The sequence below is a fragment of the Pseudorhodoplanes sinuspersici genome (assembly GCF_002119765.1).
GTDB classification, from domain to species: domain Bacteria; phylum Pseudomonadota; class Alphaproteobacteria; order Rhizobiales; family Xanthobacteraceae; genus Pseudorhodoplanes; species Pseudorhodoplanes sinuspersici.
Window position 1 is genome coordinate 1,461,757 of record NZ_CP021112.1, and the last position, 919,242, is coordinate 2,380,998.

A 919,242-nucleotide genomic window follows, 5' to 3' on the forward strand; every position below is an offset into this window, starting at 1 on the left:
CTGATTTTGCCGGCCTCGCGTCGCTTGTCGATTGGGCCGCACTGAAATCCTGCGGCCGCCATGGGTAATCCTTGTGTATCAAAGTCGCTCCGTAGCGCACCGCCGAATGCTCATACTATCGTGGAGACCTTGCGCTGGAGGTTTTCAACATGGCGAAGATCGTCTTCGGAATGAATCAGTCGCTGGACGGCTATGTCGACCACGAGAAATTTGCGCCGGATCCCGTACTGTTTCGTCACTGGATCGAGCACGTGCGCGATCTGGCCGGCAGTGTGTACGGTCGCCGCATGTACGAGACTATGCGCTATTGGGACGAAGACCGTCCTGAGTGGACCCCGGAGCACCGCGAATTCGCGACCGCGTGGCGGCGCCAGCCGAAGTGGGTCGTGTCGCGCTCGTTGACGTCGGTCGGCCCCAACGCCACGCTTGTCGCGGGTGACCTTGAGACGGTGATCCATGACCTGAAGGCTCGGCTCGCCGGAGAGATCGCCGTTTCCGGGCCGGACCTGGCAGGAAGCCTGACCGACCTTGGTCTTATCGATGAGTATCGACTCTACTTTCATCCCGTCGTGCTGGGTCGCGGCACGCCATTCTTCGCCGGACCACGGCCGCCGCTCCGCCTTGTGGCCAGTGATTTGATCGGCAAGGACACGATCAGATTGACATACGTTCCCGCCTGATCACGCAACTCGCACCGTTGCGGCAGGTCCGCTTGGACCGTAAGCCGCGCGGCAATGACTAGTTATAGAGAGCAATCGGCGATTATTGGCGGAGAGGGAGGGATTCGAACCCCCGATACCCTTGCGAGTATGCCGCATTTCGAGTGCGGTGCTTTCAACCACTCAGCCACCTCTCCACTGGGGGCCGAACAGGGCGATGCCGCCCTCGGACGGGGCGTTGTTTAGCCAAGCCGCCCCGCCGAAACAAGGGCGGTCTGCAATGAAACGCCGCTATTTGCCCGCCGATATGATCCGCTCGCTGAAAATCGGAACATTCAGGCCGCAAAGCTCGAATCTTGCGAGATATCTGATCAGGAAATCGTTCAGCTCCATACGCGCCAGATGAATGCACCAGGACGAATGTGATCGCCGGCCTGAATCATAAAGCCTTTACAAATCTCGCCTATCAGACCGCCTCAATTTACCCTTCGAGATTCGTGTGATTCTGAAACGCATTTCCCTTGCGGCCAGGCTGAATCTGGCCGTTGCCATCCCCGTCGCACTGGCCTTTGCAATTGCCGCCGCTGCCTTTCTGGGTATTTCCCAGGTTTCACGAGATGCAAGGCTGGCCATCGGCTCCGGCCGAACGCTGCAGGACGCCGCCGAATTGTCGATGATGGCCGAACGCATCGGCCGGCTGATCCGGGAGCCCGGCTCACAGCAGGACGTGGCCAAGCGCATCACGCCGGATATCGACCGCCTGCGTCTCCTGGCATCGATGATGGCGGAAACTGTCAGCCAGCAGGACGCCGCGGCCGCCCGGAAGGTCGCCGCCGATGTCGCAGAACTCGATCAGTTCGTCCTCGGCACCATGCTCGCGCGTGGCAACATCACCGAAGCCCAGCAGCTCATGCCATCGGCTCTCGCCGCCTTCGCGCAAGCATCGACCCAATTTGCGATCCGGTTGCGAAGCATGCCGGCCGGCGATGCCGAGGAGCAGACCAACCGGTTCATCCGCAGGGCCGGCGCTGTGATCGAGCAAACGGGGATGTATGCCGGCGCAGCCGATCCGGCGTTATTCGAAGAAACGCGAAATCACGTCTCAGCCTTCAGCGACCTGATCGATCAGAACATCACAACGCTCAAGGCTGCGGGAACGGATGCGCGCACACTCTCCCGCGACATGGAGCGGGCACGGTCGAAACTCTATGGTCTTGTGACCCAGCTCGGCGGCGCTTCGGAACGCTTCGAAAGCCTGCGGCACAAATCCGATGAGACCCTGGCCCATGCCAGTCAGGCCGCCGCCCTGCTCAAGAGCAACAACAATGCACAATCGAAGCAACGGCTCGACCGTATCGCCGACTGGGCCGAGTTCATCGTCTTCGGTGCGATCATAGCGCTTGTCGTGGGTCTTGGCCTCGCCATCCTGCTGCCTGTCCTGGTGCGGCGTTCGATCATCCAGCCCTTGTCGCGCCTTGAGGAGGCGATGAAGCGCCTGGTCCATGGCCATACCGATGTCGTCATTGGCGAAACGGGGCGATCGGATGCGATTGGCGCGATGGCGCGTTCCGTTGTGGTTTTCCGCGACAGCATTCTCGAACGCGAAAAGCTGCGCAGTGACAAGAAACAGCTCGAGAAAAAATCGGCGCAGCAACGGCGGGACGACATTCAGAAGATTGCCGGCGAATTCCAGCACGCCGTCGGCAGCATGATCGATACGGTCTCTTCCGCCTCCAACGAACTGGAAGCCGCGGCCGCCTCGCTCACTGCGATCGCCGAACAAACGCAAACGCTGTCGGTTTCCGCGTCGAGCAACTTTCAGCAGGCCTCGGCCAATGTGCAGTCGGTCGCCTCCACCACCGACGATCTCGGTCTGTCGATCACGCAGATCGCGCGCCGGGCGCAGGAATCGAGTGCCATCGCATCGGAAGCGGTACAGCAGGCGCAGATCACCGATTCCTGCATCAATCGGCTGTCGCACTCGGCCGACCGCATCGGCGATGTCGTGAAGATGATCTCCTCGATCGCCAAGCAGACGAACATGCTGGCGCTGAATGCGACAATCGAAGCGGCGCGGGCCGGACAAGCGGGACGGGGCTTCGCCGTCGTCGCGCAGGAGGTCAAAACGCTGGCGGCGAATACCGCTACGGCGACCGACGAAATCGGCCGCCAGATTGCCGATATGCAGACGGCAACACAGGAATCCGTTCACGCCATCAGGGCGATCAATACGACCATTGCCCGCATCGCCGACATCTCGCGTGCCATTTTCGCTTCGGTCGAACAGCAGCAAGTGGCAACGGAGGAAATCGCCCGCAACCTGCAGCAGGCGACACACGGCACCAATGCGGTCGCCGGCAGCATTGCCGATGTCAGCCGCGGCGCGACCGCAACCGATTCCGCGTCGGCCGCCGTCCTTGCGTCGGCGCGGTCGTTGTCCGGCGAAAGCGCAAAGCTGAAGATGGAAGTGGAGCGATTTCTGGCGACCGTGCGGGCTGCGTAGCTGAGTTGCCTTTTGCGGCTTAATACTGAGTGTTGCTTTGATGGTCATTCCGGGGCCCGCCTTTTGGCGCGTCCCGGAAATGACGTGCGGGTTTGTGTATCCTTGTCAAAGCCGCGGAGCGGAGGTTGTCTGCATCAAAACGGTCCTTGTGAACCTGAGGTATCGGCATGCGCGTGGCGATCCACACACTCGGAACGAGAGGCGACATCCAACCCTATCTCGCGCTGGCGCTCGGGCTGATCGCGCGTGGTCACGATGTGCAGTTGACCGCCCCGGTTCAGTTCGAGGCGATGATTCGCGAGCGTGGCGTTGCCTTTTCACCGCTGCCTGGCGAATTTCTGGCGTTGCTCGACAAGCCCGAAGGCAAGGCCGCGATTGCGGGCGGCAAAGGCTTCAGCGGCGGCTTCAAACTCTTGAAGCATATCCGTCCGCTGATGCGTCACCTGCTCGATGCGGAATGGTCAGCGACAAAAGAGTTCGCCCCCGACATCATCGTCTACCATCCGAAGGCGCTTGGCGTCCCGCATATCGCCGAGAAGCTTGGCTGTCGGTTCATTCTCGCCTCGCCGCTGCCAGGCTTCACGCCGACATCGGCTTTCCCAACTCCGCTGCTTCCATTCGCTTCGCTGGGTCCGTTGAACCGCATCAGCCATGGCCTTGCCATCAAGGGAATGAATGTCCTGTTTGGCGGATTGCTTCGTGATTGGCGAAAGACAACGCTCGGGTTGCCGCCGCGCAGCACAGGCAAGACTACTCCCTCGGGAACGCTCTACGCCTACAGTCCGCATGTCGTCCCGGTCCCACCCGACTGGGGCCGCGATGTCCTGGTGAGCGGGTACTGGTTTCTCGATCACGACGATTGGCATCCGCCGGAAGATCTTGCCGCCTTTCTCAAGGCGGGCGAACCACCGGTCTATATCGGCTTCGGCAGCATGCCGGGATTGGACCCGGTCAGCACCGCAGCAACGGTGATCGAAGCGCTGACGAAAACCGGCAAGCGCGGCGTGCTGGCGACAGGCGGCGGTGCGTTGGCGCCACAAACTATTCCGCCCAACATCCATGTCATCCGCGAAGCGCCGCATGACAAACTGTTCCCGCATGTCGGCGCAACGGTGCATCACGGCGGCGCCGGCACGACAGCGGCATCACTTCGCGCCGGCAAACCGATGACGATATGCCCGTTTCTGGGCGATCAGCCCTTTTGGGCCCGCCGCATGTGGGACCTCGGCGTTGCGCCACCCCCGCTCGACCGGAAACATCTTTCGGTCGAGACCCTCGCGGCGGCGATTGCGGATATGGAGAACCCGCAGATGCGCGAACGCGCCGCTACGCGCGGCGCAGCCATTCGCCAGGAGCACGGTGTCACGGCTGCCATCGACTTCATTGAGGCGCACGCCGCGAGAAAGCAAAGCGCGTGAGCCGCGCTTCCTTCCGGGTAATTCCCGAAGGTTAAACTCCACGCCGGGAGCGGCCCGATCACGCGTCGTCCGCGCTTTCGATCGCGTGCGTCATGGCGGCAACGGCGGCTGCCTGCTTCAGCCCGGCATCCCGCACCAGCGTCCGCCATGTGTGGAAACTGAGGGCGAGATGCAGCATCGCGCGCTGCTTCACGCCGAGTTTCACACCAAGCGCCTCCTGCCAGGCTGCGACGTAAGGACTAAACTGCTGCATGCTGATTTCATGCGTCAACGCATGGTGCTCGGCGTCACGCAACACACAGGCCATCAAAGAGGCATTGCGCTCGTACCAGTCATAGATCGCGCGGAGACCGGTCGCGAGCCGCTCGCCGCGATCCGCAATATTACGCCACGGCGCGGCTTTGGGCAGCGGATCGCGCTCTTCCACCAGCCCCGAACAGGCCGCGAGGAGGCTCCGCTCGTCAGGGAAATGGGCATAGAGCGTATGACGCTGCACGCCCGCCCGTTCCGCCAGCATGCTGAAGGTCGTTGCCGCGGGTCCCACACTGCTGTGCAGTTCCACGGCCGCTTCGACGATGCGCTGTCGTGTCTCCGCCTGCTGCTCGGCCCGCTTTTTGAGGGTGTAGGTGCGTGCCATGGCATTTTCGATCTGACAATTTCGTTACACTAACATGTGCAATGAATATTGACAAGGGGGATTATTTAGGTACACATAACCGTGCAATGAAATTCAACGTGGTCCGCTTTCCTGGAGGAGACACGCCATGGACACGAAGATTTCTGAAATTGCAGACGGCATTTACCGGCTCTCGACCTTCGTCCCCGATATCGCCCCGCCGGCCGGCTTCACTTTCAACCAGTTCCTTGTTCTCGGTGACGAGCCGCTGATGTTCCACACCGGTCTGCGGAAGATGTTTCCGCTGAACCGGGATGCGCTCAGCCGTCTGATCGCGCCGGAACGCCTGCGCTGGATTGCCTTCGGCCATTACGAGGCCGACGAGTGCGGCGCGATGAACGAATGGCTCGCGATCGCTCCCGATGCAGAGGTCGCACATGGGCAGACAGGCTGCCTCGTCTCGCTCAACGATATGGCGAACCGCACGCCCCGCGTCCTGCAGGATGGCGAAGTGATCGATATCGGCGGCAAGCGCGTCCGCTACATCGATACGCCGCACACGCCGCACGGCTGGGATGCCGGCGTGATGTATGAGGAATCGACCAGCACGCTGATGTGCGGTGACCTCTTCACGCAACTCGGCAATGGCCCGGCATTGACCGGTAACGATATCGTCGGACCGGCGATCGCCGCCGAAGACCTCTTCAAATATTCTTCTCTCAATCCGGAGATGGGAACGACCATCCGCGCGTTATCCAAATTCTCACCGCGCACATTGGCCCTGATGCACGGACCGTCATTCTTCGGCGATGGCGCGGCAGCCTTGCACGCGCTTGCGGATGATTACGATCGGCGGATCAGTGGCCAGCACGTGAAAGCCGCCTAGCCGCGCCATTTTGCAAGGCTGGCCGCGCGCCAGACCACCGCCAATCCATTGCAATGCGCATCCCGTGAGGCATGCGCCACGGAGAAACTTTGCCATGAGCAACACCAACATGACCGGCTTGACCGCCACCCAGCATGCCACGCTTTTTTCGAGCGCAGCGATGCGTTGCAAGAAATTCGCCGCGAACCTGCATTGCCTGTTTCACCGTGCCGTCATGGCGCACGAAACACGCAGCACCCTGAACGCCTTGCCTGACGTGATCCTGAAGGATGTCGGCATCGCGCGCAGCGAAATCGATTTCGTGGCCAACGCCATCGCGTCCGGCACTTACCACGAAAGGCACGGTCCGCATGGCCAGTAAACGCCGCCGCGTGCTCGCACCACATCATCACTGGCCAGCAAAGAATCCGATCTGGAGGATGTCATGACTGCGTTTACGCATTCGGACAGATGCGATCCTGTCGAGGCCATCGGCAGACTTGTGGGGCCGCCGCCTTTGCTCGCACCGGACTCCATGCCGGATGGCGTGCGTCTGACGCGGCGATGGCGGCATGAGGCGATGAAAGGCGCGCTGCCAGCGCTGTCGGATCATGTGCTGGCGACCTACTATTCAGCACCGCGCGACCTGCATTGGCGGTCGGGCGAGAACCGCATCGTCGCGCGCGCGCAAATCGACTCGATCAGCATTATCCCTCAAGACCATGACGGCCGGTGGGATATCGCCGGCCCCATCGAAGTCTCTCACATCTTTCTGACCGACGCGCGGCTTCAGTCCTGTGCCGATGGCATCGCGAACGGAAAAGAGGTCAGACTGATCGACCGGGCCGGCTTTGCCGATCCGGTCGCGGCCGGCCTCATGCGCATGCTGAGCCGCGAATCCTCTCCGGATATTCAAAGCTCGCGATTGTTCCTGGATCACGCGATCGATCTCCTCTGCGTGCAGCTCATCAGATCGCATTCTTCCGTCAGCGCACTCGCGACGACGACGAAACGCCGTGGCCTCGCCGACTGGCAGGTGAAGCGCGTGACAGACTTCATGCGCGAGCGGCTCGATCAGGACATCAGTCTTGGCGAACTCGCAGGACTCGTGAATCTGAGCCGCCACCATTTCTGCACGTCATTCAGGCTGGCCACCGGGCAGACGCCACATGAACGCTTCATGCATCTTCGCATTGACAGGGCGCGCGAGATGCTGGCGGCATCGTCGGCCAGCATCACCGAGATTGCATTGGATGTCGGCTACGAAACGCCATCGGCTTTCACGGCGAGCTTTCGCAAGATCACGGCAATGACACCGTCCGACTATCGCCGTGAATTCAGCCGGTCATTGGCCGCTTGAGCACGAAGATGAAGCGAGCATCTTCATCGCCGCAATATCGCGACAGACGTCAAAACATCCGGACGGCGGCGAAGACCAGAGACGAATAGCTTCGCGGACATCGATGACATCCCGTCATCGACCAACCAGAGATGGAGACTATCATGATCACCAAGTTCAAGGCCGTGTTTGCTGCTTTCGTCGTTGTCGCTCTCGCCGCCAGCGTTGTCACCAACGCCAATGCATCCACCTCGCGCTACGAGCTGGAAACGCAGATCCACGGCAACAGCATCCGCTAATGCTTGTCGCATGCCGGCCGTTCAGAGCAGCGGCCGGCATAATTTTTTGACAATGCCAGCTCTTGGCATGATGCCGACGCGGCCTGCTGGCGACGAAACCTCACGCCGACCATCACGTTGCAAAGCTTACAGAATTACACCCGCTCGTCCCCGCACCCGACAACCGCTCTCACAACCCAAACAACCTCTCCGCGTTCTTCCCCGCAATCCGCTTTGCCTGATCGGCGGGTAGCGCGTTCACGCGCGCGAGGCAGCCGATCATGTCGCCGATATTGTGCGGATAGTCGGAGCCGTAAAGAACGCGATCGGGTGAACCGGCCACCGAGATGCAAAGCTCGAGCGCGCGCGGATCGTAGACCACCGTGTCGTACCAGATGCGCTGCAGATAATCGCTCGGCTTGTCCTTGATCACTTCGGCGCAGCCCGGAATCATCTCCCAGCAGCGATCGAGACGGCCGGCGAGATAAGGCAGGCTCGCGCCGCCATGCGAAGCGATCAGCTTGATGTTCGGATATTTGTCGAGAAAGCCCGAATAGATCATGCGCGTGAAGGCGAGCGTCGTGTCGGCCATGAAGCCGACCGGCGGAATGAGATTGAACTCATCCATGTGCTGATCCTTCACGCCCTGCGGCGCGCCGGGATGCACCAGCACCGGCCAGCCGAGCTTGTCGATCTCGGCCCAGACCGGTGCGAACTTTGGATTGGTCAGATCCTCGCCGTCGATATTGGCGATCACCATCACGCCGACCGCGCCGAGCTTGGCGCAGCGTGCAAGTTCGGCCTTGGCTTCGTCAGCATACTGGAATGGCAGCGAGGCGAACCAACGAATGCGATCGGGCTTTAAGCGCTGCTGCTCGGCCATCGAATCATTGACGAGTTGCGCCGCCTTCAGCGCCACCTCACGTCCGCCCCAATAGGCATTCGGGCAGGTCAGCGACACCACCGCGACATCGACCTTGGCTTCATCCATCTTCTTGATGCGCAAGTCATAGTCCCACATTCCGGGGAACAGCGTCATGAACGGCGCGTCGTAGAGATGCACCGCGTCCTGTCCGGCCTTGGTTTTCTTCAACGTGTATTTGCCGGTGCCGTTGGCGCGCAGCAGCTCGAGATAGTCAAGCGTGAGCATATGGGTATGGACGTCGATGACAGTCATGGATGTTTCCTCGGGACTTTTCTTGAATTTCTCTCAAAACGACGCATCGTTGGCGTATACGCCCACGAATTGCCGTTTTGTTTGCCTGATTGGGTCGCTTGGACCTTGGGGTGGCGTGAATGCCTATCGTATTCGATCTGGTCGGCCAACAGTGGCAGCGCAAATTGATCGTGCTGGCTGTGGTCGCTGTCGGCGTTTTCCTGACTATGGCGAGCGAGCCGGTATTTCCCGAAGACAGCCTCTGGCACGAAACGATCGAGCGAAGCGGCGTTCTGTGCATCATGATTGGAATCGTAGGCCGCACATGGTGCTCGATGTATATCGGCGGCAACAAGCTGAGCACGCTGGTGACCGACGGGCCTTATTCGATGACGCGTAATCCGCTTTACGTGTTTTCGGCCATCGCAGCTTTTGGCGTCGGCGCGCAGCTCGGCAGCATCGTGTTTGCGCTGGTCTGCGCGGCGGCCACGGTGGCGATATTCGCGATCGTGGTGACCCATGAAGAGCGTGCGCTGGCGCACCGCTTCCCGGACGAATTTGCCCTGTATCGGGCGAGGGTGCCGCGTTTCCTGCCGAATATCTGTCAGTACCACGACGCCGAGGCCATTCTGGTTCGGCCGTCGCTGGTACACCGGACGTTTCGAGACGCCCTGCTGTTCCTTGTGGCGGCGCCTGCGCTCAAGGGCCTGGAGGTCCTGCGGGACACCTGGCTGATCGCCCCGCTTTTTCGGCTGTATTGAGGCCCATTTCCTTGACTCCGGGCCGCTAAGCCCCCATAAACCGGCCAACGGCGGGCCCTTCGGGGCCCTTTTCGTGCTTTCTGGCACGTTGGCCGGACATCCTTTGCCAAGCCGAAAAATCGCAAAGCAAAGACCTAAGACTGGAAAAAGCCGGTCCGGCTCGTTGAAAGACGAGTTTGCGAGCACCGGGATCACGAACACGAGGGAAAAAACGATGTTCGCAGTCATCAAGACCGGCGGCCTGCAATATTCGGTTGCCGAAGACCAGACCATCCGGGTCGGCCGTATCGAGGGCGAACCGGGCCAGATCATCCAGATCGGCGATGTGCTGATGCTGGGCGGCGACAAGCCGGAACTGGGCGCCCCGCTCGTCTCGGGCGCCTCCGTAGCGGTCGAAATCGTCGAGCAGAGCCGTGGACCGAAGGTCATCGCCTTCAAGAAGCGCCGCCGCAAGAATTCACGCCGCAAGCGCGGCCATCGGCAGGACTATACCGTCGTCCGGATCAGCGAGATCCTGACCGGCGGTGCGGCCCCGACCAAGGCCGCCAAGGCCGCCAAGGGCAAGCCCGAGCGCAAGGCGAAAGCCAAGCCGGCGGAAAGCGAAGCTGCCGCGTCCTGAGCAAGACAGGGCTGCAGAGCGAAAAGTTGAGATGATTCCCGCGCGGAATCGGGTTATACGTCTTTCGAACGAAGGATTTTGAGCCATGGCTCACAAAAAAGCAGGCGGTTCATCCCGTAACGGTCGCGACTCGATGGGTCGCCGCCTCGGCATCAAGCTGTTTGGCGGCCAGGTCGCCATTCCGGGCAATATCATCGCGCGCCAGCGCGGCACCGTTTGGCATCCGGGCGCCAATGTCGGCCTCGGTAAGGATCACACCCTGTTCGCGCTAACCGCCGGACGCGTCGAGTTCAAAACCAAAGGAAAAGGCCGCACCTACGTCTCGGTCGTACCGATGGCTACGGCGGCAGAATAGACGGCGAATCTCAAATGAGGTCCGCCGGTTCACAAGTCGAACCCGGCGGCCCCATAAGGGCTCTAAACGCGAGGGGGAGACGGGTGAACCGGCTCCCCCTCGAAGTTTTTTCAAAGGAGCCTGACCATGACCTGCCTGGAATTGCGGACCCAAAGCTATCGGGAGGACAGTATCCCCGTCCTCGAGACCGAGCGGCTGATCCTGCGCGCGCCGAAACTCGAGGACGCTAAGCATGTAGCCGCGCTCGCCAACGACAAACGCATCGCGGAAAACACGCGACGCATCCCGCACCCTTATTCGCATGTCGATGCCGAGGACTTCATTGCCACGGCCAATGTGCCGAAGGGTGAGATCAATTTCCTCATCACCATGCGCGATGGCACGCCGGTCGGAGCATGCGGCATTGCAACGCATGACGATACGATGCCGGAGATCGGCTACTGGCTCGGCACCAAGTTCTGGAGTCAGGGCTACGGCACCGAGGCCGCACGCGCATTGATCGATTTCGCCTTCACCGAACTTGAGCACGAAGCGCTTCAGGCTGGTGCGCGTGTGACCAATCCGGCGTCGCGCCGCATTCTGGAAAAATGCGGCTTCCAATGGACCGGTGTCGGTCTGTCACGCATTCGCGCGCTCAACTCATCCGCACCCATCGATCGCTTCCGGCTCGATCGCGGCTTGTGGACATCCTTGCGCCGCTGGAGCGACGTCCGGCGCGTCTCTTAAGACGCCTCGAAGGATAGCGGGACGGATGTGCCGTCCCGCCGCTCCATGAAGGGGTGGAAATTTTCCCAATTTCGAGGTATGGACGCGTTTGCCTACGAGATGTCTGCTGGACGCTCGGTCGGCGGATGTCTCGTTAGAAGGGGAATGTAAGTGGCTACAGGTACGGTTAAGTGGTTCAACGCCACCAAGGGGTATGGCTTCATCCAACCCGGCGGTGGCGGCAAGGATGTGTTCGTGCACATTTCTGCGGTGCAGCGCGCAGGCCTGACGGGCCTGAATGAAGGCCAACAGATCGAATACGAAGTCGTGTCCAATCGTGGACGCGAGTCGGCTGAAAATCTGAAGGTGCGGTAACAACCTGACGCGGCCTGCCGGTCGCTTTAGAAAACCGCAGGATCAAGCCCGGCTTTCCAGCCGGGCTTTTTGTTTGTCACGCGACTTGTTTGTCCCACGCGGTCAGGCGAAAGCGGTTCAAGCCACCGCACGCCGCGGCAGGCAAGCTTCGGCGATCGCAGCGACATGCCGGTGATCGGTGCCGCAGCATCCCCCCATGATGTTGAAGCGCGTACCGAGCGCGCCCCGCAGTCGCGCATAGCGGCGGCCAAGATCGACGGGATCGCCAGTGTCGAGGTCCGGCGAATTGTCGAGTTCGGCATGGCTGCGCATCGACGAATTGGCTCTGATGCCGCGCAAGCGCTTCACCCAGGCTTCACCGTTTGCAAGCGCATCGGCAAAATGCGCCGGGTGAGCGCAATTGATCATGTAATAAGCCGGCGCGCCGTCAGTCTGTTCGTCGGTCTTGTCGATCGCCTCGCGCATCGTTTCGCCGCTCGGCAACCGTCCATCGGTTTCCGTGGTGAACGAAATCACCACCGGCATGCCGACCGATGCCGCCGCCCGCGCGATGCCGATGGCTTCGCCCGAATGCGTCATCGTGAACGCGCTGATGAGATCGGCTTCGGTATCGGCGAAGATCTCGGCCTGGAAGGCGTGATAGCGCTGCGCCTCATCGCCGCTCATTTGCTGTTCGGGGAAATAGCCATCGCCGCGCGGACCGATATTGCCGCTGATCGGCATCGGGCTTCGCGGCGTTTCGAACTCATCGCGCAGCGATGTCATCAATGCGATGCCTTTGCGATTGAAGCTGGTGAGTTCGCTGTAAGAATAACCGAGCTTCGTGCCCCAATCGGTGCTTGCGCGCCATGTCGCGCTTTCCAGCACGAAACCGGCATTCTGGGCTCGCGCGATCTCGACGTGACGGATGTAATAGTCGCGCAGCGTTCTTTCGCCGGCGTCGGTCGCGTGCAGCGTGAACGCGGCATTCAACGGCAAATCCATGCCCTCCTGGAAGATCAGCGTGGTTTCAAGGCCGCTATCGGTGAGAAACGGATAATCGTCGAGCTGCGGCAAATGCGAACGATATTTCGCCATCGTCTAACTCCTTCACATGAAATGCAAAAATGGGCGCGAACGCCGGGGGTGGACCCCATTGGTCGGCGCGGACACTAATGAAGTTCACGCTGCGGCCTAGCAGGATCGTGGTACAGCGCCGACAATGTCGCTAAACCGCATTCAGATCAGCGGCTTAGCGGGAATTCCAGTGCCGCGCCGCGGCCTTCCGGGAACGGGCGCGCGGGTGAACTGGACTCGTGGTACACTTGGCGATGCTCGAAAAAGCCCCGATCCGCAGTGGCAAGGACACGCGCGAGAAGCTGCTCGCGCTGGCGGAAGAGGCTGTTCTCGCCAAAGGCTTTGCCGGCACCTCGATCGACGAACTGATCACCGCGGCCGGCATCACCAAAAGCGGCTTCTTCTACCACTTCAAGGACAAAGGCGACCTCGCCAAAGCATTGCTGCTGCGCTACCTCGAACACGATCAGCAAGTGCTGGATGAACTATTCCGGCGCGGCGACGAACTGAATGAAGATCCGCTGCACGGCTTTCTGGTCGGCCTCAAGCTGTTCGCCGAGATGATGGCGAACATGACCGAAGCGCATCCCGGCTGCCTCGCTGCATCCTTCGTCTATCAGGACCAGCTCTTCAATCGCGACGTGCGCGACCTCAATGCCGAAGGCGTCCTGCGCTGGCGCCGCCGATTCCGCGAACGTTTCGAGCTGATCGCACAGAAATATCCGCCGCGCGATGACGTCGATCTCGATGCGCTGGCCGACATGGCCGCGACACTGATCGAAGGCGCGCTGATCCTGTCGCGCGCCCTGCGCGATCCGATGATCCCGCCAAAGCAAGTGCTGCTCTATCGCGACTTCGTCAGGTGCGTGTTTTTGAGGGATTGAGCTTTGGTGACTCCCTCCCTCTCAAACACATACTGCATTGGTGACCCCCACCCGACGCGCTTCACGCGTCGACCTCCCCCCTTTCAGGGGGAGGTGCAGTCAATACTTTAGTGATGCGAATGCCCGCCGCCCGCTGCGCCGCCTGACGGGGCACCACCGCCGATCGGCCCGACGCGATATTCGACATCGACCTTGCCGGCCTTCTCGAACACCAGCGTGCCTTTCACGGTCTGCCCTTGCTTGAGGCCGGATTTCAGCTCCTGGAACATGATGTGATAACCGCCAGGCGTCAGCTCCACGGTTTGACCCGGCTTGATCTCGAGACCCTTCGGTAATTCGCGCATCGTCATCACGCCGCCTTCCGTCGCCATTTCGTGGATCTCGAAACGGCCCGCGACCGGCACCGAACCGCCGATCAGGCGATCCGGCTCCTTGCCGTTATTGGTGATCTTCATGTAGCCGCCGGCGACCTTCGCGCCGCCTGGCGTCGCCCGCGACCATGGCGCTTCAATCGTGATCGAACCGACCTTGTAGACATTTGCTGCTGCCGGCGCGGCTCCTGCACCGTGCCCTTTATGCTGTGCCAGAATGACAACCGCAGGCGCCGGGAATTTCAACGCATGCGCATCCTGACCCTGCGCAGGAATATCAGTCCAGCGTGCTTCGCCGGTCTCGCATTCCTGCGTCACCGGAAAATACAAGCGACCTTCCGGCAAGTCGCCCGCAAGGAAACTCGCGAACACGAATTCATCGTAAAAATCGTCCGGCAACTTGCCGCCGCTCCAGACGATTTCCTTCACGCCTTCGGTGAGTTGCACGCCATGGTAATAAGGATACGATTTGCCATAGGCACCCTTCACGGTTTCGATCTGCCAACCCGGCTTCATCATCGGCTTCACCGCGATCACGCCTTCCGGAATCTGCGCGCGCACTTTCAGCGTCGCCGAGCCATCGCAGCCATGCGGCACTTTCAGAACCGCCTTGTAGCCCGTCCCTGCTTTCGCCTCGCGCGTTTCCAGCGTCACATGCGCGAAGGCGACGCCGCCTGCGAGCATCATCCAAGCGAAGGTCGTGGCCGTCCCTGCAAGTCTGGTCATCATGATCATCCTGTTGGTCTCCTACATTACCATTTGAATTTCAGGCCGGCATAGACGGCGCGGCCGGTGCCGGGTTCGAACAGCGCACTGCTGAGGTTTGCCACGCGTGCCGTGCTTGCGCTCGCGATGTAGGCCTTATTTGAGAGGTTGCGGCCTTCGACATAGAACGAGAGCCGCTCACCTTTGTCGTACCCTGCCCGCAACCCCCAAAGCGCATAGGGGTCTGTCGTCAGCGTATTGGCCGCATCAACGTAATAACCTTGCGGCACCCATTCGATATTTGGGCCAAAGAAAATTCCGGACGGGTGTTTGTAGACAAGCTCCGCGCGCAGATAATGAGGCGGTGCGCCAGGCAGCGCGTTGTCGCCCCAAGTTGGATCGTTGTCGTAGAAAAAATCGTTCCACGTATAGGCGACGTGCGCCCACAGCGTGTCGGGATTGTCACCCATGACAAACATCGACTTGACGAGCGCGGCCCCAAATCCGACTTCCAGCCCCTGATGCACAGTGCGACCGGCATTGAGGACATCGCATGAGCCGGTTGCTGCCTGATTGCTGAAACATAGAAGCTCGTTTTGGATTTCCGCGCGATAAAGCGCGATATCCCACGTGACATAAGGCCGGCGTCCGCGTGTCCCGATCTCATAGGTGGTTGCCCGCTGAGCCTGGATTTGCGTGAACGGGATCGCCAAGGCGCTTGATCCCTCACCAAAACTCGGCACCTCGGCGCTGCGCGAAATATTGGCGAAGACCTGCGCGGTTGGATCGATATCCCACAGCAACCCGAATTTCGGGCTCCACAGATTGAAATCGGTTTTGCCCGACTGATCGCCATTCGACAAAAAGCGGTCGATTCGCTGGCGCGACGCGTTCAAAAATTGCGTGCCGGCAACGGCCGCAACATTCGGCAGGAAGTAAAACGAATTCTCGACATAGGCGGAGGTGTTCTTCGACTTGTCCAGAGACGATGAGAGCAGCGCGCCTTTCGTCGCCATGACACCGTTCTGATATTGCTTGTTGTCGATCTCGCCATTGAGAATATTGACGCCGGCAACGAGCCTGTTCCTGAACCCATGGATCAGGCGGTCGTCGACCATGCGGCCAAACCCGCCATAGTCCTCATAATCGTAATCCAGCCACTGGAAGATCGGATGCATCAGGTGGCGACTGGTGCTGAAGGCGCCAACCTCGAAGGTTGTGTTGTCGAGCTGGATCGTCGTCTTGTTGGCCACGCGGTTTGAATTGATGTTGCGCTGCCAGTCGTTGAGGACATTGTTCAGGGCTGCGGTCCGCGGCGCGTTCAATGCGCTGGCTTTCGTCACCGAGCCGGGAATACGCTGCTCGATATTGTTGCCATTGAAATAGAAACGCGTCTCGACGTTCGGCGAAATCCGGTAACCGAAATTGGCCGAACCGCGCAGCAGGTCGCCGTTGCTGTGATCGCGGTAGCCATCCTGCATCTGGTACGAGCCGGTGACGAAATAGTCGAACGGTCCGTAAGCCGCGCCCGAACTCGCCTGAATCCGGCGATAGCCGAAAGCGCCAATATCCTGGCTCGCGGCAAGCGGACTGGCATCGCGCCCGCTTGGCACCACGAAATTGATCGCACCACCCAGCGCATTGGCGCCGAAGCGCAATGCATTGGCGCCGCGAAAAACCTCGGTGTAGCGGTACGCTGTGGGGTCGATCTCCTGCAGATCGAAATAACCGTCTGCGGTGTTGATGGGGATTCCATCCATGTAGAGCTGGATGCCGCGGCCATGGAAGTTGCGCGACAGGCCCGAGCCGCGGATCGACAGCCGCGCGTCCTCGCCCCATTTCGGCTGCGCCCAGACACCCGGGACATAATCGAACATGTCCTTCACGGTGGCTGTGCGCTGATCGCGCAATTCTTCCGACGTGACGATGGCGACGGCGCCCGGCGTCTGCTGGATCTCCTTGCGCGCTTCCGCAACGGTCGGAATGGTCAGGCTTCCTTCAGACGGCGCAACCGGCCCGTTACTTGGGTTCGCCGGCGATGTGACGGTGATGGTTGGCAGTGCTGTTTGTGCGGCCGCAATGGATGGCAGGATTGCCGCCAAGATGGCTGTCTTGGCCGACAGCGCGCAGGACGCGCGCAAAAAACGAGACATTTCAAACTCCGATTGACGATGTGAGATCGCGGCCGCAAACGGCCGCGGCGGATCACACAGTCAGCGGAGGTGCGCGCGCTGGCCCGGCCCGGGCCGGCGCTGTGTTGCGAAGTGTCTCGTCGGGGGTGGGAGCGTAGGTGCTGGCAATCGCCGGGCGCCGCAGCGGAATGGCGACCGGATCCGGCGTCAGCGCCGCCCCGGCCAGCAGCGAGCCGCACAGAACGCAGTGGTATTTGGCCGAATGCTGCGGGGCGCCGCCATCGTCCGACGGGGTGGTGCTGCCGCTGCCAAAGCAGATGACCGATAACTGGCCGAAATCAGCGCCGCTGGCGTTGGCCGGCAGCGGTGAGAAGGCCGCCAGCAGGGTCTGCAACGCAATGGCATAGGCCGCGATCAAACCGACCGCCGCCCGCACCCGCCCGCGTGTGAACAGACCCTTCATGGCCGCTTCGTTACCAAATCCTTGTCGCGGGCGCCACTGGGGTTCCCACAGGTCCAAGGACCATCGCAGCGGGCGTGACGCCGATAACTGCGCCCTCTCCCCTTGCGGGAGAGGGCATGAAAGTCTTCACGACGAATTCTGATGGGTGAGGGGTTACGGTCTATCGTAAGAGCGTAACCCCTCACCAATCGAACTCGCCGACTTGTCGGAGCAGCCCTCTCCCGCAAGGGGAGAGGGCGCAAATACCCGCACCGCGCTTGCGGCAACAGGCAGTCAAAGCGTGAAGTGCGCGCAAAGCTGCCCTATATAGGCCCCATGAAATTCCTCGACGAAGCCAAGATCTACATCCAGTCCGGCGCCGGCGGTAACGGCTGCGTGTCGTTCCGGCGCGAAAAGTTCATCGAGTTCGGTGGCCCGAATGGCGGCGATGGCGGCCGTGGCGGCGACGTGATCGCGCGCGCCGTGGATGGGCTGAACACCCTGATTGATTACCGCTACTTGCAGCACCACAAGGCGGAGCGCGGCGGCAATGGCATGGGCAAGGACCGCCACGGCGCCAACGGCAAGGATCTGATCCTGAAAGTGCCGGTCGGCACGCAGATCTATGAAGAGGATGGCGAGACGCTGATCGCCGATCTCGACAAGGTCGGCGACGAGGTCGTGCTGGCCCGCGGCGGCAATGGCGGCTTCGGCAATGCCTATTTCAAATCCTCGACCAACCGCGCCCCGCGCCATGCCAATCCCGGCCAGCCCGCGGTCGAAATGACGATCCGGCTGCGGCTGAAGCTGATCGCCGATGCCGGCCTGGTCGGCCTGCCGAATGCCGGCAAATCGACCTTCCTTGCGACCGTCAGCGCGGCGAAGCCCAAGATCGCCGATTATCCGTTCACGACGTTGCATCCGCAGCTTGGCGTGTTCGCCGTCGACAACCGCGAATTCGTGATGGCCGATCTGCCGGGGCTGATCGAAGGCGCGCATGAAGGCGTCGGCCTTGGTGACCGCTTCCTCGGCCATATCGAGCGCTGCCGCGTGGTGCTGCATCTCGTCGACGGCACCAGCGAGGATGTCGCTGAGGCGTATCGCGTCGTGCGCCACGAACTCGAAGCCTATGGCGAGGGCCTCGCCGAGAAGCCGGAAATCGTTGCGCTGTCGAAATGCGATGCCATGACCGAGGACGAGATCAAGGCGCAGATCAAGGCGCTGAAGAAGGCGGCGAAGAAAACACCGCTCGTGCTGTCATCACAGTCCGGCCAGGGCGTGAAGGAGGTTCTGCGCGCGCTGCTCGATGTGATCGACAAGGCCAGGCAGATGGAAGAGCCCAAGCCGAAGGACAAGATCGAGGCGTGGCAGCCATAAAGTTATTTGTCGTCCCCGCGAAAGCGGGGACGACCGAATTCTGAATCGCTATAACTTCAACATATCCCTCAGCTTCGCCGCATCGGCCGGCGCTGCGCTCTTCTGATCGTTGTCGAAATAGACATACACATCGCGGCGCTGGCGTTTCCATTTGCGGATATCGTCCGCCCACGCTTTCAGCGTCTTGTCGGAATAATGACCCTTGTAGCGGCCGCCCGGCCCGTGTCCGCGCACATAGACATGACGGGCTGTCACCACCCATGGCGCGGGCGCATCGGCATGATCCGAAAGACAGAGCGAAACATCATGCTCGCGAAGAAGACCGAAGATACGTTCATCGTACCAGCTCTCATGACGAAACTCGAAAACGTAAGCGTGCTTGCGCTTCAGGAGCTTCAGGAATGAGGCAAGCCGCTCGTAATTGACGTGAAATCCCGGCGGCAGCTGAAACAGTACAGGGCCAGCCTTGTCGCCGAGCCGCTTGAGGCGTGTTTCCATCAGCGTGAGCGAGTTGCGGGACTTGTCGGTCAGCCGCTTCCAGTGGGTGATGAATTTCGACGCCTTCCAGGCGAAGATGAAATCGGGCGGGGTCTGATCGCGCCAGCCTTTCACAGCCTCGACCGTCGGCGTGCGATAGAACACGCCATTGAGCTCGGTGGTATCGAACTGCGTCGCGTAATAGGCCAACTGATGCTTGACCATCAGTTCCTTGGGAAAGAACGGCCCGCGCCAGGACTGATAGTGCCAGCCCGAGGTGCCGATATGGATACGGGCCATCTGCCTCTCTTCAATATGCTTTCAGTTCATGACGGGCGGGAAATTCGCTGCTAGATAACGCCCCGCCGGCCCCAAGAGTTCGGCTTCCTGAAGATCGCTTGTGATGTCCACCCGTACACCCGCCCTCACCGATTTCCGGCGCATCGTCGTCAAGGTCGGCTCGTCGCTTCTGGTCGATGCCGCCGCCGGCAAGCTGCGCGAGCCATGGCTGCGCGCCTTGTGCGAAGACATCGCCTCGCTGCACGAGGGTGGCCGCGACATCCTCGTAGTATCTTCTGGCTCGATCGCGCTCGGACGCTCGGTGCTGAAGCTGCCGAAGGGCCCGCTGGAACTTGAGGACTCACAGGCCGCTGCCGCGGTGGGACAAATCGCGCTCGCCCGCATCTGGGCTGAGATGCTGTCCGGCCACGGCATCACCGCAGGGCAGATCCTCGTCACCCTCGGCGACACCGAGGAGCGGCGCCGCTATCTCAATGCGCGTTCGACCATCGACCGCCTGCTCAAGTGGAAGAGCGTACCGGTGATCAACGAGAACGACACCGTCGCCACCACCGAAATCCGCTACGGCGACAATGACCGCCTCGCCGCGCGGGTCGCAACCATGGTGAGCGCCGACCTGTTGGTGCTGCTGTCGGACATCGACGGCCTTTACGACGCGCCGCCAAGCGTGAAGGCCGATGCGAAATTGATCCCGGTCGTCGAGCGCATTACGCACGAGATTGAATCCATGGCCGGCGCATCGGGCTCGGAATTGTCGCGCGGCGGCATGGTCACCAAGATCGAAGCCGGCAAGATCGTCACCAATGCCGGAACGCACATGGTGATCGCCTCGGGCAAGACGATGCATCCGTTGCGCGCCATCATCGATGGCGGGCCTTGCACCTGGTTTCTCACGCCGGCCAATCCGGTTACCGCCCGCAAGAAGTGGATTGCAGGTGCGCTCGAATCCAAAGGCATATTGCATATCGATGCTGGCGCCGTGGCGGCGCTGCGGCGTGGTGCGAGCTTGCTGCCAGCGGGCGTGAAGCGTTGCGACGGCGCGTTCCAGCGCGGCGACGCCGTGATCATCCGCGATCTCGACGGCGCGGAGATCGCGCGCGGGCTTGTCGCTTATGATGCCGAAGATGCCGGCAAGATCATCGGCCAGTCGTCAGCCGATATCGTCAGCATTCTCGGCATATCGGGCCGCACCGCGATCGTGCATCGCGACGATCTGGTGCTGTCGGGACGCTAGCGCATGATCCGGAAAAGTGGGCACCGATTTTCCGACAAGTTTATGCACAAACAAATGACTCAACGCACCGGAAAATCGAAATAGTCGCCGGGGAACGGCTCGTTCCGCAGCGTGAAGTGCCACCATTCCTTTGCATAGGGAATGAACCCATGCGCACGCATCGCGTCGGACAGTAATTTGCGATTGGCGCGCTGCTGCGCACTGACATCGCCGCGCGATCCCGCGCGCGGCGACAGGAAATCGAAATGCGTGCCCATGTCGAGTTCTTCGTTGCCCGGCAACGACACCAAGGTGAGATCGACGGTCGAACCGCGCGAATGTCCCGAACGCTGCGAGAGATAGCCTTCGCGAAACAGATGGCGCTTGTCGATGTCGGGATAGAATTCGGCCTTGGTCCCGTTCTCAGGCCCGCGCGCCCAGCGGGCGAAATGCGCCACCGCCCGCACCGGCCGATAGCAATCGAACACCTTCAGCCCCAGCTTCCGCGGGGCAAGGTCCCGTTGCACCGCCCCCAATGCCGCAGCCGCCTGCCGGGTCAGGATGCAGACCGGCGCCTCATAGCCATCAACCCGCGTGCCGACAAAATTGTGCGGACTGAAATAGCGCAGATCGACCACAAGGCCCGGCACCACAGAGGCGACATCGACAAAAGCTGATGGCCGGGTCTGCGCGTCCACGCTTTGTCCCATGCACGAGAGAATGGCGGCAACGGCGAGTCCTCTCGGCAATGAACGAATCGCGCGCTGCATGCGGAAAGGATGGCGTAACGCCACCAAATCATCAACGTTTCCAATACCATCCATGAAGAACACGCATGCCAAACTGGTCTGGCAGGCCCCCTGCCGCCTCGCCCGTGCGGCGCTTACATGGTACACGATGTCGCCCGTGTTCACTGTAGTTGACGCCTGAACTCATGACTGCGCCTCTAAAATCCGTCGATTCCGCCGCCTCTGTGACCGACCTCATGCGGGACATCGGTCAGAAAGCCCGTAAAGCTGCGCGCGTTCTGGCCTTGGCGCCGGCACAGCAGAAGGAACAGGCGCTGCTGGCGATGGCGCAGGCAATCCGCGCAACGACAAAGGACATCATCGCCGCCAACGAAGCCGATGTCGCCGATGCCAAGGCCGCGGGCATCACCGGCTCGTTCCTCGATCGTCTGATCCTCAACGAGAAGCGCATCGAAGGCATGGCCGAGGGACTCGAAGTTGTCGCCAAGCTGAAAGATCCGGTCGGCGACGTGATATCGAAATGGAAGCGGCCGAACGGCATGACCATCGAGCGCGTGCGCACGCCCATCGGTGTCATCGGTGTGATCTACGAAAGCCGCCCCAATGTCACCGCCGATGCCGGCGCGCTGTGCCTGAAGGCCGGCAATGCCGCGATCCTGCGCGGCGGCTCGGATTCGCACAGATCCTCGCGCGCCATTCATGCCGCGATGCTGGACGGCTTGCGAAGCGCCGGTCTGCCGGAAGATGCGATCCAGCTCGTGCCGGTGCGTGATCGCGCTGCCGTCGGCGAAATGCTGAAAGGCCTCAACGGCAACATCGATGTGATCGTGCCGCGCGGCGGTAAAAGCCTTGTCGCGCGCGTGCAGGACGAAGCGCGCGTTCCGGTCTTCGCGCATCTTGAGGGTATCAACCACGTCTATGTCGACAAGAAAGCCAAGCTCGATATGGCCAGGGAGATCATCCTCAATGCAAAACTGCGGCGCACCGGGGTCTGCGGCGCAGCCGAAACATTGCTGATCGATCAGAATGCACCGAAGAAGGTTGCCAAGGCCCTTGTGACAGCGTTGCTCGATGCTGGCAGCGAAGTGCGCGGCGATGCGGCGATTCAGAAAATCGATGCACGCGTGAAGCCGGCCAGCGACGATGATTTCGGCAAGGAATTTCTCGACGCCATCATCGCTGCCAAATTTGTCGATGGGATCGACGATGCCATGGCGCATATCGAACACTATGGCTCGCAGCATACCGACGCGATCGTGACGCAGGATAAGGCCGCAGCGGCGAAATTCCTCAACGAAGTGGATTCCGCCATCGTGCTGCATAACGCCTCGACGCAATTTGCCGACGGCGGCGAGTTCGGGTTCGGCGCTGAAATCGGCATCGCCACGGGCCGCATGCATGCACGCGGCCCGGTCGGCGTCGAGCAACTCACATCGTTCAAATATCGTGTGCGCGGCACGGGACAGACAAGGCCGTGACATCGTGGCCGTTATGAAGCCCGGCGATGGCCCGACACGCACCCTCGTCAAGAGCGTGACAAAGGCGCGCGTGACGCTTCCTCCGCACGCCCCCGGCCTGCGCATCGGCTTGTTCGGCGGATCGTTCAATCCGCCGCATGAAGCGCATCGCGCGGTCAGCCTCCTGGCGATGAAGAAGCTGCAGCTCGATCGGCTGTGGTGGCTGGTGACACCGGGCAATCCGCTGAAAGACAAAAACGCATTGCCGCCGATCGGCGAGCGCATCGCAATGGCGCAAGCGATGGCCGATCACCCGCGCATCGATGTCACCGGTTTCGAAGCCGTCATCGGCGCGAAATATTCATACGATACGATCGCCTGGCTGCTGAAAGAATCGCCGGGCACTCATTTCGTCTGGATCATGGGTGCGGACAATTTGAAGGACTTCCACCGCTGGAAGCACTGGCGCGATATCTTCATGATGCTGCCGATCGCGGTCGTGGACCGCGGGGGCCTCAGCCTCAAGGCCGCCTCGGGGCCTGCCGCCATCAGCTTCGCCAAAGCCAGAATCCCCGAAAATCAGGCATCACGGCTGCCGGTTTTACCGGCACCGGCCTGGGTTTATCTGCACGGGGTCAAGTCCGACCTGTCCTCGACCCGGATTCGGGCCGAAAAGGAAGGGAGCGGCCATTGAAAGTGCTGACCCATCGTGCCTACATTCGTGAGTGTTGAGTCTCGTCTTGAACGCAACCGTAAGAAGGAAAGGGCCTCTGACAACACAAGCGACCGCGCGGTCTCGTGCAAAAACGCCTGAAACGTCTAGTGCACCTGTCGTACCGCAGACCGTTTCCGAGGTGCGTGACGCCTCCGAAACGTTGAAAATCGTCCTCGACCGTCTCGAAGAGATGAAGGCAGAGGACCCCGTCACCATCGACCTCACCGGCAAAACCTCGATTGCAGACCTGATGGTGGTGGCCTCGGGCCGCTCAAACCGCCATGTCGGCGCTGTCGCGGACGATGTCGTGGAGCATTTGAAGAAATCCGGACTGAAAGACATCCGCGTTCAGGGCCAGCCGCATTGCGACTGGGTGCTGATCGATGCCGGCGACGTGATCATTCACGTGTTCCGGCCGGAAGTCCGCGATTTCTACGCGATCGAAAAGATGTGGGCGGGCGGCCAAAACCCGGCTCAACGCAAGTCGAACTGATCGCGAAGGAACTCCGATGCGCGTGCTGGTGCTCGCGGTCGGGCGTATGAAGAAGGGCGCGGAAGCGGACCTTGCCGCGCGCTATCTGAAACGTGTGCTCCAGGCCGGCCGCAATATCGGGATTCGCGATATCGAAATCGTCGAAATCCGCGAAAGCCGGGCGCAGGATGCCGAGCGCCGCAAGCTCGAAGAAGCCATCGCGATCGCCAATGTCGTGCCTGACAAATCGGCCATCGTGCTCCTCGATGAACGGGGCGAATCGATCAGCAGCGCCGCCTTCGCCGAGCATCTGGGGCAATGGCGCGATGGCGGACAGCCGGCGGTCGCTTTCGTCATCGGCGGGGCCGACGGATTGGCCGAAAGTCTGCATTCCAAGGCCAAAACCGTCCTGAGCTTTGGCGCGGCGACCTGGCCGCATCAGATGGTGCGGATTATGCTTTTGGAGCAGCTCTACCGGGCTGTCACAATCCTGTCCGGACACCCATATCACCGTGAATAAAAGCGCCTGACTGCGGCAAAAAGGCACAAGAAGGCCGCTATTCCGGGGCATGAACGGAGCCGAATGATCGGGTCTTGCACAAAAGCGCGAGTTTTGCGCCGGGTCACTGCCGGGGCTGCCATTTTGGCCGCCTCAATGGGCGGAGGCGGAACCGTTCTCGCGCAAAACGGCGGCCCCCCAAAAGCTGCCGTCGAGACCCAAGCGGATAATGACATTCTGAAGGCGCGGGAACGGGAACTCGAGGCCGCCCGCAATGAGCAGAAACGGGCCGCCGAGACCGAAGCCCGCCTGCGCGCGGAAATCGAAAGCTTTGGCAACGACCGCCGGAAATTGAACGCGGACCTGATCGCTACCGCAGCCCGCATGCGCGAGGTCGAAGACCGGCTGTCGGCCACCGAAGGCCGCGTGGCTCCGCTGGAAGAGCAGGAAGGCAAATTGCGCCAGTCGCTGAACGATCGCAGAGACGTCATCGCCGAGGTATTGGCGGCGCTTCAGCGCATGGGTCGCCGTCCGCCGCCAGCCTTGCTGGTCAGCCCGGACGACGCCGCCAAGACTGTTCGGAGCGCAATCGTCCTTGGTGCGGTGGTGCCTGAAATGCGAGCAGAGGCTAACCGGCTGGCGGCGGATCTGACACAGCTTCAGAAATTGCGGTCGGATATTGCCAGCGAACGGACGAAACTGACGACCGATCTGAAATCGTTGTCTGACGATCAGGCACGCATGACGCTGCTGATCGAAGAACGTGGCAAGCAGCAAGCCAATTCGGAACAGGCGTTGGAGAAACAGCGCGCTCAGGCCGGTGTGTTGGCCAAGCAAGTCGATAATTTGCAAGATCTGGTCACAAGACTGGAACAAGGGCTGGAGAGTGCCGCACGCGCAGCGAAAAGTGCCGCCCTGTCCGAAGATCAAAAGGGCGCGAGCAAACCGGCTCTGACTGCGCTCAGCGATCCCGGCCGCCTGTCTCCCGCCATCGCTTTTGCATCGACGCGCGGCTCACTGCGGATGCCGGTGAATGGCGTGAAAATTCGCGATTTTGGTGCTGCTGACGGGATCGGCGGAACCGAACGCGGGATATCGATTGCGACCCGCCCCGGGGCACAGGTCACGGCACCATGCGACGGCTGGGTGGTCTATGCCGGCCCGTTTCGTTCTTACGGGCAACTCTTGATCCTGAATGCAGGCGGCGGATATCATATCGTGATCGCTGGTATGGAACGAATTTCCGTCGACATCGGTCAATTCGTGCTAACCGGCGAACCAGTCGCAGCAATGGGGAGCGGCACAGCGCGAGTAGCGGCGGCATCTCCCATAGGGACCAGCCAACCGGTGCTTTACGTTGAATTTCGCAAAGACGGGACACCCGTCGATTCCGGCCCGTGGTGGGCCAAGAAAGAAAGTGAGAAGGTCCGCGGATGATGCGCAAGACAATCCTCGTCCTCATTGGAGCGGCGGCAGGCGCGGCCCTGACGCTGGTCGCGGTGCAACCCCGCATCATGTTTGCCGGCATGAGCGCGAAAGCAGCCGCGTCGTCGGACACGTACCGCAATCTTAACCTGTTCGGCGATGTGTTCGAACGCGTCCGCTCCGACTATGTCGAGAAGCCGGACGATGCGAAGCTGGTCGAAACAGCGATCAATGGCATGCTGGCCGGACTCGATCCGCATTCGAGCTACATGGACGGCAAAAGCTTCCGCGACATGCAGATCCAGACACGCGGTGAATTCGGCGGTCTCGGCATCGAAGTGACGATGGAAGACGGCCTCGTGAAGGTCGTGTCGCCAATCGACGAAACGCCCGCCGCCAAGGCCGGCATTCTCGCCAACGACATCATCACCCATCTCGACGATGACGCCGTGCAGGGCCTGACCCTGAACCAGGCGGTCGAGAAGATGCGTGGACCGGTCAACACCAAGATCAAGCTGCGCGTGATGCGCAAGGGTCAGGACAAGCCGATCGAGATCTCGATCACCCGCGACATCATTCGGGTGCGCGCGGTGCGTTCGAACGTGCAGGGCGACGATGTCGCCTACATCAAGCTGACCCAGTTCAACGAACAGACCACCGACGGCCTGAAGAAGGCCATCGCTGATCTGACAGCGCAGATTCCGGCCGACAAGCTGAAGGGCTACATCATCGACATGCGCAACAACCCGGGTGGCCTGCTCGATCAGGCGATCTCGGTGTCGGACGCATTCCTTGAGCGTGGCGAGATCGTCTCGACCCGTGGGCGCAATGTTGAAGAGACTCAGCGCTTCAACGCCCGCGCCGGCGACCTGACCAAGGGCAAGCCGATCATCGTGCTGGTCAATGGCGGCTCGGCTTCGGCTTCGGAAATCGTGGCCGGCGCGCTGCAGGACCACAAGCGGGCGACCGTGCTCGGCACCCGCTCGTTCGGTAAAGGTTCGGTGCAGACCATCATCCCGCTCGGGGCCGGCAACGGCGCGCTGCGGTTGACCACGGCGCGCTATTTCACGCCATCCGGCAAGTCGATCCAGGCGAAGGGTATCTCGCCGGACATCGAAGTGCTGCAGGACGTGCCGGACGATCTGAAGGCGCGGTCGGACACGAAGGGCGAATCCTCGCTGCGCGGCCACCTCAAGGCTGACGGTGACGAGCAGACCGGTTCGCAGTCCTATATCCCGCCGGATCCGAAGGACGACAAGGCGCTGAAAATGGCGGCTGACCTTCTCCGTGGCACGGTGACCAACTCGGCCTTCCCGCCGAGCGGCAAGCGGGCGGAAGCTCCGAAGCAGTAATTGCTTCGAAAGCCTACGACATACGGACGGGGCGGTCTTCGGGCCGCCCCGTTTCTTTTTGCCGGACCGGCAGGCTGTGTTTCCGCCAGCAGAATCGGGATCCGAAGCCGGCTATGGCCGGCGAAGGCCGGTAGCCACCTCGCGCGAAAACACTCTAGACTCGCAGGTATGATTCGCAGGGCACGATGCCGGACTTTGCGGAGTCATAATCCATCGTAATCGGGCAATCGTGCCGTGGATGAACTGAACACCCCCCTCGGCCAAGGGCCGTCCAAGCCGCGCCGGTTCGCAGTGCCGACCATCGCAACCCGTGCCGTTGCGGGGACATTGGCCGCGATTATCGCGGTATTCGTGCTGTGGGCGATCATCGCGCAGGACCCGATGGGCGGCGAACCGCACGCCAAGGTCTCGATCACCGCACCGGAATCGCTTGAGGCGAACGCGCCCAAGCCGCCAGCTCCGAAGCCGGACGCACCGATGCATGAGCAAGCGGCGACGCAGCCGGACAAGCCGGCTGGTACGACCATCACCATCATCGACGGGTCGAGCGGCAAGCGGCAGGAAGTCACGATCCCGAATACGACCGACAGCAAACGGACCCCGGCCGAAACACGGCTGCTCGAGACATCGCGTCACGGGCAGATTCCACGGATCGCACCGGACGGCACCCGCCCCGCCGATGCCTATGCTCACAAAGCGGCGATATCGGAAAAGGGCGCGCCGGACGGTCCGCAGGTCGCTATCATCGTCGGCGGCCTTGGCGTCAGCGCCTCCAGCACCGCCGATGCGCTGTCGAAATTGCCTGGCGCAGTGACCTTCGCCTTCACGCCCTATAGCAGCGAGCTCGACACGCTGGCCGGTCGCGCACGTGACAAGGGGCATGAGGTCTTGCTCCAGATTCCGATGGAGCCGTTCGATTATCCCGACAACGATCCAGGTCCGCAGACCTTGTTGTCGTCTCTGTCCCCCGAGCAAAATGTCGACCGCCTGCATTGGCTGTTCAGCCGCATGCAGGGCTATGTCGGCATCACCAATTACATGGGCGCGCGCTTCACCGCCTCGGACAACGCGCTCGCACCGGTGCTGCGCGAAGTGTCACGCCGCGGTCTGATCTATGTCGACGATGCATCCTCGCCGCGCAGCGTCGCCGGGCAGATTGCCGGCGCCAACAAATTGCCGTTCGTGAAGTCGGACGTCGCCATCGACGCGGTGCCGAGTGCGGCCGAGATCGATAACGCGCTGCGGCGGCTGGAATCGGCTGCGCGCGAGCGCGGCATCGCCGTCGGCTATTCCTCCGCCTTGCCGGCCAGCATCGACCGTATCGCCAAATGGGCGAAAGCCGCGCAATCCCGCGGCATCACGCTGGTTCCGGTCAGCACCGTTGCGGTGAAGGCGCGGTCGAGCTGATCACTTCAGCGGTCGTCTGCGCCGCCAGGCGAGGACGACTTGGTCCTGGCGTTCTTGCAAATGACACAGACGCCCGGCAAAATTTCTGCATGAGGAAAGAAGATTTCGAGAAGCTGCCGTATCGTCCCTGCGTCGGCATGATGGTGCTCAACCGCAGCGGCCAGGTCTTCATCGGCCGGCGGCTCGACGGACCCGAACATGTCGATGCCATCCATGCGTGGCAGATGCCGCAGGGCGGCGTCGACGAGGGCGAGGATCTTTATGAAGCGGCGCTGCGCGAATTGCAGGAAGAAACCAGCATCCGCTCGGTCACGAAGCTTGCCGAGATTCCGGACTGGCTCGCCTATGACATTCCCGCCAACATTGCCGGTCAGGCCTGGAAGGGACGATATCGCGGTCAGAAACAGAAGTGGTTTGCGTTCCGCTTCACCGGCAACGAGAAGGAAATCAACATTCTCAATCCGGCCGGCGGTCACAAGCCGGAATTCGTCGAATGGCGCTGGGAGCCGATGCGCAATCTTCCTTCACTCATTATCCCGTTCAAGCGTCCGGTCTATGAAACCGTCGTGAAGGAATTTTCGCGGTTCGCCTGAGGACTCCGCAAGCCTCGAAGAACAACGTCGCTTTGCAATTATCTCCGTTCGTCCCCGCGAAAGCGGGGACCCAGCGCATAACGAAAAAGACGTTGCTGCATTTCTGGTCCCCGCTTTCGCGGGGACGAACGGTGATGGGTCACATCACCACCAAAAACAAACGTCATAGAAATTCGGCGAGGCAATTCGCCGCATTGGCGTGCCGTGAAGTCGACAACGCGCGAACATAGTGGGTCTTCCGATTCAACGGAGACAACGATGCTCGACGCGAAACGCCTGCTCGATCAGTTCATGGGTGCGCCCAGCCAGCATATGCCCGACCATCGCGGAGGTGTGCCGCAACAGCAGCAGAGCGGACCTCAGAGGGGCGTCGGCGACATGGTCGGCGGACTGAGCAACGGTCTTGGCAACATGCTGGGTAGCAATCTCGGCGGCATTGGCGGCGGCGCCCTCGCCGGCGGCCTTGCCGCATTGCTGATGGGCTCAAAGTCGGGCCGCAGGATGGCCGGCAGCGCGTTGCAGCTCGGCGGCATGGCCGTTGTCGGTGCGCTCGCCTACAAGGCTTATCAGAACTGGCAGAGCGGCAAGACCGTGACGCAATCGACTGTGCCATCAACGTTGCCGCCGCCGCCGGCTGACACGCCTTTTCTCCCCGCGCGCGAAGCCGAACAGCAATCGCTCAGCCGTCATTTGCTGCGGGCGATGATCGCCGCGGCAAAATCCGACGGCCATGTCGATGCGAAAGAACAGGCCGCGATCTTCGCCGAGATGGACAAGCTGCCGCTCGATGCCGACGACAAGGCTTTTGTCATCGATGAAATGCGGAGGCCGCTCGATGTCGATGCTGTTGCGGACGCGGCGCGCACGCCGGAAGAGGCGGCGAGCATCTATACGGCGTCGTTGCTCGCGATCGACGTCGATAATCCATCCGAGCGCGCCTATCTCGGCTTGCTCGCAGCGCGGCTCAATCTCGACGATGCGCTGGTGAAGCATTTGCATGCGAGCGTCGAGGGCGCGACCGTGCCGGCGAAAGATCCGGCAATGGCGAGATGACTGCTTCTTTACCCTCCCCCTTGTGGGGAGGGTCGCCGAGTGAAACGAGGCGGGGTGGGGGTCGTCGTTCTTATCAAATCGCAGCTACCCCCACCCCGATCTCCTTCGCTCTGCTCAGTCGATCGACCCTCCCCACAAGGGGGAGGGTAAAGACTTCAAATAAAAAAAGCCGGGCAATGCCCGGCCTTTTTGTTTGCGCCTCCGGCTTTCGCCGATCAATGCATCGCCGTGCCGGTGAGATGGAAATCGAGCCACTTGAAGTGATCGAGGCGCGAAATCTCCCTGTCGAGCGCGGATCCGCCGTCAGAGTTTTCGAGCTTCTTCACTTTCTCTTCGCTCTTCTTGATCTGCGCCGCCAGCACAGCCTTGTCGAAATCCTCAACCGCCGTTGCGACATCGGCCAGCACCGTCAGACCGGTCGGTGACACTTCGGCAAAGCCGCCGAAGATCACGACCTTCTCTTCGCTGCCGTTGCGCTTGATCGTCATGATGCCCGGACGCAGCGTCGTCACCAGCGGCGCATGACCGGCCAGGACGCCGAAATCGCCCTCGGCGCCGGGAATGTCCACCTGCTCGACCTCCCCGGAGATGAGGAGCTCTTCAGGCGAGACGAGATCGAAATGAAAAGTGGCCATGATAGAATTTGCTCCGCTCTCTCATCTCCCTCCCCCCTTGTGGGGGAGGGGTGGGGAGGGAGGTGGTCACGGAGCGAACGAAAATCCGTATCGCAAGGACCCCCACCCCGACCGCCCTCGCTGTGCTCCGGCGGTCGACCCTCCCCACAAGGGGGAGGGTAAAGAAACTACGCCGCTTCCGCCGCGAGACGCTTGCCCTTCTCGACCGCTTCTTCGATCGAGCCGACCATGTAGAAGGCTGCTTCCGGCAGGTAATCGTACTTGCCTTCGCACAGGCCCTTGAAGCTCTTGATGGTGTCGGCGAGTTCGACGAACTTGCCCGGCGAGCCGGTGAACACTTCCGCGACGAAGAACGGCTGCGACAGGAAGCGCTCGATCTTGCGGGCGCGTGCGACCGCGATCTTGTCCTCTTCCGAAAGCTCGTCCATGCCGAGAATGGCGATGATGTCCTGAAGCGCCTTATAGCGCTGCAGGATCTGCTGCACCTGACGGGCCACCGCGTAATGCTCTTCACCGACGATCAGCGGTGACAGCATGCGCGAGGTCGAGTCAAGCGGGTCCACCGCCGGATAGATGCCCTTTTCCGAAATCGCACGCGACAACACCGTGGTCGCATCCAAGTGCGCGAATGATGTTGCAGGCGCCGGGTCGGTCAAGTCGTCGGCCGGAACGTAAATGGCCTGCACCGAGGTGATCGAACCCTTGTTGGTGGTGGTGATGCGCTCCTGCAAAGCGCCCATGTCGGTTGCGAGCGTCGGCTGATAACCCACCGCCGAAGGAATACGGCCGAGCAGCGCCGACACTTCCGAACCCGCCTGCGTGAAGCGGAAGATGTTGTCGACGAAGAACAGCACGTCCTGACCCTGATCGCGGAAATGTTCGGCGACCGTCAGACCTGACAGACCGACGCGCGCGCGCGCTCCAGGCGGCTCGTTCATCTGACCGTACACAAGGGCGCACTTAGAGCCTTCGCCGCCGCCCTTCTTGTTGACGCCGGATTCGATGAACTCGTGATAGAGATCGTTGCCTTCACGCGTCCGCTCGCCGACGCCGGCGAACACGGAGTAACCACCGTGCGCCTTGGCGACGTTGTTGATCAGTTCCTGAATCAGCACGGTCTTGCCGACGCCGGCGCCGCCGAACAGGCCGATCTTGCCGCCCTTCGCGTAAGGCGCGAGCAGATCCACCACCTTGATGCCGGTGACGAGAATTTCCGCTTCGGTCGATTGATCGGTGTAGAGCGGCGCATCCTGATGGATGGCGCGCTTGGCTTCGGCCTTGATCGGACCGGCTTCGTCGATCGGCTCGCCGACGACATTCATGATGCGGCCGAGGGTGCCGACGCCGACCGGAACCTCGATCGGCAGTCCGGTATCCTGCACGTCCTGGCCACGCACGAGACCTTCCGAGGTGTCCATCGCGATGGTGCGAACGGTGTTCTCACCGAGATGCTGGGCCACTTCGAGCACCAGGCGCTGGCCGTTATTTTCGGTTTCCAGCGCGTTCAGAATGGCCGGCAGATGCTCGTCGAACTGCACGTCAACGACGGCGCCGATCACCTGCGTGATCTTTCCGGTCTTGTTGGGTTTGCCTGCAGTGGCTGTGACCATATCAGTCTCCTTGAAACTCAAACGACGGTCAGCGTGACCGGCACGTTGTTGCGCGTGGCGCGCGAATAGGGGCAAATCTTGTGGGCGTCTTCGACCAGCGCCTGAACTTTGGCCTTGTCGGCGCCAGGGATCGTCACCTTGATCTCGGCCTTGAAGCCGAAGCTGATCTCATCCTTGTCCATCGACAGCGCAACGGTGACGCGCGCATCCTGACCGTCGAGATCGTGCTTCTTGGCGAGCGCGAGAATCGCCTGACCGAAGCAGGCCGACCAGCCGAGCGCGAAAAGCTGCTCCGGATTGTGGCCCTCGCCGTTGCCGCCAAATTCCTTTTGCAGCGCCATGGCCAGCGCGAGACCACCATTTTCGAGAATCGCGCGGCCATTGCGGCCGCCCTTGGTGGTTGCAGAGATCGAATAAGCCATTCGCCAATCTCCTCTACAGGGCCTCGGCGCCGGAAATGATTTCGATCAGTTCTTTCGTGATCATCGCCTGACGGGTGCGGTTATAGGTGATCGTTTGCTTCTTGATCATGTCGCCGGCATTGCGCGTGGCATTGTCCATCGCGCTCATGCGCGCGCCCTGCTCGGACGCGGCATTTTCCAGCAGCGCGCGGAACACCTGGATCGCCAGGTTGCGCGGCAGCAATTCGTCGAGGATTTCGGCCTCTTCCGGCTCGTATTCGTAGGTTGTGTCCGCCTGACCGCCGTTGTCGGCTTTTTCCGGCAGCAACGGCGGGATGATCTGCGTGGCGGTCGGGATCTGCGCGATCACCGATTTGAAGCGCGAGAAGAACAAAGTCGCGATATCGAACTCGCCTTTCTCGAAGCGGTCGACGATGTTCTTGGCAATGGTGTCGGCATCGGTGAAGCCGACATTCTTGACGCCGCGCAGCTCGATCAGCTCGACGATAGACTTCTCGTAGTTACGGCGAAGCTGGTCGTAGCCCTTGCGGCCGACGCAGAGGATTTTCACCTGCTTGCCGGCGGCAGTCAGTTCCGCAATCTTTTCGCGCGCAAGACGGACGATCGCCGAATTGAAAGCGCCGCACAGACCGCGCTCGGCCGTGCAGACGACGAGGAGATGAACCTGGTCGTTGCCGGTGCCGCCGAGAAGCTTCGGCGCGGTGGCGAGATCGGTGACGGCCCCGGCGATATTGCCGAGCACCTTTTCCATGCGTTCGGCGAACGGGCGTGCCGCTTCGGCCGCGGCCTGTGCGCGTCGCAGCTTGGATGCCGCGACCATCTGCATGGCCTTGGTGATCTTCTGCGTCGCCTTGGTCGAGGCGATGCGCACGCGCATGTCTTTGAGGCTGGCCATTGCCCTATCAGTCCTAGCTCTCTTCCTTACCTCCCCCAGAAAGGGGGAGGTCGGCGAGCAAAGCTCGCCGGGTGGGGGTCTTCAGGCGAGGCGAACCCCACCCGGTCGGCTTTCGCCGACCACCCTCCCCTTTTCAAGGGGAGGGAAAAACTCACGCAAACGACTTGGCGTAACCGTCCACGATACCCTTCAGCTTGGCCGCCGAGGCATCGTCGAGATCGCGCGAGTCGCGGATCGTATTCAGAAGATCGGCATGCTTGCTGCGCAGCAAGTTCAACAGGCCGTCTTCGAACGCGCGCACCTTGTTGACCGGCAGCGGATCGAGATAGCCGTTGGTGCCGGCCCAGATGACCGCGACCTGTTCTTCCATCTTCAGCGGCGAGAATTGCGGCTGCTTCAGCAATTCGGTCAGACGCGAGCCGCGATTCAGCAAACGCTGCGTGGTGGCATCGAGGTCGGAGCCGAACTGCGCGAACGCCGCCATTTCACGATACTGCGCGAGCTCGCCCTTGATCTTGCCGGCGACCTTTTTCATCGCCTTGGTCTGCGCCGACGAACCAACGCGCGACACCGACAGACCGACGTTCACCGCCGGACGAATGCCCTGATAGAACAAGTCGGTTTCCAGGAAGATCTGGCCGTCGGTGATCGAAATCACGTTGGTCGGAATATAGGCCGACACGTCGTTGGCCTGGGTTTCAATGACCGGCAGCGCGGTCAGCGAACCTGCGCCGAGGCTGTCATTCATCTTCGCCGCGCGCTCGAGCAGGCGGGAGTGGAGATAGAACACGTCGCCCGGATAGGCTTCACGGCCGGGCGGACGGCGCAGCAAGAGCGACATCTGACGATAGGCGACAGCCTGCTTCGACAGATCGTCATAGATGATCACGGCGTGCATGCCGTTGTCGCGGAAATATTCGCCCATAGTGCAGCCGGTGAACGGCGCCAGGAACTGCATCGGCGCCGGATCGGAGGCGGTGGCGGCGACGACGATCGAATATTCGAGCGCGCCCTGCTCTTCCAGCACCTTCACGAATTGCGCGACGGTCGAACGCTTCTGGCCGACCGCGACGTAAACGCAATACAGCTTGATCTTCTCGTCGCCGGTGGCGTTGAGCGGCTTCTGATTGAGGATGGTGTCGAGCGCAATCGCGGTCTTGCCGGTCTGACGGTCGCCGATGATCAGCTCGCGCTGGCCGCGGCCGATCGGGATCAGCGCGTCAACGGCCTTGAGGCCGGTCGCCATCGGCTCATGCACCGACTTGCGCGGGATGATGCCCGGGGCTTTGACGTCCACGCGCATGCGCTTGTCGGCCTTGATCGGGCCCTTGCCGTCGATCGGATTGCCGAGCGCATCGACCACGCGGCCGAGCAGGCCCTTGCCGACCGGTGCGTCGACGATGGCGCCGGTGCGCTTGACGGTCTGGCCTTCCTTGATCTCGCGGTCGGCGCCGAAAATAACGATACCGACATTGTCGCTTTCGAGATTCAGCGCCATGCCGCGGGTGCCGTTCTCGAACTCGACCATCTCACCGGCCTGGACATTGTCGAGGCCGTAGACGCGTGCGATGCCGTCACCGACCGACAGCACCTGGCCGACTTCGGAGACCTCAGCCTCCTGACCGAAATTCTTGATCTGATCCTTCAGGATCGCGGAAATTTCTGCGGCGCGGATGTCCATCAGCGAGCCTCTTTCATGGCAGTCTTGATCGAATTGAGTTTGGTGCGGAGCGAGCTATCGACCATCCGGCTGCCCAGCTTGACGACGAGGCCGCCGATGATGGCCGGATCGACCTCGACCTGGAGATCGACATCCTTGCCCGTCACCGCGTTGAGCGCGCTTTTGAGCGACGCGAGATGCTGGTCCGACAGCGGCTCAGCGACCGTAACGCTGGCCGCCACCTCGCCCTTGTGGGTCGCCACCAGCGCGCGGAACGCCTTGATGATACCACGGATCGCGAACAGCCGCCGGTTGGACGCGACCAGCTTGATGAAATTGGCGGAGATGCCGTCGATGCCGGCCTGTTTCAGGATCGGCTCCAGCGCCTTCACCTGCTCGTCGGCGGTAAAGACGGGGCTGCGCACCAGGCGGTTGAGGTCGGCGCTGCCGGCCACAAGCTCGTCGAACCGGTCGAGATCGGCCCGCACTTTATCCAGCGCCTTCTCTTCCAGCGCGAGGTCGAAAAGGGCGGTCGCGTAACGCCCCGCCACACCAGCGACAATCGGTTGTTCGCTTGCCATTGACCCGTTTAGCTATTCGATGATCCGCAAGCTTGGTACCGTCGCGCGGACGGCGGCGCAAACCGTTGGCATTCAAGGGGAATTCCGATCTTGCGGAGCGTCACGAAAAGTCCCGGAACCCCGGCAAAATCGAGCGGTTGCTAACACGGCAGCCGCGGCGGTGCAATATAATGCAAGGCCGGAATGGAGCGAAAAAGCGCGCTTTTGAGGGGCCTATCGTCGCAAGGGAACGGTCTTTTGACCCTTTTCGGGCCTGATTGACTGCTTCCAAGGCGGCCCTATCTCTGGTCGGGCGAGGACGGCCTCGCTCCATTCTCAAAATCCGCAGGGACGGCCCTGCAAGGCCACCGCGTCTCGCGGGTGTGCCCAAAGGGAGCCCGTCATGGCCTGGACCTACCTTTTCATCGCCGGCCTTCTGGAAATCGGCTGGGCGATCGGCCTCAAATACACCGAAGGCTTCTCGAAGCTCTGGCCATCGATCGGCACCGTCCTGGCGATGGTCCTCAGCATCGCCTTTCTCGGGTTGGCGTTGAAATCGCTGCCGGTCGGCACCGCCTATGCGATCTGGACCGGTATCGGCGCCGTCGGCACCGTCCTCCTCGGCATTGTCCTGTTCGCCGAGCCTGCGACGGCGCTCCGGCTGGGCTGCGTGGCTCTGATCGTGACCGGCATCGTCGGACTGAAACTGGTCACCTAGATCACAAGTGGATTCCGGCCTTCGTCTGCCATAGCCGGCTTCGTCCGGCGACGGCCGGTTCGCAAAACGCGTCAAAACAAAGAGCGAGAGCCCCGGCTTTGAGTCCATCAAAGCCGGGGCTCTAAGAGTTTGAGTTTCGACGCTCAGATTTGGAATCCGCCGGAGATCTCCAGAGCGCTACCGCTGATGTAGCCAGCATCCGGACCTGCAAGGAAGCAGACGGCTGCCGCCACCTCATCCAGGGTTGCGATCCGGCGGATTGCATGAAGATCCATGATCGCAGCCGGCAATTTATCGGCGACGGCCGACGCCATGTCCGTCGGCATGATGCCTGGCTGCACGACGTTCACGGTGATGTTGCGAGGCCCAAGATCACGCTGGACACCTTTTGCGTATCCGACGATCGCCGCCTTGGTGCCCGCATAGTCCGCAACACCCGGGAATGGGACACGGCTGCCAAGCCCGGAACCTATGAAAACAATGCGCCCACCATCCGAGAGTTTCTGGGCTGCAGCGCGTGTTGTAGCCACAGCACCGAGCACATTGATCTGCCACTGGCGATTATATTCATCGGCCTCGAGTTGAGGATCGTCGACCGTCCTGCCCTGCACAGCGATTGCTGCATTGTTGACGAGGATGTCGAGCTTGCCGAACGCGGCAATCACCGAGTCGATCAAAGGCTTGGCCGAAGCAAGGTCGGCTTGGTCGCTCTTGATCGCAATCGCACGAACACCCTTGGCCTTGAGCTTCTCCACGACAGCCTTCGCCTTCTCGGCCGAAGACGCGTAGCTGATCGCAACGTCAGCGCCCTTCTCGGCAAGCGCCTCAGCGATAGCTGTGCCGAGCCCGCGCGAGCCGCCGGTCACGAGGGCGACCTTGCCCTTTAGTATGTTCGACATAAGATTTATTTCCTAAAGCATTGGAGGCACGGCCTGTCCCTGATGGCGGCCGCCCTGGTTTTCATAACGATCATTACTATAACGATTGGTACGAAATGTGGACAGCGACTGTCAAGCGGTTTAATAATGGTCGTTATGGAAAAAAGGCTGGCCTGACCTGATGGGGCGCCATCGCGAATTTGACGTGGAGAAAGCACTCGACGCCGCGCTATGCGTCTTCTGGCGCAAGGGCTACGAGGGCGCGTCCTACGCTGACCTGACCGAGGCGACCGGCGTCGAGAGGCCCGCCCTCTATTCGGCCTTCGGCAATAAGGAAGCGCTCTTCCGCCGGGCCCTGGCTCGTTATGACGAGCAGTATGTGGACTTCATCCCCAAGGCGCTTGCTCTTCCGACGGCGCGGGAAGTTGCGGCGCACATCCTGTACAGCACGGCTGACCTCAATACGCGATATGCGAGCCACACGGGCTGCCTCTATATCAATGGTGCGCTGGCCGTATCGGATGAAGCGGAACCCGTGCGACAGGCCTTGATCGATGGTCGCGCGGCTGGCGAAGCGCAGATTCGTGAACGCTTCGAACGGGCAAAGGCCGAAGGCGACTTGCCGGAGACGGCGAAACCCGGCGCCCTCGCGGCATTCGTGATGGCGGTCTCTCACGGCATGGCGGTGCAAGCAAAAGCCGGCTTCAGCCGCGAGATGCTGGAGGCTGTGGCTGAGCAAGCGCTTTCCACGTGGCCTACCGGCAGTTCTTCCGGAGCCTCTGCGCCGCGCTCGGCCGGCTCTAAATCTGTTTGATTCACCGCAAGGCAGATATTCTCAGCGCCTTGTAACCAAAACGCGAGCAAATGGGCTACAAATAGAGAACTCCCGCTCTTTCGCTCCCGGTGATGAGGATGAATGCGACTGCTTCCGCGGCCAAGAGCCGCAGCGAACCGACTTTTGCCGATCTCTTCACGCCCAAGCTCATCACGGTCTTGCGGGAGGGCTACGGCCTCGCGGGGTTTCGCGCCGACGCGCTGGCCGGACTGACGGTTGCGATTGTCGCGCTGCCATTGTCGATGGCCATCGCCATCGGCGCGGGCGTCGGCCCGGAACGCGGCCTCTACACCGCCATCGTCGGCGGTTTTTTAATATCCCTGCTGGGCGGCAGCCGCTTCCAGATCGGCGGGCCAGCCGCGGCGTTTATTGGCCTCGTCGCAGTCATCGTCGAACGCCATGGCTATGATGGCCTGGTGCTGGCGACCGTCATTGCCGGGCTGATCCTCGTCACCATCGGATTCCTGCGGCTCGGCACCTACGTCAAATACATTCCTTACCCCGTGACTGTCGGCTTCACCGCCGGTATCGCCGTCATCATCCTGATCACGCAGGTGCGTGACCTGTTCGGCCTGAAGCTGGCGCATGAACCGGCCGACACCTTGCCGAAGATCGCCGCCCTGTGGAATGCGATCGGCACCATCAGTCCGGTGACCATCATGCTGTCGGTTGTGTCGATCGCCACGATTCTTGTCGTGCGCCGGCTGCGGCCGAATTGGCCGGCGCTGTTGATTGCCGTGATCGGCGCGACGCTCCTCACCACCCTTCTCGGTCTTCCGGTTGAAACGATCGGCTCGCGATTCGGCGCCATTCAATCCGGATTGCCGGCGCCGGCTTTGCCACCCTTCAGCCCTGAGAAAATTCGCGCCGTATTTCCGGATGCGATTGCGATCGCATTGCTCGGCGCGATCGAGTCGCTGCTCTCCGCCGTCGTTGCCGACGGCATGTCCGGGCGGCGGCACCGTTCCAACAGCGAACTGGTGGCGCAAGGCATCGGCAATGTCGCAGCGGCCGTTTGCGGCGGCGTGCCGGTAACCGGCACGATCGCGCGGACCGCCACCAATATCCGCGCCGGCGCGCGTGGCCCCGTCGCGGGCATGCTGCATTCGGTCTATCTGTTGATCTTCGTGCTCGTGGCGATGCCGCTCGTCGCCTATGTCCCGCTCGCGGCCTTGGCCGGCGTTCTGGTCGTCGTTGCCTGGGGCATGGCGGACCGCGCCGAATTCGCGCTGCTGCTGCGCTCATCGGTTGCCGATGCGCTGGTGCTGCTCGCGACATTCCTGTTGACGATCTTTGTCGATCTGCTCACCGGAATCGGTTTCGGTGTGGTGCTCGGATCGTTTCTGTTCATGCATCGCATGGCCGAATCGATCGACATCGATGGCGGACCGAAATTCATCCGCGACGATGTCTCCGACAGCGTCAACGGCCGTCCCGCTTATGCCGGCAATGTGCTGCCCGACGATGTGATGGTCTATCGCATCAGCGGCGCATTCTTTTTCGGCGCAACGGCGCGCGTGAACCTGATCCTCGACCGCGTGGCGAGTCCGCCGCGGATCTTCGTTCTCGATTTCTCGGATGTGCCGTTTATCGACATCACCGCCGCGGCCGCGCTCGAACGTTTCGTGCAGCGGCTGCACAAGGCCGGCACCAAGGTCTATTTCGCCGGCGTGCGCCCGCATGTGCGGCGGGCCTTCAAATTGCCGGGATTGCGCGGCCGCTCGGTCTACTACGTGCCGAGCGTGGAGCGGGCGCTGAAGGCTGCGGGCTAGCCTCGCATCTTTCCGTTCGTCCCCGCGCAAAAGCGCGAAGCGCGTCTTCACGCAAAAGCGGGGACCCAGCGCCAAGAAGTACTGGGTTCCCGCTTGCGCGGGAACGAGCGGATAAAGCGGCTTACCGCACCGCGATCGGCGCGACGGTCGAGCCCGAGCCGCCCTGCACCTTCAGCGGCTGCATGATGAACGCGAACTCGTAGGCCTGTTTCGCCGCCAGCTCGTCGAGCTTGAGATTTTCCAAGAGATGGATGCCGTTGACCACCAGCGCGAGCTGATGCACCGGCAGCGACAATTGCTTGTCCGGATTGGGCGCGACTTCCACCGGCCAATTGTCCGAACCGAGCAGCAGCGGGTCCTTCGCCGCCAGCCATTCGGCAGCCTTCACGCCGATGCCCGGACATGATTTGACATAGCGGGCGTTATCCTTGGCCCACAGCTTGCCCCAGCCGGTATTGATGATGATCGCGTCGCCCGGTTGCAGCGTCACGTTCTGCTTCTTGAGCGCACCTTCGAGATCCTCGACCGTGATCTCGTAATTGTCTCCGAGCATATCGACGCCCTTGTAGCCGGCGACATCGATCAGCACGCCGCGCGCGATCAGCGAACCGACATTGTGCACGCCGAGCTTGTTGAAGCCGCCACGTGTTGCATTGTCGTCGACCTTGAAACAATTGTACCAGCTGTTGAGATGCGTCTGATGCGCGAAGGCGTCGAACTGTGTGCCCACCTGACCGATCTCGGTTATGACGATCTCCTCGTTGCTGCCGCGCATGTTCGAAAACTCATTCATGAATGTGCGCTTGGCATGAACGTCGAATCGCCGCGTGCCGAAGAACGGCATCTTGTCGTTCAGCACATGACCGAGCTCGATCACCTCGCCGGCCTTGATCAGCTTGACCGCGTTGAGCACGGCCTGCGGCTTCATATGATTGGCCGACCCGCGCTCGTCGGCAGCACCCCATTTCGACGGGCAGCGGGCATTCTCAGGCGGAACGGTCCAGGATGGCGCCTGGGCCTGTGCAGCGGTGAGTGTGAAAAAGACGACAGACATCACAACACCGGAAGCGATGCATTTCATAGGACGTCTCCCCGTAAAGCCCGATCTGCGTCGGGACTGTTACAAGCATGCGCCAGTCATCGCGCAGCGGCAAGATTGCGCGGCGGTGCGGATACACCTTTGTCTTTGGTTACGGTGGAGTAACGTATTTTCTCCCGCTCGTCCCCGCGCAAAAGCGCGAAGCGCGTCTTAACGCAAAAGCGGGGACCCAGGAGTTATAAACGCATCAACAAGTGGCTCTGGGTTCCCGCTTGCGCGGGAACGAACGGAAAAGGTGTCCGTTCATTGCGTCAGGCGCGACAACACCTGCAACGCCGCCTTGGCCCGCACATCGTTCGGATAGATCCTATTCGCCAGCATGACGATGCCGATTTTCTTTTCGGGCACGAACGCGACATAGGCGCCGAAGCCGTTGGTCGATCCGGTCTTGTTGACGAGCACATCGCCGCGCGGCGCCATCGGCGGATCGATCGCGGTCGCAGGATGCGAATTCGCCCGGCCCATTTGCACCGTGTTGCCGGCAGCCAGCTTCTCCGGCGTCACCGGCCAGGGATATTGCTCCCAGATCAGATCCTGAATCAGTTCGCCGGCGCGGAAATAGCCGGTATGGGTCGCCTCCAACGCGCGTGCGACTTTCGGCGGCACAGCGCCGACGCCCATATTCGCTTCGAGATAGCGAAGCATGTCGACGGCATTCGATTTCACGCCATACGCTTCGATCGCAAGCAAGGCGGGAGACACCCGGCTCGGCTTGTTGTCGCGCGAATATCCCCACGCGTAGGATTTCATCTCCGCTGCGGGCACGGCGATATAGGTTCGCTTGAGCCCGATTTCGGCGAACAGGCGTTCCGCCAGCGTTTGAAACGGCGCACCCATGGCTTTCGCCGTGACCATGCCGAGAAGGCCGACGCTTGGATTGGCATAGACGCGATGGGTGCCGGGCGTGTATTGCGGCTTCCATGACTTGAAATAGGCGATGAGCTGCTTTTCGGTCTTCACATCGCCGGGCAATTGCAGCGGGAAACCGCCGGCCGTATGCGTCGCAAGATCGAGCACGCGCACATGGTCGAGCGCGCTGCCTTTCAATGCGGGCATGACTGCGCTGACGCGCTCCTTCAACGACAGCTTGCCCTCCACCTCGGCATAGGCCGCCAAGGTCGAGGTGAATGTCTTGCTGATCGAGCCGAGTTCGAACAGCGTGTCTCGCGTGACGGCAACTTTCGGATTGATCGAGGCATCGCCGTACTCGACGAAAGTGCGCTTGCCGTCGATCGTCACGCCGACAGCCATTCCGGGAATGGCGTATTGCTTGAGGAGCGGCTTGATCGCGTCGTCGATAACCTGCCGTACCTTGGCGTCCTGATCCTGCGGCGCGGCGAGGGTGGGAGAGAGGCCGGAAAGGGTGGAGACGAAAAGCGTCGCTGCAATTTTCAGATAAGGTCGCGATGGCAAAGACAGCTCCTGCCGTTCGATATGCATTCGTGATGCCTTCGAACGCCTCGGAAGCAAAAATAAGGCGTATGAGAAGAGTTTGCACACGCGTAACGATGATCCCCATTTCCACGATGGCATGCGTGAATGAAGTTCACCCCTCAGGCTCGTGATCAGTAGTGGATAAATGTACCGCGCGAGGCGACTTGTTGAATGAGATCGAACTCGTCGCGGTTGGATGTGAGCACGGGCAAGCCGGCCTTGGCGGCGGTCAAGAAGATAAGCGCGTCATTGAGACACTCTTTGCGCTGATGGCGTTGATACCCTTGCGCCCGTGCGAGTGTACCCGCGATCAGGCCGGCCTCGGCCCAAATATCATCGTCGGGTGTCAGCAGCCGCGTTGACGGAAAATGCTCGATGAGATCCAGGTAATAGTCACGAACTGCTGCCCAACTGGGTCGGGTCGGATCACTGTTCGCAACACCGGTCGTCAATTCCCCAATGCACACTGTGCAGTGAAAGAGGAGGCCTCGATCAAGGAGGACTTCGACAGCGGCTGGCAATGTGCCGGCCGCCGAATGAATGTAGACATTTGTGTCGGCTAACAGCGCTGCGCGGCCGACACCGGCAATGTCGGCCGCAGCAACGAGTTCTTGCGGCGGGCGCAATGAGAGTCGGACTTGGTGCTTCTCCGGCTTGATCCGGCGCAGACTGGCACCGAGATCAATAGTCAAGCTTGTGGTCCGGCCCTAGCACGCCGCGGGTAGCCTTGAGGAAAGTGGCTGCTGGATCGGGCTGAGCAAGCATCGCCAGCGCCAAAAGTCCGAGTTCGGTAGGCTTGCTGGCACCGCTTTGGCGTTTCGCTGCCTCGATCAGTGCCCTTGGTGCACGGAAGCTAACATGTTCGGTCTTCTCCCCATCCAAAAGACCGGCCAAGCGCGCCTCTTCAAGCACGACGGACGACACCGGCTTCGCCTCCGGCGTCTTGCGTTTAGACCTTGCGACCTTCACACCCATCTTACGCTCCTTGTGTGCAAGATATGCCAACTTGTCACACAAATCAAGAGTCCAACCAGCAACTGCCTGGCAGACGAATTGCCGAAGCGGATTGACTGATTGATCACTCGGGGAACACTTAATAAAAACTCTGCGGATCGATATCCACTTCCAGCTTCAGACTTCCCCGCGTCTTCGGCGCATGGGCAAGCCACCGAATGCCGTCAGTCAAATCGGCGCCAGAACTTTCCACATGACACTGCGCGGGCGCACCACACGGACACTTAATCGCCTTGTACAAATTTCTTATAAGATCCTTCAATGAACCGGTTGGGTCTCCACCCTTTGAGTATTCTGTCCAGCAGGAAGGAGTTCGCGGCACCGGTAGCAAGTCCGGCCGCAGGTCCAGCAATTGTCGCTGCGCCAAGGCCAACACCAGTGGCGACAACAAATCTAGTCATCTTTCCAGGCAGCGTTTCAATCCACGACTTCTTTGAGACATCCTTATTGTACGATTGGACGAGACCTACATCAGGGCTAGCGACATTGAGCCACTTCTTGAAACACTGCGCCACCTCCAAGAAGTTCAGATATTCGCTAAAGGTCCGCTCGCCGGAATTAATAGCCTCTCTGATAGTTGGAATTCCGGGAACAATGATTTCATGGAATAAACTAATATCGTTTTGGCTGATATTTCGACGCAAGAATTCAAAGTGATTCTTCTCCATTATCCTGGAGCTCAGAGACGATGTTACAGGCTCAGCCATATAGTAAGCGGCGTAGACAGTATCCGCTCTCGCCATTTGTATGTAATTTAAGATGAGCGCCTCGTTGAGCGAGCCATCCGATAAAGGGACGATCGTATGAAAAGCTTGATTAAGGTCGTGGAAATTCAAATCGCTGTCGACGAAAAGCTCGCCGTTTGAACCTCTGATAATTCTAAAGTGAAATGGCAAGAGTGGATCAAATCCCGGCACCAGCTCGATAAGGATTGCACGCACCGCTTTAGACAGAAACGCCTGGTCCTGCACATCCTGTCTTGCGAAATCAGGAATTATCTTCGATTTTTCCGGCACTCCTCTAAATCGATGAAGCTCAGTTTTATCGGTAAAAATTTTTGAAAGCTTTCGCGTCTCTGCCGAGTTCCCATGCTCACGAACTAGCGCCTCCTCTATTTCTTCTTGATGACTCTTTAATCGTTTTCCTTTTGCTGTTTGGCTCACATTAAATACGCCGAAATCATGCGATTGCGGCAAGCCGCTAGTGAGCACACCAAAATTTTCGCGACTATACGCAATTCTAAGCCATTCATTATCGAGAAGCACCTTGAGTAGATCAGCTGACAGCAGCCTAGAAAGTGAAACAACGGACGAGCGGTCCAACAGAAGTTGCGTCTGACCATAAAAAAACATCGTCTCAGCTAACAGGCCTAAATCGGCATGATGCTTCACACCAACGCGGTATATAAGAGACTTTTCGAACATGACCTTCAGTCCATAAAATCTTGGCGACTTCAATAAAAACTCTGCGGATCGATATCGACTTCCAGCTTCAAACTGCCCCGCGTCTTCGGCGCATGGGCCAACCAGCCGCGCATGAAGTGTGAGAGATCGTAATTGCGCGGCGATTTGATCAAGAGACGAAAGCGATAGCGCCCACGCACCACCGCGAGCGGCGCTTCGGCGGGGCCGAGCACGCGCACGCTTTCATCGAGCGGCGACGCCGCTGCGAGCTTGCGCGCGAAGCTTTCGGTCTCGTGCCGGTCGCCGCCTGAAACGACAATCGCCGCCAGGCGACCGAACGGCGGATAGCCGGTCGCTTCGCGCGAGGCGATTTCGGTGTCGTAGAACGCCGCGCGATCGCCGGAAATGATCGCACGCATCACCGGATGCTCCGGCTGATGCGTCTGCAGGAAGCCCTGGCCGTAACCGGTTTCGCGGCCGGCCCGTCCGGCCACCTGATGCAGAAGCTGAAACGTGCGCTCGGCCGCGCGCGGATCGCCATTCGCCAATCCGAGATCGGCATCGACAATGCCGACGAGATTGAGCTTCGGGAAATGATGGCCCTTGGCCACAAGCTGCGTGCCGATGATGATGTCGAAGCGGCCTTCGGCAACGCCTTCCAGTTCCTCGCGCAGGCGCTCGACCGATTCAAACAGGTCGCTCGACAGCACGATGGTGCGCGCCTCCGGAAACAGGTTCGCCACTTCCTCCTGCAGGCGCTCGACGCCAGGGCCGACCGGCGCGAACGAATCCTTGGCATCGCATTTCGGGCAGACCGCCGGCGGCGGCATCGAGAAGCCGCAATGGTGACAGACGAGGCGGCGCTTGAACCGGTGATCGACCAGCCAGGCATCACAATTTTGACACGCCAGCCGGTAGCCGCAGGAGCGGCAGAGCGTCAGCGGAGCATAGCCCCGACGATTGAGGAAAAGAAGCGCTTGCTCCTTCTTCTCCAGCGCGAGCTTCACGGCTTCTACGAGCATGGGCGCAATGAAGCGATTTCGTGGCGGGCCTTCGGTGCGCAGATCGATCGCCTCGATATGCGGCAGATGTTGTCCCCCAAAACGTTCCGGCAATGCGAGCCGCTTGTAGCGGCCGCGCCGAGCATTGACTTCGGTTTCGACCGACGGCGTTGCCGATGCCAGCACCACGGGAATTTTCGCAAGATGTCCCCGGACAATCGCCATGTCGCGCGCGTGATAATGCACGCCGTCTTCCTGCTTGTAGGCAGGGTCGTGCTCTTCATCGACGATGATCAGACCAAGGTCGGCATAGGGCAGGAACAACGCCGAGCGCGCGCCGACAATCACCGAAACTTCGTTCTGGGCAATCGCAGACCATGTGCGCGCGCGCTTGCGCGAACCGAGTTGTGAATGCCATTCGGCGGGGCGCACGCCGAACCGCGCTTCGAAGCGATTGAGGAATTGCGTGGTCAGCGCAATTTCCGGCATCAGGATGAGCGTCTGACGCCCTTTGCGGATGTTGTCGGCGATGGCCTCGAAGTAGACTTCGGTCTTGCCGGAGCCGGTGACGCCGTCGACCAGGAACGCGGAAAATCCGCCGTTCAACGCCTCTTTCAGCGTCTGCGCCGCAACATTCTGCGCATCGGATAATTCCGGAAGATTATGATCAGGATCCGGGACTTTCGCCACGGCTTCCGGGGGGATTACGAGGGTTTCCAGCGTTCCTTCGTCGATCAGGCCGTCGATGACGCCCGCCGATACGCCGGCTTCCTGCGCGGCCTCGCTTTTCAGCCGCGTCATACCATCGGCCAAGGCATTGAGAACGCGGGCCCGCGCCGCCGTCATCCGCTGCGGCTTGGGACCCGCGAGCCGCACGCCGACCCGCTCGCGCTCCGGGCCAAGATGCTGGCCCATGCGCAGTGCCATATTCAGCACTGTCCCCCGCGACCCCAGTGTGTAATCGGCCACCCAATCGATGAACTGGCGCAACTCCTCACGCAGCGGCGGCACGTCGAGCTTGGCGTCTACATCCTTGAGTTTGTTGTGCAATCCGGGACGCGGATGGCCTTCGCCCCAGACCACGCCGGCATATTCATTCGGGCCCAGCGGCACCGCGACGACATCGCCTGGCGCAAGCGTCATCCCCGCGGGAACGCGGTAGGAATAGGCCCGGTCGAGCGCCACCGGCACCACCACATCGACTATCTTCATCGTCATAAGGCGGAGACACTCACCCGATTCCGGGCCCTTAAGGAAGGGTGAAGGAAGGCGGTGAGATAAGGCGGGATGCCAGAACATCAAACAGAGCTGCCCTTCTCGCCTGAGATTTCTGCAGAACTTCTGCGATGGCTGGCCTTTCTCGGCGACCAGAAAAGAATGTCGCCCAAGACCCTCGAGGCCTACCGGCGCGACGTCACCCAGTTCCTCCTCTTCATGACCGAGCATCTCGGTGAGCAGCCCTCGCTGAGAAATCTCGCCGCGCTGGCGCCGCGCGATGTGCGCGCCTTCATGGCATCTCGCCGATCGCAAGGCATCGGCGCGCGAACGCTGATGCGGCAACTCGCCGGTGCGCGATCCTTTGCGCGATTTCTCGAACGCGACGGCAAGGGCAAGGTCGGCGCGCTCAATGCCGTGCGCGCGCCCAAGCTTTCCAAGACCTTGCCAAAACCGCTCACCGTGCCGTCGGCCCGACGCGTCTCCGACATCGGCCTGCGCGCGGGCGAAGAGCGTGAGCCATGGATCTTCGCGCGTGATGCGGCGGTGCTGGCGCTGCTCTATGGCTCCGGCCTCCGTATTTCCGAAGCGCTCGGATTGTCCGGCAAAGATGTCCCCGCACCCGGACAAGGCGATACGATTATTGTCACCGGCAAGGGCAACAAGACGCGCATGGTGCCGGTGCTGCCACAGGTGCTGACGCTGGTGGCCGACTATATCGCACTCTGCCCTTACGATTTATCCGACGACGAACCTCTCTTTGTCGGCGCCAAGGGCGGACAGTTATCACCCCGCATCATTCAACTGACGATGGAGCGGCTGCGCGGCGCGCTGGGCCTGCCGGATACGGCGACACCGCACGCGTTACGCCATTCCTTCGCGACGCATCTCTTGTCGCGCGGCGGCGACCTGCGTTCGATCCAGGAATTGCTGGGCCACGCCTCGCTATCGACGACGCAAATCTACACCGCGGTCGATACCGAACGGCTGCTCGACGCATATAAGGCCGCGCATCCGCGCGCCTGAAGGCCCTTCATTACCGGCGACAACACGTTTATACGCATGCGGATATTCGCATCGCGGAGTTATTTCATGCGTCTGATTGCCCTCGTCATATTACTGGCCAGCACACAAACCGCACTCGCCACCGGCGGCTTTTCCTGCAGCATCGATGACAAGGTCGTGAACTTTGAAGCGGCAGCTGTTGTCAGCCACAGCGTTGGTGAACAGATTCCCCAGGTCAGGGCGGAGCTTGAAATCCGTGCACCCGGCACGCCGGACGACCTCCGCAAGCTCGATCTCAGCGAGCATGTGACCCAGAAGTGGTATTACGACCGCGATCTCAAACTACGCTTCTATCGGGAGCGTGAAGGCGATAAGGCGCATGGCTATGTCGAACTCGTCATTCAAGCTCGGCGCAAAAAAGGCCAGGACGAGACCAGCTATAGTGGCAACTACGTTCTGATGGTCCACGATCTCGGCCCGGCTGGCGGCTCGGAAGGCAAGACAACTACGCGGCGCGGCCGCGTGGCCTGCTCGGGCGAATAAGACTCAAATTTTCGCCGGCAACCGGACATCGCCGAAAGCGTTATTATTCCCGTAAGGGAGTTATGCGTCATGAAAAACCATATCATTGCTTTGGTCGAGGCTGTGCGGCTCGCCCGTCTTGAACTGGATTGTTATCGTGACCCCGATTGCGGCGCTTCGGCCGAATGGACGATCGGCCGGCTGGGCGAACTTCTCGAAAGCAAGGACGTCAACGAGGCGATGGCTGCACTCGTTCCGGGTGAGGAGAGCCCTTCGATCGTGCCCGAAGAACCGGTGAATCTGAAAGTGCCGTATCCCTGGCGGTCGCATTAGGCAGCGCTTTCCGCGGGATAAGCGGGAGAAAAAAATCGCGCGCTGACGTATGATTAAACCCGCACCATACCGCCATCGACGTAGATCGTCTGTCCCGTCATGAAAGCCGCATCGTCGCTCGCAAGAAACGAGACGACGCCGGCAAGATCGCTCGGCACCTGCACGCGCTTGATCGCCTGCAGGTTTGCGAGAGCCAGAAATTCCTCATCCATGCTCTCGCGGCCAGCACGCGGTTGCCGGCCTTCCGTGCCAGGAGTGCGCGTGAGGCTCGGCGCCACCGCATTCACTGTCACGCCGTCATTGCCGAATTCGGTGGCGAGCGCGCGCGTCAGACCAACGACACCGCCCTTGCTGGCGATGTAGTGCGTGTATCCTGACGCCACCACATTGAACGTGCTCGACGAGATGTTGATCACCCGGCCCCATCCGCGCCGCTTCATCCCCGGCATGAAAGCCTTGGCCGTCAGGAAGACCGCATCGAGATTGAGCGCCATCACACGCCGCCAATCTGCGAAGGTGATCTGATCGAAGGGTTGGATCGGATAGATGCCAGCATTGTTGACGAGGATGTCGCAACACCCGAACCGCCGGTCGACTTCCATAGCGAGATAACCGACCGCCTCTTCCGAGGTGATATCACAAATCACCGGCATCGCTTCGCGGCCGGCAGCTTCCACCATCTTCGCCGTCTCATCGCACGGCTTGATGTCGACCAGCACGACATGCGCACCGTCCTGCGCAAACCTTTGCGCAAAGGCTTGCCCGAAGCCGACGGCGGCCCCGGTAACGAGTGCAATTTTGTTTTGCAGTGAGGGCATCTCGCGCTCCAGCGCTTGCTTTCCCCGCCAGAGCGGGGAAGGAGAACCCTCACATATGAATCGCGCGCTTGTCGACCGCGAGCGCGGCTTCTTTCACTGCTTCGGGCAGCGTCGGATGCGCATGGCAGGTGCGGGCGATATCTTCCGATGATGCGCCGAATTCCATCGCCACCGCCGCTTCCGCGATCATGTTGCCGGCGTCGGCACCGACGATATGAACGCCGAGCACACGATCGGTCTTGGCATCGGCGAGGATCTTCACGAAGCCTTCGGTCTGCTGATTGGCTTTGGCGCGGCCGTTCGCGGTGAACGGGAATTTTCCGACATTGTAAGCGTGATTTTCCGCCTTTAGATCGTCTTCGGATTTGCCGACCGACGCGATCTCCGGATAGGTGTAAACCACCGCCGGGATGACATCGTAGTTCACATGTCCGGCCTGTCCGGCGATGATCTCGGAAACGGCGACGCCTTCGTCTTCCGCCTTGTGCGCCAGCATCGGACCCGCGATCACGTCACCGATGGCATAGATGCCCGGCACATTGGTCGCGAAATGCGCATCGGTCTTGACCCGGCCGCGTTCGTCGAGCGCCACGCCGACCTCTTGCAGACCGAGGCCCTCGATGTACGGCACGCGACCGATGGCAACGAGCACCACGTCGGCATCGAGCGTTTCAGTCTCTCCTCCTTTTGCCGGCTCCACGTTCACTTTCAGCTTCTTGCCGGACGTATCAACGCTGGTGACTTTCGAGCCGAGCTTGAAGGTCATGCCCTGTTTTTCGAACAGGCGCTGCGACTGACGTGCGACCTCTGAGTCCATGCCAGGCAGAATGCGATCGAGGAATTCCACGACCGTCACCTGTGCACCGAGCCTCCGCCACACAGAGCCAAGCTCAAGCCCGATCACGCCGGCGCCGATCACCAGAAGCTTCTCCGGCACCTTCTCGAGCGTCAATGCACCGGTGGACGACACGACGCGCTTCTCATCAATCGTGATACCCTTGAGCTGCGTCACATCGGAGCCGGTGGCAATCACGATGTTCTTGGTCTCCAGCGTCTGCGTTTTGCCGTCGGCCGCCTTCACCTCGACCTTGCCCGGCGCCGTGATGCGGCCGGCGCCGTAGACAACGTCGATCTTGTTCTTCTTCATCAGGAAGTCGACGCCCTTGACGTTGCCGTCAACCGCCTCGTCCTTGAAGACTAGCATCTGCTTCAGATCGAGCTTGGGCTTGCTGACACCGATGCCCATCTTCGCGAAAGCGTGACCGGCCTCCTCGAACAATTCGGATGCATGCAGCAGCGCCTTCGACGGAATGCAGCCGATATTCAGGCAGGTGCCGCCAAGGCTTGCGCGCTTTTCGACGACAGCCACTTTCATGCCGAGCTGCGCCGCACGAATGGCGCAGACATAACCGCCGGGGCCAGTACCAATGACGATGAGATCGTAGGACATACAAAAACTCCGAAATTCTCGGTCGTCATGCCCGCGCTCGTCGCGGGCATCCACGTCTTGGGTCGATATTCAGACGTGGATGGCCGGGACATAAGGCGTTAAAGACGCCGTCTTCGACGGCTTATGCCCGGCCATGACGGAGGAAAACGTTAAAGATCCAGAACCAGCCGCGCCGGATCTTCCAGCACATCCTTCACCCGCACAAGGAAGGTCACCGCTTCGCGGCCATCGACGATGCGGTGATCGTAGGAGAGCGCCAGATACATCATCGGACGAATCTCGACCTTGCCGCCAATGGCGACCGGGCGCTCCTGAATCTTGTGCATGCCGAGAATGCCCGATTGCGGCGCATTGAGAATTGGCGTCGACATCAGCGAACCGTACACACCACCATTCGAGATGGTGAAGGTGCCGCCCTGCATCTCCTCGATCTTGAGCTGGCCATCGCGCGCACGCCGGCCGACAGCGGCAATGTCCTTCTCGATCTGCGCCAGCGACTTGTGATCGCAGTCGCGGATCACCGGCACGACAAGGCCCTTCTCGGTGCCGACCGCCACGCCGATGTGATAGTAATTCTTGTAGATGATGTCGGTGCCGTCGATCTCGGCATTGACGGCCGGGATGTCTTTGAGTGCCTGCACGCAAGCGCGCACGAAGAAGCCCATGAAGCCCATCTTCACGCCATGCTTCTTCTCGAACGCATCCTTGTACTGATTGCGCAGCTCCATCACCGCCTTCATGTCGACCTCATTGAAGGTCGTCAGCATGGCCGCCGTGTTCTGCGCATCCTTCAGGCGGCGGGCGATGGTCTGGCGCAGACGCGTCATTTTCACGCGCTCTTCACGCGCGGCATCGTCAGCCGGCGACGGCGCACGCACCTGCATCGGTGCCGATGCAGCAACCGGCGTCGGCGCCGAAGCGGCGCGCTCGATCGCGGCCAGCATGTCGCCCTTGGTGACGCGGCCATCCTTGCCGCTGCCGGGAACGGTCGAGGCATCGATACCGGACTCGGCCGACAGCTTGCGCACCGACGGCGGCACCGGCATCTCGCCTGACGGTTTCGGCGTCTGATTTTCCAGCTTGTCCTGCGCGCGGGGTTTTACTTCCTCATCGGCCGCCTTGATCGGCGCCGTGGTGCTTTGCTTTTTGTCAGGCGCGCCTGTGGTCGCCGCAGCGCCTGCACCAGCCTTGATCTGACCGAGCAGCGCGCCGACCGCAACGGTCTCGCCGTCTTTCACCGCGATCGCTTCGAGTACGCCGGCGGCGGGCGCCGGCACCTCGATCGTCACCTTGTCGGTTTCAAGTTCGACCAACGGCTCGTCGACAGCGACGGCATCGCCGGGCTTCTTGAACCACTTGCCGATAGTCGCCTCGGTGACGGATTCGCCGAGGGTGGGAACGCGGATGTCGGTCATAATTAGCCCTTCAGTTTTTCTTTCACCCTCCCCTGGAGGGGGAGGGTCGCCGTGAGCAAAGCGAGCGGCCGGGTGGGGTGATCTGCAGTAAAAATTTCACCTCACCCCGGCTCGCATCTCACGAGTGTTCGATGCGTGCCGCGCCCTCCCCCTCAATCGAAATCGGGTAAACCCGATTTCGAGAATTTTTGAGGTCCGAACTCGGGCAAGCCCGAGTTCGGCGGGAGGGTGGACAATTTAGCCCAGCGCCTCGTCCAGGAATTGCTTAAGCTGCGCGAGATGCTTCGACATCTGGCCGACCGCCGTGGATGCGGCAGCAGGACGTCCGGCATAACGCGCCCGGCGATGCTTGGCCTGGATCTGGTTCAGCACCCATTCGATGAAAGTGTCGACGAAGAACCACGCGCCCATGTTGCGCGGCTCTTCCTGACACCACACGATCTCGGCTTGCTTGAAGCGCGACAGCTCCTGGATCAGCGTCTTGGTCGGGAACGGAAAAAGCTGCTCGACGCGCAGCAGATAGATGTCGTCGACGCCGCGCTTCTCACGCTCCTCATACAGATCGTAATAGACCTTGCCAGTGCAAAGCACGACGCGACGCATCTTGTCATCGGCAACGAGCTTGATCTTTTCGTCCTTGAACGTCTGCGCATCGTCCCACAGCAGACGATGGAACGTCGTGTCGGCGCCGAGTTCGTCGAGCCGCGAGGTTGCACGCTTGTGGCGCAGCAGCGACTTCGGCGTCATCAGGATCAGCGGCTTTCTGATCTCACGCTTCAACTGACGGCGCAGGATGTGGAAGTAATTCGCCGGCGTGGTACAATTGGCGACCTGCATGTTGTCTTCGGCGCACATCTGCAGATAGCGCTCCAGACGGGCCGACGAATGCTCCGGTCCCTGACCTTCATAGCCATGCGGCAACAGGCAAACGAGGCCGGACATGCGCAACCATTTGCGTTCGCCTGACGAGATGAACTGGTCGAACACCACCTGCGCACCATTGGCGAAGTCGCCGAACTGCGCCTCCCACAGGGTCAGAGCATTCGGCTCCGCGGTCGAATAGCCGTATTCGTAACCGAGCACAGCCTCTTCCGAGAGCATCGAGTTCAGGACCTCATAGCGGCCCTGCTGCTCGGTCAGATGATTGAACGGCGTGTAACGTTCCTCGGTGCGCTGATCAAACAGCACCGAATGCCGCTGTGAGAAGGTGCCGCGCTCCGAATCCTGTCCGGAGAGGCGCACATTGTGGCCTTCCTCAAGCAGCGTGCAGAACGCCAGCGCTTCGGCGGTCGCCCAGTCGAGGCCCTCGCCGGTCTCGATCGCCTTGCGGCGATTATCGAGGAAGCGGCCGATGGTGCGGTGAACCTGGAAATCCGCTGGAACTGCCGTAATCTTTTTGCCGATCTCTTTCAGCTTATCGATGTCGACGCCGGTATTACCGCGGCGCGGATCTTCGACGTCGATGCCAGGCTTGAGGCCGGACCAGCGGCCATCGAGCCAATCGGCCTTGTTCGGCTTGTAGCCCTGGCTGGCTTCGAATTCGGCTTCGAGGCGCGCGCGCCAGTCAGCCTTCATCTTGTCCACTTCGCCTTCGGTGACGACCTGCTCTGCGATCAGCTTCTTCGCATAGATATCCAGCGTCGACGGATGTGCCCGGATCTTCTGATACATCAGCGGTTGGGTGAACGCCGGCTCGTCGCCTTCGTTATGGCCGAAACGACGATAGCAGAACATGTCGATGACCACCGGCTTGGCGAAACGTTGCCGGTATTCGATCGCGACCTTGGCGGCGAATACCACCGCTTCCGGATCGTCACCGTTGACGTGGAAGATCAGCGCCTCGATCATCTTCGCCACATCCGACGGATAGGGCGAGGAGCGCGAGTAGCGTGGATAGGTGGTAAAGCCGATCTGGTTGTTGACGATGAAATGCAGCGAGCCACCGGTGCGATAGCCCTTCAGCTCCGACAGCCCGAAGCATTCGGCAACTACACCCTGGCCTGCGAAAGCTGCATCACCGTGAATGAGCAACGGCAGCGCCATCGTGCGGTCTTCCGGCGTTGCGCCAAGCTGATCCTGCTTCGCGCGCACCTTGCCGAGCACGACGGGATCGACGATCTCGAGATGCGACGGATTCGGCGTCAGCGATATATGCACCTTGTTGCCGTCGAACTCGCGATCGCTCGATGCACCGAGATGGTATTTCACGTCGCCGGAGCCTTCGACTTCATCCGGTGTCGCCGAACCGCCCTTGAATTCATGGAACAGCACGCGGTGCGGCTTGCCCATCACCTGCGTCAGCGTGTTCAGGCGGCCGCGATGCGCCATGCCGAACACGATGTCCTTCACGCCGAGCTGGCCGCCGCGCTTGATGATCTGTTCGAGCGCGGGGATCAGCGATTCACCGCCATCGAGGCCGAAGCGCTTGGTGCCGGTATATTTGACGTCAAGAAACTTCTCGAAGCCTTCGGCTTCGACCAGCTTGTTCAGGATCGCGCGCTTGCCTTCGCGGGTGAAGGCGATTTCCTTGTCCTTGCCTTCGATGCGCTCCTGGATCCACGCCTTCTGCGCCGGATCGGAGATGTGCATGAATTCGACGCCGAGGGTCTGGCAATAGGTGCGGCGCAGGAGCGCAACGATCTCGCGCATGGTGCCGAATTCGAGCCCCAGCACTTTGTCGAGATAGATCTTCCGATCCATGTCGGCTTCGGTGAAGCCATAGGTTTTCGGATCGAGCTCGGCTTCGTCGCGCTCTGGTTCAAGCTCAAGCGGATCGAGCTTGGCGTGGAAATGGCCGCGAATGCGATAGGCACGGATCAGCATCAGCGCATGCAGCGAATCGCGCGTGGCTTGCAGCACATCCGTTGTCGAGAGTTCGACGCCACGCGCCTGCGCCTTGCCTTTGATCTTGTCGCCAAGCGCCTTTTCGGTTTCGGCCCAGTTGCCGTCGAGCGCAGCGATGAGTTCGCCATTGCCGATTTGCGGCCAGCCAGGCTTCTTCCAGGACGCGCCTTCCGCGCTCTTGGTGACGCTCGCGGGATCGTCCTTCAGGCTTTGGAAGAACGATTGCCATTCGGCATCCACCGACGCCGGATCGGCTTCGTATTTGGCGTAGAGATCTTCGATGTAGGCAGCGTTGCCGCCATAGAGGAATGAGGTGAGAGCGAAAGCTGCGTTCGCGTCCTGGCGAGACATGCGGGTCGTCCTTGACGGCGTCCTGGGAGGGCGTCCTGAAATCGTGGGCTTAGACCGCCGGAAGCGGCCCATTCGGGGTTCGATTCAGCTGAAAACCGGGCCCCCGGCGGCGTTCCTTGTATAGCTAATGATCGAATTGGGCCACGATTAGATGACAAAAGAATGAATCGTAATTCAATCGTGCATACCAGCAGACCGGTATGGAGATGCCTGCCTCTGCCGTAACAAACAGGGGTTAAAAAAAAACAGGCGCCCGAACGAGGCGCCTGTTGAATTCTCGAAATTGGCCCGCCGAACTTGGGCTTAATCGAAGCCGGAAGGACTTAGCCCTTCAGGACCTCCACCAGGGTCCTGCCGACCCGCGCCGGGGACGGCGACACCGTGATCCCGGCCGCTTCCATGGCCGCGATCTTGGACTCGGCGTCACCCTTGCCGCCCGAGATGATCGCGCCGGCATGACCCATGCGGCGTCCGGGAGGCGCGGTGCGGCCGGCGATGAAGCCAACCATCGGCTTCTTGCGGCCCTTGCGTGCCTCGTCCTTCAGGAATTGAGCGGCGTCTTCCTCGGCCGAACCGCCGATTTCACCGATCATGATGATCGCTTCGGTCTTCGGATCGGCGAGGAACATCTCCAGCACGTCGATGAATTCGGTGCCCTTCACAGGATCGCCGCCAATGCCGACCGCCGTCGTCTGGCCGAGGCCTTCGCGCGAGGTCTGGAACACCGCTTCATAGGTCAGCGTGCCGGAGCGCGAGACGATGCCGACCTTGCCGGGCTTGAAGATGTTGCCGGGCATGATGCCGATCTTGCATTCGCCGGCCGTCATCACGCCGGGGCAATTCGGCCCGATCAACCGCGATTTCGATCCCGACAGCGAACGCTTCACTTTCACCATGTCCAGCACCGGAATGCCTTCTGTGATGCAGACGATCAGCGGGATTTCCGCGTCGATCGCTTCGCAGATCGCGTCGGCTGCGCCGGGCGGCGGAACGTAGATCACGCTCGCGTCTGCGCCGGTCTTGGACTTGGCTTCAGCCACGGTGTCGAACACCGGCAGATTGAGATGCGTGGTGCCGCCTTTGCCGGGCGACGTGCCGCCGACCATCTTCGTTCCGTAAGCAATAGCCTGCTCGGAGTGGAAGGTGCCGTTCTTGCCGGTGAAGCCCTGGCAGATGACCTTGGTATTCTTGTCGATGAGGACGGACATACAGTTTCCGATCTATCTTGTCGTGAGTGACATTGTGTTTGCGGCAAAGCACCAGCTCGATTGCCGTCGCATCACGCCGGGCCCCAGATCAGCGGCAGCCAGCTATGGGTGTAATACGCGCCCACCATCAGCAGCGCGCCGGCGACAGCCGCCTCGAGCCCCTGGCGTTGACGCGACTGCAGCGCGCAACGTGTTGTTGCGATCGTCAGCACGCCCTTGGTCGCAGCAAGACGCCGCCCGACAATGTCGCGGACCAACGGGTTTGGAATTTTCCAGACCCGCGGCGGCACGTCGGCAATGTCCTTTTCGGCGTATTGCACTTTCAGCACGGTATCGAACTCGCTCGTCGCATGGCGAAAAAGGAAATAGACAAAAGCTCCAGCCACCATTGCGATAACGCCGAGTATTCCGACTGTGACCGCAATGGCGTATGGCATGGGGGCTATCCTTTCACCGCCTTGACGATTTTCTGAGCTGCGTCATCGAGGTCATCGGCCGGAAGAACATTGAGGCCGGATTCCTTGATGATCTTCTTGCCGAGATCGACATTGGTGCCTTCGAGGCGAACGACCAGCGGCACCTGCAAGCCAACTTCTTTCACGGCAGCGACCACGCCTTCAGCGATGATGTCGCACTTCATGATGCCGCCGAAGATGTTGATCAGGATGCCCTTCACCTTTGGATCGGAGGTGATGATCTTGAACGCCGCGGTCACCTTCTCTTTGGTCGCGCCACCGCCGACATCGAGAAAGTTCGCCGGCTCGGCGCCGTAGAGCTTGATGATGTCCATGGTTGCCATCGCCAGGCCGGCGCCATTGACCATGCAGCCGATCGAACCGTCGAGCGCGATGTAGTTGAGGTCGTATTTCGACGCCTCGATTTCCTTCTCGTCTTCCTCGGTCTCATCGCGGAGCGCGAAGATATCGGGATGGCGATAAAGCGCGTTGCCGTCGAAATCGATCTTGGCATCGAGACAGATCAGCTTGTTGTCCTTGGTGACGACAAGCGGATTGATCTCCAGCATGCTCATGTCGGTGTCGACGAAGGCCTTGTAGAGCTTGTTCAGCAAGGGCCCCATCTGCTTTTGCAGATCGGCATCGAGACCGAGCGCCTTCGACACGTTGCGCACGTGATGCGGCATGATGCCGGTGGCCGGATCGATCGTGATGGTCAGGATCTTCTCCGGCGTGTCATGGGCGACCGCTTCGATGTCCATGCCGCCTTCGGTCGACACGACGATCGCGACACGCGAGGTGACGCGATCGACCAGCATCGACAGATAGAATTCCTTGGCGATCGCCGATCCGTCTTCGATGTACAGGCGGTTGACCTGCTTGCCCTTCGGGCCGGTCTGGTGCGTGACCAGGATCGAGCCGAGGATGCGGTTTGCCTCCGCCTTCACGTCGTCGAGCGACTTGACGACCTTCACGCCACCGGCCTTGCCGCGGCCGCCGGCATGAATTTGCGCCTTCACCACCCAGACCGGTCCGGGCAATTGCTTCGCCGCATTCACCGCCTCATCGATGGTGAAGGCCGGAACACCACGCGGCACTGGCACACCGAAATCGTGCAGCACCGCCTTGGCCTGATACTCATGGATATTCATTCAATTCCCCCAAACACGTGGTGGTGCTGCTTTGCACTTACTTGGTCAGATCAGGTGCGATCTTCTTGCAGGCATCGACGAGCTGCAGGACAGAGTCCGCAGACTTATCGAACATTTCACGCTCGGATGATGACAGCTCGATTTCAACGACCCGCTCGACACCCTTGGCGCCGATCACCACCGGCACGCCGACATACATATCCTTCACGCCGTATTCGCCGTTGAGCCAAGCGGCGCAAGGCAGCACGCGCTTCTTGTCCTTGAGATAGCTTTCCGCCATCGCGATCGCCGACGACGCCGGCGCGTAGAAGGCCGAACCGGTCTTCAACAGGTTGACGATTTCGGCACCGCCATTGCGGGTGCGGATAACGATGTCTTCCAGACGCTTGTCGGTGGTCCAACCCATCTTCACGAGATCGGGCAGCGGAATGCCGGCCACGGTCGAGTAACGGGTCAGCGGCACCATGGTGTCGCCGTGGCCGCCGAGCACGAAGGCGGTGACGTCTTCCACCGACACATTGAATTCGTCGGCCAGGAAATAACGGAAGCGCGCCGAGTCGAGCACGCCGGCCATGCCGACTACCATGTTGCGCGGCAGGCCGGAATATTTCTGCAGCGCCCAGACCATCGCGTCGAGCGGATTGGTGATGCAGATGACGAACGCATTCGGGGCATATTTCTTGATGCCCGAGCCGACCTGCTCCATCACCTTGAGATTGATGCCGAGAAGGTCGTCGCGGCTCATGCCGGGCTTGCGCGGTACACCGGCAGTGACGATGCAGACCGACGCGCCTTCAATCGCTTCATAGGAATTGGCGCCGGACATCCGCGCGTCAAAGCCATCGACCGGCGACGACTGGGCAATATCCAGCGACTTACCCTGCGGAGTACCCTCCGCAATGTCGAACATCACAACGTCGCCAAGCTCACGCAATCCGATGAGGTGGGCGAGCGTACCGCCGATCTGGCCAGAGCCGATCAAAGCAATTTTGGGACGCGCCATGAGATGATGAACCTTTTGCCTAGATCACGATGATTTCGGATCGCGATCCGAAATCATGAGCGTGATCGTGTCTAATGACTTGGAGCATGGGTTGCCCAAAAGTCGCTTCGCGCTTTTCGGCACCATGCACCGGGGAACGCCGCAGAAGCGCGGCTGGCCGGTGGTTAACGTGTCCAGCGGTTGGCGACAAGAAGGTGTTGGGCGAACGGCGCATGGTTCGTTTCCATCTCTGTTATACATTATTCCAGCGCTTTTCGGCTTTGCCAAGCCTAAAGCACTGCAACAAAACAGAAATCGCCGCTGCAGCGCAGCGCGGCCGTTGTGCAGTTGCGAGAGTCGCGGGAGATGTTGCGCAAAATGCTGCGCAGCAAAGGCCGCAGCATTTTAGCCGACAGCTCAGGTATCGATGATTTTCCCGGAGCGCACGCTGTCCGGATCGTGACGCGGTCCATGCGGAAGCGCGAGATAGCTTTGCGATCCCATTTCGATGAGTCGCGAAACGGTGCGCTGGAATTCGAACAGTTCGAGGCCCTGATCGGCGACGTAAAGTTCGTGTGGTGGCGCCTCGGCGGACGCCATCAGCTTCACCGCATTGTCGTAGAGCGCGTCGATGAGGATGATGAAGCGCTTGGCCTCATTGCGTTGTCCAAAACGCATGACAGGAATGCGATCGATGATCAGTGTATGAAATTCGTGCGCCAGGCGGAGGAAGTCGGCGGAGCCCAACGGCAACACGCACAGATCCTGAAACGAGAAGCGCGCCGCGCCCTGTGCGGCGGCAGGGACGCGCAACGTGTGCCCCTTCACCGTCAGATCCATTGGCCTGGCTTTCTTGCCGAGCGTCAGGCGTGACCACGCTTCGTCCAGCGCGCGCTCCGCAGTGGCGTCGGCCGGCACATACCAGACCTTGCCTTTGACCATCTTCTCCAGACGGAAATCAGTGCGCGCATCCAGCCGCACGATGTCGAGCTTCTCGTTCAAAAGCTTGATGACAGGCAGGAAAAGTGGGCGATTCAAGCCGTCTTTGTAGAGGTCGTCGGGCGCGACATTCGAGGTCGCGACGATGGTGACGCCGCGCTCGGAGAATTGCGTGAACAGACGGCCGAGGATCATCGCATCGGCGATATCGGTGACGTGGAATTCGTCGAAACAAAGCAGCGAGGCTTCTTCTGCGATCGCGGCGGCCGTTAGCGTGATCGCATCCTCGTCGGCAATCTCGCCGTTCTTAGCTTTCTGGCGAAAGTCGTGAATGCGTTCGTGCACTTCGGACATGAATTCATGGAAATGCACGCGACGCTTGTTGGCAACGCGGCTCGCATCGAAGAACAGATCCATCAGCATGGTCTTGCCGCGGCCGACCTTGCCATAGATGTAGAGCCCCTTCACCGGCGCCTGCTTGTTGCGGTTGCCGAACAGCCAGCCAAGCGAGGATGATTTTCTCGCCCTGCCCTTCTCAGACAATCGTTCGTCGAGCACCGCCAGTTTTTCCACAGCCGATGCTTGCGCGAAATCCGGCGTAATCGCCCCTTCCGCAAGGAGCGCGGCATATCGGTCGCGGATGGAGCTGATCATGCGGGGCGGGTCGAACCAGGGCGAAAAACGGAGCCGAGGCATAGCCGTCACAGCGCATGGACCGCAAGGCATGCAGTGCATGGCTAACGAAGGTTTAAGCATGTCGCGGCGTTGCCGCTTTTTGCCGCTCAGTCGGACATCTCCGGGACTTAAATTTGCTGCATCGCAGCATTAATTATCCATTGTCGGCAAGGTGGTTCACCAGGCCGGCGAGTCTCTGGGAGGGGACGTGACGAAGAGGGTTCTGCGACGCCAATGTCAGGAGCCTGAAATGAGCGTTCTCGACCCGCTGCCCGATGGCGGCCTGATCCGAAAAATGTGGATGGGAGAGGCCCACAAGTATCGCGATCATCTGTTGCGGCTGGATACCGAAAGCCGTACCCGGCGCTTCGGCGGCGGGGTCTCCGACGACTGTATCCGCGATTATGTCGACACATCGATGTGGTTCGATACCATCGTGCATGGCTTTTTCGTCGATGGAATGCTGCGCGGGGCGGCTGAACTGCGCCCGCTTTGCGGAACGGTGACAAAAGAGGCCGAGGCTGCCCTCAGCGTGGAAACCGAATGGCAGGGCCACGGCGTCGGCTCGGCGCTGCTGGAGCGGACATTGCTGACCGCGCGCAATCGCGGCATCACCCATCTGCACATGGCCTGCCTCGCCGAAAACCGGCGCATGCAACAACTGGCGCGAAAATTCGCCGCCGAACTCAGTTTCAGCTTCGGTGGCGTGGTCGGTGAGGTCGAAGCCGCACATCCAACGCCGCTTTCTGTCGTACGCGAGATGGTGTCGGACGGACATGGTTTCGCAACGGCTGTTCTCGAAGCTCAATCACGTTTGTTTAAAGTCACGTAATATTAACGTTCCGGTACCGATTGCGGCCTAGCCTTCTCCCGGGGCAACCTGATGGATCGGGAGATGAACATGAACGGCAACGGTTTCGATATCCGGCTGCTGGGCACCAGCGGCATCGAAGATCATCACGCGCATCTGCTGCGGCTCGATTATCTCGACCGATGTCTGTTTTTCTCCGTCGGCAATGACGATCGCGCCGTGGACGCGCATTGCCTGCGGCTGATGTCCGCGCAAGCGATCCTGATCGGCGCCTATGATAATGGCCGCATGCGCGCCAGCATCGAGATCGTGCCCGATCGCGACGGCCGCCGTGGTCAGGCGACGCTCATCGCCGAAGCCGATTATCAATCCGATGAACTGGCTGACGCGATGCTGTCGCGCGCCAGGGACGAAGCCGCCAAGCACGGTCTCGGCAAACTCGACTTCGTCGGCATGACCGGCACGCCACAGACCATTCGCAATCAGATGGCGCGCTTCGCCTGAAACGTCTGCAGCGGATAGGCTTCCTCGACCACGTAAGGGCCACCGCCGACCGAGGCGCGCGAGGAATAGAGCACAAAACGCTCGACGCGGAACGGAGCCGAGCGGAACGAGCCGCGCTCGCTGAGATAATCGGCCACCTGTCGGCTCGAAGAATCGCGCAAGCGCGCAAGCGTCACATGCGGCGTGTATTTGCGCCCTTCCGGCTCGAGCCCGACACGCTGCATCATCCTTTCATGTTCCGCCTGCAATTCCATCAGCGACGATGATGGCGCGACATTGGCAACAACAGCACGCGGCTTCTTGCCGCCGAAGGATGACACGCCTTCAAGCCGCAATTCGAACGGTGACCGGCTGACCCGATCCAGCATCGACGCGACATCCTGCGCGAAAGTGACGTCGATGTCGCCGATGAACCGCAGGGTGAGATGATAATTTTCAGCATCGATCCAGCGAGCGCCCGGCAGCCCGCCGCGCAGGAATGTCAGCATTTGCGCGACATCAGCGGGAATCTCGATCGCGGTGAAAAGGCGCGGCATCGAGGACCTCCCAATTCTGTACGCCCTTCTGGACGTGACAATTGCATGACGATTCAGTCTACGCCCTCATAGTTGAGGGGATTCTTTCAACTTCCGCAAGAGGCGTTCGGCATCATCTCAGCTTCGACTTTTGTTACGACCTAAACGTGCGATTAATTCTTCTACCTTCGGCATAATGCCAGCGACGATGGCGTCCACGCCGGCGGCATTCGGGTGCAGACCATCGCGCAGCGCCAGCTTTGCTTGCGTCGCCACTCCATCCAGAAAAAATGGATAAAAGACGACATCATATTTTCGAGTCAGATCATCGAAGATCGATTCGAAGCCGCGCGCATACTCGCCGCCGAGATTGGGCGCGGCGCGCATGCCACACAGAAGCACGGCGATATTACGTTCCTTCAGCTTTGCCAGAATCGAATCGAGCGCCGCTCGCGTCACCTTCGGATCGATGCCACGCAGCATGTCGTTGGCGCCAAGTTCAAGGATCACCGCATCAGTGCCGTCGGGAATCGACCAGTCGATCCGGGACAGACCGCCCGACGCCGTGTCGCCGGACACACCCGCATTCTCGATCTCGACATTGATCCCCTTGGCTTTCAGCGCGCGTTCGAGTTTGGCCGGAAAGGCATCCTGAGCGGGAAGGCCATAACCCGCCGTAAGGGAATCGCCGAAAGCCACAATCTTGAGAGGCACGTCCGGAGACAGTGGCTGCGCCGCCACAGGCGCAATCCAAAGAGCTGCGGCAAAAACGAGCAGCATCGCCGCAAAAAGCCGGACGCTATGGATTAAGCCCATTGCCGCCCCATATGACTGCCGCCGGACAAGACGTGAATTCGCCACACCGCCCTGCAACTCAAGCCGTTCCATGAAAACACCATCTCCCGCCACTGTCCCCGCCGTTACCTTGTCCGGGGTCAATCTTTCGCTCGGGCAAGGCGCCGCGCGCGTTCACATCCTCAAGGACATCAATCTGGCGATTGGCCGCGGCGAGGCAATAGGCCTTGTTGGTCCGTCCGGATCCGGAAAATCGACGCTGCTGATGGTGCTGGCAGGGCTCGAGCGGACCGACACCGGCTCGATTACGGTCGCCGGCGAGGACCTGACCAAGCTCGACGAAGATGCGCTCGCGCGTTTCCGCGGGCGCAATGTCGGCATCGTGTTTCAATCCTTCCATCTCATTCCAACCATGACCGCACTGGAAAATGTCGCGGTGCCGCTTGAGCTGGCCGGCGTGCCGGATGCGCATGAACGTGCTGCGAAAGAACTCGCCGGCGTCGGGCTGAAGGAACGCCTCTCGCATTATCCCGCCCAGTTATCAGGCGGTGAACAACAGCGTGTCGCCCTTGCACGTGCTCTTGCACCCAATCCCGCCATTCTCGTGGCCGACGAGCCGACCGGCAATCTCGATGACAAGACCGGCAGCCAGGTGGTCGAGCTGCTGTTCAAGGGTCATGTCGAACGCGGCATGACCCTTATCCTTGTGACTCACGATCCCTCGCTTGCGCGACGCTGTGCACGTGTCGTTCGTCTGCGCTCCGGACGCATCGAAAGCGAAGCAACCGGCGAACCCGACGGCAAAAGTGTCCGCGAGGCGGCACGCGCATGAGTCTCGTCGCCAATCCGCCGCGTGCGAACGCATGGTCGGTGCCGCTGCGCTTTGCCCTGCGTGAATTGCGTGGCGGTCTGCACGGATTTTACGTGCTTGTTTTCTGCATCGCGCTCGGTGTGATGGCGATTGCCGGTGTCGGTTCGTTCGCCGAAAGTCTTGCCGGCGGTCTTGCCCGTGAAGGCCGCACCATTCTTGGTGGCGACGTTTCATTCTCGCTCATTCACCGTGAGGCGAATGCCGATGAGCGGGCCTTCCTTGACAAAAGCGGGCGGGTATCGACTGCCGCCACGATGCGGGCGATGGCGCGCACCGCCGACCAGCGCAGTGCCCTGGTGGAAATAAAGGCGGTGGATTCAGTCTACCCGCTCTACGGCCATGTCGCGCTTGATCCGGCACTTCCGTTGCCTGATGCAATGACCGAGCGCAACGGCGTGTTCGGCGCGGTGGTCGACGTTGCGCTGCTGACGCGGCTCGATCTGAAAGTCGGCGATCGGATCGACATCGGCAAAGCACCGATCGAAATCCGCGCCGTATTGCGCAGCGAGCCCGACAAGCTGGCGGGCGGCATCGGTTTCGGACCCCGCTTACTCATGAGCATCGATGCGCTGCGCGCCACCGATCTGTTGCAGCCCGGCAGTCTCGTGCGATGGATGTACCGCGTCCAGCTCGACCAGAATGACGCCAGCGATCGACCCGTTAAAGCCCTGATCGATGCGGCTGAGAAGGAATTTCCCGATGCCGGCTGGGAAATCCGCTCGCGCGACAATGCCTCGCCGCAGCTCGAACGCAATATCGAACGCTTCACGCAATTCCTGACTCTCGTCGGATTGACAGCTCTGCTGGTTGGCGGTGTCGGCGTGGCCAATGCGGTCCGCGCACATCTCGAACGCCGGCGTGACACCATCGCCACCATGAAATCGCTCGGCGCAACGGGCGGTCGCGTCTTTGTGATTTATCTCGTTCAGGTGATGGTGATTGCCGCCATCGGCACGGCGATTGGCCTTGTGATCGGCGCGGCCTTGCCATTCGCGATCGCCGCGGCCTTTGGCCAGATCCTGCCGCTGCCGATCGACCCGGCGTTGCAGCCGACGCAGCTTGCCCTCGCCGCTTTGTTCGGATTGCTGACCGCGCTCGCTTTCGCGTTATGGCCGCTCGGCCGCGCGCACGATATTCCGGTCTCGGCTCTGTTTCGCGATGCCGTCAGCGGTCTTCGCGGCTGGCCGCGCAAATCGTATTTCATCGCCGCTGCGGCGGTGACGATCGTGCTCGCCGGGCTTTCGATCCTGCTTGCGTACGACAAGCGCATCGCCACGATTTTCGTTGGATCCGCCGCAGTCACTTTTGTGATGCTCTACCTGATCGCGATGGCGATCATGTGGATCGCGGCGAAATTGCCTCGCGCCAGGTCAACCGCGCTGCGACTGGCTGTTGCAAATATCCATCGTCCAGGCGCGCTGACACCGTCGGTTGTGCTATCGCTCGGTCTGGGTGTCGCTGTGCTCGTCATCGTGGTACAAATCGACGGTAATCTGCGGCGGCAATTCCAGGAGGCATTGCCGGACAAATCGCCAGCCTTCTTCTTCGTCGATATCCAGAACAACGACGCAACGCGGTTTGATGATTTCATCCGCAAGGAAGCGCCGGATGCTAAGGTGGATCGTGTGCCGATGCTGCGCGGGCGGATCACGGCGGCTAACGGCACGAAAGCCGAGGACCTGAAGCCGACGGCGCAAGCCGCCTGGGCTTTGCAGAGTGACCGCGGCATTACTTATGCGACAAGTATTCCGGCCGGCTCGCGCGTCGTCGAAGGCGAATGGTGGCCGGCGGACTATGCGGGACCACCGCTCCTCTCGATGGAAAAACGGATTGCCGACGGGCTTGGTCTGAAGGTCGGCGACACGCTGACCGTCAATGTCCTTGGCCGCAACATCACCGCCCGGATCGCCAATCTGCGCGTGGTCGATTGGCAAAGCCTCGGCATCAATTTCGTGCTGGTCTATTCACCGAATACATTTCGCGGCGCGCCGCATACGCATATTGCAACGCTGACCTTCGCCAAGGACACAACTGCGCAACAAGACGCTGTGATCCTGCGCGACGTGGCCGCGGCATTTCCCGGCGTCACCACTGTGCGGGTGAAAGACGCACTCGAAGCGGTGGGCTCGGTCGTCAACAACCTCGTGCTTGGTATTCGTGGCGCCAGCCTGATCACGCTGATCGCGGCCGCCCTGGTGCTCGCCGGCGCCCTCGCCGCCAGTCACCGCAATCGCGTCTATGATGCCATCATCTTGAAGACGCTTGGCGCCACACGCGGCAAGCTGATCGCCGCTTACGGACTTGAATATACGCTGTTGGGACTTGCCACCGGGCTGTTCGGCGTCGCTGCCGGTTCGCTCGCCGCATGGCTGGTCGTCACGCGGGTGATGAACCTGTCATTTGTGTGGCTGCCAATTCCGGCGCTGATTTCAGCGCTGGTCGCGCTTGCCGTTACCATCATCTTCGGCCTCGCCGGCACCTTTACCGCACTGGGACAAAAGCCGGCTTCGGTCCTACGAAACCTGTAACGCGACATTCAGCCGCGTCGATGGGTCCAAACTGCGACGTTGGCGACAGATTATTTTTACTCCAAATCGGTGTAGCTTCCTGCAGCTTCGCCAGGAAGCGTACCGCGCGATGCGCGCGACGTTGTGGGCGATAAATCTTGGGCGACAACAATAGGAGTTCGATGATGTCGGACTTTAATCGGAACGCGGCCGCTTACGACCGGACCGCAGGACGCGTGACCCCTGCCATAGACCAGGGCCTGCGCTCCTACATGCTGCACATTTACAATTACATGGCGCTCGGCCTTGCCATTACCGGCCTGGCCGCGCTCGGCATCTACATGCTGTCGATCACCGGCGATGCGGCCTCGGCGGCGAAGGTGCTCCGCAACGGCGCCGAAGTGCCGGCAGCAATCCGCAGCGGCATGTTCCTTACGCCGCTTGGCTATGCCCTGTTCCTCAGCCCGCTGAAATGGGTGGTGATGCTGTCGCCGCTGGCGCTGGTCTTCGTCATCAGCTTCGGGGTGGAGCGTTTCCGCCCGGCCACGGCGCAATTGCTGTTCTGGGCGTTCGCCGCGCTGATGGGCATTTCACTCAGCTCGATCTTCATGGTGTTCACCCACACCTCGATCACCCGCGTGTTCTTTATCACGGCGGCAACCTTCGGTGCGCTGAGCCTGTGGGGATACACGACGCAGCGGGATATCTCCGGCTGGGGTTCGTTCCTGTTCATGGGCCTGATCGGCGTCATTCTTGGAGCGCTGGTCAATTTGATCTGGCCCAATGGCATGCTGCAATTCGTCGTGTCGATCGTCGGCGTGCTGGTCTTCGCCGGCCTCACCGCCTACGACACCCAGCGGTTGAAGAACGAATACGTCTACGGCCAGATGGAAGGCGACACCCGGGAGCGTTCGGCGATCATGGGCGCGCTGTCGCTGTACCTGAACTTCATCAACCTGTTCACGCTCCTGCTGCAACTTCTCGGCCAGCGCGAGGAATAGGCATGACGGAGACGTAACAGCCGGTCTGTCCGCCTCCAAAACGATTAATATTGCCGAAATTTAATAGGCCCCGGCTGGTTCCGGGGCCTTTTGCTTGAGCGGGAACTGCTGGAAACCGTTCGTGCCGTCCATTACATTACGGGCGACCCGGCTGCCGGATTTCCGGCGGCCAGACCGGCCCGGCGGTATCCGGGCGTTCGAGAGGGAATTCCAATGTCGGATTTCGACCGGAATGTCGCCGCCCGGGGCGGTTACGCGGACCGCGCCGTCGCCTACGATGCCGGCCTGCGCGCGCACATGATCCGCGTCTATAACTACATGGCCTCCGCCGTCGCTTTGACCGGCGTTGTGGCCTATCTGACTTTTCAGATGGCTGTCGTGACCAACGACGCGGGCGCGATCACATCACTGACGCCGCTCGGCCAGTTCATGTTCGGCGGCATGTTCATGTGGGTGCTGATGCTGGCGCCGCTGGCCTTGGTGTTCTTCCTAAGCTTCCGCATCCAGACCCTGGACGCCGGAACGGCACGGCTGCTGTTCTTTGTCTATGCCGCGCTTCTTGGTCTGTCGCTTGCGACCATCTTCATGGCCTATACCGCCACATCGATCTCGCGCGTGTTCTTCATCTCCGCCGCCGCCTTCGGTGCACTGAGCCTCTATGGATACACGACACAGCGTGACCTGTCGGGCATGGGCTCGTTCATGATCATGGGTCTGATCGGCATCATCATCGCGAGCCTCGTCAACCTGTTCCTGAAGTCGAGCGGCCTCGACTGGGCGATCTCGGTGATCGGCGTCCTTGTCTTCGCCGGCCTGACCGCCTGGGATACGCAGAAGATCAAGGAGATGTATGACGGGAACGATGACAGCCAGTCCGCCGGACGCAAGGCGGTGATGGGCGCGCTGTCCCTGTACCTCGACTTCATCAACCTGTTCCTGATGCTGCTGCGTCTGGCAGGCGACCGCCGCTAACGCGAGCATTGGCCCAAGTGATACGACAACGCCCCGGTCCAAAAGCCGGGGCGTTGTCTTTTGTACTCCTAACCCCTGCTGAAACTTCATGTCTCCTGCCGTTATCATCCGCACCGCCACGCCCGCCGATATCGATGACATCACCGCAATCTACGCCCACGCCGTAGAGCACGGCACCGCCTCCTTCGAGATCGAGCCGCCGACCATCGCGGAAATGGCGATGCGTCAGAAAAATTTGCTGGATGGCGGCTTTCCCTACCTCGTCGCTGATGTGGGCGGTACCGTAGCGGGTTATGCCTATGCCGGGCCGTATCGGCCGCGCATCGCTTACCGTCACACCGTCGAGGACAGCGTCTATGTCAGTCCGCGTGCCACACGCCGCGGGATCGGTCGCTTGCTTTTGACGGAACTGATGACAAGGTCGGAAGCGTGCGGCTTTCGCCAGGTGGTCGCGGTGATCGGCGATTCGCAGCAGACCGCATCGATTGAATTGCACCGGAGCCTTGGATTTTCGCCGGTTGGGACGCTTAAAAACATTGGCTTTAAGCACGGACGCTGGCTCGACACCGTGCTCATGCAGCGCCCGCTCGGTCAGGGCGCGGACGCTCCGCCGTAATTGCCGTCAGACGGCGACCAGACTGAGCTTCTTGTCGAAGACCCGCAAAACGCGTTCAAGTTCGTGACCGCGGCGCATGATCAACCCCGTCGCAGAAATCACACTATAAGCACCCTGCCGGCGTGCCAGTTTCGGATCCTTTTCGATGCGATAGAGCGGCACTTCCGAGGCACGGCGAAACACCGAAAATACGGCGCGGTCTTTTGTGAAATCGATGGCGTAATCGCGCCATTCGCCTTCGGCGACTTTACGGCCATAGACATTCAGGATGCGGTCGAGTTCGCGACGATCGAATTTCACGTGACTGACCGGTGCGGGCGCCGACGCAGCAACTGCGCCCGCGCGTGGCTGGCTGGGTTCGGTTTCGCCCGTTAAGCTCATGGGCACCTCCTTCCTTCCTGTTTCGTGACAAGTTTATGATTGCCCTTGCGGCGTCGCGCCGCAAGACCCCTCATACGCATCAAAGCGCGGGTATCACGAAAAGAAAAATGCATGGCAATTCAAACGTGTGATGCGATAACGCGGGGTCACGGCTTCGTGCAACGGACCACAATAAGGCCCAATTTCGGTCCTGCACTCGCCCCTATAGACTGCAAGATGTAGAGCTTACGACCCGGTCCGGAAGAGCTTCGGATTCCTCAGCCCCCAGCCCCCCGGGGTTCAACGGATCGGGTCAATTCTACCGCGTACGGTTCAATCCCCAATTGCTTCAAGGCCGGCTTCCGCCGGCCTTTTTTTATTCTGCAATTTTTTGGATACGCTATTAGAGAAACATCTAAAGCGTTTTCGAGCGAAGTGGGCACCGGTTCGCGTGAAGAAAACGCGTCAAAACATCTAGCGGAGCTCTGCCGCTCCGCCGCCCAAGACATTGCCGGGTGCTTCAAACTTTCCGGCTTGAACCACGGCCACCATTGCATCGACATCGATTCCGCTTTTCACGACGTCCGACACCGATTTGGTGAATTGTAGTGCGTCACCATTCCAGTTGCCAAGTTTGACCCAGCCACGCACCACATTCGTATACGTCACAGTATGTCCGCGGTTTTCGCCGCGACCGATTTGCACCGGCACCTGCCGTTTAATGGGACAGAGCCACACCTCACCGGACTGGCCGGGTACTTTTGCGGCTGCGACATCGACGGTCACCTTGCCATTGGCAATGGCGACGTTCACCGGCAATGCTATAGCGGCGCTTTTGCGCGCTGTGCTCACGGCGCGTTCGATCGCAGCCTTGTCATTGCCAAGAACATGGGTCACGCCGTTGATGACGGCCTGCGGGGTGTAAACCGCGCGATCGCCACGCAAACCGGCATAAGCCCGTTGCCGCTTGGAATGGCCCGGCAGCGCCAACGTGTCCTTCCAGCCGAGATAATCCCAATAATCGACCGACAAACTAATCGGCAGGATCGTCGGATCCTTTGCCAATTCGCCGAGGAGCTTGTCAGCGGCCGGACAGGACGAACAACCTTGACTGGTAAAGAGTTCAACAACGACACGTGAATCGGCAGCGGCCCGGCCGGGCGTAAGCGCAATCAAGGCGCCACAAATCGCAACGAGAAGCGTTGTGAATACCCGATAATGCATAAGGCTGTAACTCAACGACTCACAATGAAATGCCTGCGCCGCCACGTCCCTGATAATGGCAGCGGCCATAGCCTGCCACTCAATTCCAAGTGACAGGCTGTGATCGCATCATTGATGATCGGCAGAACAGCGGCAAGACCGGCGCTATGCGAGACGCCGGTCTTTTTTACCTCAGGTTGAGCGCTCAGGCCGCAAGCTGACGCAGCACGTATTGCAGGATGCCGCCATTCTTGAAGTATTCTAATTCGTCCAGCGTATCGATCCGGCAAATCAGCGGTACCTCTTTCTTGGTGCCGTCTGCCATCTCAATTTCTGCCGTCAGCGTCTGGCGCGGCCGCAAATCTCCCTCAATCCCGCGAATTGTGACTTGCTCGCTGCCGTTCAGGCCAAGAGTTTGCCAGGATGTGCCCTCTTCAAACACCAGCGGCAACACACCCATGCCCACGAGATTGGAGCGATGGATGCGCTCGAAGGATTGCGCGATCACCGCGCGAACGCCGAGCAAAACCGTACCTTTCGCCGCCCAATCGCGCGACGAGCCAGTGCCGTATTCCTTGCCGGCAAAGATCACGAGCGGAACTTTTTCCTGCTTATAACGCATTGCCGCGTCGTAAATTGGCATCTGCTCCTTATCCGGATAGTGGATGGTCACGCCACCCTCGACCCCCGGCACCATTTGATTCTTGATGCGGATATTGGCGAAGGTGCCGCGCATCATCACTTCGTGGTTGCCGCGACGCGTGCCGTATTGATTGAAGTCGATCGGCTTCACGTGATGTTCGACCAGATATTTTCCAGCCGGCGAGTTCAGCTTGATCGAACCGGCCGGAGAAATGTGGTCGGTCGTAATCGAATCCAGGAACAGGCCCATCACACGCGCGTTGATGATGTCTGTTGGCGGCGTCGGGCGCGGCTGCATGCCGACGAAATAGGGCGGATCCTGCACATAGGTCGAGCCGCTGTCCCAGGCATAGGTCAGGCCGCCGGTCACCGTGATCTTCCGCCAGTTGGCATCGCCCTTGAACACATTCGCATATTTCTTTGCGAACAGTTTTTTGGTGACGTTTCTGCGGATGAAGGAGGCAATTTCCTTTGCTGTCGGCCAGATGTCCTTGAGGAACACCTTCTTGCCCTGCTTGTCGGTGCCGAGCGGTGTCTTGACCATGTCCACCTGCATCGACCCGGCAATGGCGTAAGCGACAACGAGCGGCGGTGAGGCGAGATAGTTCGCCCGCACGTCCGGATTGACGCGGCCCTCGAAATTGCGATTGCCGGACAGCACGGCAGCCGCCACGAGATCGTTGCCATTGATGGCCTTGGAAATTTCTTCCGGCAGCGGCCCTGAATTGCCGATGCAGGTGGTGCAGCCATAACCGACGAGGTTGAACCCAAGCTTGTCGAGATCCTTTTGCAGGCCCGAGGCGGCGAGATACTCGCCGACGACCTGCGAGCCCGGTGCAAGCGACGTCTTCACCCACGGCTTGGCCTGCAGACCCAATGCCGCCGCCTTACGCGCAACAAGACCCGCACCGATCATCACGCTCGGATTAGAGGTATTGGTGCAGGAGGTAATGGCTGCAATGACAACGTCACCGTTGCCGAGATCATGCGAGCGGCCTTCAACCGGGACGCGCGTGTCGAGCTCGCCGGGTTTCTTGAATTCCTTGTCCATCGCATTGCTGAATTCCGTTTTCACGGCTTTCAAGGCAACGCGGTCCTGCGGACGCTTCGGCCCGGCAAGCGACGGCTCCACCTTGCCGAGATCGAGTTTCAGCACATCGGTGAAGGCGGGATCGGCGGTCTTCGCGGTCAGGAACATGCCCTGCGCCTTGGCATAGGCAGCAACCAGCTTCACGCGATCTTCTTTGCGACCGGTGTCGCGCAGGAATTTCACCGTCTCGGCGTCGACCGGAAAGAAGCCGCAGGTCGCACCGTATTCCGGCGCCATGTTGCCGATGGTGGCGCGGTCGGCGATCGCCAGATCGAGCACGCCGGGGCCGAAGAATTCCACGAACTTGCCGACAACGCCGCGCTTGCGCAGCATTTCCGTCACGGTGAGCACGAGGTCGGTCGCGGTCACACCTTCCTTCAGCTTGCCGGTCAGCTTGAAGCCGATCACTTCCGGCAGCAGCATCGACAAAGGCTGGCCCAGCATCGCTGCTTCCGCCTCAATGCCGCCGACGCCCCAGCCGAGCACGGCGAGACCATTCACCATCGTGGTGTGCGAGTCGGTGCCGACCAGCGTATCGGGGTAAGCGATCTCGGCATTCTTGGCCTTGCCGCCGACCATGATCTTGCCCTTGGCGGTCCAGACGGTCTGCGACAGATATTCAAGATTGACCTGATGGCAGATGCCCGTGCCGGGCGGCACGACACGGAAATTGTCGAACGCCTTCTGCGCCCATTTCAGGAAGCGATAACGCTCCTGGTTCTGCTTGTATTCCTCTTCGACGTTCTTCTTGAACGCAGCATTGTCGCCGAAATAATTCACGATCACCGAGTGATCGATGACGAGATCCACCGGGACCAGCGGGTTGATCTTCTTGGGATCGCCACCCAGCACCGTCATCGCGTCGCGCATCGCCGCGAGATCGACCACCGCCGGGACGCCGGTAAAGTCCTGCATCAGCACGCGCGCCGGGCGGAAGGCGATTTCGCGATCCGAAGATTTCTTCTTCAGCCAGGCCGCTACGGCGAGGATGTCGTCCTTGGTGACCGTGCGCCCGTCTTCGTTGCGCAGCAGGTTTTCCAGCAGCACCTTCATCGAGAAAGGCAGCTTGGAGATGCCTTTCAGACCGTTCTTTTCTGCGACGGGAAGGCTGTAATAAGCGTAGGACTTGGTGCCGACCTTGAGTGTGCGGCAGCAATTGAATGAGTCGAGCGAGGTCATGGGATGGTCTTCCGTTTGTTCCGGTGCGGGCCAAATTATCTAACGCATTGAAAAGGCGTAGTTTTTGGCGCGCCGGCATCGCGCAGGTCGTATCGTGGGTGTCTTGGCAAGAAGCGGTCTAAGGTGCGGCTTATAAAATCTTTTTCAGCGATCTGCCATATGAACCATCGCCTTCAACAGCATGACAGATTGCGACGATGCGCATACGCGGACGGACCTGTAAGTGACTGAGGTGATGACCCTTTCCGCGGAGGCGCTGTGCTGCCAGCGGGGCGGACGCCAGGTCTTCGAATCTTTGAGCTTTTCTGTCGCATCCGGCCGGGCGCTGCTGGTGACGGGCCGCAATGGCGCCGGCAAGTCGTCCCTGCTGCGAATGATCGCCGGCTTGCTGCGAATTGCCGGCGGCAAACTGACCCTGTCTGGCGGCGATGACGAGCGCAGCATCGGCGAACAGGCCCACTATCTTGGACATCTCGACGCATTGAAGCCGGCTTTGTCGGTCGAAGAAAATTTGTCGTTCTGGACCAGGTATCTCGGTGGCGACGGACAGCCGCCGGACGCGCTGGCGGCCGTCGGGCTTGATTCGCTGGCGCACTTGCCGGCGGCTTATCTGTCGGCCGGGCAGAAACGGCGGCTGTCGATCGCCCGTCTGGTAGCGATAAAGCGGCCGCTCTGGCTGCTGGATGAGCCGACCTCGGCGCTCGATACCAAGGCTCAGGCGATGCTGCTGGCGCTGATGCAGGCGCATCTTGCCGGCGGCGGCATGATTGTCGCTGCGACCCACCTGCCGCTCGGCCTCGATGGCGCGACTGAATTGCGGCTGGAGCAGGTGCCATGAGCGGCCTCGGCGCTCTCTTTCTCCGCGATATCCGGATTGCCATCCGCATCGGCGGCGGTGCGATGATCGGCGTGCTGTTCTTTATGCTGGTCGTGACGCTGATGCCGTTCGCGATCGGTCCCGATCTCGCGCTGCTGACGCGCATCGGGCCGGCGATCCTGTGGCTCGGCGCCTTGCTGGCAAGCCTCCTGGCGCTCGACCGGCTGCTGGCCGCCGATCAGGAAGACGGCTCTCTCGACCTTTTGACCATGGGCAATGCGCCGCTGGAGCTCGCCGTCGGCGTGAAAGCTTTGGCGCACTGGCTGACCACCGCTTTGCCTCTGGTGATCGCCGCGCCGCTGCTGGCGCTGTTCCTCAATCTCGACGGCGCGGCGACCGGGGCTGTGGCAGCCACCTTGCTCGTCGGCACACCGGCGCTGACCTTCATCGGCCTGATCGGGGCAGCGCTGACGGTGACGCTCCGTCGCGGCGGCCTGCTTCTGCCGGTCCTGATCCTGCCGCTGGCGGTTCCAGTGCTTATCTTCGGAGTCGCGGCCTCGAATGCGGCCGTGGTCGGACCGGTGACCTTCGGGACGCCCTTTACGATCTTGTGCGCGCTGACACTCATGTCGCTGGTCGTTGGGCCGTTTGCAGCGGCGGCCGCCCTGCGGGCGGGGCAGGAATAGGGGCTGCCGGACCTTTGATCACGTTTTCGTGTAGATGCTATCGATGGCTCCCCATTTTACGACAAAGAAAAAAGACAAACAGGACTTAGCCGGAAAGCCCCGATGGCCTTGATCGACCTCGCCAATCCGACACGGTTTCTGTCGCTCACCGGGCGCATCCTGCCCTGGCTGGCGGCGGCGACGGCGCTCGTCTTCGCCTATGGCTTCTGGCTCACGGCCGGCGCGCCCGACGATTACCAGCAGGGCGCGACCGTGAAGATCATGTTCCTCCATGTGCCGTCCGCCTGGCTGGCGATGTTCGGCTGGGTGGTGATGAGCATCGCTGCGCTCGGCACGCTGGTGTGGCGGCACCCGCTCGCCGATATGGCCGCCAAGGCCGCCGCGCCGATCGGCGCTGCTTTCACGCTGATCTGTCTCATCACCGGCTCGCTGTGGGGCCGGCCGATGTGGGGCACCTACTGGGTGTGGGACGCGCGCCTGACGTCCGTGTTCGTTCTGTTCCTGATGTATCTCGGCGTGATCGCGCTTTGGCGCACCATCGACGATCCGACCCGCGCCGGACGCGCTGCCGCGATCCTCACACTCGTCGGCGCGATCAATATTCCGATCATCAAATTCTCGGTCGACTGGTGGAACACGCTGCATCAGCCCGCATCGGTCGTGAAGATGAGCGGGCCGGCGATCCATCCGACCATTCTGTTGCCGCTGCTGGTGATGGCGATCGCCTTCACGCTGCTGTTCATCACCTTGCATCTGGCCGCCATGCGCAACGAAATCCTCAAACGCCGCATCCGATCCATGCACATGATGCAGGCGGAAGCCGCACCGGGACGATAGACGGATCACGACGATGGACCTCGGACCGCACGCCACATTCATCATCGCCGCTTATGCGGCGTCTGTATTCATCCTTGCGCTGCTGATCGGCTGGATCGCGATCGAGAACCGCTCGTTGAAGCGCACGCTTGCCGATTTCGAAGCGCGCGGCATCACGCGCCGCTCGGACGAACGTAAATCCACACTCCATAAAGCCGAACCGCATCAGTCGCCCGCATGAGCATCGCGTCCGAAAATTCCAGCACTGGATCGCGCCGCAGACTTCTCGTCGTTCTGCCGCTGCTGGTGTTCATCGCGCTGGCGGCGCTGTTCTTCTATCGCCTCGGCTCCGGCGATCCCTCGCGCATTCCATCCGCATTGATCGGCCGGCCGGTGCCGCAAACCGATCTGCCACCGGTTGCAGGCCTCGTGCAGGATGGCAAACCGCTACCCGGCATGAACGCGGCGGACTTCAAGGACAATGTAACGCTCGTGAATGTCTGGGCGTCATGGTGCGTGCCCTGCCACGATGAAGTGCCGATGCTCGACGAACTCGCCAAAGACAAGCGCATCCGTCTTGTCGGCATCAACTACAAGGACCAGGCTGACAATGCGCGCCGCTTCATCGGCCGCTACGGCAATCCATTCAGCGCCGTCGGCGCCGATCCGAACGGACGCGCGGCGATCGAATGGGGCGTCTATGGCGTACCGGAAACATTCGTCGTCGGCCGCGACGGCCGCATCGCCTACAAGCTGGTCGGCCCGATCACCGAGACCAATCTCAAGACGACGCTGATGCCGGCGATCGAGAAGGCGCTGGCGGCAGCACCTGCCAAAGCCGACTGACGCCGCTACGGCTTGACCATCAGGTAGCCGCCGATGCCGACCATCACCCCGCCACAGGCCACGCGCGCTGGCCTCGCGAGCGGCAGCATGCCGACCTTCTCGGCGATCGACCGCGCCGCCATCGCATAGGCGATCTTGACGCCGCCGACGGCAACGAGCGTGATCGCGGCGATCACCCCAAGATCAAGCGCATCGAGCGTCGGAATATCGATAAAGACCGGAAACAGCGCCGCATAGAACAGGATCGCCTTCACATCGCCAAGCGTGAGAATGAAGCCGGCAAGAAAGCTTGCGCCCGAACCGCCCCAGCAATGCGGCATCTGCCATGACGTGGATGCGTTGCTGCGGATCAGGCCGATGCCGCACCAGATCAGATAGATCGCACCAAGATAACGCAGGCCAGCGAACAGACTGCCCATAATCTCGGACAGGGCCGTCATGCCGGCAACGGCCAGCGCGACGAAAACGAGATCGGCAAAGGCAATGCCGAAAGCTGCGGCGATGCCGCTGCGCACACCGAGCGATGCCGAACGCAGCACCACAAGGGCGACGCTGGAGCTCGGCAGCGCCGCCAACGCCGCCATCACAACAAACAACGCCGCTGCGGCTGCAATCGTCACGGCGCGTCGGTCTTCACCGCGTATTTCTGCAGCAGCGGAAACTGCGCCAGTGCGAAAGCGAAGGTGATCGGCACGAAACCGAAGGTCTTGAAGGCGACCCAAAAATCGGTCGTCTGCGTGCGCCAGACGATCTCGTTCACGATCGCCATGGCCACAAAGAAACCGATCCATCGCACCGTCAGCTTGCGCCAGCCCTCGTCAGTGAGATGAAAGACCGAATCGAAGGCGATCTCCAGGAACGGCTTGCGGAGAATGAGTCCTGCCAGCAGCACGACGGCAAACAGCAGATAGATGATCGTCGTCTTCATCTTCACGAAGACATCGTTGTGCAGAACGATGGTGAGCGTGCCGAACACAACGACGATGAAGGCCGTCACCAGCGTCATGATCGGAAAGCGCTTGATCAGAGCGTAAGAGATGAGAATCGCGATCACCACCGCCGCCATGAAGACGCCTGTGGCCCAGAAGATGCCGGCACGGCCATTGACGATGAAGAACAGTATCAGCGGCCCGAAGTCGAGCGCGAGCTTCACGAACGGATTGAGCTGGGCCTTCTTAGGTGTGGCGCTGTCGGACATGTCGCTCTCGTTCTTTGTTAGTCATCCAGCCCGGCAATCGCGCGGGCAAAGTCGCGGGCGGTGAACGGCTGTAAATCGTCGATGCCTTCACCGACGCCGATGAAATGGATCGGCAGTTTGAATTTTTCGGCGATGGCGACAAGAATGCCGCCGCGCGCTGTGCCGTCAAGCTTGGTCATGACAAGGCCGGTCACACCCGCGGTCTTGCCGAAAGCTTCCACCTGCGAGATCGCGTTCTGCCCGACGGTCGCGTCGAGGACGAGCAGCACAGCATGCGGCGCAGAAGGCTCAACCTTCTTCATCACGCGCACGATCTTCTCAAGCTCGCTCATCAGTTCGGTGCGGTTCTGCAGCCGCCCTGCCGTATCGATCAGCAGCACATCGACGCCTTCGGCCTTCGCTGCCGTCAGCGCATCAAAGGCGATGCCGGCGGCATCGGAGCCTTGCTCGCGGGCGATGACCTTGGCGCCGACGCGTCCGCCCCAGATCTTCAATTGCTCGATGGCGGCGGCACGGAAGGTATCGCCGGCGGCCAGCATCACCTTGTGACCTTCGCGGGTAAACTTTGCGGTGAGCTTGCCGATCGTGGTGGTCTTGCCGGAACCGTTGACGCCCGACACCAGAATGACGAAGGGTTTCGCGCCTTCGATCGACAAGGGCGCGGCAACCGGCGACAACACCTTCTCGACCTCAGTGGCGACCACCGTCTTCACTTCGCTCTCGTCGATGTCCTTCTCGTAGCGCCCCTTGGCGATCGCCTCACTGATGCGCGCGGCCGTGGTCACGCCGAGATCGGCACGGATCAGCGTGTCCTCGATCTCCTCCAGCATGGCGGAGTCAAGCTTGCGTTTCTTGACGAGATCGCTGATCGCGGAACCGAGCGAGGCAGACGTGCGCTTGAGACCACTGCTGAGGCGCTGCCACCAGCTTTGGCGTTTTTGTTCCGGGGCGTTGTCTTGAGTGCTGTCATTCATGGGCGCGGCCGTGATAGCGGTTTGCGCATGACTCCGGAAGAGATGGAAGCGCGACTTCTTTACCGCGATGGGCTGATGCTGGTGCTCGACAAGCCGGCGGGCTTGCCCGTGCATCGTGGCCCGAAGGCGGCAGGGATGAAAAATGTCGGCGCGCTGGAGGATCATTTCGGCGCTCTGCGCTTCGGCCTGCCGCGCGCGCCGTCGCTAGCGCACCGGCTGGATCGCGAAACCTCCGGTTGCCTCGTCTTGGGACGACACCGCAAGGCCTTGGAATCGCTAGCCAAGCTGTTTCAGGCCGGAAAGATCGGCAAGACTTATTGGGCTTTGGTCGAAGGCGGCCCGGAAGAGAATGAGGGCACCATCGACCTGCCGCTCGGCCGCCGGGACGAAAATCGCGGCTGGTGGATGAAGGTCGATCCTGCCGGCCAGCCTTCGGTCACAACATGGAAGGTGATGGGGCGTGCGGATGGTAAGACCTGGCTCGCGCTCGAGCCTGTCACCGGCCGCACCCATCAACTTCGCGTCCACTGTCAGGCCAGGGGCTGGCCGATCGTCGGCGACAGCATCTACGGCACCGCGCCGCGCTTCGGCGGACCGATCCTGCATCTCCTCGCCCGCGAGATCGTGGTGCCGCTTTACAAGAATCGCGATCCGATCCGCGTCACCGCGCCGGTGCCACCGCATATGCGGGAGGGATTGAAAGCGTGCGGGTGGGTGGAGGATGACAAGGCTACATGCTCCGCTCATTCCCGCGAAAGCGGTAATCCAGCGGAAAAAGATCTGGGTCCCCGCTTTCGCGGGGACGAGCGGAACTGAGCGTTCCGCCAAGAGCAGCTACAACTTCTCCGCTACCATCACGCGGCCGGTCGCAGCAACGGCGAGCTCGCCCGCTTCATTGAGCACGCGGCCCTTCATCTCCGCGACATCGGCTTTGCCGGATGATGTCGATGTCACTTCGGTCACTTCCCATTCCAGCGTAATCGTCTCGTCGGCGAAAACCGGCTTGTGAAAGCGCAGCGAGAAATCCAGCCCGACCACATCGGCGCGTTGTGAGAAATACGTCGCCGGCAATGCCATCAGATGCGCAGCCGTCTGGGTGCCGCTGACGATCAGCTTCTTGTAGCGACTACCGGCGGCGACGATCTCATCAAGATGCAACGGATTGAAATCGCGCGCGGCGCGGGAGAAGGTCTTGGCCTCCTCCGGCGTCATGGTCAGGCTTTCCGAGAATTTTTCGCCGACATGAACGCGCATTGAGCCTCACGCTGCGATCAGACGGCGGCCATCATGTCCCGCGATCCGCAGGTTGACGATCTGCCCAGCCTCGCTCACATCGGAAATGCGGACCGGCGTAAAGTGCTCAGTGCGACCGATCATGTCGGACTCGATCAGCACACGCCGCATACGCCCGGTTTCGGCATCGAGATGCTTATGCAACGCGGCGTCACCCTTCTCGCGCAAACGCCGCGCGCGATCCTTCACCACATCGCGTGCGAGCTGCGGCATGCGCGCGGCCGGCGTGCCGGGCCGCGGCGAGAACGGAAAGACATGCAGATGGGTAAGACCACATTCGTCGACGATATCGAGTGAACGCGCAAACATGTCGTCCGTTTCGGTCGGGAAACCGGCGATAATATCGGCGCCGAACACCACGTCAGGCCGCAGCGACCGCACGCGTTCGCAGAATGCAATCGCATCGTCACGCAGGTGCCGGCGCTTCATTCGCTTGAGGATCATGTCATCGCCGGCCTGCAGCGACAGATGCAGATGCGGCATCAGCCGCGCATCGGATGCGAATACATCGAGCAGATCGTCATCGGCCTCGACCGAATCGATCGACGACAGACGCAACCGCTGCAGTTCCGGCACATGCTTGAAGATCTGCTTTACCAGCGCGCCAAGCTTAGGCGTGCCGGGGAGATTCTGGCCGTAGCTCGTGATATCGACGCCGGTCAGCACGATCTCGCGATAACCGTTCTCGACCAGATGGCGCACCTGCGTGACGATCTCGCCCATCGGCACGGAGCGCGAATTGCCGCGTCCATACGGGATGATGCAGAAGGTACAGCGGTGATCGCAACCATTCTGGATCTGCACTGTCGCCCGCGCGCGGCCTTCGATGCCGTCGATCAGATGCAGCGCAGTTTCGCGCGCGGCCATGATGTCGTTGACGACGATCTTCTCTTCCGCGCCGATGCCGAAGGCGCCATCCTCAAAAGCGCGCCGCGTATCCGCCCACGCCGACACATCGAATTTCTCGGTATTGCCGACGACGCGATCGACTTCCGGCATGGCCGCGAAGGTCGCGGGCTCTGTCTGCGCGGCGCAACCGGTGACGACGATGCGCGCATCCGGCTTCTCACGTCGAAGCTTGCGGATCGTCTGCCGCGCCTGCCGCACGGCCTCCGCCGTCACCGCGCAAGTGTTCACCACCACCGCGTCGGCCAATCCGGCTTCGCTCGCCTTCTGCCGCATGATCTCGGATTCATGCGTGTTAAGACGGCAGCCGAATGTGACGATCTCGACGCTCATGACGTCACGCCGTTGCCGCTGCGTTGAACAGAGCAGGATCGAAGATGCCGTCGAATTCGAATGCGACCGAGCCGGTCATCAGCACATGATCGTCGCGTTCGCGCCATTCGATCACAAGGTCGCCGCCAGGCAGCGACAGCCTCACCTTGCGATCGGCACGGCCGAGCCGCGCGGCCGCGACAGCCGTTGCACAAGCGGCAGAGCCGCACGCCTTGGTCAGACCCGCGCCACGTTCCCAGGTGCGCATGACGATGTGGTCGCGCGACTTGATCGTGGCAAGCGTGATATTCGCCCGGTCCGGAAAGATCGGATGATGCTCAAGCATAGGCCCGAACTTTTCGAGATCGTAGGCATAAGGATCGTCGACCCAGAACACCGCATGGGGATTGCCCATGTTGACCACCGACGGCGTATGCAGGATCGGCGCATCGATCGGACCCACCTGCAACTCGATGCCGCGCGTATCGCGGAACTCCTCGGCCAGCGGGATGTCCTGCCAGCCAAAGCGCGGCTTGCCCATATCGACGGTGTAAGTGCCGGGCTCGGAACCGCGCCAGCAATTGATCAGGCCGGCTTTGGTTTCGAAGGTCAGCGCGTCCTTGCCGGTTTCCTCGAACACGATGGAGGCGACACAGCGCATGCCGTTGCCGCAGGCGCCGGCTTCCGAACCGTCATTATTATAGATGCGCACGAAGCTTTCGGTGCCGGCCGCCCGGGGCGGGTACAGCGCCATCAATTGATCGTAGGGCGCGCCATTCGGTGAGGCCACGGCGCGGGCATCCTCGGCGGTAATCACGCCGGGATGCGCGCGCAGATCGACGACGACGATCTCGTTGCCGATGCCGTTCATCTTGACGAATGCGTGGTTCGCGAGCGCGCTCATAATTTGTGCCGTTGGCCGGGACTTGGATCGAATGGCGTTTATATGGGCCAATCGGACCCCTTTGGCCAGTCACCGAATTTCGCCCGACTGTTGCAGGATCGACGGCATAAAAGGCGTTGCCGCATGTTACGACATGAAAAGGTCGGCATCGATTCGGATCATGATGCGGCCGGTTCATGGAGTATCCCTATGTTGTCTGCCCGATCGATGGTCGCCACCTTTCTGGCGCTCGCGATCACGTTCAGTAGCGGGCATGCTGGCGCGCAAGCGTCTGCGCAGCCCTCGCAAGATTCAAGCAAATCTGGCGAAAGCGAATTTGGCGTCGAAATTACTTTGCCCGAAAAAACCGTGGTTTATCTGACCGGGTCGGGCACCTGGGATACGGCGTACGACACGCTGGTCGACGCCTTCAAGACCGTTCATGAGTATATCGACAAGCGCGGCCTGAAGCCCGACGGCGACGCGATGATGATCTATACCGGCGCCGACGATACCGGTTTCGATTTCAAGGCCGCCGTGCCGATCATGGGCCCGTTCGACAATCCGCCCAAGGGCGATATCGGCGTCGGCCCGGCACCGACCGGCAAAGCTTACAAATTTGTCCATCGCGGCCCTTATGACGGGATGGAAAACCTCTACGAGGCGATCACCAATTTCTTCGACGAAAAGAATATCCAGCCCGGCGACATGTTCATCGAGCGCTATGTTACCGATCCGCGGACCACGCCCGAGGACGAGCTGGTGATCGAGGTGATTTTCCCGGTCCAATAGTTGTCTGTCATTGAGCTCGCCGGCTAACGCTCTGGCTTTTCGATTCCGGGGACATCGCCAATCTGCTCAACAAGGAACTCGACCAACAGCCGGACGCGAGCAATGCCGGCGCGCTCCGGCACGATCAGCATGCTCAGCGGGACGGGCGGCAACGAATAGTCCGGCAGGATCGCCTCGAGCCGGCCGGCACTCAGGAGATCGTCGACAAGCCATCGATGGGCGGGCGCGATGCCGCGTCCGGAGACAAGGGCCTCGCGCGCGGCAAGCCCATGATCGACCCGAAGTCGTCCTCCAAAGGGCACGACATGGCGTTCGCCGGCCGGCCCTTGCAGCATGAGCGTATCGCTCCCGGCTATGTTCGACATCCTGATGCCTTCGTGGCCAGACAGGTCCTGCGGGACCGTCGGCCGCCCTCGTCCCGCCAGATAAGCCGGCGCTGCGACGAGCAGACGCCGGGACTGGCCGAGCGCCCGCAGCTTCATGGAGCTGTCGGTGAGCGGACCCAAGCGAAGCGCGATATCGACGCCCTCCCGCACAAGGTCAACACGCTCATCGGTGAGGCTGAGGTCCACTCCGATGTCGGGATAGCGATCCTGAAAGGCGAAGATCAGCCGGCTCGCGTGCAAGACCCCGAAAGCCGCCGTACAGGAAACCCGGATCGTGCCGGCCGATGCGCCGCGCGTACCCCGCGCCTCATCACCGGCCTGTTCCACGAGGCGCAGGATCTGGACACTGTTGGCGTAATATCGACTGCCTTCATCGGTCATCGTGACGCGGCGGGTGGTCCTTGAGAGCAAAGGCACGCCGATGGCTTCTTCAAGCTCCCGCAAATGCCGCGTGATCGTTGACTGTCCAACGCCAAGCTCCCGCGCCACCGCCGACAGACTGCCGCGCTCCGCCACGCGCACGAAGGTGCGCATGCGCTCCAGCGTGACGTCAGATTTATCCATAATTCGGCACAATCTTATGCATTACAAACATATAGTGGATCGGCGTGAGCAGAGCTACTTCGAGGCTCAACTGCTCCCTCTCAATGGATCGCTGACCCATGAAAGTCCTGCTTATTTTCGCTCATCCTGAATCGCGCTCGCTCAACGGCGCGCTCCGCGACGTCGCCATCAAGGAGCTTGAGGCCCAAGGCCACGAGGTGCGGGTGTCAGACCTCTATGCCGACGGCTGGAAATCCGAAGTCGATCGCGCCGACTTCCCCACGCTGGCGCCGGACGCGCGGCTGATACCGGTTGCGGCTTCCAAGAAATCCTTCGAGGCCGACGCGCTGACCAAGGACGTCAAAGCCGAGATCGAGAAACTGCTGTGGGCTGATACCCTGATCCTGCAGTTTCCCCTTTGGTGGTTCAGCATGCCGGCCATCCTCAAAGGCTGGGTCGACCGGGTGTTCGCCTATGGGTTTGCCTATGGTGTCGGCGAACATAGTGATCAGCGATGGGGTGATCGCTATGGCGAGGGGACCCTTGCCGGTAAGCGCGCCATGTTGATCGTGACCGCCGGCGGCTGGGAGGAGCATTACGCCACCCGCGGGGTCAACGGTGCGATCGACGACCTGCTGTTTCCGATCAATCACGGCATCCTTTACTATCCGGGCTACGATGTGCTTCCGCCGTTCGTGGCCTATAGCGTCGACCGTCTCGATGAGACTGGCTTCGCGCCAATTGCCGCGCGCTTGCGAGAGAGAATGCGGACGCTGGCCACCACGCCGCCCATTCCATATCGGCGGCAGAATGGCGGTGATTATCTCATTCCGAGTATGCAGCTCCGGCCTGAGCTGGCCGATCCGGGCGCCACGGGTTTCGGGCTTCACCTGAACGGCACAGGCGCAAGCGGCTAGTCTTCGCACTGGAAGATGCCCAGCCTATCCCTATTTGTCGGGCATGGGCTCCAAGATCCTGATCGTGGTTCTTGTCGGACTGGCCCTCTGGGCCGGATGGATCGGCTTTACCGGCTGGAACCTTGAATCCGATGTCCAGATGTCGGGGCACGGTTATGCGGCCATGATCATCGGCATCGTTATATCGCTGGCGGTCGGCATCGCATTGATGACGCTTGTGTTTTACTCCAGTCGGAAGGGCTACGACGAGGCGGCAGGCCACCAGCAGAATAAGCACGCAGACGATCTCGACTGAGGGAAATGGCCCAATTCCTTGACTTGGCCTCCCCTCGCCCCTAGTTTCCGGCCGCTCTCGCAAGAGATGTGACTTTCTGAGCCGCCGACCGGTCCGAGAGACCGGAGGTCCCCGCCCGACAGCGCAGTGCGCCCTCGGGCGTCAATTGTGTTTGCAAATGGCTGTCCCGCCGGACAGCCGCCCTGGAGCCCAAAGCGTGTTCGACAATCTGTCGCAACGGCTATCTGGAATTCTCGACGGCCTGACACGGCGCGGTGCGCTGTCGGCGACCGACGTGGATACGGCGATGCGCGAAGTCCGCCGGGCGCTGCTCGAGGCCGATGTCGCACTGGATGTCGCGCGCAGCTTTATCGAGCGGGTGCGCGAGCGCGCCGTCGGCGTCGATGTCATCAAGTCGGTGACGCCCGGCCAGATGGTGGTCAAGATCGTCCATGACGAACTGGTCACGACGCTCGGCTCAGATGCACAGGCCATTGATCTCAACGCCCCGGCGCCGGTCGCGATCATGATGGTCGGCCTGCAGGGCTCCGGCAAAACCACAACCACTGCGAAAATCGCCAAGCGACTGACCGATCTCGGCAAGCGCAAAGTGCTGATGGCCTCGCTCGACACCCGCCGTCCGGCGGCGATGGAGCAATTGGCCGTGCTCGGCAAGCAGGTCGAAGTCGATACGTTGCCAATCGTACAGGGGCAGACGCCGCCGCAGATTGCCAAGCGCGCGATCGAAGCCGCGAAGCTCGGCAGCTACGATGTTGTTATTCTCGATACCGCCGGCCGCATCACGCTCGACGAGGCGATGATGGCGGAGGCGGCCGACGTGAAGCGCGCCGCCGATCCGCATGAAGTGCTGCTGGTCGCCGATGCGCTGACCGGTCAGGACGCCGTCAATCTCGCGCGCTCATTCGACGAGCGCGTTGGTCTCACCGGCATCGTCATGACGCGTGTCGACGGCGACGGCCGCGGTGGTGCGGCGTTGTCGATGCGCGCCGTCACCGGCAAGCCGATCAAGCTGATCGGTACCGGCGAAAAGATGGATGCGCTCGAGACCTTCGATCCTGCGCGCATCGCCGGCCGCATCCTCGGCATGGGCGACATCGTTTCGCTGGTCGAGAAGGCCGCCGCCAATATCGATGCGGAGAAAGCTGCGCGTACGGCCGAACGGATGCGCAAGGGCGCATTCGATCTCACCGATCTGCGCGAACAGCTGACGCAGATGCAGAAGCTCGGTGGCCTTGGCGGCCTGATGGGCATGATCCCCGGCGTCGCCAAGATGAAGAACCAGCTCGCCGCCGCCAACCTCGACGATTCTCTTTTGAAGCGGCAATGCGCGATCATCGATTCGATGACGCCGAAGGAGCGTCGCAATCCCGATATTCTCAAGGCCAGCCGCAAGAAGCGCATCGCCGCCGGCTCCGGCACCAAGGTCGAAGAGATCAACAAGCTTCTGAAAATGCATCGCGGCATGGCCGACATGATGAAAGCCATGGGCGGCGCCAAGCGCGGGCCGATGGCCGGTCTTGCCAATGCGCTCGGCTTCGGCGGCGGCATGCCGTCGGCGGAAGAGATGCAGAAGATGGCGGAGAAGATGCAGGCTCAAGGCGGCGGTGGGTTGCCGCCGGGCATGCCCAATCTGCCGAAGAACATCCCCGGAATGCCAGGCAATCTGCCCGGCCTCGGCGGATCGAAATTACCCGGACTGGGCGGCTTTCCCGGTCTTGGGAAGAAGAAATAAAGCAACCGAATACAGACAAAGACGAACGCTAAGAAAGGATTCTATCAATGCCCGTCGTGATCCGCATGGCCCGTGCCGGCACCAAGAAACGCCCGGTTTATCACATCGTCGTCGCCGACTCGCGCTCGCCGCGCGATGGCCGCTTCATCGAACGTCTCGGTTATTACAATCCGCTGATGGCCAAGGACAACAAGGACCGTCTGAAGTTCGACATCGAGAAGGCCAAGACCTGGCTCGCCAAGGGTGCGCAGCCGTCGGATCGCATCAAGCGCTTCCTCGATGACGCCGGCGTGCTGAAGCGTGAGAAGCGCAACAATCCGGAAAAGGCGATTCCGCGCAAGGAACGCAAGGCGGCTGAAGCCGCAAAGGCAGCGGGCTAACCGGCCATGGCTGCGCGTCCGGAACGCGGGCGCGACCACAGAGTCTGCGTGGCGCAGATCGGCGCCGCGCATGGACTGAAGGGTGACGTGCGCCTGCGATCTTTCACCGAAGATCCGCAGGCGTTTGCACAATATGGACCGCTGGAAACGGAAGACCGCACGCGGCGCCTCGACATCGAATCGATGCGGCCGGCGGGGGATGCTTTCGTGATCCGATTTCGCGGTGTGACCGATCGCAATGCTGCTGAAGCCTTGCGCGACGTGAAGCTCTATGTCGAACGCGACAAGCTGCCTGCTGCCGAGGAAGATGAATTCTATCACGCCGATCTCGTCGGCCTCGTTGCCGTCACGACATCGGGCGATTTGTTCGGCGACGTGATCGGCATTCACAATTTCGGCGCCGGTGACATTATCGAATTGAAGATGGCCGGCAGCGGCGAGACGGTGATGCTATCGTTCGATCAGAAGACATTTCCGGCCGTCGATATTCCCGGCGGTCGCATCGTCGTCGATCCGCCGGCGGAGATCATCGCCAAGGACGACGATGAGAGCGAAGCGCCATGACCTGGCGCGCGAGCGTCCTCACCATTTTCCCGGAGATGTTTCCCGGACCGCTTGGCATGAGCCTCGCCGGCAAGGCGCTGGCGGCCGGCACCTGGTCGCTGGAGACAGTCGACATCCGTGATTTCGGCACCGGCATTCACCGGTCGGTGGATGACACGCCGTCCGGCGGCGGCCCTGGCATGGTGATGAAGGCCGATGTTGTCGCCCGCGCCATCGATTCCGTCGCCGCCGACGACCGGCCGCGCCTCTTGATGAGCCCGCGCGGTCGGCCATTGACCCAGCAGCGGGTGATCGAACTTTCGAAGGGGCCGGGCGCGGTGCTGCTTTGCGGCCGGTTCGAAGGGATCGACGAGCGGGTGATCGAGGCCCGTGGCGTCGAAGAGGTTTCGATCGGCGATTACGTGCTGTCCGGCGGAGAAATCGCCAGTTTGGTGCTTTTGGACGCCTGTATCCGGCTTTTGCCGGGAGTTATGGGTAAAGCCGCCTCGGGCGAGGAGGAAAGCTTCGCCCAGGGGCTTCTGGAATACCCGCATTTCACCCGCCCTCAGGTCTTCGAGGGCCGGCCGATCCCGGAGATCCTCATCTCCGGAGACCACGCCAAGGTTGCCGCCTGGCGTCGGTCAGAGGCCGAGCGGCTGACCCGGGATCGCCGGCCGGACCTGTGGGCAGCGTGGAAAGCCAGAAATCCTGTCAAGAAAGAGCCCAACTGACGGGTGACAAACCCACAGCTTTCGACTAGAACCGCGCCCGAAACCGGACAAATAGTCCTCTTTGCCGCGCCGCGCATGTCGGCGGTGCATCCATGCACGCCGAGACCCGACGCCGCCGATACGGAGATTTCGCCATGAACGTTATTCAGCAGATTGAACAGGAACAGCTCGCGAAGCTCTCCGCCAACAAGACCATTCCCGATTTTGAGCCGGGCGATACGCTGCTCGTCAACGTGAAGGTGAAGGAAGGCGATCGCACCCGCGTGCAGGCCTATGAAGGCGTTTGCATTGCGCGTTCCGGCGGCGGCCTCAACCAAAGCTTCACTGTCCGCAAGATTTCATACGGCGAAGGCGTCGAGCGCGTGTTCCCGCTTTACGGCCCGGTGATCGATTCGATCAAGGTCGTGCGCCGCGGCAAGGTTCGTCGCGCGAAGCTGTATTATCTGCGCAGCCTGCGCGGTAAGTCGGCCCGTATCGCCGAGGCGCAGGGCCGTCATGGCGGCAACGCCGACGCGCCGAAGGCTGCTGCGGAATAATTCTGCGCCAGATCACCGATCAGCGCTTGGTCGTGGCATCGGACATCGCATTAAGCGCTGCGGTAATTTTGGAAATCACGGGGTGATCGGCGGCAACGCCTCGCTCCTTGGCGATATCGGCTGGCAAATCGTATCCCAGCCAGACTTTGCCGTCTGCGTCTTGCCAGACGAGCGCCTTGAGCGGGAGCGATAATCCCATCGTCTGCTGCGCCTGCATCAGGGGCGTGCCGACGGCGGCGCTTCCAAAAATGATGAGCACGGTTGGCCGCAATTCCTGACCTGCCTGTTTTGCTCCGGCCGCGTGGTCGATCTTGGCAAACTGGTTGAGTCCGCGGTCCTTGATAACGGCTTCGAAGCGCGCCACGGTTTCCCCGAACGGATATGGGCTTTCCTTGCGTATCAATTCGGCGCCTGCGGGGGTCGAAATCATGGCTGTGAGGGCAAGATACAGGGCAGTCCAGATCGGCTTCGGAGTCATTGGAATTTCTCCTTCCTTTGCTGGCGAGACCTCATTTGCCCCTAACCCGATGAACAATGCGGGGCCACAACTCTGCGTGATTGAATGCCGGGGTTTCGGCGGATAAATGGCTGGCTCCCTCCGGCTCTTTGCGCGAAGCCGTCTTCATTGCGGCTTTAGTCTTGAATTGTTATATCCTGCCCATGAACGCTGTCCGGCCAATTTTGCACATCGCTTTCGTGCTGCGGGATCACGACCGCCTGCCGGGACGCTTTTTCGGCCGGATGACGGCTTCGATTCAGGCTGGCCTTTGACGCTTCGATTGACGCGCCGAGAACCCGGCGCGCGGCCTGCGCCTCAATCCAAACCGTTTCTTTAAATCGAGACCCATTATGAAGCCTCGCACCCTGTACGACAAAATCTGGGACGACCATCTGGTCGACGAACAGCCGGACGGCACCTGCCTGCTCTATATTGATCGCCATCTGGTGCATGAGGTGACGTCGCCGCAGGCCTTCGAAGGCTTGCGCAATTCGGGCCGCAAAGTGCATGCCCCCGAGAAGACGCTCGCCGTCGTCGATCACAATGTTCCGACCACCGATCGCTCGCTGCCCAATCCCGATCCGGAAAGCGCCGAACAGATCAAAGTCCTCGCTGAAAACGCACGCGACTTCGGCCTCGAATATTACAACGAATACGACAAGCGTCAGGGCATCGTGCACATCATCGGACCGGAGCAGGGCTTCACCCTGCCCGGCACAACAATCGTGTGCGGCGACAGCCATACAGCGACACATGGCGCCTTCGGTGCGCTGGCCTATGGCATCGGCACATCGGAAGTCGAGCATGTGCTGGCAACGCAGACGCTGATCCAGAAGAAGTCGAAAAACATGCGCGCCGTCGTCGATGGCCAGTTGCCGCCTGGCGTGACGGCAAAGGACATCATCCTCGCGATCATCGGCGAGATCGGCACCGCCGGCGGCACCGGCTATGCGCTCGAATATGCCGGCGAGGCCATCCGCTCGATCTCGATGGAAGGCCGCATGACGATCTGCAACATGTCGATCGAAGGCGGTGCACGTGCCGGCATGGTCGCGCCGGACGAGAAGACCTACGAATATCTGAAAGGCCGGCCGAAGGCGCCAAAGGGCGCGCATTGGGATAACGCGATCCGCTACTGGGATTCACTGCGGACAGATGACGGCGCCTTCTTCGATGCCGAAATCCGTCTCGATGCCGCGAAGCTGCCGCCACTGGTGACATGGGGCACAAGCCCGGAAGACGTGATCTCGATCACCGGCAAGGTGCCGAATCCGGATGACATTGCCGACGAAGCCAAGCGTCTCTCGAAGAAGCGTGCGCTGGAATATATCGGCCTGCAGCCGGGCACGAAGATCACCGACATCAAGCTCGATCGTGTGTTCATCGGCTCCTGCACCAATGGCCGCATCGAAGACCTGCGTGAAGTCGCTCGCATCGTGAACGGGCACAACGTCAATGCCAACGTCAATGCGATGATCGTGCCGGGTTCTGGTCTTGTGAAGGAGCAGGCGGAAGCCGAGGGCCTCGACAAGATCTTCATCAAGGCTGGTTTCGAGTGGCGCGAGCCGGGCTGCTCGATGTGCCTGGCGATGAATCCCGACAAGCTGAAACCGGAAGAGCGTTGCGCCTCGACATCGAACCGCAACTTCGAAGGCCGTCAGGGCTTCAAGGGCCGCACGCATCTGGTGTCGCCGGCAATGGCCGCCGCCGCCGCGGTTGCGGGTCACTTCGTCGACGTGCGGGAGTGGAAGTAAGACGCTTCGTCGATCCTGACAGCCAAAAAGGCCCGCTGACGCGGGCCTTTTTATCTGATGCGCCTGGTGTGGGTACCGGTTCGCGTGAAGAAAACGCGTCAAAAGCTTTAGAACCAGAAGCCGAAGCGCGGTCCGCCCCAGAAGCCGATGCTGACGCGCGGTCCGTAATAGGCATACGGCCGGTAATAGCGATAGGGACGGTAGTAGCTGTAGCGCCAAGGTCGGTAATAACCGTAGCGCGGCCCCCAATAGCGATAGCGTGGTCCCCAATAGCGATAACGGGGACCCCAAGCATATCGCGGCGCCCAATACCTGCCGCCGCGCCAACCCCAATGACGATGACGCCAACCGCGACGCGCCCAGTGACGGTTTCCACGCCAATGACGATGACCGCGCCAATGGCGGCGCTGGGCCGAGAATTCGGTGTGTTCGATATTGCTGGCACCATCCGCGCGTGCTTTGGCTGTCGCCGGCGCGGGAAGGGCTAGCAGAAGCGCGACGCCGGCAACGGCCATCGCGGTGACGATTTTCTTCATACGCCTACTCCTGCTCGTACGTCGCCTCTAACCCATGAACGCGCAATTCTGAAATCGGTTTCGTTCAGAGGCCTTGCGGTAGCTCAAGACAAAACAAAAAGGCCCGCCTTGCAGCGGGCCTTCGAATTGTTTGGAAGTGCTTCTATCAATAGTAACGATAGTAGCGGTACGGTCGATACGGCCGGTAGTAGTAGCGCGGACGATAATAATACCGGTACGGCCGGTAATAGCGATACGGCCGATAATAGCGATAGCGGCGCGCGCTGATTTCATCGTGCTGAACGGCCGGAGCGGAAGTCTGCACGCGGTCAGTCGCAGGCGCTGCGCTGGCGGGCGCCGGAGAGAACGCGACGAGCGCGCCCAATACGGCAAAACAGGCGAAATACTTGATCATGAGTTTCTCCAAGGGTGAATCGCCTCTTCCACCATAAGCGCCCAGAGGCTTACGATCCAATTTGTGCTCAAAAAATGCGGCGATGAAACGGCAGTCTTTAGCCGCGCACCCATCGACATCGCTTTTGCGGCGTGATGACAGTGCCACTGGGCCGATATTCCGTGGCATACCAATCAACGCATTGCCGCACTGCACCAGGACCTGGCCACGAATATTCACCTGGACGCGGATAATCCCAAGCTGGCGGCTGAGTTGGTTGAATACGGATGCGGGGACGCGCACGCTGCTGGCGCTCCTGCGATGAGAACTCTGACGAAGACGCTGAGCTTCCTGTCAGAATATTCATCGTTGTTTCATGCCCATGAAATGAATCCGCGGCATGCGCGACGTTGCAAAGCATAAGGGCGGCAGTGGCGACGAGCATCGGTTTCATGGGGCGACGCTCCCTTATCTGCTTTCGAACGTCAACCGTGTTTGAGTCGCTGGGGGTCCCGTCCTATGCTGACGACATGAACCCTGCGAACGCCGATCGAAAGCAGCATGAGGCGATCAAGGAGCTTGAGCGCCTGCAGCATGAGGGGGATGTGTTGTCGGGATTACTGCGACCAACGACCGCAGCCAAAGCCGACATGACAGACCCGATCGAACGATGGGGCCGCCGCATCGGGCGTATGCTGGCAGCCATCGCCTTCCTCGCCTTTTGCGTTTATTTCTACCTCGCCTATGTCCGATGATCCCTCCGAGCCGTCCGTAAATCCGCTTGCCGACCCTCTGTCCTGGCGCGGGGTCAGGGCGCTGTCGCTCGATGACATGGAAGCAATTGCATCCGATGCCTTCCGCCGGCTGCCCGATGGCTTCCGGACGCTTTGCGAGGGCGTCGTCATTCGTGTGGAGGATTTTCCAACCGCCGACGTGGTCAGGGAGATGAAGCTGGGCAGCGAATTCGATATCCTTGGCTTGTTCCAGGGCGTCGGATTGCCGTTCCGCTCCGAGAGCGCGCCGATGCAAATGCCCAACATGGTCTGGCTCTATCGCAGACCCATTCTCGACTACTGGGCCGAACACGAGGAAGCGCTGGGCACGATCATCACTCATGTGCTGGTGCATGAGATCGGCCATCACTTCGGTCTGTCCGACGAGGACATGGAAGCGATCGAAGCCAGCGTTACGTAATTTCAACTCACATCTGATTGGCCAACGGCGGAAACGCGACCGATCGTCGACGCGATATTCGGTATACAGCCGCGGGGGGAATGTTCATGAGCGTTCGGCCGATACAACTGGCCTTCAACCCGGCACGATCAAGAATGCGCAGCGGAATCGGGCAGCGCGGCCCATACGTGAATTGATAAAATGATCCATCGGACCGAAGATATCCGAACGCACCCGAAAGGATGGCGATAATTTTCCTGGGCGACATCGACAGAAGCGGCAGCCCACTGATTACGGCACCGTAGGGCGCGCCGCTCAGAACCTTGGTCTGTGCAAGCCGCGCCGCATCCATCCAGAGGATGCGTGCGTCCGGAAATCGCTGGCCCAGCACGCGCACAAAATCGGAACCGTATTCCACAAGGGTCAGATCGTGCTCATCGACACCACGGGCCAGCAGTGCGCGCGTGAATACGCCCATGCCAGGACCGAGTTCGAGCACGGGCCCGGTATCAGGCTTGATTTCTGACGTCATCAGTTCGGCAAGCGCCTGCCCCGATGGCGCGACCGCAGCAACCTGCAACGGGTTGGCAATCCAGGCACGGAAGAAAGGAACGATATCGGTTCGGCTCATGACACAACTTCTTTCACCGGAAAATCGGCGGGAACGCCGATCAACTCTCCCGAAAGCGCGATTGGGCCTTCCAAAGCAAATCTAAACGCTGTTAAGTTACGTATCGCGCGATATCTAAACGGTGTCAAGATTGAAGAGCTTGAAAAGCAAGAAAGCCAAAGTGTCGGAAAGCGGATCTGGCTCCCGCGAGGGCTATCATCACGGCGCGTTGCGCGACGCGCTGATCCGGGCGGCCGACGAGATTCTGACTGAAAAGGGGATCGAAGGCTTCAGCCTGCGGGAGGCGGCACGGCGCGCGCAGGTCTCACCTGCCGCCCCCGCGCATCACTTCGGCAGCGCCGCCGGACTTCTGACCGAGGTCGCGATAGCCGGCTTCGAAAGCCTGTCACGAGATTTGCACGACGCTTGCCGCACCGAAGCTTCTCCGGCCGCACGCCTCCGGGCGCAAGGGATAGCGTATGTCCGCTTCGCCCTCGCGCATCCTGGGCGCTTCCAGCTCATGTTTCGGCACGATCTTGTCTTGAGCCAGAATGACCGGCTAGCGACCGCGGCCAAAGCGTCGATGAACGAGCTAGAAGCCAGCATTGTTGCGTATTTAAGGGCGAAGAAGAAGCCGATAACCTCCGAGGCCGTACGAGCCGAGTTACTAGGTGCATGGTCCGCCGTTCACGGATTCTCGCATCTTGCCCTCGACGGAAAGTTCACCACTATGGCGCAGCCACGTTCCTTGTCTGACTTCGTGTCGGACGAACTACCCGCCATGCTCCGTGCCCTGTGGCCGGACCGATAACACAGCGATCGCCGCAATCGCATTTGAAGGAAAGCCCCATGCGCCATAAGCCGTGCCTGACTGCATCCGACGTCCAGACAATGGCGGCCGCCTGCCGGGCGGAAGCCGAAAAGCATAAATGGAACGTCACCATCGCGATCACCGACGAGGCGGGATTCCTGCACTATCTCGAGCGGATGGAGGGGGCCGGCCCAACCAGCGCCGAGGTCGCTGTCGCCAAGGCCAAAACCTCGGCCATCACCCGCCGGCCCTCGAAATTCTGGGAAGACCGGATCAAGGACCGCCCCGCTTTCATGAATTTTCCCGGCGTGCTGCAGATCCAGGGCGGCTTGCCGATCATGTATGAGGGCGAATGCGTGGGTGCGATCGGGGTGTCCGGCGTGCAGTCGCATGAGGACGAGCAGATCGCCAAGGCCGGAATCGACGCGCTGGTCTGACCCGTGCGGCTGACACTTGACCCCGCGCCTTTGCGGCTTAAACAAAGGCCATAAAGGCGCGGGTGCCCACCAGGGTTCCCTCCCCCAGGAGCCGGATCGATGGATAAATTTACTGTTCTGGAAGGCGTCGCGGCGCCGCTGAAAGTGGTCAATGTCGACACCGACATGATCATCCCGAAGCAATATCTGAAGACCATCAAGCGGACCGGTCTCGGCAAGGGCCTGTTCTCGGAAAAGCGCTTCAATGACGACGGCAGCGAGAACCCGGATTTCGTGCTCAACAAGCCCGCCTATCGCAACGCCAAGATCCTGGTGGCCGGCGATAATTTCGGCTGCGGCTCTTCGCGCGAGCATGCGCCGTGGGCGCTGCTCGATTTCGGCATCCGCTGCGTGATCTCGACCTCGTTCGGTGACATTTTCTACAATAACAGCTTCAAGAATGGCATTCTGCCGATCCGCGTATCGCACGAGGATCTCGAAAAGCTTTTCGACGATGCCGAGCGCGGCGCCAATGCAACAATGACTATCGATCTCGAGAATCAGGAAATCCGCGGACCGGATGGCGGCGCCATCAAGTTCGATATCGATCCGCATCGCAAGCATTGCCTGCTGAACGGCCTCGACGACATCGGCCTGACGATGGTCAAGAAAGACAAGATCGACTCTTACGAGAGCAAGGTCGGCGCCGAGCGCCCGTGGATGTAAGAGTTTTCAAGATCAGATGATGCAATGGCCGGGCTTATCGCCCGGCCATTTTTGTTTTCACCGCGTCCTTGTCAGCGCCAGCCACACGCCGCCGCCGATCAGGAAGACGCCGCTGAGTTTCGCGATCATACGGACACGCGCCCGCGTGAAGAACAATCGCGCGCGGCCGGTCAGGATGGCATAAGAGCCGTCGGTAATGGCCGCCGTGAACATCGCCGTTGCGCCGAGCAGGATCACCTGCATGACATAGTCGCCATTCGGATCGACGAATTGCGGAATGAAAGCGCCGAAGAAAATCAGCACCTTCGGATTGCTGAGCATCACCAGAAAGCCCTGCAGCAAAAATCCGCCGCGTGGCGCTTGCGTCTTGCCGAGATCGTCAATTTTGCCTGAGGCGCGAAACATCTTGAGGCCGATCCAGACGAGATAGGCGGCGCCGATGAAGCGCACCCAGTCGAACCACACACCCATCGTCTCGATCACCGACGCAAGACCGATCACCAGCACGCCGACGAAGACGGCGAGGCCAAGCTGCGTGCCCGCGACATTGAGAAGACCTGCGCGGGTGCCATGCGTCAGCGAGTTGGCGACAATCAACGTCACCGTCGGACCGGGGACGAGCGTGAAGACGACGCAGGCGAGGAGATAGGCGGCGAAGAGTTCGAGGGACATGGTACCTGCCTTTATTGGAGCGAAGCGTTTCCTCATCCGCTCATTCCCGCGAAAGCGGGAATCCAGTTTTAAACTCTGGGTCCCCGCCTTCGCGGGGACGAGCGGAGGATGGGGTGATTCATATGCAAACCATCAGCTCCGTGCCGCAATCGCATCCGCGACCGCCACCGTGCGGCGGGCGATGTCGGCATGCATGCGTTCGACCATGCGGCCGTCGAGCATGATCGCGCCCTTGTCGGCATTCTCCGGCAACTCGAATGCGGCGATGAACTTGCGCGCCTGCGCGATCTCGGTGTCGCTCGGCGAAAAGGTCTCGTTGCACGGCGTAATCTGGTTGGGATGAATCAGCGTCTTGCCGTCCATGCCGAGATCGCGTCCCTGTTGGCATTCTTCGATGAAACCTTGCGCATTGCCGATATCGTTGAACACGCCATCGAGGATCGCAATGCCATAAGCGCGCGCGGCCAGGACGCAGCTTGTGATCCACGGCAGCATCGGCGCGCGGCCCGGAACAAGCCGCGCCGATGTTTCCTTGGCGAGATCGTTGGTGCCGAGCACGAAGCCGGACAATCGCGTTTCGGAATCTTTTGCCGCAGCGGCGATATCGGCGATGTTGATGATGGCGATCGGCGTTTCGATCATCGCCCAGATCCGCGTCTTGTGATCGGTCCCCATATCGAGCAGGCGGCGTCCGACCATTTCAAGCTGCGCGGAATTGTTGATTTTCGGAACCAGGATCGCATCGGGCGCGGCACGCGCGGCCGCCGCCATATCCTCCGCATGCCACGGCGTATCGATACCGTTGACGCGGATGAACACCTCCCGGGCGCCAAAGCCTCCGGCTTTCACCGCCGCGGCAACCTGTTCCCGCGCCTGAACTTTCGCGTCCGGCGCAACCGCATCCTCCAGATCGATAATGATGCCATCGGCCGGCAGGGTGCGCGCCTTCTCGATCGCGCGGGCATTCGAGCCTGGCATGTAAAGAACGGAACGGCGCGGTCGGATGGTCATGATGTCCCCTTTTTGTCGCAAGCCTAGTGGAGTGGATTTGACATTCGCTACCCTGTTAACCGCAGACTCGCAAAGCGAATGTCAAATCCAAAACTCCACTAGCAGCTTGTACTTGCTAGTGGTCCTTTGATTCTAACGTTCGCAACAGTGCCTGCTGAAACGGGGTGCGAACGTTAGAATCGGACCACTAGCGAGACAGCCGCAGTCATGCCAGCGTAAGCCGCAAGCGACAAGCTGTGGAGGACAGCGATTGGAATGAATAACGACGACGTCTGGCTTGTGGGCCTGGATGGCTGCCGCGCGGGATGGGCCGCGGCCTTTGTCCGGCCGGCCGGCGACGAAATCCGCGTCCGCATCATGCCGCGCTTTGCCGACATCATCGAAGCGCCGGAAAGGCCCGCTGTCGTCGCCGTCGATATGCCGATCGGCTTGCCAGAGCGCACCGGCATTGGCGGCCGGGCCGCGGAAAACGCCATCCGGCCACTCTTGGGCGCACGGCAGTCGTCGGTGTTTTCCGTACCCTCACGATCAGCACTGGCGGCAAGCGACTATCGCAAAGCTTGCGGCATCGCCCTCGCCACCTCCGATCCACCGCGCAAGATCTCGAAGCAGCTTTTCATGATCGCACCGAAAATCCGCGAGGTGGATGCCTGCCTGCGAGACGATGCAGCCCTGGCGGCGCGGGTGTTCGAGGTTCACCCCGAAGCCGCCTTCTGGCGATTGAATGGCGAGCGCGCCTTGACCGAGCCGAAGAAGATCAAGGGCACGGTTTACGGGCCCGGACTTCGCCTGCGGCGCGAATTACTGATCATGGCCGGATTGCCGCGCGATATCGTCGAAGCTGCGCCGCCTGAGGGTGCAGCCGCTGACGATCTTCTCGACGCGCTGGCCTGCGCTATGATCGCGCGTCGCCTCCATGCCGGTATCGCACGACCGTTTCCCGATCCACCGCCATGCGATGCCTATGGGTTGCCGATGGCGATCTGGACGTGAATAACGGTAGTCATTCCAGGACCTTCGCGGCGCCCCGGAACAACATAAACTGTGAGAACGGATCGCCATGACTTTCCCTGATCGCCTTCTCGAAGGCTACACCGCCTTTCTCGGCGGCCGGTTGCGTGAGGAGCAGAGCCGCTATCAGGCGCTGGCGGAAACCGGCCAGGCGCCGCAAATCATGGTGGTCGGCTGTTGCGACTCGCGCGTATCGCCCGAAGTTATTTTCGACGCGCGGCCGGGCGAACTCTTCGTCGTGCGCAATGTCGCCAATATCATCCCGCCCTACGAGCCGGATGGTCATGCGCATGGCGTGTCTGCGGCACTGGAATTCGGCATCGCCGCGCTGAAGATCAAACACATCGTTGTGCTCGGCCATGCGCAATGCGGTGGCGTACGCGCGTTCGCCGAGGACGCAGAGCCGCTGTCGCCGGGTGACTTTATCGGCAACTGGATGAAGCTGATGGCACCGGCGATGGACAAGGCCGGGCCGCGCGGATCGCTCTCGCCGGCTGATTATCTGCGCAAGCTGGAACAGGCGAATATCATCAACAGCCTCGACAACCTGATGACGTTTCCACGGCTCGCCAAAATGATCGAGCGCGGCACTGTCATGGTCCATGGCGCGTATTTTGGCGTCGCCACAGGTGCGTTGTCGGTGTGTGACCGTGAGAGCGGGGAGTTCGTGCCGGTGGCTGAGGCCGAGCATGCGAAAGTGCTGGCGGGACCGAGGTTTTAGGGCTGTCATTCCGGGTTCGCGACCTGACGGTCGCGCCCCGGAATGACCAGAAATTACGCCGCCTTCTGTTTTGCCGTGATCAGCTTGCGGTTGATCAGGCTTTCGGCGATCTGGATCGCATTCAGCGCCGCGCCTTTGCGGAGATTGTCCGATACGCACCACAGCGCGAGCCCGTGATCGACGGTCGGATCTTCGCGCACGCGGCTGACATAGGTGGCGTCTTCGCCGGCCGCTTCATACGGCGTGACGTAGCCGCCGTTTTCGCGCTTGTCGACGACCAGCACGCCCGGCGCATTGCGCAGCACCTCATGCGCCTCGTCGACAGTGATCTCGTTTTCGAATTCGATATTCACCGCTTCCGAATGGCTGATGAAAACCGGCACGCGCACGCAGGTCGCGGTCAGCTTGATCTTCGGATCGAGAATCTTCTTGGTCTCGGCCACCATCTTCCACTCTTCCTTGGTGTAGCCGTCGTCCATGAAGACATCGATATGCGGAATGACGTTGAAGGCGATCCGCTTGGTGAATTTCTTGGTCTCGAGTTCGCCGAGCGAATAGACCGCCTTGGTCTGGCGATCGAGTTCGTCCATGCCATCCTTGCCGGCGCCCGACACCGATTGATAGGTCGAGACGACGACGCGCTTGATCTTCGCCTTGTCGTGCAGCGGCTTCAGCACCACGACGAGCTGGGCGGTCGAACAGTTCGGATTGGCGATGATGCCCTTCTTGGTGAAGCCGGCAATCGCATCGGCATTCACTTCCGGCACCACCAGCGGCACGTCCGGGTCCATGCGCCATTGCGACGAATTGTCGATCACCACCGCGCCCTGCGCTGCGATCTTCGGCGACCATTCCTTCGACACGGCACCGCCGGCCGACATCAGGCAGATATCGATGTCGGAAAAGTCGTAATGCTCGAGCGCTTTGGCCTTCAGCGTTTTGTCGCCATAGGAGACTTCCACGCCCTGCGAACGGCGCGAGGCAATGGCAACGACCTCGTCGGCGGGAAACCGCCGCTCGGCCAGGATTTCGAGCATTTCGCGGCCCACATTGCCCGTGGCGCCGACAACCGCGACCTTGTAACCCATCGTTGACTCTCCGGCGGAAAATGGTCCGCGTTTGCGCAATGCGGAAACCGGACGGAGGGGCTTCTAAGCGAGAAAGGCAGCCATGACAACGTCGGCTTGAAAGGCCGTCGAGGGGGGCTGTTTCTTGAGGCAATTTACAGGGACCAGAAGCGTCCCGTCCCGACCTGTTTCCGGCTTTGCAGCGGAACGATCGCCAGTCGATGTCCTCCGGGCCGATTTTCAAAAATGGCAGACGCGATGGCGCCGTGAGCTGACGTTTGGCTGGCTGCGGCTGTCGCTGTTTCTGTCGCAAGGCCAATGGCTTAAGCGCGCCTCGCAGGCCACGATCGGCGGCTTTGACCGGACTGGCCGTGCCATCGAGACCCTAAGCTGGCGCGCCGCGACCTCAGTCATAACCGTCGCCCGAACCACCGATTGGCAAAAACTGGCGCTGACGGCCAGCGAGCCCTTCGTCCTGCCGCCCGAAGGGCGCGCGGTGCTGGTGCGGATCTTCGCCTATCTGGGTGGCATCGCCGTCCTGTCGCTGTTCGCGGCGGAACTTTTCAAGCAGCCCGAAGTCGTGGTCATCCGCGAGCCGGCACCGCGTCCGGCCTGGATCGAGGTCGACAAGCCCTGGCCGGCCTTCGAGATGTCGGTCCCCGGCGTGGCCAACGACATGCATTACGCCATCCAGCGCCACGCCGAACGCGGCGGCCGCAAGGATACGATGTCATTCGGCGCGCTCGGCAAGACAGAGCGCTTTGCCAGCGTCGAAATCTATCGTGCCGGGCATGAGATCGCGACCTTCGGCAAAACCGATGACGAGATCACGCTGCGGGCGTCCGAATACGGGCGTGTCACTGATATGGAAGAGACGATGCCGATCCCGTCGAAATTCGGTTCGTTTCAGGTGTTCGAATTCGCCATCCAGCCATTCAACAGCTATCGCTGCATTGGTTTTGCGAATGCCTTCGATGATCAGCGGGTGCAGATCACCGGTGTAGCGTGCAACATGAACACGATTGTCGATCGCTCGACAATCTCCTGCGCGCTGGATCGCCTGTCGCTGCTCTCGGCGGCGAGCGATCCGGAAATCACACGCCTGTTCGCGCACGCCGAGTTGCGGCGCGACTTCTGCGGCCAGCGTGACGCGTTGGCATACGCGACACCGAAACGCGCAAGCAGCGATATCATCACGAGTTCCGCAAAACCGAAGCTCCGCGGCCGGTTGGAGCGCTAGGCGTGCCCGCGGGCGGCACGATCGGCAGGTCGCGCCCGACGATACGATCCAACTGAAGCCACGACTCCAATCGTTTGCTGATCTCGCGATCGCCTTCGACACGCAACGCCTTGCGGATCGCGTCCCGCCACGTGGCGTAGCCGAGATAGACCGACACCATCGCCGACATCTCGCCCGTCACTGTGACATCGACCGGAAAGCCGGGATCCTTGTAACAGACATCGATGTCCGATGGTTCAAGTACAAGCCAGTGCTTGCGAAGACCGGTGCGGCAACGCGCAACACCCGACAGATCAAAGCGCACAACGACACGGCGCGGCGGCAAGGCCTCACGATCGACGCGGCGGCGCAAAGCCCACATCAAAACGGTAGAATCCCGATCGCCAGGGGTGATTTTGTCGCGCCCGTAAATCAAGCCCCAACGCCCAATCACATCAACGACCTCGCGCAAGGCATCGCCGGCTGTAGTCAGTGCCCAGTCATGTCCCTTCTGATCTTTGCGCGGACGCTTCGCGACGATGCCGTCGTGTTCAAGCTGCCGAAGACGCTCGGCCAGCAACGCGCGTGACATCAGCGGCACACCGCGATGGATGTCATTGAAGCTTCGTTCGCCGCTCATGATCTCGCGCAGAATCAGCGGCGTCCAACGGGTCGCGACGATCTCCGCGCCCTTCGCAACAGGACAGAATTGCCCATAACCGCTTTGCGCCATGGCCCATCAGACCACAAAGACCGGTGCCGCTCCAGTACAGATAATGGACTTGTTGGAAGGCCGCTCGCGTTGCCACATGCGGACAACGAGAAAAGACAAGGGCAATCACACCAGGAGGCTTCCAATGGCGACCGCCATTCACAAACACGAGATGCGGGAATCCGACCCGTTTGAGCGGGTTGCAGACATCCTTCGGGACTTTATCGCTCGGAGCGCGGCGCACGACGCAAACGATGAGTTCGTGTCCGAAAATTTTGTGGATCTAAAGAATGCGCGTTTGATGTCCGCTGCGGTCCCGGTCGAGCTCGGCGGCGACGGGCTCGATCAACAAAATTTGTCCGACCTGCTTCGATCGATGACGCGCGCCTGCACCTCGACCGCGCTGGCTTATTCCATGCACACGCATGTGGTCGCCTTGCTGGCGTGGCGATGGCGCAATCAGAAGGCGCCGGTCGATGCCGTGCTCAAGCGCATCGCCGCCGAACAGATCATGCTGATCTCAAGTGGCGGTTCGGATTGGCTCGAGAGTTCGGGAACGGCAGAACGCGTCGACGGCGGTTTCCTGATCAAAGGAACGAAAGGATTTGCCAGCGGCGTTCTGGCCGGAACGTTGCTGAACACCAGCGCCGTTTACAACGATCCGGAAACGGGCCCGACGGTTCTGCATTTCATGGTTCCGCTTAACGCGAAAGAAGTCACCATCGAAACCAATTGGCGCGCCATGGGGATGCGTGGCACAGGATCGCATCAGGTGCATATCGACGGATTTTTCGTGGCCGACGCCGCGATTGCGCTGAAGCGGCCTCGTGGCAATTGGCATCCGCTCTTCCACATCATCTCTATGATCGCATTCCCGCTGATCTACTCGGTCTATTATGGCGTTGCCGAAGCGATGCGCGACGCAGCGCTCGATCTTGTCAAGCGGCGGCCCCTGACACCACAGTTGATCGATCTCGCCGGCGCACTCGACACCGAGCTTGCCGCCGCGCGCGTTGCGCTTGCGGATATGTTGGTCGCAACCAACGGACAGCCCGGCCCCGACACAACCAATCGCATGTTCCAGGATCGCAGCAATCTCGCGCGTGCTCTGCTTGCGACCGCAGACAAAGCATTAGAACTTGCGCATGGAGGCGGGTATTTGCGCACAAACCCGGTGGAGCGGCTGTTCCGTGATATTCAAGCTGCTCGCTATCATCCGCTGGCGCCCTACGCGCAACGCGACCTGGCTGGCCGCATGGCACTTGGTCTGCCGCTTGATGGGAAGTTATGTTGAATCTCAATCGGCCTCATCCCGAGGAGCGCTGCCAAGCGCGTTCCGAAGGATGAGGCGCAGGATGCTGAGCTACAAAAACGGATTCGGCGAGCCGCGTCCCGGCTTTGATCGCGGCGGGTAATGTTGCTCGAGATAATCGAGAATGATCTTGCGATCGTCGCCTTCAATCGCGTTCATGCCGTGCTTGGTGGTCATCCAGTTCAGCGAATCGTCCCACTGCGCACGCGTGAGGCCTTGTTGCGCCACGATCTTGAAACCATGACAGGCAGTGCAGGCATAGAAGGTTTCTTCGCGCCCGGAACCTGCGGGCAGGTCGTCTGGCGATTCATCGGTTGGCGTGAAGGAACGTTGTTGCTGCGCGTGGGTGAATACTGGGATCAATGAGAGAGCAGCAGCGATGATCACAGCTATCGCCACGTCACGGACAGGCTCCCTCCCCCTAAAAGGGGGAGGGTTGGGGAGGGGGTCAAGTATTTGCATCAATCCAATCGCCCGCTCTTCGCTCGACCCCCACCCGGCGAGCTTTTGCTCGCCGACCTCCCCCTTTCAGGGGGAGGTAAGACTGCCATACGGCAGCATCGTACGAAAATTTCACGCACGCCGATCAACCCACCAGCACGCGGATGCGATGCATCGGGTTGGCTCCGTAGCCTTGCGGATTCCAGAAGCCCGCAACGAATGGCTGCGACACGCCGCGAGAATCCGTCCCGCGCGTCCAGATCTCGTAATAGCCGTCTGATGGCAGCTTCACTGTCGCCGTCCAGCGCTGCCAGTCATATTTGTTCTTTGGCTTTCCGAGCTGTGCACGATGCCAAGTGGCGCCGTAATCCGTCGAGATATCGACCTGCTTCACCTCATGATCGCCGGCCCACGAAGCGCCGCGCAGTTTCACCTCGCGCGTGCCGGCTGGAATTTTCGTGCCGTCGGCCGGATTGGTGATGATCGATCGGACCGGCATCGACTCCAGATCCTTGAAGTTCTTCGGATCGGGTTTGCCGCCCGGCACCATGGGCTGGATCGCCACGCGATAGGAAGTGGCGCCCATGCCCTGACCATCATGCACCTTGTCGCGGACCCAGATGCGCGTGAACCATTTGCTGGAGACGGAGCCGGGCCAGCCCGGAATCACGAGCCGCACCGGAAAGCCGTGAATATTTTCCAGCGGCTTGCCGTTCATGTTCCAAACGATCAGGTTGTTTTCATCCATCAATTTCTTGATCGGCACACCGCGCGAGAGCGCAACGCGGTTGCTGTCACCGGACAGATGCGGATCGGCACCGTAGTGTCCGCTGAACACCGCCGATGGCTTCACGCCCGCGGCCTTCAGCACGTCGGTGACGCGCACGCCGGTCCATTCGGCACAGCCGACGCCGCCATTGGTCCATTGGTTTCCCCGCGCTTCCGGCGTGAAGAACGAACGGCCGTTGCCGCCGCATTCCAGCACCATGCGGCGCGTGACCGGTTTGAACTTCGCTTTGAGCTCTCCGAGGGTGAGTTCGAGCTTGTTGTTCACCTCGCCGTCGATGGTGATTTTCCATTTGTCCGGATCTTTCGCCATCTCCGGAATTTGCCCGTTGTTACGGATATAAAATTTGTCAGTCGGCGTGGTGTCATCGTCGAGCTGGCTTTCCGGCGTCTCGGCCACCAACGGCTTCTCGCCGAGCACCACCAGCTTGTCGCTCTTGCCCGGGAAATTCAGCGGGATCGGCCCCTTCGCCGCCGGCGCCGCGGGAGCGGCAGCGGGTGGAGCCGCAGGTTTGTCCTGTGCAAAAGCACCCGGCATCAATCCGCCCGGCATGTTCTGTGAAAACGGAATGGCACCGCCGACCGTGGCGCCGATTGCCGCAAGTCCCGCGCCGCCCATGAAGCCGCGCCGGCTGACGTCCGGCTTGCGTCCAAATACCACTGCGTCGGCGCGTTCCGGGTCGTCCTTGTATAATTCCTCCATCGAACGCTCGATTTTGGACATCGTTTCCTCGCTTTCCGGCATCGCCATGCCGTTTTTGTTTTCGCAACACCTTCGTGCTACGCATTCAATAATCCTAATGCGTCGGAATCCGTGGTCAATCTGCAACACGACCCGCTACGGCGCGGCATCCCGGCGCAGAAGTCTTTGGTGGAATGAACCAAAGCCGCGTAGAGTGCGTTTGAATCGAAATTCACGAGGACGGCTATGCGCCTGACGACCCTTTCAGCCCTTGCGGCAGCCGCTTTAGGCGGTGTTTTGTTCTTGACCAGCGTGCCGGCCGAGGCCCAGACCCGGCGCTCGCAGGAAGATTTCTTCTATTATACCAACCAGCAACGTGATTTGCGGCACAAGCCGCGCTCGCGCATCACGGTGCAGCGGCGCTCCTATCTCGATCCGGGGCCCGAGCTCATCCCTGGCGAGTACAAGTACCGCGACTATGCCGAGCCCCTCTACTATTCGGCCCTTGCCGACGCGGTGCCCAACCAGACTTGGAGCCGTAACCCGTTCAATGGCCCGTTTGACGTGCCTTACAAGCCTTGGCCCGGCCGGGTTGATTGGTGGTAATCACTTGATTTTGACGGGAAAAAGCGCGGGCTGAGACCCGCGCTTTTTTGTTGCCTGGATGGGCAACGGGACACTCCTTTGGGCACGCCGCACAGCAAGCCCGAGCTATTGACAAAATTCCTATAGGACTATATACCTTCTGCGTCTCGCTCAGGTGAGGGACGCCGTCCGGAGGCGTTCTGAATGGCGGAGCGGGATGCAGCGCCTGCGGGCTGGTTCGCAAGCCAGCACTCGGGCGGCACCGGGGCTCCTCCGCCCGAGGCCACTAAGAGCCTCTGCCAGGAGCTGGCTGACACGGATGGAGTGCGCGCGGGAGACGTTTAAGCCCACGACAAAACATCCGGCGTAAAGCGCGGCCCGGTGGTCGCACAAACGCTGCCGACGATGCGCCGGGAGGCGGCTGCACGGTGAAAGCCGCGCAGCATCACAAGGACTGACCTGCGCTTGCCGGCGCATCGTCGTCCCTCACGTCTCACTCGGATGCCGGCTGGCATCGCGAGACGATCATGCGTGGCTGTTTGAAAGTTGAATCGGAGAGTGACGACGTCGCTCCCTCTTTACCCTCCCCTGGAGGGGGAGGGTAAAAAAGAGTGCAACGTTCTTCACGCGAACCGGCTCTCACTTCGCACGAAAACTCTTTATCTCGCGGCGAGCTTTCACCGCTTCGTCCGATCAAACGCCGCCCAGACGCCATTGGCGCCATCCCATGAACCGCGGCTGGCCCCCTTCGAATATTCGGTGGCGCGCTGTTCGAAGAAATTGGCGTGTTCGACGCCGTTGAGGATTTCCACCAGCCACGGCAGCGGGTGCGGCTTTACCTGCGTATAGCCGCCTTCGCTGGCTTCGAAATATCCGAACACGGTCGGCAGCCGAAGCTGCGTCAGCCGCCAATCGGCGACGTAACGTACGTAGAAGTGGATTTCCTCGGGCCGCATACCCTCGACCTCGCCCAGAGAGAAGGCGAGATCGACGAAGTTCTCTTCCAGCTTCACCATGGTCTTGGCGACATCGATGATGTCGTCGCGGACCGCCGGCGTCATCGCCCCGGTCTCCCTGTTCCATTCGTGGAACAGCTTGATGATGCCCTCGCAATGAAGGCTCTCGTCGCGCACCGACCAGCTCACGATCTGGCCCATGCCATTCATCTTGTTGTGGCGCGGAAAGTTGAGCAGCATCGCGAAACTGGCGAACAAGGCCATGCCTTCGGTGAAGGCGCCAAACATTGCCAGCGTGCGCGCGACATCGGCCACCGTCTCGACGCCGAATTCGTGCATGTAGTCCGCCTTGGCGCGCATCTCACCGTAGTCGCGGAAGGCCTCGAACTCGGTCTTCGGCATGCCGAGCGTTTTCAGCAGCAACGCATAGGCGTCGATATGCACCGTCTCCATATTGGTGAAGGCGGCCATCATCATCTGCACGGTCAGCGGCTGGAAGATCGGGATATAGCGCTTCAGATAATTGTCGCCGACCTCGATGTCCGACTGCGTGAAGAAGCGAAAGATCTGCGTCAAGAGATCGCGCTCGCTCGGCGTGATGCGGTCCGACGCCCAATCCTTGAGATCGTTGCCGAGCGGGACTTCCTCGCCCATCCAATGCGTCTGCTGCTGGCGCTTCCAGAATTCATAGGCCCAGGCATAGCGATCGACATCATAGGTGCCGGTCGATTCGAGAAGGCCGATCTTGCCTTTGCCGATCAGCGTCCGCGGATCGATGTGCGTGATGTTGATCGGCACAACGGCGTCGAGATCAATCACTGACATGCCAGGCACTCCTCGTAATCGGTCCGCGCCTGGACTTGCATTGGTGCCGTCTTGCCCTGTTCTTTTTCGAGCTGACCTGCAAAACCGGCGCGCGAAATCGACTTGGAGCGGCAATAATAAAGGCTCTTGATGCCGCGCTCCCATGCCGTCCAATGCAGCATGTGCAGATCCCACTTATCGACATCGGCGGGAATGTAGAGATTGAGCGACTGGCTCTGGCAGATGAACGGCGTGCGATCGGCCGCAAGATCGATGATCCAGCGCTGATCGATTTCGAAGGCCGTGCGGAAGATCATCTTCTCGTGCTCACTCAGAATATCGAGATGCGCGACCGAGCCCTCATGCTCGATGATCGATTGCCATGTCTCCTGTGTGTCCGCTCCCTTCGCAGCGAGCACTTTCGCAAGATGCGGATTGCGCACCGAGAACGCGCCGGACAGTGTCTTGTGCGTGTAGATATTGGCCGGGATCGGCTCGACGCAGGCGCTGGTGCCGCCGCAGATGATGCTGATCGAGGCGGTCGGCGCGATCGCGATCTTGTGGCTGAACCGTGCGACGATGTTGCGTTCGGCCGCATCGGGACAGGAACCGCGCTCCTTGGCCAGCGCCACCGACGCAGCATCCGCATCGCGGCGGATTTTCCGGAACATCTTGAAGTTCCAGGACTTCGCCATCGCGCTTTCGAACGGGATGTTCTGCGACTGCAGGAACGAATGAAAGCCCATGACGCCGAGGCCGACCGAGCGTTCGCGCAAGGCGGCATAGCGCGCGCGCTTCATGCCGTCCGGCGCGACGTCGATGAAATGCGTCAGGACGTTATCGAGGAAACGCATCACGTCCTCGATGAAGCCCGGCGCATCGCACCATTGATGCCAGGTCTCGACATTGAGCGACGACAGACAGCAGACCGCGGTGCGCTCCTCGTCACGATGATCGATACCCGTCGGCAGCGTGATCTCGCTGCACAGATTCGACGTTGTGACCTTCAGGCCGAGTTCGCGCTGATGCTTCGGCAGCGCGCGGTTCACCGCATCGATGAAGAGCAGATAAGGCTCGCCGGTCTGCAGGCGGGTTTCGAGAATGCGCTGCCAGAGCTGGCGCGCATCGACCTGCCGCATCACCTCGTTGTTCTTCGGACTGCGCAGCGAGAACATCGCACCCGCTTTCACCGCCTGCATGAATTCGTCGGTGACGTTGATGCCGTGGTGCAGGTTGAGACCCTTGCGATTGAAATCGCCGGACGCCTTGCGGATTTCCAGAAACTCCTCGATTTCGGGATGATGGATGTCGAGATACACGGCGGCCGAGCCGCGCCGCAGTGAGCCCTGTGAGATCGCCAGCGTCAGGCCGTCCATCACATGGATGAAGGGAATGATGCCCGACGTCTCTCCGCCCTTCACCTTCTCGCCGATCGAGCGCACCTTGCCCCAATAGGTGCCGATGCCACCGCCATTGGAGGCGAGCCACACATTCTCGTTCCAGGTGCCGACAATGCCGTCGAGTGAATCCGACACCGAATTCAAGAAGCAGGAGATCGGCAAACCGCGCGGTGCACCGCCATTGGAGAGCACCGGTGTTGCCGGCATGAACCAGAGCTGCGACATCGCGTCATAGAGCCGCTGCGCATGCGCGACGTCGTCGGCAAAGGCGCAGGATACGCGCGCGAACATGTCCTGATAGCTCTCGCCTTCGAGCAGATAGCGATCCTTCAGCGTCGCTTTGCCAAAATTGGTCAGGAGGTCATCGCGACTGCGATCGAGCTTGAGATCGGATGGTTTCGGCTGCGGCGCGAGCGGTCCGAGCAGGGGCGCGCGGGTCTGCTGCGCAGGCTCTGCAACAACAGCAGGCTTGTCCCCTTCCAACGCAAACAATTGGGGTTCGCGGAACTGCGCAAGGACAGCAGCGCGGTGATTCGGCGCAACAAGATCGCCGCGACGGTCGAAGTCAAAAGCACTGGCAGGCATCGGCTCACCCCTGAATATGAAGGAGCGAAGGACCAGCGGACGGCTTGCGGCTTTAACCGACGCACGGACGTGCGTGGTTGCAAGCGTCCCTCCGGAGCACCCCGCCCGAGGACGTTTCATCGATCACGGCAGGTCTCCTGGCTCGCGGGTCCTGGTCGCCGTCTGGTCTTCCCGGCGCCGGCTGGCACCAGTGACACGATGAAAGACAGCGACTCGCCGCTTACAGTTGCGGGGGCAGCCCCGGATTTGCCTTCTGGCGCACCGGGTTCCCTCTTAGCCTCAAAAACACCAAATGGTGTGGGTTGAGGACCGTGATGACTAGATACGGTAGTCAGGCGCAGTGAGTCGTCAAGCGCTATTTGCGTCTTCAACACGACGCATCGGAAATCCGGGGACGAAACTTAAAAAACTCTTGCCGGCTTTGGGCGCGGCTCCCGCCGCGCCCAAAATAGACAAACACAGGAACGTCAGACGACCTGCTTCTCGATCTCCTCGGCGATCGCATCGCCCATCTCGGTCGTGCCGATCGTCGCTTCGCCCTTGGCGGCGATGTCGGCGGTGCGAAGTCCGCGGGCCAAAGCCGCCGAGATCGCGTTGTCCACCATGTCGGCTTCCTTGCCCATGTCGAAGGAATAGCGCAGCGCCATGCCGAACGAGGCGATCATTGCGATCGGGTTGGCGAGACCTTTGCCGGCAATGTCCGGCGCCGAGCCGTGCACCGGCTCGTACAGCGCCTTGCGCTTCCTCGTCTTCGGGTTGACCTCGCCGAGCGAGGCCGAAGCCAGCATGCCGAGCGAGCCGGTGAGCATCGCCGCGATGTCGGAGAGCAGATCGCCAAACAGGTTGTCGGTAACGATCACGTCGAACTGCTTGGGATTTTTCACGAGCTGCATGCCGCCGGAATCGGCGAGCTGATGCTCGAGCGTAACGTCCTTGAATTCGCGGTTGTGCACCTGCGTGACGACCTCGTTCCAGAGAACGCCGGTCTTCATCACGTTGCGCTTTTCCATCGAGGTCAGCTTGTTGCGCCGCTTGCGCGCCAGTTCAAACGCGACACGGGCGATGCGCTCGATTTCGTAGGTATCGTAAACCTGCGTGTCGACGGCGCGTTTCTGGCCGTTGCCAAGATCGGTAATGGTCTTCGGCTCGCCGAAATAGACACCGCCGGTCAGCTCGCGCACGATCATGATGTCGAGGCCCTCGACCAGCTCGCGCTTCAGCGAGGAGGCTTCGGCCAAAGCCGGATAGGTCACGGCCGGGCGCAGGTTGGCATAGAGGCCAAGATCCTTGCGCAGACGCAGAAGGCCCGCCTCCGGGCGCACCTCGTAAGGCACGGCATCCCATTTCGGCCCGCCCACGGCGCCGAAAATCACGGCATCCGCGGCATCCGCCTTGGCCATGGTTTCGTCGGTGATCGAGACCTTGTGGGCGTCATAGCAGGCGCCGCCCACCAGCCCTTCGTCGAAGGAAAACTGCGCCAAGCCCTTCTTGTTGAACAGATCAATCAGCTTTTTGACCTCGGTCATGACTTCGGGACCGATGCCGTCGCCGGCGAGCAGAAGGAGCTTGTGACTGGCCATGAAATAGACGCCTCGCAGGATGGAAAGGTGGCGGAGTGCTAAAGGGCCGGGCGGCAAATGACAAGGCGGTCTGGCTGTTGGGCCGAATGCACCGACCGGTTGAAAGAGCAGCTATTGCCGTTCGTCCCCGCGAAAGCGGGGACCAGAGTCAAACGCTGGATCCCCGCCGGAGCTTGTCATCGGACGCGCCTTCGGCGCGATCTGTTGGCGGGGATGAGCGGTTAACGAACGAGGTGATGCGCTTCAATCTCGGCCCGGCAGAAACATCGCGAACGGCTCATCGACCGTTCGCTTGAGAACAGTCCGATAGACAGCGTGACTGACGTGATCGGCTGCGATCCGGCCGAACGCTGCATCTTTGATCGCGTGCATCGGGATGAATGCGATGGGTGCCGCAATCGGCGTCAAATGCGAGCCGCGTCCTGCCAGCAATGTCGTCAGAATGCCGTGCATCTCGCCTGTGATGGTCGGACGCGACACGGTGATCAGCCGGTATTGCCCGTGCCTATTGGTCACGAGATAGACGTGGCCGGACTGGTTTGGCACAGCGACCGATCCGAACTGAGAAAAATCGGAATCGAGCCGCTCGCCTTCGCGAAAGACCAGGCTTGATTGTCCATCATCCCAGGCGATATCGGTGCGATACGCATAGATCGCGCCGGGTTCGCCGAATGAGGGCCGCAGCGTCAGATACGTGCCTTCGATCCATTTCACCGACCGGCGCGCATAGGCACCAAGTTCATCGGGCGCCACGCCAGCCTCGATGACAACCGGCCCAATGCTTTTTGCTTCAGCCTTGCGCAAGGCGACACCAAGCGCCTCTTCCAGACGGATCGTGGTGGCAAGCGTGAAGGGGCGGCGGCCCGACAACGCTTTTTCCAGCGTCGAGATGCTGATCCGCGCTTCGTCCGCAAGCTGCTGACGCGACATGCGCCGCCGCGCGATCTCTTCGCGCACCGTGACCGCAACCACGCGGCTTTGTTCGGATGTCAATTGTTTCTCGGACACCAGCATCGCCCTCAAATCCCCTCACAGAGCCGTAACGGCCCGCACAACCACGTAAAATCTGCATCGCCTCGCGGCGAATGAATGACGAAAATTCTCGAACATCACGCTCGAACGATCGCGCATCTGCGCGCACCAATTCTGACACGGATTGGTTCGCAAAGGAGCGACGAGATGGGAGCGACGGAAATCACGTCCACGATCAGGATTAATCATTCGAGTCTGGATGAGTTACAGCCAAGAGAATCACGGGCGCGGGTCCGCGTCTGGCAAGTCGGGACGACGAAAATCTTGACCGCGATTGTGCTAGCAATTGCGGCTTTTTTTATGAGTTTTCATGCCACAGCGCGGGCGGAAAGCCAGCTTTGGCCGAACCAGATGAAGTCCGGTTCACTTCTGCTGCGCAACGGCAATGAATATGTCGAAGCGCCGCGGCTCGGCGCCGACTACGATCTCACCGTCAGCGGCCCGACCATTCGCGGCCGCGTGACACAGATCTTCCACAACAACACCCAGAACTGGGTCGAGGCGGTTTATGTGTATCCGCTGGCGGAAGACGGCGCGGTCGATACGCTGAAGATGGTGATCGGTGAGCGCATCGTCGTTGGCGAGATCAAGGAACGGCAGACCGCCCGTGCCATCTACGAGCAGGCCAAGGCCTCCGGCTACAAGGCCTCGCTGATCGAGCAGGAGCGCCCGAACATCTTCACCAATTCGGTCGCCAATATCGGGCCTGGCGAAACCGTCCTGGTGCAGATCGAATACCAGCAGCCGGTGAAACAATCGGCCGGCACATTTTCGCTGCGCATCCCGCTGGTGGTCGCGCCGCGCTACAATCCGGCGCCGGTCGCGCAGACGGTCGATTTCAAAACTGATGGCAATGGCTGGGGCGCCAGCAACGATCCAGTTCCGGATCGCGATCGCATCACGTCGCCCGTTCTCGATCCGCGCGAGCATGGGCCGGTGAACCCCGTGCAGATCACTGTTCGTCTGCAGGCCGGCTTTCCGCTCGCCGACGTGAAGAGCCACCATCATCAGATCAGCACTGAAAACGTGTCGGCCGACACGCAGGTCATCAAGCTGGTCGAAGGACCGGTCCCGGCCGACCGCGATTTCGAACTGACCTGGACATCGGCGGCGCAGCGCGCACCGTCGGTCGGCCTGTTCCGCGAACGCGTCGGTGATGACGATTATCTGCTGGCCTTCGTGACGCCGCCATCGCTGGAACAGACACAGGAACAGCGTGCGCGCGAAGCGATCTTCGTCATCGACAATTCCGGTTCCATGGGTGGCACATCGATGGTGCAGGCGAAGGCCAGCCTGATTCACGCCCTCGACCGCTTAAAGCCGGCGGACCGATTCAACGTCATCCGCTTCGACAACACCTATGACGTGCTGTTCCCCGACAGCGTTGCGGCCAATGCCGAGAATGTTGCGCGCGCCAAAAGCTTCGTCTCGGCCCTTGAAGCGCGTGGCGGCACGGAAATGGTGCCGGCAATGAAAGCGGCGCTGACCGATGCCCGCGCGACGGAGTCGAATTTGCTGCGTCAAGTCGTATTCTTGACCGACGGCGCCATCGGCAACGACCAGCAATTGCTGGATACGCTGGCGGCGATGCGCGGGCGCTCGCGCGTGTTCATGGTCGGCATCGGTTCGGCGCCGAATTCGTTCCTGATGAACAGAGCGGCCGAAATCGGCCGCGGCACCTTCACGCATATCGGTTCGGTCGATCAGGTCGAGCAGCGCATGCGCGCCTTGTTCGAGAAGCTGGAAAGCCCGGCGGTGACCAACCTTGCCGTCAGCTTCTCCGACGCGAAAGCCGACATCACGCCAGCGGTTGCGCCCGATCTTTATCGCGGCGAGCCTTTGGTCATGGCGGCGAAGCTGTCGGCGCTCGCGGGCAATCTCGAGATCAAGGGCCGTATCGGCGACCGGCCGTGGAGCATCACGCTGCCGCTGACCAACGCTGCTGAAGGCAAGGGCCTGTCGAAGCTGTGGGCGCGCCGCAAGATCGCCGATGCCGAAGTCGCCAGGACCTTGCGTCAGGCAACGCCGGAAGAGACCGACAAGATCATCACCGCGCTCGGGCTCGATCATCAACTCGTGACGCGACTGACCAGCCTGGTCGCTGTCGACAAGACGCCAAGCCGTCCCGAAGGCGTGCGCCTTGTGAAGGCCGACCTGCCACTCAACCTCCCGGCCGGCTGGGACTTCGACAAGGTGTTCGGCGAGAAACTTCAGCTTCAGCGCAAGGACGATCGCGCCGAACCAAATGCGCCGTCGCAAGACACGCCGGCAACACCGCAACGCGACGCTGCAACGATAACCTCCAACATGAAGGTCGCAGCCGCCCGCAATATGCAGGCCGCGCCGATCGTCGTCGCCCGTGCGGTGAACAACAGCGTGATGCTACCGAGGACCGCAACGGATGCGCAATTGCGGATGATGATCGGCTTCGCGCTCGTCGCACTGAGCCTGATCGTCCTGCTGATCACACGGATGAAGGGACGCCTCGTTTCCTGAAGCACAACGCTGTTGGCGCGCGGCCGAAGGCAGATCCCCTTCCACCTTTGCCAACCGCGCGCCGATACGAAGGGGTTCGCCCAAACCTCTCCAGCGCGCACGCAGATCGAAAGTCCCCCACTGCGTGCGCGCCTTCCCTCTTCAAACGAAAGACGATCGCCTCTATGCGCCGCATCCTGAAGCCTCACCTCATTGCAGCAGCGCTTCTCTGTGCGGCTGGCCTCACGCTTTCAGCTCAGGGATTGTGGATGCACGCCAAAGCCAAACTCGCACAGGTCCTGCTCGAACGGGCCTTCACCGAAACCATCAAGACCGGGCAAACCGTCAAGCCGTGGTCCTGGGCCGATACCTGGCCGATTGCCCGTATCGAAGTGCCGCGCCTGCAGGCCAATGCGATCGTGCTGCATGGAAGCAGCGGACAGGCGCTGGCCTTCGGTCCCGGTCATGTCGAAACGACACCGCATGCAGGAAGCAACGGCACGGCGGTCTATTCCGCACATCGCGACACGCATTTCCAATTTTTGAAAGATGTCGTCACCGGCGATGAAGTGCGTGTGACGCTGCGAACCGGAGACACATTCCGCTATCGCGTGTCGCACACATCGATTGTGCGCTGGGATCAGTCCGGCATCGATCCATTTGCCGACGGACGCCACCTGGTTCTTGCGACCTGCTGGCCGCTGGATGCGACGTTTCCGGGGCCGATGCGCTATCTTGTTCATGCGGAGCTGGTTAGGGAGCAAGTTCTCCCCACATCCGCTCATTCCCGCGAAAGCGGGAATCCAGAACACCTGGGTCCCCGCCTTCGCGGGGACGAGCGGGCAAAAAGGGCATGAATGTCACAAGCCGCTGAACCAGTTATATCCTTGGTTTTCCCAATAACCGCCAAGATCGGTGTTAGTGACATGCATGGCGATGACGTATTTGGGATTCTTGAAGCCAAGCTTGGTCGGGATACGGCACTTCATCGGAAATCCGTACTTGCGCGGCAGGATCTCGTCGCCGAACTTGAAGCTGAGCTGCGTTTGCGGATGCAGCGCGGTCGGCATGTCGATGGTGTTGGAATAACCTTCGGCACATTGAAACCAGACATATTTTGCTGTCGTGTCAGCCCCGATACGGCGCAAAAATTCCGATAGCCGAACACCGGTCCAGCTTCCGATCGCACTCCAGCCTTCGACGCAGATGTGACGCGTGATCTGCGTTTCCTGCGGCAGCGCATAGAGCTCATCGAGTGTCCATGACTTCTTGTTATCGACGAGCCCGCCGATCTCAAGCTTGAAATCCCTGCCATCGACCTCCGGGGCATCTTCCTCCGGATAATAGCCGTTGAAAGGAAACGGCTTGGTGATCGCGCTTGCCGGATAGGTCGGCGCGAGCTGATTGGGATCGAACAGTAAAGCCTGCGCGCCGTCGTTGAATTCGGAGATCTTGCGCAACACTTTCTCGGCCGAGACGGAATCGACCACATCGCAGCCGGTCAGCATGGTCAGCGCGCCGAGCGAGGCCGCACCACGCAGGAACGTACGGCGTGCCGGCTCAGGCATGATCTTTCCGGCATCTTTGATCAGAAGCCTGGGATCGACACCTGGAATGATCCTTCGAAAGCGGCGCATGGCAGCCTCCTATCGTCCGATAATCATGGCACGCAGACTTTTGGGAACAAGCACTGCCAGCAGCACATGGACCACAAGAAATCCGACAATCGCGGCCATTGCGGCGAAATGCACATAGCGTGCGAAATCATAGCCGCCGAACAACGCGGTCAATGTTTGCAACTGCACCGGCTTCCAGATCGACAAGCCCGATAGCACGGCGACGAAAGCCGCGATAATGACGCCGAGATACAGCAGCTTCTGCACGGCGTTATAGACCGACAGGTCATCATGCGAGAGCCGGAAAGTCAGGGCAGCCTTGATGTCGGCCGCAAGCTGACGCGGGCTGATGGGAAAGAACTTGCGGCGGAAGCGGCCCGTCACGATCCCAAGGACGAGGTAGACAAGCCCGTTGACCACAAACAGCCACATCGCCGCGAAATGCCAGAGCAACGCACCGGCAAGCCATCCGCCCAATGTGATTGACGGTGGAAACACGAAGGGAAACAGCGGCGAGGCGTTATAGATCTGCCAGCCTGACATGATCATCAAGATCATGGCGACCGCATTGACCCAATGCGTCACACGCACCCATAAAGGATGAATCTGGGGACCACCCTCTTCGGCTGTTTGCCGGATTTCCGTTGTGATGACGCTCATGGCACGAAGCTACCGGATTCGGGTTAAGGGCCCGAATTTTGCATAGGATGAGTCTCACGGCTTTTTGAGGATTGCCGCGAGCGGCGTTCGATTGCTCTTTTCGCGGCCCGCCCTTGAAGACAAAGCAAAGGCTGTTCATAAACAGCGCGTAAAATCACCCATACAGCGCGTGACGAGGACATGACGAAAACCTTTTCAGGGAATTTCTTCGAGGACTTCCGGGTCGGACAGACGATCCGCCACGCCACCCCGCGCACTGTGACCACCGGTGACGTCGCGCTCTATAATGGCTTGTTCGGCGCCCGCTTCGCCGTGCAATCCTCGGACGCTTTCGCCAAGAGCATCGGCTATCCGCAATCGCCGATCGACGACCTGCTGGTCTTTCACATCGTGTTCGGCAAAACGGTACCGGATATTTCGCTGAACGCGGTTGCCAATCTCGGTTATGCCAATTTCCGCTTTCTCGCACCGGTCTATCCCGGCGACACGCTCAATGCCGTGTCGGAAGTCATCGGGCTGAAAGAGAATTCAAACCGCAAGACCGGCATCGTGTTCGTGCGCTCCGTCGGTTACAAGGCGGATGGTACGCAAGTGCTTGAATATGTGCGCTGGGTGATGGTGCACAAGCGTGACGCGGCCGCTCCCTCTCCCGGCGAACACATCCCGCGCCTGCCGACGGCGCTCGATGTCAATCTGCTGGGCGATGCCTGCCCGCCGATCGATAGCGGCGCATATGACAACGTCCTTGCCGGCAGCCCGTATCGCTTTGGCGATTATAATGTCGGCGAGAAGATCGATCACATCGATGGCGTCACAGTCGAGGAAGCCGAGCATCAGATTGCGACGCGGCTTTATCAGAACACGGCGCGCATTCACTTCAACCAGTTCAATGAAGGTCAGGGCCGCTTTGGCCGTCGCCTCGTTTACGGCGGGCATGTGATTTCGTTGGCGCGCGCGTTATCGTTTAACGGGCTTGGCAATGCGTTTCATGTCGCGGCGATCAATGGCGGCCGTCATGTCGCGCCGCTGTTTGCAGGCAACACCGTCTTCGCGTGGTCGGAGATTTTGGCAAAGGCCGAACTGCCACGGCGCAACGATGTCGGCGCCCTGCGCGTTCGCACGATCGCGACCAAGGACAAGCCGTGCAATGACTTCCCGTTGAAGAACGGTGAGGAAGACGATCCGGCGGTGATCCTCGATCTCGATTACTGGGTGTTGATTCCAAGGTGATCAACACAAAGCACGATGCTAATGGACTCCCTCCCCCTTTCAGGGGGAGGTGAGAAGGAGAGCTACCCCGCCCGCATGTGCTCGACGAGCTGACGCGCGAAGGCCGACAACGACTTCACGTCTCGCACGCAGATGGTCAGATCGCGCAGCGCCCAGGTATCGGTGAGATCGACCGCCTTGATCGCCATGCTGCGCGCGGCCCAGTTCACCGTCGTTTCCGGCACGACGCCGATGCCGGCCTTGCGTTCGACCAGACGACAGACGGCATCGAATGACCGCAACTGCACGCGAAGCTTGATCGGGCGGCCGATGCGGCTCGCCTTGTCGGCCAGAAAGCGCTGCAGCGCGCTGGCACGGTCCAGGCCGACGAAGTCGTAGTCCAGCACATCGGCAAAAGCGATCTTCTCGCGCCGTGCCAGCGGATGGTCCGCCGACACCACCAGCACGAAGCGATCGCTGCGGAACGGAAATGTCACGAGCCTGCTCGTGTCCACCGTGCCGGCGACGATGCCGATATCGCCGACGCCTTCGGCGATCAATCCGACGATCTCGTCCGAGAGCCTTTCCTCCAGGTCAATGCTGACATGCGGATGCGCGGCCAGGAACGAGCTCAGAACATCCGGCAAAAACTCGGTCAGAGCATTGGTGTTGGACAGAATCCGGACCTGGCTGAAGAAACCGCCGGAATAGGCGCCGAGGTCCTCCCGCAGCTTCTCCGCCTGCGCAAGGATGGTCCGGGCATGCTGCAGCAGGGTCCGTCCCGCCTGCGTCGGAGTCACGCCCTGACGATTGCGAATCAGCAAAGCCGCGCCGATCGCATCCTCCATGTTGCGGATACGTGTCGAGGCGGCGGCCAGCGCCAGGTTCGCCCGGGCGGCGCCCTGCGTGATGCTGCCGGCCTCGACAACATGCCGGAACAGACTGAGATCAGGTATATCGAAGCGCACGGGACCAATCTCGAACAGCTACAGATTGTGGCATCAGCCTTCGGAAATTACGAAGGCATCCTACTCCAAATGCCTATTGTGCGGAATAAGTTTTGGCTTATTGGTTCGCCGTTTCCGAAATTTGACTGTCTCTAAGGCAGCCAGATCGGCGGTTTCCAGCGGCCGGACCCGTGTTTAAGGGCCAGCCCATGCTCTGGAGGCCCCGGCAAGACCCGGCCCTGGAGCCGGCTGGAGTGAACATATGGCAGACACACGCCGCACGGTCGAAAGGCCACTATCCCCGCATCTGACCATCTACCGGCCGATGCTGACCATGATGATGTCGATCGTGCATCGCATCACCGGGGCGGCCCTGTTCTTCGGCACCCTGCTCTTGTGCTGGTGGCTGCTGGCGGCGGCCTCCGGCCCGACCGCCTATTCCAAGGTCCAGGCCTTCATGGGCTCGATCATCGGCGGTCTGATCCTGTTCGGTTACACTTGGGCCCTGATTCACCACATGCTCGGCGGCATCCGTCATCTGATCTGGGACACCGGCCGCGGCTTCGGCCCGGCCGAACGCGAATGGCTGACCCTCGCGACATTGGTCGGCTCGATCGGCCTCACCATCGTTATCTGGGTGATCGGCTACATTTTCATTGGAGGCGCCCGATGAGCAAGCAACCCTCCATGCGCACGCCGCTGTCGCGTGTCCGCTATCTCGGCTCGGCGAAGTCCGGCACCGACCATTTCTGGAAGCAGCGCGTATCGTCGGTCGCGCTGGTGCCGCTCACCATCGTCGTGATCTTTATCGTGATCGGCATCATGGGCCGCAATCATGCGGCGGCGACGCAGATCCTCGGCTCACCCTTCGTCGCCATCACACTGATCATGTTCGTGATCACCAGCGCCTACCACATGTGGCTCGGCATGCAGGTGATCATTGAGGATTACGTGCACAGCGATCTGAAGCTGACGCTGATCATGATCAACACATTTTTCTGTTTCGCGGTCGGCCTGTCGTCGGTCTACGCGCTGGTGAAACTGTCATTCGGGGTTTGAACGTCATGGATGCAACAACGAATGGCAAAGCCAATGGAAGCGCGCCGGCTGTGAACGGTCGCGCCTATCCGATCGAGGATCATACCTTCGATATCGTGGTGGTCGGCGCCGGCGGTGCCGGACTGCGCGCAGTCGTAGGTTGCGCACAGGCCGGACTGAAGACAGCCTGCATCACCAAGGTGTTCCCCACGCGTTCGCATACGGTCGCAGCACAAGGCGGCATTGCCGCCTCGCTCGGGAATATGGGTCCGGACGACTGGCGCTGGCATATGTACGACACCGTCAAAGGGTCGGACTGGCTCGGCGATCAGGACGCGATCGAATATCTCGTCCGCAATGCACCCGAAGCTGTCTACGAGCTCGAACACTGGGGTCTGCCGTTTTCGCGCAATGACGAGGGCAAGATCTATCAGCGCCCCTTCGGCGGCATGACCACGGATTACGGCAAGGGCATCGCGCTGCGCACCTGCGCTGCCGCCGACCGCACCGGCCATGCCATGCTGCACACGCTGTATTCGCAGTCGCTGCGCTATTCGGCGGAATTCTTTATCGAATATTTCGCCATCGATCTGATCATGGACGAAGGCCGCTGCGTCGGCGTCATCGCACTGAAGCTCGATGACGGCACGGTGCACCGATTCCGGTCCAACATGACGATCCTGGCGACCGGCGGTTACGGCCGCGCTTATTTCTCGGCGACATCGGCGCATACCTGTACCGGCGACGGCAATGCGATGGTGTTGCGTGCGGGCTTGCCGCTGCAGGATATGGAATTCGTGCAGTTCCATCCGACCGGCATTTACGGCGCCGGCTGTCTGATCACCGAAGGCGCGCGCGGCGAAGGCGGCTATCTCGTCAATTCGGAAGGCGAGCGCTTCATGGAGCGCTATGCGCCGTCGGCGAAGGACCTTGCTTCGCGCGACGTGGTCTCGCGTTCGATGACCGTCGAAATCCGCGAAGGCCGCGGCGTCGGCAAGAACAAGGACCACATCTATCTGCATCTCGATCATCTGGCGCCGGAAATCCTGCATGAGCGCCTGCCGGGCATTTCGGAATCGGCGCGCATCTTCGCCGGCGTCGATCTGACCAAGGAACCGATCCCGGTCCTTCCGACCGTGCATTACAACATGGGCGGCATCGCCACGAACTTCCACGGCGAAGTGCTGACCAAGAAGAATGGCGATCCCGACACCGTTGTCCCCGGTTTGATGGCGATCGGCGAAGCCGCCTGCGTGTCGGTGCATGGCGCCAACCGCCTCGGCTCGAACTCGCTGATCGATCTCGTCGTGTTCGGCCGCGCTGCTGCGCTGCGCTGCGCCGAAACCATCGAGAAGAACGGCAAGCATGCCGAACTGCCGAAAGACTCGGCCGACCTCGCCTTGAGCCGTCTCGACAAATTTCGCAACGCCTCAGGCGGCACGCCGACGGCGGAATTGCGGTTGAGCATGCAGAAGGTGATGCAGAGCAATTGCGCGGTGTTCCGCACCGGTGCGACGCTCGATGAAGGCCACAAGCTCATTCACGCCGTCTATGCCGGTATGCCGGACATCCATGTCACCGATCGCTCGATGACCTGGAATTCGGATCTCGTCGAAACGCTCGAACTCGACAATCTGATCGCACAGGCCGTGGTGACGATGGACTCGGCGCAAAACCGCAAGGAAAGCCGCGGCTCGCATGCGCGCGAGGATTTCCCCGAACGCGACGACAAGAACTGGATGAAGCACACGCTGTCCTGGCTAGACATGCAAACCGGCAAGGTCACGATCGATTATCGCCCGGTCCACACCTACACGATGACAAACGACATTTCGTATATCGAGCCGAAGGCTCGCGTGTACTAATGTTTGTGCGCAGCTACATAGCAGCACTTGTTTGTGTGGGGTTAGGTGGCTGCGCCTCCAGTTCAAACATCTCCGCACAGAAGCAACGAAACTATCTTACTAAACCAGGTATTACAGCCGAGCAGTACAATAAAGACGAACAGGCTTGTGTTGACATTGCCAAGAAAGATTTCGATGCCGCGCGCGCCAAGACATATGTCTACCAGCCTGGACTCGCTGGCGCTGCAGCATCCGGCTTTGTCGGCGGCGTAGAAAGGGGGCGTCTGCGGCGCGAAGCGTTCAAGCAGACCGAGGAGTGCTTGGTGGCAAAAGGATATCGATCAGTCCCAATGACTCCGGAGCAACTTGTTATCTATGAAAACCTAGATAGCACAAACAAGGGTAAAGCCATCGCCGTTCTGGCTAGCGGCGGCGATATCAGCACACTTCAAAACGCACAGTGAACAAAACCAATGGTCGAAATCACGCTTCCCAAGAATTCGCGGCCGACTGAAGGCAAGACCTGGCCCAGCAAGCCGGGTGCGAAGAACGAACGCGAGTTTCGCGTTTATCGTTGGAACCCGGACGATGCCAATAACCCGCGGATCGATACCTATAAGGTCGATCTCGACGATTGCGGCCCGATGGTTCTCGATGCGCTCATCTGGATCAAGTCGAAGATCGATCCGACGCTGACCTTCCGCCGCTCTTGCCGCGAAGGCGTGTGTGGCTCCTGCGCGATGAATATCGATGGTGTCAACACGCTCGCCTGCACACGCGGCATGGACGAGATCAAGGGCGCGGTGAAAATCTATCCGCTGCCGCATCAGCCGGTGGTGAAGGACCTCGTGCCCGACCTCACCAACTTCTACACCCAATATGCGTCGACCGAACCGTGGCTGAAAACCACGACGCCGATGCCGCAAAAGGAGTGGAAGCAGAGCGAAGACGACCGCAAGAAGCTCGACGGTCTCTACGAGTGCATTCTCTGTGCCTGCTGCACCACCTCCTGCCCGAGCTATTGGTGGAACGGCGACCGCTATCTCGGCCCGGCCGCCTTGCTGCAGGCCGGCCGCTGGCTGAAGGATTCGCGCGACGAAGCCACCGGTGAACGGCTCGACTTCCTCGAAGATCCATTCCGGCTCTATCGCTGCCACACCATCCTGAACTGCTCGAAGGCCTGCCCGAAGGGCCTCAATCCGGCGAAGGAAATCGCCGACATCAAGAAGATGATGGTTGAACGACAGGTTTAACCGCCTCTATCGAAAGCGAACGTCACTCAGTTGGCAGCTGGTATCGGTGATCCATGATGCGCCGCCGCGGCACACCTTGGGTCTCAATGGCCAATGCGGATCCAAGCGCGCTACTCTTCGCGAAATGCGCGCATAATTTGATCTCTGAATGGCTTGATAAGATACGAGATGACGGTCCGCTCGTCAGTCTGAATGAAGGCTTCGGCTGGCATCCCGGGAACAAGCGTCAGCTTGGCAAGACGTGACAGTTCCTCGGCAGAAACTGTGATGCGAACCAGATAATGGGAAACGCCAGTGCGCTGATCCTGCGTCAGATCGGCAGCAATATGATTGACGCTCCCGTTCAGTTCCGGAGTGGTTCGTTGGTTAAAGGCTGACAACCTCACAACGACCGGCTGGCCGAGTTGTATCTGATCGATGTCCTGCGGCAGGATTTGAGATTCCAGCGCAAGTTTGTCCCGCTCTGGCACGATCAGCATGATCGTGTCGGCGGCCGAGACGACACCACCGATGGTGTGAACATTCAGCTCATGCACCACGCCATCTTGCGGCGCAATAATATCGATGCGCTTGAGCTGGTCTTCCGCGGAAGCCTTGCGCTCGACATATTCCGCGATCTGTCCTTCGACTTCGCGTAGTCCGCTCGCCACTTCACTACGCAGGTCTTGATCAATCTGAAGGATCTGAAGCCGTGTTTCGGATATTTTTCCTGCCGATTGCGCTTGCGCCTCGATCAAGCGCCCACGATCACCATCCAGGTTAGCTGCTTCGCGCTCCAAAGCCATCATTCGCTGGATCGACACAAGACCTTTCTGGAAGAGCTCGCGCAGGCCCTTCAATTCACTCTCGATCAAAGAGATCGTTCGTACTCTTGCTTCTTCCTGTGCCGCAAGACCACGGACCTCCTTTTCATATTGCACAATGCGCTCACGGATCTGCGCCTTCTGGCCGGAGCGAGCTTCGCGGCGCAACTCGAACAACTTGCGCTCACCCGCGATAAGCTGTGCGATTTCCGGCTCACCGACGCGCGATGCCAGTTTGGCTGGAAAGGCGATACCCTCTGCATCGTCGCGCTCAGCCTCAAGTCGCGCCTTTCGGGCAGCGAACTCATCCAGCCTTTTGGTGACCATGGCCAAATTGGCGCGCGTCTGAGTAGCGTCGAGACGCATCACGACTTTACCGGCGGTCACTCGCTGTCCGTTACGCACCGCAATTTCACCGACCACTCCGCCAGTTGGATGCTGAACCTTTTTGACATTGGAATCGACGACGAAATGCCCCGTCGCGACCACAGCGCCGGCAATATTGGTGGCAGCCGACCATCCACCAATTCCCACGACGAGAAATAAGCTCGCGAGGCCGGCAACAACCAGATGGCGCCGAATGGAGAGCGAGACGATAGCAACATCAGTGTTTGGCATCTTCTTGATCGGCCTGTTCGCTGACACCTGATTCGCTCGCTGGATTGGCGATGACACGCAGCGGGGACAAGCTTCGCGCCGAAGCTGAATAGCCCTGGGTCGTGCTGCCGTTTGGAGGTTGTTGATTCGGCTTCCTGAGGACTCGGGACAAAACTTCATCGCGCGGTCCGAATGCCTTCGCGCGCCCACTCTCCATTGCCAGAACCAGATCGACCACACCAAGCGCGCTTGGACGGTGGGCAATGACAACGACTATACCCTTACGCTCCCGTACCGAGGCTATTGCTCTGACAACGCCGGCCTCTCCTTCCGAGTCGAGGTTAGCGTTCGGTTCGTCGAGAATGACAAGGAACGGATCGCCGTAGAGCGCGCGGGCAAGACCAATACGCTGGCGCTGACCGGCCGAGAGAGCCGACCCTCCTTCCCCAATAGACGTTTCGTAGCCTCTCTCGAAACGAAGAATGAGATCATGTGCTCCGGCCGCCTTGGCGGCAGCGACAACACTTTCGGCGGGAGCATCCGGAGCAAACCGCGCAATATTCTCGCCGATCGTGCCATCAAAGAGCTCAATCCCTTGCGGCAGATAACCGATATGCCGGCCAAGGCCTTCCCGATCCCATTGTTCGAAGCTTGCTCCGTCAATCCGCACTTTTCCGTTTACGGGCTTCCACACACCGACAAGCGCTCGAGCAAGTGTCGATTTTCCGCTGCCACTCGGACCGATAATGCCGAGCGCGCTGCCCGCAGAAATAGCAAAGCTGACCGCTGTTACTGTCGGCTTTTTCTCACCTGGCGGCACAATCGTGACGGCCTCGGCGCGCAGGTCACGCTCTGGTTTTGGAAGCGCAATCGCATTGTCTGCCTCTGGGAGCAAGATCAGTAGTTCCTTTAACCTCGCCCAGCTCTGACGCGCCATCAGAAATGGCTTCCAGGTTGCGATAGCCAGATCCACCGGAGCAAGCGCTCGTCCCATCATGATCGAACTTGCAATCATCACTCCCGCGCTTGTTTCTTGCTCGATGACCAGATAGGCGCCGACGCCGAGGATCGCGGACTGGAGCATCATGCGCAGCGATTTTGAGGCGCCGCCAAACCCACCCGCGACGTCACCAGCGCGGCGATGCGAGATCAGGTAATTCGAGTTCGCCTTTTGCCAGCGTTCGGCCATTTGATTGCCGAGGCCCATCGCGCGCACGATTTCAGCATTACGGCGGCCAGCGTCCATGAGGGCGTTGCGGCGCATCCCATACCTGATCGTGTCGCTTGCCGGGCCTCGGGAGAGCGCGTTCGTAATGAAGGTGAGCGACACGAGCATGATCGCACCGATCAGAGCCGTCATGCCGATCCAGAAATGAAACAGAAAGCAGATAGCAAGATAGAGAGGCATCCAAGGCAAGTCGAAAAAGGCCGCGGGCCCCTGCCCTGACAAGAAGCCGCGCACATTGTCGAGGTCACGTAGCGGCTGCAGCCCATCTCCCGGCATGCGGGTCTCAAGCGGCAGGCGAATCACGACCTCATGCACGCGGTCAGATAACTGGCGATCGAATTTCTCACCAATTCGGACGAGTACGCGCGAACGAATAACATCGAGCGTGGCCTGGAATGCATAAAGTCCCGCCGCCAGGACCGCGAGCCCGACCAACGTCGAGAGGCTGCGGCTTGCCAGCACACGGTCATAGACCTGCAACATGAACAGAGGCGAGGTCAGCGCCAGGACATTGACCAAACCACTGATCAAAGCCAGTCCGAAAATCACTGGCCTAAAAAGCGACATGACCGTCGCAGCCTCAGGCTGCGACGGTGTCCGCTGTGAAATTTGCGGCACGACAACGGCTTCTCAAGCCAGAATGTTCCCGCAGAGAATCAAGTTCACAATGTCGGTTCCGACATAACCGTTCAATTGCAGGGTATTGTCCCCATCGGTGATGGTCAGGACGTTGGCGCTATCCCACCAGTTACTGTGGTTGAAGAAAAGATCGATATAACCATCGATATTCGTTACCGCCTGAAGATCGATGATGTCATCATTCCCAACGTCTGTACCGAAATCCAGAATGACGTCATTGCTCCATCCGTCGGCAAAGACAAAAGTGTCGTTGCCGAGGGCACCGGTGAATTCGTCATTCCCAGCAAAGCTCAGCATGACATCATCGCCCGCGGTGCCGAACTGCTCTGTTCCTTGTTCAGCAAAATAGGCGTAGAGGGCATCCAGGCTGCCGTTCTGGGACAGGTCCGTGATCGCCGTCGAGAATGCCGGCGTCAGTGTGGCTTCACTGAAATCGACGCGCAGGCCTTCGTCCTGGACCCACCGGTCGCTGCCCTGGACATACCGAAGATTACTGCCCAGCTCCAACGTATCGACATCACCATCGACGACGCCAGACGTGTAACTGAAGTCATTCCCGTTGACGATGACCGACGATTTGTCGTTGTTGCCGGCGCCAACCGGAATCGGTGTACCTGAAATCCATTGATCCGAAGCATCCAACACCGAGTTGAACCAACCATTACCGCGATACGTGAAGCCATCGGCCCAGCTCTCCAGAAACGCCGGAAGGTTGCTGCTTGCAGCCGTGTAATTGAGTGCGAGTGCCATCTTCATAATCCTTGAATTGTCTCTGCCGCACGGCAGGTATCAGTGAAATTGAAATCGATGTCGGCGCTGTCTCCGCCGCAGCAAATGCCGCGGCGGAACCATATGAATGTGTCTGACGCTTTATGCGAAGATGAGATCGTTCTGATCCAGCGTGCCGGAACCGAAGAAGTTCACTTCGATCGTGCTGCTGTTGGTGCCGTCGAAATAAGTGATGACATTTCCGGCAATGCTGCCGCCGGCGTTGGTGAAGTCGGTGTAGCTGCTCCATCCGAAGCCAGTGATCGAAATGACGTCGTTGCCGTCAACGAAATCAGTGATTACGTCGTCACCCCAGCCATTCGCGTAGAATTCCTCGTCCCAACTGAATAGATCGAAGTCGCTGGCACCGCCGCCACCATTCATGACGTCGTCGCCGGCAAAACTCATTAACGTGTCGCTGCCGCTCGTACCATTTTGAACCGTGCCCTGCTCGGCAAAATAGTCGTACAGACCTGCGAATGACTGGCCGAAAACAGTCGCTCCGTGTAACTGGCCGCCATGCGAAAGCGTGTAGATTGCCTGCGAGAAGGCCGTTGTTTGCGTTGCATTGGTGAAATCAATGAGCAGACCTTCGTCCTGGACCCAGACGTCGTTGACGTAGTCGTATTCAAGATTGCTGCCGAGCTCCAGCGTGTCGACGTCGCCGCTGAAGGCGCCGGGCGAATAGCTGTAATTTGAGCCATTCATGATGGCCGATGACTTGCCGTTGGGCACTCCCCCGGTGTCGACGCCAGCGACGAATTGATCGACGCCGGTCCATGAGTCATTGAACCAGCCATTGCCGTTATAGGTGAAGTTGCTCGGATTGGAGTAGTTGGCGAAAAACGCCGGCAGATCGCTGCTGGTCGCGGTGAGATTAAGTTCCAAAGCCATCTCTCTATCTCCTCATATCGCAGTTGATGTTCGTTTCCGGACGAACGCCGCATCCGTGGCCGCACGGCCGCGAATTCCTTCTCGAGCAGATCAGCTCACAAACGGCAGGACATGCAGCAACATGCGACCGCTCAGAACCGATAGTTCAAACCGACCTTGATCGTGTGCAGATTGATCGCATTCGCGGCATTGCGGCCGGTCATGGCATCGTACGAGCCTGGGAAAACGGTCGTGATTGCGCGCGGAGGAACGCAAACCGGCGGCCGACAAATTGTCGTTGTCGAATAGGTCCTGCTCACACCCTGACGGGCGTTCGGGAAGAGAAAATCCTCTTCACCAAATCCGGTGTAAGCATATTCGCCCTTTACGGACCAATTCGCGTTGATCGCATATTCCGCGCCGCCTCCCACCGTCCAGCCGGTTCGTGTTTTCTCCGCAAACTCCGTGAAGGACAGGCTGGCGATTGATTGAGATGAATTGGCCGTATCTGATCGGTACTGATCTCGCCACTGCTTCTCTTTCAAGAAAGCAAGACCACCGGTGCCATAGACAAACCAGCGGTCGAAGGCGTAGCCGAGCCGCCCCCGGATTGTGGCCATCCAGTCGAATTCATATTCTGTCTTCGATGCCAGATTGCGGCGGGTCGCAAAGGCGGTCTCGGTCGCGAGGACCTCCCGAAATGCACTCAACCGCGTCCTGCTGTAGTCGGCCTCGATACCGACGACCAACCGGTTGTCGAACTGGTAGTTGATTCCGATCTGGCCGCCGGCAAGAATATTCTTAATATTCATATCTACGGATTCGGCCGCAGCGATGCCGTTCGCACTCCCATTCGCCAGTGTGGTCACGCCGTTGAGCGACGCGAAGCCCTGACCGACATGGCCGCCGACGTAAAGGCCGGTCCAGTCAGCACCCGGCACCGCATTCGGATTGCGATTGAACAGCCAACCGGCCGGCCAAGGAGCCGAGTTACCGAACTTTCCGGTCAGGCTTGCGCGGATCGTACGCCCGGGGGCAGGCATATCGGTGTTGTTGAGCGCATCGACGTAATAGCGATTGAGAAGATTCTCAGCGCTCACATCCAACGTGAAGCTGTCGTTGATCTTCCATTGCACGAAGGCGTCAACGAGCGAATAAGGCTCCCACGACTTGGTGATGATGCCGACTTGTTTCGAATAATTGTCTTCCAAGACTGACGCTGCACGACTGCCCATGTAGGTGTAGCGACCGCCGATGGTCAGCTTCTCATCGAAAAAGCGCAGGCCGGCGGTGGCAGAGGCGGAGAATCTGGGCGGGATCTGGTTGGCGATATAATCAGCCTGCTCCGTGGCGCTCGTGCAGGTCGCCGCGGTCCTGCACAGCTCAATGTCGGTGTAATAGTTGAACGCATAATCGAGGAAGGCTTTTTTGACGTCGTAGCCGCCGGACAGCTCGAAGCCTTTCATTACGACCTTGTCGTAGTTGAAAAGGATCAGGTAACTGTCTGAAGGATTGGTGCTGTTCCAGCGTCGGCCGATATAATTCGCCGTTGTGTTGTCAAAGTACACGAACTTCAGGCGCGCGTTGTCGCCGGCCAGAAACACGTCATTCTTGAGAACGTTCGTACCGAATTCCCAATTGCGGGCGTTCTCCGCGATGATGTTCGGATTGTAGCGAAGCCCGGATGCGTTCCAGGTCGATTCGCGCAGACTGGGCGGTCGGATCCCAGTGGTGTATTTCGCAAAAAGTTGCCAGCCCGTGAGCGGCGTTACGGTAACACCAAAATTCGGACTTACCCCCGACCCTTCATAGGGTGCGTATGGCGGCCCGGGATAGCTCCAAACCGGCGTAGCGCGGTTCTCGACATTGTAATCCAAGTAGGTGACGCCGGAATCCAGGGTGAGCCAAGGCAACAGATTCCATTGGCCATTCACAAAAAGAGTGCTGACCCGGCGCGTACCATCGGGTGAAATGCTGCGTTCAAATCCCTGGAAGTCGGTTGAGAGCCGATAATCGGACTCCGCGTCCTCCAGCTTGGCTGAGCCCCCGTAACGTAAGGAAAACGGCCTGGAAGCGAGATCGAAACGCGAGGTGTTCGATACTTCGAAGCCGTAACTTTTGCTCTTTGCGCCAATGCCCGTCTGGATCACACCCGCTATCGAGGCTACTTCGTCTGTGCCCGACATCCATGCATTGGCCTTTAGGTCGATCAGATTGTTGTCCGCCGGCTTGAAGTGATAGCGCGCAGTGAACTGATCGACGGCCGCTGTACTGAGCTTGAGCTGTGCCCGCGTGAAGACGCTCGAACCGGCTAACACGGTCGGCAGCACTTCCCCAAACTTGTTCTCGTAGCGCATATAGCCAAGCTGCAGCTCATGACCGTCAGCTGGCCGCAACGTCGCTTTCAGCAGCGCGGAACTGGAATTCTGGGATGTGTTGAAGACCTCGTCGCCATACTTGAATGGCGAGAGCGCCTTGGTGCCACCGCGGAAATTGTCCGTGTAAAGAGGGCCGTGAGTGCCAGCAAAGTAATTCCCGGCAATGCGCCGAACGTAGGCGCCCACGAGATCGATGTTCGGCTGCGTCACGGCAAATGCCGCGCTGCCAGTTCTGTTGCTGAAGTTAAAGTCCGAAGGTGGACCGGGGGTTGGCGTTGTGGCGCCAATTCGGGGCTCTATCCCGTTGGAGCTCACGCTGGTCTTGAGGCGAACACCATAAGTGTCGCCAGGTTTTAAGATGTCGGCAGGCTTCAACGTTTCAATGGCGACAGTGCCGCCGATTGCTCCCGCCGAACCATCGTTGGGTCCTTTTGTGATCGTCACGCCGCTGATCAGGTCAGGATCGACATAGCTCCGGTTGTCGACACCGGAATAGCCACGATAACTGGACGTTGATTGCTCTGAACCATCGATCGTCGTGGCAACGCGGTTCATACCTTGCAGACCGCGGATATTCGGATCGATAGCCGCCCCATTGCGGTTCATGCCGGAGATGACACCGGGCGTACCTTGAAATATGTCGCCGGCTGAACGCCCGGGAAATCGCTGAATCGCTTCTTCGGAGATGTAGCTAACCGACCCTGGCGTCTGATAAGGCACGTCTGCAAGAGGAGTGCGCCCGCCTGACACGTTGATCACGTCGAGCTGAATCGCACCATCGACTGTGCTTTGGGCATTTGCGTCCAATCCCGGCTTCGAAATCGTAACGGTCGTGGCGTTTGTAAACGAGTAGGTCAGACCGCTGCCGGCAAGCAACCGGCTCAAGGCTTCGGTTTGACTAAACGAGCCCTGCACGCCGGGCGAATTGAGGCCTCGGACCAGATTGGCACTGAAGAACAGTTGAATTCCGGTAACGCCCGAAAACTGAATGAGCGCCTGCGACAAAGGCTGCGGCTGAATGTTGAACGAAGCCAGCGCAGCCAATCGCGACTGCGCAAATGCAGGAGATCCGCTCGTTGAAATTACGAGCAGCGCTGTGCTGGTTAGAAGAGCAATAGCCAGCTCACGCTTCTTCCGCATCCCAGCACGCTTGCATGCTGGAATGCACTCGTTTACTCGATCGCCACCCATCGGCCTCACCCACTGAATCCCGCAAACGACGGGACCACGAAGGGCGATGTGATGACGCCCTCACTGGGACTGACACCCAGGAGAGATGAAGCAATGATCGCAATGAGGATTATTTTATAAGTTTAGATTGTCACTAAACTGAGTAAACGAAGGAGACATATTTCGTAGCGTGCAGGATTCGGATCGGAAGCGTATCCGCGATCGTTTGCAGCGCCTCTTCAGGCTGTTTGGTACTGAAAATCGCTGTTACCGGAATGTCGCCAATGCTTTTGCTCGTAAGAATAATGCGACCTTGGCGATAACGCTCAAGCTCGGTCAACACGCGGCGAAGAGGCACGTCCTGAAATACAATCCGATCCTGGCGCCACGCTTCGATGGATCCAAGATCTACGCGCGTGACGTTGCCTAGTCCACTTTTGCTGTAACTAAGCTGCCACCCTTGCTCAATCTTCGCAGGCGAAGAGGCTCCGACACGGACCATCACAGCATGCTCGCTAGCTGTAACCGTGACCAAATCACCAACATATTTCACATTGAATTTTGTGCCGAGCGCATGCGTCGTGCCGCCTGCAGCATTAACAGAAAATGGTCGTTTCGAAGCAGCCGCAACATCGAAGAAGCCCTCGCCCCGATGCAACTCGAATTGACGTGAAGTCTCTGTGAAATTGCTCGAAAGGGCTGAGTAGCTCCCGAGCTCAATCAGGCTGCCATCTGCGAGGGTCCATGTCCGCCGCTCGCCAATATCGGTCACAAAGTCGGCAAATAAATCGCTTCGGCTGATGGCATAAAGACCGCCAGTGCCAACCAGCGCCGCGCCCCCTCCAAGGAGCAGATTGCGTCGATTCAAAAATTTCTGTGAATTTCGGATGCTTTCGATCTCGGGCTGAACGATATCAAAACGCTTCCAGAACGCTTGAGCATGCTCCCACGCCGCAACGTGGGCTTCAGACTGATCGAACCACGTCTGAAATGCACGACGAACCTCTTCGCCCGCTTTATCGTCGCGCAGGCGAACGAGCCATTCCAGAGCCTCGATCACAAGCGGATCTGTTGTTTCTTTCCCCATGAGGTCCCAGCCGCAAGCGGCATCTGTCGTCCCGACCCGTCTGGCGCGAAACGGTAGCCTGCACTATCTATGACACCCGGAGGCCGGCAGCGAATGATTTTGATTTCGACTAATTTCGTTCAAGGCGCTGATGGAGATCAGCCAAAGCGCTGACAATCTGCGAAATAACCGTGTTGCGGGAGACCCCTTGGCGAACCGCGATTTCGTCGTAGCTTAACCCCTCGAATTTGTTGAGAACGAAGGCTTCCCGGCGCCGACGGGGAAGACCCGCGACCGCCTTCAATACGCGTCGCAACTCACACCGAAAAATCACTGCCACCTCTGGAGATGGGCGCGGATCCGCGATGGTGTCGACATCGTCCGCAGAAAGATCGACTTCCGACCGGCGGGACACGTTACGCAGATGATTGAGAGCGAGATTTCGAGCGGTACATGTGAGATAGGCCGGACAGTTGACAAGATTGCTGCACTCGACGCTCGCCATCAGGTTGAGGAATGCCTGATGGACGACATCTTCCGCAGTGGCCTTGTTGCCGACGAGGCGTCGGACAAGCTTTTTCAGTCGCCCCTGCTCGGATGCATATAGACTTGCCAAATCAATCGTTCGGGCACGCATGACTTTGCTCGATACGATCCCCAAACGATTGATGGATAAAAGACGGCCACCGTTCGCGAGATCAACGCCGAACTAGTATCGGATGCCGGATACGCCTTCAAATACAATGATTTTGACTTGCTCTAAGATGCGGCTCGGACGTGTCATGCGCGTGCGAAGTGACAACCCTGGACGATTTCGAGCGGCACTGCGTCGCGGGGCTTAAGGCCGAGGCCCTTATGTCGTAGTTGCCAAGGTGAGCCGCGAAAGCCGCCGGGATATCCGCCGCAAGCACAGCGACGGGCGGGAGGACAAATACATCTTCGTCCGCCACGTGGAGAAGACAGAGGGCATCTGTCATCATGGGGCCGAGCGAGCACAATTAGGTTTGACGCTTGCTGGAAGGTTCCGTACGCATCGTCAGCAAAGACTGTGACAACTGCTCGGCAAATTTCGCCGAAGCCACGGGCAAATTACGACCGCGCAATTGTCCGAGCACCAGATCGCCACGCGGCGCATCGCGCTCATCGATCTCGCGTGTGACGATGCCCCGCCCCTCATCCGAAATTGTACCAATCTGAATCTGAAATGAGATGACGTTGTTGCGCATTACCAGATGACGCAGAAACTCGAACGAGTTCGATTGCGCCACGATGTCGAAACGGAAATTGCCGCGGCCCAAAGCTTCATCAAGAAGCTGGCGACCGCCGATGCCTTGTTCGGCCAGAGCGACCGGATAAGGCGCGCAATCGCGTAAGCGAATTGTTTTCTTGGCCGCGAGCGGATGAGCCGCCGGCATCACCGCCATCAGACGCTGCTCGAACATCATCAGCGGCCGGAAATTCGGCAGATAAGGTGGCCGAAAAACCAGGACGAGATCGACCTCATAGCTTGCAAGGCTTTCCATTGCACGGATGTGGTCCTGCACCCGTACGTCGAAATGCACATAGGGGAAGCTCGCCCGATAAGCCGAGACCTCGCGCGGCAGGAATTCCAGCGCCAGCGCCTGACTCGCAGCAATCCGGACCGTGCCGCGCCGCATTCCTTTCAGATCCTCGATCTGCGAGCGGACGCGGTCGAGGTCTGCGGTCTGTTCGCGCACGTAATGCACAAATAACTCGCCGGCCGCGGTGAGGCGGACGCCGCGGGGCCGGCGCTCGAACAGCGGCGTCTCCAGTTCCTCCTCCAGATCCATAATCCGCCTGTTAACGGCTGAGGACGTCACATGAAGCTGCTCGGCAGCCTTGCGGATCGACCCGGCCCGGGCCACCGCCTCGAAATAATGCAAAAACCGTAGATGTTTCATAGCTTTAACCGTGGCGTTGCCGAAACGCGTCCTGAAGAATGATGCCATTTCGGCATCGGGCCGAAAAGAAATCAGCGGCAGATCGTATCACTGGACTGGCCTAGCGTCAGCAGGATCGGTGCAAGGGCACCGGCACGGCGATTGCTAGGTTGCGTGGATGCAGGCTCCAGACAGCAAAGAACCGACCGGACATGCTCATAGAAGCACGCGAGCAGCCGCTTCCTCGGGCCTGAGCTTCGTTCGTAGGCCCGCGGAGCAGCGGATCGTCTCGATCCTCGTCGACGACATTCCGGTGGCGGTCGATCTCAACGCCACGGCGCTGATCGTCATCGATATGCAGAACGACTTCTGCCACCCGGACGGCTGGTTCGCGCAGAAGGGCACCGACATCGCCCCCATCACCGCCGTCATTCCGCAGATCAACGCCCTGGTCGGCGCTGTTCGGGCCAGCGCGCTGCCGGTGATCTGGCTGAACTGGGGTGTTCGCGCGGACCGGGCAAACCTGCCGCTGATGTTTGCGGAAAAGGGCGCGCGCAATGCCTCGCCGACCTATTCCGATCCCGCGCCCTCCGGCCGCGGACGCATTCTCGTCCGCGACGAATGGGGTGCGGCGACGGTTGACGCCATGACCGTCGACGCTTCCGACCTGCTCGTCCACAAGCATCGTCTCTCCGGCTTCTGGGACAACGAACTCGACTCGATCCTGCGTCTGCGCGGCATCACCACGCTGCTCTTCGCCGGTATCAACATCGATCGCTGCGTGTTCTCGACGCTGCAGGATGCAAGCTTCCTCGGCTACGACTGCATGCTGGTCGATGACTGCTGCGCCACCGTGTCGCCCGCCTATGTGCGCGACGCGATCCTGTTTCTCATTCGCCAACTGCACGGTGTCGTCACTACAAGCGACGCCGTTTTCACTGCGCTCGGCCCGCCGGAGCCGGCATCTCCAACACATCGAGACAACAGGAGTGCGTCATGAAACTCAAACAGACGTTGCGCTTTGCTCTGGCGGCGGCCATTGGCCTTGCCGGTGCCGCCGCGCTGTCCGCCCCGGCATCCGCGCAAACCAAACTGAAGATGGTGCTGAACTGGAAATACCAGGGGCCGCAAGGCTGGTTCTTCCTGGCCGACGATCGCGGCTACTTCAAAGCCGAAGGCCTCGAGGTCACGATGGACCAGGGCAATGGCTCCGGCGCTGCTGTGCCGCTGGTGGCCAACGGCACCTATGACGTCGGCTTCGGCGACATCAATGCGCTGATCGAACTCGCGGCCAAAAAGCCGGACGAAGCGCCGGTCGCGGTCTACGTCATGTATAACCAGCCGCCCTTCACCGTTGCGGTGAAGTCCGACAGCCCGATCAAGGAGCCGAAGGATTTTGTCGGCAAGAAGCTCGGCGGTGCGGCAAACGATGGCGCACTGAAGCTGTTCCCCGCCCTGTGCAAAATCACCAAGATCGATTGCAGCAAGGTCGAAATCACCAACATGCAGCCGAACCTGCGCGAGCAGATGTTGATGCAGGGCCAGGTCGACGGCGTGTTCGGTTATGTCAACACCATTCGCTTCTCGGCAAAGCTGATCGGCGTCGGCGATGACAAGCTACGCTATATCAACTTCGGCGACTACGGCATGGACCTTTATTCAAACGCCATCATCGTTTCCAAGAAGCTGGTGAAAGACAATCCGAAGGCTGTGGCGGGCCTGGTCCGCGCGATCAACAAGGGCCTGATCGACTCGATCAAGGAACCGGATGCCTCTGTCGCTGCGGTCGCCAAGCGCGAACCACTGATCAAGACACCGGTCGAGCGCGAACGCTTCGATGCGACGTTGCAGGATGAAATGAACCATCCGGAGATCGCCAAGATCGGCGTCGGCAATGTCGATATGGAGCGCCTGAAGAAGTCGATCGACATTCTGGTCGAGGCCAACAATCTGCCGCGCAAGCCGGCCGTCGAGGAAATCTTCACACCGGCCTTCCTGCCGCCGGTCGCCGATCTGCCGAAGAAGGTGTTTTGAGGCTGCACGTCGCTGCGCCCTCTCCCACTGAACTCGGACTCGCCCGAGTTCAGCACCATGACTAGCAAAGTCGAGCAAGCCCGACTTGCACGGGAGAGGGCTACCGCAGCGGACGCGGCAACAAGAATGGGTGAGGGGTATTTCTCCACGCTTAAACCCCTCACCCAACTCAACTCGTTGCAACATTTGAGCAGCCCTCTCCCACTGAACTCGGCCTGCCCGAGTTCAGCATCATGACGGGCAAGTCGGGCAGACCCGACTTGCCTCGGGAGAGGGCACGAGATGCCGACACCTGAAAGCGCTGAAACATCCACGAAAAAGACTGCCGGGACATAAAATGGATCTTCAACTCAAAGACAAAGTCACCGTCATCACCGGACCCGCAAAGGGAATGGGCGCTGCGATCACCCTCGCCTTCGCAGCGGAAGGCGCAAAACTCGCCTTGATCGGACGCGACACCAAAGCGATCGAGCCTGTCGCCAGGGAAGCGAAAGACGCCGGCGTCGATGCAATCGTCGTACCCTGCGATCTCACCAAGCCTGATCAATGCGACAAGGCCGCCGATGAAACGCGCAAGGCGTTCGGCCGTATCGACATCCTGGTGAATGTCGCCGGCGGCTCAGGCCCGGTCGGCAAGACCGGCGCCGAGACAACGCCGAACGAATTCGACGAGATCGTTACACTGAACATGAATGGCTGCTTCCACACCATGCGCAGTGTGGTGCCGACGATGATCGCGCAGAAATACGGCAAGATCGTCAATGTCGGCGGCACCTTCGGCATGCGTGGCCGCGCCGGCCGCATGGCCTATTCCGCATCCAAATGGGGCCTGCGCGGCATCACCAAGAGCTTCGCGCTCGAAATCGGCCAGCACAACATCAATGTCAATTGCGTCGCACCCGGCATGGTCGATGGCCCGCGCTTTCGCGACAAGGTCTGCGCCGACATGGCCAGGCGCCTCAACATCACGCTCGAAGAGGCGATGGAGCGGCACGCCGCCGATTACGCCTTGAAGCGCGTCACGCTCGACAAGGATGTGGCCAACGCTTGCCTGTTTCTGGCCAGCGATGTCTCCCGCCAGATCACCGGCGTCGATCTTCCGGTCGATGGCGGCTGGGCGATGTTGTGAGGGGGACGATGATGATCCGCATTGAACACGACGTCGACTGTGTGCTCCCTCCCCTCTTGCTTCGCTTTCTTCACCTCCCCCCGCCGAAGTCGAGTGTTCTCGACTTCGGCCACCGTTCACTTGGTGCAAGTCGGAAACATCCGACTTGCACTGGGGGAGGTCGGCGAGCGCAGCGAGCCGGGAGGGGGGTAAGCAACGAACTTCGCATTTGCATCTCACCCCCCTCCCTAACCCTCCCCCGCAAGGGGGGAGGGAACGCCACTGAGCCAGCGGCGAGATCCTCGGTCGCAATCTTCACGGCAAAGCTCTCAGTTGCTGCCTTGGCATCGCGTCGCGGAGCCGTGCGATGACCGTCACCGCAGACCTCGTCATTCACAACGGCATCGTCGTCACACCGGATTCCGCCGTGCCGGCCAGCATCGCCATCAAGGACGAAAAAATCATCGCCGTCGGTGCTGCCGATGCGATGCCGCCCGCTCAAGAAATTCTCGATGCGAAGGGCCTGCATATCCTGCCCGGCGCGATCGACGTGCATGTCCACTTCCGCGATCCTGGCTATCCCAACAAGGAAGACTGGGAGAGCGGTACGGCCGCCGCAGCTTTCGGCGGCGTGACCACCGTGTTCGACATGCCGAACACCATCCCGCCGACCGGCAATGCAGAAATCCTTGCGGCCAAGCACAAGATCGCCGCGGAAAAAGCGCATGTCGATTTCGGCCTCTATGGGCTGCTTGGCGAAGACACGATCGACAATGTGCCCGATCTCGTCAAAGGCGGCGTGATTGGCTTCAAGCTCTATATGGGCAACACTTTCGGCAAGATCCCCTCGCCGTCAACCGGCGCGATGCTGGAGGCGTTCGAAGTCGTCGCCGAAACCGGCAAGCGCATCTCTCTGCATGCCGAGACCAACACGATCATGGAGCGGCGGCAGACACGGCTGACGCAGGCCGGACGCCATGATCCGCTGGCGCACATCGCTTCGCGTCCGGCTGTGGTTGCAGTCGAGGCCGTCAGCCGCGCTTGCATCCTGTCGGAATGGACCGGCGCACGCATCCACATCCTGCACATCTCGTCCGCCGACGAGCTTCGTCCCTTGCGCGAAGCCAAGGCGCGTGGCGTCGATGTCACCGGCGAGACCTGTCCGCAGTATCTCTTCCTCTCGACCGATGACTATGACCGTTTCGCCGGTGTAATCCGCGTCAATCCACCAGTCCGCGAGAAGGAAAACCAGGAGCCGATCTGGTCGGCTTTAGCCGACGGCACGGTGGACATGATCGCCACCGACCATGCACCGCATACGCCGGAAGAGAAAACACGCAATGACATCTGGGCGGTCGATTGCGGCTTTCCTGGCGTCGAAACACAAATGCCCGCAATGCTGACGGAAGTGAATGCCGGCCGCATGTCGATCAGCGATTATGTGCGCTGGAGCGCCTTCAATCCGGCCAGGACCTGGGGGCTTTATCCACGCAAGGGCGCCATTCAGGTCGGCTCGGATGCCGATATCGCATTGGTCGATCTTGGCCATGCCTGGACGATCGACGATGCCAAGATCCAGTCGCGCTCGAAGATTTCGCCCTGGCATGGCCGCAAGGTGAAGGGCCTGCCGATCCACACCATCGTGCGCGGCCGCTTTGTCATGCGCGACCGCACGCTCGTGCCGGGAACGCGCGGCCATGGACGCTCTGTCCACACCATCCAAGAGATGCCGGCGCCGGATGTCCGCAATGCGGACAAGACGATGAAAGCGGTTACCTCCTCGCACCGATCAGCAGAGAATGCAGCATGACGACGCGGCCCAAACGCCTGCTCCATGACGAGGCCTTCGTCGAGCTTGAGGATGTCGAACTCGTCTATGGACGCGGCGACAAAAGAGTTCAGGCACTCACTGCGACGAACCTGTCGATCGCCAAGGGCGATTTCGTTGCGCTGGTCGGACCGTCCGGCTGCGGCAAATCGACGATTCTGAAACTCGTCACCGGCCTTCTCAAAGCCAGCAAGGGCTATGTCTATGTGTCGGGCCGCGAGGTCGGCGCCGAGCCGATGCGGGTCGGCATGGCCTTTCAGAATCCGACATTGCTGCCGTGGAAGACGATCCGCGACAACGTGATGCTGCCGCTGAAGATCGTGCCGCCGTTCCGGCAGGAATTCCGGCAGAAGCGCAAGACCGAGTTTCGCGATCGCGTCGAAGCCTTGCTCAAGCAGGTTGGTCTTGCCGGCTTCGGCGACAAATATCCCTGGCAATTGTCCGGCGGGATGATGCAACGCGCCTCGCTCTGCCGCGCGCTGATCCATGATCCGCAGCTTCTGATGCTGGACGAACCGTTCGGCGCGCTCGATCAATTCACGCGCGAGGAATTGTGGGCGATCATGCAGGACCTCTGGATGACGCGCAAGCCAACCGTGCTGCTGGTCACGCACGATCTGAAGGAAGCCGGCTTTCTCGCCAACCGCATCTGCGTGATGCAGGCGCGCCCCGGCCGCATCATCGATGACTCCGTCGTCGACTTCGCGCGGCCGCGCAATATCGACATGGCCTATACGCCCGAATTCGTCACCATGACGCAGCGCCTGCGCGAACTGATCATTGCCAACCGCCCGAACAAGGAAGCCGCATAATGAATCCGCAGCTTCGCCGCCGCATCGCCTCGGCCGCTCTGATCATCTGCTTCTTCCTGTTGTGGGAGTTCCTGTGCCGCGCCTTCAACATCAGCGATATCGTGCTGCCGAAACCAAGCCAGATCATCGTCACGCTGATCGAACGCTTTCCGGCGCTATGGCCGCATACGCTGCAGACACTCTATACAACACTGCTGGGCTTCAGCTTCGGCATTCTGATCGGGGTGTTGCTCGGCATTCTGGTCGGATCATCCAGGCTCGCTTATGACGTCGCCTATCCGCTGTTGATCGGTTTCGCCTCGATCCCGAAAGTCGCCGTCGTGCCGATCTTTGTGTTGTGGTTCGGCGCCGGTGCCGTGCCGGCCGTGCTCACCGCGATGATCATGTCGATGTTCCCGATCGTGGTGAATGTCGCGACCGGCCTTGCCACCACCGAGCCCGAGCTCGAGGACGTGATGAAGACATTGCGGGCCAGCAAGCTCGACATTCTCTGGAATGTCGGCCTGCCGCGCGCGATGCCCTATTTCTTCGCCTCGCTGAAAGTGGCGGTGACGCTCGCCTTCGTCGGCGTGGTGCTGTCGGAAACGGTGGCGTCCAACCGCGGCATCGGCAACGTGATGATGATCGCGTCGTCGTCGTTCGACGTGCCGCTGGTGTTCGCCGGTCTGTTCATTCTCGCCATCATGGGTGTGTCGCTCTACGTGATTTTCTCGCTGATCGAGATGCGCATCACCGGCTGGGCCCATCGCAAGGATGAGTTCGCCATTGGTTAAGTGCCAAGTATTTTTTGAGAGGACTATCATGATGATGTTACGCTTGATCGGCGCGCTCGCTTGCTGCGTGTTGTTATTTGTTTCCTCCGCATCCGCGCAGGCCACAAAGATTCGTTTCACGCTCGACTGGAAATTGCAGGGCATCCATGCCTGGTATTACTGGGCCAAGGACAAGGGCTATTTCAAAGCCGAGGGCCTCGACGTCTCGATTGATCAGGGCGAGGGGTCAGCGGCGACTGTGACGCGCATCATGTCCGGCGCCTATGATGCCGGTTTCGGCGACGAAAACGCAGTTATCCAGACGGCCGCGCAGAAGCCGGGCGAGGCCCCGGTGATGGTGTACATGATCTACAGCAGGGCACCTTTCGCCCTTCTCACCAAGGCGGGCAGCGCGGTCAAGACGCCCAAGGATCTCGCCGGCCGCAAGCTCGGCACGCCGCCGGGCGGCGCGTCGTTCAAGCTGCTGCCGCTGCTGGCAAAGAACAACGGCATTGAGGTGTCGTCGATCAACGTCACCAACGTGGCACCTAATCTGCAGGAGCAGATGCTGCTGCAGGGTCAGGTCGATGCGATCGCGGTCTTCACTGCGACCAGCTACATGAATCTCGTCTCGCTGAAGCTGGATCCGGACAAGGACTTCCGCTGGTTGTATTACGCCGATTCCGGGCTCGACCTGTATTCCAACGGCGTGATGGTCTCACCGAAGCTCGCGAAGGAAAAGCCGGAAGCGGTGAAGGGTCTGGTGCGCGCCGTCAATCGCGCGGTCAGGGAGGTGATGGCCGATCCCGACGCCGCTATCGAATTGCTCGCAAAGACCGAGCCGCTGATCAACAAGGACATCGAGAAGCGCCGCCTGCTCTATGTCTACAAGACCCTGATCGATACGCCTGAAGCCCGCAGCGCGGGACTTGGCGATGTCGATGACGCCCGCCTGACCAAGTCGGTCGACATCATCGCGCAGGCCTTCGAGCTGCCACGCAAGCCCGGCGCAAGCGAGGTCTTCGACCGCTCGTTCCTGCCGGCCAAGCCAGAGCGGATGCCTCCGGCCCTCAAGCCGTAACAACCATCGCCTTCACGTTCAGTACCGGAATTGCCATGCGGAAAATCTCTTGCGCCTACGTCCTCGCGGACGCTCACACGCCGCCGGCGGCGGCGCAGGAGATAACTTTGGAGCATGACGGCATCCTCGCTGTCGCCCCCAGCACCGGAACGCCGGACGACATCCTTGCGCTGCCGCCCCTGGTCAACGCCCATGATCATGGACGTGCCGTGCGTGTGAGTTCGATCGGTGGCGCCGGCAAGCCGCTGGAGACGTGGCTCAACTATCTGGCGCTATTTCCGTCGATCGATCCTTATCTCGGCGCGCTCGTCTCGCTGTCCCATAGCGCATTGGGCGGCGTCGGCACGGTGATGATGCATTATACGCGGGCGCAGGGGTTCACGGATCTGCCGAGCGAAGTCACCGCCGTCGCACGCGCGGCCCGCGATGTCGGCATCTGGGTCGGCTTCGCCGTCTCCATGAAAGACCGCAACCCTCTGGTCTACGGGCCGTCCGAACCGGTACTGGCGGCGTTGCCCGCCGATACGCGCGCCGAGATCGAAAACCGTTTCATCCGCGCGCCGCTCAAGCCCGCGGAGTATATCGCGCTGGCCGACGCGGTTCACGATGCCGCTGGCAGCGACGCATTCGAGGTGCAATACGGCCCGAACGGCGTGCAATGGTGCAGCAACGAACTGCTTGAGGCGGTCGCGGATGCATCGCAACGCACCGGCCGCCGCATCCACATGCATCTGCTGGAGACGCGCTATCAGCGCGGCTGGCTCGACCAGAATTATCCCGACGGCGTCGTCAGGTTTCTCGATGCCATCGGCTTCCTGTCGCCGCGTCTGACGCTGGCACACTGCGTCTGGGCCCGCCCCGACGAACTCGAGCTGCTTGCCGCCCGCGGCGTGACCATCGCCGTCAATCACAGTTCGAATCTGCATCTGCGATCCGGCGTGGCGCCGGTGGGGCAGATGGTGAAGGCCGGTGTGCCGGTTGCGCTTGGCGTTGACGCCATTGCGCTCGATGAAGACGACGATGCCCTGCGCGAGATGCGGGTGGCCTCGTTGCTGCAAGCCGGGACCGGTTTCGACGTCAAGGTCACGTGGCAGCAGATCCTGCAGATGGCATTCGGCAACGGCCATCTGAGCGTGATGAACAAAGCCCGCAACGCGGCTCTCGTTCCGGGCGCGCCGGCCGACATTCTGTTGCTCGACTGGTCCCGCATCGACAGCGAGAAACTACGTTCTGATATCGACCCGCTCGGCCTGCTGTTCGGACGCGCAACCGCCCGCGATATCGACGAACTGATCATTGGCGGACGCACCGTCGTCAAGCACGGCTCGGTGACGAACGTGGATTACCCGGCGGCGCGCAAGGAGGTCCTGAACATGATGCGGACGGGCCTCACCAACGACAAGCTCGCAGCCGCCATGCCGGCACTCGAGCAGGCGATTGCCGGGCATTATCACGACGCGCCGTGCTGTTGAGAGGATTGCTTCATCATGCCGATTGCCGAGTCCACCGCATTTCCGGCTATTCTCCCGACGACGCGTCCGGAGGATCTGCGGCCTGCCGCGCGAATACGGCACTCTGAAAGAACTTTATTTGTCGATCTTACGACTTGAGTGAGCGCTCGCTGAAAGAACTTTATTGTCTTTGCACAGCGGGGGCCCATACTCACCACTGCCGCTATAGGTCCCGGCTTTCGCGGGGGCGACTGGAGTGGGTGATGATCGACCATATCGGTTTTCCGGTGTCCGATTACGCGCGCGCCAAAGCGTTCTACTCGCAGGCGCTCGCGCCGCTCGGCTATGCGCTGATCGTGGAAGTGCAGCAGAACGAAAACGATGCGCTGGCCGCTGGCTTCGGTCCCGACGGCGTACCGAATTTCTGGATCGGAAGTGAAGGCGGGCTGGAAAAGCCGCTGCATGTCGCGATCGTTGCGAAAGATCGCGCGGCGGTCGATGCGTTCCACAAGGCTGCGCTGGCGGCTGGCGGCAGAGACAATGGCGCGCCGGGCATTCGCGCGCATTATCATCCAGATTATTATGCCGCCTTCGCGCTCGATCCTGACGGGCACAACATTGAAGCGGTGTGTCACACATCGGCGAAGGAGCCTGCCGTGAGCACGCTGCCGCCCAAGCAATCATCGTACACCTGATTGCCTGACCCGCGAGTCCATGGTCTCGAAAAGCTGGATTGCCGGATTAAGCCCGGCAATGCGGCACTTATTTTGCGGCCGAACCTGAGGTAGCGCTAGCGCCGAGGCCCAATGCTTCCGCCATGATGCGGAACACATCGGTATTTTCCATCTGCCCGCGCACGCGTTCACTGCCAGGCCCCATGGCGGTGAGGACCACGTCCTCGCCCGAATGCACGCTGGCATTGGCCAGCCGCGGCAGATTGCCGAGGCGGAACACAGCGCCCGGGACATCCTTGTAGCGCTCATTGGCCTCGAACGTGCCCGCTTCCTTGCCTGGTACAGTGGGCGCATTCGGATCGTCCAGACGCGGCCGGAACGTCTCATAGTGATCCGGCAGACTGGCCGAGAACATCGCTAAGCGGCGGCTGACATCCACGCGCGACGGATACCCGTCTGCATCCGGCTTGGGATAGTTCGGGAAGCCAGCCTTGGCGTAGATGCGAACACGTTCGCGCATCGGCACATTCGGCGTGCTCGACATGTCGTCATCGATGGTGCCGACGATGCTGACCGGATGATTGTGGTCAGCCAAAACAAGGATCAGCGTGTCGTCGCCATGCGCTTTGGCCCAGTCCTTTACCTGCTTCACCACATTGTCCAACATGATGGTGTCATACACGGCTCGCTCCATATCGAGCAGATGCGTGTATTTGTCGATCATGCCGGACTCGACCATCAGAAAGAAGCCGTTAGGGTTCTGCGACAGAACATCGAGGGCCTTCGTAGTCATCTCCGTCAGGTCAGGCTGATCGGAAAACCGCGTGACGCTGCCGCGCTTGAGGAATTTGCGATCCAATACGCCATCCATGTTGCCGTTATTGAACAAGCCCAGCAGTTGCTTCGTGCCTTGCGGTACGGCTTTCAATTCCGTCGCATTCGATGCGAAGGCGTAACCGGCATCCTTGAACTTCGCGACATAGTCGATTTCATCGCGGCGCTTCGCGCCGGGCGCGCCTTTCGGCAGGAAGTGTGCTGCGCCGCCGCCCATCAGCACATCGGGCTTGCCGGCCAGAAACTGTTCGGTGATCTCGTCAAAGGCGGCACGGCGGCGTGTATGGGCCATCATCGCCGCAGGCGTTGCGTCCTGGATTTCGGTGTTACTGACGATGCCCACGGACATGCCGTTGCGGCGCTTCACGAGGCCTGAAATCGTCTCAACCTTCGGATCGTCGAACGGATTGGCCGACCGATCGGCATAGACGCCCATCGCATTCACGGCCGCCTTGTGACCTGTCGCGAAAGCGCTGGCGGAATTGGCCGAATCGGTAATGATCGAATCCGTTCCGGCTGTGGAGATCAGCGCCATATGCGGCATGTCGTCCATCGCCAGCTTGCCAAAGGCCTTGCCTTCCGAAATCCCCTTCGACAGCAGACGAGCCGCAACACGGTGCGCGGGCGACAAACCGTCGCCGACCAGAAGAATGACATTCTTTGCCTTGCGCGCCGGCGTTTCGTAGACATTCCAGGTGATGTCACGCGATGACGATGGCGTCGTCACCTTGATGGTGTATGTGCCCGGCTTGTCGATCGCGACGTCACGCAAAATCAGCGACGACTGGTCTTTGCCATCTTCTTTTTCGATGAACTGAACCGGCTTGCCCAGCGCCTGTGCGGCATCCGTGCCGTTCACCGTGACCTTCGCGTCCGCCGCTGTGACCAGTCCCGGAAACTCGACTTTGAGGTCGAAGCGCGATCCGGTCAGGATATCGGCCCGGTCGACCGGGTATATTGTTTGAGCATAACCGTTTGTTATTAAAGCGATAATTGCAGCGGTGGACAGCAGAATCCGGCGCATGATTAAGGCCCTCGATCGCGTTTGGGAACGACGCTAGGGACGCTTTGTGACACTCGTATTGCGCTTGGTCAGATTGCTTTTGGCAGCCCCGCCCGCTCGCGGCGCTTCGGCGCGATCGGGATCGACCAAAGGGTCCGATTGTCTACGTCCTTCAGCGAGACCGTCATCATACCGCTCTGGCCGTCGATATCGACCCGGCCGAAAAATTGCAGCCCGAAGCAGGGTGCGAGGTTCTCGCCCTGCTCGGCGCTGCAGCCTTTCTGGAACAGCACCTGCGGCCCGAAGGTGTTGTCGAGCGGCGCCGGTCCCCATGTGCCGGCATGCAACGGCCCCGAGACGAATTCATAGAACGGCTCGAAGTCCTGAAACACGGCGCGATTGGGATCGTAAAAATGTGCAGCCGTGTAATGCATGTCGGCGGTCAGCCACACGGTGTTGACGATGCCGCTGCGACGCATGAAGGAGAGCAGATTGGCGATCTCGTGCTCGCGTCCCTGCGGCGGCCCATCGCTTTGGGCCACCGCATCCGCGCTGACAAGGCCGATCGGCAGGTCCGCGGCGATGACTTTCCATAACGCTTTGGAGCGCGTCAGCGCGCGCTTCAGCCATGCCACTTGCTGGCGCCCCAGCAATTCGGCCGGCGTTGCATCAGCCTTCTTGTCGTAATCATTCGCGCCGCGATAACTGCGCATGTCGATCAGAAATACATCGAGCAGCGGACCATACGCGATCTTGCGATAGACCCGGTCGCCGCTCATCTGCGGTTCGCGCACCGGCATGTATTCGCGGAACGCCTGGCGTCCGCGCGCCGCCAGGAGCGACGCACTGGTTTCAGAATAATGTTTGTCTTTGATCGTTGCACCGGGCCACCAGTCGTTGGTGACTTCATGATCATCCCATTGCGCGATCACCGGGACCTGCGCATTGAACGCGCGCAGATTTTCGTCGAGCAGATTGTATTTGTAGTTGCCACGAAACTCCGACAGCGTTTGTGCGACCACCGATTTGTCTTCGGTCACCACGTTACGCCACAGCGTGCCATCCGGCAGCCTGATCTGCCCTTCCACCGGACAATCGGCATAGATGCTGTCACCCGAATGCAAAAAGAAGTCCGGCCGGTTCTCGTGCATCGTCGCGAAGCCGCGCATGCCGCCGCGCGCTTCATCGATGCCCCAGCCTTGCCCGGCGACGTCGCCCGACCACGTGAACGATATCGAACGGAGCGATGTATCAGGTGTGCGGAAATGCCCGATCTGTGTATCGCTGTAGACCGTCGGAAATGAAAGATCCTGAAAACGCACGCGATAGAAGACGTTTTGCCCCGCCGGCAGATCGTCGATCAGCAGCTTTGCGGTGAAGTCACTTTCCGGCAATGCATCGGCGAACAATGTCTGCTCGATGTCGCGAAAGCTGTCGCTGGTCGCGATATCGACGACCATCCGCGACGGCCGGTCGCTGCGCGACCACACCACTGCGCTGTCGCCCGATATGTCGCCAGACTGAATGCCATGCGTGATCGCCGGCCGATCCGCTGCGCGGCTGAGACCGGGTCGCGCCAATGTGCCGGCGGCGCTCACCAACGATGCGCTTGCCGCTCGCACCAGAAATGTCCGGCGTGAGAGATGCGGCACGCGTATCCTTGCCGGCATTGAGAAATCCCGCGCGAGCCTAGAGGATGGTGCCGAAAAGTGCGAAGCGATTTTCGGACAACATGCTCCAACTTATTAGAGTCGATCGCGCCAGACATTGCCCCTGAACTTTGACAGGGACTCAACGGGAATGCGACACAGTGATGACTCTTCCCGCATTCACGCGGAACGCTTGCTGCGCTCACGTGTTGCCACGCTGAGCTAACATGGACTTTGCGTGAAGGAGTATTCCGAATGAGCAAGGATGCGGAGCGCGTGTGGGATTTGATGGAGAAAATTTCCATCTGCATGCTGGCCAATTGGGACGGCGTGGAACTTCGTTCTCGTCCCATGGGCGCTTTCGTGCGGCGGAAGAACAATGCGGTGTATTTCCTGACCGACGCGCGCCACCACAAAGACGATGACATCAAGAAATATCCGCAGGTGTGCCTCGCCTTTGCCGATCCGGGCAGCCAAAAATTCGTGTCGCTGTCCGGGCACGCCGAAGTTTCGGCAGATCGCACGGCGATCAAGGAGCTATGGTCGACACCGGCCAAGGCCTGGTGGGATTCGCCCGACGATCCCAATATCCGGGTGCTGAAGGTCGTGCCCGATGACGCTCAGTTCTGGGAAGGACCCGGTAAAGTCGTAAGCACGGTGAAGATGGCCGTCGCCGCCATGACCGGCAATCGGCCGGACCTCGGCGACAACAGGAAAGTCGCCATGTGAGGAGGGATTTCCGTCGAGCGACTGTACAATTCTTCCCGCAATGCAAAATCAGATAAAGGGACAATGCTTGCCAGCGCTGTCCGATCGACGCCGCGCGATTCCATCCGAATTTGGCTTGAAACAGGTCACCCTGCGACACCAATGCCCTTCCGCGGCGGGTTTGATGGACAGCCGTTAAGCAAATGGCCACGTCCCCGCCATCGTTCTAGCCCATCACGCTTTTACTAAAACGCAGATCAACTGCGATTCGTTAACGATGGGATGTCCAAGGACTTCATTCACGAACAGCGAGATCAAGATGCGCCTTAAAGGACTGCTCCTTGCCGGAGCCGCCATACCTGCAATCGCCTTCGGGCATCCGTCTATTGCTCAGACCGTTAACCGGAGCGATCTGCCGATCATCCTCGCCCAGAACGACGGCGACAGGAGCAAGGATAAGGATAAAGACAAGAATAAGAACAAAAACGATCGACAGAACCAACGGCAGGAGAACCGGCAAGAACGTCGTGATCAGCGGCAGGGCCAAAAAGAAGAACGTCGCGATCAACGCCAGGAGCAGAAGCAGGAACGAAAAAATCTGCGCCAGGAGCAGCGGCAAAATCAGAGTCAACAGCGCGAAGATCTGCAGAGGCAGCAGAAACAGCAGCAACAGCGGCAGGAGTTGCAGAAACAGCAGCAGCAGCAGCGGCAGGACACGCAGAAGCAGCAACAGCAACAGCGCCAGGAGTTGCAGAGGCGCCAGGACTCGCAGAAACAACAAGACTTGCAGAAGCAGCAGGAGTTGCAAAAGCAGCAAGGCTTGCAAAGGCAGCAAGAGCAGCAGCGCCAGCAGCAGAACCAGCAGCGCGGCGATGACCGGCAGCGGCAGCAGGATCGCCGCGACGATCGCAAGGAAGGCCGCGACGAGCGACGCGATCAGCGGCAGGATGGTCGCGATCAACGGCAGGATACGCGTCAGGACCGCCGGGACGATCGTCAGGACTCACGCCAAGACCGCCGGGATGACCGCCAAGAGTCCCGCCAGGATCGTCGTGACGACAGGCGCGATGACCGCGCACGCCGTATCGACGACCTGCGCAAGGAGCGCCGCGAAAGCCGCGAAGGCAATCGCACCGTCATTCGCGAAGGCGACCGCACCATCATCCGCGAGGGCAACCGCACCTTCATCCGCCGTGACGAGAATGATCGCTTCAACCGGCGCGGCGATGCCCGCATCGAACGCCGTGGCAACGAGATTCGCACCGTCTCACGCCGCAATGGCGTTGACATCATCACCGTGACGGATGCGAACGGCCGCTTGCTCCGCCGCTCGCGCTACGTCAATGGCCGCGAAGTCGTAATCATCGACAATCGTCCGCGCGGAGGCCGCCGCGCGGATGCGTTCTTTGTCGCTCTCCCAGCGCTGGCACTCGGTGCACTCGCGATTCCGCGCGACCGGTACATCGTCGAAGCGGAAAGCGCGCCGCCGGAATATATCTATGGTGCCTTGATGGCGCCGCCGGTCGAGCCGCTGCCGCGGGCCTATACGCTCGACGAAATCCGCTATAGCCCGGAAATCCGCAACCGCATGCCGCGCATCGATCTCGACACCATCACGTTCGATACGGGCTCCTGGGAGGTTTCGCCAGATCAGTATGATCGGCTTGCGCCGATTGCTGACGGCATCAAACGCGCCGTGTCGCAGAATCCGAACGAGGTGTTCCTGATCGAAGGACACACCGATGCGGTTGGCAACGACGAAGACAATCTGTCGCTGTCTGATCGCCGCGCGGAATCAGTGGCGGTGATCCTGACGGATGAATTCCAGATCCCGCCGGAGAACCTGACGACACAGGGTTATGGCGAGCAGCAATTGAAGGTGCCAAGCGACGGACCCGAGCGGGCCAATCGCCGCGTCACCGTTCGCCGCATCACGCCGCTGCTGCAGCAGGGCCAGCTCGATGCCGGCGCACCGCCTCCGCAGTAATAGTTTACAAATGCAAATGGCCGGGCATTGCCCGGCCATTTTATTTGCGGTGTTGTTCGCAACAATGACGTTGCGGTCTTAACCTCCCCCTGCAAGGGGGAGGTCGACTGCCGCAAGTGAAACGCGGCAGTCGAGTGGGAGTCATCTCAGAATTTCAGAGACCCTCCCTGACCCTCACCCTTGCAGGGGGAGGGAAAGAAAGAGACGCCCCCGACAATGACAATCACAGCCCGCGCTTCTTCTTGCGCTGTCCGAGCGTCCGCAGCCGCAGCGCATTCAGCCGGATGAAGCCTTCGGCGTCGCGATGGTCATAAGCCACCGCACCTTCTTCGAAGGTGACCAGGTCCTGATCGTAGAGTGAATACGGGCTTTCGCGTCCGATCACCCAGGCGCTGCCCTTGTAAAGCTTCAGCGTCACGCGACCGGTCACATGCTCCTGTGACTTGTCGATCGCCGCCTGGAGCATCTCGCGCTCCGGCGTGAACCAGAAGCCATTGTAGATCATCTCGGCATAATTCGGCATCAGCTCATCCTTGAGATGGCCGGCGCCGCGATCGAGCGTGATGCTTTCAATGCCGCGATGCGCCGCGAGCAGAATCGTGCCGCCTGGCGTCTCATACATGCCGCGCGACTTCATGCCGACGAAACGATTCTCGACGAGATCGAGCCGGCCGATGCCATTCAACTTGCCGAGATCGTTGAGCGCCTTCAGCAAAGTTGCCGGCGACATCTTTTTGCCGTCGATAGCGACCGGATCGCCCTTTTCGAAATCGATGGTGATGACAGTCGGTTTGTCCGGCGCGGTCACCGGATCATCGGTGCGCGAATAGACATAATCCGGCACTTCCTGCGACGGGTCTTCCAGCACCTTGCCTTCAGATGACGCATGCAGAAGATTGGCGTCGACCGAGAACGGCGCTTCGCCGCGCTTGTCCTTGGCGATCGGAATCTGATGCATCTCGGCGAAGGCAATTAGTTGCTCGCGCGAGCGCAGATCCCATTCCCGCCATGGCGCGATGATGGTGATATCCGGTTTCAGCGCGTAATAGCTGAGCTCGAAACGGACCTGATCGTTGCCCTTGCCGGTGGCGCCATGACAGACCGCATCGGCGCCGACCTGTTCGGCGATCTCGATCTGCTTCTTGGCGATCAGCGGCCGCGCGATCGAAGTGCCAAGGAGATATTGCCCCTCATAGACCGTGTTGGCCCGGAACATCGGGAACACGTAGTCGCGGACGAATTCCTCGCGCAGGTCCTCGATGAAGATGTTTTCCGGCTTGATGCCGAGCAGCACCGCCTTGGCGCGCGCGGGCTCCAGCTCCTCGCCCTGGCCGAGGTCGGCGGTGAAAGTCACCACCTCGCAGCCATAGGTGGTCTGCAGCCACTTCAGAATGATCGAGGTGTCGAGGCCGCCGGAATAGGCCAGCACGACCTTCTTCACGTCCTTTTTGGGCTTGTCCGCCATGAAAATCCGTCCCGTTCGCGTCAAAAGATCGGCGCGCGACCGGACGGAAAACCGGTCCCGGCCTTCCTCATCGCGCGCCAAAATCGGCGGGACTATAGGCGGAACAGCCCTGCATGCAATGCATCATTGCCGAGTGGGCCTGCCCGGTCGTGCGCTAGGAGCAGCCTTACCGCTGCGGGCGGCGGCGCTGCTGAGGCGGGACATAGCGCGGGTTCTGCTCACAACGACCGCCGATGCCCTGGATGGTCGCGAGACATTGCTGGAAGCTGACGAAGCCGCAATTGGAGGTCGTCCAATCATAGCGGGCGCACCAAGGATATTCCTGCGCCTGCGCGGGTACAGAGGCGATCAGCGGCAACGTCATTGCGAATATCCCGATGAGTGTGATCTTGCGCATGGGCTCATCCTTCAGCCAAATCCCTTGAACCATGCCCCGGCCATGGAAACGATCGGATAACATGCGGGTTCCATATTGAGCATGAGGACATCTGACCGAACGATGGCAACAGCGCCGATCATCGATTTTTGGTTCGATTTTGGATCAACATATTCCTATCCCGCCTGCATGCGTGCACAGGGGCTGGCCTCGAGCAACGGCGTTGTGATCCGCTACCGGCCCTTCCTGCTGGGTCCGATCTTCAAGGCGCAGGGCTGGGACACCTCGCCGTTCAATATCTACGAGAGCAAGGGCCGCTATATGTGGCGCGACCTTGAGCGGCTTTGCGCCGACCTGTCGATTCCTTTCAAAAAGCCGGTACCGTTTCCTCAAAACAGCCTGCTTGCGGCCCGTGTCGCGCTGGCCGGCGAGGGAGAAGCCTGGCGCGATAAATTCTGCTGTGCCGTATTTCATGCTCAGTTTGGTGAAAGTCGCAGCATCGACGATCCGACGGTGATCCGGGAGATTTTGCAGGATGTGGGCGCGCCCGCCCGCTCGTTCCTCGAGCTCGCGCAATCCGATCCGATCAAGCTGCAACTTCGGACACAGACCGAGGAAGCCGGGCGCCTTGGCATTTTCGGCGCCCCCAGTTTCCTCACCGAGGACGGGGAACTTTTCTGGGGCAATGACAGGCTGGAAGCCGCGATTTCATGGGCCAAGCGACTTGCGGAACAAAACGCCGGTGGGCGCATTATGTCGTGACAACGCGACAATTTGAGACAGCAGGCGGCAAAATAGCCGCCCGAAACGCCCCGGGGAGAACCAGCCCCGGGGCTTTTGTTTGCGCCCTGAGCGTCGAAATTTTCAAACGAACAGGAACGTCGAAAGGCATTGACGGGTTTTATCCGCGCCGGGACGGAGTCTTCAACGTCCCATCTTCACTCCGCCTCGGTGGCCCCGGCTTTTGAGTCGGGGTCTTATTTCTTGGTTACGCGCAGACATGGCCGCCGAAGAGGGCGACGGCGTCCGGCAATGACGATCAGGGATCGAGCCGCATCGGCAGGCCGGCCTTGGCCATGTGTTCCTTGGCCTGGCGTATCGTGTATTCGCCGAAGTGGAAAATCGAAGCTGCCAGCACCGCGGTCGCATGACCATCGCGAATGCCTGCGACCATGTGATCGAGATTGCCGGCACCGCCTGATGCGATCACCGGTACGCTCACAGCATCCGAGATCGCACGCGTCAGCGCGATATCGAAGCCGGATTTCGTGCCGTCGCGATCCATCGATGTCAGCAGGATTTCGCCGGCGCCCAACGCGACCACCTCTTTTGCATATTCAATGGCATCGAGGCCGGTCGGCTTGCGGCCGCCATGGGTGAAGATTTCCCAGCGATCCTTTTCGCCGGGCTGCGACACCTTCTTCGCATCGATCGCAACGACGATGCATTGATCGCCGAATTTCTCCGCCGCCTCTTTCACGAATTCGCGCCGTTCTACGGCAGCCGTGTTGATCGACACTTTGTCGGCACCCGATTGCAGCAGCACGCGAATGTCTTCTACCGTGCGCACACCACCACCGACCGTCACCGGCATGAAGCAGGCTTCCGCCGTACGCCGCACGACATCGAGCATGGTGCCACGGTTTTCGTGGCTTGCGGTGATGTCGAGAAATGTCAGCTCATCGGCGCCGGCGGCATCATAGGCAATCGCCGCTTCCACCGGGTCGCCTGCGTCACGCAGATCGACGAAGTTGACGCCTTTGACGACCCGGCCGTCCTTCACGTCGAGACATGGAATGATGCGAACCTTGAATGTCATGATGACGTCCGCGACGCTCGAATCAGCGCCAACGCATCGGCGGCGTTCAGTCGTCCGTCATACAGCGCGCGTCCGGCAATGGCGCCTTCGAGCTTCTTCGCACGCGGCTCCAGCATTGCTTTCACGTCATCGATCGAGGCAAGGCCACCCGACGCAATAACAGGAATCGAAACGGCATCAGCCAAGGCAATCGTCGCGTCGAGATTCAGGCCCTGCAGCATGCCGTCGCGCGCGATATCGGTGTAGATGATCGCGGCAACACCGGCGTCTTCAAAACGGCGCGCGATATCGATCACGTCGAGTTCGGACGATTCCGCCCAGCCTTCCACCGCGACCTTGCCATCGCGTGCGTCGAGCCCGACGGCGATCTTGTTCGGAAACTTCGACGCCGCTTCCTTGACGAAAGCCGGATCACGCACCGCCGCCGTGCCGATGATCACGCGGTTGACGCCCTTCTTCAGCCAACCTTCCACGGTCGCCATGTTGCGAATGCCGCCACCGAGCTGCACCGGGATATCGGTCGCTTCGAGAATGCGATCGACCGCACGGCCGTTGACCGGCTTGCCGGCAAAGGCACCGTCGAGATCGACGATATGCAGATATTCGAAGCCGGCATTTTCAAAGGCGAGCGCCTGTTCGGACGGATCGCGGTTGAAGATGGTCGCGCGCGCCATGTCGCCCTGTTCGAGACGCACGGCCAAGCCGTCCTTGAGATCGATGGCAGGAAAGAGGATCACGTTCTTTGCCTTTACCCTCCCCCTTGTGGGGAGGGTCGGGCACCGAGCAAGAGCGAGGTGACCGGGGTGGGGGTTTCAACGATAGAAGCACCCCCCTCCCGTCGAGCTTCGCTCGCCGACCTCCCCCACAAGGGGGGAGGTAAGGCACTGAGGGTGCGGTTCACGGCTTCCATTTCAGGAAATTGGCGATCAGCGCAAGCCCGAGTTTCTGGCTCTTTTCCGGGTGGAATTGCGTGCCGACCATATTGTCCCGGCCGACGATCGCGGTGACCGGCCCGCCGTATTCGGCCTGCGCGATCAGATCGTCCTCATGGGCGGTTCTGAGCTGATAGGAATGCACGAAATAGGCATGCAATCCGTCATCGCCAAGGGCAATGCCGTCGAGCAGCGGGTGCAATGTCCGCGCGCGCAGCGTGTTCCAGCCCATATGCGGGATCTTCAGACTAGGATCGGACGGGTGAATGCGATCGACCTCGCCGGGAATCCAGCCGAGCCCTTCAGTGACCTTATATTCACGGCCGCGCTCGGCCATGAGCTGCATGCCGACACAGATGCCGAAAAACGGCTTGCCGTGCTTGCGCACGGCATCGTTCAGCGCATCGACCATGCCCGGCACCGCATCGAGGCCACGGCGACAATCGGCAAAGGCGCCGACACCCGGCAGCACGACGCGATCGGCCGCTGCGATCTGATCCGGATCGCTGGTGACGACAATGGCTTCATCAAGCTCGTGCTCGCGCGCGGCACGCTCGAAGGCTTTCGCGGCCGAATGCAGGTTGCCCGAGCCGTAATCGACAATCGTCGTCGTCATCGCGGCGGCTCTGGCTGCGGAAAGGAACCGATCACACCGGGCGAGGAATGACTGGCCATGCGCACGACCGGCTCGGCATTGGCCGGTGGTGGCGCCGCATTGGGACGACGCCTGGCCTGCCAATTGACGAAGAAGCGGCGCTCGGCCTCGTCCTCATTGTCCGCAATCACGACACCGACATTGGTCCAGCCGCGCCGTGCCAGCGTCCAGCGTCGCAGCGTCGCGCCTTCAAGGCCAACCAGAAACGCCAGCGCAACGATCGCCAATTGCTGAAAGCCTGCCGGCGCACCGACAAACTTCAGACCGACCACGATCAGAACACTCAAGGCAACGAACAGCACCGCCACCAGCCACAAACGGTGGCGCAGCATCCACAAGACCGAGAACAGAAAGCCCCAGAAGTAGAAACCATCGCGCACAAACGTGAATCGTGCCGGTTCGGGCATATTTTCGGACGCGCCAAGCGGCGGCTGATGAACGGTGAAAACGGCCATCCGGTTCTTGTCCTCGATCTCACAACCGCTCGTCCCCGCGAAAGCGGGGCCCCAGAGTCAACAACAACTGGATTCCCGCTTTCGCGGGAATGAGCGGAGCCAAAATGCGCTCTAACCTGAGCAGACCATGCGCTAACCGCCAAGCGTGCCCTTGGTCGACGGAATTTCATTCGCGGCCTTCGGATCGATCGAAAGCGCCGCACGCAGCGCCCGCGCCAGACCCTTGAAGCAGGACTCCGATATATGGTGGTCGTTGCTGCCGTAAAGTGCCTCGACATGCAGCGTCACGCCGCAATTCATCGCGAAGGCCTGAAACCATTCGTTGACCAATTGCGTATCGAAGGTGCCGATCTTGTCGCGGTTGAACGGCACCTTGAACACGAGAAAGGGCCGTCCCGACACGTCGATGGCGACGCGGGTCAGGGCTTCGTCCATCGGCAGATGCACGTCGGCATAACGCGTGATGCCCTTCATGTCGCCGAGCGCCTGCTTCATCGCCTGGCCAAGCGCGATGCCGACATCCTCCGCGGTGTGATGATCATCGATATGCAGATCGCCCTTGGCCTTGACCGTGATGTCCATCCGCGAATGCCGCGCCAGGAGATCGAGCATATGGTCGAGGAAGCCGATGCCGGTTTCGATTGACGATTGCCCGGTGCCGTCGATGGCCACCGCGACCGCAATGTCGGTTTCCTTGGTTTTGCGCTTGATCTCGCCTTTGCGCATGATTCGTCCGGTCTGGCCTTTGTTTGGGATTTGCGGCCTTGTAACAGGGGTGCCTCGCTCGCGCCACCTTTGCCGCAGGCGATTTGCAAAGACCCTGACTCATCCCTAAATCAGCCGCCGCAAAGGATTTTTAGTCGCATGTCCTCATCCGAACCATCCCGGAGCCCCATTTGGCACGGCACCACCATCCTGACCGTCCGCAAGAACGGCATCGTCGCCATCGGTGGCGATGGTCAGGTCTCGATCGGCCAGACCGTGGTCAAGGCCAATGCCAAAAAGGTCCGCCGGCTCGGCAAGGGCGATGTGATCGGCGGCTTCGCCGGCGCGACCGCGGACGCCTTCACCCTGTTCGAGCGCCTGGAAAGCAAGCTCGAGCAATATCCGGGTCAGCTCCTGCGCGCGGCCGTCGAGCTGGCCAAGGACTGGCGCACCGACCGTTACCTCCGCCGGCTGGAAGCCATGATGATCGTCGCCGACAAGCAGGTCTCGCTGGTGCTGACCGGCACCGGTGATGTACTGGAACCGCAAGCCGGCATCATGGGCATCGGCTCCGGCGGCAACTACGCCCTCGCCGCCGCCCGCGCACTGGCCGATGGCCCGCTCAGCGCCGAGGAAACCGTACGCAAGTCGCTCGATATCGCCGCCGATATCTGCGTCTATACCAATCGCAACGTGACCGTTGAAACGCTCGATGCGGTGTGATGCGAAGCAGATCGGCTTCGTTCCGGTCGCCGCGGACCACTATCCTCTGCTGCGGAGGTGGCTTGCCGAACCTCATCTGCGGGAATGGTGGGGTGATCCCGAAGAAGAATTAGGCTTCATCCGCGATATGGTGGACGGCCGCGATACGACCCGCCCGTTTTTGATCACGCTGGACGGCGATCCCGTTGGCTACATCCAGTATTGGTTCATCGGCCATCACCAGAACGAGCAATGGATCAAGGATCATCCCTGGCTGACCGAATTACCGGCCGAGACGATCGGCGTTGACCTGTCGATCGGCTCCCCTGACAAACTGTCGCAAGGAATCGGCTCGACGGCGCTGGCCGCCTTCGTCGCAGGATTGCGGAACCAGGGTTATAGCACCATCATCATCGATCCCGACCGCAACAACGCGCGCGCTGTGCGTGCCTATATGAAGGCCGGTTTCCAGCCTTTGCCCCATCTGCACGGACAAACCGGCGACGTATTGATCATGCAGCATGATCCGGATGCAACGAGATAACATGACCGACTTCTCTCCCCGCGAAATCGTTTCCGAGCTCGACCGCTTCATCATCGGTCAGCATGATGCAAAGCGCGCCGTCGCGATCGCGCTGCGCAATCGCTGGCGGCGGCTGCAGCTCGACGAAAAGCTGCGCGAGGAAGTGCTGCCGAAGAATATCCTGATGATCGGACCGACCGGCGTCGGCAAGACCGAGATTTCGCGTCGCCTTGCCAAGCTTGCCGGGGCACCGTTCCTCAAGATCGAAGCGACCAAGTTTACCGAAGTCGGCTATGTCGGCCGCGACGTGGAACAGATCATTCGCGATCTCGTCGAGGTCGCGATTGCGCAAACACGCGAGAGGAAGCGCAAGGACGTGCTGGCACGCGCGCAGCTTGCCGCCGAAGAGCGTGTCATCAATGCGCTGGTCGGCGAGACATCGAGTCCGGCGACAAAGGAATCCTTCCGCCGCAAATTGCGCGCCGGCGAATTGAACGACAAGGAAATCGAGATCGAGGTTCAGTCGGGCGGCGGCGGACTGCCGATGTTCGACATTCCCGGCATGCCGGGTGCCCAGATGGGCGCCATTTCGATCGGCGACATTTTCGGCAAGCTCGGCGGCAAGCCGAAGACACGCCGCGTCACCGTGGCCGAATCGCATGACATCCTGATCAACGAAGAGGCTGACAAGCTGCTCGATACCGAAACGCTGGTGCTGGAATCGATCAAGGTCGTCGAGAATAACGGCATCGTCTTCCTCGACGAGATCGACAAGATCACCGCGCGCGATGGCCGGGTTGGTGGTGACGTGTCGCGCGAGGGCGTGCAGCGCGATCTGTTGCCGCTGATCGAAGGCACCACCGTCTCAACCAAGCACGGGTCGGTGAAGACCGACCACATCCTGTTCATCGCCTCTGGCGCGTTCCATGTGTCGAAGCCCTCCGACCTGCTGCCGGAATTACAGGGCCGCCTTCCCATCCGTGTCGAATTGCAGGCGCTTACGCGCGAGGATTTCCGCCGCATCCTCACCGACACCGAGGCTTCGCTGATCAAGCAATATATCGCGCTGATGGGTACCGAAGGCGTGACGCTGCAATTCACCGATGATGCCATCGACGCCATTGCCGACATCGCCGTGGCGGTGAATTCGAGTGTCGAGAATATCGGCGCGCGGCGTCTGCAAACCGTGATGGAGCGCGTGCTGGACGAAATTTCCTTCACGGCGACCGATCGCGGTGGCGAAACGCTCGTCATCGATGGCGCTTACGTCGAGAAAAACATCGGCGATCTCGCGAGGAACGCCGACCTCAGCCGATTTATTCTTTGAGCGGCAGATTCGCAGTGGCCCGCCACGCGATAGACATGATGTTCTAAGCAGACCCGCTTTCTTCACCCGGTCGTCCCCGCGCAAGCGGGGACCTATACTCCGTGCAGTGGTTATGGGCCCCGCCTTCGCGGGGGCGATAACGAGAAGGGCGCTGCATTGCGCGCCCAACATTCCCGTATCTTCTAAGCCGTCTGCGCCCGCCTCACGCCTGATAGCCCTGCAGCAAACGAATGCACGAATCCGATTTCGCCGTTGACAGAGTCTACCGACCCAGCAATGTTATATTATAACATTCTGGGATGGGCGTTACTCACATGGGACTTTTGCGTCGCCGATGGCTGTCATCGACAGCCATCTTGTTGTTTGGACTGGACTTTTACGGCGTAGCCGCGGCGCAGGAAGTGCTGCCGGAAATCACCGTCACAAGCCCCATTCGTCGCGCGCCGACCCGCCCTGCCCGTGTCGCCACGCCGTCGGAACCTGCGCAGCCGACTCCCTTCCCTGAAATCCTCTATCGCGGCACCTTGCCGATCGTGACCAATGAATTCGCGACCGTGACCGTGGTCACGCGCGAGGATATCGACAACAGCACCGGTCAGACCCTCGGCGATATCCTGCAGTCCAAACCGGGTATCACGGCATCTGATTTTGCACCCAATGCCGCCAGCCGGCCGATCATCCGCGGCCTCGACAATTACCGTGTCCGCATCCAGGAAAATGGCATCGGCGCGAGTGGCGTATCCGAGCTCGGCGAGGACCACGGCGTACCGATCGATCCGCTGGCCGCGCAGCAGGTCGAGGTGATTCGCGGTCCGGCAACGCTGCGCTATGGCTCGCAGGCGATCGGCGGCGTGGTCAATGCCGAGAACAACCGCATTCCAACGATCATTCCACCCCGGGGCGTCAGCGGCGAATTCCGCAGCGCTGTGACCACCGCCGACAAGGGCCGCGAAGGCGCAGTGCTGCTGGATGCCGGTGCTGGCAATTTCGCCCTTCATGCCGACGCATGGGGCCGCTCAGCGGGGAACTACCAGATTCCATCCTACCCGTATCTTTATCCGGAAGACCCGGCGCCGCATGTCGGCCGCTGGCAGCCGAATTCGTCGCACCGCTCCAACGGCAACGCCATCGGTGGTTCTTATATCTTTGATAAGGGCTTTATCGGTGTCGCAATCTCGACTTTCGACAGCCTCTATCGCGTGCCAGGCCAGGAGGCGACCGAGACTCAAACGCGAATCGACATGAAACAGACCAAGATCACCAGCAAGGGCGAGTATCGTCCCGACGGCTGGGCGATCGATGCGATCCGCTTCTGGGCCGGCGCGACCGACTACAAGCATGATGAGATCGCCGACGAGGGTGGTTTCAACGGTGTACAGCAGACCTTCACCAACAAGCAGAAGGAAGCGCGCACCGAGATCCAGTTCCGGCCGTACGATCTGCGCTTTGCCTCGCTCACCACAGCCATGGGCTTGCAGGTCAATGCCGAGGATCTGAATGCGCCGGGACGCGAAGGCGGCCTGTTCGATCCGAACACGACGCGCAGCATCGCCGGCTACATGTTCAACGAATTCCGGTTCGACGACACACTGCGTATGCAGCTCGCCGGCCGCATTGAACGCAACGAGGTCAAGGGCACCTCGCCCGATCTGTTCATCGACGAAACGACGAATCTGGTCCGTCATCGCGAGTTCACGCCAAAAAGCGGCGCGATCGGCTTTCTGAAGGATTTGCCCGGCGATCTCGTCGCCAGCGTTACGGGACAATATGTGGAACGTGCGCCGCGCGCCCCGGAATTGCTGTCCCGCGGCGTGCATGAAGCCACAGGCACCTTCGATATCGGCAATCCGAATCTCAACATCGAAGTGGCGAAATCGGTCGAAGTCGGAGTGCGTCGCAATACCGGCCCATGGCGGTTCGAACTCACTGGTTTCTACACCAAATTCAACAATTTCATTTATCGCAATCTGACCGGCGAGACTTGTGACGAGGATTTCGCAAGCTGCGCGCCGGGGGATGCTGGCGAATTGCAGCAGGCCGTCTATGCGCAACGCAACGCGACGTTCCGCGGCGCTGAATTCCAGACGCAGCTCGATGTCGCGCCGCTGTGGAACGGGCTATGGGGCATTGATGGTCAATATGACATCGTCCGCGCCACGTTCGAAGACGGCAGCAATGTCCCGCGCATTCCGCCGCAACGTCTCGGCGGCGGCGTTTATTATCGCGATGGAAGCTGGTTCGCGCGTGTCGGTCTGCTGCATGCTTTCGCGCAGAACGATGTCTCGGATTTCGAAACCACCACCGCGGGCTACAATCTGCTGAAGGCCGAACTCAGCTATGTGACCAAGCTGCCTGGCGATCCGAGTGGCCTGACGCAGCTCAAGGTCGGCATCGTCGGCAATAACCTTTTGAACGAGGACGTGCGTAATGCGGTGTCGTTCAAGAAGGACGAGGTGCTGTTGCCGGGCCGCACGGTGAAGGTATTTGCGAGCGTAAAGTTCTAACCGTCCTGCTTTTGTTGTCCGCTCGTCCCCGCGAAGGCGGGGACCCAGTTTCTTAAACACTGGATTCCCGCTTGCGCGGGAATGAGCGGAGACAAATCAATCTCTCACCTTCCGCAACCGCACATACAACGCGCCCTCGCCGCCGTGACCGAGCGCGGCAGTGTCGAAGCCGATCACCATCTTTCGAAATTCCGCCAGCGCCAGCCACATTGGCACCGCGCGTTTCAGTGCGCCACTGCCCTCGCCGCGGCCGCCTTTTCCGGTGATGACCAACGCGACGCGGCCGCCGCGCGATTGCGTCGCGCGCAGAAAACGCAGCAGCACGTCATGGGCCTGCGCTTGCGTGTATCCATGCAGATCAAGCCGCGCATCAATGGTTTGACTGCCGCGGGCGATCTTCTGTTTCGTCCGGCGATCGAGTGTTGTGACGGACGGCGGCACATCCACCTTCGCTTTCGGCTTTGCCACCGGCTGAACCGGAGCCGCCGCCGGCTTTGCTGCAACGCTGCGCTTCGCGGGCGGTGCGGGCTTTTCGTCTTGCGGAGGTTCGGGAGCACGGGGTGTGCGCTTGCGCAGCGGCTTGATCGACCGCGTCACACCCACCCATAATTCGATGTCTTCGCTGGAAAGCCGCCCCCTGCGGCCTCCGCCGGCGGTCATGGCGTCTGTCGATCCGGCCGTGTTTTCGGCAGCGGCACATTCACAATGCGCTTGGCCTTGCTGGCACCGATGCTGCCGGTCGTCAGAGACGCATCCGCTGCGCTGCTCGCGAGTTTGGGGTCCGGCTTAACCTCTGCTTCGGGCGTTGTCCGTTTCGCCACAACGCCCGGACTGGCCTCGAGCGGCCGTGGCAGCGGCAGCCGAATGCCGTCGGCTTCGCCGTCCGGATCGAGCTCGTTCGGCACCAGCATCACGAATTGGCCGGGATGCTTGAAGCGCCCGGCCGCGCGTTCGGCTTCGTCACCGGCACCGAGATAGATGTCGGCGCGGGCCGGACCGACGATCGCGCCGCCAGTGTCCTGCGCGATCATCAGCCGGCGGAACCAGGTGTCGGGCTTTTCCGATGCAATCGGCAGATACGCATTCACGAAGACCGGCATGCCGTAGGTGTGCAGCTTGCGATCGACGGCGATGGAGCGCGCGGCCGTGAGCGAAATTCCTTGCGCGCCGATGGCTTCTTCAAATTCCGACAAGTCGGTTTCGCGGAAGAACACGAACGACTTGTTCTCGCGGCGGAGTTTCTTTCCCTCTTCCGGGAATTTCTCCATGTATTCGCGGATTTTCTGCATCGAAATTTCTTCTTTCGACACATAGCCGCGCTCGATCAGGAAGCGGCCGACTGCCGTGTAGGCGTGCCCGTTCTTGTCGGCATAATTGAGCCGGATCACCTTGCCGTCATCGAGCCGCACCCGCACCGAACCCTGGATTTCGGCAAAAAAGGCGTCGATCGGGCTTTTCACCCAGACGATTTCAAGGCCACGTCCGTCAAGTGCACCGTCCTCGATCTGCGCGCGATCGTAATACGGTGCACTCGTCCGCTTCACCACGCGCTTGCCGGCCTTGCCCTTGCCGTGGGAACGCCGCAGACGCTGCGTCACGAGATCGGGCGGGCGGCGATACAGCGGCGTCGTATAGACGTCACTCTTCGTGCGCGAACCTTCAATGATCGGCTCGTAATAGCCGGTAAAGAAACCGTCCTTCTCGCCCAGCGCCGAGACACGAACGGGACGGAAATTTTCCTCGAAGAATTTGCGGGTGCCGGCTTCGCTCAGCGGCAAGGCGGCCATCGCGCGGCCGCAGACCTCAAACAGCGCGCGATAGGTTTCGCCGCGCTCAGCCCGCGCCTTGGCAGAGCTTTTCAGGATCGGCCTGCAGCTTGCAAGAAAAGCCGAATAGGCATCGGAATGATTGTCTTCCATCCAGCCTTTGATCTCGTGCCAGGCAAGAGGCTCGATCTGGCTGTTCGGCATCTTCAGCGGATTGGCTTTGGTGCTGCGCACCGATTTGGCTTTCCTGGATTTGGCAGCCTTTTCCTTTGCCGGCTTTTTCGCCAGTCTTGCTTGTTTGGTTTCGGACTTGGCGACGTCGTCCTGCCTGGAGGCAGGCTTTGTCGAGGCCACAGCGACGACCGGTATGGCGAGCGCAGCCGCGGCCAGAATTGCCCACCCGATACGGCGCGCATTCAGACCCGGCAGCAGCTTCTGCTTGATAACGTCCTGTCCCCCGATCAATTCCAAATCACCCGATTATTGTCCCGCTTCCGTTGCAACCAGTTTCCAGTTCGGATCCCGCGCCGTCACATCGCGTGCGAAAGTCCAGACATCGGTCACTTCTGTGACCTTATCGGGGCTGCCGTCGATCACATTTCCGGATTTGTCGCGCGTCGCCGAAATCAGCTGCGATACGAACCGCACCGTCACCTGCGCGGTGTTATTGCGCAGCTCGGCGCCGGTAATATCGGCGGTATCGAGCGACACGAATTTGTTCTCGACCGTATCGCCCTTGGCCTCGCGGTCCTTGATGGCGGCTTCGAAGCCATCATAGACCTCGCGGGACAAGAGCCCCTTCAAGGCCTTGCGGTCGCCGGCAGCGAAGGCCCCGACGATCATTTCATAGGCCGCCTTGGCCCCGGTCACGAAATGCTTGGCGTCGAATGAGCGGTCGGCCGCCGCGATGGCGTCCAGGCCCGAAGCGGTCGGGCTCCCTTCCGCGGCAATGCCCTTCCAGCGGTCCTGAACGGCCTCAGCCGGTCGGGTCATCGTTTCGGCGTTGCGGGTGGGCAGGGTGACCACCTTGTCACCCGCCTGCGCCCGCACATCGCGGGTGGAATAGGGGTCGTAAGGCGGGCGCTCCCGACCGGTACGCTGACCCAGGACGCTGCGCAGACGGATGAAAATAAAAACCGCCAGCGCCAGGAAGATGATGGTGTAGATGTCGAACACGTCGCGAATGCCTTTGTAGCCGGAAAGCGGGAACGGCCGCCACGTAAACGGAACGCAGCACGGAAGCCGTCCGCCACTTATAATCTAAGCACGCGACCGGTCTTATCCATAGGTCTCGTCAGGTCAAAACCCTGTGGGTCTGCCGAACTTTAGACGATCCCGGCCTCAAAGGCCAACCTGATACCGTTAATGGAAATCGCCCCAATGGCTTCCGGTAGGCTGATCCTGCTCGGACTTTTAGGCTTGGTTGTGGCGGAAGCCGCGGTTTTCCTTGTCGCCGCGCAGGCTTTTGGATCGTTCGTCGTTTTGTTTACATTATTCGCAACTTCCGTCTTCGGCTTTTTGGTTCTTGGCCGCATGGGCAAACGGCTTGTCGGTCGGTTGGCGGACATGTTGTCGCGGCGGGACCCTGCGTTTGGGGAAGCCGGCGCCGGCGGGGTCCTGACCGTGATTGGCGGCATCCTTCTGGTGCTGCCGGGCTTCGTAACCGATGCGGTCGGTCTTCTGCTACTGGTCCCCGCCGTGCAGAAGAAACTGATCGACCGCGGACCGGTCCGGCGCAGCCGGCCCTCCGGCCGCGTGCTGGATCTCGACCGTAGCCAGTGGCGCGACATCCGTGACACGCACATCCCCGACGGCAACAAATCGGACGACCGCCGGAAACCACGGCGCTAACGTCCTTGGACCGATCCTTGTTCGCCCTGGTGACGTGTGTTAGCCACTCGCCCTCAAAAGCGCGCCCCTACCCGGCGCATCAGCAGGATTTCCGATGGCGACCTCGACCAATGGCAATGGCGGCGCACAAGGCGCACCGTCCGACGCACAACAGCCTCAGCTCAATGTGCTGGCGCAATATATTAAGGATTTCTCATTCGAGAATCCGAACGCGCCGCGCTCGCTGCAGCCGTCCGACGCGCAGCCCAACATCAATATCCAGATCAACGTGAATGCCGCACCGTTTCAGTCCGAGTTCGAAGTCGAGCTGAAAATCGAAGGCAAGGCCGATGCCGCAGGTTCGATGCTGTTCGCATTCGAATTGATCTATGGCGGCGTGTTCCGCATCCAGAATGTACCGCAGGACTCAATTCATCCGATCCTGATGATCGAATGCCCGCGCCTGCTGTTCCCGTTTGCACGCGAGATCATCGCCAACGGGGTTCGCAATGGCGGGTTCCCGCCGCTGTTCATCGATCCGGTCGATTTCGTCGGGCTGTATCGTCAGAAGATGGCCGAGCAGGCGACCGCGCAGGGCCTTCAGCAGCCGAGCTGATTGTTTCTCGGTCTGCCTTACAATCCGCTCGTCCCCGCGAAGGCGGGGAGCCAGAATCTTCCCACTGGATTCCCGCCTTGCGGGAATGAGCGGATCAAGCAAACGGCTACTCAGCCGCCGCGTATGTCTTCCACACTGCTTCTTCGCCCAGTGTCGCGATGAAAGCGCCATGTGCCGCGCGCTCGTCGTCGCTGATGCGGGGCGGCAGCGGCTCAGGTCGCGTGCGGCGTGAACCGTCGCCTTCAGGTATGGCCGCAACACCGCTGGTGCTGACGAGACCGAGCGTCGTCTGCCGGCCGCCGACCAGTTCGATATAGACTTCCGCCAGCAATTCGGCGTCGAGCAGCGCGCCGTGCTTGGTGCGTTTTGAATTGTCGATCTTGTAGCGCGCGCAGAGATCGTCGAGCTTGTTCGACTGGCCCGGATGCTTGCGCCGCGCCAGCATCAGCGTATCGATGATGCGGTCACGCGCAAAAACTGTCCGTTTCGCAATGGTGAGTTCGGAATTGACGAAGGCGAGATCGAAATAGCCGTTATGCGCCACCAGCGGCGCATCGCCGACAAAATCGAGAAACTCGTCGGCCTCCTCGTGAAAGCATTTGTGGTTCTTCAGGAATTCGATCGACAGGCCATGCACATTGAAGGCCTCGACCGGCATGTCGCGCTCAGGATTGACGTATTTGTGAAACACGCGCCCGGTCGGAAACCGGTTGAGCAATTCGACGCAGCCGATCTCGACCAGCCGATGCCCCTGCACCGGATCGAGGCCCGTGGTTTCCGTGTCGAAGACGATCTCGCGCATGTGATCCGTTTGATCCGCCGCCGAATCAGGTCCGTTTCGGCATTTTAGCCACTCGCTTCAGAATGTCCCGTACCTGATCGCGTGCTGCTTCGATACCATGGCCGGTATCCAGAATAAAATCGGCGCGTTTGCGTTTTTCAGCGTCGGGCATCTGTTTCGCCAGCAAGGTCTCGAATTTCTCGATCGTCATGCCGGGGCGCGCCAGCACCCGCTGGCGCTGGACGGCCGCACTCGCCGACACCACGACGACGGCATCCACCAACTTCTCACCACCGGTTTCGTAGAGAAGCGGAATATCGAGGATGGCAACCTCGCTGCCACCGGCTTTTGCCGCCTGAAGGAACCGATCGCGCACCTCTGCCACCAGCGGATGCACGATCGCCTCCAGCCGCTTCAAGGCTTCGGGATGGCCGACAACGGTTTTTGCGAGTTTTTGCCGGTCGACTTTGCCCTCGCCGGTCGTGCCGGGGAATGCCGCCTCGATCAGGGGCACGGCCTCACCTTCATACAGCCTATGCACGGCTGCATCGGCATCGTGCACGGGAACACCTTCGTCGGCGAACAATTGCGCCGTGGTGCTTTTTCCCATGCCGATCGAACCGGTCAGGCCGAGGACGAACATATGCCCTGCTCCATCATTGACCGCGCGTGACCGCCGATTTCAATCCTTCAAAAATCCCTTGAACCGGAAAAAATCCAGAAGCGGCAGAAGCGGCATGCCGAGAATGGTGAAATAGTCGCCTTCCACACGCTCGAACAAATGGATGCCAAGCTTCTCGAGCTGATAGCCGCCGACACTTTCCGTCACCGACGGCCCGGCGGCTTCGAGATAATCGTCGAGAAACTTGTCGGAGAAATTGCGCATACGCAGCCGCGCCGTATCGACAACCTTGAACAGCACGGAGCCATCCTGCACCAGCGTCGTTGCCGAATGCAGCGTATGGCTCTGCCCGCGCAGCATGCGCAACTGCTCACGCGCTTCATCGACATTGGCCGGCTTGTTGAATCGCTTCGAACCCATCGCCAGTGTCTGATCGGCACCGACGATCAGACGCGATGGCGCCTTAAACGACACGGCGCTGGCTTTCTCCCAAGATAGCAACAGGGCCAGTTCGTCGGGATCGCGTTTGCCGTTGAGATTGCGTTCGATCGCGCGTTCGTCGATTTTTGCCGGAATGATTTCCACCGGAATGCCGGCGGCACTCAACATGGTGCGGCGCGCGAAGCTTCTCGAAGCAAGAACAAGCGGCGCCGGAGCGGACCAGAATAACATCAGTTCACCGGAGCGCGGCGCTTCTCGGAAAGGAGCTGCAAAATCGCAGCAGCCGTCTCCTCGATCGAGCGGCGCGAAACATCGATCAGAGGCCAGTTATGACGCGCACACAGCTTGCGGGAGAAGGTGATTTCCTCGGCCACCGCCTGCCTGTCGATATAGGAGGCGTCATCCTGATGCGCGCGCAATCCCAGAAGCCTGTTTTGCCGGATCTGCACGATGCGTTCCGGACTGGCGAATAACCCCACGACCAGCGGTTTCGTCAAGCGTTCCAGTTGCGGCGGCACTGGAACACCCGGAACCAAAGGATAATTGCCTGTCTTCACGCCACGATTGGCGAGGTAGATCGAGGTCGGCGTTTTCGACGTCCGCGAAATCCCGACCAGCACCACATCGGCCTGCTCCAGGTCATCGATATGCTGCCCGTCATCGTGCAGCATCGTATAGTTGAGGGCGTCGATCCGCTTGAAATATTCGGCATTCAGCGTGTGCTGGGCGCCGACCCGCGGCGTGATCGTGGCCCCGAGATAGGATTGGAACACCCGCAGCACCGGCCCAAGAATTGACCGGCAGGGCAGACTGAGTTCGTCGCATTTCTTTTCCAACCGCTCGATCAGTTCGTTGTCGAGCAGGGTGTAAAGCACAATGCCCGGCGCTTCCTCGATCTCGGACAGGACACGGTCGAGCTGCTTTTGCGTCCGGATCAGCGGGTAGACATGCTCGATCGGCGAGACATTGGCATATTGGGCGGCAGCGGCATGCGCGACCGTCGTCAGGGTCTCACCGGTCGAGTCAGAGACCAGATGCAGGTGAAAGTAGCTCGGGCTTCGCTGCGGCAAGTGTCATCCAGATAGGGTTTTGCACGGTATGAATTGTGCGATCTTGGGGAGAAGGCCATGGGCCAGTGGAAAGCGCAAGCCACGGGGCCGGCCAGGGCTCATATCCATCCACATCGGTGCTCCGTTGGACAGAATCCGGGAAATTTCCGATGCTGCTGTTGAAACGGGATAAGCCGTCAGGCCAGGAGGGATAATGCCGGAATGAATCGTGTCGATTCAAGACCTTGCGGGATGTTGATGGATGTGGACAGCGTGGGATGAAATCCGGGGAGATGTGGAGAAAGCCTCAGCACTCTGGGACCAACGATTCGTGAGTCCAAATCACGCTTAAACAAAATCCGTAAGGAAGATTCTAAGATTCTAGATTTGAAGGAAGGCCGGTGGTGAGTGCGCCTGTGAACAAATCCCTGCTCAATGTGCTGAACGGTCAGCGTGAGAAGATTCCTCCGGTCTGGATGATGCGGCAGGCCGGTCGTTATCTGCCGGAATATCGCGCCACCCGTGAAAAAGCCGGCTCCATCCTCAATCTCTGTTTCAACCCCGAGCTGGCTGCCGAAGTAACGCTGCAACCGATCAGAAGGTTCGGCTTCGATGCGGCGATATTGTTTTCCGACATCTTAGTAATTCCTTACGCCCTGGGCCGCCGGGTGGAGTTTGTCACAGGAGAAGGGCCCAAGCTCGATCCGATCGCCGATCCGCAGACCGCGCAGGACATCGGGAAGGAGGTCGATCACGGCGTGCTGGGGCCGATCTATGAGACGATCCAGCGGGTCAAGGCAGATCTGCCGGCCGAAGTGACGTTTCTCGGCTTTTGCGGTGCGCCCTGGACGGTCGCGACCTACATGATCGCCGGGCATGGCACGCCCGATCAGGAACCGGCGCGGATGTTTGCGTATCGTCATCCGGACGCCTTCAATGACCTTGTTCAGACGTTGGTCAAAGCATCCTCTGAATATCTCATCCAGCAATTCAAGGCTGGCGTCGATGCCGTGCAGATTTTCGACACCTGGGCGGGAATTTTGCCGCCGGAGGAATTCGCGCGCTGGTGCATTGCGCCGGTACGGCAGATCATCCTGAATGTGCGCGATGAAATTCCGGATGCAAAGATCATTGCGTTTCCGCGCGGCGCTGGTTCAGGTCTTGAGCGGTATGTCACCGAATTGCCAATCGATGCCGTCGGGCTCGACTGGATGATCGACAAGACATTCGCGCGCGAGCGCATCCAGGCCCTGAAACCGGTTCAGGGCAATCTCGATCCGGTGGCGTTGATTGCCGGCGGGCGGGCACTGGACGACGCTGTCGATGCAGTCATGCGCGCCTTCTCGGATGGGCCCTTCATCTTCAATCTTGGCCACGGCATCACGCCGCAAACCCCGATCGCGCATGTGGAACAGATGCTGAAGAGGGTGCGGGGGTAATCCCTCCCCCAACGGGGGAGGGTGGCGCGCGTAGCGCGCCGGGTGGGGGATATGGCAAACGAAATTGCCAGACGTTTGCGCAAGATAATGACTCCACAAGAGGTGAAGTTGTGGGTTCATCTCCGCTCATGGCGCAAGCAGGGATTTCATTTCAGGAGACAAGCGCCGCGACATGAGTTCATTGTTGATTTCGTTTGTCTTCGTCACAAGCTGATTATCGAAATCGATGGTGGCCAACATAATCTGGATACGCACCGCGCCAGAGATTTACGGTGCGACGCCATTCACAGCCGAGAAGGCTTTCGTGTCCTTCGTTTCTGGAATAGCGATGTGGATCGGAATCTACCGGGCGTTCTGGATATGATTGAACTGGCCCTAAAGGAAGACCCCCACCCGGCCGGCGTTGCCGGCCACCCTCCCCCAGCGGGGGAGGGATAAAATGCTCTATCTCTGGATCAAAGCCTTCCACATCATCTCGGTCATCGCCTGGATGGCCGGCATGCTCTATCTGCCGCGGCTGTTCGTCTATCACTGCGAGGCCGAGGTCGGTTCGAAGCAGTCCGAGACCTTCAAGGTCATGGAACGGCGGCTGCTGAAGGCGATCATCAATCCGGCCATGATCGCGACCTGGATTTTCGGGCTGTGGCTGGTCTGGCTGGGCGGTTGGGAAAAGTCCGGCTGGTTCCACGCCAAGCTTCTCCTCGTCCTCGTCCTGTCCGGACTGCACGGCTGGCTGGTGCGACTCTGGCGCGCATTCGCCCAGGATAAAAACCAGCATAGCCAGAAATTCTACAGGATTATCAATGAGGTTCCTGCTGTCCTGATGGTCGGGATCGTGCTCCTGGTGGTGCTCAAGCCGTTTTAGAGCGTTTTCGAGCGAAGCGAGCACCGGTTCGCGTGAAGAAAACGCGTCGAAACAAAAGGCTAGAGTCCCGGCTTTGATTTCATCAAAGCCGGAACGGCTCTAGATTTTCAACAGTGGTTAACCGGAGCTGCTCGCCCCACTTGCGGAATCGAAAGCTTCTCCGTATCTTTGAACCATCCCCCCGAACGCAGGCGGATGCCAGTCGCGCCATTCGTTTATCCGGAAGGCGCAAGCATCGGCCGGGACCCAGCCCGTCAGCCAGAGCCTTTTCCGGCCAAAGCTATCCCAGCCAAAGACCTGCGAATTCCTCTTAAGAACCGCCGCCGCTTTTTCACATTTGTGTCTGGCGCCGGTGGATCCTCATTCAAGGACTACCCCCTATGCGGGAAGTGAAGCTTCAAGACCTCAAGACCAAAACCCCCGTTGAATTGCTCTCCTTTGCCGAAGAGCAGGAAATCGAAAACGCCAGCACCATGCGCAAGCAGGAGCTGATGTTCGCGATCCTCAAGCAACTCGCTAGCCGTGAAGTCGACATCGTCGGCGAAGGCGTGGTTGAGGTGCTCTCCGACGGTTTTGGATTTCTCCGTTCGCCGGAAGCGAATTATTTGCCCGGCCCCGATGACATCTACGTTTCGCCCTCGCAGATCCGCCGTTTCGGTCTGCGCACCGGCGACACGGTGGAAGGCCACATTCGTTCGCCGAAGGAAGGCGAACGCTATTTCGCCCTGCTCAAGGTCTCGACCATCAATTTCGAGGACCCTGACAAGGCGCGCCACAAGATCAACTTCGATAACCTGACGCCGCTCTATCCCAATGAGCGGCTGAAGATGGAACATGACGATCCGACCAAGAAGGATCTGTCGGCTCGCGTCATCGACATCGTCGCGCCGATCGGCAAAGGCCAGCGTGCGCTGGTTGTCGCGCCGCCGCGCACCGGCAAGACCGTGCTGCTGCAGAACATCGCGCACGCCATTACCGCCAATCATCCCGAATGCTATCTGATCGTGCTGCTGATCGACGAACGTCCGGAAGAAGTCACCGACATGCAGCGTTCGGTGAAGGGCGAGGTCGTGTCTTCGACCTTCGACGAACCAGCCTCGCGTCACGTTCAAGTCGCCGAAATGGTGATCGAAAAGGCCAAGCGCCTGGTCGAACACGGCCGGGACGTCGTGATCCTGCTGGATTCGATCACCCGCCTCGGCCGTGCCTACAACACTGTCGTGCCGTCATCCGGCAAGGTGCTGACCGGCGGTGTCGATGCCAATGCGTTGCAGCGTCCGAAGCGTTTCTTCGGCGCCGCGCGTAACATCGAGGAAGGCGGCTCGCTGACCATCATCGCCACCGCGCTGATCGATACCGGCTCGCGCATGGACGAAGTGATCTTCGAAGAGTTCAAGGGTACCGGCAATTCCGAACTCATCCTCGACCGCAAGGTCGCCGACAAGCGCACCTTCCCGGCGATGGACATCACACGGTCAGGCACCCGCAAGGAAGAACTGCTCACCGATCCGCAGCAGCTCAAGAAGATGTACGTCCTCCGCCGCATCCTCAATCCGATGGGGACGATGGACGCCATCGACTTCCTGCTCGACAAGCTGCGCAACACGAAGAACAACGCCGAGTTCTTCGAGAGCATGAATACCTGATCGAAGGCGCACGTTCGGATATGAAAGCCGGGCTCATGCCCGGCTTTTTTGTAAACAGTATTGCTGTTGGAGTGAGGTTTCTCTTTCCGTTCGTCCCCGCGAAAGCGGGGACCCAGGATTCATTTTTCTGGATTCCTGCTGGAGCCTGTCATCGGGCGCGCGTAAGCGCGACCGCGTTGGCGGGAATGAGCGGAGAGAATAATATTACGCAACGCCAAGCTTTGGCTTGTGCTGTTGAGCCACATCCGCAAATCGCGCTTCCATTGCGCGTCGCGTTTTCACCGTGTCGTTTGCCGCATCCATTTCGACATCGGACCAGGACAACACGTCGCCATGCGCAACATCGCGTGACAGCCGCACCTTGTGCGCCAGGCCGATCGGTAGTGCGCCAAGGCTAAGGCTTTGCGCCGCCGGCATCAGCCGGCCCCACACGGTGTAGCCGCCCTCGCCGTCAAGCATCTCGCCGGCCTTGAGATCGCGCTTGGCCACGGCCACGGCGTCGCCGCGAAAGCCGAGCGGCTGACCGGTCGGCTCGCCGCGCAAGGCCGCCGACAGCACCGAGATGTTCAGCTCAAGCCCGATCAGGTGATACGGCTTGTACATCGCCGCATAACGGCCCGATGCATCGGTCTTCAGACCGTATTGGCGGAAGCAGGCGGCGGCATAATCGTTCGGCGCTTCCAGAACGACATAGACACCCCAGCGCAGGTCGCGGAACACCGGACGTCCGTCGCGCTCCAGCGACGACACCACTTCCACTACGCCCGGTTTGTCGAGAATACCCCCGTCGCTGCGTGGCCGCAGCACATGTGGAAGATCATCGACGCCGCAAGGCGGAAACGCCAATCCGCATTCGGGCACATCGAGCCCCGTTGCATTCGCAATCGCCGCCATCTCGATTGCCGATTTGGTGCCGTCGAGAAACGAATTGAACATTTGCGGATTCATGCCGGCCGCCTGCGCCTCCTGCGGCGTCAGTCCGTAATGTCCCCACACATCGTCCGGCGTCACATCGTGATAGGCCGGCAGATACTTCGTGCCTTTGCCGGCGGCGATGACACGAAAGCCGGTCGCACGCGCCCAATCCACCATTTCAGCGGTGAGTGCAGGCTGATCGCCATAGGCGAGTGAATAGACGACACCTGCTGATCGCGCTTCCTCCGCCAGCAGCGGACCGGCAAGCACATCCGCTTCGACATTGACCATGACAATGTGCCGGCCTGCGGCGATCGCAGCGCGCGCATGGCGAATGCCGACAGCCGGATTGCCGGTTGCTTCGATAACGACGTCTGCCGGCGTCCGCGCGATCGCGGCCATGCCATCGTCGGTGAATGCCGTGGCGGCGAGCCGCGCATCGTCCCAGCCGACAATGCGGCAGGCTTCGCGGGCACGATCCGGCGACAGATCGACGATTGCGGCGACCTCAAGTCCGGGCGTGTGCGGCACCTGCGCAAGAAACATCGAGCCGAACTTTCCGGCGCCGATCAGAACCACGCGGACGGGGCGACCCTCCGCATGGCGGGATTTCAACATGTGGTGCAGATTCATAGGTGTGATTTCTCGAATTGCTTCGGCACGCGGTCCCTCTCCGTCATCCTGAGGTGCGAGTGCAGCGAGCCTCGAAGGATGAACGGCCGTCGCCCTTCGAGGCCCGCCTTCGCTTGCAGCTTCGGCGGGCACCTCAGGGTGACGGAGATAGTCTGAATGCCTCGACTTGAAGCCATCACACTTTAGGCCGCTTGCCGTTGTGCGCGTGCGAGACGAATGAGTGCATCGTCATCCACTGGCTCGATCGGCGCAAAGTCCTGATGCGCGATGAATTCTGCACGTGTCGGTTTGCGGATGTAATTGGAGACCGCGTTCAGCGTCAGGTAAACAATCTTGCGCGGATAGGGCGTGATGTTGCCGGCAGAGCCGTGGACGAGATTGCCATGAAACATGAGCATGCTGCCGGCCTTGCCGGTCGGCGCGACGATGCCGCCCTCCTTGACAAGGCGGGACACGGTCTCCTCGTCGAGCGTCCATAACGGATATGAGGTCGTTTCAAGATCGTGCGACGCCTTGAGATCGCCCGCGTTATGGCTGCGCGGCACCAGCATCAACGGACCGTTGATCGGCATCACCTCGTCCAGGAATATCGAGATGTTCATCGCCCGCGGCTCCGGCATGCCGTCGTCGCGTTTCCAGGTGCCGTAATCCTGGTGCCATTGCCAGACTTCGCCGGTGAATGCTGATTTGGCGTTGATCTTGTATTGATGCAGGTAGACCTTTTCGCCGAACACCTGCTCGACGGGCTCGATCATGCGCGGATGCGCGCCCAAGAGCCGGAAGGCCTCATTGTATTTGTGGGCCGCGAAGGCCGTACGCGGTGCGCCACTTTTCTCGCGCCATACTTCGGGGCGTTGTTGCTCGTAAATCGCGATGGCTTCACGGCGAAGAAGATCGACCTCCTCGGCAGTGAAGAGTTCCGGCAACAGCAACCAGCCTTCGGTGTGGAATTGATCGAGCTGTTCCTTGGTCAGTTTCATCGCTTCCTCCTGTCTCGTGTTGTTGTCGTTGATTGGTGGTCAGGCGACTTTTTGCAGCGACCTCAGCCGGTCCTCCGTTGTCTGGCCAGCGGTGAGCGCATGCTTTTGCGCGGCCGCGTCTGCGCCGGCTGCATCGCCCGCGAGAACACGCTCGGCGATCGTTTTGTGTTCGGCCCAGGCGCGTGCGCGATAATCGGCAATCGTCAGCACCGCCGCCATCGAGCGGCGCATGTGCGGCCATTGCGGAGCGGCCATTTCCTCGATCGCAGGATTGCCTGACAGCCGGTACAACGCTTGATGAAAGGCGGCATCGGGGGCAATGAGCTCGGCCAGCGGCGTCCGTTCATCGATTGCGTCGCCCGCAGCCAAAGCCGCTTCCAACGCAGAACGGCCGGCGGCATCGACACTCACGCGAGCTGCCGACAGCCGCGCGGCAAGGCCATCGAGCGCGCTGCGCACCTCATAAAGTTGCCGGATGTGCGCCGGGTCGAGGGGCGAAACTTGAAATCCCTTCCGCCCGCTTTCCACGACCAGCCCCTGCTTGTGCAGCAAATGCAGAGCGTGGCTCACCGGCTGGCGCGAGACACCAAGCTGTTCGGCCAGCTCGTGCTGCCGGATGCGATGACCCGGCGCCAGCGTGTGGTCGACGATGGATTCCAGGATGCGGTCGTAGACCTGCTGGATCAGGTTCGGGGCGACGGAGAGCGGAATCATGCTGGCGCGATGCATTTTGGAATTCCGAATTCCAAAAGGCTATCCTCAGGATCGGTGGCTGTCAAACTGCTGGGCCGGCGAGCCGGGGTGGAATCGGAACAATGGGTCCGTAGTCGTGGCGGACCGGCCTTAGCGCGTGAACCCGGAATCCGACCAAATGATCGGTGAGATTGCCGCCGGTTTCCGGGTTCACAGTTTCGCAGTGCGCACCGGAATGACGATCGAAAAACTTCGCAAAGCTCACTCGCTGCACGCGAACTGACACCCACACGTGTCGCAATGCCTTAGATGTTCAGGTTGGTTGCGTGCGATGTGGATGTCCGGCGTTCGCGTTATCGCCGGATCGCGCGGTCTTGCGTTGTCTCATCAGACAAACGCGACAGCTCAAAATATAAGCGGCACTGCCACATATTCGTGCGCGATGTTTGATCGACGGCAATGCTTTGGCAATGTCATTCGTGCGAATCGATTCACACTCGACAGACATTGTTGCGATTCGTTTTGCATGACGCAGAGATTTGGAAAGCCAGCCTTCTGGATTGCAATCCCGGCATTTGTCGTGGCTGCGGCAACGCTGGCTGTGGGGAATACGTTCGGCTCGATCCCCGGCATTGGCATGGCGGCATTCGGCGCATTCATCATTGGCTTGTTTGCCGAGAATCGCCTGTCGGAGCTGATCGCTGGTCTTGTCCGGATCGCGCAAGGCGACCGGTTCGCATCCTTACCCACCGCGATCGGTGACGGTGCCCTGCAGAAATTCGATCAAGCTGCAGAGGCGATGCGAGCGGCACTCGGCCAGGCTGACGACATCGCCATCGATCGCGACCGGCGCGCGACGGAATCGCGGTTGCGGCAGGCGGGTCGCATCTTCATAACCCGCCGCTTCCAAGTTGCGATCAACGATGTGATGGCGACGTTCACTGGCGCCGGCGAACGGATCCGCATCACCGCCGCCGATCTTGCAACCCGCAACCGCACGATGTCGGATCGGGTGGCGAGCGCGGCACAGATCGCCGAAGCGGCTGCGATGGACGCGGCGAAGGTGGCGGATGCCGCGCAGAAGGTCCGCGAGATCGTCCTGCAATCCGGCCATCATGTCGAAGCAGCGCGCACCGCCGGCGAACGCACGGCGGCCGAGCTTCGCCACGCCGACGAGACGGTTCGCAGCCTGCATGATGCGGCTCAGCAGATCGATGTTGTCCTGAAACTCATCCAATCGATTGCCGGCCAGACCTCACTTCTCGCCTTGAACGCAACCATTGAAGCGGCGCGCGCGGGCGAAGCCGGCCGCGGCTTTGCGGTGGTGGCCAGCGAGGTGAAGGAGCTGGCGCAGCAGACGGCGCGTGCGACCAATGAAATCCGCGGTCAGATCGTCGGCATCCAAACCGCAGTCAAACAGACGGCCGAAGCCATCGGTGCGGTGACCAGCAGCGTCGATGCGACGAGCGTCGTCAATCGCGATCTCAACGCCATGCTGGATCAGCAGCTCGTCGAGCTCGATGAGATCGGCAACGAGGCCAATCGCGTTGCCATAACGGTGGCGCGAGCCTTGCCGGATATCCAGTCGGCGATTTCGGAAGTCGCGGAAGCAAGCGAATCCGTGCTTCATACGGCGGACGATCTTTCAGCGCGCTCGCAATCGCTGGTCACGTCGATCGGCGGTTATTTCAAGGAGCTCGATCACGGCGCCATTCGCATCGGTATTTTGCATTCACTGTCCGGCACACTCACCGCCAGCGAGCGGCCGTTGCAGCAACTGATCGTGATGCTGATCGAGCAGGTCAACCAGGCCGGCGGCCTGTTGCACCGGCCGCTGGAAGCGGTGATCGCCGATCCCGGGTCAGAACCGTCTCATTATGCCACGCATGCGAAAGACATGCTGGAGAAGCATGATGTCGCCGCGATCTTCGGCTGCTGGTCCTCGGCCTCGCGCCAGCAGGCGCTGCCGGTGCTCAAGCAGCACAACGGCATCCTGTTTTATCCAAGCCAGTATGAAGGTGAGGAGCAATCGCCGCACGTGTTCTATACCGGCGCGACACCACGCCAGCAGGCCTTGCCGGCGGTCGATTATCTGCTGGCGCAAGACCGCCGCCGCTTCATTCTCGTCGGTACCGATTATGTCTATCCGCGCACGACCAACGCTATTTTGAGAAACTATCTAGCGTCGCGCGGTATCGGTGCGCAGGCGATCATGGACGTGTACGTGCCGTCGGGCGAACGCATCTGGCGCGAGACGATCGAGCGCATACGGACGTTCGGTGGCGGAGGCAATGCCGCGATTGTCTCGACCATCAGCGGCGATTCCAACGTGCACTTCTTCCGCGAGTATGTTCGTCAGCAGATCTCGCCGCATTCACTGCCGGTGATGACATTGTCGATCGGCGAAGGTGAATTGAATTCGCTGGCCGGCGTGCCGATGGAAGGCCACCTGGCAAGCTGGAGTTATCTGGGGGCGATCAACGATCCGCATAACCGCGATTTCACCCGGCGCTGGCGCACCTTCATCGGCAACGACAAGGCGGTGCCGAATGATCCGATGGAAGCGACCTTCATCGGGTTCAAGATGTGGATCGCTGCGGTGGAAAAAGCCGGCACCACCGATGTTGACGCCGTGCGCCGCGCCTTGGCCGGCATGACCTGCGACGCGCCGAGCGGCTTCACGGTGCGAATGGATGGCGAGACGCAGCATCTGCACAAGCCGGCTTTCATCGGCCGTTTCGACGGCAATGGTGCGATTCTTCCCGTCTGGATCAGCGACGGCCTCGTTCCGCCGGAGCCGTGGAGTCCCTGGCTGACGCGCAGTGAAACGGACTTGCGCCGCGCGTCGTGATCGCGCCTCCTTCTCCGTTCATTCCCGCGTAAGCGGGAATCCAGTTCTTGTCTCTGGGTCCCCGCTTGCGCGGGGACGAACGGTCAAGTGGTCTCATCGCCTAAAGACTTCACCAGATCCGCCTTCTTGATTTTCCGCGTCGGTGTCAGCGGCATTTCGGCGATGATCTCCAGCCGCTCGGGCCATTTGGTTTTGCCGATCTCGTGTTTGGTCATCCATTCGCGAATGTCATCAAGTGATAAAGTCGCGCCAGGTTTCAACACGGCAAAGCAGCAGGCGCGTTCGCCCATGATCGGATCGGGCAATGGCGCGATCGCGCATTGCAGCACCGATGGATGCTGGTCGATCAGCGCTTCGATATCGGCCGGGTTGAATTTGACGCCGCCTCGGTTGATCACCTCTTTCAGCCGTCCGGTGATGCGGATATTTCCCTCCGCATCCATGCGCGCGAGATCGCCGGTGCGAAACCATCCATCGCTGGTGAAAGCGCTCGAGGTCGCTTCGTCATTGGCCAGATAACCGTCGAACACCGAACAGCCGCGCACTTGCAACTCGCCCTCTTCGCCCGCCGGCAATGGCGCGTCATCCAGCCACACGCGCATTTGCGTTTCCGGGCTGGCGCGCCCTGCGGTCGTCATGCGCACATCGAGCGGATCGTTTGGCCGATGATAGGCGCCGGCCTGCATCTCGCTCATGCCCCAGAGCTGCACGACCTTGCCGTCCGGCATCATCGCCTGAATGGTTTGCGCCAGCTCCGGCGGACAGGCGCTGCCGGAAATCTGCAGGAATCGCAGCGAACGCAATCGCTCTTCATTCAGCAAGCCCGCTTGCAGACAGGCCGTCATATGCGCCGGCGCGGTGAAGAGCTGTGTTGGCCGGAACGTGTCGATGGCCTCGGCCAAGGCCGGCGGCGAGAACACCGGCAGCAATGCGATCGTCGCGCCGGCGGCCAATGCGAGATTGGTCGAGAACAGGCCATAGAGATGCGTGAACGGCGCAGCCGACAACAGAATCGATGAAGAGTCGATCTCAAGCTCACGCGCGCTCAAACGGGCATTGGCGAGAAACTTGCGATACGGTGTCGGCACGCCCTTCGGTGCGGACACGGTGCCCGACGTATAAAGCAGCACGAAATCGTCCGAACTCTTCGGCCGTTCATCGAGCGTCGCGACATCTGGTTTCGCATCGAAAGGCAATGCGCCATCGGGCGGCGTGTTGCCGACCGCAAGCACATGCTTGAGCTGCGGCAATCGCGCCTGCATCGCAAGGATGGCTTCGGCGGGCTGGAAGTCCTTGCCGTTCGCCATGCAGACCACGGCCTTGGCGCCGCTGTGGTTCAACAGGAATTCGATCTCGGCGCCGCGATACGGCATATGCAGCGTTTGCAGGATGGCGCCGGCATAACCGGTCGCGAGATAGGTCAGGATGAATTCCGCGCAATTGGGAAGCTGCACCGCGACAACATCGCCGCGCCCGATGCCAAGCGATCGCAGCCGCGCCACCAGCGCCAATGCGCGTGCATGCAGGTCGGCGTAGGTGAAGGATACACCCGGTCCTCGCACGGCAACATGCTGCGGCGCCTGCGCGACATGTTGCTCCATCCAGTCGCGCAATGTTTCATCGCGCCAGAACTCGGCGAAAGGATGAACATCGCTCTTTGCGTCGATGCTCACGACGCCTTCTCCATGGCGGCAGAGCGTGCGCGCTCCTGCCGCGCCAGTCCGCCGAACAGATCGAGCATGCGCTCACGCCAGGCCGCGACAAGGTCGTCCTCTTTCAGCAATTCAAATGTGCTGACAACGCGCGCCCATTGAAACACGCTGAACAGAATGTAATCGGCATAGGCCGGCTCAGGTCCGCAGAGATAGGTCTGACTGCGCAGTGTTGCGCGAAACGGATCAAGCGCGCGGCGGAATTCGGCAACATCGGTCTCGCGTTGCGCGGCCATCTCTTCAAGGCTTTTGCGGAACGCTTTCTCCATCGTGGTGCGCATATGCACGGCGTCGCCTTCATCGACGATGCCGAGCACATCGCGCATCAGCATCGATGCCGCCTTCGGCACCAATTGCCGGTCGACGAAAGTATTCACAAAGCGCGTCAGGCCGTGACCGATCGGGCCGCCAAACAACGACGGCCCCTCGGGATAAGTCTGTTCGAGATAGTCGGCGATGGCCCAGGAATCCGGAACGACGTGATCGCCGGCTTTCAGGATCGGCACCTTGTTCTGATTGCTGAACGCGATCGCTGCCTTGTCGCTGACGCGCACGGGGATCGTGTCGAAGTTCAGTCCTTTATGCGCCAGTGCCATTCGCGTGCGCCAGGAAAACTGGCTGTAGCGCACATCATCGATGCCGCCGAGTTCGTACAATTGCAACGCCGGCATGTTCAGTCGGTCCAATTGGATTTCCCTTTTTATATGATCAATTCGAAGGATGGATTGGGTCAATCTAAATCCGTCATCCTGAGGTGCGAGCCAACGGGTCCGCGCGAAGCGCGGCCCGATGACAGGCTCCGCGAGCCTCGAAGGATGAACGGGCACAGTCGGGCCGCCGCCCTTCGAGGCTGCCGCTTCGCAACGGTACCTCAGGGTGACGGATAACTCATCACTGCACCCCACGCGCGGTATCGTAAGCCGTCGCAATCTGTGAGGGGTCGGTGACCGGCAGGGAACATGTCTCCCCCACGCAGATGAAAGCCGCCGGGACCGACACGGCCTTGATCTTCTCCTGCGCGGGATGCGCCGCCGGCAGCGCATCGGCAGACGGCGCCCTGACGACGGCCCGGTTGAGATGGGGCAAGGAAAGCGCGGCATCGAGGAGGGCGTCGCTCCCCTCCCCGGTCACGACGATCTCGGCGAGGTTCAGCCGCATGTCGATGGCGTTCAGCAACGCGACATGCATGAACAGGTTGCCGCCGCCCAGCGCCAGCACACCCTCGATCAGCTTGTCGGCCTTTTCCCGGAAGGTGTGATCGCCGGTAAAGGCCGCCAGCCGGATCAGGTTCTGCGCGGCGATCGCGTTCGGGTTCGGCGTCGCGTCATCGGCGGTGGACGCCGGCCGCACCACGAGGCCCTCCGCGTCGTCGGCGGTCAGGAAATAGGTGCCGGTTTCGGCATTGAAGTAGTGCTGGTCGAGTGCCGCCTGCCAGGTCAGTGCCGTGTCGAGAGTGTCGCGCTTCCCCGTGGCTTCGTGCAGCGACAGCGCTGCCCGGATCATCATGGTGAAGTCGGAGGCGAGACCCGGAAACAGCAGTCGGTTCTCACGCCAGGAATGGCCCAGGCGATCACCTCTGCTCATGTTGAGCCGCACAAATTCGAAGGCCCGGCCCGCCATTGAGATCCAGTCGGGCTGCTGCATCGCGAGGCCCGCATGGACCAGCGCAGCGATCATCAGCCCGTTCCAATCCGCCAGCACCTTGTCATCAAGACCCGGCCGAATTCGGCGTTCCCTGATTTTGTGCAGTGCAGCACGATTTGCTGCAAGAATATTTTCCTGATTTAGGCTTTTTGTGCGGTCTATGTTGCGCGGTAAGTCTTTGAGTCGATTGAGGATGTTGTGGCCTTCGAAGTTGCCCTCGGAGGTCACGTCGTAATGCTGCGCAAAAACGGCTGCAGCATCTGTGCCCAGGGCGCTTTCGATCTCCGCCAGCGACCAGACGTAGAACTTTCCTTCCTCACCTTCCGAGTCGGCGTCGAGCGAGGAGTAGAAGGCGCCTTCGCCGCTGGTCATCTCCCGGGTCAGCCAGCCGACCGTTTCCTGCGCCCGCTCGCGATAGAGCTCGTCGCCGGTTCGTTGCCAAGAAATTGCAAGCAAATCAAGCAGTTGGGCATTGTCATACAGCATCTTTTCGAAATGCGGCACCAGCCATTTGTCGTCCACGGAGTAGCGCGAATAGCCACCGCCGAGGTGGTCGTAGATTCCGCCTTCGCCGATATGGGTCAGCGTCAGCTCGACAATTTTGAAAAATTTCTCCGCGGAAGAGCCCTCGGCGGCCGCACCACCGTTATGCTGCGATGCAGCATTCCGGCCTTCCTGCCGCAATCCGCTCCGCCAGAGGAATTCGAACATGCTGCATTGCGGAAATTTTGGCGCCCCGCGCAAGCCGCCGTTCACGGGGTCCATGGCGCTGCCGAGCTGCAGGCCGACCTGGTCCAGCTCCTGCCGGCCGATCGTGACGCGCTGCGGATGGCGTGCGACCTCTGACAGTCGCGCCATCAAGGCGTTGCGGTTCTGCTCGATCTTGCCGGGCTCTTCCCGAAACAGGCGCGAGACCTCGCGCATGATGTTCACGAAGGCCGGCCGTCCGTAGCGCGCATCCTTCGGAAAATAAGTGCCGCCCCAGAACGGCTCGCCCTCCGGCGTCAGGAACATCGTCAGCGGCCAACCGCCCTGCTCGCCCAGATGATGCAGCGCCTGCATGTAGATTTGGTCGATATCCGGCCGCTCCTCGCGATCGACTTTGATGTTGACGAACAGCTCGTTCATCACCTTCGCCGTGCCGTCGTCCTCGAAGCTTTCATGCGCCATCACGTGGCACCAGTGACAGGCCGCGTAGCCGACCGAGAGCAGGATCGGCTTGTTGTTCGCCTTGGCTTCTGCAAGCGCAGCCGGACCCCACGGCCACCAATCCACCGGGTTGTGCTTGTGCTGCAGCAGATAAGGCGAGGTTTCGCGGGCCAGCCGGTTTTCGTGCGTCCGGTTGTGGTGGCTGGGTGCGTGATCGGCCATGGTCTTTTCGCTCGCTGAAAGGAGCATGATCCGGATTGTTCCGGACAGATCACACTCGGAGAAAGGTACGGCTTAAACGATAACGCAGCATCGGACCGAATGGCAGCATTACGCCATTCGGAAGTGCCGAAGGCTGCCTTCGTTCATTACAGATTGCGGCTCTCAACCGACTTGCCTCATTTGCGCGCATGGATGGATCCGGGTTCACAATCGCCCTTGTCGTTGGCGCCTATCTGCTCGCCGGCCTGGTGAAGGGCGTCATGGGCATGGGGCTGCCGCAGGTATCGCTCGGCATTCTGGCTTCGGTGATGGCGCCGGCTCAGGCGGCAGCGATTCTGATCGCGCCATCCTTCGCCACCAATATCTGGCAGATGGTGACGGGTCCCTACCTGCTCGCTCTGACCAGACGCCTCGGCGGAATGTTGATCGGCTTGTTTGTCGGTGCGTGGCTGGGCGCGGGCATTCTGACCGGTGCGAATGCAAAACCCGCGGCTTTGGGGCTTGGTCTTGTCCTCGTTCTTTATGCACTGATGGGTCTTGCGAAGATCAAGTTCACCGTCTCGCGAAGATCCGAGATCTGGCTTGGTCCGATAGTGGGCTTGGCCACGGGCTACATCATGGCGGCGACCGGCGTGTTCGTTATGCCGGCGCTGGCTTACCTGCAGGCGATCGGTCTCGAGAAGGAAGAGCTGGTCCAGGCCTTGGGTCTGCACTTCACGCTGTCGACGGTCGCGCTCACCTTTGTGCTGTGGGGTGGCGGCGCCTTCGACACCTCGCTGGGCCTGTTGTCGCTGTTCGCGATCGCGCCAGCCTTGATCGGAATGTATATCGGCCAGCACATTCGCCGACGCATCAGTGTCGAAACCTTCCGGCTGTGCTTCTTCGGCGGCATTCTGTTGATCGGATTGCAGCTCGCCTGGCGGAATATCTAGAGCATTTTCGAGCGAAGCGGGCACCCGGGCCTTCGCCGATCATAGCCGGCCCCTTCCGGGCGACGGCCGGTTCGCGTGAAGCAACCGCGTCGAAACAAGTGCCGCGGCCCCGTTAAGGGTTCGAACGGCCGGTGCATCGCAGCCTCTTTACGGGCTAGCCGGAACGGCGTTGATGTTTCCGCATGACCGTTCCTGCACGTGAAACAATCTACGCACTGTCCTCCGGCAGCCTTCCGGCCGCCATTGGCGTGGTCCGCATTTCCGGGCCGCAGGCCAAAGCCGCGCTCCTGGCGATGATCGGCCGGGTGCCGGCGCCGCGCCAGGCGGCATTCGCGACCGTTCGCGATCCGCAATCGGGCGGCGCCATCGACCAGGCGCTGGTGCTGTTTTTCGAAGGGCCAAACAGCGAGACCGGGGAGGACGTGGCCGAATTTCAGCTCCATGGCGGGCGGGCGGTGGTGGCCGCGACCTTCAACGCGCTGTCGAAGCTTGAAGGGATGAGGATGGCGGAGGCGGGCGAATTCACCCGTCGGGCCTTCGAAAACGGCAAGCTGGACCTGACTGCCATCGAAGGACTGGCCGATCTCATCTATGCCGACACCGAATCCCAGCGGAAACAGGCGATCCGGCAATTGCAGGGATTGCTGGGAAACCGGGCCGAGGCCTGGCGCCGCCGTCTGATCGAGGCTTTGGCGCTGGTCGAGGCTGGGATCGACTTTTCCGACGAGGCGGATGTCGCCGCCGACGTCACCAGCCGCTCATTGGAGGCCGTTCGTGCGCTGCAGCAGGAGATTGCTGCGGTCCTGGCCGAGGGGCGCCGGGGTGAGCGGATGCGGGAAGGGCTGGTCGTGGCGATCGCCGGACCCCCGAATGCCGGCAAATCGACCCTTTTGAACAAGATCGCCCGCCGGGATGTGGCGATTGTGTCGCCATACGCCGGAACCACCCGGGATGTGATCGAGGTGCATCTCGATCTGGAAGGGTTTCCCGTGACGTTGCTTGATACGGCCGGTATCCGCGAGGCGACCGATCCGGTTGAGCAGGAAGGGGTCGCGCGGGCCCGGGCCCGGGCGGCGGAGGCGGATCTGGTTTTATGGTTAATGGAGAATGAAGGTGCGAATCCGGTTTCAAGGCCGGATTCGCCGGAAACCTGGACGGTCCGGACGAAAATCGATCTCGGAAGCGACCAAAGCGCAGGATATCGGGCTGAGGAGTACGCTGGCGGATCCTCCAGGCCCGAGCAACGGCACTTCTACGAGCTTTCCGCGGTGTCCGGGGAGGGGGTGGATCGCCTCCTCACCGACCTGACCGCCTATGCCCGGAACACCCTGGAATCGCGGGAACCAGCCCTGATTACGCGGGAAAGGCAGCGGAATCTGCTGGAAATGACCGAAAAAGCCCTCAAACGCGGAATTTTACGGGGCGAAGAGGGCCAGGAAGACCTTTTTGCCGAGGAATTACGACTGGCCAGTCAGTCATTGGGGCGGATTACGGGACGTGTGGACGTCGAAGACATCCTGGACGTGATTTTTCGTGACTTCTGCATTGGTAAATAGGCCGTTTACCTTTTCTGATTCGACTCCAGAGTCTTCGTTCAAGAGTTTGAGACTCCTGCGTTTCACGTGAAACGGCGCTAGAGGATTCCAATTCTTTTGACGCTATCCCCACGCTCAACTACATACCGCGCATCATGGATCAGCGTTTTGATGTCATCGTGATCGGTGGCGGGCACGCCGGCTGCGAAGCCGCAGCGGCCGCCGCGCGCATTGGGGCCATCACCGCGCTGGTTACGCATCGGTTTTCAACCATCGGCGCGATGTCCTGTAACCCGGCCATCGGTGGCCTTGGGAAGGGCCATCTGGTCCGGGAAATCGATGCCCTGGACGGTCTGATGGGCCGCGTCGCCGACCAGGGCGGCATCCAGTTCCGGGTTCTGAACCGCCGCAAGGGGCCGGCCGTCCGCGGGCCTCGCGCTCAGGCGGATAGGAAGCTCTATGCCGCGGCCATGCAGCGGGCGATCCTGGAAACGGCCAATCTCACGGTCGTTGAGGCCGAAGCCGACGATCTGATCGAGCAGGACGGCCGGATCGCCGGTCTTCGTCTGGCTGATGGCCGCATTCTGCAGGCGGGGGCGGTGGTCCTGACCACCGGAACCTTCCTGCGTGGCCTGATCCATATCGGCGAGCAGAAAATCCCGGCGGGCCGGGTCGGGGAGGCGCCGGCGATGGGGCTGTCCAAGGCCTTGGAGCGGATCGGCTTTGCCCTCGGCCGGCTAAAGACCGGCACGCCGCCGCGCCTGGATGGCCGGACCATCGATTGGGCCTCGCTGGACATGCAGCCGGGCGACGAGCCGCCGGAGCCATTCTCGACCCTGACGACGCGGATCGGGAACCCGCAAATCCAGTGCGGGATCACCCGGACGGCCGAAGCCACGCATGCGATGATCCGGGCGAACGTCCATCGGTCGCCGATGTATTCCGGCCAGATCGAGAGCCGAGGACCGCGCTATTGCCCGTCGATCGAGGACAAGATCGTCCGATTCGGCGAGCGGGACGGCCACCAGATCTTCCTCGAGCCGGAAGGCCTCGACGACCACACCGTCTATCCGAACGGCATTTCGACCTCTCTCCCGGAGGAGGTCCAGCACGCCGTCGTGACCTCGATCCCGGGCCTGGAAAAGGCGCGGTTCATCCGCCCCGGCTACGCCATCGAATACGATCATGTCGATCCGCGCGAGCTCCAGCCGACGCTGGAAACCAAGCGAATTCAAGGGCTTTTCCTGGCCGGGCAGATCAACGGCACGACTGGTTACGAGGAGGCGGCGGCCCAAGGGTTGCTGGCCGGTCTCAACGCCGCGGCACGGGCAGGGGGCGGGGACGCAATCGTCTTCGACCGTGCCGAGGCCTATATCGGCGTGATGGTCGACGACCTTGTTTCACGTGGAATCACAGAGCCCTATCGCATGTTCACGTCGCGGGCCGAGTACCGGCTGGCGCTGCGGGCGGACAATGCCGACCAGCGTCTGACCGGGAAGGGCATCGCCCTTGGTTGCGTCGGCGCCGTGCGTCGTGAAGCTTTCGAAGCCAAGGCCAAGGCGCTAGCGGATGCGCGCGACTTCGCCCGGTCGGTCTCGGTCTCGCCGACCGAGGCGGCCCGCCACGGCCTCACACTCAAGAAGGACGGACATCGCCGCACCGCGTTCGAGCTGCTGTCCTATCCGGACATGGCCATCGCCGAACTCGCGAAAATCTGGCCGGAGCTCGGAACCCTCGCGCCGGCCGTGGCCGAGCAGCTCGAGATTGACGCCAAGTACGACGTCTACTTGAACCGGCAGGCGGCCGATATTGCCTCGTATCGGAAAGACGAGGCGCTCGGTCTGCCCGATGATCTGGATTATGCGGCCATTCCCGGTCTGTCGAACGAAGTCCGTCACAAGCTGACGACCCATCGTCCGCGGACCATCGGTCATGCCGGCCGGCTGGAAGGTGTGACCCCGGCGGCGCTGACGCTTCTGGTCGCCTATCTCCGGCGCGGGGCCTTGCGTTCCGCGGCCCAGTGATGGCCAAGGCCAAGCACCAAAAGACCTCTCGTGATCTTGAAGCCAGTCTGGCCGCCGACCGCACCAAGGTCATCGAATCACTCAACGATTCACGTGAAATAGCACCTCGTCTGGACCGCTATGTTGCAGCTTTGCTGCAGTGGCAGGCGACCACGAACCTGATCGCGCCATCGACAATCCCGGAACTCTGGAGCCGGCACATCGCCGATTCGCTGCAGCTTCTGCGGCTCGCGCCGGATGCGACGCGCTGGGTCGACCTCGGCTCCGGCGGCGGTTTTCCCGGCCTCGTCATCGCCTGTGCTCTCGCCGACAAGCCGAGGGCCGTTGTGCATCTCGTCGAGAGCAACCTGAAGAAGGCCGCCTTCCTGCGAGAAGCGGTGCGGCTGACTGGAGCGTCAGCCAGGGTCCATGCGGTGCGAATCGAAGACTTTGTGGATGGCTTCAACGAACCCGTGGAGATTGTTACCGCCCGCGCGCTAGCGTCCCTCGATAATCTGCTGGATAAGGCTTATCCCTTGTTGAAAAGGGGCGCGCAGGCATTGTTCCTCAAGGGACAAGATGTAGAGGGTGAATTGACCGCGGCATCTAAATATTGGACGATGGATACAGAGCTGATCCCAAGCATCACCGATGCCGGCGGCCGTATCGTCCGGGTCGTTTCAGCCCAACGCCTCGTTCCGCCACCGTCCGATGGTTGAGATTATTTTCCTAGGCAGGGATTTGCCATGACCGACGCCCCGACGATCGTTCCGCAGGATACGACTGAGTCGACCGATGCCACGCAGGTCAAACCGATGCGCGTTCTCGCGGTCGCAAATCAGAAGGGCGGAGTCGGCAAGACGACAACCGCCATCAATCTCGGCACGGCCCTTGCCGCCATCGGCGAGCGGGTGCTGATTATTGATCTTGACCCGCAGGGTAACGCCTCGACCGGCCTCGGCATCGACCGGCGTGACCGCAACCGGTCCACATATGATGTGCTGGTCGGCGAGGCGGCTCTCCGTGACGCCATTGTCACCACGTCGGTGCCGCGTCTGCACATCGCGCCATCGACGCTCGATCTCGCCGGTCTCGAGCTTGAAGTCTCGAGCGCCCGCGATCGGGCGGTGCGTCTGCGCAATGCCATCGGCCGGTTGAATGACGGCCATGCCGAAGGGACCGACTACACCTATGTTCTGGTCGATTGTCCGCCATCGCTGAACCTTCTCACCGTGAACGCGATGGCGGCGTCTGACGCTGTGCTTGTTCCGCTCCAATGCGAATTCTTCGCGCTCGAAGGTCTGTCGCAATTGCTGAAGACCGTCGAGCAGGTCAAGGAAGCGCTGAATCCGCGGCTCTCGATTCACGGCATCGTGCTGACGATGTTCGATGCGCGCAACAATCTCTCAAGTCAGGTTGTGGCCGACGTTCGCGAATTCATGGGCTCGAAAGTCTACGACACTGTTATCCCGCGCAACGTGCGTATCTCGGAAGCGCCGTCCTACGGAAAGCCGGTGCTTGTCTATGATCTCAAGTGTGCCGGCAGCGACGCTTATCTGAGATTGGCGACGGAGGTGATCCAGCGCGAGCGCGAACTCGCGACGCACTAACACGCCCAGCAGTTGAATTGATCTGGAATGGAGGACGCGGTGGCGCGATTGTCAGGAGCAGCCGATATGGCAGAAGAAACGCGGTCGCGACTGGGGCGCGGATTGGCTGCGCTGATGGGCGATGTCGGCGCCGAATCGTCAACATCCGATCGTGCGCCGAAATCGCAGCGCCGCGTTCCGATCGAACATGTCAAAGCGAATCCGCGCAACCCGCGCCGCATCTTTGCAGATGCGGAGCTGGAAGAGCTGTCGCAGTCGATTCGCGAGCGCGGAATCATTCAGCCGATTGTTGTCCGCTCGTCGAAAAGCGAACCCAACACATTCGAGATCATCGCCGGTGAAAGGCGATGGCGTGCTTCGCAGCGCGCCGGTCTGCATGAAGTGCCGATTGTCGTTCTTGAAGTCACAGATGCGGAAGCGCTCGAACTCGCGATCATCGAAAATATCCAGCGGGCCGACCTCAATCCGCTCGAAGAGGCGGCGGGCTATCAGGCGCTCGCCAATCAATACAGTCATAGCCAGGACGACATCGCGACCATCGTTGGCAAGAGCCGCAGCCATGTCGCCAATACGTTACGTTTGTTGAAGCTGCCTGACGCGGTCAAGAGCTACATCAATGAAGGTAAGCTGACCGCAGGCCATGCACGCGCGTTGATCAACCAGAGCGATCCGGAATCCATTGCGCGCGATATCGTGGAGAAAGGCCTTAACGTCCGTCAGGTCGAGAAGCTCCGGCAGGACGATGCGAAGGCCGCGAAGAAACCGAAGTCGACTGCGAAGGCGCGCAAAGATGCGAATATCGCTGCGCTGGAGAAACAGTTGTCGGATGCGCTCGGACTTGTGGTGGAAATCACCGACAAAGGCCGGGCCGGTGGTGTGCTCGGCATTCGTTATCGCACGCTCGAACAGCTCGACGATGTGATTGCCAAGCTGCAGCGGGGGTAAGACGGTCTCGTGCCGCGGGCCCGGTGCAGCGTGAAACGATGCGCCGCTGAACCGGGGCCTATAGAAATATTGAAATAGGTCGCGGATCTGCAGCGCATCACTGCGCTTTGCTCGTGCAGCGTCCGGGACAGGAGAGCTACCCCCTTCGTCTCGCCGCCGTCGCCAACGACATCATCGCGCGTTGGGCAATCGTTTCGGCCAGATGCGGCTGACGCCGTGTTTCCAGCAATGTGTCGCCAAGCGACGACATTGCGTCAAGCAATTTGCCTGCAGTCCAGGCACGCAAGGCAGCGTCAATCATTGGCTTGCGACGAAAATGAATCGGAGGCCGCGCGCTCTCGATCACGCTGGTTGTCGATTGTCCCTCTTCAACGGCGAGGCGCATGCGATGCAGATGAGACAGGTGACGCAACGCCGATGACACGATGGCGCCGGGCGCCGTGCCTTCACCGCGTGCTTTTGCGAAATGGGTTTCGACTTCGGCCGGCCGGCCACAAAAAGCAGCGTCGATCACACTGTCCAGCGCAACCGCGGAGGCATCCGCGACCACCGCCATGACGTCATCGACGGTGACGCGGTCACGGCCGTGAACATAGAGAGCGAGCTTGCGCAATTCGTTGCGCGTTGCCTGCCGGTCGCCGCCGAGAAATGGCAACAAAGCCGCGCGTGCGTCCGGCGCGATGACAAGATTGGCTTTTTTCAATTCGTCGTCGACGACCTGTGCAATGTCGCGGTCGCTGTCGGCATAGCAGGCAATGACGGCTGCGTTCTTGGCTTTCTCGCACAATGTCCGCAGCGGCGCGGTCTTGCGAAGGTCGCCGGCCTCGATCACAACGCGACAATCGGGCGAGGGCGCAGCAAGGACGGCTTCGACGGCTGAAGCAATATTGCGGCTGCCGGCCTTGACCCAGAGGGCTCTGCGCCCGCCGAACATCGGAATGGTGTTGGCCTCTTCGACGAGGCGATAGGGATTTCCCGACAGTTCGTCGCCGTCGATCCGGATCAGTGAAAAGACGTCGGCGGGATTGTCGACGGAGATTTTTGCGAGCGCTTCGGCGCGCTCATGCACGAGACCGGAATCAGGACCATAGATCAGCACGATCGGACGTGCCGGATCGGGCCGTGAAACAAAGGCATCTGCTTCGAAAGGTTTGACGGTGGTCATAAAATCATCGTGGCGTATCGCTCTCAATCGGCCTCATGGTGAGGAGCGCTTCGAAAGAATCGCGTCTCGAACCATGGGCCGCCCCGATCCTTCGAGACGGAGGCTTTGCCGCCTCCTCAGGATGAGGCGGAGAAAGAGAAACCCGGTAGACCAGATAAGATCATCAACCGCCGGAAACGAAATATGAGGCGAGGCGTGTTTTGATCTGTTCGGCAAGGATATTCGACGCGCGATTCTGTGCGTCACGCTCGCCGCGCTGACGGGCGAAACGCTGCTGCTGGCCAGGGATGTCATAGGACGAGCGCGAGAAGGCCCGGCCCGTCAACACGACCTTGTTGGTCGCCAGCTCGGTCAGGCTGTAAGTCGCGTCGATGCCGTAGATTTCCATATCCGGCCGGGCGGTGGTGGTATCGACAATCACCCGCTGATTATTACCGCTGATGTTGATCTTCAGCCGATAGGCCGGCGAGGCTGCCGCTCCGCCGCCGGTAAGTCCGAAAATCAGGGCATTGCGGATTTCATTTCCGAGGCGCGCCTCGGGCGTGCCGTTCGGCGCATCGATCTGCTCGACGTCAACCGTTGCCATGGCGGTGCTGACCGCAGGACTGCCACTGACCGCCGAGGCGGTCCCGTAAAGAGGTTGGAAGCAACCGGCCGTCAGCCCGGCGCTGGCCAACGCCAACCCCAGTGCCGCGAAGCGCCCGATCCCCCGTTTTCCCCTAGGCAACGACATTCACAATCCTTTGCGGGACAACAATGACCTTTTTAGGAGCTTTCCCGTCCAGGGCTTTCTTTACCGCATCAAGCGTTAAGACGGCAGCCTCAATATCCGAATTTCCGGCGTCCCGTGGCACGGTTACATCAGCCCGCTTCTTGCCGTTCACCTGAACAGGCAGGGTGATGGTATTTTCGACCAGCAGGCCGGTTTCGACCTCCGGCCAGCCCTGCATCGACACCAGGGACTGGTGGCCCAAGACCACCCAGCATTCCTCCGCCAGATGCGGCATCATCGGTGCGAAGAGCTGGACCAGGATGTCGCCGGCCTCTCGAATCGCAAAGGCGAGGTCGGGGGTGATGTCGGCCGGTGACGTGATATCGCCGATGGCCGAACTGAGCGCGTTGGCGAATTCATAAATATGCGCGACGCAACGGTTGAAGCGCAGCTTCTCGATATCCTCGGACACTTTTGCCAGCGCCGAATGTGCCGCCTTGCGGACCGCCGTCGCCGTCGCGCCGAACGAGGCCGGCCGGTCAGCCGGAGCCTTGGCCGCGATATCAGCAATCTCGCCGACCAGACGCCACAGCCGCTGCACGAAACGCCACGAGCCCTGCACGCCTTCTTCGGTCCAGATCACGTCGCGTTCGGGCGGCGAATCGGACAAGACGAACCAGCGTGCGGTGTCGGCGCCGTAACCGCCGATGATGTCGTCGGGATCGACCGTGTTGCGCTTCGACTTCGACATTTTTTCGATGTGGCCGATCTCGATCGGTTCGCCGGTCGCCGTCAGCGTCGCCTTGCGCTGATCGCCCATGCCTTCGATCGTGACCTCGGCCGGCATGACAAATGTGCCGTCCTGCTTGCGATAGGTTTCGTGAACGACCATGCCCTGCGTGAACAGGCCGGCGAATGGCTCATCGAGACCGATGTGGTCAGTCTTCTTCATCGCCCGCGTGAAGAAGCGGCTGTAGAGCAGATGCAAAATCGCATGCTCGATGCCGCCGATATATTGATCGACGGGCAGCCAGCGATCGACGACCTTGCGGTCGGTCGGCGCGGTGTCGATCCACGGATCGGTGAAGCGTGCGAAATACCAGGACGAATCGACGAAGGTATCCATCGTGTCGGTTTCGCGGCGTGCCGGTTTGCCGCACGAGGGGCACGCGACATGTTTCCATGCTTCGTGACGGTCAAGCGGGTTGCCAGGCCGGTCGAAGCTGACGTCCTCCGGCAATTTCACCGGCAGGTCTTTCTTCGGTACCGGCACGATGCCGCACGACTCGCAGTAAATGATCGGGATCGGGCAGCCCCAATAGCGCTGCCGCGAAATGCCCCAGTCGCGCAGACGAAAATTCACCTGTCGCGTTGCGACGGCTTTGTTGCCGCGCGTTTCGCTCTCGAGACGCTTGGCGACTTCGTCCTTCGCCTGCTCGATGGTCATGCCGTCGAGAAAGCGCGAATTGATCATCGTGCCGTCGCCATCATAGGCGGTGTCGGTGATGACGAATGTTTTTGGATCCTGACCGGGCGGACAAACGACCGGTACGTTGCCGAGCCCGTATTTGTTGACGAAATCGAGGTCGCGCTGATCATGCGCCGGGCAACCGAAGATCGCGCCCGTGCCATAATCCATCAGAATGAAATTGGCGACATAGACCGGCAATTGCCACGTTGGATCGAGCGGATGAACAGCCTTGATGCCGGTGTCGAAGCCAAGCTTCTCGGCCTTGTCGATCACTTCCTGCGCGGTGCCGTGGCGCTTGCACTCGGCGATGAACTCCGCGAGCTGCGGATTTTTCGCGGCGGCAGCCGTAGCCAGCGGATGATCGGGCGCGATCGCCATGAACTTCGCGCCGAACAAGGTATCCGGTCGCGTCGTAAAGACATCGAGTTCGGTTTCGCCAGCCGGTGTCGTCTTCGGATCGAGCGCAAAGCGGACGAACAATCCTTCCGATCGCCCGATCCAGTTGCGCTGCATGAGGCGCACCTTGTCGGGCCAGCGATCGAGCATGTCGATCGAATCAAGCAGGTCCTGCGCGTAATCGCTGATCTTGAAAAACCATTGCGTCAGTTCGCGCTGCTCGACCAGCGCGCCGGAGCGCCAGCCGCGTCCATCGATCACCTGCTCGTTGGCGAGCACGGTCTGATCAACTGGATCCCAGTTCACCTTCGATTGTTTGCGCTCGACCAGCCCCGCTTTCAGGAAGTCGAGGAACATCGCCTGCTGGTGACGATAATAATTCGGGTCGCAGGTCGCGATTTCGCGTGCCCAGTCCAGCGACAGCCCCATCGACTGGAGCTGCTTCTTCATCGCGGCGATGTTGTCGTAGGTCCAGGCCCTGGGATGGACCTTGCGCTCCATTGCGGCATTTTCCGCCGGCATGCCGAAGGCGTCCCAGCCCATCGGATGCAGAACGCTGAAACCCCTGGCGCGCTTGTAGCGGGCGACCACGTCGCCCATCGTGTAGTTGCGCACATGGCCCATATGGATGCGCCCCGAAGGATAGGGGAACATCTCGAGCACGTAGTATTTCGGGCGCGGATCGTCGTTCTTGGTCGCGAAAATTTCGCGATCGGTCCAGGTTTTTTGCCAGCGCGGCTCGGCGTCGCGGGCGTTGTAGCGCTCGGTGCTCATCAATGATTGGCTCAGGGTCAGAATTGAGGCGGAAAGGACACGAAAACTCCTTTCTGGTCAACGGCCTGTCACAAGGCATTGGGCCGGCCGCAGCCGCCAAGATATGGACTCTCCCTGGAACTTTCACGGCCGCCTGCCGGTTTTCCTGCCATCAACAGGAGGAGACAATGGTGAAAGCGCGAGAAATCCACCATGAGATGGAAGTTGTTGGGACCGACGGCGCGCATGTCGGCACAGTCGATCACATGGAAGGCGCGAAGTGGATCAAGCTAACCAAGAATGATCCCGCAGCCGGAGGCGAACACCACCTGATTCCCATCAAATGGGTCGATCACATCGATAACCAGGTGCATCTGAACAGAGCGTCGGCCGATGCCATGAACCAGTGGCAGACCGTATAAGCGGACATAGTCCAGCGGGAGTAAACGCTTCGCCAGAAGAGATCACGGGTAACGTCAGATCGGGCGTTCGAGGGCTTTTTGCATCATGCGGTGACGACCGTTATAGACCCGCGGATGTCCGAAACCACCGTCACTGCGGCACTCACCGACGTAAAGCACCAAATCGCGGCAGCGTGCCACGAGGTCGGGCGCGATCCGGCGACTGTCACATTAATCGGGGTCAGCAAGACATTTGAGGCCGATGCGATCGAGCCGGTCATTGCCGCCGGTCAGCGGGTGTTTGGCGAGAACCGGGTTCAGGAAACAAAGGGGAAATGGCCGGGCTTGCTGAAGCGCCATCCCGGCCTATCGCTCCACCTGATCGGGCCGCTCCAATCGAACAAGGCGAAGGAAGCGGTGGCGATGTTCGACGCCATCCATTCCGTTGACCGGCCAAGCCTGTGCGAGGCGCTGGCCAAGGAGATCGGCAAGCAGGGTCGATCGCCACAACTTTTCGTTGAAATCAACACTGGCGCCGAGCCGCAAAAGGCCGGCATCTTGCCGGAGGCTGCCGACGCATTCCTGCGGGCCTGCAAGGATACCTACGGGCTGACGATTTCAGGTCTGATGTGCATCCCGCCATTCGATGAGGCGCCAGCGCCGCATTTTGCCCTCACGGCGAAAATCGCGGCGCGCAACGGACTGACACAGCTCTCAATGGGCATGAGCGCCGATTTCAAGATCGCGATCCAGTTCGGCGCGACGCATGTGCGGATCGGTTCGGCGATCTTCGGCGCGCGGGGCTGAATATTACCGCCACGTCTTCGGCAGATCCGGTGTTCCAAGTCCAGTACGATCAAGCGGCGCCTTGAGAATGCGGGAGCGTACTGAATCGGGCGGTTCAAGAATTTGCTGTGGCTGCACAGGTGGCGCGTAGCCGAAGTCGTAAACATCATCATCATGATGCTTTTGACTCATGGTCGCATTGCGCCAGCGTTCGATCACCGACACGATCAAGTCTGAACCCGCGTCAGCGTCAGCGTGTCCGCTGCTGCCAACATCGCTGCTCGGCCGGAACTGTTGCGGTAACTCCCTGAATTTCATCTGCATCGGCAAAGCGACGCCAGGCCCGAAGACGAATGCTTCGGCTGTACCAAGCGATGGAACGAATGTCAGAAGGCTCGACGCAGCATCGGATACGGCGGATCGGATCAACGCATGATCGCGATCGTTCGACAATCGCATGACGAACAATGTGTTGCATTGAGAGATAATATTGGGATCGATCTCCGCCGGCCGCTGCGTGACCAGTCCAAGAAATACGCCGTACTTGCGTCCTTCTTTCGCAATGCGCGACAAAGCACGCCGTGTCGGTCCGAATGCGACCTTGGCGTCGGCCGCCGCATAACGATGCGCTTCCTCGCAGATGAAAAGCAGTGGTGCAACACCATCACTCCACAAGCCGAAATCGAACGCCATGCGGCTCAATACCGAGACAACGGAGTCGACGACTTCCGCCGGGAAACCGCCGAGTTGCATCACAGTCAGCGGTTTGTTGTTAGCCGGCAGACGAAACAGATTCGAAATGATCTCCGCCATTGTGTCGCCACCGACATTGGCGTTTTCGAACATGAAAGCGTAGCGCGGATTGTTGCGGAAGGTCTGAATTCGCTGCAGCAGTTTATAATGGTGCATGCGCGAGGAGCGATTTTCCAGCTTGCCCATGCGCTCGTCGATCAACCCGATCAGGTCCTCGATGCGATAAGGCGCCGGCGTATCGGCGGTGAAGCCTGCATTCTTTGGATCGCGGCGTTTTGTCAGAAAACGATCATTGGCATTGCGGTATTGGAGATAAGCGCCCTTCGCCAGCGGAATGACCTCGGAAAGAATCTCCACTTCTTCGTCGACGCCCGGCCGCCTTCCGAAGAAAGCATCGATTGTTTCTTCGAAATTGAACAGCCAGAACGGCAGGCGAAGATTGCGCGGATTCAGAACCTGCGCTTTGTCGCCGAAACAGCGGCCATACTCATTGTGTGGATCGATCAGAAAAATGCGTAAATCCGGACGGGCGGCAAGGACCTGTTGCAGGATGATGGCGACGCCGCTCGATTTTCCAACGCCGGTGGTGCCAAGAATTGCGAAATGCTTGCTGAGCAATTCGTCGATATTGATCGAAGCATTGATTTGCGGAGCCTGACGAAGCGACCCGATCCGCACCGTGTCGCTTGCGTCGCCATAGACCAGGCAAAGCTCCTCGTTGGTCATCAGCAGCGCAGGATCGCCGATCGTCGGATATGCTGTGATGCCGCGCGTGAAACCGGACGCGCCTTCAATTTCCTTCACTTCACCGAACAGATCGATATGAGCGACATTGATTCGGTGCGCACCGCGCTGCTCCGAAATGTCAGTGACCATGCCGATGATTACGGCATCTCCACTGACGACACCGAGAAACTTGCCGACGGTTGCACGCGCTGCATCATGCAAGCTGCTTCCGGCGTGATGGAGTTCAATCGCTGCCGTGGCGCCACCGACGGACATGACGCGCCCGATAATCTGACGTTCGGCCGCGTTTGAAGAAAGCTGGCTCTGTGTGTGAGTCGCGTCCATGCAGGATCGGATGTGAAGAGTTGCGGGAAGGGCTGAATTGCCGATGCAAATTAGCTGGGGAGTATTCGGATCCCCTTAACGAGTTCCGGGATCCGCGAGACTCCGTTGCAAAATCGTTAATCGATGATGATGGTCGGCCACGGCAGCAGTTTGTTTAATGAAACAGACCGCGACGATCTCGTGCAACAACGACTATTTTTCTGAAAGACAATCGAGGGCAAGCAAATGCGAAGCCGCGCAGAAAGCGGGGCTTCGCATTTCTATATTACCAGCGGCAAACGCGGCGCGGGCCCCATGGTGTGCGGCGGAACCAGCAGCGCGGACCGGCAAAGGCACGAGCTCCGCGTGCCCAATTGCGGCGGCATCCGCCATAGGGCCCTCGATGCCAACCAAGCCCGCAGCCGCCGCGGACCTGTACAATGTCAGACGACGTTTGGACCGGGGATATTGGGCTAACGGGGAAAGCCTGAGCTTGGAACGTCATCAGCGCGACAGCGCCGCTGAATACAGCGGTAAGCAACAACTTCTGCATCGGTGCACCTCATCCAGTGATCTGAAAGGACAGATGTGCAATTACCAGCCGGCAAATAGGCTTTCGCTAAAAGCAGTGACCTAATTTTAATGGAGCGATTGCACCCGCATTTACCGGACGATAATGCGCGTTTGTGGTCCCACCCGTTGCAGCAGTCTGAGAAGATCGTTCCGGCGCAGCGCAACGCATCCAGCCGTCGGTTTGAAACCGTCGCGCGCGATGTGAATGAAAACGGCGCTGCCGCGGCCGGCGACGCGAGGGCGATCGTTGTGATCGATTTCTATAATCAGGTCGTAAAGATCATCGGCCCGCATCAGGCGGTCACCGGGCTCGTCCGGCTCTCGATGCACGGGGCGGTTATAGCGTCGGTCGGCCGGGTCTTCGCTCCAGGCATCGGCGGGACGGATAGCTCGGACTGGTAATCTAGTGCGGGGGCGGGTGATTCGGTCCTGCCGCCACCAGAGCCGCTTCAGACGAAAGTTCCCTCGGGGGGTGCCACCGTCGCCCTCCCGTTTGTTCGTCAGGATGCCTCCCCGGCCCAACGCGACCGGGATGGCGGCATGTCCTGCCATTAAAATACCACGGGTTTTGGTTCCGGGTTGTTTATGAACCTGAATGTGAACGAATGGCCGCGGGGACATGGTTAAAAGGTAGTGATCCTGTTCAAACTTACCAATTAGGCAACTCTCGCTTGCCCTTTCAATCTCAGATGCCCTATTTCGCGACAAATCTGTAATATTGGACCCCTAGCGCGGGCCCAAATCATAGGCCCCGGGGGCCACCCATGTCGAATGTACGAAAAATTCTGATTGTGGACGACGATGCCGAGCTTCGCGACACGCTGGTGGAGCAGCTTGCCTTGCACGAGGAATTCGAAGCCTTAGGCGAGGAAACTGGCAGCAAAGGTGTTCAGACGGCCAAAGCCGGCCAGATCGATCTCGTCATCATGGATGTCGGTTTGCCGGACATGGATGGCCGTGAAGCTGTCCGCCTGCTGCGGAAGTCCGGCTTCAAGGCGCCCGTCATCATGTTGACGGGCCATGACACCGATTCGGATACAATCCTCGGTCTCGAATCCGGCGCGAACGATTATGTGACCAAGCCGTTTCGCTTTGCCGTATTGCTGGCGCGCATCCGCGCGCAATTGCGTCAGCATGAGGCGAGCGAGGATGCTGTTTTTACCATCGGGCCATACAGCTTCCGGCCAAGTTCGAAGCTGCTGACAGGCGACAAGGGCACCAAGGTTCGCTTGACCGAAAAGGAAACGGCAATCCTGCGTTACCTCTATCGCGCCGGCCAGCGGCCGGTATCGCGCGAGACATTGTTGCAGGAAGTGTGGGGCTATAATTCAGGTGTTACCACCCACACGCTGGAAACGCATGTCTATCGGCTTCGGCAGAAGGTCGAGAAGGATGCGGCCAATCCGGCAATTCTTGTGACGGATGCTGGCGGGTACAAGCTGGTGCCCTAGGCGCCATTCCAATGAGCATCGACGAGGATATCGCGATTCTAGAACAAGTGCCGATGCTCAAGGTCCTCGGCCGTGCTGCCCTGCGTCTGATTGCGGTGGGTGCCGAAACGAGGCAGGTGGAAGAGGGCGAGGTTCTGTTTCGTCCAAGCGACCGGATCGATTGCGCCTATCTCGTTCAGGAGGGGACGTTCAATCTCAAGGTCGATCCGGCGTCGTCGACGAAGATGATGGAAGCGGGCCCGGGCATACTGCTCGGTGAATTTGCACTGATCAGCGATGCCGTGCATCCGCTCAGCGCCACGGCGCAAGAAGCGTGCACTGTGATCCGCATTTCGCGCAGCATGTTCAGGAAGATCCTGGAAGACGATGCTGATGCTGCTGTTCGCCTGCACGATTTTCTGACGCGACGCGCACGTCAATCGATGGCGGATATGCTTCTCGTGCGCAACACGCTCGATCCGGAGCGTAGGAGTTAGGCTAGAGCCCCGGCTTTGATGGAATCAAAGCCGGGGCTCTAGCTTTTTGTTTTGCCGCGTTTTCTTTACGCGAACCGGTATCCACTTCGCTCGAAAACGCTTTAGACCTCAAACGTCGCCGTCACCGGCACATGATCCGACGGCTGGGCCCAACCGCGGGCTTCCTTTGAAATCTTGATATCCGACACGCGATCCATCAGCGCTGGCGCAAGCCACATGTGATCGAGCCTGCGGCCCTTATCGGCGGCTTTCCAGTCCGGCGAACGATAGCTCCACCATGTATAGAGCTTTGTTGGCTCCGGCACCAATTCGCGCATCGCATCGACCCAGCCGCCGGCTTTCTGCGCCGCGTTCAGTTTTTCGGTTTCGATCGGTGTGTGCGACACGATGTCGAGAAGCTGCTTGTGACTCCAGACGTCATGCTCGCGCGGCGCGACGTTCAGATCGCCGAGCAGGATCGAACGCGCATTGCCGTTGACATGCACTTCTTCGCAATCGCGCATCTCATCGAGAAATGACAGCTTGTGCTTGAATTTCGGATTGACATCGGGATTGGGAATATCGCCCCCTGCCGGCACATAGAGATTATGCACGACGATGGGGTCCTTCAGGCCGGCCTGCTCGCCCAGCACAACGGAGATGTGACGTGAATCGGTGAGCCCGCAAAAACCGCGCTTGCTGGTCGATTCGAACGGAAAGCGCGAGAGCACGACAACGCCGTGATAGCCCTTCTGCCCGTTCATTGCGGCATGCTCATAGCCAAGCCGCTTGAAGCGCTTGAGCGGAAACTTGTCGTCAGGACATTTCGTTTCCTGCAGACACAGGACATCCGGCCGCGCCGCCTTGATGAATTTTGCCACGAGGTCGATGCGGAACCGCACCGAATTGACGTTCCAGGTTGTGATCTTCAGCTTCATACAGGTTTAATAAGGCTCCGAAAGCGCGATTTCCAGCCGCCTTGACCAATAGGCGACAATCTTCACAGCCAGAAACAAACTTTCTAGGCCGCTTTGCGGCTTTCGAGAAATTCGCCCATGCGCGTGAGCGCCTTCAGGATATTCTCGGTCGAGTTGGCGTAACTGAGGCGCACATAGCCTTCACCCAGAATGCCGAAATCCGGTCCGCCGATGATTGCAACGCCTGCGTCCTCCAGCAACGATGAAGCGAGTGCTTTCGCTTTCCATTTCGTCTTTTTGATGTTGGGAAATGCATAGAAGGCGCCTTTCGGCGTTGCGCAGGAGACGCCAGGTATTTTGTTTAATCCATCGACCACGACCTTGCGGCGGCGATCGAACTCGGCGACCATTTTATAGACGTCGTCTTGCGGCCCCTGAAGTGCGGCGAGGCCGGCATATTGTGCCGATGCGTTGACGCAGGAATGCAGATTGACGGCGAGCTTGCGCGCATAGTCATAAAGTTTGTCGGGCCATACCGCGTAGCCGAGCCGCCATCCGGTCATCGCATAGGTCTTTGACCAGCCATTGAGCAGGACCAAGCGATCGCGGATCGATGGATAGGATAATAGGCAGACATGCTTTTCGCCGTCATAGGTCATGTGGTCGTAGATTTCGTCCGACATCACGGCGACATCGGGAAATTGCTCAAGTCCTGCAACCAGCCTGTCGACCTCGTTTTTCGGCGTGACGCCGCCGGTGGGATTGGCCGGCGAATTGACGATCAGCAATCGTGCATTTGGTGTCAGAAGCTGCAATGTCTCTTCGGCTGAGAAAGCAAAGCCATTCTCCTCACGGATAGGCACCGGCACCGGATTGGCGCCGGTGAACTCGATCATCGAGCGATAGATGGGAAAGCCTGGATCGGGATAGAGAATATCGACGCCGGGCTCGCCGAACATCATGATGGTCATAAACATGGTCGGCTTGCCGCCCGGCATGATCATCACGCTGTCGGGCGATACCGCGACCGAAAAGCGTTTGTGCAGATCCGCGGCAACAGCTTCACGCAATTGAGGAATACCGGTCGCCGGCGTGTAGCCATGATGACCGTCGCGCAAAGCCTTGATCGCGGCCTCGACAATGAAATCGGGAGTACGGAAATCCGGCTGTCCAATACCGAGATTAATAATATCACGGCCTTGCGCCGCCAATACATTGGCGCGCGCCAGCACGGCGAAAGCATTTTCCTCGCCGATCCGGTCGAAGGCCGCAACGGTATGCATGATGCTTCTCCCTTAGAGCCGAAGCTCATAGCCGGACCAAAGTGCCGCCAACAGTGCTGAACACCGCGATTGAACCTTTTTTACCGGCAACCGATACAATCCTGGGCGCATTATTAACCAGGTCAATAGCATGAGTGTCCTGAATCCGATGTCCGCGTCATTCTGCGGTGTGCTCGGGAGCGGATTTCCGAACCAAACCACACCAGTTGCGAGACACCGGCCCGACGTGCCACAAAGAGAATTATGACGGTTTGGCTTGAACTTGCCATCGTCGTTGGGCTGATCCTGCTCAACGGCTTTTTCGCAATGGCAGAACTGGCGATCGTGTCCTCGCGACGCATCCGCCTGCAACAGATGGCGGATGGAGGCAGCGCCGGTGCCGCGCGCGCCTTGACGCTGGCGGAGAATCCCGGCCGCTTTTTATCTGGCGTGCAGGTCGGCATCACGCTGATTGGCATCCTGTCCGGCGCCTATGGCGGCTCGACGCTGGGCGCACGGCTGGGTCAGGTGTTGAACGAATATCCGATCTTTGCCCCGCGCGGCGATGAGATCGCCTTCATTGTTGTGGTCATTGCCATCACCGCTTTATCGGTGGTCGTTGGCGAACTGGTTCCGAAAAGGATCGCGCTTCTCAAGCCCGAGCCGATCGCGTCGGCCGTTGCGGGGCCGTTGCAGATCCTGGTGCTGATTGCGCGGCCGCTGGTGTGGTTTCTCGAAACCTCGACTGCCTTGCTGCTGAAGTTACTGCGTATCCCCGAAAAGCGATCCGACGGCGTCACCGAAGAAGAGGTGAGGATCGCCATCGCCGAGGGTACCGAAGCTGGCGTCATCGACGAAGTCGAAGAGGAGATGATTCACGGCGTGCTGGCGCTGGCGGATTCATCGGTCGCTTCGGTGATGGTGCCGCGGCCCGATGTGTACTGGATTGATCTTGCCGACGACAAAGAGGTGATCGAGCGAGAAATTGCCGATTGTCCTTATTCGCGTATCGTGGTGGCGCGCGAAGGCGATATCGGCCGGCCGCTTGGTGTCCTGCAGAAGAAAGATTTGGTTGGCGATCTGGTTGCGGGGCGCGGCATTCAGGTCGAGGAACGGCTGATCGAACCGGTTTTCGTTCCTGAGACCATGCCGGTGCTGCGCCTGCTCGAAACGTTCAAATCGACGCCGGTTCATATCGCATTCGTTGTCGACGAATATGGCGACTTCCTCGGCGTCGCCACTTTGAACGATGTTCTGGAAGGCATTGCCGGCGATCTCGGCGAAGAACACGAGCAGCCATCCGAAGATATTGTGCGGCGGCCGGATGGGTCATGGCTCGTCGATGGCCGCGCGCCGGTCAGCGAGCTGCTTGAAAAGCTGAAGCTGCCGGAAGTGGACGGCGAATTCCACACAGCCGCCGGATTCGCGCTGGAACGGCTTGCCCACATCCCGGTCGAATGCGAGACCTTCGAAATTCCCGGCTGGCGTATCGAAATCCTCGATATGGACGGCAAGCGGATCGACAAGCTGCTGTTCGTACCGATGCCTCAAACGGTGGACGGATAGCATGGTGCCGAAACGTGCGAAGCGGTGCTCGGAAAACGCCACGCTTAGAAACTGATTGAAGGAACAAGTTTCAGCCGATCATCGTTGTCTATCTCGCGTTGCCCGGAAATGAGCCATGACGAAGATGACAGAACAGGTGAAGCAAGGCCGCACGCTTCGTTCGCGGCTCTGGTTTGATAACCCCGATAATCCCGGCATGACTGCGCTCTATCTCGAGCGCTATCTCAACTACGGCCTGACGCTCGATGAGCTTACCTCCGGCAAGCCGATCATCGGCATTGCGCAGACCGGCAGCGACCTCGTGCCCTGCAACCGCCATCACATCGAACTGGCCAAGCGTGTGCGTGAAGGCATCCGCGATGCCGGCGGCGTCGCGTTCGAATTTCCGGTGCACCCGCTGCAGGAGACGGGAATAAGGCCGACCGCGGCACTCGAGCGTAACCTCGCCTATCTCGGTCTCGTCGAAGTGCTCTACGGCTATCCGCTCGATGGTGTCGTGCTGACCACAGGATGCGACAAGACAACGCCGGCCTGTCTTATGGCTGCAGCCACGGTGAATATTCCCGCCATCGTCTTGTCCGGCGGACCAATGCTGAATGGCTGGTGGAACGGCGAACGCTCCGGCTCCGGCACGGTGATCTGGCAGGCGCGCAAGGATCTTGCCGCCGAGAAGATCGACTACAAGGAATTTCTTGCCATTGTGGCGTCATCCGCTCCGTCCATCGGTCATTGCAACACGATGGGCACGGCCTCGACCATGAATGCGTTGGCCGAAGCACTTGGTATGTCGCTGCCTGGCTGCGCCGCAATTCCCGCTCCCTATCGCGAGCGCGCGCAAATCGCTTACGAAACCGGGTTGCGCGCGGTCGAAATCGTGCATGAAGATTTGAAGCCGTCCGATATTCTGACTCGCGAAGCGTTCGAGAATGCGATCATTGCCTGCTCGGCGATCGGCGGCTCGACCAATGCGCCGATTCACATCGCCGCGATCGGGCGCCATATCGGCGTCGACGTCTCGATCGGTGATTGGGAGACAATCGGATTCGATGTGCCGCTGCTCGTCAACATGCAGCCGGCCGGTCATTATCTCGGCGAGGAATATTATCGTGCTGGCGGATTGCCAGCCGTGCTGCATGAATTGCTGAATGCAGGCCGCATCCATGGCGATGTGAAAACGATCAACGGCAAGACCATGGCCGAGAATGTCCGCAACGCAAAAGCCAGCGATGCCGACGTCATTTGGCCTTACGCCAAACCGCTGAAAAAGGAAGCTGGCTTTCGCGTATTGCGCGGCAACCTGTTCAGTTCGGCGATCATGAAAACCAGCGTGATCTCGGAGGACTTCCGCAAACGCTATCTGTCCAATCCCGACGACCCGAACGCTTTCGAAGGTCGCGCCGTCGTGTTCGATGGCCCCGAGGATTATCACGCGCGCATCGACGATCCAGCGCTGAACATTGACGAGAACACGCTATTATTCATTCGCGGCGTTGGGCCGATCGGCTATCCCGGATCGGCCGAGGTGGTGAACATGCAACCGCCAGCCACGCTCATTAAAGCAGGGATCGAGTCGCTGCCCTGCATTGGAGATGGCCGGCAATCCGGCACATCCGGTTCGCCTTCGATTCTGAACGCCTCGCCGGAGGCTGCGGCCGGCGGCGGCCTGGCTTTGCTTCAGACAGGGGACCGTGTCCGCATCGATTTGCGCAAGGGCACGGCGGATATGCTGGTGCCAAAGGCTGAACTCGACCGGCGGCGCGTGGCCCTTGATGAGGCGGGCGGTTTTGCAGTGCCGAAAAGCCAGACGCCCTGGCAGGAAATTTATCGCAGCCTGACCGATCAGATGGCCGAGGGGCAGGTGCTGCGGGGAGCAGACTGCTATCAGCGCGTTGCCCAAACCAGCATTCCCAGGGACAGTCATTGACGGTTAGCAAGCGCGCCGAGACAATGGCTGAGTTGGCAGGCACAGCTGCCCTAAGGTTTCGCTCCCGCCGGTGCGACCACGGCCGTCTTCAATCCGATATCGTCGAAGCTTTTTCGCACGGCGCCTGAAGCCTTCATCTCCTCAACGAATGCAGTGAGATAGGCCAGTGCTTCCGGCTTGCCATTCGGTACAGCAGCGGCGGTGTAGGAATTCAGGATGCCGCCATCGAGAATGCGCGAACCCGGCAGTTTGCCGATAAGTCCGGTGAGCGACTCGCGCGACAGTGCGATCGCATCGGCCTTGTTGTCCTTCAGCAAGGACACGCCTTCGTCGACACCGCCGATCGTGATGAAGGTCGCATTCTTCGATGCGGCCATCGCCGCGCGTGAGGTTGCCGTGCCATCGACAATGGCGATCCGCACACCCGGCTTGTCGGCTTCGGCGACGGTTTTCACCGGTGCTTTTTCCGTGACCAGATAAGTCGAACTCAGCACATGATAGGCGGCACCAAAGGAAACGCGTTTGGCCCGCGCGGCATCGACCGGCATGAAGGTGACGTCCCAGATGCCTTTGTCGGCGTCGTTGGTGATCGCGCCGGAGGCAAGGTATTCGACAAACTGCACCGGCTTGCCGATTTTCTTGGCTAGCGCTGCGCCAAGATCGACCGCGACACCACGCGGCGTTCCGCTGGCGTCCTTGACCGTGTAGAGCGCCGAAGGGGCAGGGCCGACCGCGATGGCGACCCGCAAGGTATCAGCGGGAGCCAATTGTTTGATTGCATCGTCATTGGCCCTCGCGTCTTTCGCAATTGCGAAAGATGCGACCACAAGTCCGCACACCAGCACAAGGCGCATGACAGTCCCCCACCGTTCCAGCGATGCACCGCACATCTAACCCGTTTGCGGCGAATGCAGTTTATTCATCAGCCTTGCTATTGGACAATGGCGAGTGTCCAATCTTCCATCCCGCAACCGGATGAACTGATGCCCAGTATTGTCGAGAAACGCCACGCCTTCCGCCGTCTGCATGAAACCGGTTGCTTCGTCATCCCCAATCCCTGGGACATCGGCAGTGCACGCTATCTCCAGCATCTTGGCTTCAAGGCGCTGGCGACGACAAGCCTCGGCTACGCTTATGCCGCCGGCTATGCGGACGGCGAAGTGCCGCTCGGGCTGATGCTGGATCATATCGCCGAAATGGTCGAGGCGAGCGATGTGCCGGTCAATGCCGATTTCGAGGGTGGGTATGCGCATGAGCCGGAGGGCGTCGCCGAGAATGTGATGGCGTGTGTCGGAACCGGCGTCGCCGGTTTGTCGATCGAGGATTCCACCGGCGACAAGGCGGTGCCACTTTATCCCTTCGATCAGGCCCTGGCGCGCATCAGGGCTGCGCGGGAGGCGATCGACAAGACGGGCGAGGACGTGATGCTGACCGCCCGCACCGAGGGCTTCATTCGCGGGCGCCCCGACATGGACGAAACCATTCGACGGCTGAAAGCCTTCGCCGACGCTGGCGCTGATTGTCTCTATGCGCCCGGCATCAAGACCCGCGAAGAGATCAAGGTGGTTGTCGAGAGCGTTGCGCCGAAGCCGGTGAATATCCTGATCGGCTGGCCGAGCATTCTCAGCGTGCAGGACGTTGCAGCGCTGGGTGCGAGGCGCATCAGTGTCGGCGGGTCGCTCGCACGCTCTGCCTGGGGCGGCTTCATGCGCGCAGCACGGCAGATCGCCGATGGTGGCAGTTTCGGTGGATTTGCCGACGCAGCACCCGCTGGCGATCTGAACGCGTTTTTTCGCGAGGATCGCAAGAAGCGACCGGCTGAATGAGCGAGCCGCTCAATTTCAAGCCCGCAATACGTCCCGCCGATGTGGCCCTGGCCGGTCATTACGGCAGTGTAGTGAAACTCGACCCTTTGCAACACGGTGCGTCACTTTGGAATGCGATCAAGGATCATCCGGATTTGTGGGACTACATGCCCTATGGGCCGTTCGAGAGCGCCAAAGCATTTGACGACTGGCTCCTCGATCGCGCGTCGCTCAGCGACCCTTACGTTTACGCGATCCTCGATCCGGACGGTCATGCGCTCGGTCTTGCCGCGCTGATGAATATCCATCCGGAAATGGGTGTGATCGAGGTCGGGCACATCGCCTATGCGCCGGCTTTGCAGCGCACGCGGCTTGGCACGGAGGCGCAATATCTGCTCGCGTCCTATGCATTCGATGCGCTGGGCTACCGGCGTTATGAATGGAAGTGCAACGCACTCAATAAGGCGTCGCGTGCGGCGGCTCAGCGTTACGGCTTTTCCTTCGAAGGCATCTTTCGCCAGCACATGGTGGTGAAGGGCCACAATCGCGACACTGCCTGGTATTCGATCATCGATATCGAATGGCCGGCGCGCAAGGCGGCTTTCGAGCGATGGCTGTCGCCCGATAATTTCGATGCACGAGGCCACCAAAAAGCGCGATTGTCGGATTTGATGGCGCGCTGATTCACTCCGCAGGAACCGCATCAATGACTGGACGTCTGCAGGACAAAGTTACTGTCATCACCGCCGCGGGGCAGGGGATTGGCCGGGCGATCGCGGAAGCTTTCATTGCCGAAGGTGCGAAAGTGATCGCAACCGATCTCGATGCTGGCAAATTGAAGGGCCTGCAGGTGGCGAAGGCATCATCGCTCGATGTGCGCTCGACCGAAGCCGTCAACGCACTGGCGCAGACGGTGACGAAAGATTTCGGCGGAGCCGACATTCTCGTCAATTGCGCTGGCTTTGTGCACAACGGAACTGTGCTGCAATGCTCGGAAGCCGATTGGGACTTTTCGTTCGACCTCAATGTCAAATCGATGCATCGCACGATCAACGCGTTTCTGCCCGAGATGCTAAAGAAGCAGCACGGGTCCATTGTCAATATTTCCTCGGCGGCATCGTCCATCACCGGGCTGCCGAACCGGTATGTGTACGGCGCGACCAAGGCGGCCGTGATCGGACTGACCAAGGCAGTTGCTGCCGATTTCATCCGGCAGGGCATCCGCTGCAATGCGATCTGTCCGGGAACGATTGAATCGCCGTCGCTCGAAGGCCGCATCGAAGCGGTGGCGCAATCCACCAAACAATCCAATGACACCGCGCGGCAAAGCTTTATCGACCGCCAGCCGATGGGCCGGCTCGGCACGGCTAAGGAAGTCGCTGCGCTGGCGGTCTTTCTGGCCTCCGACGAGGCGAGCTACATCACTGGCCAGCCCTATCTGGTCGATGGCGGATTGGCGTTGTAAGTATTTGCCGTTCCGGGACGCGTGAAGCGCGGGCCCGGAATGACGGGCATAGACCTGGAGTGACGCATGCGCATGGTTTCGATCGCTCTTTTGTTGATCATCAGTCCGACGATGGCTTTCGCGGCCAATTGCAAGCGCAATGGCAATGCGGTGAATTGCGAAGATGGACGCACCGGTATTTTCACCGGCGATGCGATTATCTGGCCGGACGGTACGCGATCGACCAGCGCGAAACATCCAAGTGTCCTTATCGGCCACAAGGATTCGGTTCGTGTCGGTCCCGGCGTTTTCGTCGGTTCGCCATCGGGCAAGGGCTCCGTCCCACTCGACGATCCGAACGCACCGCATAAGCGTGACTGCGCCGTGGTCGACAGCGTGTCCTATTGCTGATGGTAAGCACGATGCACGTTCTTGTCACCGGCGCGGCTGGCATGATTGGCCGAAAACTTGTTGATCGGCTCGCACGCGACAGATCGCTGAACGGTCAAGCCATCGACAAACTGACATTGCTCGATATCGTGCCGGCGCAAATGCCACTGAGCGTTCAAGCGATCATCAAAACGGCCGATCTGTCTTCACCTGGCGCTGCAGAAGAGGTCATCGCAACGCGGCCCGATGTGATCTTCCATCTTGCAGGCATTGTATCGGGTGAAGCGGAAACGGATTTCGACAAGGGCTATCGCGTCAATCTCGACGGCACGCGCAATCTGCTCGAAGCCATTCGCATGATTGGTGACGGCTACAAGCCGAAAGTGATCTACACATCATCGATCGCCGTGTTCGGGGCACCATTCCCGGAATCGATCCCCGACGATTTCCATCTGACGCCGCTCACGAGCTACGGCGCGCAGAAAGTCATCGGCGAAACGCTGCTGGCGGATTATACGCGACGCGGATTTCTGAGCGGTGTCGGCATCCGCCTTCCGGGCATCACGGTGCGCCCAGGCAAGCCGAACAAGGCGGCCTCCGGCTTTTATTCCGGCATCATCCGGGAGCCGCTGGCGGGTCGGGAAGCTATGCTTCCGGTTGCGGACGACACGACAAATACGCATGCGTCGCCCCGGGCGGCTGCCGGGTTTCTGGTGCACGGTGCCTCGCTCCGTCCTGAACAGCTCGGCCCGCGTATCAACCTGACAATGCCTGGCGTTTGCTGCACGGTTGGCGAGCAGATTGCGGCTCTGCGCCGCGTCGCGGGAGACCGCGTCGCAGCGCGAATCAGGCGTGAACCTGATGAATTCATCATGCGGATCGTCGCCGGCTGGCCGAGCCGCTTCGATGCCACGCGGGCCCGTGAACTCGGATTCACGGCCGAAAATTCGTTTGATGAGATCATCCGCGTCCATATCGAGGACGATCTCGCCGGCGATTTCGTGCGCTAATACAAATTCAGGGATTGGCACGATTGGACGCAAAACAGGCCCCCACTTTTGCGACTCCGTGGGCTAGCCCTCAAACTTGCATCGCGGATCTGATCGCATACATTGCAGGCTCAAATCTCGCTTGAGGCTACCATGAGCTACGTCGAAGCCGCCCTTGCGCCCATGCGCAAGACTGGACAGATCAAACTGCACAAGGCGGAAGCCTTTGTCGGCATGCGCAAGGCTGGCCAGCTCGTGGCCGAATGTCTCGATATGCTGGTGCCCGAAGTGCGGCCCGGCGTCCCGACCGATCGGATCGACCAGCTCGTGTATGACTTCGCGATGGATCATGGCGCCGTACCGGCGACGCTGATGTATCGCGGCTATCGCAAGTCGACCTGTACTTCGATCAATCATGTTGTGTGCCACGGCATCCCCAGTGAAAAGCCGATGAAAGAGGGCGACATCGTCAATATCGACGTGACGCTGATTGTCGATGGATGGCACGGTGATTCCAGCCGCATGTATGCTGTCGGCGAAATTCCGCGTCGCGCCGAGCGGCTGATCGACGTGACCTATGAATCGATGATGCGTGGAATTGCTGCGATCAAGCCCGGTGGCACCACGGGTGATATCGGTGCCGCGATCCAGTCGTTCGTTGAAGCACAGCACATGAGCGTGGTGCGCGACTTCTGCGGTCACGGCCTCGGCCGCCTCTTCCATGACGAGCCCAACATCGTTCACGTCGGACGGCCCGGCGAAGGCACGATCCTGCGGCCAGGCATGTTCTTTACGGTGGAGCCGATGATCAATCTCGGCCGGCCGCATGTGAAAGTGCTGTCGGACGGGTGGACTGCAGTGACCCGTGACCGGTCGTTGTCGGCGCAGTTTGAGCATACGGTAGCGGTGACGGATAAAGGCGCCGAGATTTTCACGCTGTCGCCCAAAGGGTTCGAAAAACCGCCGTACGCCACGTCAGCCTCATAAAGGCTTAGTCGCGCTCATCCCCGCTCCCTGTTTTCTGGTAACGTGCCAGTTGCAAAAGCGCACGATCGCGTCATGCTTGCAGCATGGAGCATGGGACCAAGGACGGCAGCAACGGCGGTGGGCGGAAAGCCGGCCTTGAAGAGGCCGAACCGCATTACCATGGGCATCGCGAAAGACTGAGGGCGCGTTTTCGTGAAGCCGGTGCCGATGCTGTCGCCGATTATGAACTGCTCGAACTTGTGTTGTTCCGTGCCATCCCCCAGCGTGACGTCAAACCGCTCGCCAAGCAGTTGATCGAAAAATTTGGCTCGTTTGCGGAGACGATTGCTGCACCGGAAACGCGCCTGAAAGAGATCAAGGGCATAGGCGATGCCGTGATCACCGAGATCAAGATCGTGCACGCGGCCGCCAGCCGCATCGCCAAGGGGCAGGTGAAAGCGCGGACCGTACTGTCATCCTGGTCGGCTGTGCTGGATTATTGTCGCACCGTGATGGCTTTCGCCGAAAAGGAACAGCTCCGCATCCTGTTTCTCGACAAGCGAAATCAGCTCATTGCCGATGAGTTGCAGCAGACCGGCACGGTGGATCACACCCCGGTCTATCCGCGCGAGGTCGTGAAACGTGCGCTTGAACTGTCGGCGACTGCGATCATTCTCGTGCACAATCATCCGTCCGGCGATCCGACGCCGTCACGCGCGGATATCCAGATGACACAGTCGATACAGGACATTGCCAAGCCGCTCGGCATTTCCGTGCATGACCACATCATCGTCGGCAAGGACGGGCATGCCAGCTTCAAGGGGTTGCGACTGATCTAACCCCAGGTGCAAGCTTGGTGTTTGGGTTGTTGCTTTGTCACCTCTGGACCGCGCCGCCATTGACGCTGGTGGCCATGAATTCTTTTCCTCTCGGGTGATCGGGCGATATGAAACACGTCACTTCTTCACCAGCCCGATAGCATCGGCTCCCTCCGGAACCCGGCGCCATTTTGATGGCTCGCGTTCCTCGAAGCGCCAGACCTGGCCATTTGGGGAAGCAAGGATAAGTTCGCCGCGATCCAGCCGCCAGACATTGGGATTGAGCCTCGTCATTGTCGGATCGCAGGGCGACTGCACCGACAGGACAAACTCGTCGAACCCCTTTGTTTGCCTGTCGGTGAGTGTGAGATTGCAGACCGGCTTTTCGCCTTTGGTCATGCTCCATTCCCCGGCCATCTGCTCGACTGAGCGCTTCGGTGTGAAGACTGCGGCCGAGGCGGCGGTCTGCAGGAAATAGAGTCCCTCATCCTTGCGTTCGCCTTCGAACATGCCGACTTCGACTTCGGACATTTCAAACACAGCGCGGCCGCGTCCGTCGATCAGGTGCAGGGTCTCGTTATTGAGTGTCCACGCTTCGACCCCCTTCAGCAGCGGAATGGCGTCGGTACATGTCGGATCAAACTCGACTTTGAAGCCGCCTTTCGCTGGATCGGTTCTGAAGGTGAGATTGCAAAGCTTGTCACGTTCGGAATTCGACATCTCCCACGTGCCGACCATATTCTTGGCGGCTTCGCTGGGTGCTTGTGCGAATGCTGGGGCCGATGTCGCGAAAAGTGCGAGAAGAAGCGTCGCAAGCCGCATGTGACTGTCCCGGGTCGAGCTCTCCAAGACGCTAGCATACGGCTTGCGTCAAAATCAGGCCTGTTTTTTTGGCGGGTAAGGCGTTTCCGGCACGGGTGTCAGTGGCGGCTTACCGGAAAACCACGCCTGCAAGTTATCGACCACGAGCTGATCCATAGCCTTGCGGGTCGCGGCCGAGGCCGAACCAAGATGCGGGAACAGCACGATATGCTCCATCTCGATCAGTTCTTTCGGCACATGCGGCTCGTTGACGAACACATCGAGGCCAGCCGACATGATGGTGCGGTCCTGCAGCGCCTTGATCAGTGCCGGTTCGTCGACCACCGAGCCGCGGGCCATGTTGATCAGGATACCGTCCGGTCCAAGTGCTTTTAGCACCTCGGCATTGATCAGGTTTTTCGTCGCGGCGCCGCCCGGCACAATGACCATCAGCGTGTCGACATCATGCGCCATGTCGAGCAGCTTCGGATAATATTTGTAAGAGACGCCTGGTTGCGGATTGCGTGAGTGATAAACGACGTCGACGCCGAAGGCTTCCAGGCGACGTCCAATAGCCTTGCCAATGCGGCCCATGCCGACGATGCCCACCGTGCGCTCGCGCAGCGTGGCTTTCGACAAGGGATAACCTTGTTCGAGCCATTTGCCGGCGCGCAGATAACGTTCGGCCTGCGGGAGTTCTCGGATAGTCGATAGGAGAAGGCCGATCGCCGTGTCCGCGACTTCTTCGTTCAGGACATCGGGCGTATTCGTGACAACGATGCCATGTTCGCCCGCCCATTTGGCATCGACATGATCGTAGCCGACGCCGAAGCTCGAGACGATCTCAAGTTTCGGGAAGCGTGACATGAAAGCGCCGTCAAGCTTGTTCGCCGTGTAGGCAATGGCAACGCCGCGGATGCGCGGTGCAATGTCGGCGATGAAGGCTTCCGGATCTTTCGCCTCAATCAGCTTATGGAGGGTTCCGAACGGCTCGATGCCTCCGACGATCGTCGGTTTGGCCATTCCAATCAGCAATATTTCGGGCCTGTCTGCGGCCATCCGGCTACCTCCCTTTTTAGGATTATCGTCATCGGAAAATACGGCTGGTTTCAGCCGCAATCCACCTATACTAGCTGGCGGAATAACCGCAAATCAGCAGTTTTCCGCGTCCCCGTCACTTTCCGGCTCTGCATGCAAATTCATACTGTTCAGACGATCCGCAAGATCGTCCTTTACGCCTTGGTCGTCCTTGGCGTCTTCATTTTTGCCGTCACGACCTCAGTTCATCCTGGCGGCGGCACGGTGCATGAGATGATCGAATGGGCGGGCATCGTCCTGATCGTTACCTGCATCCTTGGGCGCACATGGGCATCGCTTTATATCGGCGGCCGCAAGATCGAGGAATTCGTGCAGACCGGCCCTTATTCGGTCACGCGCAATCCGCTTTATTTCTTTTCCTTTCTCGGCGCTGCGGGCGTGGGTGCGCAAGTCGGCAGCATCGTGCTGGGACTGATCTGCGCCTTGCTCGCTTATGTGGTTTTCTACGTCGTGGTGCGGCGGGAGGAGGACGTGCTGAGCGCACGCTATGGCAAGTCCTACAGCGAGTATTTGGTCCGCGTTCCGCGGTTCATTCCCAATCCATCGCTCTGGCACGACGAACCAACCCTCACCATCCGCCCGCCGCGTGTGTTGATGACTTTTGCCGATGCGCTGGTTTTTCTGCTGGCGGTGCCGATCGCCGAGCTGTTCGAATATCTTCAGAACGGCGGCATTATTCCGGTGCTGCTGAAGTTGCCCTAAGCGTTTTCGAGCGAAGTGGATACCGGTTCGCGTAAAGAAAACGCGTCAAAACAAAAAGCTAGAGCCCCGGCTTTGATTCCATCAAAGCCGGAAAGGCTCTAGGAACGCGGCCGCTCAATTCCGCGCGATGATCGCTGCCGCCGCGCCAGCCATCGCCACGCTGGCGGTGCGATTGACTGTCTGTACGGCACGCGGTCTGGTGAATAGTCGGCGCGCTTGCGCCGCCAGCACCACGTAACCGGTCAACACGATGCTGACCACCAGTGCGACAATGACTGCGAGCTCGGCCATGTCGGTCAATGTCAATTGCGTTAGGTCGATCAACGTCGGCAACAGTGCAAGATAAAACAGCATCATCTTGGGATTGCCCATCGACAGCAGCAATGCTGCGCCGAAGAGTTGCCGCCCCTGTCCGCGCACCGGCTCGGCCGCGACCGGCGCACCGGCGCCGGTCCATAATTTCCACGCGAGATAGAGGAGATAAGCCGCGCCGCAATATTTGACGATCAGGAACACCGGCTGAAACAATGCCGCGAGTGCGGCAAGGCCGAACATCGCGCAGCACAGCCAGATCAGATCGCCGAGCACGAGGCCTGCGCAGAAGGCCACGATGCCGTCAGTACCGCGCGCCATCACCCGTGCAATGATCGCGGCGACGGCTGGACCCGGTGAGATGACCGCCACCAGAAGGACCATGGCGAAGCTGAGAAACGCGAACTGGGTCATGCCGCCACATCACAGTTTTTAAGCTACCAGCTCACCGAGACATATTGCGTCTCGAGGAATTCCATCATGCCCTCATGTCCGCCTTCGCGGCCAAGGCCCGATTGCTTCATACCGCCAAACGGCGCTGCCGGATCGGAGACAAGGCCACGATTGAGGCCGATCATGCCGAAATCGAGCTTCTCCGACACGCGCATGCCGCGGCCGATATCCTTCGTGTAGAGATAGGCGACAAGACCATATTCGGTGTCGTTGGCGCGTTTGATCGCTTCATCTTCCGATTTGAAGGTCTGGATCGACGCCACCGGGCCGAAGATTTCCTCGTTCAGCATCTTCGCATTGTCCGGCACATTGGTGATCACGGTCGCCGGATAGAAGAAGCCGGCGCCGTCCGGCGTCTTTCCGCCGGTCAGCACCTTCGCGCCTTTCGAGACCGCATCCTCGACGAGTTCAATCACCTTGTCGCGGCCTTCCTTGTTGACCAGCGGACCGAGGTTGACGCCGTCATCGAGACCGTTGCCGATCTTCAGTGAATTCATCTTGTCGGTGAGCTTCTGCGCGAACACGTCATGCACTTTCTCGTGCACATAGAAACGGTTTGCCGCCGTGCAGGCCTCGCCCATGTTGCGCATCTTGGCGATCATCGCGCCATCGATCGCGGCATCGATATCTGCATCTTCGAATACAAGGAATGGCGCATTGCCGCCTAGCTCCATCGCAGGCTTGACGATGTTGTCGGCGGCTTCCCGCAGCAGCACGCGGCCGACTTCAGTCGAACCTGTGAACGAGACCACGCGCACACGCGGATCGTGCAGCATCGCACCGACCACTTTGCCGGACGAGCGCGACGGAATGACGTTGACGACGCCCGCCGGCACGCCGGCCTCTTCGAGGATCGGCATCAGCGCCAGCATGGTCAGGGGCGTGTCGGAGGCCGGCTTCAGCACCACAGGGCAACCCGCCGCGAGCGCGGGGCCGATCTTGCGGGTGGCCATGGCCGCCGGGAAATTCCACGGCGTCACCAGCACGGCGATGCCGGCCGGCTTGTGCTGTACGAGGATCCGCGCGCCGGAGGATGGCGCCACCGACATCTGGCCGAGATTGCGCACGGCTTCTTCTGCATTCCAGCGGAAGAATTCGGCAGCATAAGCCACCTCGCCGCGCGAATCCGGCAGCGCCTTGCCATTTTCCACGGTGATCAGCTTGGCCAGCCGCTCGGCATCGCGCATGATCAACTCGAACGCCTTGCGCAGGATCTCGGCACGCTCACGCGGCTTCTTCGCCGCCCAGGCCGGAAACGCGGCTTCCGCGGCGTCGAGTGCAGCAATGGCATCATCAACCGTCGCGCTGGCAACAGACGCGACCGTGCGCTCGGTCGCCGGATCGATCACATCGAAGCGCTGATTGTCGGAGGCTTTGCGCCATTGGCCGCCGATCCACAGATCGGTGGGAACATCGGCGAGGAGGTTGTCGTATGATGCCATCATGGCTTCCTGTTATTACGCAAGTGTCAGCCCACCGTGCTTGCCGCGTGCGCGAACGATGCATGCTTTGGCGGACGGGGGACATTAGCGCGTGAACCACAAAAGGGGAAACCGGTTTTGGCCCGAATTGCCACGCCTCACGCGCCGCCGCGCACTCTTTCACGATGCAAAAGGTAGAGGCCGGAGGCGACCACGACAGATGCGCCGGCCAGGGTCCAGCTGTTCGGAACATCACGAAACACGAAATAGCCGAACGCCGTTGCCCACACGAGTTGCGTGTACATGAACGGTGCGAGGATCGACGCTGGCGCAAGGCGATGTGCAACGATCAGAAGGTAATGTCCAAGGCTGCCGAAGGCTCCGAACACGACCATCAGGAAAATCACCCACGGATCGTCCGGCGTTGACCACACAAAAGGTAGCACCGGGAGCATTGCCGCTGCACCCAGTATGTTCGCATAGAACAACGTGGTGTCGCTTGGATCGGTTCGCGACAGAACGCGCGTCAGGACAATGTACAGCGAATAGAAGAGTGCGCTTCCGACAGAGTAAATAGCGGCCCAATGCATGCCACCGACGCCCGGACGTGTGACGAGCAGCACTCCGGCGAAGCCGACCAGGATTGCGACCCAGCGACGCCACCCGATCCATTCACCGAGGATCGGACCGGCGAGGATTGCGACCAGAAACGGCGTCGAGAACAGGATCGACAAGGCTTGGTCGAGCTGCAAATACCGGAACGCCATGAAATTCATGACGGTGGAGCCGAGCATCATGGCCGCGCGCAAGGCTTGCAGACCCGGCCGGCTGGTGCGCATCAAGCCCGGCCGCGAAAGTGGATTGGAAATGAGAAATGCCAGGACGAACCCGCCGGTATAGCGGGCCCAGACGACCTGCAACGTGTCCATATAGCCGTTGAGATACTTCGCTATGGCGTCAAGGCACGCAAAGGCCATCACCGCGGCGCACATGAGGCCGATGCCCGTCAATCGATGGCGGCGAAGGAGACGAGCGGCCTCGTCTTCTGCAGTGTGACCCGGAACTGATTGCATTGCAGCAAGCTACAGAAGGATGCGGAACTAAGCGAGACGGTGATGCGAATGCCCCGCCTGCTAACCTTGTCATTGCCTTGTTGTCAGTGGCGCTGTAATCTTTTTCAAACGTGGGGCTTGCGACGGTCGCCCCGCCTTTCCAAGGCTTCTGGCCCAAGCACCGTCTCCTTCATTGATGGAGGAGGCGTATGTCTATGACTTTTTCAATCGGCCCAGCGAAGCTCTGGCGTAAGATTGGTACAGCACCCGCACCGGTCATCGTCGATGTGCGACGGCCCGAAGACATCGAAGCATCAAACGGTCTCCTACCAGGCTCGGCGGCCCGCGATCCGCGTGATGCAGAGACGTGGACGTTCGAACGCAGTACCGGACCCATCGTCATCGTGTGCGAACAGGGGCACGAACGCAGTCAGATGGCAGCGGCACACCTGCGTGCGCGCGGCCTGGATGCGTGCGTGCTGGAGGGCGGCTACGAGGCGTGGCGTGCGGCGACACTGCCTATGATCGATCGCGCCACGGCTTTGAGGATCGCACCGACGTCACCGAGCCTTTGGGTGACGCGGCGGCGCCCCAAAATTGATCGCGTCGCATGTCCATGGCTGATTAAGCGCTTCATCGATCCGCAAGCGCGCTTTTTGTTCGTCGACCCGCCAAATGTGCCGGCGGTGGCCCGTGAATCCGGCGCTATTCCCTTCGATATTGAAGGGGTCGAGCTTTCGCATGAAGGGGAGCGTTGTTCGTTCGACACCATGCTCAAGCTGTTCGGTCTCAAAAATGAACCGTCGCTCGCTCGGCTCGCGCTGATCGTTCGCGGCGCGGATACGGCACGCCCGGATCTCGCTGCCGAAGCGGTCGGCCTGCACGCAGTGTCGCTTGGCCTGTCAGCTTTGTCCGGTGACGACGATCACGGGCTGCTCAGGCATGGCTTCGTCGTCTACGATGCCTTGTTCGCCTGGCTGCGATACGCGGCAGACGAACGTCACAATTGGCCAGCGAAGGCAGCCTGAATGACGGCAGCAGAGCAAACGGCGCCGGGCATAGTTCCGACGCCAAGTTTTTCCGAAGCCTTGCGCGTGTGGTTCAAGATCGGCTGCCTCTCCTTCGGTGGCCCGGCCGGGCAAATCGCGATGATGCATCGGATCGCTGTCGACGAGAAAAAGTGGATCGACGAACCACGCTTTCTGCATGCGCTGAATTTCAGCATGTTGCTGCCGGGGCCGGAGGCGACGCAGCTCGCGACGTATATCGGCTGGCTGCTGCATGGAGTGCGGGGCGGGCTTGTTGCCGGCATCCTGTTCGTGCTGCCCGGCGCGCTGTTTATGCTGGGTTTGAGCCTGCTTTATGCGCTGGGACGCGGTTTTCCGGTCATTGACGGCGCGCTGTTCGGCATCAAGGCAGCGGTGCTTGTCATCGTCGTAGAAGCCCTGATCCGCATCGGCAGAAGAGCGCTGAAGACGCAGTTCCTGGTGATGCTCGCGGCTTTAGGTTTCATCGGGATCTTCTTCTTCGATCTGCCATTCCCGCTGATCGTGATCGTCTCGGCGCTGGTCGGCTATGTCGTCGCCCGCCGCTCGCCGGCGATGTTGGGCCTGTCGGTTGAGACCGAGGCGACGCCGGCCCCGGTGGCAGGCCGCTGGCGGCAATCGCTCGTGGCGATTGTGGTCGGTCTTGTTCTGTGGTGGGCGCCGGTGGCGCTCGCACTCGTCCTGCTCGGCCAGCATCACGTGCTGGTCGGCATTGGCACGTTCTTCTCCAAGCTCGCGGTGGTGAGCTTTGGGGGCGCCTACGCCCTGATGGCCTATATGGCGCAGCAGGTGGTGGAAACGAATGGCTGGATGACGGCTGCGGAAATGGTCGATGGCCTCGGCCTCGCCGAAACGACGCCCGGCCCGCTGATCCTTGTCACGCAGTTCGTCGGTTTCCTCGCCGCCTTCCGCGACGCGGCGCCCTTCACGCCACTGACCGCCGGTCTGCTCGGCGCGGCGATGACGACATGGGTGATCTTCGTGCCGTCGATGCTGTGGATCTTTGCCGGCGCATCTTACGTCGAACAATTGCGCAGCAACAAAGCCTTGTCCGGCGCGCTTGCGGCGATCACTGCAGCGGTCGTCGGCGTGATCCTCAACCTGTCGCTCTGGTTTGCGCTTCATGTCCTGTTCGGCAAGGTGCAGGAGATGCACAGCTGGATCGTGCGCTGGTATGCGGTCGATGTTTCGACGCTGGATGTTGCCGCAGCCGGATTGGCGATCATCGCCGGGCTGCTCGCCTTTGTCTTTCACTTTGGTCTGATCTCGACCATTGTGGTGATGGCGGTACTGGGCGTTGCCGTGAAGATGTTGCTGTAGGGCTCAACTCTCCTGCGCTGCACTGTCATGCCAGCGCCGCAAGATGAGATGCGAGACGAGCGACAGCAGGGCGAAGATGACAATGCCGGTGATCGACAACAGGATCAGCGCCGCGAACATGCGCGGAATATTGAGGCGATAACCCGACTCGGCGATACGATAAGCCAGCCCTGAACCCGCGCCCGCCGAACCTGCGGCGATCTCGGCCACCACCGCGCCAATGAGCGACAGGCCGCCGGCAATTTTCAATCCGCCCAGCATGTAGGGCAAAGCCGCTGGCAGCTTCAGATCGCGCAGCATCTGCCAGCGGCTTGCCCCATAAAGCTGGAACAGCTCGCTCAAATTCCGGTCGACTGAATGCAGCCCCAATGTCGTGTTCGCCAGTACGGGAAAGAATGCCACGATCCAGGCACAGGCCAGCACCGCCGCCTGTTGAGGCAGATAAATCAGCAGCAGGGGTGCGATCGCCACAACAGGCGTCACCTGCAGGATCACCGCATAGGGATAGAACGAATATTCGAACACGCGCGAGCGATTAAACAGGATCGCCAATCCAACGCCGCCAACAAAAGCCAATATCAACGCTTCTAATGTGATGGTCAGCGTCACCAGCAGCGACGACCAGAGTAGAGACCAGTCGCGCACCAATGTCTCCAATACGAGACCGGGTGAGGGCAGCACGTAAGGTTGAATGTCATTGAGACGGACGACCAGATCCCAAATCGACACGCCGATCGCCATCGCAACGAACGGCAAGAGGATACGAAGCATGCGTTCGCGCCGGGTGCGTTCCTGCGTTTGTCTGACGCGCGAAGAAGCGGGCGCATTCATGCAGCCTGCTCCGCCATTGCGGCAACAAGCGCCTGCGAAACCTTACGGCACAACGCGGCATATTCCGCCGATGTGCGGAAGGCTTCATCGCGCGGATAAGGCGCGTCGATCGGGATGTCTGCGAAAATACGGCCGGGCCGCTGTGTCATCACCAGAATGCGGCTGGAGAGATAGACCGATTCGAACACCGAATGCGTGACAAAGATCACAGTCTGCCGCATCGCAGCCCACAGATGCAGCAGATCGTTGTTGAGCCGAAACCGCGTGATTTCATCCAGCGCAGCGAATGGTTCGTCCATCAACAGAAGCTTTGGCTGCGTCACCAGCGCACGTGCAATCGACACCCGCATCCTCATGCCGCCGGATAATTCGCGCGGATAGGCATGTTCGAATGCCTCAAGACCAACGCGGGTCAGGGCCTCACGGATGCGTGGCATCGCCGCGCTTTTGTCGACGCCTGCAAGCTTCATCGGCAGATAGACATTTCCGGCGGCGCTGGCCCATGGCATCAATGTCGGTTCCTGGAACACAAAGCCGATTTCGCCGGACGAGCCTTTCGGCGCGGCGCCGGCGCGCCACACGACATCGCCGTTCGACGGCGCGATCAAGCCGGCAATGATGCGCAAGGCTGTGGACTTGCCGCAGCCAGACGGGCCGAGCAGGGAGACGAATTCTCCGTCCCCGACCGCGAATGACGTGTCGCGCAGTGCCGTTACGCCATTCGGAAAGATCTTGCCGATACTTTGGAGTTGAACAAGTGAGGACATTGTTGAGCCGGTGACTACACCATCCATCTCGTCATGCCCGACCTTATGCCACGGCTGTCCGGTTCGATGTTAGTGGACGAGCTGCATGACGTGGATTTTTCTGCGTTTTGAACATCCGTCAATGTTCGAGAGCCGGAAGGGACTCGCGCCATGCACCATCAGAATATCGTTTTTCACGATGTGCTGAAGCACCTGCAGGGGCATTGTATTGATCAAACTGTTGAGAAGTATGGCGCGGACGCTCTTTCACGCAAACTGGACACCAAGCATCACTTTGTGCCCGCTGCGTGCGCAAGCAGATTGCCCGGTCTACTTTGCGGTGACACCGGTCAGGGTCAATGCTGGTCCCGGCCATGACAAGTAGGAGAATTCAGCCACCAGCAAACGGACTGATGTCTCTTCACGGCTGCCCCAATTCAGCGATACTGCGCGCAGCATCGCGCTTCGATGGTGGCTTTTGCTTTTGCGGCTTCACAGCGTCGCGGTCCGTTTCGAGCGACAGCAGCATCTTGCGGAGCAGCCTGGCAAGCTGCTTCTGTTCGGCAGCGGTCAGTCGATTTGAAATCTCGCCGGCGCAGGCGGCATGTTTCGTCATCGCCTTGTGCGCGAGATTTGCGCCGCGCTTCGTCAATGCAATGCGCACCGCGCGGCCATCCGCCGGATCGGGCTTGCGCACCGCATAATTCAGCTTTTCGGCGCGATCGATTCGGTTGGTTGTTGCGCCGGACGACAGCATGCAAGCCTCATAGAGATCGGTCGGCCGCAGGCCGCCGTCGGCGCCCGATCGCTGCAGCGATGCCAAAAGGTCGAACATTTCCCAGGTGATGCCGAACGGCTCGAGCCATTGATCCATGGCTTCGCGCAGATGCGCCGACACGCGCAGGATGCGACCGACAGTCGCAAGGTAAGCAAAATCGAGATCGGGACGCGCCTGCGACCATTCCTCGGCGAACACATCGAGGGCATCCGCGGCTTGGTTTTTGTGCATTGCGAGCAATCCAAACTATCTTGACATGGAGATAAATGACGATCACGCTTGATGACAGTCAAGCGAGTTTTGCAAATAAAACTTCTTCGACGGGGGCGGGACGATGTTTCGCGGGGTGAACATCCGAGCATGCATGGCGGGGCTCTTGTCCGCTTTGTTCGTGTTCATCGCTCCTGTCGCCGCCGAGTCTCCCGTTCCGCCCACATCGATTCCTGACAGCACGCCACTTGGCGTTTCGCGCGAGCGGATCGCAAGAATCGACGAAGCGCTCTCGGCGCAGCTTGCAAAAAAGCTCTGGCCCGGCTCGGTCACTTTGATCGCGCGCGGCGGCGAGATCGTGCATTTCAGCGCGCATGGCGCGCTGGATGGCAAAGGCGATCGGCCGATGCAGAAGGATTCGATCTTTCGCATATTTTCCATGACCAAGCCGATCGTGTCAGTCGCGACAATGATGCTGGTAGAGCGCGGCGCGCTGAAGCTGGATGACGCGATCGAAATCTATCTGCCTGAACTCAAGACATTGAAGGCTTTTAACGGCGGCGCCGAGCCGGCGGCTTTGCAGCGTTCGGTCACCGTGCAGGATTTGCTGCGTCACAGTTCCGGCCTGACCTACAGCTTTGCCGGAGCGCGGGCCAAGGATATCGCCGATGCCTATGCGCAAAATGACATCGAGACTTTCTCGCAGGATCTCAGCCCGGACGAGGTGCTGAAGCGTATCGCTGCCATTCCGCTTGCATTCCAGCCGGGCACGACATTCGAATATGGCGTTTCGACTGATATTCTCGGCATCCTGCTGGAGCGCGTGACCGGCAAGCGTCTCGATGTGCTGATCGGCGAGATGGTGCTTTCGCCACTCAAGATGAGCGATACCGGCTTCACCGTGCCGGAAGCAAAAAAGGCTCGGCTTGCGGATGCATTCGACAGCGATCCGATGAAGGCGCGCCTGTGGCGCTGGGCGCGTGTGGAAAACGATCCGGCCGCGCGCATGCGCCTCGGCGGAGCCGGCATGGTCTCGACCGCCGAAGATTATTTCAAATTCGCGCAGATGCTTCTGAATGGCGGCGAATTGAACGGTATGCGCCTGCTGTCGGCGAAGACGGTCGAATACATGCTGGCCGATCACATCGTCGGTATGGCCGGAACACCGGCGGCGATTTCCGGGCCGGGCTATCGGTTCGGGCTTGGCTTTGCGGTGCGTACGCAACTCGGCATGGCCGTCACGCCAGGCAGCGTCGGCGATGCCAACTGGTCCGGCATCGGTGGCACAGCATTCACGATCGATCCGAAGGAAAAAATTGTCGGCGTGATCATGGTGCAGGCTCCGACCAACCGCGTGCATGCCCGGAACCTGTTCAAGAACCTGATCTACTCAACCGTCGTGAAGTGAGGCTGTTTTTTATTCTTTGCCGGGTTCATCGTTCATCGTTCTACGGAGAAATGCCATGTCGAGTGGATTGAATCGCAGACATCTGATGCAAGGCGCTGCCGCCGTGGGTGCCGCGGCCGCTTTCACGGGACGATATGCCCGCGCACAGGAGCCGCGCACCAAAATCCGCGTTGGCCTGGTGCCGCTGATTTCGTCGGGGCCGATTTTCGTAGCGCAGGCCATGGGCTTCTTCGAGAAGCTGAATCTCGATGTCGAGCTGAAGTATTTCGCCGATGGTGCGCTCGCCATTCCGGCGCTAATCGCCGGCGAACTCGACACCACGGTCTCGACGCTGAATGCGGGCTTGTTCAACGCCGTGTCGCGCGGTGCGCCGTATAAGCTGATCCTCGATCGCGGATCGGAAAAGCCCGGTTCGGGCTCGATGACCATCGCCGCCTCAAACGAGATGGTGAAGGCCGGCATGACCAGTGTCGACAAGATGGGCCTGCTGAAGGGCAAGCGCATCGCCATCCAGGCGCCGGGCGGCATCGATCAATATCTGCTGGGGCTTGGCGTGCAACGCGCAGGTCTCGATCCGCGCACGGACGTTACCTGGAATCCCGGACTTGCCTATCCCGATATCGTCAAGGCGATCGGCGCCAATCAGGCGGACGTTGCCAATGTTCCGGTGCCGCTTGGTTTCCTGGTCGAGAAGAACAATTTCGGCAAGCTGGTCTTCTCCGGATACGACATCGAGCCGAATACGCAGCTCGCCTGCTGGGCGATGTCGGGTGCGTATCTGCAATCCAATAAATCCGCCGCGGTCCGTTTCGCGATGGCGCATACGCATGCCGGCCGTCTGTTCAACAAGGCGGCCGCCGCGAAAGATCCGGCCATCGTCAAGATCGTATCGGAAGCCACCAAGGTTCCTGCCGCGCTGATCGAGGCGGCGGCGCCGCGCTGGACCTGGTTTACCGAAGACGGCATGCCGAACATCGCCTCTTGCATGGCGCAGGGCAAGTTCTGGAACGAGAGCATGAAGATGGTCAACGCGACGGTGAAGGAGGATCAATTGTTCGATCTGTCGCCCGCCGTTGAGGCCAACAAGCGGCTGGCGCAAAGCAATCCGTTCGGTTGAGCGAAAATGACCGATCACGCCGTCGCCATCGAATGCCGTGATCTGGGGCTGGTTTTTCCGGGCGCTGCGGGCGAGTCCACGCTCGCGCTCTCCGGGGTCAGTTGCTGCTTCCTGCCGGGCAAAGTGACGGCCATCATCGGGCCGAGCGGTTGCGGAAAGAGCACATTGCTTCAGATCGTGCGCGGCTTTCTCGATCCGTCGCGCGGGCATCTGAACTTCGTCAAGCTTGAGGGCGGTGTGGCGGCACAGCGCCAAGTCACGAAACGTCCTGCGATGTCGACGGTGTGGCAGGCCTTCAACCTGTTTCCGTGGCTGACGGTGCTGGAGAATGTCGTGTTCGGCCTGGAATTGGCCGGCGTACCGAAAGCCGAGCGTGAAGCGCGTGCCCGCAAGGCCATTGCGGCTGTGGACCTGCCGGGCTTCGAAAAGAAGTATCCGCGGCAATTGTCCGGCGGCATGCGACAGCGCGTGGGCATTGCCCGCGCTCTGGTGATGAATCCCGATGTGCTGCTGCTGGACGAGCCGTTCGGCGCGCTCGATGCGCAAACGCGCCTCGTCTTGCAGGAGCAGCTTGCCAGACTTGTTGAGCAGAGCGGCACCACGGCGATCCTCGTGACGCATTCGATCGAGGAGGCCATTCTCTTGGCCGATACGATTTTGGTGATGTCGGCGCGTCCGGGCCGCATCGTTGCGACGATCGATGTCGAATTGCCGCGCCCGCGCAATCACGCCACCACGCATGAGCCGGGATTCGCGAAGCTGTTCGACCAGATTTACGGCCTGCTGCGCGATGAAGTGATGACCGCGATGACGACCGAAGCCGGAACTGCATGATGAGCGACCAGCATCTCGCCGGCAGCACGCATGTGAACGAGGGTCAACCCGTGCAGGGCGCAGGGCTCAAGGCGTTTTTTGACGATCCGCGTGTGCTCGGCTGGGGCTCGGTCGCACTCGTTCTGCTGATCTGGGAGGTCAGCGCCTATCTGTCCGGCGTCTCGCCGCTCTATCTCCCGCGACCGAGTCAGATCGTGGTGGCGCTGGTGGCGATGTTTCTGACCGGCGGGTTGGCGACCGATCTCGGCGTCACGCTCTACCGCATCTTCGCCGGCTTTGCGATCGCGCTTGTCGTCGGCACGCTGCTCGGCGTGTGGATCGCGACCTCCGCCCGCGTCCGCGCCATCGCCGATATGTTCATCGCCGCGCTTTATCCGCTGCCGAAGGTGACGCTGATCCCGCTGCTGATCATCTGGCTTGGCACCGGCGGGCCGTTCATGCTCACCATCAGCGCCTTGGGCGCGATCTTCCCGATCCTGATCAATACGGTGCTGGGCGTACGCCAATGCGATCCGGGATTGGTGCTGGCGGCGCGCGACCTCGGGGCGACCAAGCAGCAGATCGTCCGTAAGGTGCTGATCCCGAGCGCAATTCCGGCGATCTTCGCCGGCACGCGGCTTGGCCTTGGCGTATCGATCATTCTTGTCGTGGCCGCTGAAATGGTCGTCGGCAAATTGGGGCTTGGCGCGCGCCTTTATCTCTCGGGACAGATTCTCGAAACCGAACAGGTCTTCGCCGTTCTGATCGTGCTGGCCACGCTCGGCATCATTGTCACCAAGACGCAGGATGCGATCGACATCTGGCTCGGCCGCTGGCGCATCACCTAATACCAATAAGCCGCAAGGAGTTTGCGATGAGCATCACCGAAGTCCGCCGCAACGATGTCACGCTGGATGTGATCCATCCCTCACCTGATGAAGCCTGGAAGATGCCTTATGCACCGGCGGTGCGGATCGTCGGCGCCTGCGACCTGATGTTCCTGTCCGGCTGCACGCCATCGAGCCTCTATCATCACCATCCCCACCGCGATGAGGAGCACATCCACCCTCACAGCATCGAGGAGCAGACCAAGCTGGCGATGGATTGCATCAAGACCATACTCGACGAAGTCGGTGCGAGTTTTCAGGACATTATCAAGATCACCAAATATCTCACCGACATGCGCGACTGCGACGGCATGAACAAGGCGATGAAGCCCTATATGGGCGAGTGGCGGCCGGCCTCGACCATGGTCTGCGTCAACCAGTTGAGTTCGCCGGGCGCCCGGGTCGAACTCGATTGTGTGGTCGCGGTACCCAAGCGCTAGGGCGGCTGACAACATTGCTGCCTGCCAACATTAACGTGTCGTAAGGTTGAGGCCCCTTCTCGCCGCCGTCTCCGTGCTTTACAAGCTGCGCGCCCGACACCACATGGTTGGGCGACAGCCCGGAACGGATTGGCATGCTGCAGATTTTAAAGGATTTCCTGAACGAGGTCGGGATCGGCGACAAGCCGGCGGGCCGCTTCGACGATAACGATTACCGGCTCGCGGCGGCGGCCTTGCTGATTCACGTGATGACCATCGACGGCAAGGAAACCAGCGCCGAATTGAGCAAACTGCACGATCTGCTCAAGCGGCAATTCGATCTCGACGATGCTGCGACGGAAGAGCTGATCGAAGCCGGGAGTGCGGCCGACCGGGAGGCGGTCGATCTTTACGGCTTCACCAGCCAGCTCAATCGTTCGCTTGATGAGGATGCCCGGCGCCGTGTCGTGAAAATGATGTGGGAAATGGTTTATGCCGACGGCAACATGAATGAGTTCGAAGACAATGTCGTCTGGCGTGCATCCGATCTGCTCGGCATTTCGCAACGCGACCGCGTCGAGCTTCGCCGCGACGTGGCGGCGGTCAGCAAGACGCGGGACGATGCCTGACCGGCTCATGTCGCTCATGCGCGGCCCGCAATGACGACGCGCGATCCGGTTGCCATCATCACCGGCGCATCGTCCGGTATCGGGCTTGAACTTGCGAAGATCTTTGCGCGCAACGGGCATCGCGTCGTGCTGGTGGCCCGCAGCGCCGACAAGCTTGAGAAGCTCGCGGACGAGATCGCGGCCGGCGGTGATACGCGGCCTGTCGCTCTCGTTATTGATCTCGAACAGCCGGATGCGGGCGACCGCATCGATGCTGTGCTGACGCAACACAATCTCGAACCGCAATTCGTCGTCAACAATGCCGGCTTCGGTCTGGTCGGCGCGGCGGCGTCACAGCCGCGCAGCGAGCAATTCGCGATGATCGATCTTAACGTCCGCACGCTGACGGACCTGTCGCTGCGCTGGACCGATTCGCTGGAGCGGCACCGTGGCGGCCTTTTGAATGTTGCGTCGGTGGCGGGCTTCGTGCCGGGGCCGCAATCGGCGGTCTATTACGCCAGCAAGGCTTTCGTGCTGTCGTTCACCCAGGCGCTGTATCAGGAATGGAAGGCCCGCGGCATCCGCGTGACGGCACTCTGTCCGGGTCCGGTGCCGACCGGGTTTCAGGCCCGCGCGGGTGTGCCAAACCGGGACCTGCCGGGCCCGGCTGTGGTCGGCGCCGTGCGCGTCGCCGAAGAGGGTTATCGCGGCCTGATGGCCGGCCAGATGCTGGTCGTGCCGGGCCTCGTCAACAAGATGATTGTTTTCCTGTCGCGCCTTCTGCCGCGCGAAACGCTGCTGGCGGCATCGGACAAACGGCAGAAACGCCGCAGCAGATAGACCAATTGCTCATGGCGGCTTTACCGGATCGACGCTTGCCAGTGGCGGGTCGAATCGAGACATTACTGCGATCGAGGCTTTCGAAAGTGCCGCAAATCACCACGCAAATGTCACTGCCCGTTCTTATCGTCTTGCATCAGGAGAATTCGACGCCGGGCCGCGTCGGCAATCTTCTACGCAAGCGCGGCGTCCCGCTCGATATCCGCAAACCCTGCCTCGGCGATCCGTTGCCTGACACCATGGCCCAGCATGCCGGCGCTGTGATCTTTGGCGGTCCGCAAAGCGCCAATGACGATACCGAGTTCGTCAAGCGCGAGATCGACTGGATCGGCGTGCCATTGAAAGAGAACAAGCCGTTCCTCGGCATCTGTCTCGGCGGCCAGATGCTGGCGCGGCATCTTGGCGCCCGCGTCGATTCGCACGCGGATGGCCATGTCGAGGTCGGCTATTACCCGATCCGTCCGACCGACGAAGGCCGCAGTGTCTGCGAAGTCTGGCCGGACCACGTCTATCAATGGCATCGCGAGGGTTTCGAACAGCCATGGGGCACAACGCTGCTGGCCGAAGGCGATACCTTTCCGGTGCAGGCGTTCCGGCAGGGCGACCATGCCTATGCGATCCAGTTTCACCCTGAGGTCACCCACGCCATGATGTGCCGCTGGACCATCCGCGGCGAGCAGCGCATGTTATTGCCCGGCGCCAAGCAGCGCGCCGCACATTTCGAGGATCGCTGGGTGTTCGACTATTCGATGCAGAACTGGCTGGCGTCGTTCCTCGATCGCTGGCTCGGGGGCGACACCAAGCCAGCAGCGATCACCGCCTGACAGCGAAGACTTCGATTTCGACGCGTGCCCCCAACGCGAGGCCGTTGGCGCCGAAGGCGCTGCGGGCCGGTGCGGCATCGGGGAAGAATTCAAGATAGACGGCGTTGAAGCGCTGCCATTCCGACATATCGGCGAGCATGATCTGCGCGCGGACGATGTCGGTCAGCGTCATGCCGTGCGCTTCGAGTGTGAGGCGCAGATTCTCGAAGGTCTGTCGCGCTTCGGCTTCGATGCCACCTTCAACGAGTGTCAGCGTTCCCGGTTTGACGCCGATCTGCCCCGACAGGATGACGAGATCGTTGATCCGAACGCCATCAGGAAACGGCAGGTTGGCAGGCAGCACCGCATTCGAGCGCAGCACTTCGACTTTTATGTCAGACATGTTTGTTCCATTGCATTGAGAGTACCAAGTTTTTTGCTCATCCCGCCAACGGGCCGCGCTTGCGCGCGCCCGATGACAAGCTCCGGGCGGGGGACCCAGCGCGAAAACTCTGGATTCTCGCTTGCGCGGGAATGAGCGGAGGATGGATGGAGCGGCTATCAACCCGCGCCCACCACACGCTCGGCATCGAGAAGACGAAGCTCCCGCTTCAGCACCTTGCCGTAATTGTTCTTCGGCAATGCAGGAATGAACACATAATCGCGCGGGCGCTTGTAGCGCGCGATCCAGTTCAGACACAGCGTATCAAGATCGGCCGCGCTGGCATTGCCGACAACATAGGCGACGACGATCTCGCCCCATTCGCGATCTGGCCGGCCGATCACGGAGACTTCGTGGATGCCGGGATGCCGCAGCAGCACTTCCTCGACTTCGCGCGGATAGATGTTGGAGCCGCCGGAAATGATGAGATCCTTCGAGCGGTCTTTGAGGAACAGATAGCCCTCTTCGTCGAATGAGCCGATATCGCCGGTATGCAGATAGCCGCCGGCCAGAGCGGCTTGGCTCGCTTCCTCGTCCTGCCAATAGCCGGCCATCACCGGCTCGCCGCGGCAGAGGACTTCTCCAACTTCGCCCGGCGGCAGGACAGTGCCGTCCTCGGCGATGACGATGACCTCCATGTTCTTGAAGGCGCGGCCCGCCGAACCGAGCCGCTCGCGCCATCGTGCGTCGCGCGTATAGGCGATGTCGTTTCGCGACAAGAGCGTGATCGTCATCGGGCTTTCGCCCTGGCCGTAGATCTGCGCAAAGCGCGGGCCGAAGCGCTCGAGCGCGCGGATGGTGTCCTCGACATACATCGGCGCGCCACCCCAGATGATGGTGCGGATATTGTCCACCGGACAATGGCCGGACTGATCCACCAGCCGGTTCACCATGGTCGGCGCCGCGAACATCGAACTGCGCGGCCAGGCCTCGAGTAGTTTGAAGATTTCATCGGCATAGAAACCGCCGGATTCCGGCACGACATTGACGCCGCAATGTTCGACATACGGTACGATGTAAAGGCCTGAGCCGTGACTCATCGGCGCCGCATGCAGGACCGGATCGCCATAGCCGATGCGATCCACTTCCGACATATAGGCCTTGCTCATCGCGCGCAGATTGCGGTGCGTCAGCATCGCGCCTTTTGGCCGGCCGGTGGTGCCGGACGTATAGAACAGCCAAGCGAGATCGTCGGGCTCGCGTGGCGCAACCGGCATCACATCGGCGGCGAGCAGCGCGTCGTAGGAACGGGCATTGAAGACAACGATGCGTTCGATATTGCGCGGCGCATGCGTGTCGATGACCGACGCGAGATCGGACGATGCAAAGCAGATCCGCGCGCCGGAATGTTCGAGAATATAGGCGAGTTCGGCCCCATGCAGCTTGGCATTGGCAGGCACGGCGACGCAGCCGGCATGCCAGATCGCATACAGCGTCTCGATATATTCAGGAACGTTGCTGGCGACGATGGCGACGCGGTCGCCCGGTATCAGCCTGAAGTCTTTTCGCAGCGCCGAGGCGATGCGCGCCACGCGCTGCGCCAGCGTCGCATAATCATGCAGAAGATAATTGCCGAAGCCGACTGCGGGCCGACTCGGATAATTGCGGCCGGCATCGTGGATGTGCTGTGCCAGATTCATTGCTGCCTTTGGCCCTGCCCACAGACCGCCCGCGCGAGGCGAAAACGAGCGGCCGATTCGCGGCCCTATGAGGGCAGAAAGGAAGGCAAAGAGTAAAGTGCCCAGCTGCCGCGGACGGCAGAAAAATACCGAAAGATCGGATATTTGGAGCGTTTTCGAGCGAAGTGGGTACCGGTTCGCGTGAATGTGCGGTCACGACAGCCGGGGCCTTGTGCCGGGCATGACGGTCATTTAGGCCGAAGATCCAGCCCCACGCCTTTGTTCACGAATTGCAGTGTATAGGCCTTCTTGTAATCCAGCGTCGGCTTGAGCACGCCGGCGCGCACCATCTTGTCGAAGAAATCCTTCACGCGCGCATCCGTCATCGCGCCGATGCCAAGCGTCAGTGAATCTCCGGAATCGACGATGCCGTATTCCTTCATCTTGGCGACCGAGTAATCGATCAGCGCGTCAGTCATTTCCGGGTTTTGCTTCTTGATCAGTTCGTTTGCAGCCTTGTTGTCGCCGTAGATGTAATTGTACCAGCCGACGATCGAGGCATCGACGAAGCGCTGTACCAGATCCGGTCTTTTTTCCACCAGATCGCGGCGCGTTTCGATCAGGGTCGAATAAGTGCTGAAGCCCTGATCGGCGAGCAGAAAAATCTTCGGTTTGAACTTGCCCTGCGTCTCCACTGCATAGGGCTCCGATGTCACATAGCCCTGCATGGCAACGCGCTTGTCAGCGAAGAAGGGCTGCGGGTTAAAATTGTAGGGCCTCACCTGCTTGTCGGCGAAGCCGAAATCTTTTTTCAGCCATTGATAATAGCCAACGAGGCCTTCCTTCGACACGAGAAGGTTCAGCTTCTTCAGATCTTCGAAGGTCTCGATGCCCTGATCGGGATGCGCCAGGAACACCTGCGGGTCCTTCTGGAAGCTGGTCGCCACGGCGATGGTCGGCACATTCTGTTCGACGGCATCGAACGATTGCAGCAGGTTCGCACTCATGTAGAAGTCGATCTTGCCGACCGGCAACAGAATGCGGTTATTGGCATTCGGTCCGCCAGGCAAAATGGTCACATCGAGTCCGTATTTGCGGTAGGTGCCGTCTGCAAGCGCCTGATAGAAGCCGCCATGCTCCGGCTCGGCAACCCAGTTGGTGCCGAAGCTGACTTTGTCGAGTGGTTGGGCTGAAGATGGCTCAGCATCGAAGACAAGTGCTACAACCGCAAACAAACAAGCAACTATTGATCGCATCCCGTGATCCTCGTCAGGTCTGCTGCACGTTAGATCACGATGATTTGGATCGAGCCGATCCAAATCATAAACGTGGTCGATTCCAATATAGTAGAGGATGATGTCATCCGAAAACCGCTTGGCACTTTTCGGCATCATGCTCAAGGACCGGTATTGACCGAATTGAAGCGCCCGCTTTCCACGGCGATGAGCGGATCAAGCTAATCGGAAAAAGAGAGTGGCTTCGCAACCTCTTCCAGCGGTTTGCGCTCGGCGGCGACGCCGAAACGCAGTGCAATCACAGCCGCAGCAATCATGAGAAGGGCGGCAAACAGATAACCGCCGAAGACCGTTGCCCGCGAGCCGGTGTCGATCAGATGCCCGAAAATGAATGGCCCGGCGACGCCGCCGATGCCGGTGCCGACCGCATAGAAAATGGCGATGGCCAGCGCACGGATTTCCAGAGGGAAGCTCTCGCTCGCGGTGAGATAGGCCGAACTTGCCGCGGCCGAGGCGAAGAAGAAGATCACCATCCAGCAGAGCGTCTGTGTGGTGGCCGTGAGAACGTCCTGCATGAAGAGATAGCCGGTCAGCGCAAGCAGAAGACCGGACATGAGATAGGTGAAAAAGATCATTGGCCGGCGGCCGATCGTGTCGAACAGGCGGCCGAGCAAGACCGGGCCGAGGCAATTTCCGAGCGCGAATGGCAGGATGTACCAGCCGACCTGATTGGCGGCGATGCCAAAGAAGTCGGTCAGCACCAACGCATAGGTGAAGAAGATCGCGTTATAGAAAAAGGCTTGCGCGGCCATCAGGATCAAACTGACACCCGCGCGATTGCGATGGACCAGGAAGAGAGTCTGTGCAGCTTCGATTAATGGCGTGTGACTGCGCGGAATAAGACGCACGCGCGGCAGCGGCTTTGTAGGGCGTATATAGCCGTGGATGCCGTCTTCAATGCCAGCGACAATTTTTTCCGCTTCTTGCGCACGGCCATGTGTCATCAGCCAGCGCGGACTTTCCGGCAGCCACATCCGCATGAAGAAGACGATGACGCCGAGCGCCGCGCCGATGAAGAACGCCAGCCGCCAGCCGAATTCGGGGTCGATATGGGCGGGATCGAGCAGAATGATCGAGCCCAGCGCGCCGATGGCGGCACCGACCCAGAAGCTGCCGTTGATGACGAGATCGGTCCAGCCGCGTACGCGCGCGGGGATCAGCTCCTGAATGGTTGAGTTGATCGCGGCATATTCGCCGCCGATACCGGCGCCTGTAAAGAAGCGGCAGAGTGCGAAGGTCCACAAATTCCAGGTCAGGGCTGTCGCGGCCGTTGCCGTGAGGTACACGCCGAGCGTGATGAAGAACAGCTTCTTGCGTCCCAACCGGTCGGTGAGCCAACCGAAGAACAACGCCCCGATAACAGCGCCGGCAAGGTATGCGCTTCCGACAATGCCGATATCGGTGTTGTTGAATTGGAGAACGGGACTATCTTTGAGTGCACCCGATAAAGCGCCCGCCAACGTGACTTCGAGGCCGTCGAAAATCCATGTAATACCAAGCGCGACGACAACAAGTGTGTGAAACCGGCTCCAGGGCAGGCGATCGAGGCGCGCCGGAATATCGGTTTCGATCGCCTCACCCATTCGTCACCATCGGCTGAACAAAGGTCCGGGACGCTAACATAAAAATCTTTCCGCCTCCATCTGCGGCCGGACTTCTTCGCAACGCGGATTCAATACGATAGGTTCAATACGGTAGGTATTGACGAGCTGAATTTTGATGCCATTGCGCGACCGCACGACGTTCCGAGAGCAAGTGATGCCGCGGGTTTTGCTCGCGCTGCTGATCCTGGCCGGGGTGTTGCTGTCGGTCTACATCGCAAATCAGGAAGCGAGGCAGTATCGTACGGTCGAGCGTCTGCGCATCGGCGAGATCATCGATTCCCATTTCGGTACCGTCAGCGAGCATATTCTCGCGCGCTCAAGCCTCGCCAAGACCGTCGCGCGGTTTTTCGTTCCGCCGCCATTGTCGACACCGAGGGCGCTGGGCGCCTTTGGCGATCGTGCCCTCGGGCTGGCGCCGGACCTCACCACGATCGGTTGGCTGCCCGAGGTCGTCGATCCGCCGCAGGCGGCCGAGGTTTTGCAGGCATTGCGGGCAGCCGGGGTGGAGCAGCCGGGATTTCGTGGCCCCGGCGACAAGCCGATCGATCCCGCGACACTGAAGCGGCCGATGTTTCCGATCGTCGATATTGCGCCGGAGAAAAACCGCTTCGTACTGGGAGTCGACGCGGGTGCATTTCCGGAACGGCTGCAAGCCATCCTGCAAGCGAAAAGGAGCCATGACGTGAGCCGGACCAGGCCGTTGAGCCTGGTGCAATCGCCGGACGAGCGTGCGCTGCTGCTCTATGCGCCGATCTATGACGAAGGCGGTGGCTTTCTCGGCGTGATGGGCTTCGGCTTCCGGATCGATCATTTTTTCCGCAACGCACTGTCGGCGGGACGAGTGCCGAGGGGCGCGACCGTCAGCGTGTTCACGCATGACATGACCCAGCCGCTGTACCGTTTGACGGCAGGCGGTGTGGACGATACGCCGAAGACGCCCAGCGCACTGTTCGAACGCAAGATGGAGTTCGGCAACAGCGAGTTGCGATTCGTCTATTCGGTGCCGCGCAATCTGTCGCGAGAAGGATTCATCCGCGGCCTCTGGATGGCGAGCGCCGGTTTTGCGCTGACAGGCGCGTCGGCGCTGTTGCTCGGCTTCATCTGGAACAGAGCCAATGCATTGTCCGAAGAGGTCGCGTCGCGTCGTTCCGCCGAGGACCGTTTGAAAGTCCTGATCCACGAACTCAATCATCGCGTGCGTAATGTGATGGCGGTGGCGCAAGCGGTGGTGCGTCTCAGCTTCACGCCGGGATTGAGTCTTGCTGAAATTCAGAAGACCGCGGAAGGCCGGTTGCAGGCGCTGGCGCGCGCCTTGTCGCTGTTGACTGACAGCGACTGGAAGAGTCTCAGTCTGCAAAGCCTGATCTCCGAGGAGATCATTCCCTTTGCCGGGCGCATTTCGATGGATGGTCCCGACATTGCGTTGAGGGCCCGCGCGGCGCAGACCTTCGCGCTGCTGTTCTATGAACTTGCGACCAACGCGGCCAAGCACGGCGCGTTATCGGTACCGGACGGCAAGGTGGATCTGACCTGGCGGATCGATAACCTTGGCGGCGATCCGATTTTCCATCTGCACTGGAAGGAGAGTGGCGGCCCCCGTGTCGATGCGCCGTCACGTCGCGGCTTTGGCGAGTTGCTGGTGCGGCGTATCGCGCCGCGCGATGTGGCGGGGAAAAGTCAGGTTCGCTACGATGCCGACGGTTTCGAATACGAGCTCGAAGCGCCGTTGCAGGAACTGATCGGCCCGCAGAAAGACGAAGATGCTCCTCAGGCGCGAGCGTAGTCGGCACCGGTAAATTGACAGCTCCACCTCTCTGCGGCATCGAAGATCCAGAAACTAAAAAGGAGCGAGGGACGAACCGTGGGTAATTTCGTCAGCAAGCGGCATTTCAAGATCGAGTGGGGACATTGCGACCCGGCGGGGATCGTTTTCAATGCACGCTTTTTCGAATTCTTCGATACCTCGACCTGGGCGATGTTCGAGTCAGCGCTCGGCGTGAAGCAGCAGGACCTCGCCAAAACATTCGATATCCTCGGGATCCCGCTGGTCGATGCACGTGCCACCTTCAGCGTGCCGGCCAAATTCGGCGATACCGTCGAGATGCATTCCCAAATCAGCGAATTCCGCCGCTCGAGCTTCGAGATCCGGCACCAGATTTTCGTCGACGGCAAGCTCGGTGTCGACGGCAGCGAGACCCGCGTGTGGGCGATGCTGGATCCGAAGACCGGTCAGCTCAAGACCAAGCCGGTCCCCGATGATGTGATGGCGAAGTTCAAGGCTGCTTGAGTACGCCGCGTCTAGAGCCTCTCCGGCTTTGATGGAATCAAAGCCGGGACTCTCGCTTTTTGTTTTGACGCGTTTTCTTTAGCGAACCGGTAGTCACTTCGCTCGAAAACGCTCTAATGCAACGCGAAGGCTTTCGCCTGCAGCTCCGCTAGCAGATCGGTCGAACCCTGCACCGCCAGCCGCTGATGATAGAAACGAAGACCGTGCAATCCGCCAAGCTCTTCGCCATTACCGGCGCGGCCGGGACCGCCGTGATTGCATTGTGGCATGACGATGCCGTGCCCGGTCTGCGTATCGGCAATCGCGCTTTCCACCATCAGCAGGCGGCCGTGGCCAGGTCCGATCTCGCCAACAGCGCGCACGAAGAAACCGCGATCTTCGCCGTAGACTGACGCCACAAGCGAACCGCCGCCGCGCGCGACGAGGGCAAACGCTTCCGCTTCGCTCTTGTAGGGAATGATCGTCGCCACTGGGCCGAACACTTCGATGTCGTGCACGGCATGTGTGCTCGACGCATCGGCAACGCGCATCAGTGTCGGCGCAGCGAACGCGGATTTGTTTGGATCGATGCCGTCAATGGCTGGCGCCGTCGCGCCGCCCGTCAGAATCTCGGCTTCCTTTGCGAGTTGGCCGATGCCATCGAATGCGGCTGCTTGCTGACTGCGCGTGACCAGCGGTCCCATGCGGACATCCTCGCGGCGCGGATCGCCGAGTGTCGTTTTCTTCAATCGCGCCAGCAGCGCTTCGGCAACTGCATCGGTACGCTCTGCCGGCACGAAGATGCGGCGGATTGCGGTACATTTCTGCCCGGCCTTCACCGTCATTTCGCGGCTGACTTCCTTGACGAATGCGTCGAACACCGGCTGAGCTGCTGCCACATCCGGCGCGAGCAACGCCGCATTGACACTGTCGGCTTCGACATTCACGAGCACGCCACGCGAGAGGATATTCGGATGCCGGCGGATTTGCGCCGCGGTGCCGGACGAGCCGGTGAAGGCGATCACATCCTCTCCCGTCACATGATCGAGCAGATCGCCGGCGCTGCCACACAAAAGATTGAGCGCACCTTCTGGCAACACTTTTGCGGCGATCACGTCGCGCACCATCGCATGAGTCAGCATCGCCGTGGACGATGCAGGCTTTGCGAAGACCGGCACACCCGCGAGCAGCGAGACCGCTGCTTTCTCCCAAAGACCCCAACTTGGAAAGTTGAAGGCATTGATATGCACCGCGACGCCATGACAGGGCGTCAGCAGATGGATGGCCTGGAAATTTTCCGCCTTTGCCAGCCGCACCGGCTTTTCATCGAGCAGGAATTTGGCATTGCCGAGCGGTGCCCCGAGCCGCGCGTAATATTTCAGCGTGCCGATGCCGCCGTCGATGTCGATTGCCGCATCAATCTTGGTGTTGCCGGAATTGGCGACGGCGATCGCTTCATATTTCGCGCGGTTGGCGATGAGCGTATCAGCCACGGCGCCGATCAGCTTGGCGCGCTCGGCGAATGACAGTGCGCGCAAAGCCGCGCCGCCGGTCCGGCGTGCGTGATCCAGTGCCGCTTTCAAGTCGAGCCCGCGCGCACTTGCGGTGGCAAGCACGGTGCCGTGCACCGGATCGACAAGCTCGGTTTCGATGGTGTCACCACGCCGCCAGACGCCTGCGAGATAGCTTTCGAGTTGTTCCGGTGTGTCGCGCATGTCTTCAACCTCTTTCCGCCCAAAGGCTGCGTATAGCGCAACGCCTTTGCGATGCACCAGTAAATCCCGGAGGGGTCGTTCATCGCAGGCTTGAGACGGAGGCTTGACTAGCTTGGACAATCGTCCTAATTAACTGGGACGGTCGTCCTACGCAGATCTGCGACGACACTTGTCAGTCGGATGGGCGTCGTCGCCGATGGTCGGTGCGCAGGCGCTTGCAGTGATGGGTCTCTCATGTCGAGGAGAAGGTCTTTCATGAACGGCACCACCCGCGATCACATCATCGAGGCTGCCGATCAGCTCTTTTATCAGAAGGGCTATGAACACACGTCGTTCGCCGACATCGCCGATGTTGTGCAGATTTCGCGCGGCAATTTCTACTATCACTTCAAGACCAAGGACGAGATCCTGGACGCCGTCATTGGCTTGCGTCTGTCGAATACTCAAAAAATGCTGGACCAATGGGAGGCTGACGGAAAAAGCGCAGCGGACCGCATCCGAAGCTTCATCCAGATCCTTATCATGAATCGGGCGAAGATCATGCTTTATGGATGCCCGGTCGGCACCCTGTGCAACGAACTCGCGAAACTTGATCATGCCGCGCAAGCCGAGGCGAACAAGATCTTTGCGCTGTTCCGTAATTGGCTCAGCCGCCAGTTCGCGCTGCTGGGTCGCGATGCCGATGCTGATGCATTGGCGATGCACCTTCTCGCCCGCAGTCAGGGCGTTGCCACGCTGGCCAATGCTTTTCGCGACGAGGATTTCATCCGGCAGGAAGTCGCACAGATGAACGGCTGGCTGGACATGCAATGCACCAGCAAGCGACGCGCATCAGCCCACCGCTTCACATAAATCAAAGAGGACCATCGGAATGTTTATCGTATTGCTTAGATTTTCCAGCAACAAGGCCAAAGCCCCGCAATTCATGGATAGTCATAATGTGTGGCTCAAGCGCGGCTTCGAAGACGGCGTATTCCTTCTAGCCGGCAGCCTTCAGCCTAAATCTGGCGGCGGGATATTGGCACACAACATATCGCCGTCCGATCTTCAAACGCGGGTGAATGAAGATCCGTTTGTTGCCCAGGATGTGGTCAGCGCCGAAATTATCGAAATCGCGCCGGCCCGGACCGATGCACGGCTGGCCTTTCTCGCGGGCTGATCGACGATCTTTGCAGCGCGGCTTCAACCGTGCGCCTGCCTCTCGTGATCAGCCTGAAGATCTTCTGTGCCGACACTGGAATTTGAACTTCCGAGTGCCTGCACACGTGCGTCTTCGGCAATTGTCCGTGGCGCATTGTTGAGCGTTTCGATGGCAAAGCCAGCGGCGGCTTTGTAGCCAGCCATGAACGCGGCGCGTTCGTTCGCGGGGATGACGTCGTCGATGTTGTCGAATGTGCCGCCGCATCGTTCGTCGACGATATTGAGCAGGCCGAACGGCCCAGCCCCGCGATTGCGCAGCACGAGCTGCGAGATTGGCCCGCACAGCTTCTCGTCATAGGCTTTCAGTGCACCGGGCGTGACGCCATGCTCAATCATTGCCGCGCCCAGCACGCGCGCATCGACGATGGCCTGGCTCGCGCCGTTTGAGCCGGTGGGGTACATGGCGTGAGCAGCATCGCCCAGCAGCACGACGGGACCATCGCGCCATGTCGGAACGGGATCGCGGTCGATCATCGGATTCTCGAAGGCGGCGTCGGACTGCCTGATCAACGCTGGCACATCAAGCCAGTCCCAGACCCAGTTCTCGAAATGATGCGCGAAATCGGAGGTCGGCACCTGCCGGAACCAGCCGAGCTGTTTCCAGCCCTCGGCATTGTCCATCGTGACCTCGGCGATCCAGTTGATCATCGAAAGGCCGGTCTGCGGATCGGGATGGGAAATAGGATAGAAAACGACGCGCTGACGATGTGTGCCAAGACCGACGAAAGATGCGTCGGTGCGGATCGGCCGCGCCCGTGTCGTGCCGCGCCACATCACCGCGCCGCCCCAGTGGATCGGCGGCTGGCCGGGATGCATCTGCGCCCGGATCGCGGAGTGAATGCCATCGGCGCCGATCAGCAGCGCGCCCTTTTGTTCGAATGTCGTCCCGTCCGCGCCTTCAACAAAGGCGCTGACGCTGCCGTCATCGTTCTTGCGATAACCGGTGACGCGGCTGCCGAGCCTGACCGCCTGCGGGCCCATCTGCTCCACCACCTTCTGGTGGAGCAGCATGTGAAGCTGGCCGCGATGGACCGAATATTGAGGCCAGTTGTAGCCTGCCAGAAGCCCGCGCGGTTCTGAATAAATGTCGTTGCCGTTCAACCCGACCAGCGCCCATTCCTTCGCTGGCACGCCGATACGGTCGAGGTCGGCTTGCGCAATGCCGAGATCGTAGAGTTCTCGCACGGCGTTGGGCTGCAGGTTGATGCCGACGCCGAGCGGGCGCAATTCGTTCACCGCTTCGAAGACGACGCAAGGCGCGCCGATCTGATGCAGCGTGAGCGCAGTCGCAAGGCCGCCGATGCCGCCACCGGCGATGATTACAGGATGGTTTGTCACAGGCCCGGCCCGAGCTTCCTATCGTACCTGTCTTTATCCCCGAGCCGGTCACCGGGGCAAGCGGCGCCGCGCGAAGCGAAGCCGACGCGCAGCACAGCTGACGCCTCTTCTAAAGAGGCCGCGACATATCGCAGCACGGGCCATTTGGCCGCGAGCGCCCGTCGTGCGATTTAGACGAGCGCTTTTGGTACCATCTTCCCGTAAACGCATCTCTCGTGCGCCCCATCGTATGAAGTGGGTTGATCTCAAACCGCACTCCGGTTTCATAGAGTGAGGCACAGCTGTAGAAGAACTGAAGAGGCGCGCGACGGATGAAATTCCCCTGCCATTGCTACCCGTCGGCTGATTGTCCGTCGTGCGGTTCTGTTGCCTGACAGTATTGCCAGACGGGCCTGATGAGACATTCCGACGCTTGGCGATCATGGCCAGCTAGCAATACCGGCGTTCGCAGGAAGATCTGCATCGGCGTGTTCATGGCCGCGCTGTTGTTCGCCTCCCATGCGCATGCGGATGAACCGACCTTCTTCGAGCAGGCGGTCGCCTGGTTCAATCCAGACAAGGGACCTGCCGACACATCCGCGCCCGATGCGGTCCCATACACCGTCACCTTCGAGGTCGTGGGTGCGGAACGCTCGGTCCGCTCGGCGGTCACAGACGCTTCGAACCTAGAGAGCCTGAAGCGTCAGGCGCCTGCCGGTGCTGCGGGCCTGATTCGGCGCGCCGTCGCCGACCGGGAGCGCATCCTCGTCGCGCTTTACAGCGAGGCCCGCTATGGCGGCAGAGTGACGATCAAGGTTGCAGGGCGAGCGCCTAATGATCCGATGGCGTTCGAGGCGGTGAACACGGCCCGCCACGCCGGGCCGGTACCGGTCACGGTGCTGGTGGAGCCGGGGCCGGTGTTCAAGTTCGGCACCGTGCGCGTGGTTGATGCCGCAGGCCGGCGCCCCCTGCCCACGGCGCCGACGCCAGAGCAACTGCGCCTTGTGACCGGCGAGGTGGCCCGCGCCACCGACATCGCTGGCGCCGAGCGTGTCATCGTCAACAGTTTCCGTGACAGCGGCCACCCCTTAGCCCGCATCGCCTCCAAGGATGTTGTGGCGGACCATGCCACCAAAACCTTGGACGTAACCTTCGTTGTGCAGGCGGGGCCGGTAGCGACGTTCGGCACCTTCACGGTGTCCGGCACGCAGCGGCTGAAGCCCGGCTTCGTCGAGGAACGCATCGACATCCAGCCCGGCGAACCCTATTCACCCAAGCGTCTGGCCAGGTTGCGCAAGCGCCTCAGCGAATACGAAGCCATCGCCAGTGTCCGTCTGCGTGAGGCGGACCAGCTTGATGCCAACGGGCAAGTGCCAATCTATGTGGAAGTCACCGAGCGCGACCCGCGCTATGTCGGCTTCGGCGCCAAATATTCCACGACCGAAGGTTCGGTGGCGAATGTCTTTTGGGGCCACCGCAATCTGTTCGGCGGCGGTGAGACATTGCGGCTCGATGCGCAGGTCTCCTGGTTCGGCAGCACGCCGGAAGCGGTGCCCGATGCCGATCCGTTTGGATACAAAGTCTCCACCACCTTCGTGAAACCCGGCATCTATACGCCCGCCGACGATCTCATCGCCCAGGCGTCGGTACTACGCGAAGTGACCAACGCCTATGTGCGCGATGCCGCCACCTTTCTCGGCGGTGTACGCCACCGCTTTAGCGACGAACTCACCATGCAGGTGAGTCTCGATCTTGAGCAGTCGCGCGTGCAAGACGCGAACGGCACCAAAGATTACTCCATCGCCGGCATCCCGGTCGATGTGGCCTACGATACCACCGACAACCTGTTCGACCCCTCGCAAGGCATCCGTTTCAATGCGACGTTCGAGCCCTTCGCCTATCTCGGCGACAGCGGGGCCGGACCATTCATGATGAAGGGCGCGCTCTCCGCCTATCGTGCCCTTGATGAGGACAATCGCTTTATCCTTGCCGGCAAGGTGGCGGCCGGCAGCATCGTCGGTGCGAGCCTGTTCGATATTCCTGCCCAACGCCGTTTCTATGTCGGCGGCGGCGGTTCTTTACGCGGCTACGACTACCAGTCGGCGAGCCCGCGCAATGCGCAGGGTGACATTATTGGCGGCCTGAGCTTCTTCACCGCGTCAGCGGAGGCGCGGATCAAGATCACCGACACGATTGGTCTCGTGCCTTTCTTCGACATGGGCGCGGCTTTCGCCTCCGAAACGCCGGACTTTGACAATTTACGTTATTCCGCTGGCATCGGCCTTCGCTACTATACGGCACTTGGTCCGATCCGGTTTGACTTCGCGGTCCCCCTCAATCCGCGGGATGGGGATTCCCATTACGGCTTCTACATCAGTCTGGGACAGGCCTTCTGAGACAGACTCCTCGCCTCTCAAGCCGGCTTCTGCGCTGGCTCAGTCTGACGGTCGCGACACTGGCGGTTCTGTTGGCCGTCATCTTCGCTGCGATCCAGACTGGCCCCGGCAAAAGGATACTGGCTTCGCTCGGCGGGACGCTCGCCTCGGGAAACGGACTCACCGTCACCGTTTCGGATATCGAGGGCTTCATCCCTGCCAATATGAAAGTCGGCTCGGTGACGCTCGCGGACCCGCACGGCGAGTTCGCGCGGATCGAAGACCTGCACCTCATCTGGAATCCTCTCGCGCTTTTTAACGCCACGCTCGCAGTGGAGTCGCTGCAAGCCGCCAAAGTCAGTCTCGTTCGCAAACCGGACCTGCCGCCGGCGCCCGAAAGCGAGGACAGCGGCAGCAGCGCGAGCCTGCCGCTGCGCATCGCGCTCGACAGTTTCACGGTGAAAGAGATCGACATCGCCGAGCCGGTGGCTGGACAAGCCGCGACGTTCGGCTTCACCGCCTCGGCGCGGCTCATGGAGCCGGCGCGAGGACTTTCGCTTTCATTCATGCTCGATCGCCGCGATGCTGAAGGTGTTGTGAAGGGCACCATCGGTTATGTGCCCGATACGCAGATGCTCGATATCGACGTGCAGGCACGCGAACCTGAGGGCGGGTTGGTCGCGCGTCTCGCGAACATGGATGGGCTTCCTGCGGTTGAGGCCGAAATCAAGGGTAGCGGTCCTATCGACACCTGGAACGGAACGCTCAATTTCACCGCGGGCGATGCCGCCAGGATCACCGGGGCAGCCGGTGTCCGCCGCGAAACAACGGGCCATAAGGTGACTGTGCGCATCAATGCTGATGTGCAGCATCTGCTGCCCGCGAACGTCGCCTCTCTGTTTGAGGGCGTGTCCGAGATCACCGCCGCTGCGCTCATCGATGATGACATGCGCATCGACTTCGAGACGTTCATCATTCGCGCGGCTGGCTTCGGTGTCAGCCTCGCCGGCTCCGTGGATCACGCGGCGGAGACAGCCGATCTCGCCTTCAACGCGACCGGCGGAGACGCGGTGCGCTTTGCGACGCTTCTCCCTGACGCTGCCTGGAAAAACTTGCATCTCAAAGGGACGTTGCGCGGCGCCTTTGCTGCTCCAACTGCGTCGGTGACGTTGACCGCTCAGGACTTCGGCGCGGCCGGATACGGCACGAGCAGCCTCGATGTTCGCGCCGGAACGATGCCTGATGGCAAGGGCGGACTCGCCTGGAAAGCGGATGGAAATCTCGACGGTCTGAAAGGGCGCGACGCACAGACCACCGCAGCACTTGGCGAAAAGGGCACCTTCTCTTTCTCCGGTACTGTGCCAGCAAACGGAGCACCATCTCTCGCGAATGCGAATGTGTCTCTCGTCCCGCTTGACCTTCGCTTCAGTGGCCGGGCAGCGGCAGACGCTATCGAGGGCGCGTTGCAGTTGACCCGGCTCGATCTCGCCGCCCTGTCCCCGCTTGCAGGGCGACCGCTGCAGGGTAGCGTAACGCTCGATGCCAATCTCAATCCTGGCGATGCTCAGCACATCATTCGCGCGCGGGTGAACGGAGCCTCAAAGGACGTCGTCACCGGCATCCCAGCCATCGATGGCCTGCTCGGCGGCAATGCGACACTTGCGGGTGGCGTTGCCTATGGCGCGGAAGGGGCAGTGGCGGTGGATAAACTGACGCTCAACGCGATCGGTCTCAGTCTGAGCATGAATGGGCGCATCGATCGCAAGGTCGCCGACCTTTCCACCCGCGCAACGCTGCCAGACCTCAAGCGCGTCGATCCCCGCCTTGAAGGACGCGCCGAAGCGGAGGCGACATTCGAAGGCAATCTCACGGCCCTTGCTGCGAAGATGCGCCTGACGGTGCCGAAAGGCCGCGCAATGGGCGAGGCCCTGGAAGCGCTTACGCTGCATCTCGATGTGCGCGACCTCACCGGCCGCCCCGGCGCAGATGCGCGGCTTACCGGCCGCATCGGCGGCAAACCTGCGAACGGCACTGGCAGCTTCTCCAGTGCCACTGGCAACAGCAGTGCGCCGCACGCTTTCGATGTTGCGATCGGCTCTGTGGCGGCGAAGGGCAACGTCAATGTCAGCGCGGAGGGATTGCTCGACGGAAAGATCGCGTTCGACGCCCGCGATCTTTCCGATCTCTCGGCTCTTGCTTTGACCGAACTCACGGGCACCGTGAAGGCCGATCTCGGCTTCACGGTCAAAGACGGCAAGCAGCACATCGCCGTCAACGCGGTGGCCAGCAAGCTGCGCGCGGCGGGGACTACACTCAATGCCACGCGCATGGATGTCTCCATTGTCGATCCGGCCGGTGCACCGACGCTCAATGGCAAGATGGAGTTGACCGGCCTCTCCGCTGACGCTCTGCGTGTCGACAAGGCGACGCTTATCGCGAACGGTGGCGACGACGGCGCGACCACGCTCAAGCTCGACACCACAGCGCAAGGCGCCGTGCTCACCGCATCGGCGCGGCTCAACGTGAGTGCGGCGACGACCGCCATACGGCTCGACACCTTCCGCGTCACCAAAGGCCGTACCAATCTTGCCTTGTCGGCACCGGCAACCTTCACCCACGAGAGCGGCGCCCTGGTCATCGATCGTCTTGCGCTTGTCACCGGTGGCGGCAGCGCCACGGTGCGCGGCAAAGCGGGCGAGACTCTCGATCTCGACGTGGATCTGCGCAACCTGCCGCTCGCACTCGCCGCGCTTGCCGATCCCAAGCTCGATCTGTCGGGTACGCTAAGTGGCAAGGCGAAGGTCTCCGGTCCAGCAGCCACACCGAACGGCAGCTACGATCTCACCATCTCCCGCATCAGCATGCCGGATCTCGCACGCTCGGGGGTCGGACCTCTGGATGTCAAAGCCAAGGGCGCGCTGAACGCCGGCCGCGTCGGACTCGATATCGGCGTTTCCGGGCCTTCGTTGTCGGGCGTCTCAGTGACCGGCTCGGTACCGATGGGCGCCGGGGCCATGGATGTGAATGTGAAAGGCAGCGTTGCGCTTGGCATCGCCAATGCCATGCTCGCCACGTCGGGCGCTCGCGCTTCGGGCCATGCGATCATCGACGCCAAGATCCAGGGTACGTTTGCTGAACCGCGGGCCGGCGGCACTGTGCGCATTGCCGGAGCCCGCTTCGACGACACTGTCAACGGGGTGACGCTGGACAAGATCGAAGGCGTGATCACGGGGACCGATCGCTCGGTGACGATCACATCTCTCAACGCGCGCACGCAGAATGGCGGCAGCGTCGCGGTGAAGGGCAATGTCGGGCTCGATCCCGCCAGCGGCTTTCCCGGCAAGATGGACATCACGCTGCAGAATGCGGGGCTGGTCTCCAGCGAACTGATGCGGCTCGTCGCCGACGGCCAGCTTGCCCTGTCGGGCAACTTCGCAAGCCGGCCTCGCGTGACGGGACGCTTCGACGTCAGGAGCTTGGACATCAACATCCCGGACAAGCTTCCCGGCGGGGGCGACATGCTGAACGTGCGCCACGTCAATGCTGGATCGGAACAGGACGATGCCAAGCGTAAGGCAACCAAGCCACCCGCAGCGAAAAATCGCTCCAAGCCTACAGACACAGCCTTCGCGGCCGATCTCGACCTCGCCATCAACGCCGACAACAATGTGTTCGTGCGCGGCATGGGTGTGGAAGCCGAAATGGGTGGCAACCTGACCCTCAAAGGCACCAGCGTGGCGCCGGTGACGGTGGGAGCGTTCGAGATGCGGCGTGGCCGGTTCGACGTGCTCGGCCGCCGGCTCGATTTCACCCGCGGCAAAGTGGCATTCAACGGCACGACAGATCCAAACCTCGACTTCATCGCCGAGACGAAGAGTGCCGACGTCACAGCCAAGATCTTGATTTCGGGGCCCGCTTCGCAACCGCAGATCAGCTTCGCGTCGACGCCCGAGCTGCCGCAAGACGAAATTCTGGCGCGCCTGCTGTTCAACAAATCCGCCGGCTCCCTCACCGCCAGCCAGGCCGTCACGGTGGCGCAAACCGTCGCCCAGTTTTCCGGCGGTGGTCCCGGCATGTTGGAGAATGTGCGGCGCTCGCTCGGGGTCGATAGCCTGGACGTCGGCATGGATGAGGCCGGAACCGGAGGTCAGGTCGGCGTCGGCAAGCGTCTGAACGACCGGGTCTACCTCGGCGTCCGGCAGGGCACCTCGCCCGGCTCCAGCAAGGCGACGATCGACATCGACATCATCAACAATATCCGCATTCAGGGGGCGACCGGCGCCGATGGCGGCACTGAAACTGGCATCAGCGCGCAATGGGATTATTAGAGCGTGGTGCCGGCGGAGGGATTTGAACCCCCGACCACCCGCTTACGAAGCGGATGCTCTACCACTGAGCTACGCCGGCCCGACTGCAATGCGGCAAGGCAATCCTGATAGCGGGCCGAACCCGAATTTACAAGGCAAAGCCGCGTCCGTGCGCCGATCTCAGAACATCCGTTTCCAGGCCGGCGCGCTGGCCGGCGATTCGGGCGTCGGATCGGTCTCGTGCTCCGGATTGGCGCCCGGATCGTCGGGCACGGGGGCGATGGGGACGATGGCTTCGGCTTTGACCGGAGCCGCGTGCCGGCGTTCCCGGACGGGCTCCGCGGCGGGACGAGCCGGTTCCGGCGGCAGGGGCTCCGCCTGTGTGACAGGATCGGGCGCCGGTTCAATCAGGGGCTTCGCGTCGATGACGGGGGCCGGTGGTGTCTCGATCTCCGAGGCGGCCACCTCATCCACATAAGGCGCGGCCGAGGCGATCTCCGCCACCGGCGCCTTCCATTCGAAGGCATCGATCCGTCCGCTCACCGGCGATATCGGCAGCCAGCGGTCCGATACAAAACCATCGGCCGTCCAGGCCGGATCGCGCAGGGCGTGCACCGCCCGCGCTGTCCATTCGCGGGCGCGGCCTTCATTGGCCGATTCGGCCTGTTCGAGATCGGCCATCAGCAAGGCAACGCGCTGCGATGGCTGGGCGAGGTATGGCGCAATGGCGCGGCGCGCCTCGGGGAATTCGCGTGCGTTAATTGCGGCGCGCGCCAGCGCGAGAGCGCCTTCGATATTGCCCGGGGCGAGAGACGCCAGTTTGCGGGCGCGGTTCAGCCGGTCGAGCGCCGAATCACCAAAGCGGAGATAAACATAGGTCTCGGCAAGATCGGGATGTGGCGAGACCTGCCACGCCCGTTCGATGACGCGGGTGGCTTTGCGCAACTCGCCATTCTCGGCAAGGAAGCGCGCCGCCAATGCCGCCGCCGGGGCGAGGTCGGGCGCAAGCTTCACCGCTTCGAACACCAAGGCCTTCGCCGTTTCGCGGTCGCTATCCTCAAGCGCGAGCGCATGGGCCGTCAGCAATACGGCGCGCTGCCGCTTGAATGTGTTGCGATCGAGCGCGCCCGACGCGCGGTTGCGCTCCAGCATGTCGAGCGCGCCGGCAAAGTCGCCGCTGGCGCAACGAATTTGCAGCACCGCTTGACCAGCCCACGGCAAGGACGGCGCGATTTTCGCCGCCTCTTCCGCATAGAGCCGCGCATCGGCCATGTCATCGCGGCGTTGCGCTTCGATGAACAAACCGCGCAAGCCGAGCAGCCTCGTCGGCTCATGTTGCGTCATGGCGCGGAATGTCCGCTCGGCTTCGGCGCGATCGCCGGCGAGTTGCGCCGATTGCGCGCTCAGCAACAAAGCCAGCGGTTCGTGAGGGGCGATCTTTCGCACATCGTCGGCGTGACGTTGCGCTGTGCGCGTATCGCCCGCGCCAACGGCGATCAAGCCGCGCATGATCGCACGGCGTCCGCGTTCCTCACGCCTGTTGCGCATCGCCGCCGCGATGCGTCCGGGGCTGCGCCACAAACCGCGCAAGATCGACCAGATGACGATGCTGGCGGCAATCACCAGCAACAGAATGGCCAGCATCACCATCAGCGATGTTTCGATGCGCCAGCCAAGCCAGGTGATCGCAACCTCGCCCGGCCGGTCGGCGATCCAGGTGACACCGAGCGCAATCAGCCCGAGAACGACAAGAAAAATCGCAACGCGGATCATTGATGGTTCCGCCTCACGAGCCGGACTTGGTGAGCGCGGTCAGCGCATTCTGCGAGAGCTCGCGCGCGGCAGCGATCGCCGCGTTGCGTGCTTCGGCCTTGGCAATCCAGCTTTGCGCCGGTGCACGCGCATCCGGTGGCAGCTTTGCGAGTTCAGCCAGCGCGCCGCGGATATCGGCACTCTCGGCGCGCACTTCGATGCGCGCCTTCACATTGCCGGGATCGTCACCGGCAATGTCGCCGGCGGGACGGACGCGCACGATTTTCTCGGCATTCGCCTGCAGCCGTTCGAGGAAGGTGCCTTGTGAAGCCTCCTGGGTGCGGGCCGTTTTCCAGATCACCGGCATCAGGCTCGCGAGTTCGCGGCCGAGTGCCGCCGCGGTCGGCACGCCGCCAGCCGCAAACGGCTCAAGTGTCGTGACGGCGCGGGCATCGGCAGAGAGCGCTTTTGCCGCCGATAATTCCGTGCCGAATGGCATGCCGCTCTCGACCGCATTGCGCAACGCCATGCTCACAATGGCGAGGCGGCTGCGGACATCGTCGACCGGTTCATTGGCTCTCCGCTTCAATTCGGTTTCGCTCGAGCGCGCGGTTTGTTCGATCGCCCGTGCCGATTGCTCCAACGTGGCGATGCGGCTTGTCAGCGTATCGATTTCGGCGCGCGATTCTGCCGTGGCAGGGTTTGTCTTCTGCGCGGCTTCGGCTGCGGCGGCTGCACTGGTTGCGCGTTCGCTCGCCTGACGGGCGATGGTGGCGATTTCATCGCTGCGCTTCTCGCGTGCCGCCGCCATGTCGGTTGCGGTTTTCACCGCAGCTTCCGCCGCCGCGATGCGGGCCAGCAATTGCGTATCTGGCTGCCGCGGCGCGGCGACTGCAGCCTCCAGTTTGCTCAACCGTGTCTGCAATTCCGGATTGGACGCGAATTGCGCCGGCGCGACCGCAGCGGTAGGCCCGAACAGGCGCCCCGCGAGCCATTGCGAGGCGCCAAAGCCGATGACGAAAAATACTGCAGCCGCCGCAGCCGCCGCGGCGATGACGGGCCAGAGTGAGCCTCCACGCTTGCTGCGCGGCGTCTCCGGTGCTGCATTTTCCTGATTCCAAGCTTCGTTGGGCGGCGGTATGTCTTCGGTTTCCCGCGCCGGCGGTACTTCTGTCTCAGGCGCGCTCGTTTCCGATGTGAACTCGCCCGCCTTCAGATCGATCGTGGCCGGACGTTTCGACCGTGGATCGGCTGCGCCTTCAGGTTTCATGGTTTTGTCATCCGTCATGGGCGCAGGTCTCCGGTCGCGAGACGAAAGACAGCCTTGAATCAGGCGGTCTGGGCATCTCTCGATAATAGACGTGATATATTGCAGCAACCAGACGTCAGGCTTCGTTAAAAATCAGGATTAAGAGATCAATTCCAGCATCGCCGCCTCATCAGGGCGAGCGGCAACGGCAATTTGCGTGGCGCCGATGTCCGACAAAGGCTCGGACGCGCGCCTTGAGAGACAAAAATGCTTCAAGCCGGCGGCGGCTGCCGTAACATTGCTTTCGCGCGCGCAGGCGACGAAGATTTCAGTGCTGCGCCGTGAATAATGCAGGACGCCGTCGAAACGTCCGGATCTTAATCCGTCGTTAATCTCGGTTGCGAAATGCGCAGCAGCCTTGGCGCGATAGATGACCACAATCTCCAGCCGCAAACCGGCTGGCGCAAGCTCGGCCGCCATATCGCGCGCGCGGTCATCGCCTGCGAGATACAGGAGTGGCTCAGCGTCGCTGGCCACGTGCTGCAGAATGACTTTGGCGAGATCACCGCCGTCGCCATTGGCCGACACGACATCATTGAAGCCCGCGCGTTTTGCCGCCGCCGCTGTCTGCGCGCCGACGGCAAAGCATCGCAACGATGCGAGCCTATCGTGCTGCGGATGCTCCGCGATGGCTCGCGCTGCGTTGCCGCTTGTCATCAACACGGCAGACCAGGGGCCTGCGCCGATCGATACATCAGGGATGTGCTCGATCTCCAGCATTGGCGCGAAGGCGACCTCATGCCCGCGTGCGCGTAAAGCCGCCGCTGTGCGTTCGGCTTCGAAGACCGGCCGTGTCAGCAACAGCCGCAACGGCCTTACTCCTGCACGAAGAAGTCAGCGCCGCCCCGCGCCTTTAATTCCCGGCCGGCATCGTCGCCAAGGTGCACAGCATCCGCAATCGGACCTTGCCGCGTTGTTTCGTGCACTTCGCTGCCGTCGGCGCGCAGGATCATGCCGCGGAAATGGATTTCAGCGCCGCTGATGGTTGCGAGACCCGCAATGGGTGTGCGGCATGAGCCATCGAGCGCCGACAGAAACGCGCGCTCGGTCTCAAGCGCGATCAATGTATCGCGATGGCCGATGGCGGCGATGAGCTCGTGTGTTCGGGGATCATTCTCCCGTGCCTCGATGCCGATGGCGCCTTGTCCGATCGCCGGCGGAAAAGCATCCAGTGGCAGAATGGCCGTTGCTTCGTGCTCAAGGCCAAGACGCTTGAGTCCGGCCAGTGCCAGCAATGTCGCATCGACTTCGCCTTCTTCCAGCTTGCGCAGCCGTGTCTGCACATTGCCGCGAAACACCGTCACGCGAAGATCGGGACGCAGCCGCTTCACCAGCGCCTGACGCCGCAGTGAGGCCGAGCCGACCAGCGCGCCTTGCGGCAGATCGGCAATCGACGATGCCTTGCGGCTAATGAAGACGTCGCGGACATCCTCGCGCTCGAGGCAGGCGATCAACGCAAGGCCGTCCGGTAACCAGGTCGGCATGTCCTTCGAGGAATGCACGGCAATATCGACCGCGTTGTCGAGCAAAGCCTCCTCGATCTCCTTGGTGAACAAGCCCTTGCCGCCGGCTTCGGAGAGCGGCCGGTCGGTGATCTTGTCGCCCGTCGTCTTGATGACATGAATCTCGATGGCGTCCGGCGCACAGCCGTGTACGGCAGCCAGCCGGTCGCGAACGGTATAAGCCTGCGCCAGCGCCAGCGGCGAGCCGCGCGTGCCGATCCGCAATAAAACCCCGGAAGATGCCGATTGCACCGTCGAACCTCGTAATGCTACCCCGGACACATATTCAGTGAACCGGCGGCTGGCCATAGGGCCGCTTTCCGGCCAAGAAAGCAACTTGAAAGCAGTCTGAAAGCACCACGTAAAAAGGCGCCCGATGATCGTTCTCGGCATCGAGACAACATGCGACGAAACCGCCGCCGCCATCGTTTCGCGGGATGCGGACGGCCGCGGCCAGATCCTATCCAACGTCGTCCTGTCGCAGACCGATGAGCATGCCGCGTTCGGTGGTGTGGTGCCAGAGATCGCTGCGCGCGCGCATGTCGAAGTGCTCGATCTCCTGATCGCCCGGGCGCTGGATGAGGCGCAATGCGATCTGTCCGCCGTTGACGGGATTGCCGCGGCCGCCGGGCCGGGCCTGATTGGCGGCGTCATCGTCGGGCTTACGACGGCGAAAGCGTTGGCGCTCGTCAATCGCACGCCGCTGATCGCGGTGAATCATCTCGAAGCGCATGCGCTCACCGCGCGGCTGACCGATGGCGTCGATTTCCCCTATTGCCTGTTCCTTGCATCCGGTGGTCATACCCAGATCGTCGCGGTGCGCGGCGTCGGCGATTACGTTCTGCTCGGCAACACGATGGACGATGCGATTGGCGAAGCTTTCGACAAGACCGCGAAGCTGCTCGGTCTGCCCTATCCCGGCGGACCGCAAGTCGAGCAGGAAGCAAAGCGCGGCGATCCGAACCGTTTCGCGCTGCCGCGGCCGCTGCACGGGCGGCGCGAGCCTGATTTTTCCTTGTCGGGTTTGAAGACCGCCCTGCGCGTCGAAGCCGAACGCATTGCGCCGATCAATGATCGCGACGTGGCCGATCTTTGCGCTTCATTCCAGCAGGCGATTGTCGATCTGATCTACGACCGGTTGCGGATGGGCCTTCGCGTTTTCGCCGAACGTTATGGTGTGCCGAATGCCCTTGTGGCGGCCGGCGGCGTTGCCGCCAATCAGGCGGTGCGCGGCGTATTGCAACGCTTGGCGACACAAGCCGGCATTCAATTGGTTGTGCCGCCGCCGGCTTTGTGCACCGACAACGGCGCGATGATCGCCTGGGCCGGCGCTGAACGGTTGGCGGCAGGGCTGACGGATCAGCTCGACGTCGCGCCGCGCGCCCGCTGGCCGCTTGAGCAGGTGGCCGGGTCGCATGTCGATGTCAGAACGCAAGGCTGAATGCGCATGAGCTATCAGCGCATCTCGGTGATCGGTGGTGGAAGCTGGGGCATCGCACTTGCAAGCGCCGCAAAACGCGCCGGCCGCGATGTTATCTTATGGACGCGCAGCCAACAGGACGCCGACATCCTCGATCGTAAACGTGAAAGTTCGCGGTTACCGGGGGCGACCATCGACAGCGATATTGCGATCACCGCCGATCTCACCAAAGCTGCGCAATGCGATGCCATGCTGCTCGTCGTTCCGGCGCAAGCCTTGCGCGAAGTCGCTTTGTCGCTTGCCCCCGTGATCGCGCCTGACACACCGGTCCTCGCCTGCGCCAAGGGCATCGAACGCGGCACGCGCAAATTCATGACCGAGGTCATTGTCGAAACGGCGCCCAAGGCTGCACCGGGAATCCTGTCCGGTCCGAGCTTTGCCTCCGATGTGGTGCGTGGATTGCCGACCGCGGTCACGCTGGCCGCGCGTGATGAGAAGACGGCCTCGGCGCTCGCCCATGCGCTCGGTTCGGCGACGTTTCGCCCTTATCACTCGACCGATCTGCGCGGCGTCGAGATCGGCGGCGCAGCCAAGAACGTTCTGGCGATTGCGGCCGGCATCGTATCGGGCCGAGGGCTTGGCGCCAGCGCCGCCGCGGCACTGACGACGCGCGGCTTCGCGGAGCTGACGCGGTTCGGACGGGCGCTCGGCGCAAAGCCCGAAACGCTGACCGGTCTGTCCGGTCTCGGCGATCTCATCCTCACCTGCTCGACGCCGCAATCGCGCAATTTCTCGCTCGGCCTTGCGCTCGGCCAGGGACTTTCGCCGCTCGAAGCGATCGCCAAGACCAGTCTGGCCGAAGGCGTGTATACGGCGGCGGTTCTCAATGACATGGCGCGCGAGCACAATGTCGATATGCCGATCGTCGCCGCCGTTGCCGATGTGGTCGAAGGGCAGGCGAGCGTCGACGAAGCGATCAGCCGATTGCTGACACGGCCATTCCGCGCGGAGGGATGATATGAATTACTGGCTGGTGAAGAGCGAACCCGATTCCTGGTCCTGGGACCAGCAGGTAAAAAAGGGCGCAAAAGGCGAGGCCTGGACCGGCGTGCGCAATCACACCGCCAAGCTGAACCTGATGAAGATGAAGAAGGGCGATCTCGCCTTCTTCTATCACTCCAATATCGGCAAGGAGATTGTCGGTATCGTCGAGGTTGGCAAGGAGCATTATCCCGATCCGACCGCGAAGGCGGGCGACCCTTGGGTCGTTGTCGACATGGTTGCACGCGAGCCGCTGAAGACGCCGGTGACGCTGGAGGCGATCAAGCAGGAGCCGAAGCTGAAAGAGATGGCGCTGCTGAAATATTCGCGGCTGTCGGTGCAGCCGGTCACGGCGGCGGAATGGAAGCTGATTTGCAAGATGGGCGGCCTTTGACCGCCTTCGTCTGGAGACACGATAACCGACGAAAGTGGCAGGCTGCCCGGCTTGCCCGAACCCGTTGACCTTCGGCATAATTGCCGCCAACAAAAAGGCGCTTGGGATGACCCGTCCCAACGTGCCCGTCGGGGAGGAATGACAATGTCGGACAAAATTTATGACGTCGCGCCGGAATGGCAGAAGCGCGCCTTCATCGACAACGCCAAATACGAACAGATGTATGCGGCTTCGGTCGCCGATCCCGACAAATTCTGGGCCGAGCAGGCCAAGCGCGTCGACTGGATCAAGCCCTTCACCAAGGTGAAGAACACCTCGTTCGCGCCGGACAATGTCTCGATCAAATGGTTCGAGGATGGCACGCTCAACATCGCTTACAATTGCGTCGACCGTCATCTGGCGAAGCGCGGCGACCAGACCGCGATCATCTGGGAAGGCGACGATCCGAAGGATGACAAGAAGGTCACCTACAAGGAACTGCACGCGCAAGTCTGCAAATTCGCCAATGTCCTGAAAGCGCAGGGCGTCAAGAAAGGCGACCGCGTCACCATCTATCTGCCGATGATTGTCGAAGCAGCTTACGCGATGCTGGCCTGTGCGCGTATCGGCGCCATTCATTCGGTCGTGTTCGGCGGCTTCTCGCCGGATTCGATTGCCGGCCGCATCGAGGATTGCAAATCGACCGTTATCGTCACCGCCGATGAAGGCGTACGCGGCGGCCGCAAGATTCCGCTGAAAGCGAATATCGACGAAGCCTGCGACAAGGCCGGCGGTGTGACCTCGGTGATCGTGGTGAAGCACACCGGCGCTGCCGTGAATATGAAAGCCGGCCGCGATGTCTATTACGATGACGCGGTGAAAAGCGTTTCCGCCGATTGCCCCTGCGAGGAGATGAATGCGGAAGATCCGCTGTTCATCCTCTACACGTCGGGCTCGACCGGGCAGCCGAAAGGTGTGCTGCATACGACCGGCGGCTATGCCGTGTTCACGGCGATGACGCATCAATATGTGTTCGATTATCACGACGGCGACATCTACTGGTGTACGGCCGATGTCGGCTGGGTGACCGGCCACAGCTACATCGTCTACGGGCCGCTGCAGAACGGCGCGATCACGCTGATGTTCGAGGGCGTGCCGACCTACCCGACCAATTCGAGATTCTGGGAGGTCATCGACAAGCATCAGGTCAACACCTTCTACACGGCGCCGACTGCGATCCGCGCGCTGATGCAGGCCGGTGATGAGCCGGTGAAGAAGACAAGCCGCAAGTCGTTGCGGCTTCTCGGTTCGGTCGGTGAGCCGATCAATCCGGAAGCGTGGGAATGGTATCACCGCGTTGTCGGCGATGACCGCTGCCCGATCGTCGATACCTGGTGGCAGACCGAAACCGGCGGCATCCTGATCACGCCGCTGCCCGGCGCCACCAAGCTGAAGCCCGGCTCGGCAACGCGGCCGTTCTTTGGCGTCAAGCCGCAACTCGTCGACGCCGAGGGCAAGGTGCTGGAAGGGGCGACCAGCGGCAATCTCTGCATTGCCGATTCGTGGCCCGGCCAGATGCGCACGGTCTATGGCGACCATCAGCGATTCGTGGACACCTATTTCAAGGCGTATCCAGGCAAGTATTTCACCGGCGACGGCTGCCGCCGTGACGAGGACGGCTATTACTGGATCACCGGCCGCGTCGATGACGTGATCAACGTGTCCGGCCACCGCCTCGGCACTGCGGAGGTTGAATCGGCGCTGGTTGCGCATCCGAAAGTGTCGGAGGCTGCCGTGGTCGGCTATCCGCATCACATCAAGGGGCAGGGCATCTACGCCTATGTCACCCTGATGTCTGGCGAAGCGCCGACCGAAGACCTGAAAAAGGAGCTGGTCGGCTGGGTGCGCAAGGAAATCAGCGCCATCGCCTCGCCGGACCTGCTGCAATTCGCGCCCGGTTTGCCCAAGACCCGCTCCGGCAAGATCATGCGGAGGATTCTGCGCAAGATCGCCGAAGACGATTTCTCCAATCTCGGCGACACCACGACGCTGGCCGATCCGACGGTGGTCGATGACCTCGTCAACAACCGGCAGAACCGCGCGTAAAACCGTAAAAAGCAGCCGATTAAGGTAACGCGGCCGTGAAGCCGCGTTGCTCATTTTCAACACCGTTTACGCAGTTTTAGCGAGCATTCTGAGATCTGCTTTGGCTGCTGCCGTGATTCAGCTATCTTCCCGCCCAAAATGGGGCGAAGGTGCCCCAATGTGGATACGGGGTTGAAATCATGCGCATCGCGCGACTTCTCGCCTGCTCTATCATTGCTTCTATCGCTGCCACTGTCTTTGCAGCCTCCACGCCGGCTCTCGCACGCGAGGCGGTGAACTTCCGTGACGACTACACGCCCGGCACGATCGTCATCAAACACAGCCAGCGCCGGCTCTATTATGTGGTGGGCGGCGGCAAGGCCATTGCCTACCCGGTCGGCGTCGGCAAAGCCGGCAAGTCCTGGTTCGGCACCCGCTATATCGACGGCAAGCGCCTGCGTCCGGCCTGGTCGCCCCCGGCCGAAGTGAAGCGCGACAAGCCGAGCCTGCCGAATGTGATTCCCGGCGGCTCGCCGGCCAATCCGATGGGCGTCGCGGCGCTGACCCTGTCGGGCGGCGAATATGCGATCCATGGCACCAACGTGCCACGCTCGGTCGGCGGCTATGTGTCCTATGGCTGCATCCGCATGCACAATTCCGACATCCTCGACCTGTTCGATCGCGTCAGCTACGGCACCCGCGTGGTGGTGACGCAGTAACGCCGCCGCACAAAGCGACGAATTGAAAGGCCGGGCATGCGCCCGGCCTTTTCGTTTTGGCGGCTGAAAGTCTCGCCGCTCATTCCCGCACCCGGGTCTGCGCTTCGCGCAGCCCGAGTGTAAACTCCGGCGGGAATTCAGTGTTTGACTCTGGGTCCCCGCCTTCGCGGGGACGAGCGGATGAAAGTTCACCGGCCCGCACCATCCAATATCTCCGTCACGCGATCCGGCAGATCGAGCATCACGTCGTGTCCGCACGGGAGCGCGTGCGCTTCCCAGCCTTCGGCAACGGCGCGATCGTAAAACGGCTTGAACGGACTTTCGCGCGGCAACAGTGTTCCGTGGACATAGATGCGCGTCGTCACGTTGCGATATGCGCCGCTCAAATTGAGCTTCTCGATCATCGTCGCGATCGGATGCGGATGCGCCAGTTCGTCGACGCGCGCGGCGTCCTTCTCGTTGACACCGAAAAACGCTGCGGACGGCGGCGGCACGAACAGGCCGCCGGTCGCGCCGGCCTTGTCGATGAACATCTGCGTGTTCTTCGGGATGTTGAGATCGAACAGCGATTGTCCGTCTTGGGGCACGAACGCATCGAGATAGACGAGCGCTGCAATCTCCTCCGGGATTTTGTCAGCGACGCCGGTGATCACCATGCCGCCATAGGAATGGCCGGCGAGCACGACATCGGACAAACCCTCGTAGCGGATCACGTTGAGGATGTCGGTGATATGCGTGGTGAGGTTGATATTGCCGCTGGAGAGATGCGAGCGCTCGCCCTGGCCGGTCAATGTCGGGGTGAACACGGTGTGGCCGCGCGCCCGCAGCCGTTCGGCAACGCGCGCATATTTCCAGCCACCGCCCCAGGCGCCGTGAACGAGAACGTAAGTTGTCATGATTTTGGGTTCCTCCTTGTTTCTTCACCCTCCCCTGGAGGGGGAGGGTCGCTGTGAGCGAAGCGAGCAGCGGGGTGGGGTGCCGTGCTTTCAAAGTCACCCCACCCCGTCACGCATCTCACATGCGTTCGATGCGCGTCGACCCTCCCCCTCCAGGGGAGGGTGAAGAAGAGCGGGGAGGGATAAGAAGACAAAGCTCCGCTACCCCTGTTCTTTGAGGCGCGGGGTACGCCTTTAGCCTTTATGTGTGCCGCATATCGAAAACATTCGATATGCGGGTGAGGGGAATGATGCGCCGAAAGACGCAGGGCATTCCTGAAGTTGCTGCGCTCCATCGCTGAAGCACAGCCGCCTTTCGGCGCATCACACCCGCGCCAAGCTTGCGCTTGTTGCGGGCGCTTCTTTTGGCAGCGTTTTCCTTACGGCATGGGGCCGCGCTTTACGCCGGATGTCTCGCCGCGGGCTTAAACGTCTCCCGCGCGCGCCACATCCGTGTCAGCCAGCTCCTGGCAGGGGTCCTTAGTAACCCCGGGCGGAGCCCCTCATGCCGCCCGAGTGCGTGAGTGACGACCTCACACCCGCAGGCGCCGCACCTTGCTCCATCAACAGCGTCACCGGTTGACGCCCCTCATGAGCGAGGTGATGGAATATAGGTATATGTTCCTAAAAATGTCAAGCCCCTTATGACGCAACGCGAACATCCGCAAAATCAATCTTGGGTAGATTTTTTTAATCCCCGCTCAATCTTCTGATGCGGCGCAGCGCCGCGCGATCTTGCAGGGAACCAAAGCCCTCACCATCCTCTTGAGCGGCCGGGAATTGGCGAGAAAGCCGCCCGGTTCAGGAGGGAAAGATGAATTATTTCAAGACAGCCATGCTGCTGGCCGGTCTGACCGCGCTGTTCATGGGTGTCGGCTATCTGATCGGTGGCTCGGGCGGCGCGCTCATCGCGCTGGTCGTCGCGGCCGGCATGAACATCTTCGCATACTGGAATTCGGACAAGATGGTCTTGTCCATGGCCGGCGCGCAGGAGGTCGATGCGCGCACGGCGCCGGACCTTTACGCCATGGTGCAGCAGCTCGCGGGCCGCGCGAACCTGCCGATGCCGAAGGTCTATCTCATGGATCAGCCGCAGCCGAACGCCTTTGCGACCGGCCGCAACCCGGAGAATGCCGCCGTCGCGGTGACCACCGGCTTGCTCGAGCGGCTGTCGCGCGAGGAAGTCGCCGGCGTGGTCGCGCACGAGCTGGCGCATATCAAGAATCACGACACGCTGATCATGACGATCACCGCGACCATTGCCGGTGCGATCTCGATGCTGGCGCAGTTCGGCATGTTCTTCGGCGGCGGCAATCGCGACAACAACGGCATGGGCATCATCGGCACATTGGCGATGGTGATCCTGGCGCCGATCGCGGCGATGATCGTGCAGATGGCGATCAGCCGCACGCGCGAATATTCGGCCGACAAGATGGGCGCGCAGATCCTCGGCCAGCCGGCTTATCTCGCTTCGGCGCTGGCCAAGATTTCCAACGCCGCGCACGTGATTCCCAACGAGCCGGCCGAGCGCGACCCGGCGATGGCGCACATGTTCATCATCAACCCACTGTCGGGCGAGCGGATGGACAACCTCTTCTCGACGCATCCTTCGACCGAGAACCGGATTGCCGCGCTGAATGCGCTCGCCCGCGAAATGGGCCAGAGTGGCTTCGGCGGTGGTGGCCAAGGTGGCGGCTACGCCGATGCTGACCGCGCCTCGGCCCGGCCGGCCGGCAGCATGCCGGCCGGAAGCCCGTGGTCGCGTGCCGGCCGGGGCGGGTCAGCTGGCGGACCCTGGGGCCGATAAGCACCTCCTGCTGGATAAGTTGGAGCATGATGTCGTCCGAAAACCGCTTCGCACCTTCGGGTCGATGCCCGAGGGCAGGCTTTTTCGGCATCATGCTCAAAGACTTACCGCGCAAAAGAAAATACGGCGGGCGCCTCGCCTCCGCCGTATTTTCTCATCCAGATCGTCTCCGGGGTGTCCGAATCAGGCACGCCACATCCACACACGTTCCGGCCTCATCCTGAGGAGCATTGCGCAGCAATGCGTCTCGAAGGATCGAGGCCGACCTCCTCCTTGGCGACGCGCGTTACGGCGCTCCTCAGGATGAGGCCGAAGAGACATTTTTCGGAATTAAGACCGTTTGTGGTACGTGAATTTGAGGAGCGGCCTCTTTTCGAGGCAGCATAACGAGGGGAGACCGTGTCGGTGGCGCGGGTGACGGTCGCGGAGCGTGGCAGGCTGTCGTGGCTGCTTGTGCGCCGCGGGTTGCGTCGTGCGAGCGGGCGCGTGAACAATTTTCCGCTGCTGCCGTGGCGCCTCATTCCCCGCAAGGCCGACCGCCTGCTGCTGTCGCCGCAGGATCTGCGCACCGCCGACGGCACCCGCGCGAGCGAGATCTATGCCGGCCGCTTCGCCTTTGCCGGCAAGGTGGTGATCTCCGATGGCCGCTCGCCGTTCGAGCTGGCGCCGCCGTCCGACGAATGGGCGGCCGAGCTCTACAGCTTCGGCTGGTTGCGGCATCTGCGCGCCGCCGATTCGGCGATCACCCGCGCCAATGCGCGCGCCCTGGTGGATGAATGGATCACCCTGCAGGGCCGCTGGCATGCTTTGGCCTGGCGCCCCGAAATCCTGACGCGCCGGATCATCTCCTGGATCTGCCAGGCGCCGCTGATCCTGCAGGATGTCGACGTCCAGTTTTATCGCCGCTTCATGCGCAGCCTGACGCGGCAAGTGCGCTACCTGCGGTCCAACGCCTCCGAAGCGCGCGCCGGCGCGCAGAGCCTGCAGGCGACCATCGCGCTGATGTATGCGACGTTGTGCATGGCCAGCCAGGACCGGCATCTGCGCGGCACGATGAAGCGTCTGAGCGATCAGCTCGATCAGCAGATCCTGCCCGACGGCGGTCATATCAGCCGCAATCCCGGCGCGATCATCGAAGTGCTGCTCGATCTTCTGCCGCTGAAGCAGGCCTTTTCCTCACGCAACATGCAGCCGCCGCAGGCGCTGCTGAATGCGATCGACCGGATGATGCCGATGCTACGGTTCTTCCGACATGACGACGGCAATTTCGCGCTGTTCAATGGCATGGGCGCGACGCCGGTGGACCAGCTCGCGACCATCCTCGCCTATGACGACGTGCGCGGCGAACCGTTCGAGCATGCGCCGCATTCCGGCTATCAGCGCATGAAGCTGAACAATCTGCTGGTGCTGATGGATACCGGCAAGGCGCCGCCGGTCGCCGCCAGCCAGGAAGCGCATGCGGGATGTCTGTCGTTCGAAATGTGCGCCGGCGGCCAGCGCATCGTCGTCAATTGCGGACTGCCGGCGATCAATCGCGAAAGCTGGCGGCAGGTGGCGCGCGCGACGGCGGCGCATTCGACGGTGACGTTCAACAACACTTCGTCCTATCGCTTTCGCGAGGAAGGGCCGTTCCGCAAACTGATCGGCGTGCCGGTGGTCGATGGACCATCGGAGGTCGCCATTGCGCGCGACGATACCGAAGAGGCGATCCTCCTTCGCGCGTCGCATGACGGCTATTCCAGCCGCTTCGGCATCATCCATCAGCGCTCGGTGATGCTGACGGCCGGCGGCACCAAGCTGGAAGGCGAGGATGTGTTCACGCCGACCCATGGCGAGATGCTGCCGCCCGGCGCGCGCGACGAATTCGCGGTCCGTTTCCATCTGCATCCATCGATCAAGGCGAGCCGCATTGCCGACGGCCATGGCGTGATGCTGGTCTTGCCGAACAAGGATGTCTGGACCTTCGATGGCCATGAGGATCGCGTCGAGCTGGAGGAGAGCGTGTTTCTCGGCGGCACCGACGGGCCGCGCCGCGCCGTGCAGATCGTGATCTACGGCCATGCGCGGCAGGCCTCGCGGGTGCACTGGACTTTCACGCATACACCGCGCACACATCCGGCCGCACGCAAGACCGGCGAGGCCGCGAAAGGCCGCAAGTCGCAGAACGAGCCGGAATTGCCGCTTTGAATGAGCAATATGTGTTGCCGCTCGTCCCCGCGAAGGCGGGGACCCAGAATGGCCGTTCTGGATTCCCGCTTTCGCGGGAATGAGCGGAGGGATGGTTGCCAGTAGGACGACAGGTAGAGAGATATGACCGATACCCCGCGCCGCATCGAACGCGCGCTGATTTCCGTTTCCGACAAGACCGGCCTGATCGACTTCGCCAGGGCGTTGTCGGCGCAAGGCGTCGAGATCGTCTCCACCGGCGGCACCGCCAAGGCGATCGCCGATGCCGGCCTGCCGGTGGTTGATGTGTCGGAGCTTACCGGCTTTCCGGAAATGATGGATGGCCGGGTGAAGACGCTGCATCCGAAGGTGCATGGCGGCCTGCTCGCGATCCGCGCCAACACCGAGCATGCCGGTGCGATGCAGGCGCATGGCATCAAGCCGATCGATCTGCTTGTCGTCAGCCTCTATCCGTTCGAAGCGACAGTGGCGAAGGGCGCCGGCTTTGAGGACTGCATCGAGAATATCGATATCGGCGGTCCGGCGATGATCCGCGCGGCGGCGAAGAACCACGACGATGTCGCGGTGATCGTCGATGCCAACGACTACGCGCCCTTGCTGGACGCGCTGAAGAGCGGCGGCACGAGCCTCGATTTACGCCGGCGCCTTGCGGCCAAGGCCTATGCGCGCACCGCCGCCTATGACGCCGCGATCTCCAACTGGTTTGCCGATCAGCTGAAGGAAACCGCGCCGACCTTCCGCGCCTTTGGCGGCACGCTGGCGGAAGCGTTGCGCTATGGCGAGAACCCGCATCAGGAGGCGGCGTTCTATCGTATGCCGGAACAGCGGCCGGGCGTTGCCACCGCGCGTCAGGTGCAGGGCAAGCAGCTGTCCTACAACAACATCAACGACACCGATGCGGCTTATGAATGCGTCGCGGAATTCGATCCGACCCGTAGCGCCGCCTGCGTCATCGTCAAGCACGCGAACCCGTGCGGCGTCGCCGAAGGCGCGAGCCTGGAAGACGCTTACCGCAAGGCGCTGCGCTGCGACTCGACATCGGCCTTCGGCGGCATCGTTGCCGTCAATCGCACACTGGATGCTGAAGCCGCACGCGCGATCACCGAGATTTTCACCGAGGTCATCGTTGCGCCGGATGCCACCGAGGAAGCGATCGCCATTGTCGGCGCGAAAAAGAATTTGCGATTGCTGCTCGCTGGCGGCTTACCCAATCCGCGCGCCGCGAGATTGACGGTGAAATCGGTGGCCGGCGGCTTGCTGGTGCAGACGCGGGACAATGCGGTCGCCGATGATATGGCGATCAGGGCTGTGACGAAACGTCAGCCGACCGATGCGGAGATGCGCGATCTTGTTTTCGCCTTCCGTGTCGCCAAGCATGTGAAGTCCAACACCATCGTCTATGCCAAGGATCTCGCAACCGTCGGCATCGGCGCCGGACAGATGAGCCGTGTCGATTCTGCGCGCATTGCCGCACGCAAAGCAGAAGACGCAGCGAAGGAATTGGGCTTAAGCACGCCGCTGACCAAGGGCTCGGTGGTGGCGTCGGATGCCTTCTTCCCGTTTGCCGACGGCTTGCTGGTGGCGATCGAAGCCGGCGCAACGGCGGTGATTCAGCCGGGCGGCTCAATGCGCGACGACGAGGTGATCAAGGCGGCCGACGACGCCGGCATCGCCATGGTGTTCACCGGGACGCGGCATTTTAGGCATTAGGTTGGTGAGCGGAAGCTCTATCTTCCGCTCGTCCCCGCGAAGGCGGGGACCCAGATTCTTAAGCGCTGGATTCCCGCCTTCGCGGGAATGAGCGGAGTGTGGGTTTCACTTCCCCGCCAGATCGCCCAGCAAACTCGCCGCCACCGCGAGCTTCGACAGCGACAAGCCGGTATCGGCGATCTCGTGCATCGATGTGCGGATGCGTTCGACTTCGCCGGCGCGCGGCTTGACCCAGGCATCGACCGCGTCCGCACCGGACCGGCCGTCCGCCAGCGTCTCGGCGGTGAGATGCCGTGCGGCGCGGCCGAGTGAATCGCGCGCGCGATCCAGTGCCAGCCGGTCGAAATAATCGGTGGCCTTGATGTCGCGCGCCGCATTGGCGATGCGTTCGAGACGGAAATAGCGGACCACGGCGAGGAAAGTCCGCGCCACGTCCGGCATGTTGCGTCCGGTGCGATCCGCCACCAGCACGATATCCGGCGCGACATGCAGCGCCGGCAGGCTGGCGATGCGCAGGGCCAGCCTTTCCGGAACGCCGGACTCGGTCAGCTCCTTCGCACGCGCAGCCCTGGCATTGGCTGCGTCCTGCGCCAGCGTCTCGTCGAGCGCAAGCGACACTTCCTCGATGCCGCTCCTGTAGTGTTCGACGATTGACGCCAGCCCTTGATTCAGATCGACATTGCGGATGAACCACACCATGCGGTCGATCAGCAGCGCTTTCACCGCGGCATAAAGATCAAGCTGCAACGCGCCGGAAATCTTGTTGTCGAGTTCGTCGATCTCGCCATTCAGCGCGGTCATGTCATAGCTGTCGCGCACGGCAGCGAAGGCGCGCGCGATGCGATCCGGCGATGCGCCGGTTTCGTCGGTCATGCGGGCAATCAGCGAAGGCCCACCGCGATTGATGATCGAATTGGTGAGATTCGTTGCGATGATTTCGCGGCGCAGACGGTGATGCTCGAGTTCGCTCGGGAAGCGTTGCGTCAGCTCGGCCGGGAAATAACGCGTCAGCTCCTTGCCGAGATAAGGATCGTCAGGCACCGACGTGTCGAGCAGATCGCTGTACAGCGTGAGTTTGGCATAGGCGAGCAGCACGGCAAGTTCGGGCCGCGTCAGCGCCTGTGACCGCCGCCGCCGCTCGGCGATTTCGGCATCGTCGGGGAGAAATTCGACAACGCGGTCCAGCAGCCCGCGCGCTTCCAGCGTCTGCATCATGCGTTGCCGAGAGGCGAGATCGTCGAGGCCGGTGCGTTCGGCCAGCGAAATCGCCAGCGGTTGCAGATAGTTGTTGCGCAACACCAAAGCCGCGACTTCGTCGGTCATAGCGAACAGCAATGCGTTGCGGTCGGGCAGTGTCAGCGCGCCGGTGCGGAGCGGGCCGCCGAGCGCGATCTTGATATTCACTTCCACGTCCGACGTGTTGACGCCGGCGGAATTGTCGATCGCGTCGGTGTTCAGCCGCACGCCGCTTTGCGCCGCTTCGATGCGGCCGCGCTGGGTCATGCCAAGATTGGCGCCTTCGCCGACCACCTTGCATTGCAGGTCGGCGCCTGTGACGCGGATGGCATCGTTGGCGCGGTCGCCCGCCGCTTCGTCGGTTTCGCTCGCCGCGCGCACATAGGTGCCGATGCCGCCGAAGAACAGAAGATCGGCATCCGCCTTCAGGATCGCGCTCATCACCTGAATGGGCGTCGCCTTGTCGGCCGTGAGGCCGAGCAACGATTTCATTTCCGGCGACAGCGCAATTTCCTTCAGCGAGCGCGGAAACACGCCGCCGCCCTTGCTGATCAGGCTCTTGTCGTAGTCCTGCCAGCTCGATCGCGGCAGATCGAACAGGCGCTGGCGCTCGGCAAAGCTCCTGACCGGATCGGGGTTCGGGTCGATGAAGATGTCGCGATGATCGAAGGCGGCGACGAGCTTGATCGTATTCTCGCGCAGCATGCCGTTGCCGAACACGTCGCCCGACATGTCGCCGACGCCGACAACCGTGAACGGTGTCGTGCCGATATTGACATCCATCTCGCGGAAGTGGCGCTTCACCGCTTCCCAGGCGCCGCGCGCGGTGATGCCCATCTTCTTGTGGTCGTAGCCGGCCGATCCGCCGGAGGCGAAAGCATCGTCCAGCCAGAAATCATGCTCGGCGGAAATCGCATTGGCGGTGTCGGAGAAGGTCGCCGTGCCCTTGTCGGCGGCAACGACAAGATAGGGATCGTCGCCATCGTGCCGCACGACGTTGTCCGGCGGAATCACCTTGCCGTCGGCCGAGAGATTGTCGGTGATGTCGATCATGCTGGTGATAAACAGCTTATAGGCGGCCACGCCTTCGGCGGCGATGGCGTCACGCGGTCCGCCGATCGGCAAGTGCTTCGGTACGAAGCCACCCTTGGCGCCGACCGGCACGATGACCGCGTTCTTCACCTGCTGCGCTTTCACGAGGCCGAGCACTTCGGTGCGGAAATCCTGCGGCCGATCGGACCAGCGGATACCGCCGCGCGCAACCTTGCCGAAGCGCAGATGCACGCCTTCGACACGCGGCGAATAGACAAAGATTTCGTAGAGCGGGCGCGGCGCCGGCAGCGTCGTCAGCTTGCGGCTGTCATACTTGATCGCGATCTGTGCCTTGGGCCGGCCATCGTCGCCGATCTGATAGAAATTCGTGCGCAGCGCCGACTGCACCGCGTTGACGAAGTGGCGCAGGATGCGGTCCTCATCGAGGCTCGGCACATCATTCAGCGCGGTTTCGATCGCAGCGGCAATCTCAGCTTCGCGCATGTTGCGGCCTTCGGCGCTGAGGCGCGGATCGAAACGGGCATGGAAGAGATCGACGATATTCGCCGCAATCGCCGGATGTGCGCGCAAGGTCGCCCACATGTAATCCTGGGAGAAGGGCATGCGCACCTGGCGCAGGAAACGCGAGATCGCGCGGACCAACGCGATATCGCGCCACGCGAGACCCGCTTTCAGCACCAGCGCGTTATAGCCGTCATTTTCCGCGCCGCCGCGCATGACAACGAGGAAGCAGCTTTCCAGTGCGCCTTCCACCTTTTTGAGGTCGATCGCCTGGCCGTCGGCACTTTCCAGCGTCATGTCGTGCAGCCAGACATGCTTTCCGGTCGGGCGGATTTCATAAGTGCGTTCGTCGACGACCTTGAAGCCCATATTCTCAAGGACCGGAACGCGGCTGGAGAGCGGGATCGCGCCGTCAAAGCTCCACACTTTCAGCCCGATGCAGTGGCCGTCGGCGCCGTGCGGCGCATAGAAATCCATGCTGAGCGGGCGCTCCGCCGACAGCCCTTCCATCGTGCGGATATCGGCAACAGCAATGGCCGGCGAATAGCGATCGCGATAGCTCGGGCGGAAGGCGTCGCGATAGCGCTCGAGCAATTGACGCGCCTGTTGCGGTTCGCGGTTTTGCAGCAGTTGCTGAGAGAGGTCGTCGGTCCAGGTCCGGATCAGAGCGGTAATGCCGGTCTCAAGCGTGATCCGGTCGGGGTCGTCCATCGGCTCGGCCGAACGCGCGACAATGAAATGCGCGCGCACCAGCGGGCCTTCCGGCAAGAACAGGCTGAGGCCGCTGACATGGCCCTTGTATTCTCTCGCCAGCAGGTCGCCGACGGATGTGATGACATCGGTCGATGAACGATCGCGGGGCAGATAAACGAGGACCGACATGAAGCGATCGAATCGGTCGCGCCGCGGCAGCACGCGCACGCGCGGCCGCTCCTCAAGCTGCAGGATCAGCATCGAGAACTGGAACAGCAAGTCGTCGTCGATGCGGAACAGGTCGTCGCGCGGATAAGTCTCGAGCGTATTCACCAGCGCCTTGCCGGAATGGCTCGACGAGGAGAAGCGCGCACGCTTCATCAATGCATCCACCTTGCGGCGCAGATAGGGGATCGACCGTGTCGAGCGCGTATAGGCGGTGGAGGTGAACAGGCCGACGATGCGGATTTCGCCCGTTACCACGCCATTGGCGTCGAAGCGCTTGACGCTGACGCAATCCATGAACACGCGGCGATGCACGCGCGAACGCAGGCTCGCCTTGGTGATCATCAACGCATTCGGCTCGCCGTAGTAGGTCTGCAGGCCATGCAGGATGACGTCTTCACCGGCGCGACCTTTCAGTTCGTTGCGGTCCGGACGACGCAACACGCCGAGACCGGAATCCGGCACCATGGCCGGTTCGCGGTTCGGTCCGCTGAGGCGATAGTCGCGCATGCCGAGGAAGGTGAAATTCTCGGCCACCAGCCATTCCAGAAAATCCACCGCTTCGGAGACCTCACCCGCCGGCAGGGGCGGCGGGTTGGTTTTCATATCGGCGATCAGGTCACCGACGCGGCCGAGCATCGGCCGCCAGTCGCGCACGGCGGCCGTGACATCGGCCAGGACTTTCTCGAAGCCCTCGATCAGCGACGCCCGCGCTGCTTCATCGTCGATCCGGTCGACATGGATATGCATGAAACTTTCGCGGAGCACTGTTTCGGTGGTCGGGTCTTCCGCGGCCACCTGTTCGAGATGGCCGTTCTGATCGCGGGCCACCGCGAGGATCGGATGCACGACCAGCCGCACGGTCATGTTGCGGGCGGTCAGCTCCGCCATGATCGAATCGAGCAGGAACGGCATGTCGTCGTTGAGCAGCTCGATCACCGAAATCGCGCGGGTCTTGTCGGCATCCGGCGTCACGTCCGGGGCATAGATGCGGATCTTCGGGACGCCCGGCTTGCGTACCGCCATGAATTCGTAGGCCTGGGTGGCCAGAGCCGCGAGTTCCGCCGGGTTGTAAACGGCGATATCCTCGACGGAGGCGCGGGAAAACAGCCGCGCCACAAATCCCTCTGGCACCGCAGTGCCCTTGAGAAACTGCCCGGCCTTGTCGATCAATTGCCGGAGGCCCTTGTCTTCGGCGCTGACGGCAACGTGCTGGATATTCATGGCCTGCGACTCATTTCGTTGTGGTGGCGGAGTGTTCCCTACCGGCGGACAACCGTCGAGGGCTGGTGCGAGGGCTTGGGAAACGGCCCCGCGATGAATAGGTGGGGAGTTTGCAGCGCAATATGCAATGTGCGTTTTCGCCCCCGGGATCCGGCGATACGCTTGAGTTCGATCGAAGATAAGGGAGCATCGCGTGGCAAGACCACAGAACAAAACGGGCCAATCGATGGTGAAGCCTGAGCCGGTCCAAAGCCCGCGGAGCAAAGCACCGCGATATGACAAATCCAAGACGAAGACGTCGGCGATCATCGCATCCAAAACGATCGCATCCAAGGCGAAGTATGCGAATGGTTCACAGGCGGCGACCCGTATTCCGCCCGCAGCCGAAAACGATGATGTCATGGTTATCGCGCTGTCGCTGCCGAAGCCATCGCTGAACGAATCGATGTCGGCCTATTTCAAGAAATGCGAGGAGAAACTCGGCTTCGTGCCGAATGTGCTGAAGGCCTATGCCTTCGACATGGGCAAGCTCGAAGCTTTTGTTGCGATGTATAACGACCTGATGCTGGCGCCATCGGGCCTGAGCAAGCTCGAACGAGAGATGATCGCCGTCGCGGTGTCGTCGCACAACAAATGCTATTATTGCCTGGTCGCGCATGGTGCCGCTGTGCGGCAGATGGCGGACGATCCGGTGCTCGGCGAATTGATGGCGATGAACTATCGCGCCGCGCGCTTGTCGAAGCGGCAGCGCGCGATGCTCGATTTCGCGGTCAAGCTGACAGCCGAGCCTTGGGCGATCGAGGATCACGACCGCGAGGCCTTGCGCCGCGCCGGCTTTTCCGATCGTGATATCTGGGATATTTCCGCCGTTGCCGGCTTCTTCAATATGTCGAACCGGGTGGCCTCTGCGACCGATATGCGGCCGAACAGCGCTTATCACGCGCAAGCGCGATGACTGGCACGTCTGGCATTTAGAGACATGATGCGAAAATTCCTGACTGCCGCGGCCATTGCGATGGCCGCTCTCTCTCCCGTCTTTGCTCCCGCTTTTGCGCAGGACGTGGTTCTGACGCCATCGCGGCCGCTGTTCGATATCCCGGCCGTGCAGCCGGTGACCGCCCGCAACGGCATGGTGGTGGCGCAGGAGGCGCTCGCCGCGCGCATCGGCGCCGATATTCTCAAAGCCGGCGGCAATGCCGTGGACGCCGCGGTCGCGACCGGCTTTGCCATGGCGGTGACTTATCCGCGCGCCGGCAATATCGGCGGCGGCGGTTTCATGGTCATTCATCTGCAAAAGAACAGGCAGGATATCGCGATCGATTATCGCGAGATGGCGCCGGCGGCGATCACACGGACGAGCTTTCTCAACGAGCAGGGCGACGCAGATCCGCAGAAATCCGTCGCCAATGGTCTCGCGGTCGGCGTGCCGGGAACGGTCGCCGGGCTGGCGCTGGCGCATCGCAAATACGGCTCGGGCAAATTCACGCTGGCTCAGTTGATCGCACCGGCGGTGGCGCTGGCCCGCGATGGCTTCATCGTCGATGGCGATCTGGCCGATACGTTCCATACCGCGCGGCCGCTGTTCGCGCGCTGGCCGTCATCGGCGAAGGTGTTTCTGAAACCCGACGGCCAAACCTATGGCAAGGGCGACAGGCTGATCCAGACCGATCTCGCCCATACGCTGGAAGCGATCGGCAAAAACGGGCCGCGCGCCTTTTATGAAGGGCCGATCGCCGAGAAGATCGCCGCTGCCGTGCGCGGTGCTGGCGGCGTGATGACCGCGGACGACCTCAAGGCCTATCGCGCGGTGGAACGCGCGCCGGCACGCGGGCGCTATCGCGGCTATGACATCGTTTCGATGCCGCCGCCGTCCTCGGGCGGACTGCATCTGATCCAGATCCTCAACATTCTCGAAGGCTATGACCTGAAAAAGTCCGGCGCGGCGACGCCGGAAACCGCGCATCATCTGGCCGAGGCGATGAAGCGCGCCTATGCCGATCGCGCGGTCTATCTCGGCGATCCGGATTTCGTGAAAGTGCCGGCGCGGGCGCTGATGTCGAAACGCTACGCCACGAGCCTGCGCACCGGCATCGGCGAACAGGCGACGCCCTCGACCGCGATCCGCAACGGCAATCCGGTGCGGGCGGAAAGCCTGAACACGACGCATTTCTCGGTGGTCGACAGGTTCGGCAACGCCGTGTCGAACACCTACACACTGAATCTCAGCTACGGCAACGGCCTTGTCGCCGAAGGCACTGGCGTTTTGCTCAACAACGAGATGGACGATTTCGCCGCCAAGCCGAACTCGCCGAACACCTATGGCCTGGTCGGTGCCGATGCCAATGCGCCGGCGCCGCGCAAGCGGCCGCTGTCATCGATGACGCCGACGATCGTCCTGAAGAAGGGCAAGGTGTTCCTTGTTACCGGTTCGCCAGGCGGCAGCCGCATCATCACCACGGTGCTGCAGATCATGTCCAATGTGATCGATCATGGCATGGATATCGCGCAGGCGACGTCAGCGCCGCGCCTGCATCATCAATGGCTGCCGGATCAGGTGTCGGCCGAGCGCGGTTATCCGGACGCGACCTTGCGGGCGCTGGAAGCGCGCGGCCACAAGGTGATGCTGCGCGCACCGGGCACGGCCTCGAATTCGATCATGGTGACGCCGAAGGGATTGGTCGGCGCCGCCGACACCCGCACGCGCGGTGCGCTGGCTGCGGGGTATTGACAACAAGTGTCGCCGCTCTCCGCTCATTCCCGCACCCGGATCTGCGCTTTGCGCAGCCCGAGTGTAAACTCCAGCGGGAATCCAGACTTAAAACCTGGGTCCCCGCCTTCGCGGGGACGAGCGGACATAATTCAGCTCGCGCTTAAAAAGAACCTTCTCAAATCTCGATCACCTTGTCCGGCAATTCGTTGCGGTTCAGCGCGCCGGGCGGGAAATGCTGCGACAGCACTGCGCTGCATTTTTCGATCGCGGCAATGAAACCATCAGCCGACCGGCCGTTGCCGATGCCTGCGATCAACGCGGCAACGGCCTCGTCCCAGACGTCCGGCGTCACCTTCGCATGGATGCCGGCATCGGCGATGATCTCGGCATAATGCTCCGCTTCCGATGCGAAGATCAGAACGCCGGTGCGCTGCTCGGTCTTCTGCATGCCTTGTGCAACGAATTGCCGGAGCGCTTCGGCATGCGCCTGTTCATGCAGCTTGCGGCGGGGCACGATGCGAAACCGGATCGGCGGCCATGACAGTAGCAAAGCCGCGACGATGAACACGATCAGCTGGATGAGATAGATCAGCTTGGCCGGCATCGTCGTCAGGAACAGCAGCGGCAACGGCGTCAGCAGCGCCAGCCCGGCCGCCCATGCGATCGGCACCAGCCGGTAATCCTCCGATCGCCTGGCGATCACGCAGAAGATTTCGCCCGATGTGCGTTGCTCCGCTGCCTTGATCGTATCGGAGATGCGCTTCTTGTCGGCTTCGGACACCAGCATCACCAGCTCCCCGACGATCCGCCGCCGCCGAACGATCCGCCGCCGCCGGAAAAACCACCGCCACCGCCCCAGCCGCCGCCACCGAAATCGCCACCGCCCCAGCCAGACCCGAGAATGATCGGGCCGGCACCGGCCCAGTTGCTGGTGCGGCGCACGCCACCAGCCGGAATGCCCCGGCCACCGCGGCGCATATTCGACAGCGCGTTCAGCACGGTCATGATCATCATGAACACGAAGAAGCCGATGAAGATCATGTCGATCGGATCGATCTGCTGCTGCTGCGCGGCGTTGGCCTGCGCAGCGCGCTGCTTATATTCGTCCGCATCGCCCATCAGCACTTGCGAGATGTCTTGCGCGCCGCGGGTGATGCCGCCCTGGAAATCGCCGGCACGAAAGCGCGGCAGGATCGAATTGCGAATGATGAAGTTCGAGATCAGATCGGTGAGCGTGCCTTCAAGTCCGTAGCCGACTTCGATGCGCACCTTGCGCTCGTTCGGCGCGACGATCAGCAGCACGCCATTGTCCTTGCCCTTCTGGCCGATCTGCCAGTGACGTCCGAGCTGATAGCCGTAATCCTCGATGCTCGTGCCCTGCAGCGATTTCAGCGTGACGACGACAAGCTGGTCGGTCGACTTGGCTTCGAGATCGGCGGAAAGCTTTTCCAGCGTGGCGCGCGTGTTGGCATCGAGAATGCCGGCGTCGTCGACAACACGGCCCGTCAGCGCCGGAAAGGTGAGCGACGATTGCGCCAGCGCCGCCGTCGTGATGACGGCGAACGCCAGCGCCAGGAAGAGGGCGCGAAATTTCGTCGCCTGCGGCAATGTCATCGCCTGCGATCTGTCAGAACTTCACCGATGGCGGGCGGTCGGCGTCGGGGGCGGTGGCCGAGAAGGTCTGCATCGGCTTGTAGCTGCGGTAGACGGTCGAGGCCCAGATCGAGCCCGGCAGCGTGCGCAGTTCGGTGTTATAGACGCGCACCGCCTCGATATAATCGCGCCGCGCGACGGCGATGCGGTTTTCCGTTCCCTCGAGCTGCGATTGCAGCGCCAGGAAGTTCTGGTTCGACTTCAGATCGGGATAATTCTCCGAGACCGCCAGCAGGCGGCCGAGCGCGCCGGACAACTGCGACTGCGCGGCTTCGAATTTCTTGAACGCCTCGGGATCGGTGACGGTACTGGCGTCCACCTTGATCTGCGTCGCCTGGGCGCGTGCCTGGATCACCCCTTCCAGCACGTCCTTCTCCTGCTTGGCATAGCCCTTCACGGTTTCGACCAGGTTCGGGATCAGGTCGGCGCGGCGCTGATACTGATTTTGCACATCCGACCATTTCGCCTTGGCCTGTTCGTCGAAGGTCGGAATGTTGTTGATGCCGCAGCCCGACACCATGAGCGCCAGCAGCAGAACAAAAAGCGGCGACAGCCGGCGAAGGGATGGAAGAGTAAAAAAAGTCCGAGTGGGGGACGTCATAGGGCGGGGCCTCCGGAGACGACAAAGCATCGCAACATGTGTGCGGTCAGACGCTTAATTTCGCGCTGAAATCGTCGCCTGCGGGCAGGAACCGGCGGATATGGTAACGGAAGTTCCGCGCGTGAGGGGACACGGCGATTAAAATTGGAGCGGGCGAAGGGATTCGAACCCTCGACCCCGACCTTGGCAAGGTCGTGCTCTACCCCTGAGCTACACCCGCATCCGTAAGCGTCCGGCGGAAGGCCGCCGGGCGCTTCCTATGCCAAATGCCCCCCGCCATTGCAACTGGCGCGACGGGCCGATGACGAAAATAAAGCGTCCGCGGTGGCAAATAAGGTTGATTATGGGACCAGTGCCGCGATTTTGGAGTTCCTGCACCATTTGCAGCAAGCTCCTGTCAGGAACTCCAAAATCAAAAGAGGCACTAGAATCATAGACTTGCTAGTGCACCTTTGTTGCCGAAGTTCGTGTATGAGATCGCCGCAGATACAGCACGAGCTTTGGAAACGGTGCATCAGTCGCCATTACCCGCTCGGGTCCGCCGGTTCCGTTCACCCTTTGCCCGCCATCCTGCCCGCCATGCCAGCCACTCCCGACACGCTTTTCGCCTATCTCGACCGGCTGGGAATCCGCCATTCCTCGGTCTCGCACCCGCCGCTGTTCACGGTGGACGAATCGCAGTCCCTGCGTGGGCAGATCGCCGGCGGCCACAACAAGAATCTGTTCCTGAAGGACCGGTTCGGGGCGCTGTATCTGGTGGTGCTGCTGGAAGATGCCCGCATCAACCTAAAAACGCTGCCGGAGATCATCGGCTCCGGCCGGATCTCGTTCGGCTCGGCCGATCTTTTGCGCGAGGTGCTGGGCGTCGAGCCCGGCTCGGTGACGCCCTTTGCCCTGATCAACGACACGGACCGCAGGGTGACCCCGGTCCTCGATGCCACGATGATGCAGCACGACATTCTCAACTATCACCCGCTGGTCAACACCATGACCACTTCGATCGCCCGCGATGATCTGCTCCGGTTCATCCAGTCGACCGGACATACCCCGCTGATCCGGCCGGTGTCGGACCGGCCGGCCGACTGACCTTGCCGATTGCATTTGCCATCGTGGTGGCCATTTAATGGGCTGGAATTCTGAAGAGCTTGGACCGGGCTGTTTGGCCCGCAGGGATTACTGACAATGCTTGAGAATATCGGCGAGGCGCCGACCGTTGCGCCCGGCGCAGACCTGATCGTGGACACGACCACGCAAACCTTCGTCAAGGACGTGATCGAGGAATCAAAACGCCGGCCGGTGCTTGTGGATTTCTGGGCGCCCTGGTGCGGACCCTGCAAGCAACTGACGCCAACGCTGGAGAAAGTGATCACGGCTGCCAAGGGCAAGGCCAAGCTCGCCAAGATGAATATCGACGAGCATCCGGCGATCTTCCAGCAGCTCGCACAGCAGATGGGCATTCAATCGATCCCGGCGGTGATCGCGTTCGCGAACGGGCAGCCGATCGATGGCTTCCTCGGCGCGTTGCCGGACAAGCAGGTGACCGAATTCGTCGAACGTCTGATCAAGGATCGCGTCGGCGACGAAGGCAAAGACATTCTGGTGGCTGCGGATGCAGCGCTGGCCTCGAAGGACTACACCGCAGCCGCCGATGCCTATGCGCAGGTGCTGGCGCAGGACAATGCCAATGTGCAGGCGCTGGCCGGCCTCGCGCGCTGTTATGTCGGCACCGGCAATATCGAACAGGCGCAGAAAACGCTGGCGATGGTGCCGGACGGCAAGCAGAACGACACCGCCGTGGCCGCAGCGCGCGCGGAAATCGAGCTTGCCACGCAAACAAAGGATCTCGGCTCCATTGCCGATCTTGAAGCCAAGGTTGCGGCCAACCCGAAGGACTATCAGGCGCGCTTCGATCTGGCGCTGGCGCAGAATGCCAAGGGCGATCGTGAAGCCGCGCTCGACAGCCTGCTCGAGATCGTCAAGCGCGATCGCAAATGGAACGATGACGGAGCGCGCAAGCAGCTCGTGCAATTGTTCGATGCCTGGGGCCCGACGGACGAAGCGACCGTAACGGGACGGCGAAAATTATCGTCGGTGTTGTTCGCGTGATCGCGAACGCAAAGTGAAATGAGGGGCGGAGTGCGGCGATGCCCATGAACGTGACGTATGAGGGACCGATCGATTTGCCGGAGGTGATTCCGGTCTTTCCGTTGCCAGGCGCCTTGCTGCTGCCGCGCGGCCAGATGCCGCTCAATATTTTCGAGCCGCGCTATCTTGAGATGATCGATGACGCGCTGGCATCGCGCCACCGTTTGATCGGCATGATTCAGCCGGACAGCGCACATCCCGGTCCGGAGGACAGGCCCAACCTGTTCAAGATCGGTTGCGTCGGCCGCATCACGCAGATCGCCGAGAGCGGCGATGGCCGCTACCTCATGCAACTCACCGGTGTGGCGCGCTTTCGCGTCGAGGAAGAGTTGACGGTGCAGACCGCGTACCGGCAATGCCGCGTGACGTATGCGCCGTTCGCCGACGATTTCATCGCACGCAAGGGCGAAGAAGAGGTCGACCGCAAGCAATTGTTGCGTGCCTTGTCGGAATTCTTGCAGGCCAACAACCTGAAAGCCGATTGGGACGGCATCGAGAATGCGCCCAACGAAGCGCTGGTCAATGCGCTGGCGATGATGTCGCCTTATGGTACCGCGGAGAAGCAGGCGCTGCTGGAAGCGCCCGATCTCAAAACGCGCGCGGAAATTCTTGTGGCTGTCACGGAAATCGAGTTAGCCAAAAGCAAGAGCGACGGTGAAACGCCGTTGCAGTAATGGCTTTCAAATAAGTGTATATCGCAGCTCAATATGTTACGTCATGCGCGGGCTTGACCCGCGCATCCATTGCTTTCGAATGATGGATGGTGGGGGCATAAGGCGCGAAGACGCCGTCTTAAACGGCTTATGCCCGGCCATGACAGCGGAGAAACTATCATGCCCGACAGTCACCGAAGCGGCGAGAGCGTCGATCCGAAGCTTCTCGAAATTCTGGTCTGTCCGCTCACCAAGGCGACGCTGGAATACGATCGTGTCAAGCAGGAACTGATTTCGCGCAGCGCCAAGCTCGCTTATCCCATCCGCGACGGCATACCGATCATGCTGCCGGAAGAGGCGCGCAAGCTGGATTGAAACGATAAAGACTCTCTCCCCCTTACAGGGGGAGGTAAGACCACCAGCAGATTCTGTTAGTCAGGAAATTTTCATGCTGAAAATCTGGGGACGCAACACATCGTCGAATGTGCAGAAAGCGATGTGGGCGGTTGGCGAACTGAACCTCGAACACGAGCGATTCGATGTCGGTGGCAACTACGGCAAGAACAGGGAGCCGGCCTATCTGTTGATGAACCCCAACGGTCTGGTGCCGACCTTGCAGGAAGGCGATTTCATCCTGTGGGAATCGAATGCGATCGTGCGCTATCTCGCCCGGCAATATGGGGCCGGCACGCTTGAGCCGTTCGAGCCGAAAGAGATCGGCCGCGCCAATCAATGGATGGACTGGCAATTGTCGGTCGTGGCGCCGGCGATCCACGCCGCTTTCTGGGGGCTGATTCGTACGCCGGAAGACAAGCGCGACATGGCCGCGATCGCAGCGTCGCAGAACAAGACCACCGACGCGATGAAGATTCTCGACGCGCAGCTCGGCCGCACAGAATATGTCGCGGGCGATAAATTCTCGATGGGTGATATCCCGGTCGGCGTGATGGCCTATCGGTTTCGGCAGCTTTGTCCGGACCGGCCTGAACTGAAAAATCTTGAACGCTGGTTCGCGAGCATCGAGCAGCGCCAGGCATTCAAAGATCACGTCGGTGCAATTCCGCTGAGCTGACGTTTAGGAACAAGCTGTTTCTCCGCGCGTCCCCGCGAAGGCGGGGACCCAGCGTTTAAAGATTCTGGATCCCCGCTTGCGCGGGGATGAACGGAGTATGTGGCTGCTTGTAGCAGCCTACAACACCTCACCCTTCAACAGCTTGGGCACATCGCCGGTGATGCCGGCGGCTTCGCGGATGAAGAAGCTTTTCAGGTTCGGCAGCCGGTCGACGACGCCGAGGCCCATGTCGCGCACAAGCCGCAGCGCATCGGAATTGTTGGAGAACAGCCGGTTGAGGCCGTCAGTCGCGACGCCCATCGCCATGGTGTCGAACCGCCGCCAGCGCTGGTAGCGCTCCAGCACCGAAACAGCGCCGACATCGATGCCGAGCCGCGCGCCATCGATGATCGCTTCAGCCAGCGCCGCGACATCGCGCAAGCCCATATTCAATCCCTGTCCGGCAATCGGATGAATCACATGCGCGGCATCGCCGATCAGTGCGATGCGATCGGCGATGAAGCTGCGGGCGACGAACAGGCCGAGCGGATAGGCTTTGCGCGGCGCGATGACTTCGATCTCGCCGAGATGCAGGCCAAAGCGCTTTTCCAGTTCGTCATGAAAGTCCGCGTCCGATAATGCGACGATGCGGTTGGCTTCGTCCGATGCTTCCGTCCAGACGATCGACGAGCGCTTGCCAGTCAACGGCAGGATCGCGAACGGACCGGCGGGCAGGAAATGTTCTTCAGCGCGGCCGTGATGATCGCGTTCATGCGCGACGGTGGTGACGATGCCGGATTGGCCGTAATTCCATCCGTAATTGGCGATGCCCGCCTGGTCGCGGATCTGCGAGCGCGCGCCATCGGCCGCGACCAGCAATCGCGCGGCGATGGACGTGCCGTCCGACAGATGCGCCGTCACCCGCGCTGGCCCATGCTCAAAACGCGACACCGCGACCGGCCGCAGATCGACACCTTCCGCTCTGGCCTTGTCGAGCAGAGCCGCAACCATGGGTCCGTTCTCGATCATATGCGCGAAAGGCTCGCCGGGCGCGATCTCACCGCCGAAGGTGAGAAAGCTCGGCCGCATGGCGTGATCGAGTTTCGAATCCGTCACCACCATGTCGAGCATCGGCTGCGCGTTGTCTGCGATTGCCGACCAGACACCGAGGGTCTCGAACAGATGCCGTGCCGCAGCGGCAATCGCCGAGGCGCGCAAATCGCCGGAGGCGCGGTTCATCGCCGGGTCGGCCACCGCGACGGACAATGCGCCACCCGAACCCTGTTTCAGCGCGATAGCCAGCGACAGGCCGGCAAACCCGCCGCCGGCGATGAGGATGTCGGTCTTGGTCGTATCGGTCATTGCTGCCCGGCTTTGTACGCGCTTGACTTGAACCCGGACTTTGGGCGCTTTCTCCTTACGTCAAGAGAAGGCGCTTTTTCATGTCCGAAGCCGTGTCCGCCCTGCTGAAGGTTCTCGACCTCGAAACGCTGGAGGTCAACCTGTTCCGCGGTCGCTCCCCGCAGACCGGCTGGCAACGGGTGTTCGGCGGCCAGGTCATCGGCCAGGCATTGGTGGCGGCGACCCGCACGGTGGACGGCATCGCGGTGCATTCGATGCACGCCTATTTCGTCCTGCCCGGTGATCCGAAAGTGCCGATCGTTTACGAAGTCGAGCGCACGCGCGACGGCAAGAGCTTCACCACCCGCAGTGTGAAGGCGATTCAGCACGGCCGTCCGATCTTCATCATGATGGTGTCCTTCCACAACGATGAGGAAGGACTTGAGAATCAAATGCCGATGCCGGATGTGCCGGCGCCGGAGACGCTGCCGACCGAAGAGGAGGTGCGGCGCGATATCCTGCCGCTGCTGCCAGAGCCGGTGCGCCGCTATTACGAGCGCGAGAGGCCGTTCGAATTGCGCCCGGTGGAATACGCCCATTACATCGGCAAGAAGCCGGCCGGCGATCGTTTCAATGTCTGGTTCAGGACCACGGCAAAGTTGCCCGACGATCCGGCGATCCACCAATGCGCGCTGGCCTATGCATCGGACTTCACGCTGCTCGACAGTTCGCTGGTGCCGCTGGGGCGCACCTTGTTCGACAAGGAGCTGATGGGCGCGAGCCTCGACCATGCGTTGTGGCTGCACCGGCCGTTCCGTGCCGATGAATGGCTGCTGTATTCGCAGGATTCGCCGAACCTGCATGGTTCGCGCGGGTTATCCCGCGGCTTGATCTTCCGGCAGGACGGAACGCTCGTCGCGTCGGTCGCGCAGGAAGGGCTGGTGCGGGTGAAGCGGGAGGCGTGATGTCGCTGCGCTCCATACGCGCATCCGGTTGTGACGATTCATCCGTTTAACCTTCTCGCCATTTACCGATAGTCTGCGCAACCGCGCGGTATGATATCGCGTTTGCAACATTGTCGTTGAAGAGTGCCATTGCAGCCGGGGCATCCATGAAACTCGTGATCGCGATCATCAAGCCGTTCAAGCTGGACGAGGTGCGCGATGCCCTCAACGCCATCGGCGTGCATGGCATGACCGTCACCGAAGTGAAGGGCTATGGCCGTCAGAAGGGCCATACTGAAATCTATCGTGGCGCCGAATACGCCGTGAATTTCCTGCCGAAGGTGCGGCTTGAGATCGCCGTTTCGAGCGACCAGGCGGAGAAGGTCGTCGATGCGGTTTCCGCTGCCGCCAGGACCGGCCAGATCGGCGACGGCAAGGTTTTCGTGACAGCGATCGATCGGGCGATCCGGATCCGCACCGGCGAAACCGATACCGACGCGCTTTAGCGTTTTCGAGCGAAGTGGGACGCGTCCATCAGCCTTCGGTACGGCCGGGCGGCGGGATGACGCGCCCTTGCGTTTAGAACCCGCCTAGTTTGCGAGCAGCGCCGTAATCCCTCCATCTTGGTTGCGCGGATCTGCCGCCGCCTGATTATTTATTGTGCAAATGTGGCGCGGCTTTATGCTGTAGCGGGTGGGACCGCGCCCCAAGCCGCCGTGACATTAAGAAATCGTTTGCTGAATCAGTCTGTTAGCGCCGGTGCGGCCATCTGGCACGCCGTTTGATTCCCTGTTCCCCCGGGACCGGCGGGTGCGGCTTTTCCAAGCCTGCCGAGGCCCAGGTAGTCAGCTCGGTGCCGGGAAAAAATGGCAACGGGCCAACGGGGATCGAACCAAATGAAAATCGTCATGGCCGTCATCAAGCCATTCAAGCTCGACGAGGTCCGCGACGCCCTGACCGCGATCGGGGTGCACGGCATGACCGTCACTGAGGTCAAGGGGTATGGACGTCAAAAGGGGCACACTGAAATCTATCGTGGCACCGAATACGCTGTGAGCTTCCTGCCGAAGCTCAAGATCGAGGTCGCCGTCGCTTCCGACCAGGTCGACAAGGTCATCGAATCCATCGCCGGCGCCGCCAAGACTGGCCAGATCGGCGACGGCAAGATTTTCGTCCTTCCTCTGGAAGCCGCGGTGCGCATCCGCACCGGCGAAACCGACACCTCCGCCCTTTAAACCCGACCCGAACGTATTCGGACAGGAGCAAAAATTATGTCGTTCAAGTTTCCGTACCGGGCCGGAATGACCGCCGCCCTCGCCGCAGCGGCGACGCTCGCGGCCACCGCGGCCATCGCCGAGCCGACCGTCAACAAAGGCGACAACGCCTGGGTGATGACGTCCGCCATTCTTGTGCTGCTGATGACGATTCCCGGCCTCGCACTGTTCTATGGCGGTCTCGTCCGTTCCAAGAACATGCTGTCGGTGCTGATGCACGTGTTCTACACGGTCTGTATCTGCGCCATCCTCTGGGTGATCTATGGTTACAGCCTCGCTTTCACCGGAGGCTCTGCCTATGTCGGCGGCTTCTCGAAGGCCTTCCTCGCCGGCGTGACGCCCGACACCATGGCCGGCACCTTCTCGGTCAACGCCAGTGTTTCGGAATATGCCTATCTGGCGTTCCAGCTCACCTTCGCCTGCATCACCCCGGCCCTGATCGTCGGCGCCTTTGCCGAACGCATGAAATTCGCGGCCGTCGCGCTGTTCATTCCGCTCTGGGCAACCTTCATCTACTACCCGATGGCCCACATGGTTTGGTACTGGGCCGGCCCGGACGCGATCGATGCGGCTGCCAAGGCCCTGGCTGCTGCGGCCGATGCAGAAAAGCCGAAGCTGCAAGAGGCGCTTGACGCCGTTCTGGCTGACGCCGGTCTGCTCTTCTCGTGGGGCGCACTCGACTTTGCCGGCGGCACGGTGGTGCATATCAATGCCGGTATCGCGGGTCTTGTCGGCGCCATCATGGTCGGCAAGCGCACCGGTTACGGCAAAGACCTGATGCCGCCTCACTCGCTGACCATGACCATGATCGGCGCGTCGCTGCTGTGGGTCGGCTGGTTCGGCTTCAATGCCGGCTCCAACCTCGAAGCCACCGGCGTCGCCTCACTCGCGGTCGTCAACACGTTCGTTGCAACAGCGGGCGCCGCATTGTCCTGGATGTTCGCCGAATGGATGATCAAGGGTAAGGCTTCACTGCTCGGTATCGTCACCGGCGCTATTGCCGGTCTCGTGGCTGTCACGCCGGCAGCCGGTTTTGCCGGTCCGATCGGCTCGATCGTTCTCGGCCTCGTGGCCGGCGTCGTCTGCCTGTTCTTCTGCTCGGCCGTGAAGCACATGTTCGATTACGACGACTCGCTCGACGTGTTCGGCGTTCATGCCATCGGCGGCATTGTCGGCGCTCTCGGCACCGGCATCCTGGTCGCCCCAGCGCTCGGCGGGACCGGCGTGTTCGACTACGTGACCGGCAGCGTCGCCGATTACGACTTCGCCACACAGATGTGGGCGCAAATCAAGGCCGTGCTGTTCACGATCGTCTGGTCGGGCGTCGGCTCGGCGATCCTGTACTTCATCGTCAACATCATCGTCGGCCTGCGCGCTTCGGTCGAGAAGGAGCGTGAAGGCCTCGATCTCACCGAGCAGGGTGAGCGCGCCTACAACATGTAATCCAGAGTCGCGCGGCGGGGCGTATACCCGGCACCGCCCCTTCGCCGGATGGAGGCCTCGGTCGCAAGACCGGGGCCTCTTTCGTTGTTTCACGATGAAGCGCTTCGCTCCAGAAACTCCATGACGCGCGCCGTCTGATCGTGGAGGAAGTGATAGCCTTCGTCGATGAAGCAGATCTCCGCGTGCGGAGCGTTGCGTTGCAGACGTTCCCTTGTATCGCGTGAATCCAGCAGAACATCCCGCCCGCCAATGATCGTCAGGATCGGCATGTCGAGCTGACCGAGCTGAGGATCGGTCAATCGTGGAATGCTGACCACGCGCGGCTTGACGACCCGCCCCACGGTGTCCATGAGCGCGACGAGCGGCTGCACCGCTTCTGGCAGCGTCTTTGGCTTTGGACCGAACACCAATTCCCATATCCGGCGCCGGCCCCAGGAGCCGAGCAGCAGGAGCGGCAGCACCTTCAGGAGGAGATTCTTCTGCCGGCCAATGCCGGCAGGACAGATCAGCGCCAGCGCGCGAACGGCTTTCGGCCTTCTGCTGGCATAATCGAGCGCCAGCCATCCGCCCAGCGATGTTCCAACAATGGCGGCGCGCGATAGTCCGAGCCCTTCGAAAACATCGTCGAGCCACAAGGCGTGGTCATTTCCGGCGAGCGCGGGGCGGACACGCGCGCTGAAGCCGGGCTCCCCGATCATATCGACTGCAAACAGCCTGAACTTCGTCGACCATAACGCCACGTCGAGCATCCATGCCGACGAGTTGGCCAGCGAGCCATGCAGCAGCACGACGGGCGGTGCGCTCTCCGGTCCACAGGCGAGGACGAATGTCGAGCCGTAACGCGTCGGCACATGCCGTTCGGTTTTTGGAACAGGCCACGTGTCCAGGACCCGTCTGTATTGTGCCTCGACAGTCGTGGCTGCGTTGGCACTGCGATAGACGACGTCATTCACGATCGCGCTCGCAGTTGCAACTGCAGCATCTCCAGCAGCTTGCTCACGTCGGACGGGCTGCCGATCATCACCACCTTCATGCTCCTGGCCGGCGGATCGAACGCTGTCTGGAGATGCAGTGGCGGCGTCCCGCCATCGCCGGCCATTGCAGCAGCATGGAGGAATGTCGCCGTTCGTTCCGCCGCCTCTGCGGAGACATCGGGGATGTCGACAATGCACGTCGTCCGCACGCCGGCCGTCGCTTCGGATTTGCCGCTCGCGACGCCGGCGAAGGCGTCCAGATTGGTGCGGGCGATCCGATAGGATTTTCCGACCCGCGTTGCCGGCAGTCTTCCCTCGTGGATATAGCGAAGGATGGTCTTGGGGTGCAGGTTCAGCGCGTCGGCCGCCTGCTCGACCGTGACGAGGACATCTGACATTGCCTAATATTCCATATTATTACATAATTATGGCAACATAAGTAGTAATGAGTAACAATAGGGATGTGCATTGCGAAAGTAACGGGTGCCCGGGCTGCGCGTAAGCGCAATGGACCACAGGACCCCGATGGTTAATCGCACCTTAACCTGCGGCGCTTAGGCTTTGGCCGATTGACCAATCTGGCCGAAATGTGCGCGTGATGTTCATGAATGCTTCCGAACGCGAGTCGCCGCTGTCGTCCGCGCGGAAAGCCGAGACGCGCTCGCCGCCAGCACGCTCACCCTTCGTCCGCCTGAACGAATTGCTGGCGCCGCATCAGCCCGGCAAGCCGGTCATCAATTGCGCCGTCGGTGAGCCGCAGCATCCCGTACCGGCTTTTGTCGCCCCGATCCTCGCGCAGCATATTGCCGAATTCGGCCGCTATCCGGCCAACAAGGGCACCGATGGCTTTCGTCAATCGGTTGTGAACTGGCTGTCGCGCCGCTTCACGCTTTCGCGTTCACTCGATCCTGAATCCGAAGTGCTGGTGCTAAACGGCACGCGCGAGGGCCTGTTCCTCGCCGCTCTTTGCGCAAGCCATAACGCAACACCGCGCGGCGGGCGTCCGGCGATTCTCGTTCCCAATCCCTGCTACGGCGCTTACAGCGCCGGTGCGACCGCGGCACATTGCGATACCGTTTATCTGCCGACGACGGCACAGAGCGGATTTCTTCCCGATATCGATTCGCTGGATGAATCGCTGCTGGCGCGCACCGTTGCTTTCTACATCGCTTCGCCAGCCAATCCGCAAGGCGCGGTCGCAAGCAAGGATTACCTTCGCCAGCTGCTTACGCTCGCGCGCAAGCATAACTTCATGATTTTTTCCGACGAGTGTTATTCGGAAATCTATTTCGGTCAAAAACCGGCGGGCATGCTGGAAATAGCCGGACCCGATTATAGCAATGTCGTCGTCTTCAATTCGCTGTCGAAACGCTCGAACCTGCCGGGCCTGCGAGTCGGCTTCGTGGCCGGCGACCGCGCTTTCATCACGCGCTTTCTCGAATATCGCAATAACTCCGCGCCGCAGGTGCCGATGCCGGCGCAGGCCGTTGCCGCCGCAGCACTCGACGACGAGGCGCATGTGATCGAGAATCGAAACGCCTATGCGCAGAAATTCGATCTCGCCGATCAGATCATCGGCGACCGCTACGGCTATCGGCGTCCCGCCGGCGGCTTCTTCCTCTGGCTCGATGTATCGGCGCAGGGCGGCAGCGTGATCGCGGCTGAACGTTTGTGGCGCGAGGCCGGCTTGCGCATTCTGCCGGGTGAATATGCTGCGCAGACGGACGCCGATGGCAGCAATCCGGGCCGCGATTATATCCGCGTCGCCATGGTGCATGACAACGCAATCACCGCCGAGGCGCTGCATCGCCTCGTCAACGTGCTCGGGTGAGGGGGAAGCATGCCTGCCTTCATCGACCGCAGCCTCGAAAGCCTCGATTTCCTCTCCGACGATTTCCGCGGCGCGATCCGCCGCCGGATCGGCGAGCTGATCGGCCTGGCGCTGATCTTGTTGTCGCTGATGCTGACGCTGGCGCTCGCCACCTGGTCGGTGCAGGACCCGAGCTTCAGTCACGCTACCGATGCGCCGGTGCGCAATCTGCTCGGACGTCCAGGCGCGAGCTTTGCCGATCTGTCGGTTCAGCTTTTCGGTCTCGCGTCCATCGTGCTGGTGCTGCCTGTCGCCATCTGGGGTTGGCGGATGCTGACGCATCGCCCGGTCACCCGTAAATGGACGCGATCGGCGTTCTGGTTCGGCGGACTTCTGCTCGCGGCAGCCTTTGCGGGGTGTCTGCCGCGCAGCGTCGGCTGGCCGCTGCCGGCCGGCATGGGTGGCGTCATGGGTGACGCCATGCTGAAGCTGCCGACGTTGATTCTGGGCACCCCGCTGCCGGGGATGAGTCGGTTGCTTCTCGCCACGATCAGCGGCTTTGCCGCCTTGGCGATGCTCGCGATTGCGGCCGGCCTCGGCCTGCAGCCGCCGGGCGATCTGGCGGAAGACCTGCATCGCGAAGCCGAAGAGCTGGAGGAGGAAGACGAGCGCACGTCGATCTCCATCGGCTGGCTGGTGCATACGCTGCTCAGCGCCAAGGCGCGGCTGATGCTGTTCCTGCGCAAACAGCTGGCCGGCGATGACATGGATGACCTGCCGGTGCGGGCAAAAGGCAAATCGCGCGCCGAACCGCGGATGCGCCCTGCCGAGCCCGAAGAGAATGACCTCGATGAGGATGACGAGTCGGCTTACGAGGATAAGGAGGAGGAGGAAGAAGAAGAGGAGCCGGCACCCGCGCCGCGCAAATCGCGCGTGCAGGTGCAGCAGCCCAAAACCAAGAAGGGTGGCTTCGTTCTTCCCGCGCTGAATCTTCTGGCCGCGCCGAAGGCCAGCGATCGCGCAACGTTGAGCACCGAAGAAATCGAAGAGCGCGCCGAAGCACTGGAAAGCGTGCTGGAAGATTTCGGCGTCAAAGGCGAAATCATTAACGCGCGTCCGGGGCCGGTGGTGACGCTGTACGAACTTGAGCCGGCGCCCGGCATCAAGTCGTCGCGCGTGATCGGTTTGGCCGACGACATTGCGCGTTCGATGAGCGCGATCTCCGCGCGCGTTGCGGTGGTGCCGGGGCGCAATGCCATCGGCATCGAACTGCCGAACGAAATCCGCGAGAAGGTTTATTTCCGCGAGATGCTGGCAGCCGGCGAATACAACAACACGCAGGCGAAGCTGCCGCTCTGCCTCGGCAAGACCATCGGCGGCGAACCGGTGGTGGTCGATCTCGCCCGCATGCCGCACTTGCTGATCGCGGGCACCACCGGCTCCGGTAAATCGGTCGCCATCAATACGATGCTGCTGTCGCTGCTTTACAAGCTGCGGCCGGATCAATGCCGCCTGATCATGATCGATCCGAAGATGCTGGAATTGTCGGTCTATGACGGCATTCCGCATCTGCTCACGCCGGTGGTCACCGATCCGAAGAAAGCCGTCGTCGCGCTGAAATGGGCCGTGCGCGAGATGGAAGAGCGCTACAAGAAAATGTCGAAGCTCGGTGTGCGCAACATCGACGGTTACAACACGCGGCTTGTCGAAGCCAAGGCCAAGGGCGAGGCGCTCTCGCGCACGGTCCATACAGGCTATGACAAGGAATCGGGCGAAGCGATCTACGAGAAGGAAGAGCTCGAATTCGAAGAGCTTCCTTATGTCGTGGTGATCGTCGACGAAATGGCCGACCTGATGATGGTCGCCGGCAAGGACATCGAAGGCGCGATTCAGCGTCTGGCGCAGATGGCACGTGCGGCCGGCATTCATGTCGTGCTGGCGACGCAGCGTCCGTCGGTCGATGTCATCACCGGCACGATCAAGGCGAACTTCCCGACCCGCATCTCCTTCCAGGTCACGTCGAAGATCGACAGCCGCACCATTCTGGGCGAGCAGGGCGCCGAGCAACTGCTCGGTCAGGGCGACATGCTTTACATGGCCGGCGGCGGCCGCATCAGCCGCGTGCACGGGCCGTTCGTCGCCGACGATGAAGTGGAAAAGGTCGTCCGTCACCTCAAGTCGCAGGGCGTGCCGCAATATCTCGAAGAGGTCACGCGTGACGACAGCGAGGACGAAGACGGCGCGGTGTTCGACGCGACAGGCATGGGCGCCGAGAAGGACCTTTATCAGCAGGCGGTCGATATCGTGCTGCGCGATCGCAAGGCATCGACCAGCTACATCCAGCGGCGGCTGCAGATCGGTTACAATCGTGCCGCCACGCTGATGGAGCGGATGGAACAGGAAGGTGTGGTCGGCCAGGCCAATCATGCCGGCAAACGCGAAATCCTGATCGAGGAGGGTGCTAGCCGGTTCGGCTGACACGAGCATGATGCCGAAAAGTGCGAAGCGGTTTTCGGACAACATCGTGCTCTAACTTATTAGAATCGATCACGTTTTATGATTTTGGATCGAATGATCCAAAATCATCGTGATCAAGCTGCTAAATTCTGGCTTCGCGTAGCCGGTTCACCCCGGATTCGCCTCATGGAGCCGCCAAAACGCCACAGGGGTGGGTTAGCCGAAAGCCTTCCCAGACGGAGTTGAGTATGACGCGGACGCTGCCGAAACTGTGCGCTGTGGTGACGACCTGCCTTGTGGCGGGGCTTATCGCTATTCCGGCGGCGTTGGCGCAGTCCGTCCCGCTGCCGAAGCCCGCGCCCTTTGCAAAATCCAGCAAAATGAAGATGGCGCAGGCGCGCCCGGTGCCGCCCGGCGCCGTGGGTGAACCGGCTTTGCCGTCGCGTCCGAATGGGATGGCCGGCACCGCAGCTGCAGGTGGATTCGACGCCGGCCAGCGCGCGCTCGCCGACAAGATCAGCGCCTATCTCTCTGGCATGCGGCAGGCGACCGGCCGATTCGTCCAGGTCGGGCCGGATGGCCGCAAGACCCAGGGCGATCTCTATCTGATGAAGCCGGGCAAGCTCCGCTTCGAATATGAAGACCCGAGCCCGACCCAGTTGATCGCCGATGGTACGTCGGTGGTGGTGCGCGACCGCCGCTTGGCGACGCAGGATCTCTATCCGCTCGGGCAGACGCCGTTGCGCTTCCTGCTCGCCGACAAGATCGATCTTCTGCGCGACACCAATGTCGTCGGCATCTATTCCGACGATATCTTCTCGACCATGGTGATCGAGGAAAAGCAGGCGCTCGGCGGCAAGCACAAACTGATGCTGATGTTCGACGCCAAGGATCTCACCCTGAAGCAATGGACGGTGACCGATCCGCAAGGCTTCGACACCACGGTCGCGGTTTACAATCTCGATCAGAGCAAGAAGCCGGATCCCAGCCTGTTCAAGATCAATTACGAGCGGATGCTGCAGTAGTTGCAGCCGTCATTCCGGGGCGCGAACGAAGTTCGCGAGCCTGGAATCCAGAGCTATAAGCTTCTGCAAATCCCTTTTATTCTGGATTCCGGACAGCCGCGCATCCAAGTCGGCTATAGCCGACTTGGATCATGAATTCATACCGATCTCGGGTTTACCCGAGATCGGCGCGCGCCTTCCGGAATGACGACTGAATTGTTATCCCCCGTCGAAATCAGCCGCGCGCCACGCCGGAAGGTGAGATAACTCCACAGCCATGTCACCGCGACCACGAAACGGTTGCGCAGCCCGATCAGAAAATAGATGTGGGCAATGCCCCAGAACAGCCAGCCGATGAAGCCGGTCAGTTCGAACCGGCCGATCTTCACCACGGCGGCCCTGCGTCCGACTGTCGCCAGATCGCCGGCATGGCTGTAGACGAATGGCTTGTTGTCTGTCTCTCCCGCAACGCGCGCAGCAATGAGGCGACCGATATAACGGCCCATCTGCTTGGCCGCCGGTGCGATGCCCGGCACCGGTTTGCCGTCCTGGTCCTTCACCGAGGCGAGATCGCCGGCGACGAAAACATTTTGCAGGCCGGGCACCGACAGATCGGGCGCGACCATGATGCGCCCGGCGCGATCGTGTTCGGCATGAATCCATTGCGCCGCCGGCGAGGCCACGACGCCCGCCGCCCAGACGATGGTCGAGGCGTCGATGCGCGTATCACCAAGCGACACACCATCGGCATCGCAATCGGTCACTTTCGTATTGACGAGCACCTCGACGCCCATCTTCTCAAGCGCGCGCTGCGCATAATTCGAGAGGTTTTCCGGCAAGGCCGGCAGGATGCGCGGGCCCGCTTCGATCAGCACGATGCGCGACATGCGCGGATCGATCTCGCGAAAATCCGACTTCAACGTTTCTTTCGCGACTTCCGCCATCGATCCGGCCATCTCGACGCCGGTCGGCCCGCCGCCGACGATGACGAAAGTCAGCAGCTTGCGGCGGAGCGCTTCGTCGTCCGCGATTTCCGCACGCTCGAAGGCCAGCAGAAACCGCGCGCGAATGTGCCGCGCGTCTTCGAGCTGCTTCAAGCCGGGCGCGACACTCTCCCATTCGTCGTGGCCGAAATAGGCATGGGTCACGCCGCTGGCGAGCACGAGATAATCATATGGCAGATCGAGTTCGTCGGTATGGACAATGCGCGCTTGCGTATCGACGCCGGTCACCTTGGCCATGATGACGCGCAGGTTCGGCTGGCGGTTGAGAATGGAGCGGATCGGCCAGGCGATGTCGGCCGGGGAGAGCGCCGCGGTCGCGACCTGATAGAGCAGCGGCTGGAAGCAATGGTGATTCTGTCGGTCGACCAGGATGATGTCGACCGGTGCCAGCGTTTCGGCATACTTGGCCAGCGCGCGGGCCGCCTCGATGCCGGCGAAGCCGCCGCCGACAATGACCACGCGGGGTGAAGTCATGGCCGCTCCGTTTCACGCATCGCGACAAAGGTCGTTCAACCTGTCGCCCCAGCGTCATATGACGTTGAAGACGCCAAACGGCAATGTCAATTCAACGGAGAGTTGTTGCGTAGCCGGCGTGTCAGTCCGGCATCCTCAGCACGGCATATTGCGCATAGTCGCGATAGGGCCGGTGGATGGTCAGGATCGCACCGGTCCGCCGGGCGCAGGCCGTCAGCCAGCGCTCGAGCCCGTCGCGCGGGGTGACGTGAAACGCCTTCAGCCAGTGCCGCAACGCGGTACGGAAGAACGACGGCAACCGCGACTGTCCGCCGAAATCGACGATATGCAATTCGCCGCCCGGTGCCAGCAGCGCGACGGCGCGGTCGATGGCGCCGTTCCAGTCCGGGATCATCGAGACGCTGTAGGAGATGAAGATGCGATCGAAGCTCTTGCGGCCGAACAGACGGTCGGGATCGAACGCCGTGGCGTCACCATGCGCGACGCGCACGCGATTTGAGAGGCCGGCGCGGCCGAGCGAGTCGATCGCGCGAGTCAGCATCACGGTCGAGACATCGACGCCGTAGAACCGCGCCGCCGGATAGCGTCTCGCGGCAATCGTCAGGTTGCGCCCCGTTCCGCAGCCGATCTCGAGAATCGCGTCGCCGGAACTCGGGCGCAAACCAGTGATCAACTGATCGCGGCCGAGCAGATAATATTTCCGCGTCAGGTCGTAGATATGATGCTGACGCCGGTAGATCCGGTCCATCAACTGAGTGTTGATGGTGGCTTCGCTCATGACGCATCCCGCAGCGTGTAGAGATGAAAACCGCCATAGATTGCCGAGCGATCGCGCCGCGTGAAATCGCGCGATGCATGCGCCTCGTAAGTCCAGCGATCGAGAACGGCGTCCTCGACGCGGCCCGGCAACAGGCTCGGCTCGGCAGCGGTGCGGAAAATCACGCGCGCGCCCGGTCGCGCGGTGCGGGTGATCTCGCGCCACAGCGCATTGAGCTGCGTGTCGGTCATCCAGTCCTGCGCATCGAGCAGGACGAAGCGATCGGCCGATTCCATCGGCAGGCTGTGCAGATATTCGGTGAAGGACCGGTTCAGCACCTGCGCGCGGTCGGCGCGGTCGCGAATCGTTTCGAAATGTTCGGCGCGCAGATAAGGCGGTAGCGGGCCACGTCCGTCTTTTGCATAGGAGCGACCGAGCGCCTGCCAGGCGAAATAGTTGTCATCGAGGCTGAAATCGCAGGTCAGCTTCTCCATGCGCTGGCGCAGGATCGATGACATGCCGCCGGTGCCGGCGAGCGCCAGCGCCTCATATTGCGCGGGCGGAATGCCGAGGCCGTACAATGAGAATTGCCGCGAGGTGAACCAGCGCACGAAACGCTTGTCGAATAACGGCGCCAGCACCTTGTCGAAATAAACGCGCTGCTCTTCCAGCGTCTGTGCGCGCAGCATGTCGCGCGGATCGACGCCGTAAAGCTTTGCGATCGCGTGGCCGAAGCCGATGAAACGTCCGAGCAGACCATAGCGATAGAGATTGCGGCTGAAGACGGAGATGCGCGGATCGCCGAGGCCGAATTTCTGTCGCGTCTCCCAATAAGCGCGAGTGTCCGGATCGAGAAAGCGGGCGATATGCTGCTGGTAGAGATGGATGTTGTCGTCGCGGTCGGCGGCGCCGAAGAACCCGTAATAGGCCTCGTAATCGGGCAGGCGGCGAATGCCTTCGAGCTTCAGCCGGTTGAGCGCGATATGGGCGCGGCTGAGATCGAGTGCGGTGATCTTTTCGGGGCCCGCGACCAGGTAGGACAGGACATTGCAGCCGCCGGACGCGATGGTGACAACATGGTTGCCGGGCTGGATCGCCAGCGCCTCAAGGTCGATTTCCGGGTCTTCCCAGATCTGCGGATAGACCATGCCCTTGAACAGCCGGGCAAAGGCGGCTTCGAGCAAGCCCTCGCGGGACAGCAGCGTATTGCGGCGCACCGCCTGTTTCAGACGCTCGTCGGCCGTTGCCATCGCGCTGGTGGCCAATGCAATCTCCTGATATCGAATCGGATGCGCGATCTAGCGTCTAGCCAGTGATAGTTTGATGACAGAGGCGCATGGAAGGGTACGCCCATGATTCAGAATGGAATCGATATCTCGGCATCTTCAACGTCACGTCATTGTCACATCGGCGCTTGCCTTGCTGCCACCGCGGTGCTGATGACCGCCAGTCTTCCGGCGCAGGCGCAGACTTTCGTTCGCTATCTCTGCGCGGATGGCACGCCGGTCGTTGCCGCTTTTTATCCGCAAGACAGAACTGCCCGCATCCAGGTCGACGGCAAGGCGCTGGCGTTGCCGCAGCGGCTGTCGGCAGACGGCGGGCGCTATGCCAAAGGCGGCGTGTCGTTCTGGATCAAGGGCCAGCAGGCGACCTTGAAGCGGCCGAAGACCAAGCCGACGATCTGCAAGGTGCAGTGACGCCATCAGTTTAGAATTGCGATAATGAGCGGCCGGACAGCGCGCGAATCATCGCCGTTGCGGGAACAAAAAACAATTGCAATGGGCTTTCAGGCCGACTATCGACTGCTGGTCGAAAGTCATTTTAGAAGTTCTGTTTGGAATAGTTCGTTTTTTGAAAAAAATCATTGTGCATGCCGGCTTTCACAAGACCGGTACGACCTCAATCCAATCATTTTTGAATCGGAACCGCCACGTATTGCGTGCGGCCGATATCGATTTTTACTCAGGTCGATATATCAGCAATAATCATGTCGAGCTTCATGCCGCGTCAATGCGCGACGAGCGAATGTCGAGTTGGAAGAAGGCGTCGGGTTTTCGGTCTTCCGCGATGTTCCCTGTCATCGCAGCGCAGATCAAAGAGGCAATCGACGCATCGCCATGCAAGACAATTCTGTTCTCGGCGGAGGGCATTTCTTACCTTCGTTTCGAAGATGAGATCAGGCGGCTTCACGATCTTCTCGGCCGACGACAGACGTCCATTATCATTTATCAGAGAGAACGGTCAGCATGGCTTGAGTCATTCAAGGCTCAACTGTCAACGCACATCCCGTTCTCAACGGACAAAGACGCATTCAACTATGTCGAGCCTGACACGTGGCTTCTCGATTTTGAGACGCGTATCGGAGCTTTTCAAAAAGCATTTGGCGCCGAAAACGTAACCGTTGTCGATTACGATGGAGAGGTTACCTTGCAAGGCTCGGTCATTCCTTCATTCCTCTCAGCAATTGGCGCTAGGAAGGTCTTCCACGCTGCCGATTGGGAGGGAGTCTGGGAGAACAAGAGGCAACAATCCAGAATTTCGATTGCGACCGCGGTATCTCCGCGCCTAGATCATGCTGTCGATAATAGTCGCCGGCGATGGCAAGAAAATCCATGATCTGCAAACGCAAAACGCCCGCGTGGTGCGCACGCGGGCGTCGAGCAAAGATCGCACCTTGGCCGCTTACGCCGACAGCCGCCCTTCCGGCGTGTATTTATCGACTGCGGCCGGCAATTCGCGCGACAGCCGGTTCAGCAATTCGTCCTGACTGAGACCGGTCGCCCGCGACAGTGTCTGCAGGACTTCGGGACCGATCGCGGTTTTGAGATCGGTCGGTGCGATATCCTTGTTCGGACCTTTGCCAACCCATGAATCGGCGGTGTCTTTGTGACCCGCGTTGTTCATCCGGTCCATCAATTCGCCGAGACCGCCGGTGAGAAGGCCGCCGGCGCTGGCGCCGCCAAGGATGTCGCGCAAGCCGCCAAGCTGGCCCTGTCCGGCAGTCTGGCCCGTGACCTGTCCTTGCGGTGCCTGACCCTGCGCGACCTGCCCTTGCGGTGTCTTGCCGCCGGCGGGCGCCGCACCGCCGCCAGAGAAATCTTTCAAAATCTCAGCGATCTTGTCTCTGTTCTGATAGCCGGCAATGGCGATCAGACCCAGCAGCGCCGTCATCGAAGGAAATCCGCTGCGCTCGCTCATGTTGCTCTCCGTTGATTGATGCGACTGTCTTGTGCACCGTTTCCGAAGTTCGTGCTGTATCCGCGGCGATCTCATACACGAACTTCGGAAACAAAGGTGCACTAGCAAGTCTACGATTCCAGTGCCGCTTTTGATTTTGAAGTTCCTGACAGAAGCTTGATGCAAATGGTCAGGAACTTCAAAATCGCGGCACTCGTGTCGTGGTTCAGAAATTCGCGTCACAAACTGCCGCGAGTCCTTCAAGCGAATGTTCTGAACCAAACGACACTAGAATGTTGAATTTGCTAGTGTCCTTCGAATCCGAAGTTCGCTCTCGAGGGTGCTGCAAAAATCAGGCGAACTTCGGATTCGGGACACTAGTCAGCTCGCAATTCAAACAGTGCTTCTGCGGCTTGCGATCATTCCCCAGATAAAGAGAACGATGATCGCGCCGACGACAGCGCCGATCAAGCCTGCGCCCTCTCCTGCGTGATACCAGCCGACAGCCTGACCAAGGAATGTGGCGACAAACGCGCCCACGATGCCGAGGATCGTTGTCAGGATGAAGCCCGACGGCTCGTTGCTCCCCGGCATAATGAATTTTGCGATAACGCCGGCAATAAACCCGATGATGATGGTCCAGATAATGCCCATGGCTAGCTTCCTCGTGCTCGCTAACGCGTCATGATGACGTGCGTATGCACGCCACTGCATTCGATCGCGATGATTTTGGATCGGATCGATCCAAAATCATAAACGTGATCGATTCTAAGACGTTAGAGCATGATGTCGTCCGAAAACCGCTACGCACTTTTCGGCATCATGCTCTAGTGGTCCGATTCTAACATTCGCATCCCTTCTCGGCAGGCTCTTTTTGCGAATGTTAGAATCAAAGGACCACTAGCAAGTATTGGATTCTAGTGAAGCTTTGGATTTGACATTCGCTTGACGAGCCCGCGGCTAGGTGGGAGCGAATGTCAAATCCGCTCCACCAGCCGACTATTCAAGAACTTGAGGCCTCACTGGTTCCATTCAGGCTCAAGGTTGCGGTCTCAAGGCTTCAGCGCAAACCGGAAGCCGACGCCGACAATGGCGAGGCCAGCGAGCTGTGCGATCGTCGGGACTTCGCCGAGAATCAGGAATCCGATCAGCACGGTGAGGGCAGGGACCAGAGCCGGAAAGGTCGAGGCGCGGCCGGCGCCGAGCGCCGTCACCGCCCGGCCGAACAGGTAGAGCGCCAGCAATCCAGAGAAGATGCCCTGGACGGCGATTTGAATGAGGTTTTCCGTCAGCCCGACGGAGATCATCTGGTCGAACCCGAACAGAACCGCGTGCAGCGGTGCGTAGATCAACAGCGACAAAGTGCCGACGATTCGCGCGGCCATGATGCCGCTGGTGCGCCATTTGCGCAGGCAGGTGGTAAAAACCGCCCACATCAGGCCGGCGGTCGCGAACAGCAGATCGCCGGTCCATGCATTGCCGCCGATCGTGGTGACAGCTTCTCCTGCCAGCACCGCCAGCCCGAGAATGATGCCGATCACGCCGATGATGCGCGATCCGCTCAGCTGCTCGCCGAGGACCAGATAAGCGAGTAACAATCCGCCCAGGGCGGCGCTCGCTGGATGAATGACCGCGCCGTGGCCAAGCGGGGCGAAAAAGAAACCGCTATAGCTGGCGATGGCCTGCAACGGCCCGGCCAGCACGAGAATCACCAGCCCGCGCCACCAGCCCACGCCGCCGAGATCGGCAAAGCCGACGCGCGCCATCATCGGCAGCAGCAACAGGCCCGACCAGACGAATCGGTGGAAGGCGAGATCGGTGGGCGCCAAGCCTATGGCGATGCCGTGCTTGGCGACGACCAAGCCCAGCGCCCAGCATGTCGCTGCGGCAATGCCGCACAGGGTGCCAACGGTCGTTGCCGATAACCCGGCGTGGGAGCTGCTGTCTTGCACGTATCAAGGACCAAGGAGTGGGAGGCCCCCGATACAGACTGACATGGTCTTTGACCATCCATAGCCGTCAGGCAGCTGCCATGTTCTCGGATCGGGCTTGGCCGCGGATGGCCGGTCTCAAACCCGTCCGATCTCAAGGGTTTGACGGATCGGGGCGGGCTCTCTAACGTCTGCATCGTCGTGGGGGGCCCTGCGGCGCAAGACCCAATCAAGCGGCATCGCAGGCTTCCTTATCTCAATGAAGACCATCAGTGCATTTCTGCTATCGGCGCTGATCGCAGCGGCTGCGATCGCGGGTGCGGTTGTTTTCCTGTCCAAGATGTGTGCGAGTGACGTGCCGGCCGGTCCGGCGCGCGCGACACCGCGTCTGCCGATCCATTTCCAGAATTCCGGTTCTGAGGCGCAGAATTCTGGGGCAATTGTTGAACACGCGGTGCTGACGCGCGATGGCCTCGACGCGCTGCTCCGGAATGCGCAGGCCAAGGCGCCGGCTGCGGCAGAGAGCACCTGGTTGCGGCGCTTCATCTGCGACACCCGGATCACCGACGCGATCCTCGCAGCCATCGCACTGTTTCTGCTGCTGGTCGGCCTGTTTCATGTGCTCTGGATGCGAGCGGCAATTCGCGCCTCCGAGCGCACCGCCAATCTCGTCAATGAAGGGCTGATCTCGTCGCAGCGCGCTTACGTATTCTTGCGCGAATTGCAGGTCGCGATGACCAAGAATCCACTCAACGATGAAATCCAGACCTGTGCCATTCAGCCGATCTGGGAGAATGCCGGCACGACACCGACGCGGCACGGCCGCGCCCACGTGAACTGGAAATATTTCGAGCGCTCGGTGCCGCCGGAATTCGACTTCGCCGATTTTGATGAGGTCGGTAACCGCATCACGTCGTATGACGACTACAAGCCGTTGATCATTGGCCCGCGCGCAACCGCTTTGTCACCGGTCATCACCATCGAGCCGGCAATTCTGCGTCAGGTACGCGACCTCCAGGGCAAGCTGCTGATCTGGGGCTGGGCCGAATATGACGAGGTGTTCGAGGACGCCCACCGCCACCGCACCGAATTCGCCTATCTCGTCGTGGTATCCGGCTCGCCGGCGAGCCATGTGGGATTCAGCCAGTACAGGCTCCATAACGGCGTGGACGGCGACTGCATGAAGCAGCCAACTGAGTCGGCCCGGCCGGTCTGAGCGCTGTTTTTGCAGATTTTTCAAGGCGATCGCCCGTACCGGTGGTTGTTGAAATCTGCTAGAACGGCGCCGGTTTTGGGAAAATGGTGACTGACGCGCATGGCCGACAAGTCCAGTCCGTTGATGCTGTCCTGGCGCTTTGCGCCGTTGTTCTGGTGCCAGTTCTTCTCGGCATTCAACGACAACTTCCTCAAGAACTCGATCGTCTTCCTGATTCTGTTCCGCATTCACGCGGGCGCCGGTGCCGTTGACGGATCGCAGGGCGAAGCGCTGATCACGCTGGCCGGCGCGATTTTCATCGCGCCGTACTTTTTCCTCTCTGCGCTGGGTGGAGAAATCGCTGACCGCTTCGACAAGGCGGTGATCGCGCAACGGCTGAAATTCGTCGAGATCGCCATCGCTGCGATCGCGGTCGGTGGCTTCCTCATCCATTCTCTGGTCGTTCTGTATGTTGCCCTGTTCGGGTTCGGTGTGATTGGTGCGCTGTTCGGCCCGATCAAATACGGCATTCTGCCCGATCATCTCGAGCGCCGTGAATTGCCGGCCGGCAATGCTCTGGTTGAAGGCGCAACCTTCATCGCCATCCTGCTCGGCACCATCGTCGCCGGCATCGCCGCTCACGGCGGCGGCAGCCCGATCGGCTTCTCCGCGCTGGTCATGTTCTTTGCGTTGCTGTGCTGGCTCGCAGCCCTGTTCATCCCGCGTACCGGTGAAGCCGCGCCCAATCTCATCATCAACAAGAACATTGCCTCTTCGACCTGGTCGCTGATCCAGCATCTGCGCAGCGATCACCGGCTGTGGTGGGGAGCACTGGTCACAAGCTGGTTCTGGCTGTCCGGTATCGTGGTGCTGTCGCTGTTGCCGCCGGCGGTCAAATCGCTGCTCGGCGGCAACGAGGAAACGGTCACCGCCTATCTTGCGGTTTTCTCGGTCGCGGTGGCGATCGGCTCCGGTCTTGCGGCGTGGCTGGCCAGCGGCCGCATCATTCTGCTGCCGACCCTGCTCGGCGCATTGCTGCTCGGCTTCTTCGCCGTCTTCATGGGCTATTCGCTGTATGGCGTGACGCCGGCGACGCAGTTTGCCGGGCCGCTGGAAATCCTCACGTCGCCGCGCGGAATCAAGGTGGCGATTTCGTTGATGGGCCTCGCCATCGGCGGCGGCCTGTTCATCGTGCCGGCCTTTGCCGCCGTGCAGGCCTGGTCGGCTGCCGATCGCCGCGCCCGCGTGATTGCCGCGGTCAACGTGCTCAATGCCTTGTTCATGACCGTCGCGACATTGTTCGTCGCGGTGCTGCAGAGCAATGGTGTAACAACGCCACAACTCCTCATCGGCCTCGGCGTGGCCAATTTCCTGGTTGCCATTGCCATCGGCATCACCATGCCGACCCGGCCGTTCAACGACGCCCTGTCGATCCTTTACCGCACCTTCTTCCGCGCCGAAGTGCACGGCCTCGACAACCTGCAGAAGGTGACGAGCCCGAATGTCATCCTGGCGCTCAACCATGTGAGCTTCCTCGACGCCGGCATCGCGCTGTCGCTGCTCGGTCGCAATCCGCTGTTCGCGATCGACACGTCGATCGCGCAGAAATGGTGGGTGCGCCCGTTCGCGCGCATGACGCGGGCGCTGCCGATCGATCCGCTGAAGCCGATGGCGACGCGCACCTTGATCCAGGCGGTGCAGGCCGGCGACACGCTGATCATTTTCCCGGAAGGCCGTCTGACGGTCACCGGCTCGTTGATGAAGGTCTATGACGGCGCCGGTCTGATTGCCGACAAGTCCGACGCGACCATCGTGCCGATCCGCATCGAGGGGCTTGAGCGTTCGTATTTCACGCGTCTGCATGGCGACCAGATCCGCAAGCAATTATTCCCGAAGGTCCGGGTCACGGTGCTGGAGCCGACCAAGCTCAATCTCGATCCGGCCCTGCGCGGCAAGGCGCGGCGGCGCGCGGCGGGCGCTGCGCTCTACGACATCATGTCGGACATGATCTACAAGACCACGCCGACCGACCGCACCATCCATCAGGCGGTGGTCGATGCCGCAAAAGAACACGGCATGAAGACGGTGGCGACCGAGGACATGGTCACCGGTTCGCTGACTTACAAGCGCCTCTTGCTCGGCGCGCGCATTCTCGGCAAGAAGCTGATGCCGCTGGCCGAGGTCGGCAAGCCGCTCGGCGTCATGCTGCCGAATGCCAATGGCGCCGTCGTCACGATCTTCGGGTTGATGTCAGCGGGCCGTGTGCCGGCGATGATCAATTTCACCGCCGGCGCCAGCAACATTCTCGGCGGCTGCCGCGCGGCCGGCATCGATACAATTGTCACGTCCCGTGCCTTCATCGAGCGCGGCAAGCTGGAGCCGTTGCTCGAGAAGCTCTCGGCCGAGGTGAAGATCGTCTATCTGGAGGATGTCCGCGCAACGCTTGGCCTGTTCGACAAGCTCGACGGCATGCTGAACTACAAGAAGTCGCTGGTGCAGCGAAAGCCGAATGACTGGGCCGCGATCCTGTTCACATCGGGATCGGAAGGCGTGCCGAAGGGCGTCGTGCTGTCCCATCGCAACATCCTGACAAACGCGGCGCAGGCGCGGGCCCGCATCGACTTCAACCGCACCGACAAGGTGTTCAACATCCTGCCGGTCTTCCATTCATTCGGGCTGACCGTCGGTGTGATCCTGCCGATCGTCTCGGGCGTGCCGATCTTCCTGTATCCGTCGCCGCTGCATTATCGCACGGTGCCGGAACTGGTTTACGTCACCAACGCGACCATCATGTTCGCCACCGATACGTTCCTGAACGGTTATGCGCGGGCCGCTAACCCGTACGACTTCCGCTCGATCCGCTACATGCTGGCGGGCGCCGAGCCGGTGCGCGAATCCACCCGGCAGCTCTATCTGGAGAAATTCGGCATTCGCATTCTCGAAGGCTATGGCGTGACCGAAACCGCGCCGGCGCTCGCGCTGAACACGCCGATGTTCAACAAGTTCGGCACCGTCGGCCGGCTGTTTCCGGGCATGGAAGCCAAGCTGGAAAAGGTGGAGGGCGTCGACGAGGGCGGCCGGCTGTTCGTCAAAGGGCCGAACGTCATGCTCGGCTATCTGCGGGTCGAGCATCCCGGTGTGCTGGAACGGCCACCGGAAGGCTGGCACGATACCGGCGATATCGTCACCATCGATGCGCAGGGCTTCATCAAGATCATGGGCCGCGCCAAGCGGTTCGCCAAGGTCGGCGGCGAGATGGTGTCGTTCGCGGCGGTGGAAGCACTGGCTGGCGAACTGTGGCCCGACGCCGTGTCGGCGGTGGTGTCCGTCCCCGATGCGCGCAAGGGCGAACGGCTGTTGCTCTATACGAACAAGGAAAAAGCGACACGCTCCGATTTCATCGCCTTCGCGCGTGAGCACCACGCGTCAGAGCTGATGATTCCGGCGGAAGTGATCTACAGGGAAAAACTGCCGATGCTGGGATCGGGCAAGGTCGATCTTCTGACACTGGCGAAGATGGCAAAGGAAGAACGCGCGCAAGCGGCGCAGCCGCGGCCGGTGGTGCCGGCTTAAGATATGGTCCATACCGGTCTGCGGATAGGGCATCCTGCTTTGTGGTTGGCACGCGCGTTCGTGTGAGTTTCCGATGTCATGCGCCGCGCCGATTACGGCCTGTCAATCCTTTGCGCCGATCTCCGCCTTCAAGTCATGGAAGGCATCTCGAATATGGCTGGCCAAGGGGCGCTTGCCATTCTGCTCGGACCACGCACCAACGGCGACGCGCATGGCCCCGATTGACGCCATGGTGACAAGACGCAGCCGCGCGCGCCGGCTTTTTGCCGGCCAGATCTCGCACAATGTCTCGAAGATGGCTTGTTCGAATTGCAAATCTTTGCGTCGCTTGACGCGCAGCGTCATGCTTTCGTGCATAAAGCGTACGATTGCCAGAAGCTTGGATGTCTCGATGCGACCGAACACCTTCGTCAGTGCATCCTGTACAGTGCCGAGCGGTGTGGACGCGGTGCTTTCTCTCACGGCCGTTTTCAGGGCTTCGGCAAAGACACCGACATAAGCAAGGATGATGTCCTCCTTGCTCTCGAAATAATAGAAGAACGTGCGCCGGGAAATTCCGGCCTCGGCTGCGATCTCATCAAGCGTCGTCGCGTCATAGCCCTTGGCCATGAACAGGCCGAGTCCAACCTCGGAGATGCGTTGAAGCGTCTCGCGGCGCTTCCGCTCGCGCAAACCCTCTTTTCTTGAATCCGCGACCACCTGCATTGGGCTTCTTTGCCATGATTCCGGATAGAGTGCAAAATTACACCAGAGTGTAAATTTAGCCTTGTACGCGCCACAATCATATCTACACTCGGTGTAATATTTTGGGGGGCGGAATACTATGTCGTTTGATCGTCGCGGCCGGCAGGTGCAACGTTTTGCGCGCCGAACCGGCAAGTCCGGGTTCAAGTCGTGTGTCTCTTTGGCGGCAGCTTCGCTGCTCTCCGCTTGCGCAACCGCCCCGCTGGAGCAGGCGGGAAGTCTTCGATCTTACGAGAACCTCAAGCCGTCAGACGGGGTGGTGACGCGATCCCTTCTGAACTTGAACAAGGACGACGTTCTGGCGGCCAAGACCGTCAAGATCATTCCGACCTCGTTTTCAGCCGCTGCGGCGAGCGTGCCGTTCACGGCCACGCAACGCAGACTGGTCACCAATGCGGTCGATCGCTCGCTGTGTGCCGGCCTCAGTCACCGCTTCGAGGTGGTGGACAGTTCACAACCCGCGGACCTGACCGTGCAGGCCGTCATCACGCATGTCACGCCGACGGATAAAGCCGCTGTCGGGCTGTCCAAGGGCGCCTCGATCGCCAAGACGATCTTCCTCCCGGGTGTGCCAGTGCCGATCCCGCGCGTGCCGGTCGGACTCGGCAGTCTGTCGCTTGAAGCAGAGGCGCGCAATCACAGCGGCGACCAAAAAGCTGCGATGGTCTGGGGCCGTGGCGCGAGCGCGCTGTTCGGAGGCTCAGGGCGAATGTCGGAGGAAGGCGATGCCTATACGCTGGCCGCTGCGTTTGGCGAGGACTTCAGCAAGATGCTGGTGACTGGCTCCACACCGTTTGGCGGTTCGCCAACCCTTCCGCCGGCTGAAAGCCTCGGCCCGCTGTTTGGAGGAAAGCACAAGTATCCGGCGTGCGAAGCGTTCGGGCGCTTTCCCGGTCTGGCCGGTGTGCTGGGCGATCAGATGGCGCTGCCGCCCGAATGGACCGACAAGGGGCCTGTCACGCCGTGATCAGGCGACCTTTGGTTGTTCGAGAATGATCTCGCCACTCCGTTGAACTGTGATTGCATACCGGCCGAAAGAGAGCCTGCAGGCGCTGCTCAAGCACGGATCCCCGTGCAAACGCGCCGGCGGGTCTTTCGTCCGGGCAAGGCACCCCGCCGTTTGGTTCAAATTATTCGATAAATCAAATGCTTGGTAGGTTTGGTGGAGCCAGGCGGGATCGAACCGCCGACCTCGTCATTGCGAACGACGCGCTCTCCCAGCTGAGCTATGGCCCCGCCTTGGGACGTCGCCGTATCGTGTACGGGACGTGACAAAATGGGCGAGTGCGGCCATTTAGGCCGCGCATTTCGGCAAGTCAAGGATGCCCGCAAGATGCTTTCGAGGTGCTCTGTTGCCGATGTGGCGTCCTTGAGCGTCCACCACCGCTTGTCGGGGATCGGCGGAACCGATACATCTTCAAAGATCAGCATGATTTTGGATCGAATCGATCCAAAATCATAAACGTGATCGATTCTACGAGCATGATGTCATCCGAAAACCGCTTCGTACTTTTCGGCATCATGCTCGCTCCCGCTCTGAGAAAAGAAAACGTGCAATGCGCTCGATTCTCGACGTCATCCTTCTCGTCCTCCAACTCTATGTCTGGTTGCTGATCGCCTCAGCGATCCTATCGTGGCTGATCGCCTTCAACGTGGTGAATACCCGCAATCAGGTCGTCGCCACGATCGCCGATTTTCTCTGGCGCATTACCGAACCGGTCCTGAAACCGGTTCGTTCATTTATGCCCAACCTCGGCGGTATCGACATTTCGCCGGTGATCGTGATCCTGATCATCTTCTTCCTGCAGAGCGTCATCACCCGCTACATCTATCCCAACGTGTTCTGACGTGCGGTTGGGCCACGGCCCTGACGCATGAACGCGACCGGCCAACGTCCCTGGACCGTCACGCCGTCAGGGCTTGTCGTCACGATACGCCTGACCCCAAAGGGTGGGCGGGATGCGGTGGACGGCATCGCGACACTCAGTGATGGGCGCGTGGTGCTGAAGATGCGCGTGCGGGCTGCGCCCACCGATGGCGAAGCGAATGCCGCGCTGATGGCCTTTCTGGCCAAGACGCTTGACGTCGCGCGCCGCGCGATGACATTGGCCGCCGGGGAAACCGCGCGCATCAAGCGCATTGAAATCGATGGCGATGGCGCTGCCTTGGCGGCTCGTCTGGAACAGCTCGTGCGGTGATGCTGACATCCCGATCACCCGAGCGGCATTCTCTATCATCGGAACGTCAGAACCAAAACCGCACGAGCTCAAAAGTTGCTCGTGTTCTTTTGTTTCCGACGCTCGTATGAGAGATTGAGGCTAAGAGCCTTTCCGGCTTTGATGGAATCAAAGCCGGGCCTCCAGCTTATTGTTTTGACGCGTTTTCTTCACGCGAGCCGGTATCCACTTCGCTTGAAAACGCTTTAAGGGTGCGAGCGTCGGACACAGGACACGAGTGACGGACGGGACATGACCGCAAAGATCATTGACGGAAAGGCGATCGCGCAGGAGCTGCGCGGCAATATCGCGAAAGCGGCGGCCGAGCTGGCCAAGGATCACGGCATCGTACCGGGGCTTGCCGTGGTGCTGGTCGGCGCCGATCCGGCGAGCGAAGTCTATGTCCGCTCGAAATCGAAAGCCGTTACCGATGCCGGCATGAAATCCTTCGATCACAAGCTGCCGGCCGACACATCGCAGGACGATTTGCTCGCGTTGATCAAGCAGCTCAACGAAGACAAGAATGTGCACGGCATTCTGGTGCAATTGCCGCTGCCGTCGCAGATCGATTCGACGCTGGTGTTGAATTCGATCGATCCGAACAAGGATGTCGACGGCTTCCATCCCGTCAATGCCGGACGTCTCGCCACCGGCCAGCGCGCGCTGGTGCCATGCACGCCGTTCGGTTGCGTGATTCTTGCGAAGAAAATGCATTCGTCGCTGTCGGGCATGAATGCGGTGGTGATCGGCCGCTCCAACATCGTCGGCAAGCCGCTGGCGCAATTGCTGCTCGCGGAAAATTGCACGGTCACCGTCGCGCATTCGAAGACGAAGGATTTGCCGGGCGTGTGCCGCGAAGCCGATCTTCTTTTCGCTGCGGTCGGACGGCCGGAAATGGTCAAGGGCGACTGGATCAAGCCGGGTGCGACCGTGATCGATGTCGGCATCAATCGCGTGCCGGGCGAGGCTGGCAAAACGAAGCTGGTCGGCGACGTGGATTACAAGGAGGCGCTGGCGGTGGCTGGCGCGGTGACGCCAGTTCCCGGTGGCGTCGGGCCGATGACCATCGCCTGCGTGATCCTCAATACGCTGCGCGCCGCCTGCGCATCGGCAGGCTTGCCGGAACCGAAGGTCTGATTGAACCTTTCCGGCCGGACGGCGACTAACGTGTCCGGAAAGGGAAGATCAGTGAAGCACCTGTTGTTCGCGGCCGCTCTCGGCCTCATCTCGCAAGCATCGATCACGCCGGCGTTGAGCCAGCAGGTTTTCAGCGTCTACACGTCGTTCGACGCCGACAAGACCTGCAAGCACAAGCGCGGCCGCGAGGTCGAGGATTACGGCTCGTGGAGCTGTCCGGGCCATGGCGGGCTCAACGTCTATCTCAGCGCCGGCGACCAGCGCATGCAGGTGAGCTTCGGCCGCAACGAGCGTGCGGCTTCGCGTGAAGTTGCCGCGTCCGAGACCTTTCCGGGCTTCAACAGCGTCTATCAAGGGACAGTGGAATGGCGCATGGAAAAGCTGCCGGATGGCAAGACGCGGCCATTCGCAACCATCCTGCGCTGGAACACGCGCACCGAGGCCGACGCTGAACGTGATGATGGCAAATCGACCGGGCGCACGCTGGTTGTGACGCGCCTCAATCCCGGCGGCGTGTGTCATGTCGGCTATGTCGATGCGCGGAAGCCAGATGCGAATGACGCTGCACGCAAGCTTGCGGATGAGAAGGCGCGCAGCTTCAAATGCGGCGTGGATGCGCCGGTCACACACTGAAGCACCAAGCACCGGCCTTTCACCGCGCTTGTAGATGCATTGAGGATTGGTGAAGTCTAATTTCTCCGCTCATTCCCGCGAAGGCGGGAATCCAGCTTTCTGACTCTGGGTCCCCGCTTTCGCGGGGGCGAGCGGAGAGAGTGATGCGCGCGTTACGACTGCCAGGCGAAGGCGACTTTATCCAGCACCTTGGTGCCGAAGCGCTCCGATGAGCGCGCGACGGCGCGGCCGCCAAGAGCGCGATAGAATTCAACCGCCGGATCGTTATCCGACAGCGCCCAGATCACGAGGCTCTTCAAGCCGCTTTGCGCAAGGTCGCGACGCGCGGCCGTGAACAGACGCCGGCCGAAGCCCAGGCCCTGAAATTCCGGCTTCAGATAAAGCTCGTAGATCTCGCCATCGTAATAGAGGCTGCGCGCGCGGTTGCGGCCGTAATTCGCATAGCCGGCGACCGTATCGCCGAATTGCATCAGCGCGATGCGGCTGCCTTTACGAATTGCCGAATGCCACCAGTCAGGGCCGCGGCGGCTGATCAGCTTGTCGAGTTCGGTGCCGGGAATGATTCCCTGATAGGCGGTGCGCCACGCTTCATCATGGGCCTGCGCGACATCTTCCGCGTCGGCCAGCTTTGCACGTCGAATCTCGATAAGGACCGTACTCATGGCAGCATATGAGCAAGCGGCGAGTCGGCCTTCAAGCCCTGTGTTTAACGTTCGGTAAACGGTGTGGATTTTTTGCACCGGTATGTTCCCGGGATTGGAAACGTCCCGAACAGGGCCGTCGGTGAGAGCGTCCGACTGAGACCGGCTGGAAAAATCGCCTTTCCGGCCCGTTTTTATTAGGTTTTTTCTTCTCTCGCCGCGCGTGAGCCAAAGGTTCTTCAGCGCGCGAGCCACGCCTTGTCCCATCTCAGGACAACGGGGGTTCCGCAGCGGTGCAATTTTTGGGCGCGGTCGCTGGCCCGATGGGCCTGGAGTCACCGATCACGAAACATTGCAAACCACTGAAAAGGCGGTGAGGCGGGCTGAAGCTGCGCCGCTTAGAGCCCTTCCGGCTTTGATGGGATCAAAGCCGGGGCTCCCGCTTATGGCTTTGATGCGCTTTTTGAAAAGCTTGCACTGGGTTGCATCGCGTTTCCTCCGTCCCGCGGGAGCGGGCGCCCGGCAAGCTCACCCCTCCGACCACGTCGTCATCAGCATATCCAGAAAACGTTGCGCAGCCGGCGATAATTGCCGCTCGCGACGACGTACGACGCCAATGGTGCGCGACACTTGCGGATTCTCGATCGGCTTGGTCACGATAATCGGATGCTCGCCTTGAGGCGTCGCGAGCTGTGGCAACACCGAAATGCCGAGGCCGGCTTCCACCAGTCCGAGCGACGTCGATAGATGGGTCACTTCGTAGAACCAGCGCAGACTCACGCGTGATCGCACGAGCGCGGCTTCGAGCAAGGTGCGGTTGCCGCTGGCGCGGCTGACCGTCACAAGATGGTAGGGCTCAATGTCCGCCCATGCGACGATGTCACGCGCAGCGAGCGGATGATCGCGTCGGCAGGCCAGCACGAACGGATCTTCGATCAACGCGTCGAACGTCAATTCGGGATCGGCCGAGCCGAGCAGATTGATTCCGAATTCGGCTTCGCCGCGTGCGACGCTTTGCAGGCCATCATTGGCCGACAGATCGAGAATGCTGAAACGCACATTCGGATATTGTTCGTTGAAGCGGGCAATGACTCGCGGAAGAAAATAGAACGCCGCCGTCGGCAGACAGGCGATGGTCACTTGCCCGGTCTGCCGCTGACCCAACTCGCGCATTGCGAACAGCGACGAATCGAACTCGTCGAGCATGCGACGGACGAGCGGTAATAATTCACGGCCAACCGCGGTCAGCGCCACGCGGCGCGTTGTGCGTTCAAGCAGCGCGGCGCCTATCGAACCTTCCAGCTTCTGGATGCGCCGGCTCAAGGCCGGTTGCGACATGTTCAGCGCCGCTGCGGCGCGGTGGAAGCTCTCCAGCTCGACCACCGTCAGAAAGGCGCGCAGATCGAGCGATTCGTAATTGATGCTCATATTGCATTAATAGCACAGATATTTGCATTTCACATGCGTAATCACCCCTGCCACTTTGCCGCCGATTTTTGAAGAGGACGGCAAGAGGACAGGCGGTTTTGGCGCCCCGCGCACTTCGCATAACAGCGCCCCCGCGCATCTCCTGTGTGGACGGTATGAGGGGCGATCACACGCTGGGACGGTCGCCGTCATTGTGCGCAATCCGTGCCGGTGTCGCTGATCACGATGAGGACACCCGAGCGGGCGGATCGAGATCCATCTGTCATTGGCGCCAGGTGGTTCGGTTCAGCGCGCCAGCGTGATCCATACGGCGCGCCGCATGTTCGAAGGTCACGTCATTATTCCGACCGATGCGCTTTCGCATCCAACTCAGAACGAAACAGGGAGACCCACCCATGATCACACGACGACTATTCTGCAAGAGCCTTCTCGCGGCCCCCGCCATCGTCACTTCGCCTAGCGTCTTCGCGCAATCATTTCCGAATCGTCCGCTGCGGCTGATCGTTCCCTATGCCGCAGGCGGCGGCACGGATGCGATTGCGCGACTGGTCGCGCAGGCCATGGGTGAGAAACTGGGTCAGAGCATTGTCGTCGAGAATATCGCCACCGCCGGTGGCAATATCGCAACCCAGACTGCAGCCAGTGCGGCGCCGGATGGCTATACGATTCTGATGGCCAATCAGGGTCCAATGGCGGTCAACCCGCATATGTTCAAAAGCCTGAAGGTCGACACACTGACGGCCTTTGCGCCGATCACATTGATCGCGGCGACCCCGCTCGTGGCCGTGGTGCCGCAGCAATCCAAATTCAAGACGATCAAGCAGCTCGTGGAGTTTGCGCAGGCCAATCCGGGTAAGCTTGCCTATGGCTCGGCCGGCAATGGTTCGGCCAGTCACCTTGCGACGCTCTTGCTCAATGTGATTGCGAAGATCGACACCGTGCACGTGCCCTATCGCGGTGCCGGACCCGCGATCAGTGATCTTCTCGGCGGCCAAACACAATTCATGATCACCACAATTCCATCGGTGAGCGGCCTGGTCGAAACCTCGCAGATGCGGGCGCTTGCGGTGACCAGCAAGCAGCGCGTGCCGACCATGACCGAGGTGCCGAGCATCGCTGAAAGCGGCTGGCCGGACTATGAAGCGAGTGCCTGGTACGGCTTCGTGGTGCCGAAGGGAACGCCGCAGGAGCTCGTCGATATGCTGCAGAAGGCGACGGTCGAAGCGATCAATGATGCAACCGTTCGCTCGCGTTTAGCCAATGAAGGCGCCACGCCCGTCGGAAATTCGCCGCAGGAATTCGGCGCTTTCATCAAGGCGGAGCACGCGCGCTGGGCCGATATCGTGAAGACGGCAAATATGGCGCTGAACTAAGCCGATAATTTCGACTGGCACAAAAATCACAAAACGAGGAGGAAACAGTGAAGCTTGCAATAAGGTACGCTTTGGCTGCGCTTATGGTGGCGCCGTTTTTCGCTCTGTGCGCTCCGGCGCATGCCGAGGACGCGCCGATCAATCTGAAAACGATGGGATCATTTCACGTCGGTGGCCGGCTGGTCGAGATCAGCGGCAAGCCGGTGAAGGAGATGTTGTTCTCGCCCGGTGGCGTGCCGGTCAAGGTTGATCCGAATGGCACGTACCAAGTCGAGCAGATGTACGTGCAGTATTTTATTCCAGCGAACGAGCGCGGTCGTGTGCCACTCCTGATGTGGCATGGCGGCGGTTACACCGGCGTCACCTACGAGAGCACGCCGGATGGCCGTGAAGGCTGGCTCAATTATTTTCTGCGCAAGGGCTGGGCGGTCTACAATTCCGATGCCGTAGAACGCGGCCGTTCGGGCTGGGCGCAGTATCCCGACATCTTCAAAACCGAGCCGGTTTTTCTCACCACCGCCAATCCATTCGAGCGTTTCCGCATTGGTGCCGGTGAGGGTTCCTTCTCGCAGGATCCCGCCAAGCGCCGTTACCTTCCAGGCAATCAGTTTCCTGCGGAAGGTTACGACAACATGATGAAGCAGATCGTGCCGCGTTGGACGTCGACCGATGAAGCGATCTTCGCGGCATATCTGGCGGAGGTCGATAAGGTTTGTCCGTGCGTGATCCTGTTCCACAGCCAGGCGGGGCCGTTCGCATTCAAAGCGGCGCAGGCGAAGCCTGACAAAGTCAAGGCATTGGTTGCGGTCGAGCCCGCGCAGGTGGGCGATCCCGACAAGGTGGCGGCGTTGAAGGGAATTCCGACGCTGATGGTCTATGGTGATTTCATCGCGCAGGATAAACGCTGGCCGACGATCCGCAAAAATGGTTCGGCATTTGCTGAAAAGATTCGCGTGGCCGGCGGCAGCGTCGATGTCGTGGATCTGCCTGCCATCGGGATCAAGGGCAATTCGCATTTTCCGATGATGGACAGGAACAATCGCGAGGTCGCCGATCTGATTCAGAAATGGCTCAGCGATAAAGGATTGTACAAGTAGTCTCGCGTTGATCTGAAATGCATCGCGGGCCGGTTGAAGCCGGCCTGCGATGTTAAAGCATTTTCGAGCGAGGTGGGTATCGGTTCGTGTGAAGAAAATGCGTCAAAACAAAAAGCTAAAGCCCTGGCTTTGATTTCATCAAAGCCGGAAAGGCTTCTAGCGTGTGCTCGGTCGACGGGATTTAATCGATCCGGATATTGAGATCGGCGATTAGCGGTCCCCATTTCTTGCGCTCGTCGGCGATGAAATCCGCAAAGCTCTTGCGGTCGGACAGGACCGGCTCGGCGATCAGCGCGGCAAGGCGCTCTTTCACGGCCGGCTCCTGCACCGCCGCTCGCACGGCTTCTTCGATTGTGCCGGCGATAGCGTCCGGCGTGCCCGCGCGCACGACAATGCCGAACCAGGACACAGTGTCATAGCCCGGCACCGTCTGCGCCACCGGCGGCAGGTCGGGCAATTGCGAGAAGGGTTTGCTGGTGGTGATGGCTAGCGCCTTCACCGTGCCGCCGCGCACCTGGCCGATGATCGAGGTGGCATTGTCGAACATGAGATCGACCTGGCCGGCGAGCAGATCGTTCACCGCCGGCGCGCTGCCGCGATAGGGAATGTGCTTGATGTCGACACCAGCCATACGCTTGAACAATTCCGCCGACAGATGGACGGTCGTGCCGTTGCCGGACGAGGCATAGTTGAGCTTGCCGGGATTGGCCTTGGCATAGGCGATCAGTTCCTGCACCGAATTGACCGGCAGATCCTTGCGCACAACAAGAATGTTCGGGACATTCGCCACCTGCGCGATCGGCATCAGATCCTTCTCGGGATCATAGGCGAGCTTGGCGTAGAGATATTGATTGATCGCGATTTGCGGCGCCACGACGAGGATCTGCGAACCGTCGGCGGGGCCTTTGGCAACGCGGTCCATACCGATATTGGCGCCGCCGCCCGAGACATTCTCAACGACCACGGACGTATTCCATTTCGCCTGCATGCGATCGGCGATGATCCGGCCGATCACGTCGGTTGCGCCGCCTGCGGCAAAGGGAACGACGGCCTTGATCGCACGGCCGCCGGGATAGGCGGCTTGCGCTGATGCGGAGCGGGCGAACGGCGCGAGGGCGGTTGCGGCAAGTCCGGCTGAAACCGCGCGGCGCGAGATGTTTTTCATTTTTGCTTTCCCCTCTCGTGGATTTGCATCGTCGGTCAAAAAAGCTGCAGGCCGCGCCTTGCACGGCGCAGCCTGCATGTCTTGGTGAGGTGGCCTAGACCGTTTCGGCTTCCTTGCGGCGCTCTTCGCGCTTGCGATCGTTCGGATCGAGCAGCTTCTTGCGCAGCCGGATCGACTTCGGCGTGACTTCGACCAGTTCGTCGTCCTGGATGTAGGACAAAGCCTTTTCCAGCGTCATGCGGATCGGCGGCGTCAGCCGCACCGCTTCGTCTTTCGAGGTGGTGCGGATGTTGGTGAGCTGCTTGCCCTTCAAGACGTTGATTTCGAGATCGTTGTCGCGCGTATGTTCGCCGACGATCATGCCGCGATAGACCTTCCAGCCGGGTTCGATCATCATCGGGCCGCGATCTTCCAGCTTCCACATCGCGTAAGCGACCGCGTCGCCCTGATCGTTGGAGATCAACACACCGTTGCGGCGACCGGCGATTTCGCCTTTGAACGGCGCGTAATCATGGAACAGGCGGTTCATGATCGCGGTGCCGCGCGTGTCGGTCAGAAGTTCGCCCTGATAGCCGATCAGGCCGCGGGTCGGTGCGTAGAACACAAGGCGCGTGCGCCCGCCGCCGGAGGGCTTCATCTCGATCATGTCGGCCTTGCGTTCCGACATCTTCTGCACGACCACGCCGGAATGTTCTTCGTCGACGTCGATGACCACTTCTTCGATCGGTTCTTCCAGCTGGCCGGCGTCGTTGCGGCGGAGCAGAACCTTCGGCCGCGACACGGAGAGTTCGAAGCCTTCGCGGCGCATCGTCTCGATCAGAATGCCGAGCTGCAATTCGCCGCGTCCGGCGACTTCCATCGCGTCCTTGTCGTCGGATTCGAAAACGCGCAGCGCGACGTTGCCTTCCGCTTCGCGCAGCAGGCGATCGCGGATCATGCGGCTGGTCACCTTCGAGCCTTCGGTGCCGGCGAGCGGGGAATCGTTGACGCGGAAGGTCATCGCCAGCGTCGGCGGATCGATCGGCTGCGCGGCCAGCGGCTCGGTCACGTCTGGCGCGCAGATGGTGTTGGCAACGGTCGCTTCCGGAAGACCCGCGATTGAAACGATATCGCCGGCTTCGGCCTCATCGAGCGGCGTGCGCTCGAGACCGCGGAAGGCGAGCACCTTGGAGATGCGGCCTTCCTCGATCACCTTGCCGTCGCGATCCAGAACCTTCGCCATCTGGTTCGGCTTCACAGTGCCGGAGAAGATGCGGCCGGTGATGATGCGGCCGAGGTAAGGGTTGGATTCCATGATGGTGCCGAGCAGGCGAAACGGACCTTCCTCGATCTTCGGCGCCGGCACATGCCGCACGACGAGATCGAACAGCGGCTTCATGCCTTCGTCCTTCGGGCCGTCTTCGGAGAAATTCATCCAGCCTTCCTTTGCCGAACCGTAAAGGATCGGGAAGTCGAGCTGTTCGTCGGTGGCGTCGAGCGCGGCGAACAGATCGAACACCTCGTTGACGACTTCGTTGGCGCGCGCGTCGGGGCGATCGACCTTGTTGATCGCGACGATCGGCTTCAGGCCCATCTTCAGCGCCTTGCCGACCACGAACTTGGTTTGCGGCAACGGGCCTTCCGCGGCGTCGACCAGCACGATCGCGCCATCGACCATGTTGAGGATGCGTTCGACCTCGCCGCCGAAATCGGCGTGGCCCGGCGTATCGACGATGTTGATGCGGATGTCGTTCCAGACGACTGACGTCGCCTTGGCGAGAATGGTGATGCCGCGCTCGCGTTCCAGGTCGTTGGAATCCATCGCGCGTTCGGTGACGCGCTGGTTCTCGCGGAACGTACCGGATTGCTGCAGGAGGCGGTCGACCAGTGTGGTTTTGCCATGGTCGACATGCGCGATGATCGCGACGTTACGGAGGTTCATATGCTGGGTCCAAAAACAAAAACGCGGACCCATTCTGTTTATGGGGGTCCGCTGCTATTGCGGCGCAATATAGTCAGGACGCGCCCCGACGCAACCAAAGGCTTAAGTGATGCGCATTTGGGCTTAACTAGGATTTTAATCTGTAGGGTTCCAGCCTCGCCTTTTCCGCTTGTCCCCGCGAAGGCGGGGACCCAGAGTATTTTGGGAGGGAGCGGTGCCTGGGCTCCGGATTCTCCGGGATTGATAACAAACGCGCATAAATCGATAAAAATTTCGCCGCTTGTTCCCATAAATATTCTCGCTCAGCATCCATGCACCGCCCGGTTTCCGGCGCCTGACGCGAGGGTCTGCTGCATGCAACGACGCCCTTCCTCGGATATCGATCTTTTCGACACCCCTGTTATCGAAAATTCCTATCCCGCCTTTCGGGCGTTGCGAGACATCGGTCCGGCCGTCTGGCTCACCAAACACAATGTCTGGTGCATCACCCGCTACAACGAAGTGAAGCAGGTGCTGGGTGACTACCGCACCTTCACCACATCGAAAGGCGTGGCGATCGATCCGGCGGTGAACGAGGCCACCTCGGGGCCGGGCCGCGCCAATTCGCTGACCAGCGATCCGCCGTTGCACGACGAAATCCGCCGGATCACCAGCAAGCCGCTGCTGCCGCGCGGGCTGAAGGAAATTCAGGCAACGATCGAGGACACCGCGCGCAAGCTGGTCGACGACATCTGCACCAAGCGCCATGTCGACGGCATGGCGGATGTCGCGCATGTGCTGCCGCTGACGATTGTGTCGGATCTCGTTGGCCTTCCCGAAGAGGGAAAGCAATCCATGATCCGATGGGCTGCGGCGACGTTCAACGCCATGGGGCCCATGAATGAACTCGGGCAAAACGCGTTGCCGCAAATCCGCGAGTTGCATCAGTTCTGCATCAACGACGCGGTTCCGGGCCGTCTGAAGCCCGACGGATGGGCCGACAGGATTTATCAGGCGGCGGCGCGCGGCGAGATAAAGGTCGAGCAATGTCCGGGCATGATGCGCGAATATATCGGGCCAAGTCTCGATACGACGATCTTCGCCACCGGCCATCTTCTCAAATTGCTGGGCGAGCATCCCGATCAGTGGCAATTGCTGAAGGCCGATCGCGCGCTTATTCCGAATGCCATCAACGAGGCGCTGCGTTTCGAGGCGCCGATTCGTTTGTTCAGCCGCTATGTGCGCACCGCATCGACTTTCGGGGACGTCACCATTCCGGAAGGCGACCGGCTGCTGGTGCTCTACGCGTCAGCCAATCGAGACGAGCGCAAATGGGATAACCCGGACCAATTCGACATCACGCGCAAGGCTAACGATCATCTGTCATTCGGCTACGGCATTCATACCTGCACGGGAATGCATCTGGCGAAGATGGAGATTACCGCCTTGTTGTCGGAATTGCTCAATCGCGTCGATCGGTTCGAGGTCGGCCAGCCAACGCTATCCTACAACAACACATTGAGAGGCTACGATTCGCTGCCGATGACGGTCTATCCGGCGGAAACGGCGCAGGCGGAGCACGCGGCTCTGGTTGCGGGGTAGGCTGTTTAATTAGCCGCTGTCATTCCGGGGCGCTGCGCAGCAGCGAGCCCGGAATCCAGTCCTTTCTTCCGTCAGTGCGATTCCTGGATTCCGGGTTCGCAGCACGCAGCCAAGTTTACGCTGGCTGCGTAAACTTGCCAGCGAGGCTGCGCCCCGGAATGCCATCACAAATCCCGGCTTGACATTCCCGCGAAAATAGGAATATAGTCTCTTATCCCGTCCCGTTGAAGGGGCGTCTGATCAAGCGTCACAAGACGCGGGGCGGGGAGCGGTGGTCTTGGCGCAGGCGGACGTAACCTGCGGCAAGGCCGGTTCAAGCCTTCGCTCCGTCGGGCTGGCCGCCCGGCAAGGAATACGGTGGAGGATTGTCCACCGGGGACGAAGGAGCAGACCGTCACACACCGCGCGCGGGACGCCGACGTTTTCGGCGGTTCGTGGTGCTACCCAATCTCATGCGCTTTCCATTTTGCGCATGGGGCCGCGGGCAGGCTGAGAGCCCGGCGTTCCGCGCGCCCTTCTCTTGAGGGGCATGAAGCGGCGATTGGAATACGGGCGCGCCCGCGCCGGCGAAAGAACAGGGCCGATTTCGCGCGTCTTGTTCTACCCCCCTCCTTGTGGGGAGGGTCGCCGAGCATAGCGAGGCGGGGTGGGGGTAATTGCTGTTATTCACCGCTGCTACCCCCCCAACGCCTCCGCTTTCAGCGTCGGCATTCGACCCTCCCCACAAGGGGGAGGGTAAGGGCGGCTAAACAACTGGAGCCAGAGCGTGGGCCTTCAAGGAGATCGCATCCAACGCATCCAGCGCGGCCTGCCGCTCCGCAATCGCGTGGCGGACCTGTTCGGCGGCCAGTTTGAGGGCGTCGGCGCGGTTCTGTCCGAGTTTCCCAGCGCCCAACTGGCGGATGGCGCGGGCCATGATGTCGTCGATCTCGGTGCGGAGGATGTCGAGTTCCAGCGTGTCATCGGCGGTGCGGGCCCGTCCGATCATCGCGATCAGCGCCTCCAGGTCATTGCGATTGCTGGCAGAAGCGCTGGTGCGGGCAAAGCTCGTCAGCCAGGCGGCGCCCGAGCCGACGAACGACATCAGCATCAGGCCCCAATAGAGCGTGTCGCTGTAACGGTCGAAGAAGGTCTTCTGCTCGCCTTCGAGATAAGCAAGAGCGCCTGGATGCACGGCGAGGCTCGCGGCTTTGTCGGTGTCCGGAGCCTCGATCTTGGTGAAGGTCGGAATGTCGCTGCCCAGCGCCTGTTTGGCCGCGAACAGCCAGCGGGTGAAATCGCCGGCGACCTTCTCGTCCATGGTGCGGTTGGCGACGATGTAATGGGCAAAGCCGATGGTCTCGACCGCTTCCGCCGGTCGCGAGCCGCCGAAGACGCCGGCTGGAATCTCTGTCGATTCGTAAACCGGCTTCTGCTGCTTGATCGCTTCCGACGAACCGACTTCGAGAAAGGTCGGCGGCTCCTTGCCATGCGAGATCGCGGCGACGGCCTCCGCCGTGGTCTTGCTGCCGACCGAACCGACGGCCAGCAGCGCATCGAATTTCGCAGCTCGCAGTTGCGTCGTCAGGTCTTCCGGCGAGAACTGGATCACCTGCACCGTCTCGGGCGGGATTCCCGATTGTGTGAGAATGGTGTGCAGCATGGCGACATTGGCCGGGGCGTGTCCAATGATGCCGATGGTCCTGCCGCTCAGCTCCTCGATCTTGGTGATGGCTTCAGGCTTTTTGGTTGCCGTTTCCGCGTCGCCGGCATCCGTCTTTGCAGCTGTCTTCGCTTTTGGCCGCACCTTGGTGCTGCGCGCATTTTTCGCTGCGACGGTTGGAGCGGACGGTGTTTCTTGCGGCGATGGCACCATCAGCACCGCAATGTCGTGACGCTGGATGGCGATGACCTGTCCGTTTTTCGGCATCGCCAGATCGCGGCGGACGACGGCGAGATCGACAGCATTGCGGTCCAGCGCCTCGGCGCTTTCAGCCGGACCATTCTCGCGCACGATCTTCAGCCGGACGCTGGCCTGCTCGCGCGCCAGATGCTGCGCCAGTCCCTGCATCATACGGGCGTCTTCGCCATCGCCGGGCCCGACAGCGATTTTCAGCGTCGCCGGCCGCGACTGGATGTAAGCGACGACGGCTCCGGCGCCTGTGGCGGCAAGGAGAAGGCCGATCACGATGAGTGCCGTGTGCTGAAACATCCGCCGCATACGGTCCCGAAAGGTCAACCGGGGCGGCGATTCGTCGGCCGGCGGCAAAAACTTCACATGGCGATAGTGAACGTTCATGACCGCTGTTCTGGGCGCGAGGCCCAAGGTGATCGCCTCGCACGGCTATGTCTGGAAAAACCCCTCGAAAGCTCCCTTCCGGGTCAATTATGGTTTTATGATGCTTTTCTGAACGAATTGTCAGAATTCCCTTCAGGTCTGGGCCGGCCGGCCCCAGGGCCCGCCTTTCGAGCCCAGCTGGAAGCCCTCGGGCATGGCCTGGCTTACCATCATCAGCTCGCCGATGGTTTCGGTGGTGATGAGGCCGACGAGGCGGCCGTCCGGTTCCACCACGGCGATGGCCGGCGCGGATTTCTCCTGCAGGAGGCGGACCGCTTCATCCAGCGGGCGGCGGCGGTCGACGATGGGGATCGCTGTGCTCATGGCCTGGCTGACGCGGGCGTCCGGCCCCAGCTCCTTCAGCGCGCGGATGATGTCTGCGCGGCCAAGGAGGCCGACCGGCTTCTGCGCGTCGTCGATGACGGGAAATTCGCTCTGGCTCGTCTGCAGCAACACCTGAACGGCCTCGTCGATATGCGCGTCCGGGGTGAGGGTTGCGATCTTGGTCATGGTGGCGCTAAGCACCGGTACGCCGCGCGATACCGATCGCAACGCCACCATATGGGCTTCGGAGGCCGCGGCGAGATAGACGAAGATCGCAATGAAGATCAGGATCGGATTATAGAACAGCCCGACAAAGCCGAGCAGGAACGCGAAGCCTTGTCCGATCGATGCGGCAATTTCGGTGGCGCGCACAAAGCCGAGCCGCGCACTCAAGGCAGCCCGCAACACCCGTCCGCCATCCATTGGAAAGGCGGGAATGAGATTGAACAGCGCCAGAAACAGGTTCACCGCGGCAAGACGATCGACCATCGGAATTCTGGCGTTATCGACGGCTGCGACGGCCGCATTCGATGTGAGATCAGCACCGGCAAACAGCAGCAGAAAACCGGCAATGACGATATTCACCAGCGGGCCGGCAATCGCGATCAGGAATTCTTCGGAGGGCTTTTCCGGAATGCGCTCCAGCCGCGCCACGCCGCCGATCGGCAGCAGCACGACATCCGGCGTTTGAACGCCGAAAGCGCGTGCGGTGAAGATGTGTCCGAACTCGTGCAGCAGCACGCAGAGAAAAACCAGGACGATGAAAACAAGGCTGGTCCAGGCCACGCCGGCCCCACCGGAGACGTAGCTCGCGCCGAAGATCCAGACGAGAAACAGCAGGAAGGTGATGTGGATGCGGACGGCGGTGCCCGCGACCGATCCGATATTCAGCGACCAGCCCATAAATCCCTCACGATGCAACTCTCTCGGTTTCGAACCGTTCAGGAAACAAGCTAATGTCTCGGCCGGTGAAATTCGAGAGCGGTGCGACACTGATCTGTCGAAGGGTGAGGGCTTAAAGGCACCGAGAAAGAGGCAAGATGGCTGTGAAACTGACCGGCGAGACGCGCAAGACGGCGCTGGCCTCCATTCCCGGCTGGACCGAGTTGATGGAGCGCGACGCGATCTTTCGTAAATTCGTCTTCAAGGATTTCAACGAAGCTTTCGGCTTCATGACGCGCGCTGCGCTGATCGCCGAAAAGCGCGACCATCATCCCGAATGGCTGAATGTCTACAAGACCGTGGAGGTGACTTTGTCCACCCACGATGCCGGCGGGCTGACCGAGAAGGACATCGCGCTGGCGCAGGCGATGGACAAGCTGGCGGGAGCCTAGCCCCGCTCATTCCCGCGCAAGCGGGAATCCAGAATCTGGGTCCCCGCTTTCGCGAGGACGAACGGATCTAAGGGAAGACGTGACCTCAATTTTCCTGTGCGAAATGGAAAATCGTCGCGCCTTTCGGTGAGTAGTTCGGTACGTCCGCCGCAACCGTCTTGCCGATGTCCGATTGCATCGCCTGGCCCATCGCTTCCGGGCTGTCGAACCAGGCCTGGAAAATGCAGAAGGGCACATTGTCGGCGGGGCCGATCGCAGCCGGATAGGCGTAGGAGCAGGATTTCAGACCGGGCAGTTGCCGCGCCAGCGGAAAGTGGGTTTTCGCATAGTATGACTTGAAATGCTCAGGATCGTCGGGACGCTGATAGACGACAGTCAGGCAGTGCATTGCGGCGTTTCCTTTGGACGTGTTCTTCAGGCAGCCGCAATATGGGATGCGGCCTTCGCCGAGGATACACGATTCAGCCAGGCGTGAATGCGCTCCGGCGTCGCGATGCGATCCCACTGGTTTTCGGGATAGTTGAAGTTCTCGGTGAATTCATCGGCCAACGCCTTGTTCTGCGCCATCGCAACGATCAGCGCGCCCATGGCTTGCGACGGTGGTGCCAGCATCCGGTTGGTCCAGCGCGCCGCAGCAAGAACGCGGTCCTGGCGCCGCAGATCGACGGTCTCGCAGAAGCGGACATCCAGCGCGTGTGCCTTGACGATTTCTTCGCCGAGCACGAAGGCTGCATAGGATGCCATGTTAGCGCCTTGGCCCATCATCGGGTCGACGACCGAATGCACGTCGCCAAGCGCGATGGCGCATTTGCCGCTGTCGAACACGACGGTGGTGTTGCGCACCGTCGGAACGATGCCGCCCTGCAGATAATCCTGCGGCTGTGCGAGATCGAATTGCGATCGATCGATCCGGTCATAGGTCGTCGGATGATGTTTTTCGAGCTTGCTCAACAATGTTCGGAGAAAATGCTGGCGGTCCTTCTCATAGTTGAGCGTCGCCAGTTCCTCGAGATCGCCGCCCGGCACATTCTCCATCAGCAAAGCATTGGCCATCCCGTCGAAGGTCAGCGTCGGGATGACGATCATCTCGCCATGGCCGGGTGAGACCGACAGTGTGACATTCATGGGCTCAGGCTGTCTGATGCCTTTATACAGGCCAACGAACAATCGGCGTTGCGGCTGCGCGTACGGTGAATGCTCGGGCCTGTATGTGAACAATTCGCCGAGCGCGCCTTTGCCGGTCGATACGACCAGAAGGTCAAACCGGTTCACCAGAGGCGCGATGTCATCCTGTTCGATGCGGCGATATTCGATTTTGCCGCCGCGCCGCATGAAGTCCTCCATCAGCGTCGGCAGATAGATGCGGTAATCGACCGCGCGACTTGGGCGCGTGAAGTCGCCGCGGAAACGCAATGGTTCCGGAAAATTGAAGTAATGGTCATGATAGGCATAGAACAACTTCGGATCAGACCAATGGTCGATGCCGAGCGCCGTCTCCCGTGCGATCGTCACGTGATGATGCGCGACGGTGTTGAGCAGACGTGAGTCGCGATATTCATCCGGCGCGCGATCGGTGATGATGGTCGCGTCAACGCCGTGCTGCTGCAGATACAAGGCAAGGTGCAAACCGCCGACACCCGCTCCGACGATTCCAATTGACCGCTTCACGTCCACCCTCCCTAAAATTTCGTTTTGTTGGCCTCGAGCTTATTCAGGAGCCAGGCTGGCGTATACGGAATGAACAGAATAAGATTTATTCCGAGTGGGAATTGATCGATGGACCGGATCGATTGTCTCAGAGCGTTCGTCAGGGCGATGGAAGGCGGCAGCTTTTCTGCTGCAGCCAAAGAACTCGGCCTCGGCCAGCCAGCGATCAGCAAGCGCATCGCGTTGCTGGAGAAAGAATTCGGCTCGCAACTCTTCATGCGCACAACGCGCAAGCTGACGCCGACGCGAGAAGCGCATCGCGTCTATGATCTGGCGCGACAGGTGTTAAGTGCGTTCGAAACTGCGCGGGCGAGCATCAAGGATGCGCCCGCCAAACCCTCCGGAATATTGCGCATCAGCCTGCCATCGTCGTTCGGACGCCACTATATGATGCCGCTCGTCAGGGAATACGTGTCGGCGTTTCCCGACGTGAAGATCGATCTGCGCTTCAGCGAACGTACGATCAATCTCGTGGAAGAAGGCGTCGAGCTGGCGCTGCGCATTGGGCAACTCGAATCAGGTTCACTGATGGCGCGGCGCATTGGAACTGTTCGCCGGTATCTCGTCGCGACACCGGCCTATTTCCGCAAACGATCGCGGCCTCGCACGCCTGACGACCTGAAACAGCACGAATGCATCGTCTATTCGCGGCTCGCCAATGCCGGTCAATGGACATTCGAATCCGAGGATGGACGGCATGTCATTGCGGTGTCCGGCTCGGTGATTGTCGACGATGCCGATGCCATGCGCGAGGCGGTGCTGGAACATCTCGGCATTGCCGTCGTGCCGGCCTGGAGTGCGACGCACTCCCTGGAACGCCGCGAGATGGAGGTCGTGCTGCCGGATTTTGCAGTCGCGGCGCTGCCGCTGCATGCCGTCTATCCGGAGACGCACTGGATGTCGCTGCGGGCGCGCAGCTTCCTCGATTTCGTGGTCGCGCGGGCGGACCGGTTCCATGCTTAACGGCGGCGGGCATTGACTTGCGCCGGCCTCGGCCAGGGGCCATTTATGGGGCCGATAGGATTGGGAGGTGCTGATGGCCCGTTCCAAAGCAAAAGCTGCAACCATGGACGAAACCGTGTTCGAAACGGCTGCGGCGGATGCTGCCGCCAACGAGCAGACGGTGCGCAAGGGCTTTTGGCCCAAGGTTGCGCGCGTCGCCGGCAAGCTGCCTTTCTCCGAGGACCTTCTGGCCGCCTATTACTGCGCCTTTGACCGGCAGACGCCGATGCAGGTGCGGGTGATCCTCTTGGGTGCGCTGGCCTATTTCGTGTTGCCGATCGACGGCGTGCCGGACATCCTGCCGATCCTCGGCTTCACCGACGATGCCGCCGTTCTCGCCACCGCCATGAAGGTGGTGATCGATGCCATTCGCCCCGAGCATCGTGAGGCTGCGCGGCGGAAGCTTGAGACTGCGGAATAACATCACCTCGTCCGCCTCATCCTGAGGAGGGCGCGGAGCGCCCGTCTCGAAGGAGCGGCGGCCCCTATCTCGGCCACCCTATGCTTCGAGGCGCATCGCTTTGCGATGCTCCTCAGCATGAGGATGGGGAGAAAACACCAGCGTGTCCTAGATTCTCAATATCGCCTTGCCCATGATTTTGCGCGCGGCAATGTCCTTCAACGCCTGCGCGGTCTCACTGAGCGGATAAACCGCATGCACATGGGCCGACAATTTGCCGTCGGCACACCAGCGCACGATCTCATCCATATTGGCGGCCTGCTTTTCCGGTTCACGCTCGGTGAAGTTTCCCCAGCTCACGCCGACAATGTCGCAGCCTTTCAGGAGCGGAAGGTTGAGCGGCATTCTCGGAATCTCGCCGGCGGCAAAGCCGACGACGAGATAGCGTCCCCTCCAGGCGATCGACCGCAAGGCCGGTTCGGCATAATCGCCGCCGACCGGATCGTAGATCACGTCGATGCCGTGCTGGCCACCGATGCGTTTGAGTTCGGCGCGCAGATCGTCGCGGCCGTAATTCACGGTCTCATCGGCGCCGTGCTTCCTCGCGAATTCGCATTTCTCATCCGACGATGCGCAGGCGATGACGCGAGCGCCCATCAGCTTGCCGATCTCGATGGCAGCCAGGCCGACGCCACCGGCAGCACCGAGAACCGCCAGCGTTTCTCCCGACTTCATCATCGCGCGATCCTTCAGCGCATGGATCGTCGTGCCGTATGTGACGGAAAGTCCTGCGGCGCGTTCGAAATCGAGATTGTCAGGCACGCGCACCAGTCGCGATGCTTTTGCAACGACGTATTCGCGCGCCGCGCCATAGGCGGAATAACTCATCACGCGATCGCCAGGCTTAAAGCCTGTTACACCTTGTCCGATGCTGTGCACCGTTCCGGCAAATTCGGCCGCCGGTGAAAACGGAAAGTCTGGCTTGATCTGATACTTGCCGGCGATGAGCAGCGTGTCGAAGAAGTTCAGCGCGGCCGCGGCGACCTTGACGACGACTTCGCCGCCGCCGGCTTGCGGCTCCGGCAATTCGCCGAGTTCGAGTTCGTCGGCGGCGCCGTAGCGGTGGCAGAGAATGGCTTTCATGTTCGATCCGGTCTTGCTTCGATGTCGGTATTGGACTGCGGCGAAACGTCCTCGCCGGAATTGGGAGAAGGTACGCACACGCCATGACATCGCCGATTTTCACTTATTATTGCAAAAGCCCAATTGTGATAACGTCTTGGGGACGATTCCGAATCGTCCAGTCCCGACTCTTTTTTCAAGGTGCGCGCGATGACTGTCTTCCGAGGATTCCCTCTTTATCTCGGCCTCTCCAGTGTGATCGCGCTGGCGGGCCTTACCGGCGGGGCGGCAGTCGCGCAATCACCGACGGCGGGAGCGCAGCTTCTCGGTCAATTCGGTGATTGGGGGGCCTATACTGCCTCGCCCGGCGGCAAGAAAATCTGCTTCGCGCTGGCCAAGCCCAACGCTTCTGAGACCAACCCGCCGAACCGGCCGCGTGATCCCGCCTGGCTGTTCGTATCGACACGGCCAGCCGAGAAGGTGAAGGAGGAGATTTCCGTTATCTTCGGTTATCCGCTCAAGGCCAATGTCGATGCCACGGCTGAAGTCGGCAACACCAACTTCGCCATGTATACGCAAAATGACGGTGCCTGGGTGAAGAATGCCGCCGAAGAAGCGCGGCTGGTTGAGGCGATGCGCCGGGGTGCCGATATCACGGTGCGGGGCGAATCCAGCCGCGGCACCAAGACCACCGATGTGTTCTCGTTGAAGGGTGTCAGTCAGGCCCTTGATCGTGCATCGCAGGAGTGCCGCTAGCGCCACCGGCGCCCAGGCTTTTTCTTGGTCATTGCCGGGCTTGACCCGGTCTCGTGTCCCGGTTCTGCGGCGCACCGCTTCCTGCTGCGCCGCGCCCCGGGACAGGATTCGGCAAATCTGGCTCGCTCCCCTATATACCGGCCATGACCGCACTCGCCGCCACAGCCCCGCTCGAAAAGACCCCGCTTGAGGTCTATGTCGCCCCCGACAAGCCCTCGCTGGTCGGTGTGTCGCGCTCCGGCCTGATCGATCTCTTGGCTGGCATCGGCGTCGGCGAGCGCGAGCGCAAGATGCGCGCGCAGCAGATCTGGCATTGGCTCTATGTGCGCGGCGCGCAGGATTTCTCACCGATGTCGAGCATCGCGAGGGATCTGCGGACCGAACTCGAAAAGCATTTCACGCTCGAGCGGCCCGAAGTCGTGACCGAGCAGGTCTCCGCCGACGGCACGCGCAAATGGTTGCTGAAGCTGGCGAGCGAAAACCCCGGCGAGCGGCCGCATCTGATCGAGTGCGTTTACATCCCGGAAAGCGACCGCGGCACCTTATGCGTGTCGAGCCAGGTCGGCTGCACGCTGAATTGCTCCTTCTGCCACACCGGCACCCAGCGGCTGGTGCGCAACCTGACGCCCGGCGAGATCGTCGGCCAGATCATGGTCGCGCGCGACAGGCTCGGCGATTTCCTCGGCCAGACACGGGCGACAGGTCCGGGGCTGCCGACCGAAGGCGAGCGCTGCGTCTCCAATATCGTCATGATGGGAATGGGCGAGCCACTCTATAATTTCGATGCCGTGCGCGATGCGCTGCATGTGACGATGGATGGCGATGGCCTGTCGCTGTCGAAGCGACGCATCACGCTGTCGACTTCGGGTGTGGTGCCGAATATCGCCCGCACCGGCGCGGAGATCGGCTGCATGCTGGCGATCTCGCTGCATGCCGTGCGCGACGATTTGCGCGACGAACTCGTGCCGCTGAACCGCAAATATCCGATCAAGGAATTGCTGAACGCGTGCCGGAACTATCCCGGCGTGTCGAATGCGCGCCGCATTACCTTCGAATACGTCATGCTGAAGGGTGTCAACGATTCGCTCGCCGAGGCGAAGGAACTGGTACGGCTCTTGAAGGGCATTCCGGCCAAGATCAATCTGATCCCGTTCAATCCCTGGCCCGGCAGCCAATACGAATGCTCCGACTGGGAACAGATCGAGAAGTTTTCCGAAGTGGTGTTCAATGCCGGCTATGCCTCGCCGGTGCGGACCCCGCGCGGCCGCGATATCCTGGCGGCCTGCGGGCAACTGAAGAGTGAGACCGAAAAGCTGTCGGCCCGCGAGCGCATGGCCCTGCGCGCCATGGCGATGACGGACTAACCCTTGCTTCACCTCCCCCTGAAAGGGGGAGGTCGTTCGCCTGAGTGAAGCGAAGGCGGACGGGTAGGGGGCATCTCGAATTCTGTGTAGACCCCCTCCCCAACACTCCCCCTGCAGGGGGAGGGAGTGGACAGAGTTGTGCGCGTGGCTCTAAAGAGAATCTATCGGGGGCTCCGCCATGTCATTTTTCGCCCGTTTCTTCGTTATCCTTTTTGCGCTGATCTTCTCCTTCATCGCCGCCGGAATCGCGCTGGCGATCGGCGTCATGGCGCCGGAATTATTCGCCAACAGCTCCGATCCGATCGAGAAATTCGTGTTCTTCACCGCCGCGTTTTTCGCGACCAGTTTCGCCGGCGCTTCAGCTTTCGTGCCCGCCGTGATCCTGGTTGCGATTGCCGAGACCTTCGATCTGCGTTCGATCTTTTATTACGCGATCGGCGGCGGCCTGATCGCGGCGATCGCCTGGTATAGTTCCGACATCTCGCTGCAGCTTGAAAATACGACCGACATTTCGCCGGTCGGTTACGGCCTGCAGCTTGTCACTGCAGCCGGGATCATCGGCGGCTTTGTCTATTGGCTGCTCGCCGGACGGAAGGCCGGCGCGTGGAAAAATCCGTACGCAGCGACTTGACGCTTTTGCATCGCATTCCGCTCTGGCTCAAGCTTGTCTACACCGCCTTCATGGCAGTGATGATTCCGGTTTATCTCTACCGGTACGGACCGACGAACTTTCTGTATTTTTGCGATATCGCATTGCTGCTGACGCTCGCCGGAATCTGGCTCGAGAGCCCGCTGCTGATTTCGATGGGCGCGGTCGGGATTCTGTTGCCGCAACTGGTCTGGGTGATCGATTTCATCGCCAATGTCGCCGGCCTGCCTGTCACCGGCATGACCGACTATATGTTCGAAGCGCAGCGCTCGCTGTTCTTGCGCGGGCTGTCGCTCTTCCACGGCTGGCTGCCGTTTCTTCTGTTCTATCTTGTCTGGCGTATCGGCTATGACCGTCGCGCGCTGCCGGCCTGGACTCTGCTGTCCTTCATCGTGCTGCCGATCTGTTATTTTTTCCTGCCGCCGCCGCAGCCCAAGCCGGGCCTGATGCCGGTCAATATAAACTATGTGTGGGGCTTCAGCGATCACGCTCCGCAAGCATGGGTGCCGCCGGATGTCTGGTTCGCCGGGCTGCTGTTCGGATTGCCGATCCTCGTTTATTGGCCAACGCATCTGCTGCTGCGCCGCTTCATGCTGCAAGCCGCCAGTCGTCAGGCCGATTGAAAGAAAGCGCGAACGGCGTTGCTCATCGCCTCCGGTGCCTGCGCCGGCATGATGTGGCCTGAATCGATCATGTCGAAACGCGCGCCTTCGATCTGTCCCGCAATTGCCTTCACCTGATCCGGTGGCCGCAATGCGTCATGCTCACCCGCGAGCAGGAGGCATGGCGCGCGCAAGGCGGCAATGGCCTCGGCGATATCGGCGTCGGCAAAGGCCATGTTGATATGACCATAGCCCACCGGATCGTTCGCAAGAAAGAGTGCCCGATAGGCGGCAAAGCGAGCCGGGTGGCGCTCGCGATAGCGTTCGGGATAGGAGCGTGACAGCGTATCGCCTTCGACCGCGCGCATGCCTTTGCGTTCAGCCAGCGCCGTCCGGGTTTCAAGATACGTGCGGCGCTCCGCACTCACCGACAGCGCCGGTGCACAGAGCGCGAGGGCCGCGCTATCTTTTGGATGCTTGTGCGCGAAGGCCAAGGCGATCGCCGCGCCAGCGGCAAGACCCAGAAGATAATGGGGTGGCGCGATCCCAGCATGATCCAACACGCGTTCAAGGTCGGCAACGTGATCGGCAAAAGTGAAAGACTGCCGCGGCTTTTCCGACAGTCCCGCACCGCGCTGATCGTAACGCAGGATTTGGAAGTCGTGCTCTAGATGCGGCACGATCCCGGCAAAGCTGTTGAGGTTGCCGCCGAGTTCATGGATCGCGATCAGGCTTCGCGATCCTGCGCCATCGAGCGTGTAGCAGATGCTGGGTTCGCTGGCAGTAAAGCGGAGGGGAGAGGCGGAGGTCATGCTTTCCAATTTCTCCGCTCGTTCCCGCGCAAGCGGGAATCCAGAGTCTGGGTCCCCGCTTTCGCGGGGACGAGCGGATATGCGTAATGATTTCCTCGAGACTTTAGTTCGGCTTGATATTCGCCGCTTTGGCAACCTTCCCCCATTTGTCGATCTCGCTCTGGATATAGGCGGCGAATTCCTCCGGCGTATTGCCGACCAGGATCGCGCCCTGACCCGCCAGCTTGTCCTTCACCTCGGCGGCTTTAAGCGCGTCAACGGTGGCCTTGTGGAGCTTGGCAACCACTGCAGGCGGGGTTGCCGCCGGCACGACCATGCCATACCAGTTCTCGGCTTCGATCTGCGGCAGGCCGACTTCGCCGGTGGTCGGCACCTCCGGCAGCGACGGTACGCGCTCGCGGCTACCGATCGCAATCGGCTTCACCTTGCCGGACCGCACCTGCGGCAGCAGCACCGGGATATCGAGAAACACCATCTCCACCTGCTGGCCGATGATGTCATTCACCGCCGGGGCCGCACCCTTGTAGGGCACATGCACGATGTCGATGCCGGCGGTGATCTTGAACAATTCGCCGGCAAGATGCGGCATGCTGCCCGGGCCGGTCGATGCGAAATTCAGTTTGCCGGGCTTCGACTTCGCCAACTCCAGCAGTTCCTTCATTGTTGACGCGGGCACGTTGTTAGCGACCACCAGCAATTCCGGCACTTTGGCGACCAGCGTGACCGGTTTCAGGTCCTTCAGCGAGTCGTAAGGCACTTTCTGCTGCAGACTTTTGCTGATCGCGAGCGCACCGGCTGAGGTGATGGCGATCGTGTGCCCGTCCGGTTCGGCCTTGGCGACCGCGTCGGTGCCGATCACGCCACCGGCGCCACCACGATTATCGATGACGATCGGCTGGCCGATCAGCTCCTGCATTTTCGCAGCGACCACGCGGGCGATGATGTCATTCGGTCCGCCTGGCGGGAATGGTACGATCAGCTTGATGGGTTTGGTTGGAAAATCCTGGGCATGAGCCAATGACGTGAGTGCAATGAATATTGCGGCAATGCGCAGGAATGGCGACATCAAATCCTCCAAAGTGTTCTTGTGATTATGCAGTGGCGTTCACGCCATCATGCCGTGCGCGTGCAGATTTGGCTAGCACTGAGAGCAACGCCGGTTATTGCGCCCTCTCCCGCAAGGGGAGCGGGCACAGTTATCAGGAGCGACGATCTAAGCACTCGCCTGTTTCGCTGGCTGCCTGTCGGCCTTGCCGCGGAAGTAAGGGATCACATCCTTGGCGAACAATTCGGTGCTCTTGATCGTCAGTTCGTGTGGTAGCGTGCCGAATTGCATGGTCGGCAGGAGATAACCGAAGCCGATCTCTGCTTGGTACTTTTCGAGCTTCTCACGCAATGTCGTCGGGCTGCCGCACAGGAAGATCGCCTTTTCCATCAGGTCGTCGATGGTCTGCACGCCGCCGGACAATGTGCGCTTGGCAGCCATCACGCCCTGCATCGAGGCGAGAGACAGATAGCCTGGCGGAAGCAGCATCTCCTGCGGCATGCGCAACAGCTTGTTGAAGAAGAATTCGATATGCGGCTTGGCTTCGCGCCTGGCGATCTCGTCGGTTTCGGCGCAGTAAGTCGGAATCGCCCAGCCGACATTCTCCGGTCCCGCTTGCCAGCCGTAGCGGTCGGCGGTCTCACGATACATCGCCATGTAGCGCGCCAACGCCTGCACCGGTGAGAAGGTTTGCAGATAGGTGTACTTGCGATCGGGATGCGCGGCCCATTCGATGGTTTCGCGCGAGCCTTGCGAGGGAATCCAGACCGGCGGATGCGGCTGCTGATAAGGCCGCGGCCATACATTCACATAGTTGAAATGATAGTATTTGCCTTCGAACGCGAATGGTCCCGGTTTCGTCCAGCCCTGGATGATCAGGTCATGCGCTTCATGGAAGCGGTCGTGCGATTCCGCGGGGTTCGCACCCCAGGCGTGATATTCGGCACCGATGCCGCGCACAAAGCCGGCCACCAGCCGTCCGCCGGTGATGGTATCGAGCATGGCGAATTCTTCGGCGACGGTGAGCGGATTGTTGAGCAGCGGCAGTGCGCGGCCAAGCACGGCGATCTTGCAATTCTTCGTGCGCCGCGCGAGTGCGCCCGCCATCACGCCGGGGATCGGCATCATGCCATAGGCATTGGAATGATGCTCGTTCACGCAGATGCCGTCGAAGCCCATCGTGTCGGCATATTCGAGTTCATCGAGATAGCGGTTGTAGAGCTGATGGCCGATCTTCGGATCGTAATAGCTGTTCGGCAGCGTGACCCAGGCCGAGTTGTACTTTTTATCGTAGTCGGGATCGAGCGCCGCATAGGGCATCAGGTGGAAGAAGAAGAATTTCATCGCTTGTTTCTCCACTGTGACACTATGTTTTGTCGCCGCCGCGAAAGCGGGGACCTAGACGCCGAGACGGTTCGATGGATATTCGACCGTGTTTCATCATTTGGAACTGTGGTTATGGGTCCCCCGCTTTCGCGAGGACGACAGCTAGTGGGTCTCGATAAACGACGTCATCAGTGCCGCCAGCTCATCCGCCTTTTCGATCTGCAGCGTATGGCCGGCATTTTTCATGATTTTGAGGCGCGAGCCGGGAATGAGTTGCTGGAAAGCCGTGCCGTAAGCGGGCGGGATCACCTTGTCGTCATCGCCCCAGACGATCAGCGTTGGCACGGTAATGCGATGTAGCCATTTGTGCAGATCGGGATTGTAGAGCCGCGGCTGCCAGCCGAGGTTTGCGGTGGCAAGACGGTTCTTCATTTCGGCAAAGAGCTCATCGTCGGTCGGCGCCATGGCCAGCATGGCTTCGGCGAAGCGCGGCTCATGGAAGATGTTGCGGATGAATTCCTCGCGCGACCACATGAAGATGTCGCCCTTGGGCTGGCCCTTCACATGGATGCCGGCGGCGCAGATCAGCGTCAGCGTCTTCAAGGCGCTGTCGTTGCGCACCGCGATTTCAGAGGCGATCCAGCCGCCAAGCGACACGCCGGCAAGATTGACGCGCTGCAGTTTCAGGGCGTCGATCAGGTCGAGGTAGAAATAGGCGAGGTCGCCGATGTTATCGAGCCAGTCCGGCGTCTCCGACCCGCCGAAGCCCGGATGCTCCGGAACGATTAGGTCGAAGCGCTGTGACAGCGCCTCCATGAAGGGTAGCCAGGCGGAGGCGCCGCGCGCGCCATGTAGAAAAAGCAGCTTTTCACCGCTGCCGCCGCGCATGATCCGGACCTTGCATCCGGCGATCGTTTCGAAGTGTTCTTGATAGGGCACGTTGTGACCTCCCGGTGCATCACCGTTAACGCGATGCGGGCATGCCGCCAAGTGGTGGGCAACAGGAAGGAATTGCGCTATTCGGGCGTTAGCACCGTTTGCCGCTCATTCCCGCATCCGGGTCGGCGCTTTGCGCAGCCCGAGTGTAAACTCCAGCGGGAATCCAGACTGGGCCCCGCTTTCGCGGGGACGAGCGGAGGGAAGGTGCTTGCGGATGCCCCGGAGACGAACGTGCCAGCCGAAGCCAAAAATTTTACTCTCGAAGACCTCGCCCAGCGGGTGAAGGAGCGCGCGAAGGCCAGCGCGGAGGTGTCCTATACCCGCAAGCTGCTTGACAAGGGTGTGCCCCATTGCGCCAAGAAGTTCGGCGAAGAGGCGGTCGAAGTCGTATTGGCGGCGGTGGCTGAGGATCGCGAGCGGGTGATCTCGGAAGCAGCCGATGTCCTGTATCATCTCGTCGTGGTGCTGGAAGCGCGCGGCATTACGGTGTCCGAGGTGCAGGCTGAACTGGCAGGCCGCGTTGGCCAGTCCGGATTGCAGGAAAAGGCCTCACGGCCGCGCGAATAAGAATTCAGCAGCCGGAAAACGCGGCTCAAGAGCGAATGATGGAACAGCGTATCGAACCGGAAGTGTCGCCTTATCGCAGCTTCAGCCGTGCCGAATGGGCCGCGCTGCGCGCCGATACGCCGATGACCTTGAACCCGGAAGAGGTCGCGGTGCTGCGTTCGATGCACGACCGCCTGGACATGGAGGAGGTCGAGCACATCTATCTGCCGCTGTCGCGCCTGTTGTCGATGTATGTCGCGGCGTCGCAGCGGCTGTTTCGCGTGCAGCAAAGCTTTCTCGGCACCGAGGATTCGAAGGTGCCCTACATCATCGGCGTGGCCGGCTCGGTCGCCGTCGGCAAGTCCACGACGGCCCGTGTGCTGCAGGCGCTGCTCGCCCGCTGGCCGAATACGCCGAAGGTCGATCTCGTGACGACGGATGGCTTTCTCTATCCGAACGCGGTGCTGGAACGCGAAGCGCTGATGGAGAGGAAAGGCTTTCCGGAAAGCTATGACCTGCCGGAGTTGTTGCGCTTCTTGTCAGGCATCAAGGCTGGCCGCCGGCCGATGCGCGCGCCGATCTATTCGCACATCGTCTACGACGTCGTGCCCAATGAATGGATCGAGATCGACCGGCCGGACATCCTGATCGTCGAAGGCTTGAACGTGCTGCAGACCGGCCGTCCGCCGAAGGATGGCAAGGCGGTGCCGTTCGTGTCCGACTTTTTCGATTTCTCGGTTTACATCGATGCGACGGACGACGTGCTCGAGCGCTGGTATGTGGAACGCTTCCTGGCGCTGCGGCTCACCGCATTCCGCGATCCGATGTCGTACTTCCATCGCTATTCGCGGCTGTCGGACGATGAAGCGGTCGCGACCGCGAAGAGCATCTGGAACCGAATCAACCTTCTCAATCTGCAAGAGAATATCCTGCCGACGCGGCTGCGCGCCGATCTGATCCTGACCAAGAACGCGCAGCATCTGATCGACGAGGTCGCGCTGCGAAGGTTGTGAGAATGCTTTCGGGCTGGGTTCACTCTGTCCGTTCATTCCCGCGTAAGCGGGAATCCGGGATCTTGACTCTGGGTCCCGCTTTCGCGGGGACGAACGGGATCCATTCGAATTCAAGCCGCGTGGCGGTCGGCCTCGACGCCGAAATGCTCGATATAGCGCGCGTTGATGGCTGACACCGGCAGCACGATCAGCACGTCGGTGGTGCCGAACTGATAATCGATGACGGCGCCATCACCGACGAAGGCGCCGAGCCGCAGATAGCCTTTGACCAGCGGCGGCAAAGTACGCAGCGCCGCACGCTGATCGATCGATGCGCGGGACATGCGGTTCATGTCGATGCGGCGTTCCGGCTTCGCCTGCGCGCGCCAGATCTCCGGCGCCTGCGCGAAGTGATGCAAGAACGAGAGCGGCAAGGACAGGGCATAGGGATCGATGCCGTCGAGGCTAGCGCAGCCGAGCAGCACATCGAATTTGTTGCGCACCACATAGGCCCAGATGCCATGCCACAACAGCTCGACCGTACGCTTGTTGCGATAGGGCAGGAGAACACAGGAGCGGCCGAGTTCGAGAAATTTCAGATGGCGATGGCGCGATACCAGCGCGCCGACATCGAATTCGTTCGCGGTGTAGAAGCCGTCATGGGCATCGGCGACATCCTGACGGAGCAGGCGATAGGTGCCGACAACGGACGGGCCGAGCGGTGTACGATGCGCGTGGTCGACGACCAGAAGGTGATCACAAATGGCATCGAAGGCATCCGAATCGCGTTGCAGGATGCGTGCGCCAATGGTCGCTGAGGCCTCGCCTTCTTCAAAGAACACACGATAGCGCAGCCGCTGCGCACGACGAATATCGGCGGCGCTGCTCGCGAGGCGCACTTCCAGCGTGCCGAGCCGGCCGAGTGTTGCCGTTTCGCCCGCCAGAGCTTTGAACCTGTTATTTTCGCCGCGCCGTGGTCTGGCCGTCTCATCCACGAAGGAGGGCATTGGCCAGATACGGCCAAATAACCGGCGGTGTGACGTGAAGGTCTGGCTTTGCATGCAAGGCCCTGCCCGGCCAAGGGACCAAATCTGATCAAGCCGCGTGCCAGTAGAAAGCGCTTTTTCCCAACCGTTTTGTGACAGCGTGTGGCGCGTCTATGCCGCCATGGCGCGGGGATAGATCTCCACAATGGCGGCGAGCTTTTCGCGGTCCAGTGGTTTGGTCAGGAAATTGTCCATGCCCGCGGCCATGCAGGCATCGCGGATATCGGCGGAGACATTCGCGGTCAGTGCGACGATTGGTGTGTGCCGCGCGCCACTTGCACCCTCCAGCGCGCGGATGCGGCGTGTGGCTTCAAGGCCGTCGATGCCGCTCATCCGCAGATCCATCAGAATGAGATCGAAGGGCTCGCCGGCTGTGTGGGCGGCCAGGAATGAATCCATCGCCGCATCGCCGCTGGCGACAACGGTCGGGCGATGATCAAGCTTCTGCAACAACGCGCGCGTGAGCAGCGCATTGATTTCGTTGTCCTCGGCAACAAGGATCGATAGTCCCTTGGAATGGTCGCGCCGGCCGTGCGGAGCATCGGTTGGGAGGCTGTCGCTCAGCTTGGCAAAGCCGTCGCTGTTCAGGCGCATGCGTTCCGCAAGTGACGCGGCCCGCACCGGCTTCACCAGATAGCCGGTGAAACCGTTCGCTTTCAGGCCGTCCAATTCGCTGCGCGCGGCTGGGGTGATGGTGACAAGACGGCACGGCACCGAACGTGTTGCGGCCAGCAAGGTCCCGATTGCATCCGCGCTCACGGCGTGATCGATCAGGATTGCGCTCCAGTCCTGCTCGGGCAGCAAAGCCATGGCCACCGCTTCATTCGGCGCAATGGCAACGCGGGCGCCCCATCGCGTCAGGCGGCGTGCGATCAACGGCGCCTCGATCGATGATGGCGCAACGATCATCACCGTTCGCCCAGCAAGGGCAGGCGCGGCGAACGTCTTTGTCTCGTCGGCCTCGTCCGGTGCCGGCAACGGAACGGCCACTTCGAACAATGCGCCTTCGCCGGGGACGCTTTCCACCGAAATGCGCCCCTGCATGCCTTCGACGATGCGTTTGGAGATGGCAAGCCCAAGGCCGGTGCCGTCGGCGTGGCCGATGCCGGCCTCGCCCTGTTCGAATTCCCGGAAGATTTTGGCCTGCTCGTCCGGCGTGATGCCGACGCCGGTGTCTTGCACCTTGAACAGAACCTCGCCCGGCAGGGCACCCGGTTCGACCACGATGGCGACGCCCCCCTTGTCGGTGAATTTGATAGCATTGCCGGCGAGATTCATCAGCACCTGACGCAGTCGTGTCTGATCGCCGATAACGCGTGCAGGCAGGCGCTCGTCGATATCGCTGGCGATTTCGAGCCCCTTGGCCTGCGCGCGCGTGGCGAGGAGTTCGGCGACATCCTCGATCATCGCGCCCAGCGCAAAGGGGCGCGCCTCAAGATCAATGCGGCCGGCCTCGATCTTCGAGAAGTCGAGGATCTCTTCGATCAGCGACAGCAGCGTTTCGCCCGAAGTCTTCACGGCACGGGTATAGGTCGTTTGTTCTGGCGTGAGACGCGTATCAAGCAGGAGATCGGCCATGCCGATGATGCCGTTCAGCGGCGTGCGGATCTCGTGCGACACCGTCGCAAGGAAGCGTGATTTTGCCCGGCTTGCGGCTTCCGCCTGATCGCGCGCTTCCGCCAATGCACTTTCGGTCAAGGCTGACTCGCGGCTTCGTTGCCCGATCATCTCGTCTTGCGAGACGAGAAATGCGCGCGTGCGCTCGTCGGCCTCATGCATGTGCCAGATACGATCCGACAATTCTTCGTTGTGCTGTTTTGTCTGACGGACATCGGCACGCAGCTGGCGATTGCGATAGAGAAGGACGGCCAGCGCAACGCAGGCAATCGCGAATAAGCCGGAAATGCCGATGGCAAAAGCGGCAGGGTCGTATGTCACAACGCCACTCGTGGCGCCGATCATGAATCCGGTGACAACCCAGAATCCGGCGAGCAACAGAAAAGCCATCCGCGTAAAGCGGAACAGCAAGCTGCGCACCCGCACCCCATTCACCGGCATGCCCGACACCCCGTTCGCGACGCTCGTTGTTTTCCTTGAGAGCACGAGCTTTCGGAAAAACGGTTCCGCTTTCCCGGATCGTGCTCTGGAGACGGCGCCATTTGTCTTTGCGGAGAGTGACGAAAAGGGATTGCGATAGCCCTTAATCCCCGCACGGACGGCTCAGCGTGTGCGCCGGCGGTTAACCGTGCCTCTCGAAAATATCTAAAATTTTATGGGTCTTAGAGCGTTTTCGAGGGAAGTGGACACCGGTTCGCGTGAAGAAAACGCGCCAACACAGAAAGTCAGGCCGCGCGGCGCATGTCGTCGGACAACGCGCGATAGGATAGCGCTTCGGCGAGATGGATGCGTCCGACAAGGTCGGCGCCATCGAGATCGGCCAAAGTCCGCGCGACGCGAAGCACGCGATGATACCCGCGCGCGGACAATTGCATGGCATCGGCGGCTTCGCGCAGCAGGGCGACGCCACTTTTGTCGAGCCGCGCAACCTCTTCCAGCATCGCGCCTGACGCCTGAGAATTCGTCCGTATTTGCGGTAGCCCGAGGTCAGCATAACGCATCGCTTGAATGTCCCTGGCCCGGGCGACGCGCGCCGCGACTTCGGTGCTGCCCTCTGACGGTGGCGGCAGGATCAGATCGGCGGCGGTCACAGCCGGCACTTCGATATGCAGATCGATGCGGTCGAGCAGCGGACCGGAGATCCGCATCTGATAATCGGCGGCGCACCGAAGATTGGCTCCGCGCTTGCAGGCATAGCCCGGATCGCTGGCGCGACCACAGCGGCAGGGATTCATCGCTGCGATCAGCATGAAGCGCGCCGGATAAGTGATGCGATGATTGGCGCGAGCGATGGACACCTCGCCGGTCTCCAAAGGCTGACGCAGCGAATCCAGCGCTTGGCCCTGAAACTCTGCAAATTCATCGAGGAAGAGAACGCCACGATGGGCGAGCGACACTTCGCCTGGACGCGCCCGCAATCCGCCGCCAACCAAAGCCGGCATGCTGGCCGAATGATGCGGGGCGCGGAACGGCCGACGGTTGGTCAGGGAGCCGTCGGCAATCTCGCCCGCGACCGAGGCGATCATCGATACTTCCAGCAATTCGTCGGGTGTCAGCGGTGGCAGGATCGACGGCAATCGCGCCGCCAGCATCGATTTGCCGGCGCCGGGCGGACCGATCATCAAAAGATTATGGCCGCCGGCGGCGGCCACTTCGAGCGCACGCTTGGCGCTTTCCTGTCCCTTGATGTCGATAAGGTCGAGCAGCGTCGCTTCGCTTTCGCGGATCTTCGGTTGCGGGCGCGACAGCACCTGCGTGCCGCGAAAATGATTGGCGAGCTGGATCAGCGAACCGGCAGCGATGATCTCCATTTCCGGACTGGCCCAGGCCGCTTCCGGTCCGCAGGCTTTCGGGCAGATCAGTCCTTCACCGCGCGCGTTGGCGCCGATAGCTGCGGGCAGCACACCGGCAACCGGCGCAATTGACCCGTCGAGACCGAGTTCGCCAAGCACCGTGAAGCCAGACAGGGCGTCGTGAGGAATGGCGCCGATTGCCGCCATCAGGCCGAGCGCAATCGGCAGATCGTAATGGCTTCCTTCCTTCGGCAGATCGGCAGGCGCCAGATTGACGGTGATGCGGCGCGCCGGCAGTGCCAGCCCGGAGGCGATCAGCGCAGCGCGGACGCGTTCCCGTGCCTCCGATACAGCCTTGTCAGCGAGGCCGACGACGTGGAAGGCCGGCAGGCCGGGTGCGACCTGCACCTGCACGTCGACCGCGCGGGCTTCGATGCCCTCGAATGCCACTGTGGAAACGCGCTGAACCATCGGCCGCCCCTGCCAATGAAAACAGGCTAGCGGATTCAAATACCGCTGACAAGAACATTTGCAGAACAAAACGACTCACGCTAGCGTTCTGGCACAGGGACAGGAGCAAGCTATGGTCGATCTGAAATCGTTGCAGGATGAAGTCGCACAGGCGCGCCGCGCCCGCATGGAAGCTGAAGCAGCAGGCTTCAACCTTGAACATCTGATTGAGCAGATGCGCGCCGGCCGTACGCTGCAAGAAATCGATATGGAAGAGATCGAAATGGAGGAACTGGCCTCGCGAGAAGACGCTTAGTCGTTCTTTTTCGCAGCCGTTTGCGTGTGCAGTTCGCGGACGAGATTGTCGAGGCTTTGCGCAAACGCCTCGAGCTGGAAATTCTGCGGATCGTCGTGCTTGTTGCGGATGCCTTCATCCAGCACTGAGTGGAAGGCAGGAATAAGCCAGAAGCCGGCTCTGCGGCTTGCCACTGTGTAGACCAGCGCCAGCGAATCGTACTGGGCCTGCGAAAAGCCCGGATCAGGCGCAAGAAAATCGTTGCGTCGGCCATAGCTGCGCAGAGCGCGGCGCGGCTGAATCAATTCGATGTGCAGAAACAGTCCCTTCAGCGCGCTGCCGAAGTTTCTTGCACTCTCGAACTTTGTTGCGCGCCATGGCACCGAGAAATCATGTGCAGCCAAGATCGCGCCGCCGCGGTTGATGAACACATGCGCGCGCTCGATGTCGTTCGAGCATTCGTAACGCGCAAGATTATTGATCTTCGGGTCATCGTCGATCGAGAGCGGCCAGGGCTGCGTGCGATAATTCGGCGTCGAGGTATCGTGAAAGACGATGTAGGTCGCTGAGCGCGCTAGCGGATCGTTGTCATGCGCATGCGACACGGGCCGCGCAAGATTGTTGATCAGATCTTCGGCCGCGCCGCGCTCGCGCAGCAATGTCACCAGCGTTTCGTGTGATGGCAGATCGGCATCACTCCCGACGCGCTTTTCGATGGCACCCGGCAGTGCTTCCAGCGGCAAGCCAAGCCGCCCGACCGGCTCAACCGGATTGAGCAGGCAGCGCGCCTGTTCGGCCGGGGTGCCGGCAAAGACCTGCGTGTCGGGATCGAATTGGCAAAAGCCGCCGGTGTCTTTCAGCACGACCGGCGGACGCTTGGCGAAACGGCAGGGCCCGGCCGCGGACGCATCAATAGTCCAGCCGGCCAGCAACGCTATTGCGATGGCAGCGGACAGGCCGCTTCGAGTGAGATGGAGGACGCTGTTCAAGGACACGGGCGGAGAGGCTCAAGTTTCAGCCACGCTAGCGCACGCTCGATTGCCGTGACAATCGGGCAAAAGCGCCCACTGCGCGCTTACGATGCTTTCCGCTTCGCCTCGATCGCGTCCCAGACCATCGCTGCGACATCGGGGCCGCCGACATTGCGGATCGCGCGAATGCCGGTCGGCGACGTGACATTGATCTCGGTCAGGTTGCCGTCGATCACGTCGATGCCGACAAGGATCAGTCCGCGCTCGCGCAAGGCCGGTCCAAGCCGCGTGCAGATTTCACGTTCGCGCGGGGTCAGTTCGGTTTCCTTCGGCGATCCGCCACGCACCATGTTGGAGCGCAGGTCGTCCGGCGCCGGCACACGGTTCACGGCGCCGGCATATTCGCCGTCCACCAGAATGATGCGCTTGTCGCCATGTTTCACGGCGGGCAGAAAGCTTTGCACCATCCACTGTTCTCGGAACGTGGTCGCGAACAGGTCGTAGAGCGAACCGAAATTGAGGTCGTCCTTGGTCAGCCGGAAGACCGAGCCGCCGCCGTGGCCGTAAAGCGGCTTCATGACGATGTCGCCATGCTCCTCGCGAAACGACTTGATCTCATGGAGATCGCGCGTGATCAAAGTCGGCGGCATCAGGTCGGAAAATTCCATGACGAAGATCTTTTCCGGCGCGTTGCGCACATGCGCGGGATCGTTCACCACCAGCGTCTTCGGATGCACACGCTCCAGCATATGCGTGGTGGTGATATAGGACATGTCGAAAGGCGGGTCCTGCCGCAGCAGGATGACGTCGAAGGATTGCAGATTGACCCGCTTTGCCTCGCCCAGCGTGACGTGATTGCCGAGTTCGTCGCGGACCTCCACAGGCTGCACGGTGGCAAAGACTTCGCCGCCGCGCTGCGCCAGCTTGTCCGGGGTGTAGTAGGACAGCCGGTGGCCGCGCGCCTTGGCCTCGAGCATCAATGCGAAAGTGGAATCGCCGCGGATATTGATCCGCTCGATCGGGTCCATCTGGACGGCAACATCAAGGGGCATAGGTCTTTGTTCTTCTTGCGATTTTCAAAGGGAAGGGCGTGTCGGGGGCGCGGCAAAACTTGGGGTTAATAAATACCTGCCATCCTGCAACGCAACCCCTGCCAAGTTCATGGATCGTTCGCCGTGGCATTCCGAAGACTGACGATCGCGGCCAAGCTCTATGCCATTTTCGCGCTTCTCGCGACAGTCACGCTGGCGATTGCCGTCGTCGCCGTTCTGAATGCGCGCCGCCATGCCGTCCTGACCAATGAGTTTCGCGCAACTTACGATGGTGCGCGGCAATTGGAGCGGGTCAATTCGCTGATCCATGCCGTGGTCATGGAGTCGCGCGGGCTGGTGATGGCGCCCAATGACTCTTCCCGGCGGGTCGCCGCGACGCGGCTGATTGCTTTCAATGACCGGCTGGGCGATGCGGTCACCGAATTGCAGTGGAACATCAAGCCAGAGGAAAAGGATGCATTCGAGGCGTTCTCGCAGCGCCTGAAAACATTCCAGGAAGCGTGGCGCGATCTGGTCAGCCGTAGTCCCGGCGACAAGGCGATGCTGCGTGAGTTTGGCGAAACTGATGCCGGTTACGTGGTGCTGACCCGCGATATCGAAGCGTTGGGGCAGACTTATGCGCAGCGCTCGAAGCGCCTTTATGCCGAGATCGATGCCGGCGCCCGCCGCTTCGCGTTGCTCCTGGCGGCACTGGCGGCGCTGCTCCTCGCACTTGCGGCCGTCGGCACCATTATCGTCTGGCGATCCTGCATTCGTCCGCTGGCTGCGATCACGCGCGTCACCGAGAAAGTGGCCGATGGTCAACTCGACGTCGCCATTCCCTATCGCGGGCGTGGTGACGAAATCGGCGCGCTGGCGACCTCGATCGCGGTCTTCCAGGCCGCCATGCGCCACAACGAGCAACTGACCAGCACCGTGCGCGGCGATGCCGAGGCGCGGCAGAAGCAGCAGGAGGCAATCGCCGCAGAAGCCGCCCGCTTTTCCGCTGACGTTGAAGGCACGCTGAGCGATCTGATGAAAATGTCGCGCCGCGCCAAGACGGCGTCGACCGAATTGACCAATGCCGTGAATATCACGCTGGATCGCACCAGCCGTGCCACCGAAGCGTCGGCTGAATCCAATGCCAATGTGCGCGACATTGCTTCGGCTGCCGATGAACTGGCCATGTCGGTGATGGAGATCGAACGCCAGGTTTCGCAGTCGCACGAGATTGCCATCAAGGCTGTGGACGAGGCGGAATCGACCAATCGGACGGTCAATGAATTGAGCGATGCGGCGCAACGGATTGGCGACGTCATTCGTGTGATCAATGAGATTGCCGAACAGACCAATCTGCTGGCGCTCAATGCAACGATCGAAGCGGCGCGTGCCGGCGAGGCGGGGCGCGGCTTTGCTGTTGTCGCCGGCGAAGTGAAGGCGCTGGCTGGACAGACCGCGAAAGCAACCGAAGAAATCGGTCAGCAGATTGCCGGCATGCAGCAGGCCACCGATCGTTCGATCGCCGCCATCGGCGCGATCAAGAACACCATTCGCGATCTCGGCGAAATCTCGAGCGCCATCGCCGCGGCTGTGACGGAGCAGGGTGCTGCGACGCAGGAAATCGCCCGCAGTGTCGAAACCGCATCGCGCCGCTCGGCTGATACGGCCGACCAGATTGGTAAAGTCAGTGAGGCTACCGGCATCAGCCGCACCCATGCCGATGCTGCGCAGGATGTATCGGACCGGCTCGATCAGCTTGCGTCACGCATTCGCAGCCAGATGGATCAATTTTTCGAACGGCTGCGCGCGGCTTGATCTGTATCTCCGTTCGTCCACGCGAAAGCGGGGACCCAGGACTAAGAACTGGATTCCCGCCTTCGCGCGAATGAGCGGAGGGAGGTGACATCGCTCCTATAGTACGGCGATCATTCCGCCTCGAACGCAGCCGTGATGTGCTGCGGCCATGATCGCGGCGCGACCAGGATTGCGTCAAACCGCATATCGCACAGGGCATCGTCGGGGTTATCGGCGAGCCAGCCAGCGGCAGCCGAAGCGATCCGGCGCTTCTGCCGCTCGGTGACGGAATAGGCGGCATCGACAAGACGCTCACGCGCCTTCACTTCCACGAAGATCAGAAGATTGCCGCGCTTCGCCACGATATCGATCTCGCCGGCCGGACAACGCCAGCGGCGCGCCACGACCCGAAATCCCTTCGCCAGCAGGAAAGCCGCGGCGCGGTTCTCGGCCGACAGGCCAAGCTTGAAAGCGACCTGACGTTCGGGCGCAGCGGGCGGCTTAGGAGGCATCGTTGCGCTCTTTCGCAAGCTCCAGTGCGCGCTGATAGACATCGCGCCGGGGCAGGCCGGTGGCGGCGACGATTTCGCCGACAGCATCCTTGACGGAGACGCGCTCAAGCGCGGCCCGGATCAGCGCGTCAACATCGCCTGCTGCCGGCGCGGCCTCATCGGCTGGCGGCGCGATGACGATCACAAATTCACCGCGTGTCTCCGAATCGCCCGCATAATGCGCGGCAAGCACTGCGAGTGTGTCACGCCGCACTTCTTCGTGCAGTTTTGTGAGTTCGCGGCAGATCGCAGCTTCCCGTTCGCCGAACGCCGCAGCGAGATCGGCGAGCGAGTCGTCAATGCGCGATCCGCCTTCGAACAGCACGATGCTCGCCGGGATGCGGGCAAGTTCGGCGATGCGGGCGCGCCGCTGCGTCGCCTTTGCGGGCAGAAAGCCTTCGAATAAAAACCGGTCCGTAGGCAAGCCGGATGCAACGAGCGCGGTCAGTACCGCGGACGCGCCCGGCAAAGCGGTGACGGACAGGCCCGCATCTCGTGCTTCTCGCACCAGCTTGAAGCCGGGGTCGGAAATCAGTGGCGTGCCGGCATCGGAAATCAATGCAACGGCGGCGCCGTCCGCGATGCGACCAAGCAGCTTTGGCCGTGCGACCGCAGCGTTGTGTTCGTGATAAGGGGTCAGTGCCGTTTCAATGCCGTAATGATCCAGCAGCTTGCGGCTGACGCGGGTATCTTCACAGGCGATGAGGTCCGCGGCGGCAAGCGTCTCCAGCGCCCGCAAGGTGATATCGCCGAGGTTGCCGATCGGTGTCGCAACGAGATAAAGCCCGGCAGCCAGTCTCGGTGCGGCATATCTGGTCCCGGCTATGTGGAACTCGCTCCGCCGTTCGGGTTGCGTCATGGCAACACGTCCCAAGACTTCGAACTCAACATGCCTGCCCCGTGGTTAACCATTTTATGACAATATGCCAGATTGCTGCCTCGGGGACTTTCTTCAGGCCTTACTTCAGCGCCTTGTCCAGTCTTACGTCGCGTTCCTGAGGTTATGTCTGTGTCCAGGACTTTACTGAACTCTGTTTCTTTGTCTCGCCGCCGCTTTGGCGTCAGCGCGCTGTCGCTTGCGGCTGCGGGTCTGACCGGTTGCGCAGGCAATGGGCCGACGATCGGCACGCCGGTCGGCGAGGGGCCGGCTGCTGGGCCCCAGGAGACGGGGGCTATCGGTGCCGGGCAGTTCAAGGCGGCACTGATCCTGCCGCTGTCGGCGGGTGGCAATGCCGGCCTCGCCGCACAATCGATGAAGAACGCCGCGGAGCTGGCGCTCGCCGAATTCAACAGCCCGGACGTGCAACTTGTGGTCAAGGACGATGGCGGCAATACCGGTACGGCCCGTTTGGTCGCCGAACAGGCGATGGACGAGGGCTGCCAGATCATCCTTGGTCCCCTGTTTGCGCCAGCCGTGCGTTCGGTCGGTCAGACGGCGCGGCCGCGCGGTATTCCGGTCATCGCATTTTCCACAGACGCCAGTATCGCGGCGCGCGGCATCTATCTCCTGAGCTTTCTGCCCGAGTCGGATGTGTTGCGGGTGCTTTCATACGCGTCCTCCGCCGGCAAGCGCTCCTATGCCGGTCTCGTCCCGGACAACGCCTATGGCTCGGTGGTGGAGGCGACGTTCCGCGAAGAGGTATCGCGGCAGGGCGGCCGCATCGTTGCGCTGGAGCGTTATCCTTCCGACCGGACCAAGCTTGGCGAGTCGGTGAAGATCGTTGCGCAGTCGGCGCGCGGCGCCGATGCGATCTTCGTGCCGGATGGCGCCGATACCGTCCCCTATGTCGTGTCGGCCCTGCAGTCAGGCGGTGTCGATACGCGTCGCGTGCAATTGCTGGGCACCGGCCTGTGGGACGATCCGCGCATCTTCAATGATGGCGCCATGCAGGGCGGGCTTTACGCCGCGCCGGATGCAGCAGGTTTCGCCAGCTTTTCGCAGCGCTATCGTAATCGTTTCGGCCAGGAGCCGGTGCGCACGGCAACGCTCGCTTACGATGCTACAGCTCTTGTCGCTGCGCTGGTCCGCACGCAAGGTCCGCAACGCCCGACCGACGAAGTACTGACCAATCCGTCCGGCTTTGCCGGCATCGATGGCGTCTTTCGCTTCAAGCCGGACGGTACCAACGAACGAGGGCTTGCGGTGCTGCGTGTGGCGGCCGGGGGCGGACAAATCGTGAGCCCGGCGCCGAAGTCGTTTAATGGGTCTGCGTCCTAATAACAGTCGTCCCCGCGAAGGCGGGCAACTGTGTTCAGGTTTGGAATGCTGTTTTGTCGCGCAGGACAGCATTGGCGGTGACGAGCAATTTGCGGGCGACAGCGATGAGGGCCACCTTGGCCGGCTTTCCTGCCGCGCGCAGGCGCCGATAGACGGTCCTGAAGCGGTCATGCGATCGGGCGGCGGCGACAGCGGCCATGTAGAGGGCGTCGCGGACCCGTTTCCGTCCGCCCTTGATTCTGCGGAGGCCTCTGAGCTGTCCGCTGTCGACGTTGAAGGGTGCCAGTCCGGCGATGGCTGTCACCTGCTTTGATGGCAGGACGTCGAGTTCCGGCATGAGCGCGATCAGTGTCGTGGCCGCGACAGGTCCGATGCCGGGGATCGAGCGCAGCAACTTGGCGATGGGATGGAGCCGTTCGCATTGCGCGAGCAGACAGCGGATCTGTTCATCCCATTGCGCGATCCGGACATCGAGCCATTGCAGATGCGCTTCGATATCCGCCAGCAATATGGCGTCGTGACATTCCGTCCGCCGGGTGCGCTCCTGCTGACGGATATGGACGAGTTGATCGCGACGCTTGTGCGCCAGAGCCAGACCCTGGCGATCGCTGTCGATCGCTTTGGCCGGCGCAGGTGCGAGAGATTGCGCCATTGCAGCGAGCATGCGCGCGTCGATCCTGTCGGTCTTGGCAAGAAAGCCGGCGGCCCGTGCAAAGTCGCGGGCGCGGGCGGGATTGATACGAGCGAAGGCAATGCCCGCCGCCGTGAGCGCCTGCCGCAGCCGGACATCGTAATGGCCGGTCGCCTCAAACAGCACAAAGACACCGCCATTCTTCCAGCGCGCCACCAGAGGCGCGAGAGCCTCCGGCCTATTGGCGATGCGTTCACCCCGGCCAAAGCCGCCCTCGAACACGTCCAGATGATGTTTTGAAACGTCGATTCCGATGAAGCCACGGGTTATGATCATGCGCCTGTCCCTGTGGTGCGAGGTCCGTGTCACCGGCCTCGTGCAACTGTTCAGGTTGGAAGAAGCAAAGGCGGACGGGGACCAAGCCCGCCTACGGTCTTACGACCAGGGACCCAACGGTCTCCCGTCCGCAACCATCCTGACACATTGCAAACACACAGGGACCCATAACCACGACGCTTTGCTATAAGCGCAGTTGCAATTCAGCCGAGATGACACGGCGTATGGGTCCCCGCCTTCGCGGGGACGACATAAGAGTTTAAGCCGCCAATCAGTTTAAGCCGCCAAGTCCGCGACCACAGCATCCAGAATCGGGAAGGCCGCTTGCGTGACACGCAGATGGCCTGCGGATGTGGTCTCAACCGCGCCTTCTGCGCGCAAGATCGCGATGCGCTTGTCATCGAGCGGGCGGCCGGCGATGGCGGCGTAACGCTTCGGATCGATGCCTTCCGCAAGGCGGAGGCCCATCAGGAGATATTCGTCGGCACGCTCCTCGCGTGTCAGCACATCATCGACGATGATGCCATGACCAAGCGACTCGACACGCATCAGCCAGCTCTCGGGCCGCTTTTCAGTCGCTGTGGCGTAGCGGCGTCCGTCTTGTTCCAGGCGCCCATGCGCGCCCGGCCCGATGCCGGCATAGTCATCGCCGCGCCAGTAAACGAGATTGTGCCGGCACTGCGCGCCGGCCCGCGCATGATTGGAAATCTCGTAAGCCGAAAGGCCGGACTTGTCGCAGACCTCCTGCGTGACGTCGTAGAGGTCGCGTGAGATGTCGTCATTCGGTGTCACCAGCTTGCCGCTGGCATGCAGTGCAAAGAATGGCGTGTCGGCTTCGATGGTGAGTTGATAGAGCGACAGATGTTCGGCGGCTTCCGCGATCGCGCGGTTCAGTTCCTTGGACCAGTCCTGCGTCGATTGTCCCGGCCGCGCATAGATCAGATCGAACGAATAGCGATCGAATACGGAGCGGGCGATGCCGACCGCCTTCAAGGCTTCTTCCGCCGTATGGAGGCGGCCAAGCTCTTTGAGTGAACGATCGTCGAGCGCCTGCACGCCGAGCGACACGCGATTGACGCCGGCTGTCCGAAATCCGCGAAAGCGATCGGCTTCGACGCTGGTGGGATTGGCTTCGAGCGTGACCTCGGCATCCGGCGCCACGGACCAATGTTTGGCGATACCATCGAGGATCGCAGACACGGTCGCTGGATTCATGAGCGACGGCGTGCCGCCGCCGAAGAAGATCGTGGAGACGGTGCGGCCCGGCACGCGTGCGGCCGTGGTTTCGATCTCGCGCAGAAACGCCTTCACATACCGCGACTCATCGATGCCGCCGTGGCGGACATGACTGTTGAAGTCGCAATAAGGACATTTCGACAAGCAGAAAGGCCAATGGATGTAGACGCCGAAGGCCGCTGCGGATGGATTCGTTAACGTCATGTTAAGCATCTTACTGTGCCGCGGCTCAGGCGGCCAGCGTGAATACGGCGATGATTAAAATTGTAACGACCCGGAACCGCGCGCCACGTCTCAGGCAGCTTGCTTCGAGAGACACGCCTCCGCGAGTTTGATGAAAGCACGCGCGCGATGCGACAGGCCAAGGCCATGTGGCGGCAAACCGTGTTTTTCTTCGGACGTCATCTCGCCGAAGGTGCGCTCGTAACCGTCAGGTAGAAACATCGGATCGTAGCCGAAGCCGGCATCGCCGCGTGGCGGCCAGACCAGCGTGCCTTCGACGGTCGCTTCGAATTCTTCGGTGTGACCGTCAGGCCAGGCGACGCAGAGCGCTGACACGAAATGCGCAGTGCGGCGCGCCGGTGTGAGAGCACCATGATCGCGCAGCATGGAATCGATCATTTCCATTGCGCGGGCAAAATTCTTGTCCGGTCCGGCCCAGCGCGCCGAATGAATGCCGGGTGCGCCACCCAGTGCATCGACAACCAGACCTGAGTCATCGGCAAAGGCCGGCAGACCCGAGGCGGATGCGGCCGCCTTTGCCTTGATCGCAGCGTTCTCAGCAAAGGTCGCACCGGGCTCTTCAGGCTCCGGCAATCCGAGCTCGCCCGCAGACACAGCTTCGATACCGTAGAGCGACAGCAGTTCACGCATCTCGCGCAGCTTGCCGGCATTATGCGTCGCGATCACGATCTGGCCCGTGATCTGGCGATGCGCTGTTCGCTCCACAGGGGAAGTCTTCACGTCACCGCCATCTTTTGCAGGTCGACCAGTTTGCCGACGCCTTTGCGGGCAAGCTTCAACATGTCGAGAAGCTGTTCTTCGGTAAACGGCGTCTTCTCCGCTGTACCCTGAATCTCGATGATCCCGCCGGACCCGGTCATGACGAAATTGGCGTCGGTTTCCGCTTCTGAATCTTCGGCATAATCGAGATCGAGCACCGGCGTGGTCTTGTAGACACCGCAGGAGATCGCCGCGACCTGATCGCGCAAGACTTCCCCACGGAGCATGTTGCGTGCCTTCATCCATTGCAGGCAATCATGCAGCGCTACCCAGGCGCCGGTGATCGAGGCGGTACGGGTGCCGCCATCGGCCTGTATCACGTCGCAATCGATGGTGATCTGCCGTTCGCCGAGGGCGGCCAGATCGACGATGGTCCGCAACGAGCGGCCGATCAGACGCTGGATTTCAATGGTGCGGCCGCCCTGTTTGCCGGCGCTCGCTTCCCGGCGGGTGCGCTCCGAGGTGGCGCGCGGCAGCATGCCGTATTCGGCGGTGACCCAGCCGCGGCCCTGGCCTTTCAGCCACGGCGGCAACCGCTCCTCGAGGGTGGCGGTCACCAGCACATGGGTGTCGCCGAACTTCACGAAACATGAGCCCTCGGCATATTTCACGACGCTGCGTTCCAGCGATACGGCACGTAATTCATCGGGAGCCCGGCGGCTTGGCCGCATCGTTCAAATCCTTTTATCGGCAATGGGTCTGCGGGGCTTTTAGGAGGCATGGCCGCAGCCTACAAGCGTAGAAGAACAGATTCTTGAAGGTCTAGTGTCCCGATTCCGAAGTTCGCATCCTTTCGCGGCGGTCTCTTATGCGAATTTCGGAATCGAAGGACACTAGCAACTCATTGAATCTAGTGTGGCTTTGGTTCAGAAGCCCGCATTTCGGACTCGCTGCGAGAATGATGCGGACTTCTGAACCGCCACACTAGGCAGGGCGAAATGGCGTTTCTCGAAAACCTGATGCGGCCAATTCGCGCATTTCGGCCGGCCTATGTGCCGCTGATCATGGTGTATTTCGCCTATGGCGCACTGGGGCTGATCGATGTCACCCGTGACATGTGGATCAAGGAAAGCCTGACCCTGACGCCGTCGGAACTGGCGGGGATCGGCGTTTGGCTCACGCTACCCTGGACCGTGAAGATGGTGTTCGGCGAACTGGTGGATTCCGTACCGATCTTTGGATCGCAGCGCCGGGTTTACATCCTCATTGGTGCGCTGCTCACGGCATCAGGACTCGTCATACTGGCTGGTTCGTCCGGCGGCTGGCTGATGTTCATGCGGCCGGATCAGCTTTACGTGCTTGGCGCGCTGCTGATCGTGATCGGCACCGTGATCCAGGATGTCGTCGCCGATGCGATGTCGACCGAGGTGGTGCCGCGCGTCGATGCAACCGGTGCGGAAAGGCCGGAAAGCGAAGTCAAATCCGAACTGGGCATGGTGCAGGTGCTCGGCCGCCTGTCGCTGTCGGCCGGCATCGTTGCCGTTGCAGGTTTATCGGGCGTGCTGGCCGGATTGTTCGGTCGCGAGACCGTGTTTCTGATCGGTCTTGTGATTCCGTTGATCTCGATCAGCGGTGTGTTCGTGATCGGGCAGGAGAAGGCTGCGCCGCGCCCGATCGACTGGCGCATTCTCGGTGGCGGCCTCGCCTTCGGCGCAGCCGTGCTGGCGCTCGCATTGGGGAGTGTTCCCTATGCGCAGGAATTCATCTTCGTTTTGTCGATGGCCGTGATCTGTACGATGCTGGTCTTCGTCACGCGCGATCTCGATCACAAATCGCGGATGGCGATCTTCTACACCACGATCATCATCTTCGCGTTTCGCGCGACGCCGACGATCGGCGACGGCTATTTCTGGTGGACGCTCGACATCCTGAAATTCGACGAGCAGTTCTACGGCGTGCTGCGGCAGACCGGTGCCGTTCTCGCCATCATCGCGATGTGGGTGTTCGCCAAACAGCTCACCGAATATTCGGTGACCAAGACACTGTTCTGGATCGCGGTGATTGGTTCGATCCTGTCGCTGCCCAGCATCGGATTGTATTTCGGTCTGCATGAATGGACCGAGCGGGTGTTCGGTTTCGGCGCGCGATCGATTGCGATTATCGACACCGCAGCGGCGTCGCCGTTCGCGCAACTCAGCATGATCCCGTTGCTGACGTTGATCGCCTTCTATGCGCCGGCGGGCCATCGCGCGACCTGGTTCGCGCTGATGGCCTCGCTGATGAACATGGCATTGGTCGCCGGACAGTTGCAGGCCAAATATCTCAACCAGATTTTTGTGGTCCAGCGCGGCGATTATGGTGAGCTGGGCGGTCTGCTGATCGTCGCCACGATTGTCGCTTTCGTGTTGCCGGTCGGGACGATCCTGTTATTCGGGCGTAAGGTGTGATCGTATTCGGCGCTTGAAATCGTCCTGCAAGATGGACAATTCTTGAGCGGAAAAGGAGTTACAGGCGTTGGCGTCGCACGATATTCCGATCGGTTCGTCCCAGATTTCGCTCGCGGATTTGAGCGAGCGTTCGCGCGACATCTTCCGGCAGATCGTCGAAAGCTATCTGACGACCGGCGAACCGGTCGGCTCGCGCAATGTCTCGCGTCTGCTGCAGGTGTCGCTGTCGCCGGCATCGGTGCGCAACGTGATGTCCGATCTCGAACAGCTCGGGCTTATTTATGCGCCGCATACATCGGCGGGGCGATTGCCGACGGAGCTGGGCCTGCGTTTCTTCGTCGATGCGCTGATGCAGATCGGCGACATCAACGAGGCCGACAAGCGCGCGATCGAGGCGCAGGTCGCCGGACGCGGTCAGTCCTATGACAACGTGCTGACGCAAGCGTCCGGATTGCTGTCCGGTCTCACCCGCGCCGCCGGCGTGGTGTTGGCCGCGAAACAGAATGTACTGCTCAAGCATGTTGAGTTCGTGCGGCTGGAGCCCGAACGCGCCCTTGTGGTGATGGTGTCGGAGGACGGACAGGTCGAAAACCGCATCCTGCCGATCCCACCCGGATTGCCGACCTCGGCGCTGACCGAGGCATCGAATTTTCTCAACGCGCACATCCGCGGCAAGACGCTGGCCGAAGTCCGGCTCGAACTGGAGAGGGCGCTCGAAGCCGGCCGGGCTGAGCTCGATCAACTCACCCAGAAGATCGTCGCCGCTGGTTTCGCGAGCTGGTCGGGCGGCGACAATGACGATCGCAAGCTGATCGTGCGCGGGCAGTCGCATCTGCTCGACGACCTCAAGGCGCTGGACGATCTGGAACGGGTGCGGCTCTTGTTCGACGATCTTGAGACGCGGCGGGAAGTGATCGATCTGCTGGGCCGGGCCGAGCGGGCCGATGGCGTGCGTATTTTTATCGGATCCGAAAACAAATTGTTTTCGCTGTCAGGTTCCTCGACCATCATCGCGCCCTATCGCGACTCCGCCGGCCGTATCGTCGGTGTTCTCGGGGTGATCGGTCCGACCCGGCTGAATTATGCGCGGGTGATCCCGATGGTGGATTATACCGCCAAGGTGGTCTCCCGGATGCTGTCCGGGCAAACGGGAACTTGATTTTTCTGCCACAAGTTCTGATATCGGGGGCGAATAGCGTTTTCGAGCGAAGTGGGTACCGGTTCGCGTGAAGAAAACGCGTCAAAACAAAAAATTCACCCCCAGAATTGCCATTGGACGGACGCGATGAACGATACGCCACGGCCCGACGCGAAGGCGCCCGAGACCGAAAATGCCGGCGAGGCGCAAGAAAAGAAATTCGAAGGTTCGAAGCCGCAGGTTTCCAAGCCGTATGTCGATCCGTCCCTGATGGTCGACGAAACCGCCGAGATGAAGAACCGGCTGCTGCGTGCGCTTGCCGATATGGAGAATCTCCGTAAGCGGACCGAGCGCGAGGTCGCCGATGCGCGCCAATACGGTATCGCGTCATTTGCCCGCGATATTCTGGGCGTGGCCGATAATTTCCGTCGTGCGCTGGAGGCGGTCGGGCCCGATCTTCGCACTGGTGCTGATGCGGCGGTGAACTCGCTGATCGAAGGCGTCGAACTGACCGAGCGCGATTTGCAGAAGGCGCTGGAGAAGAACGGCATTCGCAAGATCGAGCCGCAGGGTGAGAAATTCGACCCCAACCTGCATCAGGCGATGTACGAGGTTCCCGATCCCTCGGTGCCGTCAGGCACGATCGTGGAGGTGGTTCAGCCGGGCTATGTGATCGGCGAGCGCATTTTGCGTCCGGCGCTGGTCGCAGTATCCAAGGGCGGTCCGAAGGCCGCGCCGGCTGAGCCCGTTGCGAACGATAATTCCGGCGCGAGCAAATAGATCGGCCAAAGCCATTCTCTTGCGTTCATTCCCGCACTCGGGGTCCGGCTTCGCCGGCCTCAGCGCGGGGACGAACGGACCATTGTAATTTTCAACGCGTATCGATGCCGTCGCGGACGGCGCGGAAGCGCGTGAACGTCTCGCCCCAGTCCTTCTTGGGCGAAACGCCGACGACGCGGATAAAGCCGGTGCCGCTGAACCGCATCCATTGCACGATCATGACGTCGGTATCGTGCGCCATTGTCTGTCCTTCGAGCCGGATTTCGTAGCCGGGTTTGCCACCGATTCGCATCGGTTCGGCAAACACCGGCTTCAGGTTTTTGAAGCCCTGGATTCCGCGAAGGATGTTGGTCGCAAAGGCCGCGCGATCGCTGGCTTGCGATGGAGCCGGGCCGCCGACCGAAATCATCAGGAACGGACGATCGACGGGCGGTTCCATGCCCGGCTGTTCCGTCAGCATGATCGCCTGACCGGGAATCAACGAGCGAACGCCTTCGAATTTAGCAAGCTCGTTCACTTCAAACGGCAGGTTGTCGAGGATCTCCTTGGTGGGGACGTTCGCGCGCAACGCCACCGAGCCGAGCGCCTTTCGGATGTCTGCATCTGAATAAGCGTCTTCAGCGTCTATCGGCACCTGCGCGGTCACAACGAAGGCCATCGTTGAATCCGCGCCGCGGCCGGTGATCGCGCGGCGCGTGATCAGCATCCATTTGCGAAATTTCACGCCTTCTGCTTCCTGGTCGCCGGTCAGCAGATGCGCAGCGCCGCCTTCCGTCAGCAAAATCTCACGCTTGGCGTTGCTGACGCCGGGCAATTCGATCGCGCCCGAATTCATCGATTTGAGAAATTGTTCGTAGGCCTCACCCGGCAATTGGGTGATGACGATGCCGGCCTTTTTTTCGCGATCTTCGAAACCGGGAAACGTTCTGGATGCCACCATTCCTGCTGGTGGCGTAAGGCCAACCAGCGATCCCACCGGGAAGACGGCATCCGCCGCTTTGGCTTGCCAGGAGGCAAGTGTGCTCGGGGCGAGCGTCAAAACGGCAACAAAAAGAGACGGGATCAGGCGTGGGAGGATCATGCTTGGTCTTTTTCGATTTTGCGTTCCGGGCGTGGGGAACAGGCATAGCCGCGAGTGACTGGCGTTGGACTGTACCACCAAACGGGGCGGACTGAAGGCATTCGCAGCGTATCGTCTGGAATTGCGCCGCCGCTGTGCGAGCGCGACGCGTCTGCCGCTGTTGTAACCTTACGAGGTGCATTGGCCGCGCCTGAGCGATGCGATGCGCCAGCTTCCCGTGTGCTCACCGCGCTGTTGTGAACGCATCACATGTCGCGCGGCGAACCATGGTTGTCCTGACAGCGGCCCTGTGCGCGGATCATCGGGTGTTCGAAAATCAGCTGCGGACCAAAATCGTTGTTTCCAATTCGTTTCGCGTCTCGTCCATGCGGGCTTTCTCCGCCGTGTGTCTCATGGCCGCGGTGGTCCGTTTGATAGTCTGCGCCGTCTTTTTCCGACGGGATGGTTGACGATCAGTATCGCCATTCGGCCGAGGCCTTGCGCGATCTGGTTCGGCATTCCGGTTATGGCAATTGCACACCTGGCTTGTTTTTCACATTGCCCATATTTTGGCCCTGACCCGGCCCAATGTGCTGGGGCTCCCGGTCACAGCAGCACTGAAGCCGATCCTCACTCGCCCCCAGAATTCTGGCGGTGCCGAAACGGGGTTTTGGGCGCCTGTGGAGACCGGAGGCGTCCCGGATTGGCTCGATCCCGTCGTTTCGACGATCGATCGCCCGATCGCGGTCTATCGGATACGGCCCGGACCCGCTCGAACAACGCGCAAAACCCCCTCAAGTCCTTGCGGCCCTAGGGGCTCCTCCTATATGAGCCAAGACGCCGCAGGGCTGCGGCGTGAGATCATATAGAGGGGGTCGGAGCAGACGTGGCGGGCAACACCCGCCTCAAACCGTCCATCCGGGTGCCGGCTCAGGGCCCGGCCGATCTGCCTGAAAGAGAGGAATGAGATATGGCGAAGGTCATTGGTATCGACCTCGGCACCACCAATTCGTGCGTGGCCGTGATGGAAGGAACAACCCCGCGGGTTATCGAAAACGCGGAGGGCATGCGCACCACACCCTCGATCGTCGCATTCACGGACGACGGCGAGCGGTTGGTTGGCCAGCCGGCGAAGCGCCAGGCGGTCACTAACCCGGAAAAGACCATCTTTGCGGTCAAGCGGCTTATCGGTCGCCGCTATGACGATCCGACGGTGGAAAAGGACAAGAAGCTTGTCCCCTACAAGATTGCCAAAGCCAGCAACGGCGATGCCTGGGTTGAGGTCGACGGCAAGACCTACTCGCCCTCGCAGATTTCCGCCTTCATCCTGCAAAAGATGAAGGAGACGGCCGAGGCCCATCTCGGCCATAAGGTCGAGCAGGCGGTGATCACCGTTCCTGCTTACTTCAACGATGCCCAGCGCCAGGCGACCAAGGACGCCGGCAAGATCGCGGGCCTCGAAGTTCTCCGCATCATCAACGAGCCGACCGCGGCTGCGCTTGCTTACGGCCTCGACAAATCGAAGTCCGGCACCATTGCCGTCTACGATCTTGGCGGCGGCACCTTCGATATCTCGGTGCTCGAAATCGGCGACGGCGTGTTCGAGGTGAAGTCGACCAACGGTGACACCTTCCTCGGCGGCGAAGACTTCGACATGCGTCTCGTCGGCTATCTGGCCGATGAATTCCAGAAGGAGCAGGGCATCGACCTGCGTCGCGACAAGCTTGCCTTGCAGCGCCTGAAGGAAGCCGCCGAAAAAGCCAAGATCGAACTGTCCTCGACGACGCAGACCGAAATCAACCTGCCGTTCATCACCGCAGATGCGACCGGTCCGAAGCATCTGACGATGAAGCTCACCCGCGCCAAGTTCGAGGCGCTGGTCGACGATCTCATCCAGAAGACCGTCGAGCCGTGCCGTCAGGCGTTGAAGGATGCCGGTCTCTCGGCTGCCGAAATCGGCGAAGTGGTTCTGGTCGGCGGCATGACCCGCATGCCGAAGGTCCAGGAAGTCGTGAAGCAGCTGTTCGGCAAGGAGCCGCACAAGGGCGTCAACCCGGACGAAGTCGTGGCCATCGGCGCGGCGATCCAGGGCGGCGTGCTGCAGGGCGACGTCAAGGACGTGCTGCTGCTCGATGTCACCCCGCTCTCGCTCGGCATCGAAACGCTGGGCGGCGTGTTCACGCGTCTGATCGATCGCAACACCACCATCCCGACCAAGAAGTCGCAGGTCTTCTCGACGGCCGATGACAATCAGGGCGCCGTCACGATCCGCGTCTTCCAGGGCGAGCGCGAAATGGCGGCCGACAACAAGATGCTCGGCCAGTTCGACCTTGTCGGCATCCCGCCGGCGCCGCGTGGCGTGCCGCAGATCGAAGTCTCGTTCGACATCGACGCCAACGGCATCGTCAACGTCCAGGCCAAGGACAAGGGCACCGGCAAGGAACAGCAGATCCGCATCCAGGCCTCGGGCGGTTTGTCCGAAGGCGACATCGAAAAGATGGTCAAGGACGCGGAAGCGCATGCCGAAGAGGACAAGAAGCGCAAAGCCGCCGTCGAGGCGAAGAACCACGCCGAAGCGCTGGTTCATTCGACCGAGAAGGCGTTGTCCGAACACGGCTCGAAGGTCGGCGAACCTGATCGCCGCGCCATCGAGAATGCGCTCGCGGATCTGAAGGAAGCGCTGAAGGGCACCGACGCTGCGGCGATCGAGGCCAAGACCAATACGCTGGCGCAGGCTTCGATGAAGCTCGGCGAAGCGATGTACAAGGCGCAGCAGGACGGCGGCTCGGGTGATGCCGGCGCTTCCGGCGAAGCGAAGCAAGACGACGTGGTCGACGCGGAATTCACCGAGGTCGACGATGACGACGACAAGAAGAAGTCGGCTTGACGTTCGGACATGTGCGTCCGGGAGTAGAAGCCAAACTCATTTCGTCACCCCCGGTTTTTGGACCGGGGGTCCCATCTTTCCAGAAAAAGATGGATGCGCGGGGGTTCCTGCGCATGACGGCCTCGGGGGAGAGCATGATGCCGAAAAGTGCGACGCGGTTTTCGGACAACATCATGCTCTAACGCATTAAAATCGGTCACGATCGTGATCGAGGGACGTTAGCTGATGTCGAAGCGCTGCTATTACGAAACTCTCAGCGTCAGCCGCACGGCAACCGACAGCGAGATCAAAAGTTCATTCCGCAAGCTCGCGATGCAATGGCATCCCGATCGCAACAAGGGCGATGCGTCGAGCGAGGCGAGATTCAAGGAAATCAACGAAGCCTATGACGTCCTGAAAGACGGCGACCGCCGGGCGGCCTATGACCGTTTCGGTCATGCCGCCTTCGAGCAGGGCAATGGAGCCAGCGCGCACGGCTTCGGCAACGATTTCGGCTCGGCTTTTTCCGATATCTTCGAAGGCATCTTCGGCATGGCCGGTGCGCGCAGCCGCTCGTCGGGCGGGCGCGAGCGCGGCGCCGATCTCCGTTACAACATGGAGATCACGCTGGAGGATGCCTATTACGGCAAGACCGCCGAAATCCACATCCCGACATCCGTCACCTGCGAAACCTGTTCGGGCTCCGGCGCCAAGGCCGGAACGCGCCCGAAGACCTGCGGCACGTGCGGCGGTATGGGCCGGGTGCGGCAGGCGCAGGGCTTCTTCACGCTCGAACGGACCTGCCCGTCCTGTCAGGGCCGCGGGCAGGTGATCGAGGACCCCTGCCCGTCCTGCTCCGGGTCCGGGCGCGTAACGCGCGAGCGCATGCTGTCGGTCAACATCCCGCAGGGCGTGGAAGACGGCACCCGTATCCGGCTTGCTGGCGAAGGCGAGGCGGGCGTGCGCGGCGGCGGCGCGGGCGATCTCTACATTTTCCTGTCGCTGGCCTCGCATCCGATCTTCCAGCGCGATGGCGCCGATCTGCATTGCCGTGTGCCGGTCTCCATGGTCACCGCCGCGCTTGGCGGCGAATTCGAGGTGCCTGCGATCGATGGTGCGCGCAACAAGGTGAAGGTGCCGGCTGGGACGCAATCGGGCCGACGCTTCCGCTTGCAGGGCAAAGGTATGCCCATCCTGCGTTCCAAGCAGACCGGCGATATGTACGTCCAGGTTGTGGTGGAAACGCCGCAGAATCTCACCAAGCGTCAGCGCGAATTACTGCAGGAATTTCAAAAGCTCTCCTCGACCGAGACCCAGCCGGAATCGACCGGTTTCTTCACGCGAGTGAAGGAACTTTTCGACGGGCTCGGCAATCGTCCGGATTGAATACAAGCATCCCGGCGGGGATACTTGGCGGCCAGGATACTTGGCGGCATAGTCTAAACCGGCTATGCCTTGGGTGGGTCACAATAGTTTCACAAACGTAACGGCCAAGAACCCCAGTCCATGCGTCCACAATCCTCCCTCGCCGAAAAAAAGGGCCTTCGCCTCGACGACGAGGTGAGGTTCATCCGTTCGTGGCTGGAAAAGCCGCTGGCGATCGGCGCCGTGACGCCGTCCGGGCGAGTGCTGGCGCGGACTATGGCGCGTTATGTGGATACCAAGATTCCAGGTCCCGTGATCGAGCTTGGGCCGGGTACCGGTCCCGTCACCGAAGCGCTGGTGGCGCGCGGTGTAGCGCCGCACCGGCTGGTGCTGGTCGAGTTCAATCCATCCTTCTGCCGCATCCTGCGTGCGCGCTACCCGGAAGCCACGGTGCTGCAGGGCGATGCCTACAGCCTGAAACGCACGCTCGGTGAGATGCTGCAGCAGCCGGCTGCTGCCGTGGTTTCGGGGCTGCCGCTGCTGACCAAGCCGATGCGCACGCGTCTACGGCTGATCAACGAAGCCTTCGGCCTGATGCATCGCGACGCAGCCTTTGTGCAGTTCACCTATTCGATGGCGGCGCCGCCGATCCCGAAAGGCCTGTCGCGTGTCCAGACCGAAGCCTCCGAGCGTATCTGGATGAACCTGCCGCCCGCGCGCGTGTGGGTCTATCGCAAGGCTCTGGTTTCCTAGGATCGGACCGGACCCGTCTCTCTTTTCCGTTCATCCCCGCGAAAGCGGGGATCCAGGCTTCCTTGGAAGCTGTGCAGAACATTTTCTGGGTCCCCGCTTTCGCGAGGACGAACGGCTCATGAGGCGTGTCGACTCTCGCGAAATCCACGCTAAAACCTCCCCACCATGCCCGTTCCCAAAATCCTCGTCTTTGCCGGGTCGGTCCGCACCGGTTCCATGAATGCGCAACTGGCCGCACGCGCCGCGAAGGAATTCGCGTTGGCGGGCGCGGATACGACGCATATCTCGCTGCTCGATTATCCGATGCCGATCTATGACGGCGATCTCGAGAGCCGGTCCGGTCCGCCGGAAGCGGCGATCATGCTGAAGAAGATGATGCAGCAGCATCAGGGCATCTTTATCGCCAGCCCCGAATACAATGCATCGGTCACACCGCTGCTGAAGAACACGCTCGACTGGGTGTCGCGTGTGCGTGAAGGCCGCGAGGCGCCTTTGGCGGTCTACAAGGATCGCGCCTTCGCGCTGGGTGGTGCATCGAACGGACAATATGGCGCGATGCGCTCGCTGCTGGCTGCGCGGCAAGTTCTCGAGATCGGCTGTGGTGCGCTGGTCATTCCTGAGCAGATCGCGGTGTCGCGTGCCGCGGACGCTTTCGACGAGATGGATGATTTCAAGGACGAGGCGAACAGCAAGCGCCTGAAGGGCGTCGTGCAGAGCCTCATTCAATTTGCGAGTCACTACACATGACGGCTGCCAGCAAGAACGTTTCGCCGCGCGAACGCGTCATCGTCGCGCTCGATCTGCCGTCGGTAAAGGACGCGCAGGTGCTGGTGAAGCAGCTCGGCGACAGCATCTCTTTCTACAAGATCGGCTATCAGCTGGGTTATGCCGGCGGCCTCGACTTCGCGCGTGAACTGATCGCGGACGGCAAGCAGATCTTTTTCGATCTCAAGCTGCACGACATCGGCAATACGGTGAACAAGGGCGTCGAAAGCATCGTCAAAACCGGCGCGACCTTTCTGACCGTGCATGCCTATCCGCAGACGATGAAGGCGGCGCTCGATGCCAGCCGTGGTTCGCCGTTGAAGATTTTGGCGGTGACGATCCTTACTTCTTACAATGATGGCGATGTCACGGATGCCGGCTATGTCGGCAATGCGCGACAACAAGTCGAACGTAAGAGTTTGCAGGCCTGCGAACTCGGCATCGACGGCATCGTCTGCTCGGCGGAAGAATCCGCAATGCTCCGGCCTTTGATCGGCAACGATCGTCTGCTGGTGACGCCCGGCATCCGACCAGCTGGCGCGGATATCGGCGACCAGAAACGCATCATGACGCCGGCTGCGGCGATCAAGGCGGGTTCGGATTATCTCGTGGTCGGTCGGCCGATCACCGGCGTTGCCGATCCGAAAGCTTCGGCCGATGCCATCGTGCGCGAAGTCGCACAGGCAACATCCTAAGGGGGTAACGATGCCAAAGGGTTATTGGATCGGACGCGTCGATGTTCACAACGACGAAGGCTATAAGCCTTATACACTGGCGAACCCGGCCATCTTTGCCAAATACGGCGCCCGCTTTCTGGTGCGTGGCGGCCCGTTTGAAAACCCGGAAGGCGAAGCACGCAGCCGCAACGTGGTGATTGAGTTTCCGGATTATGCGACTGCGCTGGCCTGCTACAACTCGCCGGAATATCAGGCCAACCTGAAAGTGCGGCAGCCGCATTCGATCGCCGACATCGTCATCATCGAAGGATATGACGCGCCGCAGTCTTAGAGCTCGCTTATGGTCTATGAACTGGCAGTGGTCGCGACCGCAGACGATCTTGATCGATACCACGCGATTCGACGCGCCGAGCTGTTCGAGGCGCGCAGCCGTCGTGATTACGACAGCGCGCATCCCGACGAGATCAAGCCAAACCACTTCCGGCTGCTCTTGAAGTGCAATGGTATTGGGGTCGCAACCACGCGCTTCGACCTGTTGGGCGACGGCGTGGCGGCGCTTCGCCTCGTCGCAGTGACGCGCGCGGAACAACGGAGAGGCTATGGCCGCGTGCTGGCGGATTTGATCGAAGCCCTCGCGCGGCAGAAGGGTATATCGAAGCTGGTCGTGAATGCAGCGCCGGACGCTATCGGCTATTACGAGCGCATGGGTTTTGTCAGGGAGGCCTGGGACCCGGCGGAGCTTGTCGGCATCTCGGCTGACAGCATACAGATGGCGAAATATCTTGAGTGAGCTTTCCTAGGATGACCCAAGCCGGTATATCCGCGCGACCGTGGAGCTATGGCAATGTCTGACATGCGATTGATCGTGGCAGGAGCAAGCGGCCGCATGGGGCGGACGCTGGTGCGGGCCATTGCCGAAACCAAAGGCGTGACGCTGTGCGGCGCGCTGGAGCAGGCGGGCTCGCCGATGATCGGTCGCAATGCCAGCGATCTTGCCGGTGTCGGCGGTGAGGACATTCTCGTCACCGACGATACTGAAAGGCTGATGTCGCATGCCGACGGCATCATCGATTTCACGGCTCCCCACGCCACTGTCGACCATGCCAAGCTCGCGGCCAAGGCCGGCATCGCGCACATTATCGGCACGACAGGCTTTTCAGCTGACGACGAAGCCGCGATCGTGCAAGCGGCCAAGCGCGCGGTGATCGTCAAGTCTGGCAACATGAGCCTTGGCGTCAATCTGCTGGCCGCGCTGGTGAAGCGTGTGGCGAAGACGCTGGATGAGGATTTCGATATCGAGGTGCTCGAAATGCATCACAACAAGAAAGTCGATGCGCCGTCCGGCACGGCTTTGCTGCTCGGCCGTGCGGCAGCGGAAGGTCGTGGTATCAGCCTCGATCAGCGATCGGTGCGCTCGCGCGATGGCCATACCGGCGCGCGTCAGGCCGGCGATATCGGTTTTGCCACTTTGCGCGGCGGTACGGTGGTCGGCGACCACACGGTCATTTTCGCCGGCACCGCCGAACGCATCGAGCTTGGTCATAAAGCCGAGGATCGCATGATCTTCGCGCGCGGCGCGGTGAAGGCCGCGCTGTGGGCCAACGGCAAGAAGCCCGGGCTTTATTCGATGGCCGATGTGCTGGGGCTGACCGACTTCTAGCGTCGACCCTCTCCCTTCAGGGGGAGGTGAAGAAAGAGAGTGAACTGACAATGTCCGAACGTCTTCTCGTGCTCCTGCGTCATGGCCAGAGCGAATGGAATCTGAAGAACCTGTTCACCGGGTGGCGCGATGTCGATCTGACCGAGCAGGGCGTCAAGGAAGCGAAAGAGGCCGGCCGCAAGCTGAAAGCGGAAGGCATCACTTTCGACATTGCCTATACCTCGGCGCTGAAGCGCGCTCAGCGCACGCTCGATCTTGCGCTTGCCGAGATGGGGCAGACCGGCATTCCGATCATCCGCGATCAGGCGTTGAACGAGCGCGATTACGGCGACTTGTCCGGACTCAACAAGGACGATGCCCGCAAGAAATGGGGTGAGGAGCAGGTGCATATCTGGCGCCGCTCGTATGATATCGCGCCTCCCGGCGGCGAATCGCTGCGCGACACCCTGGCGCGCACGCTGCCCTATTACGTGCAGGAGATTCTGCCGAATGTGCTGCGCGGCCAGCGCACGGTGATTGCCGCGCATGGCAATTCATTGCGCGCACTGGTGATGGTGCTGGAAAAGCTGTCACCCGAAGGCATTCTGAAGCGCGAGATCGCCACCGGCGTGCCGATCATCTACCGGCTCAATGCCGATGCGACGGTGGAATCGATCAAGGATCTGGCGGCCTGAATTTCAGGATACCTGTCCCGCTTCCCAGCCGAGCATGGCGCGCTTGCGTGTCAGGCCCCAGTGATAGCCGGTGAGCTCACCGCTCTTGCCGATCACGCGATGGCACGGCACGACGAAGCTGATCGGGTTCTTGCCGACGGCGGCGCCGACGGCGCGCGCCGCTTTCGGTGACTCGAGTTTGCAGGCGATGTCCGAGTAGGTCGTGAAGCGGCCCATCGGAATCTTCAAAAGCGTCTCCCAGACACGCACCTCGAAATCGGTGCCGATCAGCACCACACGCAGCGGCTGGTCGGCACGCCAGAGATTCGGATCGAAGATGCGGGCCGCCAATGGCGCGGTGCCTTGTGTGTCTTCGACATAGGTCGCCTTCGGCCAGCGGCGCATCATATCGGCCAGCGCTTCTTGTTCGCCACCGGGATCGGCCAGCGCGACGCCGGCGAGGCCGCGCGGCGCTGCGATCACCAGCGCCTGGCCAAAGGGCGATGCATGAAAGCCGTAACGCATCTCGAGGCCTTCAGCGCCAGACTTCCACTCGCCGGGCGACATCGATTCATGGGTGACGAACAGGTCATGCAGCCGGCCCGGCCCGGACAGGCCGACCTCGTATGTTGCTTCGAGCACGCTCGCGGAATCGCGCAGAAGGCCACGCGCATAATCCAGCGTCAGCGCCTGCAGGAACGCCTTGGGCGTCAATCCGGCCCAGCGGCGGAACAGGTGATGCAGTTCGGTCGGCGTCACCTTGGCGGCCTCGGCGATAGTGTCGATATCGGGCTGCTGGCGCCAGTTGCCGCGGATATGGGCGATGGCGCGGCGGACCACGTCGTAATCGTCAGCGGCGGTAACCAGCGACGCGATATCATGAACGCGATCTGGAGAGAGCATGGCTGAACTCGTTGTTCTCATCATCTCCCGTCCAGATAATCGCGTATTCCGGCCCGAGCCACCCGATTTCTAGGAGCATTACACCAGCGCGGGGTTGCGATCCGGCCCGCGCCGGGCCGCCGCGAGTGCTGCCTGTAAGGCATTGCCAAAGCTCTCTTTTTCGTCCGGGCCGAGGAAGGAGGCGATCGGCACCGATTCGCCGCGCGAGACCAGATGCAGCTTCTGCACCCCGAAATCCTCGTCAACCACCCGCTCAACCCGCACCCAGAGCGGGTTGCAGCGCCATTCGGTCATCGCGCCCTTGGCGCTCACTTTGCGGAAAATCAGCTCGGTCGGAGTGACGATGATCCGCTCATAGGCGCGGCCGGCGCGGTAATTGGCGCGGAAGGCCCAGTAGATCAGCGCCACGTCCAACCCGAATATTCCGGTGACCGGCCAGGCGCCGGCCATCAGGAAAACCAGCCCGGCGATGAAGCTCACGCCGGCAACCAATAGCATGACGATCACAAAGCCGCTTTGCCCGAGCGAGCGATTCGGGGTCATCACGGCGGAAAACAATGTGGGTTCTGAATTCGGATCGTTGTCCACATTCATAGCTCCCAATATAGGGGAGAAATGGTTCGAAAAACGACCCCCGCCAAACCCGTAGCCAAAAAGCGCAAGAAGGCCGCGAAGGCCGTTCAGGTGGTCAAAGCGGCAAAGGCGGGCAAGGCGGCAAAGCTGAAGCCGGAAAAGGCGCAGGCCAAGGCCGATTTTGAGGCCATGCACGGCGATATGCGGCCATGGACAAAGGCGGAAATCACCGAAGCCTTCCGGCGGTTTCAAAAGGTCGATCCAGAACCAAAAGGCGAATTACAGCACATCAACCCGTTCACACTGCTGATCGCGGTGGTGCTGTCGGCGCAGGCAACGGATGCCGGCGTGAACAAGGCGACGCCGGCTCTCTTCGCCGTCGCCGACACGCCGGAAAAAATGGTGAAGCTCGGCGAAGATCGCGTGCGCGATCTGATCAAGACGATCGGCCTCTATCGCAACAAGGCCAAGAACGTCATTGCGCTGTCGGAAAAGCTGATTGTCGAGCATGGCGGCGTGGTGCCGAATGATCGTGGGGCGCTCGAAGCGCTGCCCGGGGTCGGGCGCAAAACTGCAAATGTCGTCCTCAACATGGCGTTCAATCAGCCGACCATGGCGGTCGATACGCATGTGTTTCGCGTATCGAACCGCACCGGATTGGCGCCAGGAAAGAATGTGCTCGAAGTCGAAATGAAGCTGGTGGAGGTCATCCCGGCCGAATTCATGATGCATGCGCATCACTGGCTGATCCTTCACGGACGTTACACATGCCTCGCGCGCAAGCCGCTCTGCGAGAAATGCATCATCGCGGATCTGTGCCGCTGGCCGGGGAAGTCCGTCGCCGCCTGACTACGCTCGCGCTTCGACCATCGACGGTTTCCGTCCTGACAACTTCTTATGCAGATGCACCATCATCGCCATGCCAAACAACGGCGTTGCGAGATTGACGATCGGGATCGATACGAACACCGCGATCAGAAGGCCGGCCGAAAACACGCTCGACTGATTGGCCTTGCGGAAGGCCTTGGCTTCCTCGACAGGACGAAAGCGCATCGCTGCGAGTTCGAAATATTCGCGGCTGAGAAGGTAGGCGGCGGCGATAAACAGAATGAGAAAGCCGAGCCCCGCGAACAGAATGAATGGCAGCGCCACAAGATAAATCAGGATCGCTACAAGTGCGGTCTTGCTGCCTTCGATCACCGATCGCACCAGCGGCAGAGGCTTTCCGACTGGATCGGCCGAATAATATTCACGTTCGACCAACTCCGCGATCTCGTCGACGAAAAAGCTGCCGACGAACGCCGTCACCGCCGGCATCAGGAAGATGCCGCCGACTGCAATGCCAAGCGCTGTGGCGATCGAGGCAATCCAGATCGCCCAGGACAGCGGCGTATGTGCCGACGGGCCGATTGCGCCTTCCGCCCAGACGCCACCATAATTCACCACCCAATCAAGACCCTTGTAGAGTCCGACGCCGATCAGGACGATCATGACGAGGGCGAGCAGCATCGACTTGATCAGCACCGACCGGAATGGCGGTGTGAACATCTGCTGCAGCGCCTTGATGGCGGCGTCGAACATGGTGGTATCCTTCCAAGCCCTTCTTTATCGACGAGCAGAGATAAAGATATGGCCCACCAGCACAAGACCGTGGACCATGAAACTTCGATGAAATTGGCGTCAGATGGTGATGAGATCGCCGGCCTTGGGCGCATGTTCCGGCACAAGCGATGCGCCTGCCGCCGCCGGCAGCGGATCGAACGGCACCGCCAGATCGGCCCATTGCACCTTCTTGTAGTCGAAGCCGTTGAGCAGCGTCGGCTTCACCACTTCGAAATAGGGAGAGATGTCGAAATCGCGAGGCGCGTATAGCGAGGAGTGCCGGATTTCCAGAAGCTCCTCGCGTGCGGATTCGCTTTCGACCCGGCTGATTTTCGGCAGGATCGGATAGCGAACAGAATCAAAGGCCTGCGCGATCAATGCCGAACAGATGATGCGGGTCGGATGACCCGAGCCCATGCTCATCAACTTGCGGCGCCAGCGTTGTGGCACTGGCAGCGGCATCAGGAAGCGCATCAAATCGATGATGTTCTTGACGTCGTAATCGAAGCCGATGCGCTCGGCCGCATAGGCGCAGACGCGTGCACGGTCTTCGGCGGTCAGACCTGTTGGCCGGCATATGCGGGTATGGAAACGCGAATATTTAGACAGCGGCGCGCCCACGACACCTTCGCCGAGATTGGCTTCGACCAGCGTCAGCGGTTCGCCATCCGCATTTTCTCGGTCGCCGATGCGGCCGACATAGAGCGCGGCATGTGACCATGTGGACTGCGTGAGATATTTGATGATGCCGGAAACGTGATTGTTGCCTTCGACCAGCAGCACGTCGCCGGGGCGAAGAGTGGCCTGCAGGGCCGCAAAGTCACTCGGCGTGAAGGGCTCGTAGCCCTGCACCGGTTTTTCCAGATAACCGGCCATCAAACGCCCAATACTGTCCAGTACGAAACTCATGATACGAGCCTCATGACCGCCTGCCTCCCGAATGCGGCTGGTCCGCATATCGGCTGTTTTCTACCATTTTGGTCGAAAGGCGTTGCAAAGCGGTTCATAGGGTCACACGCCCGTGAGCTGCGGTGTCATCATCCGTTTGCAGAATCCCGCTTTTTTTGGATAGTGGGACCAGGGCGCAAAGTCTTCGGTAACCATGCCACGAATCTCCCGCCGTTCATTCCTCATGGCCACAGCCGGCGCTGCCTCTTTTCCCGTGCTCAATGGGGCGTCCGTCGCTGCCGAGACCGATGTCGCGATCATCGGCGGTGGCGCTGCCGGCATCGCCGCGGCGCGCCGTATCGGTGCGGCCGGCCGGCGTGTTGTTGTACTGGAAGCCGCCGAACAGGTGGGCGGCCGTTGCATTACCGACACCACAACCTTTGGCGTGCCGTACGATGTCGGCGCGCATTGGCTGCATGTGCCCGAATCCAACCCGGTGGCGAAATTGGCGCTGCGGGCAGGCGTCGATATTTATCCCGCTCCGCCCGGACAAAGGGTGCGAATCGGGCGTCGTAATGCTCGTGAAAGTGAGCTGGAAGAGTATCTAGCAGTGGTTGCTCGGGGAAAAAGAGCGATCGAGGATGCAGCTCGCGGCAAGGTCGATATCTCCTGCGCGCAGGCCATGCCGAAGGATCTCGGCGAATGGCAGCCGCTGATGGAATTCTATCTCGGGCCATTCGGTTGCGGGAAAGACTTCTCCGAATTGTCGGCCACCGACTTCGCGCGCTCGAGCGAGCGCGACGTCGATGCTTATTGCCGGCAGGGCTTTGGTGCGCTGCTGGCGAAGCTGGCCGAAGGGCTGCCAGTGCAGCTTTCGACACCGGTGACGAAGATCACGGCACTTGGCCGCGGTAGTTTCCTCATCGACACGGCCGGCAAGGGCAGCCTTCAGGCACGGGCGGTTATCGTCACCGTGTCGACCAATATGCTGCTGGACGGAAAGATCACATTCGCGCCGGCCCTGCCGAAGCGGCAGCTCGACGCCTTGAGCCGGCTCCGGCTCGGCCATTACGAGCGCATTGCGCTCGAGGTCGCTGGCAATCCCTTCGGCCTGCTGCGCGACGATCTCGTCTTCGAAAAGGCAGACAATGACCATACGGCCGCGCTGCTGGCGAATGTTGGCGGCACGTCGCTTTCTTTTATCGATGTTGCAGGATCGTTCGGGCGCGATCTTGCCGCAAAAGGTCCTCGTGAGATGACCGCATTTGCATTCGAATGGATCGACAAGCTGTATGGCGCGGACGTGAGGAAGGCGATCCAGCGCACGCACGCGACGCAATGGGCCTCATCGCCTTTCGTGCAAGGCTCGTTCTCCGCGGCATCGGTCGGCGGTCAGCCGTCGCGCCGCATTCTCATGGAGCCATTCTTCGATCGCGTGTTCTATGCCGGCGAAGCTGCGCATGAAACACTCTGGGGCACGGTCAGTGGCGCATGGGAATCGGGAGAGCGTGCCGCCGATGCCGCGCTGAAGGCCGTTGTGCCTGTAACGGGGTCGCGCGCGGCACCGACGCCAGTGAAGCGACAGAAGAAAGCCGCGCCAAAAAAGCAGCCGCGGCGGCAGTCACCGTCATTCTTCGGGACACCGCGCATCAGCAATGATTGAGGTTTTCTCCTCGTGACTCAAAGGCCCAAAGCCTTGATGGCCTGGTCCAGCGGCAAGGATAGCGCCTGGGCGCTCCATGAAATTCGCAAAAACGGCGCTTATGAAATCGTCGGCGCGCTCACCACGGTGACCGACGATTTCGGTCGCGTCAGCATGCATGGCGTGCGCGAGGATTTACTACGCGCACAACTTGACGCCGCGCGCCTTCGATCCATCGTGGTCCGCATTCCCTATCCCTGTCCGAACGATGTGTATGAGCAGCGGATGGCAGATGTGCTGGCGCAGGCGAAATCGGAAGGCGTTACGCACGTGGTGTTTGGTGATATCTTTCTCGCCGACATCCGCTCCTATCGCGAGACGCGATTGTCCGCTGTGGGGATGACGGCGGTGTTTCCGCTCTGGCAGCGCCCGACCGACCAACTGGCGCGCGACATGATCAGCGCCGGTGTCGTAGCGCATCTCGCCACAATCGATCTTGCAAAGCTGCCACCTTCATTCGCAGGGCGGCGCTTCGACAGCGCCTTGCTCTCCGAATTGCCGCCGGACGTCGATCCATGCGGCGAGAATGGCGAATTCCATTCCTTCGTTGCGGCCGGGCCGATGTTCACGCATCCCATTGATGTCGTTACCGGCGAGACCGTGGTGCGAGACGGATTTGCCTATGCCGACCTGATGCGTGGATAGAAATCGCAGCACGGGCTGAGCGTGCAGATCTAACTCATTGCACACTTATGCAGACGTTGAGCGCAGCTGAATTACAAATGCGGCATGTCATGATTATTGCTTCATCGTCACCCGCTCGAAGACAATTGTGACTTTCGCCCCGCCTGGTCGCTGGAAGTTTTCGATCATCCGATCTCCCTCAACGATCATCGTCAGCTCCTTTGTCGTGCGGACGTTGCCGATCCAGTTGGGGAAGTTCGAGCCCTCCACGATATTGCCGCTGAAGTTACCCGCCGCATCGACCGAGTAGCTTCCGTAGAGCGCAAGAGTCCCCGCCATAGCGGCCTTGTTCTCTTCGTTTGTGCCCTGACCTCGCTCATTCGACGCGAAGCGGGGGATTCGGGGGTCGCGGAGCAACTCGACGAAGTGCATGTCGCTCGTGAATACCAGCATGCCCTGCGGTTCTGGACCATAGGGGAGCGACTTCACCCCGTTGACTTCCAAGGTTGCGGAGATCGGCCTCCACGTTCCGACCACCTTGTTTGGCGTCTGCGCCGTCGCCGGGCTTGCGAAAGCGAGGGCGGCGGCCACTCCGGCCGCCAAAGCTGCAACGCGCGACGTTAGCATGTTAGTTCTCCTATCGATCAACCGAGTGTAAATGCACCACGTGGCAACACTTTAGCTGGTCGATGGCAGCGAAGCGTCGAAGACGTTTGCATTTTGCCCGGAGCGAGCTGCTCGAAGGATAAGACGTCGCAGCCATGCATGTTCCGGCTCTGCATGCACTCGCTCATGCCAGACCATGCGGTATCCGAAATTGGGAAGCTCCAACGGTGGCTCCATCAACTGAAGGCGATGGCCATCGGCAAAGTTCTCAGCGGCACGGCGGGGAATCGTCAGAACGAGGTCTGAATTCGCCGCGACCAGAGCAGCCGTCGCAAAATAAGGAATTCGTACGGCGATATGCCGGCTGTAACCAAGAGCCGCGAGCGCCGTATCGACAGGGCCGGATCGTCCTCCGATAACGGTCACGAGAATATGTGGAAATTCCACATAGTCATCGAGCCGCATGTGCTCTTGGTCAGACCGGCCAATCGCCGGATGGCCATTGCGGAGCAGGCACGCAAAGCGTTCTCGAAAAAGGTCGCGGGTCCGTAGGCTGGGTGGGACGGGGTTGTCGCTGTAGAGGGCGAGGTCGACATTGATGTCGCCTAGATTCTTGAAGGTCTGGCCATCAACGGGGACAATCTCGAGCGCCGCTTTTGGTGCAGCAATGAGCATGAGCTCAGCGAGCCGCGGCAGAATGACGGTCGCTCCATAGTCAGTCGTGGCGATGCGGAATACGCGCTCCGTGCGCGATGGGTCGAACGGCGGTCTATTGGCCAGAACGTCGGCCATCCCCGCCAGGGCCCGCTGGACCGGCTCGAGAAGAGCGCTGCCCCGGACCGTTGGCCGCATCACGGTTCCTGACTTGACCAGCAATGCGTCATCGAAGATCTGCCGAAGCTTTGCCAATGCCCGGCTCACGGCCGGTTGGCTCATGCCGCTGTGCTCGGCCGTTTTGGTGACGCTCCGCGTCTCCAGCAGCGTCCGCAGGACAACAAGCAGATTGAGATCAACACGAAACAGGTCTTCGTCTGCCGGCATCCAGGTCCTCGCACGGTCGCCAAATGGGCAAGCAAAACAGCAGCGCCGTCGCGTTATCCAGTAAATGGATAACGTTTATCGCGTAGCATGCCTATCTGCAATACGGACCAATCCCTACACTGGCGACATCAAGTTTTGCCGGGCCATCGAGCGTCTGTGGCGCGCACAGAAAGGGATTCTCAGTGAGCAGGTTTTCGATCAATCGCCGCAGGGTGATGCTGTCAGCCGCGGTTGGTGTGCCGTCTATCGCAGCACTTGGAGGCGCGTCCGTTGCGGAAACATCTGCCGCCACGAGCCGCAATGCCGGCCACTATCGCTTTCGTCTCGGCGATATCCAGGCGACGGTCCTGAGCGATGGACTTCTGTCTGGTCCACCGAGCATTTACGCCAATGATGCGCCCGAGACCGAACTGCGCGAGGTGTTAACGCGCGCATTCCTGCCGACTGACACAATGACGCTCAATCTGAATACGCTGCTGATCGAAACGGGTGGGCGTCGAATATTGATCGAAGCGGGCGCAGGGCAAACGATGGGTCCGAACGGCGGTCGCCTGTTTGATAATCTGGCGGCAATCGGCCTGCGGCCAGACGATATCGATGTCGTCGTTATCTCGCATACACATCCGGACCATGTTGGAAATTTGCGAAGCGCAAATGGCGGAAAGACATTTCCGCGTGCGACTGTGTATGCTCCGGAAGAAGATTGGGAATTCTTCGTTCGAAGCGAGCCCAACCTTTCTTACATGCCGGTGAACGACGAATTTCGACGACGGTTCGCGGCCGCCATTAAACGCAGTGTGGAGCCGATCGCGAGGGATGTCGTGCTCTATCGGGCTGGAACGGACATCGTCCCCGGGCTCACCAGCATTCCGGCGCAAGGTCATACACCCGGCATGGCCACATTCCTGGTTCATTCGGGGAGCCACCAGCTCTTGCTGACGGCGGACCTTGCCTATCATCCTGTCGTCAACATCGATCGTCCGTGGCGTCCTGGCCCGGATCGCGACAAGGATGCCGCTTTGGCGTCACGCCGGCGCATCTTCGATCGGGCTGTCACCGACAGGCTTCTGGTGCTTGGTTTCCATTATCCGTTTCCTGGACTTGGCCGCATGCTCAAGACTGATGGCGGATACGCCTGGGTTCCCGCGAACTGGCAATTTTAAACTTTGATCGATCGCCTCGCATCTCTAAGCACACACAAAAAAGCCCCGCTGATGCGGGGCTTTTTCGTTCACGCACATGATGCGCGAAAATTACTGGCACGGATGACGCAGGCCGTCATAACCGAGATAGGTGCCGGACGCCGGATCGAACGAGCGATACTTCGACGAGCAATAGGCAAGCCAGTCGTTACCGCCGTAAACCGGCGCAGGTGCGTAAGCCGGCGGAGGGGGAGCAGAGGCCGCGGCTGCGCCGATCATGGCGCCGACGGCAAGCCCGCCGAGAACACCGGCAGCTACAGCGCCACTGTTGTTGCGACGGTAATAGCGAGGGCCGCCGTAATAATAGCCGCGTCGTCCACCGTAATAACCGTGCCGGCGCCACTGAACGTGTTGCACCATCTCATTCTGCGTCGACGCAGCCGGTGCGATGCCGCGCATCACAGGAGCTGCGGAGGCCGGCGATACAGCCAGCGCGCCTGCAACAGCCAGTGCAGACAGCGTCAAGGATTTCAATACAGTCATACCGTCATTTCTCCTGAGAATAATCGAGCGCAACAAGCTCTACGCAAGATAACTCTGAAGCGGTGAAATGCGGCGCGATGGCGACGATCAGACGCAGCGTGCGTTAACAAACGGCAATGTGAACACACAGAGCGCGCATGTGGTTATGCGCGCAGCGTGCCACCGGTTCGCTTCGTCACGTCCGCTACGACCTTCGACGCGAGTGCGTCGATCTCCTGGTCCGTCATCGTCTTGTCGCGCGGTTGGATGGTCACCGCGATCGCGAGCGATTTCTTGCCCGGCTCGACGCCCTTGCCTTCATAGACGTCGAACACCGTGACGCCGGTGATCAGCTTCTTGTCGGCATTCTGGGCCGCGCGCACGACGTCGTCCGCCTTCACGCTGCTGTCGACCAGGAATGCGAAGTCGCGCGACACCGGCTGGAAGGGTGAGATCTCCAGCAGCGGCTTGGCGCGTGTGGGCTTTGCCTTCGGCTCGGGAATGCGATCAAGGATCACTTCGAAGCCGACGATCGGACCATCGGCTTTCAGCGCTTCCAGCGCGCGCGGATGCAATTCGCCGAAATAGCCGAACACGTTCTTCGGACCCATCTGGATGGTGCCGGAGCGGCCGGGATGCAACCACGCAGGCCCGCCGGGCACGATCTGCAGCGCCTGCATTGGCGCGCCGGCTGCTGCGAGCACGGCCAACGCATCGGCCTTGGCATCGAAAGTGTCAGCCTCGACGCCATCCTTGATCCAGGTGCGGCCAATGCCGGTGCCGCGCGACAGGCCATGCCGCAAGCCGGCGGCGGCAATGAATTGATCCTCGGGCTGGTCGCCTTTGAAAATCTGACCGACTTCGAACAGGCCGACATCCGGCAAACCGCGATCGACATTGCGTTGAAGCGCCGCGACGAGACCTGGAATAAGGCTTGGCCGCATATCCGACAGATCGGACGCAATCGGATTGGCGAGCGCCAATTCCGGCTGTCCCCCGCCAAACAATTCCGCCTGCGGCTTTGCGATGAACGACCAGGTCACCGCTTCCGCCAGTGCGCGTGCAGCCAGAGCGCGCTTGGCCTTGCGCGTGCGATTCTGGATGGTGGTCAGCACGGGTTTGCGCGGCGCATCGCCACGCTCGAACGGCGTCAGCGGCACTTCATCGACGCCGACAATACGGACGATCTCTTCGACGATATCGGCCTTGCCTTCGACATCGGCGCGCCATGACGGCACAGCGACTTTCACCGTCTTGCCGCTGCCGGCCACGAAGAAGCCGAGATGGCCGAGAATGCGCTTCATCTCCGTCAGCGATACGTCAAGGCCGGCAAGGCGCTTCACTTCATCGACCGGGAATTCGATCGGGCGATCGTCAACATGCGCGCCGCCGACGACCACGTTCTCCGACGGTTCGCCGCCGCAGAGATCGAGCACCAACTGTGTGGCGAGTTCGAGGCCCGGCACCATGAAATTCGGATCGACGCCGCGCTCGAATCTGTAGCGGGCATCCGAGTTGATGCCGAGCTTGCGGCCGGTCTGCGCGATGTTGATCGGCTCCCACAAAGCCGATTCGATCAGCACATCGGTGGTGGTCTCGTCACAGCCCGACAATTCGCCGCCCATGATGCCGGCAAGGGATTCGACGCCCTTCTCGTCGGCGATGACACAGATGCTCTCGTCGAGTTTGTAGGTCTTGCCATCGAGCGCGAGCAGTTCCTCGCCCGCCTTGGCGCGGCGGACGGTGAGATTGCCATGCACTTTCCTGGCATCGAACACATGCAGTGGCCGGCCGCGATCGAAGGTCATGAAATTGGTGATGTCGACCAGCGCATTGATCGGGCGCAGGCCGATTGCGGTCAGGCGCTTCTGCAGCCATTCCGGCGACGGGCCGTTCTTGACGCCACGCACGAGCCGCAGAGCGAAGCCCGGACAAAGCGACGGGGTCGATCCGAAATCGAGCTTCACCTGCACCGGGCAGGGGAATGTGCCCTTCACGGACTTCGGCGTGCGCTCCAGATATTTGCCGATGCCGGTGGCGCCAAGATCGCGCGCAATGCCGCTGACGGCGGTGCAGTCGGCGCGGTTCGGCGTCAGGTTGATCTCGATCACCGGATCGTTGAGGCCGAGCACTTCCGCGAACGGCTTTCCAATAGGTGCATCGGCCGGCATTTCGATAATGCCGTCATGATCGTCGGAGAATTCGACCTCGGCCCCGGAAATCAGCATGCCGTGGCTTTCGACGCCGCGGATCTTGCCGACGCTGAGCGTGATGTTCTTTGCCGGGATATACGTGCCGGGCGTGCCCAGCACCGCCTTCATGCCGCCGCGCGCATTCGGCGCGCCGCAGACGATCTGGATCGGCGCGCCTTCGCCGGTATTGACCATGCACACGCGCAGCCGATCAGCATTCGGATGCTGCACGGCGGAGATGACCTCGACCACCTTGAACGGCGCGAACTTCTTCGCCGGATCTTCGACACTTTCAACTTCAAGTCCGATCATCGTGAGCTTGGTCACGATCTCGTCGAGCGTGGCGTCGGTGTCGAGATGCTCTTTGAGCCAGGACAGGGTGAATTTCATCGGACAGACTCAGGTTGCGCTTATTGCCACCACAGCAGAAACGGCAGGCTGAGGAAGACGAAGATGGTGAGATAGATCGAGCTATTGATGCATACGCGGTAAAGCTCGTGGCGGATGATCAGCTCACGCTGCATGTGCAGTTTCGAGATTTTGCCGGCCACGGTCTTGCGGCGCGAATGCAGCACCGAAAGACAACGCAGACAGCCGACGGCGATGACAAGGTAAGCGGCAATCTCGGCAACGATAAAAATCTCCTCGAAACGATGCTGCGCCAGCAGCGGCGCACAGATGCCGAGCCCGGCGATCATCATCGAGACATGAGTCAAAAGACCGCTGGCCTTGCCGTCGATCACCTGGAAAGCGGCGATTGTTTCGACGTTGCCTGCGTCGTCGCCGTTCTCGATCGTTCTGGCGAAATCGGCGACGGTCTGCGCACCCCACTTGTTGGTGAGCGCGGCGTAGAGCGCGCCGAATCCTTCACGATCGGCGGGAGTTTCGGTCATGGCTAGCTGCTCAGCCCGCCGGCCAGCGTCGGGAAGTCGAGCGGCCGGAAGCCGTAATGCGACAGCCAGCGCATATCCGCTTCGAAGAACGGGCGCAGATCCGGCATGCCGTATTTCAGCATGGCAATGCGATCGATGCCCATGCCCCAGGCAAAGCCCTGATATTCGTCGGGATCGATTCCGCAGTTGCGCAGCACATTCGGATGCACCATGCCGCAGCCGAGAATCTCAAGCCAATCCTCGCCTTCGCCGAAGCGGATCTCGTTTTTATCGCGCTTGCACTGAATATCGACTTCCAGCGACGGCTCGGTGAAAGGAAAGAACGACGGACGAAACCGCATCTTCACGGAATCGACTTCGAAGAAGGCTTTGCAGAATTCGGCGAGGATCCATTTCAGGTGACCGAGATGCGAGCCTTTGTCGATGACGAGGCCCTCGACCTGATGGAACATCGGTGTGTGGGTTTGGTCCGAATCCGATCGATAAGTGCGGCCCGGACAGATGACGCGAATCGGCGGCTTCTGCGACAGCATCGTGCGCACCTGCACCGGCGATGTGTGCGTGCGCAGCAGCAGCCGTGAGCCGTCCGGCTTCGGATTGAAATAAAAGGTATCGTGCATTTCCCGCGCGGGATGGCCTTCGGGAAAGTTCAACTTGGTGAAGTTGTAGTCGTCGGTCTCGACGTCGGGGCCTTCGGCGACGGCAAAGCCCATATCGGCGAAGATCGCCGTCAGTTCGTCGATCACCTGGCTGATCGGATGGATACGACCGGCCTCGGACGGGCTTTCGCGCAGCGGCAGCGTGACGTCGACGCTTTCGGTGTTGAGCCGCTGGTCGAGTGCGGCATTCTTCAGGGCATCGCGTCGTGCCAGCAGAGCGGCGTTCACCGCATCCTTCAGTCCGTTGATCAGCGGGCCCTGAACCTTGCGTTCGTCCGGCGTCATCGTGCCGAGCGTTTTCAACAGCGCCGAGACCGAACCGTTTTTGCCGAGTGCAGCAACGCGCACGGTTTCCAGCGCCGCCTCGTCGGAGGCTGCGGCGATGTCAGTCAATATCGACTGTTGAAGTTGCTCGATTTCGGACATGACGAGACTCATTTCGCTCGTCATGGCCGGGCTTGTCCCGGCCATCCCGCTGAGGTGAGCAGAGTGCCCGCCTAAGCGGGATGCGCGGGTCAAGCCCGCGCATGACCAGAGTTTGACGTGAACAGCTTAAGCCGCAGCCGGCAGAGCGGCCTTGACCTTCTCGACGATGACCTGGAACGCCGCCGGCTCGCGGATCGCGAGATCCGACAGCACCTTGCGGTCGATTTCGAGGCCCGATTTGTTCAGCCCGTCGATGAACTGGCTGTAGTTCAGGCCGAACGGACGGACAGCGGCGTTCAGGCGCTGGATCCAGAGGGCGCGGAAGGTGCGCTTCCTTCGCTTGCGGTCGCGGAAGGCGTATTGGTTGGCCTTCTCCACCGCCTGCTTGGCGATGCGGATGGTGTTCTTGCGGCGGCCGTAAAAGCCCTTGGCGGCCTTCAGAACCTTTTTGTGCTTGGCGTGGGCGGTAACGCCCCGTTTGACGCGGGCCATGGCTGATCTCCTTTAAGCGAAAAGCAAATACGGAAGTTGCGAAGTGCCGCGGCGATCAGCCGTTCGGCATCCAGTACTTCTTGATGTTGTCACCGTCGGTCTTGAACATGACCCGGGTGCCGCGAAGATTGCGGATTTGCTTGGTGGTTCGCTTGATCATGCCGTGGCGCTTGCCGGCCTGGGCGGAAACGACTTTCCCAGAGCCGGTGATCTTGAAGCGCTTTTTGGCGCCTGACTTGGTCTTCAACTTGGGCATTTGGCTCTCCTGGTCCGGCCGGGCCCGCCCGTTCTGCCGATTTGGCAAAAGCCTAGCGTCCGCCGGAGATGGCTCGAAAAGACGAGCATTGCTGATTGAGCATTGTCGCTGCCACGGCAGCCCTTAATCAGCCGGGCGGCGAGCGGGGCGGTTTATGGCAGAGAAGGCCTGAAAAGACAACTGGCTTCTGGCGTTTGGCGACGGGGCCGAGACCTTGGAACCGACTGCGGCCTAGCTGGTTAAATCCGGCTACGGGGTTTGGGGCGTGCTGGAGAGTGGATATGGCCAAACCACGAAATTTTGTTGCTGTCGCGCTGGCCGGTGGCCTTCTGGCTTCCGGATGGGCGGCTCCCGCCTTCAGTGCGGCGAAATATGACGGGAACTGGAGCGTTGTGGTGATCACCGAGCGGGGTGATTGCGATCGCGCCTACCGCTACCCGGTCAGGGTGGTGAATGGCGCCATCCAATATACGAACGAGGCCGGCATCTCGATTACGGGCCGCGTCGACAGCGGCGGGCGGCTCCGCGCCAGCATTCGCCGCGGGCAACAGCGGGCGGACGGCAGCGGGCGTCTGAGCGCCACTGGCGGCGCCGGTGTTTGGAGCGGCAAGGACAATGTCAAGCAATGCAGCGGCCGCTGGGAAGCGGAGCGACGCGGCGGCTGAGCCGCATGGCTGCCATCGCCTTGCGATGTCCAGGCGCGATAAACATATAATTTTGGTCCATCATTATCCGTGATGGACGCGGAATCGGTATAATAGAACCGATTTCCCGCATTGTGTCGCAGGCGTGGCGATTGAGCCGCCCGCGATGCGATGTTAAGGTTTGTTCACCAACCCCCTTCGACACGCAGGTGACGCACGCCGTCCTTGGAGCGGCGTTTTTTGGCTTTTGCCACCGAAAGATTGGAGACCCCCGAATGACGCAGCTGGCTTTTTCGACAATCAACGAGGCAAAGGCGAATTTCGATCACGTGTATGTCGAAAAGGACCCCCGGCAATATTTCAACTATCTCGGCAGTCTCGACTACATCATTCCGCACCTGGCCCAGCCGATCTTCGAGCAATTGATTCGCGCGCGTGCAAAAACGCAGCGTGAGCCGGTCACGGTGCTCGATCTGGGCTCATCTTACGGCGTCAATGGCGCGCTGATGAAATACGCCCTCACCTATGACGCCTTGCGGGATCGTTACACCGCTCCGTCGCTGCAGGGCTTGTCGAGCGAAGAGATGCTGAAGCTTGATCGTGCTTTCTATCTGTCATGGCCGCGCGATCCGAATGTTCGGGTCGTTGGACTTGATGTCTCGAAAAATGCCGTTCGCTATGCGCAGGAAAGTGGCACGATGGATATCGGCCTGTGCGCCGATCTCGAGGCCGATGACCCCTCGGCTGACATGGCGTCCGCGATCGCCGAAGCCGATATCATCGTTTCCACCGGCTGCGTCGGTTACGTCACGTCCAAAACATTCGATCGGGTCATGACGCTGGCCCGCAAAGGCCGCACGCCATGGGTGGCGTCGTTCGTGTTGCGGATGTTTCCCTACGACAAGATCGCAGCAACGCTTGGCCGATATGGGTTGGAGACGGAGAAATTCGAAGGCGCCTCCTTCGTGCAGCGGCGGTTCGCCGGTCGCGATGAAATGGAGGCAGCCGTCAAGGCGGTCGAGGAGCACGGGATCGACACGCGCGGGCATGAAACGGAAGGTGTCTATCACGCGGACCTGTTCGTGTCCCGTCCTCGCGCGGAAATCGAGCAGCTTCCGATTCAGAAATTGATCAGTGTTGTCAGTGGCGCCAACAAGCCTTGGACGATCGGCACCAACGTCCTTGGTCGCCATGGCCCCGGCGCGCGGCGGCGCGCGCGGGGAACAGCGAAAGCGCCGCTTACCTTGGCGCCAGGATCATGATCATCTGACGGCCTTCGAACCGCGCATCCATCTCGACCTTGGCGAGCGGACCCAGATCGTCCTTCACGCGGTCGAGTAGCTTGGTGCCAAGCTCTTGGTGTGCCATCTCGCGGCCACGGAAGCGCAGCGTCACCTTGACCTTGTCGCCTTCTTCGAAGAACCGCTTCATCGCGCGCATCTTCACGTCGTAATCGTGGTCGTCGATCATCGGGCGGAGCTTGATCTCCTTGACCTCGACGATCTTCTGTTTCTTGCGCGCTTCCGCCGCTTTCTTCTGAGCCTGGAATTTGTATTTGCCGTAGTCGAGAAGCTTGCAGACAGGCGGGTTCGCGTTCGGAGAAATCTCGACAAGGTCGAGTCCGGCTTCTGCTGCTTTTTCGAGTGCGGTCTGGATGGGAACGGTGCCATGATTGGTACCGCCCTGGTCGATTAGCTGGACCTCTCGGTTGCGAATCTCCTCATTGACGCGCGGACCGTCCTTCTGAACGGGGGGCGCTGCCTTCATTGGACGACGAATGGAAAATCTCCCTGGCTGTTACTGTGCTGTCCGGAAAGAATGAGGGCGATTACGGCCAAGACCCGAAAACCTTGCCAGCGCCCCGAAACCGATCCGGCCGCCCCCAAGATCGGGACAAAAGAGGCACAAGTCAACGGCAACGCCGCCGAAAGCCTCCAAGATCCCGCGATTTTGAGCGAAATGACTACGGCCGTGTTGCGTTTTTGGTCTGCGCTAGCCCGGAATAAAGCTGCAGCGTCAGGTCGCTGATGGTGGCCCGGTTGAAATGCTTAGTCACCCATTGGCGGCCGCGCAAGCCAATGGCGTGATGTTGCGCTGGCGACATCGAAAACAGGCGGACGAGGCCCGCCGCCAGACCGGCATCGTCTCCCGAGGAAAAGCGCAAACCCGTCATCCGGTCTTCCGGAACGGTTGGCGGCGCCAAAACCACTTCTGGACCTGCGCCAAGATCAGACACGACCACCGGCCGTTCCATCGCCTGTCCTTCCAGAATGGCGCGCTGCAGGCCCTCTTGCTGTACCGCTGCGGAGACCACAACGGACGCGACCGCGTAGGATGCCGGCAGGTCGTCGACCGGCCCAATCAGCCGGACGACGCCGGCGAGGTCGTTGGCCAGGACTTCGTCCCACAGATCGCCAGTATAACGGCTGTGCCCTTCGTCCTCACCGACAAAGGCGAAAACGAAATCCTTCATGCCCATGTCTTTCAGGCGGCGGGCAGCGCGCACGGCGACATGATGGCCCTTCCGTCGCAGCATCCGTCCGACAACGAGAATCACCTTGTCGCTTGCGGTGACGCCCATGATGCGGCGCATGGCATCGATGCGTTCGATGGAAACATTGGCCGGATTGAAAAGATCGTAATCGATGCTGGCGGGCACGACTTTGATCCTGTCGCACGGAACGTGATGGCGCTCGCTGATCAGTTCCGCGAGCTGATCGCTGACTGCGACGATCCTGTCGCCGCGCGCCATGACACTATTGTAGAAATGTTTCAGGGCGTTTTGCTCGCGGAAGCCCTTGTACCAAGTCGTCACGAACGGCGTGTTCGTCAGCTTCGCGGCGATATACGCGCTCCATGCCGGGGCCCGGCCATGGGCATGAATGACATCGCATTTGCGCTGACGCACCAGGCGGGAAATCACCGCAATATTGCGCGCCATCACGATCGGATTCTTGCTCGCCACGGCGGCATAGACGAGCTCGCCGCCCGCTTCGGCGAGCTGTGCCTCAAGACGGCCGCCGCGCGACATGACGATGGCACGATGACCGCCTTCGGTCAGGATGCGAACGAGATCGACAGCGCCCATTTCAGCGGCGCCTGCATGCAGCGTTGGGACGATGATCAGCACCGTCAGCGGCTGGCGCGATGCCGCAGCGCTGTTGTCTTGCATCGCGGCAGCTTCCGATTGCTCGATATAGATCGGTTTTTTTCGCGCGGCAGAACCGGAATTCACGCTCGTCCCCTTGCCCCCCGGTGCACGTGATGAACGAACACCGTGACGATTGCCCAGTCCTTCAAAAAAGGTGCATCCACCGGGCGGTAGCTGATAGGCCCTATTCAGCCGCGATGCAAACCTGCCTCGCAGCCTGTATTCACAAGCTGGCAGGCTGCGTTCCAATTTAAGGCGAAAACAAGGATAGAGCGCTGACGATGGCTGACAATGAAGTGACTGAGATCGAGGTCGGCGACGGCGATTCACGGCGGACCATTGCGGTCCGGCGGCGTGCCGGCAGCAAGCCAGGCCTGATCTGGCTGGGTGGGTTCAAGTCCGATATGAAGGGGACCAAAGCGGAAGCGCTCGATATTTGGGCCAAGGAGAACGGGCGAGCCTGCATTCGTTTCGATTATTCGGGGCATGGCGAATCGGGTGGACAATTTTTCGACGGCACGATCGGAAAATGGCTCGACGAAAGCTGTAGCGTGTTCGAGCAATTCTGCGACGGCCCGACCATCGCGATCGGCTCGTCGATGGGCGGATGGATTTCGCTGCTGCTGGCGCAGCGATTGCGGTCGAAGAAACTGCGCAGCAATGCCGAGCTTGCGGGATTGGTGCTGATTGCGCCTGCGGTGGACTTCACCGAAGTTCTGATGTGGCAGCGCTTCACGCCCGACATCAAGCGTCAATTGGAAGACAAGGGTTGTTGGGAGCGCCCGTCGGAATATTCTGCGGAACCTTATCTCATCACCCGTCAACTCATTGAGGAAGGCCGCAATCATCTCCTGCTCGGCGGTCTGATCGAGACCGGTTGCCCGGTGCGCATTCTGCAAGGTGTGAAGGATGAAGACGTGCCGTGGGAACATGCGGTGTCGCTTGTCTCGCGCATCGCCCGCGACGATGTGGTGTTGACGCTGGTCAAGGACGGCGACCATCGCTTGTCGCGCCCGGAGGATATCGAGCGGATGCTGGCAGCCGTCGGCGAATTCAACTAGACACATTCTTTTGAGGGCGGGCGCTTTTTCCTCCGCCCGCACTCGGGTATGGCAGGCGAGACACAATGACCTATCAAACCATTCAAGTCGAAACCAACGGCAAGGTCGGTGTGATCCGGCTGAACAGGCCGCAGGCTTTGAACGCGCTGAATTCGGAACTCGCGGGTGAGGTGGGGGAAGCCATTGCCGCGTTCGAGGCCGATGCCGGGATCGGGTGCATCGTGCTCACCGGTTCGGAGAAAGCTTTTGCCGCCGGTGCCGACATCAAGGAAATGGCCGGCAAGGACTACATGGATGCATTCTTCGGCAATTTCGCCGCTGACTGGAATGCTGCCGCGCGTGCGCGCAAGCCGGTGATCGCCGCGGTTGCGGGCTTCGCGCTTGGCGGTGGCTGCGAGCTTGCCATGCAATGTGACATGATCATCGCCGCCGACAATGCGAAATTCGGTCAACCGGAAATCAAGCTCGGGATCATTCCCGGCATTGGCGGCACGCAGCGTCTGACGCGCGCGATCGGCAAGGCCAAGGCCATGGACATGATCCTGACCGGCCGGATGATGGATGCCACCGAAGCGGAGCGTTCCGGTCTCGTAGCGCGCGTCGTGCCGCTGGCCGATTTGATGAACGAAGCGATGAAGACGGCAAACACCATCGCGTCGATGTCGTTGCCGTCGGTGATGCTGGCGAAGGAAGCGGTCAATCGCGCGTTCGAGACGACATTGGCCGAAGGCGTGTTGTTCGAAAGCCGCGTCTTCCATTCGCTGTTCGCGACGGCCGATCAAAAGGAAGGCATGACCGCTTTCGTCGAAAAGCGCGCGGCGAAGTTCGAGAATAAGTAGTCGCTTCATCGGAAATTATCAGCCGCTCGTCCCCCGCGGAGGCGGGGACCCAGAGTTATTTGCTGGATTCCCGCCTTCGCAGGAATGAGCGGAGATAGTGTTCTCTCTTGGTTAACGAGCGTTACTTCCTCACGCACACCACGCGAACGATCGCATTCTTGGCTGCTGCGATGTCGCTCTTGCCGATCGCTGGATAGACCCCCGCACCGTCGAGAAATTTGCGGATGCTGCTCGTTGGAATGAAAGACGGCTGATTGGCCGCGGCGATCATGCCGACGAATTGTCCTTGGCCGTCGAATGCACCACCCCCGACAAAGCCGCGGATGGGCCGTGCATCCATCAGCACGCGCGATCCATCGACGCCGCGCAGTTTCGCATTCGCGCTGGTGACGTCGCGTGCGCCGGCCTGTGTTTCCGGTGCGGCAATGCCGAGCAATGTCAGGTCCGTGCTTTTCGGCGCGTCCGACGAAAAGCGAAGCGACTTCAGGTGATCTGCGCCGTTCACCTGCAGCAGCGTGAGGTCGGTGGTCTTGTCATCGGCCAGACGATCGGCGCGGCCGAGGCCGGCAATCACGATGGTCTGGCAATCGCCGGCCAATTGGCGATCGGTGACCACATGGCCCGATTGGGTGACGACGATACCGGAGCCGTATTGCACCTTGCGTGTTGCCGACGCCGTGGCGGCATCGCCGAACGGGATGAAAGCATTGGCCATAATATCGACCATGGGCAAAACGATGCCTTCCATCGCCTGATCGTAGAGGATGGTCAGCCCTCGCGCTTCATTGTCCTTCATGAAAACGCGGACATGGAATTTCTTCAGGCCCTGGAGGCCCGAGATCAGGAATGTGTTGCCTTGCACGGAGGTGAATTCGACGCGCCGCGACGTGGGCTTCTTCTTCAAGTCCTCGAACAATTCGTTGAGTGTCGCGCCGGCCATCTTCTCGCGAAAGGTCTCGATCTGGATCTCGCCGCGTGCGGATGACCAGCGCGTGCCGGTGGCGCCAAGCTCAGAGCGCGGAACGAGCTTGGACGGAATGCCGAGGCGCACGCCCGGCGTCGCATCATCTTCCACCAGACGCCAGCCGATATGGTCTTTCCTGTTGCGGGTCGCCGTTGCGAGGGCCTGACGCTGGTCCGGCGTGATGATGCCGGTCTCTTCGAACTTGTTGCGGTGCTGGAATGCCCGGACCGCGGCAATGGCGCGATCGCCGAAAGCCGGGTCAGCCGCGCCGGCAAGATCGCCTGACCAGATCAGGTCGGACTGGATTGCCAGCCGTTCGGCCACCGGCATCGCGGTGTAGGCCTCGCGCTGGTTCGGTGTCATGGCGGGCGCCGGCGGCTGCTCGCTGTTCCCTGATTTTTCGGACTTTTTGGCAGCTTTCTGGGGCGCTTTCTTCTTGGCTGCGGGTTTGGCGGGCGGCACAGGTGCCGCCTCAGGTCTGGCGGCGGGCTGCTGTTTTTGTTCAGCCTTGGGGGCTGTGTTTTGCCCCATTGCCTGCGATATGAACGCAAGCGCGATCACGGTGGTCCATGCCGCAAAACGCATCTCTATACCCTCAGCCGCCCCGGCACAGGATGAACCGGCAATTTGCAATTACGCAAGACCTTGAAGGCAGCATCGCAGACAGGATGCCGCAAACGATGTGGAGGAACCGGCAATGCTGACCCCCGACGAGCTGGAGCGCTACGCCCGGCACATTGTCATGCGCGATGTTGGCGGGCCGGGGCAGCAGGCGCTGAAAAAGGCGCGCGTCCTGGTGATCGGCGCCGGGGGCCTCGGTGCGCCGGTGCTGCTTTATCTTGCCGCGGCCGGCATCGGCACGCTTGGTATCGTCGACGATGATCTTGTGTCGCTGTCCAATCTGCAGCGGCAGGTGGTGCATGCGACGCCCGATATCGGTGATGCCAAAGTCGACAGTGCCGCGGGCGCCATTTCCCGGCTCAATCCGCATGTCGCGGTCGAGCGCCATCCGGTACGGATCGTGGCTGCCAATGCGCTCGAGCTGATTGAGCAATACGATCTTGTTATCGACGGCTCTGACAATTTCGCGACACGCTATCTCGTGTCCGATGCCTGCTACTTCGCCGGCAAGCCGCTGATCACCGGCGCGCTGGGTGTCTTTGATGCGGCGCTGACGACATTGCGTCCGCATGAGCGCGACGCGGAGGGGAATCCCAATCCCACCTATCGCTGTCTGTTTCCGGAGCCGCCGCCGCCCGGCTCCATCCCGGCCTGTTCGGAGGCGGGAATTCTCGGCGCACTACCCGGCATCCTTGGTTCAATGATGGCCCTGGAAACGATGCGCGAGATCGTCGGCTTCGGCGAAGGGCTGGTCGGGCGGTTGCTGATGGTCGATGCGCGCGCATTGCGTTTCGAAACGCTAGCCTATGCGTGGGATCGCAATAATCCGCTCAGTGGCGAAAATCCGACGATCAAGGATCTGTCGATCCACGAATGAAATCTTCCGTTCGTCCCCGGAAAGCGGGGACCCAAAGTGGTGAAGACTGGATTCCCGCTTGCGCGGGAATGAACGGAGTTTGGTGTTGGCGATTGAGATTCAATCCGCCGGCTTGGTCCAGCTCGCGACGGTGACCGCGCCCTTCATCACCGACCAGCGATTCTCGATCATGGTGTTGGGCACAAGACGATAGCAGGTTCCCGGCGCGCCCGCTTTCCACGAGGTGCAGAAGCCTTCCTTCACGATTTTCCAGGTGCCTTCGGATTTTTCGGTCGGCTCGCCGGCTTTCTTGATCGGTTCACGGATGGCCTTGCCGTCGGGCGTGAACACCATGGTGAAGCGCTGTCGTGTCGTGCTGGTCGCGACGAATGGCTTGCCGTTGAAGAACATCGCCTTGATCGCGGCGCCATCAAGCGCCTGCGCTGAAACTGGCGCATGCAGGAGCGGGAGCACGGCAAGAGACAAAAGGGCGCGCATGGGACGGCCTCCGAAGGGCAATATAGACAGCATTCTAAAAGCCGAATTCGTCAACGTACAGTGACGCACCGTCACAGCATCGAAAAGCCGCTGCTCGCAGCTTACAGCATGGATGGCAGAATACGGTTCGGCGGCTTGTGCCCGTCCATGAAGGTCTTGATGTTGATGATGACCTTCTCGCCCATGTCGATGCGGCCTTCCACCGTGGCCGATCCCATATGCGGCAGCAGCACCACCTTGCCTTCGCGCGCCAGCTTGGCGAGCCGTGGGTTCACCGCCGGCTCATGCTCGAACACGTCAAGCCCGGCACCTGCGATCTCGCCCGCTGCGATCATCCGGATCAGGGCATTCTCGTCGATCACTTCGCCGCGGGCGGTGTTCACCACATAGGCTTCCGGCCGCAGCAATTTCAGCCGCCGAGCCGACAGCAGATGATAGGTCGCCGGTGTGTGCGGGCAATTGATCGAGACGATGTCGACACGCGCCAGCATCTGATCGAGGCTCTCCCAATAGGTCGCGCCCAGTTCTTCTTCGATTTGCTCCGCTACGCGGCGACGGTTGTGATAGTGAATCTGCAGGCCGAAGGCTCGCGCGCGGCGGGCGACAGCCTGGCCGATGCGGCCCATGCCGATGATTCCCAGCCGCTTGCCCCAGATCCGGTGGCCGAGCATCCAGGTCGGCGACCAGCCGCCCCATTCGTTCTCGCCGGTCAGAACTTGCGAGCCCTCGGCCAGCCGGCGCGGCACGGCGAGGATCAGCGCCATCGTCATGTCGGCGGTGTCTTCGGTGAGGACGCCTGGCGTGTTGGTCACGGTGATACCGCGCTGCAGTGCGGTGGTCACGTCGATATTGTCGACGCCGTTGCCGAAATTGGCGATCAGCTTCAGGTTGCCGCCGGACTGGGCCAGCACCGAAGCATCGATCCGGTCCGTGACGGTCGGCACCAGAACATCGGCGGTCTTTACCGCCTCGGCCAGTTGTGCCTGCGTCATCGGGACGTCGTCGAGATTCAGCCGCGCATCAAACAATTCGCGCATGCGCGTTTCGACGCGCTCCGGCAACTTGCGCGTCACGACCACCAAGGGCTTTTTCCGGTTCTGCATGTTTCAGCCTTGGAACGTCTCATTCATCCATTGCGAAGGCGGGCCGTTCAGCCCTCCTTAACCGGGCTCATCGAAACTGCGCCGTTCCGACAAGCCCGCCAGTGCCATGTTCTGTAGCAGATGACCGTACCAAGACAAACCATCCGGACCATCGCTATCGCTCTCGCGTTCTCCATTCTCTTTTTGGGCCAGCCCGTCCGGGCGGCCGGCAGTGAGGGTGCTGTCGGTAGCGCCAGCGGCCTGCCGGTGCCTCGCTATGTCAGCCTGAAGTCGGAACGGGTGAATGTCCGGACCGGCCCTACCAAGGACCACGATGTTGCCTGGGTTTTCACCAAGCAGGGTCTGCCGGTGGAAGTGACCGCCGAGTTCGAGAACTGGCGCCGCATTCGCGATGCCGAAGGTGCGGAAGGCTGGGTTTATCATTCAATGCTGAGCGGCCGGCGCACAGCGGTCGTCACGTTTCGCGACAAGGATCAGCTTGTCGGGGTATTGGAAAGCCCCGCGGTCGAAGGCGGGATTACCGCGCAATTGCAGCCCGGGGTACTGGCGTCGGTGAAGCGCTGCGATGGCCAGTGGTGCCGTGTCACTGGCAGGCGGTTCGATGGCTGGGTGCCGCAAGAGCGGCTGTGGGGCGTGTACCCGAACGAGAAAGTCGATTGACGTCCTGCACAATATCTTCGTCGTGGGCCGGGCAAAGCGCCCCGTCGCGCTGAAGACCAGGCCATCCACATTCCTCCAGGCCATTTGAGTGCCGCTCTGATGCGGCCCCTGGTTTGCTACGTTCCGCCATCACTCTTACGTCGGGTGGAGGCACGGATCGCCCGCCGTACTCGGCCCTCCCGCTCGGACCCCTGTAGAGCGTGGCGCAGTTCGTCGCGCTTTTCGTGAATGGAGGCGATTACGAGACCCATGGGAACGCCCATATTGACGAGCAGGGCTTCGGACAATTGCAGGCTCGCTTCGATTGTCTCGGGCACGGCGTCGGTTACGTTCAGCTCGTAGAGTTTGGTTGCATGCTCGGCATCGCGGGCTCGCGCCACGATGATCAGATCGGGCCGTTCAGTACGTGCTGCGGTAATGACCGATTCCACGGCAGTTGGATTGTCCATCGTTACGACAAGTGCGTGAGCGGAGGCGATCCCGAAGCGGCGGAGCAATTCGGGATCGGTGGCATCGCCGTAGAAGATTGGCTTGCCGCGCCGCCGCTCGCGGGCGACGAGAGCAGAATCGCTGTCAAGGGCCACATAGCGCACGTCATGCCGCGCAAGCATTTCGCTCACCAGATCGCCGACGCGGCCACATCCAACAATGATCACCCGCGGCTGATCTTCGGATACCGGGGGAACGAGCGACGCGGGAGCAAGCGCCCCTGCTGCTTCCTGCGTGATGCTTTCCTCGTCCAAGTCCGTGATTTGTTTGGCGGCTGACGTCGCGGCATCGTCGAAAGGATAGAGGACAAGGTCCACGCCGCCGCCCTCCTGAAGGCGACGGGCTTCCTGATCAGTACGTGCGGTAATGGCGACGCGTCCGCCGAAGCGATGAGTGCGGATCGCGGTGAGCAGGCCACTGCGCGGATCGGTCTCGGTTAACAGAATCGTGCCGTAGGGAACCGAAAGCACGATCCAGCGCGCCTGAGTCAACGGCAGCTCGCCCCAGAAATCCTGCTCCGTCACGTCGCCGTAGCGGACCTGATAGCCTTCGCGCGAGAAGCGCCTGATTGCTTGGGGGTCGAGATCGACACCGAGCACGTTGTAGCCGGCATCCTCGAGGCGCCTCAGGAGCTGGCTGCCGAAGCGGCCGAGGCCGAAGATGATGACATCGATCGTTGCCTTGTCTTCATCGTTCGCCGCTGCTGCCTCCCGCCACGCCCCGAAATCGAATGGCCGCAGCAGGGGCTGACACCAGGCATAGAGCTGCTGAGAATAGGTGATCATGTAGACGGACAGGGCGATCGTCACGAGGCCCACCAAAGTAACGAGCCCGACCGCGGACTGATCGACATGGCCGAGGCTGAGCCCCATCGCCATGAAGATCAGCGAGAATTCCGAAATCTGCGCGACGGTGAGGCCGGCGAGGAATCCAGTGCGAGTGCGATAGCCCATCGAGGCCATGATGAAGAGAACGATCAGCGGGTTGCCAATCAGCACGAACAGGGAAAAGACAATGGCTGGGGTGACATCTTTGCCGAGAGTGGAGAGATCGAGTGTTGCGCCGATCGACAAGAAGAAGAAGAGCAGCAGGAAGTCCCGCAACGCACTCAACCGCGCCGAAACCAGGTCTCGATAGGGCGTGGAGCCGATCGAGACGCCGGCGGCGAGGCCGCCAAGCTCCTTGCCGAGGCCAATCATATCGCCGACGGCGGCCGCCGCTGCTGCCCAGCCGATGGAAGCGATGACAAGCAGCTCTGGCGTGCGGGCGAGCCGCGCCATCAGCGGATCGGCGAGGTAGCGCACGAACAAGACCAGAATCACGACCACGGCGAGGAGGGAACCAATGATCGCTCCAAGGTCGGTTAATCCGCCGCGTTGGGTGACGCCGATCCCGACCGTGGACAGCACCACCATTGCGATTACGACGACAATATCCTGGACGATCAGAAAGCCGAGTGCGATCCGGCCATGCAGCGTCTCGAGCTCGCGCTTGTCGCTCAACAGCTTCACAACGATAATCGTGGAAGAGAAGGTTAGAGCAACGGCGACATAGAGGCTGGTTAGCCAGTCAAGTCCAAGGGCAAGTCCGATAGGGAAGCCGATGCCCGCCGTGAAGACGACCTGGCCGAGCCCGGTGGCGAGGGCGACAGGACCAAGCCTCTTTACGAGGCGCCAGTCGAGTTTGAGGCCGACCAGGAACAGAAGGAGAGCAACGCCGAGTTCGGCAAGAAAGCGGATCTGGCTCGCCGTCTCGGGGCTGCTGTCGAAGAACGCGGCAGCCGCGATCCCCACCGCGATGAAACTCACAATCACGGGTTGGCGCAGCGCGGTGCCCAGCAACCCGACGGCGGCGGCCCCGAGCAACAGCCATGCGATCTCATGAAAAACGGTGTTATTCATGCATATCCAGGCGATAGCATCCGGGCCAGGTCCTCGCACGTTGCCGAGTCATCCGATCCAGACTTTGCCTATTGTACAGGGAATTTGGCGTGGTTGCGCTCTGGACGTTACGTCGGCTGCTGGACCGCTATTGGAGATGAGGCCGACAGTCTCGGCAACGCCGCTGATCTCTTTGATGCCTTCTTGATTGAGATCAACGTTCGCCGTGACAGCTTGCTGAAAAATAGGCGAATATGAAACGGCTACTCGTTGCGACGGACTTCTCGACACGTTCCGATCGTGCCTTGCGGCGAGCAACGCTGCTGGCGCGGCAGCTCTCCGCCGAAATCGTTCTCGTTCATGTCGTGGATGACGACCAGCCGCCCCGCTTGGTCAAGGCACAGGAGCGCGAATCACAAGGTCTACTGACCGATCTGGCCGCTACTCTGCGCGAAATCGATCAGGTGCATTGCGAGACGCGCGTGGTCCTCGGCGAACCGTTTCACGCGATCGCCGAAATGGCGGAGCGCGCCGATGCAGATGTCGTTGTCATGGGGGCTCATCGGCGGCAAGCCCTGCGGGACGTCTTCATCGGCACGACGATCGAGCGGACGATCCGAAGGAGCCGGCGTCCCGTCATCATGGCGAACGCAATTCCGGCAGGAAATTATGATCGCGTTCTCGTCGCAGTCGATTTTTCGGGCTGCGCGGCGATTGCCGTAAAGGAGGCGCGAAAGCTAGGCCTTCTTGATCGCACCGAAGTTCTTGTTTTGCATGCCTTCGAGGCTCCGGTCCAGAACATGACGATCCGCGCGTCTATAACGATGGATCAGTTGAAGGATCACATCGCAGAGGAGGAGGAGCGTGCCGCGGGAGAACTTTTAAAGTTTCTGCGTGAGGTCGATCTGCGACCGAGCCGCCATTTCGTTCAACTTATTGAGCTCTCTGCGCCGGAGACAATCCGGGACTGCGTTCGCAAGCACAAGGTCGATCTTGTGGTGATGGGAACTCACGGCAGAACAGGCCCAGCAAAGTTCTTCTTGGGGAGTGTGGCAGAGGAGGTGCTGCGCAACTCCGACGTCGACGTCCTGGTCGTCCCGGCAGCTGCCAGCCTGCCGTCGGAGCCTCAATAGCGTCTTCTCGGGACGTGAGTGATCGTTCCGGTCTGTGGGCGCAACTCGTTTTCCGGCAGCTAAGCGCACGTCTTGAGACGTTACGGAAAAACATGGATGCCCGGGACAGCGTCATTGACGCCGTCTTCGACAGCTATTGCCCCGGGCATGACCGAGTTGAAAGACTAGCGGCGCTTGTCGATTTTCTTCAGCCGCACGACCACATCGATGCGGGCGACCTCATAGCCTTCCGGCGCGATCGGCATTTTGTCGACGATCACGTCATTGCCCGGAATGTCGACCAGCTCATTGTCGCCTTCGACAAAGAAGTGGTGATGGTCTGACGCGTTGGTGTCGAAATAGGTCTTGGAACCATCGACCGCGACCTGGCGCAACAGACCAACTTCGGTGAACTGATGCAGCGTATTGTAGACCGTGGCCAGCGACACCGGCACCTTGGCCTTCGTGGCCTCTTCGTACAGCATTTCTGCCGTCAAATGTCTGTCGCCTTTGGCGAACAGGATCCAGCCCAGCGCCATGCGCTGACGGGTTGGACGCAGGCCCACTTCGCGGAGCATCGACTTGACGTCGTGCCAGGGGCAGCCGTTCAGATCGGCTCTACGGGGATCCCCGAGATGCATGCCCAGCGGATGGGCCGCAGGGCTTTCGGGAGGGGTGGAGAAAACAATCGTACGCGGTAGGTTCATGATGGTTTCGGTGCCCAATGATCCCGGTTCAAGGCCGAGATTGTTGCATCCGAAATCATACACGAGGCTGTTCGCTTATTGCAACTGTTTCGCATCTAGGATGATTCTAAACGGGCTTGGCCGCCTTTGCCCCGAAGCGGGACGCTATGTTAGGAACCGCCGGGGATCGTCTTGGCGACGAAGAATTGACGACGAAAAATTAAGGAATGTGACCGGCATGCAGAGCCGCCAAACCAGCTACGAATATGAAGAACTTCTGGCCTGTGGCCGGGGTGAATTGTTTGGCGAGGGACCGCAATTGCCATTGCCGCCGATGCTGATGTTCGATCGCATCTCGGAAATGTCCGAACAGGGCGGCGAACACGGCAAGGGCCTCGTCCGGGCGGAACTCGATGTGAAGCCGGACCTCTGGTTTTTCCCCTGTCATTTCAAAGGCGATCCGGTGATGCCGGGCTGCCTCGGCCTCGATGCCCTGTGGCAATTGCTGGGCTTTTTCCTTGGCTGGACCGGTTCTTCGGGCAATGGCCGGGCGCTGGGTCTTGGCGAACTGAAATTCTCCGGGCAGGTGCTGCCGAGCATGAAAAAGGTCGTTTATGGCCTCGAGATCAAGCGCGTCATGCGATCCAAGCTGGTGCTGGGCATCGCCGACGGCTGGCTCTCGGCCGATGGTAACGTCATTTACCGCGCCAGCGACCTGAAAGTCGGCCTGTTCAAGCAGGACGCACCGCTGGCGGCTGGCGCCTGATCAGGGTGCCTCAGGCGCATTCCTTCGGTTCTGCCTTGCGGATTTGCGCCGGACCGGCCAAGTGTTCGCTATCCAAGTGTGCGCTATCACGGGTATCCAGGCGTGGCCCTTGGTCGGGCTGCCCAATTGTTCTTGAGGGGACCGATCTCTTGAGATCGGGAATGCGGGCGCGCTCCAACTCATAAATCGGCGAGGCAGACATGCGGCGAGTGGTCGTCACCGGGATGGGAATTGTCTCATCCATCGGTAACAATACGCAGGAGGTTCTTGCGAGCCTGCATGAAGGTCGTTCGGGCGTCGTCCGTGCGGACGATTACGTGAAACTCGGTTTCCGCAGCCAGGTGCATGGTGCGCCGACGCTGGTTGCAGAAGACGTCGTCGATCGCCGTGCGATGCGCTTCCATGGCGGCGGTACGGCCTGGAATCATGTCGCGATGGATCAGGCGATCCGCGACGCCGGTCTTGAAGACGGCGATGTCTCAAACGAACGCACCGGAATTGTCATGGGCTCCGGCGGCACCTCGACCAAGACCATCGTCGAATCCGCTGAGATCGCGCGCACGAAAGGGCCGAAACGCGTCGGTCCGTTTGCCGTCCCGAAGGCGATGTCATCGACCGCTTCGGCGACGCTGGCTACATGGTTCAAGATCAAGGGCCTCAGCTATTCGATCTCTGCCGCCTGCGCGACGACCAACATCTGTATCGGCAATGCGTATGAGCTGATCCAGTGGGGCAAGCAGGACATGATCTTCGCCGGCGGCTGCGAGGATCTCGACTGGACGCTCTCTGTGTTGTTCGACGGAATGGGCGCGATGTCATCAAACTATAACGATCGCCCCGCAGTGGCGTCGCGGCCCTATGATAAAAACCGCGATGGTTTCGTAATCGCGGGCGGCGCGGGCGTGCTGGTGCTGGAAGAGCTGGAGCATGCCAAGGCGCGGGGCGCAAAAATCTATGGTGAAATCTGCGGCTATGGTGCGACATCGGACGGTGTCGATATGGTTGCGCCTTCGGGCGAAGGTGCGGCGCGCTGTATGAAAATGGCGTTGTCGACGGTGAAGGCGCCTGTCGATTATATCAATCCGCATGCCACATCGACGCCGATCGGCGATCTCAAGGAGATCGAAGCGATCCGCGCTGTATTTGGCGACAAATGCCCGCCGATCTCCGCGACCAAGTCTCTGACCGGGCATTCCCAGGGCGCGACCGGCGTGCACGAGGCGATCTACTCGCTGCTGATGATGCAGAACGGATTTATCTCCGCGAGCGCGCATATCGACGAACTCGATCCGGCCTTTGCCGACATGCCGATCCTGCGCGAGCGCAAGGATAACGTGAAGCTCGGCTGCGTTCTGTCCAATGGTTTCGGCTTCGGTGGCACCAACGCAACCGTGGTGTTCAAACACATCGATGCCTGACGATGAGGCTTGTCGATCAGGACATCGACTGGCACGACGGCAATCTCGTTGATATTCAGATCAGCGGATTGCCGGGAAAAATACAGACCATCCGATTGTTTCTCGACCTTTATCCCGATGATGAAAATGCGGACAAGCGACGCCGCTATTGTTGCACTGGAGAAGGTCTCAGGCGGGCTTTGTTCTCTGGCGAGACAAACCGTATTCGCAAGAACAGCAAGTCCGGCAATATCGATTTCATGCGGCTCGAACAGGGAGACGGCGGAGATATCCTGACCGTGTCGTTGTTCGGCGGCGTTGTCGAAGCCGAAGCGGTAGATTTCCAACTGGTAGAAGTCAAAGAATGACCAAATTGATGCAAGGCAAGCGCGGGCTCATCATGGGCGTCGCCAACGATCACTCGATTGCGTGGGGCATCGCCAAGACGCTCGCGGACCACGGCGCTGAACTCGCTTTCACCTATCAGGGCGACGCGTTGCTCAAGCGGGTCAAGCCGCTGGCGGAATCGGCGGGCTCGGATTTCCTGATGCCGTGTGATGTGGAAGATATCGCAACCGTCGATGCTGTGTTCGCCGAGATGAAGAAGAAGTGGGGCACGATCGACTTCTTCGTCCACGCCGTCGGTTTTTCCGACAAAAACGAATTGAAGGGCCGGTTTGCCGATACGACACGCGAGAATTTCGTGCGCACTATGGTAATTTCCTGCTTCTCTTTCGCGGAGAGTGCGAAACGTGCCGCCGAATTGATGCCGAATGGCGGCGCCATGCTGACGCTGACCTATAACGGCGGCGATCGCGCCATGCCGAACTACAACGCGATGGGTCTTGCGAAGGCGGCGCTGGAATCCTCGGTGCGCTATCTCGCGGTCGATTTCGGCCAACAGAAGATTCGCGTGAATGCGATTTCTGCCGGTCCGATCCGGACGCTGGCCGGCGCTGGCATCCACGATGCGCGCTATATGTTTGCCTTTCAGCAGAGACATTCGCCGCTTGGTCGCGGCGTGACGCTGGAGGAACTCGGAGGGGCGGGCCTTTACCTGTGCTCCGATCTTTCGGGCGGCGTCACCGGCGAAATCCATTTCGTGGATTCAGGTTACAACGTAATCGCGATGCCGCTGCCGGATGCTTTGCGCGCGGAAGGCGAGAAATCGGTGGACTAGAGCGTTTTCGAGCGAAGTGGATATCGGTTCGCGTGAAGAAAACGCGTCAAAATAAAAAACTGGAGCCTCGGCTTTGAAGCTGAGGCTTTAATTATGAGCGGCGGTCTGCCGGTGGGCAGCCGTTCGTTCCTTGGAATCCTTTGCCGATGCCAGAGGCTTTTTTTACCGAGCCGACCACCGGCTATTGGCAGGACATCACTGCCGATATTCCATCGCGCTTTACGGCCGCGCCGCCCTACCGTTATGGTTATCCGGTGCGGATGCCGGACGACCGCGTCCTCATGCTTCCGCTGCGGCAATTGCCATCCGGCGGCAACGCTGTAGCCTCGCTAATCGCCAACCAGGCCGCTCATGTCGTGATTGCCGCACTCGCCGATGCGATGGCCGAACTGGCGCGTAGTTTCAGCGCCGATATCGTTGTCGGCCTCCCGACGCTCGGTTTTGCTTTCGCCGATCGCGTCGCAGAGCGGCTTGGCCATCCGCGCTTTGTGCCGCTCGGCTATTCGCGCAAGTTCTGGTACGACGACACGCTCTCACAGGCGGTTCAATCGATCACCAGCCCGGAGCCCGGCAAATTGCTGCGGTTCGATCCCAACATGCTGCCGCTGCTCGACCGTCGCCGTATCGTGCTGGTGGATGATGCGATCTCGACCGGTGCGACCGCAGTCGCCGCCGTGAAACTGTTGCGGCGCATCGGTGCAGATGTTGCCGGCATCGTGGTGGCGATGAAACAGACCAATCGTTGGCAAGCGGAAATGGCAACGTTGTCCGCGCCGCCGCCGGTGCGGGCCGTGTATGGCTGTCCACTGTTCCGTCGCGGCGATGACGGTTGGTGGCCGCTCGTCGAGACGCAGCCGGAGATTCCCTGACGGAGAGCGCTGCCATGGGCAAGGATCCGCTGTTTCGACAGAGCGAAGTTGAGAATGAACGGCTCGCGGCCGACAAGAAGGTGATGACGTTTGCGAAAGTCATCGTGGCCTTGAAAATACTGACGGGGCTGATCGCACTGGGGTTGATTGCCGCGATCTGGTTCGTGTGGCGTGTGCGATAGAAAAAGGGCGGCCCTTCGGCCGCCCCTTATATTCCTGTCTTGTGAAGCGACTACGCCGCCTTGCGAAGGTCGTCGGCGTTGGCGAGGTCGAAGCGGTCGGCGTTCATCACCTTGGTCCACGCCTTGACGAAGTCCTTCACGAACTTCTCTTTCGAATCCGCGCACGCATAGACTTCGGCAAAGGCGCGGAGCTGCGAGTGCGACCCGAAGATCAGATCGACCGCAGTTGCGGTCCATTTCGGCGCCTTGGTCTTGTGGTCCACGCCCTGGTAGATGCCTTCCGCATTCGGGGCCTGCCACACAGTGTCCATCGTGAGCAGATTGACGAAGAAGTCGTTCGTCAGCTTGCCCGGCGACGTGGTGAACACGCCGTGCTTGGACTCGCCGAAATTGGCGCCGAGCACGCGAAGGCCGCCGATCAGCACGGTCATTTCCGGCCCGGTCAGCGTTAGCAGCTGCGCCCGGTCGACCAGAGCTTCCTCCGGCTTCATGAACTGCAGCTTCTTCTTGTTGCTGTAGTTGCGGAAGCCGTCCTGGCGCGGCTCCAGCGGCGCAAAGGACTCGACGTCGGTCTGCTCCTGCGAGGCGTCCATGCGACCCGGCGTGAAGGGTACCTTCACATCGATCCCGGCATCCTTGGCCGCCTTCTCGACGCCCGCGTTGCCCGCAAGGACGATCAGGTCGGCGAGCGACACTTTCTTACCGAAGCCCTTCTGGATCTCCTCGAGTTTCGCCAGCACCGTCTTGAGCTGGGCCGGCTCGTTGACCTCCCAGTCCTTTTGCGGGCTGAGACGGATGCGAGCACCGTTCGCGCCACCGCGCTTGTCGGAGCGGCGGAAGGTCGAGGCCGAGGCCCAGGCGGTTGAGACAAGCTGCCGGACCGTCAGGCCGGAGGCGAGGATCTTCGCCTTCAGCTCGTCGGCGTCCTTGGCGTCGATCAGCGGATGATCAACTGCCGGGATCGGATCCTGCCAGATCAGCTCTTCCTTCGGCACGAGCTTGCCGAGGTAGCGCACGCGCGGACCCATGTCGCGATGCGTGAGCTTGAACCAGGCTCTCGCAAAGGCGTCCGCGAACTGATCCGGGTTCTCGTAGAACCGCCGCGAGATCTTTTCGTAAGCCGGGTCCATCCGCAGCGAGAGGTCGGTGGTCAGCATCGTCGGCAGATGCTTCTTCGACTTGTCGAAGGCATCCGGTATTGAGGCTTCCACACCTTTCGCCTTCCATTGTTTCGCGCCGGCCGGGCTCGTCGTCAGTTCCCATTCGTTTTCAAACAGGTTCTTGAAGAAGAGATTGCTCCACTTGGTCGGCGTCTGCGTCCAGGTGACTTCGGGGCCGCCGGTGATGGCGTGGGCGCCGACACCGGTCTCGTACTTGCTCTTCCAGCCGAGACCCTGATCTTCGAGCGCACCGGCTTCCGGCTCCGGACCGACCAGCGACGGGTCGCCTGCACCGTGGGTCTTGCCGAAGGTATGGCCGCCCGCGATTAGCGCGACGGTCTCTTCGTCATTCATCGCCATGCGGAAGAAGGTTTCGCGGATGTCCTTGGCGGCCGCGATCGGGTCCGGGTTGCCGTTCGGGCCTTCCGGATTCACGTAGATGAGGCCCATCTGCACGGCGCCCAGTGGATCGGAAAGCTGGCGCTCGCCGCTATAGCGTTCGTCACCGAGCCAGGTGCCTTCCGGACCCCAATACAGCTCTTCCGGCTCCCACACATCGACGCGGCCGCCGGCGAAACCGAATGTCTTGAAGCCCATCGATTCGAGCGCGACGTTGCCGGCGAGGACCATCAGATCGGCCCAGGAGATTTTCCGGCCGTATTTCTGCTTGATCGGCCACAACAACCGACGGGCCTTGTCGAGGTTGGCGTTATCGGGCCACGAGTTGAGCGGCGCGAAGCGCTGCTGGCCGGCACCGGCGCCGCCGCGGCCGTCGGTGATGCGGTAGGTGCCTGCACTATGCCAGGCCATGCGGATCATCAGGCCGCCGTAATGGCCGAAATCGGCTGGCCACCACTCCTGCGAATCCGTCATCAAGGCATGCAGGTCCTTGGTCACAGCATCGAGGTCGAGCGATTTGAATTCCTTGGCGTAATCGAAATCCTTGCCCATCGGATCGGACAGGCCGGAATTCTTGTGCAGCATCTCGATGTCCAGCCCTTCCGGCCACCAGTCGCGGATCCTGGGTCCGCGCGCGCCGCCGGTGAACGGACATTTGCCGCCGCTCTTGTCGTCTGTTTTTGCGTCCATTGGTTTTCCTCCTCATTTGCGATGGGATGCGTCGGGGCGAACCATGCTCCCCAGATTAGATAAGGTCCAATTGGATTGATTGCGTGTGACAATAAGATTACCTTATGGAGATGGTCACGTTTCGACAGCTCCGTTATCTCAATGCCTTGGCCCGGCATCGGCATTTCGGCCGCGCCGCTGATGCCTGCGCCGTCAGTCAGCCGGCTTTATCCATGCAGATCAAAGACTTGGAAAAGGACCTCGGGGTCGCCCTGGTCGAGCGGCGCTCGAACGACGTGGTGCTGACCGAAACAGGGCTTGAGATCGCGCGCCGCGGCGAACGCATCCTGAGCGAGGTCAACGATCTTGAGGATTTCGCCCGGCACCGCGGCGGCGTACTCAGCGGCACGTTGAAGTTCGGCGTCATCCCTTCGATCGCACCTTATGTGCTGCCGCGTCTTCTGCCGCTACTGCAGGAGAAACATCCCGATCTCGAACTGGAATTGCGCGAGACGCAAACGCGTTTTCTGGTCGAAGAACTGGTGCGCGGCAGTCTCGACGTCATCATGATCGCGCTGCCGGCACCTCATCCGGAAATCGAAACGCTCTCGCTGTTCGAAGATGCATTCCTCCTGGCTGCACCATCTGCCGATGCGCTGCCAAATCGTCAGCGCATCACTGCCGAAGACATTGACCAGAGCCGTTTGATCCTGCTCGAAGAAGGTCATTGTTTGCGCGATCAGGCGCTCGCCTTCTGCGCCGATGCCAGCGGCGGGACGCTGCGCGAATTGGGTGCCACCAGTCTCACCACAGTGATGCAGATGGTCGCCAATGGTTATGGCGTGACGCTGATCCCGGAAATTGCCGTGCAGGTGGAGGCGCGCGACGAGCGTGTGAAGCTGGCGCGCTTTGCCATGCCCGAACCATTCCGCACCGTCGGTCTCGGCTGGCGTCGCACGTCTTCGCGGGCGCAGGACTTTCGTGCGCTCGGCGAGATTGTCGCCGATGTGGTGAAATGAAAAAGGGCGGCCCGAAGGCCGCCCCCTAAAGCTTTCAGAGAAGTGAAGAATTACTCCGCAGCGCCGCCAGCAGCTTGCTGCTCGCGCTCGTCCTTCTGCTTGGCTTCGAGGTCTTCGCCGGTTTCCTGATCGACCACCTTCATCGACAGGCGCACCTTGCCGCGATCGTCGAGACCGAGCAGCTTCACCTTCACCTTGTCGCCTTCCTTGACGACATCGGAGGTCTTCTGCACGCGGTTGGCGGCGAGCTGGCTGATGTGAACGAGGCCATCGCGTGAACCGAAGAAGTTCACGAACGCGCCGAAGTCCATCACCTTCACGACCGTGCCGTCATAGATCTGGCCGACCTCCGGATCGGAAGCGATCGACTTGATCCACTTGATGGCTGCGCGGATCGATTCGCCGTTGGCGGATGCAACCTTCACGGTGCCGTCGTCCTCGACATTGATCTTGGCGCCGGTCTTTTCCACGATCTCGCGGATGACCTTGCCGCCAGTACCGATCACTTCGCGGATCTTGTCGGTCGGGATTTTCAGCGTTTCGATGCGCGGCGCATGTTCGCCGAGCTCCGCGCGTGCTGCGGTCAAGGCCTTGGACATCTCACCCAGGATATGGATGCGGCCGTCCTTCGCCTGTCCGAGCGCGATCTTCATGATCTGCTCGGTGATGCCGGCGATCTTGATGTCCATCTGCAGCGAGGTGATGCCGATTTCGGTGCCGGCCACTTTGAAGTCCATGTCGCCGAGATGATCCTCGTCACCGAGGATGTCCGACAATACGGCGAACTTCTCGCCTTCCAGGATCAGACCCATGGCGATGCCAGCGGTGGGCCGCTTCAGCGGCACGCCGGCATCCATCAGTGCGAGCGAGGTGCCGCAGACGGTCGCCATCGACGAGGAGCCGTTCGATTCGGTGATCTCCGACACCACGCGGATGGTGTAGGGGAAATCGTGCTTGGCCGGCAGGACTGGATGGATTGCACGCCAGGCGAGCTTGCCGTGGCCGATTTCGCGACGCTTGGTGCCGCCGAGACGCCCGGTCTCACCGACCGAGAAGGGCGGGAAGTTATAGTGGAGCAGGAAATGCTCCTTGTAGGTGCCCTGCAGCGCGTCGATCCACTGCTCGTCTTCACCGGTGCCGAGCGTGGTGACGACCAGCGCCTGGGTCTCACCGCGCGTGAACAGCGCCGAACCATGCGTGCGCGGCAGAACGCCGGCTTCGCAGACGATCGGGCGCACGGTGGTGAGATCGCGGCCGTCGATGCGCTTGGAGGTATCGAGGATGTTCCAGCGAACGATCTTGGCTTCGAGTTCCTTGAACACGCCGGCAACACGCAGCTTGTCGTATTGTGGTTCGGCACCTTCCGGGAAGAAATGCGCCATCATCTTTTCCTTGACGGCGCCGACGGCGGCATAGCGATCCTGCTTCTTGGAGATCGCGTAAGCGGCACGCAGGTCCTTTTCGAACAGGTTGAGCATTTCCTGTTCGAGCGCGGAATTGTCGATGACCGTCAATTCGCGCGGCTCTTTCGCGGCCTTTTCGGCGAGCTGGATGATTGCCTGGATCACCGGCTGGAAATGCCGGTGGCCGAACATCACCGCGCCCAGCATCACATCTTCCGACAACTCCTTGGCTTCGGATTCAACCATCAGCACGGCGTCGGTGGTGCCAGCGACCACAAGGTCAAGTTCGCTCTCGACCATTTCGTCGACCAGCGGGTTCAGCACATATTCGCCATTGATGAAGCCGACGCGGGCCGCGCCGATCGGACCCATGAAGGGAACGCCGGACAGAGTCAGCGCTGCAGAGGAGGCGACCAGCGCAAGGATGTCGGGATCGTTTTCCATGTCGTGCGACAGCGTGGTGACGATCACCTGCGTCTCGTTACGCCAGCCATCGGCGAAAAGTGGACGGATCGGGCGGTCGATCAGGCGGGAAACCAGCGTTTCCTTTTCGGTCGGACGGCCTTCACGTTTGAAATAACCGCCGGGGATGCGGCCGGCTGCGTAGAATTTTTCCTGATAGTCCACAGTGAGCGGGAGGAAATCCACGCCCTCGCGGGGTGCCTTGGCAGCGACCACAGTCGCCAGCACGGTGGTTTCTCCATAGGTGGCGACGACGGCGCCGTCAGCCTGACGCGCGACTTTGCCGGTTTCCAGAATGAGCTTGCGCCCACCCCAGTCGAGCTCAACGCGATTGGTATCGAACATTTGTTTTTTCTCTCATCGGTTTCGGACGATGAGGGCGAAGCCATGTGCAAGACGGCGAGAGACTGTCGTGTTGAGTGTGATCTGCAAAAACAAACCGGCTTTTGAAAAAGATCACGCTCGAATTAAAAGCAAACAGCTTCAACAACAGTGTCTGGCGATCCTGCCATGACTTCATCCCTCGGGATGCGAACGAGCCAATCCGTGTTGTGCTCGTTCGAAAATCCGGCAGGTCTTGCTGCCGGCCTTAAGCGGACGCGACAGCGCGCATCCGCTTCAATAAGGGCGTGATGTGATCCGAAAATTGCTTCGTCGTTTCCGGCATCTCGCTCTTGGTCGGAGCGTGACCGTACCCGAAAAACCGTTCGCGTTTTTCGGAATGTCATGCTCTCCCCGCGCGAACCGCGCGCGGTCACTCAGCGGCGGATATTCAGCCGCTCGATCAGGCTCTTGTAGCGCGCCTCGTCCTTCCGCTTGACGTAATCGAGCAGTTGGCGGCGCTGCGACACGAGCTTCAGGAGCCCGCGCCGTGAATGGTTGTCTTTCGTATGGGTCTTGAAATGACCAGTCAGGTTGTTGATGCGTTCCGACAGGATCGCGACCTGGACCTCGGGCGAACCGGTGTCACCGGCTTTGGTTGCATACGCTTGGATGACTTCAGCCTTGCGGCCGGCTTCAATCGACATCGTCAATGACCTTTTTGTTTGCCGGCACTGCCAGTCAGTCCGGCGAGGTTGAACACACGCTTGGGGACGATCTCGCCTTGTCCGGTCTCGGCGAGGGCGATCAGTTCGCCCGCAACCGTCACGTAGACCAGCCCGGTAAGAATGGGAGCATCCCGTCCGCGCAGGATTACGGCTTGGCCTCTCTGGAGCCTTGCCGCATCGGACCTGTTGACGGCCAGTGCCGGGATGTCGTCCAGCGCGGTCTCAACAGGCCATAACGCGTCGGCGAGGCTGCCCTCGCCGGCGGCGGCTCTATCGCACAAAGCTGTAAGTTCTTCCAGAGAAATCATTTCCGGCTCCCCGAAGGGGCCGACGCAGGTTCGCCTGAGGGCCGAAACATGCCCCCGGCAGCCCAAAAGGCGGCCGAAATCCCGTGCCAGGGCACGGACATAGGTTCCCTTGCCGCAATCGGTCTCGAAAACGGCATGATCGGCATCAGGGCAGTCAGCGAGGGCCAGTCGGTCGATCCGGACCTCCCGGCTCTCCAGTTCCACCTCCTCGCCGTCCCGGGCGAGATCGTATGCCCGCTCGCCGTCGATCTTGATCGCCGAGAAGCGGGGCGGGACCTGCTGAATGACCCCGCGGAATTTTGGCAGAATGGCCTCGATCTCTTCGATCGTCGGCCGGGCGTCGCTGGTCTCGACCACGCGGCCTTCGGTGTCGTCGGTGTCCCGCTCCTCGCCCCAGCGCACGGTGAAGCGATAGGTCTTGGTCGAGTCCATGATGAAGGGCACGGTCTTGGTTGCCTCACCAAGGGCGATCGGCAGACAGCCCGACGCCAGCGGATCGAGCGTGCCGGCATGGCCGGCGCGCTTGGCTGTGAACAGGCGGCGGATCACCGCAACCGCATGTGTCGACGTCATGCCGACAGGTTTGTCGAGCACGACCCATCCGTGCACGTCACGCTTGTCGCGTTTTTTTTGGCCGGGCCGCGGTGGCTTGCGCGACTCGGTCTCTGATTCCTGATTGTCGAATGTCATGATTCGTCCGTGTCGCGCTCGATGTCGCGCTGTACCGCAGGTGTTCGCAGAAGTTTCTCGATCCGTTCCGCTTCGTCGAATCGCTCGTCGGCGCGGAAGCGGATGTCAGGAGCAAATTTCAGGTTAACGCGATGCGCGATCTCGCCGCGCAGGAATTTCTTGTTGTCGTTTAGCGCCGCGATCACGTCCTTCACGTCGCGACCGCCGAGCGGCATGACGTAGATCGTCGCGAGCTTCAGGTCGGCGGTCATGCGCACTTCGGGAATGGTGATCATGTGCGATTCGAGCACGGGATCGTGCACGTCGCCGCGCGTCAGCATCTCCGCCATGGCGTGGCGGATCAATTCGCCGACTCGGAGCTGGCGCTGCGAGGCGCTGGCTGGACTGTCGCTCTTCTGCTTCTTGTTTCGCATAGCAATTTTCAGTTGTCGTCATGCCGGGCCTTCTGCCGGACATCCACGACTTTCCCTTTTTGATTCAAGACGTGGATGGCCGGGAGTTCAGCGCAAAGACGCGCTTTGCGCTTTTGCCCGGCCATGACGTCACAGCAAACAGGAAGCTTTACGAAGCCGTGAGATTTGGACTCACAGACTGCGTTGAATCTGCTCCACCCGATAACATTCGATCACGTCGCCGACACGCATGTCCTGGTAGTTCTCGAATGCCATACCGCATTCCTGGCCGGCCTTCACTTCCTTGGCGTCTTCCTTGAAGCGCTTGAGCTGTGAGAGCTTGCCTTCGTGGACCACGACATTGTCGCGGATCAGGCGGACATCGGCGCCGCGTTCCACCGTGCCGTCAGTGACCAGACAGCCGGCGACCTTGCCGACCTTGGACACGTTGAACACTTCCTGGATGCGTGCATTGCCGAGCATCGTCTCGCGCCGTTCCGGCGTGAGCAGGCCGGACATCGCCGCCTTAACGTCATCCACGAGATTGTAGATGATGTTGTAATAGCGGATCTCGATGCCGGCCTGTTCGGCGGCTTCGCGCGCTTCCTTGTGGGCGCGCACGTTGAAGCCGATGATAGCGGCATCGACCGATTCTGCCAGCGTCACATCGGATTCGGTGATGCCGCCGACACCCGACAGGACCACGCGCGCACCGACTTCGTCGTTGCCGAGCTTGTCGAGAGCACCGATGATCGCTTCGAGCGAGCCTTGCACGTCAGCCTTGATCAGCAGCGGGAATTCCTTGCGGCCCGCCGTTTTCGCCTGAGCCATCATCTGCTCGAGCGAGCCGCGCATACCAGTCTGGCGGGCGGCCTGCTTGTCGCGCTTCTGACGCTCACGATAGGACGTGACTTCACGCGCACGCGCTTCGTTCTCGACGACCGCGAGACGGTCGCCGGCATCCGGCGTGCCGTTGAAGCCGAGCACTTCGACCGGAACCGAAGGACCGGCAGTCTGCACCGTCTGACCGGTATCGCTGACAAGCGCGCGGACACGGCCCCATTCAGCGCCGGCAACGATGATGTCACCGATCTTCAGCGTACCGCGCTGGATCAGCACCGTGGCAACCGGACCGCGGCCGCGATCGAGCTTGGCTTCGATCACGGTGCCTTCGGCCGGGCGATTGGCATTGGCCTTGAGATCGAGAAGTTCGGCCTGCAGGCCGATGGTCTCGAGCAGCTTGTCGAGATTCAGCTTCTTAGTGGCGGAGACCTCGACATCGAGTACCTCGCCGCCCAGCGATTCCACCTGAACCTCATGCTGCAGCAATTCGGTGCGCACGCGGTCGGGCTTGGCGTCCGGCTTGTCGATCTTGTTGATCGCAACGATCATCGGCACCTTAGCTGCCTTGGCGTGCTGGATCGCTTCGATCGTCTGCGGCATCACGCCATCGTCGGCCGCAACCACCAGGATGACGATATCGGTCACCTTGGCGCCGCGGGCGCGCATCGCGGTAAAAGCGGCGTGGCCCGGCGTATCGATGAAGGTGATCTTGCCATGCGAGGGCGATTCCACCTGATAGGCACCGATATGCTGGGTGATGCCGCCGGCTTCACCGGACACGACGTTGGCGGAGCGGATCGCATCGAGCAGCGAGGTCTTGCCGTGGTCGACATGGCCCATGATGGTGACCACCGGCGCGCGCGATGTCAGCGTGTCAGGGTCGTCGGCGGTATCGAACAGACCCTCTTCCACGTCAGATTCGGCGACGCGCTTGACGGTATGGCCGAGTTCTTCGGCGATGAGCTGTGCGGTATCGGCATCGATCACGTCGTTGATGGTTGCCATGTGGCCCTGCTTCATCAGCAGGCGGATCACATCGACGCCACGCTCGGCCATACGGTTGGCGAGTTCCTGGATCGTGATGGTTTCCGGGATGACCACTTCTCGCGCGATCTTTTCTTTCGCTTCGTCGGCGTGATGGCCTTTCAGGCGCTGTGTGCGGCGACGGAACGACGCAACCGAGCGTTCGCGCACTTCGTCGGCGCTCATGGCCGTGACGAGCGTCAGGCGTCCGCGTTGCTTCGGCGGGCCGGAGCGGGTCGGTTTGGGAGCAACGGCAGCCGGACGGGGCGCGCCCGGCGTACCGGGGCGGCGTGTCCGCGGCGTTTCTTCGTCTTCGGCTTCCAGCGCGGGACGCGGCGCTGCAGTGCCCAGTCGCGGTGCGCCCGGGCCTGCGGCGGGAGCAGCGGTTGTGCTGGCCGCGGGAGTGGCAGCGGGCTTGGCGTCTTCGCCAAACCGCTTCTTGGCTTCCTGCTCCGCTTTGCGCTTGGCGTCTTCCTCGCGCCGATGACGCTCATCTTCCTCGCGCTTGCGCTCTTCCGCGGCTTCGCGCTCGGCCTTTTCGATCGCCTCGCGGCTTTGACGTCGGCGCGCTTCTTCCTCGGCGATCTTGCGTTCTTCGGCTTCGCGCACGCGCGCGTCCGCCAGCGCATGCGCACGGGCATTGCGCTCTTCGTCAGTCAGGGTGCGCAGCACCACGCCCGACGAGCGGGCTGGCGCGGCCGGCTTGCTGGGCGGCGCGGCGCGCTTGGGCGCGACCGGCTGCTGCTCGGCCACAGGCTCCGGCTTGGTGTCGCCGGGCTTGCCGATGGTGCGGCGCTTCACCGTCTCGACCACGACTTGCTTGCTGCGGCCATGGCTGAAGCTCTGGCGCACCACGCCCGTTTCGGTGCGCGGTTTCAGCGTCAGCGTCTTGCCGCCGCCAACCTTTTTGTCGCCAGGTGTCTTCGTATCGCTCATTCCGATTCCGTTCCTTTGGGTCCCTTGTCCAAAGCGTTGTCCCACCGCGGCCGGCTCATTTCGCCGGTGCGAAAGCGCATCATGCGCAGACAACGCGTGAGGAAGCCCTGGCTTGCTGGTCCGGCAAGCAGGGCAGCATGTATCACATTTGACCGCCCCAATGCCAAATCCAATTGCGTGCCGGAAAACGCCCGGATCACCGGGATTTCGGGACTATCGTCCTCCGGGTTGCGGTTTAGGAGGGCCGTGGCCTTGCGGGCCCCCTCCGGCGAGCCGTCCGAGGCATGCAGCAATCCCAGCAATCCGCCGCGCTGAATGGCCGCTTCCACCTTGGAAAAGCCGGTCACGACCTCGCCGGCCTTGCCGGCAATGGCGAGGGCATCCAGCGCCGCCCGCTCCAGCAGCCGGTCGGTCAGATCGGTCAGTTCGGGCCCGCTCCGCACATCGCGCTTGAAGCCCTTGGCAAACAATTTTCGCCGGATGGCCTGATCGACAGCCTCGCGGGTGGCTGTCACCCAGAGGCCCCGGCCGGGCAGATTGCGCTTCACATCCGGTACGGCATTGCCGTCCGGCCCCACAACGAAGCGGATCAGGTCAGCGATCGGCCGGATCTCACGGGTTACGACGCACATGCGCTCGGTGGCAGCCCCTTTGTTGGGGCCACCGTCCAGTGGGCTATCGTCGAGCCTCGCGAGCATTCCGGCGTTTCACCTCACGCTTCCACGGGTTCTTCGGCGGCTTCTTCCGCCGGCTTGGCGAGATCATCCTCGGTAATCCAGCCGGCCTTCAGCCGCGCCTGCATCACGATCTGCTCGCATTCGTCACGGCTGAGATCGAAGCCATCCAGAATGCCGGGCTCACGCTTGGTTTCGCCGTCCTTGCGTTCTGTCCAGCCGGCGAGGTCGTCAGTGGCGCAACCGGCGAGATCTTCGATCGTCTTGATGCCGTTTTCGCCAAAGGCGACCAGCATCTGCGAGGTCACGCCCGGCACGTCTTTCAAAGCGTCATCGACGCCAAGCGCCCTGCGCTTCTCGTCATACTCGCCCTCGATGCGCTCGAGATACTCTTTCGCCCGCGACTGCAATTCTTCCGCAGTCTCTTCATCGAAGCCTTCGATGCTGGCAATTTCCTTGAGGTCGACGAGTGCCAATTCTTCGACGCTGGTAAAGCCTTCCGACGCCAGCAATTGGGCGACCACTTCGTCGACATCGAGCGCCTCGATGAAGGTCTTGGTCCGGTTCTGGAATTCGGCCTGACGGCGTTCGGATTCTTCCTGCTCGGTCAGGATATCGATATCCCAGCCGGTGAGCTGCGAAGCGAGACGCACATTCTGGCCTCTGCGGCCGATCGCGAGCGACAATTGCGCATCCGGCACCACGACCTCGATGCGTTCCTTTTCTTCGTCCAGCACCACCTTGGCGACTTCAGCGGGCGCCAGCGCGTTAACGACGAAGGTCGCGACATCCTGCGACCATGGGATGATGTCGATCTTTTCGCCCTGCAATTCGTTCACCACCGCCTGCACGCGCGAGCCGCGCATACCGACGCAGGCGCCGACCGGATCGACCGAGGAATCGCGCGAGATCACGGCGATCTTGGCGCGGGAACCTGGATCGCGCGCAACTGCGCGGATTTCGACGATGCCGTCATAGATTTCGGGCACTTCCTGCGCGAACAGCTTCGCCATGAATTGCGGATGCGTGCGCGACAGGAAAATCTGCGGCCCGCGCGGTTCCCGGCGAACATCGTAAATATAGGCCCGCACGCGATCGCCGTTGCGGAAGACTTCGCGCGGCAGCATTTCATCGCGCCGCACGATCGCTTCGCCACGACCCAGATCGACAACGACGTTACCGTATTCCACGCGCTTGACGACGCCGTTGACGATGTCGCCGATGCGGTCCTTGTATTCCTGATACTGCCGGTCACGCTCGGCCTCGCGCACCTTCTGCACGATCACTTGCTTGGCCGATTGCGCGGCGATGCGGCCATATTCCAGCGGCGGCAAGGCATCGGCGATGGTGTCGCCAATCTGCGCCGAGGGATTGAGCCGGCGCGCGTCCTCGAGACTGATCTGGTTGGACGGGTTTTCGACCGCTTCAACCACCAGCATGTGGCGGGAGAGACGCAGTTCGCCCTTCTTCTGATCAATCTCGGCGCGGACTTCGGTTTCGCTGCCGTAACGCGAGCGTGCGGCGCGCGCGATCGCGTCTTCCATCGCGGCGATAACGATGCCGCGGTCGATCGACTTTTCACGCGCAACCGCATCGGCGATTTGCAGCAATTCGAGCTTGTTTGCGCTCACGGCTGCCATCGGTCACTCTCCTTCGTCAGAGTCGAACTCTTGTTCAGGGTCTAGGCCGGACCGTTCTCTCTTGGCTCGGTCCAGTTGGGCTTGTTTCGGACGGGGCGCCGTCCGGTTGGATTTCTGCTTCGCCTTGAGGGCCGCTTTGGCCTTCGGTTTGGGCGCATAATCGCGCCGTTCAGTGGTTTCGACGATCTCTCCGCGTGCTTCGCGTTCGGCGGCTTTGCCCTTGCGGAGCGCCTCAGCGATCAATTCGTCGGTGAGGACGAGCTTGGCTTCGGCCATGTCCTCGATCGGCAGCAGCACTTCGACTTTATCATCGGCCTTGGCGTCATCGCGTCGCAGGCGTGCCGCGTCGCCTTCCACCCCGAGCAGGATGCCGCGGAACCGCTTGCGTCCCTCGGTGACAATGTTCATCTCGATTTTCGCCAGATGCCCGGCATGCCGCTCGAAATCCGACCGCCGCACCAGCGGACGGTCGAGGCCCGGCGAGGAAATCTCCAGCCGATAGGCCTGGGGCACTGGATCGGCGACATCCATCACCGGCGACAAAGCCCGCGAAATTTCCTCGCAATCCTCGATCGTCAGCGTGCCGTCCGGCCGCTCGGTCATGACCTGCACGGTGCAGCCATCAGCGCCGGAGACGCGGACACGCACCAGCCGATAACCCATTCCCTCGACCACAGGCTCGGCGACCGCTGCAATACGTGCAGCAAGCCCCGGCTCCGCGATCAGGCGCGGTTCCGATTGTGTGCTGGCGTCAGGCAACAGGCTCATGCGATGCGTGTTTCGATCCGTAATTTTCGTTCTGCCCGGAGGCCCCGAAAGTCACGCCATGCGCTGGTCGCGGGACCATTTCAGGTAATAAAAAAGAGCGGGTCCCGGGCGGGGCCCACTCTCAAAAACCGACCGGATCAACCGGTCGTTATGAGGTGTCTTTATCAGACAAGGGGAATATAGCGATTTTGGCTATTTCCGCAAGGGTGCTCACAGAGCGAGGGCGGAGGCGAGATTAGGCCGCTCTTTGACTTTTGGGCTAAACCCTTCCTTCAGAAAGCCGGCCTAGGATTATCCGTAATTTTCCGCGCCTATCCCCTTGCCTTGATCTAGCAGAATGCCTGATCGACCAGAATGGCCGCTCCCTTTTCGATGATCCCCGGACTTGAAAGCGTTGTAAAAGAAGGCTCAGGCGAGAAGCGCGCCCAGGCCTTGCGCCAAATCACGACTCTCTTCGTCGACGGCTCAGGCCGGTTCAATGCCGAACACATTCGTCTTTTCGAGGATGTGTTCCTGATGTTGATCAACGAAATCGAAGGCAAGGCGCTTGTCGAATTGTCGCGGCAACTGGCGCCGATGTCGGATTCGCCGGTCAACGTCGTGCGGCGACTGGCCAAGGACGACGATATCATGATCGCCGGACCGATGCTGGCGCAATCGCCGCGCCTGGTCACAGCCGATCTCGTCGACATCGCCAGTACCAAGAGCATCGATCATCTTTACGCGATTTCGGGCCGTCTCCGGATCGAGGAGCCTGTCACCGACATCATCGTTCGGCGTGGCGATCTGCTCGTGAAACGCAAACTCGCGGGCAACGCCGGCGCACGCTTATCCGATAGCGGATTTACCGCACTATTGCGCAGCGCTGAGCATGACAGCTTGCTTGCCGAAGCCGTCGCACTGCGAACCGACATTCCCGATCATCTGTTCCGGGAATTGCTGACCCGCGCAACCGATGTTGTGCGGCAGCGATTGCTGGCGAATGCAAAGCCGGAAATACAGGCGCATATTCGTTCCGTGCTCGCCAAAGTGTCGGACGAAGTCGCCAGAAAGCCGATGCGCGATTTTTCCGATGCGCAACAGCAGGTTCGTATTCTCGCACAGGCGGGCGAACTGACCGAAGAACAGCTCGCGAATTTTGCGCGCTCAAGAGAATACGACAGTACAGTGGCGGCCTTGTCAGAACTGACAGAGGTGCCGATCGATGTTGTCGAGCGTCTGATGAATGGCGATCGCCCCGATCCGATCCTGATCCTGTGCAAGGCGGCCGGTTATTCCTGGCCGACGGTGCGCAACATCATTCAGGCCCGTCTCGGTACGCGCGGCAAAGCGGTGCCGACCCTGGAAGCGGCACATTCCAATTTTGACAAGTTGTCGGCGGCGACCGCCCAGCGTGTCGTTCGTTTCTGGCAGCTCTCGCCCGGCAGCATTCCCGCCGCGATCTGATTTCGCGGTCATTCCGGGGCGCAGCCAACGGCTGCGAGCCTGGAAATCGAGTCAAGAATCCTATGCGCCTGGATTCCGGATCGCGCTTACGCGCGTCCGGAATGACGGCGAATGGATTATCGTCTGCGAAACGCGAGATAGCAGGGCGTGCGGCCTTCGCGTTTTGCTTTCGCTTCATAGCGTGTGCCGCCAAAGTCAGGCCATGGCTTGCGCCAGTCCTCCGCGCGTTCGGCGGTCCAGTCGAAATCCGGCGAACGCAACAGCCGTAGCAGTGTCCAGGCGGAATAATCGTCGATATCTGAGGCAAATCGGAATTCACCTCCCGTGCGCAATACCCGTGCGAGAGCGGCAACACTTTGATCCTGCACGAATCTGCGCTTCCAGTGTCGCCGCTTCGGCCAGGGGTCGGGATAGAGAAGATCGATGCGTGCCAGGGAAGCCGATGGCAGCCAGGTCAGAACGTCGGTTGCGTCACCGTGATGCAGGCGGATGTTGGTGAGGCCCTTTGCATCGATCGCCGCCAATGCCTTCGCCATGCCATTGACGAAAGGCTCGATGCCGATGAAGCCGCAATCCGGATAAAGCTCGGCCTGTGCGATCAGATGTTCAGAGCCGCCGAAGCCGATTTCGAGCCGCACTTCGCGGACGGGATGGGGAAACAGGTCTGCAAGCTCCGCCGGAGCAGAAGCTTCAAGACCAAGGCGGAGTGTCGGCAGCAAGGTCTCCGTTAAACGGGCTTGTCCTGCGCGCAATTTCTTGCCCTTGCGGCGGCCGAAAAAGGCGCCTTGCCGCAGGGTGGGGTTCGGGTCGTCGTGTCGTGTGCCGGAATGCATAACGGCCGCATCCATGATGCGGCCGTTCGCAAAACTCAACGCAAATCGTCGCGTTGGACGTTATTTCACCGCTTTGCGGATCTGGTCGGCCAGATCAGTTTTTTCCCATGAGAAGCCGCCGTCCTTGTCCGGCGCGCGGCCGAAGTGACCGTAAGCAGCGGTGCGGCGATAGATCGGCCGATTCAGCTTCAGCGTCCGGCGGATATTGGTCGGGCGCAGCGGGAACAACTCCGCCAAAACTTTCTCCAGCTTGCCGTCATCGACTTTGCCGGTGCCGTGGGTGTCGACCAGCAGCGACATTGGATCGGCAACGCCGATCGCATAGGCAACCTGGATGGTGCAGCGTTCGGCAAGGCCAGCCGCCACCACGTTCTTGGCAAGGTAGCGGGCGGCATAAGCGGCCGAGCGGTCCACTTTCGTTGGGTCCTTGCCGGAGAAGGCGCCGCCGCCATGCGGCGCATAGCCGCCATAGGTGTCGACGATAATCTTGCGGCCGGTCAGGCCGCAGTCGCCGTCCGGGCCGCCGACCACGAAATTGCCGGTCGGATTGACGAGGAAGTCGGAATCCTTCTTCGGCATCCAGCCCTTCGGCAGCGCGGACGCAACCGCGTCGCCGATCAGGTCTCTCACCATCGACGGGGTGTATTTCTTGCCGTTGCGGTTGGCCGCATTGTGCTGGGTCGACACCACAACCTTGGTGCAGCCGATCGGCTTTCCGTCCTCGTACTTGATCGTGACCTGACTCTTGGCGTCGGGCTGCAAATCAAACAGCTTCTTCGAATGCCGCTGGTCCGAGAGAACTTTCAGGATCTTGTGCGCGAAATAGATCGGCGCCGGCATGAACGAATTCTTCTCATAGACTTCGCTCTCGGTACAGGCGAAGCCGAACATCATGCCCTGATCGCCGGCGCCTTCCTGCTCTCCGCTCTTTTTCTTCTTGGCATCGACGCCCATGGCGATATCGGGCGACTGGCCGTGCAGCAACACTTCAATATCGGCGCCGTGGAAGGAGAATCCGTCCTGGTCGTAGCCGATGTCCTTGACCACATCGCGTGCGATCTGGGCAATCTGCTCGCGATTGATGACGGCGTCCGAGCCGTATTTCTTGAACAGAGGGGCCTGACCGCGGCCCTCGCCGGCAATGACGATCTTGTTTGTGGTGGTCAGAACCTCACAGCCGAGGCGTGTATTGACCAGGCTGTCGTCGGCGATGCCGAGCTTCACATCATTCTCGAGAAAGGCGTCGAGGACGGCGTCGGAGATTTGGTCTGAGACCTTGTCCGGATGTCCTTCGGAGACGGATTCGCTGGTAAACAGATGGCTCTTGCGCAGCACTGATAAGACTCCCCCTAGGGACGAAGACTGACCGCTCGTCGGTTGTAAGTGGGTTTTCAATGCAGCGTTGTCATGCTGCGGTCAAGATGTGGGCTGAGTGGGCCCTCGGGTTGGGCGGTTATGGGCGCCTAATTTCTATCCTCGCCGGCAATCTGCTCGACAAGATCGACGATCTTTCGCCGAAGTTTTGCGTCGTCAATGCGCATGAAGGCGCGGGTTAAAGCGAGCCCGTCAGACGTTGCCAGAAAATCCGACACATAGGTCGGAGACGGGGCCTCGCCGAAACCGGAGGTTGCGGTACCGCCATCCGGTGCGCCTTCAAAAAAGAACGAGACCGGGACTTGCAGGATGTTGGAAATCTGCTGGAGTCGGCTGGCCCCGATCCGGTTCGTGCCTTTTTCATATTTCTGAACTTGTTGAAAGGTGAGCCCCAAGGCGTCGCCGAGTTTTTCCTGACTCATGCCAAGCATCATGCGCCGCATGCGGACACGGCTGCCGACGTGCTTGTCTGTAGGATTAGGGGCCTTCTTGATCATAGTCGCTCATCTCCCGCGCGTCGCGCTCGGATGTCCAGAACCCGCGTCGGGGTGATGGGCTGTTTGCGCACGTTTTCTGAGATCGTCAAATTATTTTACAGTATACGGCGGGTGCATCGCATACAAATGCCGGTGCAGGAAATGCTTAGGAACCTCAGCATTCGGAAAATTTGATCTCTCATAGCGTAATTTGCTGCTGTAGGCCCACAACGCTAACCTGGCGGAGCAAATTTTTCGCAGGGATTCCTACTACCGTTATAATACCATACCAATTTATCGAGGTTTGGACACTCGATAACGCAGAACGACAAGCAATAAAGCGAGAAGCATAACCCCGGCAAGGCTGTTGCCAAGCCGGGCGTAGATTGTTGGTTCGAGCGGGCGTGGTAATGGTGAATCGAGAACGCCCTCAGCGCCAAGGGGCAAATATCGAATGATGCGGCCGAGGGGATCGACGACCGCGGAGATGCCGTTATTGGCAGCACGCACCAGTGGTAATCCCTCCTCGATCGCGCGGGCGCGCGCCTGCTGGAAGTGCTGATAAGGCCCCGGACTGATACCAAACCAGGCATCGTTCGTAACGTTCAGAAGCCAGCCGGGCCGATCGTCCGGCGGAACGATCGCGCCGGGAAAAACAATCTCGTAGCAGATCAGCGGCAGAAAGCGGGGGGCCCTCGGCAAGTCGTAAGCGCGGTGCCGATCGCCGGACAGGAATCCTCCCTGCACCTTGGTCAGTTGCAGAAAGCCGAGCCGTTCAAGCGTGGATTGAAATGGCAGATATTCGCCGAACGGAACGAGATGTACTTTGTCGTAGACCGACAGCACGGCCCCATCATGATCGATTGCATAGACCGAGTTATAGGCACGCGGTCTCCGCTCGCCCGGCAGCGCTTCCGCATAACGTGCCGCGCCGGTGAGCAGGATCGTTCCTTCCGGAAGCAGATTGGCGATTTGCGCAAGCGCATCGCCGTCGCGAGTCAGAAAGAAAGGGAACGCGGATTCCGGCCAGATCAGATGCGTGACATTGCGCAGGCCTGAGGTCTGCGGTGTTGTGGCACGATCCGATAGCGACAGGTAATGACTCATGATCTTCTGCCGGGCGCCGTAATTGAATTTTTCATCTTGTGGCAGATTGGGCTGCATGATGCGTAGGCGCACATCTTTGACGAACTCAGTTGGCGTGTTCGCAAGACGAATGGTCCCGTACCCCGCCATGACAAGAAGCGTTGCGACCGACAATGCGAGCGGCAGCCACGGCCGTCTTGTGTCGATCGCTTCATCAGCCAGCGTTGCCGGACTCGCGAAGATTGCAATGGAGAGCGTGGTCATGCCCCACAGTCCGAATACAGAAAGCGTTTGGGCAAGTGTCAGGCTGCCGGTCAGTGCATAGCCATAGCTGTTCCAAGGAAAGCCACTGAGCAGATGCCCGCGTAGCCACTCCACGACGGTCAGTGCGATGGCAAGAGCAAGAATGCGGATCGGGCCGCGTTGCCAGAGCAGCCGTGCCAGCGCGAATCCGGCCGCCGTAAAAATGGCGAGACCGGCGGGCAGCGCCGTCACTGCGATCGGCAGAAGCCAACCAAAAGTCTTGGCATCGACCAGGAAGGCGTGGCCGATCCAATAGAGGCCAGTCAGAAAATATCCAAAGCCGAAAAACCAGCCGGCGAGGGCGGCCGCGGCGCAACCACCGAAACGCGCAGCGCCGGAACCGTCGATCAGCCACACGGCCACCGGAAACGTCAGAAACAAGACCGGCCAGATATCGAAGGGCGGCAGCGCCAGAACGGATATGGCCCCTGCGGCAAAAGCGATCAGGGCGCGGCGCCAGCCCCAAGCCAGGACGATAGCGTGGGCAAGTTTCGAAATGCTCACGGTTGCGGCGTGGTCTTCGTGATGTCCGGCTCCGACGGAACGGGTAAGGCGGATGTCGCGTTTTGAGCTTGCGGTTGCTGCGCGACGTCGGAGCGTGTGCTTGTGCCGTGATGGATCTTCACTTTTTTCACCCGGCGCGGATCGGCATCGAGCACTTCGAATTCATAACCTTCCGGACCCGGCACCAGTTCACCACGGACCGGCACGCGGCCAACCCGCGAGACCAGATAGCCCGCCAGCGTATCGACTTCGTTCAGCGCATCGCCAACATCGAAGCCATTGCCGATGGCAGCGATGACATCTTCAATGCTGGCGCGCGCGTCTGCAACAAGCGAGCCGTCCGATTGGCGCTGAATATCCGGCGCCTCTTCGTCGTCGTGTTCGTCTTCGATGTCGCCGACAATCAGCTCAACGATATCCTCGATCGAAACGATACCATCCGTGCCGCCATATTCATCGACGACGAGCGCCAGGTGGATGCGCGTCGCCTGCATTTTCGCGAGAAGATCGATAGCCGGCATGGACGGCGGCACGAACAGAATCGGACGGATGATCTTCGCTTCCGAGAGCGGCATCGACAGATCAATCGCGCCGAGGTCGAGCCCCGCCGGCTTTGGCTTCCTGCGTTTGGCGTTGGTCGCCGGATTGACTGCGGCGCGCGCCGTCATGAACGCAATGAGATCGCGGATGTGAACCATGCCGACCGGATCGTCGAGCGTATCATTGAATGCGACGAGGCGCGAATGCCCGGCATTCTCGAACATCTTCACCAATTCGCCGAGCTGGATATCCTGTTGGACCGCGACGATATCGGCGCGCGGCACCATCACATCCTCGATCCGCCGTTCGCGTAGCCCAAGAATATTCTTGAGCATCGTCCCTTCTTCCGGCGAAAAGCCGAGCTCGCCGGGAGCGCTTTCCTCCAGCACTTCCTTGAGATCGGCGCGCGTCGAACTTGGTCGCCATCCGAACAGCGCGCGCAACCACCTAGAAAACAAACCTTCACCGTGATCGCGCGTGCCGTTGCTGACAGGAACGGGAAGGTTGCGACTACTGCTTGGTTCGATCCCGGTCTCACTGCGACTTGCGTCGCTGGTACTTGGACCATCGGTGTCAGGCATGGTTTTGCTTAGTCCGCGAATTTCCGGTCTGTATAAGGGTCGGCAATGGCAAGGCTCGACAAGATGCGCGTTTCCAGACTTTCCATGCGGCAGGCTTCATCATCGGTTTCGTGATCGAACCCGATCAGATGAAGATAGCCGTGAATGGCCAGATGCGCGAGGTGGTCAGAAAACGCCTTGTTTTCGGCCTCGGCTTCGCGCGCAACGGTCTCGCAGGCGATTGCGATATCGCCGAGGTGATGATCTTGCGCTGCGCTGACGTCACTGGCCGGGAAGGCCAGGACGTTCGTCGGCTTCTCCATGCCGCGCCATTGCGCGTTGAGCTGTTGAATCGTCGCATCGTCCGTCAGCATGACCGCGACCTCGCCCGGCTTGTTCTCGAATGCCGCGGCCGCCTCAATCGCCTTGCGCACGATGTCTTCCGCGTCGCCATACGCAGCCCAAGCGTCTGCTTCGATGACGACGTCGATCGTCGGCATCGTTTGCGCATCTTTGGTCGCGGCCGCCGGCATCATTTGGTCTCGCGCGGTTTTGATGCTGGTGAGGCGCGGTCATAAGCAGCGACAATACGCGCCACGAGCTCATGGCGGATCACATCCTCGGTCTTGAACGTGACCTGACCAATGCCCTCGACATCGGCCAGCAGTCGCGTCGCTTCTGAAAGACCGGATATCTGGCCCGGCGGCAGATCGATCTGGCTCGGATCGCCGGTGACGATCATGCGGCTGTTTTCGCCAAGCCGCGTCAGAAACATCTTCATCTGCATCGAGGTCGTGTTCTGCGCCTCGTCGAGAATGACGGCTGCATTGTGCAGCGTGCGGCCGCGCATGAAGGCCAGCGGTGCGATTTCAATTTCGCCGGTCTGCAACGCGCGTTCAACAATCCGCATATCCATCAGATCGGCAAGCGCATCGTAGATCGGCCGCAAATAGGGATCGACCTTCTCGCGCATGTCGCCGGGCAGAAAACCCAGCCGTTCGCCGGCCTCGACTGCCGGACGCGACAGGATAATGCGGTCGACTTCCTTGCGTTCGAACAGCGATATCGCATGCGCGACGGCGAGCCAGGTTTTGCCGGTACCGGCCGGGCCGATGCCGAAGACAAGGGAATGACGCTTCAGTGCGCGAATGTAAGCGTCCTGTCCCGCCGTGCGGGCGCGCACATTGCGTTTGCGCAAGGGAATATCGGCGAAGTTTGGTCGCGCTGTTGCAGGGTCGCTGTCGAACAGCGTGCCTTGCGACACCGTCTGGCGAATGGCGCCTTCGACATCGCCCTGTACCAGATCGCCGCCGCTCTTGAGTTGCTCGTACAAGGTTTCGAGCACCTGCCGTGCCTGGTCACAGGCCTCGCGCGCACCTTCGATGGTGACATGATTGCCACGCGAATCGGCCACGACGTTGAGCTTGCGTTCGATCAGCGCGAGGTTCTGCCCGTATTGGCCGAACAGGGTCGATGCCAGCTTGTTATCATCGAAAGCCAGCATCGTTTGTGTCGGCGGTTCATCGCCGGCTTTCGGCATGATTGGAGAACCTTGAAGCGCTGTGTTTTGGCCCGGCTTGTAATTGCGCAAGACGGTCATGCTCCCATCGCGGCCAGCGGCGCATATCGCGGTGGCTCTGCCGCGTCCTGTGCTGCAACTGTTCCAAACAAACTGTAGCTTCCAGTATCGTCGATTCTCACCGGCGCGATTGTGCCAATCAGGGATGGCGGCGCCATGACTTGCACGGGTTGCAGATAGGGCGACTTGCCGACGATCTGTCCCGGATGGCGGCCGACTTTCTCGAACAGGACATCCAGCGTCTGGCCGACACAATTGCGGCTGAATGCGGCCAATTGCCGGTCGATCAATTCCTGCAATTCCTTCAGGCGTTGCGTTTTCACACTCTCGGCAACCTGATTGTCCATATCGGAAGCCGGCGTGCCCGGGCGCGGCGAATATTTGAACGAGAAGGAGCCCGCAAAGCCGACATCCTCGATCAGGCTCATCGTATCCTGGAAATCGGCATCGGTTTCGCCGGGAAAACCGACGATGAAATCCGATGTGAAGGCCATTGCTGGTTGCGCGCTGCGCAGCCGGTCGACGACACGAAGATAATCGTCACGGGTATGTCGCCGATTCATCGCATCGAGTATGCGATTGGAGCCCGACTGCACCGGCAGATGGAGTTGCGGCATCAATTCCGGCAGATCGCGATGCATGGCAATAAGGCTGTCATCGACATCGCGCGGGTGACTTGTCGTGTAGCGCAGACGGTCGATGCCCGGGATATCGGCCAATCGCCGCAGCAGCCGCGCCAGGGTCCAGGTCTGACCATCCGGTCCGTCGCCGTGATAGGCATTGACGTTCTGGCCGATCACCGTGATTTCGCGAATGCCGGCATCGGCAAGCCGCAACGCTTCAGCCAGGATTTTTGCCACCGGCCGGGAAACTTCGGCGCCGCGCGTATAGGGCACTACGCAGAAGGTGCAGAATTTGTCGCATCCTTCCTGGATTGTCAGGAACGCGCTGACGCCGCGCGCACGGATTTTTTCGCGCGTCGGATTTTTGAGAAAATCGAATTTGTCTTCTGCCGGAAATTCGGTTTCGACCGGCCGTTCGCCGCGCGCTGCCTGTTCCAATAGACGTGGCAGGCGATGGTAACTCTGCGGCCCGACGACCAGATCAACAGCCGGCGCACGCCGCATAATCTCGGCGCCTTCAGCTTGGGCCACACAACCGGCCACCGCGATAGTGACCTTGCGGCCGGCGCTGGCGGCCTCGTCCTTCATCATCCGCAGGCGGCCGATCTCGGAATAAACCTTTTCGGCGGCTTTCTCGCGGATATGGCAGGTGTTCAGCACGACGAGATCGGCATCATTCGCGTCATTCGTCTCGCTGAATCCCTCCGGGGCCAGCATGTCCGCCATACGAAGCGAGTCGTAGGCGTTCATCTGACAGCCGTAGGACTTGATGTAGAGCTTGCGGGGTCCGGTCATGCCGCGTGATGGGGCGCTGTCGGCGCGGAATGCGTCAACGGTCCTGATCCTTCAGTGCAAATACGACAGACATACCGGGGTTCCTAGACCCATCTTTACAGCCAAATCGGCCAAAAAGGAATGCGACCGCTCAGGATAAACCCTTGCGGGGCCAATCCTTGGGCGAAATAGGCCGAAATTTTCCAGCTTCAAGATTTTGGAGGGCGAATTCGGTATTTAATTACCGAAATTCATCCTCAGTTCTTCTTCTCGTCGTCCAGCGGCACGGCATAAAGTTCCAGGCGGTGGTCGATCAGCTTGTAGCCCAGCTTCCGTGCTACCTCCGCCTGCAGCCGCTCGATCTCCTCGGACTGGAATTCGATGACCTCGCCGGTCCGCAGGTTGATCAGGTGGTCATGATGGACGTCCGAAATTTGCTCGAAACGCGCCCGTCCCTCGCGGAAATCGTGGCGCTCGATGATCCCGGAATCCTCAAACAGCTTCACCGTCCGATATACGGTCGAAATTGAAATACGGTCGTCGATCTTGGCGCAGCGGCGATATAATTCCTCGACATCGGGGTGATCGTCGGCATCGTTGAGCACGCGGGCAATGGTGCGCCGCTGTTCGGTCATGCGCATTCCCTTTTCGGCGCAGCGCGCCTCGATGCTGGTCGGGTTCTTCAAGTTGGCTGCCTTTAAGGCCACATCCATCTCCGCTTGTCGGCCCATTTTAGAAGCAGGGCCATCGCCCGTCCATCAGGCGAGATCGCGCCGCAACACCAATGCGCTTGTCGGCCGCCCCGATGTGCTTGGGTAATAGCCGTCTCTGCGCCCAACTTCCACAAATCCCGCACGGCGATAAAGCCGCAGGGCCGACACGTTGCCTTCATCGACTTCCAGAAACACGGTCCGCACACCGAAGGCCGCCAGACGCCCGAGATGGTGCCGCAATATCGTGCGCGCAATATTGCGGCCGCGATAGGACGATGACACCGCGATGGATAGAATTTCGGCTTCGTCCGCCGCCATGCGCGAGATGATAAAGCCGGCGAAATTCTTTCCGATCGTGGCGCGATGCGCGACCACATTCCGGTCGAGCAGCATGTGCTCGATTTCGTCTTCACTCCATCCACGTTGAAATGAAGCCGCATGCAGCCTTGCAATGGCTGAGGCGTCGCGTGTCGCGGCATCGGATATAACCGGCGGCCGGGCCGGCGAGAGTAATTCAAACAGCCATTTCATCGGCGCGGCAGTTTTGCTGATGTTTGCGGGTGGGCGTCGGGTGGGCGCAGGTACAGCGGCTTTGGCGGTGCATCTTGTTGCGCGGCGATAGCACCGAGCCTTGCCACCCAATCGATATCGGGTGCGCGCCGCTCGTCGATCTGCGGCGGCTTCTCTTGATTGGGCCAGATCTCGGCCATCATGGCCGCGCCTGAGCCCACAAGCCGCGCCGAAGCGCCGGCGGCGGCATGCACGGCTTCGGCAACAGGCACGATCCGTGGCGACAGCAACACATGGCCGCCAGCGCCGTAGAGCTGCAGATAAATATGCCGGTGGCGACCGTCGATCGCGGCTGCGACCGGTGTTGCCGGGTCGGTGGCAATGTAGGGTGCTGCCAATGCGGAAAGTGTGGTGACGCCGATCACCGGCTTCTTCGTCGCCAGCCCCAATCCGCGGGCTGCGGCAATGCCGACACGAAGACCGGTAAAGCTGCCGGGCCCGACGGTCACGGCAAGGCGGTCAAGATCGGCGAATGCCATCTTACTTTGCTCCATCACGCCGGCCACGAGCGGCATCAGCGCTTCGGCATGACCGCGGGTCATGATCTGCGTATCGCTGGCGATCACAATGCCCTGCACGGAATCGAAGATCGCGGCCGAGCAGGCTTCTAATGCTGTGTCGATGGCAAGAACGAGCATGCGGATGTCATACATCGTATAGCCGTTCTCGCGAAGGCAGGCCCATATGGCAGTGCCGTGTATGGGTCTCCGCCTTCGCGGAACGACAAAGATGCAAGAAAGCGTGGAGGGGGCGGTTTAGACCGGACGAACCTCAGTGACATCCGGCACGAAGTGCCGCAGCAGGTTCTGGATGCCATGCCGCAGCGTTGCCGTAGAGGAGGGGCAGCCCGAGCAGGCGCCCTTCATGGACAGAAAAACGACACCGTCCTTGAAACCGCGGAAGGTGATATCGCCGCCGTCATTGGCGACGGCCGGACGAACACGCGTCTCGATCAATTCCTTGATCGTATTCACCGTCTCTTCGTCGGCAGCATCAAAAAATTCGTCTTCGTCCGCGCCGCCTGTGTCGGCGCCATCCCGCAGGAGCGGTGCGCCGGACATGTAATGCTCCATGATCGCGCCGAGGATAAGCGGCTTGAGCTGCTGCCATTCGCCGGCGGCCTTGGTCACGGTGATAAAGTCCGAGCCGAAAAACACGCCGCTGATATTGGGAATATCAAACAGCTTCTCGGCCAGCGGCGATTTCGCCGCCTGTTCGCGGTTGGTCATTTCCAGAGTGCCGTCGAGCACGGTACGGCCCGGGAGGAACTTCAGGGTCGCCGGGTTCGGCGTGGCTTCGGTCTGGATGAACATCGGCTTAGCTCTCGGCTTTGAAAGGATCGCGTCGGGCGCACTCGCCACGGGCACCCCTATAAGTGGCGCTTTATTGGCCAAGGTCAACCGGGAGCATAACGTGCCGGAAAATGCGGAACCGGCGTCGCGCCACGCGATGCTCCCCAATCCCTAGGTCAGCGCATCCAGCTCGTCATCGGTGAGATGGCCGGGCACGACGGTCACCGGGATTGGCAAATCGAGGGTGGTCCGGCCGATAGCGGAAATCAGCGGCCCGGGCCCCTCGGACCCGGTGCCTGCGGCCAGGACCAGATTGGCGATGTCCTCATCCTCGTCGATCAACTGCAAAATCTGCTCGATCCATTTGCCTTCACGCACCACCCGTTCCGGCGTGATGCCGGCCACGCCATTGGCGCGTCCGGAGGCGCGATCGAGCGCGGCGTTGGCTTCCTCGTGCGCTTCGGCGCGCATGATGTCGGCAACGCCAAGCCATTGCTGGTTGCGGTCCTCGATATCGACCACGCGCAGCATGATCATGCTGGCGCCGACGCGCGAAACGCGACGGCTCGCATAATAAATTGCGCGGTCGCCTTCCGGCGTGTCGTCCACGATGACGAGATATTTCGGCTTATGGCCGGATTCATAAGAGCGGCGTTTGCGGCTCATCGACCTTCCCCTGAATAACGGCCTAGCGCTGGTCGCGCGCACGACGTAGCGCGACCGATGGTGCCACGGCAAGTGCGATGGTCACAAGACAATGTCGGACTTGACATTCGAATTGCAGCGACGGTCAGCGTCGCACGAATCCAACAATATCCTTGACGGATTTCATCGTCTCCGCCGCGATCGCGCGCGCGCGATCGGAGCCATCGCCCAGAACCTGATCGATATAAGCCGGATCGGCGACCAGACGTTTCATCTCGCCGCCGATCGGCCCGAGCTTTTCGACCGCGAGATCGACAAGTGCCGTTTTGAACGACGAGAATTGCGCGCCACCGAATTCGCGCAGCACTTCGGTCTTGCTGATGTCTTTCAGCGCCGCGTAGATGCCGACGAGATTGTCCGCTTCAGGCCGCGTTTCGAGACCTTTCTCTTCGCTTGGCAGCGGTTCCGGATCTGTCTTTGCCTTGCGGATTTTCTGCGCGATCGTGTCGGCATCGTCCGTCAAGTTGATGCGCGAATATTCCGACGCATCGGATTTTGACATTTTCTTCGAGCCGTCGCGCAGCGACATGACGCGCGTGGCTGGACCTTGAATCACTGGCTCCGGCAGCGGGAAGAACATGTCGCCAAAGCCGTATTTCGCAATCTGTGCGCCGAAGTCGTTGTTGAATTTCTGTGCGATGTCGCGCGACAATTCGAGGTGCTGCTTCTGATCCTCGCCGACCGGGACATGGGTCGCGCGATAGATCAAAATGTCAGCCGCCATCAGGCTCGGATAGGCGAACAGTCCGACCGAGACATTTTCGCGATCCTTGCCGGCCTTTTCCTTGAATTGCGTCATGCGATTCAGCCAGCCCATACGCGCAACGCAATTGAACACCCAGGCGAGCTCGGCATGCTCGGCAACCTGGCTCTGGTTGAAGACGATGTTCTTCTTCGGGTCGATGCCGCTTGCGATGAAGGCTGCAGTCACCTCGCGAATCGTCCGTCGCAATTCGTCCGGATCCTGCCAGACCGTGATCGCATGCATGTCGACGACGCAGTAAATGCAGTCAAAAGTCTTCTGCAGGTCGACGAATTTGGTGATGGCGCCGAGGTAATTGCCGAGATGCAGATTTCCCGTCGGCTGGACGCCGGAAAATACCAGTTGTTTGAACGCCATCGCGGCCTCTGCGGTGAATAGTATAGAGCGCGGGTGAATGCCACGCCATGCCACGTCATGGCAAGTATTCCATGGCAAGTATTCATCGTCGGGCCCTACCGGGGCCGGAAGGTCGTGCGCAAATCGCTGGTGCGGACGATGTCGAACAGCCAGAGACAGGCTGCATAGACGAGGAGCCCGACCCCGACGACAACCGTCAGAAGGGCGATCTGAAGGAGTCGGCCATCGCCTTGCGCGAACAAGCTTGCTTGCGCCGCCACAAGACGAACGACGGCGCCCATGATGGCGGCCGAGAGCGCAATCAGGGCCAGACGGCGCCAGGCAGAAACGGGGATCGTCAAAAGCCCGCGTCGCGTCGCGAGCAGCCACAGCATGGCCGCGCTGATCCAGCCTGATGCTGCAATGGATAAAGCTATTCCAGACGGTCTGGCAGCGAGCATGAAGGCGAGGCTGCCGAAGAAAGCCGCGATCAATCCGACGCCGGCAGCCATCATCGGCGTGCGCGTATCCTCATGCGCAAAAAACACGGGCGACAGTGCCTTTACCAGCACATGGCCCGGCAGGCCGATGGCAAGTAAACCAAGCATGGTCGCGGTGGCATAGCTGTCGGTGCTCGTGAAAGCGCCGCGTTCGAACAGGATATGCACGATCGGCCATGCCAGTAGCATCAGAGCAATCGCAGCGGGAAAGGCGAGACCAAGCGCCATTTCGATGCCATGCCGAATAGTGCGCGGGCCAAGCTCGCGGTCCTTGCCGCGCGCGGCATGCGACAGGGCCGGTGTCATCACCGTGCCAATGGCGATGCCGACAATGCCGAGCGGCAATTCCACCAGGCGGTTCGCATAATACAACCACGACACCGCGCCCGGCCAATCTGAAGCGATCATGACGGCGACAATCATGGTGAGTTGCGGAACCCCGCTTGCGATCAGGCCGGGTATCGCCAGCGCCACGAAACGTTGCGCGTCATTGCGTGGAAGAACGCCGAGCGGTGTCGCCTTCTCCGGCCCGATCAGCACCGTGATGCCGACCAGCACAAGCTGGCAGAGACCCGCCAGCGCCACGGCGATTGCCACCAGCCACGCCGAGCGGTCGCTGTCACCCCACTTCATCAGGACGATCACGGCAATTGCGATGAGAATAACGATATTGAACATCACGGCGGCGGCCGCCGCCGTCGAATAGCGATGATTGGCGTTGAGGACACCCATCAACACCGCGATAGGCCCGGCGAGGACAAGATAAGGCAGCATCAGACGCGCCATTTCGACGGCGAGCGTCATGCGTGGATCATGACCGCCGAACCCGGGCGCCAGCCCGATCATCAAGAGCGGCATTGCCAGCGCTAGCAGGGCTGAAACGCACAGCAACACCAGTGTGAGCGTGCCGATCAGCTTTCCGGCATAGGCTCCGGCACTTTTTTCTCCGCCTTCATCGCGCCGCCGCAGATAGAGCGGCACAAAAGCCGAATTCAGTGCGCCCTCGGTGAGCAGCCGACGGACCAGATTGGAGAACTGAAATGCCACGACGAAAGCGTCGGCGCGCGCGCCTGCGCCGAACAATCCGGCAATCGCCACATCGCGCACGAAGCCAAGGACGCGCGACGCCAGCGTCGCCGCGCCGACAATCGCGACATTTCGGGCGATGGACATGGAAAAGGTGGCCCTCATTGCGGGTTTAAAGTTCCAGCGGCTGTCTTATACCGGCCAAGCGGATCAAGAAACAGAATGCAAGCTAGGTCGGCTTGAGTGCCGCACAATGCCGCTTGCACCGACCGATTGAAGGTGGTGAATCGGCCGCCGTGACAGCGACTGACACCCATCAGGCTATCCACGCCATCTGGCGGATCGAACAGGCAAAGCTGATCGCCGGCCTTGCCCGATTCACCGGCGATGTCGGGATGGCTGAAGAGCTGGCGCAGGATGCACTTGTTGCGGCGCTGGAGACCTGGCCGAAGAATGGCGTGCCTGAGAAGCCCGGCGCATGGCTGATAACCATCGCCAAACGGCGTGCGGTCGATCATTTCCGCCGCGCCAGAATGCGGGATCGCAAGCACGAAGACATCGGCCGCGATCTGCAAGCAGATGAACTGGCCATTCCCGATTTCGATGCCGCACTCGACAACGATATCGATGACGATCTGCTGCGTCTGATCTTCACCGCCTGTCACCCGGTGTTGTCACGCGAAGCGCAGGTTGCGCTGACTTTGCGATTGCTGGGTGGTCTGACGACCGATGAAATCGCCCGCGCCTTTCTCGTGGCGGAGCCAACCATCGCGCAGCGGATCGTCCGCGCCAAGCGCACGCTGATTGAGGCGCGCGTCCCCTTCGAAGTGCCGCATGGCGATGATCGGAGCGGACGATTGTTGGCCGTACTCGGCGTGATCTACCTGATTTTCAACGAGGGCTATTCGGCAACCAGCGGCGCTGATTGGATACGGCCGCAACTGTGTGAGGAAGCCTTGCGCCTCGGGCGCATTCTTGCCGGGCTCGCGTCCGGCGAACCGGAAGTGCACGGTCTTGTCGCGCTCCTCGAAATCCAGTCGTCGCGCTTTGCCGCCCGCACCGGGCCGACAGGCGATCCGATCCTGCTACTCGATCAGGATCGTTCGCGTTGGGACCAGCTTCTGATCCGGCGTGGTCTTGCGGCTTTGGCGCGTGCCGAAATGACGGCCGCGCCTCCTGGTCCTTATACGCTGCAAGCCGCCATCGCGGCTTGTCACGCGCGGGCGCGAAAAGCAGAAGACACGGACTGGAAGCAGATTGCGGCGCTCTACCGCGTGCTTGCGCAGGTCTCGCCGTCGCCCGTTGTCGAGCTGAATCGCGCCGTTGCGGTGGGCATGGCGTTTGGTCCGGCGGCGGGGCTTGAGATTGCCGATGCGCTCGTCGGCGAGGTCACGCTCAAAAACTACCACCTGCTGCCGAGCGTTCGCGGCGACCTTCTCGTCAAACTCGGCCGGCATGCAGAGGCGTGCGCAGAATTCGAGCGTGCCGCATTATTGACCCGCAATGAGCGCGAGCGCGCTTTGTTGAGGGAACGGGCAGCGGCCTGCGCGTCCTGACCGACGTCAAATACGATGCCCATCGTGGGCAATAGCGTTCCCACTCTCGACTTTTTTCCAAAAGAAACCCGCCGTATTTGCCACGCTGTCTCGCATGGCTATAGTGCGCCGCCTTGCAACCCAAGGACTTGCAACCAAGGACCCACGAATGACCTCTCCCCGCTACGATGTTCTCGGAATCGGCAATGCCATTGTCGACGTGATTGCGCGCGCCGAGGACGACTTTCTGATCAAGCAAAACATGCAGAAAGGGGGCATGGCCCTGATCGACGAGAGCCGGGCAAAGAGCATTTATGACGCGATGGGCCCGGCGACCGAAAGCTCGGGCGGTTCGGCCGCCAATACGATTGCCGGTGTTGCGAGCTTCGGCGCGAAGGCGGCCTTTGTCGGCAAGACGCGTAACGACAATCTCGGTCAGGTATTCGCGCACGACATCCGCGCATTGGGCGTCGGCTTTGATACGCCGCACGCCGCTGACGGTCCCGCGACGGCGTGCTGCTACATCATGGTCACGCCGGATGGCGAGCGCACGATGAATACCTATCTCGGCGCCGCGCAGAATCTCACGCCGGCCGATATCGATCCGAAACAGATCGGCGATGCCGCCATCACCTATCTCGAAGGCTATCTCTGGGATCCGCCTCATGCGAAAGAGGCATTCATCAAGGCGTCGAAAGCGGCGCATGATGCCGGCCGTATGGTGGCGCTGACCTTGTCGGACGCATTTTGCGTTGGGCGTTATCGCGATGAATTCCTGAAGCTGATGCGCGACAACACCGTCGATCTCATCTTCGCCAATGAAGCCGAGTTGAAGAGCCTTTACGAGACCGCTGATTTCGATACGGCTGTCTCGGTCCTGCAGAAAGATGCGAAGCTTGCTGTCGTGACGCGGAGCGAGAAGGGTTGTGTTGTCGTCAGCAAGGATGGCACCAAGGCTGTGCCGGCGGCGCCAGTCGAAAACGTGATCGACACCACGGGCGCGGGCGACTTGTTTGCTGCGGGCTTTCTGTTCGGCCTTGCCCATGGCCGCGATCACGTTGCTTGCGGTAAGCTTGGCGCGCTCGCTGCTGCCGAAGTGATCCAGCATATGGGCGCGCGTCCGGCGGTGTCGTTGAAGGCGCTGGCGCAGGAGAACGGATTGTTGTGAGAGGTGTGCGGCCGCAAGTCTCAACAATTCGTTATCGTCAGCGCGGCGGAAAATGCCTCAAAATGGCGCAAATTTAACTGTTTCGTAAGTGGCGTTGGTTACCGATTGGTGAAGTTATCACCTCGGAAACCACGCCATGGAACAGTCTGTCGAGTCTGGCAAGGAAACCTCCCCCGTCACCGCCGCTGAAACGGTCGCGACCGTCGAAGCGCCCGCTGCAGCCACCGCAACAGCAGAAGCCGCGCCGGAAAAGATCCGGATGTCGTTCCGCGAGTCGCTCGCGGCCATTGCTTCGCCGCTCGCGGCGCGTCCGCGGCTCAGCCGCTTCACCGTTCTTGCACTGGCGATCGCTGTCGCTGCCGCCGCCGGCTCCGCTGTCGGCGCCATGGCCGCTGTTGCTTTCGTCAAGCCGCAGCCGGTGTCCTCCGACGATGCGCGCACCATCGAAGTCAATGCGCTGCGTGGCGTGATCACGCAGCTCTCCGCGGAAGTTGCCTCGCTCAAGGCGAGCATCGACAGCAACTCGAAGTCGGCCAATGCGCAGATGGCGAAAGTCGCCGAGCGTGTCGAGAAGGCGCAGGCCGAGCCGGCCTCGCGCGTTCAGAAATTGTCGGAGCTGCTGGAACGCATCGATCGCCGGACCGCGGCGACTGCCGCGTCTTCGTCTGATGTTACCGGTTCGATCGCCTCCAGCTCTGCTGCACCTGCAGCCTCCAAACAATCGGATCGTCCGGCTGTGGTGAGCGGATGGGTCATTCGCGATGTGTTCGATGGCCGCGCGATGCTGGAGAATGCGCGTCTGGGCTTCTATGAGGTTGTGCCGGGTGCGGATCTTCCAGGTGTTGGCCGGGTGCAGACCATCCGCCGTCAGGATGGCCGCTGGGTTGTGGTGACTCCGAAGGGACTGATCGTTTCTTCGCGTTAAGCGATAGATTTCGCGTTATCCAAGCGCCGGCGCGGTGACGGCGCCGCTTTTTTATTGAGCAGACTGCACACTCAGTTCATTTGGCTGGTCCCGTTTCCCGTGTCATAATTTTGCGCGGGACGGAGCGGCGCATGCGAATTTCCCTTCGGCTATCAGGTGCAACGCTGATCGCGGCTTTGAGCTTGCTGCCGGCACGGGCTGCAGCATTCGAGCGCATCCAGGCGCCAGCGCCGAAAGCCGAGATGATGGAAAATTGTCCCGGGCTTGTCGCGTCGCGGTCCCCGCGCGTTGTTCCCGCTGCATTCAAGCTGGCGCAACTCGCCAGCGATCAGGTGCGGATCACTTATATCGGGCACTCTACCTTTCTGATCGAAAGCCCGCGCATCGTCCGCATCGCAACGGATTATAATGACTATGTTCGTCCGCCGGTCACGCCGGACATCGCGACGATGAATCACGCGCATTCATCCCATTACACCGACAGTCCGGATCCCAAGATTCCTCATGTGCTGCGCGGCTGGGCCAGTGAATTCGGAAAGCCGGTTCGCCATGATATTACAGTCAAGGATGTGCGCGTGCGCAACGTGCCGACCAATATCCGTGACTATGGAGGCGGCACCGAGCGGCACGGCAATTCGATCTTCGTGTTCGAAATAGCCAACATGTGCATCGCCCATCTCGGTCATCTGCATCACACGCTGAACCAGCAGCAGATGAACGAAATCGGCCGCATCGATGCGGTGATGGTGCCTGTCGATGGCAGCTATACGCTCGATATCGACGGAATGATCGAGGTGATCGAAGGTCTGAAGGCGCCGCTGATCATTCCGATGCATTATTTCAGCGTCTATACGCTCAATCGCTTCCTGGAACGCATGCGCGAGAAGTTCGATATCGAGACGTCGGAGACGCCATCAGTGGTGATTTCCAAGACGACACTGCCGGCCAGGCCCAAGGTGCTCGTCCTGCCGGGCCGCTGACACCGTCAGATCAATTGCTGCTGCAATTCGGAAGCAAGGCTGCGCAGCTTCGGCAGAAAAGTCTGACGCATCATCTCCGGCGTGCCGCGTTCTGTGTGGATGCCGATGTTCAACGCGGCGATGGTCCTGCCATCGAGACGTTTCAGCGCGACAGAAATCGAACGGAAGCCGACTTCCACTTCCTGATCGGCGAGCGAGTAACCGTCTGCCCGCGCCTTCAGAATAGCTTGCCACAATTGCTTCTTGTCGACGATCGTTTGCTCGGTGAGCTTGTGCGGCTGGATGCGCGCGAGGAAGGCATCTAGTCCGGCATCATCCAAGTCGGCAAGCAGAACGCGGCCAAGTGAACTGGCAAAGGCCGGAATACGAAACCCCACTTGCGCGCTCAACGGCAGGATGCGCGATGGCGATGCATGGACGATCATGACGACATCGTCACCATCTAGCACCGCAGTCGAGCATGAGGCATTGATCTCCGCGCTGAGACGGTCGATGGCCGGCTGCAGGATGCTGGCGATTGGATTGGACAGCAAGTAGGCGCCGGCCAGCGTCAGCACACGCGGTGTCAGCCGGAAAAGCTTTCCGTCGGTCTCGGCAAAGCCGAGCTGAACCAATGTGTGCAGCGTTCGCCGGACGGACGCACGCGGCAGATCGACCTGTTTTGCGACATCGCTCAAGGAAAGCTGCCGGCGGTCCCGGTCGAACGACTGTATGACCCGCAAGCCGCGTGCGAGCGCTTCGAGAAATTCCGGTCCGGCCCTGTCCGCCTGGTTTTGTTCGGCTTCCGATCGGCTGATACGCGGCATCGCCTCGATGCTCCCTCGTGGATGGCGTGCCCAGATCCGAGCGGCCTGCCACCAAGTTGGACTTGCAGGCTTACTTTCGATCTGATGTAATTCGAACCAATGTTCGGTCAACGAACAATAGTCATTCGTTGCGCCGTGTCTACAGCCGTATCGGGAGGCCGGGCCATGCTCAGCGCAGAACAAAACGAACTCATCACCCGCACCAATCCGGGCACCAAGGCCGGCAATCTCCTGCGGCGCTATTGGCAGCCGGCCGCATTGGTGGAGGAGTTATCCAGCAACCGCCCGATCAAGCCGGTGAAGCTGCTGGGCGAGGATCTTGTGATATTCAAGGATGGGCAGGGCCGCTACGGTCTGATCGCGCGCGGCTGCCCCCATCGCGGCACCGATCTGGCCTTCGGCCGTCTGGAAGCCGACGGTCTGCGCTGCGCCTTCCACGGCTGGAAATTCGATGTGAACGGCCAATGCCTGGAGACCCCGGCCGAGCCGGAAGGCAGCAAACTCTGCGCCAACATCCGGCAGAAATCCTATCCGGTGGTGGAGAAGAGCGGCATCCTGTTCGCCTATATGGGCCCGGGCGAGCCGCCGGCCTTTCCCAATTTCGATTGTTTCGTCGCGCCCGACGAATACACCTTCGCCTTCAAGGGCCTGATCGAGTGCAACTGGCTGCAGTCGCTCGAGGTCGGCATCGATCCGGCGCATACATCCTGGCTGCATCGCTTCTTCGAGGACGAGGATCCGTCAAAGTCCTATGGCAAGATGTTCCGCGACTCGACATCCGATGCGGACATGCCGATGACCAAGATCATGCGCGAATTCCCGCGTCCGCGCATCGAGGTCGAGCAAACGAATTATGGCCTGCGCCTCAACACGTTGCGCCAGATCAGCGACAAGTCCATGCATGTGCGGACCACCAATCTGGTGTTCCCCAATGCGTTCATGATCCCGATGAGCCAGGAGATGACCATCTCGCAATGGCATGTGCCGATCGATGAGACGACGCATTACTGGTACTGCATCTTCACCAGCTTCGGCAGCAAGGTGGACAAGGACGAGATGCGTCGCCAGCGACTGGAGCTCTACGAACTGCCGAATTACGTGCCGCGCAAGAACAAGCAGAACGATTACGGTTTCGATCCGTACGAGCAGGCGCACGAGACTTTCACCGGCATGGGCGCCGACATCAATATTCACGATCAGTGGGCGTGCGAGTCGATGGGGCCGATTCAGGATCGCACCAAGGAGCATCTCGGCCAGTCCGACAAGGCGATCACCGCCTATCGACGCATGCTGCGTGCTGCGATCGAACAAGCCAGCAAGGGTGAGCGTCCGCTGATGGTGCTGGACTCCGACAAGGCGCCGGCCATGACCGGCCCTGTCTGTGTCGACGGCGTCGGGCCGGCCGCCGATTGGGAAGGCTACACCCGGAACGCGCACGAGAATCGCCGCAAGACCAAGAGCTGGGCGAACGGACATTGATTTTTTCTTATCCCTCCCCTGAAAGGGGAGGGTCGGCATGCGGAACATGCCGGGGAGGGGTCATGTCCATGATCTCTCGCTTGACCCCCACCCGACTGCCTTCGCGACGCTTCGGCAGTCGACCTCCCCCTGCAGGGGAGGTAAAGAGAGATTGCCATGTCTTCGCGTGACAACGCCGCTGTAAGCTTCGTCGAACGCCACGGGTTGTGGAACGACGAACAATTTCGTCTGGCGAACACCGTCGAACGCGAGATCGAGGAGCGGAAGCTCGATCTCGTGCGCTTCTCCTTCGTCGATCAGCATGGTGTGCTGCGTGGCAAGACGGTGGTTGCGTCCGAAGCCGCCAAGCTGATGCGAAACGGCGTCAGTATGACGACGACGCTGCTCTGCAAGGACACATCGCATCGCACGGTGTTTCCGGTGTTCACGCCGGGCGGCGGTTTTGCCATGCCGGAGATGCAGGGCGGCGCAGACTTCCTGATGATCGCCGATCCGGCGACGTTCCGCGTGCTCCCCTGGGCGCCGAATACCGGCTGGGTATTGTGTGACATCTATTTCCAGAACGGCAAGCCGGTGCCGTTCTCGACACGCCAGCTTTGCCGTGACGCGCTGTCGAATTTGCGCGGCAAGGGCTTCGACCTGATGGCGGGGCTGGAAGTCGAATTCCATCTCTATCGCATCGAAAATCCGCGCCTTGCGCCGACGGACGCCACCTGGCCGGGAGAGCCGATCGAGGTCAGCTATATCCATCAGGGCTTTCAATTGCTCACTGAGGCGCGTTCGGATCAGATCGAGCCGATCCTTGAGCCGTTCTGGCGCGCCGTGACGGCGCTGGGCCTGCCGTTCCGTTCGGCCGAAGTCGAGCTTGGTCCGAGCCAGTGCGAATTTACTTTCCGGCCGGAAATGGCATTCGCGGCCGCTGACATGATGGTGCTGTTTCGCAGCGCCATGAAGCAGATCGCGCGCCGCAACGGCATGCACTGCACATTCATGTGCCGGCCGGGTTTGCCGAACGCGTTTTCCAGTGGCTGGCATCTGCATCAGTCGCTGATCGATGTGAAAACGAAAGCCAATGCCTTCGTGTCACACGACGGCGAGCACGCTCTGTCTCCCCTGGGCCGCGCCTGGCTTGGCGGTCTGCTAGCCAATGCAAAGGCGAGTGCGCCTTTCGCAACGCCAACGCTCAACGGCTATAAGCGCTATCGCGCTTATGCGCTGGCGCCCGATCGCGTAATCTGGGGTCAGGACAATCGCGGCGTGATGGCGCGCGTGATTGGCAGCCCCGGCGATCCGGCCACGCATATCGAAAATCGCATCGGTGAGCCTGCGGCTAATCCCTATCTCTACATCGCTTCACAGGTTGCAGCCGGTCTTGATGGCGTCGCCCGGAATCTCGATCCCGGCCCATCGGCCGATACGCCTTATGAAATGCAGGCCGAGTCGATGCCTAAGAGCTTGGGCGAAGCGCTCGATGCGCTACGTGTGAGCGAATGTTTCCGCAACGCTTTCGGCAATGGTTTCATCGATTATTATTTGCGCATCAAGGATTCGGAGATCGCGCGCTATCGCAGCGAAGAACGCGCCGATGCCAGCGATGTCACGCGCTGGGAACAGAAGGAATATTTCGATCTGTTTTAGAGCGTTTTCGGGCGAAGTGAGCACCGGTTCGCGTGAAGAAAACGCGTCTAAACAAAAAGTAGGGCCCCGGCTTTTGATTCCATCAAAGCCGGGGCTCTAGTTGCGGGCATCGCGATATTTCGCCCTCAGATTGCATCGCAGGCGGTGCATAACTCCCGGCATGTGATTTTACGTTACCACTCGCGAATATTTACCGGCCATCCCTCCTCAATTACCGCGTGTTTACCACTTTCACTCTAACGCTGATGCATTGGGGTGAATGGGGCTCGCAATGCTGAACAAACTGTCCGTCGGCGCGCTGTTGAAATCCGTCATCGGAATTCTCGGCGTGGCTGTTATCGTCATGCTCGCACAGAATGTGTGGATGTCCTGGACGCAATACCAGGCAGCGACGCGCAGTGCGGCAGTCATTGATATCTCTCGCAATCTCTTCACGGCCTTGCACAATCTGCGCGTTGACCGCTCGACGACGGTGCGCGATCTGAACGGCGATCGGCAACAGACATCGCTGGCAAAACAGACGCAGGACGTGCGTACGGCGGAGATGGCCGCGCTGAAGCCGGCCTTGGCGGCCCTGGCCAAGCTCGATTTTCCGAATAAAGAGGCGAGCCTTCCGGGTCTTGTTGCCTCGGTCAACAAGCTGCATGGTCTGCATGAAGAGACTGTCCGCGCTGTCACTCAGCCGAAAGCATCTCGCCGCGCCGGGCTCATGGAAGAATTTAACGCTGAAACGTCCCGCCTCATTGAGTCGCTTGGAAAACTGTCAGAACAGCTCACCAATATGGTGAAGCTCGATGACAGCATGATCGACCAGTTGCTCGGTATCAAGCAGCTCGCCTGGATTGCGCGCAACAGCGCCGGCGACGCGCAGGTGATGATCTCGAACGGTCTCGGCGGTCTGAAATTGCCGGCCGATCCGCTGCTTGTTTACACGAGGAATCTCGGCAAGACCGAATCGGTCTGGGAAGCGCTCGAAGAGGCTGCCGCCGGTCTGAATCTGCCGCCGCAATTTGCCGCCGCTTTGCAGACAGCAAGGAATGAATACTTCGACCCGAAGTTTTCAGAGCTTCGCCTGAAGGTGTTCAAGGCGGTCATTGCCGGTGAAAATGCTGGTGTTACGCCGCAGGAATGGACGCCGATGTCGGTTTCTAAACTCGCCTCCCTCTTGGGCGTTGCGGAAACGGCGCTCGATGTCGCCATGGATCATGCGCAGGCCAAGGCCGCGTCATCGCTGTGGCACTTCGGAATCATGTCCGCTCTGCTCATTGTTGCGCTCGCCTTTGTGGCGGCCATGGTGCTGCTGGTCTCGCGTCGCGTGACCGAGCCGCTGCGCAATATTCAGGGCGCTATGCTGAAACTGGCTGACGGGGATTTCTCGGTCGTGCTGCCGGGCCTCGATCGCAAGGACGAAATTGGCGATGTCGCCAATTCGGTTGAGCGCTTCAAGGTGCTGGCATTGGAGAAGGCGCGGGCCGAAGCGGACGAGACGCTGAAGCGTCAGAAGGCCGAAGCAGAGATGCAGGCGCAGGCGGCCGAAGAGCGGGCTCGTACGGCAGACGAGCAGGCACGTGCGATGCGCATGCTGGGTGAGGGCCTTGGTCGTCTGTCTGACGGCGATCTTACGGTTCGTCTGGACGACGGTTTCAGCGAGTCCTATCGGCAGATCAAGGACGACTTCAACACTGCGATGAGTCGGCTGCAATCGACGGTTCAGGCGATTGCACTCGCCACCGGCGAAGTATCGAACGCTGCGGCCGAAATCTCGGCCTCGACGACCGATCTCTCGCAGCGGACCGAGGAACAAGCGGCCAGCCTGGAAGAGACCTCCGCCTCGATGGAGCAGATCTCTGCGACGGTGAAGCAGAATGCGCAAAATGCGCAACATGCCAATTCGCTGACGCAGGGCACGCATCAGATCGCCGATCAGGGTGGTCAGGTGGTGTCGGAAGCCGTCTCTGCGATGGCCCGCATTGAGGAATCCTCGCGCAAGATTTCCGACATTATCTCGGTGATTGATGAAATCGCCCGCCAGACAAACCTGCTGGCGCTCAATGCGGCGGTCGAAGCGGCACGTGCCGGCGAAGCCGGACGGGGTTTTGCGGTGGTCGCATCCGAAGTCCGCAGCCTCGCCCAGCGCTCATCGCAGGCGGCGAAGGACATCAAAGATCTGATCGTCAATTCTTCGACGCAGGTCACGGAGGGCGTGGATCTCGTCAACCGCGCCGGTACATCACTTGGCAAGATCGTCGAGTCGATCAAGCAGGTGGCAGAAATCGTCTCCGAAATCGCCAATGCCAGCGGCGAGCAGGCATCGGGCCTTGATCAGGTCAGCAAGGCGCTGGTCCAGATGGATGAGGTCACGCAGCAGAACTCGGCACTGGTCGAACAGAATGCGGCAACGGCCAAGACGCTGGAAGACCAGCAGGCGGCGATGCGCGAGCGCATGGGCTTCTTCAAGTTCGGCGACGAACAGAGCGCAGCGCCCGCCCCGCGCATTCAGTCTCCGGTCGTCCGGATGAAGCAAAGCGCGCCGGCCACCAGGCCTTCCGCACCGGCGCGTCAGCCGGCGAAGCGCGCGGTCGTATCCCGTGGCGGTGCCGCCGCTGCGGTGGCGATCGACGGCGACTGGGAAGAGTTCTGAGGCCCGCCCCGCAGCCGAACCGGTGTGACGGCTGGCAAGTCGACATTCCTTGAAAGGCCGGACACATTCCCGGCCTTTCTCACCGCTTATTGACACATTCTGATTATTATTCGGCAGATTCTGCGCCGTGAGATCGACATTATCCGGCCTTGCCATTTGCCTGTGATGCAGGAATCGGGTGGTTTGTCCCGTCGGCCGCACCCACCTCTCCGAGGGTCACGGAGTTTCTGCCAATGACCGCAACAGCGCAGCATTATTCCGTCTTTGAAACAACGGCCGGCTTCTGCGCGATCGCGTGGAGCGATGCAGGGGTCACCCGCTTCCAGCTGCCGAGCCATACGGCCGCGGTGGCAGAACGCCTCCTGCTTAGAAGCGTGCCGCAAGCCGTTCAGGCAATGCCTCCAGCGCAGATCGCAGACGTCGTGACGGCGGCGAAGCGCTATTTCGAGGGCGACAGGATCGACTTTTCGCCGGTTGTGCTCGACATCGATGGACAGGACCCTTTTTTCACGCGGATTTACGAGACCCTCCGCAAGGTTGAATGGGGCCAGACCACCACCTACGGCACGCTGGCCAAGGAACTCGGCGCCGGGCCAGAGGCCGCGCGCGATGTCGGGCAAGCCATGGCGAAAAATCCGGTGCCGCTGATCATTCCATGTCACCGGATCCTGGCGCCGGCGGCAAGATCGGCGGCTTTTCAGCGCCCGGCGGCTCGACAGCCAAAGCCCGCATGCTTGAACTTGAGGGCGTCAGCACTCAACCGCCATCACCTGCGCAGCAGAGCTTTGGTTTCTGAGCGCGAGTCAGCGGATAAGAGCTTTCGCACGCGCGCCACATGGCGTAAGTCGGCCGCGACTTTTCTCAGCTTCGTGTGCACATGATCCGTCTCGACAATATTGGTAAGCAGAACGGCCACCAGATCCTCTTCATCGAAGCCTCCGCGGCGCTTCAAAAAGGCGAGAAAATTGGTCTCGTCGGTCCTAACGGGGCTGGCAAGACCACTCTGTTTCGGATGATCACCGGCCAGGACCAGCCCGATGAGGGGCAGGTCGCCGTCGATCGCGGCGTGACCATTGGTTATTTCAGCCAGGATGTCGGGGAGATGTCCGGCCGCAGCGCTGTCACTGAAGTGATGAATGGCGCGGGCCCGGTGAGCGAGGTCGCGGCCGAATTGAAGGAACTGGAAGCCGCCATGACCGAACCGGATCGGGCCGGTGACATGGACCAGATTCTTGAACGCTATGGGGAGGTGCAGGCGCGTTTTGAGGAAATGGACGGATATGCGCTGGATGCACGGGCGCGAGAAGTCCTTTCCGGTCTCAGTTTCAGCCAGGAGATGATGGACGGCGACGTAGGAAACCTGTCCGGCGGCTGGAAGATGCGTGTCGCGCTTGCCCGCATCTTGCTCATGCGCCCCGACGTCATGCTGTTGGACGAGCCGAGCAACCATCTCGATCTGGAAAGCCTGATCTGGCTGGAGCAATTCTTGAAGGGTTATGACGGCGCGCTGCTCATGACCTCGCACGATCGCGAGTTCATGAACCGCATCGTTAATAAGATCGTCGAGATCGACGGAGGTGCGCTGACGACCTATTCCGGCGACTACGAATTCTATGAGCAGCAGCGCGCGCAGAACGAAAAGCAACAGCAAGCGCAGTTCGAGCGCCAGCAGGCGATGCTGGCGAAGGAAATCAAGTTCATCGAGCGCTTCAAGGCGCGCGCTTCACATGCGGCGCAGGTGCAGAGCCGCGTCAAGAAGCTGGAGAAGATTGAGCGCGTTGAGCCGCCAAAGCGCCGCCAGAGCGTGGCGTTCGACTTCCCGCAGGCACCGCGCTCGGGTGAGGACGTGGTCAGTTTGAAAAATGTCTATAAAGGTTATGGCAGCAAACGTATCTATGAGGGCCTGGATTTCATGATCCGCCGCAAAGAGCGCTGGTGCGTCATGGGTATCAATGGTGCAGGCAAGTCTACGCTGCTGAAGCTGGTGACAAATACGACGGAGCCCGACGACGGTACGGTTACGGTCGGCGGCAGCGTCAAGACGGGATATTTCGCGCAGCACGCGATGGATCTGCTGGACGGCGAGAATACGGTGTTCGAGGAGTTGGAGGAGTCATTCCCGCAGGCGGGACAGGGTTCGCTGCGCACGCTTGCCGGTTGTTTCGGTTTTTCCGGCGACGACGTCGAGAAGAGATGCCGCGTATTATCGGGCGGCGAAAAGGCGCGTCTGGTGATGGCGAAGATGCTCTACGATCCGCCAAATTTCCTTGTGCTGGACGAGCCGACCAACCATCTCGATATGGCGACCAAGGAGATGCTGATCGCGGCGCTGGCGCAATATGAGGGCACAATGCTGTTTGTCTCGCATGATCGGCACTTCCTTGCGGCACTGTCCAATCGCGTGCTCGAACTGACGTCCGATGGTATCCACCAGTATGGTGGCGGCTATACAGAATATGTCGCGCGCACGGGCCAGGAAGCGCCCGGCTTGCGGAGCTGAGGCGAGGCGACACCATGTGACATGGTGATCTCACGAAGGGCGTGGATCACGTCTCTTTCGCGGTGTCCTGATCTGTCGTCTCCAGCCATCTGCTGAATCTCAGCGCCAACAGAGTGCAGGCCGCTCCCGAAAGCAGATAGGCGCCGGCCGAAATGAGCCCGAAATGGCTCGCAAGAAGAAGGGCCGCCAATGGCGCAAAGCCGGCCCCGAAGAGCCAGGCGAAATCGGACGTCAGGGCAGAGGCCGTGTAGCGATATTTCTTGGAGAAGCTGGACGCGACGGCGCCGGAGGACTGGCCGAACGAGAGTCCAAGAAGGACGAAGCCAAGCACCATGAAGAATGTCTCGCCGACCACGCCGCTGTCGAGCAATTGCGGTGCAAATCCGCTGAAGGCGGCGATGGCCACCGCGGAGCTCGCGAGCAGCGATCGGCGTCCGATACGGTCAGCGATCAGGCCGGAGGCCACAATAGCCGCGACTCCGAAGATGGCCGCGATCGTCTCGATGATCAGAAATCGTGCAGGTCCTTCGCTCGTGAACAAAAAGACCCACGACAGTGGGAAAACAGTGACCATGTGAAAGAGGGCAAAACTCGCCAGCGGCGCAAAGGCGCCGATGGCGATATTCCGTCCCTCATGTCGTAGCGTGTCTACAACCGGGGTCGGCTGCAAGTCGCGATTCTCAAATAGCTCAGTGTAATCCGGCGTTACGACGATACGAAGCCGGGCGAAGAGCGCGACAACATTAATGGCGAAGGCAACGAAGAACGGATATCGCCAGCCCCAGCTGAAAAAGTCTTCAGCCGATAGATTGCCGACAAAGAAGGCAAAGAGCGCGCTCGCTACAATCAACCCGAGCGGAGCGCCAACCTGAGGGATCATCGCATACCAGCCGCGGCGGCGCTGCGGAGCGTTGAGCGCGAGGAGCGACGCAAGCCCATCCCACGTGCCGCCCCAAGCCACACCTTGTCCGACACGGGCCAGCGCCAATAGCCACACGGACGCGACACCGATCTGGTTGTAGCCCGGCAAGAACGCGATGGCGACAGTCGATGTGCCAAGCAAAAACAAGGCGATTGTCAGTTTTACGCTTTTGCCGTGAGCGCGATCGATGGCCGTGAAGATAACGGTGCCAAACGGTCGCGCGATGAAGGCAAGGGCGAAAATGGCGAATGAGTAGAGCGTTGCCGTTAGCGGGTCTGCGTACGGAAACACGAGCTTCGGGAACACAATCACGGAGGCGATGGCATAGACGAAGAAGTCGAAAAATTCCGACGTCCGGCCAATGATGACGCCGATCGCGATCTCGCCAGGATTCACGCTGCCGTGCTGGCCGCTGATAAGCCTCGCGTCCCGTTCAGCCATTGCGGGTGACTGCGCCATGACCTTTGCACCGTTCAAAAAAAGCGCAGGGCCGCAGTCGAATCCAGACCGCGCCCAGCAGGCTCCATGCCTTTATCTGCCTCTGTATGGTGCGCTGCGGCATTGGACAAATTGTCCAATGCCGCTCGAGCTGTGGCGCAAGTAGGTGTCAGACGGAAGAGTGAAATCCGACCGATGGGTTCCGCCTTGAACCGCTTTCGCATGATTGCCCTGTTGCCGCTGGTGGCGCTGCTGAGTGGCTGCAACTTCGTTGTCCTTGATCCTGCTGGCGACGTGGCCGGGCAGCAGCGCGATCTTGTGGTCATCTCGACCGTATTGATGCTGCTCATCATCGTGCCTGTCATGGCGCTCACCGTGCTGTTCGCCTGGCGTTACCGGCATTCGAACGATGCGGCGCGCTATGAGCCGGACTGGGATCACTCAACCCAGCTCGAACTCGTTATCTGGGCTGCGCCTCTGTTGATCATCATCTGTCTTGGCGCGCTCACATGGATGGGAACGCATCTGCTCGATCCCTATCGCCCGATTGGTCGTGTTGCATCGGGGCGCCCCGTCACGCAGCAGACGAAGCCTTTGGAGGTGAACGTCGTCGCGCTCGATTGGAAATGGCTGTTTATTTATCCCGAATACGGTATCGCCACGGTCAATGAACTTGCGGCACCGGTCGATCGGCCGATCCAGTTCAAGATCACATCGTCATCGGTGATGAATTCTTTCTACATCCCCGCGCTCGCCGGACAGGTCTATGCGATGCCGGGTATGGAGACGAAGTTGCACGCCGTCATCAATGAGCCCGGCGTCTATCAAGGCTTCTCCGCCAATTATAGCGGTGCTGGGTTCTCCGGTATGCGCTTCGCCTTTCATGGATTGGCGAGCGACGCATTCGACAAATGGGTCGCGAGCGTGAAAGCGGGCGGCGGTGCATTGGATCGGAGCAGCTATCTCCAACTCGAACGCCCGAGTGAAAACGACCCCGTGCGCCGTTACGCGACGGTCGATCCGGCTTTGTATCGGGCCATCCTCAACATGTGCGTTGAGCCCGGCAAGATGTGCATGAACGAAATGATGGCCATTGATGCCAAAGGTGGATTGGGGATGGCCGGCATCAACAATGTCTTGCCTCTGACCTATGATAAACATGCCGCGCGGGGCACAGTCTTTGGACCCGAGCCGACCTATGTTGCCGGCATTTGCGCCATCGACGAACTGGACGGAGCGCCAGCCACAACAGCCGCGCCGATCAATACCACGCCGGTTCGCGGCGCAGGCTTGCCGCGGCCGGCCTTCACGTCGGCACGCCAGCCTTCGGCATCCTTGATCAACCCGCAGCTCCGGCTTCAATGATGAGTGATAGCGGCATGTTCGATAATCCCGCCCTTCTCAAAGCGGTCTTCGGCCGGCTGACATTGGAATCATTGCCGCTGCACGAGCCGATTGTCGTCGGCACGTTCGCGGTGGTGGCATTGGGCGGGTTGGCTCTTCTCGGTGCCATCACTTATTTCCGCCTCTGGGGTTATTTGTGGCGCGAGTGGTTCACCAGCGTGGATCACAAGCGTATCGGCATCATGTACATGGTGCTCGGCATCGTCATGCTGCTGCGCGGCTTTGCGGACGCCATCATGATGCGTCTTCAGCAGGCCATGGCCTTCGGTGGTTCGGAGGGTTATCTCAACGCGCATCACTACGATCAGATCTTCACCGCTCACGGTGTGATCATGATCTTCTTCGTGGCGATGCCGCTCGTGACCGGCCTCATGAACTATGTCGTGCCGCTGCAGATCGGCGCGCGGGACGTCTCATTTCCATTCCTCAATAATTTCAGCTTCTGGATGACGGCAGCCGGCGCAGTCCTCGTCATGATGTCGCTGTTCGTAGGTGAATTCGCGCGCACCGGCTGGCTGGCCTATCCGCCGCTCTCGAATATCGGCTACAGCCCGGACGTCGGCGTCGATTATTACATCTGGTCGCTTCAGGTGGCAGGCGTGGGCACGCTGCTGTCCGGCGTCAACCTGATCTGCACCATCGTGAAGCTGCGCGCGCCCGGCATGACGATGATGAAAATGCCGGTCTTCACCTGGACTGCGCTGTGCACGAATGTGCTGATCGTTGCTTCCTTTCCGGTGCTGACCGCGGTGCTCGCGCTGTTGTCCCTCGACCGCTATGTCGGCACGAATTTCTTCACGAACGACTTCGGCGGCAATCCGATGATGTACGTGAACCTCATCTGGATCTGGGGCCATCCTGAAGTCTACATCCTGATCCTGCCGGCCTTCGGCATTTTCTCGGAGGTGACATCGACCTTCTCTGGCAAGCGGCTGTTTGGTTACACATCGATGGTTTACGCCACGGTGGTGATCACCATCCTGTCCTATCTAGTCTGGTTGCATCACTTCTTCACGATGGGATCGGGCGCGAGCGTGAATTCCTTCTTCGGGATCACCACCATGATCATCTCGATCCCGACCGGCGCCAAAATGTTCAACTGGCTGTTTACGATGTATCGCGGCCGGGTCCGGCTCGAGCTCCCGATGATGTGGACATTGGCGTTCATGCTCACCTTCGTTATCGGCGGCATGACCGGTGTGCTGCTCGCGGTGCCGCCGGCCGATTTCGTGCTGCATAACAGCCTGTTTCTGGTTGCGCATTTCCACAACGTCATCATCGGTGGCGTAGTGTTCGGAGCCTTTGCCGGTATCAGTTTCTGGTTTCCCAAGGCCTTCGGGTTCAAGCTCGATCCGTTCTGGGGCAAACTGTCGTTCTGGTTCTGGGTTTCGGGTTTCTACTTCGCCTTCATGCCGCTCTACGTGCTGGGCCTGATGGGCGTGACGCGGCGCCTGCGCGTGTTCGACGATCCGTCGCTGCAGATCTGGTTCGTCGTCGCAGGCATCGGCGCTTTCCTTATCCTTCTCGGCATCGTCGCCTTCCTTGTGCAGATCGTCGTCAGCATCCGGCGGCGTGAGGCGTTGCGCGATGTGACCGGCGATCCGTGGGAGGCGCGAACGCTGGAATGGGCGACTTCGTCGCCGCCGCCCGTCTACAATTTCGCCTTCACCCCGATCGTCCACGATAACGATGCTTGGTGGGATATGAAGCGGCGCGGCTACCGCCGTCCGCTTGAAGGCTTCAAGGCGATCCTCATGCCGAGCAATACCGGGACGGGAGTCATTCTGGCCGGATTGAGCACGGCGCTGGCCTTCGGGTTGATCTGGTACATGTGGTGGTTGGCCGCGCTGAGTTTCATCGGGCTGCTCGCGGTCGCGATCGGTCACACCTTCAACTATCACCGCGATTTCCAGATATCGGCTTCGGACGTCGTGCGGACTGAGAGCGAGCGCACGCGCCTTCTGGCAGCGGGAGCCTGAGCCATGACAATCGCGATAGCGCCGCCGAAGGATGCTTCTACCATCTTTTATGTGGCGGACGAGCATCCGCATGCCGAGGGTGGCAGCACCATGCTCGGCTTCTGGATCTATTTGATGAGCGACTGTCTCATCTTCGCGATCCTGTTTGCGACTTATGGCGTGCTGGGCGCCAACTATGCGGCCGGTCCGGCCCCCAAGGATCTGTTCGACCTGTCGCTGGTGGCCGTCAACACATCGATGCTTCTGTTGTCATCCATTACCTATGGCTTCGCCATGCTGGCGATGGTGAAGGGTCGCGTCGCGCAGGTGCAGGGGTGGCTCGCCATCACTGGACTCTTCGGCCTCGCCTTTCTCGGCATCGAACTTTACGAATTCGCACACATGATCCACGAAGGTGCGACGCCGCAGCGCAGCGCCTTCCTGTCGTCATTCTTTACGCTGGTCGGTACCCACGGTCTGCATGTGACTTTCGGCATTCTTTGGCTCGTAACGCTGATGGTCCAGGTTGCCCGCCATGGCCTGATCGTGGCGAACCGGCGGCGGCTGATGTGCCTGAGCATGTTCTGGCATTTTCTTGACGTCATCTGGATCGGCGTCTTCACCTTCGTCTATCTGATGGGGATGCTGCGATGAATGCTGAAACGCGTGCTGCACATAGTTCCGCGGCGCATGATGATGCTCACACGCATGGCGGGCAGTCGCATGGTTCGCTGCGCAGCTATCTGACAGGATTCGGTCTCTCGGTCATTCTGACCGCGATTCCGTTCTGGCTTGTCATGAGCGATGCCCTTGGCAACAAGCAAGTGACTGCATTCTTGATCATGGCATTCGCTGCCGTGCAGATCGTGGTCCATATGATCTACTTCCTGCATATGGATACGCGATCGGAGGAAGGGTGGAGCATGATGGCGCTGATCTTCACCATCATCATGGTCATGATTGCGCTGACCGGCTCGCTATGGGTGATGTATCACCTCAACATCAACATGATGCCGGTGCACGATATGAGTCAGATGCCGTGATTGCTGCCGCGCCTGCGAGAGATATTCAACATCGGCGCGATATAATCACCGCCAGCCGACGGTTCGAATTCGCGCGCTCGGCACGCTCGAAGCTCACCCTATGCTTGCTGGCTGTGTTGGCCGCGCTCGGCGTCGTGGCTTTGACGGCGCTGGGTGTATGGCAGCTCGAGCGGCGGATCTGGAAGCTGCAACTGATCGGTCAGGTCGAGCAGCGTATTCACGCTGCGCCGGTCGCCGTGCCAGGGCCTGAGACATGGCCGCGGATCAATGCCGCCGACGATGCTTATCTGAGGGTGCGCGCCACTGGCCATTTCCTCAACGACCGTGAAACATTGGTGCAGGCTGTCACGGAACGCGGAAGCGGCTACTGGGTGATAACCCCGTTTCGCACCATCCAAGGGTTCACAGTGCTGGTCAATCGTGGCTTTGTTCCGCCAGATTTGCGTGATTCCGAGAAGCGGAAGAAGGGGCAGGTTGCGGGAGAGACGATCGTAACGGGCTTGGTCCGTATGACGGAACCGAAAGGCGGTTTCCTGCGGTCGAATGATCCGGCGGCCGGCCACTGGTATTCTCGCGATGTTGCCGCCATTGCCGCCGCGCGCGGTTTGTCTGAAGTTGCACCATTCTTCATCGATGCGGATACGACGCCCAATCCGGGCGGATGGCCAGTGGGAGGTCTGACGGTCATCGCCTTTCCAAACAATCATCTGGTCTATGCTTTGACGTGGTTTGCACTGGCTCTCATGTTGGCCGGGGCAATGGGATTCGTCGCGCGAGACGAGTGGCACTTTCGCCGAAACCTCCTAGATTGTGGGGCAGATCGTCCGCGAGCGGCCAGCAACGGCGAAACGACGAGTAAAGCGTTGTAGCAAGACTGGACTGGGATGCCCTTCAAAACGCATGCGCTGACAGCGACAGGTGCGAGCGCCGGCTCGCGCGGAGCAGAGGCTATCCAGCCGTCCAGACAGAAGGGATCGGCCACGGGTGCGGCCATTCCGCCGCCGCCTGTCGACGATACCACCAACCGTAAAAACATGGCGCTCCTGATTCAGCTTCGCTGGATCGCCGTGGGCGGCCAGATCGTGACCATTGCCTTTGTGCAGGTTTGGCTCGGCATCACCTTGCCGCTTGTCCCGATGGCTGTCGTACTTTGTGCGCTGGTGGTGCTCAATGTCGCGAGCCTCGTCTGGCTGCGTAACCGGGCCGAAGTCAGCAACCGCGAATTGTTAATCGCTCTCATGCTCGATGTCGCCGCTTTGACCGCTCAGCTTTATTTGAGTGGAGGAGCGACAAACCCGTTCACATCTCTCTATCTCCTGCAAGTTACGCTGGGCGCTGTGCTTCTTGACGCGCGATCGACCTGGTCGCTCGTCGCGCTCACCTGTGCGAGTTTTGCGGGTCTTATGGTTTTCTACCACCCGCTCCAACTGCCCGCCGAGACCGGCGATCTATTCAATTTGCATATCATCGGCATGTTCGTTGGTTTCGCTCTGGATGCGACGCTGCTTGTCGTGTTCGTGGCGCGTATCACTCAAAACCTGCGTGAGCGCGATGCCCATGTCGCTGCGCTACGGCAACACGCGGCGGAGGAGGATCACATTGTCCGGATGGGGTTGCTTGCGTCGGGTGCCGCGCACGAACTTGGTACGCCGTTGGCGTCTCTATCCGTGATCCTCAGTGACTGGCGGCGTATGTCGGCGCTGTCTTCCGATCCCGAGATGGCGGACGATATGGAGGAGATGCAGTCAGCGTTGCAGCGTTGCAAATCGATTGTTACGGGTATTCTTGTATCGGCTGGCGAAGCACGGGGTGAGGCGTCCTCCGCGACGACGGTGAATAATTTCCTGGCCGAGCTCGTCGCGGAATGGCGCGAGGCGCGGGCGGTCTCAACGCTCTCCTATGAGAACAGGTTCGGCACCGATCTTGCCATCGTCTCGGATACGGCGCTCAAGCAAGTCGTTTTCAACGTGCTCGACAATGCGTTCGAAGTGTCGCCGAGTTGGGTGGAGTTTGCTGCCGAGCGTGATGACGAAGCGCTTGTGCTCCGCGTCAGTGATAATGGGCCTGGATTTGATTCAGAGATGCTTATGCATCTGGGCAAGCCCTATCAATCCAGCAAAGGGCGTCCCGGTGGTGGCCTTGGGCTGTTCCTGGTGACGAATGTAGTCCGCAAGCTTGGCGGGTCGGTGACGGCGCGGAACCGCCTGCAGGGCGGCGCGACCGTCACTTTGATCCTGCCGCTGGCCACGCTTGCGATCGGAGGTCGCGGATATGCCGGATGACCGTCTGCTGATGATCGTCGAGGACGACCCTGGATTTGCTAGAACGCTCAAGCGATCGTTCGAGCGGCGCGGATACGAAGTGCTGCTTGCGGCAGGATACGAGGATATTCGCGAAATCCTGAAGACGCATTCTCCAGGCTACGCTGTTGTGGACCTTAAGCTGGCAGGTGTCTCAGGACTCGCCTGTGTGGAAGAACTCCATGCCCACGACGAGGATATGCTTATTGTTGTGTTGACTGGCTTCGCGAGTATCGCGACAGCGGTGGAAGCAATCAAACTCGGCGCCTGCCATTATCTCGCCAAACCGTCGAGCACCGATGATATCGAAGCGGCGTTCAGGAAGGCGGCCGGCGACACGGCGGTGACGCTTGCGGAGCGTCCAACCTCGATCAAAACCCTTGAATGGGAGCGCATCCATCAGACGCTGATGGAAACCGACTTCAATATCTCCGAAACGGCAAGGCGCCTTGGCATGCACCGGCGAACGTTGGCCCGCAAGCTTGAGAAGCGCCAAGTCAAATAATGAAACGCCTGTCGAATGACACATAAGTCTGAATCAGGTTCGTAAAAAACTTTGATACATCAATCGCTACAACACCTGCGGTCTGCAAGGGCAGACGGACCGCTCTTGCCGTCGGCAAGTCAATCAGCGTTCAATCTACGTGCCTGCGATTGTCGCCACCTTCGATATTGGTCTGGGAGGGGTTCTGAATTTCGTACGAAAGGCTGTCGAAAAATGTGAGAGGTCGTTGAAGCCAACGCCATAGGTGATTTGGGTCACAGAATACACGGCCTGGCGCGGATCGGCGAGCGCTCGTTGTGTCTCGTCAAGTCTCAACTCAAGCAAGGCGCGGCCGAATGACGTTTCCGCAGCTTCAAATCGATTGTGAATGGTTCTGATCGACACATTCAAATGCTTGGCCAAAGTCTGCGGCGACAGGTTCGGGTTCATCAAATGACGCCTTATAAAAGCGAATATTCTTTCGATTTCGGAGAGACGCTCCTTCGCTGTATTTAGCTCTGACGTGTTGTGCGCAGTAAGAAGCGCGACGAGATTGCAAAGGTTGTCGGCCAGCAACTCCGCCTCATCGGCCGATTGACAAGTCGGCCTTGTCTCGTGATGTTTGCGCTGGGATCAAACATGCGGCGATGAACATCATTGCACCTGAGCGATACGGCCATTGGGTAGGGCTCAGCGGCTCCTTTTCTGAAACGCCAAGTTCTCGCCAGTGACGGTTAGATTCATACCATTCTCGGTGGAGACGTCTTGTGCGCTGTCTCGCGCGAAGCTGACCGGGATATCTCTCAACGTGAGAGCCAGCGCAGGCGGAACACGATATAAAGCTATCGCGATTATTTTCCTGGCTTCGAATGCTTGGCCTAGTTCATCACCCGTGGCAACCACAGCGCGATTTCGGGAAACATCAGCAGCAATCCGAGGCCGATCAGCTGTAAGATCATGAACTGCACCATGCCCCGATAGATGTCGCTTAGCTCCCATTGCGGCACGACGCCTTTCAGAAAATAGGCCGATAATGCCACCGGCGGTGACAGCCAGGCCGTCTGTAAACACACAGCTACCAGCGTACAGAACCAGATCAGATCAATTCCAAGCTTCTGAACCAGAGGAAGCATGATCGGGACGACGATCAGCGCGATCGGCACCCATTCCAGCGGCCAGCCGAGCACGAAGATAAGTGCCAGAATCAAGATGAGCATGATCGTCGGCGGAAACGGAAGTTCGATCAGCCATTCGGCGATCATGTTGGCTGTCCCAAGTCGCGCAAAGATTGCGCCGAAATAATTCGAGGCAGCCACAAGCAGCAGGATCATGCAAGACGATTCGAGCGTTGCGTAGAGCGTCTTCTTGAGTTTCGGCCAGGTCATGGTCCGCGTTATGAGCGTAAGCATGAAAATGACGAACGCTCCGACCGCCCCGGCGTCCGTAGGCGTTGCGATACCTGCCAGTATCACGCCCAGCGTACCGAGAATGGCGATGATGACCGGAATGACGCCGACCGCAAGCTCCTTCAGGACGGTGATTTTGCTCGCGGCGCGTTCGCCCATCGGCAGTGGCGGGCCATAAGCCGGGTCATAGTAACACATGCCGAGACAATATAAGATGTAGAGCCCCGCCAGCATCAATCCCGGAACCACCGCCGCGACGAACAAGTCGGTGGTCGGCACGCCGACCGCCGGCCCCATGACAATCAGCATCACAGATGGCGGGATGAGGATGCCGAGTGTGCCTCCGGCAGTGATGGCGCCGGCCGACATCCGAACATCGTATTTTGAGCGGATCATCGACGGCGCCGCCATCACGCCAAGCAGCGTGACCGATGAACCCACAATTCCTGTCGCGGCCGCAAAGATTGTTGCTGTGATGAGCACTGCGAGATACAGCGAGCCCCGAACATTCGCAAGCAACTGCTGCACGCCACGAAAAAGCTTCTCCATCAGTCCGGACTGTTCGAGCAGATAACCCATGAACAGAAAGAACGGAACCGATGCCAGCGACGTCTCCTTCATGACCGAGAAGAATTGCAGAGTCATCAGGTGAATTGCGACCGGTCCAAGCGCAAACCAGCCGACGCCGAGCGCGACCGCGACCAGCGTGAAAGCAATCGGAAAGCCGATAAAGATCGTCGTGAAGAGAAGAACCAGAGACAGAAGCCCGATGATCTCGTTAGACATGGGGTCTCTCTTCGATACGATCAGTCGCGGAGACCGGATTGAACCTCGGGACCCAATGGCCTGTCTTCCAGGCATGGATCGAGCGCAACAGCTCGCCGGCGCCCTGAATGAGGAGCAAGACGCACGTTGTCGGCAGCACTGCCTTCAATGGCCAGATGCGCGGCAGCCACGGTGACGTCACGCTGCGTTCATCGCGCAGGAAGGAGGTCCAGAAAAAGTCCCAGGTGACAAAAAGAAAAATGATGAGCGGTGGAAAGAAGAAAATGAGATAGCAGAGCGTGTCCACCATCCCTTGCCTTCGCGGCGACCATTGTCCGTAATAGATGTCGGTGCGGATATGTCCGCCCCGCTGCAGCGTGTAGGCGGATCCCAGCATAAAGAAAGTGCCGTAGGTGATGAATGTCACATCGTAGGCCCAGACTGTCGGCGCATTAAGGAAGTAACGCGCGGTGACTTCGTAAACGAGCGCTAGCACCATCGGCACGATGAGCCAGCTGACGAGCCAACCCGACCACAGGGCGGGTTTGTCGATGATGTGGATCAGACGCGTGATTGCCGGTTCTCGGTCATTCGTCATCGCAATCCCCCTTTCGTGACACGCGGTTTTCGCCCATGTGCGTGTCTTGTCGCGGCAGCAATGCCGGTCCGAGCCACAGCGGCCGGACCGGCACGAGCGGCACCGCTATTTATCCAGTGCCGAATTGCCGAGCTCCGAATAGAGATCGAGAATTTTTGTCCAATACGGCACGACGGTTTTTGCAAACGTGCGCTGACTGTCGAGGACCTCTTTAAAGAAGGGGTCCTTTGCCGCATATCGATCGAGCACCGTATTCGTGGCTTTCACGAATTCGGGATAGAACTCTTTTGGAGTATCGAGAATCTTGACACCGTGCTTCTCGCGGAGCTCGAAGATTGCCTGAGCATTACGCCAGACATTGAAGGTATAGGTCTCGCCGATCGACGCCAGTGAAGCCGCTTCGAGAATCGCCCGCTGGTCGGCCGGGAGCTTGGCGTACCAATCCTTATTCCAGAGGATTTCTCCGACGTCGGTCGATTGATGGAGCCCCTGCAGGTAGTAGTTCTTCCAGACAGTATGCAGACCCAGGTTGCGGTCGTCGGCCGGTCCGATCCATTCGGCCGCGTCGATCGTGCCGCGTTGCGCCGCCGGAACGATTTCGCCGCCTGGCATCGCCACCGCAGCGATTCCCATTTCCTTGAAAATCTCGCCGGTGATACCGGGTGGCGAACGATATTTCATGCTCTTGAAGTCAGCCACGTCCTTGATCGGCCGCTTGAACCAGCCAAGCGGATCAGGACCCATCGGCTGCACCATGTGTGCTACGATTCTGACTTTCAGAACGTCGCTGTACAATTTGTCGAGCAGCTTGTTGCCGCCGCCCTCGTAAAGCCAGGCGACATGTGACAGCTGATCAAGCCCGGCGCCCGCGCCCGCCATCGGATTGGAGAACAATCCGGCGGCCGGATGCTTGCCGGACCAGTAATGGGTCCAGGCATAGCCGGCCTCGACGATGCCCTTGTCGACGGCGTCGAGGATTTCGAAAGCCGGAACGATGGCACCATCCGGCAGAACTTCGATCTTGATCTTGCCGTTCGACATCTTGTCGACGCGTTCGGCATATCGCTTCAAGAGTTCAAAATAGATACTTGCCGTCGGCACGGCCGTCTGCATGCGGATTTTCTGTTGTGCCCACGCCGAGGTTGCGGCGAATAACACAACGAAGGCGATGAATAATGACTTCAGCAGTCTGTACGACATCAATCTGTAGGGCATTGGCTATCTCCTCACTAGATCGCACCGCGGACTTCTTATCGGCAGGGATTGCCGCCGGCCGCTTGTGATGGGCGCGTTGTTTCACGCCACGTTTTGCAGTTGGTCTACGCGTGAATGAATCTCCTCCATGATCATGTCGGATGCTTTCTCGGCAATCATGATCACCGGCAGATTGGTGTTGCCTGAAACAAGTGTCGGCATGATCGAGCAATCGACCACCCAGAGATTATCGATACCGCGCAAGCGCAGGCGCGGATCGACGACCGCATCCGTGTCTGTTCCCATGCGACAGGTGCCGGATGGATGAAAGATCGTTGCGCCGGAGTTGCGCGCAAATTCGAGAAGATCCCGCTCGGTCGTTGCCGAGGGGCCCGGCAGAAATTCTTCCGCGACATAGCTCTTGAGTGGCTGCGTCGCGGCCAGTTTGCGGGCGAAGGCCATGGCTGCCGTGACGCACCGGCGATCGAGGTCAGTGTCAAGATAATTGGCGTACATGAGCGGCGCGTCGAGCGGGTTGGCGGAAGCGAGCTTGACGCAACCACGGCTCGAAGGGCGCAGCTGACATACCGAAAGCGTAAATCCCGAAAAGGGATGCGGCTTTGCTCCTGCCAAATCAGCACTCAGTGTCGCAATGTGAAACTGGATGTCGGGCGTCGTGCTCTCGTTGAGGACGGCGGTGAAGAGACCGCCCTGATTGATCCCGACCGCAAGCGGACCCCTTCGCAGGAAAAGCCATTGCAGGCCGATCAGGGCGCGACCGAACAGCGAATTGAGCTGGTCGTTGGTCGTGATCCGTTTGGCGCATTTGTAGATCAGGCGGATCTGCAGGTGGTCCTGGAGATTGGCGCCGACGGCTGGGCGATCGACCCGCACGGGAATTCCGTGTTCCTGCAGATGCGCTGCGGGTCCGATCCCGGACAGCATCAGCAACTGTGGCGATTGTAACGCACCAGCCGACAGGATGACGCCGTGCTTCGCCCTGATCTCGTGATCTTCGCTGTCCGTGCGATAGCGTACGCCGACTGCGCGCTTACCCTCGAAGATCAATCCTGTAGCGTGTGCATCGGTCAACAGGCGGAGGTTCTGTCGCTTTCGGGCGGGTTTGAGATAGGCTTTGGCTGCGCTCATGCGCAATCCGTTGTGGGTCGTGAGCTGATAATAGCCGACACCTTCCTGATTGCCGCTGTTGAAATCTTTGGTCTCCGGCACGCCGAGTGCCTTTGCCGATGCAATGACGGCTTCGATCAACTCATGCCTCGCCCGGATCGATCTCACAGATACGGGGCCATTGGCGCCATGCGCTTGATCGTTGGCGTGATCCGGATTGTTTTCGAGCTTGCGAAAGTAAGGCAGCACGCTGCTCCAGCCCCAGCCGAGGCAACCGAGTTTTTCCCAACGGTCATAGTCTTCAGATTGCCCGCGGATCGCGATGAGACCGTTGATGGAGCTGCTTCCGCCGAGCACCTTGCCGCGCGGCCAATAGATGCGGCGGCCATTCATGTTCGGATCAGGTTCGGTGAAGAAGGCCCAATTGACCTTCTTGTCCCACATCGTCTTGCCGTAGCCGATCGGAATATGGATCCAGGGATTCGAATCCCTCGGGCCTGCCTCGAGGAGCACAACGCGAAGGCGGCCGTCGGCGCTCAGACGATTGGCCAGCACGCAGCCCGCCGAACCCCCACCGACGATGACAAGATCACAGTCCCCGTCTTGCATCCGAACGTCTCCCCCGCGACCGCTCTTGACGGCGGTTCGCATGATTGAACTTGACGCCGATGCGGCGAAAGGGTCAATCAGAAAGTGAAACAAAAAAAACCGTTAAACGAAATAATGCGCGGCTTGAAATCGTCGCGCGCAATGCGTTTTCACAACGATCGCTGAGGAGACACATGGGACGATCCCGGCACAAGCAACTGGCAGAACAGCGAAGCGAGGCGGGCAGGCACAGCCGGCCGGCGGTGACCCGCGCGTTGGGTCTCCTGGAAGCATTGGTTGCGATTGAAGGCCCTGCATCGTTGATCGAACTCGCGCGGCATCTCGATATTCCACAGGCGACTGCATTCCGGCTTTGCCAGCGACTGGAAGACGAAGGCTACCTGATCCGAGAAGGCGGGACCCGAAAGTACGCCGTCAGCGCGCGGCTCACACGGCTTGGCATTGGTATCTTGCGGTCGACTGGACCGCTGAGCGCGCGCCACGCGATACTCGCAGATCTCGTGGAAAGCGTGGGGGAGACCTGCAACCTGACTGCGCTGGCGGGGGCCGAGGTCCTTTATCTCGATCGCGTGGAAACGCGCTGGCCATTACGGCTGATGCTCGAGCCGGGATCGCGCGTGCCCATGCACTGCACCGCCAGCGGGAAACTGTTACTCGCATCGCTGCCGAAACCCACGCGGCAACAAATTCTCAAAACGCTCAAGCTCACCCCGAACACGGCGAATTCGATGACCAACCGCGCTGATCTTGATCGCGATCTGCAACGCATCGTGCGGCGGGGCTACAGCACCGACAACGAGGAATTTCTCGCGGGCCTCATCGCTGTCGCTGTCCCGATCAAAGATGAGCGCGGCAGGACATTCGCGGCGGTGGCTTGCCACGCTCCTGTCGCGCGCCTCGACCTGAAGTCGGCGATTGCGCTTGTGCCGGCGCTGCAGACCGCCGCCGCAAAACTGGCCAAGACCTTTGAGGTCTGACCTGTACATCGTTATGCGCTTTGCTGCGGGCGCATATCCTCACGACGGACGCCGGCGACGACGACAGGCTTTTTCATCGCGTCTCGGCGGAAGGGTTCGCCGAGTTCCTGATTGAGGATGACTTCGATGAAGGTTGTGACATTTCGCTTTTGAGCGTCGCAAGCTTCCTGCAGCGCCGCAGTGAGCTCGCGCTGGGTGCGCACCGTGACACCTTTGAGTCCGCAGCCTTCGGCGACCTTGGCGTAGCTGAGGTTCGGGTTGAGCTCGGTCCCGACGAAGTTGTCGTCGTACCACAGCGTCGTGTTGCGCTTTTCCGCGCCCCATTGGTAATTGCGGAAGATGACCATGGTGATCGCCGGCCAATCCTTGCGGCCGATCGAACTCATTTCGCTCATCGAAATGCCGAAAGCACCGTCTCCGGCGAATCCAACCACAGGCACGTCTGGACAGCCGATCTTGGCGCCGATGATCGAAGGAAAGCCGTAGCCGCAGGGCCCGAACAGGCCGGGTGCGAGATATTTGCGGCCCTTCTCGAAGGTCGGATAGGCGTTGCCGATTGCGCAGTTGTTGCCAATGTCGGAGGAGATGATCGCATCTTTCGGCAGCCCGGCCTGGACCGCGCGCCAAGCCTGGCGCGGGGACATATGCTCCGGCTCGCGGTTGCGTGCACGCGCATTCCAGGTGGTGCCCGGATCGTCGTCCTCGTGATCCATGCTCGACAATGTCTGCAGCCAGGCTGATTTTGTCGTATGGATCAGCGCCTTGCGTTCCTCGCGACCGGCATCTCCCGCTGTGGCGGAAAGTTGCTCGAGGATCTGGCGGGCGACCTGGCCGGCATCGCCACAAATCCCGACCGTGACGGGTTTAGTCAGACCAATGCGGTCGGCGTTGATGTCGACCTGGATCACCTTGGCATTTTTCGGCCAATAGTCGATGCCATAGCCGGGCAGTGTCGAGAATGGATTAAGGCGCGTGCCAAGCGCGAGCACCACGTCGGCCTTGGCGATCAACTCCATCGCGGCTTTCGAGCCATTGTAACCGAGCGGACCGCAGGCGAGCGGGTGGCTGCCAGGGAAGCTGTCGTTATGTTGGTAATTACTACAGACCGGCGCATCGAGCTGCTCGGCGAGCGCCACGCAATCGGCAATCGCGTTGCTCAGAACGACGCCGGCGCCCGACAGGATCACAGGAAATTTCGCCTCCGAGAGCAGACGTGCAGCTTGCGCGATCGCGTTGGCGCCGCCGGCCGGACGTTCGAATTCGACGATCGCCGGCAGGGTGATGTCGATAACTTGGGTCCAGTAATCGCGCGGAATGTTGATCTGTGCCGGCGCCGACAGACGCTTGGCCTTGAGGATCACCCGGTTCAGCACCTCGGCAACGCGTGAAGGGTCGCGCACTTCCTCCTGGTAGCAGACCATATCGCGGAACAGGGCCATCTGCTCGACTTCCTGGAAGCCTCCTTGGCCGATCGTCCGGTTGGCGGCCTGCGGTGTCACCAGAAGCATCGGCGTGTGGTTCCAGTAAGCGGTCTTGACCGCGGTAACGAAGCCGGTCACCCCCGGACCGTTCTGCGCGATCGCCATCGCGATCTTGCCAGTCGCGCGCGTGAAGCCGTCGCACATCAGCCCGCCGTTTGTTTCATGCGCGACATCCCAGAAGGTGATGCCAGCCTTCGGAAACAGATCCGAAATCGGCATGAATGCCGACCCGATGATTCCGAAGGCGTGCTCGATTCCGTGCATTTGCAGCACCTTCACGAACGCTTCTTCCGTCGTCATCTTGATGGGCAGATTTTCATTCTTTTCCGGCGATTGAAGTTGTGCGACGTCCCGCTCTCCGGCCTGCTGCGCGGGATTCCGTTCAAGTGTTCGCGTATTCATATGTTCCTCCCGTTGCGTTACGTCACGCTTGTGAATTTGACGGACTTCTTCAGATCAGCAATGCGCCGGCAACTGTACAGAGAATGACCAGGGTCGCCGTTACGAAGACGGTGACGTGGCGCCATCCAATGCGCATCAGCGAGGTGAACGAGGTGCAAAGGCCGAGCGCAGCGATAGCGATCAAGAGACCCCAACCCGAAGCCTGCACCATCGCCAACTTGATCGGCGCATAAATTGGGGCGAGACTTGGCGTCAGAGGGATCGCGCTGTTGAGGATGCACAATCCGAGAAAGGCAAATGCAAAGGTCGGCATAGGCACTTGAGCCGCACCATGTTCGCCGCCTCGGCGCGTGAACCATAGTCCAAGAGCCAGCACAACCGGCAACAGCAGAAAGACACGAAACAGCTTCACGATCACCGCAGCATTGCCGACAGGCTCGGACACGGCGTAGCCTGCGCCGACGACCTGCGCCATGTCGTGGATCGTCGCGCCGAGCAAGATACCGGTGGCTTGCGTATCCAGACCGAGCGCGACGCTGAGCGGTGGATAGAACACCATGGCGAGTGTCGATACCGCGTTCGCCGCCATTACCGTGAAGGCGACGTCGGCACCCTTGCGAGGATAATTCGGGACGACGCTCGCGGCTGCAAGAGTTGCGGAGGCGCCGCACACGGCATTCGCCGCGCCAGCGAGCGCCCCATAGCCATCGTCAAGGTTGAGGAGCCGGGAGAACCATACGGCGGATACGATCGTCATCGTCATCGATACGATCACCAGCAGGGCGGTTGCCAAACCAAGATCAACAATATCGGACAATGCAATCCGGACGCCGAGTAACGCGATCGCTATCCGCAGCAATGTTCGAACGCTCCAGTCGAGACCCGGTTCGAACAATGGCCGCTGTGCGAGCCGATACAGAGACATTCCGATCAGAAGTGCAATGACGATCGCGGGCAGCCGATACACAGCGCCAAAGACGCTATGAATGATCTCACCGAGTATCGGTTCGGCGCGATCAGAGATCAGAGCAACGAGAATGGCCAGGGCGAGGCCTGGACCGAGCCGGCGAACGGCAAGGCCGATGTCGGCCAGCGTCCGGCTTTGCCGTGAGGTCTGAATTTCAGACATGCAGTTCGGTTCTATCGCAGTCATTGGTGCTATTCCGCGGCCGCGACCTCGGCCGCCATGCGCCTGCGTAAGACCGTGGGAATTTCGGACGGTGTATCGACGACGGTGACGCCGGCAGCTTCCAAAGCTGCGCGCTTGCTTGCGTAACTGCCGGCGTTTCCGGTCACGATGGCGCCCGCGTGCCCCATCTTCTTGCCCGGCGGCGATGAGCGACCCGCGATGAAGGCAACCACCGGCCGTTGCATCGTTGCCGCATAGGCGGCGGCTTGCTCCTCCATGCTGCCACCGATCTCGCCGACCATGACGATGGCGCGTGTGCGAGGATCACGATCCAGCGCCTCGAGCGCATCGCGCGTTGTGGTGCCGATCATCGGATCGCCGCCGATCCCGAGAAATGCCGACTGGCCGATTCCGGCCCGGGTGAGATTGAGACAAACCAGCGTACCGAGGCTTCCGGAGCGCGAAATCACTCCGACGTCACCCGGCTGAAAGATGTTTGTGTTGTGTCCAGGCATGATCCCGACAAACCCTTCACCGGGCGTCACGAGCCCCGCGGTGTTGGGGCCGACGATGCGTGCCCCGTGTTCATTGGCCGCTTCGTGGATCGCCATCACATCGAAAGCTGGAATGTGCTCTGTGAGGATGACGATCATCCTGGCGCCAGCTTCGATAGCGTCGCGTGCCGCGTCCTTTGCCATGGCCGGCGGGATGAACATGACGGCGATGTCGAAAGGCTCGCGCTCCATCGCCTGTTGCGCTGACGCAAACACCGGCACACCGATATGCGTTTGGCCCGCACGTTTGGGATTGACGCCCGCCACAATGCGCGTGCCGCATGCCATCATTTTTTCAGACCAGAACGTACCCTGTTTGCCGGTAATGCCCTGGACGAGAACCCGATGGGTTTTGCGATAAATGATCATCGGGCTGCCTCCACGGCCGCTTTCACGGCGTCTTCCATCAGAGCATAGGGCTCGATGCCGAGCCGATCGCGAACAAGGTTGACAGCTTCTTCTTCTCCGGTGCCGTGAATGCTGAAAAACACCGGTATGGTTGGATTGAGCGACTGCCACGCTTTGACGACGCCGTCGGCCATGACGTCGGTGCGTGCAAAAGCGCCGCAGAAATTGACCACGAGACTCCTCACACCAGGGTTGGAAAGCACGAGCTTCAAAGCGGGTTCGGCTTTGGTGTAGGCCTCGCCACCGATCTCAAGGAAATTGGCTGGACGGCCGCCGAAATGGCTGATTACGTCCATCGTCGTCATCGTCAGGCCGGCGCCATTGGCGAGAACACCGACATTTCCGTCTAGCTGGATGAACTTTAAACCGTTCGCAGAGCCGAGTTGCTCAAGCTCGGTCTGCTTCTCGCGCGCCGCCAAAAGGGGTAAGTCCCCTAGGCGGAAGGCTGCAGCGTCATCGAGTGTAAGCTTGCAATCGAGAGCGACGATGCGTCCATCGCGGAGTAATGCAAGCGGATTAATTTCGAGGAGCTCCGCATCATACGTTACTGCCGCGCGATAGAGCGCCTGAAGGATTTCAGCGATCTTCTCTTCCGCGCCGTCAAGGTCAAGGCCGCGCAGAAGAAGCCGGACTGCTTGCGGCTCAAGACCCTGGGTGAGCTCCACGGCCAGACGGCGCAATGCCGCGGGCCGGGTCGCAGTGACCTCCTCGATATCCATGCCGCCTTCAGCCGAAAACAGAACGAGTGGTTTGCGCGAAGCGACGTCGTGAAGCACAGCGGCGTAGAATTCCCGTGCAATCTCGGCGCGCTCTTCGACCAGCACCGTCTCAACGACATGTCCGTCGATGCTCATGCCGAGGATTTCCGCGGCGCGCGCTTCTGCGTCCTTGGCGCGATCGGCTGACTTGATCCCGCCCGCCTTGCCGCGCTTGCCCGTCGGAACCTGCGCCTTGATCACACAAGGACCGATTTCATCGAAGGCGTGTGCGGCTTCCGGCGCGGTCTTGCATAGTCGCCCACGCGGGATCGGCACGCCGGCAGGCATCAACACCTCTTTTTTTGCCGCATATTCTTCGAAATTCATCCTGGTCTCCTGCCGGATCAGATCGCTATCGCAAGGCGGATGTCACAAGCCCACCTTGTCCCAATGCGGACCGAACAGGTCGCGCTCGCTTGGCTTGTCTTCGGGGATCACGGTGACGAGATGGGTGATGTTGAGGAAATGCCGGTAGCTGAGATTCTCGGAAATGGAGTTTTTCTGCCAGGAACCGCAGCCCATGCTGAGCGTAAAGCCGAGACCAGAATCAAATCCGCCGCCATTGCCGAAGGTGTGGGCGAAGTTCACCAGAACGCGCACCACATCGAGATCTTCAGCAAGCTCCCGTGCGCGGTCCATGTCGCTTGTGTGGATTCCGCAAGAATGTCCTTTGCCCTGATAGTCGAGGATTGCGCGCACTTTGTCTTTGGCAGCCGCGAAATCGCTCACCCGGTAGACAGTCAGCACAAGTGCGAGCTTTTCGCCTGAAAATGGATGCTCGCGTCCGACCCCTGTTTCCTCCACCATGAAGAAACGCGCACCTTCGGCTTGCGCGGGCAGACCGAAGGTGCGTGCCAGAATTGCCGCATCGCGCGCGATGATGTTTCGGTTGAGTTTTCCGTTCTGCCAGAGCGTGTCGCGAACCGCCGCTTTCTGCTCCGCTGTGCAGAGATATCCGCCCGCGTCCGTTAGTGCAGCGATCGCCCTGTCGTAGATGCGGTCAAGGATGACGACTGCGTTTTCAGACGAGCAGGACGTTGCGTTGTCGAAGGTCTTCGAGGCGCAGATTTTGGTCGCCGCGTCGGAGAGGTTGGCGCTCTCGTCGATAATCACCGGTACGTTGCCGGCACCCACGCCGATTGCTGGTGTGCCGCTGGAATAGGCCCGCCGGACATTGTCCTGCGATCCGGTCACGACGATGAGATCGACCGCCTTCATCAGCGCTTCGGTCGAATCCTTGGTCACGGGAGCGGGCAAAATCTGAACGAGATCGGCCGGCAGACCGATCCGGGCAAGTTCGGAGCGCATCAGCTCGACAGCGCGCTCGGTGGTCCGATATCCAAGCGGGGAGGGGGCGATCACAATCGCATTGCGTCCCTTCAGGGCCATCATCGCCTTGTTGACCGGTGTGGCGCCGGGATTAGTTGACGGCGTTACTGCGCCGATCACGCCCATCGGTTTGGCATATTTCACGATCCCTTTCGCACGATCCTCCTCGATGATGCCGACTGATTTCTCTCGCAGCAGATCGCGCAGTGTGCCGAACGTCTTGCGCTGCTTTTTGCGAATCTTGTCGGCAACATTACCAAGTCCGGTATCTTCGACGGCGAGTTCGGCGAGTTCACGCGCGTGTTCTGGTTTGTAGATGGACCAGGCCAGCGCCCGCACCGCCTCGTCCGCGCGCGCCTGGTCTACGTTGGCGAAGGTTCGCTGTGCGGCACGAGCCTTCTGCATGACCCTGGCGACTTCGGCGATCGGTGTTGAAGCACAGGCGAAAGCGGTCGCGGCTGGCATGAGAAAATATCTCCCTTCAGGTTGTGGCAGCAACGGCGATCATGCGCCGAGCCAGAGCAGTCGCGGCAAGCCGCGCTTCGGCCGGATCCGCACGCGACGTCAGAACGATGGGGGCGGCGGCACCGAGAACCACACCGCCGGCCGTTGCGCCCATGAAATGCACCATCATCTTGAACAGCGCATTGCCGGTCTCGATATTCGGAACGACCAGAATGTCAGCATTTCCGGCCACCGGGTGATCGATCCCTTTCAAACGCGCAGCCGCGGGCGATACGGCATTGTCAAAAGCCAGAGGGCCGTAGACGTCGAAGTGACATCCGTTTTTGATCAGCAATTTCATGACGGCGGCAGCTTCGATCGAGGAAGGTATGCCATTCGAAGGTTGCTCTGTCGCTGACAGCAGCGCCACCCGTGGCCGCTCGTGTCCGAGTGCACGCGCCAGGTCGCTGGCATTGAGAACGATGTCAAGCTTGGTCTGCAGATCGGGTGCAACATTCACTGCCGCATCCGTGATCATCAGCTCGCGTTGGCTGTAAGGGACGGACATGTGAAACACATGCGAGATGCGCCTATTGGTCCGCAGGCCGTCGTAACGGTGGAGTACCGCACGCATCAGGATGTCGGTGTGCAGGTGACCCTTCATGAGAAGCCGTGCTGCACCGCTTCGGATCATCGATACGCCGATGTGCGCGGCTTCTTCTTCCGAAGCCGCCGGGACGATCCTGATGCCATCGAGATGCCATTCCATCTCTTCTGCGAGGCGAGCGATAAGCGGTGAACATCCGATCAGAATCGGCTCGATCAAACCGCGTGTGCTGGCCTCACGCACGCTCTCCAGGACCACCGTGGAATTCGCCGCAACGACTGCCATAGGCTCTGCAGAATCCGGGATTCCAGAGAGCAAGGTATCAGGACAAGAGAACGGACGTTCGCACAGCATTGCTGATGTCTTCACGTATCGCTGCGTCGGATAAGATTCGATGATCTGCAACGGGCCGCTTTATGGATCGTTTCGAACTCTAGGCGTCGGTTCTTGATCAAGGGAAATCTATTCTCTGCATTCTGGTCATTCGCTGAATTTATCGTCGCCGCATCGTGCGGGATCTCTGCGCGTGCCGACGCACGCGCTTGCCCAATAAGTGCCGGAGCAGCCGAAAGTCAGGCTATGCCCGGCTGCTCGATGCCGAATTATGAGGTGGAGCTGCAATCTGCGTTGACGTGCCCGTCGCTGCCGCACGCGTATTACGCGCACGAAGCGCGCTGACGAAAGGCAGAAGCAGCATTGCCGCGATGATGGCCATAACCGTCCCGGAAATCGGACGTGTGAAGAACACCGTCCAGTCGTTGCTGAAGCTGATCATGGAATTCATGAAGGCTTCTTCAGCCAGTGGACCGAGAATGACGCCAAGCACCAGGGGGCGATCGGAAACGATAGCCGCTCGAAAATATATCCGAGAAGTCCGAAGCCGATCATCAGCCAGAGATCGGTGACATTGCTGCGTATCGCCAGCGCCCCGATGAAACAGAAGACAATCACGAATGCTGAGACCGCGGCTTCCGGAAAGTCGAGTATTCTCACAAGCGGTTTGATCGCGAAATAGCCGAGGAGGCACATGACGACAACACCGAGGAAAACCGATGCGAAAATGGTGTAAACCATCGCCGAAGACGTCAGCAGCACCTGCGGTCCCGGCTGGACGCCGTGCAGCATGAAAGCGCCGAGGATCACCGCGGTCGCCCCGCTTCCCGGAATGCCGAGCGCAAGAAGCGGCACCAAGGCGCCGCCGACGGAGGCGGTCGCGGCGCTTTGCGGGGCAATAATGCCTTCCGCGGTACCGCTTCCCATCGCAGTGCGCTTTTTGCCGATCTGCGATTCGATACCGTAGCCGATGAACGATGCTATCGTTGCTCCGGCACCTGGAATGAGGCCGACAAGATTGCCGATAATGGTATTGCGTAGAAGAGCGCCCTTGACCGCGCCGATTTCTCTTAAGGATGGCAGGTCGGTCTTGGTGGTCGCGACGGAGCCGATTGGCTTTGAGATGAAACCGCGCTCAAGCCGCGCGAGCACCTCCGCCACGCCGTAAGCGCCGACCATCACGACAAGGAACTCAATGCCATCGGCCAGGATCGGCAGGCCGAAGGTGAAGCGGTGGGCGCCGTAGATCGAATCCGTACCGACTGACGCGATCAGCAATCCGAGCGCCAGGCTGATCAACGCCTTGCTCATCGCGCCCTTGCCCAGCGAGATGACGCTGGCGAGCCCAAAAAGCAGGATTGCGAAATATTCGGGGCTGGAAAATCTCAATGCAAAGTTGGCAACCGGCTTGGTCAGCGCCACCATGATGACGGCTGAGAGCAAACCACCGACGAGAGCCGCTATCAGGGTCCATCCAAGAGCTTTGGCGGCATGCCCCTGACGCGTCATGGCGTAGCCGTCCCACAGGAGCGGCACATGAATCGGTTCGCCGGGAATTCGAAAAAGGATGGATGTGAATGCGCCGCCATAAGTACCGGACACATACATCGCCGTGAGCAACACGATCGACGCCGTCACGTCCATTTTGTAAGTGAAGGGCAAAAATAGGACCACGCCCATGACAAGCGTCAATCCCGGTAACACGCCGACCAACAACCCGATAACGATTCCGGCAATCAGCATGAACATGGTCATCGGATTGAAACAGGCGATAAAGCCGGCGCCGAGATGGGAAATGATATCGAGCATGAGGCTACTACGTCCCGGAGAGTTGGGGCTGGCGTCAGAGCGAACCGGTGAGAAGATCGGTGATCCGGTCGAATGGAGCTGCACCACGAGGCAGCGATACATAGACGACCTTCAGAAACAGCACCGTAAGCGATGCCGAACCGATGATGCTGGAAAGCCAAATTGCACCATGTGACCGGAATCCACCCACATACATGAAGGCTGCGAGATAGAGGAACGTCGCAAGTGGGAAACCGATCTGGCTCACGAGCGCTCCATAGGCGATCGTCATTCCGATTCCCGCGGCGAGGAGAAGCGGACGTCGCGGTGCGTCATCCTCAGCCGTCTCGCCTTGTTCAAGCTGTTCGGTGATGCCGACGGCCTCCGCGCGATTTTCTGTCGCTAGCGCGCGCAGCAGTTCGAAAAGGCAGACAATTGCGATCAGGCCGATCGCCAGCTTGGGCCAAGTATCCGGCCCCAATTGACCGGGGCGCGACGTGTACTCGATCCGTAATGTCAGAACATAGAAACCAACAGCGCCCGCCAGGAGAACGAGATAAGGCAGTGCGTTCTTGAAGCGAATCACCATGATTGCCCCCGCGCAAGACGAACGAAGATGTCAGGATTGCTTGACGGCAGCCCTCATGTCCTCGAGTTGCCGTTTGATAAAGGCGGCTGCGGGTTCCGCCGGTAGGAAGCTTTTCTCGTCGGCAAATTGCTCTTTCAGAAATTTTCTGAAGTCTGGCAACGCCGCGACTTTGGTCAGCGCATCGGAGAAGATCTTGAGGCGCTCGGATTGTGTCCCGCCACGCATTACGATCGCGCGAAACTGTGGAAGCGTGATTTCAAAGCCAAGTTCTTTCGAGCAAGGGACATCTTTGAACGCTTCGAAACGCTGATTTGAAAAGACGATCAGTGGCCGCATCTGGCCGCTGTTGAGGAATTGTGCGACGTCACCGGCTTGTTCATAGAGCGCATCGGCATGTCCACCCAGGATTGAAATGTAGCGCTCACTCGGCTTGGAGAAAGGAACTTGTACGACCTTGATGCCGCGCGCACCAAGATAGCTGAGCGTGAAATCGTCAACGCTGCCGAAACCGAGTGTTGCGACCTTCAGTTGGCCGGACTTTTCTTTCGCCTCTGCGGCGAAGTCCGACCAAGACTTGAACCTGCTATTCTGGGCGACAAAGAGGAACGAAGGCGCCTGGATCATCACCGCAGCCGGTATGATACTGTCCATCGACCAGCGCGCGTCCTTGCCGACAAGGAGGGCGTGACTATCGGCAATGTAAATTGCCGCTGAATGACCATCAGCCGGAGACGCCAACAGTTTCGCCATGCCAGTCGCGCCGGTACCGCCCGGGACGTTAACGATCGGCATGCTTTGCGTCAGAATAGGCTCGCTGAGTTTGCCGGTGAGCCGCGCAAGCTGATCGGCGCCGCCGCCAGGCCCCCACGGCACGATGAGTTCAATCGGACGCTCCGGATATTTGGCGGTTGTAGCGAATGCCGATGGCAGCGTGCCCACAGCCATTGCTGCACCGCCCGCACGCAAGATTTGACGCCGAGTGACGTTCATGTTTGTTTCCTCCTGCTCGACGGTGCTGGGTGCCGGATTGAGATCCAGTCTTAATGACCAGCGCGTCCCACTTTGATCGTCCCGATTGCATCTCCGTGATAAGCCTTGAGGGAAACGTTACGCTTTACCTTTTACGAAGCGAAATTTATTGTGTGTATCGGGTCCATTCGCGTGTTTAATGTTGATGATCGCAGATATCGATATTGTTCTGCTGCGAACCTTTGTGGCGATCGTCGAGACGAATGGGCTGACGTCCGCCGGTAAAAAAGTCGGCCGCACGCAGCCGGCGATTACGCACCAGATCAAAAGGCTTGAAGAAAATCTCGGACGCCCCTTATTTGGCCGCGACCGCCGCAATCTCACGCTTACGCGCGATGGTGAAATTTTCCTCGGATATGCGCGAAACCTGCTCCGTATCAACGACGAGATAAGAGCGCGTTTCTCAGCGCCGATGATTGAGGGACATGTCAAACTGGGAATGCCGGATTTGTATGCGCCCTATCTTTTGCCCGGCATTCTTGGAAGTTTTGCACGCGCGCATCCTGGTATCCAGGTTGAACTGATGTGTACGCGCAGCGTTCACCTTCACGCTGCGCTGCAGCGTGAAGAGATTGATATTGCGCTGATGACCAACCAGCCGGAATTCCGGGGCGGGGACACGGTGCGTCTTGAAAAACTCGTCTGGGTCACTGGGCCCATGACCGATTTGGAAATCGAAGAGCCTCTGCCGCTGGCGCTCATGCCTCCAGGCAGCGTGCTGCGTCAGCGTGCGCTGGAATCGCTGGATCGGCTTGGACGCAAGTGGCTTATTACATCCGTTTGCGACAGCGTTGCCGGATTGAGAGCCTCAGTGCTGGCGGGATTGGCGATCTCCGTTTTTCCTGAATGTGCAGTCACCTCCGAGCTGCGTATTCTTGGAAAAGCCGAGGGGCTGCCAAACCTGCCGTCGATTGAAATCGTCCTGTATCGAAGCGCGAAAAGGATATCGGCGGTTGCCGAACATCTTGCTCAGTACATCGCTGCCGAATTTGCGCAGGTCGAGGTGTATCCGGGAATTGAACTGAGCAGGCGTTTCTGAATCGCAGAATTGAAGGCGTTCGGTCCTGCGTGCTGGCTCGTCGGGTCTCGACATTCGCCAATCTTGCTGATGACAATCTTCGAACTGGCAGTTCTTGCGAAGCTGACGAACAGGCCGCGTTGTGACGCCTCACCTTGGCCGCGTCAGGCTTTACTGTGGTGGCTTCTGCCCTGGGAGTGCAAAGGTCTAGAATGTCTGCCTGCGATTGGCTTTGAAGTTTTTTCCAACGTCCAAATAGATCTTGTTGATGCCGAGGACACCTGTCGTTGTATTGATAATAACGGGAAAGAAGACGCTCATGGCCACTCTCTTCCAACTCGGCAATCTTCTGCGCCAAGAATCAGCGCGCGTGGCCAATAGCTGCTTGCGGTTAAAGACGGCTCTAAATGGGCGCAAGCGGCCCGCTATTCGACGAGCGGTGTTGCCATGAACATGAAGAAAGGCCTTTGCTCTCAACAATCAGTTGAGGCTACGCATCCACGATCGCCGACAGCGCATTCTCCTGGATGAAGTCGCGGCGCGGTTCGACAAGATCGCCCATCAGGCGGCCGAAAATATCGTCGGCCTCGTCCGACTCGCGGACCTTCACCTGCAGCAGCGAACGCACATCGGTGTCGAGCGTGGTTTCCCAGAGCTGGTCGGGGTTCATCTCGCCGAGCCCCTTGTAACGCTGCATCGAAATGCCCTTGCGGCCGACATTGGTCACGGCCTCGAACAGACCGACCGGTCCGAAGATGATCGTTTCCTCGCCCTTGCGGCGCAGCGTGCTGGGCTTGGCGTAGACGTCCTGCAACAGGGGCGCATATTCGTCGAGCCGGCGCGCGTCGGCAGAGCCAAGCAGCGCCTGATCGATCATCGCCACGTCTTTCACGCCACGCACGGTCCGCTCGAAATGGAAACCTTCAGTATCGAAACGGCCTTGCCAGCCACGCTCGGTTTCATCCGACAGCGAGTCGAGACGCCGAGCGATATATTCGGCCGCGTTAGCGGCGCTTTCCAGATTGCCGGTGACGCGTGGCGTGAGCACGCCGGCAATAGCCGCTTGTTCGATCACTTTGCGATTATAGCGCGAATGCAGGCCATTCAGCAGGTTGCGCACCGAGCGCGCATTTTCGAGCAGCCTGCGTAGATCGCCACCGGCACGTTCCTCGCCATTGGCGAGTTTCAGCACGCTGTCCTCAAGACCGTTTTCGATCAGATAATCTTCCAGCGCACGCTCGTCCTTCAGATATTGCTCGGACTTGCCGCGAGAGACTTTGTAGAGCGGCGGCTGTGCGATGTAGAGGTAGCCGCCTTCGATGATGTCCGGCATCTGCCGGAAGAAGAAGGTCAGCAGCAGCGTGCGGATATGGGAGCCGTCCACGTCCGCGTCTGTCATGATGATGATCTTGTGATAGCGCAGCTTGTTGATGTCGAACTCGTCGCGAATGCCGGCACCGAGCGCGGTGATCAACGTGCCGATTTCATTCGACGACAGCATCTTGTCGAAGCGCGCGCGTTCGACATTGAGGATCTTGCCGCGCAGCGGCAGCACAGCCTGGAATTCGCGATTGCGCCCTTGTTTTGCAGAGCCGCCGGCGCTGTCACCCTCGACGATGAAGAGCTCCGATTTTGCCGGATCGCGTTCCTGACAATCGGCGAGCTTGCCGGGCAACGACGAGATGTCGAGCGCGCCCTTGCGGCGTGTCAGCTCGCGCGCCTTGCGTGCGGCTTCCCGCGCCGCGGCGGCTTCGACCACCTTATTGACGATGACCTTGGCTTCGGACGGATGTTCCTCGAACCAGCCCTGCAAAGCCTGGTTGACGACGTTTTCGACGACAGGCCGGACTTCGGACGAGACAAGCTTGTCCTTGGTCTGCGACGAGAATTTCGGATCGGGCACTTTTACCGACAGCACCGCCGTCAGACCTTCGCGGCAATCGTCGCCGGTCAGCGCCACCTTTTCCTTTTTGCTGGAGCCATTGTTCTCGGCATAACTCGTGATCTGGCGGGTCAGCGCACCGCGGAAGCCGGCCAGATGGGTACCGCCGTCGCGCTGCGGAATGTTGTTGGTAAAGCAGAGCACGCTCTCGTGGTAGCCGTCATTCCACCACAGCGCGCATTCAACGGTGATGCCGTCGCGCTCAATGCTGATGTTGATCGGCTGCGGGATCAGCGGGCTCTTGTTGCGATCGAGATATTTGACGAAGGCCTCGATACCGCCATCGTAGCGCATTTCCTCGCGCTTCTCGACGGCATGGCGTGCGTCGGTCAGGATCACGGACACGCCGGAATTCAGGAACGCTAATTCGCGCAAACGATGCTCAAGCGTCGAGAAATCAAACTCGGTCATCGTAAAGGTTTGCGGCGAGGGCAGGAATGTCACTTCCGTTCCCTTGCGACCCTCGGCGTCACCGGTCACCTGCAATGGTGCCTGCGCGACACCGTCGCGGAACTCCATGGTGTGTTCTTTGCCGTCGCGCCAAATCGTGAGCCTCAGCCAGGTTGATAGCGCATTGACCACGGACACGCCGACGCCATGCAGGCCGCCGGAGACCTTGTAGGAATTCTGATCGAATTTTCCGCCGGCATGGAGCTGCGTCATGATCACTTCCGCAGCCGAGACCCCTTCGCCCTTGTGGATGTCGACGGGGATACCGCGGCCATCATCGCGTACGGTGCAGGAACCGTCCGGATTGAGCGTGACCATCACATTGCTCGCGTGACCCGCAAGGGCTTCGTCGATCGCGTTGTCGACGACTTCGTAAACCATGTGATGCAAGCCGGAGCCATCGTCGGTATCGCCGATATACATGCCCGGCCGCTTGCGTACGGCATCCAGGCCCTTCAGGACCTTGATGGATTCGGCATCGTAACCGGAAGACGTCTCAGGAGTATCGTCGCGAGCGGGCTCAGCCATAGGGGCCTTCGAATCAGTGTCGAAAAAATGCGTGAAATCGTGTCTGATGTGACACGAAAAAGTCGAGGCGTACAGCCCGATTTTCAATAGCTTAAGTGGTTGTATTTGAACAATTTTTCAAGACCGGCAGAGGGCAGAAATTAGGCCTTTCCTGCGGCGGTGAGCCGGCTGATTTTCAGCGCCTTTTGCGGTCGGTTCCGGGGGGCGCCGATGTCTCGTTTTTGGTCTGGTTTTCGGCGTCGATGTCTGGTCCAAGTTCGAATGTCTTGCTGGGACTATAGTCCGGAATCGCCTCGGTGAAGGAACCAAGGGCCGTTGCCCAGATCTCGACGCGCGTGACATCCTTACGCAGGCCATCAAGGGCTTCCTGCAGGCGCTTGTTGATTTCCTCGGGTCCGGTTTTGTGTTTCTCCGCGCTTCCGGTTTTCCTCGCCATCTCGCAACTCCCAGCCCAAGCGGGCCCTGAGACGGGCCAGCCCGTTCGGCTTTTTTCTTGTTGGGACAAACCCCAGCTGCAACAGCAGTTCCACATGTACAGGTGAAGAAAGACGCATACGTGCTGGGAACCGTCTCAGCGGCGTGATGTGACTTGGCCCTGCGTCACATCGAAAATCTGCGCGCGATCGGCGATATCGTCGAAAGCCTGCGGATCGGCGCCAGTCATCCAAACCTGCGCGCCAAGCTCGGCGAGCGCATCATAGAGCGCGCGCCGCCGCGCCGGATCGAGATGCGCCGAAACTTCATCGAGCAGCAACAATGGTGCGTAGCCAGTCATGTCGGCGATCAGGGCAGTATGCGCGAGCACCAGACGGATCAGGATCGCTTTCTGTTCGCCCGTCGAGGCGTCGGCTGCCGGAATGCCTTTTGGTCCATAGGTGACCTCGAGATCGGTGAGATGCGGGCCATCGAGCGTGCGGCCCGCAGCGGCATCGCGCGAGCGACTATTGCGGAGCACATCGCGATAACGTTGCTCGATCTCGGATGCGGGTTCGGCGAGCAGCGCATTCTCCATCCAGCCATTCAATTTGATCTCGGCAAACGGAAATGCTGTGGCCGCGCCGCGGCCCGCCGCGAGAGCGGTTTGCAGCCGCGTCATGGTTTCGCTGCGCAGGGCCGCGACCGCAACAGCAAGCTCCGCCGTTTCATGCTCGACGGCGTCGAGCCAATGCGGATCGGGATTGGGACTTTCCAAAAGACGGTTGCGCGAGCGCAGCGATCGCTCGAGAGCGGAGACACGGCTCGAATGTCTGGCATCGACAGCCAATACCAGTCGGTCGAGGAAGCGTCTGCGTTCGGCCGCGGGCCCGCCGAACAGGCCGTCCATGGCCGGAGTCAGCCAGACGATACGCAGGTGATCGGCAAAGTCCGCGGCGGAACCGGCAGGCTCCCGATCGATCCGATAGCGACGCCCGCCGGTGGTTTCCCCTGCCTGCGGAGCTTCGATGCCGGTACCGAGCATGGTCAGCCCCAACGCTCCCTCGATTTCGGCTGAGACGGCCCAGGAGCCATCACCTTCAGCGAAGGCGACCTCGTCGAGCGTCGCGCGCCGGAGGCCTCGTCCTGGCGTCAGGAAGGAAATGGCCTCGATCAGATTGGTCTTGCCCGCCCCATTTGGTCCCACGAGCACGACAGGCTGCTCGCTCACCACAAGGCTTGCGGCGCGGTAGCTGCGAAAGTTGGTCAAGCTTAGGCGTCGGATAGAGGCGGCTGGCATGGGCGGGATATCAGTATCCGCTTGTCCCCGTGAAAGCGGGGACCCAGTTTATCTTGTGCTGGTTTCCCGCCGTAGCGGGAATGAGCGGAGAGAGTGTGCCCAACCGGCGCTTGCTCACACCCGCATCGGCATCAGCACATAGAGCGCGTTGCCGCCCTCCTTGTCCTGGATCAGCGTCGGCGAACCGGGATCGGCCAGCTTCAGCACGGCGGTCTCGCTTTCGATCTGCGAGGCGATGTCGAGCAGGTAACGCGAGTTGAACCCGATATCGATCGGATCGGCGTCGTATTCAACCTCGATCTCTTCGGTGGCGCTGCCGGAATCCGGATTGTTGACGGACAATGTCAGCTTGCCGCCGGTGAGCGCGAGCTTCACCGCCCGGCCGCGTTCGCTCGATACCGTCGAGACGCGATCCACGGCGTGTTCGAACTCGCTCTTGTCGACCTGCAGGATTTTGGAATTGTTCAGCGGGATCACCGGGCCGTAATCCGGGAAGGTGCCGTCGATCAGTTTCGAGGTCAGCACCACGTCGCCGATGGTGAAACGGATTTTCGACGTCGACAATTCGATCGCGATTTCCTGATCGCTGCTTTCGATCAGTCGCTGCACTTCGCCGACCGTCTTGCGCGGTACGATCACGCCCGGCATGCCGGCAGCGCCGGACGGCAGCGGGATTTCGAATTGCGCCAGACGATGGCCGTCGGTCGCAACGGCGCGTAGGGTTTCGCCTTTAGCGCTGTTCGCTGTGTGCAGATAGATGCCGTTGAGATAGTAGCGCGTCTCTTCGGTCGAGATCGCAAACTGGGTCTTGTCGATCATCTTCTTCAATTCGGCGGCCTGCAGCTTGAAGCTGTGGGTCATGTCGCCGGCATTGAGATCGGGAAAATCGCTTTCGGGCAATGTCTGCAGTGTGAAGCGCGAGCGGCCGGCGCGGATCGTCAGGATGCCGCGGTCGCCCGTCGCCTCGACAACGATCTGCGAACCTTCCGGCAGCTTACGGACGATATCGTAGAACATATGCGCCGGCACCGTGATCGCCCCCGCGGGCGACACTTCGGCAGCAATCGTTTCATTGACTTCGAGATCGAGGTCGGTGGCCTTGAGCGACAGTTTGGCGCGCTCAGCCCGGATGAGCACATTGGCGAGGATCGGAATGGTATTCCGTCGCTCGACCACGCGATGCACGTGCCCGAGCGATTTGAGCAATTGCGCGCGCTCGACTGTGACCTTCATCCGCAACCCCCGACTCGCCTGCAAAGGCGCCGCTGTGACGATAACCGGCCGCCGGCGGGTGCCGGTGGCCGGGGGACGCGAAAGTGCCGTGCCGCAGCAGTTTCGGCAACCCTTTTTCTACTCCTGAAGCTGCCGCTTCAGGCTGTCGACTTCGTCCGCCAGGGAGGTGTCGGTGCCGACGAGATGCTCGATCTTGCGGACCGCGTGCAGGACCGTGGTGTGGTCGCGCCCGCCAAACCGGCGGCCAATTTCGGGCAGCGACCGCAGCGTGAGCGTTTTCGCCAGGTACATCGCCACCTGACGCGGGCGCACGACATTGGCCGTCCGCCGCGACGACAGGAGGTCCGACCGGCTGACATTGTATTGCCGCGCGACAATGCGCTGGATGTCCTCGATCTTGACCCGCTTCGGCTCCTGCGGACGGATCAGGTCCTTCACCTCGCGTTCGGCCACTTCCATGGTCACCGGCTGAGCGGTCAGCTTGCTCAGGGCCAAAAGACGATTGAGCGCGCCTTCCAGATCGCGGCCGTTATGCGTGATCGATTTCGAGATGTAGGACACCACCGTCTCGGGGACCTCGAAGCCCTGATGATGCTGGCGGGCTGCGCTGATGCGGTTCTTCAGGATTTCGAACCGCAATTCTTCCCCAAGCGGACCCATTTCCACGACAAGCCCACCCGCAAGACGCGAGCGCACGCGATCGTCAAGGGTTTCGAGGTCGGCTGGCGGCCTGTCGGCGGCGACCACCACTTGCCGGCCAGCATCGATCAGCGCGTTCAGCGTGTGGCAGAATTCCGCCTGCATGTTCTTGCCGGTCAGGAATTGCAGGTCGTCGATCACCAGTACGTCGATGCCGCGCAGCGCTTCCTTATAGGCAATCGCCGTCTGGCTCTTCAGCGCCGATACGAAGCCATACATGAAGCGCTCCGCGGTGAGATACAGCACCTTGCGGTCGCCGTTGGCGTTGCCGGCCCAGGTGATCGCCTGCAGCAGATGCGTCTTTCCGAGGCCGACGCCGGCATGGATGTACAGCGGGTTGAACATCACCATGTCGCCACGGCGCGCTGCTGCCACCTGCTTTGCGGCCGCATGCGTCAATGTGTTCGAACGTCCGACCATGAAGGTGTCGAAGGTCAACCGCGGATCGAGCGGCGAGCCACCCGATGCTTCATGCGCCGCCGATACCGGCATGGCCGCCGCCGTTGCGAGTTTGACCTCGGCGCCGTTGGTCTTCTCCTTCTGCTCGCGCACCGGCTCCGGCTGCTCGTCGGCGCGCGGCTTCGCCGGTGCGACTTTAATCGCGGCCGTCCGCACCATGATGTCGATGCGCTGAACGTTGTGCTCTTCAGCCTGCCAGCAGCGCAGCACGCGATCGCTGTAATGCGATTGAATCCAGCTCTTCAGAAAGCGCGTCGGTACGGACAGGCGCGCGGTATCTTTCTCTACCGCTTCGAGGTCCATGCGCGCAAACCAGCTTGAGAAAATATCGTCGCCAACTTCCGCTTTGAGTCGGCCCTTCACGCGGGTCCAACGCTCTTGTTCGGAATTCGTATTCAAGTTCGTCATTTCGGTCGCCTCTTCCCGAATGTCGAAAGCCAATAGGTGAAAGTCAGGACGCAGAAAGGTCCTGGGCTGGAACGCAGCTCTTTCAGCATGTCGCGTTACAGGGAGATGATCCTGCGCGTCAGAGTGGTCTGACACTGCACGGACAATCGAAAGAGCGCGTTCTATCGACTATCCGGGGGAGCGTCCGCGCCCAATGATCCTGTTGTGATCATGGTGTGCCGCATCAGGTCCGCCGCGTCCGGCATAAGCCGGCTAGTCCTCTGTCCGCTATCAAGCGGGCATTTTTCGTTTTGCAACCGCATCTTGGTGCGGCTCTTTGATCGGCCCGTCGTCATAACTCCCCCTGCCATCCGCGCGCCTCCACACGGTGGTCCGATTATTTGTCGCCGTTAAAGTTCGGGAGCTTCCTTGCGGTGCCGATACGATTACGCGACACCGCACAGTTCAGCAGTGATGTCTAAAGTTCGGCTCGTTGTCGCCCGTGCCACGAAGATGAGAAATTCAGACGCATTTCACCCGTTCTCATCTTCGATGAGTTTCAAACCAAACCACTATTTGAAGACCGCCGCTGCAGTCGCGCGGCGGTGTTTTGAAGATACACGCGCGCTCTCAAACTGCAACGAGTTTGTCAGTCAGGTTTTCGCGAACGACACACTTGTGACCGAAAAGACAGCATGTTTCGTCGTTCTGTCATCCCAACGTCTTGAATCGCCGTGCGGTTTTTTCAAATAAATGCGGCGCAACACGAAATTTGTTTTCAAAAAAAAGACACACGCTGGCAACGGTTGAGCGGTGTTTGACGCCGGATTTGAAACTCCCGGCAGCGCATAGCCGTTAAATCTTTATTATCGCGATGGTTTTTTTGAGCGAAATTCAGGCTAAGCCCCGACATCCTGATGTCGGCCTGGGGGCGAGGGGCTAGTGGGCGTAGTTGCGTATCACCATTGGCGATGGCAACATCGTCATTAAGCAGGAGCAAAACAAAAACCCGGCTCGCGCCGGGTTTTTTAAACACTCGTCAAAAGCAAACGCGCTGCTTTATGAATTACTGAGCCAGCTTCGCAATGCGATGCGTCAGGCGTGATACCTTGCGGCTCGCCGTCTTCTTGTGAACGATGCCCTTTTGGCTTGCGCGCATGATCTGCGGCTCGGCCGCCTTCAGAGCGGCGAGTGCAGCGTTGCGGTCGCCGCTGGTGATCGCTTCCTCAACCTTGCGGATATGACCGCGCATCATCGAACGACGATGCTGGTTGATCTTGGTACGACGCGCAATCTCGCGCGTCTTTCTCTTGGCCGAGCGGGTATTGGCCATCGAAACCTCTGTGCCAACTGGTCCGCGCCGATGGTCCGGCGTCAGGACAATGTTTGGGAATAAAGAGAGGCGGCGGAAGGCCGCCGCCTCATTTGGCCGGGGTTATAGTCGCCGGGCCGGCGAACGTCAATCAAGGAAACGGCCGGATTTGGGCCCCTTAGGCCACCTTTTTGGCCCGGACGGCGTCATATCCGGCCAGGATCGCTGTCCGGTCGGCCGCAGATGGCGGAGCCAGGGGTGGTTTCACGGCTGCGATGGCCGGGTCGCCATGAATGTGTGCCAGCAGCGCCTTGATCCCGGAAACCAGCGGCTTGCCGTCGAAAAGCTTACGGATGGCGACGGCTCGTTCATGTGCGACAGCATCGCCGGTCGCCCAGGCCTGCTGGCAGAGGTCGGCATTGCAATTGGCGGTGGCCGAGATGCAACCCGCGAAAACACCCGAGCGTGCCTCGATCAAGGCTGCTTCGGTCGATGGGAAGACGTCGAATCCCGGCGCGATCTTGGCCGCCTCGCGAGCATAAACCATGTCGCCGGAAGAATCCTTCAGCCCGGCGATACGCGAGCCATGTGTCTCGATCAACCGGCGGATCAGCGTGACATGCCAAGGCAAACCTGACTGGGCCGGGAAGTGGTAGAGATAGATCGGGATCGGTTTGTCAGCAGTGGCCTTGATGATCGTGTCGATATAAGCGGCAAGGCCATCGTCCGGCACACCCTTGTAATAGAAGGGTGGCAGAACGAGCGCGCCGGCAAAGCCGAGTTCGGCGGCATGGCGCGTCAGCGCAACTGCGTCTGAAACAGCGGCAGCACCGGTGCCGACCATCAGCCGCTGCATCGGCAATCCGTTGTCGCGATAGGCGCTCATCAGGCCCATGCGCTCATCACGCGAGAAAGATGTCGCTTCGCCGGTGGTGCCAAGTACGTTCAGGCCATCGCATCCATTGTCGAGCAGGAAGCGTGCGAGTTTCAGCGCGCGCGTGTGGTCGGGGGCGCCTTTGGCATCGATGACCGTTGAGATGGCGGCGATGACGCCACGTAAGCTTCGCTCTGTCACGGGTATCTCCTTAAGTGAAATCAGTGCCTCCCTCCCGCTCATTCCCGCATGGGTGTTTTGTCTGAGTTCCTCGCTTTTGCGGGGATGAGGGGACGGTGAGTTTCGGCCAGCTCTTAACCGCTCACGTTATACGCCGCCAGTGCGGCCATGTTGACGAGGTTCGAATCCTTCGCCCCGAGCTGCACAATTTGCACCGGCCGGTCGAGGCCGACGAGGATCGGGCCAATCACCGTCGAGCCGCCGAGTTCCTGCAGCAGCTTGGTCGAGATCGACGCTGAATGAAATGCCGGCATCACCAGCACATTGGCCGGGCCGGTGAGACGGCAGAATGGATATGCCGCCTGCAGCTCCGGATTGAGCGCCACATCGGCAGCCATTTCGCCGTCAAATTCGAAATCGACGCGCCGCCGCTCTAGGATGCGAACGGCTTCTTGAACCCGCCCTGAACGCTCACCGGGTGGATGACCAAAGGTCGAAAAGGCGAGCATTGCCAAGCGTGGTTCATGACCGAGCCGCCGTGCTACACCGGCAACTTCGATGGCGATCTCCGCCAATTCCTGTGCATCCGGCATCTCGGTCACGGCGGTGTCGGCGACGATCACCATGCGCCCGCGCGGCGCCAGCACCAACGATACGCCGATGACGCGGTGACCGGGCTTTGGATCGATACAGCGGCGTACGTCTTCGAGCGCGACCGAGAAATTGCGGGTGACACCGGTCACCATCGCATCGGCATCGCCGAGCGCCACCATGCAGGAGGCGAAGTGGTTGCGGTCCTGATTCACGAGCCGTTGGCAATCGCGGAACAGGAAGCCTTTACGCTGCAGGCGCTCGTACAGATAGCTGGCATATTCCGGATTGCGCCTAGACAACCGCGCGTTGACGATCTGGATATTGTCGCCCAGTTCGACGCCGAGATTCTTCGCGCTTTCGCGCACGCGGTCTTCGCGGCCGACCAGCAAGGCGGTGCCGAGCCCCTGATTGACGAAACTCGCGGCGCCGCGGATCACCTGTTCCTCTTCACCCTCCGCAAACACAACACGTTTTGGTGAGCGCCGCAGCCGGTCGAATACACGTTGCAGGACACCCGCCACCGGATCGCGCCGCGTGCGCAATTGCTGGCGATAGGCGTCCATGTCGACGATCGGCTTGCGTGCGACGCCAGTGTCCATCGCAGCTTTCGCGACGGCCGGCGGCACGAACGAGATCAGCCGCGGATCGAACGGCACCGGAATGATGTATTCGGGACCAAAGCGCGGTCGCATGCCGTAAGCGGCAGCCACTTCATCCGGCACGTCTTCGCGTGCGAGTTCGGCTAGCGCATGCGCTGCCGCGATCTTCATCTCCATGTTGATCGTGGTCGCTCGCACGTCGAGCGCGCCGCGGAAGATATAGGGGAAGCCGAGAACATTGTTGATCTGGTTCGGATAATCGGACCGCCCTGTCGCCATGATCGCGTCGTCGCGCACTTCGGCGACTTCCTCGGCGCTGATTTCCGGATCCGGATTGGCCATGGCGAAAATGATGGGCTTGTCGGCCATTGACGCGACCATCTCCTTGGTGACGGCGCCCTTTGCCGACAGGCCGAAGAACACGTCGGCGCCTTTCAGTGCGTCGGCCAGTGTGCGCGCATCGGTCTTCACCGCATGCGCCGACTTCCACTGGTTCATGCCTTCGGTGCGGCCCTGATAGATGACGCCCTTAGTGTCGCACAGGATCAGGTTGTCGTGCGGCACGCCGATCGCTTCGAGCAATTCGAGGCAGGCAATGCCGGCGGCGCCGGCACCGTTGCAAACGATCTTGGTGGTCTTGAAGTCGCGCCCTGTCAGCGCCAGGGCGTTGATCAGACCGGCGGCGGCAATGATTGCAGTGCCGTGCTGGTCATCATGAAAGACCGGGATATCGAGCAATTCGCGCAGCTTTTGCTCGATGATGAAACATTCCGGCGCCTTGATGTCTTCGAGATTAATCCCGCCCCAGCCTTTGCCGAGATATTTCACGCAATTGATGAATTCGTTTGGATCCTCGGTCGAGACTTCGAGATCGATGGAGTCGATATCGGCGAAGCGTTTGAACAGGACGGACTTGCCTTCCATCACCGGCTTGGCCGCCAATGCGCCGCGATTGCCGAGACCCAGAATGGCGGTGCCATTTGTAATGACCGCGACAAAATTGCCCTTGGTGGTGTAATCGTAGGCGCGGCTTTCATCTTCGGCGATCGCCAGCACGGGGACCGCGACACCGGGCGAATAGGCCAGAGACAGGTCGCGCTGGGTGGCCATCGGTTTGGTGGCCACGACTTCCAGCTTGCCAGGACGGCCCTCGGAGTGGAACAGCAACGCTTCCTGGTCGGTAAAATGCGGCCTTGGGGTGCGGCCTGGCAGCTTGGGGGACATTGCAACTCCTTGGGGCACTTTTTAGGGCCGTTGATTTTTTTGCGATTTTCGCGAGCGGACGACGTTACCGGAACAAATGGATGGGCCTCAAGTGATGAACCGGAATGGGATCGATCACGTCCAATCATGTTGAACGGGTTGGCCGGGGCCGGTATCAAGGCGCCACTCGCGTCCGCGCCGAACCGCTCCTATATCCGGGTTCCGGGGAAGCTATTATGATTCGTTCGTTGCTCCGACTGATCGGCGTTATCGCGCTTGCCGCCGGCTTTATCCTTTTGATGTATGACGGCGCCAAATCGATCGCCGATAGCCGGGTCTATATTTACAAGCTCGGACAGCTCTGGACCGACATCCATGCCGCGAGTTTGCAGGCGGCGCAGGCACGAGTGCAAGCAAATCTGCCGGCGCAGGTCTGGGATCCGGGGATTACCACTATTCTCGATCAGCCAGCCTGGCTGATCTTCGGGGTCGTCGGAACGATCTTCATCCTGCTGGGCCGCAGACGTAAGCCCCTCATCGGCTACGCTCGGTAAGAGTGGCCGCAGAGCAATCCCGAACAATCACCGGCTCGGGTTTCCGATTGCGGCGAGGCCGGCGCGTGCCACCTGGGCATCCTGCGACGAAAAGACCCCGGCAACGCCAATGGCGCCGATGATTTTCCCGTCGACGATGATCGGGAAGCCGCCCTCGAACGGCGCGACTTCCTCGAGCGCAAGGAGACGAGTCCCGGCGCCCCCGGCCGTCACGGCGTCCTCCAGCATCTTGGTCGGCAGACGGAATCCCAACGCCGTCTTGGCCTTGGCCTCCGACACCCGGATCGACACGAGCTGCGTATTGTCCAGCTTCTGCAGCATGACGAGATGGCCGCCGCTGTCGATGACGGCGATCGACACCTGCCAGTTATTCTTCACAGCCTCGGCCTCGGCTGCCGTCACGATTTTCTTGGCCAGATCCAGTGTGATGGGCGCGCCGTAGGGCGGCGGCGCCGATTGCTGGGCAGCGGCGGGTCCTGCAAACAGGAACGCGGCAAGCGCGAGCGCAGGCAACGGGAATTTCATGGCATCTCCTGATCGGGCCGGAGGCCGAGCGGCCGGGTCGGCGGCAGCATAAGGGGAACAAGGGGCAAGGGGAAGTCGGGGCGACCTTTTGCCGACGCCACAGCTATGCCGGTTTCGTTGCCAAGTCGTAACCCACGCGGCCGATGCATTCAGGCCGCCGCAAACATATATTAGCGCCAGAATTTCAGGAGGTTATTCATGTTCACCTTCAAGAAGTCGCTGACTATTCCGAGCAAGGCTGAGGCATTGCCGGGCCGAAACACCCCGATCCCCACCGCCACCCATCATTTCGTCAACGGCAACCCGCTGAAAGGGCCGTATCCGGCAGGTGCCGAGATGGCGATATTCGGTGCAGGCTGTTTCTGGGGCGTGGAACGCAAGTTCTGGCAGCTCGGCGATGGCATCTTCGTCACGGCCGTGGGCTACGCTGCTGGATCGACGCCGAATCCGACCTATGAGGAAGTCTGTTCCGGCCGCACCGGCCACAACGAAGTGGTGCTGGTCGTGTTCGACCCGAAGAAGATCTCATACGAGACGCTGCTGAAAACCTTCTGGGAGAACCACGATCCGACCCAGGGGATGCGGCAGGGCAACGATATCGGGACGCAATATCGGTCTGGCATCTATGTTTTCAACGATGCTCAGCGTAAAGCCGCCGAGGAGTCGAAGGCGATGTATGCCAAAGCTCTCGCGGACAAGCGCTATGGCGACATCACGACGGAAATTATCGACGCACCGGAATTCTATTTTGCCGAAGACTATCATCAGCAATATCTCGCCAAGAACCCGGCCGGCTATTGCGGTGTCGGTGGTACGGGCGTGAGCTGTCCGATCGGGACCGGCGTTGCGGCCTGATCGGCCGATCACAGTGAATTAGGCGCGGGACCCTTCGGGTCCCGCTTTTTGTTGCGGCACAGCAGCAACCATTGCGTTCCCTGCGGCGTTGATGCCATCCTTTGCGTCGAGGGGCACATGCGAAGATACGAACATTTTATCGAAGCTTTTTTGTTCCAGAGTCGCTGGCTGCTGGCGCCGTTCTATATCGGTCTCGTTGTCAGCCTGTTGTTACTGCTGATCCATTTTCTCGTTCAGCTCTTCACTTTCGTTGTCAAGATTCACATCGCCTCCGAATCCGAAGTCATCCTCGGCGTGCTGGCGCTGATTGATCTGGTGCTGGTTGGCAATCTGGTTCTGATCGTGATCTTTTCCGGTTATGAGAATTTCGTCTCGCGCCTGGAGATAGACTCACATGATCGTCCGGAATGGATGACCAAGGTCGATTTCGGCGGCCTGAAGATGAAACTGATGTCGTCAATCGTGGCGATATCGGCCATTCAGGTGCTCAAGGCCTTCATGAACGTCGGTAGCTATGACGACAAGAAGCTCTGGTGGCTGGCCGGCATCCACGTTGTTTTTCTGGGGTCGATGCTGGTCATCGCGGTCTCGGATCGGATCTCCGAGAAGGGCAAGCCGCCAGAGGAGATGCCCGCATCAAAGCGGAAACTCGCACGAGAGGCGGCGAAGTAAGCCTGCGGAGACACTTTGTTAACCATACACGGCGTTAATCGGGCTTGAACTTTTGCCCGGATTCGCCGATGCGGCCCCATGTCCAGTTCCGCCGCTTCTCCGTAATGATGCTGGTTGCGCTGGCATTGTCTGCCTGCGCGCGCCGGCAGGCCTATGTCGCGGAACAGCCGGGTCTGGTCGAACAGGTTCCGGCACAGGGGGCGCCCGTTGTGATGCAGGCGCCTGTCGCTCCGCCGGTCGTGCTCGCAGGGGGTGCGCCTTACGGACCGGCCGGAGGCGTTACCGGATACGATGCGCCGTATCAGCTCGATGCGGGCGACCGGTTGCGCATTCAGGTCTTCGGGCAAGAAGGCCTGACCAATTCCTACATCGTCGATGCGTCCGGAAATGTGTCGATATCTTTAATTGGTTCCGTGCCAGCGCGCGGTCTTACCACGGCAGACCTGTCGCGTGCGATCACCGGCCGCCTGCGCAATGGCTATGTTCGCAATCCATACGTGTCGGTGGAAGTCGAGGTGTACAGGCCCTTTTTCATCCTCGGCGAAGTCAATGCGCCTGGCCAATATCCTTATGTGCCGAATATGACCGTCGAAGCCGCGGTGGCTATTGCGGGTGGCTTCGCGCCGCGCGCGAGCAAGACGGACATCATTCTCTCGCGCAACTTCAATGGCGAGGCGATGCGCGGTCCGGTGCCGCCCGATTATCCTATGCGGCCAGGCGATACGATTACAGTGAAAGAGCGCTGGTTCTAGAGCATGATGCCGAAAGTGCGAACCCGGCTTTGATTTCATCAAAGCCGGAAAGCTCGAGCGTGCTTCACTTCATGTGCTTGCCGAGAAACTCATACGTGCGCTGCCATGCAAGTTTGGCGCTTTCATCGTTATAACTTGCACGCTCGTCGCAACAGAAGCCATGGCCTGCCGGGTATGTGAAGATTTCCGTATCCGGTCGCTTCTGCTTGATGATCTCGACATCCGACATCGGGATGCCGGTGTCCTGTTCGCCGAAATGCATCTGCACCGGACATTTCGGTTTCTCATCGGCGAACTTGACGATTCCGCCGCCGTAGAAAGCGGACGCCGCCGACAGGCCATCCAGACGCGTCGCTGCGAGAAACGCCACCGTTCCACCCATGCAGAAGCCGATGACGCCGACCGGACCGACCGATTTCACCTCATCGAGGCTCGCCTGAACATCCAGCAGCATCTTGCTCCAGTCGATCTTGCCGATAAATGTGCGGGCATGGGCGACTTCATCGGCCGAATAGCCGGACTGGAAATCGCGCTCGATGCGATCGAACAAGGCGGGAGCGATAGCGACATAGCCCTCGGCCGCCATCCGGTCGCAGACATTGCGGATGTGGTGGTTGACGCCGAAAATTTCCTGCACGACCACCATCGCACCTTTTGGCGTGCCGGACGGATCGGCACGATAGGCGCCAAGCGAATGATTGTCGGTGGCGGTGAGCGTTAAATGCTTGCCCAAGGCTCTCTCCTTGTCACGGAAACGATGGTTTAGGCAGGCGACTTAGCATGAGCCGCCGTGAGTGAGAAAGCCTCCGCCAGCAATGTATAGGACCGCTTTCGCGCCTCATGATCGTAGAGCATGGTGGTGATCATCACTTCGTCTGCCAGGGTCGTCTCGACCAGAGCGTCAAGCCGTTCTTTGACCATCGCAGGGGTGCCCACCGACAGCCGCTTGCGGTTCTCCTTGATGCGCTCACGATCCGCCGGCGAATAGTCATAGGCCATTGCGACCTCCGGACTTTCCAGCGGTGCATACACGCCTTTCGCCCGGCGTACGAAATTGAGATCGATGGTCGAAGCGAGATGGTCGGCTTCGTCAGCGTTTTCCGCGACGACCGCCGCGGTGGCAAGAATAGCGAAGGGCATGGCGAGATGTTGCGACGGCTGGAATCGCTCGCGATAGATGCGCATCGCATCGGCAGCATCATGACTGGCGAAATGATGTGCAAAGGAAAAACCAGCGCCAATCGATGCTGCAAGCTGCGCACTGTAATCGCTCGAGCCGAGCAGAAAAATCGGCGGCAGCGTGACGTCATTGGGCATCGCATGCACGCTGCTGAAGGGATGGTCTTTCGGGAAGCCATTGTTTTCGAGCAGTAGCAATTCCTGAAAGCGATCGAGGAAGTCGTCGTCTTCACGCACATCTTGCCGCCGTCGCAAGGCAATCGATGTGACATGGTCGGTGCCCGGCGCGCGGCCAAGACCGAGATCGATCCGGTCGGGAAACAGTGCTTCAAGCACTTTGAAGCGTTCTGCCACCATCAGGGGCGCGTGGTTGGGCAGCATCACGCCGCCAGAACCGACGCGCATGTTCTTCGTGACCGCCGCAATCTGGCCGATCATGATGTCCGGTGCAGAACTTGCGATATTCGCGAGGTTATGATGCTCCGCCAGCCAGTACCGCGTGAAACCGAGCGTGTCGGCATGCCGCGCGAGATCGAGGCTGTTGCGCAGCGATTGCGCCGCAGAGCCGCCGGCTGGAACAGGGGAGAGATCGAGGATCGAGAGCGATGTCATGTCGGCTTGTTGTCAGGCACAGGAGCGAGCCTTTAAACCGATGTAAGACGCCCAGGCTGAAATGTCAGCGTGTTTGAACGGTTGGGGTGGATTGGTTGAACTGGTTGGATTGATTGAACTGATTAAATTGGTTGAATTGGTTAGGTTGGTTGGGCCGTAGGACGAAAAGGTTGAACGGAAAAAAGAAAGTTGTCGTCGGCTTGGGGGCGGGTTTCAGGCGTGGCCGAGGACGTCTCTGGCTGAACCTGACGGATCTTCTCGGCCGCTTGGTCACGATGATAGCCTTTTTTGCCGTCGGATCGGCGCGATCGGGCTTTGCCTGCGGTATCGGAATGTCGCTGTCCTGAACCGTAATAGTGCCGGTCGCTTCCGGGCCGGATTGATCTTCCGATTTGGCCTCGGCTGCGGTGTTAGGCTTGTCCGATTGAGCGATCTGATCGCGAATTGGCTCGTCGGTCAGTGTGTCTGGCTCGGGTGCCGGGATCGTCAACACCGTCGTCACCGGTGTTTCAGCTGGCGGAGGAGGAGCGACAATGGCTTCTGCGCCTTGCGTCACAAGTGTCACGCCGGCCGTTGACGGCTCGATATCGAGCGCGGTGAGAGTGTCGCGCGCAGCCTCAATGGAGGCTGGTTCTTCCTCCGGTGCGGCTTCGGCATTGACAGCCGGCTCTTCCGTTTTTGCTGCTGTCTCACTGGCGGATGGTGCCGGATTTTGCGGAGCTGTATCGGTGGCGGTGATATGCGATTCCGGTGCCCTCAATTCCGCCTGAGTCTCGAGCGTCTCGTGGGTGATATCGCGAACCGGATTGCGTGAGCCATTCAACGTCACCGCGAAATCGAGATCCAATTGCGCTGTTTGCTGAACCGGTTCCGGCCAGTTCAATGCGATGCGGCTGATCGGACTGTCCTCAAGCGACGCCAGCGACTCGGAGCGCGACTTACGCGGTTCGTTCAAGAGCCGTGACGACGTGTAGAAGCCGACGCTCACTGTGAACAGGAACGTCGAGATCACGGCAATCATAACAACCCGAAGATCGGGAAGCATAAATATGGATCCGGGTAACGAGGATCGTTCGGTCGCCCCACCGGGCGCAATACACACGCAAATCAACAAAAGGCTGGCGCACAAAACATCACGTCAGCGTGCATTGACGGCACGCAGCCCCAACGCGCGAATCTTTCTGATTCGCCCGGGCCCGTCATGCAAAGAATTTGGATAAGTTGTGGGCGGACAACAAGAAATCGCCGCCGGGAAGCGTTCCCGACGGCGGCGTTATCACCTTACCGCGTAGCGGAGGTATTGGAGGCGGTGGGGCCGCCTTTGCCGTCACCGAGCACGACAACCTTCGTGCCGATCTTCACCCGTGTATAGAGATCCTGCACATCCTCGTTCAGCATCCGGATGCAGCCCGATGACACGAATTGGCCGATCGTCGATGGCTGGTTGGTACCGTGGACGCGATAGATCGTCTTGCCGAGATACAGCGCGCGCGCACCGAGCGGATTGCTTTCGCCACCGGCCATGAAGCGCGGCAGATAAGGCTGACGCTCGATCATCTCTGCCGGCGGGTGCCAGTCCGGCCATTCCGCCATGCGGGTGATCTTTTCAGTGCCTTTCCAAGTGAAACCCTCACGTCCGACGCCGATGCCATAGCGGATCGCGGTGCCGTCACCGTTCACGTAATAAAGAAAGGTGCTCGGGGTATCGATGATGATTGTGCCGGCAGGCTCTTTCGTCTTGTAGTCGACGATCTGGCGCCGGAATTGCGGCGGCAGTTCTTTCGGCTGGCCAATTTCCGGCTGATCTTCCGGCGGCAGGGCGGCAACGGTGGTGCGGCCCTGAGCGCCAGGCGCTGTGTTCATGCCGGGTGCGAGATTGGTCGGAGCAGCGCCGTAGCTCGGTCGATAGCCATCGACTGCAGCTGGCGGACGCGGCATGTCAGGACGTGCCGATCCATACTGCTCGCCAGGATGATACGGCGCGCCCGGATTGTATTGACCACCGGAATTATACTGCCCACCGGATCCATATTGTTGCCCGCCCGGATACTGGCCCGGGGGCGGTGAAGAGGGGCCGCCCTGATATGACGGCGCCGCCTGATACGATGGCGCGGCCTGATACGATGGCCGGCTTTGGTAGGGATTAGAGTAGTTGCCGCCACCCTGATCGGGATAAGCATTCGAGGCATAAGGTTCGTTGGACGGCGCGGCGCCGTAGGTTGGGCGGCCGTAATTGCGATCCTGCGACGGCGGCAGGCTTTCGCTCGGCATCGCCTGCGGCGGTGCGCCGTAAGAGGTGGTGGCCTCGCCACGGAGAGACGGCAGCGGCTGGCTTTCCACGGGCGGATCGTAACTCGATGAACGCGGCATCGCGCGCGGTGTGTACCGGCTGTCGTCCGGTTCTGCTGCCATGATCCCGTCGCGATATCCGCCAGGCGGAGAGGTGTATTGCGCCGAAGCCGTAGCAATGCCGAGACCAATGGTCGCCACTGAAGACAACAAGACCAAACGCCGCATTTTGATGCAGTCCCCCTAGGAAGGAGCGGTTCGTCTAAGTGATAGTTAGGGCAGTATGAAGGCGAGGTGAAAATCCGCAAGAATCGAGCAGAAACCATACGGAATCCAAACGGAACCCAAGCGGAAACACGCCTAAAGTACTCCCTACCGAAAGATTCACGGCGAAGCAGATTGCCTGCCGCGTCCACCCCCCTTTAGCGGCTGCATGCGGAAAAACCTGTAACCCCCAGGCCACAGGTGCCCGCTGCGTTTTGACCATGTCGGCAATCCCGGCCAGGATCTCATTGGTCAGGGGGATTTCGACCGGCTCGTTTTTGCGGCCAGATAGCATGGCATCACCGTCCGAGCGCTTTCCGGCGTAGCCTCGGCGGGCGGTCCATGATGCAGGATTCCGGAACGTGGATGGGTTTCCGGCCCCATCTGGCCGGCATAGACATGGTCGACCTGCCCGCCCGGCATATCGACATCGGATACTGGGTGCCGTTGGCAACGGTATTGAGGCAGTTGTCGCGGCAGTTGTCATTGGCAACAGCGAGCCTTCGGTGCCGGTGATCTCGATCGTGGTGGCGCAATAATTCGGAGAACTCGGCGCCAGATTCCAGCCGCCGCTGCGCAATTCGGCGTGGCACCTTTTCAAATATCTCGCGAAGGACACCGGGTGCTTGGCCGGTCGTCACAATCGCTCAGGGCGGAGAGGTTGCCGACACTATCGAAGCGCCGATATCGTCGTGCCCTGCGCAAACAAGTTTCGCAGTTTGCGCAAGCTTGACTGCGAGCGCGCATGACGATGTGTCGTACCGCTCGCTACGGCGCTGCAATGTGCCACGTATTGTTGGCGACGCCGTCACCAGTAATGTCGCCGGGCTTGGTGTCCTTGATCCAAGTATAGAGTGGCTTGCCTTTGTAAGCCCATTGCTTGCTGCCATCATCGCGGACGATGACGGTGTAGGGGCCTTGGTCTTGCGCGTCGCCACCCGCCATCAGCGGCGGCCAGTTGGTTGCGCATGGCCCGTTACAAACGGATTTGCCGGCCGTGTCCTTGTCGAAAATGTAGAGCGTCATGCCCTTTTCGTCGGTGAGAACTTTGCCTTTCGCGCTGTCACCAGTTTTGATCGGTGCTGTCTGCGCCAAGGCAGTCGCGATGAAGCTTGTGGCTGCAACAGCGACCAGAAGAAATTTTTTCATTGGGACCTCCTCGGAAGACTGCGGCAACAGTCTATGCCGCGATGAACCCAGTGCCTGCGACATTTATTCCGGAAATTTTTCGGTCACATTCTGATGATCGCATGGAATAAATTTTCATGCGCCATGCCTGCCGCTCTCTATCCAGGGCCCGTCTCTTCAAACCGACAATAAACAGGAGAATTACATGCTCAAAGCTGCGACCACCAAATCGCCGATCGTGCCATGCCTGACCTATCGCGATGCGCCGGCTGCCATCGCGTTTCTTTGCAACGCATTTGGCTTTGAAAAGAAAATGGTGGTGCCGGGCGAGAACGACACCATCGCGCATGCCGAACTGGTCTGCGGCAATGCCATGGTCATGGTTGGATCCGTGAAGGACAACGGCTACGGCCAATTGATGAAGTCACCGCGCGATGTCGGCGGGGCGACGCAAAGCATCTATCTTGTGGTCGCCGATGCCGATGCGCATCATGCACAAGCCAAGGTGGCCGGTGCCGAGATCGTTATTCCCCTGGTGACGCAGGATTACGGTGGGCGCGACTATACCTGCCGCGACATCGAGGGCCATGTCTGGACATTCGGAACGTATGACCCGTGGGCATCGTAATCGAAGGCGTTCCGGAATATCTAAAAGTTGCCCGACAAATTTTGGGGCGCGTGTTCGGGATTGGCTACCAAGCTCTGCAAAATCATCTGCTGTGACCACGATGCCTCTTGTCCTGCGGGCAATTCATCCCCCTATATTTGGTATTGGTCTTGCAGCCCGATTCGACCGAGGTTTCGAATAAGGTCCGATAGGGATGAAGGACGACTGAGCTTGCTCCACGCGAGCACCGATAGAGCATCGACGAATCGTCGCTGAAAGTTTCGTCGAAGCTTCTTTGGAGTTTTGTGTCGAACTTTGCATGAACTCGAGTCGGCCGGGCGATGAGCCAAAGGGGGCCTTGATGCGAAAGTCACTGCGGTTGCGTATGGTGCTGTTGCTGGTCTCGGTACTGACCTTGTCAGCATTGCCCGGTGGCAACCGTGCGGCATTCGCGCAGGATCAGAGCAAGCCGATTACCGAAGACCTGTTGTCCTCGGTGGTGCGGATCAAAACCTACATCAACCCGGACGGCCGCACGGTCGACAATCTCGGCGCCGAGCGTGACGGCTCCGGAATCGTGATCGACGATTCCGGCCTCATCCTGACCATCGGCTACCTGATGGTCGAGGCGCATGCCGCCGAGGCCATCACCAATGATGGCCGCCGTATCCCGGCGACGGTGGTCGGCTACGATAATGATACCGGCTTCGGGCTGCTCAAGGCGGTGGCGCCTTTGAAGGTGCGCTCGATGCCGTTCGGCAAATCCGGCGATCTGAAGGTCGGCGAGCCGGTGCTGGCGGCAAGCTTCGGCGGCCGTGATGGCATTGCGCCGGCCTTTGTGGTGTCGCGGCGCGAGTTCGCAGGGTCCTGGGAATATCTGATCGAAGGCGCGATCTATACCGCGCCGGCTCATTCACATTGGAGCGGCGCCGCACTCATTACCCGCGAAGGCAAGCTCGTCGGCGTCGGTTCGCTGATCGTTGGCGATGCGCCAGGCAATGGCGGTGGCACCGCCGGCAATATGTATGTGCCCACCGATCTGCTGATGCCGATCCTTGCCGACCTGATCGCCAACGGCGCTGCCGGCGGCAATCCGAAGCCATGGATCGGAGTGAATACGCAGCCGTCGGAAGATGGTCTGCTGGTGTCGCGTGTGACGCCCAATAGTCCGGCCGAAAAGGCCGGGCTGCGGCGGGGCGATCTGATCACGAATGTCGCCGGCGACACACCGAAAACGCTGCCGGATTTCTACCGCAAGCTTTGGTCGATCGGCATAGCCGGCGCCACCGTGCCGCTGGATGTGCAGCGCGATGGGCAGAGCCAGCATTTCGACGTGCAATCGATCAATCGCATGGATCATCTCAAGTTGAAGAGTACGTTCTGACGTCGATCCGCCCGGAGGTTGTGACGTGGACGAGTGTGCCGAATGCGTGAGGATCGGGTTGAAGCGCGAAGCGCCTTTCTGCGCCGCAGCCATGGCGAGGCTCATTGAAAGACAACGAGAACGTGTTCGTCATGCGAACACGTTGAAGCGATCCGCACCAGCTTGACGTCGGTGCGGCATGCTGGGCGAAACAAGAAAGTTTTCCTGGTTCAGGCATGCGACCCTGCGATTTGGCAGGGCGCTGGTATTTTTCCTGCTGCCATTTGGCGGCAGCGCTGAAACGCAGGCTGCGACCCCCGACGATTCCATCTGCATGATGATTGAATCGGCCGCGCGTGATCACGGCCTGCCGGTTGAATTCTTTGCGCGCGTGATCTGGCAGGAGAGCCGCTTCCGCGTCGATGCCGTTGGGCCGGTGACCCGCAACGGTCATCGCGCGCAGGGCATGGCGCAGTTCATGCCGGCGACCGCGGCAGAACGCGGTTTGCTCGATCCGTTCGATCCCGTCCAGGCGCTGCCGAAATCGGCGGAGTTTCTGAAAGAGCTCTGGCGCCAGTTCGGCAATCTCGGTCTTGCCGCCGCAGCCTACAATGCCGGCCCCCGCCGCGTGCGCGAGTGGCTCGATGGCGATGGTAATATGCCTGGTGAAACGCGCAATTACGTGTCGGCGATCACGGGAGTCACCGTCGATGATTGGGCGGCCGAACGCAAAAAGACCAGCGAGAAAACCGAAGACAAGAAGGTGGAGGCCAAGCGCAGACCAGGCTGCGGCGAACTGATGGCGATGCTGAAGAAATCGCCGACGCCATTCATGGAGAACCTGACCAAGCGCGTTGTTCGGGCACTATCGCAGCCTTGGGGCGTGCAACTTGCCGCCGGTTTCTCGCGTGACACGGCGATGGCCAGTTATGCGCGGGCATTGCGGCGCTTCAGCGGCCTGCTTTCGGGCAAAGACCCCGGCATCCAATCTTCGCTTCTGCGCACGCGTGGCTCTCGCGCTTTCTATCAGGTGCGCATCGGTGCCAATACGCGCCAGGCGGCAGACGAATTGTGCGACAAGCTAAGAAAGGCTGGTGGCGCCTGCATGGTGCTGAAGAACAAGGGGTAGGTTTGCTGGAATTTCTCCCTTCATTCCTCGAGACGCACATTGCTTTGTAATGTTCCTCCGGACGAGGCGGAATGAGATCTACTCATTCTCCGCTTCTACCGCCCGCATCACGGCCTCCGTCACCTGCTTCGTCGTCGCGTTGCCGCCGAGGTCGGGCGTGTGCAGCGACGGATCGGCGGTGACGCGTTCGACCGCTTTCATCAAACGCGCGGCGGCGGCATTCTCGCCAAGATGCTCCAGCATCATCACCGCGGTCCAGAAACTGCCGACCGGATTGGCGATGCCCTTGCCGGTGATGTCGAAGGCCGATCCATGGATCGGCTCGAACATCGACGGCGTCTTGCGTTCTGGATTGAGATTGGCGGTCGGCGCGATGCCGAGCGAACCGGCCAGCGCCGCTGCGAGATCGGACAAAATATCGGCATGCAGGTTGGTCGCGACGATGGTGTCGAGCGTTTGCGGCCGCAGCGTCATCCGCATGGTCATGGCGTCGACCAGCATCTTGTCCCACGTGACGTCAGGAAACTCGCGCGCGACCTCGGCGGCGATATCGTCCCACATCACCATGCCATGCCGCTGCGCGTTCGATTTCGTCACCACCGTCAGCAATTTGCGCGGACGCGAGCGCGCCAGTTCGAACGCATAGCGGATGATGCGTATTACGCCCGGCCGTGTGAACATCGCCACATCGGTCGCGACTTCTTCCGGCAAGCCTTTATGCACGCGTCCGCCGACGCCGGCATATTCGCCTTCCGAATTCTCGCGCACGATCACCCAGTCGAGTTCCGGTCCGGTCACATGCCGCAATGGGCTGGTAATGCCGGGCAAAATGCGCGTCGGCCGGACATTGGCGTATTGATCGAGCGGCTGGCAGATCGCGAGCCGAAGGCCCCACAATGTCACATGATCGGGAATATCGGGTGCGCCAACGGCGCCGAAATAGATGGCATCGAATGAGCGCAACTTGTCGGCGCCGCCGTCCGGCATCATCACGCCGTGCTTCTTGTAATAGTCCGAGCCCCAGTCGAAATGCGTGACCTCGAGCGCAAAGCCGCCATCGCGTTTCGCACAGGCGTCAAGAACATCGAGGCCCGCCGAAATGACTTCCGGCCCGATGCCGTCACCGCCAATCGCTGCGATCTTGTGTTTGCGCATAGTTTCTATTCCGTTCGTCAGTTCATCAATTGTCGCAGTGAACTCCCTCCCAGCCGAAGTCGGATGTTTCCGACTTCTTCCGGCCCGATGCCGTCACCGCCAATCGCTGCGATCTTGTGTTTGCGCATAGTTTCTATTCCGTTCGTCAGTTCATCAATTGTCGCAGTGAACTCCCTCCCAGCCGAAGTCGGATGTTTCCGACTTCGGCACACTTTACTGGTGGCCGAATTCGGGAACACCCGAGTTCGGCAAGGGGGAGGGTCGGGGAGGGGGTCTTATCGGTTGGAGAGCGTAAGTCGAAAAGTGCCCCCCAACCGACCGTCTTAGCTTCGCTATGACGGTCGACCTCCCCGTTTCAGGGGGAGGTAAAGGGGATAGCTATTGCGACACCGTCACGCCGGCCTTCTTGATCACCGGCACCCATTTGTCGATTTCTTTGGAGACGTGTTGGGCAAGCCATTCCGGTGTGCGCTCGTTTTCCGTCGGCAGGTTGGCGCCGAGGTCAAGCAGGCGCTTCTTCGTGCCTTCGTCATCGAGCGCCGCGCGCACGGCGGCATTCACTTTCATGACGATGTCTTTCGGTGTGCCCTTGGGTGCGAACAACGCGTTCCATCCGACCGCCTGAAATTCCGGCAAACCCTGTTCCTTCGATGTCGGAACGTTTGGCACCACCGCAAGCCGCTCCGGCATCGCCACAACAAGGCCGTTCGCCTGCCCGCCTTGAATGCTCGGCACAACACCGACGGTCTGGTCGCACACATAATCGACCTGGCCGCCGAGCAATGCATTCAGCGCCGGTCCCGAGCCGCGGAACGGCACATGCGTCGGCTTCGCCCCAAGCAGTGAATCGAGGAACAGGCAGGTGAGATGCGATGTCGCGCCGATGCCGCCGGTGCCGTAATTCATCTTCGATGCATTGGCTTTCACGTAAGCAATGAATTCCTTGAAATCCTTGACCGGCAGATCCTTTTTGGCGACCACCAGCATCGGCGTGCCGGCGGTGTTGATGATCGGCTCGAAGTCGGTGCGCGGGTCATAAGCCAGCTTCGGATAGAGGCCGACGCTGGCGGCCTGCGTGCCGAGATTGCCCATCAGAAGCGTGTAGCCGTCGGGTGCCGCATTCTTCGCGCGCGTCACACCAACCGTGCCACCGGCTCCGGTGGCATTCTCCACCAGCACCTGTTGCTTGAGGATGCGGCTCATCGGATCGGCGATGATGCGCGAGATGATGTCGGTCGGGCCGCCGGCCGCGAACGGCACGATAATGGTGATCGCTCGGTCGGGATATTGAGCAAGGGCGCCGGACGTCAGGCCAAACGAAAGCGCAATCGCGCCGGCAAGGCGCGTCAGGATGTTCATCGTTTCCTCCTGTTGGACGTTTGTTATGTCCGTTTCTTCTTGCGGGCCTTGTTTTCGGCCCTTGGCCTTTCAACCTGATGCGCGATCATTGCGTTTGATCGTGCACCAGGTTCAAACCGTCACGCGGTCGCAACAGCCTCCGCGATGATGCGGCCGCACTCGACCGTATTTGCACTGCCGCCGAGATCGCGGGTCCGCGCCTTGGGATCTGCCAATGCAACCTCGATCGCACGCACCACGGCGTCGGCGGCGTCCTTGTGGCCGAGATGCTCCAGCATCATCGCGCCGGACCAGATCTGACCAATGGGATTAGCGATGCCCTTGCCGGCAATGTCCGGTGCCGAGCCGTGCACCGGCTCGAACATCGACGGGAATTCGCGCTCCGGATTGATGTTGGCCGATGGGGCGATACCGATCGAGCCGGCAACAGCCGGACCGAGATCGGAGAGGATATCGCCGAACAGGTTGGAGCCGACCACGACGTCGAACCAGTCCGGATGCTGCACGAAATGCGCCGTGAGAATGTCGATGTGGAACTGGTCGGCGCGAATGTCGGGATAATTCGCCTTCATCGCGGCGAAGCGTTCGTCCCAGAACGGCATGGTATGGACGATGCCGTTCGACTTGGTGGCGGAGGTGACGTGCTTCTTTGCCCGCTTGCGTGCAAGCTCGAAGGCATAGCGCATCACGCGGTCGGTGCCGCGCCGCGTGAAGATCGATTCCTGCATCGCCGTTTCATGCTCGGTGCCGCGAAACATGCGCCCGCCGATCTCGGAATATTCGCCTTCCACGTTTTCACGCACGACATAGAAGTCGATGTCGTCCGGTCCGCGGCCGGCGAGCGGGCTTTTCATGCCTTGAAGCACGCGGCAGGGACGCAGATTGACGTATTGGTTGAAGTCGCGCCGGATCGGGATCAGTAATCCCCACAGCGACACGTGGTCCGGGACCCCGGGAAAGCCGACCGCGCCGAGGAAAATCGCATGATGCTTGCGGATCAAATCGAGACCGCCTTCCGGCATCATGCGGCCATGCTTGGCGTAGTGCTCGCAGCTCCAGTCGAAATGATCGAAGGTGAAGGAAAGGCCGAAACGCTTGCCGGCAGCCTCAAGGACGCGGATGCCCTCGGGCAGCACTTCATTGCCGATACCATCGCCCGGAATCGCGGCGATCCTGTAGTCGTTCATTCGAACTCCATGTCTTGTTTGATTGTATGCAGGACGATTGCTTTTCTGCGAAATGCCATATCGGCATGAATTGATGCCGCGTGGTAATAAGGCGATCCTGCGGTCGAGGAAATAATGGAACTGGCATGGCTCGAAGATTTTCTGGCATTGGCCGAGTGCCTCAACTTCTCGAGGGCGGCCGAGCGCCGGAATATGACCCAACCGGCCTTCAGCCGGCGGGTGCGGGCGTTCGAGCTCTGGATCGGCGTTCCGCTGTTCGATCGCAGCAGCCACCGTATCGCTTTGACCGCGGCTGGCGCGCAATTTCGGCCGGTTGCGCAGGACGTTTTGAGGCGCCTTTACCAGGCCCGGCAAGAGGCGCTCGAAGCGCAATCGCTGGCTTCATCGCTGCGCTTTGTGTCCACCTTCGCGTTGTCGCTGACATTCTTTCCCGCATGGATGCGCAAGCTGGAAGAGACGATGGCGCTGGGTCCTGTCGAGCTGATTGCGGACAATATGCAGGCTTGCGAGAAGGTCATGCTCAGCGGACAAGCGCAGTTTCTGCTGTGTCATTACCATCCTGCCGCATCGCACAAGCTTGATCCGCAGGATTTTCTATCGACGCCGCTCGGGCAGGATATCCTTATGCCGTTGACCGTCGCGTCCAGCGACGGAGCGCCGCAATTCTCTCTGCCCGGCACACCCAATGCGCCGGTCCCGCATCTTGCTTACAGCGAGCGGTCGGGCATCGGGCGTATCCTGGCCTCGGTTCGCGCGAAGGAGGCCCCGCCGGTCTGGCTTAAGCCGGTTTTCACGTCGCATCTTGCGATCGCACTCAAGACAATGGCAAGCGATGGCCGTGGCGTGGGCTGGATTCCAGCCAGCCTCGCGGCTGACGATCTTGCACCGAAGGGGCGTCTGGTCCCGGCCGGTGACGAACGATGGAATATTGCCATCGAGATCCGCCTGTTCCGTCCGCGTGCGAGACAAAGTGAACGAGCGGAAAACTTCTGGGCCGCGCTGACGCGAAAGCGCGGGTTCGAACCCCTCAAGGCGAAGTAAAGTTCAAACCACGGATCACGACAATCTGCGTCTGCGCGCCGCTGATTCCGAAATCGTCGTCATTGATAAGCGCAATCGCGTTGTCGTTGAGTCGTGCGAGCCCTTCTGTCTTGCCGACGATCGACGGAAAATCGGCGCTGTCGAAGCAAAGCTTTTTGGGCACAGGCGTGATTGCAGCATCGGCCACATCGATCTGCTCCAGCGTCGGCTCCGTCTTGATGTCGTCCCAAGGCGTTCCCAGGATGTTGGTCGCGGCAGCGAGGTCGGTTTCGTAGAGCTTTGTTGTTCCCTCGGTCCGTTCCAGCACGATCAGTTTGTCGAGGCCGATCGCCAGGATTTCGCTGATGCGGGGATCAGCCGGGCTGTCGGACGGATCGCGGCGGAAGCTTTTCGGATCGTCCATCACATAGACAAACTCGCCGACAATCTGCATCGACGTACGTTCGATCTTGAGGAGGCGCGTATTCCGCGCCTTGCGAAACGCCGCGGTGTCCGGATTGGCCAGCGGGCTTTGCATCATCACATAGAGAAAACGCTCATCCGGCGAAATGGCGATCGACTCGATTCCGCGATTGGACTGTCGCTTCGCCAGAATCGCAGGCAAGGCGCCGACCACATCATAGCGTGCGCCTTCGTAATCGCTCTCGGTGCCCTGCGGCACGTAACGTGTGATGATGCGGCCGTCGGCACTGACATGCGCGATCGAGGGCCCGTTCTCATCGGCGATCCAGAAGGTGCCGTCGGTGAGCCGGACCAGCGCCTCCGCGTCGATGCCATGCACGTCTTGTTTAAGCGGCTTTCCGTGGCCGTCGAACGGGAGTTCGGTGGTCGCAGTCTGCAGCGGATTGGGCAGGCCGTTGAGTGGGCGGTCGTTGCGATCCTTCAACGTAATGACATCGGTGATGCGGAATAGGCCGTCGTCCTGCAGCAGCACGCGATAGATCGACGGTGCATAAGACGGTGCAAGGTAGATCCGGGCATTCCTGATCTCGCGGCAGGCCGGTAGTTCGACATGCGCAATCGATTTGAGGTCGCCGCAGGTGAGGTTGGGGCCACGATCCCCGATCGTCCAGATCACGTCCGGCGGGTCGTCGGGGTGGCGAAAAGCGCCGCTGCCGATGCCCACGGAGAGATTGATGGCGCGGCCGTTGTCAAACCGGTAGCGGCCCATCTGCAGCAGGGTGTCATCGCTGCGGTATTCGCGGATGGAAATGTCGGAGGCGAGCGCCGGGAGGGTTAGGGTCAGGGTCAGCAAACACAGGGTCGTAAGACGAATACGCATCGGCGCCATCGGTTCTGGACACGGCGGCGGGTCATCTGCAGCCGGACCGGCTGGTCATCTCACAATCCGGCCTTGGGAGGCAAAGGATTGATGCTGATTTCGCTAAGAAGGCCCCCGGGATGCCAGAGCTCGGTTTCCCCCGTTATCCACTGGCCGGTACGGCTTTGGCCTCAAAAATTCTGCGCCGCCAAAATTGAGTGGCGCAATTGTGGTAGCCGGTTGATGGAAGATGACCAGATACGGCCTCCTTGCAGTGGAAATCGAGCTTTTTTAGTCATTTAGTTAACGTTGTGTGGCAAATAAGCACTAGTGGCCAAGTTGCGACATCATTTAGGCTGGCCATGTTGATTCACTCTGGGGGCTCCCAATGAAGAAGACTCTGATTGCAACCGCTGCGGTTCTCGCTCTCCTGAGCGCCGCTGGCTGCACCCAGTACGGCAAGGCTCCGGTCGGCAAAGCGCCGGTCGTCGCCAAGTACTGATAGCAGGTCGAGAAAAGGGCCGGCTTGGCCGGCCCCTTTCATGGCATGCTGTTGGCTGCCCAAATCTTCGATTTGTGCGGAGCCTGCTGGCGTGTTGAAAAAATCGGCGTATGCGGTGATGCCCGCATCCGCCGTTTTTTTGTTTGTTGCCCACGTCAATTGATCGAATCGCTCGACGAGCGTGATTGATCTTGAGGCCGTATCCTGCGTCGCGTCCGACGCAGGTCTTGTTTCCGTCGAGGCTGCTTGACACGAGCGCCGACGATCTTCGTGATGTGTCACGTACCTCGTTCTGTCTCGGGGAGTGTTGAATGCAGGCAAGACGACTTTACTCGGGCATCCTCAGCATTGCGGCGGCGGTGCTGACTGTGATGCCCGGACTTGAGGCTTATGCCCAATCCACCAATTTGCCGCCTGTTACCGTTGAAAAGCCGAAACAGAAACCTGCACAAAGGCAAGTGCAGGGGCCCAATCGCGAGCCGATCCGGATTCCAGTTAACTCGAGCGGCTGCAAGGCCGCACGTTCGCCAGGCAAGCCCTACTTCGTCGAATTCCGTTCGCGCACGGCGGTCAGCTATGGCCACACATTCGTGTTCTACGGTCGGCTCGGCCAGGGCAATCGCTTTGCGAGCTACAAGGTCGCCGGTCTGCATCCAAAGGGCGATGACCCGCAGGTCTACATGCAAGGCATGATGGTTCCGGTCCCGTCGGAAACCGGCGCGTCCTGGGGCGATCTCGACGAGCAATATCTCACGGCGCGCTTCTGCGTGACGCTCACCGAGGCCGAGTATCGCAAGGTCGAAGCGGCGATCAATCGGCTGAAGGCGACCAAGACCACGTGGCATGCCACGACTTACAACTGCAATGCCTTCGCCGCGGATATCGCGCGTGCGGCCAATCTCGATCCGCCGAATCCGAACATGTATCTGCCCGAGCAGTTCATCAAACGGATGGCCGATCTGAACACCAGGAGTTCCGGCATGAACTTTTCGAGTTTCATGCAGGGGCCAGCCCGGCAGCGCTGATTGCCTATCATAGATGTGAAATGAAAAATGCCCGCGTGAAGCGGGCATTTTTGTTAGAGCATGATCCGGAAAAGTGGGGACTGGTTTTCCGAAAGGATCATGCTCAAACAAAAAGAGAGTGCGGGTGCATTTCCCGAAAAGTTATTTCGGCGTCGGCGTGATGATCGACCAGACCGGACGTCCGAACATGGCATCGAGCTGCACGGTCAGATCGCGCAGGAATGCCGGCGCCTGATCGCTATAGCCATAGACCATCACGAGGAACAGCAGCGGCGGAATAGCCGCGAGCCACAAGATGGTGCGGATCATATAGGCGCGGTGCTCCGCCGCCTGTTTCGGTGTGCGATAATTCGGGGTCGGGTACTGGCTCATGGTGCCAGTTTAGAGCGTGTTTCGATCTGGTGGAATTGGATCTTTCGACCATTCCTCCCGCCCGGAACCACAAGCGCATGAGAAACGATTCTGGTTCCCGCTTGCGCACGAAGAACAGAGAAATGTGCCGTCCAGTGCGCCGCTGGTCTGGATCAAAATACCGTAGTTGTTTCCAACGATCGTTCCGGCGTTGTTGACTGTCACCGGGGCTTCGAGAAACAGGCCGGTTCGTCCGCTTACCTCTCCATTTGCGCCGATGGTCACAGTCGATTTTGCGGAGGTCTCCGCGAACAGCATTCCGTCGGACATGCCGGATTTGATCACACCGTTGATGGCGGCTTTCCAGCCGCCGGTATTGGCGAGATAGGCGCCCAGGCCGTTGACGCCGGTCGCAATGAGAGAGCCCCCTGTATCGCCGGAAAAGGCATGCACGTTGTTGACACTGGTAACGACGCTGTTCGAGGCGTTGATCACAAAGCTGGCCATGTTCGTCTCCTGATGATTGAAGGCGCGCGCGATCGCCCGGCGGCTCGCGCCGCCGGTGCGCTTCCGGGCTCACTTGAAAGGATGGCTGACGGCTTGTACCGGGGCAGACCGCAGACGCCGCCATCAGCCGTTGCGTGCTACGCCGCGTTCTCGACCTGTCCGCCGGCCGCGATCCAGTCCTTGAGGGCGCCGAGGTTGTAGACGCGCTCGTAGCCCATGTCCTTGAGGGTCTTTGCGCCAAGCGCGGAGCGCCCGCCCGATGCGCAATACAGGATCAGCGATCGCTGACGTTCGAAATTCTTGTCGTGGTACGGCGAGTCCGGATCGGCACGAAATTCCAGCATGCCGCGCGAGACATTGATAGCGCCGGCTATTTTGCCGCTTTGCTGAATTTCGGGCGCATCGCGGACATCAATCACCAGAACGTTACCTTTAGCGATCATGTCTCGGGCCTGCGTAGGGTCGATACGCGGAACGGCGGCATTCGCAACTTCGAGCATGGCTTTCACGTTAGCTGACATGGTTTCCTCCGTCTTGCAGCTAGTCTGAAGAGCGCAACCGCCAGTTGGCGGCTTTGCGATGACGCGCTAAATAGACTTGCGGGCTGGCTCAACGAATGATTGCCACGCCGGATCGCTTGATCGTCCGTCCAGGATTGCTGCACCGATGGATGCCTTATCGGAAGTGCTGCGGATGGTTCGGTTGACTGGCGGTGTCTTCCTCGATGCGCGCTTCACCGCGCCGTGGTGCGTGACGGCGAACATGGACGCAGACGACGTCAAGCCTTTCCTCGCAACACCCACCCAGCTTATTGCCTACCACGTGATCATCGAAGGCAGGCTGCTGGCATCGATTCCCGGCGAGCCCTCGATTGAGGTCAGTGCCGGCGAGGTGTTGCTGTTTCCGGGCAATGACGGCCACATCCTCGCAAGCGCGCACGGCTTGCCGCTGGTGCGGACCGGAACCCTGATCCAGCCCGCCGCCAACGGCGGACTTGCCCGCGTCGATCACGGCGGCGGAGGCGATGTCACGAAGATCATCTGCGGCTTTCTGGCGAGCGAGCAGGGCTATAATCCGTTAATCGCCGCGTTGCCGCGTATGCTCAAGCTCGATCTGCGAGAAGCCACTTCGCGGGAATGGGTGGAGGCATCGGTGCGGTTTGCCGCGTCCGAGCTTGCGGTCGGCAAGCTGCCGTCGTCCAGCGTGATGTCGCGGCTATCCGAGACGCTGCTGGTCGAAGCCGTGCGCGAATACTCGTCCACCCTACCGGAGAACGAAACCGGCTGGCTCAATGGACTGCGCGACCCTTATGTCGGGCGCGCGCTGGCGTTGATCCACGGCAATATCGGCAAGGACTGGTCGGCCGAGGATTTGGCGAAGGAGGTGGCGTTGTCGCGCAGCGCCTTCGTCGATCGCTTCACCTCGCTCGTCGGCATGCCGCCGATCCGCTATCTGACGGTGTGGCGGCTGCGGACCGCAAAGCTGCACCTGCGCGAGAAGCAGACCACCATCGCGCAGCTCGCTTATTCCGTCGGCTACCAGTCGGAAGAAGCCTTCAGCCGCGCCTTCAAGCGCGAATTCGGCGTCTCGCCTGCGCATTGGAGAGACGACCGGGCGGCGGGCTAATCCCCCGCCCGTATGCGGATGGATCGCCTCAATACTTCGCCGAGATCGGCAGCTCTTCGGCCGGGAACAGCGAAATCACCTTGCAGCCCTTGTCGGTGACCACGACCTCTTCCTCGATGCGGGCGCCGGAATAGCCGTCGGTCGCCGGGCAATAGGTCTCGATCGCGAACACCATGCCTTCCTTGATCTCGGTCGGGTGATCCATCGACACAACACGCGAGATGATCGGCCGCTCATGCAGCGCAAGTCCCAAACCATGCGCGAATTGCAGGCCGAACGCGCTCATCTCGTCGGGGAAGCCGAACTCGGGCGCTTTCGGAAACGCTTCGCAGATCTGCGAGGTCATCGCGCCCGGCTTGATCCGCGCCATCGCATTGTCGAGCCATTCACGCGCCTTCTTGTAGGCGTCGCGCTGACTGTCGGTCGCGCGCACCACATTGAAGGTGCGGTAATAGCAGGTGCGATAGCCCATGAAGCTCTGCAAAATGTCGAAGAAGGCCTGATCGCCCGGCCGGATCAGCCGGTCGGTGAAATTGTGCGGATGCGGATTGCAGCGCTCGCCGGAAATCGCATTGATTGCTTCGACATCATCGGAACCGTGGGTGTAGAGAAACTTGTTCACCTCGGCGACGATGTCGTTCTCGCGCACGCCCGGCCGCAGCTTCTCGTTGATCAGGTCATAGGCGCCATCGACCATCGCCGCAGCGCGATTGAGCAGCGCGATCTCGTCGATCGATTTGATCTCGCGCGCTTCCAGCATCACCTGCTGGCCGTCCTTAACCTTCAGCCCGGCTTTCTCCAGTTCGAACATCATCGGCGGCTCGATGATGTCGACACCAAGCGGCATGTCGGCAACGCCGGCTTCGCGCAACAGCGCTGCGATCTCTTCCGCATGCCGCTTCATCAGACCGAACGCCGGATCCACCGTGCCGCGCAAACCGACAAGACCGGCCTTGCAATTTTTCGGCTTCAGCCATGGCGCATACAGCTTGTGATGCACGGCCGCCGAGCCGAAATCCCACAGGATCGGATCGGGCGAACCGCGTGTCAGCAACGCCCAGCGCGAAAGCTTGTCGCGCTCCCATTCGCCGATCTTGGTCGAGGTCAGGTAGCGGATGTTGTTGACATCGAACACCAGCAGCGCGCCGAGCTCTGAATTATCCAGCGCCATCCGCGCGCGAGAGAGCCTGTAAGTATGCAGCCGGCGGTAATCGACGCGCTCCTCGAAATCGACCCCCATGATGCCCAGAGACGGCAGCGCCCGCCCCCAGTTATGACGCGGGTTGATGTCTTCGGCGCTGATCTTGCGAACTGTCTGGTCCATGGGGTTCCTCTCCCTATGACATTCACGCCAGTTGATTTATTATACTGCAATGGGCGCGTTTGTTTACATGCTCCGTTGCCGCGATGGATCTTATTATGTCGGTTCTGCCACAGGTAACGATTTGACGAAACGCTTTGCGGAACACGCGAAGGATATACTTTCTCGCGCCGCCCGGTCGAACTCGTGTGGTCGCAATTTTTCGACCGGATTACCGATGCGATTGCGGTGGAACGGCAAATTAAGGGTTGGAGCCGGGCTAAGAAGGAGGCGCTGGTTGAGGGGAATTGGGACGTGCTTCAGCACTTCGCGAAACGTCGTGCCGGCAAGCCTAAACTATCTCCGTCATCCTGAGGTGCCCGGCAAAGCCGAGCCTCGAAGGATGCGCGGCCCTGATCTGCCGGTGCGATATGGGCCGTCGTCCTTCGAGGCCATCGCTGCGCGATGGCACCTCAGGATGACGGAGTGGAGCGGCGGGCTCCAGATCTATCACAGAGGCTAATCCGCGCCCATCTCCGGAATGGCTTTCACCACATCGCGCAAGGCCGTGCGCAACTTTTTTGCCGCGCCGGAACCATAAGCCAATTCGAATTCCTTTTGCGCCTTCTTCCAGGCGGCGAGCGCTTCCTTCGCGCGCTCGCGGCCGGCCGCGGTCAGGTTGATCACGCGCTTTCGTCCGTCCTCCGCTGCTTCGATCTTCACGAGGCCATCGCGCTCCAGCGGCTGGACGGCACGGCTGGTGGTGGTGCGATCCATCGCCATGGCCTCGGCGATCTCGTTGATCGACATCGGGCCGCGCCGCGAGAGCTTCGACAATATCGAATATTGCGAGCTTTTCAGGCCAAGTGGCGCCAGATGCGCGTCATAGAACTGGCTGACCCGCCGCGCGGCCTGCCGGATCGCGAGGCAGTTGCAGTGCGTAAGTTCCAGGGCCGGCGTTTCGTCCATCTTGTTTTGCATGGCTCGCATTCCAGAACACGTGCATATACACGTTGTCAATACGTGCATATGCACGTATGACGCCCGCCGATCAAGAGATGGAGAGCCTGATGGATCCGCGCACCCGCGCTTTGCTGGAAGCCCCGATCGGGCGGACGATCCTGCGGCTCGCCATGCCGAATGTCGCGGTGATGGTGATCCAGGCTGCCATCGGTCTGGTCGAGACCTATTTCATTGCCAAGCTCGGCACAGATGCTTTGGCGGGCCTTGCGCTGGTGTTCCCGGTCCAGATGCTGTTCGTCATGATCACGGCCGGCGCGATGGGTGGCGGCATCCTCTCGGCCGTTGCGCGGGCACTCGGTTCCGGCAATGACGACAATGCGAATGCCCTGGCCTGGCAGTCCGTCTGGATCGCGCTGTCGCTCGGGCTGCTGACGACCTTCGTTGTCATTCTCATCGCGCCTTTGCTCTATGGTGCGATGGGCGGGAAGAATGGCTCGCTTTCGGCGGCCCTGATCTATTCCAATGTCGTCTTTGCGGGAGCAATTCCGCTGTGGCTCTATAACTCGCTTGCCGCTGTGATCCGTGGCACTGGCAACATGTTCGTGCCGGCTGCCGTGACTGCCGTTGGCGCTGTCATCCTGATTCCGCTGTCGCCGATCCTGATCTTCGGGTTCGGTCCGCTGCCCGGTTTCGGCATTGCCGGCGGCGCAGCAGCGGTGGTGGTCTTTTATGTCGTCGGCAGTGCTGTGTTTGCATATTTCGTGTGGTCGGGCCGTGGCGTGTTGCAGCCATCTTTGAAGCCGCAGCGGTTTCGCTGGTCGCTCGCGCGCGGCATTCTGAAGATCGGGTTGCTCTCGTCGATCGCCAGCATATCCACCAACCTCACGATTGCGACGGCAACAGCGCTTGTGGGTTTCTACGGCCCGGCTGCCGTGGCCGGTTTCGGCACGGCGGTGCGGCTTGAATATCTCCTCGTGCCGCTTGTCTTTGGCCTTGGCGCGCCGGTCGCCAGCATGGTCGGCACCAATATCGGCGCGGGTCAGAACAAGCGCGCTCTGCGGATCGCCTGGACCGGTGCTGCCATTTCCGGTGTGATCACGGGTCTGATCGGTGCTGCAGCCGCGGTCGAGCCGCATCTATGGCTGTCGCTGTTCGGGGAAGACGCAACCATGAATGCTGTGGGTTCACTATATCTGCGCATTGTCGGTCCGTTCTATGGCTTCTTCGGCGTCGGATTGGCGCTTTACTTTGCGGCGCAAGGTGCCGGGCGTGTCGGCTGGGCGATGGCGGCATCTTTGCTGCGCGTCGCCATCGCAGCCTTGGGTGGCTTGCTGATGGTACGGCTGGGCGCCGGAACGGCCGGGGTGTTCGCGGCGCTCGCTGCGGCGCTCGCCATATACGGCGTGCTCAATGTCATTGCAGTTGCCTCGGGGGTCTGGTTTCGTGGCCGGGAAACAAAAGTGGATGGCGCCACCGCACTCAAACTGGCGCCAAACGAGGGCACGACGTGACGACTGAAGCGCCGCTCTATCTGGAGGATCTCTCTCCCGGCCAGACATTCGAATCCCGATCGGTAACGGTCACCGCCGATGCCATCAAGGCCTATGCCGCGCAATTCGATCCGCAGCCGTTTCATATCGATGAAGCCACAGCCGCCGACACTTTCTTCAAGGGTCTTGCCGCCAGCGGCTGGCATACCGCATCGATGACCATGAGCCTGCTGGTCGATGGCGGCCTGCCGATTGCCGGCGGCATTATCGGTGCCGGCGTCGAGGATATCCGCTGGCCGCGTGCGGTACGTCCGGGCGATACGCTCCGGCTGGTGTCCGAAGTCCTTGAAACGCGGCCGTCAAAGTCGCGGCCGGACCAGGGACTGGTAAAGGTGCGGACGACAACCTTCAATCAGAACGGCGAGCCGGTGCAGGTCATGACGTCGAATCTGGTGGTGCAGAGAAAGGCGGCGCGCTAAATACCGGCCGCGGGGCAGCGTCTCAACTGGCGGTAACGTGAAGGTCTGGCCGAACTGATGTCGTCTGGTTCCACGCGCGACGTTCCGGAATGGCTGATTTCCGGCGGCATCTTGACTCTGATTCTTGTTGCGTTTGTTTTCGATATCTTCACGCCACCTGACGACGTGACGATCTGCTTCATCTATTCCGTTATCCTTGCGCTCGGCATTTTCAGCCGTTACCGGATTGCTTACTGGTTTGCGGCGCTGACGACCGTTTTGTCGATGCTTGGCTCGCTTTTTTCCCCGCCGCCGGACACAGCGCATGTTGTTTTTCTCGCCAACCGCGCGATTGCGATCGTATCGCAATGGATCATTGCGTTCCTGGTGACGAACCGCAAGAAGACCGAAGCGCTGATGCGGGCCGATCTGGAAGAACAGAAGGCCAATGTGGAAACCAGCCGCCGCTTTCTCGACGTCCTGTCGCACGAGATCGGAACATCGCTCACGACCATTGACGGTCAGGCTTTTCTCCTGAAAAGGGGATTGATGGAGTCCGACCGCAATCTTGTCCGCGCCGACAAGATACGGAATGCGGTTCGTCATATTCAGGCGATTGTGCAACAGGTTCAGCTTGCGTCCGAGGTTGGCGAACGCACGGCAGAATTGCACATCGATGCCGTCGCCCTGCGCGCGCTGGTCGAGGATGTCGTGCTGGACACGAACGCCGAAGCGGTGACGATCGAGACAGATCTTGCGACTCTGCCAGCGACGATTTCGGGAGACCCGGACATGCTGCGGCAGATCATCGGCAACATCCTGTCCAATGCGGTCAAGTTCTCGCATCCGAACGGCATGGTTTCTGTCAATGGTGAAAGCCGTGATGGCTATGCGATCCTGACCGTCAGTGATCGCGGCCGGGGAATTCCCGAGGACGAGAAGGCCAAGATTTTTTCGCCCTATTATCGGGCACGCAACAGCCGCGGCAGCCATGGTGCCGGTATCGGCCTTTACGTGGTCAAGCAATTCGTCGAAACCCATGGCGGAACGATCCGGATCGACAGTACGCTTGGGCAGGGGACGGCGGTCACGGTCAGTTTGCCGATCATGAGCCCGTCAAAGGATGACAATCGTGACGAAGCCGCACCTCCTCTGCATTGAAGATGACGCGGACACCTGTGAACTCCTGGTGGAGGTCCTGACCGGTGACGGCTTCAATGTTTCTGCTGTGCAGTCCGGACTGGCGGGATTGTCGGCGCTGGAGAGCAAGCCCGATCTCGTTCTCTGCGACATCGATCTGCCGGATGTATCGGGCTTCGAAGTGCTGGAGCGCATTCGCGCGGGAAGTCTTCTGTCTCTCGGTGTGCCGTTTATCTTCCTGACGGCTTTCTCCCAGCGCACGCATCAAATTCATGCGCGGCAACTCGGTTGCGATGATTACGTCACCAAGCCGATCGACTTTGAATTGCTCACCGCGATCATCCGCCATCGCCTCAGTGCCGTCGCCGAGCGCAAGGCCGACAACACCGAGCTGAAGCTCACCGACCGCGAGCTGGAAGCGCTGACCTGGGTGGCGCGCGGTAAGTCGTCGGCCGATATCGCAGTGATCCTCGGCATCAGCGAGCGAACGGTGAATTTCCACATGGACAATGCGATGCGGAAAGCCGGTGTTTCCACGCGCGTCCAGGCCGCCGTCAAATGCGCCATGCTGGGTCTGATCGCGCCGTAAACATCGATCCGCCGGGGAGCCTGCCCTGTCAACCTTGACAGGTACCCCTGACATCACAAGCCCGTCAGATTTGGCCACATTCTCAAAATGAGGCCTCTTATGGCATCCCTGTGGCTTATGGCTTTATACGCGATCATCGCCTTCGTTCTTCAGGCGCTGTCGGTCGCGGTGATTTACATGTTCGAAAGCGCGCTTGGTACTTGGAGCGCTGTCGTCTTCATCACAACCTATTTGCTGATGTTCTGGGTGGCCTGGCCAATCGCATTGCGATTGACCGAGCCGAAAGTCGAAGCCGTAGCAAGCGCGCAAAAAGCCTGATCGCCTGACTGAACGCGGCGTTACTACGCCGCGTCTCTTTTGCCCCACAGACGCTGCGAAGCGATGTCGGCGCCTTCGCGCAGCGATTTCAGTTTCAACCACACGACAGCCTCGACCACCCATTCACGATTGGTGAAGGTGCCGAAGCCGCAATCGGTCGAAGCGATCACGCGCTCCCGGTCGCCAACGGCCGCCACCGCTTCCTCGATACGGCGTGCAACCACTTCCGGATGCTCGACGAAGTTCGACGTGGTCTCGATCACGCCGGGCAGCAGGACCATGTTCGCGGGGAGCGGATGCTGCTTGAATGCGGCATATTCATGCGCGTGGCGCGGATTGGAAAATTCGATCGACAGCGCGCCGACCTTCGCCTGATAAAGCGCCGGCAGGATCTTCGCCAGCGGCACATCGTGGATGTGCGGGCCTTCCCAGTTTCCGTAGCAGATATGCAGCCGCACGCGATCGGCCGGGATACCGTCGATGCCTTTGTTGATCGCATCGACCTGCTTTTCGACCGCTTTCACGAAGTCCGCGTCCGACAGGTCGCGATGAAACATCGTGCGATCCATGGCGAGGTCCGGCGCGTCGATCTGCAGTAGCAGGCCGGCTTTGTGGATTGCCTGATATTCGTGCGCCATCTCGCGCGCCAGGGCGTCGAGATAGTCGTCGTTGCTCTTGTAATAGGCGTTGAGCATGGTCGAGGCGATGATGCCGGGCGACGCTGCCGTCATGAACATTTCCGGAAAGGTCTTGCCGGCGATATTTTTCACACGCGCCAGTTCGCTCTCGATCGGTTTGATATCGAGATATTTCACCTCGCTCTGGGCTTCCGGCGCGTTCTGCTGCTTGGAGGTGTGCGGGAAACGATGGGTCAGATATTTGACCAGATCGGGAAATTCCTCGAATTCCTTCCCGCGCCGCCGCTTGGAAATACCGGCAAAGCCGGACATGCGCTGCGGTACATAGGTCTGGAAGCCGACCCGCTGCTGCTCGCCATCGTTGCCGATGTCGATCCCGGCCGCCGCCTGCTTTTCCACGACATGGCGGACCGCCTTGTCCATCTCCGAGGCCATCTCGGCCGCGTCGAATGCCTCGCCGGCCTCACGCCGCAACAGCATGTCGGACAGTTTCTCGTTGCGCGGCAGGCTGCCGACATGGGTCGTGAGAATGCGGTCACGGCTTTGCAGCATCTTTGGTCTCTCCCCGAACAGTTTTCGTTTGTTGCCATGGCCGTAGCACAAGATGGCATTTGGGCAAAAATGGAAGATTGCCCAATGGCTTCAGGGGTATTGCCCACCCGCTCAACGATCGGCTGTTGACGGGCCAAACGCAACATGCATTATAATTCATATAACGTAAGACTGCCGATGACGGCGGTCTTGCCAAAAGCAAGAAAAGTCACACAGCGGGAAGAAGCATGGCTCAAGCAGCGGCGTCGCTCGGACGCGCAGATCATATTACGCACGCAGCGCCTGAAATTCCGCGCGTCTATAACTTTGCCGCCGACATCCTGTCGTCCAATCTGGCTGCCGGCCGGGCCAATAAAGTCGCCTTTATCGATTCGCGGGGGAGCTGGACCTACGGCCAGCTCGCCGACCGGGCAGCACGGTTTGGTGCGGCGCTTCGCGCCAAGGGCGTCCGGCGTGAAGAGCGCATCCTGATCTGCATGCTCGACACGATCGACTGGCCGACGGCATTTCTGGGTGCGCTCAAAGCGGGCGTTGTGGCCATCCCCGTCAATACGTTGATGACCGAGGCGGACTACGAATTCATGCTGGCCGACAGCCGGGTGACGATGCTGGTCGTGTCCGATGCGCTTTATCCGAAATTCGAGAAGCTGATCGCCAACAGGCAGAATTTGGCGCCGGATCTGAAACACGTCGTTGTGTCTGGTGCGGATGCGCCAAGTGCGGATGCGCCAAGTAACGACAAGTTGGGTCACGACAGTTTCGAAGACCTGATCGCGTCGGCGGAGCCCGAAGATTATACGGCGCCGACCACACGCGATGACATCGCCTTCTGGCTCTATACGTCAGGCTCGACCGGCAAACCGAAGGGCGCTGTGCATGTGCATGCCAGCCTGAAGCTGACCAATGAGCTTTACGCGGCGCCGACGCTTTCGTTGCGCGAAAGCGACGTCTGCTATTCGGTGGCGAAGCTGTTCTTCGCCTATGGCCTCGGCAATGCGCTCACATTTCCGATGTCGGTCGGGGCAACGACGGTGCTGCTCGACGAGCGGCCAACGCCCGACAGCGTTTCGGCCTTGCTGCGCAAGCATCCAGTCACTGTCTTCTATGGTGTGCCGACCTTTTATGCAGCCTTCCTGGCGAGCCAGGCCGCGCTTGCGCCGGGCGATGTGAAATTCCGCCGGTGTGTGTCGGCGGGCGAAGCGTTGCCGGAGGATGTCGGCATACGCTGGAGGGACAAATACGGTTGCGACATTTTCGACGGGATCGGCTCGACCGAGATGCTGCACATCTTCCTGTCGAATGCGCCGGGGGCGGTGAAATACGGCACGACCGGCAAGCCGGTGCCGGGCTATGAACTCAAGCTGATCGACGATCACGGCCAGGAGGTGGCCCCCGGCGAGATGGGCGAGTTGCTGATCCGCGGCCCGTCCAGCGCGATCATGTACTGGAACAACCGCGAGCAATCACGTCGCACCTTCATGGGTGAATGGACCCGCTCTGGCGACAAATACGTCCAGGACGAAGATGGTTACTACGTTTACTGTGGCCGAAACGACGACATGCTCAAGGTTTCCGGCCTGTATGTCTCGCCGTTCGAGGTCGAAGGCGCATTGCAGACGCATGTCGACGTGCTGGAATGCGCCGTGGTGGCCTGGCTCGATGCCGATGGGCTGATCAAGCCGAAGGCCTTCATCGTCCTGAAGGACCACAGCAAGGCCTGCGACGAACTGGCGCGGCTCTTACAGGATCACGTCAAGGCGAAGCTGGCGCCGTTCAAATATCCGCGCTGGATCGAATTCCGCCCGGATCTGCCCAAGACCGCGACCGGCAAGATCCAACGCTTCAGGCTGCGCATGGAGGCCACAACCGGCTGATGCATTAAACTTGAGCGTCAATGGCGGGCGAGCGGTAACAACAGACCCTTCCGTTATTCGATCAATTCAATACTATGAAAAGGAACGCTCAAAGGGGCGGCCTAAAAACCGGAGGAACTACAATGCGAACACTGATTGCGGCCGGCGCGGTTCTTGCGCTCGCGGCAGGACCAGCGGTGGCCCAGAACAAGACCGTGAAAATCGGCTTTATTTCCACATTCAGCGGACCGACGGCCGTTATCGGCCAGGACATGCGTAATTCGTTCGAGCTCGCGCTCGATCACATGGGCCGCAAGATGGGCGGTCTGCCGGTCGAAGTCATCTATGAAGATGACATGCAGAAGCCGGATGTCGGCAAGCAGAAGACCGAGAAGCTGATTGAATCCGACAAGGTTGATTTCATTGCCGGTTATATCTGGTCGAACGTGCTGCTGGCTTCGCTGAAGCCGATCGTGGATTCAAAGACCATGATGGTGGTTGCCAATGCCGGTCCGTCGCAATTGGCCGGCGAACTCTGCTCGCCCTATGTGTTCTCCACGTCCTGGCAAAACGACCAGACGCCGCAGGCCGTCGGCGAATACATGAATCAGAAGGGCGTGAAGAGCGTCTATCTGATCGGGCCGAACTATGCCGCCGGCAAGGATATGCTGTCAGGCGTGGCTTCGACTTTTAAGGGAAAGATCGTCGGTCAGGATCTGACCAAATGGCCGGATCAGCTCGATTTCTCCGCCGAGTTGTCGAAGGCCCGCGCGGCCAAGCCGGATGCTGTGTTCGTGTTCTATCCAGGCGCTTCGGGCGTGCAGTTCCTCACCCAATATGCGCAGGCTGGTCTGAAGGGGCAGATTCCGCTCTATACCGCGTTCACCATCGATGAGCTCTCGCTGCCGCTGCAGAAGGAGCTCGCTCTCGGCGTGCCGGGCGCGCAGCAATGGGTCAACGATCTGCCGAATGAGCAGAACAAGAAGTTCGTTGCCGATTACCGCAAGAAATACCCGGGTCTGCGGCCGACCTTTTATGGCGCACAGTCTTACGACGCCGCGCAGCTCATCAACAGTGCTGTGGTTGCGGTGAATGGCGATCTGTCGAAGAAAGACGCGATGCGCGACGAGATGCGCAAGGCCAATTTCCCGTCTGTGCGCGGCCCGTACAAGTACGGCAACAACCACATTCCGATCCAGAACTTCTACCTGCAGGATGTGGTGAAGGGAGAGGACAAGGAATTCCCGCTCTCGCTGAAGACCGTCGCGACGATCGTGAAGGACAGCCAGGACCGCTTCCACGACAAATGTCCGATGAAGTGGTGAGCTGAAATTTTGGGCCGGGCGGTGGGCGAGGGGCCTGCCGTCCGTCCCAGACGTGCCTTGTTGAGTTTTTCGTCATAGCCGGGCATAGCCGTCGAAGACGGTATTGTTGAAGCCTCTTGTCCCGGCCATCCACGTCTTGCAAAAGAAAGGCGTGGATGCAACGCAGGCAAGCTAGATTGCGTGCAGGGCATGACGGTGAAGTTAGGGCGCCTTTAAAGGCGGCGGGACTCTGGTTACTTAATGCTTCTCTTCATCGAACAAGCGTTGAACGGTATTCAGTTCGGTCTGTTGCTGTTCCTTCTGGCGGCCGGACTGACGCTCGTCTTCGGCATCATGGACCTGGTGAACCTCGCGCATGGTTCGCTGTACATGATCGGCGCCTATTTCGCGGCGACCTTCGCGGCGCTGACCGGGAGCTTCCTGTTCGCGATCGTGCTGGCATTGATCGCGACGCTCATCGTCGGCATGGCGGTCGAAGTCATTGCGATGCGGCGGCTCTACGGACGTGACCACCTCGATCATGTGCTCGGCACATTCGGTCTCATCCTGTTCTTCAATGAAATGGTGCGCCTCATTTGGGGACCGGCCGGCCTCAGCCTGCCGCTGCCGGCCTGGCTCAACACCAGCTTCCAGATTTTTCCGGGCGTCTATTACCCGACCTATCGCTTGTCGATGATCTTCGTGGCTCTGGCCGTGGCGTTGATGCTCTATCTCATCGTCATGCGCACCCGTGTCGGCATGCTGATCCGCGCCGGTGCATCCAATCGCGAGATGATCGGGGCGCTCGGCATCAACATCAAACTGCTCTACACCTTCGTGTTCGGCATCGGCGCCGCGCTCGCCGGTCTTGCCGGCATGATGCAGGCGCCGATCCTCACGGTGCAGATCGGCATGGGCGAGAATATTCTGATCCTGGCCTTCGTCGTCATCATTATCGGCGGCATCGGCTCGATCCGCGGCGCCTTCATCGCCTCGATCCTGGTCGGCCTGATCGATACCGTCGGGCGCGCCTTCCTGCCGGATATACTGAGTCTGTTCCTGTCGCAGACAGCCGCGTCCAGCGCCGGACCGGCCTTGTCTTCGATGCTCATCTATCTCGTGATGGCGGTCATTCTGGTGTTGCGTCCGGAAGGTCTGTTCCCGGCGGCCAGCAAATGAAAAAGAACATCTTCACGGTTCGCAACATACTGGTTGCAGCGCTGCTCGTGTTTCTGGCGCTGGTCCCGGTGATCGCGCAGACGACCGGCAACACTTTCCTGATGACGCTGTTCACGCGCATCGTCATTCTGGCGATCGCCGCGGTGAGCCTCAATCTCATCATGGGCTTTGGCGGCATGGTCAGCTTCGGTCACGCCGCCTATCTCGGCATTGCCGGTTATGCTGTCGGCATTCTGGCTTATGAAGGCGTCGGCTCGGGTTTCATCCAGTGGCCGGTGGCGCTGCTGGCCTGCGCGATCTTCGCACTGGTGACCGGTGCGTTGTCGCTGCGCACCCGCGGCGTCTATTTCATCATGATCACGCTCGCCTTCGCGCAGATGATCTACTACGTCGGCGTCAGCCTCGACCGCTACGGCGCCGACGACGGCCTCACCATCTACAAACGCAGCGATTTCGGTGGGCTGATCAATCTCTCCAACAAGACCGTCTTCTACTACGTCTGCTTCGTCTGCCTGATGGGCACCTGCTACCTGGTCTATCGCCTGGTCAATTCCCGCTTTGGCATGGTGATCCAGGGCGCGCGCTCGAATCTGCGGCGCATGCGCGCGATCGGCTTCCCGACCTATCGTTATCAGCTCACCTGTTTCGTTATTGCCGGCGTGCTGTGCGGATTATCCGGGATCCTGCTCGCCAACCATACCGATTTCGTCAGCCCCGCGATCATGCATTGGACACGCTCGGGCGATCTGATCGTCATGGCGGTGCTCGGCGGCATGGGCTCGGTGCTGGGACCGGTGATCGGTGCGGTCGCGCTGCTGGTGCTGGAAGAATGGCTGCCGCATGCGATTTCGGTGGTTGGGCAATTCGTCACCGGCCATCCTGTCGGTGCTGCCAAGGAATACTGGGCGCTGATTCTCGGTCCGATGCTGCTGCTCGTCGTGCTGTTCGCGCGCGGCGGCATCGACGGCCTTCTGGAGAAAATCCGCCGTGGCTGACGCGCTCCTGAAAGTTGATGGCATCACCAAGCGCTTCGGCGGCATCCTGGCGTCGGATCGCATCACGATGTCCGTACCGGCCGGCGAACTGCACGCGATCATCGGCCCGAATGGCGCCGGCAAGACGACGCTGATCGGCCAGTTGACCGGCGAAATCACCCCGAGCTCCGGAACGGTGATCTTCGCCGGCGAAGACATCACCGCGTTGCCGACCTACAAACGCTCGATCAATGGGCTGGCGCGGTCGTTCCAGATCACCTCGCTGTTTCTCGACATGACCGCGCTCGACAATGTCGCGCTCGCCGTGCAGGCGCATGCCGGCAACTCGTTTCACTTCTGGCGCAATGCGCGCAAGCAAGAGGAACTGCGCGCGCCCGCGTCAGCGGCGCTGGATCGCGTCGGCCTGTCGCATCGTGCGCATACGGTCGTGTCCAGCATGAGCCACGGTGAACATCGCCAGCTTGAAATCGCGATGGCGCTGGCCACCAATCCGCGCATGCTGCTGCTCGACGAGCCGATGGCCGGCATGGGGCCGGAGGAATCCGCGCGGCTGGTCAAGACGCTGCTGGAACTGAAAAAGCAATACACGATCCTTCTGGTCGAGCATGACATGGAAGCGGTGTTCGCGCTGGCCGACCGCATTTCCGTTCTGGTCTATGGCCGCGTGATCGCGACCGGCTTGCCGGACGAGATCCGCGCCAATGCGGAAGTGCGCCAGGCCTATCTCGGCGAGCAGGAAGCGGTGGTGATCAATGGCTGACACCTTGCTGGAATTGTCCGGGATCGAGACCTGCTATGGCCGCAGCCAGGTGCTGTTCGGCCTGTCGCTGTCGATTGCGTCCGGCGAAATGGTCACGCTCATGGGCCGCAACGGTATGGGCAAGACCACGACGGTGCGCTCGATCATGGGGCTGACGCCGGCGCGGGCCGGCGTGATCCGCTTCGGCGGCAAGGAAATCCGCGGCCTCGCCTCCTATCGCGTGGCCAAGCTCGGCGTCGGCCTCGTGCCTGAAGGCCGCCAGATCTTTCCCAATCTCACGGTGCGCGAAAACCTGATTGCGACCGCGGCGAATACGTCGGGTGCCAGCGATCCTTGGACCTACGACAAGGTCATCGAATTGTTTCCGCGCTTGGCCGAGCGCGCCGGTAATATGGGCAATTTGCTGTCGGGCGGCGAGCAGCAGATGCTGGCGATCGGCCGCGCGCTGATGACCAATCCGAAGCTGCTCATTCTCGATGAAGCAACCGAAGGTCTCGCGCCGCTGATCCGCCAGGAAATCTGGCAATGCCTGACGCGGCTGAAGAATGCCGGACAATCGATCCTGGTGATCGACAAGAACGTTTCCGCGCTGATCGGGATCGCGGATCGGCATTACATGATCGAACGCGGCCGCACGGTGTGGAGCGGCACGTCAAAGGAGCTTGGCGCCGCGCCGGATATCCAGCATCGTTATCTGGGTGTCTAGCGCGCATTACTGCGCGCTCAGCCTCACCCGCTTCGACAATGCCTCGGCATTCTCCTTCCGCTCGCTGTAGCGGTCGGTGAGATAAGGCGCGGCGTCCCGCGTCAGCAGCGTGAATTTCATCAGCTCTTCCATCACATCGACAACGCGATCGTAATAGGAGGAGGGCTTCATGCGCCCGGCCTCGTCGAATTGCTCATAGGCTTTCGCGACCGAGGATTGGTTGGGGATCGTGATCATCCGCATCCAGCGGCCGAGCACGCGGAGCTGATTGACGGCGTTGAAGGATTGCGAGCCGCCGCTGACTTGCATCACCGCCAGCGTCTTGCCTTGCGTCGGCCGCACCGCGCCGATCGACAGCGGGATCCAGTCGATCTGCGCCTTCATGATTCCGGTCATCGATCCGTGGCGTTCGGGGCTGCACCAGACCTGTCCTTCGGACCATTGCGTCAGATCGCGCAGCTCCTGCACCTTGGGATGGCTGGCCGGCGCGTCGTCCGGCAGCGGCAATCCGGACGGATCATAAATCCGCGTCTCGGCGCCGAAGCTGTCGAGCAGCCGCGCCGCCTCCATCGTCGCGAAGCGGCTGTAGGAGCGTTCGCGCAGCGAACCATACAGCAGCAGGATGCGGGGCTTGTGCGTTGAGAATGCGGGCCGCAGCGCTGCAATGTCCGGCATCGCAAAGGCATCGGTGGCGATGTTGGGAAGATCGAGCGGATGGACTGTCATCTAGCCAACCGGTCCGCCAACGACGTCACCGTCCTCCTTCACGAACCGGCCGATATCCGGATTGGGCAGGATGTCGAGCACCTTTTCAGAGGGCCGGCACAACTGCGTGCCTTTCGGCGTCTCGACAATCGGCCGGTTGATCAGGATCGGATGCGCGATCATGAAATCGATCAGCTCATCCTCGGTCCATTTCGGATCGGCGAGCCCAAGCTCCGCATAAGGCGTGCCTTTCTCGCGCAGCAGCGCGCGAGCCGGCATATCCATGGCGCGCAGCAAGGCGACGAGCTTCTCGCGGCTCGGCGGTGTCTTCAGATATTCGATCACCACCGGCTCTTCGCCGCTTTGCCGGATCATCGCCAGCGTGTTGCGCGAGGTGCCGCATTTGGGATTGTGGTAGATAGTAATCGTCATGATCGTCTTTCGATAGTCGCGGGGGTGACCGCAGCAGGCGTCGTGCCCGCTTCGTACCACCCGCGTGTGGCTTTCACGAGATGCACCACGGACAGCATGACCGGGACTTCAACCAGCACGCCGACGACTGTCGCCAAGGCCGCACCGGAATTCAGTCCGAACAGGCTGATCGCCGCCGCCACCGCCAGTTCAAAGAAGTTGCTGGCGCCGATCAGTGCCGCCGGTGCGGCCACACACCAGGCGACACCGAACCGCCGGCTGAGCCAATAGGCGAGGCCGGCATTGAAATAGACCTGGATCAGGATCGGAACAGCCAGCAGCACAATGACGATCGGTTGCGCCAGGATTTGCGGCCCCTGAAATCCGAACAGCAGCACAAGAGTCGCCAGCAGCGCGCATAGCGACACTGGCTGCAGGATCGACAAGGTGCGGCTGAGCGCTGCCGGTCCCGACGACAACAGCCAGCGGCGCCAGAGCTGCGCGACGATCACCGGAACGACGATGTAGAGCCCGACCGAAAGCAGAAGCGTGTCCCACGGCACGGTGATCGAGGCGACGCCGAGCAGAAGGCCAACCAATGGTGCGAACAGGAACACCATGATGATATCGTTCAGGGCCACCTGGCTGAGCGTGAAATGCGGTTCGCCGTCGCACAGGTTCGACCAGACAAACACCATCGCCGTGCAAGGCGCGGCCGCGAGAAGGATAAGGCCTGCGATATAGGACTGGATCTGGTCGGCAGGCAGCAGCGGCGCAAACAGATAGCCGATGAAGAGGGTGCCCAGGAGCGCCATGGAAAATGGCTTGACGGCCCAGTTGATGAACAGGGTGACGCCGACGCCGCGCCAGTGCTCTCGCACTTGTCCGAGAGCGCCGAAGTCGATTTTCAGCAGCATCGGAATGATCATCAGCCAGATCAGCACAGCAACCACCAAGTTCACTTTGGCAAATTCCGCGGCGGCGACCAGCGTGAAGAAGCCTGGAATGAATTGGCCGAGTGCAATGCCGGCGATGATGCACAAGGCGACCCAGACCGACAGGTAACGTTCAAAAATGCTCATGCGAAAATTCTCACGTTGCTTCACGCAATGTTCGAGCGTGGCGAGGTCGCACCATCGGCTTTGCCGATTTCGCGCAATTGCGTGTGGAGCGACAGCTTGTCGATCGAGCTCAGCGGCAGGTTGGTAAAGGCGACGATGCGGTTCTTGAGATAGCGCTGCGCCGTGACGAAGGCGGCTTCCTTCTCGAGGTCGGTGCCGTTCACGGCCGCCGGGTCCTCGATCCCCCAATGCGCGGTCATCGGCTGGCCTGGCCAGATCGGACAGGATTCGCCGGCCGCGTCGTCGCAGACCGTGAACACGAAATCCATCACCGGCGCGTCGCTGCGGGCGAATTCCAGCCAGCTCTTCGAGCGCAAATTGTCGGTCGGATATTCGGCACGTTCGAGCACCTTGATGGCAAAGGGATTGACCGTCCCGCGTGGCTGGCTGCCCGCCGAGAACGAGCGGAAACGCCCGCGGCCTTCTTTGCGCAGGATCGATTCAGCAATGATGGAGCGGGAGCTGTTCGCGGTGCATAGAAACAGCACATTAAACACGCGATCGGACGGATGCTCGGACATGGCGTTTTCCTTTCGGTGCACAGCACGGCTTGATGGATTCAATCAGCGATTCACACAGCTCCGGCTTGCCGCCGCAGCAATCCTGCAGCAGGAACAAGGTGAGCGTTTCGAGAGTCGTGAGGTTCGCGCGATAGACGATCGAGCGTCCATGCCGCACTGAAGAGACGAGGCGGGCCCGCGTCAGGATCGACAGATGCGATGACATGGTGTTGTGCGGCACCGCCAGTTCGCTGGCGAGTTCGCCGGCGGGCAGACCGTCCGGCTCGTGCTTGACCAGCAGCCGGAACACGTCCAGCCGGGTCGGCTGCGCGAGTGCGGCGAGCGCAAGAATGGCGTCTTCGGATTCCATATGTCCATAATTCCAGACATATGGAATGGAGTCAATATTCGATCATCGCTCCTTAGCCCGCAGCCGATTGGCCGCGCGATGGGCAGCCTATCGCGGCGCCTCGTCCGGGATCGGGAACACCGAACCTCCGCGTGACCGGCGGACCTCATGCTTGTTGTGAGACAGCGGAAAATCCGCTAATTTATTTCAGCGGGGCCTTCGACGGTCGCCCCGTTCTGCCAGGCTCGCGAGGCCCAAGCGCCGTCTCCTTCGCAAAGGAGGGGACCATGGCTGCTGGGCCTTAATTTTTTTCCCTGACATTGCTGAACAGGGGAAACGCGGCCTCCCCTATAGATGGATTGCGCCATCCAAGCGCTGCTCGCCTCAAATCGTGGGAGCGAGCCATGGATGGCTTTGTCCTTTTTCTGTTTCTGTTCGCTGCATTCCTCGGTGGTTTTGCATCGGGTCTTGCCGGCTTTGCCATGGGCTTTGTCGTATCCGGCATCTGGCTGCACTTGATCACGCCCATCCAGACAACCGCGCTGATTGCCGGCTATGGACTGTGGACGCAGGGATATGGCGTCTGGAAACTTCGGCACGCGCTGAGTTTACGCAAAGTCGCGCCATTCATCATCGGTGGGATTATCGGCGTTCCGATTGGCACAGTGCTTCTGACCTATGCTGAACCGGCGTATCTGCGGCTCGGCGTGGGCTTGCTGCTTGTCGTTTACGGCATCTACGGATTGTCGAAGCCGGCATTCAAACCGCTCAAAGCCGCAGTTGCCACCGATGGTGGAGTTGGGTTTGCGAACGGCGTGTTGTGCGGGCTGACCGGTCTTCCCGGATTTATCATCACCGTTTGGTGTCAGATGCGCGGCTGGAATAAGGATGAGCAGCGCGCCGTATTTCAGCCTGTGATGTTGGCAGCCATTATCATGACCGTCATATCGCTAGCAGCGAGCGGTTCGATGACAGCGGAAACCGTCAAACTCTATCTGCTCGGATTGCCGGCGCTGTTGGCCGGGTTATGGATCGGATTCCGACTGTATGGAAAATTCGACGATGCCGCCTTCCGCAAAGTTGTGTTGCTGTTTTTGTTGCTCGCAGGCCTCGCTCTGACGGCAGTTGCGGGCTGGCCGATACTGCGTCCCGGTTGATGCGTTGACTCCTGAGACGACGCGCGCAATGTCTGCTTGTGGCACTTTTCGGACCTCACCATGAGCACAGCAAGCGACGCCCGCTTCTGGGACCGGACTTCACGGAAATACGCCAGGAGCAAGATTGCGGATCAGGCCGGGTATGAGCGCACGCTGGACCGGACCCGCGCCTTGTTGGGGCCGGACGACCGGGTGTTGGAGCTGGGCTGCGGAACAGGAACAACAGCGCTCCGGCTCGCAGGCGATGTGCAAAGCTATCTTGCGACGGATATCTCCGCCGACATGATTGCAATCGCGAAAGAGAAAAGCGCCGCCGACCCGGTCCCGGGGCTCGAATTCCGCTCCGCGACCGCAGAGGCGCTGTCGCATGAAGCGGCGACGTTTGATGCAGTGTTAGGCTTCAACTATCTGCATCTGGTCCGCGACCTGCCCGGCACCTTGCGTAGCATCCATGCCTTGCTTGTCACAGAGGGCTTGTTCATCTCCAAGACACCCTGCGTCGGAGATATGAACCTATTCATCCGCCTTGCCGTGCCCGCGATGCAGGCGATCGGCAAGGCACCCTATGTCACTGTCTTCCGCGCGGCGGACCTGAGCCAGCAGTTTCGTGCGGCAGGCTTCGAGATTCTTGCGAGTGAAAGCCACGCAACCAAGGGCAACGACAATCGTCCCTACATCGTGGCGCGCAAGGGATGACGCGGACGAGCTCGCCGCTAGAGCATGATGCCAAAGCGCGAAGCGGCTTTCGGACAACATCATGCTCTAACGTATGAGAATCGAGCGGCCCATTGGACCGCTAGCCTAAATCATGAAGGGCTGCGTTCGGCTTCCTGCGCAAAGCGTTCCAGAAAGCCCGGCCAGCCGCCATCGACGTCTTTGCGCATCGAGGCGCCGGCTTCCGCTCCCATCGTTTCGAACTTGTGATGCACCAGTTCGACAAGAGTCGCGTCCGGACCGTCAGCGGTGAATCGGATATCGACTTCGGATTTCATGCCGGCGTCCGGCTTCCATTGGGCATTGATTTGCCAGAGCAGCACCAGGCGATGGGGCGGTTGCCAATGCGTGATCGTGGCGACAGTCGTCTCCGTGCCGGATTCCGATGTTTCAAGCCAGCGGCCGCCCAGGCGCGGCTCCATCAGCACTTTTGCGATCGGCTTCTCGCCGACGCCCTGATTGAGCGGCCACCAGCGCGTGAGGCCGTTTGTGAAAACATCGAACGCGCGATCGATTGGTGCTTTGACGCGAACAGATTTGCGCACGGCCGCGATGGCGATTGTCTCGTTCATTCGTTTACTCCCTTTTCCGCTTCCTCTTTGAACGCTGTCAGGGCATCGCCCCAGAATGTGTCGAGCCACGCGCGCAATTCCACGAGGCCCTCGCGGCGCACTGAATAGATCCGGCGCACGCCTTCGCTGCGCTCCTCGACAAGACCGGCGTCTTTCAGCGCCTTCAGGTGCTGCGACACGGCCGGGCGGGACACCGGCAACCCGGCGGCAAGGACGTTGACGGACCGCGGTCCTGAACGGAGGCGCTCGAACACCTGTCGGCGCGTTGGATCGGCAAGAGCTGCGAGTGCATTTTGGTAAGCCATGACTAACGGTAAGCGTAAGCTTACTTAAGTCAAGTCCGCAGATTTTTCTTTTTTGCTGGTAACGTGGGTTGCACCGCAGCTGACCTGAATTATTGTGCATGCGGAGAGGATCGAGGTGGACTTTGTCCGAAACCCAGGAAAAGCGGCGCGAGAAAGCTGCTCCCGGCGCGAGCAACGAGAGTTCTACGAGCATTGAGTTTGCGGTCGAGGTCGGGCGGCTCGTCAGGCGCGGGCGCGCGCGCGGCGGCATCACCCGCAAGCAATTGGCCACGGAATCGGGGATATCCGAACGCTATCTGGCGCAGATCGAAGGCGGATACGGCAACCCGTCGATGACGGTTCTGAAGGCCGTCGCCGATGCGCTGGAAACCTCGGTCAACAGCCTGTTGCCAAGCGATGCGCGCCAGGAGCGCCTGCATCGCATCATGGATCTCGTCGCGCGCATGCAGCCGTCTGACTGGGCGGCGCTGGAACAGCATATCGAGGCGCGGCTGGTCGAAGGCGCGAAATCCGAACGCGCGCATCGCATCGCCCTTGTCGGACTGCGCGGTGCCGGCAAATCGACCCTTGGACGCGATCTCGCCGGTCGGCTTGGCTATCCGTTTGTCGAACTCAATCGCGTTGTGGAAGCCGAATATGGCGCCAGCATCTCGATGCTGATCGAGATGTCCGGCGTCTCGACCTTCCGCCGTTATGAGCGCGCATCGCTGGAGAAAGTGATCGCTGAACATGACAAGGTGGTGATCGCGACCGCGGGCGGCATTGTTTCGTCGCCGGAGACTTACGCGCTGCTCTTGCGTCGCGCGCACACCGTGTGGGTCAAGGCGCAACCGCAGGAACATATGAGCCGCGTGATCGCGCAGGGCGATTTTCGTCCGATGTCGGAGAATCGCGAAGCGATGGCCGATCTCGTCGCCATTCTCGATGCCCGCTCATCGGATTATGCGCAGGCGGAAGCCGAACTCGATACATCCGGTCAGAGCGTCGAACAAAGCGGCGGCAATCTGCTGAAACTGGTGCAGGACTGGACGTAACAGGAGTGGACGTAAAATGGCGCAACTCGCAGATCAGGGCTTGCTCGATTTAGGCACGGAAAAGCTGGAATACCGCATGATCGGCCCGCGTCCCGATGCGGCACCGACCATTGTCATGCTGCATGAAGGGCTTGGCTCGGTCGGCATGTGGAATAACTTTCCGGACAAGGTCGCGGCCGCCACGGGTTGCGGCGTTTTCGTCTATTCGCGGGCCGGCTATGGCCAGTCGTCACCGGCGACACTGCCGCGCAAACCCGATTACATGCATGACGAGGCGAACAAGACTTTGCCTCGCCTTCTGGATGCGATCGGTTTTCAGCGCGGGGTGTTGCTCGGGCACAGCGACGGCGCCTCGATCGCGGCAATCTATGCCGGCAGCCATCAGGACCATCGTGTGAGCGGTCTCATTCTGATGGCGCCGCATTTCATTGTCGAAGATGTCAGCGTGACGTCGATCGCCGAGGCGCGCGAGGCGTACAACAATGGCGACTTGCGGGCGCGTCTCGCCAAGTATCATGCGGATGTCGACAATGCGTTTCGTGGCTGGAACGATGTCTGGCTCGATCACGACTTCCGGCAATGGGATATTTCGGAAGAACTGGCCTATATCCGCGTGCCGATCCTCATCATTCAGGGCGAGGACGATCAGTACGGCACCGTGAAGCAGATCGAGATCGCGCAGGAGGAATGCTACTGCCCGGTCGATGTCGCGCTCTTGCCGGGTGTGAAGCACTCGCCGCATCGCGAGGGTCTTGAGGCGACGCTGAAGCTGGTCGCCGAATTCACCGGGCGCGTCCTGCGCGGCCCCGGCGAGGCCGCCACCGCCGCCTGACCGGCCGTTCCGCTGCTACGCTGGCCGGATCTCTGCCGTTCTCTCTCGCTATTCTCGATATTTCTTGGGTCGTCTGAGGGATATCTCGCCCGCCCTGGTCATCGATCCCTGGGATTATCGCTTATCCCGGCCTTGGGGGATAACCCGGGTCCGCCGGGGCTCCGGAGCTGTCTCCTTTCCCGGTCCCAGTCTTGAAGATTTCTATAGACTCTGCCTCAACCTGCATTATAATGCATGTTGCCGGTCCGGAGCCGGCCAACCAACCTTCAAAAAAGAGGCGCCAAGGATGGCTGACGTCGCTCGCAAACTCGCGAATGGGGCAACCCGTATCGGCTTCGAGACCGACCCCTCGCGCTACAAGCATTGGAAACTGTCGGTCGATGGCGACATTGCTACGCTCGCCATGGACGTGGACGAGAAGGGCGGTCTCTACGAAGGCTATGAGCTGAAGCTCAATTCCTACGACCTCGGCGTCGATATCGAGTTGGCCGATGCGCTGCAGCGCCTGCGTTTCGAATATCCCGACGTGAAAGTGGTATTGTTGCGCTCCGGCAAGCCGCGCGTCTTCTGCGCCGGCGCCAATATTCGCATGCTCGCGGGCGCGACGCATGGCGACAAAGTCAACTTCTGCAAATTCACCAACGAGACCCGCAACGGCATCGAGGACTCGAGCGAGTTTTCGGGCCAGAAGACGATTTGCGTCGTGACCGGCGCCTGTGCTGGCGGTGGGTATGAGCTGGCGCTTGCTGCCGATCACATCATGATGGTCGATGACGGTTCGTCCGCTGTGTCGCTTCCCGAATTGCCATTGCTGGCGGTGTTGCCGGGCACCGGCGGTCTCACCCGCGTCACCGATAAGCGCAAGGTACGTCGCGATCATGCCGACGTGTTCTGCACGACCGAAGAGGGCGTGAAAGGCAAGCGCGCGGTCGATTGGCGCCTGGTCGATGAAGTCGTCGCGGCACCGAAACTCGAGCAGATCGTGACCGAGCGTGCCAGGGAATTCGCGGGCAAGTCGGATCGCCCGTCCGGTGCGAAGGGCATTGCGTTGACGCCGCTGAACCGCAAGGTCAATGGCGAAACGGTCGAATACAAATCCGTCACGGTGAAGCTGAATCGCAAAGAGCGTATCGCCACCATCACAGTGCGCGGACCCGAAGTGCCGCCCCCGGTCAATGCGGACGACATGGTCAAGCTTGGCGCGGATTTCTGGCCACTGCGGCTGGCGCGCGAACTGGACGATGCCATTCTCGATATTCGCACTAACGAAGGCGATATCGCCGTCATCGTGTTCAAGTCGGAAGGCGATCCCGAACAGGTTCTTAGCTACGATGCCTTCCTCGAAGCCAATAAATCGAACTGGCTCGCGCGCGAAATCAGTCTTTACTGGAAGCGTGTTCTCAAGCGCGTCGATCTAACCTCGCGCAGCCTTGTTGCGATTATCGAGCCAGGATCGTGCTTCGCCGGTACGCTTGCTGAAATCGTCTTCGCCTGCGATCGCTCCTATATGCTGATCGGTCAGCTCAACGGCGGCAATCAGCCGCCGGCGACCATCGCGTTGAGCAAAGCGAATTTCGGCCCTTATCCGATGCCGAACGGGATCAGCCGGCTGGAAAGCCGCTTCCTCGATGACAAGGCCTCGCTCGATGCTGCGAAGGCGAAGATCGGTCAGGCGCTCGACGCGGAGGCCGCCGAGAAGGCCGGGCTTGTCACCTTCGCCTTCGATGACATCGACTGGGAAGACGAAATCCGCATCTTCCTTGAGGAGCGCGCAAGCTTTTCGCCTGATGGCCTTACTGGTCTTGAAGCCAATCTGCGCTTCGGCGGACCGGAGACGATGGAATCGAAAATCTTCGCGCGCCTGACCGCATGGCAGAACTGGATTTTCCAGCGGCCGAACGCTGTTGGCGAGGAAGGCGCATTGCGCCGCTATGGCACCGGACAGAAGCCGGTGTTCGATACGCGGCGCGTTTAAGAAAACACGAGGAGCGCACCATGAACTACATGAATGTCGATTACTCGACCCGGATTCCGAACAATGTCGGTCTCACTGAGGACGCCCGTGTCTTGAAGGCGCTCGAGACCTGGCATCCTGGCTATCTGAGCTGGTGGCAGGATATGGGGCCGGAGGGTTTCCAGGAATCGCTCGTTTATCTGCGGACGGCCGTGTCGGTCGATCCGAAAGGCTGGGCCAAGTTCGATTACGTGCGCATGCCGGAATATCGCTGGGGCGTGTTGCTTGCGCCGGCGGAAGAAGGCCGCAAGGTCAATTTTGGCCAGCATCTGGGTGAGCCGGCGTGGCAGGAAGTGCCGGGCGAGCATCGCGCGCTCCTGCGCCGCCTCATCGTCATCCAGGGCGACACCGAGCCGGCCTCAGTCGAACAGCAACGCCATCTCGGTAAGACCGCGCCGTCGCTCTACGACATGCGCAACCTGTTCCAGGTGAATGTCGAGGAAGGTCGTCATCTTTGGGCGATGGTGTATCTCCTGCACAAATATTTCGGCCGCGATGGTCGCGATGAAGCGGATGATTTGCTCCGCCGCCGTTCCGGCTCCGAGGAGGCGCCGCGCATGCTTGGCGCCTTCAATGAATCGACGCCGGATTGGCTGTCCTTCTTCATGTTCACGTTCTTCACCGATCGCGACGGCAAGATGCAGCTTGAAAGCCTGGCGCAATCGGGCTTCGATCCGCTGTCGCGTACCTGCCGCTTCATGCTGACCGAGGAAGCGCATCACATGTTCGTCGGCGAGACCGGCATCGCGCGCACTGTGCAGCGCACCTGCGAGGCAATGAAGGCGGCCGGCATCGATGATCCGAATGAAATTGCAAAGGTCCGTGCGCTCGGCGTGATTGATCTGCCGACCATCCAGAAGAAGCTGAACCTGCACTATTCACTGTCGCTCGATCTATTCGGTTCCGAGGTCTCGACCAACGCTGCCAATGCTTACAACAACGGCATCAAGGGGCGATATCAGGAGACGAAGATCGACGACGATCACCGCCTGACCAACGACACCTATCCAGTGCTGAAATTCGTCGATGGCGAGATCAAGCTGGTGGATGAGCCGGCGCTGACCGCCCTGAATATGCGTCTGCGCGACGACTACACCAACGATTGCGCCAAGGGCGTCGAGCGCTGGAACAAGGTGATCGAAAAGACCGGCGTGAATTTCCGTCTTGAATTGCCGCATGTCGCGTTCCACCGCCATGTTGGCGAATTCAAGGATGTGCATGCGTCGCCGACTGGCATCGTGCTGACCGACGCCGACTGGGCGAAGATGCGCGATCAGTGGCTGCCGTCAAAGGACGACGGTGCATTCATCGAAGCGCTGATGAAGCCGGTGACCGAGCCGGGCAAATACGCAAGCTGGATCTCGCCGCCAAAGGTGGGTATCGACAATAAGCCCGGCGAATTCGAATATGTGAAGATCGCGGCGTGACCCTTACCTCTCCCCGCGATGCGGGGAGAGGTCGGTCGCCGAAGTGTAACGCAGGCGACCGGGTGAGGGGCTTTGCGAATGCCCCTCACCCGGCTCGGACTTGATAGTCCTCGCCACCCCCTCCTCGTAAACGGGGAGAGGGAAGAGAGTGCGCCATGAGCGAGACCCAAACAGCAACAGGACCGAAGAAGCAGCACCTCATCGATCCCGAGGTTTGCATCCGCTGCAACACCTGTGAGGAGACCTGCCCGGTCGATGCGATCACGCACGACGACAACAACTATGTCGTCGATGCCGAGAAGTGCAATTTCTGTCTCGACTGTATCTCGCCATGTCCGACGGGCTCGATCGACAACTGGCGCGTCGTCAATGCTGCCTATAGCATCGACGATCAATTCGGCTGGCAGGAATTGCCGGCGCAGGAAGAGATCGCCAGCGCCGAGGATGGCGGCGAAGCCGTTGACGACGAAGCTGCGAAGCTGATCGCTGAGGCGCATTCCGGCAGCGGTGGAAAAAGTATTGCGCCGGCCTCAGCCAGCAAGCCGACGATCAATCTTTACAATCGCGGCCGTCCGGTTACGGCAACAGTCACCGGCAATTTCAGATTGACCGAAGCCGAAGCCGATAACGACGTGCGCCACGTCATTCTCGATTTCGGCGATGCCTCTTTCCCGATCCTTGAAGGCCAGAGCATCGGCATCATTCCGCCTGGTAGCGATGAGAACGGCAAGCCGCATGTCATCCGGCTCTATTCCGTTGCCAGTCCGCGCGATGGCGAGAAGCCGAAAACCAACAATCTCGCGCTGACGGTGAAGCGCGAGCCGCAAGGTCTGTGCTCCAATTATGTTTGCGATCTGAAGAAGGGCGACACGGTTCAGGTCACAGGTCCGTTTGGCGCCACCTTCCTGATGCCTGATGATCCGTCCGCCAATATCATCATGATCTGCACCGGCACGGGCTCCGCGCCGTTTCGTGGGTTCACCGAGCGCCGCCGCCGCACCATGCGCGATGCACCGGGCCGCATGATGATCTATTTCGGCGCGCGCCGTCCGGAGGAATTGCCGTATTTCGGCCCGCTGCAGAAAGTGCCGGATGGGTTGTTGCGCAAGCACTTCGCCTATTCGCGGGTGCCCGGCGAGCCGAAAACCTACGTACAGGATCGCATGCGCGCGACCGCTGAAGAGATGCTGGTGTTTCTCAAGAACGCCAGGACGCATATTTACATCTGCGGCCTCAAGGGCATGGAAGCGGGTGTCGATGAGGCATTGGCCGATATCTGCCGCAGCGCGGGCATGGACTGGGCCAGTCTGCGCGGCGACATGCGTGCGCAAGGTCGCTATCACGTCGAAACGTACTAGGGAAATTCCAGTCCCCGGCCTCGCTTCTATGCTCGCTCTGGTCGAGGACTTTGAATAGCCTGCGCTCCATCATTGCTTGATGGAAATCGTAAAAGCATGAATGCGGTTGCGGATCCCGCTCGGTGCATTCCGATCCTGGCCTCGTTGGATCTCGACGAGTCCTATCGCTTCTACGTTGACCGGCTCGGCTTCCAAGGCGCTCGCTACGGCGAGTATCTGATCGTGAAGCGCGACGATATGGAGATGCATTTCTGGCTGACAAAGGACCGGATCTTCCCTGAGCATACGTCGTGCTACATTCGCGGAGGCCAGGTTCCGGCGCTTTATGCAGAGTACAAAGCGCGCGGTGTCGAAAGACTATCCGACTTCGTGATCAGGCCGTGGGATATGAAGGAATTCTACATTCACGATCCGCATGGCAATCTTCTGCGGTTCGGTTGTGCGCCACAGGAGATCGCGGAGAACGGATGATGCGCCTGCGCTCACTGACGCCGATGCTGCAAGCCGGAGATTTGCAGCGGACGATCGCCTGGTACGAATCCGTGCTCGGATTTCGCTGTGTCCGTCGCGAGAAACACTGGTGTCGGCTGGAGCGGGATGGTGTGACGCTGATGTTCATGCGCAACGAGCATGTCGGCACACCGCACGCGACCGGCACACAATATATCTATGTCGATGATCTGAATGCGTTGTGGAATGCTATCAAGGACCGCGTGACGCCCGAATGGGGGCCTGAGAAAATGCCCTACGGCATGATGGAGTTCGCGATCAAGGATCCGGACGGCTATCTGCTCAGTTTCGGCGAGGAACTGGAGAAAGCCGAGGACAAATAAAAACGGCCGGGCAAGCCCGGCCGTTGAAGCATTTGCCGCTGGAAATGGGATTATTCCGCAGCCACCCGCGCCGGCGTGGCGTGCGCGGAGACAAGATAGTCCATCGCCGCCTGCACGCCGCCCTTCTTGTGTGGAACGCCAGCCAGCGACAGCGCCATTTCGGTCGCAGCCAGTGCACCCATGATGGTGGTATCGTTGGTGTCGCCGAGGTGACCGATGCGGAAATACTTTCCCGCCAGCGCTCCGAAGCTTGCGCCGTAGGAAATGTTGAAATGCTCGAGTGCGATCCCGCGGAAGGCATCGGCATCATGGCCGTCCGGCAACAGAATCGCGGTGACCGTCGACGAGTAGTATTTCGGATCGCGGCACAGGATCTCGAGGCCCCAATGCTTCACCGCGCGGCGCACGGCTTCGCCAAGCCGGTCGTGGCGTGCAAAGACATTGTCGAGCCCTTCCTCGTGCAGCATGCCGATGCTCTCGACCAGTCCGCCGAGCATCAGCGTTGCGGGAGTGTACGGGAAGAAGCCGACCTTGTTCATGTTGATCATGTCGGCCCAGTCGAAGAACGACTTCGGCAGCTTCGAGGTTTTGTAGGCTTCGAGTGCCTTCGGGCTGAGCGCATTGAAGGACATGCCGGGCGGCAGCATCAAACCCTTCTGCGCACCGCCGATCGCGACGTCGACACCCCATTCGTCATGCCGGTAATCGGCAGAGCCGAGCGAGGAAATCGTATCCACCATCAACAGAGCCGGATGACCGGCGGCATCGATGGCCTTGCGGATTGCGGCGATGTCGCTGGCGCAGCCGGTCGAGGTCTCGTTGTGAACGACGCAGACCGCTTTGATCTCCTTGCCGGTGTCCTGGCGCAGATGCGCCTCGATCGCAGCAGGATCGGCGCCGACACGCCAGTCGGTCTTGATAAACTCGGGCTGCAGGTCGAACTTCTCGGCCATCTTCTTCCAGAGGGTGGCGAACTGGCCGGTTTCGATCATCAACACCTTGTCGCCGGGCGAGAGCGTGTTGACGAGCGCGCCTTCCCAGGCACCGGTTCCGGTCGCGGTGTAGATGATCACCGGGTTAGAGGTCTTGAAGATGGTCTTGATGCCTTCGAGAGCCTTCTTCGCCATCTTGGCGAATTCCGGACCGCGATGGTCGATGATCGGCATATCGATGGCGCGCAAAACGCGATCCGGGACCGGTGTTGGTCCGGGAATCTGCAGAAAATGGCGGCCGGGGGCACGCGATGAATTCTGGGCCATCGTCGGTAACTCCTTGAAGAAAATGGCAGTCTCAAAGCCAAAAGGGCAGCCTTGGCGGCCCGAACTTGCCCGGATGAACACTGAATGCGACATTCCGGTCAAGCCCAAAGCGGGCATGGCGCAATAGCAAAAACGTATCGACGCCCCTTAAAGGGCGCAAAAAAGACGGCCGGAGGAAGCGTTGCCAGACACATTGAGGCCCGGACTGGAGCGGCGGCTCAAATCCGCGATCCAGGGCGAGGTCAGGTTCGACCGCTTCACCCGCGGCCGTTATGCGACGGATGCGTCCCATTATCAGATGATGCCCATCGGCGTGGTGACGCCACGGACGATGGATGATGCCGCACGCGCGATCGATATCGCCCGTGAGGAAAGCGTCACCGTGCTGGCGCGGGGCGGGGGGACCTCGCAATGCGGGCAGACCGTCAACGAATCGCTTGTCATCGATTGCTCGAAATATCTCAACCGCATCATCGACATCGATGTCGCGAACCGGCGCTGTGTGGTCGAGCCCGGGATCGTGCTCGAGGATCTCAACCGCGCGTTGAAGCCACATGGCCTGTGGTTTCCGGTCGATATTTCAACGGCGTCACGCGCCACCATCGGAGGAATGACCGGGAATAATTCCTGCGGCGCGCGCTCACTACGCTATGGCAACACGCGCGAGAATGTCGTCTCGATCGAGGCTATCCTTGCCGGTGGTCGGCGGCAGACATTCGGTTCTTCGCCCGCTGATCTGTCGGATCATCTGCATTCGTCGGCGATGGTCGATCTCGGCCGCGATCTGCTTGCACTGGGTGCCCGTGAGGCCGATGAGATCGTCGCCCGCTTCCCGAAAGTGCAGCGCCGGGTCGGCGGCTATAACCTTGATGCATTGCTGCCCGGCCGCAACGACCTCAACCTCGCGCACATCCTGGTCGGCTCCGAGGGCACGCTTGGCTTCACGACACAGGTTGAGTTGAAACTTGCACCGCTATTGGGTCGCCGCGCGGTGGGCGCGTGTCACTTCGGCCGCTTCCATGATGCGATGGATGCGGCTCAACACATTGTGCGGCTGAAGCCGATCGGCGTCGAGCTCGTCGATCGCACCATGATCGAGCTCGCACGCGAGATTGCGATCTTTCGTCCGACGCTGGAGCAATTCGTGCGCGGCACGCCGGACGCGATCCTTCTGGTCGAATTTGGCGAGGACGACCAGGATGAAAATCTCCGCCGTCTCAGGCAGCTCTCCGAATTGATGGGCGATCTCGGTTACAGCTTCGCCAAGACCGGTGCGAAGCAGGGCGGTGTGGTCGAGGTGCTGGATCCGGCCTTGCAGGCGGCGATCACCGATGTCCGCACCTCGGGTTTGAACATCATGATGTCGATGAAGGATGAGGGAAAGCCCGTGTCCTTCGTCGAGGACTGCGCGGTGCCCTTGGAGCATCTGGCAGAATACACCGCGCGCCTCACGGAAGTGTTCGAAAAGAACGGCACGCGGGGCACCTGGTACGCGCATGCAAGCGTCGGCTGTCTGCATGTGCGACCAATCCTCAATTTGCGTCTCGACAAGGACGTCAAGGCGATGCGTGCGATCGCCGAGGAAGCCTTTGCCATGGTGCGCGCGTACAAGGGTTCGCATTCGGGTGAACACGGCGACGGCCTTGTTCGTTCGGAATTTCATGAATTCATGTTTGGATCGCGTCTGGTGCACGCGTTCGAAGAGGTGAAGACACTTTTTGATCCTGGAAATCTCTTTAATCCCGGCAAGATCGTGCGTGCGCCGAAATTCGACGATCGCAATTACTTCCGCTTCCGTCCCGGGTATCGCGGCGAAGATATCACGACGCGGCTGGATTGGTCGGCCTGGCCGGGCAAAGGCGGCGGTTTCCAGGGCGCGGTCGAGATGTGCAACAACAACGGCGCCTGCCGGAAGATCGAAGGCGGCGTCATGTGCCCGAGCTATCGCGTCACGCGCGACGAAAAAGATGTCACACGCGGTCGCGCCAATTCGCTGCGTCTTGCCGTCACCGGTCAACTCGGTGCCAATGCGCTCACCTCCGATGACATGGCCGAGACGATGAAGCTTTGCGTATCCTGCAAAGCCTGCCGCCGCGAATGCCCGACCGGTGTTGACATGGCGCGCATGAAAATCGAAGTGCTGTCGGCGCGAGCGGCGCGCTTCGGTTTCTCGCTGCGCGATCGCCTGATCGGCTGGCTGCCGCGTTATGCGCCTCATGCCGCGAAAGTGCCGTGGCTGCTGAATTTGCGAAACGTCGTGCCGGGTGCGGGTTGGCTGTCGGAGGTGCTGGCGGGATTTAGTGCCAAGCGGAGTTTGCCGAGGTGGCGGACAGATATCTTTTGCGACCCGTCTCCGTCATGGCCAGGCTTGACCCGGCCATCCACGACTTTGACGAAGGAAAACGTGGATGCCCGGCACGAGGCCGGGCATGACAAAAAGGATATGGCTGAGGGCGACATCGTCCTCTTCGCCGACACTTTCAATCGCTATTTCGAGCGCGAAAATCTCGACGATGCGATTGCGGTGCTGTCGGCCGCCGGTTATCGCGTGCATATCGCGCAACCTCTCAAGAAAAATCAGCGGCCGCTGTGTTGCGGGCGGACCTTCCTGTCGGTCGGCGCCGTCGATCAGGCACGCGAGGAGGCGGAGCGCACGCTTGCGGCATTGAAGCCCTTTATCGACAAGGGCGTTCCTGTGATCGGCCTCGAGCCGAGCTGCATTCTCAGTTTCCGTGACGAAATACCGGCATTGATAAAGTCCGACACGTCGAAGGCATTGTCGCAGCTTGCGCTCACGTTCGAAGAGTTTCTGGCGCGCGAGCACAAGGCCGGCCGGTTTTCGCTCAAGCTGAAATCCATGCCGCAACGCGCGTTGGTGCATGGCCATTGTCACCAGAAAGCGTTTGAAGCCTTCACACCGGTACAGACCGTGCTGAAACTCATTCCCGATCTGAAGGTCGAGGCGATCGAGTCGAGTTGTTGCGGCATGGCCGGGGCATTCGGTTATGCCGCCGACAGCATCGACGTTTCGCTCGCGATGGGTGAATTGTCGCTTTTACCGGCTGTTCGAAAGGCGCCGGATGACGCCATCCTCGTTGCAGACGGCACATCCTGCCGGCATCAGATTCATGACGGCGCGGGCCGGGACGCTATGCATGTGGCGCGCGTGCTGGCGCGGGCGATCGCCTGAATAGAGTCTCCCTCTCCGCTCATTCCCGCCAACGGGCCGCGCTTGCGCGCGCCCGATGACAGGCTCCGGCGGGAATCCAGTTCTTATCTTTTATATATTGCTCGTTAGCTCTGGGTCCCCGCTTTCGGCGGGGACGAGCGGGTTAGGTTCGCGGTTAATTCAGTCCGAGCGACAGCTTCACCCGGAATTGCGTGCGCTCGAAATTGTCGAGGTCGTAACGCAATCCCGGATTTATCGCTGAACGGCCGGAGATCTGAGGCTGCCACGTAGTGTTGAACACGATCTTGTCGGTGATCTTCCAGGCCATGGTCGGGCCGACATAAAAGGCGTAACCCATTCGCTCGTTAAGCCAGAGGCCATTGTAGGACGTGAGGTGCCTCGCCTCCGCGCCAACAAAGAGACTTGGCGAAAGCTGGAATGTCAGGGCCGTGGACAGGAAGGTTGATGACGAATCCAGCTGAATACTGCGATCGATGATGTTCTGCGCACGTTGTGGGGTGAAATACACATTGGCAGCCCAATAGAGCTTCTCAGGTATAACGACCGCATCGACAAAAATCTTGAATTGCGCGTTATAAGCAGTGGATCGAAGCCCGCTCACGGGGTCGATCCGCGACCATCGCGGTTCGACGGAAAGCGAGACAGCGAACGGATTGCCGGCGCTGCGTCGGACCAGCAGTCGCTCGATTTCGAAAGAAATTCCGTCGAAGCTGCTGGTGCTGTTGGCATGTAGGTCGGTAACATTACGTATCCTGTCCCACGCGGCAAAAAACGAGCCGGCCATCCACCAATCCCTGGCCGGCGTTGAACTGAATTCGAATTTTGAATCGAGCGCCCGATAACGGCCGTCGCGTTTTCCTGTGCGGCCATCGTTTTCGTTGGCAAAACCAAGATCGCCGACATCTCCGACATCGGTTGGCGAGGTGAAGCCAAAAATATCGTCGCTCGGCACTTCAGGAACGGAATTGCTTTCGTTCGTTCCTGTAGCTTGTTTCTTGGAAGCCGCCTGCGCGGGTATAGCGGACAAGCCGAAAAGCACGGCAATTGTGGCAATGGCAGCGGCCTTGCGCATCCTTCGACGGAGGATCGCTTCAACACAAAACGATGCGCGCCCCCAGACGGCCACGATCCATCTCAATCCCATCGACGCCCCCGCCAATGCGCGTCCGCCCATTGATCGCGGGCGGACGTGGTCCCGTCTACTCCTTAAAACGACGAGTAAGAAGCATTTGCGACAAGCGGCACCCTTAAATGTTGTGGGGAAGAGCCGTTGCCGCCATAGGCTGTCGGGGGCAACGGGCTGTAGGGATCAGTCCTGGCCGAAGGCGATGGTGGAGAGGAGCGAGATTTCGGCGCGGCGGGAATCGAGGCGGGTATGTTGTACGACGATCGGCACATCGGATTCGAACACCGATGCGTAGTCGGTGTCGAGCGGAACGGGTTCGGGGTCGGTCAGATCGTTGAAGCGCAGATGCAGCGTCCGCCGGGCCGGCACTTTGACCGAGTAAATCACCGGGTCGCGGTCAGCAAAGAAGACGGACAATTTGATGTTCGCTTCGCGATCACCCGCATTCAAAATGCATGCGGTCTCGTGCGACAGCAATGCGCGATCCTGCGACACGCTGCCCGAGGGAATGTAACCTTCCGGTATCGCCCATTTGGTTTTGCCGATCGCTGACATCAAGGCTTCCTTTCCAGTTCATCTGAATGCCACTCTCGTGTCCCGAACCCGAAGTTCGCTTGATCTTGCAGCACCTTTGAGAGCGAATGTCGGATTCGAAGGACACTAGCAAACTCAACATTCCAGTGTCGTTTGGTTCAGAAATTCGCTCGAAGGACTCGCGGCAGTTTATGAAGCGAAACTCTGAACCACGACACTAGGTGCGGAATAGCCGCTGGCGGATTCCGTCGGCGGCGGTTCGTCCGGCTTTGTGATTGATGCCGCAAGCGTGGGCGAACCGGTCAGCGCCTTCAGGAATCGTCCTGGCCAGTCCTGGATGTCGTTGGCGGCAATGATCTTGTAGAGCGCTTCATAGCGCGCCCGCCGTTCTTCAAACGGCATCGATAAGGCGCGATGAATGGCAGCGGCGACGGCCTCGGAATCGTAAGGGTTGACGAGAAGCGCCGGTTTGCACTCCATGGCAGCGCCAGCGAAACGCGACAGAATGAGGACGCCGGGATCTTCAGGATCCTGCGCCGCGATATATTCCTTGGCGACGAGGTTCATGCCATCGCGCAGCGGTGTGACCAGTGCTGCTCGCGAACCGCGATAGAGGCCGGCCAAGGCTGTGCGCGTATGGGCCTTGTTGACGTAACGCACCGGCGTCCAGGACGCTTCGCCATAGGTGCCATTGAGGCGCCCGACAATGGTCGAGACGTTGCGCTCCATGTCCATATATTCGGGAATGGCGGAACGGCTTTTCGGCGAGATCTGCAGATAGGTGACGTTGTTGCGCCAATCGGGGTGGTGTTCCAGGAAGCGCTCGAACGCCGCAATGCGATGTTCGATACCTTTTGAATAATCGAGCCGGTCGACACCGATGATCATCGCGCGGCCGGACAGCGACGCAAGCACGCCGCTGACGAAAGAGGATTTGATGGCGCGCCGCGCCATCTTGGCGAAACTCTCGGTCTCGATGCCGACCGGGAAATCGCCAATCTGCACAACGCGTTCGCCGGTGTTGTAGCCATCCTTGCGATTGCCGGGATATTGGCATTCGCTTTCGACATAACGTGCGAAATTGGCGGCGTCGATTTCGGTCTGGAAGCCGACGAGATCGTAATGGCAGAGCGCGGATATGATGCGTTCGTGATGCGGCAGGCCCGCGATGATTTCCACCGGCGGAAACGGCGTATGAAGAAAGAAGCCGATGCGATTCTGGTGACCGCGTTCACGCAGCGCTTTTGCCAGCAGCAGGAAATGATAATCGTGAACCCAGACGACATCGTCGGGTCTCAGGATCTTGTGCAGTTCCTCGGCGAAATGTTCATTGACCTTGGTATAGCCCGACAAATCCTGGCGCGAGAATTCGGCGAGGTCCAGCCGGTAATGCAGGATCGGCCACAATACACGGTTAGCGAAACCATAATAATATTCTTCGTATGCTTCCTTTGGCAGGTCGGTCAGCACAAAAGATATGCGGTCGCTTTCGATCGTCCGCGTTTCGAGCGTCTTCACGGAGACGCGGCCGCTCCAGCCGAACCAGATGCCTGGATTATGCTTGAGCGAAGCCATGACCGCGACTTCAAGACCGCCCGCGCGCGTTCCTGATTTCGGTGCCGAGACTCGATTTGAGACGACGACTAGCCGCGCCAATAGCGATCCTCCCAGCTTCGTGACAAGCGCATAGCGGTCAGGATCAATCCCGCCATCGAATAGGTTTGTGGGAAATTCCCCCACAATTCGCCGCTTTGCATGTTGATATGCTCCGCCAGCAGCCCGTAACGGTTGCGATATTGCAATGAGTCGACGAACAGATCGCGCGCTTCCTGTTTGCGTCCAAGTGACCACCAGGCGTCGATCAGCCAGAAGCGGCAGATCAGGAACTCGCCTTCCGGAACGCCGAAATCGTCTGGGCTGGCGTAGCGCATAACGTGCTTGCCGCGCAGAAGTTCACGCTCCATCGCCGAAACGGTGGAGACAAAACGCGGATCGTCCGCCTCGACGACGCCGAGTTCGTGCAGGAGCAGCACGCTGGCGTCTAGATCGTCGGAGCCGAAGGCGGCGGTGAAGGCGCCGCGTTTTGCGTTCCATGCCTTGTCGAGTAGAACGGCATAGATTTTATCGGCAACATCGTTCCAGTAATTGGCTCTGTCGACAAAGCCGAGTTGCTGTGCAATGGCCGCGAGGCGGTTGCAGCCTGCCCAGCACATCGCGACCGAATGAGTATGAATGCGCTGGCGGCCGCGATATTCCCAGATGCCGGCGTCAGGTGTCAGTGCAAGACGTTCGGCCTTGCGGCCGAGGACTTCCAGCAGCTTGAATAGCGACTCGTCACCCATTTGCGGCAGGCGGCGATCGAAGAACATCGGCATCGCCGCGAGAATAATACTGCCATAAGTGTCGTGTTGCGCCTGAATAGATGCAGCATTGCCGATGCGGACTGGACCGTCGCCGCGGAAGCCAGCCAGGTCTTCAGCAATCCGTTCATCCATTGGATCGGCCTGCACCACGCTGTAAACCGGACGAATGGATTCAGCCTCTTCCGAAACGAGGTTGAGGATATAGAGGATGAAGTCCTCCATCGTGCCGGTGGCGCCGAGACGGTTCAGCGCCTTGACCACGAAATAGGCGTCACGCAGCCAGCAGAAACGATAATCCCAGTTGCGCTGCGTATGCGGCGTTTCCGGAATCGACGTCGTATGGGCGGCGATGATGCCGCCGGTTTCCTCAAAGTTCGAGAGCTTGAGGGTAATGGCGGAGCGCACCATCGCGTCCTGCCAATCATAGGACAAATTCAGGCGGCGCACCCATTCGCGCCAATAGTCGCGGGTCTTCTCGAGAAACTCGCGGCAGGTCGGACCGAGCGCAGCGGGAAATGGCTCGTCTGCGCCGAACACCATATGCAGCGGCCGGGTGACAACGAATGTGGCTTCGCGTTCGATATAGGAGAGCGGGGCGTCGGTGGTGAGACGCAATTGCGTGTCTCCGCCCCAATAGCGGATGTGATTGCTGCCGACCGTACGATTGTTGATCGGATGGCCGTAATTATACGTCGGCCTAAAGCGGATGGTGATGCGCGGCAGTCCTGCCAGCGGCTCGATGATGCGTACGAGCTGCGGTGCACGATAGATACGATCGAGATTGCGGAAGCGCGGCGCGAAGTCGGTGATGCGAATTTTCCCGCCTTTGTCGTCGGTCAGTTCGGTGACGACGATGGGCGTGTTGCGCAGATAATCGGATTTGATGTCGGCAAGACCTTCGAGAACGACATCGGTAAAGCCCTTCTCCTCATCGCCGGCGAGAAGGCGCGAAAATACCGGATTGCTGTCGAATCTCGGGAAGCACCACCAGGTAATACGCGAGCCCGGCTCGACCAGAGCCGCTGTGCGTCCATTGCCAATGAGTGCAAGGTCAAGCCCGTAATCCGTCATTCCCCCTCCATGTGATCGACTCCCGCGAGACGCTGCAACCACGCGCGAACGTCCTGCGGTCCGTCGAAATTGAATGTCGCACCCTTGACGATGCCGCCGACGGAAAATCCGGTGCCGTCGAATTCCGGTAGCGCCGCGAAGGCTGCGTTGTCCGTGACATCGTCGCCGATGAATATCGGACGGCGGCCCTTGAATGTTTCTGCACTCATCATTTCACGAAGGCCTGTGCCTTTGTCATAACCGCCAGGCTTGATTTCGACAACGAGTTTGCCCGGCAACACTTCGAGCGAGTCGCATCGCTCATTCTTGCAGATTTCGACGACGTTTTTCATGATCTCGCCGCCGTATTCCGGCGCCTGCCGGTAGTGGATCGCCAGCGAATAGCCCTTGTCCTCAACAATGATGCCTTTGCCGATCTTGCTGATCAGCGCGAAATCCGCGCGTAATGCGTCATCGAGTGTCGCGATGCGGCTGCGGCGGATCTCGCCTTTCGGCAAGAACCGGATTTCCGCTCCGTGCCCGCCAACGGCGGGCAAGCGCAGGGGATCGAAGATTCTGTCCAGTTCGGCGATCGGACGGCCGCTGATGAAAGCGATTGCCCCATCGAGTTGCTGCCAGAGCGCATAGAGCGCCTCACGCAACTGCGCGGGGACATACACTTCGAGCGGGGTGGGCGCGATATCCAGCAGCGTGCCGTCGACATCGAGAAAGATCGCCGTGCGATCGAGATCGAATTTCAGCATTTCGGCTGGCAGGCTGGCCCGTTTTCCATCTGATGACGGCGTGGACGGCCCGACGACATCGACATCCGCCGACGTTGTTTTGGTGAGGGTTTCAGGCATAAGGCAACAGTTCAAGATTGAGAGGAGAGCGCGGCAAGGTGTTCAGCTTGCCGCTACAGTAAGACGAACAATCGTGACCGAACGACAGCAGGGGCGATTGGCGGGAAGGCCGAGTTCCCGGGTGCAAATTTTGCACCGCAACAATACCAAAAAAGAAACATGAATTAAAATGCATTCCGCAGGTCTTTCGGCGACGGTATTTTGTTATAGGGGAGCGCTGCCGAAGCGCGCGGTCGGACGTTCTGAGTGCAACGCAGCAAGCGGCTAAAAAGTTCCATCATAAGTCTAAATAGTTCCGACTTCCCCCGCATTGCCTGCTGACGCATAACTCCCTGGATTTAACCGGACAGTTACAATGACGAACGCAGCGGTTGGCTTTTCCTCGGCGCCCAAGTTCATCTTGAAGAGCCTGGACTGGTTCGAGAGGCCGGTGGCGTACCGCAAGCCCTTCAAGTTCGGCGCCGCCACCATCACCGAGGCGCCGCAGCTCTTTCTCAAAGCAGAGATCGAAACTGACAGGGGCCGCAGCATCGGCGCCACCGCCGAGCTGATGGTGCCCAAATGGTTCAACAAGGACCCGGCGCTGACGACGGATGAGACGGTGGAGCAGCTGCGCCGGGTATTGACGGTCGCACGCGATTGCTATTTCGCGCACGATAAAGCCGACACTGCGTTTGGTCTGCACGCCGCTTGTCATGCCGACGTGCTGGCGCTTTGCGTGCGCGAGACCATCCCGGGTCTTGCAGCTGCTTTCGGGCCCGCGCAGTTCGACAAGGCGATTCTCGATGCGCTGTTGCGCGCTCACAATCTCGATGTCTTCTCGGGACTTCGCGGCAATGTCGTCGGACTCGATGCGCGTTTGACTCCCGACCTGACCGACGGTGCCATCACGTCCTATCTTGAAAGCCGCGTTCCGCCACGGCGCGTCATGGTGCGGCATACATTCGGCATGGCTGATCCCATCGAGTCGCTTGCCGAAACCTATCGAAAATCGGGATGCCGCTATTTCAAAATCAAATTGTCCGGCGATCCCATGGCGGATGCCGCGCGTCTTGAGCTAATCGTCGCCGAGTTGGACCGGCACAAGATCGATTATCGCGCCACATTGGATGCCAACGAGCAATATGCCGATCTCGATGCCTTGGCGAAGCTGACAAGCATGTTGATGAATGAGCGCCAATTCGCGCAGTTTCCGCAGCGGCTTCTCTATATCGAGCAGCCATTGCCGCGCGATCTGACGTTCACCACACCGCTCGGCGTATTGGGTGAAAGCTTTGCCTTCATCGTCGACGAAGCGGAAAGCGATTACGATACATTCCCGAAAGCGCTGGCACTCGGTTATCGCGGCATTTCGTCGAAGTCCTGCAAGGGTATCTACAAATCGTTGCTGAATGGAGCCCGCGCCGCGGCCTGGACGCAATCTGGCAAGGCGCGCGCTTTCCTTGCGGCGGAAGACCTCACCTGTCAGGCGGGACTCTCCGTCCAGCAGGACACGGCCCTGCTGGCGTTTCATGGGATCGCGCATGCGGAGCGGAACGGACACCATTATGTCGACGGCTTTGCTTCGGCATCTGACGCTGAAATCGAGGCCTTCTGTACGGCGCATCCAGACTTTTATGCCGGCAGGAGCGGGCTGGCGGTTCGTGATGGGGGGCTCGAAATCGGCTCCTTGACGCAGCCGGGTTTTGCGTCGGGTGTCGATCCGGCGAGTATTGCGGCGCCCCACGCCTAGCTAGGCGGATCGTCCGTCGCCCCGAGCACGCCAATTTTTTGCAAGGGTGAAATCCCTTGTTTTTTCACTTCAACAGGTGCCGCCGGCTTTGCAAACTGCACCTTTTCATGTTTTAACTAACCAGTTAAAAGATTGCGCCGGCCCAAGAGCCGGTGATGGGGAGGAGTTTTCGATGGCTGTGAAGCGTCTTGGCATCATCATGGCGGGCGTCACCGGACGCATGGGCACGAACCAGCATCTGGTCCGGTCGATTCTGGCGATTCGCGATGCAGGTGGCGTGGTCCTGTCCGACGGAACGCGCGTGATGCCGGATCCGATTCTGATCGGCCGCAATGCCGACAAGGTGAGTGCGCTGGCACAGCAATATGGTGTGGCGCGCTGGTCAACCGATCTCGACAAGGCCCTGCTCAATCCAGACGACGAGATCTTCTTCGATGCCGGCACAACGCAGATGCGCCCCGAGCTGTTGGAGAAAGCCATTAAGGCGGGCAAGCACGTCTATTGTGAAAAGCCGATTGCGACCGATCTCGCCTCGGCGATGAAAATCACGAAAATCGCCAATGAATCCGGACTGAAAAACGGGGTGGTGCAGGACAAGCTGTTCCTGCCGGGTCTTTTGAAGCTGAAGATGCTGCGCGATTCCGGCTTCTTCGGCCGCATGATCGCGGTGCGTGGTGAATTCGGCTATTGGGTGTTCGAAGGCGACTGGCAGACGGCGCAGCGGCCTTCATGGAATTATCGCAGCGAAGATGGCGGCGGCATGATCCTCGATATGGTCTGCCACTGGCGCTATGTGCTCGATAATCTGTTCGGCGAAGTGAAGAGCGTATCTTGCGTCGGCGCGCGGCATATTCCCGCGCGCTGGGATGAGAACGGCAAGAAATACGACGCGACGGCGGACGATGCCGCTTACGCGACATTCGAGCTCGAAGGCGACGTGATCGCTCACATCAACATGTCCTGGGTGACGCGCGTTTATCGCGACGACCTCGTGACATTCCAGGTCGATGGCGTGAATGGTTCGGCGGTGGCCGGTCTCACCGATTGCGTGATCCAGCCGCGGCAGGGCACGCCCCGCCCCGTGTGGAATCCCGACGTCAAGCAGCCGATCGACTTTTACGACACATGGCAGCCGGTGCCGGACAATCAGGTCTATGACAACGGTTTCAAGGTGCAGTGGGAGATGTTCATCCGTCATGTGATGGAGAATGCGCCTTATCGGTACACGTTGCTGGAAGGTGCCAAGGGCGTGCAACTTGTCGAATGCGCGCTGCAGAGCTGGAAGGAACGCCGCTTCGTCGATGTTCCGAAGCTGAAGGTGTAGTCTTGCTTATACCTCCCCCTGAAAGGGGGAGGTCGACTGCCGGGAGAAGCGAGGCAGTCGGGTGGGGGTCTCAAGGCAAGATGACCCCACCCCGGCAAGCTCCGCATGCCGATCCTCCCCTGAAAGGGGAGGGATAAGAAAGAGGAACCGCCATGAACCGCTACGAACGTCCGCGAGCCGGATTGACGATCGCGCTGCCGCGCGCCGATCGCAGCATCGAGAATTTTGCGGTGTCGACGCCGGCCGACTTTCCACAAAAAGTGGATGCGCCGCTCAACCGCATCGCTTTCGCCGCGGCACATGTCGTGGCCGATCCGCTGGCAGACGGCGACCCGTGGCTCGACGCCGCCGTTGACTGGGACCGCACGATCGCATTTCGCGAGCATCTTTGGGATCTCGGCTTCGGTGTTGCCGAAGCGATGGACACCGCGCAACGCGGCATGGGCATGAGCTGGCCGCAGTCGCTGGAACTGATCCGGCGTTCGGTCGCAGCAGCAAAGCCGCGCAACGGGCTCGTTTTTTCCGGCGCCGGCACTGATCAGCTTGCGCCGGAAGATGCAAAAAGCATCGACGATGTGATCCGTGCCTATGAAGAGCAGATCGCAGCCATCGAGAGTTTCGGTGGCCGCATCATCCTGATGGCTTCGCGCGCACTGGCGCGCGTTGCGCAATCCGGCGACGATTATCGGAAGGTTTATAACCGTGTGCTGTCACAGGTGAAGGAGCCGGTGATCATTCACTGGCTGGGCGATATGTTCGATCCGGCGCTGGCCGGTTACTGGGGCGCAAAGGATTCGAATGCGGCGATGGATGTCGCGGTCGAGGTCATCAATGCGAATGTCGCGAAGGTCGATGGCGTGAAGATTTCGCTGCTCGACAAGGACAAGGAGATCGCCATGCGCCGCCGCCTCGCCAAGGGTGTGCGGATGTATACCGGCGATGATTTCAATTATGCCGAACTGATCGCCGGCGATGATCAGGGCTATTCCGACGCATTGCTTGGTATTTTCGATGCCATTGCGCCGGCGGCTGCCGCAGCGCTGGTGGCACTGTCAAAGAATGACGGTGAGACTTTCCACGATATTCTTGGTCCCACCGTGCCATTATCGCGGCATATCTTCCGCAGCCCCACGCGATTCTACAAAACCGGTGTCGTGTTCATGGCTTATCTCAATGGTCATCAGAACCACTTCACCATGGTGGGCGGTCAGGAAAGCACGCGTTCGACGTTGCATCTCGCCGAAATTTTCCGGTTGGCTGATGCGGCGGGTTTGCTGCGTGATCCGGAACAGGCGGTGGCGCGGATGAATGCGGTGTTGGCCATAAGAGGCGTTGGAATTTGAGTATTCAGAGCTATCGCGTCCCGGGCGCAGTGCATCGTGTAGCGATGCGCTGCAGAACCGGGACCCATCTTTTCATCTAACTGGGTCCCGGATCAGCAGCACTGTACTTCGCTTTGTGCTGCACCGCGTCCGGGACACGAGATCTGGCCATGCGCGACCTTTCCAAGGACCATCACTGGCTCTCCATTAACACCGCGACGGTGCGTCAGCAGGCCGATTTTGTCGGCATTGTCGAAGCTTGTGCGCGGCGAGGCATCCGCGCTGTGTCGCCGTGGCGCGACCAGGTGGCGCATGTGGGACTGGATCGCGCTGTGAAAGCGGTGCGCGATGCTGGCTTGCAATTGTCCGGCTATTGCCGCGGCGGCATGTATACCTGCGATGCCGCGCACAAGCAGGAGATGCTCGACGACAACAGGCGCGCGATCGACGAGGCAGCGGCGCTGGGCGCGCCCTGTCTTGTCCTTGTCGTCGGTGGTTTGCCGCAGTTCTCCCGCCCAGGCTCGCAGCCCAGCAAGGATATCCGCGCGGCGCATGCGCAAGTGACCGACGCCATTGGACAACTGCTGAATGATGCGAAAGCGGCCAAGGTGCCGCTCGCGGTCGAGCCGTTGCATCCGATGTATGCGGCGGATCGCGCCTGCGTGAACACGCTGCGGCAGGCGCTCGATATCTGCGATGTGCTCGACCCCGCACGCTCAGGCGCGCTCGGCGTTGCGATCGATACCTTCCATGTATGGTGGGATGCCGACGTGTGGGAGCAGATCGATCGTGTCGGCAAAGAGCGGATGCTGGCTTTTCATGTTTGTGACTGGCTCGTGCCGATGAAAGACATGCTCCTCGACCGCGGCATGATGGGTGATGGCGTCATCGATATTCCCGCCTATCGCCGCGCTGTAGAAGCGCAAGGGTATAAAGGCTTCGTCGAGGTGGAGCTTCTCTCCAATGACTGGTGGTCGCGTCCGTTGGACGAGGTGCTCGACACCTGCATTGCGCGCTATCAGACTGTCGTCTGATCAATCCGATATGGTGCGCTCACGGTCCGGCATCGGGCCGTCCGGTGTCGCATCGTTATTGCGTTCGTCGCCGTCTGGCCGTTCCGGACTTTGCTCGTAGGTTTCGAGCGCGACGTCGTCATCATTCCGGGCCGGCTGAATTTCAGTACTCTTGCGTGCCGGCCGTCCTCGATTGAAGACGGCATCCGGCGAAGGGCGGGGCCTGGGTTTGTCCATGGCACTGAATCCCGTTTGGACCTGTAAGGGTAACGCGGAATTCGGCTCACGTGTTCCGCCTTCAGGAACTATGCGCAATGCCATACGTTGTCTCCACACAAAATCCCTTTCCAACGCAACGGAGGAACCACGGATGGACTGGAATCGTGTGGAAGGTAACTGGAAGCAGATGAAGGGCAAGGTGAAGGAACAATGGGGTCGTCTGACCGATGACGATCTCGACGTCATCAACGGCCGCCGCGATCAGCTGGAAGGCAAGATCCAGGAGCGTTATGGCCTTGCCAAGGATCAGGTGAACAAGGATATCGACGATTGGTACAGCGCCCAACGCTGGTAAACAAATCGGCATTAACCTGTGAAAAGGGCTCGTAAACGGGCCCTTTTTGTTGTCCACACCGCGTCCGAGATAAAGAATTCACTATCTCGCCACGCGCTTATAGCGGTTTAACGAGATTGTATCTGGCCGGCCTGAGGATGGTCGTCACCGAGCCGCGGCTATATAGAATAATCGATAGCGCGCTCTGTGGGAGCGGCCAATGTTGCGTTTTTTGACTGTCAGTCTGGTCGCAGCGGGGCTATGTGCCGGCGCCAGTCATCATGCGCTGGCGCGGGATGAATTCAGCAGCGCGTTGATGTTGCAGCCGCGCTCTTCAATGGCCGTGAAGTGGCATCTCGCCCAAACTCAGATGAGCGATGATGCGGCGCGTCTTGACGCATGCCGGGTCGATGCCGAGGCTTGCGCCATCGAAGATAAGCGATTTGGAGACATTGTCGATGCTGCGCGAGCCCGCGTTGGGTTGGCGCGAATTGGCGAAATCAATCGCACTGTCAATCTGATGATCCGGCCGGTGAGCGATCTGCAACGCTTCGGCGTTCGCGATCATTGGTCGACGCCGCTGGAGACATTACGAGCCGGTGTCGGCGATTGCGAGGATTATGCCCTCCTCAAGTATCTCGCCTTGCGTGAGGCTGGCTTTGCCGAAAGCAATCTGCAATTGCTGATCGTGCATGATCCAAAGCTGCGTTCGGATCATGCGGTGGTCGCCGTTCGTCACGACGGTCGCTGGATCGTTCTCGACAACCGCACATTGGTGATGGCTGACCTGCGATCGACGCTGCTGTTCAAACGCTATCGCGTGCTGGCGCGGTTCGGGCGTGACGGGGATGCGCCGGACTATGCCAGCCTCGCGCTTTCGGCCTCTGAAATTATGTAGCGCGTTGTTTCGTTCGCATGATCTTCGGAAAACCGGTACCCACTTTTCCGGATCATGCTTGTGCTGCTTCCAGTTCCCGCACCCGGGCCTTGCAGCTTTCCAGTTCGTCTTCCAGCTGTGCAATATTCTGCAATAGCCGCTCGCTGGTGAGCTTCAGGAAATAAAAACCGAAGTCCGGGTCCTGGAAATACAATTCGCGGACCTTGTCGTAGATGATGAACAGCACTTGCCCGTCTTCCAGGCACTCGACCGTCGCGGTGCGCTTGTTGTCCGGCGACAAGAAACCGAGCTCGCCCATGACGCGGCCGGGCGGCAGCACGATATTGAATTCCTTGACGAGGAATTTGCCGGTGACGGTGTAGTACATCGCATTGGCGACATCGCCTTTGTGGAACAGAGTGTCGCCAGCCTTGAAGTTGCGCTTGGTCATGAATGGCTTCAGCCACTCCATGTCGAGGTCGCCCTGCGAGGCAACCTTCACCCGCTTCACCAGTTGCTGGATCTGATAGAGGCGCACGCAGTTGATCGGCAGCAGCACCGCATACATGAAGAAGGTCGGCAATGCCTTGGCCAGCACGCCATAGCCCATGAACAGGATATTGCTGATGATCGCCGCGATGCGCAGTGGGATCATGGTGCGCAGCGTCACCGATGCGACGTAGAAAATGCCTCCGATCAGGCCCAGCAGATTCGCCAGATCCATCTTGGATATGATGAGGTCCACCAGATAGGCGTAGATGATGTTGAAATCCATTGGTCACTCCGATGGCCGATCGGCGGGTCGGGCCCAAGCTCAATATGTTTCACGCCCGGCAGGGGCGGGCAAGAATCGAATGCCTCAATAGCGCGTCGGCGCTGCCATGGCCGGGCTTTGCTACAAGCGGATGACGGCCTGCTCCATGGCGGCGATGGTGCCCGGACGCACCGCCCGCGCCTCGGCGAGAATAGCATCCATCGTATCGTCGTCGTGTTCGGGCGCGTGATGGAATAGGCAAAAAGTCTTTACCCCTGCGGCATCGGCGAGCCGCATGCCGTCGCGCCAGGTGGAATGGCCCCAGCCCTTCTTGGCGTCGATCTCGTCCTCAGTATAGGTTGTATCGTAGATCACGAGATCGGCGTCCCGCGTCAATGCCACCAGCGCGGCGTCGTGATCCTCACGGCGCCCTTCATTATCGGTCAGATACGCCACCGACCGGCCGGCATAGTCGATCCGGTAGCCAGTCGCCCCGCCCGGATGGCGGAGTGCAATGGTCCGCACGGTGACCTCGCCGAGCACGATGGTCTGGCCGGCGGTGAAATCGCGATAGTCGATCACCGCCTGGAATGTCTCGATTCCGATCGGGAAAAGCGGCTCACTCATCATCATCTGCATCACCGCCTTTAACCGGAAATCGGGCAACAGATTTCCCGCCCAGAGACGAAATCGGTGTTGCGGCTGGTAGAACGGCGCAAAAAACGGAAGGCCGGCGACATGGTCGTAATGGCAATGCGTCAGCAGGATATCAGCGTCGATATCGTCTCCTTGCGCAAGAAGCGTATTGCCGAGTTCGCGCAGACCGGTGCCGGCATCGAGGATGATCAGGCGGTCGCCGCAGCGGACCTCGATACATGGCGTGTTGCCCCCATAGCGCTGCGTCGCTGGTCCGGGGCACGGGATTGAGCCGCGCACGCCCCAGAAACGAATCGTGAATTCCGACATTGATTGCTTCGCCCCGTCCTCGGCCGTTCAGGCTCTTAAACTATCCATATCGTAAGCGATCCTGGATTTGGATCACTAGTGTTCTGTTTCCAACGCTCGTATTCCCTTGCCGCAATCTCTCGTACGAGCGCTGGAGATTAAAGAACACGAGCAGCTTTCTGATTCTAGTGCGGTTTTGGTTCTGACGTTCCGATGAAAGACGTGTCGCGCCAGTGATCGGAACGTCAGAACCACCGCACTAGCGCAAATTTCCGCAGTGCGCGATGAACTGTCGTGTTGCGGCATTATTTCGTATCGAATGCAAAGACGCCGTCCCATTGTGCTGGCGGCGGCGTGACGCGGAACGCATCGATCCGGGCCTGATAGAGGTCGAGCATGTCCGTCAGTCCGAATGTCTGCGGCAGGGATTTGGCTTGCTGCAACGCCCTTTCGGCGCCCGGCCAGTCTCGTTGCCGATAGCGGCCCATCATGTCCTTGACGAGCGCAACGAAGGACGTGAATTCATCGCTCTTGGCGACAGCTTCATCGCCGATAAGTGCATAGACGCTTTCAGGCTCGGTCTTGCCCTTCACTGTAATGAAGTCGATCTGGATCGTGGCAAATTTGTCACCCACTTTCTCCGCTGTCTTTGCGCCAAGAATGATCGGCGTGCCGTACGATTTCGAACGGCTTTCGAGACGCGACGCGAGGTTCACAGAATCGCCCAGCACCGAATAATCGAAACGCAGGTCGGAGCCCATATTGCCGACCACGCAGGTGCCGGTATTAATGCCGAGGCCGATATTGATCGGAAAGAACGGCTTGCCGTCTTCCTGCGCTTCGGCCTGACGCTCCCGGTTCAGTTCCGACATCTTGCGCAGCATATCGAGAGCGGCGGCACAGGCATGGCTTTCATGATCGTTGTCGTCCAGCGGCGCATTCCAGAACGCCATGATCGCATCGCCGATATATTTATCGATCGTCCCTTTGCGCTCGACAATCGCGTTGGTCAAAGGCGTCAGCAGCCTGTTCATCAACAGAGTCAGGCCTTGCGGATCATCTTTGAAGCTTTCCGAAATGGTGGTGAACCCGCGTACATCGCTGAACAGGATCGTCATGGTGCGCGTCTCGCCGCCGAGCACGAGCTTCTTTGGCGAATTGGCAAGTTGCTCGACCAGATCGGGCGACAGATAGCGGCTGAAGGCAGAACGGATGCGGCGGCGGTCCGCCTGTTCGCGGAAGTAATTGATGAAGACCAGCGTCATGTAGGTGGCGAAGATCGCGATCAGCGGAAACGTCACATCGAATAGCAGGCCGTGCTGCGTGTACATATACCACGAGCTGGCCGCGAGCAGTGCTGCGATCGACAACCCGAGCGCGATCAACGTCATTGCGCCGATCCACGGCGATACGACCACAAGGATGATGCCGACCAGCGCGGTCACAACGATCTCGACGCCGACGGCATAATTCGGTCGCGACAGCACCGATTGCGTCAATGCGTTTTCGAGCACTTGCGCGTGGATTTCGACGCCTGGCATCGCCGTTTCCACCGGCGTCGCCTTGATATCGAGAAGCCCGACAGCCGATGTGCCGATCAGGACGAGGCGGCCAGCGAGGCGGTCGGCCGGTATTTTGCCCTCCAGCACATCTTTCGCGGATACATAGCGGCCAGCGTCCTGCCGCGTGTAATTGACCCACATCTGGCCATTCTCGTCGGTCGGCAATTCCAGGCCGGGGACGGCAACGGCGCGAATGCCGACAGGATCGGTGCGGATCAGAATCGCGCCGGAGCCGGTGACGACACGCAGCATCTCCAGCGACATGGCCGGAACGATCTGATCGCCCGCTTTCATCACCAGCGGAACGCGGCGCACAACGCCGTCCCGCTCGCTGCGCAGCGTCAGCACGCCTCGGCCGGCAGCCGCCGTTTCCAGCACCGGCATATTGCGCAACATGCCATCAAAGGAGATCAGGAATGGGGACGGATCGGGGCCGATGGTGGCAATGCCGGTGCGCGGCATCTCGGGTGCATCGGGAGTTGCTGTGACGATCGCTGACTGACCAAGGATAACCCTGGACTTCGCGATGCTTTGCGCCAAGACGTCGTCGTTGCTCGGAAACTCTTTCATCTTTGCGCGCGTTTGCGCATCGATCTGCGGCAGGGAATTCGCAACAAGCGCCGGCGACATGCGGTCCGGTTCCGACATGATAATATCGAAGCCGATGGCGGCGCTGCCGGCAGCCTGGATCTTATCGGTCAACTCGGCCAGCAATGTTCGCGGCCATGGCCATTGCCCCATCGCTTGCAAGCTTGCTTCATCGATATCGACGATCACGACCGGCTTCAGCTTGGCGACGCGGGGCTTCAGTGTCTGATACAGGTCGAAGCCGCGCAGCCGCAGATTCTCAAGCTGCGCCGGATCCCAGATGCGGAGCGCGATGAAAGCTGCCAGCAGAAGAAAGCCCGAGGTCCGGCGGAGGCCGAACCACTTGAGCAGATTGAACCTCCGCTGTTTCTGACTGGCGCGCCGCTTCTCCCGGAGAAGCTTCAGTCGCTGGGCAATCTTGTTGGCCACGGCTTAAATGACTTGAATACCGAACTGAGGAAGGGCGTTATTTCTCACGAAACGCGCGATTGAAGTGATCGCTCAGCGGTTTCATCAGATATGACATGACCGTGCGGTCGCCTGTTTGTACAAAGGCTTCGACCGGCATGCCAGGCACAAGTTTGACATCGCCCAGCCGCGCCACTTCCGCCGCCGGCAGGGCGATGCGGATGGTGTAATAGCCAAGGCCGGTGCGCTGGTCGATCGCGATATCGGCCGAGATGCGCGACACGGTTCCGTCGATTTCCGGCGTGCTCTGCTGGTTGAACGCGGTGAACCGCAGAACGGCTTTCTGACCGAGCTGAAGCTGATTGATGTCCTGCGGATTGACCTTGGCCTCGACGGTCAGATTGTCTGCGTTGGGCACGATCAGCATGATCGCGTCGCCCGCCGAGATGACGCCGCCGACGGTATGAACAGTCGACTGAAATACCGTGCCGTCCTGCGGCGCGCGGATGTCGATCCGGCGAAGCTGGTCTTCCGCCGTGACCTTGCGCTCGACGAATTCGCCGATTCTGGCATCGACGTCGCGCATTTCCTTGGCCACTTCGCTCGATAATTCCTGATCGATCTGGATGATCTGCAATTCCAGTTCGTTGATTTTGCCCTTGGCCTGTGCCGTGGTGGCGACGAGCAGGCCGCGCTCGCCTTCGAGGCGCGTGGCTTCACGTTCGAGCTGGGTGAGTCGGTTCAACTGGATGAGATTCTTGCTGTAGAGATCGCGTACACCGGCAAGCTCGCGTTCGATCAGCTCGACTTCCTTGGCCTTGGCGTTGCGCTGCGCGGTGTGGCCGGTGATTTCTTCCTGCAACTGATTGATGCGCTGCTGCAATTGCGATTTCTGCCCGGCGCGGGAGGTGCGGCGCAATTCGAACAATTTGCGTTCGCCATCGATGATCGCCCGTACATCGGGGTCATTCGCGACTTCGGTCAGCGATTTGGGGAAGGACATTTCGGTCACGCCATCGCGCTCGGCCTCGAGCCGCGCCTTGCGCGCCCGGAGCTCGTTCAGCCCGCGCGTGACGATGGCAAGGTTGGCACCGGTTACCGTTTCGTCGAGGCGGACAACGATATCGCCCGATTTAACCCTGTCCCCGTCCTGGACGCGCACTTCACCGACGATCCCGCCGGTCGGATGCTGCACCTTTTTGACGTTGGAATCGACCACGATCTGTCCAGGCGCGATCAGTGCGCCGGACAATTGCGTCGTGCCGGCCCAGCCGCCGAAGCCGATGACCAGAACGCCGACGACAACCGCGCCGGCCAGGATATGCCGTCGGATCGACGGCTGTGCGGTGGATGGTGTGCTCATGCGGACGTCCCTCTCGTCTCGGGCACGACTTTCAGCGGCTGCGGGGGCCGTTGTAGCACTTTCGGCAGCACCATGTCTTTCGGGCCGACGGGATGCTGCATGCGGCCGTTGCTGAGGACGAGAATGAGATCGACCGCCTCCAGTGCGCTCGGCCGGTGCGCCACGATAACGGCGATGCCGCCACGCTTGCGCACGCTCATGACAGCGCGGGCGAGCGCCTCGTCGCCTTCGTAATCGAGATTGGAATTCGGCTCATCGAGCACGACCAGGAACGGGTCGCCATACAATGCGCGGGCAAGGGCGATGCGCTGCGCCTGACCGGACGAAAGCGCGCTGCCCTGTTCGCCGACCTGGGTCTCGTAGCCGTCCGGCAGACGCACGATCAGGTCGTGCACACCGGCCGTCTTGGCCGCATTGACGATCGCCTCGGGATCGGCATTGGGTTCGAACCGCGCGATATTCTGCGCCACGCTGCCCGCCAGCAATTCCACATTTTGCGGCAGATAGCCGATATGCCGGCCGAGTGTTTCCGGCATCCATTGATCGAGCGCGGCGCCATCGAGCCGCACGTTGCCGCGCACGGGCTGCCACAGGCCGACCAGCAATCGCGCCAGCGACGATTTTCCGGACGCGCTCGGTCCGATGATTCCAAGGCCGCTGCCGGCGGGAATGGTGAAGGCGACCTCCTGCAGAACGATCTTCTGCGTGCCCGGCGGTGCCGCGGCGATATTCTCCACCGACAGATTTGTTGTCGGCGCCTGCAGCGCCATCATCTCCTTTTGCGGCGGGAAGAGAGACAGCAGCCGGTTGAGGCGCGCCCAGCTTTGCCGTGCGGCCTGGAAGCCTTTCCAGTTGGCGATCGCAAGATCGACCGGCGCCAATGCCCGCGCGGACAGGATCGAGCCGGCGATGATGATGCCGGCGGAGGCCTGCTGATTGATGACGAGCCATGCGCCGACCGCGAGCACGCCGGACTGCACCAGCATGCGGAAGGATTTCGAGATCGCGCCGAGGCCGCCGGCCACGTCGCTGGCGCGGCCGTGGCTCGCCATGTAGCGGCGGTTGGCTTCCGCCCAGCCATCGGCGATGCGTGACACCATGCCCATGGCGCTGATCGCTTCCGCATTGCGGATCGAGATTTCGGCGAGGCCGTTGCGCATCAGCGCGTGGCGCGTTGTCTCGTGCGTCGGCTGTTTGGTCCAGCGTTCGGTGAGGATCGTCAGCGTGACGAGGATGATCGCGCCGATCAGCGCGGCGAAGCCGATCCAGAAATGGAAGAAGACGAAACAGATCGCGAGATAAACCGGCAGCCAGGGCAGATCAAAAAACGCGATCGGGCCGGAGCCGGAGAGAAACGAGCGCACATTGTCGAGGTCGCGCAGCGGCTGCAGGCCGTCGCTGCGATTGCCCGCCTTGAGCGGCAGCCGGATCAGCGTCTCGTAGACGCGCCCGCTCAAGGCTTCGTCGAGGCTGGCGCCGATTCGCACCATGATACGCGAGCGGATGAGATCGATGATGCCGAGCATCGCGAACAGGAAGGCCGCGATCACGCACAGCCCGATCAGCGTCGGCACCGATTTGCTCGGCAGCACGCGATCATAGACTTCGAGCATGAAGACCGAACCGGTCAGCATCAGGATGTTGCTGACCGCGGAGAACGCGCCGACGCCGATCAGCGCAGTACGGCAAGCCTGTAGCGCGGCGGTGAGTTCGGAGGGGGGAGCGCCGGCTTTTTGTGGATCGCTTGCCATCGGCGGTCTATTTGCATCTGCCTGTTACGCCGCTGCCCCGGCCTGTCAGTGATTAATGGCACAGTACGGAATGCCACAAAAGGTCCGACCTGTCGCGGTTCCGCCGAAGCGTGGGTCAACCGCACGGGTGCTAAACAAGCAAGAAACCGTTCTGGTGGAAGATGAAGTCGCTCTGAGAGAGCGGAGGTAGCTGGTCAGTATACCCTGGTAGCAAGATTGATTGGTTATTCCCCAGATCGATGCGAGCCCCCAAATCGTCGTAGGTGATATGCGAGAGCACGTATTCGGCATCGAAGTCGTACAGTGCGATCTTGTCCTCACCGGTGGTGAAGTCGACGATGACGTCCTGAACGGAGGTGCTCGCGTCGTGCTTCTTGAAAACGAAAAGATCGGAACCTGCACCGCCGAAATAACTGTCCTCACGGCCGGTACCGAAAAGTACGTCTTTCCCGTCAGTTCCGACGAGGTTCACGCCGGTATGGTTGTTGTCAAAGACATTGAAGATGAAATTGGCAGTATCAATGCCGCCGCTTTTCTCCACAATTGAAACAGTAATGGTATCGATCAAGTCGTGGTTATTCTGAGGAGGCGGATTCCAGTAGGTAATGCTGCCCGCGCACTGCAGAGCCTGGTTGATCGTAGTGAGAGTTTCAGTAAACGAAATCGTATTGTTCGGGGGCTCGCCATCGATTCCTAGGCTGAGAGTGCCGCCGTGTTCGGGATTAGACGTAATGGTGACCTGGTACAGGTCTTCGCCATTGTCATCGGCATCTGAAAATCTAAGACCAAAGAAGGTTGTATGTTGTCCTACCGTGCTTGCGGAGATGTTATCGACGCTGATGACCGGTGGCTGGTTACAGCCAGGCTCGTCCACACCATGGACCGTCACCCTTATGGTCTGTGTATCGGACGCTCCATGGGAATCGGTGACCCGGACAGTGAAGATTTCCGTTGGCGCGTCGCCGGTCTGAAGTGCTTGCGTGGCCGATAGCGTGTTGTCGAGCGTATAGGTCCACTGGCCGGTCTGGTCGATGTTCAGTGTGCCGTAAGTGCCGTGGACTATGTGGCTGCCGTTCTGCCCCTGTCCCTGACGCGCCTCGACAGACCAGACATCGTTATCCGCAGTGTCGTCATTGTCGACGTCGATTTTTGTCAGGGTGCCAAAAACCGAATTAACGGGTGCGTCTTCGGTGACAGAGCCGGAACGACTGCCGCCGCTAATGACCGGCGCGTTGTTGGCCCCGTGCACATCGATTGTCAGGGTCGTGGTTGATTGCAACCCATCGGAATCCTGTATGGTGTAGGTGAAAATCTCAGTGCCGGTTTCCCCTTCGCTGAGCCGGATCGTATCGAGATCAAAATTGTTCAGCGTGTAAATGTAGCTGCCGTTCTCCTTCAGCAGGAGAAAGCCGTAAGTACCCTGAATGATCGTGTTGACCTTTCCGGTCACGCCTTCGGGATGGTCGCCCGCTCGAACGCCGACGACCGTCAGGGAGCCGCCCTCATCGGGATCGGTGTCGTTGGCCAGGACATTACCAGTGGCCAGCGGATCGCCAAGCGTCCATTCGCCGCCGAGCTGGCCGGCGGCTGCGACAGTATTTGTGTCTGTATGCGCGGTCGGCGCGTCGTTCGTCCCTGTGACAGTCCAAGATACCGATGCTGGAATCGAAACAAAACCATCGAAAACGGCGTAAGAGACTTGTACGGTGATCTGCTCGCCCGCCGCGAGTGTTTGGTATTCCGGGTGACTCGGATCGAGCGTGAAGGAGTGCGTTTCCGTGTCGTAGGTCACCCCTGGCGGCAAGGTTTCGGGTACGTTGACGACCGACAATGTAGTTCCAATGTCAATGTCCGACGCATTCGCCAATGCATCGAGCGTGATCGCCTCACCATTTTCGATTGCTTCGCCAGTGATCGCACCGGTCACTTCTGGCGCGTCATTCACACCCTTGATGGTCAAAACCGCCGATGCGGTTGCTCCGAAGGGATCGCGGATCGTGTACTCGAATTGCTCGGCGATCTGACCTTGCCCGAACTGAGCGAATGCCTCATTCGGAACGAAGCTGTAGGTGCCGTCGGGGCTGATAATCAGCTTGCCGTAAACGCTGGGAACTTCTGTTTCGTCGGTAACGATAAAAATTCGCTCGCCGTCTGGAAGAGGTCTTACCGATGCGACGACAATGCTGCCGCCCTCCGGATCGCTGTCATTCTCGGTGACATCGCCGCCACCGCTTGATCCGTCAGGATCATTCACCGCAACTGGCGGTTTGTTCGGCGTCACGACAACCGTCACGACATTGGATGTGTCTCCCGGAATAACGGGAGGCGGAACGCCGGGCAGCGGCGGCAGCTTGAAAACGTACGTCCCCGGCTGCGGCAGACCATTGACGATGCCGGGAGATGACCCCAGGGAAGGATCGCCGCCGGCGAGAAGACCGCCCGATCCGCCACCGCCGCCCTGCGCGGTCTGCGGATTGGGATCGTTCGGGTTGTCGCCGCGCCGGCTTGGATCGTCCTGTTGCTGCTGGTCGGGGACGAACGGGTTTTGCTGGTTATTGTTGAAGATCGTGAAGATCTGCTGGACGATCGCGTTTTCCTGCTGCAACTGCGCCGGCGTCTTCTGGACTTGCTGCGCCACCACTTGCAGCGGTCCGGACGGGATCAGCAGCCAGCCCACACCAGCATTGTTGACGGTCCCGATCAGCGAGCCGGTGGCCCTGTCGTAAATATTGAAAGAGCCGGTGGTGCCATCCGGTTCGACCATGACAGAGAAGCGCGTCTGTCCGTCATTGGCGGAAATTTCCACCAGCACGGCGGTGCCGCGGATGCCCATGGTCGCGACCGGCGTATCGACACGCATGTCGCCGGTTTTTGCCACCTGTCCGGCAACGAAGCTGAAGGTGCCTTGCACGAGGCTGATCAGCGCCGAATTGCCCGCGCCGCCCGCGTTATAAACGAAGTCATCCAGCACCATGCGGGCATTGGCGTTGAGGCTGAAGGTCGAGCCGTCGGCGAACACGATCGCCACGGCCGAGCCGCCGGCCGTCTGCACGACGTCGCCCTTGCGCACGGTGTCGCCGATATTCAGCGCGACGGAGACGCCGTTGCGGATCACATTGCAACTGCCGGAAAGGGCATCGACACGGCCGATGACCGGCTGCGCCGCTTGTTGCGCGCCGGCCTGCGCGGATTGCCCCGGCGCCAATGGTCCTGCCAATGCGGCGACAACACTGGCGCTGAGCGTTGCGCCTTCCGGTGAAATCAGATGCGAGAGTTTGTCAGTGGCGAAATAGTCGCGGATGAAGAATGACGCCCCGTCGTCGCCGACGATTTTGAGATCGCTCGTGCCGACGCGTTTGAATTCGCCATTGAAGAGGAGATGTGCATCGGGCACGGTAATGTGGCCGGCTGGCTCCCCAGCGGGCGGCGCAGCCTGAGAGGCGAAATCGAACACCTGCATGTCCGTTTCGTTCAAGGCCAGAACTGCGTCCAGCATCGAAAAAGCCCCCCTTAAGGGCTTGGTCCCCAAAGCTTAAAAATCAGTGCAATGAAAAATTCCCGCCGGCCGTTCCCGGTAATTTACGGCCGTTGCAAGGGTATTGGGCGTGCGGGATATCGTCAACAAATGCTTAACCTGAGGTTACGCCGCTTCGCAACGGGGTTAACGACGGCATCAAGAACATGTTACCGTTGCGTGATTGGCAGAGCCAAGCCGGTGCTCTCGTCAACCAAGCCGGCCTGATTTCATTGCGCTTGTGCTGTGCCCAAAGGCATGATGCCAGCGAACCGGTGACGTGAGGCGTTTGGCGTATGAAGGCGATTATTGTTGGTGGGGGCGTTGGCGGACTGACGGCCGCCCTGATGCTGCAGGCCCGTGGCATCGATTGCGAAGTTTTTGAGCAGTCGGACCAGATTCGGGAGCTCGGCGTCGGTATCAACACCCTGCCGCATGCGATCAAGGAACTCGCACAGGTCGGGCTGCTGGATCGGCTCGATGCGGTGGCCATCCGCACCTACGAGCTGATCTATTGCAACCGCCTCGGCCAGGAGATCTGGCGCGAGCCGCGCGGCACCGATGCCGGATTCGATTTCCCGCAATTCTCGATCCATCGCGGCCGTCTGCAGGGCGTCATTTATGCCGCGGCACGCGCGCGCCTTGGCGAATCGCGCATTCATACCGGGCACCGGCTGGGCTCATTCACCCAGGATGAAGGCGGCGTCACCGCCTATTTCTTCGACCGCAACGGCTCGCATCGCAAGACCGCACGTGGCGACATCCTCATTGGTGCGGACGGCATTCATTCTTTCGTGCGTTCGCAGCTTTTTCCGAACGAAGAGCCGGCGCGCTTCACCGGCACGGTGCTCTGGCGTGGTGCGCTCGACTGGCCGAAATTCCTCACCGGCCGTTCGATGGTGATTGCCGGCGGCATGGCCGGCAAGCTGGTGCTGTATCCGATCGCCGATGGCTCGCGTGAGGACCGCTGCTTGATGAACTGGGCGGTGATGGTGAAGGTCGGGCAGGGCGGTGGTACGCCAAAGAAGGAAGACTGGTCGCGTCTCGGCCGGTTCGAGGATCTGATGCCGCATGTGCAGCGGTTCAACATTCCCTATTGCGACGCCAAGGCGCTGATCGAAGCGACACCGGAATTCTGGGAATATCCGCTGTGCGATCGCGATCCGCTGCCGCGCTGGTCGCATGGTCGCGTCACGCTGCTCGGCGATGCCGCCCATCCGATGTATCCGGTGGGCTCGAACGGCGCGTCACAGGCGATCCTCGATGCACGCTGTCTCGCCGATCGCTTGCGCGATGCCGATCATGCGCGTCAGGCACTGTTCGCCTATGAACAGGAGCGGCTGCCCATGACCACGCAGATCGTGATGATGAATCGCAAGGGTGGCCCGGAAGGCGTGATCGACGCGGTGGAAGAGCGGGCGCCGGACGGTTTCACCAACATCGACGACGTCTTGTCCTACGAGCAGCGCAAGGCGATCGTGCGCGGCTATGCTGCGACCGCGGGCTTCGCGCGCGAGCAGGTGAACAAGCCGGTCGCGGCAAAGGCCGCCTAAATATCTCCCACTCTGCGCAGCGTTTGTGTGCGGCGATATCCAGCGCTGCAAATGCTGCGAACAGTTGTTGACGAAACTTAGCGTCCTTACGCTACGTTGCTGGTCTCGCCAAAGACATGAGACCTGCAATGCGATCGCTCAATCAATTTCTGAAACTGCAACGCTTCCTCGTCAGCTTGAAACGCTTTTTCTATGTACGTTTTTGGGGGATGGATATCCATCCGACAGTTGTCTTTTCGTTGAGCGCGAAGTTCGACAAGACTTATCCCAAAGGCATCCACATCAACGAATATACCTACGTCGCATTTGATGTTGCCATTCTCGCGCATGACATGACGCGTGCACTCAAATGCGACACGGTGATCGGTCGCAATTGTTTCATCGGCGCTCGAAGCATCATTCTACCCGGTGTGAAGATCGGAGATGGATGCGTGATCGGCGCCGGTAGTGTTGTGACGAAAGATGTACCTCCGCATACCGCTGTTGCAGGTAATCCTGCACGTATTTTGCGTCAAAACATCTCGGTCGGTCAGTTTGGCAAGTTTCATGCAACGTAATTTCACGTGCGACGTTGCTGCCATCGTGTGGGCGCAGAGCCGCCAGCAAGCATGAGGCAAGTCAGCGTAACATCGTAGTGTTATTTTCATTAGGGACAGGGGGAACTGATGCGATCGTGTGTGATCGTTGTCGAGAATTTACCGGTCCCTTTTGATCGGCGTGTCTGGCAGGAAGCTCAAGCATTGCATGCCGACGGTTGGCGCGTTTCGGTGATTTGTCCGCGCACCTCTCGTCATCCCCTCACCTATGAAGAGATCAACGGAATCGCGGTGTATCGCCATTCATTGCCGTTTGAAGCGCGCGGGCGTCTGGGCTTCGTACTTGAATACATGGCTGCGCTCTTTCACGAATTCCGGCTGCTCATTCGCGTGCACCGTGAACGTGGTTTCGACGTGATTCAGATATGCAATCCACCCGATCTGCTGTTCCTGGCCGCAGCGCCATGGAAGCTCTTTGGTAAGAAAGTTGTCTTCGACCATCACGACATCTGTCCGGAGTTGTTTGCCGCAAAGTTTGGCAAGACCATTATTCTCCGCCGTCTCATGTTGATGCTCGAATGGGCAACGTTCAAGGTTGCGGACATTGTCGTGTCGACGAACGAAAGCTTCCGGGAGATCGCGATGCATCGTGGCCGCAAGAAGCCGTCGGACGTCGTTACCGTCTATAGCATTCCGGCCAAGGCGATGATGCGCCGCACGCAACCGCGTGCGGATGTGCGAGCCAAGGCGAGCTGCATTCTTGGTTATCTTGGGATCATCGGCGACCAAGATGGCGTCGATCATCTTGTGCGCATGATGTCACATCTGGTGCATGAACGCCGCTGTCCTGATGTGCATGCTGTTGTCGTCGGAGACGGGCCGGCGCTCGCCTCTGTACGAGAGCTGGCAAGCAGCCTTGAAATGAACCGGCACCTGACTTTTACCGGCTATTTGAGTGGCGACGAACTTCTCACCTATCTGAGTTCATTCGACATCGGAATTGTTCCGGACCCTCCGACCGAATACAACGACAAGATCAGCATGAACAAGATCTTCGAGTATTCCGCGCTTGGCATTCCGAGCGTGGCGTATCCGCTTGCGGAAACAAAGCGGCTGCTCGGAGAGGCAGCGGTCTACTCGCAAGATCATACCATTTCCGGTCTTGCCGATGCTTGCTATCAGCTCATTCGCGATCCGGCCGAGCGCGCCAGGCGCGGACAACACGCGGGGGAATTGGCGGAGCGAAAGTTCAATTGGGCCGCGGAGGCGTCGAAATATGCTGCAGCCTACAGACGATTTGCGCAGATGCCTGAGCAGGTCGTGGAGACGACGGAGGTTATAGGCCCGCTGCCATAGGGCAATCCGGTACCCCGCTTTGTTCGAAAATGCTCTAATTTTTCGTATCGTCGCTGGAGCGCTTGAACAGTCCCATGTTCAGCGTCGTCAGCAGAATGCTGATGGCGAGGATGCCGAACATAATGATCTGTTCGTAGTGAATGGCGGCTTCAGCTTTGTCGACAAACGCCTGATTGCCGCTGTTGGCTGCCAGTTCGCGGACATCCGACCGAAAGCCGCTGATGCCCCACAGCGCCGCCATTGCCGCTATCGCAATAGCGGCAATGCCAATGACAAGCATGCGTCTGAGCCAGCGGGACATGATCCCGATGAGTATTTCAGAGCGATGACGACTTTAAGACACGAAACTTCAGTAGCATCTCGCTGCTCCCGGAATGACGAACCGAGGGATCGGCGGAGAGGGAAGACGAAAAAATCAGGCCGGCGGTGGCGGCAGGAAAATCACCTCATGCCGGGCCGAGAGGGCTACGACTTCGTCAGGGTTCTGTTCTTTCATCGAGTGAATGCCCCAGAACAGGTCGTAAAGTTTCCGCGTCGGGGTGACCCAGAACATGCACTTCACCGGCTGGTCCTGCTTGTTAAAGATGCCGTGCGGGACCTGCATCGGCAGGCGCACGAGGTCGCCGGCTGTTGCGATATAGTCGCGGCCGTCCAGCAGAAAATCGAGCCGGCCTTCCAGCATGTAAATGAACTCGTCCTGCGTCGGATGGATGTGCGGCGGCACAAAGGTGCCGGGCGGAAAGGTGGCGTGCCAGGCAAAGGACTGCTCGGACAACGATTTGGGCACATAGGTCTGGCCGAGAATATTCCAGGAAATGCCGTCAATTCCCGTGGAGGCCTTGGTGATGCCGGCGGTCAACGCTTGCATGTGACGCGAACTCCCTTTCGCACGCGATTATTGCGTTGCATTAAATCAGAAAGGTGTCGCGAGCAAAAATCATTAGGTGAAACAACTGCACGATTTTGCGGACAGCGTAAATTGAGGCAACCTCGGCCCGCAAAACGGGCTTTATTACCGGATATTTTAAACCTAAAGTATCCGTGGCCGGACCTGCGGAGGGGCGCGGGCGAGGCGCTTTTCTGTTTTTGGCGTTTCGGAGGGTGTATCGATGATCAGAAGCACAATGATTGCTGCATTGGCAGCGGGCGCTGCATTAACCATGACCGCCGCTTCGGCGGGTGCGCAGGACAAGGTCAAGGTCGGCATTATCGCCACCCTGTCGGGACCTCCGGCCGTCATTGGCCAGCAATTGCGCAACGGTTTTCAGCTTGCAGTGAAAAATCTCGGCGGCAAGCTCGGCGGCAAGGATGTCGAGGTCATCGTTCAGGACGACGAGTTGAAGCCTGATGTGGCGGTGACGAAGGTCCGAGCCTTTGTCGAGCGCGACAAGGTGGATTTCGTCGTCGGTCCGGTTTTCTCCAACATGCTGCAGGCGATCCTGAAGCCGGTGACCGATGGTGGGGCGATTCTGGTCAGCCCGAATGCCGGAACGTCGAACTTCGCCGGCAAGGACTGCAATCCGAATTTCTTCGTGACCTCGTATCAGAACGATCAGATGCACGAGGTGGCCGGCAAATACGCGCAGGATAAAGGCGTGAAGACCGCCTATATCATGGCGCCGAACTATCAGGCGGGTAAGGATTCGCTCGCCGGCTTCAAGCGCTATTTCAAGGGCGAAGTCGTTGACGAAGTCTATGTGCCGTTGAACCAGCTCGATTACTCGGCGGAGCTGGCACGCATCGCGGCAGCCAAGCCGGAAGCGCTGTTCGTGTTCCTGCCAGGCGGTATGGGCGTGAATTTCGTCAAGCAATTCCGTCAGGCCGGTCTTGCCGACAAGGTGATGTTCCTCTCGACTTTCACCGTCGATGAAGCGACGCTGCCGGCGCAGCAGGACGCCGCGCTCGGTTTCTTTGCCGGGTCGAACTGGGCGCCGAATATGGATAATCCGCAGAACAAGAAATTCGTCGCCGATTATGAGAAGGAATTCGGCTCGATCCCTGCAACCTACGCCTTCCAGGCCTATGACGCGGCATTGGCGATCGACGCCGCACTCAAGGAGACCAAGGGCAACGTTTCCGACAAGGAGGCCCTGCGTGCCGCAATGAAGAAGGCGAACTTCGAGTCCTTGCGCGGCAAGTTCAAGTTCAACACCAACAACTACCCGATCCAGGATTTCTATCTGACCAAGGTCGTGAAACGACCCGACGGCAAGTTCCAGACGGAGATCGCGGAAAAGGTGTTCGCCGATTACGCCGATCCGTATGTCAAAGACTGCAAGATGAAGTGAGGCGTATCCTGACCGGCGGACGAGAGACGCTGCGTCCCGGATTTGCGGGACGCAGCGGAAATCGACAATGAGCGCGACACTCCTCTTCGTACAGACCTTGAATGGGCTGCAGCTCGGAGTCCTGCTGTTTCTGATCGCAGCAGGGCTGACGCTCGTCTTCGGGGTGATGGACTTCATCAACCTCGCGCACGGCGTTCAGTACATGCTGGGCGCCTATCTCGCGGTGATGTTCTACGCACTGACGGGCAGTTTCGTACTGGCGTTGGTGCTGGCGCTCATCGCTGCGCTGGCTTTCGGATTGTTTCTGGAATTTGTGGTGTTCCGGCATCTCTATGGCCGCGATCACCTGGACCACGTGATCGCCACCTTCGGCATCATCATGTTCCTCAATCAGGCGGTCAAATATCTCTGGGGCGCGGCGCCGTTGTCGCTGCCGGTGCCCGAGGCGCTGTCCGGCTCGGTGCAATTGATGCCGGGGCTGCTCTATCCGGTTTGGCGTCTTGTTATCATCGGGTCCGGCCTTGGCGTTGCTTTGCTGCTCTATATCCTCGTCAGCCGCAGCCGCATCGGCATGCTGGTGCGGGCCGGATCGACCCATGCGCCGATCGTCTCGGCGCTCGGGGTCGATATCCGTCGCCTCTTCACGATCGTGTTCGGTTTCGGTGCGATGCTGGCGGGCTTCGCCGGCATCATGATTGCGCCGATCCTGTCGGTCGAGCCGGGTATGGGCGACAGCATCCTCATTCTGGCATTCGTCGTGATCGTCATCGGCGGTATCGGTTCTATCCGCGGTGCATTCATTGCAGCTTTGCTGATCGGACTTGTCGATACGCTGGGACGATCTTTCGCGGTCGACATCCTGCGCACGTTCATGACCTCCAGCACGGCGCGCACGGTAGGGCCTGCACTGGCCTCGATGCTGATCTATGTGCTGATGGCGCTCGTTCTCTACTTCCGGCCGGCCGGGCTGTTCCCGGCCAAAGGACGCTGACGATGGCCGATGTCGCCGCCGACCGCGTTCCTGTCGTCAAGCCCGCCGGTGCATGGCGCGGCTATGCGCTGCCGCTCATCATCTTCGTGCTATTTGCGCTGATCCCGTTCGTTGGGCAGTTCACGGCGGAATCCTATCTGCTCAGTCTCGTCACGCGGGTGATGATCTTTTCGATCGCCGCCTTGTCGCTCGATCTTCTGGTCGGTTACGGCGCATTGGTGTCGTTCGGGCACGCCGCTTTCATGGGTATCGGTGCTTACGCGGTCGGCATTCTGGCGAGCCATGGCTTCGGCGATGCGCTGGTCTCATTGCCGGTTGCGCTCGCGGCATCGGCGCTGTTCGCCTGGCTCACCGGCATTGTCTGCCTGCGAACCCGCGGCGTCTATTTCATCATGATCACGCTGGCCTTCGGCCAGATGGCCTTTTTCACCGCAAGCTCTCTGGCGCCTTACGGCGGCGATGATGGTTTGACGTTGCAGGAGCGCAGTACGATTGCTGGGCTTGATCTGCTCAGCAGCGATCGCGCGCTCTACTACGTGACGTTGCTGTGCCTGATTGCGGTCTATGTCTTCTGCCGCTCGCTGGTGACGTCGCGCTTCGGCCGGGTGTTCCGCGGCGCGCGCGAGAATGCCACGCGCATGACCACGCTCGGCTACGATGTCTATCGCTATCAACTGGTTGCCTACGTCATCGCCGGCATGATTGCCGGATTGTCGGGTTTTCTCCTTGCCAACGCGACCAACTTCGTCGCGCCCGCTTATATGTCGTGGCAACGCTCCGGCGAGCTGCTGATCATGATCATCCTTGGCGGAATCGGTTCGCTCAATGGTGCTATCGTCGGGACCGCAGCGTTTCTTTTGCTTGAAGAATGGCTCGCCGGGTTCACCGAACACTGGAAAATGATCTTCGGACCTTTCCTCGTGCTGGTGGTCGTGTTCGTGCCGGGCGGGCTGCTTGGCATCTCGCGCTGGGTTATGCGGAGGCTGCGCGGTGGTTGAGCCAGTCCTCTCGCTGCAAGGTCTGCGCAAGAACTTCGGCGGCCTTCGCGTCACCGACGATCTGTCGCTTGATGTACTGCCGGGTGAATTGCACGCGCTGATCGGTCCGAACGGTGCCGGCAAGACCACACTGATCAATCAGATTTCAGGACTCATTTCGCCGGATGCCGGGCGCATCGTGTTTTGCGGCGGCGATGTCACGGCATCCGCGCCCTTCGAACGGGCCAAGCTCGGTCTCGCGCGCTCATTCCAGATCACGTCGACACTGCCGAATTTCTCTGCGCTCGAGAATGTCTCCTTGGTGGTGCAGGCGCGCAGCGGCTCGAGCTACCGTTTTTTGGGCGATGCGGCGAAGGAAGCGGATCTGTCGTCGCAGGCGATGAGCGCATTGCAGGAGGTGGGGCTCGCGCATCGTGCCGACATTCAGGCCGCGCATCTGTCGCATGGCGAGCGCCGCGCACTCGAACTCGCGATTGCGCTTGCGATGCAGCCGAAATTGCTGGTGTTGGACGAGCCGATGGCCGGCACCGGTCGGGAAGAAAGCGCGCGGCTGGTGTCGGTGCTGCAGCGGCTCAAAGGCCGTTTCCCGATCGTGCTGGTCGAGCATGACATGCAGGCGGTGTTCGCGCTGGCGGATCGCGTGTCGGTCTTGATTTATGGCCGCATTCTCATGACCGGTGCCCCGGCCAGCGTGCGCAGCGATCCGAAAGTGATCGCCGCCTATCTCGGCGATGAAACGGCGTGAAAAGATGCTGAGCGTTCGCAATCTCCAGGCATCCTATGGTCCGGCACAGGTGCTGTTCGACATCACCTTCGACATCGCGTCGGGCGAGGTGGTGACGCTGCTCGGCCGCAATGGCATGGGCAAGACCACCACGATCCTGACCATCATGGGATTGGTGGCGGCGCGCGCCGGCGAAGTGACCTTCAATGGCGACACGGTGACCAACCAGCCGCCGTTCCGGATCGCGCAGCATGGTATCGGCCTTGTGCCGGAGGGCCGGCAGATTTTTCCGGCGCTCAGCGTCGAGGAGAACCTGATTGCAACATCGGCGTCGCGCTTCGGCAAGCCGTCATGGACGCTGGAGCGTGTCTACGAATTCTTCCCGCGGTTAGCTGAGCGCCGAAATAACATGGGCAATCAACTGTCCGGCGGCGAGCAGCAGATGCTGGCGATCGGCCGCGCGCTGATGACCAATCCGAAATTGCTGATCCTTGATGAAGCGACCGAAGGGCTGGCGCCGCTGGTGCGCGGCGAGATCTGGGCGTGCCTGTCACGCCTCAAGGCCGAGGGGCAATCGATCCTCTTGGTCGACAAGCATCTCGAGCCGATGCTGAAGCTCGCCGAGCGGCATGTGATCGTCGAGCGCGGCCATGTCGTCTGGACCGGCACATCGGACCAGCTCGCAAACGATGCGAATATCCGCCAGCAATATCTGATGGTTTAGCTTTTCCCCCCGCCCCGCTTTAGCGGGGGGAGGGAAAGGATTACTCCGCCGCCTGTTTCCAGCTGTCGATCTGCGGCTTCGGCTTGGCCTTGCGCTTCAGTTCCGTCATTTCTTCGCGCTCGCGCGCTGCGTTACGGAAGATCTGGTCGCGGCCAGAGAGATATTGCGGCTGACAGTAAATATCGTCGGCGCCGTACCAGGCGGCGGCCTGCATGGTGAAAGACGGATTCATCAGATGCGGACGCGCCAGCGCCACGAGATCGGCACGCGCCGCGGCAACGATGGTGTTGACCTGATCGGCGGTGGTGATGGCGCCGACCGCCATCGTCGCGATGCCGGCTTCGTTGCGGATCTGGTCGGAGAACGGCGTCTGATACATGCGGCCATAGACCGGCGACGAGGCCGGATCGGTCTGTCCGGTCGACACGTCGATCAGGTCGCAGCCGTGTTCTTCGAACATCTTCGCGATCTTCACCGCATCGTCCCCGGTGACGCCGCCGTCGATCCAGTCGGTCGCCGAGATGCGCACCGACATCGGCTTGTCGTCCGGCCATGCCTTGCGCATCGCCTTGAACACGTCGAGCGGAAAGCGCATGCGATTCTCGAGCGAACCACCGTATTCATCGGTGCGCTTGTTGGTGATCGGCGAGATGAAGCTCGCCAGCAGATAACCGTGCGCGGCATGCAGTTCGATCATGTCGAAGCCGGCGCGCTCGGCACGCTTCACCGCCGCAACATAGTCGGCAATCGTCTTGTCCATGTCCGCGCGCGTCATTTCACGCGGCACCTGGCTGTTCGGATAATAGGGAAGGGGCGAGGCCGAGATGATCGGCCAGGCGCCGCTTTCCAGCGGCTCGTCATTGCCTTCCCATGACAGCTTGGTCGCACCCTTGCGCCCGGCATGACCGAGCTGCATGCAGATTTTTGCAGCCGAATTGCTGTGCACGAAATCGACGATGCGCTTCCAGGCGGCTTCCTGCTCATCGTTATACAGGCCGGTGCAGCCGGGCGAGATGCGTGCGTCCGCCGACACGTCGGTCATTTCGGTGAAGACGAGACCGGCGCCGCCGATCGCGCGGCTGCCGAGATGCACGAGATGCCAGTCGTTCGGCAGACCGTCTTTCGCCGAATATTGGCACATCGGCGAGACCACGACGCGGTTCGGCACCGTCATGCCGCGGAGCTGGAAGGGCTGAAACATCGGCGGCACCGGCTTCTTGGTATCAACATCGAAGCCCAGCGCCTTGGTCTCGTTGGCGACGAGATGGTCGATGTCATTGACGATGTCCGGAGCACGCAAGGCAAGGTTGTCGTAGGTGATCGCTTTCGAGCGCGTCATCAGGCCGAAGATGAAGCGCGTCGGGTCCATGTTCCAGAAGCGTTTCACATGCTCGAACCAGACCAGTGAAACATCGGCCGAATGCTGCGTCTTCTCGACTTCCTCGCGGCGGTTGGTTTCGTAATAGGCGAGTGCGGCCTGCACATTGGTGCTGCCGGCCTTGCGGAACGCCTCATAGAGCCCGATGGCATCCTCCATTGCCAGCTTCGTGCCGGAGCCGATGGAGAAATGCGCCGTGGCCTTGGCATCGCCAACGATGACGCAGTTCTCGTAGACCCAGCGCTCGCAACGGATGGCCGGGAAGTTGCGCCACATCGACCGGTTGATGATCAGCTTGTGGCCCTGCAATTCCTCGGCAAACAGCTCTTCCATGAGCTTGGCTGTGCCAGGCTCGTCCAGCGGATCGAGGCCGAATTTCGCGAACGTGTCCGGATCGGTTTCGAAGATCCAGGTCGAGCGGCCAGGCTCGTATTGATAAGCGTGGACGATGACGATGCCGTACTTGGTTTCCTTGAAATAGAAGGTGAAGGCGTCGAGTGGCTTGGTCGATCCCATCCAGGTGAAGCGGTTGGGGCGCAGATCCACATGCGGCTTGAAATGATCCTTGAAGGTCTCGCGGACGCGCGAGTTGATACCATCGGCCGCGATCACGAGATCGGCGTCACGCATCGCTGCATCGATATCGGTCACGTCGGTCTGGAATTTCAGTTCGACACCCAGCGCCTGCGCGCGCTGATGCAGCAGTTGCAGCAGCGTGGCCCGCGAGCAGCCGCAGAAGCCGTTGCCGCCGATCCGGCGCGTCATGCCTTTGAAATGGATTTCGATGTCGTCCCAGTAGGCGAAATTCTCGGTGATCGACCGGTAGCTTTCGAGATCGTATTTCTGGAAAGTCTCGAGCGTCTGGTCCGAGAACACCACGCCGAAACCGAAGGTGTCGTCCGGCCGGTTGCGTTCATAGACCGTGATGCGGGCCTGCGGCCACGCCTTCTTGTAGAGAATTGCGAAATAGAGCCCGGCTGGGCCGCCGCCAATGACATTGACTTTCATGAGGGCGCCCTCCGCGCCAGTATATTGATGACTGGGTTGCCGATTATTTTAAGCTTAAAACAACCTCGCGCAAGATGTTTGATTCATCTCAAGTGCCGGGCAATTTCTGGCGGCATACGGCCCTGCTTGAACCCTATAAATTTTAAGCTTAAAGTATCGGCTTGGATCAGCGGGTATCATGATGGCAGCGCTTTCCGGGCGGCACGCACTCGTCACCGGCGGCGGCCGCGGCATTGGCCGGGCCGTGGCGGAGGCTCTTTCGGCCGACGGGGCGTCGGTCACCGTTCTCGGCCGCAGCCGCGAGGCCCTCGATGAAGCTGTGGCGGCAGGCCATGCCCGGGGCGTGATCGTCGCCGACGTCACCGATCCGGCCGCGATCGCGGCCGGGGTGAAAGAAGCGGTTTCGGCGCGGGGCCCGTTCGACATCCTGGTCGCCAATGCCGGCGGCGTGGCAACCGCCCCGTTTGCCAAGACCGGTCCGGATCAGTTCCAGCGCATGTTCGATCTCAATGTGATGGGCATCATCCACTGCGCGCAGGCGGTGATGGGCGACATGGTCGCGCGTAAATTCGGCCGCATCGTCGCCGTCGCCTCGACCGCGGGACTGAAGGGCTATCCTTACGTCTCGGCCTATTGCACGGCCAAGCATGCGGTGGTCGGCCTCGTGCGTTCGCTGGCGATCGAGACCGCCAAAACCGGCGTGACGGTGAATGCGATCTGCCCGGGCTATACCGATACTGATCTCGTGCGCGAATCCGTGGCGTCGGTGTCGAAGAAGACCGGAAAGTCCGATGACGAGATCATCGCGCAATATGTGAAAGACATGCCGATCGCGCGCCTGATCAAGCCGCAGGAAGTGGCAGCCGCCGTGCTTTACCTGTGTTCTGCGGACGCGGCAGCCGTGACCGGCACGGCGATGACCGTGGCCGGCGGAGAAATCTGATGGAGCAGACAAGCATCATCCCGCTCGATGCGGAAACCAAGGTCGCGGAACGGCCCGGCGATCACGAGGCCGAATTGCGGTTATGGCTGCGGCTGTTGACCTGCACCACACTGATCGAATGCGAGGTTCGCTCGCGCCTGCGCGAAACCTTCGATGTCACGCTGCCGCGCTTCGATCTGATGGCGCAACTCGACAAGGCGCCGAACGGCATGACACTCGGCGAATTGTCGCAACGCATGATGGTCTCGAACGGCAATGTCACCGGTCTCGTCGAGCGTCTGGTGTCGCTCAATCTGGTCGAGCGGACGCCGGCGCCGAATGATCGCCGCGCGATGATCGTCACGCTCACGGCGGAAGGCCGCCGCACGTTCCGTTCGCTGGCGCGTACACATGAGGGCTGGATCGCCGAAATCTTCAGCGACCTGACGGAAAACGAAATCGATACGCTGATGAAATTGCTCGCCAAGACCAAGCTCTCCGCGCGCAAGGCCATCGACGCCGGAGACCAGAAATGAGCCTCAAGACGCACCATCCCGTTCCGCTGCCGTTGGCATCCTACAAGGCGCAGCATGTGAAGCTCGTGGTCGAGGGCAAGCTGGCGACGTTGACGTTGAACCGGCCGGAGCGGAAAAACCCGCTGACCTTCGAAAGCTATGCCGAAATCGCCGGCATTTTCCGCGCCGCCGCCCATGACGATCAGGTCAAGGCTTTCGTCATCACCGGCGAGGGCGGCAATTTCTGTTCCGGCGGCGATGTGTTCGAGATCATCGGCCCGCTGGTCGAGATGAATACGGTCGATCTGCTGAAATTCACCAAGATGACCGGCGAGGCGGTGAAGGCGATGCGCGCCTGTCCGCAGACCATCGTTGCCGCGGTCGATGGCATTTGTGCGGGCGCCGGCGCGATCCTCGCCATGGCATCGGATCTGCGCGTCGGCACGGCAAAGGCGAAAGTGCTGTTCCTGTTCAATCGCGTCGGTCTGGCCGGCTGCGATATGGGCGCTTGCTCGATCCTGCCGCGCATCATCGGCCAGGGCCGTGCGGCTGAATTGCTTTACACCGGCCGCGCGATGGGCGGCGAGGAAGCCGAGCGCTGGGGTTTTTTCAACAAGCTGTCGTCGTCGGAAAATGTACTCGCCGATGCGACCGCGCTCGCCAAGGATATCGCGGACGGGCCGACCTTCGCCAACGGCATGACCAAGCGTATGCTGGAGATGGAATGGGCGATGTCGGTCGAGCAGTCGATCGAGGCGGAAGCCGTGGCGCAGGCTTTGTGCATGGAGACGGAAGATTTCTCGCGCGCCTTCCATGCGTTCGCGGCGAAGCAGAAACCGGTCTTTGAGGGCAATTGATGTCACTCGCCGAAACCCTGTCCTGGCCTTTCTTCAACGATGGCCATCGTGCCTATGCCGAGAAGCTGTCGCGCTGGGCGGCGGACAACCTGCACACGCTGCCGCATGACGATGTCGACGAAGCCTGCCGCGCGCGGGTGAAGGCGCTGGGCGAAGCCGGGCTCCTGACGCCGACCGTGCCGGGCGAATTCGGTGGCATGCATGCCGCGCTCGATGTGCGTACGCTCTGCCTGTCGCGCGAAATCCTTGGCTATTACGACGGGCTCGCCGATTTCTCTTTCGCGATGCAGGGTCTCGGCACCGGTTCGATCACGCTTTACGGCTCGCCGGAGTTGAAATCACGCTATCTGCCGAATGTCGGCAAGGGCAAAAGCATTGCTGCCTTCGCGATTTCCGAACTCGAGGCCGGTTCGGACGTCGCCGCGTTGAAGATGACGGCGGAGCCGGACGGGAACACGCATGTGCGCCTGAACGGCAACAAGACCTGGATCTCCAATGGCGGCATTGCCGATCATTACGTCGTATTCGCTCGCACCGGCGAAGCACCGGGCGCGCGGGGCCTGTCGGCGTTCATGGTCGACGCCGATACGCCAGGCCTGAGCGTGGAAGAGCGCATCGAAGTGATTGCGCCGCACCCGCTGGCGACGCTCCGCTTCGACAATGTGCGCGTGCCGGTGGCAAACCGTCTCGGTGCACCGGGCGAAGGCTTCAAGGTGGCGATGTCGACGCTCGATATCTTTCGCTCGACGGTCGGTGCGGCCGCGCTCGGCTTCGCGCGCCGCGCTCTGCACGAAATGACTTCGCGCGCCGTGAACCGTAAATTGTTCGGCGCGCCGCTCGGCGATCTGCAGCTGACGCAAGGCGCGCTGGCCGATAGCATCACCGATGTCGATACATCGGCCCTCCTCGTCTATCGTGCCGCCTGGACCAAGGATAACGGCGCCGCCCGCGTCACCAGCGAGGCGGCGATGGCGAAGATGCATGCGACTGAAGCCGCCCAGCGCGTGATCGACCGCGCCGTGCAATTGTTCGGCGGTCAGGGCGTCACCAAGGGCAACAAGGTCGAAGAGCTGTATCGCGAGATTCGCGCGCTGCGCATCTATGAAGGTGCGACCGAAGTGCAGAAGGTCGTGATCGCGCGCGAAGCCTTGAAGAATTTTGCAGCCGCATCGGCCGCAAGCTGAAGACCGGGGAATGAGAAAGGCGTTCTGAGGAGCATGGCTATGATTCCCTCGCTGTATAAAGACACGTTCGCTCGGGACAATCTGCCGCCGCAAAGCGAGTGGCCCGAATTCCTGTTCACGCTGCCGGAGCTGCAATATCCGGATCGGCTGAACTGTGTCACCGAATTCGTCGACAAGTGGGTGGCCTCGGGGCAGGGCGATCGCATCGCCATCGTCTCGCCGAACGAAACGCTGACCTATGCGCAGCTTGCCGAGCGCATCAACCGCATCGCCAATGTGCTGACGAAGGATCTCGGCTTTGTGTCGGGCAATCGTGTGCTCCTGCATGGCACCAACAGCCCGACCATGATCGCCGCTTATCTCGCGGTGATGAAGGCCGGTGGCGTCACGGTCGCCACCATGCCGCTGCTGCGTGCGAAGGAATTGTCCTACACCTGCAAGAAAGCGCGCATCAAACTCGCGCTCGCTGACAACCGGCTTGCGGTCGAGGTCGACAAGACCAAGGACATCGCGCCCGATCTCGAACGCGCTGTTTACTGGGGCAATGGCGCGCCGGGTTCGCTCGAAGCGCTGATGAACAAGCCGGGCTACGAAAAGTTCGATGCGTTCGATACCGCCATCGACGATGTCTGCCTGATCGCCTTCACATCTGGCACAACCGGCGAACCGAAAGGCACCATGCATTTCCACCGCGACATGCTGGCGCCGTGCGATTCGTATGGAAAATACGTGCTGCAGGCATCTCCGGACGATCGCTTCATCGGTTCGGCGCCGCTCGCCTTCACCTTCGGCCTTGGCGGTCACGTGCTGTTTCCGTTCCGCATCGGCGCGGCGACGATCCAGCTTGAGAAAGCGCCGCCGGACGAATTGCTGCCGGCGATCGAGAAATACAAAGCGACGGTCTGCTTCACCGCCCCGACCGCCTATCGCGCCATGATCGCCAATCTGCAAAAGCACGATATCTCGTCGCTGCGCATCTGCGTATCGGCCGGCGAGACCATGCCGAAATCGACATTCGAGGCGTGGGAGAACGCAACCGGCCTCAAGGCGCTGGACGGCATCGGCGGCACCGAGATGATGCACATCTATATCGCGTCGCCGATGAACGAGGTGAAGGCCGGCTCGACCGGCAAGCCGGTGCCGGGCTATGTCGCCAAGGTCGTCGATGACAGCGGCAACGAAGTGCCGCGCGGAACGATCGGACGTCTTGCCGTGCGCGGTCCCACGGGTTGCCGTTATCTCGCCGACCAGCGTCAGACCAAGTATGTGCAGTTCGGCTGGAATTTTCCCGGCGATACTTATGTGCAGGATACGGACGGCTATTTCTGGTATCAGGCGCGTTCCGACGACATGATCGTATCGTCGGGCTACAACATTGCAGGTCCGGAAGTCGAGGAAGTGCTGCTCGCACATCCCGCCGTGGCCGAATGCGGCGTGGTCGGTGCGCCGGATGCGGACCGTGGCTTCATCGTCAAGGCTTACATCGTTCTGCGTGCGGGTCATTCAGGCGACGCGGCATTGACGAAGACCTTGCAGGATCACGTCAAGAATACGGTTGCGCCTTACAAATATCCGCGTGCGATCGAATACGTGACGGCGCTGCCGCGCACCCAGACCGGCAAGCTGCAGCGTTTCGAATTGCGCAAGCTCGCGTCGGAATCCGCCGCGAAGATGGCGTCGTAGTGAACGGGCATCATGGGTATTTATGATTTGGCCACTGACTCCTACCTACCTCCCCCTGAAAGGGGGAGGTCGACTGTCGTCGCGAAGCGACGGCGGTCGGGTGGGGGTCAGTTTAGACAAGACCCCCACCCCAACCCTCCCCCTTTTAGGGGGAGGGAGTCGCGGTCAGCGTGACTTTGGCTTAGGAGATTCTCGTGTCTGACACCGCCCGTAAACTCCCCGCAACGAACACCATCCTCAATCCGGCTGGCTGGCCGCAGCCGAAAGGCTATGCCAACGGCATCAAGGCGCGCGGCGAGATGGTGTTCGTCGGCGGCATGATCGGCTGGGATACGGAGTTCAAGCTTCCGGAAGGTTTCGTCGCACAGACGAAGCAACTCCTGGAGAACATCGTCGCCGTACTGAAGGAAGGCGGCGCCGGACCGGAACATGTCGTGCGCATGACCTGGTATGTCGTCGACATCGACGAATATCGCAATTGCCTGCCCGATCTTGGCAAGGTCTATCGCGAGGTGATGGGCCGCAACTTCCCGGCGATGGCGCTGGTGCAGGTCAAATCGCTGGTCGAGAAGGACGCGCGGCTGGAAATCGAGACCACCGCCGTTATCCCGGATTGATTGTCATTCCGGGTTCACGCGCATCAGCGCGTGAACCCGGAATCTAGGGCTCCACAAAAACTGTGCTGGATTCCGGGCTCGCGTGCTGCGCACACGCCCCGGAATGACGGGCGAGCTTGAGATGAAGCCAGGTCAGGCCCTTTTCTTGGCTCCAGTCGTCAGTCCATCCCAGGCCGCCATGGCGCTGTCGGCGACAGCACGCAGTGTCTCGCGCGACGCGCCGTCGCGGGCCTGGATCGACATGCCCTGCTGGACGGTGACGTAGAAGGTCGCGATCGCCAGCGTGTCCACCCCTTTCGGCAACTCACCGTCGCGCACGGCACGCTTTAAGCGATTGCGCAAGGTCGCGATGTTATCCGCCCGCTTTTCCTTTAGCACCCGGCACACATTCTCGTTGCTATCGTTGGGATGCAACGCGCCCAGTACGACGAGGCATCCTGGCGGTCTGCCCGGTCGGGTAAAGACATTTGCCGTCGCCTCGAGAAAGCGCCGCACTGCGTCGCGTGCGGTGGGTGCTTCGTCGATCGCCGCCCAGATCTCGTTGCCCTCGATCGTTCCATAAAGATCGACGGCCTCACGAAACAGCGCTTCCTTGCTGCCAAAGGCGGCATAGAGGCTGGGCGGATTGATGCCCATGGCCGCCGTGAGATCGGACAGGGCCGCGCCGTCATAACCCTTGGCCCAGAACACCTCCATCGCGCGGCGTAGCGCCGCGTCGCGGTCAAAGCCGCGCGGGCGTCCGCGGGCGGCGGGGAGGTCATTTTTCATATCGATCGATACATAAATCGCTTGACGCCAGACCGCAAGCGTCTCATGTGTTCTGTATCGATCAATACAGAAAGGTTGAATCATGTCCAAACTCGCAGGAAAGGTGGCGTTCGTGACCGGCGGCAGCCGCGGCATCGGCGCGGCGATCGTGGAGGCGCTGGCGAAAGATGGCGCCGACGTCGCTTTCAGCTATGCGCGTTCGTCCGAGAAGGCGCAGTTGATGGTAGCAAAGATCGAAAAGCTCGGCCGTCGCGGATTGGCGATCGCAGCCGACAATATGGAACCGGGATCGGTCGAGAAGGCGGTGGCGCAGACCGTCGCCGCGTTCGGCCGCATCGACATTCTGGTCAACAATGCCGGCATCTTCCGGGTTGTGTCACCGGAAACCATGACCCTCGCCGATTTCGACGAAACCATCGCGGTCAATGTGCGCGCGGCGCTGTTTGCGACCAAGGCGGCGGTCGCGCATATGGGCGAGGGCGGGCGTGTCATCTCGATCGGCAGCAATCTTGCCGAGCGCACGCCATCGCCAGGCTTGAGCCTCTATTCGCTCAGCAAGGCGGCTTTGGTTGGCATGACCAAGGCGCTGGCGCGCGATCTTGGACCGCGCAACATCACCGTCAATATCGTGCATCCGGGCTCCACCAACACCGACATGAATCCGGAAGATGGCGAACATGCCGATCAGCAACGCAGCTTGATGGCGATCCCGCGCTTTGCCGATGCGCAGGAAGTTGCCGGCCTTGTCGCATGGCTGGCGGGTCCGGATTCGCGTGCAGTCACCGGCACCGCCCTGACCATCGATGGCGGCGCGAATATATGACAACAGCGTCGGAAACTGGCGTGCCGCGGACGGCCGCCCGCGCACGCGACATGGCGGCCGCGATCACTCTCCTTGCCGTTGCAATGGCCATCATCGTCACCAGCGAATTCATCGCCGTCGGTTTGCTGCCGGCGATGGCGCGGGATCTTCAGATTTCGCTCAGCGAGGCCGGGCGTTTTGTCGCCTGGTTCGCGATCTCGGCGGCGGTGCTCGGCCCGCTTCTGACGATCGTTGCTGGCCGACGCGAACCGCGCTTCGTCATCATCCTGACGCTTATCGTCTACGCGTTCGGGAATTTGGTGATCGCATGGGTGCCGGATGACAGGATCATCGTTCTTGTCCGTGTGATCCAGGGCGCGATGCTTCCGGTCTTCATCAGCGTCGGCAATGCGGCTGTCGCACGGCTGGCTGGGGCAGGCCGCGAGGGCAAGGCGATCTCGCTCGTCAATATCGGCACCATTACGGCCATCGTCTTTGCTGTGCCGGCGGGCACTGCACTTGCCGATCGCACCGGCTGGCCCTTCTGTTTTCTCCTTCTTGCGGGTCTTGCGATTGTTGCGGCGATTGTCACGGGTATGCGCTTTCCGCGTTTGGATGGCGGCAAGCCGGTCTCCGCGCGCGCACAAGTCGCCCTGCTCGCAAGTCCTGCATTTCTCGCCCACTTGCTGCTGTCGACCGTTCTCTTTACGGCGATGTTCAGCGCCTACACCTATCTCGCCGGTTTTCTTCAGAGCGCCGCGGGTTTCGACGGTGCGCAGACTGCCATAGCTCTCTTCGGTTTCGGTGCTGCAGGGCTATTTGGCAATCTTGTCGCGGGATGGGCGGTCGATCGTGCGATGATGATGGCGACCATGGGGCTGGTGGCGCTGCTGGCGCTGACCAATGCGATGGTCTCGCTCACTGGCGGCCAGCTTGCATGGCTGGTGCCGCTGCTTGCCATCTGGGGCGTGGCACATGGCGCGGCTTTCGTCCTCTGTCAGGTGCGTGTCATGCGCGCTGGGGTGGACGCGCCGGCTTTCGCCTTGTCGCTCAACATTGCGGTGTGCAATTTGGGAATTGCCTTGGGCGCGCTCGTCGGCGGCTGGGTTGTCGCTGACTATGGTGTGACCGCCATCGGTTATGGCGGCGCGGCTTTCGCGCTTCTCGCATTGGCGGTGACCGTAACAATCGGGATGACGCGAAGGCTTTGACTCGGATGCGTTGAACAGGTGAGGTAGCTCCGGCTGCGACCCGGAGCTGCTGCTTGCCCTCACTTCTGTCACGCCTCACGTTTTCGACTGCGGTGCTGCTGGCGTCGGTGCTGGTGCATCTTGGGTTGTTCGGCGTGATCGTGCTGGCGGACCGGCGCACGCCGCTGCAATCCGAAACGCGGCCCATCGATGTTGAGCTGGTGAAGCAGGACGAGGTGCCGGAGCCGCTCGAGCCCCCGAAAGTCGAGCCTCCCAAGCCGGCCCCTCCGGAGCCTGAGCCGCCGAAGGCGGAATTGCCTGAGCCGGAGCTTCCCAAGGCCGAAATGCCGAAACCTGCCGAGCAGCAGTCGGCGGCTGCGCCGCCGCTTCCGCCGCCTCCCGCGCCCATGCCGTCCGGTCAGGTTTCGCGGCCGCAGGAGCTTGAAGCCAAATCGGCCAGGGCCGAACCGCAGGCGCCGCCGGACAAGCCTGATCGTGTGGAAAAGCCGGCCGGCATTTCCGGAGGCCCGCCGAGCGAGAGCAAGTCGAAGCTGACGCCGGAAGAGATCGCAGCCCTGCGCGCCCAGGTGCAGAAATGCTGGAAATTGCCGGTCGGTATGCCCGGGGTGCTGGGGCTCGAACTGATTATCCGCGTCTCGTTCGGTCCCAAGGGCCAGCTTGCGGGCGAGCCGGTCATCCTGAAGGCGCCGGCGTCCGAACGCGGTCCGCTGCTCGCCGGTATCTCATTGAATGCGCTGAAGGATTGCGCGCCATACCGGATGCCGGCGGCGAAATACAAGGACTGGAAAGTGCTCGATCTGCGTTTCCTGGCGACCGGCATGACCGGCCTTGGTGTCGCGCCCAAGGTGCCGGCGGCGCCGCAGGCGAAGCGATAGACTCTTGCCTTAGAAATTATTGTGGCTATATATTTCTCATGAAATTATCTGGTGACAGCACATGAGGACCAAAAGCGCCCCCCAATCCGCCCCCGATGAAGCCACGGTCGTGACCAAGGCCGCGTTGCGCGCCGCCGACCGTCTCGGCATCAGGAACACGGTGTTGGCCCGCATTGTCGGCGTATCGGAGCCGACCGTCTCGCGCATGCGCCGCGGCGATTACCTGCTGACGAGGGATCAGAAGCCATTCGAACTCGCCGTCTTGTTCATCCGGCTCTATCGCTCGCTGGACGCGATCGTCGATGGCGACGACACCGTCGCACAAAGCTGGATGCAGAACGAGAACGCGGCCTTGAATGGCCGTCCGCTGACGCTCATCCAATCCGTGGCCGGTCTGATCAATGTCATCCAGTATCTCGACGCCCGACGCGCTCCTGTCTAACGCACACCGCGCCTCCGGCACCTGCTGGCGTGTGATCGAGGCGCAGCACCGCGTCTCGACGATGAAGATCACCGATACGCACGCCGAGCAGGAGCTGCTTGAAAACCTGATCGAGCAGAGCAAGCCGAGCCTGCCGCCGGAATGCAAGGGGCTGCATTATCTCCTGGCGACACCGTTCCGCTATGGCGCGCCCTATCCGCATGGATCGCGCTTTCGCCGCGCTGGACTCACGCCCGGCGTGTTCTATGCTTCGAAGCAGGTGGAAACCGCGATTGCCGAGACAGCGTTCTGGCGATTGCTGTTCTATGCCGATTCACCCGACACGCCGTGGCCTTCGAACGCCGGTGAATATACCGCTTTCGCGGTTCAATATGCGACCAGCCGGGCGATCGATCTGACACGACCGCCACTCGATGCACGGAACGATGAGTGGATGCATCCGACCAAGCTTGATGCGTGTCAGACGCTGGCTGAAAGGGCGCGTGAAGCAAATATCGAGGCGATCCGCTACGCGTCGGTGCGCGATCCGAAGCATCGGCTGAATGTCGCATTGCTCACCTGCCACGCGTTCTCGGTGAAACAGGAAACGGCGCGGCAGACCTGGCGCATCCATCTCGGCGCAAACGGCGTGCGCACGCAATGCGAGATGCCGAAACTGTTGATTGATTTCGATCGCAAGGTTTTTGCGAGCGATCCGCGTATCGCGAAGATGACGTGGGAGAGGTGAGTGTTAGAGCATTTTCGAGCGAAGTGGATACCGGTTCGCGTGAACAAATGCGTCAAAACAAAAAGCTAGAGCCCCGGCTTTGATTCCATCAAAGCCGGATAGGCTCTGGGAGGGGGCTCCTTACTCGTTGCTGGACACCACGCGCAGCGGTGCGCGCGAATACTCATTGTTCAGCTCGACGAGGAGTGTGAGCGTGCGCATAAAATTCCGCTGCTCCTCAACGGGAAGTCTGCCCAGAAGACGTTTCATGGCTCTGCGGACGCAGGGCTCAACAGCGGCAAGGAGACGAGCGCCCTCCCGCGTGAGTTTCACCAGCTTCACCCGCTTGTCGTGAGGGCTTCCCGTACGCTCGATTAAGCCCTTGGCTTCAAGCCGCTCCAAAACCTGGCCAAGCGTCGAGCGATCGAAGGCGATCAAGTAAGAAATCCGGGTGGCATCAATCCCCGGATGTTCATTCAGCGCGGCCAGACACGCGTACTGGACCGGCGTGATGTCGAACTCCGCGCACTCCTCCATAAACATTCCCACCACGATCTGGTGAGCGCGGCGGATAAGATGTCCCGGCTTTGAATAGATCACGTCCATCGTCATTGGCTGATCCTGCCATATATTGACAGTACACTGAAAATAGGTAGTCTGAAAGTAAGTGGACTGTCAATCTCGGGCGGAGACAGGTCACAAGCAAATTCGCCCTATGAGGAAATGCCTATGGATCTGCCGGTCAGACAGCCGGTCGCTTTAGGCTATGGCTCCGCGCATGCCGCGACAGCAGGTTGCTGCGCCGCAAGCGACCGCTGGCCTCTGATCCAATCACCTGGTGCATTCACAATCGATGTCGAGCGAGACGTAACGCCATGCGTTGCGCGTGGCCGCGCGCAATGACGTCGCAGACACAAACGTAAAATGTCGGTCTTTGCAGGGAGGTGGATATGACAACTGTAATGGATGCTGATCTGGAGCGCATAACCGCGCAATTTGATCCGCTGAGCGAGGACTATCTCGCAGACCCCTATCCTCATATCTCGGAAGCCAGAGGGGTGGCGCCAGTCTTCTACAGCGAGAAGCTCGATCACTGGGTGGTGACGCGATACGACCTTATTCGACAGATTTTCCTGAATCCGCAGATCTTCTCGGCCGCGAACGCCAATTCGCCGGTCTTGCCGCCTTGTCCCCGGGCTGCGAAAGCGCTGGAGGAGGGCGGGTTTCGGTACGTGCCCACGATGACGAATGTCGATCCGCCGGCACACACGCGCGTCCGTCGCATCGCCAATGCGGCCTTTACGCCGAAGCGCGTCGCCGAGCTGGAGAATTTTATTCGGGAAACCACCATCCGCTTTTGCAATGAGCGGTTTCAAAACGGTCGCGCAGATCTGGTGCGTGACCTTGCGTGGGAGCTGCCGGTTCTTGTGTTGTTTCGCATCCTCGGGATCGGTGATGATCAGGTTCCCCGGGTCAAGAAGGGCTCTTGGAATCGCATTCTCTTCATTTACGGCCGGCCGCGGAGCGAAGCCGATCAAGTCAGTGCCGCCGAGGGACTGGCCGAGTTCTGGCGATACGCGGAGGCACTGGTGGAAGAAAGAACGCGCGAGCCACGTGACGATTTCACCAGCGCACTGACATGGGCCACGGACAGCGACGGACAGCGCCTGACACGCGAAGAAGCCGCGACCCTCGTTCTGAATCTGCTGTTTGCGGGCCATGAAACCACGACGGGGCTGCTCGGTAACTCGTTCAACCGGCTATTGGGCGACCGCGACGCATGGCAGGCGATCCGTGCCGATCCGACGCTCATTCCGAATGCGGTGGAGGAAGTGCTGCGGCTGGATTCGTCCGTGATCGCCTGGCGGCGGCGGACGACACAGGCGACGTCGATTGCCGATGTTCCAATTCCGCCCAACGCCAAGCTTCTTTTGCTGCTGGCCTCCGCAAACAGGGACCCGGAGGTTTTCCCGGACCCTGACCGCTTCGACATTCGGCGTCCGAATGCCAAGGATCATCTGTCTTTCGGACATGGCGTGCACCTTTGCCTGGGCAGACCACTCGCGCGTCTGCAGGCCAAGGTCGTGCTTGAGGAAGTATCTGCGCGCTTTCCCAGCATGCGGTTGTCTCCAGATGTGACACTGGAATTTCCACCGAACGTATCGTTCAGGGGGCCGCTGTCGCTGCCTGTTGTTTGGAACACATGATCGGAGCGATTCCAAAATCATCGATCAACAAGCTCCCGTTTAGAGGAGCCGAGATTGAACACCAAAGGGAGAAAAGCATGTTTCGGATTTTAGCTGCGTTGATCATTGCGTCTGCGGCCACCACGGCTTCGGCGCAAGCAACGAAGGTCAAGATCGGATTTGTGAATACTTTCAGCGGTCCGAATGCCTTCATTGGCAACGATGAGAGAGATGGATTTGAGCTCGCTCTTGACCATCTCGGACGCAAGATGGGCGGTCTCGATGTCGAGATGATTTATGAAGACGATCAGATGAAACCGGACGTGGGCCGGCAGGTGACGGAGAAATTGATCCAGTCCAACAAGGTCGATTTTATTTCGGGCTTTAACTGGTCGAATGTCCTTCTGGCATCGCTGAAGCCGGCGGTCGATTCAGGGACATTTCTCATCAGCGGCAACGCTGGTCCCTCACAAATCGCAGGCGAGCTTTGTTCGCCCTTCTTCTTTTCGACCTCCTGGCAGAATGATCAAACCCCAATGGCGCTTGGTGAGACGCTCAACCAGCGGGGCGTCAAACGTCTTTACATCCTTGCGCCCAATTACGCGGCCGGCAAGGACATGGCCGCCGGTGTGAAGAAAACATTCAAGGGTGAGATCATTGGAGAAGACTACACGAGATGGCCAGGTAACGTGGACTTCTCGGCGGAGTTGTCAAAGGTTCGGGCCGCGAAGCCGGATGCCGTGTGGGTCTTTTATCCGGGTCAGGCCGGGGCTCAGTTCTTTCAGCAATATTCCCAGGCAGGACTGAAGGAGCAGATTCCGCTCTATAGTGTGTTCACGGTCGATGCGCTGACCTTGCCGTTCATCAAGGATCTTGCATTGGGTCATCTGAGCACCCAGTCGTGGGTGCAGGATATCGACAACCCGGTCAATAAACGCTTCGTTGCGGATTTTCGTAAGAAGTATAAGCGCTACCCATCTTACTATTCCGCACAGCACTACGATGCGGCCATGCTGATTGATAGCGCTGTCAGGGCGGTGAAGGGAAACCTCGCTGATAAAGACGGGATCCGCAATGCCATGCGCAAAGCAGACTTTACCTCAGTGCGTGGCAAGTTCGCCTATAACAAGAATCATTTTCCTGTTCAGGACTTTTACTTGCAGGAGGTGATCAAGGACGATGCCGGTGAGCACACCATGCGGAAGATCGGAGTCGTTCTTCAAAACCACAAAGACTCCTTTGCCGAAAAGTGCTCCATGACCTGGTAGGCGAAGCCAGGCTTCATCGTCAGCGAAAGTTTGTTTGGGCGCCCGTTCCCCTCGTCAGGCTGGACGGGCGCTTCTTTTTGAGATCGCAAAGTTCTGCCTTCGGCTCCCCCAACGATCAGTGAGTGGCCTCAGAGCCTGACCGGAAATGCGCCGATCAAATCAGCGTTTTTTGTGCGGCCTCGTCATGTCCGCGCTGGTCGCGGGCATCCACGTCTTAATTGAGCAACAGCAGGACGTGGCCTGCTGTTGTTTCTGCCGGCGCCTGCCCGGATTGCTGATTTTTAAAGATAATATCTTTACGATCTTTCATTCCTGCGCTAACCTGCGAAGACTAGGGCAGGAAAAGGCTGAAAACAGCCGTGAATACGCAGACCAAGCTCATTGCGCGTGCGGGCGAGCCCTTTGTGGCCGGCCGCTCCGGATCGCTCTCGGCGCAGATTGTGTCCGATGTGCGTGAGGCTTTATTCGAGAAGCGGCTGAAGCCGGGCGAGCCGATCGGCACCGAGAAGGATCTGGCGGCGCGCTATGGCGTGAGCCGCATCGTCGCGCGCGATGCGTTGCGCACGCTGCAGGCGTTGGGCATTGCCGAGATCCGCATGGGCAAAGGCGGAGGAGCGCGAGTCGCACGCGGCAATCCGCGGCTGTTCGCCGAGGCGCTTGCCGTGCAGCTCGATCTCACCGGTGTCAGCGCGGCGGAGGTCATGGATGCGCAGCGCGCGATCGAGGCGCTGGCCGCGGAACTTGCGGCCGAGCATGCGACGGCCGCCGATCATGCGCGATTGAAGCGGTTGCTGGCGGAAGCGGAAAGCATCATCGACAATGGTGATGCGTATACCCGCTCATGCCGCGAGTTCCATCTCGCCATCACCGAGGCGTCGCATAACCGCGTGCTGGTGGTGCAGTTCATCTCGCTCAATCACATCTCATGGCCGGCGCATAACCGCACGCTGACGCCCGAAGTCGCGCGGCGTGTGCTTGCCGTGCACAAGGAATTGGCGTCGCTGATCGAGATGCGCGACGCCGCCGGCGCGCGAAAGCTCATGGACGACCATGTGAAGATGATCCGGGCGCGGCGCGTGTCCGAACGCGATCATCCGCACGACGGCTGCTGCTGAAATCACAATAAGCAAAGGGAGAAACGCATGACGACCAATCACAAGTTCATCATCCAGCCGCACTTCCGGCTGCAGGAATGGATCGCCGAGGAGAAGGGTTACTTCAGGGACGAGGGGCTCGATTACATCTTCCGCGAGGAGGTGAAATCTTCCGACGGCAAGGTCCACGACAAGGGCCAGAAGGTCGGCGCCTATCAGTCGTTCGAGGAAGGCCGCAAATCCGACGTGAGCTGCGCCTGCCACTGGACGGTGAATGTCGCGGCGGCGTCCGGCCATGGCCGGCTCAATCGCGATGTCTATTCGGTCGCGCCGTCGGGCATTTTCGTCGCGCCGGATTCAGCCATCAAGACGCCGGCGGATCTCGCCGGGGTGCCGATCTCGGTCGGCTTCCAGTCCGGCAGCCATTACGCCTCGATCCAGGCGCTGGAAACCTACATGCCGAAGGACCAGATCAACCTGTCGTTCAACGACGGCATGCTGTTCAAGCGCATGGAGCTCTTACTCGACGGCAAGATCCCGGCCGCGACCTTGTTCTCCGGGCCGTATTACCTCGCCGAGCAGCTCGGCTTCCGCAAGATCATGGACAACACCTTCATGATCGCCAACATGATCCACGGCGATCCCGATCCGGAGGACCTGCGCAAATACTTCACCGCATTGAAGCGTGCGCAGCGCGATCTCGACCTGCGGCCGGAACTCTACACGCACTATTACACGAACGAATTCCCGGTGCGCTGGCACGAGGTGATGGATACGCGCCGCTGGGGTCCGGGCGAACGCATCGTGTTCGAGCCCTATACGGAAGAGACCTTCAATGTTTCGCGCGACTGGATCGCCACCCACGATATCTTTGAAGGCGGCGATCTCGGCAAGAAGCGCTATGAGGATGCGACGGTCAGCGTGATGTAGCCGTCAGCCCGGGTTCGCGCTTTCGGCGCGTCCCGGATGACGTCAGTGCGCTTCCGCCACCTTCAGCCCGATCAGGCGATCGAGCGTGGCGTGGTCCTTCCACAGATCGTCCGAGCGCGCGCGATGCACGATATCGCCGCGCTCGAGCACCACGGCATTCTCGGTCAGCGCCAACGCCATCTGCGCATGCTGTTCGACCAGAATGAAGGCCGTGCCCTGTTCGGCCAGCATGCGGCGGATCGCGGCCGCCAGCTCCTCGACGATGATCGGCGCGAGCCCTTCGAACGGTTCGTCGAGCAACAGCAGCGACGGATTGGTCAGAAGCGCGCGGCCGAGCGCCAGCATCTGCTGCTCGCCGCCGGACAATTGATTGCCCTTGTTGCCGCGGCGTTCCTTCATGCGCGGCAGCAGGTCGTAAATGCGTTCCAGCGTCCAGTGCCCCGGCCGCGCCGTCACGGTGAGATTTTCCTCGACCGTCAGTGACGGAAAGATCTCGCGCTCCTGTGCCACCCAGCCGATGCCGCCGCGCGCGCGCCTGAATGGCGCAACGTGGGTGATGTCTTCACCATGCCAATGGATCTGGCCGCGCGTCATGCGCGTGAAGCCCATGATGGTCAGCAGCAATGTCGACTTGCCGACGCCGTTGCGGCCGAGCACGGCAAGGCTGCTCTTGTCGGCGACCTCGAGCGAGATGTCGTTCAGCACCACGGCGTCGCCATAGCCGGCGCGCACGCCCTTGAGCTGCAGCAAGGCTTGCGTCATGGATGCGCTCCGCCGAGATAGACCTCGCGCACGCGCGGATCGGTCGAGATTTCCTTCGGTGTGCCTTCAAGCAGAATGGCGCCGCCGACCATCACGATGATGCGGCTGGCGAAGCGGAACACCACGTTCATGTCGTGCTCGATGAACAGCACCGAGATATCCTTGGAAAGTTCGGCAATCACCGAAAACAATTCGGCGCTTTCTTCCGGCGGCACACCGGCGGCCGGCTCGTCGAGCAGCAGCACCTGCGGTTTCGAGGCCAGCGCCAGTGCGATCTCGAGAAGGCGCTGCTGGCCATAGGCCAGTTCGCGCGTCGGCCGATAGGCATGATCGCCAAGCCGCAGCGACTTCAAAATCTCGTAGGCTTCGTCGGCGTCGTTGCGATAGGACGGCAGCGCCTTCCACCACGTGCCGGCTTCCTTGTTGCGCTCGCAGATCGCCAGCGTCACCGATTCCAGCGCGGAGAGGTTGGGAAACAGCGTGTTGATCTGGAAGGTGCGAACCAGGCCGCGCTTCACGCGCTGGTCCGGCTTCAGATGCGTGATGTCGGTCTCGCCCAGCATGATCTGGCCGCTGTCAGGCGTGATCATGCCGGTCATCAGATTGATCAGCGTGGTCTTGCCGGCGCCGTTCGGACCGATCAGCGCATAGCGTTCGCCGCGCGGCACCGAAATGCTGATATCGCGCGCGACGACAAGCTGGCCGAAACGCTTGTTGATGTTGCGTGTGGCGAGAGCCGGCACGGTCATGAGCGGCGCCCCCGGATCATGCGATAGAGATGCGACAGGCCGCCCAGGATACCGTTCGGCAGCACCATTACGACAGTCACCAGCAAGAGGCCGATCCAGAAATACCAGTATTGCGGATTGATGCCGGAGAACTGGTCGCGCGCCACCATGAAGATAATGGCGCCGATCAGTCCGCCATACATCATGCCCGCGCCGCCGAGCACCAGCATCACGAGGACGTCGGCGGAGCGCTGGAAGTCGAGCACGCCGAGCGACACGGTCGAGGTCGTCTGCGCCAGCAGCGCGCCGGCGATGCCGGCAATGGCAGCGGACATCGTGTAAACTTTGCGGATATGCGCAGCGCTTGGTGCACCGATCGCCGGCATGCGCACGGAATTCTCGCGAATGCCGCGCAAAGCCAGACCGAATGGCGAATTGGTCAGCCGCCGCACGAGAAGGAACATAAGGAACAGCACCGCCAATGAATAGGTGTAGGCGGTCCGGCCCCAGAGATCGAATTCGAAATAGCCGAGCAGGTCGCCGATGCGGATGCCCTGCAATCCATCGGCGCCGCCGGTGAGCCAATGCGCCGAATTGGCGAGTTCATGGACGAGGAAACCAAGACCGAGCGTGATCATGATCAGCGCGAGATGCTTGAAGCGCGAGATGATGAAGCTCGTGGCAAAGCCGACAATGCCGGTGAGTAAAGCCGCGATAAACAGGCCGAGAATCGGATCGCTGATGCCGTATTTCGAAATGATGCCGGCGGTATAGGCGCCGATGCCGAAGAAGGCGGCGTGGCCGAGCGAGACGATGCCGGCATAACCGAGAATGAGATCGAGCGAGAGCGCGAACAAGGCTGTGATGGCGATCTGGCTCGCCAGCGACAGATAGTTCGGAAACAGTACGAATGGCAAAAGCGTTGCCAGCCAGAACACATATTCCAGCGGGTGCCAGCGCGTCTGTGCGCGAAGATAGTCGTGCGGGGTCATCGGTGTGCCGGGCTTGCTCATGGCCTATCGCTTTCCCTCTTGTTGCTCCCTCCCCCTAAAAGGGGGAGGGCTGGGGAGGGGGTCTCAAGCAAGCAAGAAGAAGCTGACCCCCACCCGGCGTACTTCGTACGCCGACCTCCCCCTTCCGGGGGGAGGTGAGGGAGAGCGAGCGTGTCGGTTGTTGTCGGAGCCTGCATCGCTATCGCTTCCCGAACAGGCCGGCTGGCCGCCACATCAGGAGCAAGATCATCACGAGGTAGATCAGGAAGGCGCCGACCTCCGGCACATAGTATTTGCCGGCAATGTCACTCACGCCGATCAGCACCGCGGCGATGAACGAGCCGAGGATCGAGCCGAGACCGCCGACCGACACCACGATCAGCACATAAACGAGATAGGTCAGCGCGAAGGACGGATCGAGGCCGACGATCTCGATCGCCAGCGCGCCGCCAAGTCCGGCAAGACCGCTGCCGAGCGCGAAGGTGGCTGCAAAGGTCGCATCGACATTGATGCCGAGACCGCGCGCCATGCGCTGGTTGTCGACCGCGGCGCGCACCTGCTGGCCAAAGCGCGTGTATTCAAGCGTGAGAACGAGAACCAGCGTGACGGCCAGGCCGACCGCGACAAGAAACAGGCGATAGACGCCGAAATTGATGCCGAAATATTCGATCGAGCCGCGCAGGAACGATGGCGTCGGCGCGGATTGATGAACGGTACCGAAAATGTAGGCCGCCGTGGCGATCGACATGAAGGCGAGGCCGATGGTCAGCAAAACCTGATCGAGATCGGTGGCGCGATAGAGCTTGCGGTAGAGTAGGCGTTCGAACACCACGCTCACCAATGCGGCCGCCAGGAAGGCCATCGGCAGGGTGGCAAGAAATGGCCAGCCAAAGCGATTGACCAGCGTCACGGTGAGGTAACCGCCGAGCATCGCGAAAGCGCAATGCGCGAGGTTGACGAAATTCATCATGCCGAGGGTAACCGACAGGCCGACCGACAGCAAAAACAGCAGCATGCCGTAGGCAAAGCCGTCGAACAGAACGCCGATAATAGGCCCCAAAGTCGTCCCCCGCTCTCTGCGTCACTTCCTTCCCCTGCGCCGAAGTCGGATGTTTCCGACTTCGGCCCTCAAACATGCCGAGCTCGGATACATCCGAGCTCGGATGGGAGGGTTGGGGAGGGGGTCACAGACCCCCACCCGATTTGCGCGCTTCGCTTGCAAATCGACCTCCCCCTTTCAGGGGGAGGTGAGGAAAAGTCAATCGGTGCGAATGCCGCTCCCGCAAGACAACGCCCGGAGCGGGTGGCTCCGGGCGCCAATAATACCGGAAGAAACGGTATTACTTCTTCATCCGCTCTTTCACCGGATCCTTCACGGCCTCGACTTTGTCGAATTCGACATTGACGACCTTGCCGTCGACCTTCTCCACGCGACGGATATAGACGTCCTGGATAATGTCGCGGGTTTCCGGATCGATCGAGATTGGGCCGCGCGGGCTTTCCCACTTGGAACCTTTGGCGGCGTCGACCAGGCCCTGCGCGTCGGTCTTGCCGCCGGTCTTCTTCAGCACGTCATAGATGAGCTGCATGCCATCCCAGCCGCCGACCGAGAAGAAATCCGGGTTGCGCTTGTATTCCGCGTTGAAGGCCTTCACGAAAGCGTCGTTCTTCGCCGACTTGTGGTTCGGGTCATAGTGGAAGCCGGTGATGATGCCGAGGGCGGCATCGCCCATGCTCTTGAGGGCGGCGTCATCGGTGATTTCACCCTGGCCGAACACCTTGATCTTCTTTGGATCGATGCCGCGTTCCGAGAGCGCCTTGCCGAAAGCCGGCGGCTGCGCACCGCCCGGCACGAACACATAGATGCCTTCCGGATTGAGATCCTTCGCGCGCTGCACATAAGCGGAGAAGTCCGGGTTGGCGACGGCCATCTTCACCGAGCCAATGACCTCACCGCCGGCTTCCTTGAAGGCGCGGCTGAAGCCGCCTTCGGCGTCCAGGCCCGGGCCGTAATCGGAGGCCATCGTGTAGACCTTCTTCACCCCGCCTTTGGTCGCGGCCCACTTGCCGAGCGCTTCGTTGATCTGCGGCGTGGTCAGCGAGGTGCGCACCATATAGGGCGACTTGGTGGTGATGATCGAGGTCGCGGCATTCATCACGACCATGAATTTCTTGGCCTGGTCGGAGACATCGCCGGCGGCGATCGCATTCGGGGTCAGCACGAAACCGGTCAGAATGTCGACGCCGTCACGCACGACGAGTTCCTGCGCGAGACGCTTGGCAACGTCCGGCGCGATGCCGCCGACATCCTTGCGGATGAATTCGATCTTGCGGCCGGCCACGGTATCGCCGTTCTGCTTCACGAACAGCTTGATGGCATTGTCCATCTGCGTCGCCGCATCGGCGAACTGGCCCGAATAGGGCAGGATGATGCCGATCTTGATCGGGCCTTGCTGCGCCGTGGCTGCGCCAGCGAACAATGCCGCGGCAGCGAAAGCGCCGATTCCTAACACCTTTTTGAACATTGCAGTCTTCCTCCAGATGATTGGTGCAGTTTGTTGCAATTGCGTATCGGACCTTGAGCGTTACTGGCCCATCCGGGCTTTGACCGGGTCCTTTACGTTTTCGACCTTGTCGAACTCTATATTCACGAGCCCTGCAGGCGTTTTCTCCACCCGCCGGAAATAAACCGTCTGCACGACGTCGCGGGTCTGCGGATCGATCGACATGGGACCGCGCGGGCTTTCCCAGGACAGTCCTTTCGCAGCCGCCATGAAGGTGTCGCCGTCGGCCTTGCCGCCCGTCTTCTTCAACACCTCATAGATGAGGTTCATTCCGTCATAGCCGCCGACCGCGAACAGATTGGGGTTCACGCCGCCGGACAATTCGCGGTAGCCCTTCACGAAGTCCTTGTTCAGCGCGGAATCGTGGTTGTGGTCGTAGTGATAGGAGGTGATGACGCCGAGCGCGGCATCGCCGGCGCTGGTGAGGGCGGTGTCGTCGGTGATTTCACCCTGGCCGAGAATCTTGATCTTGTCCGGCGTCACGCCGCGCTCGGCCATCGACTTCATGATGGCGGCGGGTTGTACGCCGGCCGGCACGAACACGAAGATCGATTCCGGGTTGGCATCTTTCGCGCGTTGCACGAAAGCGGAGAAATCCGGGCTGGCGATCGGCATGCGCAACTGGCCGACGATCTCGCCGCCGGCTTCCTTGAACGAACGGACGAAAGCGGCTTCCGCGTCATGGCCCGGGCCGTAGTCGGAGACCATGGTGAAGGCTTTTTTGGTGCCCTGCTTGGCCACCCAGGCGCCGAAGGGCTCGATCACTTGCGGTGAGGTGAAGGAGACGCGCAGCGCATAAGGCGACTTGGTGGTGATGATCGAGGTCGCCGCATTCATGATGATCATCGGCTTCTTGGCCTGCGCCGACACATCGGCGGCGGCGAGCGCATTCGGCGTCAGCGCAAAGCCGGCCAGGATATCGACGCCGTCGCGGACGATCAGCTCCTGCGCCAGCCGCTTGGCGATGTCAGGATTGGCGCCGCCGGTGTCCTTGCGGATGATCTCGATCTTCTTGCCGGCGACGGTGTCCCCGAATTTTTTCAGATAGAGTTTGATGCCGTTGTCCATCTGGGTCGCGGCGTCGGCGAACTGACCCGAGAAGGTGCTGATGAAGCCGATCTTGATGGTGCCCTGGGATTGCCCTTGAGCATGGCTCGGCGACGCCGAAATCAGTGCGGTGGCGAAAAGGCTTGCTGCGAGCCAAGGTGATCCGGCGAACCGTGCCGATCGCATCGGGGATCCTCCCAAGTTTTTGGATAAGATAGGCTTTTTCGGAAACTAGCGAGGGGAGGTAACAACGTCAATTTGGCGGCCGAATGTCGCAGTGGCCGTCGGGTTAACGTGATTAACGCGGCCGGCGGGCAGGCTGTGGGGGCGGCTGCATGGCTTTTGTGCGGCCCACGAATTGCATCGAAAATCGGCAGAGAATGTGATCTCTGGGTGGGCCATCGCGCCCGGATTGGCGTTAAGCTTTTGACGCGGCGAATACGAATAGGACTGACGTGGCTCTGAATTTCGAACTCAATGGTCAAATGCGCTCGGAGAACGACGTTTCTACGAGCATGACAGTGCTGGATTATCTGCGGTTAAAGGCGCGTCTGACCGGCACCAAGGAGGGCTGCGCCGAGGGCGACTGCGGCGCCTGCACCATCGTGATTGCGCCTCTAGGCGAAGACAAACTGCATTATCGCGCGGTCAATGCATGCCTCATGGTTGTGCCGCAGCTCGATGGCCATTCCGTGCTGACGGTGGAAGGATTGGCAGGCCGGGACGGTACGTTGCATTCGGTCCAGCAATCGCTGGTGGAAACCGATGCGACGCAATGCGGTTTCTGCACGCCCGGCTTTGTGATGGCGATGTTTGCGTTTGCGCAAAGCGATGAGGAACGCAGCGACGAAGCTATCCACGAAGCGCTCGCGGGAAATTTGTGCCGCTGCACCGGCTATCGGCCCATCGTCGAGGCATGCCGCATCATGCGCGCTGACCCGCCGGGATGTGCAAGCGCGCAAAGCCAGGTTCCGATTCCGATCGAGGAATATCGCCGCGGCTCGCAGCTTTATCTCACGCCGCGGACGCTGGATCAGATGGCGGAAGTGAAGGCTTCCCACCCCGACGCGATCGTTCTCGCCGGTGGGACGGATCTTGGGCTGCGCGTCAGTAAGGACCGCATTTCTTTTCCAGCGGTGATCTCGACGCGTGGCGTTGCCGCACTACAAGAGATCAAAGACGACGATGGCGTGCTGACGATCGGCGGCGGCGTCACCTACACCCAGGCGTTGCCCTATCTCGACAGGCATTTTCCTTCATTCGCGACGCTGGTTCGCCGCATCGGCTCGCGGCAGATCCGCAACCTGGGCACCTTTGCCGGGAATCTCGCCAATGCATCGCCGATCGGAGATACCATCCCATGTCTGATGGCGCTGGGCGCCGAGATCGCGCTGCGCTCGAAAAAAAGAGTGCGCATCGTATCAGCGGATGACTTCATCCTCGGCTATCGCAAGACGGCGCTAGCCGAGGATGAATTCATCGAGTCGATTTTAATCCCGCTTCTTCCCGCTGGAACGAGCTTCATCGCCTACAAGCTGTCGAAGCGCTTCGATCAGGATATCTCGACGGTGGTTGCGGCATTCCGGTTGCGGGTCGATGGCGGCAACGTGAGCGAGCTCCGCGCCGCTTATGGTGGCATGGCCGCGCAAGCCGGGCGCGCAAAGAATGTCGAGACGGCTGTGACCGGCAAGCCTTGGACTGCTGACACGCTGAGAAACATCGATGCAGTTTTAGCAAAAGACTTTCAGCCGATGACTGATCATCGCGGCACGAATGCCTACCGTCTGCGCTCGGCGGCCAATCTGATTCGTCGTTTGCAGGTCGAGACGACGACCGAGCCAGCAGCCTTGCAGGTGTGGGATCTATGAGCGCGCCCCTTTCTCGCATTCGCGGCGGTGCTCATGCATCAATCCGTCATGACAGCGCTGCCGGTCATGTTACCGGCGCCGCGCTTTATCTCGATGATGTTCCATCCGTTCCCGGCTCGCTGGAATCGGCATTGGTGCTGTCGCCACATCCGCATGCGCGGATCAAAAACATCGATGTATCGCGTGCGCTCGCTGCGCCCGGTGTCGCTGCCGTCATCACCGCTGTCGATATTCCCGGCAAGAACGACATCGCCCCGATCCGCAGCGACGAGCCGTTGCTGGCCGCCGGCATCGTCGAGCATGAAGGGCAGATCGTTGCGGCTGTCGCTGCGATGACGCTGGATCAGGCGCGCGCGGCCGCGAAACTGGTCAGCGTCGAATACGAGGTGTTCGAGCCGATCCTGATGCTCGAACAGGCGATTGAACGGGAAAACTTCGTCGCGCCGCCTCAGCAAATGGTGCGCGGCGATGTCGAAGCCGCGCTCTCATCGGCGCGACATCGGCTCTCCGGCGAGTTCGCGTGCGGTGGTCAGGAGCATTTCTATCTCGAGGGTCAGATCGCGATCGCCACGCTCGGCGAAAATCGCGACATCCATGTCTGGAGCTCGACCCAGCATCCCACCGAAGTGCAACATGGCGTCGCGCATCTGCTGGGAATTCCTTTCAACGCGGTGACAGTCGAGGTGCGCCGCATGGGCGGTGGGTTTGGCGGCAAGGAAAGCCAACCGACCATCGTTGCTGGCATCGCGGCCGTGCTGGCCTGGAAGACGCGCCGTCCGGTCAAGCTGCGGCTGTCGCGCGATGACGACATGCGTGCGACCGGCAAGCGCCATCCCTTCTTGTTCCGCTATGATGTCGGCTTTGATGACGACGGCGCGATCAAAGGTCTCGATTTGTTATTAGCTGCGAATGGCGGTCATGTTGCCGATCATACGCCGGCGGTGATGACGCGAGCCTTGTGCCATTCCGACAATTGCTACTGGCTGCCTGCGGTCCGTTTCCACGGTCTATCCTGCAAGACCAATACGGTCTCGAACACCGCATTCCGCGGCTATGGTGGGCCGCAAGGGATGCTCGGCATTGAGACAATCATCGATATCGTCGCACGCCATCTCGGTTTGTCACTCGAAGAGGTGCGCAAACGCAATTTCTACGGCGCTGAGCGCAACAACGTCACGCCCTATGGTATGACGATCGAAGACAACATGATCGAGCAGGTCATCGACGATCTGGATCGCAGCGTCGATTTGAAAGCCTGGCGCGAGGATGTCATTGCGTTCAACAAGACGAGCGCTGTGATCAAGAAGGGCTTCGCGACGATGCCGGTGAAGTTCGGCATCTCGTTCAATCGTCCGGCGCTTAATCAGGCTGGTGCATTGGTGCATGTTTACATGGATGGCAGCGTGACGCTGAACCACGGCGGCACGGAGATGGGGCAGGGCCTGTTCATCAAGGTGGCGCAGGTTGTGGCCGAAACGTTCCAGATCGATATCGACAATATCCGCATCACCGCGACAACGACCGGCAAGGTGCCGAACACCTCGCCGACCGCCGCATCTTCGGGCTCCGATCTGAACGGCATGGCCGCGCGCAACGCCGCCGAGCAGATCAAGGATCGCATGGCCGATGTTGCGGCCGATCATTTCAATGTGCCGAGGGCTGAGATCGTCTTTTCGGCAAACCGCATTTATGCCGGCAACCGCTCGATATCGTTTGCCGAGCTTGCGGCCCTATCGTGGGAAAAGCGCGTGTCGCTGTCGGCTACCGGCTTTTACCGCACGCCCAAAGTCCATTGGGACATGGCGACCAGCAGCGGCCGACCATTCTATTACTTCACTTATGGCGCGGCAGCCGCCGAAGTCGCGATCGATACGCTTACTGGCGAGATGCGCGTCCTCCGCGCGGAGATGGTGCAGGACTGCGGTGAATCGCTGAATCCGGCGATTGATCTCGGCCAGATCGAAGGTGCGTTCGTTCAGGGCATGGGCTGGCTGACCACCGAAGAATTGGTCTGGGACGAGAAAGGCCGCCTGCGGACGCACGGGCCATCGACCTACAAGATCCCCGGCAGCCGTGACGTGCCACCGGTCTTCAATGTGCGTCTTCTGCAGAATGCGCCCAATAAAGAAGAGACAATCTTCCGTTCCAAGGCCGTGGGCGAGCCGCCGCTGATGCTGGCCCTCTCGGTCTGGCTCGCGGTCCGCGACGCGATCTCCAGTCTGTCTGATTACAGGCTGTCACCGATGCTTGATGCGCCGACGACGCCGGATCGCATCCTGGCTGCGGTGGACGAGATGATCGAGCGCTGTCAGCTTCGATAGGCCAGAAGCCGACGGCAGGGATGTCGTGCTGGGGAACTCGGCCGTTGGCCCACCCATGCCGAAAGGCTGCATTTACAATACTTTACAATCATTTCGGTAACTTTGACGCATTGCCGCCGCAATTGTTCCGCAGTAGAGCGAACATTCATTCTCTTTATGCTGCGCTGCGATATTGCCTCCCGGGGAGGGGAAGTCTTGCGTCACGCAAACACCCAACTGCGCTCTGACCGCCGCTCGGAAATTCTCGATGCGGCGCGGCGGTGCTTTGCCCGAACCGGCTTTCACCAGACCTCGATGCAGCAGATTTGCGCCGAGGCCGGGATGAGTCCGGGCAATCTCTACCGCTATTTCCCATCCAAGGAAGCGATCATCGCCGGCATCACCGAACGCGACCGTGCCGAAGTTGGCATGCAGCTCGCGGACGCGCAATTCACAACCGATTTCTTCGCGACGTTCGAAGCGCTGGCCCGTCATCACTTCGTTGAGCGCACACATGAGGATGTCGCTCTGTGTGCGGAAATGATTTCGGAGACCCGTCGCAACCCAGCGATCTCCAAAATCATGAATGAGTTCGACACCGAGGTGAAAGAGCGACTGATCACCATGATGCGCGGTGCGCAGGAGCGCGGCGACATTGCCCGCGATGCCGATATCGGTGCAGCGGTCGAGATGCTGATGATCATTGCCGATGGTGTGTGGTGGCGTCGCGCTGTCGATCCGAATTTCGATGCTGAAGCGGCGCTGCCGATGTTTTTCGATATCACCAAGTACATGCTGCTCGATCGCGGTAAGGGCCGCGCGAGCGAGTCCGGGAGGGAATCATGAAGGGTAGCCGTCTTGTTGCTGTCGGCCTTGTGGTCGCAGCCGTCGGCTGGGTTGCGTCGGGGCATCTGTTTCCGCATGAAACAGCAGAAAGCCGCGCCGCCATTCGCACGAACGACAATGAGCCGAAACCGTTTCGCGTGGCGGTGATTGACGCCAGTCTCGCTCCACATGCGCGCAAGCTCACCTTGTCCGGGCGCACCGAGGCCGACAAGAAGGTGACGATCACCGCGCGCACCGGCGGGGTGCTGACCGAATTGCGCGTGAGGCGCGGCCAGCACGTGAAGAAGGACGAGATCATCGCGGTGCTGTCGGATGACGCGCGCGAAGCGCAGGTCGCCCAGGCGCAGGCGATTTTCAACCAGCGCAAGGTGGAGCTTGAGGCGCGGCGCAAGCTGATCGAGGGCGGCATGATGCCGAAACTCGAGGCAGTGAATCTGGAATCGCAATTCAAGTCGGCTGAGGCAAGTCTCGCCGCGGCGATAGCCGAACGTGAACGCGGCGTGTTGCGAGCCCCGTGGGATGGCATCATCACCGAGACGGAGAGTCAGGTCGGCGGCGCGGCGTTGTCGATGACGGGTGCGGCGGTGGTGCAGATGGTCGCGCTCGATCCAATGCTGGCTGTGGTCGAAGTGTCGGAACGCCGCCTTGGTAGTCTGAAGCTTGGCGACGAAGCCGAGGTGCGGCTTGTCACCGGGCAGAAGGCGAAAGGCCGCGTGCGTTACATTGCCAAATCGGCCAGCCAGACCACCCGCACCTATCGCGTCGAAGTCGAGATCAAGAATCCGGATGGTGCAATTCCCGACGGTATTACCGCGGAAGTGGCAATACCGATGGCGCCGGTGCCGGCAACGCGCGTGCCGCGTTCGGCGCTGACATTTTCATCCGCCGGCGATCTCGGCGTGCGTGTCGTCAATGGCGAGAAGGTCGATTTCCTGCCGATCAGCGTCGTTGAGGATGACCAGAATCACATGTGGGTTGCGGGTGTGCCGGATACCGCGCGCGTGATCGTGCAGGGCCAGGATTTCGTGCGCGAGGGCCAGAACGTCACGGCCGTTCCCGCGCCGGAGACCACGGCATCCACGAAGTAGCCGGATCGCGAGAGAACCGTCATGTTCAAGCTGATCGACTATGCCATCAGCCACTCGCGATTGACGATCGCGACGCTGATCTTCCTCTTGCTCGCCGGCTTCGTATCCTATCGTACGATCCCGAAGGAATCGGAGCCGGACGTCAAGATTCCGATCATCTATGTACAGCTTACTCAGCGCGGTATCAGCCCGGAAGATTCTGAACGGTTGCTGCTGCGTCCGGTGGAAACGCAGCTCAAGTCGGTCGGTAACGTCAAGGAAATGCGCTCCACCGCCTATGAAGGTGGCGGCTATGTGCTGCTGGAATTCGAAGCAGGCTTCGATTCGAAGTCCGCGCTGGCCGATGTGCGCGCCAAAGTCGACCAGTCCAAGCGCGATCTGCCGCGCGACGCCGACGAGCCGGTGGTGACCGAGGTCAATCTTTCGCTTTATCCGGTGCTGGTTGTGGCTCTGTCCGGCGAGATGCCGGAGCGCTCGATGCTGCGCATCGCCCGCGCCGCCAAGAACGTGATCGAGCAGGTGCCGGGGGTGCTCTCGGCGGAACTGCGCGGTTCGCGGGAAGAGGCGGTGGAGATCATCGTCGAGCCGATGCTGCTGAAGAGCTACGGCGTATCGCTCGATCAGCTCATCAACACAGTTAATGCATCGAACAGCCTGATCGCCGCTGGCGCGCTCGAGGGGAATACCGGCCGCTTTGCCGTGAAAGTGCCGGGCCTCATCGAAAAGCCACAGGACGTGCTGAAGGTGCCGGTCGCCGCGACGGCCGGTGCCACGATCACTGTCGGCGATGTCGCGCAGGTCAAGCCGACCTTCAAGGACGCGACCTCGGTCACGCGCGTTAATGGCCGCTCGGCCATGACTATTGAAGTGTCCAAGCGCACCGGCGCCAATCTGATCGAAACCGTCGATGGCGTGAAGGAGGCGGTCGAGAAGATGAAGGGGACCTGGCCTGCCTCGGTGCAGGTGACGTTCACGCAGGACAAGTCGAAGGTCATTCGTCAGATGCTGGCGGACCTGCAGAATTCCGTCGCCACCGGCGTGCTGCTGGTCGTCGTCATCATTCTGTTTGCGCTCGGCTTCCGCGCGTCATTGTTCATCGGCATTGCGATCCCGGCGTCGTTCCTCGCCGGTGTGCTCGGCTTGCAGCTTGCAGGCTTGACGATCAACATCGTCGTGCTGTTTTCGTTGATCCTTGCCGTCGGCATGCTGGTCGATGACGCCATCATCGTGTCCGAATATGCCGAGCGGCGCTTGTCCGAAGGCATGCCGCCGAAGGAAGCCTATTCCGAGGCGGCTAAGCGGATGGCCGGGCCGGTGATCGCCGCGACTGCGACACGCGTCGCCGCCTTCTCGCCGCTGCTGTTCTGGCCCGGCATCGTTGGCGAATTCATGAAATACATGCCGATCACCTTGATCGCGACGCTGTCGGCGTCGCTGGTGGTTGCGTTGTTCTTCACGCCGACACTGGGCGCTCTGCTCGGCAAGGCTTCGCAGGTCGCGCATGATGAGCGCGCATCCGATCGCGGGCTCTATATGCGCACCGTCAAGCTGGCGTTGAGTCACCCGGGCGCGACCATGGCGCTTGCGTTCGCGCTGCTGATCGGCGTGTCGATGGCCTATGGCAAGCTCGGAAAGGGTGTCGAGTTCTTCCCGAGCGTCGAACCGGATTACGGTCAGGTGATCGTGCATGCACGCGGCAATATCTCGCTCGACGAGAAGGACCGTCTGCTGGCCGAGGTGGAAAAGCATGTCCTCGGCTATCCCGGACTGCAGACCGTCTATACCCGCGTCGGCGAGCAGCCCCGCGGCTCCAGCGAGATCACCGAAGACACGATCGGTGTGATCCAGTTCGAGTTCGGCAACTGGCAGATGCGCGAACCTGCCCACAAGATCATGGATGCGATCCGCGAGAAGACGGCGGACATTCCCGGCATCATGGTCGAAGTGACGGCGCCGCGTGCCGGCCCTGCGACCGGCAAGCCGGTGCAGGTGCAGATTGGCGCATTGAATCCTGATGTGTTGCCGGCTGTGACCAAGAAGGTGGCAGGAATTCTCGCGCAGCGTAGCGATATCCGCGATCTCGATGATGGTCAGCCGCTCCCCGGCATCGACTGGAAGATCGAAGTCGACAAGGCGGAGGCTGCAAAATACACCGCGAGTCCGACGACGGTCGGCACGGCCGTGCAGCTCGTCACCAATGGCGTGAAGGTCACGGAATATCGTCCGGCCGAAAGCGACAAGGCGGTCGACATTCTGGTGCGTTTCCCGAACGACCGGCGAAGCCTCGACCAGATCGACGAACTGCGCGTGCAGACGCAGTCCGGCCAGGTTCCGATCGGCAATTTCGTGCAGCGCATCCCGGCGCAGCGCGTCGGCTACATCAATCGCGTCGCCGGCAATCGCGTGATGACGGTCTCGGCCAACGTCGCCGAGGGTGTGCAGAGCGCCAAGGTGCAGCAGGGGATCGCGGCTGAATTGGCGAAGACCGATCTCGGCGCCGGCGTGACCTTCAAGCTGAAGGGCGAAGACGAGGAGCGTGAAAAAGCCGGCGCCTTCCTGATGAAGGCATTCGGCACGGCGATCTTTCTGATCTTTGCGATCCTGCTGGCGCAATTCAACCGGCTGACCTCGGTGGTACTGGTGCTGAGTGCGGTTATCCTTTCGACCATCGGGGTGCTGATGGGCCTGATGATCATGGGCCAGCCGTTCGGCGTCGTCATGACCGGCATCGGCGTCATCGCCAATGCCGGCGTGATCGTGAACAACAATATCGTGTTGATCGATACCTATGACCGGCTGCGTCGCGAAGGCATGGCGGCCTATGACGCCATTCTCGAAACCTGCCGCGAGCGCGCGCGCCCGGTGGTGCTGACGGCCATCACGGCCATCCTGGGCGTGCTGCCGATCGCATTCGGCGTCAATCTCGACTTCATTCTGCGCGAAGTCACGGTTGGCGCCCCGGCAACGCAATGGTGGATCAGCCTCTCGACCGCCATCGTGTTCGGTCTCGGCTTTGCCACGGTGCTGACGCTGGTGGTGACTCCGGCGGCGCTCATGCTGATCGCCAATGGTGCGGACTGGCGTGTCGCCAGGATTGCCAGGCTGCGCGCCTGGTGGAAACGGCGAAGCGCGAAAGCGGCCGCATAATTGCGAGGTGCCTCTACGAACGGAGGATGGGCTTTACAAAGTATCAGCCACCGCCCGCTTTAATTCATTCGACACCTGCGGCCGCACGCCGAAGAAGGCTTCGAATGCCGGTACCGCTTGATGCAGCAGCATGCCGAGGCCATCGATACAGGTGTTGCCGCGTTTGCGGGCCGCGGCCAGCAGTGGCGTTTCCAGCGGATTGTAAACGATGTCGCAGACCATCGCGCCGACCGGCAAGGCGTCGAGCGTGATGTCGAGCGGCGGATAGCCAACCATGCCCTGGCTGGTCGTGTTGACTAGCAAGGCTGCGCCATCGAGCGCGGCGTGACGCTCGGCCCAGTCGACGACGTGGATCTTTGACGGATCGATTTGCGCCAGGCCCTGCGCGCGTTCGATCGTGCGGTTCATCAGTCTGATCTCGTTTGCGCCATCGTCGAGCAAGGCCACGACAACGGCTCGTGCCGCGCCGCCGGCGCCGAGGACAACGATCGGCCCCGCATTCGCTTTCCATTCAGGCCGCACGCCGCGCAGGCTGGCGAGAAAACCATAGGCATCGGTGTTGAAACCGGTCAGCGTGCCGTCATTCTGTACGACAACGGTATTCACCGCACCGATGCGCATCGCCACCGGATCGACGACCTCCATCAGCTTCAAAACGTCAAGCTTGTGCGGAATGGTGACGTTGCAGCCGGAAAAGCCGAGCGCGCGAAGTCCCTTGATCGCGTCCGGCAGCCGCTCCGGCTGCACCGGCAATGGCAAATACGATCCATTGACGCCGTATTGCTTGAGCCAATGCCCGTGCAACACCGGCGACCGCGATTGCGCGATCGGCCAGCCGATCACGCCGGCCAATTTGAAGGGTTGTGGTGCAGCCATGAATGAGGTTCGATCCCGCTCCAAATGTCGGGTTTGATATCTCACGTCGCCCGGTCAAGGTCATCCTCAAAGTTACCCCAAAGGTTACTGCGCCATGAGCAAAACAAACGCGATCCAGATCCGCATGGGTGGCTATGGCCCGGCTTCGACCTGTTTCAGCAAGGCGCTTGTCTTTATCGGCGATCGGCTGAAAGCCGAGTTCGGCGATCAGGTCGACATCAAGTATGTCTGGAATATCATGGAGTTCGGCTATCGTTCGGAGGATATTCTCTGGCTGGTCGAAAGCGGTGTGCTGTCGCTCGGATATCAATCGTCGAGCTATCTGACCGATCGCGTGCCCGAGCTTGGCTTTGTCGATCTGCCGTTCCTGTTCTCAAGCAAGGATCAGGCGCGCGGCGCGATGGATGGCGCGCTCGGCTCAACATTGGCGCAGAAGATCGAGGACCGTGTCGGATACCGGATCGTCGGTTGGCTCGAAAATGGCTTTCGTCACATCTCCAATCGGGTGCGGCCGGTGCGCTCACCACAGGATCTCGCCGGCATGACCATTCGCGTGTTGCCGAGCGACGTGCAGGTGCGAACGTTCGAATTGCTCGGCGCGCAGCCCTTGCGTTGGGACCTGACGGAAGCGCTGGCGGCGATTGTTGCCGGCAAGATCGATGCGCAGGAAAATCCACTTGCGAACACGGTGACATACGGGGCGCACAAGTATCATCCCTTCCATACGCTCACCGGGCATTTCTATATTTCGCGTCCGATTTTCATCTGTCGCGCGCAATTCGATTCGTGGCCGAAGCCGCTGCAGGAGGCGATGCGCCGCGCGGCGACCGATGCTGTTGTGTTTCAGCGCGCGCTTGCGATTGAAGAAGAACTGGAGGCGCGCCGTGCGATCGACGCTGAAGGCTGCACGGTCGAGGAGTTGACCTTGGACGAGCACGCAAATTTTGAACGGGCGGTTTCGCCAATGCTGGTCGAGGCGGAAAAGGCCTATGGTGTCAGCATGTTGCGGAGCATCAGACGTTGAATGAGCGGACACCCAGCCGCACCGGAACTTTTCGTATCATGAAATCATAGTTGCCATTTCGAAATGACCTTGACTCTCCTCCGGCATCGCCGTTTGCTTGGCGCAACAAACAAAACAAGCTGTCAGAGGAAACGTCGTGTCGGATACCGCTCTTGTAAGCTCGATTCCGCATGCGCCTGCCGCGACCAACGGCAGCGCGAAGACGCCGCATCGCGGCAGCATCCAATCCGTCGACCGCGCGCTGTCACTTCTGGAAGCGCTCGCAGAGGCCGGCGGCGAAGCATCGCTAACCGATTTGTCGCGGCGCACCTGCCTTAATGTCTCCACGTGCCATCACCTGCTATCGACGCTGGTGAATTGGGGCTACGTCGCTAAGGTTCCGGGCCGCCGTTCCTATGCGTTGGGCGCGCGCGTGCTTTATCTCGGCCATGCCTGCTTGCGTCAGGTTGATCTGCCGCGTCGCGCACAGGCGCATATCGATCGCATCAATGAGGTGACCGGCGAGAGCGTGCATCTTGCGGTGCTGCAGAGCGACAGCATCGTTACGCTTGTGAAGCGTGAAGCGCGTCACGCCGTTCGCGTTGATACCGGCATGCTGGGCCGTAGTGACGCGCCGCATGCGACGGCAAGTGGCAAGGCCATGATCGCCTGGCTGCCGGAAGATCAGATCCGCCGGATGGTGCCACCGAACGCCATGAAACGCTTCACCGACAAGACCATCGTCGACTTCGATGCGCTGATCGAGGAGCTGCGGCATGTACGGCGCAACGGCGTTGCGATGGACCGCGAGGAATTCCAGCCGGGCGTGATCTGTGTTGGCTCTGCCATTCGCGATCACGGCGGCGCGGTTGTGGGTGCGATCAGCGCTTCGGCGCCGGCAATGCGTGTGACCGAAGAACACCTCGCCTTGATGCGGCAGGAAGTGATCGCGGCCGCCAATGCGCTGTCGGCTGATCTCGGCGAGCCCGGTTCGTTGAAGCCGCTCGCAGCCAACGTATCCTGACCGACAAAATTCCGAGCAAGAGAGGCAAAATATGTACGCACCGGCCGGCGTGAAAACCAGCAAGGAATTTCCGATTCCCGACAGCATGAAAGCCTGGGTGCTCGGCGATCCCGGCGAGCTGAAGCTCATCGACAAGCAGGTGCCGGTGCCGAAAAAGGCCGAAGTGCTGGTGCGGATCGATGCCGTCGCGATCTGCGCAACCGACCTCGAAATCATCTATCACGGGCCTCCGGCGATGATTCAGGGCGGGCTGCCTTACAACAAGAACTTCACACCGGGCCATGAATATATGGGCACGGTCGTGGCACTCGGACCGGGCGTTGACGAATACAAGATCGGTCAGCGCATCACGGTCGAGATCCATGCCGGATGCGGACAATGCAAGCGCTGCCGTGAAGGCATGTATACGTCCTGCCATAATTACGGTCTGAATTACGGCGACGTCGACAAGGGGCACCGGGCCAACGGCTTCACGACCGACGGCGGCTTCTGCGAATATCAGGTCAACCACATCAATACGCTGGTCGCGATTCCCGATGACATGACCGACGAGGAAGCAACGCTGGTCGTCACGGCCGGAACGGCAATGTACGGACTGACCGAACTTGGCGGTCTGGTTGCAGGCGAAAGCGTTGTGGTCACCGGCCCCGGTCCGATTGGTCTTCTCGGCGTTGCTGTGGCGAAAGCGATGGGCGCGCAGCCCGTGATCCTCACCGGCACACGCGACAACCGGCTGCAGATCGGCAAGGAACTTGGCGCCGATCATGTGATCAATATCCGCAAGGTGAACGATGTCATTCAGGCGGTGAAAGACCTGAACAGCGGCAAGGGCGTTGATTATGTGGTCGAGTGCTCGGCCGCGCCGAACGGCATGAATGACGCGATCAAGATGGTCAATCGCGGCGGCAAGGTCTGTCTCGCAGCTTTTCCGCATGGCGAAGCGGCGGTCGATATCGCCCATATCGTCCGCAATAATATCTACGTCTACGGCATCCGCGGTGAAGGCAAGACGGCGACGCACAGAGCCGAAGCCTTCATGAAGCAGAAGCGTTTCGACGCCACCAAGATCCATACGCATACCTTCCCGCTGGAGGATCTGCCGACCGCGATCCGTTACGCCAAGGATCGCGTGGAAGACGCGATCAAGGTGGTGGTGAAGATGAAGCCCGGTGCCGCGCAGCGCGTGGCGGCAGAATAGAGAGAGCCGCGAAGCGGCGAATCTTTTTTCCCTCTCCCCTTGAGGGAGAGGGTGCCGAGCCGGGTAAGCGGCGAGGCGGGTGAGGGGTCACAGTCTCACCGTTACCCCTTACCCGGCTCGGACCTGACGGTCCTCGCCACCCTCTCCCTCAAGGGAAGAGGGTGAACGGAGCAAGGCGCGAACTCATGCTTCTCTGCGACGACTATCTGACGCCGAAATCGCTTGCCGAAGCTTTCGATATGATCGAAGCGCATCGCGGACATTATCGGCTTGTGGCCGGTGCCACCGATCTCCTGCCTTGGGCGCGTGAAGGCCGTGCTGGCGACGTGCATATTCCAATTCTGATCGATGTCGCTCGCATTCCGGAGCTTCGCGAGAAAATCGTTGACGACAAGCGCGTGCGGCTTGGTGCGGCAACCGCGGTCCAGCGTTTCCTCGACGATGCCGCGCTCGGCCGCGTGATGCCGGCGATGCCGCGCTGCGCCGTCTGGTTTGCCGACGATCAATTGCGCGAATCGGCAACCATCGGGGGCAATGTGGTCAATGCTTCGCCGGCGGCCGATGCCACGCCGCCGCTGTTCGCACATGATGCCGTGATCGAACTGGCTTCGCGCAAAAATGGTCGAATTGAAACGCGCAAGCTGCCCATCGACGAATTCATCGTGGGGCCCGGACAGACAAAGCTCGCGGATGACGAGATCCTCACGACAATCGAATGCGAATCACTGCCGGGCTATGGCGGCAGTTTCGAGAAAGTCGGTCATCGCCGTTCGCTGGTGATTTCGACCGTGTGTCTCGCAGCCTTGGTGAAGCTCGATGCGAGCGGTCATACCTGCAAGGACGTGCGGCTCGCCATTGGTGGGATCGGTCCGGTGCCGGTGCGTCTGCATGATGTCGAACAGTTCCTGATATCCGGCCCGCTGAATGCCGGCCGGCTGGAGCAGGCGGCGGAGATGCCGGTCAGTCTCGTTCGTTCGCGCACGCGGCAGGATTATCGCCGCGATGTCGTGCGCGGTTTCATGTTGCGCGGGCTGTTCAACGCCGCCCAGCGCGCCGGCGCCAGCGCCAATCTTCTGACCCCTGACATGGAAGCCGCCTATGCCTGAGCTTCGCATCGAAGCAACGCTCAACGGCCGCAAGATCGCGCGCAAGGCGCAACCGCATCTGCGCCTGCTCGACTTCCTGCGCGAGGACATGCATCTGACCGGCACCAAGGACGGCTGCGGTGCCGGCGAATGCGGCGCCTGTTCGGTGTTCGTCGATGGCGTGCTGATGAAATCCTGCATGATGCCGGTCGGCAAGGCGCAGGGTGCGCAGATCGAAACCGTTGAAGGGCTCGCGCACAAGGGCGAGCTGTCCCTTCTACAGAAAGCCTTTCACAAGACCGGCGCCAGTCAATGCGGCTATTGCATTCCCGGGATGGTGATGGCGGCGACCTCCGCCTTGCGGGTCAATCCATTCGCCGATCGTGAGGAGATCAAGGAGCGGCTCGGCGGGAATATCTGCCGCTGCACCGGCTACCAGAAAATCTTCGATGCGGTCGAACTGGCGCGCGATGTCCAGAACGGCCGCCTGCCGGCGACGGCTCTGCTCGAGGACGAGCCCGAGGACGGCCGCTATATCGGCGCGAATGTCCGTCGTCTCGATGCTCCAAGCAAAGTTTCAGGAGCATTAAAATACGCTGGCGACATGACGATTCCGGGCATGTTGCATATGCAGGTGCTGCGTTCGCCGCATCCGCACGCGCTCATCGAATCAATCGACACGTCCGAAGCCGAGGCCATGGCGGGCGTCGAGGGCGTCATCACCTGCGATGACGTGCCGGGCGAAGACAATTTCGGCGTCTTCGTGCACGACCAGCCGGTGATGGCGCGCGGCAAGGTGCGTTATGTGGGTGAGGCGGTTGCCGCCGTCGCGGCGGAAGATCTCGTGACGGCGCGTCTCGCGCTGGCGAAGATCAAGGTCGTCTACAAGGGACTTATCGCCGTGTTTGATCCGGAACAGGCGATGCAGCCCGGCGCACCGGTGCTGCACGACGATGCGCCTGACAACGTCACCAAGCATATTCCGATCCGCAAGGGCGATGTCGAGGCGGGCTTCGCGCGTTCCGATCTCGTGGTCGAGCAGGACTACGACACGCAAGCGATCGAGCACGCCTATCTGGAGCCAGAGGCAGGCCTTGGCTATGTCGATCACGATGGTGTGGTGACGATTATTTCGCCGAGCCAGAACATCACCCATCACCGGCACATGCTGGCGAAGATCATCGCCAAGCCGATCAACAAGGTGCGCTTCATCATGTCGCCGGTCGGCGGCGGCTTCGGCGGCAAAGAAGACATGATCTATCAGGGTATGCTGGCCCTGATGGCGATGAAGACGCATCGGCCGGTGCGGCTTGTGTTCACGCGAGAGGAATCGATCGCCGTCACCGCCAAGCGGCATCCGTCGCGCACGACATTGCGCATGGGTCTCACAAGCGACGGCCGCATTCAGGCAATTTCGCTGAAGATGATCTGCGATGGCGGCGCTTATGGCCTCTCCACCGAAGGTGTGATGCGCAAGGCGGCGATCCTGGGCGCCGGGCCTTATGACATTCCGAATCTGCAGGTCGATACCTATGGCGTATACACTAACAACACACCATCCGGTGCCTTCCGCTCCTTCGGTGCGTTGCAGACGCAATTCGCCACCGAATCGACGCTCGATATTGCGGCCGAAAAGCTCGGTCTCGATCCTTTCGAGATCCGCCGCATCAACGCCATGCGCGATGGTGCGCAGACGCATACCAAGCAGCAGCTCAAGTCGGTGAGCTATCTGCGCGTTCTGGAAGCGGCCGAACGCGCATCGAAATGGGAGAAGGGTGCACCTGTCTACCGTGGCGGCACGCGACAGGATTTCGCCAATGAAGGCGACGGCGTGCGCGCGCCCTGCAGTCTCGGTGCGCGTTTCCGGACCGATGGCAAGCTGGAGGCTGCAGAATAATGGAACGCAAACGCGGATACGCCTCCTTTTCTCTCTCCCCGTTTACGGGGAGAGGGTGGCGAGTATCCAGAGGATACGAGCCGGGTGAGGGGCTGCATCACGAATTGCGCCTCACCCGATCCTCGCTTTGCTCGGATCACCCTCTCCCCGCTGTGCGGGGAGAGGGAAAGAAAAGTGAGGTCGCGTGATGGCACGCAAACGCGGACGTGGCATGGCCGGCTGCTGGTACGGGATCGCCCGCACCGCGACGGTGGATCGTGCGGGAGCCTGGGTCGAGATCGACGACGGCGGCACGGCGAAAGTCGTCACCGGGGTTACCGAGATCGGCGAAGGCATTCTCACTGTGCTCGCACAGATCGCCGCGGAAGAGCTTGGCATTCGGCCGCAGGACGTCACCATCGGCGACAACGACACGGCGCGTTCGCCGGAAGCGGCGCATGCCGGTGCCACGCGTCAGACCTACATGATCGGCAATGTCGTGGCGCTCGCTTCGCGCGAGGCTTTCGGCAAGCTCGCCGCCGTGATGGCGAAGGAATGGGATGTCCCGGCCGATACCATCGAGGCAGCATCCGGCGAGATCTGGGCCGAAGGCACGAACCATCGCACGACGATGGACAAGGCCGTGCATATCGCGAAGGGGCGTGGTGTCGTGCCGCTTGGTTCCGCGTCGTTCGGCACCGACACGACTGGCCTGCATCCCGTCGATGGCGCCGGCCGTCCATGGCAGGCCTATGTGTTCGGCTGCCAGGTCGCCGAGGTCGAAGTCGATACGGTGACAGGCGAAGTGCAGGTGCTCGGCATCTGGGCGGCGCATGATGTTGGCCGCGCCGTCAATCCGAAAGGCGTGGAAGGCCAGATCGAAGGCGGCATCGTACAGGCGCTCGGCCAGGCGCTGATGGAAGATTACAAGCTCAAGGATGGCCACACCACGACGCCGGGATTTGCCAAATACATTCTGCCGACATCGCTCGATGTGCCGCATGTGACGTCGGTCATCGTCGAAGACCCCGATCCGATCGGCCCCCTGGGCGTGAAGGGGATCGGCGAACCGGCGATGGTGCCGACCATCCCTGCCATCATGAACGCGATCTATGATGCGGTTGGTGTCCGCGTCACGTCGCTGCCGGCCAGTCCCGAAAAGGTGCGGGAGCTGCTCCGTGACAAGGAGCGCACCGAGCGCGAACAGCGTCAGCACGCGGAAGCGGCGGAGTAGCGTCATGCTCGACACGGCCACACGAAACGAAGCCGTGTTCGATGTCGATCTCGCCGCTGTGCGCACACTTGCGCATGTCGTGCCGGGGCCGCTACCGCTTACGCTGAACGGCATCAAATTCGCCGCGTCGATCCGGCCGCGAAAATTCGTCATCGAAGGTGGTGACGAAACGCCGGTGACCATGCCGCGCACCACCTATCAGGTGGTCTATGCCGATGGCACAGTGATGCTCGATGCCGGCATGGACAAGGCGACACACGATTCCTTCGGTGAGGGCGAGCCTTACGATCTCGAAGCATTTGCCAAGCTGAAGAACGCGCTCGATGCCGCGCGCATGATCGTGCTGACACATTATCACGCCGATCATGTCGGTGGCGTCGTCACGGCACCGAATTTCGATGCGCTGTCCCGCAAGACGGTTGCGGAAGCGGAAACGCTCTCGCTGATGATGAATAATCCGCACCGGCCGCATCTGAAGATCAGGGAAAGCCAGGCAGCGCAATTCATCATCATCAGCTATGGCCAGTATTATCCGGTGGCGCCCGGCATGGTGCTTATCAAGGCTCCCGGACACAGCCCGGACATGCAGATGCTCTATCTGAAGCTGCAATCGGGCGAAGAATTCCTGCATTCCGTCGATGCCGCCTGGAACATGGATAACATTCGTGCGGTGAAGGGTAAGGCCGCGCCATGGGTGAAGGAAGATGTGCCTGCGGTGATGGCGCAACTCGCCTGGCTCAACGGCCTGATGCAGCGCGAGCCTTCGCTCAACATTCTTGTGACACACGATGGCGAATGGCTCGATCAGATGATCGCGCGTGGCGCCATCGGCGGTGAGTTGAAAATATGAGGATCAGAACGACACGACAATAAGCCAAAACGAGAAGGGAGGAACACGATGAAAACAAGAAACGCATTCGTTGCCATTCTTTCTACCGCCACGGCTTTCCTGCTGCCGGTTGTTGCGCAGGCGCAATCTTATCCATCGCGGACGATCACGGTGGTTGTGCCGTTCCCGGCCGGCGGCCCGAGCGATGTGGTGGCACGCATTGTCACCGACGGCATGTCGAAGCATCTCGGCCAGTCGATGGTGATTGAGAATGTCGGCGGTGCCGGCGGCACACTCGGCAGCGGACGCGTCGCGACCGCTGATCCGGACGGCTATACGCTTCTCGCTGGCAGCATGGGTTCGCACGTTGCCGCGCCGGTGCTGACGCCAAATGTACGCTATGATTCCGAGCGCGACTTCATCCCGATCGGCATCACCGCCGACGCGCCTGCCGTGATTGTCGCCCGCAAGGATTTCCCGGCCAATTCAATGAAGGAATTCGTCGCCTATCTGAAGGCCAATGGCGACAAGGTAAGGCAGGCGCATGGCGGCGTCGGTTCGTCCTCGCACATGGCCTGTCTTCTGTTCAACACCGAAGCTGGCACCAAGCCCGCCCAGGTAGCCTATCGCGGCACCGGCCCTGCGATGAACGATCTCATCGGCGGTCATGTCGATTTCTTTTGCGAACAGGCGGTGAGCGTCGCCGAGCAGGTGCGATCCGGCGGCATCAAGGCGTTCGGCGTTTCTGCAATCGACAAGCTCGCGGCATTGCCGGCTGTCCCCGCTGCCAGGGATGGCGGCGTGAACTATCAGATGAGCATCTGGTCCGGCATGTTCGCGCCGAAGGGTACGCCGAAAGAGGCGGTCGACAAACTTGCCGTTGCGCTCGACAAGGCGCTGGACGATCCGACGGTGATCAAACGCCTGAATGATCTCGGCGGTTCGGTGCCGAAGAAGTCCGAACGCACGCCGGCAAGTTTCGACGCGCTTGTCAAAGCGGAGATCAAACGCTGGAAGCCAGTTCTGCAGGATGCGGCGCCGCCGGCCGCAGCGAAGAATTAATGTCGCTTCGTAGGGCGGATGAGCGAAGCGTAATCCGCCGTCACGATTTGTAACAAGACCAGGCGGGTTACGCCTTCGGCTAACCCGCCCTACAACGCCGGGCAAGATAATACGATGCTGACAAGACCCTCCGAAGGTGACCAACGCGATGCGATGCGTGCGCGCGCTCGTGCCATCAATGAAGCGGGCGGATTGACGAACGCGATCGAAAGCGCGGCGTTGCCGAAGCTTGTCGACGCGACGCTGTCGGAAGCGCTGGTGCTCGGGCTGCTGAAGCAGGGCGTGCGCAAATATCTCGGCATCTTCGGTCATGGCTCGACGGACCTTGGTGACGTGCTCCGCATCTATGAAGAGGAAGGCGTCACGCGGACCTTTAATTTCCGCAACGAAGTGGAAATGGCGCATGCCGCGACGGCGTTGCGCTGGCAATACGGCGAGATCCCTGCGGTCGTAACATCGATCGGCCCTGGCGCGTTGCAGGCCTTCGCGGGCTCGCTGGCCAGCGCATCGAATGGCGTCGGCGTCTATCACATCTATGGCGACGAGACGACGTTCGGTGAAGGCTACAACATGCAGCAGGTGCCGAAAGAGGAGCAGGGCCTGTTCGGCCGCATGACTGCGCTGATGGGCGGCTCCTATGTGTTGCATACGCCGGAGGCGTTGCGCGACGCGCTACGGCGCGGTTCGCTCGCCGTCAATCATCCCTATCGTGCCGGCCCGTTCTATCTTCTGCTGCCGCTGAATACGCAGCCGCAACGCATGACCGTCAATCTCGCCGCGTTGCCGGCCCGGCCTGATTTGCCGGCACTCGCGCCAGTCGATGACCATGCCTATGCAAAGGCGGCTCGCCTGATCGCCGCCGCTCCAAGTCTTGCTATCAAAGCCGGTGGCGGCACGCGCGGGCATGACGCTGCTGTGCGGAAGTTTGCTGAAGCCGCGGGCGCTGCTGTCGTGCTGTCGCCCGGCTCGACCGGCGTGTTGCCCGACGCGCATCCGCAGAACATGCATGTCGGCGGATCGAAGGGCTCGATCAGCGGCAACTTTGCCATGGCCAATGCCGAGCTTGTCGTTGTCATCGGTTCGCGCGCCGTGTGCCAGGCCGATTGTTCCGGCATCGGCTATAAGGCGGCCAAGCATGTCATCAACATCAACGGCGATTTCGCTGATGCCCTTCACTACAATCAGACGACAGTGCTCGCCGGCGATATCACCGCAGTGATCGAGCGCCTTTGCGCGCACCTGAAGAATGCCGCTGCGAGCAAGTCCGTCTGGTTACAAGCCTGCGCCGAAAAGAAGAAGGAATGGATAGCATTCAAACAGGCGCGCTTCGATGCAAAGCCTGCGCAGGATCCCGTGTGGCAACAGCCGGTCCTCTATCAGCCGGCGGCGATCAAGGTTGTGGCCGATTTTGCCAAGCGCATCGACGCCGCGAAGTTCTTCGATGCCGGTGACGTGCAGGCTAATGGCTTTCAGATCGTCGAGGACGATCGCACCGGCGATACCTTCACCGAAACCGGCGCATCCTATATGGGCTTCGCCGTCAGCGGACTCCTCGCATCAGGCATCACTGATAAGCCGCGCTACAGCATCGCGTTCACCGGCGACGGCTCCTTCATGATGAACCCACAGGTGCTGATCGATGCGGTCGAACATCGCGTCCGTGGTATGATTGTGATCTTCGACAACCGGCGTATGGCCGCAATCACCGGATTGCAGCTTGCGCAATACGGCCGCGAATTCCGCACCAGCGATTCCGTTGCGGTGGATTACGTGCAGCTCGCGTCGTCGGTGAACGGCGTCCGCGCGCTGCATGGCGGGCTCAGCGCCGACGAATTGCGCGCAGCGTTGAAAGAGGCGCATGCGCATGATGGTCTGTCGGTCGTGCATGTGCCGGTCTATGCCGGACCTGACGAACTCGCCGGGCTTGGCGCCTGGGGACAATGGAATGTTGGCAATTGGTGCGCCGATGTTCAGCGCGAATGGATCGAGCAGGATATTTGATTGCCCAGGCTGATGCTGAAATTCGTCATGCCCGGGACAAGGCCAGGCATGACGATGAAAACCGATAGCAAGGTCTCACGGTTAGACGTGCTTATACGCCCGGTCGTGATACACCAGCGCCTTCTCGGCATTGGCAAGCTTGATCGCTGCGACCTCGCCGAAATAGATGTCGTGGGTCGCGACCGACTTCATCTCCAGCACGCGGCAGTCGATCGCGGCGATGGCATTGGTCAGTGCCGGCGCGCCGGTTTCGAGCGTCGTCCAGTTTCCGGCGTTGAAGCGGTCGGCCATGAATTGTCCGGTGCGGCCGGCGAAGACATTGGCGAGTTCTTCGTCATGCGACGCCAGAGTGTTCACACAGAACACCTTGTTCTCGCGCATCACCGGCGTGATCTGGCTCTTGCGATTGAGGCAGACCAGCACGGTCGGCGGCGAGTCCGAGACCGAGGCGACGGCCGTGGCGGTGAAGCCCGCTTTCCCGGCCGACCCCTGCGTTGTGATGATGTGAACGGCCGCGCCCAGCCGGCTCATTGCTTCCCGAAACAAGGCGGGCTCCGCCAGGGCGCGTTCGAAGGGCTCCACACCCCAGATCGCTTGGGGTGAATTATCGATCCAGCTCATTTCAATCCACTACAGTCCAAGCAGCCGCTTGGTGTTGCCGCCCACGATTTTGCCCACCGTAGCAGAATCGAAAGCGTCAATGGAAGCCACATGGCTGATAGGATCGTAGTCAGCCATGTCGAAAGGATAGTCCGTGCCCATGACCACATGGTCGGGCCCGAAAGTCTCCACCAGCGCCTTGAGCTGGCCTGTCGAGAATACGACGGTATCGACGTAAATCTGCTTCAAGTATTCGGTCGGCGGTTTCGGCAGGTCGGCATGAGCGTCGGAGCGCGCGCCCCAGACGTGGTCGATGCGGCCGTAATAGGCGCCGAGATAGCCGCCGCCATGCACGGCGAGGATCTTCAGCTTCGGGTGCCGCTCCAGCACGCCGTCGAAGATCAGGTAATGCAGCGCGATCGTGGTCTCGAGCGGGTTGCCGATGACATTGTTGAAATAGAAGCGTCTGAGACGCTCGCCGTGCGTAAAGCCATTGGGATGGATGACGACCAGCATCCCGAGTTCTTCCGCCTTCTTCCAGAACGGCGCGGTGATCGGATCGGACAATTCCTTGCCGTCGATATTGGTGAGGATCTGCACGCCCATGAAGCCGAGCTTGGCCAGACGCTCCAGTTCCTTGGCGGCCTCTTCGCCATGCGACAGCGGCACGGTGCCGAATGGGATCAAGCGATCCGGCTGGCGCGCGCAATATTCGGCGATGCCGTCATTGACGATCTGGGCGGCCTTGTTCGCGATATCGGCCGGCAGTGTGTAATAGCATTGCCCCGGCGGCGGCAGGATCACCTGCATATCGAGCCCCATGGCGTCGAGATCTTTGATCCGTGGCTCGAAATCGACGATGCGGCTTTTCAGGTCTGCATCCTGCTTGGCGTTGACCGCGGCGGTTTCCGGCGACTGGAATTGATGCAAGCCGGTGCCGGCAAGATTGGCGTGCTCGGCCACATAAGCGCCGGCTTTCGGGACCGCGACATGCGCATGAATATCGATGGTGATGCTTTGCGGGCGGATCTCGCGCCCGGGTTTGCCGCGTTCGCGTCCGGCAGTCGGTTCGTATTTATTCCAGACATCCATCACAATATTTCCAGTTCAGAACACGCCCAGTTGCTGGGCAATGACGGCGGGGTTGCTTTTCAACTGTTCGGCGGTGCCGGTGAAGGCGATGGCGCCGGTATTGATGATTGCAACGTCGTCGGCAAGATCGAGGGTCAGCTTTATATTCTGTTCGACCAGGATGATCGACTGTCCTTCCGCCTTTAATCGAGCAATCGTGCGGCCGACTTCAGCCACAAGTTGTGGCGCCAGCCCTTCCGACGGTTCGTCCATCAGCAGCACGCGAGGATTTCCCATCAGCGCGCGGCCGATCGCCAGCATCTGTTGCTCGCCGCCGGAGAGCAGGCCGGAGAGTTGCGCTTCGCGCTCTTTCAGCCGCGGAAACACCGTATAGACACGATCCAGCGTCCATTCCGGCCGGGAGCCGTCTTGTCTGCGGCGTTGCTCGGCGACGGTCAGATTTTCGCGCACGGTCAGCGAGCGAAAGACCCGGCGGCCCTGCGGCACGAGGCCGATGCCCCGGTGCGAAATCGTGTCTGGTGCGAGCCCGGCGATCGGATCGCCGAACAGTGTGATCGTGCCGCGACGCGGTTTGAGAAACCCCATGATCGTCGACATGCTAGTGGTCTTGCCGGCGCCATTGCGGCCGAGAAGGCCGAGCAAACGGCCCTCCTGCAAGGCGAAGCTCACGCCATGCAGCACATGGCTGTCGCCGTAATAGGCATCGATGTTGGCAACCGATAGCGCTTCAGTCACCGAGATAGACCTCCCGTGTGCGCGGATCGGCCACCACTTCGGCGCGCGTGCCTTCCACGATCACCTCACCATAATGCAGAAGCGTAATGCGCTCGGCGAATTCCAGCGCCGTATCCATGTCGTGTTCGATCATCACGATCGTGACCTCGCGCGGAATGGTTTTCAGCAAAGCGCCAACGGTCTTGCGTTCCTCCTGCGACAGGCCGGCCAGAGGCTCGTCGAGCAGCAACACTTTCGGCTTCTGCGCCAAGGCCATCGCAAATTCAAGACGACGCCTTTCGCCGTAGGATGTTTCGGATACGATGCGGTCGGCGCTATCGCCAAGACCGACCTGCTTCAGCGCGGTCTGTGCGGCAACAGTCATATCTTGTCGCCGCGCCAGCACGGTCCACGGGTTCCAGCGGATGGGATTAAGGCCCAGCAGGGCAAGCTTGACGTTGTGCAGCAGCGTTTCGCGCGGGAACAACGTGAGGATCTGATAGGTGCGTGCGAGCCCGAGATGCACGCGCTTTTCGGTCGGCATGCCGACCAGTTCATCCCCGAACAGTTTTACCGAACCGGTATCGGCGGTGAGGTCGCCGGTGATGAGGTTGAACAGCGTCGTCTTGCCGGCACCGTTCGGACCGATGATCAGGCGGCGCTCGCCCGGCATGACGCGAATCGATACGTTGCGGGTTGCCGGCAATCCGCCAAAGCGTTTGTTCAGACCATCGATGTCCAGTGCCGGCGTCATTCCGCCGGCTCCGGTGCAGATGCTGCAGGTACGGGCGGTTTGTGACGGGCTTGCCATTTGCGCCACAGCGCGCGGCAGCCCGGTACGAGCCCGAGCGGCATGAAAACGATCACAACGATGAAGATGATGCCGAGCAGCGAATTCCAGCGCTCGACATAGGTCGAGACGACGTTCTTGATGAGTGTGATGATGGCGGCGCCGACAATCGGGCCGGTCAGCGACGTCGCGCCGCCGAGGATCGCCATCAGCAGGATCTCGGCCGATTGCTGCAATGTCAGCGCATGCGGTGAAAGGAACAGGTTGTAATAGACATACATCAATCCGCCGACCGAGCCCCAGAACCCGGCGATGACGAATGTCAGCCATTGGATCCGCCAGGTATTGTAGCCGAGCATGCGCATGCGCCGCGGTTGATCGCGGGTGCCCATCAGGCTGGCGCCGAACGGCGAGCGGACGAAACGCCACATGCCGAACAGCGCAACCGCGAAAACGATCAGCGTGAAATAATAGAAGCTTTCGGCGCTGCGGATATCAAAGCCGAACGGCATCGGGCGTGCCGGCAGGCTGATGCCGTTGTCGCCGCCGGTCAGCGTGTTGGCTCTGTAGGCGACGCCCCAGACGATCTGCCCGAGCGCCAGTGTGATCATCAGGAAGCCGAGACCGGGTGCGCGCAGCGAGAGCATGCCGAAAATCGCCGCGCATCCGGTCGATAAAATCAGCGCAACGATGGCCGCGACGAGCGGGTGGTAGCCCGCAATTGTCAGCAATATGCAGGTGTAACCGGCGACGCCGATATAGGCGGCATGACCGAGTGACACCATGCCGCCAAAGCCGAGCATGAGGTTCAGGCTCAGAGCCAGGATCGCGAAGATGAGAACCTGGCTCGCCATGTTGATGTAGAATTCGTGAATGATGATGCGCGGCAGCGCAATCAGTAGCAAAGCACAGACGACCAGCCAGATGATGCTTGAGCGCGTCATAGTTGCACCCGCCCGAACAGGCCCTGCGGCAGGAACATGAGCACCAGAACCATCGGCAGGAACAGCACGAAGTAAGCGAGGTCGGGCACCAGCGCGATGCCGAAGTTATAAAGGAAGCCGACAATAAAGCTTCCGACGAAAGCGCCGAGCAGACTGCCGGCGCCGCCGAGAATGACGACGATCAAGGCGAGCGGCAGCATGTCCGCATCGAGGCCGGGATAGGCATTCAGGATCGGGCCGCCGAGCACACCGCCCATGCCGGCCAAGGCTGCGCCAAGGAGGAAGACGGTTGTGAACAGACGGCTGACGGGAATGCCGACGCCGCGCGCCATTTCCGGATCGTCGACACCAGCGCGGATCATCGCGCCGATGCGGGTGCGCTCCATCAAAAAGTAAAGTCCGACGGCCGCAACAAGCGCGAGCCCGAGCACGACAAGACGATAGGTTGGGAATGCCAGTCCGAAGTAACGCAGCGGCGGCCGCAATTCCTGTGGCGCCGGCAACGGCATCGGATCGCCGGTCCAGATCAGGAGGCACAAGTCGGCAACGATGAAGGACAGGCCGAGGGTCACCAGCACCTGGCCTTGCGCGTTGCCCGGCAATTGCCGCAGCACAAAGCGTTCGAGAATGATGCCGACAAGACCGACGCCCAATCCTGCGCCGATCGCCGCGATCCAGAAATTGAACTTTAGCGACAGCAGGGTGTAGCCGAAATACGCGCCCAGCATGAAGAAGGCGCCATGCGCGAGATTGGGAATGCGCATCAGCCCGAAGATCAGCGAAAAGCCGGACGACAGAAGAAACAGAAGGCCGCCAAACGCGACAGAGTTCAGCGTTTGAATAATCCAGAACTGCATGTGCGACGTATTCCCTGCTCTGTCACTCCCTCCCCCTGAAAGGGGAAGGGTTGGGGAGGGGGTCTCATTCAGCGTAATCGACGCCCCCCACCCGACTGCCTCGCTCCGCTTCGGCAGTCGACCTCCCCCTTTTAGGGGGAGGTAAAAGCAAGGATCACTGCTCCAAATTCTTCGCGGGCGGGTAGTCGCGCGAGTAAACCGGCTGCTTTAAGAATTCCTCTGGTTTGTAAGTCCAGAACTGGCTGACATCCGGATAGGTTTTCACCACGGCATTCACCAGCTTTCCGCCTTTGCGCTCGACTTTGCGGATGTAGTTGTTGCCGACCACGTTGCCGTATTCGTCGAAGTGCATTGGCCCGCGCAGCGACTCCTTCAACTTCACGCTCTTCAGCGCTTTCATGAAGGCATTCTTGTCTTCGATCTTGCCGCCGACATCCTTCAGCGCCTGTTCCAGCACCTCGCCGCAAAGATAGGTTTCGGCCGCATAGACACCGGGGTCAACTTTGTAATCCTTCTGGATCGCCGCAACGAAGCGCTTGTTGATCGGATTATCGAGTTGCGCCGAATACCAGTTGCCGGTGATGGCGCCGAGCGCATCATCGCCCATCTGCTGCAGCAGCGATTCATCGACCGGTGTAAAGCCGCCGAGGATCTGCGCCGTATTGCCGTATTCGCGCAATTGCTTGATGAATTTGAAGCCGTTCGAACCGGCATGGCCGGTATAAACGCCGTCGAGATCCGGTTTCAGTTGCGAGATATAGGTCGCGTAATCCGGCGCGTTCAGCGGTGGCCATAATTTCTGCACCACCTTGCCGCCGGCATCTTCGAACACGCGTTGAAAGCCTGCGACATTCTCATGCCCGAAGGCAAAGTCGTCGGCGATGCAGGCGACTCGCTTCATCTTCAGGTCTTTGGCCGCATAATCGCCGACCGGGTGGCTCGGCTGCGCCGATGTCGAGCTTGGCCGCACCAGCCAGGGATTGGCCTTGCGTTGTGTCATGTCTTCGGCACCGGCAACGGTGAGGATCGGCGTTTGCGATGAGCGGATGTAGTCGTCGATGGCCAGCGCCTCGAACGCTGCAAGCGGGCCGATGAGGCAATTCACCTTGATCCGTTCGACCAGTTCTTGCGTCTTGGTCCGCGTTTGTGCCGGATTGCCCGCTGTATCAGCGGTATGCACCTCGACCTTGCGGCCGCCCAGCATATGATTGCGTTCCTTGAAGAAGGCTGTCAGCCCTTGCTCCATCTGGATGCCGCCGGAGGCGAGCGGGCCGGTTTTGACGGTCAGGAATCCAACCTGGATGGGCACGGCTTGTGCGGCGGCGGCTGGAACTTTCAGGATCTGCGAGCCAACGCCCGCTGCGAGCGCCCCTTTGATGGCAGTTCGTCGATCGAGCTTCACGGCGTTTCCTCCTCCGTGGATATGCCTTGCGCTTTTTCGCGCTTTCAGGCGTTGATGCGTTTCCTCATGCCTTCAATGACGCTTATGCGTCTTCTTGTATTGGTCGTTTTGGTGTTTTGTTGTCAGTCAGTATAGCGCGACTTTTTCAGAACGCGCCGTCATGACGAGTGTGCGACGCGTTTTCTTTTCAATCATCTCCATTTCGTGTTGCGGTAGTCTGTTGCAGACAACTTTGCGTGTGTGAACGATAGTGCATCGGCACAGTGGAATAAGATCGCCTTTTCATCCCGCGAAACAAAAAGACCGAATTGGTACGAGACTTTTTCAGATCAGCTAGATCGCGTAAATCAGCTATCCAACAAATAGAGCGAGGACGATCATGCGTGTGGGACTGGCCGGCCTTGGCAAGATGGGATCTGCGATTGCCGCGCGATTGCTGGAATGCGGCCACGAGGTGATCGTCTGGAACAGATCGCCGGATAAAGCCAAGCCATTGATGGAGAGCGGCGCCAAGATTGCCGCAACTCCGGCCGAGCTCGCCACGCAAGCCGAGGCGATTGCCACGATTCTCACAGATGCTGCCGCTGTCGATGCCGTCTATCACGGTCCGTCCGGGCTTTTGTCTGGCGATGTTGCCGGCAAGCTTTTCATTGAAATGAGCACGGTGCAACCGCAGACTGAAATCGCATTGGCGGAAAAAGTGTGCGCCAAAGGTGCGGCCTTTGTCGAATGCCCGGTGGGCGGCACCACGGGGCCGGCGCGGCAAGGCAAGTTGTTCGGTTTTGCCGGTGGCACCAAGGCGGAGTTCGAACGCGCCAAGCCGCTGCTCGACCAGATGTGCCGGCGGGTGGAGCATTGCGGCGATGTCGGCTCCGGCTCCGGCATGAAGCTCGCGATCAATCTGCCGCTGATGATCTATTGGCAGGCGCTGGGCGAGGCGCTCGCGATCAGCCGCCACCTCAACATCGAGCCGTCACGCATGATGGATATCATCGCCGATACATCCGGTGCGTCGACGGCCGTGAAGAATCGCGGGCAGAATATAGCCGCCTGGCTTGGCGGCGGGGATTTTGGCGCGGTGACGTTCAATCTCGATGACGCCCGCAAGGATATCCGCACCATGATTGCGGAAGGGAGAACGCGTGGGGTCGACCTGCCACTGATTGAAAAAACACTCGCCTGTTTCGATGAAGCCAGCGCTGCCGGCTTCGGACAGGGCGACGGATCGGGGCAGGCGGTATATTGGTCTCGCCGCAACAAGTCATAGGGAGTTCAAATGACGACACTCACTCTCGCGCAAGCCAGCATCATGGTCGATACGGCGTTGAAAACGGCACGCGAGAAGAATTTCGCTCCACTCACGGTTGCCGTGCTGGATGCGGGCGGTCATCTCGTCGCGTTCAAGCGCGAGGACAAGTCCGGCATCCTGCGCTTCGACATTGCTTTCGGAAAAGCGTGGGGTGCGCTCGGCATGGGTTTTGGCTCGCGGACGTTGTTCGAGCGCGCCGAGAAGGCGCCGATGTTCTTCACCTCACTTGCGGCGGCGAGCGGCGGCCGCGTCGTCACTAATCCGGGTGGCGTGCTGATCCGCGGTGCGGACGGCGATATTATCGGTGCGGTCGGCATTTCCGGCGATACGTCCGATAACGACGAAATCTGTGCGGTGGCCGGCATTGCGGCGACGGGACTGTCGGCCGATCCGGGCGGGTCGAAATCTTGAGCTTATAGCTCCCCTTCAGGGAAGGGACGAGAGACAGGGAGTAACCAATGCAATTCTTTTCCTGGTGGCGTTCGCTAGCGTCGTTCCGCGTGCGCATCGCGCTCAACCTCAAGGGCCTGACGCCGGAGGTCATCAACGTCGATCTTCTCAAGGGCGAGCAGCGCGCGGAGCGTTATCGCAAGGTCAATCCACAGATGCTGATCCCGGCACTGATCGATGAGGATGGCGGGCCGGTGCTGTTCCAGTCGATGGCGATCATGGAATATCTGGATGACGTGCATCCGCACCCCAATCTGCTGCCATCCGAACCTTTGGCGCGCGCCCGCGTCCGCGCCCTTTCGGGTATCGTCGCGTCCGACGCGCATCCGCTGATCGTGCCGCGCATCCGGGATTATCTCGAGCATGAGCTGAAGCTCGATGAAGCCGCGCGCATGAAGTGGATTCATCACTGGCTCGGCGAAGGCATGAAGGCGTTCGAAGCCAATCTTGCCAACAGCAAGGAGACCGGCCGCTATTGCCAGAACGACGCCATTACCATGGCGGATATCTGCCTCGTCAGCCATGCGGTCGGCTGCAACTTCTTCAAATACGATCTGACGCCCTATCCGACCGTGCGGCGGATCGTCGAGACCTGCATGCAGGATGAGGCGGTTTCGAAAGCCCATCCACTGAAACAGCCCGGCGCGCCGGCCGCGGCATAAAGATTCTCTGCTCACTCCCGTGAAGGCGGGAATCCAGTGACTCTGGGTCCCCGCTTGCGCGGGGACGAACGGAGAGATGCGGGCGCAGTGTTCAACAATACCGTTAGTCGTTCTGACGCCGTCTTCAAATCCTCCTCGAACCGCTCCAGAAACAGTTTCGCCGGCGTCGACAGGGTGCGCCGCGATGGTGTGATGACGATGAATTCCGCATAGAGCGGCGGATCAACGATCGGATTAACGGTCAGCGTGTCGCTGCCGATGTCATTCATGCAGATCAGCCCCGGCAGGATGGTCACGAAATCGGTGCGTGACACGAAATCGAACGTCGCCATCATCGCGTCCATCTCGATCATGCGATCGATACGGACGCCATTGGTCTGGAAATAAACTTCGAGATTGCGCCGCCGGACATTTTCAGGGCCCGGAACGACAATTGTCAGCGGCGCGCATTCCGACAGCCGCAGCGGCCGCAATGGCTTGAAGCCGCTGGCCGGTCCGGAAATCAGCACCTCGCGGTCGCGTAGGATCAGCCGCGACTTCAAACCGACGCGTCCCTCGAAAGCCGGCACGATCGCGAAGTCGAGTTCATCGGCGAGCACCTTGTCGGTCAGCATGCCGCTGTAAGCCTCGATGATATGCAGCCGCACATCGGGATAAGCTGGCACGAAATGCTGCAGCGTCGGCGCCAGCGCCGCGCGCGTGAAGGTCGGCATCAGGCCGATGCGTAACGGGCCCGTCACTGTGCCGGCCAGAGCCCGCATGTCTTCACCGGCGCGCTCCAGCATGCCGATGGCATCGACGCATTGCCGGTAATAGCGAAGCCCGGCCGGTGTCGGTGTCACGCCGGTTGCGGTGCGGTCGAACAGCCGCACGCCCAACAGTTTCTCCACCGCCGAAACATGCTGCGATATGCCCGATTGTGTCGCGTGCTCGCGTTCGGCAGCCCTGGTGAAGGAGCCTTCCTCACACACCGCGATGACGGCCTGGATCTGTCGCAGGGTTGCCTTGTTCGACATCAAAAAACCTGATGGCTACGCTCAAGGCATATTATTTCCGATAAAACCCTGATGCAGCTAAATTCTGCGGCAGACACACGGCGGAGTAACGATGAAACTTGGCTTCTTCACCATGCCGATCCACCCCCTGGGCAAAGATTGGCGGCAGTCGCTGCGCGAGGACCGCGAGGCTTTCATTCTGGCGGACGAACTCGGCTTTACCGAAGGCTATGTCGGCGAGCATTCCACCGATCAGGCCGAGAACATCACCTCCTGCACGCTGTTCATCGCCTCGCTGATCCACGCCACCAAGCAGATCAAGCTGGGCACCGGCACCGTGAACATGCCGAACAATCATCCGGCCAAAGTGGCGGCCGAGATTGCGATGCTGGATCACATGCTGGATGGCCGTTTCATTTTCGGCATCAGCCCGGGCGGCCTTCTCTCGGATGCGGAAGTTTTCGGCAATCTCGATGCCAACCGCAACGCCATGTTCCTCGAATGTATCAATCAGGTGCTGGCAATCTGGGGCGGCGAGCCTCCCTATAATCTGCGCGGCGAATACTGGACCGTCGTCAGCGAGCGCCATTTCGCGCCGAAGATCGGCCAAGGCTTTTTGCCCAAGCCCTTGCAGCGCCCGCATCCGCCAATCGTCGTCACGGCGGTTGCGCCATTTTCCAGGGGCGTGACGGAAGCCGCCGCGCGCGGATGGGAGCCGATCTCCGCCAACTTCCTGATGCCGGCCTGGGTGAAAAGCCATTGGCCGAAATATGTCGAGGGCTGCGAGCGGGCCGCGCGTCCGGCCGATCCTGCCAATTGGCGCGTTGCAAAAAGCATCTTCGTTGCCGACGACGACAAGACGGCGCGCGACTATGTGACCGCGCCGGATTCGCCGTATCGCTTCTATTACAATCAACTTTTCACCAAACTGAAAGCAAATGGCCGGATCGAATTGTTCAAGACGCACCGCGATCAGCCGGATGATGACGTGACGCTGGACTCGATCTGCGACAAGCTCATCATCCACGGCTCGCCCGAGAAGGTGGCGGACGAAATTCTGGCTTTCCGCGAACAGGTCGGCGATTTCGGAACGCTGCTCTATGCGGGCAAAGACTGGAAGGACGTGGCGCTTGGCCGCCGTTCGATGATCCTGCTGGCGGAAAAGGTGATGCCGAAGGTGAATTCTGCCATCGCCGCGCGATCAGCAAAAGTGGATACCGGTTTTGCGTTTGATCGCGCGGTCGCAAAATAAATCCGCGAAATCTCGTGCGGCGGAATAGCCGTCGCATCATTTTCTTGTTTGCGCCGCAATGCGGCGCATCGCCTCTGTACCGACATGCGATGCGCTTGACCTCCGATTGGGTTCGGCCTTTGATTGGCGCGCGATCAACAAAAATGGATGCCGATTTTGTGTCCGATCGCGCGACTTATAGCTGAACACGGTTGCGCCGCGACGTCATAAGCGTCGGGAAAGACGACCGGACACATGGGAGGAAAGTATGCGATTCACAAAGTGGATCATTGCGATCCTGGCTTCGGTTTTTGCCATCTCGCAGGCATCGGCGCAGGCGCCGGTCAAAATCCGCGTGGCCTGGACCGCGCCGGTTTCGAACTGGGGATCGATTCTTCTCGAGAAGAAGGATCTGGCGAAGCATCTCGGGAAATCCTACACGCTCGAGCCGGTGCGCTATGCCGGAACGCCGCTGATGATCACTGCTTTGGCCAATGGCGAACTTGAGGTTGCGAACCTTGCCTATTCAACGATCGCCATTGCCATCAAGAATGCCGGCCTCGAAGACCTGCGCGTGATCGCCGATGAATTCCGCGACGGCGTCGAAGGCCGCTACACCAACGAATATTATGTTCTGAAGGATGGGCCGATCCAGAAGGTGGCGGACTTGAAAGGCAAGGTAGTCGCAACCAATGCCGCCGGCAGCGCAGTGGACGTCGCCATGCGGGCGATGCTGCGCAAGGCCGGCCTCGAGGACAAACGCGACTACACGGTGCTGGAAACGCCCTTTCCGACCATGCGGGCGATGCTGGCGGAAAAGAAGGTGGATTTGATCCCGGCGGTATTGCCGTTCTCTCTCGATCCCGAAATGAAGAAAGTGGCCCGTCCGCTGTTCAGCCAGCGCGATGCCATCGGCGTCACCGACATGATCGTCTGGACTGCACGCAAGCCGTTCATCGACAAGAACCGGGCCGCGATGGTCGATTTCATGGAAGACAGCATCCGCATTGTGCGCTGGTATCTCGATCCCGCGAACCAGAAAGAAGCGGCGGAAATCGCCGCTCGCGTGACCAAGCAGCCGGCCGAGCGCTTCGGCTGGCTTTTCACCAAGGCGGACTATTACCGTAATCCGGATATGGTGCCCGATCTCAAGGCCTTGCAGAGCAATCTGAACATCACGAAAGAGCTTGGCTTCGTGAAAGATGACATAGATGTGAGCAAATATTCTGATCTGAGTGTAGTCGAAGACGCGTTGAAGCGGTTAAAGCAATAATCACATCACGGTGGACCGGCGCGCGACGAGCAAAAGAGACGACAACGCAATCGAGTTTACGCAGCTTGCGTAAGCTCTCCTGCAGATCGTGCGCTTACGAGCGACGAGACGGGGCCAGCCGGGCGGTGTAAACCGCCCGGCTTTTGTTATCGGTCGTCCCCGCGACGGCGGGGACCCGTAGCCGCCGCTCTTAATTGTAACGTCAAGCTAAAAGCTATTGAAATGTCACAGCGTACGGGTCCTCGCCGTCGCGGGGACGACGACGACTAGACCGTACTTGGGGCCATCGCTTCCTGATGCCATATCAAAAGGCGCCGCCGCAGGATGGCCATCGCTTTGACAAGCACATAGCCAACGACAGCGATTTCCAGGATGCCGGCGAAGACACCGCGCGAATCGGCAAAGCGCGACGCCTGCATCATCGCGCCGCCCAATCCGTAACCGCCCATCACCATCTCGGTGAACACGGCAAGGATCAGCGCGATCGGCAGCGCCACCTGAAGGCCGGTCATGATCTGCGGCAGCGCCGCCGGCAACGCGATCTGCCACAGCAATTCGCGATTGCTTGCGCCCATGTTGCGGGCGGACCACAACAGATATTGATCGACGCCGCGAAGGCCTACGATGGTCGCGGTGATCACCGGAAAGGCGGCATCGACAACGATCATCGTGATCTTCGAGGCATCGTAGACGCCAAGCCACAGAATGATGACGGGGAGGAATGCGACCTTCGGCATCGGAAACCCGACCGATACGATCGGATCGAAGAACCAGCGGACGAATGCGATGCGCGACATCGCCATTCCCAGCAACACGCCGACAACAGCGGCGATGAGAAATCCAGCAATGGCACGATAAAGCGTGACAGCGGTATTGATGAATAGATCGCCGGTCATGGCGTTAGTCCAGATGCGCTCCAGCACGGAACTTAATGTTGGCAGCTGGAACGGTGTGACGAGGCCGCTGCGCGCCAGCCATTCCCAGGCAATCGCCAGCGCGATGATCGATCCGGTATGGGCGAGGAACCAGCCGAGCCCATGCAAGAATTTACGTCCAGCGGACGGCCCGCTGTCCTGCCTCGGCGAGACCGATTGCGTCACTGTTGCCATCGCAGCATCCGGTCCTGAATCACCTGATAAATCCGGTCGGCGGCGAAACCGATAAACGCAACGGTGAGCACCACGGCATACATCGCATCATAAGTGCCATTGGCGCCCAGCGTTCCGATCAGATAGCCCAGGCCTTCGCGCGCCACGATCAGTTCGGAACTGACCAAGAGGATGAACGACAGGGCCAACGCAGTGCGGATGCCGTTCAGCAATTCCGGCGTCGCGCTCGGCACCACCACGTCCCACAGCATGCGCATGCGGCTCGCGCCCATGCTGCGCGCCGACCACACCAGCGCTTGATCGCAGCCGCGCGCGCCGTTATAGGCGCCGATGGTCACCGGCAGCATGCAGCCGAGCAGGATCAGCAGGATCTTGGAGCCGTCGCCGAAGCCGAGCCAGATGACGGTGACCGGGATCAGCGCCGATTTCGGCATCGGATAAAGCGCTTCGACCAGCGGGCTGAGCACCACATTCACAGGCCGCCACCAGGCCATGAAGATGCCGAGCGTTGCGCCAATAACGATGGCGAGAAACAGCCCGGCGCTTGCGCGCCAGAGCGATGCCGCGCCATTGGTCAAGAGTTCGCCGCTCTTCAGCAGATCCCACCAGGCGACGATGACATCGGATAGCGGCGGCAACGCCAATGACGATACAAGCTGCAGTCGCGATGCGGCTTCCCATGCCACCGCCAGGATCAGCAGCGGGAGATAACGGATCAGCGTCTTCATGAGGCGCGAACGCCCTGCATCTTCATCGCTTCGGCGCGCACCAGAGTCCAAATGTCATCCACCTTTTCCGCGAAGGCCGGCGACTTGAACAGCCCTGGATCGTTGCGATCGAGCTTGTTCTCCACAATGGTCTTGATGCGGCCGGGCCGTGCCGACATCACCGCAATCCGGTCGGCGAGATAGACGGCTTCCTGCACATCATGGGTGACGAAGATCACGGTCTTCGGCCGTTTCCGCCAGATGCTGAGAAGTTCCATCTGCATCAGGTGCCGCGTCTGCGCGTCCAGCGCGCCGAACGGTTCATCCATCAAAAGGATATCAGGATCGATCGCCAGCGTGCGGGCGATCGCGGTGCGCTGCTTCATGCCGCCGGACAATTGCGAGGGATAGCTGTCCTCAAACCCGCTGAGTCCAACGAGATCGATGAAGTGCTGGGCTGTCTGTTCGCGCTCGGCGCGTGGCAGGCCGCCTTTCTCCAGGCCATAGAGCACGTTGTCACGCACGGTTTTCCACGGAAACAGCGCAAAATGCTGGAAGACGATGCCGCGATCCGGGCCCGGCTCTTTCACCGGCTTGCCGCCCACCGAAATCGATCCGGTCTCGATCGGAATGAAGCCACCCATCAGATACAGCAACGTTGACTTGCCGCAGCCGGACGGCCCGAGCAGCGCCAGGAATTCCTGCGGCCGCACGTCGAGCGAAATATCCTCCAGCGCCAGGACTGGTCGGCCATTCGGTGGCCGGTACAGATGGCTGACCTTATCGACGATGATCTGCGGCTGATCCGTCATCGTGTTGTTCCCACCCGGCGATTGTCGCGGCTTTTGCCGTTCTATTTAGTTATTGAATTGATGCACACACGCCCATGATGCGCAAGCCTGCGGCGAGCTCGTTGCCACTGAACTCGTCACGCCGCGACCGGCGTCAGCAACGGCCTTTTCTCAAAGTGGGCGACGATATTGTCAATCATGAGCTGGCCCATCGCTGTTCGGGTTTCGATGGCGGCGGTGCCGTGGTGCGGTTGCACGATCACATTCGGGAAGTCCAAAAGCCGCTGGTCGAAATTGGGCTCGCTTTCGAACACATCGAGTGCGGCAAAGCCAAGTCGTTTGTGCGTCAGCGCATCGATCATCGCCTCTTCATCGACGACACTGCCACGTGCCACATTGATCAGCGTGCCGTTTGGCCCAACCGCATCGATCACCGCGCGCGAAACGAGATGGCGCGTTTCCGGACCACCCTTGCACGCGATCATCAGGAAGTCGCTTTGCCGCGCCAGTTCGACAACGTCGCCGACGAATATATAGGGCACGTTCTTCTTTTCGCGCGTCGCATTATAAAGAACGCGCATGCGGAATGCTGTTGCGCGATCGGCAATCGCGCGGCCGATGCCGCCAAGCCCGATCACGCCGCAGGTCTTGTTGGCGACACTGCGTCCGAGCGAGATCGGTCCCTTCTTCGCCCAGGCGCCCGAGCGGGCATAATGATCGGCGAAGATGATCTGCCGCGCCGAGGCCAGCATCAGCCCGATGGCAAGATCGGCGACCTCCGGTCCAATAATATCGGGCGTATTGGTAACGGGAATACCGCGCTCCTGCGCTGCTTTCAGGTCCACCGCATCGATGCCGACGCCGAAGACCGAGATCACTTCGACATTCGGCAGTTTGTCGAGGATCGCGCGAGTCAGTCCGCGATTGGCTTCGGTCGCGATCGCGCGAACGCGGATCGCAATGTCGGGCGGAATATCGTCCGGTTTCGGCAGATTGAAGTAATGATGCACGCTGTAGCGGCGATTGAGTTCGGCCACCGTTGCATCGGGGAACGCGCCGAAATACAGGATGTCAGGCTTCATTCGCCGTTTCCGTCCCTTGCCATGACGCATCGCCGCGTCTGTATCGTCATATGATACAAGTTTCTTGTTGTTGAGAATGCTAGCGAGCGCGTGGCTTCGAAGTCAAATGCGCGACTAAAGCTCGAACACTTTCTTCGGCGTCTTGTGCAGACATTCGTCTGGCCCATCCTTGCCCATCAGGTAATTGTCGCAGATCACCGCAAACAGCGATGGCGTCTCGAATCCGGGATGCACGGCGAAGTTCATGCCGGCTTCGATCGACATGGTTTCGTCAGCACGGATCAGCGGGCGCTCGACGAGATCGTAGCCTTGCCCGTGGGCATAGAGGCGCTTTTCCGCGCCATAGCCACGCGTGATCATGAACTCATCATGCGCGGCCGCAACGTCGCGGCAGGGTACGCCGGGCTTCATCTTGCTGAGGGTATATGTCTGCGCTTCCTTCACGGTTTCGAAGCCGTCGATGACTTCATTCGACGCCTTGCCGAGCACCATGGTGCGCGCAATCTCGGTGTACATGCCGCCGGGGCCGGCATTCTCGATCAGCAGCGAGAAGTGATCGCCTTCCTGCAAGGTGCGCCCCTGCATATAGCGATCGACGAAATTCGAGGCCTCACCGAGCGGCGCCGATGAGCCGAGGAACAAACCCTGCTCGCTGCCCAGAAGGCGGCCTTCATATTGCGCAAGCGCCGTAATGTCGTTGTCGCGCATGCCGGGTTTGATCTTACTTGAGACACGCGCGAAAATCTCGTCCTGCATTTCGGCGCAGCGACGCACCAGCGCCATTTCCTCATCGCTCTTGATCGCCTTGATCGCATCCACCCATTCGGTGGCGTCGTCGATCTGCGTCTTGCCGGCAAGGCCGGCCTCGATCTGCGTGACGAAACGATACGGCATCGTGCCAGCGCCGAGCAGGCCGATGCGCTTGTAGCCGCGCCGTTTCAGTTCGGAGAGAGCAAGCTCGCCTTGATAGCCGTCGGTATAGGCGATGGAGGTGAAGGCCGGTGTGCCGATCAGGTCGCCGACGCCGCGCTGGATCTTGTGCTGGCCGTCGAGATTGCGGCGCGACCCGGTCGGGCCCATGTCAACGACGGTCATGGCATCGTCGGCGTGAAAGATCACCGTGCGAGGATAGCCGTTATAAGCCGGGTAATCGGTGAACCACTTCACGTAGCCGCCCAACCAGTCGTTATTGTTCTGCATCACCAGTGCATCGAGACCGCGGTCTTTCATGCCGGCGCGGATCGCGGCCCAGCGGCGGTTCAGCTCGGCATCGGAGATGGGGTTCAGTCTGCGGTCGTTCATTGCAGGTCCTTGGGCATATCCCTTGCGTTCCCGTCCGGCGGCCTTCTTGTTGGGTATTTCCTTGGCATCGGCTGATGCTTTTTCCGCCGTTACCCGCACTATCCGGGATAAGCCTGCTCCAGACAATGCCGCGCGGCCCGTATGTCGGGCCAAGGTCGCGGCTGGCATGCTGTTTTTTGCATAATTGACTTTCGGTTCGGCGGCGTGTGCCATGGCGGCAAAGCCGGCAACCGGCTGTTCCAATCGGAGGGGTCTTACATGAACATGAAAGCCATTCTGGCAGCGGCGGCGGGCATCGCCTTGCTCGCCAGTCCCGCATCCGCGCAAACCAAGGTCGCCATCGGCATATCCGGGTGGACCGGCTTTGCGCCCCTGACTTTGGCGAAGGAGGCCGGGATTTTCGCCAAGAACGGCCTCGACGTGACCATCAAGAAAATCCCGCAGGCCAGCCGTCATCTGGCGATTGCCTCGGGTGACATCCAATGCGCGGCCACAACCGTCGAGACCTGGATCGTCTGGAATGCGAGTGGCATTCCGACTACCCAGCTCTTCCAACTCGATAAGTCCTATGGCGCCGACGGCATGGCCGTGCGCAACGACGTCAAATCGATCAAGGACATCAAGGGCAAGACGGTCGCCGCCTCGGCGCCGGGCACTGCGCCTTACTTTACGCTGGCTTGGTTCCTGAAGAAGAACGGCCTTTCGGTCAAGGATGTGACGGTGGTGAATATGGAGCCCGGGCCGGCGGCGCAGGCTTTCATCGCTGGCCAGAACGATGTCGCCATGACCTATGAGCCGTATCTGTCGGCTGTGCGTGGCGCTCCGGACAAGGGCAAGATCATCGCCACCACGCTCGATTACCCGATGGTGATGGATACCTTCGGTTGCACCCCAAAATTCATCGCCGACAACGAAGCGGCTGTGAAAGCGCTGACCAAGAGCTATTTCGAAGCGCTCGACATGATCAAGAAGGATGAGAAGAAGGCCTACGAGATCATGGGCGCGGATGTGAAACAGTCTGGCGAGCAGTTCGGTAACTCGGCGAAATATCTGCGCTGGCAGGATCAGGAGGCGAACAAGAAATTCTTCGCCGGCGAACACGCGGCCTTTTCGAAGGAAGCTGCGGACTTGTTGCTCGAAATCGGTGTGATCAAGCAGATCCCCGATCTGTCGAAGCTCGCCGATCCAAGATTTGTGCAGTAATGACATCTCCGCGCTCCGGACGCGATGCAGCGCCTAAAGCGCGTTGACGCGCTATGGCGGTGCATCGCTGAGCCGGGGCCCATTCGCTTGGCGGCCTGGATTGGGTCCCGGGTCAGCAACGCACCACTTGCATGTTGCGCTGCGCCCGGGACACGAGTTTCGAGTTTACAGCATAAGCTGATGACACCCCTCGCACCCATATCGAACACCGCCCGCATCCTGCTGGGCGTTTCGTTCTTCATTCTGTTCATCGCGGCATGGGCTTTTGCCACCTTCGGCGGCTATGTCTCGAAGACCTTCCTCGCCGACCCGCTGACCATGGTGCAGGACGGCTGGCTGCTGCTGACCCGGCACAATTTCTCGTTCGATATCGGTGTCACCATCTGGCGCGTGATCGGCGGCTTTATTCTTGCGTCGCTGATCGCGGTGCCGCTCGGCATCCTGATGGGCGCTTACAAGCCGATCGAAGCCCTTCTCGAGCCCTTCGTATCGTTCGCGCGCTATCTGCCGGCTTCAGCGTTCATTCCGCTGTTGATCCTCTGGTCAGGCATCGGCGAATTGCAGAAGCTCCTGGTGATCTTCATCGGCGCGGTGTTCCAGATCATCCTGATGGTGGCGGGCAGCGTCGGCAGCGTGCGCCGCGATCTTGTCGAAGCGGCGCTGACGCTTGGTGCGCGCGACCAAGGCATTCTCGCGCGAGTGCTGATTCCATCGGCGGCTCCGAACATCGCCGAAATCCTGCGCCTCGTGCTCGGCTGGGCCTGGACTTATGTGATCGTCGCCGAACTGATCGGCTCGTCGTCCGGCATCGGCCACATGATCATCGACAGTCAGGCGTTGCTGGCAACCGGCCAGATCATCTTCGGCATTATCGTCATCGGCATCATCGGCCTCATCTCGGATTATCTGTTCAAGGCGGCCAATCGCTGGCTCTTTCCATGGAGCCAGATATGACCACCATGTTTGACGCGGCCGCTTATCATTACTCCGCAGTCCGTCCTTTTACCTCCCCCTGGAGGGGGGAGGTCGTCCGCCGAAGGCGGGCGGGAGGGGGTGAATCGCGCAGCGAACAGATCACCCCACCCCGGCTCGCCGCAAGCGCGTCTCGCCGACCCTCCCCCTCCAGGGGAGGGTGGCAACTTGCGGAGCGCTATTCGGCATGACCAAGCTCCGCATCGAAAATGTCACCCGCGTCTTCCCCGCCGTGCATGGCGGCTCGCCGACACGCGCGCTCGAGCCGATCAATCTCGACATTGCCGACAATGATTTCGTGACGATCCTCGGACCGTCCGGCTGCGGCAAATCGACCTTGCTGCGCCTCGTCGCCGGGCTCGATACGCCGACCACCGGAAAGATTGTGCTCGACGGCAAACAGGTCACGCGGCCGGGTCCGGATCGCGGCATGGTGTTTCAGTCCTACACGCTGTTTCCGTGGCTGACGATCTCGGACAATATCGGCTTCGGATTGCGCGAGAAAGGCGTGCCGCAAGGCGAACGCAGCGCCATTGTCGGCCAATGGCTGGAGCGCGTCGGACTTCAAAGCTTTGCGCGGCACTATCCGAAACAACTCTCCGGCGGCATGCAGCAGCGCACGGCGATAGCGCGGGCTCTTGCCAACGGCCCCGAGATCCTGCTGCTCGACGAGCCTTTCGGCGCCCTCGACAATCAGACCCGGGCGCTGATGCAGGAATTGCTGCTCGGCATCTGGGAGCGTGAACGCAAGACCGTGCTGTTCGTCACTCACGATATCGAGGAATCGATTTTCCTTGCGTCGCGTGTGCTGGTGATGAGTGCGCGCCCCGGCCGCATCAAGGCCGATGTGCGTGTGACCTTGCCTCATCCGCGGCATTACACGATCAAGACCTCGCCGGAATTTTCCGAATTGAAAGCGCGGCTGACCGAGGAAATTCGCGCCGAGGCCGTGTTGGCGGCGGAAGCGCATTGAACAGCAGACCAGAACTATTCCTCGAAGATCGCCACCGCGCGCGTCCAGCCTGCTGAACCGCCTTTCACCTTCACCGGAAAACACGACACCATGAAGCCGGTCGGCGGCAGGTGTTCGAGATTGTGCAGCTTCTCGAGATGGCAATAGCCGATGTCGCGACCGGCCTTGTGGCCTTCCCAGATGATCGACGGATCGTGCGTCTTCGCATAGGTCTGGGCGGTGAATGAGAACGGCGCATCCCAGCTCCAGCCATCGGTGCCGGTGACGCGAACGCCGCGCTCGGTAAGATAAAGCGTCGCCTCGCGGCCCATGCCGCAACCGGAATCGACGTAATCAGCCTCACCATATTTCGCGCCGGCGGCCGTATTCACCAGCACGATCTCTAGCGGCAGCAGCGTGTGGCCGATGCGCTCGAGTTCGGTTTCGACATCGCGCGCGGTGACGACATAGCCGGACGGAAAGTGCCGGAAATCGAGCTTCACGCCGGGCTGGAAGCACCAGTCAAGCGGGACCTGATCGATGGTCATTGCCGGCTTCGGCGCGCCAAGCGCGTGATCCATCGTCGGATGATAATGATACGGCGCATCGAGATGCGTGCCGTTATGCGTCGTGATCTCGACCTTCTCCAGCGCCCAGCCGGCGCTGTCCGGCAGGTCGCTTGCCTTGAGGCCCGGGAAGAAGCCGCGGATGCGGTCGATGGTCTGGTCATGCCGCAGATACTCGATCTTCGGCAGAGCGACAGGCGGATCGCTCGCTACGTCGCTTTCCAGGGGGATCGAGATATCGACGATGCGGCGGGCCATGCAATCGGTGTCCTGATATGTTGTCTTTGCGCGTCGACAAGAATAAACCGCTTGCCTGAGGTTTCCAATAAAGGGAGGAATGTGATGTTGATACGTTTGCTGTGCGGCGCGGCCGCGTTGTTGGTCCTGTCCGGCGCAGCGAATGCGCAGAAATACCCCTCCCGCAATATCGAAGTCATCATTCCATTCGCGGCCGGCGGTGGCGTCGATCTGATCGGCCGGTCGGTGGCGGCGTCGCTCGCTGACCAATTCGGCACAAGCGTGGTTGTGCAAAATCGGGATGGCGCGGGCGGCACGCTTGGCTTCGGTGCGCTCGCCAATGCGGCGCCGGATGGCTACACGCTGGGCTTCGGCCCTTCGACGCCGATCGCCAACGCGCCCTATCTCGTGAAGGGCGTCCGCTACAACGTCGAATCTTTCGATTACATCTGTCAGGTGTTCGAGAATGTGTTCGCCATCGCGGTCGGGCCGAACTCGCCTTACAAGACTGCGAAAGAGCTGTTCGCTGCGGCCGGCGACAAGGGCCTCAATTTCGGCCATGCCGGCCTTGGCTCGATCCCGCATCTGTCGGTCGAGAATCTCGCCGAGGCATTGAAGGTCAAAGTGCAGCATCTGCCGTTCCGCGGCGATGGCGCCATGTTGCCAGTGCTGCTGAAGGGCGATCTCGATTTCGGTGCGCCGGCGATTTCGTCGATCCGCGGCAACGATCAGATCAGGCCGCTGGTGGTGTTCTCCAGCAAGCGTCATCCTGCCTATCCCGACGTGCCGACGGCGGCCGAGCTTGGCGTGACGACCGCTGTGCCGCCCGGCCAGAACGGGCTTTATGCGCCGAAGGGTTTGCCCGCCGATGTGAAGGCTGCACTTGAGGCAGCATGCGCCAAGGCGGTGAAGGCCGAAGGCGTGCTGACGGTGACGGGCAAGACCGGGCAGAGCGTTGCCTATCTCACCGGCCAGCAATTCCACGATCAGACGGCGGCCGACTACAAGTTCAAGGGCGAACTGATCAAGCGGCTCGGGCTCGGCGCGCAATAGTCGCCGCGAGGAGCGACGATGCCGATCGATCCCGACAAGCTTGTCGCACTGGCTTTTCCCGATACTGAGCAGAGCTATTCCGAAAAGGATGTGATGCTCTATGCGCTCGGTGTCGGGCTTGGGCACGATCCGCTTGATCGTCGCGAACTCGCCTTCGTCTACGAAAAGAATCTGAAGGTGCTGCCGACCTTTCCGGTCGTGCTCGGCTTTGATCCCTTTCTGCTGCGCGACTACGATACCGGTGTTGACTACTCGCTCACGGTGCACGGCGAAGAGCACCTCACGCAGCACAAGTTGCCTGCGGCATCGGGCACCATCGTCGCACGGCATCGCATCCGCGATGTCATCGACAAGGGCGCGGGCAAGGGTGCGCTGCTGCTGATGGAACGTGCGATCACCGACAAGACGACAGGTGAGCCGATCGCGACCATTCGTCAGACGGTGTTCTGCCGTAGCGATGGTGGCTTCGGCCATGTGCGGCCATCGCCGCTGGTGCATCCGATACCGGAGCGCGCGCCCGACCATGTGTGCGATCTCGTCACGCGCCCGGAAATGGCGCTGATCTATCGTCTCTCGGCTGACACGAACCCACTGCATGCCGATCCCGATGTTGCCAAGGCGGCAGGCTTTCCACGGCCGATCCTGCAAGGCCTTGGCACATTCGGCGTCGCGGGACACGCGCTCCTTCGCATAATGTGCGACTATGATCCGTCGCGTCTGCGGTCGATGTCCGGGCGCTTCTCGGCGCCGGTCTTTCCCGGCGAAACGATCCGCACCGAGATGTGGCGCGACGGGGATATCATCAGCTATCGCGCGCGCGTCGTGGAGCGTGATGTGATCGCGGTCAATCATGGCCGTGTGGAGGTGAATTAATGCGCGACGAAGAACTATCGGCTATTCGCGACAGCGTTCGCGCTCTCTGCGCAAACTTCCCCGGCGAATACTGGCGCGAACTCGATCGCGAGCGTGCTTACCCCACGCAATTCGTTGAGGCGCTAACCAAGGCCGGATTTCTCGCCGCGCTGATCCCGGAAGAGTTCGGCGGCAGCGGACTGCCGATGCGTGCCGCCGCCGCGATCATGGAAGAAATCCATGCGTCTGGCTGCAACGGTGCGGCGTGTCATGCGCAGATGTATACGATGGGTACCGTGCTGCGGCATGGCAACGCCGAACAGAAGCAACTTTATCTTCCCGCCATTGCGCGCGGTGAGCTTCGCCTGCAGGCCTTCGGCGTCACCGAACCGACCTCCGGCACCGACACGCTGAGCCTGCGCACCACAGCGACACGCGATGGCGACAATTATATTATCAACGGTCAGAAGATCTGGACCTCGCGGGCGGAATATTCCGACCTCATGCTGCTGCTGGCGCGCACGACTTCACGCGAAGAGGTGCAAAAACGCACCGATGGCCTTTCCGTATTCCTCATCGATATGCGTACGGTGAAGGACAAGGGTCTGACGATCCGGCCGATCCGCACCATGATGAATCACGCGACGACGGAAGTGTTCTTCGACAATATGCGTGTGCCGGCAACATCGCTGGTCGGCGAGGAGGGCAAGGGCTTTCGCTATATTCTGTCCGGCATGAATGCCGAACGCATCCTGATTGCAGCCGAATGCATCGGCGATGCGAAGTGGTTCATCGACAAGGCCTCCGCTTACGCGAAAGAACGCGCTGTGTTCGGCCGGCCGATCGGCCAGAACCAGGGCGTGCAGTTCCCGATCGCGCGCGCCTATGCGCAGATGCGCGCCGCCGAACTCATGGTGCGCGAAGCGGCGGAGCTTTACGAGCAGGGCGCCGATATCGGTGAGGAAGCCAATATGGCCAAACTCTTGGCTGCCGATGCGTCATGGGCTGCGGCCGACATGTGCGTGCAGACATTCGGCGGCTTCGGCTTCGCGGAGGAATATGACATCGAGCGCAAATTCCGCGAGACGCGGCTCTATCAAGTGGCGCCGATCTCGACCAACCTGATCCTGTCATACATCGCCGAGCATGTGCTGGGCTTGCCGAGGTCGTATTGAAGCCGGTGGCGTGGAGCCGCTATTCTTTACCTTCGTCATCGTCGGGCTTGTCCCGGCGATCCACATCTTGTTTTCTGCTAAAGAAAGTCGTGGATGTCCGCGCAGACAAGTTTACGTAGTCTGCGCAAGCTTGACTGCAAGCGCGGGCATGACGGCGGAATATGTAGCGGCATTGAATCATGACCCTTCCCCTCGCAGGCCTTCTCGTCGTCTCGCTTGAACAGGCCGTGGCGGCGCCGCAGGCGACCTGCCGGCTGGCCGATGCGGGCGCGCGGGTGATCAAGATCGAACGGCCGGAAGGAGATTTCGCGCGCTCTTACGACGACTATGTGCACGGCGAGAGCGCCAATTTCGTCTGGCTCAATCGCGGCAAGGAATCGGTTGTGCTCGATCTTGCGCGTGAAGCAGACAAAGCGCTGTTCGCGGCGCTGCTCGCGAAGGCCGACATCTTCGTGCAGAACCTCAAGCCAGGCGCGATCGCCAAGCTCGGCTTTCCGATTGCGCAACTGCGCAAGAAACACCCGCGCCTGATCTGCTGTTCGATCTCAGGCTATGGCGAGACCGGGCCGTTCGCATCGCGCAAGGCTTACGATCTCCTGGTGCAGGCGGAAGTCGGGCTGGCGTCGGTGACCGGTGGGCCGGAGGCTCCGGCGCGGGTTGGCTTTTCGGTCGCCGATATCGGCGCCGGCATCAATGCCTATCAGGCCATTCTCGAAGCCTTGATTGCGCGTGGCCGGACTGGTGAGGGTGCGGAGATATCGGTGTCGCTGTTCGATGCGATGGCGGAATGGATGACGGTGCCGCTCCTCTCGCACGAAGGTGGCCATCCGTTCAAGCGCATCGGGCTCGCGCATGCGGCGATTGCGCCTTATGGCGTGTTCAAGACGAAAGATGGCGCGGACATCCTGATCTCGATCCAGAACGATCGCGAATGGCGTGTTCTTGCCGGCAAGGTGCTGGCTGATGTGGCGCTGGCCGACGATCCGCGCTTCGCCACCAATCGCGCTCGTGTCGATCATCGTGCGCTGACCGATGCGCTGGTCGGCGCCGTATTCGCAAGCTTCGATGTCGAGCCGCTGATGGCGATGCTGCAGCAAGCGGATATCGCTTTCGCGCGCGTCAACGATTGCGCGTTGCTGTCGCAGCACCCGCATTTGCGGCGAATCACCGTGGAGACCCCGAGCGGGCCTGCGTCGTTGCCGGCGCCTGCAGCGTTGTTCAACGAGAGCCGCAGTTACGGGCCTGTACCTGCACTGGGGGAACATACCGAGAGGGTGCGCACGGAGTTTATGGGTGCTGGCGATTAGTTGCGCGCCGGAGCCTGTCATCGGGCGCATCCCGTTGGCGGGACCGAGCGGAGGAGGGGTGGGGGCTAATCCAACACCGCCTCATGATCCCCGCCACGCGCGGGCGCCGTTGTCTTGCGGATCAGGAACACCAGCGGAATGGCGGCGATGGTCAGGAGCATCAGCAAGTAAAAGTCGTTGCCATAGGCGATGATCGCCGCCTGCTGCGTGATCAGCGCATCCATCATGGCGCGGCCCTGATCGGTCGCCATGTTCAGGATCGAGGCGACATCCTGCATCTTCAGTGCGTCATGGAACGGCGTGATATATTCGGTCAGATGCGCGTGCATCTTCACCGTGGTGTTTGTCAGCTCGGCGATGACCATCGAGATGCCGATCGACGAACCGATGTTGCGGACCAGTGTCAGAATGGCCGCGCCATCGGTGCGCAGATGTCCCGGCAGGGTTGCGAAAGCGACGGTGGAGAGCGGCACGAACACGAGACCAAGGCCGACGCCCTGCATCACGCTGAAAACCGTGATGGTGCGCGACGACGTGTAATCGGTGAAGCCGGTCATCTCCCAGAGCGTGAACGCGGTGATGATCAGGCCAGTCAGGATCAGATAGCGCGCCTGAATGATTCTCAGCAGACGCCCCACCATCATCATCGCGACCAGCGTTCCGATGCCGCGCGAGGCCAGCAGCAGGCCCGCCGACAGGATCGGGTAATTAAGAACGTTCTGCAGGAACGGCGTCACCAGCGCCATGGTGCCGAACAGCGTGACACCGATCAGGACCATGAACAGGCAGCCGCTGACGAAATTGCGGTCCTTGAACAAATCGAAGCGAATGAACGGGTTATTCGTGGTGAGCGAATGCGCGAAGAAGAAATAGAAGCCGACAGCCGACACGATCGCTTCGATCCAGATTTCCGTCGCCTCGAACCAGCCGACCTGTTCGCCACGATCCAGCATCAACTGCAGCGAGCCGATGCCAACCGCGAGCGCGAGAAATCCGAACCAGTCGAATCGCAAGCTGTCCTGCGGCCTGGTCTCGTCCATGAAAATCAGCAAACCGATGGCGGTGACGATGCCGACCGGCAGGTTCACCAGAAACACCCAGTGCCAGGAATAATTGTCGGTGAGCCAGGCGCCGAGTGTTGGGCCCATGATCGGGCCGAGCATCACGCCCATGCCCCAGATCGCCATTGCAGAGCCGCGTTCCTCCGGCGAATAGGAACTCAAGAGCACCGATTGCGACAGCGGCACCAAAGCCGCGCCGCCCATGCCTTGCAAAAGACGGAACAGCACCATCTGCTCGATACTCTGGGCGACGCCGCAGAGCAGCGATGCGAGCGTGAAACAGATGACGCAGATGATGAACAGCTTCTTGGTGCCGAAGCGGTTGGCGAGCCAGCCGATCGGCGCGGTCATGATTGCTGCGGCGACGATGTAGGACGTCAGCACCCAGTTGATCTGGTCCATCGAAGCGCCGAGGCTACCCTGCATATAGGGCAAAGCAACGTTGGCGATCGTGGTGTCGAGAGCCTGCATGATCGTGGCGGACATGGCGCACACGGTCACCAGGGTCCGGCGCGCGCCGGCGGGTAATGGAGCTTGTGCGCCGGCCGTGGTCATCAGTGGACTTCGTGTGCTGCTGAGGTAAGGCCGAACAAGCTAGCCAGCGTCCGGTTGTGCTTGGTGTCGATCGACACATTCACGCTCATACCGGCGCGCAACAGATGCGTGTCCTCGCCCGGATCGAAGGCGATACGCACCGGTACGCGCTGCACGATCTTGACCCAGTTGCCGGTCGCATTCTGCGCCGGCAGGATCGAGAATTGCGCGCCGGTGCCAGGGCTGACGGACTGTACAATACCGTGGAAAGTGCGGTCGGGGAATGAGTCGACATCCAACGTCACCTGCTGGCCAACACGCAGATTGGTGATGTCGGTTTCCTTTGGATTGGCCTCGACCCATGGCGCGCTGTCATCCATCACGCTGAACACAGGCGTGCCGGCGGTGACGAAACGGCCGAGCTGGATGGCGTCAACCTGGGTGGCGATGCCGCCCATCGGCGCGCGCAGCTTGGTGTGATTGAGATCGCGTTCGGCCTGGTCGAGCACGGCCTTGGCCTGGATGTAAGCCGGAAATTTCTCGATGGGCAGATTGGGATCGCCGAGCAATTGGTTGAGCGTGTCTCCTCGCTGCTGTTCGGCATATTGGGCTTGCAATTGCGCCGATACCAGCGCTGAGATCGACGTGTCGAGATCGGCCTGCGTGCCGACGGCCTTGTTGACCAGCGCCTGCTTCCGCTCGACGTCGCGTTGCTTCAGCTCCACGCTCTGCTTGGCGTATTCGGCAAGCTTGGTCAGCGAGGCGAGATTGGTCTTCAGGTTGTTGAAGTCGGTCCAGACTGAGGCAAGTTTGCTCTGCGCCTGCGTCAGCGCTAGCTTGAACGGAACGGGATCGATCTCGAACAGCGGATCGCCCTCGGCAACATGCTGGCCTTCCTTGACATAAATCTTATTGATCTTGCCAGAGATGTCCGGCGTGATCAGCACCTTCTGCGCACCGACATAAGCGTTGTCGGTCGTGATGTAGCGGCCGCCATAGAGATAGAAGGTGAAGCCAGCGGTGGCCGCAATCAGCGGCACGACGACAAGAAGGATGATGCGCAGCCTCGCGCGAATGAATTTCATCGCAGAGCCGGTGCGTGAGCCGGCAGTCTCCGTGGTTCCCGGCATCTTCAGGACGTTATTACGCATAGTGCTTCTCTTTTTCTTCCAGCTTCTCTTCAGCGTTTTCTTGCAGCAGGCGGCGCAGGTTCTCTTTCATCGCGCCGAGATAGGCGAGGGCCGCGTCGGTTTTTTCCGGAGGCTGCCCTTCGAGGATTGCGTTCATCAGCTCGTTGCCGAGCGCGTCGAGGTGCTTCATCAGCGGCTGCGCCGCCGGCGTCAGAAACAGCCGTTTGGCCCTGCGATCATTGGGGTCGGCGCGTCGCTCGATCAGGCCGTTGTCACAAAGCCGGTCGACCAGGCGGGTCACGGTGATCGGCTGCAGATCCAGCATCTCGGCCAGTTCGGATTGTTTCAGCCCCTCATTCGCCTCGAGCCGCTTCAGCACTGCCCATTGCGCGCGGGTCATGCCGAAACGGCGGGCCACCTGGTCCGCATAGGTTCGGAGCATTCGGCCTACGTCATTGATTAAAAAGGCCATTTCTCGATGAGGATGGCGGGGGGGCATGATGAAATTCTCTCTGTAAGCAGAGATAAAATAAGCAAGCTTATGTTTTGTTCAAGGCGTGCAGTGCACAATTTCTGAGGCATCGTCATGGGTCAGCCGAGAGCCGGCGCCTGCCGTCCCCACATCTGTAAGAAAGTCATGGATGCCCAGTGCAAGGCCGGGCATGAACGCTGGCTTCGACAAATCCAACGATCCAAAGGACGCGATCAATGAACAAGGACATGTACGACAAGGGCCTCGCCATTCGCCGCGCGGTACTGGGCGATGCCTATGTCGATACGCAGCTCAAAAACGCCGACGATTTCAATCGCCCGCTGCAGGAACTGGTGACCGAGTATTGCTGGGGCGCCGTGTGGGGCCGGGAAGGGCTGCCGCTGAAGCAGCGCTCGATGCTGAACCTTGCGATGATTTCGATCCTCAATCGCCCGCATGAATTGAAAGCGCATATCAAGGGTGCGCTGACCAACGGTGTGACCAAGGAAGAAATTACCGAAGTGTTCCTGCAGGTCGCGATCTATGCCGGCGTACCATGTGCGGTGGATTCTTTCCGTATTGCGAAAGAAGTTTTCGCTGCGGAAGGTAAATAACCGACTTGACGATTGTCATGGCCGGGCCTGGACCCGGCCATTACTTTTCAACCCCCTCGAAATAGCTGTTGGCACGACGATAGGGTTGCGGGAACTTTATATCCGTGTGTTTGTTGATCTAGGTTCATTTCCAGAGGGACAATGTCAGAGATTCTGGTTGCCGATATCGGCGGGACCACGAGCCGCGCCGCGTTTGCATCTTTTGGCCAAAGGCCGGGCAACATTGTCACCATCGCAAATGACAGCATCGATGGGCCGGAAGGCGTGTTTGAGCGCATGCTCGATGGTGTCAATGACTTGCCCCGCGCGGCCGTGCTGGCCCTCGCCGCACCGATCAATGGCGACGAAATCACGCTGACCAATCGTGACTGGTGCTGGCGTCTGCCGGATCTTTCGGCGCGATTCGGTATTTCGTCGATTCACGCGGTCAACGATTTCGAAGCGCTGGCATGGGCTGTGCCGTCGCTGAACGACGGCGATCTGCAGCCGATCGGTGAAGCCAAATCCTTTCCGCATGGCGTGAAACTGGTCGTCGGTCCCGGCACCGGGCTCGGCACGGCGGCGCTCGTGCCTGTTCGCGACGGCTATCAGGTGATCGCGAGCGAAGGCGGGCATTGCTCGTTCGGTCCGGCCTTTGCCGACGAGGAGCCAATCTTCCGCAGGCTCGCGGAAGAGAAGGCGCCACTCTCGGCCGAATGCATTGTGTCGGGTCCGGGTCTCGAACGTCTGCATGTCGCAATGCATCCCGGCACGATGAAACTGAAATGCGAGATGATCGTGATGCAGGCGCGCGCGGGAAATCGTGAGGCGCGTGCGACGATCGCGATGTTCGTTCGGTTGCTCGGCCGTTTCGCCGGCGACATGGCTTTGGCCTTCAAGGCGACGGGCGGTGTGTATATCGCTGGCGGTGCCGCGACAGGTCTGGGTACGCTGTTCGATGAACGATTGTTTCGCGCGGCTTTCGAGCGTCATCCGCCGCATGAAGCGCTGCTGAAGGATATTCCGTCCGCGCTCATCACCTGCATCGAGCCCGGTTTAATCGGGTGCGTTGCGGTGGCTGAGCGAATTCTGCAACGCCAATAACACGGACTCTCTTTCTCCGCTCATTCCCGCGAAAGCGGGAATCCAGCGCAAAAAACTTTGGGGCCCGTCTTTGCAGGGACGAGCCGAAGACATTGATCCAGTGCGCTTGAATTCTAATGCATCAGCTTGCGGCTGAGTTCGGCGACGGCGCGCTCGAATTGCGGGTCTGCGCCGGCGGAATAACGGATGTCGTATGGCACCGCGATGTCCGGTGACACACCGACATTCTCCAGTCGCTGGCCGTCGATCCTGACATCGTTCACCGCCAGCACCAGCAGGCTGTTGTCTTTCAGGAGAAATCCGCGCCCGGCGAGCACTGCGCCGGCGCTATGGCTGCCGATCAGTGGCACCGCGGCATGCTGCAAGGCCCGTGCGAAAATTTCCATGCTGCTGCGCGTGTTCTGGTCGATGATGGCGACCAGCGGTTTCCGCCAGCGCGCCACGACAACTTTTTCCTGTCCGTCGCGGTCGATAACGGTCATCTCGCGGGAGCGTCCGAGAAACAGATCGGCAGCTTCACTCGCCGAGCCGCCCCAGCGGCTACGCAGGTCGAGCACAAGACCGTCGGCGTTGCGCAAGGTTTCTGACGCGATCATTTCCGTCAGCAGCGAATGCATGCGGCCGGCCGCATAGGTCCAGACACGCAGATAGCCGATGCGCAGGCCATCCTTTTCGAATGTCCGGGCGCTGCTGCGGATCGCGTGGCGCAGGGCGGTGTTCGGCTGGATCCAGGCCACCGGCACGGCGATGTCGATCGGAGCCGCATCGGCCGTGCGCCGGATCGAGACCGTGACGCTCTCCCCCGCGCGGTCCTTGAACGATGCGATCGGCCGATATGGCTTGCCGTCGACCGCGATAATCTCGTCGCCGGTCTGCAGTCCGGCGTGCTGCGCAGTTGAGCCATGATAGATCTGCGTGATGAATAGCCGGCCATCGATGTTCCGTGTGACGACGCCGATACCCGCATAATCGACGCTGCCGCCCGGCACGATCGCATGACCGCGCTGATCCGTCCCGGCCGGACGGAACACGTCCATCAGCTCGTAATACTCGATCTGGTCGGGCGTATAGCGCGCGGTATGCGACGCCTTCAGCGCCGGCAAGGCGCGCATGATCGCCGATTCAGCGTCGGCGAGGGAGCGCATGGTCTGGCGCTCCGAGGTGAGTATCGTCTCAAAGGCTGCGAGGCCATGCCGATTGTAGAAGTTGTCGATGACGATCTGGCGCGCATGGTCGAGGAATTCGCCCGGCTCCGGCTGATGCGCTTCCTGCTGGGCAGGTTTCGACACATCGGCTGGCGCTTCGGCCTGAACCGGGGCGGCAAGCACAAGAAAAGCGAGGACGGCGGCGAGCCTCGCGGCGTGCTTTTGCATAGCGGCCTCATCAGCAGTCGTCGTACCCGATCGCGAGTGTCGAGTGAGATTCCGCCAAAATTCGGTCCGAGGGGACACGCGGCATCAAGCTAATCCCATCTCCGCCAGCGCTTCGACATGGCATTGCGCCGATTGCGCGGTGAAGCAGCATAAGACAACGCGCGTGAGGCCAAGTGGCTTGGCCGACAACTCGGACACCACGGTGCCGCAGGCAATGCGCGCCGCGCGTTGCGGCGGAAAGGCATAGGCTCCGGTAGAAATTGCAGGGAAGGCGATGCTGGTCAGCCCGTTTTGCGCGGCGAGCATAAGCGAGACGCGGTAACATGAGGCGAGGAGAAGTTCTTCCTTGGGCCGTTCGGTGTCGTCAACGCGCGCGCCCCTCCAGATCGGCCCGACAGCATGGATCACATGCCCCGCTTTCAATCGATAGCCGCTAGTGATTTTTGCATCGCCGGGCTCGCAGCCGCCAAGCGTCTCGCATTCCATTTTCAGTTCCGGACCTGCTGCCCGATGGATCGCGCCATCGACACCCCCACCGCCCAGCAAGGTGCGGTTCGCGGCATTGACGATGGCATCGACATCGAGCGTCGTGATGTCGCCGATCAGAAGATCGATATGCGCGCCGCCGGCTTCGACGGTGAGGAGGGGTGTGGACATGGCGGCAGCCTACTCCACACCACCCAATCCGTCACGCTGAGGTGCTCGATGCGGAGCATCGAGCCGCGAAGGGCGACGCCCGGTAGGTTGCGGCTTTCGGGCCGTCGATCCTTCGAGGCTTGCCCTGCGGGCGCGCACCTCAGGATAACGGGTTTGAAGCTTTCGATTGTCGGGAGGCTAAGCCGCCGTTTCCTTCACCAGATCAAATGTCGAGCGCTCGCCGATATCGTCGAAATGCTGATCGAGGAACCGGCGCGCGGCCCGGCGGCCCGCACGATGCAAAAGCGCGAAGAAATCGTAATCGTTTTTCAGGCGCGTGCCGGTGCCGAGCTTCTTGTCGAAGCCTTCCAGCAAGATCCGATGCACATTGATGCCGGTAGGACCTTTTCCGTTCTTGCGCACCATGTTGCGCCCGACATATTCCAGTGCGCGCAATTCGGCGGCGAGAGACGACGAGAACGAAATCTCGTTCACGCGGCTGAGGATCTCGCGCGTCGTCGTCGGCGTGTCGTCGCGCTTGAGCGGCGCGATCTGCACCAGCAGCACGTCATCGTCGGGATTGGCTGCGATCAGCGGCAGCATCGCTGGATTGCCGGTGAAGCCGCCGTCCCAATAGGGCTCGCCATCGATCTCGACCGCGCGAAACACATGCGGCAAGGCGGCCGACGCCATGATGACGTCGGCATTGACATCCTCGCGGCGGAACACGCGCAGACGTCCGCTCCGCACGTTGGTCGCCGACACGAACAGTTCGAGCTCCTGGTAATTGCGGATGGCCTCGAAATCGACGAAGCGTTCGATCAGGTCCTTCAGCGGATTGATATTGAGCGGATTGAAATCGTAGGGGCTCAGCAGCCGCGACATGGTGTCGACGAAGAGCTGCATCGGCGAACCGCTGACCGGAAACATCGACAGGACGCGTTCCAGCACGGCGCGCTGCGCATCCGGCAGGTTGCCGCCGAGGCTGGCCGCGCGCCAGAAATCCGCCAGCCGGGTGCGGGCTTCGTCCGGTCCGCCGCGGGCGAGCCCGTCCGCCAGCATGACGGCATTCACTGCCCCGGCCGAGGCACCGGACACGCCGGCAAAGCCCAGCCGTCCGTCTTCGAGCAGATGATCCAGCACGCCCCAGGTGAAGGCGCCATGCGCTCCACCGCCCTGAAGCGCCAGGTTGACCCTCTTGCCGCCCGATTTGCGGCCGAAACCGGTCAGAAGCCGGTTTACGCCGGCCGACATATCTTTCAGCATTGCATTCCCAGGATTTTGCCGCCCCGCACTACAAAGCTAGGACGATTTTGTTGCGTCGCAATAAATTTATTGTTGCAATGCAGAACAAAGATGGTGCGAAATTGCGCTTCTTGCGCGCCGGAATCGACGCATTATGACAAGGCCATGAGCGAAACGGTCAGACGATGAGCGAAACGGTCTTCAAAGCCCCCGATCATGACCATAAACGATGCAGCGCCGATGCTCTGCGTCATGCAGAGGCATTGTGTGATCAGCGGTCACAGAAGTTAACGCCGACGCGGCGGCAGGTGCTGGAAGTGCTCTTATCCAGTCACAAGCCGCTCGGTGCCTATGAAATCATCGATCGCGCTGCGCAGCACGGCTCCCGGCATGCGCCGATCACAGTCTATCGCGCTCTGGATTTTCTGATCGAGAATGGGCTCGCGCACCGTATCGAAAGCCGCAACGCCTTCATCGGCTGCGTGCATCGTCATGCCGCTGACGATCTCGTGGTGTTCCTGATCTGCGACCGCTGCGGCGAAGTCGGGGAAGCGCCATCGCAGCAGGTGGCGGAGTCGCTGAAAAGCGCAACACGTGCGGCCGGGTTTGCACCCAAAACACCGGTGATCGAGATCACCGGCATCTGCGCGAACTGCCGTTAACAACATGCTGCCGTTCGTCCCCGCGAAAGCGGGGACCCAGGCTTTCTGGATTCCCGCTTGCGCGGGAATGAACGGAGTATGGAATGCCCGTCATGCTGTTGCCCGCTATCTGTGCGGTCAAAGGTCCGCTACCAAAAGCAGATCAGTGACTCCCCGCTGGGAACCCACATGACTTCAACAACGACGCAGGCGCCGCAATACACTGCTGCGACACGGCCGCTCGACATTGGCGCCAGCGCCATTGTTGTGTTTCTGTGCCTGTGCTGGGGTTTCAACCAGGTGATGGTGAAGTTCGCCTTGCCCGATATTCCGCCGATGACGCAGGCGGCAATCCGGTCGATCGGCGCGGCGATCATCATCTGGCTGTATGCGCGTATGCGCGGCATTTCCCTTGATATGCGCGACGAGACGCTGAAGGCCGGTATTGCCGCCGGCGTTCTGTTCGCGCTGGAATTCATCTTCCTGTATCGCGGCCTTCTCTACACGACCGTCAGCCGTGCGACGCTGTTCGTATACACCGCGCCGTTTGTCGTGGTGCTCGGCTCGCATTTTCTGGTTCCTGGAGACCGGTTCCGATGGACGCAATGGCTCGGGCTGGCGATGTCTTTCGCCGGTGTGGCCCTCGCGTTTGGGGTTCCGACCCCTGCCGCCGACCCGAACCAGCTTCTGGGGGATATGCTGGCCTTGCTTGGCGGCATCGCCTGGGGCTTCACCACCCTTGTGGTGAAAAGCACGTCGCTGGCTCGCACCGGGCCTGAAAAGACCCTCCAATATCAGCTGGTGATGTCGGCGCCGGTTCTGGTGGGGGCCGTGCTGTTATTCGGAGAACGGATCACCCACATGCCGTCGGTGGTCGCGCTGGCTTCGATGACCTATCAGACCGTCTGGGTGGTCGCTCTCACCTTTTTGATCTGGTTCACCATGGTGCTGCGTTATTCGGCGGCCCGTCTTTCGGCTTTCACATTTCTGACGCCATTATTCGGCGTGTTGGCCGGGTATCTGGTCATGGGGGACCCGATCACCCCCGCCTTTGCCGGGGCGGGGGCCCTGGTGATCGGCGGCCTGATCTTGGTAAACAGGCCGAAATAGCGATTTGCGGCCTTCATAGCCATTTGAGGCATTGTCGGCTAAGGAACCGCGGTTCCCCGTTTCGGGAGACTGCTACAGCGGTGTTCGATGAATAAAGAAGTCCAAATGAATGCGGGGTCTCCGGACGCGCGCCACCCGTCCGTCGCGGTCGATGTCGGCGGCGTCACCGTCGGCGGCGGTGCGCCGATCGTCGTCCAGTCGATGACCAATACCGACACGGCGGACGTCGACTCAACAGTGCGGCAGGTGGCTGCCCTGGCCCGCGCAGGTTCCGAACTTGTGCGCATCACGGTCGATCGTGACGAGGCGGCGGCGGCGGTCCCGCATATCCGCGAGCGTCTGGACAAGATGAAAGTCCATGTCCCGCTGATCGGCGACTTCCATTACATCGGCCACAAGCTGCTGGCGGATCATCCGGCTTGCGCGGAAGCGCTTGGCAAGTACCGGATCAATCCCGGCAATGTCGGCTTCAAGGACAAGAAGGACAAGCAATTCGGCGCCATCATCGAAACGGCGATGCGCCACGGCAAGCCGGTGCGTATCGGCGCCAATTGGGGCTCGCTCGATCAGGAATTGCTCACGCATCTGATGGACGAGAATGCCAAGTCGCCGCAGCCGATCGAAGCGCGCGCGGTGATGCGTGAAGCCATGGTACAATCGGCTCTCTTGTCGGCCGATCGCGCCGTTGAAATGGGCCTTCCGCAGAACCGCATCATCCTGTCGGCGAAAGTGTCGGCGGTGCAGGATCTGATCGCCGTTTATATCGATCTGGCGCGCCGTTCGAATTATGCGATCCATCTCGGCCTCACCGAAGCCGGCATGGGGTCGAAAGGCATCGTCGCCTCGTCCGCGGCACTCGGCATTCTCTTGCAGCAGGGCATCGGCGACACCATCCGCGTGTCGCTGACCCCGGAGCCGGGCGGCGACCGCACGCTGGAAGTGAAGGTTGCGCAGGAAATCCTGCAGACCATGGGTTTCCGCACCTTCGTGCCGCTGGTGGCCGCGTGCCCGGGTTGCGGCCGCACCACCTCGACCACGTTCCAGGAACTGGCGCGCGATATTCAGAACTTCATTCACACCTCGATGCCGGAATGGAAGACGCGGTATCCGGGCGTCGAAGGTCTCAACGTCGCGGTGATGGGCTGCATCGTGAACGGCCCTGGCGAAAGCAAGCATGCCGATATCGGCATCTCGCTGCCGGGCACCGGTGAAGCACCAGCAGCTCCCGTTTTCATCGACGGCAAGAAAGCCGTAACGCTGCGCGGCCCGACGGTCGCCGCCGACTTCAAGGCGATGGTGATCGATTATATCGAACGCCGTTACGGCACCGGCGGCGCCGGGCGCACGGCGGCGGAGTAATTCACTTCAATCGCGTCATCATCGCCGGGCTTGACCCGGCGATCTCGCTGAGGCGGCACCCTTGCGTCCCTTATCGGGATGGCCGGGACATCGGGCGTCAACGGCGGCCGTCTTCGACGGCTGTGCCGGTCATGGCCCAAAGAGAGGCTGTCAGTCGCGTCTCTTATGCCGCATTGCCGCCGCATGCGGCGCGTCCCATATCCGTCGCATGTCCTATATCGATCCCAACCGTCCGTCCGGCGACAGCCGCCCCCGCGTCGAGCATCCGCGCGTGGAACCGGAAATCATTCCGCCAAACGCGCAATCGCGCCGTGGCGAAACGCGTGGTGGCTTCGACAGCATCTTCATCCGCGTCGAGGAAGGCGCTGACGGCATCCGCCGTGTCACGCTGAAGCGCCCAGGGCCATTCACGATCATCGCGCTGCTGGCCGCCGCCGGCCTCATCGTCGCGCTGTTCTTCGTTGTGCTGGCGGGTCTGATGTTGCTCTGGATCCCGCTGGCGATCGCCGGCATCCTGTTCGCGCTGTTCTCCAGCTCGGGCCGCGACATGTGGCAGCGCATCCGCAGCTGGTGGGGCGGCGGACGATAGCGCCGGTCACGTATGCCTCAGCGCCTCGATCGGATCGAGACGCGACGCGCGCAGGGCCGGATACCAGCCGAAGAACACGCCGACCAATCCGGAAAACAGCACCGCAAGAACGATCGAAGCCGGTTCGATCAAGAGCGGCCAGCCGGCGGCATTTGAGATGATATAGGCGGCGCCGACGCCGATCAGCACGCCGATCAATCCGCCGATGGCGGCAAGCCCTGTCGCTTCAAATAAAAACTGGCGCAGGATATCCCATTGCCGCGCGCCCACCGCGAGACGCAGGCCGATCTCGCGCGTGCGCTCGGTCACCGACACTAGCATGATGTTCATGATGCCGATGCCGCCGACCGCGAGCGACACACCGGCGACAGCAGCGAGCAGTAACGCCAGCGTGCGGGCGCTCGCCTCGCGCGTTGCGGCGATGTCGGCAAGGTTGCGGACGGTGAAGTCGTCTTCCTGTCCCGGCTGCAGGCGATGGCGCTGCCGCAGCAGCGACTTAACATCGTTCTCGACGATGGACATATCCTCGCCGTCGCGCACCTTCACATAGATCGAGCCGACCGCGCGGGCATTGGCCATGTTGCGTCCGAGCACGCGCTGGCGTCCCGTATTGAGCGGCACGAACACGACATCGTCCTGATCCTGCCCCCAGGTCGTCTGGCCCTTGCGGCTCATCACGCCAATGATGCGGAACGGCACGTTGCGCACGCGCAATTCCTGTCCGACCGGATCGATGCCGCCATAGAGATTACGCGCCACCGTCTGGCCGATCAGAATCACTTGTGCGCCGCGCGTGATTTCTTCCGGCTCGAACATGCGGCCGTGTTCAACGTCCCAGTCGCGCGCTTCGAACCAGCCATTGTCGATGCCGAAAACGCCGGTCGCCCAGTTCATGCCGCCAGCCACCAGTTGCGCCGTGCCGCGCATGTTGGGAGCGGTCACCTGCACGCCGCCGACTTCATTCATGATGGCGACCGAATCGTCATCGGTCAGTGTCGACGCGGCACCGGAGCCCATGCGCACGCCGCCGGCGGTGATGTTGCCTGGTGTCACCACCAGAAGATTGGAACCGAGGCTGCGGATCTGCGCGATCACTTGTTCGCGGGCGCCGCCGCCAACGGCCATCATTGCGATCACCGCGGCGACGCCGATGATGATGCCAAGCATGGTGAGCGCGCTGCGCAGCTTGTGCAAGCGAAGCGCGTCGAGTGCGGACATGACCGCGTCACCGGTGGTCATTCGGCGGCTTCTTTCTGCGGCTGCGACGCTGCGATCAATTCTTGTAGTTCAGCCGCCGCATTGACCGGCTCGTGCCGCACATCCGACAGCACGTGGCCATCGAGGAAGCGGATCAGACGATTGGCGTAGGCGGCAATGTCCGGCTCGTGCGTGACGATGACGACAGTGGTGCCGTCGCGATTGAGTTCCTGAAACAGCGCCATCAGTTCGACCGAGGTGCGGCTGTCGAGCGCGCCGGTCGGCTCGTCCGCGAGCAGCATCTTCGGCGAATTCACCAGTGCGCGGGCGATCGCGACACGCTGCTGCTGACCGCCCGATAATTGCGTCGGGCGGTGATGGATGCGCTCGCCAAGACCGACACGCTTCAATGCCGCGATCGCTTTCTCCTTGCGCGTGGCGCGATCCGTCTCGGCATAGACCATCGGCAATTCGACATTGGAGAGTGCGTCGAGCCGGTCGAGCAGATGAAATTGCTGAAACACGAACCCGATCTTGCGGTTGCGCACGGCCGCCAGCGCATCGCCGTTCAATGTCGACACCAGTTCGCCGTCGAGCCGGTAGGTGCCGTCCGTCGGCTTGTCGAGGCAGCCGATGACATTCATGAAGGTCGATTTGCCGGAGCCGGATGGTCCCATCACAGCGACGAAGTCGCCTTCATCGATGCAGATCGAAACGCCGCCGAGCGCTGTGACCGTCTCGCCGCCGAGATGATACAGCCTCTTCAGATTTTCGGTTTCGATCAGCGGCATGATGCTTCCGATCAGAAGCCAAACCGCGGGCCGCTGCGCTGTGCAGCGTTGCGCGACCCGCCACCGATGATGACTTCGGCGCCGGCATTCAATCCGGAGACGATTTCCGTCATCACGCCGTCGCTGGCGCCGATCCGCACCGTCACGCCCTGCGGCTGCACGTCCTTGCCGACGATGAAGATGCGACCGCTTTGCGTTGCGCGGGCGTCGCGCGTTTCGCTGTTGCGCTTCACGATTTCTTCGAAGACCGGCTTCTGTTCCGCAGTCAGGATGCCGGCAATGCGCTGTTCGAGTTCGGCACGCGCGGTGCGGAAGCGCTCACGGCGGGTATTGGCATCGCCGCCGGCGCTGGCATTCGCCATCATAGTTTGACGCATCTCGGCAACGGCCGCATCGACGTCGCGGACCTGATCCGGGGAAAGCTTGAGTTCGCTCTTGATGGTGTTCAGGAATTCCGAGCCATTTGCCCCGCCGGCGCCACCATTCGGTCCTGCGCCCTGCGCGCGCCGCTGCGGCGCGCCGCCGGGCGATGCTGCCGGCTCACTCGCGACGACCAGAGGTTGATCCGCAGCGACGGGCGGACGCCAGCGCAAGGCCGCGTTGGGAATACGCACGACATTCTCGCGGCGCTCGGTTTCGACGCGCAGATTGGCGGTCATTCCCGGCAGCAATTCGCGCTGCGGATTATCGATGGAAATAATGGTCGTGTAGATCACCACATTCTGCACGACTTGCGAGCCGAGCCGCACCTGCTTCACCACGCCTTCGAAGGTGCGGCCCGGAAATGCATTCACGGTGAAGGTCACATGCTGACCCGGCTTGATGCGTCCGACATCGGTCTCGTCGATATTGGCCGAGATTTCCATCTTGCGCAGGTTGTCGGCGATGCGGAACAGTTCCGGCGCCTGCAACGAGGCGGCGACAGTCTGGCCGAGTTCGACATTGCGCAGCACGACGACGCCGGAAACCGGCGAGCGGATTTCGGAATTCTGCAAGTCGACCTCGATCTGCCGCGCAGCGGCCTGACGTTGCAGGATCTGTGCATTGACGGATTCGAGATTGGCCTGCGCGATCTGCAGATCGGCGGCGAGCGACAGCAACGCCGCTTTCGCGGAATTCACCTGCGCGCGGGCCGAGTTCAATGCGGCCTGCTGTGCGTCGCGGGTGGCGCGGGCGGTGTCATGGACCGATTCCGCAGCGAAGCCGCGTGTGCGCAATTCGCTCTGCCGCGTCAGATTCCGTTCGGCATCGGCGAGCAGCGCTTCGTTGCGGACGACCTGCGCTTCCATGTCGGCCTGCGCCGCCTTTGCTTTCTCGGTTTCGGCACGGACCTTTTCGATCTGGCCTTCGGTGACGAGCTTCTGCGCCCGCATCTGCGCGAGGTCGGCGCGGGCGGCGTCGAGCCGCGCCCGGATCTGGTTCTGGTTGAGCCGCGCGACGACCTGATCGGCTTTCACTTCAGAATTATAGTCGGCCAGAACTTCAACGACCTGCCCGGACAATTGCGAGCCGACGATGACGGTGGTGGTCGGATTGATCGTGCCGGTGGCGCTGACGGTGGCGACGATCTCGCCGCGGTCCGCCTTGGCGGTGCGGTAGCTGCCTTCCGCGGGTGCGCCACTCCAGCCGGCAAACAAATAAAAACCGGCCGCAATCGCCACGGCGAGCAGCACAACAATCGTCGGTAAACGGCGCATGGCTTTTGTAACCCCTCTACCACAGATTTAGCCTGCGGGCGGGAACGCCGTCACGTTACGTTTTGGATAGCTTCAGTCCCTGCTGAATCCGGAATTGTTCCATGTTTTTCAGCAGCTTAACTGATGTTCATTTGTTGCGCGCAGCGATGAAGCGGGCCGTCTCACGCAGGATTGCGCCCCGATCGCCAAAACCGGCCAGAGCGGCTTCCGCGTCCGCAACGCACCGGGCAAGGCGTTCACGGGCGGTCGGAATGCCAAGGATGCCGACCAGCGTCGCTTTGCCGGCGGCCGCGTCCTTGCCGGCGGCCTTGCCGAGCGTCGCAGCGTCACTTTCGACATCGAGCAGATCGTCGGCAATCTGGAAGGCAACACCGATCGCAAGTCCGTAGCGCGACAGCGCATCGCGATCGGCTTTCGATGCATTGCCGAGAATGCCGCCGGCGATGCAGGCGAAGTGCAGCAATGCGCCGGTCTTCATCGATTGCATGTGAACGATGCTGCGCTCGTCCTGAATGGGGGATGTGCCAAAACGTCCCTCCGCCGCGAGATCGAGCAATTGCCCGCCGACCATGCCGCCGAGGCCCGATGCGCGTGCAAGCTGCTGCACCAGCGCAATGCGGATCGCCGGATCGGGATGCGTTTCCTCGCGCGAGAGAATGTCGAACGCGATCGTCAGCAGCGCATCGCCCGCGAGGATCGCGGTCGCATCGTCGAACTTCTTGTGCGTCGTCGGACGGCCACGCCGCAGATCGTCATTGTCCATCGCCGGCAGGTCGTCATGCACCAGCGAATAGCAGTGAATGCATTCAAGAGCCGCGCCGGCCATCAAGGCTTGCGAGCGCGGCACGCCGAACAGCGCCGCGCTTTCGATCACCAGAAACGGCCGCAGCCGCTTGCCGCCGGCCAGCGCGCCATAGCGCATCGAATCGATGATCCGCTGCGGGCGGTCGATTTCACCATCGACCGGCTTTACCGACAGCAATTGCTCCAGCAGGCGCTCAATATCGTTGGCAGCGTTTTCAAGGCTGGCCGAAAAATCGTTTCCGTGTTGTTTTGTCATTGATGGCCACGCTCGCGGCAATGCACCGCATTCTGTCGCTTGTCTCGTTGCATGAGAGTGCCCAGGGGGAACCCGACGTTCATGACTAGATTTTGCATGAGTAAATCTTGGTGATGTTGTCGCAGCAGCCATGGATGCGCTCCAGCCGGGGCGGGCTGCGCCGTGCCGTGCGTATCGCCCTGTTTGCGATTCTGATCTTTATCCTGCTGCCCTATGTCCTGACGCCGCTTTATCTGGTCGTGCGGCCGGTTTCCACCCCGATGCTGTGGCGTTACTTAACGGCGCAGCCGGTCACCCGGATTTACCGTCCGCTGGGTGATATCGCGCCCGTGCTGCCGCGGACGGTGATTGCGTCCGAGGATGCGCGCTTCTGCCCCCATCATGGCGTCGACTGGCGGGGTTTGCGGGACTTGCTGAACGAAGCGGAGGATTTCGACGATCTGCGGGGCGGTTCCACTATCACTCAGCAGACCGCCAAGAACCTGTTCCTCTGGTCCGGCCGCTCCTATGTCCGCAAGGCTCTGGAGCTGCCACTGAGCCTCTGGATGGATCTGGTTCTCGGCAAGCGACGGATCATGGAAATCTACCTGAATATCGCCGAATGGGGCCCCAACGGCCAATTCGGGGCCGAAGCGGGCAGCCGGAGGGCCTTCAACAAGCCGGCCAGCGACCTGACGGCCCATCAGGCGGCCCTGATGGCGGCCATGCTGCCCAATCCGCGGAAGCGGGACGCCCGGATGCCAGGGCCGGCGGTCCGGCGCCTGGCCGGGATCTATCAGCGGCGGGCTAACACGGCGGGGCTCGCGGATTGCCTGAAGCGGGGCCGCTTTTAACCTCCCTGAAAGGGAGAGGTCGGCGCGCCCGGCCGGAGTCGCAGAAACTGCGATAGCCTCTAGCCATATCGGGCCTGTTCCTCTATAAGCCGCCGCAAATCCGTCAATTCCCGTCCGGCTCCGTGGGTCGCCCTCGGCCGGATTGTCTTTTTCAGGAGTTCCAGCAATGGCCGTTCCGAAACGAAAAACCTCGCCATCGCGGCGTGGCATGCGCCGCTCGGCCGACGCTCTCAAGCAGCCGAGCTATATCGAGGACAAGGACTCGGGCGAATTCCGCCGTCCGCATCACCTCGACCTGAAGACCGGCATGTACAAGGGCCGGCAGGTGCTGAAGGTGAAGAGCGCGGAGGCGTAAGCCTCACCGGACAGGAGACGGAGCCAGGAGCTGCCATCCAATGTATCTCGTCGGCTTTCCGCTCCTGCTCATTCCGCTCGCGCTCTACAACATCATCGCCTTCCTGTTTGGGCTGGGATTTGGCGACACGGTGTTCACCGTGCCGATGATGTCGGGCGCAACGCTCAGCGTTTCGACCGGCGATCTGCTCATCATTCTCTCGATCCTTCTGCTGTTCGTCGAAATCCTCAAAGCCACGCGCTTCGGGGTGAAGTCGATCGTCGATCATCTGCTGTCGTTCGTGGTGTTCGTGGTCGCGCTCGGCGAATTCCTGATGGTGCAGCAGGCGGCAACGTCGACCTTCCTTCTCTTCCTCGTCATCTGCGCCATCGACGTTGTCGGCGGCTTCTCGATCTCGATCCGCGCGGCCGCGCGCGATTATACGGTCGACGGCACCCACCCGATCGCGCACTAGAGCATGATGCCGAAGTGTGCGAAGCGGTTTTCGGACGACATCATGCTCCAACTTATTGGAATCGATCACGTTCATGATTTTGGATCGACCCGATCCAAAATCATCGTGATCTAGGCGGTTGTCCGCGCATCCGGTTCATTCATGACACGCGATTATCACTTTCCCGGCCGCTCGCCCGCTTATGCGACCGGTGGCATGGTTGCGACCTCGCATCCCTTGGCGTCTCTTGCCGGCGTCGAGATCCTGCGTGCCGGCGGCACAGCGGTGGACGCTGCCGTTGCTGTGGTGGCGATGGCCGGCATTCTCGAACCGCAGATGACCGGTATCGGCGGTGATTGCTTCTGTCTGGTTGCAAAGCCCGGACAGCCGGTCTGGGGTTACAACGGCTCAGGCCGTGCCGGCGCCGCGATGCGGGCGGAAAGCCTGATCGAGCAGGGCCTGAAAGAGATCGCACCGACCTCGGTGCACAGCGTCACCGTGCCCGGTGCGGTCGAAGCCTGGGACACGATCCTCAAGACGCATGGCCGCTTTGGCCTCGATCGCGTCTTGCTGCCGGCCATTACCGCCGCGGAAGCAGGCGTTCCGGTCTCGCCGCGCGTTGCCTTCGACTGGGCGCGGACCAAGGAACGGCTGACGCGCAGTCCGGGCGCGGCGATGCATTTCCTGCCGCAAGGCGCAGCGCCAAAAGCCGGCGACGTCGTGAAGTTTCCGGCGCTGGCCAAGACGCTATGGGCGATCGGCGAGCGCGGTGCGCGCGCTTTCTATGAAGGCGAGATCGCCGACGACATCGTTGCGACGCTCAAGGCCATGGGCGGCGTTCTGACGGCCGACGATTTTGCTGCGCATCGCGGCGAAGAGGCGACGCCGCTCACATCGAATTATCGTGGTCTTGATGTGGTGGAGCTGCCGCCGAACGGGCAGGGCATGATCGCCCTGATCCTGCTCAACATCCTCGAACGCTTCGCGTTGTCGAATCTCGATCCCGTCGGGGCCGATCGCTATCATCTCGCAACCGAGGCAGCGCGCCTGGCTTACGGCGTGCGGAACACTTATCTCGCAGATCCGGCTTTCATGACGCAGCCGGTGCCCTCATTGCTCGACAGCGGTTTTGCGGCACAGCTTGCCGGCATGATCGATCGCACCAAGCGCTCGCCATTCCCGCAAGCGCCGAAGCCGCAAGGCTCCACCGTGCTGGCCTGCGTCGTCGATCGCGACCGCAATGCGGTGACGATCATCAACTCGCTGTTCTCGGGTTTCGGTTCAGGCATCGCGACGGAGAAGACCGGCATTCTGCTTCATCATCGCGGCTCCGGCTTCAATCTCGCGCTTGGTCATCCCAATTGCATCGGTCCGAACAAGCGGCCAATGCACACGATCATTCCGGCGCTGGCGATGCGCGATGGACGCGTCGACATGGCCTTCGGCGTCATGGGTGGTGCGTATCAGGCGATGGGCCACGCGCATTTCATCTCGAACGTCGTCGATTACGGGATGGATGTGCAGTCCGCGATCGATTCGCCGCGCATCTTCTTCGAAGGCGAACAGGTGACGCTCGAGAACGGAATCGGCGAAGCCGTGCTGCAGGATCTGCGGGCGCGCGGCCACGACGCTGCGCGCGCGGCTGTGCCGCATGGCGGCGGTCAGGCAATCAAAATCGATTGGGAGCGCGGCGTGCTGATCGGCGGCTCCGATCCCCGCAAGGATGGCTGCGCGCTGGGGTATTGAGCGCGCGCGTTCTCTTTTAAACCTTCCTTGACACGAGACGCCCGGTCCGCACGGCCGGCTGCGTGGTCTTGCGATAGCTGGCATCGGCGTCGCCGGGTTCGGCCCGCCGCTTCTCGCAGGTTTGCGGCGCCCGAAACTTGGTCGCGAACATGTGCGCCAGGAACATGGCGTCTGCCAACCGCGAACGCCCATGCCGTTCGGTTAGCGTCGGGTTGACGGCGACGATGGCGCGCTGATGCGATGTGTCCGCGCTGTCCCGATCCGGGGTGGCCGCATCGGTCGTTTCGCTATCGCGTTTCATTTGATCGGCCACCAATGCTGCCTTCTGTACCAGACCGGGACATTAACGTCCCGTTCGCCATCAAGGTCGCAATTGTCGTGCCGGGTAACGCACATCGTGCCCGGAAGTGCCCGATCGGTACAAAGCGAGGCGGGGAGTTTCCCCTTTGTTTATAGTTCCGGCTCAAGCTTTTGTGAGTGCCGGCTGAGGCTTATGCCCGGTGGGGACAAGCAAGGGGCTTAGGGTGACCAAGGCGACCAAGACTTCCCGTCCGGTCGAAGCCAAAGCTGGTGCCGACAAGTCGAGCGTCGCCGATGCGGCATCGGAGATCGATGTTGCCGCGATTCTCAGATCCAGCGGCGAAGCGGCTTATGAATGGCGGATCGAAGCCGACACATTGACCTGGAGCAGCAATGCGCCGGCCCTGCTGGGCCTTCGCGACACCGGGCCGATTTCGACGGGGCGTGGCTTTGCGATGCTGCTCGATCCCGGCAATACAAAAACGCGCTTCGATGCGGTGACGCATTCGACCAAGCGCGATCAGGGCAAGGGTGTCGCCTATCAGGTGGAATATGCCCTCCGGTCAAACCCGCGCGCGCCCAAGCGCTGGATCGAGGATACCGGCCGCTGGTTCGCCGGCAAGGACGGCAAGCCGGAGCGCGCGCATGGTGTCATCCGCGTCATCAACGATCGTCACAAGCGCGAAGAGCAACTGGCCTATCTTTCCCGTTTCGACCCGCTGACCGGTGAAATCAATCGCTGGCATCTGACCGAGCAATTGGAAAAGGCCCTGCAGGAAACGGCGCGCGCCAAGACCAATTGCGGTTTCCTGCTGGTTGCGATCGACGGTCTCGGGCAAGTCAACGAAGCCTATGGCTATGACATTGCCGATGAGGTGATCGGCATCGTCGCGCGGCGCTTGCGCAGCAAGATGCGCGGCGAAGACTGTCTCGGCCGTTTTTCAGGCAACAAATTCGGGCTGATCCTGCGGAACTGCACGCCGGACGAAATCGGTGTTGCGGCGGAGCGGTTTCTCAGCCACGTCCGCCACGATGTGGTGATGACATCGGCCGGGCCGATCGCCGTCACCGGCACCATCGGTAGTGTCGTCGCACCACGTCATGGCGGCAACGTGCACGATGTCCTTGCACGGGCGCAGGAAACGCTCGATCTCGCGAAGGAAAAAAGGCCCGGATCGTTCCTGGTCTATCAACCGAATATCGAACGCGAAGCGATGCGGCGCGAGAATATTCTCGCCACCGACAAGATCGTCACCGCGCTCAATCAGCGGCGTATCATGCTGGCTTATGAGCCGGTGGTCGATGCGCAGACGCATAAGGGCGTTTTCTATGAATGCCTGTTGCGGATTCGCAGTACGGACGGGGTGATGATTTCCGCCGCTGACATCATGCCGGTTGCCGAACGGCTGGGGCTTGTTCGCCTGCTCGATCAGCGGGTGCTCGAACTTGTCGTCGCGGAAATGGCCGCGCACCCGTCATTGCATGCAAGCGTGAATGTTTCCGCCGCTTCGACATTCGATCCCGATTGGTGGGCGCGGCTGGAAGCGCTGCTTCGTCTGCACCGGAGCGTTGCGGAGCGATTGATCATCGAGATCACCGAGACGATGGCGATTCACGATATCGACAATGCGCGTGGCTTTGTTGCGCGGGTGAAGGATCTTGGCGCGCGCATCGCCATCGACGATTTCGGTGCCGGCTTCACTTCGTTCCGCAATCTGCGCAAGCTCGGCGTCGACATGATCAAGATCGACGGTGCATTCGTGCAAAATCTCAAGCGATCGGCCGATGACCGCACATTCGTGCGCACGATGCTGGACCTCGCGCGCGGACTGAAACTCAAGAGCGTTGCCGAATGGGTGCCGGACAAGGAGACCGCCGCCATGCTGGCGGCCTGGGGCTGCGACTATCTGCAGGGCGGATATGTCGGACACGCATCGATCGACCGGCCGCCAATGGCGCTGCATGAAAAGCGCGCCGTCAAATTATAACGGCGCGCGCAACATAAATCCGGATGATCAATCCTTGTCGCTGATCTTGTCGATCTTGCGCTGCATTTCCTCGATCTGACGTTTCAAGGCGTCGATGTCTTCCGAGGAGGACGCTGCGGGTTTGCCGGATTCACCCGGGCCGCCACTTGATGGCGCGTCCTTGCCCGGCGGTCGCGCAAACGGCGTGAACATCGAGAATGTCTTCTGAAACATCTCCATGTTGCGGCGGACCTGCTCCTCCATCGGACCGAAGGAGGGCACGTTCACGCCGAACGCCTGCGCCATCTGCTGGCGCATCTTTTCCTGCTCGCGTGTGAAGGATTCCAGCGACACTTCGAGATAGCGCGGCACCATCATCTGCATCGAATCGCCGTAGAAGCGGATGAGTTGGCGAAGGAAATTGATCGGCAGAAGATTCTGCCCTTCCTTGTTTTCCTGTTCGAAGATGATCTGCGCAAGAACGGAACGGGTGATTTCCTCACCGCTCTTGGCGTCGTAGACGACGAAATTCTCGCCGGCTTTCACCATTGTCGCCAGGTCTTCCAGCGTTACATACGTGCTGGTCCCGGTATTGTAGAGGCGCCGGTTGGCGTACTTCTTGATCGTGATCGGTTCGTCGGATTTTGCCATGACACCGCTTGATTGGCGCGCCGCTAACACCCGGAAGAATGGGCCGATGAATTTAAAATAGGCGCTTTCTTCGGCGCGGGCCACAGTTTTGTGCGGCCGCGCCTTGCGAGATTGCATGGCGGATGGTTTTGCGGGACCGCCCCGCCGTGCTATGCGGTCGGCCAACGGACAGGGAGCACTCTTCATGCAGGATGATATCGTCATCGTCGGAGCCGCGCGTACACCGGTCGGTGCATTCAACGGCGCATTCGCCAACCTTCCCGCGCACGAACTCGGCCGGGTTGCCATTGCGGCAGCACTTCAGCGCTCCGGCGTTGAGGCACCGCAGGTCTCCGAAGTCATCATGGGACAGATCCTCACGGCAGGGGAAGGACAAAATCCGGCCCGTCAGGCATCGATTGCCGCAGGCATCCCCGTCGAGAGCCCGGCCTGGGGCGTGAACCAGCTCTGCGGTTCGGGACTGCGCGCAGTGGCGCTCGGCTACCAGGCCATTCTGAACGGCGATTCCGAGATTGTGGTCGCCGGCGGTCAGGAATCCATGAGCATGGCGCCACATTGCGCACATCTGCGCAGTGGCGTGAAGATGGGCGATTTTCAGATGGTCGACACCATGATCCGGGACGGCCTGTGGGATGCCTTCAACGGCTATCACATGGGGATGACCGCCGAGAATGTCGCCAAGCAGTGGCAGATCACCCGCCAGCAACAGGACGAGTTTGCCGTGTCCTCCCAGAACAAGGCTGAGGCGGCGATGAAGTCCGGCAAGTTCAAGGACGAGATAGCGCCGGTCACCGTCAAGTCGCGAAAAGGCGATATCGTTGTCGATACTGACGAGTATCCGAAGTCCGGCGTGACCATGGATTCGATCGCCAAGCTGCGTCCGGCTTTCGACAAGGAAGGCAGCGTCACCGCCGCCAACGCCTCGGGCATCAACGATGGCGCCGCCGCTGTGGTGCTGATGCGGGCCTCGCAGGCGCAGAAGGAAGGCCGGCCGATCCTCGCCCGGATCGCATCCTGGGCGCATGCGGGCGTCGACCCCTCGATCATGGGAACCGGCCCGATCCCGGCCTCGCGCGCCGCGCTGAAGAAAGCCGGCTGGACGATCGAGGACCTCGATCTGATCGAGGCCAACGAGGCCTTTGCCGCTCAGGCTTGCGCGGTCAACAAGGATCTCGGCTGGGATACCGGCAAGGTCAACGTCAATGGCGGCGCCATCGCGCTCGGTCATCCGATCGGTGCATCCGGTGCCCGCGTGCTGACCACGCTGCTCTACGAGATGGACAAGCGCAAGGCGAAGAAGGGTCTGGCCACGCTCTGCATCGGCGGTGGCATGGGCATTGCTATGTGCTTGGAGCGCGCATAGCGCGCGAGAGGCACCACAAAAGAGCTTGGAGCGCGCATAAGCGCGACAGGCACAAAAAGGTGTCTTGAGCGCGCGTAGGCGCGGAACGGACAACAAATTTGCACCTCGCGCGTTCAAACGACGCATTGAGGGTGCGAAATTGATCTGGTTCATGGCCGGGGCTTGCTCCGGCCATCAACGTGTCTAGTCTTCGGTATCCGGTCGCATTCAGGTCCGGGCCAGAAAATTCGGGGGATGGAAATGTCGCGGGTTGCTTTGGTGACGGGTGGGACGCGCGGGATTGGCGAGGCGATCTGCAAGGCACTGAGGGCAGAGGGCTACAAGGTCGCCGCCAGCTATGCCGGCAATGACGAAGCCGCGCAGAAATTCAAGGCCGCAACCGGTATTCCGGTTTTCAAATGGGACGTATCGAATTTTGATGCCTGCGGCGCCGGCATCAAGCAGGTCGAAGCCGAACTCGGGCCGGTGGAAATCCTGGTCAACAACGCCGGCATCACCAAGGACACGATGTTCCATCGCATGACACCCGAGCAATGGAACGCCGTGATCGGCACCAATCTCGGTTCGCTGTTCAACATGACCCGGCAGGTAATCGAAGGCATGCGCGCCCGAAAATTCGGCCGCATCATCAACATCTCTTCGATCAATGGCCAGAAGGGCCAGATGGGCCAGGTGAATTATTCCGCCGCCAAGGCCGGCGAGATCGGTTTCACGAAAGCCCTGGCGCAGGAAGGCGCCAAGAGCGGCATCACCGTCAACGCCATCTGCCCCGGCTATATCGGCACCGAGATGGTGAAGGCCGTGCCGCAGGAGGTATTGGAGAAGAGCATCCTTCCGCATATCCCGCTTGGCCGTCTCGGCGAGCCCGAGGAGATCGCGCGCTGTGTGGTGTTCCTGGCCTCGGATCAATCGGGCTTTATCACCGGTTCGACGCTCACGGCCAATGGCGGGCAATATATGACGTGATGTCGCCCGCGATGGTCATCGACGGAAGCCTATGGAACAGGTTGTTTTCTTCGTCGGTGGTTTGCTCCTCCTGATCGGCGGCGCGCAATTGCTGGTCAGCGGCGCCGTGCAGATTGCGCGGCGGCTTGGCATTTCTTCGCTTCTGATTGGGCTCTTGATCGGTTTCGGCACATCGACACCGGAGCTCGTCACGTCGGTGCGCGGGTCGCTCGCGGGTGCGCCGGGCGTTGCACTCGGCAATATCGTCGGCGCCAATATCGCGAATCTGTTGCTCGTGCTTGGCGTCTGCGCGGTGCTGCGGCCGATTCACGTGGATCAGCGTTCGCTGAATTTCGATGGCGTCGTGGTGCTTGCCGCCATCTTGCTCTTTGCCGTGTTCTCCATCGCAGCTCCGCTGTCGCGGCCGGTTGGCGCGGCTTATGTATTTCTCATTGCGCTGTATATCGGCTGGTCCATCCGCATCGAGCGGCGCAGACCGCTCGAACATACCGCACCGTTCGAACGCGGGGAGGCGGCCAGTACCGTCATTCCAGTCAAGGAGCGGCCGCCCGGCGGCTTGAGTGGCGCGATCTTCTCGCTGAGCCAGACCGTCGGCGGCATGGTGCTGGTATATATCGGTGCGCAATGGCTGGTTGATGCGGCGGTTGACCTGGCGCACAGCCTTCAGGTCTCGGAAAGCGTGATCGGCCTCACGGTGGTTGCGATCGGCACGACCCTGCCGGAGCTGGTGACGTCGGTTTCGGCCACCCTGCGCAGGAATACGGATGTCGCGCTCGGCAATGTGTTCGGGTCGTGCGTGTATAACGTATTTGGGATCGCCGGCGTGACCGGTCTGCTCGCGCCGACGGCCGTGCCGCCCACAATCGCGTATTTCGGCAATCCGGTCATGGTGGCCGTCGCCGTGCTGATTCTGGTCTTGGCCTGGACCGGCTACCGGATTTCCCGGCGCGAGGGTGCGATCATGCTCGGGCTCTACGTGGCTTACGTTGGCTTCACCTGGCAGGCCTGAGATTTGATCTAGGATGGTGACCAGCCTTTCGGCGCAAGTTCGAAGCCGGAAAATTCAAAGCCCGGCGCGACCGTGCATCCGACCAGCGTCCAGTCGCCCAGCGTTTCGGCGGCCTGCCATGCGCCTGACGGGACAATCCCTTGCGGGCGCTGACCGGCCGCAAGATCGGGCCCCAGCATCACTGTGATGCGTCCGGTGCCCTCCGCGATCTCAAGTCTCAGCGGCGCGCCGGCATGCCAGTGCCAGGTCTCCACCGCATCGACCTTGTGCCAGTGTGAGCGCTCGCCGCGCGCGAGCAGAAAATAGATCGCGGTCGAGGCCGCGCGTTTGCCGTCGATGGTGTGCGTATCGCGGAAGGTCTCGCGATAATGCCCGCCTTCCGGATGCGGCTTCAGTTCCAGAAGGCGGACGATGTCGGTGGCGGTGAGTTGAGACATGATACGATCTAATTTTTGCCGCTCGTCCCCGCGAAGGCGGAGACCCAGAGTCATGCATTCTGGATTCCCGCTTTCGCGGGAATGAGCGGTGGATTGAGTGTTGTTAAAACTTGTTCTTCCGCGCGCGGATCTCGGCAAAAACCTCGGCCGCGGGCTTTCCGGCCATACCCACGGCCGCTGCAACGGAGGGCACATCGGCGCGCAGGAAACAATTGGCCGCCTTCTCCGCGCCGAGCGTTGTCGGCAAGGTCGGCTTGCCTTGCGCGCGCAATTCGTCGACCTCGCGGGCACGCACGATCAAAGCCGAATTCTCCGGCTCGATGGTCAGCGCGAATTTGATATTGGCCTGCGTATATTCGTGGCCGCAGAAGAACGTCACGTCATCGGGCAGCGCGCGCAGTTTCAAGAGCGAGTCCCACATCTGCGCCGGCGTGCCTTCGATCACGCGACCGCAGCCGATGGAAAACAAGGTGTCGCCGACAAAGGCGAGCTTGTCCTCATCGAAGACCAGCGAGATGTGACCTGCAGTGTGGCCCGGCGTATCGATCACGCGCGCGACCAAGGATCCCACATTGACCGTGTCGCCGCCGCCATAGGTGGCGTCGAGATCTTCGATCTTGCTGGCTTCGGCGCGCGGACCGATCACGCGGCATTTGTGCTTGGCCTTCAATTCGGCGATGCCGCCGGTGTGATCGGCATGATGGTGCGTGACCAGAATGTCGCTGAGCGTCCAGCCGGTCTCCCGCAGGGCGGCCTCGATCGGGGCGGCTTCCGGCGCATCGATTGAGGCGGTGGCACCGGTTGCCGGGTCGTGGATCAGCACCCCGAAATTGTCGGAGAGGCATGGAAATTGGTGCGTTTTCGCCGGCATGTCGTCCCTGTGATGTGATGGTTTCAGGCGGCAACGCTAACATGCCGCACCGGGTTCTGAGAATGTTGTGTGTTAACCTCGCCGGCCCGCGTTTCATGCTACCGTTAGCGCCATGTTCATCGACGTCGTGGATTTGCGGAATTTCTACGCCCAGCCACTGGGCGTTGTGGCGCGCCGCTTCGTCAGCCGCGGCATTCGCACGCATTGGGCCGACGTACGGCAGGAGCGGGTCGCCGGCATCGGCTACACCATCCCGTATCTCGGCATTTTCCGCGAGGAAGCGGAGCGTTGCCTTGCCTTCATGCCGGCGTCACAGGGCGTCGTGAAATGGCCGTCGAACCGGCCTGGCCTCGCAACGCTGGTGGACGAGACGCGCCTGCCGCTGACCGATTCGGCGGTGGACCGGGTGCTGCTGGTTCATGCGCTGGAAATGGCGGATGACCCGGTGACGCTGCTGCGCGAAGTCTGGCGCGTCCTCTCGCCCAACGGGCGCTTGCTGGCGGTGGTGCCGAACCGGCGCGGGCTTTGGGCACGCACGGACACGACGCCATTCGGTCATGGCCGGCCTTATTCGCGCTCGCAGATCACGCGCATCCTGCGCGAGACGATGTTCACGCCGAAGGGCTGGGGTGAAGCGCTCTACGTGCCGCCGGTGCAGCGGACATGGTTCCTACGCTCGGCCGTGGCATGGGAGCGTGTCGGCGCATCGATCCTTGCGCCATTTCCCGGCGTGAATATTGTCGAAGCGAGCAAGCAGGCCTATCGCGCCATTCCGGTCAAGCGCGAGAAGCGCAAGATCGTGCCGTCGCTCGAACCGGTGCTGGCGCCATCGCCCGGTGGCGCCGTGCGGATGTAAAAAAGTCATTCCGGGGCGCTTGCGTAGCAAGCGAACCCGGGATCCAGACTAAAAATGCATAGAGCTTTGGAGCTTTGGATTCCGGATTCGCGAACGTTGTCCGCGCCCCGGAACGACAGCAACTACTCGCCAGACTGCGCCGCCTCATCACTGCCTTCCGTAGCCACATCCGCACGCGGCGTGCGCGGCCGGCGTCCGCGGCGGCGGTTCAGCGGAAAGCGATCGCCTGGCGCGTCGTGACCATTCTGCTGATCGGCAGCCGGCGCAGGTGCCGCACCGGTGATGAACGAGGGCAGACGATCGACATTTTCATCCTCGGCGCCGTTGGCCGGTTGCGCTTGCCGGTCGTCATACTGGCGTTCCTGCGGACGGTTGTCGTGCGAACGATTGTCCTGCTGGTGCCGGCTGCGATTGCGATCGAAATTCCGATCCTGGTTTCGATCTTGATTCCGATCATGGCGCGGCTGGTATTCGCGCTGCTGATACGGCTGCGCCTCGCGCTGTTGATAGGGCTGTTGTTCGCGCGGCGAATGCGGCTCGGTCGCGCCATAAGCCGGCTGACTGTCATCGCCGTCATCGAAGCTTTCGTCGCTGCGCGATTCGCCGCTCTCGGGACGCTGCTGATAGGGCTGGCTCTGCCGGAATTGCTCCTGCGCCGCCGCGATCAGCCGGAAGTAATGTTCGGCATGCTGATAGTAATTCTCGGCCGCCACCGGATCGCCGGATGCGGTCGCATCACGCGCAAGCTGGATGTATTTTTCGGCAACGTGGTTCGCGGTACCGCGAATCTTCACGTCGGGGCCATTCGATTCGTAAACCCGTGTCAGTGGATTGTGGCTCTTGCCGCCGCCACCGCTACCACCGCGGTTACGACCCCTCATCCGATGCTTGTTCTGACCGTTTCTCATGGCTTGCCTGTTGACGACTCCTGATAGCGCAGTTTCCAACCGCGTTGTGGATGACCAATCCCAGCACCTTCATGTCACAGCGATGTCACGATGAAAGATGCGGCTCAACGCAGCGCGTACGAGCCTCTTTCACACAACTTTCCGCTCCGACCGCTTTAAAAACCCCTTGGTGACACCCGCTTGGGGCGCACACGCCTCATTCAGCCGATCTGCATCACGCATCACACATGTCGGGCATTGCGGGCCCTGTCGGTGAGGCATCCGATCACATTCGGCAAATCGTTCGTTGACCTTGTTTCGTCTGTTCGGCCTGTCGTGTGGACTTGGCTTCCGCCCTTAGTGTCGCTCGCGTTGTGTGCCGCTGCCTCGCAGGGACCTCGGAGAACCCCATGTTCCCTCGAAAAATCCGTCCCCGGGCCTCGCTGGCGACCAGCGTCAGGGGTCAATATCTAAACCCAAGCTAGTCCCTCCGCCGCGATAATCCAAGTTTTTTTTTGAGGGGGCGGAATGCGGCCCCGGCATGGCAAAAGCCGTGGATTCCATGGGTGTTAGCCATGCTGGGCGAGAGCATCTTCAGGGCCGCCGCCGGAAGGTCAGGGCGCGCGCAATCCCGGCCAGGTCGTCTCGGCTCGCGGTTATTTCCAAAGCACCGCTTGTCTCGAAAATGGTTCTGATGTCGCCAGCCTGGCCGAGACCGATTTCCACAATCATCGCTCCGTCACCGCGCAGAAGATCGGGAGCCTGCCGCGCGATGGCGCGATAGGCATTAAGGCCATCGGCGCCGCCATCGAGCGCAAGACGCGGATCATGCTCGCGCACGTCGCGCGAAAGCGAGGCGATATCGGCGGACGCGATATAAGGCGGGTTGGAAACCACAATATCGAAACCGCCACCCAGCCCCGCACCGAAATCCATCATCGCAAAAGCCGCGCGCGATGAAAGTCCGAGTGCTGCTGCATTGCTGCGTGCTGTGGCAATCGCCTCACTGCTGCGATCTGTGCCAATGCCGAACGCGTTCGGCAATTCATGTAACAACGCCAGCAGGATCGCGCCGGACCCGACGCCGAGATCGGCGATCATCAGCCTGTCGTCGCGCCGCTTGCCGGCATCGACCGCGGCGAGAGCGGCTTCCACCAGTGTTTCCGTATCGGGCCGCGGCACCAGGGCTGCAGGCGACAGCTTGAACGGCAGGCCCCAGAATTCCTTTTCGCCGACAATGCGTGCGACCGGTTCACCCTTCAAACGTCGCGCAACGAATTCTGCAATTGTGTCGCGTTCGCCCTGCGTCAGCGCGCGATCGGACGCGATCGCCAGGGCCGTGTGATCGAGCGAGAGCGCATGGCCGATCAGCAGCCGCGCATCCAGCGACGGCGATTCAAGCCCTGCCTCTTCAAACAAGCGGGTGACGATCCGCCGCGCGGCGCCGATGTCATGGGCGCTATTTTGGGCGCTGCGCAGATCGGCTTGGCTCATGCCGCGTCGCTGTTCTGTGCCGCCAGCAGCGCCGCCTGATGTTCTGCGACCAATGCATCGACCATTTCGCCCAGCGCTTCGCCTGCGACGATTTCCGGCAGCTTGTAGAGCGTGAGATTGATACGGTGGTCGGTCACGCGGCCTTGCGGGAAATTATAGGTGCGGATGCGCTCGGAGCGATCGCCGGAGCCCACCTGCACCTTGCGGTCGGCGGCTCTGGCCGAATCCAGCTTCTCGCGTTCGGCGTCGTAGAGCTTGGTCCGCAGCAGGGCCAGCGCCTTGGCCTTGTTCTTGTGCTGCGAACGATCCTCTTGCACGGCGACGACGATGCCACTTGGCATATGCGTGATACGGATCGCCGATTCAGTCTTGTTGACGTGCTGGCCGCCGGCGCCTTGCGCGCGCATCGTGTCGATCTTCAGGTCTTCATCCTTGATGACCACATCGACGTCTTCGGCCTGCGGCAGCACCGCAACCGTCGCCGCCGAGGTGTGAATGCGGCCCGAGGCTTCGGTTTCCGGCACGCGCTGGACGCGGTGCACGCCGGATTCGTATTTCAGTTTGGCGAACACGCCGCGGCCGGTGATGTCGGCGATGATTTCCTTGTAACCGCCGACCGCGCCTTCGCTCGCCGACACGATCTCCACCTTCCAGCCCTGTTTCGCCGCGTAGCGCTCGTACATGCGGAACAGCACGCCCGCGAACAGCGACGCCTCGTCGCCGCCGGTGCCGGCACGGATTTCGAGGATGACGCTGCGCTCATCCATCGCATCCTTCGGAAGGAGTTCGAGCTGGATATCCTTTTCCAGCTTTTCGAGGCGCTCGATCAATTCATGCCGCTCGCTGTCGGCAATCTCGCGCATTTCGGAATCGGTTTTCGGATCGTCGATCAGCGCTTCGACATCCTTCAGTTCGGAGCCGACCGCGCGATAGATCTTGATCGCGTCAACCACGGGACCGAGGTCGGACAATTCGCGCGACAGCTTGACGAAATCGTCCGGGGAATTCTGGCCGGCGAGACGCGCTTCGATTTCCGCATGGCGGGCAATCAGGATGTCGAGTTTGGCTTGCGGCAGCATGGGCTTGCTTTTGGTGTGTTCGATTTTTCAGCCGTTCGTCCTCGCGGAAGCGGGGACCCAGGAGCGACAGGCGCACGAACAAGCGATTCTGGGTTCCCGCTTGCGCGGGAACGAACGGGGAGAGTGTGACATCCAATCATAGTCCACGTCAGAGCTGAAGGTTTTCGGACGACGCGAAGCTCTCGATGCGTTGGCGCAGCGTCATGCCGGTTTCGGAATGATCGAGCAGCGGGCCAATCGTCGCCAGCGCTTTTTCCGCATCGAGGTCGAGCAGCATCGATTTCACCGGCCCCACGGCAGAGGGCGTCAGCGACAGCGAACGATAGCCGATCGCCACCAGCGTCAATGCGCCGATCGGCTTCGAGGCCAGTTCGCCGCATAACGTCACCGGCTTGCGATGTTCGCGGCCCTTGCGGGCGATCAGCCGCAGCGCCCGCACGAACGGCGCCGAGATCGGATCGTAGCGTTCGGCAACACGCGAATTGCCGCGATCGGCCGCATAGAGAAACTGGAACAGATCGTTCGAACCGACCGAGAGGAAATCGACGCGGGGCAACAGGTCGTCGAGCTGGAACAGCAGCGAGGGCACTTCCACCATCACGCCGATCTCGACCCGCTCCGGCAAGGTGTGGCCATGCCGGCGCAGATAGGTCAGCTCATGCTCGACCATCAGCTTGCCCTGTTCGAACTCACTGACATCGGCGACCATCGGGAACATCACGCGCAAAGCCTTGCCGGATGCGGCGCGCAGCAAGGCGCGGATCTGGCTGCGCATCAGACCCGGCCGGTCGAGGCCGAGACGGATGGCGCGCCAGCCCATGGCCGGGTTCTCTTCCTCGAAGGCGCTCATATAGGGCAGCACCTTGTCGCCGCCGATATCCAGCGTGCGGAAGGTCACCGGCTTTGCACCGGCGGTCTCCAGGACAGCGCGATAGAGCGCAAGCTGTTCGCCGATTCGCGGAAAGGTCGGGGCGACCATGAACTGCAATTCGGTGCGGAACAGGCCGATGCCGGCAGCGCCGGTTTCCTCGATATGCGGCAGATCGACCAGAAGACCGGCATTGAGATGCAGCGCGATCTCGTGGCCATCTTTGGTGACGCAGGGCTTGTCGCGCAACGCCTGATATTGTGCCTGTCGCCGCGCCCGCAACCGCACGCGTTCGACATAGGCGGCTTCGATATCCGGCGGTGGGCGCAGATAGACATCGCCGGTGATGCCATCGACGATCACCGGATCGCCGGATTCGACAAGGCCGGAGATATTCTCCACTTCGCCGACCGCAGGGATGCCCAGCGCGCGCGCCACGATCGTGACATGTGAAGTCGCGCCGCCTTCCTCCAGGATCAGGCCGCGCAGGCGCTTGCGGTCGTAATCAAGCAATGCGGCAGGACCCATCATGCGGGCGACGAGCACGGCGTTGTCCGGCAATTGCTCCTTGCTTGGCGCGTGATCGACGCCCATGAGCTGACGCATCAGCCGGTTGGCGAGATCGTCGAGATCGTGCAGGCGCTCGCGCAGGTAAGGGTCGGTGGCACGCAGCATGCGCGCGCGGGTATCCGATTGCACCCGTTCGACGCCGGCTTCAGCGGTAAGGCCGGTGCGGATCGCTTCGCGCATGCGCTGCAGCCAGCCGCGATCATGCGCGAACATGCGATAGGTTTCGAGGACGTCCTTGTGCTCGCCGCCATCGGCGATCTCGCCGCGCTCGAGCATCACATCGACGTCGGAGCGCATCGTGGCGATGGCATCGTCAAGCCGCTTGATTTCGCCCGGGATATCGTCGGCGACGAAATTCTTGATGACGACGCGCGGCTCATGCAGCACCGCGTGGCCGAGTGCGATGCCTTCGGCCAGCGGCGTGCCGGCGAGATGGCGGCGCGGATGCACCGCAGGTTCCGCACCGGGCGGCGCCAGCGCCGACAATTCGCCGGAGGCGATCATCTCCGCGAGCACCATCGCGGTGGTCTGCAGCGCCTCTTCTTCTTCCTCGGAATAGTTGCGATGGGCGCGGTTCTGCACCACCAGCACGCCAAGCGTGTTGCCGGCGCGCAGGATCGGCACGCCGAGGAAGGAGTGGTAAATCTCTTCGCCGGTTTCCGGCCGGTAGGCGAAGGCCGGATGCGATTGCGCGTCGGACAGGTTGATGGCGTTGGCCTGGCTGGCGACGAGGCCGACCAGGCCTTCGTCGATCCGCATCACGGTCTGGTGGACGGCTTCCCGGTTCAAGCCCTCGGTGGCGTAGAGTTCGAGGGTTCCGTCCATGCGCAGGACATAGACCGAGCACACCTCCGCGACCATGTTCGCGGCGATCAGCACCACAATCTTGTCGAGCCGGTCCTGCGCGCTGACCGGTTCCGCCATCACCTCGCGGAGCCGGCGCAACAGCACGCGCGGGCCGCCCATCGCGCCTCGCATGACGTTTGTTCCTTGAGCCTCACTTGCGGCTATAGCCGCTGGGGCGCTTGAGCCGCAAGCTTATCTCCCCTTCCCCCGCGAAGCGGTGGGGAGGGGTCGGGGGTGGGGGGTGAATTCGTTACAAGTTTGACATAGCCCCCCGGTTCACGTCGCTGGCGCGACGCTCACCGACCTTCCCCGCGGTCCAACTCGGGTTTACCCGAGTTGGACAACGAATTTGATTGGCCGAAGTCGGAAACATCCGACCCCGGCTGCGGGGGGAGGGAGAAGAAAGCGGACAATTCTCCAATTTCTTTCTTGTCTCCCGCCCTATCCACCGCCAGCCGCTGATAAAGCGCGGCAATGGCCTGATACATGTCCTGCGACGGGCCGCCGCCGTGGAAATGGGCGATCTCCTCCATTTCCGCCACCCAGCGATAGGCCTTGGGAAACATGTCCGGCACGCCGCGGGTGAAATAGGTCAGGAGCCCAGGCTGGCTGTCGGCGAGTTCCGCCTTCAGCGCCTCGCCAACGCCGGCGCGTTCGGCGGAGAGAATCATGGCCGAGCCGACCGCCGTCAGTCCCTTGGTGATGCCGCCATAAGACATCTTCAACGCGGAGGCTGCGCCGGCCGGCCTGTCGAGGTATCGGAAGATCAGGCCATCATCATTCAGCCGATCGACGATTCCGGATTGCGCACCGGAATAATAGAAGACCGGTCCCTTGTAGCCGGCCTTGGGTGGACCGCCGATGATGCCGGCATCGATGAAGGTGCATCCGGTTTTCTCGATGACATCTGCAATGTCTTTCACCGTATCGGGGCTGACCGCATTGCAATCGACATAGACCGGTTTCCTGTTTTCGGTGGTCAGCAATGGTGCGAGCCGCTGTGCCAGCGCCAGCGCTTCGCCGGGCGGCACGATCGACAGAATGATGTCGGCGGCAGCGATATCCGGCCAGCTTGCCGGTACCATGCCGGCATCTTTTGCGCGTTGCGCGCTCGCGGCGCTGCGTCCCTCGAGCGACGTCAAGACGCGAACGCCATTTTCGTGAAGCCGCTTTGCAACACCAGCGCCCATGGCGCCTTGAGCGATGATGGCAACGACGGGCTTCATGAGCGGCTCCTTCATTTCGGGATTTGCATCTCGGGGATGGCGCGCGGCATGCCGCATATTCTGTTCGATGTGAGTGATAGCCGGACTTCACGACCAAACAAGGTCCGAGGTGCTGTGTATTGCGATGTAGGACTGCACGTCCAAGCACCCGGACGACCGGAGACAATTGCCGGCGCGCAAAACTCCCACTTGACATCCTCCCCAAGTTATGATTTTTTTCCTATATCCCGTCCCGCTGAAGGGGCGTTTCATGAGCGTCGTGAGACGCGGGGCGGGGAGCGGTGGCCGAGTGGCGGGCAGACGTAACCCGCTGTGCGGTCGGTTCAAGCCGCGTCCCGCCAGGCTAGCTGCCCGGCGTTTCGGTGGAGGAACGTCCACTGGGGACGATGGAGCAGACCGTCAAACACCGCGCGCGGAACGCCGGAGTCTTTTCGGCGGTTCGTGGTGCTACCAATCTCATGCGCTTACTCACATCGCGCATGGGGCCATGGGCTGGCCAGAAAGCCCGGCGTTCCGCGCGCCCTTGCGCAAGCAAGGGAAGAAGCTGCGGTTTGGAAGACGGGCGCGCCCGCGCCGGCTAAAGAATGGGGCTGTTTTCGCGCGTCTTGCTTATCCCTCCCCTGGAAGGGGAGGGTGGCTCTGAGCGGAGCGAAGAGACGGGTGGGGAGTGCAAAAAAAGTGACCCCACCCCGCCACGCATCTCACATGCGTTCGATGCGCGCCGTCCCTCCCCTTTCAGGGGAGGGATAAGAGACGGAGTCCGGGGAGGGATAAAACCCTTAAGCCTTATCCAGCCCGTACAGCGAATGCAGCGTACGCACCGCAAGCTCGGTATAGGCGGCATCGATCAGCACCGAGAACTTGATCTCGGACGTCGTGATCGCACGGATGTTGATGTTGCGCGCGGCCAGCGCATTGAACGCTTTGGCGGCAACACCGGCATGGCTGCGCATGCCAATGCCGATCACCGAGACCTTCGCCACATCGGTCGCGCCGTCGAGGCGCTGATAGCCGATCTTGTCCTTGGCTTTGCCGAGCACATCGAGCGAGCGCTGATAATCGGCGGCCGGCACGGTGAAGGTGAGGTCCGTCGTCTTGCCGTCGGCCGATACGTTCTGCACGATCATGTCGACATTGATGCTGGTGTCGGCCAGCGGCCCGAAGATCGCCGCGGCGATGCCCGGCTTGTCCTCGACATTGCGAATGGAAATCTGCGCTTCGTCCTTGGAGAAGGCGATGCCCGTGACGACTTGTTGCTCCACGATATCCTCCTCGTCGCAAATCAGCGTGCCGGGCGGCATGCCGTGCGGATCGATGTCTTCCGGCTTGTCGAAGCTGGAGCGCACGAAGATCTTCACCTTGTGCACCATCCCAAGCTCGACCGAGCGAACCTGCAAAACCTTGGCGCCGAGCGAGGCCAGTTCGAGCATTTCCTCGAACGCGACCTTGTCGAGCCGCCGCGCCTTCGGGACAACGCGCGGATCGGTGGTGTAGACGCCATCGACGTCGGTATAGATGTCGCAGCGGTCGGCCTGGATCGCCGCCGCGATCGCGACCGCGGAGGTATCGGAGCCGCCGCGGCCGAGCGTGGTGATGCGGCCGGTCTGTTGATGGATACCCTGGAAGCCGGCGATCACCGCGACCTCCTTGCGCTCCTGGAAGCGCTTGACGAGCTCGGCGCCGTTGACGTCCTCGATGCGGGCGGAGCCATGCGCATTGCTGGTGAACATCGGCAATTGCCAGCCCTGCCAGGAGCGTGCGGTGATGCCCATGCTCTGCAGCACGATGGCGAGCAAGCCGGCCGTCACCTGCTCGCCGGAGGAGACGATGGCGTCGTATTCGCGCGCGTCGTGCATCGGCGAGGCTTCGCGGCACCACGCCACGAGCTCGTTGGTTTTGCCGGACATGGCGGAGACGACCACCGCCACATCGTGGCCGGCGTCATATTCGCGCTTCACATGGCGCGCGACGTTGCGGATGCGGTCGATATCGGCGACCGACGTTCCGCCGAATTTCAGCACAAGGCGTGACATGAAAGGATCGGCGCCCCGGGATGAAAAACACACGCGGCGGATGGGGCGGACGCGCCGGGTGCAAAGGCGGCGTATTCATAACGGCGACATGACAGCCCTGCAACCCGCCGCTTTCAGTGAAAAGTGATGGGAGGCGGGGTGTTTCACGGGGGTAAATCCCGTAGACACAAGCTGAAATACGCGTCGCAGGCGGCGCGGCGTTAACTTTTGTGACAAGGTAGCAGATGCCAGGGTCGGGACCATCCACCGTCGATCAGTCCGAGGTCGAGCAATTTTCGAAGCTCGCCGCGCAATGGTGGGATGAGCGCGGCCCGATGGCGATGCTGCACAAGTTCAACCCGGTGCGCCTGGCCTATATCCGCGATCAGGTCGCGGTCCATTTTGGACGCAATCCAAAGCAGATCGGCTGCCTCTCGGGCCTGCGCATCCTCGACATCGGCTGCGGCGGCGGCATCCTGTCCGAGCCGCTGGCAAGGCTTGGCGCCAAGGTTGTCGGTGCCGACCCGTCGGAGGCCAATATCGAGGTCGCCCGCCGCCATGCCGCACAGACCGATCTGATGGTCGATTACCGTGCCATGACCGCCGAGGCCTTGGCCGACAAGGGTGAGCGGTTCGACGTGGTGCTGGCGCTTGAAGTGGTCGAGCATGTTGCCGATGTCGGTCTGTTCATGCGCCGCTGCGGTGAGATGGTGAAGCCGGGCGGCCTGATGATCGCCGCCACCATCAACCGCACCATGAAGAGCTTTGCGCTCGCCATTGTCGGCGCCGAATATGTGCTGCGCTGGCTGCCACGCGGGACGCATCGCTGGGACAAGTTCGTGACGCCCGCGGAACTCGAAGATGCGATGCGCGCGGCCGGGCTCCGTGTGGTGGACGAGCGTGGCGTGATCTACCGTGTGCGCGCCGATAGCTGGCAGCTCTCCGACGATATGGACGTGAACTACATGCTCACCGCTGCGCGGAGCGCATGACCCGACGGCAAGAAAAGTTATCCGCCTAACCTTGCACCGTGCGATATTCGCCGATCTGAATTGCGGAGGGTCGGCCATGATCGTTGAAATCGTCACCTTCAACTTCCCCGCGGGACACGATCGCGCGACGGAGTTGGAGGCCGTGCGGAGCGTCACGCAGAAATGGGCCGCGAACAAGGACCTTGTCCGCAAGCAGTTTCTGTGGGGTCTGGGGGAGGCTGCAGGCACTGGTGCTGGCGTCTATGTCTGGCCGTCGATCGAGGCGTCCAAGAAGGCGCATGACGAAGAATGGCGCGAGGCGGTGAAGAAGCGCACCGGTGGCTACCCCACCATCCGCTATTTCGATCTGATGGCGCAGGTCGACAATGCGCAAGGCACGGTGACCGAATGGTCCGCGGATGGCGTCTCGCGAGAAGTTGTAACTGTGTGATGGCCAGTGAACTCACAATTCTTCCGTTCGTCCCCGCGAAGGCGGGGACCCAGCGCAAAAATCCTAGATTCCCGCTTTCGCGGGAATGAGCGGGTGTTGGTGCACTGCCTTCAACCAATTGCCTGCTGAAGAACCAGCCGCATGACTGACTACGGCTGGCTATGGATTGTATTCACGGTTCTTGCTGCCGCGGGGCAGACAGTCCGCAATGCGGCGCAACGGGAATTGACGGTGAAGCTTGGCACCGTCGGTGCGACGCATGTGCGCTTCCTGTTCGGCTTTCCGTTCGCGGTGATCTTTCTGCTCGGACTGATGCTGGTGACCGGCGCATCGCTGCCGAGACCGCCGGCTGTGTTCTGGCCATGGATCATCGACGGCATGGGCGCGCAGATCATTGCGACGGCGCTGATGCTCGCAGCAATGGGCGAGCGCTCGTTCGTCGTGACGATTGCCTACATCAAAACCGAACCCGTGCAGGTGGCGCTGTTCGGTTTGATCTTTCTCGGCGACACCTTGAGTATCGGCATGGTCGCAGCGATCCTGATCGCGACGGCGGGCGTGGTGGTGATGTCGCTGAAGCCCGGCGGCGCACCATCGGACAGCTGGCGACCGACATTGCTGGGTCTTGCGTCAGGCGCGATGTTTGCGTTGTCCGCGGTCGGTTATCGCGGCGCGATCCTGAGCCTGAATTTGTCAGATTATATGATGGCGGCGACGTTCACGCTGGTCGTCGGCTTGCTGCTGCAATCGGTGATCCTGTCGATCTATCTGATGCTGCGCAGTCCCGATGTGATGCGCGCGATCATGCAACAATGGCGGCCGTCCTTGTTCGCCGGGTTTATGGGTGCGACGGCATCGCAATTCTGGTTTTTGGCTTTCGCGCTGGCGACGGCGGCGAGCGTGCGGACGCTGGCGCTGGTGGAAGTATTGTTCGCGCAGGCGATCTCAACCTTCGTGTTTGGTCACAAGACGTCAGCGCGCGAAGGTTTAGGGATCGTGTTGATTGTGATCGGCGTCGTGCTGCTGATCTGGGCGCACTAGGGATTGATGGAAAAGAATCTCCGGTGGGCGCCCCCGTTCAACTTGTCATGACAAGCAGAACAAACGGGGGCGCACCAAAACTAATTCCGTGCCAGCGTGACCGGAGCGAGCCCGGCAACGCCGATGGCGCGTGCTGCAGCAGGCGACAGATCGATCACCCGGCCGCGTATAAACGGGCCCCGGTCCGAAATGCGGACCACGACGCTACGACCATTTTTCCGATTGGTGACACGGACATGCGTGCCGAAAGGAAGTGTGCGATGAGCGGCCGTCAGAGCCGCTGGATTCATCCGTTCCCCGCTCGCGGTCTTTTTTCCGGCATAGCCGTCACGATGGCCATAGACCGATGCAATTCCGGATTCTGCTTGAGCACCCCCTGCGAAGGAAAGACATACTGCAAACGCTACTGCGAAGGCTTTCGCCTGCATTCAAAACACCCCGGTGTTGTTGGAGAAGGGGGCGCCTTGCCGACGGAATGCGGCCACGATGTGGCAGCGAGGTATTTTCTGCTGGTGCTGCGGCAATCCTTCCGCTGCGCGAAAGGTCACTGTCCCATCAACGTACATCACTGTCCGTGAAGTGGACGTATTGTGAGCCGATGTGTCCCGACTGTCCTGAATTAATTCCGCTCGTCAGGAAGGATGGGCAGCGCGTGAAATTCGATGCCTTCGTCGTGCAATTCCTTGGCCTCTTCCGGCGAGGCTTCGCCGTAGATCGAGCGGTGCTCGGTCTCGCCGTAATGCATCTTGCGCGCTTCCTCGGGAAACTTCTTGCCGACATTGTCAGCGTTGCTGACGAGATGGTCGCGCAGCTCCTTCAGCTTGGCGCGGAATTCCTTTTCCTGTGGCGACATCATCGCCACGTTTTCAGAGGATGGTGCAGCTTCCGTTGTGGCCTGAACAGGTGCTTCCACCGGTTCGCTGCGCTTGCGTCCGCCACGCCCGATCGCCGGCGCCATGATCGCCTTTTCGATTTTCTTCGAATCGCAGGCGGGGCAGGTCACAAGTCCGCGCTTACGCTGCTTGTCATAATCGGCAGAGCTGTTGAACCAGATTTCGAAATTGTGTTTCCGCTCGCAAACGAGCGCATACCGAATCATGACGGATCACCAACAACGTGCAGATGCGCCGGCTCCGCGATCGGCGCAATGATATCAAAACGGCGGCCATGCTGCAGGGATGGCACTTTGCCGCGTGCTGCGGTCACCTCGGCAGGATCGATGTCGGCCATGACGACGCCAGGTTCGGTTCCGCCTTCGGCCAGAACGCGGCCCCAGGGATCGACGATCAGCGAATGGCCGAAGGTCTCGCGGCCGTTTTCATGCTTGCCGCCTTGGGCGGCAGCAAGAACGAAAGAGCCATTCTCGATCGCGCGGGCCCGGATCAGCGTCGTCCAGTGCGCTTCGCCGGTCTGGCGTGTGAAGGCCGCCGGGATCGTCAGCACGGTCGCGCCGGCTTCCGCCAATGCGCGATAGAGCGCCGGGAAGCGCAGGTCGTAGCAAATGGTCAGGCCGAAACGCGCCCAGGGCAGATCGACGAGAACGGCGCTTTCGCCCGGCTGATAGCTGCGCGATTCGCGATAGCTTTCGCCACCGGCAAGATCGACGTCGAACATATGGATCTTGTCGTAGCGGGCGACGATCTCGCCATGCGGATCAATCATGAACGAGCGGTTTGCCGCTCTCTCGGGCGAGACCTTGATGGCCAGTGATCCAACATGGACATGGAGCTGGAGCTTGCGTGCGAGTTCGCGAAACGCGGCAAGACACGGATCCTTGTCCTCTTCCATGATCGTCGCAAACAATGCGTCGCGCGACAGCTCCATGATATTGGTCATCTCGGGCGTCTGCACGTACTGTGCGCCACCCGCTTTTGCCTCGCCGATCAGCTTCACCGCCTCGTCGAGGTTGGCTTGCGGCGTCCGGCCTGATCGCATCTGGATCAGGCCGACGCGGAATTTTCCGTCCGTTCGGATCATGCCGCAGGTCCGGTCTCAGTCAGCAATGGGTCGAGTTTGCCCGCGTCGTTCAAAGCATAGAGATCGTCACATCCGCCAACATGGGTTGCGCCGATGAAGATCTGCGGCACCGTGGTGCGGCCATTGGCGCGTGTGGTCATCTCGCTTCGCAGTTCCCGGCTCCCGCCGACATCGATTTCCTTGAAAGGGACGCCTTTCTTGACCAGCAGATCCTTTGCCCAGCCGCAATATGGGCAATAGGCGGTGGTGTAGATTTCAACGGGAGGCATTATGGTTTCGGACAGTTTTATGACGTGTCTTCTCTATATGGGCGCGCGCACCTGGTCCACAACCCGCGCGAAAACCAGCACGTCCACCTGGCGGGCGCCGCCGCGCAGGAGCGCGCGGGCGCAGGTATCCGCAGTTGCGCCGGATGTGAGCACGTCGTCGATCAGAAGGACATGGCGCCCCAAGACGTCAGCCTTGCCGGCAGGGTCCACCCGAAATGCACCCTGTACATTGGTGGCCCGTTCGGACTTCGACAGTCCCACCTGCTGTGGCGTCGCCTTCACCCGGCGTAGGGCGGTGAAATTCGCCGGCACGCCGCTCTTGTCCGACAACAATTTGGATAGCGTCGCCGACTGGTTGAAACGGCGCGCCCACATCCGCCGCCAGTGCAGCGGCACCGGCACGATGACATCGGCATCGTCCAGCAGCTCCGTGCCGGCGCGGCCCATCCAGCCCGCCACGACCGGTGCGAGATCGAGCCGGTCGCCATATTTGAGAGCGTGGACGATGGTGCGGGCGATGTCGTCGTAGCGGACGGCGGCCCTGGCCCGCGCATAGGCGGGCGGGGCGGCCATCGCCTGCATGGAATAGATGCCCGGCCCAGGATCATAGGCGAAGGGTATGCCAAGCTTTTCACAGAAGGGCCGCTCGATCGGCGACAGCTTCGACCAGCAGGTGGCGCACAGGCCTGCGCCGTCGCCGACCGGGTCGCGGCAGGACGGGCAGAGCGGCGGCAACGCCACGTCCAGCGCCAGCCGCAAGGGCAGCCGGAGCGCTGACACGATTTGCGACAGGCGCGAAGGCCCGCCTTCGTTTATAGCCGTGTTGGGCATGGCTTTCAGGCTAGCGCCCCTAGGAGTTTGACGAAAGTGGCTGGAAGCCCCGTTCTGTTTGACCGATCTCTGCTGCGGCAGCGGCGCCTGCGGGCGCAGCGCGGTGAGCCGGTGACATTTCTGCTCAATCACGTCGCTGCTGACCTCATCGAACGGCTTTCGGTGGTGAAGCGGTCTTTCGCGATCGCGGCCGATATCGGCACGCCGACATCGGCGCTACGCAATTTGATGCGCGAGCAAAACCTGGCCGAGATGATCATCGGCGTCGATGCGTTGTTTCCCGCAAGCCCGAACCCATCCACGATTGCCGCTGATGAAGAAGCGTTGCCGTTTGCCGATGCGTCGCTTGATCTCGCGGTATCGGCGCTTGCGCTGCAATGGGTCAACGATCTGCCGGGAACGCTGGCGCAGATCAGGCGCGCATTGAAGCCAGACGGCTTGTTTCTTGCCGCGCTTCTCGGCGGCGAGACGCTGACGGAGTTGCGGCAATCTTTCGCGGCAGCGGAAGCGGAGATCGAAGGTGGCGTGTCGCCACGTGTCGCGCCGTTCGCGGATATGCGCGACATCGGCGCGCTGCTGCAACGGGCCGGCTTCGCATTGCCGGTGGCCGATATCGATCGTTTGATCGTTCGTTACGATACGCCGTTCGGTCTCATGCAGGATCTGCGTGGCATGGGCGCGACCAATGTTCTGCTGGAACGCCGGCGCACGCCCCTGAAGCGCGCCACTCTGCAACGCATGGCGCAAATCTATGCCGAGCGCTTCAGCGATCCCGACGGACGCCTGCGTACGACATTCGACATTGTGTGGTTATCGGGATGGGCGCCGCATGAGAGTCAGCAGCAACCCTTGCGGCCAGGTTCGGCGCGAACGCGTCTCGCCGACGCGCTGAAGACGACTGAATTTCCGGCAGGTGAGAAATCGGGCAGTCGTTAGCTCGTCATGGCAGTATAAACCCGATCATACATCGTCTTAACCGAGTCGCCGAGCGATATGACAGTCGAGACCACCGCGACGGCGATGCCGGCGGCGATCAGCGCATATTCGATGGCAGTCGCGCCGTCTTCGTTGCGAACGAAGCGGTGGATCGTCTCGGGCAGTCGTCGCACTTGCATAGGCCTGTCCTGTTCTGCACGCTTCAAATGCCGGTGCGATCGAATGCACCGGTTACAACAGCGCCGTCAGGTGAGGAATAAGCGGCTCGTCAGCCGGAGGCATCGGATAGTCCCGCAGCTTGTTCGGTCTGACCCAGGCGAGCTCTGTGTGGTGTTGCGTTGTCACCTGACCCTCCCAGCGTCGGCACACATAGAGTGGCATCAGCAGGTGAAAATCAGGATAGCTGTGGCTCGCAAAGGTCAGAGGAGCAAGGCAGGCTTCCCGGACCACAATTCCCAGTTCCTCCGATAACTCCCGGATCAGCGTCTGTTCGGGCGTTTCGCCGGGTTCCACCTTGCCGCCAGGGAATTCCCAAAGGCCCGCCATCGCTTTACCGGCCGGCCGCTTCGCGATCAGGATGCGGCCGTCGGCATCGATGAGGGCGCAGGCGGCGACAATGAGAAGTCTGGCGCTCACGACCGTGGATCCACCATAGGCATGACGGGATTAACGACCGATAAAGTGTTGAGCGCACTCACGAACGGTAGTCGCCGTTGATGGCGACATAGTCCTTGGTCAGATCGCAGGTCAGCACCCGGTCTTTTCCCTTGCCCAGGCCAAGACCGACCTTCAGTTTGATCTTCGGGTTCTTCATCGCGATCGAAACCTTTTCTTCATCATAGGACGGATCACGGGCGCCCTTATGGGCCACGCGAATGCCGTTGAACCAGATGGAGAGCTTGTCGCGATCGGCCGGTTCGCCGGCCTTGCCGACAGCCATGACGACGCGGCCCCAATTGGCGTCCTCGCCGGCAATGGCCGTCTTGACCAGAGGCGAATTCGCGATCGACATGGCAATGCGCCGGGCGGATGTTTTGGATGTCGCGCCTTCCACCTTGATTTCGACCAGCTTGCGCGCGCCTTCGCCATCGCGCGCCACCTGTTCAGAGAGATCGGCCAGCACCGTCTGCAGTGCCCTGCGGAATGCGGTGAGACGCGGGTCGCTGGCGCGCGTGATTTTTGGAGCGCCGCGTGCCGCGGCTGCACCTGTCGCGAATGCCAGGAGGGTGTCGGATGTCGAGGTGTCACCGTCAATCGTGACGGCATTGAAAGTGTCGACGACACCATCGCGCAACAGCACTTGCAGCGCCGGCGCGGCGATCGGGGCATCGGTGAAAATGAAGGACAGCATCGTCGCCATGTCAGGGGCGATCATGCCGGCGCCTTTGGCGATTCCGCTGATGACGACCTTGGTCTTGCCGATCTTCGCTTCGGCCGTGGCAACTTTCGGAAAGGTATCCGTGGTCATGATCGCTTTTGCGGCATCGAGGAACCGGCCTTCCTTGGCCTCTTGAGCGAGCGAAAGCAGCACGCCGTCGAACTTCGTCGCGTCTAGCGGTTCGCCGATTACGCCGGTCGAGGCGAGAAAAATGTCATTCACCGAACAGCCGACCGCTTGTGCGGCGATCTTGGCGGTCAACGCGGTCGAGGCGCGGCCGGACTTGCCGGTAAACGCATTGGCGTTGCCGGAATTGACCACGAGGGCACGTACCTTGCCGCCCTTCAGCTTGGCGCGGCACCATTCCACCGGCGCCGATGGGCATTTCGAGCGGGTAAAGACGCCAGCAACCGTTGTGCCTTTGTCGAAGACCGCGAGCAGAACATCCGTCCGATTCTTGTAGCGGATGCCGGCCTGGGCGGTGGCGAGGCGTATGCCCTCAACAGGAGGCATGTCAGGAACGCTGGTGGGAGCAAGCGGTGAAACGGCGGTGGACATGAATGGCCTCGTGCTGCGGAATCCGAGCGGGCCATCTCATAGCCGTATGGTCACAAAAATAAAACGGGACGCAGCATCAGCCGCGTCCCGTTTTTTGGTAGCCGAATGGCGGCATTATTTCTTCGCTGGCGCCTTGGTGTCCGACTTCGCGTCCGGCTTGGCAGCCGGTGCCGCATCCGGCTTTGCCGCCGGGTCAGCGTCGCCGATCTTCTCGATCTTGGCCTCGGCGCGCAATTTCTGGATCAAATCGGCTTGGGCCTTGCGCTGAACGAAGCTTTCGATCTGGTCCTTCACCTGCTCGAATGTCGGCGGCTGCTTGGTGCGCTTGTCGTCGACGCGAATGACATGCCAGCCGAACTGCGATTTCACCGGATCGGAGACCTGGCCCTTGTCGAGCTTGAAGGCGGCTTCGGCGAATTCAGGGACCATCTGATCTTTGGAGAAGAAGCCGAGATCGCCGCCGTTATCCTTGGAGCCGGGATCTTTCGATTTTTCCTTGGCGATGGCGGAGAAATCGCCGCCCTTCTTGAGATCGGCAGCGATTTTTTTGGCGTCGTCCTCTGATTCGACGAGGATGTGGCGTGCGCTCACTTCCTGCTCGTTACCCATATCCTTGGTGGCCTCGGCGTAAACCTTCTTCATCGCGTCGTCGGTGAGGGCGGCCTTGGCCTCGTTCTGGAGCAGCGCCTCCATCAGCAGCTTGGTGCGCGCCAGCTCCATCTTTTTCTTGAATTCGGGGGTGTCGCCAAGCTTCTTGGCCTCAGCCGCCTTGGACACGAGGAGCATGTCCGCAACATAGGTGGTGAGATATTCTTTCTTGGCTTCCGGGGCCATCGGCGGCAGCTGGGCGCCGATATCCTCCTCGGCAGCCTTCAGGTCGCTTTCCTTGACCTCGGTGCCGTTCACTTTCGCCACGACCGGGTCGGTCTGGGCGCCGGCCTGGATGGTCAGCAATCCCGCAACCGCGAGCGTGGCGCACAAGGTCGTCAGGACCGGCCGCCACTGGACCGTCGGAAGCGAGAATTTGGGTTTGTTCATCAGGTCTGTCCTTGGGAATGAAGCCGCCCCGGTGGGAGGGTGATGGCGGCGGACACTTACGCACGGGTTATGGCTTGGCAATGCCAAAGGCCCCTTAATTTTCGGCAATAACGCCGTTCGGCCTTCAGATTGACAAGGAAGTGACCCCCTCCTATCTCTCGACGGCTCTCCGGATGTCACACCCGAATGACCTCGCGTTCTGGCTCAATTCGGGTCCGGCCGGCACCGTTCCGGGCGGATTTCAGGGTCAAATGGCCTTAAGAGTCCCCACGGTTTCAAAACTTCGTGTTTTTTCACCGTATCAGGGCACAACCGCGGTTCTGGATGCGACTAAGGCCAAAGCCACCCAAGACTGAAGAAAAGGATTTCGTATGCTCGGCGCAGTCGCCCGCAAGCTGTTCGGCACCGCCAATGACCGGCGTATCCGCGGCTATCAGCCCCGCGTCGATGCCATCAATGCGCTGGAGCCCGAACTCGCCAAACTGACCGACGAGCAGCTCCGCGCCCGCACCGACGAGTTCAAGAAACAGCTCGAAGAGGGCAAGACCCTCGACGATATCCTGGTCCCGGCCTTCGCCACCGTCCGCGAAGCCGGCAAACGCACCCTCGGACAGCGCCATTTCGACGTCCAGCTCATTGGCGGCATGATCCTGCATGAGGGCGGCATCGCCGAGATGAAGACCGGCGAAGGCAAGACCTTGGTTGCGACCCTGGCGGTGTATCTGAATGCACTGAATGGCAAGGGCGTCCATGTCGTCACCGTTAACGACTATCTGGCCAAGCGCGACTCCGAATGGATGGCCCAGATCTATGGTTTCCTCGGGCTCACGACCGGCGTGATCGTGCATGGTCTCGATGACGAGGAGCGCAAGGCGGCCTATGCCTGCGACATCACTTACGGCACCAATAACGAGCTCGGTTTCGATTATCTGCGCGACAACATGAAGTACCGGCTGGAGGACATGGTCCAGCGCGGCCACGTCTATGCAATCGTCGACGAAGTGGACTCGATCCTGATCGACGAAGCGCGTACGCCGCTGATCATTTCCGGGCCGCTCGACGATCGTTCGGACTTCTACAACACCATCGACGCCTATATTCCGCGGCTCGACAAGTCCGACTACGATGTCGATGAGAAGCAGCGCACGGTGAACCTTACCGAAGCCGGCATGGAAAAGATGGAGCAATGGCTCCGCGCCGATGACTTGCTCAAGGGTGACTCGCTTTACGACATCGAGAATGTTTCGACCGTCCATCATGTCAATCAAGGGCTGCGCGCGCACAAGCTGTTCCAGCGCGACAAGGACTACATCGTCCGCAATGGCGAGGTGGTGATCATCGACGAATTCACCGGCCGCATGATGCCGGGACGCCGCTATTCGGAAGGTCTGCATCAGGCGCTGGAAGCGAAAGAACATCAGCCGATCCAGCCAGAAAACCAAACGCTGGCTTCAATTACCTTCCAGAATTATTTCCGCATGTACGACAAGCTCGGCGGCATGACCGGTACGGCGCTGACCGAGGCAGACGAGTTCTACGACATCTATAAACTGAACGTGGTCGAGGTGCCGACCAACCGGCCGATGCAGCGCGATGACCAGGACGACGAGGTCTATCGCACCAATGGCGAGAAATATCGTTCGATCGTTGCGCTGCTCGATGACTGCAAGAAGCGCGGCCAGCCGGTGCTTGTCGGTACGACGTCGATCGAGAAGTCGGAACAGCTGGCCGAGATGCTGCGCAAGGAGGGCTGGGAGCAACATGATTTCGCCGATCCCAACGCCTTCGCCAAACTTTACACCGGTGACGAGGGCGCGGCGAAGGCCAAGGTCTTTGCGATCCTGAATGCACGGTATCACGAACAGGAAGCCTATATCGTCTCGCAGGCCGGTGTTCCCGGCGCGATCACCATCGCCACTAACATGGCCGGCCGCGGCACTGACATTCAGCTCGGTGGTAACGCCGACATGCGCATCCGTCAGGAATTGCAGGGCGTCGAGGGCGAGGAACGCGAGAAGCGGGTGCAGGATATCCGCGATCAGGTCTCGCGGCTGAAGGAAAAGTCGCTGGCGGCCGGCGGGCTGTTTGTGCTCGGCACCGAGCGGCATGAAAGCCGCCGTATCGACAACCAGCTTCGTGGCCGCTCCGGCCGTCAGGGCGATCCAGGCCGTTCCAAATTCTTCCTGTCGCTCGAAGACGACCTGATGCGCATCTTCGGCTCGGACAAGCTCGACAGCATGCTGACCAAGCTGGGTCTCAAGGAGGGTGAGGCGATCATCCATCCCTGGATCAACAAGGCCCTGGAAAAGGCGCAGCAGAAGGTCGAGGCGCGCAACTTCGATCTGCGCAAGAACATCCTGAAATACGACGATGTCGCCAACGATCAGCGTAAGGTCATCTTCGACCAACGCATCGATATGATGAAGGACAACGATGTCGCCGAGACCGTTACCGACATGCGCCACGCGCTGATCGACGATCTCGTGTCCAAGCACATTCCGGAGAATGCGTATCCGGAACAATGGGACGTGAACGGTCTGCATGAGGCAGTGCAGCATATCCTGAACCTCGATCTGCCGATCCAGGACTGGGCGAAGGAAGAGGGTATCGCCGACGAAGAGGTGCGCGAACGCATCATCAAGCGAGCTGACGAGGTGATGGCTGCTAAGTCCGCGCAATATGGCCCTGAGGTCATGCGTTATGTCGAGAAGTCGGTGTTGTTGCAGACGCTCGATCACCTTTGGCGCGAGCATCTCATTATGCTCGAGCATCTGCGTCAGGTGATCGGCCTGCGCGGCTATGGCCAGCGCGATCCGCTCAACGAATACAAGTCGGAGGCTTTCCAGCTGTTCGAGGCGATGATCGCGAATATGCGCGAGGGGGTGACCGGACAGCTTATGCGGGTCGAGGTGGTGCAGGCGCCGCCGGAAGACGAGCAGCAACAGCTTCCCTATATGGAAGCGCATAAGGTCGATCCATTCACCGGCGAGGATGAAATGTCCTATGCCAATGCGACGCTGTCGCCGGCAATGGCTGGCGGCGCCGGTGCACAGCAGGCGGTCGAGCGTGATCCGAAAAATCCGGCAACCTGGGGCAAGGTCGGGCGCAACGAAGCCTGTCCATGTGGTTCCGGCAAGAAATACAAGCATTGCCACGGCCGCTTCGGTTGATTCGGAGAGGCCGCGCCCCGACAAAAATTGAGCGTAAATGGCCGGGAGGATACCCGGCCATTTACCTCTGCCATTGTCTAAGTCTAGTTGTCCAAGTCTAAAAGCAGTTGCTCTTCAGCGGACTCCAAGCTCTCTTAGAGCGTTGTGTCGCTCTCTTAGGGCGTTGTGTCGCGCTGCAGCAGCCGAAACAATTTCGGCCCGGCGTGCGTTGTCACCTACGGACTTTGAACTGATGGGTGCGAGACATGCAGGTTCCTCTCGAAATTGCTTTTCACAATATCGAGCATTCCGACCGAGCCGAAACCCAAATCAGAGATCACGTCGCCCGCCTCGAAGACATCTATGATCGATTGACGGCCTGCCGCGTCCGGGTGGATCAGCGTGCTAACAATACAAACCAAACCATTCCGCCCGTGGTCCGCATCGAAATCAGCGTGCCGGGCTTCAAAGACATTGTCGTCGCGCACGAGCCTGACCGGTTGCAGCGACGATTTCAGCGCCCCGATCTGACCAACGCGATCCATGAAGCTTTCCGTATCGCCGAACGCCAGCTCAGCGAATTCAAGGAGAAGCTGGCCAATCGGACCGCAGTGATGATGCATGAAGCGGCCAACGAATTTGCCGGCCAGGTTGCGGAGATCACACCAGGTGAGGATTATGGCTTTCTGCTCAACAAGGAGGGCGGGATGCTCTATTTCCACCGCAACTCACTTTTGAGCGGCGATTTCGACCGCCTGAAGCGCGGCGACTACGTCACCTATGTCGAGGAAGTCGGCGACACCGGTCCCATTGCAACCAAGGTGCGGATCAAACAAAAAAACGGCAGAGACTAACCTTTTAACGGAAAGCGCCGAAACGGCTTTCAAAGCTCGAAGCCTGCGGGATCGGCTGAGAACCACTCATAACGCTACCCGTCGGTTGCGACGCCGGAGTTGCGGTCGGAGCTGGCTGGGGTGCAGGGGCTTCGCCGGCAGCCGGTGCGGCTGCGGTTTTCATTTTTGGTGTTTCGCTCGGTGTGCGCGATGCAGAGGCGGACGGCGCTGCCCGGGTTGGAACCTCAGCCTGCTTTTCGCTTGAACCGCGTAAACCAATCATGCGGGATACTTTGGTCCGTACCGTCTCCCGCTGCGGGGCCGGGGCAGCGGGCGTAGCAGGAGCCATCGGTTGAACCGAGGCAACTCGGGTCGATGCTGCTTCCGGCTCACGCGAGCCGCCCCGGAAGAAGTTTCCGATCTTTTCGGCAAAGGTGAGCTCCGGAGCCGGACGCATGCCAATCTTGGTCTGCGGTGCGTTGCGCGGCAGTGGCACATCGGCAGTCTGAACCGGCGCAGAGACGGCAGCCGAGTTCGTGACCTCGTCCTCGCTCGGCGATGATGCGCTGAAGGCGACCATCGGACCCGGATTGTTCGGATCAACAATCAGCTTGGCATTGCCGCGCTCGTCGATAATCTCGTGCGGGCGGAGCTTGGCAATGAAGGTCGGGTGCATGCCACCGTCACGGCCGCTCTTGATGGGAGCGGTCGGCGTGTTGCGGGCGGCAAGCTGCGCGAATTGCAGCTCATCGTTGCGCTGCTTGGACTGCACTGCCTCGGCAATTTCTCGCGGCACTTCGTAGACCGGGCATCTGCCCCTCGGGCTGAAGCTCATCGGCGAGAAATTGCCGCCAGGAGCCGCCGCGTTGAATACGTAGCGCTTCTCGCAGACGTCGACCTTCGGCTCGAGACGCGTCACCTCGAAATGATCGTTGCCTTCCTTCAGCATGCGCCAGAACGGCATGTTCGGGTTGTTGCGGTGCTTGGCCATGTTGGCCGCAGTCATTCGGAACGGATAAGCCTGCACCTGGAAGGATTTCTGGCCACCAAAGAATGATTCGCGGCCGAGCGCGAAGATCTCCGAAATCTGTTCGTTGCTCATCGCGTAACAGCCACGCGATGAGCAATCGCCATGGACCATCAGATGCGCGCCGGTGCGATCATGCGCGCGATCAAACGCGTTCGGATAACCCATGTTGAACGCCAGATAGAACTGCGAATTCGGATTCATCTGGCCAGGGGTGATATCGTAGAAACCTTCCGGCGCCTGCCGGTCGCCTTCCTTGATCTTCGGGCCAAGATCGCCGGACCATTTGCAGATTGGGTAGGTCTTCAGCAGCGCGAACTGACCGTTGCGATCCTTCTTCCAGACTTCGAGTTCGGATTCGCTTTTGAACACCCGCACAAGGATTGGCGAGCTCACGTCCATGTTCTTTTCGGCGATATCTGCCAGCAGCTTGGGTGGGATTGGCGCGTTGGCCTTGGCCGCGCTCGGGAAATTGCCTTCGGTCTTGCAGCCGCTTACGGTCACAGCCCCGAGCAGCGCCGCTGACAGCATCAGCGTCCGAAGAAAATCAGGGCGCAACGGCAACGCTTTAGCCCCCACGGTCGGCAGTCCCCCACATACCCGATTGCTAACCCCCAAATGCGGGCTTCGCAAGGGCGGTACGGTTCCCCATTCTGTTGACCATACCACAATGAACGGTCAGTAAAAACTGCCGAAAATAAAGGCTTTCAACGCGGCATCTTTATGGCCGGAGTATGTTTGCGAGCCCGCTGTTCAGTAAGGTTAATTTTTGAAAAACCGGCTTCGCAAGGCCGCTTGCGGTAATATTTTACTGCAGAAATTCACAGCTTTCCACGGCCGATTGCGAGGAATTTCTCCCGCCGCATCTTCCGGATCATGTCGCGATCATAAGACTTCAGCTCGGCAAATGATGCGGCGATGGTGTCCGCGGCTTTCTCGATGGCCGCCCTTGGATCGCGGTGGGCCCCACCCATCGGCTCGCTGACGATGGTATCGATGATGCCGAACCGCATCAGATCCTGGGCCGTGATCTTCATGTTGGTCGCAGCTTCCTGCGCTTTGGTGCTGTCGTGCCAGAGAATCGAGGCGGCGCCTTCCGGCGAGATCACGCTGTAAATCGCGTGCTCCATCATCAGGACGCGATTGGCCGTGGCGATGGCAATCGCGCCGCCTGAGCCGCCTTCGCCCAGAACCAGCGCGACATTGGGCACGCCGAGATTGAGGCAGGCCTCGGTCGAGCGGGCAATGGCTTCCGCCTGACCGCGTTCTTCTGCGTCGATGCCAGGATAGGCGCCTGCGGTGTCGACCAGCGCCAGAACCGGAATATCGAATCGATCTGCCATTTCCATTAGCCGGACGGCCTTGCGGTAGCCTTCCGGGCGGGCCATGCCGAAATTGTGCTTCAGCCGGGTTTCGGTGGTCGAACCCTTCTCGTGGCCGATCACGCAGATGCTTTCGCCGCGGAAACGGCCAAATCCGCCGACAATGGCGTCGTCGTCACTGAATTTGCGGTCGCCAGCCAGCGGCACGAAATCGTCAATGATAGCAGCAACGAAATCCAGGCAGTGCGGCCGCTGCGGATGGCGCGCGACCTGTGTCTTCTGCCACGGCGTCAGCGTTTGATAGAGTTCCTGCAGTGTCTGTGAGGCCTTGGCTTCCAGACGCGAGATTTCTTCTTCGACCTGGACTTCGCCGCCTCCCTCCGTCTGCACGGCCCGCAATTCCTCGATCTTGGCCTCGAGTTCGGCGACGGGTTTTTCGAAATCGAGGTAAGAGCGCATCGTCTTTCGGATTGTTGGACCGGCGGAGCCGGATGGCACGCAGCGGGCGCACATGACCTTTTGGGGTGCGCAAGTCAAGCAAACAAGATCAGGGATGCTGGTTAAAGGCTGGTCTTTCGCTGAGCGTTAACGCCCGCTTTTCATCGGAGCCGTTGCGTCGGTGAGTGGATGCAGATCGCGAACCATCGTCTTCAGACGTTCTTCGAGGATATGGGTATAGATTTGCGTCGTCGAAATGTCGGAATGGCCGAGCAATGTCTGCACCACCCGAAGATCCGCACCATTCTGAAGCAGATGGCTGGCAAAGGCATGGCGGAGCACATGCGGGCTGATCGCCTGGGGCCGCAAGCCGCTTGCCGCCGCCAGCGACTTCAGATCCCTTGCGAAATGTTGGCGGGTCAGATGGCCCTCCTCCCCGAAGGATGGAAACAGCCATTTCGAATTTTCATTCCGGGTATCCTTGAGCAAGGCTCTGTAATTCGTCATCGCCTGCCGCGCGGCGTCGTTCAGAGGCACCATGCGTTCCTTGCCGCCCTTGCCGCGTACCATCAGCATGCGCTGGTCGCGCCGTGCCGCGGAAGAGGGCAGAGCCACGAGTTCGGAGACACGCAGTCCGGTCGCATAAAGCAATTCGAGCAGGCAATAGAGCCGTGCTGTACGCTGTCTCTCGGCGACTGATTGCTCGCAGCGGTCGGCCTGTTCGCGTGCGGTGCCAATGAGTTTGTCGACATCGGAGACCGACATCACCTTGGGCAAAGTACGGCCTCGTTTCGGACCTTCAAGGATGGCTGCCGGATCGTCGCCACGGTGGCCTTCGGCATAGAGGAAACGATAGAGTTGGCGGATGGCTGATAATTTTCGTGCGACCGATGCCGGCGCCAATCCTCGCCGCGTCAGATCGCTCAGATAGGAGCGGATGTCGTCGGTTGTCGCATCGACGATGCGGCTGCCGGTCGGCGGGAGATGGCCGCTGAATTCATCGAGATCGGACCGATAGGCTGACAATGTGTTCGGACGCGCGCCACGCTCTGCGGCCAGCATGTCGAGAAAGAGCTCGATCTGGGCTTCGCCTCGATCCGCTGCAGGACGTGCCATTTGTCAGGTGCCTGCGAAATTAATCTCAACGCTGCTTGGCAAACCGGTCCGGCGGAATCGTCACGGTGATTTCGCGGGTCTCCGGCTGAACCAGCACCGCGAGCGCGACCATGCTGCCATAGACCACACCGATGATGATCCCGACAGTTGCGAGAAATCGGAAGAGAGTCGGCATGCTGCGCACGCGTGGTGGTTAACGGACAGGACGACTACCACCATGTTCGCGGCGTCTAGACAAGAACCTTCAGCCCATCGCGCTCGCTGCGCGAATTTTGGCGTCAGGAAAAGCCTCAAATGGCCAGGCGGGTTGCAATATCCGGCCCGTGCTATAATGCCTCAAAAGTCGCCGCGGAACCCGACCATGCCGCAAAGTCTCGCCGAAAACGTATCGACCGTGGATGTGCCCGAAGCCGCCCTCGTGGGTGCGCTTGGCGGGCGCTCGCTGGTCCTTGTCGGCATGATGGGAGCCGGAAAGTCTTCGGTCGGACGCAAGCTGGCGACACGGCTGGCTTTGCCGTTCGTGGATGCGGATACCGAAATCGAGACAGCGGCCGGGATGACGATCGCGGAAATCTTCCAGGAGCGCGGCGAGCCGGAGTTCCGCTCCGGTGAGGCGCGGGTGATCGCGCGTTTGCTGGACAATGGGCCGCAGGTTCTTGCAACGGGCGGCGGCGCGTACATGAACCCCGAAACGCGCCGCTTGATTTCTGAGAAGGGTGTTTCGGTCTGGCTGAAGGCGGATTTCGATGTGCTGATGCGGCGGATCAAGCGGCGCAGCGATCGCCCGCTGTTACGGACGCCGGACCCGGCAGCGACGTTGCAAGGGTTCATGGACGAGCGCTATCCCGTGTATGCGCTGGCCGATGTGACGATCGAGTCGCGCGATGTGTCGCATGAGGTGATTGTGGACGAGACGATCGAGGCTGTATTGGGCCATTTTGGAATTTCGATTACGCCAGGAGCAGCACAGCCATGACGGCGCCGCTTCGCAACAATGATCCGATTACGGTCGAAGTGGCGTTGGCCGGTCGTGCCTATGACATCGTGATTGGCCGCGGCTTGCTTGCAAGCCTTGGAGAGCGTGTGGCTGCGCTACGTCCCGGCGCGCGTGCGGCGATCGTGACCGATGAGACGGTAGCAGAATATCATCTGCGGGCGGCGGAGACCTCATTGAACGAGGCCGGGATCACCACCAGCCGGGTTCTTGTCGCCGCGGGGGAAGCGTCAAAGAGCTATCCGGTTTTCGAGCGCGTCTGCGAAGAATTGATTGCGGCCCGCATCGAGCGCAACGATCTCGTCGTTGCATTGGGTGGCGGCGTGATTGGCGATCTTTCAGGATTCGTTGCATCCGCCGTCCGTCGCGGACTCGATTTCGTACAGGTGCCGACGACCTTGCTGGCACAAGTGGATTCGTCGGTCGGCGGCAAAACCGGGATTAATTCGCGTCTCGGCAAGAATCTCATCGGCGCTTTTCACCAGCCGATCCTTGTTGTCGCCGACACCGCTCTGCTCGACACGCTCCCGGTGCGGATCATGCGCGCCGGCTACGCCGAGGTCGCGAAATACGGGCTGATCGGCGACGCCGATTTCTTCGCCTGGCTCGAAAACAACTGGCGCGACGTCTTTGCCGGTGGTCCGGCGCGAGAACATGCCATTGCGGTCAGTTGCCGGATGAAAGCGCAGATCGTGGCGCGGGATGAGCGCGAAACTGGCGACCGCGCCTTGCTCAATCTCGGTCACACCTTCGGGCATGCGCTGGAGGCGGCGGCTGGCTTCTCCGACCGGCTTTATCATGGCGAGGCCATTTCCATCGGTATGGCGCTGGCCTTTGCCTTTTCGGCGCGGCGCGGCCTGTGTTCACAGGCCGATTCGGAGCGCGTGGTCCGCCACCTTTCGGCTGTCGGATTGCCGACGCGTATCTCCGATATTCCGGGCGAGAAGCCTGGTGCGGAATGGTTGCTCGATCTCATTGCCCAGGACAAGAAAGTGCGGCGGGGCCGCCTCACCTTCATTTTGGCGCATGGTATCGGACAGAGCTTCATCGCTCCGGACGTTGATGTCGCCGATGTTCGAGAATTCCTGACCGATCAGCTGCGCTAAGCGATGGACGTTCAAGACTGGCTGGTATTGCTGGCGATTCTGGTCTGCCTCGCGTTGTCGTTTTTTTTCTCCGGCAGCGAGACTGCGCTGACGGCATTTTCCCGCGCGCGTATGCTGCGCATGGAAAAGGCCGGCAATTCGAACGCGGGAATCGTCAACCGGCTGCTAGATGCGCGTGAGCGGTTGATCGGCGGAGTTCTGCTCGGTAACAATGCCGTCAATGTCGCAGCTTCGTCTTTAGCGACTGGATTGATGCTGACATGGTTTGGCAATGTCGGCATCGTCTACGCAATGGTGGCAATGACCGTCATTGTCGTGGTCTTCACAGAAGTGCTGCCGAAAACGATTGCGATCAAAGCGCCGGATCGTGTTGCTCTGATTGTCGCGCGGCCGATACGATGGGTCGTGTGGCTGCTGGGTCCGCTTCTTATTGCGATCGAAAAATTTGTTCGCCTTCTTCTGGCGAGCTTCGGATTGCGCATTGATGAGCATATGCCGATTCTGTCCGCTCGCGAGGAGCTGCGGGGAGCTGTCGACCTTCTCCACCGCAATGGCAGCGTCGAAAAGCACGATCGCGATATGGTCGGTGGTGTGCTGGATCTTCGGGAACTCGAAGTGTCCGATGTGATGATCCACCGCACCGAGATGATCACGGTATGCGCCGACGATCCGCCAGAAGATGTGGTGAAAGCGATTCTCGGTCTGCCGGTGACCCGCATTCCGCTCTGGAGCCGCAGGCCCGACAATTTCGTCGGTATTCTGCATGTCCGCGATTTGCTGGTCGCTGTTCAGGAAGCCGGCGGCCACTTATCGAAGATCGATGTTGTTTCGCTCGCTCGTCCACCGTGGTTTGTACCGACGGTGCGCCCACTCACCGAGCAGCTCAAAGCATTCCGCCGTCGCAAAACTCCGCTGGCGCTCGTCGTCGATGAATACGGCGAGGTCATGGGATTGGTGACGCTTGAGGATATTCTTGAGGAAATCGTCGGAGATATTACCGATGAGCGCGATACGCATTTGCCGGGTTTGTGGCCACAGCCAGACGGATCAGTGCATGTGGATGGCAGCATCCCGATCCGCGACCTCAACCGCGCTATGGACTGGAATTTGCCGGACGAGACAGCAACCACAATTGCCGGTCTTGTCATTCACGAAGCCCGATCGATTCCCGATGTCGGGCAAACATTCACGTTCTATGGCTTCCGTTTCGGGGTTTTGCTGAAAGACCGAAATCGCATCACGTCACTTCGGATTACTCCGCTGACGCCAGCGATGGGTGGTTAAGCGTTATCGTCAAGCCCGCCCGTGCACGGAAAGGTGGTATAATCAACGATCGTTTTAGGAGATGCGAGGCATAGCCTTGGCGTTGACGGGCCAAATGCAATCATTTTGGCGGATTTTCATTTGTTGATTTCACTATTTGATTATTTGGCTATTTTGATGGAACGGCTATCATTGCACTCGTGGGTTGCGTGAACTGCGTCTACCAAACATGTCCATAGACATGCCTTTAGTGCGGTTCGATATGCAGCGCGATTTGGGAGCGGCAAATTTACTCGATGTGTCGCGGTCCTTTGTGACCGTCATCGACGTCGGCTCGATTGCAAGGTTGCGCTTGCAGCGGCCCTCTGCGCATGTCCGTCAGTCGACCTCATATCGTATGTAGGCGTCGAACAGGGCTTCGGTTGTGTCGGGCTGGACATAGCATTGTCTTCGCGACGATGCGCCCCGGCCTGTTTGAAAATTGTAACGAAGACTCCGATTCAGCACTTCGCATTCTAAAGTGCGCGCTTCATGTCAGCCCGCAGCAGTATGCGAAGAAGATTCGACCGCCAGTTTATAGGTGGCCGATGTGTTCAGGTCGATAACAGGGAGCGTACGGACATATTTGCAGCTTGGGAAACCATTCGTGAAGCGAAGGGATGTCGATCGAAAATTTGATTCCGGGTGGTTCGAAGCCTGAAGGGTGCATAGTCGTTTACTGACGAGGGACGGGTCCGATGCAGCGGCGGCATGAGAGCATGAATATACCCATCGAATTGCTGAGATCGTTTGTCAGCATTCAGGAAACCGGCAGTTTTACAAGATCCGCCGAGCAATTGCGTTTAACGCAGCCGGCGATCAGTGCGCAGATCAAGCGCTTGCAACAGCTTGTCGGCGGCGAGGTCTTTGCCAAATCGGCTTTCGGTGTTTCCTTGACCGAAAAGGGCGAGATCGTCAGCCGTTACGCAAGGCGCATCCTTGCAATGAATGACCAGATTCTGTCCTTGTCGGGTTCCGGCTCGGTCTCGAAGTCGCTGCGGATCGGTATTCCGAATGTTTTTGCTGACAGCATGTTGTCCAACGTGATTGTCGCTTGCAGAGGTGGCTCCGATGGCGAACGGACACAGTTCTCCTGCGAGCCCTCTCAAGACCTCGCCCGCAGCCTGGCCAGCGGCTATCTTGACCTGGCGTTCATTGTCTCGCCCAGAAATCCTCCGGCGCAGCCCATCTATCGCTGGTCAGAACAATTGTGCTGGTCTTGTGCGCGTGATTTTTTGTTGAGTCCGGGAGCTTCCATTCCCCTTTTAAGCTGGCCTCATGGCATATCCGATCAGGCTGCCATTGAAGCGCTTGAGAATGCGGGGCTGCAGTACCTGATCGTATTTGTTGCATCCGACCTTGCTGGCCACCTTGCGGCCCTGCGATCCAGGATGGGCTATTTCGTTCTGCCCGAACGCGTCGTTCCTGCCGATCTAAAGATCGCACGCGAACATTATTTGCCCTCGCTCCCCACTTGCGAGGCTGGAATTTACATTCGGGAGGGTTTGGAAACGTCGAAACCTGTTCTGGCGATCGCCGACGTCATGGCGGATATTATTGGGCCCAGGACGGGTAATCCTTCCATGCGGCCCAGGGAGAAAGTGTGACCCCCAGGCTGTCGGAGTGGATCGTGATCGTGGTTTATTGGCCCTCGCCGGGAGCGGCGGCATGAATCGCAAGCGCATGGACCCCTCCGGCAAGTTCCGAGGCGAGCGCAGCGTTGATGGAGCGGTGTCGCTCGATACGCGACTTGCCGCGGAACGCTTCCGACACAATATAGACGCGGTAATGCGTTTCTCCGCCAGGCCGGTGCCCGGCATGTCCCGCATGCAGGTGTGACTCGTCCTCCACACGAAGGCTTTCCGGCGCAAAAGCTTCCGTCAATTTCTTCGTGATGACATCTTTGGTCTGCATGTCGGCTTGACTCTGAATCTCGCGGCGGCTTTACGGCGCCGTGCTAAAAAAATCCGGTCGGCGTATCAAGACTGTCAAAACGGTATTGATCTCCGAAATGTCAAGTCTTGCAGGTTCGCGCGTAAAGTAAGCATACTAACAACGATGAAGTTTGATTCACCATTCTTTGACCGCATCCGGGTAAAGCCCGGCGAGGATCGTCGTCCGCGCAAGGCCGAGCAAGCCTGCGAATGGGCTGGCTGTAAGAAGGAAGGGACGCATCGCGCACCGAAGGGTCGTGGTCGCGAGAAGGACTATTGGCATTACTGCCTCGATCATGTCCGCGAGTACAATCAGTCCTACAATTTCTTCCAGGGCATGAGCGACGATGACGTCCGCAAATATCAGAAGGATGCGCTGACGGGGCATCGCCCGACCTGGAAGATGGGAACGGGCAACAAGCAGGACGATCCGGGCCGTTTTTACGCGGAAAACGGGATCGACCCCTTTGCCATGTATCGGGAGCTCGGTGGCGAGGGCAGCGCCAAGGCTTCTGCCCGGGCCAAAGCCAAGATCGCGGAAAGCCGGACCATCCGCAATGCCGAGCGCAAGGCGTTCAACACGCTTGGGCTGGAAGTCAGTGCAGCGAAAGGCGAGATCAAGGCTAAATTCCACGACCTGGTGAAGCGGCACCATCCCGACAGCAACGGCGGCGACCGCTCGACCGAAGATCGGCTGATTGAGATCATCCAAGCTTATAATTATCTTAAATCGGTCGGTTTTTGCTGAGCGAACCCTATTTTAGCCGCTTTGCGGGCACGGCAACACAGCTCAGCCTTTTACGAAGCCATTGATATACCTATATTATTGGTTGGCACCTGCTTCCGCAAAAGCGAAGCGGGTTTCGTCGGGCTTCGCCTTTCTGCTAAGTTGGCTTTGATAACCGATTTGCCAACCTGAAAGCGTCATGCGCCTGGTTCTGGCCGGCGCCACGGAGAAACAATGGCTACTGCAAGTGAAGAGATCGCCCAAGGCCCCGGGGGCCTGCCCGACATGAAGGTGTCGGTGCGGCAGGTCTTCGGAATCGATTCCGATCTGGAAGTGCCGGCTTATTCCGAGCCCGATCCGCATGTCCCCGATCTTGACCCGGACTATTTGTTCGACCGTCCGACGACGCTTGCCATTCTCGCCGGCTTTTCACGCAACCGCCGTGTGATGGTCACCGGCTATCACGGCACCGGAAAGTCCACGCATATTGAGCAAGTCGCTGCTCGGCTCAACTGGCCCTGCGTACGCGTGAACCTCGATAGTCACATCAGCCGCGTCGATCTGGTCGGCAAGGACGCGATCGTTATTCGCGACGGCCTCCAGGTCACCGAATTCCGCGACGGTATTCTGCCGTGGGCTCTCCAGAACAATATCGCGATGTGTTTTGACGAGTATGACGCCGGCCGCCCGGACGTGATGTTCGTAATCCAGCGCGTGCTGGAACAGTCGGGCCGCCTGACCCTGCTCGACCAGAACAAGGTGATCCGGCCCCATCCGGCTTTCCGCCTGTTTGCCACGGCCAATACGGTGGGGCTCGGCGACACCACCGGGCTTTATCACGGCACGCAGCAGATCAACCAGGGCCAGATGGACCGCTGGTCGATCGTCACTACGCTGAATTACCTGCCGCACGACAAGGAAGTCGAAATCGTGCTGGCGAAAGCCAAGCATTATCGCAATGAGGAAGGCCGCGACATCGTCAGCAAAATGGTGCGCATCGCCGACCTGACGCGGAATGCCTTCATGAACGGTGATCTGTCGACGGTCATGAGCCCGCGCACGGTGATCACGTGGGCGGAAAATGCCGATATCTTTGGCGATATAGGTTTTGCCTTCCGTGTTACCTTCGTGAACAAGTGCGACGAGCTGGAACGGCCGATCGTTGCCGAATTCTATCAGCGCAGCTTCGGGCGAGAATTGCCGGAATCGTCGTTGAATGTGGCGTTGACGTAAGCTTACCCCCTCCCTGTTAGAGTCGGGAGAGGAAGAAGAAGCCAAATGTCCTCGAACTACAAAGCAAAGCCGTCTCCCAAGGAATCGCCCGCTGAACCGTTCAAGCGGGCGGTGACGGGATGCTTGCGCGCCATTGCCAAGAAGCCGGATATCGAGGTCGCGTTTGCGGCCGAGCGGCCCGGGCTCATCGGCAACAAGATTCGTCTGCCGGAGCCAGCTCGTAAACTGACGCGTGCTGAAGCCGCGATCGTGCGCGGTCATGCCGACGCAGTTGCGCTGAAGCTCGCCTGTCACGATCCCGGCGTGCACCGCAAACTGATCCCCGGCGGGCAGCAGGCGCGTGCAATTTTCGACGCCGTCGAACAGGCGCGGGTCGAAGCCATCGGTTCGCGGCGCATGGCGGGTGTCGCCAAGAATCTGACCGCGATGCTCGATGACAAATTCCATCGCGGAAAATTTGACGACATCACCGACCGGGCTGATGCGCCGATCGAAGAAGCGATCGCCATGATGGTGCGCGAACGGCTGACGGGGCAGATTCCGCCGCCTGCCGCCAGGAAACTCGTCGACCTGTGGCGCCCGATCATTGAGGACAAGGCGGGACGCGGCCTCGATCGCCTGGAATTCGTGATGGAGGATCAGGCGCGCTTTGGCGATGCCATTCACGACCTCCTTGATTCGCTCGACATGGGCGAGGATCGCAATCGCGATTCCGAGGAAAACGACGAGGATTCCGAACAGAACGAAGATGATCGCCGCCAGAATGAGGATGGTGAGGAAGGCGAATCTTCAGAATCCGAAGATATGCAGCGCATGTCGGTCGAGGAGGCGGAAGCCTCTTCCGAGGATGCCGAAGAGGCGACAGCGGAAGCGGCCGATGCGCCAAGCTCGGATATGAATGACGACGCCGATATGGGCGATTCCGAAACGCCATCGGAGCCGTGGCGGCCGCGTTCCGGTCACAACGAATATCGCGGCCCGGAATACGGCGCTTTTGTCACCAAATTCGATGAGGAAATCTCGGCGGAAGATCTCTGCGAACCGGAAGAACTGGACCGCCTGCGCAGCTATCTCGACAAGCAATTATCGCATTTGCAGGGGGTGGTCGCGCGTCTGGCCAACCGGCTGCAACGCCGGCTGATGGCGCAGCAGAACAGAGCGTGGGAATTTGACCTCGAAGAGGGCATGCTCGATCCGGCGCGCCTGTCACGCATCATCGTCGATCCGATGCATCCGCTGTCGTTCAAGCGCGAAAAGGACACGAATTTCCGCGATACCGTCGTCACCCTGCTGCTGGACAATTCCGGGTCGATGCGCGGGCGCCCGATCACGGTGGCGGCGACGTGCGCCGACATTCTGGCGCGGACGCTGGAGCGCTGCGGTGTGAAGGTCGAGATTCTGGGCTTTACGACCCGCGCTTGGAAGGGCGGGCAATCGCGCGAAGCGTGGCTCGCCGCCGGCAAGCCGCCGAATCCCGGCCGTCTGAACGATCTGCGTCATATCATCTACAAGGAAGCCGATGCGCCATGGCGGCGTGCGCGCAAAAACCTCGGTTTGATGATGCGCGAGGGACTCCTGAAGGAAAATATCGATGGCGAGGCGCTGAACTGGGCCTATCGCCGTCTGCTGGCGCGCAGCGAACAGCGCCGTATTCTGATGATGATTTCGGATGGTGCGCCGGTGGACGACTCCACCCTGTCGGTCAATTCCGGCAACTATCTTGAACGGCATCTGCGCTGGATCATTGAGGAGATCGAAACCCGCTCGCCAATCGAACTGATTGCGATCGGTATCGGCCATGACGTGACCCGCTATTATCGCCGGGCGGTGACGATCGTCGATGCCGAAGAACTGGGCGGAGCCATGACCGAGAAACTCGCCGAATTGTTCGAGGAAGACGGTCGCGAGCCCATTATTCCGCGGCGAGGGCCGCCCCGCAGGTTGCATTCGTGACGAAAAATCAAAGGGGCTGGGCGCTGCTCGTGGCAGCGCTTTTTTTGTTGTGTGGCGCACTTTCTCTTGTTTACGCGCAAGGCGCGCCGGCACCGGCTGGCAGCCTTGTGCCGACCAAAATCGATATCCGCGCCACACCGATCGAAGCCTTCGATCCGCGTGAGCCGGCGAAGAAACAGTTCGGCTCGCTGATCTTTCGCGGTGGTCTTGTGCTGTCGTCGCCGCACAAGCAATTCGGGGGTCTCTCTTCCCTTCGTGTAGCTGCCGATGGCAGTCGTTTTCTGGCCGTCACCGATCGTGGCTTCTGGGTTCGTGGCCGCATCACCTATCGGGGCGAGGCACCGACCGGCATTGCCGATGGGGAGATCGCGCCGATGCTCTACAGCGACGGACGGCCGATCACGGCGCGCGGCTGGTACGATGCCGAAGCTTTGGCCGAAGATGGAGGCTTTGCCTATGTCGCGCTGGAGCGCGTGCATCGCATCCTGAAATTCGATTACGCCAAGCGTGGTCTGCTGTCCCGGGGAACGCTGGTTCCGGCATTGCCGGAGATCGCCAAGCTGCCAAGCAACCTTGGCCTCGAATGTCTTCAGGCCATGCCAAAGGGATCGTCGCTGGCCGGTGCGCTGGTTGCCATTTCCGAACGCGGTCTCGATGACGCCCACAACATTCGCGGCTTCCTGATCGGCGGACCGAAGCCTGGAGTGTTTTCGGTCAAGCGGAGCGACGATTTTGATGTCGCCGATTGCGCGGTGGCGCCGAATTCGCAGTTGTTGGTCCTCGAGCGATCCTTTTCATGGCGCCGTGGTGTGGCGATGCGCATTCGCAGCATCCCGCTGGCCGATGTTGTTTCGGGCGCTGTGCTGGAAGGGACGAAGCTGATCTCCGCCGACATGGGCTTCGAGATCGACAATATGGAGGGCCTGAGCGTGTCCCGCACCGCCAAGGGCGAAACCGTGCTGACGCTAGTGTCGGACGATAATTTCTCGATGATCCAGCGGACGATCCTGCTGCAATTCACGCTGCTGGATCGCGATGGCGCGTCCGCCTCCAGGAATTGAACGTGCAAAAACAATCGCCCGCTTTCGCGGGCGATGGGGCCAAATCAGAACGAAGAGGGCTGTCAGCTCGCTGTGGCGAGCTTCTTCTCAAGCTGGCGCTTCAACTCGAGGGCCTTCGGTGACAGTTCGACATCCTTGGCCTTGGCCAGGAATGCGTCGAGACCGCCGCGATGGTCGACTGTCTTCAGCGCATTGGCCGAAATACGGAAGCGCACCGAGCGATTGAGCGTATCGGAGGTCAGCGTCACGTTGACAAGATTCGGCAGGAACCGCCGCTTGGTTTTGCGGTTCGAATGGCTCACCTTGTGACCGGTCTGTGCCGCTTTGCCGGTCAGGTCGCACTTCCGCGACATGGTCAAAATCCTAATAGTTCGAGGCCGCGCCGAGGGCACAATGGCCTTCATGGGATGTCTGCTAGGCCGCGGACGTATAAAGAGGCCGGGCCGGGGCGTCAAGGCAAGGAAGCGGGCGGAACCATACAATCGGCGCATTGGTGGCGAATCGTTTACCGTATGGGGCGGCCCTGCCGGACCGCCCAGAACCGGGCGATGAGGGTGCCGGGTGCCAATTCGACTGAAGAATTTCTACCGGACGGTGGTGGCGGGGGTCATTCTCGGTATGGCTGCCGCTGGTCAGGCGGAGGCTCAGGCCAAGCTCGACGCCCGTTATGCGGTGACGCTGGCCGGGATCAAGCTCGGCGAGGGATCCTGGGTGATCGACGTCGGCGAAGACCAGTTCTCTGTCGCCGCCAGCGGCGCGACATCCGGTCTTGCCCGCATTTTCAGCTCCGGGCGGGGCAGCGGGGAGTCCCGCGGCACGATCAAGAACGATCAATTCGTGCCGGCCCGCTACGCCATCTCGATCAAAAGCGGCAAAAAAACTGAAGACGTACGGTTGAAGCTCAATGACGGCACGGTCAAGGACGTGTCGATTGTGCCAGCGGCCCCGGAACCGCCGGATCGTGTTCCGGTGACCGACGCGCACAAGCGCAATGTTTTCGACCCCATGACGGGTTCGTTGCTGCGAATATCCGGGAACGGGAATCTGATGAAACCGGAAGTCTGCCGCCAGCACACGCCCATTTTCGATGGCCGGATGCGCTACGATCTGACGCTGGCCTACAAGCGGATGGAGCAGGTGAAGGTGCCCGGCTATGCGGGGCCTGCACTGGTATGTGCGATCTATTTCGCGCCGCTTGCTGGCCACGTGCCGAGCCGCGCGGCGATCAAGTACCTGATCGATCAGCGTGACATGGAAACGTGGCTGGTGCCGATCGGCGGCACCCGGGTCATGGTGCCGATCCGGGTTCAGGTGCCGACGCCGCTCGGGCTCGGCGTGATGGAGGCGACCAGCTTCAATGTCATGCCGCGTCCAACCCGCGCCAGCATCAAGATGCAATAGCCGTCTTGTTTTATCCCCGCTGTTCTCCACATTCGTGGACGGAGAGCGAGCCTTGACTCTTTGAGGTTGCTCTGGACTCCGCCGCAGTCCTGCGTGAGCTGACTTTGGGACCACCGCAAACGAGACAAAACACTCGATCTAGGGGAGTTCCTTGGATTTATGCTACATGTCGCGGTGAACGAACGCGAACACTGCCTAAGTCGGCGATTCGGCCGCGATTCGTTCCAGACTCGTTCCAACCCGTCATGGCGGGAGCAAAAAGCGGCTCCAGGTGTTGCGTTGTGGTACAGACCGCGCCATTGGTGGTGATGTGATCGCAACCGGAAGCATCTCCTGACAATTAACTGACCCGCCCTCACGCTTCGGTTTTCGGATCACTGATGCCCATTTCCTTTTCGCCTGGCCCTCGAAGCGACGCCCGCATGCGTGGTGCCGGCGTCACCGCCGTGCTCGGACCGACCAATACCGGAAAGACCCATCTGGCGATCGAGCGGATGCTGGCGCATTCGTCCGGCATTATCGGGCTGCCGCTGCGGCTTCTGGCGCGAGAGGTTTACAATAAGGTCGCGGCGCGGATCGGCCCGGATTCCGTCGCGCTGATCACCGGTGAAGAGAAGATCAAGCCGGCCAATCCGCGCTACTGGGTATCGACCGTCGAGGCGATGCCGCAGGATATCGATCCGGCCTTCATTGCTATCGACGAAATCCAGATCGCCGCTGATTTCGAGCGCGGGCATGTGTTCACCGACCGCATTCTCAATCGTCGCGGGCGCGAAGAAACGTTGATTCTCGGCGCCGCCACCGTGCGGCCCATGGTTGAGCGGCTACTACCCGGTGCGAATATCATTTCGCGGCCGAGATTGTCGCAGCTTACCTTTGCCGGTGACCGAAAGATGACCCGGCTGCCCAGCCGGTCCGCCATCGTCGCATTCTCCGCTGATGAGGTTTACGCAATCGCGGAATTGATTCGACGCCAGCGTGGCGGCGCAGCGGTGGTGCTGGGTGCGCTTTCGCCACGAACACGCAATGCGCAAGTGGCACTCTATCAATCCGGCGATGTGGATTATCTCATTGCGACTGATGCCATCGGGATGGGTCTCAACCTCGATGTTGATCACGTTGCCTTTGCGTCCGACCGCAAATTCGACGGCTATCAATTCCGCAACCTCAATCCCGCCGAACTGGCGCAGATTGCGGGCCGTGCGGGCCGCGCGACGCGAGATGGCACATTCGGGACGACCGGCCGCTGTGCGCCCTTCGACGACGAACTCGTGCGGCAACTCGAGAGCCATTCTTTCGAACCGCTGAAGTTGCTGCAGTGGCGCAATTCAGCTCTCGACTTTGCCTCGATAGGCGCATTACAGGCTTCGTTGTCGGAGGTGCCCACCGAAACGGGTCTGACGCGCGCACCGCTCGCCGAGGATATCCTTATTCTTGAACATGCTGCGCGCGATGAGGACATCCGAGCGCTGGCGAAAACACGGATGGCCGTCGAGCGGCTATGGGAGGCCTGCCAGGTTCCAGATTACCGGAAGATCGCACCAGCCAATCATGCCGAACTTGTCACGACCCTCTATGGATTTTTGATGAGAGAGGGTAAAATCCCGGATGACTGGTTCGCTCGCCAGGTGGCACAGGCGGATCATACCGAAGGCGATATCGACTCTCTCTCCACACGGATTGCGCATGTACGAACCTGGACGTTTGTTGCCAACAGGCCGGATTGGCTCGCCGATCCCGATCATTGGCAAGGCGTTACGCGCGCCGTTGAGGACAAATTGTCGGATGCGTTACACGAACGCCTTACGGCCCGCTTTGTCGATCGCCGCACAAGCGTGTTAATGCGGCGACTGCGCGAGAACACAACATTGGATAGTGAAATTTCAAAGACTGGCGACGTTACGGTCGAGGGCCATCTGGTCGGACGTCTCGAAGGCTTTCGCTTTGCTGCAGACCCATCGGCCGGCGGCTCCGAGGCCAAGGCCTTGCATGCCGCTGCGCAGAAGGCGCTGGCTGGAGAAATCGACACACGGGCCAATCGGCTGTCCCAGGCGCCGGACGAGCAATTCGTTCTGACGTCGGACGGCACGATCCGCTGGACTGGCGACGCTGTTGCCAAGCTGGTTGCCGGCGAAGAGGTCATGCGGCCGCGGATTCGCATTCTTGCTGATGAGCAATTGACCGGCACGCCGCGCGAACAGGTACAGGCGCGGCTCGATCTTTGGACCAAGGCGCATATCGACAAGCTGCTCGGACCGTTGACGGCACTTGCTGCGGCCGAAGATGTCATCGGTATCGCTCGCGGCATCGCTTATCGTCTGATCGAGGATCTGGGCGTGCTGGAGCGGCAAAAGGTCGCCGAGGACGTGAAGGGGCTCGATCAGCCATCCCGCGCGAGCCTGCGGAAATACAGCGTCCGCTTCGGCGCCTATCACATCTACATCCCGCAATTGCTGAAGCCGGCGCCGCGGACGCTGGCGACGCTGCTCTACGCCATCAAGCACGACAACGGCGACATGCGTGGGCTCGATGATGTCCAGCAGCTCGCGTCGAGCGGCCGCACATCGATTCCGGCCAACAAGGACATCCAGAAGAACTTGTATCGCGTTGCCGGTTATCGCGTGGCCGGCGAGCGCGCGGTCCGCGTCGATATCCTGGAGCGATTGGCCGACCTCATTCGTCCGGCACTGGCGTGGCGCGACAATTCGCCAGGCATCAAACCGCCCGGCGCGCTTGATGGTACCGGCTTTACGGTGACAGTCGGTATGACGTCGCTGGTCGGTTCTTCCGGCGAAGATTTCGCGTCGATCCTGCGTTCACTCGGCTATCGCATGGAGCGGCGACCGAAACCGGCCGAGCCGGTTGCATCTTCGCCGTCGGAGCCCGCCCAGACCGCAGACGCAGTTCAGCCATCCGACAATGCAGACGGCAGTGCCGAAAGCGTTTTGAATGGCGAAACTGCCGACGCTGTCGAAACACCGGCCGCGGAAGCGGCCATCGTCGATGCAGCGCCTGTTGCCGAGACCGTGGCGAGCGAACCGGTAGTCACCGCTGAGGCGGTCACTGCCGAAGAACCCGCGCAAGTCGTAGCCGCAGAGCCGGTCGTTCCTGCCGAACCTGTCGTTACCGCTCAGCCTGCCGTTGCCTCAGAGGCTGATGTTGTTTCGTCTGAACCCGCGCCGGAGACGGCTGACACTGCTGAGATCGTTCTCAACGCGGAAGCGACCGCTGAAACGGCAGCAGCACCAGCCGAGCCCGAACTGATTGAGGTGTGGCGTCCGGGTCGCTTCGAGCAACGTGAGCGGCGTCCGCAGGGGCGCCACCATCGCCGCGACAATCGCGGGGCGCCGCGGCAAGCTGAAGGGCAAGCGGTTGCTGCTCCCGCTGACGGATTGCCGGTACAAGCGGCTGATGCAGCGGCAGAGACGCCGCGTCAGGACAATCGGTCGGAGCAGCGCCAGAGGGGGCCGCGTCCGCCGCGCAAGGACCGTCATCAGCGTCACGGGCGGCCTGAAGGCGGCCCGCGACATGAAGGTCAACGCCACGAAGGCCAGCGTCATGGCAAGCCGGGCGGTGGTCATCGTCAGGACGCACGTCCGCGTCCCGATCGGCGCGAGAAAGAGCCGGATCCCAATTCGCCTTTTGCAAAGCTTGCGGCCCTGAAGGCTCAGCTTGAGGCGGATTCCAAGGAGCGCCGCTAACGATTGGATCGGCAGCGTATCGACAAGTGGCTGTGGCATGCGCGTGTGGTCCGCACGCGCACCGCGGCAGCAGGACTGGTCGGTGGTGGTCTCATCCGGATCAATGGCGCCCGCATCGATGCTGCGAGCCGTGCCGTGCGGATCGGCGACGTGGTCACCATTGCATTCGACACAATCAAAATCCTGAAAGTGACGGGCTTTTCGGAGCGTCGTGGTTCCGCAACCGATGCCACCCTCCTATATGAGGATCTGCAGGTGGTTGCGCCGGTTCAACAGGGAAATCCGACGGTTGAACCTGAGGCCGCGACCCGGCGCCCGAACAAACGCGAGCGGCGCGATATTGTCAGGCTCAAGCGACCTGATAATGATCATTGACGGTTCGCAAATGCAGTGCCTTGCGTGGCGGTAACCCTTAAGCTAGGGACAAAATGCTGCGCCTGTCTGGAGTTAGAATGACTTACGTCGTCAACGATAGTTGCATCCGCTGCAAGTTCATGGACTGCGTGGAAGTGTGCCCCGTCGATTGCTTCTACGAGGGCGAGAACATGCTCGTCATCCATCCTGACGAGTGTATCGATTGCGGCGTCTGTGAGCCGGAATGCCCCGTCGAGGCGATCAAGCCGGATACCGATCCGGGCTTGGAGAAGTGGCTTTCGCTCAATGCCGAATATGCCAAGGTCTGGCCGAATATTACCGCCAAGAAGGAGCCGCCGGCCGACCACAAGGAATGGGAAGGCGTGGAGGGCAAGGAGCAATATTTTTCTCCGGAACCCGGTACCGGCAATTGAAAGCTTCCCAGGCTATCCTTCTTAATCTTTTCGCCTGATTTTTGCCGTCGAAATCGCCGCTGGCGGGCTTCGCAGCGCGTTAACACATTGATTTTTACGGAAAATGTGTTATACAAGCGTCATAGGAACGACATAACCGAACCCCTTTCGGGGAGCACGCAATTTTCGGGTCCGTTCCGGAGGAAGCCGTCATAGAAGGAGCGTGATTTTTATCACGCGCGCGACCCGTGGCAGATAAATCGCGTTCAAAGAGCAAGAAAGCGTCCAGCGACAGCAAGCGCCGGGCGAAAAAAGCCTCCGCCGCAACCCGGCGGACCTCAACGGCTTCGCGGCACGCTGGCCGTGGGGCTCCCGTGGCTAAGGCAACCAGCCGGCCGAAACCGGCCGGTGAAGGAGCGACCTCCGGAATGACTGTTAATAAGAAGGCCACCACTCAACGTCAGGGCTTCAAGACCACTGAATTCGTCGTCTATCCGGCCCATGGCGTGGGCCAGATCATGGCGATCGAAGAGCAGGAAGTGGCTGGCGCCAAGCTTGAACTGTTTGTCATCAATTTCGTGAAGGACAAGATGACCCTGCGCGTCCCGACGGCGAAGATCGCCTCGGTTGGCATGCGCAAATTGTCCGAGCCGGCCATGGTGAAGCGCGCTCTGGAGACCCTGAAGGGCCGCGCCCGCATCAAGCGTACCATGTGGTCGCGCCGTGCGCAGGAATACGAGGCAAAGATCAATTCCGGCGACATCGTCGCCATCGCCGAAGTGGTGCGCGACCTGTACCGCTCCGAGCAGCAGCCGGAGCAGTCCTACTCAGAACGCCAGCTTTATGAGGCGGCGCTGGACCGTCTGTCGCGCGAAATCTCGGCCGTGCAGCACATTACCGAGACCGAAGCGGTGAAGGAAATCGAAGGCGCGCTCGCGAAAGGCCCGCGCCGCGGACCGAAGCCGGCTGAAGGCGCTGCGGCTGACGCCGATGCGGACGCCGATGACAGCGAATCCGTGGAGGATGAAGCGGCCTGATCCGCTCTGCTCTGCTTGTTATTCTGCAAAAAAGCCCGGTGTTCGCACCGGGCTTTTTCATTGGTCTGCGTTGTTCTGATCGATTCCAATCCATCGAGCATGATGTTGTCCGAAAACCGCTTCGCACTTTTCGGCATCATGCTCTAACCGGCTTCCCTTATGCGCAAGCGACCTTGCGGTGCAGCAACAAGTCGTGATTTTAGAAAACTATTCTAAGCCGAAGAAGAAACTTCCAAAGATTGTGATTGCTACACCTCGTAGAAACCGCGTTGCTCGGACGCGAGCACTGCTAGAGTGCGATATTCCACGGGTGCTCCATGACGGTAACCGAGCTTCGGACGTCCAGTTGCGTCTCGGGAATGTGCTGCATTGAAGGCGGCACCTTTCGCATGGGGTCGGACCGGCATTATCCCGAAGAGGCGCCGGTCCATCGCGTCACCGTCAGCAGTTTCTGGATCGATGTCACGCCGGTGACCAACCGGCAATTCAAGGATTTCGTCAAAGCGACCGGCCATGTGACCGTCGCCGAGACGATGCCCGACCCGAAGGATTATCCGGGCGCGCTGCCGCACATGCTCTATGCCGGCTCGCTGGTGTTTTCGCCGCCGTCGCATCCCGTGAATCTGCGCGACTGGAGTCAGTGGTGGCAATTTCTGAAGGGCGCCAACTGGCGGCACCCTTACGGGCCGAAAAGCAACATCAACGGTCTCGACAATCATCCGGTGGTGCATGTGGCTTATGCCGACGCATTCGCCTATGCGCACTGGGCCGGCAAGGATCTGCCGACGGAGGCCGAATGGGAATTCGCAGCGCGCGGCGGTCTCGATGGCGCCGAATATGCGTGGGGTGAAGAATTCACACCGAATGGCGAGCATCGTGCCAATACCTGGCAGGGCAATTTCCCGCACGAAAACCTGAACGTCGATGGGTTCGCGCGCACGTCGCCGGTGAAAGCCTTTTCCCCGAATGGTTATGGCCTTCACGACATGATCGGCAATGTCTGGGAATGGACATCCGATTGGTATGCGCCAAAACACGAAGCCGATGCGCCGAAAGCCTGCTGCATTCCGGAAAACCCGCGCGGCGCGCGCGAGGACGGCAGCTACGATCCCTGCCAGCCGAACATTAAAATCCCACGCAAAGTTTTAAAGGGTGGCTCGCATTTATGCGCGCCAAATTACTGCCGACGCTATCGGCCCGCTGCGCGGCATGCTGAGCCGGTCGATACATCGACAAGTCACGTCGGATTCAGGTGCGTCACACGAATCTAGCCTGCCACGACAATCAACAGGGAGGAATGCGCAATGCCTAGCTGCCTGTCTATTGGAAAGTTGGCAAGAGTCTCACAAAGGGCACAACACACCAAAACAAATTGGTGCCTGCGAGCAAGCGCAGCGCTGATCGGGGCTGCTGCGCTGATGTCGGTTGCTTTGCCGGTGTGGACGGATGCGCAAGCGCAGGCACCTCAGCCACAACAGAGACCCAATATCCTGTTCATCATGGGCGACGATATCGGCTGGATGCAGCCGGGCATCTATCACCGTGGCCTGATGGTGGGAGAGACACCGAATATCGATCGCATCGGCAACGAAGGCGCGGTGTTCATGCATTATTACGCCGAGCAGAGCTGCACGGCGGGGCGCAATGCCTTCTTCACCGGCATGAATCCGCTGCGCACCGGCATGATCCCGCCGCAACTGCCCGGCAGCCCGTCCTATCTGCGGCCCGGCACGCCGGCCATTGCCAAATTCCTGCTCGACCTCGGTTACAACACCGGCGAGTTCGGCAAAAACCATCTCGGCGATCACACCGACTCGCTGCCGACCGCGCACGGCTTCCAGGAATACTGGGGCTACCTGTATCACCTCGACGCGATGCAGGGTGTGAGCTTCCAGGACATCAACAAGACCCCAACCCAGCAGACGGTGGCGCCGCCGTGCCGGAACACGCCGATCCCCGGCATCCCGGAAGTGCCGGGCGCAGTCGATCCGAAAACCACGATCTGCCTGACGCCTCCGCGCAATGTCTTGCATTGCAAGTCAGACGGGTCATCCAAGACCCAGATGTGTGTCGACCAGGGTCCGCTCACGCTCGAGCGATCGAAGGGCGTGGACGAGGAAATCTCGGCCAAGGTCATCGACTTCCTCGACCGCAACGACCCGAAGAAGACCAACAAGCCGTTCTTCGTCTGGTACAATCCGGCGCGCATGCACGTCACGACCGTGCTGAATGACAAATACATGGCCATGGTGGGCGAGCCGGGTGGCAAGGACTGGGGCGTCAATGAAGCCGGCATGAAGCAGATGGACGACAACATCGGCTATGTGCTGAAAAAGCTCGAAGACATGGGGCAGCTCGACAACACCATCGTCGTGTTTACGACCGACAACGGCGCCGAGACCTTCACCTTCCCGGACGGTGGCATCACGCCGTTCAAGGGCTCAAAGATGAACACCTGGGAAGGCGGCATGCGCGCTCCGGCAGTCATGCGCTGGCCGGGCGTCATCAAGCCGGGCACGGTCAAGAACGACATCTTCGCGTCGCTCGACTGGCTGCCCACGCTGGTCGAGATCGCGGGCGGAGACAAGGGCGATGCGCTGAACAAGCGGATCATGGCCGGCAGCTATCCCGGCATCGTCAAGACCAAGCTCGATGGCGTGAACCAGATCGAGTATCTTAGCGGTCGTTCGGAAAAGTCGGCGCGCGACACGTTCTTCTACTATTCCAGCAAGCATCCGTCGGCGGTGCGCTACAAGAACTGGAAGATGTATTTCGCCATCGCGCCGGAAACTGCGACGGGCTTCCTCTTGCCGGGAGTCCAGACTCAGTTCGCAGCCGGCGTCGTAAACCTCAAGCGCGATCCCTTCGAGACGTCGTGGGGCACGGAGAAAAAGGCGGGTTTCTGGTTCAGCGGCGCGCTCGCCGGGCCGGTGACGGCTTTCATCTACGACTGGAATCTGCTGCCCATCGGCCAGGCGCTGTGGCTCAAGGAGCTGGAATCCTACAAGGAGTTTCCCCCCCTTCAGGATCCCGCGAGCTACAACCTCGATCAGGTGATGGAGGAGCTCAAAAAGATGCCGACACACCCCAGCCAGTAGTTTGGATGTTTGCCGGTGATGCGGCGGCCCATGAAGCAGGCCAGGACTGCCGGCCGCAGCGACCAGTCGCAAACGTCAGACCGCGATTCGAGAAAACGGGCGCCCCGAGCGGGGCGTCCGCTTGCGTGTGTGGGCCAAACGAGACGACAACGCGAGGTGCCTCGGAGGGTGAGAGGAGCGAGCGATGCGAATGTTCTTGATGCTGAGGCTGTTTCTCGTATCCCTGTTCATTGTTTTTGGCACTGTCTCGGCGAAAGCCCAGACCGATCCGTTGCCGTCGTGGAACGACGGCGTTCCAAAAAAGGCAATCATTGAACTCGTCGGTCGCGTCACGAAGGAGGGCGGGCCGGATTTTGTGCCCGTACCGGAGCGGATCGCCACCTTCGACAATGACGGCACGCTTTGGTGCGAGCAGCCGTTCTATGTCCAGATGGCCTTCGCGTTCGATCGCGTGAAGGTGATGGCGCCTCAGCATCCGGAATGGAAAACCAAGCAGCCGTTCAAAGCGCTGCTGCAGGGCGATGTGAAAACGGCGGCGACGGCCGGCGAGAAGGGACTTCTTGCCGTGATTGCCGCGACACATTCCGGAATGACGGTCAGCCAGTTCGAACAAGAGGTACGCGACTGGATCAAGGTCGCACGACATCCACGCTTCAAGCGACCCTATAACGAACTCATCTACCAGCCGATGGTGGAAGTGCTGAATTATTTGCGCGCCAACGGCTTCAAGACCTTTATCGTCTCCGGTGGAGGTGTCGATTTCATGCGGCCATGGGCACCGGCCTCTTATGGCATTCCGCCAGAGCAGATCGTCGGTTCGTCGGGTGTGATCGAATTTCGTCTCGGCAAGAATGGCAAGCCGGAATTGTTCAAGACGCCAAAGGTTCAGTTCATTGACGACGGGCCCGGCAAGCCCGTCGGCATCTCCATGTCTATCGGGCGCCAGCCGATCATCGCCTTCGGCAATTCCGATGGCGATTTGCAGATGCTGCAATACACGACGGCCGGCTCAGGCGTGCGTCTTGGCCTCTATGTCCATCACGACGATGCCGAGCGGGAATATGCCTATGACCGCAAATCGCAGATCGGAAGACTCGACAAGGGACTGGACGCGGCCGCCAAGAATGGCTGGCCGCTGATCAGCATGAAGAGCGACTGGAAAGTGATTTTTCCGTTCGAGGTCAAATAGCGCGAGCCACCGGCGGCCGTTTATTCGACGACCAGCTTCACCAGATCGCCCGGCTTCAGCTTGTCATTCACATCCAGCCCGTTCAGGACGCGGAAGCGTTCGAGCTGGCGGTCAGCATAGCCCATCTGGCTCGCCAGTTTCTCGACCGTGTCGCGCGGACCGACGGTGACGATCTTCAGGCGCAGCGGCCTGGCCGAGCGGGATTCGGCCACGCTCATGCGGCGGAAGCTGTTGACGGCTTCGCGGAAATGTTTGTCGATCTCCGGCGTCTTGTTCTTCGCCGCGAAGATGAAGCGATAGACCTCGCTGCCGAAGCGGATCGCATAAAGACGGAAGCCCCAGGGGTCGCCGTTGGCGGTGCCGGTCACGCCCTTGAAGCCATTGATCCTGACCTCTTCAATCGAGGCGGCATCGATATTCTCGATCCAGCCCGATTGCAGGTAGTCAGTCAGCTTCTGATCGGCGGGAATGCGCACGACGTCGAGCCGCAGAGCGAGGTCGCCGCCATCCTTGATGCCGAACACCGCCTGCGGCGTGTTCTCGAGCACGAAGCCGTCCGGGGCGGTGAACGTGAAACCAAGCTTCGGATGCACGAAACGGCGGCCGCGCACGAAGCCTTCGCTCGGGTCCTCGCCATAGGTCAGGCCGTCGAGCAGCGACAGATAGGACTGCCGGTCCTGCGAGCCCGGTCCCGGCGCGGAATATTGCCGTGCATTGAGCGTCGCATTGGCGACGCGTTCCGGCGTTGCCGGATGCGACGACAGGAATTCCATATTGCGCGAATCCGGCTTTGAACTGCCGGCGCGCAACTCGGCGCTGCGGCCCATCGATGTCAGAAAGCGTGTCGCGCCAAAGGGATCATAACCGGCGCGCGAGGAAATGCCGACACCGATGCCATCGGCTTCGAATTCCTGACCGCGCGAGAAGGTGGCCAAGGCGATCTTGGATTTGGCCAGTGCCAGCGCGCCCATCTGCTGATCGCCCAGCACGTCGCTGGCGACGCGATTGACCATTGCGGCCTGGCGGATCTGGTCCTCGCGGATGGCGGCGTGGCGGGCAATGACATGCGCCATTTCGTGCGACAGCACCGAGGCGAGTTCCGAGGTGTCGTTGGCGAGCGCCAGCAAACCGCGCGTCACGTAAAGCTGTCCGGTCGGCAGCGCGAAAGCATTGATGGCCGGGGAATTGAGGATGGTGACCTTGTAATGCAGGTCAGGGCGTTCCGACGCGGCCACCAGCTTTTCGACGGTGCGGTTCAGCGATTCTTCGAGCTTCGGGTTGTTATAGGCGCCGCCATAGGCCGCGAGGATACGCCGATGCTCGCGCTGCGCGGGCGTCAGGGTTTCGGGCTTTTCGACGGGCGGATCGGGCAGGGTGATCTGTCGTCCCACCTGCTGACCGCCCGAACAGGATGCCAGCACCAGGGCCAGCGCCGCTGCTGTCAAAACCGCTTTCGGACTTTTCTGGTAGGCACGCGACAAAATCTTACATCCCCCTCGGATCGCAACGGCTATTTCGCGCTCACTTCGAATTGCTCGGGCCGCGTGGCTTCGATCCACGGGCCAGACCGCTCCTCGACAAAACCGCGCACCCGGACGTCCCGGCCGGAGAGCGATTTCGGCGCCAGACCTCCTTGAGTAAAGGTCGGCTCGTTTCGTTTCGCAATTGTGACGGTGAAGTCTTCGGACCACCGCCGTCCGAAATTCACATAGATGAGACGGCCGCTCTCGCGGACTGACAACACCCGTCCCGACACAATCGCAAACTGGCCCCGATCTCTCAAGACCATGTTTGGGGCATCCGCACTGTGCTGGCGCTCCCCCGAGTTCCATAGACCCAGCCGCGCCGCGCGGGCCGCCCGTTCCCGGCCAAGGAGGGCGTCGACGCAGGCTTTATCCCCAGGCCGGCCGCCCATGACGGCCATTCCCCGCTCTAGCAAGGCATACTGAACAGGGGTTTCCGAGCCACTAACGGATGGGAAAGCATGAATACGCCCATACCGGTCCGGAGTGGCGGTGCCTTTCAGCGAAATGGGCTGGTCCAGCATCAATTCGGATAGGGTAGCTTTGGCGGTATCCGGTGAAACCGTCCACTCGATACCGGCCAGTTTCACCAGCCGGCCGTCATCAAGGCCGACTGTACGGCTGTCCGGTATCGCGACGACACGGGCCTTGCCGAGGGCCGCGGAACCGCATGCCGAACCGGCCTCCGATGCGGCGGTGCCATTTGCAGTGAGCAAGACAATGGCAAAGCCCGCGCACAGGATTGCGCCCAAGTTCGCGCACAAGCTTGCGCTCTTGGTCAGCCACCGCCCCATATCCAGGATGCTCCCCGACGTCCTCGCTGCAGGCCAGCATGCAATGATGCGATTTCGGCAGCAACGTGAATGTTCGCGCATCAGTCATTCGAAACGTGCCGCATGTGACTTGCAGGCATCTGCGCCGAACTGACACATTGCCTTTGCCGATATTGATCACGTCGCGTCATCGACGATAGAGGGCTCCTGTGTTTCAGACGGCGGGGCTGCAAATGGGGCTGGAGTTAACGATGAAAATTGCGACCAAGCGGTTTTGAAGTGAGATGAGCACCATTTCCAGAGCCATCGGATGAGAACGAGAACCTTTTGTCCCGGGTGTGGCGGTTACCGCGATATCGAGGATGGACACCGCGTGTGCACGTTCTGTGAATATCTCGACGAGCAAAGGGACAGCGCAAAGCAGATGCTGCCGCGTGAACGTGCGGCACGCGACTTCAGTGTCGATGGCGTTGTCTTCACCGTCGCTTTCGACGTGGAGCCGGCGCACATCGTTGTCACCATCGATGGCGCTCATCCCGGCTTTCAACTGCTTGCCGACGCTCTCACAGTCCTATGGAAGCTCAGGCCGGCCGAGTTGCTGGAAAGTCTTTGCGATCATCGCGTCGTGGGCGGAGCGTTCTACACGATCACCTATGACGATCCGGATCACGGCGAGAACGGTCCATCAGACGTGACGATCATCGACGGCGAGACCGAGCTCAATGTGCCATCGGCCTTCTTTTCAGCCGTTGTCGTCGAGTTGGCCAGAATTCATTTGCAGGCGGTCGGCAAAATTCGCTTTCCATGGTTTGACGCGCTCTCGGCCGCCGCGAAGGCGAAGATTGAGTGAACTTTTTTCTTCGTATGAATTCACGCGGACCTGCAAAGTGCGCAAGGCGGCCTGCGGCTGATTTCGCTTGTAAAGCGGGCCAAAAAATCGCTATCTCGGGACCCGCTGCCCCGCCACCTCGGCGGGCATCTTGGAGAAACTGCTTTTTTACGCGTGGTTCTTGCGCGCATTGTCCGCCCGATATTTCAAGGCAACACGACGATCCTGATGCACGCACTGTTGTGCCAGCCGACAAGAAACCACAAGGGAAACGCCAATCATGCTTATGCGTCACCAACGTCTCTGCAGCCCGCTTCTCGTCACGGCCATGCTGCTGACTCTGCCGTTCGGCAGCGCTCTTGCGCAGGACAGCTACCCGTCACGGCCGATCCGGCTGCTCGTTCCGTATGCCGCGGGCGGCGGAACGGACGCGATTGCGCGTCTGGTGGCGCAAGGGGCCGGCGAGAAGATCGGCCAGAGTATCATTGTTGAAAATAACGGCTCCGCCGGCGGCAATGTCATCACCGCGCAGGCTTCGACGTCAGCACCGGACGGCTATACGGTGCTGATGGCCAATCAGGGCCCGATGGTCGTCAATCCGCATCTGTTCAAGAATGTGAAAGTCGATCCATTGACGGCTTTCGACCCCGTTACGCTGATCACGGCCGCGCCGCTTGTGGTGGTGACACCAAAGGACTCGCCCTACAAGACGATCAAGGACCTCGTTGGCTTTGGCCAGAAGAATCCGGGCAAGCTGACCTACGGCTCCGCCGGCAATGGTTCGGCGAGCCATCTCGCGACAGTCTTGCTGGCGCAGACGGCAAAATTCGATGCGGTCCATATCCCCTATCGTGGCGCCGGTCCGGCGCTGAACGACCTGCTTGCGGGACGCACCGATTTCATGGTGACGACAGTGCCGTCGGTGCAGGGGCTGATCGAAGGCGGATCGGTGAACGTTCTCGCAGTGACGTCGAAAGACCGGACCAAGAAATTCCCGAATGTGCCGTCCGTCGCCGAAAGTGGATGGCCGACTTATGAGGCGGCCGCCTGGTACGGCTTTGTCGTGCCGAAGGGCACGCCAAAGGCAGTCACCGAAAAGTTGCGCGACGCGACGGTGGCGGCGATCAAGGCCGGCATCGTGAAGGAAAGATTGGAGAATGAAGGCGCTGAGCCGATCGGCAATACGCCTGAGGAGTTCGCCGCGATGATGAAGACGGAATCGGCCCGCTGGGCCGACGTGATCAAGAAGGCGGGCATATCGATCGATTGATTGCGGCAGAGATCAAGGTTGATCCCATCGCGTTTCGGCAGATCAACCTTGATTCTGAATTCAAAAAAATAAAATTTTGGGAGGACGACGACGTGCGAGACCTGACATTTCAACAAAAGCGATCGGCGAAAGCCTCATCGCGCAAGAGTCGCGCGATTGCTGTTGCGGCGATCGGCGCATTGCTGGTTCTCTCCTCGCCCAACACATCATGGGCGCAAGGCTATCCGAACAAGCCGATCACCATTCTGGTCGGGTTCGCGCCGGGCGGCTTGATCGATGTGATCTCGCGCCTTGTTGGCCAGAGATTGCAGGAGAAACTCGGTCAGACGGTCGTGGTTGAAAACCGCGCCGGTGCCGCCGGCAATATCGCGCATCGCCGGGTCGCGACGAGCGACGCCGATGGCTACACCATTCTCGGCGGCACAACCTCGCTTGCGATCAATGAAACCGTCTTCACCAAGCGTGGTTATGTCGCGGACGATTTTATCGCCGTCTCGATTGCGGCGTTGTCGCCGGAGATGATTTCCGCGCCTGCGGGTGGCGCGAAAACGCTGAAGGAATTCATCGACAGTTCGCGTTCGACGTCGGCGCAATTCGGCACCGCTGGTGCGGGCAGTGCGTCCTACATCACGACGCAATACTTCTTCCAGAATATCGCGAAGATCCCGACGACGCATATTCCGTTCCAGGGCGGCGCTCCAGCCGTCGCGGCGGCGCTCGGCAACCAGATTCCGCTGGTGGCAACGCCGCCGGCGGCCGGTGCTGCTGCGCCAGTGAAAGCAGGCAAGTTGCGCGGCCTTGCCGTTGCGGCCGACAAGCGGATGGCCTTGCTTCCGGACGTGCCGACCTATTCGGAAAGCGGGTATCCCGGGTTCACTGCGTTCGCCTGGACCGGCTTCTTCGTTCCGGCCAAGACGCCGAAGGAAATTGCGGTCAAACTGAACGAGGCGATCACCGAAATCCTGAAGGAGCCGGCGATCGGCGCGAAGCTTCAGGAGCTTGGCTTCGAGCCGATCTATCTCGATCAACCGGCATCGGAGGCGATGTTCCGTGCGGAGATCAAGAAGTGGCGCACCATGATTGAGGCGATCGGATTGAAAGTGGAGTGAAGCGCGATCGCTCTAGCGATTCGTTGTATTGAAACCAACACTCTCCGCTCATTCCTCGCCGCCGGGTCCGCGCAAAGCGCGGCCCGATGACAGGCTCCAGCGGGAATCCAGAATGCATCCGAGCGAACTGGGTTCGTGGCTCTGGGTCCCCGCCTTCGTGGGGACGAGCGGACGAGGGGAGCAATTCTCAGGCCGCCGAACGTTCGCTTTGCCGCAAAAGAGCTGAATCGACCTCAGCAAACGCAAAACCTTCAAACAAGCGGCGCGCGGTGCGCACGACCGAAACCTTCGGTGCTGCGCCATCGCCTTTGTCAGCGACCACGTCGAGCTTGCCGGACGGATGTGCGAAGGACAGCGTTGCCGGCAACGTCACGGCGCCGCACATCTCGGCGGCCAATGTGCCGGGCGTGGCGCAGGCGCTGGCCAGCGCCACCGAGCCGGTGATCGCCAAAGCCGGATGGCAATCATGCGGCATGAAGTAACGCACCGTGAGCGTTGCGCCATCCTTGCCCGGCGCAATCATGATCGGCTTCGGGATCACCTTGTCGGCGACATTGGCAATGCCCATCGCTGTGCCGGCGGTGATGCGGATCTTTTCCAGCCGCGCGAAGAAATTCTTGTCGGCATTGAGTTCGGTATACGTCTCGTAGCCGGTCTTGCCCATGTCGCTCGCACGCACGATGATCACCGGCATCGCTGCATCGACGCAGGAGACATCGATGCCTTCGAACCTGTCGAGTGGCTTGCCGGTCGGCAGCAGCGCGCCGGTTTTCGAGCCTGCTGAATCGAGGAAGGTCATCAGGATTGGCGCGGCGGTGCCGGGCACGCCGGAGATCGACGCATCGCCGATATAGGTGACGCGGCCATTCGGCGTTTGCACCTCGACCTCGATCACCTTGCCGGTATTGACGTTGAAGATGCGCAAGGCGGTGACGCCGTTCTTGGCCGGAACAAGCCCCGCCTCAATGGCGAAGGGGCCGACGCCCGAAAGCATGTTGCCGCAATTGGGCGAGGTATCGACCGCGCGCTCGCGCACGCTGACCTGCGCGAACAGGTAATCGACATCCGCATCCGGGCGCTTCGAGCGGCTGACAATCGCGACTTTGCTGGTGACAGGGTTGCCGCCGCCGATGCCATCGATTTCAAGCGGATGACCCGCGCCCATGACCGAGATCAGGATGGCGTCGCGCGCGGCCGGATCGGACGGCAAGTCATCCGCCAGAAAGTACGGGCCGCGGGAGGTACCGCCGCGCATCATCACGCAGGGAACTTTGACGGATTGCCGTGTGGACATGGCTGGTGCCTGATCGTCTGAATGCTACCGGGATGCGTATAAGCCCGGGCGCCCCCTTTGTTAAGGGCAGGCGTCTTATGCGTTTCTGCAATCGTTTCAGACGTGTGCCCGCAGCCTGATTTACGCTTTTTGAGCGTCCCAGGACTGTTGCGCGTCCCAGGCCTTGCAAATCGTGTCGGTGGAGACGACCGGCGTGGTCCAGCCGCGCAGATAAGCAAGGCTGCGTTCATGCGCCTCGCGCGTATAGGCGCCGGTCGCATCCTCCGCGACGACGGTGTAATAGCCGAGCGCGGCCGCGTGACGGCATGTGAATTCGACGCCGATATCGGTGGCGACGCCGGCAATCACCAGCGTATCGATGCCCATCGTCTTCAGCCGCAGATCGAGCGGCGTATCGACGAACAGCGACGGCTGGCTTTTTTCCAGCACGATGTGATGCGGCAGCGGCGCCATGCCGTCGATGAAATTGGTGTCGTCCATGCCGCGCTGCAACTGCGGCGTCAGCTTGCTCGGATGATCGACCTTCTGCTTCTTCATCAGGAAAAGAAGGAATGGCCCGGTGGTGAGTTCGAGCGGCGGCAGGATGTGCCGGCTCCAGATCACCGGGATGGCGAGCCGTTCGGCGGAATCGATCAGCCGCAGCGCATTCTTGCGGATGGTGTCGACTTCCGGCGCGCGGCCGGCGAGGCCGTTCTGCATGTCCCACATCACCAGCGCGACACGCTCGGGATTGAGGAAATCCTCCAGCCGCAGCGGAATGGGCAAGCGTTCGCGGCGGGTGCGTGTGGATGACATGGCGGGCTCCGGTGATCAGCGTTATCGCGATTGCATCGCATGGGAGGCGTGCGCAATCAAATACAGTCACTCATCGGGTCTGTTAACCCAATCGGAGCGTGCGGACGGCAGGGTTATTGGATCTCGATGCCGGCCTTGGTCACCACATCGCGCCAATTCCTGGTCTCGTTCTCGATGCGGCGTGCCAGCTCTTCCGCGCCGGCGGCGGCGACTTCGACACCGGCAGCCTTCATCTTCTCGCGGGTATCGGGCGACTTCAGCGCTTCGACAATCGCCTTTTCGAGCTCTGCCCGGATCGGCGCCGGCACAGCCTTCGATGTCAGCACCGCGAACCAGGCCGGCGCATCGAAGCCGGGATAGCCCGACTCGGCGATGGTCGGCACGTCCGGCAAGAGCGATGAGCGCTCAGCCGTCGTGACGGCGATGGCGCGCAGATTGCCGGACTGGATCTGCGGCAGCGCCGACGGCAGGTTGTCGAACATCAACTGGACGCGACCGCCGAGCAGATCCTGCACCGCCGGCGCCGATCCGCGATAGGGCACATGCCGCATATCGATGCCTGCGCGGAGGCGGAATTGCTCAGCGATCAGATGGCCATTGGAGCCGGTGCCCTGCGAGGCATAGATCAGTTCGCCGGGCTTTGACTTCGCCAGCGCGACCAGCGATTTGATGTCTTTCGCTTCAACCGATGGATTCACAACAAGCACATTGGCGACGAGGCCGGTGCGTGTGATCGGCGCAAGATCGCGCTCCACGTTGTAACTGAGATTCTTGTAGAAGATCGGGTTGAGGGTCAGCGCGCTGGACGCGACGGCCAGCAAGGTGTGTCCATCCGGATCAGCGCGCACGACCTGATTGACGCCGATGCCGCCATTGGCGCCCGGCCGGTTCTCGATGACGACGCTCTGCCCCCAGCGCTCGGACAGTTTCTGAGCGAGAATGCGGGCAATGATGTCGCTCGTCCCGCCGGCCTGATACGGCGAGACGATGGTGACCGGACGCTGCGGGAAGCTTTGCGCCTGCGCCGCGGTCGCGAAACATAATGCGGCGAAGCTCAGGGCAATTGTCCGGATCATGATCAGTCCTTTCTGAATGAAATTCACTGGCCGCCGGCTGGAGCCGTTTTGATTTCGATCAGCACATTGCGATATTGCCAGTCACTGATGTTGAGGAGTTCGTGCGGGGCGCCGGCTTCGCGCCACAGCACGCCGCCGACGGTCTCGGCCGTTTCCTTCTCACGGCCATCCTCGAAATACATGATGTTCTTGCCTTCGGTCATCGGCACGATGACGTAGGGCAGATGATGCTGGTGCCAGCTCTGGCGTTCGCCGGGATCGAGCTTCACGCTCCAGATGCGGACATACTCGTTCTCGAACAGGATCTTGTCGCCGATCGGCCCAAGCTCCGGTCCTCGTGGCGATGGGCCTGTCATTGCGATGTCTCCTTGGTCAAACGTTCGGGATTGTCACAGAAGATGCGTTTGCGCCGCTGCGGATCGACTGCTGCCATCTGCTGATGCGGTTCGACGAGGCCCATGGGAAACGGCCAGTCGGAGCCGAACACGACATTGGTTTCGCCAAAGACCTGTTCGGCCAGTGTCAGCGCATCCGGATCATGAGTGATGCAATCGACGCAGACATTGCGGAACATGCTGCGCGGTGAAGCGGCCTTGGTATCGATATCCGGCCGCGCGGTGTTGAAGCCGCGTTCGAAGCGGCCCGCCAGCATGGGCAGCACGCCGCCGCCATGCGCGAAGCAAAATTTGATATTTGCGAAACGCTCGAACACGCCGCCGAATTGAAGATGGCCAATGGCCACGGCTGTTTCGTAGGGATTGCCGAGCAGGTTGGAGAGATAGAATGCGGTCAAGCGACCATCGGCGCATTCGCCGGGATGGAAGAAGACGAAAGCACCCGCCTCGTTCAGCGCCTGCCAGAGCGGCTCGTAAGCCTTGTCCGACAGGACCTGCTCGCCATGACCGCCGGACGGCGCGCCGAAGCGGCGATGACCGCGTGCGATCCAGTCCTTCGCAATTTCCGTTGCGATCTCCGGTGCCTGCAACGGCAGATGCGGCAGCGGCGCAAGGCGGTCGGGATATTGTGCGGCGATGCGCTGCAGGCCGGCATTGGCGTAATTCGCCCAGGCGCGGGCGGCGTCGCCCTGCAGATGCGCGCGATAGAGCGGCGGCGGGATCGAGATCCAGGCGGCGGCGATGGTGTTTCGGTCCATCCACGCCACAAGTGCGGGCGGATCGAACAGAGGCTTCATGCCGACGGCATGGCCATCGACGACGAGCGTTTTCGCGTTGGCGTTCCAGGTCACATCGCTGATGGCGTCCAGTTCATCCGGAAAGATCGGCGCAAGATGCGCGTGAATATCGAGCGCGATGCGTTCGGGTGTTTCGGCCATCACGCATCCGCCTTTTGCTTTTCGGCGGCTGGTTCTCCACCGGTGATCTTTGCGTAGATCTCATCGATCACCCCGTCCTTCATCGGCACGATGGCGGCGATGTAATCGTCCGGACGCACCAGGATGATAGTGTCCGGCTCGCAGCCGGCGCGCAGGCGGAATTTATCGCCGACATCGAACAGCGAGCGGTCACGCAAACCGGAATCGAGCGGCGCATCGCGGCGCGAGACGACGAAATGCTTCAGGCCCGGCCGGTCTGCCGGAATGGTTGGGCGGCGGCGAACGTCGGTGAAATAAAGCGCGACGAATGAATCGTCGGTGAGATCGTGGAGCCGCACGGGTTTGCCATTGCCGGCATGCAGTATGGCATCGGGAATACGCTCGCCGACGCGGAGCGGGCCTTGTTCGGTCCGCACCATCGACCAGTCGCCGGACTGATCGACATCGAGCCGGACGCCGAGCATCGTTCGCGTCAGCGCATTGGCCCATTGCCCGCCGGACATCGCACGAATGGCGTCGTTCTGGCCGAGCATGTATTTGCGCGCGGCCTCGGCCATTTCGCCGGAGCCATGCGCGGCGACCGGACGCTGCTCGCGTGCATAGCCATCGAGCAGCGATGGATCGGCCCAGCCGCGCGCCACCCAGGCCAGACGCCACGGCAGGTTCACAGCATCGAGCACGCCGGTGTTGAGGCCCAACGCCCACATCGGCGTGATCAGATGTGCGGCGTCGCCCATCAGGAAGACACGGCCCTGTCGCCACTCCGTCGCAATGCGATGATGAATGCGATAGACGACGGTGTTGATGATTTCGAGATCGCTGACCGGACCGATGAAGCGCAAGATCTTCTCGCGGAATTCTTCGCGCGTCGGTTCCGGACGATCAGCCGGCAGCGGAAACAGGAAGCGCCAGCAATGCGGCTGGCGCACGAGGATCATCCATTCGGTCGGATCGGCGAAATAGGCGAGATAGGGATAATCGCGCGGGTTCTGCACATCGAGATCGACTTTCACATCGACCAGGATCGTCAGCACATTCAGCGACTCGCCCTCGACCGGAATGCCGAGCTGGCCGCGGATGGTGCTGCGGCCGCCATCGCAGGCGAGAAGATACGAGCCTTCGACCTCGCGCACGCCATCCGGGGTTTCAAAGGTCGCAACGACGCCGTCGTCGGTCTGACGAAACGTGGTCAGCTTGTGCTTGAGATGAGTGTGGCCCGGCGTTTTCGCCTCGAGCCCGCAATGCAGGATCGGCTCAAGATGATGCTGCGGCATGTTGATGACGAAAGGATAGCGCGTTTCGTCGGAGAGAAGATCGATGCTGACCGAAGGCCGCGCGGTGTTGGTTGCGCGCTCGACATCGCCGATCTCGTCGATCCGCAGCGCTTTCGCCAGAACGTCGTCGGCAACGCCATAGCGGCGAAACGCCTCGATCGTGCGGGTAAGAATCGTGCCGGCCTTGGTGTCGCTTGAGAACGAGGCGTCTTCTTCGAAAAGCTGGAACGGAATGCCGTAGAAGCCGAGACCGAGCGCTGTCATGAGTCCGACCGGGCCGCCGCCGACAATCAGGACAGGCTTCATGATGACCGAAGGTTTTACGGCTTCATTCGTCATGTTTGTTCGTCATGTTCATTCGTCTTGGGCTGAATAGGCCAGGTCACGGGACAACAGCGACGCCGTCATGGTGCCGGCATCTGATAAGAGGAACAGCAGCGGACCGACCACATCCTCGGGTGTGCCGACCCCGGTCGATGCGCGCCAGCGTTCGTGATCGGCGCCTTCATTGGCGGCGCGATATTGCGGTGTGTCGATCACGCCAGGCGCGATGAGGTTGAACTTCACGCGATGTTGCGCGACTTCCTTGGCCGCGCTCTTCACAAAAGCGATCAGTGCGCCCTTGGTTGCCGCATAGGCCGAAGCCTGCGGCCAGCCCTGATGCGCAAGACCCGACGAGAAGGCGATGATGCTGCCGCAGCGGCGTGCGATCATCCCTTTGATGGCGGCCTGATAGCACCAGACCACGCCGTCGAGATTGATCGCCATCACGCGGCGCCATTCCTCCGGCGACGTTTCATGGACGAGATGACGGGGCTGGATCGCGGCGGCACAGACAAGGCCATCGATGCGGCCATGAGTCTCTTCGATCCTGCCGAATGTTTTCATCACCGCGTCGCGGTCGCCGACGTCCAGCGTTTCGCACGAGATCGATGGATGCTGCGCCTTGACGGCCTCCATCGCCACGCGATCGACATCGCAGATGACGACCTTGGCGCCGATGCCAGCTGCCGCGACGGCCAGCGCCCGGCCAATGCCATTGGCGCCGCCGGTGACGACGATCACATCTCCATCCGCCTCGAAGCGCGCTTTCATGATGCCATCAGCCGTTCGGCAGGACGGCGATGGCGTTCATTTCAATCAGGTAATCCGGCGAGGTGAACTTGCTAACTTCGACCATGGTCGAGGCAGGCGCGATGCCGGTGAAATATTCGCGGCGTACCTTATGGATGGCGTCGAAATGCTCCATGTTGCGGACATAGACGTCGACGCGGACGATGTCGTCCAGCGTGCCGCCAGCTTCTTCCACTGCGGCCTTCACATTCTCGCACACCTGCCGCGTCTGCACCTCGACATTGCCGAGGCCGGCAATCGTGCCATCCGCCATACGCGCGGTCATGCCGGAGATGAAGACCAGCTTGCCGGCCGCAGCGATGGCGGTGGCCTGCGAAAAATGGCCATTCGGTTTGCGGAGCTTGCTGGAAGTGATCTGCTGTTTCATTGTTTTTCTCCTTTTGAAATTCTTTATTTCAGTGCCGCTTCGATATCGATCCCGGCGCTTTTGCCGGTTGCGATCAGGCTGTCGAAGGTCTGGCGGCTAAGCGTGCAGGTGCCGGCATTCCTTTTGCGGGTCGCATAGGCGAGTTCGCCGGGCGCATAGACGCGATCGATGCCCGGCGTGCGTTTGGAATGGCTGACGCGCTGCGCTTGTTCGTTGACGCGCTCTGCGAAGCTCTCGCCGGTCGGGAACGCGCCGGTATCGATGGCGATGAAAAGCTGGCTGCAGCGATACGGCTCCGATGCATCACCGTAGAGCGGACGCACGTTCGGGCCGATGGCGCCGCCGGACAAGCCGCCGCACAGAAGGTCGATGATAAAGGCGAGGCCGAAGCCTTTCGGTCCCGCGGCCGGCGCCAGCATGCCCTTGATCGCTTCGTTCGGATCGGTGGTCGGCTTGCCGTCAGCGGCCATCGCCCAATCGGCCGGAATGCTTTGCCCGGCGGCAGCGGCGAGGCGAATCTTGCCCATCGCCGTAGCGCTCAGGGCCATATCGACTTCGACGGGGTATTCGCCGTTGCTCGGCAATGCGAACGCAATCGGATTGTTGCCGGTGATGGCTTCGGCGCCGCCCGGCGCGGGCATGAGCGGACGCGTATTCGACATCACGATGCCGATGCAGCCGTGCTCGGCGATCAATCGCGCATAGCGCCCAGCCGTGCCGAAATGAAAGGCATTGCGCACGGCGACGGTCGCCATGCCGAACTCACGCGCGCGCGCGGCCACGAGCTTCACCGCCTGATGAGCCGTGAGCTGGCCAAGAGCGTTGTCCGCATCGATCACGATTGCGGTCTTGTTGTCGCTGACAACATTGCCCTCGCTGCGCTTCGACACCGAGCCTTTTTGAATACGCTCGACATACATCGGCATCAGCATGACGCCATGCGAACCGATGCCTTCCAGATCGGCCAGAACGAGGTCATGGGCAACGATGCGCGCATTGGCCGGCGCGATGCCAAGTGCCGCGAAGATGTCGGCCACAGCCGATGCAAGCCGTTCGGCATCAACACGCACCGGCGCGGCGCTGGTTGTCGCTGACGCCATCAGCGCGCGTCCTCATCGCTCGCGTACCAGTCCGGCCGGATCGGATAATGCGGACCGTCATAGATCTCGACGACCACGGTGTCCTCATGCGCGATGGCCGGGCCGTGCACGTTGCCCTTCGGGTTCCAGTAGAAACAACCGGGCGTCAGCACCACACCGGTCTTGGTGTATTCATATTTGCCTTCGAGGCAGATCATGAACTGGTTGGAGGCGTGACTATGCGGCGCGGGAATCCCGGCGCCTTTCTCGAAGCGAATCATTGCGATCGAGGCGCCGGTCTCTTCGTTCCGCCACAGCATCTTTTCGGACACGCCCTTCAGCGATTTCTGGCGCCACGGCAGATCCTTGCTCTGCAGCAGCACTTCATCGAGGCTCGGCATGCCGTCTTCGACTTTCGGGATTCCGGAGTAAGCGGTGCTCATGGTCGTTGTCCTCTTCTTGTTCGTTTCAGCTAGCGGGGGCGAGGCATCGGGCCGCGGCCGCGGTTGATATCCTGCGCGCGCATCAGACGTGTGCGCAGGCTTTCGATATGCGTGCGAACCGCCTTGGCCGCGGCTTCGCCATCGCCCTTGGCAATGGCGTCGGCGATGGCGGAATGTTCGCCTCCGGTGGCCTTGCCGTCGAAGGTCTGCCACAGATGCAGATACCAGTAGCGGATCGAGCGCTCATGCAGCGTGCGTGCGAACTCGCTCAGCACCGGATTCTCGGCGAGCTCTGCGAACTTGCTGTGAAAGGCGCGGTCGGCATCGATGAAATTCTCGAGTTGTGACGGATTGCTTGCGCCGACTCCGGCGCGAGCCAGCGCTTTCAGTTCCTCGGCCTGTTTGGGCGTGGCGCGGCCCGCAGCATTGCGGGCGAGATCCGCTTCGATCGTCGCGCGCGAATCCAGGATCTTCAGGATCTCGGCAATGCTGCCGGGCTGGACGATCACGCCCTTGCGCGGCATGACCTCGACAAGACCTTCGTGCTGCAAGCGCTGCAGCGCCTGATGCACCGGCGTGCGGCCGACGCCGAGCAGAGCACACAGCGCGCCTTCGTTCAGATATTGGCCCGGCAGGAAATAGAGCTTCAGGATTTTTTCCTTGATCTCGTCGAACGCCTTGTCGGCCAGCGACGCGGCTTTGGCCGGCGCCTTGCGCGCGGCTTTCTTTGCAACAGGAGTCTTCGCGACCTTTTTCTTTTTCGCCATTGTTTCGATGTCTCAGCTCAATGTCTCGGTGCGGGCGGCAGCCACGGAGCGGCCAGCCTTTCAGCCCATTCGACGAGCAGATAGACAAACATACCAAGGAACGAAAGCGCGAACAGAGCGGCGAAAGCCAGCGGCGTATCGAGCTGCGATGTCGCGCTGAGGAGAAGATAGCCCAGTCCTTCGCTCGAGCCGACGAATTCCCCGATCACCGCGCCGATGACGGCGAGCGTGATCGCCACTTTCGCACCAGTGATGATGAAGGGCAGAGCCGCCGGAAGCTGGACTTTCAGGAAGACTTGCATCGGCGTCGCTTTCAGGCTGCGCGCCAGTTCCAGCAATTCGCGCGGGGTCGAGCGGAGGCCGGCGACCGTATCGACGATGATCGGAAAGAATGCGACGAGCCAGACGATCGCAAGTTTCGATTCCATGCCGGTGCCGAGCCAAACGAGGATGATCGGCGCCAGCGCGACTTTCGGCACCGACTGAAGGCCGATCAGCAGCGGATAGAACATCAGGTTGAGCGGGCGCGAATTGGCGACCGCAACGGCCATCGGAATGCCGATGACAATAGCGAGGATGAAGCCATACAGCGTTTCCTTCAGCGTCACCCAGCCTTCCGACATGATGAGATCGAAGCGGGCGATGAAGGCCGTCAGCACCTTGTCGGGTGTCGGCAGCACCACAGTGGGGATGTTGAGATAGGCACATAACGCGGCCCACAGCGCGATGATCAGCGCGACGCCGGCCAGCGGGTAACCGATCTGAGTGAGGATACGGCCAGCCATCACGCGGCACTCCCGGTTTCAGCCGGCGGCACCACGCCAAGTGCTTCGCTGGCGAGCCGCTCCGCCTTTGTGAAAGCGGGTGTGAAGCGGAGCTGCTGGTTGCGCGGATAAGGAAGGGAGATCGGGATCTCGGTGGCCACGCGCGCGGGACGACGGCTGAACACGACCACCTTGTCCGACACATAGACCGCTTCCGAAATGGAATGCGTGACGAACAGCACCGTCGCGCCGGTTTCCTTGCGGATGCGCAGCAGGAGATCGTTCATCTCAAGACGTGTCAATTCATCCAACGCGCCGAAGGGCTCATCCATCAGCAGCAATTTCGGCTGATGAATGAGCGCACGGCACAGGGCGACGCGCTGCTGCATGCCGCCGGACAATTGATGCGGACGCGCGCCCAGAAACCCTGACAGGCCGACAAGCTCCAGCAATTGCGTGGCGCGGTCGCGCGCGACCTTGTCGTTGCGCTTGAGCACTTCCATCGTGAACAGCACGTTGTCGAGCACACTGCGCCACGGCATCAGGCTCGGGCTCTGGAAGACGAAGCCGTAATCGCCCAGAGGTTCGGTGATTTCCCGGCCGCCGATCATCACCGAGCCCGATGTCTTCTGAATGAGGCCGGCAACGATGCGCAACAGCGTGGTCTTGCCGCAGCCGCTGGGCCCCAGCAAAGCGATGAGCTGGCCTTCATCGAAATCGAAATTGGCATCATCGAGTGCAACGACCGGTTCGGCCGATCGTGAATTCAGCTCGCTGGCTGAAAACACCTTCCTGACATTCCTGATCGTGCCGAAAGCCATGCGGAATGGGTCGATCTCTGGTTGAGGCCGACGTTCAGCACGCCGACGAAAGTTGCGGGCGGAAGGCTTGCGGTCCGGAATTTGCAAGCCTTCCATGGATGCAGCGCAAGCGTGCCGGCGCCCGATCCTCGGCCGGCCCGCATGCTGAATGTATCTTGTGAAATATCTGATGATATTTATGCTGTCAATTTCCGGCAGCCGGTGCCATGCTGCAGGACCGGATTTTGGAGATTGTGATCATGAAACGATTGATGGCGGCCGCGCTGGCCGTGGCTTTGCTAACGCCCGCGGCACAAGCGCAAGAGCGCGATGTGAAGTTCGTGCTGGATTTCATCAGTCTCGGCCGGCACGCGCCCTGGTACGTCGCGCTCGGCAAGGGCTATTTCAAAGAAGAAGGTCTGAACGTCACGATCCTGCCGTCGAAGGGTACGGCGGATGCGATCCGTAATGTGGTGACGGGCGCCGCGGAATTCGGTTTCATCGATATTCCGAGCCTTGTCGCGGCCGGCAGTGCAGGCTCTGCGATCAAGATTGTCGCGGCCAACTATCAGAAGCCGCCTTACTGCATTTTCAGTCTCAATCCGGGCGCCAACATCGATACGGCGAAGAAGCTGACGGGGCTCGAACTCGGATCAAGCTCGGCGTCGTTCCTGCCGCGCATCTGGGCGGCGGTGATGGAGATGAACGGTATCGATTCAAAGACGATGAAGGTCGTCAATATCGACGCGCCGGCGCGTGTGCCGATGCTGGCGGCGCGCAAGGTGCCGAGCATCGATCTGTTCATCATGAGCGAGCCGGCGATCAGGCGGGCGGTGCCGGATGCCAAGCCGGTCTGTCTGTTTGCCGGCGACCTCGGCCTTGAGATCTACGCCAATTCGATAGGCGTGCATGAGGACTTCCTGAAAAAGAACCCGGATGTCGTGAAGAAGTTCGTGCGCGCAGCCTTGCGCGGCTGGAAGGACACTTTCGCCAACCCGCAGGAGGCTGCGAAAATCCAGCTTCAATATGTGAAGGCGCTCGATCCGCAGATCGTGGTCGAGGAGATCGACATCCTGCGCCGCGTGGCAATCACACCGGAAGTCGAGAAGAACGGCCTCGGCTCCATAACGCTGGAGCGCATGAAAACGACGGTCGATTTCATCAACAAGAATATCGACGTGCCTGGCGAAAAGCTGACGGCGGAGCAGATCTACGCGCCGGGTTATCTGCCGGAAAAGCCGATTATGCCGTAACGCTGGTTGGATGCGCGATCAATCGGCAAGGAGAGGTTCTCCTTGCCGACATGCGAATGTTAAAGCACGAAATTATTCAGCTCGCCGTTTACCGCAGCTTTTGAGCAGCGCTACTTGTTGTCGTCGGCGAGGAGGTAGGCCTGCAGCGCCAGGGCGCGGTCGGATGACTCGATCAACTGATCGACCATCCGGGTCATGTATTTCAGATCGTCTCGGCTGAGGTGGCCGAACTCGGCATCGTTCACTTTGCGCTGCATCGGCGCGAGCTTTTCCAGCAGTGTATGACCCTTCGCGGACACGGTGAGGGTCACGCGGCGACGGTCTTCCATATCCATGCGTTTGTGGATCAGGCCCATTTTCAGCAGACGCTGCGCCAGCGAAGTGACGAAGGCGCCGGACAGGTGGAGATGATCGGCCACCGTCTTGATATTGACGTCGCCATCGACCGACAGGTGGGCGATCGAAATCAGCGTGGAATATTCGATGCCGGCGAGGCCGATCGCCTTGCCATGACCGCAGCGGATTTGCTCATGCCGGGCCAGGAAGCCGAGCAGACCATGGACGAGATGACGGAATTCCCGGTCGCTGCCATTGGTGATCAGCTCTGGGCGCGTCACCGTCAGCGGAAATTTTGTGCGCTCACCCTTTTTCTTGACGGGGGCCTCATCGGCGGGGGGCGCCGACTTTCGCTTGGGTGATGCTGCCATATTCGTTCTTCTAATAGTCCCAGATGTCGGAGCGTCATCCGCCTAACACACGGCGAATGCCCTTGCTCCAAATAACTGTGTACGAAGTCTCAGGAAGCAATTGATTCCTATATATTGACGGCACGACCGCCAAGGAAGGCCTCGGAAATCTGTGGATCGTTAGCGAGCGACTCGGCCATACCGGAGGTCACAACCTTACCCATTTCGAGGAGATAGGCGCGGTCGGCGATCTTCAACGTGTGCCGCGCCTTCTGTTCGACCAGCATCACCGTCAGCCCTTCCTTGCGTAGGGAGCCGATGAGGTCGAAGACGAAACTCGTCATCTTGGGCGCCAGTCCAAGGGATGGCTCATCCAGCAGCAGAAGTTTGGGTCGTGACAGCAGCGCCCGCGCGATAGCCAGCATCTGCTGTTCGCCACCCGACAGCAGGCTGGCGAGATTACCCCTGCGTTCGCGCAAGATCGGGAAGCGATCATACATCCGATTGATATCGATCAATGCTTCGGCATGATCCGAACGGCAATAAATCCCCATCTGGAGATTTTCTTCCACCGTCATGCGTCCGAGAATGCCACGTCCTTCCGGCACCAACGCGATACCGGCGCGAAGATTTTTCTCTGCCGCGTTGGGGCGCAGCTTTTGCCCCTCATAAGCAATGTCGCCAGTAAAGGGCAGGAGGCCGGCAATTGCGCGGACGGTTGTGCTCTTGCCGGCGCCATTGGCGCCGATCAAGGCTACGATCTCGCCGGCCTTCACAGTGAGGCTGATGCCGCGCACGCCCTGGATCGCGCCGTAGCGGACATTGAGGTTGCTGATTTCAAGCATCAGTCTTCACCGCCGAGATAGGCATCCAGTACCGCAGGGTTTGTGCGGACTGAAGCGGGGTCGCCTTTGGCGATCATCTGGCCGAAATCGAGCACATAGAGATAATGGCAGAGGTTCATGACGAAGGTCATGTCGTGTTCGATCAAGAGGATGGTCAGGCCGTCCTTGCACAATTCGATCAGCAGAAGCCGCAGCTCATGGGCCTCGTCGTGGTTCATACCGGCGACCGGTTCGTCCAGCAGCAGCAGCTTCGGCCCGGCGGTAAGAGCACGGGCCATCTCCACCTTGCGCTGGATGCCATAGGGCAGGGACTGTGCGATGCGGTCGCGAACGTTTTCGAGCCCGAACGTCACGAGGGCTTTTTCGGCCTTCTCGCGTGCCGCGGGATCGGCCCAGCGTGTCGGCAGCAAGCGCCGCCAGGTGGCATCGGTGTGTGGCTGCGCGACCAGCAGATGCTCCCACACCGTCATGCCGGCGAAGAGGCGAATATTCTGGAAGGTACGGGCGATGCCCGTGCGGGCAATCTGATACGGCAACAGTGACGTGATCTGTTGCCCCTCGAAATAGACGTCGCCCGCGCTCGCCTGATAGGCGCCGGTGATGACATTGAAAATCGTCGTCTTACCGGCGCCGTTCGGGCCGATGATGCCGACCACACGGCCCTTCGGAATATCGCAACTGACATCGTTCAGCGCGCGAATGCCGCCAAATGAACGCGTGACGTTGGTCAGTTGGAGCAACGGCTCTGGCATCGGCGTCATCATGACGTCTGTTTCCGCAAGCTGAAGAGACGGAACAGATTGCGATCGAGAATGCCCTGCCGTCGTGTCAGCAGCACAAGGATCAGCAAGGCGCCGAATGCCGCCAGCCGCCAATCCGAGATGAAGCGCAGCATTTCCGGCAGCATCACCAGAAGGCCGGAGCCGATCACAGCGCCCGGTGCCACCGTCGAGCCGCCGAGAATGACGGCGAGCACGAATTCGATCGAGCGATCGAAGCCGAAATTGGCCGGTTCGATATAGACGTGATGATGCGCGAACAGGCCACCCGAGATCGCGGCGACCGCAGCGCCGAACCCGAAGGCACCGATCTTTGTTGCCGTGGTGTTGAGGCCGACGAGACTGGCCGCGGTTTCGTCATCGTGCACGGCGCGCATTTCCAGCCACAGCCGCGATTGTTCGAGCAGCATCACCAGCAACAAAATGCCGCCGGCCCAGGCCCAGATATAGGTCACCGAAATATGCTTCATGCCGCTGAAGCCGCCCGAGCCGCCCATGGTTTCAAAATTCAGGAAGAAGCTACGCACCATCTCGCCGAAGCCGAGCGTGGCCATGGCGAGGTAGATGCCTTTCAGCCGCAGGGCGGGAAAGCCGATGATGACGCCGATGACGCCTGCGAACACCGCCGCGATGAGCAGCGCCGATGTCAGCGGCAATCCCATCTCGACGGTCAGATAGGATGTCGCGTAAGCGCCAATGCCCATGAAGCCGGCATTGCCAAGCGACAATTGTCCGGTGGCCAGGATGATATAGACGCTCAACGCGCCGAGCAGCAGAATGCCGGTGTCGGCCAGAAGGCCTGCATAATAGGTCGACATCAGACGCGTGGTCCTTGATCAGTCCGTGCGCCGCCGAGAATGCCTTGAGGGCGCAGCAGGAGGATGAGGATCATCAGGCCGTAGACAACGAAGTCGCGGATCTGCGAGCCGCCGTAAGCGACGGTCATGACCTCAGCGATGCCGATCAGCGGGCCGGCGACCAGTGCGCCCCAGATGCGGGTCGTGCCGCCGATCACCATCACGGCGATCGCCTTGAGTCCGGTCTCGACGCCGACATAAGGCGTGATCGCCGCATAATGCAGGCCGACCAGAACGCCGGCGGCGCCGGCGAGCAATCCTGAAAGGATGAAAGCGATCAACATCAACCGGTCTGCCGGGACGCCGAGAAGGCGCGCCACATCGCGGTTCTCGGCGATAGCGCGCAGGGCGCGGCCAATGGAGGTGCGTTGCACGACGAAAGCAAGTAGCGCGACCAGAACGATTGTTGCGCCAAGCACCAGGAGCTGCATCGCTCCGATGGAGACCGGGCCAAATTCAAACCGGCGTCCCAGAAATTCGGCAGGGAGTTGCAGTGGGTCCGAGCCCCAGACATTGGTCGCCACATTCTGCAGGATGATCGAGAAGCCAAGCGTCGAGAGCATCGGCGTAATGACTGGCGTATTGCGCAGCGGCTCGTAAGCCACCTTCTCGATCACGACTGCGATCAGCGCAGCGCCGCACATGCCAGCCAGAATCGCGAGCGGCAGGGGTAGCTGCGCAACAATGACGGCGAAACCGATATAGCCACCGATCATGAATAACTCGGCAATCGCGAGATTGAGAATACCGAGAATGCCCATGACCAGGGAAAACGAGAGAGCGATCAGGGTGTACACGGCCCCCAGAGTGAGCCCGTTTACAAGTTGCTGGAGTATCACGTCATCGCCTCGCGCCTTATCGCCACAAGTCTTGGCAAAGAAATAGAAGCTGGCCGGACCAAATGTCCGGCCAGCTTGAACATGAAATTATCAGGAGCCGCAGCCGCCGCCAGAGGCTGAGCTACAACCGCGCACTTTGGTTTCCCAGGCGCCGTTCTTGCCCTCGACGATATAGAACGCCTTGATGGCATCGCCGTCTTCATTGAAACTGATGGGACCGCCAAGACCCTGGAAACCCTGCAGCTTGGCCATGTAATCGCGGATCTTTGCGCGATCTTTTTCAAGATCTTCCGGCTTCGCGGTGATGCCGGCTTTCTTCGCGGCCTCGATATACATGCCAACGATCTCATAGATATTGGCGTCGTACATGCTGGGCTCGATTTCCGGAGGCAGGTTCGATTCCTTGCGCAGCAGCGGCTGCAGCGCGGCAACGAATTTCTGCGCGCCTTCCGCTTTCTGTGTCGCATAGAACGTCGCAGGAGCCACCAGCGGGATTTCGGGCGCAGCCTTGAGAATGGCCGACGATATCAACTGTGTTGCGCCGACCACAGGCTTCATCAAGCCTTGGCGTTTCATCTCACGAAGGACGGTGACGGCCTGGCTGTAATCCGCGCTGACCACGACACCGTCGGGATTGAGTGACTTCAGCTTGGTGACTTGCGCGCTGACGTCGAGATCGCCGGTGTTGAAGGACAGGAGATCGTTTTCGTTCAGGATCTGGATCCCGTTTTCCTTGACAATCGTCGGCATGATGCGGGTGCCAACGGTCGCAGCAGTCGCATCCTTGGCATCGTAAATCACCGCGATGGTTTTGATGTCATAGGCCTTCTTGAAATAAGGCACGGTCGTCTTGGCGAGGATGCCCTCGTCGATCGTGTTGCGGAATGCCCAGGGACGGTTGGCCTTCGCCACGCCCGGCTTCGACGATGCTTGTGACGTCGATGCGATGCCCAACTGATTGGCAACAGGGAACACCACTTCACAAGCCGAGCTGGTCAGCGGACCAGCAACAGCCAGAACCTTGTCGTCACCGGCGAGTTTGCGCAGCGAATTGGTGGATTGGGCGGGCCGCGCGGCATCGTCGTAAATGACGAGCTTCAGTTTTGCGCCGTTGATGCCGCCGGCGTCGTTCACCTGCTTTTCGAGCATCTTCAGCGTGACGGTGTTGGTGCGTCCCCACTCGGCAAAGTGTCCGCTGCTCGGAACGATCGCGCCCAGCAGGACTTCGCGGCCTTTCAGCTCCTGCGCCTGCGCGGCGTGCAAAGCGAACACCGAAATGCCCAGAAAAAGTGCGGCAGTGAAAACTGATCCGAACTTGCGCCTTGTTACATTACTCATCGTCAGTATCTCCCAATTGGTTCGCCGTGCCGCAGAGAAAAGCGGGCAACAACGAGATCGATGCGCGAGGTGTACGGCTTCTGCCGCCGCCATCATGCTCATGGATTGACCGGTGTTGACGTGAAATCCGATTTGATCCTCCCCAGGACATGCATTCTTCAGGCCAGAAAGGATAACATCAATTAGCTATCTTGAAAAGCTTCTGGAGCTAGGTAATAGTCCCGTGCGCTCGGCCACCAAATCAAGTCCGGCGCCGCTGGTTTCAGCGCTGGTGGGAATATCGAGCGCGGGGCAAAATTCTTGCATCGCCCTGACCGAAATAGACAAGGAGCGGACGAATGACGATCTGCAAAACGGGCGCGCAACATATCAAGTCGCTGCAGGATGGCCGCACCGTTTATCTCGACGGCAAACTGGTTGCGGATGTGACTACCCATCCCGCCTTCCGCAATTCCATACAATCGTCGGCGACGCTGTATGATTTTCAGGCCCACCCAGACAACCTCGAGCTGATGACCTTCGAGGTGGACGGCTCCGGCCGCCGCGCCAGCCGTGCCTGGGAGATGCCGAAGACCTACGAGCAGATGGTGCGGCGCCGTAAAGCGCTGCAGGCCTGGTCGGGCGTGTCCTATGGTTTCATGGGTCGCTCCCCGGATCACGTGGCGTCAGCCCTTGTCGGTCAATGCATGGGTATCGAGCTGTTCAAGCAGCACAGTCCGGACCGTGCCAAGGCGCTTACAGATTATTTCGACTACGCCAGGAAGAGCGATCTCTTCATGACGTATGTGATCATCAATCCGCAGGCGGAGCGGGCGAAGGATTGGGGTGAGCAGGATGAGGATCTGGTCGCCCGCATCGTCGATGAAGATTCGTCGGGTATCACCATTCGCGGTGCCAAGATGCTGGGCACCTCATCGATCATGGCAAATGAGGTTCTGGTTGCCAATTTGCAGCCGCTGAAGCCGGGCGAAGAGGATCTCGCTTTCTCGTGCGCCCTGCCGATGAATACGAAGGGATTGAAGGTCCTGTCGCGCAAGTCTTACGAGGCGTCCGCGACCTCCGTCTATGATAATCCGCTGGCATCGCACTTCGATGAGAACGATGCATTGATGTATTTCGATGATGTGAAGGTGCCGTGGGATCGTCTCTTTGTGTACCGCGACACGGCGATGTGCGCGACGCAGTTCCACGGGACGCCGGGGCATTCCTACCAGAATTATCAGGCGCAGATTCGGCTGACGGTCAAGTTGACCTTTCTGCTGGCATTGGCGAAGCGGATCGCAGATACGATCGGCACGACGAATATCCCCTCGGTGAAGGAACAGCTCGGGTTTCTTGCATCGCAAGTCGGCATGGTGAATGCGATGCTGGCCGGCATGGAAGCGGAGGGGGCGCAGTACGGCGAGTGGTATGTGCCGAACAAGCACTACATGTATTCGGCGCAAGTCATCACGCAGGATCTCTACCCGAAGATCATCAACATCATCCGCGAACTGGCGGGCGGCTCTCTCATCATGCTGCCGTCCTCGCTGCACGACTTCAGCGATCCGAAACTCGAAGCGATCATCGGCAAGACACAGCGCTCGGCAATCATGTCGCCCGAGCAGCGCGTGAAGTTCCTGAAAGCGGCTTGGGATGCGGTGGGCTCAGAATTCGCATCGCGGCATACGCAATATGAGATGTTCTATGCCGGTGCGCGGTTCACAACTGCAGGCCACAGCTTCCGGACCTATGATTGGCAAAAGGGAGCCGCCATGGTCGACCATTTGCTGGGATCCTATCAACTGTCCGATGAATTGCCGTCCGCCGCGTCACAGCAGCGTGTTGCGGGTTAGGCCATGATTGGAAGGATAACCGGCATTCGGGTGAGCTCGTGAGGTCGCTCAAAAAATGCGAATTGTTCCAGTGAGTGCACGCGCCATGCCGGCACCGAGCAGTCCACCAATAACTTTGAACTCGAAATCATGCAGGACGCCATGACGACCGCGCATGAATGATTGAGAATACTCCAAAAACACAGCTCCCAAAATGATGACCGTGCATACGATGAAGAAGCGCTTCGGCTGAGCAAGCGCTAGAAAAGACCCAAGAACGAGAAATCCGATAAAGCGATCGACATTTGCGCCGGCGAGTTGCGGGCGCCAGCTAACGGGGCCCAGTGTTATCAGCGCGATGAGCCCAATAAGTGTGCAGGCCGTGATGGCCAGTATCGTCTGGTGCGACAAAAGGTGTGGCTTTGCAGCCAATATTTCCTGATTCTTCAAAGGGTACATCTCGCGATCATAAATATCTTCACGCCATAAATCGTCGCCACGCCGTGAGTTTAAAGCGGCTGCCAATTCAGACATTCAGACCAACGCCCTGGTCGATTGGCTTTCCTGGACTTCAATAAAAGCCCCGAGGCAGGACACTGCCCGGGGCGAAAGTCATCACTGATGCGAGGAACTCTATCTCGCTGAATTGACCTCGCAATCAGCCAAAAGGCCTAGTTATCAGACCCGCACCGCAACAGGTTTGCCGGTTCATTCAAAAAAAAACGCCCGCATCGAGCCATAGAAGTGCGTCCAAAGTGACAAAGGACGCGCAACCGATCATGGTCGCACGTCCTTGCTCGTGTCACCGGCCCATGCCGACAAATGCGGCATGGATCTGGGATCAGTCGTGATAGGCCGGTTGCGTCAGCGTCGGGGCCAGGCTGGGCGAGGTTTGAGTCGACGTGATTGTGCCGGTGCTCGGGCCGGAGCTGGCATAGTTTGCCGCCGCATACTGGGTGACCAGATCGAGCGTCTGATTTGTTCCGGTGGTGGTGGTGCTTGATGCCGCGCTGGTGGCTGATTGTTTGGCGACGAGGCTAACATTATCGTAAAGGGCTCCCAAGCCATCGACGCTCTGGGTGCTCGTTTCACGGAATGTGAGCCGATCCTGGCCGCCGGTGCCGGTCACCGAGAACTTATAGGTTGACCAGTTATTGCCAGGCGGAATCGTCGCGACGACAGAATTGTTCCACAGAACTTCAATGTCGCTGGAAGAGCCTGCGAAACGGGTTCGCGCATCGAAGGTCAGCTCGTAGCTCTGTCCCGCCACGGTCTTCACGGTCTGATAAAATCCATCCCTGGCACCGAGATAGTCGAGTTCACCAAAGTTGTTACCTTCGGTGGCCTTCACGCCGTTGAGGTTGTTCCAGAGTTCGATCGTGCCACCGGCAATCGCGGTCCATCCTGGAACGGAGTTGAAAGCGGCCCACGTACCGGAACTGACGGTCGACTCCTCGAATGAACCGTTGACCAGAAGGTTTTGGCCTGGACTGGTTACGGGCGGTGTCGTCGTTGTCGACGAATTTATGGTCACGTTCGTTTGTGCGGAAGCTGCGCTGGTATTGCCGGCAACGTCGGAGGACGTGGCCGTGAAAACGTGGGTTCCATTCGTCAATTGAGCGGTCTGGTAGCTCCAGTTTCCGCTCGTATTGGCTGTGGCGACGCCGATCTGGGTCGTGCCGTCAAATACTTTAACGGTGCTGCCGGCTTCGGCGGTGCCGGTCAGGGTCACTTGGTTCGCAGTCGTGATCCCGTCGCCCACGACGCCAGTGTCCGGTGTAAACGACATGATTTTCGGTGCCACCGGTGCCACTGTGTCGATCGTCACATTCAGCACAGACGATGTCACGGTTTTACCGGTCGTATCTGTCGTACTCGCCGTCAAGGCATGCGCAGCATTCGACAATTGCGGGGTTGTGAAGCTCCAGTTTCCGCTGGAATTCGCCGTGGCCGTACCGATCTTGGTTGCGCCATCGTACACACTGACGGAGCTTCCGGCCTTCGCCGTGCCAGACAATGTCAGGGTCGAGTCGTTCGTTATTCCATCGCCCGCAACACCGCTGTCGGTCGTGTACGACAGGATCGTCGGCTTGGCTTCTGGTTCGGTCGTTGACGCTCCGACCAGAGGCGGAGGAAGATCGGCCAGAAACTGTGCGGTCGTTGTTGAGTAAAAAGCCAGCGTGGTCCATTCAGTCGACAATTCGGACCAATTGCTCGTGCCAGCCGCCGGATTGTTGCTGAAGTCGGTCAGGAAAGGGGCGTTGGCATCGCGCCACCAGTCAGCACCAACATTGGCAACCAGATTCAGGTTCGGATCGGTGACCCTCATATCCATCTGGACATAGACGGCGTCGACCATGCCGGCCGTGTAAGTCCCACGTGCATTATACCAGAAATGATCGTTGTAACCGGTTGGAGGGGTAGAAAAGGATGTGCCGCCGCCGGGCAGCGCCGTCGATTTCATCGACAACGCACTTCCGGAGAAGTCGTTGACGAAATGAGCGCCCGACATTTGGACTTGCGCCTGATTCTCAACCAAGACCCATTCGCCGGTCTTGAGATGAACGTAGGTCTTCGCATTTGCGACTTCGACCCTCGCGCTTGGGTTCGTATAAGCAGGCTCTCCGGCCTTCTGATAAACCGACCCCCAACCGGTAACGGATGTGAAATTCGACGGAGGTGCGCTGAAAACCTTCAACACGCCATCATACCATCCCCAACTCGAAGGGACGCCAACCGGCAGCCCTTCGCTCTTGCCCACGGTATTTTGTGCGATCACATCTGTGAGTGAAATTGCCATTCCATTTTCCCCTAAAATGTCGCGCTCTGAGTTGTTGAACTCAGCCCAAATGCGACGACCAACTGCGTCGGCCGCCTATCCCCTCCGGTTTATGGAACCATGAACGGTTAAAGAGCGAAGTCTTCGGCGTAGATTAGATCGTCCCCCTGAGAATTACCGAGACTGACTCCTACATTCGCAAATTTTTTGGACACAACTGGGCACTGTCACAACTCATACGCGGTACACAACGTCAGAACGCGAATCGAAACGCTGTTCGTCTGTCCATAATTGGGACAGTCGCAATACAATTTGTCGTCAATGTGGTTTTGATCCCCAGGTGCGCCGTCTTCCTTGGGGCTGGAGCTTCGACATGGAAGCCATCCCCGAACCCGTTGCTCACGCCGTCATTAATTGAAAGCCACGCAAAAAAGCAGGCGCGGCCAAGCCGTTAGAACGAGCTGCTTCAGGTCATAATCAGAAACACACGCATCCGGATAGGGGCCAGTAAACCCTATGGTATCGCAGGCCGCGACGGTTTGAAGCAGAGAAGGGGGGACTGGAGTATCGTCATGGTATTCGGCGCGATTTCGACGCGCAATGCGGCGAAAAACTCAAGAGTCGCCGAGTAAAAGCTGGACGCGCTTGTGTCGGTTCGACAAGCGGCGGCGGAGGACTTGCCTGTAGCTCGGAAGTGCTCAAGGAATAGAAGCGAAGAGTGGACCATTCCGTCGTGAGCTCAACCCAGTTGCTCATTCCAGCCCCCGGATTGTTGGAGAAATTTCGTAAAAAATCAGCGCCTGTGTCGCGCCACCAATCGGCCCCAACATTGGCAACGAGACTGACGTTCGGATCGTTCGTCCTCATGTCCATCTGGACATATACGCCGTCGACGCTTCCTGCCGGGAAAGTGCCGCGCTCACTGAACCAGAAATGATTGTTATATCCGATTGCAGGGGCTCCAACGGCCACACTGCCGTCCGGCTGTGTGTTTGAACGCATCTCCATGTTCGGTTGGGGCGAAAAGTCCGCAACAAAGTGCGAGCCGATGATTTGAAGTCTGGGTTGGTCTTGTATCAAGACCCATTCACGCGTGGCCTTGAGGCGAACATAGGTTCTCGCATTTGCAATTTCGATCGTCGCGTCTGGATTCGAATATGCAGGCGCCCCGGCTTTTGGATAGATCGCTCCCCATCCTGTGACCGCTGTGAAATCGGACGGTGGCGCGCTATAGCCGGCCGGCTTGTACGAGCCACGGCACCACGCAAAGCGCTTGGGCACCCCGGCGGCATAGCCTTCGCTATAGCCAGGGGTATTTTGAGTGATCGAATCCAACATCGGTGAAGTGACCGTGATCTCCTTCTTCCGCCTAAAGACCGGAACCCTCGGGTTAATCGGCTTATCCGAAGACGCATCAAGGTCCCGGACCTGATGTGCCAGGATGGCGGTACCGCTGAATCCAGCCAGATGATTTATCCAAAGTTCACAATGGCTATTGTCCGTTGCGGTAATGTTTCTTTCGCCATCCAAAGGCAACTTGAAATCGCCGTAATAGCAGCCAGCCTGCGCCTGTGCAGGAGGCGTAACGGAGATGGATTGAAGGCCGAGCGACATACCGGCCAACCAGAACAGGGCAGCAGATCCTCTCGAGACAAGATGTCGGCCGAGAGCCCCAGCGAGCGCGAGTGACAGCAAAACAATGATGGAGACGCAAAAGCTGTGCAGCATAGTGATCGCTCGTGCGAACCAAGGATTATGCGTTGCGTCGATCAAGCTCGCACGGCACTCAACATGTAGTGATAATTATGATACTTGCGCACGAACTCCGAACCGCTGAGCGACGTGTAGATGCGATGGCTTCGCTCGCTGACCGTTGGATATGCGGTGTGCGGATAGCATTTTATGTCTTCAAAGCCCAAGTCGCGAAGGATCGCCATCACGCGCCATACGTTCGTCGGGAACTCATAATCGGCCGGGCGATGGGTGGAGCGCTTAAGCGTGTGATAGGTGGATCGCAGCGATCGGTAGACAAATCGGGGCATGAAAATCGACTTTGCCATCTGGAAGAGTCCCCATGCATTGGGGTCCTCCAGGAACAGCGTTCCTTTGGGCTTAAGCAGGTCCCGAAACGAGCCGAGCAGCTCGGGTAACCGCTCGCATTCGTGGTGGATCACATCGATGGAGATCACGTAGTCGAAGGCGCCGGCCCTGAGCGGCATGCGGTTGACGTCGCCGTTGACGCAAGACTGTGCCCCGAAGTCCTTCCGCAGATTGGCCAGCATGTCGAAGACCAGATCCATATTGACGAATGTATGACCCTGTTCTTCAAACTCCGCGAAGCTTGGATCGAACCCGCAACCGATATTGACGAACTTTTTGTTGGGCCCGCTCACGACAGAGCGCACCATTGCGAAAAACTCACGCTTGGAAAGAGCCCATTGGTTGAGATTGAACTGCTCCTCCGGAAGTTGCTCCCGCGATTTCATCATCTGCGCGAGATGCTGTTCTTCTTCGAAATGCTCCGTGTTGACGTCATCGGAAAGGAGGACGGGGATACCCTCTTTGACCTCGTAGGAAGCCGCGCAGCTCGTACATTGCAGCCCGTGCGGACTTTGCATCAATGTCGCGTGGCACTTGGGGCATGCCAGCAATTCCAGGAGGGCCGGATCTATCTGCGTCGCCATGAGGCCCGGCAGGTGAGACAGCTCCGCACGTTGCACAACGCTCTGCATAAGTTTCTCCGTCTATCTGCAATCAGCAACAGGTACGCCGCCAAGTCTACGAGATGGCAGGCCTCCAGAGCGCGATGCACGTCGCCTTGTAGTGCCTGAAAAGCCAGCGCCATCGGTCGAGGGCGGAAAGCCAAAAGCCGAATTTGGGAAAAGGAATGATGGTGCGGACGACGCGGCGCGGGAGAAGCAGCGGATCATTGACCAGTTCTTGCGCAACAGTTGGCCCTTCGACAATTCTGCCATCCAGCAATTTCAACTGGCGAAAGAGTGAGCTGAGTTGTTCGATATCCGGGCGTAACAGAGTATCGATTGGATCGGGATGGTACGGATAGCTGTTTGGAACTGTGACCAGGAGAACGCCCCCCGGGGGGACGAGTGTTGCCAAGCGTTCGGCCATGGGCAATGGCGAGGGAACGTGCTCAAGCATATTGGAGCAAAGGATCGTCTTTGCCTTCAGGCGCCGCAGCCGCTCCAGATCGTCATCGTTCATGATATCGGCCACGATATCGACGCCGGCTGCTGCCTTGATGTCTGTGTGGACGACCGGCACGCCGCGTCGCGCCAAGGGACGAAATATCTGCTCATCGACAAAAGGTTGAATTCGTGTGCGAACGTCCGCCGTCGAACTTCCGATATTGAGGACTGTGCCCAAGGCGTCATTGTCTCTCTGCGCAAAGTAGGCAGAAAGCCATTTGGCCTCACTGACGAGCACGTCATCCTCCATCCCTGGAAAGCTGTGGCGAGCATTTCCTGTGAAAGAGGATAACGGTTGCGGCGACGGCGGAGTTGACGATCCTCAACACCGCGCGAGGCGGGCTGGCCCCCCGTTAAGACGGGATTTGACCGAGCTGGCTTGTGTCAGGTCCAGAGCGAACCGGGCCTGGGCACCTCAATCGAGGGGGGGCGGGGTCAAATGAACGGCGGTTCCTCATCCACCGATCGACCGTAGTTGACGAATATCAACTAGCCATGGCGCGGCGGCGGCATCCTTGCGATCTGCGCGCGCAAAGCATTCCCCCGCTGCTGTTGGGCCAGTTAGTGGCCGTTTCAGGCATGAGGCGCTGAGCGCGCGGAAAAACGGAGCGATGCTCCGGGAGAACGTGTGCCCCTTATCCTGCGGGAGCTGTGGACGTCATGAATGGAAAGTTGGAAGAGCCCACGACGTTTCAGGAGTGGCGCAAACGTCATTACGAAATTGAGAAGCAATATGCTCGTCAGATCCTGGAAACGCCGAAGGGCTCGGATGAGCGGCGTCAGGTTTTCCAACAAGCTTATAGCGACGTTATTGGTAACATCATCGAGATCTATGATCCGGGCTGCGGTGAGACAAAATATACCGACACCGTCGTCAATATCGTGAAATCGTTGCTATCGTTGTCGGGCAAGCATGCTGCCAAACATATGACGAAGATCTTCGATTTGGGCTGCGGCAGCGGTCATTTATTGGTGGCGCTCGCGAAGGACGGATACAATGTTTACGGCATTGATGTATCCGAAGCCTCCATCGTGGAAGCCAAGAAAGATCTTGGTCCATTCGCCAAATCGGACCAGGTTCAAAATGGCGATGTTCTCGATTACAATCCTCCAACCAAGTTCGATATCATTGTCATGGACAATGTGATTGAACATCTGGTTCCGGATGAAACCGCCGACATACTCGCGAAGTGTTACGAGATGCTCGACGAAGAAGGTTATCTCGTCGTTCTCACGCCGCATTCTTTCTCCGGACCACACGACATCAGCAAATACTTTCTACCCTTCGGGTCGAAGGCTGAGGGGTTTCATTTGAAGGAATTCTCGTTCACCGACATGAACCAGTTCCTCAGACAGGCGGGTTTTGAGGAGGTCTGGGGCTTTCCTTTCCATCCCAGACTGCTTGGTAAATATAACGTGACGCCCAAGCCGTCCGAATGGGCCGCGCGCAAAAGCATGGCGCTGGAAAAAGTAGCCCAACGTGGACCTCTTCCGAGGCTTCTCAGGCTGGGGCGCGTATCCGCACGCATGGTTACGGCGCTCGCGTTTCCCGCTGTTGCGGTGGGCGTGAAGAAAGCCGCCGGTCAGTCCACCAATGGCGCGTACTCGATGTGAACGGTGACCGCAGACACTCTCAAAAGGATCAGCCCAAGCCATTGGAGCATAAAGAGGCGATCAATGTCTGGTTTGTTCAAAATTGTGTCACCCTTCATGAAGCGATTTCGGATATCGCGTGCCAGGCGGATTAAACGCGTATTCCCGGATATCAATAACCGCTCGATCGCTGACGTCGGAGGCTCGCTTCATTTTTGGCGCTTTGTGAAATCAGAAATGCGACCAAAGCAAGTAACGATCTATAATATTGCCCTGGACGGTGAGTTTGACGCTGCGAATATTGGGCAAGAGGCAGGCAACATTCAGACCACAGTCTATGACGGAAAGCGAATTCCGGTCGACGACAAGCAAATCGATATATTGCTTTGCAATTCAGTCATAGAACATGTTCCGCCGCGTGAACGATCTGGCTTGGCACGCGAGATCAGCCGTGTTGCAAGGAATTATATCATACAGACACCGGCGAAAGAGTTCCCCGTCGAGCTCCACTTTCTCATGCCGTTTCTGCACTGGCTGCCGAGACCCGTCGGGCGTGCCCTCGCGAAATTTACGCCATTTGGGTTGACTCAACGCGATGCTGCATTAGTGCAGCAATATTTCGATGGGACCAATCTGCTGACTGCAAGGGAATTTCGAAGCTTGTTTCCCGAAGGGCAGCTTGTCATCGAACGTTTCCTGTTCATCCCCAAGTCCTACATGATCATCAACAAAACCTGAAGTATATGACCCACTCCCTGCTCAGCGAGCGGAACCGTGACCGAGGCTCGGACTGGAATCCAAAGGAATTGCTACGAAGCATAGCCTCGGTTTCTGACGGGCAATGCCGCAGGCACGTTATTGCTAAGGTGCGATCGATGCGATCGCGTGAGACAGGAGTGAACGATGTCGCCCTCCAACGTTTCGGCTGAAGCTGCAGACCGCCCCTTAGTCACGATCGCCATTCCGACATTTGATCGGGCTGCGCTATTGAGAGGGTGCATTCAGTCGGCCTTGGCGCAAACCTATGAGAATATCGAGGTTCTCGTATCTGATAATGCGTCACCGGACGACACCCAACAGGTGTTGCGGGAGTTCAACGATAAAAGGTTGCGGGTGCTGACACAGGAGACAAATATCGGTCTCCTCCCAAACTGGAATGCGTGTTTGGCGGCGGCTAAGGGCGAGTATGTCGTTTTCGTTTCCGATGACGACAGAATAGCGCCGTGGCTGATCAGTAGATGCCTCGAGATCGTCGAACAACAGCCGACGATTCCGATTGTTGTTACGTTGTGCAATTTTCGCATGCCGGAACTGAGGCAAACGAGACCGCCTCATAAAAGTCGGCTCATTCGAACGGGTATTACGGATGGGACCGACATATTGTTGGAATTTCTGAAAGACGAGGTCACGGTCGCGATGTGCGGCATCTTGCTGCGGACCGAAGTGTTACGGTCAGGAGGAGGCTTTCCTCTCGATTTTCCTCACACGGCCGATGTCGCTGCGTGGGCACCGGTTCTATGCGGAAACAAGGCAGGTTTTATCAACGAGGCATGCGCGACCTACAACTTTCATCGAGAATCGGAGACGGCCAGGTTGGGGGTCACGCAAATTCTGCTTGATGCTTGGAAGATGGTAAATCGCATTTCGCATGCCGCTGACAAGAGGATAGAGGACGAGCAGCTGCGTGAGACTGTTAAGCTGGAAGCAAGGCGCGGCTTCGCCCGGCGTAGCCTCGCTTACCTCGCGCACTATCGTAGCAATGGCGCCAGTCTGAATGACGTTGCCACATTCGTGTGGCGCTTCCGGGACAATATGATTGTGGTCGACAAATTGTCGCTCGTCAGATTCATCGCGATCGTTCTTTGTCCAAGGCCCCTGGCCGACGGAATTCGATACATCAGGAAAACCCTGGCGGGAGGGTGGCGAGATCGTCAAACCGCTGTCAAGCTCGGGTAGCGACCTTCGTCGTTAGTTTTAGCGTATTATTCTATGCAGATTTTCACGCATGACAGCCAGGCGATCCGGATCGTGCCTTTTGCGGTCGACGATCAGTTCTCGCCGAGAAAGCCGAGGTCTAAACAGTGGATCACGGTCTCGTCTGTAATCGGGCATTGAGTTTTCGTCCCAAATGCCGCGAAGGATGCTTCGGTCGCTAGGGCCTGTATAGAGCGCGTCGTGAGCGGAAGTTCACTCCCGCTGCAAAGTAGCTGGAGAGGAGATCAATTTCGCAGGCAGGTGGCCGTGCTTACTTGCACCATCGCCTGCTCGGTGCTTGGCAGCAGTCGGTATGGCGCATGTGTCCCGCCGAAATGGCCGTTTTCACGCAACACGGCGTCTTTTAGGGAGCTCTCTGTCGGGCATGGCGGCGAAGCGGCCCGCATAAGTAAAATAGAGCGTCATTGATGGAAAGTGGTCGATCAGGTTCTCCGAGAAGAAGTAAATCAACAAAACCATGAAAAGAACTTTGGTGTGGCCGGTCTTCAGACTGAAGAGGACGTGCAGCAGAAAGCACGAGAAAATAAGGAGGTTCAGAGGGCCATATTCTGCGAGAATACGCAGGTAGTCGTTATGCGGCACGAACTGCAAGACGGTCAGATGCTGTGATTGTCCGATCCCGTACCCAAAAAGCTTTGTTATGAAGCTGCCGCTCGAATAAATATCCCAGATATTCGCCCAATGAATGATGCGGAAGAAGCCCGACAGATCCGTTGTTCCGGTAAGTTCGACAAGTCGCCTGAATGACATCCTGGAAACGTTGTCAGGTCCCAAGTCGACGAGCAGACTCATGCTATTGAAAGTTGCCAAAGCCCGGTCAAAAGCACCTACCCAGAGGGCGACGACGGCAACGACGGCAAAGACGATCAAGCCAATGATTGATTCTTTTCTTAGCGGGATTACGATCCATAGGCATATGGCGGCTACGGTCGCTACAGCTACTCCGATTTTGTTCATCAAGGCGACATTCACGAATTGAAGGAGTATTGCGCGCATGCCGAGCTGTGTCGCCATGGTGAAGATGAGAGCCGAAAAATATAGTGTGGCCGCATTCGCGTTGGCGAAATAGGAGAATGTATTTCCTATGTTCAACTGGACGAACTCGGGAACCCGGCTGCTGCCGATCGTGAGGAAGAAGAGGATCGGTAGCCCTGCAAGAAAGTACACATATCGAATTTCAGCCGGCCGGACCTGTGTTGCGCGGGCATATCCGGCGGCGTAAAATACATAGATGGAAAGATATTTTATTCCGTCCGTGATCGAAGAGTTTCCAAAATTGAAGAGGATGCTCAAGAAGGTGAATATGCAGGCCGCGACAATATAAACGATGTTCGTGGTGCTGTTATTCTGCGACCGAACGACGGTAAAGCCCGCGTACCCAATCAGCATGATGCAGGCAGCATTGCTGATGGTATTGAATAGCGGCGAATTTAGTAAATGATACAGGACGGTAAAGATATTGATGATGATGATCGAAACGAGGATCGTCGTGAAGTAGTGTGGGGTGGCCAATTCGTTGGCGCGACGTTCTGTTCCGATGTCATTTTCAGTCAAGTACGCCATCTAGGATCCTGCAAGCGTTCGCAATCGGCTCAGCCAACGGCGTTGTCGGCCCAGGTTCTAAAGGTCAACGTGGCCGACATTACTCCGCCGCCTGCAGTTCTCTCTTGTACCGGCGTAACGATTGTCTGCTGAACTCCACCATCGTGTTGTCGACATCCTCCTGTTCTTCTTCGTGGCTAAGATCGTGTAGCCGCTTCAGCTCTAGCATCACGATAATTGCCGAACCCAACGCAAAGCCACCAAACAGGGCAAGGAATACAAGATGCGATACATGGGGAAACGTTTGGCCTAGCGGGGCGGCCGCGAGTTGAACAACTCGCAAGCTTGAGAACTGTGATTTTTTTGCGATGTCGGAACTGATCTGTTCTTCGCCCATCCGCGTTCCGTAATGATCAGCCGCCGCTGAAGCTCGAGTGAGCAGGCGTTTCAAACGATCGTATTCAGCTTCCTTCGATGACAGAGAAGCGAGCTCCGAATTGACTTGCTCGATCTCGACGCCGATCAAAGTCTCCATCTTTGCGAACCCGCTCAATTCTGTGTTGATTTTCAAGAGGGTCGCCATCGCGTCTTGGTATACGCGCACGAGAAGAAGGGGAGGAGCCTCCTCAAACTTCGAAGGTGTGCTTGGGTTGGGCCGGAACTCGGAGCCACCGAGGGTGCTCACGATGTTGGACACAGTTTTTGATTGAGTGACAGGCTTTAAGGCTGCCAACTGGTCCAACATTGCCTGTTTTTGACCCTTTCGCTCTTCGATCAAGCCGCGTGTCGTCGCCAGCTGTGTTGCGAGATCGTTGGCTCGCTTGAGAAGCAGGTTGCGTTGATCGGCGACAGAGTAGATCGAGGCTGCGACCGAAAAGTTTTGAAGGTCGGCAGCTGCTTTCTCAGCTTCCAGTTCCAGTCGCTTGCTCTGTTGCTGGAAAAATACCTCGGCCCCCGGAATCTGCACCAGATCAGCCTGCACGGCGACCAATGAATTTGCCAGTTGGTTCAGGAACTCGGCTGCGATTTTCGGATTCGGATAGCGGAAGGAAATACGAAGAAGGTCGGACCGGCCTTCCTGTTTCGCGGAGATGAGACCGCGCAGCGCCGAGACGATTTCCCGGTTCTCGTTCTTAGTCTCACTCTCTTTGGCCTCGCCTCCTTTGGCTTCACTCCCTTTTTGATCTTGGGACGGATCTTCGAAATAGGCTGGTAGTGCGTTAGACAAATAGGACTTGGCCGCCACGCGCAGCTTGAACAATAAGGGGGCTTCTTCGTCCGGGAACAGTCGCTCGTAGCCGATATTGGTGGCGGCCATCTGGATGACGTGATCGGTGGCACCAATTCGCGCAAGAGAATCGATGCGGGCTGCGAGATCGACCCCCTCTCCCAGGTTGCCGTTGTCTGGATTGGCTGCTCGATCCTTGATGCCTTGGCCGACACGCAATAGCGTATATGCCTCATAGCGCTCGCCGATCATGCCGTAGACCAGGAAGGCGCCGAACGACGTAAAAAGAATCGCGGTGTAGATGATGAGCTGCCGGCGCCACAGGATCGGCAGGATGTTGGCGATCAGATGATCGTAGCCATGCTTGCGATTTTGCACTGCCAGTTCTCCGGTTCCACACGCGGCCTCGTCGGGCGCCGAATACGCGAATCAATCAGAGACGGCGCGCACGCCCAGTGTGATTCATGCGTGCCTTGCACATCGATGAGTTGACGGTTGTCAAATTCTGCGCTGGCGCTCTGCCTAGATTTCGCAACGGCGTGGGAGAGCTGACGGCGTTAAAGCCCGTTCCGCAATAGCAATGACAGGCAGGAGAAGGAAATGAAGGTAGTCATTCTTGCCGGCGGTTACGGAACACGACTGAGTGAGCACACGAGCGTGGTGCCCAAACCGCTGGTTGAGATCGGTGGCCGGCCCATCCTTTGGCACATCATGAAACTCTACTCCTATCATGGGCTGAATGAGTTCGTGATCTGCTGTGGTTACAAGGGGTCTATCATAAAGGATTACTTTCTCAATTACCTGCCTCATCAAGGCGATTTCACCATCGATCTGCAACGCAATCGGATTGAGACACATCGCAATGAAAGCGAGCCATGGTCGGTAACACTGGTCGACACCGGCGAAAAAACGATGACCGGTGGCCGGCTCAAGAGGGTGAGAGACTATCTCGGGAATTCGACCTTCTGCCTCACTTACGGTGATGGCGTCAGTGACGTGAACATCCGCGAATTGATTACTTTCCATCACCAGCAAGGCGCGCTTGCGACCGTTACGGCGGTTCAGCAGCCTGGGCGTTTCGGCGCGCTTAACCTGTCTTCGGACCGCCCTCGCGCCACCAATTTTCGCGAGAAGGATTCGCGTGACGGGCAAGTGATCAATGGCGGCTTCTTTGTCGTGGAGCCGGAGGCGATCGATACCATCGACGGCGACGAGACAAGCTGGGAGCATGAGCCGTTGGCCCGTTTGATCGAGCAGGATCAGCTCGCAGTCTATCGCCATCGCGGGTACTGGCAGAACATGGATACGCTTCGCGACAAAGCGGTTCTGCAGGAACTATGGGATACGGGCGCTCCGCCCTGGTGTGTTTGGGATAAGGCGGAAGCTGCGTCTTCCAAAGAACCATCCAAGCCAGCACAACCCGAAAAGGCCGATCAGGCTCACTTTTAAAAGGAAACTACGATGCGGATTCTTTATACAGGCGCAGACGGCTATATCGGTGCGGTGCTCGGCCCGAAGCTGCTTGATCGCGGTTATGACGCCATCGGGATCGACACCGGACTTTATCGACGCGGTTGGTTGTTCGATGACGGGCGGACCCGGCCAATGGTCATATCTAAGGACATTCGCCAGCTACCTGAATCGGGGCTGACTGGATTTGATGCCGTCGTGCATCTGGCTGAGCTTTCCAATGATCCTTTGGGAGAGAACGATCCCGAAATTACGATGGAGATCAATCACCGCGGTTCGGTCGAGTTTGCGAGGAAATGCAAAGCGGCGGGTATCTCGCGTTTTGTCTATGCGTCGTCATGCAGCATCTATGGTGCCGCGGGCGCTGAAATGAAATCAGAAACGTCCCGTTTCGATCCAAGAACAGCTTACGCACGCTGCAAGGTGATGGTTGAAGCCGATGTCAAGCAGATGATGGATTCGCGGTTCACGCCGGTATTTCTGAGGAATGCCACAGCTTTTGGTGCATCGCCTCGTCAGCGTTTTGATCTCGTTTTGAATAACCTGGCCGGCTTTGCATTCACGACAGGGCAGGTTCGTGTTATGAGCGACGGAACGCCATGTCGCCCCCTCGTTCATGTTGATGATATTTGCGAGGCGATTTGCTGTGCGCTCGAAGCGCCGCGAGAGGCGGTGCGCGGTGAAGCGTTCAATGTTGGTACTGAAGCGCAGAATTATACGGTTCGTGAAATTGCTGACATCGTCGGCGAGACGTTTGCCGGAAGCGAAGTCACATATGGCCCGAGCGGCGGAGATGATCGCAGCTATCGTGTGTCTTTCACGAAGATCAAGGAGCGCATGCCAAGTTTTCGTTGTCAGTGGAGCGCACAGCGTGGTGCAGCTCAATTAAAGACTGTTTTCGAGCGGATCCAACTGGATGACGCGACATTCAATTCTCCGCCATTCACGCGTTTGTCCGAACTGCGGCATTTGCGTAGCACCGAGCAACTCGATCCGCGGCTTTTATGGACACCAATCAATGAGGTGGTTCCTGTTGCAGCAAGCGTCTGACGCTCCCGAAAATCCAGTGCTCGCCAAATTTGATCGATCGCTGAACAGTCGTCTTCAAAGCAAAGGACAGGCTTGACGGAGCGGAGCGAGCTTTGGCCACCAATCCGCAATCCGGACCTTGCCCATCAATGTCAATGTATTGAGCTTTCTCGAAAGCAGCCGAGGTATTGCTGCTATTTTCGTGTTGCGTGCCGATGCTGCAACGCAACAATTATTGTCCACATAATTTCTTGTTTGTCTTGGCTCAGCCACGATCACGATTTCGCGCCACGTTCGTGTACGATCAATAATCTATATATATTTCAGTACCTTAAACGAAAGTTCTGGGCGAATCAGGAACTTTGACCCGATCAGAAACAAAGACTACGATTTTACATGTCAAGTCCCTCTCCCGTTTATTGCGATGCGATGAAGCCGCGGGCGACGGGAGGAAATAGCCGGAGGAACTGCGCTCTTTTTAGTTTAGTGATTCTGGGAGGGAGTCGTGGCTCTGATCTTGGTAGTCGATGATCATAGCGTATACCGGGGGGGTCTCCGTAGTGTGATTGAGGCGAGAGTTCAGCAGGCTTGCGTTTTCGAGGCCAACGACCTCTCTGCGATGCGTGAATATGCCAAGGCAAAGCGCTATTTCGATCTGGTTCTTATCGATTCAAAAAGCCTGAGCCACCATTCGTTGGGATTGGTGCGGGAAGTACACGAACTCAGTCCTGCGACGCGCTTTGCCGTGATGTCCACGTCAAATACGCGGGCAGACGTGCTGACTTGTCTTTCCGCCGGCTTTCATGGCTTCGTGAACAAGCTTCAATCAGCGGAAGAAATATTGGCAGCGGTCGGTGATCTGCTGTCGGGGCGGATTTATGTCCCCCGCTGGCTGGCGGATGGCGACGATAGCCGAGCTGATGCGGACTCTCACGCGTGGAAAGCCACCTCCGTGGATCTCTTTCGGCTGACGCCACGACAGAATGAGGTTTTGACTTTGCTGGCACAGGGCATGTCCAACAAAGAAATTGCTCATAAGCTTCACATATCAGAAGGCACGGCAAAGATTCATACTGCGGGACTCTTGCGGGCTATCGGCGCCCGCAACCGGACTGAAGCCGCATTCAAGGCCGCAAATTTGCTCGAGGCGAGCAGCCGTGCGGCCAGTCAGTCACAAGCTGTGACGCCGATTCCCAAAAGGCTGAATGGCACGAGCGCCTGAAGCCATAGCCGCAAGCGACAGGACGATACGGAGCGGGTCAATCCGTTACGGTTTTGTTACCTCTCGCGGTAAGGCGAAGATCAGTCTGAGTCGCCAGAGTGTTATTCCGAAGAAGGTCATCAGGATGGCTGCTCCTGCGCCATATAGCCCGAGCAGAGGCAGCAATGAGATCTGGGCGACGATCATGAGGATCACTGATGCGACATTGGTGATCGTCATGATGCGATCGCGATGAGCAGTAAAGAGAACCATCGCGCCGGCGTCGGCAATATTGCGCATTCCTAACGCTGCCATGATCAGCCAGAAAGCTGGAAGATGGTCGGCGATCGAGGGTTGTTTGAGAAGCGGCAAAAGGACGTAAAAAGCCCCTCCGGTGGCGAGCCCCAGAACCACGGTGACCCAAGTTGTGGTTCTCAGAAAGTTGCCGGACAGGTACCGGTGCTTCTCTGCCCCTGCATGATGCGCTTTAATAAGGAGAGGTCGCTGTAGCTGAAGGACTGTCATGCTGACGAGGTTGCTAGCCGCACTCGCCACCGACCAGTACAGAAAATAGATTCCGGCAAGCTCGAGCCCCAGAAACAGTGTGACCAGATAACGGTCGATATACAGGCTTGCAACGAAACTGAGATCGCTGATGTAGATCAGAAAAGAATTTTTGATCGTTTTCGTGATCCAGGACAGTTCAAAAGGAAAAGCAAAAGCAGCCTTCCATGGCCATGACAGATTGGTGAGGAAAAACAACGCGACCGCCGATGCGCTGCCGGCCAACCAAAAGCCGAAAAGGGCAGGAAGAGACCGGAAATGCTCGTCCCATATCGCGATGGGAATATAGACTAAGATCCACGCAGAACCGCGGAGGAAAGCATTGACGTTGGCCGCAAGGGGGCGCTCGAGATTCGAGAGAAGCTGGAATACGTCGTTTCCGAAATGCTCGAAAATCATAATGATTATGATGAGAATCCATAGCCCTGATATGTCGAAGACAGCCGTCTGAATAGCTGCAACGATAAGCGCCAGCGCATACACAGACGCGGTAAAGGACCAATAGTGCCGCAAATGGTTCGTCAACTGGCCTATCGGTAGAACGACGGCGTCACGCATGATGACGTGTACCATGCCCAGGCCGACGATGACGGGTGCGATCGCGACGGCGCCTACGGCAAGTCCATATATGCCGAGTGACGATAGATCCAGGTAGCGGCCAACGAAGATGGCGAGGCCGAACTTGCAGGCCATAACGCTCGCGCGCATAGCCAAGATGACGACTGAAGTGGTTATGCCTTTGCTTAACAGCCGAGGCATATTGGTGTCCTGCTATGTCGAGGCGGTTTGGATCGAGGCTTTATGATATCTGTTCGCTACAGGCTAATGCTCACGGTAGCACGATTTTTTCATTCTAAACGGCCAGTCCTGAGGAGCGCAAATGTTAACGACCACGGGAAAGCGATTCACACGATGTTCGATGATTGTTCGAAGAGACAGAATCCTTCAAACACGATTTCGCGACCGACTCACGATTTCGTGTGATCAATGTGTGTAAATAAGGAGCGCCTAGCTCCCGTCTTGTGCGGTCTTTGGCGATTTTCGCAGCATTGGGACCAAGGATATAGGCCGTCCGATTGATGGAATAGACCGTGTGTCTAGAGCATCAGCCAGATTTAATTAAAGGTCAGCGCATGCAAGCCTCAAGCCTCGAGATGTCGGTCAACTACTGAGGGTGGATTATGCGTGCAGAAGCTCTTGCGCATGTTGGCTGTGTTAAGGTTCCGCCGCTCGCTTACGGCCTTCATCGAAACGACGTCGTCGTCGATAGTCGCCGCCTTTCAACAACGTCATTAGTTCCGCGAGGGCGTGCTCTCTTCTGGCAGGGTGAGCAACAGTCTCAAAAAATCGAAATTGTCGAGGGTGTCGTTCGGGCTGTTCGACTATTAGAGAATGGTAACCGGCAAATCCTGGCATTCTATTGGCCAGGCGATGTTGTCATGCCAACTCAATCGTCTTGCCAGCAGTTCACCGCCGAGGCCGTGACAAACTGCCGTGTTGTCCTGACGCCGACGTCAGGCATTTGTCATCAGGACGAACCATGCGGCGCTCATCAGGTTTTATCGGAAATGCTATCGCTCGTTCTGACAATGGGCCAGAAGAATAGCATCGCCAGAATAGCTTGGTTTCTTTTGCGTATCCGGCGACACTTACCGGAAGATCCGAGATTCGCCCGCGCGTTTCAGCTGATGTTGCCGCGGGCAGACATTGCGGACCACGTCGGTACCTCGCTTGAAACTGTTTGCAGAACACTGGCCGAGTTCAAGGTCAGGGGACTTATCGATTTGCCGAACCGGAAAACCATCCGTTTCATCAACCTGTCAGGTCTTGCCGAAGTCGCCGGAGATTGAAGCGGCTTAATTATGCTTCAAGGTCTAGAGGTTTCGAATGGCACTCGCACGCGAAGCGACCATGGCGAATAACCTCAATCGCCAGAAAAATCGCGAACAGATTGCAGTACCGATTTCGCTCAATACCATATCGCCGCTCGTCGCAATATTGGATTTCGGTTGGATCGTGCTTTTGGGGACCGCGGCCGGTCTCGCTTATCATGCCGCGGCTCTCGAAGGGAACGGGGAGATTTCGAACTATATCGGCTCGGGGATCGCAGTCGCAGCGCTTTACTCCGTATTTGCCCACGCGGCGCAGCTTTACAGGGCGTCGAATTTGCTTCGAATTAGATGGCAGGTGGGCCGATCGATCTTGGTCTGGCTGACAACATTTGTCTTTCTGGCCAGCCTGGTCTTCATTTTGAAGATTGGCGCGACGTTTTCGCGAGGCGCTATGCTGGCGTTCTTCACCAGCGGTTTGTTCGCCAACGCGATCGTGCGCTTTATCGTTGCGCGCGTTTGTACATATGTCATTGCCTCAAACATCTTAAAGCCAAACCGGGTCATTCTGATCGGAGTAGAGAACGATTTCGGCTCCCACCGGGCAACGTCGGCGTTGGAATGCTGCGGCTATGCCGTGGTAGGAGAGTTTTCGCTGCCGATCGGCCCAAATCAAACGATCACGAAAAAAGCCCTGCGCTCGCTTCTGCGTGAGGTCGTTCGTTATGTGCGCGATGCGAGAGTCGACGAAGTCGTTGTCGCCATTCCGTGGGACAAGCAGGATGTGATCGACGAAATAGAGTGCGAGTTGCGTGTGCTACCGCTTCCCGTCAAGCTCGTGCCTGACGATATGACAGAACGCATGCTCCGGCGTCCGGTGTTCGAGCTTGGTCCGACCAAGGTCGTTGAGCTCCAGCGCGCTCCGTTAAGCGCAACCCAGCGCAACCTGAAACGTACGATGGATCAGATTTGCGCAGCGTTGGGTCTGCTTCTTCTGCTGCCGTTATTCGGGGTGATCGCCGTCGCCATACGCCTCGAAACGCCAGGGCCGGCGATGTTTTTTCAGACGCGCGTTGGCTTCAATGGGCGCCCGTTCAAAATCTGCAAATTCAGAACAATGTCCACGCAGGACGACGGGCCGATAGTTGTTCAGGCCACGAGGAACGATAAACGTATAACGCGCTTGGGGAATTTGCTAAGAAGGCTGAGCATCGACGAAGTTCCTCAGCTTCTCAACGTGCTCCGAGGCGAGATGTCGTTGGTAGGTCCGCGCCCTCATGCGCTCGCTCACGACAACGAATATGACCGCCTTATCGCGACGTATGCGATCCGTCACAAGATAAAGCCAGGCATTACGGGCTGGGCTCAGGTGAACGGATTTCGGGGAGAGACGCCGGAATTGGGGATGATGAGGCAGCGTGTCGAAAATGACATTTGGTACATTGAGTACTGGTCGCTTGGGCTCGATATTCGAATCCTGCTGCTGACGATTGCGCGTGTCTTGAAATCGGATAATGCTTATTAGACGTCCATTTTCAAACGATAGCCCTCAAGACCCGCATCGATCCCAATCGCCTCATGTCGATCGACCGATGCTCAGCTTGAAACACTTCACGAGCATCATTCGGGGTCGGATAATGCGCCTGGTGGCAGCATATGTTCGCACTGTTGGTCCTGGCTCATATGCTGTGGGTTGTGGTGAGGCTGCGGAGGGAATGGCGGCGCGGTCAGCCTGACGAAGGTTCGGTGCCCCAGCCGGGTGCGGAAATCTATACCGGTGCGCTGCGGAAGGTGTCTGAATACACGCCGGTCGCCGCGCCGATGCCGGCCGGCTCGTTTCATGGTCACTTATTGAGAATTCTCAGATTCGTCGCCCGGCGATGCATTACATCTCTTTGCCTCTTCCACTCGAAAAGAGGCGGAACGTGGCACATATCGAAGAACTGCGACCTCAGTACCGCCGCCCGGCAGATGCAGGAGCGCACACAACAGCAGACCAGCGCTCCCTCGAATGGACAGATTTTGTCGTGCCAGTGGCGGTCATGTGCACCGTGGCATGGATTTTCTTTCTGTTCTGGCTGGCTGTGCGTCTGATCGAGGTGGCTCTCGCCTGAGCGACAATGAACCAGCTCGCGAGATGAATGAGCCCCGCAGATGATCTTCTCTGAAACAAAACTGGCAGGAGCGTACGTCGTCGATATTGACCCGCAGAAGGACAATCGTGGTCATTTCGCTCGCGTCTTCTGCGAAGATGAATTCTCTGCGCGCGGATTGAAATTCTCGGTCGTACAGGCAAGCGTCAGTCTCAACGCAAAGCGTGGTACGGTCCGCGGCCTGCATTTTCAATATCCGCCCGCGGCCGAGATAAAATATGTACGATGCATGCGGGGGGCGCTCGCGGACGTCATTGTCGATCTCCGGCCCGAATCGGCAACATATCTCGACCATCTGATGATCGAGTTGTCGGCAGAGAATGGTCGCGGGCTCTACATACCCGAACGTTTCGCCCATGGCTTTATCACGCTGCAGGACGGTACCGAGGTGTCCTACTTTATCGGCAATGCTTACACACCGGCGGTCCAGGGTGCGCTCAGATACGATGACCCGCACCTCAAAATCGAATGGCCATTGCCGGTCAGCGTTATTTCGGGCCGCGATCGGAAAGCGAGTTCGGTTTTCGAGATCGGAGCGGAGCTGAAAGACCGCATGAGTGTCCGAGAATCAATGGTCGCTTAAGTCGGTCCAAGGGGAGGGACGACAAGAGAAAATCGTCGTTGTTTCAGCCGAGGACGAATTGTCGGCCGCTTCATGTGCCCAATTATTCGAAGGATGCTTCTGTTTGGTTAAATCCCTCACGACGATTTGACGACCGTCAAATGACACAGATGCACCGAGCATAAGGTCCGCCCCCGAGTATCTTAAACGGTATTCTTGCACGCGAGAGGAGCCGCCGATGTTAAAGCATGAGACCGCTTCCGAGGTGTTTCGGGCTACGGCATTATCGGCTCAAGGGAGCGGTCACAGCGGTTGCCGGTTTTGCGGCACCAAGCTGCAACAGGTCTTTATCGACCTCGGATTATCTCCCCTTGCAAATTCCTACTTGAAGCAAGACGATCTCGAAAGGGACGAGCATTATTTCCCTCTGCGTGTGTATGTGTGCAGCGAATGTTTTCTGGTGCAGCTTGAGGAGTGGGAAAGTCCGGAAAACATTTTTGGAGACTACGCGTACTTTTCTTCCTACAGCACCTCCTGGCTCAGTCATGCCAAGGCCTATGTCGCCGGCATGGTCACCCGATTCGGGATCGGCCCTAACGACAAGGTTGTCGAAGTCGCGAGCAACGATGGTTACCTGTTGCAGTATTTTGTCGAGCGAGGAATCCCCGTCCTTGGCATCGAGCCGGCGCGGAATGTTGCCGAGGTTGCGCGAACAAAGGGAATCCCCACGCGGGTCGACTTCTTTGGAGAAGATACGGCGCGGACCCTTCGCGAGGAGGGCATGCGCGCTGATCTCATCATCGGAAATAACGTGCTGGCCCATGTCCCAGACTTGAACGATTTCGTCAGCGGCATAAAGACTTTGCTCAGCGACAAAGGCGTCGTTACAATCGAATTTCCGCACCTAATGCGCCTGTGCGCCGAATGTCAGATCGACACCATCTATCATGAACATTTCTCCTACTTCTCGTTCATTACGGCAGAGAAAATCTTTGCAGCACACGGGTTGACGCTCTTCGATGTTGAGGAACTTCCCACACACGGGGGGTCACTGCGCATTTACGCTCAACACAGTACGACCGGCCCTCACCGGATTTCCGATCGTGTCGAGGATCTCCGTACACGCGAGATCGATGCGGGCTTTGCGGATCTTGGCCGGTATCTCGTTTTCGAGGAGCGAGCGCTCCAGACCAAGCGGAAGCTTCTGGCCTTTCTGAAGCAGGCGAAATGGGCGGGCAAACGCGTCGTGGGATATGGTGCCCCGGCCAAGGGTAATACTTTGCTCAACTACTGCGGCATCAACCCCGAACTCCTTGAGTACACGGTCGACCGGAATCCTCACAAGCAGGGCCGTTTCCTCCCTGGAACACACATTCCGATCTACGAACCCGAGCGGATCTACGCAACCAAGCCGGATTACATTCTGATCTTGCCGTGGAATCTGAAGGACGAGATCATCAATCAGCTTTCATTTGCCCGCTCATGGGGGGCGCAATTTGTGGTGCCGATCCCCGAGCCGCAGATTGTCGCATAAAGCTATCGAGATCGTCCAAAAGCTTGCGCGAATTACGAGGACCACGGGATGCATGGAAATGCTGGAAGCTGGGGCGCCGAGGTCACCGAAATGCCGGCGGCGCATCGCGATCTGTCGGCCGACGATGGCGGCCGCACGATGCATCGGTTCATTACGGAGCTCTATCCGATCTGCCGTAGTATTACCGGCGAAGGTGTGCGCAAAACCCTCGCGCTTATTCGCGAACACATCCCGATCACGGTCTGTGAAGTGCCGTCAGGTCTGCAGGTGTTCGATTGGACAGTTCCGCCGGAGTGGAATATTCGTGACGCCTACATCAAGAACAGTGCTGGCGAACGCGTGGTCGACTTCCGCGCGTCCAATCTGCATGTCGCGAGCTACAGTGTGTCCGTTCGGGCGCGTATGGGGCTCTCCGAACTCAAAGAGCATTTGTTTTCAGATCCGGAACAACCGGATCTGATTCCCTACAGGACCTCCTACTACGAGCCGGCTTGGGGCTTCTGTCTGGCACACAAGCAGTTGCTGGCGTTGCCGGATGATGAATATGAGGTCTGCATCGATTCTTCGCTCGAGCCCGGGCACCTGACCTATGGTCAGTTGCGGTTGATTGGTCGATCTTCGGACGAAGTGCTGATCTCCTGTCATGTGTGCCATCCGTCACTCTGCAATGACAATCTTTCCGGAATTGCCGTGGCGACGGCACTGGCTCAGCGCCTTAGTGGCATGAACCTGCGCTATTCCTACCGATTTCTTTTTATTCCCGGAACGATCGGCTCAATCACCTGGCTTTCGCTCAACCAAACGCGCGTCAGCAGGATCAAGCATGGCTTCGTCATGACATGCGTCGGCGATGCCGGGCCGATCACTTACAAAGCGAGCCGTCGCGGCGATGCCGAGATCGACAAGGCGTGGACTTATGTGCTGCAGCAAAGCGGAGACGCGTTTGAAATACGGCCGTTCTCTCCGTTCGGGTACGACGAACGGCAATATTGTTCGCCGGGGTTCAATCTTCCGGTTGGATGTTTCATGCGTACGCCGCACGGGGAGTTCCAGGAATATCACACGTCGGCTGACAATCTCGATTTTGTCCAGCCACCCTCGCTTGGCGATTCGCTGGCGAAAGCTCTCGCAACGATCGACGTCATCGATAACAACGCCTATTATTTCAATCTAAAACCGTTCTGTGAACCAAAGTTGGGAAACTATGGTCTGTATAAAACGACCGGGGGCGTTTCGGCCGATCTTAGTCAGAAAGCGCTACTATGGCTGCTCAACATGTCCGACGGGCAGAACTCCCTGCTTGATATTGCGAGTCGCGCCAATTTGCCGTGGCAAGCGGTCAAGGATGCGGCGCAAGCGCTCAGCGAGGCTGGTTTGCTGAAGCTTGCCGAACGCCCGCAATAGACTCTTACGGCAGGCCGCCGAGATTAAGCACGCGTCCTCGACAGTTCTCTGCGGTTTCCTACAACGGTCTTACCTTTCGCGCAGGCTTTCATGCTTGTAACGCATCAAAGGCGACAACAGGTAGCTAATGATACTGCGCGAGCCCGTTTTGATCTCAACCGTGGTGGCCATGCCGGGTGACAGATTGACGCGCTTGTTCTCGATCTCCATCTGAGTGCGATCGAGCGAGACACGGGCCGCATAGACCAGTTCCTGACCTTTAGGTTCGCTGCTGCTAGCTTCGCCGCCCCGTTGCTTATCGTCCTGCGGTTTGTTCCGGGTAATGGCATCCTGCGAAATGTCGAGAATCTTGCCTTGCAGCAGCCCATAGCGGGTGAAGCTGAAGGTATCGATCTTGATCTCGGCGTCCTGCCCGACCTCCACAAAGCCGATATCCCGGTTCGAAATCATGGCCTCGATTTCGAGGCCGCTATCGGCCGGAACAATCACCATGAGGGCTTGTGCAGGGGTTACGACGCCGCCGATTGTATGGACGGCGAGCTGCTGAACGACACCATCAATCGGTGCGGTCAACCTCTGTAGACTCGTTCGTTGCTCAGCCTTGATCACATCCTGAGCGAGCCCAGCGGCCTTTTGTTCAGCTTTGGACAGATCGTCGAACAGCATGCGCTCATACTCTGCCACGGCTTTTGCCCGACTTTCCGTGAGAACGGCAATGGCGGCATCGGTTTCGCTATAACGGCTTTGCTGGATTAGGATCTCTTGCCGTTGGCCGACCAGATCCTGCAATTCCGTGAGGTAGGTCAGCTTCGATCCAAGCTCCTTCTGAAAGAGCTGTTCGCGAATCTCGACTCTTTGCTGCAGGGGCGTGATCGTTGCCTTGAGCTTCTCAATCGAGGCACTGATGGTCGCGCGCTCGGCTTCCTTTTGCGCGATTTGCCGGTCGATAGCGGCGAGTTTGGCGTTCTGTTCAGTGATCAGGCTGGTCAGAAATCGGCGATGCATCTGAACAAGTGTCGACGGCGCTTCTTTCGGCGGTGTAAATGCGGAAAGCGGGTCTTCCTTTCCCGCTAGCGCAGCTTTGAGGCGTGCCGTATCAAGCTGGGCTCCTTGGAGATCGCTCCTCAAGCGTTCGAATTCTGCTGTGCTCATTGTCGCGTCGAGTTCGATCAGAACATCGCCGCTTTTGACGCTTTGTCCGTCGCGCACGAGAATGGAGCGCACGACACTGGTATCAAATGGCTGGATGGTCTTGTTGCGGCCGCCGGAAATGATCTTTCCCGGTGCCACAGCGACGATATCGACGGTACCAACCGCGGCCCAGATCAGGGCGGCACTGAAGACGCCGATGAGTGCGAATGCAGTCGCGCGGCCAACAGGCGAGGGTGGCGTTTCCACGATCTCCAGCGCCGCCGGCAGAAAAGCAAGTTCGTGCGACCGGCGGCGATCGGGATCCTGCCGCGGTATACTGACAGCGCGGCCGAGTTTGCGGGCGCGATCCGCGAAGTCAATAATCGCGGTGCCGGCAGTATTCGCCGCGGATTGGGCAGCCTCTTTGGCTAGGTCCGGCTTGGCAATCCGGCGGGTTTTTTCAACGAGGCCGAGGGCTATTCGAGTTGCGTAAAGCTTTCCGTCTTTTGCCGACCGCAACAGCGTCCTGGAGAGAACCCCAGGACTTTGTACCAGGATGACACGGCCGTCCCAAATGGCCTGGAAATCGGTTTGGGACATCAGAGTGGGCCGGTCTGCGTCTGGGGCGAGAACAATGACCTGGGTCTTGCTGGCCTTGCCCAAAAGCAGAAAGCCTCCTCCGCGCAGGCACGCAATTCCCGGCAGGGGCAGGGAGGACAGACGCCGCCAGGCGGTTTTCAATATGCGCGCTTTGAGATCGATCATTCTTGCGCGGCGAACGATCTCGAGAATACTGGCATTTCCGTCGCCAGTGCGGCGTACGAAATGCTCAGGATCGGCATCGATTCCCCGAAGGCGAAGCAACATCTCCAGAACCACAAGGCCCGGATCGGCTAGGTCGTCTGCTCTCTCTTCGCGGCTTGCCATCGTTGGCTCACGCTTCTGCACGGATATCTTTTCTCAAGGTCAGTTATTGAACAACGTCAACTGCAAAGGAATGCAGTTCTGGATTTCGTCAGTGCGCTTCATGCAAGCCTGCCTGCACGCGATAGAGCGAGGCATAGCGCCCGCCCATTCTGATCAGATCTTCGTGCGGCCCATCCTCGATCAGGCGCCCACGCTCGATGGTAATGATGCGGTCTGCTTTACGGAGTGTCGAAAGCCGATGCGCGATAATCAGGACCGTCCGGCCGCGCGAAATCTCGCCCATATTCTGTTGCACGATGCGTTCGCTCTCGTAATCGAGAGCGCTTGTCGCTTCATCGAAGATGAGAATGCGCGGCTCCGTAATCAGCGCCCGCGCGATGGCAATTCGCTGGCGTTGTCCGCCAGAAAGAGTGCTGCCGCGTTCTCCGACAATAGTGTCGTAACCTTCGGGAAGAGTAAGGATGAAATCGTGTGCGCCAGCCAGAGTCGCGGCAGCGATCACCTTATCGGCGGTCATGGAGGGATCGGCCAACGCGATATTGTCGCGCACTGAACGATTAAACAGAACGCTGTCCTGGAGCACGACGCCAATCTGCCGCCGCAGCCAGGCTGGTTCGATCTGGGCGATATCGATGCCGTCGATCAACACGCGTCCGCTCTCCGGTACGTAAAGGCGCTGGATGAGCTTGGCGAGCGTGCTTTTACCGGACCCGGATTGACCGACGATTCCAATAATCTGGCCGGCTTGCACGTCGAAACTGACATTGTGCAAAATCTCAGGACCATCGATGCGATAGCGAAATGTCACGTGTTCGAAACTGATGTTGCCACGCAAGTCCGCGAGCGTCATCCGGCTGGGATTATAGAGCGGTTCCGGCGCCGTATTGAGGATATCGCCAAGGCGTGAGATCGAAATGCGGGCTTGATGGAAATCCTGCCATGTTTGTGCGAGGCGCAAGATCGGGGCGCTAACACGGCTCGAAAGCAGATTGAAGGCCACAAGTTCGCCGACGGTCAGTTGACCGCTGATGACGAGCTTTGCGCCAATATAGAGAATGGCCGCGCTGACAAGCTTGCTCACAAATTGAACGGACTGGCTCGCGACATTGCCAAGGCTGATTACACGGAAGCTTGCGGCAACATAACCGGCCAGTTGCTCCTCCCAGCGGCGCTGCATCTGCGGCTCGACCGCCATCGCCTTCAGGGTTTCGATGCCGGCGACACTTTCCACGAGAAACGCTTGGTTCTCGGCGCCGCGCTGAAACTTCTCGTCAAGCCGCCTCTGGAACAGCGGCGTAGCCAGAGCCGAGATGCCGACATAGACCGGAAGGGACGCGAGCACGATCCATGTCAGCAGCGACGAATAGAAAAACAGAACGGCAATGAAAATCACGGTAAACAGCAGATCGATGACCAGAGTGAGTCCCGAACTGGTTAGAAAATTGCGGATGTTTTCCAGCTCTCGCACGCGAGCGACGGAATCGCCGACACGCCTGGTCTGGAAATAGCTGATCGGCAGAGCCAGAAGATGCCGAAAAAGACGCGCTCCGAGTTCGACATCGATGCGGTTGGTGGTGTGCGAAAACAGATAGGTGCGAAGAATGCCTAATATTGTTTCGAACAGCGCGATCGCGACCAGGCCGACCGCCAGAACATCCAACGTGCTCATACTGCGATGGACGAGCACCTTGTCGATAACGACCTGAAAGAACAGTGGAGATATCAGCGCAAAGAGCTGCAGAAAGAATGAGACGATCAGAACTTCACTTAAAAGTCCGCGATATTTATGCATCGCGCCGAGAAACCAGGTGATGTCAAACCGGCGTGTTAGGTCGCTCAAAGAGGCGCGCTTGGTCATGAGCAAAAGCTGCCCGTCCCATACGGCCTCCAGTTCGGCTTGTTGCATCATAATCGGACGAGGGCTGCCCGGTTCTAAAGCAATGATGCTGTCATCGCCGATCTTGCCAAATAGCAGGAAACTACCGTCGCGAAGAATTGCGAGTGCGGGCATTGGCGTCTTTGTGAGCCGAGGCCAGTTTGTTGTGAGCGCGCGTGCGCGAAGGCCAAATTCCTTCGCACAGCGGATCATCTCTGCTACGCCAATCGGCGTTCCGCGAAACTGATGGCGTATTTGATCAGGATCAACACCGATCCCCTGAAACCGAAGCATCATCACCAGCGCGATCAGACCGGGGTCGGACGTTAAGCCGGGCGTTTCGCTGTGGCTCTGCAATGTATTTCCCCTATCGTAATTTGGTGCGGGGGCGATTCCCCCAAGCTGCAACCGCCCGACTGCGTGAATTAACCGGCAATCGGCGATGCACCTGTGCAATATCGGAAAGGCCCCTAAAACAGGGGTGCCGGGTAAGCGAATTCACGTTGACGCCGAGATTACAATTCGTGTTCATGACGTGGCATTTCGCCCGAACCAAGGCCGGATTTTGACCAAGCATCCCTGACCTCAACGTTGCTGTGCAAAATCCGAGGCGCAGCGTCAGGCGTTCGCGAGCCGCAAAAGCCGCGCGCTTGCCGGAGATTCGTCAAATATTTCGCACGTCGTTGTATCTCGTTCGGCGCGAAAGCACATGCCGAAGCGAAAATTGAGCGCTGAACTCAAACCAAAGCATGCTGTCCGCCGATGCCGAACGTATCGCAGTATCCCAGCCTCTTTGCTGCCGACATCAGAAGCCTGTCGATTGTGGCAAGCGTCCGGGAAAATACGTTGGCTCCAACCGATCTAGCCGGCCGTATCTCGTCGCGACTTGACGGGCGTCAATATCGCAATACCGGGCCGAAATAGGGTGACTCAAAGCCAAACGCCCTACGTCCTGGTCCAAGGAAAGCGATGCGCTGGCTGGTCGTGAGACGACTGACGGTGCGTTCGCTGGGCCAAGGCGATGAGCGGATAGGCGCGCGCTGGCAGCACCCATGCACGAAATTTCAAGCCAACTCGTCCCGCACCGTCTCAGCAAGTGCGCTGCCGCGCGACGTTCAATGCGTGTGGAGTCAAGGCAGTCTCTGTTGCGGCGCAGTGGCGAACGAGTTCAGAAAATCGATTCGCAATGAAAATCCTGTTTGCCAACAAGTTCTTTTTTCGGAATGGCGGCTCGGAAGTCGTCATGTTCAATGAAATGGATCTGATGAGGCAAGCGGACAACGATGTCATCGAATTTTCGATGCGCGATCCGCGAAACCTTCCCTCAAAATACGACCGATACTTTGTTTCGGAAAAGTCATACCGCTCGCCATCACGCAGTAGCAGGATTAAATCGGCGTTGTCCTTCATTCACTCGCCGGAGGCGGTCGAAAAGATCGGGGCCCTGATTCTCGACGAGAAGCCCGACATTCTTCACTGCCACAACATCTATCACCAGCTAACACCATCCATCATCAATGCGGCGTCACGCTTGAACATCCCTGTCGTGCTGACTCTGCACGACTATAAGCCGATTTGCCCGGTTTATACCCGTCTCCGAGGAGGCGATGTTTGCACGAAATGCTCGGACGGCCGGTTTGAATCGTTGCTCACGCAAAGATGCGCGGATGGCTCGCTCGGCAAGAGTGCTCTGCTGTGGGCTGAGGCGCGCTACCATGCAATGGTCCGTAGTTACCACCGTGTGAGCAGGTTTATCGCCCCAAGCCGATTTATGCGAGATGCGATGGCGCATCGCTTCGGCAAGGACAAGGTGATTCACATCCCGAACGGGATCGATGCATCTCGTATCAGAACGTCGGATGACGATGATCGTTACGTCCTCTATCTCGGCCGTTTATCGCCGGAAAAAGGGGTTGAGACGCTGTTGCAGACGCATGCTGCGGACGATGCGTCCTGGCGCCTTGTCATCGCTGGCACAGGTCCATTGCTGGAGGACTATCGATCCCGCTTTCCGTCGGCTGAGTTCGTCGGTCATCTGACGGGTGAGGTGCTTGAGACTACCTTGCGAAGGGCTTCGGTCATCGTCGTCCCGTCCGAGTGGCACGAGAACAGCCCGCTATCGATCCTTGAGGCGATGGCCCATGCGAAGCCGATCGTTGCTTCGCGGATTGGCGGAATTCCGGAACTGGTTAGGGACGGCGTAACCGGCCTTTTGTTCGAGCCGAAAAACTCACGGGATCTTTCCGGGCGCCTGAAGGCGCTGCTCGATGACGCCGGTCTGCGAACACGGCTTGGCGGAGAAGCAAGACGCGTTGTCGAGGCGGAGTACTCCCTCAGCAGGCACGCAACAGCGCTTCTCTCGCTCTACGAGAGTCTCACCAGGCAGTTCAAATCACCGAGCAAGGCAGTGTCGTAAAATGGATCTCACCGTTATTTCGACGTTCAGGTGCAATTCGAAATGCCAGATGTGTTACATCTGGAAAAATCCAACAGAGCCTAAGGAAGAAGTCTCGCTCGAAACGTTGTCGAAGCTGCCAAACGGCTTTGACAATCTCAACGTGTCAGGCGGCGAACCGACGTTGCGGAAGGATCTCAGCGAGATCATCGATATTGTCTATCCCAAAGCGCGTATCACCGAAATTTCGTCTAACGGGCTGCACCCCGAACGTCTGGTGCCGATCATCAAAAAATATCCAAACGTCAAGGTTCGGTTTTCGCTAGAGGGCGACCGCGAGACCAGCGATGCCATTCGCGGAGAAAAGAATGGTTATGAAACAAAGGTCGCTGGATTGCGGAAGCTCAAAGAAGCTGGCGGCACTGACCTCGGCTTCGCGATGGTGATCCAGGACGAGAACGTCAAGCAGCTGGTCGATGTCTATGAGTTCGCGCGCAAGGAGGGCTACGAGCTCGCCACATCCACCCTCCACAATGCCTGGCAGTTCTACAAGAATGATAATTACTTTTATGAGCGCAAATCGGTCGCGCGGCAGGTCGAAGGCCTTATCGAGGCGATGCTGAAAAGCTCGAAGCCGAAGAACTGGTTTCGGGCTTATTTGAATCTGGGTCTTATCGAAAAAATACTGGGGCATGACCGGCTCATTCCTTGCAGCGCTGGAAAGGATTTTGCCTTCATCGATCCCTGGTCGGATGTGTGGGCCTGTAACGTCCGCTCTGATTTGCCGATGGGTAACCTTGCGCGACAGTCGTGGGATGAGATCCTGAATGGCGAAGTCGCACAGCGCACGCGCAAGAAAGTCGCGGATTGCAGCCAGAATTGCTGGATGGTGACAACGGCGCGCACCGCGATGCGTTCGAATATCGTGCCGCAGATGCCGAAAGCGGAACCCATGATGTGGGTTCTGAAGAACAAGATAAAGGTCTCCGTCGGCAAGAAGATCTGCTTCGACAGCTACATCAACTATTCGGACGTGCGGCCGTCTCCGTTCGTCAAGCGCGAAACGTATCTGGATAAAAACGTCAAAGCAAAATTGGTGAAAGGGCGGGTGACGCCCGATGAGCATTACCCGCTCAAGACCTTTATGAACAACTGATTTGCGGGGGATGAGACATGAGCCATCCCGTTAAAAGTGAAATTTACATGTTCGGGTTTCGTGGCTTTCCCGGTGTCCAGGGCGGTATCGAAACGCATGCAGAAAACCTTGCGCCACAGCTTGCTCAGCTGGGCCATGATGTGACGGTCTGTTTCCGATCTCCGTATGTGGATGCGAAGTGCGGAAAGGGTTGGAAGGGTGTGAGATTGCTGCGCCTTTGGACCGTTCGAAATACATATTTTGAAGCTTTGCTTCATTCGCTCGTTTGCGCGCTTGTCGCCGGGGTTTACAGACCGCAGATCGTGCATGTGCACGGTATTGGTCCAGCTCTTGTTACACCGCTGCTCAGGCTGCTCGGTCTTCGCGTCGTCGTGACCCATCATGGGGAGGACTACAATCGCGAAAAATGGGGCTGGGCGGCACGGACGGTTCTGAAGACGGGCGAAGCATTGGGGATGCGATTTGCGAACAAGCGAATTGTAATCAGCCGCACGATCGAGAAGCTGGTTGCAGCCAAATACGGCAAGTCCTGCGACGTAATCCCGAACGGTGTTGCGTTGCCCGAGATTCCGGCGAAGACGGACAAGATTGCCGAGCTCGGATTGGAGCCCAGCCGATATATCTTATCGGTTGGGCGGCTGGTGCCGGAGAAAAGGCAACTGGATCTCGTGCGGGCATTCGTGGCCGCGAAGCTGGAGGGTTGGAAGCTTGTGATCGTGGGACGGATCGATCACCAGAACAGGTACGCCGACGCGCTGGCCACTGAGGCTGCTTCCAACGACAATGTCATCATGGCCGGTTTTCACAGCGGGGAATCTCTGCAGCAGCTCTATGCGCATTCCGGCTTGTTCGTGCTGCCTTCTTCGCACGAGGGGCTTCCCCTTGCCTTGCTGGAGGCGCTTAGCTATGGCGTGCCGGTCCTCGTCAGCGACATTCCCTCAAATCTTGAAGTCATCGATCATCCCGCTCACATCTTCCGCCTCGGCAATATTGATGATCTCAAAAGTAAGATGTCTGCATTAGCCGATGCGCGATTGGAGACAGCCGAGCGCGAGACGATGAGACGATATAACATCCGCCGTTACGACTGGACCGATATCGCCACGCGGACGTCCGCTGCTTATGCCGAACTGATAGGCGCAGGGCAGACGGATGCGGTTTTTCGTCCGACCGCCGCGCGAGGTCGGGCCAAGCTCGCGAATACAGCCTGGAGCGAGTTCTGGCGTTCGTTCCAAGAGACACGTCACCATATGCCGTAGCGGCGGCTATACGAATTACGAGAAAACCGAGCCGTGGCGGGAGTGCCGTTCTGCAGCGCGGGAGCCCGTCAGGCCGCCGATTTACTGCGGCTGACGGTCTGGCGGACTTCGAAGCCTTCGAATTTGGGATGCCCGAGATAGAGCGATCCGGTGGTTTGGTTGCCGGCATTTGCATGCGCCTTGCGGAACTGCTCCGACTTCGTCCAAGCTTCGAATGTGTCTCGGCTTTGCCAGACCGTGTGAGACGAATAAAGCGTGTGATCTTCCGCCTCCGGACCCTTCAGGAGATGGAATTCAACGAAACCCGGCATTTCCTCGAGATGGGTTTCTCGCGTCTTCCAGATGCGTTCGAATTCTTCTTCCGATCCCTTTTTGACGAGAAACCGGTTCATCGCGATGAACATGGCTGTCTTTCCTTTGGCTGGCGTGATGCTGGCAGTTGATCTCGATGCCAACAAAGCGGCCGGAGCCGCTTTGTTGTTTCTTGTCTAGTCTATCTCACATAGCGCTGAAGCGCACGCGCATGGAGCCCTTGTAAACGATTCCGGGTGGCGGTGCCGTCCACAGGAGGTCATTCTGTGTCGCGCCGTCGTAGCTCGTTTTCGGAACGGCAAACGGTCGGTAATATTCGTTCAAGATGTTGTCGATTCCGAAGGCGAGTGTGAGATCCTGCACCGGATCGTAGGTGAGATAGAAGTTCAAGAGATCATAGGAGGTGCTCGGAACGTAAGTGTCCGGCACATGCTGGTTGGACGCTGCCGACACCCAGGACGCAGCGAGGGTCAGTTTGCGCTCCAGCAGCCGCACGCCGAATGTCGTGACAATCTTGTTCGGTTGAATGTTGGCGAGCCCCTGGCCCGTCACGTCATTGTAGCCGCGCTGGAGCTGTCCCGTCAGGCCAACGAACCAATCCCCGGCATCGTAGGCCATTTCCGCTTCGAAGCCCTGGATGTGGGCCTTGGCGATGTTCTGGTACTGATAGAACTGGCTGCCCGTATACGGGATAAAGCCAAAGGGAGGAAACGGAACAAGTACTGAGATCGGAGCAGAAGGCGTGAGTTCGATATAGTCCTCAAGGTTGTTGCGGAAGGCGTTGAACTTGCCACGGAACGAATCGCCGCTCTTGAAGATGTTGTCGAACTTCAGATTGAGGCCGACTTCCTGATTCTTGCCGACTTCGGGACGCAGATTCGGATTTGGCAGGAAACAGAACAGGCCGCTGGTTCCGTCTGAACAAGTGAAAAATGCCGGGCCGCCGCCAGTCGAGTGTGCCCCTGCGATCAGCGTTTCCGTGATCGATGGTGCGCGATAGCCTTCGGCATAGCTGACGTAGGGCGTAATACCAGGGAACGGTGTGATGCCGACCGTAATCTTCGGCGAGATGCGATCTCCCGAGGTGTTGGTGGTGCCGCTTTCGAGCTGGTAATTGTCGTAACGCGCGGCGCTGATCACCTCGAGCCAGTTCGAATAGTTGGATTTCAACTGAATGAAGGCACCCGACACCGTCCGGACGCCGCTGGGCGTGGTGATGTTGGAGTTGCCGCTCTGATCGGTGGTGTCGACATCATCCTTGAAGATGTCGCCACCGATCGTGAGCGCGTTCTGCCAGCCGGCGAATTCGAAGCGCGACGTGTTATGTCCGTCGAACCCGATCGTATCGAGCACGTAATTGCGCTTGTCGCCCACGCAGCCGGACACGTTGTTGCCCGGTGTGGTGCAAACGCCGGCCTGTGCGGTCGTGCTGGTGTGATAAATCTTGGTTTGATCGTTTCTGGTCTGGTTGACGTAGGCGCTGAGATTCCAATCGAACAGCTTGTCGTCAGGTTTGCTGTAACGCCAGCTCACCGTACCGGTGTAGTTGCGAACGTCGGTTGCATAGACTGACGTGCCCTGATTGAGAAGGCGTTGTTCTGCCGTTGCAACCGGGCCGCGATTATATTGGCCGATATTGAAAAGATCTTCCTGGACAATGCCGCCAATTTTCACTTCGTGACCATCGGCAGGTCGGACAGTGAGCTTGGCGATGCCGGTCGAGATGTGGTTGGCCGTGTTGTCGATGACCGTACCGTCGCCGTCTTTATAATTACTTTGCATCCGGTGAGTGCCGCCGACCAGCACGTCGACATTCTCATTCGGGCGGGAAGCCATGAAGACCGAACCCAAGCCGCGACCGCTGTTTGAGCCGAGCATGCCGTTGAAAGTCGTGCCAAAGCGCTCTCCCGGCTTCAGGATATCGCCGACATCCTTGGTGCGGAAAGAGACAACGCCGCCGATGGCGCCTGAACCGTAGATATTCGCGGTCGGTCCGCGGACCACCTCCACGCCTCCGAGCAATTCCGGTTCAAGGAAGAAGCCGCCATTCGCGTTGTGGCCGCTGCGCTGATAGTTCTGCCGCGCGCCGTCTACGATAACCGCGACACGCCCAAAATCCTGCAGGCCGCGAATATTGATCGACGTTTCCGGTGTGTCGCCGCGATCCTGAAAGGATACGCCCGGAGTGTTGTAGAATATGTCTGACAGCCGTTTTGCCGAGACCATATTAATCGTCTCGAGTGTGATGACGCTGATGGGCGCCAGTGCGTCGATCGCCTTTTCTTCGGTTTTACTGGCTGACACGGTAATCGTATCGAGTGCAATCGGTGTTTGAGCCAATGCCTGTATTGAACAGCTCGACGCAATTGCGCCGGTTAATGATCCCGCAATGAAAAACAAACGCTTGCCGCGTCGCGCCATAGCAGCCCCCAGTTTCAGCGATGTTGGGCTGGCGGGCGGCCGCGAGACGCGGTGGCTAGCTGGCTAAAATTCGCTCTTTCAGTTTCAACACTGGTAATCCTCGGCGCCGCAGCAAGTCAAACAAACTCAAGGGCTTCGTGACTCACGGGGGATCTCCGTGGGCCGCATGCAACAATCTAAAGCGATTCCAAATCCCTCTCTGAAGTAATTCCAGATCGTGGTTCTTCTCTGAAGTAATTCCAAATCATAGATGATGACGCTGCGGAATCTGCGGTTAAATTGGGATTGAATGAGACAGGATACGAAAATGCCTGAGCCGCTCGCTGGAGCAGATTCGGCAGAGGCTCCCGGCCGTCAGATAACGATGATCGGTCATCGGATTGACAGCCGGCAGATATTCCGTGATGGCCGCGAAGTCACGATCCTGCATGGCCAGGAAACCTATCGTTTGCGCCTGACAGCACAGAACAAGTTGATACTGACGAAATGATTTGCGTCCCGAAACCGACCATGAGAGCTGCTGTATCTACGGCCTTGCTGATGCTTCTGTGGCAGATGCCGGCGGGCGCCGCAGCCGTTCGCGATGCTTCGGGCCGCACGATCTCCGTCGACGATCCGTCTAGGATCGTCTCGATTGGTGGGGCGGTGACGGAAATATTGTATGCGCTGGGCCGAAGCGATCGTCTGGTTGCTGTGGATACGACGAGCCTGTTTCCGCCCGAGGCCCTCAAGTCGAAACCGAATGTCGGGTATTTCCGGCAATTATCGCCGGAAGGCGTGATCGGTCTTGCGCCGTCCGTCATCCTGGCCGTCGAAGGATCGGGACCGAAAGAGGCCGTCGCAGTGTTGCGATCGGCGTCGATCCCGCTCGTCAGCATTCCGGACAAATTTGATGGCGAGGGCATCGTTGAAAAGATCAAGATGATCGCCAAGGCCATCGATGCCGACCGGGAAGGCGAATGCTTGAGCCGGCTTGTAACCAATGATCTATCGGCATTGGCCAGCTTGCGCTCCGGGATCAAGGCGCCCGTCCGGGTCCTGTTCATTCTTTCCTTCATGAACGGCCGCCCGATGGTGGCTGGGCGCGGCACCGCCGCCGACGGCCTTATTCGTATGGCCGGCGCGGTCAATGCATTCGATAATTTCGAGGGCTACAAGATCGTAAATGATGAAGCCGTTCTGGCGGCCGCGCCTGACGCGGTGATCGGTATGAAAAGAGCCGGGCTCGATCTCGACGCCTCCAGCGTGTTCGCGCACGCTGCGTTTCGCGAAACGCCAGCCGCAAAGAAGGGGCGGTTTTTCGCGATGGACGGCTTGTACATGCTGGGGTTTGGGCCGCGAACGGCCCGTGCGGCGCGCGATCTCAGCCGGTCGCTTTATCCGGAGATAACGTTTGCCGAACTTCCGTCGGAAGCGCGGAAGGATGCTGGCAAGCCGTGCAGGAATTAAGCGCGAACAAATCGCTTCGGCCGACAGGTTGGCTTGTGATCGGTCTGCTGACCCTGCTGTTGGCCGGCGTCGCCGCGATGTCGACCATGATCGGCGCGGCAGGAATCCCTCTGCAGCGGCTATTCGCAGCGGTCACCGGCGGCGGAGGAGACGCGGCACACCTTGCGCGTGACCAACTGGTCTTATGGTCTATTCGACTGCCGCGCATTGCCGTTGCCATAGGCGTCGGCACCCTGCTGGCCATGGCGGGTGCGATCATGCAGGGGATGTTTCGAAACCCGTTGGCTGACCCAAGTCTTGTCGGTGTTTCAAGCGGCGCCGGTTTCGCTTCGGCTGCGACCATCGTCGTTGGCGACAGACTGCTGGCTGGCACCGCCGGTCAGATGCCGTTTGAACTTCTTCCGGCTGCCGCATTCTTTGGTGCGCTGGCTGCGACTGTGGCGCTCCATCGCATCGCGACACACGATGGACGCACGTCGATCGCGATTTTCCTTCTCGGTGGGCTTGCAATAGCGGCACTGGCCAATGCCGGAATCGGGCTCCTCGTCTTCGTAGCGGACGACCGTCAGCTTCGGGATATTACATTCTGGCTGCTGGGATCGCTGGCCGGCGCCACGTGGCCAAAAGCGTGGGCGCTTCTTCCTTTTGTTGTCGCCTCGATCGTTGTCATTCCACGGATCGCGCGGGGACTTGATTTGCTGGTGCTTGGTGAAGCCGAGGCCTTTCATGCCGGCATATCGGTTCAGCGCCTGAAAATCATCGCTATTGTGCTGGTTTCCGCGGCGACTGGTGCCGCTGTGGCAGTCTCCGGTGTGATCGGCTTTGTCGGTATCGTTGTCCCCCACCTGATTCGGCTCCTCATTGGGCCGGCGCATCGTATCCTCCTGCCAGCATCAATGCTGCTTGGGGCCGCGCTCATGCTTTGTGCGGATACGGCGGCCCGGATTCTGGCAGCGCCGGCGGAGGTCCCGATTGGGATCATCACAGCGGCGATCGGGGCGCCGTTCTTTCTTGCGCTTCTGCTCAGACAGCGTTCGGTTGCCACGTTATGACTATGTTGATCGATGTGGCCGGCGCAGGGGTGCGGGTTGGCGAACGAACCATTCTCAGCGGGATCGACCTGACCGTAGGCCCCGGTGAAATCGTCGCTTTGGTCGGGCCAAACGGAGCGGGCAAGTCGACATTGTTACGTGCGATATCGGGTGAGGTTCGCCTAGCGGAGGGCAAGATTGCCATCAAAGGCCGCCCGCTCACCGATTATTCACCGCGCGAACTTGCGCGGCATCGCGCGGTGCTGTCGCAGCATACCAATGTTTCGTTCGACTTCTCCGTTGAGGAGATCGTTGTCATGGGTGCGGACAGCGCACGGCCGCAGTCCTGGGTCCGCGATGTCGCCAGAACGGCGATGAAGCAATGCGATATCCTGCACCTGTTCGATCGACCCGTCACGCGTTTGTCCGGCGGCGAGCAGCAGCGTGTTCATTTCGCGCGGGCGATGCTTCAGCTTTTATCCGCTGACGATCGATGCAAGCCGGGATTGTTTTTCCTCGATGAGCCAACGGCAAGCCTCGATTTGAATCATCAACTCCGGATGGTCGAGATGGTGCGTAATATCACTAAAGAAGGGACCGGAATTCTTTTGGTGATTCATGATCTAAATCTCATGGCGATGCTCGCGAGCAGGGTCGCCATGATGAAGGCAGGAAGGATAATTGCGCTTGGCCCGCCCGACGAGGTTATCCGCGATGATGTCATGAGTGACGTGTTTGCCGTTAGCAATTCTGTCAGAGTTACGCCGGAGGCGCCGATGCCATTTGTATTACCGCAATCGATGCGCGTGAGGCGTTGATGGTTTAGGCGGGTCGACGATTTTGTTGCTGCAATCAGGGATATTCCATGACGACACTCGAACTTGACAAGCCAAGCCAGGCCAATCGCGCCGCGCTGCTGAAGCAGGCGACGCATGAGGCGCACGAAAGCCTGGACAAACGCATCATGCAAAGTGATCCGTTCGCCGATCGCGCGCGATATGGGTTGTTCTTGCAGGCGCAGTACCTGTTTCATCGCGAGATCGATGCGCTTTATGGTGAGGCCTCGTTGCTAGGGCTGCTACCAGATCTCGCGGAGCGCCGCCGGCTCGGGCAGATTGAACAGGATTTAGCGGATCTTGGTCTTGCAGCGCCAGCGGCCGTCGCTGCGCCCGTATTTGATGCGAGAGAGGAGGTCGATCTGCCGGCAGCTCTTGGCTGGCTGTATGTAGCGGAAGGCTCCAATCTTGGTGCGGCGTTTTTGTTGAAGGAAGCTGCAAAGCTCGGTTTGTCAGAAACGTTTGGCGCTCGGCACCTTGCGGCGCATCCACAGGGGCGGGGATTGCACTGGCGCACCTTCACGGCGGCACTCGATAGTGTCTCGTTATCGGCCGATGATGAGGCCCGCGCGATTGCGGGAGCAAAGGAAGCGTTTGCCCGTGTTCGCGACACGGTAGAAAGGCTGCTTCCTCTTCCATAGAGGCCGCGTGCCGCTATCAATGCAGGCTGACGGCTTCGAGCTTCTCGTGCTCGGCATTTGCGATCGCTGATTCGCGCGTGTCGGTCACAAGGATCGGCGTGCCGTTAGCGGCGCATAGCACAAAGACGTTTTGTCCAGGCGCAAGTGCGGGTGCTTCCGGACAAAAGAGGGCGACATCCTCTGATCGCGCGATGCGCACATAGGCCAGCTTACTTGCGCCCATGGTCGCAAAATCACGGATGGTATCCTTTCGTCTGGACGGAAAAATCGACGAACGATGAATCGATGCTGACATGATTGCGGCTCCTTGACGGTTTGACGGTCAAGGAGCCGCGACGGTTCATGGAAACGACGGTCTTGAGACGATCACGGAAACGCGATCATCCGGCGGCAAGATGCCGCTCTGCTTTCCATCAGTGGACGCTCACCGCCTCAAGCTCATTACTCCACGCATTTGCCACAGCGGCTTCACGCGTGTCGGTTACGAGAATGGGCGTGCCGTCAGCGGCGTGCAGTGCGAACAATTTCATACCCGGCTGCATCTCTGGTGCCTGCGGGTAAAGCTCGTGTACGTCTTCCGAATTGATCGCCTTCACATAAGCGATCTTGCCGCCGCCGAGAACGGCGAATGCCTGCGCCGACATGATCGGATTCTCGATGTCGTTTTCAGTCATGTCCGCTACTCCTTCTTACCTCAATTGCCCCTTCAACATTTGGTTCCATCGCCCTTTGTCGCATATCCGGGTTGGTAAACCGGTTACTGCACTATTCGTGCGGGGTGATGGAAATGCTCCGCACGATCCGCGCTGGCTCCGGCCGCGCTAGGTCGATCGAGAGCAGACCATTCTTCAGATCCGCGCGGAGCACTTCCATCCCGTCGGCCAGCACGAACACACGCTGGAATTGCCGGGCGGCGATGCCGCGGTGAATGAACTGCCTGCTCTTGTCATCGGCCTGACGACCGCGAATGACGAGCTGGTTTTCCTCGATGCTCACTTCGAGTTGGTCGAGGGTAAAACCGGCAACGGCGAGCGTGATACGCAGACGATCAGGGTTGCGGTCGTCCCGCGGCAGACGCTCGATATTGTAGGGGGGATATCCGTCCGCTGCCTTGGTGACGCGGTCGAGCACCCGCTCGATCTCGTCGAACCCTAAAAGGAAGGGGCTGGACAACGAAGGCATTCGGGACATCTCAAAGCCCTTTCAAGCGACTTTGACGGGGCCCAGAAGTGGCACCCCCTATTACCGTTCCGGCGGACCCGCCGGTTTGGTCTCCAGAATATGGTTGTTCCCGCCTGCGGTTCAAGAATGGCGGGAACCTGAGGGGTCCGGCCCTAGAACGCCTACGGGTTCGATTTCTCGAATTGCCGGAGGATTTCGTTGCCGCGGCGCACGGCATCGTCCAGAGCCGTCTTGGCGGCCTTCCTGCCGGACAGGACGGCCTCCAGCTCTTCTTGGATGATGTCACGGACCACCACATAGGAGCCGAGCCGGAGGCCCTTGGAATGGTCCGTGGCCGGGTTAAGGGTCATCTGTTTGATCGAGATGTCGGTTCCCGGATTGCGATCGTAGAAGCCGATGCTGCGGCTTTGCTCATAGGCGGCGCGGGTGATCGGCAGATAACCGGTCCATTGGTGCCAGGCCGCCTGCACCTCGGGTCGCGACAGGAAGGCGAAGAACCGCGCCACGCCCCTGTATTCCTCTTCGGGGCGGCCCTGCAGCACCCACAGGGATCCGCCGCCGATGATCGAGTTCTGCGGCGCCCCAGCAACATTCGGCCAATAGGGCAGCATGCCGTAGCCGATCTCGAATTTCGCATTGGCGATGATATCGGCGCGTGCCGCTGACGAGGAGATCAGGATGCCGCATTCGCTACTGTAGAAGCGCCGTTCGGCCTCATTGGTGCGGCCGGAATAATCAAACAGTTTTGTCTTCTGCCATTCTGCCAGCGTCGCCAGATGGCCGGTGACGACGAGATTATTGAACTGCAGTTCGGTGCTGAGCCCGCCGATGCCATTGTCAAGCGAGGCCAGCGGCAGGTTATGGAAGGCGGAGAAATTCTCAATGTTGATCCAGGCCGGCCAGCCTGTGGTGACGCCGCAAGGGACATTCTTGTTGCGCAGCTTGCGCGCGGCGGCTTCGACATCCGGCCAGGTCAGCGGCGGGGTATCGGCATCGATGCCGGCGAGCCGGAACTGATCCTTGTTGTAGTAGAGGATCGGTGTCGATGAGTTGAACGGAAACGACAGCATGTTGCCGTTCGCGTCCGAATAATAGCTGGTGATCGACGGCAGATAGGCCGATGGCGTGAAGGCGACGCCCTGCTCGGTCATCAACAGATGCACCGGATAAACTACGCCCTTGGCGGCCATCATGGTGGCGGTCGCAACCTCGGCCGCTTGCAGGATCGCCGGATGCTGCTTGCCGCGCAGCGCAACCATCGCCGCCGTCATGGTCTCCGTATAGAGACCCTTGTAGCTCGGGATGATGCGATAGTCCGGCTGCGATACGTTGAAGTCGGAGGCAAGCCGTTCGACCTCGCGGCCGAGCTCGCCGGGCATGGCGTGCCACCAGTGGATCTCGGTCAGGGCAAAGGCAGGGCCAATAGCCGTCAGCACAGAGAAACATATCGCGGCGGCAAGGCGGCGAAGAACCATAGCGATCCCCCAAGGACGGCACACGTTTTCCCGTGCGCTCGCCGTAGTCCTTTACCGGGTGGCGGGAACTGCTTCAATCGGCCGGTTGGGGGAAATGCCAGTGACTCAGGCACCGCTGCTACGGCGGCCAAGACACTCTCCATGACCCCCTAATGAGCACTCAGACGCTCCAAGGCTCCCGGCTTATCGTGCACAGACAGCTTATCGACGATCGTGGCGCTTGCCTCATTCAGGCCGATGATGTCGACCTCAATTCCCTTGCGGCGGAACTTCAAGACCGCCGCATCAAGCGCCGCAACTCCGGTCAGGTCCCAGATGTGCGAGCGACTGACATCGATCCGTACTCGCTCCAATGCCTCTTTGAAATCGAAGGATGTGCCGAAAGGTTCTGCCGAGCCAAAGAACACCTGCCCCTCAACGACATAAACTCGCTCGCGACCGTCGTCGGAAAGTGTCGAGGTCACCCGGAAGAGTTGGGCAACCTTGGAGGCGAAGAAGATGCCAGACAGCAGTACGCCGATGAGGACGCCGATCGCGAGATTGTGGGTGGTCACCACGCCAATGACGGTTGCAAGCATCACGACGCTCGACCGCCGGGGATGAACCGCCAAGTCCCGCAGTGACGTCCAACTGAACGTTCCGACGGAAACCATGATCATGATGGCCACCAGTGCGGCCATTGGGATGACGCGGACCCAATCGCCCAAGACAACGATCAGGAACAGCAGGAATACGCCAGCGCAAAAGGCTGACAGTCGTCCACGACCGCCCGACTTCACGTTGATGACGGATTGGCCGATCATCGCGCAGCCTGCCATGCCACCAAGAAACCCCGTCACGAAATTCGCGAGGCCTTGACCAACACATTCTCTGTTCTTGTTGCTCGGCGTGTCGGTCATCTCGTCGACAATGGATGCAGTCAGCAGAGACTCAAGGAGGCCGACCGCAGCAACGCCTGCAGAGTATGGTAGGACGATCATCAAGGTCTCCAAGGTCCACGGTACGTCAGGTAGCAAGAATACAGGCCATGTGGACGGTAGCTCCCCCATGTCGCCGACGGTACGAAGCTCCAATCCCCAGACCAAGGTGACCGCTGTCAGAACAATGATGCAGACCAGGGGCGATGGAATGGCCTTCGTGATGCGAGGGAAGCCGTAGATGATGATCAATCCCGCCGCGACCATGACGTAGGTGAGCCACGGTACCCCGATTAACTCCGGAAGTTGCGCCATAAAGATCAGAATTGCGAGCGCGTTCACGAAGCCAGTCATCACGGAGCGCGAGACAAAGCGCATGACGTAGCCAAGCCGCATCAGGCCTGCGAGGACTTGCAGAATTCCAGCTAGGATCGTCGCGACCAGGAGATATTGCAGTCCATGCTCCTTGACGAGCGTGACCATCAACACCGCTGTCGCCGCTGTCGCGGCGGAGATCATGCCGGGACGGCCGCCCGCAAAGGCGATCACGACAGCGATGGAGAATGAAGCGTACAAGCCAACCTTGGGATCGACGCCGGCGATGATCGAAAAGGCGATGGCCTCAGGAATGAGCGCAAGAGCGACAACAAGGCCGGAGAGAACGTCGCCGCGAATATTGCCGAACCACTCGGCACGGAGTGTCGTGAAATTCACTGAATTGCTTCCTACGGGGAGATTACTGCTCGCGGCAGCGTGATAACGGGCGACCGTTCAAGCGACGGAGCCACTCAAAAAGAGTGATGATTGCAGGCTGTAGAGCTAAGGCCTTACGGCGGCCCGCGCCGCACCGGCGTCCTATGGATGGCTCGATCCTGCGTCATGCCGAACCCTGTACACACGCTTTTGCTGCTTTGCAACAAATTAGCAGCTTCGCAGCATTGGAGAACAGCGAGCGTGCTGATTGGATGTACCTCAGCCGAAGCAGGTGCTGAGACGTCCAGGTTCTCAGACACCCGGTAAGCGGAACAGGCCGCCTTCGCCCTACAGGTGTCGGCGTAGCTTCCGCGCTGAAATATGAGGCAATTTCTCAAGCGAAGGTCGGCTTGCCAGCCATAGCGGCGAAGGTTGGTGGAGCCAGGCGGGATCGAACCGCCGACCTCTTGCATGCCATGCAAGCGCTCTCCCAGCTGAGCTATGGCCCCGAAGTCTTGCCAACAGGCCGCGCTGGATATCTGCGGCCATTTGTAGTCCCCGCACCGCGATCTGCGGCGTGTCTTTCGGACAACGTGCTTCTAGATGAAGCACGCGTTACGTCAACTCTCTTCGTCTTTTTCGATGCCGTCGCCAATGATGTCGGTGACGTCATCGTCGCCTTCTTCTTCGTCTTCGATGAAGGTCGAATCATCATCATCGTCACCGGTGTCGTCTTCGATATCGATGTCGTCACCAGTGTCCGGCAAATCGGACTTCTTGCCCTGTGCCTCGGCGTCGGCATCCTCGAGCGACACGAATTCGGCACCCTCGACCTCCTCGGTCTCGCGCTCAGGTTCGGCCGCTGTAGGCGCAACTTTGGCATCCGGACGCCCACGCGCCGACACCGGCGCAATCGGCACCACTTCGCCGGTATAGGGCGAGATGACCGGGTTCTTGTTCAGGTCGTAGAATTTACGGCCTGTGACCGGACAGACGCGCTTGGTACCGAGCTCTGGCTTTGCCACGGTTTGAGGTTTCCCTGAAGTCAGCTTGCAAGATTGAGCGGCTGAATTGGCGGCTCAAGCGCCCTGTGTCAATACCGATTGTGAGGGTTTTACGTCAGTCTTCCATGACGGAGCCAAGTGACGGGCCCAAGAGGCGCGTGCTATTGCGGTGGTTCTGACGTTCCGATCACTCGCGCAGCCGCGTCTTTCATCGGAACGTCAGAACCAAAACCGCACTAGAATCAGAAAGTTGCTCGTGTTCTTTTGTTTCCAACGCTCGTATGAAAGATTGCGGCAAGGGAATGCGGGCGTTGGAAACAGAACACGAGTACGGCGCCGTTCCGTCCAGGATGACCCGCTTTGAGCCACAATTCCCCTGCGTCCCCACTCACCGCCCGCAAATCCATCTCGCTGGCTGGCCGTATCCGCGTGCCCGGCGACAAATCGATATCGCACCGCGCTCTGATCCTCGCGGCCCTGACGGTTGGGGAAACCCGTATTGGCGGTCTTTTGGAGGGCGAGGACGTCATTAACACCGCCAAGGTCATGCGTGCGCTGGGCGCCAAGGTGGAACGTACCGGTGAGGGCGAATGGTCGGTCTTCGGCGTCGGTGTCGGCGGTTATGCGCAGCCGGCGGGGCCCCTCGATTTCGGCAATTCCGGAACCGGCTGCCGTCTGGTCATGGGGGCCGTGGCAGGGTGTCCGATCAATGCCGTGTTCGACGGCGACGCATCGCTGCGCAAGCGGCCGATGAGGCGTGTGCTCGATCCGCTGACGCGCATCGGCGCAAAGGCGGTCGATGTCGCCGAGGGTGGACGTCTGCCATTGACGCTCGAAGGGGCGCGCGATCCGCTGCCGATCGTGTACGAGCCGCCTGTGGCCTCGGCGCAATTGAAGTCCGCGGTGTTGCTGGCCGGATTGGCCGCGCCGGGCGAAACCGTCGTGATTGAGAAGGAAGCGACCCGCGACCACACCGAAAAGATGCTGACGCATTTCGGCGCCGATGTGCAGGTCGAACAGGTCGGCGAGCACGGCCGCCGCATCGTGCTGAAAGGCCGGCCCGAACTGAAGCCGGCTGTATTGCAGGTGCCGTCCGATCCCTCGTCCGCCGCATTCCCGCTGGCGGCGGCGCTGATCGTGCCCGGCTCGGACATCGTGCTGGAAAACGTGATGATGAACCCGCTGCGCACCGGGCTCTTTCTCACGCTCAGGGAAATGGGGGCGTCGATTGAGACGCTGTCGTCACGCCACGACGGCGGCGAAGAGGTCGCCGATCTGCGGGTGAAGGCATCGGCGCTGCACGGCGCCGATGTGCCGGCGTCACGGGCGCCGTCGATGATCGACGAATATCCGATCCTCGCCGTGATCGCAGCCTTTGCGGAAGGACGCACACGGATGTGCGGTTTGAGCGAATTGCGGGTGAAGGAATCCGACCGCCTTGCCGCGACGGCGGAGATGCTGCGTGTCAACGGCGTCGCGGTGGAGATCGACGGCGACGATCTGATTGTCGAGGGGACAGGGTCTGTGCCGGGCGGCGGGGTCGTCGCCACCCATATGGATCACCGGCTGGCCATGTCCGCTCTGGTGATGGGACTCAACAGCGAAAAGCCCGTCAGCGTCGACGACGCGGCGTTCATTGCCACGAGTTTTCCGCGCTTTGTCGAATTGATGCAGGGACTGGGCGCAAATCTCGCGCCCTGAACCCGTTGCTTCTTACTCAGCAGCCTGCGCGAACGAAGCCGTAGCTTCCGCAGCTTCCAGCGACACCGCAACCGACTGGATGATGGCGGCGTAGCGCACGCCATTCTGAATCGCATCCTCGTTCACACCGGCATCGCGCAGCACCTTGTCATGTGCGTCGATGCATTTGCCGCAGCCATTGATCGCCGACACCGCGAGTGACCAGAGTTCGAAATCGGCCTTGTCGACGCCCGGGTTGGCGATCACGTTCATGCGCAGGCGCGCCGGCTTGGTCTCGTAGGCCTTGTTCGACGACAGATGTACAAAGCGGTAATAGATGTTGTTCATCGCCATCATCACGGCTGCGGCGCGTGAAGCATCGAGCGCTTGCGGCGAGAGATGCTCGCGCGCCAGGACTTCGAAAGCGCGGATGACATCGGCGTTGCGCGTGGCGATTGCGCAGGCGAGGAACAAGCCATAACGTTGCTGCGTCGGCAGGGTTTCGTCCGAGAGCATCGACGACAGGTTGAGCTTCACATCCTTCGCGAAAGCAGGCAGCCGGTTCTTGAGGGCCTCGATCGGCACGGGCATGTCTCCTTGAATTTGATTCTGTGATTTCCATTCCCCGTTCGTCCCCGCCACCGGGCCGCGCTTGCGCGCGCCCGATGACAGGCTTCGGCGGGGACCCAGAAACTTCAGTATCTGCAGCTCTGGATTCCCGCTTGCGCGGGAATGAACGGGGGATGTTTTTGGGAAAGCCTTAGGCCGCCTTCAGCACGTCACCGCCAACCTCACGGTTGCACGGGCAGAGTTCGTCGGTCTGCAGGGCGTCGAGGACGCGCAGAGTATCCTTCGGGTTGCGGCCGACATTGAGGTTGGTCGCATAGACGTGTTGGATCACGTTGTCCGGATCGACGATGAAGGTGTAGCGGTAGGCGACGCCTTCCGGGGAACGGATGCCAAGCTGGTCGACCAGCGAACCCTTGGTGTCGGCGAACTGCCAGATCGGCAGCTTGGCGAGATCCTTGTGGTCACGCCGCCAGGCCAGTTTCACGAATTCGTTGTCGGTCGAGCCACCCAGCACGACGGCATCGCGGTCAGAAAAGTCGCCGGAGAGTCGGGCGAATTCGGCGATTTCGGTCGGGCACACAAAGGTGAAGTCCTTCGGATAGAAGAAGATGATCTTCCACTTGCCGGGGAAGCTGGCCTCGGTGATTTCCTCGAAGGCCGACTGGCCGTTTTCTTCGTGGGCGTGGAAGCCGGGCTTCACGCCGGTGATGGAGAAGGAGGGGAGTTTGTCTCCGATGCCGAGCATTTCGCGTACCTTTGCCGATTGGAAGTTGCGTATTGTGAAAATTCGCGGATTTGTTGCGACGCAGCAATAATATTGCTACGCACAATCATAAGTCTAGTAGGTTTTATTTATTATACCGATAAGATAATCTTATCTCCTGGATTGCTTGGTTTGCTCCGTCTGAGCAGATAGACGGCGCTTGGAACATCGCCCAAACCGGCGATGTCCGGTTTGATCAGGCTCAAAGGAAGCGGCGGAGGGGATTTGTGATTATTGCCATTGATGGTCCGGCAGCGTCCGGCAAGGGCACGCTCGCCAAGCGTATTGCCGTCCATTATGGCTTCCGCCACCTGGATAGCGGGCTGCTTTACAGAGGGGTCGGCATGGCCGTCATACTCAGCGGTGGCGCTCTGCACGACAAGTCCGCAGCCATCGCTGCGGCGCAGGCTTACGATCCGGGCCGTTTCCCTGAAGACGATCTGAAGTCCGACGAGGTCGCGAAGGCGGCCTCGATCGTGGCTGCCATTCCGGAAGTGCGGACTGCGCTCATTGCGCTGCAGCGGAGTTTCGCCCAGTCCAAGCCCGGCGCTGTCATCGATGGACGCGATATCGGCACCGTCATTGCCCCCGAGGCCGAAGTCAAAATCTACGTGACTGCGACAGCCGAGGAACGGGCCGGCCGTCGTGTGCGCGAACTGCAGGGCCGCGGCGGTCTCGTCGATGCGGCCGCGGTTCTGGCGGACATCAAGGCGAGAGACGAGCGCGACATGAACCGCGCTGTTGCGCCGCTGAAGCCAGCGCCCGATGCAGTCTTGCTGGATACGACCTATTTAGGTATAGACGCCGCTGTCCGGGCCGCCATTGACATTGTTGAGGCCGTCCGAGCGGGCCGGAGGCCGGCTTAACCGCCCTTCGTCGCTGGAGGATCGCCCGCTCCGCCGCCTCTTCCGGAGGCCCTGGACAAAAGCAATCATCGTTTCGATCGAACGGCTTTACGCGCCGGCCCGCTCCGCATGGAGCGGTGTCAAAGGTCTTGCGGGGCCTTTGACCCGGACGTTCGAAACTCCCCAATTCCAATCGGCGCACCGCTATCAGGAGAATTCATGGCCCAGGCTAGTGCTACGCCCTCGCGTGAAGATTTCGCCGCGATGCTTGAAGAGTCCTTCACCCAGGGAAACCTGCACGAAGGTTCGGTGATCAAGGGTACCGTCGTCGGCATCGAAAAGGACGTCGCCATCATCGACGTCGGACTGAAGACCGAAGGCCGCGTTCAATTGCGCGAATTTACCGGACCCGGCCGCGGCAACGAGATCAAGGTTGGTGACGAGGTCGAGGTTTACCTGGAGCGCGTCGAGAATGCGCTCGGTGAAGCCGTCCTGTCCCGCGACAAGGCCCGGCGCGAAGAGAGCTGGGGCAAGCTCGAAGGCGCCTTCAAGAATAACGAGAAGGTGCAAGGCAACATCTTCAATCAGGTCAAGGGTGGCTTCACCGTCGATCTTGACGGCGCCGTGGCCTTCCTGCCGCGTTCGCAGGTGGACATTCGTCCGATCCGTGATGTCAGCCCGCTGATGGCGACGCCGCAATACTTCCAGATCCTCAAGATGGATCGCCGCCGCGGCAATATCGTTGTGTCGCGCCGGACCGTGTTGGAAGAGACTCGTGCCGAGCAGCGTCAGGAGCTGGTGCAGAACCTCGAAGAGGGCCAGGTCATCGACGGCGTGGTCAAGAACATCACCGATTATGGTGCGTTCGTGGATCTCGGCGGCATCGACGGTCTCTTGCATGTCACCGATATCGCTTGGCGGCGCGTCAATCATCCGACCGAAGTGCTCAATATCGGCCAGTCGGTGAAGGTGAAGATCATCAAGATCAATCACGATACCCACCGCATCTCGCTCGGCATGAAGCAGCTGCTGGATGATCCGTGGCAGGGCATCGAGGCGAAGTATCCGCTCAATGGCCGCTTCACCGGTCGCGTGACCAACATCACCGACTATGGTGCGTTCGTTGAACTGGAGCCGGGCATCGAAGGCCTGATCCACGTCTCCGAAATGTCCTGGACGAAGAAGAACGTCCATCCGGGCAAGATTGTCTCGACCTCGCAGGAGGTCGAAGTGCAGATCCTGGAAGTGGATTCGGTCAAGCGCCGCATCTCGCTCGGTCTCAAACAGACCATGCGCAATCCGTGGGAAGTCTTCGTCGAGAAGTATCCTCCGGGATCGATCGTCGAAGGCGAAGTCAAGAACAAGACTGAGTTCGGTCTGTTCCTCGGCCTCGACGGCGATGTGGACGGCATGGTTCATCTCTCCGACCTCGACTGGAAGCGTCCGGGCGAGCAGGTGATCGACGAGTACAAGAAGGGCGACATGGTGAAGGCGACCGTTCTCGACGTCGATGTCGAGAAGGAGCGCATTTCGCTTGGCGTGAAGCAGCTGGCGGGCGACCCGATGGAAGAGGGTACGGCCGGCGAGATCAAGAAGGGTGACGTCGTGACCTGCGAAGTCACCGACGTGAAGGAAGGTGGCCTCGATGTGAAGATCGCCGGCACCGACCTCGAAACCTTCATCCGTCGTGCGGACCTTGCCCGCGATCGTGGCGATCAGCGGACCGAGCGGTTCCAGGTCGGCCAGAAGGTCGATGCGCGCGTCACGCAGTTCGATCGCAAGGCCCGCAAGGTGCAGGTGTCGATCAAGGCGCTCGAAGTCGCGGAAGAGAAGGAAGCCATAGCGCAATACGGCTCCTCCGATTCCGGCGCGACGCTCGGCGACATTCTCGGCACGGCGCTGAAGCGCGCCGGCGACAAGGAGAAGTCGGAGTAAGCGATACTCCGGACGGGCCGTCATCCATCGAGGCGGTTGCTACGCAACCGCACCTCAGGGTGACGGTTTGCCACAGGAGCATTTCCAGAACCCCCGGCGTCCGCGCCGGGGGTTCATTTTTTTGCCCAAGCCGGTCCGTACACGTCATTGCCTGGCAACGCATTTATGCGAATGCCTTTGCCAATCGTGAAGGATTGATCGGGTCTAGTGGCAAGCCGCGCTAGACTGTCGCGCAATCGAATCAAAAGGGAGCGAAACCATGTCGCTCGATTCTCGGCCGCTTGACGCGGACCAGATCGTGGATCGCCGCCGTCTTCGGCGCAAACTGACATTCTGGCGCGTGCTGACGGTTCTTGTCGCGCTGGCCGCCATCGGTGCCGTTATCGCGACGTCGCGGTCGGGCAGCCTGACCAATCTTCCGTCGGGCGCCATCGCGCGGGTGACGATTTCAGGATTGATCCGCGGCAATCAGGAGCGCGTCCAGGCACTCGAACGGTTGGCGAATTCGAATGTCAAGGCGGTCATCGTCCATATCGATAGTCCGGGGGGCACTACTGCCGGCTCCGAACAACTCTATGACTCGCTGCGGCGCGTGAAAGCCAAGAAGCCGATGGTCGTCGTCGTGGACAGCCTCTGTGCATCCGGCGGTTACATCGCCGCGATGGCGTCCGATCATATCATCGCGCAGAGCGCATCGCTGGTCGGATCGATCGGTGTGCTGATCCAGTATCCCAACTTCACCGACCTCCTGAAAACGGTCGGCGTGAAAGTCGAGGATGTGAAATCATCGCCGCTCAAGGCCGCGCCAAATGGTTTCGAGCCGACCTCGCCTGAAGCGCGGGCTGCGCTCGCCTCGATCGTCATGGACTCCTACAACTGGTTCAAGGAGCTCGTGAGCAGCAGCCGCAAGCTCCAAGGCGCCGCACTCGACAAGGTTGCCGACGGCCGCGTCTTCACCGGCCGGCAGGCGCTCGACCTGAAGCTGATCGATCAACTCGGTGACGAAAGGACCGCGATCGAATGGCTGGCCAAGGAAAAGGGTATCGATCCCAAGACGCCGGTTCGCGATTATCGGCTGCGCTCACGCCTGTCCGACTTCTCGTTCCTGCATCTGGCTGCCGTGACTACGCTGAATGCCGTTGGGCTGGACGGCTTTGCACGGAGCCTGGAGCAGTCCGGCGCCTTTGCGGCGGCCGAGCGGCTTAATCTTGACGGTCTGCTGGCGCTTTGGCACCCTTCTCCGACGAATTGAGAGGCGCCGGTTTCCGAAGGGAACCGGCATCGGAAATCAAGACATCAGCGGGCGGGGCGGATGATCAAATCGGATTTGGTGACAAAGATCGCGGGGCAGAATCCGCATCTCTATCAGCGTGACGTGGAAAACATCGTCAACGCGATCCTGAATGAGATCACCGCGGCGATGGCCCGCGGCGATCGCGTGGAATTGCGCGGCTTTGGTGCGTTCTCGGTCAAGCACCGTCCGGCCCGGACCGGCCGCAACCCGCGAACCGGCGAGCATGTCTCGGTCGAACAGAAATCCGTACCGTTCTTCAAGACCGGTAAGGAAATGCGGGAACGCCTGAACAAGGACACCTGATTCCGCATCCGTTTACGGCTTGATGCTACGATCGTGGCCGGGGCACATGCGTGAAGCTTGTCTTCGCGTTCAACGTCCCGGCCATGATCTTTTGAGGCGGATGAAAGATGGTTCGAAAGCTCGTCTTCTGGCTCGTGCTGGTGCCGCTGGCGATCGTTATCCTGATGTTCGCGGTCGCCAACCGTGAGATGGTGACGGTTTCCTTCGATCCGTTCAGCACGACGCAACCGGCGGCATCGATCACGGTCCCGCTTTTCGTGCTGATTTTCATCCTCGTCATTCTGGGTGTGATCATTGGCGGCGTTGCGTCCTGGCTGCGGCAATCCGAGTATCGCAGGGCGGCACGGCGGCGCGATTCCGATGTGTATGCGCTCCGTCGTGAGATCGAGACACTGAATGCGCGGCTGGCGGATAGTCCGGCGTCCAGCAATGCGGCACGGCTGGGCTATCGCCCGCCATTGGGCGGGTGAGGCGCCATGCGTGTCGTTTCAGCCGACGATATCCAGAAGATCCTGACCTATCGCGCGCTGATCGACGCGCTGGCCGACGCTTTCAAGAGCGATATCGTGGTTCCGGTCCGTCATCATCACACCATCCCCCAGCCCGGCGCTGACGCGACATTGCTGCTGATGCCGGCATGGACTTTATCGTTGGCCGCGCAGCCGGACGCAAAACCGGTATCCACTTTTGCTGGCCGCGCGGCGGATGACCAGCGCTATATCGGCTGCAAGATCGTCACCGTATTTCCCGACAACGCAAAACTGCAGCGGCCGTCGGTTCACGGGCAATATCTGCTACTGTCCGGCGAAACCGGTGAGCCGCTGGCGATGATCGAAGGGCGTACGCTGACGGCCTGGCGCACGGCTTGCGCCTCAGCCCTCGCGGCCCGCTATCTGGCGCGCGAGGATGCGTCACATCTCGTCATGGTCGGGGCGGGGGCGCTGGCGCCGCATCTCATTCGCGCGCATGCGAGCGTGCGCCCGATCAAGCGCGTGACGCTGTGGAACCGGACCCGTGCCCGCGCCATCTCGCTCGGCTTTGGCATCGCAGTCGCCGGCATCGAGGTCGATATCGCCGAAACGCTCGAAGAGGCGGTGAGGGAAGCCGACATCGTCTCCTGCGCGACATTGTCGCCGGAGCCGCTGATCAAGGGCGCCTGGTTAAAAAAAGGCACGCATCTCGATCTCGTCGGCGGTTTCACGCCGAAAATGCGTGAGGCCGACGATCAGGCGGTGAAGCGATCGCGCATTTTCGTCGATACCCGGGCCGGCGCCGCGAAAGAGGCGGGCGATATCGTCGTTCCGATGAAGAAGAAAATCATCGATGCCAAGGCGATCAAGGGCGACCTGTTCGATCTGACCCGCGGCAAGGTGAAGGGCCGCACCTCTGCCCCGCAGATCACCCTGTTCAAGTCGGTGGGCTCGGCAATCGAGGACCTCGCCGCTGCCATGCTGGTCTGGAAGGGCCTGACTGGGTAGGGCAGACAAGCCGGCGATCCCGCGCTAGAACCCGCCCGATGACCACCCTTGTGAAAATCTGCGGCCTCCGGACGGCCGCTGCGCTCGATGCCGCGCTGGACGCGAAGGCCGATTTCGTCGGCTTCGTGTTCTTCCCGCCATCGCCGCGGCATGTCGAGCTTGCGGATGCGAGCGCCCTGGCTGCGCGTGTTCGGGACCGTGCCCGGACAGTGGCGCTGACTGTTAATGCCGACGATGCGTTGCTCGAGGCCATCATCGCGGCACTGAAGCCGAATATGTTGCAACTTCATGGCAAGGAAACGCCGGAACGGGTGGCGCATTTGCGGACGACGTTCAGTCTGCCGGTGATGAAGGCTCTGCCGGTCGAAACAGAGAGTGACCTTGCTGCGATCGCGGATTATGCCGGCATCGCCGATTGGCTGCTGTTCGATGCGCGCGCCCCGAAAGACGCCACGCGGCCTGGCGGTTTGGGGCGCCCCTTCGACTGGTCCTTGTTGAAAGCGCTTGATCCGGGCCTTCGCTTCATGCTTTCCGGTGGTCTCGATCCGGCGAATGTCGCTGAGGCATTGACAATCGCTCAAGCGCCGGCCGTCGATGTGTCGTCGGGTGTCGAAAGCGAGCCGGGTATCAAGGACCCGGATAAAATCCGCGCCTTCATTCGTGCCGTGCGTTCGCAGAACGCATCGGCGAAGATCGAAAAGCCGCGCAACATCTTAACCGGCGCGAGATCGTGAGCAGCCTATGACCGTTCAGCAGCCCAACTCCTTCCGCACCGGCCCCGACGAGAACGGGCATTTCGGAATTTTCGGCGGACGCTTCGTTGCCGAAACGCTGATGCCGCTGATCCTCGAGCTTGAAAAGGCCTATGCCGAGGCGAAAAGGGATCCGGCCTTCCAGAAGGAGATGGATTACTACCTCGCGCATTATGTCGGCCGGCCGAGCCCGCTTTATTACGCCGAGCGCCTGACGCAGCATCTCGGTGGAGCGAAAATCTACTTCAAGCGCGAAGAGCTCAACCACACCGGCGCGCACAAGGTGAATAATGTGCTCGGCCAGATCATGGTCGCGCGCCGCATGGGCAAGACACGCATCATCGCCGAGACCGGCGCCGGTATGCATGGCGTTGCAACCGCGACGCTCTGCGCGCGTTTCGGCCTGCCCTGTGTCGTCTACATGGGTGCGGTCGATGTCGAGCGGCAGAAGCAAAACGTGTTCCGCATGAAGATGATGGGCGCGGAAGTCGTGCCAGTGCAGTCGGGCTCAAAGACGCTCAAGGATGCGATGAATGAAGCTTTGCGCGACTGGGTCACCAATGTTACCGACACATTCTATTGCATCGGCACCGTCGCCGGGCCGCATCCCTATCCGATGATGGTGCGCGACTTTCAATGTGTGATCGGCAATGAGACCCGGACGCAGATGATGCAGGCCGAAGGCCGGTTGCCGGATTCGCTCGTCGCCTGTATTGGCGGCGGCTCCAATGCGATGGGGCTGTTTCATCCCTTTCTCGATGACAAGGATATTGAAATCTACGGAGTGGAAGCGTCTGGCCATGGCATCCCGTCCGGCCTACATGCCGCTTCGGTCAGCGGCGGCCGCCCCGGCGTGCTGCATGGCAACCGCACCTATCTCCTCATGAATGATGACGGCCAGATCAACGAGGCGCATTCGATCTCGGCCGGCCTCGATTATCCCGGTATCGGACCCGAACATGCATGGCTCGCCGATATGGGGCGTGTGAAATTCCTGTCGGCAACGGATGGCGAGGCGGTGGCAGCGTTTCAGCTCTGCTCGAAGCTCGAAGGCATCATTCCCGCGCTCGAAACGGCGCATGCCTTGGCGAAGGTGACGGAGATTGCGCCGAAGAAACCGAAGGATCACCTGATGGTGGTCAATCTTTCCGGCCGCGGCGACAAGGATCTCGCCAGCGTCGCTGAACATCTCGGAACGGCAATCTGATCATGGCAACACGCATCGACCGCCGCTTCGAAGATCTCAAGCGCGAAGGCCGCGCCGGGCTTGTCACATTTATGATGGCGGGCGATCCCGATTATGCCACCTCGCTCGCGGTGATCTCCGCGCTGCCAAAGGCCGGTGCGGATGTGATCGAGATCGGCATGCCGTTCACCGATCCGATGGCCGATGGGCCGGCGATCCAGGCCGCAGGTCTGCGTGCGCTGAAGGCCGGGCAGACGCTGAAGAAGACGCTGCAGCTCGTACGCGAATTCCGTACAGTCGACGCCGACACACCGATCGTGCTGATGGGTTACTACAACCCGATCTATATCTATGGCGTCGATAAATTCCTTGTCGATGCACTCGAAGCCGGCGTGGATGGCTTGATCGTTGTCGATCTTCCGCCGGAGGAGGATTCCGAACTCTGCCTGCCGGCATTGAAAGCCGGTCTGAATTTCATCCGCCTCGCGACACCGACGACCGATGACAAGCGCCTGCCCGCCGTGCTCGCAAACACATCGGGCTTTGTCTATTACGTCTCGATCACCGGCATCACCGGCTCGGCAACGCCCAACGCAACACGCGTGTCGGACGCGGTGGCGCGAATCAAACGTCACACGACATTGCCGGTCGCCGTCGGCTTCGGCGTCAAGACGGCGCAGAATGCCCGCGACATTGCCGGGGGCGCCGATGCCGTTGTGGTCGGCTCGGCCTTGATTGATCGGCTATGCAATAGCCTCGATGCGAACGGCAACGCCACCGCCGACACGGTCAAAGCGGTGACGATGCTCGTGTCCGAGCTGGCCGACGGCGTACGCTCGGTTCGCCGCGCGGCGGCGGAATAGCATTTATTTTTGATGCGTTTTCTTCGCGCGAACCGGTACGCCCTTCGCGCGAGAATGTTCTATTGCCGCGACTTGCGTTCTCTGGTGCGTTCGCGGCCAAGCGGCACAACATTGGTCGGAGTATAGCCGAATTGCTGCTTGGCAAAGCGCGAGTAAATGCCGTCATTGAACAGCAGCAGCTCGGCTGGTCCGTCTTCGACAATCTTGCCTGCCTCAAGCGCGATGATGCGATCGAAGCTGCTGAGCGTCGAGAGACGATGCGCGATGGCGATGACGGTGCGCCCTTGCATCAATTCTTCCAGAGCTTCGTGAATAAGCTCCTCGGAATCGCTATCAAGCGCGGACGTCGCTTCATCGAGCAGCAACAGCGGCGCTTCCTTCAGGAAGGCGCGGGCGATGGCGATGCGCTGCCGCTGTCCGCCGGAGAGTTTGACGCCGCGATCGCCGACCAGCGTCTCGAATTTCTGCGGCAAGCCGTCAATGAAGTCGCACCGCGCTGCGTGCGCCGCCGCCCGCACCATCTGATCGCTGGCTGAGGGGTGGCCATAGCGGATGTTTTCCATGATCGTTCGGCGGAACATCGACACATCCTGTGGCACGACGGCGATGGATTCGCGCAAGCTCTCCTGCGTAACGCGCGTGATGTTTTGCCCATCGATCAGGATGCGGCCCTTCTGTACGTCGTAAAGCCGCTGCAGCAGCGCGAAGAGCGTCGACTTGCCGCCACCCGATGGTCCGATCAGACCGACACGCTGGCCGGGTTCGAGCCGAAGGTTGAAATCCTTGAACACGCGACGGCCGTCCGGATAGGCGAAGGATACGTTCTCGAACGCGACGCTGGACGGACGATGCACCAACGGCTTGGCATCCGGATGATCGTTAAGATCGTGCGGCACGAGCAGAAGCGGCAGGGCTTCCGACAGCCGTGCCATATGCTGCGTGGCATCGACCAGTGCGACGGCAAGATCGCGCGTCGCATGCAGGATCGACAGCGCTAGCGTGCAGGTTAGCACCACGTCACCTGCAGTCGCGCTGCCGCGCTGCCACAGCATGATGGCCCAAGCCAACACGCCGACAGCAAGCACGATCGTCACTGCAGCATGCACGAGTCGTAGCTTTTCCAGATAGAGCAGGCTGCGCCGTCGAGCCGTCATTTCGGAATTGATGATGGTTTCGAACCGCCGATGCTCGCGGCGATGACCGCCAAAGGCGCTGACCAACGGCATGTTGCTGATGACGTCGACCATCTCGCCGTCAATCGCCGCCGCCTTGTCGGCAAAATCATGATGCAGGGGCTTGCCGGCGGCCGCGAACCAGAACATGGCGAAGACCATGATGCCGGCAACGACAAACAACACCGCGGCCATCGGCAGACTGACGGTCGCGAGCAACGCAACAGCAATGAAGGTCGCTGCGCAGGGCGGTATCAAATTCCACACTGCCATATTGCCGACTGCAAACACGGCGTTGGAAATGGCGGTGATGCGGCTGCTCAGCGTGCCCGGCATACGATCGGCAAAAAAGGTCAGGGAATGCCCGGTCACGTGCCGGAACAGGTCGCGGCGCAAATCGCCGGTGACACCGACGAAGGTGAAGCTCGCGACAAATCCGGCAAGCCGCCACAACAGATTATCCGCGGCAATCAATGCGACGAGAATTCCGAGCGCAGTCCAGATCGGTGCAGTCGCCGGCGTCATCGCGAGAACGTCGACGAGGATTTTCACGCCGTATTGTGTGAGGACCGAGCAGGCGACCGCCGCCAGGACCGCCGTCAGGATGACAAGATGCGCCAGCGGCCTGCAGCGAACATAATGCATCATGAATAGAAAAGGGCTATTCGCGTAGCGATTGGCACCTGTCATGAATGATCCTGGTTCGAGAGATGTAGATGCTCAATAACGAGGCAAGAAGCCGAGCGCAGAGGTGAACACGGAAATGCTCGTTAAGAGGACGACGAGCGCAGCGGAAGGTTCCGCGGCGGCGCAACATTTTTTATTTCAAGTTTTCACTGCGCGTTTCGGGAATGAGCAACCATACCGCAGTCAGTGCCATGGCACCGATCATGCCAAGGCTGAGAAAGGCAATCGTGGTGCCGAGATGATCGGCAATCAGCCCCGCGAGGGTTGGACTAAACGATGCGCCGATGCCGGACATTGTTCCAATCATGCCGAGTCCTGTGTTGAAGCGGCCAGAGCCGCGTGTCAGATCTGCGACGACCAGAGGAACGATAACGCCGATGATGGCCGCGGTGAGGCCATCAAGGATTTGCACAGCTACAATCAGATAAGGATCGTGCACGATTGCAAACAAAACTGCTCGGATCGGTAACGCGCCAACGCCAATCAGTAACAACGTACGGCGACCCCAGGTGCGTGAGTGCGCACCGACGGATGGTGCAATCGCTGCAACGATGATTTGCGGTACGACGATGCAGGCGCCGATCAGAACGGTAGCCCATTGACTTGATCGTGTGGTCACGACCGTGCCCATCAATGGCAACAATGCGGCATTGGCGAGGTGAAACAGAACCAGGCAAAAGCCGAGTGCGAGCAATGATCGATGTTGCAGCAATTGCCGAAATGAAATGCTTTGCTTTTGGGGTGTTCCGGTTGTGCCGCCATGCGCTCTGTCCGGGATGATTTCCGCAGCGGAAATCTGACTCAGTGCGAGCACCGTCGGCGCGGCAAGCATTGCGGTGACAACGAAGACTGCCTGCGGTGAAAAGAAATAACCGACAGTGCCCATCGTTGCGGCGGCAAGACCATTGCCGATCGAGGCAAAGCGCGCATTGCGCCCGAGACGCTCGGCTATGGTTGTATGTCCAACGAGTCCGAGACTGATCGCGGCAATGCATGGGCCCAGCACGCAGCTTGCCATCGCATGAACAACGGCGGCGAGGAGGATCGCGGCGAAGAATGGGAACGATGCATAGATGACCGCACTCGTTGCGATGGCGAGGATCGCAAGCCCGGCGACAAGGCGTTCCGACCGGGCGCGGTCGACAAGCATGCCGCCGGGGATCTGCCCAAGCAAGCCGACCAGACTGCCGGTCGTAAGAATGAGGCCGATGTCGATCTGCGTCCATTTCTGGCTGGCGAGATAGACGGCGACGAATGGGCCAAAACCAGTCTGCACGTCGGCAACGCAGAACACGAACCAATCAAGTCCGCGCAGACTTCGCTTCGAAGGCTGTGATTGGTTATCGGGCTGAGGAGACCCTGGCGGAGGAGGCGGTGTTCCGAATTCGCGCACTTTTTCCCCGGCAGGATTTCCACCGCGGATCTTTTTATCGCGTTCGTCGGTTACCGCCGACAGCTCACCACTCCGAAGCCTTCAACGTGAATTTCGTCCTCGCGGCTTCGTCGCGCGCGCCGAGTACGGTGATGGGTTTGCCGTCCTTGAATTCAGGTGCCTTGTTGAGGCGATCCCGCGTCGTCTGCACGGTGATCTTGTCCTCTCCGCCCGGAGGCGCGGCAAAGGTCAGGATATCCCACGCCACGGCGATCTTCTTGCTGCCGACGCCAAGGAAGCCGCCGAAGTCGATGACTGCGGCGCGGGTGGTGCCGCGGCGATCTACGATCACGTCGACGATGCGTCCGAGTTTTTCATCCGTGGCGCTGCGAACCTCCTTGCCGAGGATGCTACCGGCCTCGCCGCCTTCAAGTACGACGGCCGCGGCGGGAGGTTCGGCGGGGGTAGCTTCCAGTGAGTTGGTAATATCAGGTTGCGACTCGGCCGGTTCCGCAGCCTGGACGTTATTCAGCACTAACAGGAACCCCAGGAGAAAAAGGGAGATTGTACCCAAACCGAGCCATGCGTGGCGCGCCCCGTGGAACATCGCAATCTCCAATTTTGGAATAAGAGGTGACTGGCGAACGCGTTGCGATGGCTTTGGTTGCAAGGCCACCGCGAAAATCTCACATAGAATGGGAGTATTTAATTACCTTTACTGTGAAAAGTTGCGGCAATATCGGCCAAAGAAGAGTACATGAACCCATGAAGAGCGCCCGGCAGGCCGGGCTTTGTGCAGGATGAAGCCAAGCGTATGAACTGGATCTCCAACGTCGTCCGCCCGAAAATCCGGTCGTTCCTGAATCGGCGGGAAACGCCGGAAAATCTCTGGATCAAATGCCCGGAGACCGGTCAGCTCGTCTTCTTCAAGGACGTGGAAGCGAACCAGTTCGTCATCCCTGGCTCGAACTACCATATGCGCATGAGCGCCACGGCCCGCCTCAAGTCGATGTTCGATGGCGAGACTTGGCTCGATATCGGTGTGCCGGAAGTGTCCATCGATCCGCTGAAATTCCGCGATCAGCGCAAATATGCCGACCGTCTGAAAGATGCCCGCACGAAGACCGGCATGAATGACGCGATCAAGCTCGGCTTCGGCCGGCTGGATACCATTCCCGTCGTGATCGGCGTGCAGGATTTCGATTTCATGGGTGGCTCGCTTGGCATGGCTGCGGGCGAAGCGGTGGTGAAGGGGCTGGAGACCGCAGTCGAGCGCGGTACACCGTTCATTCTCTTTGCCGCGTCGGGCGGTGCGCGCATGCAGGAAGGCATCCTGTCGCTGATGCAGATGCCGCGCACGACGGTCGCGGTCGAAATGCTGCGTGAAGCAAAGAAGCCTTACATCGTCGTTCTCACCAATCCGACGACGGGCGGCGTTACGGCTTCCTACGCGATGTTGGGCGATGTGCATATCGCCGAGCCTGGTGCGTTGATCGGCTTTGCCGGCCCGCGCGTCATTGAACAGACGATTCGTGAGAAATTGCCAGCCGGCTTCCAGCGCGCCGAGTACCTGAAAGAGCATGGCATGGTCGACATGGTGGTGCACCGGCATGAGATGCGTGCAACGCTGGCGCGCATTTGCCGCTTGCTCACCAAGGCGTCGTCGCCCGCCACGCATCCGGCGCTGCCGGCTGCGGAAATGGCAGCGGCGTCCGCCTGAAATTGAATTATTGAAAATCGCTCCACGCATGTCTGAGCAAGCGGGATGCCAGCCTTGTTCTGGCTCTATGCCTTCGCGGAGACGTGCAGGCCGTGCTAGTCATTGTTCATGACCACGCTCGACGACACACTCACGCGCCTGCTCGCGCTGCATCCCAGGCTGATCGATCTTTCGCTCGACCGGATGTGGCGTCTGCTCGCGCGCCTCGATCACCCCGAGCGAAAGCTGCCACCGGTCATCCAGGTGGCCGGCACGAATGGCAAGGGCTCGACAATCGCCTTCATGCGCTCGATCCTCGAAGCGGCCGGCCAGCATGTGCATGTCTATACCTCGCCGCATCTGGTACGGTTCAACGAGCGCTTCCGGATTGCGGCTGAAGGCGGCGGCCAATTGGTCGGTGATGATGAGTTGCGTGCGACACTTGAAGAGTGCGAGCGCCTCAATGCCGGCGAACCGATCACTGTGTTCGAGATCACGACAGCGGCCGGCATGCTGCTGTTCTCGCGCCACCCTGCCGATGTGCTGCTGCTTGAAGTCGGGCTTGGCGGCCGCCTCGACGCGACCAATGTCGTCGATGCACCGCTGCTGAGCGTCATCACGCCGGTGTCGCTAGATCATGCCGATTACCTCGGCGATTCGATCGAAAGCGTCGCGACGGAAAAAGCAGGCATCATCAAGCGCGGAGTGCGGGCCGTCATTGGCCCGCAAATGCCGGAAGCCCTGTCGATCATCGAACGCACCGCGCAGCGCATGCGGGCACCGCTCCTCGTCGCCGGCGAACACTGGAATGCGAGCGAAGAACATCGCCGCCTTGTCTATCAGGATGACAACGGTCTGCTCGATCTTCCCGGCCCAAAGCTGCCTGGGCGCCATCAATTCGTGAATGCCGGTGTTGCCGTTGCGGCGTTGCGGGCGTCGGGTTTGCGGATTTCGGTGGAGGCTTATGATGCCGGCCTCGTGAAAGCCGAATGGCCGGCACGGATGCAGCGGCTGACACATGGGCATCTTGTTACACTTGCGCCCGCGGGCAGCGAAATCTGGCTCGATGGCGGCCACAATCCCGATGGCGGCCGCGCGGTCGCAGTCTCACTCGCCGATATCGAGGAGCGCGCACCAAAGCCGCTGGTGATGATCGTCGGCATGCTGGGCACGAAGGACTTCGAAGGCTATCTGCGCCATTTCAGCGGGCTGGCGCTGTGCCTCTATGCCGTGCCCGTTCCGCATGCCGAGCGCAGTCTTCCCCCAGAGCAGATTGCCGAAACCGCGAGCAAGATCGGCATTCCGTCCGAAAGCGCGATAGACGTCGAAGCCGCGCTGGCTGCAATCAAGGCGTTGTCATTCGATACGCCGCCGCGCATCCTAATCGGTGGTTCGCTGTATCTTGCGGGCGATGTGCTGGCGCGCAACGAGACACTGCCGGTTTGAAGCGTTTTTCGAGCAAAATTTGCAAAGAACATCCCGGCCATAACAAAGGGTGTTTAGGCCAGAAGCTTCTGCAAATTGGCTTTCTTCTGCTTGAGCTGATCGAGCGTGCATTGCCTGGGCGATTTGTCGGGCCGCCAGCGCAATAAGGTTGTGCCGTGACGGAAGCGATCGCCGGAGAAGTGATCGTAGCGCACCTCCACGACAAGCTTGGGTCTGAGCGGCTGCCATTCAGCCGACCGCTTGGTGGACCAGCGGCTCGGGCCGCCCGGTTTGTTGCCGGTGAAGCCGGGCGGGGCAATCAGTCTTTCCAGCTTCTTTGTCAGTTCGGCTTTTTCGGCAGCTTTCAGTCCTGATGTGAAGCCGACGTGGTGCAACAGGCCTGCGTCGTCATAGAGGCCAAGCAGCAGAGAGCCGACGACTTTCTTGCCCTCATTGTAGCGAAAGCCGCCGACGACACAGTCGGCACTGCGATGATTCTTGATCTTCTGCATCGCCTCGCGCGTGCCGGATGCATAGGGCTTGTCACGCCGCTTGGCGATGATGCCGTCAAGTGCATTCCCGACGCGTGCAAACCATTTCTTTGCGTCCGGTAATTTCACGGTGGCGGGCGACAGACGGATCGTCTTGTTATTGCGCAGGAATGTTCTGGCGAAATGATCGAGCGCCTGTCGCCGGGTATCGAGGATATCCTTTACCAGTGATGCTCCGTCAACATTGGCCAGCAGATCGAATACGATGAATAATGCCGGCGTTTCGGCAGCAAGACGCGCGACGCGGCTTTTTGCTGGATGGATCCGCTGCAGCAGGGCGTCAAAGGAAAAGGCCGCGCCGTCCGGCACGACGATCTCGCCATCGAGGATGAATCTCGTCGCCTTCAACTCCGCAAGCGCGGCGATCAGCTCGGGAAAATAGCGGGTCAGCAACTGACCGGATTTGGACTGCAGCTCCACGCTATTGCCGTCGCGAAAAGCGAGGCTGCGAAAGCCATCCCATTTGGGTTCGTATTGCCATTCGGCGCCGGTCGGGATGTCTTCGACCGACAGCGCCTCCATCGGCGGGAAAGGCATTTTGATCGGAAGGCTCATGCCGGGACTGTCCCTTGAATGTGCCTTGCCTAAACGCAAACAACCGGCCTTTCGGCCGGCTGTTGCGGGAAATAATTTCGCCTAAGGATCAGACCGCGGCCGTAATCCACTGTTCAAGCTTGGCCTTGGGCGCCGCGCCGACCTGGCGCGAAGCAAGCTCGCCATTCTTGAAGATCATCAGCGTCGGGATCGACATGATGCCGTATTTCGACGCAACGCCGGGGTTTTCGTCGACATTCAGCTTCACGATCTTGACCTTCTCGCCCATCGCGCCCTGAATTTCCTCGAGCGCAGGCGCAATCATGCGGCAGGGGCCGCACCATTCCGCCCAGAAATCCACAACCACAGGACCGCTGGCTTTCAAGACTTCGCTCTCGAATGTCGCGTCCGATACCTTTCCAACGGCCATCTCACACCTCTCGAATCGCAAAATTGCCTCATTGCATGGCTGGCGAACGTAAGAACGGCCCCCCTTGGGGTCAAGTGCAGCTCACCCGCTGGTGAGACCTGCCAATTCTGCATCGAGGATAACTGCCGGGATTTCCATGAGATTTGGCATTTCGGTCCAGACTAGGGCCGCCCGGATTGGTCGGCCTGGGTAAATCCGCTGCAGCAGGGCGCGGTAAAGCGCAAGCTGACGCCGGTAGGGCTGGGGAACGCCGTCCAATACGGTCGGGGCGGGCCGGTTGGTCTTGTAATCGGCGATCAGCACCTCATCTGGCGTGACCACCAGCCGGTCGATCTGCCCGTTGACGATCAAGGGGCGCGTGGCCCCTTCCAGCGTCCCGACCAGGGCCACTTCGGCCCGGCTGCCCGGCGCAAAGAGCGGGGCGAATTGCGCGTCCGCCAGAATGGCAAGGGCCTGCACTGCGATCCGGCTGCGCTCTTCGTCGCCGAGTGCATCGCCGTTGCGGGTCAGGAATTCGCGCGCGGCTGTCTCGCGCAGCGACTGTGGCAAATCGGGCAGCGACTGGATCAGTCGGTGCATCAGCCGGCCACGCAATAACGCCTGCTCGCGTTCGAGCGTACCTGTTCTGCTCCGCTTGTCGACGTCGTCGGCATCGGACGGTGTGATCGCAACGGCGCGCACTGGATCGGGATTGACCTTCTCATGCAGCCAGGCCGGCTCGTTTGTCTTTGCTGTGGCAGCTTTCGTTTCCACACCGGCAACAAGGCGCGGTTCCGATGTCCGATAGCGCCAGATGATACCGTCGCCGTCTTCGGAGGGCGCTTCAATGGTATCGCCCTCGGCGCTTTGGACGAGGGCGTCTTCGATCAGCCGGTACCAGCACTCTTGAGGGATCGGATGTGTGCCGTCCTGCTTCAGCGGACCTGAGACGCCGCAGATTACCAACCGCTGCTCGGCACGCGTCATCGCCACATACAGCAGTCGCCGGTATTCGTCGGCCTGAATCCGCAACGCCGCCTCACGTGCACTCGCCACAGCGGGCGGATCGGTATCTTTCGCCGCGGCCCAGACGAAGCCGTTTCCGCCTTGCAGCGGCAAGTCGATCAGCCGCGGCGGGTGCTGACCTTCCGGGCGGGTGATCGTGTCTGCGAGAATGACGGTGTGCGCTTCAAGGCCCTTCGCCCCGTGCACGGTCATCACCCGCACTTCATCGCGCGTGATCTCCATGTCGCGCTTCACTTCGGCGCTGGCGGCGCGCAGCCACGCGACAAAGCCTTGCAGCGATGGCGTTTCGCGCTTCTCATATTCCAGCGCGAGATTGAGGAATTCGTCGAGCGCGTCATTGGCTTCCGGTCCGAGACGCGTCAGAAATTTCTTCCGCCCTTCGCCGGGGCCGAGCACCCTCGCGTAAAAGGTGAAGGGGCTTTCGCGCAAGGCGGCGTATGTCAGCGCGTCGAGCCTGTCGGCAATCGCTGCGATCGCTCCCGGTTTACTCGAAAGGGCCGCGCGCAATGATTGCTTGCCGCGGTTATGGGCGATGTCGAACAAGTCGTTGTCGTCGAGGCCAAAGAGCGGGCTCTTCAGCACCGAGGCCAGCGCCAGATCGTCCTCCGGCAATAGCAGCGCATCGGCGAGCGCCATCAGGTCCATCGCCGCGATATGCTCGGTCAGCACCAGGCGGTCGGCACCGGCGACCGGAATGTCAGCGGCCTTCAACGCCCGGATGATCGCCTCGAATAACGCACCGCGCTGGCGCACGAGGATCAGCACATCGCCGGGCTTGCCGCCTTTCGTCCGCCATAGCGCGATGTGGCGTGCGATCTTCTGCGCGAGCTGCACCTGCGGGCTGGTTTCCCGCGCGGTATCAAAAGGCGCATCCCAGCCGATGATTTCGCGTTTGTCGTCGGCGACGGTCAGCGGCCAGATTTCGACACTGCCAGGCAGCGCGCTCGGCAAGGCCTGATGCACCGTTTTCTCCGGCAGCGATGACAGCCCGCGATAGGCGATCTCGCGGCCGAATACGGCGTCCACCGCATCCAGCACGATGCCGCCGGAGCGAAACGAGGTCAGCAGTTTAACATTGCGCCATTCCAGTTCAGCGGCCTCGAAGGCGCGCCGGAAATCGTCGCGCATGACGCCGAATTTTTCCGGCGCCGCGCCCTGGAAAGAATAGATCGACTGCTTGTCGTCGCCGACCGCGAACAGCGTGCGCTTGATGTGGCGCGCGCCGGCGCCGGCGGTGAATTCCGACACCAGCGTTGCGACGATCTCCCATTGCCGGGGGCTCGTATCCTGCGCTTCGTCGAGCAGAAGGTGATTGATGCCGAGATCGAGCTTGTATAGAACCCAGGCCGCCGACGTGCGCTGGAACAGCATCAGCGTTCGTTCGATCAGGTCGTCATAATCGAGCAGCCCGCGTCGCGTTTTATCGCGGCGATAACGCCGCATCACTTCATCGGAAATGGTGAGCAGCGCGCGCGTGCGGTCGCGACATTCGGCGGCGCGGCGCCTTTCCAGCAAGACGCAGATGCGGCCTTGTTCTTCTTCCAGTCGTTGTACCCATTTGGGATACCGTTCGCGGAAGGCCTTGGTGACAAGGCGACTCCGTGGCTGCATCTTGTCGGTGCAGAAGATCGAGAGATAGCCGCGCAGCTTCTCACGCCCGTCAGCCAGGGATGCCAAACGCAATTTATCGGCCTGGTCCTGATCGGCCTTGCTACCGCTGGCGAGGACCGTCTGCAATTCAAGCCATTCGGTTAGGGCGATACCGGATGCCTTCAAGATCTGGTTTTCGATATCGCTTGCGCTTTCATGGTCGCTGATATCGAGCGCCTGCGAAAGTTCGGCGATGGCGTTATCGACCGAGCCCGCGCGCTCCACCCATTCGGCGATGATGTCGCGCCGGCCAACGGCCTCGTGAATGAGATCGCGGAATGTCTGATCGGCAGCAGCCGAGATCGCCGATGCCAGCGCGCGGCCGATCGGCGTATCCGGCTTGGCTGCGCCTTCCAGCATTACGTCAAGACTGAGCTTCTCCAGAAGCTGCGTTTGTGTCGCGTCGTCCATCACCTCGAAGCCGGCGCCAACACCGGCCTCGAACGGGAATTGATGCAGCAGTCGCGTACAGAAGGCGTGAATGGTCTGGACCTTCAGGCCGCCCGGCGTTTCCAGCGCCCGCGCAAAGAGTTGCCTCGCACGCTTGCGGGTCAGCGCATCGGGCACAGCGCCGATCGATCGGATCGCGGCATCGAGTGCCGCATCGTCGAGCGCCGTCCAGGTCGCGAGCGTGTTGAACACGCGCGTCGCCATCGTTGCAGCCGCAGCCTTCGTGAAGGTGATGCAGAGGATTTTCGCCGGATCTTCGCCGCGCAGCAGCAGCTTGATCACGCGCTGCGTCAGCACATGCGTCTTGCCCGAGCCGGCATTGGCCGATGCCCAAGCTGAGACGCCGGGGTCGGAGGCTTGATGCTGGCTCTCTATGACAGAGGCCGGAATGTCGGGCCGCGGTTTCATTCGCCGCCCTCGTCGCTGACACCGCCCGTCGCCGACCATTCCTTGACGCGGGCGAGATGATCGTAAGGGCCATAGCTGCGACCGACCCACATCGGCCGCGAGAACGAGCGATAGGGTTCGTCATCGGACGCAAAGCGGATTGCCAGCGCTGCCAGTTGCGCCAGGGCCTTGTCGGCTTCCTGATCAATGGTCGAATTTTCGAATTCGCGCCAATGCTTCTCGCCGCCCGGATTGCCGCCATGCAACCGCAGATACAGCAATTCGGACACGTGCGCGCCGTGCGTTGCGCCAACTTTCTCGAAGCCGCCTTTGCGCAGCATCGCCGCCTGCAAAGTGAGCTGCGGCGCGAGATTGGCGCGGACCTGTTTGCTTGATGGCGGCTGTCCGGTCTTGTAGTCGAGCACGGCAAGCGAGCCGTCTTCCAGAATCTCGATGCGGTCAGCGCGCGCAGTCAAAAGGAAATCAGGCGTCACCTGAAGCCGGCCGTCGATCTCGGCATGAACCGCTGTCACGCGCGCGCGGCGCTCGATCTCCCAGCCGACCAACCAACTGGCGATGCGTTCGAATCGCGGCCACCAGAACGCCTGCGCCTCGGGATAATCGTTCAACGGTGCAAAGGCTGCACGACCGAGTGTGATCAATTCACCGTAAGGATCGTCCGGCAAGCCGCTGGCGAATTTCTCTGTGAAATCGCCGATCGCCTTGTGAATCACCGTGCCGCGATCGCGCGCGCCGGGCGGCGTATCGACCGCATCGAGCGGCTGAAGCCTTAGAATATGCTTGGCATAGATGGTGTAGGGATCGCGCAGCCAATGTTCGATCTCGGTGACCGACAGCCGCTTTGGCCGGGCCTCGCGCGGCGGTGTCGGTGCCGGCCGCTGCGCCGGTGTGATTGTTGCCGGACGATCGAGCGAGCGCGCCCAGTCGAGATATCTGCCTCCACGTGTCTTCACCGCCTGCCAGTGATCGGGGCCTGATACGGCCGAAAGCCGCTGCACGAAGCGTGAGATGACAGAGGGCGCGCCTTCGCGTTTGGTGGCGTAGGTCAGGAACACATCCTTCGCGCCGAGCGCCTGCGCGAAGTCATGCGCGGCAAGGCCGATCCGCCGTTCCGGCAGATCGAGGCCGAGGTCCTGCCGCATCGGACGATTCAGCCAAGGATCGTTGCGCGGCTCTGGTGGCCATACGCCTTCGACAAGACCGGAGAGCACGACGCGATCCGCCTGCTGCAGACGCGCCTCAAGCGGACCATAGATGCGAACGCGCGCATTCGGCGCGCCCGGTCGTCGCACGACATTGTCAGACGCGATCGCATGGAACAGATCGGGATAATCGTAGGGCGTAACAGGAAACTGCGCGGCGCTGCCGCTCGCCGCCACCGCTTGCAGCACGCTTTCCAGCACCTCGCCATCACGGCCGGTAAACGCGGCCGGACCGCCGCCGGTCGCCGACAAGGCTTCCAGCACGCCATGATGGCGCGTTGCGAATTCAAACAGCGGCGCCGGCTTTCTGAGAGATGCCAGCGGTTCGAGCGCTGTCTTCAGCGAGTTGATAAGTGTTTCCGCCCGACCGAGCTCGCTTTCCGAGATTGCGGCACGCGGGTCACTGCGATGCAATTCGCCTTGCTTGGCACGCAGCGTCTGCAACGCATGCATCAGGCCATCGACGCCGGGGCGTGGTCGCGGGCCGCGCAGGATCGCACGTTCCAGCGCTGAGACCGCATGCAGATGCGAGAATTCGCCGTTGTTGGGCCGGCATAGCGGATGCTTGAGCAGCGCCAGCAGCGTCACAGGCTCGCAACCGCGCAAAGCCGTTTCCGCTGCAAGCCGCGCAAACAATCCGGCCTGTGTGTCGGCCAGCGCGTCGCCGCCGGAATCGTCCACCGGCACATTCCAGCGCGCCAGAGCCGCAAGCACGCGCTGCGCCAAGGCGCGATCCGGTGTGATCAAGGCGGCCGTGCGCGTCTCGCTCTCCGGTGTGCCGTCACTTACAGCCTCGCGCAGCGCGAGGGCGATGGCGAGCGATTCCTCTTCCGGATTGGCAGCCTCGATCAGTGTGAGACTCGCAAGCGCATTCTGCTTTTTTGTTTCGAAAAAAAGATCGTTCAGGCGCGCTTGCCAGCTTTCGGTCGCTTCGGCCGGCCGCATTGCTTCGGACACAATTGCTTCGCGTCCGTGAGAGCCGCGCGGTGCGAGATCGATCACAGCATTGCGACTGATCTGCAGGCGCCGCAGGAAGGCCTGCATCGCATATTGCGGATGACTGGGCGCCGGCGCGTGATCCTTGCTGCCGGCGATCATGTCGAAGGCTCGATCCTCGAGATCGGTGTCGAGCCCTGGCAATACCACGGCGCCGTTCGGCAGGTGTGCAATGGCAGCGAGCAGCTTCGCGGTCGAGGGCATCGACGCGGTCGAACCGGCGGCGATCACCGGGCCGCCGCCTGCGCGTTGCAGTCGCGCGGTCTCCGCATCGATCAGCCGGTCGCGCCGCGCTGCGATATCGATCATCTGCCGTTCGTTCAGAAGATTGGGCCAGAGATCGCGAGCGATCTTCAGAAATTCCAGCGTCGCCTCGAAGTAGCGATCCATCTCGCGTGGCACGAGCGTGTCGAGCCTTGACCATGGCACTTCGCGGGTGATCATGTCGTCCTGCAGCCGCGCCAATTCGCCCGCCATGGTGAACGCCGCAGACGGCGAGTTGGCGATCAGCGAGGCGTTATCGTCGCTTTTCATGCCGCGCGATTTCGCCCAGGCGAGAATGAGCTGTGTCAGCCAAGCCTTGCGTTCGAAATTGTCCATCGCGCGCGGCAGCGCCAGCGCCTCCTGCGCAAGCGCGCCTGCCGCTATGTCGGCAAAGACAATCTCGTCCTCATCGATATCGCCGACCGGAACAATGCGCGGCAGGATCGCCGCATCGGTGCCGAGCACGTGCCGGAATACACCCTGAGCAAGACGGCAGGCGCGGCGTGTTGGTAGATAGAGTGTCGCTTCTGCGAGCGCGAGCGGATCGCGCGAGGCAGGAAAGCCATCGATCAGCCGGCCATCGATCAATGCGGCGATCAGCGTCGGCAGAAACGGTGCCGACGGCGGGATGTTGAACAATCGGGGTGAGCGCGGGGTCATGATTCTCAGTTGTCATGCCCGGCCTCGTGCCGGGCATTCACGTCTTAATTATCACGTGAAAAGACGTGGATGGCCGGGGCATAAGGCGTCAAGACGCCGTCTTCAACGGCTTATGCCGGACCATGACGACAATATAGAGGTTACGCCGCGCTTTCCAGAATTGCCTCTTCCGCCAGGGCAATCGCATCCGGCGTGCCCACATGCATCCACAGCCCGTCGAGCCGCAATCCAAACAGGCGCCCAGCTTCGCTGGCTTTCGCGAACAGGCGGTTGAGCGAGAACGGGCCCTGGGGCGCGCCCTCGAACAGGCGCGGTGAAAACACGGCTGCTCCGGCATAAACAAACGGTGCCACCTGGCGCTCAGCGCGCGGCGACAGCCGTCCGTCCGGCGCCATGGTGAAATCGCCGCGCCCCGTATAGCCGATGCTGTGCGTTGCAGCGGCCAGCAGCAGCAAGGCGTCCATGCGCTCGGGATCGAAAGCTTCCGCCAGGCGCTGCCAGTTGCCGGTTACCCCGTCGAGCCAGATCGTGTCGGAATTGACCAGGAAGAATGGCTCGTTGCCGAGCAACGGCAGTGCCTTCACGGTGCCGCCGCCAGTTTCCAGCAGCTGCTCGCGTTCGTCGGAAATGACGATGCGCGGCGAGGTGCGGCTCGCGAGATGATGTTCAATCTGGTCGGCGAGGTAATGGACATTGACGATCGCCGTCGGTACGCCCGCCTGGCCCAGCTTGTCGAGCACATGATCGAGCAGCGGACGGCCGGCGACCTTCACTAGCGGTTTCGGCATGGTCGCGGTCAGCGGACGCATGCGCTCGCCCATGCCAGCGGCAAGAACCATTGCCTTTTGTGGAATCGGATGCACCATGGAATTCCCCGAATGAGCCCTTATCACAGCCCGTCGAATGCGGGGACGTTGTCTTTGTACCAGCGCGCGAGACCGGCGAGCGCCGGATGAGCGAGGGCGCCTTGCAGGTAGCGCCATACGCGCGGCATGTGACGGAGATATTGCGGCTTGCCGTCGCGCTTATCGAGGCGCGCGAAGATGCCGAGGATTTTTGTGGATCGCTGCGCCACCATCACGGCATAAATTGCTCTGAAAGCTTCGGCATCGAAGCGCATGTCCTGCTCGGTGCGCTTTTGGATATAGCGCGCGAGCCATTCGCTCTCGAGCGTGTCCGGCACATCGACACGTGCATCCTGCAGAAGCGAGGCGACATCGTAGGCGGCCGGGCCGATCAATGCATCCTGAAAATCAAGTAACCCGACGCGCGAAATGCCCTGCCGGTTCGGCAGCCAGTGCAGGTTAGGGGAATGAAAGTCGCGCAGCACCCAGGTCTGCGGGCCGTTCAAGGCGGGCTGCAACGCCTCCTGCCAGAGTTTTCGGAATTGCGAGCGTGCCGCATCGTCGGCGGCAAGCCCACGATGAGGAACGTACCAGTCGAGCAGCAGTTCCGCTTCAATCAGGAATGCGTCAAGGTCGTAGCGGGGAATGGTGTACGGCGTCGTACCGCGCACCGGCAGTGTCGCCGGCAATGTCTTTGCGTGCAGCGTTACGAGAAGATCGACGGCTTCCTCATAGCGCGATGCGATCGGTGCGGGCGGTTGACCGGCGACGAAGACCTCGGAACCGAAATCTTCCAGCAAGAGGAAACCATTCTTGAGGTCGGCAGCATAGATTTCGGGCGCGGAAAATCCTTGCGCGCGCAGTCCATCCGCCATCGCCACGAATGGCGTTACGTCTTCGGCGAGATGTGCGATCGCGCTGTAAGGTTTGCCGTTGCGCACCGGCGGCCCGTCCGTTCGCTGCGGCGCATTCATCAGGATCGCGGACGAACCGTTGCTGCGGATACGTTCATATATGCGTGTTGAAGCGTCGCCCTGCATGCGCTTGCGATCGGCAACAGCAAGCGACGCATCGTGGAGAAAGTTGCGCAGCGCGGCGATCCGTTCGACCCGTCGTCCCAGCTTGCCATAGCCGGTGACGCGTACGTCGCGATAATCCAGCGCGCGGGATGGCGACAGCTGAAAAGACAGATCGATTCGATCGGCGGGGAGCCAGTCGCTGGCGCGATCCGGCCATTCCATCAGCACGACCGAGCCGTCCGCGAGATCGTCAAGGCCGAGTTCCGCCAGTTCGTCCCTGCCGGACAACCGGTACAGATCGGCATGGACGATCGGGAAGCGCGGCAGGTCATAATTCTGGATCAGTGTGAATGTGGGGCTTGGTACCGGGATCGCGGCGTCGCCCGCAAGGAAGCGAATCAGCGCGCGGGCAAAGGTGGTCTTGCCGGCGCCCAGATCGCCGGACAGCGTGACAAAGTTGCCAGGTTCGAGCGCATTGGCGATTTCCGCGGCAAAGCGGGTGGTGGCCTGCTCATTGTCGAGCGCGACGGTAAAACTCGTCTCGCGGGAAAGGGTGGTCGTCGCCGCCATCGTTGCCAAGCAGGAAGTCCATCAGATCGAGATACGCCTGAACACGCTTCGCACGTTTTGGCGCCGATCTCCAGTTTTCGGCATGATGGTTAGGCCGCGGCGATGCGCTCCGCGGTCGGCTGGATCGGGAAGGTGCAGGTCACGGTGGTTCCCTGGCCGACCGCCGAATCGATGCTGACCGTGCCGCCGTGCAATTGCACGAAGGACCGCACGATCGATAGGCCAAGCCCGGCCCCCCGGTGCTGGGAACCCAGCGGATGGGTCTCAAACCAGTCAAAGATGCGGTTCTTCATCTCGGGAGGGATGCCGGGACCCTGATCCGTGACCGAAAAGACGACGGAGTTGTCAGTTCGCTCGGCATGCATGCGGATGGTGCTGCCGGGGGGCGAAAACCCGACCGCGTTGGACAAGAGATTATAGAGGATTTGCCGCACCCGACGCTCATCGGCGGAGAATTCGCCGATATTGGCCGGGACGTCGATATCGAGCTTGATGTTATCTTTCATCAACCGGTCGCCGATGCCTTCGGCGGCGGCATTAACGGTCTTGCGGATATCGACGGGGCCGAGCGTGAGCGTCATCGCGTCGGCATCGATGCTGGCGAGATCGAGAATGTCGTTGATCAGCGCCAGCAGTGAGTTGGTCGAGACGGTGATGTATCCGAGATATTCGGATTGCTTGCCGGTCAGCGGGCCGGTCGAAGGATCGCCGAGGAAATGCGCAAAGCCGATGATGTTGGTCAGCGGCGAGCGCAATTCGTATGACACATGATGCAGGAAGTTGATCTTGATCTCGTCGGCGGTCACCAGCGCTTCGTTGCGCTCGCGCAAGGCACGTTCGACATTCACGCTGTCGGTGACATCCTGGAAAGTAACGAGTGTCGCGCCATCGGGCAGCGGCAGGGTGGCGACATCGACAACGGTGCCATTGCGGCGCTCGAGGCGGCCCTGCACGGACTCGCGCTGGCCGATCGAGGTGACCGCTGTACGGAGCGCGCGCATGGTCTGATCTTCAGGCTGAAGTGGCGCACACCAGGCGATGACCGCTTCGATATGCGGCCGTTCCGCCAGTGCTTCGGCCGGCAAATTCCACATGTCGGCGAAAGCCGGATTGTGCAGCCGCAAACGTCCGTCGCTGGCAAACACCGCGACCGCTTCGGCGAGATTGTCGAGCGTCTCACCCTGCACGCGGATCAATGCGTCATAACGACGTTCGAGATCGAGGCGTTCGGTGACGTTGTCGAACAGATAGGTTACGCCGCCTTCGGTGTTCGGTGTTGTGACGACGCGCAAGGTTCGGCCATCGGGCAGATGCCATAGGTCTTCCTTGGCTTCGAGCGCGCGATAGGCTTCGTGTAACTGGTTTTTCCAGGAGCGGAAGTCCTGCTGTTCCGGCAGCTTGCGGGAGGCGCGCAGGCGGTCGAGGACGGCGGTGTCCGTCGGACTGTGATCGAGATAGGACGCGTCGAGGTCCCACAGCGCGCGGTAAGCCTCGTTGTAAAAGCGCAAGGTGTGATCGGCGCCGAAGATCGCGACACCGGTGGCAAGCTGATCGAGTGTGCGACGATGCGCATCGATCATCCGCGTCATCTCGGCCTTGAGATTTTCCAGCTCGGTGAAATCGACGCCGATGCCGGCGCTGCCTGCGCGCGTCGGCATTTCGACGACATCGAAAATCCGACGCGCACCGGCAATCACGGTCGGTACGCGGTTGCGATAGGGCGTATGGGTGCCGAGTGTACGGGCCGCTTCCTCGCGCACCGACCGGTCAAGCAATTCGAGATTGCGCTCGACCGCCTCGTTGGGATCGGCAGCTTCCACTGCACCGGCATAAGCTGCGTTGACAAAATCCAGTCGGCCTTCGCGGTCGCGGGCCCAGACTGGGAAGGGCAGCGAATCGACCAGCGTGCGGAGCGCCGTCATGTCGTCGACCAGGCGCTCGTGGCGTGCGGCGAGGGCCGCGAGTTCGCCCTTGATGCCGCTGACATCGCGCAGCCGCATCACCGCGCGGCCGCCGATCGCCCGGCCTTCGGCCTCGATCGACTTGCCGCCCAGCGTATTCAACGTCATGGCGAAGGCTTCGCCATTATTGCGCAGTCGATCCACCGCGCTTTGCATGAGTTGCGCCTGATCGGCCGCGAGCCACGATCCGAACGCCAGGACACGTTGCGGTATGGTCGCGAGCGTCACGATGGTGACGTCGCCGATGATGTCGGGTTCGTCGGAGCCGGCAGCCCAGGCGACAACGATTTGTGGTTCGGACAGCAACAGCGCATTGACGCGATCGTTTTCGGCAGACAGCGTCTCGATCTCGCGGCGCGCGGCGGCCTCGGCGAGGCTGGCGCGCTGGCGGGTCCGTACCAGCATGATCGATGTGACGACACCGAAGGCGATAACGCCAAGCGTCAGGCCGAGCGCGGCCAGTTCGTGACGGTCGAAGCTTGTCAGGGCATTGAGATAGGCGCTGAGCGGAGGCGCATCTTGCGCATAAGCACTCCTCGACTCGAGCGTGGTCCACGCCGCAGTCGTCAAGGCAATGTCCCTGCATCGCCGCAGAACGGCACCCCCGGCGCCGGTCAACCGATTCATTCCCGCATACCCAGTTGCCCCCAATACCGGCCTGTCACCGTGCGCGTGTCCGGTGCAAACCCGTATTGTCGTGAGGACGCAAAGCGAATGAGGGGCCGCATATCCCCCAACCCGAATCGCTTGACTTTACTCCCAACGCGAGTCGCGCCGTAAGAGTCCAGATCGTGAACGCAGAGGTGTGGTTCAGGGTGCCGCGGCGGTCTGCGCTCGTTTCACAAGCTCATGGAGATGAATGGTGCCGAGCGCCGAGGCGAAAGCCTGTTCAGCCTGTTCGAGGGCCGGTAACACTACGCCGGCGACCAGAAACGAGCCGGGCAGTGGATTGTCGGATGCATCCTCGACCGTGCCTGCGGCGCGCAGAATCTCGTTGGCCGTGATGTCGGCTTTGTCGCGGCCGAGCGCATAGCCGCCATGGGGACCGCGAACACCACGCAAAATGCCATCGTGCACCAGCGCCTGCAGGACGGGCTCAAGATGACGGGGGGGAAGCCCCTGCCGCGACGCGAGCGCTTTGGCTGAAACGGGACGCGATTCGGAATTGAGGGCGACATCAATGACCGCTGCAATGGCCAAGATACCTTTCCGCGACAGCAACGGCATTTCCATTTTACCCGCAATTGCGCTTATGGGGTATAACGGTATTAAATTAGATGCCGCTGTTCCAGCCTTTCATCGCACCCTATCGACACTTTTTGTACCCGTAGAGCCAAAGCCGCCACTTCCGCGTGCTGTTTCGTCGAGTTTGTCCATCAAACGGACGAGCGCATGTGACACGGGTGCGACAACAAGCTGCGCAATTCGCATTCCCCGCGTCACGGCGAATGCTTCTGCGCCGTGATTGATCAGCAAAACGCAAACTTCGCCGCGATAGTCCGAATCAATCGTGCCCGGCGCGTTGAGAATCGTCACGCCGTGTTTGGCCGCAAGCCCCGATCTTGGGCGGACCTGGCCTTCGGTCCCGTTGGGCAAAGCGATGACGATACCAGTTGGAATCATTACAAACTGACCCGGCGCGATGGTGACTGATTCGCTTTCAGGTACGGCGGCGATAAGGTCCATGCCCGCGGCATTTGCAGTCTGATAGGCAGGCAGCGGTAAACCGACCGCGTGCGGAAGCTGCACGATCTGTAATTCCAAATCACTCACTGTTGAGATCCGTTCAATACTTGCGCCACGCGCGCCATGAGGGTGCGCGCGACGTCATCCTTGGATTGAGGGGGCCATGACTCGACGCCACCAGCTGTTACCAGATGCACGGTGTTGCGGTCACCACCCATAATGCCGGTCTGCGGCGATACGTCGTTAGCGACGATCCAGTCGCAGCCCTTGGTTTTCAATTTCGTTTTCGCGTGCTCGAGGACATGTTCGGTTTCGGCCGCAAAACCGACCACAAGCCGGGGCCGTCCGCTTTTCAACTTCGCCACCGTGGCGAGGATGTCCGGATTCTCGGTCAGCGTGAAGGATGGCGCATCGGATTTATTCTTTTTGATCTTCTGCGGCTGCGCATCGGCGATGCCCCAGTCGGCGACGGCGGCGGCGAATATCGCCACATCGACCGGCAGAGCTTTTTGCACAGCCTCCAGCATCTGTTTTGCCGTCGTCACATGGATCGGCGAGATCCGCGCCGGATCGGGCACATGCACGGGACCGGAGACAAGGATAACCTCGGCGCCGGCGGCCGCCGCGGCTGCGGCGATGGCATGCCCCTGTTTCCCGGACGACCGATTGGCGATGTAGCGAACAGGATCGATCGGTTCATGCGTCGGGCCGGAGGTGATCAAGACACGCTTCCCGGCAAGCGGCTTGTCTGCGGCGGCCGATGAAAGAATGCGTCGCGCTGCCTCGACGATTTCGAGCGGCTCGGCCATGCGGCCGGTGCCGGCTTCGCCGCTCTCGGCCATCTCACCGTCATTGGGTCCGATCAGTTGCGCGCCGTCGGCGACGATACGCGCAACGTTGCGCTCCGTTGCAGCATGATGCCACATCATCGGATTCATCGCCGGCGCCACGAGGATCGGTTTATCGGTCGCCAGCAGAACGGTGGTGGCGAGATCGTCGGCATGGCCATTGGCCATCTTGGCGATCAGATCGGCGGTCGCCGGAGCGACAATGATGAGATCGGTGTCGCGCGCCAGCCGGATATGTCCGACATCGAATTCGCTTTGTGGATCGAACAGATCGGTGAAGGCGCGCTCGCCGGCCAGAGCGCCGACTGACAGCGGCGTGACGAATTCATGCCCGGCTTTCGTGAGAATGCAGCGCACATGCATACCGCGCTCGCGCAGCCGCCGGATCAGGTCGAGCGACTTGTAGGCTGCGATGCCGCCACCGATGATCAGGAGAATGCGCTTGCCGGTCATGAGGTCTCAGCCGATGCACAGATAGTTAGCATATTTGCCGTTAGCATATTTCGGCGTTCCGGGCAGAAACGGAAGCGCCGAGACCCGCCCATAGTTAATGCGCGGCTCTATTTGATCAGCCAGACAATATAGACCAGCAGCGCGGCGATCACCCAGAGCGCGACGGCGGTCCAGCGGTTTCGCCGCGCCTCGGCGCGGCCGATATTGGCCACCGTCTCGGGCGATAGCACGATGCCGTTGCGGGTGGCCGCATCGAGCTGTTCGATCAGAACGGCACCGCGCGAGAGCAGGCCTGGCACCTGACCCATGAAACGGCCAACTTCGGCCGTTCCCTCTACCGCGCCGGCGACACGGCCAACAGGACCGAGATGGCGTTCGATCCATTCGCGCACCACCGGATCTGCGGTGGTCCACATATCGAGCTTCGGATCGAGCGAACGGGCAACACCTTCCACCACCACCATGGTCTTTTGCAGCAGCAGCAATTCTGGCCGGGTGCGCATGTCGAACAGGCCGGTGACCTCGAAAAGCAGCATCAGCAGCTTCGCCATCGAGATTTCATCGGCGGAGCGTTTGTGGATCGGTTCACCGATGGCGCGGATCGCCTGTGCGAAATCGTCGACCGAGTGATGGGCCGGTACATAGCCGGCTTCGAAGTGCACTTCGGCGGTGCGGCGATAATTGCGGGTGATGAAGCCGTAGAGAATTTCGGCGAGGAAGCGGCGCTCTTTCGCGCCCAGCCGCCCCATGATGCCAAAGTCGACGGCAACGATCCTGCCGTCACGATCGACGAACAGATTGCCCGGATGCATGTCGGCGTGGAAGAAGCCGTCGCGCAATGCATGACGCAGGAAGCTCTGGATGACCGCCCGCGCCAGTTGCTTGAGATCGTACCCCTTGGCCTCCAGCGCCGCGCGGTTGGACAGATGCGTGCCGTCGATCCATTCCAGCGTCAGGACGTCCTTGGCGGTGCGGTCCCAATCCACCGCCGGTACACGAAAATCCGGATCGTCCTTGGTGTTCTCCGCCATTTCGGACAGCGCGGCGGCTTCGAGCCGCAGGTCCATTTCCAGCGCCACCGAGCGGCGCATGGTTGCCGCGGTTTCAACGAGACGCAGACGTTGCGCTTCGGCGGAAAAAGATTCGGCCTTCCGCGCCGCGAAGGCGAATGCATCCTGATCGATTCTGAAACGGCGTTCGATGCCCGGCCGCAGGACTTTGACTGCGACCTGTTTCAAGCCTTCATCGGTCTGCACCTGTGCACGGTGCACCTGCGCAATCGATGCCGCGGCGACAGCCGGGCCGAATGAGGTAAATACATCCTTCAGCGGCCGGTCGAAGGCGCGCTCGATGGTGGCGATCGCCTCGGCCTGCGGAAACGGAGGCATCCGGTCCTGCAGGCTTTCCAGTTCGTGCGCGACTGTCGCTCCGACGACATCAGGCCGTGTTGCCAGAAATTGTCCAAGCTTCACGTAGGTTGGGCCAAGCTTCGTGAGCGCGGCCGCAAGTCTGCCGGCATGACTGGCTTTGCTCGGCCGCTCGATCAGACGTGCGAGGCGCAGGCCCACGCGCGCCGGAAACGGCAGTAGCGTCGGATCGAGGTCGCTGAATACGCCTTCGCGCGCGAACACGTAATTCGCGCGCAGCAGCCGGACGGAATGCGTCAGGGCGGAGATCATGCTCTTGTCATTCCGCGGGTACTCGCACTCGGCTTGTTCGTTCGCTGGCAATGGCAGGACATAGCAATCAGGGTCACAGACGCCAGCCGGAATGCAGGGCAACGATGCCGCCGGTCATCTTCGTATAGGAGGCGCGCCCGAAACCGGCCTCGCGCATCATCGATGCGAAGACCTCAGGCTGCGGGAATTTGCGGATCGACTCGACGAGGTAGCGATAGGATTCGGCGTCGCCGGTTACCACACGCCCGATCGCCGGGATCGCGTTGAACGAATACAGATCGTAGATTTTGTCGAGGAGCGGCAGGTCGACGGACGAAAATTCCAGACAGAGGAAGTGTCCGCCCGGCCGCAACACACGATAGGCTTCGCGCAGCGCCGCTTCGATGCGCGGCACGTTGCGGATGCCGAAAGCGATGCTGTAGGCGTCGAAGGTCCGGTCCGGCAGCGGCAGCTTTTCGGCATTCGCCTCGACGAATGTAATGGCGTGATCGAGCCCCCGTTTCTCCGCCCGCTCGCGGCCAACCTCGAGCATGCCGCCGTTGATGTCGAGAATGGTCGCGTGAGTGCCGGCTCCGCCTGATTCGATCACCCGGAAGGCGATATCGCCAGTGCCGCCTGCCACATCGAGAAGACGGAAGTTGCGGTCGTTTTTCGGCGGGTTGATCGCATTGACCAGCGCGTCCTTCCAGGCCCGGTGCAGGCCGGCAGACATCAGATCGTTCATCAGGTCATAGCGGCGCGCCACCGAGTGGAAAACATCGTCCACCAGACGCTGCTTTTCCTCGACCGGCACCCGGCGAAAGCCGAAATCTGCTTCGTTTGTCGTCTGTTCGCTCATAAACCCTTCCTGCGCGGCGGACGATAGCCCAGCCGGACCGGCCACGCTACAAAGCGTCTCCGCCCTCGGTTAACGAGCTTCCACGGGCGGTCGATAGCAGATAGACAGACGCCAGCAATGCCTGAATTACCCGAAGTCGAAACCGTCCGCCGTGGCCTGGTCCCCGTCATGGAGGGGGCGCGTTTCATGAAGGTTGAGGCGAGACGCCCTGATCTGCGTTGGCCGTTGCCGAAGGATTTTGTGGCCCGGCTGGAGGGGCAGACGGTGACCGGGCTTGGGCGCCGCGCCAAGTATATTCTCGCCGACCTGTCGTCCGGCGATGTCCTTGTCATGCACCTTGGGATGTCCGGGTCATTCCGCGTGCTGGCTGCGGGCGATGAACGGACGCCGGGCGACTTTCGCCACGAGCGTTCGAAACTGTCGGCGCACGATCACGTCGTTTTCCATATGTCGAATGGCGGTATCGCGACCTTCAACGATCCGCGCCGCTTCGGTTCGATGAAGATCGTGCCGCGGGCGGAGCTCGAGAACGAGCCGTTGTTGCGGTCGCTTGGACCGGAGCCGCTCGGTAATGCCTTCGATGCGGCGATGCTGGCGAAAGCCTGCAAAGGCAGGAAAGTGAACCTCAAGGCGGCAATGCTGGACCAGCGGGTGGTTGCGGGACTTGGCAACATCTATGTCTGCGAAGCATTGCACCGCGCGCATCTGTCGCCGAAGCGAAAGGCATCGACCGTCGCCGGCCGCAAAGGTGAACCCAATGAGCGCGCCGTGGCGCTGGTGAGCGCGATCCGTGCCGTCCTGAACGATGCGATCATCGCCGGTGGGTCTTCGCTCCGCGATCATCGCCAGACCAACGGCGACCTTGGCTATTTCCAGCATTCCTTCCGCGTCTATGACCGGGAAGGCGAAGCTTGCCCGACGCGCGGATGCAACGGCATCATCAAGCGCATGGTGCAGGCGGGCCGTTCGACATTCTATTGTCCGGTTTGCCAGAAATGAGCATTCCCTGGCGCCGCTGCTACGTCGTCGTGTCTGGTTTTTTCGCACGCCGCTCGTTCAACGAGGCAAGGACGTGTTCGGCCTGCTTTTTGTAGGAGCGATGTAACTGTTCGAGATCCTCGTCGGACATGTCCTCGGCGGTCGCCAACTTGTTGTCGGCGCCGTGCAGCCGGACGATCAATTCGGCGAGCTTCACCTGCATCGCCGCGGTATCCCGGTTTTGTGTGTTCTGGATCAGGAACACCATGAGGAAGGTGATGATGGTGGTCGATGTGTTGATCACCAGTTGCCAGGTATCGCTGTAGCCGAATAATGGCCCGCTCAGGGCCCAGACGATGACGACCGCCGTGGCGATCAGAAAAGTCGCCGGTTTGCCTGCCCAATGTGAAATGACAAGTGCTGTTTTCGAGAACCAGCCCTGATCGGAGAACTGGGCATGGTGGGGATCGTGCGCTCTCAAGTCGTGAAATTTTGCAGCCGAGGTTTTTGTTTTTGATATTTTTTTCCGCGCCATCTGCAACTCCTGACAGGTAGCAGTTGGAACGCGGCTTTAACGACGCAGGCGGGAGAGCAGTTCCTCAGCGGAACCTGTGCTGCCGTTCACGGGTTCTCCCTCCGATGGGCTTTTCGTGGCTAGGAGGCTTTAACATGTTTGGCTGGGCTTTGACGTTTCTTGTGGTGGCGTTGATCGCCGCTGTTCTCGGTTTCGGCGGCATTGCCGCCTTTGCGGTCGATATCGCGAAGATCGTGTTCTTCGTCGCGATTGTGCTGTTCGTCGTGTCGGCGGTGATCGGCCTTGTCCGGGGTCGCTCAACAGCGTCTTAAACAGCATCGCTGCAAACAATAAAAACGCCGCGCCAAAGGAAGCGGCGTTTTTATTGTTTGCGTTTCATCTAGCTATCGTTGCCGATCAGCACCGCGCGCGTGGCGTGGTCGGGGCCGAACTCGTCGAGACTGTCGACCTGCAACAGCTTGGCGAGCCGGCTGCGCGCCCGGTTCACGCGACTCTTGATGGTGCCGACCGCGCATTCGCAGATGTCTGCGGCCTCCTCGTAGGAGAAGCCCGAAGCGCCCACCAGGATGAGGGCTTCGCGCTGCTCTGCCGGCAATTGCGCGAGCGCGGCCCGGAACTCCTGAAACTCCACCCGGCCGATCTGGTCCGGATGCGATTTCAGCGTCTCGGCGAAGCCGCCATCGGCGTCTTCCACCTCGCGCCGGCGCTTGCGATATTCGGACCGGAAGAGATTGCGCAGGATGGTGAACAGCCATGCCGGCATGTTGGTGCCCGGCTGGAAGGAGTGAATGTTGGCAAAAGCGCGCAGGATCGTCTCCTGCACCAGGTCGTCGGCCCTGTCGACGTTGCCAGATAGCGATATGGCAAACGCCCGCAAGCTCGGAATTGCAGCCAGGATCTGATCGCGCAGAGCTGGATCGACATTCATTCGGATTTTCCCTCCGATGGCTTGTCGAGTTGTTTCAAAAGCTCCGCAAAACGATCGGGGACGCCCTCCTGAACCACGTCATCGTAGATGGCGCGGAGCTGCTGGCCGATCTTTGATTGGATTTCCCGGTTGAGACCGGAAGCGTTCTTCTGGTTCGGGGCGTCCGGCTGCATGGATGGAGATTGCCCTGGTTTGCGTGTTCTCATTTCGTCCTCGCCCGGCGTGCTCGTCACCACCGGTCCCCAGTACGTTTGGTCGTAATGCGTCATTATTTAAAAGGTTCCTCGACCGGGAACTTTTTTTGGTAAAACACGTTGGGACCGAGATTCCAGGTCCAGTGGGAGGGATTTTTCGTGTCCGCTTCGCAAGCTATCGCCCCGTATCTGCCGTTTCTGCGCCGCTATGCCCGTGCACTGACCGGCAACCAGACCTCGGGTGACGCCTATGTGGCGGCGGCCCTGGAAGCGCTGATCGAAGACACCTCGGTGCTCGACAGCGCTTCTTCGCCGCGGGTCGCGCTCTATCGCCTGTTCAGCAAGATCTGGAATTCGGTCGTGGTGAATGCCAAGGTCGGTCCCGACGAGAGCACCCTGCCGGCCGAGCAGCGGATCAGCCAGATTACGCCCAAGCCGCGCCAGGCGTTCTTGCTGGTCGCATTGGAGGGGTTCTCGGAAGCCGACGCCGCCACGATCCTTGATGTCGATATTCCGACCCTGCGCCAACTTGTCGAGGAATCCGGCCGCGAACTGGCAGCGGAGATCGCGACCGATGTGCTGATCATCGAGGATGAGCCCTTCATCGCCATGGACCTCGAAGGGCTTGTCGAAAGCCTCGGTCATCGTGTGTTGGGGGTCGCCCGAACGCATACGGAAGCGGTGACCCTCGCCAAGGCGAAGCGTCCGGGTTTGATCCTGGCCGATATCCAGTTGGCGGATGGTAGTTCGGGGCTCGACGCGGTCAACGAATTGCTCCGCTCGTTTGAAGTCCCGGTCATCTTCATCACCGCCTATCCGGAACGCTTCCTGACCGGCGAACGTCCCGAGCCGGCCTTCCTGATCGCCAAGCCATTCCAGCCAGCCACGGTGTCGGCGGTGATCAGCCAGGCCCTGTTCTTCGAGCGCAACGCGCGCCGCCGCGAGCGCCGGGCGTCCTGACACGACACCATTTGAAGAAGAGCCGAAACGACCGGACCTGGCGTCCGGTCGTTTCTATTGGGGATCAGTGTTTTTCAGCTGGCTTGCGAGAACCGAGCGAGAAGCCGAGCAGCAGCGCCTCGAACACCATCGCAATCCGCTGATCGCGCGTGAGCCTCGCCGTTTCTGCCGCAGTCGCGTCAGCGGCGGCCTCAGCAGAGGGGTCGGAAGCGGTGCTGCGCCCAATCAGCCGTGGCGCGAAATAACCGGCCACGGCGATAGCCAGAAGGATCACGGCAATCACGACGCGGGCCAGAATAGGCCCTAGCAGGAGTTCGAGTGCCAGCATGGCCGCTGACGCTCCATAGAACAGTGCGCCGAGCCCCGCCGCAATGGCGATGACGATCGAGACGACCTGACGACGGATGGCCGTGACAGGGCGGTCGAGCGCATTGCCGACGAGATCTGAAATAGACACCGTCGTTACTCCCGCGGGCGCGCGAGACCTGCGATGAAGCCGATCCCTGCTGCGATGGCCAGCGTCAGAAATGGACGGTGATCGATCTCGGAAACAATGCGCCTGAGAGCCTGATTTCCAAATTTGGTGACCTCATCGCTGGCGGACCTGGCGGTATCTTGCATCCGGCCGCTCACCTGATCCGTCAGGCCGGAAATGGCATTGAGCATGATATCGCTTGCGCCCTCAGCGGCATGGGCCGCGCCGCGTTTGCTGATGCGGTTCAGCCGATCGATTTTGGCTTCGAGGGAGGCGATCATATCATCGATCTCGGCGCGCATGGCGGCGACGTCATCGGCAACAGCCTCTCTCATGATGCCGCGAGCACGCGAAGGCGACGTCTTGCGCCGGCGGCGTTGGGCTGAGCCGTTTCTGCGTCGTGTTTTGGCGGATGTTTCAGCTTGAGCTTGCCCTCGTGCCATCGCGGATCCTCCGGATTCATCTTGCTGGATTTGATTTTGCCAACGCCGGGGAACTCGCATTGTTCCGAATGCGTTGGTGATGCTCGGCTCACGAAAAAAAGCGCGGTCGGCAGTACAATGCCGACCGCGCCTAATCCAACCGGCCGAGCACGAGGGGAGGGGGATGACGGCCGGCTGTAGGCGTAATGCGTCCGCAAAGGGATCGTTCCCGCTCTTGTTGTGCAGTGTGTTGCAATTTGCTGTTTCATTCGAAAAATTCGGCACAGTCGCCGGAAACCTTGTGTACGTTTGGCGTTGGAACTGCATTGAGGCCTCTCTGTTATCGTCAACTGCGGTTATCGTCGATAAGCTCGAAGGCGATGAGAGCGTGAGCATGAGTCACCAGCCGCTGTGAACGAGTGGCTGTCCGATGAAAGCTGAAGCCTTGGTGAAAAACGTGCGGGGGACGAAACAGGGAAGTGGTGGAGAAAAAAAGCGCGGGCGGAAAGGCGGACATCCTTCCCGAGCGACAATGTTGCGCAAATCGACTCCGCGCAAATTGGTCTCGCGCGCGCCGGGCGTAAAAAAACATCCCATTGGAAAATCAAATTCAAAACGGCTGTCTGCGAGTGTTCGGACCGCCGACGATTTCGATCGGGAGCGGAAGCTCCATGCCGAGACTCGTTACAAACTCAAACGCGCGCGGGCGGCGCTACATCGTCAAACTGGCGAATGCAACGAACTCAAGGAACGATTTGAAGCGGCATTTCGGGGTGCCCAGATCCATGCCTTCTCGCAGGATCAGCATCTTCGCTATCTGTGGATTTCAGGCCCGCATGGTGAAGAGGCGGCGGCCCGGATGGTTGGAAAGACCGATGAAGAGCTTTGGCCATCGCCCGAATTGCAGGCCGCGATCACCATCAAGCGGCGCGTCCTCGAAACCGGAAAATCCGAGGATTGCGAAGTCTCTTTCATCACGCCGGAGCGACGCGCTCTCTTTGCACTTCATATAGACCCGGTCTTTGCCGTCGATCGTTCGGTGAAGGGCATCCTCTGCACCGCGGTGGACATCAGTCGGATTCGATCGATGGAGAGCGAGCAGCGGCAGCTCAATGAAGAACTGGCGACAGCAGTGCAGCGCTACGAACTCGGCCTGCGGGGCTCGAATGTCACCGTCTTCACGCAGGATACCGATCTTCGCTACACCGCAGTCAGCAAGCCGCTGTTTGGTCGTGATGCCGCCGAATTGCAGGGCAGGACGGACGAAGAGCTGTTGTCCGGCGCGCATGGGGCTGCGATTTTTGCTCTGAAACGCGAGGTGCTGGATAAGGGCGTTCCGCTCAACGCCGAATCCCGCATCGATGCCGGTGACAAATCGCTATGGTACGATTTTCATATTGAGCCGATGCGGGATGTCTCCGGTACGCTGATCGGATTGACGGGGGCGGCCGTCGATATCACCGAGCGCAAGGAGGCCGAGGCTCATCTGCGGCTGCTGATGCGCGAGCTGACGCATCGTTCGAAAAATCTTCTCGCCGTCATCCAGGCGATGGCACGGCAGACGGCGCGGCATAGCGGCAGCATTGCCACGTTTCTGGACAGGTTCAGCGCTCGCGTCCAGGCTTTGGCGCGTTCGCACGATCTGCTCGTGGCTGAAGGCTGGCATGGCGCTTCGCTGAATGATCTCGTGCGCTCGCAGCTTGCGCATTACATCGACGGTGAATCCAATCAGGTTTTGATTGACGGTCCGGATGTTCAGCTGACGCCGGAAGCCACACAGAGCCTTGGGCTTGCCTTACACGAACTTGTGACCAATGCCGCCAAGCACGGCGCCCTGTCGAAGCTCACCGGGCGCGTTGAGGTGACGTGGCGGCCGCTCGCGGGCAATGGCGGCGTCGAATTGCTATGGCGTGAGACAAAAGGGCCGAAGGTCAGCGAACCAAAGCGGCGGGGCTTTGGCAGCGTGGTGATCGAGCACAATCTCGTTCGGGCGCTCGATGCGGAGGTCAGTCTTGATTTTGCTCCAGACGGTCTGACCTGTCGCATTGCAGTGCCGTCAAAGCAGATTGCCGGCCGCTCCTGAGAGCCGGAACACCTTCCCCTTTCAGACGTTAATCCACTGAATGATAGCGGGGTGAAAACCCCCACCCTTGTCTTTCTAACAAATCGATTCAAAGGCGATTCGTCCAAGAGGAATCGGTCATGTGGCGTAAGACAGTATGCGCCGGGAGTGGGATTATACTTGCTTGTGCGGCCATTTATGGACTGTCTTCTCTCGATACCCGCTCAACCGCAGCAAATTTCGATCTGCGCTGGCTTTATCCGGCGTCAAAAGCCGATCGGCTGCCCCTCGTGCAGCTGCGATCAATCAACGTCGATAACGTCGTGATGGCCTTCAATGTGCCGTCGGCCAGCACGACGATCGCGGCGAGAGGTCCAACGCTGATCGGGACAGAGTGGTATCGTTCCAAAAACGGTCAGAATGCACCGGTTGCGCGAAGCGTCCAAGCTTCGCCTGTGAGGGTTCGCACGATCCCGGTCAATCCGGTGCGGACTGTGCCGCTTAACGAGAAGCCGGACACGAAGGACGCCAAGGATAAAGATAAATTGCCTGTCGGTTGCGAGCCGGCATTCAGCCCCGTCACGACGCCGTCAATGGCTCATATCAGCTCACGTTGTGATGCGTGATTGTGCCATACGATAGGATCGTTTCATTTCTCGAAAAGAGGCCGGGTCTCTCGATCCGGCCTTCTTTGCATGTGATGGTTGGCGCGTCAGCGTGATCAGAGACGGCCGAGCAGCAGAAGGATCAAAACGATCACCAGGATGACACCAACGATACCCGACGGACCATAACCCCATCCGCGGCTATAGCCCCAATTCGGTATGGCGCCGATCAAAATCAGAATGAGAATGATGACGAGAACAGTGCCGAGTGTCATGGGCGTCTCCAGTGTTGATTTTTTGTACTGCTTGCAATTCACGACACACTGCAGTCACGACGAATATCACCCGCTTCGGCGGCTACGTGGCCGCCATGGCATGGTTGCGTTCGTCATCAATCAACGCGGCCAGTTCCATTCGGTTCCATTTTCCGAAAATCCGTCATCATTCATGTTGCGGAACGGAACGGTGTGCGCGTACGTTCTGCAGACTTGCATTCACGCCCACGCCGATGCTCGTTTTTAATTCATCGGCAAGATATCCCGGAATGAATCCATGCGCGCTGTTACCGTGCTTCCCGGCATTTTGAATTCCGTTCAGCTTGAGGATGTTCCGGAGCCGCCGCTGGCGGACGGCGAGATTCTCGTTCGCACAATCGCACTTGGCATCTGCGGTACCGATCACGAAATTCTCGAAGGGCTTTACGGCTCGGCCCCGCCGGGCGCGGAGCGTCTGGTGCTTGGCCATGAGTCGCTTGGCGTCGTTGAAGATGCGCCGGCGCAGAGCGGCTTTCTGCCGGGCGATCATGTCGTCGGTATCGTGCGCCGTCCCGATCCGGTGCCGTGTCCGTCCTGCGCGGCGGGTGAATGGGATATGTGCCGCAACGGCGGCTATACCGAGCGCGGTATTAAGGAGCGGAATGGCTTCGGTTCCGAGCGTTTTCGCATCGAGCGAGGCTTTGCCGTCAAGGTCGACCGTGCGCTCGGCCTCGCCGCCGTACTGATGGAGCCGACCAGCATCGTCGCCAAGGCATGGGATCATGTCGAGCGCGTCGGCCGCCGCTCCGAATGGTGGTCGGCCGAGACTGTGCTGGTGACCGGCGCGGGGCCGATCGGGTTGCTGGCGGCGATGATGGGTCGGCAGCGCAATCTCAAGGTCCATGTTCTCGATCGCAATGTCGCGGGGCCGAAGCCGGAATTGATTCGCGATCTCGGTGCCGTGCATCACGCCGGCCTTGAGTCGCTCGGTGACATGCAGTTCGATGTCGTCATGGAATGTACGGCTGCAACACCGCTCGTCGTCGAAGCGATGAAGCGTTGCGCGCCCTCTGGCATCGTCTGCCTTCTCGGTGTGTCATCGCCTGGCAGCAAGACCGAATTCGATATCGGCGGGTTCAATCGCAAGCTCGTTCTCAACAACGAGGTCGTGTTCGGCGCAGTCAATGCCAATCTTGGCCATTATCGCCAGGCAGCTGACACGCTGAAACGCGCTGACCGCAAATGGCTCGACCGGCTCATCACCAGGCGGGTGCCACTTGCGAACTGGCGCGAGGCATACGTCCCGCAAAAGGGCGAAATTAAAGTTGTTCTGATGTTTTCGGATTTATGACAGGCGCGTTCTGTTGGACGGAAAGGGCGGAAGGACGGACAGAACGTGTTGGCACAACTCTAGAAGAACCCGAGCCAGAGAAGCGCGAACAACACGCAGACCAGCCCGATACTGACGACGAGGATCGTCAAAACCGGTTTGTCCAGAAATCCCTGCCGCGCTTCCACCGGGGTCAATTCTTCGCGGTTGGTATTTCGTCGTGTAGCCATCAAACCAACTCCCGCTGTCGTGCGACCAAGGTTTGTCCAAGACTGTGCTTGCAAGACCGTGCTAGCAAGACCGTGCTAGCAGGGTCTTGTTTGCGAACAACGCCTATGGCTTGGGCACGGTTCCTGTGCGATAGGGCCGCAAAACTGCTATGGTTGCGGGCGCGGCTTCGCCGGTCACGGCGAAGTCGTCTGGTACTTCAGAGGGGGATTGCCCGGTCATGATATCGACACTTGTCGTTCTTGGAATTATTGCCGCCATCGTTTTTTGGGGCATCTCGATCTACAATGGTCTCGTGGCGATGCGTCAGCGCGTCAGCCAGGCCTTTGCCGACGTCGACGTTCAGCTCAAGCAGCGTCATGATCTCATTCCCAACCTGATCGAGACCGTTAAAGGCTATGTCACGCATGAGCGCGAGACGCTGGATGCGGTGGTGAAGGCGCGTAATGCCGCCATCGCCGCGCAGGGACCGGCCGCGCAGGGACAGGCGGAAACGATGCTGAGCGGCGCGCTGCGTCAGCTTTTTGCCTTGTCCGAGGCTTATCCGGACCTCAAGGCCAGCACCAATTTTCAGCAATTGCAGAGCGAGCTGTCCGATATCGAGAACAAGATCGCGGCGGCGCGCAGGTTCTTCAACAACGCGGTGCAGGAATACAATACGGGCATCCAGAGCTTCCCGGCCGTGCTGGTCGCCGGCTCGCTTGGTTTCCATCAACGTGAATTCTTCGATCTCGGCGATGCTCGGCCGCAGCTCGAACAGGCTCCGCAAGTGAAGTTCTAAAAAGTGAAGTTCTGAATGGTGGAGTTCTGACGGCGCGGCGGCTTTGCAGGCCGCCGCTGCGGAGCTTTGAAAGATGGCGGCCTACGGCCTCTACACGCATATCCAAAGCAATCGCCGGCGATCGGTGATGTTGCTGATCGGCCTGTTTTTTCTGGTCTATCTCATGGTCTTTGCCGGCGCCTTGCTGGCTGAAGGTTATATGGGCGGCAACAGGGGCTTTGACAGCATCGTCGCCCGTGCGTGGCGCGACCTGATCGTCGCACTGCCATTTGCCACAATCGGCGCGGCGATCTGGATCGCCATTGCATGGAAATTCCATCAGGCGATGATCGACGCCTTAACCGGCGGGCATGAGGTCACGCGCAGGGAAGAGCCGCGACTTTACAATCTTCTCGAAAACCTCTGCATCTCGCGTGGCATTCCGATGCCGAAGCTGAAGATCATGGACAGCGATGCGCTCAATGCCTTCGCCACCGGCCTGAATGAAAAGCAATATTCGATCACGGTGACGACCGGGCTGCTCAACAAGCTGAATGACGCCGAAATTGAAGCCGTGCTGGCGCATGAGTTGACGCACATTCGCAACGGCGACGTGCGGATGATGGTGATCGCGGTCATCATCGCCGGTGTGATTTCGTTCTTTGCCGAATTCTTCTTTCGCGTGATGTTTCGTGGCGGCTTCCGCGGCGGCCGCTCATCGGGAGGAGATAACAGGAAGGGCGGTGGTGGCGCTGCCATCCTGATCGCCGTTGTGCTTGTTGCGGTGGCATGGTTCCTGTCGCTGGTAATTCGCTTCGCGTTGTCACGGTCACGCGAATTCCTGGCCGATGCCGGTGCCGTCGAACTGACCAAGAATCCCGACGCCATGATCGTGGCGTTGCGCAAGATCGAGGGCCGCGGCGAATTGCCGGGCGTGACCTCTGCCGTGATGGAAATGTGCGTCGACAATCCGCGCTCGGGGTTTGCCGATCTGTTTGCGTCGCATCCATCGATCGATCGTCGTGTCGATGCGCTGGTGCGGATGGCCGGCGGTCATGATCCGGGCCTGCTTATGCTGCCCGAGCCGGATCACATCGATGCGGCGACGGACGAGCCTTCCCAAAACCCGGATAACCCGTCCCAGCAAGGCCCGTGGCAGGCGCCGCAAGGCACTCCGCAGTCGGATGCAAGTCGTGGATCAGCGCCGAGCGGTCCTTCAACCGGACCTTGGGGACCGGTTCGCGACCAGAACGGCTAGACAATCAGGGACGATAAACACCGGTCTGCGGGTCGCGCCTCAGCGTTGGATGCTGCGCGCGTTCGGCAGTGCTGGCCGCAGTCGCCAGCCGTGCGGCTTCAAGCTCTTCGTTGATGCGTTGGTATTCGCGGCGAATGATCCGGGCCAGCGCAAAGGTTGCAACGGCTCCTGCGGCCCAGAGGACAACTTGAGGAATGATGGGCATCGTGTTCCTGCTCATGATTTCCGCACTGTCAGTTCAATAAAGGCCATCCGCTTCCTGTCGTCTGGCGCGTCAGCCGTCACAGCCCGTAACGGGCCCAGATTGCACGCGCCTCGGCCGTGGAAAGCAGATCCTCGGCAAGCGTCTCGCCCGACAGAAGCCGGGACAGACTCTGTGAACCAACTCCTGGAACGCGCCGTCCGAACCATCCACGGTCGGCCATCAGCGGCGTCTCTACCTTGTCGCCGAATCGTTCGCGCAACACCGTCCGGATTTCGCCAAAACCATCGACCAGTCCGAGCCGGAGAGCCTGTTCACCGGCCCAGTATTCGCCGGAGAACAAGGCCGATTCGGGGCCGGCGAGTTTGCTGCCGCGGCGGGATTTCACCAGCCCGATAAAGGCCTCATAAATGTCCTGCTGAATCGCCTTCAGGCGCGCCACGTCCTCCGGATTTTCGGGCAGGAACGGGTCGAGCATCACTTTTCGGTCGCCGGCGGTGTAGATCCGCCGCTCGACGCCGAGTTTTTCGATCGCCTTCTGCAATCCGAAAGTGGCGCCGACCACGCCGATTGATCCGACGATCGACGACACATCGCAGAAGATTTCATCGCCGGCGCAGGCAATCATGTAGCCACCGGACGCGCCAACATCCTCGATGAAAACCATCACCGGGATTTTCTTCTCTTCCGACAATTGCCGGATGCGCTGGAATACCAGATGCGACTGCACCGGCGAACCGCCGGGCGAATTGATGATCAGGGCGACGGCTTTGGCTTTCTTGTAAGCAAAAGCGCGGTCAAGAAGGCGCGCAACACCGTGCAATGTGATCCCCGGCCGGAGCGGCGTGGAAAAGCCGATCACGCCGGTGAGCCGCACCACCGGAACGATCGGGATGTCGGTGCGAAAGCGCGTCGGCACCATCGACTGAAAGAACTTGCGGATCTGGTCGCCTGAAATTTCTGCCATCGAAAGGTCATACGTTGTTTGAAACCGGTCCTCAAGTTACCGGGCGTTAACGAAAATAATGTGTTGATGCGTTAGCAACGTCGCATCGTCGGCATCGGCATGCGGACCTGCCCCCAACGAAAATACTCTGTTTGTCCGGCGAGTAAGGAAAGCCTTACCATGAAGATCTATGTCCTGATCCTCCTGCTCGGCACCATTGCGGCTTTTGCGCACATGTCGACGCTTCCGAAGCGTCCGATAGAACCCGAGAATATCAGCTAAGTAATTTTATTTGGCTGGCTTGGTTCCGGCGGCCATGCGCCGCCATGCCTCAAGATAGCCTCAGCGTCGTCCGTCGGTGTCCGATTGCGATCGTTCAGCGTCAGGGCCGGCAGGATACGAAGAGGCGAGCGGTCATCTTTGCGGCCGGTGGCGATGATTCTGATCGCCGCGCGGTCCGGTGCCGGATAAACCGGAATAACGCTGATGCCGCCGAAGCCATTCGCAAGCAGGTGAAGGACGTCATCTAGGCCGTCGGCTCGCCAGATCAGCGTCACCGCGCCGGTGCTGCTCAGCATGTCGTGCGCCCGATTGACCCATGTCCTCAGCAAGTCTGAATCGCCGGCATGTGCGGCACGGCGAGCAGCATCGGGCGAAGCCTGAAGTGAGGTGGGGTTGAATGGCGGGTTCATGAAAATGTGATCGAAGCGCGCAGCGGCTCGCGCCGGAGAATCCTCCGCAGTCTCCGCCATGATGTCTCGGTGCACCACTTGGGCGCGACACGAAAAGCCGTTGCGTGCGATGTTCTCACGCGCCAGCGTGCAAAGCTCGTCGTCGATCTCGAACAGCGTTACATGTACGCCAGCAACGCGCGACAGGAGTGCCAAGCTCGCAGCGCCGACGCCGGCGCCAAACTCCGCCACACGATCTTGGGACTGAGCGGCAACAGCGGCCGCCAGTAAAATCGCATCATGCCCGAAGCGATGGCCGCGTTTCGGCTGGAAGAGATGCAGGCGTCCATTCAGGATCGCATCATCGGTGATGTCGGCTGGCCTGTCGCGCATCTGTTGCACTCGTTCAGGTCTATGATTTTTGATTGCGAAGCTCGCCACCGAGACCGGCATCGGTCAGCAATTGCCGCGCCTCGGTCTCCTGCTCGTCGGCCACCATGATTCGCCGCGACAGGATGCCGATCGAGCCTTCAAGCACGCTCATATTCTGATCGAGAACCATATAGGCGATATGCGCCCCGTCGAATAAGGCGCCGATGGCATTGATCAGGACCGGGTCGTTGGTGCGGACAATTTCGCGCATTTGGTTCAATCCTTATGGGGTCCTGTGCCGGCCGGCGGGGACGGCTGGGTTGAGACGGGGGCAGCGTCGAAAAACCGCAGCGAGTGCTATGGCCCCCGGCACGGCCGCACAAGGGCGTCGAAACCCGCTCGGTGTTGCGGTCCGACCTCCGCAAGAATGACCATGGACATCGATCGTGGCCTCTGGCAGCACGGCGGCGCGCAGGTTCTGGCCTGCCTCGTCCATCGGTCGGATTTGCTTTGCGCCCAATGCCGCCCCCCCATAAAATGCGCGGCAAAGCGGCGCTGAGGTCGCTGAACTTAGCGTTTCTGATCTGAAGCGTCACTTTTAGGAGTGCCTGGTGGCCGTCGTTATTCCCTTCGAAACCCAGCCGTCGGCGACGATCAACCGGCTGCTCGAACTGACCGCGCCCGACATGGAGCGCGTCAATGGTGCGATTCTGGCGCGCACCGGCTCCCAGGTGACGATGATCCCCGAAGTGGCGAACCACCTGATCAATTCCGGCGGCAAGCGGCTGCGGCCGATGCTGACCCTCGCGATGGCCCGGCTGGCCGGTTACGACGGTGACGGCCATGTGAAGCTCGCGGCGGCGGTCGAGTTCATGCACACGGCGACGCTGCTGCATGACGATGTGGTCGACGAAAGCGAGATGCGGCGCGGCAAGCTGGCGGCGCGCATGCTCTGGGGCAATGAGGCCAGCGTGCTGGTCGGCGATTTCCTGCTTGGCCAAGCCTTCCGCATGATGGTCGATGTCGGCAATTTGCGGGCACTCGACATCCTGTCGTCGGCTGCGACGGTGATCGCCGAAGGCGAGGTGATGCAGCTCTCCGCTGCCAAGAACACCGAAACGACCGAGGACGAGTATCTCGCGGTCATTCGCGGCAAGACAGCGGAATTGTTCGCCGCGGCTTGCGAAGTCGGGCCGGTGCTGGCCGGCCGTGCCAAGGCCGATCTCGCGGCCTGCCGGTCCTATGGCATGAATCTCGGTATTGCCTTCCAGCTTGTCGACGATGCGCTCGATTACGGCGGCAAGTCCGCCAAACTCGGCAAGAATGTCGGAGACGATTTCCGCGAAGGCAAGATCACCCTGCCAGTGGTGTTGTCATTCCGCCGCGGCACCGCTGAAGAGCGGTCATTCTGGACGCGCTGCCTGAAGCAGGGCGGAGGAAGCGATGCCGATCTCGATCAGGCGATCTCGCTGATGACCAGGCACCGCGCGCTGGAGGATACGATCGGCCGCGCGCAGCATTACGGCGCGATGGCGATCGATGCCCTCGCGCTGTTCCCGTCTTCGCCGATGAAGACGGCTCTGGAAGAGGCCGTGGCTTTCTGCATCGCGCGGGCGCACTGATCGGGAAAGCTTTAAGAACGGGTGATTGGCGCTGCGCCAAGCGTCGTGCTGCGTACCCACCAACCGGGATGCGCCCGCAGCAAGCGGTCCGCGGCGGCCTTGGCGGCGGTGGCGCTTTCGAACAATCCGAAACAGGTTCCGCCGGAGCCGGACATGCGCGTCAGCAGGCAATGCTCCGCCGCGCGTATGGCATCGAGCACTTCGCCGACCGCCGGAAACAAAGCGATCGCCGGTGCTTCGAGGTCATTGGTCGATTGCGACACGGCCGCGACCAGCGCGTCCATGGTCGGAGCCTGCGTCAATTCGACAAGCTGCGAGGCCGGGTCCTGCACCGCCGCTGGTGGCTCGCGCATGACGCTGTCGTCGGCGCGTGCGGCGAAAACGCGCGCGGTCGGAACAGCGACGCGCGGGTTGACCAGCACGCCGTGAAGCTGCGGCAGGTTCAGCGGGCCCGAGAGAAGGTCGCCGATGCCGCGCATGATGCGCGGCCTGGGATCGAGGCAGACCGGGACATCTGCGCCGGTGGCCCGGGCCGCAGCTAACAGGCGATCATCGGTCAAAGGCAGATCATTGATTTTGGCGAGCAGCCGGAGTGCCGCCGCCGCATCGGATGACCCGCCGCCCAATCCGGCCGCGACCGGCAGGCTCTTGGTGAGATGGAAATGACCACCCCGAAGCGATTCATGCTGCTTCTGCAAGGCGCGGGCGGCCTTCAGCACCAGATTGCCGTCGATATCGCCGGCCTCGGCAGCGGTTTCGCCCTCGACCGACAGGCCGAGGCGCTCGCCAGGCGTAAAAGTCAGCGCGTCGCCGACATCGGCAAACACGACAAGGCTTTCAAGCTCATGATAGCCGTCGGCGCGCCGCCCGCGGATGCGAAGAGTCAAATTGATCTTGGCCGGCGCGAAGTCCGACGACACAGCCGCAGTCACAGGAGAGCCGTTCAGCCGCCGTTGCGTTTCGTGTTCTGCTCGGCCGTGGTCGCATTATTATCGTCCGGCATGCCGTTCTTCAGCTTGTCTTCGATCTTTTTCAGTTCGTCCGGCTCAGGCTTCAGCGCCGTTGCATGTTGCCACTGGAACTGTGCCTCAAGCTGACGGCCGGTCTTCCAATAGGCATCGCCGAGATGGTCATTGATGGTCGGATCGTCCGGCTTCAGCTCGACGGCGCGTTCAAGATGCTTGGTCGCTTCCTCGAGATTGCCGATGCGATAATAGGCCCAGCCGAGCGAGTCGACGATGTAGCCGTCGTCAGGGCGCTGTTCGACCGCGCGCCGGATCATTCGCATGCCTTCGTCAAGATTGACGCCCTGATCGACCCAGGAATAGCCGAGATAGTTCAGCACATGTGCCTGATCGGGGTAGAGCTCGAGCGCCTTCTTCAGGTCGGCTTCGGCAGCCGGCCAGTTCTTCGCGCGCTCGTGGCAGATGCCGCGGAAATAGAAGACCAGCCAGTTCGGCTTCTGCGGGTTGGCGATCAGCGACACTGCCTTGCTGTAGGTGTCAGCGCATTCCGCGTAATTCTTGCGTGAACGCTCGATATTGCCGAGCGCCATGATCGCTTCGCGGTCCGTCGGGTTTTCCTCGATCAGCTTTTTCAGATGCAGTTTCGCTTCGTCGGTCTTGTCGAGCGAATCGAGATTGGTGGCGAGCTGGATTTCGGCATTGCGATGCAGCGGCGAATCTGCCGGCACGCGGCGATAGATGTCGATCGCAAGCTGCGGCTTTTTCATTGCCTCATAGAGATCGGCGAGCGAGAGCAAGGCCAGTGGGTGCTTCGGTTCGAGATAGAGTGCGAGCTGCAGATAGGCGAGGCCAAGGTCCTCGCCACCGCGGCGGCCGAGCGCCGATCCGATGCCGTAGAGCACCTCGGCGGCGCCGGCCTGTGCATTTTGCACCAGCGGCGGCAGCTTCTCGCCGGCTTCGACCTTCGTCACCTCATCGACGATCAGCGGATGGTTCGGCAGCGCTTTCTCAAATCCCTGGAACACCGCCAGCGCTTCATCCTTCGAACCGTGCCGGGACAGGAAGCTGCCATACGCTTCGACGATGCGGAGCGCTGTCGCGTCACTCTTCTGCACCTTCTCAAGCCGCTTGCCAGCGTCCTTCTTCTTGCCGGCGATATCGAGGATCATGCCGGCATGCAGATCCTTGAAGGTCGCGTACCAGTCGGCGCCCTGCAGGCGATCGATGACATCGATCGCGGTCTTTGGATCTTTGGAGCCGTATTGCGTCCAGGCGATCAGGAGTGCCGCGGTCAGGTCGGTCACCGGTCCGCGCACAGATTGCGCGATATTCAGGCGTGCGGACTGCCATTGCTTGTTCTTGATGGCGCGAATGCCGAGCACCAGCCGGGCGGTCTTGTCGTTCTTTTTGGTCTGCAGGACACGCTCGGCCAGGCGGACGGCTTCGTCGATATTACCCTCGGTCAGCGAGGCGATGAAGGCGCGCTCCAGCAATTCCGGATTTTTTGGATCGGACCGCAGCGCGGCCCGGTAGTAGGTCGACGCCGCTGCCGCATCGCGCTGGGCACCGGCGTGCCGCGCGGCGAGGTAATTGCCGGAGGTCGATGTCCGCGCCGCGTCCTGCCGGCTCGGAGCCTGTGCCGCCAGGATGCCGGGCAGCATAAGGATGCCAAAAGCGGTGGCCGCGACAGCCGCGGGCTTGATCAATCTCGACACGATCACGTCTGAAATCTCCATCGTGCGGTACCGCGAAGCGGTTCCCGCAGGCTCGGAAGAGGATGGCCTTTTTGCGCTGCCGTCGCAAGGACGGCGGCGATGCCTTCAGTCCTTAAGACTTCCGCGTAGGCTGACGGCTCCAATGGGGCTTTATCGTGACGTTTGCCGGTCACATCTGCTTACATGTTCGGATAATTCGGTCCGCCCGCGCCCTCGGGCGGAACCCACGTGATATTCCGGTTCGGATCCTTGATATCGCAGGTTTTGCAATGGACGCAGTTTTGCGCGTTGATGACGAAGCGCAGGTCCGCGCCTTCGCCAACCCATTCATAAACGCCGGCCGGACAATAGCGGGTCGAGGGGCCGGCATAGATGTCGTGCTCCGAGGATTTCTGCAGGGCCATATCCGCGACCTGCAGGTGCGGCGGCTGGTTTTCCTCGTGATTGGTGTTGGACAGGAACACCGATGACAGCCGGTCAAAGGTGAGCTTGCCGTCCGGTTTCGGATAGGCGATCGGCGTACACTCCTTCGCCGGTTTCAGGCATTGCCAATCGGCCTTGCCGTGCCTTTGCGTACCGAACAGGGAGAAGCCGAGAGTATTGGTCCACATATCGAGACCGCCGAGCGCGATGCCGACCATCGTTCCGAATTTCGACCAGAGCGGCTTCACATTGCGCACCGGCCAGAGATCCTTGCCAATCGCCGAACCCCGCCAAGCGTCTTCATAAGCGGTCAGTTCGTCGTTGGCCCGGCCGGCGGACAGCGCGTCGACAATGTGTTCCGCAGCGAGCATGCCGGACGAAATCGCGTTATGCGTGCCCTTGATGCGCGGCACATTGACGAAGCCGGCGGCGCAGCCGATCAGCGCGCCGCCCGGAAACGTCAGGCGCGGTACCGACTGATAGCCGCCCTCGGTGATCGCGCGAGAGCCATAAGCGATCCGCTTGGCGCCGTCGAACACATCGCGAATGGCCGGATGCGTTTTGAAGCGCTGGAATTCCTCGAACGGCGAGATGTAGGGATTCTCGTAATTGAGATGCAGCACGAAGCCGACCGAAACGAGATTCTCGTCGTAATGATAGAGGAATGAGCCGCCGCCGGTCTTGTTGTCGAGCGGCCAGCCGAATGAATGCTGCACAAGACCGGGCTTGTGCTTTGACGGATCGACCTGCCACAGTTCCTTCAGCCCGATGCCGAATTTGGGCGGCTCGCAATTCTTCGCCAGATCGTATTTGGCTATCAGGATCTTGCTCAGCGATCCGCGTGCGCCCTCGGCGAACAGCGTATATTTGCCGAGCAATTCCATGCCACGGGTGAAGCTGTCGGTCGGCTCGCCTTCCTTGCCGATGCCCATATCTCCGGTGGCGATGCCGCGCACTTCACCGTTGTCGCCATAGATGAGTTCGGCGGCGGCGAAACCTGGATAGATTTCGACGCCCAGCGCTTCGGCCTTGGCGGCCAGCCATTTGGTCACGAGACCGAACGAGCCGATGAAGCAGCCATGGTTGCTCATCAGCGGCGGCGCCATGAACAGCGGCACGGGGAGGGCCGATTTTTGCGACAGCCAGTAGAAGCGGTCGTCGGTTACCTCGGTCTTGAGGGGGCGGTCCGGGTCCTCCCGCCAGTCCGGAATCAGACGGTCGAGGGCGGATGGGTCGACCACGGCGCCGGACAGGATATGGGCACCGACCTCCGAGCCCTTTTCGACCACAACGACGCTGGCGTCCGGCGAAAGCTGTTTCAGCCGAATCGCCGCCGCAAGGCCGGCCGGCCCCGCGCCAACGATCACGACATCAAATTCCATGCTTTCACGGGGCGGCAGCTCGGACATTAGACTTCCTCTGAATGGGATTTTGTTTTTTCACGTTTCTGGAAAAGCCACAATCGGCAAGGGCATGGTGCGGTGTCCGGGGTATGCGCTAATGTTGACGCCATGACACCCGGACATGAAAAGGCCGCCCGCGACCTCCTGACTTTTTATGTGGAAGCGGGTGTCGATGCCGTGCTTGGTGAGGAGCCGGTGGACCGCTTCGCCGATATCGATATGGCGCCCGCAGCGGAACCGGCCGCCCCAAAGCCCGCACCGCTTGCCCCAGTGCGGGAGATGCGTGCCGCCCCGTCGATGCCCGCCGTCCAGGTGCCGCCGCCGCCGGAGGAAGCCATCATGGCCGCCCGCGCCGCCGCGAAATCGGTCGCCTCGCTGGAGGAGTTGCGGGCGATCATGAATGCCTTTGAAGGTTGCGCGCTGCGGACGACCGCGAAGCAGCTCGTCTTCGGCGATGGTTCGCCGCAGGCCCGGCTGATGTTCATCGGCGAAGCCCCCGGCTCCGAGGAGGATCAAAAGGGTATTCCGTTCGTCGGGCGGTCCGGTCAATTGCTCGATCGGATGCTGACGGCCATCGGCATCGCGCGGCAGGATGTCTATATCGCCAACATCGTGCCCTGGCGGCCGCCGGGCAATCGCGATCCCTCGATCCACGAATCGCAAACCTGTCTTCCGTTCATTCAGCGGCAGATCGAGCTGGTCGATCCCGACGTCATTGTCTGTCTCGGCAAGCCTTCGACGGCGACGCTGCTCGGTGTCACCGACGGCATTCGCCGCACACGCGGCCGTTGGTTCAAATACGACACCGGCAAGCGTGAGATCCGCGCGACGGCGACATTCCATCCCGCCTATCTCTTGCGCACGCCGATCGAGAAGCGGTTTGCGTGGCGCGATTTCCTGGCGATCAAGAAAGCGCTCGGGAATTAGAACGCGATCGGAGCCGCGTTCATCCCCCCGGCACAAGAATCAGCTTGATTGCGAACACGAGCGCGAGGGCTGCAACCGCAACAGAGACGTCCTTGAACCGGCCCGCGATCAGCTTGATCAGCGCGTAGGTGATGAACCCAAGCCCGATGCCGGTGGCGATCGAATAGGTCAGCGGCATGGTGATGGCCGCGATCACGGCGGGTGCCGCCTCGGTGATGTCGTCCCAGTTCAGGTTGGACATCAGGCTTGCCATCACGCACGCGACAAACAGCAGCGCCGCCGCCGAGGCATAGGCCGGAATCATGCCCGCGAGCGGGGAGAAGAAGAGGGCGAACAGGAAGAGGATGCCGACGAACACGGCGGTGAGGCCGGTACGGCCACCCGCTTCGACGCCGGCAGCGCTTTCGATATAGCTGGTCGTGGTCGAGGTGCCGATCGAGGCGCCGAACATCGCCGCGAAGCTATCCGAAATCAGGGCCTGCTTCATGCGCGGCACATTGCCGTCCTTGTCGACGAAGCCCGCCTTCTCCGTCACCGCGATCAGGGTGCCGGCATTGTCGAACACGTCGATCATCAGGATCGAGAACACCACGACGATGAAGGACAGTTCGAACACGCGCGTGAAATCCATCTGCAACAGGGTTGGTGCGAGCGACGGCGGCATCGAGACGATGCCGGTGAATGTCGAGAGCCCGAGCGGAATGCCGAGGATCCCGACGATCAGAATGCCGATCAGCGTTGCGCCGTGAATCTTGCGGGCATGCAGCGCGACGATCAGGATGAAGCCGAGCAGGCACAGGAGTGGCGCCGGCAGGTTCAGATGGCCGAGCGTGACCAGTGTCGCCGGATGATCGACAATGATGCCAGCATTTTCGAGCGCGATGATGCCCAAAAACAATCCGACGCCGGCGCCAATCGCATATTTCAGGTTTCGCGGGATCTGGTTGATGATGTATTCGCGCAATCCCGTCACCGACAGAAGAAAGAACAACACGCCCGACAGGAACACTGCGCCGAGCGCCTGCTGCCACGAATATTTGTAGGTCAGCACCACGGTGAAGGCGAAGAACGCGTTCAGCCCCATGCCGGGCGCGAGCGCGATCGGATAATTCGCGTAAAGTCCCATCACGATGCTGCACACCGCGGCAGCGACGCAGGTGGCGACGAAGACCGCACCATGGTCCATCCCCGCCTTGGCGAGAATGCTTGGGTTGACGAAAATGATGTAGGCCATCGTCAGGAATGTGGTTAGTCCGGCCAGTGCCTCGGTGCGGACATTGGTCCCGTTTGCCGTCAGCCCGAAATACTGATCGAGAAAGCCGTTCGGACCGGCGGTCTTGCCCGCCGGCGTCTTGTCTGTCGCCATGATGTCCCCCTGCACCCCCACGCTTCCAGCGATCGGGGTAAAAAACCAAGCAAGTTTAACGCCATTTGGCGCTGGGCGAGCACCACGGACAACTTGTCCACTGGCAGAAAATCGGGATTTGGTTGTCATGCCGCCGGTTCAGGTCTCCAACGGCGCTGTCTCATGACTGAAGACACTTCGAATGTGCTAGGCGAAATGAAGGAAAGGTCGTTCATGGACCCACTTCAACACGCCGCGCCGTACCATCGGGCTTGCCCGCGAGCCGGGGTATCTCCGGACTGCGAAGCTTGCGCCGTCCGCTCTCTCAGCGTTTGCGCCGCTCTCGCGCCGGATGAATTATCCGAACTTGGCCGTCTGGCGCAGCCCCGTTGTTTCCGCCCAAGGCAGACAATCGCGATCGAAGGCGAGGCGTCGACGGCTGTCCACAACATCACCGGTGGCGTGGTCCGCCTCTATCGCATGCTGGACGATGGCCGGCGGCAGGTCGTCGGCTTCCTTTTTCCCGGCGATGTTCTTGGCATTGAGATGACCCCTCAGGTCCAGCTCAGCGCGGAGGCCATCGGAGCGGCAACGGCCTGTCGCTTCGACGCTGCGGGCTTTGCCAGGCTGACGACGCGCAAGCCGCGCTTGCTGGCCAAGTTGCACGAGCGCGCGCGTCACGAATTGATGGTGGCGCATGATCATGTTGTTGCGCTCGGCCGCCGGACCGCAGAGGAGCGGATAGGCTGGTTTCTGGCGCGGCTGCGCGGTCGTTGCATGACAGAGAATGGTCATCCTTCTGTCGTGATCGAGTTGCCGATGCCGCGGCAAGATATTGCCGATTATGTGGGGCTCACCATCGAAACGGTCAGCCGCACATTCACCCGTTTGGCACGCGAACGGGTCATCGCGATTGAGCCGCATGCGATCCGGATTCTGGATGCACACCGGATGGAGCAATTGGCTACCTGATCGGTCAAAATGCGACGCCTTGCTGCGCCGCATTTGACGTGGATTTTGAGGTGAATTTCGCCGATACTGCTCATCCGAATCGTGTTTGAGCTATCGGCTTGAGTCGTCAGGCTTAGGAGCAGCTCGTGGATCTCGATCCTGTCCTTCTCGCACGCATTCAGTTCGCCTTCACGGTGACGTTCCACATCATCTTCCCGAGTTTCACCATCGGGCTCTCGGCCTATATCGCCACGCTCGGTGTCATGTGGCTGCGTACCGATGATGAGCGCTATCACCGCCTGATGCGGTTCTGGACCAAGATCTTCGCCGTATCGTTTGCGATGGGTGTCGTGTCCGGCATCGTGCTGAGCTACCAGTTTGGCACCAACTGGAGCCGTTTTTCAGTGGTCGCCGGCAATGTGGTCGGCCCGCTCATCGGCTATGAGGTGCTCACGGCATTTTTCCTGGAGGCAACGTTCCTCGGCATCTTGCTGTTCGGCTTCAATCGCGTGCCGCCATGGCTGTATGTGTTGTCGGCGGCCATCGTTGCCACAGGCACGGCGATGTCAGCCTTCTGGATTCTCTCGGCGAATAGCTGGATGCAGACGCCAACCGGGCACGAAGTGCGTGATGGCATTGCCTATCCGGTCGACTGGCTCACCATCGTCTTCAATCCGAGCTTCCCGTATCGCCTGGCGCATATGCTGAATGCGGCCTATCTCACGACTGGTTTTGTCGTGATCGCGGTCGGCGCGCGTTATCTGCTCGCCGGCAAGCATATCGAAGATGCGAAGGTCATGCTGCAGATGGGGATCGGCCTCATGGCGATCCTCGCGCCATTGCAGCTCTTCGTCGGCGATCAGCATGGTCTCAACACGCTGAAGTATCAGCCGATCAAGGTGGCGGCGATGGAAGGCCATTGGGACGGTTCGAAGCCGGCCGATTTCCATATCTTTGCCTGGCCGGATGAGAAGGCGGAGCGCAACTGGTTCGAGATTTCCATCCCGCATGGCTCGTCGTTGATCCTGACGCATAGTTGGGACGGTCTGGTGCCGGGACTGAAAAGCGTTCCGCCGGATCAGCGTCCGCCGCTGCTGAATGTTTTCTTCGGCTTCCGCATCATGCTGGCAGTCGGATTTTATATGATCGCGGCGGCGTTATTCGGTGTCTTCCTGTGGTGGCGCGACAGGCTGTTCGACACTGACTGGTATCTGCGCATCCTGTCGATGACATGGTGGACCGGTTTCGTCGGCGTGATTGCCGGATGGGTGGTGACGGAGAGCGGCCGTCAGCCCTGGCTTGTCCATGACATTTTGCGTACGGCCGATGCGATATCGCCGGTGCCGGCCACAAGCCTGCTCGGCACGCTGGCTTTGTTTGTCGTCTGTTACGGCATCGTGTTCTCGATGGGCATCTATTATATCAACCGGCTCATCAACAAAGGACCGGAAGGCCGCGCACTCGAAGAGCCGGAAGGTTTGCCGAGCCGTCCGCTGACCGGCGCCGAAGGCGCTGCGCGCGATGCCATCGGGCAGAGAGGGTGAGCCAATGGAATGGTATCTCCCGGTGATCTGGGCGGCGCTGATTGGTGTAGCGGTCGCCATGTATGTGATCCTCGACGGCTTCGATCTTGGCATCGGCGCGTTGTTTCCATTCGCGCGCAACGAGATGCAGCGCGATCAGATGATGCGATCCGTCGCGCCGTTCTGGGACGGTAACGAGACCTGGCTGGTGCTTGGCGGCGGCGGTTTGCTGGTCGCGTTTCCCACCGCCTATGCCATCATCATGCCGGCGATGTATCTGCCGGTGATCGTGATGCTGCTCGCTTTGGTGTTCCGCGGCGTTGCGTTCGAATTCCGCCTCGTTTCCGAGAGCAAGTCGTGGTGGAATTTTGCCTTCACCTTCGGTTCGGTGCTGGCGGCGTTTTCGCAAGGTGTCATTCTGGGCGGGTTGATCCAGGGCATCAAGGTGGAGAACGGACAATTCGCCGGCGGTCATTTCGATTGGGCGACGCCGTTTACATATCTCTGTGGCGCGGCGCTGGTGGCCGGTTATGCGCTGCTCGGCGCAACCTGGCTGATCATGAAGACCGAAGGCGAAGTCGCGGTGCGGGCCCGTTCCCAAGCCAAGATATTGCTGCTGGTCGTGCTGCTGTTCATGGCGGCGGTCAGTCTCTATACGCCGCTCGCTTTTGAGCGAATCGCACAGCGCTGGTTCTCGCTGCCGAATTTCTATTATCTCTGGCCGGTGCCGTTGCTGACTGCACTCCTGGCTTACGCGCTCTGGCGTTGGCTCGAACAGCGGCGCGATGTGCTGCCCTTCGTGACCACGATCGGGCTGTTCTTTCTCGGCTATATCGGGCTCGTGATCTCAAGTTTTCCGTATCTCGTTCCGCCGTCACTGACGATCTGGGATACGGCTGCCGTTCCGGCCAGCCAGATCTTCATGTTGATCGGCACGGTGTTCCTGCTGCCGATCATCCTTGGCTACGTGATCTTCATCTACTGGCTGTTCCGCGGCAAGGTGAAGGAAGGCGAGAGCTATCATTGAGGCTGCGCAGGCGGCGCGGCCTGCGGCCGGACCATGCCCCAGCCGATCCGCAACAATGGCGCGCGGCCATGCACGGCGCGTTCGAAAGCGCGCGGCACTTCCGGCACGATATTGGGAAACTGCGCTTTGATGTCAGCAGGCGGCGTACCGGCATTGTCGGTCGCTCGCCAGACGATGATCGCGCCTTTCTCGTCGGCATCCTTGCGCGTTGCCAGTTGCGGCCGGTCGTCACTGCCTTCATTGAGCACGCGCGGCCGGCTGGATGAGGCCAGTGCAATCACTGCCGCAAGCCGCGGGTCGCCACCGATGACGTCCAGTTTCCGGCCCGTCCGCCGTTCGAAACTATCGGTGAAGTACTGCGCGATGCCGTCCGCCGGCTGCGCGACCTTGAGATCGACCCCAAATAACATTGGCAGCAGCAGCGCGCCGGCCGCGGTCAGGACCGGCGGCGCCAGCAGCAGGCTGAACCAGACAATGCTGAGGGTGCGCTGGTGATGCACCAGGATGACATCGCCGGCAGCCACAACAACGGCCAGGGCTGACAAGACTAATAGCGGCGGAATGCCGGAGATGCTGGATTTGCCGGAGATGGCCGCGACGATCATCACCACCAGCAGCGGCGTCAATGCGAAATAATAAATCATCATTCGCGCAAACGGATCGATCGGCGAGCCGGTGACGGCGGCGGCTTCGGTCTTGCGTGTACGCAGCACGTTGGAGGAGAGCGCGACCAGAATGCCGGCGCCAGCGCATGCGACGACCAGCAGTGCCAGCAACCTCATCCATGCGACGATGTTTTGATTGATCGACGCCGCATTGCGCAATCGCGGAAAATTGGCAGCGAGGTTAATGCCCTGCCGCTTCATCAGGAAGAACAGCAAGGCCATCGCAACGACAACAATGCCCGCTGCAGCAAGAGCAGGGATATTCAGGATCGCAAGCCGGCCGCGCTCGCTGATGACGAGGAACAGCACGACAAGCGGCAGGAGCAGCAGCGCCAGCGGCGATGTCAGCAGCATAAGTACGAAAGCGGCGGCGAGCGCGAACCAGTAAAGCTGTTGTCCTTCTCCGGCCGCGCGCCACAGAAACAGCAGGGCAAGCGCCCAGAGCGGCATCATCAGGATGTCGGGCCCGAAATCCGGCGAGGCGACGGTGAAGACCGAGATGCCGACCATCAACAATATGGCGAGGACCGCCTGCCGCTCGCCGATGAGCGAACGGCCAAGCTGAAACACGGCCCAGTAGGTCACGACGATACAGATCTGTGACAGCAGATAGACGCCGATCATGTGGCCGCCGGTGACGCGCAGCGCGATATCGGCCAGCCAATAGGCGAGTGGCGCCCCCAGCGTGCTGGCGAACGACATCTCGCGCCCGATTGCCAGCACGTTCGCGACATCGCCGGGCGGCGCCGAATAGAACAGCGTCGGCACCAGGAGCCACAATACCGCTTGCGCCAGCGCTGCGAGCCAGAACATCAGCCGCGGCTTGGTGCGCAGGATTTCAATCAGCAGGGAGACGGTGAGCATCGGAGCCGCTCTGGAGCAATGCCGAAAAGCAGAAGACGCGGTTCGACCGGGAAGAATGTCGAGAGATAAGCTGGAGCAGGCTAGTGCACCGTTTCCGAAGTTCGTGCTCCATCTGTAGCAATCTCTTACACGAACTTCGGAAACAAAGGTGCACTAGCAAGTCTATGATTCTAGTGCCGCTTTTGATTTTGAAGTTCCTGACAAAAGCTTGCTGCAAATGATGCAGGAACTTCAAAATCGCGGCACTAGGCAGGCAACCCGGGACCGATATCATCACCAAGCGCGATCGTCAGATTACTCTCGGCCAGTGCGACTGGAGAAAAGCTGCGCCGGTGGTGGATGGTCGGGCCAAGCCGTTTCAAGGCTTCGGCATGTTCCGGCACCGAATACCCCATATGGCGTTCAAAGCCGTAGCCGGGATGCGCGGCGCCGATCTGCTTCATGAGCCGGTCGCGCGTGACCTTGGCGACGATCGAGGCGGCGGCGATCGACATCACCAGAGCGTCGCCCGAAATAACCGCCTCGCAGTCGCATGGCACCGCGATCTTGTCGCGGCCGTCCACGTAAACAAGTTTCGGCTTGCAAGGCAAAGCCGACACCGCCTGCGCCAGCGCCCATAGCGATGCGCGCAGGATATTGTCGCGATCGATGCGGGCAGGTGAACCGAACGCGACGCCGACCTCGGCGGTCGCGCAGATGCGAGCGTAAAGCTTCTCACGCTCGTCCGGCGTCAGTTTCTTGGAATCATTCAGCCCGCGCGGAATGCGGTCGGGATCGAGCACGACCGCGGCGGCGACCACCGGGCCGGCCAGCGGGCCGCGCCCGGCTTCATCGCAGCCAGCCACCGGCCAGATGCCGCGCTTGAATGCGGATCGCTCGCGCCGGAACGTCGGGCGGAGGATCTCCTCTTTCAGCGGCAGGCGGACTGTGGCGGGCTTTCGACTCATGCCGGGATGCTGATCGCGTCCGGCGTGAAGATGCAATCCCCTAATCGGGCAAAATAGGTCTGCCGTCCGGCGAGAGTGGAAACTGGGGATTATGGGCCACTTCCCAGATATTTCCGTCGGGGTCGGCGAAGTGTCCGTGATAGCCGCCCCATACTGCCTTCTTCGCCGGTACAAGCTCGGTCCCGCCCGCTCTGATGGCGAGCGCCATGACGGCATCGACATCGGCCGGGCTTTCGCAGTTCCAGGCGACCGATGAGGCGCGGAATGCCGGCGGCCTGGTATTCTCCGGGAAGCCTGCGTCCCTGGCGATTCCGCTCACGACATAAAGCGCCAATGCGACAGTGCCGGCATCGAAAAACGCCACTTCGCTTTCCGGCGCCCCGCGCATCTTCCGCCTGAAGCCGAGCGCTTCATAAAAGCGCGCAGCACGCACAACATCGCTGACGCCGAGGGTGATGAGGCTGATATGGGCGTGAGGCATGGATGAACTTCGGCTGCTCCTTGATCGCAGTTTCTTTCCACACGGCCGTCCCCCGCGAAAGCGGGGATCCATATTCCAGAATAGAGGTTATGGGTCCCCGCATTCGCGGAGACGACCAACGACTAAAACAAACTCAACTGCTCGCTTCCCTTCGCAGGCCGTTGGAAATGTTCGGTGGTCAGCTTGCTGCGTGTCTTGTTGAGACCGAGGCGGTCGCAGGCCGCTTCAAAGCGCCGGCCGATCAACCACGCATAAGGTCCGTCGCCGCTCATGCGCTTGCCCCATGTCGAATCGTAATCCTTGCCGCCGCGCATGTCGCGAATGAGCTTCATCACATGGCGGAAGCGGTCGGGGTAATTCGCCATCAGCCATTCCTTGAACAGGTCACGCACTTCGAGCGGCAGCCGCAGCAAAACATAGCCCGCGCCGCGCACGCCGGCGAGCGCGGCCGCATCGAGAATGCGTTCGATATCGGCATCATTGATGGCGGGAATGACAGGTGCCACCATCACGCTGGCCGGAATGCCGGCATCCGACAATTGCCGCAGCGCTTCAAGCCGCCGCGACGGTGTCGAGGCGCGGGGCTCCATCGTGCGCGCCAGCTTCGCATCAAGCGTCGTCACCGAAATTGCGACCTTGGCGAGACTGCGTTTGGCCATGCGCGAGAGGATGTCGATGTCGCGGGTCACCAGCGCTGACTTGGTCACGATCCCGACCGGATGCCCCGCGCGTTCGAGCACTTCGAGGATCTGCCGCATGATCTGGTATTGCTTCTCGATCGGCTGATACGGGTCGGTGTTGGTGCCGATCGCGATCGTCCGCGGCGAATAGCCGGGCGCCGCCAATTCCTTCTCCAGCAGCGCCGCCGCATTCGGCTTCATGAACAGCTTCGATTCGAAATCGAGGCCGGGCGAGTAACCCAGATAGGCGTGGGTCGGCCGAGCAAAGCAATAGACGCAGCCATGCTCGCAGCCGCGATAGGGGTTGATCGAGCGGTCGAAGGAAATGTCGGGCGAATCGTTTCGGGTGATGATCTTGCGGGTCGCGTCCGCCTGCACGGTGGTCTTGAAGGGCGGCAGCTCTTCAAGGCTTTGCCAGCCGTCGTCGAAGGCGACGCGGGCGACCGGTTCGTAACGCCCTGATGTGTTGGAGAGAGTGCCGCGGCCACGCCGGCGTTCTTTGTGAACGTCGGTGCCAAGGAGGCCTGAGGTATCAGGAGACTGATTCGCCTGCTCCTGCCTTGCCAGATCCTGCCTTGCAAAGTCACCCGCCGGCGCGGAGGGCACAGGCGCCGGCGGGTGTCTCAGGGCTGCGGAGGATCGAGCCATAGCCGATATCTAATCTTCGCGTTCGAACAAAACAAGAACATTTGTGAAGTTGATCGAGACTGCTGAATATCGTGGCATAGCGTCCTCCCGGGCCCATGATATGGGCCAACAGAGCCACAATATTTCAGTTCCCATGTTGAGCATTGTCATCCCAACCCACGAATCGGAGCGCGTTGTCGTCCGCACTTTGTCGTGCCTGGTTCCAGGCGTGGTCGCCGGCGTGGTGCGGGAAGTCATCCTGGCCGATTCCGGCAGCGGCGATGGCACCGAGCAGGTGGCCGATATCGCCGGATGCCGGTTCATGACCGTGGCGGGTTCGCTCGGGACGCGGCTTCGGACCGCCGCGGGGCAGGCGCGGGGCCCCTGGCTGCTGTTTCTTCGGCCGGGCAGTGTGCTGGAATCAGCCTGGACCGCCGAGGTCGAACGATTCTGGATGCTAGCTTCTGACGAAGGGGGCGCACCGAAGGCAGCGGTATTTCAGCCTGAGGCCTATCGCGGGCAATCGCTAGGAGCCCAGGTGCTCAATCTGTTGCGGCAGGCGGCCGGGGGAGGCTTCAGGCCGGAACAAGGTCTCTTGCTGACGAAAACGGCCTATGACCGGCTCGGCGGCCACGATGCCAAGAGCGCCGCTCCGGAAGCGCAGCTGATTCGAAAGATCGGCCGCAAGCACATCGCCGTCCTGCACGCGGGGATCAGCGGTAGCCAGTGATATTCCAAGATAGTTGACTCCGTCAAGCAATTGGTTGACACTGTCAAATATCAACTTCGCGATGTCAGCCATGTTGGATTCAAGCTTCGAACAGCGTGTCACTGCGGTTCGACGATTCTCGCGCTTCTACACACGCCAGATCGGGTTGTTGCAGGACGGCCTTCTGGACACGCCGTTTTCGCTGACACAGGCGCGCGTGCTCTACGAGTTGGCGCAGCAGCAAACATGTACCGCCACCGAACTCGCTGCGGCTTTAGGTCTCGATCATGGTTATCTCAGCCGCATTCTCCGTCTCTTTGACGAGCGCGGCCTGGTCGCGAAGCGACGGGGAAACGAGGATGGGCGGCAGGTCGTCCTGTCTTTGACGACCAAAGGGCGGCTGGCCATTGCCAAGCTCGATCAACTTTCCCAACACGAGATGGGGACGATGCTCGGCAAGCTCGGTGAGACCGAACAAATCCGCGTCGTCGCAGCCATGGACACGATCGAGCGCCTGATCGGGCCCAACACAGACGATGCGCCGGCATTCTTACTCCGGGAGCATCGGCCGGGCGACATGGGGTGGGTGGTCGCGCGGCACGGCGCGCTTTATCCGGCCGAATATGGCTGGGACAACCATATCGAAGCGCTGACGGCGGAGATCGTCGCGGGCTTCCTGAAGAATTTCGACCCTGCGCGTGAGCGGTGCTGGATCGCCGAGATGGATGGTGAACCGGTCGGCTCGATTTTTCTTGTGCGCGACTCAGATGCGGTTGCGCGGGTGCGTTTGCTGATCGTCGATCCGAAGGCGAGGGGTCTTGGCATCGGCCGCAGACTGGTTGAGGAGGCGATCGCCTTCGCCCGGACGGCTGGTTACAGCAGCATCACATTGTGGACCCACAAAGTGTTGACGGCGGCGCGCATGATCTATGTCAAGGCGGGCTTCAAGCTTGTCGAAGAATGGGTCCACGATGAATTCGGCAAGCCGGAAACGAGCGAGACATGGCAGCTCGACCTGCGCGGTGATTCGTCAAGCGGTGGTCGATGAAAGTCTTTATTGATGAGTGATGAGTTCCCCGTCACGGCGCAGGCCGCAGCCGAGCGCCGTGTAAAGATCACCGCTGCCATCCAGGCCGAGACGGGTATCGACGAGGCGATGATCGAAAAGCTGGTGCGCGGCTTCTATGATCGCGTGCGCAATGATGATTTGCTCGGGCCGGTCTTCGCGTCGAGAATTTCAGATTGGGAGCCGCATCTTCAGCAGATGTTTGCGTTCTGGTCGTCGGTCGCGCTCATGAGCGGCCGTTATCATGGCCAGCCGATGCGGAAACATCTGCGGCTCCCGGTCGACGGCAGGCACTTCGATCGCTGGCTGGCCTTGTTCGAGCAGACGGCACGCGATCTGTGTCCATCCAAGGCGGCCGATCATTTCATCGAACGCGCGCATCGGATCGCCGAAAGTATCGAGCTTGGGGTGGCTGGTGCGAACGGCATCATGCTTCGTCCCGGCGAAAGATTGGTCCGCGAAAACCTGCCTGAGCAATAGCCGCAAAACACATAGTGCGGCTCCTCCCTTCAAGAGGAGCCGCTGTTGTTGTCACGTCGTGCTTACCCCGGCCGAGGTCAGCTTATGACGTTAAGCGTCTCGTTGTTCGGCACCGCAGTGTCGTTCGACCGTTGCTGTTCGGTTTCGGGCGACACGTGATGCTCGCTGTCGGCATGCTCAGACTCTGCCGGCAATTGCAGCACGGTGGCGCGCAGTCTCTCCCGAAGCATCGTGACCAGCACGACCTCTCCGTTCGGGAATTCCAGCGCGTCGTGATGCGTGTTTGGCCGGTTCATATTGATCTGCCGGAAACGTGCAACACGGTGACGGATTGTAGCATAGCCGAGCCGCGGCGGGATCAGGCCGAAGCCCTGCGAGTAGCTCACGTCCTGGTCGAATGCGATTTCCGTTCCAGGGCGCAAGCAGACAGCGACATCCGGTTCATCAATGGCCGCAAAGCCATTGGTGATCGAATGAGCGAAGGTTGTAGTGACAATTTTGTCGCCGACTTTCGCCGGCCTCGAGGCGACGTTGTGCAGACTATAGTCACACATCGAAGACATCCTTCTTGCTGCGAACAGCCGATTGGTTGTCCTATGATATGAATATTGGGCGACAGCTGCGGCGATGTTATGTCGTGCAAGAAATAAAAATCGAACATCACCGGATGGTGAAGGCCTGCCAAACGAATGGCGTGAACGGCAGCGCAACATGAAGAGAATATTTTTATCGGAAAACGAGAGACTTGTGCTCTCAGTCGTTTTCCTCAACGATTATCCCTTGGCCTTGCCCCGGCGCAGGTGCTCGTCCAGCCGCGGCATGATCTCCACGAAATTGCACGGGCGGTAGCGATAATCGAGCTGATGCAAAAGGATGCCGTCCCACGCATCTTTGCAGGCCCCGGGTGATCCCGGCACGCAGAAAATATAAGTCGCACCGGCAACACCTGCTGTGGCGCGGGTCTGGATCGCCGATGTGCCGATTTTCGCATGGCTGATCATCAGGAACATCGTGGCGAATCCATCCATCCGTTTTTCGAATAGCGGTTCAATGGCTTCCGGCGTCACATCGCGGCCGGTAAAGCCGGTGCCACCGGTAGTGATCACGGCATCGATGCCGGGCTCGGCAATCCAGGCCCGCACCTGTGCGCGAATCTTATCGACGTCGTCGGTCACGATCGCCCGCGCCGCAAGCGTGTGACCGGCAGCCTGAAGGCGTTCGACGAGTGTTGCGCCTGACGTGTCGTCGGCCATGTCACGGGTGTCGGACACCGTCAGGATGGCGATATTGAGTGGAATGAAATTTCGAGTTTCGTCGATGCCAGGCATTTGCACTCTCATAACCCTGCCGGCAGCAGAGTGTGAAAGCGAGTGCTGCCGGGCCGGTTTCAATAATAGTAACGATAAGAAGGGGCCCGATTCTGCGGAGCATCATTGCATGCCGCGCAGAGCCCGAGGACTCGATCGCTAGAGATTAGCCGTTCTGAATGTGTCGCAGGCTGACACCTTGCCACTCTCAAGACCGATCTTGAACCAGCGCACCCGCTGCTCGGATGATCCATGCGTGAAGGAATCGGGGACTACCCGTCCGCCCGCCTGGCGCTGCAGGCGGTCATCGCCGATCGCCGATGCGATGCCGAGCGCGCCTTCGACGTCGCCCGGTTCAAGGAAGTTCACCTTGCGTTGCGCCTGATTGGCCCAGACGCCGCCGAGGCAGTCGGCCTGCAATTCAACCCGAACCTGGATGTTGTTCGCCTGCGCCCTGCTGCCGGCCGCCTGCTGCATCTGCTGTGCCCGCGGCAGGATACCGAGCAGGTTCTGCACATGATGGCCGATCTCATGAGCAATCACGTAAGCCTGCGCAAACTGGCATTGCTTGCCGGTGCAGGCGCGGAATTTCTGCTCCATGTCGCGGAAAAAAGAGGTGTCGAGGAAGACCCGCCGGTCCGGCGGGCAATAGAACGGACCCATCGCCGACTGGGCCATGCCGCATTGGCCGGCGCTGGTTGCCCCCGAATACAGGCGCAGCCGCGGCACGCGATAGGTCTGGCCGTTGGCAGCGAAAATATCGGTCCAGACGTCTTCGGTCGAACCGAGCACGGCAGCAACAAACTGACCCATCTGGTCGGTTGGCGTGCCTCTCTGCGCCGGCGGCGCTTGCGTTTCGATCTGCTGGCCGGGGCCGCCGGTAAAGATTTCTGCGCCGCCGATCAGGATGCGCGGATCGATGCCGAGCGCCCAGCCGATCAGGCCGAGAATGATGATCGTGCCGATGCCAAGCCCGCCGCCAGGCATTGAAAAGCCGCCACCGCCGCCGCCGCTATCGCCGCGAACGTCTTCGACATTGTCGCTGCGGCGAAAATCTTCCCAACGCATCGTTATTCTCCTCGGCTGGCCGCAGTCTCGCTGATCGAATCACGTCCGTCCACGGCGGAATCTTCGTAACGGCTCACGCAAGTCGTTACCAAATGGTTGTTATTGGGAACGAACACAGAAGTTGCAAAGTGTCTGAAAATTAAAAGGTTTTTTACCTTGCTGGACCAAGATGCAGACATGTCGGTTGTAGGTCCCGCGTCACCGACCGCGTCACCAGAGTCAGAGTACTGAGTCATGGTAGAGTCGCGTCGCGGGGCGTCCCATCGGACGCCCCGTCTGACTCCCAATAATCATGAGAGTGCCCGCATCCTTGTGGGTGATTGCGTCGCTCAAATGGCGACGTTGCCGGCCGAAAGCGTCGATCTCGTTTTCGCCGACCCTCCATACAATCTGCAGCTTCAGAACGATCTGAGGCGGCCGGACGATTCCAAGGTCGACGGTGTCACCGACGACTGGGATAAGTTCGGTTCGTTTAAGGAATATGACGAATTCACGCACGCGTGGCTGAAAGCCTGCAAGCGCGTGATGAAGCCGTCCGCCACGCTGTGGGTGATCGGCTCGTACCACAACATTTTTCGCGTCGGCGCGATTCTGCAGGATCTGGACTTCTGGATTCTCAATGACGTGGTGTGGCGCAAATCCAATCCGATGCCGAATTTTCGCGGCCGCCGGTTCACCAATGCGCACGAGACGATGATCTGGGCCTCGCGCGATCCGGGCGGCAAGGGCTACACCTTCAACTATGAAGCGCTCAAAGCCGGCAACGACGATGTCCAGGTGCGGTCCGACTGGACCTTCCCGCTCTGCACTGGCGACGAGCGACTTAAGAACAGCGACGGCAAGAAACTGCATCCGACCCAGAAGCCGGAAGCCTTGCTGGCGCGCGTGATTCTCTCTGCCTCGCGTCCTGACGATCTGGTCATCGATCCGTTCAGCGGTACCGGCACGACCGGGGCCGTCGCCAAGAAACTCGGCCGCCGGTTCATCGGCTTCGAGCGCGATCCGGATTATGCCAAGGCGGCGATAAAGCGCATCAATGCCGTCGCGCCGCTCGAAGCGCCGTCGATTGCGCCATTCGTGACGGCGCGCGAGGCGCAGCGCGTGCCGTTCTCGGCTTTGATCGAGCGCGGCTTCATCTCGCCGGGCGCCAATCTTGTCGATTCGAAAAAGCGGCATAAGGCTCTGGTTCGGGCCGACGGTGCGGTGATGCTGGGCGAAAAGGTCGGCTCGATCCATCGCATCGGCGCACTGGCGCAGGGGCTCGAAGCCTGTAACGGCTGGACTTTCTGGCACGTGGAAACCCGAAAAGGCCTGCTGCCGATCGATGACTTGCGCGCCAAGGTGCGTGCGGAGATGAACTAAAGGCTTTCAGGCCCAGTCATCGCTGCACTGCCTCCTCTCATCACTATGAAAAAAGCGAGCCGGGCGATTTGTCCGGCTCGCTTTTTTCTTTTCGGTGTCAGTCGCGTTTCGGCCCATTGCCTGCGCCGCCAGTGTAGCGCGACAGGATGCTGACGATCATCAGGCCGCCGATGACGGTGACGTGTTCGGTGGCGACGTGAAATGCCTTGATCGAATCCGGCGCCGGCAGCGCCCAGAATTTGTGGACCAGGGGAATCGTCAGTGCCGTGAACACCGCAAGTGCGCCCGCACCCAGCCAGGTCCAGCGATTGATGATGATCAAGAGCGAGCCGCCGAGCTGTGTGATGATGGTAAGGATGTTCATCATCACTGGATTGGGCAGATTGAACATCGCCATTTCGGCGACGCCTTCCTGAAAGTTGATGAGCTTGGCAAGACCACTGCCCCAGAACGCAAATGTCAGGACAATGCGGGCAAGAATGGCGAACCAGCTCTGATCGAGCAGGCGGGCGATGAATTCAGGCATGAAAACCTTCCCCGTTGAAAAACGGACGCAACGAATCGGTCCGCACCGCCCGATTGATAGGCGAAACTATGGAGCGAATGCGAGCCTGCCGGGTGGACGGATTGTCTGGTGCTGGTGCGGAGAGCCCGGTTAGAGCATTTTCGAGCGAAGTGGGGTACCGGCCTTCGCCGGCCATAGCTGGCTTCGTCCGGGGACGGCCGGTTTGCGTGAAGAAAACGCGTCCAAACAAAAAACGAGAGCCCTTCCGGCTTTGATGGAATCAAAGCCGGAAGAGCTCTCGTCAGCGGCAATAAAAAATGACGGCAGGTATGGTCCCGCCGTCATGATGCGCACAATAAGGTGCGGGTGCAGCGGCTACTTCGCCGCCGTCACCATGATTTCGACGGTGTATTGCGGTGCCGCAAGACGGGCCTGCACGGTTGCGCGGGCCGGCGTGTTGCCGGGCGACACCCAGCCGTCCCATACCGCATTCATTTCGCCGAACGTGTCCATGTCTGCGAGCCAGATATTGGCGGTCAGCAGCTTGGACTTGTCTGTGCCGGCCTTGGCCAGATAACCGTCGATGGTGGCGAGGATTTCCCTGGTCTGCTCGGTGACGCTTTTGCCGCCGCTATTCTGCGCGACGATCCCGGCCAGATAGACGGTATCACCATGGATGACGACCTGGCTCATCCGCGGTCCGACATCGTGACGTTCGACTTTCATACTGGATACTCCCCCTTCAGGCACAGCATTCGTGCCGCCTTTCGAGGGTCAGGTAGCAAGCCGCGTCTGCGATGTCACCTGCCGGACGAGACCGCAGACATTTTGATGAAAACTTCTTGATGTATCTCCATCGTCGGGTGTCTCGCCTGTGCGAATATGGATAATATTGTTCGGCTTACACTGCCATGGAGGCAAACGATGGCGACCGGTCTGGCTGTTGGGTTACCGAGTGATCCTGAAACGCTTCGCAAGTTCAGGCTCTGGTTCAAGATCTATGGCGTGGTGCTGATCCTGCTCGGCGCGGCTGCGATACTGCTGCCGGGCATTGCCACGCTCGCCACCAGCATCCTGGTCGGCTGGGTGCTGATTGCCGGCGGTGTTTTCGGCCTGATCTCCGTCTTTCAGGCAGGCTCCGGCTCGCCCGGTTTCTGGTGGAATCTTCTCACTGCGATCCTGTGCGTATTGGCCGGCGGCATGCTGTTGTGGAATCCGATCGCCGGTGTGCTCACCCTGACCGTCATCTTGGCGGCTTATCTCCTGGCGACCGGCGTCACCAAGCTGATCATGGCTTTCCACTACAAGAACGTGATCCCGCAGGCCTGGCTCTGGGTGCTGTTTTCCGCGGTGGTCGACATCATTCTCGGCTTCATGATTGTTGCCGGGCTGCCGGGCACGGCAATCTGGGTGATCGGCCTGCTGGTCGGCATCAATCTGCTATTCACCGGCGTCGCGCTTCTGGTCTCGGCCTTCTATTGCTGGAGCGCGAACAGCGGCACGCCATCGCCTTCGGCACCCGCGAAAGCCTGAGTGTCCATTTGACGCAATGACCACGCGGGACCTGTCCCGCGTGGAACCTGAATCGCAGCTCACGCCTTATAATTGCGGATTTGTAGAGAACGCGGGAGGAAAGCCATGGGCTGGTTTTCGGATGACATCGAAACATTCGAGCATCTGTTCGTCCATTCATTGCAGGACATCTATTACGCCGAGCGGCAGATCGAGAAATCGCTGCCGGACATGATCGACAAGGCGTCGGATGCGGAACTGAAGCGCGGCTTCCAGATGCATTTGCGGCAGACAAAAATGCAGATCAAGCGGCTGGAGCAGGCGTTCAAGAAAATACAGCGTACTCCGCAAGGAACGAAATGCCCGGCCATCGACGGCATTCTTGAAGAGGCGCAGGACATCGCGGGGGATGTCGGAGACAAGGTCGTGCTCAATGCCGCGCTGATCGCCGCCGCACAGGCGGTCGAGCATTACGAGATCACGCGCTATGGCACGCTGACGTCATGGGCGAAGCTGCTCGGTCACGCCGACGTCGCCAAGCTGCTGTATGCCAATCTCAAGGAAGAGAAGGCGACGGATAAAAAGCTGAACGACATCGCCAAGCGCAAGATCAACAAGAAGGCGCTGGCACGCAAGCCGAAAGGGCTGACACCCGCCGAACGGCTGGAAGAGGCGATGATCGGCATCCCGCCGCTGGGGTGATTTCCAACAGGCGGCAACAAACTCCGCTTGTCCCCGCGAAAGCGGGGACCCTGAGCGCTTCAGCAGCAAATGTTGGCCATGACTCTGGCTTCCCGCTTGCGCGGGGACGAGCGGAGTTCGTTGGTCTGGAGTTAATCAACTCCCCGCCTTGTAATTCTCCCGCCAATAGGCCTTCACCTGCTTTACCAGTTGTTCCGGCAGCGGGACATAGCCGAGCTGCTCGGCATCGTTCGCGCCTTTGTCGAGCGCCCAGCGGAAGAAGTTCAACGTCGCCCGCGCGCGGCCTTGCGGCAATTCCTTGTTCATCAAGACGAACACAGTCGCGGTGATCGGATAGGATTGCTTGCCGGGAGCGTTGGCGAGGACCAGACCGAAATCGCCGGCGGCCGCCCAATCCGCGCTCGCGGCTGCGGCCTGGAAGGCCGCAGGCTCCGGTTTGATGAACGTCTTGGCGCTGTTTTCGATCAGAGCAAAGCTCAGATTGCTGCGCAGCGCCTGGGCCAGTTCGACGTAGCCGATCGCGTTCGGGGTGGCTCGCACGACTTGAGCGACCCCCTCATTTCCCTTCGCAGCGACACTGCCGGGCCATCTGACGTAGAGGTCGGAGCCCACCGTGTCGTAGAATTGCCGGCTGACCTTGCAGAGATAGTCGGTGAAATTGAACGTCGTCCCCGATCCGTCGGCCCGCGTGACGATCGTAATCTTTGCATCCGGCAGGTTGAGACCTGGATTGAGGGCCTTGATGGCTTCGTCCGACCAGGTCGCTATCTTGCCGAGAAATATGCCCGCGAGAACCGGGCCGTCCAGCTTGAGTTGTCCAGGGCCGATCCCGGCGAGGTTTGCCACCACAGTCACGCCGCCGATCACGATCGGAAACTGCGCAAGACCAAGCTTGCCAAGTTCCTTGGGAGGAAGCGGCATATCCGATGCGCCAAAATCGAGGTCTTTCGCCCGCATGATGCCAGCCATAGAGCCGACCGGTTCATAATCGATCGCCTGTGCCGTCGGCGCGTCGTCAAGTCCGGCGCCGGCCATTGGAAAGTCACCGCCGCCGGCAATGAAGCGCCGGTAGCTTTGCGCCCAGCGTGACATTACCGGATAGGCGAAGGTCGAGCCCGCGCCTGTCATGGCGTTGCCGCCAAGAACGTCCTGTGCGCGCACGAGGGTTGGACTTGTGGACAGGAGCGCTGCCGCTCCGGCCATGATCGTTCGTCTTGAGATCGCCTGTGTCATGGGGGCGGCCTCACTCAGCCGGAACGGCGGCGGCCTGTCCGAAACCGCCGGGCACGCTGTCGCGCGCGGTTTCGGCAACCGGCACAATGCGCGGCACCGACTTGCGTTCATCGTTGATGCGCTCGATCAGATAGAAGGCGCGTTCGGCGCTGCCGAGCAGGGCCAGAATCGCACCGCGATCCTCCCAAGGCAGGTCCGAGCCCATCTTCACCGCGCGATCGCGCAAGGCTTCGAGCGCGGCGATACGCTCGTCCGGCGTCATCACCGTCGGAAGCGGACCGGTATTCGGCAGGATCATGCGCAATTCCTGCCCGACCAGATCAACCACCTCGTTTACCAGCTTGCGGCCGGCATCGGAGAAGGGATGGCGTTCGACGCGGCGGGCGATCTGGTAGAGCGACTCACCGAGATTGGCGGTGAAGTCTTCTTCCTCGATTAGGCTGGCGACGAGATTGGCACGATCGTGCGGCATGTTCGGATCGAACAGGCCGGCGGTGTATTGCCGGATTTCCCGGCTGAGCACATCGATCGCCTGGCTGTGTTCGATCGAGTCATCAGGCGCATTGGGCGCCTGCTTCGCAATGTCGAGGAACAGCACCGCCGCATCGAGATAGCGGGCGGTTTCGCGCTGGATCGCCGGCAGCGCCTGCGCTGGATCCTTGGCATAGTTCGGATTGAGATAGCGCGGCGTCGAATAATCCTCGAACTCGTCCGACACGTCCTTGCCGACTTGCAGCAGCACCCGCTCGAACACGCCGACGAACGGGAATAGCAACGCCGTGTTGAAAATGTTGAAGAAGGTCGAATAGAGACCGATCGCCACCGGCACCAGCGGGAAGGTGTCCTTGCCGTTCACGGCAACCGCTACGCCGGGATCGCCGCCGAACCACTGCATCACGAACTTCAGCACTTCCATCGACGGGAAGAATAACGGCACCATCACCGCGACGCCGATGATGTTGAAGGAGATATGCGCGTAGGCGGCGCGTTTGGCGTTCTTCGACAGATTGAGCGAAGCCATCCACGAGGTGATGGTAGTGCCGAGATCGGCGCCGAGCGAGAAGGCGACTGCGGTCTGCCAGTCGAGTACGCCGGCTGAGCCCAGCCCCATCACGATGCCGATCGTCGCCGACGAGGAGTGGATCAGCGCGGTGATGAGCGCGGCGGTCAGGATGCAATAGATCAGGCCCATAAGATTGTCGGCCTTGAGCGCCGAGATCGCCGACATCACCTCCGGCATGTTGCGCAACGGGCGCAGGCCGCCGGTCATCAGGTTGAGGCCGTAGAAGATCAGGGCAAAGCCCATGCAGGCCAGCGCGATATTCTTCACCTTCTCGGTCTTCGCGAACACATAGATCAGCGCGAAGGTGCCGCCGAGGATCAGGCCGAGCGGTCCAAGCGGCAGCGCGATCAGACCGTTGCCGAGCGTCGTGCCGATATTGGCGCCCATGATCACGCTGATGGCGGGTCGCAGCCCGATCACACCGGCATTGACGAGGCCGACGACCATGACGGTCATCGCCGTCGAGGATTGAATGACGCCGGTGATCGCCGTTCCGGCCAGCACCCCCTTGATCGGTGTGCCGGCGATCTTCGCCAGCAGCGCCCGCATCTTGTTGACGGCGAGCGCCTGGATGCCGTTGCTCATGAATTCGAGGCCGAGCATGAAAATGCCCAGGCCGCCGATCACTGGCACCAGAATGTCTTTGAAAATGTCCGCTTGCATGACGTGCCCCTTTTGGGGGCCCAGCCTGCAGCTACGCCCCCTCACTAATCACGGGGGCGATGTAATCGGCGCTTCGTGACAGTTGGACGACAGATAAACGGCGCATCGATATTCGTGACGATTAAAAAAAGACCATCGTCCGACTGCGGTAATGAGGGAGGTGTTGGTGACCGTTATCGCCGGATCATGCGGCCCAGTGCGATAAGAATGCAGGCGCCGATAAATCCCGCAATCAAATAGCCCAGCCATCCGCCGAGGCTGATGCCCAACAAACCGAACAGCCAGCTCGCCAAGGCCGCGCCGACGATGCCGAGCAGGATGTTCATGAACACACCCATGTTGCTCTTCATGAACTGTTCGGCCAGCCATCCGGCGATGCCGCCGATGATGATGGCTGCGATCCAGCCGACTTGTGCGCCTTCCATGACAGGCTCCCATCTGCGCAAGCTCTGCGCGAATCGCGAAATGAATCAAGCAGCGATATCGGAACTTAAAAATCGGGAAGAGGCAACCGCGCGTAAGATTTATCCTCTGCGATACGCACAGCGTCTATTCCATCTGCACCTGCTTCGTTGCGCGCGTGCGGTAGGACCAGAGAGTTTTGTAACGACGCGAGACCCGCGTCGCCTGCCGATATTTCAAAGCATGCTCATCTGCTGAATTCGGAGACGGTAATATTGCCGGGAACGGATCCGCGGCTGCAGCGTTATCTTTGGCTTTTTGATTACCGGAACAGGGCAGGCGTGGATGGCCAGAAAGCAGGATAGCCCGGAGGTGGCTACGGAAAAGGCCTTGGCGGTTGCGGAATATGAGTCCGAACAACGCCGAACGCTGAAACGTCTCGCCAAACTGCGTGAGGAGCGTCTGCAGCGGGAGGCCGCTGGCCGTCTCCCGAAAAAGAAGCGCGCTGGTTGACCCGTCACCGATTCATCTTCGATTTGTTATAGTGAACAAAGTGGCAATTCTGCTTTGCTCTTGTTTGGATGATATTCGCGTTCAAAAGTGCCGCACCTTAAGCGCACGCGGATGAGCTCCCACAAAACAATCGCGTCCAGCGTCGTTAACGCGGCGTCCTCATCAGGCATTTTGCGCCGTCATTTATGTCTTCTTCACAGCCTTCTGATTCAACAGCAATGCTTTGCGGCGGTCGATCGGTCGCGACTTGCACTCGAGTAAAGTAATCGCTCGTATTGAATCAAATGATCGACAATTCAGGGGCTAGGAGAAGTCCATGTGCGATGTCTGTGTCGAGAAACGCCTCGGCCGCCGCAATTTCATGATCGGTGGTGCGAGCATATTGGCAGCGGCGTCTTTTGGAGGAGCGGCTTCAGCCCAACTCGTCTCCGCAGCCGCCAATCCGGATGACGCATTGAAGCTGCTGATGGAAGGCAACGGCCGCTATGTTGCGAACCAGCCGCGCGAACGCGATTTTTCGGCGGGCCGTGCAAGTCGTACAACGGGTCAGGCGCCGTTTGCCGCCATTCTGGGATGCGCGGATTCCCGGGTCGCGCCCGAACTGGCATTCGACCAGAGTCCCGGTGACTTGTTTATCGTTCGTGTCGCCGGCAATTTCGTGACGCCGGACGGCCTTGGAAGTTTGGAATATGGCGCCGCCGTGCTCGGCACAAAACTGATCATGGTGCTTGGCCACAGCAGCTGTGGCGCCGTGAATGCGACCGTCGCGGCGCTCCAGAAGGGCAACACGTTGCCCGGCCACATTGCCGATCTCGTGCGCGCCATGAAGCCCGGGATCGAGCCGGTTTTGAAAAAGGCCGGCGACGATCTACGGCAGCGCGCGGTGATCGCCAACGTGCAGCACAATGTCGAGCGCCTGAAAAAGGCCACGCCCATTCTCGCTGGAATGGTCGCAAAGAAAGAAGTGAGCGTGGTTGGCGCCGTCTACGACCTCGCCACGGGCAAGGTCGCGCTCGTGTAAGGCAAATCGGGGCGACGTCCGGTCAGACGCGATGTGAGCCAATATATCGTGGGGTATAATGGCGGTCCTGTTGTGCCCTACGACATCGCATGCGCAATCACCTTGCGCATGACATTGGGGAACGCTTCGCCGTCGATCTCCTGCATTGCGATCCAGCGCATGCCCTTCGGCGCACGGACGGTCTTCGGCGCTTGCGTGCGATAGACGATAAGCTCCAGAGGAAAATGCGTGAAGACGTGGTTCACGGCGCCGGCGACACGATGCCATTTCGCCTCGATCGGCGCATGTGCCGACGCATCGTGAATATCAAAATCATGCGCCCAGTCCGTTGTCGGCACTTCGGTCATGCCAGCGAGCAAGCCTTTGTCGGGACGCGTGCGCGCGAGCAGTGCGCCATCTTCACGCATCACCACGAAAGCCGCTCCGCGGCGTAATTTGCCCTCGGCCTTTGCGGTCTTGCGTGGAAAGGTCTCCTGATCGCCGCGCTCGCGGGCGATGCAGGGCTCGCTCCACGGACATAAGGCGCAGGCGGGTTTTTTTGGCGTGCAGATGGTGGCGCCGAGATCCATCATCGCCTGCGCGAAATCGCCTGCGCGTTGGTCCGGCGTCAAGGTCGCGGCGCGTTCGCGGATCAGCGGCTTTGATGCGGGCAACGGCTCTTCGATCGCGAACAGGCGCGACACCACCCGCTCGATGTTGCCGTCGACCGGTGTCGCCTTGTGGTCGAAGGCGATGGCAGCAACTGCAGCCGCAGTATAGGCGCCGATTCCGGGCAGTTTGAGGAGTTTCGCCTCGCTTTCCGGAAAGATTCCGGCATGTTCTTCAACGATTACGCGAGCACAGGCGTGAAGATTGCGAGCACGGGCGTAGTAGCCCAGTCCCGCCCAGAGCTTCAGCACTTCTTCGAGCCTTACCGCGGCGAGATCGGCCACCGTCGGCCAGCGGTCGAGGAAGCGGGCATAATAAGGACCGACTGCCTTCACTGTGGTCTGTTGCAGCATGATTTCCGATAGCCAGACGTGATAAGGATCCGGCCGGACCCCATTCTCCGCCCGCCACGGTAATTTTCGCTTGTGGCGGTCATACCAGGCCAGCAGCGCAGCGCTTGAAATCTCACGCTTTTTCGGGGCTTTGCGCTTTGCTAGGGTCATGCGTCCGATGTGACAGAGGCGATCGTCTTGAACAAGCCCAGGCCGCGTGCCCGTCCACTGGTGGATCTCGCCAACTCCCTGCTGGCGGAGAGTTTCCGCAAGCAGGGCTTTGCCTCGTCCGAGCTGGTGGTGCGCTGGGCCGTCATTGTCGGCGACGATGTTGCCGCCTATGCGGAACCCTTGAAAATCCAGTGGCCAAAGGTGTCTTTTAACCTTGGCCCGGAAAGCGACGGCGCCATCCCCGGCACGCTGGTTTTGCGGGTCGAAGGCCCGGCGGCGCTGGAAATCCAGCATATGTCGCATGTGATTCTGGAGCGGGTGAACCGGTATTTCGGCTGGCACGCCATCGACAAGATCGCGATCAGGCAGGCGCCGCTGCGCCGGCCTGTAAAAAAGCCGGATCGCTCACCAGATCCGGCGCTGGTCCATAGCATCGCCGAGACCATGCCGGGGGCCGAGGAAGGCCTGAAAATGGCGCTGTCGCGGCTGGGCGCGGCGGTCAAAACCGAAGCAATCAAGGGAAAGTGACGTTATCTTGGGTGCTGGCAGAACCGGCCCGCCATTGCCACATTTGCCGTGACAAGGTAGCCCAAAGCGCAAATCTAGCTCGCACCTGCAGGAGTTTTTCGTGAGCCTCACCCGCCGCCAATTCATCACCGGAACGACCGCTCTGGCGCTCATTCTCGCTGCTGGTTCTGCCGTCGATCTGCCATTGGTCGGCGATGCTTTGGCCCAGACCGCCAATCCGGCGGATCTAGCCCAGGCCGGTCCCTTGGGTGACGTGGTCGAGGGCAGGCCCGATGCGCCGGTGACCATCATCGAATATGCCTCGATGACCTGCAGCCACTGCGCCCACTTTGCCGTCACCACCTATCCGGAGATGAAGAAGAAATACATCGACACCGGCAAGGTGAGGTACATCCTGCGAGAATTCCCGCTCGACCCGTTGGCCGCCGGCGCCTTCATGCTCGCGCGCTGCGCGGGCAACGATAAATACTATCCGATGGTCGAAATGCTGTTCCAGAAGCAGAAGGACTGGGTGGTCCAGAACCCGATCCCGCCGCTGCTGTCGCTTGCCAAACAGGCGGGTTTCACACAGGAATCTTTCGAATCCTGCCTGAAGGACCAGAAAATCCTTGAAGGGATCGAATCCGTGCGCACCCATGGTGCCGAGAAATTGGGCGTGAATTCCACGCCGACATTCTTCATCAACGGCAAGGTCGTCCGCGGTGCGATGACGATGGATGAACTGGATAAGCAAGTGCAGCCATTGCTGAAAAGCTGACAGCTGCGCGGTTTCCGGTTCCAGTCGCTGATATCAGGTGGCGTCGCGTTTGGAAGAGTCTCGTGAGCTTGCGAGGCTTTTCTGGCGTATTTTGCCATTTTTCGCAGGAGAGCGCTTCCTGCAAGGTGCTGGGGGAAACCGGCTTTTCGACTTGCCCTCCGCAGGTGCGCTCTCCATTCTCCGGGCTTCCTTAAGGATCGTCCAAGCGATTCTTTGGAAGCGTGGGCGCTATAGGCGCCGGTATTGGGAAGAAGAATACCAGCATGAAGCTGACGCGATTGCGGCTCATCGGCTTTAAGTCCTTCGTCGAGCCCACCGATTTTCTCATCGAGCCCGGTCTGACCGGCGTTGTCGGTCCGAATGGCTGCGGCAAGTCGAATCTTGTCGAAGCCTTGCGCTGGGTCATGGGCGAGAATTCCTATAAGTCCATGCGCGCCACCGACATGGACCAGGTGATCTTCGCCGGCAGCGGCCATCGTCCGGCACGCAACAATGCCGAAGTGTCGATGGCGATCGACAATGCCGATCACACGGCGCCTGCAGCCTATAACGAGTTCGAGCAGCTTGAAGTCGCCCGCCGCATCGAGCGCGAACAGGGCTCGACCTATCGCATCAATGGCCGCGAAGTACGCGCCCGCGACGTGCAGATTCTCTTCGCCGACGCGTCGACTGGCGCGCGTTCGCCAGCACTCGTGCATCAGGGCCGCATCGGCGAAATCATTCAGGCGAAGCCGGAGCAGCGTCGTCGTGTGCTTGAAGAAGCCGCCGGCATTTCCGGTTTGCATGCACGTCGCCACGAAGCGGAATTGCGTCTGCGGGCGGCCGAGCAAAATCTGCAGCGCCTTGAAGACGTGATCGGCCAGCTTTCGTCGCAAATGGAGGCGCTGAAGCGACAGGCCAAGCAGGCTGTGCGTTATCGCACCGTGTCAGCGCAGGTTCGCAAGCAGGAAGCCACGCTGTTCCATCTGCGCTGGCTGAACGCCAAGACCGACCTTGATGAATCCGAGCGCGCGAAAGAGCAAGGCGTGCGCGATGTCGCCGCCGCGACACTGGAGCAGGCCGAGGCCGCGAAGCTGCAGGAAGCCGCCTCAATAGCGCTGCCGCCTTTGCGCGAAGCCGAAGCCCGTTCCGGTGCTGCGCTGCATCGCCTTGTCGTCGCGCGCGAGCAACTCGATCGCGAGGAGGCGCGCGCCAAGCAACGGATCGCCGAACTGGAACAGCGGGTGATCCAGCTCAACAACGACATTGCCCGTGAGCGCAAGCTCGCAACCGACTCAGAAGGCGCGCTGGAGCGCCTGACCAGCGAAGCGGCTTCACTCCGGCGCGATCTCGAAGCCGGTGAAGGTCGTCGTGCGGAGGTCAACGAACGCGTTGCCGAAGCAGACGCCGTTCTGGCCGAAGTGGAGCAGGTGTTTGGGGAGCAGACAGGTGCATTGGCCGATCTCACCGCACGCCGCAATGCGCTGGAGTCGGCTGCACGCACTCAGACCGATCGTCTGACCAAGCTCGAACGTGAGATTGCCGACGTTGTTGCCGAATTCGCCAAGATCGATGCGGCCAGTCAGGGCGGGCCGGATCTCGAAGCGCTGGCGCAGGCCGTAGAAGACGCGCAGCAGGCGATCGGCGAAGGCGAGGAGATCGCTTTGCGTGCGGAAGCAGCTCATTCGGCTGCACGCCAGGCGCTCGATGTTGAACGTGGGCCTCTGGCGGACGCTGAGCGCCGCGCCAACAGGCTTGAGACCGAAGCGCGCACGCTGCGCAAATTGCTGCATGTCGATTCCGGCAGCCTGTGGCCATCGGTGATCGACAGCCTCACGGTCGCGAAGGGTTATGAAACCGCGCTCGGCGCCGCGCTTGGCGACGATCTCGAAGCGCCTGTTGATCCACGCGCGCCGATGCGCTGGGCCGGTGCGATCATCGATCCGACCGATCCGGCTTTGCCGGACGGCGTCGAACCGCTCGCCAATCATGTGACGGCGCCGGCCGAACTGGATCGCCGGTTGCGTCAGATTGGTTTTGTCGATCGTGCCGATGTCGAACGGTTCTTGCCGCTGCTGAAACCTGGTCAGCGGCTTGTGTCCCGTGAAGGCGACCTTTGGCGCTGGGATGGCTTCGCCGTTGCCGCCAACGCACCGACTGGAGCAGCCCGCCGTCTCGCTGAACGAAATCGTCTGACGGAAATCGAGGCCGAGCTCGATGCCGCTCGCGCCCACGCTGAAAACAAGCGTCAGATCGTGGCGAAGGCGGAAGCCGAGGTGAAGGCGACGAATGAAGCGGAAGTCGCGGCCCGCAACCGCTGGCGCGAATTGCAACGCGAAGCCGATGTGGCGCGCGATCGTCATGCCACCGCCGAGCGTGAGCTCAATCACTTCACCACACGTCGTGCGACCCTGACCGAAGCGCAGGCGCGGCTGAATGATAGCCGCGATGAGGCCGAGGCCGCGCGCGTCGAAGCGCATGTGGCGCTCGATGATCTTGCGCCGGTAGCTGAACTGGAAAGCCGACTCAACGAAACCCGTAACGCCATCAGCGCCCGCCGCGTGCAGGTCGCCGAGGTGCGTGCGGAAGCGCAGGCGCTGGCGCGCGAAGCCGAGATGGCGAAGAAGCGCCTTGAAGCGATTGCCGGTGAACAGCAGGCCTGGATTGATACCCGTGAACGGACTGCAGCGCAGATCGAGGCGCTGGAAATCCGGCTGGCAGAGACGCAGGCCGAGCGTGAAGAGCTTGGCGACGCGCCGCAAATATTCGAAGAAAAACGCATTGCGCTGATCGACGAAGTACAGGCAGCGGAAGCGGCAAAGCGCGAGGCGAGCGACAAGCTTGCCGAGGGCGAACACGTTCTGACCGAAGTCAACCGGACGGTGCGAGCCGCGCTCGATGCGCTCAGTGCGGCGCGCGAGCAACTTGGCCGTTCGGAAGAACGCGGTGAGGGTGCCAAGCGCCGTCTTTCCGACATCGAGCACGAAATCCGCGATATGCTCGAAGTGGAGCCGCAGGGCGTCGCGGCATTGGCGGAAATCAGTGACCAAACGCCATTGCCGGATGTCGGCGAAGTCGAAGCCGACCTCGAAAAGTTGCGTCGTGAGCGCGAACGGCTTGGTGCGGTCAACCTGCGCGCAGACGAGGAGCTGACCGAAGTCGAAACCCAGCACACCTCGCTCACGACCGAGCGTGACGACCTGATCGAGGCCATCAAGCGCCTGCGTCAGGGCATTCAAAATCTGAACCGTGAAGCCCGCGAGCGGTTGCTGGCCTCGTTTGAAGTCGTCAACAATCACTTCAAGCGGCTGTTCAAGGAGTTGTTCGGCGGCGGCGAAGCGGAGCTGCAGCTCATCGAAAGCGATGACCCACTCGATGCCGGGCTTGAAATCATGGCGAAGCCCCCCGGCAAGAAGCTGCAATCGCTGTCGCTGCTTTCCGGTGGTGAACAGGCGTTGACGGCGATGGCGCTGATCTTCGCGGTGTTCCTCACCAATCCTGCGCCGATCTGTGTGCTGGACGAAGTGGACGCGCCGCTCGACGATCACAATGTCGAACGTTACTGCGACCTGCTCACGGAAATGACCCGTACGACCGACACGCGTTTCGTGATCATTACGCATAATCCGATCACCATGGCGCGGATGAATAGGCTTTACGGTGTGACCATGGCCGAGCGCGGCGTGTCGCAGCTTGTCTCGGTCGATCTCGAAGCGGCTGTGCAAATCCTGGATCAGGCCGGCGCGGCGTAAAACGCCGGTCTCCGTTCATTCCCGCACCCGGTCTGCCCTTCGCGCAGCCCGAGTGCAAACTCCGGCGGGAATCCAACGGGTCTGGGCCCCCCGCTTTCGCGGGGACGAGCGGAGCAGCAACTTCTGCAAAGCACGCAGTTGACGCCTCGCCTCCGCCGCGCCATCACGGGGCATGCCGATCCGTCTCGATAGCTGTTCCGCTGATTTTCCCGCCCGGTTTTCCGAATTCCTTGCCACCAAGCGCGAGGTGTCCGCGGATGTCGATCACGCCGTGCGTGCCATCGTGGCCGATGTCGCGGCACGGGGCGATGCAGCTCTGATCGAGTTGTCGCTGAAATTCGACCGCGTCGATCTCGGCAAGCTGGGCTTGCGGGTCAGTGCGCAGGAGATCGCGGCGGCCGAGGCGACCTGCGATCCAAAAGCGCTGGAGGCGCTGAAACTCGCGCGCGACCGCATTGAGGCGTTCCACATCCGTCAGAAGCCGAAGGACGACCGATTCACCGACGCGCTCGGGGTCGAACTCGGCCATCGCTGGACCGCGATCGAAGCCGTTGGCCTTTATGTGCCGGGCGGCACCGCGGCTTATCCATCCTCGGTGCTGATGAATGCCGTGCCGGCCAAGGTGGCCGGCGTGCCTCGCATCGTCATGGTCGTGCCCTCGCCCGACGGCGTGATCAATCCGCTGGTATTGGCGGCAGCGAAGCTGGGTGGTGTCGACGAGATCTATCGCGTGGGGGGCGCTCAAGCGGTTGCGGCGCTCGCCTATGGTACGCAGACGATGAAGCCGGTGTCGAAGATCGTCGGTCCCGGCAACGCCTATGTCGCCGCCGCAAAGCGGCAGGTCTTTGGCAAGGTCGGTATCGACATGATTGCCGGGCCTTCGGAGGTGCTGGTGCTGGCCGACGGTACCGCCAATCCGGACTGGATCGCCGCCGATCTTTTGGCGCAGGCCGAACATGACGAGGCCGCGCAATCGATCCTGATCACGAATGACGAACGGCTTGCCGGCGACGTCGAGGCGGCAGTGGCGTCGCAACTCAAGACGTTGCCGCGGACAGCGATCGCCAGTGCATCCTGGCGTGATTACGGGGCAACAATCATTGTCCGCAATCTCGACGAGGCGCTGCCTCTGGTAGATGCGCTGGCGCCGGAGCATCTGGAATTGATCGCGGCCGATCCGGAAAGCCTGATCGGCAAGATCCGCAATGCCGGCGCGATCTTTGTCGGTGGCTACACGCCGGAAGCGATCGGCGATTATGTCGGTGGTTCGAACCATGTGCTGCCGACCGCGCGGTCGGCCCGCTTCTCGTCGGGATTGGGCGTGCTCGATTTCGTCAAGCGCACCTCGATCCTCAAATGCGGTCCCGATCAGCTCGCAGCGCTTGGTCCGGCCGCCATCGCGCTGGGTGAGGCGGAGGGGCTCGATGCACATGCGCGGTCAGTGGCGATACGGTTGAACAGACGATGAGCGACAAGGCCCACCCTGCATCGAAGCTCGTCGCAGTCACGCTCGACGAAGAATCGATCGGACGTTCGGGGCCGGATATCGAGCATGAGCGCGCGGTCGCGATTTACGATCTGATCGAGGAGAACTCGTTTCAGCCGGTCGATCATGAGGCGGGGCAATATGCGCTGCATCTCAGTATGGCCGACAATCGTCTGGTCTTCGACATCCGCAAGACCGACGGTTCGCCGGTGGTCGCGCATCTGCTGTCGCTCACGCCGTTCCGGCGGATCGTGAAGGATTATTTCATGATCTGCGACAGCTATTATGCCGCGATCCGTACCGCGACGCCGGACCGGATTGAGGCCATCGATATGGGCCGGCGCGGACTGCACGATGATGGGTCGCGCGTTTTGATGGAGCGGCTCGACGGCAAGGTGACCATCGATTTTGCCACCGCGCGGCGGCTATTCACACTGATCTGCGTGTTGCACTGGAAAGGCTGAGGGCAGCGATGACGTCGCCCCCCGCCAAGCCGCAATCGGTGCTATTTGCCTGTGGCCAGAATTCGATCCGCTCGCCGATGGCGATGGCGCTGCTGCGGCACCTTTACGGTAAGTCCATTTACGCCGGATCGGCCGGCGTGAAGGAGGGCGAGCCGGACCCGTTCGCGATCGCGGCTATGGAGGAGATCGGGCTCGATATCACCAAGCACAAACCGCATACCTTCGAGCAATTGGACGAATGGGATGGGCTGAATTTCGACCTCATCATCACCTTGTCGCCGGAAGCGCATCACAAGGCACTGGATCTGACGAGAACCCTTGCCGCCGATGTGGAATACTGGCCAACCCCGGATCCGAGCGGAATCGATGGCAATCGCGAACAAAGGCTCGATGCCTACCGGGAGGTGCGTGACATGCTGATGAAGCGGATCAGGGATCGCTTCGGCAAAAAGGCGCGGACCAACGAATGACGGTAATAGCAGCGCTTCGAAGCGGCGTTCCCGGTTGTGAAAGTGCGGCGATTCCGATACGTGTTGCGCCGTTTCAAGGCTTCACCGGATGCGCGCCAGCCGGCGACCGCACATGATCGAATCAGACAATCCATGATCGGCCGGCCCAAACTCGTCCTCGCTTCCGGCTCGCCTCGCAGGCTGACCCTGATCAATCAGGCCGGCATCGAGCCTGACGCGCTGCAGCCCGCCGATATCGACGAAATTCCTTACAAGGGCGAATTGCCGAGGGCCTGCGCGACCCGGCTCGCGCGGACCAAGGCCGAGACCGCTTTAGAAGCTGTGCGGCTGAACGAGGAACTGCGGGGCGCCTATGTCGTCGCCGCCGATACGGTCGTCGCGGTCGGCCGCCGCATCCTGCCCAAGGCGGAGTTGCTGGATGAAGCGGCGCAATGCCTGCGCCTCCTTTCCGGCCGCAACCACCGTGTCCATACTTCCGTCTGCCTCGTGACCCCGAACGGCAGTTTCCGGCAGCGTATGGTGGAAACGCGTGTGCGTTTCAAGCGGCTGTCGGGCGAGGATATCGAGGCTTATCTCGCCTCCGGCGAATGGCGCGGCAAGGCCGGCGGCTATGCCATCCAGGGTCTGGCCGGCGCCTTCGTGGTCAAGCTGGTCGGCTCCTACACCAATGTGGTGGGCCTGCCGCTTTATGAAACGCTGGCTCTACTCTCTGGCGAAGGCTTCCCGATCCATTTCGGCTGGCTGAACACCTGACCTTCCGGCAGCTTCCATCGGCCGTAGCGTATCCTATCTTCGCATCATGACCAGCAGTCCGCCGCTCGCCCCCGACAAGCCATGCCCGATCTGCGGCAAGCCATCGCTGGAAAAGTTCCGGCCGTTCTGCTCGCGCCGTTGCGGCGACATTGATCTCAATCGTTGGCTGACCGGCCTTTACGCCATCCCTGTGGCCGAGACCGATGACGATCCCGAGCGGCCCCGCCCGCAGGACCCGGAAGCAGAATAAATGATCGCCGGCAGATTTGCAGGCGTTCCGGGATGCGCAGGATCCGCCTGGAAAACTGGTATCCACTTTTCCGGATCATGCTCGAATGGCGGGTGGACAGGGCCGGACCCGGCCTCTATAACGCCCCGCGCTTCAGGTTCCTTCGGGACTACATATCCGGTGTTTCGCCGTGATATGCCTGCCGCCCTCGTCAGGGGCCCGGCGCCCAGGTAGCTCAGTTGGTAGAGCATGCGACTGAAAATCGCAGTGTCGGTGGTTCGATCCCGCCCCTGGGCACCATTGGCCATTCCGGCCCCGTTCTTTCTCGTCCGAACCCGTTCGCCGATCTGCAAGAACTCTCGTAAAATCAGGCATTTCAGCGTGCACTGACGCCCGACGTTGTTCGCGATCGTCCGCGGGCATCCGGCTTCTTCGGGTATACTGTGGGTATACTGGAGAGGCCGGGTATACTGGCGGTCCCGCTTGCGAGGGACCTATTCCCATGGATGAACTGGGCGACACGAAAATCCGCAATGCCAAGCCTGCGGACAAGGAGTACGCTATTGGCGACGGCCAAGGGCTCAGCGTCGCGGTGCGGCCGAACGGGACCAAGCTGTGGCTCTACCGCTACCGTTTCGGCGTCAAGCGCAAAAACATGTCGTTCGGCATTTTCCCTGCAGCAAAGCTGCTCGATCAGGGGCAGGACCCAGCTGTCGTGCGCGAGGCGAAGCGCCAGGAAAACGAAAAGCTGAAGCACACCTTTCGCGCGGTCGGGGAGGAATGGGCGATGGGCGACCACGAAGCTCGAAAAGGAAAACAAGGCCAAGGCGACGATCAAGCGGGAACGCTGGAATCTTGGTCAGCTCAATCGCGAAATCGGTGATCGACCGTTGTGCGAGATTGAACCACCCAAGTTACTGACGGCAATGCGGCGCGTCGAGGCTCGCGGTCGGTACTATACCGCCGGCCGACTACGCTCGACGGCCTCGCGAATCTTCCAATTTGGTATCGGCGCTTCGTATTGCACCAGCGACCCCTCCCGCGACTTGAAGCACGCGCTCACCAAGGCTCCGAAGAGCAATCCCCGCCCGGCGCTAACCGACCCTGACGATGTCGGCGACCTGATGCGCCGGATCGAGGTTTACGACGCCAAGAATGGCAGGCTGGTGCGCTACGCGCTCAAGCTTATTGCTTTGACCATGGTGAGGCCCGGCGAGCTGCGGCTGGCCGAATGGACCGAGTTCGACGAGAAGAACCGCGTATGGCTGATCCCCGCCGAGAAGATGAAGATGCGAGATGATCACGAAGTGCCGCTGTCACGGCAGGCGCTCGCTATCCTTGCCGAGCTGCGCCCCTAACTGGCGGAGGCCGCTACTTGTTCTCCTACGATGATGACGTGCGATGTCCGACAACACGATCAACAAGGCGCTGCGAATCATGGGATACGACACCCGCCCCGGTGGCGATCACTGCGCGCACGGCTTTCGTTCCACCGCCTCGACATTGCTGAACGAGGAAGGTGCCTTTGACGGTGATGTGGTGGAAGCCCAGCTCGCTCATGAGATGGAAGAAAAAAAAGATGCGGCGCCCGCGACGAGGTGGTGCGGCGCCAGCTTGGCAAAGGCGACAAGAATAAGATCCGCGGCATCTATAATCGGGCCGCGTATTGGCACGAACGGGTGCGTTTGATGCAGCATTGGGCCGATCGCCTCGACAGCCTGCGTACACGGCGCACCCGTCGTGCTGCGGCGTAACTCTGCCTGGGAAACGGCCCTCGCTCTACCCTCGGCAACGTGGCGTGATATTCGTCGATACTGTCGAGATCGATTAGTGTCTTGCTCCCCATCTTGTAGACCTGATTCGCTTCTGAGCGATCAACTCGTAAGCCTTCGTCTTTCCGAATTTGCCATAGCGGCAGCCATCCTTGAACTCGACGATCCGTCGCCGTTTGGGGCCGTCATGATCAGGCATTGATCTCGCAGGTGCTTCGATAGTCCCCGTTATAATCGGACAGGTTCGGGTGCGCGAAGTTGGCATTTCCGTAAGCGTCCTTGGCAACACATGCGTACCAACTCATCGATTTACATTGCTAAAGGTGTCGATCAAAGGTTGTCCGCTGCCACTGCGAACACCTGCGTGCAAGAGAGTAAAAATCGGACGGCCGGGAAGACGCTGGCAATTTCGTGCATGCGGCTTTGGCAGCCTTTGGCCGCAATGAGCAACTTCAGGTGCGGCCCCCCCAGGGGTTCGAATCCCTTCCGGCGCGCCATTCACCTTATTGAAAAATAACAAAAATCCCGATTGAGCCGAAGCCGGCCGCAGACTAAAGACCGAGTTAGGGTCGATTTCGATGTGTGCAGTCAGATCAAAGCCGGCAGCGGACAGCCCAAGCGACAGCCCTCCACAGCCGGAGCATAACTCGAGGGCGCGCGGAGTTGCGCCGGCCTTCAGGCGGTCGATCTTTCGGGCTCTGGCCGCGTGCTGCTCAGGCGTCAGCATCGCTCAGAAATTCCACAAGCTTCTTCCGAAGTCGTTCGATGTCGGATACTTCGCAGCCCCATATGGTCAGGACCTCCCAGCCCAATTGCTTCAGCTCGATTTCCGTCCGCCTGTCTCTCGCCACGTTCAAATCGAATTTTCTGCTCCAGAATTCGACATTTGACTTGGGCGAGTATGCGAATCGGCGCCCCCCGATGTCGATGCCAGTAACAGCCATGCACGAAGATTACCTTTCTTCGGGCAGAAAAGACCAGGTCCGGGCTGCCGAGAGTTCGGTGCCCCTCGCCGGGGGCAGTCGGTCCCGCGCGTCGCCGTAGCGACCGCTATGTTCGCGCTCCTGCGGCTGCCCTGTTAACCGGTCTCGGAGCCGCGGTCGGCTCCGCGTCCACGGACGCTCCTGCGGCCGCACCTTTATAGAAGCGGGCAAACAGCCCAAAGCTCGCGACTCGTCACATCAAGGACAAGAAACGACTGTGCTCACCGGGGGAGCGAGGGGCTTCCCCCTCGCTCCCCCGCCAGTGCCGGCTGTTGCAGAGCGGGGCCGCCCGCGCGCAAAGCGGCAAATCGCCATAACCATCTGAACTGATCTGATCCGCTTCGCCCGCCGCGCAGCCCGGCTCCGCACGCCGGCACTGGCCCCCCTCCCGCGCGCTCCGCGCCCCCGAATGGCCCTTTCGAGAAGGTCGGACGTCGGCTTCAATACTGACATGTAATTGCTGCGGTCCGACGGAAAACCAAATTCCTCCTCTCTATGCCAGGTTGGGAGGTTTTGGGATTTCGGTCAGGCCAAGAATACCAGAATAGAATTGCCGCACCGTGGGTTCCTCGGCCGGAGGCATCGTGATCTGAAAATGGTCGAAGCCCGTGATCCTCATTGTAGTTACAATCGCGGGAGATGCCGGTTGTCGGAGCAAGCGTACTACTCAATTTTCAGTCCGATTGCGTCGATCATATTTTTCCATTTCGAGATGTCGGATCGAAAAAGTTTTTCCGACGATTCTTGATCGAGAAATATCGGTTCGAAGCCAATCTGCTCGAGTCTAGCGAGTATCGGTTGCTCTTTGAGGATTTCGCCGATTGCCTTGCTGAGTGTCGCAGTCGCCTCAGCTGGTGTGTTGGCAGGCACAAAAAAGCCCGCCCACACCAATGAAGTGAAATTGGGATATCCGAGTTCCGCAAAGGTGGGAACGTCGGGAAGGATGGAAAGGCGCTTTTCGCTAGCTACAGCGAGGCCTCGAAGCCCGCCCGACCTCACTGAGGACGCTGCGCCAGACGCTGGCGGAGCTGCCACAAGCGGAATCTGGTTACCCAAGGCGGCGCTGACCGCAGGTGCGCCACCCTGGAACGGTATGTGAGTCGTCGGCAGGTCTGCCAGTTTTTCAAAGAAGTATTGGATCGCAATGTGCGACATGCTGCCCGTCCCAGCTGTGCCAAATTGGGCTGAGGTCGAACGCGCAGAATCAAGAAACTCTTTGAGAGTCTTCGCGTTGGCGGGGTGAGTTGAAATCATCTCCGGCGATGAGGCAACGATTGCTACCGTTTTGAACTGGTCTGCGCTGTAGCCGCGGCGGTGTGGATAGATTGTTTCGTTCACTGCGAGCGTAGGTGTCGCGCCAAGTATTGTGTAACCGTCCGGTTCGGCACTCGCGACACGCCGATGAGCGATGTTGCCATTCGCGCCCCCGCGGTTTTCCACGACGACAGGCTGTCCAAGTTTCGCTGAAAGGCGTTCGCCGAACAGTCTCGATACTGTATCCATAAGCCCGCCGGGCGCGAAGCCAACGATGATTGTAATCGGCTTGTTCGGGTAGGATTGGGCTTTTGCGCCAGATACCGGTCCTGTAATCGCCAATAATACCGCTGCCAGTTGCGCCGTAAGTCTGGGCGTTTTTGCTACGAACTGTTCAATAATCATGGTCGTCTCCCTCTTTGATTTTTGTTTCGGGCGCTATTGCGAGGCGCGCCTAGCTTCCCACAGATGCTAGATGACCCATTTTCTGTTCGCCTATCCGGCCGCGCGGCGCAGGTTCAAACTTGATGTGTTTAAGGCGCGCACGGCAATTCGCGGCGAAACGTTCGAGGCTTTCAGGTGCAGACCTCGTTGCGGCGAAAACATACCCATCCGGTCGGACGACAAGCAGGCTAGTCGCATCCACGCCGCTCAGAAACGACCTAAGCATATTGTGGACGTCTCGCGCGAGCACATATCCGCTATCGTCATCGGTCGTCGGATTGAAGGAATGCGGCAAAATCGCAATTTTTGCGTCAACGCTCGGACCAAAGTCAAACGCCATCGCTTCTTTAATGACGTGCTGAGCATCACGTCCATAAGCGATCAAAGTGAACCCCTTACCGCGGAGTTCGTCGAGCAGCAGCGTCTCTTGCTGCTTTATTTCGGCCACAGGTTGCGGAAGCATCCTTCCCACAACGCCGGGGCAGTCGGTTTCGCTGATCAGGAAGCCGCTACGATAAAACGGCTTCGGTTTGTATTTCATCTGAGCAAAGTAGAGATGTAATGGTGGAACAAAGCGCAGCATCTTGAAGAAAATGCGCGTGAGCCATGCCTCGAACCGCGTGCGCGGCATCATGATGCGCCCCATACTGAGCGCAAGTTCGATTGTGGCGCGAACGTGCGGCTCGCGCTCCATTTGGTAGCTGGAGATAACGTCTGCATCTGCTTTTGAGGAAAGAGCAGCGACCAGTTTCCAACCAAGATTGTGCGCATCCCTGATGCCGCTGTTCATGCCCTGTCCGGCAAATGGCGGAGAAAGATGAGCGGCATCTCCAGCGAGAAAGACTCGGTTCGTACTCCATCGATCTGCCACGCGCGCATGAAACGTATAGACTTGGCGACGGACAATCGGCATGCCGGCATCTGGTCCGTTTTCAGCGAGCAGGGTTTGGACGAACTCTGGATCGGTCACCGCGGTTTCGGCTTCGTGGTCGAAAAGCATGAATTCATACCGTCGAATTCCGCCTGGACCCGGCAAGGTGATCATTGGCCGTTTGGGGTTGCACACGACCCGGGTCTGACGAAGTTGCTCGCGTGTCGCCGCCAGATCCACAATAAGCCAGCGTTCTCGATGCGTCGCTCCGACCAGTGATGCGCCGATGCTCTCACGAATGCTGCTGTGCGCGCCATCGCAGCCCACCAGGTAGGCCGCCTCGACTTCGAAGGTCTCGCCGTCGTTTCCGACCACGCAAATATGGACTGACTCAGCAGCCTCCTTGAAAGTGGTAAATGTCGAGCCGAACAAGACCGTTACATTTGTAAAGCGCGAAAGGCCTTCACGAAGTCGGCGTTCGAGCCGTGGTTGTTCAAAGGCGTTTCTGCGAGGAAAGCCATACTCTCGCGTCGTCGGTTCGATTCGAGCAAAGCAGTCCCCTTTTTCAGAATAGTAGTAAGAGCCGTAATCCAACGCACAGTCCGACATCACGGCCTCCGCGAGGCCAATGGCTTGCATGGTTCGCAGAGACTCATCGTCGATCGACACGGCGCGCGGCTCAGTCACGGTGCCGTTCCTGCGTTCAATGAGTATGACCGAAACGCCAAACTGTCCCAACAGATTCGCGAGCGTCAATCCGGTCGGTCCAGCGCCAACGATAGCGACGTCATATGAGACCTTCACCATTAGCCGGCTCTCGCAGCACCGTGGCGACGATCGATGGGATGTGTCAGCTCGGCAGTCAGCAAGCTTGCAGACGATACCAGCAACAGGGTTAAACGACGTTCGATGCTGGCATCGATGTCGGCTGCCCTTACGACAAGGCTGAGGCTCGCTGCGATCCCCATGTCTTTTGCCACGACGGGGGCTGCGATTCCCATCAACCCTTTATCGATCTCACCGCGTGTAATGCTGAAGCCGCGCTTCTTTGTGAACGCGAGTTCTTCCATTAGTTCTTCGGGCTTAAGGCGGAAAGGTCGCCGCGACTCGGCTGCTTGGATGGAGAGCAACTTCTTCAATCGACGTCCGGGAAGTTCTGCCAAAATCATTTTCGAGGTCGCGCCTCGCGTGAGGGGCATCGGCCGTCCTCGCTCGTAGCTCGAGATGATTCCTTCATGGTCCGTTCCGAAATCCGCAACGCACATCACCGTGTCGCCGTACAATCGCGCGAGCAGAGCGATGCAAGGTAGCCTTGCTTGCGCGCCAATTTCTCGCAGCATCGGCTGCCCAAAGCGGACGAGCGGATCGGTGAGCCGGATCCGGCGATCAAACTCTACGAAAGACGCCCCGAGTCTATAGTGCCCTTCGTGAGCAGGCTCCAAAAAATCAGACGCTGTGAGCTCGCGCACAGTTCGGTACACGGTGCTAACGGGAAGCTTAAGCCTTTGCGCTATATCGGGCACTGTCCATGTACTTTTGTTTTCGTCGAAAAGCCTCAGCACACTTAAAAAGCGCGAGAGTCCAGCCATGTCTATTGAGCCTCCGCCTGTACTGGATTTCGAAGACGGCCGATGCCATCGATGAAGACATCAACGGTGTCACCAAGTTTCATGAAGCAGGGTGGCGTACGCTTGAAGCCCACACCCCCCCGGAGTGCCCATCGCAATGACATCGCCGGAAGTAAGAGGCGTAAAGCTGGACACATAGGAAATAACATCCTCAACCGTGAAGATCATGTCGCCTAGTTGCGCCGATTGCATGAGATTACCGTTAAGCCGTGTCTCGATATGACGATCACCAAAGCGATCCAGTTCGTCCGGTGTTACCAGGTAAGGCCCGAGTGGAGCAGTTGCAGGAAAATTCTTGCCCGGTGTGAACTGATGAGTGTGTCGCTGCCAATCACGCAGTGTAGCGTCGTTGAAGCAGCTGTATCCGCCGATGTGTTCGATGGCGAGGTTCTTTGGAATCCGATAACCGCTTTTGCCAATGACGATCGCCAGCTCCCCCTCATAGTCCAAGTCCGTCGATATTGCGGGGCATAGAATCGGTTGCTCATGCGCGATCAGATTGTCTACGAAACGGGTGAAGATCGATGGATATTGCGAGTCGGCGCGACCGGTTTCTTTGCGGTGCTCATGATAATTGAGGCCGACGCAGATAATTTTGCCGGGATTCGGAACGGCCGGCTCAAATCGCACCTCATCCTCATCGTAGTCTTGGTCAGGTGCTGCTGACAGCTTTGGCGCCTTGTTTTCTGAGGACAGCTTGAGGAATGCCTTTAGGTCCGGCGCCAAGTGACTGTGGCGAATGCCCAGGTCGTGAATGCCTTTGCCGACACACAAGCCAAAGGTAGAACGACCTCTGACGTTGAAAGAAATATACTTCATTGCAGCATCCTTAGGCGCGCATGATGGCGCGACCCCACTTGTTCAGGGTTCGCTCCTCGTGAGGCCATGTCTTTACTTGGCGGTCGTGAACGACCTCAAGTTCTGCGGACACCTCGATCCAGTTCTCGTCCGGATCCTTGATGAAAATGAAGAGATTGTTTCCCGGGCCATGCCGGCCAGGCCCCCACATCAGTGGGACATCGTGACGTGCGAAGTGATCGCACCAGTCTCGAATTGTGTCCCATTCTCCCGCCTCATAGGAGTGGTGGTCGATTCCTTTCCGATCTTGGAGGAAGCACGCAAGATTGTGATGTTCGTGATTGCCTCGCATAAAGCATGTCATCAGCTTTCCGTCTTCGCGGACAACCTTGTCCGAGACAGAAAAGCCCAGGCCATTTGAATAGAAGTCCTCAATGGCCGCGATATCTGCTGTTGCAAGTGTAAGGTGCTGAAGCGGGCCCCGAATTGGTTTTTCTGTGTGATTGTCGCCAGACGAGAGTCCGAACACGATCTTGTTGCCGTCCGGGTCGGTCACACAGAAGGCGCCGCTGCTAAAAAAGGGTTCAGTAACAGATTCCGGTTTCAGGCCCCGTTCCTGCGCACGAGCCTTGAGGCCTTCCAGGCCTTCTTTGTCTCTCACAGCGAACCCCGCCGATGCGAGACTCTTTTCTTTGCCATGGCTGATGATCAGTCGCCTTGCCGGCCCTTGCGTGATCCAGCCGTTTTCAAATCTCGAACGCTCCATCGACATCACCGAAGCATAAAAGGCCGACAATCTGTCTGGGTCTGCACTCTCAAGGTGAAGGTGATGGAGGTACGCACTCGCCTGCACGGCTGATAGAGACATAAAAATCCTCGTCAAAGTGAATGCCGGTTGTCCGACCTTGGTTCTCATGTTATGAGAATGACAAAGATTATATCTGATAGCAATATCAAAAACTATCAAATATGTAGAGAGAAGAAGAATGCTTGAGGTAGTCGATGGCCGGATGCTTATTGGCGGGGATCTTGTTCAATCTGAGAGCGGAGATTGGATTGATTCCGTAAATCCGGCGACCGAGGAGAAGATTGGAAGGTTTCCTCGCGGCAATGCGCTTGACTGCAATAATGCGATTGCTGCCGCTGAAGCAGCGCAGCCCGCTTGGGGCAGGCTGGATATCAAGGAGCGTGCTGGATATTTGAAGCGCCTGGCCGGCAGGATCCGCGAGGAAGGGGACGCCCTTCTCAAAACTGAAGTGACCGATACCGGCAATACTATTTCAAAGATGAGTTTCGACATCGAGGCTGCCGCGGAGCAGCTTGAATGGTATTCCGGGCTTGCGAGCGAATTGAAAGGCGAAACTGTCCCGGCAAGTGCAAGGAATCTTCACCTCACCGTTCGTGAGCCATTCGGTGTCGTGGCGCGAATTGTACCGTTTAATCATCCGCTAATGTTCGCGGCGCGTGGCATTGGCGGGCCGCTCGCCGCGGGCAATACCGTCGTCATAAAGCCTCCTGAGACAAGTTCGCTGTCAGCGCATCTTCTCGGGCAGCTTTGTCGAGAGGTCTTGCCTCCAGGTACGGTGAATATTGTGACGGGTGATGGTCCTTCGGCGGGCGAACCGATTATCCGTCATCCAAACGTAAAGCGCATTGCATTCACCGGCTCTGTCCCGACTGGGATGGCGATCCAGCGTTCAGCTGCTGAAGTTGGCATCAAGGTCATATCGCTTGAGCTGGGAGGCAAGAATCCGTTTATCGTATATCCAGATGCGGACCCTGGGGCTGTCGCAAATGCTGCTGTTGGCGGGATGAATTTCGGGTGGTCGGGCCAGTCTTGCGGTTCGACGAGCCGGCTAATGGTGCACGATTCAATTTATGACGAGGTCGTGGATTTGGTGACCGAAAGAGTTGCCGCCATAGAGCTCGGCGATCCGCTCGATCCGGCGACCGAAATGGGACCGATGAATTCCTTGCGCCAGATGGATCGCGTCAATGCGATGATCGCATCCGGAATAGCAGATGGTGCCAAACTGACGACTGGCGGAGAGAAGCCAGAGGGAAGAGCCTTTGCCCGCGGTTATTGGGTCAAGCCGACAGTCTTTGCCAACGTTCATCCGCAAATGCGGATAGCTCGAGAGGAAATCTTTGGACCCGTTCTGTCGGTGATGAGCTGGTCTGATGAGGAGGCTGTGCTTGATCGCGCCAACTCCACAGAATACGGATTAACGGCGGCGATCTGGACCAATGATATCAAGCGTGCGCTCAATGCCGCGCGCCGTATGCGAGCAGGAATGGTGTGGGTCAATGGAGTCGGCAATCATTTCAAGGGCACGCCTTACGGAGGCTATAAGAATAGCGGGGTAGGTCGCGAGAGCTGTCTTGAGGAACTGCTCAGCTACACAGAGATCAAATCGATTCAGATCCTGTTGTGATCATGATCGGACGATCACCGGAAGCTCTCACCATCCGTGAAATGAAGTGATCTCGCTATGAACAGGCCTGAGTCTGCAATCGTTGCGGTTGAAGAGCATTATTGGGATGCAGAGCTTTCGGCATATTTTGCCGGTAGCGAGGGAAAGCGCGCCGATGAGATTGAGAGGCGCCTGCGCGATTTCGAAGGTGATCGCATTAAGGATATGGATCGTGCTGGCATTCAGATACAGGTCTTATCACATGGTGCACCATCCGCACAAAAGCTATCAGCGGATATCGCCGTCTCTCTGGTGCAGAGGGTGAATGACCGGCTGGCCATCGCGGTAGCCTCACGGCCCGAAAGGTTTGCCGCCTTTGCAGCCCTGCCGACTGTGTTACCAGAAGCTGCGGCGGACGAGTTACAGCGCTGCGTTGAACTCGGCTTCAAGGGTGCAATGCTGCACGGACTGTCGAACGGGGAATTTCTTGACCTGAAGAAATTCTGGCCCATATTTGCGCGTGCTGAGGCGCTTGATGTTCCGATTTATCTTCATCCGTCTCACCCGCATCCGTCCGTCGCTGAAGCGTATTACAGTGACTATGCGACCGACTTTCCGATGATCGCTCGGCCAGCTTGGGGATATACTGTCGAGGCGGGTACGCAAGCGGTGAGATTGATTGTGTCCGGCGTGTTCGAGCGTTATCCTCGCTTGAAGATCATTCTCGGACATCTCGGAGAATCTCTGCCTTTTCAGCTTTGGAGAATTGATCAAGCGTTATCGCGGCCCGGACAAAAGTCGATCAGTTTCCGAAATATTTTCTCCAATAATTTTTGGGTCACAACGAGCGGATTCTTTTCAACACCGGCGCTTGATTGCTGTATCGAAGAACTTGGTGTCGACCGCATATTATTTGCGGTCGACTGGCCTTTCGTATCGGAGAGTGCCCCGGCGGTGGCGTGGATGAAATCGACTCGTCTGTCTGCGCCGGACAAGGCCAAGATCCTCGGCGGAAACGCTCGCGCATTGTTGAAATTGTGAACATGCTCTGCGCTTCAATAGCTTTCTAAGGATGACGTCCCGCTGTGGTGCGATTTGCGCACCTGCGGTTGCGTGCCGTGAGGCCGGGATACACTATGCCGTGGACTCATTAGCACGCAGCCAAATTCGGATTGATGCGAGTTTGACGAACGCCAGATAGTTGGCGGCGAGTTTGTCGTATCGGGTCGCGACGCGCCGACATTACTTGATCTTGTTGAAGAACCGTTCGATCAGGTTGCGCGCGCGATACAGATACGGGCTGAAGCAGATCGGTCTTTACGATTTCGTTTCGGCGGAATGTTCGCCCATGCTCCTTTTGGCGAGCAAGCTCCCTGATCCAATCCGCGTCGTAGCCGCGATCCGCGAGCAACATCGTTTGGGGAGGCAAGGCGCTGAGGAGAACCGAACACAGCCGGTTGTCATGAGCCACCGGGCGTGAGAGCGAGATGGACCGGCAGGCCATTGGTGTCCACGACAGCGTGAATTTTGCTCGTCAGGCCCCTCGCGAGCGACCCATATCTTGGTGATTGTTGTCCGCGATATAGGCTCCGTGCTGGTGCACACGCACGATGGAAGTATCGATCATCTGCACCGCCGCATCATGACTGGCAGCAAACGAATCCATGATCTGGTCCCAGATGCCAGCCTGCCTCCACCGGACGAAGCGATTGTATGCTTTCGGGGGCATAACGGACATCGCCGGATTTGCTGCTGGATCGACCCGGTCGTGATTGACCCATCTGGGACATTAACGTTCGGCTGGAGATGCCCACTGGTAGGAAACATGGTGGTCAGGGAACGCTGGGTTCTTGCTCCGAGCATAGTAGGTTGGGCCCATCACATCGCCAACTGCTGCAAGTTGCTTACGGCCCCTTCGGGCTATGACTACGTCGCCGGAACGAATTTGATGCGTGAAGCGCCAGAGTATGTTGGCGATGAGTGTCCAGTAGTTGGCGGCTTGTCCGGGTACTCAACGGAATAGGGAAATATTATCAAAGAACAGGGAATTTTACTGGACAAAATCGAAATCACCGCCGAACGAGTTTTCGAACTACAGCGCGGCGCGAAGCAGCGTCTCGAAATCTCCGGCAGACGGGCGGCGCGGCGTGGTGGCATTGGAATGGTCCGCCATCGCCCGGGTCACTGTTGCGGCGATGTGCTCCTGTCGGAACCCCATCTCGCTCAGCGTCAGCGGCAGACCCAGGCTCTTGAGCAAACGAACCATGGCCTCGGCCAGATCAGCGTTATTATCGAGCGAAAACAGATTCCGCAGTGTGGCGTATTTTTCGCCAACATGGCCAGCGTTGAACCGCAGGACGTGCGGCAGGAACACGCCGTTCAGCATGCCGTGATGCAGGGTCGGCGAGCGCAACGCGCCGGCAGCGTGAGACAGCGAATGCACTGCGCCGAGCCCCTTCTGGAATGTAAGCCCGCCTTCCAGCGCCGCCATCATCATCTCCCAACGCGCCTCGCGATCGGCGCCCTTTGTCACAGCGCGCTGGATGAAACGCCACGCGCGCTGTGCACCATCGAGCGCGATCGCTTCCGCTGGCGGATTGATCAGCGGTGACAGGAACGTTTCAATACAATGGGTGAGCGCATCGATGCCAGTCGCCGCCGTCAACAACGGCGGCAGTCCCAGCGTGAGTTCAGGATCGCAGATCGCCCTTCTCGGGATTAAATATGGACTGATCAACGCCAGTTTTGAACCGTTGGTCAGGTTGAGCAAAGCACCTCGGCCGACCTCGCTGCCCGTTCCCGCAGTGGTCGGGATAGCGATCACCGGCGCGACCTTCGCAGTGATCCTACTGACTCCGTCACGGATAGCCGCATATTGCTCCAGCGGCCCCTCATGAGTGGCCGCTAACGCCACGCCCTTGGCAAGATCAATCGGCGAACCGCCGCCGAGCGCGATGACGCCGTCGCAGCCGCCGTCGCAGTAGGCTGCGACGCCTTCACGCACCGCTTCCTCCGTCGGATTCGGTGGCGTACCCGCGAACACTGTGACAGTGGATTGATCGAGGCGACTTAGCACCTGCGCTGCAATGCCGGCTTCCTGTACGCCGGCATCTGTGACGAGCAATGGCCGGTGAATGCCAAGCGCATTCAACTCGGTCGGCAGGCTCTTGATCGCGCCGAAATCGAAAATCGTCGTTGTCAGATAGCCGATGGTCGCCATGGTCAGTCTCCCTGCAACCGACGCAAATGTTGCATCACAGCATGCGCTGCATCACAGCAGGTGTTGCATCACAGCATGGCTTTATTCATCGGATGTTTAACATCGGATGATTGCGCCGGCAATTGGCTTCGGTATAAGCTGAACACGCTAGCTGGCCAAAGAGCCGGCAGCCGGGAGCAAACAGATACATGCGTACCAAACGCACCAAATCTGCCGAAAAGCGTTCGAAGCCCGGCCGCATTCATGCTGTCCTGACGACACTCGGCCGTGAGATCGCTCAGGACATCATCCCGGCTGGCGCAGTGCTGCCACCCGAGAGTGATCTCGAGGCTCGCTTCGGTGTGGGTCGCGGCGTAGTTCGTGAGGCGATCAAAACGCTGTCGGGCAAGGGGCTCATCAGCGTCCAGCCGCGTCATGGCACGCGTGTATTACCACGGCGCGATTGGAGCCTTCTCGATCGCGACGTCTTGAGCTGGCTGGTAGGCCACGACAAACCCGACCTCAAATTACTGCTGGCCGTCCAGGAAGTCCGCTCGATCATTGAGCCAGCCGCTGCCGCGCTCGCGGCCACACGCGCCACCAAGAACGACCGGCAGCATATTAATGCAGCGCTGCGAGCGATGGAGAATTCTGACAGCCAAGACAGCGCAACCGCGGCGGACAAGGCGTTTCACCTGGCGATTCTGGACGCCACGCATAATCCGGTGTTGCAGGGCTTTCGCGGCGCCATCGACACAATTCTGAGCGCTGTCTTTGTAGTTGCCGTCGACAGCGTCGATGGCTGGTTCGAAGAAAATCTTGCCAATCATGCCGCCGCTGCTCGCGCTATCGAGGAAGGTAACGCCAAGAAAGCGCGCAGCGCCATGGAGGACGTGCTTGGCTATACCCAATCCAAATTGGCTAAGCGAGATAGTCGGGCCAGGCGTCGCAAAGGTCGACCAGGTGACGCCGATGATGTGAGGCAAAGGTAATGGCGCGGCACTCGCTCTCTTCAGCACTTTGGTTCTGTGCTCCATTTGCAGTGCTACTCATCCTTTGGGCGGTTCTGGTCCCGTACTTCAACGTCAGCCCTCGGTTGTTTCCTCACATCACCTCCGTGGTGCAGGCTGGCATCGAGGGAATACAGGACGGCAGCCTATTTCAGCATATTGGTGTGAGCCTGCTGCGCGTCGTCGTCGGCACGGTACTCGCGCTATTGGTCGCCATTCCCCTAGGCGTCGCCATGGGCGTCAGTCCGGTTGTCTCCAGCTTCCTGACACCGCCGTTCAGGTTTTTCTCGGTGCTGGCTGGCATCGCGTGGATCCCCATTGCGACGCTATGGTTCGGCTACGGCTTCGGCGCCATCACCTTTGTGATCTTCAATGCCGTGTTCTTCATCGTGACGTACAACACCCTGCTTGGCGTATCGACCATTCCTCTGCACGTGCGCAATGCGGCCGCATCCCTCGGTGCGGGGCCATGGGCGATGTTGACCGAGGTGTTGCTACCAGGCGCCCTTCCCAACATCGTCACTGGTGTACGCACCGGGCTTGGCTTTGCCTGGCGCGGGCTCATTGCAGCCGAGATGATCGCCACCAATGTCGGCCTCGGTTACATGCTGTTTGTGGCGCGCGACTTTTACAAGACCGAAGTGATCGTGCTCGGCATGATCGTGATCGGCGTGCTGTGGCTACTGCTCGACCGGCTGCTCCTGGCACCGATCGAGCGCGCTACCATCGAACGCTGGGGCATGGTGCAGCGGGCATGAAATCATTTCTGCTCAAGATATGGAGTCACTACGTGCGCCTGACGGCGAGCTGGCCGTCGATCGGTTCCATCGCGCCGTTCATTCCCCTGATCGCGGCCTGGTGGATCGTCACCGAGCTGCAGATATTTCCAAGCGTGTTCCTGCCGGGACCGGCGGAAGTGGTGCGCTCATTCGGTTCGCTGGTTTATACGGGAGTCCTTCCGGAGTATCTTCAGGACAGCATGGTGCGCCTCGCCGTCGGCGCGTTCTGGGGTATCGCGCTCGGCATTCCGCTCGGTATATTGGTCGGCCTTAGCCCGCGAGCGCACACTGCACTATGGCCGCCGCTGCTATTCTTCCAAGCTATTGGCGACATCGCTTGGCTACCGATCCTGGTGATCTGGTTCGGATACGGCCTGACCACCATGACGGTCATCATCGTCTACACGGTAATTTTCCCAGTCGTTCTGAACACTGTGCTGGGAGTCCGTTCGATCCCCATCAACATGCATCGCGCCGCGCTTAGCCTCGGTGCATCGCGCGCTCGCCTGCTTTGGGAAGTAGTGTTGCCGGGCGCACTCCCCAACATCATAACCGGTTTGCGCAACGGGCTTGGCTACGGTTGGCGCGCGCTGATCGCGACCGAGATTATCGTCGGCACCAGCGGCATCGGCTTTCTCATGTTCGACGCGCGACGCGCCGGGTCGGTCGTTGAGATTCTGCTGGGCATGATCATCCTAGGCATTCTCTGGTACATCGTCGACGGCTGGATCCTTACGCCTATCGAGCGGGCCACCGGACAGCGTTGGGGGCTGGTGACGCGGTGAAGAATCTAGTCATCCGCAATCTGTCGAAGACATACTTCGACCTCTATGCCGGCACCAACGTCACCGCCGTGCACAATGTATCGCTGGACGTGCAGCAGGGCGAATTCGTCTCCATCGTGGGGCCGTCAGGGTGCGGCAAGACCACGATCCTCAATATGATCGCAGGGTTTATTCCACACACAGGCGGCGAGATCCTACTAGATGGGCGGCCGGTGAATGGTCCAGGGCCTGACCGCGGCGTGGTGTTTCAATCGTTCGCGTTGTTCCCATGGAGGACCGTGCTTGAGAACGTTGCCTTTGGCCCAAAGATGCGCGGCGTCGGCAAAGTCCAGCGCGAGAAGATTGCGCATGAGTATCTGGCACTTGCCAAACTGACCGAGGCAGCAGGGCGCTATCCTGCAGAGCTGTCGGGCGGCATGCAGCAGCGTGTAGGGGTGGTCCGCGCGCTGGCGAACGAACCAGATGTGCTGCTGATGGACGAGCCTTTCGCCAGCGTCGACGCTCAGACGCGCATGACGCTGCAGGAAGAGCTTACCCGCATATGGCAGGAGAAGCGTCCCACCGTCATTTTCATCACTCATGATGTTTCAGAAGCCGTCTTTCTAGCCAACCGGGTGGTGGCGCTGTCAAAGGGACGCGTGCTCGAAGAGATTGCAGTGGACTTACCCCGGCCGCGCTCGTGGGAGGCGCTGAACGATGATGCACGGTTTAAGGAACTGACGGGTCGGGTGCTTCAACTCGTGCGGTCGGCCTGACCATGCTGCGCGATGCGCTCAGATCGCGAAAGGCACACATCCTGCTAGCGGTCGCGGGCTGCTACCTCGTTTGGCAGCTTTGGCTGACCATCGCCGCACCATACAAGCTTGTAAACTTTGCCGGCGCTCCGGAGAGGGTCAACATAGTCGTCACCCTTCCGTTTCCACCGGAGCGATTTCACGTCCAACTGTTCCAGACCTACGGCAGGGTGTCTGGGACACAAGAAAACGCCGTTGAAGTTCGGGGAGTGAAACGAGCGGACCTGACGACCGTTGCCCGCCCTTACTGGGTCACGCGCGTCGAGCCGCTTCAACCAGGAGGATGATCGAATGCGACGGATTATGTTGCAACTTTGCGCCTTGCTGCTGCTGCCCTCACTGGCACTGGCACTGGCACAGGCAAAGGATCCCATAAAACTGAAGGTCGGCATGGTTAATGCCGTGGACATGCTGGCGTTGCCGATTGCAGTTGAGCGCGGCTTCTTCGAAAAATACGGGCTCGATGTGACGATCGCTCGTCCCTACGCCACCGGCATCGATGCACTCAACGCGTTGCAGGCGGGCGAAACCGACATGGTGCAAGCGGGCGTGCCGGCCATCGGCGCCATTCTGCGCGGCATGGATCTGGTGTTCTTCGGCAATTTCAGCGGCAATGCCACCAAGCTCGGCTCTGACGCGACACTCGCGCTGATCGCCGGCAAGGACTCGGGCATAGCCAAGGGCGACCTCAAGAGCCTTAAGGGCAAGAAGATCGCGACCTCGTTCGGCACGATCAACCATCTCTACATTCTTGGCCTGCTTGAGAAGGCCGGCCTCGCGCCGACCGACGTGACGCTGATCAACACGCCGCCGCCGGAGATGAGCGTGGCGTTGCTTACCAAGGGCGTGGATGCGTTTGTGTCCTGGGACCCGGCACCGGTGATCGCCATGAAGGACGTGCCGGGCGCTATCGAGGTCATTCGCGGAGGCGATGTCATCTCCTATCTAGGCTTCAATATTGCGCTGAGGCCGTGGGTTGAGAAGAATGGGCCAACGATCGAGAAATTCCTCGCGGCCGTGTCGGAGGCCGACCAGTGGATGCGTAAAAATCCCAAGCAGGCCGCCGCCATTGGTACACGCTGGATTCCCGGGCTTAAGCCCGACGTTGCGGAGACTGCGATGCAGCACAACGTCCAGCAAGTGGACCGCCGGATTTCCGCTCACAACTATCGTGCGCTATGGAAAGCACAGAATACGCTGCAACGGCTGGGCGTGATCAAGTCGGTTTTCGATGTCAACAAGCATATCGAGCCAAAGTTCATCCTGAACGTGATGAAGACATACCCGGATCTGTTTTCAGACCTGCAGCCCATTCCCACGGACGTGGCGATTAAACCCGGCTTCGTGTTCAAGCCTTGAGCCTCAGTTGCCGTGCATGCTGTAGCTGCTGCGCGGCAACTAAGCTCCTGTAGGACCGACTAATTGCATCCCTTAAAAAGGTTATGTCGACTCTTGGCACTTCGCGACGCGTCATTGCAATGCGGAATTTGGTCCGTTGTCGAGGCATAGCAGACTCTAGTGCGCCGTCAGCCCGGCAGATTTATGGGTTCACGGCCTAGTAGAAAGGGCCTGGTCCACTGGCACTGGCTGCGAGGGACCGTTGCCATGGATGATTGAGCGACACAAAAGTCCGCAATGCCAAGCCGGCGGAGAAGCAATACGCCATTGCCGACGGCCAGGGTCTCAGCATCCTGGTGCGACCGAACGGGACCAAGTTGTGGCTCTACCGCTACCGTTTCGGCGGAAGGCGATGTCGTTCCGCACTTTCTCCGGCGTCGGACTCAAGGCCGCGCGCGAAAACTACGACGCCAAACAAGTTATTGAATTAGGGAACGCATTGCCTCTGGACGGGGAAGACCCCACCGCATTCATGTCGGCCGCAGGTCCACCGCTTCAAAACGCCATATGGATAGTAAAAGGGCAAGCAACGAGAAGCCAATTCAAAATCAACAGACAACGGCAAAAACAAGGGCAGCGCGACGGAAACGTGCTCAGAGTCCTGTCGCGGCTGGCAACGGCGGCCTGCCGGAAATCATGTCCGCCGCTTTCTCGGCGATCATGATCACCGGGGCGTTGGTATTGCCGCCGATCATGCGCGGCATGATCGAGGCATCTACGACGCGCAGACCCTCCACCCCGCGCACGCGAAGCTGCGCGTCTACCACGTCGTTTGCATCCGGCCCCATGCGACAGGTGCCGACGGGATGGAAGCAGGTGACTGAGGTTGCGCGGATATAGTCCTTCAGCGCCTCATCACTCTGCACGCTCGGGCCAGGCCGCAGCTCCTCGCCGCGCACGTGCTGCCAAGCCGGCGCCTCCAGCACACGCCGTGCAAAGCGCAAACCGCGCACCATATCGTCGAGATCCTCCATCTCGCTGTAGAAGCGCGGATCGATTACCGGCGCGCGGTCGGGATCACGCCCGGCGAGGGTCACGATGCCGCTGCTGCGTGGCCGCAGGAGCAGCGTCACCAGCCCATAACCGTGGCCGATTCCCACGCGTCCCTCCGGTGTGCGCTCGGCCGGTAGCAGGATGAACTGGATATCCGGCCGATCAAGATCGGGCCGCGATTTCACAAAGCCGCCTGCATGTAGAATGGTGTTGGCGAGGAGCCCACGGCGGAACAGTGGATATTGCAGGAAGCTCCACGCAAGCCAGGGCATGGAGCGCAACGACAGGCCATAAGGCATGGTGGTTGGGCTCGAATACTGCACAGCGGCAGAGATGTGGTCCTGTAAGTTACTGCCGACTTGTGGTGCGTGATGCAGCACGCCGATGCCAAGCTCCTGCAAGGCGGGACCGTTGCCGATGCCAGAGCGCATCAGAATCGCTGGGGATGCGAAGGCCCCTGCCGCCAGCACGATCTCGCGCTTTGCCGACAATGACCGCGGCTTGTCGTCTTGCTTGAACTCGACGCGAGTGGCGCGCCGGTTCTCGAATACGATGCGCGACACCAGCGCGTTGCAGATAATCGTCAGATTGGGCCGCGATCGCGCGTTGCGCAGGAACGCTGTCGCCGCCGATTCTCGCCGCCCGCGGCGGACAGTCACCTGCCGGCGGCCGAAGCCTTCCTGTTCTTTTCCGTTGAAGTCCGCGGTACGGGCAAGTTGCAACGACTCGGCGGCCTCGCACATGATGTCGACCAGCGGATTGTAGCTTTCGAGATCGGTGACATTCATCGGCCCGCCGCGTCCATGATAGGGCGAATCCTGAAACTGCTCGTTGTTCTCTGATTTCCGGAAATAGGGCAGTACGTCCGCATACGACCAGCCCGGATTTCCCCACTTCGCCCAGTCGTCGTAATCGGCGCGATGGCCGCGCATGTAGATGCTGCCGTTGATCGAGCTTGACCCGCCGAGTACCCGTCCGCGCGGCAGATAGATCGGCCGGTCCGCTGCGTGCTGCTGCGGCGTCGACCAGTAGCGCCAGTTGAGCCGCGGATGATTGATCAGCCGCATCACGCCGAGCGGAATATGGATCAGCGGATTGCGATCACGCGGCCCGGCTTCGATCAGGCACACGCGGATGTCAGGGTTTTCGCTCAGGCGAGCGGCCAGCACGCATCCGGCCGAACCGCCACCCACGATCACGTAGTCGTATCGGTTCTCGCCGGCCTGCGACGTCGCGACGGACATGGAACGTATTCCTCCGGCGGCCGGCAGGACCGCATCGCGCCATTGACAGCGTCGTTTCATTTAACAGAATCGCATTCCAAAATTGAAATGGCAAATCGAGCGTTCTGCAAGGCAGGCGTCTGGAGCGCGAATGTAAGGAGGATGCGCCTATGGATCCGGTGAAACCGACGCTGGAATTCGTTTTCAGAATCCGGATGCAGCTTGGCATCCGGCAGAAATTTGGTCCGCTTCCGCAGGGCTCAACACGCGGCTTTGTGACCGCCGCCGGCGGCACGATCGAGGGACCGCGGCTGAACGGGCGGGTGATCCCCAACAGCGGCGGCGACTGGGCGCTCTACCGCGATGATCACACAGTCGGCTTCGACGCGCGCTATATGCTCGAAGCCGACGATAACACGATGATCTACATGCTCAACCGCGGCTATCGTCATGCGCCGCCGGACACCGCCGCTCGCATGGAAGCGCTCGACCCGTCGGTCGACCCGTCGATGTATTACATGCGAGTTGCGCCAAGCTTCGAGACGCCGATCGGGAAGCACGATTGGCTGACGCGTACGGTGATCGTCGGCTCCGCACGGCGAAATGCGGATCATTCGATCTTTGATTATTATGCGGTGCTTTAAAGAGTGAGGCCGGACCACATGTTCGTTCCGGCGCAAGCGGGAAACCAGGGACCAAAACGAAGTCATCAGTTGCAGTCCTGGGTCCCGCTTCGCGGGTGATGCGCGGAAATGTCGGTCTCGCTCGCGCATCAGCATCACTTCTCAAAATTTCAAACAGCCAACCTTCATTATTCTCGCGACGCGTTTCTGCATCCGAGTCACGAAAGAGGGGGGACGGCGCGCCGACAGACGCAGGGCCGTTCCTTGAATGCTGCGCGACTTGCGCCGCACAGCCGCCTCTCGGCGCACCGTCTTGCAGCGTTTGTTCAGTGCCGGGCCGCGCTTTGCTTCACGCGCCTCTCATCGAAATGAGAAGCGCCGGTCAGCCAGCTCCTGGCAGGGACTCTTAGTGGTCCCGGGCGGAGCCCCGGCACCGCCCGAGTGCGAGCTTAGCGTCAGCTCGCCCGCAGGCGCCGCGTCCAACTCCGCCATGCGAACGCCTCCGGACGGCGCCCCCTCGCGAGTGGGATTTGAGGACTATAGTCCTTAATAGGAATAATGTCAAGTGCCGCGAAGTGGCGAGTTTTCCGTCGGACTACGAGGCGTGGTGCGCGCCGCCGAACACATCGCGCATATCCGCAAGTTGCCCGATCGAAGCGAGGTGCGCGACGACAGCTTCCGCTGCATCTGCGTCAACCGGTTGCCGCGCCGAGGCGAGGCAATCCACGAATTTCCATGTCATCGCTTCGCGATCCATCGGGTTGTGCGGATGACCAAGCGGCTTGATGACCTCGCGCGATAGGGTGCGGCCATCGGCAAGCGCGACCGTCAGCACGCCGCGCGTCGATTGCTCGAATGGCCACGTCGTCTCCACCTCGTGGAAAATTCGATCCGCAAGCGCGTGCAATCTCGAGTTTTCCAGATTGGTCAACGCAAAGCTGTCGAGCGTGATGCCGCCCTGTGCCAGCGCGATAGCGATTGTAAACGGCACGCTGAACTTTGCATCGATCGCGGTCTTCGGCCGTCGCTTCTGCCCCGGCGGCTCGCACAGCACCGAAAAAAACGGGCTGATTCTCACGTCGATTCGCTCGATCTGGCCGATGGTAAATTTGTTTTCGCGCACTATGGCGAGCACCGCTTCAACAAAAGCATGGGTTCCGCGGCATGATGGCCATGGCTTGATGCTGACATTCGCACCCTCGAAAACACTTCCCAGTTTGTCTAGCAGTCGCGGCCCGTCGAATTTTCCGCTCGCGAAATTCGCGTACAGCCCGCCCCGTCCCTCGATCGGCTCGTCGAAGGCTTCGATACCGCGCTGCGCCAGCAATGCGGCGGTGACGCCGGCCTTGGCGCTAAAGCCGTCGCGGATCGCCCGCAGATGCGAGGGCGGATGGGAAACCAGCGCATCGCTGAACACGGCCTGGCACGAAGCGAGCGCGAGGCTCTGGACGATCTGTCTTTCAGACAGCTTGAGCAGCTTTGCCGCGGCCGCCGCAGCGCCGTAAGCGCTGAGCATCGGGATGAAGTAGAAGCCGCGTTTTTCCACGCTTTCGGTCAGGCCGAGCGCGAGCCGGCAAGAGAGATCGGCGCCGGTCGCAACCGCCGTCAGAAAATCGCGACCGGTCACGCCGCCGGCCATTTCCGCAACCGCGAGCGCTGCCGGCACCACGGCCGCATGCGGATGCACCAGCGTTGCATCGTGCGTATCCTCGAAGTCGAGGGCATGCGCCATCGCGCCATTGGCAAACGCTGCGAAGATCGGAGATGTCTGAAAGCCCCAGCCGATCACGGTGCTTGTTCCGACGCCGCCGAAAGCGCTGGCCAGCGTGGCAAAGGCCTCGCAGCCTTCGCCAAGGCCGCTCGCCGCGTGCATCACCCCGATTGCATCGATAATAGACCGCTTGGTGGCTTCGACCGCTTCGGTCGGCAGGTCGTTGTATCGCACCGCGTGAATATGCCGGGCGAGTGCCGCCGAAATCGCGGACCGATCATTCATGATAGTTCCTCGCCCAGCGAGCATGCGTTGCGCCGATTTCTTGCGCCGAATTTAGCAACTCGATATGATGCCATCCAGTGATATGTCATTCCGATAAACGAAATAGCGTATGACACAGGCGCGACTGACGCAGGGGTTACGGCGCGCGGCACAAGTCAATCCGTCAGGCGTTGCGCTGATCGACGGCGATGTGCGGCGCACCTGGCGCGACGTGGAGGCGCGCGTGTCGCGGGCTGCGAGTGCCTTGCGTGACGCGGGTCTGAGCGAAGGCGGACGCGTCGCAATTCTAGCGCATAACAGCCACCGCTATTTCGAAATCTACTACGCGATCCCCTGGGCGGGCGGTGTCATCGTGCCATTGAATCCGCGGCTCGCGTTGCCGGAGATGCAATACATCGTCGAGGATTCCGGCGCCGAAATCCTCGTCGTGGACGACAGCTTTCTAGCGATCGGGCAGGCGGTGCGCGAACGCGTGCTATCACTGCGATGTGTCATCCACATCTCGGACAATCCCGCACCGGACGGCTTTGCGAGCTATGAAAAGCTTGTCGCCGAGACGCAGTCTGTTGCCGATGCCAACCGGCATGGCGGCGACCTTGCCGGAATTTTTTATACCGGCGGCAGTACCGGCAAGGCGAAGGGTGTCATGCTCAGTCACGACAACCTCGTCGCCAATGCCGTGAACGGCTGTTACATGATCGGCTACGATGCGACCACCGTTTATCTGCATGCGGCGCCGATGTGTTATCTCACGGACGGCATGTCGACCCTGTCGGTGACCATGGCGGCCGGCACACATGTCTTCATCCCGCGCTTCGAGGTCGAGGCCTGCCTGAACGCGATGACCGAGCATCGTGTGACCAATATCGCGCTGGTACCAACGATGATCACTATGATCGTCAATTCGCCTGGCATCGAGATGCGCGACATGTCGAGCCTGCGCCAGATCATGTTCGGGTCGTCCCCGATCACCGAGGGGACGTTGAAGCGCGCGGTCCAGCTATGGCCCGAGATGCGCTTTCTGCACGGTTGGGGCATGACCGAGCTGTCGCCGATCGGCACCATGCTGCCGTACCATCTGCGATTGCCGCGTGTTGCCGGAGAAAGGCTGAAATCATGCGGTGTCGCTGCGCCCAATATCGAGCTGAAGATTGCGGATAAGCAGGGAAACGAGGTTCCGCGCGGCCAGATCGGTGAGATCGTGGTGCGCGGCCCTATCGTGATGCAGGGCTACTGGAACAAGCCGGAAGAGACAGCGAAAGCGCTGCGGGACGGCTGGCTGCATACCGGTGACGCCGCGATCATGGACGAGGAGGGCCTCGTCTATATCGCCGATCGGTTGAAGGACATGATTATTACCGGTGGCGAGAACGTCTACTCGACCGAAGTTGAGAATGCGATCTCGCTGATGCCGGAAATCGCGGAGGTGTCGGTGATCGGCATTCCCGATCCGCATTGGGGCGAGTCGGTGCATGCGATCGTGGTTCCGCGCAACGGCGCGAAGGTCACGCTTGAGTCCGTACAGACGCATTGCCGCACGCTGATCGCCGCCTACAAATGCCCACGCAGCATGGAACTGCGCGATCAGCCGTTGCCGGTCTCGGCAGCCGGAAAGATCCAGAAAAATGTGCTGCGCGAACCTTACTGGCGCGGCCGGGAAAAGCGGGTGAACTGATCGCTCGGGCAAAGCCGCAATCAGCCATGATTAAAGACTACAACGAGGCTGCAGGAGGAAACGATGTCGAATACGGATCTGCCGATTGCGCCGCCTGCCCGGATCGGATTTTTTGGGCTCGGCGCCATGGGCTGCGGTATGGCGGTCAATCTGGTGCGCGCCGGTTTCACGGTGACCGCCTGCGATCTGTCGGAAGCCGCGCGGAAGGATTTTGAAGCGCGCTGCGGCGTAAAAGCGACAATGGACGCGCGCGCGGCCTGCGCCGATCAGGATGCGATCGTGACCATGCTGGGTGACGGCAAGGTCGTGCGCAGCGCCTTGTTCGGCGGCGATGCCCCCATCAAGGCGGCGAATGCGGAGACGTTGCTGATCGACTGTTCCTCGTCCTCGCCCGTCGATACCGAAAATCTCGCGAAGGATCTCGCGCCTCTGAAAATCTCGCTGATCGATTCACCGGTTTCAGGCGCCGAAAAAGGCGCGAATGAAGGCGCGCTGACCCTCATGGTCGGCGGTTCGGAAGCTCTGGTGAAGCGTGCGGATCCTATTCTTCGTGCGATGGGCAAGTCGATTTTCCACACCGGGCCGCTCGGCTCCGGCCATGCCATGAAGACGATTAACAATTTCATTGCCGGGCTGAATCTCGTTTCGGCGCTGCAAGGCCTTCTGGTAGGGCAGAAATACGGCCTCGATCCGAATCTGATGGTCGACATCGTGAACGCGTCCTATGGACGCAACGCAGCGACCGAATTCGTGCTCAAGCAGCAGGTCACATCGGGCAAGTTCGCCGCCAATTTCAAGATGTGGTTGGCCGCCAAGGATGCCCGGGTGATGGAAGAGACCGCGCGGCATGTCGGCTTTACCGCCTCGCTGCCGCGCGACCTGACGGAGGTCTTCTCGCAAGCGGAAAGACAATTCGGCCGCGATGCCGATTTCACAAATGTCTATAAATATCTCGATTCGTTCTGGGAGAAGGACAAGGCCACGGCGAAGGGGCGGGGTTGATTTGCATTACGTGCCGGTAAAGACCGGGTTGCGCCGTTCGCGGAACGCGGCGAGACCCTCGCGACCATCGGGACCGTGCGTGACTTCTTTCTGAAAGCGGGCTTCCAATTCCAACACCTCGTCGAAGCTGCGCTCCTTCAGGAGAATTTGCTTGGTCGCACGGAAGGCCGCGGTTGGGCCGCTGGCGATCAGCGTCGCCAGCTCGGTGGTACGCGTCGCAAGCCTGTCCGCAGCAACCGCCTCGTTGATCAGGCCCAGAATGGCGGCCTCGCTGCCGCTGAGCATGCGGCCGGTGAAAACAAGCTCGGCAGCGCGGTGGCTGCAGAGCCGTCGCTGGAAGAAGTAATGACCGCCTGAATCCAGCACTGCGCCAATGCGGCGGAACGGGCTGCCAAACACCGCATTATCGGCGGCAATCGTCATGTCGCAGGCGAGCGCGAGACCGAGCCCGAACCCGAGCGCAGGTCCGCCGACCGACGCAATTGTCGGGGCAGGCAGCGTGCGTAGCCGTTGCAACACTGGGCCGATCTGCCGATGCAGAACTTCGTAGGCGTCCTCTCCGTCGGGATCGATCTCCCGCACGTCGCGCCCAGCACAGAAGCTGCCACCGACACCACGAATGACGAGGCACCGTGCAGCCATCACGTGTGCGCTTGCAAGGACGTCTCCCAGTGCCACGATCTCGGTGAGCCGCAAACTGTTGCGTGTATCCGGCCGGTCGATTTCCAGCACAAGCACGGGGCCATCTTCGATCAGCCGGAACGGGGTTACGGTCTCCGCCCCGTCAATCATGCGCGCGCCCTTCGCCGCGGTCGCAGCTCGTTACTAGCCGGGAGTTCGGCGACTTCACGATAACCGAGCGCTTTGCTTAGCTCCTTGGCTTTGCCGATGACCAGATTGGCAAGCTGCTTGTGCATGGACGCCTTGTATCGGATCATCGGCATGGTGATGCCGAGCGAGCCCATCACATTGCCGTCGGCGTCGAACACGACGCGCGCGAAGCCGATTGCCTCGGGAAATATCTCGCCCTCGGCTGACGCATATCCGCGTTCGCGAATCTCCTCCAGCGCGGCCTTCATGTCCTTGAGGCTTGGCGGTGGATTCCCCGCCGGCGATTCACCCGCTTCCGCCACGGCCTTACGCACTTCCTCTTCCGGCAGATAGGCCAGCATGCAGCGGCCGACCGCCCCCCACGCGACCTTTTGCTGCATGAGCGGCTCGAAATGATAACCGAGCGGATGCGGCGAGCGTGCGACCACCGTGCCGACGAAACGACGCGACGTCGGCAGATACATCGCGAAGTAGCAGGTCTCCTGGCAGGCATCGCGCAACGCGGTGAGGATTGGGCGCGCGATCTCCTCAAAATCTACCTGGCGAGCGATCAGCGACGATATACGAAACAGCTCCCGCCCAACGCGGTAGCGCTGGGTCGTGGCCCGTTGCTCGATCAGCCCTTGCGACATCAAGAGCTTCAATAGCCGATGCACCGTACTCGGGGGCAGGGACAAATGTGCGGCAAATTCCTTTACCGAGATTTCACCGCCGACCTCGGCGATGCATTGCAGGAGGCGCACCACGCGGACGACGGTGCTGGTTGCTTCTTCCGACACGTTTGCGATCCTCCAAATGCGGTCCGGCAGGAAATCCTGTTCAGCCTGCGACGATTCGCTAGCGGCTTGCATGGGAGTGGTTGCCAAAACCCGCCAAGTCAATCCGCTCTTCTCGCTTGCTTCTCCGCTTGTCAGGGCCGCAGTAGCCTTCTATTCTAACAAATGGAAGAACATTCCGCTAGAAGGAATGACGCCACATGGGAGGAGTGCCTGAGCGCCGATTATCGAGCCGGTCTCCCGGCCCGGCCGTTTCTGATATCGGGCCGCCCACGTTGATTGGTGATAGCGGCCTTGTTGCGCCGGCTGCGGCAGAGACTCTCCTCAGAGTCGAGGATCTACACGTTAATTTCGCCACCGATGCCGCCAATATCCAGGCGGTGGAGGGCTTGAGTCTTGAGGTCAAGGCCGGCGAGATCGTCGCCCTTGTCGGAGAATCGGGCTCGGGCAAGTCGGTTTCGGCGCATTCGATCATGCGGCTTCTGCCGCGCACCGGCCGCATTCCGCAAGGTCGCATTCTGTTCGAAGGCCGTAATCTGCTCGACATTCCGGAAGAGAAGATGCGCCATGTGCGCGGCAAAGAGATCTCGATGATCTTCCAGGAGCCGATGACTTCGCTCAACCCGGTTCTGCCGATTGGGTTGCAGCTCATCGAGCCGCTGCAAGTTCATCTCCGCATGTCCGCGCGCCAAGCCAATGCACGCGCGGTGGAGCTCCTTCGTCTCGTCGGCATTTCCGATGCCGAGCAGCGTTTGCATCAATATCCGCACCAGTTTTCCGGCGGGATGCGGCAACGGGTGATGATCGCGATCGGCCTCGCTTGCGATCCCAAGCTGATCATCGCCGACGAACCGACCACGGCACTCGATGTGACGATCCAGGCGCAGATCCTCGAACTGATGAAATCGCTGTCGCGTGACCTTGGTATCGCGCTGATTATCATCACGCATAATCTTGGCATTGTGGCGCGCTACGCGCACCGCGTAGTGGTGATGTATGCGGGCCGTGTCGTGGAGCAGGGCGAGGCCGATGCCATCTTCCACCGGCCGCGGCATCCCTACACGATGGGACTTTTGCGTTCGGTGCCACGGCTCGATCGACCGCGCGGCGGACAACTCGCGACCATCGAAGGTTTGCCGCCGTCGCTCGCGGACACGCCGCGGGGATGCCGCTTCGCACCGCGCTGTCCGTTCCGCCTGCCGGCGTGTGAGGCGTCGCCGCCGCTGGTGCCGACCGATGCTGGCGGGTTGTCCGCCTGCATTCGTGTGGCCGAGATCAGTGCGGGGAAACTCGCCTGGCATGCGGCGACAGCAACGCCTCTGCATCAGACGAACGACGCAAACTCGGATGCAACGATCGTGTCCATTCGTAATCTGACCAAATATTTTCCGGTGAAGACCGGCTTGCTGGCAAAGCCGCGCGCGGTTCGGGCGGTCGAGGATGTGAGCTTCGATATTCGGCGCGGAGAGACGCTCGGACTTGTCGGCGAATCCGGCTGCGGCAAGAGCACGGTCGGCCGCCTGATCCTGCGTCTGGAGCAGCCGACGAGAGGCTCAATCGCTTTTCAAGGTCGCAGATTCGCAGAGACGGGCCGCAGCGAGTTCAAGGCAATACGCCGTAAAATCCAGGCGGTGTTTCAGGACCCGTATAGTTCTCTCAATCCGCGTATGACCACCGGCCAGATTATCGCAGAGCCGCTCAAGGTTTACGGTCTTGTGGCTGACGGCGCCGCGGTGGACGATCGGGTGACGCAGCTTCTGAAGGAGGTGGGCCTGCGGCCCGAAATTGGCGATCGTTATCCGCATCAGTTATCAGGCGGGCAGCGCCAGCGCGTCGGGATTGCGCGTGCTCTGGCGATCGAGCCAGAGTTCATTGTTTGTGACGAAGCCGTCTCCGCGCTGGACGTGTCTATCCAGGGGCAAATCGTCAATCTCCTGGAAACGCTGCAACGCAAGCGCGGATTATCCTATCTTTTCATTGCGCACGATCTCGCTGTGGTGAGGCACATCTCATCGCGCATCGTCGTGATGTATCTCGGCCGTGTGATGGAGACGGCGGATCGCGATGAATTGTGCGAGCAGCCACTGCATCCTTACACAAAGCTGCTGCTCGAAGCGGCGCCCATTCCCGATCCAACGGCGGAGAAGGCACGGGCGCCGCGGTTAATCCAAGGTGAATTGCCAAGTCCGCTGTCCCCACCGTCCGGTTGTGTGTTCCACACGCGTTGCCCAATGGCGAGCATTGAGTGCAAGGCGGAAGTGCCAGCGCTGCGCGAGGCGAAGCCTGGTCATGCGGTCGCCTGCATCAAGGTGTGAAGGAGACCAAAGCGCATGATCCGCTATGTGTCGAACCGGCTCCTGCTCGCAATTCCGACTCTGATTGGCGTCGCGGTGATTACGTTCTTCGTGCTGCGCGTGCTTCCGGGTGACATCGTCGAGGCCAAGCTGCGGGGCGATGGCGCGCAGGTCACGCTGGACGTCATCGAGCGGGAGCGGGTACGGCTCGGCCTCGACAAGCCGCGTTCGGAGCAATTTCTCGACTGGATGAAGGGGCTTGCGCAGTTCGATCTGGGTAAGTCGATGTGGACAGGCCGGCCGGTGATCGAGGAGGTTGCCGCGCGTTTCGAAATCACCTTCCAGATAGCGATCATGGCGACACTGATCGGCTGCATCATCGCGGTTCCGCTCGGGACGCTGGGGGCGCTCTACCGAGGAGCCTGGATCGACACGCTGGTTCGGATATTCGCGGTTGCTGGGCTCGCCGTGCCGAGTTTCTGGCTTGGTATGCTGATCATCATGGCTCTGCTGATGACACTGGGCACGCTTCCGCCCTTGTCGTTTACGCCGATCTACAAGGACCCCGCCGCCAATCTCTGGCAACTCATTTGGCCAGCTCTCGCCGTGGGTTATCGCTTCTCGGCGGTTCTGACCCGCATCGTGCGATCATCGCTGCTCGAAGTGCTAGGCGAAGACTATATCCGCACGGCGCGTGCGAAAGGCGTTCTCGAATCCGTCATTGTGCGGCGGCACGCGCTGCGCAACGCGCTGCTACCTGCAGTGACGGTGATCGGTCTCGAATTCGCATTCCTGCTTGGCGGCCTTGTGGTGACCGAGCAGGTCTTCGGCCTCAATGGACTCGGCAAGCTGTTCGTGCAGAGCGTCACGCGCCATGACTTTACGCTGATCCAGGGGATGGTGATGCTGTTTGCCATCTTTTATATCCTGACCAATCTCGTCATCGATCTGGTTTACGCTGCGCTTGATCCGCGTGTGCGATATTAGTGAGGGTGTCATGAGCGAGGCCGCCCTTCCGAAAGAGAAGCGCCCCTTGTGGACTCGCAATCCGCTCGTCGACTTCTGCTTGAAGCAGCCTGCGGGCGCGGTCGCGCTTCTGGTGCTGATCATTATGCTATTGGCCGGCGTGTTCGCCGAACGCATCGCGCCCTACGATCCGGTTCGCAACAATCTCGCCAGTATGTTGCAGCCACCGAGTTGGACGCACCTGCTGGGCACGGATCCGTTCGGTCGTGACATTCTCACGCGCATTATCTACGGCGCGCGGACGGCGTTGATCATAGGCCTGTCGTCGGCGTTTCTCGGCTGCACCATCGGCGCGATCATCGGCGCCGCCTCCGCTTATTTCGGAGGGCCGATCGACAACGCGATTCAGCGCGGCATTGATCTGCTGCTATCGTTTCCGCTCATCGTGCTGGCGCTCGTCGTAGTGGCGGTGCTTGGCCGCTGGTTGATTTTCGGGGTCGACATCAACCTTATCTTCGCAATCGCGATTCCGATCGTGCCACAGGTCGCGCGCGTGATCCGCTCGTCGGCGCTCGTGATCCGCAATCTGCCCTATGTCGATGCGGCGCGGATCGCTGGCTATTCCAATACGCGTATCGTGCTGCGCCACATGATTCCCAATTTGATGGCGCCTTATCTGATCATGCTCACCGCCTATGTCGCGCAGGCAATTCTGCTCGAAGCGGTGCTGTCGTTCCTCGGGCTCGGCGTCGCTGAGCCAGTCCCGGCCTGGGGACTGATGCTGTCGGGCAGTGCTTCGGATTTCTTCGAGGAGGCACCCTGGATCGTGATCTTTCCGGGGCTTGCGATCAGTCTCGCGGTGTTCGCGTTCAACCTGCTCGGCGACGCACTGCGCGATTGGCTTGATCCGAAATTCAAGACGTAACGTGTCGTCACTCCGGGACGCACCATGGCAGGCAAGTTTACGCCGCTTGCGCACACTTGGCTGGGGGAGCGCGGGTCCGGAATCCTGGGGCCAACAACTTAGCGCTCGTAGCTCTGGATTGCGGGTTCGCTGGCTACGCCCGGGCGCCGGTTACCTCCTCGCATCCTCCCGAATCATCGCGGCGCCCTTCTCGCCGATCATGATGGTCGGTGCGTTGGTATTGCCGGTCGTGATCCGCGGCATGATAGAGGCGTCGACCACGCGAAGGCCGTCGACGCCGTGAACGCGCAGACGCGGATCGACCACGGCTTTTGGGTCGATTCCCATCCGGCAAGTGCCGACGGGATGGAACACGGTGGTTGTGTGCATACGCGCGAATTCGGTCAACGCCGCGTCGTCCTGCGCCGCGAATCCGGGCACCGTTTCGGTCACTACGGCGTCGGCGATCGCCGGCTGTGCAAAGATGTGGCGTGCAAGCCGGATGCCTTTCAGCGTCACATCCATGTCCTCTGGAGCAGAAAAATAGTTCGGCCGGATCTCCGGCGCGCGCTTCGGATCGGGGGAGACTGCCATGATCGTTCCGCGGCTTTCCGGATTGACGGCACAGACCGCGGCCGTCATCCCAGGTTCGTGTTCAAGCTCGCCGAAGCGGCTCCTATCATAGCTTCCGGGCGTGAACAGGATTTGCAGGTCGGGACTGATACGGCCCTCACGCATGCGCGCGAACACGCTTGCAGTTGAAACTCCGAAGGTGAGCGCGCCGGTCCCGAATAGGCACCAACGCGCTATCTCGCGCATGAGCAGCGTACCGCGCCGGAGTTGGTTCACCGATATCTCGCCGCGAACGCGATATGCGAGCAGAGCCGCAAGATGGTCTATCAGGTTCGCTCCAACACCGGGAAGGTCGTGCACCACCGCAACACCGATCGATCGCACATGCGCCGCCGGACCGATCCCGGAGAGTTGCAGGAGCTGTGGCGAGTTTACGGCTCCACCACAAACGATCACTTCGCGTCTGGCGCGCGCCTGCACGACGGAGCCGCCGCGATCGTATTCCACTCCGGCCGCGCGACGGCCGTCGAACAGGATGCGCCGCGCGAGCGCGTTGGTCTCGACGCCCAGGTTGCTCCGGCGGCGCGATGGCTGCAGGAAAGCACGCGCGCTGGAGTGGCGGAAGCGCCGATTGCGACTCATCTGTGAGTAACCGACACCTTCCGGCTGCGACCCGTTGTGATCTGGTGTGAACGGCACGCCGGCCTGTTGTGCCGCTTTCACAAAGCGATGCGTCAACGGCAGAATGGTCCGGTAATCCTCGACTGCCATTACGCCATCGCGGCCGCGATAGGTATCTTCGCCACCGATACGTCGCTCGGATTTCTTGAAAAAGGGCAGCACGTCGGCGGAACTCCAACCCGTGCAGCCCATCTGTGCCCAGCCATCATAATCGGCGGGATGACCGCGCAAATAAAGCATGCCGTTGATCGAGCTCGATCCGCCGAGCACCTTGCCACGTGGCCAGCCGAGCGCTCGATGGCCGATGCCAGGCTCAGGTTCGCTCATGTAATTCCAGTTCACCACGGGATGGCGCAGCAGCGTCACCATTCCGGCCGGGATGTGAATCATCGGCCGCCAGTCGGCGGGGCCTGCTTCAAGCAGCAGGACGCGATGGCCATCTTCGGAGAGCCGCGCGGCTACCACGCAGCCCGCCGAGCCGGCACCGACGACGATGAAGTCAGCCTCAGGTGTATCCATATTTCCAGACAGGAAGCGGCGGAGCTACGGCTCATTTTCCTCATTGACCTACGCGAGCGGTCACCGGTCGAACCAGACGTCGGCCATATCGAGATTGAGCACGGTGGTCGGTGCGAGCTTCCAGCCCTTGAACTCCTTCACCGCTGCGGTTGCGCGGTTATTTCCGAATAATGGGATCGAGTAGCCCTGATCCATGAGACGCTCGAGGAATTGCCGCGCCACCATCTTGCGCTCGTCCTGATCCGTCATCCCCGCCTGCTTGTCGAACAGTTCGACCAGCGCCTTGTCATCCGCACCGGAATAATTGTTCGGACTGCCAGGAATGAACTTCACAAGCACCTCATTTGGATCGACACTGACCGTATTGTTGAAGTCGATCGCCACATCGTAATTACCGCTTGTGAGCGCCGCGAAATATTGCGGTGTTTCCGCTGGAATCTGATCAACCTCGATGCCGATCTGGCGCCACTGGTCCATGATGTAGATGCCGAGCGGTTGCCAGGGCAGGCGGACGTTGCGGTTCAGCAGCGTGAGTTTCAGATTGGGTACGCCTGCTTCCGCAAGTAAGCGCTTGGCCTCCGCCCGCTGCTTGTCCATATCGAGGCTATAACCGGGCAGCTTCGCCATCTCCTCCTTGGTGTAGGCGATGGGGCTTGCCGGCGGCACGAAGACGGTCGGGAATTCGAGCGTTGCGAGTTTCGAAAGGCTCGGGATTCCGCCCCATCGGTCGATTGCGAGGCTCAACGCCTTGCGCACGCGCGGATCGCTAAAGGGGGCTTTACGCACATTCACGGTCAAGAAATTCGTGATGTTGAAAGAGTTCGTGTGAAATACTACTTGATCCCCGCGCTGATTCTTCAGCCGCGTGAGATCGGGCGGCGCCACCTGAAATAGCAGCGCATCGACTTGCCCGCCTGCGAGCGCATTGATCACGCCGGGACCGTTGATGAAGAAGCCGCGGATGCCATCAAGATAGGGTTTGCCCTTCTGAAAATAATTGTCGAAGCGCTTTGCCGACCAGTGCGAGCCCTTGACATATTCCTCGAAAACGAACGGGCCTGTTCCCATCACGTTGGTGTTGTAGAAGGTCTGATCGGCGGCGAGCTTCTTTGCCGAATAAACACAGTTCCACGGATTTGCGAACATGTAGAGCGCGGCCGGATTGACACGCTTCAGCTTGAACACGACGGTGTCGCCCGATGGCGTCTCAATCGAAGCGATGCTTTCGAACTGGCCCTTGCGCGCCGACGTGATGCCTTGCGGCGGATCGCGCAGGCGGTCGAAAGTTGCTTTAATGTCGGCGGACGAAAGCTCGCTGCCGTCATGGAATTTCACATCCGGCTTGAGCTTGAAGGTGTAGCTCAGCCGGTCCGGCGCCATCGTCCAGGAATCGGCGAGATCGCCAGTGATCTTCGAGAAATCATTGGGGTCGTACTTCAGCAGCGTCGAGTAATGCGGCGCCAGCACTTGCAGCGCAAACGATGTCGCCGCTGCGTGGCAGTCAAAACTCGACGGTTCACCTTCGATCACATGCCTAAGAACACCGCCGCGTTTAGGCGTCTCGCCGGCGGCACCGGTCGCAATCGTGACCGAGATTGTGATGCAGGCAAAACCTTTCGCGATATGAGCGAGACTTCGCATCAAAACCTCCCTTGCGGCGATGATTCGTAAATCGCGCGTCTGCAGGAGCCGGCGAATGACGATATCGCGCTGATTCCGTTTATCGGAATCATGTTCCTTACAATGGAGTCTACTGATCCAGCTGCGCCAGCGCAATCCAGTCGATGCCGTATCGAGCTTATTTGTCTCACTCGCCGCGATCGATCTTGTCACGAAACTGCGGCGCTTGCCGGGAGGAAAAGGCCTGCACGGCGGCCGCCAGATCGAAGGATGTTGCAAGCCGCGCGCCACCTTCGCGCGCCATTGCAAGTGCCTCCGTTTCGCTCAGGTCTAAGGCCGCGTCGATCGCGCGCTTGGCATATTGCATGGCAAGCGCCGGTCCGGCCGCCAACTTCCGCCCAAGTGCCATGCTTTCCGCCGAAAAATCGGCCTGCGGCACAACGCGTGCAATGAGTCCCCAGGCGAGCGCCGTCGCCGAATCGATCGGATCGCCGAGCAGCATCAATTGCCGCGTGCGCGCTGGACCCACCAGACGCGTGACCCGCAGTGTTCCTCCCGCGACCGGCATGGCGCCGAGCTTGATTTCCGGGAGCCCGAAGCGCGCGCCTTCGCTTGCGAGAATAAAGTCGCAGCATACAGCAAGCTCAAGTCCGCCACCGAGCGCGAACCCTTCTACTACGGCCAACGTCGGCTTGCGGCAATGGGCGAGCCGATCGAACAGCTCTGCGTCGCGCTCGAGCTGTGCAAGCGTCTTTTCTGCCGAGCCGAGCGTTTGTGAGATTTCGCCAATGTCGAAGCCGGCACAGAATGCTTTCGGGCCATCCCCGCGCAGGATGATTGCGCGGATGCTGTCGTCATTTTCGAACTGACAGATGCGCTCCAACAGTTCCACGCGCATCGCGGCAGTAAGCGCGTTCATCGGCGGCGCCGAGATGATCGCGGTGGCGATGCCTTCCGCGACGTCGACGATGATATGACCCATGACGATCCCTACGTCCGCAAGGGACGCCTTGTTCAGTCGATCTCGATGCAGACCTTGCCGACATGCTTGCCGGCCTGCAACCAGGCCAGCGCCTCCGGAAGTTCAGTCAGCGGAAAAACCCGGTCGACGACTGGCTTGATCGCATGGTGTTCGATGGCGCGCAGCATGTCCGCAAATTGCCGCCGGTTGCCGAGCGCGACCCCCACGACCTTTAGAAGGTTCATTGTGATCAGCGGCAAGGGCAGATCGAGCGATGGTCCGGCGACAACCCCGATCAATGGGATGGTTCCACCGAGCTTCGTGGCGCGGATGGACTGCTTGATGGTACCGGCGCCGCCCACTTCAACCACAAGGTCGACACCGCGGCCTTTCGTGAGTTTACGCGCAGTTTTTCCCCATTCGGCGTCGTCACGATAATTGATCACGTGATCGGCGCCAAGAGAGCGCAATCTTCGGAGCTTTTCTTCGCTGGATGACGTTGCGATTACAGTGGCGCCTGCGGCCTTTGCAAATTGCAGGGCGAACAGCGACACGCCACCGGTCCCCTGCGTGAGCACAACATGCTCGGGTCCGGTCTTGTGCGCGGCGCGCACGGCGCTCCACGCCGTCAATGCCGCGCAGGGCAGCGTCGCCGCCTCTACAAAGCTGAGCTGTGGCGGGATTGGGAGGATCGCATCGCTGTTGAAAACGCGATACTGGCACGCCATACCATCGGCGAGGCCACCCGGCGCATCACGCAAAAGATAGTCCTGCGGCTCGCCATTCTGCCAGAACGGGAAGAAGCAGCCGACCACGCGATCGCCAACCTTCCATTCCTTCACGCCCGCACCAATCTCGGCGATCTCGCCGGCGCCGTCGGAGAGAAGGATCAGATTCTCACGCCGCTGCATTGAGCCATATTTGCCGTCGAGCGTGAGCAGATCGCGATAGTTTAACGATGCGGCATGCAGGCGCACCAGCACCTGCCCGGGACCGGGCCTTGGATCGGGCAAGTCTTGCAGGGCCAGGTTCGAAAGACCCAATCCGCCCATCACCATGGCTTTCATCAACCGACTCCGTTGCTCGCAGACGCGCTGATACCGGCGCTCCTTGGATCACACGTCATGGAACTTGCGATTGTCCCTTGCCATCTCGAGCAGCATCGCCGGCGGCTCGTAGCGGCCGCCGAAAAGATCGGCGAGTTCGTGGGCGCGGTGCGCGAAAGCCGATGCGCCCACGCGATCGACAAAAGAGAACACACCGCCAAGATGGGCGGGAAAGCCCCAACCAAGCACTGATGCCAGATCACCGTCGATCGGCCGCGTGACCACGCCGTCTTCCAGCGTGCGGATCGCCTCAAGCGATTGCGTGAACAGCAGCCGGTCGCGCACGGTTGCTTCGTCGAGCGAAGACGGTTTCGTACCGAGGCAGGCGGAAAGGCCATCCCACGGCTCGCGTGTCTCGCCATTATAGGTGTAGATGCCGTTGCCTTTTGCCTTGCCGACGCGTTCGTCCGCGGCAAGTTTAGCGACTGTCTCGCGCGCAACACTGCCGCGATCGGCTGCGCGCCGACCATTGCCACGCATAGAAGCAAAGATGTCCTTCAATAGCGGCATGGTGACGAGATCGCAAAGTGAGATAGGGCCCATGGCGAAGCCAGCATTGACCGCGGCATTATCGATGAGCTGGGGTGTCACTCCATCGGCGAGCAGGTTCATCGCCTCGCTGGAATAGGTCGTAACGACACGGCTGGTGAAGAAGCCGAGGCCGTCATTCACCACGACGGGCGTTTTGTCGATGCGCTTCAGGAAGTCCAAGGCACGCGCGAGGATCTCATCCGACGTTGCGCCTGCTCTGATGACCTCGACAAGCTGCATGCGCTCAACCGGCGAGAAGAAATGCAGCCCAAGAATACAGGAGGGATCAGGTAGAGCCGAGGCGAGATTGGTGATCGGGATGCTCGAGGTGTTGCTCGCGATTGGGGTGCCAGGCCGGATCGCTGCGGCAGCCTTGGCCAGCACGTCACGCTTGAGATCCGGACGTTCGAAAACCGCTTCCACCACGATGTCGCTTTGGCCGATATCGGCGTAGCTCATAGTCGGGTAGATGCGGCCGACGACATCCGCCACCGTCCCGCGTAAGTGCCCCCGCTCGTGGTCTCGCTCGGCAATTCGTGTAATGGCATCTTTTGCCTTGGCTGCGATGTCCGCCGAAATATCGACGAGATTGACCTCCATGCCAGCCATGGCAGAGACATACGCTATGCCGCGTCCCATCACGCCGCCGCCGATCACGGCGACGCGCGCTGGCTTGCTCACGGGCACGTTCTTCGGGCGCATCTTCATGGCGCGGGCATTGGCGGTACCGACGAACAGCGTGCGAATCTTGGCTTTGGCATCGAACGATGCCGCAAGCCGCGCAAAATGCCGGGTCTCGATGGCGATGCCGGCATCGATACTGCGCTCGGTACCGTGGTGCAGCACCTGCAATATTGCTTCGCTCGCGAGATCGCAGCCGGCGCTGCGCTTGTGCAGCCGCGCCCAGCTCGCGAGGAAGAATTGCCGGCCTTCGGGCGATTGCGGCGCGAAGCCCGGGAGTCTGAAGCTTTTCATGTCCCACAGCTGTGCCGGATTTGAGCTGGCCAGCACCCAGGCCTTCGCCTCGTCGAGCAATCGCTCGGGCTGGACGATGGCATCGATGAGGCCGGCGGCCAATGCATCCGCTGGCTTCAGCCGCTTGCCTTCGAGCAAGAGCGGGGTCGCCGCGGCAAGGCCGATCAGGCGGGGGAGGCGCTGCGTACCGCCGCCGCCGGGCATCAGCCCGAGCGTTACTTCGGGCAGGCCGAAGCGTGCAGAAGGTTGATCGGCGGCGATGCGACGGTGACAGGCAAGCGCCAGCTCAAAGCCGCCGCCGAGCGCCGTGCCGTTCAGCGCCGCGACCACAGGCTTGCCGCCGGTCTCGAGCTTGCGAATAGCCTTCAGGAACGGAGTGACGATAGCGATAGCATCCGCCGGCGTTTGCACTGCGCGCAGTTCGTCGAGATCGCCGCCCGCCAGGAAATCCCGTTTGTCTGATGACAGCACGATGCCTTTGACAGACGGCTCGGCGAGTAGTTCATCGATCAGTGCCGCAAATCGTTCGTTGTCGGCGCGGCCGAGTGTATTCACCGGCCCGTCGCCGCTGAAGAGAACGAGGACGACGCCGTCGCCGAGATTCTTTCTTGTAATCATGCGCTGTTCTCAAACCCGTTCGATCAGCGTGGCGACGCCCATGCCAAGACCGACGCACAGCGTGACAACGCCATGCTTGCCGCCGGTGCGCTCAAGTTCGTCCAGCAGTGTGCCGGTCAGGATCGTACCCGTTGCACCGATCGGATGGCCGAGCGAGATGGCGCCGCCATTGACGTTGACCCGGTCATGCGACACGCCGGTCTCCTGCATGAAATGCAGCACCACTGACGCGAAGGCTTCATTCACCTCGAACAGATCAATATCGTCGAGAGTCAGACCAGCACGTGAAAGGCATTTGCGGGTAGCGTCGACCGGAGCAGTAAGCATCAGACACGGATCGCAGCCGACCGTCGCAAAGCTCACAAAGCGCGCGCGGGGCTTCAAATCGAGTTCGCGTCCCAGTTTCTCTGATCCCAGCAGGATGGCGGAGGCGCCGTCCACAATCCCCGCCGAGTTTCCGGCCGTGTGAACATGATTGAGGCGGTTTACCTGCGGATAACGTTTGCGCACGGTGTCGCCGAAACCGCCTTTGGTCGCCATGCCCTCAAAGGCGGGCTTCAGCTTGGCGAGCGAGGCTACGTCGGTATTTGGACGTGGGTGCTCGTCGCGCGCAAGACACAGCGTGCCGTTGAAGTCGTTCACGGGGATAATGGACCGTGCAAAGCGTCCGTCGTTCCAGGCACGCGCCGCTCGCTTCTGCGATTCCACGGCATAAGCGTCAACATCGTCGCGGGTATGGCCATCGAGTGTGGCGACCAGGTCGGCGGCGACGCCGAGCGGCGCGTAATTGGTAAGGGTGTTGAATTCGGCGTCGCTGCCCCAAGGTCCGCCGGTACCCCCAATCGGGACGAGCGACATCATCTCGACGCCGCCCGCGATCATGCAATCGGCTTGCCCAGCCATGATGCGCGCGGCTGCCGCATTCGATGCGTCAAGCCCGGACGAACAGAAGCGCGTCACGACGGAGCCGGAAATGCGCTCGTCAAAGCCCGCGCGCAGCAGCGATGAGCGCGCAAGGTCGGCACCCTGGTCTTCAACCGGATCGCCGCAGCCGAATACAACATCGTCGATATCAGCGCGGTCGCAGCCGGTGCGTTCGGCAAGCGCCGTCAGCACGGTGGCGCCAAGGTCGATCGGAGATAATGTATGGAGACCTCCGCTCGGACGGCCGGCGCCGCGCGGCGTCCGCAGCGCGTCATATATGAATGCATCGGCCATCGTGGATCCTTCCCATCCTGCTGGTCGGAGGCCACCAAGGAATATTGTTGTTCCGATAAACGGAATTACATTTCAAAATGATAGCGGCTCGGCTGATCGCTTTCAAGGCGCATAATCGGTTCAGACCTGTGAACTGCGAGGGTCGGAGGTCGCTGCGAGGTCAGAGAGCGAGCGACGTGATGCAGCGATCCATGGACCGATGCGCCATGGATCGTGTTGATGCACGGCGTCGCGGAGGCAAGCGACGCCTGGTTCGCATGGGTCGTGCCCGGCGCATTACGCGACCGCCACGTCAAGGTCGGTCAGCATATCCCACCCGACCCCGATGGGCTGAAAGCCTACCTCGATCGTTTCGTGGAAGCCTACACCGCGCGGCCTTCGTGTAGTGCGCCGCTTCCTTCATCGTCGACCAGCCGAAGATTGCCATGCGTTGGCGCTCGGTCGCGCCGTTCTCGGCAGCGATGGCCGCGCCCGTCTTGCGCAGGCCGTGCGCGGTGCAGTGAGGCCCGCTTCATCGCAACGCTTGCGGAACCAGTTGCCGCGCGGCTGCGTTCCAGTGCCCTGATCGCCAATGTTTCCGGCAGATAGAAGCACTGCGTCAGCATTTTTTCCGACGGCACCGTCCAGCAATCTAACTCGAAGGCCTCGCCCGGTTGCAGGACGAATGTCACGATCGGTGCATTGATATGAGCGTTGTCGGTATGCGTTTTGCTCTGGTCGATCTTGCCCTCGGCAAAAGGCTTCGCCCTATTCTCAAGGAAGTCGGCATGCTGGGAGATTTCGTCAACCTTTTGGCGCTTCCGGTATTCGCCGGGCTCGCCCGGAATCGGTGCCGGGCGCTTGAACACGATCGCGACGGGAAGCGGATTGTTCCCGTTCCTGCCTTCAGCTTACTTGAGGCGATGTTGCTGCTGGGAGCATCAATGGGTCTCGCCAACAGGATGCGAACTGACCAGCACAGCGGCAAGGACGCAGGGCTCAGTGCCGCGCACGCTCCATGAGTGGTTCGTGCCGCGCTGAATCATGACGTCGCCCGGCTTCAGCAGCGTCTCGCCATCCTCCAAAATCGCGTAGATCTCGCCCTTGAGGATGATGAGGTAATCGACCGTAGCCGTCTTGTGCATCATCGGATCGGCATTCGAACTGTCTTTTGCGTGTCCGGCGCCGATCGATTCAAAAGCCTTTGTCGCGTCGGCACTGTTGCGCCATTGCGAATCGGGCGGAAACTCGACGATCCGAAGAATCGTGCCTTTGCTTGGCGGCTCGAGATGCACAGGCCGCGTCACCGCATCGGCATTGCCTTCGTTGCTCGCCGGCGCATCGGTCGTTTCCCACAGATCGGTGAGCGCGAGCCCGGGCATCGATTCCATCTCCTTCACATTGTTCGCATACCCATCCATCACGAAACACGATTTTCCGCTGTTGTTGTGGCCCGTCACCACACGTCTCACGCGCCAAACCAAGGGACACTCCTGCTGCTTGAAATCCGTTGTTGTTTCGATCGTTCGCGCTCGCGGCTTACATCTTGCCACTGACATAGGGATATTTCAGATCGCCCGATTTCAGTGTCTGTGGCCACAGCACGGGAGCGCGGCCCGGTTGGCGCCATTGATCGATGCCGGAACCGTCGATCCCGCGATATTGCACATAGAGGATGCGGTCCTTTTCCCACTCGCCGTTTTTGGCAAACTTGATCTTGCCGACGGCGGTGTCGAAGGTCGTGCTGTGCATGTGTTGCGCGAGCTTCGCTTGGTCCAGACTTCCTACTGCCTTGACAGACTGCTCCAGCACCTGCATCGCCGCATAGGCGTAAGGCGGCAGGTAGAAGCCGAGCTGATCGATCTTCTCCTGTGTGGCACGCGTGGTGTATTTGTTCAGGAATTCCGTGATTAACGGGAAGTCGATGCTCGGTTCCGGCACATAAAGTTCGTAGCCGACCACGCCATTCAGGAGCGGTCCAAGTTGCGCGCGCACCGCTGCGAATTGCGGTCCGATCATGCCGCCGCCGAACATGCCGGTGGTGAGACCCTGCTCGTTGACCGCGCGTATGATTCCGACTGTATCGATCGGATAGGACGCCAGGAAAACGAAATCCGGATTGGTGGCCTTTATGGCGCGTACAAGCGGGCTGAAATCCACTGTCGAAGGCGGGTAGGCGCGATCAAACACGATCTTGAAGCCAAGTCGTTTTGCCTGCCGCCGCGCGCCCTCCAGTGCGAGTTGTCCAAATTCCGCATCCGCTCCGAGCATCGCGACGGTCTTCGGCTTTGGATTCATGCCTGCGGCGAGATCGAAATATCCGCGCGTGAATGCGTCGGCGGGATCTTCGCCAAGCGGGGCGATCTGGAAATAACGGTCGTAATTGAACCGTTCGTTGGCATTGAGTCCGATGAGCGACATGAAGGTCATGCCCTTCTGCATAACCAGTGGCATCGCCGGAGTGATCATGTTCGTGCCGTAGCCTGAAACGACTAGATCGACCTTGTCGACATCGAGCAGCTTGGCATAGATGCCTGGCACATTCGCCGGCGCGCCCTGGTCGTCGTAATAAACGAGTTCAATGGGCCGGCCGAGCAGGCCGCCGCGGGCATTCACCTCTTCCGCCCAGATCTGCATTGAGATGAGCGCCGCCTTGCCGTTGGCGGCGAGCGGGCCGGTCAGCCCGAGGCCAAACCCAATCTTGAGTTTGTCTTGTGCGTGAGCGCTGCCGGTCACCAGCATCAACGCCGTGACAACGCACACGCTGAGACGCTTCATGAAACGCAACATCGAAATCCTCCCGTCTGCGGCATCCCGGCTTCGATCCAGGACGGTTGCGCCCCTCTTTCCGGAGGCTATCGCGACTTTATTCGATGTTGTACAACATGACAATATTTTTGTACGATCGTATAAATCGCGTCGCGTCAGAGGCCCATGGACGAACGAACCACACCCGAAAGAATCCTCGATGCGGCCGAAATGCTGTTCGCAGAGGACGGGCTGCACGCCGTATCAGTGCGGCAGATCGCGGCTGCCGCCGACGTGCCGATTGGCCTCATCACCTATCACTTCGGTACCAAGGACGGGCTTTATCGCGCGGTTTTCGAACGACGCTCGCCAACGATTGTCGAACAGCGCCTTACCGGCCTGCGGATCGCCGAAGACGAACCCGATCCTGGACGGCGGCTGGAGCTGATCGTCAAGGCACTCGTGCTGCCGATGGTGCGGCTTCGCCTTCTCGATGAACAATCGCGCTTCGGCCGGCTGATGGCACGCGAGGCCAGCGACCCGAATGCGTTTGAGCGGGGGATCATTCCGCAGATATTCGACCCCGTGGCGCAGGAGGTGGTTGCAGCGCTGTCACGCGCGCTCCCGGATCGGAGCAGAACGCAGATCTATTGGGGCTATCAGTTTATGCTCGGCGCCCTGGTTTTCCTGATGTCCGACACCGGCCGCATCGAGCGGCTGTCGGGCGGGCTATGCCGATCGCAGGATGCTGAAACCGTATCGCGTTATCTCGTCCCGTTTCTGACTGCTGCATTGCGCGATGGCCTTGCAGCAACGCCACCCGGCGATGACGCTCCGTCAAAGACAATTCGCAAGCAGCAATCCGTGACAAAGGGCAGGAAGCATGAAACTCGTCACGTTCGTCCCGCCAAGCGGCAAACCGCGGGCGGGCGCTCTGGTCGATGAATCGGGAACGATCGTCGATCTCGCGTCCGCGTACAACGAAATATACGGCGAAAGCGCACCTGACCTGGAGCAGGTTTTGGCGATTATCGAAGGCGGCGATGATTCGCTCGATCGCGCATATGAAACGCTGAAGAAACACCCGTCAGATCACGTGTACCGTTGTACGGACGTCAAGCTCCTTGCGCCAATCCCGCGCCCGCCGCAAATGCGTGATTGCCTTTGCTTCGAGTTGCACCTGGTGCAGGCGTTCAATGCGGCGCGGCAACTCAAGGCGAATAACAGTCCTGATCCTACGGCAGCCCTTGCGGAGATGGAGCGCACCGGCGTGCTCCGGGTGCCGAGCACATTCTACGATCAGCCGATATACTATAAATGCAATCGCTTTGCGGTGATCGGAACCGACGAAGACGTGCTGTGGCCGAGTTATTCGCGGGTACTCGACTTCGAACTTGAATTCGGCTGCTTCATCAAGAAAGCGGCAAAGGACGTGCCGGCCGCGGCGGCGCGAGACTACATTTTCGGCTACACGATCTTCAATGATTTTACAGCCCGCGATGCGCAGACCGAAGAAATGGGTGGGCAACTCGGGCCAGCCAAAGGCAAGGATTTCGATACCGCCAATGCGATGGGCCCGTGCCTCGTCACCGCCGACGAGATGAAGGACCCTTATAACCTGACGATGATCGCGCGTGTGAACGGCGAGGAATGGGGCCGCGGAAAATCCGACTCCATGCATTGGAGTTTCGAGGACCTCATTGCCTGGATCTCTCGTTCCGAAACGATTTATCCCGGCGAATTCTTGGGATCCGGCACTGTCGGCAATGGTTGCGGCCTCGAGCAAATGCGGTTCCTGCAGGCCGACGACATTGTCGAGCTTGAAGTCGAGGGAATCGGCGTGCTGCGCAATACCATGCGCAAGCATTTCTGAAGCGACAGGGTTCAACCGACATGAATCTGGCGCAGCACCTTCACGATACCGGACGCAAATATTCAGAGCGGCCGGCGCTGGGGTTCGGTACTGCTATCGTGTCGAACTATGCAACGCTTGCGAAACGTGTTGCACGTCTCGCTTCCGCTTTGCGCGATGAATTTGACCTGGCCGTTGGTGACCGCGTCGCCATCGCCTCCTCCAACACGCCGGAATATCTGGAGACGCTGTATGCCATTTGGCATGCGGGGTGCGTAGGCGTGCCCGCCAATGCCAAGCTGCATGGCGCGGAGCTTGCCTATATTCTTGAACATTCCGGCGCGCGTGTTTGTTTTGCCTCGTCCGACCTCGCATCCACCATTGAAGCTCATGCGCCGCATTCGCTCGAACGGATCATTGTTCTCGGGGGGGCTTCCTATCAGGCGCTCCTGACGGCCGACGCAGTCGATATAACGGACCGCCAGCCCGACGATCTCGCCTGGCTGTTTTACACCTCCGGGACCACAGGCAAGCCGAAAGGCGCGATGCTGACTCACCGCAATCTCACGACAATGGCCCGCGCGTATCAGGACCAGGTCGATCCCATCAGCCCCGGCGATTCATTGTTGCACGCGGCGCCGATGAGTCACGGGTCCGGGCTCTACATGATCCCCTATGTCATGCATTGCGGCCTCAATATCGTGCCGGAATCCGGAGGCTTTGATCCGGCCGAAATCTTCAAGCTGATCGAGGCCTGGCCGCGCTCCTCGATGTTCGCGGCTCCCACGATGGTGAAACGGCTGGTCGACCACTCCGGAGATTGCCGCGCCGAAAATATCCGCACCATCATTTGGGGTGGTGCGCCGATGTATGTGGAAGATACAGTTCGGGCGATTGACCGGTTCGGCCCGCGCTTCGCGCAAATCTATGGGCAGGGTGAAAGCCCGATGACCATTACGGTCTTGCCGCAAAGCGATATCGCCGATCGCCGCAATCCGCATTGGCGCGAACGGCTGGCCTCCGCAGGACGCGCCTTTTCGTGCACGGATGTGATCA

The 919,242-nt window shown here is 60.4% G+C and carries 858 protein-coding genes, 6 tRNA genes, 7 pseudogenes and 1 riboswitch (2 of these 872 cut by a window edge); of the genes and pseudogenes, 438 read left to right on the forward strand and 433 right to left on the reverse strand.

What is annotated here, in order from left to right; genetic code table 11:
- Together CAK95_RS07200 and CAK95_RS07205 are read left to right on the forward strand one after the other, a co-directional pair.
- On the forward strand, positions 1-68 hold the 3' portion of the coding sequence (locus tag CAK95_RS07200) for a mandelate racemase/muconate lactonizing enzyme family protein (protein WP_086087298.1). It extends 1,024 nt beyond the left edge of the window; the window shows 68 of its 1,092 coding nt (coding positions 1,025-1,092); the start codon falls outside the window, past its left edge; its stop codon occupies positions 66-68.
- A gap of 81 nt (positions 69-149) precedes the next feature.
- Positions 150-680 carry a dihydrofolate reductase family protein gene (locus CAK95_RS07205; RefSeq protein WP_086087299.1) on the forward strand — a complete coding sequence of 177 codons (531 nt, stop codon included), beginning with the start codon at positions 150-152 and terminating at the stop codon, positions 678-680.
- Between the two features lie 86 nt (positions 681-766).
- On the opposite strand, the gene CAK95_RS07210 is transcribed toward CAK95_RS07205, so the two are convergent.
- Positions 767-856: transfer RNA gene (locus CAK95_RS07210), tRNA-Ser, on the reverse strand.
- Between the two features lie 302 nt (positions 857-1,158).
- Between CAK95_RS07210 and CAK95_RS07215 the strand changes: the two genes are divergently transcribed.
- Positions 1,159-3,162, forward strand: coding sequence for a methyl-accepting chemotaxis protein (locus tag CAK95_RS07215; protein ID WP_086087300.1), 2,004 nt, complete (start codon positions 1,159-1,161; stop codon positions 3,160-3,162).
- Positions 3,163-3,329: 167 nt separating this feature from the next.
- Positions 3,330-4,580: a glycosyltransferase gene (locus CAK95_RS07220; protein WP_086087301.1), complete on the forward strand. Its 1,251-nt coding sequence runs from the start codon at positions 3,330-3,332 to the stop codon at positions 4,578-4,580.
- 58 nt (positions 4,581-4,638) lie between these two features.
- Here the strand turns inward: CAK95_RS07220 and CAK95_RS07225 are convergent, their stop codons facing one another.
- Entirely contained in the window at positions 4,639-5,217 is a 579-nt protein-coding gene (locus tag CAK95_RS07225; protein ID WP_086087302.1) for a TetR/AcrR family transcriptional regulator, read from the reverse strand.
- Positions 5,218-5,344: 127 nt separating this feature from the next.
- Between CAK95_RS07225 and CAK95_RS07230 the strand changes: the two genes are divergently transcribed.
- From CAK95_RS07230 to CAK95_RS30165, 4 genes are all read left to right on the forward strand, one after another.
- Positions 5,345-6,082, forward strand: coding sequence for an oxygen-binding di-iron domain-containing protein (locus CAK95_RS07230; RefSeq protein WP_086087303.1), 738 nt, complete (start codon positions 5,345-5,347; stop codon positions 6,080-6,082).
- 94 nt (positions 6,083-6,176) lie between these two features.
- Positions 6,177-6,443 (forward strand): DUF1127 domain-containing protein, encoded by a 267-nt coding sequence (locus CAK95_RS07235; protein ID WP_086087304.1) that lies wholly within the window; start codon positions 6,177-6,179, stop codon positions 6,441-6,443.
- Positions 6,444-6,506: 63 nt separating this feature from the next.
- Positions 6,507-7,421: an AraC family transcriptional regulator gene (locus tag CAK95_RS07240; RefSeq protein ID WP_245303655.1), complete on the forward strand. Its 915-nt coding sequence runs from the start codon at positions 6,507-6,509 to the stop codon at positions 7,419-7,421.
- 143 nt (positions 7,422-7,564) lie between these two features.
- Positions 7,565-7,699, forward strand: coding sequence for a hypothetical protein (locus CAK95_RS30165; protein ID WP_280949852.1), 135 nt, complete (start codon positions 7,565-7,567; stop codon positions 7,697-7,699).
- A 169-nt stretch (positions 7,700-7,868) separates the two neighbouring features.
- Here CAK95_RS30165 and CAK95_RS07245 read toward each other — a convergent pair whose 3' ends face one another.
- On the reverse strand, positions 7,869-8,855 hold the full coding sequence (locus CAK95_RS07245) for an amidohydrolase family protein (RefSeq protein WP_086087305.1): 987 nt from the start codon (positions 8,853-8,855) through the stop codon (positions 7,869-7,871).
- Between the two features lie 119 nt (positions 8,856-8,974).
- On the opposite strand from CAK95_RS07245, the gene CAK95_RS07250 reads away from it, so the two are divergent.
- From CAK95_RS07250 to CAK95_RS07270, 5 genes are all read left to right on the forward strand, one after another.
- A complete protein-coding gene (locus CAK95_RS07250; protein WP_086087306.1) occupies positions 8,975-9,595 on the forward strand; it encodes a methyltransferase family protein in 621 nt (206 codons plus the stop codon).
- Positions 9,596-9,809: 214 nt separating this feature from the next.
- Positions 9,810-10,214, forward strand: a complete 405-nt coding sequence (gene rplU, locus CAK95_RS07255) for a 50S ribosomal protein L21 (protein ID WP_086087307.1) — start codon at positions 9,810-9,812, stop codon at positions 10,212-10,214.
- An 85-nt stretch (positions 10,215-10,299) separates the two neighbouring features.
- Positions 10,300-10,569, forward strand: a complete 270-nt coding sequence (rpmA, locus tag CAK95_RS07260) for a 50S ribosomal protein L27 (protein ID WP_086087308.1) — start codon at positions 10,300-10,302, stop codon at positions 10,567-10,569.
- Positions 10,570-10,695: 126 nt separating this feature from the next.
- On the forward strand, positions 10,696-11,295 hold the full coding sequence (locus CAK95_RS07265; RefSeq protein ID WP_086087309.1) for a GNAT family N-acetyltransferase: 600 nt from the start codon (positions 10,696-10,698) through the stop codon (positions 11,293-11,295).
- A 150-nt stretch (positions 11,296-11,445) separates the two neighbouring features.
- Entirely contained in the window at positions 11,446-11,649 is a 204-nt protein-coding gene (locus CAK95_RS07270; protein ID WP_086087310.1) for a cold-shock protein, read from the forward strand.
- A 117-nt stretch (positions 11,650-11,766) separates the two neighbouring features.
- Here the strand turns inward: CAK95_RS07270 and CAK95_RS07275 are convergent, their stop codons facing one another.
- Positions 11,767-12,726 carry a homocysteine S-methyltransferase family protein gene (locus tag CAK95_RS07275; protein ID WP_086087311.1) on the reverse strand — a complete coding sequence of 320 codons (960 nt, stop codon included), beginning with the start codon at positions 12,724-12,726 and terminating at the stop codon, positions 11,767-11,769.
- Between the two features lie 233 nt (positions 12,727-12,959).
- On the opposite strand from CAK95_RS07275, the gene CAK95_RS07280 reads away from it, so the two are divergent.
- Positions 12,960-13,589, forward strand: coding sequence for a TetR/AcrR family transcriptional regulator (locus tag CAK95_RS07280; protein ID WP_086087312.1), 630 nt, complete (start codon positions 12,960-12,962; stop codon positions 13,587-13,589).
- 107 nt (positions 13,590-13,696) lie between these two features.
- Here CAK95_RS07280 and CAK95_RS07285 read toward each other — a convergent pair whose 3' ends face one another.
- The 3 genes from CAK95_RS07285 to CAK95_RS07295 are packed head-to-tail and all read right to left on the reverse strand — an operon-like array spanning position 13,697 to position 17,260.
- Positions 13,697-14,689, reverse strand: coding sequence for a DUF1775 domain-containing protein (locus tag CAK95_RS07285; RefSeq protein WP_245303656.1), 993 nt, complete (start codon positions 14,687-14,689; stop codon positions 13,697-13,699).
- Positions 14,690-14,712: 23 nt separating this feature from the next.
- Complete coding sequence (locus tag CAK95_RS07290) at positions 14,713-16,818, reverse strand: TonB-dependent receptor family protein (protein WP_086087313.1); 2,106 nt, start codon at positions 16,816-16,818, stop codon at positions 14,713-14,715.
- Between the two features lie 52 nt (positions 16,819-16,870).
- The gene (locus CAK95_RS07295; RefSeq protein WP_086087314.1) at positions 16,871-17,260 is read right to left on the reverse strand and encodes a DUF2946 family protein; all 390 of its coding nucleotides are present in this window, start codon (positions 17,258-17,260) and stop codon (positions 16,871-16,873) included.
- 315 nt (positions 17,261-17,575) lie between these two features.
- Between CAK95_RS07295 and obgE the strand changes: the two genes are divergently transcribed.
- Positions 17,576-18,616, forward strand: a complete 1,041-nt coding sequence (gene obgE / locus CAK95_RS07300) for a GTPase ObgE (protein WP_086087315.1) — start codon at positions 17,576-17,578, stop codon at positions 18,614-18,616.
- Positions 18,617-18,664: 48 nt separating this feature from the next.
- Here obgE and CAK95_RS07305 read toward each other — a convergent pair whose 3' ends face one another.
- Complete coding sequence (locus tag CAK95_RS07305) at positions 18,665-19,393, reverse strand: DUF72 domain-containing protein (RefSeq protein WP_086087316.1); 729 nt, start codon at positions 19,391-19,393, stop codon at positions 18,665-18,667.
- Positions 19,394-19,496: 103 nt separating this feature from the next.
- On the opposite strand from CAK95_RS07305, the gene proB reads away from it, so the two are divergent.
- A complete protein-coding gene (gene proB, locus CAK95_RS07310) occupies positions 19,497-20,627 on the forward strand; it encodes a glutamate 5-kinase (RefSeq protein WP_086087317.1) in 1,131 nt (376 codons plus the stop codon).
- Between the two features lie 59 nt (positions 20,628-20,686).
- Here proB and CAK95_RS07315 read toward each other — a convergent pair whose 3' ends face one another.
- The gene (locus CAK95_RS07315; protein ID WP_245303657.1) at positions 20,687-21,304 is read right to left on the reverse strand and encodes a M15 family metallopeptidase; all 618 of its coding nucleotides are present in this window, start codon (positions 21,302-21,304) and stop codon (positions 20,687-20,689) included.
- A 236-nt stretch (positions 21,305-21,540) separates the two neighbouring features.
- Here CAK95_RS07315 and CAK95_RS07320 point away from each other — a divergent pair, with 236 nt between their 5' ends.
- From CAK95_RS07320 to CAK95_RS07360, 9 genes are all read left to right on the forward strand, one after another.
- A complete protein-coding gene (locus CAK95_RS07320) occupies positions 21,541-22,833 on the forward strand; it encodes a glutamate-5-semialdehyde dehydrogenase (RefSeq protein ID WP_086087318.1) in 1,293 nt (430 codons plus the stop codon).
- A gap of 13 nt (positions 22,834-22,846) precedes the next feature.
- On the forward strand, positions 22,847-23,506 hold the full coding sequence (locus CAK95_RS07325; RefSeq protein ID WP_086087319.1) for a nicotinate-nucleotide adenylyltransferase: 660 nt from the start codon (positions 22,847-22,849) through the stop codon (positions 23,504-23,506).
- 76 nt (positions 23,507-23,582) lie between these two features.
- Positions 23,583-24,020, forward strand: coding sequence for a ribosome silencing factor (gene rsfS / locus CAK95_RS07330; protein WP_425349700.1), 438 nt, complete (start codon positions 23,583-23,585; stop codon positions 24,018-24,020).
- Positions 24,021-24,036: 16 nt separating this feature from the next.
- A complete protein-coding gene (gene rlmH, locus CAK95_RS07335) occupies positions 24,037-24,519 on the forward strand; it encodes a 23S rRNA (pseudouridine(1915)-N(3))-methyltransferase RlmH (RefSeq protein ID WP_086087320.1) in 483 nt (160 codons plus the stop codon).
- A 135-nt stretch (positions 24,520-24,654) separates the two neighbouring features.
- Positions 24,655-25,935: a murein hydrolase activator EnvC family protein gene (locus tag CAK95_RS07340; protein WP_342587997.1), complete on the forward strand. Its 1,281-nt coding sequence runs from the start codon at positions 24,655-24,657 to the stop codon at positions 25,933-25,935.
- Positions 25,932-27,275: a S41 family peptidase gene (locus tag CAK95_RS07345; RefSeq protein ID WP_086087322.1), complete on the forward strand. Its 1,344-nt coding sequence runs from the start codon at positions 25,932-25,934 to the stop codon at positions 27,273-27,275. The genes CAK95_RS07340 and CAK95_RS07345 overlap by 4 nt, the downstream gene beginning before the upstream one ends.
- Before the next feature lie 234 nt (positions 27,276-27,509).
- A complete protein-coding gene (locus CAK95_RS07350; protein WP_086087323.1) occupies positions 27,510-28,682 on the forward strand; it encodes a divergent polysaccharide deacetylase family protein in 1,173 nt (390 codons plus the stop codon).
- A gap of 89 nt (positions 28,683-28,771) precedes the next feature.
- The gene (locus CAK95_RS07355) at positions 28,772-29,275 is read left to right on the forward strand and encodes an RNA pyrophosphohydrolase (protein ID WP_086087324.1); all 504 of its coding nucleotides are present in this window, start codon (positions 28,772-28,774) and stop codon (positions 29,273-29,275) included.
- Between the two features lie 258 nt (positions 29,276-29,533).
- A complete protein-coding gene (locus tag CAK95_RS07360; protein ID WP_086087325.1) occupies positions 29,534-30,328 on the forward strand; it encodes a tellurite resistance TerB family protein in 795 nt (264 codons plus the stop codon).
- A gap of 215 nt (positions 30,329-30,543) precedes the next feature.
- Here CAK95_RS07360 and CAK95_RS07365 read toward each other — a convergent pair whose 3' ends face one another.
- From CAK95_RS07365 to CAK95_RS07390, 6 genes are all read right to left on the reverse strand, one after another.
- Positions 30,544-30,963, reverse strand: coding sequence for a F0F1 ATP synthase subunit epsilon (locus CAK95_RS07365; protein WP_086087326.1), 420 nt, complete (start codon positions 30,961-30,963; stop codon positions 30,544-30,546).
- 167 nt (positions 30,964-31,130) lie between these two features.
- Positions 31,131-32,573, reverse strand: coding sequence for a F0F1 ATP synthase subunit beta (gene atpD / locus CAK95_RS07370; protein ID WP_086087327.1), 1,443 nt, complete (start codon positions 32,571-32,573; stop codon positions 31,131-31,133).
- Between the two features lie 17 nt (positions 32,574-32,590).
- Positions 32,591-32,995 (reverse strand): organic hydroperoxide resistance protein, encoded by a 405-nt coding sequence (locus tag CAK95_RS07375; RefSeq protein ID WP_086087328.1) that lies wholly within the window; start codon positions 32,993-32,995, stop codon positions 32,591-32,593.
- A gap of 13 nt (positions 32,996-33,008) precedes the next feature.
- Positions 33,009-33,890, reverse strand: a complete 882-nt coding sequence (locus CAK95_RS07380) for a F0F1 ATP synthase subunit gamma (protein ID WP_086087329.1) — start codon at positions 33,888-33,890, stop codon at positions 33,009-33,011.
- 151 nt (positions 33,891-34,041) lie between these two features.
- Entirely contained in the window at positions 34,042-35,571 is a 1,530-nt protein-coding gene (gene atpA, locus CAK95_RS07385) for a F0F1 ATP synthase subunit alpha (RefSeq protein WP_086087330.1), read from the reverse strand.
- Positions 35,571-36,131 (reverse strand): F0F1 ATP synthase subunit delta, encoded by a 561-nt coding sequence (locus CAK95_RS07390; RefSeq protein ID WP_086087331.1) that lies wholly within the window; start codon positions 36,129-36,131, stop codon positions 35,571-35,573. The genes atpA and CAK95_RS07390 overlap by 1 nt, the downstream gene beginning before the upstream one ends.
- Before the next feature lie 382 nt (positions 36,132-36,513).
- On the opposite strand from CAK95_RS07390, the gene sugE reads away from it, so the two are divergent.
- The gene (gene sugE / locus CAK95_RS07395) at positions 36,514-36,828 is read left to right on the forward strand and encodes a quaternary ammonium compound efflux SMR transporter SugE (protein WP_086087332.1); all 315 of its coding nucleotides are present in this window, start codon (positions 36,514-36,516) and stop codon (positions 36,826-36,828) included.
- A gap of 143 nt (positions 36,829-36,971) precedes the next feature.
- Here sugE and CAK95_RS07400 read toward each other — a convergent pair whose 3' ends face one another.
- Complete coding sequence (locus tag CAK95_RS07400; protein ID WP_086087333.1) at positions 36,972-37,727, reverse strand: SDR family NAD(P)-dependent oxidoreductase; 756 nt, start codon at positions 37,725-37,727, stop codon at positions 36,972-36,974.
- Positions 37,728-37,887: 160 nt separating this feature from the next.
- On the opposite strand from CAK95_RS07400, the gene CAK95_RS07405 reads away from it, so the two are divergent.
- A complete protein-coding gene (locus CAK95_RS07405) occupies positions 37,888-38,520 on the forward strand; it encodes a TetR/AcrR family transcriptional regulator (RefSeq protein WP_086087334.1) in 633 nt (210 codons plus the stop codon).
- Positions 38,521-38,618: 98 nt separating this feature from the next.
- The gene (locus tag CAK95_RS07410) at positions 38,619-40,313 is read left to right on the forward strand and encodes a SulP family inorganic anion transporter (protein WP_086087335.1); all 1,695 of its coding nucleotides are present in this window, start codon (positions 38,619-38,621) and stop codon (positions 40,311-40,313) included.
- A gap of 121 nt (positions 40,314-40,434) precedes the next feature.
- Here the strand turns inward: CAK95_RS07410 and CAK95_RS07415 are convergent, their stop codons facing one another.
- From CAK95_RS07415 to CAK95_RS07440, 6 genes are all read right to left on the reverse strand, one after another.
- A complete protein-coding gene (locus CAK95_RS07415) occupies positions 40,435-41,394 on the reverse strand; it encodes a cyclase family protein (protein WP_086087336.1) in 960 nt (319 codons plus the stop codon).
- Positions 41,395-41,655: 261 nt separating this feature from the next.
- On the reverse strand, positions 41,656-42,852 hold the full coding sequence (gene ampC, locus CAK95_RS07420; protein ID WP_086087337.1) for a class C beta-lactamase: 1,197 nt from the start codon (positions 42,850-42,852) through the stop codon (positions 41,656-41,658).
- Positions 42,853-42,977: 125 nt separating this feature from the next.
- Entirely contained in the window at positions 42,978-43,538 is a 561-nt protein-coding gene (locus CAK95_RS07425; protein ID WP_086087338.1) for a type II toxin-antitoxin system VapC family toxin, read from the reverse strand.
- Complete coding sequence (locus CAK95_RS07430; protein WP_086087339.1) at positions 43,528-43,821, reverse strand: hypothetical protein; 294 nt, start codon at positions 43,819-43,821, stop codon at positions 43,528-43,530. The genes CAK95_RS07425 and CAK95_RS07430 overlap by 11 nt, the downstream gene beginning before the upstream one ends.
- A gap of 263 nt (positions 43,822-44,084) precedes the next feature.
- On the reverse strand, positions 44,085-45,284 hold the full coding sequence (locus CAK95_RS07435; RefSeq protein WP_086087340.1) for a hypothetical protein: 1,200 nt from the start codon (positions 45,282-45,284) through the stop codon (positions 44,085-44,087).
- Between the two features lie 29 nt (positions 45,285-45,313).
- Entirely contained in the window at positions 45,314-47,482 is a 2,169-nt protein-coding gene (locus CAK95_RS07440) for a primosomal protein N' (protein WP_086087341.1), read from the reverse strand.
- 69 nt (positions 47,483-47,551) lie between these two features.
- Between CAK95_RS07440 and CAK95_RS07445 the strand changes: the two genes are divergently transcribed.
- From CAK95_RS07445 to CAK95_RS07455, 3 genes are all read left to right on the forward strand, one after another.
- Entirely contained in the window at positions 47,552-48,505 is a 954-nt protein-coding gene (locus CAK95_RS07445) for a tyrosine recombinase XerC (RefSeq protein WP_086087342.1), read from the forward strand.
- A 66-nt stretch (positions 48,506-48,571) separates the two neighbouring features.
- A complete protein-coding gene (locus CAK95_RS07450; RefSeq protein ID WP_147413681.1) occupies positions 48,572-49,027 on the forward strand; it encodes a hypothetical protein in 456 nt (151 codons plus the stop codon).
- Positions 49,028-49,096: 69 nt separating this feature from the next.
- The gene (locus CAK95_RS07455) at positions 49,097-49,339 is read left to right on the forward strand and encodes a hypothetical protein (RefSeq protein WP_086087344.1); all 243 of its coding nucleotides are present in this window, start codon (positions 49,097-49,099) and stop codon (positions 49,337-49,339) included.
- A gap of 53 nt (positions 49,340-49,392) precedes the next feature.
- On the opposite strand, the gene CAK95_RS07460 is transcribed toward CAK95_RS07455, so the two are convergent.
- The 9 genes from CAK95_RS07460 to zapE form a co-directional block, all read right to left on the reverse strand.
- Positions 49,393-50,157 carry an SDR family NAD(P)-dependent oxidoreductase gene (locus CAK95_RS07460; protein WP_086087345.1) on the reverse strand — a complete coding sequence of 255 codons (765 nt, stop codon included), beginning with the start codon at positions 50,155-50,157 and terminating at the stop codon, positions 49,393-49,395.
- A 49-nt stretch (positions 50,158-50,206) separates the two neighbouring features.
- Positions 50,207-51,607, reverse strand: a complete 1,401-nt coding sequence (gene lpdA, locus CAK95_RS07465; RefSeq protein WP_086087346.1) for a dihydrolipoyl dehydrogenase — start codon at positions 51,605-51,607, stop codon at positions 50,207-50,209.
- Positions 51,608-51,756: 149 nt separating this feature from the next.
- Positions 51,757-53,022 (reverse strand): 2-oxoglutarate dehydrogenase complex dihydrolipoyllysine-residue succinyltransferase, encoded by a 1,266-nt coding sequence (odhB, locus tag CAK95_RS07470; RefSeq protein WP_086087347.1) that lies wholly within the window; start codon positions 53,020-53,022, stop codon positions 51,757-51,759.
- A 237-nt stretch (positions 53,023-53,259) separates the two neighbouring features.
- Positions 53,260-56,217, reverse strand: coding sequence for a 2-oxoglutarate dehydrogenase E1 component (locus CAK95_RS07475; RefSeq protein WP_086087348.1), 2,958 nt, complete (start codon positions 56,215-56,217; stop codon positions 53,260-53,262).
- A 323-nt stretch (positions 56,218-56,540) separates the two neighbouring features.
- A complete protein-coding gene (gene sucD / locus CAK95_RS07480) occupies positions 56,541-57,425 on the reverse strand; it encodes a succinate--CoA ligase subunit alpha (protein ID WP_086087349.1) in 885 nt (294 codons plus the stop codon).
- Between the two features lie 71 nt (positions 57,426-57,496).
- The gene (locus CAK95_RS07485) at positions 57,497-57,862 is read right to left on the reverse strand and encodes a hypothetical protein (protein WP_086087350.1); all 366 of its coding nucleotides are present in this window, start codon (positions 57,860-57,862) and stop codon (positions 57,497-57,499) included.
- A gap of 5 nt (positions 57,863-57,867) precedes the next feature.
- The gene (gene sucC, locus CAK95_RS07490) at positions 57,868-59,031 is read right to left on the reverse strand and encodes an ADP-forming succinate--CoA ligase subunit beta (protein WP_086087351.1); all 1,164 of its coding nucleotides are present in this window, start codon (positions 59,029-59,031) and stop codon (positions 57,868-57,870) included.
- Between the two features lie 37 nt (positions 59,032-59,068).
- Positions 59,069-60,034, reverse strand: coding sequence for a malate dehydrogenase (gene mdh / locus CAK95_RS07495; protein WP_086087352.1), 966 nt, complete (start codon positions 60,032-60,034; stop codon positions 59,069-59,071).
- Between the two features lie 396 nt (positions 60,035-60,430).
- Positions 60,431-61,606, reverse strand: a complete 1,176-nt coding sequence (gene zapE, locus CAK95_RS07500; RefSeq protein WP_086091261.1) for a cell division protein ZapE — start codon at positions 61,604-61,606, stop codon at positions 60,431-60,433.
- Positions 61,607-61,877: 271 nt separating this feature from the next.
- Between zapE and CAK95_RS07505 the strand changes: the two genes are divergently transcribed.
- Positions 61,878-62,459, forward strand: a complete 582-nt coding sequence (locus tag CAK95_RS07505; RefSeq protein WP_086087353.1) for a GNAT family N-acetyltransferase — start codon at positions 61,878-61,880, stop codon at positions 62,457-62,459.
- A 69-nt stretch (positions 62,460-62,528) separates the two neighbouring features.
- A complete protein-coding gene (locus CAK95_RS07510) occupies positions 62,529-62,942 on the forward strand; it encodes a hypothetical protein (RefSeq protein ID WP_147413680.1) in 414 nt (137 codons plus the stop codon).
- Here the strand turns inward: CAK95_RS07510 and thpR are convergent.
- Entirely contained in the window at positions 62,921-63,478 is a 558-nt protein-coding gene (gene thpR / locus CAK95_RS07515; RefSeq protein ID WP_086087355.1) for an RNA 2',3'-cyclic phosphodiesterase, read from the reverse strand. The two genes, CAK95_RS07510 and thpR, sit on opposite strands and share 22 nt — an antisense overlap.
- 117 nt (positions 63,479-63,595) lie before the next feature.
- Positions 63,596-64,273 carry an arylesterase gene (locus CAK95_RS07520; RefSeq protein WP_086091262.1) on the reverse strand — a complete coding sequence of 226 codons (678 nt, stop codon included), beginning with the start codon at positions 64,271-64,273 and terminating at the stop codon, positions 63,596-63,598.
- Between the two features lie 70 nt (positions 64,274-64,343).
- Here CAK95_RS07520 and CAK95_RS07525 point away from each other — a divergent pair, with 70 nt between their 5' ends.
- The 5 genes from CAK95_RS07525 (at position 64,344) to CAK95_RS07545 (ending at position 70,219) form a co-directional block, all read left to right on the forward strand.
- The gene (locus CAK95_RS07525; RefSeq protein WP_086087356.1) at positions 64,344-65,084 is read left to right on the forward strand and encodes an ABC transporter ATP-binding protein; all 741 of its coding nucleotides are present in this window, start codon (positions 64,344-64,346) and stop codon (positions 65,082-65,084) included.
- Entirely contained in the window at positions 65,081-67,651 is a 2,571-nt protein-coding gene (locus CAK95_RS07530; protein WP_086087357.1) for an ABC transporter permease, read from the forward strand. Before CAK95_RS07525 ends, CAK95_RS07530 begins: the two co-directional genes overlap by 4 nt.
- A gap of 164 nt (positions 67,652-67,815) precedes the next feature.
- Entirely contained in the window at positions 67,816-68,631 is an 816-nt protein-coding gene (locus CAK95_RS07535; RefSeq protein WP_086091263.1) for a Bax inhibitor-1/YccA family protein, read from the forward strand.
- A gap of 213 nt (positions 68,632-68,844) precedes the next feature.
- On the forward strand, positions 68,845-69,603 hold the full coding sequence (locus CAK95_RS07540; RefSeq protein ID WP_086087358.1) for a Bax inhibitor-1/YccA family protein: 759 nt from the start codon (positions 68,845-68,847) through the stop codon (positions 69,601-69,603).
- An 88-nt stretch (positions 69,604-69,691) separates the two neighbouring features.
- The gene (locus CAK95_RS07545; protein ID WP_086087359.1) at positions 69,692-70,219 is read left to right on the forward strand and encodes a GNAT family N-acetyltransferase; all 528 of its coding nucleotides are present in this window, start codon (positions 69,692-69,694) and stop codon (positions 70,217-70,219) included.
- A gap of 6 nt (positions 70,220-70,225) precedes the next feature.
- Here the strand turns inward: CAK95_RS07545 and CAK95_RS07550 are convergent, their stop codons facing one another.
- From CAK95_RS07550 to acnA, 3 genes are all read right to left on the reverse strand, one after another.
- Positions 70,226-70,600 (reverse strand): DUF2794 domain-containing protein, encoded by a 375-nt coding sequence (locus CAK95_RS07550; protein WP_086087360.1) that lies wholly within the window; start codon positions 70,598-70,600, stop codon positions 70,226-70,228.
- A 453-nt stretch (positions 70,601-71,053) separates the two neighbouring features.
- Positions 71,054-71,803 carry a DUF1223 domain-containing protein gene (locus CAK95_RS07555; RefSeq protein ID WP_120265420.1) on the reverse strand — a complete coding sequence of 250 codons (750 nt, stop codon included), beginning with the start codon at positions 71,801-71,803 and terminating at the stop codon, positions 71,054-71,056.
- 184 nt (positions 71,804-71,987) lie between these two features.
- Positions 71,988-74,693 (reverse strand): aconitate hydratase AcnA, encoded by a 2,706-nt coding sequence (acnA, locus tag CAK95_RS07560; RefSeq protein WP_086087361.1) that lies wholly within the window; start codon positions 74,691-74,693, stop codon positions 71,988-71,990.
- Between the two features lie 235 nt (positions 74,694-74,928).
- On the opposite strand from acnA, the gene ccmA reads away from it, so the two are divergent.
- The 5 genes from ccmA to CAK95_RS07585 all read left to right on the forward strand — a co-directional run bounded on the left by ccmA (position 74,929) and on the right by CAK95_RS07585 (position 77,858).
- Positions 74,929-75,531 carry a heme ABC exporter ATP-binding protein CcmA gene (gene ccmA, locus CAK95_RS07565; RefSeq protein ID WP_086087362.1) on the forward strand — a complete coding sequence of 201 codons (603 nt, stop codon included), beginning with the start codon at positions 74,929-74,931 and terminating at the stop codon, positions 75,529-75,531.
- Positions 75,528-76,196 carry a heme exporter protein CcmB gene (gene ccmB, locus CAK95_RS07570; protein WP_086087363.1) on the forward strand — a complete coding sequence of 223 codons (669 nt, stop codon included), beginning with the start codon at positions 75,528-75,530 and terminating at the stop codon, positions 76,194-76,196. Before ccmA ends, ccmB begins: the two co-directional genes overlap by 4 nt.
- Positions 76,197-76,298: 102 nt before the next feature.
- Positions 76,299-77,033, forward strand: a complete 735-nt coding sequence (locus CAK95_RS07575) for a heme ABC transporter permease (RefSeq protein ID WP_086087364.1) — start codon at positions 76,299-76,301, stop codon at positions 77,031-77,033.
- Between the two features lie 13 nt (positions 77,034-77,046).
- Positions 77,047-77,253: a heme exporter protein CcmD gene (ccmD, locus tag CAK95_RS07580; protein ID WP_086087365.1), complete on the forward strand. Its 207-nt coding sequence runs from the start codon at positions 77,047-77,049 to the stop codon at positions 77,251-77,253.
- Positions 77,250-77,858, forward strand: coding sequence for a DsbE family thiol:disulfide interchange protein (locus CAK95_RS07585; protein ID WP_086087366.1), 609 nt, complete (start codon positions 77,250-77,252; stop codon positions 77,856-77,858). Before ccmD ends, CAK95_RS07585 begins: the two co-directional genes overlap by 4 nt.
- 5 nt (positions 77,859-77,863) lie before the next feature.
- Here the strand turns inward: CAK95_RS07585 and CAK95_RS07590 are convergent, their stop codons facing one another.
- Genes CAK95_RS07590 through ftsY form a run of 3 tightly spaced genes read right to left on the reverse strand, consistent with a single transcriptional unit; the run spans position 77,864 to position 80,030 of the window.
- Positions 77,864-78,478 (reverse strand): LysE family translocator, encoded by a 615-nt coding sequence (locus CAK95_RS07590; protein ID WP_198343816.1) that lies wholly within the window; start codon positions 78,476-78,478, stop codon positions 77,864-77,866.
- Entirely contained in the window at positions 78,475-79,056 is a 582-nt protein-coding gene (locus CAK95_RS07595; protein WP_086087367.1) for a septation protein A, read from the reverse strand. Before CAK95_RS07595 ends, CAK95_RS07590 begins: the two co-directional genes overlap by 4 nt.
- Positions 79,057-79,073: 17 nt before the next feature.
- Positions 79,074-80,030: a signal recognition particle-docking protein FtsY gene (ftsY, locus tag CAK95_RS07600; RefSeq protein ID WP_210190733.1), complete on the reverse strand. Its 957-nt coding sequence runs from the start codon at positions 80,028-80,030 to the stop codon at positions 79,074-79,076.
- Positions 80,031-80,057: 27 nt separating this feature from the next.
- Between ftsY and CAK95_RS07605 the strand changes: the two genes are divergently transcribed.
- Entirely contained in the window at positions 80,058-80,846 is a 789-nt protein-coding gene (locus CAK95_RS07605; RefSeq protein ID WP_086087369.1) for an RluA family pseudouridine synthase, read from the forward strand.
- A gap of 18 nt (positions 80,847-80,864) precedes the next feature.
- On the opposite strand, the gene CAK95_RS07610 is transcribed toward CAK95_RS07605, so the two are convergent.
- Genes CAK95_RS07610 through dapF form a run of 3 tightly spaced genes read right to left on the reverse strand, consistent with a single transcriptional unit; the run spans position 80,865 to position 83,445 of the window.
- The gene (locus CAK95_RS07610) at positions 80,865-81,284 is read right to left on the reverse strand and encodes a MaoC family dehydratase (RefSeq protein ID WP_086087370.1); all 420 of its coding nucleotides are present in this window, start codon (positions 81,282-81,284) and stop codon (positions 80,865-80,867) included.
- A gap of 6 nt (positions 81,285-81,290) precedes the next feature.
- Positions 81,291-82,562 (reverse strand): tRNA (N(6)-L-threonylcarbamoyladenosine(37)-C(2))-methylthiotransferase MtaB, encoded by a 1,272-nt coding sequence (gene mtaB / locus CAK95_RS07615; protein ID WP_086087371.1) that lies wholly within the window; start codon positions 82,560-82,562, stop codon positions 81,291-81,293.
- 4 nt (positions 82,563-82,566) lie between these two features.
- Entirely contained in the window at positions 82,567-83,445 is an 879-nt protein-coding gene (dapF, locus tag CAK95_RS07620) for a diaminopimelate epimerase (RefSeq protein WP_086087372.1), read from the reverse strand.
- Between the two features lie 189 nt (positions 83,446-83,634).
- Here dapF and CAK95_RS07625 point away from each other — a divergent pair, with 189 nt between their 5' ends.
- Positions 83,635-84,216 carry a GyrI-like domain-containing protein gene (locus CAK95_RS07625; RefSeq protein ID WP_245303660.1) on the forward strand — a complete coding sequence of 194 codons (582 nt, stop codon included), beginning with the start codon at positions 83,635-83,637 and terminating at the stop codon, positions 84,214-84,216.
- A 23-nt stretch (positions 84,217-84,239) separates the two neighbouring features.
- Here the strand turns inward: CAK95_RS07625 and CAK95_RS07630 are convergent, their stop codons facing one another.
- A complete protein-coding gene (locus tag CAK95_RS07630) occupies positions 84,240-85,166 on the reverse strand; it encodes a LysR family transcriptional regulator (RefSeq protein ID WP_086087373.1) in 927 nt (308 codons plus the stop codon).
- A gap of 98 nt (positions 85,167-85,264) precedes the next feature.
- Here CAK95_RS07630 and CAK95_RS07635 point away from each other — a divergent pair, with 98 nt between their 5' ends.
- From CAK95_RS07635 to rplS, 7 genes are all read left to right on the forward strand, one after another.
- On the forward strand, positions 85,265-86,062 hold the full coding sequence (locus CAK95_RS07635) for an NAD(P)H-dependent oxidoreductase (protein WP_086087374.1): 798 nt from the start codon (positions 85,265-85,267) through the stop codon (positions 86,060-86,062).
- Positions 86,063-86,105: 43 nt separating this feature from the next.
- Entirely contained in the window at positions 86,106-86,357 is a 252-nt protein-coding gene (locus CAK95_RS07640) for an Asp23/Gls24 family envelope stress response protein (protein WP_086087375.1), read from the forward strand.
- A gap of 196 nt (positions 86,358-86,553) precedes the next feature.
- Positions 86,554-88,089 carry a signal recognition particle protein gene (ffh, locus tag CAK95_RS07645; protein ID WP_086087376.1) on the forward strand — a complete coding sequence of 512 codons (1,536 nt, stop codon included), beginning with the start codon at positions 86,554-86,556 and terminating at the stop codon, positions 88,087-88,089.
- Positions 88,090-88,136: 47 nt separating this feature from the next.
- Positions 88,137-88,469: a 30S ribosomal protein S16 gene (gene rpsP / locus CAK95_RS07650; protein WP_086087377.1), complete on the forward strand. Its 333-nt coding sequence runs from the start codon at positions 88,137-88,139 to the stop codon at positions 88,467-88,469.
- Positions 88,470-88,475: 6 nt separating this feature from the next.
- On the forward strand, positions 88,476-89,033 hold the full coding sequence (rimM, locus tag CAK95_RS07655) for a ribosome maturation factor RimM (RefSeq protein ID WP_086087378.1): 558 nt from the start codon (positions 88,476-88,478) through the stop codon (positions 89,031-89,033).
- Positions 89,030-89,743: a tRNA (guanosine(37)-N1)-methyltransferase TrmD gene (gene trmD, locus CAK95_RS07660; protein ID WP_086087379.1), complete on the forward strand. Its 714-nt coding sequence runs from the start codon at positions 89,030-89,032 to the stop codon at positions 89,741-89,743. The genes rimM and trmD overlap by 4 nt, the downstream gene beginning before the upstream one ends.
- A 134-nt stretch (positions 89,744-89,877) precedes the next feature.
- Entirely contained in the window at positions 89,878-90,279 is a 402-nt protein-coding gene (gene rplS / locus CAK95_RS07665) for a 50S ribosomal protein L19 (RefSeq protein ID WP_086087380.1), read from the forward strand.
- Between the two features lie 19 nt (positions 90,280-90,298).
- Here rplS and CAK95_RS07670 read toward each other — a convergent pair whose 3' ends face one another.
- Positions 90,299-90,757 carry a DUF302 domain-containing protein gene (locus tag CAK95_RS07670; RefSeq protein ID WP_245303661.1) on the reverse strand — a complete coding sequence of 153 codons (459 nt, stop codon included), beginning with the start codon at positions 90,755-90,757 and terminating at the stop codon, positions 90,299-90,301.
- Positions 90,758-91,125: 368 nt separating this feature from the next.
- Here CAK95_RS07670 and leuC point away from each other — a divergent pair, with 368 nt between their 5' ends.
- Positions 91,126-92,532 (forward strand): 3-isopropylmalate dehydratase large subunit, encoded by a 1,407-nt coding sequence (gene leuC / locus CAK95_RS07680; protein WP_086087382.1) that lies wholly within the window; start codon positions 91,126-91,128, stop codon positions 92,530-92,532.
- 107 nt (positions 92,533-92,639) lie between these two features.
- On the opposite strand, the gene CAK95_RS07685 is transcribed toward leuC, so the two are convergent.
- Positions 92,640-93,068: a hypothetical protein gene (locus tag CAK95_RS07685; protein ID WP_086087383.1), complete on the reverse strand. Its 429-nt coding sequence runs from the start codon at positions 93,066-93,068 to the stop codon at positions 92,640-92,642.
- A gap of 145 nt (positions 93,069-93,213) precedes the next feature.
- The gene (locus CAK95_RS29705) at positions 93,214-93,744 is read right to left on the reverse strand and encodes a hypothetical protein (RefSeq protein WP_183044294.1); all 531 of its coding nucleotides are present in this window, start codon (positions 93,742-93,744) and stop codon (positions 93,214-93,216) included.
- Between the two features lie 227 nt (positions 93,745-93,971).
- Between CAK95_RS29705 and CAK95_RS07695 the strand changes: the two genes are divergently transcribed.
- A complete protein-coding gene (locus tag CAK95_RS07695) occupies positions 93,972-94,196 on the forward strand; it encodes a hypothetical protein (RefSeq protein WP_086087384.1) in 225 nt (74 codons plus the stop codon).
- A 76-nt stretch (positions 94,197-94,272) separates the two neighbouring features.
- The gene (locus CAK95_RS07700) at positions 94,273-94,635 is read left to right on the forward strand and encodes a metallopeptidase family protein (protein WP_086091268.1); all 363 of its coding nucleotides are present in this window, start codon (positions 94,273-94,275) and stop codon (positions 94,633-94,635) included.
- A gap of 7 nt (positions 94,636-94,642) precedes the next feature.
- Here CAK95_RS07700 and CAK95_RS07705 read toward each other — a convergent pair whose 3' ends face one another.
- Complete coding sequence (locus CAK95_RS07705; RefSeq protein ID WP_086087385.1) at positions 94,643-95,245, reverse strand: class I SAM-dependent methyltransferase; 603 nt, start codon at positions 95,243-95,245, stop codon at positions 94,643-94,645.
- A gap of 139 nt (positions 95,246-95,384) precedes the next feature.
- Between CAK95_RS07705 and CAK95_RS07710 the strand changes: the two genes are divergently transcribed.
- The 3 genes from CAK95_RS07710 to leuD all read left to right on the forward strand — a co-directional run bounded on the left by CAK95_RS07710 (position 95,385) and on the right by leuD (position 97,177).
- Positions 95,385-96,035, forward strand: coding sequence for a TetR/AcrR family transcriptional regulator (locus tag CAK95_RS07710; RefSeq protein WP_183044293.1), 651 nt, complete (start codon positions 95,385-95,387; stop codon positions 96,033-96,035).
- Positions 96,036-96,073: 38 nt separating this feature from the next.
- Positions 96,074-96,472 (forward strand): GlcG/HbpS family heme-binding protein, encoded by a 399-nt coding sequence (locus CAK95_RS07715; RefSeq protein WP_086087387.1) that lies wholly within the window; start codon positions 96,074-96,076, stop codon positions 96,470-96,472.
- 99 nt (positions 96,473-96,571) lie between these two features.
- A complete protein-coding gene (leuD, locus tag CAK95_RS07720; RefSeq protein ID WP_086087388.1) occupies positions 96,572-97,177 on the forward strand; it encodes a 3-isopropylmalate dehydratase small subunit in 606 nt (201 codons plus the stop codon).
- 57 nt (positions 97,178-97,234) lie between these two features.
- Here leuD and CAK95_RS07725 read toward each other — a convergent pair whose 3' ends face one another.
- Together CAK95_RS07725 and CAK95_RS07730 are read right to left on the reverse strand one after the other, a co-directional pair.
- Entirely contained in the window at positions 97,235-97,849 is a 615-nt protein-coding gene (locus CAK95_RS07725; protein ID WP_086087389.1) for a LysE family translocator, read from the reverse strand.
- Positions 97,850-97,981: 132 nt separating this feature from the next.
- On the reverse strand, positions 97,982-98,860 hold the full coding sequence (locus CAK95_RS07730) for an HpcH/HpaI aldolase/citrate lyase family protein (protein WP_086087390.1): 879 nt from the start codon (positions 98,858-98,860) through the stop codon (positions 97,982-97,984).
- A 255-nt stretch (positions 98,861-99,115) separates the two neighbouring features.
- On the opposite strand from CAK95_RS07730, the gene CAK95_RS07735 reads away from it, so the two are divergent.
- Together CAK95_RS07735 and CAK95_RS07740 are read left to right on the forward strand one after the other, a co-directional pair.
- The gene (locus CAK95_RS07735) at positions 99,116-99,853 is read left to right on the forward strand and encodes a DUF429 domain-containing protein (protein WP_086087391.1); all 738 of its coding nucleotides are present in this window, start codon (positions 99,116-99,118) and stop codon (positions 99,851-99,853) included.
- A 67-nt stretch (positions 99,854-99,920) separates the two neighbouring features.
- The gene (locus tag CAK95_RS07740; protein ID WP_086087392.1) at positions 99,921-100,592 is read left to right on the forward strand and encodes a carbonic anhydrase; all 672 of its coding nucleotides are present in this window, start codon (positions 99,921-99,923) and stop codon (positions 100,590-100,592) included.
- A 53-nt stretch (positions 100,593-100,645) separates the two neighbouring features.
- Here the strand turns inward: CAK95_RS07740 and CAK95_RS07745 are convergent, their stop codons facing one another.
- Positions 100,646-101,680: an aspartate-semialdehyde dehydrogenase gene (locus CAK95_RS07745; protein ID WP_086087393.1), complete on the reverse strand. Its 1,035-nt coding sequence runs from the start codon at positions 101,678-101,680 to the stop codon at positions 100,646-100,648.
- 124 nt (positions 101,681-101,804) lie between these two features.
- Between CAK95_RS07745 and CAK95_RS07750 the strand changes: the two genes are divergently transcribed.
- Positions 101,805-102,899 (forward strand): hypothetical protein, encoded by a 1,095-nt coding sequence (locus CAK95_RS07750; protein ID WP_086087394.1) that lies wholly within the window; start codon positions 101,805-101,807, stop codon positions 102,897-102,899.
- Here the strand turns inward: CAK95_RS07750 and CAK95_RS07755 are convergent.
- Positions 102,853-103,611, reverse strand: coding sequence for a winged helix-turn-helix transcriptional regulator (locus tag CAK95_RS07755; protein WP_086087395.1), 759 nt, complete (start codon positions 103,609-103,611; stop codon positions 102,853-102,855). The genes CAK95_RS07750 and CAK95_RS07755 overlap by 47 nt on opposite strands.
- Positions 103,612-103,762: 151 nt before the next feature.
- Here CAK95_RS07755 and CAK95_RS07760 point away from each other — a divergent pair, with 151 nt between their 5' ends.
- Positions 103,763-104,884, forward strand: coding sequence for an acyl-CoA dehydrogenase family protein (locus tag CAK95_RS07760; protein WP_245303790.1), 1,122 nt, complete (start codon positions 103,763-103,765; stop codon positions 104,882-104,884).
- A gap of 69 nt (positions 104,885-104,953) precedes the next feature.
- Here CAK95_RS07760 and CAK95_RS07765 read toward each other — a convergent pair whose 3' ends face one another.
- Both CAK95_RS07765 and CAK95_RS07770 read right to left on the reverse strand, forming a co-directional pair.
- Positions 104,954-105,301: a hypothetical protein gene (locus tag CAK95_RS07765; protein ID WP_147413679.1), complete on the reverse strand. Its 348-nt coding sequence runs from the start codon at positions 105,299-105,301 to the stop codon at positions 104,954-104,956.
- A 187-nt stretch (positions 105,302-105,488) separates the two neighbouring features.
- Complete coding sequence (locus CAK95_RS07770) at positions 105,489-106,853, reverse strand: sulfite oxidase (protein ID WP_086091269.1); 1,365 nt, start codon at positions 106,851-106,853, stop codon at positions 105,489-105,491.
- A gap of 204 nt (positions 106,854-107,057) precedes the next feature.
- On the opposite strand from CAK95_RS07770, the gene CAK95_RS07775 reads away from it, so the two are divergent.
- A complete protein-coding gene (locus CAK95_RS07775; protein ID WP_086087398.1) occupies positions 107,058-107,417 on the forward strand; it encodes a hypothetical protein in 360 nt (119 codons plus the stop codon).
- A 656-nt stretch (positions 107,418-108,073) separates the two neighbouring features.
- Here the strand turns inward: CAK95_RS07775 and CAK95_RS07780 are convergent.
- The 4 genes from CAK95_RS07780 to CAK95_RS07795 form a co-directional block, all read right to left on the reverse strand.
- Entirely contained in the window at positions 108,074-109,177 is a 1,104-nt protein-coding gene (locus tag CAK95_RS07780; RefSeq protein WP_086087399.1) for a ribonucleotide-diphosphate reductase subunit beta, read from the reverse strand.
- Entirely contained in the window at positions 109,168-111,141 is a 1,974-nt protein-coding gene (locus CAK95_RS07785) for a ribonucleoside-diphosphate reductase subunit alpha (protein WP_198343818.1), read from the reverse strand. The genes CAK95_RS07780 and CAK95_RS07785 overlap by 10 nt, the downstream gene beginning before the upstream one ends.
- Before the next feature lie 110 nt (positions 111,142-111,251).
- Positions 111,252-111,470: riboswitch (cobalamin riboswitch) on the reverse strand.
- A gap of 138 nt (positions 111,471-111,608) precedes the next feature.
- Positions 111,609-112,721, reverse strand: coding sequence for a 3-isopropylmalate dehydrogenase (leuB, locus tag CAK95_RS07790; protein ID WP_086087400.1), 1,113 nt, complete (start codon positions 112,719-112,721; stop codon positions 111,609-111,611).
- A 243-nt stretch (positions 112,722-112,964) separates the two neighbouring features.
- Positions 112,965-113,735 carry a helix-turn-helix domain-containing protein gene (locus CAK95_RS07795; RefSeq protein ID WP_086087401.1) on the reverse strand — a complete coding sequence of 257 codons (771 nt, stop codon included), beginning with the start codon at positions 113,733-113,735 and terminating at the stop codon, positions 112,965-112,967.
- Positions 113,736-114,053: 318 nt separating this feature from the next.
- On the opposite strand from CAK95_RS07795, the gene CAK95_RS07800 reads away from it, so the two are divergent.
- Positions 114,054-116,249 (forward strand): marine proteobacterial sortase target protein, encoded by a 2,196-nt coding sequence (locus tag CAK95_RS07800; protein WP_086091271.1) that lies wholly within the window; start codon positions 114,054-114,056, stop codon positions 116,247-116,249.
- A gap of 164 nt (positions 116,250-116,413) precedes the next feature.
- On the forward strand, positions 116,414-117,085 hold the full coding sequence (locus CAK95_RS07805; protein WP_086087402.1) for a class GN sortase: 672 nt from the start codon (positions 116,414-116,416) through the stop codon (positions 117,083-117,085).
- Between the two features lie 3 nt (positions 117,086-117,088).
- Here CAK95_RS07805 and CAK95_RS07810 read toward each other — a convergent pair whose 3' ends face one another.
- On the reverse strand, positions 117,089-117,865 hold the full coding sequence (locus tag CAK95_RS07810; protein WP_086087403.1) for a molybdopterin-dependent oxidoreductase: 777 nt from the start codon (positions 117,863-117,865) through the stop codon (positions 117,089-117,091).
- A 9-nt stretch (positions 117,866-117,874) separates the two neighbouring features.
- Positions 117,875-118,504 carry a cytochrome b/b6 domain-containing protein gene (locus CAK95_RS07815; protein ID WP_086087404.1) on the reverse strand — a complete coding sequence of 210 codons (630 nt, stop codon included), beginning with the start codon at positions 118,502-118,504 and terminating at the stop codon, positions 117,875-117,877.
- A gap of 180 nt (positions 118,505-118,684) precedes the next feature.
- Here CAK95_RS07815 and CAK95_RS07820 point away from each other — a divergent pair, with 180 nt between their 5' ends.
- Positions 118,685-119,734: a MaoC family dehydratase gene (locus CAK95_RS07820; RefSeq protein ID WP_086087405.1), complete on the forward strand. Its 1,050-nt coding sequence runs from the start codon at positions 118,685-118,687 to the stop codon at positions 119,732-119,734.
- A 62-nt stretch (positions 119,735-119,796) separates the two neighbouring features.
- Here CAK95_RS07820 and CAK95_RS07825 read toward each other — a convergent pair whose 3' ends face one another.
- On the reverse strand, positions 119,797-120,681 hold the full coding sequence (locus tag CAK95_RS07825; protein ID WP_086087406.1) for a LysR family transcriptional regulator: 885 nt from the start codon (positions 120,679-120,681) through the stop codon (positions 119,797-119,799).
- A gap of 241 nt (positions 120,682-120,922) precedes the next feature.
- On the opposite strand from CAK95_RS07825, the gene sdhC reads away from it, so the two are divergent.
- Genes sdhC through CAK95_RS07850 form a run of 5 tightly spaced genes read left to right on the forward strand, consistent with a single transcriptional unit; the run spans position 120,923 to position 124,795 of the window.
- Complete coding sequence (sdhC, locus tag CAK95_RS07830) at positions 120,923-121,333, forward strand: succinate dehydrogenase, cytochrome b556 subunit (protein ID WP_086087407.1); 411 nt, start codon at positions 120,923-120,925, stop codon at positions 121,331-121,333.
- Positions 121,330-121,719 (forward strand): succinate dehydrogenase, hydrophobic membrane anchor protein, encoded by a 390-nt coding sequence (gene sdhD, locus CAK95_RS07835; protein ID WP_086087408.1) that lies wholly within the window; start codon positions 121,330-121,332, stop codon positions 121,717-121,719. Before sdhC ends, sdhD begins: the two co-directional genes overlap by 4 nt.
- A gap of 5 nt (positions 121,720-121,724) precedes the next feature.
- Positions 121,725-123,563, forward strand: coding sequence for a succinate dehydrogenase flavoprotein subunit (sdhA, locus tag CAK95_RS07840; RefSeq protein ID WP_086087409.1), 1,839 nt, complete (start codon positions 121,725-121,727; stop codon positions 123,561-123,563).
- Positions 123,563-124,006 (forward strand): hypothetical protein, encoded by a 444-nt coding sequence (locus CAK95_RS07845; RefSeq protein WP_086087410.1) that lies wholly within the window; start codon positions 123,563-123,565, stop codon positions 124,004-124,006. Before sdhA ends, CAK95_RS07845 begins: the two co-directional genes overlap by 1 nt.
- Before the next feature lie 9 nt (positions 124,007-124,015).
- Positions 124,016-124,795, forward strand: coding sequence for a succinate dehydrogenase iron-sulfur subunit (locus CAK95_RS07850; protein WP_086087411.1), 780 nt, complete (start codon positions 124,016-124,018; stop codon positions 124,793-124,795).
- 110 nt (positions 124,796-124,905) lie between these two features.
- Here the strand turns inward: CAK95_RS07850 and CAK95_RS07855 are convergent, their stop codons facing one another.
- The 8 genes from CAK95_RS07855 to CAK95_RS07895 all read right to left on the reverse strand — a co-directional run bounded on the left by CAK95_RS07855 (position 124,906) and on the right by CAK95_RS07895 (position 136,239).
- On the reverse strand, positions 124,906-126,216 hold the full coding sequence (locus tag CAK95_RS07855; protein WP_086087412.1) for an HlyD family type I secretion periplasmic adaptor subunit: 1,311 nt from the start codon (positions 126,214-126,216) through the stop codon (positions 124,906-124,908).
- Complete coding sequence (locus CAK95_RS07860; protein WP_086091272.1) at positions 126,203-127,990, reverse strand: type I secretion system permease/ATPase; 1,788 nt, start codon at positions 127,988-127,990, stop codon at positions 126,203-126,205. The genes CAK95_RS07855 and CAK95_RS07860 overlap by 14 nt, the downstream gene beginning before the upstream one ends.
- Positions 127,991-128,053: 63 nt before the next feature.
- The gene (locus CAK95_RS07865; protein ID WP_147413678.1) at positions 128,054-128,812 is read right to left on the reverse strand and encodes a calcium-binding protein; all 759 of its coding nucleotides are present in this window, start codon (positions 128,810-128,812) and stop codon (positions 128,054-128,056) included.
- A gap of 120 nt (positions 128,813-128,932) precedes the next feature.
- Positions 128,933-129,724 (reverse strand): hypothetical protein, encoded by a 792-nt coding sequence (locus CAK95_RS07870; RefSeq protein WP_086087414.1) that lies wholly within the window; start codon positions 129,722-129,724, stop codon positions 128,933-128,935.
- Positions 129,725-129,855: 131 nt separating this feature from the next.
- A complete protein-coding gene (locus CAK95_RS07875; protein WP_245303663.1) occupies positions 129,856-133,272 on the reverse strand; it encodes a TonB-dependent receptor domain-containing protein in 3,417 nt (1,138 codons plus the stop codon).
- Between the two features lie 133 nt (positions 133,273-133,405).
- Complete coding sequence (locus CAK95_RS07880; protein WP_086087416.1) at positions 133,406-134,338, reverse strand: FecR family protein; 933 nt, start codon at positions 134,336-134,338, stop codon at positions 133,406-133,408.
- Between the two features lie 109 nt (positions 134,339-134,447).
- Positions 134,448-134,954 (reverse strand): RNA polymerase sigma factor, encoded by a 507-nt coding sequence (locus tag CAK95_RS07885; protein ID WP_086087417.1) that lies wholly within the window; start codon positions 134,952-134,954, stop codon positions 134,448-134,450.
- Positions 134,955-135,315: 361 nt separating this feature from the next.
- Positions 135,316-136,239, reverse strand: a complete 924-nt coding sequence (locus tag CAK95_RS07895; RefSeq protein WP_086087418.1) for a LysR family transcriptional regulator — start codon at positions 136,237-136,239, stop codon at positions 135,316-135,318.
- A gap of 157 nt (positions 136,240-136,396) precedes the next feature.
- Here CAK95_RS07895 and CAK95_RS07900 point away from each other — a divergent pair, with 157 nt between their 5' ends.
- The 9 genes from CAK95_RS07900 to CAK95_RS07940 all read left to right on the forward strand — a co-directional run bounded on the left by CAK95_RS07900 (position 136,397) and on the right by CAK95_RS07940 (position 145,979).
- A complete protein-coding gene (locus CAK95_RS07900; protein ID WP_086087419.1) occupies positions 136,397-137,218 on the forward strand; it encodes a cysteine hydrolase family protein in 822 nt (273 codons plus the stop codon).
- On the forward strand, positions 137,215-138,252 hold the full coding sequence (locus tag CAK95_RS07905; RefSeq protein ID WP_086087420.1) for an ABC transporter substrate-binding protein: 1,038 nt from the start codon (positions 137,215-137,217) through the stop codon (positions 138,250-138,252). Before CAK95_RS07900 ends, CAK95_RS07905 begins: the two co-directional genes overlap by 4 nt.
- A 337-nt stretch (positions 138,253-138,589) precedes the next feature.
- A complete protein-coding gene (locus CAK95_RS07910) occupies positions 138,590-139,381 on the forward strand; it encodes an SDR family NAD(P)-dependent oxidoreductase (RefSeq protein WP_086087421.1) in 792 nt (263 codons plus the stop codon).
- A 346-nt stretch (positions 139,382-139,727) separates the two neighbouring features.
- The gene (gene allB, locus CAK95_RS07915) at positions 139,728-141,170 is read left to right on the forward strand and encodes an allantoinase AllB (RefSeq protein ID WP_086087422.1); all 1,443 of its coding nucleotides are present in this window, start codon (positions 139,728-139,730) and stop codon (positions 141,168-141,170) included.
- Positions 141,167-142,000, forward strand: coding sequence for an ABC transporter ATP-binding protein (locus tag CAK95_RS07920; protein ID WP_086087423.1), 834 nt, complete (start codon positions 141,167-141,169; stop codon positions 141,998-142,000). Before allB ends, CAK95_RS07920 begins: the two co-directional genes overlap by 4 nt.
- Positions 142,000-142,773 carry an ABC transporter permease gene (locus CAK95_RS07925; protein ID WP_086087424.1) on the forward strand — a complete coding sequence of 258 codons (774 nt, stop codon included), beginning with the start codon at positions 142,000-142,002 and terminating at the stop codon, positions 142,771-142,773. The genes CAK95_RS07920 and CAK95_RS07925 overlap by 1 nt, the downstream gene beginning before the upstream one ends.
- Before the next feature lie 28 nt (positions 142,774-142,801).
- Positions 142,802-143,833, forward strand: a complete 1,032-nt coding sequence (locus CAK95_RS07930; RefSeq protein ID WP_245303664.1) for an ABC transporter substrate-binding protein — start codon at positions 142,802-142,804, stop codon at positions 143,831-143,833.
- A 35-nt stretch (positions 143,834-143,868) separates the two neighbouring features.
- On the forward strand, positions 143,869-145,305 hold the full coding sequence (locus CAK95_RS07935; RefSeq protein WP_086087425.1) for an amidohydrolase family protein: 1,437 nt from the start codon (positions 143,869-143,871) through the stop codon (positions 145,303-145,305).
- 242 nt (positions 145,306-145,547) lie between these two features.
- Positions 145,548-145,979: a VOC family protein gene (locus tag CAK95_RS07940; protein WP_086087426.1), complete on the forward strand. Its 432-nt coding sequence runs from the start codon at positions 145,548-145,550 to the stop codon at positions 145,977-145,979.
- 67 nt (positions 145,980-146,046) lie between these two features.
- Here the strand turns inward: CAK95_RS07940 and CAK95_RS07945 are convergent, their stop codons facing one another.
- Both CAK95_RS07945 and CAK95_RS07950 read right to left on the reverse strand, forming a co-directional pair.
- Positions 146,047-147,816: an alkaline phosphatase gene (locus tag CAK95_RS07945; protein WP_086087427.1), complete on the reverse strand. Its 1,770-nt coding sequence runs from the start codon at positions 147,814-147,816 to the stop codon at positions 146,047-146,049.
- 68 nt (positions 147,817-147,884) lie between these two features.
- The gene (locus CAK95_RS07950) at positions 147,885-149,465 is read right to left on the reverse strand and encodes an alkaline phosphatase D family protein (protein ID WP_086087428.1); all 1,581 of its coding nucleotides are present in this window, start codon (positions 149,463-149,465) and stop codon (positions 147,885-147,887) included.
- A gap of 234 nt (positions 149,466-149,699) precedes the next feature.
- Here CAK95_RS07950 and CAK95_RS07955 point away from each other — a divergent pair, with 234 nt between their 5' ends.
- Positions 149,700-150,173 (forward strand): pyridoxamine 5'-phosphate oxidase family protein, encoded by a 474-nt coding sequence (locus CAK95_RS07955; protein WP_086087429.1) that lies wholly within the window; start codon positions 149,700-149,702, stop codon positions 150,171-150,173.
- Between the two features lie 274 nt (positions 150,174-150,447).
- Here the strand turns inward: CAK95_RS07955 and CAK95_RS29865 are convergent, their stop codons facing one another.
- A complete protein-coding gene (locus CAK95_RS29865) occupies positions 150,448-150,930 on the reverse strand; it encodes a hypothetical protein (protein WP_157699564.1) in 483 nt (160 codons plus the stop codon).
- 42 nt (positions 150,931-150,972) lie between these two features.
- On the opposite strand from CAK95_RS29865, the gene CAK95_RS29590 reads away from it, so the two are divergent.
- Positions 150,973-152,139: an OmpA family protein gene (locus CAK95_RS29590; protein ID WP_245303665.1), complete on the forward strand. Its 1,167-nt coding sequence runs from the start codon at positions 150,973-150,975 to the stop codon at positions 152,137-152,139.
- A 223-nt stretch (positions 152,140-152,362) separates the two neighbouring features.
- On the opposite strand, the gene CAK95_RS07970 is transcribed toward CAK95_RS29590, so the two are convergent.
- Both CAK95_RS07970 and CAK95_RS07975 read right to left on the reverse strand, forming a co-directional pair.
- Complete coding sequence (locus CAK95_RS07970) at positions 152,363-153,604, reverse strand: argininosuccinate synthase (protein WP_086091275.1); 1,242 nt, start codon at positions 153,602-153,604, stop codon at positions 152,363-152,365.
- A 166-nt stretch (positions 153,605-153,770) separates the two neighbouring features.
- Entirely contained in the window at positions 153,771-154,001 is a 231-nt protein-coding gene (locus tag CAK95_RS07975) for a DUF3551 domain-containing protein (RefSeq protein ID WP_157699565.1), read from the reverse strand.
- 102 nt (positions 154,002-154,103) lie between these two features.
- Here CAK95_RS07975 and CAK95_RS07980 point away from each other — a divergent pair, with 102 nt between their 5' ends.
- Complete coding sequence (locus tag CAK95_RS07980; RefSeq protein ID WP_086087431.1) at positions 154,104-154,742, forward strand: 2-hydroxychromene-2-carboxylate isomerase; 639 nt, start codon at positions 154,104-154,106, stop codon at positions 154,740-154,742.
- A gap of 277 nt (positions 154,743-155,019) precedes the next feature.
- Here the strand turns inward: CAK95_RS07980 and hisF are convergent, their stop codons facing one another.
- The 5 genes from hisF to hisB form a co-directional block, all read right to left on the reverse strand.
- Positions 155,020-155,799, reverse strand: coding sequence for an imidazole glycerol phosphate synthase subunit HisF (gene hisF, locus CAK95_RS07985; RefSeq protein ID WP_086087432.1), 780 nt, complete (start codon positions 155,797-155,799; stop codon positions 155,020-155,022).
- Positions 155,796-156,536 (reverse strand): 1-(5-phosphoribosyl)-5-[(5-phosphoribosylamino)methylideneamino]imidazole-4-carboxamide isomerase, encoded by a 741-nt coding sequence (gene hisA, locus CAK95_RS07990; RefSeq protein WP_086087433.1) that lies wholly within the window; start codon positions 156,534-156,536, stop codon positions 155,796-155,798. Before hisA ends, hisF begins: the two co-directional genes overlap by 4 nt.
- A 160-nt stretch (positions 156,537-156,696) precedes the next feature.
- A complete protein-coding gene (hisH, locus tag CAK95_RS07995) occupies positions 156,697-157,347 on the reverse strand; it encodes an imidazole glycerol phosphate synthase subunit HisH (protein WP_086087434.1) in 651 nt (216 codons plus the stop codon).
- Positions 157,344-157,841 (reverse strand): DUF2628 domain-containing protein, encoded by a 498-nt coding sequence (locus tag CAK95_RS08000; RefSeq protein WP_086087435.1) that lies wholly within the window; start codon positions 157,839-157,841, stop codon positions 157,344-157,346. Before CAK95_RS08000 ends, hisH begins: the two co-directional genes overlap by 4 nt.
- A 132-nt stretch (positions 157,842-157,973) precedes the next feature.
- On the reverse strand, positions 157,974-158,567 hold the full coding sequence (gene hisB, locus CAK95_RS08005; RefSeq protein WP_086087436.1) for an imidazoleglycerol-phosphate dehydratase HisB: 594 nt from the start codon (positions 158,565-158,567) through the stop codon (positions 157,974-157,976).
- A gap of 138 nt (positions 158,568-158,705) precedes the next feature.
- Here hisB and hslV point away from each other — a divergent pair, with 138 nt between their 5' ends.
- The 4 genes from hslV to CAK95_RS08025 all read left to right on the forward strand — a co-directional run bounded on the left by hslV (position 158,706) and on the right by CAK95_RS08025 (position 163,602).
- Entirely contained in the window at positions 158,706-159,269 is a 564-nt protein-coding gene (gene hslV / locus CAK95_RS08010) for an ATP-dependent protease subunit HslV (protein ID WP_086087437.1), read from the forward strand.
- On the forward strand, positions 159,259-159,792 hold the full coding sequence (locus CAK95_RS08015) for a GNAT family N-acetyltransferase (protein WP_086087438.1): 534 nt from the start codon (positions 159,259-159,261) through the stop codon (positions 159,790-159,792). The genes hslV and CAK95_RS08015 overlap by 11 nt, the downstream gene beginning before the upstream one ends.
- A 1-nt stretch (position 159,793) precedes the next feature.
- Entirely contained in the window at positions 159,794-161,098 is a 1,305-nt protein-coding gene (gene hslU / locus CAK95_RS08020; protein ID WP_086087439.1) for an ATP-dependent protease ATPase subunit HslU, read from the forward strand.
- A 299-nt stretch (positions 161,099-161,397) separates the two neighbouring features.
- Entirely contained in the window at positions 161,398-163,602 is a 2,205-nt protein-coding gene (locus CAK95_RS08025) for a TonB-dependent receptor (RefSeq protein ID WP_425349677.1), read from the forward strand.
- Between the two features lie 96 nt (positions 163,603-163,698).
- Here the strand turns inward: CAK95_RS08025 and CAK95_RS08030 are convergent, their stop codons facing one another.
- The 3 genes from CAK95_RS08030 to CAK95_RS08040 are packed head-to-tail and all read right to left on the reverse strand — an operon-like array spanning position 163,699 to position 166,544.
- A complete protein-coding gene (locus CAK95_RS08030; RefSeq protein ID WP_086087441.1) occupies positions 163,699-164,262 on the reverse strand; it encodes a Smr/MutS family protein in 564 nt (187 codons plus the stop codon).
- Positions 164,259-165,833, reverse strand: coding sequence for a murein transglycosylase A (mltA, locus tag CAK95_RS08035; RefSeq protein ID WP_157699566.1), 1,575 nt, complete (start codon positions 165,831-165,833; stop codon positions 164,259-164,261). The genes CAK95_RS08030 and mltA overlap by 4 nt, the downstream gene beginning before the upstream one ends.
- Positions 165,834-165,848: 15 nt before the next feature.
- Positions 165,849-166,544, reverse strand: a complete 696-nt coding sequence (locus tag CAK95_RS08040; protein WP_086087443.1) for a Tim44/TimA family putative adaptor protein — start codon at positions 166,542-166,544, stop codon at positions 165,849-165,851.
- A 204-nt stretch (positions 166,545-166,748) separates the two neighbouring features.
- Between CAK95_RS08040 and CAK95_RS08045 the strand changes: the two genes are divergently transcribed.
- Complete coding sequence (locus CAK95_RS08045) at positions 166,749-167,219, forward strand: FxsA family protein (RefSeq protein ID WP_183044291.1); 471 nt, start codon at positions 166,749-166,751, stop codon at positions 167,217-167,219.
- A 94-nt stretch (positions 167,220-167,313) separates the two neighbouring features.
- On the forward strand, positions 167,314-167,814 hold the full coding sequence (gene secB / locus CAK95_RS08050; RefSeq protein WP_086087445.1) for a protein-export chaperone SecB: 501 nt from the start codon (positions 167,314-167,316) through the stop codon (positions 167,812-167,814).
- A 106-nt stretch (positions 167,815-167,920) separates the two neighbouring features.
- Here the strand turns inward: secB and dnaQ are convergent, their stop codons facing one another.
- Genes dnaQ through CAK95_RS08070 form a run of 4 tightly spaced genes read right to left on the reverse strand, consistent with a single transcriptional unit; the run spans position 167,921 to position 170,728 of the window.
- Complete coding sequence (dnaQ, locus tag CAK95_RS08055) at positions 167,921-168,616, reverse strand: DNA polymerase III subunit epsilon (protein ID WP_086087446.1); 696 nt, start codon at positions 168,614-168,616, stop codon at positions 167,921-167,923.
- Positions 168,617-168,641: 25 nt separating this feature from the next.
- A complete protein-coding gene (coaE, locus tag CAK95_RS08060) occupies positions 168,642-169,238 on the reverse strand; it encodes a dephospho-CoA kinase (protein WP_086087447.1) in 597 nt (198 codons plus the stop codon).
- A 39-nt stretch (positions 169,239-169,277) separates the two neighbouring features.
- Positions 169,278-169,889 carry a Maf family protein gene (locus CAK95_RS08065; RefSeq protein WP_086087448.1) on the reverse strand — a complete coding sequence of 204 codons (612 nt, stop codon included), beginning with the start codon at positions 169,887-169,889 and terminating at the stop codon, positions 169,278-169,280.
- Complete coding sequence (locus CAK95_RS08070) at positions 169,889-170,728, reverse strand: pyruvate, water dikinase regulatory protein (RefSeq protein WP_086087449.1); 840 nt, start codon at positions 170,726-170,728, stop codon at positions 169,889-169,891. The genes CAK95_RS08065 and CAK95_RS08070 overlap by 1 nt, the downstream gene beginning before the upstream one ends.
- 383 nt (positions 170,729-171,111) lie before the next feature.
- Here CAK95_RS08070 and hemE point away from each other — a divergent pair, with 383 nt between their 5' ends.
- The 4 genes from hemE (at position 171,112) to rho (ending at position 174,657) form a co-directional block, all read left to right on the forward strand.
- Positions 171,112-172,146 carry a uroporphyrinogen decarboxylase gene (hemE, locus tag CAK95_RS08075; protein WP_280949854.1) on the forward strand — a complete coding sequence of 345 codons (1,035 nt, stop codon included), beginning with the start codon at positions 171,112-171,114 and terminating at the stop codon, positions 172,144-172,146.
- Between the two features lie 51 nt (positions 172,147-172,197).
- On the forward strand, positions 172,198-172,584 hold the full coding sequence (locus CAK95_RS08080; RefSeq protein WP_086087450.1) for an endonuclease domain-containing protein: 387 nt from the start codon (positions 172,198-172,200) through the stop codon (positions 172,582-172,584).
- 1 nt (position 172,585) lies between these two features.
- Positions 172,586-173,011 carry a protoporphyrinogen oxidase HemJ gene (hemJ, locus tag CAK95_RS08085; RefSeq protein ID WP_086087451.1) on the forward strand — a complete coding sequence of 142 codons (426 nt, stop codon included), beginning with the start codon at positions 172,586-172,588 and terminating at the stop codon, positions 173,009-173,011.
- Between the two features lie 380 nt (positions 173,012-173,391).
- The gene (gene rho / locus CAK95_RS08090) at positions 173,392-174,657 is read left to right on the forward strand and encodes a transcription termination factor Rho (RefSeq protein WP_086087452.1); all 1,266 of its coding nucleotides are present in this window, start codon (positions 173,392-173,394) and stop codon (positions 174,655-174,657) included.
- A gap of 204 nt (positions 174,658-174,861) precedes the next feature.
- Here the strand turns inward: rho and CAK95_RS08095 are convergent, their stop codons facing one another.
- The 3 genes from CAK95_RS08095 to CAK95_RS08105 all read right to left on the reverse strand — a co-directional run bounded on the left by CAK95_RS08095 (position 174,862) and on the right by CAK95_RS08105 (position 177,899).
- Positions 174,862-176,205, reverse strand: a complete 1,344-nt coding sequence (locus CAK95_RS08095) for an NAD(P)H-dependent oxidoreductase (protein ID WP_183044290.1) — start codon at positions 176,203-176,205, stop codon at positions 174,862-174,864.
- 182 nt (positions 176,206-176,387) lie between these two features.
- Positions 176,388-177,185, reverse strand: a complete 798-nt coding sequence (locus CAK95_RS08100) for a phytanoyl-CoA dioxygenase family protein (RefSeq protein WP_086087453.1) — start codon at positions 177,183-177,185, stop codon at positions 176,388-176,390.
- A 39-nt stretch (positions 177,186-177,224) separates the two neighbouring features.
- On the reverse strand, positions 177,225-177,899 hold the full coding sequence (locus CAK95_RS08105; protein WP_086091278.1) for a GntR family transcriptional regulator: 675 nt from the start codon (positions 177,897-177,899) through the stop codon (positions 177,225-177,227).
- Positions 177,900-178,404: 505 nt separating this feature from the next.
- On the opposite strand from CAK95_RS08105, the gene CAK95_RS30170 reads away from it, so the two are divergent.
- Complete coding sequence (locus CAK95_RS30170; protein ID WP_183044289.1) at positions 178,405-180,729, forward strand: transporter substrate-binding protein; 2,325 nt, start codon at positions 178,405-178,407, stop codon at positions 180,727-180,729.
- 83 nt (positions 180,730-180,812) lie between these two features.
- Here CAK95_RS30170 and CAK95_RS08115 read toward each other — a convergent pair whose 3' ends face one another.
- The 3 genes from CAK95_RS08115 to CAK95_RS08125 all read right to left on the reverse strand — a co-directional run bounded on the left by CAK95_RS08115 (position 180,813) and on the right by CAK95_RS08125 (position 185,456).
- Positions 180,813-182,402 (reverse strand): class I adenylate-forming enzyme family protein, encoded by a 1,590-nt coding sequence (locus CAK95_RS08115; RefSeq protein WP_086087455.1) that lies wholly within the window; start codon positions 182,400-182,402, stop codon positions 180,813-180,815.
- A complete protein-coding gene (locus CAK95_RS08120) occupies positions 182,399-183,127 on the reverse strand; it encodes a glutathione S-transferase N-terminal domain-containing protein (RefSeq protein WP_245303668.1) in 729 nt (242 codons plus the stop codon). The genes CAK95_RS08115 and CAK95_RS08120 overlap by 4 nt, the downstream gene beginning before the upstream one ends.
- Positions 183,128-183,332: 205 nt before the next feature.
- Complete coding sequence (locus CAK95_RS08125) at positions 183,333-185,456, reverse strand: thioredoxin domain-containing protein (protein ID WP_086091279.1); 2,124 nt, start codon at positions 185,454-185,456, stop codon at positions 183,333-183,335.
- A gap of 188 nt (positions 185,457-185,644) precedes the next feature.
- On the opposite strand from CAK95_RS08125, the gene CAK95_RS08130 reads away from it, so the two are divergent.
- From CAK95_RS08130 to CAK95_RS08155, 6 genes are all read left to right on the forward strand, one after another.
- Positions 185,645-186,388 (forward strand): sulfite exporter TauE/SafE family protein, encoded by a 744-nt coding sequence (locus CAK95_RS08130; RefSeq protein ID WP_086087457.1) that lies wholly within the window; start codon positions 185,645-185,647, stop codon positions 186,386-186,388.
- A 182-nt stretch (positions 186,389-186,570) separates the two neighbouring features.
- The gene (mnmE, locus tag CAK95_RS08135; protein WP_086087458.1) at positions 186,571-187,944 is read left to right on the forward strand and encodes a tRNA uridine-5-carboxymethylaminomethyl(34) synthesis GTPase MnmE; all 1,374 of its coding nucleotides are present in this window, start codon (positions 186,571-186,573) and stop codon (positions 187,942-187,944) included.
- 134 nt (positions 187,945-188,078) lie between these two features.
- Entirely contained in the window at positions 188,079-189,947 is a 1,869-nt protein-coding gene (mnmG, locus tag CAK95_RS08140) for a tRNA uridine-5-carboxymethylaminomethyl(34) synthesis enzyme MnmG (protein WP_086087459.1), read from the forward strand.
- On the forward strand, positions 189,947-190,645 hold the full coding sequence (rsmG, locus tag CAK95_RS08145) for a 16S rRNA (guanine(527)-N(7))-methyltransferase RsmG (RefSeq protein WP_086087460.1): 699 nt from the start codon (positions 189,947-189,949) through the stop codon (positions 190,643-190,645). Before mnmG ends, rsmG begins: the two co-directional genes overlap by 1 nt.
- Positions 190,646-190,741: 96 nt before the next feature.
- On the forward strand, positions 190,742-191,536 hold the full coding sequence (locus CAK95_RS08150) for a ParA family protein (RefSeq protein WP_183044310.1): 795 nt from the start codon (positions 190,742-190,744) through the stop codon (positions 191,534-191,536).
- 66 nt (positions 191,537-191,602) lie between these two features.
- A complete protein-coding gene (locus CAK95_RS08155; protein WP_086087462.1) occupies positions 191,603-192,481 on the forward strand; it encodes a ParB/RepB/Spo0J family partition protein in 879 nt (292 codons plus the stop codon).
- 136 nt (positions 192,482-192,617) lie between these two features.
- Here CAK95_RS08155 and holA read toward each other — a convergent pair whose 3' ends face one another.
- From holA to leuS, 3 genes are all read right to left on the reverse strand, one after another.
- Complete coding sequence (holA, locus tag CAK95_RS08160; protein WP_086087463.1) at positions 192,618-193,646, reverse strand: DNA polymerase III subunit delta; 1,029 nt, start codon at positions 193,644-193,646, stop codon at positions 192,618-192,620.
- 163 nt (positions 193,647-193,809) lie between these two features.
- Positions 193,810-194,232, reverse strand: coding sequence for an LPS assembly lipoprotein LptE (lptE, locus tag CAK95_RS08165; protein WP_245303669.1), 423 nt, complete (start codon positions 194,230-194,232; stop codon positions 193,810-193,812).
- A gap of 133 nt (positions 194,233-194,365) precedes the next feature.
- On the reverse strand, positions 194,366-196,999 hold the full coding sequence (gene leuS, locus CAK95_RS08170; protein ID WP_086087465.1) for a leucine--tRNA ligase: 2,634 nt from the start codon (positions 196,997-196,999) through the stop codon (positions 194,366-194,368).
- Positions 197,000-197,166: 167 nt separating this feature from the next.
- Here leuS and CAK95_RS08175 point away from each other — a divergent pair, with 167 nt between their 5' ends.
- Entirely contained in the window at positions 197,167-197,400 is a 234-nt protein-coding gene (locus tag CAK95_RS08175) for a DUF2171 domain-containing protein (RefSeq protein ID WP_086087466.1), read from the forward strand.
- 114 nt (positions 197,401-197,514) lie between these two features.
- Positions 197,515-198,186 carry a YggS family pyridoxal phosphate-dependent enzyme gene (locus CAK95_RS08180; RefSeq protein WP_086087467.1) on the forward strand — a complete coding sequence of 224 codons (672 nt, stop codon included), beginning with the start codon at positions 197,515-197,517 and terminating at the stop codon, positions 198,184-198,186.
- Between the two features lie 3 nt (positions 198,187-198,189).
- Here the strand turns inward: CAK95_RS08180 and CAK95_RS08185 are convergent, their stop codons facing one another.
- The 3 genes from CAK95_RS08185 to CAK95_RS08195 form a co-directional block, all read right to left on the reverse strand.
- Positions 198,190-199,989 (reverse strand): ATP-binding protein, encoded by a 1,800-nt coding sequence (locus CAK95_RS08185; RefSeq protein ID WP_086087468.1) that lies wholly within the window; start codon positions 199,987-199,989, stop codon positions 198,190-198,192.
- A 265-nt stretch (positions 199,990-200,254) separates the two neighbouring features.
- Positions 200,255-200,521 (reverse strand): GCG_CRPN prefix-to-repeats domain-containing protein, encoded by a 267-nt coding sequence (locus CAK95_RS30440; protein ID WP_086087469.1) that lies wholly within the window; start codon positions 200,519-200,521, stop codon positions 200,255-200,257.
- A gap of 110 nt (positions 200,522-200,631) precedes the next feature.
- Entirely contained in the window at positions 200,632-201,162 is a 531-nt protein-coding gene (locus tag CAK95_RS08195) for a L,D-transpeptidase family protein (protein ID WP_086087470.1), read from the reverse strand.
- 143 nt (positions 201,163-201,305) lie between these two features.
- On the opposite strand from CAK95_RS08195, the gene CAK95_RS08200 reads away from it, so the two are divergent.
- Together CAK95_RS08200 and CAK95_RS08205 are read left to right on the forward strand one after the other, a co-directional pair.
- Positions 201,306-201,992 carry a response regulator transcription factor gene (locus tag CAK95_RS08200; RefSeq protein ID WP_086087471.1) on the forward strand — a complete coding sequence of 229 codons (687 nt, stop codon included), beginning with the start codon at positions 201,306-201,308 and terminating at the stop codon, positions 201,990-201,992.
- An 11-nt stretch (positions 201,993-202,003) separates the two neighbouring features.
- Positions 202,004-202,468: a Crp/Fnr family transcriptional regulator gene (locus CAK95_RS08205; RefSeq protein ID WP_086087472.1), complete on the forward strand. Its 465-nt coding sequence runs from the start codon at positions 202,004-202,006 to the stop codon at positions 202,466-202,468.
- A gap of 101 nt (positions 202,469-202,569) precedes the next feature.
- On the opposite strand, the gene CAK95_RS08210 is transcribed toward CAK95_RS08205, so the two are convergent.
- Both CAK95_RS08210 and CAK95_RS08215 read right to left on the reverse strand, forming a co-directional pair.
- The gene (locus tag CAK95_RS08210; RefSeq protein ID WP_086087473.1) at positions 202,570-203,385 is read right to left on the reverse strand and encodes an exodeoxyribonuclease III; all 816 of its coding nucleotides are present in this window, start codon (positions 203,383-203,385) and stop codon (positions 202,570-202,572) included.
- Between the two features lie 83 nt (positions 203,386-203,468).
- Positions 203,469-204,650: a pyridoxal phosphate-dependent aminotransferase gene (locus CAK95_RS08215; protein WP_086087474.1), complete on the reverse strand. Its 1,182-nt coding sequence runs from the start codon at positions 204,648-204,650 to the stop codon at positions 203,469-203,471.
- A gap of 240 nt (positions 204,651-204,890) precedes the next feature.
- Between CAK95_RS08215 and CAK95_RS08220 the strand changes: the two genes are divergently transcribed.
- Both CAK95_RS08220 and CAK95_RS08225 read left to right on the forward strand, forming a co-directional pair.
- Entirely contained in the window at positions 204,891-206,192 is a 1,302-nt protein-coding gene (locus tag CAK95_RS08220) for a hemolysin family protein (protein WP_086087475.1), read from the forward strand.
- Positions 206,193-206,307: 115 nt separating this feature from the next.
- Positions 206,308-208,116, forward strand: coding sequence for an IlvD/Edd family dehydratase (locus tag CAK95_RS08225; protein ID WP_086087476.1), 1,809 nt, complete (start codon positions 206,308-206,310; stop codon positions 208,114-208,116).
- Positions 208,117-208,166: 50 nt separating this feature from the next.
- Here the strand turns inward: CAK95_RS08225 and CAK95_RS08230 are convergent, their stop codons facing one another.
- Positions 208,167-208,970, reverse strand: a complete 804-nt coding sequence (locus CAK95_RS08230) for a transporter substrate-binding domain-containing protein (RefSeq protein WP_157699567.1) — start codon at positions 208,968-208,970, stop codon at positions 208,167-208,169.
- Positions 208,971-209,099: 129 nt separating this feature from the next.
- On the opposite strand from CAK95_RS08230, the gene CAK95_RS08235 reads away from it, so the two are divergent.
- The 7 genes from CAK95_RS08235 (at position 209,100) to radC (ending at position 214,549) form a co-directional block, all read left to right on the forward strand.
- The gene (locus tag CAK95_RS08235) at positions 209,100-209,942 is read left to right on the forward strand and encodes an isocitrate lyase/PEP mutase family protein (protein WP_183044288.1); all 843 of its coding nucleotides are present in this window, start codon (positions 209,100-209,102) and stop codon (positions 209,940-209,942) included.
- Positions 209,939-210,604 carry a GNAT family N-acetyltransferase gene (locus CAK95_RS08240; protein ID WP_086087478.1) on the forward strand — a complete coding sequence of 222 codons (666 nt, stop codon included), beginning with the start codon at positions 209,939-209,941 and terminating at the stop codon, positions 210,602-210,604. The genes CAK95_RS08235 and CAK95_RS08240 overlap by 4 nt, the downstream gene beginning before the upstream one ends.
- Before the next feature lie 23 nt (positions 210,605-210,627).
- A complete protein-coding gene (locus CAK95_RS08245; RefSeq protein WP_086087479.1) occupies positions 210,628-211,386 on the forward strand; it encodes an SDR family oxidoreductase in 759 nt (252 codons plus the stop codon).
- Between the two features lie 66 nt (positions 211,387-211,452).
- Positions 211,453-211,776: a hypothetical protein gene (locus CAK95_RS08250; protein WP_425349678.1), complete on the forward strand. Its 324-nt coding sequence runs from the start codon at positions 211,453-211,455 to the stop codon at positions 211,774-211,776.
- Between the two features lie 11 nt (positions 211,777-211,787).
- Positions 211,788-212,765, forward strand: a complete 978-nt coding sequence (gene denD / locus CAK95_RS08255; protein WP_086087480.1) for a D-erythronate dehydrogenase — start codon at positions 211,788-211,790, stop codon at positions 212,763-212,765.
- Positions 212,766-212,897: 132 nt separating this feature from the next.
- The gene (gene map / locus CAK95_RS08260) at positions 212,898-213,731 is read left to right on the forward strand and encodes a type I methionyl aminopeptidase (protein WP_086087481.1); all 834 of its coding nucleotides are present in this window, start codon (positions 212,898-212,900) and stop codon (positions 213,729-213,731) included.
- An 83-nt stretch (positions 213,732-213,814) separates the two neighbouring features.
- On the forward strand, positions 213,815-214,549 hold the full coding sequence (radC, locus tag CAK95_RS08265) for a RadC family protein (protein ID WP_086087482.1): 735 nt from the start codon (positions 213,815-213,817) through the stop codon (positions 214,547-214,549).
- Between the two features lie 117 nt (positions 214,550-214,666).
- Here the strand turns inward: radC and CAK95_RS08270 are convergent, their stop codons facing one another.
- Together CAK95_RS08270 and CAK95_RS08275 are read right to left on the reverse strand one after the other, a co-directional pair.
- Entirely contained in the window at positions 214,667-215,350 is a 684-nt protein-coding gene (locus tag CAK95_RS08270) for an AprI/Inh family metalloprotease inhibitor (RefSeq protein ID WP_086087483.1), read from the reverse strand.
- 54 nt (positions 215,351-215,404) lie between these two features.
- Positions 215,405-216,352, reverse strand: coding sequence for a 2-hydroxyacid dehydrogenase (locus tag CAK95_RS08275; RefSeq protein ID WP_245303670.1), 948 nt, complete (start codon positions 216,350-216,352; stop codon positions 215,405-215,407).
- A 168-nt stretch (positions 216,353-216,520) separates the two neighbouring features.
- Here CAK95_RS08275 and CAK95_RS08280 point away from each other — a divergent pair, with 168 nt between their 5' ends.
- Entirely contained in the window at positions 216,521-217,129 is a 609-nt protein-coding gene (locus CAK95_RS08280; protein WP_086087485.1) for a methyltransferase family protein, read from the forward strand.
- Positions 217,130-217,243: 114 nt separating this feature from the next.
- Here CAK95_RS08280 and CAK95_RS08285 read toward each other — a convergent pair whose 3' ends face one another.
- The 3 genes from CAK95_RS08285 to CAK95_RS08295 all read right to left on the reverse strand — a co-directional run bounded on the left by CAK95_RS08285 (position 217,244) and on the right by CAK95_RS08295 (position 220,388).
- Positions 217,244-217,855 (reverse strand): LysE family translocator, encoded by a 612-nt coding sequence (locus CAK95_RS08285; RefSeq protein ID WP_086087486.1) that lies wholly within the window; start codon positions 217,853-217,855, stop codon positions 217,244-217,246.
- 23 nt (positions 217,856-217,878) lie between these two features.
- A complete protein-coding gene (locus CAK95_RS08290) occupies positions 217,879-219,336 on the reverse strand; it encodes an NAD-dependent succinate-semialdehyde dehydrogenase (protein ID WP_086087487.1) in 1,458 nt (485 codons plus the stop codon).
- A gap of 137 nt (positions 219,337-219,473) precedes the next feature.
- Positions 219,474-220,388, reverse strand: coding sequence for a DMT family transporter (locus CAK95_RS08295; RefSeq protein WP_086087488.1), 915 nt, complete (start codon positions 220,386-220,388; stop codon positions 219,474-219,476).
- A 188-nt stretch (positions 220,389-220,576) separates the two neighbouring features.
- On the opposite strand from CAK95_RS08295, the gene CAK95_RS08300 reads away from it, so the two are divergent.
- Together CAK95_RS08300 and chrA are read left to right on the forward strand one after the other, a co-directional pair.
- Complete coding sequence (locus CAK95_RS08300) at positions 220,577-221,395, forward strand: chromate resistance protein ChrB domain-containing protein (RefSeq protein WP_086087489.1); 819 nt, start codon at positions 220,577-220,579, stop codon at positions 221,393-221,395.
- Positions 221,396-222,733, forward strand: a complete 1,338-nt coding sequence (gene chrA, locus CAK95_RS08305) for a chromate efflux transporter (RefSeq protein ID WP_086087490.1) — start codon at positions 221,396-221,398, stop codon at positions 222,731-222,733.
- A 3-nt stretch (positions 222,734-222,736) separates the two neighbouring features.
- Here the strand turns inward: chrA and CAK95_RS08310 are convergent, their stop codons facing one another.
- From CAK95_RS08310 to CAK95_RS08320, 3 genes are all read right to left on the reverse strand, one after another.
- Positions 222,737-223,564, reverse strand: coding sequence for an ABC transporter permease (locus CAK95_RS08310; protein ID WP_086087491.1), 828 nt, complete (start codon positions 223,562-223,564; stop codon positions 222,737-222,739).
- Complete coding sequence (locus CAK95_RS08315) at positions 223,561-224,331, reverse strand: ABC transporter ATP-binding protein (RefSeq protein WP_342587998.1); 771 nt, start codon at positions 224,329-224,331, stop codon at positions 223,561-223,563. The genes CAK95_RS08310 and CAK95_RS08315 overlap by 4 nt, the downstream gene beginning before the upstream one ends.
- A gap of 400 nt (positions 224,332-224,731) precedes the next feature.
- Positions 224,732-225,319, reverse strand: coding sequence for a MarR family winged helix-turn-helix transcriptional regulator (locus CAK95_RS08320; protein ID WP_086087493.1), 588 nt, complete (start codon positions 225,317-225,319; stop codon positions 224,732-224,734).
- A 133-nt stretch (positions 225,320-225,452) separates the two neighbouring features.
- Here CAK95_RS08320 and CAK95_RS08325 point away from each other — a divergent pair, with 133 nt between their 5' ends.
- The 8 genes from CAK95_RS08325 to CAK95_RS08360 all read left to right on the forward strand — a co-directional run bounded on the left by CAK95_RS08325 (position 225,453) and on the right by CAK95_RS08360 (position 232,214).
- Entirely contained in the window at positions 225,453-226,706 is a 1,254-nt protein-coding gene (locus tag CAK95_RS08325) for a serine hydrolase domain-containing protein (protein ID WP_157699568.1), read from the forward strand.
- Between the two features lie 55 nt (positions 226,707-226,761).
- Positions 226,762-227,823: an ABC transporter substrate-binding protein gene (locus CAK95_RS08330; RefSeq protein ID WP_086087495.1), complete on the forward strand. Its 1,062-nt coding sequence runs from the start codon at positions 226,762-226,764 to the stop codon at positions 227,821-227,823.
- Between the two features lie 6 nt (positions 227,824-227,829).
- Complete coding sequence (locus CAK95_RS08335) at positions 227,830-228,657, forward strand: ABC transporter ATP-binding protein (RefSeq protein ID WP_086087496.1); 828 nt, start codon at positions 227,830-227,832, stop codon at positions 228,655-228,657.
- Positions 228,657-229,484 (forward strand): ABC transporter permease, encoded by an 828-nt coding sequence (locus CAK95_RS08340; RefSeq protein WP_157699569.1) that lies wholly within the window; start codon positions 228,657-228,659, stop codon positions 229,482-229,484. Before CAK95_RS08335 ends, CAK95_RS08340 begins: the two co-directional genes overlap by 1 nt.
- 26 nt (positions 229,485-229,510) lie before the next feature.
- Positions 229,511-229,963: a RidA family protein gene (locus tag CAK95_RS08345; protein ID WP_086087498.1), complete on the forward strand. Its 453-nt coding sequence runs from the start codon at positions 229,511-229,513 to the stop codon at positions 229,961-229,963.
- 134 nt (positions 229,964-230,097) lie between these two features.
- Positions 230,098-230,571: a tellurite resistance TerB family protein gene (locus tag CAK95_RS08350; protein ID WP_086087499.1), complete on the forward strand. Its 474-nt coding sequence runs from the start codon at positions 230,098-230,100 to the stop codon at positions 230,569-230,571.
- Between the two features lie 30 nt (positions 230,572-230,601).
- Entirely contained in the window at positions 230,602-231,390 is a 789-nt protein-coding gene (locus tag CAK95_RS08355) for an SDR family NAD(P)-dependent oxidoreductase (RefSeq protein WP_086087500.1), read from the forward strand.
- Between the two features lie 86 nt (positions 231,391-231,476).
- Positions 231,477-232,214, forward strand: coding sequence for a glutamine amidotransferase (locus tag CAK95_RS08360; RefSeq protein WP_280949856.1), 738 nt, complete (start codon positions 231,477-231,479; stop codon positions 232,212-232,214).
- On the opposite strand, the gene CAK95_RS08365 is transcribed toward CAK95_RS08360, so the two are convergent.
- The 4 genes from CAK95_RS08365 to CAK95_RS08380 all read right to left on the reverse strand — a co-directional run bounded on the left by CAK95_RS08365 (position 232,204) and on the right by CAK95_RS08380 (position 237,132).
- Entirely contained in the window at positions 232,204-232,596 is a 393-nt protein-coding gene (locus tag CAK95_RS08365) for a RidA family protein (protein WP_086087502.1), read from the reverse strand. The genes CAK95_RS08360 and CAK95_RS08365 overlap by 11 nt on opposite strands.
- Positions 232,597-232,754: 158 nt before the next feature.
- The gene (locus CAK95_RS08370; protein WP_086087503.1) at positions 232,755-234,275 is read right to left on the reverse strand and encodes an AMP-binding protein; all 1,521 of its coding nucleotides are present in this window, start codon (positions 234,273-234,275) and stop codon (positions 232,755-232,757) included.
- A gap of 227 nt (positions 234,276-234,502) precedes the next feature.
- Positions 234,503-235,510 carry an ABC transporter substrate-binding protein gene (locus tag CAK95_RS08375; RefSeq protein WP_086091282.1) on the reverse strand — a complete coding sequence of 336 codons (1,008 nt, stop codon included), beginning with the start codon at positions 235,508-235,510 and terminating at the stop codon, positions 234,503-234,505.
- A 200-nt stretch (positions 235,511-235,710) separates the two neighbouring features.
- Positions 235,711-237,132 carry an MFS transporter gene (locus CAK95_RS08380; RefSeq protein WP_086087504.1) on the reverse strand — a complete coding sequence of 474 codons (1,422 nt, stop codon included), beginning with the start codon at positions 237,130-237,132 and terminating at the stop codon, positions 235,711-235,713.
- A 175-nt stretch (positions 237,133-237,307) separates the two neighbouring features.
- Here CAK95_RS08380 and CAK95_RS08385 point away from each other — a divergent pair, with 175 nt between their 5' ends.
- Both CAK95_RS08385 and CAK95_RS08390 read left to right on the forward strand, forming a co-directional pair.
- Positions 237,308-238,936, forward strand: coding sequence for a sensor histidine kinase (locus CAK95_RS08385; RefSeq protein WP_183044285.1), 1,629 nt, complete (start codon positions 237,308-237,310; stop codon positions 238,934-238,936).
- A gap of 78 nt (positions 238,937-239,014) precedes the next feature.
- Complete coding sequence (locus tag CAK95_RS08390) at positions 239,015-239,440, forward strand: acyl-CoA thioesterase (RefSeq protein ID WP_157699570.1); 426 nt, start codon at positions 239,015-239,017, stop codon at positions 239,438-239,440.
- Between the two features lie 113 nt (positions 239,441-239,553).
- Here the strand turns inward: CAK95_RS08390 and CAK95_RS08395 are convergent, their stop codons facing one another.
- Positions 239,554-241,134: a 3,4-dehydroadipyl-CoA semialdehyde dehydrogenase gene (locus CAK95_RS08395; RefSeq protein WP_086087507.1), complete on the reverse strand. Its 1,581-nt coding sequence runs from the start codon at positions 241,132-241,134 to the stop codon at positions 239,554-239,556.
- Between the two features lie 255 nt (positions 241,135-241,389).
- On the opposite strand from CAK95_RS08395, the gene CAK95_RS08400 reads away from it, so the two are divergent.
- Entirely contained in the window at positions 241,390-241,986 is a 597-nt protein-coding gene (locus CAK95_RS08400) for a TetR/AcrR family transcriptional regulator (RefSeq protein WP_086087508.1), read from the forward strand.
- A gap of 19 nt (positions 241,987-242,005) precedes the next feature.
- Entirely contained in the window at positions 242,006-242,293 is a 288-nt protein-coding gene (locus CAK95_RS08405) for a YciI family protein (protein ID WP_086087509.1), read from the forward strand.
- 23 nt (positions 242,294-242,316) lie between these two features.
- Here the strand turns inward: CAK95_RS08405 and CAK95_RS08410 are convergent, their stop codons facing one another.
- Entirely contained in the window at positions 242,317-243,672 is a 1,356-nt protein-coding gene (locus CAK95_RS08410; RefSeq protein WP_086087510.1) for a flavin-dependent oxidoreductase, read from the reverse strand.
- Between the two features lie 395 nt (positions 243,673-244,067).
- Between CAK95_RS08410 and CAK95_RS08415 the strand changes: the two genes are divergently transcribed.
- Together CAK95_RS08415 and CAK95_RS08420 are read left to right on the forward strand one after the other, a co-directional pair.
- The gene (locus CAK95_RS08415; protein ID WP_245303672.1) at positions 244,068-246,047 is read left to right on the forward strand and encodes an autotransporter assembly complex protein TamA; all 1,980 of its coding nucleotides are present in this window, start codon (positions 244,068-244,070) and stop codon (positions 246,045-246,047) included.
- Between the two features lie 71 nt (positions 246,048-246,118).
- Positions 246,119-250,354 (forward strand): translocation/assembly module TamB domain-containing protein, encoded by a 4,236-nt coding sequence (locus CAK95_RS08420; RefSeq protein WP_245303673.1) that lies wholly within the window; start codon positions 246,119-246,121, stop codon positions 250,352-250,354.
- Between the two features lie 4 nt (positions 250,355-250,358).
- On the opposite strand, the gene CAK95_RS08425 is transcribed toward CAK95_RS08420, so the two are convergent.
- The 5 genes from CAK95_RS08425 to hemC form a co-directional block, all read right to left on the reverse strand.
- Positions 250,359-250,433: transfer RNA gene (locus CAK95_RS08425), tRNA-Thr, on the reverse strand.
- A gap of 80 nt (positions 250,434-250,513) precedes the next feature.
- Positions 250,514-252,106 (reverse strand): heme biosynthesis protein HemY, encoded by a 1,593-nt coding sequence (locus CAK95_RS08430; protein WP_086087513.1) that lies wholly within the window; start codon positions 252,104-252,106, stop codon positions 250,514-250,516.
- 13 nt (positions 252,107-252,119) lie between these two features.
- Entirely contained in the window at positions 252,120-253,373 is a 1,254-nt protein-coding gene (locus tag CAK95_RS08435; RefSeq protein ID WP_086087514.1) for a COG4223 family protein, read from the reverse strand.
- Between the two features lie 120 nt (positions 253,374-253,493).
- The gene (locus CAK95_RS08440) at positions 253,494-254,204 is read right to left on the reverse strand and encodes a uroporphyrinogen-III synthase (RefSeq protein WP_086087515.1); all 711 of its coding nucleotides are present in this window, start codon (positions 254,202-254,204) and stop codon (positions 253,494-253,496) included.
- A gap of 5 nt (positions 254,205-254,209) precedes the next feature.
- A complete protein-coding gene (gene hemC / locus CAK95_RS08445) occupies positions 254,210-255,205 on the reverse strand; it encodes a hydroxymethylbilane synthase (protein WP_086087516.1) in 996 nt (331 codons plus the stop codon).
- A gap of 67 nt (positions 255,206-255,272) precedes the next feature.
- Here hemC and tsaD point away from each other — a divergent pair, with 67 nt between their 5' ends.
- The 5 genes from tsaD (at position 255,273) to CAK95_RS08470 (ending at position 260,534) form a co-directional block, all read left to right on the forward strand.
- Positions 255,273-256,337, forward strand: coding sequence for a tRNA (adenosine(37)-N6)-threonylcarbamoyltransferase complex transferase subunit TsaD (gene tsaD / locus CAK95_RS08450; RefSeq protein WP_086087517.1), 1,065 nt, complete (start codon positions 255,273-255,275; stop codon positions 256,335-256,337).
- Positions 256,338-257,333 (forward strand): NAD(P)H-dependent glycerol-3-phosphate dehydrogenase, encoded by a 996-nt coding sequence (locus tag CAK95_RS08455; RefSeq protein ID WP_086087518.1) that lies wholly within the window; start codon positions 256,338-256,340, stop codon positions 257,331-257,333. It abuts the gene before it with no gap.
- A 1-nt stretch (position 257,334) separates the two neighbouring features.
- Positions 257,335-257,751 carry an EVE domain-containing protein gene (locus CAK95_RS08460; protein ID WP_086087519.1) on the forward strand — a complete coding sequence of 139 codons (417 nt, stop codon included), beginning with the start codon at positions 257,335-257,337 and terminating at the stop codon, positions 257,749-257,751.
- A 144-nt stretch (positions 257,752-257,895) separates the two neighbouring features.
- A complete protein-coding gene (gene acs / locus CAK95_RS08465) occupies positions 257,896-259,836 on the forward strand; it encodes an acetate--CoA ligase (RefSeq protein WP_086087520.1) in 1,941 nt (646 codons plus the stop codon).
- 179 nt (positions 259,837-260,015) lie between these two features.
- Positions 260,016-260,534 carry a L,D-transpeptidase gene (locus CAK95_RS08470; protein WP_086087521.1) on the forward strand — a complete coding sequence of 173 codons (519 nt, stop codon included), beginning with the start codon at positions 260,016-260,018 and terminating at the stop codon, positions 260,532-260,534.
- Between the two features lie 188 nt (positions 260,535-260,722).
- On the opposite strand, the gene CAK95_RS08475 is transcribed toward CAK95_RS08470, so the two are convergent.
- On the reverse strand, positions 260,723-261,430 hold the full coding sequence (locus tag CAK95_RS08475) for an alpha/beta hydrolase (protein ID WP_086087522.1): 708 nt from the start codon (positions 261,428-261,430) through the stop codon (positions 260,723-260,725).
- Positions 261,431-262,283: 853 nt separating this feature from the next.
- Here CAK95_RS08475 and htpX point away from each other — a divergent pair.
- The 3 genes from htpX to purH all read left to right on the forward strand — a co-directional run bounded on the left by htpX (position 262,284) and on the right by purH (position 267,173).
- Positions 262,284-263,276 (forward strand): zinc metalloprotease HtpX, encoded by a 993-nt coding sequence (htpX, locus tag CAK95_RS08480; RefSeq protein WP_086087523.1) that lies wholly within the window; start codon positions 262,284-262,286, stop codon positions 263,274-263,276.
- A gap of 414 nt (positions 263,277-263,690) precedes the next feature.
- Complete coding sequence (locus CAK95_RS08485; protein WP_086091283.1) at positions 263,691-265,463, forward strand: heparinase II/III family protein; 1,773 nt, start codon at positions 263,691-263,693, stop codon at positions 265,461-265,463.
- 123 nt (positions 265,464-265,586) lie between these two features.
- Entirely contained in the window at positions 265,587-267,173 is a 1,587-nt protein-coding gene (gene purH / locus CAK95_RS08490) for a bifunctional phosphoribosylaminoimidazolecarboxamide formyltransferase/IMP cyclohydrolase (protein WP_086087524.1), read from the forward strand.
- Between the two features lie 105 nt (positions 267,174-267,278).
- Here purH and CAK95_RS08495 read toward each other — a convergent pair whose 3' ends face one another.
- Positions 267,279-272,105 carry an NAD-glutamate dehydrogenase gene (locus tag CAK95_RS08495; RefSeq protein ID WP_086087525.1) on the reverse strand — a complete coding sequence of 1,609 codons (4,827 nt, stop codon included), beginning with the start codon at positions 272,103-272,105 and terminating at the stop codon, positions 267,279-267,281.
- A 400-nt stretch (positions 272,106-272,505) separates the two neighbouring features.
- Between CAK95_RS08495 and CAK95_RS08500 the strand changes: the two genes are divergently transcribed.
- Complete coding sequence (locus CAK95_RS08500) at positions 272,506-273,060, forward strand: peroxidase-related enzyme (RefSeq protein ID WP_086091284.1); 555 nt, start codon at positions 272,506-272,508, stop codon at positions 273,058-273,060.
- 24 nt (positions 273,061-273,084) lie between these two features.
- Entirely contained in the window at positions 273,085-274,833 is a 1,749-nt protein-coding gene (gene ggt, locus CAK95_RS08505; protein WP_425349679.1) for a gamma-glutamyltransferase, read from the forward strand.
- Between the two features lie 157 nt (positions 274,834-274,990).
- Here the strand turns inward: ggt (CAK95_RS08505) and CAK95_RS08510 are convergent, their stop codons facing one another.
- The 4 genes from CAK95_RS08510 to CAK95_RS08525 all read right to left on the reverse strand — a co-directional run bounded on the left by CAK95_RS08510 (position 274,991) and on the right by CAK95_RS08525 (position 277,289).
- Positions 274,991-275,602 carry a TPM domain-containing protein gene (locus CAK95_RS08510; RefSeq protein ID WP_086087526.1) on the reverse strand — a complete coding sequence of 204 codons (612 nt, stop codon included), beginning with the start codon at positions 275,600-275,602 and terminating at the stop codon, positions 274,991-274,993.
- Positions 275,602-276,429: a TPM domain-containing protein gene (locus CAK95_RS08515; protein WP_086087527.1), complete on the reverse strand. Its 828-nt coding sequence runs from the start codon at positions 276,427-276,429 to the stop codon at positions 275,602-275,604. The genes CAK95_RS08510 and CAK95_RS08515 overlap by 1 nt, the downstream gene beginning before the upstream one ends.
- Positions 276,430-276,442: 13 nt before the next feature.
- Positions 276,443-277,069, reverse strand: a complete 627-nt coding sequence (locus CAK95_RS08520) for a LemA family protein (protein WP_086087528.1) — start codon at positions 277,067-277,069, stop codon at positions 276,443-276,445.
- A gap of 145 nt (positions 277,070-277,214) precedes the next feature.
- Positions 277,215-277,289, reverse strand: a tRNA-Gly gene (locus CAK95_RS08525).
- A gap of 251 nt (positions 277,290-277,540) precedes the next feature.
- Here CAK95_RS08525 and CAK95_RS08530 point away from each other — a divergent pair.
- The 5 genes from CAK95_RS08530 to CAK95_RS08550 all read left to right on the forward strand — a co-directional run bounded on the left by CAK95_RS08530 (position 277,541) and on the right by CAK95_RS08550 (position 280,939).
- Positions 277,541-278,155 carry a prolyl-tRNA synthetase associated domain-containing protein gene (locus CAK95_RS08530; protein ID WP_342587999.1) on the forward strand — a complete coding sequence of 205 codons (615 nt, stop codon included), beginning with the start codon at positions 277,541-277,543 and terminating at the stop codon, positions 278,153-278,155.
- Positions 278,156-278,245: 90 nt separating this feature from the next.
- Positions 278,246-279,175, forward strand: coding sequence for a thioredoxin family protein (locus CAK95_RS08535; RefSeq protein WP_425349701.1), 930 nt, complete (start codon positions 278,246-278,248; stop codon positions 279,173-279,175).
- A gap of 38 nt (positions 279,176-279,213) precedes the next feature.
- Positions 279,214-279,888 (forward strand): LON peptidase substrate-binding domain-containing protein, encoded by a 675-nt coding sequence (locus CAK95_RS08540; protein ID WP_086087531.1) that lies wholly within the window; start codon positions 279,214-279,216, stop codon positions 279,886-279,888.
- Between the two features lie 159 nt (positions 279,889-280,047).
- Positions 280,048-280,242, forward strand: coding sequence for a Trm112 family protein (locus CAK95_RS08545; protein WP_086087532.1), 195 nt, complete (start codon positions 280,048-280,050; stop codon positions 280,240-280,242).
- 73 nt (positions 280,243-280,315) lie between these two features.
- Positions 280,316-280,939, forward strand: a complete 624-nt coding sequence (locus tag CAK95_RS08550) for a glutathione S-transferase family protein (protein ID WP_086087533.1) — start codon at positions 280,316-280,318, stop codon at positions 280,937-280,939.
- Positions 280,940-281,056: 117 nt separating this feature from the next.
- Here CAK95_RS08550 and CAK95_RS08555 read toward each other — a convergent pair whose 3' ends face one another.
- The gene (locus tag CAK95_RS08555) at positions 281,057-282,280 is read right to left on the reverse strand and encodes a ubiquinone biosynthesis hydroxylase (RefSeq protein WP_086087534.1); all 1,224 of its coding nucleotides are present in this window, start codon (positions 282,278-282,280) and stop codon (positions 281,057-281,059) included.
- Positions 282,281-282,360: 80 nt separating this feature from the next.
- Here CAK95_RS08555 and tesB point away from each other — a divergent pair, with 80 nt between their 5' ends.
- From tesB to CAK95_RS08575, 4 genes are all read left to right on the forward strand, one after another.
- On the forward strand, positions 282,361-283,224 hold the full coding sequence (gene tesB / locus CAK95_RS08560) for an acyl-CoA thioesterase II (protein WP_086087535.1): 864 nt from the start codon (positions 282,361-282,363) through the stop codon (positions 283,222-283,224).
- 146 nt (positions 283,225-283,370) lie between these two features.
- Positions 283,371-283,709: a P-II family nitrogen regulator gene (locus tag CAK95_RS08565; protein ID WP_086087536.1), complete on the forward strand. Its 339-nt coding sequence runs from the start codon at positions 283,371-283,373 to the stop codon at positions 283,707-283,709.
- 390 nt (positions 283,710-284,099) lie between these two features.
- The gene (locus CAK95_RS08570) at positions 284,100-284,438 is read left to right on the forward strand and encodes a P-II family nitrogen regulator (protein WP_086087537.1); all 339 of its coding nucleotides are present in this window, start codon (positions 284,100-284,102) and stop codon (positions 284,436-284,438) included.
- Positions 284,439-284,474: 36 nt separating this feature from the next.
- On the forward strand, positions 284,475-285,920 hold the full coding sequence (locus CAK95_RS08575) for an ammonium transporter (RefSeq protein ID WP_086087538.1): 1,446 nt from the start codon (positions 284,475-284,477) through the stop codon (positions 285,918-285,920).
- Between the two features lie 89 nt (positions 285,921-286,009).
- Here CAK95_RS08575 and CAK95_RS08580 read toward each other — a convergent pair whose 3' ends face one another.
- Both CAK95_RS08580 and CAK95_RS08585 read right to left on the reverse strand, forming a co-directional pair.
- Positions 286,010-286,873: an alpha/beta fold hydrolase gene (locus CAK95_RS08580; protein ID WP_086087539.1), complete on the reverse strand. Its 864-nt coding sequence runs from the start codon at positions 286,871-286,873 to the stop codon at positions 286,010-286,012.
- Positions 286,870-287,292 (reverse strand): helix-turn-helix domain-containing protein, encoded by a 423-nt coding sequence (locus tag CAK95_RS08585; RefSeq protein WP_086087540.1) that lies wholly within the window; start codon positions 287,290-287,292, stop codon positions 286,870-286,872. The genes CAK95_RS08580 and CAK95_RS08585 overlap by 4 nt, the downstream gene beginning before the upstream one ends.
- 200 nt (positions 287,293-287,492) lie before the next feature.
- Between CAK95_RS08585 and CAK95_RS08590 the strand changes: the two genes are divergently transcribed.
- From CAK95_RS08590 to CAK95_RS08600, 3 genes are all read left to right on the forward strand, one after another.
- A complete protein-coding gene (locus CAK95_RS08590; RefSeq protein WP_425349680.1) occupies positions 287,493-288,725 on the forward strand; it encodes an aminotransferase class I/II-fold pyridoxal phosphate-dependent enzyme in 1,233 nt (410 codons plus the stop codon).
- 9 nt (positions 288,726-288,734) lie between these two features.
- Positions 288,735-291,182: a DNA translocase FtsK gene (locus CAK95_RS08595; RefSeq protein WP_086087541.1), complete on the forward strand. Its 2,448-nt coding sequence runs from the start codon at positions 288,735-288,737 to the stop codon at positions 291,180-291,182.
- A gap of 227 nt (positions 291,183-291,409) precedes the next feature.
- Positions 291,410-292,186 carry an outer membrane lipoprotein carrier protein LolA gene (locus CAK95_RS08600; protein ID WP_086087542.1) on the forward strand — a complete coding sequence of 259 codons (777 nt, stop codon included), beginning with the start codon at positions 291,410-291,412 and terminating at the stop codon, positions 292,184-292,186.
- Positions 292,187-292,323: 137 nt separating this feature from the next.
- Here CAK95_RS08600 and CAK95_RS08605 read toward each other — a convergent pair whose 3' ends face one another.
- The 3 genes from CAK95_RS08605 to CAK95_RS08615 form a co-directional block, all read right to left on the reverse strand.
- Positions 292,324-293,643 (reverse strand): NAD(P)/FAD-dependent oxidoreductase, encoded by a 1,320-nt coding sequence (locus CAK95_RS08605; RefSeq protein WP_086087543.1) that lies wholly within the window; start codon positions 293,641-293,643, stop codon positions 292,324-292,326.
- 121 nt (positions 293,644-293,764) lie between these two features.
- Positions 293,765-294,421, reverse strand: coding sequence for a class I SAM-dependent methyltransferase (locus tag CAK95_RS08610; RefSeq protein WP_086087544.1), 657 nt, complete (start codon positions 294,419-294,421; stop codon positions 293,765-293,767).
- Positions 294,418-295,665: a BtaA family protein gene (locus CAK95_RS08615; protein WP_425349681.1), complete on the reverse strand. Its 1,248-nt coding sequence runs from the start codon at positions 295,663-295,665 to the stop codon at positions 294,418-294,420. The genes CAK95_RS08610 and CAK95_RS08615 overlap by 4 nt, the downstream gene beginning before the upstream one ends.
- Before the next feature lie 87 nt (positions 295,666-295,752).
- On the opposite strand from CAK95_RS08615, the gene CAK95_RS08620 reads away from it, so the two are divergent.
- A complete protein-coding gene (locus CAK95_RS08620) occupies positions 295,753-296,097 on the forward strand; it encodes an MliC family protein (protein ID WP_086087546.1) in 345 nt (114 codons plus the stop codon).
- Positions 296,098-296,173: 76 nt separating this feature from the next.
- Complete coding sequence (locus tag CAK95_RS08625) at positions 296,174-297,016, forward strand: hypothetical protein (protein ID WP_157699571.1); 843 nt, start codon at positions 296,174-296,176, stop codon at positions 297,014-297,016.
- Between the two features lie 66 nt (positions 297,017-297,082).
- On the opposite strand, the gene CAK95_RS08630 is transcribed toward CAK95_RS08625, so the two are convergent.
- The 3 genes from CAK95_RS08630 to CAK95_RS08640 all read right to left on the reverse strand — a co-directional run bounded on the left by CAK95_RS08630 (position 297,083) and on the right by CAK95_RS08640 (position 299,529).
- Entirely contained in the window at positions 297,083-297,598 is a 516-nt protein-coding gene (locus tag CAK95_RS08630; RefSeq protein ID WP_086087548.1) for a YidB family protein, read from the reverse strand.
- Positions 297,599-297,970: 372 nt separating this feature from the next.
- Positions 297,971-298,231, reverse strand: a complete 261-nt coding sequence (locus CAK95_RS08635) for a GlsB/YeaQ/YmgE family stress response membrane protein (RefSeq protein ID WP_086087549.1) — start codon at positions 298,229-298,231, stop codon at positions 297,971-297,973.
- Positions 298,232-298,629: 398 nt separating this feature from the next.
- Positions 298,630-299,529: a DMT family transporter gene (locus tag CAK95_RS08640; RefSeq protein WP_086087550.1), complete on the reverse strand. Its 900-nt coding sequence runs from the start codon at positions 299,527-299,529 to the stop codon at positions 298,630-298,632.
- 238 nt (positions 299,530-299,767) lie between these two features.
- Between CAK95_RS08640 and CAK95_RS08645 the strand changes: the two genes are divergently transcribed.
- Both CAK95_RS08645 and CAK95_RS08650 read left to right on the forward strand, forming a co-directional pair.
- Positions 299,768-300,724: a hypothetical protein gene (locus CAK95_RS08645; protein WP_086087551.1), complete on the forward strand. Its 957-nt coding sequence runs from the start codon at positions 299,768-299,770 to the stop codon at positions 300,722-300,724.
- Between the two features lie 99 nt (positions 300,725-300,823).
- The gene (locus CAK95_RS08650) at positions 300,824-304,276 is read left to right on the forward strand and encodes an acyl-[ACP]--phospholipid O-acyltransferase (RefSeq protein ID WP_245303676.1); all 3,453 of its coding nucleotides are present in this window, start codon (positions 300,824-300,826) and stop codon (positions 304,274-304,276) included.
- A 102-nt stretch (positions 304,277-304,378) separates the two neighbouring features.
- Here the strand turns inward: CAK95_RS08650 and CAK95_RS08655 are convergent, their stop codons facing one another.
- Positions 304,379-305,167: a TetR/AcrR family transcriptional regulator gene (locus CAK95_RS08655; RefSeq protein WP_245303677.1), complete on the reverse strand. Its 789-nt coding sequence runs from the start codon at positions 305,165-305,167 to the stop codon at positions 304,379-304,381.
- Here CAK95_RS08655 and CAK95_RS08660 point away from each other — a divergent pair.
- Positions 305,100-305,987: a DUF3313 domain-containing protein gene (locus tag CAK95_RS08660; protein WP_086087553.1), complete on the forward strand. Its 888-nt coding sequence runs from the start codon at positions 305,100-305,102 to the stop codon at positions 305,985-305,987. The genes CAK95_RS08655 and CAK95_RS08660 overlap by 68 nt on opposite strands.
- Positions 305,988-306,180: 193 nt before the next feature.
- Here CAK95_RS08660 and CAK95_RS08665 read toward each other — a convergent pair.
- Positions 306,181-306,256: transfer RNA gene (locus CAK95_RS08665), tRNA-Ala, on the reverse strand.
- A 320-nt stretch (positions 306,257-306,576) separates the two neighbouring features.
- Here CAK95_RS08665 and CAK95_RS08670 point away from each other — a divergent pair.
- From CAK95_RS08670 to CAK95_RS08685, 4 genes are all read left to right on the forward strand, one after another.
- On the forward strand, positions 306,577-306,867 hold the full coding sequence (locus CAK95_RS08670; RefSeq protein WP_086087554.1) for a YggT family protein: 291 nt from the start codon (positions 306,577-306,579) through the stop codon (positions 306,865-306,867).
- 27 nt (positions 306,868-306,894) lie between these two features.
- The gene (locus CAK95_RS08675; protein WP_086087555.1) at positions 306,895-307,218 is read left to right on the forward strand and encodes a DUF167 family protein; all 324 of its coding nucleotides are present in this window, start codon (positions 306,895-306,897) and stop codon (positions 307,216-307,218) included.
- A gap of 270 nt (positions 307,219-307,488) precedes the next feature.
- A complete protein-coding gene (folD, locus tag CAK95_RS08680) occupies positions 307,489-308,373 on the forward strand; it encodes a bifunctional methylenetetrahydrofolate dehydrogenase/methenyltetrahydrofolate cyclohydrolase FolD (RefSeq protein ID WP_086087556.1) in 885 nt (294 codons plus the stop codon).
- Between the two features lie 51 nt (positions 308,374-308,424).
- Positions 308,425-309,006: a hypothetical protein gene (locus CAK95_RS08685; protein ID WP_245303679.1), complete on the forward strand. Its 582-nt coding sequence runs from the start codon at positions 308,425-308,427 to the stop codon at positions 309,004-309,006.
- Positions 309,007-309,158: 152 nt separating this feature from the next.
- Here CAK95_RS08685 and CAK95_RS08690 read toward each other — a convergent pair whose 3' ends face one another.
- Both CAK95_RS08690 and CAK95_RS08695 read right to left on the reverse strand, forming a co-directional pair.
- Positions 309,159-309,668: a GNAT family N-acetyltransferase gene (locus CAK95_RS08690; protein ID WP_086087557.1), complete on the reverse strand. Its 510-nt coding sequence runs from the start codon at positions 309,666-309,668 to the stop codon at positions 309,159-309,161.
- 507 nt (positions 309,669-310,175) lie between these two features.
- Entirely contained in the window at positions 310,176-311,075 is a 900-nt protein-coding gene (locus tag CAK95_RS08695; protein WP_086087558.1) for a LysR family transcriptional regulator, read from the reverse strand.
- A 395-nt stretch (positions 311,076-311,470) separates the two neighbouring features.
- Between CAK95_RS08695 and CAK95_RS08700 the strand changes: the two genes are divergently transcribed.
- Together CAK95_RS08700 and CAK95_RS08705 are read left to right on the forward strand one after the other, a co-directional pair.
- A complete protein-coding gene (locus CAK95_RS08700; protein WP_086087559.1) occupies positions 311,471-312,448 on the forward strand; it encodes a Bug family tripartite tricarboxylate transporter substrate binding protein in 978 nt (325 codons plus the stop codon).
- A gap of 47 nt (positions 312,449-312,495) precedes the next feature.
- The gene (locus CAK95_RS08705) at positions 312,496-313,545 is read left to right on the forward strand and encodes an alpha/beta hydrolase (protein WP_245303680.1); all 1,050 of its coding nucleotides are present in this window, start codon (positions 312,496-312,498) and stop codon (positions 313,543-313,545) included.
- 181 nt (positions 313,546-313,726) lie between these two features.
- On the opposite strand, the gene CAK95_RS08710 is transcribed toward CAK95_RS08705, so the two are convergent.
- Positions 313,727-314,710, reverse strand: a complete 984-nt coding sequence (locus CAK95_RS08710; protein ID WP_157699573.1) for a Bug family tripartite tricarboxylate transporter substrate binding protein — start codon at positions 314,708-314,710, stop codon at positions 313,727-313,729.
- 94 nt (positions 314,711-314,804) lie between these two features.
- Complete coding sequence (typA, locus tag CAK95_RS08715) at positions 314,805-316,631, reverse strand: translational GTPase TypA (protein WP_086091289.1); 1,827 nt, start codon at positions 316,629-316,631, stop codon at positions 314,805-314,807.
- A gap of 354 nt (positions 316,632-316,985) precedes the next feature.
- On the opposite strand from typA, the gene CAK95_RS08720 reads away from it, so the two are divergent.
- Positions 316,986-318,212: a cytochrome P450 gene (locus CAK95_RS08720; protein ID WP_086087562.1), complete on the forward strand. Its 1,227-nt coding sequence runs from the start codon at positions 316,986-316,988 to the stop codon at positions 318,210-318,212.
- Between the two features lie 745 nt (positions 318,213-318,957).
- On the opposite strand, the gene CAK95_RS08725 is transcribed toward CAK95_RS08720, so the two are convergent.
- Complete coding sequence (locus CAK95_RS08725; protein WP_086087563.1) at positions 318,958-320,490, reverse strand: TAXI family TRAP transporter solute-binding subunit; 1,533 nt, start codon at positions 320,488-320,490, stop codon at positions 318,958-318,960.
- A 132-nt stretch (positions 320,491-320,622) separates the two neighbouring features.
- Positions 320,623-321,756, reverse strand: a complete 1,134-nt coding sequence (locus CAK95_RS08730) for a site-2 protease family protein (protein WP_086087564.1) — start codon at positions 321,754-321,756, stop codon at positions 320,623-320,625.
- 137 nt (positions 321,757-321,893) lie between these two features.
- Here CAK95_RS08730 and CAK95_RS08735 point away from each other — a divergent pair, with 137 nt between their 5' ends.
- Positions 321,894-322,187 (forward strand): 4a-hydroxytetrahydrobiopterin dehydratase, encoded by a 294-nt coding sequence (locus tag CAK95_RS08735; RefSeq protein ID WP_086087565.1) that lies wholly within the window; start codon positions 321,894-321,896, stop codon positions 322,185-322,187.
- 85 nt (positions 322,188-322,272) lie between these two features.
- Here CAK95_RS08735 and CAK95_RS08740 read toward each other — a convergent pair whose 3' ends face one another.
- Complete coding sequence (locus tag CAK95_RS08740) at positions 322,273-322,575, reverse strand: EthD family reductase (protein ID WP_086087566.1); 303 nt, start codon at positions 322,573-322,575, stop codon at positions 322,273-322,275.
- 26 nt (positions 322,576-322,601) lie between these two features.
- Positions 322,602-323,855, reverse strand: coding sequence for a styrene monooxygenase subunit StyA (gene styA / locus CAK95_RS08745; RefSeq protein WP_086087567.1), 1,254 nt, complete (start codon positions 323,853-323,855; stop codon positions 322,602-322,604).
- Positions 323,856-323,963: 108 nt separating this feature from the next.
- On the opposite strand from styA, the gene CAK95_RS08750 reads away from it, so the two are divergent.
- Both CAK95_RS08750 and CAK95_RS08755 read left to right on the forward strand, forming a co-directional pair.
- The gene (locus CAK95_RS08750; protein ID WP_086087568.1) at positions 323,964-324,857 is read left to right on the forward strand and encodes a LysR family transcriptional regulator; all 894 of its coding nucleotides are present in this window, start codon (positions 323,964-323,966) and stop codon (positions 324,855-324,857) included.
- A 103-nt stretch (positions 324,858-324,960) separates the two neighbouring features.
- Entirely contained in the window at positions 324,961-325,317 is a 357-nt protein-coding gene (locus CAK95_RS08755; RefSeq protein ID WP_086091290.1) for a YkvA family protein, read from the forward strand.
- A gap of 147 nt (positions 325,318-325,464) precedes the next feature.
- Here the strand turns inward: CAK95_RS08755 and CAK95_RS08760 are convergent, their stop codons facing one another.
- On the reverse strand, positions 325,465-326,439 hold the full coding sequence (locus tag CAK95_RS08760; protein WP_086087569.1) for an NADPH:quinone oxidoreductase family protein: 975 nt from the start codon (positions 326,437-326,439) through the stop codon (positions 325,465-325,467).
- Between the two features lie 189 nt (positions 326,440-326,628).
- On the opposite strand from CAK95_RS08760, the gene CAK95_RS08765 reads away from it, so the two are divergent.
- The 4 genes from CAK95_RS08765 to CAK95_RS08780 all read left to right on the forward strand — a co-directional run bounded on the left by CAK95_RS08765 (position 326,629) and on the right by CAK95_RS08780 (position 329,810).
- Positions 326,629-327,174, forward strand: a complete 546-nt coding sequence (locus CAK95_RS08765) for an invasion associated locus B family protein (RefSeq protein ID WP_120265417.1) — start codon at positions 326,629-326,631, stop codon at positions 327,172-327,174.
- A 143-nt stretch (positions 327,175-327,317) separates the two neighbouring features.
- Positions 327,318-328,538, forward strand: a complete 1,221-nt coding sequence (rlmN, locus tag CAK95_RS08770; protein WP_086087570.1) for a dual-specificity RNA methyltransferase RlmN — start codon at positions 327,318-327,320, stop codon at positions 328,536-328,538.
- Between the two features lie 178 nt (positions 328,539-328,716).
- On the forward strand, positions 328,717-329,169 hold the full coding sequence (locus CAK95_RS08775; protein WP_086087571.1) for a hypothetical protein: 453 nt from the start codon (positions 328,717-328,719) through the stop codon (positions 329,167-329,169).
- Between the two features lie 50 nt (positions 329,170-329,219).
- Entirely contained in the window at positions 329,220-329,810 is a 591-nt protein-coding gene (locus tag CAK95_RS08780) for a hypothetical protein (protein ID WP_245303802.1), read from the forward strand.
- Here CAK95_RS08780 and CAK95_RS08785 read toward each other — a convergent pair.
- The 4 genes from CAK95_RS08785 to CAK95_RS08800 form a co-directional block, all read right to left on the reverse strand.
- Positions 329,798-330,601, reverse strand: coding sequence for an alpha/beta fold hydrolase (locus tag CAK95_RS08785; protein ID WP_086087573.1), 804 nt, complete (start codon positions 330,599-330,601; stop codon positions 329,798-329,800). The two genes, CAK95_RS08780 and CAK95_RS08785, sit on opposite strands and share 13 nt — an antisense overlap.
- Positions 330,602-330,704: 103 nt before the next feature.
- Complete coding sequence (locus CAK95_RS08790) at positions 330,705-331,667, reverse strand: Bug family tripartite tricarboxylate transporter substrate binding protein (protein ID WP_086087574.1); 963 nt, start codon at positions 331,665-331,667, stop codon at positions 330,705-330,707.
- Positions 331,668-331,814: 147 nt separating this feature from the next.
- Positions 331,815-332,990: an LLM class flavin-dependent oxidoreductase gene (locus CAK95_RS08795; protein ID WP_086087575.1), complete on the reverse strand. Its 1,176-nt coding sequence runs from the start codon at positions 332,988-332,990 to the stop codon at positions 331,815-331,817.
- 144 nt (positions 332,991-333,134) lie between these two features.
- Positions 333,135-333,911, reverse strand: a complete 777-nt coding sequence (locus CAK95_RS08800) for an alpha/beta fold hydrolase (RefSeq protein WP_086087576.1) — start codon at positions 333,909-333,911, stop codon at positions 333,135-333,137.
- Positions 333,912-334,142: 231 nt separating this feature from the next.
- On the opposite strand from CAK95_RS08800, the gene CAK95_RS29880 reads away from it, so the two are divergent.
- Together CAK95_RS29880 and coaA are read left to right on the forward strand one after the other, a co-directional pair.
- A complete protein-coding gene (locus CAK95_RS29880) occupies positions 334,143-334,478 on the forward strand; it encodes a phosphoribosyl-ATP diphosphatase (RefSeq protein ID WP_245303681.1) in 336 nt (111 codons plus the stop codon).
- Positions 334,479-334,516: 38 nt separating this feature from the next.
- A complete protein-coding gene (gene coaA, locus CAK95_RS08810) occupies positions 334,517-335,470 on the forward strand; it encodes a type I pantothenate kinase (RefSeq protein ID WP_086091292.1) in 954 nt (317 codons plus the stop codon).
- Between the two features lie 110 nt (positions 335,471-335,580).
- Here the strand turns inward: coaA and olsB are convergent, their stop codons facing one another.
- The 3 genes from olsB to CAK95_RS08825 all read right to left on the reverse strand — a co-directional run bounded on the left by olsB (position 335,581) and on the right by CAK95_RS08825 (position 340,376).
- Entirely contained in the window at positions 335,581-336,456 is an 876-nt protein-coding gene (gene olsB, locus CAK95_RS08815; RefSeq protein ID WP_425349702.1) for a l-ornithine N(alpha)-acyltransferase, read from the reverse strand.
- A 150-nt stretch (positions 336,457-336,606) separates the two neighbouring features.
- Positions 336,607-338,553, reverse strand: a complete 1,947-nt coding sequence (locus CAK95_RS08820) for an ATP-binding protein (RefSeq protein WP_245303682.1) — start codon at positions 338,551-338,553, stop codon at positions 336,607-336,609.
- A gap of 284 nt (positions 338,554-338,837) precedes the next feature.
- Positions 338,838-340,376: a YifB family Mg chelatase-like AAA ATPase gene (locus CAK95_RS08825; protein WP_086087579.1), complete on the reverse strand. Its 1,539-nt coding sequence runs from the start codon at positions 340,374-340,376 to the stop codon at positions 338,838-338,840.
- 112 nt (positions 340,377-340,488) lie between these two features.
- Here CAK95_RS08825 and CAK95_RS08830 point away from each other — a divergent pair, with 112 nt between their 5' ends.
- Positions 340,489-340,671 carry a hypothetical protein gene (locus CAK95_RS08830; RefSeq protein WP_086087580.1) on the forward strand — a complete coding sequence of 61 codons (183 nt, stop codon included), beginning with the start codon at positions 340,489-340,491 and terminating at the stop codon, positions 340,669-340,671.
- On the opposite strand, the gene CAK95_RS08835 is transcribed toward CAK95_RS08830, so the two are convergent.
- Positions 340,668-341,645, reverse strand: a complete 978-nt coding sequence (locus tag CAK95_RS08835) for a hypothetical protein (RefSeq protein WP_147413676.1) — start codon at positions 341,643-341,645, stop codon at positions 340,668-340,670. The two genes, CAK95_RS08830 and CAK95_RS08835, sit on opposite strands and share 4 nt — an antisense overlap.
- Before the next feature lie 80 nt (positions 341,646-341,725).
- Positions 341,726-342,673, reverse strand: a complete 948-nt coding sequence (gshB, locus tag CAK95_RS08840; protein ID WP_086087582.1) for a glutathione synthase — start codon at positions 342,671-342,673, stop codon at positions 341,726-341,728.
- Between the two features lie 123 nt (positions 342,674-342,796).
- Here gshB and CAK95_RS08845 point away from each other — a divergent pair, with 123 nt between their 5' ends.
- Positions 342,797-344,467: a methyl-accepting chemotaxis protein gene (locus CAK95_RS08845; protein ID WP_086087583.1), complete on the forward strand. Its 1,671-nt coding sequence runs from the start codon at positions 342,797-342,799 to the stop codon at positions 344,465-344,467.
- 110 nt (positions 344,468-344,577) lie between these two features.
- On the opposite strand, the gene CAK95_RS08850 is transcribed toward CAK95_RS08845, so the two are convergent.
- Positions 344,578-345,000: a YraN family protein gene (locus tag CAK95_RS08850; protein WP_183044284.1), complete on the reverse strand. Its 423-nt coding sequence runs from the start codon at positions 344,998-345,000 to the stop codon at positions 344,578-344,580.
- Complete coding sequence (rsmI, locus tag CAK95_RS08855) at positions 344,948-345,856, reverse strand: 16S rRNA (cytidine(1402)-2'-O)-methyltransferase (RefSeq protein ID WP_086087585.1); 909 nt, start codon at positions 345,854-345,856, stop codon at positions 344,948-344,950. The genes CAK95_RS08850 and rsmI overlap by 53 nt, the downstream gene beginning before the upstream one ends.
- Before the next feature lie 144 nt (positions 345,857-346,000).
- Here rsmI and CAK95_RS08860 point away from each other — a divergent pair, with 144 nt between their 5' ends.
- Positions 346,001-347,215 (forward strand): penicillin-binding protein activator, encoded by a 1,215-nt coding sequence (locus CAK95_RS08860; protein ID WP_086087586.1) that lies wholly within the window; start codon positions 346,001-346,003, stop codon positions 347,213-347,215.
- A 34-nt stretch (positions 347,216-347,249) separates the two neighbouring features.
- Here the strand turns inward: CAK95_RS08860 and CAK95_RS08865 are convergent, their stop codons facing one another.
- The 4 genes from CAK95_RS08865 to rph all read right to left on the reverse strand — a co-directional run bounded on the left by CAK95_RS08865 (position 347,250) and on the right by rph (position 351,091).
- Positions 347,250-348,182, reverse strand: a complete 933-nt coding sequence (locus tag CAK95_RS08865) for an IS110 family RNA-guided transposase (protein ID WP_086087587.1) — start codon at positions 348,180-348,182, stop codon at positions 347,250-347,252.
- Positions 348,183-348,458: 276 nt separating this feature from the next.
- The gene (gene hemW / locus CAK95_RS08875; protein WP_086091294.1) at positions 348,459-349,622 is read right to left on the reverse strand and encodes a radical SAM family heme chaperone HemW; all 1,164 of its coding nucleotides are present in this window, start codon (positions 349,620-349,622) and stop codon (positions 348,459-348,461) included.
- Positions 349,623-349,712: 90 nt separating this feature from the next.
- Positions 349,713-350,366 carry an RdgB/HAM1 family non-canonical purine NTP pyrophosphatase gene (rdgB, locus tag CAK95_RS08880; protein ID WP_245303804.1) on the reverse strand — a complete coding sequence of 218 codons (654 nt, stop codon included), beginning with the start codon at positions 350,364-350,366 and terminating at the stop codon, positions 349,713-349,715.
- Between the two features lie 11 nt (positions 350,367-350,377).
- On the reverse strand, positions 350,378-351,091 hold the full coding sequence (gene rph, locus CAK95_RS08885; RefSeq protein ID WP_086087589.1) for a ribonuclease PH: 714 nt from the start codon (positions 351,089-351,091) through the stop codon (positions 350,378-350,380).
- A gap of 267 nt (positions 351,092-351,358) precedes the next feature.
- Between rph and CAK95_RS08890 the strand changes: the two genes are divergently transcribed.
- The 3 genes from CAK95_RS08890 (at position 351,359) to grpE (ending at position 354,725) form a co-directional block, all read left to right on the forward strand.
- Positions 351,359-352,807 carry an MFS transporter gene (locus tag CAK95_RS08890; RefSeq protein WP_086087590.1) on the forward strand — a complete coding sequence of 483 codons (1,449 nt, stop codon included), beginning with the start codon at positions 351,359-351,361 and terminating at the stop codon, positions 352,805-352,807.
- Positions 352,808-352,874: 67 nt separating this feature from the next.
- Positions 352,875-353,966 carry a heat-inducible transcriptional repressor HrcA gene (hrcA, locus tag CAK95_RS08895; RefSeq protein ID WP_086087591.1) on the forward strand — a complete coding sequence of 364 codons (1,092 nt, stop codon included), beginning with the start codon at positions 352,875-352,877 and terminating at the stop codon, positions 353,964-353,966.
- A 126-nt stretch (positions 353,967-354,092) separates the two neighbouring features.
- A complete protein-coding gene (grpE, locus tag CAK95_RS08900; protein WP_086087592.1) occupies positions 354,093-354,725 on the forward strand; it encodes a nucleotide exchange factor GrpE in 633 nt (210 codons plus the stop codon).
- A gap of 91 nt (positions 354,726-354,816) precedes the next feature.
- Here grpE and CAK95_RS08905 read toward each other — a convergent pair whose 3' ends face one another.
- Positions 354,817-355,806, reverse strand: a complete 990-nt coding sequence (locus tag CAK95_RS08905; protein WP_086087593.1) for a hypothetical protein — start codon at positions 355,804-355,806, stop codon at positions 354,817-354,819.
- Positions 355,807-356,755: 949 nt separating this feature from the next.
- Here CAK95_RS08905 and dnaK point away from each other — a divergent pair.
- From dnaK to CAK95_RS08955, 9 genes are all read left to right on the forward strand, one after another.
- Positions 356,756-358,672, forward strand: coding sequence for a molecular chaperone DnaK (dnaK, locus tag CAK95_RS08915; RefSeq protein WP_086087595.1), 1,917 nt, complete (start codon positions 356,756-356,758; stop codon positions 358,670-358,672).
- A 222-nt stretch (positions 358,673-358,894) separates the two neighbouring features.
- On the forward strand, positions 358,895-360,037 hold the full coding sequence (gene dnaJ / locus CAK95_RS08920; RefSeq protein ID WP_425349703.1) for a molecular chaperone DnaJ: 1,143 nt from the start codon (positions 358,895-358,897) through the stop codon (positions 360,035-360,037).
- A gap of 120 nt (positions 360,038-360,157) precedes the next feature.
- The gene (locus CAK95_RS08925; RefSeq protein WP_086087597.1) at positions 360,158-360,769 is read left to right on the forward strand and encodes a class I SAM-dependent methyltransferase; all 612 of its coding nucleotides are present in this window, start codon (positions 360,158-360,160) and stop codon (positions 360,767-360,769) included.
- A gap of 165 nt (positions 360,770-360,934) precedes the next feature.
- Positions 360,935-361,516, forward strand: coding sequence for an NADPH-dependent FMN reductase (locus tag CAK95_RS08930; protein WP_086087598.1), 582 nt, complete (start codon positions 360,935-360,937; stop codon positions 361,514-361,516).
- Positions 361,513-362,229 carry an orotidine-5'-phosphate decarboxylase gene (gene pyrF / locus CAK95_RS08935; protein WP_086087599.1) on the forward strand — a complete coding sequence of 239 codons (717 nt, stop codon included), beginning with the start codon at positions 361,513-361,515 and terminating at the stop codon, positions 362,227-362,229. The genes CAK95_RS08930 and pyrF overlap by 4 nt, the downstream gene beginning before the upstream one ends.
- Before the next feature lie 10 nt (positions 362,230-362,239).
- A complete protein-coding gene (locus CAK95_RS08940; protein WP_086087600.1) occupies positions 362,240-362,542 on the forward strand; it encodes a DUF1330 domain-containing protein in 303 nt (100 codons plus the stop codon).
- 9 nt (positions 362,543-362,551) lie between these two features.
- A complete protein-coding gene (locus tag CAK95_RS08945; RefSeq protein WP_086087601.1) occupies positions 362,552-363,001 on the forward strand; it encodes a GNAT family N-acetyltransferase in 450 nt (149 codons plus the stop codon).
- Positions 363,002-363,055: 54 nt separating this feature from the next.
- Positions 363,056-363,871 (forward strand): 4-hydroxy-tetrahydrodipicolinate reductase, encoded by an 816-nt coding sequence (dapB, locus tag CAK95_RS08950; RefSeq protein ID WP_086091296.1) that lies wholly within the window; start codon positions 363,056-363,058, stop codon positions 363,869-363,871.
- 50 nt (positions 363,872-363,921) lie between these two features.
- Entirely contained in the window at positions 363,922-364,545 is a 624-nt protein-coding gene (locus CAK95_RS08955; protein ID WP_086087602.1) for a 2,3-bisphosphoglycerate-dependent phosphoglycerate mutase, read from the forward strand.
- Positions 364,546-364,548: 3 nt separating this feature from the next.
- Here the strand turns inward: CAK95_RS08955 and CAK95_RS08960 are convergent, their stop codons facing one another.
- Complete coding sequence (locus CAK95_RS08960; RefSeq protein WP_245303683.1) at positions 364,549-365,427, reverse strand: methylated-DNA--[protein]-cysteine S-methyltransferase; 879 nt, start codon at positions 365,425-365,427, stop codon at positions 364,549-364,551.
- Positions 365,428-365,505: 78 nt separating this feature from the next.
- Entirely contained in the window at positions 365,506-366,021 is a 516-nt protein-coding gene (locus CAK95_RS08965) for a DUF2244 domain-containing protein (RefSeq protein ID WP_086087604.1), read from the reverse strand.
- A gap of 21 nt (positions 366,022-366,042) precedes the next feature.
- On the opposite strand from CAK95_RS08965, the gene nth reads away from it, so the two are divergent.
- On the forward strand, positions 366,043-366,849 hold the full coding sequence (gene nth / locus CAK95_RS08970) for an endonuclease III (RefSeq protein ID WP_086087605.1): 807 nt from the start codon (positions 366,043-366,045) through the stop codon (positions 366,847-366,849).
- Here the strand turns inward: nth and CAK95_RS08975 are convergent, their stop codons facing one another.
- Both CAK95_RS08975 and CAK95_RS08980 read right to left on the reverse strand, forming a co-directional pair.
- Positions 366,850-367,581 carry a sulfate transporter family protein gene (locus tag CAK95_RS08975; RefSeq protein WP_086087606.1) on the reverse strand — a complete coding sequence of 244 codons (732 nt, stop codon included), beginning with the start codon at positions 367,579-367,581 and terminating at the stop codon, positions 366,850-366,852. It lies immediately after the preceding gene.
- A gap of 99 nt (positions 367,582-367,680) precedes the next feature.
- The gene (locus tag CAK95_RS08980) at positions 367,681-368,511 is read right to left on the reverse strand and encodes a YiiX/YebB-like N1pC/P60 family cysteine hydrolase (protein WP_086087607.1); all 831 of its coding nucleotides are present in this window, start codon (positions 368,509-368,511) and stop codon (positions 367,681-367,683) included.
- Between the two features lie 223 nt (positions 368,512-368,734).
- On the opposite strand from CAK95_RS08980, the gene CAK95_RS08985 reads away from it, so the two are divergent.
- Both CAK95_RS08985 and CAK95_RS08990 read left to right on the forward strand, forming a co-directional pair.
- Positions 368,735-370,153: a flavin monoamine oxidase family protein gene (locus CAK95_RS08985; protein WP_245303684.1), complete on the forward strand. Its 1,419-nt coding sequence runs from the start codon at positions 368,735-368,737 to the stop codon at positions 370,151-370,153.
- Positions 370,154-370,189: 36 nt separating this feature from the next.
- On the forward strand, positions 370,190-370,837 hold the full coding sequence (locus CAK95_RS08990) for a Dph6-related ATP pyrophosphatase (protein ID WP_086087609.1): 648 nt from the start codon (positions 370,190-370,192) through the stop codon (positions 370,835-370,837).
- A 93-nt stretch (positions 370,838-370,930) separates the two neighbouring features.
- Here CAK95_RS08990 and CAK95_RS08995 read toward each other — a convergent pair whose 3' ends face one another.
- Positions 370,931-371,407 (reverse strand): lipocalin-like domain-containing protein, encoded by a 477-nt coding sequence (locus CAK95_RS08995; protein ID WP_245303685.1) that lies wholly within the window; start codon positions 371,405-371,407, stop codon positions 370,931-370,933.
- Between the two features lie 87 nt (positions 371,408-371,494).
- The gene (locus CAK95_RS09000) at positions 371,495-372,463 is read right to left on the reverse strand and encodes a LysR family transcriptional regulator (RefSeq protein ID WP_086087611.1); all 969 of its coding nucleotides are present in this window, start codon (positions 372,461-372,463) and stop codon (positions 371,495-371,497) included.
- Positions 372,464-372,678: 215 nt separating this feature from the next.
- On the opposite strand from CAK95_RS09000, the gene CAK95_RS09005 reads away from it, so the two are divergent.
- On the forward strand, positions 372,679-373,626 hold the full coding sequence (locus CAK95_RS09005; protein ID WP_086087612.1) for an MBL fold metallo-hydrolase: 948 nt from the start codon (positions 372,679-372,681) through the stop codon (positions 373,624-373,626).
- A 90-nt stretch (positions 373,627-373,716) separates the two neighbouring features.
- Here CAK95_RS09005 and CAK95_RS09010 read toward each other — a convergent pair whose 3' ends face one another.
- The 6 genes from CAK95_RS09010 to rpmI all read right to left on the reverse strand — a co-directional run bounded on the left by CAK95_RS09010 (position 373,717) and on the right by rpmI (position 379,045).
- Complete coding sequence (locus tag CAK95_RS09010; protein ID WP_086087613.1) at positions 373,717-374,148, reverse strand: BA14K family protein; 432 nt, start codon at positions 374,146-374,148, stop codon at positions 373,717-373,719.
- Between the two features lie 143 nt (positions 374,149-374,291).
- Entirely contained in the window at positions 374,292-376,709 is a 2,418-nt protein-coding gene (pheT, locus tag CAK95_RS09015; RefSeq protein ID WP_086087614.1) for a phenylalanine--tRNA ligase subunit beta, read from the reverse strand.
- Between the two features lie 20 nt (positions 376,710-376,729).
- Positions 376,730-377,212, reverse strand: coding sequence for a hypothetical protein (locus CAK95_RS09020; protein ID WP_086087615.1), 483 nt, complete (start codon positions 377,210-377,212; stop codon positions 376,730-376,732).
- 2 nt (positions 377,213-377,214) lie between these two features.
- Entirely contained in the window at positions 377,215-378,297 is a 1,083-nt protein-coding gene (pheS, locus tag CAK95_RS09025; RefSeq protein ID WP_086091297.1) for a phenylalanine--tRNA ligase subunit alpha, read from the reverse strand.
- Between the two features lie 126 nt (positions 378,298-378,423).
- Positions 378,424-378,789: a 50S ribosomal protein L20 gene (rplT, locus tag CAK95_RS09030; RefSeq protein ID WP_086087616.1), complete on the reverse strand. Its 366-nt coding sequence runs from the start codon at positions 378,787-378,789 to the stop codon at positions 378,424-378,426.
- 55 nt (positions 378,790-378,844) lie between these two features.
- Positions 378,845-379,045 carry a 50S ribosomal protein L35 gene (rpmI, locus tag CAK95_RS09035; protein ID WP_086087617.1) on the reverse strand — a complete coding sequence of 67 codons (201 nt, stop codon included), beginning with the start codon at positions 379,043-379,045 and terminating at the stop codon, positions 378,845-378,847.
- Positions 379,046-379,326: 281 nt separating this feature from the next.
- On the opposite strand from rpmI, the gene CAK95_RS09040 reads away from it, so the two are divergent.
- Positions 379,327-379,710: a hypothetical protein gene (locus CAK95_RS09040; RefSeq protein ID WP_086087618.1), complete on the forward strand. Its 384-nt coding sequence runs from the start codon at positions 379,327-379,329 to the stop codon at positions 379,708-379,710.
- Between the two features lie 254 nt (positions 379,711-379,964).
- On the forward strand, positions 379,965-380,951 hold the full coding sequence (locus CAK95_RS09045) for a class I SAM-dependent methyltransferase (RefSeq protein ID WP_086087619.1): 987 nt from the start codon (positions 379,965-379,967) through the stop codon (positions 380,949-380,951).
- Here the strand turns inward: CAK95_RS09045 and infC are convergent.
- Complete coding sequence (infC, locus tag CAK95_RS09050; protein WP_183044308.1) at positions 380,929-381,468, reverse strand: translation initiation factor IF-3; 540 nt, start codon at positions 381,466-381,468, stop codon at positions 380,929-380,931. The genes CAK95_RS09045 and infC overlap by 23 nt on opposite strands.
- 184 nt (positions 381,469-381,652) lie before the next feature.
- Positions 381,653-382,924, reverse strand: coding sequence for a glycosyltransferase (locus CAK95_RS09055; protein WP_245303686.1), 1,272 nt, complete (start codon positions 382,922-382,924; stop codon positions 381,653-381,655).
- 197 nt (positions 382,925-383,121) lie between these two features.
- On the opposite strand from CAK95_RS09055, the gene CAK95_RS09060 reads away from it, so the two are divergent.
- The gene (locus tag CAK95_RS09060) at positions 383,122-383,901 is read left to right on the forward strand and encodes an alpha/beta hydrolase (protein WP_086087621.1); all 780 of its coding nucleotides are present in this window, start codon (positions 383,122-383,124) and stop codon (positions 383,899-383,901) included.
- 65 nt (positions 383,902-383,966) lie between these two features.
- Entirely contained in the window at positions 383,967-384,740 is a 774-nt protein-coding gene (locus tag CAK95_RS09065; protein WP_086087622.1) for an enoyl-CoA hydratase, read from the forward strand.
- A gap of 121 nt (positions 384,741-384,861) precedes the next feature.
- Here the strand turns inward: CAK95_RS09065 and CAK95_RS09070 are convergent, their stop codons facing one another.
- On the reverse strand, positions 384,862-386,289 hold the full coding sequence (locus CAK95_RS09070; protein ID WP_086087623.1) for a serine protease: 1,428 nt from the start codon (positions 386,287-386,289) through the stop codon (positions 384,862-384,864).
- A gap of 112 nt (positions 386,290-386,401) precedes the next feature.
- Here CAK95_RS09070 and CAK95_RS09075 point away from each other — a divergent pair, with 112 nt between their 5' ends.
- Positions 386,402-387,202 carry a HesA/MoeB/ThiF family protein gene (locus CAK95_RS09075; protein WP_086087624.1) on the forward strand — a complete coding sequence of 267 codons (801 nt, stop codon included), beginning with the start codon at positions 386,402-386,404 and terminating at the stop codon, positions 387,200-387,202.
- A gap of 99 nt (positions 387,203-387,301) precedes the next feature.
- On the opposite strand, the gene CAK95_RS09080 is transcribed toward CAK95_RS09075, so the two are convergent.
- The gene (locus tag CAK95_RS09080; protein ID WP_086087625.1) at positions 387,302-387,679 is read right to left on the reverse strand and encodes a hypothetical protein; all 378 of its coding nucleotides are present in this window, start codon (positions 387,677-387,679) and stop codon (positions 387,302-387,304) included.
- A gap of 101 nt (positions 387,680-387,780) precedes the next feature.
- Positions 387,781-388,782: a 2-hydroxyacid dehydrogenase gene (locus CAK95_RS09085; protein WP_086087626.1), complete on the reverse strand. Its 1,002-nt coding sequence runs from the start codon at positions 388,780-388,782 to the stop codon at positions 387,781-387,783.
- Between the two features lie 120 nt (positions 388,783-388,902).
- On the opposite strand from CAK95_RS09085, the gene CAK95_RS09090 reads away from it, so the two are divergent.
- Positions 388,903-389,442: an SH3 domain-containing protein gene (locus tag CAK95_RS09090; RefSeq protein ID WP_086087627.1), complete on the forward strand. Its 540-nt coding sequence runs from the start codon at positions 388,903-388,905 to the stop codon at positions 389,440-389,442.
- Between the two features lie 116 nt (positions 389,443-389,558).
- Here CAK95_RS09090 and CAK95_RS09095 read toward each other — a convergent pair whose 3' ends face one another.
- Positions 389,559-391,832 carry a cation:proton antiporter gene (locus tag CAK95_RS09095; RefSeq protein WP_086087628.1) on the reverse strand — a complete coding sequence of 758 codons (2,274 nt, stop codon included), beginning with the start codon at positions 391,830-391,832 and terminating at the stop codon, positions 389,559-389,561.
- Between the two features lie 233 nt (positions 391,833-392,065).
- On the opposite strand from CAK95_RS09095, the gene CAK95_RS09100 reads away from it, so the two are divergent.
- A complete protein-coding gene (locus CAK95_RS09100; protein WP_086087629.1) occupies positions 392,066-392,944 on the forward strand; it encodes a universal stress protein in 879 nt (292 codons plus the stop codon).
- Positions 392,945-393,108: 164 nt separating this feature from the next.
- Here the strand turns inward: CAK95_RS09100 and irrA are convergent, their stop codons facing one another.
- Positions 393,109-393,564: an iron response transcriptional regulator IrrA gene (gene irrA, locus CAK95_RS09105; protein WP_198343853.1), complete on the reverse strand. Its 456-nt coding sequence runs from the start codon at positions 393,562-393,564 to the stop codon at positions 393,109-393,111.
- A gap of 283 nt (positions 393,565-393,847) precedes the next feature.
- Here irrA and fabA point away from each other — a divergent pair, with 283 nt between their 5' ends.
- From fabA to CAK95_RS29095, 6 genes are all read left to right on the forward strand, one after another.
- Positions 393,848-394,375: a 3-hydroxyacyl-[acyl-carrier-protein] dehydratase FabA gene (fabA, locus tag CAK95_RS09110; protein ID WP_086087630.1), complete on the forward strand. Its 528-nt coding sequence runs from the start codon at positions 393,848-393,850 to the stop codon at positions 394,373-394,375.
- A 200-nt stretch (positions 394,376-394,575) separates the two neighbouring features.
- Entirely contained in the window at positions 394,576-395,793 is a 1,218-nt protein-coding gene (fabB, locus tag CAK95_RS09115; protein ID WP_086087631.1) for a beta-ketoacyl-ACP synthase I, read from the forward strand.
- 2 nt (positions 395,794-395,795) lie between these two features.
- Positions 395,796-396,140 carry a hypothetical protein gene (locus tag CAK95_RS09120; RefSeq protein WP_086087632.1) on the forward strand — a complete coding sequence of 115 codons (345 nt, stop codon included), beginning with the start codon at positions 395,796-395,798 and terminating at the stop codon, positions 396,138-396,140.
- Positions 396,137-396,952, forward strand: a complete 816-nt coding sequence (gene fabI / locus CAK95_RS09125) for an enoyl-ACP reductase FabI (RefSeq protein WP_086087633.1) — start codon at positions 396,137-396,139, stop codon at positions 396,950-396,952. The genes CAK95_RS09120 and fabI overlap by 4 nt, the downstream gene beginning before the upstream one ends.
- A gap of 146 nt (positions 396,953-397,098) precedes the next feature.
- The gene (locus tag CAK95_RS09130; protein ID WP_086087634.1) at positions 397,099-397,821 is read left to right on the forward strand and encodes a phosphoribosyltransferase; all 723 of its coding nucleotides are present in this window, start codon (positions 397,099-397,101) and stop codon (positions 397,819-397,821) included.
- A 14-nt stretch (positions 397,822-397,835) separates the two neighbouring features.
- Positions 397,836-398,003, forward strand: coding sequence for a hypothetical protein (locus tag CAK95_RS29095; RefSeq protein ID WP_157699574.1), 168 nt, complete (start codon positions 397,836-397,838; stop codon positions 398,001-398,003).
- Between the two features lie 50 nt (positions 398,004-398,053).
- Here CAK95_RS29095 and katG read toward each other — a convergent pair whose 3' ends face one another.
- Positions 398,054-400,252 (reverse strand): catalase/peroxidase HPI, encoded by a 2,199-nt coding sequence (gene katG, locus CAK95_RS09135; protein ID WP_086087635.1) that lies wholly within the window; start codon positions 400,250-400,252, stop codon positions 398,054-398,056.
- Positions 400,253-400,362: 110 nt separating this feature from the next.
- Between katG and CAK95_RS09140 the strand changes: the two genes are divergently transcribed.
- Positions 400,363-401,250 carry a hydrogen peroxide-inducible genes activator gene (locus CAK95_RS09140; protein WP_086091300.1) on the forward strand — a complete coding sequence of 296 codons (888 nt, stop codon included), beginning with the start codon at positions 400,363-400,365 and terminating at the stop codon, positions 401,248-401,250.
- 50 nt (positions 401,251-401,300) lie between these two features.
- Here CAK95_RS09140 and pnp read toward each other — a convergent pair whose 3' ends face one another.
- The 8 genes from pnp to rimP form a co-directional block, all read right to left on the reverse strand.
- A complete protein-coding gene (gene pnp / locus CAK95_RS09145) occupies positions 401,301-403,460 on the reverse strand; it encodes a polyribonucleotide nucleotidyltransferase (protein WP_086087636.1) in 2,160 nt (719 codons plus the stop codon).
- A gap of 413 nt (positions 403,461-403,873) precedes the next feature.
- Positions 403,874-404,143 carry a 30S ribosomal protein S15 gene (gene rpsO, locus CAK95_RS09150; protein WP_086087637.1) on the reverse strand — a complete coding sequence of 90 codons (270 nt, stop codon included), beginning with the start codon at positions 404,141-404,143 and terminating at the stop codon, positions 403,874-403,876.
- A gap of 2 nt (positions 404,144-404,145) precedes the next feature.
- Entirely contained in the window at positions 404,146-405,162 is a 1,017-nt protein-coding gene (gene truB / locus CAK95_RS09155) for a tRNA pseudouridine(55) synthase TruB (RefSeq protein WP_086087638.1), read from the reverse strand.
- Positions 405,159-405,575 carry a 30S ribosome-binding factor RbfA gene (gene rbfA / locus CAK95_RS09160; RefSeq protein WP_086087639.1) on the reverse strand — a complete coding sequence of 139 codons (417 nt, stop codon included), beginning with the start codon at positions 405,573-405,575 and terminating at the stop codon, positions 405,159-405,161. Before rbfA ends, truB begins: the two co-directional genes overlap by 4 nt.
- Positions 405,576-405,746: 171 nt before the next feature.
- Positions 405,747-408,356 (reverse strand): translation initiation factor IF-2, encoded by a 2,610-nt coding sequence (infB, locus tag CAK95_RS09165; protein ID WP_086087640.1) that lies wholly within the window; start codon positions 408,354-408,356, stop codon positions 405,747-405,749.
- Complete coding sequence (locus tag CAK95_RS09170; RefSeq protein WP_086087641.1) at positions 408,353-409,054, reverse strand: RNA-binding protein; 702 nt, start codon at positions 409,052-409,054, stop codon at positions 408,353-408,355. Before CAK95_RS09170 ends, infB begins: the two co-directional genes overlap by 4 nt.
- Positions 409,055-409,068: 14 nt before the next feature.
- Positions 409,069-410,670: a transcription termination factor NusA gene (gene nusA, locus CAK95_RS09175; RefSeq protein ID WP_086087642.1), complete on the reverse strand. Its 1,602-nt coding sequence runs from the start codon at positions 410,668-410,670 to the stop codon at positions 409,069-409,071.
- A 3-nt stretch (positions 410,671-410,673) separates the two neighbouring features.
- A complete protein-coding gene (gene rimP / locus CAK95_RS09180; RefSeq protein ID WP_086087643.1) occupies positions 410,674-411,438 on the reverse strand; it encodes a ribosome maturation factor RimP in 765 nt (254 codons plus the stop codon).
- A 354-nt stretch (positions 411,439-411,792) separates the two neighbouring features.
- On the opposite strand from rimP, the gene CAK95_RS09185 reads away from it, so the two are divergent.
- Positions 411,793-412,884: a DUF2336 domain-containing protein gene (locus tag CAK95_RS09185; protein WP_086087644.1), complete on the forward strand. Its 1,092-nt coding sequence runs from the start codon at positions 411,793-411,795 to the stop codon at positions 412,882-412,884.
- 116 nt (positions 412,885-413,000) lie between these two features.
- Here CAK95_RS09185 and trmB read toward each other — a convergent pair whose 3' ends face one another.
- The 15 genes from trmB to murJ form a co-directional block, all read right to left on the reverse strand.
- Positions 413,001-413,732, reverse strand: a complete 732-nt coding sequence (gene trmB / locus CAK95_RS09190; protein ID WP_086087645.1) for a tRNA (guanosine(46)-N7)-methyltransferase TrmB — start codon at positions 413,730-413,732, stop codon at positions 413,001-413,003.
- Positions 413,733-413,777: 45 nt separating this feature from the next.
- On the reverse strand, positions 413,778-415,049 hold the full coding sequence (metK, locus tag CAK95_RS09195; protein WP_086091301.1) for a methionine adenosyltransferase: 1,272 nt from the start codon (positions 415,047-415,049) through the stop codon (positions 413,778-413,780).
- A 131-nt stretch (positions 415,050-415,180) separates the two neighbouring features.
- The gene (locus CAK95_RS09200; protein ID WP_086087646.1) at positions 415,181-415,588 is read right to left on the reverse strand and encodes a helix-turn-helix domain-containing protein; all 408 of its coding nucleotides are present in this window, start codon (positions 415,586-415,588) and stop codon (positions 415,181-415,183) included.
- A gap of 273 nt (positions 415,589-415,861) precedes the next feature.
- Positions 415,862-417,460: an apolipoprotein N-acyltransferase gene (gene lnt / locus CAK95_RS09205; protein WP_086087647.1), complete on the reverse strand. Its 1,599-nt coding sequence runs from the start codon at positions 417,458-417,460 to the stop codon at positions 415,862-415,864.
- On the reverse strand, positions 417,457-418,581 hold the full coding sequence (locus tag CAK95_RS09210) for a hemolysin family protein (protein WP_086087648.1): 1,125 nt from the start codon (positions 418,579-418,581) through the stop codon (positions 417,457-417,459). The genes lnt and CAK95_RS09210 overlap by 4 nt, the downstream gene beginning before the upstream one ends.
- Before the next feature lie 8 nt (positions 418,582-418,589).
- On the reverse strand, positions 418,590-419,096 hold the full coding sequence (gene ybeY, locus CAK95_RS09215; protein WP_086087649.1) for an rRNA maturation RNase YbeY: 507 nt from the start codon (positions 419,094-419,096) through the stop codon (positions 418,590-418,592).
- A complete protein-coding gene (locus tag CAK95_RS09220; RefSeq protein WP_086091302.1) occupies positions 419,093-420,100 on the reverse strand; it encodes a PhoH family protein in 1,008 nt (335 codons plus the stop codon). Before CAK95_RS09220 ends, ybeY begins: the two co-directional genes overlap by 4 nt.
- A 56-nt stretch (positions 420,101-420,156) precedes the next feature.
- Positions 420,157-421,557, reverse strand: coding sequence for a tRNA (N6-isopentenyl adenosine(37)-C2)-methylthiotransferase MiaB (miaB, locus tag CAK95_RS09225; protein ID WP_086087650.1), 1,401 nt, complete (start codon positions 421,555-421,557; stop codon positions 420,157-420,159).
- 236 nt (positions 421,558-421,793) lie between these two features.
- The gene (locus tag CAK95_RS09230; protein WP_086091303.1) at positions 421,794-422,249 is read right to left on the reverse strand and encodes a Fur family transcriptional regulator; all 456 of its coding nucleotides are present in this window, start codon (positions 422,247-422,249) and stop codon (positions 421,794-421,796) included.
- Between the two features lie 45 nt (positions 422,250-422,294).
- A complete protein-coding gene (gene rimI, locus CAK95_RS09235; RefSeq protein ID WP_086087651.1) occupies positions 422,295-422,780 on the reverse strand; it encodes a ribosomal protein S18-alanine N-acetyltransferase in 486 nt (161 codons plus the stop codon).
- Positions 422,777-423,457 carry a tRNA (adenosine(37)-N6)-threonylcarbamoyltransferase complex dimerization subunit type 1 TsaB gene (tsaB, locus tag CAK95_RS09240; RefSeq protein ID WP_086091304.1) on the reverse strand — a complete coding sequence of 227 codons (681 nt, stop codon included), beginning with the start codon at positions 423,455-423,457 and terminating at the stop codon, positions 422,777-422,779. Before tsaB ends, rimI begins: the two co-directional genes overlap by 4 nt.
- A gap of 117 nt (positions 423,458-423,574) precedes the next feature.
- Complete coding sequence (locus CAK95_RS09245; protein ID WP_086087652.1) at positions 423,575-424,132, reverse strand: NifU family protein; 558 nt, start codon at positions 424,130-424,132, stop codon at positions 423,575-423,577.
- 150 nt (positions 424,133-424,282) lie between these two features.
- A complete protein-coding gene (locus tag CAK95_RS09250) occupies positions 424,283-424,777 on the reverse strand; it encodes a universal stress protein (RefSeq protein WP_086087653.1) in 495 nt (164 codons plus the stop codon).
- A gap of 124 nt (positions 424,778-424,901) precedes the next feature.
- The gene (gene trpS / locus CAK95_RS09255) at positions 424,902-425,936 is read right to left on the reverse strand and encodes a tryptophan--tRNA ligase (RefSeq protein ID WP_086087654.1); all 1,035 of its coding nucleotides are present in this window, start codon (positions 425,934-425,936) and stop codon (positions 424,902-424,904) included.
- Between the two features lie 95 nt (positions 425,937-426,031).
- A complete protein-coding gene (gene murJ / locus CAK95_RS09260; protein WP_157699575.1) occupies positions 426,032-427,588 on the reverse strand; it encodes a murein biosynthesis integral membrane protein MurJ in 1,557 nt (518 codons plus the stop codon).
- 149 nt (positions 427,589-427,737) lie between these two features.
- On the opposite strand from murJ, the gene CAK95_RS09265 reads away from it, so the two are divergent.
- The 4 genes from CAK95_RS09265 (at position 427,738) to CAK95_RS09280 (ending at position 432,049) form a co-directional block, all read left to right on the forward strand.
- Positions 427,738-428,997, forward strand: coding sequence for an RNA polymerase sigma factor (locus CAK95_RS09265; RefSeq protein WP_086091305.1), 1,260 nt, complete (start codon positions 427,738-427,740; stop codon positions 428,995-428,997).
- Between the two features lie 148 nt (positions 428,998-429,145).
- Positions 429,146-430,144 carry an adenosine kinase gene (locus CAK95_RS09270; protein WP_086087656.1) on the forward strand — a complete coding sequence of 333 codons (999 nt, stop codon included), beginning with the start codon at positions 429,146-429,148 and terminating at the stop codon, positions 430,142-430,144.
- A 136-nt stretch (positions 430,145-430,280) separates the two neighbouring features.
- A complete protein-coding gene (locus CAK95_RS09275) occupies positions 430,281-431,069 on the forward strand; it encodes a hypothetical protein (RefSeq protein ID WP_086087657.1) in 789 nt (262 codons plus the stop codon).
- Between the two features lie 131 nt (positions 431,070-431,200).
- Entirely contained in the window at positions 431,201-432,049 is an 849-nt protein-coding gene (locus tag CAK95_RS09280; protein WP_086087658.1) for an MBL fold metallo-hydrolase, read from the forward strand.
- Between the two features lie 5 nt (positions 432,050-432,054).
- Here CAK95_RS09280 and CAK95_RS09285 read toward each other — a convergent pair whose 3' ends face one another.
- Positions 432,055-432,855, reverse strand: a complete 801-nt coding sequence (locus CAK95_RS09285) for an IclR family transcriptional regulator domain-containing protein (RefSeq protein WP_086087659.1) — start codon at positions 432,853-432,855, stop codon at positions 432,055-432,057.
- Between the two features lie 165 nt (positions 432,856-433,020).
- On the opposite strand from CAK95_RS09285, the gene CAK95_RS09290 reads away from it, so the two are divergent.
- From CAK95_RS09290 to CAK95_RS09310, 5 genes and pseudogenes are all read left to right on the forward strand, one after another.
- A complete protein-coding gene (locus tag CAK95_RS09290; RefSeq protein ID WP_086087660.1) occupies positions 433,021-434,334 on the forward strand; it encodes an aromatic ring-hydroxylating dioxygenase subunit alpha in 1,314 nt (437 codons plus the stop codon).
- Between the two features lie 156 nt (positions 434,335-434,490).
- On the forward strand, positions 434,491-435,972 hold the full coding sequence (locus tag CAK95_RS09295; protein WP_086087661.1) for a glutamine synthetase family protein: 1,482 nt from the start codon (positions 434,491-434,493) through the stop codon (positions 435,970-435,972).
- A 271-nt stretch (positions 435,973-436,243) separates the two neighbouring features.
- A complete protein-coding gene (locus CAK95_RS30175; RefSeq protein ID WP_183044282.1) occupies positions 436,244-438,613 on the forward strand; it encodes a methyl-accepting chemotaxis protein in 2,370 nt (789 codons plus the stop codon).
- 233 nt (positions 438,614-438,846) lie between these two features.
- Positions 438,847-439,409 (forward strand): annotated as a pseudogene (locus CAK95_RS09305) (methylated-DNA--[protein]-cysteine S-methyltransferase).
- An 81-nt stretch (positions 439,410-439,490) separates the two neighbouring features.
- Positions 439,491-441,113: an ABC-F family ATP-binding cassette domain-containing protein gene (locus CAK95_RS09310; RefSeq protein ID WP_086087663.1), complete on the forward strand. Its 1,623-nt coding sequence runs from the start codon at positions 439,491-439,493 to the stop codon at positions 441,111-441,113.
- Between the two features lie 46 nt (positions 441,114-441,159).
- On the opposite strand, the gene CAK95_RS09315 is transcribed toward CAK95_RS09310, so the two are convergent.
- A complete protein-coding gene (locus CAK95_RS09315) occupies positions 441,160-442,476 on the reverse strand; it encodes an MFS transporter (RefSeq protein WP_086087664.1) in 1,317 nt (438 codons plus the stop codon).
- Positions 442,477-442,680: 204 nt separating this feature from the next.
- On the opposite strand from CAK95_RS09315, the gene cyoA reads away from it, so the two are divergent.
- The 7 genes from cyoA to CAK95_RS09350 all read left to right on the forward strand — a co-directional run bounded on the left by cyoA (position 442,681) and on the right by CAK95_RS09350 (position 449,683).
- Complete coding sequence (gene cyoA, locus CAK95_RS09320) at positions 442,681-443,838, forward strand: ubiquinol oxidase subunit II (protein ID WP_086091306.1); 1,158 nt, start codon at positions 442,681-442,683, stop codon at positions 443,836-443,838.
- A 14-nt stretch (positions 443,839-443,852) separates the two neighbouring features.
- Positions 443,853-445,856, forward strand: coding sequence for a cytochrome o ubiquinol oxidase subunit I (cyoB, locus tag CAK95_RS09325; RefSeq protein WP_086087665.1), 2,004 nt, complete (start codon positions 443,853-443,855; stop codon positions 445,854-445,856).
- 3 nt (positions 445,857-445,859) lie between these two features.
- On the forward strand, positions 445,860-446,489 hold the full coding sequence (gene cyoC / locus CAK95_RS09330) for a cytochrome o ubiquinol oxidase subunit III (protein ID WP_086087666.1): 630 nt from the start codon (positions 445,860-445,862) through the stop codon (positions 446,487-446,489).
- Entirely contained in the window at positions 446,486-446,878 is a 393-nt protein-coding gene (cyoD, locus tag CAK95_RS09335; RefSeq protein ID WP_086087667.1) for a cytochrome o ubiquinol oxidase subunit IV, read from the forward strand. The genes cyoC and cyoD overlap by 4 nt, the downstream gene beginning before the upstream one ends.
- A gap of 104 nt (positions 446,879-446,982) precedes the next feature.
- On the forward strand, positions 446,983-447,747 hold the full coding sequence (locus CAK95_RS09340; protein WP_245303806.1) for an SURF1 family protein: 765 nt from the start codon (positions 446,983-446,985) through the stop codon (positions 447,745-447,747).
- 15 nt (positions 447,748-447,762) lie between these two features.
- Complete coding sequence (locus tag CAK95_RS09345; protein ID WP_086087669.1) at positions 447,763-449,160, forward strand: ATP-binding protein; 1,398 nt, start codon at positions 447,763-447,765, stop codon at positions 449,158-449,160.
- A complete protein-coding gene (locus CAK95_RS09350) occupies positions 449,150-449,683 on the forward strand; it encodes a response regulator transcription factor (RefSeq protein WP_086087670.1) in 534 nt (177 codons plus the stop codon). Before CAK95_RS09345 ends, CAK95_RS09350 begins: the two co-directional genes overlap by 11 nt.
- Positions 449,684-449,818: 135 nt before the next feature.
- Here CAK95_RS09350 and CAK95_RS09355 read toward each other — a convergent pair whose 3' ends face one another.
- The 5 genes from CAK95_RS09355 to CAK95_RS09375 form a co-directional block, all read right to left on the reverse strand.
- On the reverse strand, positions 449,819-450,238 hold the full coding sequence (locus tag CAK95_RS09355) for a helix-turn-helix domain-containing protein (protein WP_147413674.1): 420 nt from the start codon (positions 450,236-450,238) through the stop codon (positions 449,819-449,821).
- A 302-nt stretch (positions 450,239-450,540) separates the two neighbouring features.
- Positions 450,541-451,854, reverse strand: a complete 1,314-nt coding sequence (locus CAK95_RS09360) for a TRAP transporter large permease (RefSeq protein ID WP_086087672.1) — start codon at positions 451,852-451,854, stop codon at positions 450,541-450,543.
- Positions 451,847-452,431, reverse strand: a complete 585-nt coding sequence (locus CAK95_RS09365; protein WP_086087673.1) for a TRAP transporter small permease subunit — start codon at positions 452,429-452,431, stop codon at positions 451,847-451,849. Before CAK95_RS09365 ends, CAK95_RS09360 begins: the two co-directional genes overlap by 8 nt.
- Positions 452,432-452,536: 105 nt before the next feature.
- Positions 452,537-453,646 carry a TRAP transporter substrate-binding protein gene (locus tag CAK95_RS09370; protein ID WP_086087674.1) on the reverse strand — a complete coding sequence of 370 codons (1,110 nt, stop codon included), beginning with the start codon at positions 453,644-453,646 and terminating at the stop codon, positions 452,537-452,539.
- An 81-nt stretch (positions 453,647-453,727) separates the two neighbouring features.
- Entirely contained in the window at positions 453,728-455,362 is a 1,635-nt protein-coding gene (locus tag CAK95_RS09375; protein WP_086087675.1) for a GMC family oxidoreductase, read from the reverse strand.
- A 59-nt stretch (positions 455,363-455,421) separates the two neighbouring features.
- Here CAK95_RS09375 and CAK95_RS09380 point away from each other — a divergent pair, with 59 nt between their 5' ends.
- Positions 455,422-456,339 carry an IclR family transcriptional regulator gene (locus tag CAK95_RS09380; RefSeq protein WP_086087676.1) on the forward strand — a complete coding sequence of 306 codons (918 nt, stop codon included), beginning with the start codon at positions 455,422-455,424 and terminating at the stop codon, positions 456,337-456,339.
- Between the two features lie 11 nt (positions 456,340-456,350).
- Here CAK95_RS09380 and xsc read toward each other — a convergent pair whose 3' ends face one another.
- From xsc to CAK95_RS09425, 10 genes are all read right to left on the reverse strand, one after another.
- Entirely contained in the window at positions 456,351-458,126 is a 1,776-nt protein-coding gene (gene xsc, locus CAK95_RS09385) for a sulfoacetaldehyde acetyltransferase (RefSeq protein ID WP_086091307.1), read from the reverse strand.
- Positions 458,127-458,271: 145 nt separating this feature from the next.
- Positions 458,272-459,351, reverse strand: a complete 1,080-nt coding sequence (locus CAK95_RS09390) for a YeiH family protein (protein ID WP_086087677.1) — start codon at positions 459,349-459,351, stop codon at positions 458,272-458,274.
- 29 nt (positions 459,352-459,380) lie between these two features.
- A complete protein-coding gene (gene sucD / locus CAK95_RS09395; RefSeq protein WP_183044280.1) occupies positions 459,381-460,274 on the reverse strand; it encodes a succinate--CoA ligase subunit alpha in 894 nt (297 codons plus the stop codon).
- Entirely contained in the window at positions 460,271-461,398 is a 1,128-nt protein-coding gene (locus CAK95_RS09400) for a succinate--CoA ligase subunit beta (RefSeq protein WP_086087678.1), read from the reverse strand. The genes sucD (CAK95_RS09395) and CAK95_RS09400 overlap by 4 nt, the downstream gene beginning before the upstream one ends.
- 42 nt (positions 461,399-461,440) lie before the next feature.
- Positions 461,441-462,865, reverse strand: a complete 1,425-nt coding sequence (sauS, locus tag CAK95_RS09405) for an acylating sulfoacetaldehyde dehydrogenase (protein ID WP_086087679.1) — start codon at positions 462,863-462,865, stop codon at positions 461,441-461,443.
- A gap of 16 nt (positions 462,866-462,881) precedes the next feature.
- Complete coding sequence (locus CAK95_RS09410) at positions 462,882-463,736, reverse strand: bifunctional enoyl-CoA hydratase/phosphate acetyltransferase (RefSeq protein ID WP_198343821.1); 855 nt, start codon at positions 463,734-463,736, stop codon at positions 462,882-462,884.
- Between the two features lie 292 nt (positions 463,737-464,028).
- Positions 464,029-464,235, reverse strand: coding sequence for a hypothetical protein (locus CAK95_RS29890; RefSeq protein ID WP_245303687.1), 207 nt, complete (start codon positions 464,233-464,235; stop codon positions 464,029-464,031).
- Positions 464,232-465,593, reverse strand: coding sequence for a tripartite tricarboxylate transporter permease (locus tag CAK95_RS09415; RefSeq protein ID WP_245303688.1), 1,362 nt, complete (start codon positions 465,591-465,593; stop codon positions 464,232-464,234). The genes CAK95_RS29890 and CAK95_RS09415 overlap by 4 nt, the downstream gene beginning before the upstream one ends.
- Positions 465,594-465,627: 34 nt before the next feature.
- Complete coding sequence (locus tag CAK95_RS09420; RefSeq protein WP_086087680.1) at positions 465,628-466,161, reverse strand: tripartite tricarboxylate transporter TctB family protein; 534 nt, start codon at positions 466,159-466,161, stop codon at positions 465,628-465,630.
- Between the two features lie 30 nt (positions 466,162-466,191).
- On the reverse strand, positions 466,192-467,151 hold the full coding sequence (locus CAK95_RS09425; RefSeq protein WP_086087681.1) for a tripartite tricarboxylate transporter substrate binding protein: 960 nt from the start codon (positions 467,149-467,151) through the stop codon (positions 466,192-466,194).
- 178 nt (positions 467,152-467,329) lie between these two features.
- Here CAK95_RS09425 and CAK95_RS09430 point away from each other — a divergent pair, with 178 nt between their 5' ends.
- Positions 467,330-468,229, forward strand: coding sequence for a LysR substrate-binding domain-containing protein (locus CAK95_RS09430; protein WP_342588000.1), 900 nt, complete (start codon positions 467,330-467,332; stop codon positions 468,227-468,229).
- A 469-nt stretch (positions 468,230-468,698) separates the two neighbouring features.
- Here the strand turns inward: CAK95_RS09430 and gyrB are convergent, their stop codons facing one another.
- The 8 genes from gyrB to CAK95_RS09475 form a co-directional block, all read right to left on the reverse strand.
- Positions 468,699-471,128, reverse strand: a complete 2,430-nt coding sequence (gene gyrB, locus CAK95_RS09435; protein WP_086087682.1) for a DNA topoisomerase (ATP-hydrolyzing) subunit B — start codon at positions 471,126-471,128, stop codon at positions 468,699-468,701.
- 175 nt (positions 471,129-471,303) lie between these two features.
- On the reverse strand, positions 471,304-471,564 hold the full coding sequence (locus CAK95_RS09440) for a hypothetical protein (protein ID WP_086087683.1): 261 nt from the start codon (positions 471,562-471,564) through the stop codon (positions 471,304-471,306).
- 135 nt (positions 471,565-471,699) lie between these two features.
- Entirely contained in the window at positions 471,700-472,842 is a 1,143-nt protein-coding gene (recF, locus tag CAK95_RS09445) for a DNA replication/repair protein RecF (protein WP_086087684.1), read from the reverse strand.
- A gap of 114 nt (positions 472,843-472,956) precedes the next feature.
- On the reverse strand, positions 472,957-474,075 hold the full coding sequence (gene dnaN / locus CAK95_RS09450; RefSeq protein WP_086087685.1) for a DNA polymerase III subunit beta: 1,119 nt from the start codon (positions 474,073-474,075) through the stop codon (positions 472,957-472,959).
- Between the two features lie 117 nt (positions 474,076-474,192).
- The gene (gene dnaA, locus CAK95_RS09455; RefSeq protein WP_086087686.1) at positions 474,193-475,641 is read right to left on the reverse strand and encodes a chromosomal replication initiator protein DnaA; all 1,449 of its coding nucleotides are present in this window, start codon (positions 475,639-475,641) and stop codon (positions 474,193-474,195) included.
- Positions 475,642-476,686: 1,045 nt separating this feature from the next.
- Positions 476,687-476,953 carry a 30S ribosomal protein S20 gene (gene rpsT / locus CAK95_RS09465; protein ID WP_086087688.1) on the reverse strand — a complete coding sequence of 89 codons (267 nt, stop codon included), beginning with the start codon at positions 476,951-476,953 and terminating at the stop codon, positions 476,687-476,689.
- A gap of 157 nt (positions 476,954-477,110) precedes the next feature.
- Positions 477,111-478,007 carry a dihydrodipicolinate synthase family protein gene (locus tag CAK95_RS09470; protein ID WP_198343822.1) on the reverse strand — a complete coding sequence of 299 codons (897 nt, stop codon included), beginning with the start codon at positions 478,005-478,007 and terminating at the stop codon, positions 477,111-477,113.
- 113 nt (positions 478,008-478,120) lie between these two features.
- Positions 478,121-480,403 carry an NADP-dependent malic enzyme gene (locus tag CAK95_RS09475; protein WP_086087690.1) on the reverse strand — a complete coding sequence of 761 codons (2,283 nt, stop codon included), beginning with the start codon at positions 480,401-480,403 and terminating at the stop codon, positions 478,121-478,123.
- 215 nt (positions 480,404-480,618) lie between these two features.
- On the opposite strand from CAK95_RS09475, the gene CAK95_RS09480 reads away from it, so the two are divergent.
- Positions 480,619-480,936, forward strand: coding sequence for a hypothetical protein (locus CAK95_RS09480; RefSeq protein WP_086087691.1), 318 nt, complete (start codon positions 480,619-480,621; stop codon positions 480,934-480,936).
- A gap of 27 nt (positions 480,937-480,963) precedes the next feature.
- Here CAK95_RS09480 and CAK95_RS09485 read toward each other — a convergent pair whose 3' ends face one another.
- Positions 480,964-481,461 carry a GlcG/HbpS family heme-binding protein gene (locus tag CAK95_RS09485; RefSeq protein WP_086087692.1) on the reverse strand — a complete coding sequence of 166 codons (498 nt, stop codon included), beginning with the start codon at positions 481,459-481,461 and terminating at the stop codon, positions 480,964-480,966.
- A gap of 198 nt (positions 481,462-481,659) precedes the next feature.
- Here CAK95_RS09485 and msrA point away from each other — a divergent pair, with 198 nt between their 5' ends.
- The 3 genes from msrA (at position 481,660) to CAK95_RS09500 (ending at position 483,740) form a co-directional block, all read left to right on the forward strand.
- Entirely contained in the window at positions 481,660-482,316 is a 657-nt protein-coding gene (gene msrA, locus CAK95_RS09490; RefSeq protein ID WP_086087693.1) for a peptide-methionine (S)-S-oxide reductase MsrA, read from the forward strand.
- Positions 482,317-482,433: 117 nt separating this feature from the next.
- The gene (locus CAK95_RS09495) at positions 482,434-482,988 is read left to right on the forward strand and encodes a TIGR00645 family protein (protein WP_086087694.1); all 555 of its coding nucleotides are present in this window, start codon (positions 482,434-482,436) and stop codon (positions 482,986-482,988) included.
- Between the two features lie 68 nt (positions 482,989-483,056).
- Complete coding sequence (locus CAK95_RS09500) at positions 483,057-483,740, forward strand: polysaccharide biosynthesis/export family protein (RefSeq protein WP_245303689.1); 684 nt, start codon at positions 483,057-483,059, stop codon at positions 483,738-483,740.
- Between the two features lie 64 nt (positions 483,741-483,804).
- On the opposite strand, the gene CAK95_RS09505 is transcribed toward CAK95_RS09500, so the two are convergent.
- The 5 genes from CAK95_RS09505 to CAK95_RS09530 form a co-directional block, all read right to left on the reverse strand.
- Positions 483,805-484,473: a dienelactone hydrolase family protein gene (locus CAK95_RS09505; RefSeq protein ID WP_086087696.1), complete on the reverse strand. Its 669-nt coding sequence runs from the start codon at positions 484,471-484,473 to the stop codon at positions 483,805-483,807.
- 29 nt (positions 484,474-484,502) lie between these two features.
- Positions 484,503-485,531 carry an LLM class flavin-dependent oxidoreductase gene (locus CAK95_RS09510; RefSeq protein WP_086087697.1) on the reverse strand — a complete coding sequence of 343 codons (1,029 nt, stop codon included), beginning with the start codon at positions 485,529-485,531 and terminating at the stop codon, positions 484,503-484,505.
- Between the two features lie 64 nt (positions 485,532-485,595).
- Positions 485,596-486,576 carry a hypothetical protein gene (locus CAK95_RS09515; RefSeq protein WP_086087698.1) on the reverse strand — a complete coding sequence of 327 codons (981 nt, stop codon included), beginning with the start codon at positions 486,574-486,576 and terminating at the stop codon, positions 485,596-485,598.
- Positions 486,577-486,812: 236 nt separating this feature from the next.
- Complete coding sequence (locus CAK95_RS09520) at positions 486,813-488,048, reverse strand: L,D-transpeptidase (protein ID WP_245303690.1); 1,236 nt, start codon at positions 488,046-488,048, stop codon at positions 486,813-486,815.
- Between the two features lie 804 nt (positions 488,049-488,852).
- Entirely contained in the window at positions 488,853-489,233 is a 381-nt protein-coding gene (locus CAK95_RS09530; RefSeq protein ID WP_086087700.1) for a COG4315 family predicted lipoprotein, read from the reverse strand.
- 184 nt (positions 489,234-489,417) lie between these two features.
- On the opposite strand from CAK95_RS09530, the gene CAK95_RS09535 reads away from it, so the two are divergent.
- The 3 genes from CAK95_RS09535 to CAK95_RS09545 all read left to right on the forward strand — a co-directional run bounded on the left by CAK95_RS09535 (position 489,418) and on the right by CAK95_RS09545 (position 492,311).
- Positions 489,418-489,840, forward strand: a complete 423-nt coding sequence (locus tag CAK95_RS09535; protein ID WP_086087701.1) for a VOC family protein — start codon at positions 489,418-489,420, stop codon at positions 489,838-489,840.
- A gap of 340 nt (positions 489,841-490,180) precedes the next feature.
- Positions 490,181-491,203 (forward strand): S1C family serine protease, encoded by a 1,023-nt coding sequence (locus CAK95_RS09540; protein WP_183044279.1) that lies wholly within the window; start codon positions 490,181-490,183, stop codon positions 491,201-491,203.
- A 178-nt stretch (positions 491,204-491,381) separates the two neighbouring features.
- Positions 491,382-492,311, forward strand: coding sequence for a lytic transglycosylase domain-containing protein (locus CAK95_RS09545; protein ID WP_086087703.1), 930 nt, complete (start codon positions 491,382-491,384; stop codon positions 492,309-492,311).
- Positions 492,312-492,389: 78 nt separating this feature from the next.
- On the opposite strand, the gene CAK95_RS09550 is transcribed toward CAK95_RS09545, so the two are convergent.
- From CAK95_RS09550 to CAK95_RS09560, 3 genes are all read right to left on the reverse strand, one after another.
- Positions 492,390-493,466 (reverse strand): tartrate dehydrogenase, encoded by a 1,077-nt coding sequence (locus CAK95_RS09550; RefSeq protein ID WP_086087704.1) that lies wholly within the window; start codon positions 493,464-493,466, stop codon positions 492,390-492,392.
- A 378-nt stretch (positions 493,467-493,844) separates the two neighbouring features.
- Positions 493,845-494,825, reverse strand: coding sequence for a tripartite tricarboxylate transporter substrate-binding protein (locus CAK95_RS09555; RefSeq protein ID WP_086087705.1), 981 nt, complete (start codon positions 494,823-494,825; stop codon positions 493,845-493,847).
- A gap of 119 nt (positions 494,826-494,944) precedes the next feature.
- Positions 494,945-496,012 carry a tartrate dehydrogenase gene (locus CAK95_RS09560; protein ID WP_086087706.1) on the reverse strand — a complete coding sequence of 356 codons (1,068 nt, stop codon included), beginning with the start codon at positions 496,010-496,012 and terminating at the stop codon, positions 494,945-494,947.
- A gap of 114 nt (positions 496,013-496,126) precedes the next feature.
- On the opposite strand from CAK95_RS09560, the gene CAK95_RS09565 reads away from it, so the two are divergent.
- Positions 496,127-497,053 (forward strand): LysR family transcriptional regulator, encoded by a 927-nt coding sequence (locus tag CAK95_RS09565; protein ID WP_086087707.1) that lies wholly within the window; start codon positions 496,127-496,129, stop codon positions 497,051-497,053.
- On the opposite strand, the gene CAK95_RS09570 is transcribed toward CAK95_RS09565, so the two are convergent.
- On the reverse strand, positions 497,040-498,335 hold the full coding sequence (locus CAK95_RS09570) for an esterase-like activity of phytase family protein (protein WP_086091312.1): 1,296 nt from the start codon (positions 498,333-498,335) through the stop codon (positions 497,040-497,042). The genes CAK95_RS09565 and CAK95_RS09570 overlap by 14 nt on opposite strands.
- Before the next feature lie 505 nt (positions 498,336-498,840).
- Between CAK95_RS09570 and CAK95_RS29100 the strand changes: the two genes are divergently transcribed.
- Complete coding sequence (locus CAK95_RS29100) at positions 498,841-499,005, forward strand: hypothetical protein (protein ID WP_157699576.1); 165 nt, start codon at positions 498,841-498,843, stop codon at positions 499,003-499,005.
- Between the two features lie 122 nt (positions 499,006-499,127).
- Positions 499,128-499,841, forward strand: coding sequence for a hypothetical protein (locus tag CAK95_RS09575; RefSeq protein WP_086087708.1), 714 nt, complete (start codon positions 499,128-499,130; stop codon positions 499,839-499,841).
- 141 nt (positions 499,842-499,982) lie between these two features.
- On the opposite strand, the gene CAK95_RS09580 is transcribed toward CAK95_RS09575, so the two are convergent.
- From CAK95_RS09580 to CAK95_RS09590, 3 genes are all read right to left on the reverse strand, one after another.
- On the reverse strand, positions 499,983-500,213 hold the full coding sequence (locus tag CAK95_RS09580) for a hypothetical protein (protein WP_086087709.1): 231 nt from the start codon (positions 500,211-500,213) through the stop codon (positions 499,983-499,985).
- A 9-nt stretch (positions 500,214-500,222) separates the two neighbouring features.
- Positions 500,223-500,699 (reverse strand): hypothetical protein, encoded by a 477-nt coding sequence (locus CAK95_RS09585; protein WP_086087710.1) that lies wholly within the window; start codon positions 500,697-500,699, stop codon positions 500,223-500,225.
- 137 nt (positions 500,700-500,836) lie between these two features.
- The gene (locus CAK95_RS09590) at positions 500,837-501,220 is read right to left on the reverse strand and encodes a rhodanese-like domain-containing protein (RefSeq protein ID WP_086087711.1); all 384 of its coding nucleotides are present in this window, start codon (positions 501,218-501,220) and stop codon (positions 500,837-500,839) included.
- A gap of 145 nt (positions 501,221-501,365) precedes the next feature.
- On the opposite strand from CAK95_RS09590, the gene CAK95_RS09595 reads away from it, so the two are divergent.
- A complete protein-coding gene (locus CAK95_RS09595; RefSeq protein WP_086087712.1) occupies positions 501,366-502,325 on the forward strand; it encodes an AraC family transcriptional regulator in 960 nt (319 codons plus the stop codon).
- 28 nt (positions 502,326-502,353) lie between these two features.
- On the opposite strand, the gene CAK95_RS09600 is transcribed toward CAK95_RS09595, so the two are convergent.
- Positions 502,354-503,649, reverse strand: coding sequence for a M24 family metallopeptidase (locus CAK95_RS09600; RefSeq protein ID WP_086087713.1), 1,296 nt, complete (start codon positions 503,647-503,649; stop codon positions 502,354-502,356).
- Between the two features lie 67 nt (positions 503,650-503,716).
- On the opposite strand from CAK95_RS09600, the pseudogene CAK95_RS09605 reads away from it, so the two are divergent.
- Positions 503,717-504,000 (forward strand): annotated as a pseudogene (locus tag CAK95_RS09605) (GIY-YIG nuclease family protein).
- A gap of 144 nt (positions 504,001-504,144) precedes the next feature.
- Here CAK95_RS09605 and CAK95_RS09610 read toward each other — a convergent pair.
- Entirely contained in the window at positions 504,145-504,606 is a 462-nt protein-coding gene (locus tag CAK95_RS09610; RefSeq protein ID WP_245303691.1) for a MarR family winged helix-turn-helix transcriptional regulator, read from the reverse strand.
- Between the two features lie 89 nt (positions 504,607-504,695).
- On the opposite strand from CAK95_RS09610, the gene CAK95_RS09615 reads away from it, so the two are divergent.
- The 5 genes from CAK95_RS09615 to CAK95_RS09635 all read left to right on the forward strand — a co-directional run bounded on the left by CAK95_RS09615 (position 504,696) and on the right by CAK95_RS09635 (position 508,583).
- Positions 504,696-506,099 carry an MATE family efflux transporter gene (locus tag CAK95_RS09615; RefSeq protein WP_086091313.1) on the forward strand — a complete coding sequence of 468 codons (1,404 nt, stop codon included), beginning with the start codon at positions 504,696-504,698 and terminating at the stop codon, positions 506,097-506,099.
- Positions 506,096-506,557 carry a MaoC family dehydratase gene (locus CAK95_RS09620; protein ID WP_086087715.1) on the forward strand — a complete coding sequence of 154 codons (462 nt, stop codon included), beginning with the start codon at positions 506,096-506,098 and terminating at the stop codon, positions 506,555-506,557. The genes CAK95_RS09615 and CAK95_RS09620 overlap by 4 nt, the downstream gene beginning before the upstream one ends.
- Positions 506,558-506,614: 57 nt before the next feature.
- On the forward strand, positions 506,615-507,697 hold the full coding sequence (locus CAK95_RS09625) for a sensor histidine kinase (RefSeq protein WP_086087716.1): 1,083 nt from the start codon (positions 506,615-506,617) through the stop codon (positions 507,695-507,697).
- Complete coding sequence (locus CAK95_RS09630; RefSeq protein WP_245303692.1) at positions 507,669-508,265, forward strand: response regulator transcription factor; 597 nt, start codon at positions 507,669-507,671, stop codon at positions 508,263-508,265. Before CAK95_RS09625 ends, CAK95_RS09630 begins: the two co-directional genes overlap by 29 nt.
- A 99-nt stretch (positions 508,266-508,364) precedes the next feature.
- Positions 508,365-508,583 (forward strand): hypothetical protein, encoded by a 219-nt coding sequence (locus CAK95_RS09635; protein ID WP_120265394.1) that lies wholly within the window; start codon positions 508,365-508,367, stop codon positions 508,581-508,583.
- Positions 508,584-508,606: 23 nt separating this feature from the next.
- Here CAK95_RS09635 and CAK95_RS09640 read toward each other — a convergent pair whose 3' ends face one another.
- Entirely contained in the window at positions 508,607-509,773 is a 1,167-nt protein-coding gene (locus CAK95_RS09640; protein WP_086087719.1) for a cobalamin-independent methionine synthase II family protein, read from the reverse strand.
- A gap of 227 nt (positions 509,774-510,000) precedes the next feature.
- Here CAK95_RS09640 and CAK95_RS09645 point away from each other — a divergent pair, with 227 nt between their 5' ends.
- The 6 genes from CAK95_RS09645 to CAK95_RS09670 all read left to right on the forward strand — a co-directional run bounded on the left by CAK95_RS09645 (position 510,001) and on the right by CAK95_RS09670 (position 516,570).
- The gene (locus CAK95_RS09645) at positions 510,001-511,647 is read left to right on the forward strand and encodes a benzoate-CoA ligase family protein (protein ID WP_086087720.1); all 1,647 of its coding nucleotides are present in this window, start codon (positions 510,001-510,003) and stop codon (positions 511,645-511,647) included.
- A 122-nt stretch (positions 511,648-511,769) separates the two neighbouring features.
- The gene (locus tag CAK95_RS09650) at positions 511,770-512,951 is read left to right on the forward strand and encodes an ABC transporter substrate-binding protein (protein ID WP_086087721.1); all 1,182 of its coding nucleotides are present in this window, start codon (positions 511,770-511,772) and stop codon (positions 512,949-512,951) included.
- Between the two features lie 240 nt (positions 512,952-513,191).
- Positions 513,192-514,109 carry a branched-chain amino acid ABC transporter permease gene (locus CAK95_RS09655; protein ID WP_086087722.1) on the forward strand — a complete coding sequence of 306 codons (918 nt, stop codon included), beginning with the start codon at positions 513,192-513,194 and terminating at the stop codon, positions 514,107-514,109.
- Entirely contained in the window at positions 514,106-515,104 is a 999-nt protein-coding gene (locus tag CAK95_RS09660) for a branched-chain amino acid ABC transporter permease (protein ID WP_086087723.1), read from the forward strand. The genes CAK95_RS09655 and CAK95_RS09660 overlap by 4 nt, the downstream gene beginning before the upstream one ends.
- Positions 515,097-515,864: an ABC transporter ATP-binding protein gene (locus tag CAK95_RS09665; protein WP_086087724.1), complete on the forward strand. Its 768-nt coding sequence runs from the start codon at positions 515,097-515,099 to the stop codon at positions 515,862-515,864. Before CAK95_RS09660 ends, CAK95_RS09665 begins: the two co-directional genes overlap by 8 nt.
- On the forward strand, positions 515,857-516,570 hold the full coding sequence (locus tag CAK95_RS09670) for an ABC transporter ATP-binding protein (protein WP_086087725.1): 714 nt from the start codon (positions 515,857-515,859) through the stop codon (positions 516,568-516,570). Before CAK95_RS09665 ends, CAK95_RS09670 begins: the two co-directional genes overlap by 8 nt.
- Before the next feature lie 6 nt (positions 516,571-516,576).
- Here the strand turns inward: CAK95_RS09670 and arsH are convergent, their stop codons facing one another.
- From arsH to CAK95_RS09695, 5 genes are read right to left on the reverse strand one after another with little or no spacing between them, the layout of a single operon-like run.
- Positions 516,577-517,296, reverse strand: coding sequence for an arsenical resistance protein ArsH (arsH, locus tag CAK95_RS09675; protein ID WP_086087726.1), 720 nt, complete (start codon positions 517,294-517,296; stop codon positions 516,577-516,579).
- Positions 517,297-517,707 carry an arsenate reductase (glutaredoxin) gene (gene arsC, locus CAK95_RS09680; protein ID WP_086087727.1) on the reverse strand — a complete coding sequence of 137 codons (411 nt, stop codon included), beginning with the start codon at positions 517,705-517,707 and terminating at the stop codon, positions 517,297-517,299.
- Positions 517,704-518,768 carry an ACR3 family arsenite efflux transporter gene (arsB, locus tag CAK95_RS09685; RefSeq protein ID WP_086087728.1) on the reverse strand — a complete coding sequence of 355 codons (1,065 nt, stop codon included), beginning with the start codon at positions 518,766-518,768 and terminating at the stop codon, positions 517,704-517,706. Before arsB ends, arsC begins: the two co-directional genes overlap by 4 nt.
- 20 nt (positions 518,769-518,788) lie before the next feature.
- A complete protein-coding gene (locus CAK95_RS09690; protein ID WP_086087729.1) occupies positions 518,789-519,328 on the reverse strand; it encodes an arsenate reductase ArsC in 540 nt (179 codons plus the stop codon).
- Entirely contained in the window at positions 519,297-519,677 is a 381-nt protein-coding gene (locus CAK95_RS09695; RefSeq protein WP_086087730.1) for an ArsR/SmtB family transcription factor, read from the reverse strand. Before CAK95_RS09695 ends, CAK95_RS09690 begins: the two co-directional genes overlap by 32 nt.
- 383 nt (positions 519,678-520,060) lie before the next feature.
- Here CAK95_RS09695 and CAK95_RS09700 point away from each other — a divergent pair, with 383 nt between their 5' ends.
- Together CAK95_RS09700 and CAK95_RS09705 are read left to right on the forward strand one after the other, a co-directional pair.
- Positions 520,061-520,813: a TSUP family transporter gene (locus tag CAK95_RS09700; protein WP_086087731.1), complete on the forward strand. Its 753-nt coding sequence runs from the start codon at positions 520,061-520,063 to the stop codon at positions 520,811-520,813.
- A gap of 60 nt (positions 520,814-520,873) precedes the next feature.
- On the forward strand, positions 520,874-521,509 hold the full coding sequence (locus CAK95_RS09705) for a class I SAM-dependent methyltransferase (RefSeq protein ID WP_086087732.1): 636 nt from the start codon (positions 520,874-520,876) through the stop codon (positions 521,507-521,509).
- A gap of 110 nt (positions 521,510-521,619) precedes the next feature.
- Here CAK95_RS09705 and CAK95_RS09710 read toward each other — a convergent pair whose 3' ends face one another.
- Positions 521,620-522,099 (reverse strand): SRPBCC family protein, encoded by a 480-nt coding sequence (locus CAK95_RS09710; protein ID WP_086087733.1) that lies wholly within the window; start codon positions 522,097-522,099, stop codon positions 521,620-521,622.
- The gene (locus tag CAK95_RS09715; RefSeq protein WP_086087734.1) at positions 522,096-522,404 is read right to left on the reverse strand and encodes an ArsR/SmtB family transcription factor; all 309 of its coding nucleotides are present in this window, start codon (positions 522,402-522,404) and stop codon (positions 522,096-522,098) included. The genes CAK95_RS09710 and CAK95_RS09715 overlap by 4 nt, the downstream gene beginning before the upstream one ends.
- Positions 522,405-522,526: 122 nt before the next feature.
- Between CAK95_RS09715 and CAK95_RS09720 the strand changes: the two genes are divergently transcribed.
- The 7 genes from CAK95_RS09720 (at position 522,527) to CAK95_RS09750 (ending at position 529,902) form a co-directional block, all read left to right on the forward strand.
- The gene (locus CAK95_RS09720; protein ID WP_157699577.1) at positions 522,527-523,438 is read left to right on the forward strand and encodes a helix-turn-helix transcriptional regulator; all 912 of its coding nucleotides are present in this window, start codon (positions 522,527-522,529) and stop codon (positions 523,436-523,438) included.
- A gap of 16 nt (positions 523,439-523,454) precedes the next feature.
- Positions 523,455-524,270, forward strand: a complete 816-nt coding sequence (locus CAK95_RS09725; RefSeq protein WP_086087736.1) for an alpha/beta fold hydrolase — start codon at positions 523,455-523,457, stop codon at positions 524,268-524,270.
- Positions 524,271-524,556: 286 nt separating this feature from the next.
- Positions 524,557-526,245, forward strand: coding sequence for a 2,3-epoxybenzoyl-CoA dihydrolase (boxC, locus tag CAK95_RS09730; RefSeq protein ID WP_086087737.1), 1,689 nt, complete (start codon positions 524,557-524,559; stop codon positions 526,243-526,245).
- A 20-nt stretch (positions 526,246-526,265) separates the two neighbouring features.
- Entirely contained in the window at positions 526,266-527,711 is a 1,446-nt protein-coding gene (gene boxB, locus CAK95_RS09735; RefSeq protein WP_086087738.1) for a benzoyl-CoA 2,3-epoxidase subunit BoxB, read from the forward strand.
- Between the two features lie 155 nt (positions 527,712-527,866).
- Positions 527,867-529,069 carry a benzoyl-CoA 2,3-epoxidase subunit BoxA gene (gene boxA, locus CAK95_RS09740; RefSeq protein WP_086087739.1) on the forward strand — a complete coding sequence of 401 codons (1,203 nt, stop codon included), beginning with the start codon at positions 527,867-527,869 and terminating at the stop codon, positions 529,067-529,069.
- A gap of 96 nt (positions 529,070-529,165) precedes the next feature.
- Positions 529,166-529,540: a bleomycin resistance protein gene (locus tag CAK95_RS09745; protein ID WP_086087740.1), complete on the forward strand. Its 375-nt coding sequence runs from the start codon at positions 529,166-529,168 to the stop codon at positions 529,538-529,540.
- Positions 529,537-529,902, forward strand: a complete 366-nt coding sequence (locus tag CAK95_RS09750; RefSeq protein ID WP_086087741.1) for a bleomycin resistance protein — start codon at positions 529,537-529,539, stop codon at positions 529,900-529,902. The genes CAK95_RS09745 and CAK95_RS09750 overlap by 4 nt, the downstream gene beginning before the upstream one ends.
- 50 nt (positions 529,903-529,952) lie before the next feature.
- Here the strand turns inward: CAK95_RS09750 and CAK95_RS09755 are convergent, their stop codons facing one another.
- On the reverse strand, positions 529,953-531,161 hold the full coding sequence (locus CAK95_RS09755; RefSeq protein WP_086087742.1) for a pyridoxal-phosphate-dependent aminotransferase family protein: 1,209 nt from the start codon (positions 531,159-531,161) through the stop codon (positions 529,953-529,955).
- A 181-nt stretch (positions 531,162-531,342) separates the two neighbouring features.
- On the opposite strand from CAK95_RS09755, the gene CAK95_RS09760 reads away from it, so the two are divergent.
- On the forward strand, positions 531,343-534,351 hold the full coding sequence (locus CAK95_RS09760) for an FAD-binding and (Fe-S)-binding domain-containing protein (RefSeq protein ID WP_086087743.1): 3,009 nt from the start codon (positions 531,343-531,345) through the stop codon (positions 534,349-534,351).
- A 154-nt stretch (positions 534,352-534,505) separates the two neighbouring features.
- Here CAK95_RS09760 and CAK95_RS09765 read toward each other — a convergent pair whose 3' ends face one another.
- The 5 genes from CAK95_RS09765 to otsB form a co-directional block, all read right to left on the reverse strand.
- Positions 534,506-535,423, reverse strand: a complete 918-nt coding sequence (locus CAK95_RS09765) for a hypothetical protein (protein ID WP_086087744.1) — start codon at positions 535,421-535,423, stop codon at positions 534,506-534,508.
- Between the two features lie 237 nt (positions 535,424-535,660).
- Positions 535,661-536,032, reverse strand: a complete 372-nt coding sequence (locus CAK95_RS09770; protein WP_183044229.1) for a sensory rhodopsin transducer — start codon at positions 536,030-536,032, stop codon at positions 535,661-535,663.
- Between the two features lie 168 nt (positions 536,033-536,200).
- On the reverse strand, positions 536,201-537,667 hold the full coding sequence (locus tag CAK95_RS09775) for an alpha,alpha-trehalose-phosphate synthase (UDP-forming) (RefSeq protein ID WP_086087746.1): 1,467 nt from the start codon (positions 537,665-537,667) through the stop codon (positions 536,201-536,203).
- Entirely contained in the window at positions 537,655-539,445 is a 1,791-nt protein-coding gene (locus CAK95_RS09780; RefSeq protein ID WP_086087747.1) for a glycoside hydrolase family 15 protein, read from the reverse strand. Before CAK95_RS09780 ends, CAK95_RS09775 begins: the two co-directional genes overlap by 13 nt.
- On the reverse strand, positions 539,442-540,287 hold the full coding sequence (gene otsB / locus CAK95_RS09785) for a trehalose-phosphatase (protein WP_086087748.1): 846 nt from the start codon (positions 540,285-540,287) through the stop codon (positions 539,442-539,444). The genes CAK95_RS09780 and otsB overlap by 4 nt, the downstream gene beginning before the upstream one ends.
- 355 nt (positions 540,288-540,642) lie before the next feature.
- On the opposite strand from otsB, the gene CAK95_RS09790 reads away from it, so the two are divergent.
- From CAK95_RS09790 to CAK95_RS09805, 4 genes are all read left to right on the forward strand, one after another.
- The gene (locus tag CAK95_RS09790; RefSeq protein ID WP_086087749.1) at positions 540,643-542,019 is read left to right on the forward strand and encodes an enolase-like domain-containing protein; all 1,377 of its coding nucleotides are present in this window, start codon (positions 540,643-540,645) and stop codon (positions 542,017-542,019) included.
- Between the two features lie 172 nt (positions 542,020-542,191).
- On the forward strand, positions 542,192-543,343 hold the full coding sequence (locus tag CAK95_RS09795; RefSeq protein ID WP_086087750.1) for a Gfo/Idh/MocA family protein: 1,152 nt from the start codon (positions 542,192-542,194) through the stop codon (positions 543,341-543,343).
- 152 nt (positions 543,344-543,495) lie between these two features.
- Positions 543,496-544,686 (forward strand): dihydrodipicolinate synthase family protein, encoded by a 1,191-nt coding sequence (locus CAK95_RS09800; protein WP_086087751.1) that lies wholly within the window; start codon positions 543,496-543,498, stop codon positions 544,684-544,686.
- 149 nt (positions 544,687-544,835) lie between these two features.
- The gene (locus CAK95_RS09805) at positions 544,836-545,699 is read left to right on the forward strand and encodes a sugar phosphate isomerase/epimerase family protein (protein WP_086087752.1); all 864 of its coding nucleotides are present in this window, start codon (positions 544,836-544,838) and stop codon (positions 545,697-545,699) included.
- On the opposite strand, the gene CAK95_RS09810 is transcribed toward CAK95_RS09805, so the two are convergent.
- Positions 545,700-545,915: a hypothetical protein gene (locus CAK95_RS09810; protein WP_086087753.1), complete on the reverse strand. Its 216-nt coding sequence runs from the start codon at positions 545,913-545,915 to the stop codon at positions 545,700-545,702.
- A gap of 133 nt (positions 545,916-546,048) precedes the next feature.
- Here CAK95_RS09810 and CAK95_RS09815 point away from each other — a divergent pair, with 133 nt between their 5' ends.
- Together CAK95_RS09815 and CAK95_RS09820 are read left to right on the forward strand one after the other, a co-directional pair.
- Positions 546,049-546,252, forward strand: a complete 204-nt coding sequence (locus CAK95_RS09815) for a CsbD family protein (RefSeq protein ID WP_086087754.1) — start codon at positions 546,049-546,051, stop codon at positions 546,250-546,252.
- Positions 546,253-546,451: 199 nt separating this feature from the next.
- Positions 546,452-547,129 carry a transglutaminase-like cysteine peptidase gene (locus tag CAK95_RS09820; RefSeq protein ID WP_086087755.1) on the forward strand — a complete coding sequence of 226 codons (678 nt, stop codon included), beginning with the start codon at positions 546,452-546,454 and terminating at the stop codon, positions 547,127-547,129.
- A 52-nt stretch (positions 547,130-547,181) separates the two neighbouring features.
- Here the strand turns inward: CAK95_RS09820 and CAK95_RS09825 are convergent, their stop codons facing one another.
- The 6 genes from CAK95_RS09825 to CAK95_RS09850 all read right to left on the reverse strand — a co-directional run bounded on the left by CAK95_RS09825 (position 547,182) and on the right by CAK95_RS09850 (position 557,975).
- Entirely contained in the window at positions 547,182-547,883 is a 702-nt protein-coding gene (locus CAK95_RS09825) for a Crp/Fnr family transcriptional regulator (RefSeq protein ID WP_245303694.1), read from the reverse strand.
- A gap of 120 nt (positions 547,884-548,003) precedes the next feature.
- The gene (locus CAK95_RS09830) at positions 548,004-548,828 is read right to left on the reverse strand and encodes an MBL fold metallo-hydrolase (protein WP_086087756.1); all 825 of its coding nucleotides are present in this window, start codon (positions 548,826-548,828) and stop codon (positions 548,004-548,006) included.
- A 284-nt stretch (positions 548,829-549,112) separates the two neighbouring features.
- Positions 549,113-551,386 (reverse strand): CHASE2 domain-containing protein, encoded by a 2,274-nt coding sequence (locus CAK95_RS09835; RefSeq protein ID WP_086087757.1) that lies wholly within the window; start codon positions 551,384-551,386, stop codon positions 549,113-549,115.
- Positions 551,387-551,423: 37 nt separating this feature from the next.
- Complete coding sequence (locus CAK95_RS09840) at positions 551,424-552,728, reverse strand: HlyD family type I secretion periplasmic adaptor subunit (RefSeq protein WP_086087758.1); 1,305 nt, start codon at positions 552,726-552,728, stop codon at positions 551,424-551,426.
- Positions 552,725-554,479, reverse strand: coding sequence for a type I secretion system permease/ATPase (locus CAK95_RS09845; RefSeq protein ID WP_086087759.1), 1,755 nt, complete (start codon positions 554,477-554,479; stop codon positions 552,725-552,727). Before CAK95_RS09845 ends, CAK95_RS09840 begins: the two co-directional genes overlap by 4 nt.
- Positions 554,480-554,609: 130 nt before the next feature.
- On the reverse strand, positions 554,610-557,975 hold the full coding sequence (locus CAK95_RS09850) for a VCBS domain-containing protein (protein WP_086087760.1): 3,366 nt from the start codon (positions 557,973-557,975) through the stop codon (positions 554,610-554,612).
- Between the two features lie 314 nt (positions 557,976-558,289).
- Between CAK95_RS09850 and CAK95_RS09855 the strand changes: the two genes are divergently transcribed.
- The 3 genes from CAK95_RS09855 (at position 558,290) to CAK95_RS09865 (ending at position 561,438) form a co-directional block, all read left to right on the forward strand.
- On the forward strand, positions 558,290-559,546 hold the full coding sequence (locus CAK95_RS09855; protein WP_086087761.1) for a flavin-dependent oxidoreductase: 1,257 nt from the start codon (positions 558,290-558,292) through the stop codon (positions 559,544-559,546).
- Positions 559,547-559,674: 128 nt separating this feature from the next.
- Positions 559,675-560,103 carry an acyltransferase gene (locus CAK95_RS09860; RefSeq protein ID WP_086087762.1) on the forward strand — a complete coding sequence of 143 codons (429 nt, stop codon included), beginning with the start codon at positions 559,675-559,677 and terminating at the stop codon, positions 560,101-560,103.
- 108 nt (positions 560,104-560,211) lie between these two features.
- Complete coding sequence (locus tag CAK95_RS09865) at positions 560,212-561,438, forward strand: glycosyltransferase family 4 protein (protein WP_086087763.1); 1,227 nt, start codon at positions 560,212-560,214, stop codon at positions 561,436-561,438.
- A gap of 34 nt (positions 561,439-561,472) precedes the next feature.
- Here the strand turns inward: CAK95_RS09865 and CAK95_RS09870 are convergent, their stop codons facing one another.
- On the reverse strand, positions 561,473-561,718 hold the full coding sequence (locus CAK95_RS09870; protein WP_086087764.1) for a hypothetical protein: 246 nt from the start codon (positions 561,716-561,718) through the stop codon (positions 561,473-561,475).
- 135 nt (positions 561,719-561,853) lie between these two features.
- The gene (locus CAK95_RS09875) at positions 561,854-562,306 is read right to left on the reverse strand and encodes a cupin domain-containing protein (RefSeq protein WP_086087765.1); all 453 of its coding nucleotides are present in this window, start codon (positions 562,304-562,306) and stop codon (positions 561,854-561,856) included.
- Positions 562,307-562,547: 241 nt separating this feature from the next.
- On the opposite strand from CAK95_RS09875, the gene CAK95_RS09880 reads away from it, so the two are divergent.
- The 5 genes from CAK95_RS09880 (at position 562,548) to CAK95_RS09900 (ending at position 567,163) form a co-directional block, all read left to right on the forward strand.
- Positions 562,548-563,726, forward strand: coding sequence for an ABC transporter substrate-binding protein (locus CAK95_RS09880; protein ID WP_086087766.1), 1,179 nt, complete (start codon positions 562,548-562,550; stop codon positions 563,724-563,726).
- Between the two features lie 67 nt (positions 563,727-563,793).
- Positions 563,794-564,717: a branched-chain amino acid ABC transporter permease gene (locus CAK95_RS09885; RefSeq protein WP_086087767.1), complete on the forward strand. Its 924-nt coding sequence runs from the start codon at positions 563,794-563,796 to the stop codon at positions 564,715-564,717.
- A 2-nt stretch (positions 564,718-564,719) separates the two neighbouring features.
- The gene (locus CAK95_RS09890) at positions 564,720-565,715 is read left to right on the forward strand and encodes a branched-chain amino acid ABC transporter permease (protein WP_086087768.1); all 996 of its coding nucleotides are present in this window, start codon (positions 564,720-564,722) and stop codon (positions 565,713-565,715) included.
- The gene (locus CAK95_RS09895; RefSeq protein WP_086087769.1) at positions 565,708-566,460 is read left to right on the forward strand and encodes an ABC transporter ATP-binding protein; all 753 of its coding nucleotides are present in this window, start codon (positions 565,708-565,710) and stop codon (positions 566,458-566,460) included. Before CAK95_RS09890 ends, CAK95_RS09895 begins: the two co-directional genes overlap by 8 nt.
- A 4-nt stretch (positions 566,461-566,464) precedes the next feature.
- Positions 566,465-567,163, forward strand: a complete 699-nt coding sequence (locus CAK95_RS09900; RefSeq protein ID WP_086091315.1) for an ABC transporter ATP-binding protein — start codon at positions 566,465-566,467, stop codon at positions 567,161-567,163.
- Positions 567,164-567,203: 40 nt separating this feature from the next.
- Here CAK95_RS09900 and CAK95_RS09905 read toward each other — a convergent pair whose 3' ends face one another.
- Positions 567,204-569,549: a bifunctional salicylyl-CoA 5-hydroxylase/oxidoreductase gene (locus tag CAK95_RS09905; protein ID WP_086087770.1), complete on the reverse strand. Its 2,346-nt coding sequence runs from the start codon at positions 569,547-569,549 to the stop codon at positions 567,204-567,206.
- Between the two features lie 178 nt (positions 569,550-569,727).
- On the opposite strand from CAK95_RS09905, the gene CAK95_RS09910 reads away from it, so the two are divergent.
- The 6 genes from CAK95_RS09910 (at position 569,728) to CAK95_RS09935 (ending at position 575,327) form a co-directional block, all read left to right on the forward strand.
- Positions 569,728-570,492, forward strand: a complete 765-nt coding sequence (locus CAK95_RS09910; protein WP_425349682.1) for an SDR family NAD(P)-dependent oxidoreductase — start codon at positions 569,728-569,730, stop codon at positions 570,490-570,492.
- On the forward strand, positions 570,492-571,007 hold the full coding sequence (locus CAK95_RS09915) for a MarR family winged helix-turn-helix transcriptional regulator (protein WP_086087771.1): 516 nt from the start codon (positions 570,492-570,494) through the stop codon (positions 571,005-571,007). The genes CAK95_RS09910 and CAK95_RS09915 overlap by 1 nt, the downstream gene beginning before the upstream one ends.
- On the forward strand, positions 571,004-571,843 hold the full coding sequence (locus tag CAK95_RS09920) for an enoyl-CoA hydratase family protein (protein ID WP_086087772.1): 840 nt from the start codon (positions 571,004-571,006) through the stop codon (positions 571,841-571,843). The genes CAK95_RS09915 and CAK95_RS09920 overlap by 4 nt, the downstream gene beginning before the upstream one ends.
- Positions 571,843-573,027: an acyl-CoA dehydrogenase family protein gene (locus CAK95_RS09925; protein ID WP_086087773.1), complete on the forward strand. Its 1,185-nt coding sequence runs from the start codon at positions 571,843-571,845 to the stop codon at positions 573,025-573,027. Before CAK95_RS09920 ends, CAK95_RS09925 begins: the two co-directional genes overlap by 1 nt.
- Positions 573,028-573,066: 39 nt before the next feature.
- Positions 573,067-574,710 (forward strand): benzoate-CoA ligase family protein, encoded by a 1,644-nt coding sequence (locus tag CAK95_RS09930; protein WP_086087774.1) that lies wholly within the window; start codon positions 573,067-573,069, stop codon positions 574,708-574,710.
- A 194-nt stretch (positions 574,711-574,904) separates the two neighbouring features.
- Entirely contained in the window at positions 574,905-575,327 is a 423-nt protein-coding gene (locus CAK95_RS09935; protein WP_245303695.1) for a RidA family protein, read from the forward strand.
- Between the two features lie 132 nt (positions 575,328-575,459).
- Here CAK95_RS09935 and CAK95_RS09940 read toward each other — a convergent pair whose 3' ends face one another.
- Positions 575,460-576,230 carry a TetR/AcrR family transcriptional regulator gene (locus CAK95_RS09940; RefSeq protein ID WP_425349683.1) on the reverse strand — a complete coding sequence of 257 codons (771 nt, stop codon included), beginning with the start codon at positions 576,228-576,230 and terminating at the stop codon, positions 575,460-575,462.
- On the opposite strand from CAK95_RS09940, the gene CAK95_RS09945 reads away from it, so the two are divergent.
- The 5 genes from CAK95_RS09945 to CAK95_RS09965 all read left to right on the forward strand — a co-directional run bounded on the left by CAK95_RS09945 (position 576,178) and on the right by CAK95_RS09965 (position 580,152).
- The gene (locus CAK95_RS09945) at positions 576,178-576,918 is read left to right on the forward strand and encodes an SDR family NAD(P)-dependent oxidoreductase (RefSeq protein WP_086091319.1); all 741 of its coding nucleotides are present in this window, start codon (positions 576,178-576,180) and stop codon (positions 576,916-576,918) included. The two genes, CAK95_RS09940 and CAK95_RS09945, sit on opposite strands and share 53 nt — an antisense overlap.
- The gene (locus tag CAK95_RS09950) at positions 576,915-578,108 is read left to right on the forward strand and encodes an MFS transporter (RefSeq protein ID WP_157699579.1); all 1,194 of its coding nucleotides are present in this window, start codon (positions 576,915-576,917) and stop codon (positions 578,106-578,108) included. Before CAK95_RS09945 ends, CAK95_RS09950 begins: the two co-directional genes overlap by 4 nt.
- A gap of 53 nt (positions 578,109-578,161) precedes the next feature.
- A complete protein-coding gene (locus tag CAK95_RS09955) occupies positions 578,162-578,983 on the forward strand; it encodes a hypothetical protein (protein ID WP_086087776.1) in 822 nt (273 codons plus the stop codon).
- 61 nt (positions 578,984-579,044) lie between these two features.
- Positions 579,045-579,425, forward strand: a complete 381-nt coding sequence (locus tag CAK95_RS09960) for an MbcA/ParS/Xre antitoxin family protein (RefSeq protein ID WP_086087777.1) — start codon at positions 579,045-579,047, stop codon at positions 579,423-579,425.
- On the forward strand, positions 579,385-580,152 hold the full coding sequence (locus CAK95_RS09965; protein ID WP_086087778.1) for an RES family NAD+ phosphorylase: 768 nt from the start codon (positions 579,385-579,387) through the stop codon (positions 580,150-580,152). Before CAK95_RS09960 ends, CAK95_RS09965 begins: the two co-directional genes overlap by 41 nt.
- A 120-nt stretch (positions 580,153-580,272) precedes the next feature.
- On the opposite strand, the gene CAK95_RS09970 is transcribed toward CAK95_RS09965, so the two are convergent.
- The gene (locus CAK95_RS09970; protein ID WP_086087779.1) at positions 580,273-580,743 is read right to left on the reverse strand and encodes a MarR family winged helix-turn-helix transcriptional regulator; all 471 of its coding nucleotides are present in this window, start codon (positions 580,741-580,743) and stop codon (positions 580,273-580,275) included.
- Between the two features lie 338 nt (positions 580,744-581,081).
- Between CAK95_RS09970 and CAK95_RS09975 the strand changes: the two genes are divergently transcribed.
- The 4 genes from CAK95_RS09975 to CAK95_RS09990 all read left to right on the forward strand — a co-directional run bounded on the left by CAK95_RS09975 (position 581,082) and on the right by CAK95_RS09990 (position 585,609).
- Entirely contained in the window at positions 581,082-582,338 is a 1,257-nt protein-coding gene (locus tag CAK95_RS09975) for a cytochrome P450 (RefSeq protein ID WP_086087780.1), read from the forward strand.
- 77 nt (positions 582,339-582,415) lie between these two features.
- A complete protein-coding gene (locus tag CAK95_RS09980; RefSeq protein ID WP_086087781.1) occupies positions 582,416-583,585 on the forward strand; it encodes an ABC transporter substrate-binding protein in 1,170 nt (389 codons plus the stop codon).
- Between the two features lie 359 nt (positions 583,586-583,944).
- Positions 583,945-584,700, forward strand: coding sequence for a FadR/GntR family transcriptional regulator (locus tag CAK95_RS09985; protein ID WP_086087782.1), 756 nt, complete (start codon positions 583,945-583,947; stop codon positions 584,698-584,700).
- A gap of 27 nt (positions 584,701-584,727) precedes the next feature.
- Positions 584,728-585,609 carry an ABC transporter substrate-binding protein gene (locus CAK95_RS09990; protein ID WP_086087783.1) on the forward strand — a complete coding sequence of 294 codons (882 nt, stop codon included), beginning with the start codon at positions 584,728-584,730 and terminating at the stop codon, positions 585,607-585,609.
- Between the two features lie 42 nt (positions 585,610-585,651).
- Here CAK95_RS09990 and CAK95_RS09995 read toward each other — a convergent pair whose 3' ends face one another.
- The 6 genes from CAK95_RS09995 to CAK95_RS10020 all read right to left on the reverse strand — a co-directional run bounded on the left by CAK95_RS09995 (position 585,652) and on the right by CAK95_RS10020 (position 591,888).
- Positions 585,652-586,371 (reverse strand): ABC transporter ATP-binding protein, encoded by a 720-nt coding sequence (locus CAK95_RS09995; RefSeq protein WP_086087784.1) that lies wholly within the window; start codon positions 586,369-586,371, stop codon positions 585,652-585,654.
- Positions 586,368-587,120 (reverse strand): ABC transporter ATP-binding protein, encoded by a 753-nt coding sequence (locus tag CAK95_RS10000; protein ID WP_086087785.1) that lies wholly within the window; start codon positions 587,118-587,120, stop codon positions 586,368-586,370. The genes CAK95_RS09995 and CAK95_RS10000 overlap by 4 nt, the downstream gene beginning before the upstream one ends.
- Positions 587,117-588,112, reverse strand: a complete 996-nt coding sequence (locus CAK95_RS10005; RefSeq protein ID WP_245303696.1) for a branched-chain amino acid ABC transporter permease — start codon at positions 588,110-588,112, stop codon at positions 587,117-587,119. Before CAK95_RS10005 ends, CAK95_RS10000 begins: the two co-directional genes overlap by 4 nt.
- Before the next feature lie 178 nt (positions 588,113-588,290).
- Positions 588,291-589,142: a branched-chain amino acid ABC transporter permease gene (locus CAK95_RS10010; RefSeq protein WP_086091321.1), complete on the reverse strand. Its 852-nt coding sequence runs from the start codon at positions 589,140-589,142 to the stop codon at positions 588,291-588,293.
- A gap of 289 nt (positions 589,143-589,431) precedes the next feature.
- On the reverse strand, positions 589,432-590,616 hold the full coding sequence (locus CAK95_RS10015) for an ABC transporter substrate-binding protein (RefSeq protein WP_086087786.1): 1,185 nt from the start codon (positions 590,614-590,616) through the stop codon (positions 589,432-589,434).
- Between the two features lie 60 nt (positions 590,617-590,676).
- Positions 590,677-591,888 (reverse strand): ABC transporter substrate-binding protein, encoded by a 1,212-nt coding sequence (locus CAK95_RS10020; protein ID WP_086087787.1) that lies wholly within the window; start codon positions 591,886-591,888, stop codon positions 590,677-590,679.
- A gap of 269 nt (positions 591,889-592,157) precedes the next feature.
- On the opposite strand from CAK95_RS10020, the gene xdhA reads away from it, so the two are divergent.
- The 5 genes from xdhA (at position 592,158) to CAK95_RS10045 (ending at position 600,951) form a co-directional block, all read left to right on the forward strand.
- Positions 592,158-593,570: a xanthine dehydrogenase small subunit gene (gene xdhA / locus CAK95_RS10025; RefSeq protein WP_086087788.1), complete on the forward strand. Its 1,413-nt coding sequence runs from the start codon at positions 592,158-592,160 to the stop codon at positions 593,568-593,570.
- Positions 593,567-595,891: a xanthine dehydrogenase molybdopterin binding subunit gene (gene xdhB / locus CAK95_RS10030; protein WP_086087789.1), complete on the forward strand. Its 2,325-nt coding sequence runs from the start codon at positions 593,567-593,569 to the stop codon at positions 595,889-595,891. Before xdhA ends, xdhB begins: the two co-directional genes overlap by 4 nt.
- Before the next feature lie 195 nt (positions 595,892-596,086).
- Positions 596,087-596,716, forward strand: a complete 630-nt coding sequence (locus CAK95_RS10035; protein WP_183044230.1) for a TetR/AcrR family transcriptional regulator — start codon at positions 596,087-596,089, stop codon at positions 596,714-596,716.
- On the forward strand, positions 596,713-597,804 hold the full coding sequence (locus CAK95_RS10040; protein ID WP_086087791.1) for an efflux RND transporter periplasmic adaptor subunit: 1,092 nt from the start codon (positions 596,713-596,715) through the stop codon (positions 597,802-597,804). Before CAK95_RS10035 ends, CAK95_RS10040 begins: the two co-directional genes overlap by 4 nt.
- 21 nt (positions 597,805-597,825) lie before the next feature.
- The gene (locus CAK95_RS10045) at positions 597,826-600,951 is read left to right on the forward strand and encodes an efflux RND transporter permease subunit (RefSeq protein ID WP_086087792.1); all 3,126 of its coding nucleotides are present in this window, start codon (positions 597,826-597,828) and stop codon (positions 600,949-600,951) included.
- Between the two features lie 33 nt (positions 600,952-600,984).
- Here the strand turns inward: CAK95_RS10045 and CAK95_RS10050 are convergent, their stop codons facing one another.
- Positions 600,985-601,827, reverse strand: a complete 843-nt coding sequence (locus CAK95_RS10050; protein WP_086087793.1) for a shikimate dehydrogenase — start codon at positions 601,825-601,827, stop codon at positions 600,985-600,987.
- 94 nt (positions 601,828-601,921) lie between these two features.
- Between CAK95_RS10050 and CAK95_RS10055 the strand changes: the two genes are divergently transcribed.
- The 9 genes from CAK95_RS10055 (at position 601,922) to CAK95_RS10095 (ending at position 613,139) form a co-directional block, all read left to right on the forward strand.
- A complete protein-coding gene (locus CAK95_RS10055) occupies positions 601,922-602,851 on the forward strand; it encodes a TRAP transporter substrate-binding protein (protein ID WP_086087794.1) in 930 nt (309 codons plus the stop codon).
- Between the two features lie 136 nt (positions 602,852-602,987).
- Entirely contained in the window at positions 602,988-603,854 is an 867-nt protein-coding gene (locus CAK95_RS10060; RefSeq protein ID WP_147413615.1) for an IclR family transcriptional regulator, read from the forward strand.
- A 31-nt stretch (positions 603,855-603,885) separates the two neighbouring features.
- Positions 603,886-605,052 (forward strand): zinc-dependent alcohol dehydrogenase, encoded by a 1,167-nt coding sequence (locus tag CAK95_RS10065; RefSeq protein ID WP_086087796.1) that lies wholly within the window; start codon positions 603,886-603,888, stop codon positions 605,050-605,052.
- A 185-nt stretch (positions 605,053-605,237) separates the two neighbouring features.
- Positions 605,238-606,158: an FAD binding domain-containing protein gene (locus CAK95_RS10070; protein ID WP_086087797.1), complete on the forward strand. Its 921-nt coding sequence runs from the start codon at positions 605,238-605,240 to the stop codon at positions 606,156-606,158.
- On the forward strand, positions 606,151-608,034 hold the full coding sequence (locus tag CAK95_RS10075; protein ID WP_086087798.1) for a molybdopterin-dependent oxidoreductase: 1,884 nt from the start codon (positions 606,151-606,153) through the stop codon (positions 608,032-608,034). The genes CAK95_RS10070 and CAK95_RS10075 overlap by 8 nt, the downstream gene beginning before the upstream one ends.
- Positions 608,035-608,221: 187 nt before the next feature.
- The gene (locus CAK95_RS10080) at positions 608,222-609,247 is read left to right on the forward strand and encodes a xanthine dehydrogenase family protein molybdopterin-binding subunit (protein WP_183044231.1); all 1,026 of its coding nucleotides are present in this window, start codon (positions 608,222-608,224) and stop codon (positions 609,245-609,247) included.
- 4 nt (positions 609,248-609,251) lie between these two features.
- Positions 609,252-610,097, forward strand: coding sequence for an MBL fold metallo-hydrolase (locus CAK95_RS10085; RefSeq protein WP_157699580.1), 846 nt, complete (start codon positions 609,252-609,254; stop codon positions 610,095-610,097).
- A gap of 48 nt (positions 610,098-610,145) precedes the next feature.
- Complete coding sequence (locus tag CAK95_RS10090; protein ID WP_086087801.1) at positions 610,146-611,138, forward strand: tripartite tricarboxylate transporter substrate-binding protein; 993 nt, start codon at positions 610,146-610,148, stop codon at positions 611,136-611,138.
- A gap of 114 nt (positions 611,139-611,252) precedes the next feature.
- Positions 611,253-613,139 carry a thiamine pyrophosphate-dependent enzyme gene (locus CAK95_RS10095; RefSeq protein ID WP_245303697.1) on the forward strand — a complete coding sequence of 629 codons (1,887 nt, stop codon included), beginning with the start codon at positions 611,253-611,255 and terminating at the stop codon, positions 613,137-613,139.
- A gap of 81 nt (positions 613,140-613,220) precedes the next feature.
- Here the strand turns inward: CAK95_RS10095 and CAK95_RS10100 are convergent, their stop codons facing one another.
- From CAK95_RS10100 to CAK95_RS10130, 7 genes are all read right to left on the reverse strand, one after another.
- Positions 613,221-613,760, reverse strand: coding sequence for a flavin reductase (locus CAK95_RS10100; protein ID WP_086087802.1), 540 nt, complete (start codon positions 613,758-613,760; stop codon positions 613,221-613,223).
- A 9-nt stretch (positions 613,761-613,769) separates the two neighbouring features.
- Positions 613,770-614,831: an amidohydrolase family protein gene (locus CAK95_RS10105; protein WP_086087803.1), complete on the reverse strand. Its 1,062-nt coding sequence runs from the start codon at positions 614,829-614,831 to the stop codon at positions 613,770-613,772.
- 15 nt (positions 614,832-614,846) lie between these two features.
- Positions 614,847-615,566, reverse strand: coding sequence for an ABC transporter ATP-binding protein (locus CAK95_RS10110; protein ID WP_086087804.1), 720 nt, complete (start codon positions 615,564-615,566; stop codon positions 614,847-614,849).
- Positions 615,559-616,299, reverse strand: coding sequence for an ABC transporter ATP-binding protein (locus tag CAK95_RS10115; protein ID WP_086087805.1), 741 nt, complete (start codon positions 616,297-616,299; stop codon positions 615,559-615,561). Before CAK95_RS10115 ends, CAK95_RS10110 begins: the two co-directional genes overlap by 8 nt.
- Positions 616,296-617,279: a branched-chain amino acid ABC transporter permease gene (locus CAK95_RS10120; protein ID WP_086087806.1), complete on the reverse strand. Its 984-nt coding sequence runs from the start codon at positions 617,277-617,279 to the stop codon at positions 616,296-616,298. Before CAK95_RS10120 ends, CAK95_RS10115 begins: the two co-directional genes overlap by 4 nt.
- The gene (locus CAK95_RS10125) at positions 617,276-618,136 is read right to left on the reverse strand and encodes a branched-chain amino acid ABC transporter permease (RefSeq protein WP_086087807.1); all 861 of its coding nucleotides are present in this window, start codon (positions 618,134-618,136) and stop codon (positions 617,276-617,278) included. The genes CAK95_RS10120 and CAK95_RS10125 overlap by 4 nt, the downstream gene beginning before the upstream one ends.
- Before the next feature lie 154 nt (positions 618,137-618,290).
- The gene (locus CAK95_RS10130) at positions 618,291-619,538 is read right to left on the reverse strand and encodes an ABC transporter substrate-binding protein (protein WP_245303698.1); all 1,248 of its coding nucleotides are present in this window, start codon (positions 619,536-619,538) and stop codon (positions 618,291-618,293) included.
- A gap of 379 nt (positions 619,539-619,917) precedes the next feature.
- Here CAK95_RS10130 and CAK95_RS10135 point away from each other — a divergent pair, with 379 nt between their 5' ends.
- From CAK95_RS10135 to maiA, 3 genes are read left to right on the forward strand one after another with little or no spacing between them, the layout of a single operon-like run.
- Positions 619,918-620,805 carry an NAD(P)-dependent oxidoreductase gene (locus tag CAK95_RS10135; RefSeq protein ID WP_086087808.1) on the forward strand — a complete coding sequence of 296 codons (888 nt, stop codon included), beginning with the start codon at positions 619,918-619,920 and terminating at the stop codon, positions 620,803-620,805.
- A 9-nt stretch (positions 620,806-620,814) separates the two neighbouring features.
- Positions 620,815-621,258: a GlcG/HbpS family heme-binding protein gene (locus CAK95_RS10140; RefSeq protein ID WP_086087809.1), complete on the forward strand. Its 444-nt coding sequence runs from the start codon at positions 620,815-620,817 to the stop codon at positions 621,256-621,258.
- 47 nt (positions 621,259-621,305) lie between these two features.
- The gene (gene maiA / locus CAK95_RS10145; protein WP_086087810.1) at positions 621,306-621,959 is read left to right on the forward strand and encodes a maleylacetoacetate isomerase; all 654 of its coding nucleotides are present in this window, start codon (positions 621,306-621,308) and stop codon (positions 621,957-621,959) included.
- An 11-nt stretch (positions 621,960-621,970) separates the two neighbouring features.
- Here the strand turns inward: maiA and CAK95_RS10150 are convergent, their stop codons facing one another.
- Positions 621,971-622,975 carry a LysR family transcriptional regulator gene (locus CAK95_RS10150; RefSeq protein WP_086087811.1) on the reverse strand — a complete coding sequence of 335 codons (1,005 nt, stop codon included), beginning with the start codon at positions 622,973-622,975 and terminating at the stop codon, positions 621,971-621,973.
- A gap of 91 nt (positions 622,976-623,066) precedes the next feature.
- Here CAK95_RS10150 and CAK95_RS10155 point away from each other — a divergent pair, with 91 nt between their 5' ends.
- Both CAK95_RS10155 and CAK95_RS10160 read left to right on the forward strand, forming a co-directional pair.
- Positions 623,067-624,206 (forward strand): LLM class flavin-dependent oxidoreductase, encoded by a 1,140-nt coding sequence (locus CAK95_RS10155; protein ID WP_086087812.1) that lies wholly within the window; start codon positions 623,067-623,069, stop codon positions 624,204-624,206.
- Positions 624,207-624,453: 247 nt separating this feature from the next.
- A complete protein-coding gene (locus tag CAK95_RS10160) occupies positions 624,454-625,458 on the forward strand; it encodes an ABC transporter substrate-binding protein (protein WP_086087813.1) in 1,005 nt (334 codons plus the stop codon).
- Between the two features lie 266 nt (positions 625,459-625,724).
- Here CAK95_RS10160 and CAK95_RS10165 read toward each other — a convergent pair whose 3' ends face one another.
- From CAK95_RS10165 to CAK95_RS10185, 5 genes are all read right to left on the reverse strand, one after another.
- Positions 625,725-626,567 carry an ABC transporter permease gene (locus CAK95_RS10165; RefSeq protein WP_086087814.1) on the reverse strand — a complete coding sequence of 281 codons (843 nt, stop codon included), beginning with the start codon at positions 626,565-626,567 and terminating at the stop codon, positions 625,725-625,727.
- Positions 626,555-627,295 (reverse strand): ABC transporter permease, encoded by a 741-nt coding sequence (locus tag CAK95_RS10170; protein WP_086087815.1) that lies wholly within the window; start codon positions 627,293-627,295, stop codon positions 626,555-626,557. Before CAK95_RS10170 ends, CAK95_RS10165 begins: the two co-directional genes overlap by 13 nt.
- Complete coding sequence (locus tag CAK95_RS10175; RefSeq protein ID WP_086087816.1) at positions 627,292-628,086, reverse strand: ABC transporter ATP-binding protein; 795 nt, start codon at positions 628,084-628,086, stop codon at positions 627,292-627,294. Before CAK95_RS10175 ends, CAK95_RS10170 begins: the two co-directional genes overlap by 4 nt.
- A 116-nt stretch (positions 628,087-628,202) precedes the next feature.
- Complete coding sequence (locus CAK95_RS10180; RefSeq protein WP_157699581.1) at positions 628,203-629,147, reverse strand: 2-hydroxyacid dehydrogenase; 945 nt, start codon at positions 629,145-629,147, stop codon at positions 628,203-628,205.
- A 114-nt stretch (positions 629,148-629,261) separates the two neighbouring features.
- Complete coding sequence (locus tag CAK95_RS10185; RefSeq protein ID WP_157699582.1) at positions 629,262-630,449, reverse strand: M24 family metallopeptidase; 1,188 nt, start codon at positions 630,447-630,449, stop codon at positions 629,262-629,264.
- 264 nt (positions 630,450-630,713) lie between these two features.
- Between CAK95_RS10185 and CAK95_RS10190 the strand changes: the two genes are divergently transcribed.
- From CAK95_RS10190 to CAK95_RS10200, 3 genes are all read left to right on the forward strand, one after another.
- Positions 630,714-631,652 carry an ABC transporter substrate-binding protein gene (locus CAK95_RS10190; protein WP_183044267.1) on the forward strand — a complete coding sequence of 313 codons (939 nt, stop codon included), beginning with the start codon at positions 630,714-630,716 and terminating at the stop codon, positions 631,650-631,652.
- A gap of 180 nt (positions 631,653-631,832) precedes the next feature.
- Positions 631,833-632,606, forward strand: coding sequence for an ABC transporter permease (locus CAK95_RS10195; RefSeq protein ID WP_086087820.1), 774 nt, complete (start codon positions 631,833-631,835; stop codon positions 632,604-632,606).
- Between the two features lie 205 nt (positions 632,607-632,811).
- Positions 632,812-633,597, forward strand: a complete 786-nt coding sequence (locus CAK95_RS10200) for an ABC transporter ATP-binding protein (RefSeq protein WP_086087821.1) — start codon at positions 632,812-632,814, stop codon at positions 633,595-633,597.
- 14 nt (positions 633,598-633,611) lie between these two features.
- Here the strand turns inward: CAK95_RS10200 and CAK95_RS10205 are convergent, their stop codons facing one another.
- Entirely contained in the window at positions 633,612-634,400 is a 789-nt protein-coding gene (locus CAK95_RS10205; protein ID WP_086091324.1) for a cyclase family protein, read from the reverse strand.
- An 84-nt stretch (positions 634,401-634,484) separates the two neighbouring features.
- On the opposite strand from CAK95_RS10205, the gene CAK95_RS10210 reads away from it, so the two are divergent.
- The 4 genes from CAK95_RS10210 (at position 634,485) to CAK95_RS10225 (ending at position 638,766) form a co-directional block, all read left to right on the forward strand.
- On the forward strand, positions 634,485-635,432 hold the full coding sequence (locus CAK95_RS10210) for a Bug family tripartite tricarboxylate transporter substrate binding protein (RefSeq protein ID WP_157699583.1): 948 nt from the start codon (positions 634,485-634,487) through the stop codon (positions 635,430-635,432).
- Between the two features lie 18 nt (positions 635,433-635,450).
- Entirely contained in the window at positions 635,451-636,305 is an 855-nt protein-coding gene (locus CAK95_RS10215; protein ID WP_086087823.1) for a MaoC/PaaZ C-terminal domain-containing protein, read from the forward strand.
- Positions 636,305-637,459, forward strand: coding sequence for an acyl-CoA dehydrogenase family protein (locus CAK95_RS10220; RefSeq protein WP_086087824.1), 1,155 nt, complete (start codon positions 636,305-636,307; stop codon positions 637,457-637,459). Before CAK95_RS10215 ends, CAK95_RS10220 begins: the two co-directional genes overlap by 1 nt.
- A gap of 179 nt (positions 637,460-637,638) precedes the next feature.
- A complete protein-coding gene (locus CAK95_RS10225) occupies positions 637,639-638,766 on the forward strand; it encodes a CaiB/BaiF CoA transferase family protein (protein WP_198343824.1) in 1,128 nt (375 codons plus the stop codon).
- A 65-nt stretch (positions 638,767-638,831) separates the two neighbouring features.
- Here the strand turns inward: CAK95_RS10225 and CAK95_RS10230 are convergent, their stop codons facing one another.
- The 3 genes from CAK95_RS10230 to CAK95_RS10240 are packed head-to-tail and all read right to left on the reverse strand — an operon-like array spanning position 638,832 to position 641,933.
- A complete protein-coding gene (locus tag CAK95_RS10230; RefSeq protein WP_086087826.1) occupies positions 638,832-640,382 on the reverse strand; it encodes a DHA2 family efflux MFS transporter permease subunit in 1,551 nt (516 codons plus the stop codon).
- Positions 640,382-641,512, reverse strand: coding sequence for an HlyD family secretion protein (locus tag CAK95_RS10235; RefSeq protein ID WP_086087827.1), 1,131 nt, complete (start codon positions 641,510-641,512; stop codon positions 640,382-640,384). Before CAK95_RS10235 ends, CAK95_RS10230 begins: the two co-directional genes overlap by 1 nt.
- Positions 641,505-641,933 (reverse strand): MarR family winged helix-turn-helix transcriptional regulator, encoded by a 429-nt coding sequence (locus CAK95_RS10240; protein WP_245303699.1) that lies wholly within the window; start codon positions 641,931-641,933, stop codon positions 641,505-641,507. The genes CAK95_RS10235 and CAK95_RS10240 overlap by 8 nt, the downstream gene beginning before the upstream one ends.
- A 266-nt stretch (positions 641,934-642,199) precedes the next feature.
- On the opposite strand from CAK95_RS10240, the gene CAK95_RS10245 reads away from it, so the two are divergent.
- Together CAK95_RS10245 and CAK95_RS10250 are read left to right on the forward strand one after the other, a co-directional pair.
- Positions 642,200-642,577: a carboxymuconolactone decarboxylase family protein gene (locus tag CAK95_RS10245; protein WP_086087829.1), complete on the forward strand. Its 378-nt coding sequence runs from the start codon at positions 642,200-642,202 to the stop codon at positions 642,575-642,577.
- A 141-nt stretch (positions 642,578-642,718) separates the two neighbouring features.
- A complete protein-coding gene (locus tag CAK95_RS10250) occupies positions 642,719-643,660 on the forward strand; it encodes a glucokinase (RefSeq protein WP_086087830.1) in 942 nt (313 codons plus the stop codon).
- A gap of 113 nt (positions 643,661-643,773) precedes the next feature.
- Here the strand turns inward: CAK95_RS10250 and CAK95_RS10255 are convergent, their stop codons facing one another.
- The 3 genes from CAK95_RS10255 to CAK95_RS10265 all read right to left on the reverse strand — a co-directional run bounded on the left by CAK95_RS10255 (position 643,774) and on the right by CAK95_RS10265 (position 646,935).
- On the reverse strand, positions 643,774-645,033 hold the full coding sequence (locus CAK95_RS10255) for a S41 family peptidase (protein ID WP_086087831.1): 1,260 nt from the start codon (positions 645,031-645,033) through the stop codon (positions 643,774-643,776).
- An 84-nt stretch (positions 645,034-645,117) separates the two neighbouring features.
- Entirely contained in the window at positions 645,118-645,690 is a 573-nt protein-coding gene (locus tag CAK95_RS10260; protein ID WP_086087832.1) for an O-acetyl-ADP-ribose deacetylase, read from the reverse strand.
- Positions 645,691-645,867: 177 nt separating this feature from the next.
- Positions 645,868-646,935: a patatin-like phospholipase family protein gene (locus tag CAK95_RS10265; protein ID WP_086087833.1), complete on the reverse strand. Its 1,068-nt coding sequence runs from the start codon at positions 646,933-646,935 to the stop codon at positions 645,868-645,870.
- A 164-nt stretch (positions 646,936-647,099) separates the two neighbouring features.
- Here CAK95_RS10265 and CAK95_RS10270 point away from each other — a divergent pair, with 164 nt between their 5' ends.
- From CAK95_RS10270 to CAK95_RS10285, 4 genes are all read left to right on the forward strand, one after another.
- Positions 647,100-647,576 (forward strand): Fur family transcriptional regulator, encoded by a 477-nt coding sequence (locus tag CAK95_RS10270; protein WP_086087834.1) that lies wholly within the window; start codon positions 647,100-647,102, stop codon positions 647,574-647,576.
- A gap of 168 nt (positions 647,577-647,744) precedes the next feature.
- Complete coding sequence (locus CAK95_RS10275; RefSeq protein ID WP_086087835.1) at positions 647,745-648,665, forward strand: DMT family transporter; 921 nt, start codon at positions 647,745-647,747, stop codon at positions 648,663-648,665.
- Positions 648,666-648,752: 87 nt separating this feature from the next.
- A complete protein-coding gene (gene ispG, locus CAK95_RS10280; RefSeq protein ID WP_086087836.1) occupies positions 648,753-650,024 on the forward strand; it encodes a flavodoxin-dependent (E)-4-hydroxy-3-methylbut-2-enyl-diphosphate synthase in 1,272 nt (423 codons plus the stop codon).
- Between the two features lie 208 nt (positions 650,025-650,232).
- On the forward strand, positions 650,233-650,613 hold the full coding sequence (locus CAK95_RS10285) for a hypothetical protein (protein WP_086087837.1): 381 nt from the start codon (positions 650,233-650,235) through the stop codon (positions 650,611-650,613).
- A 6-nt stretch (positions 650,614-650,619) separates the two neighbouring features.
- On the opposite strand, the gene CAK95_RS10290 is transcribed toward CAK95_RS10285, so the two are convergent.
- The 4 genes from CAK95_RS10290 to CAK95_RS10305 all read right to left on the reverse strand — a co-directional run bounded on the left by CAK95_RS10290 (position 650,620) and on the right by CAK95_RS10305 (position 655,358).
- Positions 650,620-651,852 carry an ABC transporter permease gene (locus CAK95_RS10290; protein ID WP_086087838.1) on the reverse strand — a complete coding sequence of 411 codons (1,233 nt, stop codon included), beginning with the start codon at positions 651,850-651,852 and terminating at the stop codon, positions 650,620-650,622.
- A complete protein-coding gene (locus tag CAK95_RS10295; protein ID WP_157699584.1) occupies positions 651,849-652,601 on the reverse strand; it encodes an ABC transporter ATP-binding protein in 753 nt (250 codons plus the stop codon). The genes CAK95_RS10290 and CAK95_RS10295 overlap by 4 nt, the downstream gene beginning before the upstream one ends.
- An 11-nt stretch (positions 652,602-652,612) precedes the next feature.
- Positions 652,613-654,298, reverse strand: coding sequence for an efflux RND transporter periplasmic adaptor subunit (locus CAK95_RS10300; RefSeq protein WP_086087840.1), 1,686 nt, complete (start codon positions 654,296-654,298; stop codon positions 652,613-652,615).
- A gap of 127 nt (positions 654,299-654,425) precedes the next feature.
- Positions 654,426-655,358: a polyprenyl synthetase family protein gene (locus tag CAK95_RS10305; RefSeq protein WP_086087841.1), complete on the reverse strand. Its 933-nt coding sequence runs from the start codon at positions 655,356-655,358 to the stop codon at positions 654,426-654,428.
- 113 nt (positions 655,359-655,471) lie between these two features.
- Here CAK95_RS10305 and mtgA point away from each other — a divergent pair, with 113 nt between their 5' ends.
- The 4 genes from mtgA to ggt (CAK95_RS10325) all read left to right on the forward strand — a co-directional run bounded on the left by mtgA (position 655,472) and on the right by ggt (CAK95_RS10325) (position 658,725).
- Complete coding sequence (gene mtgA / locus CAK95_RS10310; protein ID WP_425349704.1) at positions 655,472-656,191, forward strand: monofunctional biosynthetic peptidoglycan transglycosylase; 720 nt, start codon at positions 655,472-655,474, stop codon at positions 656,189-656,191.
- Positions 656,192-656,357: 166 nt separating this feature from the next.
- Entirely contained in the window at positions 656,358-656,546 is a 189-nt protein-coding gene (rpmF, locus tag CAK95_RS10315; RefSeq protein ID WP_086087842.1) for a 50S ribosomal protein L32, read from the forward strand.
- 40 nt (positions 656,547-656,586) lie between these two features.
- The gene (locus CAK95_RS10320; RefSeq protein ID WP_086087843.1) at positions 656,587-657,000 is read left to right on the forward strand and encodes a hypothetical protein; all 414 of its coding nucleotides are present in this window, start codon (positions 656,587-656,589) and stop codon (positions 656,998-657,000) included.
- Positions 657,001-657,141: 141 nt separating this feature from the next.
- On the forward strand, positions 657,142-658,725 hold the full coding sequence (gene ggt, locus CAK95_RS10325; protein ID WP_086087844.1) for a gamma-glutamyltransferase: 1,584 nt from the start codon (positions 657,142-657,144) through the stop codon (positions 658,723-658,725).
- A 16-nt stretch (positions 658,726-658,741) separates the two neighbouring features.
- Here ggt (CAK95_RS10325) and CAK95_RS10330 read toward each other — a convergent pair whose 3' ends face one another.
- Positions 658,742-659,026, reverse strand: a complete 285-nt coding sequence (locus CAK95_RS10330; RefSeq protein ID WP_147413619.1) for a hypothetical protein — start codon at positions 659,024-659,026, stop codon at positions 658,742-658,744.
- A 223-nt stretch (positions 659,027-659,249) separates the two neighbouring features.
- On the opposite strand from CAK95_RS10330, the gene CAK95_RS10335 reads away from it, so the two are divergent.
- Entirely contained in the window at positions 659,250-661,013 is a 1,764-nt protein-coding gene (locus tag CAK95_RS10335; protein WP_086087846.1) for a putative bifunctional diguanylate cyclase/phosphodiesterase, read from the forward strand.
- 27 nt (positions 661,014-661,040) lie between these two features.
- Here CAK95_RS10335 and phaR read toward each other — a convergent pair whose 3' ends face one another.
- Positions 661,041-661,643: a polyhydroxyalkanoate synthesis repressor PhaR gene (phaR, locus tag CAK95_RS10340; RefSeq protein WP_086091326.1), complete on the reverse strand. Its 603-nt coding sequence runs from the start codon at positions 661,641-661,643 to the stop codon at positions 661,041-661,043.
- Between the two features lie 184 nt (positions 661,644-661,827).
- Between phaR and CAK95_RS10345 the strand changes: the two genes are divergently transcribed.
- The 3 genes from CAK95_RS10345 to CAK95_RS10355 all read left to right on the forward strand — a co-directional run bounded on the left by CAK95_RS10345 (position 661,828) and on the right by CAK95_RS10355 (position 664,981).
- Positions 661,828-663,006 carry an acetyl-CoA C-acetyltransferase gene (locus tag CAK95_RS10345; protein WP_086091327.1) on the forward strand — a complete coding sequence of 393 codons (1,179 nt, stop codon included), beginning with the start codon at positions 661,828-661,830 and terminating at the stop codon, positions 663,004-663,006.
- 240 nt (positions 663,007-663,246) lie between these two features.
- On the forward strand, positions 663,247-663,972 hold the full coding sequence (phbB, locus tag CAK95_RS10350; protein WP_086091328.1) for a beta-ketoacyl-ACP reductase: 726 nt from the start codon (positions 663,247-663,249) through the stop codon (positions 663,970-663,972).
- A gap of 31 nt (positions 663,973-664,003) precedes the next feature.
- Positions 664,004-664,981, forward strand: coding sequence for a calcium/sodium antiporter (locus tag CAK95_RS10355; RefSeq protein ID WP_086087847.1), 978 nt, complete (start codon positions 664,004-664,006; stop codon positions 664,979-664,981).
- Between the two features lie 8 nt (positions 664,982-664,989).
- Here CAK95_RS10355 and CAK95_RS10360 read toward each other — a convergent pair whose 3' ends face one another.
- Both CAK95_RS10360 and gloB read right to left on the reverse strand, forming a co-directional pair.
- Positions 664,990-665,418 carry a cupin domain-containing protein gene (locus tag CAK95_RS10360; RefSeq protein WP_086087848.1) on the reverse strand — a complete coding sequence of 143 codons (429 nt, stop codon included), beginning with the start codon at positions 665,416-665,418 and terminating at the stop codon, positions 664,990-664,992.
- Between the two features lie 103 nt (positions 665,419-665,521).
- Positions 665,522-666,289, reverse strand: coding sequence for a hydroxyacylglutathione hydrolase (gloB, locus tag CAK95_RS10365; RefSeq protein ID WP_086087849.1), 768 nt, complete (start codon positions 666,287-666,289; stop codon positions 665,522-665,524).
- Positions 666,290-666,401: 112 nt separating this feature from the next.
- Between gloB and CAK95_RS10370 the strand changes: the two genes are divergently transcribed.
- Positions 666,402-667,145, forward strand: coding sequence for a methyltransferase domain-containing protein (locus CAK95_RS10370; RefSeq protein WP_086087850.1), 744 nt, complete (start codon positions 666,402-666,404; stop codon positions 667,143-667,145).
- A 122-nt stretch (positions 667,146-667,267) separates the two neighbouring features.
- Here CAK95_RS10370 and CAK95_RS10375 read toward each other — a convergent pair whose 3' ends face one another.
- The 6 genes from CAK95_RS10375 to CAK95_RS10400 all read right to left on the reverse strand — a co-directional run bounded on the left by CAK95_RS10375 (position 667,268) and on the right by CAK95_RS10400 (position 676,148).
- Complete coding sequence (locus CAK95_RS10375; protein WP_342588001.1) at positions 667,268-668,026, reverse strand: DUF4167 domain-containing protein; 759 nt, start codon at positions 668,024-668,026, stop codon at positions 667,268-667,270.
- Between the two features lie 600 nt (positions 668,027-668,626).
- Positions 668,627-669,526 carry a peptide chain release factor N(5)-glutamine methyltransferase gene (gene prmC, locus CAK95_RS10380; RefSeq protein WP_086087852.1) on the reverse strand — a complete coding sequence of 300 codons (900 nt, stop codon included), beginning with the start codon at positions 669,524-669,526 and terminating at the stop codon, positions 668,627-668,629.
- On the reverse strand, positions 669,523-670,605 hold the full coding sequence (gene prfA, locus CAK95_RS10385; protein WP_086087853.1) for a peptide chain release factor 1: 1,083 nt from the start codon (positions 670,603-670,605) through the stop codon (positions 669,523-669,525). The genes prmC and prfA overlap by 4 nt, the downstream gene beginning before the upstream one ends.
- A gap of 148 nt (positions 670,606-670,753) precedes the next feature.
- Positions 670,754-673,021 (reverse strand): phosphoenolpyruvate--protein phosphotransferase, encoded by a 2,268-nt coding sequence (gene ptsP / locus CAK95_RS10390; protein ID WP_086087854.1) that lies wholly within the window; start codon positions 673,019-673,021, stop codon positions 670,754-670,756.
- 164 nt (positions 673,022-673,185) lie between these two features.
- Entirely contained in the window at positions 673,186-674,115 is a 930-nt protein-coding gene (locus tag CAK95_RS10395) for an NAD(P)-dependent oxidoreductase (protein WP_086091329.1), read from the reverse strand.
- A 779-nt stretch (positions 674,116-674,894) separates the two neighbouring features.
- Positions 674,895-676,148, reverse strand: a complete 1,254-nt coding sequence (locus CAK95_RS10400) for an aspartate kinase (RefSeq protein WP_086087855.1) — start codon at positions 676,146-676,148, stop codon at positions 674,895-674,897.
- A gap of 224 nt (positions 676,149-676,372) precedes the next feature.
- Between CAK95_RS10400 and ubiG the strand changes: the two genes are divergently transcribed.
- From ubiG to CAK95_RS10415, 3 genes are all read left to right on the forward strand, one after another.
- Positions 676,373-677,119, forward strand: a complete 747-nt coding sequence (gene ubiG / locus CAK95_RS10405; protein ID WP_086087856.1) for a bifunctional 2-polyprenyl-6-hydroxyphenol methylase/3-demethylubiquinol 3-O-methyltransferase UbiG — start codon at positions 676,373-676,375, stop codon at positions 677,117-677,119.
- A gap of 76 nt (positions 677,120-677,195) precedes the next feature.
- The gene (locus tag CAK95_RS10410) at positions 677,196-677,549 is read left to right on the forward strand and encodes a hypothetical protein (protein WP_086087857.1); all 354 of its coding nucleotides are present in this window, start codon (positions 677,196-677,198) and stop codon (positions 677,547-677,549) included.
- Positions 677,550-677,690: 141 nt separating this feature from the next.
- Positions 677,691-678,590, forward strand: coding sequence for a DMT family transporter (locus CAK95_RS10415; RefSeq protein ID WP_086087858.1), 900 nt, complete (start codon positions 677,691-677,693; stop codon positions 678,588-678,590).
- A gap of 80 nt (positions 678,591-678,670) precedes the next feature.
- Here the strand turns inward: CAK95_RS10415 and CAK95_RS10420 are convergent, their stop codons facing one another.
- The 5 genes from CAK95_RS10420 to CAK95_RS10440 form a co-directional block, all read right to left on the reverse strand.
- The gene (locus CAK95_RS10420; protein WP_086087859.1) at positions 678,671-679,018 is read right to left on the reverse strand and encodes a septal ring lytic transglycosylase RlpA family protein; all 348 of its coding nucleotides are present in this window, start codon (positions 679,016-679,018) and stop codon (positions 678,671-678,673) included.
- A gap of 191 nt (positions 679,019-679,209) precedes the next feature.
- Positions 679,210-679,689 (reverse strand): DUF1178 family protein, encoded by a 480-nt coding sequence (locus CAK95_RS10425; RefSeq protein ID WP_086087860.1) that lies wholly within the window; start codon positions 679,687-679,689, stop codon positions 679,210-679,212.
- Positions 679,686-680,567, reverse strand: a complete 882-nt coding sequence (locus CAK95_RS10430) for a carbon-nitrogen hydrolase family protein (protein ID WP_086087861.1) — start codon at positions 680,565-680,567, stop codon at positions 679,686-679,688. Before CAK95_RS10430 ends, CAK95_RS10425 begins: the two co-directional genes overlap by 4 nt.
- Positions 680,564-680,836: a glutaredoxin 3 gene (gene grxC, locus CAK95_RS10435; RefSeq protein WP_086087862.1), complete on the reverse strand. Its 273-nt coding sequence runs from the start codon at positions 680,834-680,836 to the stop codon at positions 680,564-680,566. The genes CAK95_RS10430 and grxC overlap by 4 nt, the downstream gene beginning before the upstream one ends.
- 33 nt (positions 680,837-680,869) lie before the next feature.
- Positions 680,870-681,616, reverse strand: coding sequence for a ComF family protein (locus tag CAK95_RS10440; protein ID WP_245303701.1), 747 nt, complete (start codon positions 681,614-681,616; stop codon positions 680,870-680,872).
- A 78-nt stretch (positions 681,617-681,694) separates the two neighbouring features.
- Here CAK95_RS10440 and CAK95_RS10445 point away from each other — a divergent pair, with 78 nt between their 5' ends.
- Positions 681,695-682,603, forward strand: a complete 909-nt coding sequence (locus CAK95_RS10445) for a methyltransferase domain-containing protein (RefSeq protein WP_086087863.1) — start codon at positions 681,695-681,697, stop codon at positions 682,601-682,603.
- On the opposite strand, the gene CAK95_RS10450 is transcribed toward CAK95_RS10445, so the two are convergent.
- The 4 genes from CAK95_RS10450 to CAK95_RS10465 form a co-directional block, all read right to left on the reverse strand.
- Complete coding sequence (locus CAK95_RS10450) at positions 682,600-682,782, reverse strand: Flp family type IVb pilin (protein ID WP_086087864.1); 183 nt, start codon at positions 682,780-682,782, stop codon at positions 682,600-682,602. The genes CAK95_RS10445 and CAK95_RS10450 overlap by 4 nt on opposite strands.
- A gap of 52 nt (positions 682,783-682,834) precedes the next feature.
- A complete protein-coding gene (mutT, locus tag CAK95_RS10455; RefSeq protein WP_086087865.1) occupies positions 682,835-683,239 on the reverse strand; it encodes an 8-oxo-dGTP diphosphatase MutT in 405 nt (134 codons plus the stop codon).
- A 58-nt stretch (positions 683,240-683,297) separates the two neighbouring features.
- Positions 683,298-684,539, reverse strand: coding sequence for a bifunctional glutamate N-acetyltransferase/amino-acid acetyltransferase ArgJ (gene argJ / locus CAK95_RS10460; protein ID WP_086087866.1), 1,242 nt, complete (start codon positions 684,537-684,539; stop codon positions 683,298-683,300).
- Positions 684,540-684,653: 114 nt separating this feature from the next.
- The gene (locus CAK95_RS10465; protein WP_086087867.1) at positions 684,654-685,577 is read right to left on the reverse strand and encodes a peptidylprolyl isomerase; all 924 of its coding nucleotides are present in this window, start codon (positions 685,575-685,577) and stop codon (positions 684,654-684,656) included.
- A gap of 371 nt (positions 685,578-685,948) precedes the next feature.
- Between CAK95_RS10465 and secA the strand changes: the two genes are divergently transcribed.
- A complete protein-coding gene (gene secA / locus CAK95_RS10470; RefSeq protein WP_086087868.1) occupies positions 685,949-688,747 on the forward strand; it encodes a preprotein translocase subunit SecA in 2,799 nt (932 codons plus the stop codon).
- A 245-nt stretch (positions 688,748-688,992) separates the two neighbouring features.
- Complete coding sequence (locus CAK95_RS10475; protein WP_086087869.1) at positions 688,993-689,580, forward strand: HPF/RaiA family ribosome-associated protein; 588 nt, start codon at positions 688,993-688,995, stop codon at positions 689,578-689,580.
- A 4-nt stretch (positions 689,581-689,584) separates the two neighbouring features.
- On the opposite strand, the gene CAK95_RS10480 is transcribed toward CAK95_RS10475, so the two are convergent.
- The 4 genes from CAK95_RS10480 to CAK95_RS10495 form a co-directional block, all read right to left on the reverse strand.
- Complete coding sequence (locus tag CAK95_RS10480) at positions 689,585-691,117, reverse strand: L,D-transpeptidase family protein (RefSeq protein WP_183044233.1); 1,533 nt, start codon at positions 691,115-691,117, stop codon at positions 689,585-689,587.
- Positions 691,118-691,407: 290 nt separating this feature from the next.
- Positions 691,408-692,379 (reverse strand): acetyl-CoA carboxylase carboxyltransferase subunit alpha, encoded by a 972-nt coding sequence (locus CAK95_RS10485; protein WP_086091331.1) that lies wholly within the window; start codon positions 692,377-692,379, stop codon positions 691,408-691,410.
- 114 nt (positions 692,380-692,493) lie between these two features.
- Positions 692,494-693,462 carry a site-specific tyrosine recombinase XerD gene (locus CAK95_RS10490; RefSeq protein ID WP_086087871.1) on the reverse strand — a complete coding sequence of 323 codons (969 nt, stop codon included), beginning with the start codon at positions 693,460-693,462 and terminating at the stop codon, positions 692,494-692,496.
- A 25-nt stretch (positions 693,463-693,487) separates the two neighbouring features.
- Complete coding sequence (locus tag CAK95_RS10495) at positions 693,488-693,637, reverse strand: histidine kinase (RefSeq protein WP_086087872.1); 150 nt, start codon at positions 693,635-693,637, stop codon at positions 693,488-693,490.
- A gap of 186 nt (positions 693,638-693,823) precedes the next feature.
- On the opposite strand from CAK95_RS10495, the gene CAK95_RS10500 reads away from it, so the two are divergent.
- The 4 genes from CAK95_RS10500 to CAK95_RS10515 all read left to right on the forward strand — a co-directional run bounded on the left by CAK95_RS10500 (position 693,824) and on the right by CAK95_RS10515 (position 698,471).
- Positions 693,824-694,438 (forward strand): shikimate kinase, encoded by a 615-nt coding sequence (locus CAK95_RS10500; RefSeq protein ID WP_086087873.1) that lies wholly within the window; start codon positions 693,824-693,826, stop codon positions 694,436-694,438.
- Entirely contained in the window at positions 694,435-695,562 is a 1,128-nt protein-coding gene (gene aroB, locus CAK95_RS10505) for a 3-dehydroquinate synthase (RefSeq protein ID WP_086087874.1), read from the forward strand. The genes CAK95_RS10500 and aroB overlap by 4 nt, the downstream gene beginning before the upstream one ends.
- A 3-nt stretch (positions 695,563-695,565) precedes the next feature.
- A complete protein-coding gene (locus CAK95_RS10510) occupies positions 695,566-696,846 on the forward strand; it encodes an HlyC/CorC family transporter (RefSeq protein WP_086087875.1) in 1,281 nt (426 codons plus the stop codon).
- Between the two features lie 737 nt (positions 696,847-697,583).
- Complete coding sequence (locus CAK95_RS10515; RefSeq protein ID WP_183044234.1) at positions 697,584-698,471, forward strand: LysR family transcriptional regulator; 888 nt, start codon at positions 697,584-697,586, stop codon at positions 698,469-698,471.
- A gap of 34 nt (positions 698,472-698,505) precedes the next feature.
- On the opposite strand, the gene CAK95_RS10520 is transcribed toward CAK95_RS10515, so the two are convergent.
- Entirely contained in the window at positions 698,506-698,778 is a 273-nt protein-coding gene (locus CAK95_RS10520; RefSeq protein WP_086087877.1) for a BolA family protein, read from the reverse strand.
- Positions 698,779-698,922: 144 nt separating this feature from the next.
- On the opposite strand from CAK95_RS10520, the gene CAK95_RS10525 reads away from it, so the two are divergent.
- The 4 genes from CAK95_RS10525 (at position 698,923) to CAK95_RS10540 (ending at position 703,772) form a co-directional block, all read left to right on the forward strand.
- Positions 698,923-699,546, forward strand: a complete 624-nt coding sequence (locus CAK95_RS10525; RefSeq protein ID WP_086087878.1) for a J domain-containing protein — start codon at positions 698,923-698,925, stop codon at positions 699,544-699,546.
- A 213-nt stretch (positions 699,547-699,759) separates the two neighbouring features.
- Positions 699,760-700,758 carry a cobaltochelatase subunit CobS gene (gene cobS / locus CAK95_RS10530; protein ID WP_086087879.1) on the forward strand — a complete coding sequence of 333 codons (999 nt, stop codon included), beginning with the start codon at positions 699,760-699,762 and terminating at the stop codon, positions 700,756-700,758.
- A 45-nt stretch (positions 700,759-700,803) separates the two neighbouring features.
- Positions 700,804-702,711: a cobaltochelatase subunit CobT gene (gene cobT / locus CAK95_RS10535; protein WP_086087880.1), complete on the forward strand. Its 1,908-nt coding sequence runs from the start codon at positions 700,804-700,806 to the stop codon at positions 702,709-702,711.
- A gap of 29 nt (positions 702,712-702,740) precedes the next feature.
- Positions 702,741-703,772, forward strand: coding sequence for an esterase-like activity of phytase family protein (locus CAK95_RS10540; protein WP_245303702.1), 1,032 nt, complete (start codon positions 702,741-702,743; stop codon positions 703,770-703,772).
- A 62-nt stretch (positions 703,773-703,834) separates the two neighbouring features.
- Here the strand turns inward: CAK95_RS10540 and rpmB are convergent, their stop codons facing one another.
- The gene (gene rpmB / locus CAK95_RS10545) at positions 703,835-704,125 is read right to left on the reverse strand and encodes a 50S ribosomal protein L28 (RefSeq protein ID WP_086087881.1); all 291 of its coding nucleotides are present in this window, start codon (positions 704,123-704,125) and stop codon (positions 703,835-703,837) included.
- Positions 704,126-704,333: 208 nt separating this feature from the next.
- Between rpmB and CAK95_RS10550 the strand changes: the two genes are divergently transcribed.
- The 8 genes from CAK95_RS10550 to CAK95_RS10585 all read left to right on the forward strand — a co-directional run bounded on the left by CAK95_RS10550 (position 704,334) and on the right by CAK95_RS10585 (position 714,965).
- Positions 704,334-705,173 carry a DUF3108 domain-containing protein gene (locus tag CAK95_RS10550; protein WP_245303703.1) on the forward strand — a complete coding sequence of 280 codons (840 nt, stop codon included), beginning with the start codon at positions 704,334-704,336 and terminating at the stop codon, positions 705,171-705,173.
- Positions 705,174-705,553: 380 nt separating this feature from the next.
- A complete protein-coding gene (locus CAK95_RS10555; protein ID WP_086087882.1) occupies positions 705,554-708,874 on the forward strand; it encodes a helicase-related protein in 3,321 nt (1,106 codons plus the stop codon).
- Between the two features lie 3 nt (positions 708,875-708,877).
- A complete protein-coding gene (locus CAK95_RS10560) occupies positions 708,878-709,249 on the forward strand; it encodes an RNA-binding S4 domain-containing protein (RefSeq protein ID WP_086087883.1) in 372 nt (123 codons plus the stop codon).
- Between the two features lie 77 nt (positions 709,250-709,326).
- Complete coding sequence (gene fdxA / locus CAK95_RS10565; protein ID WP_086087884.1) at positions 709,327-709,662, forward strand: ferredoxin FdxA; 336 nt, start codon at positions 709,327-709,329, stop codon at positions 709,660-709,662.
- A 227-nt stretch (positions 709,663-709,889) separates the two neighbouring features.
- Positions 709,890-710,678, forward strand: coding sequence for a CarD family transcriptional regulator (locus CAK95_RS10570; RefSeq protein WP_120265396.1), 789 nt, complete (start codon positions 709,890-709,892; stop codon positions 710,676-710,678).
- A 317-nt stretch (positions 710,679-710,995) separates the two neighbouring features.
- Positions 710,996-711,949: a formylglycine-generating enzyme family protein gene (locus CAK95_RS10575; protein WP_086087885.1), complete on the forward strand. Its 954-nt coding sequence runs from the start codon at positions 710,996-710,998 to the stop codon at positions 711,947-711,949.
- Between the two features lie 147 nt (positions 711,950-712,096).
- Positions 712,097-713,776 (forward strand): arylsulfatase, encoded by a 1,680-nt coding sequence (locus CAK95_RS10580; protein ID WP_086087886.1) that lies wholly within the window; start codon positions 712,097-712,099, stop codon positions 713,774-713,776.
- Positions 713,777-713,966: 190 nt separating this feature from the next.
- Complete coding sequence (locus tag CAK95_RS10585; protein WP_086087887.1) at positions 713,967-714,965, forward strand: HAD family hydrolase; 999 nt, start codon at positions 713,967-713,969, stop codon at positions 714,963-714,965.
- 20 nt (positions 714,966-714,985) lie between these two features.
- On the opposite strand, the gene CAK95_RS10590 is transcribed toward CAK95_RS10585, so the two are convergent.
- Together CAK95_RS10590 and CAK95_RS29895 are read right to left on the reverse strand one after the other, a co-directional pair.
- Positions 714,986-716,449 (reverse strand): M48 family metalloprotease, encoded by a 1,464-nt coding sequence (locus CAK95_RS10590; protein ID WP_086091335.1) that lies wholly within the window; start codon positions 716,447-716,449, stop codon positions 714,986-714,988.
- 26 nt (positions 716,450-716,475) lie between these two features.
- Positions 716,476-717,282 carry a thermonuclease family protein gene (locus CAK95_RS29895; RefSeq protein ID WP_157699585.1) on the reverse strand — a complete coding sequence of 269 codons (807 nt, stop codon included), beginning with the start codon at positions 717,280-717,282 and terminating at the stop codon, positions 716,476-716,478.
- A 352-nt stretch (positions 717,283-717,634) separates the two neighbouring features.
- Between CAK95_RS29895 and CAK95_RS10600 the strand changes: the two genes are divergently transcribed.
- The 3 genes from CAK95_RS10600 to CAK95_RS10610 all read left to right on the forward strand — a co-directional run bounded on the left by CAK95_RS10600 (position 717,635) and on the right by CAK95_RS10610 (position 720,469).
- Complete coding sequence (locus CAK95_RS10600) at positions 717,635-718,111, forward strand: hypothetical protein (RefSeq protein WP_147413621.1); 477 nt, start codon at positions 717,635-717,637, stop codon at positions 718,109-718,111.
- Between the two features lie 259 nt (positions 718,112-718,370).
- Entirely contained in the window at positions 718,371-719,360 is a 990-nt protein-coding gene (locus CAK95_RS10605; protein WP_245303704.1) for a Bug family tripartite tricarboxylate transporter substrate binding protein, read from the forward strand.
- A gap of 92 nt (positions 719,361-719,452) precedes the next feature.
- Positions 719,453-720,469, forward strand: a complete 1,017-nt coding sequence (locus tag CAK95_RS10610; RefSeq protein ID WP_157699586.1) for a Bug family tripartite tricarboxylate transporter substrate binding protein — start codon at positions 719,453-719,455, stop codon at positions 720,467-720,469.
- A 187-nt stretch (positions 720,470-720,656) separates the two neighbouring features.
- Here the strand turns inward: CAK95_RS10610 and CAK95_RS10615 are convergent, their stop codons facing one another.
- The 13 genes from CAK95_RS10615 to CAK95_RS10675 all read right to left on the reverse strand — a co-directional run bounded on the left by CAK95_RS10615 (position 720,657) and on the right by CAK95_RS10675 (position 731,616).
- A complete protein-coding gene (locus CAK95_RS10615) occupies positions 720,657-721,763 on the reverse strand; it encodes a 4-oxalomesaconate tautomerase (RefSeq protein WP_086087891.1) in 1,107 nt (368 codons plus the stop codon).
- A 120-nt stretch (positions 721,764-721,883) separates the two neighbouring features.
- Positions 721,884-722,558, reverse strand: a complete 675-nt coding sequence (locus CAK95_RS10620) for a cysteine hydrolase family protein (protein WP_086087892.1) — start codon at positions 722,556-722,558, stop codon at positions 721,884-721,886.
- 113 nt (positions 722,559-722,671) lie between these two features.
- Positions 722,672-723,634, reverse strand: a complete 963-nt coding sequence (locus CAK95_RS10625) for a Bug family tripartite tricarboxylate transporter substrate binding protein (protein WP_147413623.1) — start codon at positions 723,632-723,634, stop codon at positions 722,672-722,674.
- Positions 723,635-723,657: 23 nt separating this feature from the next.
- Positions 723,658-723,990, reverse strand: coding sequence for a cupin domain-containing protein (locus CAK95_RS10630; RefSeq protein ID WP_086087894.1), 333 nt, complete (start codon positions 723,988-723,990; stop codon positions 723,658-723,660).
- Entirely contained in the window at positions 723,987-724,967 is a 981-nt protein-coding gene (locus CAK95_RS10635) for an amidohydrolase family protein (protein WP_086087895.1), read from the reverse strand. The genes CAK95_RS10630 and CAK95_RS10635 overlap by 4 nt, the downstream gene beginning before the upstream one ends.
- Positions 724,967-726,580, reverse strand: a complete 1,614-nt coding sequence (locus tag CAK95_RS10640; RefSeq protein WP_198343825.1) for an FAD-dependent monooxygenase — start codon at positions 726,578-726,580, stop codon at positions 724,967-724,969. Before CAK95_RS10640 ends, CAK95_RS10635 begins: the two co-directional genes overlap by 1 nt.
- Before the next feature lie 15 nt (positions 726,581-726,595).
- Complete coding sequence (locus tag CAK95_RS10645) at positions 726,596-727,336, reverse strand: SDR family NAD(P)-dependent oxidoreductase (protein ID WP_086087896.1); 741 nt, start codon at positions 727,334-727,336, stop codon at positions 726,596-726,598.
- A gap of 7 nt (positions 727,337-727,343) precedes the next feature.
- Positions 727,344-727,742, reverse strand: coding sequence for a RidA family protein (locus CAK95_RS10650; RefSeq protein ID WP_086087897.1), 399 nt, complete (start codon positions 727,740-727,742; stop codon positions 727,344-727,346).
- A gap of 23 nt (positions 727,743-727,765) precedes the next feature.
- Positions 727,766-728,842 (reverse strand): Ldh family oxidoreductase, encoded by a 1,077-nt coding sequence (locus CAK95_RS10655; RefSeq protein WP_086087898.1) that lies wholly within the window; start codon positions 728,840-728,842, stop codon positions 727,766-727,768.
- Positions 728,842-729,264 (reverse strand): cupin domain-containing protein, encoded by a 423-nt coding sequence (locus CAK95_RS10660; protein WP_245303705.1) that lies wholly within the window; start codon positions 729,262-729,264, stop codon positions 728,842-728,844. The genes CAK95_RS10655 and CAK95_RS10660 overlap by 1 nt, the downstream gene beginning before the upstream one ends.
- Before the next feature lie 29 nt (positions 729,265-729,293).
- Positions 729,294-730,031, reverse strand: a complete 738-nt coding sequence (locus CAK95_RS10665; protein WP_086087899.1) for a GntR family transcriptional regulator — start codon at positions 730,029-730,031, stop codon at positions 729,294-729,296.
- A gap of 17 nt (positions 730,032-730,048) precedes the next feature.
- Positions 730,049-730,816 (reverse strand): ABC transporter permease, encoded by a 768-nt coding sequence (locus CAK95_RS10670; RefSeq protein ID WP_086087900.1) that lies wholly within the window; start codon positions 730,814-730,816, stop codon positions 730,049-730,051.
- Positions 730,816-731,616 (reverse strand): ABC transporter ATP-binding protein, encoded by an 801-nt coding sequence (locus tag CAK95_RS10675; RefSeq protein ID WP_086091339.1) that lies wholly within the window; start codon positions 731,614-731,616, stop codon positions 730,816-730,818. Before CAK95_RS10675 ends, CAK95_RS10670 begins: the two co-directional genes overlap by 1 nt.
- Before the next feature lie 239 nt (positions 731,617-731,855).
- Between CAK95_RS10675 and CAK95_RS10680 the strand changes: the two genes are divergently transcribed.
- Positions 731,856-732,848: an ABC transporter substrate-binding protein gene (locus CAK95_RS10680; RefSeq protein WP_157699587.1), complete on the forward strand. Its 993-nt coding sequence runs from the start codon at positions 731,856-731,858 to the stop codon at positions 732,846-732,848.
- Positions 732,849-732,958: 110 nt separating this feature from the next.
- Here CAK95_RS10680 and CAK95_RS10685 read toward each other — a convergent pair whose 3' ends face one another.
- The 6 genes from CAK95_RS10685 to CAK95_RS10710 form a co-directional block, all read right to left on the reverse strand.
- Positions 732,959-733,555 carry a MarR family winged helix-turn-helix transcriptional regulator gene (locus CAK95_RS10685; protein WP_086087902.1) on the reverse strand — a complete coding sequence of 199 codons (597 nt, stop codon included), beginning with the start codon at positions 733,553-733,555 and terminating at the stop codon, positions 732,959-732,961.
- A 107-nt stretch (positions 733,556-733,662) separates the two neighbouring features.
- Positions 733,663-734,379, reverse strand: coding sequence for an ABC transporter ATP-binding protein (locus tag CAK95_RS10690; protein ID WP_086087903.1), 717 nt, complete (start codon positions 734,377-734,379; stop codon positions 733,663-733,665).
- Positions 734,379-735,143 (reverse strand): ABC transporter ATP-binding protein, encoded by a 765-nt coding sequence (locus CAK95_RS10695; protein WP_198343826.1) that lies wholly within the window; start codon positions 735,141-735,143, stop codon positions 734,379-734,381. The genes CAK95_RS10690 and CAK95_RS10695 overlap by 1 nt, the downstream gene beginning before the upstream one ends.
- A complete protein-coding gene (locus tag CAK95_RS10700) occupies positions 735,140-735,976 on the reverse strand; it encodes a branched-chain amino acid ABC transporter permease (RefSeq protein WP_086087904.1) in 837 nt (278 codons plus the stop codon). Before CAK95_RS10700 ends, CAK95_RS10695 begins: the two co-directional genes overlap by 4 nt.
- Entirely contained in the window at positions 735,976-736,854 is an 879-nt protein-coding gene (locus CAK95_RS10705) for a branched-chain amino acid ABC transporter permease (RefSeq protein WP_086087905.1), read from the reverse strand. The genes CAK95_RS10700 and CAK95_RS10705 overlap by 1 nt, the downstream gene beginning before the upstream one ends.
- A 90-nt stretch (positions 736,855-736,944) precedes the next feature.
- A complete protein-coding gene (locus CAK95_RS10710; RefSeq protein WP_157699588.1) occupies positions 736,945-738,192 on the reverse strand; it encodes an ABC transporter substrate-binding protein in 1,248 nt (415 codons plus the stop codon).
- A gap of 338 nt (positions 738,193-738,530) precedes the next feature.
- Here CAK95_RS10710 and CAK95_RS10715 point away from each other — a divergent pair, with 338 nt between their 5' ends.
- A complete protein-coding gene (locus CAK95_RS10715; RefSeq protein ID WP_086087907.1) occupies positions 738,531-740,027 on the forward strand; it encodes a 4-hydroxyphenylacetate 3-hydroxylase family protein in 1,497 nt (498 codons plus the stop codon).
- A 48-nt stretch (positions 740,028-740,075) separates the two neighbouring features.
- Here the strand turns inward: CAK95_RS10715 and CAK95_RS10720 are convergent, their stop codons facing one another.
- The 5 genes from CAK95_RS10720 to CAK95_RS10740 all read right to left on the reverse strand — a co-directional run bounded on the left by CAK95_RS10720 (position 740,076) and on the right by CAK95_RS10740 (position 746,229).
- Positions 740,076-740,540: a VanZ family protein gene (locus CAK95_RS10720; protein WP_086087908.1), complete on the reverse strand. Its 465-nt coding sequence runs from the start codon at positions 740,538-740,540 to the stop codon at positions 740,076-740,078.
- 307 nt (positions 740,541-740,847) lie between these two features.
- A complete protein-coding gene (locus CAK95_RS29605) occupies positions 740,848-742,806 on the reverse strand; it encodes an Ig-like domain-containing protein (RefSeq protein WP_086087909.1) in 1,959 nt (652 codons plus the stop codon).
- Positions 742,807-743,355: 549 nt separating this feature from the next.
- Positions 743,356-744,558: a hypothetical protein gene (locus CAK95_RS10730; RefSeq protein ID WP_147413625.1), complete on the reverse strand. Its 1,203-nt coding sequence runs from the start codon at positions 744,556-744,558 to the stop codon at positions 743,356-743,358.
- The gene (locus CAK95_RS10735) at positions 744,555-745,517 is read right to left on the reverse strand and encodes a methyltransferase domain-containing protein (protein WP_086087911.1); all 963 of its coding nucleotides are present in this window, start codon (positions 745,515-745,517) and stop codon (positions 744,555-744,557) included. The genes CAK95_RS10730 and CAK95_RS10735 overlap by 4 nt, the downstream gene beginning before the upstream one ends.
- 46 nt (positions 745,518-745,563) lie before the next feature.
- On the reverse strand, positions 745,564-746,229 hold the full coding sequence (locus CAK95_RS10740; RefSeq protein WP_157699589.1) for a class I SAM-dependent methyltransferase: 666 nt from the start codon (positions 746,227-746,229) through the stop codon (positions 745,564-745,566).
- Between the two features lie 422 nt (positions 746,230-746,651).
- Here CAK95_RS10740 and CAK95_RS10745 point away from each other — a divergent pair, with 422 nt between their 5' ends.
- From CAK95_RS10745 to CAK95_RS10755, 3 genes are all read left to right on the forward strand, one after another.
- A complete protein-coding gene (locus CAK95_RS10745) occupies positions 746,652-747,605 on the forward strand; it encodes a class I SAM-dependent methyltransferase (RefSeq protein ID WP_147413627.1) in 954 nt (317 codons plus the stop codon).
- Positions 747,606-747,668: 63 nt separating this feature from the next.
- Positions 747,669-748,322 (forward strand): class I SAM-dependent methyltransferase, encoded by a 654-nt coding sequence (locus CAK95_RS10750; RefSeq protein WP_086087914.1) that lies wholly within the window; start codon positions 747,669-747,671, stop codon positions 748,320-748,322.
- Between the two features lie 165 nt (positions 748,323-748,487).
- Positions 748,488-749,540, forward strand: coding sequence for a glycosyltransferase family 2 protein (locus tag CAK95_RS10755; RefSeq protein WP_086087915.1), 1,053 nt, complete (start codon positions 748,488-748,490; stop codon positions 749,538-749,540).
- A 363-nt stretch (positions 749,541-749,903) separates the two neighbouring features.
- Here CAK95_RS10755 and CAK95_RS10760 read toward each other — a convergent pair whose 3' ends face one another.
- Together CAK95_RS10760 and CAK95_RS10765 are read right to left on the reverse strand one after the other, a co-directional pair.
- Complete coding sequence (locus CAK95_RS10760) at positions 749,904-751,142, reverse strand: O-antigen ligase family protein (RefSeq protein ID WP_086087916.1); 1,239 nt, start codon at positions 751,140-751,142, stop codon at positions 749,904-749,906.
- A gap of 79 nt (positions 751,143-751,221) precedes the next feature.
- The gene (locus CAK95_RS10765) at positions 751,222-752,727 is read right to left on the reverse strand and encodes a GumC domain-containing protein (protein WP_086087917.1); all 1,506 of its coding nucleotides are present in this window, start codon (positions 752,725-752,727) and stop codon (positions 751,222-751,224) included.
- Positions 752,728-752,949: 222 nt separating this feature from the next.
- On the opposite strand from CAK95_RS10765, the gene rfbF reads away from it, so the two are divergent.
- The 3 genes from rfbF (at position 752,950) to CAK95_RS10780 (ending at position 756,070) form a co-directional block, all read left to right on the forward strand.
- On the forward strand, positions 752,950-753,798 hold the full coding sequence (rfbF, locus tag CAK95_RS10770) for a glucose-1-phosphate cytidylyltransferase (RefSeq protein ID WP_086087918.1): 849 nt from the start codon (positions 752,950-752,952) through the stop codon (positions 753,796-753,798).
- A gap of 12 nt (positions 753,799-753,810) precedes the next feature.
- Positions 753,811-754,869 (forward strand): NAD-dependent epimerase/dehydratase family protein, encoded by a 1,059-nt coding sequence (locus tag CAK95_RS10775; RefSeq protein WP_086087919.1) that lies wholly within the window; start codon positions 753,811-753,813, stop codon positions 754,867-754,869.
- Positions 754,870-755,353: 484 nt separating this feature from the next.
- Positions 755,354-756,070, forward strand: a complete 717-nt coding sequence (locus CAK95_RS10780; protein ID WP_086087920.1) for a LuxR C-terminal-related transcriptional regulator — start codon at positions 755,354-755,356, stop codon at positions 756,068-756,070.
- A gap of 45 nt (positions 756,071-756,115) precedes the next feature.
- On the opposite strand, the gene CAK95_RS10785 is transcribed toward CAK95_RS10780, so the two are convergent.
- Entirely contained in the window at positions 756,116-757,372 is a 1,257-nt protein-coding gene (locus tag CAK95_RS10785; RefSeq protein WP_086087921.1) for a lipopolysaccharide biosynthesis protein, read from the reverse strand.
- A gap of 422 nt (positions 757,373-757,794) precedes the next feature.
- On the opposite strand from CAK95_RS10785, the gene CAK95_RS10790 reads away from it, so the two are divergent.
- The 6 genes from CAK95_RS10790 (at position 757,795) to CAK95_RS10815 (ending at position 764,095) form a co-directional block, all read left to right on the forward strand.
- Positions 757,795-758,463, forward strand: coding sequence for a Crp/Fnr family transcriptional regulator (locus tag CAK95_RS10790; RefSeq protein WP_086087922.1), 669 nt, complete (start codon positions 757,795-757,797; stop codon positions 758,461-758,463).
- Between the two features lie 37 nt (positions 758,464-758,500).
- Positions 758,501-759,967 carry an undecaprenyl-phosphate glucose phosphotransferase gene (locus tag CAK95_RS10795; RefSeq protein WP_086087923.1) on the forward strand — a complete coding sequence of 489 codons (1,467 nt, stop codon included), beginning with the start codon at positions 758,501-758,503 and terminating at the stop codon, positions 759,965-759,967.
- A 400-nt stretch (positions 759,968-760,367) separates the two neighbouring features.
- Positions 760,368-760,556 (forward strand): hypothetical protein, encoded by a 189-nt coding sequence (locus CAK95_RS10800; protein WP_147413629.1) that lies wholly within the window; start codon positions 760,368-760,370, stop codon positions 760,554-760,556.
- Between the two features lie 40 nt (positions 760,557-760,596).
- Positions 760,597-761,178 (forward strand): dTDP-4-dehydrorhamnose 3,5-epimerase family protein, encoded by a 582-nt coding sequence (locus tag CAK95_RS10805; RefSeq protein ID WP_086087925.1) that lies wholly within the window; start codon positions 760,597-760,599, stop codon positions 761,176-761,178.
- 217 nt (positions 761,179-761,395) lie between these two features.
- A complete protein-coding gene (locus tag CAK95_RS10810; protein WP_086087926.1) occupies positions 761,396-762,691 on the forward strand; it encodes a class I SAM-dependent methyltransferase in 1,296 nt (431 codons plus the stop codon).
- A 90-nt stretch (positions 762,692-762,781) separates the two neighbouring features.
- Positions 762,782-764,095: a DUF4910 domain-containing protein gene (locus CAK95_RS10815; RefSeq protein WP_198343856.1), complete on the forward strand. Its 1,314-nt coding sequence runs from the start codon at positions 762,782-762,784 to the stop codon at positions 764,093-764,095.
- Between the two features lie 69 nt (positions 764,096-764,164).
- Here the strand turns inward: CAK95_RS10815 and CAK95_RS10820 are convergent, their stop codons facing one another.
- Both CAK95_RS10820 and CAK95_RS10825 read right to left on the reverse strand, forming a co-directional pair.
- On the reverse strand, positions 764,165-766,153 hold the full coding sequence (locus CAK95_RS10820) for an HlyD family type I secretion periplasmic adaptor subunit (RefSeq protein ID WP_342588002.1): 1,989 nt from the start codon (positions 766,151-766,153) through the stop codon (positions 764,165-764,167).
- 88 nt (positions 766,154-766,241) lie between these two features.
- A complete protein-coding gene (locus CAK95_RS10825; RefSeq protein ID WP_280949868.1) occupies positions 766,242-768,386 on the reverse strand; it encodes a type I secretion system permease/ATPase in 2,145 nt (714 codons plus the stop codon).
- Positions 768,387-769,215: 829 nt separating this feature from the next.
- Between CAK95_RS10825 and CAK95_RS10830 the strand changes: the two genes are divergently transcribed.
- Genes CAK95_RS10830 through CAK95_RS10840 form a run of 3 tightly spaced genes read left to right on the forward strand, consistent with a single transcriptional unit; the run spans position 769,216 to position 772,839 of the window.
- Positions 769,216-770,445, forward strand: coding sequence for a glycosyltransferase family 4 protein (locus tag CAK95_RS10830; protein WP_086087927.1), 1,230 nt, complete (start codon positions 769,216-769,218; stop codon positions 770,443-770,445).
- 1 nt (position 770,446) lies between these two features.
- Entirely contained in the window at positions 770,447-771,580 is a 1,134-nt protein-coding gene (locus CAK95_RS10835) for a radical SAM protein (RefSeq protein ID WP_086087928.1), read from the forward strand.
- Between the two features lie 17 nt (positions 771,581-771,597).
- Positions 771,598-772,839, forward strand: a complete 1,242-nt coding sequence (locus CAK95_RS10840; RefSeq protein WP_086087929.1) for a glycosyltransferase family 4 protein — start codon at positions 771,598-771,600, stop codon at positions 772,837-772,839.
- Positions 772,840-772,907: 68 nt separating this feature from the next.
- Here CAK95_RS10840 and hmuQ read toward each other — a convergent pair whose 3' ends face one another.
- Together hmuQ and CAK95_RS10850 are read right to left on the reverse strand one after the other, a co-directional pair.
- Positions 772,908-773,243, reverse strand: coding sequence for a heme-degrading protein HmuQ (gene hmuQ, locus CAK95_RS10845; protein WP_086087930.1), 336 nt, complete (start codon positions 773,241-773,243; stop codon positions 772,908-772,910).
- A 94-nt stretch (positions 773,244-773,337) separates the two neighbouring features.
- A pseudogene (locus CAK95_RS10850) lies at positions 773,338-775,473 on the reverse strand (TonB-dependent hemoglobin/transferrin/lactoferrin family receptor); the annotation flags it as partial.
- 406 nt (positions 775,474-775,879) lie between these two features.
- On the opposite strand from CAK95_RS10850, the gene CAK95_RS10855 reads away from it, so the two are divergent.
- Genes CAK95_RS10855 through CAK95_RS10875 form a run of 5 tightly spaced genes read left to right on the forward strand, consistent with a single transcriptional unit; the run spans position 775,880 to position 779,529 of the window.
- Entirely contained in the window at positions 775,880-776,062 is a 183-nt protein-coding gene (locus CAK95_RS10855; protein ID WP_245303707.1) for a hemin uptake protein HemP, read from the forward strand.
- A 20-nt stretch (positions 776,063-776,082) separates the two neighbouring features.
- Positions 776,083-777,021: a heme/hemin ABC transporter substrate-binding protein gene (locus CAK95_RS10860; RefSeq protein ID WP_245303708.1), complete on the forward strand. Its 939-nt coding sequence runs from the start codon at positions 776,083-776,085 to the stop codon at positions 777,019-777,021.
- A complete protein-coding gene (locus CAK95_RS10865) occupies positions 777,009-778,073 on the forward strand; it encodes a FecCD family ABC transporter permease (protein ID WP_425349684.1) in 1,065 nt (354 codons plus the stop codon). Before CAK95_RS10860 ends, CAK95_RS10865 begins: the two co-directional genes overlap by 13 nt.
- A 5-nt stretch (positions 778,074-778,078) precedes the next feature.
- The gene (locus tag CAK95_RS10870; protein WP_280949869.1) at positions 778,079-778,870 is read left to right on the forward strand and encodes a heme ABC transporter ATP-binding protein; all 792 of its coding nucleotides are present in this window, start codon (positions 778,079-778,081) and stop codon (positions 778,868-778,870) included.
- A gap of 47 nt (positions 778,871-778,917) precedes the next feature.
- Positions 778,918-779,529 carry a biliverdin-producing heme oxygenase gene (locus tag CAK95_RS10875; RefSeq protein ID WP_086087935.1) on the forward strand — a complete coding sequence of 204 codons (612 nt, stop codon included), beginning with the start codon at positions 778,918-778,920 and terminating at the stop codon, positions 779,527-779,529.
- 16 nt (positions 779,530-779,545) lie between these two features.
- Here CAK95_RS10875 and CAK95_RS10880 read toward each other — a convergent pair whose 3' ends face one another.
- From CAK95_RS10880 to CAK95_RS10910, 7 genes are all read right to left on the reverse strand, one after another.
- A complete protein-coding gene (locus CAK95_RS10880; RefSeq protein WP_086087936.1) occupies positions 779,546-779,824 on the reverse strand; it encodes a BQ00720 family protein in 279 nt (92 codons plus the stop codon).
- Between the two features lie 118 nt (positions 779,825-779,942).
- Positions 779,943-780,203 carry a BQ00720 family protein gene (locus CAK95_RS10885; RefSeq protein WP_086087937.1) on the reverse strand — a complete coding sequence of 87 codons (261 nt, stop codon included), beginning with the start codon at positions 780,201-780,203 and terminating at the stop codon, positions 779,943-779,945.
- A gap of 91 nt (positions 780,204-780,294) precedes the next feature.
- The gene (locus tag CAK95_RS10890) at positions 780,295-780,720 is read right to left on the reverse strand and encodes an Hsp20 family protein (RefSeq protein WP_086087938.1); all 426 of its coding nucleotides are present in this window, start codon (positions 780,718-780,720) and stop codon (positions 780,295-780,297) included.
- Positions 780,721-780,872: 152 nt separating this feature from the next.
- On the reverse strand, positions 780,873-782,186 hold the full coding sequence (ugpB, locus tag CAK95_RS10895) for a sn-glycerol-3-phosphate ABC transporter substrate-binding protein UgpB (RefSeq protein ID WP_086087939.1): 1,314 nt from the start codon (positions 782,184-782,186) through the stop codon (positions 780,873-780,875).
- A 149-nt stretch (positions 782,187-782,335) separates the two neighbouring features.
- Complete coding sequence (locus CAK95_RS10900; RefSeq protein WP_086087940.1) at positions 782,336-783,817, reverse strand: SulP family inorganic anion transporter; 1,482 nt, start codon at positions 783,815-783,817, stop codon at positions 782,336-782,338.
- A gap of 412 nt (positions 783,818-784,229) precedes the next feature.
- Positions 784,230-784,305, reverse strand: a tRNA-Ala gene (locus CAK95_RS10905).
- A gap of 111 nt (positions 784,306-784,416) precedes the next feature.
- Complete coding sequence (locus CAK95_RS10910) at positions 784,417-784,821, reverse strand: TIGR02300 family protein (protein ID WP_086087941.1); 405 nt, start codon at positions 784,819-784,821, stop codon at positions 784,417-784,419.
- 339 nt (positions 784,822-785,160) lie between these two features.
- Here CAK95_RS10910 and aroA point away from each other — a divergent pair, with 339 nt between their 5' ends.
- Positions 785,161-786,501, forward strand: a complete 1,341-nt coding sequence (gene aroA, locus CAK95_RS10915; protein WP_086087942.1) for a 3-phosphoshikimate 1-carboxyvinyltransferase — start codon at positions 785,161-785,163, stop codon at positions 786,499-786,501.
- A gap of 12 nt (positions 786,502-786,513) precedes the next feature.
- Here aroA and ahpD read toward each other — a convergent pair whose 3' ends face one another.
- Entirely contained in the window at positions 786,514-787,065 is a 552-nt protein-coding gene (gene ahpD, locus CAK95_RS10920; protein ID WP_086091345.1) for an alkylhydroperoxidase, AhpD family, read from the reverse strand.
- Between the two features lie 175 nt (positions 787,066-787,240).
- Positions 787,241-787,795: a peroxiredoxin gene (locus CAK95_RS10925; RefSeq protein WP_086087943.1), complete on the reverse strand. Its 555-nt coding sequence runs from the start codon at positions 787,793-787,795 to the stop codon at positions 787,241-787,243.
- Between the two features lie 245 nt (positions 787,796-788,040).
- Between CAK95_RS10925 and cmk the strand changes: the two genes are divergently transcribed.
- The 9 genes and pseudogenes from cmk (at position 788,041) to trpA (ending at position 796,469) form a co-directional block, all read left to right on the forward strand.
- Positions 788,041-788,679 carry a (d)CMP kinase gene (gene cmk, locus CAK95_RS10930; protein ID WP_086087944.1) on the forward strand — a complete coding sequence of 213 codons (639 nt, stop codon included), beginning with the start codon at positions 788,041-788,043 and terminating at the stop codon, positions 788,677-788,679.
- 198 nt (positions 788,680-788,877) lie between these two features.
- On the forward strand, positions 788,878-790,593 hold the full coding sequence (gene rpsA, locus CAK95_RS10935) for a 30S ribosomal protein S1 (RefSeq protein WP_086087945.1): 1,716 nt from the start codon (positions 788,878-788,880) through the stop codon (positions 790,591-790,593).
- A 259-nt stretch (positions 790,594-790,852) separates the two neighbouring features.
- Complete coding sequence (gene sppA, locus CAK95_RS10940; RefSeq protein WP_086087946.1) at positions 790,853-791,845, forward strand: signal peptide peptidase SppA; 993 nt, start codon at positions 790,853-790,855, stop codon at positions 791,843-791,845.
- 33 nt (positions 791,846-791,878) lie between these two features.
- Positions 791,879-792,190 (forward strand): annotated as a pseudogene (locus CAK95_RS10945) (integration host factor subunit beta); the annotation flags it as partial.
- Positions 792,191-792,297: 107 nt separating this feature from the next.
- A complete protein-coding gene (locus CAK95_RS10950) occupies positions 792,298-792,660 on the forward strand; it encodes a lipopolysaccharide assembly protein LapA domain-containing protein (protein ID WP_086087948.1) in 363 nt (120 codons plus the stop codon).
- Positions 792,661-792,666: 6 nt separating this feature from the next.
- Entirely contained in the window at positions 792,667-793,668 is a 1,002-nt protein-coding gene (lhpI, locus tag CAK95_RS10955; protein ID WP_086087949.1) for a bifunctional Delta(1)-pyrroline-2-carboxylate/Delta(1)-piperideine-2-carboxylate reductase, read from the forward strand.
- A gap of 38 nt (positions 793,669-793,706) precedes the next feature.
- Complete coding sequence (locus CAK95_RS10960; protein WP_086087950.1) at positions 793,707-794,402, forward strand: phosphoribosylanthranilate isomerase; 696 nt, start codon at positions 793,707-793,709, stop codon at positions 794,400-794,402.
- 7 nt (positions 794,403-794,409) lie between these two features.
- Entirely contained in the window at positions 794,410-795,627 is a 1,218-nt protein-coding gene (gene trpB / locus CAK95_RS10965; protein ID WP_086087951.1) for a tryptophan synthase subunit beta, read from the forward strand.
- 2 nt (positions 795,628-795,629) lie between these two features.
- Positions 795,630-796,469, forward strand: a complete 840-nt coding sequence (gene trpA / locus CAK95_RS10970; protein WP_086087952.1) for a tryptophan synthase subunit alpha — start codon at positions 795,630-795,632, stop codon at positions 796,467-796,469.
- 59 nt (positions 796,470-796,528) lie between these two features.
- On the opposite strand, the gene CAK95_RS10975 is transcribed toward trpA, so the two are convergent.
- From CAK95_RS10975 to CAK95_RS10985, 3 genes are all read right to left on the reverse strand, one after another.
- Complete coding sequence (locus CAK95_RS10975; protein WP_086087953.1) at positions 796,529-798,331, reverse strand: ABC transporter ATP-binding protein; 1,803 nt, start codon at positions 798,329-798,331, stop codon at positions 796,529-796,531.
- 130 nt (positions 798,332-798,461) lie between these two features.
- Positions 798,462-799,622: an MFS transporter gene (locus CAK95_RS10980; protein ID WP_245303709.1), complete on the reverse strand. Its 1,161-nt coding sequence runs from the start codon at positions 799,620-799,622 to the stop codon at positions 798,462-798,464.
- Positions 799,623-799,785: 163 nt separating this feature from the next.
- A complete protein-coding gene (locus CAK95_RS10985) occupies positions 799,786-800,307 on the reverse strand; it encodes a PRC-barrel domain-containing protein (protein WP_086087955.1) in 522 nt (173 codons plus the stop codon).
- Positions 800,308-800,514: 207 nt separating this feature from the next.
- On the opposite strand from CAK95_RS10985, the gene accD reads away from it, so the two are divergent.
- Positions 800,515-801,420, forward strand: coding sequence for an acetyl-CoA carboxylase, carboxyltransferase subunit beta (accD, locus tag CAK95_RS10990; protein WP_086091346.1), 906 nt, complete (start codon positions 800,515-800,517; stop codon positions 801,418-801,420).
- Between the two features lie 108 nt (positions 801,421-801,528).
- Positions 801,529-802,845, forward strand: a complete 1,317-nt coding sequence (locus tag CAK95_RS10995) for a bifunctional folylpolyglutamate synthase/dihydrofolate synthase (RefSeq protein ID WP_086087956.1) — start codon at positions 801,529-801,531, stop codon at positions 802,843-802,845.
- 53 nt (positions 802,846-802,898) lie between these two features.
- Here the strand turns inward: CAK95_RS10995 and CAK95_RS11000 are convergent, their stop codons facing one another.
- From CAK95_RS11000 to ubiE, 12 genes are all read right to left on the reverse strand, one after another.
- Complete coding sequence (locus CAK95_RS11000) at positions 802,899-803,930, reverse strand: ATP-dependent DNA ligase (protein WP_086087957.1); 1,032 nt, start codon at positions 803,928-803,930, stop codon at positions 802,899-802,901.
- A gap of 88 nt (positions 803,931-804,018) precedes the next feature.
- Positions 804,019-804,339, reverse strand: a complete 321-nt coding sequence (gene trxA, locus CAK95_RS11005; protein WP_086087958.1) for a thioredoxin — start codon at positions 804,337-804,339, stop codon at positions 804,019-804,021.
- Positions 804,340-804,420: 81 nt separating this feature from the next.
- Positions 804,421-807,852 (reverse strand): double-strand break repair helicase AddA, encoded by a 3,432-nt coding sequence (gene addA, locus CAK95_RS11010; RefSeq protein WP_183044238.1) that lies wholly within the window; start codon positions 807,850-807,852, stop codon positions 804,421-804,423.
- Complete coding sequence (gene addB, locus CAK95_RS11015; RefSeq protein WP_086087960.1) at positions 807,849-810,974, reverse strand: double-strand break repair protein AddB; 3,126 nt, start codon at positions 810,972-810,974, stop codon at positions 807,849-807,851. The genes addA and addB overlap by 4 nt, the downstream gene beginning before the upstream one ends.
- A gap of 140 nt (positions 810,975-811,114) precedes the next feature.
- Positions 811,115-811,840: a nucleotidyltransferase family protein gene (locus CAK95_RS11020; RefSeq protein WP_198343828.1), complete on the reverse strand. Its 726-nt coding sequence runs from the start codon at positions 811,838-811,840 to the stop codon at positions 811,115-811,117.
- 23 nt (positions 811,841-811,863) lie between these two features.
- Positions 811,864-813,408 (reverse strand): tRNA (adenosine(37)-N6)-threonylcarbamoyltransferase complex ATPase subunit type 1 TsaE, encoded by a 1,545-nt coding sequence (gene tsaE / locus CAK95_RS11025; RefSeq protein ID WP_086087961.1) that lies wholly within the window; start codon positions 813,406-813,408, stop codon positions 811,864-811,866.
- An 89-nt stretch (positions 813,409-813,497) separates the two neighbouring features.
- Positions 813,498-815,939, reverse strand: a complete 2,442-nt coding sequence (locus CAK95_RS11030; RefSeq protein ID WP_198343829.1) for a sensor histidine kinase — start codon at positions 815,937-815,939, stop codon at positions 813,498-813,500.
- 240 nt (positions 815,940-816,179) lie between these two features.
- Positions 816,180-816,602, reverse strand: coding sequence for an RrF2 family transcriptional regulator (locus tag CAK95_RS11035; RefSeq protein WP_342588003.1), 423 nt, complete (start codon positions 816,600-816,602; stop codon positions 816,180-816,182).
- A gap of 63 nt (positions 816,603-816,665) precedes the next feature.
- Positions 816,666-817,142, reverse strand: a complete 477-nt coding sequence (gene dut, locus CAK95_RS11040; RefSeq protein ID WP_425349685.1) for a dUTP diphosphatase — start codon at positions 817,140-817,142, stop codon at positions 816,666-816,668.
- Positions 817,139-818,356 (reverse strand): bifunctional phosphopantothenoylcysteine decarboxylase/phosphopantothenate--cysteine ligase CoaBC, encoded by a 1,218-nt coding sequence (gene coaBC / locus CAK95_RS11045; protein WP_086087964.1) that lies wholly within the window; start codon positions 818,354-818,356, stop codon positions 817,139-817,141. The genes dut and coaBC overlap by 4 nt, the downstream gene beginning before the upstream one ends.
- A gap of 107 nt (positions 818,357-818,463) precedes the next feature.
- Positions 818,464-820,035, reverse strand: a complete 1,572-nt coding sequence (gene ubiB / locus CAK95_RS11050) for a 2-polyprenylphenol 6-hydroxylase (RefSeq protein ID WP_086087965.1) — start codon at positions 820,033-820,035, stop codon at positions 818,464-818,466.
- Between the two features lie 73 nt (positions 820,036-820,108).
- Positions 820,109-820,873 carry a bifunctional demethylmenaquinone methyltransferase/2-methoxy-6-polyprenyl-1,4-benzoquinol methylase UbiE gene (ubiE, locus tag CAK95_RS11055; protein WP_086087966.1) on the reverse strand — a complete coding sequence of 255 codons (765 nt, stop codon included), beginning with the start codon at positions 820,871-820,873 and terminating at the stop codon, positions 820,109-820,111.
- Positions 820,874-820,990: 117 nt separating this feature from the next.
- Between ubiE and mutM the strand changes: the two genes are divergently transcribed.
- Positions 820,991-821,872: a bifunctional DNA-formamidopyrimidine glycosylase/DNA-(apurinic or apyrimidinic site) lyase gene (gene mutM / locus CAK95_RS11060; protein WP_086087967.1), complete on the forward strand. Its 882-nt coding sequence runs from the start codon at positions 820,991-820,993 to the stop codon at positions 821,870-821,872.
- Between the two features lie 19 nt (positions 821,873-821,891).
- Here mutM and CAK95_RS11065 read toward each other — a convergent pair whose 3' ends face one another.
- Positions 821,892-822,386, reverse strand: coding sequence for a low affinity iron permease family protein (locus CAK95_RS11065; RefSeq protein ID WP_086087968.1), 495 nt, complete (start codon positions 822,384-822,386; stop codon positions 821,892-821,894).
- Positions 822,387-822,520: 134 nt separating this feature from the next.
- Between CAK95_RS11065 and CAK95_RS11070 the strand changes: the two genes are divergently transcribed.
- On the forward strand, positions 822,521-822,697 hold the full coding sequence (locus tag CAK95_RS11070) for a DUF1328 domain-containing protein (protein ID WP_086087969.1): 177 nt from the start codon (positions 822,521-822,523) through the stop codon (positions 822,695-822,697).
- A 68-nt stretch (positions 822,698-822,765) separates the two neighbouring features.
- Here CAK95_RS11070 and CAK95_RS11075 read toward each other — a convergent pair whose 3' ends face one another.
- Both CAK95_RS11075 and CAK95_RS30180 read right to left on the reverse strand, forming a co-directional pair.
- The gene (locus CAK95_RS11075; protein ID WP_086087970.1) at positions 822,766-823,314 is read right to left on the reverse strand and encodes a sigma-70 family RNA polymerase sigma factor; all 549 of its coding nucleotides are present in this window, start codon (positions 823,312-823,314) and stop codon (positions 822,766-822,768) included.
- The gene (locus tag CAK95_RS30180) at positions 823,311-823,487 is read right to left on the reverse strand and encodes a NepR family anti-sigma factor (protein ID WP_183044272.1); all 177 of its coding nucleotides are present in this window, start codon (positions 823,485-823,487) and stop codon (positions 823,311-823,313) included. The genes CAK95_RS11075 and CAK95_RS30180 overlap by 4 nt, the downstream gene beginning before the upstream one ends.
- Before the next feature lie 180 nt (positions 823,488-823,667).
- Between CAK95_RS30180 and CAK95_RS11080 the strand changes: the two genes are divergently transcribed.
- A complete protein-coding gene (locus CAK95_RS11080; RefSeq protein ID WP_086087971.1) occupies positions 823,668-824,468 on the forward strand; it encodes a response regulator in 801 nt (266 codons plus the stop codon).
- Between the two features lie 64 nt (positions 824,469-824,532).
- Here CAK95_RS11080 and CAK95_RS11085 read toward each other — a convergent pair whose 3' ends face one another.
- Both CAK95_RS11085 and CAK95_RS29125 read right to left on the reverse strand, forming a co-directional pair.
- Positions 824,533-824,925, reverse strand: a complete 393-nt coding sequence (locus CAK95_RS11085) for a hypothetical protein (RefSeq protein WP_086087972.1) — start codon at positions 824,923-824,925, stop codon at positions 824,533-824,535.
- A gap of 5 nt (positions 824,926-824,930) precedes the next feature.
- Positions 824,931-825,692, reverse strand: coding sequence for a hypothetical protein (locus CAK95_RS29125; protein WP_157699590.1), 762 nt, complete (start codon positions 825,690-825,692; stop codon positions 824,931-824,933).
- Positions 825,693-825,897: 205 nt separating this feature from the next.
- Between CAK95_RS29125 and CAK95_RS11095 the strand changes: the two genes are divergently transcribed.
- The gene (locus CAK95_RS11095; RefSeq protein WP_183044239.1) at positions 825,898-827,448 is read left to right on the forward strand and encodes an HWE histidine kinase domain-containing protein; all 1,551 of its coding nucleotides are present in this window, start codon (positions 825,898-825,900) and stop codon (positions 827,446-827,448) included.
- Between the two features lie 119 nt (positions 827,449-827,567).
- The gene (locus CAK95_RS11100; protein ID WP_086087975.1) at positions 827,568-828,053 is read left to right on the forward strand and encodes a hypothetical protein; all 486 of its coding nucleotides are present in this window, start codon (positions 827,568-827,570) and stop codon (positions 828,051-828,053) included.
- A 95-nt stretch (positions 828,054-828,148) separates the two neighbouring features.
- Here CAK95_RS11100 and CAK95_RS11105 read toward each other — a convergent pair whose 3' ends face one another.
- Positions 828,149-828,307 (reverse strand): DUF3309 family protein, encoded by a 159-nt coding sequence (locus CAK95_RS11105; RefSeq protein ID WP_086087976.1) that lies wholly within the window; start codon positions 828,305-828,307, stop codon positions 828,149-828,151.
- Positions 828,308-828,584: 277 nt separating this feature from the next.
- Here CAK95_RS11105 and CAK95_RS11110 point away from each other — a divergent pair, with 277 nt between their 5' ends.
- Positions 828,585-829,637, forward strand: a complete 1,053-nt coding sequence (locus CAK95_RS11110; RefSeq protein ID WP_086087977.1) for a glucose 1-dehydrogenase — start codon at positions 828,585-828,587, stop codon at positions 829,635-829,637.
- 59 nt (positions 829,638-829,696) lie between these two features.
- On the opposite strand, the gene CAK95_RS29130 is transcribed toward CAK95_RS11110, so the two are convergent.
- The gene (locus CAK95_RS29130) at positions 829,697-829,846 is read right to left on the reverse strand and encodes a hypothetical protein (RefSeq protein ID WP_157699591.1); all 150 of its coding nucleotides are present in this window, start codon (positions 829,844-829,846) and stop codon (positions 829,697-829,699) included.
- Between the two features lie 218 nt (positions 829,847-830,064).
- Here CAK95_RS29130 and CAK95_RS11115 point away from each other — a divergent pair, with 218 nt between their 5' ends.
- On the forward strand, positions 830,065-830,625 hold the full coding sequence (locus CAK95_RS11115; RefSeq protein WP_086087978.1) for a LemA family protein: 561 nt from the start codon (positions 830,065-830,067) through the stop codon (positions 830,623-830,625).
- 73 nt (positions 830,626-830,698) lie between these two features.
- Positions 830,699-831,862, forward strand: a complete 1,164-nt coding sequence (locus tag CAK95_RS11120) for a M48 family metallopeptidase (protein ID WP_086087979.1) — start codon at positions 830,699-830,701, stop codon at positions 831,860-831,862.
- Between the two features lie 4 nt (positions 831,863-831,866).
- On the opposite strand, the gene CAK95_RS11125 is transcribed toward CAK95_RS11120, so the two are convergent.
- The 4 genes from CAK95_RS11125 to CAK95_RS11140 all read right to left on the reverse strand — a co-directional run bounded on the left by CAK95_RS11125 (position 831,867) and on the right by CAK95_RS11140 (position 834,324).
- Positions 831,867-832,067, reverse strand: coding sequence for a hypothetical protein (locus CAK95_RS11125; protein WP_086087980.1), 201 nt, complete (start codon positions 832,065-832,067; stop codon positions 831,867-831,869).
- A 76-nt stretch (positions 832,068-832,143) separates the two neighbouring features.
- The gene (locus CAK95_RS11130; RefSeq protein WP_086087981.1) at positions 832,144-833,031 is read right to left on the reverse strand and encodes a S49 family peptidase; all 888 of its coding nucleotides are present in this window, start codon (positions 833,029-833,031) and stop codon (positions 832,144-832,146) included.
- A 257-nt stretch (positions 833,032-833,288) separates the two neighbouring features.
- Complete coding sequence (locus CAK95_RS11135; RefSeq protein WP_086087982.1) at positions 833,289-834,074, reverse strand: tRNA1(Val) (adenine(37)-N6)-methyltransferase; 786 nt, start codon at positions 834,072-834,074, stop codon at positions 833,289-833,291.
- Between the two features lie 19 nt (positions 834,075-834,093).
- The gene (locus CAK95_RS11140; RefSeq protein WP_086087983.1) at positions 834,094-834,324 is read right to left on the reverse strand and encodes a putative signal transducing protein; all 231 of its coding nucleotides are present in this window, start codon (positions 834,322-834,324) and stop codon (positions 834,094-834,096) included.
- A gap of 340 nt (positions 834,325-834,664) precedes the next feature.
- Here CAK95_RS11140 and CAK95_RS11145 point away from each other — a divergent pair, with 340 nt between their 5' ends.
- Positions 834,665-835,675 (forward strand): polyprenyl synthetase family protein, encoded by a 1,011-nt coding sequence (locus CAK95_RS11145; protein WP_086087984.1) that lies wholly within the window; start codon positions 834,665-834,667, stop codon positions 835,673-835,675.
- A gap of 11 nt (positions 835,676-835,686) precedes the next feature.
- Here the strand turns inward: CAK95_RS11145 and CAK95_RS11150 are convergent, their stop codons facing one another.
- The 3 genes from CAK95_RS11150 to CAK95_RS11160 form a co-directional block, all read right to left on the reverse strand.
- On the reverse strand, positions 835,687-836,607 hold the full coding sequence (locus CAK95_RS11150) for a 4-(cytidine 5'-diphospho)-2-C-methyl-D-erythritol kinase (protein WP_245303712.1): 921 nt from the start codon (positions 836,605-836,607) through the stop codon (positions 835,687-835,689).
- Positions 836,608-836,618: 11 nt separating this feature from the next.
- Positions 836,619-838,301, reverse strand: coding sequence for a tetratricopeptide repeat protein (locus tag CAK95_RS11155; RefSeq protein WP_425349705.1), 1,683 nt, complete (start codon positions 838,299-838,301; stop codon positions 836,619-836,621).
- A 233-nt stretch (positions 838,302-838,534) separates the two neighbouring features.
- A complete protein-coding gene (locus CAK95_RS11160; RefSeq protein ID WP_086087986.1) occupies positions 838,535-840,187 on the reverse strand; it encodes an electron transfer flavoprotein-ubiquinone oxidoreductase in 1,653 nt (550 codons plus the stop codon).
- 102 nt (positions 840,188-840,289) lie between these two features.
- On the opposite strand from CAK95_RS11160, the gene CAK95_RS11165 reads away from it, so the two are divergent.
- Positions 840,290-841,108: a uracil-DNA glycosylase gene (locus CAK95_RS11165; RefSeq protein WP_086087987.1), complete on the forward strand. Its 819-nt coding sequence runs from the start codon at positions 840,290-840,292 to the stop codon at positions 841,106-841,108.
- 19 nt (positions 841,109-841,127) lie between these two features.
- Here CAK95_RS11165 and CAK95_RS11170 read toward each other — a convergent pair whose 3' ends face one another.
- Positions 841,128-842,474 carry an NCS2 family permease gene (locus tag CAK95_RS11170; protein ID WP_086087988.1) on the reverse strand — a complete coding sequence of 449 codons (1,347 nt, stop codon included), beginning with the start codon at positions 842,472-842,474 and terminating at the stop codon, positions 841,128-841,130.
- Between the two features lie 213 nt (positions 842,475-842,687).
- On the opposite strand from CAK95_RS11170, the gene CAK95_RS11175 reads away from it, so the two are divergent.
- The 3 genes from CAK95_RS11175 to cydB all read left to right on the forward strand — a co-directional run bounded on the left by CAK95_RS11175 (position 842,688) and on the right by cydB (position 845,954).
- Entirely contained in the window at positions 842,688-843,425 is a 738-nt protein-coding gene (locus tag CAK95_RS11175; protein WP_183044241.1) for a Crp/Fnr family transcriptional regulator, read from the forward strand.
- A gap of 125 nt (positions 843,426-843,550) precedes the next feature.
- Entirely contained in the window at positions 843,551-844,948 is a 1,398-nt protein-coding gene (locus CAK95_RS11180) for a cytochrome ubiquinol oxidase subunit I (RefSeq protein WP_086087990.1), read from the forward strand.
- A 4-nt stretch (positions 844,949-844,952) separates the two neighbouring features.
- On the forward strand, positions 844,953-845,954 hold the full coding sequence (gene cydB / locus CAK95_RS11185) for a cytochrome d ubiquinol oxidase subunit II (protein ID WP_086087991.1): 1,002 nt from the start codon (positions 844,953-844,955) through the stop codon (positions 845,952-845,954).
- On the opposite strand, the gene CAK95_RS11190 is transcribed toward cydB, so the two are convergent.
- The 4 genes from CAK95_RS11190 to CAK95_RS11205 all read right to left on the reverse strand — a co-directional run bounded on the left by CAK95_RS11190 (position 845,948) and on the right by CAK95_RS11205 (position 850,239).
- The gene (locus tag CAK95_RS11190; RefSeq protein ID WP_086087992.1) at positions 845,948-847,483 is read right to left on the reverse strand and encodes a glycosyltransferase family 39 protein; all 1,536 of its coding nucleotides are present in this window, start codon (positions 847,481-847,483) and stop codon (positions 845,948-845,950) included. The two genes, cydB and CAK95_RS11190, sit on opposite strands and share 7 nt — an antisense overlap.
- Positions 847,484-847,728: 245 nt before the next feature.
- Entirely contained in the window at positions 847,729-848,430 is a 702-nt protein-coding gene (locus CAK95_RS11195) for a ribonuclease HII (RefSeq protein WP_086091350.1), read from the reverse strand.
- A 40-nt stretch (positions 848,431-848,470) separates the two neighbouring features.
- Positions 848,471-848,911 (reverse strand): VOC family protein, encoded by a 441-nt coding sequence (locus tag CAK95_RS11200; RefSeq protein WP_086087993.1) that lies wholly within the window; start codon positions 848,909-848,911, stop codon positions 848,471-848,473.
- 122 nt (positions 848,912-849,033) lie between these two features.
- On the reverse strand, positions 849,034-850,239 hold the full coding sequence (locus CAK95_RS11205; protein WP_086087994.1) for a PA0069 family radical SAM protein: 1,206 nt from the start codon (positions 850,237-850,239) through the stop codon (positions 849,034-849,036).
- 43 nt (positions 850,240-850,282) lie between these two features.
- Here CAK95_RS11205 and CAK95_RS11210 point away from each other — a divergent pair, with 43 nt between their 5' ends.
- From CAK95_RS11210 to CAK95_RS11220, 3 genes are all read left to right on the forward strand, one after another.
- A complete protein-coding gene (locus CAK95_RS11210) occupies positions 850,283-850,948 on the forward strand; it encodes a glycosyltransferase family protein (RefSeq protein WP_147413635.1) in 666 nt (221 codons plus the stop codon).
- Positions 850,949-851,018: 70 nt separating this feature from the next.
- Positions 851,019-851,975 carry a bifunctional helix-turn-helix transcriptional regulator/GNAT family N-acetyltransferase gene (locus CAK95_RS11215; RefSeq protein WP_086087996.1) on the forward strand — a complete coding sequence of 319 codons (957 nt, stop codon included), beginning with the start codon at positions 851,019-851,021 and terminating at the stop codon, positions 851,973-851,975.
- Positions 851,976-851,987: 12 nt separating this feature from the next.
- Positions 851,988-852,473 carry a group III truncated hemoglobin gene (locus CAK95_RS11220; protein ID WP_086087997.1) on the forward strand — a complete coding sequence of 162 codons (486 nt, stop codon included), beginning with the start codon at positions 851,988-851,990 and terminating at the stop codon, positions 852,471-852,473.
- Between the two features lie 77 nt (positions 852,474-852,550).
- On the opposite strand, the gene CAK95_RS11225 is transcribed toward CAK95_RS11220, so the two are convergent.
- The 3 genes from CAK95_RS11225 to ypfJ all read right to left on the reverse strand — a co-directional run bounded on the left by CAK95_RS11225 (position 852,551) and on the right by ypfJ (position 854,848).
- Positions 852,551-853,027: a hypothetical protein gene (locus CAK95_RS11225; RefSeq protein ID WP_086087998.1), complete on the reverse strand. Its 477-nt coding sequence runs from the start codon at positions 853,025-853,027 to the stop codon at positions 852,551-852,553.
- Between the two features lie 219 nt (positions 853,028-853,246).
- Positions 853,247-853,801, reverse strand: coding sequence for a molybdenum cofactor biosynthesis protein B (moaB, locus tag CAK95_RS11230; protein WP_086087999.1), 555 nt, complete (start codon positions 853,799-853,801; stop codon positions 853,247-853,249).
- 138 nt (positions 853,802-853,939) lie between these two features.
- On the reverse strand, positions 853,940-854,848 hold the full coding sequence (gene ypfJ / locus CAK95_RS11235; protein ID WP_086088000.1) for a KPN_02809 family neutral zinc metallopeptidase: 909 nt from the start codon (positions 854,846-854,848) through the stop codon (positions 853,940-853,942).
- 234 nt (positions 854,849-855,082) lie between these two features.
- Between ypfJ and CAK95_RS11240 the strand changes: the two genes are divergently transcribed.
- Positions 855,083-856,210, forward strand: a complete 1,128-nt coding sequence (locus CAK95_RS11240; RefSeq protein WP_086088001.1) for a site-specific DNA-methyltransferase — start codon at positions 855,083-855,085, stop codon at positions 856,208-856,210.
- Positions 856,211-856,307: 97 nt separating this feature from the next.
- Here CAK95_RS11240 and CAK95_RS11245 read toward each other — a convergent pair whose 3' ends face one another.
- Entirely contained in the window at positions 856,308-856,736 is a 429-nt protein-coding gene (locus CAK95_RS11245) for a DoxX family protein (protein WP_086088002.1), read from the reverse strand.
- Between the two features lie 354 nt (positions 856,737-857,090).
- Entirely contained in the window at positions 857,091-857,441 is a 351-nt protein-coding gene (locus CAK95_RS11250) for a RidA family protein (protein WP_086088003.1), read from the reverse strand.
- 198 nt (positions 857,442-857,639) lie between these two features.
- On the opposite strand from CAK95_RS11250, the gene CAK95_RS11255 reads away from it, so the two are divergent.
- Together CAK95_RS11255 and CAK95_RS11260 are read left to right on the forward strand one after the other, a co-directional pair.
- The gene (locus tag CAK95_RS11255; protein WP_157699592.1) at positions 857,640-858,248 is read left to right on the forward strand and encodes an HdeD family acid-resistance protein; all 609 of its coding nucleotides are present in this window, start codon (positions 857,640-857,642) and stop codon (positions 858,246-858,248) included.
- Positions 858,249-858,353: 105 nt separating this feature from the next.
- On the forward strand, positions 858,354-858,929 hold the full coding sequence (locus CAK95_RS11260) for a YciE/YciF ferroxidase family protein (protein WP_086088005.1): 576 nt from the start codon (positions 858,354-858,356) through the stop codon (positions 858,927-858,929).
- 135 nt (positions 858,930-859,064) lie between these two features.
- Here CAK95_RS11260 and pstS read toward each other — a convergent pair whose 3' ends face one another.
- The 3 genes from pstS to CAK95_RS11275 all read right to left on the reverse strand — a co-directional run bounded on the left by pstS (position 859,065) and on the right by CAK95_RS11275 (position 862,313).
- Entirely contained in the window at positions 859,065-860,162 is a 1,098-nt protein-coding gene (pstS, locus tag CAK95_RS11265) for a phosphate ABC transporter substrate-binding protein PstS (RefSeq protein WP_086088006.1), read from the reverse strand.
- A gap of 10 nt (positions 860,163-860,172) precedes the next feature.
- Positions 860,173-861,888: a Na/Pi cotransporter family protein gene (locus CAK95_RS11270; RefSeq protein ID WP_086088007.1), complete on the reverse strand. Its 1,716-nt coding sequence runs from the start codon at positions 861,886-861,888 to the stop codon at positions 860,173-860,175.
- A gap of 173 nt (positions 861,889-862,061) precedes the next feature.
- On the reverse strand, positions 862,062-862,313 hold the full coding sequence (locus tag CAK95_RS11275; RefSeq protein WP_086088008.1) for a GlsB/YeaQ/YmgE family stress response membrane protein: 252 nt from the start codon (positions 862,311-862,313) through the stop codon (positions 862,062-862,064).
- A gap of 322 nt (positions 862,314-862,635) precedes the next feature.
- Here CAK95_RS11275 and CAK95_RS29135 point away from each other — a divergent pair, with 322 nt between their 5' ends.
- Together CAK95_RS29135 and CAK95_RS11280 are read left to right on the forward strand one after the other, a co-directional pair.
- Positions 862,636-862,803: a hypothetical protein gene (locus tag CAK95_RS29135; RefSeq protein ID WP_157699593.1), complete on the forward strand. Its 168-nt coding sequence runs from the start codon at positions 862,636-862,638 to the stop codon at positions 862,801-862,803.
- 316 nt (positions 862,804-863,119) lie between these two features.
- Complete coding sequence (locus CAK95_RS11280; protein WP_086088009.1) at positions 863,120-863,824, forward strand: carbonic anhydrase; 705 nt, start codon at positions 863,120-863,122, stop codon at positions 863,822-863,824.
- Positions 863,825-863,901: 77 nt separating this feature from the next.
- Here the strand turns inward: CAK95_RS11280 and mutY are convergent, their stop codons facing one another.
- Positions 863,902-864,975: an A/G-specific adenine glycosylase gene (mutY, locus tag CAK95_RS11285; RefSeq protein ID WP_086088010.1), complete on the reverse strand. Its 1,074-nt coding sequence runs from the start codon at positions 864,973-864,975 to the stop codon at positions 863,902-863,904.
- A 27-nt stretch (positions 864,976-865,002) separates the two neighbouring features.
- On the opposite strand from mutY, the gene CAK95_RS11290 reads away from it, so the two are divergent.
- From CAK95_RS11290 to CAK95_RS29140, 13 genes and pseudogenes are all read left to right on the forward strand, one after another.
- The gene (locus tag CAK95_RS11290; RefSeq protein WP_086091351.1) at positions 865,003-865,503 is read left to right on the forward strand and encodes a DUF721 domain-containing protein; all 501 of its coding nucleotides are present in this window, start codon (positions 865,003-865,005) and stop codon (positions 865,501-865,503) included.
- A gap of 100 nt (positions 865,504-865,603) precedes the next feature.
- Positions 865,604-866,260: a DsbA family protein gene (locus CAK95_RS11295; RefSeq protein ID WP_086088011.1), complete on the forward strand. Its 657-nt coding sequence runs from the start codon at positions 865,604-865,606 to the stop codon at positions 866,258-866,260.
- 263 nt (positions 866,261-866,523) lie between these two features.
- Entirely contained in the window at positions 866,524-869,991 is a 3,468-nt protein-coding gene (smc, locus tag CAK95_RS11300) for a chromosome segregation protein SMC (protein WP_086088012.1), read from the forward strand.
- 172 nt (positions 869,992-870,163) lie between these two features.
- Positions 870,164-871,459 carry a histidinol dehydrogenase gene (hisD, locus tag CAK95_RS11305; protein WP_086088013.1) on the forward strand — a complete coding sequence of 432 codons (1,296 nt, stop codon included), beginning with the start codon at positions 870,164-870,166 and terminating at the stop codon, positions 871,457-871,459.
- Complete coding sequence (locus tag CAK95_RS11310; RefSeq protein ID WP_086088014.1) at positions 871,456-871,941, forward strand: UPF0262 family protein; 486 nt, start codon at positions 871,456-871,458, stop codon at positions 871,939-871,941. The genes hisD and CAK95_RS11310 overlap by 4 nt, the downstream gene beginning before the upstream one ends.
- A gap of 8 nt (positions 871,942-871,949) precedes the next feature.
- A complete protein-coding gene (locus CAK95_RS11315; protein ID WP_086088015.1) occupies positions 871,950-872,411 on the forward strand; it encodes an arsenate-mycothiol transferase ArsC in 462 nt (153 codons plus the stop codon).
- 132 nt (positions 872,412-872,543) lie between these two features.
- Positions 872,544-873,164 carry a Maf-like protein gene (locus CAK95_RS11320; protein ID WP_086091352.1) on the forward strand — a complete coding sequence of 207 codons (621 nt, stop codon included), beginning with the start codon at positions 872,544-872,546 and terminating at the stop codon, positions 873,162-873,164.
- Positions 873,165-873,210: 46 nt separating this feature from the next.
- Positions 873,211-873,414: a DNA gyrase inhibitor YacG gene (gene yacG, locus CAK95_RS11325; protein WP_086088016.1), complete on the forward strand. Its 204-nt coding sequence runs from the start codon at positions 873,211-873,213 to the stop codon at positions 873,412-873,414.
- 203 nt (positions 873,415-873,617) lie between these two features.
- Positions 873,618-873,693: transfer RNA gene (locus tag CAK95_RS11330), tRNA-Phe, on the forward strand.
- A 202-nt stretch (positions 873,694-873,895) separates the two neighbouring features.
- Complete coding sequence (locus CAK95_RS11335) at positions 873,896-874,276, forward strand: Arm DNA-binding domain-containing protein (protein WP_086088017.1); 381 nt, start codon at positions 873,896-873,898, stop codon at positions 874,274-874,276.
- Positions 874,227-874,391, forward strand: a pseudogene (locus CAK95_RS30445) (phage integrase central domain-containing protein); the annotation flags it as partial. The gene CAK95_RS11335 and the pseudogene CAK95_RS30445, both read left to right, overlap by 50 nt.
- Before the next feature lie 48 nt (positions 874,392-874,439).
- Positions 874,440-874,751, forward strand: coding sequence for a tyrosine-type recombinase/integrase (locus tag CAK95_RS11340; protein ID WP_157699594.1), 312 nt, complete (start codon positions 874,440-874,442; stop codon positions 874,749-874,751).
- A gap of 43 nt (positions 874,752-874,794) precedes the next feature.
- The gene (locus CAK95_RS29140) at positions 874,795-875,082 is read left to right on the forward strand and encodes a hypothetical protein (RefSeq protein ID WP_147413636.1); all 288 of its coding nucleotides are present in this window, start codon (positions 874,795-874,797) and stop codon (positions 875,080-875,082) included.
- Positions 875,083-875,466: 384 nt separating this feature from the next.
- On the opposite strand, the gene CAK95_RS29145 is transcribed toward CAK95_RS29140, so the two are convergent.
- The 7 genes and pseudogenes from CAK95_RS29145 to CAK95_RS11375 form a co-directional block, all read right to left on the reverse strand.
- The gene (locus CAK95_RS29145) at positions 875,467-875,892 is read right to left on the reverse strand and encodes a DNA cytosine methyltransferase (protein WP_120265397.1); all 426 of its coding nucleotides are present in this window, start codon (positions 875,890-875,892) and stop codon (positions 875,467-875,469) included.
- A pseudogene (locus tag CAK95_RS11350) lies at positions 875,886-876,155 on the reverse strand (hypothetical protein); the annotation flags it as partial. The gene CAK95_RS29145 and the pseudogene CAK95_RS11350, both read right to left, overlap by 7 nt.
- A gap of 656 nt (positions 876,156-876,811) precedes the next feature.
- The gene (locus CAK95_RS11355) at positions 876,812-877,807 is read right to left on the reverse strand and encodes a Bug family tripartite tricarboxylate transporter substrate binding protein (RefSeq protein ID WP_086088019.1); all 996 of its coding nucleotides are present in this window, start codon (positions 877,805-877,807) and stop codon (positions 876,812-876,814) included.
- Between the two features lie 49 nt (positions 877,808-877,856).
- Positions 877,857-879,524, reverse strand: coding sequence for a bifunctional 3-(3-hydroxy-phenyl)propionate/3-hydroxycinnamic acid hydroxylase (locus tag CAK95_RS11360; RefSeq protein WP_086088020.1), 1,668 nt, complete (start codon positions 879,522-879,524; stop codon positions 877,857-877,859).
- Positions 879,524-880,306, reverse strand: a complete 783-nt coding sequence (locus CAK95_RS11365; RefSeq protein WP_086088021.1) for an IclR family transcriptional regulator — start codon at positions 880,304-880,306, stop codon at positions 879,524-879,526. The genes CAK95_RS11360 and CAK95_RS11365 overlap by 1 nt, the downstream gene beginning before the upstream one ends.
- A gap of 69 nt (positions 880,307-880,375) precedes the next feature.
- On the reverse strand, positions 880,376-881,164 hold the full coding sequence (locus tag CAK95_RS11370; protein WP_245303715.1) for a fumarylacetoacetate hydrolase family protein: 789 nt from the start codon (positions 881,162-881,164) through the stop codon (positions 880,376-880,378).
- 10 nt (positions 881,165-881,174) lie between these two features.
- Positions 881,175-882,011, reverse strand: coding sequence for a VOC family protein (locus tag CAK95_RS11375; RefSeq protein ID WP_086088022.1), 837 nt, complete (start codon positions 882,009-882,011; stop codon positions 881,175-881,177).
- A 118-nt stretch (positions 882,012-882,129) separates the two neighbouring features.
- On the opposite strand from CAK95_RS11375, the gene CAK95_RS11380 reads away from it, so the two are divergent.
- Positions 882,130-883,578, forward strand: coding sequence for an aldehyde dehydrogenase family protein (locus CAK95_RS11380; protein WP_086088023.1), 1,449 nt, complete (start codon positions 882,130-882,132; stop codon positions 883,576-883,578).
- A 57-nt stretch (positions 883,579-883,635) separates the two neighbouring features.
- Entirely contained in the window at positions 883,636-884,598 is a 963-nt protein-coding gene (locus CAK95_RS11385; protein ID WP_086088024.1) for an amidohydrolase family protein, read from the forward strand.
- 93 nt (positions 884,599-884,691) lie between these two features.
- On the opposite strand, the pseudogene CAK95_RS30450 reads toward CAK95_RS11385, so the two are convergent.
- Positions 884,692-885,271: pseudogene (locus CAK95_RS30450) on the reverse strand (IS5 family transposase); the annotation flags it as partial.
- 378 nt (positions 885,272-885,649) lie between these two features.
- Positions 885,650-886,777 carry an iron-containing alcohol dehydrogenase gene (locus CAK95_RS11395; RefSeq protein WP_086088025.1) on the reverse strand — a complete coding sequence of 376 codons (1,128 nt, stop codon included), beginning with the start codon at positions 886,775-886,777 and terminating at the stop codon, positions 885,650-885,652.
- 188 nt (positions 886,778-886,965) lie between these two features.
- On the opposite strand from CAK95_RS11395, the gene CAK95_RS11400 reads away from it, so the two are divergent.
- The 6 genes from CAK95_RS11400 (at position 886,966) to CAK95_RS30455 (ending at position 891,953) form a co-directional block, all read left to right on the forward strand.
- Positions 886,966-887,748: a FadR/GntR family transcriptional regulator gene (locus tag CAK95_RS11400; RefSeq protein ID WP_086088026.1), complete on the forward strand. Its 783-nt coding sequence runs from the start codon at positions 886,966-886,968 to the stop codon at positions 887,746-887,748.
- Between the two features lie 50 nt (positions 887,749-887,798).
- The gene (locus CAK95_RS11405; protein ID WP_245303716.1) at positions 887,799-888,524 is read left to right on the forward strand and encodes an ABC transporter permease; all 726 of its coding nucleotides are present in this window, start codon (positions 887,799-887,801) and stop codon (positions 888,522-888,524) included.
- The gene (locus CAK95_RS11410; protein WP_086088028.1) at positions 888,521-889,330 is read left to right on the forward strand and encodes an ABC transporter permease; all 810 of its coding nucleotides are present in this window, start codon (positions 888,521-888,523) and stop codon (positions 889,328-889,330) included. The genes CAK95_RS11405 and CAK95_RS11410 overlap by 4 nt, the downstream gene beginning before the upstream one ends.
- A complete protein-coding gene (locus CAK95_RS11415; RefSeq protein WP_086088029.1) occupies positions 889,327-890,085 on the forward strand; it encodes an ABC transporter ATP-binding protein in 759 nt (252 codons plus the stop codon). The genes CAK95_RS11410 and CAK95_RS11415 overlap by 4 nt, the downstream gene beginning before the upstream one ends.
- A 330-nt stretch (positions 890,086-890,415) precedes the next feature.
- Positions 890,416-891,483 (forward strand): ABC transporter substrate-binding protein, encoded by a 1,068-nt coding sequence (locus CAK95_RS11425; protein ID WP_086088031.1) that lies wholly within the window; start codon positions 890,416-890,418, stop codon positions 891,481-891,483.
- A gap of 254 nt (positions 891,484-891,737) precedes the next feature.
- The gene (locus CAK95_RS30455; RefSeq protein ID WP_086088032.1) at positions 891,738-891,953 is read left to right on the forward strand and encodes an Arm DNA-binding domain-containing protein; all 216 of its coding nucleotides are present in this window, start codon (positions 891,738-891,740) and stop codon (positions 891,951-891,953) included.
- A gap of 162 nt (positions 891,954-892,115) precedes the next feature.
- Here the strand turns inward: CAK95_RS30455 and CAK95_RS11435 are convergent, their stop codons facing one another.
- On the reverse strand, positions 892,116-893,759 hold the full coding sequence (locus tag CAK95_RS11435; protein ID WP_183044242.1) for a GMC family oxidoreductase: 1,644 nt from the start codon (positions 893,757-893,759) through the stop codon (positions 892,116-892,118).
- Positions 893,760-893,908: 149 nt separating this feature from the next.
- Here CAK95_RS11435 and CAK95_RS11440 point away from each other — a divergent pair, with 149 nt between their 5' ends.
- Positions 893,909-894,382 (forward strand): DUF3237 domain-containing protein, encoded by a 474-nt coding sequence (locus CAK95_RS11440; protein WP_086088034.1) that lies wholly within the window; start codon positions 893,909-893,911, stop codon positions 894,380-894,382.
- 574 nt (positions 894,383-894,956) lie between these two features.
- Here the strand turns inward: CAK95_RS11440 and CAK95_RS11445 are convergent.
- Entirely contained in the window at positions 894,957-896,357 is a 1,401-nt protein-coding gene (locus CAK95_RS11445) for an MmgE/PrpD family protein (protein ID WP_157699595.1), read from the reverse strand.
- Between the two features lie 109 nt (positions 896,358-896,466).
- Here CAK95_RS11445 and CAK95_RS11450 point away from each other — a divergent pair, with 109 nt between their 5' ends.
- Positions 896,467-898,032 (forward strand): class I adenylate-forming enzyme family protein, encoded by a 1,566-nt coding sequence (locus CAK95_RS11450; protein WP_086088036.1) that lies wholly within the window; start codon positions 896,467-896,469, stop codon positions 898,030-898,032.
- 63 nt (positions 898,033-898,095) lie between these two features.
- Positions 898,096-899,034, forward strand: coding sequence for an NAD(P)-dependent oxidoreductase (locus CAK95_RS11455; protein ID WP_086088037.1), 939 nt, complete (start codon positions 898,096-898,098; stop codon positions 899,032-899,034).
- A gap of 6 nt (positions 899,035-899,040) precedes the next feature.
- Here the strand turns inward: CAK95_RS11455 and CAK95_RS11460 are convergent, their stop codons facing one another.
- Both CAK95_RS11460 and CAK95_RS11465 read right to left on the reverse strand, forming a co-directional pair.
- The gene (locus tag CAK95_RS11460) at positions 899,041-899,826 is read right to left on the reverse strand and encodes an enoyl-CoA hydratase/isomerase family protein (protein ID WP_086088038.1); all 786 of its coding nucleotides are present in this window, start codon (positions 899,824-899,826) and stop codon (positions 899,041-899,043) included.
- Entirely contained in the window at positions 899,823-900,644 is an 822-nt protein-coding gene (locus CAK95_RS11465; RefSeq protein ID WP_183044243.1) for an IclR family transcriptional regulator, read from the reverse strand. The genes CAK95_RS11460 and CAK95_RS11465 overlap by 4 nt, the downstream gene beginning before the upstream one ends.
- Before the next feature lie 272 nt (positions 900,645-900,916).
- Between CAK95_RS11465 and CAK95_RS30185 the strand changes: the two genes are divergently transcribed.
- The 3 genes from CAK95_RS30185 to CAK95_RS11480 are packed head-to-tail and all read left to right on the forward strand — an operon-like array spanning position 900,917 to position 904,826.
- Positions 900,917-902,956, forward strand: coding sequence for a dipeptide ABC transporter ATP-binding protein (locus tag CAK95_RS30185; RefSeq protein WP_280949870.1), 2,040 nt, complete (start codon positions 900,917-900,919; stop codon positions 902,954-902,956).
- Between the two features lie 15 nt (positions 902,957-902,971).
- On the forward strand, positions 902,972-903,922 hold the full coding sequence (locus tag CAK95_RS11475; protein WP_086088041.1) for an ABC transporter permease: 951 nt from the start codon (positions 902,972-902,974) through the stop codon (positions 903,920-903,922).
- A gap of 10 nt (positions 903,923-903,932) precedes the next feature.
- Positions 903,933-904,826, forward strand: a complete 894-nt coding sequence (locus CAK95_RS11480) for an ABC transporter permease (RefSeq protein ID WP_086088042.1) — start codon at positions 903,933-903,935, stop codon at positions 904,824-904,826.
- A gap of 150 nt (positions 904,827-904,976) precedes the next feature.
- Here CAK95_RS11480 and CAK95_RS11485 read toward each other — a convergent pair whose 3' ends face one another.
- The 9 genes from CAK95_RS11485 to CAK95_RS11525 all read right to left on the reverse strand — a co-directional run bounded on the left by CAK95_RS11485 (position 904,977) and on the right by CAK95_RS11525 (position 916,376).
- Complete coding sequence (locus CAK95_RS11485; protein WP_086088043.1) at positions 904,977-906,578, reverse strand: GMC family oxidoreductase; 1,602 nt, start codon at positions 906,576-906,578, stop codon at positions 904,977-904,979.
- A gap of 60 nt (positions 906,579-906,638) precedes the next feature.
- Entirely contained in the window at positions 906,639-908,219 is a 1,581-nt protein-coding gene (locus CAK95_RS11490; RefSeq protein WP_086088044.1) for an ABC transporter substrate-binding protein, read from the reverse strand.
- A 166-nt stretch (positions 908,220-908,385) separates the two neighbouring features.
- Positions 908,386-909,180 carry an enoyl-CoA hydratase/isomerase family protein gene (locus CAK95_RS11495; RefSeq protein ID WP_086088045.1) on the reverse strand — a complete coding sequence of 265 codons (795 nt, stop codon included), beginning with the start codon at positions 909,178-909,180 and terminating at the stop codon, positions 908,386-908,388.
- A 32-nt stretch (positions 909,181-909,212) separates the two neighbouring features.
- Complete coding sequence (locus tag CAK95_RS11500; protein WP_086088046.1) at positions 909,213-910,226, reverse strand: zinc-dependent alcohol dehydrogenase family protein; 1,014 nt, start codon at positions 910,224-910,226, stop codon at positions 909,213-909,215.
- A 48-nt stretch (positions 910,227-910,274) separates the two neighbouring features.
- Positions 910,275-912,389, reverse strand: coding sequence for a 3-hydroxyacyl-CoA dehydrogenase NAD-binding domain-containing protein (locus CAK95_RS11505; protein WP_086088047.1), 2,115 nt, complete (start codon positions 912,387-912,389; stop codon positions 910,275-910,277).
- A gap of 9 nt (positions 912,390-912,398) precedes the next feature.
- The gene (locus tag CAK95_RS11510; RefSeq protein WP_086088048.1) at positions 912,399-913,607 is read right to left on the reverse strand and encodes an acetyl-CoA C-acetyltransferase; all 1,209 of its coding nucleotides are present in this window, start codon (positions 913,605-913,607) and stop codon (positions 912,399-912,401) included.
- Positions 913,608-913,969: 362 nt separating this feature from the next.
- The gene (locus CAK95_RS29150; protein WP_157699596.1) at positions 913,970-914,455 is read right to left on the reverse strand and encodes a hypothetical protein; all 486 of its coding nucleotides are present in this window, start codon (positions 914,453-914,455) and stop codon (positions 913,970-913,972) included.
- 72 nt (positions 914,456-914,527) lie between these two features.
- A complete protein-coding gene (locus CAK95_RS11520; RefSeq protein ID WP_147413639.1) occupies positions 914,528-915,046 on the reverse strand; it encodes a cupin domain-containing protein in 519 nt (172 codons plus the stop codon).
- A gap of 79 nt (positions 915,047-915,125) precedes the next feature.
- The gene (locus tag CAK95_RS11525; RefSeq protein WP_198343830.1) at positions 915,126-916,376 is read right to left on the reverse strand and encodes an amino acid ABC transporter substrate-binding protein; all 1,251 of its coding nucleotides are present in this window, start codon (positions 916,374-916,376) and stop codon (positions 915,126-915,128) included.
- Positions 916,377-916,520: 144 nt separating this feature from the next.
- Here CAK95_RS11525 and CAK95_RS11530 point away from each other — a divergent pair, with 144 nt between their 5' ends.
- The 3 genes in view from CAK95_RS11530 to CAK95_RS11540 are tightly spaced (at most 20 nt apart) and all read left to right on the forward strand, a layout consistent with a single transcriptional unit that may run on beyond the window.
- Complete coding sequence (locus CAK95_RS11530; protein WP_086088050.1) at positions 916,521-917,279, forward strand: TetR/AcrR family transcriptional regulator; 759 nt, start codon at positions 916,521-916,523, stop codon at positions 917,277-917,279.
- Positions 917,218-918,207: a fumarylacetoacetate hydrolase family protein gene (locus CAK95_RS11535; RefSeq protein WP_086088051.1), complete on the forward strand. Its 990-nt coding sequence runs from the start codon at positions 917,218-917,220 to the stop codon at positions 918,205-918,207. Before CAK95_RS11530 ends, CAK95_RS11535 begins: the two co-directional genes overlap by 62 nt.
- A gap of 20 nt (positions 918,208-918,227) precedes the next feature.
- Positions 918,228-919,242: the 5' portion of an AMP-binding protein gene (locus tag CAK95_RS11540; protein ID WP_086088052.1), read on the forward strand. The gene runs 494 nt beyond the window's last position; the window shows 1,015 of its 1,509 coding nt (coding positions 1-1,015); it begins with the start codon at positions 918,228-918,230; its stop codon lies off the right edge, out of view.

Bases quoted from the DNA above. Each gene is read 5' to 3' on its own strand.
- CAK95_RS07205 (WP_086087299.1), top strand. From the start codon at position 150: ATGGCGAAGATCGTCTTCGGAATGAATCAGTCGCTGGACGGCTATGTC.
- CAK95_RS07220 (WP_086087301.1), top strand. From the start codon at position 3,330: ATGCGCGTGGCGATCCACACACTCGGAACGAGAGGCGACATCCAACCC.
- CAK95_RS07225 (WP_086087302.1), bottom strand. From the start codon at position 5,217: ATGGCACGCACCTACACCCTCAAAAAGCGGGCCGAGCAGCAGGCGGAG.
- CAK95_RS07230 (WP_086087303.1), top strand. From the start codon at position 5,345: ATGGACACGAAGATTTCTGAAATTGCAGACGGCATTTACCGGCTCTCG.
- CAK95_RS07235 (WP_086087304.1), top strand. From the start codon at position 6,177: ATGAGCAACACCAACATGACCGGCTTGACCGCCACCCAGCATGCCACG.
- CAK95_RS07240 (WP_245303655.1), top strand. From the start codon at position 6,507: ATGACTGCGTTTACGCATTCGGACAGATGCGATCCTGTCGAGGCCATC.
- CAK95_RS30165 (WP_280949852.1), top strand. From the start codon at position 7,565: ATGATCACCAAGTTCAAGGCCGTGTTTGCTGCTTTCGTCGTTGTCGCT.
- CAK95_RS07245 (WP_086087305.1), bottom strand. From the start codon at position 8,855: ATGACTGTCATCGACGTCCATACCCATATGCTCACGCTTGACTATCTC.
- CAK95_RS07250 (WP_086087306.1), top strand. From the start codon at position 8,975: ATGCCTATCGTATTCGATCTGGTCGGCCAACAGTGGCAGCGCAAATTG.
- rplU (WP_086087307.1), top strand. From the start codon at position 9,810: ATGTTCGCAGTCATCAAGACCGGCGGCCTGCAATATTCGGTTGCCGAA.
- rpmA (WP_086087308.1), top strand. From the start codon at position 10,300: ATGGCTCACAAAAAAGCAGGCGGTTCATCCCGTAACGGTCGCGACTCG.
- CAK95_RS07265 (WP_086087309.1), top strand. From the start codon at position 10,696: ATGACCTGCCTGGAATTGCGGACCCAAAGCTATCGGGAGGACAGTATC.
- CAK95_RS07275 (WP_086087311.1), bottom strand. From the start codon at position 12,726: ATGGCGAAATATCGTTCGCATTTGCCGCAGCTCGACGATTATCCGTTT.
- CAK95_RS07280 (WP_086087312.1), top strand. From the start codon at position 12,960: ATGCTCGAAAAAGCCCCGATCCGCAGTGGCAAGGACACGCGCGAGAAG.
- CAK95_RS07285 (WP_245303656.1), bottom strand. From the start codon at position 14,689: ATGATGACCAGACTTGCAGGGACGGCCACGACCTTCGCTTGGATGATG.
- CAK95_RS07290 (WP_086087313.1), bottom strand. From the start codon at position 16,818: ATGTCTCGTTTTTTGCGCGCGTCCTGCGCGCTGTCGGCCAAGACAGCC.
- CAK95_RS07295 (WP_086087314.1), bottom strand. From the start codon at position 17,260: ATGAAGGGTCTGTTCACACGCGGGCGGGTGCGGGCGGCGGTCGGTTTG.
- obgE (WP_086087315.1), top strand. From the start codon at position 17,576: ATGAAATTCCTCGACGAAGCCAAGATCTACATCCAGTCCGGCGCCGGC.
- CAK95_RS07305 (WP_086087316.1), bottom strand. From the start codon at position 19,393: ATGGCCCGTATCCATATCGGCACCTCGGGCTGGCACTATCAGTCCTGG.
- proB (WP_086087317.1), top strand. From the start codon at position 19,497: ATGTCCACCCGTACACCCGCCCTCACCGATTTCCGGCGCATCGTCGTC.
- CAK95_RS07320 (WP_086087318.1), top strand. From the start codon at position 21,541: ATGACTGCGCCTCTAAAATCCGTCGATTCCGCCGCCTCTGTGACCGAC.
- CAK95_RS07325 (WP_086087319.1), top strand. From the start codon at position 22,847: ATGAAGCCCGGCGATGGCCCGACACGCACCCTCGTCAAGAGCGTGACA.
- rlmH (WP_086087320.1), top strand. From the start codon at position 24,037: ATGCGCGTGCTGGTGCTCGCGGTCGGGCGTATGAAGAAGGGCGCGGAA.
- CAK95_RS07340 (WP_342587997.1), top strand. From the start codon at position 24,655: ATGGGCGGAGGCGGAACCGTTCTCGCGCAAAACGGCGGCCCCCCAAAA.
- CAK95_RS07345 (WP_086087322.1), top strand. From the start codon at position 25,932: ATGATGCGCAAGACAATCCTCGTCCTCATTGGAGCGGCGGCAGGCGCG.
- CAK95_RS07355 (WP_086087324.1), top strand. From the start codon at position 28,772: ATGAGGAAAGAAGATTTCGAGAAGCTGCCGTATCGTCCCTGCGTCGGC.
- CAK95_RS07360 (WP_086087325.1), top strand. From the start codon at position 29,534: ATGCTCGACGCGAAACGCCTGCTCGATCAGTTCATGGGTGCGCCCAGC.
- CAK95_RS07365 (WP_086087326.1), bottom strand. From the start codon at position 30,963: ATGGCCACTTTTCATTTCGATCTCGTCTCGCCTGAAGAGCTCCTCATC.
- atpD (WP_086087327.1), bottom strand. From the start codon at position 32,573: ATGGTCACAGCCACTGCAGGCAAACCCAACAAGACCGGAAAGATCACG.
- CAK95_RS07375 (WP_086087328.1), bottom strand. From the start codon at position 32,995: ATGGCTTATTCGATCTCTGCAACCACCAAGGGCGGCCGCAATGGCCGC.
- CAK95_RS07380 (WP_086087329.1), bottom strand. From the start codon at position 33,890: ATGGCCAGCCTCAAAGACATGCGCGTGCGCATCGCCTCGACCAAGGCG.
- atpA (WP_086087330.1), bottom strand. From the start codon at position 35,571: ATGGACATCCGCGCCGCAGAAATTTCCGCGATCCTGAAGGATCAGATC.
- CAK95_RS07390 (WP_086087331.1), bottom strand. From the start codon at position 36,131: ATGGCAAGCGAACAACCGATTGTCGCTGGTGTGGCGGGGCGTTACGCG.
- sugE (WP_086087332.1), top strand. From the start codon at position 36,514: ATGGCCTGGACCTACCTTTTCATCGCCGGCCTTCTGGAAATCGGCTGG.
- CAK95_RS07400 (WP_086087333.1), bottom strand. From the start codon at position 37,727: ATGTCGAACATACTAAAGGGCAAGGTCGCCCTCGTGACCGGCGGCTCG.
- CAK95_RS07405 (WP_086087334.1), top strand. From the start codon at position 37,888: ATGGGGCGCCATCGCGAATTTGACGTGGAGAAAGCACTCGACGCCGCG.
- CAK95_RS07410 (WP_086087335.1), top strand. From the start codon at position 38,619: ATGAATGCGACTGCTTCCGCGGCCAAGAGCCGCAGCGAACCGACTTTT.
- CAK95_RS07415 (WP_086087336.1), bottom strand. From the start codon at position 41,394: ATGAAATGCATCGCTTCCGGTGTTGTGATGTCTGTCGTCTTTTTCACA.
- ampC (WP_086087337.1), bottom strand. From the start codon at position 42,852: ATGCATATCGAACGGCAGGAGCTGTCTTTGCCATCGCGACCTTATCTG.
- CAK95_RS07430 (WP_086087339.1), bottom strand. From the start codon at position 43,821: ATGGGTGTGAAGGTCGCAAGGTCTAAACGCAAGACGCCGGAGGCGAAG.
- CAK95_RS07435 (WP_086087340.1), bottom strand. From the start codon at position 45,284: ATGTTCGAAAAGTCTCTTATATACCGCGTTGGTGTGAAGCATCATGCC.
- CAK95_RS07440 (WP_086087341.1), bottom strand. From the start codon at position 47,482: ATGACGATGAAGATAGTCGATGTGGTGGTGCCGGTGGCGCTCGACCGG.
- CAK95_RS07445 (WP_086087342.1), top strand. From the start codon at position 47,552: ATGCCAGAACATCAAACAGAGCTGCCCTTCTCGCCTGAGATTTCTGCA.
- CAK95_RS07450 (WP_147413681.1), top strand. From the start codon at position 48,572: ATGCGTCTGATTGCCCTCGTCATATTACTGGCCAGCACACAAACCGCA.
- CAK95_RS07455 (WP_086087344.1), top strand. From the start codon at position 49,097: ATGAAAAACCATATCATTGCTTTGGTCGAGGCTGTGCGGCTCGCCCGT.
- CAK95_RS07460 (WP_086087345.1), bottom strand. From the start codon at position 50,157: ATGCCCTCACTGCAAAACAAAATTGCACTCGTTACCGGGGCCGCCGTC.
- lpdA (WP_086087346.1), bottom strand. From the start codon at position 51,607: ATGTCCTACGATCTCATCGTCATTGGTACTGGCCCCGGCGGTTATGTC.
- odhB (WP_086087347.1), bottom strand. From the start codon at position 53,022: ATGACCGACATCCGCGTTCCCACCCTCGGCGAATCCGTCACCGAGGCG.
- CAK95_RS07475 (WP_086087348.1), bottom strand. From the start codon at position 56,217: ATGTCTCGCCAGGACGCGAACGCAGCTTTCGCTCTCACCTCATTCCTC.
- sucD (WP_086087349.1), bottom strand. From the start codon at position 57,425: ATGTCCGTCCTCATCGACAAGAATACCAAGGTCATCTGCCAGGGCTTC.
- CAK95_RS07485 (WP_086087350.1), bottom strand. From the start codon at position 57,862: ATGCCATACGCCATTGCGGTCACAGTCGGAATACTCGGCGTTATCGCA.
- sucC (WP_086087351.1), bottom strand. From the start codon at position 59,031: ATGAATATCCATGAGTATCAGGCCAAGGCGGTGCTGCACGATTTCGGT.
- mdh (WP_086087352.1), bottom strand. From the start codon at position 60,034: ATGGCGCGTCCCAAAATTGCTTTGATCGGCTCTGGCCAGATCGGCGGT.
- zapE (WP_086091261.1), bottom strand. From the start codon at position 61,606: ATGATCAGCTCCATCCGCGACCGATATGCCGCGCTCCTTGCGGAAGGG.
- CAK95_RS07505 (WP_086087353.1), top strand. From the start codon at position 61,878: ATGAGCGTTCTCGACCCGCTGCCCGATGGCGGCCTGATCCGAAAAATG.
- CAK95_RS07510 (WP_147413680.1), top strand. From the start codon at position 62,529: ATGAACGGCAACGGTTTCGATATCCGGCTGCTGGGCACCAGCGGCATC.
- thpR (WP_086087355.1), bottom strand. From the start codon at position 63,478: ATGCCGCGCCTTTTCACCGCGATCGAGATTCCCGCTGATGTCGCGCAA.
- CAK95_RS07520 (WP_086091262.1), bottom strand. From the start codon at position 64,273: ATGGGCTTAATCCATAGCGTCCGGCTTTTTGCGGCGATGCTGCTCGTT.
- CAK95_RS07525 (WP_086087356.1), top strand. From the start codon at position 64,344: ATGAAAACACCATCTCCCGCCACTGTCCCCGCCGTTACCTTGTCCGGG.
- CAK95_RS07530 (WP_086087357.1), top strand. From the start codon at position 65,081: ATGAGTCTCGTCGCCAATCCGCCGCGTGCGAACGCATGGTCGGTGCCG.
- CAK95_RS07535 (WP_086091263.1), top strand. From the start codon at position 67,816: ATGTCGGACTTTAATCGGAACGCGGCCGCTTACGACCGGACCGCAGGA.
- CAK95_RS07540 (WP_086087358.1), top strand. From the start codon at position 68,845: ATGTCGGATTTCGACCGGAATGTCGCCGCCCGGGGCGGTTACGCGGAC.
- CAK95_RS07545 (WP_086087359.1), top strand. From the start codon at position 69,692: ATGTCTCCTGCCGTTATCATCCGCACCGCCACGCCCGCCGATATCGAT.
- CAK95_RS07550 (WP_086087360.1), bottom strand. From the start codon at position 70,600: ATGAGCTTAACGGGCGAAACCGAACCCAGCCAGCCACGCGCGGGCGCA.
- CAK95_RS07555 (WP_120265420.1), bottom strand. From the start codon at position 71,803: ATGCATTATCGGGTATTCACAACGCTTCTCGTTGCGATTTGTGGCGCC.
- acnA (WP_086087361.1), bottom strand. From the start codon at position 74,693: ATGACCTCGCTCGACTCATTCAATTGCTGCCGCACACTCAAGGTCGGC.
- ccmA (WP_086087362.1), top strand. From the start codon at position 74,929: ATGACCCTTTCCGCGGAGGCGCTGTGCTGCCAGCGGGGCGGACGCCAG.
- ccmB (WP_086087363.1), top strand. From the start codon at position 75,528: ATGAGCGGCCTCGGCGCTCTCTTTCTCCGCGATATCCGGATTGCCATC.
- CAK95_RS07575 (WP_086087364.1), top strand. From the start codon at position 76,299: ATGGCCTTGATCGACCTCGCCAATCCGACACGGTTTCTGTCGCTCACC.
- ccmD (WP_086087365.1), top strand. From the start codon at position 77,047: ATGGACCTCGGACCGCACGCCACATTCATCATCGCCGCTTATGCGGCG.
- CAK95_RS07585 (WP_086087366.1), top strand. From the start codon at position 77,250: ATGAGCATCGCGTCCGAAAATTCCAGCACTGGATCGCGCCGCAGACTT.
- CAK95_RS07595 (WP_086087367.1), bottom strand. From the start codon at position 79,056: ATGTCCGACAGCGCCACACCTAAGAAGGCCCAGCTCAATCCGTTCGTG.
- ftsY (WP_210190733.1), bottom strand. From the start codon at position 80,030: ATGAATGACAGCACTCAAGACAACGCCCCGGAACAAAAACGCCAAAGC.
- CAK95_RS07605 (WP_086087369.1), top strand. From the start codon at position 80,058: ATGACTCCGGAAGAGATGGAAGCGCGACTTCTTTACCGCGATGGGCTG.
- CAK95_RS07610 (WP_086087370.1), bottom strand. From the start codon at position 81,284: ATGCGCGTTCATGTCGGCGAAAAATTCTCGGAAAGCCTGACCATGACG.
- mtaB (WP_086087371.1), bottom strand. From the start codon at position 82,562: ATGAGCGTCGAGATCGTCACATTCGGCTGCCGTCTTAACACGCATGAA.
- dapF (WP_086087372.1), bottom strand. From the start codon at position 83,445: ATGAGCGCGCTCGCGAACCACGCATTCGTCAAGATGAACGGCATCGGC.
- CAK95_RS07625 (WP_245303660.1), top strand. From the start codon at position 83,635: ATGTTGTCTGCCCGATCGATGGTCGCCACCTTTCTGGCGCTCGCGATC.
- CAK95_RS07630 (WP_086087373.1), bottom strand. From the start codon at position 85,166: ATGGATAAATCTGACGTCACGCTGGAGCGCATGCGCACCTTCGTGCGC.
- CAK95_RS07635 (WP_086087374.1), top strand. From the start codon at position 85,265: ATGAAAGTCCTGCTTATTTTCGCTCATCCTGAATCGCGCTCGCTCAAC.
- CAK95_RS07640 (WP_086087375.1), top strand. From the start codon at position 86,106: ATGGGCTCCAAGATCCTGATCGTGGTTCTTGTCGGACTGGCCCTCTGG.
- rpsP (WP_086087377.1), top strand. From the start codon at position 88,137: ATGCCCGTCGTGATCCGCATGGCCCGTGCCGGCACCAAGAAACGCCCG.
- rimM (WP_086087378.1), top strand. From the start codon at position 88,476: ATGGCTGCGCGTCCGGAACGCGGGCGCGACCACAGAGTCTGCGTGGCG.
- trmD (WP_086087379.1), top strand. From the start codon at position 89,030: ATGACCTGGCGCGCGAGCGTCCTCACCATTTTCCCGGAGATGTTTCCC.
- rplS (WP_086087380.1), top strand. From the start codon at position 89,878: ATGAACGTTATTCAGCAGATTGAACAGGAACAGCTCGCGAAGCTCTCC.
- CAK95_RS07670 (WP_245303661.1), bottom strand. From the start codon at position 90,757: ATGACTCCGAAGCCGATCTGGACTGCCCTGTATCTTGCCCTCACAGCC.
- CAK95_RS07685 (WP_086087383.1), bottom strand. From the start codon at position 93,068: ATGAAGAAAATCGTCACCGCGATGGCCGTTGCCGGCGTCGCGCTTCTG.
- CAK95_RS07695 (WP_086087384.1), top strand. From the start codon at position 93,972: ATGAACCCTGCGAACGCCGATCGAAAGCAGCATGAGGCGATCAAGGAG.
- CAK95_RS07700 (WP_086091268.1), top strand. From the start codon at position 94,273: ATGGAAGCAATTGCATCCGATGCCTTCCGCCGGCTGCCCGATGGCTTC.
- CAK95_RS07705 (WP_086087385.1), bottom strand. From the start codon at position 95,245: ATGAGCCGAACCGATATCGTTCCTTTCTTCCGTGCCTGGATTGCCAAC.
- CAK95_RS07715 (WP_086087387.1), top strand. From the start codon at position 96,074: ATGCGCCATAAGCCGTGCCTGACTGCATCCGACGTCCAGACAATGGCG.
- leuD (WP_086087388.1), top strand. From the start codon at position 96,572: ATGGATAAATTTACTGTTCTGGAAGGCGTCGCGGCGCCGCTGAAAGTG.
- CAK95_RS07725 (WP_086087389.1), bottom strand. From the start codon at position 97,849: ATGTCCCTCGAACTCTTCGCCGCCTATCTCCTCGCCTGCGTCGTCTTC.
- CAK95_RS07730 (WP_086087390.1), bottom strand. From the start codon at position 98,860: ATGACCATCCGACCGCGCCGTTCCGTTCTTTACATGCCAGGCTCGAAT.
- CAK95_RS07735 (WP_086087391.1), top strand. From the start codon at position 99,116: ATGAATAACGACGACGTCTGGCTTGTGGGCCTGGATGGCTGCCGCGCG.
- CAK95_RS07740 (WP_086087392.1), top strand. From the start codon at position 99,921: ATGACTTTCCCTGATCGCCTTCTCGAAGGCTACACCGCCTTTCTCGGC.
- CAK95_RS07745 (WP_086087393.1), bottom strand. From the start codon at position 101,680: ATGGGTTACAAGGTCGCGGTTGTCGGCGCCACGGGCAATGTGGGCCGC.
- CAK95_RS07755 (WP_086087395.1), bottom strand. From the start codon at position 103,611: ATGGCGCAAAGCGGTTATGGGCAATTCTGTCCTGTTGCGAAGGGCGCG.
- CAK95_RS07760 (WP_245303790.1), top strand. From the start codon at position 103,763: ATGCGGGAATCCGACCCGTTTGAGCGGGTTGCAGACATCCTTCGGGAC.
- CAK95_RS07770 (WP_086091269.1), bottom strand. From the start codon at position 106,853: ATGTCCAAAATCGAGCGTTCGATGGAGGAATTATACAAGGACGACCCG.
- CAK95_RS07775 (WP_086087398.1), top strand. From the start codon at position 107,058: ATGCGCCTGACGACCCTTTCAGCCCTTGCGGCAGCCGCTTTAGGCGGT.
- CAK95_RS07780 (WP_086087399.1), bottom strand. From the start codon at position 109,177: ATGTCAGTGATTGATCTCGACGCCGTTGTGCCGATCAACATCACGCAC.
- CAK95_RS07785 (WP_198343818.1), bottom strand. From the start codon at position 111,141: ATGCCTGCCAGTGCTTTTGACTTCGACCGTCGCGGCGATCTTGTTGCG.
- leuB (WP_086087400.1), bottom strand. From the start codon at position 112,721: ATGGCCAGTCACAAGCTCCTTCTGCTCGCCGGCGACGGCATCGGTCCC.
- CAK95_RS07795 (WP_086087401.1), bottom strand. From the start codon at position 113,735: ATGCTGGTGTCCGAGAAACAATTGACATCCGAACAAAGCCGCGTGGTT.
- CAK95_RS07800 (WP_086091271.1), top strand. From the start codon at position 114,054: ATGAGTTTTCATGCCACAGCGCGGGCGGAAAGCCAGCTTTGGCCGAAC.
- CAK95_RS07805 (WP_086087402.1), top strand. From the start codon at position 116,414: ATGCGCCGCATCCTGAAGCCTCACCTCATTGCAGCAGCGCTTCTCTGT.
- CAK95_RS07810 (WP_086087403.1), bottom strand. From the start codon at position 117,865: ATGCGCCGCTTTCGAAGGATCATTCCAGGTGTCGATCCCAGGCTTCTG.
- CAK95_RS07815 (WP_086087404.1), bottom strand. From the start codon at position 118,504: ATGAGCGTCATCACAACGGAAATCCGGCAAACAGCCGAAGAGGGTGGT.
- CAK95_RS07820 (WP_086087405.1), top strand. From the start codon at position 118,685: ATGACGAAAACCTTTTCAGGGAATTTCTTCGAGGACTTCCGGGTCGGA.
- sdhC (WP_086087407.1), top strand. From the start codon at position 120,923: ATGGCAGACACACGCCGCACGGTCGAAAGGCCACTATCCCCGCATCTG.
- sdhD (WP_086087408.1), top strand. From the start codon at position 121,330: ATGAGCAAGCAACCCTCCATGCGCACGCCGCTGTCGCGTGTCCGCTAT.
- sdhA (WP_086087409.1), top strand. From the start codon at position 121,725: ATGGATGCAACAACGAATGGCAAAGCCAATGGAAGCGCGCCGGCTGTG.
- CAK95_RS07845 (WP_086087410.1), top strand. From the start codon at position 123,563: ATGTTTGTGCGCAGCTACATAGCAGCACTTGTTTGTGTGGGGTTAGGT.
- CAK95_RS07850 (WP_086087411.1), top strand. From the start codon at position 124,016: ATGGTCGAAATCACGCTTCCCAAGAATTCGCGGCCGACTGAAGGCAAG.
- CAK95_RS07855 (WP_086087412.1), bottom strand. From the start codon at position 126,216: ATGCCAAACACTGATGTTGCTATCGTCTCGCTCTCCATTCGGCGCCAT.
- CAK95_RS07860 (WP_086091272.1), bottom strand. From the start codon at position 127,990: ATGTCGCTTTTTAGGCCAGTGATTTTCGGACTGGCTTTGATCAGTGGT.
- CAK95_RS07865 (WP_147413678.1), bottom strand. From the start codon at position 128,812: ATGGCACTCGCACTCAATTACACGGCTGCAAGCAGCAACCTTCCGGCG.
- CAK95_RS07870 (WP_086087414.1), bottom strand. From the start codon at position 129,724: ATGGCTTTGGAACTTAATCTCACCGCGACCAGCAGCGATCTGCCGGCG.
- CAK95_RS07875 (WP_245303663.1), bottom strand. From the start codon at position 133,272: ATGGGTGGCGATCGAGTAAACGAGTGCATTCCAGCATGCAAGCGTGCT.
- CAK95_RS07880 (WP_086087416.1), bottom strand. From the start codon at position 134,338: ATGGGGAAAGAAACAACAGATCCGCTTGTGATCGAGGCTCTGGAATGG.
- CAK95_RS07885 (WP_086087417.1), bottom strand. From the start codon at position 134,954: ATGCGTGCCCGAACGATTGATTTGGCAAGTCTATATGCATCCGAGCAG.
- CAK95_RS07895 (WP_086087418.1), bottom strand. From the start codon at position 136,239: ATGAAACATCTACGGTTTTTGCATTATTTCGAGGCGGTGGCCCGGGCC.
- CAK95_RS07900 (WP_086087419.1), top strand. From the start codon at position 136,397: ATGCAGGCTCCAGACAGCAAAGAACCGACCGGACATGCTCATAGAAGC.
- CAK95_RS07905 (WP_086087420.1), top strand. From the start codon at position 137,215: ATGAAACTCAAACAGACGTTGCGCTTTGCTCTGGCGGCGGCCATTGGC.
- CAK95_RS07910 (WP_086087421.1), top strand. From the start codon at position 138,590: ATGGATCTTCAACTCAAAGACAAAGTCACCGTCATCACCGGACCCGCA.
- allB (WP_086087422.1), top strand. From the start codon at position 139,728: ATGACCGTCACCGCAGACCTCGTCATTCACAACGGCATCGTCGTCACA.
- CAK95_RS07920 (WP_086087423.1), top strand. From the start codon at position 141,167: ATGACGACGCGGCCCAAACGCCTGCTCCATGACGAGGCCTTCGTCGAG.
- CAK95_RS07925 (WP_086087424.1), top strand. From the start codon at position 142,000: ATGAATCCGCAGCTTCGCCGCCGCATCGCCTCGGCCGCTCTGATCATC.
- CAK95_RS07930 (WP_245303664.1), top strand. From the start codon at position 142,802: ATGATGATGTTACGCTTGATCGGCGCGCTCGCTTGCTGCGTGTTGTTA.
- CAK95_RS07935 (WP_086087425.1), top strand. From the start codon at position 143,869: ATGCGGAAAATCTCTTGCGCCTACGTCCTCGCGGACGCTCACACGCCG.
- CAK95_RS07940 (WP_086087426.1), top strand. From the start codon at position 145,548: ATGATCGACCATATCGGTTTTCCGGTGTCCGATTACGCGCGCGCCAAA.
- CAK95_RS07945 (WP_086087427.1), bottom strand. From the start codon at position 147,816: ATGCGCCGGATTCTGCTGTCCACCGCTGCAATTATCGCTTTAATAACA.
- CAK95_RS07950 (WP_086087428.1), bottom strand. From the start codon at position 149,465: ATGCCGGCAAGGATACGCGTGCCGCATCTCTCACGCCGGACATTTCTG.
- CAK95_RS07955 (WP_086087429.1), top strand. From the start codon at position 149,700: ATGAGCAAGGATGCGGAGCGCGTGTGGGATTTGATGGAGAAAATTTCC.
- CAK95_RS07970 (WP_086091275.1), bottom strand. From the start codon at position 153,604: ATGGCGGACAAGCCCAAAAAGGACGTGAAGAAGGTCGTGCTGGCCTAT.
- CAK95_RS07975 (WP_157699565.1), bottom strand. From the start codon at position 154,001: ATGCGCAAGATCACACTCATCGGGATATTCGCAATGACGTTGCCGCTG.
- CAK95_RS07980 (WP_086087431.1), top strand. From the start codon at position 154,104: ATGGCAACAGCGCCGATCATCGATTTTTGGTTCGATTTTGGATCAACA.
- hisF (WP_086087432.1), bottom strand. From the start codon at position 155,799: ATGACATTCAAGGTTCGCATCATTCCATGTCTCGACGTGAAGGACGGC.
- hisH (WP_086087434.1), bottom strand. From the start codon at position 157,347: ATGACGACGACGATTGTCGATTACGGCTCGGGCAACCTGCATTCGGCC.
- CAK95_RS08000 (WP_086087435.1), bottom strand. From the start codon at position 157,841: ATGGCCGTTTTCACCGTTCATCAGCCGCCGCTTGGCGCGTCCGAAAAT.
- hisB (WP_086087436.1), bottom strand. From the start codon at position 158,567: ATGCGCAAAGGCGAGATCAAGCGCAAAACCAAGGAAACCGACATTGCG.
- hslV (WP_086087437.1), top strand. From the start codon at position 158,706: ATGTCCTCATCCGAACCATCCCGGAGCCCCATTTGGCACGGCACCACC.
- CAK95_RS08015 (WP_086087438.1), top strand. From the start codon at position 159,259: ATGCGGTGTGATGCGAAGCAGATCGGCTTCGTTCCGGTCGCCGCGGAC.
- hslU (WP_086087439.1), top strand. From the start codon at position 159,794: ATGACCGACTTCTCTCCCCGCGAAATCGTTTCCGAGCTCGACCGCTTC.
- CAK95_RS08025 (WP_425349677.1), top strand. From the start codon at position 161,398: ATGGGCGTTACTCACATGGGACTTTTGCGTCGCCGATGGCTGTCATCG.
- CAK95_RS08030 (WP_086087441.1), bottom strand. From the start codon at position 164,262: ATGACCGCCGGCGGAGGCCGCAGGGGGCGGCTTTCCAGCGAAGACATC.
- CAK95_RS08045 (WP_183044291.1), top strand. From the start codon at position 166,749: ATGGCTTCCGGTAGGCTGATCCTGCTCGGACTTTTAGGCTTGGTTGTG.
- secB (WP_086087445.1), top strand. From the start codon at position 167,314: ATGGCGACCTCGACCAATGGCAATGGCGGCGCACAAGGCGCACCGTCC.
- dnaQ (WP_086087446.1), bottom strand. From the start codon at position 168,616: ATGCGCGAGATCGTCTTCGACACGGAAACCACGGGCCTCGATCCGGTG.
- coaE (WP_086087447.1), bottom strand. From the start codon at position 169,238: ATGTTCGTCCTCGGCCTGACCGGTTCGATCGGCATGGGAAAAAGCACC.
- CAK95_RS08065 (WP_086087448.1), bottom strand. From the start codon at position 169,889: ATGTTATTCTGGTCCGCTCCGGCGCCGCTTGTTCTTGCTTCGAGAAGC.
- CAK95_RS08080 (WP_086087450.1), top strand. From the start codon at position 172,198: ATGGCAAACGAAATTGCCAGACGTTTGCGCAAGATAATGACTCCACAA.
- hemJ (WP_086087451.1), top strand. From the start codon at position 172,586: ATGCTCTATCTCTGGATCAAAGCCTTCCACATCATCTCGGTCATCGCC.
- rho (WP_086087452.1), top strand. From the start codon at position 173,392: ATGCGGGAAGTGAAGCTTCAAGACCTCAAGACCAAAACCCCCGTTGAA.
- CAK95_RS08095 (WP_183044290.1), bottom strand. From the start codon at position 176,205: ATGAATCTGCACCACATGTTGAAATCCCGCCATGCGGAGGGTCGCCCC.
- CAK95_RS08100 (WP_086087453.1), bottom strand. From the start codon at position 177,185: ATGAAACTGACCAAGGAACAGCTCGATCAATTCCACACCGAAGGCTGG.
- CAK95_RS08105 (WP_086091278.1), bottom strand. From the start codon at position 177,899: ATGATTCCGCTCTCCGTCGCCCCGAACCTGATCCAGCAGGTCTACGAC.
- CAK95_RS30170 (WP_183044289.1), top strand. From the start codon at position 178,405: ATGACGCAGAGATTTGGAAAGCCAGCCTTCTGGATTGCAATCCCGGCA.
- CAK95_RS08125 (WP_086091279.1), bottom strand. From the start codon at position 185,456: ATGGCCGATCACGCACCCAGCCACCACAACCGGACGCACGAAAACCGG.
- CAK95_RS08130 (WP_086087457.1), top strand. From the start codon at position 185,645: ATGGATGGATCCGGGTTCACAATCGCCCTTGTCGTTGGCGCCTATCTG.
- mnmE (WP_086087458.1), top strand. From the start codon at position 186,571: ATGACCGTTCCTGCACGTGAAACAATCTACGCACTGTCCTCCGGCAGC.
- mnmG (WP_086087459.1), top strand. From the start codon at position 188,079: ATGGATCAGCGTTTTGATGTCATCGTGATCGGTGGCGGGCACGCCGGC.
- rsmG (WP_086087460.1), top strand. From the start codon at position 189,947: ATGGCCAAGGCCAAGCACCAAAAGACCTCTCGTGATCTTGAAGCCAGT.
- CAK95_RS08150 (WP_183044310.1), top strand. From the start codon at position 190,742: ATGCGCGTTCTCGCGGTCGCAAATCAGAAGGGCGGAGTCGGCAAGACG.
- CAK95_RS08155 (WP_086087462.1), top strand. From the start codon at position 191,603: ATGGCAGAAGAAACGCGGTCGCGACTGGGGCGCGGATTGGCTGCGCTG.
- holA (WP_086087463.1), bottom strand. From the start codon at position 193,646: ATGACCACCGTCAAACCTTTCGAAGCAGATGCCTTTGTTTCACGGCCC.
- lptE (WP_245303669.1), bottom strand. From the start codon at position 194,232: ATGGCAACGGTTGACGTCGAGCAGATCGATGCGCCGAACGGCACGCCC.
- leuS (WP_086087465.1), bottom strand. From the start codon at position 196,999: ATGAGCACCGAGCGCTACAACGCCCGCGACGCCGAGCCGCGCTGGCAA.
- CAK95_RS08175 (WP_086087466.1), top strand. From the start codon at position 197,167: ATGGTGAAAGCGCGAGAAATCCACCATGAGATGGAAGTTGTTGGGACC.
- CAK95_RS08180 (WP_086087467.1), top strand. From the start codon at position 197,515: ATGTCCGAAACCACCGTCACTGCGGCACTCACCGACGTAAAGCACCAA.
- CAK95_RS08185 (WP_086087468.1), bottom strand. From the start codon at position 199,989: ATGGACGCGACTCACACACAGAGCCAGCTTTCTTCAAACGCGGCCGAA.
- CAK95_RS30440 (WP_086087469.1), bottom strand. From the start codon at position 200,521: ATGCAGAAGTTGTTGCTTACCGCTGTATTCAGCGGCGCTGTCGCGCTG.
- CAK95_RS08195 (WP_086087470.1), bottom strand. From the start codon at position 201,162: ATGTCCCCGCGGCCATTCGTTCACATTCAGGTTCATAAACAACCCGGA.
- CAK95_RS08200 (WP_086087471.1), top strand. From the start codon at position 201,306: ATGTCGAATGTACGAAAAATTCTGATTGTGGACGACGATGCCGAGCTT.
- CAK95_RS08205 (WP_086087472.1), top strand. From the start codon at position 202,004: ATGAGCATCGACGAGGATATCGCGATTCTAGAACAAGTGCCGATGCTC.
- CAK95_RS08210 (WP_086087473.1), bottom strand. From the start codon at position 203,385: ATGAAGCTGAAGATCACAACCTGGAACGTCAATTCGGTGCGGTTCCGC.
- CAK95_RS08220 (WP_086087475.1), top strand. From the start codon at position 204,891: ATGACGGTTTGGCTTGAACTTGCCATCGTCGTTGGGCTGATCCTGCTC.
- CAK95_RS08225 (WP_086087476.1), top strand. From the start codon at position 206,308: ATGACGAAGATGACAGAACAGGTGAAGCAAGGCCGCACGCTTCGTTCG.
- CAK95_RS08230 (WP_157699567.1), bottom strand. From the start codon at position 208,970: ATGCGCCTTGTGCTGGTGTGCGGACTTGTGGTCGCATCTTTCGCAATT.
- CAK95_RS08235 (WP_183044288.1), top strand. From the start codon at position 209,100: ATGCCCAGTATTGTCGAGAAACGCCACGCCTTCCGCCGTCTGCATGAA.
- CAK95_RS08240 (WP_086087478.1), top strand. From the start codon at position 209,939: ATGAGCGAGCCGCTCAATTTCAAGCCCGCAATACGTCCCGCCGATGTG.
- CAK95_RS08245 (WP_086087479.1), top strand. From the start codon at position 210,628: ATGACTGGACGTCTGCAGGACAAAGTTACTGTCATCACCGCCGCGGGG.
- CAK95_RS08250 (WP_425349678.1), top strand. From the start codon at position 211,453: ATGCGCATGGTTTCGATCGCTCTTTTGTTGATCATCAGTCCGACGATG.
- denD (WP_086087480.1), top strand. From the start codon at position 211,788: ATGCACGTTCTTGTCACCGGCGCGGCTGGCATGATTGGCCGAAAACTT.
- map (WP_086087481.1), top strand. From the start codon at position 212,898: ATGAGCTACGTCGAAGCCGCCCTTGCGCCCATGCGCAAGACTGGACAG.
- radC (WP_086087482.1), top strand. From the start codon at position 213,815: ATGGAGCATGGGACCAAGGACGGCAGCAACGGCGGTGGGCGGAAAGCC.
- CAK95_RS08270 (WP_086087483.1), bottom strand. From the start codon at position 215,350: ATGCGGCTTGCGACGCTTCTTCTCGCACTTTTCGCGACATCGGCCCCA.
- CAK95_RS08275 (WP_245303670.1), bottom strand. From the start codon at position 216,352: ATGGCCAAACCGACGATCGTCGGAGGCATCGAGCCGTTCGGAACCCTC.
- CAK95_RS08280 (WP_086087485.1), top strand. From the start codon at position 216,521: ATGCAAATTCATACTGTTCAGACGATCCGCAAGATCGTCCTTTACGCC.
- CAK95_RS08285 (WP_086087486.1), bottom strand. From the start codon at position 217,855: ATGACCCAGTTCGCGTTTCTCAGCTTCGCCATGGTCCTTCTGGTGGCG.
- CAK95_RS08290 (WP_086087487.1), bottom strand. From the start codon at position 219,336: ATGGCATCATACGACAACCTCCTCGCCGATGTTCCCACCGATCTGTGG.
- CAK95_RS08295 (WP_086087488.1), bottom strand. From the start codon at position 220,388: ATGCAATCAGTTCCGGGTCACACTGCAGAAGACGAGGCCGCTCGTCTC.
- CAK95_RS08300 (WP_086087489.1), top strand. From the start codon at position 220,577: ATGTCTATGACTTTTTCAATCGGCCCAGCGAAGCTCTGGCGTAAGATT.
- chrA (WP_086087490.1), top strand. From the start codon at position 221,396: ATGACGGCAGCAGAGCAAACGGCGCCGGGCATAGTTCCGACGCCAAGT.
- CAK95_RS08310 (WP_086087491.1), bottom strand. From the start codon at position 223,564: ATGAATGCGCCCGCTTCTTCGCGCGTCAGACAAACGCAGGAACGCACC.
- CAK95_RS08315 (WP_342587998.1), bottom strand. From the start codon at position 224,331: ATGTCCTCACTTGTTCAACTCCAAAGTATCGGCAAGATCTTTCCGAAT.
- CAK95_RS08320 (WP_086087493.1), bottom strand. From the start codon at position 225,319: ATGCACAAAAACCAAGCCGCGGATGCCCTCGATGTGTTCGCCGAGGAA.
- CAK95_RS08325 (WP_157699568.1), top strand. From the start codon at position 225,453: ATGGCGGGGCTCTTGTCCGCTTTGTTCGTGTTCATCGCTCCTGTCGCC.
- CAK95_RS08330 (WP_086087495.1), top strand. From the start codon at position 226,762: ATGTCGAGTGGATTGAATCGCAGACATCTGATGCAAGGCGCTGCCGCC.
- CAK95_RS08335 (WP_086087496.1), top strand. From the start codon at position 227,830: ATGACCGATCACGCCGTCGCCATCGAATGCCGTGATCTGGGGCTGGTT.
- CAK95_RS08340 (WP_157699569.1), top strand. From the start codon at position 228,657: ATGAGCGACCAGCATCTCGCCGGCAGCACGCATGTGAACGAGGGTCAA.
- CAK95_RS08345 (WP_086087498.1), top strand. From the start codon at position 229,511: ATGAGCATCACCGAAGTCCGCCGCAACGATGTCACGCTGGATGTGATC.
- CAK95_RS08350 (WP_086087499.1), top strand. From the start codon at position 230,098: ATGCTGCAGATTTTAAAGGATTTCCTGAACGAGGTCGGGATCGGCGAC.
- CAK95_RS08355 (WP_086087500.1), top strand. From the start codon at position 230,602: ATGACGACGCGCGATCCGGTTGCCATCATCACCGGCGCATCGTCCGGT.
- CAK95_RS08365 (WP_086087502.1), bottom strand. From the start codon at position 232,596: ATGTCTGACATAAAAGTCGAAGTGCTGCGCTCGAATGCGGTGCTGCCT.
- CAK95_RS08370 (WP_086087503.1), bottom strand. From the start codon at position 234,275: ATGAATCTGGCACAGCACATCCACGATGCCGGCCGCAATTATCCGAGT.
- CAK95_RS08375 (WP_086091282.1), bottom strand. From the start codon at position 235,510: ATGCGATCAATAGTTGCTTGTTTGTTTGCGGTTGTAGCACTTGTCTTC.
- CAK95_RS08380 (WP_086087504.1), bottom strand. From the start codon at position 237,132: ATGGGTGAGGCGATCGAAACCGATATTCCGGCGCGCCTCGATCGCCTG.
- CAK95_RS08385 (WP_183044285.1), top strand. From the start codon at position 237,308: ATGCCGCGGGTTTTGCTCGCGCTGCTGATCCTGGCCGGGGTGTTGCTG.
- CAK95_RS08395 (WP_086087507.1), bottom strand. From the start codon at position 241,134: ATGCGCGACACACCGGAACAACTCGAAAGCTATCTCGCAGGCGTCTGG.
- CAK95_RS08400 (WP_086087508.1), top strand. From the start codon at position 241,390: ATGAACGGCACCACCCGCGATCACATCATCGAGGCTGCCGATCAGCTC.
- CAK95_RS08405 (WP_086087509.1), top strand. From the start codon at position 242,006: ATGTTTATCGTATTGCTTAGATTTTCCAGCAACAAGGCCAAAGCCCCG.
- CAK95_RS08415 (WP_245303672.1), top strand. From the start codon at position 244,068: ATGAGACATTCCGACGCTTGGCGATCATGGCCAGCTAGCAATACCGGC.
- CAK95_RS08430 (WP_086087513.1), bottom strand. From the start codon at position 252,106: ATGATCCGCGTTGCGATTTTTCTTGTCGTTCTCGGGCTGATTGCGCTC.
- CAK95_RS08435 (WP_086087514.1), bottom strand. From the start codon at position 253,373: ATGACGGATGACAAAACCATGAAACCTGAAGGCGCAGCCGATCCACGG.
- hemC (WP_086087516.1), bottom strand. From the start codon at position 255,205: ATGGCCAGCCGCCGGTTCACTGAATATGTGTCCGGGGTAGCATTACGA.
- tsaD (WP_086087517.1), top strand. From the start codon at position 255,273: ATGATCGTTCTCGGCATCGAGACAACATGCGACGAAACCGCCGCCGCC.
- CAK95_RS08455 (WP_086087518.1), top strand. From the start codon at position 256,338: ATGCGCATGAGCTATCAGCGCATCTCGGTGATCGGTGGTGGAAGCTGG.
- CAK95_RS08460 (WP_086087519.1), top strand. From the start codon at position 257,335: ATGAATTACTGGCTGGTGAAGAGCGAACCCGATTCCTGGTCCTGGGAC.
- acs (WP_086087520.1), top strand. From the start codon at position 257,896: ATGTCGGACAAAATTTATGACGTCGCGCCGGAATGGCAGAAGCGCGCC.
- CAK95_RS08470 (WP_086087521.1), top strand. From the start codon at position 260,016: ATGCGCATCGCGCGACTTCTCGCCTGCTCTATCATTGCTTCTATCGCT.
- CAK95_RS08475 (WP_086087522.1), bottom strand. From the start codon at position 261,430: ATGACAACTTACGTTCTCGTTCACGGCGCCTGGGGCGGTGGCTGGAAA.
- htpX (WP_086087523.1), top strand. From the start codon at position 262,284: ATGAATTATTTCAAGACAGCCATGCTGCTGGCCGGTCTGACCGCGCTG.
- purH (WP_086087524.1), top strand. From the start codon at position 265,587: ATGACCGATACCCCGCGCCGCATCGAACGCGCGCTGATTTCCGTTTCC.
- CAK95_RS08495 (WP_086087525.1), bottom strand. From the start codon at position 272,105: ATGAATATCCAGCACGTTGCCGTCAGCGCCGAAGACAAGGGCCTCCGG.
- CAK95_RS08500 (WP_086091284.1), top strand. From the start codon at position 272,506: ATGGTTATCGCGCTGTCGCTGCCGAAGCCATCGCTGAACGAATCGATG.
- ggt (WP_425349679.1), top strand. From the start codon at position 273,085: ATGATGCGAAAATTCCTGACTGCCGCGGCCATTGCGATGGCCGCTCTC.
- CAK95_RS08510 (WP_086087526.1), bottom strand. From the start codon at position 275,602: ATGCTGGTGTCCGAAGCCGACAAGAAGCGCATCTCCGATACGATCAAG.
- CAK95_RS08515 (WP_086087527.1), bottom strand. From the start codon at position 276,429: ATGACATTGCCGCAGGCGACGAAATTTCGCGCCCTCTTCCTGGCGCTG.
- CAK95_RS08520 (WP_086087528.1), bottom strand. From the start codon at position 277,069: ATGACGTCCCCCACTCGGACTTTTTTTACTCTTCCATCCCTTCGCCGG.
- CAK95_RS08530 (WP_342587999.1), top strand. From the start codon at position 277,541: ATGAGATCGCCGCAGATACAGCACGAGCTTTGGAAACGGTGCATCAGT.
- CAK95_RS08540 (WP_086087531.1), top strand. From the start codon at position 279,214: ATGCCCATGAACGTGACGTATGAGGGACCGATCGATTTGCCGGAGGTG.
- CAK95_RS08545 (WP_086087532.1), top strand. From the start codon at position 280,048: ATGCCCGACAGTCACCGAAGCGGCGAGAGCGTCGATCCGAAGCTTCTC.
- CAK95_RS08550 (WP_086087533.1), top strand. From the start codon at position 280,316: ATGCTGAAAATCTGGGGACGCAACACATCGTCGAATGTGCAGAAAGCG.
- CAK95_RS08555 (WP_086087534.1), bottom strand. From the start codon at position 282,280: ATGACCGATACGACCAAGACCGACATCCTCATCGCCGGCGGCGGGTTT.
- tesB (WP_086087535.1), top strand. From the start codon at position 282,361: ATGTCCGAAGCCGTGTCCGCCCTGCTGAAGGTTCTCGACCTCGAAACG.
- CAK95_RS08565 (WP_086087536.1), top strand. From the start codon at position 283,371: ATGAAACTCGTGATCGCGATCATCAAGCCGTTCAAGCTGGACGAGGTG.
- CAK95_RS08570 (WP_086087537.1), top strand. From the start codon at position 284,100: ATGAAAATCGTCATGGCCGTCATCAAGCCATTCAAGCTCGACGAGGTC.
- CAK95_RS08575 (WP_086087538.1), top strand. From the start codon at position 284,475: ATGTCGTTCAAGTTTCCGTACCGGGCCGGAATGACCGCCGCCCTCGCC.
- CAK95_RS08585 (WP_086087540.1), bottom strand. From the start codon at position 287,292: ATGTCAGATGTCCTCGTCACGGTCGAGCAGGCGGCCGACGCGCTGAAC.
- CAK95_RS08590 (WP_425349680.1), top strand. From the start codon at position 287,493: ATGTTCATGAATGCTTCCGAACGCGAGTCGCCGCTGTCGTCCGCGCGG.
- CAK95_RS08595 (WP_086087541.1), top strand. From the start codon at position 288,735: ATGCCTGCCTTCATCGACCGCAGCCTCGAAAGCCTCGATTTCCTCTCC.
- CAK95_RS08600 (WP_086087542.1), top strand. From the start codon at position 291,410: ATGACGCGGACGCTGCCGAAACTGTGCGCTGTGGTGACGACCTGCCTT.
- CAK95_RS08605 (WP_086087543.1), bottom strand. From the start codon at position 293,643: ATGACTTCACCCCGCGTGGTCATTGTCGGCGGCGGCTTCGCCGGCATC.
- CAK95_RS08610 (WP_086087544.1), bottom strand. From the start codon at position 294,421: ATGAGCGAAGCCACCATCAACACTCAGTTGATGGACCGGATCTACCGG.
- CAK95_RS08620 (WP_086087546.1), top strand. From the start codon at position 295,753: ATGATTCAGAATGGAATCGATATCTCGGCATCTTCAACGTCACGTCAT.
- CAK95_RS08630 (WP_086087548.1), bottom strand. From the start codon at position 297,598: ATGAGCGAGCGCAGCGGATTTCCTTCGATGACGGCGCTGCTGGGTCTG.
- CAK95_RS08635 (WP_086087549.1), bottom strand. From the start codon at position 298,231: ATGGGCATTATCTGGACCATCATCATCGGGTTTATTGCCGGCGTTATC.
- CAK95_RS08645 (WP_086087551.1), top strand. From the start codon at position 299,768: ATGAAGACCATCAGTGCATTTCTGCTATCGGCGCTGATCGCAGCGGCT.
- CAK95_RS08650 (WP_245303676.1), top strand. From the start codon at position 300,824: ATGGCCGACAAGTCCAGTCCGTTGATGCTGTCCTGGCGCTTTGCGCCG.
- CAK95_RS08660 (WP_086087553.1), top strand. From the start codon at position 305,100: ATGTCGTTTGATCGTCGCGGCCGGCAGGTGCAACGTTTTGCGCGCCGA.
- CAK95_RS08670 (WP_086087554.1), top strand. From the start codon at position 306,577: ATGCGCTCGATTCTCGACGTCATCCTTCTCGTCCTCCAACTCTATGTC.
- CAK95_RS08675 (WP_086087555.1), top strand. From the start codon at position 306,895: ATGAACGCGACCGGCCAACGTCCCTGGACCGTCACGCCGTCAGGGCTT.
- folD (WP_086087556.1), top strand. From the start codon at position 307,489: ATGACCGCAAAGATCATTGACGGAAAGGCGATCGCGCAGGAGCTGCGC.
- CAK95_RS08690 (WP_086087557.1), bottom strand. From the start codon at position 309,668: ATGAGTACGGTCCTTATCGAGATTCGACGTGCAAAGCTGGCCGACGCG.
- CAK95_RS08695 (WP_086087558.1), bottom strand. From the start codon at position 311,075: ATGAGCATCAATTACGAATCGCTCGATCTGCGCGCCTTTCTGACGGTG.
- CAK95_RS08700 (WP_086087559.1), top strand. From the start codon at position 311,471: ATGATCACACGACGACTATTCTGCAAGAGCCTTCTCGCGGCCCCCGCC.
- CAK95_RS08710 (WP_157699573.1), bottom strand. From the start codon at position 314,710: ATGAAAAACATCTCGCGCCGCGCGGTTTCAGCCGGACTTGCCGCAACC.
- typA (WP_086091289.1), bottom strand. From the start codon at position 316,631: ATGAACCTCCGTAACGTCGCGATCATCGCGCATGTCGACCATGGCAAA.
- CAK95_RS08720 (WP_086087562.1), top strand. From the start codon at position 316,986: ATGCAACGACGCCCTTCCTCGGATATCGATCTTTTCGACACCCCTGTT.
- CAK95_RS08725 (WP_086087563.1), bottom strand. From the start codon at position 320,490: ATGAACGTTCACTATCGCCATGTGAAGTTTTTGCCGCCGGCCGACGAA.
- CAK95_RS08730 (WP_086087564.1), bottom strand. From the start codon at position 321,756: ATGGGCTGGTCGCTGAATATCGGATCGGTCGCGGGCACCGCCGTCCGC.
- CAK95_RS08735 (WP_086087565.1), top strand. From the start codon at position 321,894: ATGGCTGTGAAACTGACCGGCGAGACGCGCAAGACGGCGCTGGCCTCC.
- CAK95_RS08740 (WP_086087566.1), bottom strand. From the start codon at position 322,575: ATGCACTGCCTGACTGTCGTCTATCAGCGTCCCGACGATCCTGAGCAT.
- CAK95_RS08750 (WP_086087568.1), top strand. From the start codon at position 323,964: ATGGACCGGATCGATTGTCTCAGAGCGTTCGTCAGGGCGATGGAAGGC.
- CAK95_RS08755 (WP_086091290.1), top strand. From the start codon at position 324,961: ATGGACGAAACCGTGTTCGAAACGGCTGCGGCGGATGCTGCCGCCAAC.
- CAK95_RS08760 (WP_086087569.1), bottom strand. From the start codon at position 326,439: ATGAAAGCCATTCTCTGCCACCGCTACGGCGCCGCCGACGAACTCGAA.
- CAK95_RS08765 (WP_120265417.1), top strand. From the start codon at position 326,629: ATGACTGTCTTCCGAGGATTCCCTCTTTATCTCGGCCTCTCCAGTGTG.
- rlmN (WP_086087570.1), top strand. From the start codon at position 327,318: ATGACCGCACTCGCCGCCACAGCCCCGCTCGAAAAGACCCCGCTTGAG.
- CAK95_RS08775 (WP_086087571.1), top strand. From the start codon at position 328,717: ATGTCATTTTTCGCCCGTTTCTTCGTTATCCTTTTTGCGCTGATCTTC.
- CAK95_RS08780 (WP_245303802.1), top strand. From the start codon at position 329,220: ATGGCAGTGATGATTCCGGTTTATCTCTACCGGTACGGACCGACGAAC.
- CAK95_RS08785 (WP_086087573.1), bottom strand. From the start codon at position 330,601: ATGACCTCCGCCTCTCCCCTCCGCTTTACTGCCAGCGAACCCAGCATC.
- CAK95_RS08790 (WP_086087574.1), bottom strand. From the start codon at position 331,667: ATGTCGCCATTCCTGCGCATTGCCGCAATATTCATTGCACTCACGTCA.
- CAK95_RS08795 (WP_086087575.1), bottom strand. From the start codon at position 332,990: ATGAAATTCTTCTTCTTCCACCTGATGCCCTATGCGGCGCTCGATCCC.
- coaA (WP_086091292.1), top strand. From the start codon at position 334,517: ATGGAACAGCGTATCGAACCGGAAGTGTCGCCTTATCGCAGCTTCAGC.
- olsB (WP_425349702.1), bottom strand. From the start codon at position 336,456: ATGCCCTCCTTCGTGGATGAGACGGCCAGACCACGGCGCGGCGAAAAT.
- CAK95_RS08820 (WP_245303682.1), bottom strand. From the start codon at position 338,553: ATGCCGGTGAATGGGGTGCGGGTGCGCAGCTTGCTGTTCCGCTTTACG.
- CAK95_RS08825 (WP_086087579.1), bottom strand. From the start codon at position 340,376: ATGGTTCAGCGCGTTTCCACAGTGGCATTCGAGGGCATCGAAGCCCGC.
- CAK95_RS08830 (WP_086087580.1), top strand. From the start codon at position 340,489: ATGGTCGATCTGAAATCGTTGCAGGATGAAGTCGCACAGGCGCGCCGC.
- gshB (WP_086087582.1), bottom strand. From the start codon at position 342,673: ATGCCCCTTGATGTTGCCGTCCAGATGGACCCGATCGAGCGGATCAAT.
- CAK95_RS08850 (WP_183044284.1), bottom strand. From the start codon at position 345,000: ATGTCTATCAGCGCGCACTGGAGCTTGCGAAAGAGCGCAACGATGCCT.
- rsmI (WP_086087585.1), bottom strand. From the start codon at position 345,856: ATGACGCAACCCGAACGGCGGAGCGAGTTCCACATAGCCGGGACCAGA.
- CAK95_RS08860 (WP_086087586.1), top strand. From the start codon at position 346,001: ATGTCTGTGTCCAGGACTTTACTGAACTCTGTTTCTTTGTCTCGCCGC.
- CAK95_RS08865 (WP_086087587.1), bottom strand. From the start codon at position 348,182: ATGATCATAACCCGTGGCTTCATCGGAATCGACGTTTCAAAACATCAT.
- hemW (WP_086091294.1), bottom strand. From the start codon at position 349,622: ATGACGTTAACGAATCCATCCGCAGCGGCCTTCGGCGTCTACATCCAT.
- rph (WP_086087589.1), bottom strand. From the start codon at position 351,091: ATGCGGCCAAGCCGCCGGGCTCCCGATGAATTACGTGCCGTATCGCTG.
- CAK95_RS08890 (WP_086087590.1), top strand. From the start codon at position 351,359: ATGGCGTTTCTCGAAAACCTGATGCGGCCAATTCGCGCATTTCGGCCG.
- grpE (WP_086087592.1), top strand. From the start codon at position 354,093: ATGAACGATACGCCACGGCCCGACGCGAAGGCGCCCGAGACCGAAAAT.
- CAK95_RS08905 (WP_086087593.1), bottom strand. From the start codon at position 355,806: ATGATCCTCCCACGCCTGATCCCGTCTCTTTTTGTTGCCGTTTTGACG.
- dnaK (WP_086087595.1), top strand. From the start codon at position 356,756: ATGGCGAAGGTCATTGGTATCGACCTCGGCACCACCAATTCGTGCGTG.
- CAK95_RS08925 (WP_086087597.1), top strand. From the start codon at position 360,158: ATGCGTCCACAATCCTCCCTCGCCGAAAAAAAGGGCCTTCGCCTCGAC.
- CAK95_RS08930 (WP_086087598.1), top strand. From the start codon at position 360,935: ATGCCCGTTCCCAAAATCCTCGTCTTTGCCGGGTCGGTCCGCACCGGT.
- pyrF (WP_086087599.1), top strand. From the start codon at position 361,513: ATGACGGCTGCCAGCAAGAACGTTTCGCCGCGCGAACGCGTCATCGTC.
- CAK95_RS08940 (WP_086087600.1), top strand. From the start codon at position 362,240: ATGCCAAAGGGTTATTGGATCGGACGCGTCGATGTTCACAACGACGAA.
- CAK95_RS08945 (WP_086087601.1), top strand. From the start codon at position 362,552: ATGGTCTATGAACTGGCAGTGGTCGCGACCGCAGACGATCTTGATCGA.
- dapB (WP_086091296.1), top strand. From the start codon at position 363,056: ATGTCTGACATGCGATTGATCGTGGCAGGAGCAAGCGGCCGCATGGGG.
- CAK95_RS08955 (WP_086087602.1), top strand. From the start codon at position 363,922: ATGTCCGAACGTCTTCTCGTGCTCCTGCGTCATGGCCAGAGCGAATGG.
- CAK95_RS08960 (WP_245303683.1), bottom strand. From the start codon at position 365,427: ATGCTCTCTCCAGATCGCGTTCATGATATCGCGTCGCTGGTTACCGCC.
- CAK95_RS08965 (WP_086087604.1), bottom strand. From the start codon at position 366,021: ATGAATGTGGACAACGATCCGAATTCAGAACCCACATTGTTTTCCGCC.
- nth (WP_086087605.1), top strand. From the start codon at position 366,043: ATGGTTCGAAAAACGACCCCCGCCAAACCCGTAGCCAAAAAGCGCAAG.
- CAK95_RS08975 (WP_086087606.1), bottom strand. From the start codon at position 367,581: ATGTTCGACGCCGCCATCAAGGCGCTGCAGCAGATGTTCACACCGCCA.
- CAK95_RS08980 (WP_086087607.1), bottom strand. From the start codon at position 368,511: ATGAGTTTCGTACTGGACAGTATTGGGCGTTTGATGGCCGGTTATCTG.
- CAK95_RS08985 (WP_245303684.1), top strand. From the start codon at position 368,735: ATGGCCACAGCCGGCGCTGCCTCTTTTCCCGTGCTCAATGGGGCGTCC.
- CAK95_RS08990 (WP_086087609.1), top strand. From the start codon at position 370,190: ATGGCCTGGTCCAGCGGCAAGGATAGCGCCTGGGCGCTCCATGAAATT.
- CAK95_RS09000 (WP_086087611.1), bottom strand. From the start codon at position 372,463: ATGCCGGCAGACGAAGACCTGTTTCGTGTTGATCTCAATCTGCTTGTT.
- CAK95_RS09005 (WP_086087612.1), top strand. From the start codon at position 372,679: ATGCTGTCAGCCGCGGTTGGTGTGCCGTCTATCGCAGCACTTGGAGGC.
- CAK95_RS09010 (WP_086087613.1), bottom strand. From the start codon at position 374,148: ATGACTGTATTGAAATCCTTGACGCTGTCTGCACTGGCTGTTGCAGGC.
- pheT (WP_086087614.1), bottom strand. From the start codon at position 376,709: ATGAAATTCACCCTGTCCTGGCTCAAAGAGCATCTCGACACCGACGCC.
- CAK95_RS09020 (WP_086087615.1), bottom strand. From the start codon at position 377,212: ATGACCGAAACTCCCGCCGATCGTGAAGGATTCGGCGCGCTCTACGCC.
- pheS (WP_086091297.1), bottom strand. From the start codon at position 378,297: ATGTCCGAAATCGAGCAACTTCAACAGTCGATATTGACTGACATCGCC.
- rplT (WP_086087616.1), bottom strand. From the start codon at position 378,789: ATGGCCCGCGTCAAACGGGGCGTTACCGCCCACGCCAAGCACAAAAAG.
- rpmI (WP_086087617.1), bottom strand. From the start codon at position 379,045: ATGCCCAAGTTGAAGACCAAGTCAGGCGCCAAAAAGCGCTTCAAGATC.
- CAK95_RS09040 (WP_086087618.1), top strand. From the start codon at position 379,327: ATGGCCAAACCACGAAATTTTGTTGCTGTCGCGCTGGCCGGTGGCCTT.
- CAK95_RS09045 (WP_086087619.1), top strand. From the start codon at position 379,965: ATGACGCAGCTGGCTTTTTCGACAATCAACGAGGCAAAGGCGAATTTC.
- CAK95_RS09060 (WP_086087621.1), top strand. From the start codon at position 383,122: ATGGCTGACAATGAAGTGACTGAGATCGAGGTCGGCGACGGCGATTCA.
- CAK95_RS09065 (WP_086087622.1), top strand. From the start codon at position 383,967: ATGACCTATCAAACCATTCAAGTCGAAACCAACGGCAAGGTCGGTGTG.
- CAK95_RS09070 (WP_086087623.1), bottom strand. From the start codon at position 386,289: ATGCGTTTTGCGGCATGGACCACCGTGATCGCGCTTGCGTTCATATCG.
- CAK95_RS09075 (WP_086087624.1), top strand. From the start codon at position 386,402: ATGCTGACCCCCGACGAGCTGGAGCGCTACGCCCGGCACATTGTCATG.
- CAK95_RS09080 (WP_086087625.1), bottom strand. From the start codon at position 387,679: ATGCGCGCCCTTTTGTCTCTTGCCGTGCTCCCGCTCCTGCATGCGCCA.
- CAK95_RS09085 (WP_086087626.1), bottom strand. From the start codon at position 388,782: ATGCAGAACCGGAAAAAGCCCTTGGTGGTCGTGACGCGCAAGTTGCCG.
- CAK95_RS09090 (WP_086087627.1), top strand. From the start codon at position 388,903: ATGACCGTACCAAGACAAACCATCCGGACCATCGCTATCGCTCTCGCG.
- CAK95_RS09095 (WP_086087628.1), bottom strand. From the start codon at position 391,832: ATGAATAACACCGTTTTTCATGAGATCGCATGGCTGTTGCTCGGGGCC.
- CAK95_RS09100 (WP_086087629.1), top strand. From the start codon at position 392,066: ATGAAACGGCTACTCGTTGCGACGGACTTCTCGACACGTTCCGATCGT.
- irrA (WP_198343853.1), bottom strand. From the start codon at position 393,564: ATGCATCTCGGGGATCCCCGTAGAGCCGATCTGAACGGCTGCCCCTGG.
- fabA (WP_086087630.1), top strand. From the start codon at position 393,848: ATGCAGAGCCGCCAAACCAGCTACGAATATGAAGAACTTCTGGCCTGT.
- fabB (WP_086087631.1), top strand. From the start codon at position 394,576: ATGCGGCGAGTGGTCGTCACCGGGATGGGAATTGTCTCATCCATCGGT.
- CAK95_RS09120 (WP_086087632.1), top strand. From the start codon at position 395,796: ATGAGGCTTGTCGATCAGGACATCGACTGGCACGACGGCAATCTCGTT.
- fabI (WP_086087633.1), top strand. From the start codon at position 396,137: ATGACCAAATTGATGCAAGGCAAGCGCGGGCTCATCATGGGCGTCGCC.
- CAK95_RS09130 (WP_086087634.1), top strand. From the start codon at position 397,099: ATGCCAGAGGCTTTTTTTACCGAGCCGACCACCGGCTATTGGCAGGAC.
- CAK95_RS29095 (WP_157699574.1), top strand. From the start codon at position 397,836: ATGGGCAAGGATCCGCTGTTTCGACAGAGCGAAGTTGAGAATGAACGG.
- katG (WP_086087635.1), bottom strand. From the start codon at position 400,252: ATGGACGCAAAAACAGACGACAAGAGCGGCGGCAAATGTCCGTTCACC.
- CAK95_RS09140 (WP_086091300.1), top strand. From the start codon at position 400,363: ATGGTCACGTTTCGACAGCTCCGTTATCTCAATGCCTTGGCCCGGCAT.
- pnp (WP_086087636.1), bottom strand. From the start codon at position 403,460: ATGTTCGATACCAATCGCGTTGAGCTCGACTGGGGTGGGCGCAAGCTC.
- rpsO (WP_086087637.1), bottom strand. From the start codon at position 404,143: ATGTCGATTGAAGCCGGCCGCAAGGCTGAAGTCATCCAAGCGTATGCA.
- truB (WP_086087638.1), bottom strand. From the start codon at position 405,162: ATGACATTCGACAATCAGGAATCAGAGACCGAGTCGCGCAAGCCACCG.
- rbfA (WP_086087639.1), bottom strand. From the start codon at position 405,575: ATGCGAAACAAGAAGCAGAAGAGCGACAGTCCAGCCAGCGCCTCGCAG.
- infB (WP_086087640.1), bottom strand. From the start codon at position 408,356: ATGAGCGATACGAAGACACCTGGCGACAAAAAGGTTGGCGGCGGCAAG.
- CAK95_RS09170 (WP_086087641.1), bottom strand. From the start codon at position 409,054: ATGCTCGCGAGGCTCGACGATAGCCCACTGGACGGTGGCCCCAACAAA.
- nusA (WP_086087642.1), bottom strand. From the start codon at position 410,670: ATGGCAGCCGTGAGCGCAAACAAGCTCGAATTGCTGCAAATCGCCGAT.
- rimP (WP_086087643.1), bottom strand. From the start codon at position 411,438: ATGAGCCTGTTGCCTGACGCCAGCACACAATCGGAACCGCGCCTGATC.
- CAK95_RS09185 (WP_086087644.1), top strand. From the start codon at position 411,793: ATGGCCGCTCCCTTTTCGATGATCCCCGGACTTGAAAGCGTTGTAAAA.
- trmB (WP_086087645.1), bottom strand. From the start codon at position 413,732: ATGGATGCGGCCGTTATGCATTCCGGCACACGACACGACGACCCGAAC.
- CAK95_RS09200 (WP_086087646.1), bottom strand. From the start codon at position 415,588: ATGATCAAGAAGGCCCCTAATCCTACAGACAAGCACGTCGGCAGCCGT.
- CAK95_RS09210 (WP_086087648.1), bottom strand. From the start codon at position 418,581: ATGCCTGACACCGATGGTCCAAGTACCAGCGACGCAAGTCGCAGTGAG.
- ybeY (WP_086087649.1), bottom strand. From the start codon at position 419,096: ATGATGCCGGCGGCCGCGACCAAAGATGCGCAAACGATGCCGACGATC.
- CAK95_RS09220 (WP_086091302.1), bottom strand. From the start codon at position 420,100: ATGCCGAAAGCCGGCGATGAACCGCCGACACAAACGATGCTGGCTTTC.
- miaB (WP_086087650.1), bottom strand. From the start codon at position 421,557: ATGACCGGACCCCGCAAGCTCTACATCAAGTCCTACGGCTGTCAGATG.
- CAK95_RS09230 (WP_086091303.1), bottom strand. From the start codon at position 422,249: ATGGATGTGGCCTTAAAGGCAGCCAACTTGAAGAACCCGACCAGCATC.
- rimI (WP_086087651.1), bottom strand. From the start codon at position 422,780: ATGAAATGGCTGTTTGAATTACTCTCGCCGGCCCGGCCGCCGGTTATA.
- tsaB (WP_086091304.1), bottom strand. From the start codon at position 423,457: ATGCTCGTTCTTGCCATCGACACAGCATTAGAAGCCTGCTCGGCCGCG.
- CAK95_RS09245 (WP_086087652.1), bottom strand. From the start codon at position 424,132: ATGTTCATCCAGACCGAAGCCACGCCGAACCCGGCGACCCTGAAGTTC.
- CAK95_RS09250 (WP_086087653.1), bottom strand. From the start codon at position 424,777: ATGAGCCGCAAACGCCGCTCTTATGAATCCGGCCATAAGCCGAAATAT.
- trpS (WP_086087654.1), bottom strand. From the start codon at position 425,936: ATGGCGTTCAAACAACTGGTATTTTCCGGCGTCCAGCCGACGGGAAAT.
- murJ (WP_157699575.1), bottom strand. From the start codon at position 427,588: ATGTCCATCGCCCGAAATGTCGCGATTGTCGGCGCGGCGACGCTGGCG.
- CAK95_RS09270 (WP_086087656.1), top strand. From the start codon at position 429,146: ATGACCTCTCCCCGCTACGATGTTCTCGGAATCGGCAATGCCATTGTC.
- CAK95_RS09275 (WP_086087657.1), top strand. From the start codon at position 430,281: ATGGAACAGTCTGTCGAGTCTGGCAAGGAAACCTCCCCCGTCACCGCC.
- CAK95_RS09280 (WP_086087658.1), top strand. From the start codon at position 431,201: ATGCGAATTTCCCTTCGGCTATCAGGTGCAACGCTGATCGCGGCTTTG.
- CAK95_RS09285 (WP_086087659.1), bottom strand. From the start codon at position 432,855: ATGCCGCGTATCAGCCGATCGGAAGCCGAACAAAACCAGGCGGACAGG.
- CAK95_RS09290 (WP_086087660.1), top strand. From the start codon at position 433,021: ATGCTCAGCGCAGAACAAAACGAACTCATCACCCGCACCAATCCGGGC.
- CAK95_RS09295 (WP_086087661.1), top strand. From the start codon at position 434,491: ATGTCTTCGCGTGACAACGCCGCTGTAAGCTTCGTCGAACGCCACGGG.
- CAK95_RS30175 (WP_183044282.1), top strand. From the start codon at position 436,244: ATGCTGAACAAACTGTCCGTCGGCGCGCTGTTGAAATCCGTCATCGGA.
- CAK95_RS09310 (WP_086087663.1), top strand. From the start codon at position 439,491: ATGATCCGTCTCGACAATATTGGTAAGCAGAACGGCCACCAGATCCTC.
- CAK95_RS09315 (WP_086087664.1), bottom strand. From the start codon at position 442,476: ATGGCTGAACGGGACGCGAGGCTTATCAGCGGCCAGCACGGCAGCGTG.
- cyoB (WP_086087665.1), top strand. From the start codon at position 443,853: ATGTTCGATAATCCCGCCCTTCTCAAAGCGGTCTTCGGCCGGCTGACA.
- cyoC (WP_086087666.1), top strand. From the start codon at position 445,860: ATGACAATCGCGATAGCGCCGCCGAAGGATGCTTCTACCATCTTTTAT.
- cyoD (WP_086087667.1), top strand. From the start codon at position 446,486: ATGAATGCTGAAACGCGTGCTGCACATAGTTCCGCGGCGCATGATGAT.
- CAK95_RS09345 (WP_086087669.1), top strand. From the start codon at position 447,763: ATGCCCTTCAAAACGCATGCGCTGACAGCGACAGGTGCGAGCGCCGGC.
- CAK95_RS09350 (WP_086087670.1), top strand. From the start codon at position 449,150: ATGCCGGATGACCGTCTGCTGATGATCGTCGAGGACGACCCTGGATTT.
- CAK95_RS09360 (WP_086087672.1), bottom strand. From the start codon at position 451,854: ATGTCTAACGAGATCATCGGGCTTCTGTCTCTGGTTCTTCTCTTCACG.
- CAK95_RS09365 (WP_086087673.1), bottom strand. From the start codon at position 452,431: ATGACGAATGACCGAGAACCGGCAATCACGCGTCTGATCCACATCATC.
- CAK95_RS09370 (WP_086087674.1), bottom strand. From the start codon at position 453,646: ATGCCCTACAGATTGATGTCGTACAGACTGCTGAAGTCATTATTCATC.
- CAK95_RS09375 (WP_086087675.1), bottom strand. From the start codon at position 455,362: ATGCAAGACGGGGACTGTGATCTTGTCATCGTCGGTGGGGGTTCGGCG.
- CAK95_RS09380 (WP_086087676.1), top strand. From the start codon at position 455,422: ATGCGGCGAAAGGGTCAATCAGAAAGTGAAACAAAAAAAACCGTTAAA.
- CAK95_RS09390 (WP_086087677.1), bottom strand. From the start codon at position 459,351: ATGTCTGAAATTCAGACCTCACGGCAAAGCCGGACGCTGGCCGACATC.
- sucD (WP_183044280.1), bottom strand. From the start codon at position 460,274: ATGATCATTTATCGCAAAACCCATCGGGTTCTCGTCCAGGGCATTACC.
- CAK95_RS09400 (WP_086087678.1), bottom strand. From the start codon at position 461,398: ATGAATTTCGAAGAATATGCGGCAAAAAAAGAGGTGTTGATGCCTGCC.
- sauS (WP_086087679.1), bottom strand. From the start codon at position 462,865: ATGCCAGCCGCGACCGCTTTCGCCTGTGCTTCAACACCGATCGCCGAA.
- CAK95_RS09410 (WP_198343821.1), bottom strand. From the start codon at position 463,736: ATGGCAGTCGTTGCGGCGAATTCCACGGTGGTCCTGGAGAGCGTGCGT.
- CAK95_RS29890 (WP_245303687.1), bottom strand. From the start codon at position 464,235: ATGAATTCCATGATCAGCTTCAGCAACGACTGGACGGTGTTCTTCACA.
- CAK95_RS09415 (WP_245303688.1), bottom strand. From the start codon at position 465,593: ATGCTCGATATCATTTCCCATCTCGGCGCCGGCTTTATCGCCTGTTTC.
- CAK95_RS09420 (WP_086087680.1), bottom strand. From the start codon at position 466,161: ATGGTGATTCGCTTCAAGAACGCACTGCCTTATCTCGTTCTCCTGGCG.
- CAK95_RS09425 (WP_086087681.1), bottom strand. From the start codon at position 467,151: ATGAACGTCACTCGGCGTCAAATCTTGCGTGCGGGCGGTGCAGCAATG.
- CAK95_RS09430 (WP_342588000.1), top strand. From the start codon at position 467,330: ATGTTGATGATCGCAGATATCGATATTGTTCTGCTGCGAACCTTTGTG.
- gyrB (WP_086087682.1), bottom strand. From the start codon at position 471,128: ATGGCTGAGCCCGCTCGCGACGATACTCCTGAGACGTCTTCCGGTTAC.
- CAK95_RS09440 (WP_086087683.1), bottom strand. From the start codon at position 471,564: ATGGCGAGGAAAACCGGAAGCGCGGAGAAACACAAAACCGGACCCGAG.
- recF (WP_086087684.1), bottom strand. From the start codon at position 472,842: ATGCCAGCCGCCTCTATCCGACGCCTAAGCTTGACCAACTTTCGCAGC.
- dnaN (WP_086087685.1), bottom strand. From the start codon at position 474,075: ATGAAGGTCACAGTCGAGCGCGCGCAATTGCTCAAATCGCTCGGGCAC.
- dnaA (WP_086087686.1), bottom strand. From the start codon at position 475,641: ATGACGAACTTGAATACGAATTCCGAACAAGAGCGTTGGACCCGCGTG.
- rpsT (WP_086087688.1), bottom strand. From the start codon at position 476,953: ATGGCCAATACCCGCTCGGCCAAGAGAAAGACGCGCGAGATTGCGCGT.
- CAK95_RS09475 (WP_086087690.1), bottom strand. From the start codon at position 480,403: ATGTCCCCCAAGCTGCCAGGCCGCACCCCAAGGCCGCATTTTACCGAC.
- CAK95_RS09480 (WP_086087691.1), top strand. From the start codon at position 480,619: ATGATTCGTTCGTTGCTCCGACTGATCGGCGTTATCGCGCTTGCCGCC.
- CAK95_RS09485 (WP_086087692.1), bottom strand. From the start codon at position 481,461: ATGAAATTCCCGTTGCCTGCGCTCGCGCTTGCCGCGTTCCTGTTTGCA.
- msrA (WP_086087693.1), top strand. From the start codon at position 481,660: ATGTTCACCTTCAAGAAGTCGCTGACTATTCCGAGCAAGGCTGAGGCA.
- CAK95_RS09495 (WP_086087694.1), top strand. From the start codon at position 482,434: ATGCGAAGATACGAACATTTTATCGAAGCTTTTTTGTTCCAGAGTCGC.
- CAK95_RS09500 (WP_245303689.1), top strand. From the start codon at position 483,057: ATGCGGCCCCATGTCCAGTTCCGCCGCTTCTCCGTAATGATGCTGGTT.
- CAK95_RS09510 (WP_086087697.1), bottom strand. From the start codon at position 485,531: ATGACATCGCTCTCGATCCTCGATCTCTCCCCTGTTCCAGCCGGCGGC.
- CAK95_RS09515 (WP_086087698.1), bottom strand. From the start codon at position 486,576: ATGCTTCCCGATCTTCGGGTTGTTATGATTGCCGTGATCTCGACGTTC.
- CAK95_RS09520 (WP_245303690.1), bottom strand. From the start codon at position 488,048: ATGCGGCGTTTGGTCTTGTTGTCTTCAGTGGCGACCATTGGTCTCGGC.
- CAK95_RS09530 (WP_086087700.1), bottom strand. From the start codon at position 489,233: ATGAAAAAATTTCTTCTGGTCGCTGTTGCAGCCACAAGCTTCATCGCG.
- CAK95_RS09535 (WP_086087701.1), top strand. From the start codon at position 489,418: ATGCTCAAAGCTGCGACCACCAAATCGCCGATCGTGCCATGCCTGACC.
- CAK95_RS09540 (WP_183044279.1), top strand. From the start codon at position 490,181: ATGCGAAAGTCACTGCGGTTGCGTATGGTGCTGTTGCTGGTCTCGGTA.
- CAK95_RS09545 (WP_086087703.1), top strand. From the start codon at position 491,382: ATGCTGGGCGAAACAAGAAAGTTTTCCTGGTTCAGGCATGCGACCCTG.
- CAK95_RS09550 (WP_086087704.1), bottom strand. From the start codon at position 493,466: ATGCGCAAACACAAGATCGCAGCGATTGGCGGTGACGGCATCGGGCCG.
- CAK95_RS09555 (WP_086087705.1), bottom strand. From the start codon at position 494,825: ATGAACATCCTGACGCGCCTTGCCGGCGCGATTGCGCTTTCGTTTGGC.
- CAK95_RS09560 (WP_086087706.1), bottom strand. From the start codon at position 496,012: ATGAACGACTACAGGATCGCCGCGATTCCGGGCGATGGTATCGGCAAT.
- CAK95_RS09565 (WP_086087707.1), top strand. From the start codon at position 496,127: ATGGAACTGGCATGGCTCGAAGATTTTCTGGCATTGGCCGAGTGCCTC.
- CAK95_RS09570 (WP_086091312.1), bottom strand. From the start codon at position 498,335: ATGCGTATTCGTCTTACGACCCTGTGTTTGCTGACCCTGACCCTAACC.
- CAK95_RS09575 (WP_086087708.1), top strand. From the start codon at position 499,128: ATGCAGGCAAGACGACTTTACTCGGGCATCCTCAGCATTGCGGCGGCG.
- CAK95_RS09580 (WP_086087709.1), bottom strand. From the start codon at position 500,213: ATGAGCCAGTACCCGACCCCGAATTATCGCACACCGAAACAGGCGGCG.
- CAK95_RS09585 (WP_086087710.1), bottom strand. From the start codon at position 500,699: ATGGCCAGCTTTGTGATCAACGCCTCGAACAGCGTCGTTACCAGTGTC.
- CAK95_RS09590 (WP_086087711.1), bottom strand. From the start codon at position 501,220: ATGTCAGCTAACGTGAAAGCCATGCTCGAAGTTGCGAATGCCGCCGTT.
- CAK95_RS09595 (WP_086087712.1), top strand. From the start codon at position 501,366: ATGGATGCCTTATCGGAAGTGCTGCGGATGGTTCGGTTGACTGGCGGT.
- CAK95_RS09600 (WP_086087713.1), bottom strand. From the start codon at position 503,649: ATGGACCAGACAGTTCGCAAGATCAGCGCCGAAGACATCAACCCGCGT.
- CAK95_RS09610 (WP_245303691.1), bottom strand. From the start codon at position 504,606: ATGCAAAACAAGATGGACGAAACGCCGGCCCTGGAACTTACGCACTGC.
- CAK95_RS09615 (WP_086091313.1), top strand. From the start codon at position 504,696: ATGGATCCGCGCACCCGCGCTTTGCTGGAAGCCCCGATCGGGCGGACG.
- CAK95_RS09625 (WP_086087716.1), top strand. From the start codon at position 506,615: ATGTCGTCTGGTTCCACGCGCGACGTTCCGGAATGGCTGATTTCCGGC.
- CAK95_RS09635 (WP_120265394.1), top strand. From the start codon at position 508,365: ATGGCATCCCTGTGGCTTATGGCTTTATACGCGATCATCGCCTTCGTT.
- CAK95_RS09640 (WP_086087719.1), bottom strand. From the start codon at position 509,773: ATGCTGCAAAGCCGTGACCGCATTCTCACGACCCATGTCGGCAGCCTG.
- CAK95_RS09645 (WP_086087720.1), top strand. From the start codon at position 510,001: ATGGCTCAAGCAGCGGCGTCGCTCGGACGCGCAGATCATATTACGCAC.
- CAK95_RS09650 (WP_086087721.1), top strand. From the start codon at position 511,770: ATGCGAACACTGATTGCGGCCGGCGCGGTTCTTGCGCTCGCGGCAGGA.
- CAK95_RS09655 (WP_086087722.1), top strand. From the start codon at position 513,192: ATGCTTCTCTTCATCGAACAAGCGTTGAACGGTATTCAGTTCGGTCTG.
- CAK95_RS09660 (WP_086087723.1), top strand. From the start codon at position 514,106: ATGAAAAAGAACATCTTCACGGTTCGCAACATACTGGTTGCAGCGCTG.
- CAK95_RS09670 (WP_086087725.1), top strand. From the start codon at position 515,857: ATGGCTGACACCTTGCTGGAATTGTCCGGGATCGAGACCTGCTATGGC.
- arsH (WP_086087726.1), bottom strand. From the start codon at position 517,296: ATGACAGTCCATCCGCTCGATCTTCCCAACATCGCCACCGATGCCTTT.
- arsC (WP_086087727.1), bottom strand. From the start codon at position 517,707: ATGACGATTACTATCTACCACAATCCCAAATGCGGCACCTCGCGCAAC.
- arsB (WP_086087728.1), bottom strand. From the start codon at position 518,768: ATGAGCATTTTTGAACGTTACCTGTCGGTCTGGGTCGCCTTGTGCATC.
- CAK95_RS09690 (WP_086087729.1), bottom strand. From the start codon at position 519,328: ATGTCCGAGCATCCGTCCGATCGCGTGTTTAATGTGCTGTTTCTATGC.
- CAK95_RS09695 (WP_086087730.1), bottom strand. From the start codon at position 519,677: ATGGAATCCGAAGACGCCATTCTTGCGCTCGCCGCACTCGCGCAGCCG.
- CAK95_RS09700 (WP_086087731.1), top strand. From the start codon at position 520,061: ATGGATGGCTTTGTCCTTTTTCTGTTTCTGTTCGCTGCATTCCTCGGT.
- CAK95_RS09705 (WP_086087732.1), top strand. From the start codon at position 520,874: ATGAGCACAGCAAGCGACGCCCGCTTCTGGGACCGGACTTCACGGAAA.
- CAK95_RS09710 (WP_086087733.1), bottom strand. From the start codon at position 522,099: ATGAACGAGACAATCGCCATCGCGGCCGTGCGCAAATCTGTTCGCGTC.
- CAK95_RS09715 (WP_086087734.1), bottom strand. From the start codon at position 522,404: ATGGCTTACCAAAATGCACTCGCAGCTCTTGCCGATCCAACGCGCCGA.
- CAK95_RS09725 (WP_086087736.1), top strand. From the start codon at position 523,455: ATGGCGCAACTCGCAGATCAGGGCTTGCTCGATTTAGGCACGGAAAAG.
- boxC (WP_086087737.1), top strand. From the start codon at position 524,557: ATGGCTGACGTCGCTCGCAAACTCGCGAATGGGGCAACCCGTATCGGC.
- boxB (WP_086087738.1), top strand. From the start codon at position 526,266: ATGAACTACATGAATGTCGATTACTCGACCCGGATTCCGAACAATGTC.
- boxA (WP_086087739.1), top strand. From the start codon at position 527,867: ATGAGCGAGACCCAAACAGCAACAGGACCGAAGAAGCAGCACCTCATC.
- CAK95_RS09745 (WP_086087740.1), top strand. From the start codon at position 529,166: ATGAATGCGGTTGCGGATCCCGCTCGGTGCATTCCGATCCTGGCCTCG.
- CAK95_RS09750 (WP_086087741.1), top strand. From the start codon at position 529,537: ATGATGCGCCTGCGCTCACTGACGCCGATGCTGCAAGCCGGAGATTTG.
- CAK95_RS09755 (WP_086087742.1), bottom strand. From the start codon at position 531,161: ATGGCCCAGAATTCATCGCGTGCCCCCGGCCGCCATTTTCTGCAGATT.
- CAK95_RS09765 (WP_086087744.1), bottom strand. From the start codon at position 535,423: ATGCGCAAGGCCGCTGCCATTGCCACAATTGCCGTGCTTTTCGGCTTG.
- CAK95_RS09770 (WP_183044229.1), bottom strand. From the start codon at position 536,032: ATGTCAGCGATCGGCAAAACCAAATGGGCGATACCGGAAGGTTACATT.
- CAK95_RS09780 (WP_086087747.1), bottom strand. From the start codon at position 539,445: ATGACGGATTACGGGCTTGACCTTGCACTCATTGGCAATGGACGCACA.
- otsB (WP_086087748.1), bottom strand. From the start codon at position 540,287: ATGCCTGAAACCCTCACCAAAACAACGTCGGCGGATGTCGATGTCGTC.
- CAK95_RS09790 (WP_086087749.1), top strand. From the start codon at position 540,643: ATGACGAACGCAGCGGTTGGCTTTTCCTCGGCGCCCAAGTTCATCTTG.
- CAK95_RS09795 (WP_086087750.1), top strand. From the start codon at position 542,192: ATGGCTGTGAAGCGTCTTGGCATCATCATGGCGGGCGTCACCGGACGC.
- CAK95_RS09800 (WP_086087751.1), top strand. From the start codon at position 543,496: ATGAACCGCTACGAACGTCCGCGAGCCGGATTGACGATCGCGCTGCCG.
- CAK95_RS09805 (WP_086087752.1), top strand. From the start codon at position 544,836: ATGCGCGACCTTTCCAAGGACCATCACTGGCTCTCCATTAACACCGCG.
- CAK95_RS09810 (WP_086087753.1), bottom strand. From the start codon at position 545,915: ATGGACAAACCCAGGCCCCGCCCTTCGCCGGATGCCGTCTTCAATCGA.
- CAK95_RS09815 (WP_086087754.1), top strand. From the start codon at position 546,049: ATGGACTGGAATCGTGTGGAAGGTAACTGGAAGCAGATGAAGGGCAAG.
- CAK95_RS09820 (WP_086087755.1), top strand. From the start codon at position 546,452: ATGTTGCGTTTTTTGACTGTCAGTCTGGTCGCAGCGGGGCTATGTGCC.
- CAK95_RS09825 (WP_245303694.1), bottom strand. From the start codon at position 547,883: ATGGATTTCAACATCATCTACGCCTATCTGGTGGACCTCATCATATCC.
- CAK95_RS09830 (WP_086087756.1), bottom strand. From the start codon at position 548,828: ATGTCGGAATTCACGATTCGTTTCTGGGGCGTGCGCGGCTCAATCCCG.
- CAK95_RS09840 (WP_086087758.1), bottom strand. From the start codon at position 552,728: ATGAGCACACCATCCACCGCACAGCCGTCGATCCGACGGCATATCCTG.
- CAK95_RS09845 (WP_086087759.1), bottom strand. From the start codon at position 554,479: ATGGCAAGCGATCCACAAAAAGCCGGCGCTCCCCCCTCCGAACTCACC.
- CAK95_RS09850 (WP_086087760.1), bottom strand. From the start codon at position 557,975: ATGCTGGACGCAGTTCTGGCCTTGAACGAAACGGACATGCAGGTGTTC.
- CAK95_RS09855 (WP_086087761.1), top strand. From the start codon at position 558,290: ATGAAGGCGATTATTGTTGGTGGGGGCGTTGGCGGACTGACGGCCGCC.
- CAK95_RS09860 (WP_086087762.1), top strand. From the start codon at position 559,675: ATGCGATCGCTCAATCAATTTCTGAAACTGCAACGCTTCCTCGTCAGC.
- CAK95_RS09865 (WP_086087763.1), top strand. From the start codon at position 560,212: ATGCGATCGTGTGTGATCGTTGTCGAGAATTTACCGGTCCCTTTTGAT.
- CAK95_RS09870 (WP_086087764.1), bottom strand. From the start codon at position 561,718: ATGCTTGTCATTGGCATTGCCGCTATTGCGATAGCGGCAATGGCGGCG.
- CAK95_RS09875 (WP_086087765.1), bottom strand. From the start codon at position 562,306: ATGCAAGCGTTGACCGCCGGCATCACCAAGGCCTCCACGGGAATTGAC.
- CAK95_RS09880 (WP_086087766.1), top strand. From the start codon at position 562,548: ATGATCAGAAGCACAATGATTGCTGCATTGGCAGCGGGCGCTGCATTA.
- CAK95_RS09885 (WP_086087767.1), top strand. From the start codon at position 563,794: ATGAGCGCGACACTCCTCTTCGTACAGACCTTGAATGGGCTGCAGCTC.
- CAK95_RS09890 (WP_086087768.1), top strand. From the start codon at position 564,720: ATGGCCGATGTCGCCGCCGACCGCGTTCCTGTCGTCAAGCCCGCCGGT.
- CAK95_RS09900 (WP_086091315.1), top strand. From the start codon at position 566,465: ATGCTGAGCGTTCGCAATCTCCAGGCATCCTATGGTCCGGCACAGGTG.
- CAK95_RS09905 (WP_086087770.1), bottom strand. From the start codon at position 569,549: ATGAAAGTCAATGTCATTGGCGGCGGCCCAGCCGGGCTCTATTTCGCA.
- CAK95_RS09910 (WP_425349682.1), top strand. From the start codon at position 569,728: ATGATGGCAGCGCTTTCCGGGCGGCACGCACTCGTCACCGGCGGCGGC.
- CAK95_RS09915 (WP_086087771.1), top strand. From the start codon at position 570,492: ATGGAGCAGACAAGCATCATCCCGCTCGATGCGGAAACCAAGGTCGCG.
- CAK95_RS09920 (WP_086087772.1), top strand. From the start codon at position 571,004: ATGAGCCTCAAGACGCACCATCCCGTTCCGCTGCCGTTGGCATCCTAC.
- CAK95_RS09925 (WP_086087773.1), top strand. From the start codon at position 571,843: ATGTCACTCGCCGAAACCCTGTCCTGGCCTTTCTTCAACGATGGCCAT.
- CAK95_RS09930 (WP_086087774.1), top strand. From the start codon at position 573,067: ATGATTCCCTCGCTGTATAAAGACACGTTCGCTCGGGACAATCTGCCG.
- CAK95_RS09945 (WP_086091319.1), top strand. From the start codon at position 576,178: ATGTCCAAACTCGCAGGAAAGGTGGCGTTCGTGACCGGCGGCAGCCGC.
- CAK95_RS09940 (WP_425349683.1), bottom strand. From the start codon at position 576,230: ATGCCGCGGCTGCCGCCGGTCACGAACGCCACCTTTCCTGCGAGTTTG.
- CAK95_RS09950 (WP_157699579.1), top strand. From the start codon at position 576,915: ATGACAACAGCGTCGGAAACTGGCGTGCCGCGGACGGCCGCCCGCGCA.
- CAK95_RS09960 (WP_086087777.1), top strand. From the start codon at position 579,045: ATGAGGACCAAAAGCGCCCCCCAATCCGCCCCCGATGAAGCCACGGTC.
- CAK95_RS09965 (WP_086087778.1), top strand. From the start codon at position 579,385: ATGTCATCCAGTATCTCGACGCCCGACGCGCTCCTGTCTAACGCACAC.
- CAK95_RS09970 (WP_086087779.1), bottom strand. From the start codon at position 580,743: ATGACGATGGACGTGATCTATTCAAAGCCGGGACATCTTATCCGCCGC.
- CAK95_RS09975 (WP_086087780.1), top strand. From the start codon at position 581,082: ATGACAACTGTAATGGATGCTGATCTGGAGCGCATAACCGCGCAATTT.
- CAK95_RS09980 (WP_086087781.1), top strand. From the start codon at position 582,416: ATGTTTCGGATTTTAGCTGCGTTGATCATTGCGTCTGCGGCCACCACG.
- CAK95_RS09990 (WP_086087783.1), top strand. From the start codon at position 584,728: ATGACGACCAATCACAAGTTCATCATCCAGCCGCACTTCCGGCTGCAG.
- CAK95_RS09995 (WP_086087784.1), bottom strand. From the start codon at position 586,371: ATGACGCAAGCCTTGCTGCAGCTCAAGGGCGTGCGCGCCGGCTATGGC.
- CAK95_RS10000 (WP_086087785.1), bottom strand. From the start codon at position 587,120: ATGACCGTGCCGGCTCTCGCCACACGCAACATCAACAAGCGTTTCGGC.
- CAK95_RS10005 (WP_245303696.1), bottom strand. From the start codon at position 588,112: ATGAGCAAGCCCGGCACACCGATGACCCCGCACGACTATCTTCGCGCA.
- CAK95_RS10015 (WP_086087786.1), bottom strand. From the start codon at position 590,616: ATGTTCAAAAAGGTGTTAGGAATCGGCGCTTTCGCTGCCGCGGCATTG.
- CAK95_RS10020 (WP_086087787.1), bottom strand. From the start codon at position 591,888: ATGCGATCGGCACGGTTCGCCGGATCACCTTGGCTCGCAGCAAGCCTT.
- xdhB (WP_086087789.1), top strand. From the start codon at position 593,567: ATGAGCGCGCCCCTTTCTCGCATTCGCGGCGGTGCTCATGCATCAATC.
- CAK95_RS10040 (WP_086087791.1), top strand. From the start codon at position 596,713: ATGAAGGGTAGCCGTCTTGTTGCTGTCGGCCTTGTGGTCGCAGCCGTC.
- CAK95_RS10045 (WP_086087792.1), top strand. From the start codon at position 597,826: ATGTTCAAGCTGATCGACTATGCCATCAGCCACTCGCGATTGACGATC.
- CAK95_RS10050 (WP_086087793.1), bottom strand. From the start codon at position 601,827: ATGGCTGCACCACAACCCTTCAAATTGGCCGGCGTGATCGGCTGGCCG.
- CAK95_RS10055 (WP_086087794.1), top strand. From the start codon at position 601,922: ATGAGCAAAACAAACGCGATCCAGATCCGCATGGGTGGCTATGGCCCG.
- CAK95_RS10065 (WP_086087796.1), top strand. From the start codon at position 603,886: ATGTACGCACCGGCCGGCGTGAAAACCAGCAAGGAATTTCCGATTCCC.
- CAK95_RS10070 (WP_086087797.1), top strand. From the start codon at position 605,238: ATGCTTCTCTGCGACGACTATCTGACGCCGAAATCGCTTGCCGAAGCT.
- CAK95_RS10075 (WP_086087798.1), top strand. From the start codon at position 606,151: ATGCCTGAGCTTCGCATCGAAGCAACGCTCAACGGCCGCAAGATCGCG.
- CAK95_RS10080 (WP_183044231.1), top strand. From the start codon at position 608,222: ATGGCACGCAAACGCGGACGTGGCATGGCCGGCTGCTGGTACGGGATC.
- CAK95_RS10085 (WP_157699580.1), top strand. From the start codon at position 609,252: ATGCTCGACACGGCCACACGAAACGAAGCCGTGTTCGATGTCGATCTC.
- CAK95_RS10090 (WP_086087801.1), top strand. From the start codon at position 610,146: ATGAAAACAAGAAACGCATTCGTTGCCATTCTTTCTACCGCCACGGCT.
- CAK95_RS10095 (WP_245303697.1), top strand. From the start codon at position 611,253: ATGCTGACAAGACCCTCCGAAGGTGACCAACGCGATGCGATGCGTGCG.
- CAK95_RS10100 (WP_086087802.1), bottom strand. From the start codon at position 613,760: ATGAGCTGGATCGATAATTCACCCCAAGCGATCTGGGGTGTGGAGCCC.
- CAK95_RS10105 (WP_086087803.1), bottom strand. From the start codon at position 614,831: ATGGATGTCTGGAATAAATACGAACCGACTGCCGGACGCGAACGCGGC.
- CAK95_RS10115 (WP_086087805.1), bottom strand. From the start codon at position 616,299: ATGACGCCGGCACTGGACATCGATGGTCTGAACAAACGCTTTGGCGGA.
- CAK95_RS10120 (WP_086087806.1), bottom strand. From the start codon at position 617,279: ATGACGCGCTCAAGCATCATCTGGCTGGTCGTCTGTGCTTTGCTACTG.
- CAK95_RS10125 (WP_086087807.1), bottom strand. From the start codon at position 618,136: ATGCAGTTCTGGATTATTCAAACGCTGAACTCTGTCGCGTTTGGCGGC.
- CAK95_RS10135 (WP_086087808.1), top strand. From the start codon at position 619,918: ATGCGTGTGGGACTGGCCGGCCTTGGCAAGATGGGATCTGCGATTGCC.
- CAK95_RS10140 (WP_086087809.1), top strand. From the start codon at position 620,815: ATGACGACACTCACTCTCGCGCAAGCCAGCATCATGGTCGATACGGCG.
- maiA (WP_086087810.1), top strand. From the start codon at position 621,306: ATGCAATTCTTTTCCTGGTGGCGTTCGCTAGCGTCGTTCCGCGTGCGC.
- CAK95_RS10150 (WP_086087811.1), bottom strand. From the start codon at position 622,975: ATGTCGAACAAGGCAACCCTGCGACAGATCCAGGCCGTCATCGCGGTG.
- CAK95_RS10155 (WP_086087812.1), top strand. From the start codon at position 623,067: ATGAAACTTGGCTTCTTCACCATGCCGATCCACCCCCTGGGCAAAGAT.
- CAK95_RS10160 (WP_086087813.1), top strand. From the start codon at position 624,454: ATGCGATTCACAAAGTGGATCATTGCGATCCTGGCTTCGGTTTTTGCC.
- CAK95_RS10165 (WP_086087814.1), bottom strand. From the start codon at position 626,567: ATGGCAACAGTGACGCAATCGGTCTCGCCGAGGCAGGACAGCGGGCCG.
- CAK95_RS10170 (WP_086087815.1), bottom strand. From the start codon at position 627,295: ATGAAGACGCTGATCCGTTATCTCCCGCTGCTGATCCTGGCGGTGGCA.
- CAK95_RS10175 (WP_086087816.1), bottom strand. From the start codon at position 628,086: ATGACGGATCAGCCGCAGATCATCGTCGATAAGGTCAGCCATCTGTAC.
- CAK95_RS10180 (WP_157699581.1), bottom strand. From the start codon at position 629,147: ATGAAGCCTGACATCCTGTATTTCGGCGCGTTCCCCGATGCAACGGTG.
- CAK95_RS10185 (WP_157699582.1), bottom strand. From the start codon at position 630,449: ATGAACGACCGCAGACTGAACCCCATCTCCGATGCCGAGCTGAACCGC.
- CAK95_RS10190 (WP_183044267.1), top strand. From the start codon at position 630,714: ATGAAAGCCATTCTGGCAGCGGCGGCGGGCATCGCCTTGCTCGCCAGT.
- CAK95_RS10195 (WP_086087820.1), top strand. From the start codon at position 631,833: ATGACACCCCTCGCACCCATATCGAACACCGCCCGCATCCTGCTGGGC.
- CAK95_RS10200 (WP_086087821.1), top strand. From the start codon at position 632,812: ATGACCAAGCTCCGCATCGAAAATGTCACCCGCGTCTTCCCCGCCGTG.
- CAK95_RS10205 (WP_086091324.1), bottom strand. From the start codon at position 634,400: ATGGCCCGCCGCATCGTCGATATCTCGATCCCCCTGGAAAGCGACGTA.
- CAK95_RS10210 (WP_157699583.1), top strand. From the start codon at position 634,485: ATGTTGATACGTTTGCTGTGCGGCGCGGCCGCGTTGTTGGTCCTGTCC.
- CAK95_RS10215 (WP_086087823.1), top strand. From the start codon at position 635,451: ATGCCGATCGATCCCGACAAGCTTGTCGCACTGGCTTTTCCCGATACT.
- CAK95_RS10220 (WP_086087824.1), top strand. From the start codon at position 636,305: ATGCGCGACGAAGAACTATCGGCTATTCGCGACAGCGTTCGCGCTCTC.
- CAK95_RS10225 (WP_198343824.1), top strand. From the start codon at position 637,639: ATGACCCTTCCCCTCGCAGGCCTTCTCGTCGTCTCGCTTGAACAGGCC.
- CAK95_RS10230 (WP_086087826.1), bottom strand. From the start codon at position 640,382: ATGACCACGGCCGGCGCACAAGCTCCATTACCCGCCGGCGCGCGCCGG.
- CAK95_RS10235 (WP_086087827.1), bottom strand. From the start codon at position 641,512: ATGCGTAATAACGTCCTGAAGATGCCGGGAACCACGGAGACTGCCGGC.
- CAK95_RS10240 (WP_245303699.1), bottom strand. From the start codon at position 641,933: ATGCTCCGAACCTATGCGGACCAGGTGGCCCGCCGTTTCGGCATGACC.
- CAK95_RS10245 (WP_086087829.1), top strand. From the start codon at position 642,200: ATGAACAAGGACATGTACGACAAGGGCCTCGCCATTCGCCGCGCGGTA.
- CAK95_RS10250 (WP_086087830.1), top strand. From the start codon at position 642,719: ATGTCAGAGATTCTGGTTGCCGATATCGGCGGGACCACGAGCCGCGCC.
- CAK95_RS10255 (WP_086087831.1), bottom strand. From the start codon at position 645,033: ATGCAAAAGCACGCCGCGAGGCTCGCCGCCGTCCTCGCTTTTCTTGTG.
- CAK95_RS10260 (WP_086087832.1), bottom strand. From the start codon at position 645,690: ATGTCCACACCCCTCCTCACCGTCGAAGCCGGCGGCGCGCATATCGAT.
- CAK95_RS10265 (WP_086087833.1), bottom strand. From the start codon at position 646,935: ATGCTGAAAGATATGTCGGCCGGCGTAAACCGGCTTCTGACCGGTTTC.
- CAK95_RS10270 (WP_086087834.1), top strand. From the start codon at position 647,100: ATGAGCGAAACGGTCTTCAAAGCCCCCGATCATGACCATAAACGATGC.
- CAK95_RS10275 (WP_086087835.1), top strand. From the start codon at position 647,745: ATGACTTCAACAACGACGCAGGCGCCGCAATACACTGCTGCGACACGG.
- ispG (WP_086087836.1), top strand. From the start codon at position 648,753: ATGAATAAAGAAGTCCAAATGAATGCGGGGTCTCCGGACGCGCGCCAC.
- CAK95_RS10285 (WP_086087837.1), top strand. From the start codon at position 650,233: ATGTCCTATATCGATCCCAACCGTCCGTCCGGCGACAGCCGCCCCCGC.
- CAK95_RS10290 (WP_086087838.1), bottom strand. From the start codon at position 651,852: ATGACCACCGGTGACGCGGTCATGTCCGCACTCGACGCGCTTCGCTTG.
- CAK95_RS10295 (WP_157699584.1), bottom strand. From the start codon at position 652,601: ATGCCGCTGATCGAAACCGAAAATCTGAAGAGGCTGTATCATCTCGGC.
- CAK95_RS10300 (WP_086087840.1), bottom strand. From the start codon at position 654,298: ATGCGCCGTTTACCGACGATTGTTGTGCTGCTCGCCGTGGCGATTGCG.
- CAK95_RS10305 (WP_086087841.1), bottom strand. From the start codon at position 655,358: ATGACAAAACAACACGGAAACGATTTTTCGGCCAGCCTTGAAAACGCT.
- mtgA (WP_425349704.1), top strand. From the start codon at position 655,472: ATGTTGTCGCAGCAGCCATGGATGCGCTCCAGCCGGGGCGGGCTGCGC.
- rpmF (WP_086087842.1), top strand. From the start codon at position 656,358: ATGGCCGTTCCGAAACGAAAAACCTCGCCATCGCGGCGTGGCATGCGC.
- CAK95_RS10320 (WP_086087843.1), top strand. From the start codon at position 656,587: ATGTATCTCGTCGGCTTTCCGCTCCTGCTCATTCCGCTCGCGCTCTAC.
- ggt (WP_086087844.1), top strand. From the start codon at position 657,142: ATGACACGCGATTATCACTTTCCCGGCCGCTCGCCCGCTTATGCGACC.
- CAK95_RS10330 (WP_147413619.1), bottom strand. From the start codon at position 659,026: ATGAAACGCGATAGCGAAACGACCGATGCGGCCACCCCGGATCGGGAC.
- phaR (WP_086091326.1), bottom strand. From the start codon at position 661,643: ATGGCAAAATCCGACGAACCGATCACGATCAAGAAGTACGCCAACCGG.
- CAK95_RS10345 (WP_086091327.1), top strand. From the start codon at position 661,828: ATGCAGGATGATATCGTCATCGTCGGAGCCGCGCGTACACCGGTCGGT.
- phbB (WP_086091328.1), top strand. From the start codon at position 663,247: ATGTCGCGGGTTGCTTTGGTGACGGGTGGGACGCGCGGGATTGGCGAG.
- CAK95_RS10355 (WP_086087847.1), top strand. From the start codon at position 664,004: ATGGAACAGGTTGTTTTCTTCGTCGGTGGTTTGCTCCTCCTGATCGGC.
- CAK95_RS10360 (WP_086087848.1), bottom strand. From the start codon at position 665,418: ATGTCTCAACTCACCGCCACCGACATCGTCCGCCTTCTGGAACTGAAG.
- gloB (WP_086087849.1), bottom strand. From the start codon at position 666,289: ATGCCGGCGAAAACGCACCAATTTCCATGCCTCTCCGACAATTTCGGG.
- CAK95_RS10370 (WP_086087850.1), top strand. From the start codon at position 666,402: ATGTTCATCGACGTCGTGGATTTGCGGAATTTCTACGCCCAGCCACTG.
- CAK95_RS10375 (WP_342588001.1), bottom strand. From the start codon at position 668,026: ATGAGGGGTCGTAACCGCGGTGGTAGCGGTGGCGGCGGCAAGAGCCAC.
- prmC (WP_086087852.1), bottom strand. From the start codon at position 669,526: ATGAGCCAAGCCGATCTGCGCAGCGCCCAAAATAGCGCCCATGACATC.
- prfA (WP_086087853.1), bottom strand. From the start codon at position 670,605: ATGCTGCCGCAAGCCAAACTCGACATCCTGATTGCCCGCCATGCGGAA.
- ptsP (WP_086087854.1), bottom strand. From the start codon at position 673,021: ATGCGAGGCGCGATGGGCGGCCCGCGCGTGCTGTTGCGCCGGCTCCGC.
- CAK95_RS10395 (WP_086091329.1), bottom strand. From the start codon at position 674,115: ATGAAGCCCGTCGTTGCCATCATCGCTCAAGGCGCCATGGGCGCTGGT.
- CAK95_RS10400 (WP_086087855.1), bottom strand. From the start codon at position 676,148: ATGTCACGCCTTGTGCTGAAATTCGGCGGAACGTCGGTCGCCGATATC.
- ubiG (WP_086087856.1), top strand. From the start codon at position 676,373: ATGCCAGGGTCGGGACCATCCACCGTCGATCAGTCCGAGGTCGAGCAA.
- CAK95_RS10410 (WP_086087857.1), top strand. From the start codon at position 677,196: ATGATCGTTGAAATCGTCACCTTCAACTTCCCCGCGGGACACGATCGC.
- CAK95_RS10415 (WP_086087858.1), top strand. From the start codon at position 677,691: ATGACTGACTACGGCTGGCTATGGATTGTATTCACGGTTCTTGCTGCC.
- CAK95_RS10420 (WP_086087859.1), bottom strand. From the start codon at position 679,018: ATGCAGGCGAAAGCCTTCGCAGTAGCGTTTGCAGTATGTCTTTCCTTC.
- CAK95_RS10425 (WP_086087860.1), bottom strand. From the start codon at position 679,689: ATGATTCGGTATGCGCTCGTTTGCGAGCGGAAACACAATTTCGAAATC.
- CAK95_RS10430 (WP_086087861.1), bottom strand. From the start codon at position 680,567: ATGATCCGAACGGACGGAAAATTCCGCGTCGGCCTGATCCAGATGCGA.
- grxC (WP_086087862.1), bottom strand. From the start codon at position 680,836: ATGCCTCCCGTTGAAATCTACACCACCGCCTATTGCCCATATTGCGGC.
- CAK95_RS10450 (WP_086087864.1), bottom strand. From the start codon at position 682,782: ATGCAAGTGCGACGACTGCCCGAGACGATCCACCGCTTCGTTCGCAAC.
- argJ (WP_086087866.1), bottom strand. From the start codon at position 684,539: ATGTCCACCGCCGTTTCACCGCTTGCTCCCACCAGCGTTCCTGACATG.
- CAK95_RS10465 (WP_086087867.1), bottom strand. From the start codon at position 685,577: ATGAACAAACCCAAATTCTCGCTTCCGACGGTCCAGTGGCGGCCGGTC.
- secA (WP_086087868.1), top strand. From the start codon at position 685,949: ATGCTCGGCGCAGTCGCCCGCAAGCTGTTCGGCACCGCCAATGACCGG.
- CAK95_RS10475 (WP_086087869.1), top strand. From the start codon at position 688,993: ATGCAGGTTCCTCTCGAAATTGCTTTTCACAATATCGAGCATTCCGAC.
- CAK95_RS10480 (WP_183044233.1), bottom strand. From the start codon at position 691,117: ATGCTGTCAGCGGCGCTGCTCGGGGCTGTGACCGTAAGCGGCTGCAAG.
- CAK95_RS10490 (WP_086087871.1), bottom strand. From the start codon at position 693,462: ATGGCACGTCCTGCAGCGGATCGAGGCGAAGCCCAGATCGAGCTCTTT.
- CAK95_RS10495 (WP_086087872.1), bottom strand. From the start codon at position 693,637: ATGCCGACTCTCTTCCGATTTCTCGCAACTGTCGGGATCATCATCGGT.
- CAK95_RS10500 (WP_086087873.1), top strand. From the start codon at position 693,824: ATGCCGCAAAGTCTCGCCGAAAACGTATCGACCGTGGATGTGCCCGAA.
- aroB (WP_086087874.1), top strand. From the start codon at position 694,435: ATGACGGCGCCGCTTCGCAACAATGATCCGATTACGGTCGAAGTGGCG.
- CAK95_RS10510 (WP_086087875.1), top strand. From the start codon at position 695,566: ATGGACGTTCAAGACTGGCTGGTATTGCTGGCGATTCTGGTCTGCCTC.
- CAK95_RS10515 (WP_183044234.1), top strand. From the start codon at position 697,584: ATGAATATACCCATCGAATTGCTGAGATCGTTTGTCAGCATTCAGGAA.
- CAK95_RS10520 (WP_086087877.1), bottom strand. From the start codon at position 698,778: ATGCAGACCAAAGATGTCATCACGAAGAAATTGACGGAAGCTTTTGCG.
- CAK95_RS10525 (WP_086087878.1), top strand. From the start codon at position 698,923: ATGAAGTTTGATTCACCATTCTTTGACCGCATCCGGGTAAAGCCCGGC.
- cobS (WP_086087879.1), top strand. From the start codon at position 699,760: ATGGCTACTGCAAGTGAAGAGATCGCCCAAGGCCCCGGGGGCCTGCCC.
- cobT (WP_086087880.1), top strand. From the start codon at position 700,804: ATGTCCTCGAACTACAAAGCAAAGCCGTCTCCCAAGGAATCGCCCGCT.
- rpmB (WP_086087881.1), bottom strand. From the start codon at position 704,125: ATGTCGCGGAAGTGCGACCTGACCGGCAAAGCGGCACAGACCGGTCAC.
- CAK95_RS10555 (WP_086087882.1), top strand. From the start codon at position 705,554: ATGCCCATTTCCTTTTCGCCTGGCCCTCGAAGCGACGCCCGCATGCGT.
- fdxA (WP_086087884.1), top strand. From the start codon at position 709,327: ATGACTTACGTCGTCAACGATAGTTGCATCCGCTGCAAGTTCATGGAC.
- CAK95_RS10575 (WP_086087885.1), top strand. From the start codon at position 710,996: ATGACGGTAACCGAGCTTCGGACGTCCAGTTGCGTCTCGGGAATGTGC.
- CAK95_RS10580 (WP_086087886.1), top strand. From the start codon at position 712,097: ATGTCGGTTGCTTTGCCGGTGTGGACGGATGCGCAAGCGCAGGCACCT.
- CAK95_RS10585 (WP_086087887.1), top strand. From the start codon at position 713,967: ATGTTCTTGATGCTGAGGCTGTTTCTCGTATCCCTGTTCATTGTTTTT.
- CAK95_RS29895 (WP_157699585.1), bottom strand. From the start codon at position 717,282: ATGGGGCGGTGGCTGACCAAGAGCGCAAGCTTGTGCGCGAACTTGGGC.
- CAK95_RS10605 (WP_245303704.1), top strand. From the start codon at position 718,371: ATGCTTATGCGTCACCAACGTCTCTGCAGCCCGCTTCTCGTCACGGCC.
- CAK95_RS10615 (WP_086087891.1), bottom strand. From the start codon at position 721,763: ATGTCCACACGGCAATCCGTCAAAGTTCCCTGCGTGATGATGCGCGGC.
- CAK95_RS10620 (WP_086087892.1), bottom strand. From the start codon at position 722,558: ATGTCATCCACACGCACCCGCCGCGAACGCTTGCCCATTCCGCTGCGG.
- CAK95_RS10625 (WP_147413623.1), bottom strand. From the start codon at position 723,634: ATGATCCGGACAATTGCCCTGAGCTTCGCCGCATTATGTTTCGCGACC.
- CAK95_RS10630 (WP_086087894.1), bottom strand. From the start codon at position 723,990: ATGACAGGCCCATCGCCACGAGGACCGGAGCTTGGGCCGATCGGCGAC.
- CAK95_RS10635 (WP_086087895.1), bottom strand. From the start codon at position 724,967: ATGGCCGAAACACCCGAACGCATCGCGCTCGATATTCACGCGCATCTT.
- CAK95_RS10640 (WP_198343825.1), bottom strand. From the start codon at position 726,580: ATGACGAATGAAGCCGTAAAACCTTCGGTCATCATGAAGCCTGTCCTG.
- CAK95_RS10645 (WP_086087896.1), bottom strand. From the start codon at position 727,336: ATGAAAGCGCGCTTCGAGGCGGATGGAGATGTGATCGTCGTCACCGGC.
- CAK95_RS10650 (WP_086087897.1), bottom strand. From the start codon at position 727,742: ATGAAACAGCAGATCACTTCCAGCAAGCTCCGCAAACCGAATGGCCAT.
- CAK95_RS10655 (WP_086087898.1), bottom strand. From the start codon at position 728,842: ATGGCGTCAGCGACAACCAGCGCCGCGCCGGTGCGTGTTGATGCCGAA.
- CAK95_RS10660 (WP_245303705.1), bottom strand. From the start codon at position 729,264: ATGAGCACCGCTTACTCCGGAATCCCGAAAGTCGAAGACGGCATGCCG.
- CAK95_RS10665 (WP_086087899.1), bottom strand. From the start codon at position 730,031: ATGGCGAAAAAGAAAAAGGTCGCGAAGACTCCTGTTGCAAAGAAAGCC.
- CAK95_RS10670 (WP_086087900.1), bottom strand. From the start codon at position 730,816: ATGGCTGGCCGTATCCTCACTCAGATCGGTTACCCGCTGGCCGGCGTC.
- CAK95_RS10675 (WP_086091339.1), bottom strand. From the start codon at position 731,616: ATGGCTTTCGGCACGATCAGGAATGTCAGGAAGGTGTTTTCAGCCAGC.
- CAK95_RS10680 (WP_157699587.1), top strand. From the start codon at position 731,856: ATGAAACGATTGATGGCGGCCGCGCTGGCCGTGGCTTTGCTAACGCCC.
- CAK95_RS10685 (WP_086087902.1), bottom strand. From the start codon at position 733,555: ATGGCAGCATCACCCAAGCGAAAGTCGGCGCCCCCCGCCGATGAGGCC.
- CAK95_RS10690 (WP_086087903.1), bottom strand. From the start codon at position 734,379: ATGCTTGAAATCAGCAACCTCAATGTCCGCTACGGCGCGATCCAGGGC.
- CAK95_RS10695 (WP_198343826.1), bottom strand. From the start codon at position 735,143: ATGATGACGCCGATGCCAGAGCCGTTGCTCCAACTGACCAACGTCACG.
- CAK95_RS10700 (WP_086087904.1), bottom strand. From the start codon at position 735,976: ATGTCGACCTATTATGCAGGCCTTCTGGCCGACACCGGCATTCTGCTG.
- CAK95_RS10710 (WP_157699588.1), bottom strand. From the start codon at position 738,192: ATGAGTAATGTAACAAGGCGCAAGTTCGGATCAGTTTTCACTGCCGCA.
- CAK95_RS10715 (WP_086087907.1), top strand. From the start codon at position 738,531: ATGACGATCTGCAAAACGGGCGCGCAACATATCAAGTCGCTGCAGGAT.
- CAK95_RS10720 (WP_086087908.1), bottom strand. From the start codon at position 740,540: ATGTCTGAATTGGCAGCCGCTTTAAACTCACGGCGTGGCGACGATTTA.
- CAK95_RS29605 (WP_086087909.1), bottom strand. From the start codon at position 742,806: ATGGCAATTTCACTCACAGATGTGATCGCACAAAATACCGTGGGCAAG.
- CAK95_RS10735 (WP_086087911.1), bottom strand. From the start codon at position 745,517: ATGCAGAGCGTTGTGCAACGTGCGGAGCTGTCTCACCTGCCGGGCCTC.
- CAK95_RS10745 (WP_147413627.1), top strand. From the start codon at position 746,652: ATGAATGGAAAGTTGGAAGAGCCCACGACGTTTCAGGAGTGGCGCAAA.
- CAK95_RS10750 (WP_086087914.1), top strand. From the start codon at position 747,669: ATGTCTGGTTTGTTCAAAATTGTGTCACCCTTCATGAAGCGATTTCGG.
- CAK95_RS10755 (WP_086087915.1), top strand. From the start codon at position 748,488: ATGTCGCCCTCCAACGTTTCGGCTGAAGCTGCAGACCGCCCCTTAGTC.
- CAK95_RS10760 (WP_086087916.1), bottom strand. From the start codon at position 751,142: ATGGCGTACTTGACTGAAAATGACATCGGAACAGAACGTCGCGCCAAC.
- rfbF (WP_086087918.1), top strand. From the start codon at position 752,950: ATGAAGGTAGTCATTCTTGCCGGCGGTTACGGAACACGACTGAGTGAG.
- CAK95_RS10775 (WP_086087919.1), top strand. From the start codon at position 753,811: ATGCGGATTCTTTATACAGGCGCAGACGGCTATATCGGTGCGGTGCTC.
- CAK95_RS10785 (WP_086087921.1), bottom strand. From the start codon at position 757,372: ATGCCTCGGCTGTTAAGCAAAGGCATAACCACTTCAGTCGTCATCTTG.
- CAK95_RS10790 (WP_086087922.1), top strand. From the start codon at position 757,795: ATGCGTGCAGAAGCTCTTGCGCATGTTGGCTGTGTTAAGGTTCCGCCG.
- CAK95_RS10795 (WP_086087923.1), top strand. From the start codon at position 758,501: ATGGCACTCGCACGCGAAGCGACCATGGCGAATAACCTCAATCGCCAG.
- CAK95_RS10805 (WP_086087925.1), top strand. From the start codon at position 760,597: ATGATCTTCTCTGAAACAAAACTGGCAGGAGCGTACGTCGTCGATATT.
- CAK95_RS10810 (WP_086087926.1), top strand. From the start codon at position 761,396: ATGTTAAAGCATGAGACCGCTTCCGAGGTGTTTCGGGCTACGGCATTA.
- CAK95_RS10815 (WP_198343856.1), top strand. From the start codon at position 762,782: ATGCCGGCGGCGCATCGCGATCTGTCGGCCGACGATGGCGGCCGCACG.
- CAK95_RS10820 (WP_342588002.1), bottom strand. From the start codon at position 766,153: ATGGCAAGCCGCGAAGAGAGAGCAGACGACCTAGCCGATCCGGGCCTT.
- CAK95_RS10830 (WP_086087927.1), top strand. From the start codon at position 769,216: ATGAAAATCCTGTTTGCCAACAAGTTCTTTTTTCGGAATGGCGGCTCG.
- CAK95_RS10835 (WP_086087928.1), top strand. From the start codon at position 770,447: ATGGATCTCACCGTTATTTCGACGTTCAGGTGCAATTCGAAATGCCAG.
- CAK95_RS10840 (WP_086087929.1), top strand. From the start codon at position 771,598: ATGAGCCATCCCGTTAAAAGTGAAATTTACATGTTCGGGTTTCGTGGC.
- hmuQ (WP_086087930.1), bottom strand. From the start codon at position 773,243: ATGTTCATCGCGATGAACCGGTTTCTCGTCAAAAAGGGATCGGAAGAA.
- CAK95_RS10855 (WP_245303707.1), top strand. From the start codon at position 775,880: ATGCCTGAGCCGCTCGCTGGAGCAGATTCGGCAGAGGCTCCCGGCCGT.
- CAK95_RS10860 (WP_245303708.1), top strand. From the start codon at position 776,083: ATGAGAGCTGCTGTATCTACGGCCTTGCTGATGCTTCTGTGGCAGATG.
- CAK95_RS10875 (WP_086087935.1), top strand. From the start codon at position 778,918: ATGACGACACTCGAACTTGACAAGCCAAGCCAGGCCAATCGCGCCGCG.
- CAK95_RS10880 (WP_086087936.1), bottom strand. From the start codon at position 779,824: ATGTCAGCATCGATTCATCGTTCGTCGATTTTTCCGTCCAGACGAAAG.
- CAK95_RS10885 (WP_086087937.1), bottom strand. From the start codon at position 780,203: ATGACTGAAAACGACATCGAGAATCCGATCATGTCGGCGCAGGCATTC.
- CAK95_RS10890 (WP_086087938.1), bottom strand. From the start codon at position 780,720: ATGTCCCGAATGCCTTCGTTGTCCAGCCCCTTCCTTTTAGGGTTCGAC.
- ugpB (WP_086087939.1), bottom strand. From the start codon at position 782,186: ATGGTTCTTCGCCGCCTTGCCGCCGCGATATGTTTCTCTGTGCTGACG.
- CAK95_RS10925 (WP_086087943.1), bottom strand. From the start codon at position 787,795: ATGCTCGGCATCGGAGACAAACTCCCCTCCTTCTCCATCACCGGCGTG.
- rpsA (WP_086087945.1), top strand. From the start codon at position 788,878: ATGGCCCAGGCTAGTGCTACGCCCTCGCGTGAAGATTTCGCCGCGATG.
- sppA (WP_086087946.1), top strand. From the start codon at position 790,853: ATGTCGCTCGATTCTCGGCCGCTTGACGCGGACCAGATCGTGGATCGC.
- CAK95_RS10950 (WP_086087948.1), top strand. From the start codon at position 792,298: ATGGTTCGAAAGCTCGTCTTCTGGCTCGTGCTGGTGCCGCTGGCGATC.
- lhpI (WP_086087949.1), top strand. From the start codon at position 792,667: ATGCGTGTCGTTTCAGCCGACGATATCCAGAAGATCCTGACCTATCGC.
- CAK95_RS10960 (WP_086087950.1), top strand. From the start codon at position 793,707: ATGACCACCCTTGTGAAAATCTGCGGCCTCCGGACGGCCGCTGCGCTC.
- trpB (WP_086087951.1), top strand. From the start codon at position 794,410: ATGACCGTTCAGCAGCCCAACTCCTTCCGCACCGGCCCCGACGAGAAC.
- trpA (WP_086087952.1), top strand. From the start codon at position 795,630: ATGGCAACACGCATCGACCGCCGCTTCGAAGATCTCAAGCGCGAAGGC.
- CAK95_RS10975 (WP_086087953.1), bottom strand. From the start codon at position 798,331: ATGACAGGTGCCAATCGCTACGCGAATAGCCCTTTTCTATTCATGATG.
- CAK95_RS10985 (WP_086087955.1), bottom strand. From the start codon at position 800,307: ATGTTCCACGGGGCGCGCCACGCATGGCTCGGTTTGGGTACAATCTCC.
- accD (WP_086091346.1), top strand. From the start codon at position 800,515: ATGAACTGGATCTCCAACGTCGTCCGCCCGAAAATCCGGTCGTTCCTG.
- CAK95_RS10995 (WP_086087956.1), top strand. From the start codon at position 801,529: ATGACCACGCTCGACGACACACTCACGCGCCTGCTCGCGCTGCATCCC.
- CAK95_RS11000 (WP_086087957.1), bottom strand. From the start codon at position 803,930: ATGAGCCTTCCGATCAAAATGCCTTTCCCGCCGATGGAGGCGCTGTCG.
- trxA (WP_086087958.1), bottom strand. From the start codon at position 804,339: ATGGCCGTTGGAAAGGTATCGGACGCGACATTCGAGAGCGAAGTCTTG.
- addA (WP_183044238.1), bottom strand. From the start codon at position 807,852: ATGAAACCGCGGCCCGACATTCCGGCCTCTGTCATAGAGAGCCAGCAT.
- addB (WP_086087960.1), bottom strand. From the start codon at position 810,974: ATGACCCCGCGCTCACCCCGATTGTTCAACATCCCGCCGTCGGCACCG.
- CAK95_RS11020 (WP_198343828.1), bottom strand. From the start codon at position 811,840: ATGGTGCATCCGATTCCACAAAAGGCAATGGTTCTTGCCGCTGGCATG.
- tsaE (WP_086087961.1), bottom strand. From the start codon at position 813,408: ATGGCGGCGACGACCACCCTTTCCCGCGAGACGAGTTTTACCGTCGCG.
- CAK95_RS11035 (WP_342588003.1), bottom strand. From the start codon at position 816,602: ATGGAAATGCCGTTGCTGTCGCGGAAAGGTATCTTGGCCATTGCAGCG.
- coaBC (WP_086087964.1), bottom strand. From the start codon at position 818,356: ATGACCGGCAAGCGCATTCTCCTGATCATCGGTGGCGGCATCGCAGCC.
- ubiB (WP_086087965.1), bottom strand. From the start codon at position 820,035: ATGATCTCCGCCCTGACGCATTCCGTCCGGCTGCTGCGCGCGAATTAC.
- ubiE (WP_086087966.1), bottom strand. From the start codon at position 820,873: ATGAGCGAACAGACGACAAACGAAGCAGATTTCGGCTTTCGCCGGGTG.
- mutM (WP_086087967.1), top strand. From the start codon at position 820,991: ATGCCTGAATTACCCGAAGTCGAAACCGTCCGCCGTGGCCTGGTCCCC.
- CAK95_RS11065 (WP_086087968.1), bottom strand. From the start codon at position 822,386: ATGGCGCGGAAAAAAATATCAAAAACAAAAACCTCGGCTGCAAAATTT.
- CAK95_RS11070 (WP_086087969.1), top strand. From the start codon at position 822,521: ATGTTTGGCTGGGCTTTGACGTTTCTTGTGGTGGCGTTGATCGCCGCT.
- CAK95_RS11075 (WP_086087970.1), bottom strand. From the start codon at position 823,314: ATGAATGTCGATCCAGCTCTGCGCGATCAGATCCTGGCTGCAATTCCG.
- CAK95_RS30180 (WP_183044272.1), bottom strand. From the start codon at position 823,487: ATGCAGCCGGACGCCCCGAACCAGAAGAACGCTTCCGGTCTCAACCGG.
- CAK95_RS29125 (WP_157699590.1), bottom strand. From the start codon at position 825,692: ATGCAGTTCCAACGCCAAACGTACACAAGGTTTCCGGCGACTGTGCCG.
- CAK95_RS11095 (WP_183044239.1), top strand. From the start codon at position 825,898: ATGTTGCGCAAATCGACTCCGCGCAAATTGGTCTCGCGCGCGCCGGGC.
- CAK95_RS11100 (WP_086087975.1), top strand. From the start codon at position 827,568: ATGTGGCGTAAGACAGTATGCGCCGGGAGTGGGATTATACTTGCTTGT.
- CAK95_RS11105 (WP_086087976.1), bottom strand. From the start codon at position 828,307: ATGACACTCGGCACTGTTCTCGTCATCATTCTCATTCTGATTTTGATC.
- CAK95_RS11110 (WP_086087977.1), top strand. From the start codon at position 828,585: ATGCGCGCTGTTACCGTGCTTCCCGGCATTTTGAATTCCGTTCAGCTT.
- CAK95_RS29130 (WP_157699591.1), bottom strand. From the start codon at position 829,846: ATGGCTACACGACGAAATACCAACCGCGAAGAATTGACCCCGGTGGAA.
- CAK95_RS11115 (WP_086087978.1), top strand. From the start codon at position 830,065: ATGATATCGACACTTGTCGTTCTTGGAATTATTGCCGCCATCGTTTTT.
- CAK95_RS11120 (WP_086087979.1), top strand. From the start codon at position 830,699: ATGGCGGCCTACGGCCTCTACACGCATATCCAAAGCAATCGCCGGCGA.
- CAK95_RS11125 (WP_086087980.1), bottom strand. From the start codon at position 832,067: ATGCCCATCATTCCTCAAGTTGTCCTCTGGGCCGCAGGAGCCGTTGCA.
- CAK95_RS11130 (WP_086087981.1), bottom strand. From the start codon at position 833,031: ATGGCAGAAATTTCAGGCGACCAGATCCGCAAGTTCTTTCAGTCGATG.
- CAK95_RS11135 (WP_086087982.1), bottom strand. From the start codon at position 834,074: ATGCGCGACAGGCCAGCCGACATCACCGATGATGCGATCCTGAATGGA.
- CAK95_RS11140 (WP_086087983.1), bottom strand. From the start codon at position 834,324: ATGCGCGAAATTGTCCGCACCAACGACCCGGTCCTGATCAATGCCATC.
- CAK95_RS11155 (WP_425349705.1), bottom strand. From the start codon at position 838,301: ATGCTGCCCGGCATCCTGGCGGCACAGGCTCCGAGCCGGCAGGACGCG.
- CAK95_RS11160 (WP_086087986.1), bottom strand. From the start codon at position 840,187: ATGTCCGAGCTGCCGCCCCGTGAAAGCATGGAATTTGATGTCGTGATC.
- CAK95_RS11165 (WP_086087987.1), top strand. From the start codon at position 840,290: ATGACACCCGGACATGAAAAGGCCGCCCGCGACCTCCTGACTTTTTAT.
- CAK95_RS11170 (WP_086087988.1), bottom strand. From the start codon at position 842,474: ATGGCGACAGACAAGACGCCGGCGGGCAAGACCGCCGGTCCGAACGGC.
- CAK95_RS11175 (WP_183044241.1), top strand. From the start codon at position 842,688: ATGGACCCACTTCAACACGCCGCGCCGTACCATCGGGCTTGCCCGCGA.
- cydB (WP_086087991.1), top strand. From the start codon at position 844,953: ATGGAATGGTATCTCCCGGTGATCTGGGCGGCGCTGATTGGTGTAGCG.
- CAK95_RS11190 (WP_086087992.1), bottom strand. From the start codon at position 847,483: ATGCTCACCGTCTCCCTGCTGATTGAAATCCTGCGCACCAAGCCGCGG.
- CAK95_RS11195 (WP_086091350.1), bottom strand. From the start codon at position 848,430: ATGAGTCGAAAGCCCGCCACAGTCCGCCTGCCGCTGAAAGAGGAGATC.
- CAK95_RS11200 (WP_086087993.1), bottom strand. From the start codon at position 848,911: ATGCCTCACGCCCATATCAGCCTCATCACCCTCGGCGTCAGCGATGTT.
- CAK95_RS11205 (WP_086087994.1), bottom strand. From the start codon at position 850,239: ATGGCTCGATCCTCCGCAGCCCTGAGACACCCGCCGGCGCCTGTGCCC.
- CAK95_RS11215 (WP_086087996.1), top strand. From the start codon at position 851,019: ATGTTGGATTCAAGCTTCGAACAGCGTGTCACTGCGGTTCGACGATTC.
- CAK95_RS11220 (WP_086087997.1), top strand. From the start codon at position 851,988: ATGAGTGATGAGTTCCCCGTCACGGCGCAGGCCGCAGCCGAGCGCCGT.
- CAK95_RS11225 (WP_086087998.1), bottom strand. From the start codon at position 853,027: ATGTGTGACTATAGTCTGCACAACGTCGCCTCGAGGCCGGCGAAAGTC.
- moaB (WP_086087999.1), bottom strand. From the start codon at position 853,801: ATGCCTGGCATCGACGAAACTCGAAATTTCATTCCACTCAATATCGCC.
- ypfJ (WP_086088000.1), bottom strand. From the start codon at position 854,848: ATGCGTTGGGAAGATTTTCGCCGCAGCGACAATGTCGAAGACGTTCGC.
- CAK95_RS11240 (WP_086088001.1), top strand. From the start codon at position 855,083: ATGGTAGAGTCGCGTCGCGGGGCGTCCCATCGGACGCCCCGTCTGACT.
- CAK95_RS11245 (WP_086088002.1), bottom strand. From the start codon at position 856,736: ATGCCTGAATTCATCGCCCGCCTGCTCGATCAGAGCTGGTTCGCCATT.
- CAK95_RS11250 (WP_086088003.1), bottom strand. From the start codon at position 857,441: ATGAAAGTCGAACGTCACGATGTCGGACCGCGGATGAGCCAGGTCGTC.
- CAK95_RS11255 (WP_157699592.1), top strand. From the start codon at position 857,640: ATGGCGACCGGTCTGGCTGTTGGGTTACCGAGTGATCCTGAAACGCTT.
- CAK95_RS11260 (WP_086088005.1), top strand. From the start codon at position 858,354: ATGGGCTGGTTTTCGGATGACATCGAAACATTCGAGCATCTGTTCGTC.
- pstS (WP_086088006.1), bottom strand. From the start codon at position 860,162: ATGACACAGGCGATCTCAAGACGAACGATCATGGCCGGAGCGGCAGCG.
- CAK95_RS11270 (WP_086088007.1), bottom strand. From the start codon at position 861,888: ATGCAAGCGGACATTTTCAAAGACATTCTGGTGCCAGTGATCGGCGGC.
- CAK95_RS11275 (WP_086088008.1), bottom strand. From the start codon at position 862,313: ATGGAAGGCGCACAAGTCGGCTGGATCGCAGCCATCATCATCGGCGGC.
- CAK95_RS29135 (WP_157699593.1), top strand. From the start codon at position 862,636: ATGGCCAGAAAGCAGGATAGCCCGGAGGTGGCTACGGAAAAGGCCTTG.
- CAK95_RS11280 (WP_086088009.1), top strand. From the start codon at position 863,120: ATGTGCGATGTCTGTGTCGAGAAACGCCTCGGCCGCCGCAATTTCATG.
- mutY (WP_086088010.1), bottom strand. From the start codon at position 864,975: ATGACCCTAGCAAAGCGCAAAGCCCCGAAAAAGCGTGAGATTTCAAGC.
- smc (WP_086088012.1), top strand. From the start codon at position 866,524: ATGAAGCTGACGCGATTGCGGCTCATCGGCTTTAAGTCCTTCGTCGAG.
- hisD (WP_086088013.1), top strand. From the start codon at position 870,164: ATGCCGATCCGTCTCGATAGCTGTTCCGCTGATTTTCCCGCCCGGTTT.
- CAK95_RS11310 (WP_086088014.1), top strand. From the start codon at position 871,456: ATGAGCGACAAGGCCCACCCTGCATCGAAGCTCGTCGCAGTCACGCTC.
- CAK95_RS11315 (WP_086088015.1), top strand. From the start codon at position 871,950: ATGACGTCGCCCCCCGCCAAGCCGCAATCGGTGCTATTTGCCTGTGGC.
- CAK95_RS11320 (WP_086091352.1), top strand. From the start codon at position 872,544: ATGATCGGCCGGCCCAAACTCGTCCTCGCTTCCGGCTCGCCTCGCAGG.
- yacG (WP_086088016.1), top strand. From the start codon at position 873,211: ATGACCAGCAGTCCGCCGCTCGCCCCCGACAAGCCATGCCCGATCTGC.
- CAK95_RS11335 (WP_086088017.1), top strand. From the start codon at position 873,896: ATGGATGAACTGGGCGACACGAAAATCCGCAATGCCAAGCCTGCGGAC.
- CAK95_RS29140 (WP_147413636.1), top strand. From the start codon at position 874,795: ATGTCCGACAACACGATCAACAAGGCGCTGCGAATCATGGGATACGAC.
- CAK95_RS29145 (WP_120265397.1), bottom strand. From the start codon at position 875,892: ATGCTGACGCCTGAGCAGCACGCGGCCAGAGCCCGAAAGATCGACCGC.
- CAK95_RS11355 (WP_086088019.1), bottom strand. From the start codon at position 877,807: ATGATTATTGAACAGTTCGTAGCAAAAACGCCCAGACTTACGGCGCAA.
- CAK95_RS11360 (WP_086088020.1), bottom strand. From the start codon at position 879,524: ATGGTGAAGGTCTCATATGACGTCGCTATCGTTGGCGCTGGACCGACC.
- CAK95_RS11365 (WP_086088021.1), bottom strand. From the start codon at position 880,306: ATGGCTGGACTCTCGCGCTTTTTAAGTGTGCTGAGGCTTTTCGACGAA.
- CAK95_RS11370 (WP_245303715.1), bottom strand. From the start codon at position 881,164: ATGAAGTATATTTCTTTCAACGTCAGAGGTCGTTCTACCTTTGGCTTG.
- CAK95_RS11375 (WP_086088022.1), bottom strand. From the start codon at position 882,011: ATGTCTCTATCAGCCGTGCAGGCGAGTGCGTACCTCCATCACCTTCAC.
- CAK95_RS11380 (WP_086088023.1), top strand. From the start codon at position 882,130: ATGCTTGAGGTAGTCGATGGCCGGATGCTTATTGGCGGGGATCTTGTT.
- CAK95_RS11385 (WP_086088024.1), top strand. From the start codon at position 883,636: ATGAACAGGCCTGAGTCTGCAATCGTTGCGGTTGAAGAGCATTATTGG.
- CAK95_RS11395 (WP_086088025.1), bottom strand. From the start codon at position 886,777: ATGGCGACCATCGGCTATCTGACAACGACGATTTTCGATTTCGGCGCG.
- CAK95_RS11400 (WP_086088026.1), top strand. From the start codon at position 886,966: ATGCGTACCAAACGCACCAAATCTGCCGAAAAGCGTTCGAAGCCCGGC.
- CAK95_RS11410 (WP_086088028.1), top strand. From the start codon at position 888,521: ATGAAATCATTTCTGCTCAAGATATGGAGTCACTACGTGCGCCTGACG.
- CAK95_RS11425 (WP_086088031.1), top strand. From the start codon at position 890,416: ATGCGACGGATTATGTTGCAACTTTGCGCCTTGCTGCTGCTGCCCTCA.
- CAK95_RS11435 (WP_183044242.1), bottom strand. From the start codon at position 893,759: ATGTCCGTCGCGACGTCGCAGGCCGGCGAGAACCGATACGACTACGTG.
- CAK95_RS11440 (WP_086088034.1), top strand. From the start codon at position 893,909: ATGGATCCGGTGAAACCGACGCTGGAATTCGTTTTCAGAATCCGGATG.
- CAK95_RS11445 (WP_157699595.1), bottom strand. From the start codon at position 896,357: ATGAATGATCGGTCCGCGATTTCGGCGGCACTCGCCCGGCATATTCAC.
- CAK95_RS11450 (WP_086088036.1), top strand. From the start codon at position 896,467: ATGACACAGGCGCGACTGACGCAGGGGTTACGGCGCGCGGCACAAGTC.
- CAK95_RS11455 (WP_086088037.1), top strand. From the start codon at position 898,096: ATGTCGAATACGGATCTGCCGATTGCGCCGCCTGCCCGGATCGGATTT.
- CAK95_RS11460 (WP_086088038.1), bottom strand. From the start codon at position 899,826: ATGATTGACGGGGCGGAGACCGTAACCCCGTTCCGGCTGATCGAAGAT.
- CAK95_RS11475 (WP_086088041.1), top strand. From the start codon at position 902,972: ATGATCCGCTATGTGTCGAACCGGCTCCTGCTCGCAATTCCGACTCTG.
- CAK95_RS11480 (WP_086088042.1), top strand. From the start codon at position 903,933: ATGAGCGAGGCCGCCCTTCCGAAAGAGAAGCGCCCCTTGTGGACTCGC.
- CAK95_RS11485 (WP_086088043.1), bottom strand. From the start codon at position 906,578: ATGGATACACCTGAGGCTGACTTCATCGTCGTCGGTGCCGGCTCGGCG.
- CAK95_RS11490 (WP_086088044.1), bottom strand. From the start codon at position 908,219: ATGCGAAGTCTCGCTCATATCGCGAAAGGTTTTGCCTGCATCACAATC.
- CAK95_RS11495 (WP_086088045.1), bottom strand. From the start codon at position 909,180: ATGGGTCATATCATCGTCGACGTCGCGGAAGGCATCGCCACCGCGATC.
- CAK95_RS11500 (WP_086088046.1), bottom strand. From the start codon at position 910,226: ATGAAAGCCATGGTGATGGGCGGATTGGGTCTTTCGAACCTGGCCCTG.
- CAK95_RS11505 (WP_086088047.1), bottom strand. From the start codon at position 912,389: ATGATTACAAGAAAGAATCTCGGCGACGGCGTCGTCCTCGTTCTCTTC.
- CAK95_RS11510 (WP_086088048.1), bottom strand. From the start codon at position 913,607: ATGGCCGATGCATTCATATATGACGCGCTGCGGACGCCGCGCGGCGCC.
- CAK95_RS11525 (WP_198343830.1), bottom strand. From the start codon at position 916,376: ATGTTGCGTTTCATGAAGCGTCTCAGCGTGTGCGTTGTCACGGCGTTG.
- CAK95_RS11530 (WP_086088050.1), top strand. From the start codon at position 916,521: ATGGACGAACGAACCACACCCGAAAGAATCCTCGATGCGGCCGAAATG.
- CAK95_RS11535 (WP_086088051.1), top strand. From the start codon at position 917,218: ATGAAACTCGTCACGTTCGTCCCGCCAAGCGGCAAACCGCGGGCGGGC.